Below are 905,202 nucleotides of genomic sequence, written 5' to 3'. Positions count from 1 at the left end.
TTCGTTGCGGACTTCGTGCGGAGTTTTGTATCCCAGTGCTGAATGGATTCGTCGCCGATTGTAGTGAAGTTCGATATAGCGGGCAATATCAGTCGAAGCCCTTTTTCGTGTGGGATACACCATATGATGAACGCGCTCGTTTTTGAGGCTGGCGAAGAACGACTCGGCGAGCGCGTTATCCCAACAAATCCCGGTGCGACCGAGGGAATGTCGCAAATCGAGTTCATCCAGTTTCGCGCGATATTCGGCCGATGTATATTGGGTGCCGCGATCGCTGTGCATAATACAGCCCGACTCAAGCGTGTGATTTCGTGCGGCCATGTCGAGGGCGTCGGTGACCAATTCGGTGCGCATGTGATCGGCCATCGCGTAGCCGATGACCTCGTTGTTGAAACAATCAATCACGGTCGCCAAATACAGCCAGCCCTGCCAGGTGGAAATGAACGTGATGTCGCCGACCAGCTTGGCCCCGGGCCGGTTGGCGGTGAAGTTCCGCTCGACCAGATCTGGCACGCCGTCGGGCTGTTCAGCGCTGCGGACGGTGGTGGTGCGGTACGGCTTCAGCTGCACCGTGACCAGGCCCATCTCGCGCATGAGTTGGCGGACCGTCTCGTCATCGACCCGCTCACCAGCACGGACGAGCTCGGCATGGATCCGCCGGTAACCGTAGGTGCCGCCGAAGAGGTCAAACAGTGTCTCAATCTTGGTCTTGAGCAGTTCGCGGCGCCGCTCGGTCGCCGACGGCGGCCGGCGAAACCACTCGTAGTAGCCCGATTTCGACACATCCAGCCACGCCAGCATCTGCGTCAGGGTGGGAGCGTCCGCCACATTATGGCCCTTGTTGTGCGCGTACTCGGCGGCGATGAACTCGTACTTCTCGCTCACCGCTGCTCCCTCGCAAAGTACGCTGCCGCTTTTTTCAAAAAGGACAGTTCCATCTCCTGCTCGCGCACCCGGCGACGCAGTTCGGCGAGTTCGGCACGCTCAGACAATTCCAGCGGCGGCTCGTCCCCGGCGTGATCCTCGCGGTATTTCTTCACCCAATTAGCTAGGGTCGTTTCCCCGAGACCGTACTCGCGAGCGACCTCAGCGATCGGACGCTGCCCTTCCACAACCAGCTTCGCCGCCTGCTCACGAAATTCAGGCGTGTACTTCTGATACTTCCTTGCCACGAACCAACATCCCTTCCAGAACGGACCCTATGCGGTCCACAGTCCGGGAAATAACGGGCACCCCAGACGTCGTCGGGTAGTGGGTCGGCGGCGGTGATGGTCTGCTCGCCTGCCTGGATTTCGATGGTGCGGTAGCGGCGGGCCGTGCGGACGAATTTTCTGATGGACCAGCCTGTGCGGTTTTCGATCCAGCGGCTGATCGCGAGGGCGGCGAACACGATGGTCAGGTGGGCCTCGATCGAGTCCCGCGTGCGATGAAAAATGGGTCTGGCAGCCAGGTCACTCTTTGCCATCCGAAAGCTCTTCTCGATGTGGAACAGGTGGTGGTAGGCGTCGATGACCTGCCCAGCGGTGGGGTCGGCGATGTTGGTGACATAGCCTTTGATGCCCGCCAGAGCGCGGGCCTTGGCCTCCAACTCGCGGTTGACGGTCTTGGTGGCGTCGGCGAGTTTGACGAACCGGTTTCGCTTGACCGCGATCTTGCCGGCGACGGCTTGTTCGGCTTTGCGGACCTGCTCGTCGATGCCTTTGAGTGTGCGCCGGGCCCGGTCGTGTTTGTACTGGTAGTACCGCATCTGGTTCTTGCGTTTGTCTTTCGGTCCGGCCGGCCAGGGTTGAACGAACACGTGCCCGTCCGGGATTGGCTCGCCCGGATGCTTGCGGCGCCACTCGTCGACCACGTACGGAACCTCGCCGATCTTCATGCCGAGGATGAACGACAGGCCCTCGGCCTCGATCGCCTTCATGTTCTTCTCCGAGATCATGCCGGCGTCGGCGACGATGACGACATCGTCGAGTTTGCGGGTGGCCATGAACGCCTTGATCACCGGCAGCATCGTGGTCGTCTCGGCCGCGTTCCCTTCGAACGCGTTGACCATCAACGGAAACCCTGCGGCGTCGGTGAGCAACCCGACGGTGATCTGCGGTTCCAGGCGACGTTCCTTGGAGTTATGCCGAGATCGGCATAACTCCAATTACGCCGTGGTCTCGGTTATGCCGAGGTGGCTGGCTTTGTGGGGTGTTCGTGCTGGTCATCGGGCTGGGCGGGCCCTGCCCGCGCGGCATAACCGGCACGGGAGGCTGAATGGTCATAGTCGTTCGAGGAAGTCGATGAGGTCATCAGAGGGTCGGTAGCGTCCAGGGCTTGTGTTCGGTGCGCGGACGCGGGCGAGGGCACGCTCTTTGATGGTCATGTCGGCGTGCAGATAGATGTGGGTGGTCGCTGCGCTTTGGTGGCCGAGCCAGAGAGCGATGACGGAGGTGTCGACGCCCGCTCTCAAACTGGTAGAGAGCATTGTTCCGGCGTTGCGATTTGCCCTTTTTGATCTTGGATGGTGTGTGGCTATTCGCAGGGTTGGTGATTGCGGGTTCGGGCGAGTTCGGCGGCGTAGCGGTTCCAGTCGCCTCCGGCTTGGTGCATCCATTTCGTGGCTGTGGTGGGGTGCAGGTTCAGCAGGTCGGCGAGCACGGCGGCGGGGACTTGCGCTGCCAGGTCGAGCAGGGCGGCTCGTCGGCCGGCCTGGGTGGAGATGCCGAGCGCGCGTAGCCGGTGCGCCAGATGGGAGGCGGTGATGGGCCGGCCGGGCAGCCCACCGGGAAACAGCCAGGGCGTCTGGGCTGGTGAGCCGATCGCGGTATGGGGCTTGCCCTCGGCGATGAGCCGGAGCAGCAGCTCACCCAGCGGTTCGGGGACCGGGACGTCGTGCTGGCCGAAGCGGACGAACACGTCTGGGCCGCGCTGGCTGACCTGGTCGGTGGTCATGACGGCGATGCGGGATTGCTGCTGGCCGAATAGCAGCAGGAAACAGCCGGCGACCCGGTCGATGGTGGCGAGGTGATCGTCGTGGAGCAGGGTGGCGACCTGTTCCCATCGCTGATCGGCGGCGGTGGCGGTGCCGGTGCGACGCTCGGGCTCGGCAACGGTGAACTCGTCGCAATGCCGGTGTTCGGCTGCCCAGAGGACGAAGTCCCGCACGTGAGAGGCCGCTGGATCGGTGGTGAGCCACTGGTCGATGTCGGCCTGAGAGCAGTCGGCCAGCGTAGTGTCTTTCGCGGCGAGCCAGGTCAGAAAGGCGACGGCGGCCTTGATGTTGTTTCTGGCGTGGGCGGTGTAGGTGCGTGGCGCTGGCCGGGCTTCGGTGCCGCGGCGCAGCCGCCGCAGCACCCGCCAGGTGGCGAAGGCCTGCACGAGCCGCCGATGCTCGGCGATGTCGATGGTGGCGAGCAGGGCGGCCAGCCATTTCTCGGTGCGGGCCAGTTGCTCGTCCCGGGGTGGCAGGACGCCGCCGGCGACGAGCATGTGCCGCAGGTAGTCGGCGGCACGGGCCTGCGGGTGGGTGTCCAGGGCCTGGTGGCTGGCCGCCAGGCGCCCGGAGGCGACGTCGGCGAGCAGGCTCGCGGCGGCACCCTGGCGCAGCCAGTTCAGCGCGGCGCGTGGGGTGCGGGCCGCGCAGATCGCCTCGAACACGGCGGTCAGCTCGGCCGGGACCTGGCCGGTGCCGCCGGAGAGCAGGTGGGCGGCGCGGCGGCGCAGGCTGCAGGCCGCGCAACGGTTTTTCTCGTAGAGCTTGTCCTCCATACCGCAGTCGCCGCAGGCGTGGGTGACCGGTATCCCGGCGCAGTCGGCGCAGGTGGTGGCGCCCGGCCCAGGCGGGAAGACCAGCCGTCGCTGGTTCCCGCACCCCGCGCAGCGTCCCCGATGGCGCAGCGCCGCGGTGTAGCAGGGGTCGCACACGGGTCCCTCATCCCAGCGGACCGTGGGTGGGCGGTCGTGGCCGCAGCGGGCGCACGTGGCGGTGGCCCGGGGTGTGCACGTCACGCAGATCGGCGCGTCACTGGCGGCGAAGTTGCATTCCGCCGCTGGCCGCACACGCTGCAGACCGCGTGCGGCATCCGGTAGCAGTTCACGCAGATGTCCGGCTGGCCGTCGCGAGCCCGCGCGGCGATCGAGGTGATCTTGTGACAGCGGCCGCACTTGCGCCGCCCCCGTTCGCGTCGGCGGCACCGCTCGCAGATCGCCTCGCCGGTGTTGGTGCGACCCGCGACCGGTTTGACCATGCCGCAGCGCACGCACTCGGCGGGGTTGGCGTGGTGCGCGCACCGAGCGCACATGCCGCCGCGCTCGGTGACGCTCAACGGTCGCCCGGTGCGGCCGCAGACCGCGCACCTCGGCTCGGTCACGGTGGTGGCGCCCCGAGCGATCAGCTCGGTGACCAGCCGCCCCACCGCGGGTGGGGCACCCTGGGCGAGTGCGTCCGGGTTGGACTCCAACGCTGCGGCCAGGCTGCGCCACACCGCAGGGTTGGTCGCGACCGCATCCACCGCCGCCGCCACATCCTGTGTGGACAGTGATGTTTCGACCGCGCTCACCCGGGCGATGATCTGCTCGCGCCGGCAGGGCGAGCAGATCCGGTCCGGGCCCGCGGGCATCGCGTGCCCGACCGGGCAGCGGGATGTGCCGGTCACGTCCTACTCCGCAGGCACAGGCAGGATCCGGGCGCGGCGGGGCCGCGGCCGCTGTCCCTTCGGCGGGGCCGCCGCCGTCGTGTTCTTCGCCGACGCAGGGACCGGTTCGATCAGGTCGTCGGCCCGGCAGCCGAGGATGTCGCACAACGCCACCAGCACGGCCAGGTTGAGCCGCTCCGGGGTGCCGGTCACCAACCGATACACCTGCTCTCGGGACAACCTGACGCCGCGTTCGGCCAGCAGCGGCACCAGGTCGGTGGTGGCGAACATCCCGGCCTCGGCCATCAGCCTGCGCAAATGCCACACGTACTCGATCTTGTTCGTCATCGCTCGCCGTCCCCATCCTTCTCGTAGGCGCGGGCCAGCGCCGCCTTGAGCATCCGGTTGCGGGCATCGGCGCCGACCGTCGTGTACACCGCTGTCGTGGACGCCCACGAGTGTCCTACCTGCTGCTGCACGAACAGCGGGTCCGTGCCGTCCTCGATCAGATGCGACACGTACGAGTGACGCAGCGAATGCACCGAAAGATCATCCGGGAGATCGGCCATCCTGCGGAACTGGGCGAAGCGGTCATCGATCTGGCGCAGCGAGATCCGATCGCCGCGTTCGGTCAACCACACCGCCGGATGCCGGTCACAGCCGTAGAGGGGTCGCACCTCCTCCAGGTACTGCCGGACCGTCTCGGCCGCCCACGGCACCACCGTAGCCACCGCCCGCCGTCGCGGCGGGCTGCCCCGCATCGCCTTGCCGTAGCGGACATGCAGCACCCCGAACCCGCCCAGCTCCGGCGCGGCCGGGTTGACCGCGAAATCGGCCACGTCCAGCATCGCCGCCTCCCGGCGTCGCAGCCCCCACCCATAGACCACCTTGAACAAGCAGGCATCACGGAAGGTGGCCAGCCATCCCTTACGCCGCGACGCCGCCGCCCGCTCCACCCGATCATCGGCGGCATCGAAGAACGCCTGCAACTCCTGCCGGGTCAGCGGCCGACGCTGCGGACGACCCTCCGAGTCGGCCACGTGCACGGCCATGTTGTCCTCGTGGCACACCTGCACTGGCCGAGCACCGACCCGCTGCTCACACTCGGCGATCCAGCCATAGCGCGGATCGCAGGCATAGGCCAGGAACATCGCCAGCGCGCCCTGATAGGTACGCACCGTCGAGTGCGCCCAGCCACCCGCGGCCGTCCACGCCTCCACCTGCGCCGACGTCCACTGCCACGGCCAGCCGGCGACCTCCGCGAACCGGCGCACCACCCGTTCCCGGCCATCGATCAGCGAACCGCTCAACCGACGGCTGGCCTGCTGGCGACGCCAGCCCTCCAGCATCGCGTCGAACAACGCCGGCTCTGGCCGCAACGGCGTCGTCCCATCGACCAGCACCAGCGCCGCCGAGCCCACCGCTCGCTCCGCCACCCGAAACCTCCCACACACAAGCCGTGACTAAACGCAACAGATCAACACTCAGTGCAACAGAAATGGATGACGCATCGTGGCACCAGACGCAACCGGCGACCTTCACACGCAGGTCACACGGCGTGTCCGGCAAACGCTGCACCCGCCTCACCAAGACGGCCGTGACCAGGAATCCCAGGTAGGCAGCCTTCACACAAACCGCGGAATGATGCATCAAATGCAATTCCGCTCATTTGCAGGGCCATCGCCGCGGTGTGCCGCAGGGTGTGCGGGGTGACGTGCTTGGCCCTGATGGACGGGCAGACGAGGGCGGCGGTGGCGGCGTGCTTGGCGACGAGCCGTTGAACGGCGTCGGAAGACATCCGGGTTCCTTGGCGTGTGGGGAAGGCTGGACCGCTGGGCGTGGGTCCGGCCTCTGGTAGCCAGGCGCGCAGCACGGCTACGGTCTGCCGGGTCAGCGGGGTGGCGCGTTCCTTTCGGCCTTTGCCCGTGGTGTGGACGGCGGCTCCGGGCGTCGTGGTGGTGATGTCCTGGATGGTCAACCCGGTTATCTCGGTGAGGCGAAGTCCTGTCTGAACGGCGGTGAGGAGCAGAGCGTGGTCCCGTCGTCCGTACCAGGTAGTGCGGTCCGGCGCCGCCAGGAGGGTGTCGGTCTCCGGGCCGGTCAGGTAGGACACGACTGCCCGGTCGTGACGGCGTTGCGGGATCGCCAGGACCTGGCTCGCGGTGTGCGCTCGGTCGGGGATGAGTGGCAGCGCGTAGCGGTAGAAGGAATGGATCGCGGCCAGGCGTGCGTTGCGGGTCGCCGTGCTGTTGTGTCGTTCGCTGTCGAGGTAGTTGAGGAACGCGCCGATGGTGACGGCGTCGAGGTCGTCGAGCGTCAGGCGGGATGGCGGCTTCTTCGTCTTGTTCGCGGCGAAGAGCAGCAGGAGCTTGATCGTGTCCCGGTAGGCCGAGACGGTTTGCGGGCTGGCCTGCAGTTGCCGGGCCAGTCGTTCGGTGAAGAACCCTTGGAGCAACGATGTGACGGTCGGCGCGGTCATGACGTCGACTCCGTGGTGGGCGCGCCTGCTCGGGCGTCGAGGCGGCGTGCGGCGTGGGCGAGCAGTTCGGGTACTGCGTGCAGATACCAGTAGGTAGAGGTGGGATCGACGTGTCCGAGCCAGGTCGACAGCAGTGGTAGGCGCTGTTGAACGTCGTGGCCGTCGCGGTACCAGTCGAGCATCGTGGTCACGGCGAAGGTGTGCCGCAGATCGTGGACTCTGGGCGGTCTGTGCCCAGGTTCGGTGGTGATGCCGGCTGCGGCGACGAGGTGTTTGAAGGTGGCGCCCAGCCTGTCCGGGTTGATCGCCTCGCGCCGGCTGTTGACGAAGACAGCGGGACAGGCTCTCGCCGTGGTCCCGACCCAGTCATGCCGAACCTGCAGGTAGTGGCCCAGAACCGTGGCAGTGGTCGGGTGGATGAACACGAGCCTGGACTTGTCGAACTTCGTCTCCAGTACCTGGATCACGCCGTTGGTCAGGTCGATGTCGCTGACAGTCAGGTGGCAGGCCTCGCCGGGGCGCATCCCCGTGGCTGCGAGCAGGCCGATCAGCGTTCGCCACGTCACCGCCTTGAACTGCGGGGACAAGGTGTCCGCGGCTGCCAGCAGCGCCAAGATCTCACTTTCGCTGAACACGTTTGGTTCCTTGGGCCGGTATCGCCGGTTGCAGATCGCCTCGGGAGGGATCTGCGTGGCCGGGTCCAGCGCGTGCTGATGTCGGGCGAAGATCCGCACCGCGTCCATCCTGCGGGCGAACAGGGCGTCGCTGACGGGAACCTTGATCGTCGCGGTGGCCCATTCCACCGCGAGGTCGTTCTGGACGCGGGTGGCTCCGCGCGCCTCGCAGAACGCGACGAAGCTCAACAGCAGCTTGCTCAGGCCTTCGAGCTTGAATCCCATCGCCCGGCGCGTGGCGAGGTAGTCGGTGACGTTCTCGCGCAGCGTGCTCATGGCGATGCTCCTGGCCACGGTCGAGCCAGACTCCGAGCAGCGTCATCGGAAACTGCGGCACCAGGTGCGGTGCCGGGCCAAGGCCGGGCCAGCGGTCGCAGAGCAACATCATCGACCTTGGCGTAGATCGCGGTGGACCTCGCGCTCCGGTGGCGCAGCACCTGCCCCGCCTCCGGGAGTGACGCCCCGCTCCGCAGCATGGCGGAGGCTAGCGAGTGACGCAGACGGTGCGCACCGATCCGGGCGAGCCCGGCACTCTGGCATGCGCTGCCCACGACATGGCCGATCGCCCCCGGCGACAGAGGCCGACCGCGCGGTCTGAGCGTGGTGAACACCGACCGCGTCGCGCACTCGGGCCTCCCATCGGTTAGCCATGCGACTATCGCTTCTCCCGGCTCCGCCGGCAGGGGCAGGCGTTCGACCCGGTTGCTCTTGCCGACAATGGCGAGTTCTCCGGCACGCCAATCAATGTCGTCCAGGCGAAGGCCTGCGACCTCACCTCGCCGGAGCCCGAGTCGGGCTAGCAGCAGCAAGATCGCGTAGTCGCGCCGGCTCGTGGCCGTGAACCGCGAACGCGCGGCAACTGCCAGTAGGTGCTCAAGGTCCGCTGCCGGCACCGATCTCGGCAGCGACGCCAAGTGCCAGCCCGAGGACGATGGAACCGCGCCCCACAGTTCGGCAGACGTTCGACCAGTCGCGTGCACGAACCTCAGGAACGAGCGCACAGACCTCGCCATCGATTTCGCCGAGTTCGTGTTGCGATCCCGGCAGTACTCGACCATGAACGCAGTGACGGTCCCCGCGTCCAAAAGACGCACAGACACCTGCTTGGGCTGGGGAAGCGCCGCCACGAACTGTTCAGCGTGCCAGCAGTAGTTCTGGACGGTGATCGGCGCCAGTCCGCGCTGGCGGTCCAGCCACCCTCCGAACTCCACGAGCAGGTCGTCGCTCACCAAAGCCGCGCCCTCTCTGCGGACGTCGGCGGTGCTTACCGGGTCCATGTGTTCCTCCTCCTGATAGGCCAACCAGAGCACCACCAGACAGGCACACCATGGCTCGCGCCGCGAGGGTTATGCCGCGCAGGCCGGGCCCGCCCAGCCCGATGACCAGCACGAACACCCCACAAAGCCAGCCACCTCGGCATAACCGAGACCACGGCGTAATTCGAGAACCCGGACTCGCGGAACCCGTCCCCGGTGTCGGCCTCGAAGTAGAGAGTTGTCACATCGTAAAGCAGCAACGTCGCAGGTCCCAGGCCTACATGGTGGGCGCACAGGGCCGCCAGCCGCTCCCGCCACTCGTCCTGGGCGTACGCGGGCAGGCGGCGTTTGACCGTGGCATACGACGGCGGCCCGATCCCGATCTCTTCCAGCACCCGCAACGAGTCGAGCTTGCTGGTCGGCTCGACGATCCGCGCCAACACCAAGCACCTGAACACCTCATCACCATCGGCGGCGACATCGAAGCCCAGCGCGTCGTAGACGTGTGCGAGGGCGTCCCACAGGTGGCCCATCCGCGACGCCGTGATCGGCAACGGGCCACCCGCCTCCGGCGGCGCGTTCAGCCCCAGGTCCAACTCGCCCTGGCCAGCCACCATGCGCTGCCGGGCGGCCGCCTTCAGCAGCTCCAGCTCCGCGTCGTCATGTGCCGAGCCGATGTGCTCGATCCGGCGTGAGCCCGTGCGGCGGGAGTACACGATCTGCACCGCCCGGGCACCCGAGGCGGTCTTCACAGTGCGAATGTGCGGCACCCGACCACCCTAGAACCCGCTGCTTAGTGCCCCAATTTCACCGACCACCTCAGCGAACCCGCTGGTCAGCAAACCGCGACCGATCCAGGACACGATCCGTGAGCCAAGTCAGGTGAGAACTGTGTACGGCGTGTAGCGCTCGAGATCTGCCGGTTGGCCGGGGGCGGATATACGGTCGATCCGATGGGATTCGCAACTGCTTTGTGCAGGCCCGGTGTTGTTCCTCAAAACGGAACGTCTGTGGGGGTGGGGCCTGCTGCCAGGCACACTGAAAAAGACACACCGTCTGGGTGTCAAAGTCTACCTGCAGCTCGATGACGATCTGGGCCTGATGGCTTACCCGGACTCGAAAGGGATAAGGGGAAAATAGCATGCCAGGAAACCAGCAGCCGTGCCCAGGCGTATGGGGCGGTGTGCTGAGAGGCCCGCGTGATATGGCGAAAGCTGGATTGCCTGAACCTCAGTCTCCAGAAGGTGCAACGCAACACCCGCCGGAAAGACGCCTGAAACCGGCGCCGCCCCTGCGACAAGATGGCAAGGGACTTGCCGCAAACCTCCGGGGATGGAGCGATATCTAATGAGGATATTTAAGGAGACGAACGGGGCGCCTACGTCACGGTAGACACGTATGACAGAGACGAACGTGGGATCGCCTACGGAGCGCGAGCTCTATGGCGACAGAGTGCCCGCAGTAGTCGCAGAAGTCACGACCTGCCAAGGAGGACGGGAAGGCCGTCCGCAGGGCGAAGGGGCACAGGTGATTTGACACCAAATAATCGAGAGGTATGCGAAATGCAAAATGCCGAAACGGTGCTAGGTGTCCTCCGTGAACGAGGCAGGAAAGGCCTGCCGTGCAACGAACTGTATCGACAACTGTTCAATCAGCAGCTGTACTTGACGGCGTACGGGCGGATATACTCTAACCACGGAGCAATGACGCCAGGCGCCACACAGGAAACCGCGGACGGCATGTCTATGGAGAAAATCGATCGCATCATTGATGCGATGCGCCACGAGCGCTACCGATTCGCTCCGGTACGACGGACATACATCCCGAAAAAGAACGGGAAGCTGCGTCCGTTGGGCCTGCCAACGTGGTCGGACAAGCTGGTCGGTGAGGTCGTGCGCCTCCTGCTGGAGGCATACTACGAGCCGCAGTTCTCTGACCGGTCGCATGGGTTCCGTCCCGGTCGCGGCTGTCACACCGCGCTGCGGGAGATAGCCAACACCTGGACAGGAACCACATGGTTCATCGAGGGAGACATCTCTGATTGTTTTTCACGTCTTGACCACGAAATAATGGTCAAGATCCTGTCAGAGAAGATCCACGACAACCGATTCCTGCGGCTAGTGCGCAACATGCTATCAGCCGGGTACTTAGAAGACTGGAAGTGGAACGCCACGCTTTCCGGCGCGCCGCAAGGCGGGGTCGTTTCACCTGTTCTGTCGAATATTTACCTGCACAAGTTGGACGCTTATGTCGAGACAGTTCTGATCCCGCAATACACCCAGGGGATCACTCGGAGGCGGAACCCTGACTATGTCAGGACCACCTACAAACTGAGGCGGGCGCGCAAGAACGGGGACCGGGCGCAAGTCCGGAACCTGCGCCGGCAACAGCGCATTGTGCCTACGGGCGATCCGTACGATCCGGGATACCGCAGGCTCCATTATTCGCGGTACGCCGATGATCATTTGCTGGGTTTCATCGGGCCAAAGGTCGAAGCCGAGGCAATCAGAGATCAGTTGGCAGCGTTCCTGCGTGATGAACTCAAGCTGGAACTCAACCACGATAAGACACTGATCACGCACGCCCGTACCCGGGCGGCACGATACCTCGGCTACGAGATCATCACCCAACACAACGACAGCAAGGTCACCGTCAGCGGCAGGTCCGTGAACGGGAAGATCGCGCTGCGAGTGCCACGTGATGTGATCACGGCCAAGTGCGCCCCCTACCGACGCCACGGTAAACCCTGGCATCGGACGGCCATGCAGAATCTTGACGACTACGACATCGTCAGGACCTACGGGGCCGAATACCGGGGTGTAGTCCAGTACTATCTGCTCGCCGTCGACGTCTGGCGCCTTGATCGGCTACGCCTGGACGCCCAGACATCGATGCTCAAGACCCTCGCGGCAAAGCACCAGTCCACGGTAAGCAAGATCGCGGCCCGGCATAAGGCCAAGATCGAAACGCCACACGGGCTGCGCACCTGCTTTGAAGCCAAGGTCATGCGCGAGGGCAAGCAGCCGCTGGTCGCCCGGTTCGGTGGGATACCGCTAAAGCGCGACAGGAAGGCGGTCCTGGAGGACCGCATCCCTGACCGGACGCCAGTCCCGCGCAAGGAGCTGATCAGACGGCTCCTGGCGAAAAGATGCGAGTTATGCAAAAGCCCGGGCACGGTGGTCGTGCACCAGGTCCGCAAGCTCGCCAGCCTCGGCACAACCGGTCACGGCCAGCCCGCCTGGGCGGCATTGATGGCAAAGAAACGGAGAAAGACCCTCGTGGTCTGCCACCCCTGCCACGACGCCATCCACCACGGGCAACCAGCCACAGCCACGGCATAAGTCACTGGAGAGCTACGTGCATCGAAAGGTGCCCGCGTGGTTCGGAGGGAAGCTGCGCGGTCAAGGACCTGCAACGGCAGGCACCTCGCCGCGCAGCTCACCCTATCCGTGGCAGCGGACGTGCGCACCGGTGCCGAGGTGCAGGTCGCCGTGGGTGAGACTGGTCAACTCCGAGACGTCGACCGCTAACCAGGAACCTGCAAGACCATCCGGAATCGGGCGTCACCTGCCATCATCCGATCGTAGGCGGCCGCCGCCTCGGCGAGAGGCCGGATCTCGATCATCGGGCGAACCCCGTTCAGCACAGAGAACGCCATGGTGTCCTCGGAGTCTTTGGCCGTCCCCGAGGCGTGGCCAGCAATGGATTGGTAGGGGGCGATCATCAGCGCCGGCACGATGTATACCGGGTCCGTCGCAGCCCCGACAAGAATGAAACGGCCCCGACGCCCGAGACCGCCCATCACGGCGTTGACGGCATCGGCGCTGGGCACCGTCGAGAGAACCACTGTCGCTCCGCCCATGGTGGCGAGGGCGGCACCGGGGTCTCCAGCGGTCGAATCGATGTACTCGTGCGCCCCACACTTCCTGGCCAGGTCAGCCTTTCCGGTCCCGCGATCGATGGCGACAGTCTCGAAGCCCATCTTCGCCGCGTACTGTACTCCGAGGTGCCCAAGTCCCCCCGATACCCAGGATGGCCACCCGGTCGCCCGGGCGGGCGTTGCTGTGGCGGAGGGCGTTGAAAGTCGTGAGCCCGGCGCACAGCAGCGGCGCTGCCTCCTCTGCGGAGAGAGCGTCGGGGATGGCGGCCAAGGCGCTCTGGGGCACCACGATGTACTCGGCGTAGCCGCCGTCCCGCCAGATCCCTGGGACGGCGGTGTTCTCGCAGCCCATGAGGTCACCCAGCCTGCACGGGTCGCACCACCCGCAGTTGCCGCCGAACCAGCCCACGCCGACCCGCTGGCCGACCCTCCAGGGGCGAACGTCGTCGCCAAGGGCATCGACCACTCCGGCGATCTCGTGGCCGGGGATCAATGGCCAGGTCATCCCGGGGAATCCGCCTTCCTTGGCGAAGAAGTCGCTATGGCAGACCCCGCATGCCTCGATCCGAACCCGTACCTCACCCCGCCCCGGCTCCGGAATCTCCCGGCTAGTCAGTTCCCAGTCTGCTCCGGCCTCGGGTACCTGCATCACACACATTGTTGTCATGCGGATGCAGCCTAAGCCTTCGGGCGGTACAAATGGCGCTCTATCGCGGGATGCAGCATTGATCTGCTGGTTTCCGATATCGGAGGGCCCAGCCGCCTATCCAGCCCGGTCCCTTTCAGACACCACAGCCCCGATGGGCCGTTCGGGCGAAACCGTCTGCTCGCACCTTGGCTTGTGGGAAGTCGTGTGGATGATGACATGTCCGGTATTGCCGTTGACCTCAATGTCGTCGCCGTTACGAATGGTGTGAGTGGCGTAGGCGACGGCGGTGACGGTTGGAACTTGATACTCACGGCCGACGATGGCCGCGTGGGAGAGGGTTCCGCCGTTGTCGCAGACGCACGCGGCGATCTTACTGAAGGCTGGCGTCCAGTTTGGCGAAGTCGATTCACAGACGAGTACCTCTCCTGGACGCACGCGATGCAGCTCATCGGCGTGGGTGAGAACTATGGCACGTCCGCGGGCGATTCCCTTGGCAGCTGGGAGGCCGGTCAGCGTGGTGAGTGGATCCCTTTTGGGACTCCTTTCGTTATTGTGAGCACTGTGTACCGACGAAAGAAAATTCTGATTCAAACCGAAGATCTCGATTAGGATCGGATCATTGACGGTGTCGGGCACGGCACCGAGCACCTTGGGAATTTTTGTTCGGCGTTGCGCCCAGTGCTCGAAGTACTGTCGTCGCAGTTCTATCAGTCTGCGGAATTGATCATATCCGGTCTCGCCAGACGTAATTGCCATGAGCTCCGGCCAGAACAGGAAGAGCGTGTCGTCGGGTCGGTCGGCTCCGGTCATCTCGGCAACGCGCAGTGCGCCCCAGCGAAGCGGCAGCGAGACTCGCAGGTCGATGTAGTGGTTGTGATCGTCTTGCCACCAAGGGAAGTTCGCCATCTGGCAAGAAGCCAGCCCCGCGTCGAACACCCGCTGTTCCTCGGCGGTGAGCCGAGTACGGGCTGCGTCAATGGCTTCCTCGCGTTCGGCGACCGCGTGCTCGTGTGCCGCCTGGAAGTCGTGATCGGTGTCCCGTTCCATAAATGTTTTGATGATTCCAAGGGGAGGAGTGGGATCCTCAACCCACGACGGCAGCGCCACGTCGCACGCCCCTTCCGTGCGGTGGCCGTGCACACGCAAGAACTCGTCGAATTCACTGAGCCAGCTCGTGGCCTTTCCGCCGCGAGCGGCTAGTTCGGCGCGTAACAGGGGCGCATCTGTTCGGGCGAACACCTCCCGCAGACCTGCCGTGCGGGCCCGTCGGGTCAGATCCCACAAGGCGCGGTCGGTATCCATGATCGCAGTGTTGTAGCCCTGTAGGAACTTCGCGATCTGACCAGGGTCCAGTCCCATTTCCACACAGTTGGTATGAAACTCGACATAGTTCGCGAGCAGCGGATACATCATCTCGAAATGAATCTCAAAAGCGCGCTTGTGGAACCGGCGAGCTTGTAGCAGATACCGGCTTAGCTCAGCCAACGACAGGCTAGGTAAGTCAGTACCCTTCAGGTGCTTCCACCACCTGTTGATCTCGTCCCGCCGGGTTGTCCAGATGCTGTCGAACCGCCGGAGGAACCGGGGCAGTGTGCGCTGTAGCCGCCTGTTCCGTTCCGCCATCTCCCACGCGTCCTCGACGTCGATCGTGGCTGCGTAGGTGTGGGTGCCCCCAATCCGTTGTGCAATTCCCCGCCCGGACGGCAGAGGCAAAGATTCGGCGGCTGACTGCGTCCCCCACGAGTAACCATCCGTGTTCCACAGCAGGCCCAGTGGTGTGAGACCGCGAGGCCAGTGGAAGTCGAGGAACCAAAACCGCCCCTCATCGGCTTTGGTGAACCTACCAAAACGCTCAACAATCCATGGAGCGTGGTCGAACGCTCCAGCGAAGCCGGGATATCCCTCGTCTTGGACGAACTCGTCCAAGGGAACCACCATGCTCATCAAGCGCTCCTCAGGATTCGACCGCGGTCCCTGAGCCCACGATACATACAACTAGCACCCTATCCAGACGAATCGTAACCCGAGTGTCATCATCAAGGTGGGTGGACAACGCCGACGGTGTCGCGTTGGACCACACTGCGTAGATCGGCGTGCCGCCGGACGCGCCGCAGCTGCTGCCTGCGATCAGGCGGAGCATCTCCCGCACAGGCAAGCCACACCGGGCGGTTACCGTCGACCACGGCTATGGTGAGACCAGTGCCGCACATCACGGGTCGGTCCGCCGGTTGATCAAATGGCGAATCGGCTCCGGAAGCAGAATCATCACCCTTAAATGCGACTATGGCTGGGACCGCAACCGCCCGAATGGCATCGACGGCGCTCGAATTTGGTGTGGACCCGCCGTCTTCGCCCAAAACCATACCGAAAGTCAGGAACCTAGCCAGCTGACCGGGGCCCAACGCACACGCCCAGACGCTAACGCCGCAAACGATCGCAGGCCACCTACACGCACCAACCGACTTTCTCAGATCGAAGTAGCTATGCGGAGGTGCTCGAGCCAGTTCCACATGCACACGTAAGCAGCTTGCGCTCGAATGCTGTCAACGCAGTGTGCGGGAGAGGGCGAGCGCGGTGGTGCGGACGGCTGGGGCGAGGCGTTCGGTGCGTATGCGGTTGACCGACCCGGCGACGGAGATGGCGGCCACGGCGTGACCTGCGGCGTCGAGGATCGGGCTGGCCACGCAGACGGTGCCGATGCTGGACTCCTCGCGCTCGTAGGCGGTGCCCTCGTCCCTGATCTTGGCGAGCTGGCGACGGAGCAGGGCAGGTGAGGTGATGGTGCGCCTGCTGATGCGGGGCAGTCCGCCTGAGAGCACCTCGTCCACGACGCCGTCGGGGGAGAACGCGAGGATGGCCTTGCCGACACCGGTGGCGTGTGCGGGGAACCGTCCGCCGATGCGGGACGGCAGTCTCGGCGCGTCCGGGCCGCGCAGCACGTCGAGGTAGACGACCTCGACGCCTTCCAGCACGGCGAGGTGGACGGTGTTGTGGGTGGCCTCGCGAAGGTCCGCGAGTAGTGGTCGGGCGGTGTCGACGAGTCCGCGTTGGCGGACGGCGAGCTGTCCGATCTCGAACAGCTTCAGCCCGAGCCGCAGGGCGGTGCCGTCGTGTTCCAGCAGCCCGTGCTCAGTTAGGTGCTGCGACAGGCGGTGGACGCTGGTCTTCGGCAATCCGGTTCGTCGGGCGAGTTCGGAGACGCCGAGCGCGTCGTCGCCGGGCCGGAAGGCCGCCAGCAGCGCGGCCAACCGCGCGGCCGTCGCGGCATCGCCTGACGAGACGTCGTGGTTCCGCTCAGCGGTACGCATCCGTTGAGTGTGCCGCACCAGAGCGCGCACCGTAAGAGCCATGAGTACGGACACAGCCGTGGCCGCGATCGTCGGCCCGGGCAACATCGGAACCGACCTGCTGGCGAAGCTCCGTCGCAGCGCGCTGGTCGACGTGCGGTACATGGTCGGCGTCGTGCCGGAGTCCGACGGGCTCACCCGCGCGGCGGAACTCGGGCTGGAGACGTCGGCCGAGGGGGTCGACTGGCTGCTGAGTCGCGACCGGCTGCCGGACCTGGTGTTCGAGGCGACGTCGGCGAAGGCGCATGCCGCCAACGCGCCGCGCTACGCCGAAGCGGGCATCACCGCCGTCGACCTCACCCCGGCGGCGCTCGGGCCGTTCACCTGTCCGGTGGTCAACATCGGGGACCAGTTCGACGCGCCGAACATCAACATGATCACCTGCGGCGGGCAGGCGACGATTCCGATCGTGCACGCCGTCTCGCGCGTCACGCCGGTGCCGTACGCCGAGATCGTGGCGTCGGTGTCGTCGCGCTCGGCCGGCCCCGGTACGCGCGCCAACATCGATGAGTTCACCGAGACCACGGCGGCGGGCATCGAGAAGGTCGGCGGCGCGGAGGAGGGCAAGGCGATCATCATCATCAACCCCGTCGAGCCGCCGATGATCATGCGCGACACCGTGTTCTGCGCCATCGACCCGGACGCCGACCGCGACGCGATCAGCGAGTCCATCCACCGCATGGTCTCCGACGTCCAGGTCTACGTGCCGGGCTACCGGCTCAAGGCCGACCCGCAGTTCGACGACCCGCAGCCGAACTGGAACGGCCGAGCGCGGGTCGCGGTGTTCCTCGAGGTCGCGGGCAACGGCGACTACCTGCCCACCTACGCGGGCAACCTCGACATCATGACCGCCGCCGCCTCACGCGCTGGCGAACTGTTGGCCGACAAGATCATCTCCGACCGGAAGGCGGTGCGGGCCTGATGGGCACGTGGGACGACACCGAGCGCGAGGTCCGGCTCGTCGACACCTCCCTGCGCGACGGCAGCCACGCCATGGCGCACCAGTTCACCGAGGCCAACGTCCGCGACACCGTGCGGGCGCTGGACGACGCCGGGGTGTCGCTCATCGAGGTCAGCCACGGCGACGGCCTCGGCGGGTCGACGTTCAACTACGGCTTCTCGCTGGTCGACGAACGCAAGCTCATCGAAGCCGCCGTGGACGAGGCCCAACGCGCCAAGATCGCCGTGCTCCTGCTGCCCGGCCTCGGCACGGTCACCGACCTGCGCGCGGCCGCCGATCTGGGTGCGGGGGCAGTGCGCATCGCGACCCACTGCACCGAGGCCGACGTCTCCATCCAGCACTTCCAGGCCGCCCGCGACCTGGGACTTGAGACCGTCGGGTTCCTGATGCTCTCGCACATGTCCACGCCGGACGAGCTGGCCAAGCAGGGCCGGATCATGGTCGACGCCGGGTGCCAGTGCGTATACGTCGTCGACTCGGCGGGGGCGCTGATCCTGGAGGACGCCGCCGACCGGGTGGCAGCGCTGGTCGCGGAGTTCGACGGCACGGCGCAGGTCGGCTACCACGGCCACCAGAACCTGTCGTTCGGCGTCGCCAACTCGGTGCTGGCCTACCGGGCGGGCGCCCGGCAGATCGACGGCTCGCTGGTCGCGCTCGGCGCCGGCGCGGGTAACTCGCCGACCGAGGTGCTCGCGGCGACGTTCCACCGGCTCGGTATCGACACCGGCGTCGACAAGGACATCCTGATGGACGCCGCCGAGAACGTCGTCAAGCCGTTCATCACCCGGCTACCGGTGATGGACCGCTCCTCGATCGTGCAGGGCGTCGCCGGGGTGTACTCGTCGTTCCTGCTGCACGCCGAACGCGCCGCCGAACGCTACGGCGTACCAGCGCACGAGATCCTGTACCGCTGCGGCGAACGCCGCTACGTCGGCGGCCAGGAGGACATGATCATCAACATCGCGCTCGAGATCGCCGAAGAGCACAAGGCCACGACGACGTAACAACCCATTGTGCCAGCAGCAGGAGCGTCAGAGCTGGTTGCTGACACGGAAAGAGTCAGAGGGTACGCATGATCAGGGAGAATGGAACGGCAGGCTCGGGTTCCGCGATCCTGGTTGATTTGTGTTCGTGGATCACCCGGGTACGCGGTGAGCGGGGATGGCGCCGGGCAATCCGGTTGTTGCGACTCGGTCTGGTTGGTGCAGCTGTACCGCGCTGCGGGGCTGGTGGCGCGGCCGGCCGAGGCAACGCGGGCTCTGTACGAGTGCCCACCGCCGATCCGATAAATGGAGTTCCGCGATGACATCCACAGTCACGGCCGAACGCGACGCCACCGAGCTGGCGCGATACTTGATGGTGATCAACGGTGAACGCGTCGAGGCTCATTCGGGCGCCCGCTTCGAGTCGCTGGACCCGTATCGCCAGGAGCCGTGGGCCAGCGCACCGGATGCGGCCGAATCCGATGTCGACGACGCCGTTGCTGCGGCACGAGCGGCCTTGCGCGGCCCGTGGGGTTCATATACCGGCTTCCAACGCGCCGCACTGCTGCGCCAGTTCGGTGACCTCATTGCCCGCGACGCCGCCCAGCTGTCGGAGTTGGAGACCCGCGACTCCGGCAAGCTGCTGCGCGAGATGTCCGGACAGCTCGCCTACATTCCGCAATGGTTCTACTACTACGCTGGCCTGGCTGACAAGCTCGAAGGCGCCACCATTCCCTCCGACAAGCCGAACTTCTTCGCCTACACCCGGCACGAGCCGGTCGGCGTCGTCGCAGCCATAGTGCCGTGGAACTCGCCTCTGCTGCTGCTGTGCTGGAAGCTCGCGCCCGCGCTGGCGGCCGGGTGCACATTCGTGGTCAAACCGAGCGACTACACGCCTGCGACGGCCATCGAGCTGGCCGGTCTGATCGAGGAAGCCGGGTTCCCCGCTGGGGTGTACAACGTCGTCACCGGCGTCGGCCCCGTCGCGGGACGGGCGCTGGCTGGGCATCCCGGGGTAGACAAGGTCGCCTTTACCGGGTCGACCGCCACCGGCATCAGCGTCGCGCACTCAGCCGCCGACAACCTCAGCCGGGTCACCTTGGAGCTGGGCGGTAAGTCGGCGCAGGTGGTCTTCGCCGACGCCGACCTTGCCGCCGCCGCGAACGGAGTCATCGCCGGCGTGTTTGCAGCGTCCGGGCAGACCTGCATGGCGGGTGCCCGGCTGCTGGTCCAGCAGCGGGTACACGACGACCTGGTCCAGCGCGTGGTGCGGCGAGCGGAGTCGATCAAACTCGGTGACCCGATGGATACCGACACCGAAATGGGCCCCTTGGCCAACGCCGCCCAGTTCGACAAGGTGACCGCTCTACTCAAGACCGCGACCAACGACGGTGCCACCATCGTCGCTGGCGGGACAGCGGATACCGAACAGAGCGGATTGTTCGTACGACCGACGGTGCTGACCGATGTCGGGCCGACCATGGAGATCTGCCGGGAGGAGGTGTTCGGTCCGGTGCTCGTGGTCATTCCGTTCGAAGACGAAGAGGAGGCTATCGCGCTCGCGAATGACTCCCGCTACGGGCTCGCGGGGGCGGTGTGGACCAAGGACGCGCACCGCGCACACCGCGTGGCCCATCAATTGCGCGCCGGCACGGTGTGGATCAACGCCTACCGCACCATCGGGCCGAATGTGCCCTTTGGTGGTTTTGGCTACAGCGGACTCGGTCGTGAAAATGGCATAGACGCCGTCCACGAATACACTGAAACTAAGTCAATCTGGGTTGAGCTGGCTGGAGCCACGCGGGATCCATTCACGTTGGGTTAATCGCACGCTCGGCAAATGCTGCGCGCACCGAGGAATGACGGTAATGATCGTGGTGAATAGCGCCAACGGTCATTATCGTAGTCGTTTGTTGAAACTATGCGACTAGACCAAGATCTTGGTCCGGTCGGCGCAGGAATACACATATCTTGGACAGAAATCGCGGTAGTTCCGCACCGCCGCTGGCGGTAGCTTTCTATTGGACCGTTCGATGTGGCGAGAATGCGACAGATCGGATGATGAATCATCGAGGCCAGTGAGGTGCAAGAGAATGAGCGGGCTGAAGCTGTTTGCGCCTGAGTGGTGCGACCGGTCAAAGGAAGCGGTGAACGCCGGCGAAGCGATGTACATGGGCATCAAGGACCCCGATAGTTTCACGAATAAGATGGCGTTCACCTGCTCCGATGTCGACCTGGCCTGCCATCTGGATTGGGAGATGGCCAAGGTCGTGCAGTGGATACCGCCGCTGTTCAACGAAGGCGACCTCTGGCTGATCATCACCGCCGACTCACGCAGCGGGTACGGGTATCAACCCGAGCGACCGCGCACTCAGATCTTCCCCTGTCGTGTCAACGGCGGCGTAATCCACGTCGCCGCCCCTTGAACGATGGGAGTCGACGTGTATACGGTCATCGCAAACTATCGCGCAGCGCCTGGACGAGGCGAGGACGTGGCTGTGGCCCTCAAGCCGCACATTCGCGCCACCCGAGACGAACCCGGGTGCGTTGGCTTCACCGTGAACCGCTCCATCGAGGACCCGGACGTCTTCGCGCTGTACGAAGAGTACCTAGACAAGGCGGCCTTCAAGTCTCACGTGGACAGCGCGCACTACCAGAAGTACGTGATCGGCGAGGTCCGGCCGCTCCTGCGGGAACGGTCCGTCTCATTCTATCGGACGGTCGAACCATGACGGCCACGATCCCGACTCACCGTCGAGGAGGCCACGATGGTTGAACTCCACTTCGTAGTCATCGTCGGTGGCGACAGTTGCGCGGGAGTGGCCCGCACGTGGGTACGTGAGCAAGGGCTCGATGGCACATCACGCTTGTAGGTGAGGAGGCCGTGCTGTGTTCGATGCTCGTGAGCCACTCGGTCAGGAATTGATCGACCGTGCAGTTGCGGGCCGTGATGGTGCGCCCGCGCGCCAGGTCGGTCTCGAATCCCCCTCGGTAGACGCGCTGGCGTTGGCCCGTCACGACGTCGGAACCGGCCGAGACTGCGTAGGCCCAGGTCTTGCCGCGTCGATACACCGAGATGCCGGGGACTTTGTGCCCATTCCTGCTGGTCATTGGCCGCCACCTCCCTTGTTGAATCTGTCAGCGATGGCGCAGCCACGCGGCAGCGCCATCGTGGTGGCCGGTTCAGGATCGTTGACTCGTCGATCCGCTGGGCAGAGACGGCTGAAGTCGAGCACAGATGGAAGGCCCCAGTGTTTCGAAGGCCCCAGTGTTGCGCCACCAGGGCGGAGATCGTGCTCCCCGACAGAGGAATTACGTGAGCGTCCACAGCAAGAGGCAGGAGGCGCCACGCCAGCCCACGTGACGGCGCGGTGGCTAGCTTCGATTCCGTTCCGCTGCAGGGGTCGGCAACCGGCTGTGTGCATGCGCTTGCTGCACCCGCCCGTGAGGTCTAGCTTTGCGTTCTTGGGACGGGGTGATGCGTGTGGACGGTGACGTGCGTAGCTCGTACGACGCACAGGCGCGCGAGGCTCACGAATACATCGCGAGAATGTACGACGAGGCCCTCACCGCCCTCAGGCGCATGCACGCTGAGACGATCACCGCCCTCAGCCTGCCTGCATGGCCCGCCCTGGCAGATAGCTCCGACCATAGCCGACGGCACCCCCGCCCAAATGCTGAACAACGATAACGCAACAGTCGCAGAAAATCAGCCCGGTGATTGTGTGGCGAGCCGCTGCTGGTCAGGTCAGGAAGACCAGGCGGAATTTGCCGATCTGTATCTCATCGCTGCCGGTGAGGATTGCCGCGTCTACCTGTTGGCGGTTGAGGTAGGTGCCGTTGAGGCTGCCGCAGTCGGTAACGACGAACTCCCCGTCGTCGTCGCGATGGAATTCCACGTGGCGGCGTGACACCGTGACATCGTCAAGGAAAATGTCGCTGTCCGGATGGCGACCGGCGGTGGTCACGTCGCGGTCGAGCAGGAACCGCGATCCTGCGTTCGACCCCCGCTCGACCACCAGCGGGGCGGCGCCAACGGGCAGGTCCTCACGGCCGGGCACCGGTGGCTCGGGTGTCGGCGGTGCGTCGGCGTCGGCTTGAAAGTCGGGGCGAAAGAACGAGGTCCGCCTGTCAATCTGACGGCGTTGTACTCATGGCGACGCAGCTCGAGTTCGGCTTCGAGCTCGCCGGGGTGGCGGATCTTTTCCAAGTGCGGCCATTCGCTCTTGACGTGCCCGAACAGCGTCTCGATCCATGCCTGATCGGTCGGGGTGCCGGGGCGGCCGAACTGCTGGGCGATGGCGACGCCGGCGAGGAACTCGCGGGTGGTGTGGCTGCGCATCTCGGCGGTCCACAGCGGCGAGCTCGCACCTGCGCATGCCGGTGGTGGCGGCGAGTACCCACATGCCGGCGAAGCGGTCGTGGTGGGCGACGTCAAGCCATCGTGCAAGCTCCTCCACGGTCCACGGCGAGGGTCGGTTCCTTGCGCGGGGTGCTCGTGGGAGGCGGGCGTGCTTGGCGGGGTTGGCTGGGAGTATTGCCAGGCGACCGCGTCGCGGAACGCGCTGTGCAGGAGCTGGTGAATGTTTCTGATCGACTTGGGGGAGAGGTCGGGTTCCTGGTGGCTGGGTGTGCGTCCGCGACGGTAGCGTCTGAGCGCGGCTTTGGCGGCGAGGATCGTCGTTCCGCACGCCGTGCTGACGTCGGTGGGTGTCGGTCCCTTCCCGTCGCGGAGGTGCCCTCGTGTCCGCCAGTACTCGTACATCGCGACGTTGGTGTCGGTTTTGACGCGGCCGGGGGCGAGGAGGCGACGGTAGAAGGTGTTCAGCATCGGCACGGAGACGTCCCGAAGCTTGCGTCTACCGAACCCAGGGCGGATGTAGGTGTTGATGTTGGTTTTGTAGGTGGCGTACGTGCTGGGTTTGACGCTGTGTTCGACGCTCGTGAGCCACTCGGTCAGGAATTGATCGACCGTGCAGTTGCGGGCCGTGATGGTGCGCCCGCGGGCCAGGTTGGTCTTGTGCTGCAACGCCGCTTGCCAGGCGTCGTCGTCGGTTTCGAATCCTCCTTGGTAGATGCGCTGGCGTTGGCCCGTCACGACGTCGGAACCGGTCGAGACCGCGTAGGCCCAGGTCTTGCCGCGTCGATACACTGAGATGCCAGGCACTTTGTGCCCATTCCTGCTGGTCATTGGCCGCCACTTCCCTTGTTGAATGCGTCAGCGATGGCGCGCAGCCACGCGGCAGCGCCATCGTGGTGGCCGGTTCAGCATCATTGACTCGTCGATCCGCTGGGCAGGGACGGCTGATAGTCGAGCTCGGGTCATAGGACCCAGCGGTGTTCGGCACGTCGCTGCTTGCCGACCCTGGGATCGGGCACACCGTGTGTGCCACGCACAGGAGCATGATCGAGAGGCGCTCGATCAGCGCGCTGCCTTGGCAAGCGCTGTCGATGAGGCAAGCATGGGATGCTTGTCGACTCTCGCCAATGTCGATGTCGCGACCGATTGACCTTAACCTTCGATTTCGTACAAGTTCCCTGAGTTGTACACTGAGTGGTATGACTGCTGAAGCGCACACACCTCACGATGTGTCCGGGGTTGTCGAGGTATCGGTCAGCGAAGCTCGGGATCGGCTCGCGGAGCTGGTTGACGCGGTGCGCGACGAGGACAGCGTCGTGTATCTGACCCGCCGGGGAAAGCGGGTCGCCGCGCTCATGCCGCCCGACATCGCGGAGAACTACGAGAAGATCGAGGACGAGTACTGGTCCCGCCGCGCCGACGAGGCGCATGCGCGCATCGCCGCGGGCGAGGATGAAGTGATCTCATTCGACCGGCTGGTCGCCGAGACCGAAGGACGTCGGTGACCTACCGAGTTGAGATCTCGCGCCGTGCTGCCAAAGCCGTGGCAAGCCTCGATACGCCGGTGCGCCGCAAGGTTCTTGTGGCTATCGAATCGCTCGGCGACAATCCTCGTCCGTCGGGCTGCAAGAAACTCTCTGGGTCCAACAGTTGGCGGATCCGGGCCGCCTACACCTACCGCGTCATCTACGAAATCCACGACCGCGTACTTCTTGTGACCGTCGTCGACGTCGGTCACCGACGCGAGATCTACCGTTGACCCAACTCACATAGCTTTCGCCGGATCGCGGTTCTTGTTTCACCGAGCGATCGTCAAGCTTCGGGAGCCACGGGTGAGGGCTACGTGTTTGTTGCGGGCATCGAGTTGTTCGAAGTCCAGCACCGCGACGTGATCGAACTCAGCGGTCCTGGTAGTGGGATGAGCCACTTCGATGATGGGTCGGGGCCCGTGCACTCAAGATCATCACCCGCCCGGAAGGTGGCGTTCTTTGGCGCAATGTTTCGCCGCGTGCACCGATCCGTATGCGACGCGGTGGACGCGGTGGGAGAGTCGGCGTACCGGTCGGTCGGGGGCTGTTTCCCGGCGGTTCGGGGCGGCAGGCGGAAAGGCCTTCGTCACGAAAATCTGACTACTTCTCGTCTTCATTCGCACTCGTATGGGCCCACGCAACGTCGTGACGGCGTCTCGTCTGATCAGAAGGGAGTTCCGGAGTCGGGTGGCGGTTGGTCGTCCACCTCGTTCTCGAAGATCCCGTAGGGAACCCCGTTTGGCGTGTAGCCCGCTACGAAGTACCGGCGTCCGTTGATCATCATCCAGTCGTCGTTGGCGTTGGCGTTGGCGTGGGTGTCGGGTTTCGGATTGGGCCGGGCGGGCGGCCGCTGCGACCATTGTTCCGCGCCGGACGGCAGCGCGAAGCCGATCGCGCTGAGGTCCTCGTAAGCGGTGTACCTGTCGACGCCGTAGCGTTTGGCGTAGGTTTTGATGGTGACCTTCGCGCCGGACTGAATCCAGGCCCGTGCCGAGTCGCGGCGTCGCTGCTTGCGCATCCGATGGCGTCGCGGTTGCACCATGGCGCAACAGGCTACCGCCGCTGAGCTCACTTCTGGCGCTTGCGGTGTGCCTGATCTTTGCGCTGTGCCTTGCTGAGCTTGCGCTTGGGCTGGCGACGCTGACTGGTCGGGTGGCCGCGCTCGCCGGCTGTCGCCTGCCGGGTGGCCATCCTGAGCCGGTGCTTGATCGCGGCGATGGCGTCGGCGTCGTCGCTCTCGTGGGCCATCGTCATCGCCGCGTCGAAATGCTCCTCTGCACCCTTGAGATCACCGAGGACGGTGAGCGCGTCACCGGCATGCACACGGATCCAGAGGTCGTCCGGCCAGCGGGCCAGGTTGGCCGCATTCCGGGCTCTCGCCTCGTCGGCGAGCCCGGCTTCGGCCAGAGCAACACATACGTCGCCGTCGAAGAATGACTGTTTGTCGGGGTCGACCTTGCTCAGCGCATCGCCGACCCGCTGTGCTTCGGACCCCAAGCCCGCCTTGCCGAGATCGAGGATGAGGTTCGCCAGCCAGTCGGGTAGCTGGCCTGCCAGGTAAGGTTCCTGCCCGAGCGCAAGAGCGAAGTCACCCGGGCGGCCGTGGAACCACCCAGCCGCTTCGATGGCGGCCTCGGCGCGCTCGGCGAGCTCGGCGGGTGCCGGGATGACGTAGAGCGAGGTGTCGGCGCCGGGGAGCCTGGCGGCCAGGCCGTTGGGTAGGTGTGGCCGGTCGAGCCGGAGCGAGGCGTCGGCGATCGCCGCCCACCCGTCAGGGTTGCTCGCGTTCGCCCTGGCGAGGCGCCGGTTGATGACCGACTCCGCCTCGCTGTGGTGAGCCGGGCACATGGCTTCCCTGGCTTCGGCCAAGGCGCCGGGAAAGCCGAACCGGTCGCCGGTGCAGGCCGGGCAATCCTGCCGTACATCGGTGCCGGCAGCGAGTTCCACCGGTGAGCGGTCGAGGTCGACCGGGCCGAACGCGTGCTGCACGAGATCGGTGATGGCGCCGAGTCCAATAGGCTCCCACTCAACCGATACCGCCGTGATCTGCGCGGCACCGAGCGCGCTACCTGCGGCCAGATCCGAGAGGAGACCCGGAACCACGCCCCGCGCGGCCAACTCCGGGTAGCGACTGGAATTGACCGTTTCCTCGTGATGGGACGCGGTCACCACGGCAGAGCCGGCCATCGCGCCCAAGACGGCGGCGAGGGTGCTGTTACGTTCGGCGGCCAGCCGCTGAAGCGACCAGGTTGGTAGGTACACCACGATCTCGAGATCGGCCGCACCGCCGTTGGTGGTCGCGAACCCGCCGGTTCGGTCCACCACGCCTCCGAGGGGATCCCACGTGATAATGAACAGTCGTACCGCATCGGTCATACGAGCGAGTCCGGCAGTCAATCGCGGCCACCTGACGTTCAGCTCGATCAGCGACTTCTCCATCACGGGTGGCTCCGCCAGCAACCGCCGCACTCGATCGGGCAGACCCGCCAACAACGCCTCGTTCACCCCGGCCATGGGCTGAACTACCGCCAAGCCACGGCCCGCGACGAGGCCAGCAACAGCGCGGGTCTTTGCGCCCCGCAAACACAGCGGTTGGCCTTCTACCCGGGTGTCTGCACCGTCTGTTCGGCCGCCACCGGTAAGCTGCCTGGCGATCGCCACGCACCACGGGAAGGCGCCCGCGCATGCTGGTTCTGCACGGCTTCTGGTCACCCGAGCGAGGTCTCTGCGTGTGGGCGGAGGACTCCGAGCGTACTGTCACCAGCCGCAGCCAGGCGCTGCGCTCGGCGCGTCGACACCCGTTCGCCGCGCCGGCAGAGGCGCTTGCCGAGATGCACAACGGCAAGCCGGGTGACGCGACGTTGCGGCTACCCTCGCTGGCCAAGTCCCCGCTGGATTCCCCGGAGTTGATCCGACTCGTCCCGCGCGGCACCGCCCGCACCGAGCCGGTGCTGTTGCCGTGGCAGGTCCCCACGCTCGACCTCGATCCCTCCGGTGCGCTCGGCTGGCTGGCGGCGGTGGCGGAGGGCGGTGACACCGATGTCCGGTGCGGCGTATCGGTCGGCTACCTCGCCTGCCTGGCGGCCTTCGCCCGTGAGCTGGCCGAGCGTGGCCGGGTGCTGCCTACCGTGGCGTGGGACGAGGTCGGGCCGCTGGCGCGCTGGCGGCCCGCGCTGCAAGGCCCCGACGTGGTCGCCTTCGGCGCGCTGGTCACCGCGATGCCGCCGGTGTGCCGGGCCGAGCCCGGGAGGGAGGACGCGCACGACCTGGCCACCGATGCGCTGCATGCGCTTACCGACGCCGCCGTCCGGGAGCTGCTCGGCCCCGACACCGATCTGATGCCGCCGCGGCGCGGACGCCGTCCGAAGCGCCTGCCCGCCATCGAGGCGTGGCTGGCGGCCCTCACCACGCCGGACGGCCGGTTCGACGCCGATGACGACGAGGTCCGCTTGTTCGAGCGCGAGCTGCGGCCGTGGGCGGAGATCGGCACCGGCCGGGTCGGGCCCGCCCGCGCGACCTTCCGGCTCAGCGAGGTCGAGCCCCAGGTCAGCCTCGACGAGCTGCTCGACGTCGGAGACGACGAGGAGGCCGAGGACGTCGAGCCGGGAGAGTCCGCCCGCTGGCGGCTGGAGTTCCTGCTGCAGTCCACCCAGGATGCCAGCCTGCTGGTGCCTGCCGCCCAGGCATGGTCGGACGTCGGCAGCTTGCGCCGCTGGCTGGACCGGCCGCAGGAGCTGCTGCTCGGTGAGCTGGGCCGGGCCAGTCGGATCTATCCCGAACTGACCGCGGGCCTGCGGCAGGCCACCCCGCGCGCGTTGGAGCTCGACGCCGACGGCGCCTACCGCTTCCTCTCGGTCGCCGCGCCCGCGCTGGACGAGGCCGGTTTCGGCGTGCTGCTGCCGTCGTGGTGGGACCGCCGCGCCCAGCTCGGCCTCAAAGCCACCGCGAACACGCCGACCGACGGCGTGGTCACCGGCGGGCACTTCGGCCGCGAGTCGCTGATGGACTTCCGGTGGCAGCTCGCCGTCGGCGACGACACGCTGACCGACGAGGAGATTGCCGCGCTGGCCGAGACGAAGGCCCCGCTGGTCCGGCTGCGCGGCCAGTGGGTCGCCGTCGACCCTGAACAGCTGCGGCGCGGGCTCGAGTTCCTGCGGTGCCAGCCGGACGAGGCCAAGACCGCCGCCGAGGTGCTGACGCTGGCCGCCAGCCATCCGGACGATCTCGACACACCACTGCCGGTGACCGGTGTGCAGGCCGACGGCTGGCTGGGCGAGCTGCTCGCGGGCACAGCGGCCAGGACACTCGAAGCCGTCGATCCGCCGGATGAGTTCCAAGCCACCCTGCGGCCCTACCAGGAGCGCGGGCTGTCCTGGCTGGTGTTCCTGTCGTCGCTCGGGCTCGGGTCATGCCTCGCCGACGACATGGGGCTCGGCAAGACGGTGCAGCTGCTCGCGCTTGAGTCCGCGCACCGTGCCGAGAACCCGGACAGCGGGCCCACGCTGTTGCTGTGCCCGATGTCGCTGGTCGGCAACTGGCAGCACGAGGCCGCCAAGTTCGCGCCCGAGCTGCGCGTCTACGCCCACCACGGCCGGGAACAGCTGCACGGCGACGCGCTGCGCGAACGGCTGGCCGAGACGGACCTGATCGTCACGACCTATGCCACCGGTACCCGCGACATCGACGAGCTCGCCGAGTACAACTGGCAGCGGGTGGTGCTTGACGAGGCGCAGGCGATCAAGAACAGCCTGTCGCAGACCGCGAAGGCTACACGTCGGTTGCGCGCCGAGCACCGGGTCGCGCTCACCGGCACCCCGGTGGAGAACCGGCTGGCCGAGCTGTGGTCCATCATGGACTTCCTCAACCCGGGAATCCTCGGGTCCTCCGAAGTGTTCCGCACCCGCTACGCCATCCCGGTGGAGCGGCACGATGAGAGCGAACCCACCGAGCGGCTGCGGGCGATCACCCGGCCATACATCCTGCGGCGGCTCAAGACCGATCCGACGATCATCGACGACCTCCCCGAAAAGATCGAGATGAAGCAGTACTGCCAGCTCACCGTGGAGCAGGCGTCGCTTTATCAGTCCATTGTGGACGACATGATGGAAAAGATCGAGAACTCCGAGGGGATCGAGCGCCGCGGCAACGTGCTTGCCGCGATGGCCAAGCTCAAACAGGTGTGCAACCACCCCGCGCAGGTGCTGCACGATCGCTCGCCCATCGGCAGACGCTCCGGCAAGGTGATCCGCCTCGAGGAGCTGCTGGAGGAGATCCTCGCCGAAGGCGACCGGGCGCTGTGCTTCACCCAATTCACCGCGTTCGCCGAGATGCTGCTGCCGCACCTGTCCGCCCGATTCGGCACCGATATCGCCTACCTGCACGGCGGCACCCCAAAGCAGCGCCGCGACGATATGGTCGAACGCTTCCAGTCCGAGCAGGGCCCGCCGATCTTCCTGCTGTCGCTGAACGCGGGCGGCACCGGCCTCAATCTCACCGCCGCCAACCATGTCATCCACCTCGACCGGTGGTGGAACCCCGCGGTGGAAAACCAGGCCACCGACCGGGCATTCCGCATCGGGCAGAAACGCGGCGTGCAGGTCCGCAAGTTCGTCTGCACCGGCACCCTCGAGGAGAAGATCGATGAGATGATCGAGGACAAGAAGGCGCTGGCAAACCTGGTCATCGGTGACGGCGAGGGCTGGCTCACCGAGCTGTCCACCGGCGAGCTGCGCAAAGTGTTCGCCCTGTCGGAGGGAGCCGTCGGTGCGTAAGTTCTTCCCGCCGTCGAAGCCGCGCACCGTCGACGGCGGCCTCAAGGCACGCAGCAAGCGCGGCGCCATCGCGCAAACCTGGTGGTCGGAGCGGTTCATCGCCGTGCTCGAGGACATCGGCATGGGCAACCGGCTGCAGCGCGGCCGCACCTACGCCCGCAAGGGGCAGGTGATCTCCCTCGACGTCGACGCCGGCTCGGTTACCGCCCAGGTGCAGGGCAGCACGGCACGGCCGTACCGGGTACGCATCGGCGTGACGGCCTTCGGCAAGGCCGAATGGGCCAAGCTCGAACGCGAGCTCGCCGGCAACGCCTGGTACCTGGCCAAGCTGCTCGCCAGCGAAATGCCCGACGACATCGAGGACGTCTTCACCGGCCTCGGGCTGTCCCTGTTCCCGGCCAGCGCCGGCGAGTTGTCCCTTGACTGCTCGTGCCCCGACAGCGAAGTGCCGTGCAAGCACCTCGCCGCCACGTTCTACCTGCTCGCCGAGTCCTTCGACGACGATCCGTTCCGCATCCTTGCCTGGCGCGGCCGCCGACGCGAGGACCTCCTGGACAACCTGCACGCGGCACGGTCCGATAGCTCGCCCGCTGCCGACACCGCCGAAAACCCCGGTGCCCGGCTCGAGGACTGCTTGGGCAGCTACTTCGCGCTGCAGGGCGACCTTCCCGGGCCGAGCCCGCACGTCACATCCAGCTCGTCCCTGCTGGATCAGCTGCCGCCCGTCGACGCCAGACTGCGCGGCCATCCGCTGCTGGACCTGCTGCGCCCCGCCTACCGCCGCGCCGGGATGGAACACTGCAGTTAATCGCGATAACGCCATACAGTGTGAGCGGCTCGGGCGTTTACGGGGTGCGGCGGAGCCAGGCAGGCCGTCAGTCTGGTTCCTGATCCGTGGCGCGCGAAGTCCCTGTAGCAGACGCTGTAGCAGCGACGCCATGGAGCCCATTGTCAACGGGTCCGAACCATAGAACGCCGTGAGACGTCCGGCGAGCGACGCCGCTGGTCGCGCGGACATAATCGAGACACGGCGCCAGTGCTGGGATCAAGGCGATGCGCCTCATAACCCAGAGGTCGCAGGTTCGAATCCTGTCCCCGCTACCAGGTGAAACGGCCCTCGGAGGATCACTCCGAGGGCCGTTTTCGTAGGTCTGTGACCAGGTTTGTGACCGGGGGGCCTACGAATCGGTGACCGGGCCGGAGTGAGTCGACGGCATTGACGCGCCGCCCCTGAAAGAGTCCGGTATCGACGGTCGACAAGATGCGCGGGTGATGCCGTAGTCGCATGCTAAGTACCAAACCTGCACGACAGGAGGTGCTTGGATGGCCGAGCTGGTAGCCGCGCTCGCGCGAACTCGAGGACCAGCATGATCTCAGCGTTGCTCCGCGTGGCGTTGCGGCGCGCACCATCGCGAGTCCGCCATGTCGAGCCGGTGGCACGGGACATGGCCACGGGGCTCGTCGCGGACGTCTATGCGCAGGTCGAGCGCGATTTCGGTCTGCTGGCGCCCCCGATAAGCCTCCATTCACCGTCCCCGGAGGTGATGGCCGCAAGCTGGCTGTTGCTGCGTGAGACGTTGCTCGTGGACGGGGCCGTTGACCGTGGCTGGAAAGAGGCTGTCGCGGCGGCGGTGTCGGAGGCGAACTCGTGTCCGTACTGCGTTGAGGTACACGGTGCCACGGCGCGTGGACTAGGCAGGAACGGAGACCACGACCTCGCGTCCCTGTTCGCCGGTGACATCTCATCGGACCATTCTGCTGAACTGATCGGCGTCGCGGCGACATTCGAGTACCTGAACCGGATGGTCAACGTCTTCCTTCCCGCATCACCCCTGCCGCCGGGAGCGTCGCCAGCGGTGAGTGCGCGCGCCAACCGCGTGCTCGGGCGGTTGCTGCTGCCACGTCGTGCGGTGCTGCCCCAGCAATCCGCTATAACCGAGTCGCCGCCATCGTGGGCGGCCACTGGGCATGTCGGTGCTGCTTTCACACGAGCGCGGACCGCTTTCGATGCGGCGGGCGAGCGTTCGGTGCCCGCTCCGGTACGGGAGGTGGTCACGGCCGTGCTTGCCGACTGGAACGGTGAACCTCCTGGGCTGAGCCGGTCCTGGGTGGACAGGCCGGTGTCGGCGCTCAACGAGAAGCAGCGCCCGGCCGCACGGCTCGCGCTGCTGACGGCCATGGCCTCCTATCAGGTGGACGACACCGTCATAGGCGAGCTCCGTCACCAGGGAACGGACGACGCCGAGCTGATCGACATGACCGCGTGGGCCAGCTTCGTGGCCGCATCGTGTCGAGCCGAACAGTTCCAGCGCCTGTTCGGGGGGAACACCCGGAGATGACAAGGATCGTTCTGCCGGTCTGACGTGGGCGTTGCATCGCCACTGTGGACAGATCAGGTGACCACTGTGGACAGAATGGGCTAGTAGTGGCACCGTGGAGGTGTGACTGAGTTGAATGCCACCTCCGCGGCGCTGCTTGGCTTGCTGCATGACGGGCCTGCCACCGGCGGGCAGCTTGTCGCTGCCGCTGGCGAGATCTACGGTGCGTTCTTCAGCGTCACTCGTAGCCAGGTGTACCGGGAGTTGCCCGCGCTCGCCGAGCGTGGCCTCGTCCGTCTTGGTAAGCAGGGTCCCCGTGCCAGCCAGCAGTACATCATCACGGCCGCGGGTAAGAAGGAGTTCAAGCGCTGGGCGACCACCGATGCCGGACCGGACCATATCCGTAGCACGCTGTTGTTGCGGGTGGTTAACGCGGACAAACTGACCGCCAAACAGCGCGACAACCTGATCGGCGAGGCGCGGGAGCGCTACAACGAGGAACTCGCCGAGGCCAAGGCGGCGGTGCGTGCGGCGGACAATCCCGCCGACACGGCGATCGCGACCTTCTGGCAGTCCCACGTCAAGGCTGCCCTGAAGTTCATCGACACCATCGCCGAGGCCTGAGCGCCAACGGGCACGCCAGCGACATGGTGGCTGCCCTGGCCGGGTAGCCTTGAGTGTTGTGAGTGCGGACGTCGAAGCAGAGCTCAAGGACCTAGCCGCCACGCTGGCGCAGGTCGAGTCGGTGATGGACCTCGAAGCGCTGCGTGCCGAGGTCGCCTCGCTCGAGGAGGAGGCGGCCAGCCCCAACCTGTGGGACGACCCGGCCACCGCGCAGAAGGTGACAAGCCGGCTTTCCTACCGGCAGGGCGAGTTGCGCAGAGTGTCCGAGCTGCGGCAACGGCTGGACGACCTCGCCGTGATGTATGAGCTCGCCAGCGAGGAAGGCTCCGACGACCTGAAGGCCGAGGCTGACAACGAGCGGGCCCAGCTCGCGAACGATATCTCGGCCCTTGAGGTCCGCACCCTGCTCGCCGGGGAGTACGACGACCGCAACGCCGTCGTCACCATCCGTTCCGAGGCAGGCGGCGTCGACGCAGCTGACTGGGCGGAGATGCTGCTGCGGATGTATCTGCGCTGGGCGGAACGGCACGACTATCCGGTCGAGGTTTACGACATTTCCTATGCGGAGGAAGCGGGCATCAAGTCCGCGACGTTCAAGGTCAGCGCGTCCTACGCGTACGGAACACTCTCGGTCGAACAGGGCACGCACCGTCTCGTGCGCATCTCACCATTCGACAACCAGAACCGGCGCCAGACGTCGTTCGCACACGTCGAAGTACTGCCCGAGGTGGAGGAAGTCGACCACATCGAGATCCCGGAGAAGGACATCCGGGTCGACGTCTACCGCTCGTCGGGCCCCGGCGGGCAGAGCGTCAACACCACCGACTCCGCTGTTCGGCTGACCCACATTCCCACCGGAGTCGTCGTGTCCTGCCAGAACGAGAAGTCGCAGCTGCAGAACAAGGCCGCCGCGATGAAGGTGTTGCAGGCGAAGCTGCTGGCGCGCAAGCAGGAAGAGGACCGCGCGGAACTGGACGCGCTCAAGGACAGCGGGTCCAGCTGGGGCAACCAGATGCGTTCCTACGTGCTGCACCCGTACCAGATGGTCAAGGACCTGCGCACCGAGCACGAGGTCGGCAACCCGACGCCGGTGCTCGATGGCGACATCGACGGTTTCCTGGAGGCAGGTATCCGTTGGCGCAAGGAGCAGCAGATCGCCGCGAGCGAACACATCGGCTGAACCGCGACTGGGTGAGTATCGGTGAGCGCCGCCATCGGGTGCCGGACGCAACCACGGCTTCACACCCCGGCGAGGTAGGCTCCGCGGTGTGATCCGGCTAGAGAACGTGACCAAGGTTTACAAGACCTCGACCCGGCCCGCGCTCGAGAATGTCTCCGTCGACGTCGGCAAGGGCGAGTTCGTGTTCGTCATCGGTCCGTCCGGATCGGGCAAGTCAACGTTCCTGCGGCTGCTGTTGCGTGAAGAGGTACCAAGCAAGGGCAAGGTGTACGTCTCCAACTACGACGTCGCGAAGCTGCCACGCAGGCGGGTGCCGAGGTTACGGCAGACGATCGGCTGCGTTTTCCAGGACTTCCGCCTGCTCACCAACAAGACGGTGTTCGAGAACGTCGCCTTCGCGCTCGAGGTGATCGGCAAGCCCGCGCACACCATTCGCAAGGTCGTGCCCGAGGTGCTGGAGCTGGTGGGCCTCGAAGGAAAGTCCGACCGGATGCCGAGGGAGCTCTCCGGTGGCGAGCAGCAGCGCGTCGCGATCGCGCGCGCGTTCGTGAACCGGCCCCTGATGCTGCTCGCCGACGAGCCGACAGGGAACCTTGACCCCGATACGAGCCAGGACATCATGCTGTTGCTCGAGCGCATCAACCGCACGGGCACGACGGTGGTGATGGCGACGCACGACCAGTCGATCGTCGACTCGATGCGCAGGAGAGTGGTCGAGCTCGACTTCGGCAGAGTGATTCGCGACGACGCCCGAGGTGTATACGGCTACGATCACTGAGCCCACCGGCCGAGCTCACCCGCCCTAATCCGACCCCGACCCAAGGACAGTTCGTCAGATGCGCGCCAGCTTCGTCTTCAGTGAGGTCTCGACCGGCCTGCGTCGGAACGTCACGATGACCGTCGCGATGATCCTGACCACGGCGATCTCCCTCGTCATGTTCGGGCTCGGGTTGATGGTGGTCAAGGCCGTCGATCTCACCAAGGACAACTACCTCGACGAGCTCGAGGTGGCGGTGTTCCTGACGGACGAGATCAGTAAAAAGGACACGGACTGCACCACGGACCCGTGCGTGTCGTTGAAGCAGGACCTCGAGCTCAACCCGGCGGTCGACACCGTCGTCTACCGGAATCAGGCTGAGGCGTATGAGGTATTCAAGGAGGCGTTCAAGAACGAGCCGACCATGCTCGAGCTGGCGTCGCCGCAGGCCATCCCGGCCTCGCTGCAGGTGCGGCTGAAATCGCCCGAGCAGTCCGGCGCTATCGTGAAGGGCTTCACGGAGCGGCAGGGCGTTTCGCTGATCCACGACGGCGGTGAGACGGTGGATCGGTTGGTGGACTCGCTTCGGGTGTTGCGCAACATCACGTTCGTCGGGTCGTTGGTGCTGTTGCTGGCCGCGTTGTTGCTGATCGCGAATATGATTCAGATTTCGGCGTACACCCGGCGCACGGAAGTGGGGATCATGCGGCTGGTCGGCGCGACGCGCTGGTATACCCAGTTGCCGTTCCTACTGGAAGCGATGGTCGCCGGCGCCATCGGCGCCGTGCTCGCGATCGCGGGGTTGCTTAGCATGCAGGTGTTGCTTCCGTCCGGCTTCGCGAACCAGTTGGAGAACGTGGTTCGGTTCCCCGGCACGTTCTACACCGCGTTCGTGATCTCGCCGATCCTCCTGCTCACGGCGATGCTGATCTCCTCGCTGGTTGGCTACGTCACGCTGCGACTCTACGTCAGGCACTGACGAGAAACCGGCGTGCGCTGGCCCGTAAAGTGGGTGACATGTCCAAGGAACGTGGCCGGAAGGTGATCGTCACCAACCGCAAGGCGCGGCACGACTTCTCGATCGTTGACACCTACGAGGCAGGGATCGTGCTAGTCGGCACCGAGGTCAAAAGCCTGCGCGCTGGCAGGGCGTCGCTGGCTGACGCGTTCGCCTACGTCGAGGGCGGCGAGGTGTGGCTGCGCGGGTTGCACATCCCCGAGTACGAGATGGGCACCTGGACCAACCACGAGCCACGGCGTCGTCGCAAGCTGCTGCTGCACAAGCAGGAGATCGAGAAGCTCATCGGCAAGACGAAGGAAGCGGGGCTGTCGCTGATCCCGCTGTCGCTGTACTTCTCCGACGGCAAGGTCAAGGTCGAGGTGGCGCTGGCGAAGGGTAAGCGCATCCACGACAAGCGCCGCGACATCGCCAAGCGCGACGCCCGCCGGGAGATCCTGCGGGCGGTGGGCCGCGCGGCGAAGGGCAAGGTCTGAACGGCCTGTGACCAGCTCCGCGACCGGTCCCGCGACAGATGCCGACGTGCCCGCCTGGGTACGCTCGCTCGGCCTGCCGGGGCTGGTTGACATCCACGTGCACTTCCTGCCGGATCGTGTGATGCGCAAGGTCTGGGCGTACTTCGACGACGCGTCACGGCACTACGGCGTCGAGTGGCCCGTGGCCTACCGGTTGCCGGAGTCCAATCGGATCGAGGTGCTGCGCTCGCTCGGCGTGCTGCGGTACGCGCCGCTGGTGTATCCGCACAAGCCGGGCATGGCGGAGTGGTTGACGTCGTGGGCGCTCGATTTTGGCGCACGGGTCCCTGAGGCGGTACCGACGGCGACGCTGTACGCGGAGCCGGGTGTCACGGACGTCGTCGCGTCCGCGCTGGACTCCGGCGCGCGCTGTTTCAAAGTGCACGTACAGGTCGGGGCGTTCGATCCGCGTGACGACCTGCTCGACCCAGCATGGGGGCTGCTCGCCGAGGCCGGGGTACCGGTGGTGGTGCACTGCGGGCACGGTCCCGTTCCCGGCGACTACACCGGGCTCGACGTCTTCGAGAAGGTGCTCTCCCGGCATCCCCGGTTGACGGCGGTGCTCGCGCACGCCGGGATGCCGGAGTTCGACACCGCGCTGGACCTGGTGGCGCGGTACCCCAGGACGTACATCGACACGACGATGGTCGGGACGCCGTTCAGCGAGGCCATGAACCCGCTGCCGGGTGATTGGCCAGCGCGCCTGGCCGACGTCGCCGACCGCGTGCTGCTCGGCACGGACTTCCCGAACATCCCGTACGAATACGCGACCCAGCTCCGCGCCATCGCCTCGTGGGCGGCCGCCGACGACCGTCTCGGCGACGACTTCCTCCGCTCGGCGCTGCACGACGCTCCGTCACGCCTGCTCGACGCGAACTGAATTCACGAAATCGCGTGCACGCTACGGTTCCGTAGGCCAGGATCGGGCATATGGGACCAACAGGGGACGCCGCGCTCGATGTGGACCGCATCCACATGAGCTACGGCGATGTGAAGGCCGTCGCGGGGGTGTCGTTCTCCGTGCGGCAGGGGGAGTTCTTCGGGATTCTCGGACCGAACGGCGCGGGCAAGACGACCACACTGGAGATCGCGGAGGGTCTGCGTGAACCGGACGCGGGATCGGTGCGGCTGCTCGGTGAGTCACCGTGGCCGCGCAACGTCGGACTGCTGCCGAAGATCGGCGTACAGCTCCAGGCGTCGGCGTTCTTCGAGAAGCTCACCGCTCGCGAGCAACTGGAGACGTTCGGCGCGCTCTACGGTGTGCCGGAAGACCGGGCGATGGCGATGCTCGACCTCGTCGGGCTGCGGGACAAGGCCGAGACCAGGGAGAACCAGCTCTCTGGCGGGCAGCGACAGCGACTGTCGATCGCGTGCGCGCTGGTACACGACCCGGACATCGTCTTCCTGGACGAGCCGACGGCGGGCCTCGATCCGCAGTCGCGCCGGAACCTGTGGGACGTGCTACGCGAGATCAAGGCGCGCGGCAAGACCATCGTCTACACCACGCACTACCTGGACGAGGCAGAGGTGCTGTGCGACCGGGTGGCGATCATGGACCACGGCAGGGTCCTCGCGCTGGACACCCCGGCCGCGCTAGTGCGTGACCTCGACTCCGCCACCCACGTCGTCTTGGAGCGCGATGGCTTCCCCGCGGCAGAGGCACGAGCCCTGGCCGGGGTGGACGACGTCGCCGAGGATGAGACGTCGTTGACCATCGCCACCCGCAGCCCGGCGCCGGTGCTCGCGGCCCTGGCGGAGCGGGGTGCGCTGAGCGGGTTGCAGGTGCGCACGGCGACGCTGGAAGACGTCTTCCTCGAGCTGACCGGAAGGGAGTACCGGGCATGACCGTCGGCGAGGAGCGCCAACGCGAGGACACACCCGGGGCGTCACGCTCGGCGGCGCACCCGTTCGTGAGCTTGTCGCGCGCCGCGTTCAAGGGTTTCGTCAGGGACAAAGCGGCGATGTTTTTCACCATCCTGTTCCCGCTGATGTTCCTGGTCATCCTGGGGCTGTTGTTCGGCGACGGCGGATCGTCGCGGCTCAAGGTCGGCGCGGTGGGCCAAGGGCCGGTGTTGACGGCTCTGGAGCGGTCCGGCGCCGTCGAGGTGGTGGATGTCGCCAGCGCCGACGAGGCGGAACAGCAGGTGAAGGCGGGCGACCTGCCCGCATACGTCGCGCAGGATGGCGACAACGTCACGCTGCGGTTCGCCGCGAGCGACCAGACGCGAGCCGGGACGGTCGTGGGGCTGGTGCGTGGTGTGGTGAGCGAGGCCAACGTCCGGGCCACCGGCCAGCCACCGACGTTCACGTTGGACGCCGCGCGGGTGGAAGACGAGTCGCTACGTCCGATTCAGTTCCTGACACCGGGCCTGCTGTCCTGGGCGGTGTCGATGTCGGCGGTGTTCGGCGCGGCGTTGACGCTGGTGATGTGGCGTAAGAACCAGGTACTGCGGCGGTTGCGGCTTGCGCCGGTACGGCCGATGACGATTCTTGGTTCGCGGATCGCGGTGTCGCTTGTCATCGCCGTGTCGCAGGGTGTGATCTTCGTTGGCGTCGCGATGTTGCCGGTGTTCGGGCTCCAGCTGAGCGGGTCGTGGTGGCTGGCGATCCCGCTGTTGTTGCTGGGCACGCTGTCGTTCTTCGCGATTGGGATGCTGGTCGGCGCGTTCGCCAAGACGGAGGAGGCCGCGACTGGTGCGGCGAACCTGATCGTGCTGCCGATGGCGTTCCTGTCCGGGGCGTTCTTCCCGATGGACCAGGTGCCGCAGTGGTTGCGGACGTTGTCCCTGGCGTTCCCGATGCGGCACCTGAATGAAGGCATGAGCGACGTACTCGTCCGGGGCCAAGGAGTCGACGCCATCCTGCTGCCAGCCGTGATTCTCATCGGCTTCACCGTGGTCGTCGGGTTCGTGGCATCACGGGTGTTTCGGTGGGAGAAGAGCTGATCGACACGGGAACAAACCTGGTTGCCCGAGGCGTTATCCTAGGTGCAGTGAACCCGCTAGCTAGGGGGTGAACGGTTTCGACTCTGGACGTTGATTCAGGGGAAGCGTGCCGGTGCAGGCGAGAGACCACCGTTAAGCGTCGTCGCAACTTATAAGCGCCAAGACGAATAGTCAGCGCGACTTCGCCCTCGCCGCCTGAGCGAGTGCGAGTCTGTCGGTCTGGGAGTGCCTCCGGCCCAGTAACCGGCATCAGCTAGGAGGACTTACCGCCGAGGTCGGCCGCGGACCTCGGCGGGACATCTAACAGCGGCTGGGCCCGTCACACCGGCTTGTCCGCGTGACCGGTGGGGCCGAGTAGAGACACAGCGGACTGCGCACGGAGAAGCCCTGTTGAGGCGACAGAGGACCCGGGTTCGATTCCCGGCACCTCCACGCAGAAGAGGCGAGCACTCACCCGGAGTGCTCGCCTCTTTTGTTGGTTCGGGTCGGGACCTCTTGCTCTGGCCGCTCGCGTCTCAGGAGCGCACAGTGGTGTCAGCGGCACACTGCATAAGGAGGTCGTCATGCACGAGAAGCACTGGACGGTCGAGATCACCATCGACGAACACGAGTCCCGGACTCGTGCCCGTGCCCGGCTGCATGCGGCAGGCACGGACAATCTCGTCGGCGTCGGCCTCGCCCGGCTGAACCCGGAGGACGTCAACGTGCCCAAGATCGGTGATGAGCTCGCCGCGTCGCGCGCGTTGTCCGATCTGGCGCACCGTTTGCTCGACGTCACCGCCGACGACATCGAGAGCGTCACGCACGAACCGGCACACTTGCGGCTCTAAGCGCGAGCTGACGATGGGGTAGCTACGGTCGACGTATGACCGTGGTTCGCTCCATCGTGCTGTTCGTGATCGCAGCGCTCGCCGAGATCGGGGGCGCCTGGCTGGTCTGGCAGGGCTGGCGGGAAGACCGTGGCCTGCTGTGGATCGCGGCGGGTGTTCTCGCGCTCGGCGCGTATGGCTTCGTCGCGACCTACCAGCCGGATCCACACTTCGGTCGCATCCTTGCCGCGTACGGTGGAGTGTTCGTCGCTGGTTCACTGGCATGGGGGGTCGTCGTCGACAAGTTCCAACCGGGCAAATGGGATTACATCGGCGCGGGAATCTGCCTGCTCGGCGTCGCCGTGATCATGTACGCACCGCGCTGACCGGTGACGATGTCGCCCGCGCCCGTCACTGTTTGAGCTCGCGTCGATACGCAGCGGGATAACGATGTGACCAAAATCGTCATCAGATTGCGATATCCGTGTGACATGGCTTGCGAGGTCGTTCCCGCCGTGCCGGTCCGGTGATAGACACCCTGCGGGCGGGGAAGCGATGTCGTGCGGAAGGTATCTCGTTGCCATGGGTGATGCTGAGCGGATGATCCCGGTCGCTGAGTTGCTGCGCAGGGAAGGCGTTGGCGCCGGCGAACCACCGACCAAGCGGGGCAGGGTTGTCGCGACGGCCGCCGGTGTCGTCGCGCTTTGTGGTGCCGCCGCCACGGGGATCATCGGGTTCGGTTCACCGTTCTCGACGTCGCTGCACCTCCCGGACGGCGATGGCACCGCTGAGCCTGAGGGCTCAAGTGAGGGCGGTGGCGTCGCGCTCGGTGGCGGCGATAGGACGTCCAGCGCCGACGGCGCGTCGCCCTTCGTGCGGACGAGCGCGCAGCGATCCGCTAGCCGAGACGACGGCGAGCGTCGCGTACCCGCTATGACCTGGCTCGCGGATGATGTCGCCGCGGACAGGACGACGTCCACACCGTGGCCGACGGTGGACCAGGATGAGCCTCGCGGTGGTGCTGGCGTCGCCGGTGCGGAGCGGACCTCGGAAGCGACTTCCTACGAGGAGCGGGCCTCGGAAGGGACGTCCCCCGGGAAGCGGGACGACGGCCGCGGCACGGATGGCGGAGCTGGAGCCGGGAGCCAATCGGACGGCTCAGGGCGGGGCGCCGGTAACTCGGACGAGGGGGGTTCGGAGAACTCGCAGCGCGGCGAGGGTGGCACGGACACCAAGGGCGGCTCGGACGCCAGCGGCAGCGGTACTGACGGCAAGGGCGGTGCGAACGAGGGCGCGGGCGATTCCGGGAGCACCTCCGGAGAACGTGACCACGCGTCCGGCGGTAGTCAGGAGCCCGACCAGGACTCCGCCGAAGCGTCTGATGAGCGCGGCCAGTCCGAAGAGCGCGGCGATGCTCCGGAAAAGCGCGATGATGACGTCCGCTCCACCTCCCCGGGCCACGCCGACTCGTAACCGCGGCTCGTCGACCGCTCGCACGGGGTATCTCGCTGAGAATCCGATACAATCGCATTGCGGGCGATGCGACTGTATCGTCCGCGGCGAAAGCGGCTGTTGTCGACGCTGGTCACACTCCGTGATGAACCTGTCTCCCAGGGAAAACACCGGGTCAATAACCATGGCGAAGTAGTGCCAATGGCGCACCTGCGCGCCGCGCTAACCTGAGTGGGTGTCATGATGCTCACATTCCGGAAGGTGGTCGACCGTCGACCGCGGCCAGCCGGAGGGAGAGCTACACATGACGTGGGCAAGGCATTCAAGTCCTGACGAAGAGCACGGTTGGTCCGCCGAGGCGCGAGCTGCCGAACGTGAACGCCGTGACAAGCAGGCAGGTAAAGCGGCCATCACGGTGGCGAGCCACTCGACCAACGCCGACGAATGCAAGGAGCTACTCGACATGTTGGGGCTGGAACCCGCGCTCGCTCGGAGATGACCGGCATAACTAATCAGCGGTGAACTGACCGGACGCCATCATGGCGCCATACTAGGGTCGTCCGCCATGTTGTCTGAGATGTCAGACAGTTTGCCGGTAGCTCGGGGTGAATGACGCCGAGATGCGCTGTGCAATGGCGTCATGCACAGCGACACCTTGCTGATCGGACCCGGCCCGCTGACCATCGAGCAGGTCGTCCGCGTTGCCCGGGACAATGCCCAAGTCGCGCTCACCGACGACGCGATCACCCGCATCGAGACGGCGCGCGGCCATGTCGACGCGCTCGCGGCCGACCCAAAACCCGCCTACGGGGTTTCAACCGGCTTCGGCGCGCTCGCGGTGCGGCACATTCCGCCGGACAACCGCGCCCGGCTGCAGCGGTCGCTGATCCGCTCGCACGCCGCTGGCGCCGGTGACCCCGTTGAGCGCGAGGTCGTGCGCGCTCTGATGCTGCTGCGGCTACGTACTCTCGCCTCCGGGCATACCGGCGCGCGGCCAAACACCGCACGGTCGCTCGCGGCGCTACTCAACGCGGGCATCGTTCCCGTGGTGCCGGAGTACGGCTCGCTCGGCTGTTCAGGTGACCTCGCGCCGCTCGCGGCCGTAGCGCTCGCGCTGATGGGGGAGGGCGACGTCTACGGCCCGACCGGCGACGTCCAACCAGCCGCCGACGCGTTGGCGACCGCTGGGATCGAGCCGATCGCGCTCGCCGAGAAGGAAGGGCTCGCGCTCACCAACGGCACCGACGGCATGCTCGGCATGCTCGCACTGGCCATCACCGATCTCTCCCGGCTCCTCGACGTGGCGGACCTGACGGCGGCGATGAGCGTGGAGGCGACGCTCGGCACCGACCGCGTGTTCGCGGCCGACCTCCAGGCGCTGCGGCCCCACCCCGGCCAGGCGACGTCGGCGGCGAACCTGTTCGCACTGCTCGCTGGCTCGGAGATCGTGGCGAGCCACCGAGGACCCGACTGCCCGAGGGTGCAGGACGCCTATTCCCTGCGCTGCGCGCCGCAAGTGCACGGCGCCGCCCGCGACACCCTCAACTACGCCCGCACGGTCGCGAAGCGCGAGCTGGCGTCGGCCATCGACAATCCGGTGGTGCTCGCCGACGGCAGGGTGGAGTCCAACGGGAACTTCCACGGCGCGCCGATCGCGTACGTGCTGGACTTCCTCGCCATCCCACTGGCTGACGTCGCGAGCATGGCCGAGCGTCGCACTGACAGGCTGCTCGACGTCGCCCGCTCACACGGGCTGCCACCGTTCCTGGCCGACGACCCGGGTGTCGACTCGGGCCACATGATCGCGCAGTACACCCAGGCCGGGATCGTCTCGGAGCTGAAACGACTCGCCAATCCCGCGTCGGTCGACTCCATTCCCAGCTCCGCGATGCAGGAGGACCACGTGTCGATGGGCTGGTCCGCCGCGCGCAAGCTGCGCCGTGCGGTCGACGGCCTGACCACGGTGCTCGCCGTGGAGTACCTGACGGCGGCACGGGCGCTGGACCTGCGCGACCCGCTCACCCCTGCGCCCGCGACCGCCCGCGCGGTGGCGCTGCTCCGGGAGCGGGTGCCAGGCCCAGGCCCCGACCGCCACCTCGCCCCGGAAATCGCCGAAGCCGAAGACCTCGTCCGCTCGCCAGCGCTGTCGGAGCTGGTGCGGCAGGCAACGACGGACACGCAGGAGGGAACCCGATGACCAGGACAATCCGAGCGGCGCGAGGCAGCACCCTCACCGCACGCAACTGGCAGTCCGAAGCGGCGTTGCGGATGCTGCACAACAACCTCGACCCCGAGGTCGCCGAGCGGCCCGAAGACCTCGTCGTCTACGGCGGTACGGGCAAGGCCGCCCGCAACTGGGCCAGCTTCGACGCGCTGACCAGGGAGCTCAGCACACTCGACGTCGACGAGACGCTCTTGGTGCAGTCCGGCAAGCCGGTGGGCGTGCTGCGCACGCACGAGTGGGCGCCGCGCGTGTTGCTCGCGAACTCGAACCTGGTACCGGACTGGGCGACGTGGCCGGAGTTTCGGCGGCTCGACGCGCTCGGGCTGACGATGTACGGCCAGATGACGGCGGGCTCCTGGATCTACATCGGCACCCAGGGCATTCTGCAGGGCACGTACGAGACGTTCGCGGCCGTAGCGGAGAGGCGCTTCAGCGGCTCGTTGGCGGGCACGCTCACTGTCACCGCCGGACTTGGCGGAATGGGCGGCGCGCAGCCGCTCGCGGTCACCATGAACGACGGTGTCGCCCTGGTGATCGAGTGCGACGCCGCCAGGGCCACGCGCCGCGTGGAGACGCGCTACCTCGACGTGGTCGCCAGCGACATCGATGACGCGATCAACCGGGTCACCGACGCCAAACGGGATCGGACGCCGCTGTCCGTCGGGCTGGTCGGCAACGCCGCGGACGTCTTGCCCGAGCTGTTGCGCCGGGGCGTTGACGTCGACATCGTCACCGACCAGACGTCGGCGCACGACCCGCTGTCGTACCTGCCGCGCGGCGTCTCGGTCGAGGATTGGCACGACTACGCGGCCGCGAAACCGGAGGAGTTCACCGAACGCGCACGCGAGTCGATGGCCGCGCACGTCGAGGCGATGGTCGGCTTCCTGGACGGGGGCGCGGAGGTCTTCGACTACGGCAACTCGTTGCGCGGCGAGGCGCAGCTCGGCGGCTATGATCGGGCGTTCGACTACCCGGGCTTCGTGCCCGCCTACATCCGACCGCTGTTCTGCGAGGGCAAGGGGCCGTTCCGGTGGGCCGCGCTGTCCGGCGACCCGGCCGACATCGCGGCGACCGACCGCGCGGTGCTCGAGCTGTTCGGTGACAACGAGCCGTTGGCGCGTTGGATCCGCATGGCGGGCGAGCGGGTGGCGTACCAGGGCTTGCCTTCGAGGATCTGCTGGCTCGGTTACGGCGAGCGGCACCTCGCCGGACTGCGGTTCAACGAAATGGTCGCCAACGGTGAGCTGTCCGCGCCGGTCGTCATCGGCCGCGACCACCTGGACTGCGGGTCGGTGGCGTCGCCGTACCGGGAGACCGAGGCGATGGCAGATGGCTCCGACGCGATCGCGGACTGGCCGCTGCTTAACGCGCTGGTCAACACGGCGTCCGGAGCGAGCTGGGTGTCGATCCACCACGGCGGCGGCGTCGGTATGGGGCGCTCGATCCACGCCGGACAGGTGTGCGTCGCGGACGGCACCGAGCTGGCGGCGAGGAAGCTGGAGCGGGTCCTGACCAACGACCCCGCGATGGGCGTCATCCGCCACGTCGACGCGGGCTACGACGAGGCTTGCCGGGTCGCCGACGAGCGCGGGGTCCACATTCCGCGAGGGACGCGGCCGTGACCGGCGCTGGACGCGGTGAAAGCGTCGTTCAGCGCATGGCCGAGATCGCGGCCATCGGCGCGGACCGCACCCGAGGTGGCTACTCGCGCCACGTCTTCGATCCGGCCGAGCGTGAACTGCGGGAGTGGTTCACGACGTCGGCCGAGCGCATCGGGCTGGACGTCGACGTCGACCGCAACGGCAACATCTGGGCGTGGTGGGGCGCCCCCGCGGACGGCGCGGTCGTCACCGGCAGTCACCTGGACTCCGTACCTGGTGGTGGCGCGTTCGACGGTCCGCTCGGTGTCGCGTCCGCGCTCGCGGCGGTGCGTCGGCTGCGCGGCGAAGGCTGCCAGCCGCGCAAGTCGATCGCCGTCGTCGCCTTCGCCGAGGAGGAGGGTGGCCGGTTCGGCGTGCCGTGCCTCGGCTCACGGCTGCTCACCGGCGCGATCTCGCCCGAACGCGCTCTCACGCTGACCGACACCGACGGCACGACGTTCGCCGACGCCGCCACGAAGGCAGGTTTCGACCCGGGCCGTTTCGGGAAGGACGACGTTGCGTTGTCGCGTATCGGGACGTTCGTCGAGCTGCACGTCGAGCAGGGCAGGGGGCTGATCGACGCGGGCTCGCCTATCGCGGTGGGCACCGGGATCGACCCGCACGGGCGTTGGCGGCTCAGCTTCACCGGACGGGGTGATCACGCGGGGACCGCCGCCGTCGCCGACCGCAACGACCCGATGATTCCCGCCGCCCGCACGGTGCTCGCCGCGCGGGCGGCGGCGGGTCACGGCCCCCGCGACACCCGCGCCACGGTCGGCAAGCTGGTGCCCGTGCCCGGCGGTACCAACGTGATCCCCGCGCGGGTGGACCTGTGGTTGGACAGCCGCGCCACCGCCACCGAGGCCACGAGGGAGGCCGTTACCGCGATCACCGACGCGGCGCGAGCCGCGGCGAACGACGAGGGGTGCCACGTCGAGGTCACCGAGGAGTCCTGGTCGGGTCCGGTGTCGTTCGACGCGCGGCTACGTGACCGGCTGCGCACGATGTTGAACGAGCCACCGCTGTTGCCGACCGGCGCTGGCCATGACGCGGGCGTACTCGCGGCGCACGTGCCCACCGCGATGCTCTACGTCCGCAACCCCACGGGCATCTCACACTCCCCGGCGGAACATGCGGAGGACGACGACTGCGAGGCAGGCGTTGACGCACTGGCCGAGGTGCTCCGGGAGGTTTCCCTATGACCACCACGTACTGGTGCGAGCATGCCCTCCTTCCGGACGGCCCAGCCGACGCTGTCGCCGTCACCGTCGACGGCGACCGCATTACCGGCGTCGTGCCGGGCACGCCTCGTAGTGGCACCGTCTTGAGTGGACTCGTCACGCCGGGCTTCGCCAACGCGCATTCGCATGCTTTCCACCGGGCGTTGCGGGGCCGTACTCACTCCGGCGGCGGGACGTTCTTCACCTGGCGGGAGCGGATGTACGCGGTGGCGCATCGGCTGGACCCCGTGTCGTACTACCGGCTGGCGCGGCTGGTATTCACCGAGATGGTGCTCGCTGGGTTCACCAGCGTGGGTGAGTTCCACTACCTCCACCACGGGTCAGGCGGGACGCCCTACTCGGACCCGAACGCCATGTCGCACTCGCTGGTCGCGGCGGCGGGCGACGCGGGTATCCGGCTTACCTTGCTGGACACCTGCTACCTCGCGTCCGCTGTCGACGGTGCGCCGCCGCAGGGCGTCCAACAGCGCTACAGCGACGGCGACGCCGACGCATGGGCTGAGCGGCTCGACGCGTTCCGTGCGGAGTCACCCCTGGTACGCGTCGGTGCCGCCATTCACTCGGTGCGAGCGGTTCCCGCAGCGCAGCTCGCCGTGCCGGTGGCGTGGGCGCAGGCCAACGGTGCGCCGCTGCACGCCCACGTGTCCGAGCAGATCAGCGAGAACGACGACTGCCTCGCGGTGCATCGCCGCACCCCCACCCAACTGCTGGCCGACGCGGGCGCGGTGACGTCAGACTTCGTCGGTGTGCATGTGACTCATCCGAGTGGAGATGACGTTGGGTTGCTCGGCGCGTCAGGCGCGGGCGTCTGCCTGTGCCCCACCACGGAACGCGACCTCGGTGACGGCATCGGACCAGGTCGCAGGCTCGCCAACGCCGGGGTCTCGCTGAGCATCGGCACCGATTCGCACGCCGTCGTTGACCCGTTCGAGGAAATGCGTGGCGTCGAGATGCATGAACGGCTCGCCACCCAGCGGCGTGGCGTGTTCTCCCCAGCCGAACTGCTCTCGGCTGGCACCCGCCACAGCGCGCTTGGCTGGGACGACGTCGGCAGCATCGCGCCCGGCGCGCAGGCGGATTTGGTGCGCGTCGCCACCGACACGCCGCGTACCGCGGGCAGCGAGCCCGCCGGGATAGCGTTAAGCGCTTTCGCGAGTGACGTTCGTGATGTCATGGTTGCTGGGCGCTGGCTGGTGCGCGACGGGAGGCACAAGCACGCGGCGAACCCGTCATCGGAGCTCGCCGCCGAGGTCAAGGAGCTGCTGCGGTGACGGCGACCCTCATCACCGGAATCGGCGAACTCACCACCAACGACGACGAACTGGGCAGGTTGCACGACGCGGCCGTGGTCATCGAGGGTGAGAGGGTCGTCTGGGTGGGCCCGGCTGCCCGTGCCGCGCCGACTGACGCGCGGGTCGACGTCGGCGGACGCGCGGCCCTGCCCGGTTGGGTCGACTCGCATACCCACCTGGTCTTCGCTGGTGACCGCACCGCCGAGTTCGAGGCGCGGATGGCTGGGCAGGCGTATTCGGCGGGCGGTATCGCCCACACGGTTGACGCCACGCGGGCCGCGGCGGACGCGGATCTGACGGCGACGGTGCGCGGGCTGGTTCGTGAGGCGGTCTCGCAGGGCACGACGTACTTGGAGACCAAGACCGGCTACGGTCTCACCGTCGACGACGAGGCCCGCTGCGCGCGGATCGCCGCGAAGTACGTCGAAGAGGTGACATTCCTCGGCGCGCACATCGTGCCGCCCGGTGCTGATGCCGAGGACTACCTCGATCTCGTGGCCGGGCCGATGCTCGCCGCCGTCGCACCAATGGTGCGCTGGGTCGACGTCTTCTGTGAGAAGGGTGCGTTCGACGCGGCGCAGTCGGAGCGGGTGTTGCGCGCGGCGGCTGAGCGCGGGCTCGGGCTGCGGGTGCACGGCAACCAGCTGTGCGAGGGGCCGGGCGTTGAGCTGGCCGTGCGTCTTGGTGCGGCCAGCGTCGACCATTGCACGTATCTGAGCGACAACGACGTCGACGCGCTCGCCGGGAGCTGGGACGGCGATGGCGGGTCCGATGGCACCGTGGCCACTCTGCTGCCCGCGTGCGACCTGTCCACCCGGCAACCGCTGGCGCCAGCGCGCAGGCTGCTCGATGCGGGCGCGGTGGTCGCCCTAGCGAGCAACGCCAACCCCGGCAGCTCGTACACGACGTCGATGGCCTTCTGCGTGGCTACCGCCGTCCTGCAGCAGGGGCTGTCGGTAGACGAGGCGGTGTGGGCCGCGACGCGTGGCGGAGCGAAGGCGCTGCGCGCGGACGCCGGTGACGGCGCGGTCGGTGTGATCCGGCCCGGCGCCCGTGCTGACCTGCATGTGCTCGACGCGCCGTCGGTTACGCATCTGGCGTACCGGCCCGGGGTGCCGCTGACATGCGCGGTGTGGCGCAACGGAGCGCGGGAGTACTGAGTCCCCGGTTCCGCTCGTGGCGACCGCGTTTACGCCGCGCGCTCAGCCAGGGCGTCCGCGATCGGGCCGAGGTCGTCGTACACGCCCAGCGACGTCGCCTGCGCCATGATGTCCGCGCGTACTTCGGGCGAGAGGTCCCCGACGGATTCCGCGATGCCCGCCTTGGCGTCGGCGGGCAGGCTGGCGGCGATCGGTAACAGCGCGTCCCAGTGTCTGCACGTTGCCGCAGCGGTAACGAGTCGGCCGAGCGTGCCGCGTTCGGCAGCCATGATCGCGTCGGCGAGCGAGTCGATCTGGTCGTCCCGCAGGTGGGTGGCCAGCCGCAGCAGGGCGTCGAACAGGTCCTCGCGCGCGGCGGTGGTGAACAGTGCGGTCAGCCGCTCGGTGCCGACGACGTCGACCACGCCGGGGATGGCGGACACGTCGTCAACGGTGTACGCGGTCCGCAGCAGTTGCGTGTCGTCGAGCGCGTCGACGGCAGCTGTGAGGTGGTCCGCGCCGAGGAACCCGACGAACTGGCCGAGCGTGATCCAGTCCTCGCGTTGACCCAGCACGCGGGCGACGTCGACGATCATGTCGTTCGGCAGGGCGCGGACGACCTGCTCGACCTGGCGCGGGTCCAGCTCGACGGCGACGTCGGTGAGGAAGTTGACCGGCAGGCGCGCCGCGACCTCGCTCGCCTTCGAGGGGTCCATCGCGCCAGCCACGCGAGCGCACAGCAATGGCCCGAAAACCCGCTCCGCGATCTTCGCGAGCACCGGCGATGGCAGCAGCTTCGCGGCGGAACCTAGCCGGGTGAGCACGCCCGCGTTGGCGTCGAACAGCGTGCTCGTGAGCTGACCACGGAACGCGATCAGGTCGGCGTCATCGACGTCGTCGAGGAAGCCGAGTTGGTCCGGGCGCACGCGTAGTAGCCGCGCGATGCGCTGGACCTCCGGTCGTGCGTCGGTGGTCACAGGCCCACCGCCTTGCGGACGGGGCCGCGTAGCAGTTTGGGCACGTAGCCGAGACTCTCCTCGGCCGCGGCGGCCAGTTCCGCGCGCTGCGCCCGCTTCGCGTCGCCAATCGCGTTGGCGAGGAACTGCCGCTCCGTGTCGCCGAGCGCGGCTATTCCCTCGGGAAGGTCTCCGGTCACGCGCTCGGTCAGCGTTCGCCGTGCGTCGTTACTCATCGTGTTCCACCTTCCCCGATCATCGTCTTGGTCGAATAGTGAGCGAACGTTCGCGAGACGGCAACCAGTGAGACCGAACTGACGTCGGCTCGCGATTAGGAGGTGCTCGCCCGATCGGGCGTACGATGCCGTTCGCTGGGCGTCGCTGAGTGCTACCGAACCGTCCGGCGCACGTACCGCGGGACTTCTTTCGCCTTGCCCGCCGCACGGGCGATCTTGTGGTTCTCGCCGCGCAAGAGCCTGCGTTGCCAGCGACTTTCGACGCGGAACGCGGCGCGCGGTGAGAGGTGGCGGGTGCGCTGGAACAGCGCCTTCGTCGCGGCGATCGCGTCAGGTGAGCGGGCGGCCAGTTCCTCGGCGAACTCCTCCGCCGCCTTGAGCGGGTCGTCGCCGACCTCGGTCACCAGCCCGAGTTCGGCGGCGCGCTCGCCGCTGAAAGTTTCACCCGTCATGGTGAGGCGCATGGCGACGTCCATGCCGACGAGTTCGCGGAGCGTGACTGAACCGGTCATGTCGGGGATGAGGCCCCAGCGGGCCTCCATGATCGAGAATTCGCAGTCCGGAGTGGTGAATCGGAAGTCGGCGCCAAGCGCCAGCTGCAACCCGCCGCCGTAGCACCGGCCGTGGACCACGGCGATCACCGGCACGGGCAGCTCCCGCCAGGCCCAGCACACCTCTTGGTAGAGGTTGGTTTTGCGGCCGGGGACGCGCAGGAAATTGAGAGCGAACTTGACTGGGTGCTTGCCCGCGGAACCGAAGTCCAGCCCGGAGCAGAACGCGGGGCCCTCGCCCTGCAAGATCACGACGCGGACGTCGCGGTTGCGTTTGATCCCCTTGGCCGCCGCCACCAGCGCGTCGAACATCTCTAGGTCGAGGCCGTTGTACTTGTCGCCCCTGGTCATCGTCACATAGGCGATGGAGCCACGGATCACGGTGCTGACGCGCTCGCTCATGGGTCCTCACAGGTCTCGGGACACGATCACGCCAACGGTACGTCAGCGGTCGCCGTGATCAAGGCATGCGGCGGCGTGGAGTGAGGAACACGACGTCGGGAATGAGGGACACGACGTCGTGGGCGAGGGACACGGCGCCGCGCTACTCCCGGCCCCGGATGATGGTGGGCTCGAAATCCTCGTCGTCGCGCGGCGTTGGAATCCCAAAAGGAACGCCCGGCTCCGCCGGGCGGTACTCGTCGCGACGCGACGAGCGTGGCGCGGGCGGGATCGTGGTGTCGGCGTGGTGTGCGGTTGGCTGCTCGTGGGTAGTGCTCATGGGTGCTCTCCGCGCGTCCTTCTCGGCTGTTTCCCCGGTGGTCCGCTGACAAATACCGTCTACCCGTTATGTCATGCAGCCAAGCGTGGTGTTACACCTCACAATTGCGTATCAACCAATCGTGCTGACGTGATCACTCGGAGGAAGCAGTGCCAGGCAGCAGGACAACGCCGTCCTCATCCGAATAGAGCACGTCGCCGGGGTGGAACGTGACCCCGCCGAAGCTGACCGGTTCGTCGACGACGCCCTCGGCGTCCTTCGCGCTCTTGCGTGGGTTCGTGCCGAGCGCCTTGATGCCGATCGGCAGCGTCGCGAGCGTGGCGCTGTCGCGCACCGCGCCGTTGAGCACCAGCCCCGCCCAGCCGTTGTCCACGGCCGCCTTGGCGATCAGGTCACCGGTGAGCGCGGTGTGCAGTGAGCCGCCGCCGTCCACGACGAGCACGCAGCCATCGCCATGGCTGTTCAGCAGTTGCTTGACGAGGCCGTTGTCCTGGTAGCACTGAACCGTGCGCACCCGACCGGTGAACGCGGTGAGCTTGCCGAATTGGCGGAACTGGGTGTCGCACACCCGCAGCGACGGGCCGTGCTCGTCAACGAGATCGGCGGTACTGAACGACTCGGTCACAGGTGCTCCTCACGCGATCCGGGCTTCGGGCGGTCTCACTGTAACCAGGCGGTGGGTGACGGCTCGCCGTGACTGTGACGCCGCCCAAGCTGTCGCTACTTACGTGCGCGGATACGTAGAACTCCGGCTTCGCGGGCCGCCGACGTCGTTCAGGCTGGTCACAGGCTCCCCGAGGTGGTGTGTGATGAACCAACCGTTGTTCGATCATTACCTGTTTCTCGCATTGCGTGAGGTCGCGCGCGGCGACGTCAGCATGGACGTCGTGACCGGCGAGTTGCGGCGGTACGGCGCGCCGGTGCCCGCGCGGATAGTCGACGCGCTGGCGGACCTCCAGTATGGCGGCTACCTCCGCGCTCGCGTTACGGGCGACCGCCCGTGGTCACTGCTCGAACTGACCCCGCCTGGCATGCGGTTGCTGGCGGACTGGTTGCCGTCCGCGGCATGACGTCCGCACCGCTCACGCGTCCACATAGCGGAGCACGCCGAGCATGCTCTGCTCGTCGAGTGCGCAGGATCCGCCGACCTCGCAGGCCCGGAGCCGTGCCAGCACCTCGGACGCGTCGACCGATGCGCCGATGACGACGAGTTCGGTGCGCGGCTGCTCGTCGCGTCGCCAGTCGTCGCGGCTGACCTGGATGAAACCACCAACGACATGGATCCAGAACTTCTGACCATGACCTGGGACGCCGAAGTGCACGCAGCCCTTCACCCGGTACACGCCCGCTGGCGGGTCGGACAGCAGCCCCATCAGCTGTCGGGGATCGAGCGGCTCATCGGTGCGGAACTCCACGCTTTCGAACGCCGCGTGCAGGTGATCCGCGCAGTCCGTACCGAGATCCTCGCGCAACAGCTCGTCGAAGCTGAGCTGGCCGTCGTCAGGGCGGGGATGCTCGGGTGGGTCGAACAGCAGCCGAGGGTCGATCCGGCCGTGTGCCGTCGGTACCACCGGCGCGCCGTCGCTGAGCCCACGGACCGTGTCTATCAACCGGTCGCGCGCGGCGTCATCGACGCGGTCGATCTTGTTCAACACGACAAGGTCCGCCACCGCGAGGTGCTGGTCGAGCTGGGGGAACTCCGCGCGGGTGGCTTCGAACTCCGCCGCGTCGACGACCTCGACGAGCCCGCCAGGGGAGATGTCGGCCTCCTCGCTTGCCAGTACCAGTCGTAGCAGATCCCGTGGCTCCGCCAGCCCGCTCGCCTCGATGACGACGACATCGATGTCGCTGTCCGGCTGCGTGAGCTTCGTCAGCATCGCGTCCATGCCGCTGGCGTCGACCGCGCAACACAGGCAGCCGTTGTCCAGCGAGACCATGGCGTCCACCTGGCCCGCGACCAGCATCGCGTCGATGTTGACGCTGCCGAAGTCGTTGACGATGACGCCGATGCGGACACCGTCGTCGTTGTGCAGCAGGTGGTTGAGCAGCGTTGTCTTGCCGGAGCCGAGGAAGCCGGTGACGATCACGACGGGTGTTGGCACGGCGCCGAACCTACCGCGCCACCGCATCGTGCGAGCGGCAGGCCACGCCGATCGTGAGATGCTCGAGGCATGAGCCCCACGCTGACCTTGACCCAAGACCCCGAAGCGGACGAGCTGCTGTCTCGCGACCCGTTGGCCTTGCTCATAGGCATGCTTTTGGATCAGCAGGTAGCCATGGAAGTCGCCTTCACCGGTCCGAAGAAGATCGAGGACCGGTTGGGCCGGTTCGACGCACGGTCCATCGCCGAGGCCGACCCTGAGGAGTTCGCCGCGCTGTGCGCGCGGACGCCTGCCGTGCACCGTTTCCCCGGTTCGATGGCCAAGCGCATTCAGGCGCTGAGCCAGTACATCGTCGAGCACTACGACGGCGATGCCGCCGCGCTGTGGACCGAGGGCGACCCGGACGGCAAGACCGTGCTGCGCAGGCTCAAGGCGTTGCCCGGCTACGGCGACCAGAAAGCGAGGATCTTCCTCGCGCTGCTCGGCAAGCAACTCGACGTCAACCCTGACGGTTGGCGGGAGGCGGCCGGTGCCTACGGCGAGGACGGCGCGCGGCGGTCCATCGCCGACGTCGTCGACCAGGACACGTTGCGCGAGGTGCGCGAGTTCAAGCGCGCCGCCAAGGCGGCCAAGAAAGGGTGAGTCGGACCGTGGCAGGCAACCCCGCGCGTCGCCGTTCCGTCCTGGCAGCATGAGGGCGTTACTGAGCATGACGTTGCTGGCCGCCGTGGCCGCCGCGATCGGCGGCTGCGGGAACCAGGGCGGCGCGGAGCCCGCCGACCCGCCGGAGCGGCTGCCGGTCGGTCAGGAGTTCCTTTCGACCGAGGTCACCGAGTCTGGGCAGCAACGACCGCTGGTCAAGGACACGAGAATCCGGCTGTCTTTCGCCGAGGGGGAACTGAGGTTCAGCGCTGGCTGCAACTCGTTCTTCGGTGACGCGCGGCTTGCCGCGGGCGAGCTTGTCGTCGAGGATCTGAGAAGCACCGAGATGGGCTGTGCCAAGCCGCTGATGCGGCAGGACGACTGGTTGGCACGGTTCTTCACCAGCGGCCCTAGCTGGCAGCGAGACGGCGACACCCTGACGCTGACCAGCGAGGACACCACCATCACACTGGAGCGGCAGGTCGCCGAGCCGGACAAGTCGTTGCGGGGAACCCGCTGGCAGCTCGACACGATCATCGACGGCGCCACCGCGTCCAGCGCGGCCGGAGACATGCGGGCGCACCTGGTGTTCCACGAGAACGGCCAGGTGCGTGGCAACGCGGGCTGCAACCAGCTCACCGCGCGGTACGAGCGCGACGGCGGCCGGATCGAGTTCAGCCGGATCGTCACGACACGCAAGGCGTGCGGCCAGCCTCACGACCGCATCGAGCAGGCCGTGCTCACCGTGCTGGAAAGCTCGCCACGGATGGAGGTCGAGGCGAACCGGCTGACGTTGACGGCGGAGTCTGGTAAGGGCCTCCGCTTCGTCGCGGGCGACTAGCGGCGGCGCGGCGCGTCGTGTGTGGTCACGCGCGCACGACGCGGTCGGCACGCAGCGCGAGTTCCAGCATGAGGCGCTCGTCCGGGTCGGCCAGCCGCGCGCCGAACAGGTCGTGTGCCTGGTCCAACCGGTATCGAACGGTCTGCGGGTGGACGCCGAGCCGCTCGGCCACCTCGGTGACGCCACCGGTGCTGGCCATGTAAGCCAGCAGTGTCTCCGCCAGCTCGTCCCGCCGCGTCGCCGTCAGCGCCGCGAGTGGCCGCAGTGCGTGTTCGATCAGTTGGTCCAGTAGGAACTCGTCGGCATGCAGCAGCAACGTGGACAGGTGCTGCTCGCAGTCGGTGACATCGCACTCCGGCAGCAGTCCGCGCCGCACGAGGTCCAGCGCGCGGCGGGCTACGGTGAAGGACCGGTGCGCCTCGGTCAGCGGCACAAGCGGGCCCACAGCGGCGATACGCCCCCGCAGCTCGGCGCGTAACACGTCGAGGTGCGGAGCGGGGTCGGCGACGACAAGGCACGGCCGCGCGCTTTCCAGGTCAGCGAGGACGTCGTGACCGAGTGCGCTTGCCGGGAACCGGTGCTGATCCTCGCGATACTCGATGGCGATGACCGCGACCATGTCCGGCAGCTCCCAGTCGGCGCTGTGCGCCAGGTCGGCGAGCGTCTGCCGCGAGGAGGGCTGCTCGGTGAGCAAGAGTCGGAGCAACCGCTGCCGTCGACGTTCGATCGTGCTAGACGCGCGCGCCTGTGCCTCCGTGGCGGCGGTGATGTCCCGCCAGGTGATTCCGCCGTCGGATCGGGTCGGGGCGGTTATGGCAGGGGACGTCGCGATACCCGCGACAACGTCGTCAGCCGGGTCCGGCGCAATTTCTGTGGATCGCTGTTCGCGAGCCATGGCTGCCACCTCGTTGTGACATCAGTGGGTGGATTTCTAGCCTCGTTGTGGTGGACGAGTTCGTTCGCCAGACGGTAAGCAGGCCGGTTCGGGCGGTCAACTGGAGCGGGCCGCCGCGACGCGCATCCACCCTGCCGGGCGTCGTTTTTCGTGTTGCCCAACAGTCGTCGATGGCGAGGTCGTTACTTCGCGACAAATTCCTCGGGTCGTGTGGGAAGGGCGGCGGAGCGAAGCAACCTCACCTTGGTCGCCAACGCGAGTTCGAAACGGGATTGTGGATCGGTCAATTGTTCGCCAAACAATTGCTGCAGTTTGTTCACGCGATAGCGGACGGTTTGCGGATGGACGTCGAGTCGTTGCGCGATCTCGCCCGCGTGCCCGCGCGCCGCCAGCCAGTGTTGCAACGTGACCAGCATTCGTTCCTGCTGCCGCTCGGTGAGCGTCGCGAGCGGGGCCAGTCGCCGCTCGATGAGGTTGTCGATCAGCAGGTCGTCCGCGAACAGCATGAGCGTGGTGCGGTGCTCGCCGCAGTCGATGACGGGCTCGGCCGGTAGCAGCCCGCGTTCGGCGAGGTCCAGTGCACGGCGTGCGACGTGCAGGGACGATCGGATGTCTGTCAGTGACGTGGCCGGGCCGATCGCCGCGCCCCACCCGGGCAGGTGCCGGGGCAGCTCGGTGAGCACCGGATCGTCGGCGGGCACCAGCAGGCACGGCTGAGGTCCGTGCAGGTCAGCGAGCACCGACTCACCAAGGTCGTCGTAGGTCGGCTCGGCGCGGTCGGGGCGACGCAGCGCCACGGCGACCAGCGTGTCCGGTAGCGGCTGGCCGAGCGCGCGGGCCTCCTCGGTGGCCCCGGCGATGTCCGGCACCGGTTCGGCGAGCAGCAGGTGCAACACATGCTCCCGCCTGCGCGCGGCGTGACTGGACGCCCCCGACGCGGCACTGGCGTACCCCTCGGCCGCGAGGCCGCACAACCGCTCGCACTGGGCATCGATGATCGCGCGTAACGACGTCAGCACCTCGGTCGCCACCCCGTAGTGTCGTGCGTACCTGGTGACGTACTGCGTCGTGACCGACGCGGCGACCCGGTAGGCGGCGCGCAGCGCGTCCAGGGAACGGCCCTGGCCGCACTCGATCGTGCCGATGCTGCGAAACAGCGGTGTCCAGTCCTCGCTCGACGTCTTGGGCTCGAGGATCGCGTCGATGCCACGCAAGATCACCGACTGCGCCGCCGCGGTCAGCACCTCGGCGAACGGCCCTTCGAGCGGCTCGGCGTACTCCGGCACCGACTGCCTGACACCAGAGATGATCGACTGCGCCAGGCGGCGTGCGTGTGGCCGGAAGCCTCGCACCATCTCGCGTGGCAGCATCCGGCGCAGGTGTTCACCGGCACGTACGGCGTTGTCGGCGCCCGTGCGTGCCGCCGGGATGTCAGGAGATGCGACGAGATTGGTCATGGCGATCACGGTGTCGTATCACGCGGCCTCCGCACGTCGTGACAAATACGTAGGTGCGGTACGTATGGCCGCTCAAGTTTTGTCGCCGATGACGGGTTCCGCCCTCCAAACGTTGTCACGCCTGGACCGGCGGTGGGTTGCTGAGTAGTTTCCGGTATCACGACGAGGAGGGAGTGCCTATGTCGATCTTCGCACGAATGGGTGTCGCGCTGCTGGTGCTCGGTACGCTCGTCGCCGTCCCGAGCGCCGCGTCGGCCGCGCCAGGCAGCCCCGACGCCACGATCATCGCGTCCGAGCGGAACGCCGACGGTTCGACCACGACGACAGTGCGGGTCGGGCCGCTGACCGCCAAACCGCATTCCGGCGACGGCGGCGGTGAGCATGGTATGGGCACCCACACCACGCTGATGGCGCCGCTCGTGCCGCCGTGCGTGAACTGCTACATCACCGCGATCCAGCCTGACCTGACCTACGCCGACGGCTCCCGTGCCAACTACGACACCGGTGTGATGCTGCACCACGCGGTGCTGTTCGACCGCGCCCGCACCGACGTCACCTGCGGTGACCAGTTGCTCGGCCTCGCGGGGCGGCGGCTGTTCGCGTCCGGCAACGAACGTACTGGCGGCGAACTGCCGCCAGGCACCGGCGTCAAGCTGGGCTGGCTGCCGCTGACCTGGACGTTGGTCGAGCTGATGAACATGAAGTCCGATGCGCAGACGGTGTACTTCGACGTCACGATGACCCACGTGTCCGCGCGTGCCGGCGGCATGACAGAGGCGACGCCGGTCTGGCTGGACGCCAACAACTGCGGCGACTCCACCCATCCGGTGCCCGAGGGCAAGTCGACGACGACGTGGGAGTGGACGTCCACCATCGACGGCACCCTGAAGGCCGCTGGCGGGCACCTGCACGACGGCGGCGAGGTGATCACCGCGTTCAACCGGACGACGGGGGAGACGCTCTGCGAGTCCGAGGCGGGCTACGGCACCGACCCGTCCTATCGAGGGCACATCGAGTCGATGAGTGTCTGTAGCGGGGACGACCTTGGCCGCGTCAACCGAGGCGACACCATCGAACTGGTGAGCCATTACGACACCGATCATGCCGATCCGGTGGCGATGTCGATCATGGTCGCCTTCGTCGCAGAGGACTGACCCACCCGGGTGGGCGCGAGGGCGTTCGGCGTGGCGGGCAGAATTGACCCGCCACGACCGGGCGCGAGACGAAAGAAGCGCGTATGGAGCCGGAGACCGAGCCGACAGGGGAGCACGCCGGGCTGTCGCGCCGCGCCCGCGCGGTCGTGGCAGCCGTCGCGGGGGTCATCGCGACCGCCGTCGTGATCCACGTGGGCATGGTGTTCTTCTACGTCGCGCCGTCGAATGTGGTCAGCGAGAAGTACGCCACCGAGATCTACGACTACATGGCGCCAGAGCTGCTGCAGAACTGGAAGTTGTTCGCGCCCGAGCCGCTGCACGTCAATCGATCGCTGCATGCCCGTGCGCGGGTGAGGACCGACGCGGGCACGGTGACCTCGGACTGGATCGACCTCAGCGCCAGCGACGTCGAGGGCACCCGAGGACACCCGCTACCCAGCCATACCCGCAACCAGCTTCGCAAGGGCTGGGGCACGTTCACCGACACCCACGACGCCGACCACGAGGCGACGTCGATGACCGGGCTCATCGTCGAGGCGTACCTCAAGCGAGTGGCGCTCATGCGGATGAGCCATCACATCGACGGCGAGATGACCCAGGTGCAGCTCCGGTCGGCGACTCGTTACGTACCGGAGCCCGCGTGGAGTGACCGGTCCATGCCCGACGACGTCTCCTACACCGTGCTGCCGTGGTGGCCGGTCAGCGAGAACGACTACCCCGAGGGCAGCAGGCGATGAGCGAGAAGCAAGGCTGGGACGCCGCTCTGGTCAGGGGTTACGAGCGCATCACCCGGAGTGCGCTCGGCACGTACCAGACGGCGGTGGTGCGCATCGGCGTCGCGGGCACCTGGCTCGGGTTCCTGCTGCGGGAGTGGCCGAACCGGCATGAGCTGTACGGACCGGAGGGGCCGCTGAGCGCTGACCTCGCCGCCAAGCGGATCGAGGACAACGGTGCGTTCACCGTGCTGCTGTGGTCGGACACCGTGTGGTGGTTCGAGCTGTGCTACATCTTCGCGATCCTGGCATCGCTCATGCTGCTGGTCGGCTGGCGCACGCGGACGGCGTCGGTATTGTTCATGGTCGGCGTGTTGTCAGTGCAGAACCGCAACGGCTTCATCAGCGACGGCGGCGACAACATCCTGCACCTGATGGCGATCTACCTGGTTTTCGTCCGATGCGGTGAGCGGTTCTCGCTGGATGCGCTGCTCCGACGTCGTGCCGGGGGCTCTCCCCGGGATGTCACCGGCGTGCTGCTGTGGTCGCTGTCGGCGTTCGCGACGGTGACAGCGTGGGCGCTCGGTGTACTTGGCGGCGGCTGGTTGTTGATCTTCGCGGGCCTGCTCGTGGCGCACGCCGTGTGGTGGCTCGTGGACCGCCTCACCGGTGGCGAGCCACGCGCGGTGCTTCGCATGACGACGAATCTGGTGCACAACGGCGCGGTGCTGGTGATCATCGTGCAGGTGTGCGTGCTGTACGCGACGGCGGGCTGGTTCAAGATCCAGGGCACCCGCTGGCAGGACGGCACGGCGGCTTACTTTCCGCTGCACGTCGACGTCTTCACGCCGTGGCCCGCGCTGTCCGAGTTGGTGTCCGCCTACGGCCTGCCCATCCTGCTGATGACGTACGGCACGGTGATCGTGCAGGTCGCGTTCCCGTTCACGTTGTTCCACCGGGGGATCAAGAACGTCATGCTCGCGTGCCTGATCGCGGAGCACATCGGCATCGCGATCCTGCTCGGCCTGCCGTTCTTCTCGCTCGCGATTATCTCGGCGGATCTCATCTTCCTGCCTACAACCCTGCTTCGCCGCGTGGCAGCGCAAGTCGGCGGATGGTTCGGTGGGCGAGCCGCTCGGCGTGGCGCCGAGACGCCTGCCGCGTCGTCCGGCGACGCGATCGACGCGGACGACTCGGCGGCAGCGAACGACGATTCCCGCACGGAAACTCTCGACCGCGTCTAGCGACCGCGAGTCCCTCACTCTGGTGCCGCGAGTTCCTCAGCAACTCAGCAGGCGACCAGTACCGAGCAGTGCGCCTCGACAGGCTGTATCAACCGCACGGTGTGGCGAACTGGGACTCGGTCGCGAGACCTCACCGCACTGGATGTGGGAACACGCGGCACCGGATGTGGGCGGATTGTAGGGGACTCGCGGCACGACAGCGTGGGACTCGCGTGGGGCTGGGTCGGCTACCAAGCAAAACGATGGCCCCCGCCACGTGGCGGGGGCCATCGGGAGGACCGGATTGGTGGCTACTTCGCCGTCAGGTCCATGGTGATCGTGTTGCCCGAACCAGCGGTGAACGCGCTGATCCAGTCGTTGAGGTGGCCGCAGCCCTCCAGCGCGGGCAGCGTGTAGTCGTCCGTGGACAGCGTCCCGCCGGAGAACGGGTCGAAGCCCTCGCCGGTCATGTCAAAGACAGCGGGCTCGACGGTCTGGCAGTTCTCGCCGCCGCCGATCGGGAAGCCCCACGCGGAAACGTTCATCAGCTTGACGTACGCCTCGGAATGCGAGGTGAGCGTGTTGCCGTCGAACGTGCCTGTGGTCTTGCCGACCTGTTCGAACTCGATGTCGGCCGTCGTGTTCAGGAAGCCGAGGATCGTGAACTCGCCCTGCGTCGGGTTCAGCGTCAGGTCGGCGGTGTACTTCTGCTCCGCCAAGTTGAAGAGGACGTCGATGCTGCCGTCGAGCGGCACCGTGCCGTTCGCGGCCTTAATGTGGGACTCACCCTTCAGGTCGAAGGCGAGATCGATCGGTCCGTCGCCGCCACCATCGTCGCCGCCACCATCGGTGCCGCCGGTGTCGACACCGCCGTCGACACCGCCGTCGTCGGTGCCGCCGGTGTCGGTCCCGCCATCGGTGCCGCCGTCGTCGGTGCCGCCGGTGTCGGTGCCGCCGGTGTCGGTCCCGCCATCGGTCCCGCCGTCAGCGCCACCACCGTCGGTGATCTCGAACTCGTGCAGCACCATGTCCTGTCCTTCGACGGCGGTGCAGGCCGATTCGAATGTGCCGAGGCCGGTCTCGCTGCCGTCCGCCGTGCGCGGGGTCAGCGTCATCGTCATGGCACCGAGCGAGATCGTGGCTTGACCCGGCTCGTCGAACGTCAACGACGGCGTCGAGCCCGTGATGTTCTCGATGATCAGGTCGTTACCGTTCTCCGGCACTGGCGTCACCGGGATCTCGTTGGGGACCGTCACCGGCAGCGTGATGCCGGGCGCCTCCACGGTTGACTCCATCGACGCGGTGCCTTCGATCGTCTCGGCATTGACGAGGTTGAGGCCTTCCGTCGCCGTCGCGCCCGCGTTGGCGGTCGACACGATGTCGAACTGCCCGGTCGGCTCGCCGACCTCGATCGAGGACGGCATGTCGGTGTTGATCGTGACGCTGACCGTCTGCTCGCCGATCAGCGGGAACGGACAGTTGTACTCCACGGTCTTGGTGATGGGGTCGGCCGAGCTGATGCCCGCGCCGACGGCCATGGTGGCCGCGACGAGGCCGGCGGACCCGGTCGCGGCGATTCCCGCGGCCAGCGCCTTTGCGCGTCTCTTACTACTCACGAAATCTTCCTTCCGTTCCTTCTCAGTCGAAGGTCGAATAAGGTTGGTCCCGCCATGTGTCACGTTTTATCAACGTCGAAGGCAGTTCCTGGAAATAGCCGTTCGAGCTATCTCCGAATAGCAAGCTAACGGCGTGCTACTGCCGGGTACAAGACTCGTAAACGAGGTGCGCCAAACACTTGCGAGAACTTGTCAGCGGCGGATACAACACCGATGTGTGATTGGACGCACACGACAACGCGACGCCATAGCGGCACGTCGAAGGCGCATGTCGACTTGCTGTGATCAGGGCTTTCACTATCCGTGATGTAGAGGCGTTGTGCTCACCAGCGCACAAATTCCGATGCGGCAACCGTGTGCTGGGTACGCATAAATACCCGCTCGCTTGACGCCTTCGGAGCAGCGACTTAGTTTTCCCGCAGTATCGAAAATGCACTGCCGCCGCGACGGATACCGGCGTCGGTAGCCGCTGGGAATCCGGTCCGGAGGAGCTCATGAAACTGCGCGAAAAAATCGTGGTGATCACCGGAGCGGGTGGGGGAATCGGCGCCGCCATGGCCAAACGGTTTGCCCGCGAGAAGCCGGGCGGAATCGTCGTCTCCGATATCGACGCGGCCGCAGCCGGCGACGTCGCGGCGCGGGTGCGCGAGGCTGGTGTTCCGGTGCTGGCGCATCGCACGGACGTCGGCGACCAGTCGCAGGCCACCGAGTTGATCGCGAGGAGCGAGCGGGAGTTCGGCCAGGTTGATCTTCTGTGTTCCAACGCGGGCATCGCCGTCGGCATGGGCGTTCACGCCCCGCGGGAGCGCTGGTCAGCGGCCTTGTCAGTCAATGTCATGGCACACGTCCACCTCGCGCAGGCGGTACTGCCGGGGATGGCCGCGCGGGGCTCGGGGCACGTAATGATCACCGCGTCCGCCGCGGGGCTGCTCGGTTTGCCAGGCGACGCGCCGTACTCGGTCACCAAGGCCGCGGCCGTTGGCCTCGCCGAATGGCTCGCCGCCACCTACCGCCGGTCAGGCGTCACCGTGAGCGCGTTGTGCCCGCTCGGCGTCCGCACTGGACTGCTGATGCCCGCGCTGGCCGCGGGGCATCCCGCCGCGCGAGCCGTCGCCGACTTCGGTCCGCTCCTCGAGGCGGAGGACGTCGCTGAGCACGCACTCGACGGCATCGCGGACGAACGGTTCCTGATCTTGCCGCACCCCGAGGTCGCGCAGCTGTACGCGAAGAAGGCAGCCGACCCCGATGGCTGGCTGACCGAACTGCAACGAGAGGGCCGCCGATGACGACGGAACACGATCCGACGGCAGCGGGCAGGGATCCACGCCGCACCCTGCTTCTGGGACTGAGCTCGTGCGGGCTGCCGGGCAGTGGCGTGCCGATCGCGGTCACCAGTGCGGGCGGCCTCGGTGTCGTTGATCTCGGCGACGGTGGGCGTGACGCCACGGACGCCCTCGTACGGGCAGTGTCCCTGACAGCCGATGGCGCCATTGGCATCCGGGTCACCGGCGACTGCGCGCTGAGCTGCGACGCCGTGCTGGACGTCCTTGGCGACAACGCCGACCGTGTCGACACCGTCGTATTGGGAACGGACTCGGCGTGGCAGCTCAGGGACATACCAGACCGGTACCTCGTCCTCGTCGAGGTGATCTCGGCTCAGGAGGCCGCGGACGCGGAGGCACGCGGCGCGGACGGGGTCATCGCGCGCGGTGCCGAAGCGGGCGGCAGGGTAAGCGAGTCGGGTGCGTTCGTGCTGCTCCAGCAGCTGCTGCGGCAGGGCATCGACGTTCCGGTGTGGCTGTGCGGCGGCATCGGCCCGCACACGGCGGCCGCCGCGATCGCGGGTGGCGCGGCGGGCGTCGTGCTCGACACGCAGCTCGCGTTGCTCCCGGAGTCCGAGCTGCCGGACGACGTCCGCGCCGCGGTCGCCGCTAGTGACGGCACCGAAAGCACCATCGACGACGGTGTGCGGGTACTTGTCAGCAGACACGGGGTGACACTGCCGGTCGGGCAGGATGCCTTCCTCGCTTCCCGATTCGCCGCGTCGTACGGGTCGGTGACCAGGGCGGTGCGCGCGGTGCTGGCCGCGATCCGGGACGTCGTCAGCGAGCGCGCGGACCTGAGCGCGGGATCGGCGATGTCGACCGTGCTCGGCACTGAACTGCCCGTGGTGCAGGGGCCGATGACGCGAGTCAGCGACCAGGCCGGGTTCGCCGCCGCCGTCGCCAGCGAGGGCGCGCTGCCGATGCTGGCGCTCGCGCTCGCCACCGCGGAGCAGACCGAAACCCTCCTGACCCGCACTCGCGATGAACTGGGCGAACAGCCGTGGGGCGTCGGTGTGCTCGGTTTCGCGCCGCAGGACGTCCGCGGCGCGCAGCTCGACCTCATCAAGCGGGTGCGGCCGTCGAGCGCGATCATCGCGGGCGGCAGGCCCGACCAGGCTCGCGAGCTGGAGGCCGAGGGCATCACGACGTTCCTGCACGTGCCCTCGCCCGGCCTGCTGGCGCAGTTCCTCGACGCGGGGGCGCGCGGGTTCGTCTTCGAGGGTTCCGAGTGCGGCGGTCACATCGGACCGAGGACCAGCTTCGCGTTGTGGGAGGCACAGCTCGGCGTGCTGCTCGACCACATCGAGGCCACCGGAACCGGCGACGACCTGCGGGTGCTGTTCGCGGGAGGCATTCACGACGAGCGCTCCGCCGCCATGGTGGCCGCGCTGGCCGCGCCGTTGGCCCGCCACGGCGTCGCCGTCGGGGTGCTGCTGGGCACCGGGTACCTGGTCACCGAGGAAGCCGTCACACACGGCGCGATCGGGCCAGTGTTCCAGCGGCAGATACTTGACGCCGAGCATACCGAGCTGCTGGAAACCGCGCCCGGCCACGCCACCCGTTGCGTGGCGAGCCCATTCACCGACACCTTCCGCTCCACAGTGGACGAGCTGGCGACGAACGGCGTGCCACAGCGGGACGCGTGGGAGCGGCTGGAAAGGCTCAACGTCGGCAGGCTGCGCATCGCGAGCAAGGCGCTGTGGCGTGAGGGCGACGAACTGGTTACCGTGACCGAGGGTGAGCAGCGCGAGCTGGGGCTGTTCATGGCAGGTCAGGTCGCCACACTGCGCGACGACGTCACGACGATCGCCGCGTTGCACGCCTCGGTCACGTCCGGCGCGGCCGCGTTCCTCGACGAGCGGGCGGCGGCGCTGCGCGGCGAGTTCGGTCCAGCGGCGCGGTCGGCGGAACCGGCGCCGCTCGACATCGCCATCGTGGGCATGGCCTGCACGTATCCCGGCGCTGATGATCTCACCGAGTACTGGTCGCGGATCCTGGCCAACGTCGACGCCGTCACCGAGGTGCCGCGTGAGCGCTGGGACCCGGACGTCTACTACGCGTCACCGGACACACAGGACGGACCACCGCGTGGCGACTGGACTCCGTCCAAATGGGGCGGATTTCTCTCCGACCTGGACTTCGATCCGCTCGCGTACGGCATCCCACCGTCCGCATTGACCGCGATCGAACCTGTGCAGCTCATCGCGCTACGGGTCGCGGATCAGGCATTGTCTGACGCGGGTGGGCACATCGACCGGGAGCGCACGGGCGTGCTGTTCGCCGCCGCCGTTGGCAGCGACCTCGCCAACGCCAAGACGGTGCGAATGGTGCTGCCGTCCTATGTGGGGACACTGCCGCCCGGTTTGGATGAACAACTTCCGCTGCTCAGCGAGGACTCGTTGCCAGGAAGGCTCGGCAGCGTCGTCGCTGGCAGGATCGCCAACCGACTTGACCTCGGTGGCATGAACTACACCATCGACGCCGCGTGTGCGTCGTCACTAGCCACAGTGGACGCCGCGTGCAAGGAGCTGGCGACGGGCAATAGCGACGTCATGCTGTGTGGCAGCGCCGATTTGCACAACGCCATCGAGGATTTCCTGCTGTTCGCGTCGGTCGGTGCGCTGTCGCCCACCGGGCGCTGCAAGCCGTTCGACTCCGCCGCCGACGGCATCGCGCTGTCCGAGGGAGTGTCCTGCGTCGTGCTGAAGCGCCTCGCTGACGCCGAGCGGGACGGCGACCGAATCTACGGTGTGATCAAGGGCGTCGGCGGCGGCAGTGACGGCAAGGCGCTCGGGCTGACCGCGCCGCGCCCGGAGGGCCAGCGTAGGGCGCTCGACCGGGCCTACCGGGGCGCGGGCGTCTCGCCTGCCGAGGTGGGGCTGATCGAGGCGCACGGCACGGGCACCGTCGTGGGTGATCGTACCGAGCTGGAGACGCTGACCAGCGTGTTCGACGAGGCCGGTGCTACGCGCGGCAGTTGCGCGCTCGGCTCGGTGAAGTCGCAGATCGGCCACACCAAGTGCGCGGCGGGCCTCGCCGGCCTGATCAAGATCGCGATGTCCGTCTACACCGGAGTTAAGCCGCCGACGCACGGCATCGTCGAGCCGAATCCTGGTTGGGACGCCGAACGCAGTCCGTTCGTGTTCCACGAGTCACCGTCGCCGTGGTTGGTCGAGCCGGAACGGCGTCATGCGGGCGTGAGCGCGTTCGGCTTCGGTGGCACCAACTTCCACGTCCTTCTTAGTGGACACCGTTCCGCGCGCAGCAACCGGCATGGGCTGCAACGGTGGCCCGCCGAGCTGGTCCTGGTTCGCGGTGACGACGACGCGGCGGCGCACCGCGGGATCGAGCGGCTGCTCACGTTGCTCGAGACCAACGCCGCGCACGGCGAGCCGTGGACATTGCGCGACCTCGCGAAGACCGCGTCCGTGCAGGCCAGCGTGGACAACGCGCCGGTGCGGATCGCCATCGTCGCCAGCGACCTTGGCGAGTTGGAGTCGTTGTTACGGGCGGCGCTGCGCGGTGAGACCGACCCCGCGCGGGGGCTGTTCCGCGCGGACGACGCGCCACGTGGAGCACTCGCGATGCTGTTCCCCGGCCAGGGCAGCCAGCGCCCCGGAATGCTCGCGGAGCTGTTCGTGGCATTTCCGGAGCTGCATCGGTTCGCCGGGGACAACCCTGACGTGCTGGCCACACTGTTCCCGCCTGCGGCGTTCGACCCCGACGCGGCACGCGCTCAGGCCGAACGACTGTGGGACACGCGAATGGCGCAGCCCGCGCTCGGCATCACCGGGCTCGCGGCGCACGACCTGCTGCGCACCCTCGGCGTCACCGCCGACGCCTACGCCGGGCACAGCTACGGCGAGTTGGTCGCACTGGCCGCGGCCGGCGCGTTCGATGCCGAAACGTTGCGGGCGCTGTCGTCCGCCCGTGCCGAGGCGATCCTCGGGGCGGCGGGCGATGACCCCGGTGCCATGGCCGCCGTGTCCGCCACCGCGTCCCAGGCGCGGGAAGCGATCGACGCGGTGGGCGCGAGTGGCCGGGTCGTCGTCGCCAACGACAACGCGCCGGGCCAGGTCGTCGTCTCCGGCGCGAGTGAGCAGTTAGACACGGTGCTCGACGCCCTTGAGGAGCGGGGCATCGCGGCGACGCGCCTGCCGGTGGCGTGCGCGTTCCACAGCCCGGTGATTGACGGCGCTGGCGAGCGTTTCGCGTCGGCGCTCGCGAAGCTTCCGATCGGGGCGCCGCGGTATCCGGTGTGGTCCAACCGCACGGCGGCGCCGTACCAGACGGACGCCGAGGACGCCGAGGACACCGATGTCGCGGCGGAGTTGGCCGCACAGGTTGGCGCTCCGGTGCGGTTCACGGAGCAGATCGAGGCGATGTATGCCTCGGGTGTCCGGACTTTCGTTGAGGCCGGGCCCGGCCGGGTGTTGTCCGGGCTGGTCGGCGCGATCCTTGGCGACCGTCCGCACACCGCCGTCAGCTTGGAGACGTCGACGTGCGATGGCATCGCCGGCCTGCTCACGGCGCTGGCGCGCCTGGCTGTCGCGGGGGTTCCGGTGCGCACGGGACTACTGTTCACCGGCCGCGACGCCCGCGACGTCAGTGCGCTGACACCACCGCGCAGGCCTGGCTGGGTCGTCAACGGCGCGACGGTGCGCACTACCGACGGCGAGTTCCTTCCCGGCGGGCTCGCGCCCGCCCGACCCATCGAGGACATCACGATGCCCGCTTCATCCCCCGACACGAACGGCGACGCGCTCGTCAGCGACTTCCTGCGCACCAGCAGGGAGCTGATCGCGGCGCAACGTGACGTGCTGCTGTCGTACTTCGGCACGCCCACGCGGCAGAACGTCGATCCGCCCCTTCCGACGTCGCAGGACACCGGCGCCGCGCGGGCTTCGGCACTGGCGCAGGCTCCGGTGTCAGCGCGGACGCGAGCTTCGGTGTCGGTCCCGGCCGTGCCTTCGGCGGTTGACTCCGACGCCGCCGCTGGTACCGACGTGCTGACCACGGTCATCGAGGTGATCGCGCAGCGCACCGGCTATCCGGTCGACATGATCAGCCCCGACCTCGACCTGGAAGCCGACCTGAGTGTCGACTCGATCAAGCGCACCGAGATCGCAGGGGAGCTGAACACGCGGCTCCGCGACATTGACATCACGAGCGGCAATGGCGACGTCGCTGACCGCGTCGAGGACCTCGCGCAGGCCAGGACGGCGGCGGCGATGGCAGCCGTGCTCTCGCCGTCGGAGGCCCCCGCCAGCGACGCCACAGCGATGGCGCGCGTGGCTGGCCACACCGACGCCACGACCACGCCCGATGCCCCAGCGGCATCCCCCGAGACCCAGGCGGACCCCGAGCCACAACCCCGCGTGGCGGCACCCGCCCGGTACGTCCTCGACCTCACCTCGGCCAACGACGCGGCCGCCGACGCCGCGACGAATGTCGATCCAGCCGCGCTCGTCGGTGCGAACATCGTTATCGCTGGCGGCGACGACGCGCTCGCCGAGGAGGTGGCCGCCGAGCTGTCGGCACGTGGCGCGATGCCGTTCGTGACCGGGCCAGCCGACGATGTCAGCGATCTGATCGCCACGGTCGACGGCGTCATCTCGCTGCACGCCACAGATCCGGAACGTGGTCCCGTGCTTCCGAAGACGTATTCGCTGTTCCGATCGGCGGTCGGGCGCACGCCCCGGTGGCTGCTCGTCGCCGCGCGGACCGGCTATAGCCCACTGTCGCCCGCCGCTGGCCTGCGTGGCTTCGTCCGCACGTTGCGGCGCGAGTATCCGGACACCGCCGCACGGCTGGTCGAGTTCGACCGAGACGCCGAGCACGGCGAGGTGGCGCGCGGCCTTGTCGGGGAACTGCTCACCCGCGACGACGAGCCGGTGGTGGCGCATTCCGAACACGGCAGGCACGCCTATCGCCTGGTGCCCGCGCCGCTCGCCGGGACCGCCACCGGCCCTGCCGATGCACGGGCGATGGGCCTCGACGCCGACTCCGTGCTGTTGCTTGTCGGTGGTGCGCGAGGGATCACCGCCCGTGCCGCTTCCGCGTTGGCCACCGCGACCGGCTGCCGCATCGTGCTGGCTGGCCGGACCGCGCTACCGACCGAGCCGGAGGACCCCACGCTCGCCGCGGCGAGCGACCTGCCGTCGCTGCGCACGGCATTGGCCACGAACAGGGCCACGAACAGGGCCACGAACAGGGCCACGAACAGGGCCATAAACGGGGCCACGAACGGGGCCGCGCCCGCCGACGTCGACCGAGCCGCGAAACGTGTCCTGGCGCAGCGTGAGGTCGCGGCGACGCTGGCGGAGCTGCGCGCGGCGGGCAGCGACGTCGCTTACCACACCGTCGACGTCCGCGACGCCGAGTCAATCCGCCGCCTGGTCAAGCAGGTACACGCCGACCACGGCCGCCTCGACGGCGTCGTCTACGCGGCTGGCGTCATCGATGACCGGCTGATCGTTGACAAGGACCTGGACTCGTTCGCCAGGGTGTATGGCACAAAGGTCGACGGTGCGACGGTGCTGCTCGACGAGCTGGCGCGACTGCCGGAGCGTCCGGGATTCGCGGTGTTGTTCGGCAGCATCGCAGCGACCTTCGGCAACCGAGGTCAGTCCGACTATGCCGCCGCCAACGACGCGCTCGACACGTTGGGCACGTCGTCGTCCGGCACGGCCGCGGAGCGCGTCGTGACCGTCCATTGGGGACCGTGGGCACCGACCGGTGAACACGATGGGATGGTCAGCGCCGAGCTCGCCCGCAGCTACGCGGAGCGCGGCATCAGCCTGATCGACGCCGACGAGGGCGTCGCGTGCCTCCTGCGCGAACTAGCGTGGGGTCCTCGGCAGGACACGTCCGTCGTCTACACCGCGTCGGAGTGGTAGTGCGCACGGTCACGGCACCTCACGGGGAACCCGATGCCGCGCGGGAAACCGAACGGATACTCCTGCTGGCCGCGTCGACCAACGCCGAGCTGGTGGAACGGCTCGACGCGTTGATCGCGGGCGACGACGTCGCGGCGGAAACCGCGCCCGGGCCTCGCCTTGGCGTCGTCGACCCCACACCTGACCGACTCGCGATGGCTCGACGGATCGTCGCCAAGGGCGCGCCGCTACGTGGCCGCAGGGACATCTGGTTCTCCCCGGAACCGCTGCTGGCCACGGGTGGCCTGGCGTATGTCTTCCCCGGACTCGAGGCGGACTTCGACCCGCGGATCGAGGACGTCGCGAACCTGCTCGGCGTCAGCGTGCCCGAACTGAGCACCAGCACCGTCGGCCGGCACGCGGCCTCGGTGTTCGCCGTCGGTGGTCTGCTCGGCGAAGCGCTGCACGCATTGGGTGTCCGGCCCGACGCCGTCGCGGGCCACAGCGCGGGGGAGTGGCAGGCGATGATCGCGGGCGGCATCGTGTCGCGTTCGGACTTCGATGGCATGGTCGCTCGATCTGATTTGGACGCGCTGCGCATTCCCGGCGTGGAGTTCGCGGTACTTGGGTGCGCACCGGAACGTGCCGCCGCCACGATCGAACACCGCGACGGCATGGTGGTCTCGCACGAGAACTCACCGAACCAGACAGTGGTGTGTGGACCATCTGATGTGGTCGCCACGGTCATGGCGGACCTGCGTGGTGCCGGTGTGTTGTGTCAGCCGCTGCCGTTCCGGTCTGGATTCCACACGCCGATGCTGCGACCGTACCTCGGGCCGTTTCTCACCGACGGGTTACCGAGCCTGCCGATGAGCCCACCGTCGCTGCCGGTGTGGTCGGCGACGACGGCGCGGCCGTTCCCGGACGATCCGGGCGCCATCCGCGAGCTGAGCATCCGGCATCTACTGGAACCGGTGCGGTTCACCGCGCTCATCCGCGCGATGCACGACGCGGGTGTGCGGGTGTTCGTGCAGGTAGGCGCCGGGCAGCTCGGATCACTGATCGATGATACGTTGCGCGGCTACCCGCACATGACCATCGCGGCGAACTCAGCGCACCGCGGCGGCGTCGCGCAACTGCGCCGGGTGGCGACAGCGGTCTGGGTTGAGGGCGGTTCGCCGGACTTCACCGCCCTCGAACCAGGAATGGGCTACTCACCGCCGCCGGAACCGACGGCAGACGATGCGCTGCCGCCGAAGCCAGCGGCAGGCGACCCGCTCTCACCGCCGCCTGGGCCGGACGACCCGCTCTCGCGGCTGCGGGCGCTCGGCGCGACCATGCCCGCCCTCGATGACCTGCGGCAACTGCTCTCCGAGACGGCGGACGCGGTCGCCGACGTCGTCTCGGCGGCACGGCACCGTCAGCCGAACGCCAGCCCGCGGCCATCCGCGGCGCGCCAGCCGCCTTCGGTCACGCCCGCGACTCCCACAGTGTCCGTATTGGATGTCTCCACCACGTCCATGCCGTACCTGCTCGACCACTGCCTCGCCGCACAGCGGGACGACTGGCCCGACGAGACCGACCGCAGGCCGGTGCTGCCCGCGACCACCATGGTCGCCCACATGATCGACGCGGCGCTGGCGGCGGTGCCTGGGCACGTCGTCACCGAAGTACGACACGTGCGATTGCGACGCTGGCTGGTCGCCGCGCCGGCGACCCGCGTCGACGTCACGGTGCGGCCCGCCGATGCCGCGCCGGATGAGGCCGGGCACATCGCCCTCGACGTCAGCCTGGGCGACTACGCCGACGCCGAACTGCTCGTCGCCCCGAGCTGCCCCTCCCGAGATCGCGCGCCGGGTCCCTGGCCACCCTGGCCGGACGAGCGGCTCCCGCGGCTCACCGCGCGGCGGCTCTACGACGAGCGCTGGATGTTCCACGGCCCGGCGTTCCGGGGCATCACCCGCTCGGTCGCGGTCGCGGAGCAGGGCATGCGCGGTGAGATCACCGTGCCGGAACCGCCCGGCGCGCTGCTGGACAACCTCGGCCAGCTCATCGGGCAGTGGCTGGTGGAATGCCATCCGCGGCGGTGCATCGCGTTCCCCGCGGAGATCGCCAGCATCCGCTTCCACCGGCCCGAGCCCGCGCCGGGCACCGTCGTCGACGCCGCGATCGCGGTCACCGATGGTCGTGACGCGTGGGTCACTGTCGACGGCCAGATCGGTACCCACGACGGCGTCGCGATCTCGGTGACCGGGTGGAAGGACTTCCGCATCGAGGGCGACGAGCGCGTGTGCGCCGTACACCGCTTCCCGGAGCGCCACACACTCGCGACGCGACACGGCGGGTGGTGGGTGGTCGCCGACGAGTGGCCCAGTGTGTCGACTCGCGAGTTCCTGCTGCGCAAGTATCTCGCGGCCGCTGAGCGCGCCGAATACGACCAGCTCGCCCCCACCGAACGGCGACGTTGGCTATTGGCGCGGATCGCGGTGAAGGACGCGGCGCGTGGTCTGCTGTGGGACGCCGGACACGGCCCGCTGTTTCCCGCTGAGCTGAGGGTGCGGCAGGACACGGCGGGCCAGTTCCGCGCGGTGATGTCCCGACCCGGTGGATCCTCGACCGACGCGGTCGACGGCCAGCACATCCACGTCGCCCAGACGCACGAACTCACCGTCGCGCACCACGGCCCGGTCGCCGCCACCGAGGTCGTCGAGGGGTCGCTCGCCGTGCAGCAGACGGTGACCGCCGCTGAGGAGGCGCTGCTGGATCGGCTCCGCGCGGCGACATCCGATCCGCTGCCGGTCGCGCTCGCTCGGCTCGCCGCGGCGCGTGCGGTCGCCAGTTCGCGGCAGGAGCACAAGCACTCCGCCGCGCTCAGCGACGTCGACGGCCCCGACCTGACGTTGCGCACGCCGCACGCCGAGTACCGCGTACGCACCGACGTGATCCGCAACCCCGACGGGCTGTCCGCGAGGCAGTACGCCGTCGCCGCGCTCCCGGCGCAAGCAAGCCCGTCCCCGGCGACAGGAGGAACCCGATGACAGCGACACACCCACTCACCGAGGCGAGCGTGCTCGCCGACATCACCGCGATGCTGGCGCGCGTGCTCGACGAGTACGGCGGCCTTGACATCGACGTCACCCCGGACACGACGTTCCACGAGGATCTCGGCATGGAGAGCATCGACCTGGTCGAGATCGGGGCGCTGCTGGCCGAACGCTACGGCGAGCACGTCAACCTCGCGGAGTTTCTTGCCGAGAAGGAGCTGGACGACGTCATCGGCCTGCGCATCGGCACGCTAGTGGACTTCGTACTCGCGACCGCGACAGGCGCCGCCGCCGGAACGGAGGGCTGACGCGCGTGGGCATGGTCGAGGTCAACGGCGTCCGCACGCATTTCCAGCTGACGCGGTCGCGGCAGCACACCGGTCCCGCGCCGATCGTCGTGTGCGTCCACGGGCTCGGTTACGACAGCCTCGCCAGCTTCTACCTCACGCTCGCCGCGCCGCTATCGGCGGCAGGGGTAGATGTGCTGGCCTACGACCTGCGTGGACACGGCCGTTCGGAACGCCCACGGGACGGCTACCAGGTCGCGGACTTCGTGGCGGACCTGACCTCGTTGCTGGACATCCTCGGCATCGACCGGCCGGTGCACCTGATCGGCAACAGCTTCGGCGGCACCATCGCGTTCAGCCTCGCCGCCCTCGAGTCCGCGCGGGTGGCCAGCGTGGTGTCCATCGAGTCCGAACCGGCGACGACCGCGTGGGCGGACCGGATGCGCCGCACGCTGGGCAACGTCGTCAATGAGATGTCGGCCGAGGAGAACTTGGCGTGGCTCGCCGAGACGTTCGGCGGCCACCACGCGCGGCTCGCCAAGGCAGCCGGCCTGATCATCCAGGCGACCAGCATCATCACCGACGTCCCGCGTGGGCCGCTACTGACCAGCGACGACCTGCGGGCGCTCACTGTGCCCGTGCTGTCCATCGTGGGCAGTGAGGGGTTTCAGCGCGACAACCCGCACGCGCTGCAAGCCGCGCTGCCGAACTGCACAACGGAGGTGATCGAGGGACAGAACCACTCGGTGCTCGTCGAACGGCACCACACCGTTCGCGAGCTGGTGCTCGACTGGGTCGCCCAGCACGAACCGGCGTGCGGAGAGGCGGCAGGCGTCGCGTGAGCCGCTTCCTGTTCGTCGTCCCACCGTTCGCTGGTCACATCAATCCGGTGGCAGGTGTCGCGACGGAACTCGCGGCGCGCGGCCACACCGTGTCGTGGGTAGGCGACGCCGAGGTCCTCAGTGGACTACTGCCGGACAATTCGACGATCCGGCATGTCCGGCTGCCGGGCGCGGTAGATCGTCCCGCGCAGCAACGCGGTTTCGACGCGCTGCGGTTTCTGTGGGAGCGGGTGCTGCTGCCGCTCGCCGCCGAGATGGTGCCCGCCGTCGAGAACGCCGTCGCTGTCGATCAACCGGACATCGTTGTCGCCGATCAGCAAGCGTTCGCCGGGGCGCTGGTCGCGGAACGCATCGGGCTGCCGTGGGCGACGTCGGCAACGACGTCCTCGGAGTTCACCGACCCGCTCGCCGCGATGCCGAAGGTGCGCGACTGGGTGGCCGCGCGGCTCGCGGAGCTACGCGGCCGCTACGGCGACCCTGACCGGACCGGCGACCTGCGCTACTCACCGCACCTGGTGCTCGGCTTCACCACCGCCGACCTGCTCGGTGACACGGCGACGATCAGCGCCAACACCCGGCTGGTCGGCCCCGTGGCACGGTCCGAAAGCGATGCGCCGCCGTTCGACGTCGCACGCCCACTGCTCTACGTCAGCCTCGGCACCGTCAACGCCGCCGCTGGTGAGCGGTTCCTCCGCGAGTGCGTCGCCGCGCTGGCCGAACGCCCGTGGCTGCACGCCGTCGTGACCGACCTTGGCGGCGTCGTCGCCGACGCCCCGGCCACCGTCACTGTGCGGGAGTCGGTGCCGCAGCTCGCGGTGCTGGACAACGCTGACGCCGTGCTCTGCCACGCGGGACACAACACGGTGTGCGAGTCGCTGGCGCGCGGTCTGCCGCTCGTGGTCGCACCGATCCGCGACGACCAGCCGATCGTGGCCGATCAGGTGGTCCAGGCGGGCGCGGGGGTGCGACTGCGGTTCGCCCGCGCCACGTCGTCCCACATCGGTGCCGCCATCGACGCCGTGCTCACCGAGGAGACTTACCGCGCCGCCGCTCGCAGGATCGCGCGCTCTTTCCGCGCGGCAGGCGGTGCCGTCGCCGCGGCCGATCACCTCGTCGCGCTCGCCGACAATCCTTGTGGTTCCACGCAGTCCGACACGCGATAGCTGTGTGTCGCGTGACAAAAACCGTGTGACCCGCCGTCGCGTTCGGTCAAGAACGCGGCACTGCCCTTGACCAGCTCTCGACCCGCGTCTCTTAATGGGGCGTTACCGGGTGCGCGAGCACGTGCTGGTAGGGAAGGTGGGTGCCAACGATGCCATCCGACTGCATTGTCTTCGACGCCGTTGTTCGTCATCCCCGGGTCAAGGTCTGGCAACTGCTTGGCGACCCGGAGATGTACCCGAGGTTCTTCCGGGGCATCACCGACTGCGAACGCATCGGATCACCCGAACCGAACGTGCCCACCCGCTACCGCTTCACCATCGAACTGCGCGGCACGATCGTCCAGCACACGGTGCGGACGGTGCTCAACAGGCACAGCGAGAAGCTGGCGCTCGGCAATGACCCCGACAACGGCAGTTGGTGCTCGGTCAACCTGGCCGATGACGGTCCAGGACGCACTATGGTGTCGCTGTCGTTCTTCAAACCCGCGCTGTGCCATGACAACACGCGATGGTCCAAGAACGAGGTCCGCGCGTGGGTGCGGGACGGCATGCAGCGAGTCTGCGATTTCCTCGACCGCGCGTCGACGTCGGTGATCGCCAACCGGGGCGACGGCGCGACGTTCCAGCTCAGTGTCGCGAGCACGCTGCGCGCGACCGGTGTGCTCACGTTCGCCCAGCCGGGCAAGGGGATCGCGCAGCTCAGGGCGGTGGGCAAGTGGGGGCACACGCTCGTCGGCGGCTACGTCGGTGCCGCCGCCCGCTCGCCGCAGGAACTCGCGGTCGTCGACCAGCACGGCACTCGTACCTTCGCCGAGGTCGACTCGATGTCCACCCGGCTCGCCGCTGGCCTGCGCGGGCTCGGCATCGACAGCGGGAGCGCGGTCGCGATCCTGGCGCGCAACCACGCCGTCATGGTGGAGACGCTCCTGGCGTGCGGCAAGCTGGGCGCGAACGTGCTGTTGCTCAACGTGGGACTCGCCGGGCAGCAGTTGGTCGACGCCATCACCGAGCACGGCGCGGAGACCGTCATCGCCGACGACGAGTTCGACGCGCTGCTGCGGTATCTCCCTGACGACGTCCTGCGGGTCAGTACCTCCCGGCGCGTGCCGGAATCGGTGAGCGCCAGCAAGGGCATCAACGACCTGCTCCGCGACGCGTACGACGTCCACCTGCGCCCGCCACGACGTCCGGGCACGCTCGTGGTGATGACGTCAGGCACCAGCGGTACGCCGAAGGGCGCGCGGCGGCCGACGCCGAAGGGACTCGGGGTGGTCGCGGCGATGCTGTCGCGGTTGCCGTTGCGAACCGGTGAGCGGATGTTCATCGCCGCGCCGCTGTTCCACTCGTGGGGTCTCGCCGCGTTGCAGATCAGCACGCCGCTGCGCGCCACCGTGCTGCTCCAGGAACGGTTCGACGCCGAGGCGTGCCTGCGTGCCATCGCCGAACACCGCGCCACCTCACTGTTCGCGATTCCGATCATGCTGCGGCGAATCATGAACCTGCCCGCCGAGGTGCGCGAGCGCTACGACACGTCCAGCCTGCGTGTCGTCGCCAGCAGCGGGTCGGCGATGTCCGGCGCGCTGGTCACCGAGTTCATGGACGCCTTCGGTGACGTCCTCTACAACTTCTACGGCTCAACCGAGGTGTCCTGGGGCACCATCGCGGGACCAACCGACCTGCGCGCCGCGCCAACGACGGCGGGCACGCCGCCGCTCGGGACCAGGGTCGGCATCCTCGACGACGACGGCACGCCGGTGCCATACGGCTCGGTGGGCCGGATCTTCGTCGGCAACGAGATGCTGTTCGACGGCTACACCGACGGTGGCTCCAAGGACATCGAGAACAAGCTCATGGACACCGGCGACGTCGGCTACCTCGACGCGAACGGCAGGCTGTTCGTCTCGGGCAGGCAGGACGAGATGATCATTTCCGGCGGCGAGAACGTCTTCCCGCGCTCGGTCGAAGAAGCGATCGCGCTGCTGCCGCAGGTCGAGGAAGCCGCCGTGGTGGGGGCGCCGGACGTCGAGTACGGACAGCGGCTGGTCGCGTACGTCGTGGTGCGCGAGGGGGCGCGGCTGGACGCCGAGATGGTGCGCCGCTACATCCGCCATCGCCTGCCGCGGTTCGCCGTGCCGCGTGACGTCCACTTCGTCGACGAGTTGCCGCGCAATCCGACGGGCAAGATCCTCAAGCGCCTGCTCGTCGACGGCACCGCGTATCCCCACACGCCGTCGGCCGGGTAGCCGTGAGTCTCACCGTATTCGCCGCGAGTCGCACCTTACGGAGGCCCGAGTCCCGACTTCCGGTGCTGCGCCTGGCGAGTGTGAGTGTTTCCGGTCGCGACAACGACCAGAAACGCTCACGCTCCACAGGGTATGGCGGTGGCGGCTGCCAGGCGCGCTGTGCTCCGCGCGCGACAAAACGGCGCGCCGTCCTCGTGCCGAAAAGACAACAAAAACGCGCCATCACCCGTCGTTCGAAATGATCCGTTGTGACGGGCATAACGCCTCGATAGTGTTCCCGCCGTAACGCTGACGTTGATCATTCATGAACGGATGGAAAGCGCTTCGATGGCACGGCGACAACTACGATCCGCGGTACGGAAAACCGTTTCCGTCGTCGTGGGAATCGTCATCGCCGCTGTCGCGGTGCCTACGTTGTCCGCGTCGGCGACCGCGGACCAGCGCCCGGCAACCGCCAAGACGCAGGCCGCGCTCCAACAGGGGTACGCCGCGTTCCAGCAAGGGGTCGCGCTCAAGGTGTCATTCCACGTCAACGGCACGACGACCATCGCGAACCCGAACCTCCAGTCCGATATGGACATAGGTCCTGGCCGGTTCGACGGCGAGATTAGCGAGGACCCGTCGTTGCCACCAGGAACGCTGCGGTTGGAAGGCGACCTGACACTCCCGCCGTCGGACGGGTATTTCATCGCGTTCGGATTCATGCCGGTTACCACGACCACGGAGTTCACCCAGCAACGCAAAGCGCGGGGCACGGCGACGCTCGATCTACTCAATCAGACGTCACATGTGGACATGACCATTCCGCTCCGGATTCGCGCTCGCGACGCGAAACAGGACGGCGTCCCGCTCGCTATCGGCAAGAACTGCGGAACGGCATCCGGAGCGGCGATCCGAATGGCCGGCGACGTCAGCCTGGTTCCTGGCGAGGAAAGCGTTCTTGAATCGACGTACGCCATCCCGCCCTTCACCGGATGCGGGGAGAAGGAAAACCTCGATCCGCTGCTCACCGGCCTGGTCGCCGGGCCGAAGAACGAGCTCATCACGCGGCTGAAAGTGCGGTGCATCGGATGTCTCGACTACTGAGCCGGTACGAGGTGTGGGAGGTGCGATGGGCGTCGAAGTCGCCGTCCACGGATTGAGCAAGTCGTTCGGCCGGACGTCGATCTGGCGGGATGTCTCGCTGACGCTGCCCGCGGGTGAGGTCAGCGTGTTGCTCGGCCCGTCGGGCACCGGCAAGTCGGTGTTCCTGAAGTGCCTGATCGGGCTGCTCAAACCGGAGCGCGGCAGCGTCGTCATCGACGACACCGACCTGGTGAGCTGTCGGGAGTCCACCCTGTACCGGCTGCGCAGGCTGTTCGGGGTCCTGTTTCAGGACGGCGCGCTGTTCGGGTCGATGTCGGTGTTGGACAACGTCTGCTTCCCGCTGCGGGAGCACACCCGCAAATCGGAGTCGGAGGTTCGGCGCATCGCTCGCGAGAAGCTGGAGCTGGTCGGCCTCGGCGGCGCGGAGGACAAGTTACCCGGCGAGATTTCCGGCGGCATGCGCAAGCGCGCGGGGCTCGCACGGGCGCTGGTGCTGGAGCCGGAGATCATCCTGTGCGACGAGCCGGACTCCGGCCTCGACCCGGTGCGCACGGCGTACCTCAGCCAGCTGCTGATCGACCTCAACGCGCAGCTCGACGCGACCATCCTGATCGTCACCCACAACATCACGGTCGCCCGTACCGTGCCGGACAACCTCGGCATGCTCTTTCGCAGGGAGCTGGTCATGTTCGGCCCGCGCGAGGTGCTGCTGACCAGCGACGAGCCCGTAGTGGCTCAGTTCCTCAACGGACGCCGCCTTGGCCCGATCGGCATGAGCGAGGAGAAAGACACCGCGACCATGGCAGCCGAGCGGGAGCACGCCCGCGCGGGCCATGCCGACGGCGGCGAAGACGTCCGGGGCGTGGTGCCGCAACTGGAACCGACGCCGGGCTTGCCGCCGCGCGACGCCGTGCGCCGTCGCCGGGAACGGGTGATGCGGATGCTGCCCACGCTGCCGGAGGCGGCACGTCGCAGTGTGCTCGCCAGCGTCGACACCCAGGAGCAGCGATGACCGTGGCCGACACCAAGGTGCGCCTCCTCGCGACCGGTCAGGGCGCGCTGCGTGAGTTCGGCACGTTGTTCGCGCTCGGACTCGACGTCCTCGCCGGGATGTTCCGGCGACCGTTCCAGGTGCGGGAGTTCATCCAGCAGTTCTGGTTCGTCGCGAGCGTGGCGATCGTGCCCGCCGCGCTCATCGCGATCCCGTTCGGCGCGGTGATCACGTTGCAGCTCGGCTCGCTCACCGCGCAGATCGGCGCGTCGTCGTTCAACGGTGCCGCCAGCGTGCTCGCCGTGATCCAGCAGGCCAGCCCGATCGTGACCGCGCTGGTCGTCTCCGGCGCTGCGGGCTCCGCGATCTGCGCCGACCTCGGGGCGCGCACCATCCGCGAGGAGATCGACGCCATGGAGGTCCTTGGCGTCTCCCCGATCCGACGTCTTGTCGTGCCACGCGTGCAGGCGACGATGCTGGTCGCCGCGCTGCTCAACGGCATGGTCAGCGTAGTCGGCGTCTGTGGCGGCTACTTCTTCAACGTCATCGTGCAGGGCGGCACGCCGGGTGCGTTCCTGGCCAGCTTCTCCGCACTGGCGCAGCTGCCGGACCTGTGGGTCGGCGAGATCAAGGCGGTGATCTTCGGGTTCCTCGCCGGTCTGGTCGCCTCCTACCGGGGACTGAACCCGCGCGGCGGTCCCAAGGGCGTTGGCGACGTCGTCAACCAGTCTGTCGTGATCACGTTCCTGCTGCTGTTCTTCGTGAACTTCGTGATCAGCGTGATCTACCTGCGGATCGTGCCGCCGAAGGGAGCCTGAGGCGATGTCGATGACCGTGCTCAAGGTGGTCGGCAGGCACCGGCTCACCGTCGAGAAGGGCATGAACGCGCTGGAACGCCTCGGTGACCAGCTGCTGTTCTACGTGCGCGCACTGCTGTGGACGCCGTTCACGCTGCGGCACTACTCGCGCGAGATCGTCCGGCTGCTCGGTGAGGTCAGCTTCGGCAGCGGCGCGCTCGCGGTCATCGGCGGGACCATCGGCGTCATGGTGGGCCTGACGGTGTTCACCGGAACGGTCGTCGGCCTCCAGGGCTACTCCGCACTCGATCAGGTGGGGACGTCGGCCTTCGCCGGGTTCCTGTCGGCGTACTTCAACACCCGCGAGATAGCGCCGCTGGTCGCCTCGCTGGCGTTGTCGGCCACCGTCGGCTCCGGCTTCACGGCACAGCTTGGCGCGATGCGTATCGCGGAGGAGATCGACGCGCTGGAGTCCATGGGCATCCGCAGCGTGCCGTATCTGGTGACGACCCGGATCATCGCCGGGTTCGTCGCGATCATTCCGCTCTACGTGATCGGTCTGCTGACGTCGTACCTGGCCGCGCGGATGACGACCGTGTGGGTGTACGGCCAGTCGGCTGGCACCTACGACCATTACTTCAACCTGTTCCTCCCACCGGAGGACGTGGTGTATTCCTTCGCCAAGGTGCTGGTGTTCAGCGTCGCGATCATCCTGACGCACTGCTTCTACGGCTATCGCGCCAGCGGCGGCCCCGCGGGGGTTGGCGTCGCGGTCGGTCGCTCGGTGCGGACGGCCATCGTGCTGGTCGCGGTCCTCAACTTCTTCACCGGCCTCGCTATCTGGGGCTCGACGACGACCGTGCGGATCGCCGGATGAGGGCGACGACACGCAGGCGCGTCGGCCTGCAAAGCCTCGGCGTGGTGTTCCTCGTCGTGCTCGGGCTGCTCGGCTGGCTGTCGGTGGCGATCTACGACAAGGCGTTCTCCGACGCGGTGCCGGTGACGTTGCGTGCCGACCGGGTGGGCACGCAGCTCGCGGAGGGTGCCGACGTCAAGGCACGTGGCGTCGTCGTCGGCTCGGTGCGCGAGATTCGCGTCGCTGATGGTGGAGCCACGTTGACATTAGCCATCGACCCGGACCGACTCGGCGAAATACCGGCTAACGTCTCGGCGCGACTGCTGCCGAAGAGCGTGTTCGGGCAGCGGTTCGTCGACCTCGTGGTTCCCGAGACGCCGGAAGCTGACCCGCTCGCGGCGGGCGACGTCATCACGCAGGACCGCTCGTCGGTGTCCATCGAGCTGGAGCAGGTGCTGAACGACCTGATGCCGTTGTTGCGCGCGGTGCAGCCGCAGAAGCTCGCCACGAGCCTCGGTTCGGTCGCGCAGGCTTTGGACGGCAGGGGCGAGCAACTCGGTGGCACGCTGGTGCGGCTCAACGACTACCTCACCGAGCTCAACCCGCATCTGCCGCAACTGCAACGGGACCTGGCGAAGTTCGCGAAACTGCTCGACACCTACGGCATCGCGGGCCCGGACGTTGTTGACGCGCTCGCCGACGCCGCGACGACGACACGGACGATCGCGGAACGCAGGCAGGACCTGCGCGCGCTGCTGGTGACAGTCGCGGGTGCGTCGTCCGAACTGGACGGCTTCCTGCGCCCGAACAAGGAGAACCTGATCGCGCTCGCGGCGACGAGCAGACCGATTCTCGAACTGATCGCCAAGCACTCGCACCGGTTCCCGTGCCTGTTCGGCACCGTGAGTGACCTCAAACCACTTGTCGACAAAGCGCTCGGCGCGGGGACGAACGAGCCAGGCCTGCACATCCGGCTCGGCGCGACGTCCGGGGCCGGGGGACGGGCTGGTGCCACATGCTGACGCGAACGGAGGGCACGACGTGCGCGGAGTGATCCGGCCGCTGGTCAAGGGCATCGTGTTCACAGTGGTCACCGTGCTGGCCACGGCGATGCTCGCGGTCACCATCGCCAATCGGAGCGATGGCCAGACGGTCGGCTACCGGGCGGTGTTCACCGACGTCACCTCGCTCAACCCCGGTGATGACATCCGCATGGCGGGCGTGCGCATCGGTGAGGTGGAAGACATCCGCATCGTGGACCGCCGCGACGCCGAGGTCAGCTTCAGCGTCGACTCCGATCGCCCGCTCTACACCACGACGACGGCCGCGGTGAAGTTCCGCAACCTCACCGGGCAGCGCTACATCGCGCTGGACCACGACGAGATCGGCCGGCCACTCGACCCCGGCGCGACGATCCCGCTGGACCGTACCCGTCCAGCGCTGAACCTGACCGCGCTGTTCAACGGCTTCAAGCCGCTGTTCCAGGCGCTGACGCCGAAGGAGGTCAACCAGCTGTCGATGAACATCGTCCAGGTGCTGCAAGGTGAAGGCGGCACGATCGACAGCGTGCTGCGGCACACCGCGTCGCTCACATCGACCCTGGCCAACAAGGACGAGGTGATCGGCAGGGTGGTCACGAATCTCAACACCGTGCTCGACGAGATGACCGCTCGCGGTGACCAGCTGGGATCGCTCATCGCGACCACACGACGGCTGGTCTCCGGTCTTGCCGACGACGCGGGCCCCATCGGCGAGGCGATCGGCGGCATGGCGGCGCTGACGTCGTCCACGGCGTCGTTGCTCCACAAGGGACGCGGTCCTCTCAAGAAGAGTGTCCGGGAGCTGCGGAACCTCACCGGCACATTGGTGGACAACACGCCGGAGTTCGAGCGGTTCCTCAACAACCTGCCGCTGAAGTACACGCGGATCGGGCGTGCCGCGTCGTACGGTTCGTGGCTGAACTTCTACCTGTGCGGCGCGGTGTCCGACGCCGAACGGCCACCGGGCGGACCACCGGTCGGCGTCTCCCGCGACGTAGCGAGGTGTGGCCGATGACGTCGTTCCGGGAACGTAACCCCGTTCGCATGGGGCTGATCGGGCTCGTCGCGATGCTCCTGCTCGGGTTTCTCGCGCTGAACTGGGAGCGGCTGCCGGTCGTGGGCGGCACCGTCTACCAGGCGGAGTTCGCCGAAGCCGCCGGGCTCAAGCCGGACAACGAGGTGCGCATCGGCGGCGTCAAGGTCGGCACGGTCACCGACGTCTCGCTCGCCAGTGACCGGGTGCTGGTCAGCTTCCGCGTCGATGACGCCTGGGTCGGGGACAAGACGACGGCGTCGATCGAGATCAAGACCCTGCTCGGGCAGAAAACCCTCGCGCTGGAGCCGTTCGGTACCGAGGACCTGAATCCGGACGAGCCGATTCCGCTGGCGCGGACGTCGAGCCCGTATGACGTCAACGACGCCTTCGGGGAGCTGTCGCGGACGCTCGGCGCGATCGACACCGACGAGCTCGCGGAGGCGTTCGGCACACTGACCGAGACCTTCGACGCCACGACGCCAGAGAACGTCAAGGCCGCGATGTCCGGGCTCGCGTCGCTGTCGAAGACGATCTCGTCCCGTGACGAAGAGCTCGCGAAGCTGCTGGGCAACACCAGTGAGATCACCACGACGCTTGCCGAGCAGCGAGGCAACGTCGACGCGCTGCTCACCGACGGCCGTACGCTGCTCAGCGAGATCAACAAGCGCGCCAACGCCATCGGACGGCTGCTGGACGGCACCCGTTCGCTGGCGCGCGAGCTCGACGGCGTGGTGCGTGACAACCAGCGACAGCTGCGGCCCGCGCTCCAGCGGTTGAAGCACGTCGCAACCGTGCTGGAGCGCAACCAGGACAACCTGAACGAGAGTCTGCGGCTCGCCGGACCGTTCTATCGCCTTGTCGGTGACGCGGTCAGTAACGGGCCGTGGATCGACGTCTACTTGTGCGGACTGATCATCGAGGCGGGCGACGCGCCGGAGAGCTGCATACCGCCGAAACGCACCGGAGGTCGTTGATGGGTACCACGTCGGAGCCACGGCAGGAGCCGAAGCGGCGTCGGGTCACCCGCGGGGTGGCGCTCGGTGCGGTCGTCGCCCTGCTCGCCACCGCCCTCACCTGGCTGGTCATAACGGACGACGCCAAGAGGGTGACCGCATACTTCACCACCACCGTCGGGCTCTACCCGGAATCCGACGTCCGCGTGCTCGGTGTCGTCGTCGGCACCGTGGACGCCGTCGAACCGCAGGGGGAGCGGGTGAGGGTGTCGATGTCGCTCGACCCCGACGTCGCGATCCCCGCAGACGCCGGGGCGCTGATCGTCACGCCGAGCCTGGTCAGCGACCGGTATGTGCAGCTAGCCCCGGTGTACGACGGCGGGCCGCGCATGGCGGACGACGCGGTGATCGACGTCGACCGGACGGTGGTACCCGTCGAGATCGACGAGCTGCTGAGCAGTCTTGACGAGATGACCACCGCGCTCGGCCCGGACGGCGCGAACGGCGACGGCGCACTCAGTGAACTGCTGCGCGGCGCGGCGGGCACCCTCGACGGCAACGGCGAGCGCTTCGGTGACGCGATTCGTGAGTTGGGCAAGGCGGCGCGCACGCTGGCCGGGTCCGAATCGGACCTGTTCAAGACCATCGACGGATTGCAGAAGTTCACCACCATGCTCGCGGAGAACGATGGCACCGTACGGGAGTTCAACGAGCTTCTCGCGCGGGTGTCGGAGGTGTTCGCCACCGAACGGCGGGACTTCAGCGCGGCGATGAAGGAGCTATCAGCGGCACTAGCCAGAGTGGACACATTCGTACGGGATAACCGTGCCGACGTCAAGGCCAATGTGGACAAGCTGGCGAGCACCGCGCGGGTGCTGGCGAAGCAACGCGACTCACTCAGCGAGGCACTGGACGAGGCCCCAAAGGCGTTGCGCCGACTGCTGCGAGCCTACGACGCCGCTGGCGGCTCGATCGACAGCAGAGTCAACCTCAACGAGTTCAGCATGCGTGGCAACGGGAGTGACGACTGATGCGAGACGCGCCGACACCGCGGACCCGACGCCCATGGCGAGGCTGGCTGACCGCGGGCCCGCGTCTGGGCGCCGTTCTAGCGGCGGTACTGGTGCTCGTCAGCGGCTGCGGCACGGTCGGCGGCCTTTACGGCGTGCCGCTACCAGGCGGGGCGGACCTCGGCGACCACCCGTATCGCGTGACCGCTGAGTTCACCGACGTCCTCGACCTGGTGCCGCAGTCCGGCGTGCGGGTGAACGACGTCCCTTCGGGGAAGGTGGACTCGATCGCCCTGTCCGCCGACGGCAGGACCGCCGAGGTCACGATGCTGCTCAACGGCGACGTCGAGCTACCGGCCAACACTGTCGCGCGGCTGCGGCAGTCCAGCATGCTCGGTGAGAAGTTCGTCGAACTCGCCGCGCCAGCCGAGCCGCGTGGCACGCTGCGCGACGGTGCGCGGATCGACGTCGCGCGCACCAGCCGCAACACCGAGGTCGAGGAAGTCCTTGGTGCGCTGTCGATGGTGCTGAACGGCGGCGGGGTGTCGCAGCTCAAGAGCATCAACGCCGAGCTGAACGCCGCCATGACGGGCAACACCGGCGAGATCCGCTCGCTGCTGCGGCGCATCAAGACGTTCACCGCCAGTTTCGATCGGAACTCGGACATGTTGACGAAGGCGCTTGACGGCACGGACAAGCTCGCCGCGCGGCTGGCCGAGCGCGAGGACAAGATCACCACGCTGGTCAACGACCTCGAGCCGGGCATCGCCGTGCTCGCGGACCAGCGCAAGGCGTTGACGACCATGTTGACCTCGCTGGATCGACTGTCCGATGTGGCCGTCGAGACCGTCGACCGCAGCGGGGACAACCTGGTCGCCGACCTCCGTGCGCTGGAACCGACGCTGCGACACCTCGCCACGGCGGGCGACGACCTGCCCGCCGCGATGGAGATGCTGCTGACGTTCCCCTTCCCGGACTCGGCGCTCCCCGCGATCAAGGGCGACTACATCAACCTCTACATCGAGCACCATGCGAAGGGCGGGCGCTGATGCTCAGCAGGCTGGTCCGGGTTCAAGTGAGCTTGTTCGCGATCATCGCGCTGGTCGGTGTCGGCTACGTCGGCGCGACCTACGTGGGCCTTGACGCGCTCGTCGGCGGCAACGGCTACGTCGTCACCGCGCGGATGGCCGACTCCGGCGGCATCTTCACCCACGCGGAGGTCACCTACCGGGGCGTGCCGATCGGGCGGGTCGGCGAACTGCGTCTTGTGGACGACGGCATAGAGGTGGAGCTGCGGATCCGCGACGACGCGCCGCGGGTGCCACGCGACGTCGAGGCCGTCGTCGCGAACCGGTCGGCGGCGGGAGAGCAGTACGTCGATCTGCGGCCGCGCGGCTCCGGTGCGCCGTATCTCGCCGAGGGATCGGTCATCGAACGCGACGACACGAGCACACCGCTGCCGATCGAGACCGTGCTGCTCAACCTGGACGAGCTGGTCGCGTCGGTCCCCGGCGAGGACCTGCGCACCGTCGTCGACGAGCTGTACGACGCGACCCGCGACACCGCGCCCGGAATGCGGGCGCTGCTGGACGCATCCGCCAGTCTCACCGAGGAGGCCGAACGGCACCTGCCGCAGACGACACGGCTCATCGCCGACGCGAGCACCGTGCTGGACACGCAGCTCGCGACGTCCGATGCGATCACGACGTTCGCGGCCAACGCCAAGGCCGTCGCCGCCGAGCTACGGCGCGCGGACGGCGACTTCCGCGCGGTGCTCACCGAGGCGCCGTCGGCAGCGGCGCAGGTCCAGCGGCTGATCAAGGAGAGCGGGCCAACGCTTGGCGTACTGATCCACAACCTGCTCGACACGTCGACGGTGGTGCTCGCTCAGCGCGACGGGCTGGCGGGGCTGCTGACCGTCACACCGGACGTCGTCTCGGCGGGGTCGACGGTGATCACCAAAGACGGCGCGAACTTCGGGCTCCTCCCGACGTTCTTCGACCCGCTCCCGTGCACGACGGGCTACGAGGGCACCCGGTACCGCAACGGCCTGGAGACGTCCGAGGCCCCGCTCAACACCGAGGCGGGCTGTCGTTGACGCGGCGCAGCGCGGCCTGGGCGGTTGTGCGCACTCACCCCACCGGACGGAGCGTGCGCTCCGCCCGCAGCGCCAGCTCGATCGCGAAGCGCGTCTCCCGCTCGGCGAGCTGTCGTCCGAACAGCTTATCGAGCTGCCGGAGCCGGTAGCGCACGGTCTGCGCGTGCACGCCGAGCACGTCCGCCATGCGTCCGATGTCGCGCCCCGTTTCCAGCGCGAGCAGGAGTGTGTCGCTGAGTTTGGTCCGTTGTCTGCTGTTGATCCCATTCAGCGGGGCGAGCGCCCGTTCCACCATCTCGGCGACGACCATGGGGTCGTCGAGCATCCACAGGGTCGACAGTTGCCGGTCGAACCACGTGACTTCGACGTTGGGAAGGATGCCGCACTGCACCAGCCGAAGCGTGTGCCGTGCCCATCGCAGCGACTCGCCAGCATGTCTGAGCGCCACCGGTGGCCCGATGGCGGCGCGTGTGCCTGGCACGGCCGCCGTCAGCTCGTTCAGCACCACCAGGTCGTCCTCGCCTACCAACAGGAACGGCGATGCGGTGTTGACATCGGCGAGCACCCGGTTGCCGAAGGCGTGCGCCGGTGGGGCCACGGTGTCTGAGCGCGGCTCGATCGCGATGGCGGCGATCCGCCGGGGCACCTGCCAGCGAGCGGCCTGTGCGAGCCGGGCGATCGTGGTGGCTGGTACAGGGTGCTCGGCGCTGACCAGGATGGCTAGCAGTTCTTTGCGGTGGCGCTCGATGCTGTCGGCGTGGCGAACCTGCGACTGGGTGTGGCCCGCGAACGAGAGTGAACTCAGTTCGTCCATGTAGGCGAACACGGCCTCGCCGAGTTGGCACAACGTAGAGCTGGCGACGCCTGAATCGTGGACGAGTCGCGCCGCGTGTCGCCACGCCGCTCTTGCACCGAGCCGGTATGCCGCTCGTAACGGTTCGATGATCGGCCGTTCGGTGTGCAGGTCGCGGACGCCAAGGTCGTGGAAGTACTTGACGAACGGTTCGGTCTCGGTGCTGGGATCGTCGATGCGATCGAGGAAGTGGCGGATCGCGCGCTCCGCGGCGTCGCTGACGGCGCCGGTGTATCCCTCGTCGGCGAAGGTGGGCACGCCGCGCCGCACTTCGGACGTCACGGTCGCGGTGAGACCGGACAACGCGGGCCGCAGGAGAGTGGCGATGTCGCGGGGAAGCGAGGGGGAGGGCGTCGTCATCAGGTTGGACACTGCTCTGCCTTGGTCGGATGCTGGCCGCGCAACGCTTGATCCACGCGCAGCGAGATTTCGAGTTCGAGCCTGCGGTCGGGGTCGTCAAGGGTGTCGCCGAAAATGCTGTCGACCTGACGCATGCGATACCGGACGGTTTGCGGGTGAATTCCCAGTCGCTGCGCGATATCGCTGACGCTGCCACGTGTTTCCAGCCACGCGAGCGTGGTTTGGGCGGTGCGATGCCGTTGCTTCGACGTCAGCCTCGCCAGTGGCGCGAGCGTGCGGCTGCGCAGTTCTGAGATCAGGAACTCGTCGCCGAGCAGGCACAGCGTCGCGATGTGGTCCTCGCTCCACGTCAACGGGTTGTCCTCGATGACACCACGCAGCACGAGATCAAGGCAGCGCCGCGCCAGCCGCAGTGACGTCGCGGCGTCGCCGATCGCCACCATCGGTCCAACGGCGGCGCGTCTGTCGCCGAGTTGCGGCGCGAGATCGGCCAGGTGCTGAGCCGGCTGTGCGGTGATCAGGCAGGGCGACGGACCGTCGAGGTCCATCAGGACGTCGTCCGGCAGGTCGGGCACCGGCAGTTCTTGCATGTCGTCGGCCGGTTCAAGGGCGACGACCGCGACTTCGTCCCGTAGCGACCAGCCAGCCTTGTCCGCGAGCGTGGTCAGTGACTCGTGTGCCGTACGGGCGGGGTTGAGCAGTGCCTGCGACAGCCTGCGTCGCCTGCGGTCCTTGACGAGTTCCGACTGCGACTGTGCGTGCGTGTAGCCCTCGATGGAGAGTGCGGAAATCTCATCGATATAGACGAAGATCGCCTCGGCGAGCACGGTCAGCGTGCGCATCGGCAGGTGGTGTCGCATGCCCCAGTCGGCGATGTGGCGCCACGCGACCCTGCCGCCGACCCGGTACGCGGTTTGCAGCGAGTCGAGGCTGCGGCCCTCGTGGAACTCGACCTTGCCGATCTTGCGGTACAAGTTCGCCCAGTCCCGGCTGGGGTTGCCGCCGATGCCGACGGTGTCGAGCATGCGTCGCACCGCCTGCTCGACACCGGACCGCATGATCGTGCCGAAGTACCCCTCGAGTGGCCTGGCGTACGCGGGAACGGCTTGTTGGATCTCGGTGATCATGTCGGCCGTGAGTTGGCCGACCGTCGGCAGGAACTTCGCGACGTGCTCCCGTGGCAGTGATTTGACGAGCTTCGCCGCCTCGTTCTCGACGACTTGCAGCGTGCTCGTGTGCCCGGAGCCGTTATGGGCCACCGAATTCCCGCGATCAGAAGACGGTTCCGTGCTTCGCATAGGATTCCCTGATCATTCCATCCCGCCATTTAGAGCATTCATCGCAACGCTATTGTTCGGCCTGATCCGGTGTCAACGGAAAGGTCGGCGTGCTCAGCGTTTTTTGGTATTTGAGCAGCGACTTGGTAGCTGTTTTGCTATCCGTGACAACCAGGTCAGAAGCAATTGTCATCCGTTCACAACCAGGTTGTCGATCCACTCTGGAAGCTTGTTTGACCGAATCACGCACGAGTAGCGTTTCGATGTTGTCGTAAGGCCAAAGGAATCAATCATGATGCGACGTTTGTGCCACGCCGTTGTGGTGATCTTCGCGGTGGGAATGTTGGGATCCTGTTCGTCCGGTGAGGAGCCGTCCAGGCACGAGCGCGCGATCGCATGGGCGGACCAGGTGTGCGACAGCATCCGCGCCGGGGGCGAGGCGCTCTCCGCGCTGCCGAAGATCGACCCGGCCGCGCCCGCCAAGAGCAAGCGGAAGGTGCTGGGCTATCTGGACACCGTCGCCAGCGCGCTCGACGACATGTCGAACGATCTGCATGCCGCCGGAACACCACCGGTCACCGGCGGTATGGCGACTTACGGCTCGGCGATGGCGACGATCGAGGACCTCACGGCGGCCGTCGATGACGCCACGACGCGCCTGCGGGCCACCGAGGTGCGGGACCGGGAAAGTTTGACCAAGGCGCTGAGGGCGGTGGGCACGGTGTTCACCAAGGTGGGTAACAGCACGGGCCCAGCGGGGGAGCTGCGTGAGAATCCCGAACTACGCGAGGTGTTGGCGGACGCGGAACGATGCGATGGCATCGAAAGCGTGACGGCGGCGGGGTGACGTCGGATGCCGCCTGAGCCGTATGACACGCGGGTGCGTCGGGTCGAACCGGCACCGCGGGGTACACGGCGACGACGCGCCGTGCCGGTGGCGGACCTGCTCGCTCGCGAGGGTCGTCCACTCGACGTCGACGACGACTTCCTCCTCACCGACGCCTTGGTGTCCGTGCGCCGCGGGATGGCTGGGCTAGCGGCCGGACTGTTGGTCGTCGTGGGAGGGACGTCCATCGCGGGCCAGTTGCTTGGCGGAAACGGTGACGACCGGGCGAGTTCTGACGACGGACGTTCGGTTGCTCGTGAACGGACCGCGCGTCCCGCGGAGACGTCCACGATCGGCATCGACGTCGCGGACGTGGCATCCCGGACGCGGTCGGCGGCTCAGGGTGGCGAGAGCGGTCGCCGCGCTGGTGGCGGTAGCGGTCAGGCTGGCGGGGGAGGCGGTCAGTCCACATCAGACGCCCGTCCGGGTCCCGCCACACCGCGGACGACGTCGGCCACCCCCGCTCCAGCGCCACCGAAGTCCCAGCAGCGCACGCGGGAGGCGTCAGGTGGCGGTGACCACTCGGGCTCGGGCGACTATCGCGAGTGGTCCGGTGATTACGGTCGAGACTGGTCCGGTGACTACGGCCGTGACTGGTCCGGTGACTACGGCGCGGACTACTGGGGCGGCTGACCACGGGACTCGCGGCGGCCTCACCGCGCCCGGAAGGTGCGTGTCGCCACCGAGCCGCCGAGGACGGCGGCCACAGCCGCGAGGGCGAGCGCCGCGACTAGCTCACCACCGACCGGCATACCGACCGCGAGCGCACGGGTAGCGTCGATGGCGTACGTCAGGGGGTTCACGGTGGACAGCACCCTGATCCAGGTCGGCATAGCGTCAAGCGGCACGTAGGCGCTCGACCCGAACATCAGCGGGAACATCACCACGAACGACGCCGCTTGCATCAGCTCCGGCTTGCTCTGCCAGGTCGCGATCGCGATGAACAGCCACGACAATCCCCAGCCGACCGCGACGGCCACCGCGATCGCCGCCGCCATGCCCGCCATGCCGCCCGGCTTGAAGCCGAGCGCGAACACCCCGGCGGCCGACGCCACTACCAGTTGCACCGTGAGCCGCACCGCGTCCGACACCGTCCGCGCGGCGAGCACCGCGACCAGGTTGATCGGCATGGTGCGCAGCCTGCCCACCCACCCCGAGTAGATCTCCGAGAGCAACGCGGCACCGGAGGCCATCGCCGTCGTCATCGCGATCATCACCAGCGTCGCCGGCATCAGGTAGTTGATGTAGCCGTCGTAGGCGACCACACCAGGCATGTCGCCGATGCCCGCGAAAACCTGGCTGAATAGCAGCAGGATCACCACCGGCTGCAGCAATCCGAAGAACACCAGACGGTAGTCGCCGAACGCCGTCCGCAGCGACCGCGCGGACAACACTCGCAGCTGGGTGATGAACCCGGCACCGCCCCACGCGTCGTTATCTGGTGACAGCCGCAGCGAGGCCCGGTCGACGGCGATGACCAGCGTCGGGGCGTCGTCATCTCTGTGCCGGGTGCGCAGCGCGTGCCTGCTCACGCGCCACCGCCATGCAGCGCGAGGTAGACGTCGTCCAGCGACGGCTCGGTGATGGTCAGATCGCCGATCGCGACACGAGCGTGGTCGAGCGCGCGGACCAGCGCGGGGACGTCGGTTGTCGCCGCGAGCGCGACGCTGAGCGTGTGGTCCCGCATTCGTGCTCGCAGCCCCGCACGCGTCAACGCCTCCCGCGCACGATCGACATCGGACGGACTGACGGTGACGGTCGCGGTGCGGGTGCCGATGCCCGCCTTGAGCTCGGTGGGGCTGCCCTGCGCCACGATCGAGCCCATGGCGAGCACCACGACGTCGTCAGCGAGGGTGTCCGCCTCCTCGAGGTACTGCGTGGTCAGCACGACCGTGGTGCCAGCTGCGGCCAGGCCCGCGACGGCTCGCCACAGCTCGGCCCGGCTGATCGGGTCGAGCCCCGTTGTGGGCTCGTCCAGGAACAGCACCTTGGGTTTGCCGAGCAGGCTCACCGCGAGGTCGAGCCTGCGTCGCATGCCGCCCGAGTACGTGGATACCTTCCGGTCGGCCGCGTCGGTGAGCCCGAACGTGGCGAGCAACTCGTCCGCCCGTGCCTTCGCCGGACGCCGTTTCGCGCCGAGCAGCCGCGCGAACAGCAGCAGGTTCCGCCTACCGGACATCGTCTCGTCCACGGCGGCGAACTGGCTCGTCACACCGATCTGCCCGCGCACGTGCTCACCAAACCTGACGACGTCCCAGCCGCACACGGTCGCGGTGCCGGATGTCGGTTTCGTACGCGTGGTGAGGATGTCGATCAACGTCGTCTTGCCCGCGCCGTTGTGCCCGAGGACGCCGAGCACGCTTCCCGTGCGGACGCTCAGCGAGACGTCGTCGAGCGCGGTGAGCCGGCCGTATCGTTTGCCAAGGCCAGTGACCTCGATCTGTGCGTGTGCCATGCTCGCTGCGCGGGGCCGCCTAGCGGCGGGCGCTGTCGTGGATCAGGTGCGTCGCGCGCAGCGCGATCTCCAACTTGAGGCGTTCGTCCGAGTCGTTGAGCCGGTCGCCGAGGATGTCGTTGACCTGGTTCATCCGGTACCGCACGGTCTGTGGGTGGACACCAAGTCGTGCGGCGATCTCGTTGATACCGCCCCTCGTGCCGAGCCAGGCGAGCAGCGTCTCGAACAGCCGGGTGCGCTGTTTCGTCGTCAAGCCCTCGAATGGTTCCAGCGCGCGGGTGGTGAGCTGGGTGAGTAGAAACTCGTCCGCGCACAGCGCCAGCGTCGTCAGGTGTTGCGAGCAGTCGATGACGTCGTCCGCGGGCAGTACACCCCGTTGCGCGAGGGCGAGTGCGCGTCGTGCCACCGCGTGTGAGCGGTGCGCGTCGACGGGCGGCACCATCGGTCCTACCGCTGCCTTGCGGCCGTACAGCTCCAGTTCGAATCCGGCGAGCTGGCGCTGCGGATCCGAGACGACAAGGCATGGCTCCGCGCTCTCGAAGTCGACGAGGACATCGTTGCCAAGCGTTGATGCGGGAAGTTGGTGCTGGTCCTCGCGATATTCGAGCGCGACGACGGCGACGCGCTCCGGCAACATCCAGTCGGTCGTGTCGACCAGGTCGGCCAGCGACTGGGCCGACGTCGGTTCTGGGGACAACAGCAGCTTGAGCAGTTGCTGGCGCCTGCGCTCCATGGTGCCGCTCGCGCGTGACTGCGCCTCGGTGTAACCGGCGATGGCCACGCTGGAGATCTCGTCGGAGTACTGGAACAACGCGTCGGCGAAAGTGAACAGGGTGTTGGTCGGCGTGCCGACCGCGACACCCGCCGCGCGGATGTGCCGCCAGCCGACGCGGGTGCCGATCCGCACCGCGGTCTGCATCGCGTCCATGGAGCGGCCCTCGATGTACTCCAGCCTGCCGACGTGTCGGAACCAGTCCGCCCAGGCCGAGGTGTCGATCTGATCTCTGCCGATGCCTTCCGCGACCTGCAGCACCGCCTTCTCGACGCTGGTGACGAGCACCTTGCCGAAGTTGCCCTCCAGCGGTTGAGCGTAGGCGGGCACGCCCTCGCGGATCTCTTGGATGATCTCCTTGATCATGCGCCCCGCCACCGGCCGCAGGATCGCCCTGATCTGCGAGGCCGGGATCGACGACAGGATGTCCTGGCTGGACGCGCTTTCCTTGGCCACCCCTTGTCTGGCTCCGTTCGCGCTCGCGGCGGCCTGCCACCGCGCGTCGCGGGCGGCCGGGATCGTGGCAGCCTGTCGTGGCACGGCCTGCTGGTTGAATCTGGCGGTCATCGCTGTCACCCCTGTGACAAGAGCGCCCCTGCGGTCGGCGCCGGTGAGCACGAGCTTGCTCGGACGACGATAGGGAGGGTGTGCCGGGTAATCAATTACTCGCCCTGGACACCTCGACGAAGTGCGAATATTGCCAAAAATTTGCGCTGATCTCACAGTTGGGTCCGGTCGTGGTCGTGAGATGCCAACAAACCGGCAATCTTGCCGGTCACTCTTTGCCTACGTTCGGTAGTGTACCGGATACTCCGCGTCGCGGCACGGGCTTCAGGCTCTGTGTTGTTGTCTCGTGCGTATTGAAATACGCGGTTTCGACCTGTGCTGACAAGAGTGAGCGGCGGTTATTCGGCGGCATTGTTCCGGATTGCTCGCGGGATTAACGTCCGGCGAGTCGGGGGTTCTTGTATCCGAACAGTGGCGCCGGAACGCGGTGCCGCTCCATTCTGCATTGTCTGCGCGGAGACGACGTGAATACACACTTTCGTAGTCGATCAAGGAAATGGGTCGCGGCTGTCACCGCGGCCTCGGCGGCCGGATTGGTGGGGGCGACATTGGCGGTCGGAACCGGGACCGGTGTCGCCGAACCCGCCTCGTTGACGTTGAGCTATACCTGCCCCTTCCCCCTCATCGGGGAACAATCGATGACGGTGGAGATCAACGCCGACGTGCCAAGCTCCGCCGTCGTCGGCGAACCGACGCCGGAGTTCGCCGTCGAGTCGGTGGCCACGGTGCCCGCGACCGCGACTGAGGGCTTGAGCCTGGTCGGCGCCAAGACGATCGAGGGCAGCGGACTGGCCGACGCCACCGTCGCCGCGCCAGAGGCGACGCTGGATGTCCAGGTTCCGGTCGACGTCGAGAAGACCGACGTGCCCGCGAGCGGTGCGTTCGACGTCAGGGCGACGGGTAGCGCTCCGTCGTTGACGTTCACCGAAGCAGGATCGGCGACGATCACGGTTGGCGACCTGCTGCTGACGCTCACGCCCCGGACGGCGGATGGTTCGGAGACAGGCCTCGGCACGTTCGACTCGCAGTGCACGCTTGACGCGGGACAGGACGCGACGCTGGCGGACTTCGAGATCCTGCCGAGCGGTGGGGACGTCGACGGTGGTGCGGATGGCGGTGGTGACGCCGATGGTAGGGACGCCGATGGTGGCACGGATACCGGCGGGGACGCCGCGGGTGGCGCTGACACCGGTGGTGGCACCGATGGCGGTGGTGACGCCGACGGTGGCACCGATGGCGGTGGTGACGCCGACGGTGGCACCGAGACAGGGGGTGCGGCTGCCGGGGGTGGCGCCGACGGCGGCGAGGCGGATGGCGCCGACACCGGTGGTGACGCCGACGGTGGCACCGAGACAGGGGGTGCGGCTGCCGGGGGTGGCGCCGACGGCGGCGAGGCGGATGGCGCCGACACCGGTGGTGACGCCGACGGTGGCACCGAGACAGGGGGTGCGGCCGCTGGCGGGAAGACCGACGGCGGTGGCGATGCCGCGGGTGGAACGGAGACCGGGGGTGACGCCAGCGGGGGTGCCGCGGATGGCGCCGCCGCTGGTGGCGAGGACAGCGGTGGCACCAGCGCGGGTGGCACCGGCAGCGGTGGCACCAGCGCGGGCGGCGTCACCACGACCGCGGGTGACGGTCTGGCGCTCACCGGTGCCTCAGTGTTCGCTCCTCTCGGTGTGGGCATCGGTCTGATCGCGACCGGCGCTCTGCTGATGCTGCTACGCGGACGTCGCGCGAACGCGTAGCCGCCGTGCCCGCTCGGCGACGTCGCTCGCCGTGCCCGAAGTGTTGATCACGTCTACTCGCGCTGTTGTTCGCCGAAGTGGAAAAACGGGACGTATTCGCGCAACAACACGAGTAGACGTGATCAACTTCCTCACGTAACGCGCGACGACAGTGTCCTGACGTGACGACGAAAAGCGCCGTCCCGGGATCCGGCGCGTGAATTCCATTCTTTCGGAGGTTCGAGCGGTGCCCACCACAATGCGACGACTAGCCCTTGCGGCCGCGGCTCTCATCGCGGCACTGCCGTGCCTCGCCGCCACCGGCATGGCGACGGCGTCCCCCGCGCAACTGATGCCCAGCGCCGCGCAGGAGACACAAGACGTCGCGGGAGACGACTTCTACCTGCCGCCGTCGCCACTGCCGGCTGGCGATCCTGGCGACATCATCCGATCGCGACCGTCCGAAGTTGGCTGGCCGAGCGCGCGAGCTAAGGCATGGCAGGTCATGTACCTCTCGACGGACGCACTCGGGGAGCCGACGGCCATGACCGGCACCGTGCTTGTTCCCGAGGGCGTTGACCCCGGCAGCGCACCGATCGTCGCCTTCGGCCCTGGTACGCAGGGTGCGGGGTTTCAGTGCGCGCCGTCCCGCATGATCAGCTCGGGTGCGTTCTACGAGCAGTCCGGACTCAACGACCTCCTGCACAACGGCTTCGCCGTCGCCGTACCGGACTACGAGGGCTATTGGCCCGAGCCTGAGACCACCTACGTCACGGGCAGGTCGATGGGCGCCGCGATGATCGACGTCGTGCGGGCGTCGCAACGGCTCGCCGACGCGGGCTTGTCCGCCGACGCGAAGGTCGCTTTCCGCGGTTACTCCCAGGGTGGCGGGGCAGCCGCGTGGGCAGGGGAGCTGCGGCCGGACTACGCGCCCGAACTGAACCTGGTCGGCATCGCCGCGGGCGGCATTCCGGCTGATCCGGTGCAGCTCGCGCTCCATCTCGACGGCAAGCAAGGCTTCGGTGTGATGGCCTACGCGCTGATCGGGTTCGACAATGCCTATCCCGAGTTGGACCTCGGGTCCTACCTGAACGACGCGGGCGTGCGGGCGTTCGCTGAGATGGAAACCGTCTGCACACTGCGGCTGCTCGTCGACTACGCGGGCAAGAGTATCCAGGACTACACCCACACCAGTCCGTTGTTGCGGCCGGAGTGGGTCGCGCGCTACGAGGACAACACGCTCGGCGCGAACCCACCCGCCGTGCCGATGTTGCAGTATCACGCCACGCAGGACGAGCTAGTCCAGTTCGGACAAGCGAAGGCGTTGCGAGACACCTACTGCGAGGCTGAGGTTCCGTTGACCTGGCAAACCCTCGACATGGGACACATCGACGCCGTCTACCACGGCAATGCCGCGGTCCTCTCTTTCCTCGACGCCAGGCTGGCGGGCGAGCCAGCGGGAACAACTTGCTGACCCTCGGCGTCCATGCGGGCGTCGCGTCCTGGCGGAGTTCGCTTGAGCGGGAAGGGCCCCGCCGTGCGCGATCGCCGCTACTCGTGCCAGACGTCGACCTTGACGACGACGTCGAACTTCAGCTTGTGCCTGTCGGTGCCGATGACCCGGGTGAAGCTGACCTGCTCCCGTCCCGCCAGTTCGGCGTCGAGGTCGAACCCTGCCATCGCGGCGGCGACGTCCCAGCACGAGCCGCCCTGACCCGCCTCGATCTCATCGGGGCTCGGGATGCCTGGGGAGCCGAACACGAACCGTCCCCTGCAGTCGCGTTCGACGCCGTGACCCGCGACGAACAGCTTCTTCGGTGCGTTGGTCACCACGGTGCCCGGCTTGCCGCGTCCGTCGCTGAGCGTCACCCACTGCCCGCCAGTGAGCTTGTCCTCGCTCCGCGAGGCGACGGCGACGTCGTTGACGCGGAACTGGAACCGGATCTCGCCCTTGTTGAGACCGCCGTTATCGGCGTCCCCGATGACGTGAACCTTGTGGAACGTCACCAGCGCTTTCCGCTGCGACGTGCGGAAGCTGCCGAAGATGTGCCGCGCGTTGCCGTCGGCGTCCTCGGCGACGATGGTCGCGTCGTACCGGGTGTTCGGGCTGAGACCGGTGAAGGTCGGGCTGAAGTCGGTGGTCAGCCCGTACCCGCTGTCCTGCGGTGACAGGCCGGTGATCAACACCCAGATCTTGGTCGGCACGTGGGTGCGGACGGTGAACGCGGCGGTGGTGCCGGTGGCCGAGACCTTCGCGGTGTGGATGCACTCCAGCTCGCAGCCTTCCATGCCGGAGCTGTAGCCGTCTCCCGCGGCCGCGTCCTTGCCGGGGCCGTGCTGTTCCTGCGGCCGGGTGCCGAAGTCGAACGTCACCGGCGCGGGCGGGGTCGGTGCGATGCCACCGATGTCCTTTGCCCAGCTCAGCGCGCCAGGAGTGGGATTGTCGACGTCGAGTGTGTCCTGCTTGCCTTCATAGCGGGGTTCGCCGTCGGCCGCGTGCGCGGCGTCCGCGCCGGTGCCCTCGGCAGTGGGTTGCGCCGGTGCCGGTGCCGAGGCGTTCCGCGGTCCAGCCGTCGCGCCGTCCGTCGTCGCGGCGATCGGGGTGCCGCCCGTGCTGCCGGGTAGTCCTACGCCAGTTGCCGCGACACCGCCCACGCCAAGTACCGCGAGGGCCGTCAGCGTCATGGTCGCCCATCGAAGCCGTGTGTTCATGTCCCACTCCTTCTCGTCCGCCGTGCCCTCGATGGGGCCGGTCAGCGCTGGGATGCGGGACGTCGGTCGGTGGTCACAGAAACTTCGCGCGGAGTTTCAGCGCACCTCGGACGTGCGGTGAAAGCGTCATGCACCGCGCTCAGTGCAGCTCGGCGAATCGGCGCTCCAGGCCGTCGAGAAACGACAGTAGCGCGAGCTCGAACGCCTCGTCGTCGATCTCGTCGGCGTGCGCGCTGAGCTTGTGGGCCTGGTCGAGGTGGGGATAACGGTCGACGTAGATCTGGACGTCGTCGTCGAAACCCCTGGCGAACGACGTCATCGCCGCGCCGACCACCAGGTATTTCGTGGACGCGCCGATCAGCGTGGCTTGCCGGGGTGGCCAGCCGGCCGCGACCAGGCCGCCGTGCACGGCGTCGGCGCGTTGCAACGACGTCTCGCGCCTGCCGGGGCCGCTCGCGAGGAACGGCACCATGTTCGGATGCGCGCGTAGCGCGGCGCGGTAGGAGCGCGCCCAGGTCGCGACGCCTTGACGCCAGTCGCCGTCGCGGAAGCCGGTGACGTCGACCTGCGCCATGATCTGGTTGCTGATCTCGTGCAGCAGTTCGTCCTTGTTCTTGACGTGGTTGTACAGCGAGGCCACCTGCACGCCGAGCACCGTGGCGAGCCTGCGCATCGAGAGCCCGTCCAGCCCGTCGGAGTCGACGATGTCAAGCGCGGCAGCCGCCATGCGAGCCAGGCTCAACAGCGGTGTCTTTGGCCGTCCCATGCGTCCTCCGTGCGGTCAGCTCCATCGTATGCATCGTGTCCCTCACTCCCGACGCCGTGTTCCTTGCTCCAGACGTCGTGTCCCTCGCCCACAACGTCGTGTCCCTCACTCCCGACGTCGGTTGTCGTGGGCGGCGACCGCGTGCCACTATGTTAGCGAACAGTGTTCGTTTGGAGGTAGCCGTGGATCTGTCCCTCACCGACGAGCAGCGTGCGGTCCAGCAGCTCGCGCGAGATTTCGTCGACCGTGAGGTCGTGCCCAACGTCAAAGAGTGGGACCGCGCCGAGCAGGTCGACATCGGGATCGTCAAGCAGCTCGCTGAGTTGGGCTTTCTGGGTCTGACCGTGCCAGAGGAGTACGGCGGATCGGGCGGCGATCACCTCAGCTACTGCCTTGTCATGGAGGAGTTCGGGCGAGGAGACACCGCGATCCGCGGCATCGTGTCGGTGTCGCTTGGTTTGGTGACGAAGCAGATCGTCAAGTACGGCACCGAGGAGCAGAAGCGGCATTGGGTGCCGAGGCTGTGCTCTGGTGAGTCGCTTGGCTGCTTTGGGCTCACCGAGCCCGGCACCGGGTCGGACGCGGCCAACCTCACCACGCGCGCTGTGCGCGACGGTGACGACTGGGTCATCACCGGCCAGAAGATGTTCATCACCAACGGCACCTGGGCCGACGTCGCACTGATCTTCGCTCGCACCGACGGTCCCGGGCCCAAGGGTGTGACCGCATTCCTGGTGCCGACCGACGCCGAGGGCTTCAGTAGGTCGGAGATCAAAGGCAAGCTCGGCCTGCGTGGCCAGGCCACCGCTGAGCTCACCCTGGACGGCGTCCGGGTGCCGGACTCGGCCCGGCTCGGCGAGCGCGGCCAGGGCTTCAACATCGCCATGTTCGCCCTCGACAAGGGTCGTATGGCGGTCGCGGCGGGCTGCGTCGGACTCGCCCGCGCCGCGCTTGAGGCCAGCGTCAACTACGCCAAGGAGCGCGAACAGTTCGGCAAGCCGATCGCGAGCTTTCAGCTCGTCCAGGAAATGCTGGCAGACATGGCGGTCGAGGCCGACGCGGCACGGTTGCTGGTGTGGCGCGTCGCCGACCACATCGAGCGCGGTGAGAAGTTCAAGACCGAGGCGTCGATGGCGAAGCTCTACGCCAGCGAGGCCGCCGTGAAGGCGTCCAACCTCGCCATCCAGGTGTTCGGTGGCTACGGCTACATCGACGAGTACCCGGTCAGCAAGTTCTTGCGCGACGCCCGAGTGCTCACGCTGTACGAGGGCACGACACAGGTGCAAAAACTGCTCATCGGCCGTTCGCTGACCGGCATCAACGCGTTTAACCAAGAAGACCGAACGTAAGCCGACCGGCACACTCATTCGCCCTGCCAGTTCGGCTTTGGTTCTGCCGGATTGGTTTCTACCAACACTGTAGGAATCCACAATGGACTTTTCACTGACCACAGAGGAACGCGAGATCCGCGATTGGGTGCGCACGTTCATCCGCCGCGAGGTCATGCCGCTGGAACAGGAAGTGCTGCGGCGCGAACGGGCGGGACAGCCAGGCATCACCTCGGACGAGCGCACCGAACTTCAGCTCAAGGCCAAGGATGCGGGCTTCTGGGGCCTCCAGACCCCGGAGTCCTACGGCGGTATGGGGCTGTCCGCCGTCATGACGGCCCTGCTCATGGTGGAGGTCGGCCGGACGTTCGTGCCGTTCCAGTTCGGTGGTGACGCCGACAACATCCTCTACCACGCCAACGAGGAACAGCAGCGGCGTTACCTCCTGCCGACGATCGCGGGCGAGCGGAAGTCATGTTTCGCGATCACCGAGCCTGGCGCGGGATCGGACGCGAAGGCCATCCGCACCAGCGCCCGCAAGGACGGCACCGACTGGATCATCAACGGCGAGAAGACGTTCATCACCGGCGGCAACGAGGCCGACTTCACCATGGTCTTCGCCGTCACCGACCCCGAGCGTGGCGCGAACGGCGGTGTCACTTGCTTCCTCGTCGATCGCGACATGGGTTGGAAGTCCGAGCCGATCGACACCATGGGCGAGTGGGCGCCCGCCTCGCTGGTCTTCGACAACGTGCGCGTACCGGAGTCGCAGATCCTCGGTGAGGAGGGTAAGGGCTTCGAGCTGGCGATGCAGTGGATCGGCCGGGGCCGGTACCTTATCCCCGCCCGTGCGCTCGGCTCGTGCGAACGGCTGCTGGAGATGGGCATCGACTACGCCAATACCCGCGAGACGTTCGGCAAACCGATCGCCGACCGGCAGGCGATCCAATGGATGATCGCGGATTCCTCGGTCGAGATCGAGGCGCTGCGGTGGCTCGTGCTGCACGCGGCGTGGCTGGTCGACACCGATGGTGGCGTCGCGTCGCGGCATGCGCAGTCGATCGCCAAGTTGTACGGCGCGACCAAGGCGAACGAGATCGTCGATCGTGTGTTGCAGATTCACGGCGGCATGGGCTATACGCGTGAGTTGCCGATCGAGCGCTGGTACCGCGAGCTGCGGCTGGCCCGCATCTACGAGGGCACCGACGAGATCCAGCGCCGCACCATCGCGAACAACCTGTTGCGCGGCAAGGTGAAACCGACCGGATCGCTCGGCTGAGGAGGGACATGACGGAGGCACGCTTCACGACGTCGGACGGCGTCACGCTCGCGGTGACCGAGCGCGGCCGGGACGACACCGACGTCTGCGCGGTGCTGCTGCACGGCTGGACGGAGGACGGCTCCGTGTGGGACGACGTCGCCGCGCGGCTCGGCGACACCATGCGCGTGCTCGCCCTGGACCTGCGCGGCCATGGCGACTCCGACCCCGCGCCACGCGGATCGGCCACCCTCGACCGGCTCGCGGACGACGTCGCGGAGCTGCTCGCGGCGCGCGTGCCCGAGGGCCGGGTCGTGCTCGCCGGGCATTCCATGGGCGGCATGACGATGATGGCGCTGGCCGAGCGGCATCCGGACGTCGTTGAGCAGCGGGTGTCCGGCGCGGTGTTCGTGGCGACGTCGGCGGGCCAGATGCGGGACGTGATGTCGCGGATGCCCGCGCCGATCGCGGCGGCCGACCGGTGGCGGCGGCGTCTCGCGCGCCGGAAATCGGCGGGTGCCACCGTGTCTGGAGCGGCCACGGAGCGCCGGGCTTCGTCGCGACCGACGTCCCCCACCTCGACGTCCACCCCGACGTCGGCACGCTCGCGGGCCACCGCGCGCGGCGCGCTGCCGGTCCCGAGTAAGCGCCTCTCGAGCTACATCCTGCGTGCCGTTGTCTTCGGTGAGAACGCGGATTCCGCGCACGTGCGGGCCGCTGTCGAACAGTGCGCGCGGGCGCATCGCGGCAGCGCCGCAGGGTTCAACCACTCGATCATGACACACGACAGGGCGGCCGCGCTGTGCGCCTTCGCGGGCGTACCGACCGCTGTACTCGTCGGGGACAGGGACCGACTCACACCACCATCGCACGCTCACGCCATCGCGGACGAACTGCCGAATGCGGAGTTCGTCCTGTTCGCGGGCGCGGGGCACATGCTGCCGTACGAACGCCCGGACGGCGTGGCCGCCGCCATCCGCACGGTCGTCGCCCAGCCCGCGACACCGTAACCACGGCCACCTCGCCGCGCCGGGCGTGTGTGGCTACGGTGGCTCAGGACAACGGAGATCACTCGGGAAGGATGCACATGCGCGCAGTGCGGATCACCTCGCTGGACGGGCCGCGGGCCGTCGAGATCGCCGACGTCGACGCGCCGACACCGGACGACGGCAAGGTCCTGATCGACGTCCACGCCGCCGGTGTCACCTTTCCGGACGTGCTGCAGACCAGGGGCCTGTACCAGATCAAGCCACCGGTGCCGTTCACACCGGGGTCCGAGGTCGCCGGGGTCGTGCGCGTCGCGCCTGAGGGCAGTGGTTTCACCGAGGGGCAGCGCGTCGCGGCGTTCGTTGGCTTTGGTGGCTTTTGCGAGACCATCGCCGCCGACCCGGCCACGGTGTTCCCGCTACCGGACCGGATGTCGTTCGCTCACGGTGCCGCCGTACCGATGAACGTGCTCACCGCGCACTTCGCGTTGCGGCGGCGGACCACGCTGTGTGAGGGCGAGACGGTGCTCGTGCACGGCGCGGCGGGTGGAGTCGGTAGCGCGTCGATCCAGCTCGCGAAGGCGCTCGACGCCAGGGTGATCGGCGTGGTGTCCAGCGATGCGAAGGCAGAGCTCGCGCGAGCGGCAGGCGCGGACGACGTCGTCTACGCGGACGGCTTCAAGGACGCCGTCAAGGAACTCACCGGCGGACGCGGCGTCGACGTCGTCGTCGACCCGGTGGGCGGTGACCGGTTCACGGACTCGCTGCGGAGCCTCGCGCGCGAGGGGCGGCTGCTAGTCATCGGCTTCACCGCGGGGGAGATTCCCACGGTCAAGGTCAACCGGCTGCTGCTGAACAACATCTCGGTCGTCGGCGTTGCCTGGGGCGAGTTCTTCCTGCACCGGATGGCGTACCTGCACGAGCAGTGGGACGACCTGTGGCCGCTGCTGGCGGCGGGCAAGCTCGACCCGCACATCGGCGCGCGGTACCCACTGGACAAGGCGGCCGACGCGCTGGCGAGCATGGACGAGCGCACCGCCGTCGGCAAGATCGTTTTGGAGGTCGTGAGCGAGTAGCCGGGCAGCGGCCCTATCAGCGCAGCGCCAGCGCCACCGTCAGCTCAAGGACCTGCCTCGGGTCCGACAGCGCGTCGCCGTAGTGCTCGCGGAGTTGGCTCATCCGGTAGCGCACGGTCTGCGGATGCACGAACAGGTCCTCGGCCACGGCGTCCCGACGTCCCTGATGCAACAGCCACGACCGCAACGTGTCGGTGAGGCGCGCTACCGTGCTCCTCGGGAGCTCACACAGCGGTGCGAGGGCACGCTCCCGCAAGTCGTCATAGGCGTCGCTGTCCGCGCTGAGAACCAGCTCGACGAGGCAGCGTTCGGTGTCGATCGGCTCGCCGGTGGCGGGCATGACCTCGACGGCCCGCACCGTGCGGGCGAAGGATGCCCTGACGTCCCGCCACGGCCGGGCGGGGCCGACGACCGCGTGCATGCCCCGGAGGAGTTGCAGCAGGTGTGCCCTGCTCGTGTCCGCCTCGGCGGGCACGAGCAGCACCGCCATGGACTCGGTCGCCGGGGCCCCTGGCAGGTTGTCGGCGAGTAGCAGGGTCGTGGGGTCGAGTAGCTGTCGCACGGCGTGGGCACGAGCTTCGGCCAGCAGGACGGCGACCAGCATGGTCGGCGGGATCCAGCCTGCCCGCTCGGCGTCGGCGAGCAGGACGTCCTCGGCGGCGCCCTCGAGCAGGCTCCTGCCGAGCCGTTCGAGTTGACGCTGCCGTGCTCTATCCTGCGTGGCCAGTGCGTCGGCGTGGCCGGCGGCGCTGGTCGCGGACAGTTCGTCGATGAAGGCGAACACCAGCTCGGCGAACTTGGCCATGGTCTCGGCGGCCAGCCCGGACTCGACGGCGGCCGACGACCAACCGCGCCAGGCCACCCGCGCCCCGACGCGATAGGCGGCGAGTAGGGCCTCCATGCTGCGCCCGTTGGCCGCCTCGCCCCTGCCGAGTTCGAAGGCCGCGTCCGCGCCCGCGCCGAGGTCGGCGACTTGCGATGCCGAGCCGCTCGCCAACTCGAGGAAGTTGTCCAGCGCGGTCTGCACGGCGTGCCGGATGTTGGCGCCCCTGCGACCGGTCAGCGCTCCGGCGTAGCTGGGCACTTCGGCCATGATGGCCGCGACGACGTCATCCGCGACGGCGGGTAGCCGTTCGCGGAGCGCGGCGATGGTCGTGGCATCGATGTCCAGGTCAGCGGCGCCTTGGATGGCGCGGCTGGCGACGGGTTCACTGCGGTCTGGCATGGCTTGTTCCTCGCGAACAATTTCATGTTACGGATTCACATCGACAGGTCAGGACTTTACGCGCAACAACGGAACATGCTGGACGCATGGCAGTGATAGCAGCTCCTACGCGTGGCGCGCTCGCGTCCTTGCGCGCGCGAGCCGCACGGATCGCGGAATTCGTCACGACCCCGGTGCTGCCGTCGGACTACCTGGACATGATCAGCCCGCTGCGCGCGTCGGCCGACCTGCGCGGCAGGATCGAGGAAGTGCTTCCCGAGACGCCTGACGCGGCGACGCTGGTCATCACGCCAGGCAGGGGCTGGCGTGGCCACGTGCCGGGGCAGTACGTCCGCATCGGTGTCGACGTCGACGGCGTGCGGCAGTGGCGGGCGTACTCGCTCACCTCGCGGGCCAACCGCGCCGACGGCAGGATCTCGATCACGGTCAAGGCCATGCCAGATGGCGTGGTCAGCAACTACCTGGTGCGGCGCGTCCGACCCGGCACGCTGATTCAGCTCGACCAGGCCAAGGGCGACTTCACCCTGCCATCGCCCCTGCCGGGCAAGGCGTTGTTCCTGACGGCGGGCAGCGGCATCACCCCGGTGATGGGGATGCTGCGCAACGCCGTCACCGAGCTGGACGACGTCGTCGTGGTGCACTCCGCGCCGCGGTCGAGCGATGTGATCTTCGCGGACGAGCTGCGGCGGCTCGCCGCGTCGGGCCAGATCCGGCTGGTGGAGCGCCACACCGACGTCGAGGGCATGCTCGACCTCGCCGAACTGGACGGCATCGTCGCCGACTGGGCCGAGCGCGAGACCTGGGCATGTGGGCCAACCGGTCTGCTGGACGCGGCGGAACAACGCTGGTCGGACGTAGGCGTCGTCGACCGGTTGCACACCGAGCGGTTCCGCCCAAGCGTCATCGTCACCGGCCAAGGCGGCCAGGTGACCTTCAGCAAGACCGACACCACCGTCGACGCCGACGGCTCCACCCCGCTGCTCGACACCGGGGAGCGCGCGGGGGTGCTGATGCCGTCCGGCTGCCGGATGGGGATCTGCTTCGGCTGCGTGGCGCCGCTGCGCGACGGCGCGGTGCGCGACCTGCGCAACGGTGAGATCACCATGGCGGCGCCTGGCGACGGCGTCCTCATCCAGACCTGCGTGTCCGCCGCGGCGGGCACCTGCGACATCGAACTCTAGGAGACACACCCATGACCGCTGTGATCAGTGAGCGGCCCGACGTTCGTACCGTGCCCGATCCCGCCGATCCCACGGCGCATCTGACCGACGAAGACATCGAGAACATCGGCAAGGAGCTCGACGCGCTGCGTCAGCAGGTCATCGCCAGCAGAGGAGAGCGCGACGCGGCCTACATCCGCCGCGTTATCGATGCTCAGCGCAAGCTCGAACTCGGCAGTCGCGCGGTGCTGCTGTTCTCGCTGTTCCCACCCGCCTGGCTGGTGGGCACGGCTGGGCTGTCGATCGCCAAGATCCTGGAGAACATGGAGATCGGGCACAACATCATGCACGGCCAGTGGGACTGGATGCGTGACCCGAAGATCCACTCGACCACCTGGGAGTGGGACAACGTCTCGCCGTCAGACCAGTGGAAGCACTCGCACAACCAGGTGCATCACACCTACACGAACGTGATCGGCAAGGACAACGACCTCGGCTACGGCATCATGCGGGTCTCAGCCGACCAGAAGTGGTACCCGTTCTACCTCGGCCAGCCGCTGTGGAACTTCGTCAACGCCTGCTTCTTCGAGTTCGGCATCGCGGCCTACGATCTCGAGCTAGGCAAGAACCTGCAGGAAGGCCGGCGCGACGACCCCGATTTCCGCAGGCGCGCCAAGCAGGTGCTGCGCAAGATCCGGCGCCAGGCCACCAAGGACTACGTGGTGCACCCACTGCTGTCCGGTCCGTCCGCGGTGCACACACTCACGGCGAACTTCACCGCGAACCTGGTGCGGAACCTGTGGACGCACTCCGTCATCATGTGCGGACACTTCCCGTACGGTGTGGACACCTTTGAGCGGTCGTCCATCGAGGGCGAGTCGCGCGGCCAGTGGTACCTGCGGCAGATGCTCGGCTCGGCCAACATCTCCGGCAGCCCGCTCATGCACCTGATGACCGGCAATTTGTCGCACCAGATCGAGCACCACCTGTTCCCCGACCTGCCGAGCAACCGCTACGCGGAGATCGCGCCGAAGGTCCGGGACCTGTTCGAGCGGTACCAGCTCAACTACGTGACCGGGCCGCTGCCGAAGCAGGTCGCGTCGGCGTGGCGGAAGATCTTCCTGCTGTCGTTGCCGAACGACGCCGCCAAGCGGGTGGAGCGCGCCATCGATGGCTTCCGCCCCGCGAGGCTGGTGCGGGGGCTGCTCAACCGCGTCCTTCCGGTGTAGAGCCGCGCGAAGTTTGGCGCACCCCTCTGACCCCGTCCCCGGACGTCGCGATCGGCGTACCTGAGTCGCATTCTCGCGCTGTCAGGACCGCCGCAGCCCGGTGATCTGCAACTCGGCGAACACCGTCGTGACGACGGCCAAGCCTAGCGCGGTCACCACCCCGAGTGTGGTCAGCGACAGCATCCCCGCGATGACGACGATGACGCTGACGATGGTCCAGAGCAGATTCGCGCCCGCGACGGCGCCCGCCGCGCCGCGGTTGATCGTGCGTCGCGTGCCGATCACCAGCACCGTGGCGCCGTAGGCGACGAAGAACAGTCCGATGCCGAGCACGAACGCCATGCTGGGGCCAAGCACCGTGTCGAGCACGCCCGACAGCGACGCGATGAGCACGCCGGTGAATCCGGTGGCGACGCCGTCGAGCACGAGGCTCGTGCGCAACAGACGTCCGGTGGCGGGGGTGGTGACGTCGGTGGTCGCGGTTGTCATGGTGGGGCTTCCCTTCCGTCGTGAATCGGATGCCATCGACGCTAGGAAGCGCGGCACTGCCAACGGTACGAAAACGACTGCCAACCACTGCCAACGCTGGGAAGCCGCGGGTCAGCGCACCGACGTTGCCCGCAGGTCTGCCGCCACGAGTCGTGCCGCGGCCGACTGCCAGTTGTGCAGCGTCCGCTCCGGCACCTGCTCGGCGAACCACGTCAACGCCTGCCGCGACGTCGCGTCGAGTTCGGTCACCTTGGTGCGCACGCTGTATGGCCGGATACCGACGACGTAGTAGAAGTACAGCGCGTTGTAGTGCCGCCACTCCTCGCTGGTGCCGAATTCCGGACCGTCCGGTTTGAGCCTGCGGATCGCGTCGAGCAACAACGCCTTCAGTTCCTTCGCGCGCTCCAGCGGCGTGTCCGCCGCGCCGCGCTCCGCGAGCCGCTTGTCGATCTCCGGCAGTTCGGTCAGCGGGCTCGACACCAGCTTTCCGAGGTCGCCGTAATGTGACAACGCCCTGCGTGTTAGTCGTGCGAACTCGGCGTCATCGACGTCGGCGAGTGTGGAATCCGTTTTGCGGGGTAAGGCATCGGCGACCTCGCGCAACTCAGCACGGGCCCGCCGCACCGGGACCGCCAGCGCTGCCCGGTCGGCCAGCGCCTGCAATGGACTCGCCAGCACGTGCAGCGCGATCGCACCGGCGACAACGCCGTACAGCAGCGCGGTCAGCGCGGGGTCCGAGCCGACGACGGCGATGACGACGCCCACTTGTCCGCCGAACAACGCCGTGGCCAATCCGGATAACGTGGCCGAGCGCAGCATGTCGCCGCGCAGCGACTCACCCGCGTCGAAGGCGTCGAATACCGCGACGCAGCCGCCAAGTAGCGCGAGGTCGAGCCCGATTGAGGCAAGTGTCAGATCCCGGGGCAACAACCCGGACCCGAGCAGGAGTAGACCGGCGGCGAGCGCGACCAGCAGTCCGCCTACGACAGCGAGGCCCACCGTGTTCGACGCTTCGCCACGCTCGCGCGCTGCCCGGTGATCTCGCAGCAGCCGTACCAGCACGAACGCCCACAGCACTGCGGGCAGCCACACGAGCACCTCGGCGACCGCGCCGGTCCACGGCAGGTCATCGAGGGCGATCGCGGCCCCATAGCTCAGCAGCCCGCCGCCTGCCAACGCGAGCACCGGATTCGTCCGGTCGCGTGCGAGCAGATACAGGCCGAGCCACCAGGCGACGGCGAAAGTCAGTTCCATAGGTGCCGCCGTCGTCCCCACAGCGCGACGATCCCGATGACCCCCGCGATCGGCAGCAGGACGATGCCCGGTAGCTGGTACCGCCAGGAGAACTCGAAAGCCGCGGACGCGAACAGGATCGTTACTCCCATACCGACGGATAGCAGCGCCGCCGAACGCAGCCCGCTGGTGCGTGCGCGCCCGACGCCGAGCAAGGCGGCGATCGCGATCACCCCGAACGCCGCGAGCAACGGGCCGGGCGTGTAGCCGACGGTGAGCTGATACGAACGCAGGAATGACCCGATCGCGGGGATATCGGACGGTGCCTCACCGTCGTACTCGCGGGAGTACGCCACCGTGATGTTCCGGTGGTTGTAGTACTGGTACTCGCGCTGGAAGTGCCACCGCGCCACGCTGACGTCATTGGGCGCGTCGGTGCGGGCCGGCCGGAAACCCTTGAGGAAGTCGACGACGACGGCGCCGAGGACGTCGAGCGGCTGCGCCTTGAACACCTCGATGCCGAACTCATGCTGCACCCGAGGGATGTTGGTACCCGGAGGGAAGGTGTCCACCCATTCCTCGTCCGCGGCTCGGTGCGCGTAGTAGTCCGGCCGCCGCTGCCCGACGGGTTCGGTGGGGCAGGCGAGCCGCAGGATCGGGTCGAGGTCAAGCTCAGCGCAGTCGGCGACGACGGCGGCCCTGCTGTAGAGGACGTTGGCCGACGCGTTGCTGAGCCCGATCTTGCCCGTCTGGGTGTAGAAGTATCCGGCGTACGAGCCGATAACGACGGCGAACATCACGAGGAAAGCGCCGGTACGTTGCGCGATGACACGTAGGGCGTCCCGGTCGCGCCAGGCGCGCCATGCCCCGCCAGCGATGATCAGGTAGATCACCGCGGGTACCACGAGCGAGATCGCGATCATCCTGAGTGCTACCGCGATACCGAGCACCAGCCCCGCCAGTGCGGCACGGCGTGGGTTCGGCGCGCCGCTGGTGGATCGGGTGCCAAGAAGCAGCCACAGCATCACGACCAGCGCCACCAGCAGCCAGATGTCGGACATGATCATCTGCTCGATCTGCACGATGTAGGCGTCGAGCAGCACTGGAGCGGCCGCGATCGCCCCCAGCCATGTCGGCGCGCGTAGCCGCAGCGCGAGCGCGTACAGCCCGACGGCGCAGCCGAGGCCCGCGACGTGCTGCACCGCGGACACCAGGTCGAGCCCGCCCACCGACAGCAGGGGGCGCAGGATCAGCAGGTCATACCCGATCGGGTGTAAGCCTGCGGGGTTGTGGATCCCGATGTTGTCGAGGTATCGGAACGAGTCGAAGTACAGCAGTGCGGGCTGGTACGCCAACCAGGCCAGAACGCGCAGCGCGACACCCCCGGCAAGGAGGATGGCGAGCAGCCAGTGCCTCGCGAGGATGCCGCGCACGCGATGTCCCCGCGGCTCGGACCCGAGTCCGACGCCGCGCGTCCCTATGCCTTGGTTCGTTTCCACTGCACCTTCGGATACATCTTCTCGACGTCGACCCGATGCTTGTTCGCCTCGACGATGCCGAACATCGACTCGATCAACGTATCCGACAGCAGATGCGGCTTCAGCCCCAGTTCCTCAAGCCCGGTGTGGGTGACGTTGTAGTAGTGCTCGGCCTGTTCCACCCGAGGATTCTCCAAGTGGTCGATCTGCACCGGCCCGGGGAAGGCCTCCGCGACGGTCTCGGCGATCTGGCGCACCGACTTGCTCTCGGTCATCTGGTTGAACACCCGGAACTCGCCGCGCTCGGCGGGGTTCTCCACCGCGAGCCGGATGCACTCGACGGTGTCACGGATGTCGATGATGCCCCTGGTCTGCCCGCCGGTGCCGTAGACCGTCAATGGCTGCCCAAGCACCGCCTGGATCACGAACCGGTTCAGCACCGTGCCGAACACGTCGTCGTAGTCGAACCGGGTCGCGAGCCGCTCGTCGCGCGCGGTCTGCTCGGTCCGCTGCCCGTAGACGACGCCCTGGTTCAGGTCGGTCGCCCGTAGCCCCCAGATCCGGCACGTGAACTCGATGTTGTGGGAGTCGTGCACCTTGGACAGGTGGTAGAACGAGCCCGGCTTCTTCGGGTACAGCACCCGGTCCTTGCGGCCCTTGTGCTCGACCTCGAGCCAGCCTTCCTCGATGTCGATGTTCGGCGTGCCGTACTCACCCATGGTGCCGAGCTTGACCAGGTGAATGTCCGGGTCGATCTCGGCGATCGCGAACAGCAGGTTCAGGTTGCCGATCACGTTGTTGTGCTGCGTGTACACGGCGTGCTCGCGGTCGATCATCGAATACGGTGCCGCGCGCTGCTCAGCGAAGTGCACGATCGCGTCGGGGCGGAACTCCCGCACCGTGTTGTAGACGAAGTCGGCGTCGAGCAGGTCGCCGATGTAGCAGTCGATGTGTTTGCCCGAGACTTCCTCCCAGGCGTTGATCCGCGTCTCGATGGTCTCGATCGGGGCAAGGCTGTCGACCCCGAGTTCCTCGTCGTAATTGCGCCGGACGAGGTTGTCGAGGACACCGACGTCGTGACCGCGGTCGGACAGGTGTAGTGCCGTTGGCCAGCCGAGGTAGCCGTCTCCGCCTAGGACTAGGACTCGCAAAATCGCTCCACTCCCCGATAGATCGCGTGGCGCCTACGGCAGCCCGTACAGTCCCGCCGACGTCAGCCATGGCACCGTTGAGGTAGCCCGATGCTATCGATGTTTCGGCGGCTGATGTTAACCACTTCGCGAACTGGTGGGAAGAACCGGGCGCTGACCGCGGTGACCAGGCAGGAGCTAGGCAAAAGACCAGGTAAAGGAGAGGGCGAGCGTGGGGAATGAATCGGGTGCCTTCAGTAATGCCACCGGACGGTCTGTCGAGGAGTCGGGCGCTTACCAGCCGCGGTACCGCCGCTACCAGTTCGACCTGATCGCCGAGCATTGCGGCCCATCCGTGCTCGAGATCGGCGCGGGTCTCGGCGAGTTCGCCGAGCAGTTCACCGACCTGGATCGACTCGTCGTCACCGACGTCGATCCCCAGGCCGTTGAGGTGATGGGGCGCAAGTTCGCCGACCGTCCCGAGGTAGAGGCACGACAGTTCGATGTGGACTCCACGCCGGACATCGGAAAGCCGGTGTCGTCCGTCGTCGCGATCAACGTGCTGGAACACATCGAGGACGACGCGGGCGCGCTGCGCTCACTGGCCACGGTCGTGGAACCTGGCGGCAGCGTCGTGCTCTGGGTGCCGGGTTATCAGCGACTTTACGGTGAGTTTGACCGCAAGGTTGGGCACGTGCGGCGCTACACACCGGCCACGCTCGCCGCCGCCGTGGGGCGCGCCGGGCTCGATCTGGAACTCGTCAAGCCGGTGAACCTGCTCGGTGGCATCGCCTGGTGGCTGGCCGTGCGTAAGGGTGGTAGTGGCGCGCCGAACCCGAAACTGGTCGCCCTTTATGATCGGTTTGTCGTGCCCGTCACCCGGACACTGGAACGGTGGGCCCGGGTGCCCTTCGGGCAGTCTGTGCTGTGCGTGGCGCGCGTACCGCACACCAAGTAGAACCCTGGCGGATGAGGCGATGACGAGACTGACGCTGACGGCGCACCGGAAACAGCGGCTGCTGTTGTGGAGCCGCTACACCGGCGCGTCCGTCGTCGCCGCCGCGACCAGCGAGGCGGCGATCCTGACCGCGTACGGTCTCGGTTTGACGGCATTCGTCGCCAGTGTGATCGCGTTCGTCTCCGGCGCGATTCCGAACTACGTGCTCAACCGGCGCTGGGCCTGGCAGCAACGCGGCCGCGCTGACCGCAAGCGCGAGACGTTGCCCTACGTCGTCATCGTGATCGTCACGGCGTTGACCGCCATCGGTGTGACGACGCTGGCCGACCACTGGGCGCAGTCGCACGTCGACTCCCACACGTGGCGCACCATGATCGTCGGCGCGGTCTACCTCGGCACCTACGGGTTCATGTTCATTCTGAAGTTCGTGCTGTTCGACCGGCTCATTTTCGTGAACCGCGCAGCACGTACTCCCGAAGCCACGTCCCAAGCATGACCCTGGCGTAGTTCGCGCCGTAGCGCAGGCTCTTGCCTTTCTTGCTCGCACCGCTGTTGCGCAGCCGCATGCTCATCGGTAGCTCCCGCAGCCGCGCGCCCCTCGACAGCACGCCGAGCAGCAGCTCGGACGCCTGGTACTGCGGCTCAGTCAGCGTCACGGAGCAGGCGAGCTCCGCGCGCATCGCGCGGAAGCCGAACGACGTGTCGGTGATCTTGCGCAACGTCAGCAGCGAGGCCAGCCAAGCGAACACCCGCACGCCGACCCAGCGCACCCGGTTGTCGGATTCCTCGTGCCCGAGCCTGCGTGAGCCCGTGACGAAGTCCGCTTCGTCGTCGACCAGCGGCCGCACCAGCGTGTCCATCTCGGAGTTGTCGTACTGACCATCCGCGTCGGTGGTGACGATGTAGCTCGCGCCGCACTCGGCGGCGAGGTGGTAGCCGAGCCGTAGCGCGGCGCCCTGGCCCCGGTTGGAGTCGGCCACGCAGGTGTAGGCGCCCTGCTCGCGAGCGACCTCGGCGGTCTCGTCGGTCGCGCCGTCCACCACGACGAGGACATCGACGTCCATGTCATGACAGCGCTTCGGCATGTCGGCGAGCACCGGCCCGAGGCCGTCCTGCTCGTTGAACGCGGCGATCACGACGACCAGGTTGGACAGGCGGGGGCGCTGGTAGCGGGAGTGGAACTCCGCGACGGCACGGGCATCGACCTGGTCCGGATACGGCGCGAGACCGCGCCGCATCTCCCGGGCACCCGGTCGCTCGCTCTCGGCCGCTGTCGTGATGGTCACGTCTGCTTCCCCTCCGCCGCTGACACCGACTCCTGAAAGTACGCCCACGTGCTGGCCAGCCCGTCGACGAGGTCAACGGACGGCCGGTAGCCAATGGTCTCCGCGCTCCGGCTGACGTCGACGATCACGGCGGGCATCTCCCCGCCCGGGGCGGGTACGTGCTCAGCGGGCACCGGACGTCCGGTCGCCTGCCGAACTGCCTCGATCATCTCGAGTACTGACACCGACCTGCCCGCGCCGACGATCGCTCGTCCGGTGTAACCGCTGTCCCACGCCAGTAGGATTGCCCGCACGACGTCGTCGATATGCACCAAGTCGCGCTTCTGCTGGCCGTCGCCGTAGACTTTGACGCCGTCTCCGGACAGGGCGGCACGCATCATCCGAGGCACGAAGCTGTCCTTGTGCCCCATGCCGGGGCCATAGACATTGGTGAACCGCAGTGCGCACGTCGTCATCCCGTAGGCACCCGCGTAGCCCGACAGCAGCATTTCGCACGCCGCCTTTGTCGCCCCATAGGGTGTCAACGGCCGTAGCGGCAGGTCGTCGGTGATGGTGCCGGTGCCGACGTCGCCCACCACGGCGTTGGTCGAGGCGAGGATGAACTTCTCGACGCCCCGCTGACGGCCGAGTTCCAGCAGTTCCTGCGTGACGGCGACGTTGTCGGTGTAGGTCTGCGTCGGCCGGTCAACGGACTTGAGCACCGACGTCAGCGCCGCGAGGTGCACGACGCCGGTGGTGTCGTCGCTGAGCGCCGCGTCGCGGACGTCGGGGTCGGCGAGGTCGCCGTGGATGTAGCGGACACCGTCGAGTGGTTTGACCGCTTGCTCACGATCGGCGACGGTGACGGCGATTCCCCGCTCGCGGAACGCGGCGACGGTCGCCTGGCCGATGAAGCCGCAACCCCCGGTGACCAGCACACGGGCCTGCCGCCGCGCTGGCGTGTTCTGCGCTGTCATGGCGGCCAACCTACACCGGTTAGCGAACTGCCCCGCCAATGGTGCCATTCGCGGGCTACCTGAGCTTTCCGGAGTCGAACGATCACGCTACGTTTACTGTGTCGGTAGATACCAATCCGGGCCGAAAGCAAGCCGAGCTGGCAGGGGAGCGAGTGTGCCGGTCGACTTACTTCCGGTCCGCGTTGTTGATCCTGGCCGCCTATTTAACCCGCTGACGAGGAGTACACCCTATGGCCGGTGTTGAGGAGATCCGCGCGGGCATCGCGCTCGCCAATGAGAAGGCATCCGCCAGCATCGCCGCACTGCAACAGGCAGCCCAGTCGCTTGAGGAAGCCCAGCAGTCGCTCGCGGAAGCCACATCGGGCTCTTCTCAGGACGAAGTGAACCAGGCTCACGGCCTACTCGCCGAGGCGATACAGAGCATCACCGGGACGCAAAGCACGATCCAGGCGTGCATGTCCTCGGCCGACGCCTACTCCGCGCGGCTGTAACGCCGATGTCGCTCGACGGCCTTCACCACGCCCTCGCCGCCGTCCATGCCGGGCTCGGGGACGCCAGGGCTCAGCTCACCAGTGCCACTCGGCTGTTGGAGCAGTCCCGTCGCGCGATGTGGGACGCCCAGCTCGCTCACGCGGGTGGCGAGCCGTGGCTCCCGAAGCAACTCGACGTGGCCCTCGATGAACTGGAGCGACAACGCGGCACGCTCTCCGACGCCGGCGAGCTGCTCGACGCCTACCAGGCGAGGTTGTGATCGTGTGATTGGCAAGAAAGCACGGCAGCAGCGCGGCAGGGTGCTGGCCGCGCTGGACGAGCTGCGCACGCGGATTGGCCTCGCTATGGGCGCGGCGCGTAACGCGCGGGCTGAGGCCGAGTTCGAGCTGGCGACGCTGGAACTGGAACGCGCGATCGTCACCGAGGGGTATGACCGTGCCCTGCTGGACCCGTCGCTGGCGCCTCGACCTGGCGATCCGGTGTCCACCGCCGTGTGGCGGCGGCTGGAGCAAGTACGCGCCGCGTTCGGACAGGAATGGGCGGATGGTCCCGCTCGACTGCGGTCACTGGTCGCCGCGAGCGCTCCCGGCCCTGCGGGCGAGCCGCCGGGGCGCTGGCTCGGCAGGGTGGGCACCGACAAGGGGCTCACCGCGCCCGCGCTGTGGCGGATCGGCTCCTGTTCGGCTAGCGGTACGAAGGACGGTTCGGACGACGACGCCTTCGACGTCGCTGTCCCGCTGCTGGATGAGTCGCACCTGTCCATCACCTCGGCGCCGGGGACCCGGCATGCGGTGGACGCGCTGGTCGAGTCGTTGCTGATGCGGGTGCTGAGTACGTTCGAACCAGGTGCGGTGCGGGTGCATCTGTGGGACATCGGGCAGCTCACCGCCGTGCTGCCGAACTTCTACGCGTTGAGCAGGACCAGCGCGGTCACCGTGCACGATCCCACCCGACTGGTCGACCTGCTGGACGAGTTCTCCGGTCACATCAGGCGCATCCACGCCGACGCGTTGCAGGGCGGGCATCCGTCGTTGCGGGCGATGCGGGAGGCGGCGGGCAAACGGATCGAGCCGTGGCGGATCGCGGTGCTCTACGGCAGCGGCGAGGAACTGGAGCCGGAGCAGCGTCGTGATCTCAAACGGGTTGCCAGTGGCGCGCTGGACGCGGGGATCTCGCTGATCCTGGTGGACGTCCCCACCGTGCTCGGCGGGTCCGTGGAGACGATCAGCCTGCGCGACGAGCGCACCGCGTACTGCGGCATGACTGGACCCGATCTGGTGGTGGACCTCGACCCACCGCTGCCGGGGGCGCAGGTCAGCGCGGCGGCCGGGGCGATAGCGAAGGCATTGGTGGCGAAGCAGGGTGGTCCGCGCGGCTTCACTGACCTGGTGCCTCCCGAGTTGGGTAAGGAACGGTCCACTGAGGAACTGCGTACCCCGGTGGGGTTCGACGAGGGCGATCCGGTCGAGGTGGTCATCGGAGACGCGACGCCGCACGCGCTCATCGGCGGGCCGAGCGGGTCTGGCAAGACAAACTTCCTGTACGCACTGCTCGGTGGGCTCGCCGCCAGATACTCGCCGGACGAGCTGGCGCTGTACCTGCTTGACTTCAAGGAGGGTGTGTCGTTCGCGGGCCTAGCTCCGGGTCGTAAGGATGAGAGTTGGCTGCCGCACGCGCGGCTGATCGGTGTCAACGTCAACACGGATCGGGAGTTTGGGCTCGCGTTGCTGCGGTTTCTCGCCGACGAGCTGCGCCGCCGTTCCGCCGCCGCGAAAGAACACGAGGTCACGACCCTTGCCGAGTTACGCGCGGCAGATCCTGGCGGCAGTTGGCCGCGCATCGTGGCCGTGATCGACGAGTTCCAGTACCTGTTCGCCGGGCGTGACTCCGTCACGGCGCTCGCGACGTCGCTGCTTGAGGACATCGCCCGCCGGGGCCGGTCGCAGGGCATTCACCTGGTGTTGGCCAGCCAAGACGTCGCGGGCATCGAGGCGTTCTGGGGCAAACCGGCGGTGTTCGAGCAGTGCACGCTCCGGATAGCGATGCCCAAGGCGCGGCGGGTGCTGACCGAGACGAACCAGGCCGCCGTGACCGCGCCCCGCTGGCACGCCGTGATCAACCATGACTCTGGCGTGTCACACGGCAACCGGGTCGCGCATATCCCGGACGCCAGTTCGCCTGGGGTGTTCGCGCGGTTGCAGCGCTCGCTGTGGGAGCGCTATGCGAGTGGGCACGGGAGTCCTCGGTTGTTCGACGGCGCGGTCGCTCCGGTGCTCATCGAGAGCGCCGCCTACGTCGAGCTGGCGGAGGGGGTGCGACCGCGTGCGTTGGTGGGGCAGGCGATCGCGGTGTCCGATATGGCGTTCGGCGTCGAGCTACCCCGTGCGCCAGGACGCAACCTCGCGGTGCTCGGCGCGGCGCAACGCCCGGCGATGTCCATTCTGGATTCTGCCGCGCGGTCGCTCGCACAGCAGTTCCGGCAAGGCGAGGTGGAGTTCGTGGCGTGTTGCCTTGTCGACTCCTGCGCGCCCACCGTGGCGCGGCTGACAGACCAGTTGCAGCGGGACGGCCACAAGGCGGAGCTGGTCCCTGGGGACGAGCTAGGGGAGCGACTGGCCGCGGTGCACGCCGAGCTGAACGACGACGGCACTAGCCGGGTGTTGTTGCTCTACGGCGTCGACGCCGCGCTACCCACATTGGAACGGAAGGAACCAGGCAAACAGAGCGGGCTCGACGTGTTGCGCGCGATCCTCAAACAGGGACCGGCGCACGGGGTGCACGTGTTCGGCTGGTGGCGCGCGGTGGCGCGGCTCAAGGACACGCTCGGCTTCGGCGGCACCGAGGACATCGGCGCGCTCGCGGCACTCGACGTCCAAGGCAGTGACCTCGGACCGTTCTGCGCGGGACAGGTCGTGCACTGGTCGCCCCGGCCTGGCAGGGCGCTGTTTTTCGATCGCACAACGCACAGCGCGCCCGAGGTCATGATCCCGTACGCGTTGCCGGAGGAGGAGTCGTGACGGGGGAGGAGTCGGCAGAGGTCTCGCCCGCGATGCGCTACAAGGAGATCGCCGGGCTCGCACGGAAGGCCACCGTGGACTTGCAAGCGTGGGAGCGCTCGCGTATGGCCGAGCTGGAGTCGGCGACGCAAGCGGCCCGCGAGGAGATCGAGGCCGCCACCGAGCGCGAGCAACGGACGATGTCTCAAGCTCGGCGGTGGTGGCGAATGGCGGTGGACAACGTCTCCCGGCTGTCGTGGGTGCACGTCGGTCCCGAGCCGGAACCCATCGACTCCGCGCGTGCCTCGCAACTCAGTCGCTACACCGAGGACGTTCGTACGGGCTATCAGGAACTGACCCAGGCAGTCCTGGACCTAGGCTGGCGCGCCCGCTGACGCCCTGTCCAGCGTTCCCGACGCCGTACCCGACACTCCGGACGCTGTGTTGGGCGTTCCCGCCGCCACCTACGATGCCAAGGCATGACCTCGGTGTGGTTCCTGCTTTCGCTCGACACCTATCGCGTGGCCAACGATCAACCATCAGAAGGATGGCTTGACGAACACTGCCTTGCCCGTGTTACCGGCACCATCGACGCGGCACTCGACGTCGCCAATCAGAGCTGCCGTAACGTCGAAGGCGACGTCGTGCTGGTGGAGCACAATGGACGCGACGTGCCCGATGTGGGCTCCGGAGCTGTCGTGCGTTACGCCCGCCGAGACATGGACGGCTCGTTCCTGCGGTTCGAGCGGCGGCCTTCGCTGGCCGAGCGACACGACCTGATGCCACATCCCGAAGGCGGTTGGTATCGCAGGACGTGGGTCAGCGACCACACCGTGCGGACCGACCGGGGTCAGCGGGACGCGGCAAGCGCGATTCACTATCTGCTGCCAGACGGCCAGGGATCACGCTGGCACGCCGTCGCCTCAGACGAGATGTGGCTGTGGCACGGACCCGGCCTGCTTGAGCTGTGGCTGGAACCCGATCCGGATCCTCGTCTGCTTGGCAGCCCCGACCGGGAGGACGCCGAACAGCAGGTCGTCGTCCCGGCTGGCACGTGGCAACGGGCGTCAGCGCACGGTGACGTGCTGGTCAGTTGCGTGGTGTGTCCCGGGTTCGACTTCGCGGACTTCCGGCTCCGGGATCAGTGACGGCGCGGCGAGCGAGACGACGACTGGCGCCGTGAGCCGCCGCGACGGGAGTTGCCATCGCGCCGTGCCTGCGGTCGTGAGGACGACCGGGGTTGTGTCGGCGGATCGGTGGGCGCGAGGTGCGCTGGGGGAGCGGTGAACGGCATGTGGAGGTCGTCGGCTCCTGGCGCTCCCGCCTCGTTGAGCTGGTCGTAATCGACCTGATCGTCTGGTGTGCTGTGGCTGAACGACACTGTCGGCACCTCAGCTGCGCTGGGGTCGGACTGGGAGGTGTCGTGTGATGCTGTCATAAACCGTCCTTACGGAGCTGCGCCGCGCACCCGCTCAGCGAGCGGGTGCGCGGCGCAGCGTTGCCTGTGGCAGGCGGATCAGAGCGCGCGGACGCGGCTGGCCTGCGGGCCCTTGGCGCCCTGCGTTACCTCGAACTCCACCTGCTGGTTCTCTTCGAGGCTACGGAAGCCGGTTCCGTCGATCTCGGAGTAGTGGACGAAGACGTCCGGGCCGCCATCCTGAGCGATGAAGCCGAAGCCCTTCTCCGAGTTGAACCACTTCACGGTTCCCTGTGTCATAACTCTCCTTGTCAGAGTTGTCAGCAGACCGCACTTTGCGGCCTGGTCGGTCCGGTAAACCAGACGGCGACTGCCCTGCAAGAAGAACAGCGACGCCCGCACCTGAAGTTCTGCGCGAGCGTGCCTTGGACACGAACACTTCAAAACTGCGACCACTCATAGCTTACTACGGCATGAGCTGATCTGTCGCCCCGCCATACCGGATGTCGCCTGAGCGTTGGACATCCTCCGCGGCAGCCGTGGCGGAGGTGGGGACTCGCACGTCCGCAGGTCGGGACTCGCGGCACCAGAAGTGGGGACTCGCGCGGGTGGGCCATCACGCCGCGGCGAAGGCTGCCTCGACCTCGTCACGGGTGGGCGGATCGGCACCATGCTTTCCGCAGGCCAAGCCGGCGACCATGGCGGCATAGTCCAGGGCGGTGCTGAGGTCGTCGTCGGTCAGCTCCGGGAGCGCCCGCTGAGTGAGCAGGTCGTGCTCGGCGAGCCAGTGCAGCAGTCCCGCGCTGAAGGCGTCGCCCGCGCCAACGGTGTCCCCGACGTCGACGACCGTCGCGGGCCGCGTGATCGTGCGGCCCGCCGCTATCGCCGTCGCGCCGGAACCACCCTTGGTGAGCACGGCTAGCGTGACGCCGAGCTCGGTGTGCCAGTGGCTTACGATGCGCTCCGGGTCCTCGCCCGGATACGCCCATGCGAGATCCTCGATGCTGACCTTGACGACGTCGCAGGTCGCCACCACCGACTCCAGCCACGGCACGTATCGCTCGCGCGGGCCGACCAGGGCGGGCCTGACGTTCGGATCGAAGCTGGTCACGCGGTGTTCGCGCTGGTCCGCGAACCAGCGGGCCAGCACGTCCGCGCCGGGTGGCAGCGCCATCGCCAGTGAGCCAGCGTGTACGGCCGTGACGCTGTCCGGCAACCGGGTGGGTAGCTCGTGCTCGCGCCACGCCCAGTCGGCGGTGCCGGTCACGTGGAACTGGTAACGCGCGCCGCGATCGGTGCCGGTGGTGACCACGGCGATGCTGGCCGGTTCGTCCGCTTCGATCGCGTAACCGAGGTCGACGTCGTTGGCGGACAGGTTCGCCAGCAGCATGTCGCCAAACCGGTCGTCGCCGAACCGGCCCGCGAAGGCAACCGGTTCACCCAGGCGGGCTAGCGCCACCGCCGTGTTGGCGGGGCTGCCGCCGGGGCACGCCGTCGGGTGCCGTGGATCGTCGCCGACCATCAGGTCGATCAGTGCTTCACCGGCAACGACGATGCGCGCGTCCATCAGGTGCCTCCTCGAGCCGCTGTCGTGCGCACGGACGGTCCCCATCATGCACGCACGCGCAATGCCGCATCGCCCGGCATACGCACCGACGCGCCGAAGGTGGCCTTCGGTACACGGCCGAGCACTGAAGGTGGCCTCCGGCACACGGCCGGTGCGGCCCGTCCGGTGCGGTGGCTTCGGGCGCACTCTCCGGGCTGCCAGCTCAGCTGTCGAAGCCGAGGCCAAGCCTGTCGAGGGTGCGCAGCCACAGGTTCCGCTTGCCGTCGTTGCGGTCGGCGGCTGCCGTGCCGCGCAGCGTGAGCGCGATGCCAAGTGAGCGCACCGGCTCCGGCGGGAACGGTATCGGCTTGCCGCGCACCATCTCCAGCCGCGTCCGCTCCGTCTCCTCACCCGCCAGGTGGTCCAGCATCACCTCGGCGCCGAATCGGGTCGCGCCGACGCCTAGAGCGTGTCTCCCGATTCATCGGGCGAGCATGACGGTGGCGGCGAGGAGTACGCCGCCGAAGTAGGTCCGCGCGTACTTGTCGTAGCGGGTCGCGATTCCGCGCCACTGCTTGAACCGGCCGAAACCGCGCTCGACGGTGTTGCGCTGCTTGTAGAGCTCGGGGTCGAAACCCGGTGGCCGACCACCGGCGGACCCCTTGTCCTTACGGCGTTTGGCCTGGTCGGAGCGCTCGGGGATGGTGTGCCGGAGGCGTCGCCGCCGCAGTTCGCGGCGAGTCGACGGGTGTGAGTAGGCCTTGTCCGCCAGCAGGCGATCCGGCCGGTGCCCGGTCGCGGCCAGGGCCTCGAGCAACGGCGCCAGGCGCGGATTGTCCCCGGCTTGCCCGGCGGACAGCAGCATGGCCACCGGGCGGACACCGGAGGTGACCAGGGCGTGGACCTTGGTGGTCAATCCGCCGCGCGAACGACCGATCGCGTGGTCGTCCGGCTCGGAAATCTTGTCATTCGACCTGGCCCCCTGTGTGGTCCGCGGAGGGCGCGCCGGCGGCATGCTGGTGCGCCCGCACGACGGTGGAGTCCACCGACAGCAACCAGTCCAGCTTGCCCGTATCGGCGTGGTCGGACAGCACATGCTCGAAGATCCGCTCGTACGTGCCGTCGCTTGACCAGCGGCGATGCCGCTTCCACAAGGTCTGCCAGGGGCCGAACTCAGCGGGCACATCACGCCACGGCGATCCGGTGCGAAAGCGCCACGCGATCGCTTCCAGCACCTGACGGTGATCACGCCAGCGCGCACCACGCCGCCCAACATCAGACGGCAACACCGGCTCGATCGACTCCCACAACTCGTCCGTGATCACACCAGTTCTGATCATTCACCGATCATCAGCGAACCACCGGCCGATATTCGGGAGACACGCCCTAGCCCGGTGTATCCGGCCGCGTAGGCGAGCCGCCCGCCGTACGCCGTGCCGAAGAAGGGGCTGAACCGGCTGCACGTGTCGATCACTCCACCCCAGCGGTGTGTGAACCGCACGCCCGTGAGCTGCGGGAACGTCGCGAAGAAGTGCTCGGACAGCGTCTGGAACGTCGCTGGCCGCTGGTCGAACTCGTCGCGGATCGCGCCGCCGAAGTGGTGGATTACGTCGTAGCCACCCCACAGGATTCGATTGTCCGCGCTGAGCCGGTAGTAGTGGAACTGGTTGCCCGCGTCGGACAGTCCTTCCCGACCTCGCCAGCCGATACTGGCCAGTTGCGCGTCGGTCAGCGGCTCGGTCATCAGCGCGTAGTCATACACCGGCGCGAGGTAGCGCCGCAGCCGCCGCAACGGCCCTGCGAAGGCCCCCGTCGCCCACGCCACCCGCCTGGCGCGCACCGACCCGCCGTCGGTCTCGACCCGTAGCGCGTCGGAGTCCCGCCGGATGCGTCGCGCGGCGCTGCGCTCGAAGATTCGCACGCCGCGCCGCAGGCACGCCTCGCGCAGCCCCCACGCCAGCTTGGCGGGGTGCAGCATCGCGACGGCGTCCGGCGGCATTACCACCCCACCGAGGTACGTCGGTGAGTCCACCCGGGCACGCGCCTGCGAAGCATCCAGCACCTCGACGTCGTAGCCGAGCCGTCCTAGCTGCTCGGCTTCCTCGGTCAGCTCGGTGAGCTGCCACGGTTCGGTGGCCAGCACCAGCTCGCCGGTGCGTTCGAACTCGCAGTCGATGCCGTGTCGCTCGATCGCCGCCTCGATGTGGTCCAGGTTCACCCGTCCGAGGCGTTCCAGTTCGGCGATCTCGTCGGGCCATCGGGCCGCGCCGTTGCCGTAGCCGTGGGTGAGGCTGGCGGCGCAGAACCCGCCGTTGCGCCCCGACGCCGCCCAGCCCGCGGTGTTCGACTCGATCAGGACGACGTCGCGATCCGGGTCGCGCTCGGTGGCGATCAGCGCTGTCCACAGGCCGCTGAACCCGCCGCCGACCACGAGCAGGTCAGCAGTCAGGTCGCGGTCGAGCACCGGCGATGGCTCTGGGACGTCGTGGACGTCGGGGTCCAGCCAGAACGGCACCGGTGTGGCGTCGGCCCAGGCAGCGGCGGCGGTTGCCGCGTCGGGTGTCATGGTCATGATCGCCGCCGTTTCGCCATGATCACGTTGATGACCGCCAGCGCGACGCCGACCGCGAGGATCAGCGTGCCCATGACGTTGACCTGCGGCGGGATGCCGACCCGGGTGGCGCCCCAGATCCACAGCGGGAACGTGGTGACGTCGCCAGCGACGAACGACGTGATGATGTAGTCGTCGATCGACAGCGCGAACGCCAGCAGCCCGCCCGCCATGATCGCCGGCAGCAGCATCGGCAGCGTGACCAGCCGGAACGTCGTCCACGGCCCGGCACCGAGGTCGCGTGCGGCTTCCTCGAGGTTCGGATCCAGCGTGATCACCCTGGCCCGCACCGTGATCGCCACGAACGAGATCGTGAACATCACGTGCGCGAGCAGGATCGCCAGGAACCCGGTCGCGATGCCGACCAGTAGGAACAGCGACAGCAACGCCGCGCCGAGCACGACTTCCGGTGCGCAGATCGCCGCGAACATCACCAGGTTCGTCGTGCCCTGGCCACGGAAGCGGTGCCTGCCGAGCGCGAGCCCGAGCAGGCTGCCGATCGTCCCGGCGATCACCATGGTCAGCACGCCGATCGCCAGGGTGTACAGCAGGGCTTGGGTGAGGTCCGCGTGGTCGAACGCCTGCCCGTACCACTTGAGCGTGAAGCCCTCCCAGGTGACGTTGTGCCTGCCCTGGATGTCGTTGAAGCTGAACGCGATCATGAACGTGATCGGCGTGAACAGCCACGCGAGCACACCCCACGTGAACCATTTGCCCCAATCGATACGGCGATGCCAGGGCGTCGTGCGGACACCCTCGGGGTCACCGTCGGTGACACCGGAGGGGGTGCTGGTTGGCATGTCGAGGCCGCTGGTCATTTCGCCTGCACCTCCATCACGCGCTCCGTGCCCAACGCTCGCGCGTAGGTGAAGATCCCGAGCAGCAGCACGGCCATGAGCACGAAGGTGATCGCCGCCGCGATCGGGTAGTCGTTGTTCACGAGGTACTGGGTTTTGATGATGCTGCCGATCATGGTGTTACCCGGCCCACCAAGCACCGAGGCGTTGACGTAGTCGGCGGTGGTTGGGATGAACGTCATCAGTCCGCCCGCGAACACGCCTGGTAGTGAGATCGGCAGTACGACCCGCAGGAACGCCTGGAGCTTGCTGGCGTAGAGGTCGTGGGCGGCCTCGACGACGCGATGGTCCATGCGTTCCAGCACCGCGTAGATCGGCAGCACGATGAACGGCAGGAAGTTGTACGCGAGGCCGAGCACAACGGCGGGTGCGGTGTTGAGCACGCCGAAGTCGTCCGGCAGCAGCCCGATCGACTTGAGCGTGCCGAGCACGACGCCGTTGTCGCTCAACGTGAACTTCCACGAGATTGTCCGCAGCACGAACGACACGAAGAACGGCAACAGGATCAGCAGCAGGTACGTCGACTTGTGCTTGCCGCCGTGGAACGCGATCCAGTACGCCGCCGGGTAGCCGATCGCGACGCAGATCAGCGTCGCGCCGAGCCCGTAGAGCAGCGAGCGGAACAACTGTTCGGAGTAGGTGCTGATCGCGTCGACGTAGTTGCCGACGTTGAACGTCTGCTCGAAGCCGGTGATCACGTTGCCGCTGGTCAGCGACAGCGACACCATGCCGGCCAGCGGCACGACGAAGAACAGCGCCAGCCATGCCCAGCCGGGCAGGGCAAGCAGATACGGGGTCAGTTTGCGTCGCATGGGTCAGGCCTGGGTCACCGCGTGAAACACGGACGTGAACGCCTTCTCCTTGCCCGGTTCGAGCGCCACGTAGTTGTGCAGCCGGGAGTAGTCCTCTTCGGACGGGAACACCAGCGGGCTCTCGACAAGGCGTTCCAGCTCGGCACGGGCCTTGCCGGACGCGTCCTGCGCCTGCTCACGCAGGATGTCCTGCGCTTTCGGCACCGGCGGGATGTAGGTGATGTACTCGGTGAGCCCAGCCGCGATGTCCGGCTGGTACAGGAAGTCGATCAGCTTGAGCGCGTCGACCGGGGCCTCGGACGTCGTTGGCACGCACATGACGTCGGTCCAGATCGTCGCGCCCTCTTCGGGAACGACGAACCTCAGGTCGGTGCCCGCCTCGGCGTTCTGCTGGTAGATATCGCCGGACCACGCCATTGTCAGCCAGACGTCGCCGTTGGTCAGCGGCTGCACGAAGTCTTGCGCGTAGTAGGAGCGGACGATGCCGTCGTCGCGCTGTTGTCGCAGCTTGTCGGCAGCGGCCTGCCAGTCCTGTTCGGTCGATTCGGCCGGGTTTACGCCGCCCGCCAGCAGCCCGAAGTTCGCGATCTCCTGCGGATCGGACATCATGCCGACCTTGCCCTTGAACTTCGGGTCCCACAGGTCGGCGATGCTGGTGATCTCGCGGTCGACGTACTTCGGGTTGTAGGCGATGCCGGTGATCCCAGACGCGTACGGCGCGGTGTGCTTGTTGCCGGGGTCGTACGAGTTGTTCCGGTACGCCTCGCCGATGTTCGCCGTGAAGTTCGGCATCCGCTCATGGTCCAGCGGCGCGAGGTAGCCCAGTGCGAGGAAACGTGCCAACTCGATGCCGTTGGTCAGCACGAACATGTCGTAGCCGGTGGAGTCGCCGTTGGCGAGCTGCGGCTGGAGCTTGCCCGCGAACGCGGCGATGTCCTGGACGTCTTCCTTGTAGTCCACCGTGATGCCTGTCGCCTTGGTGAACTGCTTGAGCTGGGTCCGCTTCGAGTCGATGTAGAGCGGCCAGTTGGCGAACCGGACGTTGCCGGTCTCCTTCTTGCCTTGCCAGAAGTCGTCGTCGGCGACGGCTTCCTGCTGCTTACCGGACACGCCGCAGGCGGACAGGCCGATGCCGGCCGCGGCCATGGCGGAGAGCTTGAGCATGTCGCGGCGGCCATAGCGGGCTTGCGTCATGCCGCGAAACAGGGGGTTGGTACGCACGGTGGGGCCTCCTTGCGCAGGGGAATCGGGGCCGTCTAGGACGGCAGGAGGTAGGAGTGAGTGGGACGCCAGGACAGCCAGACCTCGCTGCCGCGTCCCGCGATGGCGTCCGCCGCGCTCAGGTCGCGGTCGTTCTGCTGGAAGACGACGATTTCGGTGCCTGTCGCGGTGTCGCTACCGATCAGCACTGTGTAGTGCGTGGACGAGCCGAGGTAGACGGTGTCGGTCACGGTGCCGCGCACCCGGCTCATGCTGGCGTCCGGCGGCTCGGTGCTGAGCTGGATCTTCTCCGGGCGCACCGTGATGTCGACCGAGGTGCCCTCGCTGAGGCGCTCGGCGATGCGCACGTGCTGGCCGCAGTCCAACCGGACGTCGGTGCCCTCGGACGTCGTGGCCGCGGCGGTGCCGGTGAGCAGGTTCGACGTCCCGATGAACTCGGCGACGAACCGCGTCGCGGGCCGCTCGTAGATCTCGGCCGGGGTGCCAAGCTGTTCCACGTAGCCGCCGTTCATCACGGCGATGCGATCAGACATCGTCAGCGCCTCACCCTGGTCGTGGGTGACGTAGATGAACGTGATGCCGATGTCGCGCTGAATGCGCTTGAGTTCCATCTGCATCGCCTGACGGAGCTTGAGGTCCAGCGCGGCGAGCGGCTCGTCGAGCAGGAGCGCGCGGGGCTGGTTGACCAGCGCACGAGCCAGCGCGACCCGCTGCCGTTGTCCACCGGAGAGTTGCGACGGCTTCCGCTTCGCCTGGTCGCCCAGCTCGACAAGCTCCAGCATCTCGGTGACGCGGCGATCGGTCTCGGCCTTGCCGACGCGCTTGCGCTTGAGTCCGAACGCGACGTTGTCCGCCACGCTCAGGTGCGGGAACAGCGCATAGCTCTGGAACACCATGTTGACGTCGCGGTGGTTCGGCGCGACGTCGGTGACATCGGTGCCGTCCAATCGCACGACACCGGTCGTGGGCTCCTCGAACCCGGCGATCATCCGCATGGTCGTCGTCTTGCCGCAGCCGGACGGGCCGAGCAGCGAGAAGAACTCGCCGGCCTGGATGTCCAGGTCGAGCCCGCCGACGGCGGTGAAGCTCTCCCGGCCGGACTGGAACGTCTTGGTGACACCCGCCAGGCTGATCGCTGGCGCCGGGGCGCTCGGCATCCCCGCCGCCGTGGTGGCTGGCGCCTCGGTTGTGGCTGTCATGCGGTCTCCCATCAGCCGATGTAGCTCATGACGTGCTTGACGCGGGTGTATTCCTCGAAGCTGTAGCCCGACAGGTCCTTGCCGTAGCCGGAGTGCTTGAAGCCGCCGTGCGGCATCTCGGCGATGAGCGGGATGTGGGTGTTGATCCACACACAGCCGAAGTCGAGCCGCCGCGAGACCCGCAACGCTCTGGCATGGTCGCGCGTCCAGACGCTGGAAGCCAGCCCGTATTCCACGGAGTTGGCCCAGTTCACAGCGGTATCCTCGTCGTCGAAGCGCTGCACGGTGACGACGGGGCCGAAGATCTCGTCGGTGACGAGCTCGTCACCTTGACGCAGCCCGGCGACGACGGTTGGCGCGTAGAAGTAGCCGGTGTCGCCGACCCGCTCGCCCCCGGCGAGGACCTTGGCGTGGTCGGGGGCCCGGTCGAGGAAGCCGGACACCCTGGCGAGCTGGTTCGGGTTGTTCAAGGGGCCGTAGTCGGCGTCGGGGTTGTCCGGGCCTGCCGTGACGGTCTTCCGCGCCTGCTCGGCGAGCGCGGCGGCGAGGTCGTCGTGGATGCCGGGAGCGGCGAGCACGCGCGTGGCGGCCGTGCAGTCCTGTCCGGCGTTGAAGTACCCGGCGCCCGCGATGCCTTCGGCCGCGGCCTCGATGTCGGCGTCGTCGAACACGACGACGGGGGCCTTGCCGCCCAGCTCGAGGTGCAGCCGCTTGAGGTCCTTGGCACCTGCCTCGGCAATCTCCTTGCCCGCGCGGGTGGAGCCGGTCAGCGAGATCAGCCTCGGCGTCGGGTGGTCCACGATGGCCCGCCCGGTGTCACGGTCGCCGGTGACGACGTTGAACACGCCCTCGGGCAGGAACTCCGCCGCGATCTCCGCGAGCAGCAGCGTGGACATCGGCGTCGTGTCGGACGGTTTGAGCACCACGCTGTTGCCCGCCGCCAGCGCCGGGCCGATCTTCCACGACGCCATCGCCATCGGGTAGTTCCACGGCGTGATCTGTCCAACCGGGCCGATCGGCTCGCGCCGGACCCACGACGTGTGTCCCGCCATGTACTCGCCAGCGGCCTTGCCCTCGAGGTTGCGCGCCGCGCCCGCGAAGAACCGCAGCGCGTCGAGGACCTGGAAGATCTCCTCGTCCTTAGTCATCTGCGCTGGCTTGCCGCAGTTCTGGACTTCGAGGTCCACCAGCTCGTCGGCGCGGTCTTCGACGGCGTCGGCGAACTTGTTCAGCGCGATCTGCCGCTCGGCGGGGGTGGTGTCGCGCCAGCCGTTCTCGAAGGCGTCGGTCGCGGCGCGGAACGCGGCGTCGACGTCTTTCGCGCTGGACAGCGGCGCCTCGGCGATGACATTGCCGGTGGCCGGGTCGACGATCTCGGACGTCTTGCCGTCGGCGGCGTCGACGTAGGCGCCGTTGATGAAGTTCTTGAGCCGGCGAACCTGCGGGGGCACTGGAGATCACTCCTCGGCTGTCGTGGTTGTGGGGTTGTCTGTGGCTTCTGGTGGCCGCTGTGATGCGGGGCACGTGCCGACGACTCTGGCACACGATTCCCGTGATCACAAGGGATTCCGTTGTAAAAACTGTGTCTCGCGACTAATAACGGAGTATTGAGCGGTACTGCGCCACGGTTTGCCTCGGGGTTGGCGTCGCGGGTAGGCCTCACACCGCCAGCCAAGCGCTGTCGGGACGCTCACCTGTCGCGGTGGACAGTGCGGCCGCCGACTACGGTCCGCAGCACGCGGGCGCGCAGCAGAGTGTCAGCACTGGAATCGAACGGATCGCGGTCGAGAACGACGAAATCCGCGAGTAGGCCAGCGCGCAGTCGTCCCACGACGTCCTCGGCGCGGCAGGCCCACGCCGAGTCGGCCGTGCCATGCAGCAGCGCGTCCGGTGCCGAGATCGCCAGGTGCGGTTGCAGCGCGGGCGACCCCGGGTCCAGCGCCGACTTGCGAGTGGTGGCGATGTACATGTTCGGCAGCGGTGGATGCGGGGCGGTGGGCGCGTCGGTGCCGAACGCCAGCCGCGCGCCCGAGCTGGAGAACTCCGGCCAGGCGAAACCGCGTTCCGCGCGGTCGTCGCCGAGCATCGCCGCCCAATTCTCGCGGATCGCCGGGTCGGCGTGCACCGGCTGCATGGACGCGGTGACGCCCAGCTCAGCGAGCCTCGGCACGTCGTCGGGATCGACGTACTCCAGGTGCTCGATCCGGTGCCGCCTCGGCCGGGGACCGTTCACGGTAGCGGCGTGTTCCAGCGCGTCGAGCGCCATCCGGACCGCGCCGTCGCCGATCGCGTGGAGCGCCACCTGGAGCCCAGCCGCGTCGGCGGCGGCGACGGCAGGCGCGAGTGCGTCGAGGCTCCAGATCGGATCGGCGTTGCTGCCGTCCGCGTACGATTTGAGCATCGTGGCGGTACAGCCGTCGATGACGCCGTCGACGATGAACTTCACGCCGGTGACGCGGAGTCGTTCCGAGCGGTGCTCCCGTGCCAGCTCGGCGGCGCGTTCGATCTGTGGACCATGGTCGACGCCGGGGTGGATCAGCCAGTGTCCGATGACGCGTAGGTCGAGCCGGTCGTCCCGTTCGGCGCGGGCCAGTGCCGCCAGGTTGTGCTCGTCCAGCGCCATATCGACGGCGGTGGTGACGCCGGACGACAGGTAGGCGTGAGTGGCCGCGTCCAACGCACGATCCCGGTCGGCATCGCTACTCACCTTCGCGAGGAACGACCACACGATATTGATGGCGGCGGTTTCCTCAAGGTGTCCGGTCGGCTCGCCAGCCGCGTCTCGCACGATCCGGCCGCCCGCCGGGTCCGGGGTGTCGCGGGTGATGCCCAGCTCGGTGAGGGCGGCGGTGTTGACCCACACCGAGTGGTAGTCGTTCGCGTCGAGGTACACCGGCCGGTCGGGGACGACGTCGTCCAGCATCGTGCGGGTCGGCTTGCCGTCCGGGACCGCGCTGAACAGCCAGCCCCTGCCGAGCACGCGCGGTGCGTCCGGGTTGGCCTCGGCCCACGCGGCGACCCGGCGTTGGATTTCCGCCAGGCTCGCCGCGTCGGTTAGGTGCGCCTTCAGCTGTGCCTCGCCTGCCATGACGACGTGCGCGTGGCCGTCGACGAAGCCGGGCAGCACGGTGCGGCCAGCCAGGTCCAGTTCCAGCGCGTCCGCGCCTGCCCGCGCACGGGCGGTGGCGTTGTCCCCGACGTAGTCGATGCGCTCACCTCGGACGACCAGCGCCTCCGCCGACGGCCACTCCGGATCGCCGGTGAACAATCGTCCGTTCGAGTACAGCGTCGCCCTCACCCGACCGCCTCCTCGACCGGCGTGCGGTCGTTCCCGGCAACCGGCTCGCCGTAGCCGCCCTTGCCAGCCCGACGGACCCACGCCACGCTGAGCACCGTGTGCACCACGGCCGTCACCAGCAACGCGGGCAGCGACGCCGTGGTGTAGGTGAAGATCGCGGCCGACTCGAACGTGATCGGGTCGAGGAGCAGGAAGTAGGTCACCGACCCAGCCGCTATCGCCAGGATCGCCGCCGGGTTGAACCCCCACCAGAACGAGTAGCGGGAGACGCCCTCCGGCTCGTACAGCCCCCTGAGCACCAGCCTGCCGCGACGCAGCAGGAAGAAGTCGGTCAGGTAGACGGCGGTCAGCGGCGCCATCGCCATGCCGACCCAGGCGACGAACTTGAAGAAGTTGTCGTAGAACGTCGCGGGCCAGAACACCACGATCGCCGGTGGTGTGTAGAGCAGTGCGACGAACACCGGCCACGGGATGCGCCGGACCACCGAGCCGCCCGCACGGATCAACCCAAGACCGCCGGAGTACGTCTGCGCCACAATGCTGGTGACGTTGGCGAACGCCACGAACAGTAGCGCGAGCACGCCGAGCACGGCGCCGCCGAGCGGCACCATCCACGCGGTCGGGTCGGCGTCGCCGATGACCAGCGCGGCGAACGTGCCGACCAGGCCCGCGACCACCGATGCGCCGAACAAGCCGATCATGTTCGGCCAGAACGACACCCGCTGCGTCCTGGTCAGCCGGGCCAGGTTGCCGGTGATCGGCCACCACGCGAAGGCGACCGCGAAGCTCAGCTCGAGTGCGATAGCGAAGTCGAGCCTCGGGTCGCCGAACGGCGCCAGCGCCTCGGCCGACATCAGGTCGGACCAGGAGTGGTTGGCCAAGATCACGCCGAGCATGACCAGCGTCATCACCACCAGCACCGGCGCGACGATCTTGTTCACCCACTCCAGCGAGACCGGGCCACGGGACAGCACCACCCAGGACACCAGCAGCGCGAGCAGCGACATGCCGATGACCACCGGGCCGTTCGGGTCGAAGCCCGCGTCGAAGACGGCGTTGAGCACGTTGGTCACCGCCCTGCCGAACATGATCGCCAGAATGGCGTTCCACCCCGCGCCGGTCAGCGGCACCAGGATCGCGATCAACGTGCGAACGCCGTTGCTGCCCAGCACCGACCGCAACGCGGTGTACTGCTCGATGCCATACTTCGCGGACGGCAGGCAGGTGCCGACGGCGACCAGCACGACGCCGACCAGGTTGCCGATGACCGTGGCCGCGATCGCGGTCGTCACCCCGGCGAACAGCGCGACGGTGCCGCCGATCAGGAACGCCCAGGTGGCGATCGCGAGTCCGACGTTGACCGAGGTGAACTGCCAGAACCCCCAGAGCCGCTCTTGCGGCAGCACCGGCAGTTCGGTGAACTCGCCCGCGGTGGACGTCGTGACGTCGGGCTCTTGCTTCACCATGGGTACCCCCAAGCGAGTGCGGCGCCGATCAGCACGACGCAACCGGCGAACAGCGCGATCCAGTCGCCGCGCGGCATGTCCTTGGCGGCGGGGTCGTTGTGCGTGGGGTCTTCGATGATGGCGAGTCGCCGGTCCAGCTCCCGGCGGAAGTCAGCGGTATCCATGCGTCGGCCCTTCTGCGTCGGTGTGGGGTGGCGGTGGACGAGGCGGAGGCTCACGTCGTGAGCGGGCCGTAGGTGTCGGGGCGGCGGGTCTCCAGGAATGGGAACAGCGTCAGCCAGTCCTGGCGCTGGTCCAGGTCGAGCGGTGCGACGAGAACGGCGTCGGCGTCGCGCGGCGCGGACACCAGCACGCGGCCGTACGGGTCGGAGATGAACGACGACCCGTAGAACCGCAGCGTGCCCTCGTCGCCCCAGCGGTTCGGGACGACCATGAACGTGCCGTTCGCGATGCCGTTGCCGACGATCACCTGCCGCCACAGCGGCTGGGTGTCGAAGTCGGGATGGTCGGGCTCGGAGCCGATGGCGGTGGGGTAGACGATGATCTCCGCGCCCGCGAGCGAGTACGCCCGCGCGACCTCGGGGAACCACTGGTCCCAGCATGTCGGCAGCCCGAACCGGGCCGGTTCGCTGCCGGGTACTGGCAGTTCCACCACCGGGTATGCGTCGCGAGCCGGTCCGCCACGGAAGTAGTGGTCCTCGTAGTACCCGGCGCTGATCGGGATGTGCAGCTTGCGGGTGCGGCCCAGTAGCGCGCCGTCAGGGCCGACGAGGATCGCGGTGTTGTAGCCAAGGCCGTCGGGGCCGCTGGGTCCATCGGAACGCTCGTACAACGAGGCGTGGACGGCGACCCCGGCGTCGGCGGCTGCCTTCGCGGCGAAGGTGTAGGTCGGCCCGGACTCCAGGTCCTCGGCGGTTGCGGCGGCGTCGCCGTCCGGTTTGGTGTCGGCGGGGTAGCGCGACAGCGTCAGCTCCGGCAGGCACACGACCTGCGCGCCCGCGCGGGCCGCGGTCTGAATGCCGTCGGCGAGCACCTGAGCATGTTCGTCGGGATCGGCGCGCCAGCGGGTCTGCACCAGCCCGACGACCAGCGGGTCGCGGGTCGGCGCGTGCACCCGAGCGGGCGACTCGGGGACGGTGGCGGTGATCAGCTCCATGGTTCTCCTCGGGGTCGTTCGGGCAGCGGGCAGGGGCGCGGTCAGCCCGCTGCGGGTTGTTGCTGGGTGATGCAGTGGATGCCGCCGCCGCACGCGAAGATTCCGCGCGCGTCGACCAGCTCCACCGTCCGGTCCGGGTAGGCGGCCCGCAGCGCCTCGGCCGCCGCGGCGTCGTTGGGGTCGTCGAATCCGCACAGCACGACGACGTCGTTGGCGACGTAGTGGTTGATGTAGGAGTAGTCAACTGGACGACCGTCGTCGTCCTCGATCACCGTGGGCGCGGCGATCTCGATGACCTCCAGCCTGCGACCGCGCGCGTCGGTGCTGGTGCGCAGCAGCTCGGCGATCTCGTGTGTGACGTCGTAGTCCGGGTGCGCCCGGTTGCGCTGGACGTGGACGGCGACCGTGCCTGGCCGGACGAAACTGGCCACGAGGTCGACGTGGCCGCGCGTGCCGAACTCGTCGTAGTCCCTGGTCAGCCCACGGGGCAGCCAGATCGCGGACGTCGTGCCGAGCTGGGCGTGCACCTCGACCTCGACGTCGGCGGCGGTCCAGCCGGGATTGCGGCCCGGGTCGAGCTGGACGGTTTCGGTGAGCAGCACGGTGCCCTCGCCGTCGACGTGGAACCCGCCGCCCTCCATGGTCAGCCGGGATCGCCGCGACGGATGGCCCGCCAGCTCGGCGACCTGCCGCGCGACCTGGTCGTCGCGTTCCCAGCTCGCCCACTCCTGGCCACCCCAGCCGTTGAACACCCAGTCCACCGCGGTGAGACCCGTCGTGTCGCGCACGAACGTCGGGCCGCTGTCGCGCAGCCAGGCGTCATCCAGCGGCAGCTCGACCACGGTCACCTCGGGGCGCACTAGCGCCTTGGCCGCAGCACCCTGGCCGATGCCCGCCACAAGGGTGACCGGCTCGTAGCGCGCGATCGTGTTGGCGACGTCGGTCCACAGCCGTCTGGCGTGTGCCAGCGACGGCGAGCCATCCTCGCCGAAGGTGTCGTTCGGGGGTGGGAACGCCATCCAGGTCCGTTCGTGCCGAGTCCACTCGGCTGGCATGACCCGCGGCGCGGACGGCGGGAAAGTCGGGGAAGGCACTCGTATCGTCGTCCCATCACTCGACGTTGAATCAAGCAGAACTCTAACTGCTTTGCGACTAAATTAGAAGACTTTCGTCTGAAACTCAACGAAATCGCTTGCGCAATGTTCGATCGTCGGTGCAGACTGGCAATCACGCTGCCCCGAACCGAACAGGACGATCATGACGCTTCAATACCGTGACTCCGAGACGCTGCAGAAGTCGGCGCAGGGCCACCTGTGGCCGCACTTCACGCAGTTGGGCGACTACGGACCCGACGCGCCGATGCCCGTCATCGTGCGCGGCGAAGGGGCGTACGTTTACGACGCCAACGGCAAGCGGTACCTCGACGGCCTGGCAGGGCTGTTCGTCAACCAGCTCGGCCACGGCCGCACCGAACTCGCCGAGGTCGCCGCCAAGCAGGCGAACGAGCTGGCGTACTTCCCGCTCTGGTCGTACGCGCACCCGACCGCCATCGAGCTGTCGGAGCGTGTGGCGTCCGCCGCGCCGGGTGACCTCAACCGGGTCTTCTTCACCTCGGGCGGCGGCGAGGCGGTCGAGACGGCGTGGAAGCTCGCCAAGCAGTACTTCAAGTTGACCGGCAAGCCAGGCAAGCACAAGGTCATCAGCCGCGCCGTCGCCTACCACGGCACCACCCAGGGCGCGCTATCGATCACCGGTTTGCCTGGGCTGAAAGCGCCGTTCGAGCCCCTTGTGCCCAGCACGTTCCGCGTGCCCAACACCAACATCTACCGCGCGCCGCACTTCGGCGACGACCCGGAGGCGTTCGGCCGGTGGGCGGCCGACCAGATCGGCATCGCCATCGAGCAGGAGGGGCCGGACACCGTGGCGGCGGTGTTCCTTGAGCCGGTGCAGAACGCCGGTGGCTGCTTCCCGCCGCCGCCCGGTTATTTCCAGCGGGTTCGCGAGATCTGCGACGAGCACGACGTCCTGCTGGTCTCCGACGAGGTGATCTGCGCGTTCGGCAGGCTCGGCCACACCTTCGGTGCCGAGCGCTACGGCTACCAGCCGGACATGATCACCTGCGCCAAGGGCATCACCTCCGGCTATGCCCCGCTCGGTGCGATGATCGCCAGCGACCGGCTGGTCGAGCCGTTCCTGCGCACCGGTGTCATGTTCGCGCACGGCTACACCTTCGGCGGGCACCCGGTCTCGTCGGCGGTGGCGCTGGCCAACCTGGACATCTTCGAGCGCGAGCGCGTCTTCGAGCATGTGCGCGAGAACGAGGGCGCGTTCCGGGCGACCCTGGAGAAGTTGCGTGACCTGCCGATCGTCGGTGACGTCCGAGGTGATGGGTTCTTCTACGGCATCGAGCTGGTCAAGGACAAGGCCACCAAGGAGACGTTCAACGCCGAGGAGTCTGACCGGCTGCTGCGCGGCTTCCTGTCCAAGGCGATCTTCGACGCCGGTCTCTACTGTCGCGCCGACGACAGGGGCGACCCGGTCGTGCAGCTCTCGCCGCCGTTGATCTGCGACCAGTCGCACTTCAACGAGATGGAATCGATCTTGCGCGAGGTGCTGACCGAGGCGTGGCAGCGGATCTGAACCGGCCTTGTGATGCATAGGATGTCTCGTATGCCATCTCGGCCAGGAAAGAGCGAGCACAACGGACTGCTCGATGACACGTCCAAGGCGATCATCGAGCAGCTCCAGCAGGACGGACGCCGTGCGTATGGCGCCATCGGCAAAGCGGTGGGGCTGTCAGAGGCGGCCGTGCGCCAGCGGGTGCAGAAGTTGATCGACAACGGCATCATCCAGATCGTCGCCGTCACCGATCCGACCGAGGTTGGCTTCGCCCGCCAGGCCATGATCGGCATCAGGGCCACCGGCGATCTGGAACCGATCAGCGATGCGCTCGCCGAGATGGACGAGGTTGACTACGTCGTCATCACGGCGGGCAGCTTTGACCTCATCGTCGAGGTGGTGTGCGAGAGCGACGAGCACCTGCTCGAAGTGCTGTCCAAGCGGATTCGCAGCATTCCTGGCGTCACAAGCACGGAATCGTTCGTGTACCTGCGGCTGCGCAAGCAGACCTACTCCTGGGGCGTGCGCTGAACTCATCCGAGTGACGTCACCGACTGGGTGACGTCACTGACGCGCGCCCTCCCTAGCTAGAAGGAACTTGGCAATGACCCGTGCCATCACACACTGGATCGGCGGCAAGCCGTCCGATTCGGACGCCGACCGTTCTGGTTCCGTTTACGACCCCGCGACCGGGCAGGTCAGCGCCACCGTCGCGTTCGCCTCCGAATCGGACGTCGACCGCGCCGTGGCGTCCGCTCGTGAGGCGTTTCCGCGCTGGCGGGACACCTCGATCGCCAACCGCACGCGCGTGCTGTTCCGGTTCCGGGAACTGCTCGCCGCTCGCGCTGACGACGTCGCCCGCGTCATCACCGCCGAGCACGGCAAGGTGCTCAGCGACGCGGCAGGGGAGGTGCAACGCGGGCTCGAAGTCGTGGAGTTCGCGTGCGGCGCTGGTCAGCTGCTTAAGGGCGGGCACAGCGAGAACGCCTCCACCGGCGTCGACGTCCACTCGCTGCGGCAGCCGGTCGGCGTCGCCGCCATCATCTCGCCGTTCAACTTCCCGGCGATGGTGCCGTTGTGGTTCGCGCCGCTGGCGATCGCGGCGGGCAATTCCGTGGTGTTGAAGCCGAGCGAGAAGGACCCGTCCGCGGCGATGCTGCTCGCGGAGCTGTGGGCCGAGGCGGGGCTGCCCGACGGCGTGTTCAACGTCGTGCACGGCGACAAGGTCGCGGTCGACGCGCTGCTCACGCACTCTGACGTCGACGCGGTGTCGTTCGTCGGCTCCACGCCGATCGCGCAGTACGTTTACCGCACGGCGTCGGAGCACGGTAAGCGCGTGCAGGCGCTCGGCGGTGCGAAGAACCACATGGTCGTGCTGCCGGACGCCGACCTCGATCTCGCAGCCGACGCCGCCGTGGCGGGCGGGTTCGGCTCGGCCGGCGAGCGGTGCATGGCGATCAGCGCGGTGGTCGCGGTCGAGCCGGTGGCCGACGCGCTGGTCGAGAAGATCTCCGCGCGCATGGCGGAGCTGCGGGTCGGCGATGGTCGTCGTAACTGCGACATGGGACCGCTGGTCACCGAGGCGCATCGCGACAAGGTTGCGACCTATGTGGACGCTGGAGTCGCCGCTGGCGCGTCGCTGGTGGTCGACGGACGTGGCCAGGACGTCGACGGTGACCCCGGTGGCTTCTGGCTCGGCCCGACGTTGTTCGACAGCGTGGAGCCGTCGATGTCGATCTACACGGACGAGATCTTCGGGCCGGTGCTGTCCGTGCTGCGCGCTGACAGCTACGAGGAAGCGTTGGCGCTGGTCAACGCCAACCAGTACGGCAACGGCACGGCGATCTTCACCCGAGACGGCGGCGCCGCGCGGCGGTACCAGCACGAGGTCGAGGTCGGCATGGTCGGCGTCAACGTGCCGGTGCCGGTTCCGGTGGCGTACTACTCGTTCGGCGGCTGGAAGTCTTCGCTGTTCGGTGACGTGCATGCCTACGGCCCCGACGGCATCCAGTTCTACACGCGCACGAAGGTCGTCACCTCTCGCTGGCACGAGCACGTCCCCGGCTCCGCGCTGGACCTGTCCTTCCCCAGCACGACCTGACCCGCGAGTCCCGCGCTATGGGTCCACGAGTTCCGCGTTACCGAAGTGGATCAACTTCCCCTGTCCTGTAACCACGCAGCGTCCGCTTTGTCTGGTTGGTTTGGTGTCAGCACAGGGGAAGCTGATCAACATCGTGACGCCGGAAGCTCTACGTCAGCGCCGCACTGAGCGCCCGGACAGCCGCCACGATGGTGGCGGCCTCGTCCGGGCGGACCGTGGTGGCGTAGTGGATCGGCGGAAAGAACACCCGCAGCCTGCTAGCCGCGTACGGCTCGACGCACACCCGCCACCCGTCCGGACGCGAGGTGACGGTGCAGCTGGTGAGGTCGACCGTGCGCGCCATATCGGCCACGGCGTACCCGCCGAATCCGGCGGGTCGGGTGCCTCGGCGGGGTTGCCAGCGGAAACTACGCGCACCCGCCGGGCCGGAAACGCGTAACCGCAGTTCGCTGGTGGCGGCGCCGGGGGCCCGGCTCCGCGCGATGTCGGTGGCTGAGGCTGCGTCGACGTCGGCGGTCACCTGCAACTGGTGGATGCGGGCCAGCAGCAACCGCTGGGTGCGCCAGCGCAGCGTGACTGTGACTGCAACGTCGTCGCCGGTCAGCGCTAGCCAGTCGTCCCCGCGATCCGCCACCTGAAGCCCGGCTCGCAGGAACGGATCGGCCTGCTGCTCCAGGTAGCGCGCGGCGGCCGTGGCCCGAGCCGATGCAGAGCCTCGCCCGGCGGCAGCCCGAACCGGAGCGGACACCCGCGTCGCCGCAGGAGACGTCTGACCCCGGGTCGTCAACCGGGCGCTCACCGCGTCTCACCCTCAGCGGCCCCAACCGGCTCCGCCGACGCCTGAACAACCGCCGCGTCCAACGGCGCTGGAGCGAAGAACGGCACCTTCTTCACCACCCGCAGCCACACGAACGCGTACCCCACGATGACCGCAGTCGCGCCCGCCGCGCCGAGCCACACCGTCCACCGCATGTCCGCGTCGGGATGGATGCTCAGAATCATCCACACGCACGCCGCGATGCCGATGACCTGCGGCAGCGGGTAGAACGGCGTCCGGAACCCGCGCGGCGCGTTCGGGTACTTGAACCGCAGCACGATGACGTCGACCTGCGCGAGGATGTACGAACACAGCCACATCACCGTCGCGACCAGGATCAGCGTGAGGATCGAGTCGCTGTCGGCGAACGTCAGCAGCGCGCCGACGATCAACGCCGTCACCGCGATCACCGACACCCATGGCGTCTGGAAGCGCGGGTGCACGCGGGCGAACACCGCTGGCAGCATGCCGTCGCGCGCCAGCCCGTACAGCATCCGGGGTACGGCCGCGAGGATCGCCGACACTGAACTCGCCGCCGCCAGCACGGTCGCGCCGGTCAGGATCAGCAGCCCCGTCTTGCCGCCGATACCCTCCGCGACCAGCAGGTGCGGCACCGCCGACGTCGCCAGTTCGTCCAACCCGACGTAGCGCAGGGCGGCGAACCCGAACACCATGTCCACACAGAACACGATCACCAGCCCCGCGATCATGGCGCGCGGGATGATCCTGCCTGGATTGCGGATCTCCTCGCTCATCGGGCAGACGAACTCGATGCCGATGAACAGGTACGTGCCGAGCGCGACCAGGTGTGCGACTTCTAGCCACCCGCCCGGGTTGAATGGCACGTCCGCCGCGACTTCGGTGCCGCCGCCGACGCCGAGTAGGCCGGTGACGCCGAAGCCGATCAGCACGATCATCATCGTGCCGGTCACCAGCGCCTGCGCCCGCCCGAACGACTTCACGCCGACCAGGTTGATCAGGCAGAACACCACCGTGACGCCGATGGCGAACGCGGTGGGCGAGATGCCCGGAATCAGCCGTTCCGCCGCGAGGCCGCCGACCATCTGGTTCGCGGGTTCCACCGTCGCGACCAGCACGATGTAGCCGGCGAGTACACCGAAGATCGCAGGGCCTCGGCCGAGCGCTGGCGCGGTGTACGCGCCGATCATCCCGGCGCCGGGTACCAGGTTCGCCAGTTCGGAGTAGGAGAACGCGATCAACATCATGATGCCGAGCGCGGCGAGCGCCGCCACGACGAATGCCGGTCCGCCGAGGCCGAAAGCGTTGCCGAGGCTGGTCAGCGTCGTCGCGGCGACGACGAGCCCGATGCCGGTGAACAGGGCGCTCCAGAACCCCAGCGCACGTTGCAGGGTGGGGGACGACGTCGTTGTCATGGTGATCAGCTCCCAATCGTTCCGTCGGGATGCGTGGTGGTCAACACGGCGCGGATCGCGGCGGAGATCCGGTCGGCCTCGTCGCGGGTGAGGGTGAGCGCGGGGGAGAGCACCAGCCCTTGCGCGGAGTCGCGCACGATGACGCCGTGCTCGCGACGGACGGCGTCGGCGACGGCCTGCGGATTGGGCAGTGGCTCGCGGCTGTCGCGGTCGGCGACCAGCTCGATGCCGAGCATCATGCCGACGCCACGCACCTCCCCGACGCGCGGCAAATCGGCCAGCTCGTCGCTCAGTTTGTCCAGCAGGTAGCCGCCGATCTCGCTGGCCCGCGCGAGCAGTCGCTCGTGCTCGATGATGTGCAAATTGGCCAGTGCGACCGCGCAGCCGGTGGGGTGACCGTTGTAGGTGTAGCCCATCGGAAAGCCCGAGTCGGCCTCCAGCGACTCGGCGACGTCCTCGCTCATCAGCACCGCGCCGAGTGGGAAGTAGCCAGACGTGATGCCCTTGGCGGTGACGATGATGTCCGGATCGACGTTGAAGTGCTCGGCGGCGAACCAGCTACCGATCCGGCCGTAGGCGGTGACGACCTCGTCGAGAATCAGCAGGATGTCGTTGCGCCGCAACACTTCTCGCACACGCGGCCAGTAGTCGTCCGGCGGCACCACCATGCCCGCGACGCCCATGATGGGCTCACCGATCATGGCGGCGATGTTGTCCGCGCCGATACGCTCGATGGTGCGTTCCAGCTCGGCGATACAGAAGTCGGTGCAGTCCTGCCCGTCGAACAGGTCACGGCGGTACGGCCACGGCGGTGTCAGGTGTTCGACGTGCGGCAGCATCGGTCCGAACCCGTCGTGGTACATCCCGAAGCCGCTCGCTGTGCCGCCGCCGTAGGCGATGCCGTGGTATGCGCGTTCCCGCGCCAGAATCCACGTCTTCTCCTCCTTACCGCGCCGGTAGTGGTGGTACCGCGACATTTTCAACGCCGCCTCGATGCCTTCCGATCCGCCGCTGGTGAAGTACACCTTGCTGATCTCATCGGGCGCCAGCCGGACCAACCGGTCGGCCAGCTCGATCGCGGGCTGGTTGGAGAACTCCCAGAAGCTGGTGAAGTACTCCAGCTCGCGCATCTGGCTCGCCGCGACGTCTGCCAGCTCGTCGCGGCCGTGGCCGACCTGCGCCAGCCACAGCCCGCCGGTGGCGTCGAGGTACTCGCGGCCGTCGGTGTCCCACAGCGAGGACGCCTTGCCGCGCGTCATCACGACCCGTTCGGTGGTACTGGCTGGCAGGTAGGGGTGAACGATGCGCTGCCGGTCGAGCTGGTGCAATGCCTCGGTGGACGACGAGGTGGACGCTGCGGGTGCCGGTGTTGCGGTGGACATGTGTGCTCCTCGGTTAGTGCTTGATCCAGGTGGTCTTGCGGCCGGTGTATTTCTCAAGCGCGTGCAGCGAGAGGTCGCGGCCGTAGCCGGACTGGCCGAACCCACCGAACGGCGTCTGCGCGCTGAGGGCGTCCACGGTGTTGACCGAGACCGTGCCGACGCGCAGCGCCCGCGAGACCCGCAGTGAGCGGGACAGATCGGACGTCCACACCGATGCGGCGAGGCCGTAGCCGCTGTCGTTGGCCAGCGCGATCGCGTCGTCCTCGCTGTCGAACGGCGTCACGCACAGCACCGGCCCGAAGATCTCCTCGCGCGCGATGCGGGCCTCCGGCGGGACGTCGTCGAACACGGTTGGCTCCACGAAGCAGCCCGCTCCATCGATGCGGGAGCCGCCGCACACCAGCCGGGCCTCGCGGCGGCCGATGTCGATGTAGTCCAGCACCCGTTGGGTGTGCGCCTCGTCGACCAGCGCGCCCATCCGGCTAGCGGGGTCCAGTGGATCCCCGGGTGCGTAGTCCTTCGCGGTCGCGACAACTCGGGCGAGTAGCTCCTCGTGGATCTCGCGGGCGACGAGCAGCCGGGAGTTCGCCGAGCACACCTCGCCCTGGTTGGCGAAGATCCCGGCGCAGGCCGCCTCGGCCGCGGCGTTCAGGTCGGCGTCGGCGAATACCAGATTCGGGCTCTTACCGCCGCATTCCGGCCACACCTGCTTGAGGTTGGACTCGGCGGCGTACCGCAGGAACAACTTGCCGACCTCGGTGGAGCCGGTGAACGCGACGCTGTCGACGTCGGGGTGCAGCCCGAGTGCCTTGCCAGCGGGGTCGCCGTAGCCGGGCACGACGTTCAGCACGCCGTCCGGCAGTCCGGCCTCGGCCGCCAATTCCGCGAGCCGCAGCGCCGATAGCGGCGACTGTTCGGCGGGCTTGAGCACCACGGAGTTGCCCGCCGCGAGTGCTGGGGCGAGTTTCCAGGTCGCCAGGTCGAGCGGGAAGTTCCACGGTACGACCGCGCCGATGACGCCGAGCGGCACGCGGTCGACCAGTGCGAGGTCACCGATACCGGTCGGTGCGATCTCGCCGTACAGCTTGTCCAGTGCCTCGCCGTACCACCGGAACAGACTGGCGGCGAACGGGACGTCGATGTCGTAGGTGTCGCTGACCAGCCTGCCCATGTCGAGCGAGTCGAGCAGCGCAAGTTCCTCACGGTGCTCGTCGATCAGGTCGGCCAGGTGCAGCAGTACGGTCTTGCGCTCGGCCGGCTTGGCGCGGGACCAAGCGCCCGCGTCGAAAGCGCGGCGGGCGGCACGGACGGCGGCGTCGATGTCGGTAGGCCCGCAGGCGGCGACCTCGGCGAGCAGATCCCCGGTGGCGGGATTGTGCGAGGGCAGTGTCGCGCCGGACGCGGCCGGTGTGAACGCGCCGTCGATGTAGGCGTCGGTGTGCGGCATGAGGCGGGCGGCGAGCCGTAGCCAGTGCTCGTGGGGCGGTGGCATGGCGCTCCTCTCGGCTGAGTGAACTTGAACAAGAAGTCAAATCCTCAACATCACCGCATGTCAAGACATAGAAATGAGATTGACAAAGTTGAACTAGCTTATAAAGAATGCTGGACATGGCGCGTTCCAAGAAGCACATAGCCCGGCGGGAGCAACTGGTCGACGCGACGATGCGGGCGATCACCGACCGCGGTCGCGACAACCTCCGCATCCGCGACATTGCCGCTGAAGCCGGGGTCTCGCCCGGGTCGGTCCTGTACCACTACCCCGAGTTGGACGAGCTGCTGTTCGACGTCCACCGCGTCGTCGTGGAACGCTTCTACCAGCGCCGCGTCGAGCTCACGGAGTCTCACGCCGACCCCGCGCGGCGGCTGATCGCCGCCATCGACACCGGCCTGCCGGAAGGGCGCGACGACGCCGTGGCGAAGACGTTGTACGAGATGCACGGGCTCGCCGACCGCAGTTCGCAGCACGGGGCGCTGATGACCAGCCTGTTCGACCGGGAGGTCGCGTTGTACGGCACGATCCTGGACATCGGGGTCGCGGCTGGCCGATTCACGCTCGCCGAACCGACCCGTGACATCGCGCGGACGCTGGTCGTGCTCGAGGACGGCTTCGGCCTGCACCTGCTCAGCAACACGACGTCGGTCGACCTGCCCCTCGCGCGGAGCTCGCTCGCCCGCTACGCCAGTCAAGCCACTGGCTGCGAGCTCCCGACCTGACCCATCGGCGCGCCGGGTGCGCCACGTATGCGACGGAGGTGTCGCGATGCCAACTGAGCCCGGATTCACCCTGGTGCAGCTGCGGTACTTCGCCGCGGCGGCGGAGCTGCGCAGCATGACCGCTGCGGCGAAGGAACTGGTCGTCTCGCAGTCGGCGATCTCCACCGCGATCGCGCACCTGGAGCGCGACCTCGGCGTGCAGCTGCTGCTGCGCAGGCACGCGCAGGGGCTCGCTCTCACCGAAGCGGGCGCGCGGTTCCTCCAGGAGCTGCGCGGGTTCCTCGCACACGCCTCTGACCTGGTCGACGTCGCACACGGCCTCGGTGAGGCGTTGATTGGGGACCTCACGGTTGGGGTGTTTCAGACGCTCGCGCCGTTTCACATGCCCCGGCTGCTCACTGATTTCGCGTCGCGCTACCCGGCGGTGCGGGTGTCGCTGCTTGAAGGTCAGACCGAGGAGATGGAGCAGGCACTGCTGTCTGGCGCGTGCGAGCTGGCGTTGCTTTACGACCTTGACCTGGACGAGCACATCGAGACCGAACCGCTCGCCGAGGTGCCGCCGTACGTGATCGTGCCGCCGGAACATCCACTCGCGGCCACTGACGGCGTGCGGCTCGCCGACCTCGCGGGTGAGCCGCTGGTGCTACTCGACCTGCCGCACAGCAAGGAGTACTTCCAGGCGTTGGTGCAGCGCAGCAGGGTCGAGCCACGCATTCAGTACCGGACACGGAGCTACGAGATGGTCCGTTCTCTGGTGGCGGCCGGGCGTGGCTACGCGATCCTCAACCAGCGCCCGGCATCCGATGTCACCTACGACGGCGGCCGGGTCGCGGCGCTGCCGCTGCGCGATGACGTCCCGGCGTTGCCGATGGTGCTCGCGCGGGTCAAAGGGGTGCGGCTGACCGCGCGGGCGAGCGCGTTCGCCGCTCGGTGCCGGGCACTTCTCGGCGAGCCATCAACAAAACAGATGACCTAGTCCAAAAACATCTGCTGTACAGATTCACGATTCCTCCCCAGACTCGAACGCATCGAGGGAATTCATTCGGGAGGTTTCGATGACGGGCACATTCGCCACGGCAGACGTGCGGGCTGAATTCGTCGCTGGAATGCGCAATGCCGCCACCGGGGTCACCGTGGTCGCCACCGATGGACCAGCCGGTCGCTTCGCCCAGACGGTCAGTGCGATGTGTTCGGTATCGGCCGATCCGCCCACGCTCGTGGTGTGCGTCAATCGTAGGAGCCCGGCGCTCGCCGCGCTCGCGACCAATGCCGTGTTCTCGGTGAATGTCCTTGCTGCTGAACAGATTCACGTGGCGGACACGTTCGCCGGACGTCCGTCCGACGGCGAGCCGTACGACTTCGGATGCGCGTCCTGGACGACCTTGACCACTGGGGCGCCGGTGCTCGTCGGCGCTGCCGCGACGTTCGACTGTCGCCTCGTGGACGCCGTCGACTCCGGCACGCATCAGCTCGTGCTCGGCGCGGTGGAAAAGGCGTCACAGCGGCCGGTTGACCCATTGATTTATCACGCTCGCGAATACCGGCGTTGCCAGCCGGTGAGTGCCTGACGCATTTCGAGAAAGGAACAACGCATGATCCGCACCGGCGAGGAGTACCGTGAGTCCGTTCGGGACGGACGGCAGATCTGGATCAACGGCGAGCAGGTCGACGATGTCACCACGCACCCGGCGTTCAAGCCACTTGTCGACATTCGCGCCCGCATCTACGACATGGCGCACGAGGACACCACCCGCGACGTCATGAGCTATCCCGGCAGCGAAGGCGAGCGCAACGCGGTGCAGCAGAAGCCGCCGACGTCGGTCGAAGACTGGCACGCCAAGCGCGCCGCCACCGACGCGGTGCTCTCCGACATCGGCGGCGTCGTCACCCGCGTCGGCGACGAGACCATCGGCGAGATGTGGTCGCTGATCGACGGCCAGGACGTCCTCGACGAGATCGATCCGACGTTCTCCACCAACGTCAAACGCCACATCGACCGGGCTTGCTACGCCGACCCGTTCCACGTCTCAGCGAACACCGACCCCAAGGGCGACCGCTCCAAGACGCCGGACGAGCAGGACCCGGACATGCTGCTGCACGTCGTCCGGGAGACGGATCGCGGCATCGTGGTGCGCGGCGCGAAGTACGAAACGGCCGCCGCCTACTCGAACCAGGCGTTTACCAAGCCCACCATCGCGAACTGGGGCAACGACGCGCTGTCCGACTACGCCCTCGGGTTCATCCTGGACATGGGTGCGTCGGGGCTGAAGTACATCTGCCGCACCGGATTCGCAGGCCGCGCGCCGGTCGAGGACTATCCACTCGCGAACCGGTTCGACGAGGTCGACACGCTGGTGATCTTTGACGACGTCGAGATCCCGTGGGAGAACGTGCTGTTCTACCGGCACACCCGTGCGGCCACGTTCATCCGTGCCACGTTGCACCGCTACAGCGCGTTCGCGTTCGTGCAGCGCAACCTGCGGCTCGCGGACCTGATGATCGGCGCGGCGTTGTGGAACGTGAAGCAGACCGGCCTGGAGCGCCAACCCGCCGTGCAGGAAAAGCTCGCCACGCTGGCCTGCTACCGCGAGGGAATCAACGCCCACCTGACTGGCGCGATCGCCACCGCCGAGCCTAGCCCCGGTGGACTCCTGATGCCGAACCAGTCGCTGCTCTACACCGGCCGCGTGCTGGCCTGCTCGCAACTGCACGAGATGATGCACCTCGCCCGCGAACTGTGCGGCGGTCAGATCTGCATCACCCCGGACAAGGCGTCGTTCGAGCACCCTGAGACGAAGCCGTGGCTGGAGAAGTATTACTCGATCAACGAGAACTGGGTCGCTGAGGACCGCCGCAAACTCCTGGCGTATGCCCGTGACCTGCTGAACTCGGACTATGCCGGGCACCGGCTGACGTTCCAGCTGTTCGCGCAGTCGCCACCGTTCGCGCATCTGGCCGCGGTGTACCGCAACTTCGACTGGGACGGCCCGCTCGACCTCGTGCGCTACGCGGCCGGACTGTCCGACAACGTGCTGGCGGGTGCTCGATGATCCACGAGCGCATCCGCCGGTTCAATACCGCCGACACCTACCCGGAGCAGAGCCTGAACAACGACCTCGCACAGGCCGTCGTCGCTGGCGACACGGTGTATCTACGCGGCCAGATTGGGCAGGACCTCGGCACCCGCGAGAGCGTCGGCATCGGCGACGTCGAGGCGCAGGCCGAGCAGGCGATGGACAACGTCGAGCTGCTGCTGCGCGAGTGCGGCAGCCAGCCCGACGAGATCGTCAAGATCACCGTGTACCTGGTCGACATCCGCTACCGCGAGTCGGTCTACCGGGTACTCGGGCGTCGCCTGAAGGGCGTGCACTACGTGTCCACCGGTTTGGTGGTGGATGCCCTGGCGCGGCCGGAGTGGCTGGTCGAGATCGACGTCACCGCCGTCATCCCCGCCACGCGCGCCGCCGAGGCGGCCGAACTGCGGTGGCGGGAAGCCGAACGACGAGGGGAGAAGCTGTGACGTTCTCTATCGCGGCCCGCGACGAGAAGGGGGCGTTCGGCGTCGCCATTTGCTCGTCCAGCCCCGCCGTCGCCGCTCGCTGCGCCGCGGTACGTCCTGGCGTCGGTGCGGTGTGCTCCCAGAACGTGACCGACCCTCGGCTGCGCGAGCGGCTGCTGCACCTGCTTGAGTTGGGCACCGATGCGGAGGCGGCGGTGTCGCAGGTCGCGGCGTCCGAGGCACACATCGAGTACCGGCAGCTCAGCGCGGTCGGCCGCGACGGCGCGCCCGTGAGCTTCACCGGCGGCAACGCGCTCGGGACGTCTGGTGCGGTAGAGGCTGCCAACTGCGTGGCGGCGGGCAACCTGCTCGCGTACGAGGGCGTGCCGAAGGCGATGACCGTGGCGTTCGAGCGCACCGCAGGCCAGCCGATGGCACGTCGCTTGCTCGCGGCGTTGTCGGCGGCGATCGTGGACGGCGGCGAGGAAGGGCCGGTGCATTCAGCGGGACTGCTGGTCGCGCACGACGCGCCATGGCCGGTCGTTGACCTCCGGGTGGACTGGACCGACGGCGATCCGGTGTCCGAACTCGGGGCGCTGCTCGACCTCTGGGAGCCGCAGCAGGACTCGTACGTCCAACGTGGACTGAATCCGGGTGGAGCGCCCAGCTTCGGCGTGCCGGGGGACGAGTGATGCCGCACCCGAACACGGCCGTGTCTGGTTCAGCCGCCGATGCGCACGCGACCGCGTCCCGGCGGGTGACCGCCGCGCACGACGCGGTCGCCCCCGCGCTGGCCCGCGCCCGCGACAGCCTCGTCGGCCTCAGCCACGCGCTGCATGCCGACCCCGAGCTGGCCTGGGAAGAGGTGCGGGCGGCTCGGCGGCTCTGCGGGCTGCTGGACGACCTCGGCTACGACGTCACGCCTGGCATCGCGGATCTGCCGACCGCGTTCGCCGCCACCACCGGCTCCGGCCCGCTGCACGTGGCGATCTGCGCGGAGTACGACGCGCTACCTGGACTGGGGCATGCCTGTGGGCACAACATGATCGCCGCGATGGCGGTCGGGGCGGCGACCGTGCTGCGACCGCTGGCCGACGACCTCGGGCTGCGGGTGACCGTGCTGGGCACCCCCGCCGAGGAAGGCGGCGGCGGGAAGATCTACCTGCTGGAACGGGGCGCGTTCGACGGCGTCCACGCGGCGATGATGGTGCACCCTGGCCCGGTCGACGTCGCGGAGGCGGAGCCGTTCGCCGTCTCCCATTTGCGGGTGCGGTTCCACGGCAAGGGCGCGCACGCTGCCGCCTACCCGGAACAGGGCATCAACGCCGCCGACGCGTTCACCGTCAGTCAGGTCGCGATCGGTCTCCTTCGGCAGCAGTTGCCGATGTCCACACGGGTGCACGGCGTCCAGACGCGCGGCGGCGAAGCGCCGAACGCGATCCCGGAGCTGACCGAAGGCCGCTGGTACGTGCGAGCCGCCGACCTCGCGCAGCTCGACGTCATCGAGCAACGGGTGCGGCGGTGTTTCGAGGCAGGCGCGCTGGCAACTGGCAGCGAGCTGGAGATCGAGCCGGAAAGTCCGCCGTACGCGGAGTTCGTCAATGACCCCGGGCTGGTGGCGTTCTATCGGTCGCACGCGCAGGCGCTGGGGCGTCGGTTCCCAGCGGGAGACCCGGCCGGGCGGATGAACCGCGCGTCCACTGACATGGGCAACGTCTCCCGCGTCATCCCGGCGATGCACCCGTACATCGGGATCGACTCGTTGCCCGCCGTCAACCACCAACAGGAATTCGCCGCGCACTGCGTCAGTTCGGCCGCCGACGCCGCCGTGCTGGATGGGGCCGCCGCGATGGCGCACGTCGTTGTCGACGCCGCGACGTCGCCCGAATTGCGGACGCGGCTACTCGGCGAGGAAGGGTGACCATGGACGTCCGGCTGGAACGAGACTCACTCGGCGAGCTGGAGCTGCCCGCCGACACGTACTACGGCATCCACACCGCTCGTGCCAGGGACAACTTTCCGATCAGCGGCACGCCTGTCGCGGCGCACCGGGAGCTCGTCGTCGCGCTCGCGTGGGTGAAGGCCGCCGCCGCTCGGGCCAACCGTGAACTAGGGTTGCTCGACCCGCGCGTCGCGGAGGCGATCGACAAGGTGTGCGCGGACATCGCGGACGGCTGGGGCCACGACCAGTTCACTGTTGACGTCCTGCAAGGCGGTGCCGGGACGTCGACCAACATGAACGCCAACGAGGTCATCGCGAACCGCGCGCTGGAGCTGCTGGGACACCGACCGGGCGAGTACCGGCACCTCGACCCGATCGAGCACGTCAACCTCGGCCAGTCCACCAACGACGTCTACCCGACGGCGTTGCGGCTGGCACTGCGGGTGCGGCTGGGCGAGTTGCGGAACGCGGTCTCGACATTGCGCGAGAGCCTGCTCGGCAAGGGCAAGGAGTTCGGCTCGGTGGTCAAGATGGGCCGGACGCAGTTGCAGGAGGCGGTGCCGATGACGCTGGGACGCGAGTTCGCGGCGTTTGGCCTCACCTTCCGCGACGACCTCACGCGGCTGGACCAGGTCTGCGACGCCTTGGCAGAGGTCAACCTGGGCGGCACCGCCATCGGTACCGGGCTCAACGCGCACCCGGGCTACGCGGCCGCCGCCTGCCGCCACCTCGCCGAGTTGGCGGGGATGCCGGTGCGTCCGGCGTTCGATTTGGTGGAGGCCACGCAGGACGCCGGGGCGTACGTCGAGGTGTCCGGGGTGCTGCGGCGGCTCGCGGTGAAGCTGTCGAAGCTGTGCAACGACCTGCGGCTGCTGGCGTCCGGCCCGGTCAGCGGGTTCGGCGAGATCACGCTGCCCGCGCGGCAGAGCGGGTCGAGCATCATGCCGGGCAAGGTCAACCCGGTGATCCCGGAGGTGATGAACCAGATCGCGTTCGACGTCGTCGGCGCCGACGTCACGGTAACGATGGCGGCCGAGGCGGGGCAGTTGCAGCTCAACGCCTTCCTGCCGGTGATCGCGCATCGACTGCTGAGCGGTTGTGCACACCTGGCGGCAGGGTGTCGCGTGCTGGACAAGCGGTGCGTGCGGGGCATCCGCGCCAACGCCGACCGGTTGGCCGAGACCGTGGCTCGCTCGCCGGGAGTCGTCACGGCGCTGAGCCCCGCCCTCGGCTACGCCGAGTGCGCCCGAATCGCGCAGGAAGCCGCCACGTCCGGCCGCACGGTGACCGACATCGTGTCCGAACGAGGTCTCCTCGCCCCGGACCACGTAGCCGAGCTCCTGGCCGCCGCGAGCACCGCGATCTAGCGGCGCTACGACTTCGTGAGCTGGCTGACCCGCTGGGGCGACACGCCGAGCACCACGGCGACGTCCGCGCCAGACATTCCTGCCGCTTTCAAGTCGCGAGCGACCTTGCGGGTTTGGCTAGCTGCCTCGTCGCGGGCCTGTTCCGCGCGGCGGGTGGCTTCTCGTGCTGCCTCGGCCTCGCTCGCCAGGTTGCCGTCCAGCTCAGGGCTGATCACGATGTCCGCCGTATCCGCGTCGGCCACGTCGTCCAGGGTGAGATAACTGCGCACCGCCTTTTCGGCGCTGGCCAGGGTGCGGCTCTGGGTTACGCCGACACCGTCGATGTGGAGCTCCCAACCAAGCGGCCATCGCTTAGCGAGAACCTGGTATGTCACTGCAACCACCCCTCCGGCAAACAGCTCAGGCGCTTGATGGTCGATCTGACCACGCCTGGCGAGATCGTCTGGTGACGAGGAAGGTTCGTCGAGTGTTGTCCACACGGGCAACGCCACTTGGTGTGAATGCCGTCATCGGACTTGACTCGATAACCATGCCGTAGCAGCGCACGCTCCATGTCGCGTAGCTTCATCGCCTTAACCACGAACTGTACCTCAAGGGTCCCTAGACGTCAACGTAAAGGGACGCTTGATGTTGCTGGTGCGCCCCAACCTATCGTCGCGGTGACTGCGGCTGGCTGAGGTTTCCTGGCGTGCGATTGAGGCGGTATGTCCGTTATGCGGAGCAATTGCGGTGCCAGTGGTACCACTGGCGGGTTGCCCGCGACTATGACCGCTGCACGCGGGCGTCCCGGTGGGCGGCCATCCGCACTGGGGCGTTGACCGCGCCGTAGCCGGTGTAGCCGTCGACGCGCTGCACCACCTCGAAGAACACCCGGGAGCCGAGCAGTTCCGTATGGCAATGGAAGTACTCGCCGCGCTGGTCGCCGTGTCGCACGATCTCCCACGAGCGTTGCCACGTGTTGACGTGCCGCCCCCAGGCCAGCGCCTCATACGCGATCCGTATCCCATGCTCGGCCGCCTCGCTGGCGAGCTGGTGGAGTTGTTCGGCGGCGAGGTCGTCGTCGTCGACGGCGTCCGGGGACACCGACGAGCACACCAGCACGGTGTCGGCACCGAGGCGGCGCATCAGCTCGAACTTGTGCCGCGCCCGTCGGAGGTTCCGCTCCAGCTGCTCAGGTGAGACCGCCTCGAAGTCGCGGAACGGCTGGTACAGGTCGATCGACAGCCCTAGGTACTCGCAGCGCTCGCGCACCCGCTCCGGTGCCAGCGGTGACGCGATGAGGTCGCCGGTCTTGGTCGCGTCAGCGACCGCCTGGGTGGCCCGCAACGTCGCCAGCCCTTCTCGCCCGGTCACCAGCGGCCGTTCCGCCCCGGTGATCACCGAGCGGAAGTGGGCGAGCTGCCGCGCGAGAGGGTCGGCGCGCTCGACGTCGAGCGTCGACGTGCGCATCGGTTCCCACCACGGCGGCGAGCCGTCGGCGACCCGCAGCCGCATGGTGGGCCGGTGGACGGTTTCGTCATCGCGGCGAGCCGGATGCGTGACAAGGCGATCAAGGAACTCGCGTCGAACCATCGGCTGACGCTGGTGAGCAGGCAGGTCAGCGGGGTGCCGAGCGCTATCGTCGACCACGTCGACGGCACGCGCGGTGCACGGCGGCGCGGCGGCGGCCGACGCGACGTTCGGCAGCGGGGCCACCGCCGCGATCGCGCATAACGACCTGCTCGCCATCGGCATGCTGCGCCGTTTTGCCGAGCGCGGCGTGCGAGTGCCTGAGGACATCAGCGTCGTCGGGTACGACGACATCTTTGGCGCCGACTTCTGCTCCCCGCCGTTGACGACGCTGGCGGGCCCGTTCGAAGAGGCCGGGCGGGTCGCGGTCGACCTGCTGCTGTCGATGCGTGATCCGGTTCGCAACCACACGCCGCGCCGCGACGTCGTACTGCCCTCGCACCTGGCTATCCGGGGTTCCACCGGGCAGGCGCGCGTGCAGTGAACGACGCTGTGCCTGCGTTGGGCGCGGCGAAGGCGTCATTCACCGCGCCGGCCGTTGACGCCCCACAGACGCCGCGCTATGTTCATATGTAGAACTTTCGTACGCATAGCGAACAAGTGGAGCGCGAAATGGGGTGGCATCGTGGCTGAGCTGGCGTCGTTGTCCGACGCCGTCGCCGAGCTGGTGCACGACGGCGACGTCGTCGCCATGGAAGGGTTCACGCACCTGATTCCGGTCGCGGCGGGGCACGAGATCATCCGCCAGGGCAGGCGTGACCTGACATTGGTGCGGATGACGCCGGACATCATCTACGACCAGCTGATCGGTGCCGGTTGCGCACGCAAGCTGGTGTTTTCCTGGGGCGGCAACCCCGGCGTCGGTTCGCTGCACCGCTTCCGCGACGCCGTGCAGCACGGCTGGCCGGTGCCGCTCGAGATCGAGGAGCACAGCCACGCCGGGATGGCGAACCGCTACGTGGCGGGCGCGTCCGGGCTGCCGTTCGCGGTGCTGCGCGGGTATGTCGGCACCGATCTGCCGAACGTCACCGACACCATCAAGCCGATCACGTGCCCGTTCACCGGCGAGACCCTGACCGCGGTGCCCGCCATCAACCCGGACGTGGCGATCGTGCATGCCCAGCGCGCCGACCGGGCGGGCAACGTCCAGCTCTGGGGGCTCGTCGGCGTCCAGAAGGAGGCGGTGCTCGCCGCGCGACGCAGCCTGGTGACGGTCGAAGAGGTCGTCGACGAGCTGGAGCCGGTACCGGACGGCGTCGTGCTGCCGTCGTGGGTGGTGGACCGGGTCGCAGAAGTGCCCGGCGGCGCGCATCCGTCGTATGCGCACGGTTACTCCGAGCGCGACAACGCCTACTACGCGGCCTGGGATGCCATCAGCCGTGACCGCGCGGAGTTCGAACGCTGGGTGGAGCGGGTCAAGAGCGGAGAGGCGGTGAGGACGTGACCTCCGACTACACCTCTGACGAGATGATGTCCGTCGCCGCGGCGCGCGCCCTGTCCGGTGGGCAGCGGTGCTTTGTCGGCATCGGCCTGCCGTCGACCGCGGCGAACGTCGCACGCCGCACCCACGCGCCCGACCTGGTGTTGATCTACGAGTCCGGCGCCCTTGGCGCCAAACCGGACTGGCTGCCCGCCTCCATCGGCGACGGCATCCTCGCCGAGACCGCCGACGCGGTGATCAGCGTGCCCGAGGTGTTCAACTACTGGCTGCAGCCGGGCCGGATCGACGTCGGCTTCCTCGGCGCGGCGCAGTTGGACAGGTTCGGCAACATCAACACCACGGTGATCGGTGACGACTACGCCACCCCGAAGGTCAGACTGCCCGGCGCGGGTGGCGCGCCGGAGATCGCCGCCAACTGCCACGAGGTGTACGTCGTGGTGCGGCAGAGCAAGCGCAGTTTCGTGGACAAGGTCGACTTCGTGACGTCGTTCGGCCACGGCAGGGGTAACGGTGACCGGCAACGACTCGGCCTGCGCGGGGCCGGTCCGACGCTGGTGATCACCGACCTCGGCGTGTTCCGGCCCGATCCCGATACCCACGAGCTGGTCTTGACGGCCGTGCACCCCGGCGTGACGGTGGACCAGGTGCGGGAGGCGACCGGATGGGAACTGCGCATCGCCGCCGAATTGGACACCACGCCCGCCCCCACATCCGACGAGCTCGCGGTGCTGCGGGCACTGAAGGAGGCCTCCAAGTGACTGACGTCTATATCCTGGACGGGCTGCGCACGCCGTTCGGCCGCTACGGCGGCGCGCTGGCTGGCGTGCGACCGGACGATCTCGGCGCGCATGTGCTGCGTGCGCTGACCGAGCGCACCGGTTTCGACCCGGGGGACGTCGATGAGGTCGTCTTCGGTGACGCGAACCAGGCCGGTGAGGACAACCGCAACGTCGCACGCATGGCCGCGCTGCTCGCGGGCTGGCCGACGTCGGTGCCGGGCACCACGGTGAACCGGCTGTGCGGGTCGAGCATGGACGCCGTCATGCACGCCTCCCGCACCATCGCGGTCGGGGACGCCTCGCTGGCCGTCGCCGGTGGCGTCGAATCGATGAGCCGCGCACCGTGGGTGTTGCTCAAGCCCGCCAAGGGATTCCCGGCCGGCCCGGAGACGCTGCACTCGACCACGCTCGGCTGGCGCATGGTCAACCCGGACATGCCCGAGCAGTGGACCGTCTCGCTCGGCGAGGGTACCGAGATCATCGCGGACAAGTATCAGATCTCGCGCGAGCGGCAGGACGCGTTCGCGTTGCGCAGCCACCAACTCGCCGCGAAGGCGTGGGACAACGGCTTCTACGACGACCACGTCGTCGCGGTGCCAGGCACCGAGCTCACCAGGGACGAGGGCATCCGTCCCGACACCACGCCGGACAAGCTCGCCAAGCTGAAGCCCGTGTTCCGTCCACAGGGGACGGTCACGGCAGGCAACGCGTCACCGCTCAACGACGGCGCGTCCGCGCTGCTGCTGGGCGACCAGCCCACCGCGGATCGGCTCGGCGTCACGCCGTTGGCGCGGATCGCGGGCAGGGGAGCGGCCGGTGTCGAGCCGCACGAGTTCGGCATTGGGCCGGTCCAGGCCGCGGCGACCGCGTTGCGCCGCGCGGGCATTGGCTGGTCGGACCTGACGGCAGTCGAGTTGAACGAGGCGTTCGCCGCGCAGTCGTTGGCGTGCCTCGCGGACTGGCCCGAGCTGGACCCGGAGATCGTCAACGTCAACGGCGGCGCGATCGCCATCGGCCACCCGCTCGGCGCGTCCGGCGGCCGCGTGATCACGCAACTGGCCCGGGAGCTGCGACGTCGCGGTGGCGGCTGGGGCCTCGCGGCGCTGTGCATCGGCGTCGGGCAGGGACTCGCGGTCGTGTTGGAGGTGTGATGACGACCCAAGAGAAGCTCGTGGGATATCGGCGGGACACGAAGAGCCATCCGCCCCTCGACTCGCCGGGCTACCGCTCCACTGCGCTGCGGCACCCGACGCAGCCGCTCACGTTGCTGCCGCACCGGCTCACCGAGGTCACCGGGCCGCTGCTCGGACCAGGCAGGATCGGCCCGCTGGACCACGACCTCACCCGGCAGCACGCGGGCGAGCCGATCGGGCAGCGCATCATCGTCTACGGCAGGGTCCTCGACGCCGATGGCCGCCCGATCCCGGACTCGCTGGTCGAGATCTGGCAGGCCAACGCGGGCGGCAGGTACCGCCACACCGGTGACCGCTGGCCGAGTCCGCTCGACCCGAACTTCGATGGTGTCGGCCGCACCCTCACCGACGCGGACGGTCGCTACGAGTTCGTCACCATCAAGCCTGGCGCCTATCCGTGGCGCAACCACGACAACGCCTGGCGGCCCGCGCACATCCACTTCTCGCTGTTCGGCCGGTCGTTCACGCAGCGGCTCGTCACCCAGATGTACTTCCCGGACGACCCGCTGTTCGGCCAGGATCCGATCTTCAACTCGGTGCCCGAGCGTGCGCGCTCCCGCCTGATCGCGCGGTTCGACCTGGACCGCACGCAGCCGGAATGGGCGCTGGCGTTCGAGTTCGACATCGTGCTGCGCGGCAGGGACGCCACCCCGCTTGAGGACCACCATGGCTGAGTTGGCGACGACGCCGTCGCAGACCGTCGGTCCCTACCTGCACATCGGGCTGACGTGGGACGACGGGCCGTACGTCGTACCGAAGGGCACGCCGGGCGCGACGTGGCTTCGCGGCAGGGTCCTCGATGGCGCCGGCGAGGTGATCACCGACGCGCTGGTCGAGACCTGGCAGGCCGATCCCAACGGCCGGTTCGACCACCCGGACGACTCGTGGGGACCAGCACCCGGCTGGCGTGGCTTCGGTCGCAGCGACACCCGTGACGGCGGCTACGCCATCCACACCGTCCTGCCCGGCGCGGTGCCGGGGCAGGCGCCGCATATCGACGTCTCGGTGTTCGCGCGCGGGCTACTGCACCGCGTCGTCACCCGCGTTTACTTCCCGGACCACGCCGATCAGCACGCCGACGACCCGGTGCTGTCATCGGTGCCAGCGAACCGGCGCGACACGCTCATCGCCACTCGGGCTGAGGACGGCTACCGCTTCGACGTGCGGATTCAGGGCGAGCGGGAGACCGTGTTCTTCGATGTCTGATGGACTGTTCGACGGCGTTCTCGCGGCCGGTCCGGTGGCCGACCTGGTCGGCGATGCTGCATGGCTGCGGGCGATGCTGGACGTCGAGGCCGCGCTCGCTCGGGCCGAGGCCGACGCCGGGCTGATCCCCGCCGCGCACGCGGAGGCCATCGCCGCGCAGTGCCGCGCGGAATTCTACGACGCGGCCGAGATCGGCACCGCGGCCACCGAGGTTGGCAATCCGGCGGCACCACTGGTGCGCGCGCTCACGGAACGTGTTGGTGGGGAAGCCGCCGGGTTCGTCCACTTCGGAGCGACAAGTCAGGACGTCGTGGACACCGCCGCGATGCTGATCGCCCGGGACGCGGTCGCGGCGCTGGCCGAGGACGTCGAGGCGTGCGGTGATCATCTAGCTCGGTTGGCGAGCGCACACGTCGATGCCGTCCAACCGGGACGCACCTTGCTGCAACACGCGGTGCCCGTCACCTTTGGGCTGACCGCGGCGAATTGGCTGTCCGGAATGGATGGCGCCGCGGACCGGCTCACCACGTTGTCTGGCACGTTCGCGGTGCAGTGCGGCGGTGCCGCGGGCACCCTGGCGGCGCTGGGCGAGCATGGACCGGACGTCGTCAGACGCCTCGCGGTGCACCTCGGTCTCGCGGAACCAGCGCTGCCGTGGCACACCGAGCGTGGCAGGGTCGCCACCCTCGCGGGCGCGCTCGGCGGGGTGTCGGCGTCCGTCGCCAAGATCGCCGGTGACATCACGCTGCTGGCGCAGACCGAGGTCGCCGAGGTCGTCGAGCAAGGACCGGGCGGGTCCGGCGGGTCGTCCACGATGCCGCACAAGCGAAACCCGATAGCGGCGGTATCGGCCGCTGCCGCCGCCGCGCAGGCACCCGGCCTGGTGGCGACGCTGCTCAGCGCATCGGCCCACGAGCATCAACGGGCAGCTGGCAGCTGGCATGCCGAGTGGCGTCCGCTGCGGGAGCTGCTGCGCAGCACGGGGAGCGCGGCGCGCTGGCTGCGCACCAGCCTGGAGCGGCTGCACATAGACGTCGATCGGATGCGCGCCAATGCCGAGCTGACCGGCGGGTACGCATTAGCCGAACGAGTCACCAGCGAGCTCGTCACCGAGCATGGCGTCAGCAGGGCGAAGGCACACGACGCCGTCACGGCGCGCTGCGTGGCGGGGGAGCCGCTGGTCGACGCGCTGGCGGCGGATGAGGTGGTCGGTGCGTACCTCAGTGCGGAGCGCATCGCGGAACTGCTCGACCCGGCGAGTTATCTGGGCAGCGCCCGGGTGTTCGTGGAGCGAGCACTGCGCCAACATCACGCACGTAAGGAGGGTTGATGGAACCGCACTACGTTAGCGATGGACCCGATGACGGCACTGTCGTCGTGCTGAGCGGGTCGCTCGGCAGCGACGTGCGGATGTGGCAGCCGCAGGTCGCTCCGCTCGCTGATGCCGGATACCGGGTGGTGCGCCACGACCACCGAGGTCACGGCGGCTCCCCGGTGCCGCCCGGCCCGTACACCATGGACGACCTCGGCGGCGACGCGACCGAGTTGCTGGACGCCCTCGGTGTGGCACGGGTGCACTGGGTGGGGCTCTCGCTCGGGGGGATGCTCGGCATGTGGCTGGCCGCGCACCGCCCTGACCGGATCGCGAGTCTGACGGCCTGCTGCACGGCGGCGAAGCTCGGCCCACCGGAGATGTGGGCCGAGCGGGCGCGCATGGTGTCCGAGCACGGCACTGGCGCGGTCGCGGAAGCCGTGGTCGGCCGCTGGTTCACCCCTGAGTTCGCCGCGGCGCACCCCGATTGGATCGACTTTTACCAGCGGATGGTCGCGGCGACACCCGCGGAGGGCTACGCGGGGTGCTGCCGCGCGATCGAGCGGATGGACCTGCTCGATGCCCTGGGCACCATCACCGCACCGACGCTGGTCATCTCGGGCGCCAAGGATCAAGCGACCCCGCCGGAGCATGGCCAGCGCATCGCCGACGGCGTGCCAGGCGCGCGGTTCGAGGTGATCGACGACGCCGCGCACCTCGGCAGTGCTGAGCGGCCGGAGGCGGTGACGTCGTTGCTGCTCGACCACCTCAAGGAGGCATCGTGACCGACTCGTATGCCGACGGCATGGCGGTACGTCGCGAGGTGCTCGGCGATGAGCACGTCGATCGCGCGATCGCGGGCACCACCGAGTTCACGCGCCCGTTCCAGGACTACATCACCCGCGCCGCCTGGGGCGCGGTGTGGGGTCGTGATGGGTTGGACCGCAGGACGCGAAGCTGCATCACACTCGCGGTACTGACGGCGCTTGGGTGCGAGAACGAGTTGGCGATGCATGTGCGGGCCGCGGTGAGCAACGGCCTGAGTGCGGACGAGATCAGTGAGGTCCTGTTGCAGACCGGCGTCTATGCCGGGGTACCCAGGGCGAACGCCGCGTTCGCCATCGCCAAGCGCACGCTCGCCGAACTGGGCGATCCGACCGCCAGTTAGGCTCGCGTGGTCATGGGTGTGGCTGCCAGCGGTGGATCTGGTGCAGGAAGGAGTGAGCGATGACTGACACCGAGTCCGAGCGCGGCGTGCATTTCGTGCAGTCTCTCGCTCGCGGGCTCGCGGTGATCCGCGCCTTCCACGCCGATGCGCCGCAACTGACGCTGTCCGACGTCGCGAAGTCGACAGGACTGACCCGGGCCGCCGCCCGGCGTTTCCTGCTCACCCTCGCGGACCTGGGATACGTGCGCACCGACGGCAAGCACTTCTCGCTCACGCCGAGGGTGCTCGAACTCGGCTACGCGGTGCTGTCGAGCATGACGTTGCCCGAGGTGGCGCAGCCGCACCTGGAACGGCTCTCCGCTGAGGTGGGCGAGTCCAGTTCGGTGTCCGTGTTGGACGGTACCGACGTCGTCTACGTCGCACGGTTCGCGGTGTCCCGAATCATGACCGTCAGCATTACGGTCGGGACCCGTTTTCCCGCGTACGCGACGTCGATGGGCCACGTCCTGCTCGCCGGTCTCGACGACGATGCGTTCGAGTCCTACCTGACAGAGGCCAGACTGGAGCCGTTGACGTCGCAGACCATTACCTCGCCGGAGCGGCTGCGCGATGAGGTGGCGCGGGTGCGCCAGCAAGGCTGGGCGCTGGTGGACCAGGAACTGGAGGAGGGCTTGCGGTCGATCGCGGCACCACTGCGGGACCGGTCGGGAGCGGTTGTCGCCGCCGTCAACGTCTCCACCCACGCCAGCAGGACCGGCGTCGACGCGCTCCGCCGCGACATGTTGCCCGCGTTGCTGGCTGCCTGCGAACGGATCGAGAAGGACCTCGCCGCGGCGGGATGATTCCCCGGCCCCGCGGTCACCTTCTTCGGTCAGCGACCAGGCGGCAGCAGCGTGTAGGTGTGGCTGCCTGCCGCGACCGGTAGCCGCGCGGCGCGCGGTCCGATGTCGGCGTCGATCGGTTCGCCATCCCGCAGCACTCGGGTCGCGGGCACGAACCGTCCGGCGAGCCGGACCTCGCCGTCGCTGTCGGCCGTTGTCGTCACCGTCAACGGCGCCCGCGCGTCCAGCCGCGCCCGCGCCAGGTCAAGCGACACCGAGCCGACATTGGTTAGGTCAAGGTCAAGCCGGTTCGCCACCGGGATGGTGGGATGCTCGCCCCAGGTCCGGTTGACCTCGGTGTACGGCAGCGGTTCCACCCCGGCGCCGGAGCCGGATGTGCTGGGCGCGTCGCCGCGCCCGAAACCGTGGCTGAACGCGTCGACGACGCCCTTGGCGGGCGTGCCCCCGGACGCCGAGGGATCGGCCAGCCGCAAGTCAGCGACCCAGTAGGCGTGGTCATGCACTAGACCGAGAGCGGGGTCGTCGCTGGCGGGCACCCGCGCGAACGTCACGTGGTGCGGGTCGCGGTCCACCCGGGCGTCGCCGAGGAAGTCGGTCGCCATCGGGATGTCGTAGCCCAGTGCGGCCAGCGCGAAGTGATCGGCTGGTTGATACACCACGAACCGGAACCGGTAGCCGAGTTGGTCGAAGCCGCGCACCCCGGCCTCGGGCGCGCCCAGGTTCTGCGCGCGCGGCCCGACGATCGGCACCAGCTGGTCCTCACCGGCGACGACGTTGAGGTACGGCACGTTGCGGGCGTTCTCCAACCACAGGTTCGTGAGCGTCTCGATCCCTCCGGTGGGCGCGGCGGGCGGCAGCCAGATGCCGTCACCGGGTGGCCCAACGGTGCTGAACGCCTTGCCGAACAGATCCGGATACAGCGTGCCAAGCCGGTATGTCGCGTAGCCGCCCATGGAGTAGCCGCTGATCGCCACGCGCTCGGGGTCGAGCGCGAAGTGCCGCGCGATGTCGTTCCACATCTCGAAGACGTCGAACTCGGCCTCGTGCTGGTACCAACCGTCCGGGCCGCGCGCCAACGCGGTGGCGACGAGGTTGTCGCGGGCCTCGCCGATCTGCTGGATGCCAGTGGTGCCGTTGTACTGCCAGTACCGCTGGCCGAGCGAGTGCAGCGCCAGCGTCAGGCCGGTCGGCTCGCCCGGTTCGTAGTTGGCCGGCACGTAGAGGCTGTACGGCTGGAGCTGGCCGTGGTACTGCGGGAACCCGCCGTCGAGGTCGCGGCCCTCGCCGAGGTCGAGCCTGCTCGGGAACATCCGGATCGTGGTGCCGTGCTCGGGAATCGAGTCCCGGCGCACCCCGGCGTCGAGCGCGTCGAAGTCGATCGGATGGCTGAACCTGGTTGGTTCGTGCGCCGCGATCGCCTCAGCCTGCCGGGTGTCTGGCGGCGTGTTGCGGCCGAGCACCGGCTCCTCGAATCGGAACGCCAGGTTGAGTACGCCCGACGGCGTGGTGTCGAGCGGGCCCACGCCACCCGGGGTCTCGTCGTCCGCGGTGGGTCGCGGCCGGAGCCAGCCACCGCTGTCGACGTCGTGCAGGCCGGTGGCGACGGTGGCCTCCCAGGTGCCGCTCGGGTCGCTCACGCCGCGTGGCACGGTGATGGTCATCTGGTTGGCGTCGAGGTCGGTGCGGATTCGCAACGGGGTCGTCGTGCCGCTGGCGAACGAGGTGTGCTCGGCGCCGGTGCCCCACGCGGTGATCACTTCGTCCGTGCCAGGGAACGGCGCGCCGGGGTCGCGCGGCAGCGTGGCGGCACCGGTGCTGTTGTCGCCATCGACGTCGAAGGCGATCACCGCGATGGTGGAGTCGCGCTCAAGCAGCGTGTTGAACGTGAGCCGGTAGATCACGCGATTCTGTCGGGTAGCGATGCGGAACTCGACCAGATCAGCGGCGTTGCCACCGAATCGAGCGTCGTCGGTTGGATAGGTGACGTCACCCGCGCAGGCCGACTGCGAGTCCGCGCCAGCGCCGTCGGAGTTGGCGCCGCAGTCGTCGTAGAGGAAGTCCTGGTACAGGTACTCGCCGTCGCGGTAGGCGTCGGCGCCGGACACCAGCAGCGGCTCGGCGTCGAACCGCGGGTTGTGGTTGGCCAGGATCGGAGCGTCCGGCGGCGGTGCGTAGAGGACGTCGGGGCCTGGCCGCGCGCCCGATGTCACCGTGGGCAGCGAGGATGGTTCGTCCGGCGATGCCGTTGCGCTCGCCGGGACCGCCGCCCCGGTCACCACCGCGAGTACCGCGGTTTGAGTCACCACCGCGAGGGCCGCTGCCAGGCTGCCGATCCGGGTCGTGCGCGAGGGTGCCATCAGCGTGCCTTTCTGCCGGTTGCCCGACTTCGCATGGTGGCACCGTGATCAGCTCAGCAGTAGAGATCGGCGCACAGACTTCGTTGTGCGCGGGCACCAACGAGCGACACCGGCCTCACCTCGCGAGCGCCGCCGCGAGCGACGAGGTGCCCTCCACCCGCACGTCACCGTCGGCCACGGCCTTGTCCAGGCGGGTGTCACCGCGGGCCAGGGCCGTGGCGGTCGCGGTGTCGAGGCGCACGAGGACGTCGACATCCGCGACGTCCTCGTCGGAGATGAACGTGACGTCGTCCGGGCCGACGCGCAGGTGCCAGCCGTGCTCGTCCACCCGCACCTGAGCGGTGCCGGTGGCGCCATCGGCGGCCTGCCGCAGCGCGGTGGCGACGGGGATGGCGAACCAGTGTCCACGCAGCGCGTCGGTAGGGTCGGGGTTGTCGGTGAGCAGCGCGGATCCCCAACTCGCGAGCTCGGCCAGCACCGGCACCAGCTCGCGCCCGCGCGGTGTCAGCTCGTACACCCACACGGGGACACTCAGCTTGCGCCGTACCACGAGGCCGTTGGCCTCCATGTCCTTGAGCCGCGCCGCGAGGACGTCGGTGCTGATGCCGGGGAGGTCGGCGTGCAGGTCGGTGTAGCGGCGGGGCCCGAGCGCCAGCTCGCGCACGATCAGCAGGGTCCAGCGCTCGCCGACGACGTCAAGTGAGCGGGCGACGGGGCAGTAGTGCGCATAGGTACGACGCGACATGCGCACCAGGTTAGCCGAGAAGTTGGACCTTCCAAGCAGTGACTTGGAAATACCAAGTAGGCTGCACCCACGACAGCGACAGGAGGGCCAGATGGAGTTCAGGCAGTCGAGCAAGCTCGCGGGCGTCTGCTATGAGATCAGGGGACCAGTCGTCGAGCAGGCCAACGCGCTCGAAGCGGCGGGTCACTCGGTGCTGCGCCTGAACACCGGCAACCCCGCCGCGTTCGGCTTCGAGGTGCCTGACTCGATTCTGACCGCCATGACCCGCGCGCTCTCGACGTCACATGGCTACGGCGACTCGCGTGGGCTGCTGTCCGCGCGGCAGGCTGTCGCCGACTACTACCTGCGGCGCGGCTTCAGCGAGCTCGGCGCCGACGACGTCTACCTCGGCAACGGTGTTTCCGAGCTGGCGACCATGGCGGTGCACGCGCTGGTCGACGGGGGCGACGAGCTGCTTGTGCCGAGTCCGGACTATCCGCTGTGGACCGCGGTGACGCGCATGGCGGGTGGTACCGCGGTGCATTACCACTGCGACGAGCAGGCCGAATGGCAGCCGGATCTCGCTGACATCGCCGCGAAGATCACCGACCGCACGAAGGCCATCGTGGTGATCAACCCGAACAACCCCACCGGCGCGGTCTACTCCGACGAGCTGCTGCGCGGCATCGCCGAGCTGGCGCGCAGGCACAACCTGATGATCCTGGCGGACGAGGTTTACGACCGCATCGTCTACGACGGCGCCAGGCACCATCATCTCGGCGCCATCGCACCGGACGTCGTGTGCCTGACGTTCAGTGGTCTGTCCAAGAGCCACCGTGTCGCCGGGTTCCGATCCGGCTGGCTGGTGGTGTCCGGCCCGCGCGATCACGCCAAGGACTACCTCGAAGGGCTGACGATGCTCGCTGGGATGCGGCTGTGCCCGAATGGTCCGGCGCAGCACGCCATCGAAGCCGCGCTCGGCGACGATTCCATTGACGCGCTGATCGCCGAGGACGGCAGGCTCACGCGGCAGCGGGACCGAGCCTGGCACGCTCTCAACGACATCCCCGGCGTGTCCTGCGTCAAGCCCCGCGGGGCGCTGTACGCCTTCGCTCGCATCGACACCGACGTCCACCGGATCCATGACGACGAGAAGTTCGTCTACGACTTGCTGCTGCGGGAGAAGATCCACGTGGTACAGGGGACAGGCTTCAACTGGGCCCGGCCGGATCACTTCCGCATCATCACGCTGCCGGAGGCCGACGAGCTGGAGACAGCCATCCGGCGTATCGGGCGTTTCCTGGACGGTTACGCGCAGTGAGATCGGCGACGTCGGGACGAACGTGACCGACGTCGCCGCTTCAGCACCGCCGGATTGGCTTGCTGAATCCGCGTCGGGACGGCGTCGCCAGGTAGTAGTCGCTGACCCAGGTGCCGCTGGCCAGCTTGTTCCACACCCGGTTACCGAAGACGTTCGACCCGCGTCGCTGGCAGACGACCTTCACAAGCCCGCCACCGTATACCTCCCCCACAAGCGCGTGCCGGGTGCTAGGTCCGGCGCGCTTGTTCAGCCGATCGGTGCGTGCGACCTGATAAGGGTAGGCGCACCGAGGTAGCCCCTTACCGCCGGTTTTGACGAACCGGTCGGAGACGTAGGTGCCGTTGGCGAGCAGATTCCACACCCGCGTACCCGCCGCTTTCGCGCCACGACGCTGGCACACGGCCCCGACGGTCGAGCCAGGTCGGTACGTGGTGATGATCGCGGCCTTCTTCGTGGGGTGCTTGCGGCCCTTCAACGGCACGGAGCTCGTGACGCGGACCTGCCGTGCCACGGTCGCCACCGGCGCACGGAACCGGTTGCTGTCGATGGTCATCGCGACGCCGCCGTGCTTCTCGCGGTGCGGTCCCCGGAACTGCTTGCCGCGCTGACCGTGCGACCAGTATCGATCCGAAACGCCGGGGAGATTGAAGAGCTTCTTGCTGCCGTCCCATTGCGCCACCCAGATCGCGTCTGGTCGTGCGTAGGCGCGGGAGCCATGCGCCGCGGCCAGGTGGACGCCCCCGGACCCGCCCGCGACATACACCCCGGAGAGGTACCCGTGCCGGTGGAGCGCCGTCGTCCAGCCGGAGATGTAGCGCAGCACCGCCTTGCGGCAACGGTGACGCGACGTCGGATAGGACTCGATGTCCAGGTACAGCGCGCTGCCGGGCAGCAGGCCGAGCCGTCCCGCGCGCTTGACGGCGTGCCTCGCGGCGCGACGTCCCTGCTCACGTGCCTGCTTCGGCTTGATCAGGAACTGCTTCACGTGGTCGCGACACGGCGCTTGCTTGCCGGTGTAGATCGGCACCAGTCGCCAGCGCATCGCGGTGACGCCGTGGACCCAGCTCTTGCTCAGGTGGCGCTGGCTGCATGCCCGTGTCACCCCTCCGATGTAGATGCCGATGGCCCGATAGCGGGAGGATCGCCACTTGCGCATCGTCGACAGCGACGGCGCGGAGCAGGTGTCGAACGCCAGGCCGGAGAACTGCGTCACGGTCGCGCGCTTCGGATAGTCGACGGACGTCGCTGGTTTGGCGAAGAGATAAGGCGGGGGCAGCAACGCGACCGTGACGACGAATACCAGGACGAACGCGATCCTGGCGATGACGCGACGACCGTTCATGTCGTCATGATCGACATGACGTCGTCGATCATGAAGGATTTGGACACGCTGGTCCGCAGGGTTCGCTCGAATCAGTGACGACGGCGGCTAGGGTCGTCCGCCATGAGCGGTGGGATACCGGAGCCCGTGGCCGAGTGGCGTGCGGGTGGACGCTGGCTGGAGACAGCGGCGGGCCGGATCTTCGTGCGCGAGATCGGAGGCGACGGTCCGGTTGTCGTGCTGCTGCACGGCTACCCGTCCAGCTGCTACGACTTCCGCCAGGTGCTCGACCTGCTGGATCGCGCGACGCTCACGCTGGACTTTCTCGGCTTCGGTTTCTCGGACAAGCCGCGTCCGCATACGTATACGATCTTCGAGCACACCGACGTCGTCGTCGAGGTGTTGGCGCGGCTCGGACATCGTGAGGTCGACGTCGTCGCGCACGACATGGGCACCTCGGTGGCGACCGAGCTGATGGCACGCGACCGCGCGGGCGCGTTGCCGTTCACGCTGCGGCGGGTGGTGCTGTCCAACGGCGGGCTGATCGTGTCGCGAGCAAGCTTACGGCCGATCCAGAAGGTGCTGCTCAGCCCGCTTGGCCCGGTGGCGGCATCGCTGGCGAATCCGACGTTGTTCCGCAGGGAGTTCGCCCGGCTGTTCTCACCGACGCATCCGTTGTCGGATGAGGAAGCCGCCGCGCAGTGGGCGCTGGTCAGCAACGCCGACGGCCATCGGATCGCGCACCTGTTGTGCGGGTATGTGCGAGAGCGGGTGCGCTACGCGAAGCGCTGGCATGGCGCGGTCCAGCAGTGGGATGGCGACCTCGGTCTGCTTTGGGGGCTGCGGGATCCGGTCGCGACGACGAACGTGCTGAACGGCCTCCGCGAGCTACGCCCGGCCGCCAGCGTCATCGAGCTGCCTGATTTGGGGCACTATCCGCAGGTAGAGGACCCCACCGCGTTCGCGGCGGGCGTGCGCGAGTTGGTGGGCGGGTGACGTCACACCCTCGGTTGCCGAATACCGTCGAAGGCCACCTTTGTCACGGCATCGGCCAATGCGGCGCTGTTGGTGTTACTGCGTGGCTTGTACCACTCGATCAAGGAGTTCACCATGCCGAACAGCAGTCGCGCGGTGATCGCGGGATCGACGTCTGGCCGAATGTCGCCCTCGGCTTCCGCCTGCGCTACCAGCCGGGCGACGATGTGGTCGAACTCGCGCCGCTTGGCCAGCGCGGCTCGTTCGACCTTGGTGTTGCCGCGCACCCGCAGCAGCAGGGTGACATACAGCAGCCGCTCGGACAGTACCAGCACACTGCCTCTGACCAGGTGTTCCAGCTTGTCGATCGCGCGGCCGTCGAGCCGCTCCGTCTCATCGGCGACGGCGAAAAGGCCGTCCAGCGCGCGGTCGACGGCGAGCCGCAGAAGCTCCTCCTTGCCGGAGACATGGTGGTAGATCGCGGACTTGGTGATGCCGAGCTTGCGGGCCAGTTCGTCCATGCTGGTCCCGTCATAGCCGCGCTCGTAGAACAGCCTGGCCGCGACCTGCAACAGTGAGTCGAGATCGTAGCCGGGCCGCCCCCTGCGCCTGCCAGTCGTGGCGCGCGGCTTGCCGTTTTCCGCGGTCGTCATACCGGGAAGTGTCGCAGAGCGGTCATGGCGGGTTCGGTGTCAGTGCGTGATCTCGGTGAACGGCAACGGGCAGTCGGACGCGCTCGCACACGTGGTCAGGTCGTCGCAGCCCGCGTCGAGCGCTCGCCGCAGGGTGTGGCGGATAACGTCGAGGTCGGCGATCCGGCGTTCGACGTCCACCAATTTCGCCTCCGCGCTGGCACGTAGGCCGGTGTCCTTGCTCATGCCGGTCCTGCCCGCGTCGATCAGTTCGGCGACCTCGTCGAGCGTGAAGCCGAGTCGCTGCGCTGCTTTGATCACTCGCAACCGACGGACGGTCGCGGCAGGGTAGAGCCGGTGGCCGCCCGGGCTGCGGGTGGGCTCGGCGATGAGGCCGCGGCGTTCGTAGTAGCGCAGGGTCTGCGGGTTGACGCCCGCTTCGGTGGCGACCTGACCCGAACGCAGCGTGGTCGGCGCGGTATCCATGGCGCGAGGGTAATCCGGTACGTGGGTATCAGCTCCAACTGGGAGTGACTTCGATCACAGCGAGTGGAAACCGGTAGTGAGGTACAGGCTTAGCGTGCTCGTCATGACAACTACGAACTCACGAGGAGTCGCCCGCTGGTCCCGTGTTCCCGCTGGTGCTGGTTGGGGCGCCCTCGCGACGGTCGCGATGAGCGTGCTGATGCTCGCTGGAGTGGCCAGCGGTGTCGCGCCCATGCCCAAGCCAATCCCCGCCGCTCTGGTCGCGGAAACCTTCGGCGCGCTACCGGAATCCGCCCGCCTCGTGCTGGCCGTCGTCTCCCACCTCGGGTATGGCGCGGTGGCCGGTGCGGTGCTCGCCGTGCTGGTGCGCCGGGTCAACATACGGGTGGCCACGGGCTACGGGGCGGTGCTGTGGGCGCTGATGGGACTGGTGTGGCTGCCGTACCTGGGCTGGGGTTTGTTCGGCACGGCTGTCACGCCGAAGATCGCGGTGGCGACGCTGGTGTTGCACCTGGTCTACGGCATCACGCTCGGTCTCCTCCTCGACCGCCGCAGGGAGGCTGTTGGCTGACGCCACCTGGCGCCCGCCCGCGTCGTGTCCCTCGTTCCTGACGTCGTGTCCCTCGGTCGACTACTACACGCTGGCGTGGTTCGAACGCTATCTCCGTCCGGAACGGACGCGGCAGCATCATGGTGCACGCATGCTCCTGACAGGACCGCTCCCAGACGGCGAGACCGGCGGCCGTGACGAGTACGCCTGGCGTGCGAACTTCTTCTCCGCCCGCTACCTGAGCGCGTTCGCTTTCACCGACCACAGTGGACGCCTGCGCGCCGCCCGTGGCCTTCGTGCTTACGCGGGGCTTTCGCCGGTAGGGGACTGGTCAGGCGCCAACGACGACCGACCCGCCGAGCGCGAGCCCTGACGTCACCGCGCCCGGAGGTCGACCGGGTGACCGTCCTTCGGAAACGGTAGCGAGGTGTAGTCCATCGGGGCGCGGTAGTCTGGCGGAACGCCCCAGGTGAACCGTCGGAGCAGGTGGTGCATGACCAGCTTGACCTCCACGGTGGAGAAGTGCATGCCGAGGCACTTGTGCACTCCACCGCCGAACGGCTGCCAGGCGTAGCGATGCACCTTGTCCTCGCGCCGATCCGGTGCGAACCGGCCAGGGTCGAACCGCTCCGGCTCCGGCCAGTACTCGGGCATGTGATGGGTGAAGATTGGCGTCGCGACGACGAACGACCCCTGCGGTACGAAATGACCTAGCACTTCGGTGTCCTTCACCGCATTGCGTGCCATCGTGGGCAATGGTGTCACCAGCCGCATGGCTTCCTTCATCACCATGTCCAGCGACTCCAGATGCGCTAGTTGGTCGTGATCCGGATAGGCGTCGAGCGCCAGTGACTCCTCCCGGCACCGCTGCTGCCACTCCGGATGCTGGCCGAGATAGGACATCATCGTCGAGATCGTGATGGTGGACGTGTCGTGCGCCGCCATCAGCAGGAAGATCATGTGGCTGATGATGTCGTCGTCGCTGAAGCGCTGCCCGTCGTCCGATTCCGCCTGGCACAGCGCACTGAACAGGTCGTCTCCGTTGTCCGCGCGACGCGACGGCAGGTACTGCCGTAGGAACCGTTCCAGTTTCGCGCGCCCGTGCAGGCCGCGTCGCCACCGGCCGCCGGGCATCGGGAACCGGATGATCGCGGTGCCCGCTTGTACACAGTCGATGAACGCCTTGTTCATCCGGTCGAGTTGTGAACGCGTGGTCCCTTCCGCCCCGCCCATGAAGATGCTGGTCGCCAGATCGAGGGTCAATGTCTTGGTCGCGGGATACACCCGGAAGTCGGGCCGTGGCCGCCAGCCGGACAGGCCAGCCTCGATAGCGGTATTCAGTCCTTCGGCGTACCGCGCGAGGCGTTGTGTGGTGAAGGCTTGCTGCATGATCCGTCGATGCGCCATGTGCTCGTCGAAGTCGAGCAGCATCAGGCCACGGTCGAAGAACGGCCCGATCAGGTGGCGCCAGCTGTCGCCGTTGGCGAACGCTCGGTCCCGGTTGGCCAGCACGGCGCCGCAGGCGTCCGGACCGAGTGCCGATACGAATCGCGTGCCGAAACCGCCGAACCACGACACCGGTCCGTACCGCTCGTATCGCTCCCGCCACAGCGCGACTGGGTCGCGCATGTAACGGGCGGTGTAGCCGACGATCGGCAGTCCGTGGTTACCGGGGATCGGTACGAGATCGCTTCGCGGCGGAGCTGGGGCGAGGACGGTGCTCATCGGCGTCTCCCAAGTTGACAGGACACTCTGTCAAGAATTAAGCATCGACTCCTATTGGACGTCTGTCAAGATGGGGGCGTGCCGACACCGACGCGCCCCTACCGCGGGGTAAGTGCGAGCGACCGCAAGGCCCAGCGCAGGGAACAGCTACTCGACGCGGGTCTCGAACTGCTAGGCACGCAGGGTTGCGCACGCACGACGATGACCGCCGTTTGTGCGACCGCGAAGCTCACCGAGCGCTACTTCTACGAGAGCTTCCGCAACCGGGATGAGTTGCTCGTCGCCGTCATGGATCGGATCGCCGACCAGCTGAGCGACATCGTGCTCGACGCGCTGGGTCGGGCCACCGGCGACCCAGCGGAACGAGGACGTGCGGCGATCGCGGCGTTTATGGAGGTCATCGAGGGGGACCCCCGCATTGGCAGAGCAGTACTGATCGAGTCGGCCAGCACGGAGGTCCTGCGTCAACGGCGGCACCAGTTGCTGCGGACGTTCGCGCGGCTCGTCGTCACGCAGGCGAGCGAACTCTATGGCGAGGACGCGCTGCCGTCGCCACGCGACGAGATCAACGCGCTGCTGTTCATCGGCGGGCTCGCGGAGTTGATGGTGGCATGGTTGAACGGCGAGATCGACGCGACCGGCGAGGACATCGTGGACGCCGCCGCGCACCAGTTCGCGACGAGCATGCACCAGTGAGGTGGTTCCGAACGCCGAACACAGCGTCGGGAACGGGGGACACGGCGAGGCGGGTGGGCACCCTCTAGGCTCGCGGGATGCGGGAGCGCGGTGGTATGACGCGATGAGCACAGCGATCGTGGTGGGCTCCGGTCCGAACGGACTGGCTGCTGCCGTGACACTGGCCAAGGCCGGGCTGTCGGTGACGGTGTTGGAGGCCGCCGACGAGATTGGCGGCGGCACCCGCACCGGGGAGCTGACCCTGCCGGGGGTACTGCACGATCACTGCTCGGCGGTGCACCCGATGGGCATCGGCTCGCCGTTCCTGCGCTCGCTTGACCTGGAGCGCTACGGCGTGCGGTGGCGCTGGCCCGAGGTGGATCTGGCGCACCCGCTCGACAACGGCGACGCGGGCGTGCTGGTGCGTTCCCTTGAGGACACCGCTGCTGGGCTCGGCCCGGACGGCGATGCGTGGCGGTCGCTGTTCGGGCCGCTGGCCGAGGGATTCGACGACCTGGCCGAGGACCTCCTACGGCCGATGCTGCACGTGCCGAAGCATCCGGTGCGGCTGGCGCGGTTCGGCCCGCGAGCGTTGCGGTCCGCGACGTCGCTGGCGCGACGGTGGCGCACCGACCGAGCCCGGGCGCTCTACGGCGGGGCGGCCGCGCACGTCTACCACCCGCTGACCCGGCCAGCCATGGCGTCACTCGGCTTGATGATGGTCGCGATCGCGCATCGACATGGCTGGGCGATACCGGAAGGTGGGTCGGCGACGATCACCGGAGCGCTTGCCGCGATCCTCGCCGAACACGGCGGCACGATCGAAACTGGTGTGCGGGTGCGGTCGGTGGACGAGTTGCCGCCCGCCGACGTCGTGATGCTCGACGTCACGCCCGGTGCTGCTGTTGACATCCTCGGCGACCGGCTGCCCGCGCGGGTCCGTCGCGCCTACCGGCGGTTCCGGCACGCGCCCGCGGCGTACAAGGTGGACCTCGCGGTGCACGACGGCGTGCCGTGGCGCAACGAGGCGTGCCGACGTGCCGGTTCGCTGCATCTCGGCGGCACGCTGGAGGAGATGGTCCAAACCGAACGCGACATCCACTACGGACGGATGCCGGAGCGACCGTTCGTGCTCGTCGCGCAGCAGTACCTCGCCGACCCGAGCCGGTCGGCGGGCGACGTCCACCCGATTTGGGCGTACGCACACGTGCCGCACGGCTATACCGGCGACGCCACGGAGGCGGTGATCCGTCAGATAGAGCGGTTCGCACCGGGTGTGCGGGAGCGCATCGCCGAGATGTCGGTGCGGTCGGTGTCGCGGATGGCCGCGTACAACCTGAACTACGTCGGCGGCGACATCATCACCGGCGCGAACACCCCGGTGCAGCTCGTGATGCGCCCCCGGATCGCGGTCGACCCGTATCGCACTGGCGTCAAGGGGGTGTACCTGTGCTCCGCGGCGACGCCTCCCGGAGCCGGGGTGCACGGCATGGGTGGCTACAACGCCGCGACGTCCGCGCTGCGGGCGCTATGACCCCGACTGGACCTCGGGACTCGCGGCTCCGGAGCGCGGGACTCGCGCGACGACGGCGGCGCCGAGAACGGCGAGCGACAGTGCGCCGGCGGCGATGTTCAGCACGGCGAAGCCCCAGAACGCCACGACCGCACCGCCCGCGGCACCGGCCACGGCGGCGAACACGCCCATGACCAGGTCGGACGCGCCCTGAGTCGCGGGACGTTCCGCGAACGGCACGACGTCCACCAATAGCGCGGAGCCCCCGATCAGGCTGAACGACCAGCCCAGCCCGAGCAGAAACAGTCCCACGGTCAACGCGACCGAGTGTCCCTCCGGTGCGGTGCCGGACAGCGCCACCGACGCCAGCAGCAACACCGAGCCCGCAGCGAGCATCGGTGCCCTGCCGAGCCGGTCGGTCAGCCAGCCGACTACCGGCGAGAACGCGAACATACCCAGCACGTGGACGCTGATGACGAACCCGATTACGGTCAGCGCCGCGCCGCCGTTGTTCATGTGAACCGGCGTCATCACCATCACGGACAACATCACGCCGTGCGACACCGCGATGGCGACGATCGCCGCGAGGGCCTGGGGACGTGCGGATACCACCGACCACACCCGCCGCAGGCCGACCCGTGACGTCGTGTCCTCGCCGCGCGCCGCCGCGTGTTCCCGCGCGAGCAGCAACGGATCGGGTCGCAGAAACAGCCACAACACCCCGGTGCCGACCACCGCGGCGACGAAAGCCAGCACGAAGATGCCGGTGATCTCCGGAATACCGAGCCAGCGTGCCACCGCGGCTCCTGGTCCGGTGAGGTTCGGTCCTGCCACGGCGCCCAGCGTTGTCGCCCAGACGACGACGGCGAGCGCACGAGCCCGGCCGCCCGGTTCGGCGAGGTCGGTCGCGGCATAGCGGGCCTGGCTGTTGGCCGCCGTCGCCCAGCCGATCGCGAAGGTGCCTACGAGCAGCGCGGTGAACGACGAGATGACGCCCGCGAGCACGCACAACCCGGTGCCCAGCGCCCCGATGCCGTAGCCAGCGACGAGCCCGGCGCGCCTGCCCCGCGCGCTCATCAGCCGCGCGAGTACGAACGCACCGCCTGCTGCCCCGACGACTTGTGCGGTCTGCGCGAGACCCGCCAGTGCGGGCGAGCCGAGGATCTGCTCGGCCAGCAGCACCGCTACCGCCGCACCCGACGTCACGGCGAGCCCGCCGAGCGCTTGGCCCGCGACCAGGGCGCGGATCGTGTTGCGCTGCACCGCCGCGGTCGCGGGTGTCGTGACCTCGGGGACTGTCACGACGAAGGCCAGAATTCAGCAGGGGCGGTCACGTTCGTGGCCAACGCCAGCACGGTGGCGCACATTCCCGTCATAGGACCACTGTGCACCCAACCGGACTGCGGCTCGTTCCGAATCAGGAATGTGTCGACACATCCCGTCCCCGCGAGTGGCCCACCTGTGATCGCCCACCCGTCACTTCGCGTGCTGCCCGCCACCGACGTGACTACCGGCGTTGTTCTCGTGCTGCATGGCGGCAAGGCCGTGAGCCGTCGCCCGACGTCGGAGCGCCAGCTGTCCTACTGGCGGATGGTCCCGATCGCCGAGGCACTGCACGACGCGGTTGGTGAGCACGGCGCCGTGTGGCTGTTGCGTAACCGGCTGCGCGGGTGGAACGAGCCCGCGCGGGACGCCGTAGTGGACGCCAGGTGGGCGCTGGCGGAGGTGCGGCGTACCCACCCCGGCGTGCCGGTCGTGCTGGTCGGGCACTCAATGGGTGCGCGGGCGGCTCTGCGGGTGGCGGGCACCGACGGCGTCATCGCGGTGTGCGCGCTCGCGCCGAACGGCCTGCGTACGCCGTTGCCCGCGGCGTGGTGATGCTCAGGCAGTGACCAACAGTCCCGTCAGGTACATGGCAAGCAGGCCCGCCGTCGCGCCGCCGACCGTAGCCGGGTCAAGCAGCCGTCCCGCCTTGTCCCGCACGGCGGGCACGAGCTGCACGATGACCTGTGCGATCGCGCCAACACCGATACCGAGCAGGAAGCCGGACAGCTCGGGGTTGGTGACCGTGCCGCCGATCAACGCGCCGAGAATGGCCGGTGCGCCCGCGATCACGCCAAGCCCGAGCAGCCGCACGAGGCTAGGACGTCGTCGCGTGAGCGGTGAGACGATCGCCAGGCCCTCGGTCGTGTTGTGGATGGCGAAGCCGACGACCAGCGTGATGCCGAGCGCGAGCTCCCCGACGGCGTAGGCCGCGCCTATCGCCAGCCCCTCACCGAGATTGTGCAAGCCGATGCCGATGGCGATGAGTAACGCGAGGCGCAGCCCGGTGCGTTCGGCCGCGCCCCTGCTGAGCCGGTGGTCCAGCGCGCTGAGCGCGAGGAACGCCAGTAGCGCGCCCAGCACGACCAGCGCCGTGCCGCCGAACGCGCCGCCCGCTTCCTCGGCTAGCTCGAAGCCTTCGAGCGTGGCGTCGATGGCCAGGAACGCCAGCAGGCCCACGGTGATCGCGAGTAGCACGCGCACGCCGCGACTGCCGATGCGACGCAACGTCGGCAGGAACAGCATCCCCAGCACCACCGGGATGATGCCGACATACGTCCCCAACAACGTCATCAGCGCGAAGAAGCCGCCGTCGGCCCGCGGCGTCGCGACCGCGGCGGCGATCTCGTGCTCGATCACCGCGCCCGTCGACGTCACCATCGAGACGTGGTACGGCTGTTCGGACTGCCACGGGTAGCTCAACCGCAGCGTCTCGGTGCCGAAGCGGTCGATCGCGGTGTCGCCACCGGAGAAGTCGACGTAGGCGTCGTTGACGAACACTTGCGCCACTCGTACGGGATCGGCGCCAGTGTTGCGCACCGACAGCGCGATCTCGCCCGGCGTCAGCATGGTCTGCTCGACGGACAGTTCCTCGATCGGCGGACCTGTTCGGTCGGGCAATGTGTCGCCGCCGAAGATCGCCAGCGCCGTCAGGACCAGGGCTATCAGCGTGACGACCCCGAGGGCGGGACCCCAGGTGCGCGCGGGATTGGACGCGGTGGTCATTCGGTCACCTCGAAGAAGCCCATCCAGCCCAGTTCGGCGAACTCGGTCTTGTGTGCGTGGAACATGTACTTGCCGGGGTATTTGAAGCGCATCTCGCAGATTCCGCGCTGACCCTGGCCCTGGATGATCGTGTCGGTGAACTCGGTCGGCTCCAACCGTGTGCCGGTGGGGTAGTAGTCGAAGAAGTTGCCGTGCACATGGAAGCTGTTGATCGGGTCGTACTCCAGCGTGTTGATCAGGTAGATCCGCACCAGCTCACCCAGTTTCACCCGCACCGGCTCGTGCATGTAGTGGAAGGGGATGCCGTTGACGGCGTAGAGCTGGTTGCCTTCGCCGTCGAACGTCGTATTGAAGCCGTGCATGACCATGACCTGTTCGTCGGCCGCTGGACGGCCCTGCTTCGGGTCGACGATGAACGTGCCGTACAGCCCGCGCGCCATGTGTTCGGCCAGTGGCCCGACGTGGCAGTGGTACAGGTGCACCCCGAACGGCTCCGCGTCGAACTCGTACACCGTGCTGCCGCCCGGTTCGATCGTGCCGGCGCCGAGGCCGGGGATGCCGTCCATCTCGGCGGGGTGCATGCCGTGGAAGTGCATCGTGTGCGGGTGCTCGGAGCCGTTGTGGAAGTGCACGCGCAGCCGGTCACCCTCGGTGCAGCGCAGCGTTGGACCAGGAATGCGGCCGTTGAACGTCCAAGCGGGGTACTTCACACCCGGTGCGACCTCGATCTCCTCATCGCTGGCGTAGACGTCCCATTCGCGCAGTACCCGGCCGTCCTCGGTACGTGAGGTGCGGCCGTAGTCGAAGTCCCGCAGGATGTCGGTGGGGTGGAAGCCGTTCGCCTCGTGGTCAACCGTGCTGCCGTGACGGAACGTCGGTCCTTTCGCCCCGCCGCCGTGTGCGTGGCCGATTTGGTTGCCCCCGCCGCTGTGATCTGGCTGGCCGCTGCCCCCGTTGTTGGCCGACGCCGTGAGTGCACCGCCGAGCCCCAGCGCTGCCGCCCCCGCGGTGCCCGCGAGTGCGCCGCCCAGCAGGAAGCGGCGTCGTGACGGCGGGATCTGATCGTGCTCTGGCGACTCTGGCGCTGTCATCGGCAAGTCATTCCTCGCGACGGAGACTAAATTTCGGCCCACCAAACTTATCTATCCGCGACGACGAAAGCAACCCGATGGTGTGAGTCCCACCGCGCCGCTCGATGTCGTGTCCGACGCTCAGCACGCTGTGTCCTGCATTCTCGACGCTGTGTCCTGCGTTCCGAACGCCGTGTGTGACATCCACGACGGCTCCTGCCAGCGCTCAGCGACGCGCATCAGGGCAAACCCTGATGCGCGTCGCTGAGTCGCGTGGTGGGCTGGGTGCCCCAGGCATGAGCAGAAGGGACGAATACCCATGACGCACGCACCGGAACGTATCGCCCGGTGGCACCGGTACTGGGACAAGAAGTCGCGCACCTATGACAAGGAGATGAGCTTCTGGGAGGGCCGATTGTTCGGCGACTCCCGCGCGTGGGCGTGCTCGCAGGCGCGAGGTGTGGCACTGGAGGTCGCGATCGGCACAGGGCTGAACATTCCGCATTACCCGGACGACGTCGAGCTGACCGGCATCGACCTCAGCGAGTCGATGCTCGACCTTGCCCGCACACGTGCCGACGAGCAGGGGCGCGCGGTGGAGTTGCGGCAGGCCGACGCGCAGCGATTGCCGTTTGACGACGCCTCGTTCGATACCGTCGTTTGCGCGCTGGGCCTGTGCGCGATCCCCGACATGGACGCCGCGGTGGCCGAGATGGTCCGGGTACTGCGTCCTGGCGGGAGGCTCATCCTGGTCGACCACATCGAAAGCTCGTCGCGCGTGGTGCGTGGCGTGCAGCGGCTAGCTGAGTTGGTCACGGTGCCGCTGGGTGGGGAGCATTTCCTCCGTCGTCCGCTGCGTGCGGTGCGTGCGCGCGGGTTGGAGATCGAGCGCGTACAGCGGTTCAAGCTGGGGCTGGTGGAGCGGCTGGTCGCCCATAAGCCGGAGTCTTGAGTGTCGGACACGGCGCACGCGGGGCTACTGTGCCGCGCCGACCATCCGGAGGGCCAGTTCGCAGTAGTGGTCGGCGATGTCTTCCGGGGCCCAGTCGCCCTCGTCGCGATACCAGCGTGCGACGTCGATGCCCAGTGACAGGAGTGCTAGCGCCGTCATCCGGGGGTTTGACGTCGCGAAGACGTCCGCTGCGACCCCGGCCGTCACGACGTCTCGCATCCGCTGCTCGATCGCGCGCCGGTACTCCCTGATCTCCGCGAGGTGCTCCTCGTTAAGAGCCGCGAGCTCGTAGTTCACGATCCGCGCGCCGGTGTGGCCGCGCGCGTGGTGTGCCGCGAAGGCGCGCATGACCGCGCGGAGCTGTTCGACTGGGTCCGCCGAACTGGCCACTCCCTCCTCGACCAGCCGCAATGTCCGTTCGTGTCCCTCTTTCGAGATCAGGTACAGCAGGTCTTCCTTGGACTTGTGGTGCACGTACACGGCGGCGGGGCTCATTCCCGCGGCCGACGCGATGTCGCGCGTGGTCGTGCCGTGGAAGCCCTTGGCCGCGAATGACTCGATCGCGGCGTCGACCAGGCGGGTCCGTGCGTTGGGCTGTGCGCCTGGCATGGGTGACGTCCCTTTCCTCATGTCCTCGTTCGCGGCTCTGGGCATGGCATCGCTTCCGTCAGGGAGTTCCGTCGGGGTGTTGACGGGCGTGGTGTACCTACGGCATGCTAAGCGAACGCTTACCACTAAGCAAGCGCTTAGCCACGCGGCTCAGGTGGACCCCAGTACCGTACGGAAGGACGATCAGCCCATGCCGAACGCCGTCAGCGACAGGTTCCGCGACAAGGTCGCGGTGGTGACCGGAGCGAGCAGGGGTATCGGGCTCGGTATCGCCGAGCGGCTGGTCGCCGAGGGCGCGAAGGTCTGCATCACCGCGCGCAAGCAGGAGGCGCTCGATGAAGCCGTCCAGCGACTCGGCTCGGACGCCATCGCGGTCGCGGGGAAGGCGCACGATCCCGACCATCAAGTCGAGGCGATCACGCGCACCATCGAAACCTTCGGCAGTCTCGATCTGCTGGTCAACAACGCGGGCATCAATCCGGTCTACGGGCCGATGATCGAGCTGGACCTCGACGCGGCGCGCAAGATCGTCGAGGTCAACTGCCTTTCCGCGCTGGGATGGACGCAGCAGGCGCACAAGGCGTGGCTCGGCGAACACGGCGGCGCGATCGTCAACGTCTCCTCGGTCGCGGGGCAGAAGCCCGCTCCCGGTATCGGCTTCTACGGCGCGAGCAAGGCGATGCTCACTCACATCACCGAGGAGCTGGCCGTTGAGCTCGGTCCTAACATCCGGGTCAACGGCGTCGCACCGGCCGTGGTCAAGACCCAGTTCGCTACCGCTCTGTACGAGGGCCGCGAGAGCGAGGTCGCCGCGAGCTACCCGCTCAAGCGCCTCGGTGTCCCGGAGGACATCGGTAGCGTGGTTGCCTTCCTACTCTCCGAGGACGCGGGCTGGTTGACCGGCCAGACCATCGTCATCGACGGCGGCGTCACTCTTACCGGTGGCGTCTGACATGGATCTTCAAGGCAAGGGCATCGTCATCACCGGGGCGGGGCACGGTATCGGCCGTGCGCTCGCGCACCGGTTCGCCGCCGAGGGCGCGCGGGTCGTCGTCAACGACGTCGATGCCGACGCGGCCATCGCGGTCGCATCCGAAGTGGATGGATACGCCGTGCCGGGTGACGCCGCGACCGAAGACGGCGTACAGGCACTCATCGACACCGCGCGGGGACACCTCGGCGCGATCGACGTCTACTTCGCTAACGCCGGAGTGTCCGTCGGCGCCGGGCTGGAAGCGTCCGAAGAGGACTGGGCCAAGGCCATCGAGGTCAACACCATGGCGCACGTCCGTGCTGCCCGGCGGTTGGTGCCAGACTGGCTGGAGTCCGGTGGCGGCACGTTCGTCGTCACGGCGTCGGCGGCAGGTCTGCTCACCATGCTCGGCAGTCCGACGTACTCGGTCACCAAACACGGCGCGGTGGCGTTCGCGGAGTGGCTGTCGATCACGTACGGCGACCGAGGCGTCACTGTCCACTGTGTCTGTCCACAAGGGGTGCAGACCCAGATGCTGGACGACTCGGGGGTGTTCAAGGAGATGCTCAGCCGCGACACCGCGCTCACACCGGAGCAGGTGGCCGAGTCGGTGATGCGGGGCATGGCGGATGGATCGTTCCTCATCCTGCCCCACCCGGAGGCCGCCGAGTACTACGCCTACCGGGCCGCGAAGCCGGACAAGTGGCAGGCCGCGATGCGCAAGCTGCAACAAGGTATCGACGAGGCGGGAGGCGCGCGATGAAGGCATGGCAGGTCGCCGAGCTGGGAGAGCCGGAAAAGGTCCTGCGGCTGGTAGACGTCGACACGCCGGAACCCGGCCCGACGCAGCTGCTGGTGCGGGTGCGTGGCGCGGCGGCGAACTTCCCCGACGTCTTGATGTGCCGGGGCGAGTATCAGGTCAAGCCTCCGCTGCCGTTCACACCAGGCGTCGAGCTGTGCGGCGAGGTCGTCGCCACGGGTTCTGAGGTGTCCGGTATCAAGCAGGGTGACCGGGTCATCGGCGCGTCGGTCATCCCTTCTGGCGCTTTCGCGGAATATGCCCTGATGGAGGCCGCGACGGCGTTCCCGGCCCCCGAAGCGCTTGACGACGCGCAGGCCGGGTCGTTCTACATCGGATACCAGACCGGCTGGTTCGGCCTGCATCGTCGCGCCCGGCTCCAGGCGGGGGAGACGCTGCTGGTGCACGCCGCCGCTGGCGGTGTGGGCAGTGCCGCCGTGCAGCTCGGCAAGGCCGCCGGCGCGCGGGTGATCGGCGTCGTTGGCGGTCCCGCCAAGGCGGAGGTCGCCCGCGAGCTTGGCGCGGACGTCGTGGTCGACCGCACCACCGAGGAGTTCGTCGACGTCGTCAAGCGCGAAACCGACGGCAAGGGCGCGGACGTCGTCTACGACCCGGTCGGTGGGGAGACGTACCGACGCTCCACTAAGTGCATCGCGTTCGAGGGGCGCATCGTGATTGTCGGCTTCGCTGGTGGCGAGATTCAGTCGGCCGCGCTGAACCACGCGCTGGTCAAGAACTACGCCATCCTCGGCCTGCACTGGGGCCTCTACACCGGCAAAGACCCGGACGCGGTCCGCGCCTGCCACGACGACCTCACCGCGCTGGCGGCGGCCGGGAAGGTCGCACCGCTGGTGAGCGAGCGTGTCTCGCTGGAGGATGTCGCCAGCGGCGTGCAGCGGCTCGCCGATGGGACCACGGTGGGCAGGCTGGCCGTCGTACCGGGAACCTGAAACCAGGAACGCAACAGAAGGAGACACTCGTGAGCGATCAGACCAAGCGCACCGCCATCGTCACCGGAGCGGCGCGGGGCATCGGCGCCGCCGTGGCGAAGCGGCTCGCCTCCGACGGTTTCAACGTCGGCGTGCTCGACCTCGACGAGGCCGCCTGCAAGCAGCCCGTCACCGACATCGAGGGCGCAGGGGGGAAAGCGCTCGCGGTGGGCGTCGACGTCTCCGACGAGCAGGCGGTCGACGCGGCCGTGGAACGGGTCGCGAGCGAGCTTGGCGCGCCAACCGTGCTGATCAACAACGCTGGCATCACCCGCGACAACCTGTTGTTCAAGATGAGTGTCGACGAGTGGGACGCGGTGATGAACGTGCACCTGCGCGGCTCCTTCCTGATGACGCGCGCGGTGCAGAAGCACATGACCGAGGCGAAGTACGGCCGCATCGTCAACCTGTCCAGCGTGTCCGCGCTCGGCAACCGGGGCCAGGTCAACTACTCCTCGGCCAAGGCGGGACTGCAAGGGTTCACCAAGACCCTGGCCATCGAGCTGGGCAAGTTCGGCGTCACCGCGAACGCGATCGCACCCGGGTTCATCGAGACCGAGATGACCGCCGCGACCGCCGAGCGGGTCGGCGTGCCGTTCGAGGACTTCAAGAAGGGTGCCGCCGCGCAGATCCCCGTCCAGCGCGTCGGTCAGCCGGAGGACATCGCGGCCACCGCGTCGTTCCTGGTCAGCGAGGAAGCCGGATTCGTGTCCGGGCAGGTCATCTACGTCGCCGGTGGCCCGCGCGACTGATCTCGAGGAGAACGTCATGCAGGTGTTCAACGGGCTCGACGAGCTCGAGAAAGCGGTGGGTACCCACCTCGGCTACAGCGACTGGCACACCATCACCCAGGAGCGGATCAACCTGTTCGCCGAGGCCACGGGCGACCACCAGTGGATTCACACCGACCCGGAGAAGGCCGCGCACGGACCGTTCGGCAGCACGATCGCGCACGGCTACCTGACGCTGTCGCTGGTCCCGATGCTGGTGTGGGAGATCTACAAGGTCGACGGCCTGAAGATGGGCGTCAATTACGGCTCCAACAAGGTGCGGTTCCCCGCGCCGGTGCCGGTGGGCTCGCGCGTGCGCGCCGGCGCTGAGCTGGTCGAGCTTAAGCGCGGCGACGACGGCGCACAGGCGATGGTGCGGGTCACCATCGAGATCGAGGGCGGCGACAAGCCCGCCTGCGTCGCCGAAGTCCTCTCCGTGCTGGTGGAGTGATCATGGCCGGGACGGACACCGAGCCACCCGGGTTGGACCTCGCCAGGTTCGGAGAGTACTTCGACGGTGTCCGTCCCGGCGCGATCACCGGTCCGCTGCGGGCGAGCCTGATCGCGGGCGGCAAGTCGAACCTGACCTACGAGGTCACCGACGGGACGTCGACGTGGATCGTGCGCCGCCCGCCGCTGGGCCACGTGCTGGCCACGGCGCACGACATGGGGCGCGAGTACCGGGTCATCACCGCGCTCTGGCCAACCGACGTTCCGGTGCCAAAGACGTACGCCCACTGCGAGGACCCCGACGTCATTGGCGCGCCGTTCTACGTGATGTCCAAAGTAGAAGGCACGCCGTATCGGTACGCCACGGAGTTGGCGCCGCTGGGGTCTGAGCGTGTTCACGCGATCTCGCTTCGCATGATCGACACGTTGGCCACGCTGCACGACGTCGACCCGCACGCGGTCGGACTCGGCGACTTCGGGCGGCCTGAAGGCTTTCTCGCCCGACAAGTTCGGCGCTGGAAGAAGCAGCTGGACGCCTCCTACGTGCGCGATCTGCCGGGTGCCGAGCGGTTGCACGACGCGTTGGCCGCGTCGGTGCCCGCCGAGTCCGCGCCCGGCATCGTGCACGGCGACTTCCGGCTGGACAACCTCCTCGTCGAGAACGACGAGGTCACGGCGGTCCTCGACTGGGAGATGGCGACCCTCGGCGACCCGCTCACCGACATCGCGCTCCTGCTGGTCTATCAACGGATGGCCGAGCTGGACGCCGGGGACGCGGTCGCCGACGTCGCCACCGCGCCGGGCTTCGCTGATGCCGACGAGATGCTGGCTCGCTACGCCACCCACAGCGGCAGGGACCTCTCCGCCATGGGCTTCTACCTGGGGCTGGCGTATTTCAAGCTCGCCGTGATCCTCGAAGGAATCCACTACCGATACACCCACGGGCAGACCGTTGGCGAGGGCTTCGACACCGTCGGCGACCTCGTCGTGCCCCTGATCGACGCCGGAATGGCCGCACTGAAGGAGTAGCCGATGGACTTCGCGCTAGACACCACCACCGAAGAGCTGCGGGAGCGGCTGCTGACCTTCCTGCACGAGAAGGTGTACCCGGCCGAGCCGGTGTTCTCCGAGCAACTGGAAGCCGCCGACGACCGCTGGGCATGGTCGCGGGTGCCAGTGCTGCATGAGCTGCGGGCGCAGGCCCGTGAGCAAGGGCTGTGGAATCTCTTCCTGCCAGGGGAGGAGGGCGGCGGGCTCACCAACCTGCAGTACGCGCCGCTGGCCGAGATCACCGGTCGCAGCAGGCTCGCGCCGCCCGCGCTGAACTGCTCCGCACCGGACACCGGCAACATGGAAGTGCTGTCGATGTTCGGAACGGAGAAGCAGCGCAAGGAGTGGCTGGAGCCGCTGCTGGCAGGGGAGATCCGGTCGTCGTTCGCGATGACCGAGCCGGACGTCGCATCGTCGGACGCTACCAACATCGGCACCCGGATCGAACGGGACGGCGACCACTACGTCGTCAATGGACGGAAGTGGTGGATCACTGGGGCGATGAACCCGGACGCGGCGATCTTCATCGTGATGGGTAAGACCGACCCGTCCGCCGACCGGCACCGGCAGCAGTCGATGATCCTGGTTCCGCGCGACACACCAGGCGTGGAGATCAATCGCGGCATGACCGTGTTCGGCTACGACGACGCCGACCACGGCGGACACGCCGAGATGACCTTCACCGATGTCCGGGTGCCCGCCGAGAACCTGATCGGCGGTGAGGGCGACGGATTCGCCATTGCCCAGGCACGGCTCGGTCCTGGCAGGATCCACCACTGCATGCGATCCATCGGGGTGGCCGAACGCGCGATCGAGTTGATGTGTGACCGCGCCGCCGAGCGGGTCGCGTTCGGTAAGCCGATCGCGGACCAGGGCGTTGTCCGCGACTGGATCGCCGAAGCGCGGGTCCGGGTGGAACAGTTGCGCCTGCTGGTGCTCAAGACCGCGTGGCTGATGGACACCGTCGGCAACAAGGGTGCGCACACTGAAATCCAGGCCATCAAGATCGCCACGCCGCGGACCGTGGAGTGGATTCTGGACAAGGCCATCCAGGTGCACGGCGCCGGTGGGTTGAGCCAGGACTCCCCGCTCGCGGGGCTGTTCGCGGGCATTCGCACACTGCGCTTCGCCGACGGGCCCGACGAGGTGCACAAGAACGCGCTCGCCAAGGCTGAGCTGAAGCGCCAGCAAGGAAGGGGTACGCACTGATGAGTGACGACGAGGTCGCCGACGACCTGCGGCGACGGGTGGCCGAGCTGCTGAAGCAGCATGATCCGGCCACCACGGACCGGCTGGAGTTCCTGCGGGCGCGGTTCGACGCCGGGCTGGCGTGGGTGCACTACCCGGAAGGACTCGGCGGGCTGGGCCTGCCACGCGCGATGCAGTCCGTTGTGGACGCCGAACTGGAGAAGGCGGATGCGCCGGACAACGAACCGCGCCGCATCGGCATCGGGCTCGGCATGGCCGCGCCGACGATCCTTGCGTTTGGCACAGATGAGCAAAAGAAGCGCTTCCTGCGGCCACTGTGGACTGGTGAGGAAGTCTGGTGCCAGCTGTTCTCCGAACCGGGTGCCGGGTCCGACCTCGCCGCGTTGGCCACCCGTGCGATGCGCGACGGCGACACCTGGGTCGTCAACGGCCAGAAGGTCTGGACGTCGGTGGCCCACAAGGCGCGCTGGGCGATCCTGGTCGCCCGCAGCGATCCTGACCAGCCGAAACACGCTGGTCTGACGTACTTCGTGTGCGACATGACCGACCCTGGCGTCGACGTCTGGCCACTGCGGCAGATTACCGGCGAGGCCGAGTTCAACGAGGTTTTCCTGACCGACGTTCGCATCCCGGACGAGAACCGGCTCGGCGCGGTCGGCGACGGCTGGCGTGTCGCGATGGGCACGCTGATGAATGAGCGCGTCGCCATCGGTGGCGGGTCCGCGCCCAGGGAGAGCGGCATGATCGGCGTCGTCGCCGACACGTGGCGCAAGCGCCCGGAGGTGCGCACGCCGGGCACGCACGACCGGCTGATGCGGCTGTGGGTCGAGGCCGAGGTCGCTCGGCTGACCGGCAAGCGGTTGCAGCAGAAGCTGGCTAGCGGGGAGCCGGGGCCAGAGGGGTCGGCGATGAAGCTGACGTTCGCGCGTCTCGCGCAGGAACTGTCCGGTTTGGAGCTGGAATTGATCGGCGAGGACGGCCTGCGCTACTCGGACTGGACCATGACACGCCCGGAGATCGTGGAGTTCACCGGCCGCGACGCCGGGTACCGCTACCTGCGCGCCAAGGGCAATTCGATCGAGGGCGGCACGTCCGAGGTGCTGCGCAACATCATCGCCGAGCGGGTGCTCGGCCTGCCGCCAGAACGCCGTGACGACAAGGACGTCCCGTGGAAGGACCTGCCACGATGAACCTGCTCTACACCGACGTCGAGGACTCCCTGCGGGACAGCGTGCGGTCGCTGCTCGCCGACCGGTGTCCCGCCGAACGCGTGATCGCAGCCTACGACGGTAACGACAACCTCGGCCGCGAGCTGTGGCCTAGACTGGCCAATGACCTCGGGCTCGCTGGGCTGCTAGTGCCGGAGGATATGGGCGGGCAGGGCGCGAGCGCCCGCGAAGCCGCCGTCGTGCTGGAGGAACTGGGCCGGTTCGCCGCGCCGGTACCGTTCCTGAGCAGCGCCGTCATCGCGACGTCGATCGCCATGCGGGCACAACACGTGGAGCTGGTGCGCCAGCTGGTCCAGGGGACGACGACGGCCGCGCTGGCGGTTCCGTTCAGCGCCGGTCCCGCGACGTTCGGCTCCGATGTGCTGCGGACCGAGGAGGACGTGCTGCGCGGCAGCGTCTCTAGTGTCGCGGGTGCGCTCGACGCCGACGTCCTACTGGTTCCCGTGCCCACCGAGGTCGGCTTCGAAGTGCACCTGGTTGATGCCAGCGCGGTCACGATGACGCCCGTGGTGTCACTGGACATGTCGCGGCAACTCGCGGACATCGACTTCATGGACGCACCGTGCGAGGTACTCATCGACGCCACCGACGGCGCGGCGGCGGTGCGCGACGCGCTTGAGCTGGGCGCGGCACTGTTGGCGTCGGAGCAGGTGGGCGTCGCCGAGTGGTGCCTTGAGTCGACCGTGGCGTACCTGAAGGAGCGTAGGCAGTTCGGCCGGATCGTCGGCGGTTTCCAGGCGATCAAGCACCGCCTGGCCGATTTGTGGGTCGAGGTGGAGTCTGCCCGCGCGGCGGCTCGCTACGCGGCGGCGACGGCCGCCGAGGGCGACCCCGACCGGCAGGTGGCGGTGGCGCTGGCGCAGGCGTATTGCTCGGGCGCTGCGGTGCACGCGGCGGAGGAGTGCGTCCAGTTGCACGGCGGTATTGGGATGACCTGGGAACACCCGGCGCATCTCTACCTGAAGCGCGCCAAGGCGGATCAGATCGCCTTCGGTGCCGCCGAGGGACATCGCGCGACCCTGGCGGGCCTGGTCGACCTCCCGGCGTGACGTCGTTGGCCTCTGCGGGAGCGCACCGGACGGGCGGCCGTCAGCGCGGCCGCACCATCAACGCCTGCGCGCCGATCGCCACCTGACCGTCGGCGTCGTGCAGCACGCTCGACGCCGTGCCGATACCGGACGGTCCGATGGTCGTGTTCGCGTCCAGTCCGATCCACTCGCCGACCGGTTCGCGCTGGATGTGCACGGTCAGGTCGGTATTGATGAACCACCACCGCGATGGGTTCAGCCGGTTCGACAACCCGTTGCCGGAGTCGGCGACCGTGAACAGCCGCTGCATGCCGGACGGCTTCTCGCCGTCGACCAGCGGTATGCGCTGCCGCACCCACGCGGTCGACGGGCCGGGTACGTGCAGGCCACCATGCACCGGACGCCATTCCATCGCGTCGATGTAGCCGGGGCACCAGCCTTCCGGCCTGCCCATCGGCTCGATCCCGTCCCATGTCGGCAGCGGGTCGGCCTGCCCGGCCTCGACCGGCGTCGAGTCGGCCTTCGCGATGCGCCAGCCGGACGCCGTCGCGACGACCCTGCCACCCGCGGACATCTCGGCGTTCAGCAGTTCCACCGAGCGGCCGGGCCGGACCAGCTCGGCTCGCACGGTGAGCTCATCAATCGGCACCGGACCGAGGATCTCGACGGTCACCCGCGCGAGCTGCGTCTCCCGATCAGCGTCGATCTGTTCCAGCGCGCGCACCAGCAACGCCGACGGCGGGCCGAGGTGCTGCGCCTCCGTCGTCCACGGTCCCGCGGTGTGCCGGGTGGACAGGAACACGCTCTCGCCGCGGGGGAGGTAGAAGGCCTCGGCGTCCTGGTCTGACACGGTCTGCCTCGCTTTCGCCGGGATCATGGTCCGCACGCCTGGTCACAGTAGCTGGCGCGAGACACATCTCGAACGCTCAGCGACATCGTTGCCGAGCTTATGCGGCGAGGGCTCGGTCAGCGAACACCCGTTGAGATATCGCACAGCGCGAAGACCGGGTTGCCGGTGGTCCGCCTCGGTAAAGTGATCACAACCGATGACCGGAACTCCTCACTCGGGTCGATGATGATCACCGACGCGCCGTCCGGCGTGGGCTTCGCGTTGACCAGCCGGGAGTGACCCAGCCGTGGGCACCCAGTTGCCATGGAATCCGGCGGGTACCCGTGTCGGCAGGTGAATGCTCGCCACGTGCTCCAGTGTCGCCGCGTCGAGCAGCGTCAGGTCGCTGCGGTCGGACGCCTTGTCGTACACGAACCCCATCAGCACACCCTCGTCCTCGGCGGCATCGGCCGCGGCAGGGACGAAGACGAACTCGCCGACCTCGGTGCCTTCCCCGAACGTGTGCACTGTGGACGTCGACTGTTCGACGTCGTGCTTGACGACGCTGTCGAACCAGCCTTCCTCTCGCGCCGCACTGGTGTAGGCGTAGCGATGACGGTGGCCGAGCAGCCGTTCGTCGATGCGTGGGAACTCCTGCATGATGTCGTCGATGCGCTCTGTGCGGACCTTGCCCGCGGCGAGGTCGATCTCCCACCGCTCGAGCAGCGGCGGCGCGTCGCCCGGCCCGTGTCGGTCCTGGTCGAAGACGCGGTCGTAGCGCGGCACCTCGACGACGATGGTGTTGCCGTCCTCGTAGGCGTTGACCGGGTGGAAGACGTAGCACGGATCGACGTCGAACCACCGGACGTCGCGTGACCGGCCATCGCGGGGAAGCACCCCGATACGCGCCGGATAGCGCGGGTTCCAGCTGTACGGCAGCGGCGCATTGGGTCGCAGTCGCCGTGATGCGGCGGCCGCCATCGGATCGGGGATGCGCACGTTGCCGATCAGTGCCGACAGCGTGAGTCGGGCGGCGCCACGCAGGAACCGGGGCACCGACGTCGTCGCCGCGATGCCAGTGTCGAAGGTGACCGGCAAGTCGTAGAGCAGCACATGGTTCTCGGTCAGCGAGAAGTTGTGCATCATCGGACTGCCGGAGACCTCGATGTCGACCGCGCGTCGCACCCGCGCGTCGCGGTCCAGCACGGTGTACTGCACGCGGTTGCCCCAGCCGAAGTAGTACGACACCGCGTGCAACTCGCCGGTGAGCGGATCGCGCTGCGGGTGCGCGGTGTAGGCGCCAGGTAGCGTGCCGTCGAAGTCACAAGGCCCGACGCTCTCCAGATCGTCGGTCAGCTCGAACACCGGTGCGCCACCTTCAACCAGCGCGAACGTCTTTCCGGCATGGCCGATGACGTTGGTGTTGGTGGCCAGGTCCATGCCGGTCGTGGTCCGGCCGCGGCGCCGCTCGCCGAGCGTGTCAGCGACGGGGCGGTTGCGGACCCAGCGGTTGCGGTACCACTCCGCCTTGCCGTCGCGGATGCGGATGCCGTGCACCATCCCGTCGCCGAGGAACCAGTTGTAGGTGCGCGGGTCGATCTCGCCGATCGGGTTCGGACCGTTGCGCAGGTACCTGCCGTCGAGGTGCTCCGGAATCGTGCCGGTGACCGGCAGGTCGGCGACGGTGTGCTCGGTGCTGATGGGGGCGAAGTTGGCTGCGAGGTACGGGTTCATGGCGGCTCCATTCATCGGGTGACCAGTCGGGTGGCCACGCGGTCGTACAGCGGTGCGAGAAAGGCGATCGGGCGCATGGATACGCGAGCGAATACCGCGCGCATGCGGGAGTGTCTGCCAGCGAGGCGTGGTCCGAGGCCCGCGAGCAGTGCGGCAAGGCCGGGAAGCGGTCGGACGTACACCCGGATCTCGCTGACTCGATCCGCGTCGTCTAGCCGCAGCAGGTGCGTGATCTCGATGGGGCGTCCGTCGACCGTGGCGCGCACGTTCACCAGACGCCGGTCGCTGGTGCCGAAGTCCGCTACCACCTCCGGGTCGCTGACGACCTCGGCGGCGGCGGTCAGCACTGCCGCGACGTCGTCGGCGCCACGGAACCGGTACGACGCCAGTACCGGTGAGTGCAGCGATACGTCACGGGTGAGCGAGTCGATGGTGGTGGAAATGTCGTGTGTGGCGATGCCTGCCGAATAGCGGTGCGCCGGAGCCTGCATGACGTCCTCCTATAACAACGTTATGTACAGGTATAACAGCGTTATCGGCAGACGTCAACGGGGTGCGGCACGATTCGATAACTGCGTTATGGCAGGATGGACGTCGTGAGTGAGGCAACGCGGCAGGGCGGCGTGCGTGACCGTCTGCTCGCGGCCGCCGTCGAGAAGCTGGAGGCCAGCGGGCCGGAGTCGCTGCAGGCGCGCCCGCTCGCCGCTGAGATCGGCGCGTCCACCATGGCCGTCTACACCCATTTCGGCGGCATGCCGCAACTGCTCGATGAAGTCACCCGGGAGGGTTTCGCACGGTTCGACGCTCAACTCGCGTGCGTCGAACGTAGTGACGACACCATCGCCGACCTCCTCGCCCTCGGTATCGCGTACCGCCAGTTCGCGCTGGAGAACCCGCAGCTCTACCGGCTGATGTTCGGGCTGACGACACCGGGCACGCGGCGGGCCAAGGAACGCGACCTCACCACGGAGGGCAGCCCGACATCGGTCAGCGAGGGCATCAGCGCGTTCAACCACCTTGTGGACGCGGTGACGCGCGCGGCGGAGTCGGGCCGGATCGTGGCCGAGGATCCGGTCGCCGTGGCGGGACAGATCTGGAGTGCCACCCACGGCTACGTTCTGTTGGAGATCGCGGGCGTGTTCGGCCACGAGGGACACGGGCTGGTGCGCACCCTGCAGCCGCTGATCATCAACTTGCTCGTTGGGCTCGGTGATGACCGCGCGGACGTCGAGGCGTCGCTGGCCAGGGCACTCGACGCCGTATAGCGGACGTCGACTTACTGCCCGCGGCGCTCCCAGATGGCACGGGCGTTGTCGAACTCCGTCACGGCGCGGGGGCCGTTGCGTTCCAGGGCACGCTGGAACCTCGCTGGGTCAGCGCGACGAAACTCGATCTGTTCGGTCTCGTACCGCGACATCGCGACCCGCTGTGAGCCGGATTCGCGGCCCGCGCGGTAGCGCTCAAGGAAGCCTTCGACGTTGGCGGCGCTCGTCCAGTTCGCCTTGTAGATGACGAGCCCGCCCCTGTCGAACACCCACGTCATGTTCGGCATCCCGCCGAACGCCCTGTGCACGGTGCCGGTCAGGTCGTCGACCAGGATCGGCCGTCGAATACCGATCTCGTCACGCAGCAGACGCGCGTTGGCGAGCTTGCGCTCCCAGGTGTCGTGGTGCGGCACGTGCTCACCGGGGTGAGCTTCGTTGGTGTAGACGAACACCCACTCGGCCTCGGGATGCCGCTCGGCCGCGTCGTCAAGCAGAGGACCCTCCGCTGAGCAGTACGGTCAAGTGAACGAGCCGAACTCCATCACCAGCGGTTTCGACGTCCACAGCGCCGCGAGGTCGATTCGCTCGCCGTCGTTGAGCCGGTGCAGCGGGAAGGTAGTGGCGTGAGTGCCGATGCGGAAAGACTCGCGGAACCTCGCCTCGTCGGCCAGTTCGCCGCCTGCCGCGATGTAGTCGTCGAAATGTGGGTAGTTGTACCGCTCCGAGGTCAGCGCGTCGTCCGCGTCCACCGAGTCCCTCCCATGATCGACTCGACGTCCAGCATGCGTGCGGCGACGGCGCGGACGCAACCTCGCACCTGCGCGGAGAGTGTCGCCGTCCTGACAGTTGACACGATGCGCGTAAAACTCGGTCGTCATCCGACAGAGCGCCGCGCCTTCACGGGGTTCTTAGCTGGTCGGGTCTAGGGTCGGTGCGATGACTTCAGACAGTAGGACCTCCACCCCGTCGGACGACGCCGCGACCGAGTCCGAGCAGGCGACGAACCAGGCCGACTCGGCGACGGACCCCGCGACGGAGACGGCAAGCGCCCCTCGGTCCGAGGCGCCAGCCGATACCGATGTGGACAACAACGCCGACGCGCCCGTCAGCGGCGACGAACCAGCCACCGACGCCGAGGGTCAGGTTCCTGTCGCCGCGCGGGCGGGCGAGACCGGCAAGTCCAGTGGTGGCTTCGCCGCGGGCGCGGTCGCCATCGTGAGCGCGGGGCTGGGACTGGTGTCGCTCACCGGCAGTTCGCTCGGCGACATGCTGCGTTTCCGCAAGGAGATCATTGGGCAGATCGACCTTCGCTCTGGTGGCGGTGGCGACCAGGTCGAGATCGCCTACGGCGCGCCGTGGGACACCGTCGCCATCGTTAACGGCGTGTTCGCGCTGCTCGCCGTCGTCGTTGGTGGCGCGCTGGTCGCGGTGCACGCGAACAACGCGGACACCAAGGGCTGGGTGAAGGCCGTCGCGCTGGGTGGTGCGCTGCTCGGCGTGATCGGCCTCGGTATCGCGGGCGGCATGTACCTCGACCTGTTCGGTTCGCAGCCAGAGCTGCCGCAGGCTCCGCAGATGCCAGGTGCCGGTGGCTGAGGCGTCGCCTCACCAACCGTTACGACAATGGGCCGGAGCCAGTAGGGGCTCCGGCCCGTCGTGCGCCGTTTAACCGAGGCCGCGGTCGGCCTCCAGTAGCCGAAGCCACACCTCGCTAAGCGTGGGGAAGGCCGGGACGGCGTGCCACAGTGTGTCCATCGGCACCTCGCCGACGATCGCGATCGTGGCGGCGTGTAGTACCTCGCCGGCACCGGGCCCGACGAACGTCGCGCCCACGATGATGCGGCGTGACTGGTCGATCACGAGTTGCGTGGTACCGCTGATGCCCTTGCCATGCAGCGCGCCCGCCGCGATGCTGCCGATGTCATGTCGCACGGTGCGCACGTCGATACCCGCGTCGCGTGCCTGTTGTTCGGTCTTGCCGACGGCGGCGATCTGCGGGTCGGTGAACACGACCCTCGGCACTGCGCGGCTGTCTGCCCACGCCTGGACGTCGCGGCCAGCGATGATGTCGCCGACCAGCCGCGCCTGGTACTTACCCTGGTGAGTGAGCAGCGCCCTGCCGTTGACGTCGCCCGCCGCGTACAGCCAGCCGCTGTCAATGCCCTTGACGCGCAGGTGGTCGTCGACGTCGAGATAGCGCCCAGGCTCCAGGCCGATGGTGTCGAGCCCGATGTCGTCGGTGCGCGGTTTGCGGCCGACCGCGACCACGATCTCGTCTCCGACGAGCTCGCGCCCGTCGTCCAGGGTGATCGTCACCGGCGCGTCGGCCGACTCCCGCGCGGCGCTGGTCGCCTTGGCTCCGGTGAGCACCCGGATGCCCTCGTTCTCGAACGCCTGCGCGAGTTCTTCGCCGACGAACGGCTCCTCGTTGGCCAGCAGCCGGTCGGTCATCTCGATGATGGTGACCTCTTCGGCGCCAAGCCTGCGGAACGCCTGCGCCATCTCGACGCCGATGACCCCGCCGCCCAGGATGAGCAGTCGTCGAGGGATCTGCTTCGCGGCGGTGACGTCGCGGTTGTCCCAGGTGGCGATGTCCCGCATGCCCTCGATAGGTGGCACGGCGGCACTCGATCCGGTGGCGACGACGACGGCTTTCCGCGCGGTTAGCATGACCGACTCGCCGTCGCCGGTGTCGACCTCGACGGTGCGCTCACCGGTGAGACGCCCCGTGCCACGCACGACGTCGACGTCCACACTGGCCAGCCACTGCGCCTGGCCCTCGTCGTTCCAGTCGCTGGCGAACTTGTCCCTGCTGCGCAGCGCCTTGTCGACGTCGACCGAACCGGTGACGGCGGGGGCGGCCGCGGGGACGCGTCGCGCGGCTTCCAGTACCTCACCGGGGCGCAGCAGCGCCTTGCTTGGCATGCACGCCCAGTAGGAGCACTCGCCTCCGATGAGCTCGCTTTCGACGACCACGGCGGTCAGCCCGTTCTCCCTGGCGTAGCCCGCCGCGTTCTCGCCGGTCGAGCCGCCGCCGATCACGATCACGTCGTACTGCCGCTGGTCCGCCATGGCGTCCTCCGATCAAGCGTGGGCCTCGCCGCGCGGTGCGTCTGTCGCGAGCGCCGTCAACTGGGACAACATCCAGTTGGTACCCGGCATTCCGGGCAACGAATCACCCATACGGGGATGATCAGCTCAGCGGGGCAGCCTGACACGATCAGTCAATCAATGGGTTGTGCACCCGAAGGTCGTTGAATCGGCCGAAATCGCGGTCAGCTGACCACAACTCGTGCACACCGTGCGTCAGACACAGCGCGGCGATTCGCGCATCGTGCACCATTGGACCCGCGACTTTCGCCTTCGCGAGTAGTGGCTTCAGCTCGCCCCAATAACCACCGGACTCGCCAAGCATGAAAAGCGTTGGTGCGCCTAGCCAGGCCTCGATCTGCTCAAGTGCCTGCTCTGGTGTGCTGGGCGGATCATAGATCTTCGGATGCGTGGCGATCGCGTAGAACTCGTGCACGCATGGCCACGGGATGGCCCATGCGACTTGCCCCTCCGCGAGTTGTTTGATGCACCGCCCGGCGCGTTCATGGAACTCGCAGTCACGCCGGTGCGCGTACACCAAGATGTTTGTATCGACGGCGATCATGCCTGCTGAGAGTAGATAGCGTCGCGCACCTGGTCCCAATGAGCACCCCGGAACTCGGGCTGCAAGCCGTTTCCGTCGACGCTGGCGTCCGGGAGGACGAAGTTCGTGCCACTGGTGCGCTGTGCGACCACCGTGCGTAGACCGGTTTCGATCAGCTCTTTCAACGTGGTCTGCTCACGTCGAGCGAGCTCCTGCGCTTGGCGCAGCAACTCGTCCGAGAGGTTCACGGTGGTCTTCATATGGCCAACTATATCACCAAAGCCATATAGCCATACCGTTCGCCGGGGCCATTCCTACTCCGAACGGGGGTGTGGATACGTCTCACAAGCGCAAGATGAGCCGCTGTCTTGGCCAAGATCGTCATCTCGGCGGGACCTGAGTCGTTATCGCATTCGCATCCCGATCGTGGAAGTCGATCACCCAGCCCGGGGGGCCTGCCCGGGTCGTTCGAGAGGACAGTCGATGGAACACCGTGGTTCGTCCGAGGAACCAGGCTCGGACAACGCACCTCAAGATCCCGGCCGGAACGTCGGCCGTCGCCGGTTCCTCGGGTACCTGGTCGCGGCGCCGACTTTGGCCGTCGCCGCGCAGCTCGGCGAGTCCGCCACAACGCCGCGCGCGGCGAACGCCGTCATCCCGTCACCCCCGGAACAGCAGGAGATCTACGATCTCAACGACCTCCTGACGCTGGCCGCGAAACCGACGTCCAATCTAATCGCCGTCGTGATCAACTCCGACGGCACGGCGTCGTTCGACATGCCGCGTGCCGAAAGCGGCCAGGGCATCACCACGATGGCGGCGATGCTGATCGCCGAGGAACTGGACCTCCCCCTCGACAAGATCAACGTGACATTGGCCGACGCGCGTCCCGAGCTGCTGTTCAACCAGTTCACGGGGGCGTCCAACACGACGATCGCCATGTACGAGCCGATTCGGACAGCCGCCGCGATCGCGCGCGAGCGGTTGCTGGGCGCCGCCGCGGTCCGGTTCGGCGTCACGGTCGACCGCCTCACCGTGCGCGCTGGCGTCGTCTACGCGCCAGACGGCCGCGCCACCGGCTACGGCGAGTTGGCCGTGCGCGCCGCGAGCCAGCGGACAAGGGAAGTCGACGTCACGCTCAAGGACGCGTCCGAGTTCAGCGTCATAGGCACGCCGCGCAACCGGATCGACGCGCTGGACGCCGTCACGGGGCGCAAGACATTCGCCATGGACCGCGCCGTGCCTGACGCGCTACCGACGATGATCTGCCGCCCGCCGACGATCAAGGGCACGCCGCGGGCGGTGGCGAACGCCGACGACGTGCGGCAGATGCCCGGCGTCACCCACGTTGTCCAGATCGCCACCGGCATCGCCGTGCGCGCGAAGACGTTCGGCCAGTGCATCGACGCCGTCAACGCGCTCGACGTCACCTGGAATCCCGGCACTGTCGACACCGAGTCGGACGACACGGTGCTCGCCAAGCTCAGGGAAGCCGAGACGGACTTCTCTCCGCTCCACACCGGCGAGGTCGTCGAGGGCGACTTCGTCTTCCACTTCCGCAACAACGCCGCGCTGGAGCCCAACACCGCCGTCGCCGACGTCCGACCCGACCGCGCCGAGATCTGGGCACCGTTGCAGGCGCCGATCCTGTGCAAGGAACAGGTCGCCGAGCAGCTCGGACTGCCACTGGACGCGGTGACCGTGCACGTCGAGCAGGCGGGCGGCGCGTTCGGGCGACGCATGTTCAACGACGTCGTCCTCGAAGCTACTGAGGCGTCGCGGAAGATGGGCCGGCCGGTGAAGCTGATGTGGCATCGCACCGACGAGTGCCGCCAGGGCCGCACGCACCCGATGTGCACGTCGCGTATCCGCGCCAGCTTCTCCGGCAACAACGTGCTCACCTTCGAGCAGCTGCACACCAGCGTCGCCACCGACTACACCCAGGGCTTCGGCGAGATCATCTCCGCGAAGGTCGGCACTGTGCCGTCGATGGGCATGGCCAACGAGGAGGGCTACGCCAAGCCGGTGTTCAACGCGACGGTCAACGTGCCGTACCACTTCGGCAACGTGTCGCACTCCCTCGATGAGATCTACACCTACGACACGTTCCCGACCGGCAGCGTGCGCAACTTGGTCAACCCCGACGTCCGCACCGCGCAGGAGCTGATCGTCGATCGGCTCGCCGCGAGAATGGGCAAGGACCCGTACGAGTTCCGGCGCGAGTTCATCGATGACGACCGGTTGCGCGCGGTGCTGGACACTGTCGCCAAGGAAGGCGACTGGGGTCGAGAGATGGCGCCCAAGACGGCCCAGGCGATCACTGTCCACAAGGAATACAAAGGTGCTACCGCATGTCTGGTCGAAATCGACTGTCGCGATGAGACTGTCAATCGCGAGATCCGCGGTGCCGTGACGGGTCCACGCGTGACCAGGGTCGTCATGGCGGTCGATGCCGGACTGGCGATCAATCCCCGTGGGCTGGAAGCCCAGATGCAGGGTGGCATCATGGACGGTATCGCGCAGGCGCTGACGTCCAGTTTGCACCTACGCGACGGCGTGCTGCTGGAAGGCAGTTGGGACGACTACTTCTACACCCGGCACTGGAACGCCCCGTTCGAGACCAGGGTCATCGTGATGCCGCCGACCACCGGCGAGCCGGGCGGCGCTGGCGAGCTCGGCGTCCCGTCGGCGATGGCCGCCGTCGCGTGTGCCTACGCCCGCGCGACCGGCACCGTGCCGACGACCTTCCCCATCAACCACGACACGCTCAGCTTCACTCCGAAGCCGACCGTGCCGCCGCTGCCGCCGTCACCGACCAACGGCCTTCAGTTCGCGTACTAAGGAGCATTCGTGCGTACACACACTTTCATCGTCAACGGCGAGCGCGTCCACGTGAAGATCGAGTCCGACGTACGGCTGCTCTGGGTGCTGCGCGACGTCCTCGGCATCAACGGCCCGAAGTACGGCTGCGGCATCAATGTCTGCAAGGCGTGCACGAGCCACATCAACGGCAAGGCGTTCAACCCGTGCTCGGTGCGGGTCGGCGACATCAAGGGTGGCGACGAGATCACCACGATCGAGGGGCTGCCGGACACCGTCGGCGCGGACTTGCACCCGATGCAGGAGGCCTGGCTGGCGCGCGATGTCGCCCAGTGCGGCTACTGCCAGCCCGGGCAGATCATGGCCGCCGTCGCCAAAGTGCGGCAGGCCCGCGAGGAAGGCCACGAGATCAGCGACGCCGACATCGACGAGATCCGCAACATCTGCCGCTGCGGCACCTACGCCCGCATCCGCGAGGCGATTAAAGAGGGCGCGAAGAAAATGTGAGCCGGGTGGCGGGCGGGCGCTCCCGCCCGCCACGGCGCGTACCTACACCCGGATCCGGTGCCACGGCCCCCAGATGGCGAACGTAATGCCGTCGGACGACTGGACGTTGACGTAGAGCGTGTGCCCATCTGGGCTGAACGTCGTGCCCGCGAACTCCTCGCCGAAGCGCGGCTCGTGCGGCGGCTCGTTCCCGCGCAGCCGGTTGAGCGCGATGTCGAAGATCTGCCCGCCCCGGTTCAGCCCGCGCAGGTAGTTGTCCCCACCGCCGTCCTCGCAGAGCACGAGCGTGCCGCGCGCGGACGTCGTGACGTTGTCCGGGAAGTCGAGCGTGTCCTCACCCGGCGACTCGTAGAGCATCGTCAGTGTCCCGGCATGGGTGTTGTACGCCCAGATCTGGCCGCGGCCGTTGCCGTAGCCGTCGCCGGACGGTTCGGGGCCGCCCTCTGAATCCCCACCGCCCTGGGTGGAGCAGAAGTACACCATCCCGTGGTCGTAGACGCAGCCCTCCAGCCGGGAGAACCACGCCGCGCCCCGCGCCCTGCCCTGGTCGCCGACGTAGGTGATCGCCTCGTTGTTGCTGGTCGGTGCGGGCTCGCCGGGCGTGTACGGGAAATCGGGGTCAGGGTCGTCGATGTCCACCCAGGTAACGTCGAAGCGCGCGTGCTTGCGCTGCGACTTCGCCAGGTCGGCGTTCGGCGTGCCCGTCACCGCGAGCATCTGGAGCCTGCCGCCGTCGAGCAGCCGCCCCGCGTCCATCGGGTGCTCCGGCGGGATGTAGCGGTAGAACCCGGACGGATAGGCGAAGTTGTCCTCGGTCAGGTAGAGGATGCCGTCATGGGGGTCGAACGCGACGGCCTCGTGCGCGAATCGGCCCGCCTTGCGGATCGGTGTCCTGTCGGACTGCCCGCCCGCCGGTACCTCGAAGATAAACCCGTGCGGCTGCTCCAGATCAACGTTGGGAGTGCCGGTGAAGTCCGGCCCGACGTCAGGACCGTTGATCGTTTCCTCGCACGTGATCCAACTGCCCCACGGCATCGGTCCGCCGGAGCAGTTCATCATCGTGCCGTTGAGGCTGGTGTGTGCCTCGATGACCTCGCCGAACGGCGTCACCAGTACCGACGTCGTCCCGCCGAGCGCCGCGCCGTCGTACGGGTCGCCAGGACCGAACGCGCCACCCGGGCTGTTGCCGTTGACCTCGTGGTTACGCACCAGCCAGACGTTGCCGTTCCGCCCGGGGAAAGCGGCCATGCCGTCGTGGCGACCGGGCAGCGACGTGCCGTCGTCCAGCGTGATGGCCGGGCCGTCCTTGTCGTGGAACGAGCGATATGTGAAGCCGTCCGGCAGCCACAGCCGGACCGTGTCGTCGCGCAGGTCCGGAACCGGGCGTAATTCCCGGTGCGGAGGTTGCGCCGCGGCCTCGCGTGCGAGGAACCCGGCGAACGGTCCGCCCAATACCGCCCCGCCTGCCGCGACGGCCGCTCCGCGCAACACCGAACGTCGATCCATCGAGCCCATCTCGATCACCTCTCCATCCGCCAACGCCATTGTGTGGCGCGAAAGAGAGTACGCCCGATAAGTCGAAATTCCTACGGATTCGGTGGAGCGCGATTGCGAGTTTCGCCCGCTACAGTCCGTACGTCGTGGCGATGATGTCGCGCTGGATCTCGCTGGTGCCGCCGTAGACCGTCGACACCACGGTCGCCCGCAGGTGAGACTCCATGTCGTACTCGGTCGCGTAGCCGTAGCCGCCCATCATCTGCATGCCTTCGAGGGCGACCTTCTTGGCGGTCTCGGTCGCCTTCAGCTTCGCCATCGACGCCTCGCGCGGCAGCAGCTTTTCCGGGTTGGCGTCCACGGCGGCCGCGACCGAGTACACCAGCAACTCCGCGCACTCCAGTTCGGTCGCCAGGTCGGCGATGCGCTGGGACAACGCCTGGAACGACCCGATCGGCCTGCCGAATTGGGTCCGCTCCTTCACGTAGGCCACGGTATCGTCGAACGCCCGCTTCGCCCTGCCGAGCATCGCCGACGCCAGGTAGAGGCGTTCGCCGTTGAGACCGGCCATCAGCTGCGGCCACGCCTGGTTCACCTGGCCGATCACGGCGTCGACCGGGACAAAGCAGTCGGTGAAGTACAGGTCGTTGACCTCGTTGCTGCCCATCGTGTCGATCTGGGAGATGGACAGTCCGTCGGCGTCAGCGGGCACCTCGAACATAGTCAGACCATCATGCTTCTTGCCGGTGGCGTCAGTGCGCGCGACGAGCAGGATGTTGTCGGCGATGTGTGCGTTGGAGCACCACGTCTTCTGGCCGTTGACGACGAACCCGCCGTCGACCGGTTCCGCGCGACAACTCAGCGCACCGACATCCGACCCCGCCTCGGGCTCGGACATGGAGATCGCGTGCACACCGCCGGACGCGATCGACGTGACGGCTCGTTTGCGCTGGTCATCCGTGCCGAACTTCAGGTACGGACCCGCGACGACGACGGTGGTGACCCACCCGCCCATCGGCGCGAGTCCGTAGCCCGTGCGCTCAAGGAGGAGGCACTGCTCGGTGATGCCGCCACCGGATCCGCCGTCCTCTTCTGGCAGACCGACGCCGAGCCAGCCCAGCTCCGCGAGCGTGGCGTAGAACTCAGCGTTGTGTGCCTCCTTCCCATGGTCGGTCAGCGCGTCGCGTTGCTCGCGAGTGCCGCACTCGCGCTGGCACAGCTCGTCGATTGCGGCGGCGAACGCGCGCTGCTCGTCGGTGAACACGGCGGGCATGGTCGTCTCCCTGGTGTCAGGTGTAGAGGGCGTCGATTTCGGTCGCGTACTTCTGCTCAATGGGCTTGCGCTTGAGCTTCATCGTCGGGGTGAGCTCAGCGCTGCCCGGCTCCCAGAACGCTGGCAGGATGGCGAACTTCTTGATCTGCTCGACCCTGGCGAGCGTGCTGTTGGCGGTCTCGACCGCGGCCGCTACCGCCGCGTTGACGCCCGGATCGGCGGCCAACGTCGCCGGGTCGGCGTCGCCGTAGGCGGCGCACGCGTCCGGGTCGAGGGTGACCAGCGCGACAACGTAGGGCCGGTTGTCGCCGATGGCGGCGACCGAGCCGATCAGCGGGCTCGCCACCTTCACGGCGTTCTCGATGTTGGCAGGCGACATGTTCTTGCCAGCCGCGTTGATGATCAGTTCCTTCTTGCGATCCACAATGGACACATAGCCGTCGCTGTCGATCGTCGCGATGTCGCCAGTGTGCAACCAGCCGTCCGCGTCGATGGTGTCCGACGTCTTCTCCCGGTTGTTCCGGTAGCCCCTCATCACAAGGGGGCCGCGCACCAGCAGTTCGCCGTCGTCGGCGAGCTTGGCTTCCATGCCCTTGACCGGCGGGCCGACGGTGCCGATCCGGATGCCGCCGGGCGGGTTCATGGTCGCCGCTCCCGACGTCTCCGACATGCCCCAGAGCTCACACACCGGAATGCCGAGCGCGAGCACGAACTCCAACGCCTCCGGTGCGATCGGCGCCGCGCCGGACGCGGCGATGCGGATCTGGTCGAGACCGAGTGCGGTGCGCACGCGGGACAGCACCAGCCGATCCGCCAGCGCTGCTTGCATGGTCGTCGTCAGCGGGACCGGCTTGCCTTTCGCGGACAGCCGGGCTTTCCGCTGTGCCGCGTGCAATGCCCAGTGCGCGAGCTTGCGCTTGGTCTCGTTTTCCTCGGCGGCGAGGTTCGCCTCGATGGCGGCTTTGAGCTTGTACCAGATCTGCGGCACCGCGCCGAAGAACGTCGGCCGGACGTCGGTCAGCGCACCCAGCATCTCCTTCGGATCGGCGACCGTGGTGATCTGCATGCCGGTCACCATGCTCGTGTAATGCGCACCCCAGCGGTTGGCCACGTGCGCGTCCGGCAGGTAGGACACGACTCGGTCGTTCACGTTGATCGGCAGCGTGTCGAGCGTGGCGTCCACCGACGCGATCATGTTGGCGTGGGTCAGTTCGACGCCCTTCGGCGAGCCGGTCGTGCCCGAGGTGTAGATGATCGTGAGCACGTCGTCCGGTTGTACCGAACGCCAGGTGGCTTCGAAGTCGAACGCCGTTTCCGTGGGAAGCGCACCCAGCCCGATGGTGCCTTCCGGTGTGTCATCGACACACACGACGTACTCAACCGCGGTGCCGACGATGGCATTGCGGAGCTTCTCGACGAACTGCTGCTCACACACCACGACGCGGCTCCCGGCGTCGGTCAGCACGTAGTTGATCTGCTCGGGCGCGAGCGTGTTGTAGATGGAGAACGGCGTCGCGCCCGCGTGCAGCGCACCGGTGTCGACCAGGTGAAACTCGGGCCGGTTGGTGAGCATGATCGCGACGGTGTCGCCCGTGCGGACGCCGAGCGCGGACAGCCCGGTGGCGATGCGCCGCACCTCGTCGACGTACTGCCGCCAGGTGATGGTCGTGCCGCCGCCAGGAGTGCGCACGGCGACGGCATCCGGATTATGGCCCGCGGTGCGCTGGAAGGCCTCAACCAACGTGCCGGGTCGCGCGTTCACCATGGGGGCTCCTGTCGAGTCGGCTACGACGAGCGTGCGCTCCCATGATTGGCGCTTGTTGGCACTATGTCAATAGGCGCGTTGTCAGTGTTCGTCCGACACGATCTCCTCGGCGTGCTCGGCGACCCACGAGACAAGCGGGAGGAGCAGCGCGGCGAGCTCGTGGCCGCGCTCGGTGAGGCTGTAGTCCACGCGCGGCGGGATCACCGGCTCGGGGTGGCGGTCGACGAAGCCGTCCCGCTCCAGCGTCTTCAATGTCTGCGCCAGCATCTTCTCGCTGATGCCCTCGGCGCGACGTCGCAGCTCGCCCCAGCGCTGCGGCCCCTCGGACAGCGCGACCAGGATCAGCACGCCCCACTTGCTCGTGACGTGATCCAGGACGACGCGGCTCGGGCACTTCGCGGGGAAGACGCCGTCCGGATAGCGGGTGCGTAGTCCGTTGACCTGGTTACTCACTTCCATGCTAGTACCTTACTTGAAAGTGGGTACGGCGGACAGGGAAGTCATTCGGCGGCACAGCGGTTGGCAGGGGTGAAGACCTCACACCGAAAGGAACTGCCATGTCGCTTGTCGTCACCGGAGCTACTGGACACCTGGGCCGTCTCGTCGTCGAGGCCCTGCTCGACGCGAACGTGCCCGCCGAGCGGATCGTCGCCGCTGGCCGGGACACCGCCAAGATCGCCGACCTCGCTGAGCGCGGCGTGGCCGTCCGCGCGATCGACTACGAAGACCCCGCCAGCCTGCGCGCGGCGTTCCACGACGCGGAGCGGGTACTGCTGGTGTCGAGCAGTGAATTGGGACGCCGGACCGAACAGCACCGCAACGTCATCGAGGCGGCGCAGCACGTCGACCTGCTGGTCTACACCAGCATCGCCAACGCCGATCGCTCCGGCCTGCGCCTTGCCGAGGAACACCTGGAGACCGAGAAGCTGCTGCACGACGCGCGGGTGCCGGTGACGGTGTTGCGCAACGGCTGGTACCTGGAGAACTACACCGACCAACTCTCGACATACGTCGAGCACGGCGCGGTGTTCGGCAGCGCGGGTGACGGCCGGGTGAACGCGGCGACCCGCGCGGACTACGCCGCGGCCGCCGCTGCCGTGCTCACCCGCGACGGCCACGCCGGGAAGGTCTACGAGCTGGGCGGCGAGGCGTTCACGATGTCCGAGTTGGCCGCCGAGGTCAGCCGTGCGACCGGGAAGGACGTCGAGTACCGCGACCTGTCCGCCGACGAGTACGCGAAGCTGCTGGCCGGGGCCGGTCTGCCGGAGGAGTTCGCCGCCGTTCTCGCGGACTCCGACGTTGGTATCGCGCGCGGCGACCTTGAGGTGGCCAGCGACGACCTGCGCACGCTGCTCGGACGTGCGCCAACGACGTTGGCGGAGGCGGTCGCGGCCGCGGTGGGGTGAGGCGCCCGTCGCCTGAACGCCCGAGGCGCGGTCACCACGTGGTGGCCGCGCCTCGTCGTATTTCCACCCAGATCAACATAGTGTGACCCTTGACATGCCACACATTGCCACGTATAACCAAGTAAACCAACACGAAACGGTGGTGAAACAACATGTTCGCGGAGGAGCGACAGCAGCGGATCGCTGAACGCGCCCGGTCGCAGGGCCGGGTCGACGTCACGGCGCTGGCGGCCGACTTCGACGTCACCACCGAGACCATCCGACGCGACCTGACCGCGTTGGAGCGCCAAGGCGTCGTGCGCAAGGTGCACGGCGGCGCGATCCCGGTGGAGCGGATCGGCTTCGAGCCGGGCGTCGCCACCCGCGACGCCGTCATGACCACCGAGAAGGAGCGCATCGGCAAGGCCGCGCTCGCCGAACTACCCGACGAGGGCGCGGTGCTGATCGACGCGGGCACCACCACCGCCCGGCTCGCCGAGATCATGCCCGGCGACCGGGAGTTGACCGTCGTCACCAACGCCCCGCTGATCGCGACCACGCTGGCGGGCCATGCGATGACGACCGTGCTCATGGTCGGCGGCAAGATCAGGGGCCGCACCATGGCGACCGTTGACGACTGGGCACTGCGGGCGCTGGCCGACACCTTCGTCGACGTCGCGTTCATCGGCGCCAACGGCCTGTCCGTCGATCGTGGACTGACCACTCCGGACACCGGCGAGGCCGCCGTCAAGCGCGCCATGATCGCCGCCGCCCGCCGCGTCGTCGTGCTCGCCGACCACACCAAGGTCGGCAACGACTGCCTCGCGCGGTTCGGCTCACTCGCCGACGTCGATGTCCTCATTACCGACACCGGACTCGACGCCGATGCCGCCGATGAGCTGTCCGCCGCTGGGCCGAGGGTGGTGCGCGCGTGATTGTCACCGTGACCGCGAACCCGAGCCTCGACCGCACCGTCGAGGTCGACCGGCTGCACCGAGGTGCGGTGCAGCGCGCGCTGACGACGTCGGTCGACGCTGGCGGCAAAGGTGTCAACGTCTCCCGCGCCCTCGTCGCGCATGGCCGCCCGACCCGCGCGGTGCTGTGCAGCGGTGGGTTCGCCGGACTCGAACTGCTCGCGCTGCTGCGCGAGACCGGAGTGCCGCTGCGCGAGGTGCGGGTGACCGGCGGCATCCGCAGTAACCTCACGCTCGCGGAGCCGGACGGCACCGTCACCAAGCTGAACGAGCCAGGCCCCCGGCTTTCGACGTCCGAAGTGGACGCCGTGCTGGACGCCGCGACCGAGGCGATCATCGGCGAGGCGGACTGGGTGGCTGGCTGCGGCTCGCTCCCGCCCGGGATGCCGGTGGACGTCTACGCGCGCCTGACTGAACGGGCGCACGCGCTCGGCGCGCAGGTCGCCATCGACACCAGTGGCGCGGCTCTGGACGCCTGCCTCGCCGCCGGTCCTGACCTGGTCAAACCCAATGCCGAGGAACTGGCCGAATGCGCTGGCGCCGAGATCCGCACGCTGGGCGACGCCGTTAAGGCCGCGCAGGTGCTGCGGGACCGGGGCGCGGGCGCGGTGCTGGCCAGCCTCGGCGCGGACGGCGCGATCCTCATCGACGACTCCGGCGCGCGCTACGCCACCGCGCGCCTCGACGCACCGGTCGTCAGCACCGTCGGTGCTGGTGACGCGACGTTGGCAGGGTTCCTGGCGGCGGGCGGCACGGGCGAGCACGCCCTGCGCACCGCCGTCACCTGGGGCGCTGCCGCCGTCACCCTGCCGGGCAGCAGCATGCCAACCCCGAACGACCTCGGTCGCGTCACGGCCGAGGTGCAGCGATCCATCGACCCGGACCGGGTCCTTACGAAGTAGTACGGAGCAGCACATGTCTGACCTGATCACCGCGGATCTGGTTGACCTTGACCTCACCGGTGAGGATCGCCACCAGGCCACCGCAGCACTCGCCAACCGACTCGCCAAGCAGGGCCGCGTCACCGACGTCGAGGGCTTCCTCAGCGACGTCCGCGCCCGCGAGGAGCAGATGCCGACCGGGATCGAAGGCGGCATCGGCATCCCGCACGCCCGATCCGAACATGTCACCGCGCCCAGTCTTGCCTTCGGCCGCTGCGCGGGCGGCGTCGACTTCGGGGCCGCGGACGGCCCCGCCGACCTGGTGTTCCTCATCGCCGCGCCGAACGGCGACGAGCACATGACGATCCTCGCGTCGCTCGCGCGCAGGCTCGTCCACGACAGCTTCAAGAACGCGCTCAGGACAGCGCCGGACGCCGACGCCGTCGTCACCCTCATCGAGAAGGAGGTGCTGGGGCGATGAAACTCGTCGCAGTCACGTCGTGCCCCACCGGCATCGCACACACCTACATGGCCGCGGAGGCACTGGAACAGGCCGCCGAAGCGGCGGGCCACGAGATCAGCGTGGAGACCCAGGGCGCGGCTGGCGCCACCCCGCTGACCGAGGCGCAGATCGCCGAGGCGGACGCCGTGGTGTTCGCAGCGGACGTCGACGTCCGCGACAAGGAACGCTTCGCGGGTAAGCCGACCGTCACCGGCAGTGTGAAGCGCGCCATCAACGACGCGGCTGGGCTGATCGCTGAAGCGGTGTCCTCGGCGGAGAGCGCACCGACGGCCGGAGCCGCCAGGGCCGGGTCGGCCGCGGCTAGCGCCACCACCACGCCCGCGCGCACCCAGAATGCCGCACTGAGCTTCGGCTCGCAGCTGCGGCAGTGGCTGATGACAGGCGTGTCATACATGATCCCGTTCGTCGCGGCGGGCGGCATCCTCATCGCACTGTCCTTCGTGCTCGGCGGAGCGGAGATCGCCGCGATCGTCAACGGCGGTACATTCCAGGGCACCGAGTATCCCGGCGTGAGTGAACTGTCCAACTTGTTCAGTGAGGCAGGCTTCGCGGGCGTGCTGTTCAAGCTCGGCGCCGAGGCCTTCTCCATGCTGGTGCCGATCCTGGCCGGGTTCATCGCCTTCGGCATGGCCGATCGGATGGGCATCGCGCCGGGTGTTGTCGGTGGTCTGATCGCCGTCGCCATCGGCGCGGGCTTTCTTGGTGGTCTGGTCGCCGGTCTGCTCGCGGGCGCGGTCACACTGGGCCTCAAGCAGATCAAGGTGCCCCGCGGTGTCGCGGGCATCATGCCGGTCGTCGTGATCCCGCTGCTGTCGGTGTTCGCGGTCGGATTCCTGATGCTCGTCGTGGTTGGCGGTCCTATCGCGACCGTCCAGTCCGGACTGACCGACTGGCTCAGCGGTCTGGCGGGCGTCAACGCGATCCTGCTTGGTGCGCTGCTTGGCGCGATGATGGGCTTCGACCTCGGCGGCCCGGTCAACAAGGTCGCGTACCTGTTCGGCACCGCCGCGCTCGCCTCGGACAACCTCACCGTGATGGCCGCCGTCATGGCAGCCGGGATGGTGCCACCGCTCGGGCTGGCGCTGGCCACCGTCATCCGCCGCAAGCTGTTCACGCAGCCAGAACGCCAGGCGGGCGAGGCCGCGTGGCTGCTCGGACTGTCGTTTATCACCGAGGGCGCGATCCCGTTCGCCGCCGCCGACCCGCTGCGCGTCATCCCGTCCACTGTGGCTGGTGGCGCCGCCGCGGGTGCGACGTCGATGGCGGTCGGCTCTACCCTGATGGCCCCGCACGGTGGCATCTGGGTGATCGGCTTGATCGGCAACCCGTTCGGCTACCTGCTGGCGATCCTCGTCGGTACCGCCGTGACTTGCGGCGTCGTCGTCGCGGCGAAGCACGTCCGCCGCGGGACAGACGAACCGACAGCGCGGGCCGAACCCTCCACCTCCCCGCAGGCCGTCGCCGCCTGAGAAGTCTGAAAAGGAGCAGAACCATGCCAGAACGTCGAGTCGTCGTGGGGTCGTCCGTCGGCCTGCACGCCAGGCCAGCGGCACTGTTCGTGCAGGCAGCGGCCCGGCAGTCGGTCGAGGTGCTGATCGGGAAGGACGGCGGCGAGTTCGTCGACGCCCGCAGCATCCTGTCGGTCATCGGCCTGGACGCCAAAGGTGGTGAGGAGGTCATCCTGCGCGCCGACGGCGAGAACGCCGACGCCGCGCTGGAGGAGTTGGCCACCATGGTCGCTACGGACCACGACGCGCAGGGCTGAAGCCGATGAGCAGCAGGTTGACCGGCATCGGAGTGAGCGCGGGCGTCGCGGCGGGACCGGTGGCCCGGCTCGCCAGCCCGCCCGAGCTGCCACCGGACACGGGCGCTGAGCCGGACCCGGACGCAGCCACGGCGCGGGCGCGTGAAGCGTTGGACGCTGTCGCGGCCGACCTGGACGCCAGGGCGGCGAAGGCGAGCGGGCCCGCCGCCGACGTCCTGCTCGCGCAGTCGATGATGCCGCGCGACCCGGCGTTGGCGGAGCAGGTCGGCAAGGCTCTCGCGAGCGGGCGGTCGCTGCCACACGCGGTCGCGGAGGCGTTCGGTGTGTTCCGCGCGGCGCTGGAGGCGGCCGGCGGCTACCTCGCCGAACGTGCGGCAGACCTAGATGACCTGTGCCACCGCACGGTCGCGCAGCTGCTTGACCTGCCGATGCCGGGGCTGCCCGACCCCGGCCACCCGTACGTGCTGCTCGCGACCGACCTCGCGCCCGCCGACACCGCGACGCTGGACCCGAAGCAGGTGCTGGCGATCGTCACCGAGCAGGGCGGGCCGACCAGCCACACCGCGATCCTGGCGAAGTCGCTTGGCATCCCCGCGATCGTGGCCTGTGCGGCGTCACGCGAGCTGGCCGACGACGTTGAGGTGCTGGTCGACGGCCGCGCGGGCACCGTCGACGTCGAGCCGGACCCTGGCGAGGCAAAGCGGGCGGTACAGGTCGAGAAGGAGCGGGCGCAGGCCGTCGCCGCCAGCTCGGGGCCGGGTCGCACCGCGGACGGGACGTCGGTGAAGCTGCTGGTCAATCTCGGTTCGTCCGCCGAGCTGGCGACGGCGTCCGAAGTGGACAGCGAGGGCGTCGGGTTGCTGCGCACGGAGTTCCTGTACCTCAGCCGGACGACGGCGCCGAGCGTGACGGAGCAGGTCGAGAGTTATGGCGCGGTGTTCGCCGCGTTCGCCGGGCGCAAGGTCGTCGTGCGGACGCTGGACGCGGGCGCGGACAAGCCGCTGGCGTTCGTCGACCACGGTGAGGAGCCCAACCCCGCGCTGGGGGTGCGAGGCTGGCGGCTCGCCCGCCGAGCCCCGGACATGCTCGCCGACCAGCTCGCGGCCATCGCCGAGGCACGTAACCGCCACGACGCCGACGTCTGGGTCATGGCCCCGATGATCTCCACTCCGGCCGAGGCGGCGGCGTTCGCCGAGCAGGCGCACGCACTCGGGCTGCCGGTCGCGGGGACGATGGTGGAGGTGCCGGCGGTGGCCATCCGCGCGCGCCAGGTGCTCGCCGGATGCGATTTCGCCAGCATCGGCACGAACGACCTTGGCCAGTACACCCTCGCGGCGGACCGGATGGCGGGGGAGTTGGCTGACCTGCTCGACCCATGGCAGCCCGCGCTGCTCGAGCTGGTCAGGACGACGGCCCAGGCAGGGCGCGAGCTGGGCAAGCCGGTCGGGGTGTGTGGGGAGGCGGCGAGCGATCCGCTCCTGGCGCCGGTGCTGGTCGGGCTGGGTGTGACGAGCTTGTCCATGGCGCCTGCCGCGCTCCCGGAGGTGCGTGCGGGGTTGGCCGCCCGCACCGACGCAGACTGTGCCCGCCTGGCGGACATCGCCCTGGCGGCAGCCGACGCCGCCGAGGCACGGGCGGCGGTGGCGAAGACTGAGTGACCGGAGGCCGCCCGGACGTCTCCCCGCCCCGTCCGGGCGGCCTCTTACCAGCAGCTGAAGACGTTGTGGTTGTCATAGCGACCACAACGTCTTCAGCTTCCGCGCTCAGCAGGGAGCCAGCTGCCAGCGTGCGATGTGCTGCTCGCCGGGGTCGAGCACGATCAGATCGCGGCCGGTGACGAAGGCATTCGGGGGACAAGTCGCGGGCTCGATCGCGATTCCGGTGCGGTGCACGGCAGGGTCCTGGTGATCGCACGTGTAGACCTGCGCCCACGGCAGCGTGCGATCCCAGGTCAGCGCGACACCGTGGCCATCGACGTCGCGCACGGTCGCGGTGGTGCGGTCGAGGCCGGTGAACGTGTTGTCGATCTCCAGCCCGGCGAGTGGCTTGGGCTGGCGGAAGTCGAACGGCGTGTCATTGGTCGGGGCCTCGTGCCTCGGCACCAGCAGATCAGCGTCCATACCGACGTAGGTGTCGGCGGGGAGCTGGAGCGACCAGTCATCGACGCCGCCAGAACCCGCGGTCAGGTAGGGATGGATCGCGCAGCCGTACGGGGCGGGGTCCGAGCCGAGGTTCGACGCCGCCAGTTCGATGCGCAGGCCGGTGTCGTCGAGCAGGTACGTTGTCGTGAGGTCGAGATCGAACGGGTAGCCCGCCGGCAGCACCAGCCGGATGCGCAGGGTCAGCGAGGTGTCGGCGTGCTGGACGACGTCCCATGCGCGCGTAGCGACCAGGCCGTGCAGTGCTGTTCCGCGCTCGGGCTCGTTGACCGGGACGTGGTGGGTCCGCCCTTGGAAGGTGTAGGCGCCTCCCGCGAGGCGTCCGACCCACGGCGCGAGGACCGCGCCGCCGTACATGGTGCGTCGCGTCTCCGTGGGGAACTCGCGGACCAACGGCACGTCGTCGGCGCGAAACGAGGACAGCGCCGCGCCGACGGGATCGATCGTCGCGTGCAAACGGCCGTGGTGCAGGGTCAGTTCGTCAGCGCTCGGCGGCATTGTCACGAGGCGTTCCGCGGCGGGCGCATGGCGTCCAGGGCCGGTCCGAGCCGATCGCGCTCCACCTCGATGTCGTAGCGGCTTTGGATGTTGATCCAGAACCGCTCCGATGTTTCGAAGTAGCGGGCGAGCCTGAGCGCGGTGTCGGCGCTGATGCGCCGCTTGCCGTGCACGATCTCGTTGATCCGGCGGGGCGGCACATCGATCTCGACCGCCAACCGCTGCTGGGTGATGTCCAACGGGATGAGGAACTCCTCGACGAGGATCTCGCCGGGATGTATTGGTGCCATCTCGGGTGTCGGCATGTGCTCCCTCTTTTCAGTGATAGTCAACGATCTCCACGTCCTCGGGACCCGCCGCCGTCCATCGGAAGCAGATGCGCCACCGTTGGTTCACCCACACGCTGTACTGTCCGGCGCGGTTGCCGCGCAGCTTTTCGAGCCGGTTTCCAGGCGGAACACCTCCTCACGCATAACCCCACGCGTTAATAATGGCAAGCGTTATGTTCCCTTACCCCAGCGATCGGCGCTGGTAGTCCTCCCGGATGCCGGGGTCGGACGACGTCTGGTCCACCACCAGCAGTCGTTGGAAGAACCCGCGCAGGCGGGCGGGCACGAGGTCGAGGAGCCGGATGCTGACGCCGACGTGCTTCGGCAGGTGCGATCGAGGGTGTTGATCACGCCTGCTCGTGTTGTTGCGAGAGTATGTCCGCGCTGTCCGGTTTGGCGAACAACACCGCGAGTAGACGTGATCAACAGCGCCGCACGCCTTCACCACCGGCCGACATACCCCCAGTGAGGTGAACCCGCGCGCGTGCCACGGCGCGTCCTGCGGAAAACCGCCCAATGGCGCGACAATCAAGGTGTGAGCAAAGACAACGACACCCGTGCCGACGCGCCCGGCAAGGCGGGCGCGGACAAGCGCACCGAACCGCACACGCCAGAGCCAACGGCACCGACCCAGAAGACCGAGCGGTCCGCCGGTAAGGACACCAGCAGTAAGCTCAAGCCCACCCGCATCAGTGGCGCCTGGGTCGCGGTGATCGTCGCCGTCATCGTGCTGGTGTTTCTGCTCATCTTCATCTTGCAGAACTCGACGTCGGTGACGGTGCACTACTTCGGCGCGTCCGGCACACTGCCGCTCGGCGTCGCGCTGCTGTTCGCGTCCGTGGGTGGTGCGCTGCTGGTCGCGCTGATCGGCGTCGCCCGGGTCTTCCAGCTGCGGCGCTTCGCGAGGAAGGCAGGCCGAGGCGACCACGCCGCCTGAGACGTCGTGGTGGCCACGAGCGCGGCCACCACGACGTGGCGATCCCTACGCCCTGGTCACGATGACGTTGACCGGGTTGCGCAGGATGTCGAGCACCGGCGACGTCCGCTGCGCGTAGGCGCACAGCTCGTCGATCTTCTCGGCGGGCGCGTCGGAGTCAACTCGGCAGGTGACCCGGATGTCGCTGTAGCCGGGTCGGACGTCGTCCGACAGCCCGAGGAACCCGTGCAGGTCCAGCTCGCCTTCGAGGTCGAACGCCAGACCGCGCAGTTCAATCCCTTGTGCGGCGGCGTTGTAGGCGACGCCCACGGCGAGGCAGGAGGCCAGCGCGTGCAAGATCGCCTCGACGGCGTTGGGCGCGGTGTTCTCACCCAGAAGCACAGGTGGTTCGTCACCCTCCAGCGTGAACGGCGTCGTGCGGGACGAGTCCTCGTCGCCCGCGCCGTAAAAGCCGTCGATGCTGGTGCGGGAGCGTCCGCCGCCGAGCCAGGTGTTGCTGGCCCGGAACCGAAACGCCGCCAGCGACGGGTCGTTCTTGATCGCCTCGACGGTCCGTACGAGCTGAGTGACGTCGACGCCGTTGGGGTGTACTTCAGTGGTGGACATGGTGACTCCTTCTGGGGGTCGTTACTTGGTCGCGAGCAGGGAGATGCTCTTGACGCCGTAGGTGGTGGTGGCGCCTCGGGCGCCGTCGGACAGGAACTCATACGGGTTGCTGTGCACCCGCTGGATGCGCAGCCCGGCGTTCTCGATCGCCTGGCGGTAGGCGGACTCTTGCGCGGCACCACCAATGCACGACGCCCAGAGGTCGACGTCGCACACAATGGCCGCTGCGAGCTGTCGCTCGGTGACGATGTCGGCGATCGCCAGCCTGCCTCCGGGGCGTAGCACCCTGGCGACCTCGTGGAACACCGCCGCCTTATCTGGGATCAGGTTGATGACGCCGTTGGAGATCACGCAGTCCGCGCCGCCATCCGGGGCGGGCAGTGAGTCGACGCGGCCGTGCCGGAACTGCACGTGGTCGTCTACGCCAGCCTCGCTGGCGAGCCGGCGAGCCTTGCTGAGCTGTTCCGGGGTGAAGTCGACGCCGACGACGAGTCCGTCCGGCCCGACAAGCGTGCCCGCGAGGAACGAGTCCGTGCCGGACCCGCTGCCAAGGTCGAAGACACGTTCGCCCTCGGTCAGCTCGGCGAGGTCGAAGAAGTGCCCGACCCCGGCGAACGAGTCGAGCGCGGCTTGCGGGATCTGGTCAAGCAGCGTGGGGTCGTAGCCGAGTCGTTCGGCGAGCGGGCGTCCGGTCTCGAAGTGGTACGAGCCGTCGGGGTGCTCGGCGACGTCCCGGTACATCCTGCGCACCTTGGCTTCGAGTTGTTGGGTGTCTATCGCGGTGGTCATGGCTGCCTCCTGGTCGCGTGAATGGTTGTCTGCGATGAAGACGGCCCCGGTTCGCCGGGTTATTGCACGGTTGGGCTGTTTGGGTATGAAGTGAAACTCTCGGCGGAAAAATGGCGAACCAGTGCATTAACGAGGGGGTGCACGGACGTCTGAAGGGATATGGACCCGGTGTGCTCGGCGGAACCCCGTGCGGCTCGGATTGAGCTGTTCCGGGACGTCGCGCGCCAGCAACTGCCCCGGCTCTACCGAATCGCGCGGCGCATCGTGGGCGATGAGGCCGAGGACGCGGTGCAAGACTGCTTGCTCAAGGCGTACCAGCACGTCGATCAACTTCGCGAGCGGTCAGCGGCGTCCGCGTGGCTGGTGCGGATCCTCGTCAACTGCTGTCGGGACCGGCTACGGGGCCGGGCGCGCAGCCAGGAAGACGTCGACCTTGACGCGATGGAGGACTTCTCGCTGTACCGTACGATCGCGTACGAGGACCCGTTCCCGTACTCGGACTCACTGCACCTGGACTTCCTCGCTGAGTTCAGCGTCGACGACGTCCGGCAGGTGCTACTGCGGCTGCCGGAGCTGTACCGCATCCCGGTTGTGCTGGTGTACATGCAAGGATTTCTCGCGCGCGAGGTCGCGGAAATGCTGGATACGCCGCTCGGCACTGTGCTGGCGCGGCTGCACCGGGGCAGGAAGGCGTTTGAGCAGCAGATGTGGCGCTACGCCACGGAACACGGCCTGCTGCGGGAGGGGGCTCGATGATCAGTTGTGCTGAGGCGGTGCGCCAGCTCTGGGAATACATCGACGACGTCGTCGACGTAGGGGAGCGGGCCGCGATCGAGACCCACCTCGCCCGGTGCCGCCGGTGCTGTGGCGAGCTGGAGTTCGCGCGGGAGTTGCGTCGCACATTGACCGACGCCGCTGACGAAGACGTCCCGGACGACGTGCTGCGACGGCTGCGGCACACGTTGGAGGAGTTGGAGCGATGACCCGCGATCTGATGCACACGGCTGAGGTGAAAGATCTGGTGCGCGCGGCGTACCGCGACGTGCCGCCGACGACCGAGGCGGTGGCACGCAAGCTGTACAGCGACGACGAGCTCGCGCAGGTGCCGGAGTCAGCGATGCGGCGCGCGCTCGGCGTCGCGAACCACCTGCGACATGCCGAGATCCGGCCCGGCGACGTCGTGTTGGACCTTGGCTGCGGCGGCGGCATCGACAGCATCCTCGCCGCCCGGCGAGCAGGGCCGACAGGGCGGGTGCTCGCGCTCGACTTCCTGCCGGAGATGCTGGAACGCACGGAGGCGGCGGCGCGTGAGGCCGGGCTATCCAACGTCGAGCCGCTGGAAGGCGAGCTAGAGGCCATCCCGCTGCCCGAAGACAGCGTGGACGTGATCATCTCCAACGGGGTCGTCAACCTGTCGCCGCGCAAGACCCGAGTGATGGCAGAGTGTGCCAGGGTGCTGCGGCTCGGCGGGCAGCTCTGCGTCTCCGATCTCACGGTGGAGCAGGAGGGGTTACCGCCGGAGATCCTGACGCAGCCTGCCGCGTGGGCCGGCTGTGTCGCGGGCGCGCTGGCCGAGATTGACTTCGTCCGCAAGCTCGCGAGGGTCGGCTTCGTCGACATCGACGTCCTCGACCACCAGCCGCTGAGCATCGACGACTGCGCGCTTTACCCGCTGTTCTCCGACGAGGTGATCGCGCTGATGCGCAGGCTCATCCCCGCCGAGCAGCACGGATCGGTGGCGACCGCGGTGGTGATCCGCGCGTGGCTCGCGGCGGCGGGGTCGTGACGGCCACAGGAGTTGTCGCCACCTCCATCCCGCGCTGCACCTGAGTTGATCTGAAGACGTTGTGGTCGCTATGACGACCGCAACGTCTTCAGATCAACTGGCTTACACCGGCGGACCGAAGCCGCATTCGACGTCGACCGCGGTGTTCGGGTCGAGCGCGTTCGTGATCAGCTGAGTCACGGTGGAGTCGAAGGCGATGCCGACGTGCCCCACCGGGTCGGCGGCGCAGGTGTCCTGCACGTACTGGTTGTCCACCCCTGGTTCGTCGACGAACGACGTCGATGTCGGCGTGACGACGACGTCGTAGCGGGTCGCGATGACGGTGTAGTCGACGTCGTCCTGCGCGATCGGGCCGTCGGTGAGCTCGTTGACGGCCTCTCCGCCGTCGACGAGGTCACCGCACGCGTAGCACATCACGCCGTCGGTGAGCAGTTCGATGAACTCCTGTCCGCCGAGCAACTGGCCGACGGTGACCAGCCCGCTGACCGTCGTGCCGTGAGTCGGCGGCGCCAGTGCTACCACGGTGCCGACCTCGGATGCGTAGCCCGCGACCTTCGGCACATACAGGGACAGGAAACCGCCCTCGGAGTGCCCGACGAGATCGACCTCTGCGGTGCCGGTCGCGGCCCGCACCTTGTCGATGAACGCGCCTACTTCCTGCGCGGATTCCTTCACCGGCCGCGTGCCGCCCGGTGCGCCCGGGAACTGCTGGCCGTACGTGAACGAGAACGCGCAGTACCCGGCGTCGGCCAGCTTCGGGCCGTGGAAGGCCCAGTTGCCGGGGCCGTTGCCGCCGAGACCGTGGATAAGCACCACCGGACGCGGATGTGCCGCCGACGGCTGGCAGGACCAGTCGTTGTAGCCGGAGGACGGCGCCGCGGTCGCTGGTACGGCGAAGCCGCCGAGTAAGGCGAGCGTCAGTATGGCGAGGGCGGTGCGGCGCATCGAAAACTCCCTGGTCATCGGCGTTCTGAGAGTCAAGTGAGACGCATGTTACTACAGAGTCGCAGGAAATTCCTACATCAGTGTAGTAAAGTTGAAGGTATGACTGATGCCGTGCGTTCGGGGCGGGAGCGCGCCGCGCATCTCGGGCCGGAGCGTCGACGTCCCCAGGTCCTCGACGTGGCGCTGGTTATCGCCGTCGAATCAGGAGTGGGCGCGGTGACGATCGGCGCCGTCGCTGACCGTCTCGGTGTCACCCGTCCGGTCATCTACTCGTGTTTCCGGGACCGGGTCGCGCTGATCGAGGCGTTGGTCGAACGCGAAGGGGAGCGGTTGCTCGCCAACGCGCTGGCGGCGCTGCACACTGCCCGTGGCGACGACCCTGAAGCCGTTTTCGTGCGGGGTTACCAGGCATTTCTCGACGTCGTGGCCGACTGCCCCAACGCGTGGCGACTGTTGTTCAGCGCGGCCCCCGACCCCGCTGTGGCCGACAAGTTCCGGCGGGCGCGGCTGGAAATGGCCGACAGCGTCACCCGATGGTTGCGCCCCGCACTCACCGCGTGGTGGGACGTCGCTGAGTTGGAGCGCAAGCTGCCGGTATTGGTCGAGTTGTTCATGTCGTCGTGCGAGGCGGCGGCGCGGTCCCTGCTGGATCACCCGGACGAGTGGACGACCCAGACGCTCGGCGAGCTCTACGGCCGGGTGATGTGCCGCGCGTTCAGCGTGGCGTGAAGAAAGGACGACAGATGGCGGAGCCACGGATGCTCGCGAACCGGGGGTGGCCGTTCGACGGCGACCGCAGGCGCGAGGACCACGGATTCTTCGGGCCCGGCTCACCCACCTGGCGGGTCTGGACCAGTCCGACGGCGCTGCTCGGGTTTCAGCGCTCCATCGCCGTCGAGGCGTTCGACCCGTTCCTGACGGCGTCGGTCACCGACACCAAGGGCATCTACACCGACCCGATGGGTCGGCTGGACAGCACGCTGACGTACTTCACCATCGTCGCTATCGGTGATAGCCGTGCCGCGATCGAGTCGTCCGAACTGCTCCAGAAGGTGCATGCCCGTGCGACCGGGATCGAACCGATCAGCGGCAAGCGGTACAGCGCTAACGATCCGGACAGCCAGCTGTGGATCCACATGACTGGGTGGCACTCCGTCCTGAAGTGCTACGAGAAGTACGGACCAGGGCCGCTCGGGCCTGCCGACGAGGACCGTTACTGGGCCGACTGCGCGATCGCCGCCGAGCTGCAGACCTGTGACCCCGCCACGGTGCCGACCAGCAGGGACGGCGTCCGGCAGTACTTCGCCGAACAGCGGCATCGGCTGTGCTGGTCGGAGAACGCCGATCGGGTCGCGCGCCAGATCCTGTACCCGCCGTCGGACACCACGAGTCCGCTGGTCGCACGGACCGCCCGCCGGTTGACGCCAGCGGTCATCGCCACGCTCCCGCGCTGGATGCGCCACCTGAGCGGTCTCGACCAGAGCCGGATGACCGACGCGGCGATCGGGCCCGCCATGCGGGCGGCCATGGCGGTTGCCGGGCCGCTGCCGATCCGGCTGCGGCTCGCCGACATCGTGGCGCCGTCGATCCGTCCGGTGTGGGAGAACGCGCTGCGGGGTCGACCGCCGTCGCGCGACGAGATCGTCACACCTGCCGAAGCACGGCAGCGCTACGGTGCTGCGGCGAGTCGTAACCCGGCGCGGGGTAGCCCCGCGCAGAGTGGATCTTGAGACGTTTCGGTCGTCATAGCAACCGAAACGTCTCAAGATCCACACTCTGAGGGGGTGGAAACCCGCATCGACCCGTGGGAGAGACGGACCGTCAATGGCTGCTGATCAACGTCCCTGCCAGGGCATCGTGGCGCTCGCGGCTGACGCGGTCCATCCCCGTAATCGTCACGCTCGTGCCGCGCGCCTCGTACTTGTGCGTGATGGCGTCGAGCGACGCCACGGTCGAGGCGTCCCAGATCGTCGCGTCGGACAGGTCGATGATGACGTTGCTGGGATCGTTGGCGTAGTCGAACTGGAACACCAGGTCGTTGCTGGATGCGAAGAACAGCTGCCCGGTGACACGGTAGATCTTGGTGCTGCCATCTGGGTCGAGCACACCGTCCACAGTGACCAGATGCGCGACACGGCGCGCGAACAGCACCATCGCGACGAGCACGCCGACGGTGACACCGATGGCGAGGTTGTGGGTGATGACCGTGACGGCGACGGTGGAGAGCATCACGACGGTCTCGCTCTTTGGCATCCGCCGCAGTGTCCCTGGCTGAATGCTGTGCCAGTCGAAAGTCGCCACCGCCACCATGATCATGACGCCGACCAGCGCCGCCATCGGGATCAGCGCGACGACGTGCCCCAGCGACACGACCAGTACCAGTAGGAACACGCCGGACAGGAACGTCGAGAGCCGGGTGCGAGCGCCGGACTTCACGTTGATCATGGTCTGGCCGATCATGGCGCAGCCGCCCATGCCACCGAAGAAGCCGGTGACGATGTTGGCGATGCCCTGGCCCCAGGACTCGCGGGTCTTGTTGGAGTGCGTGTCGGTGATGTCGTCGACGAGCTTCGCCGTCATCAGCGACTCCATCAGCCCGACCAGTGCCATCGCGAACGCGTACGGCGCGATGATCGTCAACGTCTCCAGCGTGAACGGCACCGAGGGCACGCCGAGGATCGGCAGGCTGTCCGGCAGTGCGCCCTCGTCCCCGACGGTCGGCACCGCGACGCCCGCCGCGATGGTGAACGTCGTGAGCACGACGATCGCCACCAGCGGCGCGGGGATCGCGGTGGTCAGCTTCGGCAGCGCGACCATGATCACCAGCCCGACGGCGAGCAGCGCGTAGACCGGCCATGGCACGTCGATGAGGTACGGCAGTTGCGCGAGGAAGATCAGGATCGCCAGCGCGTTGACGAAGCCGACCATCACGCTGCGCGGCAGGAACCGCATCAGCCGCGCGACGCCGCCAGCCGCGAGCATCACCTGCAGCACACCGCCAAGCACGACGGTCGCGAGCAGGTACTCCACGCCATGTTCGCGCACCAGCGGCGCGAGCACCAGGGCGATCGCGCCGGTCGCGGCGGAGATCATCGCTGGTCGGCCGCCAGTGACGGCGATGGTGACCGCCATCGTGAACGAGGCGAACAGCCCGACGCGCGGATCAACCCCCGCGATGATCGAGAACGACACCGCTTCCGGGATCAGCGCGAGCGCGACAACGAGCCCCGCCAGCACCTCGGTGCGGAACACACGCGGCGAGAGCCAAGTGGGACGGGCGAATTTCGGGCGCAGCGCAGCAGGAAGCGACATCAGCTTCTTTCACGTCGAGAAAAGGGAAAAGCGGCGGAGCCGCACCACTGGGGCTCTCGCGAACACCGCAAACCCTACCGTGACGTGAAGGTTTCGCGCGCCGTGTTGTGACATTGGTCCGATGTGACCCACACGACGACAAAGTCCGGGCCGGCCGCGGCAAAGCGGCCGGCCCGGACTTCGTGATCAGGCGTGAACTCAGACCAGGTCGTACCGGTCCGCGTCCATGACCTTGTGCCACGCCGCGACGAAGTCCCGCACGAACTTCTCCTTCGCGTCGTCGCATCCGTAGACCTCAGCGAGCGCGCGCAGCTCGGAGTTCGCACCGAACACGAGGTCGACACGACTACCGGTCCACAGGCGCTCACCCGTGGCGTCGTCGTAGCACTCGAAGGTCTGAGACGTGTCATCGACCGGCTTCCACGTGTGGCCCAGGTCGAGCAGGTTCACGAAGAAGTCGTTCGTCAGCGTCCCCGGGTTCTTGGTGAAGACACCCAGCTCCGAGTCCTGGTAGTTCGCGCCAAGGACGCGCAGGCCACCGACGAGGACCGTCATCTCGGGCGCGCTCAGGTCGAGCAGGTTCGCCTTGTCGAGGAGCAGGTACTCGGCGGGCAGCCTGCCGTTCTTGCCGAGGTAATTGCGGAACCCATCCGCGACCGGCTCCATGTAGGAGAACGACTCGACGTCGGTCTGCTCTTGGGTGGCGTCGCCGCGACCAGGCGTGAAGGGCACCTCGATGTCGTGGCCAGCGGCCTTGGCGGCCTGCTCGACACCGACACAGCCGCCGAGGACGACCAGGTCGGCGAAGGAGACCTGCTTGCCGCCGGTCTGCGCGGCGTTGAAGGACTCCTGGATGCCCTCGAGCGTGCGGATCACGGTCGGAAGCTTGTCCGGCTCATTGACCTCCCACGTGTTCTGCGGCTCGAGGCGGATGCGGCCACCGTTGGCGCCGCCGCGCTTGTCGCTGGCCCGGAACGAGGACGCCGCCGCCCACGCGGTCTTGACGAGCTGCGACGTGGTCAGGCCGGACTCGCGGATCCGCTCCTTGAGGTCGGCGATCTCGGCGTCACCGATGATCTCGTAGTCCGGCGTCGGGATCGGGTCCTGCCACAGCAGTTCCTCGTCGGGCACCTCCGGTCCGAGGTAGCGCTGGATCGGGCCCATGTCGCGGTGGGTCAGCTTGTACCACGCGCGCGCGAAGGCGTCAGCGAACTCGTCCGGGTTGTCCTTGAACCGCCGGGCGATCGGCTCGTAGATCGGGTCGTACCGCAACGACAGGTCGGTCGTCAGCATCGTCGGCGGACGTGTCAGCGAGCCGTCCTCCGGGTCCGGCACGGTGTTGGCGCCCGCGCCGTCCTTCGGCTGCCACTGGTGCGCACCGCCAGGGCTCTGGGTCAGCTCCCACTCGTAGCCGAACAGGTTCTCGAAGTACTGGTTGCTCCACCGCGTCGGCGTGGACGTCCAGGTGACCTCGAGGCCGCTGGTGATGGCGTCCCTGCCCTTGCCGGTGCCGTAGCTGTTCTTCCAGCCGAGACCCTGCGCCTCGATCGGAGCCGCCTCCGGTTCCGGGCCGAGGTTGCTGTCGGGTGCGGCGCCGTGGGTCTTGCCGAAGGTGTGCCCACCGGCGATCAGCGCCACGGTCTCCTCGTCGTTCATCGCCATCCGGCCGAACGTCTCGCGGATGTCCCGTGCGGCGGCGATGGGGTCCGGGTTGCCGTTCGGGCCCTCCGGGTTGACGTAGATGAGGCCCATCTGGACCGCGGCGAGCGGCTCCTCCAGCTCACGGTCGCCGCTGTAGCGCTCGTCGTCTAGCCAGCCGGTCTCCGGGCCCCAGTAGACGTCCTCATCGGGCTCCCAGACGTCCTCCCTGCCGCCTGCGAAACCGAACGTCTTGAAACCCATCGACTCAAGGGCGACGTTACCGGTGAGGATCATCAGGTCGGCCCACGAGATCTTGCGGCCGTACTTCTTCTTGACCGGCCACAGCAGCCTGCGGGCCTTGTCGAGGTTGCCGTTGTCCGGCCAGCTGTTCAGCGGCGCGAACCGCTGCTGACCAGCGCCGGCGCCGCCACGGCCGTCGCTGACGCGGTAGGTGCCCGCGCTGTGCCACGCCATGCGGATCATGAATGGGCCATAGTGGCCGAAGTCCGCGGGCCACCAGTCCTTCGAGGTGGTCAGGACTTCCTCGATGTCCCGCTTGACGGCGGCGAGGTCGAGTGACTTGAACTCCTCGGCGTAGTTGAACTCCTCGCCCATGGGGTCGGCCACGGCGGGGTTCTTCGCGAGGATCTTGAGGTTGAGCTTCTCTGGCCACCATTGGCGGTTCCCGCCGCCCTGCGTTGGGTGCGGAGCCCGCCCGTGCACGACCGGGCAGCCGCCCTGCTCGGTCGCTTCGGTGGCGGTATCGGGACTGTTGGTCATCAGAATCCTTTCAGGGATCAGACAGCGTGCTCAGGAACTGGGTGCGTGGAGCAGTCGGGGCACAGGCCCCAGAAGATGACCTCGGCCTCGTCGATGACGAAGCCGTTGTCGTCGGACTCGGTCAGGCAAGGCGCGGTGCCGACGACGCAGTCGACGTCGGCGATGGCGCCGCATGAGCGGCACACGGCGTGGTGGTGGTTGTCCCCGACCCGTGACTCGTAGCGCGCCACGGTCCCCCTTGGCTGGATGCGTCGCACGAGGCCCGCGTCCGTCAGCGCGCTCAGCACGTCGTAGACGGCCTGGTGTGACACCTTGCCGAGGCTGTCCCGAACCGCACCGATGATCGAGTCGGTATCGGCGTGCGGGTTGTCGTGCACCGCGGCGAGCACAGCTACCCGGGGGCGCGTCACACGCAGCGCGGCCCCGCGCAACATACGCTCGAAGTCCGACGTCGTTGGCACGCTTCGAAGTATGGACCGTTTTCTGGAATTAGTCAAGAAACGATGTGGCGTGTCTTGACGACGTCGCCCGTCCGCGTGGCGGTGGCCTTCGGCTACGGCGTGGTGGTGTCACCAGGGCACGAGATCGAGCCGGGCGTCGCGTCCGGGTGAATCGGCCCCGGCCGTGCGGAGAGGGCGTCCGCTGCCGTCGCGCCTCGATGGCAGGCGACGATCTCGGCGATGATCGACACGGCGATCTCGGCGGGGGTGCGAGCGCCGATGTCCAGCCCGGCAGGGCCACGGATCGAGTCCGCGAGTTCGGCGCTGACACCGTTGGTGAGCAGCCAGTCGCGCCGTCGTGCCTGGGTGCGGCGGGAGCCCATCGCGCCGATGTAGGACGCGTTCGACGTCAGCGCGGCGGCGAGAGCGGGGCCGTCGAGCTGGTCGTCGTGGCTCAGGACGATGACCGACTCGGTGGCTGGCAGCCGCGACGTGACGTCACTGAGCGAGGTGGCGACCACCGGTTTCCAGCCAAGGGTGATACCGATCGACTCCAGTGCCGTGGCCACGTCGCCGGATCCGACGATGAGGATCTGATGTTCGCTCACGGCGGTCAGGATACGTCGTTTCCAGGCTCGGGCAGTACGTGGAAGCGATTCGCTGGCTAGATGACAACATCGATTATTGAGAATATCAATGATTGATGCCTGCTAGGCTTGCGTGGGAACCTGGACAGAGGGGATGAGATGGCTGCGAACGGTGGCATAGCCGATGACGTCGGCTTCCTGCTCTCACGCGCGAGTGGTGTCGTGGCGAGGTCGGTGAACAAGGCGCTGGCGCCGCTCGGTCTGCGCGTCAGGTCGTACTCGGTGTTGCTGTTCGCCTGCGAGTGGACTCCCGGGATTACCCAGCGGCAGCTGGCCAGTGTGATGGGCCTTGACCCGAGCCAGATCGTCGCGCTTGTTGACGATCTCGAGCAGCGTGATCTGGTGACTCGCATGCCTGATCCTGCCGACCGCAGGAACAAGCTGATCACCGCGACGGATGAGGGCTACCAGCTGCGGGACGAGGCGTTGCGGCGGGTCGAGGACGCCCACGCGAGCCATTTCGAGCACCTGTCGCCTGCCCAGCTCGATGATCTGCGGAGGATGCTGCACCAGATCGTCTTCGCCGACGAGTAGGTGCCGCCAAGGCTGGCGCTCCCACGGCTGGCGGCAAGTGCTGGCGACAAGTGGTGATACGACCAGACCGGCCCTCGGTACCTCAGTGCGCGTAGTGCTGGCGCAACTGGTCCTTACGCACCTTGCCGCTCGCGTTTCGGGGAATCTCGTCCAGCGTGATGAACGACTTCGGAATCTTGTAGCGAGCGAGTCGCCGCTCGAGGTGCGCGACGATGTCCGATGTGGAGAGTTCGGCCCCTCGGCGAGGGTGATCGCGGCGCGCGGCACCTCGCCCCACTTCTCGTTCGGAATTCCGAACACGGCGCAGCTTTCGATGCCGGGCACGTCGAGTAACACCGCTTCGATCTCGGCTGGATAGATGTTCTCGCCGCCGGAGATAATCATGTCCTTGCTGCGGTCGACGATACGGACGAAGCCCTCCGCGTCCGGCTTCCCGATGTCTCCCGAGCGGAACCAGGAGCCATCGACGAACGCGTGCCTTGTCGTCTCCGGCTTGTTCCAGTATCCCCGCATCACATTCGGCCCCGAGATCTGCACCTCACCTGGTTCGTCCGCCGCGACCGGTGCGGCGGCGACGACCACCCGCTGCTTCGTGCCCGCCCGCTCAGCGGCGGGTACGGCGGTCTCGGTCACCGGTGCGGAATGGATCAGCACGGCGGCGCCCGAATCTTCGAGGAGTCAAGTACGTCAAGTACGTCACGTACTGATCACGAGATTCGACACCGCTCGCTACCCATCAGCGGTAGCCGGTGGTATCCGCTGGCTTGTTCTTGCTTTGTACTTCTTCCATGTAGCGCCAGGCGTCGGGGCGGCTGCCATCGATGTCGGTGAAGTCGTAGATCTTCGCCGCGTGGCCGGATGAGACGGTCTGGCCGTTCCAGCGCGACACGTGTGGGTCTGCCGCGAGGGCGGCCGCCGCGCGGCCGACGAAGGTCGGGGACTCCGAGATCGCGAAGTGGGGTTCGTTGTCGGTCGCGTCGCGCCAGTTGTCTTCGGTCACGCCGAAGTGCTCCAGCATGGCCTCGGAACGCAGCCACCCTGGAGTCAGCGCGACCGCCGTGCCGCCGTAGGGACGCAGCTCTTCGGACTGCGCCAGTGCCATCCGTTGCACCGACACCTTCACCAGGTCGTAGAAGAAGCCCGCGTCGGCCCGATAGTTGGCGTTGAACTCCGCGGTGCCGTCGGTCATCTCGATCACGAGCCCGCCCTCGCGGCGGATGAGCAGCGGTAACGTGAAATGGCTTGTGATGGCGTGGGTGTCGATCCCGAGCCGCATCATTCGTAACCCGCCATCGAGCGAGTGCTCCCACAGCTTCTGCTCGAACTCCATGTAGCGGTCGCCGCCCCAGACGTCGTTCACCAGCACATCCAAGCGGCCTTGTTCTCGGTCGATCCGCGCCACCAGTGCCGCCACCTCATCCGGCACGAGGTGGTCTACCCGGACCGCGACGCCCGTGCCGCCCGCCGCGGTCACCAGTTCCGCGGTCTCTTCGATCGTCTCTGGCCGGTTCATCTCCGACCGCTGTTCCCGTGTCGTCCGGCCCGTGGCGTACACGGTCGCCCCTCGCCGACCCAGTTCAACCGCGATCGCGCGTCCCGCCGCTCGCGACGCGCCCGCGACCAGTGCCACCTTGCCCCTCAGTTCATCCATGCCGACAACCTTGCCGGACAGGACTGACAATCTCGGGGCGTCGAGTGCGGAGCGCTAGCGACTCCGACGTCGCGTGTCGCGGTTCTCGAACCGTACCCACGGCCACGTCATCAGTGCCCACACCGTGAGCAGCAGGGCGGCGACCGCCAGCAGGTACCAGGGCCATGGGCCGAGCAGGTCCAGTACGGATACTGTCTCGGATTTGCGATTGAGGAAGCCGTAGTTGGCGCCCGCCGCGGTGTTGAACGCCATCGTCACCGCTGCCCACGTCGCCGTGATCATGACCGTGATGCGGTAGTCACGCCAATCGGTGCGCATGCCGAGGCCCCAGGTGAGATAGATCGCGGCCCAGACGACCATGAGGTGGCTTCCCCAGAAGAACAGGAAGTTGACGTGCGGGAAGTCCGGTCCGGTCAACGCCGGTGAGACCAGGGCCTGGGTGCTGAGTACGAGTCCCCAGTAGTAGGTGAGCGCATACGCCCACTGACGTCGGAAGAACAGGGCGTAGGAGGCGACCAGCGGCACGAGGTCGGAGATGTGCAGCGGGACGGACCTTTCGATGTCCGGCGGAACCGTCTCGTAGAGCAGATCCGCGAGACTGAGCGCGAACAGCGTGACCGCGAACGCGCGGCTGAAGCGCCGTGCCCGTGCCGCGCTACGATGCCCGCGGCCGACATAGACCACCAGCGCCGCTCCGACCACGAACACCAGCAGCACCAGCCAGTGTGACGGGCCGTAGGCGCTGAATTCTCGCTCCGTCGTGATCGGACCCACGCTGATGACCGTAACCTTGGCACGTACTGCTCGCTCCGACCGGCACGAGACCCGAGAAACGGCGACACTGGTCCGGAGTTGAAATGGAGGTATTAGTGCTCGACATCGGCGTGCTCACCTGGGTGGTGACCATTGGACTGATTCTCGTCCTGCTGGCCGTCGACTTGATTCTGGCCGCGGCGCGTCCCCACCGGATCGGCTTTCGCGAGGCGACGGCATGGTCGGTGTTCTACATCCTCGTCGCCGTGGCGTTCGGCGTGTGGTTCACCCTCGCCCACGGCGGGACGTTCGGCACCGAGTACTTCGCGGGCTACATCGTGGAGAAGAGCCTGTCGGTCGACAACCTGTTCGTCTTCGTCATCATCATGACGACCTTCGCGGTGCCGGAGGAGCATCAGCACAAGGTGTTGACCTTCGGCATCGTGTTGGCACTGCTGATGCGGGCGGTCTTCATCGCGCTCGGCGCCACGTTGATCGCGCTGTTCTCCTTCGTGTTCCTGCTGTTCGGCCTGCTGCTGATCTTCACGGCGGTCCAGCTGTTCCGTCACCGCGACGAGGACCCGGACGTCGACGACAATCCGATGGTCAAAGTGGCCCGGCGGGTCTTTCCCATCACCGACGACTACGTCGGCGGCAGGCTCGTCACGCGCATCGACGGGCGGCGCATGGTCACGCCGCTGTTCATCGTCCTGATCGCCATCGGCAGCATCGACCTGCTGTTCGCCCTCGACTCCATTCCGGCGGTGTTCGGGGTGACGGAGGAGCCCTTCATCGTGTTCACCGCGAACGCGTTCGCGCTCCTCGGTCTGCGTGCGTTGTTCTTCCTGGTGAAGGGGCTGCTGGACCGCCTGGTGTATCTGTCGTCCGGCCTGGCGCTGATCCTCGGGTTCATCGGCGTGAAGCTCATCCTGCACTGGGCCCACGTCGACATCGACGAGCGGGTGCCAGAGATCTCGACTCCACTGAGCCTCGCGGTGATCGTCGTCGTTCTCGCCGTGGTGACCGTGGCCAGCTTGATCAAGACTCGCCGTGACCCCACCGTCAAGGCGCACGCTGGATCACTGCGTGCACACCCGGCGAAGTCCGAGCTGAACCGGCCATGATTGGCCCGCGTCCAGTGGCGATCAGTCGGTGGTCTCAGCGTTGGCGGATGGTGATGGTTACTGGTCCGCTGCCGGAGGCGGCGACGCGGAGGCGGTTGTCGCGGGCGGGGCCCATGACGTGCCCGCCCTCGACGTCGATCGTGTAACCGTCGGGGTAGTGCAGCGGGCTGACGAAGATCACGCTCGGTACGCCGAGAGCGCGCGGCCGGTAGACGTAGTGGAAGTCGCCGGTGTCCGGGTCGAACGACAGCTCCATCGGTGTGCCCGCGGTGGCCTGCGGGTAGGTGCGGACCAGGGTGCGGAGTTTCCGTGGTTTGGCCGTGCTCAGGTCGGCGTCGTCGGTGAACATGCCCTGGGCCGAGTCGGCGGTGGTCGGGTCGTCCCATGTCTTGTATGACCAGTGCATCCAGCTCGTGAAGTGGCGGTCGGCCACCGCCGTGTCGATCTCGAGGGCTTCGATGTTGTCGGTGGCGCCGAACTCCGTCATCACCCCGACCGCGCGCATCCGGTCGCCTTGGTCGAGGGCGGCCTGGGTGCGGTCCTCGCTGAACTCCTGGCACTTGCTCACGTCAGTTCCCGGAATACCCTGGGATTCGAAGAACACCTGGGGGCAGTAGTTGTGCCAGGAGTAGCCGAGCTGGTCCTCGCCGTCCACCGGACCGTAGTTGGTCGGCACCTCGCGTCCACCCGCGAACTGCTGGGGCTCGAAGTAGACGATGTTGCCGGGGTCCACCTGGCGGATCGCGCGTAGTGCGCGTTCCATCGCGGGCTGCAGCTCGTTGGGGTAGCTGTCTGGGCAGCCGGTGAGCAGGCAGTCCGGCCATTCCAGCCCTGCCCACGGTTCGTTGAGCAGGTCGTAACCCATCGAGTATGGCTGGTCGCGCCAGCGTTGCGCGACGACTTTCCATGCGGCGGCCCAACCGTCGAGCAGGTCGTGCTTGTTGGCCCAAAACTGGTCGAACACCGTCGACACCTCGGGTGTCCAGTAGCCGAGCGGGAAGGGTGCGGTCACTGGTGGGAGCAGGCGGTACGGCAAGGGCCGGTGGACCGCCCAGTCCGGCACGCCGCCGCCCCCGTAGGTTTCGTGCCACTGATCCTGGTGGAAGTCGAACTGCATCCAGATTTCGTGCTCGGCGAGCTGGTCGATCACGCGCTGCCACGCGGCGAGGTATGTCTCGTCGGCGACGCCCGGACGGTCGGGGGTGACGCCCGTCCACAATGTCCCGATCCGTGCGCCGTTGAACCCGTGGTCGTAGAGCCATCGCGCATCGTCGGCGGTGAAGCCCGATGGCTCGTTCGGCGGGACGTAGGGGTCGTGCTTGAAGACGAGGTTCATCCCGTGCACCAGGACTACCCGGCCGTGCTGGTCAACCAGCCAGCGATCCTCGCGCCGCAGCTGCGGCGGGTCGGGTTCGGTCGCGTGCGTGGGTGGCGCCTGTAGTAGTCCCGCCGTGAGTAGTACCAGCCACAGCAACGAAAACGTACGGCGCACGATCCCCATCAACCCTCAACCCCGTCCTGTTCAGCTGACGTCCCTCGCGAGAACGGTACACCAGAAACTAGAACACGTTCCAGATGTGCGGGCTGCCGCATTCTGTTTGTCCGAAACTTGAGTCGTAAAGACTCAAGTTTGGGAACACTGACGCGCGCAAGTACGTATCTATGGGTGAAAGCTCTAGCTCGGCGGCGCCGGGCAGAGCGAACTATCACCCGTGACCGTTGAGGAGGTGCCTATGTCTCTGCCAGTTGTCCGATCGAACCGCGATGTGGGGCGGTGGGACCCGTTCCGCGAGTTCGAGGATCTCCATGCGCAGATGGGTCGCTGGATGGACACGATGCTTGGTCGGATCGGTGACGGCTGGTCCTCGTGGTCACCGCTGGCGGACGTGTCCGAGACCGATGATGCCTACGTGGTCGAGGTGGACCTGCCTGGTGTCAAGCGGAACGACATCACGATCGACCTGTCCGGCAGCGAGTTGACGATCACCGGCGAGCGCACGGAGAAGGAGCGTCAGGGCTGGTTCCGTCACCGCACGCGCCGTACCGGCCAGTTCCGCTACAGCGTGACGCTGCCGCGCGATGTTGACGCGGACAAGATCGACGCCACGCTTTCCGATGGGGTGCTGACCGTACGGGCGCCGAAGTCCGACGCGGCCAAACCCCGCCGCATCGCGATTACCCAAGGATGATTACCCCGCATCATCGATCACGTCTCCCGGCCAGTGGTGCCTAGCGCGCCGGGAGACGCCGTCAACGATGCCCTGTTTCCCAGCAGGAGGTGGCTCATGAACACGTCACCGTTCGCTGGCGGACTTGCCACTCTCCCCACACCGCCAAGCGGATGGCCTATCGGTTCGTACGCGACGTACGCGGAAGCGCAACGCGCGGTGGACTATCTCGCCGACAGTGAGTTTCCGGTCCACGACGTCACGATCGTCGGGGTCGATCCGCTGATCGTCGAACGCGTCACCGCTCGCCTGACGTGGCCCCGGGTGCTGCTCGGCGGTGCCGCCTCCGGCGCATGGTTCGGTCTGTTCGTTGGACTGCTGCTCAGCCTGTTCACACCCGGCCCGATGTTGCCGCCGCTGCTCGTCGGCCTGGTCGCCGGTGTCTCATTCGCCACGACGTTCGCCGCCGCCAGCTACGCGTCGCTGAAGGGCCGCCGCGACTTCGAGTCTCAAACCCAGTTCGTCGCTGGGCGGTACGACGTGCTTTGCGAGCCACGGAACGCGGAGAAGGGCAGGGACCTGCTCGCGCAGCTGTCCTTGGCCAACGACCCGGTCACACCGTAGCCGGTGAGATCCGGCCGCTCAGTCGGCTTAACCATCGTCGCGTTGGCTGACGCCAAGGTCGTCGAGCAATGCGGCGATCCGACGTTGTTCCGCGGCGACGAACGCGTCGAATTCCGTTCCGGTGAGGAAGGCGTCGGTCCATCCGTGCTTCGCGACCGCCTCCTGCCATGTGGGTGAGGATCGCATGGCTTCGAGCGCCGCGACGGTGGCGGCATGCTCGGTGGCGGTCAGATCGGGCGGGGCCAGCAGCCCGCGCCAGTTCATGAACTCGACGTCGATGCCGGACTCGATGAGTGTCGGGGCGTCGATACCGGGTACTCGGCGCGCGCCCGTCACGCCGAGCACCCGCACTTCGCCCGCCCGGATCGCCTGAAGGTTCTCCGCCGCTCCGGTGAGTGCGAAGTCCACATCTCCGGTGAGCAGCGCCGCCAGCATCTCACCGCCGCCGTCGTAGGGGCGGTACTTGACATCGGTCGGCGCCACGCCGACGCCCCGCGCCAGCAGCATCGCCGCCAGATGGTCGGGCCCGCCCGGCTCCGAACCGCCGCCGACGGTGAGCCGCGCTGGATGCTCACGCAGTTCGGTGACCAACTCATCGAGGGTGTGGTATCGCGAGTCGCGGGTCACGACGACGGCTTCGGCCTCCTCGATCACCCTGGCCACCGGAGTGAGTTCGTCGACCGCGTCGTCGAGTCCAGCGAGGTGCGCGTTGGCGAGCAGACCAAGACCCATCTGCAGCAGAAGGGACCCGTCGCCCTGCTCGAACCGCGCCCTGCTGAGCGCGGCCATACCCCGGTCGCCAGGCAGGTTGACCACGTCGACACGCGCGGTGACGCCGGAATCCTCCGCGGCGGCGGCGAGGATGCGCGCCGTCATGTCGTACCCGCCGCCAGGCGGAGTCGGCACGAAGACACGCATCCGGTCCTGCGCCGTTTCGCCGCCCACCGCGCACCCACCAAGGGCGAGTGCGGCGATGACGGCGGCGAAGCGCCGAGCAGTCCTCATGACACCAGTGTCTCCTCTTGCTCAGCCTTCTCCACGTTCCGATTGTCCCGCACGGCGCGGCCGGTCCCGCGCCGCCGGAGCATTCCGATCGCGGCCGGTAGCAGCGACAGGATCGCCAAGCCGAAGAGGACCGCCGGGATCGGCTTGGTGACGAACACCGTCCAATCGCCTCCGGAGATCTGCAACGCCTGGCGCATGGACTTCTCCATGAGCCCGCCAAGGATGAGACCAAGGATGAGCGGTGCCGCCGGGAAGTCGTTGGCCCGCATCAAAAAGCCGAGCACACCGAAGCCGAGCAGCAGCCACAGGTCAAAGGTGCTGAAGCTGATGCCGTAGACGCCGACCACGCAGAACACCACGACCAGCGGCAGCAGCATCGCCCTCGGCATGCGCAGTACCTTGGCGAACAGCGGGATCAGCGGCAGGTTCAGCACCAGTAGCACGATGGTCCCGACGTACATGCTGGCCACTACGCCCCAGAACACCTCGGGCCGGTCGGTCAGCAGCAGCGGCCCAGGCTGCACGTTGAGCACGAGCAGTGCGCCGAGCAAGATCGCCGTCGTGCCTGATCCGGGTACGCCGAGCGTGAGCAGCGGAACGAACGAACCGACGCACGCCGCGTTGTTGGCGGACTCGGGCGCCGCGACACCCTTGATGTTGCCCTTGCCGAAAGTGGCGCCGTCCCTGGCGATGCGCTTCTCGAACGAGTAGGACAGGAACGAGGCCACGGTCGCCCCCGCACCGGGAAGCACCCCGGTGAAGAACCCGAGCACCGAGCCGCGCACCGTCGGCGGTGTCATCGTCGCGGCTTCCTTACGCGTCAGTCGCAGCGAGGTGACCTTGCGCAGCTCGCTGTTCTTGCCGCGCTTGCTGAGCAGCACCAGCACCTCGGCGAGCGCGAACACGCCGAGCGCCACGATGAGGAAGTCAATCCCCTCGAACAGCTCGGGCAGCCCGAACGTGAACCGAGGCGCAGCCGTCTGCGTGTCGATACCCACCAGGGCGATGATCACCCCGACGATCGCGGCGATCAGCCCCTTGTTGATGTTCTTGCCGGACAGCGTCACGACCGCCGTCAGGCCGAGCACCATTAGCGCGAAGTACTCGGCGGGTCCGAAGCTCGTGGCAAAACCCGCCAGGGTCGGGGCGAGCAGCATCAGCCCGACGACGCCGATGGTGCCGCCGATGAACGATGAGATCGCCGCGATGGCCAGCGCCTTGCCCGCCTGGCCGTTGCGGGCCATCGGATAGCCGTCGAACGACGTGGCGACCGTCCCCGCGACGCCTGGTGCGTTGAGCAGGATCGACGATGTCGAGCCGCCGAAGATCGCCCCGTAGTACACCCCGGCGAGCATGATGATCGCGGTGGTGGGGTCCATGCCGAACGCCACCGGGATCATGAGCGCGATCGCGCTCATCGGCCCGAGGCCGGGCAGGATGCCGATGATCGTGCCCGCGAGTACCCCGATGAACACGAAGAGGAGGTTCTCCGGCAGCAGAGCGACACCGAACCCGGCGACCAGCTGGTTGATGGCTTCCATGTCAGGGCTCCTCTACAGCGGCAACGGACCGGTCGGCAGCGCGACGTCAAGGCCGACGGACATCGTCAGGTACAGCACCAACGGGACAGCGACGCTGACCACGCCGTTGACCAGGTGCCTCGGGTAGCCGAGGTACCAGGTCAGGGCGGCGAGGTAGAGCGCGGTGGCCAGCACGAATCCCAGTGGCTCGAAGGCGAGCACGTACAGGCCGAGCGACCCGACGAACAGACCGATCTCCGCCGCGGGGCTGCCCAGCCTGCCCAGCCGTGCCGAGGTGGCCGGAGCGGGCTGGGCTTGCTCGTCCGCGTCGTGGGTGTCGGACGGCGCGTCCGTCGGTCGTTCAGTGCGTTCGAAGAACAGCGCCACGGCAAGCACCAGTAGCGCGATGCCGAGCCAGCGCGGCAGGGTGTACGACTGCACCGGCAGGTCCACCGCGGCGAAGTCCGGCATGCGGAAGGCCGCGACCAGGTACGCGACGGCGAACGCGGCGATCGCGATCGCTATGGTGCGGTTGGAGAACTGGAAGCGTGTCATGGCGCGGACCCCTACCGCAGCCCGATCTCGCCGAGGATGTCGGCGGTGGCGTTCTTCTGCTCGTCGAGGAAGGTCCCGAACTCGTCGCTGCCGAGGTACGAGTCCGCCCAGCCGTACTTGGCGATCTCGGTCCGCCAGGCGTCGGTCTTGGTGAGTTCCTCGAACTTGGACTCGTAATAGGCGACCTGGCCGTCGGTGAGGTCAGCGGGTCCCATCACGCCACGCCAGATGTCGTAGGTGTAGTCGACACCCGCTTCTTTCAGCGTCGGCACGTCAGGCAGCGTGTCGAGCCGCTCGTCGGACGAGACCGAGAGCACCCGGACCTTGCCGCTCTTGGCCAGTTCGGTGATCTCGCCCGCTCCGCTGACCGCCACGTCCACGTGACCGCCGAGCAGTGCGGTCGTTGCCTCGCCGCCGCCGTCGAAGGGCACGTACTTCAGGTTGGAAGCGTCGACTCCCGCTGCGTTCGCCGCGCCCGCGACGGCGACGTGGTCCATGCTGCCCGGAGCCGAACCGCCCGCGATGCTCAGCGACGCGGGATTCTCCTTGAGCTTGGTGACGAGGTCGTCGAATGACTTCAGCGGGGAGTCCGCCGGCACGAGGTACGCCGCGTAGTCGGTGGCGAGGCGGGCGATCGGGGTGAAGTCGGTGTGATCGACCTCCGACTGCCCCGCGAGCGGAACGAGCACGATCGGTGGGCTTGTCACGAAAAGCTTGTGCGGGTCACCCGCGTTGCCCGCGACGTATGCCCAACCGATCGCGCCGCCAGCGCCAGGCTTGTTGATCACCTGCATGTCCTGGTCGATCTTCCCGGTGTCCTCCAGGATGCGGCTCGCCGAACGCGCCAGGGTGTCCCAGCCGCCGCCGGTCTCGGCGGGCGCGACCATCTCGATCGGCTGGCTCGGCGTCCAGTTCGCGTCATCGCCCGCTTGGCTGGCGCCACACGCGGACACCGCAAACAGCGACGCGGCCGCCGCTCCCGCGATGAGCGGGCGAGTTCGAAACCGTCGAAACATCCGAAACATCGTTGTCTCCTCACGTCTGTGTGAACTGCCACACAGAGTTACGGGAGGACGTGTCGTCGGTGAACCCTTCTGTGCGTAGTGGGAGTAGTGCTCGTAGACGTCGTTGTGTTCGTAGTGTTCACTGGTCAGGCGGTTCCGGACGTGGGAATCTCTGAGCGTGCGACCACGGTTGACTCTCGCTGGGCAGCTTCTCGCCCTGCAGCTCACGATCATCGTGCTGGTGCTCATCGCGGTGACCGGGGTGTCGCTCGCCCAGTTCGACATCGGGTTCCGTCAGTCGGAGAGCCAACGGATGCGTGCGATCGCCGAGACCGGCGCGTCCACCGAGGCGATCCGCGTCGCGCTCACGGACACATCGAAGCAAGGCATCCTGCCGCCGGCCGCTGACCGCTTGCGTGCCTTGTCAGGGGCGGACTACGTCGTCATCACCGACGCCGACCGGCGCATCTTGGCATCGCCCAATCCCACCGCGATCGGTGATCGCCTCGACCTCGCGGACAGCCCGGTGCTGAGCGGGCAGGCCTGGACAGGGATGACCACAGCGGACGGTCACCGGTTCGTCACCGCCCATGTCCCGGTAGTCGCGAGTGCCGCGGTCGTCGGCGTGGTCGCGACAGGGCGCCGCTACCCACCGCTGGGCGAGCGGCTGATCACGGCGGCGCCAAGCCTGCTGGTCTACCTTGGCGTCGCCGGAGTGCTCGGCGTCGCTGGCTCGCTGCTGCTCGCGCGACGGGTGAAGCGGCAAACCCTCGGCCTTGAGCCCGTCGAGATCACTCGTCTCGTCGAACATCGGGAGGCCATGCTCCACGGGATCAAGGAGGGTGTCATCGGACTGGACACCGAGAATCGGGTGACACTGATCAGCGACGCGGCGATCCCGCTGCTCGGGCTGCCGTCGCGGGCCAGGGGCCGTCGCCTCGAGGACCTCGCGATCCCACCGGGCCTCTACGACGCGCTCACCGAGGACTCCGGAGACGGCGACCGGATCGTGGCCATCGGCGATCGCATCGTCACGCTGAACCGGATGCCCCTTGTGACCGACGGCGAGCCGGTCGGCTCGGTCACCACTATGCGGGACCGCACCGACCTCATCGCGCTACGCAACGAGCTGGACGTCACCAGGACGACGACGGAAGCCCTTCGAGCGCAGGCGCACGAGTTCAGCAACCAGCTGCACGCCATCGCCGGCTTGCTGGAACTTCAGGAGTATGACGAGGTCAGGCACTATGTCAGCCGGGTATCGGGCACGCGCGCCGAGCTCTCGCACGAGGTGACATCGCGCGTCGCCGACCCGTCGGTCGCGGCACTCCTGATCGCCAAGGGCAGCCTTGCTACCGAGCAGGGCTGCACCTTGCGAGTGCACGACGACACGTCACTGGGTCCGCTGGATGAGGACCTCTCGGCGGATCTGGTCACCGTGGTCGGAAACCTGGTCGACAATGGACTCGAAGCCGCGCGCCCTGGCGTCGTCGAGGTACAGCTCACCGAGTCCGAGAACGACGTGGCGATCCGTGTGCGCGACTCCGGTGCGGGCGTGCCGGACGAGTTGCGGGAGAAAATCTTCCAGCGCGGGTTCTCCACAAAGGACGGTGTGGGAACCGATGGCAGGGGATTCGGGCTCGCGTTGATCCGCGTCATCTGCGAACGTCGGGGAGGTCGCCTGACAGTGGAGTCGCCCGGCGAAGGCAGTTCATGGGGGACCGAGTTCGTCGCGCGATTGCCCCGCGCGACGGGAGGAGGTCGGGCGTGATCCGGGTCCTCGTCGTCGACGACGATTTCATGGTGGCGAGGGTTCACCGTGGTCTTGTGGAACGGACGCCCGGTTTCGCCGTGGTCGCTGAGGCCCACACCGGTGCCGACGCGCTCACGCTCGTCGAACGGCTCAAGCCGGATCTCGTCCTGCTCGACATCTACCTGCCGGACATGAGCGGGATCGAGGTGCTGCGACAGCTGCGGGCGAGTGAATCCACCCCAGTCGACGTTCTCGTCATTACCGCCGCACGGGATGCGGACACCGTCCGCGACGCCCTGCGCGGCGGGGCGGTGCATTACATCGTCAAGCCGTTCGACTCGGCCGCGTTGAGCGACCGCCTGTCTGAGTACGCCGAGAAACACCGCGAGCTGCGGGAGATCACCTCGCCGAGCCAAGCGGACATCGACCGGGTGTTCGGCGGCGGCCGCTCGAGACCGTCGATGCCGAAGGGACTCAGCGAACAGACCGCGGACCTCGTACGGGACGCGCTGCGGGACGCCGAAGAGGGGCTCTCGGCCAGCGAGTGCGCCGCGCACACGGGAGTGTCCCGGGTCAGCGCCCGCAGGTACCTTGAGTTCTTCGCCGAATCCGGCCTCTCCGAGGTCCGGCTCCGGTACGGCAACGCGGGCCGCCCGGAACGCCGCTACCACTGGATCGGCCGGTGACCTCCCTGGGTTCGCGAACCTGGGGCGAGGCTTTACCCGCTTCCGTGCCCTTCGTGCAGCTTGATCACGCGGTCGGCGAGCCTGACCGATTTCGGAAGTCCGCGAGAATTATTTGAGCGGTGTGAGTGCCGCTCAAATGTGAGCATGCCTCAGTTTATTCCGCGTTTCTTGTGCTCCGCTTAGTGTCGTCCTGAGCAGCACTTATCGGATCAATCGAAGGATTATTTCGCTGCCGTTCATGAATTGACCGCGCGAGCCTTCCCCAAGTCACGATTATTCCGCTGCCGCTTTCTGGGTGGCTTTTCACGGGAGAAGGAGAACCATGCGTATGACAACTCGCCGCGGCATGTTCGCCGCCGCGTCAGCCGTGCTCGTCGCGGCCCTCGTCACGGCCGTGGTGCCCTCGGCCAGCGCCGATGAAGGGTTCTACAGTCCGCCGTCTCCGCTGCCAAGCGGGCAGGACGGCGACATCATCAAGTCGCAGCCATCGAAGTACAACAACGCCACGTCCACTCGGATCATGTACCTGACCAGGGATGTTAAGGACGAGCGGATCGCGGTTACCGGGTCGGTCATCGTGCCGGACAAGCAGTGGAGTGGTGGCGGTCCGCGGCCGATCGTGGCGTACGCGCCGTTCACCGCGGGTATGGGTGATCAGTGTGCGCCGTCGAAGACGTTGGCTGGGGAAGGTCAGCAGGATATGGCGTCCGGTTACCAGAACAGCTTCGTGGACACGTTGCTGAACAAGGGGTTTGCCGTCGCCCAGACCGACTACCAGGGGCTTGGTACGCCGGGCGAGCACACGTACGTGATGCGGGCCGCGGAGGGCCACGCCGTGTTGGACGTGTTGCGGGCGGCTCAGCGCTTGCCGGACGCTGGGCTCGATAAGGACGCACCGCTGGGTATCGCTGGCTACTCGCAAGGCGGCGGGGCGTCCGCGGCGGCTGCCGAACTGGCCGAGAGCTATGCCCCCGAACTGGATATCAAGGGCGCTTACGCGGGCGCGCCGGTGGCCGATTTGGGGATGCTGGCCGAGACACTGGACGGCAGCATGTATGCCGGATTCCTCGGCTTCGCGCTGATCGGCATCAACGAGGCGTACCCGGAGGCCAAGATGCTCGAGTTGGCCAACGAGAAGGGCGCGCAGGCGTTCATGGATCTCCGGACGAAGTGCACGCTGGACGCCGTTTTCGGCTACTGGTATACCGACACCAGCACGCTGACCAAGGATGGCAAGCCGGTCGCCCACTACTTGGATCAGTCGCCGTTCAAGGAGATCGTGGCGGAGAATCAGCGTGGCAGCATCAAGCCTGAGGTGCCAACGCTGGTCGAGCACGCGCCGGTGGACGATGTGCTGCCCTACGAGCAGGGCAAGCAGATGGCCAAGGACTGGTGCGGCAAGGGTGCCGCTGTTCAGTTCAAGGACCTGACCGTGTGGGGTCCGTACTTGTCGCACGTCATGGGCATGAACTCGGCGCCGTCGAACGCGGCCAACTGGCTCAACGACCGCTTCACCGGCAAACCCGCGACGAGCAACTGCGGTCAGTTCTGACTCCGGCGGAGAGCCTGACCCTGTTAGCCCTCGGGGTCAGGTTCTCATCCGGCCGTGGCTCCCGTTCGGCGCCCGCTTCACACAATCCTCAGGTTTCTCCACGTCGTCTCCAAGTTTCGCGGTCGCTGGTCACCGAAGCTGGAAGCGCTGTATCGCCGGACGGCGACAGCTGACGGAATCCGGTGGCCTCGACTGGAAAGGACGCCCGACGATGACGACCACGCTTGACTTCGACCAGATCAAGAGGAAGCAACGAGCGACATGGAGCAGCGGCGACTACGGCCGGATCGCGTGGTTGACCGTCCCATTCGGGGACGTGCTGTGTGACGCCGTTGACCTGCGACCGGGTTCGCGGGTGCTCGACGTCGCCACCGGAACCGGCCATGTGGCGTTGGCGGCCGCGCGCCGGTTCTGCGAGGTCACCGGCATCGACTACGTGCCCGCGCTGCTCTCAACGGCATCCGCGCGGGCGGAGGCCGAAGACCTGGCGATCGATTTCCAGGAGGCCGACGCCGAGAACCTGCCGTTCCCTGATAGCACGTTCGACACCGTGCTATCGGCGATCGGTGTCATGTTCACCGCCGATCATCAGCGCGCCGCCGACGAGCTGGTGCGGGTGTGCCGTCCCGGCGGTCAGGTCGGGCTCGCCAGCTGGACGCCGACAGGGTTCGTCGGGCGGATGCTGGCGACCGTTGGCAAGCACGCCGCCCCGCCACCCGGCGCGCTGCCGCCCGTTCGGTGGGGCAGTGAGGACACGCTTCGGGAGCTGTTCGGAGAGCGGATCACGCGGTTGTCGTGCGAGACCGGGACGATGACGCTGCGGTTCCTCTCACCCGAGCACTTCGCGGACTTCTTCCTGACCCACTACGGCCCGACGCGCATGGCCGCGGGACGGCTGGACACCGAGGGTAGGGACGCCTTCCGCGCCGATCTCATCGCACTGGCCGGCGAGTCGAACCGGGCAACGGACGGCACCGTCGTCTGTGACTGGGAGTACCTCACCGCCGTGGCGACCCGCGCCTGATCTCGCCGTCGGCGTCACCTCCGCCGCCGACGACGTCATCGGGCAGGGCGCCACCGCGGACGTGACGGTCGCCGTCATTGGTGTCGGCAGTTGTCGACGGTGAGCTCCACATTGGTGTCGGCGAGGTTCTCGCGTGTTTGGTGAACTCGGCAGACGAGGATGTCGCCCACCTCGACGTCGGGCGGCACGTCGGCCAGGTCGGCGCTGACGTGGCTGATGGGTTTGATCGGCTCTCCGGGCGCCTTGCCTTGGATGACCAGGCGGGCCCGGTCCGTGCTGATCGCCCCTGATATTTCGTAGACCTTGAAGGTGACCTGTTCGTCGTAGGTCTTGCCCCCGACACACGCGGCAAGGGCGAGGGGGAGGGCAGCGACAATAACGAAGCGGCTGAGCGGGTGCATGGGTTCCTATTCGACGATGATCGCGCGGAGGAGGGCGGGGCTGCCGTGGCCCTCGAGGTGTGTCCGGTCGCGCAGGTGGTAGTGGAGGTCGGCGGCGGTCGAGGACAGGTGGGCGTCGGCGTGGTCGGTCGCCATGGCGGCGCGGGTGGCGGGGATCTCGCCTGGTGTGAGGGTGATTCGCCAGCTTTCCGGGCCGTCTGTGGCGGAGACGAGCACCGTGCCGGTCACGGTGACCGGGATTTCGGTGCCGTACTTGGCTGGCAGCAGAGTGGTGAGAGTTTCGTCGATGCCGTCAACGGCTAGGTCGCGCTCGGTGGGATCCAGAGTCCGCAGCGCTGCTTGTGCTTCCCAACGGCGGAGGTTGAGTTCGTGGGCGGCACGCCGATGCCAGACCCAGGCGAGGTCAGGCGCTGCGGGCGACAGCGTCCACACCGGAACGTTCGCCGGGGTGGCCGCGAGCGCCTCATGGAGCGCGGCGAGTCGCTGATCGAGGTATTCGACGGGGTCGTCGTCGGGTACCGGGGGCGGAGGGAGCATGACTATGCTGCGGGTGGTCAGGTACTGGGTGACCTGCGCGGCGAAGCGCCCGACGTGGAGTGTGATGTCCCGGAATGTCCAGCCTGGCGTCGTCGGCACCGGGAGGTCGGGCTCGGCCTGAGAGACGGCGCCGCGCAGCAGGCCCGCGTGGTGCTGGACGACCTCCGTCCATCGGTGGGTGTTCCATGTCGACGTCGGGTGAACGGCCCCCGTGATCGCGTTCATGTGCCCTATCTTGCCGTAATCTGACGATCACGCAGCCGGAACCGGAAAGGATCCGCGTTCGTCGCAGGACTGACGTGGTCAATGATGAAGGGGCAGCGATGGCGGGGTTCCAGGTCGATCCGGATGCGGTGCGGGCGGCGGCACCGGGATTGCGGGAATGCCGCGATGAAATCAGTGCCGCGGCCGGTTTGGTCGGGTCGGTCTCGCTTCCCGCCGCCGCGATGGGGGACGTCGAAGCGGCGGGCGAGTTCGCGGCGGCGGTGCGGGCGCTGGTGAGCGAGCACGGTGACGACCTGGAGCACGGCGCATTGTGGGTCAATGACGCCGAGGAGGCGGTGGTGAAGGCGGCCGAGAGCTACGAGGAGATGGACCGGCGCGCCATCGATAGGTTCACCCGCCTGCTGGGGGAGTAAGCGGATGGTCAATCCGGAGGACGTCTACGCCCAGCTAGTGTCGGCGAGTCCTGCCCAAATGTCGGGTGCGGGCGACGCGTTCGCCGCGGCCGCCGACAAGCTGGCCGAGTCGGAGCGGAGCGCGGAGTCCGCGAAGAACCGCGCGCGGGGGTGGACCGGTGCGGGTGCCGATGCCTTCACACGGCGTGTCGACGACACGATCGCCGCCGCGACGCTGGCCGCGGACAACCTCACCGCCGCGCGGCGGGCACTGGAAACTGTCGGGGGCGCCTACGAGACGGCCAGGCGGGCGGCCGATCGGGTGATCGACGTCTGGCGCTCGACCGCGACCGCCGAATCCGACCGGTCGGCGCTGGCGCGATCGGTCACGGCGGAACTCGAGCAGATCGTGGCGGCCTACAACCAGCAGCTCAGGGCGCAGGCTGGCGTGCTCGCGCGGTTGTCCCCGGCGTTCGCGAAGACGGCGTCGTCGAGCCGGTCATGGCGGGCGAGTCGTCCACAGGGCACGCCCACCGTGCCGCCACCGGGGTCGGACCCGGCCGAGGTGGCGCGATGGTGGCGCTCGCTGAGCGACGAGCAACGGGACCAGTTGCTGCTGACGGAGTTCGACCGACTCGGCCGGCTCAAGGGCCTGCCCGCTGAGGTGCTGGACACCGCGAACCGGCGGCGGATCGACGTCGATCGGCTGCGGTACGCCGCCGAAGCTGATGACCTGCGACGACGGGCCCTCGAACGTGCCCGCGAGCTCGGGGTAGCGCTCGATGAGAACTCGATGCGTGAGGCCAACGACCCGCTGCTGTCCGACCTCCTTGACGCGAAGCTGGCGGCTGAGCGACGGGCGGACAATGCCGAGGCCGCGCACCGAAACGTGGATCTCGCCGTCGACCATGCCGTGGAGAACGGACTACCGACCGATGACATCCATGTGCTCGCGTACTCGCCGGATGGGCCCGGTCGTAAGGAAGGCACGCTCGCCGTCGCCTTCGGCAACCCGGACACCGCCAGCGATGTCGCGGTGACGGTTCCGGGAACCGGTACGACGATCGGAAGCGACTTCACCGGACAGGCGGCCAACCTGCGCGGCGAGATGGGCGCCGACGGGACCGCGACCATCGCCTGGCTCGGCTACGACGCCCCCGACTGGGACCACTCCGTCGCCTCCGACGTCGGCGCCAAGGAAGGCGGCGACCGGCTGGCCGCCGACGTCAACGGGTATCGCGCGGCGGCCGAGGCCGCGGGGACGCCGCGCCAGCATCTCACCGTGATCGGGCACTCGTACGGTAGTGCCACCGTCGGCTACGCCGGGATGTCCGGAATGGACGCCGACGACATCGCCTTCGTCGGTTCGCCGGGGGTCGGTGCCTCGCACGCCGACCAACTCGGCGGGGCGACCGTGTGGGCGGGCGGTAACGAGCACGACCCGGTCATCCAGGGCACGAACGGCACCTACTTCACCGAGAACGGCTCCAGCGGACCGTACGATCCGGACTTCGGTGCGCGCCAGTTCGATACGGATGCCGAGGCCAACGTCGTCGACGCGCACACCACCTACTACGACCAGGGTTCTGACTCGCTGCGCAACCTGGCCCACATCGCCACCGGTGACGACGCCGCCGTGACCGAGCGCGCCTACCTGGAAGAACCCATCGCGCCGGGCTTGGATGTTCCGATTCCCGGGGCGGACACCGCGTACCGGATCGGCTATGAAGGCGCCCAGGTCGTCGGCAACCTGGTCACCGGCGATCTGGAAGGCGCGGCGGGCGACGCCGTCGACGGTGCCGCCACCGTCGTGGGCGGGGCCGTCGACACTCTCAAAGAGGGCGGCAAGTTCGTCGCCAACGGCCTCGGCAAACTGTTCTGAGCGGCATCTAGCATCGCTCGTTCCGTAGGCCAGGTGGTACGCGTTGCCGAGGTAGTCCACCGAATGGGTTACAGTGCCGGGCCATGCGATACATCGATCCTGGTAAGACTGCCGTAGTCGCGGCCGTCCTCGCGCTGACCTTGGCCGCCTGCGGTGACGACACCGGTCAGGCTTCCGAAGAGACCACACCGGCCACGACGAGTGCCGCCGATGGTCACGACCACGGCGATGACATGGAGCACGGTTCGGCCATGCAGGGTGACCCGAACGCGACCCCGGCCAACGAGATCGACGGTGCGGAGGTTGTCGAGGGCTCGTTCGCGAAGCTGTCGTCCGCGCCGGAGGATGCCCCGTTGGCGGAGGGCACCGTGTGGCTGGCCCGCCACGACGAGGGCACCACGGTGACGATCGACGTCACCGGCCTAGAACCGGAGACCGAGTACATGTCGCACCTGCACGCCAATGCGTGCGCCTCGGATGACGGTGGGCCGCACTTCAAGTTCGACCCCCAGGGTTCGGACCAGCCGCCGAACGAGGTGCACCTGGTGTTCACCACGGATGCCGAGGGCGCGGTCACCACGACCATCAGCAACGACAACCCGGACAGCCAGGGCGTCAAGTCGATAGTGCTGCACCTCAACGACGCGGACGGCACCAAGTTCGCCTGCGCGGACCTCTGACACCCTGCCCAGTGGCGGCCAACGCCGCCACTGCCATCGACTGACAGCGAGTGGCCCGGAGGAGACACCCTCCGGGCCACTCGTGTGCTGCCCGGGTTGGTCGGGGAACCCGTTATTTACGGGACTATTTACATGATTATTCGGCGTACCTAAACTCGGAATCATGTATGGCGTATCCATGGCGACCGGGGCGGCCGGGACGCTGGACCAGCTTGGTCGTGGTGACCGGGCGACCGTGACGGCGTTGGACGTCGAGGGCGCGCAGCGGCGTCGGCTCATGGACCTGGGGCTGGTGCCCGGTACCGAGATCCGCGTGGATATGACCAGTCCGCTCGGTGATCCCACCGCGTACCTGGTACGTGGCAGCTTGGTTGTGCTGCGGCGCTCCCAGGCGCGCTGCGTTCACATCGAGCTGGGGGAGGCGTGAGAATGGCCGGCGCGGAGTTACCTACCCCCAGGGCGGACCGCCCTGACACACAGGGGCCGGGTCTCACGGGCTGCGGGTCGTGCGCGTTCGCCAACGCCGCCAACCTGACGAAGCTCGGTGTCGATCCGGGCCGCGGCGACTACATCGCCGCCGTCGCTGGCAATCCCAACACGGGCAAGAGCACCGTGTTCAACGCGCTGACTGGGCTGCGTCAGCATGTTGGCAACTGGCCGGGTAAGACCGTGGCCCGTGCTGAAGGCAGCTTCCAGTACCGGGACTACCGCTACACGCTCGTGGATCTTCCCGGTACGTACTCGCTGCTGTCGACTAGTGGCGACGAGGACATCGCGCGTGACTTCCTGCTGTTCGGCCGCCCCGACGTGACGATCGTGGTCGTCGACGCCACGCGGCTGGAGCGCAATCTCAACCTGGTGCTGCAAATCCTGCAGATCACCGACCGCGTCGTGGTCGCGCTCAATCTCATGGACGAGGCAGGACGACACGGCATCACGATCGACGTGCGCCATCTGGCTCGCGAGCTCGGGGTTCCTGTCGTGCCTACGTCGGCCCGGAACGGCACCGGGTTGCCGGAGTTGCTTGAGTCGGTCGAGCAGGTCGCGAACGGGACGGTCGTCACCAAGGGCGTGCGCGTCCAGCAGCGAGACGCCCGGCTGGAACGCGCCGTATCCACCCTCGCGCGGCGGCTGGCCGACGAGTTCCCCGGCCTGGACAACACAAGATGGGTCGCGCTGCGTCTACTGGAAGGCGATCCCAGCATCGAACGGGCCGTCCGTGACGGCACGCTCGGTGGCCTTGGCCACGGCGCGCGGTTGGCCGGCGCGGCTGAAGAGGCGTCCTGATGAGCGACGCGGCGATCCTGGACGAGGCCGAACGGCTGCGTAACGACCTGCCAGGCGACTTCAGCGACAGCATCGTGGCGTCCCTCTATTCCGACGCCGCCCGCATCACCAGCACCAGCCTGACGCAGGACAGCCAGCGCGCCCGCCTGACTGTTGACCGGGCACTCGACAGAGCACTGACCCACCGGGTGTGGGGGTTCGTGGTCATGGGGGTGCTGTTCTTCGGTGTCTTCTGGTTCACCATCGCCGGTGCCGCTGGCCCCTCTGGCTGGTTGATGACGCTGCTGGTCGACAACGGTCACGAGTGGCTACGCGGTCTGGCGGTCGGCATCGGCGCGCCCGCGTGGTTGACCGGGCTGCTCGTCGATGGTGTGTATCTGGGCACCGCCTGGGTCGTGGCTGTGATGCTGCCGCCGATGGCGATCTTCTTCCCGTTGTTCACGCTACTTGAGGACTTCGGGTACCTGCCGAGGGTGGCGTTCAATCTCGACCGGCTGTTCGCCAAAGCAGGCGCACACGGCAAGCAGTCGTTGACGATGATGATGGGCTACGGCTGCAACGCGGCAGGCGTGACGTCCACCCGCATCATCGACAGTCGCCGCGAACGCCTCATCGCGATCATCACCAACAACTTCAGCATCTGTAACGGGCGCTGGCCCACCCTGATCCTGATGGGCACCATCTTCGTCGGCGCGCTCGCCCCGCCGGCCCTGGCCGGGGTGGTGGCCGCGGCCAGTGTCGTGACCGTCGCTTTCCTTGGCGTGCTGGTCACCCTGCTGGTCTCTTGGGGTCTGTCGAAAACCGTCCTGCGTGGACAGACGTCGGTGTACTCGCTGGAACTTCCCCCATATCGACCGCCCCAGGTGTGGCGCACCCTCTACACCAGCCTCATCGACCGCACCCTGAAGGTGCTGCGCCGAGCCGTCATCATGGCCGCTCCCGCGGGCGCGGCCATCTGGCTGACCAGCAATGTCGCCTTCGGCGACGCGAGCGTCGCCGCGCACCTAGTCGGCTTCCTCGAACCGATGGGGTGGCTGCTCGGGCTCAACGGCGTCATCCTGCTCGCCTACATCGTGGCGATCCCCGCCAACGAGATCATCATCCCGACCATTCTGATGCTGACCATGACCCTCGGGCCGAACCTCTTCGGTGCCGAAGGCGGCGTCATGCTCGAACTCGGCACGGCACAGACCGAGGCCGTGCTCGTCCAGGCCGGTGGGTGGACCCTGCTGACCGCCGTCAACCTCATGCTGTTCAGCCTGCTGCACAATCCCTGTAGCACCACGATCCTGACCATCTGGAACGAAACCAAAAGTCTGAAATGGACCACCGTGGCGACGGTGCTTCCGCTCGGCCTCGGGTTCGCCGTCACCGCCATGACCGCTACCACGGCGAGACTGCTTGGCTGGGTCTGACACGACCGCGTCCACTTCGTCAACTCCGGCATCTAGAACAGCGCTGACATCGAGGGCTTCGAGCTGCTTCTCGACGACATCGAGTCGTCCTTCATCGAGCCCGCCGAGTAGAACTGGCCGGAGAGGATTAGGGTAGGCTAACCTCAAAGTAGGCGAGTCGCATCGCCGGAACCGGTCGAGTAGGAGGCGCACATGTATGGCGAGGTGGTGTCGACCGCGCGGCTGACCCCGCAGTTGACGAGGATCGTGCTGGGCGGCTCCGGGCTGGATGACTTCGCCCCCACGACCCATTCCGACCAGTACGTGAACTGCTTCTTCGTCCCTGACGGCGCGCCATACGCCGTGCCCTTCGACGACGCGGCGATTCGGGATCTGCCTCGTGAGCAGCGTCCGTTCCCGCGCCGCATCACCGTGCGCGCCTGGAACGAGGACCGTCGCGAGCTCACCCTCGACGTCGCGGTGCATGGCGACGTCGGCTACGCCGGTCGCTGGGCTGCTCGTGCGCGGCCAGGCGACCGGCTGCAACTGCGGGGGCCTGCGGGCGGCTATCGCCCGCACGCTGACGCCGACTCCTACCTCTTCGTCGGCGACGAGAGTGCGTTGCCAGCGATCGCCGCGTCCGCGGAGGCGGTCCCGCCCGGCCGACCGGTCGTGATCGTCGCCGAGGTGGAGGACAGGGCGGGTGAGATCGAGCTCGACTCGCCCGGTGCGCTGCGGGTGCACTGGGTGCACCGGTCCGGCCGCACCGAGGGGCTCGACAACCTCCTCGCGGAGACGGTCGCCGCCCTGCCCCGTCCCAGCGGCGTGGTGAGTGCCTTCGTCCACGGTGAAGCGGACGCGACTCGTGCCGTCCGCAGGGTGCTGCTGAGCAGGCGCATCGTCGAACCGGACTACTTGTCCTGCTCGCCGTACTGGCGTCGCGGTTATGACGACGAGCAGTGGCGCGCGATCAAGGGGGCCTGGGTGCGGGAGGTCAACGCGGAGACGTTCGACGCGACGCCAGCAACGGCAGCCAGGCGGTAGCGCCCCGGCGCACGTAGGCCGCTTAGCCCGCGCTGGCTGGGTGGGTGTCGTGGGCGGCGTCGAGGGGAATGATGAGCGGGGTGCCGGTGATCGGGTCGGGGATGGTGGTGCATGTGACGCCGAAGACGGTCTCGACCAGCGTCGGCGTGACGATCTCGCGGGGGTCGCCTTGGGCGGTGATGGCGCCGTCGCGCAGCGCGATGAGGTGGTCTGCGTAGCGGCTGGCCTCGTCGAGGTCGTGCAGAACCATGACCACGGTGACGCCGTGGTGGGTGTTGAGCGTCCGGAGCAGGCGCAGGATCTCGATGCGGTGGGCGAGATCGAGGTAGGTGGTGGGTTCGTCGAGCAGCAGGATCGGGGTCTGCTGGGCGAGAACCATCGCGATCCACGCGCGTTGGCGTTGCCCGCCGGAGAGCTCGTCGACGAGCCGGTCAGCCAGTTCGGTGGTGCCGGTGGCGGCGAGCGCTTCGTCCACCGCGCGCTGGTCGGTGGTGCTCCAGCGGCCGAAGGCGCCGCGGTGCGGGTAGCGGCCACGGACGACGAGATCGGCCACGGTGAGCTGTTCGGGGACGACATTGCTTTGGGGGAGCAGGCCGAGTGTGCGGGCCACCGCGCGGGTCGAGAGCCGGTGGACGGGTTCGGCGTCGAGCAGCACCGCACCGGCGCGCGGCGTGAGAACCCGGCCCATGGCGCGCAGCAGGGTGGACTTGCCGCAGCCGTTGGGGCCGACGATCGCGGTGATCGCTTGGCTGGGAATCTCGATGTCGATGCTGTCGAGCACGGGCCGGTCGCCGTACGCGACGGTCAGGTTCTCGGCACGCAACTGAGGTGGTGTCATCGTCGTCCCATCCGGTGAAGGAGCCAGAGCAGGTAGGGGGCGCCGAGGGCGGCGGTGACCACGCCCGCGGCGAGGGCGGTCGGCGCGAACAGTCGTTGGCCGATGACGTCGGCGGCCAGCACGAGAAACGCCCCGATGAGCACGGCGGCGGTCAGGGTCGCCGCGCGGGTCGGTCCCACGATTCGGCGGGCGATGTGCGGGGCGCCGAGCGCCACGAACGCGATCGGCCCGGCTACCGCGACGGCGATCCCGGCGAGCACGGCGGAGAAAGCGAGCAGCCCCGCGCGAGTACGGCGCACCGGAACACCGGCGCCGATGGCGAGGTCGTCGCCGAGCTCCAGCACGGCCAGCCGACGCAGGAGCCAGAACGCGGCGGGAAGCGCGACGGCGAGACCGATGGTGGCGGCGGTGACGTGCACCCAGTTGCGGGCATGCAGGCTGCCCGCGAGCCAGACCTCGGCCGCCCCGAGCCGCCCGATGGGGAGCCGGGCCATGGTGAGGGCGACGCCCGCTGAGGCGGCGGCGTGCAGGCCGATGCCGATCAGCACCAGCCGGGAACCGGCGGCCGATGTGCGGCTGTTGATCACTTGGAGCAGAGTCGTTGCGATTCCCGCGCCGCAGGCGGCGGCGACCGGGAGACCGAGTGGCGGCACCGCGGCGCCGATCGCGACGACCGTGGCGAGGCTGGCTCCACTGGTGACGCCGATGACGTCGGGGGAGGCCATGGGGTTCCGCAGCAGGCCCTGCAACAGCAGGCCGGAGGCACCGAGTGCGGCGCCGACGGCCAGCGCCGCGAGCACCCTCGGCAACCGTAGCTGTTGCACGATGAACACGGTCCCGGAGTCACCCTGGCCGGCGGTGGCCGCGATGATCTCGGGGAGCGCGATCTCGCTCGACCCCATGGCGAGCGCCAGCAGCGCGCCGCAGCCGGTCAGCGCCGCGAGGAAGGTGACGACCAGGCGGCCCCGCACCCTAGGCGTCCTGGCCCGCTGACCGGGCACGGCCGTGGTGTCTGGGGTGTTGGCGGTAGCGTTGGCGGTGGTCTGCTCCGCGGTCACAGTGCCACCTTCCTGCGCATCACGATGCGGACCAGGACGGGAGCGCCGATGAGGGCGGTGACCACCCCGGCTTGCACCTCGGCGGGCCGGGCCACGACCCGGCCGAGGACGTCGGCGGCTAGCAGTAGGGCGGGGCCGAGTAGCACGGCGGTGGCGAGCACCTCCCGGTGGCCGCTGCCGACGAGGCCACGGGCGATGTGCGGAACGATGAGCCCGACGAACGCGATCGGCCCAGCGACGGCGACCGCGACCGCGGCCAGCGCGAGCGCGGTCACCCCGGCGGCCAGCCGCACACGCGCTGGGCGCTGGCCGAGTCCGATGGCGGCCTCGTCGCCCAGCGACAGCGCGTCCAGCGGCCTCGCCAGCACCCACGCCAGCAGCAGACCGGCCACCACCACCGGCAGCAGTGGCATCGCGGCGGAGGCGTCGCGGCCCGCGAGTGACCCGGCGAGCCAGTCGCGGACTTCGTCGGCGGTGCTCTCGTTGACCATCAGCAGCGCGGTTGTCCACGACGACAGCATCACGGACACGATCGCCCCGGACAGCGCCAGCCGCACCGGGGACAGCCCGTCGCGGCCGGACGAGGCAAGCAGCATCGCCACCGCGAATGCCGCGCCGCCGCCCGCGAACGCGGCCCACACCGCGTAGTCGGACGGCAGGTGCAGCACCGCCACGGCGACCACGACCGCGAAACCCGCTCCCGCGGTGATGCCGAGCAGCGTCGGCGAGGCGAGCGGGTTGCGCGTCGCGCCCTGCAGCAGAACACCGGAGACACCCAGGCAGACTCCGGCCACCACCCCCGCGACCGTCCGGGGAACGCGCAGGTCCCGCACGATCAGGTGAGACTCCAGCTCACGTGCGCCGAGCAGCGCGTCGATCACCTCACCGACCGGGAGGGGGACCGAGCCGATGGCGACGCTGGCCACCAACGTGGCGACCAGCGCCGCCGAGGAAAGCGCGATCACCCCGAGGTGCCGCGCCAGGGTCATGCGGTGCCCAGGAAGTAGTCCTCAAGGTCATCGAGCATGGCGTTGGCCGACAGAATGCCGCCGCCGAGGTTCCACTGGCTCTCGTTGACCTCGTGCACGGCGCCGTTCTTCACCGCGGACAAGCCCTGCCACAGGTCGGTGGAGGTCCACTGGGCCATGATCTTCTCGGCCTCCTGGGTGCCGCTCTCGTCATACCACTCCTCGGAGACCATCACGAAGATCACGTCGCCGTCCATGTCGGGGATGCGCTCCTCGCTGATCTCGATGAGCTGTTCCGAGTTTTCCCAGTCTTCGACCCGCTGCGCCTCCGGACGCTTGATGCCCGCGTCCCGCATCACCGAACCCGGGAACCCGGTGAGATAGATGCGCACCTGGTCGGGCATGAACCGGACCATCGACGCCTCGACGTCGCCCTTGCCCGCCTCGGCGAGTCCGTCGCTGATCCGCTTCGCGTGCGCTTCGTAGTCGGCGAGGATCTGCTCACCCGTGTCCTGACGGCACAGTGCCTCGGCCCACAGTATACGTTGTCCTTCCACGCCACCCCGATCGTCTCCGAGAACACCGTCGGCGCTATCCGCGACAACTGCTCGTACAACGCTTCGTGCCGCAGCTTGGAACCGAGGATCACGTCCGGGTTCAGTGCGGCGATCGCCTCAAGGTCCGGCTCCAGTTCGGTGCCGAGCACCTTCGCCTCCTCGACTTCGTCCGGGAGGTAGTCGTACCAGTCGTCCGTCCACGGTTTGACCACGCCGACCGGCGTCACTCCCAGCGCCAGGGTGGTGTCGGTCTGGCCCTGCCCCAGCGTCACCACCCGCTGCGGTGTGCAAGGCACCTCGGCGGTGCCCATCGCGTGCTCTACCGTCACCGACGAGGAAGCCGCATCGGTCGTGTCGGCACCACTTCCGCACCCAGCCAGAACCACGGCCAGGCTGGCCACCGAGGCGACCACGCCGCCATAGCGAGACGTCTTCATCCGTCAGCGCTCCTTACCCATCCATCCTGCGCGTAAATTAGGCGAGCCTAACCTACATGACGGTTTGGCAGATTTGGTCGTGATGCCCGCCACGATGTCGGCCGCGAATACCGCGCGAGATGCCGCGTTGGGGTCAGCGACGCCGTCACGGTGCTCGGTGTGCCGGTTACCGCTGACGTCGGCAGCGCCGTGGCTGGTGGAGCAACTTGCCGAACGCGTTGGCGAACTCGACCGCGGAGGTCACCGGCGCGGAGAAACCGAGCCGGACGTCGACGTGGTCTCGTGCCCGCTCGACGCGCAGGACGACGCCGTGCCGGTCGGCGCGCAGCGGCGCCACCCGGCGTGCCCCCAACAGCAGCGTGGGGTTCACCTGGTTGGCCAGGACGTCGACCATGTCGGGGTGCGCGTCGACGAGGTGCGTGAGGAAATCCGCTTCCAGTGCGGCGATCGGGTCTGGCGCCGCGTCAGCGAGATCGTCAATCGGGATCGGGTAGGTGGCGCCGTCTTCGTCCAGTGTCGCGCGCTCGGGCGTAAACCGCACCAGCGTCCTGTCCGCGCCATCGGTGTGCACGCGGTGCGGTTGGGTGAACCGCCCGGTCACGGTGACCGTCGCCCGGACTCGGTCTCGCATCGTGACCGGCGCGACGTCGGCGCACTGGAGCGTCGCGTGCGCACCCGAGGAGGTGCCCGCGACGCGGACGGCGAGCGCGAGCTGGGCGTCGTACGGCATGGTCAGCACCATGTCGCCGACGTTGTCCACGACGGGTCGCGTGAAGATCGCCGCGTGGTAGCCGGTGGTGCGGACCATCACCGACGCGGTGGCGGCGAGGATGGTCCTGGCTCGTTCCGCTGGCGCGGGAGCGAGCGCGGTCACCGGCGTGGCGTTCATCCTGCCTCCCCAAGTGTGGGCCCGTCGCGACACGCTGGTCGCGACGGGCCCACCGATTCCCGAACTGACTGCCGCTCCCACCACGAAGCGGACGTGATTAGGTTAGCCTCACCTTAATTACTCGTCAAGGTGGACACCGATGCCGTGTACGTCGTCCGAGTGGTGCCGACGCGGCCTGGAGGCGCGGGAATCCGCCCGCGGCTGCCACCGCCGTCGCGACGTCGGCGTGCACGTGGTTGGCATCGCGCAGACGTTGCCACAGTCCGGTGCGTGACAGCAGGTCACGTACGGGACCGCGGACGGTCGCGAGGCGCAGCGTGATGCCCCGGTCAGACAGCCGCTCGCGCAGTTCGGCGAGGGTGTGCGCACCATCGGCGTCACAATCGCTGATGGCGCTCGCGTCGAGCACGATGGTGTGCAGTCGGGCCCGCTGTTCGGCGAGGCCCATCAGCGCGTCCTGGACCTCGTGGGCGTTGGCGAAGTAGAACGGGGCGTCAACCCGGATCACGGCGATGCGTGGGTCGGTGATCAGCCCGTCGTAGCGAGCCACGTTCCGGAACGTCGTCGTGCCGGGGATCTGACCGAGCTCGGCCTGGTGCGGGCGTGATGATCGCCAGAGGAACGCGCCGAGGCTGAACACCACACCAGCGGCAAGGCCGGGCTCCGGTCCGAACGCCAGCGTCGCCACGAAGGTCAACGTGAAGGTGATGCCGTCGACGTAGCGTGCCCGCCATGCGGCCACCGCGCTCTTGGCGTCGACGAGCCCGAGGACGGCGACGACGATGATCGCTCCGAGTACCGCCTTCGGCAGGTGGTAGAACGCCGGGGTGAACGCGATCGCGGTCACCGCGACCACCATCGCCGTGATCACTGTCGCGACCGGTGTTCTGGCGCCCGCGGCGAAGTTCACAGCGCTGCGCGCGAACCCTCCCGCTACCGGGAACGCGCCGAACACGCCTGCCGAGACGTTGGCCGAGCCCATCGCGACGAGTTCGGTGTCAGGGTTGATTGACCGCCGTGACTTGGCGGCGAGGGCCTTGGCCACCGCGATGCTTTCCATGTAGGCCACGAGTGCGATCGCGAACGCTGTCGGCAGCAGCGCGGTGACATCGGCTCCGGTCACGCTCGGCAGGGAGGGCACCGGCAGCCCGCCGGGAATCTCGGTCAGGATCTCCACGCCTCGGCCACCAAACCCGAGCAGCGCGCTTGCCACCGTGACGCCGGTGACGACCAGCAATGAGCCTGGCACCTTCGGGACGAACCGCTTCAGCAGGACGAGGCCGAGGATGCTCACCACCGACACCACGACGGTTAGCCCGTGCACGGTGTGCACGGTGTCCCAGATGCCGGCGACGATCCGCGGGAAGCCGTCCTCGCGGTCGGCATCGAGCCCGAGCAGGTCCTTGACCTGGCTCGCCGCGATGATGATCGCCGCGGCGGAGGTGAACCCGGCCAGCACCGAATGCGACATGAAGTTGACGACGGCGCCGAGTCGGAGCACACCCATCGTCACTTGGATCGCGCCGACCAGTAGTGCCAGCAGTCCGGCGAGGGCGACGTAACGACCGGGGTCGCCGTTCGCCAGCGGGGCCAGCGCGGCGCCGGTCAGCAACGCGGTCAGGGCGACTGGCCCGACCGCCGCCGTGCCGGAGGTGCCGAGTAGCGCGTAAACCACGAGCGGCACGATGGAGGCATACAGGCCAGTCACCGGAGGCATGCCCGCCAACGCGGCGTAGGCCATGCTCTGCGGTACCAGCATCACGGCGACGGTGAGGCCCGCGATCAGGTCTTGCCGGAACACGCCACGGTTGTAGTCGGGTAGCCACCCCAGCAGCGGGACGAACCGTGCGACACCGGTGCGCCGCTGCTGGGGGTAGAGCTCATTGTGACTGGTCATGATTGCTGGCTGGACTGACGTAGCCGGGCCAGTGACGTGGTGATGTCGGCGTAGGTGTCAGCCCGGTTGTACGGCAGCTTGGCGAGCATCATGCCCATCGCGCAGGTGTTGGTGATCGCGGCGAAAGCAAGGCCCGCGCCGATGAACCCGGCGAGGAAAGTAGCGGGCGGCCACCAGATGCTCGCGAGAACGGCCAGCAGCACGATGCTGCCCGCCACGAGCCGGACTTGGCGCTCCAGGCCCCAGCGTTGCCTGCCGGTGATGACGGGCGCGCCAGCCGACGTCCAGGCGTCCATGCCGCCGGACATCACGGCGGTGTCGGTCAAGCCCGCCGCCGCGAGCTTCGTCTGGCACTGGTTCGCGCGGTTGCCGGACTGGCAGATCAGGATGAGCTTGCCGCCCGCGTCCCGGACGATCTGCTCCAAGTGGGCGTCGACCTGATCCACCGGCAAGTTGATGGCATCGGCGATGTGGGCGGTCTCGTATTCGCCGGGGGTGCGGACATCGATGAGCAGGACGTCGGGGTTGGTGTCGAGCAGCTCGCGGACCGCGGTGACGTCCATGACGTGGTGACTCACAGGTGTACTCCGTGGGTTGTGACTGGCGGTGGAAGGCCGGTAGCTGGGCTGACCGCCCGGCTACCGGAGCGTTGGGTATTGCTCAGGCGTTCGCGGGCTCCGTGAGCGCCTGCCATGCGCCGTAACCGCCGAGCAGGTCAGAGACGTCGGCGAACCCGTTGTGACGCAGTAAGCTTGCCGCGATCGACGAGCGGTGTCCGCCAGCGCAGTGCAGGACGAGGGGACGGTCGCTCGGTATCTCGCCGAGGCGAGCGGTGAGCTCGTTGAGGGCGATGTGCGCGGAGCCCTCGATGGCGCCATCCTCGCGCTCGGCGGCTGCCCTGACGTCGATGACCAACGGCGGCCGCGGGCTCTCAAGCGCATCGCGCAGCTGGCTCGCCGTCACCCTACTCGCGGGGGCGACCTCGTCGGCCATGGTCGCGAAGGCTGCCTCTGGGTCGGGCAGGTAGCCCGCGACCTGGTCGAGGCCGACGCGGGCGAGCCGAGTGATGACTTCCGCCTCGCGGTTGTCCGGTGCGATGACCACGACCTGCTGGCCGGGTTCCAGGACCGCTCCCGCCTGCTCGGCGAACCGGCCGTCCGCGGGCACGTTGATGGCGCCGCGTAGATGGCCTGCCGCGAACTCCTGGGGATTGCGCGCGTCGACGACCATCGCGCCGTCCGCGCGAAGAGCGGTGTACTCCTCGACGGTTAGCGGACCTGGTGCCGATGCCGGGTCGTAGAGCTCGCGTTCCTTGCGGTTGAGCGTGGCGTCGTAGGCGAAGTAGGCGGGCGCGGCCTGTTGACCCGCGGTGACGATGTTGACGAACTCGCTCTCGGTCATCGGCGCGCACGCGTAGTTGGTCAGCCGCTGCATACCGATGGTGGATTGCCGCTCGGTTGAGAGGTTCTTGCCGCAGGCCGACCCAGCGCCGTGGGCGGGAAACACCCGCACCTCGTCCGGCAGCGACATCAGTTTGCGCTGCACGCTGTCGTAGAGCATCCGGCCCAGTTCGTCCTCGCTGACACCGGACGAGGCCAGCAGGTCAGGGCGCCCGACGTCACCGATGAACAGCGCGTCTCCCGTCAGGACACCGTAGGGCACGGCGTCGTCGGCGTGCTCGTAGATCAGGATGCTGATCGACTCCGGGGTGTGGCCCGGCGTTTCCAGGACCTCAAGGGTCACGTCGCCGAGGCTGACGCGCTCACCCTCGGTGAGCTTGCGGATGGGGTACTCCGTCTCGGCACGGTTGCCGTATCCGATCCACACACCGGTGCGGGCGGCCATCTCAAGGTGACCCGCGATGAAGTCGGCGTGGAAGTGCGTGTTGATCACGGCCTCGATGGTGAAGCCGTTGTTCTCGGCGTCGGTGAGGTACTCGGAGACGTCGCGCCGGGGGTCGACGACGACCGCCTTGCCGGTGGTCTCGTCGGCGATCATGTAGGACGCCTGAGAGAGACAGTCGAGGTAGTACTGCGAGAAGAACACGGATACCTCCTATTGAACTACGGCCATTATACCCCTAGGGGTACCTCGGTCAACATAGCGCAGTGACGTCCTATTCCCGGGCGTACGCGGTGGCAAAGTGACCGAATTCGATTCCGAGAAAGTGGTCAAACCGCCTCTAAGCCGCACCAGCGGTCCTATATACGGAGAGGGGTATATATTGCGAACTTGGACCCACCTGTTGCCAGACCGGGGTCCGGTGTCAGCGCGGTGTCGAGGCAGTGTCGGGGCGGGTGCGGCGAGTTCGAGCGGATGCGCGGTCATCCGTAAGAGCGTGGTTGATGGCGGGGGAGGGTTTCGTACATGCGGGCGGCCACCAGCAGTCCGGAGGCGGCGGTGATGGCGGCGATGACCCACACCGCGGCGCGGAGTCCGGCGAGGTCGGCGACGATGCCTGCGATCAGGGCGCCGATGGCGAAGCCGCCGTCACGCCAGAAGCGGTAGACGCCGACGGAGCGGGCGCGCCAGGCGGGGTGGGCGACGTCGCCGATCGCGGCGAGCAGGGTGGGGTAGACGAGAGCGGTGCCGAGGCCGAGCAGTGCCGCGGCGATAGCCCAGACCAGGAAAGTGTCGGCGGTCGCGGTCAGGCCGAGGGCGGCGGCCTGGGTGAGCATCCCAGCGGTGATCAGGTGTTTGCGGCCCCATTTGTCGGACAGCGCGCCGGTGGCGAGTTGGCCGACGCCCCACACTGCTGGATAGAGCGCGGTGAGGATGCCGATCCGGTCGACCGAGAGTCCCGCGGTGGCGAACAGGATGGGGAACAGGCCCCACGCGAGGCCGTCGTTGAGGTTGTTGACCATGCCAGCCTGGCTGGCCGACGAGAGCGCGGGTTCGCGGAAGCTGGTGTGGGCCAGGACCTGCCGATCGGTCAGGCCCGCGTGCAGATGGTCGTGACGACCGTCAGCACGGGAGCGGTGGTTGGTGGCTTCGACGTGGGCGTGGTCGCGGGTTTCGCGCACAAGCAGCGTGGAGAGCCCGAGGCCGAGGGCGACATAGGACGCGCCGAGCAGGAACGGTGCGGGGCGCAGTCCGTAGCGGGCGGCGAGGTAGCCGGTGACAAGTGCGGTGAGCGCGACCGCGCCGTAGCCGGCGGCCTCGTTGAGGCCCATCGCGAGCCCGCGCCGTTGAGGCCCGGCGAGGTCGATTTTCATGATCACGGTGGTGGACCAGGTCAGGCCTTGGTTGATACCGAGTAGCACGTTGGCGGCGATGACCCAGCCCCAGTTGGGTGCGGCGATCAGCATCAGCGGCACCGGGATGGCGATCAGCCACCCAGCGACGAGGACGGGTTTGCGGCCGAAGCGATCCGACCAGGTACCGGCGAAGTAGTTGGTGGTGGCCTTCGTGACGCCGAAGGCGAGTACAAAGGTCAGCATGACGGTGTAGCCGGTGAGACCGAACTCGCGCTCGGCCAGCAGCGGCAACACCGTGCGTTCCTGCCCTAGCACCCCGCCGACGAGGGCATTGACCGCGACGAGCAGGCTGAATTGTGCGAGGTTTGCCCGCATCCCCAGTCGCACGCCGGTTCTGGTGCGGTTCATGCCCCGGCCGCCATCGCCCGACTCGTGGCCTGTGCCCACCGTCGCGGGTGCTGGCCGTCATCCACCACGAGATCAACGCGAGCCATCATGTTCCTCCATGTAGCCGAGTACGGTATTCTGTAACTACCGTACTCCAACTATCATTGGAATACTATATGACTGATCGTGCCGCCAAGAACGCCTTGTTCGATGAGTTCGCCCGGGTGGGCAAGGCCCTCGGCAGCGGCAAACGTCTGGAGCTGCTCGACCTGCTCGCGCAGGCCGAGCGCACCGTCGACGCGCTCGCCAAAGCCACCGACCTCGGCCTGACCACCGCCTCAGCGCACTTGCAAGCGCTCAAACGGGCCAACCTCGTCGCCACCCGCAAAGAAGGCACCAGGGTCTACTACCGGCTCGCGGGCACTGACGTCGCCGCGCTACTCGCGCTGCTGCGGATCGTGGCCAACCGACATCTACCCGATGTCGAAGCCGCCCGCCGGGCCTTTCTCGGTGACGACAGCGGCAAGGACAGTGACGCGGTCACGTCAGAGGAACTGCTGCGGCGGGTCAAGACCGGCACGGTGACCGTGATCGACGTCCGCCCGCGCGAGGAGTACGCCGCGGGCCACATCGCGGGCGCGATCAACATACCGCTCGACGAGTTGCCCGAACTGCTCGACGAGCTACCCGCCGACCAGGAAATCGTCGCCTACTGTCGAGGCGCCTACTGCGTACTAGCCTACGACGCCGTCCGTATGCTGCGCTCCCGCGGCCTCAACGCCAGCAGGCTGGCCGACGGCATGCTCGAATGGCACCTCGCTAACCACCCCACCGAACCAGGATCCAGCTGAGCCTACGGCCACGGAGGCGAGGGAGCGCGCATGGCATCGCGTCCGTCGAGGTGCCTGATGTCACTGATGCCGGCCCAGTCGTCAGCTCATCACTTCATGAGGGTGAGGATCACGTCGAGGTCGTAGCGGATGCGCGCACGTCGTCGACGTCGTGGCCGAGCCGATTACGGACCGCCACGACGCCCGGCACGCTCGACGCGAGCTCGCCGAGTCGTCGCGCGTCGCTGCGCCGTGGCACCGACCCCAGCAGCGTGACAACACCGAGAGACACCGTGGCGCACACTTCGGTGGCGTTCGTCCACGGCCGGTGGCGTGCGATCCGCTCGTTCACCGCCGTCAAGAGATCCTCGTCCGAGGTGACGAACACCCGCAGCAGGTCGCGGCGTGCCAGCACCCCGGTCAACAGGCCGTCCGAGGTGACGAACAGTCGTCTCGCGTTGCCATCGATCAGCTTCTCAGCCGCCTCCCGCAGCGAGACGTTCGCGTCGATGGTCTGCACTGGAGACGTCATCAGGTCCTTGGCGCACCGCGCCCGCGCCTTGCGCCACCGGGCGTACGACTTCCTGGCGAACCGGAACGGTTTTCGCTGTCCCGGTCGGTAGGTGTGTTTGGCGATCAGGTCCGCCTCGGACGCCACGCCCACCGGTTCGCGGAAAGCGTTGAGCACCGGGACAGCGCTGATGTCGTTGTCCCGCAACAAGGACGCGACTTCTTTGTACGGGGTGGTGAGCCGGACGCTGATCGGGTCGGGAGTCATCACCGCGGCCACAGTGCCCAGGTCGACCCGTGCGGCCGGTGCCGCCGCCGGGGCGTTCCCCGCGAGATCCTTGGTGCGATAGGACTCCGCGCCGAGATAGCGGTACATCGCGTCAAGCCAGGCCGACCGTGTGGGCTCAGCAGCGTTCATGATCAGTCCTCTCGGGATGCCTGCTCGGAACCGTCACGACCCACGTTAGGGAGAAACGCGCCGATGCCGAGCCGGTCCAAGGTCCTCAGGCCCCGAAACGAAAGTCCGCTCTCCACCGGGTAGGAGAGGGTCGACGGCCTCGCGACGCCGGGACGACGTCCCCTGTAACGCGGCACCTCGTCGGCGGTCGTTTGGAGGCACATCGCGTCAGGGAGGTATACGTGGAACGGTGGGTGCTGAAGCCCTTACGACGTCGAAGCACTCACACGCCCGAGTAGTAGGAAGCTTCAGTGCGGGAGATCGGAGCAGTAACCGACCGGAATCGACCGGGGACCGAAACCGTCAAGAGTCGTGACCAATGGTCTTCGGAACCCGCGTTCGTTTTCTCCATGGCCGCGGCGGCGGTGGGCCTCGGGAACCTGTGGCGTTTTCCGTATCTCGTCGGCGAGTACGGCGGTGGAGGGTTCATTCTCGCCTACCTGTTGGCTCTTGTGATTATTTGTCTTCCCCTCATGTACCTTGAGGTCGCTGCCGGTCGACTCGCGCAGGGTAATACCGTTCATACTTTCAGGCAGGTTCACCGGGCCGGAACGTGGTATGGCTGGTTCGTCGTCGCGATCACGGTCGTGATTACCAGCTATTACCTCGTAGTCACTGGCTGGACGCTGGGATACGCGACCGATTCGGTACGCGATGAGGTCAAAGTTTTCGCGGAGTTCTCCGACGGATTCGCTTCGTTATACCTCTTTCTAGCGGTACTCATACTGGCCGGACTGCTGCTCCTTCGCGGCGTTTCCGCGATTGAGGGGCTTTCGAAGTTCCTTATGCCGGTGCTACTCGTCCTCATCATCGGCCTGGTGGTCGCGGCTAGCCGTACCAACGGATGGGAACAAGCGAGGGGATTCCTGCTCCATGCGGATTTTTCCGCATGGCGAGACCCGGCACTGTGGACCGTTGCTTTTGGTCAAGGTTTCTACTCGTTGGCCATCGGCCAGGGGTACCTCGTCACTTACGGCAGCTACGTTCCTCGCAAGGCGCATGTGCCCCGTGCCTGCCTGGTTGTTGGAATCACTGAAACCTGTATCGCCCTGCTCGCCGGCTGGATGATCTTCCCGTTCGTGTTCACGCACGGACTCAACCCCGAACAAGGCAGCCAGCTAGCCTTCAGTACGTTGCCTCGGGTCTTCGACGGTATGGCGTGGGGACTGCCACTCGCCATCGCCTTCTTCGGTCTATTCTTCATCGCGGCGTTCAGCTCTTGCGTCGCTGGGCTCAAAGTGATCGTGAGTGCGATCGCCGAAGAGTTCCGACTGAGCAACCGTCGAGCGGTGCTGATTACGGCCACCATATTGCTGGTACTTGGCGTCCCGTCAGCGCTGAGCTTCACCCCAGTAGGGCTCAGTATTGGTGACACACCTTTCCTCGACTGGTTGGATCAGCGTGCCGGCGGACAGATCATCCTGTTCTCAGGGATATTCGGCGCTGGATTCTTTTGCTGGCTCGTCGAACCGAAGCGCCTGTATCACGCGCTCGGAGCGCGCTCACGCTGGACGGTCCGACGAATATACTTCGTCGGCCGTTGGCTTCCGGTCGCCGTTATCCTCTGGCTCGTTATCGCCTACCTGTTGTGACCACTCGTCAGATTCAGCGAGATCCGGACGGTCGGTGATTGAGCAGCACCACGGGCATCTGTTCGAACAAGACCGGACGGCTCCCTGTCCGGCTCCGGGCCCCAGGTCCCCGAGGCAGGGTGACGTCCGGCCGTACCTGCCTTTGGGTCATGGCGCGGACGCTAACGGTACGACGGCAGAAGGCCAATCTGTCACTGTGAGGTGATGATCGCCGGAGGGAATGGCGGTTGGAACCACGAGCGGCGGGACCTGCCCAGCGGATGCTGGTCGCAACGGACCTCCCCGATGGTGCGGGTGTGGCTGTGCGGCGCGCGGCTCAGCTTGGGGCCCAGCACGACGCTCAGGTCACGTACTCGCATCAGATCTATGGCCGCATCAAACGCTGGCTCAGGGCCTTCGAGCGCACCCGCACCCGCCACACCGAACCATACGACGCGGACGGCGACGTCGACGTCATCCTCTACGGGCTCGGCCGGTTCGGCTCCCACCTCGCCGACCAGTTGGCAGCACAGGACACCGCACCCTGGCGATCGACTTCGACCCCCAGCGAGTCTCGGCCAACACTCGCGACAGCGTGACGGCCATGTTCGGCAGCGCCGAGGACGTACATCTGCTCGACAATCTCCCGCTGGCCAGCGCCCGATACGTGATCAGCACCATTCCCGCGCTCGATACCAACAGGCGCTCCTGCACAGCCTGCGGCATCACCACTATCGCGGCACGATCGCACTGACCGCGCACACCCGCCACGACGCCGACCAACACCGCGCCGCAGGCGCCGACATCATCCTCGAACCCTTCGTTGCCGCCGCGAGCGCTACCGCGGAGACACTCGACGAGCTGCTCGGCACTGGGCGCGATCCCGATCAATAGCAGCGATGGCGTCTGGCGGTTGATGTGAGGAGGCCGTCGGCGATGCGCGCACGTCTTCGCGCATTCGTACGGTGGATTTGGCGCCATGCTGCCGGCCGCGCCGTCGCTTCCTCGCCGTACATGTGCCCGCATCGGTCCGCCTCTAACGCCTGCCAGTACGTTGCCGGATGCACGTGCAGCAAAGGTTCTACGGAGGTGCAGCGGAGGTGCTACGGAGGTGCTACGGAGGTTCTACACCTATATCTAGAACAGGTGTTCGATGGTGGGTAGTGTTGGGGGTATGAGCAGCGCGAACATCACGCTTCCCACGCCCGGCCCGCAGGGTTGGTAGCAGGCCACCGACGCCGAGTTGACCGCCGCGTTGCGGGACGCCGAGGTGCTGCGGAACCGTGCGGAGGCGGTGCAGGCGGCGGTGTTGGCGGAGATTTCCTCGCGTGGGGTGTTCGCTACCTTTGGGTATCCGTCGTTGGCGGCGCTGCAGCGGGATGCGCTGCGTATCGGTATCACCGAGGGCAGGAAACGCGCCCGGCGCGCCGAACGACTCCACCCCACCCGGCAGGGCACGGCGGAGCGGGCGGCGGCCGCACCGTTGACCGCGCAGGCCGCCGCCGACGGGGTGCTGAATCCGGGTCATGTCGACGCGATCAGCGAGGTGATGGCCGCCCTGCCCGCCACTGTGGAGGACACCGAGCGGGACGGTTACGAGAAGACGCTGATCGAGTTGGCCCAGCAGGCTCAACCGGCGGTGGTGCGCCGCGCCGGGCGCCACATCCTCGCGCTGCTCGACCCCGACGGGCCCGAACCCACCGACGACGGTGACGACGGGTTGGCCGAACCGGAACGCGAACTGCTGTGGTCCTGGACCCGCCACAACCGGTTCACACTGCGCGCCACCCTGGATGCCGAATCCGGACAACTCCTTGAGACCCTGCTGTCGGCGCTGGCGAAACCCAAACCGCATGCCGACGGCATACCCGATCAGCGCAGCACCGGCCAACGCCACGGCGACGCCTTCGCCGAGCTACTCGACTACACCCAGCGTGCCACCGAACGGCCCACCGAAGCCGGCGAAACCCCGGTGGTGACGGTGTCGATGAACCTGAACCAGTTGCTACGGCGTGAGCGCCACCCCGACACGGCCCCGGCCCCGCAGGACCTATTCGCGCACACGCCCACGTTGAATGGGGAATGCCCCATCACCGCCGAAGCCGCCCGCCGGTTGGCCTGCGACGCGCGCCTCGTGCCCGCCGTACTCGGCTCGAACGGCGAAATCCTCGACCTCGGCCGCGAAGTCCGCACCGCCACCCGCGCACAACGCCGCGCCCTCACCGCCCGCGACGGCGGCTGCGTCATGTGCAGCCGCACCACGCGCTGGTGCCACGTCCACCACATCACCGAATGGCACCACGGCGGCGGGTCGGACATCTCCAACATGTGCCTGCTCTGCTCAGCCTGCCACCGCCTCGTCCACCACGCCAACTGGCAGGTCCGCATGGCCACCGACGGCAAACCCGAATGCCTACCACCCGCCTGGCTGGACCCGACACACCAACCCCGACGCTTCACCGCACCCCACACCGACCCCCTGGCGAGTTAGTCAGCCCAGCCGCCGACCCAGACCGCCTCGCAGGGCAACCCGACACAACCACACACCCGCCCACCGCGACCAACACCGCTGGCCGCGGCACAACCGCATGCCCAGGTGCGACTCGAAGCAGCGCTGGAGACCACTCAACCCGCAGTACTACTGCCCAGGGACTGCGACCCTCGACATGAGGGGCTGTTGATCTTCCGGACAGCGAACCCACTAGGGTTTTTGTTCGGAAGAGAGGAAGCCAGTGTCAAAGAATCGTCGGTCGTTTACTCCTGAGTTCAAGGAGGAGGCGGCGAAAATGGTGGTCGAGACGGGCCGCCCGGTGGCGTCGGTCGCGCGGGAGAACGGGCTGAACGAGCAAACGCTTCGTAACTGGGTGAACGACTACCGGAAGGCTCATGCTGCGGACGAGCCACCATTGACCGTGTCGGAGCGCGCGCGGCTGCGTGAGCTGGAGAAGGAAGTCCGTGAGCTACGGATGGAGAAGGAGTTCCTGGGAAAAGCCGCAGCCTTCTTCGCGAGCGAGTATCGGTGAACGAGAGGTACGAGTTCATCGAGGTGGAGAAGGGCGCAGTGACCGATACTGGCGAGAAAAAGTACACAGTGACCAAAATGTGCGAATGGTTGGGTGTGTCGAAGTCGGGATTCTATGAATGGCGTTGTCGGCCCAAGTGCGCGACGGCGCAGCGTCGCGCCTACCTGGCTCCGTTGATCACGAAGGTTTTCGACGATTCGGATGAGACCTACGGTCACCGGCGCGTCCACGCCCAGCTGCAGCGCCAGGGTGAGCGGTGCACCCCTGAGCTGATCCGCAGCATCATGCGTGAGCTGGGGCTCGAGCCTTGCCAGCCCCGTCCGTGGCGACTCGGCCTGACTGAGCCGTCTGCCAGCTTGCTGCCCGACCTCGTTGGCCGCGACTTCGCCGCATCCGCGCCCGGCGAGAAGATGGTTGGCGATATTACCTATATCCCTACGTGGGAGGGCTGGGTTTATCTCGCGACGGTCATCGACTGTCATACGAAGGGCGTTATCGGGTGGGCGATGGACGATAATTACCAGACGCCTCTCATCGAGAAGGCGATTCGCATGGCCGTACGCAACTATCCTATCGCACGCGGGGCGATATTCCACTCCGACCGTGGCAGCAATTACACTTCCGCCCAGTTTGCCAGCACGCTCCGATCATTGGGCATCAGGCAATCGGTCGGACGCACGGGAATATGCTATGACAATTCGATGGCCGAATCGTTTTTTGGTGCCCTGAAGAACGAGCGGGTTCACCGAGTGATCTACTCCACCCGAAAGAGGGCCAGGACAGATATTGCTGCCTATATCGAACTTAGATATAATAGTCGACGTCTCCATTCGGGACTCGACTATAAGGCCCCAAATGAGGTCTACAACGAGTACCTGAACCGGCAGCAAGCGGCATGAATTGACCCACTAAACAGCTGTCCGGAAAGATCGAGGCCGCTCAACATCAGTTGGTGGGCGGGGCCTCTGGTGGCTGTTGCCCGCCGGGCTGTTGCGGTATCTGCGGCATCTGTCCGACCTTGTTCTCCGGCGGCGCCTCGATCTCTACTGGTTCGCCCCATGCCGAGTAGGTCATCGTGGACGTTGAGCGGCCGTCGGGTGCTGGTTGGCCGCCCATCTTGGCCGCGGCCGCGTACACGTCGGTCAGGTCCATGACTGCTCTGATCGGCAGGTCGTTGTCGTTCATCCACAACCGCATCCCGTAGGACTCGACACCTGCGTCCGTGAGCGGCTTGATGGCTTCCTTGGTCAGGCCAGCGGGGAACGCATCGGAGAGCTTGTCGAGGCGGATCTGGAAGGTGTGCTTCGTGGCGGTCTCCCCGTCGAGGTCGACCTGCTCGCTTTCCTTGACGTCGCCCGCCTGCTTGACCTGCGTTAGCACGCTCGTCGGGTCCGCTTGCTTGGCAAGCATATCCACGCCGCCCATCATCTGGGCCGCCTGCTGGTCCCTGGCGAGGTCGACCCACTGCGCGCCGCTCTCCATCATCTGGCGCATCTGGTCCGGGACTTTCGCGAAGGCCGAGTCGCCGACCAGCACGACCTCGAGCTGCTGGCCTTGGGAGCTCAGCACGGCGTTGGTCGCCGGGTCGTCGGCGTAGCGACCGGTGCCCTTACCGCTGATCTGCTGACCACCGACGTCGAGCTCGAGTCCGAACTTCACGAACTCCTCCGTCGCGACCTGCTCCATGCTCGTGGCCGCGAGTTGCTGCGCTTCGCCCGCCTGCTGCCCGGTCCCAGTGTCGCCCGTTTGGGCGTCATCCGGCTGCCCGTCGCCGCTACCGTTGTCCCCGTTGCTACATGCGCCGACAACTAAGGCGCAGCCTAGTAGCCCTGACACGACGGTGGATCGATGCATATGAGTGCTCCGTTCGTGTCCGCGAGTAGTCGAACACTGTCGGCGTGCGGTATCACTGCCGCGTTGCGGCCTGTTGGCGACGCTAACTCGGCCAGTATTTCCTCACAGTGAAGTGTGCTTGTCAGGGTTCGACGCTGTCGCGTCCATTGGGCAGGGCTAGGGCGTGTGACGTGTCAGCGATAGCGGGGTGAAGAGACCGATGCCGCGAATGTGGACTTCGTGTAGTCGGCTCAGGGTGAAACGGGTGTCGTCGGCAAGCGTGGCGGCGACGGAGGGGGAGACCAGTACCGAGTCCGGCGCGGCGAGTGTGCTGAGTCTGCTCGCGAGGTTGACCGTGGTGCCGAAGACGTCGCCGAGGTGTCGGACGCCGGTCCGGTGGCGATGCCGATACGGAGCGGCGGTGTCGTGGGGTGCTGGTGGAAGGTGGTCGAGAGGTCAGCGAACCCGACGGTGAGGTCAACGGTCGGGCCGGTGTCGGCAGCGGGGTCGATGTGGCCGATAGCGGCCGCCATGTGTCTCCGCCAGGCGCTTCCGAGTAGTAGATGTACGTCAGGAAAGACGCGGTGCGCGAGGGCGTGTAGGTAGTCGCGTCGGCATCCAGCCCCGCGTATCCGAACGAGCGCCAGTACCGGCGGGCGCGGTCCAGTGAGACCCCGGCGAGCTGTGCCGCTGTGCGGCCGCTGTACTGCCTCGGCTCGCCGAGGATCGGCTCTGCCAGCTCACCACTCGACGACGACTCCGCATCGGGCATGGACACCTCCACACTGTCGTGCTGGAGCCAGGCGTACGTCAACGGGGGAGCTGACAGGCCGAGGATCGAACACGACTGGGTGGCTGCTGTCCGAGGAGCGGTCTCTCACCCGTCGTCGCGTGGTCAGAGCGCGTCGCGGACCTCATTGGCGGCGCACTCAGACCGGATGTCCGACTGACCCCCCGAGCTTCTCGACCGTCTTCTGGAGTTCCTCCACGTGGTTGTCGTAGATCTCGCCTGGTGTGGCGTCGTACTCGAGACAGAGCTTGGCTGCGGCTGCCGTGGCGATCGCGTGCTGGCCACCGTTGCCCATGAACTTGGTGACTGATCCGGCGATGTGGGTCACGCTGATGTGTTTTCCTGCCATCATCAGGTTGTCGAGGTGGGCCGAGTACAGGCACCGGAAAGGCACCTCGAAAGGCCTTTCGTCGCGGGTGTCCCACTTCCAGTCTCGCAGGCGGAAGTCGTACTTCTCGTGGCCCGGGTAGTGCAGGCAGAACGCACCGGAGTTCCAGGCGACCGTGTCGTTGAACCTGCGGTGTTCGCGGATGTCGTTCTCGGTCAGGACATAGGCACCCTTGTACCGACGGAACTCGCCTTGTCCGGGGACGAACGCGACCCAGTCGAGTGCGAGATTCGCATAGGTCTCGGGTTCGAGGGTCTTGACATTGGAGAACGTGCCGTACACCGCCCGTAAGAGGTGGTCACGGATGTGCTCGGCGTCGGTGTACGGGTCGAGGTCGTGACCGTACTCCCAGAAGTGGGTAAACGGCTTGAGCATGCGCCGGGGGATGCTCGGGTCATGGGTCAGGGCCGGCCCGGCGACCGGTCCCGCAACGTTGTCGATGCCAGGGCGTTCGAGCTGCCCGCCGAGGTTGGCGTAATCCTGGGCGACTTCGACTGCCCACGGAACGTCGGGGAAGTCGGACGGGTGATCCAGTTCCCGGGTCCGGAAAAACAAGGTGTTTCCGTGGTGCGACTCGACACGCTCCTTCGGAGCGAGTGGCTCGTTGAACTCGGCTCGGCTCTCGTATCCGAACATGGTCTTGGCGCCGGCGAGCAAGCCGAGGATCGCGGTGCCGGTGCAGTCGATGAACGTCGTCCCACGGAATCGGGTCTCGCGTCCGGAGCGGGCGTCGCGGGCGTCGACTGAGACGATCCGGTCGCCGTTACGGGCGACGTCGAAGATCTGGTGCTCGAGGAACACCGACACGGTCGGTTCCGCACGCAGGAGATCGAGAGCCGCGAGATCGCCGTCCTCGGACCGCGCGGACAGTGCCTTGATGAGGGGGCCTGTCTCTCCTCGGGGAGTGAGGCCGATCTCGGTGCTCGCGTTGCCGCCCAGGACCGGGCGGTTCTGGATGAGGGCGACCGCCAGGCCGAGACGTCCTGCTGCGAGCGCGGCCGCGGTGCCGGTGACGCCACCGCCGGCGACCACCAGGTCGAACGATCCGCCGTCGACCGGATGGTCCGGCAGCCCGCGGAGCTGACGTCTCCAGGCACGAGTGTCGGGATCGATCCCGTTGGGTGGCTCGGTCTCGCTGGTGGTCAGGTAGATGGCATCGCATCGTCCATCGAAACCGGTCAGGTCCGTGAGAGTGATCGTGGCTCGGCCTTCAGCCAGGTCGATCCGGCCTGCGTTCTCCCAGCTCCAGTCGCTACCGTTCGCGCCGAACTCGACCGGCAGCCGCTCGCCGTTGATCGAGACGGCGAACCGGCCGGGATGGTGGGCGGGTACCCAATCCTTGGAACGCACCCATACGCGATAGGAACCGGCCTGCTCGACGTCGATCGACGTGGTGGCATCGGCGACGGGGACACCCAGACCGTGAGCCAGAAGGTACGGCGACCCCATCTCCACCTCGAACTGAGAGTCCAGCGTCCACCCACCGAAGTCGTCGAACTCCTCGGCCTCAACGAGGATGTGGTGGCCTGCGGCCACGGGCTGATTCCCTGTCATCGGATTCTCCAGGCTCATGCGTCCGAGGTCGGCGGAGTGGTCGTTGACGTGCTTCGCGTCAGCTCGCGCTTGAGGATCTTCCCGGTGGCGGTCATCGGCAGCGAGTCGACGAGCTCGACGATGCGGGGGTACTTGTAGGACGCCATCTGCTCCTTGGCCCAGGCGATGAGCTGGTCGGTGGTGCGGGAGGAGCCGGGTTGGAGGATGACGAAGGCCTTGACCTCCTCGCCATGGGTGTCGTGGGGGACGCCGACGACGGCGGCGAGGCTGACGTCCGGGTGCGTCATGAGGACCTCTTCGACCTCGCGCGGATAGACGTTGAACCCGCCTCGGATGATGAGGTCCTTCGAACGGTCGACGATGTAGTAGTGGCCGTCCTCGTCGCGTCGCGCGAGGTCGCCGGTGCGGAACCAGCCGTTCGCGTCGATGACCTCGGCGGTCGCGTCGGGGCGCTTGTAATAGCCCTTCATCACGTTGTGTCCCTTGATGGCGATCTCGCCGATCGCGTCCGGGGACCATTCGATCTCGGCCCAGGAGTCCGGCTCGGTGAGCTTCATCTCGACGCCGGGTATGGGCTTGCCGATGGATCCGGGGCGCGGTAGTTCGCCGTACGGCGCGAACGAGGCCACGGGGGAGGTCTCGGAAAGGCCGTAGCCCTCCGCGATCGAGACGCCGAACCGCTTCTCAACCTCACGGTGAATCTCGACAGGGAGCGAGGCGCCACCCGCGATCGCCATCCGGAGGTTCCGCGCGAGGGTGTCCATGTCGGTGTCTTGCTGGAGTGCTCCGAGGAGACCCCAGTACATCGTCGGGACGCCGGCGAAGACCGTCACCGACTCCTTCAGCATGGCGTCGATCGCGGGGCCCGGTTCGAAACGGGGCAACATCACCACGGTGCCACCGAAGGCGAAGCCGGCGTTTTGGATGACGGTCTGGCCAAAGGAGTGGAAGAGCGGCAGCACGCACAAGTAGGTGTCCGGCCGGCTTGCGTCGCAGCCGAACAGCTCCCTGCTGACCAGCGCGTTGTCGCGCATGTTGCGGTGGCGTAGCTCGGCGCCCTTGGGCTGGCCGGTGGTGCCGGAGGTGTAGAGGATGACCGCGGTGTCGTCCTGGTCGGTGGCCAGCGTCTCGAAGGTCGGCGGCTGGTTCGCCATACCCTGACCCAAGGTCTCGGTCCTCGCGATTGGCGAGGGCGCGGCCGGGTCGCCAGTGATGACGAAGAACTCCCCGCAGGTCGCTACCTGATCGAAGCCGGCCTTGGCTTCGGCACCGATCGGCAGTTCTGCGGTGCCTTCGAAGGCGAACAGGGCCTTCGCGTCGGAGTCCTGGAGGTGATAGGCGACCTCGCGACCCTTGAGCAGCACGTTCAGCGGTACGACGACGGCACCGGCCTTGAGGATGCCGTAGTAGACGATCGGGAAGTACGGCAGGTTCGGACACATCAGGGCGACCTTGTCGCCGGGCTCGATCCCGCGCTGTACGAGCAGGTTCGCGACCTGGTTCGCGGCGCCGTCGACTTCGGCGTACGTCAGGCGGGTCGCGCCAAGCACGATGGCATCGCGATCGGGGTAGGTGCGGGCCGAGTCCTCGAGCAGGATCGACAGGTTCAGCATGGTGACTCCTTCGTGGTCTTCGTGGTGGAGGTCGCTGGTCATCGGGGCGGGTCAACGACGATGGAGCGGGAGCGCTGGACAGAGGCCGCTGTCGCGTGGTCAGAGCGCATCGCTGACCTCATTGGCGGCGCGCTCGCCTGCGCTGACCGCCGCTTCCATGTAGCCCTCGTAGTAGATCCCGGTCTCCGTGCCCGCCCAGTGGATTCGGCCGACCGGCTCACGCGCGGCGTTCGTGTAACGAGTCAGCGTGCCGGGCGCGCGTGTGCTGACGCAGCCCTGGATCCACGGCTCGTCCACCCAGGACTTCTCGAGGTAGTGAGCCGGGTTCGCCGCCTTGGGTCCGAACAGCTTCGTCAGATCGTCGAGGAACGCGGCGCGGCGGGCCGCGGGGTCGTCGAGGAGCGCATCGCTCCACTTGAGACCGTCGCCGGAGCCTGCGGTACCCATGAACGTCACCAGAATCCCGATGCTCCCGTCGGGCGGTGAGTTGTCGGATACGTATGGCGTGGTCGGCAGGTCCGTGAGCGCTTGGCCGCTGAACCCCTCGTCGCGCCAGAACGGCTTGTCGTAGACCGCGAACAGCTTGTTCTCGGTGCCGTTGCGCCACTTGCGCTGCAGTGCCGCCCTGCGGACAGGAAGCCCTGGGGTGAAGCGGATGCGTTCGGCGTCCGCTGGTGCCATGGCGACGATCACCTGTCGGCAGCGCACCTTGGCGCGCGCTGACTTCACGGTCACGCCGCCGCTTTCCTGGCTGATCTCGGTGACCGGCGAGCCGAGCATGACCCGTTCGCCGAGCTGCTCGGCCATCCGCAGCGAGATCAGCTGCGAGCCGCCGACGATGCGCGACTCCTGGGATCCGCCGGTCGTGTTGAACATGTGCTCGATCCCCCCGGACGACCCGATCGCGTGCAGCGCCCTGAGGAAAGAGGTCTCGTGCGGATCCTCGCCGAAGATGATGGTGAATCCTAGTGTGAACAGCCATTTGGCCTCGGCGCTGACGGAGTTCGCGTCGAGCCACCCGCCGAAGGTCATGCCGTCCCACGTCGGGGCATCACTCGCGGCCCACGGCGCCTCGGCGGGGACGGTTGCGGCCATCTCTTCCAGCCTTGTTTGCAGCTGCACGAAGTCGGCCAGTGCGTCAGGTCCGAGCGGTGGGATCGTCCCGGTGTAGGTCTGCCGGTTTCCGTTGCGCAGGTAGACCGACTTGCCGTCGACGTAGGTCTTGAACGTCGCGAGGCCGAGCTCGTTGATGAGACCGAGGACGCGGTCCTGGCCCGGCCCGACCCATTCCCCGCCGCCCTCGGTGACCACGCCGTCCGCGACGTGGAGATCGAACGTCCGGCCGCCGACCCGGTCGTTCGCCTCCAGTACGAGCACCGACGAAACTCCGGACTGGATGAGCCTGCGTGCCGCGGTCAGACCGGAAATCCCGGCCCCGATGACGACTACGTCCGCGCGCCTACTCACGGGCGCCGCCTCGGCGACGGGGGTTCGTCCTAGCGTCAGGCCCGCGGCTATTCCGCTACCGGCCGCCAGTGCGCCGCGTCGCGACATACCATGACGGCGATGCGCTGTATCGCTCACGAGTCTTCTCCCTGGGGTTGATTGCGTCCGGGTTGGCTGCCTGGAGTCGCTGTGTCATTCCGTTGTGCTGTGGGCGGTCAGCCGCGCGGGGACAGGCTCGCCAGAACCTTCTCCGCGGCCTGCTGACCCGAGTTGGCCGCGTCAGCGAGAGATGGCACGTCGAGCTGGTAGTCGCCAGCGAGGTAGACGGGTCCGAGGTTCTGGCGCAGCGTCGGCAGCGAAGCGCGTCCGTCGGGCGCCCAGAACGGCACGACCCGAGGGTGACGGCGCAGGATGCCTTCCCCGAGTTTCCCGTTCAATTCGGGGTAGAGCGTCAGGAGATCCGCCGTGAAGCGAGCAACGATCTCCTCGTCGGTGAGCTCGAACAGCTTGTCGGCCTCAGCGCCGCCCGCGAAGCACGCCAGCGCGCCGCCGGGCTTGCGCGGACCATCGCGGCGTAGGGCCGTGGCGTGGTTGAACACCGCCTGGAACGACAGCTCCGGCGTCGACACGGCCAGGTAGTCGTCCCAGCGTTGCGGGCCCTCCTCGTGGGTGAAGAAGCCCACCACGACGTACCGTCCATAGTGGATGGCGTCGAACGCCTTCCGATACTCCGGCGGCAGCCCTGGCATGATCTTCACGGCGATGTCGGCTGGCACCGCGACGATGGCACGCCTGGCGTTCAGGCGCGCCGGCCCCTTCTCGTCCTCGTAGTCCACGACGACGCCGTCCGCGGTCCACTCCAGCGAATTCACCGGCGAGTTCAACCGGATTCGATCGCCGAGGTCTTCGGACAAGATGTCGGTGAGCGTCTGGTTGCCGCCTTCTGGCAGGGAGAGGTTCGGAACCTTCCCGGGATCGGTCAGCAGGATGCCCATCGAGTAGACGAACTGCGTCGCGGCGGTCTCGTCAGGTTCGCATCCCATCCACTGCCCGGACCAGGAGCGGACCATCTCCCGAGCAAGCTCGGACTTCACGCCATTCAGCACGAAGTCGGCGCGTCGAGCGTCGAGCTTGGCCCGAACCCGCTTCGCCCACCGCTTCTCGGGGGCCATCTCCAGAAACGGCACGTTCGCGATGATGCGAGTTCCGACGGCTGCCAGCCCGAGCCGGTCCAGGAAGCTCATCCGCGACCGAAACATCAGGCTGAACGGATTCGAGGTGTCGACCTGCTTCCCGCCGAGCGAGAGCGCCACCGACTTGCCCTCCAGTGTTCCCATCGGGATCTGGTGGCGATGCAGGGCGTCAATCAGCGGCCCGGTGCCCTCGGTGAACTGGGTTCCGAGGTTGATCCAGTAGTCGCCTTGGCGAGCCGAATCCACGCGACCCCCGGCCCGACCGGCGGCTTCGAGCACGACGACGTCCCGCTCGGCCAGGGTGGTCGCCGCCATCAACCCGGCCATGCCGGCGCCGACCACGACGACCTCGCAGCTCTCGTCACGGACCCTTCTCGATCTAGCCACGGCTCTCAGCTCTTCCTTGTCGTAGTGGCTCGGTCCGTCTTGTCCAGCGCCGCCGCGATGGCTCCCACGAGGCGCGTCGTGGCTGCCTTGCTGCTCGGGCTGATGGCCGTGAAGGAGATGTAGCCGTGAACGAGCCCCCGTTCGTGGATCACGTCGACCGGTACGCCGGCCTCGAGCAGCGCTGTCGCGTAGGCGACGCCGTCGTCGTGCAGGGAGTCGAACCCGGCCACCGACACGATGGCGCGGGGGAGACCGTTCAGGTTGCCCAGCAGCGGGGAGATCCGGGGATCGCGGTGGTCGGCGCCCTCTGGGAGGTAGTGCCGCATGAACCAGGCGACCTGCTTGGCCGTCAGCGCCGGGCAGTCGGCGAACTCGTCCTGGGACGGACGATGCGTGGACAGGTCGGTCACCGGCTGGATGAGCACCTGCAGCAGGGGCTGCACCGCCTCGCCGCGGACCTGCTGGCACAGGACGGCGGCGATGTTGCCGCCGGCGCTCTCGCCGGCGACGACGATGCGCGCGGGGTCCACGCCCCAGGCGGGGGCGTGTTCCACGGCGTACCGCCAGGCGGCGAGGGCGTCCTCGTGAGCGGCGGGGAAGGGGTGCTCGGGGGCCAGGCGGTACTCCACGGACAGCACGTCGGCACCCGTGGCGTGGGCGAGCATCCGGGCCGGTGCGGTGTAGCTGGCCCGGCTGCCGAGGACGAAGCCGCCGCCGTGGAAGAAGAGCACCAGGCTACGCGCGGGAGTGCCCTGGCTGTACCGCGTGGCCACCAGCCCCGGGCGGATCTCGACCTCCTCCTCGACCAGGCACGGGGAGATGCGGTCGGCGAAGAGCGCCAGGTCGCGCTCCGTCATCGCCCTGGCGGCGGGCGGCTCGAGGTCGCTGTAGTCCTCTCCCGACTCGCTGAGCTTCATCAGCAGGGCCATGTCGGGCTCCATGCGGTCGCCGGCGCTGTTGACCGGCGGCCGGGCAAGCAGTCGCTGGACCCCTGCTGGGAGTCGGCTCAGGGAGACCAGGAGGGCGCGCTGGCTCCGCCGGGCCAGGGTGAACCGCGGCGCGCTCACGACGCGGCCTCCACGGTCGTGAGTTGGCGCGCCGCGGATGTGCGGGTCGCGAAGCGGATGTGGTCCTCGTCGACCAGCCGACCCTTGAACAGCCGGTTGTCCCGCACGAACGTCGTGTGCATCCGCCAGGGCAGGGCCACGCCCTGGCGCGGCAGTTCGTGCTTCGCCCGCTGGATGTAGCCGGCGCTGAGGTCGAGCAGGTCTGTGGTGGGCAGGTCCTCCGGCGGCACCGGTACGGCGATGTCGTAGCCCTTCGCGTCCATCGTGCGGATCACGTCCGCGGCGAGGCGGCTCACGTTGCTCACGCGCAGGGTCCAGGTCGCCTTGGTGTAGCCGAGCATCATGGCCCAGTTGGGCACGCCGGAGATGAGCGCGCCGCGGTAGAGCACCGTGTCGGACATCGTGACCGGAACGCCGTCGACGGTGGGCTTGATGCCGCCCAGCATCTGCATGACGAGTCCGGTCGCGGTGACGATCAGGTCGGCCTCCAGTGTCTTGCCCGACTTCAGCAGGATGCCCTCTGGGATGAAGCGCTCGATGTGTTCTGTCACGACGTCGGCGTTCCCCTCGCGGATCGCCTTGAAGAACTCGTTGTCCGGCGTGACGCACAGACGCTGGTCCCACGGGTTGTACGGCGGATTGAAGTGGGCGTCCACGTCGAAGTCGGCCGGTAGCTCTTTGGTCGTCAGCTTGCGCAGCAGCTTGCGCCCGAAGTTCGGGAACCTGCAGAGCACCGTCACGAGCAGGTGGTCGGACCAGATGTTCTTGAGTCGCGTGGCGGCGTACCCGCGCTTGGTGCCGAAGAGCTTCATGAGCCGCTGGGCGAGCTTGTCCACCCGGGGGACCGAGGCGACGTAGCTCGGGGTGCGCTGGAGCATCGTGACGTGGGCTGCCGCGCCCTCGCCCACCAGCATCGCGGGGAGCATCGTCACGGCGGTCGCCCCGCTGCCGACGATGACCACGCGCTTGCCGCTGTAGTCGTAGTCCTCCGGCCAGTGCTGCGGGTGCAGGATGTCGCCCCGGAAATCCTCGCGACCCTCGAAGTGGGGTTCGTAGCCCTTGTCGTATCGGTAGTAGCCGGTACCGCTGAAGACGAACCTGCTCCGGATGTTCTTGTGCGTCTCGTTGCCTGCTTCGTCGGTCGCGGTCACCTGCAGCGTCCACCGCGCTTCCTCGCTGGACCAGTCGGCAGCGGTGACCCGGTGGCGCAGCCGCAGGATCTTGTCGAGTCCGAACTCGGTGACGGTCTCGCCTATGTAGTCGCGGATCAGCGGGCCGTCTGCGATCGCCTCCTCGTGCAGCCAGGGTTTGAACTCGTAGCCGTAGGTGTGCACGGAGTCGTCGGATCGGATGCCGGGGTACTTGAACAGGTCCCAGGTGCCGCCGACCGCGTCTCTGGCCTCCAGCAGGAGGATCTTCTTGTCCGGGAAGTCATCCGTCAGGTACTTCGCCGCACCGATACCGGAGAGTCCGGCGCCGATGATGACGATGTCGGCGGACTCCGTCGTGTCTGTGTCCTTCATGCTGCACTTCCTTCTCGGTCGTGGTCCTGCGGGAGGCCCGCTGACTCGTCAGTCCGGTAGTCGGGTACGACGCCAGTCCCGCGGGCGCGGGTGGCGACGATGGGCTCGTCGAGGACTTCCGCTCTGCCCGTGGTGTCTGTGGCTCGGGCGATGACGCGCAGTTCGAAGTCGATCGTCCGGCTTCGGTTGCCTTTCGCCGCGAGTCGCGCCTCGATCTCGACGACGTCGCCGCCGCGCACCGGTGCCAGGAACTCCACGGAGGAGTAGCCCGCGAAGAGGCTCTCGTGGCCGTCCGTGACGATCGCGAGATGAGTTCCGGCGTCACCGAACAGCGCCAGACCGAACGCTCCGTCGACGAGGTTTCCTGCGTAGTGAGCCTCGGAGTAGGCGACGTAGCGCTGATGGATGACTTTCATGAGATCTCCTGGCGACACGGGATTGAATATGTCATGTGATTAAGTCATTTGATTCAGTTTGTGCCAACTTGCTTGCCTCGTCAAGAGGCGGCACGCGCGGTTGCTTGCCAAGGCGTCGCCAATGCGGCTGTTGACAACGCGACACAGGGTCGCCATCATCTTCGTCAAGCGATCGAGTCATTTGACTAACTATGGTCGCGAGACTTCGACTAGGTCGGAAGGGCCGAAGGATGACCGAGACGATGACGTTCCCCGAAGTGCCCGCGAGGTCCCCGGATGCGCCCGCGAGGGAGGGTTCTACCTTTCCCGTCACGATCGAGGACGATGCGACTCCGCTTGTCCGGCTGATCGGACGCACGTTGCGCGAGTCAGCGCGCGTCGGTCACGCGGACGAGGTGATGGGCCGGTCCGTCGGCACCGTGGCGGTTCGCTCTCACGACACGCCGCAGGCCGCCACGGTCGTCCTCGATGGCGAGACGGTCGAGGTAACCAGTGGAGTCTTGGGCGAGCCCGACGCGACGGTCGTCGTCGATCTGCACGCACGCTTCGCGTCGGCACAGGAGCCCACCGGTGATGCTGCCTTGGCCGCCGACATCTTGCGCGCGTTGCGGCCGCCGCTACCCCACTGGCGCGAGGCGGCCCAGCGGTTCTGGGAAGTAACGCGCGGAATCCCGGGCATCCCCGATGTCTTGATCGTGGACGCCATTGGCCCCGATGGCTCGGAGCGGGGTCAGTTCGGCGCCGGGTCGAGTGAGTACCTGATGACGGGACCTTCCGACCTTCTCGCCGGTGTCTTCAGCGGGGCGGACGACTTTCTCGCCTCCTTGGCGGCCGGTGTGCAGATCAAGGGCACGTTGTCGCAGATGTCGGTCATGACGGCCGCTTCCTGGAAGGTTCGTTTTGATGTTTGACCTCACTCAGTCCACTCAGGACACTGCTCCTTCGAGTTCCCAGCGCGCCATCCGCATCGAAGCGACGAACCACGAAGGCAGCCTCCTGGGCAAGAACGTGTCGCCGGCGAAGTTCGCCGCCGGCAAGGAGGCCGGCTTCGCCTTCGCCGACATCCTCTTCGCGATCGACCTTGGCAACGAGATCGTTCTCGGTGATGCGTTCCCGGACTGGCGCGGCAACATCTACGACATCCAGATGATCCCGGACATGTCCACGCTCGTGGAGTGGAAGCCGGGCTTGGACTCCGTCATCGGCGACTACTGGCTCAAGGACGGCACGCCCGTGCCGATCTGTCCGCGGAACCTGGTGCGGAAGATGGTGGCACGGCTGGAGTACCTCGGGTACGCCGCGACGGTTGCCGTGGAGATCGAGGCCACCCTGTTCGAGGAGTCCGTTCAGGAAGCGCGCAAGGTCGGCTATCGGGACCTGACGCCACTGGGCGGCAGCACGGGAGCGACGTATCACCTGGCGAGGTCCAGCGACTGGGTCGACTACATGGATGCCGTGGTCGACCGGCTCGACCGCGTCGGGATCACGTGGGAGGCATGGACCGACGAGGCCGCCGCCGGGCAGACCGAGCTGAACCTGGCGCCGACCGACCCGGTCAGGCTGTGTGACAACTGGGCGCGGACCCGTCAGGTCATGCGTGAGGTCGCGTTCGAGCGGGGCCACACCGTCTCGTTCATGGCCAAGCCGACCGCTGGCTTCGGTCAGGGCGCCCACATCAACCTCTCGCTCCAGAGCGACGGGGTGAACCAGTTCTTCGCCGAGGACGGTCCGTCCGAGCTCATGCGGCACGCGGTCGGTGGGCTGCTGGCCACGATGCCGGGCGCCACGTCGATCGTGTTCCCGCAGATCACGTCGTACCGGCGCCTTGTGGACCTCACCGGCCCGCCGACCACCGTGAGCTGGGGCATCAACAACAAGACCGCCGCGGTGCGCGCCGTCTGCGGACACCCCAAGTACTCGCGCCTCGAGTACCGACTTCCCGGAGCAGACGTCAACCCCTACCTCGCGATAGCGGGCGTGCTGGCCGGGGTGCTGGCCGGCATCGAGCGGCGGATCGCGCCGCCGGAGCAGGTCACGGACATGGCGTGGTGCCTGCCCGACAGCGTCGGAGTGACCCGGATCCCGGACACGATGTCCAAGGCTGGTGCGGCCCTGGATGCCGATCCTCTCCTGCGCGAGTACCTCGGTGACGAGTTCGTGGACTTCTGGGTCGCGTCCCGACGATGGGAGTGGATGGAGTTCCACACCAAGGGCGGCGATCCGTTCGCTGAGCTCTCCCAGTGGGAGTCGACACGCTACTTCGAGTTCCCGTGAGCGCGGGTGAGGAGGCTGTGGTGATGCGGCCGTTGATCGGCATCACGGGACGGCGATACCGGCTCAGTGTGCTCGAGGGAGCCGACGAGCGGTATGGCGATCGCTGTCTTGACAGCTACATGTCGGACTTCGCGACGCGGATCGCCGAGGCTGGTGGGCTTCCGGTGCACCTGTCGTACGACAGCGACGCGACGGGCATGTGTCAGTGGCTGTCCGCGGTCGTGATCACCGGTGGACAGGACGTCCACCCGGCGTGCTGGGGCGGCGACACGAGCGTGGTCCGCGACATCGACCCCCGGATGGACCCGATGGTGCACGACCTGGCGCGGGACGAGTACGAGATCGCCCTCGTCCGCGCCGCGCTGGACCGCGGGATCCCCGTGCTTGGTGTCTGCCGGGGCATGCAGGTGCTCAACGTTGCCCTCGGCGGCACGCTCATCGCCCACCTCGAGCCGGGCTCCGTGAGCCACCTGTCGACCGAGGCCGCGCCAACGGACGGCACCACCGATCACATCGTGACCTTTGAGAACGGGTCCCTCGCCGCCGACCTGTTCGGCGAGCACGCGACGACCAACTCCTGGCACCACCAGGCCGTTGACCGCTGCGGCGCCGGACTGGTGGTGACCGGACGGACGAGTGACGGCGTGGTCGAGTCGGTCGAGCTCACAGGTGCTCCGGTGCTCGGAGTCCAGTGGCATCCGGAGTGGATGAAGAGCACTGACCCGACGTTGACGTGGGTCGTCCGGGCCGCTTCGGAGCAGCTGGCCGGACGTCGCGACACAGAGATGCGGAGGAGCTTGCGATGACTGCGAAGGTGGCACGCGAGCGGCTCGGCCGTGCTCGCTCGGGTACCGGGCCGGTCGTGAAGCCAGAAGAGGCGGGCGACGACCCCGCCATCCCGACGCTGACCGAGCTGCTGGCGCAGCGCGCGCACGACTCACCGAATCGGGAGTTCCTGCGTTTCGGCGACCGGTCATGGACCTTCGCCGAGATCGACGCCTGGACATCCCGGCTGGCATACCGGCTGATCGAGGTCGACGGCGTCCAGCCGAGTGACCGTGTCGCGATCATGCTCCCGAACGTCGTGCACTGGCCGGTGGTGTGGCTCGCCGCGCAGAAGGCAGGCGCGGTCGTCGTACCGATCAACTGCTCCTACCAGCGGGCGGATCTCGACTTCGTCCTCAGGGACTCGGGGGCACGGGTCGTGTTCACCGACGCCGAGCGTTCCGGGCTGGTCGGCGATGTCCTCGGGGCGGAGGACGAGCTCGCCGGCGTGCGGGTGGTCGACATCGCGGACGACGGGTCAGGAGCCTTCCCTGACACGGCCCCGAGTGTGCCGATCAACGCGGGCGGCCTGGCGAACCTGCAGTACACCTCGGGGACCACCGGCTTCCCCAAGGCGTGCATGCTCACCCACGACTACTGGGTCCGGTTGGGCTGGATCTGTGCGGCGGCGACCGGGCTTGGGACCGACGACGTTCTCCTGACGGCGCAGCCGTTCTCCTACATGGACCCGCAGTGGAACACCGCGCTCGCGCTCACGCTCGGCGCCCCGCTGGTCGTGCTGCCCCGCTTTTCGGCGTCGACCTTCATGGCCGACGTCCGCAGGCATCGCGCGACCTTCGTCTACGTCCTCGGATCGATGCCGACGCTGCTGTTCAAGCAGCCGCCCACCCCCGACGACCGCGACAACGACCTCCGCATGGTGTTTTGCTCCGGCATCCCGGTCGGTCTGCACGCGCAGCTGGAGGAGCGCTGGGGCGCGCCGTGGCGCGAGGTCTACGGGATGACCGAGTCCGGGATCGACCTGTTCAGTCCGTTCGGCGACACCGACGCCGTGGGCAGCGGGAGCCTGGGGCACCCGGTGCCGACCAAGCAGGTCCGCGTCGTAGACCTCGACGGCACCGAGGTGGCCGACGGTGAGTCGGGCGAGCTCGTCGTCGCGGGCAGGCCGATGATGAACGGGTACTGGAATCGGCCCGAGGACACCGCGCGGGTGCTGCGCAGTGGCTGGCTGCACACCGGTGACGTCGTGATCCGTCATCCCGACCACGGCATCCGGCTGGTCGGGCGGATCAAGGACATGGTGCGACGCGGTGGCGAGAACGTCGCGAGCGTCGAGGTCGAAGCCGCCCTCGAACGGGACGACCTTGTGGTCGCGGCCGCCGTCGTCGCCGAACCCGACGACATCCTCGGCGAGGAAGTCAAGGCCTTCGTCCAGCTCGCAACGGGGGTCGAGGCCGAGCGCGCCACCGCAGAGCAGATCCTCGAGCGGGCAGGCAAGGAGCTCGCCCGCTTCAAGGTGCCGCGCTACGTCGAGTTCGTCACCGACTTCCCGCGCACCCCGTCCGAACGTGTCAACAAGCCCGCGCTCAAGGCCCGCGCCGCCGACGAGCCCGGCGTCGCCTACGACCTCGCACCACGAAGGACCTAGACATGTCGCATCTCACCTCCGAGGCCGGGTGCCTCGACGTCGACGTCGTCCGGGACGTCGCGGTGCTGACGCTTCGCCGCCCCGAGAAGCTGAACGCCCTTGACGTCGCCACCCGGCTGCGGCTGGCAGCCGTCATCCGCGAGCTCGGCACCGGCGAGCGCGCGCGGGGGATCGTGCTGACCGGCGAGGGGCGAGCGTTCTCGGCGGGGGAGGACCTCCAGAGCGCGCCGTCCACGGACGCCGAGTTCCGTGAGGCGTTCGAGAGCTTCCACGACATCACCCGGGCCATCCTGGCGACCCATGTCCCCGTCATCGCGGCGATCAACGGAATCGCGGTCGGGGGAGCCTCGGAGATCACCCTGTGCTGTGACGCTCGCATCGGCACCCGAGCAGCGGAGTACTACCAGCCGGAGAACGGCCGGGGCATCACGATCTCGAACGCGTCCAGCGTGCTGCTGCGGCGCCTCGTCGGGAACCACGCGATGCGCATGGTCCTCGGCTGCCCGCGCATCGGGGCCGACGAGGCGCTGCGGATCGGGCTTCTCGACGAGATCGTCGAGCCCGACGCCCTGATCGACCGTGCGATCGAGACCGTCATGGAGTGGACGCCCGAGGGCAACACGACGGCGCTCCATCTCGCGCTCCTGCGCCCGCAGGCGGAGGAGGTCGAAGCGGCCTTCGCCCGTGAGGACCTCGCCGCCGCCAAGGCGTGGGAGAGCGGAGTCCTCAGCGCGGGGATCAAGGACTTCTGGTCCACCCGAGGCATCGGCGCGTAACCCTCGCACTGGACTCACCACCTGCAACAGACCAACGAGAGAAGACAGATCGACATGATCGACACCAAGGCAGCCGTACTGACCGCATTCGACGAGCCCCTTGAGCTGAGCGCCATCCAGGTGGACGACCCGGAGCCACACGAGGTGCGGGTCGCGGTCACGAACGTGGGGCTGTGCCACAGCGACCTGCACTATATGACCGGGGCGGTGCCGACCGACCTGCCTGCCGTGCTCGGGCACGAGGTGGCGGGCGTGGTCGAGGCAGTCGGCTCGCAGGTCGAGGGGCTGCGCCCTGGCGACCGCGTGGTCGGCGCGCTGACGCCGTCCTGCGGCCGCTGCACCAATTGCGAGGCAGGACACTCGACCCAGTGCCAGCGCCTTGAGGAGATCCGGCGCCGTCCCCGTCCGGCGTTCCAGACCGCCGACGGCCAGCCGATCGAGCGGCTCGGTGCGATCGGCGCCTTCTCCCAGCACGTCCTCATGCGCGAGAACGCGCTGGTGAAGCTCCCTGACGACGTGCCGTCGCACGTCGGATGCCTTCTGGCCTGCTGCATCATCACCGGTGTCGGCGCCGTCTTCCGCGGCGCTCAGGTGCGCCCGGGCAGCACGGTCGCGGTCATCGGTTGCGGCGGTGTCGGGTCCGCCATCATCCAGGGCGCCAGGCTCGCCGGTGCCTCGGCCATCGTCGCCATCGACCTGGACGACGATCGGCTCAAGGCCGCGCGCGGCTACGGCGCCACCCACGTCATCAACGGCGGGGACGGCGACACCGTCGCCGAACTCCACCGCCAGTTGGGTGAGGGGGTCGACTACTCCTTCGAAGCGGTTGGCTCGGCCCGTACCGCGGCGACGGCCGTGGCCGTACTGCGCCCGACGGGCACCGCGTGCCTTGTCGGGATCGCGCCCGCGGGCACCGAGCTGAGCATCCCGGCATCGGACTTCTTCTTCGAGGAGAAGCGACTCATCGGCTCCTACATGGGCTCGGGCCAGGCCCGTCAGGACGTCGCCCAGCTCGCGCGTCTCTACCAGCAGGGACGACTGCTGCTCGACGAGATGGTCACGCGCGTCATCGGATTCGATGCGATCAACGAGGGCTTCGAAGCGATGAAGTCCGGTGACGTGACCCGCATCGTCGTCGACCTCCACTCCTGATCAGCGAATGAATGCGGAGGTGAGCTCCATGGCGAGCAACCAGATCACGATCCCCCAACCGGTGAACTACATCGCCGACGAGTGGAGCGAATGCGCGACGGTCCATGACGCGTGGAACGTCGATCCCAACACGCGCGAGCCCGTCCACCGTATGGTCACCACCGGACCCGACGATCTCGAGCGCGCGCTGCGGCACGCGGAGCGTGTGTACGACATCGGCCGCTGGGACGAAGATGCTAGGCGAGAGCGCGCCGACATGCTCGAGCGCGCCGCCGAGATCATCGAGACCCGTGCCGAGGACATCGCACGGACGGACTCGCTGACCAGTGGCACGCCCATCAGCGTCACACGCAAGGTCGCGGCGTTCCTGCCCGCGAGGATCCGGGCGTCGGCGTCGGACCTGGTGACCATTCCGCGCGTCACCGCGCTGGCGGCCGGCGGCCGCGACGTCCGCCTCTACAAGGTGCCGTGGGGACCCGCGGCGATCCTCACGCCGTGGAACGGTCCGAGCTTCATCCCCGCCGCCAAGATCGCCAGCGCGATAGCGGCGGGCTGTCCGGTCATCCTCAAGCCATCGGAGCACGCGCCAAGCAGCGCGCAGATCATCGTCGAGTGCTTCGTCCAGGCGGGCCTGCCCAGCGGTGCGCTGCAACTGGTGCACGGCACCGGCGACGTCGGCGCCACGCTGACGACCGACTCGCGCATCAAGATCGTCTCGTTCACGGGCGGACCCGGTGCGGGTCGCGCCATCGCACGGGCAGCCGCGGAGGATTTCAAGGTCCTGCAGCTGGAGCTCGGCGGCAACAATCCGGCGCTCGTGCTGGACGATGCCGACCTCGACGTCGCAGCGGACGGCATCCTCGACGGCATGACCAAACTCAACGGCCAGTGGTGCGAGGGGCCGGGCAAGATCCTCGCTCACCGCAACCTGGTCGACCCGCTTCTCGAGGCGTTGACCGAGCGGATCGCCAAGCTCGTCGTCGGGCACTCGCTGGACGAGGACGTCGAGATCGGCCCGATCTCCAACGCGCCGCACTTCCAGACACTGCAGAGCAGGATCGAGGGGCTGCGCGACCTCGGAGCGACCGTTCGTCAGCCCGCCCAGCTGCCGGAGCTCGACGGCTTCTTCCTGTCGCCGACGATCGCCGCGGGCGCCGACCCCGCTCGAGCCACCGCTGAGCTGTTCGGTCCGATCGTCTCCCTGCACGCCGTGGAGTCCGACGACGAGGCGCTGCGCGTCGCGAACGCCAATCCCTCGGGCCTCGACGCCTACGTGTTCGGCGCCGACACCGATCGGGCGATCGACGTCGGCTCCCGCATCCTGTCCGGCGAGGTGCGCGTCAACGGCGCCAAGATCGCCGACCTCGGTGACGACTCGGCGCAGAGCTTCTGGGGTCCGGCAGGCATCGGCGGCCACGGACCAGCCGAGTCGGTGCGCGTCTTCTGCGGTGACCGGGTCGTCGGTGTCGACTCGCCCGATCTGCCGTTGTGACACCACCACGCGCGATCGGTGGGAGGCCCGACCCAGGGCCTCCCACCGGAGATGATCACACCGTGCCGGACGTAGATCCGACCCGAACCACGAGCCAGCTCTGGAGCACGGACTCGGCGATCGCCATCTGCTCCGTCGCGGCGGACCGATCCCCGTAGGTCAACCAGTTCATGGCGAAACCGTCGGCCAAAGTGGCGATGACATAGGCGATCTGATCGATGGTTTCTGGTTCGACCGGGTGGTCTGCGGCTGCGCCGCGAAGCGCGGCGCGCACCGACTCAAGGGCTTGGTCGTACACCGCGATGCCGCGGTCTCCGTGCTGCCGCCGTGCCCAGCTGATGAGTTCCAGTGTCGCGGCGGCGAAGCTGGGTGACTCGAGGTAGAACTCCATGGCACCGCGCAGGATTTGGCGAGCTGTGTCCGCCAGGTCGGAGTGCGGCTCGCTGTCCTTGATGACATCGCGGTACCTGCCCGCCACGTACTCGTAGACATCGGCGAAGAGCTCCTCCTTGGAGTCATAGCAGTAGTGCAGCATCGCCAGGTTCGCCTGAGCTTGGTCGGCGATCCGCCGGGTTGTCGCTCCTTCGATCCCGTAGGTCGCGATGACTTCCACGGCCGCGTTGACGAAGTCGCTACGCCGCTGCGCGGCGGAGATCCGTGGCACGAAATCCTCCCGGTGCAAGGCATCCACGTAGTTGGACACTTGATTAAGTCAACACTCAGCCTAGCACTGGGATCCGTGGTTAGTGGTCGATACTGGGGTGGCGGGATTCTTAGTCAAACATCTTAGTCATACATCTTGAACGTATGACCAACTATGGGTTAGCGTATGAGCCGGATCACGAAGCCGGCTCGGCGCCACTCCAGCGTGGGTCGAGGTCGGTTGGCAGATCGGAGAGAACGCCGCCTTCACCCGCGAAGGCATGACCCGAAGGAATCAATGACATGAAGGACCTGCTCTTCATGCTGGCCGATCTCTGGATGATGTTCGCCGGCTTCTACTTCGGATGGCTGTTCATCCGGCGCTACAACAACTATCTGCTCGGCCTTGAGTGGATCGTCGTCGCGACGTCGGGCACGAACTTTCTCCTTTGGGCACTCCTCAGCGGAGACGAGGGCAACGTCTTGTACGACATCGCGTACTTCTTCGACGCCTTCTCGCGATCCATCGGCATCACCCTCATCCTCGTCATGGGACTGATGCGCGTGACGCATCGCTACAAGCCGTCTGTCGCGGTCGATGTCGGCGTGTTCGCACTGGCCACCGGCGCCGGCCTGTACCTCCAGCAGTTCCGCGGTCACGAGCTCCACGTCGGCCCGGCGACGTTCTACGTCGTGGTCAACGTGCTCACCACGGTCTTCCTGGTCTACTTCTCGTGGCGGCTCTGGAAGATCGGGGCCAAGCGTCTCGCCGTCGCTGCCGGGCTGGCGACCGCGGCCGCCTCGGTCATCGCGATCACCTACGACTTCTTCCCGATCCCGGGCGACGACGAGCATCGAACGCTCTTCTACATCGCCGCGCTGACCACGTGGGGCGTCCAGATGTGCGTCTACTACCTCGCCTACCGCGCTCTGCACAACCACAACGTGGCGATCGGGGCGGAACCGGCCTCGAAGGAACCGAGCGTTGTCCGGGCCTGAGCAGCGAACGACTGACCAGCGCACACGCTCGCGAGGAGCAATCAGATGAAGACCGACAACGTCGAGTACACCGCCTTCAGCGGCTGGGTCGATCCTCCCGCGGACGTCCTGCCGGCGCTGGCCGGCGACCTCACCTGCGATGTCGTGGTCATCGGCGGTGGCCTGGGCGGCATGTCGACGGCGCTACGGCTGGCCGAGCGCGGTCAGGACGTGGTGCTGCTGGAGGCCGAGTTCTGCGGGCATGGCTCAAGCTCCCGCAACGCCGGGCAGTTGGCGGGTGCCCCTGGCGGTGACCTCCAGCTGCTCAACCTGTTCTACCGGAAGAAGATGCCCGGCATGATCCGGCTAGCCGAGCACGCCGCACATCACGTCGAGGACTTCATCGCCAAGCACGACATCGACTGCGACTACGAACCGACCGGCAATACCTTCGCGGCGGTGTCGAGGGGACAGATGGGCCGGGTACGCCGGGTGGCCAAGATCATTGAACACGCCGGCGGCCACGTCGAAGTGGGCACGAGCGAGGAGCTCGGAATTCCGCGCGGGTTCCTCGGCGGGATGCGCGAAGTCATCGGCGGAATGATGAACCCCGGCAAGTTCACCCTGGGGATGCGCCGGGCACTACTCGACTCGTCCGCGCGAGTCATCGAGCGGACGAAGGTCACCGACGTGACACGCGACGGCGAGCAGGTCGTTCTCACTACGCCGCGGGGTCAGGTGCGGGCGAACAGGGCCGTGCTGTCCACGAATGCCTTCGCCGGCGAGTGGGACATCACTCCGAAGCACCTCTCCGTGCCCATTTACGTCATCGAGGTGGAGACGGAGCCGATCGACCCCGAGCGTCTGGCCGCGCTGGGGTGGACCAGCCGCATGGGTCTCGTCACCCAGCACGCCATCATGGAGAACTACCGCCTGACGTCGCGCAACACCATCGTGTTCGGCGTCCGGCGGCTGGAGCGCGGCATGAGCTATCCACTTCCGCGGAAGACACCCGACCCCGCGCTCGTCGAAGAACTCGCGGAGGCCTTCGCGACGCGATTCCCAGCGCTGGCGGATGTCGCTGTGGAGCGTGCCTGGGGAGGGTGGATCGCGATCACGTCGTCCTGGCTTCCGCTCGCGGGGCAGATCGACGCCAACATCTTCTACTCGATCGCGTGCAACGGACACGGTCTCGCGCAGGCGCCGTACATCGGAACCCTCATCGCCGACCTGATCGTCGATGGTGAGCGCCACGAGGACCTGGAGACCTTGTGGATGGACAAGCCCAAGTTTCCTCGTCCGATGATGATGGGCCGGCTAGGACTTCGAACCATCTGGGCCGTCGACCGTTTCAACGATCTGGTCAATGGAAGCCGACGCAACGCCCGACGAGGTGCGTCGAGGACCACGGAATCGACGACCGAATAGTACGAATTCTGGAGGCCCAATGGGTGCCGAAGTGGTCGTCGAAGGTCTGACCAAGTCCTTCGGCAACACCAACATCTGGCGTGATGTGTCGTTGACGCTGCCGCCGGGTGAGGTGTCGGCGATGCTCGGCCCGTCTGGTACGGGGAAGTCGGTGTTTCTGAAGTCGATGATCGGCCTGCTGAAGCCCGACTCGGGCAAATGCGTCATCAATGGCACGGACATCGTGCGGTGCTCCGAGCGCGAGATGTATGAGGTGCGCAAGCTGTTCGGGGTGCTGTTCCAGGACGGTGCGTTGTTCGGCTCGATGAACCTCTACGACAACGTCGCCTTTCCGCTGCGCGAGCACACCAAGAAGTCCGAGTCCGAGATCAAACGCATCGCGCTCGAGAAGCTGGAGATGACCGGGCTGAAAGGCGCGGAAGACAAGCTGCCTGGCGAGATCTCCGGCGGTATGCGCAAGCGCGCCGGTCTGGCGCGCGCGCTGGTGCTGGACCCGGAGATCATCCTCTGCGACGAGCCGGACTCCGGTCTCGACCCCGTCCGCACCGCCTACCTCTCCCAGCTGCTGATCGACCTGAACACGCAGATCGACGCCACGATCCTCGTCGTCACCCACAACATCAACCTGGCGCGCACGCTGCCGGACAACCTCGGCATGTTGTTCCGCAAGGAACTAACGATGTTCGGACCCCGCGAGGTATTGCTGACCTCGGAGGAGCCCGTCGTCGAGCAGTTCCTCAACGGCAAGCGGCTCGGCCCGATCGGCATGTCCGAAGAGAAAGACACCGCACAGATGGCCGCCGAACAGGCCATGGCTGACGCCGGTCATCACCATGGCGGTACCGAGGACGTGCGTGGCGTGGTCCCGCAGATCCTGCCGACGCCTGGCCTCCCGGACCGCGCGGGCGAGCGGCGCCGCAAGGACCGCGTCATGAAGATCCTGCACACCCTGCCACCAGCCGCCCAGGAAGGCATCATCGAATCCCTCTCCCCTGAAGAGCAGCGGCACTACGGCGTTCGCCCCCACCAGATGGCCGGTGTCGGGGGTGTCCGATGACCGCCGTGGCGACCAAGGCTCGTTCGGCGGCTGCGACGGCCGCGAGCGAGATCGGGCGGGCGTTCGCCCTTGGTCTTGAGGTCCTGCGTCTGTTGCCGCGGCGGCCATTTCAGTTCGAGGAGTTCCTGACCCAGGCCTGGTTCGTCATCCGGGTGACCATCGTGCCGACCGCTCTGGTGTCTATTCCGTACGGCGCGACCATCGCGCTGCAGCTGGGGTCGCTGACCCAGCAGGTCGGCGCGCAGTCGTTCGTTGGGGCGGCAGGTGTGCTGGCGACCGTGCAGCAGGCCGCGCCCATCGCGACGGCACTGCTGATCGCCGGTGCGGCCGGGTCCGCGATGTGCGCCGATCTCGGCGCACGCACCATCCGTGAGGAGATCGATGCTATGCGGGTGCTGGGCGTCGATCCGATCCAGCGGCTGGTCGTTCCGCGCGTGCTGGCCATGGTGTTCGTCGCCATGCTGCTGAACGGATTCGTCAGCATCGTCGGCGTCGTCGGCGGCTACTCGTTCAACGTGTTCCTGCAGGGCGGCACTCCTGGCGCCTACCTGGCCAGCTTCAACGCCCTTTCGCAGCTGCCGGACCTGTGGATCAGTGAGATCAAGGCCGTCCTGTTCGGTTTCGTCGCGGCGATCATCGCCTGCTACCGCGGGCTGAACCCTCGCGGTGGGCCGAAGGGTGTCGGAGACGCGGTCAACCAGTCGGTGGTGATCACGTTCATGCTGCTGTTCCTGATCAACTGGATTCTCACCACGATCTACCTGCAGGTCGTGCCGCCGAAGGTGGGATGACCTCGATGACAACGACTGTCCAATCCCCGGAGACCACGCGAAAGTCTCGCGTGGCGACGCTGGCACGACGCCCCGGTCGCTCGCTCGACGCCTATGGTGACCAGCTCTGGTTCTACGTGCGCGCGCTCGCCTGGATTCCGCGTGCGGTGCGCCGGTATCTCAAGGAGATAGTCCGGCTGATCGCCGACGTCAGCTTCTCCAGCGGGGCGCTGACGGCGATCGGGGGCACGGTCGGCGTGATGGCGGGGCTGTCCTTTTTCGTCGGCACCGTTGTCGGGCTGCAAAGTTACGCCGCGCTGGACCAGGTCGGCGTGGCCGCGCTGGAGGGCTTCGTCTCGGCGTACTTCAACACCCGAGTGGTCGCGCCGCTGGTCGCCGCGATCGCGCTGGCCGCCACCGTCGGGTCAGGGTTCACCGCGCAACTGGGTGCGATGCGCATTTCCGAGGAGATCGACGCGGTGGAGGTCATGGGCATCCCCAGCCTGCCGTACCTGGTCACCACCCGGATCATCGCAGGGACCATCGCGGTCATACCGCTGTACGTGCTCGGTCTGATGTCGTCGTACGCGGCGTCGCGGTTCATGGTCACGCTGTTCTACGGCCAGTCCGTCGGCACTTATGACCACTACTTCAACCTGTTTTTGCTGCCCGAGGACGTGCTCTGGTCGTTCGGGAAAGTGCTGGTGTTCGCGGTGGCCATCATCGGCGTGCACTGCTATCAGGGCTACTACGCCAGCGGCGGCCCCGCGGGCGTCGGTGCCGCCGTCGGCCGCGCCGTGCGGACGTCGGTGACGCTGGTGGTCTTCCTCGACTTCTTCCTCAGCCTCGCGATCTGGGGCACATCGACCGGGGTGAAGGTGGCCGGATGAGGAACGAGAGAGGCGAGCTACCCACGCTCGTACGCCGGGCGCTTGGCGTGGTGTTCGTGCTTGGCATGGTGGGGTTCCTGGTGTTCACCGTGCTCGTCTACCGGCAGGTCTTCACACCGGCGGTCCACGTCGACCTGCGGGCGGAGCGCGCTGGCAGTCAACTCGTGCCGCACGACGACGTCAAGCTCCGGGGCGTGCGGGTCGGGGAGGTGCGGTCGGTGGACGCGGCAGCCGACGGGGTAACGCTGCGGCTCGCCCTTGACCCCGACCACACCCACATGGTGCCGAGCAATGTCACCGCTCGGTTACTGCCAAAGACGCTGTTCGGGGAACGTTACGTCGACCTGCTCATGCCCGCGCGGCCGGCCGACGCGATCGACGAAGGGGACGTCATCCATGAGGATCGATCGAAGGCCACGGTCGAGCTGAACCGGGTGCTGGACAACTTGATGCCGCTGCTGACGGCGGTGAAGCCGGATCAGCTGGCCACCACCCTGACGTCGACGGCCACCGCGCTGGACGACAACGGCGAGCGGCTCGGCGCGGTGCTGGTCAAGCTGGACCGCTACCTCGGCGAGCTCAACCCGTCCGTGCCGGAGCTGACCGAGAACCTCCGGTCGCTGGCCGAGCTCTCCGACGTCTACGCCGACGCCGCCCCGGACCTGCTGCGTGGGCTGGACGACCTCAGCCGTACCAGCCGCACCGTGCTGCGGCAACAGGACGACTTACAGGAGTTGCTGATCACCCTGACAACCACCGCCGACGACGCGCGCGAGTTCCTGACCGCGAATCGGGACAACGTCGTCGACCTGGCCGAGGTCAGCGGGCCGGCGCTGCGGCTGCTGGCCCGCTACGCCCCGGAGTTCCCGTGCTTCTACCGGCAGCTCGACGACATCCGCGGGCGGCTCGACGAGGTTTGGGGTAAGGAGGCCGGCGACCACAAGCTGCACCTGAACGTCGCGATCGTGCAGCCGCGAGGGAAGTACGTGCCCGGCCGCGACGAGCCGCGGTATGCGGATAAGCGCGGACCGGCCTGTTACTCCTACTCCGGCCGCGCGCCGCAGCACCCGCCGGGCGGCAAGATCAAGGATGGCTCGACCGAACCTCCAGCCGGCCCTCTCGTCAAGGGAGAGGGGTGAGTGCCGTGCGTCGTCACCTGGTGCCCACGCTGCTGAAGGTCGCCGCGTTCGTCACGGTCACCGTGGTATCCACCACGCTGCTGGCGCTGACCATCGCCAACACCGGCCTGCAGTCCACTGACAGCTACCGCGCGCGGTTCACCGATGTCACGGCGGTCCACTCGGGCGACGACGTGCGAATCGGTGGGGTCCGGGTCGGACAGGTCACCGAGATCGGCTTCGCTCCCGACGGCAGTGCCGAGGTCGAGTTCTCGCTAGACGAGGGCAGGCGGATCCCGGCGGACACCCGCGCGACCGTGAAGTTTCGCAACCTGGTCGGCCAGCGCTATATCGCGTTGACCCCCGGACCCGGTAAGCAGGCGGCTCCGCTGCCGCCCGGCGGCCTGATCCCGCTTGAGCACACCGCACCGGCGTTGAACCTCACCGAGCTGTTCAATGGATTCAAACCACTGTTCGCGGCGCTTGATCCAGACGACGTCAACAAGCTGTCCTACGAGATCATCCAGGTGCTCCAGGGCGAGGGCGGCACGGTTCGCAGCCTGCTCGCCCACACCGCGTCGCTGACCACGACCCTGGCCGAAAAGGATCGGGTCATCGGCGAGCTCGTGGCAAACCTCAACACCGTCATGGGCCACATCGCCGCCCGCAACGATGACCTGTCCGACCTGCTGGCGACCTTGCAGCGGTACGTCAGCGGACTGGCGGAGGACCGCGAGCCGATCGGGGAGGCCGTGGACGCGATCGGGGATCTCACCCGCACGACCGCCGGGTTCCTGCGTGAGGCACGCGAGCCGCTCAAGCGAGACATAGCGGGGCTGCGCTCACTGGCGACCCTGCTCGACGACAACAACGAGACCGTCGAGCGGTTTCTGCGGCGGCTGCCCGGCAAGGTCGCCAAGATCACCCCGACCGCGTCCTACGGATCGTGGTTCAACTTCTACCTGTGCCAGAGCTCCGGCAAGGTCACGATCCCCTCGCTGGACATCGAACAGCAGGTGTACCCGACGCCGCTGGCAGAGCAGTCACCGAGGTGTGTCCGATGAAACCCTTCACCGAACGAAACCCCGTGCGGATCGGTGTGCTGGGCGTGCTTGGCGTCGTCGCGGCGCTCACGGTCTCCTTCTACTCAGCCGACCTGCCGATCATCGGCGGCGGCACGACGTATTCCGCCCAGTTCGCCGAGGTCGCCGGGCTGCGGGTGGGCAACGAAGTCCGCACCTCCGGGGTGCGGGTCGGCGAGGTCACCGACATCGGACTCGCAGGCGACAAGGTCACCGTCGACTTCCGCGTCAAGGATCTTGACGTCGGCGACGCTTCCACGGTGTCCATCGAGATCAAGACCCTGCTTGGTCAGAAGTATCTCGCCTTGGCGCCCAAGGGAGACCAGCCGCAAGACCCGGACAGCGTCATCGCTGGCGCGCGGACCCGGTCGCCCTTCGACGCCAGCGAGGCACTCGATCAGCTCGGCCGCACGGTGAGCGACATCGACACCAAGCAACTGGCCAAGAGCTTCGACACCATCTCCGAGACGTTCGCCGGATCCGGAAAGCAGGTCCGCGAGGCTCTGTCCGGGTTGTCGGAGCTGTCCGAGACGGTAGCCAGCCGCGACCGTGAGCTCGAGCGGCTGCTGGCGAACAGCCGGGTCGTGACCGGCACGCTGGCCGCCCGCGACAAGCAGCTGCGCGCCCTGATCGGTGACGGGTCGCTGCTGATGCGGGAGCTGCAAGCACGCAAGCAGGCGGTCGAGGAGATGCTCGTCGGCGTCACTGAGCTCAGCCAGCAGCTCAGCGGTGTCGTCGCCGACAACCAGCGTCAGCTCAACCCGGCGCTGCGCAAGCTGGACCGCGTCGCGAGTGTGCTGGAGCGCAACCAGCGCAATCTCAGCCGCGGGCTGGAGAATCTCGCGCCGTTCTACCGGCTCTTCACCAACACCCTTGGCAACGGCAGATGGTTCGACACCTACGTGTGCGGCTTGCTGTCCCCGCACGTCAACCTCGACCTGCTCGACCTCAACTCTGGCGGCTGCAAGCCGCCACAGACCGGGGGCGGACGATGAAGACCCTGCGCGAAACGCTGTCCTCCCGCCTTGCGTTGGTCATCGTGGTGTTGCTCATCGCCACCACGGCGGCATGGGCCATCACCGCGCGGAACGGGGACTACCGGATTACCGCGCTGTTCGACAACGGCGTCGGCGTCTACGAAGGCTCGGAGGTGCGGATCCTCGGCTACGCCGTCGGCGAGGTCGTCGCCGTGCATCCGCAGGGACGCGACGTCCGGGTGGAGATGACCGTCGACTCCGACATCGACATCCCCGCCGATGCGGAAGCACTTGTCATCGCGCCCAGCCTGGTCGCCGACCGGTACGTGCAGCTCACCCCGCCATACCGGAGCGGCCCGACGATGAAACCCGGCACGGCGATTCCGCGCTCGCGTACGGTCACCCCTGTCGAGTGGGATCAGCTGTTGGCCAGCGTCCAGCAGCTCACCACCGCGCTCGGGCCGGACGGCGCCAACGCCGACGGGTCACTCTCCCGGCTGCTTGACACCGGTGCCGATGCGTTGGACGGCAACGGCCGCACGATCAACGAGACACTCAACCGGATCAGCAACCTGGCCGCGACCCTGTCCGACAGCCGGGAGGCCCTGTTCGGCTCGGTGAGCAATCTGCGGACGTTCGTGGCGACCCTGGCCGAAAGTGATGCCCAGGTCCGCGAGCTGACCACCCGGCTGGCCGACGTCGTCGGATTCCTCGACGACGAGAAGGGCAAGCTCGCATCGGCCTTGCGGACCTCGGCGGCGGCGCTGTCGGATGTCAAGGAGTTCGTCAAGGACAACCGCGGTCTCATTAAGTCCAATGTGGACAAATTGGCCAAGGCCAGTCGTGCGTTGGTCGACCAGCGCGACGCGCTCGCCGAGATCCTCGACGTCGCACCTGCCGCGCTGAACAACCTGATCAACGCCTATGACGCCAAGACCGGCAGGCTGCACGTTCGCGGCAACCTCAACGAACTGGCCGAGCCGCCGCTGGTCACCGTCTGCGGGCTTATCCGCGAACACCAGCCGTCTGACGTGCCGGACGTGCTGCGACAGGCCTGCGGTCAGATCGGCGACATCGTCGACGACGAAGCGCGACCGCCCTCCGCCGCGGAGCTGTTATCCGACGCGCAGCAGGGAAATCTCGAACTGCCCCTGGTGCCGGGAGGTGAGCGATGAACACCCGTACTCGCCTCGCCGCGGTCCTGATGGCCGTCGCCGTGGCCGTCACCGGCTGCGGGTTCAAGGGAATGCACGACGTGCCGCTGCCGGGCGGAGCCGACGTGGGTGACAACCCGTACCGAGTGACGGTGCACTTCGCCGACGTCCTGGATCTGGTGCAGCAGTCCGACGTCAAGGTCAATGACGTCGCGGTCGGCCGGGTGGAGCGCATCGAGGTTGCTCCGGACGGCTGGACCGCCGAGGCCACCCTGTTGATCAACGACGACGTCCGGCTGCCGCAGAACGCGACCGCGCGGCTGGTGCAGTCCAGCCTGCTCGGGGAGAAGTTCGTCCAGCTCGCCGCCCCGGCGAAACCGCGAGGCACGCTCCGCGACGGCGACACCATCGACAGTTCGCGCACCGACCGCTACCCGGAAGTCGAAGAGATCCTCGGCGCGCTCGCGATGTTGCTGAGCGGCGGCGGGATCGACCAGATCCGCACCATCTCCCGTGAGGTCAACACCGCGCTGTCCGGCAACGAGGCGCAGATCCGGAGCCTACTGTCCAACCTGGACCAGTTCGTCGGCCAGCTCGACGAACAGCGCGGCGACATCACCGACGCACTGACCGGACTGAACCGGCTGAGCAAGACGCTCGCCGCGCAGCGCGACACCATCGACACGACGCTGACCGATCTCGAACCCGGGATCAAGGTGCTCGCCGCGCAGCGCAAGGAACTGCGCACGATGCTGCGCTCGCTGGATACGCTTTCCGATGTCGCCACCGACACCATCGAGCGCAGCCGCGCGGACATGATCGCCGACCTCAAGGCGCTCGCACCGACCCTGCGCAAGCTGTCGCAAGCAGGCAAGCACCTGCCACGATCGCTCGAGGTGCTGCTGACCTTCCCGTTCACCGACGCCTCGATGGACGTCATTCGCGGTGACTACACCAACCTCGACGTCAAGATCCAGGCCAACCTCGACGTCCTGCTGGGAGGTGGTGACTGATGCTGACCAGACGTGTGCGCATACAGGTCGCGGTATTCGTGCTCATCTCGGTGTTTGGCGTCGCCTACGCCGCGGTTCGCTACGTTGGCCTCGGCGGGCTGGTCGGCCTTGACGGCTACCAGGTGACCGTCAACCTGACCGAGACCGGCGGGATCTTCCCGGACGCCGCGGTGGCCTACCGCGGGGTCTCGGTCGGCACGGTCGAGGACATGCGCCTCACACCCGAAGGCACCGCCGTCGAACTGCGCATCGACGAGTCGGCGCCGCCCATCCCGGCCGACGCGCGGGCCGTGATCACAAACCGGTCGGTCATCGGCGAGCAGTACGTCGATCTACGGCCGGACACCGCCGACGGACCCTACTTGCGCGAGGGGTCGGTCATCGCCGCGTCACGGACGTCGACCCCGCCACCGATCCATAGGGTGCTCGTCGACCTGGACCGGACGCTGACCAGCGTGCCGCTCGACTCGCTGCGCACCGTGGTTGACGAACTCGGCACCGCCACCCGCGGCACCGGCCCCGAACTGGCGTCCACGATAGACTCGAGTAACGCGCTCCTGGACACCGCGATCGAGCACCTGCCCGCGACCACCGACCTGATCAGCCAGAGCCGTACCGTCCTGCGCACCCAGCTGGACCAGGCCGACAACATCCGATCTTTCGCCAGGGATCTGCGCGGACTCGCCGGGCAGCTGCGCGAGTCCGATCCCGACTTGCGGGAGATCCTGGCCACCGGCCCCGGAACAGCGTCCGAACTTGATCAGCTCATCCGCGGCGCAGGGCCGGGCCTGAGCTCTCTTATGGCCAACCTGCTCACCACCTCCGAGGTCATGGTGCGGCGACTGGACGGCGTCGAGCAGATCTTGGTCAGCTATCCGCACCTGACGGCCGTCGCGCCGACCGTCGTGCCCGGCGACGGCACCGCGCATCTGGGCTTTGTCGCCAACTCTTTCGATCCGATGCCGTGCACGAAGGGATACGAGGGCACCAAGTTGCGCCCGGGCAGTGCCACAACGACGCAGCCGTACAACGCCGACGCGCACTGCGCCGAACCGCCGGGCAGTCGCACCTCGGTGCGTGGTGCGCGGAACGCACCCCACGGAAGCGGTGGTTGACATGACGAACCAAGTCGACGTCTCGGACGAACCTGAGGCGGCCGATGAGCCCGAGTTGGCTCATGAGCCCGACAGTGCTGACGAGCCTGACGATGCCGACGCGGGCGGTGGAACGGATCGCGCCGGGCGATCATGGATCACGGTCGGCCTGGCAGTGGTGATCGTGCTGGCGGTCGCTGCCGGGGTGTGGTTCGCCATCCGGCTGGCCACCGCGGCGAGCGGCGCGGACCAAGACGCGGCCGAGGAGCGTGATGCGGCCCTCGCCGCGGGCGGCGGAGCCGTCGTCACGTTGAACACGCTGGACCACCGCACCGCCGAGGACGGCATCGCGCGTTGGCAGGCGGCGTCGACCGGGGTGTTGCGTGAGCAGTTGGCAGCCAGCGAGGAAGACCTGATCGCCGCTGTGCGCGAGGCCAAGTCCAAGACAACAGCGCACCTCGTGGCGGCGGCGCTCACCGAACGCGGCCAGGAGGAGGCACGCCTGATGGCCGTCCTCGATATCAAGGTCCGTCCCGCCGGGGAGGAGCCGACCACCAAGCGTGTCCGCTATATCGCCGACCTGGTCAAGGTCGACGGCGAATGGCGGCTTGGTGGGCTGTCCCCGGTCGCGGTCGAGAAGTAGGGAGGCCCGCATGGCTGCGTACGCACGATCGTCCCGGACGCGCGTAGCCCTGGCCGTTGGGGCTGTTCTGGCTGTCGCGGCCGCTGTCACGATCGGTATCGCCGCCGAGAGCAAGCCACGCACCGACGAGATCAACTACGCACACGTCGACCAGCCGCGCACCACCGCGGTCGCCGACAAAGCGAAGCGCATCACACGTGAGGTGTTCAGCTTCACGCCGGACACGGTCGCGGCAACCAAGCGCACCGTGCGGCAGACCTTGCGCGGCGATGCGGTCGCACAGTACGACAAGCTCTACGGCCCGTTGCTGTCCCAAGCCCGTAGCGAGGGGCTGTCCATGCGCACATCGGTGGCGTCGGTCGGCGTCCAGCAACTGCGCGGCGACCACGCCACGGTACTGGTCTTCGCCAACCAACGCGGTCAGAAGAAGGGCTCCGACCAGCCCAGCCTCGGCGGCGCGCGCGTTCAGCTCAAGCTACGCAAAACCGACGATGGCTGGAAAATTGTCGGCATAACCGTGCTCTGAGGCGAAGATGATCTACTGTGCTCCCTGGCTGACCACCGGAACCGGACAATCGGAACGCATTTTGGTAACTCAAGGAGCAAAGTAGATCAAATACGGGCATCGCCGCGTACGTCTCGAGGTGGGCGGCTCGGCGTTGACCACGTTCCCGCCGCGGACCCGTACCATGGACTCGTACGTATCGCGAACGATAAGTAGGAGTAATGGTGGCGGGGTCGTTGGTGCCAGGAGGGATCGGCGCGCACACGAGCTGCTTGCTGGTCAAACTTGGCCAGGTGGTGTATCGGCTCGCCGAGGAGCGGCTGGACCAGCTGGGTATGCGGGTGCGGCATTACAGCGTACTGCAGGCGCTAGCCGACAACGGTGCGATGAACCAGCTCGCCCTCGGGGCGTACTTGCGGATCGATCCGGTGACCATGGTCAGCACCCTGGACGACCTCGAAGAACGGGGATTCGCGCTCCGTACCCGTGACCCGCAGGACCGGCGGCGGTATCTGGTCGATGTGAGCGATGCGGGCCAGGACGTGCTGCGAAAGGCGAACGCGCTACTGGCCGAGCTCGACGGGCAGGTGCTCAGCGATGTTCCGCAGCGGTCACACGCTTCGTTGCACAAGCAGTTGGAGCGGTTGAGCGAGGGGGCAACACTGCCCGCCGAGTTCGACCGAGTTCGCGATCACGCGGGATCGACGAAGAGGTCCAGCGCCGGTTCACCATCGGCGGGTTGGTAGGCCGACAGGTCGGTGATGCCTTCTTCGGCGAGCACCTCGTCGTCGATGAAGTGGTTGCCGGTGCAGTATCGCGCGTGGCGGGTGAGGATCACGTGCGCGGCGTCGGCGACGATCTGTGGTGTGCGGGCCCGGTTCGCGCCGCCGATGACGTTGCGTACGGCGGCGGTGTCGATCAGGGTGCGTGGCCAGAGTGAGTTCGCGGCGATGCCGTCGACCTTCCACTCCTCGGCGAATCCGATGGTGCACAGGCTCATCCCGTATTTCGACAGCGTGTAGCCCAGATGCGCGCCGACCCAGGCAGGGGAGAGGTTCAGTGGCGGCGACAGGGTGAGGACGTGCGGGTTCGCGGCCTGGCGCAGGTACGGCAGCGCCGCTTTGCTGAGTAGCACCGTTCCCCGCGTGTTGATGTCCTGCATGAGGTCGTAGCGTTTCATCTCGAGCTGTTCTGTGGTGGACAGATCGATCGCGCTGGCGTTGTTGAGCACGACGTCGATACCGCCGAACTGCTCGGCGGCCTTGCTCGCCGCGCTCATGACGTCCTCGTCGGAGCGCACGTCGCCGACGAGCGGCAGGGCCTGACCACCGGCGGCCTCGACGTCGCGGGCGGCGGTGTAGACGGTGCCTTCGAGCGTGGCGTGTGGCTCGGCGGTCTTGGCTAGCAGGGCGATGTTGGCGCCATCTCGGGCCGCCCGTAATGCGATGGTCAGGCCGATTCCTCGGCTGCCACCGGACATCAGGATCGTTTTCTTGGCGAGGGTGCGTGTCATGCGTTGGTTCCTCTCTCTAGTGCCAGCAGCTAGCCGGTCATGTCGCGGCCGAAAATCTGGCGTGCGATGACCCGTTTCTGGATCTCATAGGTGCCCTCGTAGATCTCGCCTATCTTGCTGTCCCGATAGATGGCGGCCCGCGGTGCGACCTCCTTCTCGGCGACCGTGCGGACTTGAGCGCGAACTTCCTGGGCTTCCAGAGGGACGAGCAGATCGAGGTAGAGCTGTCAGCCTGACGTGCGGAAACGCTAATCATGCGTTAACAGTATCATTAGTAGTACGTATAATTAAGCACGCGAATGACTCTCATCACGCTGTGGTCGGGCGTTACAGACCGGCATCACGCCTGGGCAGACGGCCGTCGACGTGGGCTGCGGCACCGGCAACCTTTCGTTCGCTGTCCTCAGGGCACAGCCGAACGCGCGGATCACCGGTCTCGACCCCGACGAACGCAGTTTGCGACGAGGGCCACGAACGCCCTACTCGCTGCTATTTCGCTCCGGGCTCGTCCTCGACGAGCCCGGTGGAGTGTGTCGAGGGAGACCGCACCGTGGCGTCGTCCATGACCGGCGGGTTCCAAGAGGCGTTCGCCCGGACCCCCGCGGCGTGCAGGATCAGAACCAACGTGAGTCCCGCTAGTATGGCCGCCCGAGTGACCACCCCTGGTCGGTGCATATGCCCGCGCCGCACCTGGTGATCTGTAGGAGTTCGGTCGTGATTCGGTGTCGGGTGCGTCCGCATGTCGATCTCCATGTGGCGTCCGGTTGCTCGGCCCCACACTGAGAATGTGGGCCGCGGGTGCACGACCACATCGGGGAACTCCCTTGCGTGATTCTTGGCCATTAGGGGAGTGGAAGCAGGCAGCCAAAAGTCAGCGCCGACTCCAGGCTGCTCCCGTCACGTCAACATGTTGGGGTGACCCAGCGGCCCGACTGGACGACGCCGAGAAGGCTGGGGCCGTGTGGATCGCTGTCATCGAGGGCCATGAGATCCGCCGGACCACCAACCCGCAACTCGCCGACCCCAGGCCGAACCCCTGGAGCGAGCCGCGCCGGGTTCCTAGTGGCCAGCAACAATGCGTCGTGAATCCCGAACGACGTGCCGTGCATCACATTGCGCACGCCATCCAGCAAGCTGGCCGCGGCGCCCGCGAGGAGATCGCTACCCGCTTCCGACAGGCGCAGGTCTTCGCTGAGTTCGACGACGGAACCCACGGCCGTTTGGTAACGACCGGGAGGACGGCCCCCGATCTCGGTCGAGTCAGACACCAGGAACGCCCGCTCGATGCTCTTGGCCCGCAACATGACCTCCAGCGTGTCGAAAGGCAGATGGTGGCCGTCGGCGATGAGTCCCGCATGGAGCCGGTCATCGGCCAGTTGGCGCCAGATGATGTTGGGATGCCGGGGCAAGGTCGTCGGTATACCGTTGCCGAGATGCGTCGACAGGGTCGCTCCCGCGCCGACGGCCGCCGACACCTCATCCGAGCTGGCGTGAGTGTGTCCGATCGCTACCGTGACGCCCAGCCGGGTCAGGCTTCGCACCTGTTCAGCGGCGTGCTCGCCATGGGGTGAGATCGTCACGATGCCGACCGGGCCTGCCTCCCGCCATCGAGACACCTCCTCGATGTCTAGCGACCGCACGAACGACGGATCGTGCACGCCGCGCGCCCCGTCGTGATCCGAGATGAACGGACCCTCAACGTGCACCGACGGGACGGCATTCGCCACCACGGGGTCCGCGGTCCGCGCGCGGGCAACGCATCGCACGGCCTCGACGATGCGCTCCTCAGCCGCGGTCACGACCGTCGGCAGCCAGGTCGTCACTCCCCGCGACGCGAGGATGTGCGATAACTCGATCACTGTGTCGACGGTGATCGACTCGGTGTTCACATCGAGACCGCCATAGCCGTTGACCTGCAGGTCGACGAGGCCGGGCGCCAACAAGGGCAATTCGGCCCTGGGGGCGTCAAGGTAGGTGATCGCCGTGATTACCGGGCCCTGCCACTCCACCGTGACCGGGATGTCATCTCGCGCCGTCACCATGCGGCCCGCCATCTGGTGCGTACTCACAGCTGCGGCACCCACCCCCGCACGCGTTCGGCCGTCTCCGCGTTCCGGGTGTCTCCGTCAGACACGCCGCCCGTTCGCGAACCGGGCACCGCCGCGAGCACCGCATCGACTCTGGGGACGTGAGTGTCCACATGCACCTCCGGCAGCGTTGACAGATCGTCCATGGTAGACGGGGCTCCCCGGCTGACGCCCGATTCAGACACCACGTTCGCCGTGGACCGTCCAGTGCGTTCCGCCGCGGTCGAGCGCAACGCCCCGCTCATGAGCGCGAGCGCGCTCCCTCGGTCCGGCGCCGTCATCGTGGATCGGCTTCCGCGTCGAGATACAGCGTGACACCGGGGTGTCTGCGCAGGGCCGTGCCGGGGTGCATGGGGCCGATCGCTTCGCCGAGCGTCTGGCGCACAGCGATCCGTTTGGCCCGGCCCGGCACGGAGGCGATCACGACGTCAGCGTTGAGCAACCGGGGAATGGTCACCGTCACCGCGGTCGTCGGAACGTCGTCGAGGGTGGCGAAGTGCCCCTCCTCCACCTGCTGACGCCGACTCGCCGTGTCCAGTGTGACAACGCGGACACCCATCGGGTCATCGAAGTCGGCCGGCGGGTCGTTGAAAGCTAGATGCCCGTTGACACCCAGCCCGAGCAGGACGAGATCGAACGGCTCCGTTCCCAGCAACACCTTGTAACGCTCCGCCTCGGCGTAAGGATCGGTGCCCGGATCGATCCGGTGGAACGTGGCATCCGGCGTATGCCGTACGAAGTTGGTCACCAACCAGGTCGCGAAGCCTTGTGGGGCTCCCGGAGGCAGTCCCACGTACTCGTCCATGTGAAAAAGCTCCACCCTGGCCCAATCAATGCCTTCCGCACGGGCCAGCGCGGCGAGCGTCGCGCTCTGGCTGGGCGCGGCCGCGAGCATGACCCTGGCCCGGCCGCCGTTCCGAAGCGCCGCACGCAGAATCTGGCCAGCATGGGTTCCAGCACGCTGCCCCATCGCGGCGCGCGTGGGCTCGCGGACCACGGTCATGGACGTCTCGGCTTTGGTTGACATGAACACCCTTCCCCACGCCAATGGGGTATCCCGTGGCGTCTGGTAGTACTATCTCCATGAAGGTTGGCAAACGTTTGATGTCTAGCGACCGGACCCGTATCGCGCTCGTCGGCCTTGACAGCTCACGGCCGACGCGGCTGCTCGAGTTCCTCACCGGACCGACGGCACCCGACCGTTCCCGCGTCAGGTATGTCGTCGGGCTGGAGGGAGACGACCCCGAACCCCTGGCGGAGCGATTCGCGGTCGAGGCTACTGGCATGAAGGTCTCCGACATCATCGGTTCCGTCGACGCCGCGCTGCTGTGCACGCGCGACGGCAGGGCCCACGCCGACCAGGCGCTTCCACTGCTGGAAGCGGGCATCTCGGTGTGGGTCGACAAGCCACTGGCGACGTGCGAGGACGACGCGCGTTCGTTGGTGCGAGCAGCCGCCACCAGAGGTCTTGTCCTCGCGTGCCGATCGGGATTGCGCGACGCCGACGCCGTATCGGCAGCCGGGCAGTCGCTGCGGCGAACCGCCGGTACCGCGGCCTTCACGATCGCGGGACCGGCCGACCCGGGTAGCCCACACGGGGGGCTGGCCCACTACGGCATTCACCACGTCGAGCTGTGCTGCGAAGTGACCCGACGCGCGGGTCGAGGTGCCCCCCGGGCAGTCACGGGCATCGCCGTGGATGACGGCCGCGTTCGCGCGACGGTACAGGGTGACCGGCTGACGGCGGAGCTGGTGTTCGACGCGCCAGGCCGCTGTCAGGGCTTCGCGATCATGACAGACGGCGGATCCTGGCCGGTGGAGGCCCCGCCCCGCTACCTTGAGCAGCAGGTGCTGCGCTTCGTATCGGACGTCCAGCAAGACAGAGGAACACCCGATCCTGAGGCCCTCGTTACTCCGGTCCGTCTGCTCGAACAGCTCCTCGAGCACCAGTGAGCCGCTCCGTCCGCGGCGGCCACTCATCGAAGGGCCTCGACGACCGCGGCCACGGAGGCCCGCGAGACTACGCCGAAGGCGTCGACCGCTGGCACGCTGACAGCCGGACCGCCGACTCGTAATTCCGCGGCGGGGACCGCCGAGTTAACCACCGCGACGACGGGACGTCCCTCGGCTCGCAGCGAGTGGACCGTGCAAGCGAACGCCGCTGAATCGCGGCCTCCTTCGGCGGGCAACGGGCAGGTCACCGCAACGATCGTCGCGTCAGGATGCTTCCGTGCGACCGAGGACAACGACCCGGTGTCCACCGGGGCAGGCTCGTACAGCACCTGTTTCCCGCGCGACGACAGCCTTTCAGCGACGAGCCGCGCGAGCGAACTATCGCCGACGACGACAGCGGGGCCCGGCAGGTGCGGCCGCGACCACGTGCTCACCGTGCGCGCCAGCCCCTCCTGTCGCCACGGCTCTCCCGCGTCGAGTTCGGCGCAGCGCTCAAGATCGATGCCGTGCCCCCTGTGCAGGCCGAGCCGCGCTCTGGCCCGCAACAGTCGTTCGACGGACCGGTCGAGCTCCTCGTGATCCAGCACGCCCGCCCACAGCGCCTCCTCCAGGGCATCCAGAACCGCCGGAATCTCATCGGCAGAGCACTTGACGTTCGCGACGTCGGCACCCGCGGCGAGCGCGGCGACCGCGGCGTCGGCGGTTCCCACCGAACGCGCGATGGCACCCATGCGTAGCGAATCCGTCACGATGACACCCTCATAGGCCAACTCGCCGCGCAACCAGGTGCGGTTCACCACCGGCGACAGGCTGGCCGGACCGTCCACGCCAAGGCCAGGCAACGCAACATGCGCCACCATGACCGACGCCACACCCGCCGCCACCGCCTCCTCGAAGGGTGGCATGTGCACGCGCTCATGTGCCTCGGGTCGTCGTGGCAACGTGGCCAGCGCGGCGTGGGTATCCGTTGGACTGTCTCCGTGGCCGGGAAAGTGCTTCGCGGTGGCCAGCAGCCCACCGTCCTGGTATCCGCGTACCTGTGCCGCACCCAGGACGCCTGTACGCCGTGGGTCAACACCGAAGGCTCGCACGCCGAGAATCGGGTCGTCCCGCTCTGTCAACACGTCGATGCACGGGCTGAAAGTCCAGTGGAACCCGACCAGCCGGGCCTCACGTCCAGCGTCCTCGGCCAGGCGCCGAGCCAGGTCGGCGTCATCGCTGTGCCCGATCCCGCGCGGATAGGGAAAGTGCGTGCCGCCATCGCCGAGGGTATAGCCGATACCCGACTCGAGGTTCGCCGCCACGAGAGTCGGCGGAAGTGCTCTCTCCGCGCCGGTCTCGGCCACCTCGACGTGGTATCGAGCGGCGCCGGACACGCTGACACCGGTCAGGCCGTGCAGCACACCGAGACCGGCCGCGAGGGCCGCCCGCGTCGCCTGATCGGGGCGCCCGTCGTTGGTGATACCCGGTAGGGCGACCAGTCGCTGGGCGAGCTTCTGCCTTGGCGTGAGTGCCCCGAGCTGCCGATCGACCCACCCGCGAGAAGCGCTCTCAGCCAGCTTTCCATTCAATCCTTGACTCTCCGACGATCGCATCATTATAGTTTATCAAACGTTTGCACACAGCTGCAAACGATTGAATACCAACGAGTAAACGCCCGAGGAAATGCCGTCAAGGAGGAACCATGGCCCGCAGGAAAGCCATTGGCGGACTACTCGCCGCGGCGAGCGCTCTCGTGCTCACCGGTTGTGGACTCACCGGTGGAAGTCCGCCGTCCGGTGAAGATGTTGACACCTCGGGCGAGGTAGGGGGCACCATCACCTTTCAAACCCTGCAGCTGTCTCCCGTGTTCGACGACTACATCAACGGTGTCATCACCGAGTTCGAGCGGAGGCACCCGGGGACCACGGTCGAGTGGACCGACATTCCCAGCGACTCCGCGGCGCGCAAGACCAACGCGGATGCCGCGGCGAACTCCTTGCCTGATGTGCTTGATCTCGATACCGGCACCCTGGCTCCGCTGGCACGCAAGGGATTGGTCGTCGACATGGACAGGGCCGCGGCCGACGTCAAGACCGACTTCGTCGACACCGCGTGGGATTCGTTGAGCTTCGGCGGCACGTCGGCCGCGCTCCCGTGGTACCTCAATACTCCGGTGTTGATGAAGAACGAGGACATTCTCGCTGAGGCGGGACTCGCCGAGGAGCCGGATCCGGCCAGCTACGTGGAGCTCGTCGACGTGTCGGCCAAGGTCGCCAGGGAAACGGGCAAGGCAGGCTTCCAACCAACCGAGATCGGATTCCCCAACTACCTGCTGAGTCTCGGCGTACCGCTCGTCAACGACGACGACACTCGAGCGGTGGTCAACACTCCCGCGGCGGTGGCGTTCGTCAAGTCTCTCGCGGAACTCCAGGAATCGGGCGGCATCCCGGCCGACACCGTCTCCGCCCAGCAGCGAAGCGAGATCGAGACCTTCCAGGAGGGCGGCACCGCCTATCTGGAGACCGGCGGCTCGCGTTTGAAGATCATCGAGGAGAACGCTCCGGCCATCTACCAGCAGATTGGCCTCGGTAGACCGCTCGGCGTCACCGGTAAGGGCACCTGGCTGGTGACCCACGGCGTCGCGGTGCCGAAGGCGTCGAAGAACCCCGCGACGGCCGTCGCGTTCGCCAAGTTCCTCACCTCCTCGGCGAACCAGCTGGCGCTCGCCAAGCGATCGAGCGTGTTCCCCAGCACCACCGCCTCGCTCGACGACCCGTTCTTCCAGGCGAAGCCTGCCGATCTGGTGACCGAGGCGCGCTCGATCGCGGCCGCCAGTCTGATGGAGGGAAACACGATCGCGAAGTCTGCCTCGGTTGACTCCGAGTTCACGGCCGCGCTCTGGTCCGGCGTTCAGCCCGCGATCCTGGGAGAGGTGGACCCGGAACGAGCCCTCGCCAACGCCGAGATGAAACTGACCGCGATCCTCGAGGCACGGTGAGGACATTGCTCCGGCGATCGCCACCCAGGCCGCGCTCCGACGCCGCGCTGAAGCGCCACAAATGGTACGTGCCCCTGGTATTCGTGGGCCCGGTCCTGATCCTTCAGGGGACGTTTCTTTTCACCCCGCTGGTCAACACCTTCGTGCTCGCGTTCACCGACGCGAGCACCGTCGGTGGCGGTACCTTCGTCGGGTTGCGGAACTTCACGGATCTCGCCGGCGACAACGAGTTCTGGGCGGCGGTGGGGCGGACTTTCATCTACATGGCGTTCACTGTGCCGGTGATCGTGGCTCTCTCCACATCCCTCGCGCTTCTGGTCAACACCTCGCTACGTGGTTCGTCGGTGGTCCGTCTGTTGCTGTTCTCCCCGATGGTGATGCCGCTGGCCACGATCGCCGTGATGTTCCAGTTCGTCCTTGAATCCGACGGTCTGATCAACCAGGTCCTTGCCGGACTGCACTTGATCACGGAGCCGATTCCTTTCCTGAGCAGCTCGGACCTCGCCCTGCTGAGCCTCATGCTCGTCACGATTTGGAAGGGCTGCGCGCTGTCCACCCTCATCACTCTCGCCGCGCTGCAGAACGTGTCGACAGAGCTTGACGAGGCCGCTTCGCTCGATGGCGCGGGCTGGTTGCGGCGCACCTGGAACGTCACGCTGCCACAGATCCGCGGTACGACGATCCTGGTCGCCGTCCTTGTCTCGATCGCGGTCCTCCGTGTGTTCGCCGAGCCCTACATCATAACCGGCGGTGGTCCAGGCACGTCGACCGAGACCATTGTGCTGTACCTGTTCCAGAAAGGTGTCTCGCCCGGCACACAGGCCGGGTACGCGTCGGCGATCAGCCTCGTACTGTTCGTCTTCGTGCTCGCCATCGCGGCCGTGAGTTGGATGCTGACCAAGAGGAGGCGGGCGTGAGCGGTACCCCGACCAGGGAAGCCAGGAACACCGAGCAGGCGAAGCCGGAGCAGCGGCGGAGCCCGCACCGAATAGATACGGGGCAGAGCTGTTCCCGTGGCGAGGCGATCCTCAGATGGACACTCATGACCATCGCCGCGGCTGTCGTGCTGGGACCGCTCCTGTGGCAGTTGAGCACCGCCCTCAAGGGTGCGGGCGAGAGCACGAGCGGGTTTCTGGGCAGCCTGGTGCCCAGCGACCCGACCCTGCGCAACTTCGTGACGGCGTTCACGGAAATACCGCTGGGGCAGTACCTATTGAACTCCACCGCGATCGCCGCGACCGGTGTCGCGGTGAACCTGGTGATCGCCACCATAACGGGATACGCGCTGGCCCGGATTCCCTTCCGTGGCCGGGCTGTCTACATGGCCGTTCTGCTCGCGACGGCTACCTTGCCGTTCGAGGTCATCCTGGTGTCCACCCTCTTGGTCACGCGCAATCTCGGCCTCCAGGACACCCTCCTGGGCGTCGTTCTCCCGCAGGGGGTGGCGATAACCGCCATCTTCGTGATGCGGCAGGCTTTCCGGGGCATTCCCACCGAGCTCGAGGAAGCCGCGACGGTCGACGGAGCTGGACCTTTCCGGATGTTCCTGCGAGTCATGCTCCCCAACGTCAAGGGTTCACTCGCGGTCGTCACGGTGCTGGGCTTCCTCGACTCCTGGGACCAGTTTCTCTGGCCGCTTGTGATCCTCAGCGATCCGGACAAGTATCCGGTCAGCGTGGGCGTCCAGTACCTCTCCGGGGCCTTCTCCGCGGATCAGCGGGTCATCTCGGCGGCGGCGCTCGTGGTGATCTTGCCCCCCTTGCTGGTCTACATGTTCACCCAGCGTCACGTCTTCTCGGGACTGGCGGGAGGTGCGCTCAAAGGATGACCACGCAACGACCCGCGACGGTGCTTGTCGGTACCGGCGGTTACGGGCTGCGGCACCTACGGAGTCTGCTCGAGCTGCATCGCCACCGCGCGGTGGAGCTTGTCGGGCTGGTTGACATCGCGGTCAACGACACCGCGAAACAGCTAGTATCCTCCTATGTCTGCTCACCCACCTGGCACTCACATCTCGGCGACGCCCTGTCGGCGGCACCGGTGGACTCGGTGGTGATCGCCACACCGCCGCACGAGCATTTCGACCTCGCCAGCAGGGCCATTCTGGCGGGCGCCGCGGTCTACCTCGAGAAACCCCCGGTGACGCTCCTGCAGGACCTCGATGCCCTCGCCGACCTTCCGGCGCGCAGGCGCGTGGAGGTGGGGTTCCAGGAATCGAGGGCGACCGTCGAGGCACTCGAGCGGGCGTGGGTCGCGACCGGCCGTGAGGAGATCAAGCGTATCGTCGCTCACGGAGCACTGTCCCGTCCCGATGCCTACTACCGCCGCGGCAGGTGGGCGGGCGAATGGTTCCTGGACGGGCGCGCGGTCCTCGACGGTCCGCTGTTCAACCCATTGGCGCACGTCGTCCAGGCCGCCCTGCTCTTCGCGGGCCGGAGCGAGCGGAACTGGTTCCCGGTGATGGTGGAGGCCGAGTGCTTCCGCGCCCGTCGTCTGCGCGGCGACGACACCTCGGCGATTCGCATCACGGCTCGGCGAGGTCCTCAAGTACTGGCCGTCGGCACCACCGCAACGGACGTCGTCGTACCTCCGGGCGTCACGGTGCACACCGGTTCCGGCGCTATTCACGTCGCCAACGGAGGGCGGCGAACCGTCGCGTTCCGGCATGGCATCCGGGTTCCGGTGACGCCCGTCGCGTCCACGCCGGGTGCGCTGGACGCCACCGTCACCGACCCGGACGGCGAGGCCGACCCGATGCTGTCGCTGGAGTCGACGCGGCACTTCGTTCTCACCACGAACGCGGCCGTTCAAGCGGCAGGAACCCCTGTCGAAGCGCCGGTCGCGGCTCGATTTTCCACCCGGAACGGGCAGCCGGTTACCGAGGTCGCCGGCCTTGGACGACTGGTGGCAGCCTGCGTCCGTCGCGGCACTCTGCTCTCCGAGGCCGATCCGGCGTGGGGAGGTGCTACCCGGCGCGTGGGAACCACCGGGTACCGGGGGTTGGCTCACCCGGAGCTAGCCACGGCCCCGTCTGCCTTGAGCGCCCGAACCGGGCATGGTGGTGTGTCATGAACCGGCGCCCCAGCAGAACCAAGCTCGCCGACGTGGCCGCCGAGGCCGGCGTGTCGATCTCCACGGTGTCCCGCGTCTTCTCCAATCCAGAACGTCTGTCGCCCGAAACGGTACGGAACGTCCGTGAGGTTGCCATGCGGCTGCGTTTCACGCCGAATCCCATGGCCCGCGCTCTGATCATGGGGGACGCTCCCTACCTAGGCGTGGTGGTTCCCGACATCAGCAACCCCTACATGACAACGCTGCTGAAGGCGGCTCAGTCCAGTTCCCGCCGGCGTGGCATCGGCGTCTTTGTCGCGGACACCGATGACGCCACCGAGGTCGAGCGCAGCATGTGCGAGCAGTTCGCACGTCAGACCCGAGGGATCCTGCTGTGCGCGCCGCGCATGAGCGTCTCCCATATTCGGGAGATCGCGGAGATGGTTCCCGTAGTGCTGGTCAACCGCCCGGTCGACGGACTCACCTGTGTCTACACGGACTCGACCAGCTCGATCGGGGAGCTGGTCGACCGGCTGTGCGATCTCGGCCACGAGAAGATCGCTTACCTACCGGGCCCGACCAGCTCATGGGCCAACAAGGTCCGCACGCGAACCGTCGCCGACCGTGTGCGTAAGCGCGGCGCGAGCGTCGTCAAACTCGGCGCGACCTCGGCGCGGCACGAGGACGGGGTGAAGGCCGCACGCGAAGTGTCCGAGCAGGGCGCGTCCGCGGTCGTCGCTTTCGATGACGTGCTCGCCGCCGGGCTCATCGAGGGCTTCCGGCAGCTCAACCTTTCCGTGCCACACGACGTGAGCGTCGTCGGGCACGACAACGTCCTGGCCGGACTGGTCCAGCCGGGACTGACGACGATCGAGGGCCGCAGCGCGCGGGTAGCGCAGCTGGCCGTCGATCGGCTGCTCGCCGAGTCCGATCCGGATGCCGGTACCGAACCTGAGCACCTGGGTGTCGGTACCGAGGTCGTCTGGCGCGCCAGCGTTGCCGAGCCCCGGCGCGAGTAACCCGGCCCTGATGTCGTGCCCGACAGCCCACCCTAAGATGCAAACGTTTGAACGGAAGGACCGGCATGAGGCAAGCGCCCCATCCCCCACCGCCCTCGGACGAGACCGAGCTGGACGAGCTCTTGTCGACGCCCCTCGATGGCGTCGGCTCTGACATCGCCAGCCTCGGCGGCGACATAGTGCTGCTCGGAGCAGGAGGCAAGATCGGCCCCACCATGGCGGCCATGGCCCGCCGAGCACTCGATTCTTTCGACTCGACGGCCGAGGTCCACGCGGTGTCCAGGTGGTCGGAACCGGCTGTGCGCGAGTACCTCGAGTGCCAGGGTGTGCGTACCCATGTCGCCGATATCGGCGACCCATCGGTCCTGCGCTCGCTTCCCGATGCCGCGGGACTCTACGTCCTCGCCGGGATGAAGTTCGGCACCACTGGCGCCGAGCCACGGATGTGGTGGACCAACGCCGCGGTGCCTGCGATGGTGGCCGAGCGCTACCGCGATGTCCCGACCGTCGTGTACTCAAGTGGCAACGTCTACCCGTTCACACCGGTCAGCCACGGAGGGTGCACCGAGCGGGACACTCCAGACCCGCGCGGCGAGTACGCGCAGTCGTGTCTGGCTCGCGAGCGGGTGTTCGCAGGGGCATCCGGGCGCTGGGGCACACCCACGGTCATGTTCCGCCTCAATTACGCGTGCGAGCTGCGCTACGGCGTCCTCGCCGATATCGCTGCCCGTATCGCTGAGGACCGCCCGGTCGATGTCACCATGCCCGCGGTCAACATCGTCTGGCAGCGGGATGTCAGTGCCTGGGCCCTCCGCAGCGTGACGCTCGCCGACTCTGATGCGCCGGTCCTCAACGCCACCGGCCCGGAGACACTCCCGGTGCGGCGGATCGCCCTGCTGCTCGCCGAGGCCATGGGCCGCGAGGTCGAGTTCACCGGCACCGAGGCTCCTGACGCGTTGCTCAACGACTCCGGCGACTGCTTCGCGCGGTTCGGCTATCCCACCCTCGCCGCACGAACCCTCATCGCGTGGACCGGTCAATGGACCGCCCGCGGCGGACGGCGTCTGGGAAAGGCGACGAAATTCGAGCAACGGCAGGGGCGCTACTGATGGCAGCGTCGGTCAAGGAACGCCTCCTCGCCGGTGTCGCCATCCCAGCCCACCCGCTCGCGCTGACAGCGAATGGGGCGTTCGACGCGACGGCCCAGCGAGCCCTCACCCGGTACTACCTTGCCGCCGGAGCCGACGGTCTTGCGGTGGGCGTCCACACCACGCAGTTCGCCCTCCACGACGACCCTGGTCTGTTCGCCGAGGTCCTCGCGCTGGCCGGGCGCACGGCCGCCGAGGCGAGTAACCAACCTTTGCTGATCGCGGGCGTCATCGGCGACACCGGCCAGGCCGTCCGCGAAGCCAGGCAGGCTGCCGACGCCGGCTACCACGCGGTCCTACTGTGTCCATACGGCATGGAGGACTCCGGACCACACGCTCAGCTGGAACGTGCCCGGGCCGTGGGCGAGGTCCTGCCCACCATCGGCTTCGCCTTGCAGGAAGTCATCGGTGGCGCGCCACTACCGCGGTCGTACTGGAATCGGTTGTTCGGTCTCGAGTCGGTCGTCGCCGTCAAGGCAGCTCCCTTCAACCGGTACCAGACCAACGACATCGTTCGCGCGCTCGCCGAGCACGACAGGTGGGACAAGGTCGCTGTGCTTACCGGCAACGACGACGCGATCATCGCCGACCTGGTCACGCCGTACACCACGATGGTCGGCGGTCAGGAGCGGATCGTTCGCGTTCGCGGCGGCCTGCTGGGCCAGTGGTCGGTCGGTACCCTGGCCGCGGTCGAGCTGCGCAGGCGGGCGGCCGAGGCGTGCCAGTGCGGCTCGGTCGGCACGGAGCTGCTGTCCGCGGGCGCCGACCTCGTGGAGATCAACGCGGCGGTTTTCGACGTCGCTAACCTGTTCGCGGGCTGCGTCGCGGGCGTGAATGAGGTGCTCCGGCAGCAGGGGCTGCTCGCCTCGTCCGTCTGCCTGTCGGCGACCGAAGGTCTCTCCGGCGGTCAGGCGGAGCTGATCGCCGGCGCAAGGGCGCGTTTTCCAGACCTCCTAGATGAGGCCTTCATCGAGGAGCGCCGCGATGACTGGCTACGTTGAGCCCACCCGGCCCGCGCCGCGCATCGTGCATCTCGGCCTCGGTGCGTTCCATCGGGCTCATCAGGTGTGGTTCACCCAGCGCGGCGACCCGTCGTGGCGTATCGCCGCGTTTCCGGGACGTTCGGCCCGCCTGGCGCGGGTCCTCGGGGCACAGGACTGTCGCTACACGCTCGTCGAGCGGGGGCCGGACGGCGATGCGTTTCATCCGATGACCGCGCTCGTGGCCGCCTACGGTGCTGACCGGCAGACTGAGCTCGATCAGCTCGTGGCCAGCCCCGCCGTCAAGGTGGTCACGCTGACGATCACCGAAGCGGGGTATCTACTCGGCCCGGACAGCGGTATCGGGTCAGCCAACCCGATGCTGCAGCAGGAGATAATGGCGTTGCGCAACGGCGACCACCCTCGCACGGCACCGGGTCGCCTGCTCAAAGCGCTCGCGGCACGGCGCGAAGCCGGAGGTGGCCCGCTCGCCATCGTCTCTTGTGACAACGTCCGAGCCAACGGCGCCCGCATGGGAGCCGTACTGCGCGAACTCGCGTGCGCGGTCGACTGGGACCTGACGGCATGGCTGGCGGATAACGCATCCTTCGTCGACACGGTCGCGGACCGGATCACGCCGGCTACCACAGAGGACGACATCCGGCTGGTGGCCGCGGCGACCGGGCACCATGACCGTGCCCCGGTCGTTACCGAGCCCTTCGCCGAGTGGGTTCTCGCGGGTGAGTTCCCCAGTGGCCGTCCTGAGTGGGAACGGGCGGGCGCGGTTGTCGTCGACGACATCCGTCCTTTCGAACGGCGCAAGCTGCGGTTGCTCAACGGCGCCCATCTCCTGCTGGCGCTCGCGGGGCAGAAGCGTGGTCACCACACCGTCGCCGGTGCCATGTCCGACCCGGTCCTCGTCCGCTTCGTCGAGGACTATTGGAGCACGGCGGCCAAAGGGCTACCCGAGGCCGGTCCCTACCAGCATCGGTTGCGCGCCAGGTTCACCAACACCCGAATCCGGCACTCGCTCACCCAGATCGCCACGGACGCCGAGACCAAGCTGCGCGAGCGTATCGTCCCGCTCGTTACCGAGCTCCGAGCGGGCGGCGGCGACCCGCACCCCGCTCTGCGCGTCGTCGCGGCCTGGCTCTCCGCCAGCGAGATCGCGGCGGACAGCCCGCGGGCCTGCGCCGCGCTCGACCGGCTCGCGCCCGGGTGGGGCACGAACCGACCGTTGCGGCGGGCGCTCCAACGGGCGGTCACAGATCTTGTCCAGCTCGGTGACCATCGGTCACCGAGCAAGTCAACCGAAGGAGGAATCCGATGAGTATCGTCCCTCGCCGCACGACGCGACCCGCCCTGGCACTTGGTACCGCCGTCGCGCTCGTCGCGGGCCTGCTCGGAGCCGCGGCGCCTGCCGCCGCACACGGTGAGCACTCCAGCTACGACGCCGCGGTGCTCGCCGACGGTCCCGTCGCCTATTGGCGCATGAACCGTACGGGTACCAGATGCGAACACGACGCCAGCGGCAACGGGCTATCCGGTACGTACGCCGGGCGGCGGACCACGGCCCGGCTACCCAATGGGGAGCGTGCGGTGGACTTCGACGGCGCGACGGGGTATCTCGAGGTCGGCGACGACGACGCGCTCAGCCCGGCCACCACCGGCCAGTTCACGCTCGAAGCGTGGTTCCGGCCCGACACATTGGAGTTTCCCAACGACCAGAGTTCGGGATACGTCCACTGGATGGGGAAGGGCGAGCCGAACCAGCACGAGTACGCCAGCCGGATGTACTCAAAGACCAACACCGAGAATCGTCCGAACCGTGTCTCCGGCTACTCCTTCAACCTCGACGGCGGGCTTGGTGCCGGCTCCTACTTCCAGGACCCGATAGCCGTCGGCGATTGGATCCACTATGTACTCGTCATCAACGTGGATGCCACCAGTGCTGAGTACCCCTACGGATACACCAAGATCTACCGTGACGGCGTCCTGCGCGACCAGGATCAGATGGAGATCCGTGGCAATGTCATCACACCCGAGAACGGCTCGGCACCCTTCCGCGTCGGCACGAGGGACTTCGGATCGTGGTTCGACGGCGCGATCGGCAAGGTCGCGGTGTACGACCACGAGCTGACAGCGGATCGAATCGCCGCGCACACCGAGGCCATGAACAGCTCGAGCGAGCCCGGCCCGAGGCCCTGGCCTTGGCGGCCGGGTCACGGTCCCTGCTCCCGCCGCTGAGTCAGGAGGTCACCTCATGACGGCCACACACCCCCCGAAGCGGGCCGAGACCGAGCAATCCGATATCGCGTCCACGCGGATCGACTCGGCCGAGGTTCTCGTCACCTCGCCCGGCCGCAACTTCGTCACCCTGCGCCTGCGGACTCGCGATGGAGTCATCGGATTGGGCGATGCGACCGTCAACGGACGCGAGCTGGCAGTCGCCTCCTATCTACGCGATTACGTGGCACCGCTGCTTGTCGGTCGCGATGCACACGCCGTGGAGGACACGTGGCAGTACCTCTACCGAGGTGCCTACTGGCGGCGCGGTCCGATCACCATGGCAGCCATCGCAGCTGTCGACACCGCGTTGTGGGACATCAAAGCCAAGATGGCTGGCATGCCCTTGTACCAGCTGCTCGGGGGGCGGAGCCGCCGGGGATGCCTCGCCTACGGGCACGCCAGCGGCAACGACCTCGACGAACTCCTCGATTCGGTCCGGGCGCACCTCGACGAGGGCTACCGCGCGATCCGGATCCAAACGGGCGTTCCCGGGCTCGAATCGGTATACGGGGTCGCATCCAGCTCGAACGCGCACGTGGGACGGCACGGGACGACGTCCCGTTACGACCACGAGCCCGCCCGCCGGTCGAGCGCGCCCGTGGAAGAATCATGGGACACGCGCGCGTACCTGCGGCACGCTCCCAAGGTATTTGACGCCGTCCGGGCCGAGTTCGGACCGGAACTTCCACTGCTGCATGACGCACACCACCGGCTGACACCCATCCAGGCTGCCCGGCTGGGTAAGGAACTTGAGCCCTATGATCTGTTCTGGCTCGAGGACGTGACTCCGGCGGAGAACACGAGTGTGCTGCGGCGAGTTCGGGAGCACACCACCACGCCGCTGGCCATCGGCGAGGTGTTCAATACCATCTGGGACTACCGCGAGCTGTTCGAGGAGCAACTGATCGACTACGTTCGCTCGCCGGTGACTCACGCGGGCGGGATCACGGCATTGCGACGGATCCTCGACTATGCCGCGATTTATCAGATCAAGTCCGGGGTCCACGGTCCGACGGACGTCTCACCCGTCGGTCTGGCCGCCGCACTGCACCTCGGCATCGCGATCCCGAACTTCGGCATTCAAGAGTACATGAAGCATTCCACGGAAACCGTGGAGGTTTTTCAGCCGACCTATTCCTTCGTGGACGGTTTGCTCGATCCCGGCGCAGAGCCGGGTCTGGGTATCAGCTACGACGACGACGTGGCGGCTGCCCACCCGTACTCGCGGGCCTACCTGCCCGTGAACCGGCTCCAACTGGACGGGTCAATGCACGACTGGTGATCACAACGGGCCGAGGACCTGTATTTCTTCTGCCGCGGCCGGTAGGAGGAGCTACGCGACATCGCACGGCTCTCAAGGCCAGCCTTGTGCTGCTTGCGTGTTCACCACCAGACTCAAGATAGACGAGTCCGACTATTCGGCGCCTGGTGCAGGCGATGGGGAGCGTTATGACACAGGATGAAGCCGCCCAACCGTCCAGATCGTTGTCCTCGCCGGAACCCGCGCTAACGGCGTCCGGGTTCGTCACTGGTCATTTCCCCTCGCGTAAGGCGAGCGTCGTGGCACTCGGTGCGTTGATCGGGTTTCTGCTGACCGTGGTGTGGTCGGCGGAGTTCGTCGACAGCGTGATCGGGGACAACGTAGCCAATGCCATGCTTGGCCACGACGCCAAGGCCACCCCGATCACCGGCGCGCTCGCGGGCGTGACCTTCGCGTTTGTTTCCGGGCTGGCTGGCACGTTCACCGCGTGCAACATCGCAGCCTTCGGGGCCGTCGCACCGCTGCTCGGGGAGAAGTCGTCCCGGCGGCGTCGGGTCCGACAGGCGCTGCGTCCGATCATGTGGCTCTCGGTCGGCATGCTCGTGGTGTCCTCGGCGTATGGGGCCATTATTGGTCTGGTCGGGACGCGCATGCCGCAGTTCGACACGACCAGCGAACCCGGTGTCATGTCCGGCAGGCTCATCCAGGCGATGGTGGTGTTCGGTGTACTCGGGCTCGTGATGCTGTGGGTCGGGCTCGCCGCGGTCGGTGTTCTTCCTGACCCACTCGGACCGGCAGCGCGCCGATGGCCGAACACCCCGATGATCTTCATGGGCGCGGTGATCGGCGCGTTCCTAGTCGGACGGCCGTTCCCGCTGTTCCGGCAGATGTTCCGCGACGCCGCCGAGAGCGGCGATCCGCTCTATGGAGCCGTGGCGTTCAGTCTCCAGTCCATCGGCAACATCTTCGTGCTCGCTGTGCTGTTCGTCGGCGTGACCTTCTTCTTCGGCGCCCGCATCCAGCGCTGGCTGTCCGCCGAGCCAACCCGGACCGCGAAAATCATCACCGTCTCCATGGTCACCGCGGGCGTGTTCCTGGTTCTGTACTGGAACGTCCGGATCCTCACCTACTTCGATGTGATTCCGTGGTACCCGCTCGCCCCCTGGGTCTGACCGGCTGTACCCAATCAACTTTCGGGAGCTGTTGGCAGCGTTGCTGGCCCCGGCGGTGGACGTCCTTGTCAAGTGGAAGGTGCCGCGCGGCGTGGCCATCGCCCAGGTGATGGTGGGCGCGCTGGTACTGCTTGGCGGGCTGCTCACGTTCGTCGTTATCGCGTTCGTCAACGGCCTACCCGGGTTGGTCGACCAGCTGCTCCAGAGCCTTGCGGACATCAATGCCTGGCTGACGACCGGCCCGCTGCAACTGACCGAGCGACAACTCGACGAGTACTTCGCCCAGTTCAGCACGATGCTGCGGGAGAACCAGGCAGCAATCACCACCGGGGTGTTGACCACGGCCGCCACGGTTGGGGAAACGCTGATCCAGCTACTGCTGGTGATCTTCACGCTGGTGTTCCTGCTGCGCGACGGGTCGATGATCTGCCCTGGGATGGCAGCTATGTCACCGTTGTCAACCCGTCGTCCGAGGGGGCCGCGCCGCTCGGGATCATCTGGTTTGACGGTGTCCACGAGGTTACCTTGGGCGGGCTGAACGACGAAGCCATCGAAGGACACCCGCTGTGGCGTAAGGGCCTCGCCCCGTACACCGCGCACGAGGTGATCAATTCCGCGTGGATCGCCGAGTCGGAACGCCGCAATTCTGTGCATCCTTATCACCGCGGTGGATGGCACGAACGTATGAAGCACTACTTGCTCTGCTTTCACGACGAGACGCTGGAATGCCTGGCGTCCGGACTGCGCACCGAACGCTTCCTCGGCAGCTATCACGACGCCCTCCGCGCTGTGGTGGAGCGGTTTCCGACGATGTAGGTGCGCGGTCAGGCGTGCTGCGGCGCCGGCGGCGTCGCGGGGAGGCACCAGTGGTGGCCAACGGACCAGCCGAGGAGCCGTCGCGCGGTGGTGTCCGCGACCGTGCCGGTGCTGGTGAACCGTCCGCCGCCGACGATGTGTGCGAGTCCGTGCACAGCCGGCTCGAACCGGTGCAGGCCCGCGCCTGCGACCCGGTTGCGGAGGGCCTCGACTGCGGCCACTTGTGCTTCGGCGTCGCAGAGGCTGAGGTAGAAGATCGCGTTTCGCCAGGCGTAGGCCACGTTCTTGATCATTTGCAGCGCGGCGTGCTGGTTATGGACGGGCTGGGTTTGGCGCCGCACGACCCAGGCGAGGGTGCGGTCGGCGAGTTCGGGGGCAAGCTGGCCGAGCCGGTTCTGCAGGTCGAGCGCGTTGATGAGCACGGCAAGATTGTGGGTGGTCAGGATTTGGCTTTGCTCGAGGATCGCTCCGTTGCGCGCCACGAAGTCGGCTTGATCATCGACGCCGGCCTCGACCGCGCGGGCGCGGCAGAGCTCGGCGAAATCCTCGGCGGTGTGCTTGCCCCAACGGCGCTCGATGCCGGAACGGAGCCGCCCGAACGGGCGCTCCCACGCCGTTGCGTCGGGTAGGTCGTAGTAGCGCGCATACAGCGTGCCGGCGAGCGTGCGGCTGGTGATCGCGGCCGCAGTGCGCCACTTGGTGGTGAAGGTGCCCATGAAGATGTCCGCGGCGACCTCCTCGACCAGCGGCAGGGTGAGTTGGGCCTGCGAGGCCAGCTCACCGATCTCCCGCACCAGTGGGTTCGGCAGGATCGTGTGCGGAAACGCGGCGACCGCAAGCTCGGCGGTCTGCCGCAGCGCCTCGCGCGCACCGCGGGCGGTGGCCTCGGTGGCGTGACGGAGTGGGGCGAGGGCACCGATCCAGGGCAGCTCGTCGAACTGGACCTGGTGCTGCAAATTGAGCAGCAGGAGGCTGCGACGACGCCGGAATGCTGCGTAGGTCTGGGCGTAGAGGGCCGCCATGGTTGGGTCGTCGAGGCTGGACGCCATCAGCGGCGCGGTGAGTTGCGGCAGCACGGTCGCCAGCACCTCGCCCGACGGGATCACGCCGCGCGCCACCAAGTCCTCGACCGGCGCCTCGAGTGCCCGAGCCGCGGTCGCAGTCAGGTGGGCAGGTACCGGGTGGACCGCAGCGTCGCCGTCCTCGTGTGAGGGGATGTCCGCGACGATCGGGTCTAGCGACGGGATCCCGCCGTCGGCGGGATACGGGTCGAGTCGGGTCGCCATGGCCTCGGCCAGCGCGGCGTGGGTCGGCTGCGCCGCGACGGCAGCCTGGGTCGCGCGCAGGGCGGTGCGTGGCTCGGACGCGGGCTCTCCGTGTTTGCCAATCGTGTTGGCCAGTGCGCGGCGGATCCAGCCGACCTCGCGCGCGGTGAGCGCGCGGCTGTCGGTCGGGCATGCTTGCAGGGCGCGCTGGAGCCGGGCGAAGTTGCTCTTCGGATGGCGAGGCTCCGCTTCGCCGGCGTGCGCGCGGCAGGCCGCCTGGTAGTCGGTAAGCCACGCGTCGCGCCGCTCGGACCAGTCCTCGGGCCACACCTGGCACGGCCAGCCGCCGCGCACCGTCATGCGGCCGTTGCCGTCCGGTACCAGGCGGGGCGGCTCACCACCACCGACGGTGGAGCACCACAGCGCCACCAGGCGGTCGTAGAGCGGGTGCCACACCCGCAGGGTCTGGCGCATCGCCTCGATCTGCGGTGGCACCCGCTTCGCGCGGAGCTGCCGACGCGCCGCTTCGACCGGCTCCCGCCGCACCAGCGTTCCCGCCGACTGCGGAACGGCTTCGAACCGGGGGGTGAACCGCAGCCGGTCCATGAACGGCATCAGCTCGTGGGCCAGATCCAGTGCCGCCGCGTCATGCTCGTTTTCGAGCAGCCAGGTGACGACCAGCAGGGCGGCGTCCTCGGGAACCTCAACGCGGTAGCGCCCAGACCGCAGGGTCTCGCGTAGCACCTGCTGGCCCGCGTCGCTGAGATACCACAGGTTGAGCCGCTCCCGATCGGTCCGGCCCGGCGCGGAATCCGGCAGGGCCCGCACCCAGGCCTGCTCGTCACCGGTCAGTGCCCGTTCGGCGAGGTAGCGGCCGGTGGCGAAGCCGCCGTGCGCCACCTCTAGCGTGACCCACGCTGGCGTCCCGGCCACGGGCGCCCGGGAGCCGACATCAAGCCGGCCACTGGCCATCCCGTCCAGCACCTGCCGCCACATCCGGACCTTCGCCTCGGCGCGGTCGCGCGAGGCCCGGTCGCTGGACCAACTGGCGCGCAGCACGGCACGTTCCAACTGGCCGAAGGCGTACCCCGGTGACGCGCGCGCAATCTGCTCGTCGTCCGACACCACGGCCTCCCCACTCTGTCCTGAGACTTGGAGGCGAGATTCGAACTCGCGCCCTTCCGGTTAAGAGCCGGATGCTCTGCCGCTGAGCTACTCCAAGCTGCGCGTTGCCACGCGATCGACATGGAGGCGGGACTCGAACCCGCGCCCTCCCGGTCCCAAGCCGGGCACTCTGCCGCTGAGCTACTCCATGAGCCGCGCCCACCCTACGCGCTCCACCACCCGAGTTCGAACGGTTTGTCCGAGTGTGATCGCTCCGATGCGTCGCGGATCTGGCCGAGACGTTCCAGGGCAGCGGCGACGAGCGTGGGCAGGAAACCGTACTCATGCGCCACCCATCGCTTGGCGACGATGTTCGTCGGATACAGCAAGATGTCCCCAGGTTGTCCGTGGACCGCGATCTCCGTGCCCAGGGCGTCGCTTGCGTCCACCCAGCGCAGCGCTGGCTGGGGCAAGCCGGCATGAAAGGCGAGTCGACGGCGGATGTCGTTGTCGAGGATGTCGGATTGCACAGCGGCGGCGATCACCGCGCGTTGCTGTTGTGTCGGCTCGGTCCAGGTGCGAGCGGCACCGTGGTCAAGCCAGGCGAGGATATCCACACGTGCGGCGTTTGCCAGGTCGGAGTCCGCGCTCGTGATCAGTTCGAGGTTGCTGTGCACCCGCTCCCAGGAGCCGAGCGCGCGGCGGACCGTCCAGGCGGCCTGCCGTGTCCACGGCTGAGGGGACGATGCGGCGTCCGCCAGGTCGGCGTAACGCACCGAGGGGACGTGGTGCAGGGCGTGGGCGGCTGCACGAGTCACCTTCGGGCTGGAATCGTGCAGCAGACCCAGCAGCAGGCGACATTGCTCCGGGTCTGTGTGCAGCAGCCGGAGCGCCGCCAGCCGGATCCGGGCCGAGCCGGACGACAGGCACGGTTGGAGTGCTGCGGGGTCGAGATGTTGGCCGGTCTCGCGCAGCCCGTCCAACACCGCAGCCGCCTCTATCGCTGGCGGCCCCTCGCGCCAGGTACGCAGGTAGGTCTGTGCTACCGGCAGGCCCGCGGCGGCGGCACGGACCCGGGCGGCGTCGCGGACACGTGACGAACGATCCAGCAGGCGCCGGCGGAGATCGGTCTCGTCGAAGTCGGCGTCGTCCAGCGTGCGGAGGGCGAGCAGTCGGCCGTCCACCGAGCCGCCATGCAGCAGGCGCTCGCGCACCAGGTCCACTGGTGCGGCGGCGATGTAGGCATGGCAGAGCAGTTGCCGGGAGATCTGGTCGGCCTCGCGCCGAATCCGCTTCCAGATCGTCTGGTGCGCTGGCTGACCCTCTTCCAGCCAGGCGGCGTAGGCCGCGCGCCGGGTGGCGACGTCGGCGCTGTCCAACAGCGCGTGCGCGGCCTGCAGACCATTGCGGTCGAAAAGTGCGCGGCTGTAGGCGTGCAGCGCGTGGAGCCCAAAGCGACGTCGGCTCAGGGCGTGCAGGACCGGCAGGCATACTGCGCCCTCAGCTACCGTCGTGCGCTGCAGCACTGCCGACAGTGCGGCATCTCGCACGTTCGGCACGTGATCGACCGTGCGCAGCGCGAGAAACGCCACGACGTACCGTCGGCTGGACCGCCGCATCGCCGCGACAGCACGTTCCCGCAACCAGCCGTCCGGGTGCAGGCTCGCCGCTGCTGCGGCGAGCCCGTCCGGGTGCTCCAGATCCACAGCCGACCACGTCTGCGACGGACCGAGCGGGCCCTCGGTCCACGTCGCCGCGCGCGCCCGCCCATCGAGCCAGACCAACTCTCGCGCAGGCAGTCTGCTCAGCCGCCGGCGCCACCAGTCCCGGCGCCGCGGGTGGTTGGCGGTGGCAACCACCCGCAACTGCTGCAGAAGGTCATCGGCCTCGATGGTGGTCAACACCGCGCAATCATCACCCACGCAAGTCCTCACGGCATCCAGATTTCGCGGAGGTCTGGAGCAACCGGGCACTCGTGCTGGCCCGGTCGCTGACGGAGAGTTGCGAGTCTGGTGCGACTGCTCGCCGAGGAGGCACACCGTTCGCTCTGCGCGGAATCTGGCCCACCCTGGATCGACGCGCGCTCGCCTGGCCTAGCGAAAGACGTCCGCGAACGTGAACGCCAGCGAGAGTGCGGACTCGTTTCCGGCGGCAGCGAACGCTGCGAGCAGATGCCGGAAGCTTCGACACCCTCGTCGTCGAAAAGCACGAGCTGTCGCTGCTCGGCAAGTAACCGTATGAGGTAGAGATGACTACGTCGGCTGCCAGACTGTCGCGGGTGTAGGAGCCTTCGCCAGGGACGGCCTCGGCAATCGCGAGCAGTGCCCTCTTCTCGTCCAGCGGGGAGAGGAAGGCCATCGTCTCGACGACATGGTGGACGGATGGCGGGGCCTGTAGGCGTGCGCAAGTCGCGAGAACTGGGAATGCGAGATTGGCAAATGCGGCGTGGCCAGGTCCCGCCGCTGGTCCATTCTTCTGTTTGTGGTCGAACGCGCCGCTGGCCAAATAGACTTGGTCCGCGATCGTGTCGGCTATCGACACTGCTCCCTCGAGTTCAGCCCGCAGGCGCGCTGGCCAGTCACTTTCATGCGGCCGCGTACGTCACTGTCGCGTCCATTGGGGCCCCACCGTAGTCGCGGTCAGAGAGCGGTCCGTCGGCGGGAATGGTTGAGGCCATCTCTTCCAGCCTCGGAGTAAAGATGATCAACTTGCGTATAGCGAGGTACTCGAGAGCGAAAACGCGACAGCTTCGGTCGCCGGACTTCGCGAACAACAGCGCGAGTAGACGCGATCAACTTCCCTCGACACCGGCCCGCGCGCGACTGAGTACAGCTGATTTCAGCGTGGCGGGCGTGGCGGTCGGGGCGACCACAGTGCCGCGCAGGTGATGACCAACGCTAGGAGTATGAGTGCGGTAAGGGCGATGTCGATGAGGATGCCTGCGAGCATGGTTAGTCCTTTTGGAGCGCGTGTTGTTCGGCGCGGCGGCGGGTGCGCAGGCTCGCCGCGATGACCACGGCGAGGATGCCCACGATCACGGTGAGGGAGATCGGCGTGGGGATCTGCGGGATGGTCGGCCAGATTCCGTGGGCCCAGTGCAGCACCAGTTTCAGGCCGATGAAGGCGAGAATGATCGTCAGGCCGTGGTTGAGGTAGACGAGTTTGGCCAGTGTTGCGTGGACGACGAAGTAGAGCGCGCGCAGGCCGAGCAGCGCGAAGGCGTTGGTGGCGAATACCAGGTACGGGTCAGCGGTGATGCCGTAGACGGCGGGCACAGAGTCCACGGCGAACACCACGTCGGTCACGAACACCGCGGCGACCACCACCGCGAGCGGCGTGAAGGCGCGTCGTCCGTGCTCCCGTACGGTGAGCCGGGTGCCTCGGTAGTCGTCGGTGACGGGCATGAGTCTGCGGAGCAGTCGTACGATGCGCATCTCGGATACGTCCCGGCCCGCGAAGGCTGCCCCGGTGTGCATCTCGTGCAGCATCTTGCCCGCGGAGGCGAGCAGGATCATGCCGAAGAGGAGGAACGCCCAGGTGCCGGCTTGCAGCAGTGCCGCGCCTGCCGCGATAAAGATGCCTCGCAGGACGAGGGCGCCGACGATGCCGTAGAGCAGCACCCGTTGCTGGATGGTGGGCGGGACCGCGAATCCGGCGAGGATCAGCATGAACACGAACAAGTTGTCCACCGACAGTGATTTCTCCACCACGAAGCCGGTGAGGAACTCCAGTGCCGGTCCGCGGTCGAATGCCATCCACAGCCAGATCCCGAACATGACGGGCAGCGTGAGATAGAACGCCGACCAGCCAATCGCCTCCCGCATCGACACCTCATGGGGGCGGCGGGTGACGGCGAAGTCGGTCACGAGGAGGCCGAGTATGACGGCGATGCTGACAACCCACAGCCAGGGTGACCCGATCGACGACGACCCGGCCGACTCGACGGGCGCAGCCACCGTCAGGGGAGGAACCACGGGATGAAGGGGCACGGGGAACTCCGAACGGTCGCCGTTGGAGGTCTCCTTCACCCTTGTCAGGGTGGTCGCCCGGGGACACCATGGGGTGGCCGTATTGACCGGGTAAACCGTTGGGAAGTACTCCCCTCTAAGAGGAGTCTCACGGGCCGGAATGCGGCTGTCAAGCTGAGCGGCGGTGGACCTACGCTCTCGATGGTGATCACTGGAAATCGACGTCGAAAGCATGAAAACCCTCTGACCCGTGACACGTCGCGATCAGAGAGTTTTGCTCAGAGTGGGCCTAATGCGTCAGCATGCGAACCGGTCCGTGGTTGTCGACGACCCGGAGTTGTTCATCCGGCTTCCGCGACTTCGCTGGGCCGAAGGAGTTCTCTAGACGGCGCTTGGACAGGTCAGCGGGTCGGCCAACGGTGTTTGCCCGCGGGTGTAGGTCGCGAGCGGCAGGAAAGCGTTCACGGCAGGTCCACCGTGCCGTCCGCATGTACCCACCACACCTCGATCCGCGCGGCTCTGAGGGAGTCCACAGTCTCGGCGTGAAGGTTTCGGTAGCGCGGAAGGTCTGGTAGCGCGATGACGCTGCGCCAGTCGGGCTCCCTGCTACGCAACCGCATGGCCGCCAGGATCGCCTGGGCGAACCAGTGTCCGGCCTGGGTGCTCGGGGCTGTCGGCTTGGCCTCACCCGCGCGGGACGGATCGGCGTACGTGCGGCTCGGGAACCCCTTGACCTCGACGCCGACCATCACGCCAGCGTATTCGGCGATGATATCGACGCCGCGCTCTTTCGTGGCCGTGTTGGCCACCGAGCGGACCGTCCACCCCGCCGCCGCTAACGCAGTGACGACGGCCGCCTGGACGTTGGCCTCGGTGTGCCACTCTTTTCCCGCGTCGACGACGGATGACCCGACAGGCGTCGGCCCCGTCTCGCGTTTGGGCGCGGCCGCACGAGCGGCGTGGCGAGAGGTGATTTCCCCGCGTACTTCGAACCCAAGTGCCGCGAGGTGACGGCGTGCGGTGTGCGAGATGAACTCCGACCGCGCGACGCCCACTGCTACCTCGAATGCCTGCTTGACCGGAAACCACGTGTGGTTGACCAGGACTGCATGCTCACGGATCGATTCGGGCTCAACGCTGGCTAGCCGAGCTTCCACCTCGGCGCGCGACAACTTGTAGCGATCTCCATTGAGGATGAACTGGACCTGCTCCACATCTACAACCTACGACACCCCGATCGCGCAATGGAGGACCGTAGCCTGGCCTGCGCATTTCGTCGTGCGGCGTCGGGCCTTGTCGTCTTTGTCGTCAGCGCTACCAAGCCGGTGGTGGCGGGGTACTCCAGGATCTTCTGGGTGCTACACGTACGGCCAGTTCTGCTCCACTTGCTTCAGTGTTTTCTGGGTAAAACGGACATACCGTTGGGTTGGCTTGAGTGTCGAGCTGTAGCTCGATCGTATCGGTTGGCGTGCGCGCTGCTGTCCGTAGCGGTCGGCTGCGATCACGCTGATCGATCGAGGTTGACCGACCGTGGGCGCGAGCGTGACAAGCAGGCAGGACCTGGGTCAACCGACCTTTGTGTGCGAAGTTGACGTGGTCGAGCACTGTCTTGACGCTGCTTCCGACTGGCATCTGCACCGTTTCCCACTCGAGGCTCGCGGCCGCTCGTGCTCCGGCGTAGTACCGGATCGTGACTGTGACGGCGCTCGGTGCCGCGTTCATCACTACCCTCCGATCGCGCTCATCGGCCGTGCCGGTGGGGCGAACGATGCGGAGTCGATGCCATGCCCCGGGGCCTTGGCCCACATGACGTCCTGCCACCGGTGCGCCAGCTCGGTGTCGGTCGCGCCCGCACGCATTGGTCCGCGCAGGTCGGCCTCGTCCTGGGCGAACAGACAGTTGCGCACCTGGCCGTCGGCGGTGAGCCTGGTGCGGTCGCAGTTGCCGCAGAACGGGCGGGTCACCGAGGCGATGACGCCGATGGTCTGCGGTCCGCCGTCGACGAGCCATTCCTCCGCCGGGGCGGACCCGCGGGGAACCGGGACCGGGGTGAGCGTGTAGCCACGGGACAGCTGGTGCAGAATCTCGTCCGCGGTGACCATGTCCCGCCGCTCCCAGGTCCGTCCGGCGTCGAGCGGCATCTGCTCGATGAACCGGAGCCGGTATCCGTTTTCGAGGCAGAAGTCCAGCAGCTCGCGTGCCTGGTCGTCGTTGATGCCCCGGAGCAGAACCGCGTTGATCTTGACGGGGGCGAGCCCGGCTCGGCTCGCGGCACCGAGTCCGGCCAGAACGTCACCAAGCCGGTCGCGTCGCGTCATCCGGTGGTAGGTGTCTCGGCGGATCGAGTCGAGTGAGACGTTCACGCGGTCCAGGCCGGCTTCAGCCAGTTCGGCCGCCTTGCGCCGCAAGCTGAGCCCGTTGGTTGTGATCGACATCCGTGGTCGTTGCTTCAGCGCGGCGAGGGCGGCGACGACGGTGGCGAGGTCGGGCCGGAGAAGTGGCTCTCCGCCGGTGAAGCGGACCTCGGTGACGCCCAGCTCCTGCACGGCGAGGGTGATGAGGCGGATCAGCTCACCCGTGTTGAGCACCTCGTCCTTCGGCAGCCACGGCAGGCCTTCCTCGGGCATGCAGTACCGGCAGCGCAGGTTGCACCGGTCGGTCAGCGACACCCTGAGATCGGTCGCTCGGCGACCGTAGGTGTCCACGAGATACGGCGTGTCCGGGCGTTCCGCGATGGTTGATGCCGATCGTGTGCTCGGTAAGCCGAGATGAACTGCGGTCATACGTTCGCCCTTGAGGTCAGATCGCGTCACTGGAGTGACCGGGCACGACGGAAAGCTCCGGATCTATCCAGGGGACAAGGTTGTTGACGGCCAGGGCGGCTTCGCCGAAGCCCACCGCGATGAGCTTGACTTTGCCTTCATAGTCTGCGATGTCGCCCACGGCGTACACCCGCTCGACGCTGGTCTGCATCGTGCGATCCACTACGATGTGCCGTTTGGACAGCTCCAGGCCCCAGTGCGCCAGCGGGCCGAGGTTGGCGAGGAACCCCAACGCCGCCACCACCTCGTCGGCGGGGACCGTCAGATGTTCGTTGGTGCGGGTCTCGAGAAGTTCCACCTCGGCGATCCGGTCTTCGCCGTGAATGGCGGAGACCGCGTACGGAGTGAGAGTTCGCACCGTGGAATCACGCAGCAAGGTGACGCTGTGTTCGTGCGCGCGGAACTGGTTCCGCCGATGGACGAGCGTGACGCTCCGGGCGAGCGGCTCCAGGCTGAGCGCCCAGTCGAGCGCGGAGTCCCCGCCGCCGACTACCACCACGTCCCGGCCGGCGAGTTCGGTCAGACGCGGGACGAAGTACCGCAGGCCGCGACCCTCGAACCGCGCGCCCTCCGGCAGCCGCCGTGGGGTGAAGCCTCCGATGCCGCCAGCGATCACTACGGCCTTGGCGCTGACGATCGCTCCGAGGTCGGTCTCGACCACCACTCCGTCGGCTGTCTTCCCGAGCGTCTGAGCACGGTGGCCGAGCAGGTACGTCGGCTTGCCCAGGGAGGCCTGCTCCACAAGATTGTCGATCAGGTCCTGGGCCTTTACAGCGGGATAGCCGGCGATGTCGTACACCAGCTTCTCGGGATACATCGCGGCCATCTGCCCGCCGGGCACCTCCAGGGCGTCGATAACGGCGACCGACAGCCCGCGAAATCCAGCGTAGTAGGTGGCATATAGGCCGCAGGGTCCCGCGCCGACGATGGCGACGTCGACTTTGAGCTCGGCGACTTCTTCGGTGGCGTGGGCGCCATCGAGTGTCATGCGCGACCTCCCGCCTGCGTCACGACGGGATGATCGATGCCCACGGGCCCGCACTCAGCGGCCCCTCCGGATGCCTGCTCGTGCTCCTCGAAGAACTCTACGGCGGCGTCTCGGAACGGCACCGCGTCCGCCGGGAGCTTGTGCTCCCAGTGGATCGCATCACTGGGACATGCGGGCATGCACTTCCCGCAGTCGACACACTCATCGGGGTGGATGTACATCATCCGGTCGCCCTGATAGATGCAGTCGACCGGACACTCCTCCATACAGGACTGGTCGAGGATGTCGATACATGCGTCGGTGACGACGTAGGCCATGGGCGCTCTCCTCTCTATTGAGGTGGACGGACTTCACGCATCCACACAGGGCTCGACCTGCACGAGCGTGTCGGAGAATGTCGGCGCGTTGCCGAGATCGGCGAACGTGGTCGGGTTGACCGAAGCGAGTGTGGACAACGACGGGGAGTCCTTGCGCCACCCGCCGAGGCTGGAGACCACAACTCCCGGCAATACTGACTTGTCTACTTTGGCCGCTACGGTGAACGAGCCTCGGTCGTTGAACAGTCGTACCCGCTGCCCGGAGGTGATGTCGCGTTCCTCGGCGTCGATCGGGTTGATCAGCACCGTGGGATCCTTCTGGACCTTGCGGTGGACCTCGAGGTTGCCGAAGCTCGAGTTCAGGTAGGCGTGCGACTTGGGGGTGAGCAGGTTCAGCGGGTACTTCGCTGCCAGTTCGGGGTTGGTCCGTACCGACTCCCGCGGCGGGATGTAGTGGGGCAGGGGATCCACCGGGTCGCCCGGCTGGAAGTCGTTCGACCCCTGGCGGAACAGCGGCACGACGAAGTTGCCGCCCGCGGCGGCGGACGAGACGAACTCGACTTTGCCCGATGCGGTCGGAAACCCGCCTTCCGCGTGTGGCGCGTAGGCGTCCGGCGGCGGCACGTTGAGCCGTTGCCAGCCCTTCGCCTTCAGCGACTCCACGGTGATGCCCTGCATGGCGGGCGCCGTCCAGTCGAACGCCTCGGCGATCATCTCGTCGTCGGTGCGCTGGAACACCGGGTCGGTAAACCCCATCCGTGCGGCGAGCCTGCGGAACAGCTCGGTGTTGGGTACGGCCTCGCCGAGAGGTTCGATCGAGGGGTTGTTGTAGGACACGTACAGGTGCCCCCACGAGAACATGATGTCGGCCTGCTCGAGCTGGGTCGTAGCGGGCAGGACGATGTCCGCGAATTGAGCGGTGTCGGTGAGGAACTGTTCGCTCACGACGGTGAATAGGTCGTCCCGGCTCAGGCCGCGGACGAGCTTGTCCTGATCGGGGCACACGACAACGGGGTTGGAGTTGTACACCATCAGTGCGTTGATCGGCGGGTCCAGCTCCATCTCCCCGGTGAGGGCCTCTCCCAGCAGGAACTGGTTGACCACCCGTTTGCCCGGCGTCAGCATGTCGGGGCGCATCATCGCTCCCCAGTTCACCGGGAAGGCCCACAGCGGAAGCTGCAGGATGCCGCCGCCCGGCTTGCGCCAGGCGCCCACCAGGCCGGGCAGGCAGGACAACGCGCGGACGGTCTGCCCGCCGCCGGCGTGTCGTTCCACGGCGACTCCGATGCGGATCACCGACGGCTGGGCTCCGGCGTACTCCCGAGCCAGACGCTCGATCTCCTCGGCGGGGATGCCAGTCTCCTCGGCTGCCCATTCTGGTGGGTACTGTGCGACCCGGTCAGCAAGCTCGTCGAAGCCGACGGTGTAGCGGGCGATGTAGTCGTCGTCGGTGAGCCCGTCGCGGATGATCACGTGCATCATGGCGAGTGCGAGTGCGGTGTCGGTTCCCGGCTTGATCGGGAGGTGCCAGTCCGCCGCCTTGGCAGTGCGAGTCTTGACGGGGTCGACGACGACGACCTTCGCGCCCCGCTTCCTCGCTTCCGCGATGAACGGCCACAGATGCAGGTTGGTGCTCATCACGTTGCATGCCCAGATGAGGATGTAGTTGCTGTGCACCATGCTTTCGGGATCGACGCCCGCGGTGTCGCCGATGGTCATCGCGTAGGCGGTGCACGATCCGGAGTCGCAGTAGGTACGCTCGGCGATCGTGGCACCGAGCTTGGCGAAGAACGGGTCACCGACGTTCAGCCCGTTCAGAATGCCCTGGGTTCCCAGGTAGCTGCACGGCATGATGGCTTCGGGACCGTCCTGGGCGCTGATCTCGGTGAACCGGGCGGCGATCTCGTCGAGCGCCTCGTCCCAGGTGATCCGCTCGAACTTCCCGCTGCCCTTGGGCCCGGTGCGGCGCAGCGGGAACAGCACGCGGTCCGTGCTGTACACACGGTCCAGGTAGTTATCGACTTTCACGCAGAGGCCGCCACGGGTGAACGGATGATCCGGGTCTCCCGCGACCTCAACCGCCTTACCGTCGCGAACGGTCACCATCATCGCGCAGGTGTCCGGGCAGTCCTGGGGGCAGGCGCCGCGGACGGTGGCACTCGACGTCTTTTCGAGGGAAGCAGTCATCGTGTGTCTCCACAACGTGAGAAACGGATACTCGAATAAGGGCTGCCGCTATGTTGCGGCCAAATTCGTGGGGCTCGGTGTCCGGTTTCCGGACGCCTTCAGCCGCGTATGCCCAGGGCGCGGATGCGTTCGTACAGCGTCGACCGGCTGATGCCCAGGCATCGAGCCGCCTGGGTCTTGTTCCAGTCGCACTCATTGAGGGCCGCGGTGATGGCTTCATGTTCGGCGCGCGCGAGACCGGTGAGTCGGCGCGGTGGCGCGCTACGGTACTCGGCAGGCAGGTCGGCGAGCGTGATGTCGCCGGCGGACCGGCGGCTCTTCAGCCGTCGCAGGAGTGCCGACAGCTCGCGCAAGTTCCCCGGCCAGGGATGACGGGCGAACGCGTCGAGTACGGACGGGGTGAGCCGCACTCGGTCGTTGTGATCCATTGTGGACATCAAGTGGCGGGCGATGGCGGGGATGTCCTCGGTCCTGTCCCGGAGTGCGGGAAGTTCGATCCGGTCGGCGCACTGCGCCGCGAGCTCCGCGACGTGCTCGGAGTCGCTGTTCCTGCGGTCGCAGGTCAATGCCACCCACACCCGCTCCTGGGCGATCATGTGACGCACTTGAACCGCTGCGGCGGGAGGCAGCAGGTGGACGTCGTCGATCACCACGATTCCGTCGCCGCGGTCGATGGCCGCGTACAGATACCGCGCCCACTTACGCTCGTCGCCCACGAGCGCATCGAGGGAATCGGCGACCGTCACGCGGTTGTCACCACCCAGCTCGCGACCCACGGTGCTGCGGCCCGCACCGGAGAGCCCCGATACGAATACGGTCGTGCGCCGCCCGCGCAGGCGCTCGATCTGCTGCTGCACGCCCGGGGCGTGGACGGGGTCCCGGCGTCGCACTCCCATCGGGCGGTCGGCGTTTTCGGAATCGGGACTAGTCTCCACCCCCAGTTCCAGGAGCGAACCGTATGACGTGCCGGGCACGGAGGTCACGCGCACGCGCACATTCGCTCCCGAGTGCAGCCGGAGGCGCCGCTCACCGTCGCCGGCCGCGGCGTGCTCGACTGCGAACTCGCGCAGCGTCACGTAGTCGATCGTCTCCAACAGGTCGACCGAGGCTTGGTTGGCTAGGACCACGTCGCCGTCGAGAGCCACGACCGGCCGGGTCCGGCGGTTCGATGCGCTCTGGAACGCCGCGAAGAGTCGCTGGTGGGATACCCGGCTGCCGGTCAGCAGTCGTTCTTCGATGTCCCGGACGATGCGCGCCACGAAGGGGACGAACAGGTCAGACGTGTGCTCGACCGCGGTGCTGATGTCGAGGACGCCTTCGAGGCGGCGGGTGATGGGATGGATGATCGGGTGCCCGTAACACCCGAACCCGGCCAACGACTCCAGGTAGTGTTCCTCACCGGTCACCCGGATGGCGCGGCCGGTCTCCAGCGTCGTGGCGATCGCGTTCGTCCCGGTCGCCTCCTCCGAGTACCGGCAGCCGGGCACCGCGCTGATCTGGTCCAGAGACCGTTCCAGGGTCGGTGTGCCGAGGCGCCGGTCGAGGATGCGGCCGTCGTCGTCAGCGAGAAGAAGGCAGAGCGGTCCGGCAGCCACCTGGTCGGCGAGCTCGTCGAGCACTGGACTGGCGGCGGCCAGCAGGCGGCTGCTTGGGTCGTAGTCCTCGGAGGGCAGGCCGTCCACCGCCCGGGAACGCGGCAGTCCGAACTGGTGCGAGCGCTTCCATGACAGCGCGATTTCCTGGTCATGCCCCGGAGGGAGCAAGTTCACCTCAGCCACGTCCGTCCTCCCGACAAAGCGTCGACCACTTTGCCGAGCATCGTCACCGGCACGGCGCGTCGCGCGCTTGGATCTGGGTGCACAGCTGTTGCCATCGGGTCTCCTCCTGGCGTGGCTGTGCTCTGGCTGCGAGGTGGCTACGCTGGCTACACTGCATTGATCCGCGCGAAAAGGATCGTGTGAATGACATACCGGACTGATACTGGAGATGTCGGCGTCCGCGACCGGATGGAGTACTGGCGCGACGCCATTTGTGAGCAGTTTGTCCCGTTACGTGTCGAGCCGAGCCGGGACACCGTCCTGCGGGGAAAGGTCGCGGCATCGTCGCTCGGCCCGCTCGAGATCCGCGATCTGACCGCCACACCCCACCACTTCGTGCGAACAAGCACGTTGATCCGCCGCTCGGACGAAGACTACGTCAAGGTCGGGATGATGGAGCTCGGTTCGAGCGTCTTCGTCCAGGACGGCCGCGAAGCAGTGCTCCAGCCGGGAGACTTCGTGCTGTACGACAGCACCAGGCCCTACTCGGTCGCCATGGCGCGACCGTTTCAGATCAAGGTGTGCATGCTCCCGAAACGGCTGTTGCCGCTGCGCGAAGCCGAGCTCACCCGCGCGACCGCCGTCGCACTGCCGGGGAGTGAGGGTATCGGTGCGGTCGTCCGTGCGTTCGTGCGAGAACTCGCCGGCACCGCGGACTCGTGTTCACCCGGAACCGGCGAGGCGCTGGCGCTGTCCGTCGCCGACCTCGTCACCGCTGTGGTCCGGGGCCGTTCAGAGGCTTCCCCTGCCATCGACGAGGGCCTGAACCCCCTGCTCGTCGGCGTGCGTGCCTACATCCGTGACCATCTCGCCGATCGGAACCTTTCGCCGGCCTCCATCGCTGCGGCCTCGTCGATCTCTGTGAGTTACCTGCACAAACTGTTCGCGCAGACCGACACGACCGTCGCGGGCTACATCCGGGAACTGCGGCTGCAGAGGTGCTGGCGGGACCTGCGGGACCCGCGGCTGTCTCAACTGACCGTCACCGCTATCGGGATGCGGTGGGGCATCGGAGACCCGGCGCACCTCAGCCGCATGTTCAAAGCACGCTTCGGGATGAGCCCGATCGAGTGCCGAGCGCTGGCACCGTGAGGGCAGAGGCGGGTGCCGAATGCGGCACCCGCCCCCGGCCTTACAGCTGCACGTTGATCGACTTGTGCTCGGTGTACAGGTCGAGCGCCTTCTCGCCGAGCTCGCGCCCCCAGCCTGACTGCTTGTACCCGCCGAACGGCAGCGCCGAGTCGAATGCGTTGTAGCAGTTCACCCACACCGTCCCGGCCTTGATCTCGCGAGCGAGCCGGTGTGCCTTGGAGATGTCGCGCGTCCACACGCCTGCGGCGAGACCGTACGGTGTGTCGTTAGCCTCCGCCTTCGCACCCCGTTCAGGGTCGAACGGCGTGGCGACGACGACCGGACCGAAGATCTCCTCACGGACGACGCTCATCTCGGGCGCGACGTCGACCAGCACGGTCGGTTCGATGAAGTAACCGACGTCGCCGTGCCGGTTGCCGCCGGTCACGGCCCGGGCACCGTCCGATAATCCTTGCTGGACGTAGCCCGACACCCGGTCGAGCTGTTCTTGGGACACCAGCGGGCAGATCTGGGACGCCGGGTCCAAGCCGGGGCCGATCTTGGCCTGCTTGACGTGCTCCGCCACGCCCTGGGTGAACTCGTCGAAGATCGACTCCTCGATGAACATCCGGGAGCCCGCCACGCAGCTCTGGCCCTGGTTGAACATCCACGCCGCGGACGAGCCCGCGATCGCGAGCTCTAGGTCGGCGTCGGCGTAGATCACCTGCGGACTCTTGCCGCCCAGTTCGAGCGAGACTTTCTTCAGGTCCCCGCCCGCCGCGGCGACGATCAGCTTGCCGACTTCGGTCGACCCGGTGAAGGCCACCTTGTCCACGTCCTCATGGGCGGCGATGGCGGCGCCCGCGTCACCGAATCCCGGCACGATGTTGACCACGCCGGGCGGCAGGTCAAGCTCCTGGATGATTTCCCCGAGCAGGAGCGCGGTCAGCGGCGTCTGTTCCGCGGGCTTGAGCACGACCGTGTTCCCCGCCGCCAGCGCCGGTGCGATCTTCCAGGTGGCCATCAGCAGCGGGAAGTTCCACGGGACGATCTGCCCGCACACCCCGACCGGCTCGCGCAGGGTGTAGGCGTGGAACTGGCCGTCGGGAACCCACGGCACGGATACCGGAATCGTGCGGCCTTCGATCTTCGTAGCCCAGCCCGCATAGTAGTGGAACACGTCAGCCGACCACGGCACGTCCACTGCCTGCGCGATCGCGGCGGACTTGCCGTTGTCCAGGGACTCCAGCTGGGCGAACTGCTCAGCACGTTCGAGCAGCTTCTCGCCGATCTGCCAGATCACGCGCTGCCGCTGACTGGGTGTGAAGCGGCGCCATGGGCCGTCGTCGAATGCCTTCCTCGCGGCGGCGACCGCGCGGTCGATGTCCTCGGCCGCGCCGTGCGCCACCTCGGTCAGGACGCGGCTCGTGGCCGGGTCCTCGGTGGTGAACGTCCTTCCCGACGCCGCCGGTACCCATTCACCGCCGATCAGCAGCTGCTTCGGCGAGGCCAGGAACTCCGTGACCGAATCCGCCAGACGCGTTTCCGCGACAGCCGTCATGTCTACCTCCTCGTAGTGCCTGCATGGTGGCTGCCATCGTCTTGCGCTGAGCGGCTTGCGAGCTGTCCGAATCCCGGACGACCCTGGTCTGCGGGCTTGGTCGCGGGTTCGCGGATGACTTCGTCCACAGTGACGGCGCGCGGTCGCGGAGACGGCACGGTCTTGGGCAACTCGGCGAACTCAAGCCGCCGCACCCGCAGGTAAGGCGCCAAGTTCTCGCGCGCGTGGCGGAGGATGTCTCGCGCGGTGTCGGCGCCGGGGTTGTAGCCCGGTGCGACCGCGACATACGCCTTGGGCACGGCAAGCCGCACCGGGTTCGGTGCGGGAACGACGACGGCGGCCTCCAGCACGGCGGGTGCTCGATGAGCACGCTCTCCAGTTCGAAAGGGCTGACCTTATAGACGGAAGCCTTGAACACGTCATCCGCGCCACCGGCCCCGCGAGGAGGGCCTGCTCCGCAGGTGGGTCTATCAGCGGTAATTTGCGGCCGAACCGTCGTCTCGGGCGCACTGGTCGGCAAACGCGCCGATCCATAATCTTGACGCGTTCGGCGTTGAGGTCCAGGCCAATGTGCGTAGCCAACCTGGAACGCTCGACGTCGCCCATCCCGTGCTCACTACGTGTGTTGCTTCGTTAGCCGCATGACGCGTGTCGGACCGATACCACGCAGCGTGTGCGTTCCGGCCGGGCGTAGTGCGTAGTCGGCCTCAACGCCGAGTTCGGTCGCCAGCTGCTGCGTCGTGAGGATGGTGGCGGGTTCGGCCAGACTTGTGAGTCGGCTGGCGAGATTTACGGTTGGGCCGAATACGTCGCCGAGATGACAGATGACCGGGCCGTAGGTGAGACCGATACGCACGGCGGGTATGTCGCGGTCATTGTCAAAGGTGGCGATGAGTTCGGTAGCGACCTCAGCGAGAATGTCAGTGTCGGCGGCGGAGAAAAGAATTCCGTCACCGAGAAGCTTGATAATAGTGCCGCCATGTGCGGTGATCGTGTCAGCACTGCGTCCTTCGAACCGTTCGATGATGTGCGTGAGCTCGGTTTCGGACGTGCGGTTGCTGAGCTCTGTGAATCCGACCATGTCGGCGAATCCCACGCCTAGGGTCGTCGGGCTGGTTCCGTCGTGATGCGCGTTGAGACGGTTTAGCGCGGCGCGCAGATGACGTCGCCAGGCGTAGCTGAAGAGCCATTCGAGATCGTGGCTTACGCGGGTTGTGTGTCGTCGTGCCTGCGCGGACTTGTCGTGATCTGGGTTGTCGCGTTGGTCGGGTGGTTCGTAGTGGAGTTCGACATGGGATGCGGCCAGTCGGGACATCGCCCGTCCAAGCAGCCTGGTGAAGTGGACCACCTGTGGCTCACTTACCGTTTCATCCGCGACCAGGCTTGTCAGAATGGGAAGAGCATTGATGTCTGAGGCGGTGAACTCCACCTCAGATTCATCGACGTTGGCGAAGCCGAGAGCGCGCCAGAATCTTCGGGCGCGGTGGATCGGTACATCTGTGGCCGCAGCGACATCACGGCTCGTGTAAGTCCGCGGTTCGCCGAGTATGTCGTCCGCCACCGATCTGTCGACGGAATGGCTCACTGGCTTTGGTCCTCGTGGTTGTACGCGATGTGGATGCCTGTCGGAGCAGGAACAACTGTGAGAAGTCGCATGTAAGTCTCCCGCAGGCGACAACTTCCCCGGCAAGGCGTGGGCACCACGGAGGCGCAGGCTCCTTCGGTGGCGTGGCCCGGCTGATCGTTCGAGGCACATAGAGGACGGTGCGCGCAACAGCGCGATCTCGCTCGACCACGAAGGTTCAGCTACCCGGACGAGTCGGACCGGCTGCGTTCGCGGCCACCCAGTCCGAGGGGTGCCAACCACCGTAAGGTCAGTCAGCTGTTCGTGTCCGGGGACGATGTTCGCGGCGGTCAGCGGCGGGGTGGGAGAGACCGCGCCAGTAGGATCAAGATTACCCACCTGTCGCAAGATCACAGCCCCGTCCGGTCAACGTCAGTAGCACAGGTATTAGTCGTGAGGGCCGATCGCAGGAGGGAGGCCGCAGTGTCCCATCTGGCGGACATGACCTGGGTGGCCCAGCGGTCACCGGCACATCCGTAGATCTTCGCGGCTAGTTCGTCGGCGCTGGGCGGGGTGTCCGGATGTCCGGGCGGCAGGTCGAGCGAGCTCGTGATTGTGGATCCGTCGTGCAAGTGCGCGGTGAGCCGAGTTGGTCCGGCAAAGACGCCGTCACCGTCTGGACTGGTGACGACCTCGACGCGCTCCATCACGTCGCGGACCTCTGGCCGCGTCACAGCCTTGTTGGTGAAGCTCGCGGTGGTGGGTGTTCGGTCGAGAAGGGCGGTGGCGATCGCGTATGGCAGGGAAAACTTGGCTTGGAGCCCGGTTTTCGGCCGGTCGTGAATCAGCGGTCGCAGCGAGGAGGCGGGGGCCTCGACCCGGAGGCGTGTGACTTGGTCGGAATCGACGTCTAGCAGTCGGGCCGCACCGATTGGTCGTTGCATCGCGTAGCAGCATGGGTAGAGCTTGACGGCAAGCCCGTCCGGAATCACTGGTCCGCCCCAATCCGGCTCCGTGGCGCCGCCCATTAGTTCGAACCACTGGTCGAACAAGCCGGGATCAGCGGTGGCACCTGCGGCGGCGAGCTTCGCCGCACGGACCCCGGAATCGACGGCGAAACCCACCTGCAGTGGCTTGGTGTCCGTGCCGAAGGCGCGCTGTACCCCACCTGCGGCAGGCGCCGCCAGTGCCAGTGCCCGAGCCAGGCCCTCCTCGTCGAGTCCCAAGGCCAGCCCGGCGGAGACAGCCGCGGCCGGTGCGCCGGCGGTGCACGTCGTGTGCCAGCCGCGTCGATAGTGCTCCCAGCCTAGTGCGGTGCCTAAGCGAGCCATGACGCCAGCGCCTCCGAGGTAGTCCCGCGCGCCACCTCCTGTGGCGAGCGTCGCGCTGACACAGACGATGCTGAGGTGCGATGTGGAAGAGAGGTGTACGTCGTCGAAGTCCAGTGCATGGCCGACGGCGGCCCACCGGATGGCTTCGGAAAGGCTTGCTGTCTGTGCGGCAACAGGAGCGTCGACCGCAGCGATCGTTACGGCGAGCGTGTCGGCCAATGCGCGCTGGGCGAGGTCGAGGTCACCGGGCTGGGGCACCAACCGCGACGCCCATTGGGCGAGTCCCACCGCCAGATCCTCCATGTTTCGCCTCCCACCTTGACATCACGACGATTATGGCACATCGTTCCTTATAGTGGAACATGTTGGCGTGAACGCGCATCAAGCTGGCTACCGGGGCGTACTGCTGTTCGCGCCAAGCGACCAACCGCGCAGGACCGTCCGTGCGTTGGCGGGTGACGCGGACGCCGTCGTGCTCGATCTCGAAGACCCGAGCCGGCGAAGGAAAAGGCACGCGAGCTCGTCGCCAAGTGGTGCGGGAGCAGCCCTGCCAGAACGTCGCGGTACGGGTTGACGTCGTCGGCACCGAGGCTTGCGACCGAGACCTGGACGCACTCGAACCCATCCTCGATCGGCTCACCAGCCTCCTCCTGCCGAAGGTCGAATCGGTCGCCGAGGTCGAGGTGGTGGCCGCGGCTCACGCACGCCGATCTCGCCGCGAGTCTTGGCATCGCGCTGACCGACCCGGACTGCGGTCTAGTGGAGGCCGACCGCCGTGTGGATCTCTCTGCTAAAAGCGCTGGAGAGAAGGATCTGCGTACGCCTTGCGTGCGCTGGCCCGATGCCGACGGCACCTGGTTCCGACGGTCTTCGCATATGATGCGCCGGGTCCCGGGCGAGTGTGACTACCACGTACTGGGCGACGCACGCCCGTTGGCCTGCGGCGGAACCTCACGGGGCGCTTGTGTGATCTCCTGATTGCTGTACGCGCGGTCGATTGGCGGCGCCTGCGCATCGACGACTTCCTTCCCGATCCCGTCATGGCGGCCGCACAGTACGAACTGAAACGATGGGAGGTTCCTGCGGCGCGACCAACCCGAGAACCAGGGAGATCAGTTCCCGATCGCGCGTCCACGTCCACGTCGAGGCGGCGAATCCGATGCGCTGTTGCGCGGCCGAGCTCTTCGACGCCGGCCAGCCGACAAAGAGCGGAAACTCCGCGAAACCCGGTACTACCAGATCGCACCCATCTCGACGAGTCTCATCCTGTCGTACGTGGGCGAGCACGTCCTTGGCATGCCGAGGAGCTTCTGACCTAATAGTGTGCCACAATGTGGATCGGTGTCCCGGACAGAAGGGGTGCCGATCCAGGTATGAGGAGGCCGTCCGATGAGCCAGCCCGAATACGGCAAGGCCATGGCGAGCGTGCTCAGCACATTGCGTGTGCTCGAAGAGGTCGCGCAACGGCAGCCAGTCGGCGTTTCCGAACTCGCGCGAGCGACGGAGATGCCGAAAAGCACGGTGCAGCGATGTCTGGTGACCCTGCGCACCGCAGGCTGGTTGCGCATCGTCGATACCGATCGTGCGCGGTGGGGAGTGACCAGCAAGCCGCTCGGAATCGGTCTGCGAGCCGCCGGCGAGGCCGGTCTGCGTGACGCGGCCGGCCCGCACCTGGAGACGCTGCGAGACGCGACGAACGAGACCATCCACTTCGCCGTCCGGGACGGGAACTCATTGCGGATCCTCATGCGGCGGGACTCGAGCCAGGCCGTCCGCACCTTCGTTGAGGTCGGCACTCGGGCGCCGCTGCACGCCACGTCGTGCGGGATGGCCATTCTGGCGAAGATGACACCGGACGAATCCGAGGTCGCACTCGACGGCGAGCTGAGGAGGTACACCGACACCACGATCGTCACAAAGAAGGCGTTGCTCGACGAAGTCGAGCGCACGCGTGAGCGCGGCTACGCCGTCAACGACGCCTCCTGGTGGCGGCCCGATGTCTGCGCCATCGGCGCCGCGATCGTCAACGCGGCGGGCAAACCCGTCGCCGCGCTGGCGGTGTCGGTCCCGTCGAGCCGGTTCTACCGGCAGAACGAGGCATTTTACGCCAAACAGGCACTCGACGCGGCCGAGAAGATTTCGAAGGCACTCCTCGAAACCTAAACCGTGGGCCCACCGGACGAATGTCCGAAAGCCCACGATCACGTACGTTAAGCAGCGGCCTCGCGCATCCGCGTCATGGGGTGCGTGGCTAGCGCGGTCACCTCGATATCGGCGTAGTGACGGATGGGCAAGCTGGCGAGCACCTCCTCCAGCGCGTCCGCGTCTGGTGCCGACCATATGCCGACGTTCGCGCGGGTGCCAGGCACCCGCCAGAAATACCGGATGACGTTCTCCTCCATCAGCTCAAGTCCCCGGACCCGCTCCCGCTTGATGAGCGCGGTGCGTTCGTCCTCCGGGAGCTCGTAGGCGCGCGAGGCGTCGACACGAACTAAAAAATCCATTGCTGCTCCTTTGTCAATCGAAGCCCAATCACCACGAACACCGGGAGCCGCAGCCCAGTCCGAGGGAGTCGGTCCATGCGCGCATTGAGCTGCGCGGTCGACCTGGGCTGGGGTGGTGCGGTCATGGCTACTCCTGGACGTCCGTGGCCGGGCGACCCGACTTGATGCGAGAAACCTGTCGTAACGTACCCCATTGCGGAACGTTGTGCTGTATGGTGGTCCAGAAATCTTGAGTTGTCGCCTGGATCGCTGTCAAGCGCACGGCATCCGGCGACCGGACCTGCGGTTCCGCCGTCGCCACCGTGGCGGTCGGAGCCCGGTTTTCCACGGAGGACGTTATGGACCCCTTGCAGCTGCTCGACCCAGGCGGCAACCTGCACGACGACCCGGAGTGGACGCTCGACGTGACACCGGAACTGTGCCGCGATCTCTACCGGAGGATGCGGATCGCGCGGAGTCTCGACAGTGCCGCCTTAGCCCTGCAACGACAGGGCGAGCTAGGGCTGTGGTTACAGTCTCTCGGGCAAGAGGCGGCCCAGGTCGGCTCGATCACCGCGCTGCGAGAGACCGACCACGTCTTCCCGAGCTACCGCGAGCATGCGGCGGCGTTGTGCCGCGGCATCACCCCGGCCGAGTTGCTGGTGCAGTGGCGGGGGAACCGGCACAGCGGTTGGGATCCGCAACAGTATCGATTCCACATCTACACCCTGGTCCTGGCGGCCCAGTTGCCCCACGCGACCGGATACGCCATGGGCGTCCAGCGTGACGGCGCCGACGAGATCGTCGCTGTGTATTTCGGGGACGGCGCGGCTAGCGAGGGCGAGGCGAACGAGGCGTTCAACTGGGCAGCCGCGGCGGACGTGCCGTTGCTGTTCTTCTGTCAGAACAACCATTGGGCCATCTCGACGCCGGTACGAACGCAGATGCGCGCGCCGCTGTTCCAGCGGGCCCGCGGGTTCGGGCTCGATGCGTACCGCGTCGACGGTAACGACGTCCTGGCGGTGCACGCGGTCACACGCACCGTCGCCGATCGGATCCGAGCCGGGGGCGGCCCGGCGCTTATTGAGGCCGTGACCTACCGGATGGCTGGCCACAGCACCTCTGACGACCCGGACCGCTATCGGACGGTGAGCGACGTGGATGCGTGGTCTCTTCGTGACCCCATCGCCCGGTTGGAGGCGTTGCTGGTCCGGCAAGGCTGGTTGGACGGTGATCAGCGAGCCGCGGTCGAGGCGGAATGCACGGCACTGGCGGAACAGACCCGTACGGCGTGCCGCGAGTTGCCGCTGGGCGAGCTTTCGGATCTGTTCAGCGCAGTGCTTGCCGAGGAGACACCGTTGCTCGCCGGGGAACGTCGCCAATTCCAGAAACTCGCACAGTCCTACCAGGACTGATGCCCGATCGAACGGGAGCGAACATGCCCGTACTCACCTTGTCTCAAGCGATCAACACCGGCCTGCGCCGCGCCCTCGAAGACGATCCGTCGGTGATCGTCATGGGCCAGGACGTTGGCGGCCTTGGCGGCGTGTTCCGCGTGACTGACGGTTTGCAGAAGGATTTCGGTACCGAACGGGTGATCGACACCCCGCTGGCGGAGGCCGGCATTGTCGGAACTGCGATCGGCCTGGCGCTGCGCGGGTACCGGCCGGTCTGTGAGATCCAGTTCGACGGCTTCGTGTATCCGGCTTTCAACCAGATCGTCTCGCAACTGGCGAAGTTGCGGGCACGCAGCGGTGGCAGGCTCGCAATGCCAGTAGTCGTACGGATCCCGGTCGGTGGTGGCATCGGCGCTGTCGAACACCACAGCGAATCCAATGAGGCATACTTCGCGCATACTGCGGGGCTCCGGGTCGTGTGCTGCTCGAACCCCCATGACGGGCATTGGCTGCTGCGACAGGCGATCGACTGCGACGACCCGGTGATCTTCTACGAGCCGAAACGTCGCTACTGGAACAAGGCCGATGTGCCCGAGGATCCCAGCGACCTGCCGCGCTTCGAGCACGCCCAGGTACTGCGGAGTGGTGGCGACGTCACCGTGCTCACCTACGGGGGCATGGTCGACACCTGCCTGCGAGCGGCGGAAGCTGCCGAGGAGGAAGGGCAGTCGCTTGAAGTGATCGACCTGCGCACGCTGTCCCCGTTGGACATCGAGACGATCACGGAGTCGGTGCGCGGAACGGGCCGGTGTGTAGTCGTCCACGAGGCACCGACGTTCGCCGGGCTCGGCGCCGAGATCGGCGTCGCCGTGACCGAGCACTGCTTCTACCACCTCGAAGCTCCTGTCTTGCGAGTTGGCGGCTACAACACGCCCTATCCGCCTGCCAAGTTCGAGGATCAGTACTTGCCCGACCTCGACCGCGTGCTCGACGCCGTCGACCGATCAATTGCTTGGTGAAACGATGAGTGTACAAGAATTCCGTTTGCCCGACGTCGGGGAAGGTCTCACTGAAGCCGAGATCGTGAAATGGCATGTCGCGGTCGGGGACACCGTAGGCATCAACGATGTCCTGGTCGAGATCGAGACCGCGAAGTCCGCGGTGGAATTGCCGTCGCCGTTCGCAGGAACGGTCGCCGCGCTCCTCGTCGAGGAGGGACAGACCGTCGCGGTTGGTTCGCCCATGGTGACGATTGGCGAGCCGGAAACGAAGCCGACGGTTCTGGTCGGCTACGGACCCAGCGAGAACGGGGGAGCGCGCCGCAGGCGAGCCACGCGCGCTGTCGACGTGGATGCAGCTCCGCGAGGTCCCGCGCACGCGCTCGCGAAGCCACCGGTGCGCAAGCTCGCGAAGGATCTCGGGGTCGACCTCGGCGTACTGGCCCCGAGTGGGCCCGGCGGGGTTGTGACCCGAGACGACGTCCTACGCCATGTCGACGCCGGACACCGGGAGGCGGCCCCCAAGCCGGAAGCGGCCACCAGGATCCCGGTTAAGGGCGTGCGCAAGGCCACCGCGGCCGCCATGTCGGCAAGTGCGTTCACGGCGCCGCACGTCACCGAGTTCCTCACCGTGGACGTGACCCGCTCTGTCCGTCTGGTCGACAAGCTCAAGGCGGAGCCTGTCTTCCGCGAGCACAAGGTGACGATGTTGCTCCTGGTGGCACGGGCGCTGCTCGCTGTGGCCCGTGAGTTCCCCGAGATCAACTCCTCGTGGGACGCCCAAGCCGGTGAGATCGTGCTGCATCACGAAGTGAACCTCGGCGTCGCCGCCGCCACCCCGCGCGGTCTTCTCGTGCCGAACATCAAGAACGCGGGCTCCCTTTCCCTGCCCGCGCTCGCGTCGGCGCTGACCGATCTGATCCGGACCGCGCGCGAGGGCAAGGCGACGCCGGCGGACATGGGCCATGGCACGATCACCATCACGAACATTGGCGTATTCGGGGTGGACGCCGGGACGCCGATCCTGAACCCCGGCGAGGCCGCGATCCTCTGCCTAGGCGCCGTGCGCAGAACCCCGTGGGAGCACAAGGGGAAGGTCGCATTGCGCTGGACGACTCAGCTCGCTCTGTCGTTCGACCACCGGTTGGTCGACGGCGAGCTGGGCAGCAAGGTCCTCGCTCGGATCGGGCAGATCCTCGCCGACCCGGAGTGGCAGCTGGTCTTGTCCTGATGGTCGTCGATCGATTCATTTAGTAGCACACCGTACTGTTTTCTGGACATCCCCCGGTCACCCGAGGAGCTGATCAATGACTAAACCCCCGCGAGCCTGACGGCCTTCTCTCGATGCCCAGAACGACGTGGACAAGGACGGCGACTTGGGTCCCGAGCTCGACGATCTCGACACTATGTGGGCGCATCGCCGAGCTCAGCCCCGAGGCCGTCCGGGCCTGGGCTCGTAGCAGACACGAGATCGCGGTCAACGGCTGGCGCTGCGAGGACATCAGCGCCCTCGATCGGGCAGAGGAACACATGCGATTGCCTGGCCGAACCGGCTTCGACGCTTGGACGACTCCCTCGCCCATGTGGGCGCCCGCCCGGGGGCTCTGGAACGCCATCGCGGGGGAGTGTGCCCGTCACTGGCTCGGCGCCTACCCATCAGAGAAGACACTCCGCCTCGCGCCGAGTAGCTGGCAGCACCCACGGGGACAGCCTGAACTGACCGCACGGAGCAATGATGCTTTCCACGCCGCGACCGAGTGATCAAGGATCTGCTCGAACGGCCGACACGCCGACCCAGATGGGGTGTGAAGCCTACGCTCACAACTTGTGGTTCACGGGAGCACGTCGGTCGTCAGGAGTCGCAGGCTCGCCATCACCTGTTCGTGTGGCATGCCCGGCCATTGCGCGCGCAGGAGCACGTCCCCGGCGTCCGTGTCAGCCACGAGCGCGCGAAGCTGAGCGCGGCATTGCCGCGGATCTCCGAGGATGAACCGCCCCTTGCGTAACTCGTCGAAGTCCTTGTCGAAGCGCTGAGACGCGGGCAGTACGCTGTCCTGACCCCACTTCCGGTAGGCGCGGTATTTCGTCTCCAACGCGGTGCGCACACCGTCGACCGCCTGTTGCTCGGTCTCAGCGACGTAGATCTCCTGGAGCACATGGACCTGCCTACCGCCACATTGCCGGAAGAATGACACCTGTCGTCGCAGGTAGTCACGGTCGACGTGGGCGGCGGCGGCCAGCCATGGCACACCGGATGCCGCAGTACGGCGCAGCGCGGCGTCGGTGTGCCCGGCCAGCCAGATCGGCGGGTGCGGCCGCTGTACCGGGCGCAGCACGGGGTGCACTGCATCCAAGGTCAAGGCCTCGCTGTGGAAGCTGACTTCCTCCTCGGTCCACAGCCTGCGCAGCAGGTCGATGTTGTCCCGGAAGCGGCGCAAACGGGCACCACGTGGCACGCCGAACGCGTCGAACTCGACCGCTCGGTAGCCGAGGCCTAGTCCTACGGTGAGCCGTCCGCCGGACATGATGTCGAGGGTGGCCAGGTGTTCAGCGAGATCAACAGGATTGGCCAAGGCGGCAAGCAGAATCGCGGTCCCGATACGCATCGAGCCGGTTTCCGGAACGATCCGACTGAGCACCGCTAGCGGGTGGAGATATTGAAACGGGTTGGCGAGGTAGTGCTGAGTCGCCCAGACCGAGTGGAATCCGGCGTCTCGCGCATAGCGAACCTGCTCGATCTGCTCGGCGAACCGGACTGCGCTGTCCTCGCCGGGGAGAAACTGACTGCACAACACCAGCCCGTACCGGGGTTCCATCACAGTGGCTCCTTATTGTTCCACGATGCAGTACATACATGCTGCTATGTAGCACAGCGCTTCGCTTGTTTTAGAAGTCAAAAAGCTGCCGGTTACCAGACGCGCGAACGCGACGTGATTGCCCGGTTGTGGTCCTGGGCGCGGGCCGGATAACTATCCTTCAACCCAGGTCACCGCGCTCGTGTTCTCCTTTGGGGCGCTGTCTGCTCACCGCCGATATGTCGATCGACACGTTCGGTTCCCCGCGCACATCGCCTACTGCTGTGCGACCACCTGACTCGCAACGTCCGTTAGGCAGAGCACAACGAGGTCATAGCGGTCGGCGAGTTGCTTGACTGCGATCGGCTGCAGGATCGCGCCGTCATCAGCGAGCAGTACTGCACTGGCCGCGATGGGCGGCAGGCCTGCGAGCTCGCACAAACGCACCGCACCTTCTTCGGCGCTCAGTGGTGCGGGCAAACGATCCTGCCTGACGCACGTCGGGACTACGTGCCCCGGGCGGATCAGGTCGGCTGGGCAGGTCCCAGGCGCGGCGAGGGCGCGCAAGGTCCGTGCGCGATCAGCGGCGCTGATTCCGGTCGTCACACCGTCTCTCGCGTCTACGGTGACGGTGTAGTGATTCCCGTGCGACGTTTGGTTGCGGCAGACCATTGGTGGCAGGCCGAGCAAATCGGCGCGGGCCGCTGGCATGGGAGCGCAGAGGAAGCCGGAAGTGTACTGAATCATCCACGCAACCCAGCCAACACTCGCCGTGGCGGCGGCGAGCACGGCGCTGCCGACGTCCGCAGAGTCGGTGATCAGTACCGGCTTCCCCTCAGTAAGTGCCGCCACGGCCTCGTCCACCTTCATGACCGTTCTGGCGCGAGGCGGCGCAACCCGCTCCGATGGAAGACGATCGGCTCGACGGTGGGTTGAACTCGCATTGCCCGGACGCGGAGAACCACGATGAGGTGATCCCCAGCCGCGGTGATGTCCGTGACGACTGTCGTGAGCCACACGCTAGCGCCGTCGATGAATAGCGCTCCACCTTGGTGTGTCTCAGTTCGCAACTCGGTGAAGCGTCCGGCCGCGTCGCCAGCTAGCGACCTGACCGCTCGCTCGTGCCGTTCACCGAGGACGCTGACCCCGATCTCCGACGAGCGCTGCAATGATGGCCACGTCGTCGACGTGTTCTGCACGCAGAACGCCACGAGGGGCGGCTCCAGTGACACCGGGACGAAACTGCTCACCGCCATCCCCACCCGTTCGCCGCCGATCTCCGCGCACACCGCGACGACTCCGGTAGGGAAATGGCCGAACGCTTCTCGTAATCCAGTGGGGTCGATGTCGACCGTGGTGCGCGTACTCATTCGTCCACCACCTTGCCCCCTCGGAGTGCTGCGAGGACTGGCGCCCAGCGCCCGGCGTACTCAGCGATCCGACCATCGTCCGCGTATGTGTTGTCATGGAGGTACAACCCCGGTGCGGGCGTTACGGCGCCGAGTTCGACCAGCACCGGCTTGAGGAGCAGGTCGGGCGCGAGCGCATGCGCCGGCCCCGCTCCCAACATAAGCGGGACGGCGATGACGCCTCGCAACCCGTCACCGGAAGCGAATCGGTCCAGGAAAAGCTTCAGCAGGCCGGTGTACGTTGCCTTGAACGTTGGACTGGCGATCACGGTCAGCTCGGACGCGGCGATCGTCTTGACGGCCTTGGCGACGCCCTCGTCGTGCCAGTCGAGTAGGCGGGCGCCGAGCGTGGTCAGATCGACGGTGACATCTGGAGCATGATCAGTGAGAGCCTCCGCGAGCATCGTGGCGGCTCCAAGTGTTCGCGAAGCAGGCTTGGGGTTTCCCACTACGACAGTCGTTGTCATGATTCTTGGTCTCCTTCTCGCGAGTGTGGAGCCGCAAGGCAACCAGGTCGGATTCTGGACCGCTGTTCCGTATAGTGGTACAGAAAGTGTTGCTGCACGCCGGGCTGGTGTCAAGTCTTCTTCGGCTTCGGGGTTGTGCCGTACCTGCACTTCGGATTGACACGTGCCCGAGGCTGTGCATAGATGAGAGCTCGAGAACTTGGAACGTCGTGCCGTAATTCGGAACGATGTAGGTAGAATTGGATGATCTAAGGAACGTGAGTTGGAATGGACATCGGAGTCTTCCTTCCCATCGGCAACAACGGGTGGCTTATCTCGAAGAGTTCACCCCAGTACCTGCCGAGCTTCGACCTCAACAAGCAGGTCACGCAGCGAGCCGAACACCATGGGTTCGACTTCGCACTCTCGATGATCAAGTTGCGAGGATTCGGTGGTGCGACGGAGTTCTGGGACCATAACCTGGAATCGTTTACGATGATGGCGGGGCTGGCCGCCGTGACGGACCGAATCCGCCTCTACGCGTCCACGCCGATCCTCGTGCTACCGCCGGCTATGGTGGCGCGCATGGCCGCCACGATCGATTCGGTCGCGCCCGGCCGCTTCGGGGTCAACATCGTGACGGGATGGGCAGCCGCCGAGTACAGCCAGATGGGCTTGTGGCCGGGCGACGAGCATTTCCGTAACCGCTACTCACGCGCGGCCGAGTACGTCACCGTCATGAAGCAACTGTGGCGCGACGGCGTCAGCGACTTCCGTGGCGACTTCTACAACATGCAGGACTGCGTGCTCTCCCCACGGCCGGCGAGCGGACACATCGACATCGTCGCGGCGGGTCAAAGCGCAACCGGAACGAAATTTGCCGCTGAATACGCGGATTTCAACTTCCTATTAGGCGTGGGAGTGAACACGCCGAGCGCGTTCGCGAAGAACACTGAACAGCTTCTCACCGCAGCGAAAGCGGCCAACCGAGATGTTGGCGCGATGACCTTGTTCATGGTGATCGCTGACGAGACCGACGAGGCAGCGCGCGAAAAGTGGCGTGACTACCACGATAACGCCGATGCGGAGGCGCTGGCATACATGGCGGGTGAGTCCGGTCGCGACCAGACGGCGGACGACAAATCGACGGCGCGGACAATGGTCGTCCCCGAGGGTGCGGTGAACTTCAACATGGGCACCTTGGTCGGGGCGTACGAGAACGTCGCGCGAATGCTGGACGAAATCGCCCAGGTGGAAGGAGTCAACGGCATCATGCTCGTCTTCGACGACTTCCTTGACGGCATCGAGAAATTCGGCACCCGCATCCAGCCGTTGATGAAGTCCCGGCGGGACCGGGCACCGGTGCGCTGACCATGTCTCGAGAACTGAGTGTCGCGGTCGTACAATCAGGCGAACTTACGACTGACCTCGAGACAAACCTCGTACGTCTCGGAGATCTCATCCGCGAAGCCGCGGCGCCCGGTTCCCGAGGCCGGGTTCCCGACCTGATCGTGCTACCCGAGCTCACCGCTACTCCCTACTTCTGCGGTAGCCGGGACATCGACTACCGATCGTGGGCACAACCGATCCCCGGTGACGTCACCAATTCTTTCGCCGTCCTCGCCGCGGAGCTCGGAGTCGCGATCGCATTCGGCTTGTATGAACGCACCCCGCAAGGAATATTCCACAATGCCGCGGCCATTGTGGATAACAACGGCGCGCTGATCACCTGGCACTTGCCATACGGCCACACGAGCCGGAGCTACCGAAAACTGTCGCTTCCCGTCGCCCGGATCGGCGGAATCGAAGTCGACGAAAGGCGCTGGTTCTCGCCAGGGCAAGCGCCAGCGGTGGTCGACCTCGCCGGGACGAGAATCGGCTGCGTCATCTGCTACGACCGGAGTTTCCCCGAATACTGGGCCGTCGAGCGACTACTGGGTGCGGAGATTGTCATCGTCATCGTGAGTTCACTGGGCAGCCGCGAAGATCTGTTTCTTGCCGAGCTGCGGACTCGCGCGATGGAGTCCCAGACCTGGGTGGTCGCGGCCAACAGGGCAGGCCGCGAGACTCTCGGCGGGGAGACGGCGGATTACTTCGGCCTCTCCGCGGTAGTACGACCGGACGGTCACATCGTGGCCCAGGCGCCCGCGCACCGCGCCAACGTCATCATCCGAGCCTGCCTCGCTCTCGACGAAGTGGGCTATGTCCGTGATCGCCTACCGCTCGGCCACGACCGGCGCGCCGACGTGCTCGAACAATTGGCAACCTTGGCCGTGGACGAACACGCGATCACTCGCGAACATCCTGACTGAATGAGGTCGCCCGCGCGTCTCGTCTGAGGGCTTCGAAAACCATGGCCAGTTTGTTCCGCGTACCACCTTTTACAGAACCGACCAATCACGAGGCGGAATCCCAACTAGCTGAGACTGGCGCCTCACCGTTGTCTTTGGTCGCGTGGCACCTCGTATCGAGTGGGCGAGAAGTCGCTGTAGACGCAGCACGGGGAGCCGTGTAATGTAGTCGTGCCGACTAACGGCATAGCGTGCCACAGGAAGGAACACGACGATGACGTTGCCACTCCAAGGCGTAGTGGTGGTGAGTGCCGAACAGGCGTTGGCGGGCCCGCTGGCGAGCAGGTCACTCGCCGACCTGGGTGCGACGGTTGTCAAGGTCGAGCGACCGGACGGTGGTGACTTCGCTCGCGACTACGACTCCGTTGTTCACGGCGTCGCTAGCGCGTTCGCCTGGCTCAACCGGTCGAAGAAGTCGGTGGTGATCGACCTGCAACGGCCGGAGGCCACCAAGGTGATGCGAGCGCTCCTGGCGAGAGCGGATGTGTTCCTCAGCAACCTGAAGCCCGGATCCCTTTCCAAGCTGGGCTACTCCGACGAACTGCTGGCCAGCACGTACCCGAACCTCATCACATGCACCATCGACGGCTATGGCTCCGCTGGTGGACGCTACGCAGGGAAGAAGGCCTACGACCTCATGATCCAGGCTGAGTCCGGACTCATGTCGCTAACCGGTACAGAGAAGCAGCCGGCTAGGGCAGGGATCTCCGTTGCCGATATAGCCGCCGGGTCGCAGGCGTCGCAGGCGATTCTTGCCGCGCTGATCGAACGGGAAAGGACCGGCCACGCCCGTCGAGTCCGTATATCCCTGCTCGATTCCTTGGCCGAATGGATGGGCCACCCGTTGCTCTACGCAATGCACGGCGGATCACAGCAGCGCCGGACCGGGACCTCCCACCCGACCATTGCGCCGTACGGACAGTTCGCCGTCGCAGATGGACAAGTCATGCTGGCCGTGCAGAACCAGAGAGAGTGGCGGCGCCTTTGTGATGAGGTCCTCCTGCGTACACGGCTCTCTGACGATCCGCGCTTTGTCAACAATGCGGCTCGGGTCGCGAATCGTGCTGAGCTCCGCGACGAAGTGGAAGCGGCGTTCCGCGACGTGCCCGCGGCAGAGGCTCTCGCCAGGCTGGACGCGGCCAACATCGCGAACGCGCGGCTCAATGACGTTCAGTCGTTCGTTGACGAGTACAAGGCGTTGGCGCCAGATCGGTGGTTCACCGTTCAGACAGCCGACGCCGATTTCCAAGCAGTGCTGCCGCCGCAGTTTGACGAAGACTTCGTTCCGCAGAATGCTCCGGTCCCCGACCTGGGTCAGCACACCCAGGAGGTTCTCGCATGGGCCGGCATCGCTAGCGAGGAGATTGACAGCCTTCTTTCTGATGGGATTGCGGGGGTTCGTAAATGACTGTCCACCAGTCCTCACAAGGACACTACTTCGAAGATTTCGTAGCCGGCGACGTGTACGAGCACGGCGTGGGCCGCACCGTGACCACTACCGACAACCTTTGGTTCACACTACTCACCCAGAACACGGCGAGGGCGCACCTTGATCACCACTTCGCCAGCAAAACCGAGTTCGGAAAGCCGTTGGTGAACTCTACCCTGACGTTCGCGATCATCAATGGCCAGTCTGTTGCGGACATCAGCCAGAACGTCATCGCCAATCTTGGATGGGACGCGGTCACCCTGCCTAACCCTGTGTTCGAGGGTGACACTCTGTACTCTGAGTCTGAGATTCTTGCGGTGCGTGAGTCCCAGTCGCGGCCCCACGCCGGGATCGTCCACGTGCGGACCAGAGGCTACAACCAGCGAGGCGAGGACGTGCTGGTCTACAGCCGTCACGTCATGGTCTACCGACGCGGCCACGCACCGAGTACCCATGAGCGCTAACGCCTCTGTCGTCTGCACCGCGCGGTCGTGGCTGTTCGTGCCCGGCAACCGGCCAGACCGCTTCTCGAAGGCCCTCAAAGCGGGCGCCGACGCCGTGGTAATCGACCTCGAGGACGCGGTCGCCGACGCCGACAAGGACGAGGCCCGCGACGTCGTGGTTCGGACGATCGAACAGGGAGTGCTCGATGGGTCGGTTTTCCTGCGCCTCAATGCGTTAGGTAGCCCATTTGGTTCTCGCGATTTAGCCGAACTAGCACGCCTCGGCTCGCTGGACGGTCTGTCGGGAGTGTTGCTCCCGAAGGTCGAGCACGCTGACCAAGTCGCTGCCTTCCGTGACCGGATGGGCGGCCACCTCCCGGTGGTGGCGATCGTAGAGACCGCTCAAGGCCTGGCGCGAGTCAACTCGATCGCGCAGGCAGACGGTGTGTCAAGACTCGTCAGCGGCAATCTAGACCTAGCCGAGGATCTAGGCTGCGATTTTGACACACCGGGTGTGCGTGGGCACGTCGAGTTCCCAATAGTGCTGGCGAGCCGCGTAGCCGGGCTGCCCCCGCCTGTTGAAGGCCCTGAAACCCAGCTCGGCGAGCCAACCGTCGTCGAAGCTGCGGCGCGGGCCGCTAGGGCGTTGGGATTCGGCGCAAAGATCTGCATTCATCCGTCGCAGGTCGACGCTGTTCACAGGGGCCTCCGACCACCGGAAGGTGAGCTGGCACGCGCGCGCAGAGTGCTCGCTGCTGTTGGAAGCGCCGCACCAGGCCGCGCGATCAAGGTCGACGGTCGGATGGTGGACAAGCCAGTAATTGAGTGGGCAAAGCGGATCGTGCAATCGACAGGAGAGAACCTTGACCACATTTGATATCTCGCCCGAGGAGAAGACCCTCGTTCAGACGGTCCGAACCTTTGTAGACAAGAAGGTCAAACCCGTGGTGTGGGAGCTTGAGGCCGAGAACACCTATCCCGAGCAACTCATCGACGAGATGAAGGACATGGGGATCTTCGGTTTGCTGATCGACGAGCCCTACAGCCCGGGCCGGGTGTCGGCCACCGCCTTCGCCATGGTCACTGAACAACTTGCCCGAGGCTGGATGAGCCTCGCCGGCGCGATGGGTGGGCACTCCGTAGTCTCGTATCTGATCGGGCAGTTCGGCACTGACGATCAGAAGCAGCGCTACCTCCCCCAGATGGCGACAGGCGAACTGCGTTCATCAATGGCGCTCACGGAGCCTGGCGGCGGGTCGGACCTTCAGGCGATGCGTACGGTGGCTCGCCGCGACGGCGACGAGTGGGTCGTCACTGGGTCGAAGACTTGGATCACCAATGCTCGGCGTGCGGGAATGACCGGGTTGCTGTGCAAGACCGACCCAAACGCCCAGCCGGCACACACTGGTGTCAGCATCTTGCTCGCCGAGAAGGCTCCGGGATTCCAAGTGTCACGTGATCTACCCAAGCTCGGCTATCGCGGGATCGAAACGTGTGAGCTCGTCTTCGATGACTACCGCGTTACGAATGAGAATCTACTCGGGGGCACGCCCGGTCGGGGGTTCGCGCAGATGATGCGCGCTCTCGAGGTGGGCAGGATCCAAGTGGCGGCGCGCGCGGTTGGGTTGGCACGCGCCGCGTTCGAAGAGGCGGTTACGTATGCGCAGGAGCGTGAGGCGTTTGGCCGCCAAATTTGGCGCCACCAGTCGGTGGGCAATTACTTGGCGGAGATGGCCACGTCACTTCACGCCGCTCGCGCGCTGACGCTGATCGCTGCGTCGAACTTCGACTCCGGGAAGCGTAGCGATCTAGAGGCGGGTGCCGCCAAGCTCTTTGCGACTGAGATGTGTGTCGATGTCTGCCTGAAGGCCATGCGAGTCCACGGTGGCTACGGGTACTCGAAGGAGTTCAACGTCGAGCGGTACTTCCGCGATGCGCCCTTGCTGCTCATCGGCGAGGGCACGAACGAAATCCAGAAGAACGTGATTGCGCGACAAGTTGTGGAGCGCCGTCAACTCTGGGAGTAGGCGTCCCACGTCGCTCGCGGACTTTCAGCTTCGATTGCGGTGACGATCTGTTGACATGGCCCGCGCGCACAGATTCAATGGTTCACTACGCGGCACAATGTGTCAGATAATGGCACACGGAGGACAGCATGCTTGACGTTCACGAACTGGAGTCCGGCTACGGGCTGGTGCCAGTGCTGCATGGGGTGACCCTGTCGGTGGAGGCGGGTGAAGTTGTCGTCGTACTCGGGCCGAACGGCGCTGGCAAGTCCACGTTGCTGCGCACCGTCTCGGGGCTGCTCTCCACTCGTCGGGGTGCCGTGTCGATCGCCGGGCGGCGGGTCACGGGTATGGCTCCGCATCGCATCGCGCGTTTGGGAGTGGCCCACGTGGTTGAGGGCCGCGGGATCTTTCCCAACTTGACGCTCCGGGAGAATCTGCTGCTCGGCCAGTACATGGCACGTCGAAAGTCCTCCGTCGGAAACATGCTCGAGGAGCCGCTGAGCGCTTTTCCTTGGATGAAGAGCCGCTTGGATCAATTGGGAGGACGGCTGTCGGGTGGCCAGCAGCAGATGGTCGCGATAGCCCGTGCACTTCTTGGTGACCCGCGTGTCCTTCTGCTTGATGAGCCGTCGCTCGGTCTGGCCCCCATCATTACCGAGGAGCTCTTTGGTGCAATCCGCGCGCTTGCGACGGACGACCGAGCAGTACTAGTTGTCGAGCAGCAGATCCATCGAGCCCTAGAGATCGCCGACCGTGGCTTCGTCTTGCAGCGCGGGCACATCGTCATGTCTGAGTCTGCGTCTCACCTCAAGCAGGACGACCGAGTGGCAAAGGCGTACATGTCGTGAACCAGGTACAAGAGAACCGACGAACCCACGCGCAAGGCGACCCGACCGTGCGGGTAGAGGCCTTAACAGTACAGTTCGGCGACTTTGCAGCGTTGCAGGACCTCACGCTTTCGGCATACCCCGGTGAGGTCGTAGGCGTCATCGGTCCAAACGGGGCCGGCAAGTCCACGCTGGTGAATGCCATGACTGGAATGACCCCTCCTGCGGCTGGCCGGATCGAGATGGATGGCAACCAGCTGCTACGCCAAGGGCCCGCGAGTCGCGCACGGCGAGGGATGATTCGAACGTTTCAGACTGCTCAGGTCTTCGACTCGCTTAGTGTCGAACGGAACCTGATGCTCGGCCGACGTCGTCCAGGTAGGCGCCAGGCCGCCAACGGAAGAAGCAGTGAGCGCGAGGTGCCCGTGTCGCTCCGGCACCTTCTGGGCCGACGCGGCGAACAAATAGGCGGCGGTCAGCGAAAGATGACCGAACTCCACCGTGCTCTGGCCGCGGAACCGCGACTGCTACTGCTCGACGAGCCGGTGGCCGGCGTTCCGGTCGCCGATCGCAAGGTCGTCCGCCAGTTGCTCCGACAGCACGTGGACCAAGTGGGCACCACCGTGCTGCTGATTGAGCACGACATGGAGTTCATCAGCGGGATCTGCGACTGGTTGTACGTCATGGCCGCGGGCGCGGTCATCAGTCAAGGCCCTTGGGACTTCGTGAGTAACGACCCGGTCGTTTTAGAAGCCTACCTCGGCGGTTTCTAGAGCGGCGCAAGCCCCGGTAGATCGATAAATACCAAAGAAGTACTACGCATCCCTGCAAGGAGATTGACATGATTCGACCCCAACCCGGCCAGCATCGGATACGCCGATTGGTTGCGGCCACCACAGCGGTAATGACCGTTGTGGCTGTCGCTGGTTGTGGCGGAAGCGCCGCCGACGACGGTTCTGTTTCTGCAGGCGGCACGATCGTTCTGGGTATCTCGGCTCCGCAGACTGGTCCACTCGCTATCAACAGCCAAGCGGCGGACGGCTTGGAAGCGTACTTCAAGAAGGTTAACGAGGCGGGTGGTGTCGCGGGCTACACCGTCGAAACGAACGTTGTCGACAATCAAGGCACGGTCAACGGAGGCGCCCAATCGGTTCGGACGCTGCTCTCGGATGACCCGTTCGCCGTGAGTGTCGTCAGTTCGGGCGCCTTCACGGGCGCAACGTCGGTTCTGCGCAACCAGCCGGATATGCCAGTCCTCGCACTTTCTAGCGGAGCGGCCATCGATGCGGCCGACCTCGACACGGCATACGGATTGTTCACCGACTACACCACTGAAAGCTTCGCGGCGATCGATGCTCTCACTGAAATGGGGCACTCCGAGCTCGCCCTCGTGTACGACCCAACCTTTGCGCAGGAGTCTGCCGATTCGGACGCCGAGTACGCGGACGAAAAGGGCGCAGAACTGGTGGAGAGCATTCAGATGCCTTCGTCATCGAGCAACTATACGCCGGCAGTCCAGAAGATCCGCAGCAGTGGCGCCGACGGCGTCATCCTTCAGGTGGCGCAGCAGGGTGTCGCGGGGTTGCGCAAGGCTGCTCAAGAAGCTGGCTTGGACGTACCGATGGTTGCGTACTCCGGGAACCTGGACGCGGGCATGATCGAACTCGCCGGTCAGGCCGCGGACGGTCTCTACGTCACGGGTCTTTTCCCGCTCCTCAACGATTCTTCCCCAGCCGTGAAGGAGTTCCGCGACACCATGGAGCAGTATAAGCCCGGCTCGGTGTCGGTTCTCGGCATGGTCGGCTGGAATGCCGGCGCCTTGATCGAGGCCGGCATCCAGCGGGCCGCCAAGTCGGAGGAGAGCCTGACGTCTGCCAACTTTCTTGCTGCGCTCGAGGAGCTGGGTGGCCAGTCCATTGGCGTTCTCGACCAAGTGGGTTGGACCGAGGAGGCACACGACTCGCTGGACGGTGAGGACACGTCGACCTTCACGCTGTACCAGGTGCAGGACGGTGACTTTGTCAAGGTCGAATGAGGCGCTTACCCCGGCGCACAGCTTTTCAAAGCCAGCACAAGAGAACTGAGAGTTTGAGACATGTGGACCATCGTTCTGAGCGGTTTGGTGACCGGCGGTCTCTACCTCGCCATCTCACTGGGAGTGGTCGTGACCATCAGGTTCGCCCACGCAGTGAACTTCGCCCACGGTGCGATCGCCACGCTGGCCGCCTACGTAGGCTGGCAAATACTGCGGGACGGTCACAACCCCGTAGTCGCCTTCCTCGCGGCGGCAGCGATCGGCGGCGTACTCGCCGTGGTGGTCTCCGTGTTGTTGGCGCGATACCTGCCCAGAGCGGCAGAGCTGACAACAGCGATGGCCACCTTCGGACCTGCCCTCGCCTTCATTGGTCTCGCGGGCTACGTGTGGGGTGAGAGCCCCCAACCGCTGTCAGAACCCGGGGCCCTAGGGGGCGCGGTATCGGTGCTCGGAGCCACTGTCGGAAAGTTCGAATTGGTAGCCCTGTGCGTCTCCCTCGCCGTCGTTGCGATGCTTTCGCTGTTACTGCGAGGGACGTCGATGGGGCTGGCTCTGCGCGCCTGCGCTGACGACCCCGCCACGGCTTCGCTCAATGGCATCAATGTGTCGCGACTGCAATCGATGGTCTGGGCTTTTGCCGGTATGACTGCGGGCGTGGCGGGGCTGACGATCAGTATGGCAGCGCAGCTCGACCCCAACTTTTTGACCGGATTCCTAATCGAGGCGTTCACGGCTGTGGTGCTCGGCGGCATCGGAACCCTCGGGGGCGTTGTACTCGGCAGCCTTCTGTATGGAATCGTCGTTGCTGGCGTTTCCTTCTACCTAGGCACGGAATACGTCCCCGCGGTGTCATTGGGCGTGCTCGCCATCGTATATCTGGTGCGGCCCACCGGACTCTTGGGAGGAGAGCGTCTAGCCACCACAAATCGGGTTTCTATCGAGGCCGGTACGAACCTGAAGCTCTCCCGGGCGCTTGTCCGATCTGGTTGGACGGTGCGGGGGATGGGCGCGGCCCGCCTAACCGTGGGTCGGCCGGGGTTGATCGCGGTGGCGGCGGTTCTGCTAGCGGGTCTGGTGCTGGTGCCAAGGTTGATGCCAACCGCGTGGATCTTCGTCGGCGCATCCGCTCTCGCTATGACGATCGCGGTTTCCGGGCAGAAGTTCCTATCTGGCCTCTCCGGACGACTAGCAGTGGCCCAAGGCGGCTTTATGCTGGTGGGAGGATTCGTCGCCGCGAACCTCGCACTCCACTCCGGGCTGCCCGCGCTTCTTGCCATCGTGGCTGCGGTACCTGTGGGCGTGCTTCTCGGGGCGGCACTCGGGTTGAGCATCCTCCGGATCTCAGGGCTCTATCTCGCGATCATGACCTTGCAGTTCACGCTGGCCGTGACCGAGTTGGCGCGATCATGGACCGGCGTGACCGGGGGAGAGGTCGGCCTGATCTTGCCCCCTGTGTCGCTGGCCGGTCGCTCCCTGATTGAGCCGTACGACCTGTGGCTGCTGTCGTTGGCGTGTGCTGCCGTTGCGTTGGGCGTGCTGGTCGTGATTGCCCGTAGTTCTTTGGGCATCCGTGTCCGCGCGGCCCGTGACAGCAACGACGGTGCATCGGCACTTGGGTACGACACACGCTTACTGGCGGTCGTAGCGGTTGCTATCAGCGCGGGTGCGGGCGCATTTGCGGGCGCGTTGTCAGCATTCCAGGTCGGTGTCGTCACGCCGGAGTCCTTCACGCTGTGGACCAGTGTCTACGTGCTGCTCGCTGCTACCGTGGCGGGGCAGGACTCACTCGCCGTCGGACCGGTTCTCGGTGCGGCTTTGGTAGTCGTCCTGCCGTTCGCACTGGCTTCTGCTGGAGGATTAAGTGCCGTTATCTTCGGGACTGCGATTATCCTTGCTCTCGTTCTACGTGAGTCGCTAGCACGAGCGCGCAACCTTGAGGCCCACGACGAGGAGGTCGCGTTAGACGACGACAAGCTCGTAATCGCATGACTTGGCCAAGTGCCGAGTTCCGGGCTTTGTTAGCGTGCGGGCGGAGCGGAGTTTGTCCCCGGTACGGGCAGGGGAAGGCAGTGCACATGGCTGATGAACGAGGGGGAGACATGGTGCTGGACGACACGCAGGCCGCTACACGGCCGACACGGCAAAGTGCCGGTGTGGTGAGCGTGCTGAACGCCCTCAGAATCTTGGAGGCGGTCTCGCATCAGCAGCCGGTGGGGGTCTCTGAACTCTCGCGTCACGTCGACCTCCCCAAGAGCTCAGTCCAGCGGTCCCTCCGGACGCTGGAATCGGCCGGTTGGCTGCGTATGGTCGATAGGTCGCGGTGGGGACTGACCGCGAAGGCGCTGGGCATCGGGCTGCGTGCCAGTGGCGAGTGGGACATTCGGACAGTAGCGCAGCCGGTGATGAGGCGCCTATGCGCGGAAACCAATGAGACGGTCCACTTAGTGCTGCGCGATGACGACGAGGGCATCGTTGCAGCTCGAGAGGACAGTTCACAAACGATCAGAACGTATGTGGCGCTGGGCACGCGTGCACCGCTGTACGCGACCTCATCGGGTATCGCCATTATGTCCCGTCTTCCAGAAGAAGAGACCGCAGCCATTCTCGATGGCGATCTGAAGAGCTTCACCGACACCACAGTCACTGACCCAGAGTTGTTGATGGGCGAGGTGCGCCGTACCGCCGAAAGAGGATACGCCTTCAACCCCTCGTCATGGTGGCGTCCGCATGTTGCCGCCGTTGCCGCCCCGATCCTAAACGGCGCCGGTGAACCGTTAGCAGCTCTCGTCATTTCCATTCCCGACTTCAGGGTCACCGAGGAGGTAGCGGCGGCTATAGGCGAGAGCGTCCGTGCGGCCGCCACCGAAGTGTGTAGCCAACTGCCGTGAAGGATTGGCGCCAAAAGCGAACTGGTTGACGTTGACGGTTCTACGGCTTTGAGCCCACTTTGGGCTGTCTGATTCGCGAGAATTGTGGCCCGGCAGATCGACGGTCGGGCCAGCCGATATGGCCGACGAAGATTCGTGGCGCGAGGGATACTCGAAGGCGTCCATCCCGGAGGAGACGAGCTTCAGTCGCGAGCGCGCAATGGCTGTTGCGCTGGAGAACCGGTTGCGCACGAGGATCCAAATCCGGTGTCCTCGATCAGGCGTTGACTTGAGTCCGCTCGCCTGGGGCGACGCCCTTGTGTGAGTGGAAGGAGACGCTCGGTGCCACGTTCGTGTCGTTGACTGCGCCGCTCCCAGGGAGCCATCCCGCGTGGGAACTGGTGAACGCGTGCACCCGCGCGGGATGAGCGGGAGTCGCTAAGTCCAGTACTCGATCCTCTCAGCAATTCTTTCGATCGTGCTTCTTGACGGAACACTGTGCCGCTGTATGATACGTCATAGTTTGGTTTGACAAGACTTGAGAGGTGCGCCATGACCGACCGAGAGCTTGAACCACTGCACGATGCAGCAGCAGGCAACCTGCTGTTCCACACCGGCCGGTGGGGCGGCCCCGCCGGCTACCGTTGGCGCGGGCCTGACGGTGACGAGGCGGGCTTGGTGCCCTCCTGGCAGGAGCTCGAGCTGGACAGGCTGCGCGGGCTGGGTCTCGTCGTGATCGAACCGGGGCGTGGCCCGTTCGATCGCAAGGTCACCGTCACCGAACGAGGCATTGCTGCGCTTCGCATGGCGGACGCAGCCTGACCCGGCGGCTCGCGACGACCCGGCGCGACCAGCGCGCAGGACCGCGACGGCGGCCGACGGGTGCTGGCACGAGCCAAGATGGCAGTGCCCTCGATCGCCCTGGTGTGGGCCGACGGTGGCTACGCGGGCAAGCTCGTCGCCTGGGTTCAGCAGCGCTGCCGGATCCTGCTCGAGATCGTGCGCAAACCCGAGGGACAGCGCACCTTCGAGGTCCTGCCGCGTCGCTGGGTGGTGGAACGCACCCTGTCCTGGCTGGTGCGCTGCCGTCGCCTCGGCCGCGACTACGAAGGTCTCCCCGAACATGCCGAAGCCATGGTCAAGTGGTCCGTGATCGGCCTCATGGCCCGACGCCTGGCACCCGCCCCCCCACACACGACGCCCCTGGCAACCCGCTCACACCAGATAACCCCTTTCCCAACACCTACTTAGGAGTGCCTATGGCCACCAGCGCGTCGCGGCCGTCCCCACATGCTCAAAACGCGGTTCACGAAACGGCGGGCGGCGAAGGCATCATCAAGTCTCCCGAACAAGTCGTCGACGTCGTTGAGGCTCACGCATCGCATCACCGAATTCCTGACAGGATCGAGTGGCCAGACGCCAACCGCGTGGCGGTCAATCTCACCGTCGACTTCGATGCCATGCTGCTCCGCAAATTGCTCGACGAACCGCCGATGCAACTTGGGAAGGGTGAGTTCGGGGGCCGAGTCGGCGTCTGGCGCTTGCTTGAGCTCTTCAGGCGGCACAATGTCTCCGCGACCTTCTTTGTGCCAGGACGCATCTGCGAGCTCTACCCGGATGCGGTCCGCCAAGCTGCCGCAGACGGGCATGAGGTCGCCGACCACATGTGGGAGCACCGTGTTCCTGCCGATTATGAGATCGAGCGGGCACACCTGGTCCGCACGGCTGATGCACTCGCTGCCACAACCGGCATCCGGCCAATAGGGAGTCGCAGTTGGCACGACGCCGATCTGATGAGCGAGTTGGGCTACCTCTACAACTCGCATGATGCTGCCGACGATCGGCCCCACTTTGTCACGACCGACAGCGGCACGGAACTGGTCAGCCTCCCATTCCACTATACGTGGGATGACGCCATGTACTTCAACTTCGCTTGGCTCAACACCGAGAATAGTGCGCAGCGCATGGCAGACAGCGACCGAGTGTTGGAGCTCTGGTGGGACGCCTTCCAGCAGCAATATAAAGTCGGAGGCTATTTGAACCTCTGTCTACACCCCGAATTCTCGGGACGTTCGCTGCGCATCGACATGCTCGATGAACTCATTCGACGGATGAAGTCATTCGACGGCGTCTGGTTCTCGACCTGCGCCGACGTCGCACGACACATGCTTGGCGCTGGAAGGAGCTGAGGGGCCATGCCATGGAAAAACCGATACACGGTCTCCGACGAACGCTGCTTTGCCGATGAGCAAGTGACGTGGCCAGGCGTCAAGAAAGCTGCGTTCACGCTCACGATCGACCTCTCTCCCACTTGTCGCGCCGAAGGACTGCGACTCCATGACTTTCAGACGCCCGAGGCATTCTATGGCATGAATCGCGGAATGGACGTACTGCGTCAAACGCTCGGTAAACATGCTGTCCGTGCGACATTCGCAGTTCCCGGCGTAATGGCGGAAGCCTATGCGCCGCTGTTGCGCAGCCTCGAGTCTGAAGGTCACGAGGTGGCAGCGCACGGATGGGTACACGAGGATCCCAGTTTGCTTGACGAGAATGAGGAGGAGGCGCGGTTGGCGCGCACCACCGACAGTCTTGGTCAGGCGCTTGGTCACCGGCCATGGGGCTGGTTCAGCCTGCCGCGCCCATCGGACAAGTACGCCGGAGGTGGACTTAGCGACCAAACGGTCGCGCTGTTGGTCAAGCACGGCTATGAGTACCTCGGCAACAGCACCGTGGACGACCGACCGCACTATTGGCTCACCGATGCACAGAAGTCGGCGGGCATTTTGTCAATGCCCTACTACTACCACTTCGACGACCAGTTCTTCCTGCTGTTCCCGGCCAGAGGAACCGGGCTCGAGCACATGGATGCGCTCGAACGTAACTGGCGACGTGAACTGCGTGCGCAGCAAAACCGAGGGTTGGTCTTCAACGCTACCGTGCACCCGCACGCCATCGCCTGGCCCCATCGACTGTGGCGTTTCGACACCCTCTTGGCAGACGTGATGAGAGATGGCACTTGGTGGAATCCTACGGCGCGGGAGTGTACTGCCCATTGGAGAACTCTGCAGCCACTCGAGGACGTGTCGATTTCAGAAGAGATCTGGACACATTACGAAGACAGCTTGAACTAATAGCGGGAAAACGAGAACTAGGATGCCAAACGATAAGCTAACAGCCCAGAATTACGAAGTCGGGAGCACTCACGCGCGGACTTTCGCCGAATCCGTGCCAGCGTTCGCATCGGGAACTTTCACGCCACGGGACATGCTGGAGGAGTGTTTGGCTGTGATCGACACCCGAGAGTCCGACGTGAAGGCATGGGTCGAACTCAACGCCGAGTTGGCGAAACAGCAGGCGGACGCAAGCACGGCGCGCTGGCGCGAGGGGCGCCAACTCTCACCCATCGACGGCATGCCGGTTGGTATCAAGGACCTGCTCGAGACGCGCGACATGCCAACTCAGATGGGGTGCGAAGCCTTCCGGGGCGCATTCCCGAAGCGGGACAACGCCATCGTGTGGGCACTCCGGCAAGCCGGGGCGGTGATCGTGGGCAAGACCGTCACGACAGAACTAGGCGGAGCGCACCCCGGGCCGACCAAGAACCCATGGAACCTCGCCCATAGCCCCGGAGGGTCGTCCTCCGGGTCTGCCGCCGCAGTGGCCGCAGGCATGGTTCCCGTCGCGGTCGGTACCCAGGTCGGAGGATCCATCATTCGCCCGGCAAGTTTCTGCGGAAACTGGGCGATCAAACCTTCCCAAGGAGCAGTGCACCGCGGGGAGCGTCAAGCCACGACGATGAGCACCCACGGCACGCACGCGAACTCGCCTGAGGACATGTGGACCACGCTACGAGTCGTGGCCGAACTGACCGGAGGTGACCCTGGCTTCCCACGGCTGTCTGGCCCGACCGCATGTCCCCCCGCGAACCGTCCGCTTACTGTCGCTACTCTGAAAACCGAGGGATGGGATAGGGCATCTGACGCGGCGAAGCGAGGGATTTCACGCGTTGCCAAGGCCATCGAGGCCGCCGGTGTGACTCTCATTGGAGCAGAAGAGCACCCGGTAATCGAGGAACTCGAGGATCGGCTTGAGGGCTGCAGTGAACTCACCACCACGATGACCGCCTGGGAAAACCAGTGGCAGCTGAGAAACATTCTTGCGAGCAACCCAGATGGCGTCAGCGATCGCACCAAGCGCGGGCTGACGGTCGCCGAGAACCTCGGGCCCAGCGGCTACGAACGTCTGACACGTATTCGCGAGCAAGCCAAGACGGTCTTCCGGAGTCTGCGTCGAGACGTAGACGTCTTCGTCACCTTGGGGTCGCCCGGACCAGCGCCGCAGTGGGAAGGGGAGTCGCCCGAATTGTCACCGGCTCTGTGGCCGACCGGTGACCCGGTATTCAATACTCCGGCGTCTATGCTGGGCATTCCTGCCATCAACGTTCCAATGCTCTCTGTTGATGGACTGCCCCTAGGGGTTCAGATAATGGGTCAGGCCGGTGATGATGCGCGCCTCGCTTCGTACGGCCGATGGATGGCAGAACTGCTTGCTGCGGCGTGATAGGGAGCGCCGAGGTCCCATATCCATATGAGCGTTGCCTCGTGGGTCACGAAATGCGTCCGCTTAGGGGAGGCGCTGGCGATGAGCGACATTCCCGACACCAGGTAGAGGGTTCAGTTGTTGTGGCTCATGTTGAACGGACTCTCGGAGTGGCGGTGATCCACAAAGTCCAGGTTAGGAAGGAACTAAAATGCGAGCAGTGCGCGTGCGTCAGTTCGGCGGCATAGATCAGTTGGGCGTAGAAGACGTGCCCATACCATCTCCGTTGCCGGGGCAAGTACTTATACGGTTGCGTGCTGCCGGCCTAAATCAAGCAGACATTCTAGTACGCGAGGGGCGGTTCATCGAGATAGAGAGGCAGCAGCGACTCCCAATATCGCCGGGTGTCGAAGGTGCCGGCGAGGTGGTCGCAGTTGGCGAGGGAGTCACCACTCACAAGGTTGAGGATCGAGTGGTGATACTGCCGATGCTCACATGTCATGCATGTCCGGCATGCGCGTCGGGCGAGGTCAGTCGCTGCCCGGAGTTGCGCATCGTGGGCGAGCACTGCGATGGCACATACGTCGAGTACATAGCACTGCCGGCCGCGAATGCGTTACTTGCGCCGCCACAGCCTTCGTGGGAGCAACTCGCTGTATCGGTTGTGGGATATATGACCGCATGGCACATGCTGCTAACGCGTGGTGGCCTAAGATCGGGCGAGACAGTCGTGGTCGTCGGTGCGGGCAGCGGCATGGGGAGTGCTGCCATCCAGGTCGCAAAGTCTGTCGGAGCTGCCGTGATCGCGACCACAGGCTCGGACGCAAAGTGCGGTCGAGCGCTGGAGGTCGGAGCCGATCATGCGGTCAACTATGCAGACAGGAATGATTGGCACGACGCTGTTAAAGAACTCACGAATGGTAAAGGCGCAGACCTCGTACACGACACGGTTGGCGGCGCCACCTTTCAGCGATCGATCAATGCCTTACGACATGGTGGTCGCCTGGTCTGCATGGGAAGCCACTCGGGAAGGTCGGCTGAAGTGCAACTCGTGAGCATTCATCGCAACGAGGTCGACATCCGTGGCTGCCACACAGCTTCGATGTCCGAGGTGCGAGAGTTCCTGCCGAAAATCGGCTCCGATTGGCTGCAACCCATTGTAGACACAACATTCTCGATGAACGAGGTTCAAGCGGCGCACGAGCGCTTAGCATCGCCAGAACGGTTCGGCAAGGTGGCTCTTCTCTTGTGAGGGTAAGGTCCGGTGGAGTCTTCGACGCGTCCCGTGTCTCGGTCCGCGTTTGAAGAGCGGACGGGCATGCGCCAGCTGTTTCGCGTTGGGTAGACGGATCGCCCACAGCTTAGCTGGGCCAGGTTGTGGCCTACGGGATCGCGCTGAGCTGGGTGACCACAGACCTCGCCGCGGATTCGGTCGATGACGAGGTCGTCGGGGCTCTCTCGTTGAGAGAGCCTGCCCCTCCGGAGGAGGTTGCCGAGATCGCAGTGTTCCTGGCATCGGCCCGGGCGCGTCATGCGACGGGAGCCACCGTGGACATCACTGCCGCTGACTACGTGCGCTCACTGATCGACGGTCAGGTGGCGGAGCCGCCCGTGATCTCGTCCGCGAGCAGCGCGACGTGCAGTGATGCCCGGATGTCGGGGTCGTCCAGGTCGGCGCCGATTACCCGGCTCGCCTTGGCCAGCCGGTCGTAGAAGACGGGCCGGGAGACTCGGAGGCTGGTTGCGGCTTCGGCCTTGCTCGTCGGGTGGGTGACCAGGGCGCGGACGGTGTCTGTCAGATGGCTCCCGTAGTGCTCGTCGTACTCGCGGAGTGCGGCGAGTTCGCGGTCCACGAACGTGGCGACGCGGTCGTCCTCTGCCAGCATGGCGAGCAGGCCGCGGAGGTGGACGTCGTCGAGGCGGTGGACGCGTTCGTCGGCTTTGGTGTCCCGGATCGACTGCACCACCTGGTGGGATTCGCGTAGCGTACGGTCGATCTCTGCCGGACGGGGTGCGGGGCGTCCGGCGCCGATGAGCACCGCCACGCGGCGCGCCACCCGTGCGGCGAGGTCGTCGACCACACGATCCGCGTCGACCGATCGGGGTAGCGACACCAGCGCGCGGACGTTGTGATCGAGTTCGCTGACCAGGGCTGGCAACTGCATCTCGTGTGCGGAGTGCACGGTTGCGGCGATGGCCTCATCGATGAGAAGCGCGCCGCCTCCTTCCACGGCTCGATCGATCCGGGGGCGTAGCGTGATCCCGACGAAGTGGCGACGCTCGGTGGGCAGCCCTGCTACCTCGCATCGCCGTAACAGGTCGGGCACGGTCGGGTCTGCCAAGAGGCCGACGAGAAGTTCGTGGTGCGCACGGCGTACGACGCTGTCGCGTTGCCGATCGTGCAGTCGGTGCAGCGCCAGCGCAGCAGCGGCTCGCTCCACGAGTGCCACCATCCGTTCCGGCGGCGGTGAGGGTGTCTGCACCACCAGCCGCCCCCAGCGCCGCTCGCGCTTGCCGATCTGGGTGACGAGCCAGCCGAGATCGGAGTCCCAAGTGGTGCGGCCTTCAACCCGAACGTGTCGGGAGCGGGTGGTCCAGTTCGCGAGGAAGTCGGCAACGTCGTCCGGCCCGGACCGGTAGTCCAGCACCTGGTGCTGCTCGCTCTCTAGAACCACCGTCGCGCCGGAGAGCCGTTGCACGGCGGCGAGGATCTCTTCGGGGCCGGCCTCGTCGATGCTCAGCTCGGTGAAGGTGTCGTGCACTCGCTGGGCTTCGCGCAGTTCGGTGAGCTGGGATGCGATGAGTCGCTCGCCCACCGCCTGGATGACCGCGGCGAACCGCACCTCGCTGGTCAGCGCAACCAAGGGCAGGCCGAGTTGTTCGCACGCCTGGATCAGCGAGCGGGGCAGATGTTGCCACCGGCGACCTAGTTCGATCACGAGTCCGGCTGCATCGCCCTCGGAGAGGCTGGTCGCGAACTGATGGAGCTCGTCTGAGGTGTCGGGCATGGCGATGCCGGTGCTTAACAACAGATCGCCCTCGCGGAGCAGGGGAGCGATATCCGCGAGTTCTGCCGAGTGCACCCATCGCACCCGCTTGTCGAGTGCGTCGGCGCCGGCGAGGACAGTCGGGCCTGCGGCACGTAGAGCCGGTGTCGCCAGTACATCAGCGACTGAGAGTGCGGTCATGCGTCCGCCCACCTCCGGGCCTGACAATCTGACGGACATCTAGCGCAGATCATACAGTTTGTCGGCCGCATCTGAGGTCTCGCTGGGTCACGATGGTGCCTCACGACGGAAGGGACCATGCCATGACGAACATCATCACCCACTGGCGCGACGGAGCCATCTACGACGGCACCTCGGACCAGTGGGCCGATGTCACCAACCCCGCCACCGGCAAGGCGTCCGGGCAGGTTGCCCTGGCCAGCACGGGGGACGCGGCGCATATCATCGCCTCTGCCAAGGCTGCATCCCAGACCTGGCGCGAGACCTCGCTGGCTCGGCGCACCCAGGTCCTCTTTGCCTTCCGAGAGCTACTCAACAGCCGCAAGGAGGAGCTGGCGCACCTGATCACCGCCGAACACGGCAAGGTCTACTCGGACGCGCTCGGCGAGATCGCACGCGGCCAGGAAGTCGTGGAGTTCGCTTGTGGCATCTCCCACCTGCTTAAGGGCGGCCACACCGAGAATGCCTCCACCGGTGTCGACGTGCACTCCAAGCGTGACCCTCTGGGCGTGGTCGGCATCATCAGCCCGTTCAACTTCCCGGCGATGGTGCCGATGTGGTTCTTCCCGGTCGCGATCGCCGCCGGCAACACCGTCGTACTCAAGCCCAGCGAGAAGGACCCCTCGGCCTCACTCTGGCTCGCCGAGCTCTGGAAGGAAGCCGGCCTCCCGGACGGGGTCTTCAACGTGCTTCAGGGCGACAAGACCGCGGTCGACGCGCTGCTGCAGTCCCCGGATGTCGCGGCGATCAGTTTCGTCGGTTCCACCCCGATCGCCCGCTACGTCTACGAGGAGGCTAGCCGCTACGGCAAGCGCGTCCAGGCTCTCGGCGGCGCCAAGAACCACATGGTGGTCCTTCCCGACGCCGACCTCGACCTCGCGGCCGACGCCGCGGTCAACGCCGGCTACGGCAGCGCGGGTGAGCGCTGCATGGCTATCAGCGTGCTGGTCGCAGTCGAGCCCATCGCTGACGAGCTTGTCGCTCGCATCGTGGACCGCACTCGCACCCTGCTGATCGGTGACGGCAGCAAGGCTGCCACAGTCGACGGCAAGGAAGCCGACATGGGCCCGCTGGTCACCAAGGCCCACCGCGACAACGTCGCGAGTTTCATCGACTCCGGTGAGGCGGCCGGCGCCAAGGTGGTGATCGACGGTCGGCAGGTGCAGCCCCGCGGCGAGCAGGACGGCTTCTGGCTGGGCCCGACGCTCTTCGACGGCGTCACGCCGGACATGGATATCTACACCGAGGAGATCTTCGGCCCGGTCCTCTGCGTCGTACGGGCCAAGTCCTACGACGAGGCCGTGGCGCTGATCAACGCCAACCCGTACGGCAACGGCACCGCGATCTTCACCAATGACGGTGGTGCCGCCCGCCGCTTCGAGGAGGACGTTGAGGTCGGCATGATCGGCGTCAACGTCCCGATTCCTGTACCGGTCGCCTACTACTCCTTCGGCGGCTGGAAGCGCTCGCTCTTCGGCGACACCCACGCACACGGCACCGAGGGCGTGCACTTTTTCACGCGCGCCAAGGCTGTCACCACCCGTTGGATCAACCCGGCCGCTCGTCCCGAGGGTGGCCTCGAGCTGGGGTTCCCGCAAAATGTCTGAGACAACCGTCACCGCACTCAACGACGCCGACCGGGCCTACGAGCTCGACCGCGCCCACGTGTTCCACTCCTGGTCTGCGCAGGCGACCCTGGACCCGATGGTCATCACCAAGGCCGAAGGCTCCCACGTCTGGGACGCCGAGGGCAATCGACTGCTGGACTTCACCTCCCAGCTGGTCTACACCAACCTCGGCCACCAGCATCCGCGGATCGTCTCCGCGATCCAGGATCAGGCGGCCACGCTCTGCACGGTCGCGCCGCAGTTCGCCAACGGTACCCGCTCGGAGGCCGCTCGCCTCATTGCCTCGCACACGCCGGGCGACTTGAACCGGGTCTTTTTCACCAACGGTGGAGCCGATGCTAACGAGCACGCGATCCGGATGGCGCGGTTGCACACCGGCAAGCACAAGGTGCTGTCGACGTACCGCTCCTACCACGGCGGCACCCATCTGGCCGTCAACGTCACCGGCGACCCCCGTCGATGGCCTAGCGACAACGGTTCCGATGGCACGGTGCACTTCTTCGGACCGTTCCTTTACCGGAGCCCGTTCCACGCCACCACTGAGGCAGAAGAGTGCCAGCGGGCACTGGAACACCTCGAGCAGGTGATCACCCTCGAGGGGGCGAGCACCATCGCCGCGGTCGTCCTGGAGCCCATTCCGGGAACCGCGGGCGTCATGATCCCACCCGCGGGTTACCTCGAAGGCGTGCGCGACCTGTGCGATCGGCACGGCATCGTGTTCATCGCCGACGAGGTGATGGCCGGGTTCGGCCGCTCGGGCAAGTGGTTCGCCCTCGAGCACGCCGACGTCGTTCCGGACCTTCTCACCTTCGCGAAGGGTGTCAACTCCGGCTATGTGCCGCTCGGCGGGGTGGCCATCAACGAAGCCATCTACGACACGTTCACCGATCGGCCCTACCCGGGTGGCTTGACCTACTCCGGGCACCCGCTCGCGTGTGCCGCCGCCGTCGCCACCATCCGCGCGATGGAGGACGACCGCATCGTCGAGCACGCGGCCGATCTCGGTGACACGGTCCTCGGCCCAGGCCTGTGCGAGCTCGCGGACAAGCACGACTGGATCGGTGAGGTGCGCGGCACTGGGGCCTTCTGGGCCATCGAGTTCGTGGCCGACCAGGAGACCCGCGAGCCACTGGCGCCGTACGGTGGCAGCAGTCCGGAGATGGCGGCGATCCTGGCGGCCTGCAAGCGTCGTGGGCTGCTTCCCTTCGTTAACTTCAACCGAATCCACATCGTCCCGCCGCTCACGACCACCGTCCAGGAGGCGCGCCAGGGACTGGCCATCCTCGACAAGGCGCTGACGGAGGCCAGGGTGAGTGCGCAGTGAGCCCGGCCGCACCGACGAGCACCTCAGGGTCGCTGCTGTTCAGACCGATCCAGCTGAATACTTTGGAGCTAGACAATCGGATCGTGATTTCCCCGATGGGGATGTTCTCTGCCAGCGCCGATGGCATACCGGGGGATTGGCACAAGATGCACCTAGGGACGCTCGCTCTCTCCGGAGCGGGCTTGGTCATCATGGAGGCGACGGCTGTATCTCCGGAGGGCAGGGCCAGCGACCGCTGCACTGGGTTGTGGACGGACGAACATGCAGCGGCGATGCACGATGTGTTGTCGTTCTGCAGGCGCCTTGCGCCGGCGAAATTTGGGATCCAGTTGTCACACATGGGACGAAAAGCCGGTCGCCCGGTCCCGTGGAAGGCTCATCGCCAGCCGGCGGAGGGACTATGGGATCCAGTTGCTCCATCCGCTATCGCCTACCCAGGCAACAACGTCCCGCATCCGTTGTCCAAGAGTGAAATGTCGCAGCTGCTCAGGGCATTCGCCGATGCCGCGCGGCGTGCTGACGACATCGGATTCGACCTTCTCGAACTGCACAGCGCACATGGCTACCTGCTGCACTCGTACCTCTCTCCCCACAGCAATGCTCGGACCGACCGCTATGGCGGAACCCGCTCGGCACGCATGCGCTTCCCGCTGGAGGTGTTCGAGGCAGTGCGGGCAGCTTGGCCCTCCGGCAAGCCGTTGGGTGTGCGGGTGAGTGCCACAGACTGGACGCCACAGGGATGGCAGCTTGAAGATACGGTTGCGTTTGCATCGGAACTTGCTTCGCGTGGCTGCGACTATCTGTGTCTGTCCAGTGGGGGAAGCTCCCCCGAGCAGCGCATCGAGTTGAGCCCTGGCTACCAAGTGGGCTTCGCAGAAACTGTGAAGACAGAAGCTGGAATCACCACGATGGCAGTGGGTCTGATAACGACGGCGTCGCTTGCTGAACAGATCCTGAAACGGGGGCAAGCGGACCTCGTGGCGATCGGACGGGCGGCTCTCGCCAACCCGCGATGGCCGTTGCACGCAGCCGTCGAGCTCGGTGAGGCCGTCGGAGTCGCACCTCAATACGCGCGGGCGTTTACTCAACTGCCGCCACGTGGCGCTGGGAGCTAACGGTGGTGGGGGCGTACTGGGCCTTGTGGGGCCGGATGGTGTTGGAGATGTTGCGGAAGTGCGTGAGTTCCACTGCCAGCGAATCGCAGGGTCGCTGTTGAGTGCGCGGTGGAGGTGCTCATACCGCCGTGCGCACCGACCCCGAGAAGGGGCCCAAGGCAATCACGCTCGTCGGCACCGGGGCGCCCCGCCCGGACCTCAGTGGCGAGTGCGAGCTCGACAAGGTCGGCATGGAGGAGTCCGGCATCGCAGCGGTTTTGTTCGAGAAGGCACGCGCGCCGGGCGCGCCGACTACGGTCGGCCAGGCGCTGGGCGACCCTCGGATGGCGTGGAGGGTCCCGTTCCCGGCGTTTTGGCGGTAGTCGGTTGGTGCTACACCGAAGAGATCGTCCGATCCCCAAATCTCCGTGCCCTCACCGCGAGCTTTCACCGAATCGACCACCACACCCGCGAGATGAGGAAGCATATCCTTTACACAGCAACAATTATGAGCGTTACATGATTAGATCGCTCCATATAAATTGTCCACACTAGACAGACACGCCGCAGCGGTTCACGGAAAGTGCGCCAGAACCGCTCATCGGACAGACCCCCAACTTGGGAAAGGGTGCCAAACCCGGGACGGTTCAGTAAGATTCGCGTTCGACTGAGTGACTACTCACGTGCGAAGGGGCTCACGAGTGCGTTGCGGGCGCTGATCGAAGGGTCCCTGATCGTTCAGCGCCCGACAACGTACCCGAATCGTCTCGCGCTACCACCACGCCGAATCTGCTTTGGCTGTGTGTGGTGTGGTGTCATGATTTCGCACGTCGAGGACGTCGACTAGTTGCGCGAGCGAGGTTTTCAGGTTCTGTGAGCGGTCGTGCTGGAATTGGGCGATCACCATCATCTGGGCGTGGCCGTGTCGGTGGAATTCGGGTGCGTCCCAGTTCAGGTACCGGACGTGTACGCCGTGTCGGTGCAGCAGGGCGATGACACGGGCGAGGCTGTTGTTGGTCGCCCTTATCGTGATCGACAGGGCAGTGGAGAACGGTGTGGTGTCAAACTTGGGCATGGGCGTGTCCGTTCGAGGCCGGGTTCGATAGCCAGACGCTGCGTAGTCGTCCGACCTCGGCTATACGTTGCTCGGCGAGTAGTCCGGCGGCGTGTGCCGGGGTGGTGCCGGTGTCGGTGGCCGTTGTCATGATCTTTAGGCTGGTGTCGAAGATCTTGTTGACGCGGGCCCGCGCCCGCTCGTGGTTGAATCCTCTGATCTCGTCGGCAACCTGGATGAGCCCTCCAGCGTTGACTGTGTAGTCCGGCAGGTAGAGGATGCCGCGGTCGTTGAGGACCTGATCGATGCTGTCGTGGGCGAGTTGGTTGTTGGCGCCGCCGCACACGATCTGCGCCCGCAGCGCGGAAACGGTTTGCTCGTTCAGGACGCCGCCGAGCGCACACGGCGCGTAGATGTCGAGGTCACGGGACAGCAGTTTCTCCGGGTCCTCAAGTTCGACTTCCGGGTGCCGGTTGCGTAGGTGTTCGGCGGCGGCCTTGCTGATGTCGGCGACGACGACCGACGCTTGTTCGGACAGCAGGTGTTTGACGAGTTTGCGGCCAACTTTGCCTGCGCCGGCCACACCTACGCGCATCCCGCGCAAGGAAGCGGTGCCTCTGGTGTGCTGGGCGGCCGCGCGCATGGCGTGGTAGACGCCGAGTGCGGTGAGGACCGAGGAATCGCCCGCTCCGCCGTGGGCGCGGGTGCGGCCGGTGACGTAGCGGCTCTCGCGAGCGATGATGTCCATGTCTTCGGGGTAGGTTCCGACGTCGCAGGCGGTGTAGTAGCGGCCGTGGAGTGACTCAACGAACCGGCCGTATGCGCGCAGCAGCGCCTCGCCTTTCACCTCGGAGGGGTCACCTATGATGACAGCTTTGCCGCCGCCGAGGTCTAGGCCGGCGCACGCTGCCTTGTAGGCCATGGCGCGTGAGAGTCGTAGTACGTCGGTTAGCGCCTCGTGCTCGGACTCGTACGGATAGAAGCGGGTTCCGCCGAGGGCTGGCCCGAGGGCGGTCGAGTAGATCGCGATGATTGCCTGAAGTCCGCTCGCTCGGTCACGGCAGAAGACCACCTGTTCGTGGTCAGTTGACTCAACTACTAGGGACATCGGGTGCTCCTTGTGGGAGTTCTGAGCGGGACTGGGCAAACAAAAAACCTCCCGTGCGAACGCACGAGAGGTTGGCGCAGGCTGTTGTTACGTCAGCCCGCGCCGCCGATAATGATCAGTCCAAATGACATGGCCGCGATTCTATAGCCTCGTGCTGAAGAAAACAAGACCTGCCCTCATATCGTCAGAGTCGCCGGAGGATCTGTCAGATTTACGGCCCTGGCTCACATTCGGCGGTGACAGATGTGGCAGCCGAGCCGTGCGCGCCGGTGGGTCCGGTCCTCAACCTCCCGACACCGGTGTTGTAGAGCGACCGGACTGGTGTGGCACCTGGGACCAGACCACTCGCCATCGCGAACTGCTCAACGCCGTTAGGTGATCGGCACCTTGGTCACGATCTGGAAGTGCGCTCGACCTGCTTGCTCAGATGTGGATAGTGCTGTCTGCCGATGGTGACCGATCCACGTGCCGGGCGCACCGCCGCCGACGTGCCTATGGTGCCGGGCCCACGCTCGTCGGTGTAGCTGATCGCGTAGTCGACGACACCGAGCCAGCGACCATCCGCCGCGCGTTCCCACTTCCGTAGCTCGCCGGGGACATCTCCTCGCACGTTGAGCCCGCCAGCACTGGGCTTCCGACACTCAAGCGGAACATTCGGGAACAAATGGTCGAGCTGTACCCAGACTAGGCCTTCGGTGACGCTGAGCAGCGGGTGCAGGGGACAGCGCTTCTCGCGCCCCTCAGCCACCCGATCACATAGACACTCGAACACAGATTCGATGGTATCGAAGTTCGTCGAACAATTCTGTTCGGGCGTCGTCGAGCTGCGGGTGGTGCAGGTCGATGAAATGCGCCACGCGCCGTTGCTCGAGTCCGATGCGTTGGAGTAGGGCGCCGCATCGGACTGCGCTCTGATCCGGTTGCTACCCGGTGCAACGCCAGGGCAGTGCAACGCATCGAACATCACCTGCGTCTTCTGAGCAAGGGGCTGCTGCGGAAGGGGAAGCCTGTGACGCGTCGTCTCCGTGTGTCGATGTCGATCGCCCTCGCAGTAGTCGTTGTCGCTGCCTGCGTCGATGACGGTCCGGGCGATAAGCCGCCACTGCGGAGCGACACAAGCGCCACCTCGCACGCTGCGCGGCACGTCGTCCGTGGCGATGTGACCCGTCTGCACACGCCGGAGGGTGAGGCGGCGATCCAGCTGGTACTCGACACGCGCTCCATGGACGCTGGAGAGCAGCTTGCCGTCCGACTGGTCAACCGGGGTGACGTAGAGGTCATGACAGGTCTGCCGATCATCCAGGAGCGGTGGAACGGCGAACGGTGGGTCGAGATCACACAGCACGGTGTCTGGCCCGACGTTGGAATCCTCCTGCGACCGGGTGAGAGCACCGACGCGCGGACCTGGCCGTTCGGAGGTCTCGTCGAGCTGGGCCGCTACCGCCTCACGAAGTCAGCGAGGTACGAAGGCGGCGCTGTCGATCGGCGACTCGTGGCTGCGGTCACGGTTGAGGTCCATTAGCGGCTTGGCGTGAACGATGAAGCGACCGAGACTGTCTAGGACGGCTAGTTCTGGCCCCGGCTCGTCCCCCTGCGGGTGTGGCCCCACCAGCCATCACGCGAGTACGGCGAGATCGCCTGGGCACCTTCCACCCGCACGGTTGCAGATGTCAGTCGCGGCCACAACGACAGCGTATTTGATCGATTCAGGCACAGTGCGTGGGTAGGAACTTCGCCGCATTCATGCGCGCTCCGCAATGACTGGCATCAGGAGGCGGCCGAGCGCTACACGGGGTGGGCTTGGGGTAATCAGGAACGCCTGAGCTTCCACCCAGTTAGATCTATCGCGACAGAACGCTGTATAGAGACTATAGGCAAACGTTGTATAGAGATTAAATCCGTGTTGTCCGTTGCCAAGAAGATCTTCCTTCCTTTTTGGCGGGGCATCTTCGACTGGGCGTTCCGTGCCATTGAAACTCACTCGATGACGGGTGACAACGGCAACCAGTGCACACAGCTCACTGAGAACGAACCTATCTACCTGCAAGAACGGCACTCGCTGGCGCGCTGGTCATACCAGTCGCGATCGAACAAGATCCACTGGCAGAGCCTGGTCGCCACACACCCCTACCTGTCATTTGCCAGGACCGATAGCAGTCGAACACCAATCGATCTTGCCAACATAGATTCCTCACGCCTGGTCAGGTCGACCATGGCGAGGTAGATCATGCGGCAACGGACACGTGTTCCCGATAGAAAGGACACGGTGGCCAGTCTTGAAGAAAAGGAAACGTGGACTGACGGCCTTGAGTGCCGTGGCGACAGTCCTTGCCACGATCACTGCCATCGTGATGACACCATCAGCGATCGCGCACCCCAAAACACAACTCAAAACGGTGTACGTTGTAGACAGGGCCGAGTGTGTCAAAGCGAGAGCGAAAACAAACCACACTGACACTTATCCCGGCGGGGTGGTGGGCTGCCCCGTGTTTTCCGGACTGGTGAGTTTGTGTCCTTTTATGCCGCGAACTGCTGATTCAGGTATTCGTTGCGGACTTCGTGCGGAGTTTTGTATCCCAGTGCTGAATGGATTCGTCGCCGATTGTAGTGAAGTTCGATATAGCGGGCAATATCAGTCGAAGCCCTTTTTCGTGTGGGATACACCATATGATGAACGCGCTCGTTTTTGAGGCTGGCGAAGAACGACTCGGCGAGCGCGTTATCCCAACAAATCCCGGTGCGACCGAGGGAATGTCGCAAATCGAGTTCATCCAGTTTCGCGCGATATTCGGCCGATGTATATTGGGTGCCGCGATCGCTGTGCATAATACAGCCCGACTCAAGCGTGTGATTTCGTGCGGCCATGTCGAGGGCGTCGGTGACCAATTCGGTGCGCATGTGATCGGCCATCGCGTAGCCGATGACCTCGTTGTTGAAACAATCAATCACGGTCGCCAAATACAGCCAGCCCTGCCAGGTGGAAATGAACGTGATGTCGCCGACCAGCTTGGCCCCGGGCCGGTTGGCGGTGAAGTTCCGCTCGACCAGATCTGGCACGCCGTCGGGCTGTTCAGCGCTGCGGACGGTGGTGGTGCGGTACGGCTTCAGCTGCACCGTGACCAGGCCCATCTCGCGCATGAGTTGGCGGACCGTCTCGTCATCGACCCGCTCACCAGCACGGACGAGCTCGGCATGGATCCGCCGGTAACCGTAGGTGCCGCCGAAGAGGTCAAACAGTGTCTCAATCTTGGTCTTGAGCAGTTCGCGGCGCCGCTCGGTCGCCGACGGCGGCCGGCGAAACCACTCGTAGTAGCCCGATTTCGACACATCCAGCCACGCCAGCATCTGCGTCAGGGTGGGAGCGTCCGCCACATTATGGCCCTTGTTGTGCGCGTACTCGGCGGCGATGAACTCGTACTTCTCGCTCACCGCTGCTCCCTCGCAAAGTACGCTGCCGCTTTTTTCAAAAAGGACAGTTCCATCTCCTGCTCGCGCACCCGGCGACGCAGTTCGGCGAGTTCGGCACGCTCAGACAATTCCAGCGGCGGCTCGTCCCCGGCGTGATCCTCGCGGTATTTCTTCACCCAATTAGCTAGGGTCGTTTCCCCGAGACCGTACTCGCGAGCGACCTCAGCGATCGGACGCTGCCCTTCCACAACCAGCTTCGCCGCCTGCTCACGAAATTCAGGCGTGTACTTCTGATACTTCCTTGCCACGAACCAACATCCCTTCCAGAACGGACCCTATGCGGTCCACAGTCCGGGAAATAACGGGCACCCCATGGCGAAAGGAGTGGTCGCATATTGGTACGCGGGTTACAACGACAACAATGTCGTTGAAAACTGCCTGGACCGCTCAGAATTGCCAGAGGGTCATCTGGCAGTGCTGAATGACTTCTATATATGGACCGGCACTGAATGGTGGGTATGCCACTCCAGCGATTGGCACTATAACAAAAACTGGGCGCACAAGTATTCATACAGAACTACGTGGGGTTTCGCGCCCTGCGGGTCTGGATATTATGGAACCGTATCCTACGGCTACGCCTACAGTTTGGTGCGTGGCTGGCTGGGCGGTGACGTGTGGTCTGGATACCACTGGTTGCCAAGTTAGCCAACAGATACAGGAAGCAGGAAAAGGGGCCACAAAATGCGGATGCGCACCACCGTCACGATCAGCGTCATCGGACTCGCGGCTATGGCCGTGACAGCGGGCGTCGCGATCGCGCTCTCCGCCTCCAGTGAGCAACCGCCACCTCCGCCACCCGCTCCGCCGTGGGTAGCGGAGGACGGCACAATTGATCACGACAAGCTCCCTAGCGAAATCCCCGTCATGGGGCCTGACGGGAAACCGTTGCTGGACCCACAGGGCAAGCCAGTCACGGTCGACCCGCGCCGCGGCACCCCGGACCGCACACCACCCACACCGTCACGGCACAGGCCCGGCAACACCGTCGAGAGCGACGAAGAGAACCACGGATAGGCACGCGCACAGTCCGCTGAGCCGTCGCGCGCCGGAACGGACAATCCCACGGCGCGTCTTCAGTGTTGGGGCGAGCTTGCGCCGGTCAAACCGCCGCAACTGGCGCCAGGACTACCCGGCGAAACAGACCGAGACACACGAGGCGGTGGATCACGGCGGGCGTGCTGGCAGTAGTGCTGTTGGTGTCGGCGGTGGTGGCGTCGACATGTGCGCCAATCAAGGTCGAGCCCATGCCGATACCGGTGTCCTCAAGCCCCTGATCTGACAACAGTCAGCTGACGCCAGCCTCGCAACAAGCGTACGAAACGGACGAATCCGGTGGAGCAGTGCCGTGACCCCATTTCGCGACACCGGCACCGCTGCTCCAGTTTTGCTCCAGTTGCGGTGCACCCAGTCCACTATGGACGCCAGAATAAGATCAACCCCCGACCACATTCCCGCAGGTCAGGGGTTGAATAAACGATGTTCACAACGAGTGGAGCTGACGGGACTCGAACCCGTGACCCCCACACTGCCAGTGTGGTGCGCTACCAGCTGCGCCACAGCCCCTTGCGATGACTACACGCTACATCACGCCGATCTAGCCGTCGTACAGGGGGTTGGCAGTTGCGTGCTCACACCAGGACAAGGCCCCCGCGGGGCGGCTGACCTGCGTGAGAAAGTCCCAGCGAGTACCGCCAATTGGGAGCTGGCACGGCGTCGCTTGCGCTACGGTCGGCACTGTCGACGTCCGGCTTCTCGCTGCTGGGGCTCAGGAGGCGATCTGCCTGGTGACTGCGTGGCGCGCGTGGCTCGTGAGCCGTATCACCGCTCTTGTGCTGACCTGCGTCGCCGTGGCTGTCGCTGGTTGCGGCTCGGACGTGGCGCCGAATTCGCTGGTCGCCAAGGCTGAGGACGCCGGAAGCCTGGCCATCGGAACGCGCTTCGATCAGCCCGGCATGTCGGAACAGACACTCGACGGCCGTTTCGTCGGGTTCGACGTCGACCTCGCCCGGTTCGTCGCGAACGAGCTGGGCGTCGACGATGAGGACATCGAGTGGGTCGACGTCACCGCCGATGAGCGGGAGTCCGCGCTGATGAACGGCGACGTCGACATGATCGTGGGCACGTACTCGATCACCGAGGAGCGCAAACAAGAGGTGGCGTTCGCGGGTCCGTACTTCGTCACCGGCCAGGCGATCCTGGTCCGGATAGGCACCAAGGGCATCAACGGCCCCGGTGCGTTGAACGGCAAGACCTTGTGCTCGGTCAGCGGCTCGACGTCCGCACAGCGGGTCAAACAGCGCCACGCCAAGAACGTCGAGCTCAAGGAGTACCCACGCTATGCCGATTGCGTGACCGCGTTGCTCGCCGGGCAGGTCGATGCCGTGACGACGGACGAAGCCATCCTGGCCGGGTATGTGGCGCAGAACCCCGAATTGCTCAAGGTGGTCGGCCAGCAGTTCTCCGAGGAGCGTTACGGTATTGGCCTGCGCAAGGACGACCACAGCGGTCAGCGCGCGGTCAACGACGCGATCAGGATGTTCATCGGCAGCGGCGAGTGGGAACGGTCGCTGCGACTGCACCTCGGCGCGTCCGGTTACAAGCTGCCAGCGCCGCCCGCCGTCACCGAGGGTTGATGGACACACATCTCGCCGCACTGCCGGACCTGCCGGTGCGCGACGTCGTGCCGGAGGTGCTCGACGGGCTGCGTGACACCGGCTGCGCCGTGCTGGTCGCGCCGCCCGGCACCGGCAAGACTACCCTCGTCCCGCTCGCGCTCGCTGGGGACTACGAGGGCCGCATCGTCGTGGCCGAGCCGCGTCGTGTGGCCGCCCGTGCCGCCGCGCGCCGGATGGCGTCGCTGCTGGGGGAGCGCGTCGGCCAGACCGTCGGTTACTCCGTGCGCGGCGACCGCGAAGTCTCCGACGCCACCCGCATCGAGGTGGTGACGTCGGGACTGCTGGTGCGGCGGTTGCAGGCCGATCCCGACTTGCCCGGTGTCGCCGCCGTCGTGCTCGACGAGTGTCACGAACGGCATCTCGACGCCGATCTGCTGCTCGCGTTGCTGCTGGACGTCCGGGGCGGTCTGCGCGACGACCTTCGTCTGCTCGCGACGTCCGCGACCGTGGCCGCTGACCGGCTCGCGTCGCTGCTCGGTGACGCCTCACCCGCCCCGATCGTGACCGCGCGGACGCCGCTGTTCGACGTCGAGTCCCGGCACGTCGCCCCGGCGCGAGGTGAGCGCGTGGCGGCCTGTGTCGGGCGTGCGGTGCGTACCGCGCTGGCTGAATCGGACGGCGACGTGCTGGCGTTCCTGCCCGGCGTCGGTGAGATCGCCGCGGTGTCCGACCTGCTTGGCGATTTATCCGGAGTAGACGTCCGGGTGCTCCACGGTGGACTCACCGGGTCTGAGCAGGACGCCGTGCTGCGGGAGGGCCAGCGGCGCAGGGTGGTGCTGGCGACGGCCATCGCCGAGTCGAGCGTGACAGTGCCCGGCGTGCGCGCTGTCGTGGACTCCGGTCGGGCTCGGGTGCCGCACGTCGACCACCGACGCGGGTTGTCCGGGCTGACGACGGTACAGGTCAGCGCCGCCGTCGCCGAGCAGCGCGCGGGGAGGGCGGCGCGGCAGGGGCCCGGCCTGGTGCTGCGGTGCTGGCCGGAACATGAGCACGGCACGTTGCCCGCCTACCCGGAACCAGAGATCGCCATCGCCGACCTGACCTCGCTGGCACTCGAACTCGCCTGCTGGGGAACGCCGGACGGCAACGGCCTGTCCTGGTGGGATCCGCCGCCGCGCGGCCCGCTGGACGCCGGGGTGCGGGTGCTCACGACTCTCGGCGCGCTCGACGACGGTGGGAAGGTCACCGAGCGGGGACGGGCGATGGCGCGCGTCGGCCTGCATCCCCGGCTCGCCCGCGCGTTGCTCGACGGCGCCCGGCACACCGGACGACGCTGCGCGGCGGAGGTGGTCGCACTGCTCGACACCGTGGGTGCGGGCACAGCGACGGACGTCGACACCGCGCTGTCCGCCCTCCGGCGGGGCAACGCGGCGGGCGCACGCCGCTGGCGGGACGACGTCGCGCGCTTGGAGCGCACCGCATCGAAGGACCAGGGCAGCGGCACTCCCGACCCGGCGCACGTCATCGCGCTCGCACACCCCGAACGCCTCGCACGACGTCGCGCACCAGGAACGCGGGTGTACCTCATGGCCAACGGCACGGCGGCGGAACTGCCGCACGACGGTGTCCTGGCGGATGCGGAGTGGCTCGCGATCGCGGAAGCCACCCGCGAGCCGGGACGTAAGCACGCGGTCATCCGGCTGGCGGCACCGGCCGACGTTGACCTCGCCACCGAAGCTGCCGCGGCTCTGCGCCGCACCGACGATGAGATCACCTGGGCGGATGGCGACGTACGCGCTCGCCACCGCGACTGGCTTGGTGCGACCGAACTCGACCAACGGCCACTCGCCAACCCTGATCCGGCCGCCATCCGATCCGCCGTCCTCGACGGCCTCCGCGCCGAGGGCACCGAGTTGCTTCACTGGACCCGCGAGGCAACCGACCTGCGTGACCGGTTGGCGTTCCTGCATCGCGCGCTGGGTGAACCGTGGCCAGCCATGGACGACGCGAACCTGCTCGCGCGAGCGGACGAATGGCTGGAACCCGAGCTGTCGACGTCTCGTTCCCGGGCGGATCTCGGGAAGCTCAACGCCGGTGACCTGCTGCGCAGACTCGTGCCGTGGCAGCACGCCGCCCGGCTGGACGACCTCGCCCCGGAACGTATCGAAGTGCCGACTGGGTCGCGCATTCGTGTCGATTACTCCGGCGGTGACCCTGTACTGCCGGTGCGACTGCAGGAGACGTTCGGCTGGCCGCACACGCCGGTGATCGCGGACGGCGCGGTCCCGGTCGTGCTCCACCTGTTGTCGCCCGCGGGCCGACCGTGCGCGGTCACGACTGACCTGGCGTCGTTCTGGCGTAACGGCTATCCCCAGGTGCGTGCCGAGTTGCGCGGTCGCTACCCGAAGCACTCCTGGCCGGAAGATCCGCTGACCGCCGAGCCGACCACCCGCACCAACCGACGTCGCTAACCGTCGCCGCGCGGCGGGGCGTCCCGCGGCTAACTACGAATCCGTATCTCCTCGTCCCGCTGCCGCTCGTGCTCGCCGCGCTGCACCGCTTCGCGGATCTGCTCCTCTGCTTGCTGGATGAAGTCGGCGAAGAACTCGTCAATGCGCGGGTCGGTCAGCACCTCAAGCGTGATCCGCATCGTCGACTCGGTCACCGTCCGTACGAGCTGGTCGTGGAACGGCACCAGCCTCAGCCTGCCGAGCTGCGGGTCCTCGTCCAGCTTCTCCGCGATCAACGCTTGCAGCTCGTCGTGGTTCTCCCGCAGCGAACTCGCCAGATGGCGGGGGTAATGGCCGGTAGCGAGCACTTTCACGACCTCGTCCAGCACCGCCACGGTGATCGGCTTCTTGATCGCCAGCACGATCGGCTCGGCGAGCCGTTCCACCAGCCGGTACGTGAACCGCTTACCGAACACCATGTCCGTGGCGCGCACAAGCCGCACCACGATGCCGACGATCCGCAGCAACCGCAGGCTGCGCAGCGCGGGATGCGCCAACGGGATCATGCCGAGAATTTCGTAGAAGTTGCGCAACGGGAACCAGCGTTCCCAGCCGTGCGAACGCCACCGCCACAGGAACTCGACCAGGAACACACCACAGATCGACGTGTCCACGATGATGACCCACAGGGCGAAGGACATCGACGGCTCGATGAACGTCACGTACACCAACAGCCCGACCGAGAACACCGCGAGTAGCAGCATCGCGATGTCGTCGAGGGCGGTCAGTGACATGCGGGTACGGCCGCGGGTCCCGGAAGCGGGCTCTGCCATGGTCCTCCTCGCCGAGTGAGAGGGCTCACTGTATAAGCCTGGTCGCGATCATCTCCGACGCCTCGGAAACCCGCCGTCCTGGTGTGTCGTCACCCGATAGTGCGCTATTGTGCCGCGGGTTCCGCGCTCTGGCGTGTGTGTCCACTGTGCTCGTTCCCGCTCCGCTGGGAGGATTGTGGTGAGTTCCACTCGCGCTCGACGAGTGTTCGTCGGCGTCATCGCCGCTGTGGCCAGCGCGGTCGTCGTCGGCAGCCTCTTCACATCGGCGACCGGCACGCCCACTGATGGCACCACCCGCGCTAACGACAGCGCGATCGTCGTCTTCACCGACAAGCCGCTGCTCACGCATCCGAAGACGTCGGGTCTGGGGCCGCCGCTCAATCTCGACGCCGCCCCCGTGCGTGCGGTCCGGAAGGGACTCGCCGCGCAGCACGATCGGTTCCGGGACTGGCTAGACGCCGTGCCAGCCACGGTGGTCCGCGAGTATCACCTCGCGCTCAACGCCGTCGCCGTCGACCTCAACGGCGCCAGCATCGCCGACCTGCGGAGCGCGCCGGGAGTGCGCGGCGTGTACCCCAGCAGGTCGTATGAACCACTCGCCGCTGACCCGGACCTGACATTGATCAACGCGATCAAGGCGTGGCGGACGGAGCGGGTCGGCGGCGTCGCCAACGCGGGCGCCGACATCGACGTCGGCATCATCGACAGCGGCATCGACATCGAACATTCGTGCTTCGACGACTCCGACTTTCCTGTGCACGTGCAGCGCGGTGACCTTCGCTTCACGAACAACAAGGTCGTCGTGGCGCGTGCGTTCAACTCCGATGAGAGCCTGACTCCGGAGGCGATCGGCGCGCACGGCACCCACGTCGCGGGCACCGTCGCGTGCAACGCGAACACCCCCGCGAGCGTGCGGGGTGTGGGTGTCCCGTACCGGGTGTCCGGTGTCGCGCCCGCCGCGCGGCTCGGCAACTACAACGTCTTTCCCGGCGACGTCGATACGGTGTCCGATGCCGACCTGCTCGACGCCCTGGAGGCCGCATACCGCGACGGCATGGACGTCATCAACCTCAGCCTCGGCGGGCCGGTCGAACGCACAACAGATCCCATCGCCGATGCCGTGAACAACCTGGATGAATCGGGCGTCGTCGTCACGGTCGCGGCGGGCAACGACGGCCCGGGGGAGGGCACCGTCGCCTCACCGGGAACCGCCAAGCGGGCGCTGACGTCAGGTGCGTCCACGGTCGGCCACTTCCTCGGCACCGCCATCACCGTCGAGGACAGGACGGTCCGCGCCGCCGCCGGGGAATTCCCGACCGTGCGGACGGACCGCACCGCGCCGCTCGACGTCGTCGAGGGCGACGTCAACGGCCTCGGTACCGCGTGCGAACCGCTCGACGGCATGGATCTCACCGGCCGGATCGCCGTGGTCAGCAGGGGCGAGTGCAGCTTCTCCGCCAAGGTTCGTGTCGTGGAGGACGCCGGGGCGGTCGCCGCGTTGGTCGTCAACGACGTCGCGGGTGACCCGACGTCGATGGCGGCCGACCCGTCCGTCGAGCCGCGGCCGACGATCCCGGCGTACATGATCGGGCTCGGCGCGGCTCGGGACGTACTCGCGGTTGACGGAAGCACTGCCACGATCGACGCCGATCCCAGCTACTTCCGCACCGGCAACGACAACATCATGGCCGGGTTCTCCGGACAGGGACCGACACCGGACGAGGCCAGCCTCGTCAAGCCGGACGTCGTCGCGCCGGGCGCCAACGTGCTCGCCAGCGTCCCCGGTACCGAGTGCGACGCCGATTCGTGCTGGGCATTCATGCAGGGGACGTCGATGGCGGCGCCGCACCTCGCTGGCATGGCGGCGGTGCTGCGTGCCGCGCACCCGGAGTGGACGTCCGCGCAGGTCCGTTCCGCCGTCGTGAACACCGCCGCCGAGGGCGCACTGACCCAGTACGAGGACGGGCGCACGGTGTTGGACGACGTCACGGTGACCGGTGCTGGGCTAGCCGACCTGCGCGCCGCCGTTCATGCGCGGGTGGCGATCGGGCCGGTGAGCACGTCGTTCGGCACGCTGCGGGGCCGCGCTCCCGTCGAGGCGACCGTGCGGCTGAGCAGTTTGACCGGCCGGGCGCTGCGGTTGTCGGTGTCGATCGATTCCCGCGTCGGTGAGGGTGTCCGGTTTATCGCGCCCAGCGAGGTGACGGTCCCCGCCAGGGGGACGACGTCGATCACGCTGCGTGCCGTCGCCACTGGCGGACCAGAGCCGTCCGGCGGGCGCGGTGACGGCGCGTCGGGTTCTGGCGCGTCGGAACCCGGCCCGCGCTCCGCCATTCTCCGCCTCACGGACTCCACCGGCACGGACATCGCGCACTCGGTGTTGTTCGCGATGCGCCGGTGAGTGAAGGGCTGCCCTTCACTACACCCCGTTCTACCGCAGCGGCGTCAGCTCCGGCCGCTTGGCGGTTCGCCCGTCGGCGGACGACCTCCCTCGGATGCGCCTGCCGACCCATGGGCCGAAGAACGTCGCCATCCACCGCAGCTCGGTGGCGGCCGTGCCGAGCGTGCTGCGCTCATCAGGCTGTGGCAGCGGCTCGGACCAGGTCGCGGTGCTGCCGGGCAGGCCGAGCGCGTCGGCCATGCCCGCCGCGATGAGGCTGTGGCCGAGTGGGCTGGCGTGCAGCCGGTCCGGGCTCCAGAGCCGCTGGTCGGTGGTCACGCTGTGGTGATAGGTCTCAAGCACGGTCACACCGTGGCGTGCGGCGGCCTGGTCGATACGGGCGTTGAGTGCGATCACCCTGGGTAGCAGTGGTCGGGCCAGCGGCACGATCTCACCGATATTCGGGAAGGTGATCGTGGCAACGCGCGCGCCCGCTTCGGTCAGCGCGGCGAACATCGCCTCGATCTCGCCGGCGACTTCGTCGGCGTCGAACGACGGCCGGAGTAGGTCGTTCATGCCCGCGACGACGGTGGCCAGGTCAGGAAGCATCGCCAGCGCCGGTTCCAGCTGTTGGCGGCGAATATCGGCGGCGACGCTGCCGCGCACAGCGAGGTTCGCGTACCGGATGTCCGGGTTCAGCTCGGCAAGGTGCTCGGCCAGCCGGTCAGCCCATCCCCGATAGCCAGTCGACTCGTCGCCGTCGCACAGGCCTTCGGTCTGGCTGTCACCCAGCGCGACATAACGCTCATACTGCGGGTCGCTCATTCCTCCTTTATAGCCCGGAGGAGTAACGGCCACGTTGCGCGCCAGGGGTACGACGTGGTCGCGCACCAAGAGGGTAGCGCCAGCTTCACGCCCGCTGTGACAAGTAGAACTGGACATCGGAGACGTTTCGCTGTCACAGCGGGCGTGAAGCGGTCCAAGCGGTCCCACAGCGGGGGACTCCAGAGCGCGGGACTCGCGGCGCGGGGGTCGACACGCATTGTCACGGACTTGATACCGGCGAATCACACTGTAGGGTAGCCCTACCTGTACGCTCCGTATGGTACGACGACCCTGAGGCGTGAGGTGGGCGTGGACGGATCGACTAGGACGCTGATCTGATGCCGCGGCAGTCCGTCGCCGCTGAAGCACGCCAGTTCACCCGGCGTTGGGCCGCCGCGCTCGCGGAAGCCGCGTCTCCGCCGCGGGATCCTGATGACGTCGAACGCGCGCTGCAACCGTTGGTCGGCGACCTCCTCGAGGCCGTGCGCGGTGACTCCCGCGCTCGCGACACCGCGCGCGACGTCGGGATGGCGCTGGTGGAGGCGAACTTTCGCAACGCTCGATCCCTGAACCGGACCATCACGCTGCTGGGCACCGGTTTCGCCCAGGAACTGGGCGAGGTGCTCGGCCTCGACGACGAGGCTGCGGCCGCCAAGATCGCGGCGGTGCAGGGAGCGGTCGCCGAGGGCTTCTCGCTTGCGCTGCGCGGCAGGATGCTGCGGGAACGCCACACCACGCAGGCGGCGGCGCTCGCGGCCGCGCGGGCGTCCGAGAGCCGTCGACGCACGAGCGAGGCCCGGTTCCGCGCGGTGTTCACCGAGGCGTCCGTCGGCATCGCTATCGTGGATTCCCACGGCTTAGTGATCGAGGCCAATGCCGCTCTCGCCGAGATATTGGGCAGCGCGGATGACGCCTGCACCGGGCTACCGATCGCCGACGTCATCGCCGACGAACTCCCCGCGACGGTTCGCGCGAACCTGGCGGGTCTGCTCGCTGGGGAGACCGGCCGGTTCCGCACCGAGTGCGTCCGCACCAGCGCGGACGGCAGGTCGCAGCGGCTCGACGTCACGCTCTCGGCGGTGACCGACGACGAAGGCGAGCTCGACTTCCTCATCGGTGTCGTCGTCGACCTCAGTGAGTGCCGTGCGCTGGAAGCGCAGTTGTGGCACGAGGCCCGCCATGACGAGCTGACCGGCTTGCCGAACCGCAAGTTGTTCCTGGAACGGCTCGCGAGCACCGAGCGGCTCGCTGGACTGTGCTATGTGGACCTTGACGGCTTCAAGAGCTTCAACGACGGCCTCGGCCATGACACCGGCGACCGTTTGCTCATCGCCGTCACCAACCGGCTGCGGCAGGCGGCGGTAGACGATGGCGTGCTGATCGCTCGGCTTGGCGGCGACGAGTTCGTCCTGCTCATCGAGGAGGACGGCACCGACGCCGACCGCGTCACCCACTACGCCGAGCGAACGCTGGACGCGCTCGCGGCGCCGATCCGCATCGGCGAGGACGAGTACCGGGTCACCGCCAGCATCGGTGTGGTGCACACGGCGACAGCCGGGAGGTCGCCGTCCGAGCTGATGCGCGCCGCGGACATCTCGCTGCAGCGCGCGAAAGCACTGGGCAGGGCGCGTTGGGAGCGTTACGACCCTGACCGGGGTGCTGAGGAGGCGACCAAACACGAGCTGGCGACCGCGATACCGCTCGCGCTGTCCCGTGGTGAGTTCGTGCTCGACTACCAGCCGATGGTCACATTGCCTGATCCGGTGGTGAGCGGTTTCGAGGCGCTGGTGCGTTGGCGGCACCCGCAGCTGGGGCTGCTCGGTCCAGACCGGTTCATTCCGCTCGCCGAGCAGACCGGCCACATCGTCGCGCTCGGTAGATGGGTGCTCGAGCAGGCGTGCGCGCAGGCGCGCCGCTGGTACGACGACTTCCGCGACGTTCCGGTGATGGTCAGCGTCAATGTCGCGGCGACGCAGCTGCGGGAGGCGTCGTTCGTGGCCGACGTCCTCGGCGCGCTGCACGACGCTGGGCTTCCCGCCGACCGGCTCCAGCTGGAGCTCACCGAGAGCGCCGTAGCGGGTGACACCTCGTGCGCGCTGGCCGCGCTAAGCGAACTGGCGGCCGCGGGCGTCAGCCTCGCTATCGACGACTTCGGTACCGGCTACTCCAACCTGGCTCACCTGGGCCGGTTGCCGGTCCACACGCTCAAGATCGACCGGTCGTTCCTGTCTCCGGTGCGGCCGGGCGGGCCGACCGATCCCGCGCACGACAAGATCGTCGCGGCGACCATCTCGCTGGCGCACTCGCTAGGGCTCGACGTCGCCGCCGAAGGTGTGGAGACACCGGCGCAGGTGGAGGCGCTGCGGGTGCTGCACTGTGACAGCGCGCAGGGCTTCCTGTTCGGCGCGCCTGCCTCGGCGGACGACGCGACCACGCTGCTCGCCCACCGCATCGCCACTGCGGATTCGGCGTAGCGGCGCGGTAACACCCCGAACGGCAATCGGCTCCGCTGCGATCGCTCGCGACGGAGCCGAGTGCGACGTCGACGTGTGCCCTAGCTTGCCTCAGCCCAGCAGGTCGAGGGTGCCGGAAATGGTGCCGGTGACGGGGTCGAGCGTGTCCTCGACCGGCTCGGTGACCGGGTCGAGGGTGTCATCGACCGTGTCGACGGTGTCGTCGATCAGGCCACCGTCGTCCTCGTTCTCCTGAGACGGGTCGCTCTGCCGCGACGTCGGCTCCGACTGCCGCGTCTCCTCAGCGGGCACGGGGGCGACCGTCCTGCTCGGTCCAGGCGCCGCCGTGGTCGGCTCGCTGGCCTGCTGTGTCGCCCGCACGCCGCCGCCGATGCTGGACGACTGCTGCTGTGCGGCGCCGCCGCCGGTGGTCCGCTGCGAGGTGTCGACGTTGTTGCTGGCGTTCAGCACCGTGCTCGTCGGCTGGACGCCGCCCAGCCGAGCCTCGCTTGTCACCCGGTCGCCGGTGCCCGCGGCGTCGGCGAGCGTGTCGGCGGGCCCGGAGGCGGTGGTCGGCTTGAGCGCGATCAGCCCGGCGACCGTGAGTCCGCAGAGTACGGCGGCGCTGCTGATGGCACCGAACTTGCCGCCCTTGCGCTTGTCCGACTGGGTGCCTGCCGCCGCGTCAACCTTCGTACCAACGCCGCGGGCGGCCCTCGGCGCGCTCTGCGCAGGCTCGGCTTCGCGCCGCATGAGCTGGTTGACGTGGATCCTGGTGGTCGGCATCTCCAGCGTCGGGGTGTCCTCACCCTCGAACTCGATACCCTCGCGCCGTAGCAGCTCGGTCACCGGCTGCAACTGGCGCTCCCTGTGTTGCTGTCGGGGCCTGCGGTACGGGGTGTACGCGGCGCGTTCGCGCGCGACGAGCTCGGCGACGGTGCAGTACTTCCGTGCATTCCGTTGCTGTGCAACCGTGTTCATAGACACGCGGGAACCTCTCGTCCGGCCATCCGATAACCCAGTTGATGGCCGCTAGTGGTCTGTTTGTCTGTCGGGGGGAGGTCTCAGATAGTACCCGTTCGGGTGATCTAGAAAAGCCCTGACACCCAAAAAGTCCAAATCTCTATGTGCGTTGGGTCACTTGCGCTGCCATCCCAGCGGCGAACAGATCTTCGTGCAAACGGGGGCGCCACATGAGGCCAGGCAGCCGTACCACGTCGTTGATGATCATGATCGCCGCCTGGACGACCACTCGTGCCGCGTCGATGTCCAGGTCAGGCCGGACCGCGAGCAGCGCCCGCGCCCACGTCATGATCCCCTCGCGCTGTCGCGTGCGGTGCCCGGCCGCGACGTCGGCGGGTAGGTGGGTGAGTTCACTCACCGCGACACGCACGAGATCCCGATGGGTGAACGCGAAGCTGATGTAGTACCGCAGCATCCGCTCCAGCGAGTCCACCGGACTCTTCGCGTCGTCGATGGCAGCGGCGGTGTAGTGCTCGGTCGCCGCCGCCGCACGGTCGATGATGTCGGCGAGTATGTCCGACTTGCGCCGGAAGTGGTAGTACACGCTCGGTCCTGTGATGCCGACGGCCGCGCCGATGTCGTCGATGCTGACCGAGGCATAGCCGCGCTCGCTGAACAGCAGCGCCGCCGCCGCGATCAGCCGGTCCCTGCGCGAGCTCCCCGACGCTTCGTGTGGCATCGGAATGACCGGATCGATCGCGTAGTCCTGCTCGTCGGCGGTGGCATCGGCCGGCAGTTCGGTCGCCGCGACCCGATGCGCCACCGCGCGCAGCAGCGCCCGGAACTCCTCCTCCGGCAACATGACCTGGTGGTGCGACACGCTTTCGAACACCGCGAGCAGGCACCAACCGAGGAACTCGGCGTCGTCGTGGCTCAGTTCCGGCCTGGCGCGCTCGATCGCCGCCTGCGCGGTCGCGGCGGCTCCGACCAGTTTGCGCATCACAAGCGCCTGCGTGTCCTTCGACAGGTAGCGGAACTCGCGCTGCCACAACGCCGACATGCCACGATGCGCCAGCGCACCATGGGCCAGCGAGTCGATCAGCTCGTCGAGGCCCTCGGTGTGCGCGATGCCTTCAATGATTTCGTCGAGGCCGTCCAGCACGCTGCGGGTCAGCAGCTCTTCCTTGTTGGTGAAATGCCGGTACAGCGCGGTGGACGTGATGCCGATGGTGGCGGCGATGTCGACCATCGACGTCCGGTGGTAGCCGTTGCGCAGGAAGTGCTCCGTCGCGGTGCGCAAGATGACTTCCTTACGGTTACGCGGTCGCGCCGAGCCGTTTTGCGCACTTGCCGCGGCGTTCACTCGCACCTGACGTCCCTTCGCGATGGCCCTCGCTCGCGGCCCACCATAGCGCGAAGGGCCGATGCCTCAGCGCAGGCCGAGCCGCCGCTTGAGGTCACGCGCCATCACGAACCGGGTGACCCGGCGCAGCAGGTTCCCGCGCAACGGACGGTACGGATACCACATCGGCTCCGCGCGTGGCGCTACCCGCGAGGACACGATCGCCTGCGTGCGGCAGTATTTGCGGATGCCATGCGGGCCGCCGTTGCGGGCGCCCATTCCGGACTGCTTCCAGCCTGCCATCGGCAGCGGTAGCGCGAACAGGTTCGTGAAGACGTCGTTGACGTTGACCGCGCCCGCCTCCAGTCTGCGCGCGATCCGTTCGCCGCGCTCGGTGTCGCGGCTGAACACCGTTGCCGACAGCCCGTACGGCGTGTCGTTGGCGAGCCGCACCGCCTCGTCGGCGTCGGTCACCTTCATGATCGGCAGCGTCGGCCCGAACGTCTCCTCACGCATACACGCCATCGAATGGTCGACGTCGACAAGCACGGTCGGTTCGAAGAATGTCCCCGTGCCTGTGGCCTTTCCGCCGATCAGTGCCTTCGCGCCCGCCGCGATCGCCTCATCGACGTGGCGACGCACGATCTCGACCTGCGCCTGGTTCGCGAGCGCGCCGACGTCGTAGCGGAAGCCGTCGGTGTCCGCGCCATCCGTGCCTTGCCGCAGCTCGCGCACCCGCTCCACCACGCGGTTGACGAAGTCCTCGTACACCGGGGCCTCGACGTAGATCCGCTCAACCGAGGTGCACATCTGTCCCGAGTTGCAGATTCCGCCCCACACGGCGGCGTTCGCCGCGCGGTCAAGGTCCGCATCGGACAACACCAGCATCGGATCCTTGCCGCCCAGCTCGAGTCCATACGGGATCAGTCGTTCCGCCGCGCGCGTCGCGATCGCCGTCCCGGTGCGGGTGGAACCGGTGAACTGCACGTAGTCCACGGTGTCCACCAACGCCGCGCCGGTGTCGCCGTAGCCGGTCAGGCAGGTCAGTACGGGCGGCGCGCCGCTCTCCGCCCAACCGGCGATCGCCGTGCTGGTCGCCAGCGGCGTGAACTCGGACGGCTTGACCACAACGGCAGCGCCCGCGAGCAGCGCGGGGATGGCGTCCATCAGCGACAGCGCGACCGGGAAGTTCCACGGCGTGATGACTCCGACCACCGGGTACGGGCGGTGTACCGCGCGCTGCCGCTTGGTCAGCGTCATCGGCCCGTGCGCTTTCGGCGTTTCGTCGGTGAGGAACCGCTCGCCGTGCTTGGCGTAGTAGTTGATGACGTCGGCGGCGTACGGCACCTCCATGGTGGCCTCCGCCCACGGCTTGCCGGTCTCCGACTGCAGGATGCGCGCGATGGTGTCCTCGTTGTCCAGCAGCCAGTCGCGGTAACGGCGCAGCCAGCGGGCGCGCTCGGCGAAACCGCCGCCCTCCCAGGACGTCTGGTGCTCGCGTAGCTGGTTGACGGTCTCGGCCACCTCGTCCGGCCGCTGATCCTTGACGACACCGACCACGCTGCCGTCGGCGGGGGAGCGGACCTCGATGCTCACTTGGCACCTCCGACGATGCGACGGTGGTAGGACTCCCGCTGCGCCGGGTCGGGGTCGCTGAACGCGTGGTCCAGCTTGGTGACCCGCGCGAACGCGTAGCGCGCCCGTTCCGGCAGCAGCGACATGAACTTGATCGTGGCGGTCAACGACGTCGGCACGGTCAGCCTGCCCTTGTTGCTGACCACGGCCCTGACGACGGTGGCGGCGACGTCCTCCGGATCGACGGTGGTCATGTTCTCCGCCCAGCCCGGCAGATTCGCGCCGGCGGACAGCTCGGTGCGCACGATGCCGGGCAGCACCGCGGTGACGTTGACGCCGCTGTCCATCAGCTCCCTGCGTAGCGCTTCGGTGAACCCGACCACAGCGTGCTTGGTGCCGCAGTACGTCGCGATGCCCGCTTCGGCGGTCATGCCCGCCAGCGACGCGATGTTGACGATCGTGCCCGTGCGCCTGCTGGCGAACCGCTGTCCGGCGAGCTTGCTGCCGGTGATGACCCCGCGCAGGTTGATGTCGATCATCCGGTCGGTCATCACGTCGGACTCGTCGAGGAACATCCCGGTCGGCATGATCCCGGCGTTGTTGACCAGCACGTCCAGTCCGCCGAGCTGCTCGGTGACCTGGTCGAGGAAGGTGGCGAACGACGTCCGGTCGGTGACGTCCAGTGGCAGCCCGATCACCGTCGCGCCCGGCCGTGCGCCCAGTTCGACGGCGGTCTTCTCGGCCAGCTCGACGTCGACATCGCCAATCGCGACCGTCGCGCCGTTGGCGAGGAACCGCTCGGCCGTCGCCTTGCCGATGCCCCGCGCGCCCCCGGTGATCGCCACGATCTTGCCCTGGAGCTGGCTCCTGATCGCCGCAGGGGACTTCGCTGTCCGTGCCATCGGTGTTCTGCCTCTCCGCCGCTGTGTCACCCGTCACGCGCAGTATGGCGGGGATGGCACGAGAGGCGCTTGAGCTGAGCGGCCGAATCGCCTTCGTCGTGTTGTACCGTGCGGCCAATACGGGGGCCGATCGCGGAAGGGAGCGCGGCAGGATGGCGGGACGAATCAGCCAGCGCGACGTGCTGGAGTGGGTGGAGCGCGATGCCGCGTCGATGCTCCGCGAAGACCTGGTCAGCGAGCTGACCGAGCAGGTGACCGCCGAGCTCGCCGCCGAGGTGCCCGAGGTGGCCGCCGATATCGGCATCCGGCGTGACCTCGACGTCAGCACGCACGACCTGTTGTGGTCGTACTTGGTTCAGGCGGCCAAGGACCCTCAAGCGGACATGACCTTCCCGCCAGCCGCTGTCGAGTTGGCCCGCACCCTCGCCGTGCGTGGTCACGACGTCAGCCTGCTGCTACGGATGTACCGGGTCGGTCAGCGGGTGTTCTGGGCGCGGTTGATGCGGATCGTCACCGACCGCATCGAAGACGCCGAGCTGCGCATGGCGGTGCTGGAGTTCCTGTGGGAACGGGTCAGCCGCGCGCTGGAGCGCAACATCGACCTGCTCGTCGACACTCACACCGAGGAGAGCGAGCGGCGGCTGCGCGGCGCGCTGGTGCGCAGGACGGAGACCGTGCACGCCATCCTGCGCGGGGAGTCGATCGACGTTTCCGCCGCGAGCGAGCAGCTGGGGCACAACCTGCTGCGACACCAGACGGCGCTGGTGCTGTGGGCGCGCGAGTCGGCCGGCGAGCCCGACCCGAGCGAGCAGCTGGAGTCGCTGGCGGGGGAGGCCGCCGCGGCTCTGGGGTGCCTCCGGCCGTTGGCGGTGCGCTCCAGCGCGCGGGTGGTCTGGGCGTGGTTGGCCGGGAGCGGCGAGCTGCCGCTGGATCGGCTGCGCGAACTGGACGCGCTGCGCCGGTCGGACTCGTTGCGGATCGCGGTGGGCACGGCCGCGCGCGGCCTGGCGGGCTTTCGCGCCAGCCATCGGGAAGCACTGCGGGCCCAGCGGGTCGCGGCGGCGTCGGTGCGCGGGGAGCCGGTCACCTGCTACCGCGACGTCGAGCTGCTCAGCTGCCTGTCCGCCGACGAGGAAGCGATGCGCGCCATGGTGCGCCGCTCGCTGGGCGGGCTAGCCGGTGACAGCGGTGCCAGCCAGGCTGGCGGGACCAACGACGCTGTCGCGCGGCTGCGCACGACAGCGTTGGCGTATCTGGACGCGGGCGGCGCCCGCGCGGCCGCGGCCGCGCTCGGCGTGCACAAGAACACCGTGCTCTACCGACTCCGTCAGGTCGAGGGCCTTCTCGGTCACCCCTTGGACGCCGATCCTCTCGGCCTCCACCTGGCTCTTTTGCTCGCCGACCGCTTCGGCCCTCGTGCCCTGCCCTAGCCGCGAGTCGCACCCTTACGGTGCCGTGCGCGATGTTGATCAGGTCTACTCGCGGTGTTGCGCGAATATATCCGTTTCGTCGGCTTCTACGAACAACAACACGAGTAGACGTGATCAACTGCGCTGCCGGGGTGAGACTCGCGCCGGATAAGGTGCGACTCGCGCGGCGGGTCAGTCTTCCAGCTGGATCAGGCGCAGTAACTGTGCCTTGGTCCGGCGCCAGCGACCGGCGACCTCGGCCTCGCTGAGCTTCGCGACACGTTGGCTCATCGCCAGTCCGGTCATGGTGTTGATCGCCGTGTAGAGCGCGTCCTCGAAGTCGGGGTGCCTGGCCTCGCGCGGGAACAGCACCGGCACCGACCCACGTATCAGGTCCGCGACGACCTGGTTGAGCGTGGCGAGCTTCTCGTCGATCTCCGGGTCGCCCCCGCCCGCGACGGACAGCTGTACGACCGCTTGGAACGTCTTTCCCCGGTAGGTGTCCCACAACAGGTCAAGCGCCTCGCCCGCGCGGTCCGGTCCGGGCGGCAACTGGCCGACCTCGCTCAGCATCGACTGGCTTACCTGCCCGATCAGGTACTGGATAGCTTCGCCGACCAGAGCCGCCTTGGTGGGGAAGTGGTGCACCTGCGCGCCGCGCGAAACAGCGGCCCGCGCGGCGACCTTGGTTGTCGTCAGGTTCGCGTAGCCCTCTTCGACGAGGACGTCGATGGTGGCCTCAAGCAGCGCGCGCCGCGTCGTCGCGCTGCGCTCCTCTTGGGTGCGCCTCGGGCGGCGGGTACCGGTCGCGCTGCTGGTCATACCTCAAAGTGTAACTTACGTGCGTTACTGACTGTAACGTGGCGCCGTTCGCTTGCAGGCTTCAGCGCGGCGCTTGCCGTGACCGCGGTCATAGCCGTCAGATTTTCGCTGTTCATGCGTCGTGGATACGCAAGATCGTGGATGAATCGCGGCATGACTCTAGAAAACAGTCAGGCTTGAATGTATGTTTCTTCATGATGGGCCGCAGTGGCCCACCGGTGTCAGCGAGCGGAAGGAGTATCCGCAGTGGCCAACAGGGTCTACGTCGTCGGCGTGGGGATGACGAAGTTCGACAAGCCGGGCAGTCGCGAGGACGGCGACTACCCTCGGCTCGCGAAGGAGGCGGGCACCAAGGCGTTGGACGACGCGGGCGTGTCGTACCGCGAGGTCGAGCAGGCCTACGTCGGCTACGTCTATGGCGAGTCGACGTCGGGGCAGCGCGCGGTCTATGAGCTGGGCATGACCGGCATACCGGTCGTCAACGTCAACAACAACTGCTCCACCGGGTCGACCGCCCTGTACCTAGCCGCCGAGGCGATCCGAGGAGGACGTTCGGATTGCGTACTCGCGCTCGGCTTCGAGAAGATGCGGCCCGGTTCGCTCGGCACCACCTACGACGACCGGGAACAGCCGATGATGCGTCACATCCAGGCGCTGTGCGAGCTGTACGACCCGGTCTTCCCGCCCGCGCCGTGGATGTTCGGCGCGGCCGGCCGCGAGCACATGGAACGGTACGGCTCCACCGCGGAGCACTTCGCCAAGATCGGCGAGAAGAACCACCGCCACTCGGCGAACAACCCGTACTCGCAGTTCCAGGACGTCTACACGCTGGAAGACATCCTGAACTCCCGCGAGATCTATTCCCCGCTCACCAAGCTGCAGTGTTCCCCCACATCGGACGGTTCCGCCGCCGCGATCCTCGTCAGTGAGGCCTACGTGGAACGACACGGCCTGGCGGGGAAATCGGTCGAGATCGTTGGCCAGTCGATGACCACGGACAACGAGTCCACATTCGATGGCACCGCGAAGAACATCATCGGCTACGACATGAATGTCCGCGCGTCGCGCGCCGTGTACGAGCAATCGGGTCTCGGTCCCGAGGACTTCGGCGTCATCGAACTGCACGACTGCTTCTCCGCCAACGAACTGCTGCTCTACGAGGCGCTCGGCCTGTGCGGCGAGGGCGAGGCACCCAAGCTGATCGACGCGGGTGAGACGACGTATGGCGGCAAATGGGTGGTCAACCCGTCCGGCGGGCTGATCTCCAAGGGACATCCGCTCGGTGCGACCGGCCTCGCGCAGTGCGCCGAACTGACGTGGCAGCTCCGCGGGACCGCGGCCGCTCGCCAGGTGGACGGCTTAGACGCCGCACTGCAGCACAACATCGGCCTCGGTGGCGCTGCCGTCGTCACCGCGTACCAACGCGCCGAACGCTAGCGCACGGATGCGCTAGAGCAACGAACGCGAGTCATCGAACCAGCACGTTAGGAGCATCATCATGGGTCAGATCAGCGCGTCCGTCGAGCTTCCCGCATCGCCGGAGAGGGTCTGGAGTGAACTGTCCAATCCGAGCAATTTCGAAAAGTGGCTGACCATCCACACCAAGTGGAAGGGCGACGTTCCCGCCGAGTTCAGCCAGGGTGCGCAGGCAACCGAGGTCGTCACGATGCTCGGCATGCCTAACACGATCACGTGGACGGTCGATGAGTTCGACGCCCCGAGCGCACTGTCCATTTCGGGCACGGGCATGGCGGGCGTCAAGGTCCGCTTTGACCTGAAGGTCGCCCCGAATGACACCGGGTCCACCGCGACCATCGACGCCGAGTTCGAGGGCCAGATGATCGTCGGTGCGCTCGGCAAGGCCGTGGAGAAGGACGGCAAGAAGAATCTCGACGATTCGCTGGCCAACTTCGCCGAGCTGATCGGGTCAGCCTGATGACGGCGGAGCTCACTTTCGACGCGAGCGCGCTCGGCACGTGGACCGACGAGAAGCGATTCGACGTCACCCGCGAGCGGCTGGCCGCCTATGCCGAGGCGACCAATGACCCGATCCCGGCGCACCGCGCGGGCGACGTCGCCAGTCCGGTGTTCGCGATCGTGCCGGTATTCGAGTCGCTGATGGAACCCGCGCTCGAGGTCGTGCCGCTCTCGCTGATCGGCAGGATCGTCCACGGCGAGCAGGACTTCCGCTTTCACCGGCCGATCCGTCCGGGCGACGAGCTCGTCGCCAAGGGCACCATGACCGGTTGGCGCGGCAAGCCGAACGGCACCGCGGCGTGCGTGTATCTCACCACCCACACCACCGAGGGCGAACTGGTCAACGAGCAGTACGTGACGTTCTTCGTGCGCGGATTCGACACCGGCGACACCGTGGGTGAGCAGGCGCCGGAACACGCATTCGACGAGCGGTTGCGCGAGCACGCACCGGTCGCGAAGGTCGTCCAGCACGTCGACGACGACCAGACATTCCGGTACAGCCCCGCGGCGGGTGACCCGATGCCGATTCACCTGGACGAGCAGGTGGCCAAGGACGCTGGGTTGCCGGGAATCATCGCGCACGGTCTCTGCACGATGGCGTTCACGTCCTGGGCGGCGTTGACCGAGCTCGCTGGTTCCGACGTCGCGCGGCTGCGGCGGCTCGCGGTGCGGTTCGCCAAACCAGTGCTGCCAGGCCAGGACCTCACTACCGAGTTCTGGCACGCGGGCCGTGTCGATACAGCCGATGGCGCGGTCGAGATAGAGCGCTACGCCTACGAAACCACCACCGACGATGCCGTCGTGATCAAGGACGGCCTCGCGGAAATCAGCAGCTGAGGAGCACGGATGGCAGCATCACTTGACGGGCGCGTCGCGGTCATCACCGGGGCGGGCAGGGGCATCGGCCGGGAGCACGCGCTACTGTTCGCCGCGGAGGGCGCGCGGGTCGTCGTCAACGACCTCGGCGGCGCGAACGACGGCAACGGCTCTGACGCGGGGCCCGCGCAGGACGTCGTTGACGAGATCACCGCTGCGGGCGGCACCGCCGTCGCCAACACGGACAACGTCGCTGGCTGGAGTGGCGCGGCGCGGGTGATCGAGCAGGCCGTCGCGGAGTTCGGCGGGCTCGACGTCGTGGTGAACAACGCGGGCATCCTGCGGGACGCCTTCATCGCCGGGATGGACGAGTCGCAGTGGGACGCGGTGATCGACGTCCACCTCAAGGGGCACGCCGCCGTGTTGCACCACGCCGCCGCGTACTGGAAGGCGCGCTCCAAGGCGGGCGAGTCGGTGTCGGCTTCGGTGATCAACACCGCGTCGGCGTCCGGCGTGACGATGCCGAACGCGGGCCAGGCGAACTACGGTGCGGCCAAGGCGGGCATCGCCGCGCTGACGCTGGTCGCGGCCGAGGAGCTGGAGCGGTATGGCGTGCGGGTGAACGCCATCGCGCCGATCGCGCGTACCCGACTGACGCTGGCAACACCCGGTATGGGTGCCCTGTTCGCGCAGGAGGTGCCGGAAGGCGAACCCGACCTGCTTTCTCCGGCGAACATCGCCCCGCTCGTCGCGTATCTGGCGAGCGAGAAATGCCCGCACACCGGGCAGGTGTTCGCGGTTCAGGGTGGCTCCATCCAGCGTCTCGAGGGCTGGACAGCGACCGAGACCGCGGAGACCGACAAGGAATGGACCATCGACGCCGTCGCGGACCAGATCGGCGACTGGTGAGGAGACATCATGTTCGAGTGGTCGGAAACCGAGATTCTGATCCGTGACTCAATCAGGTCCTTTGTCGACAAGGAGATTCGACCACACGTCGACGAACTGGAGTCCGGGGCGCTGCCGCCGTACGACATCATTCGCAAGCTATTCGCGGCGTTCGGTGTGGATACCATGGCGGAGGAATCGATCAATGCCTTGCTGGCCAAGCGGCGTGAGCGCGCTGAGTCGGGGGAGGCAGGGAAGACACCGAAGTCCACGGGAGACTCCAGTGGTAGCCCGTTTGGCGGGCAGGAGTCGTTGGCACTGATCGCGGTCAGTGAGCTGGCGGGCGTGAGCCTCGGCATCGTCGCGTCGATGGGTGTCAGCATTGGGCTGACCGCGCAGACGATCATGGCGAAAGGGACGCTGGCGCAACAAGAACGATGGCTGCCAAAACTCGCCACATTCGAGCACGTCGGCGCGTGGGCGATCACCGAACCAGGATCCGGTTCGGACGCGTTCGGTGGCATGGCGACGACCGCGCGCCGCGACGGTGACGAGTACGTCCTCAACGGACAGAAGACGTTCATCACCAACGGCCCGCACGCGGACGTCATCGTCGTCTACGCCAAGCTGGACACCGGTGACGGCACGCCGCAGCGCGACCGTCCGGTGCTGACGTTCGTGCTCGACAAGGGCATGGACGGCCTTACCCAGGGTCCCGCGTTCAAGAAGATGGGCATGATGTCCTCGCCGACGGGTGAGCTCTTCTTCTCCGACGTCCGGCTTGGCAAGGATCGGCTACTCGGTGAGCGCGAGCCGGAGGCGTCCGACAGTGACGGCAGGGACAGCGCACGATCGAGCTTCGCCATCGAGCGGGTCGGCGTCGCGGCGCTGGCGCTGGGCATCATCAACGAGTGCCATCGGCTCTCGGTCGACTACGCCAAGCAGCGCACGCTGTGGGGCAAGGAGATCGGCCAGTTCCAGCTGATCCAGCTCAAGCTCGCGAAGATGGAGGTCGCGCGGATCAACGTGCGGAACATGGTGTTCTCCGCCATCGAGAAGCTGCGTGCGGGCAAGACACCTGACTTGGCCGAGGCGTCCGCGATGAAGCTGTACGCGTCGGAGACCGCGACCGAGGTCGCCATGGAGGCGGTCCAGCTGTTCGGCGGCAACGGGTACATGACCGAGTACCGCGTCGAACAACTCGCACGGGACGCCAAGTCGCTGATGATCTACGCGGGCAGCAACGAGATCCAGGTGACTCACATCGCCAAGGGGCTGCTCGCTGGGTGAGTGGTGAACCGAGTGGTGCCGTGGCCACCACACTGGCGAGTACCCGCGAGTGTGGTGGCACTGTGCCGCTCGACGTCATGGCCGTAGCATCGGCTCATGGTGAAGGAGATTCGTACTCCGGACGCGAAGGAACGAATCGTCGTCGCCGCGCGTCGGCTGGTGGCCAAGCGTGGCGTACACGCGGCGTCCATGCGGGGTATCGCGCATGAAGCAGGCGTGTCGACCGGGGCGGTGACGCACTACTTCACCGGCAAAGCCGACGTGATGACGGCGGTGCTGCGTTACAACAACGAGCACATCGCCGAGCGCATCGGCAAGGCGGCCGCGGGCGGGACCGGCCTTGCCGCGCTGGGGTCGGCGATGGAGGCGCTGCTGCCGCTGGACGAGGAGATGCTGCTCTGCTGGACCGTGCTCACCGCTTTCTGGGGACACGGTGCCGCGCAGCAGTTCGTCGTCGCGGAAGGGGACTCCCTCGGTTACCGAGGCTTGCGGGCTTTCGTGGTGTCGCTGCTCGAACAGGCCGATGAGGCGGGCGAGTTGTCCGACGGCGTTGACGTCGAACATGAAGCGGAACGCATCATCGCGCTGATAGGTGGCATCGGAATGATGGTCGGCGGCTTTCCCGAGCAGCGTGCCGCCATCAGGAAGCGAGCCCGCTGGATGCTCAGCGAGCAAATCGACGCGCTGCGGTCGCCCGTGCGGTGAATGACGCTTTCACCGCACCGAACGCGGCAAAAGGGTCATTCACCGCGCGGGCAGAGGCCAGGCGGCAGCCGTCGCCGATTACTTGTCGGCGGGCGCGGGCTGTCCCGCGCCCGGCTGTCCCGCACCTTGCTGCCCGGCCGTGTTGCCCATGCCGGCGTTGCCGTTATAGTCCATCGGCTTGGCATCCTTGCCGGGTTCCTCCGGGTTGAAAGGCGGCGGATCGTCGACGTTGAACGTCGCCGGGGATGCCTCGCAGGTCCCGTTGGGCTCTGGCGTGATGCTTGGGTTGCGGCGCAGTGCGGCGATGAACTGGTCGATCCGCTCGTCCTCCGCGCTGTCGAGCCTGAGCTGGTGTCCCCACGCCTGCACCGAAATGGGCGAGTCCATACCCGGGTACGGCGACATCACCATGTACGGCTTGCCGTCCACCCGTAGTTTGAGCAGTTCGATCGCGTCGGAGTCCAGCTTATCCGGGTTGTAGGCGATCCACACCGCGCCGTGCTCGAGCGTGTGGACCATGTTTTCCGTGCGCACGGCCTCCGGGTACACGGTGCCGTCGCAGTCGGCCCAGAACTCCTCGTGCGGCCCGCCCATCGGAGGCTCGACGTCGTAGGCGACGCGCTCGTGCCGCTTGACGTGCCCGGAGCCCTTGATCTCGGTGATCTCGACGCCCTCGATGTCCTTGGACGGGTCGGGATTCTGCTCGGTCGGCTGGAACGAGGCGGCGGCCTCCTCGCGTGCTTCCTGCTCACGCATCGGTGCCGACTCCACGAGGTAGTAGCCGACAACGATGACGAGCAGGGCGACGATCACCACGGCCCCGATGACGGTGCCCCAGGGCACCTGCTTCTTGTTCACCGCGCCCGCCGCCGCGCGCACGCCGCTGCCGCCTTTGCCCTTCTTCTTGGTGCCGCTTGCCATGTTTCCGCGCCGACCTCGTCTCGGTTGTGCCTTCCCGGGGTGATTCCACCCACACGTGCGGATTCGCCGCCGCCTCCGCAAGCGTAGCCGCGTGATGTCTGTCCGCTGTGAGGTGGGATCATTCCAGGAGGTCTTTCCGCTGGCCAGGCCGCGCGGGCGTGCTGGGACCCGTCGTCAGCGCCCATCACCCCTGGTACTTACACTCACCAGGTGACTCCCGCAGTGCTCGCTGAACTCGTTCACTCGACCGCGACGTCCGTGCTTACCGAGCGCGGCGTGGATACGGCCGTGCTCCCCGAGGTCGTGACCATCGAGCGACCTCGAAATCCCGAGCACGGCGACTACGCGACGAACCTGGCGTTGCAGGTCGCCAAGAAGGCAGGCATGGCGCCGCGTGACCTGGCCACCGCGCTGGCGGAGCGGCTCGCCGAGGCCGAGGGCATCGAGGCCGCAGAGGTGGCCGGCCCAGGCTTCCTGAATCTGCGTCTCGCGGCGGACGCCCAGGGTGAGGTCATCCGCCAGGTACTCACCGCTGGCGAGACGTACGGCACCGGGCATGCGCTCGACGGCGTGTCGATCAACCTGGAGTTCGTCTCGGCCAACCCGACCGGTCCGATCCACCTTGGCGGCACTCGCTGGGCCGCCGTCGGGGACGCGCTTGGCCGCATTCTTGGCGCGCAGGGCGCCAAGGTCACCCGCGAGTACTACTTCAACGACGCCGGGGCGCAGATCGACCGGTTCGTGTCCTCGCTGGTCGCCGCCGCCAACGGCGAGCCAGCGCCGGAGGACGGTTACGCGGGTGACTACGTCGCCGACATCGCGAACCAGGTGCTCGCCGCCGAGCCGGACGCGCTCGGGCTGCCGGACGCCGAGCGTGACGAGGTGTTCCGGCGGGTCGGCGTGCAACTGATGTTCGATGAGATCAAGCGCAGCCTGCACGAGTTCGGCACCGACTTCGACGTCTTCTTCCACGAGGACTCGCTGCATACCTCCGGCGCCGTCGACGCGGCGCTTGAGCGGCTCAAGAAGTCAGACACGGTGTATCACGCCGATGGCGCGTGGTGGATCCGCTCCACCGACTTCGGTGATGACAAGGACCGGGTCGTCATCAAGAGCGACGGCGCGCCCGCCTACATCGCGGGCGACATCGCCTACCTCAAGGACAAGCGCGAGCGCGGTTTCGACCTGTGCCTGTACATGCTCGGCGCCGACCATCACGGCTACATCGGCAGGCTCAAGGCAGCCGCGGCCGCGCTCGGCGACGACCCTGACGTCGTCGAGGTGCTGATCGGGCAGATGGTCAATCTGGTCAGCGATGGCAAGCCGGTGCGGATGAGCAAGCGCGCTGGCACCGTCGTCACGCTGGAGGATCTGGTCGAGGCCGTCGGGGTCGACGCGGCGCGGTACGAGCTGTGCCGCTACTCGGTCGACTCTCCGGTCGACATCGACCTCGACCTGCTGCGCAAGCACACGAACGAGAACCCGGTGTTCTACGTGCAGTACGCGCACGCGCGGCTGGCGTCGTTGCAGCGCAACGCGGCCGACCTTGGCCTGGCGACGCCCGGGCCCGACGAGATCGACTTCGGGCTGCTCGACCACCCGAAGGAGGGCGAGCTGATCCGCACCCTCGGCGAGTTCGGCGCGGTCATCGCCAAGGCAGCCGAGCTGCGGGAGCCGCACCGGGTCGCGCGCTACCTGGAAGAACTCGCCAGCGCCTACCACAAGTTCTACGACGTGGCGCGGGTGCTGCCACAGGGTGACGATGAGGCGGACGGGCTGACGTACGCCCGTCTCGCGCTGTGCGAAGCCGCGCGCCAGGTCATCGCCAACGGACTCTCACTGCTGGGCGTCTCAGCCCCGGAACGGATGTAGCTCATGTGCGCACACCCCGCAGGCCCCCGCCACGCCGAGGTTTACCCGCACGCGGACACCTCCGGCATCCCGCCGGCGACGGCGGCCGAACTCGACCGCCTCTACCCGAAGGTCTGGCCGCGCAACACCTACCGCGCGCCGGACGGCGTCGTGCGCATCGCTGGCGTCGACGTCCGTGAGCTGGCCGAGACCTACGGCACCCCGCTGTTCGTGATCGACGAGGTGGACTTCAAGTCCCGCTGCTCCGAGTACGCGGAGGCGTTCGAGGACCCGGCGCTTGTCCACTACGCGTCCAAGGCGTTCCTGTCCGCCGAGATCGCGCGCTGGGTGGCGAACAAGGGCCTCAGCCTCGACGTCTGTAGCGGCGGCGAGCTCGCCATCGCCAAGCACGCCGACTTCCCGATGGAGCGGGTGACGTTCCACGGCAACAACAAGTCGGTCGACGAGCTGGAGACCGCCGTCGACGCCGGGGTCGGCACCGTCGTGTTGGACTCCTACCTGGAGATCGCGCGGCTCGCCAAGATCGCCGAGGATCGGGGCGTCACGCAGAACGTGCTGGTCAGGGTCACCGTCGGCGTTGAGGCGCACACCCACGAGTTCATCGCGACCGCACATGAGGACCAGAAGTTCGGCTTCTCGCTCGCCTCAGGTGACGCGGCCGAGGCGGTGCGCAGGGTGCTGTCCGCGACCGGGCTGCGGCTGGTTGGGCTGCACAGCCACATCGGCTCGCAGATCTTCGACACCGACGGCTTCGAGGTCGCGGCGCGCCGCGTGATCGGCTTGATCGCGGATCTGCGCGCCGAGCACGGCCCTGAGATCAGCGAGCAGCTGGAGATCGTGGACCTCGGCGGTGGCTTCGGCGTCGCCTACACGGACCGGGACAACCCGCCGCCGCCCGCGCAGATGGTTACCCAGATCCGCGCGATCGTGCGCAAGGAGTGCGAGTTCGCGGGGCTGCCGGTGCCCAAGATCGCCTGCGAGCCTGGCAGGGCCATCGCCGCGCCCGGCACGGTCACGCTGTACGAGGTCGGCACGATCAAGGACGTCGCGCTCGGCGACGGCCTCTCCCGCCGCTACGTCAGCGTCGACGGCGGCATGAGCGACAACATCCGTACCGCGCTCTACGACGCTGTCTACGACTGTCGACTGGTGTCGCGGTCAAGCGACGACGGTGCGATCTTGTCGCGGTCAAACGGGCAGAGCGCTGTCGACGTCGAGTCCGTGCTGAGCAGGGTGGTCGGCAAGCACTGCGAGTCGGGTGACATCGTGGTGAGGGACTGCTGGCTGCCGGACAACCTCGGCCCGGGTGACCTGCTTGCTGTCGCGGCGACCGGCGCGTACTGCTACTCCATGGCCAGTGGTTACAACAAGCTGCTCAAGCCCGCCGTCGTCGCGGTGCGCAACGGCAGCTCGCGGTTGTTGCTGCGGCGAGAGACCGAGGAAGACCTGACCCGATTGGAGGCGTCGTAAAGTGGCCGATTCGGTCAAGGTGGCGTTGCTCGGGTGTGGCACCGTTGGCGGCGAGGTCGCGCGGTTGCTGCACGAGCAGGCCGATGAGCTGGCGGCGCGGGCGGGCGCACCGGTCGAACTGGCTGGCATCGCGGTGCGCAGGCCGGACAAGCACCCCGAGCTGCCGCGGCATCTGCTGACCTCGGACGCCGAGGCACTTGTCAACTCCGATGTGGACGTCGTCGTCGAGCTGATCGGCGGCATCGACCCGGTACGCAAGTGGCTGCTTTCCGCGCTGCACCAAGGGAAATCAGTCGTGACGGCCAACAAGGCGCTGCTCGCGGAGTACTCCGCCGAGCTGTCCGAAGCCGCCGACGCGTCCGGGGCCGACCTGTACTTCGAGGCCGCCGTCGCGGGTGCCATCCCGCTGCTGCGCCCGCTGCGGGAGTCGCTGGCAGGCGATCGGATCACCCGGGTGCTCGGCATCGTCAACGGCACCACGAACTACATCCTGTCCGCCATGGACGAGACCGGCTCCGGCTACGCCGAGACGCTGGATGAGGCGAGCAGGCTCGGGTATGCCGAGGCCGACCCGACCGCCGACGTCGACGGCTACGACGCCGCGTCCAAGGCCGCCATCCTCGCCTCGCTGGCGTTCCACACCCGGGTCACCGCCCACGACGTCCACCGCGAGGGCATCGGCGCGATCGGCGCGGCCGACATCGACGCGGCCAAGGCTCTCGGCCGCACGGTGAAGCTGCTGGCCATCTGTGAGCGGGTACTCGACGCCGAGGGCGGCGAGTCCGTCTCGGCGCGGGTGTATCCGGCGATGATCCCGCGTAGTCACCAGCTCGCCGGGGTCAATGGCGCGTTCAACGCCGTCTACGTCGAGGCGGACGCCGCCGGTGAGCTGATGTTCTTCGGCCACGGCGCCGGTGGTTCCCCGACGGCCAGCGCGGTGCTTGGTGACCTGGTCGCCGTCGCCCGTAACCGCGTGCTCGGCGGGCGCGGGCCACGCGAGTCGGCGCACGCGGCCTTGCCGGTGCGGCCGATGGGCATGACGCCGACGCGCTACCACATCAGCCTCGACGTCGCGGACAAGCCAGGTGTGTTGGCGCAGGTCGCGCTCGTTTTCGCCGAGCACGACGTCAGCATCGCCGCCGTGCGACAGCGCGACGCCGACTCGACGGCGAGTCTCGTCGTGGTGACCCATCTCGCGCCGGACGCGGCGCTGCAGTCCACCGTGGACGACCTGGCGAAGCTCGAAGTGGTCCGTGAGGTGATCAGCGTGATGCGGGTGGAAGGCGACGACTAGTGACATCTCAGGTGACAGGGTCCCCCGCGCGACCGCGGGTCAGTGACGTGAAGGCTGGCTGGCCCGGCGTCGTCAAGGCGTACGCGTCCCGGATTCCGGTGCCGGACGGCGCCGAGGTCATCACGCTCGGCGAAGGCAACACCCCGCTTGTCTCCGCCCCGTACCTGTCCGAACTGACCGGATGCGAGGTGCACCTCAAGGTCGAGGGCGCCAACCCGACCGGGTCTTTCAAGGACAGAGGCATGACCCTGGCCATCACGCACGCCAAGGCGAGCGGGCTGCAGGCCGTCATCTGCGCGTCCACCGGCAACACCTCGGCCTCGGCGGCCGCCTATGCCGCCCGGGCGGGGCTGACCTGTGCCGTGCTCGTGCCGCAGGGCAAGATCGCGATGGGCAAGCTGGCGCAGGCGGTGCGTCACGGCGCGCGAATACTCCAAGTCAGCGGCAACTTCGACGATTGCCTCGAACTGGCCCGCAAGGCCGCGGCCGACTACCCGGTGACGCTGGTGAACTCGGTCAACCCGGTGCGGCTCGTCGGGCAGAAGTCGGCGGCATGGGAGGTCTGCGACATGCTCGGCCGCGCGCCGGACATCCACTGCCTCCCGGTCGGCAACGCGGGCAACATCACCGCCTACTGGGCTGGCTACGCCGAGTATGCCGCCGACGGCGTCGTCGAGACCACGCCACGCATGTTCGGCTTCCAGGCAGCCGGTGCCGCGCCGCTGGTGCACGGTGAGCCGGTCGACGAGCCGGAGACCATCGCGACCGCCATCCGGGTCGGGAGCCCCGCGTCCTGGAGCGGCGCGGAGAAGGCCAAGAACGCTTCCGGTGGCTTGTTCGACGCCGCCACCGACGAGCAGATCATGGACGCCTACCGGCTACTCGCCTCAAGGGAGGGCGTTTTCGTCGAGCCCGCGTCGGCGACAAGCGTGGCTGGCCTGCTGATCGCCTCGGCCGATGGCAGGGTGCCGAAGGGCTCGGTCGTGGTCTGCACGCTGACGGGCCACGGGCTCAAGGACCCGGGCACCGCCCTGGAAGGCAACATCGAGGTGGAGCCGCTTCCGGTGGACGCGGACGCCGTCGCCGCCGCGCTGGAGCTGACGTGAGCACGTCCGGCGACTCCGGCGCGGCCGCGCTGCCGCCTCGCGGTGTCCGGGTACGGGTGCCCGCTTCCACGGCGAATCTCGGTCCCGGATTCGACACCTTCGGTATGGCGCTTGGCCGCTACGACCACATCGAGGTGCGCACGCTCGCCGAGCCGGGCCTGACCATAGACGTCTCGGATGCCGGCGCGGGGGGTATCGAGGACGTGCCGCGCGATGAGTCGCATTTGGTCGTTCGCGTGCTGCGCCGAACGTTCGACCACCTGGGTGTCTCGGCGGTGGGGTTGGCGCTTCGGTGCGAGAACGCGATCCCGCACGCCAGGGGCCTCGGCTCGTCGGCGGCCGCCGTCGTGGCGGGGGTCGCCGCCGCGTACGCGCTGGCCGATCAGCCGCTCGACACGGATGCCGTGCTCGGTATCGCCGCCGAGTTCGAGGGACATGTGGACAACGCGGCCGCCAGCCTGCTCGGTGGCGCGGTTATCGCCTGGCGAGACGAGGGCGAACCGGCCGCGGCCTCACCAGCCGCCGGACACGCGGCGCGCGGTGGCGCTGCCGCTGGCTGGCACGCGGAGCGGCTCTCCCCGCATTCCGAGATCCGTCCCGTTGTGGCCATCGCCGAGCAGCGCTCGTCCACCGACGCCACGCGTGGCCTGCTGCCGGAGTCCGTGCCGCATGCTGACGCGGTGTTCTCGGCGGGAAGGGCCGCTCTCGCCGTGCACGCGCTGACCGCCGCGCCCGACCTGCTGGTCGCGGCGACGGCGGATCGGCTGCATCAGCACTACCGTGCCCCCGCCTACCCCGCGACGGCACACCTCATCGAGGCGCTTCGGAAATCTGGCGTCGCGGCGGCGGTGTCGGGGGCGGGTCCGACCGTGCTCGCGCTGACCACCGATGGTCGCGTTCCCGAGGATGTGGACACATCGGGATTCCGCGTTGTCGAACTCCCGATCGATTCAGCGGGCGTAACCGTCGCCCAGTTGTAGCGGGAAGGACGCTGCCAGGACACGCGGGAACAACTACTGGGGGGTGGTTGTTGCACGGGTGAGATACGGCGTCTACGCTCAGAGGCGTTCGATCACCGTGCGCAGTTCACGCACCTGGTGTTGGTTCCGGGTTTCTTCCCGGAACATCACTTCGTTCAGGTATCTCCCGCACGGGCGGGGGTCCTGCCTGGATGTAAGAATCGGTGCGCACTGGCTGGCGGTGGCCGATTCGTGGGCCTCGGGCGAGGCGCGCGAATCCCGTGTTGGCGGCTCTGCCGCAGTGATGCCGAAATCCCTGCCAGAATCCGCCGACAGCGGGGAGTATGTGAGGGCGGTCACAGTCCAGCGGGAGCGTTCCGCCTATGGCGGAGCGATGCCGGTGGTCGAGGGTGACCTTGTGAGGTGAAGGTGGGCCGGAGTGACCAGCCCGAGCTTCTATATGACACAGCGCCTGCTCGTGGTCTCGACCCGAGCGGCGTCTGGCGCTGATCCACGCGGAGGCGGGATCGGTCAGGAAGGACTTGTGTGAACAACACCGATCTTCTTAGCGGCCACACAGAAACTCATGCGCAAACGCAGACAGAGCAGAAATCGGAATCGGGGAGCGACAACGTGACGGTGGAGACCACACCGCGGGCCAATGGCGAGACGGCGACGCCGAAGCGTCGCTCTGGCGGGCTGTCAGGGATGGTCATAGCCGAGCTTCGTGAGCTCGCGGGCGAGCTGGGCATCTCCGACACCAGCGGCATGCGCAAGGGTGATCTGATCGCCGCGATCAGGGAACGGCAGGGCAAGGCGAAGCGTAAGCCCGCCACGAAGTCCGCGACCAAGTCGGAGCCGAAGAGCGAGGCGAAGGCCGAGTCCACGACTGAGGCGAACGCCGAGCCGAAATCCGAGGCCAACGCGGAGGCGAAGGCCGAAGCGTCGTCGTCAGAGTCCGGCGCGGCCACGCGGCAGCCAGCGGCAACCACAGCCCCGTCGTCATCCGAGTCGGGGAGCCAGGCCGGCACTAACGAACCGGCCGCCAGTAACCCCGCCGCGACGACGGCGACCACCGAGCAGGGCACGGAGCCGAGCTCGGGCCAGTCCGGTTCTCAGGGCACCGGAAAGGGTGACCAGGACCAGGGTGGTGGCCGCAGGGACGGTGGCCGTCGCAGGCGCGGTGCGTCCCGGCCAGGTGACAAGAGCGACCAGGGCGGCGACAGCGGCGACAAGGTCGACAAGGGCTCTGACAAGGGCGACAAGGGCTCTGACAAGGGCGACAAGGGCTCCGACAAGGGGCAAGACAAGTCGGACAAGGGGCAAGACAAGTCGGACAAGGGCGACGGCGGCCAGGGCGATGCGCGGCGGCAGAACAACCGCAACGACCGCAACCGCAACGACCGCAATGACCGCAATGACGATGACGACGACGGCCGTGGTGGCCGCCGTGGCAGGCGGTCGCGTGACCGCCGGCGTCGTGGCCGTGGCGGCGAGGGCGGCGGCCCGGACACCGAGATCCGCGAGGACGACGTCCTGCTGCCCGTGGCTGGCATCCTCGACGTGCTGGACAACTACGCGTTCGTCCGCACGTCGGGTTACCTCGCGGGACCGAACGACGTCTACGTCTCGCTGTCCTTCGTGCGCAAGTACGGGTTGCGCAGGGGTGACGCCATCACCGGTGTCGTCAGGCAGCCGCGCGAGGGCGAGCAGCAGCGGCAGAAGTTCAACCCGCTGGTGCGCGTCGACAGCGTCAACGGCCTCGAGCCGGAGAAGGCGAAGCAGCGCGCCGAGTTCCACAAGCTGACGCCGCTTTACCCGAACGAGCGGCTGCGGCTGGAGACCGAGCCGCATAAGCTGACGACGAGGGTCATCGACCTGGTGATGCCGGTCGGTAAGGGCCAGCGTGCGCTGATCGTGTCGCCGCCGAAGGCGGGTAAGACGACGATCCTGCAGGACCTCGCGAACGCGATCGCGACCAACAACCCCGAGTGCTGGCTGATGGTCGTGCTGGTCGACGAGCGGCCGGAAGAGGTCACCGACATGGAGCGCAACGTCAAGGGCGAGGTCATCTCCTCGACCTTCGACCGCCCGCCGTCGGACCACACCACGGTCGCGGAGCTGTCCATCGAGCGTGCGAAGCGGCTGGTGGAGATGGGCCACGACGTCGTCGTGCTGCTCGACTCGATCACCCGCCTCGGCAGGGCCTACAACCTGGCGGCACCCGCGTCCGGCCGGATCCTCTCCGGTGGTGTGGACTCCACCGCGTTGTACCCGCCGAAGCGGTTCCTCGGCGCGGCCCGCAACATCGAGAACGGCGGCTCGCTGACCATCTTCGCCACGGCGATGGTCGAGACCGGCTCCACCATGGACACCGTCATCTTCGAGGAGTTCAAGGGCACCGGTAACGCCGAGCTGAAGCTGGACCGCAAGATCGCCGAGCGCAGGGTATTCCCCGCGGTCGACGTCAACCCGTCCGGCACCCGCAAGGAGGAGCTGCTGCTCTCGCCGGACGAGCTGGCGGTCACGGTCAAGCTCCACCGGGTGTTGCACGCGCTCGACTCGCAGCAGGCGATCGACCTGCTCATCGACCGGCTGAAAAAGAGCAAGACCAACATTGAGTTCCTGATGCAGGTGTCGAAGACGGCGCCTGGTCAGGACGAGGAGTAGCGACGCGGCTCACGCGGGCCCTGCCACGGTGCGGGGCCCGCGTGTGGCGTCTGGCAGAATCGAGACGAAGTCCGGCACCGGTTCACCCCACTGGCTCACATCGAGCCGAGCATTGTTCGGGGACCCGGCGGCCACACCAGAAGGGACAGCCATGAAGAGCGGTATCCACCCCGAGTACGTCCAGACCGAGGTCATCTGCAGCTGCGGCAACAACTTCACCACCCGCAGCACCAAGTCGTCCGGTCACATCCACGTCGAGGTGTGCTCCAACTGCCACCCGTTCTACACGGGCAAGCAGAAGATCCTCGACACCGGTGGTCGCGTCGCGCGCTTCGAGGCGCGCTACGGCAAGCGCAAGGGCAAGAAGTAACTCGGCCGCGCAGCAGGCCAGAGCACAGCCCCACCCGGCGCTGCCGACCAGCGCCGTTGTTTTCGCTAGAACCGTGTGGTGCGCCGGGCGCGCATGCTCGGCGCACCACACGGTTCCTTTCCTCCGACGCTAGGTGAGCCGTGGATTCTCGTTCGCTTGACGGCTTGCTGGCGGAATATGCCGAGCTCGAAAGTCAGCTCGCCGACCCCGCCGTGCACGCCGACGCCGACCGTGCGCGCAAGCTCGGGCGCAGGTACGCCGAGCTGACGCCGGTCGTGAAGACCATCAGGGAGCTGGAATCCGCGCGCTCCGACCTGGCGACGGCCAAGGAACTCGCCTCGGAGGACGACGCCTTCGCGGAGGAATCGGCTGAGCTGGAACAGCGCGTCCCCGAGCTTGAGGCGAAGCTGACCGAGCAGTTGCTGCCCCGCGATCCGTACGACTCGTCCGACGTCGTCATGGAGATCAAGTCGGGGGAGGGCGGCGAGGAGTCCGCGCTGTTCGCCAGTGACCTGCTGCGGATGTACCTGCGCTACGCCGAGCGCGAGGGCTGGAAGGCCACCATCCTCGACTCGACCGAGTCCGACCTCGGCGGTTACAAGGACGTCACCGTGTCCATCAAGGGCAAGGCGGACGGACCGGAGGGTGTGTGGGCACGCCTCAAGTTCGAGGGCGGTGTGCATCGCGTGCAGCGCGTGCCCGCCACCGAGTCGCAGGGTCGCATCCACACCTCGGCCGCGGGCGTGCTGATCTATCCGGAGCCGGAGGAGATCGAGGTCGAGGTCGATCCGAACGACCTGCGCATCGACGTCTTCCGCTCGTCGGGCCCCGGCGGGCAGAGCGTGAACACCACCGACTCCGCCGTGCGGATCACGCACCTGCCCAGCGGGATCGTCGTCTCGTGCCAGAACGAGAAGTCGCAGATCCAGAACCGGGCGCGCGCGATGCGGGTGTTGCAGGCCCGGTTGCAGGCGATCGCGGAGGAGGAAGCCGCCGCCAAGGCCGCCGACACGCGCCGCTCGCAGGTCCGCACCGTGGATCGTTCCGAACGAGTGCGCACCTACAACTTCCCGGAAAACCGCATCTCCGATCACCGGGTCAACTACAAGGCCTACAACCTCGACCAGGTGCTCGCGGGCGAGCTGACCGGGGTCCTCGACGCCCTCCAAGCCGCCGACAAGGAAGAGCGGCTGGCGGAGCAGCAGCAGGTGTAAGCCGTCGCTGTAGCACTTGTGCTACTCTCGTCACATGGACACGGTAGGCCTGCGCGAGTTGCGACAGCAGGCGTCTGAGCTGGTGCGGAAGGCACAGGACGGCGAAGAGGTGACGATCACCGTCGCTGGCCGTCCCAGCGCGCGCCTCGTGCCTATTACCCCTCGGCAGTGGCAGACGTTCGACCAGATCGCCGATGCGCTTGGTGGCGGTCCCGATCCCGACTGGGAGTCCGACCGCGACCTCATCGACCAGCGGCTGCGCGACCCCTGGCAGGACTGATGCGGGCGGTGCTCGACACAAGCGTGTTACTCGCGCCCGGGCTCGGTACGCTGCCGGGCGAGCTCGCGATCAGCGTCGCCACCATGGCCGAGTTGCACTTCGGCGTGCTCGTCGCGAAGAAAGAGCCCGTACGCGCCACCAGGTTGCGCAGGCTGTCTCGCCTTCAACGGCATTTCGATCCACTGCCGATCGATGACGCCGTAGCCGCGAGCTATGGCGAACTCGCGGCCGCGGTCGCCCGCACGGGCCGCCAGCCACGGGCGCGCGTCATGGACTTGCTGATCGCGGCGACAGCCCATGCTCACGATGCCCGCGTCTACACCCGCAACGCCAAGGACTTCGCCGGAGTTGACGACCTCGTCAAGATCGTCGCGGTGTGAGTCGCGGTGGGTGGTGTCGCGAACCCGAACCCACCCGAGTCACTACCGGATCGGGCGGAACCGCACGGTTAGCCTTGACAGCGTGAAGCGACAACCACTGCGACTGGCGATCGTCGAGGCAACCCGGATCCTGGAGGAGGCCGGGGTCGCGTCCCCGCGCGTGGACGCGGAGCTGCTCGCCGCGCACGTGCTCGGCGTGGAACGCGACCGGCTCCCGCTGACTCCGCTGGTCGACCCGCCCGTCGTGGATGCCATGCGCGAGGTCGTCACCCGCCGCGCGAAGCGTATCCCGCTCCAGCACATCACTGGCACCGCCGCGATGGGACCGATCAGCGTCGACGTCGGCCCCGGTGTGTTCGTGCCGCGCCCGGAGACCGAGCTGATGCTGCAATGGGGGCTTGACCTGATCCAACGTCGGGAGGATCCCGTCGTCGTCGACCTGTGCACCGGGTCGGGGGCACTCGCGCTCGCCGTCGCGCATGCCCGCCCTGACGCCAGGGTGTACGCCATCGACAACGACCCGTCCGCGCTGGCCTGGGCGCGTCGCAACGCCGATGCCCGCGTCGCGGCGGGCGACACGCCGATCACGCTGTATTCCGGCGACGTCACCGACAACCGCCTGCTCGCTGACCTCGACGGCATGGTCGACCTCGTGCTGTGCAACCCGCCGTACGTGCCGGAGGGGACGACGGTGCCGCCCGAGGTCGCCGACCACGATCCGTACCAAGCCGTGTTCGCCGCCGGCGACGGCCTCGCCATCATCAGGTCCGTGGTCGCGCTCGCCGCTCGCCTGCTTGTCATCGATGGGGGAGTGGCCATAGAGCACGACGACACCCACGGCGAGGCGGTGCCCGCGCTGCTGTCGGCGCGCAAGGTGCTCAGCAGGGTCGTCGGCCATACCGACCTCGCGGGGCGGGCACGGTTCGCCACCGCCCGTAGGGGTTGACGCCGTTCGCAGTAGTCTTTGGGCATGAGCCAGGTGTACGACTGCAGCCTGCGAGATGAGCGTGCCGAAGGTGTCCGCGCGGCGGCCGCCGCGGTGCGATCAGGGCGGCTGGTGATACTGCCGACCGACACCGTGTACGGCATCGGATGTGACGCCTTCGACGCGGGTGCCGTGCGCTCGCTACTCAGCGCCAAACGCAGGGGCCCCGACATGCCCGTCGGAGTCCTCGTCGGCTCGTGGTCCACGATCGACGGTCTGGTTCTCGGCGTGCCGAAATCAGCCCGCGCTCTCGTCGAGGCGTTCTGGCCAGGGGACCTGTCGATCGTGCTGCCGCACGCGCCGAGCCTGTCGTGGGACCTCGGCAGCACCAAGGGCACGGTCATGCTGCGAATGCCGCTGCACTCAGTCGCGCTCGAGCTGTTGCGCGAGACCGGGCCGATGGCGGTGTCCAGTGCCAACCGTTCCGGCCTGCCGCCAGCGGCCACCGTTGACGAGGCCCGCGAGCAGTTCGGCGATGAGATCGGCATCTATCTCGACGGTGGTCCGAGCGGGGATGCCGTGCCGTCCACGATCGTCGACTTGACCGGTGAGAAGCCCGTCCTTTTGCGTGAGGGCGCTGTCAGCGCTGACGCGGTGTCCGAAGTCCTTGGCGCGCAGGTCGAGACGGCAGGCTGAGCTGGCCGATCGTGACAGAAACAGCCGTCCTCCCGATTCGCGAGTACCTCCTCGTCGGGCTCACGGCAGCCGCGCTGACGTTCCTGCTCACCGGTGTCGCGCGTCGTGTCGCGATGCGGCTTGGCGCGATGGCCTACCCGCGCGCTCGCGACGTCCACGCCCAGCCGATGCCGTACTTGGGCGGGCTCGCCATGTACGCCGGAGTCGCGGGGGGCATGTACCTCGCGCACCAGCTCCCGGTGCTGCGCGCCGCGTTCGAGTTCTCACTCGACCCGATCGGGGTGTTGATCGGCGGCGGGGTGATCGTGCTGATCGGGGCGGTCGACGACCGGTTCGAGCTTGACGCGTGGACCAAGCTGGCGGGCCAGGTGATGTGCGCGGGCATCCTCGTGCTGTTCGGTGTGCAGTGGAGCACCTTCTGGGTGCCGTGGGGCGGTAGTGACGGTGACGTCGGCACGCTGTTCCAACTGGACCAGAACCAGGGTGGACTGCTGGTGGTGCTGCTCGTCGTCACCATGGTCAACGCCATGAACTTCGTTGACGGCCTCGACGGCCTCGCCGCGGGAATCGGGCTGGTCGCCGCGTCCGCGCTGTGCGTGTTCTCGCTCGGCCTGCTCGCCACGACCGGCGGCGACGTCGCCACCTACCCGCCAGCGCTGATCGGGGCGACGCTCGCCGGAGCTTGCCTTGGCTTCCTGCCGCATAACTTCCAGCCGGCCAAGCTGTTCATGGGCGACTCAGGGTCGATGTTCATCGGGCTGATGCTCGCGGGCGCCATCACGTCGGCTTCGGGCAAGATGTCGTACCCGCAGTACAACACCACCAACATCGTCGCGTTGCTGTCGCCGCTGATCGTGGTGGCTGGCGCGTTGTTCCTGCCGCTGCTCGACCTGCTTATGGCGGTCATCCGTCGGACTCGCAGGGGGGAGAGCCCGTTCGCTGCCGACAAGATGCACCTGCACCACCGGCTGCTTGAGATCGGTCACTCGCAGCGTCGCGCCGTGCTGCTGATGTACATGTGGGCCGGGTTGCTGGCGTTCGGTACGGTCGCGCTGACGCTGTTCGAGGCGGCGGCGGTGTTCTGGATCATGTTGCTCGGCCTGCTCGTCGGGGTGCTCGTCTCGGCGGTGCCTAGACTCAGGTCGAGACCCAAGGAGGCCGCCAAGTGACCGACGCCGGTAGCGACAACACCGACGCCATCGAGACTCCCGAAGGCACGGAGACCCCGAAGACCGGCACCGCCGGCGCCAGTGCGAACACCGCGGAACCGGAGAACCCGCACGGCGCCGTCGTCCGAACTCTCGCCGACACCATGCTGCGCACCGCGCTGCCCGTGACCGCGGTGACCATCGTGATCGCCGCCGTCGTCGCGACAGTGCTCAACGGCACGGCGGGCCTCTGGGGCGCGCTGGTTGGCGGCGTGGTCGCGCTGGCGTCGTCGCTGGCGACGTTCGTGATGATGAAGCAGTCCGCCGACCTGCCTGTGATGTTCGTCATGGCGGTCGCGCTGGGGGGATACGTCTTCAAGATCCTGGCGCTACTCGTCGTGATGATGCTGCTGCGCGAGGTGGACGCGTTGCACACGCTCTCGCTCGCGTTGACCGTGCTCGCGGCCGTGATGGTGTGGGCGGGAGCCGAGGTCGTCGCGTTCAAACGCACCAAGATCCCGACGATCATTCCGAACTCTCAGTGACGGCGGGGTGTCCCTCGTCTTAAGGAGTACGCCCGTACTATGTGGCGTCATGCGGGCTGGTAGGGTCCGCTCTGCGGGCGGAGCTCGCCGGTATCGGCCTGGGCCCATCCGCCGCAGGGTGCCTGGCATGTGTCAGGTACGTTAACGACAGATCATGACGATTCCCCTGGCGGTGTGAACGCCGACCGGGAGAACCGGAAGGAGCCCTCGTTGGGCGCGCTGGTAGTTGCACAAGGTGGCGGTTTCGTACCCCCGGGTGTCGGGGATTTCTTCCTTCCGCCGATCGTCGGCGGAGTGACCAAGCCGATGGTCTTGGTCGTTCTATCCGTGGTCATCGTGGCGGCGTTCTTCCTGATCGCCTCCCGCAACCTCAAGGTCGTTCCCGGCAAGCTGCAGTTCGCCGCTGAGTCGGTCTACGACTTCGGTCGCAACAACATCGCGCGGGAGCAGATCGGCTCGGCCGACTTCCGGCCTTTCGTTCCGCTGATTCTGGCGTTGTTCACCTTCATCCTGGTCAACAACCTGTTCGGGATCATTCCGCTGATTCAGTTCCCGACGTTCTCGCATATCGGCTTCCCGCTGGCGTTGTCGATCCTGGTCGTCTACCCCGTCTACCACATCGCGGGCTTCCGTCGGCACGGCTTCACCGGCTACCTGAAGAACCAGCTCTTCCCCGCCGGTGCGCCCAAGCCGATCTACCTGCTGCTGACGCCGATCGAGTTCTTCCAGAAGTTCATCATGAACCCGATCACGCTCGCGATTCGTGTTTTCGCCGCGATGTTCGCCGGGCACCTCATTTTGCTGGTGTTCACGCTGGCGGGTTCGTACCTGCTGCTTGAGGCTAGCGCCGCGCTGAAGCCCGTTTCGCTGATCTCGTGGGCGTTCGCGATCCTGATGACCTTTGTCGAGGCCCTGATCCAGGTGATCCAGGCCTACGTTTTCGCCGTGCTCTCCGCCGGATACATCGGCATGGCCCTGGCGGAAGACCACTAAGCACACCACACCGAGAAAGCCTCGCGATCCGCAGCATGGCGGATGAGAGTTGGAAAGGGATACACAGTGAGCAACATCGTTCTCGCGCAGGAAGCCGTCAACCTGAACCCGGGCCTCGCCATGATCGGTTACGGCCTTGGCGCCATCGGCCCCGGTATCGGTGTCGGCCTGATCTGGGCCGCCGTCATCAACGGCACCGCGCGTCAGCCCGAGGCGCAGGGCAAGCTGATGGGTATCGCGTGGACCACGTTCGTGCTGACCGAGGTGCTCGCGCTGATCGGTCTGGTGCTGTACTTCATCGCTTCCGCTGCCTGATTAACGCCTCACCGTATTGGGAGACGTCGTGCTTATGACATACGTGCTGGCAGCTGAGGAAGAGCACAATCCAGTCCTTCCGCTGCCGTCAGAGATCGCCCTTGGCCTCGTCGCCTTCGGCATCCTGCTCTTCATCCTGTGGAAGTACGTCGTCCCGCGCTTCGAGAAGCTGTACGAGGAGCGGGCCGAGACGATCGAAGGCGGGATCGAGAAGGCCGAGAAGGCGCAGGCCGAGGCGGAGCGGGCGCGTCAGCAGTACAACGCGCAGCTCGCTGAGGCCCGCACCGAGGCCGCCAAGATCCGTGACGACGCCAGGCTGGAAGCGGAGCGGATTCGTGACGAGCTGCGTGCTGAGGCCGAGGCCGAGGCGGCACGTATCGTCGCCAACGGCGAGGCTCAGCTGCAGGCGCAGAAGGCGCAGATCATCGCTGAGCTGCGCTCCGAGCTCGGTCGCAACTCCATCGAACTCGCCAGCCGTATCGTCGGTGAGTCGCTGGAGGACGAGGCCCGTCGCAAGGGCACCGTCGACCGGTTCCTCGCTGAGCTCGACGCCACCACCGGGGCACGGAACTGATGGCCGCGACAACCATGCACGCCGCGAGTAGGGACGCGCTCGCCGCCGCCGAACACCGCCTTGACGGGGTGCTCGGCGGGGCGGATGCCAGCCCTGCCACGGTCGGCGAGGAGCTGTTCGCGTTCGCGCGGCTGCTGCGGGACGAGGTCTCGCTGCGCCGTGCCGTCGCAGACCCCGCCGCGTCGGAGGACGCCCGCAAGAACCTGGTGCGTTCGCTGCTCGGCGAAAAGGTGGGCGAGCCGACCTTGCAGGTGCTCGACGTCGTCGCTGGCAGCAGGTGGTCCAATCCGCGTGAGCTGCTCGACGGCGTCCGAGCGCTCGGGGCGAGCGCGATGCTGGCCGCGGCCGAGCGTGACGGTACCCTCAACAGGGTTGAGGACGAGTTGTTCGGTGTCGCTCGGGCCGTGGCGAACAACGCCGAGCTCGACCGTGCACTGTCGGATCAGTCCGGCAGCGTCGCGGCCAAGCGAGAGCTGGTGCGCCAGATCTTTGGCGACCGCGTCAACGCGGTCACGCTCGCGTTGATCGAGCAGGTCGCGGGCGACCCGAAGGGCAGGGGAGTCGAGAAGCGGCTCGACGAGCTGTCCGAACTGGCGGCACGGCGACGCGAGCAGTCGGTGGCACACGTGATCACCGCGAGCCCGCTCACCGACGAGCAGCGCGATGCGCTCTCGGCCAAGCTGAACCGGATCTACGGCAAGCCGATCACGCTGCATGCCGAGGTCAAGCCGGACGTGCTTGGCGGCATCGTCGTCAAGGTCGGCGACGAGGTCATCGACGGCAGTTCGGCTGGCCGGATCATGGCGCTGCGCGGTCAGCTGGCCTGACGGCTGGCAAGCCGGGTCACCGGCACAAACACACACAGACGTTGCAAGTGGCAGAGAATGAAGTGAGAGCGGGAACGACATGACGGAGCTGACGATCTCCTCGGACGAGATCCGCAGTGCGATCGAGAACTACGTCTCGAGTTACTCCCCGGATGTGAGCCGGGAAGAGGTCGGCGTCGTCGTCGACGCCGGTGACGGCATCGCGCACGTCGAGGGCCTGCCTTCGACGATGGCCAACGAGCTGCTGGAGTTCCCCGGCGGCGTGCTTGGTGTCGCGCTGAACCTCGAGCCGCGCGAGCTCGGTGTGGCCATCCTGGGTGACTTCGAGTCGGTCGAAGAGGGCCAGGAGGTCAAGCGCACCGGCCGGATTCTGTCGGTGCCGGTCGGGGAGGGCTACCTCGGCCGGGTCGTTGACCCGCTCGGCAAGCCCATCGACGGCCTCGGTGAGATCGCCGAAGAAGGCCGCCGTGCCCTCGAGAAGCAGGCGGCGTCGGTGGTCCAGCGGCAGCCGGTGTCCGAGCCGCTGCAGACCGGTATCACCGCCATTGACTCGATGACCCCGATCGGCCGTGGCCAGCGCCAGCTGATCATCGGTGACCGCAAGACCGGTAAGACCGCGGTCTGCGTCGACACCATCATCAACCAGAAGGCCAACTGGGAATCCGGCGACCCGCAGAAGCAGGTGCGTTGCATCTACGTCGCCATCGGCCAGAAGGGCTCCACCATCGCGGCGGTCAAGAAGTCGCTCGAGGATCACGGCGCGATGGACTACACGACCATCGTCGCCGCCCCGGCGTCCGACTCCGCCGGGTACAAGTGGCTCGCCCCCTACACCGGTTCGGCCATCGGCCAGCACTGGATGTACCAGGGCAAGCACGTGCTTGTCGTCTTCGACGACCTCACCAAGCAGGCGGAGGCGTACCGAGCGATCTCGCTGCTGCTGCGCCGTCCGCCGGGCCGCGAGGCGTTCCCCGGTGACGTCTTCTACTTACACTCCCGTCTGCTCGAGCGGTGCGCCAAGCTGTCTGACGACCTCGGTGGCGGCTCGCTGACCGGCCTGCCGATCATCGAGACCAAGGCGAACGACGTCTCGGCCTACATCCCGACCAACGTCATCTCGATCACCGACGGACAGTGCTTCTTCCAGTCCGACCTGTTCAACGCTGGCCAGCGGCCCGCGATCGACGTCGGTATCTCGGTCTCGCGTGTCGGTGGTGACGCGCAGGTCAAGGCGATGAAGACGGTGTCGGGCTCGCTGCGTATCGACCTGTCGCAGTACCGGGAGCTCGAAGCATTCGCCGCCTTCGCCTCCGACCTGGACGACGCGTCCAAGTCGCAGCTGGAGCGTGGTGCGCGGCTGTACGAGGTGCTCAAGCAGCGCGAGTTCCAGCCGATCCCGGTCGAGGAGCAGGTGCTGACGGTCTTCCTCGGCACCGACGGCCACTTCGACACCGTGCCGGTCGACGACGTCCGCCGGTTCAACTCGGAGTTCATCGACCACGTGCGGCACAAGCACGAGGGCATCCTCGCCGAGGTGCGTGACACCGGGAAGTGGAGCGACGACAACGCCAAGCGCGTCGTCGAAGCGGTGAACGACTTCAAGAAGGGGTTCCTGACCTCGGAGGGCAAGCCGCTGGTCGAGGCGGAGGCCGAGGCGATGGACGCCGAGAAGGTCGGGCAGGAAACCGTCAAGGTCAACAAGCCAGCCCCGAAGAAGTGACCGGGTAACTCATGGGTGCACAACTTCGCGAACTGCGAGCGCGCATCAAGTCGACCAAGTCCATTGGCAAGATCACCAAGGCCATGGAGTTGATCGCGACGTCGCGCATTACCAAGGCCCAGGCGCGGGTCGAGGCCGCACGGCCCTACTCAACGGAGATCACCAACGTGCTCTCCGCGCTGGCGAGCGGGGCGTCGAACCTCGACCACCCGCTGCTCACCGAGCGGGCGAACCCGCGCAGGGCCGCGGTGCTCGTGGTGACCAGTGACAAGGGCCTCTGCGGCGGCTACAACGCCAACGTGCTGCGGGCGACGGAGGAGCTGTTCTCGCTGCTGCGCGAGCAGGGCAAGGAGCCGGTCCTCTACGTCATCGGCGGCAAGGGGCTGAACTACTACCGCTTCCGGGGCCGCGACGTCACCGACAGCTGGACCGGGTTCTCCGACCAGCCGCACTACGTCAACGCCGCCGAAGCGGGCGACGCCATGGTGAACCTCTTCCTGGCCGGGGCGGACGACGAGGCGGAGGGACCTGGCGCCGACGGTGTCGTCGGTGTCGACGAGCTACACATCGTCTACACCGAGTTCCGCTCGATGCTCACCCAGACACCGGTCGCCAAGCGGATCGCGCCGCTCGAGGTGGAGTACGCCGACGAGGGTGAGAGCGCACAGCAAGCTCCGACGCTGCTGCCTGCCTACGACTTCGAGCCGAGCGCGGAGACCCTGCTCGGCGCGCTGCTGCCGAAGTACATCAACACCCGCATCTACGCGGCGCTGCTCGAGTCGGCCGCCTCCGAGCTCGCCGCCCGCCGTACCGCCATGAAGGCGGCGTCGGACAACGCGAACGAGCTGGTCGACACCCTCACGCGGGAGGCGAACCAGGCTCGGCAGGCCCAGATCACCCAGGAGATCAGCGAAATCGTCGGTGGCGCGGACGCGCTGGCCACGGCAGGAGTTGAAGAATGACCACCACAGAACCTACCAAGACCGAAGGTGCGACGGGTCGCATCGTCTCGGTGACCGGCCCCGTCGTCGACGTCGAGTTCCCGCGCGGGCAGATCCCCGCGCAGTACAACGCGCTCAAGGTCGACATCGAGTTCGAAGAGCTCGCCAAGACCGTCACCCTCGAGGTCGCGCAGCACCTCGGTGACAACCTGGTGCGCACCATTTCGCTGCAGCCGCAGGACGGCCTCGTCCGTGGCGCACCTGTTCGCGACACCGGCGGGCCGATCTCGGTGCCGGTCGGTGACAAGGTCAAGGGCCACGTCTACAACGCGCTCGGCGAGTGCCTCGACGAGCCCGGCTACGGCGACGACCTCGAGCGCTGGGGCATTCACCGCAAGCCGCCGGCTTTCGACCAGCTCGAGGGCAGCACGCAGGTGCTCGAGACCGGCCTGAAGGTCATCGACCTGCTGACCCCGTACGTGCAGGGTGGCAAGATCGGCCTGTTCGGTGGCGCCGGTGTCGGCAAGACGGTGCTCATCAAGGAGATGATCACCCGTGTCGCCAAGAACTTCGGTGGTACCTCGGTGTTCGCCGGTGTCGGTGAGCGCACCCGTGAAGGCACGGACCTGTTCCTCGAGCTCGGTGAGGACGGCACCATCAACGACACCGCCCTGGTGTTCGGTCAGATGGACGAGCCGCCGGGCACCCGTATGCGGGTCGCGCTGTCCGCGCTGACCATGGCGGAGTACTTCCGTGACGTCCAGAACCAGGACGTGCTGCTGTTCATCGACAACATCTTCCGCTTCACCCAGGCGGGCCAGGAGGTCTCCACCCTGCTGGGCCGGATGCCGTCGGCCGTGGGTTACCAGCCGACCCTGGCGGACGAGATGGGCACGCTGCAGGAGCGGATCACCTCGACCAAGGGCCGGTCGATCACCTCGATGCAGGCGATCTACGTCCCAGCGGACGACTACACCGACCCCGCGCCAGCGACGACGTTCGCCCACCTTGACGCCACCACCGAGCTGTCGCGTGGCGTGTTCCAGAAGGGCATCTTCCCCGCGGTCGACCCGCTCACGTCGTCCTCGACGATCCTCGAGCCTGGCATCGTCGGTGAGGAGCACTATCGGGTCGCCTCCGAGGTCATCCGGATCCTGCAGAAGTACAAGGAGCTGCAGGACATCATCGCGATTCTCGGTATGGACGAGCTGTCCGAAGAGGACAAGATGACGGTCAACCGGGCGCGCCGCATCGAGCGGTACCTGTCGCAGAACATGCTGGTCGCCGAGGTCTTCACCGGCCAGCCTGGCTCGACCGTGCCGCTGGCGGAGACCGTCGAGGCGTTCGACAAGATCGCCAAGGGCGAGTTCGACCACTACCCGGAGCAGGCGTTCCTCGGCATCGGTGGCCTGGACGACCTCGAGAAGAAGTACCGCGAGATCACCGGAAAGTGAACCCGCGGGGTTCCGCCCCGCGAACCCCGGTGTGCGGGACTGGCTTGGCTGGTGGTGGGTCCGTAGTTCGCTGCGGGCCCACCACTCGCACCGGGTATCTCCCACGCAAGTGGTACGCCCCTGCCGGGGCCGCGTGTGGGGGAACTAGACTGACATTCAGTAGTTGCACGACGAAGGAGCAACCACGTGGCTGAGATGACCGTCGAGTTGGTCGCCGTCGAGCGCAGGCTGTGGTCGGGCAAGGCGAAGTATGTCATCGCCCAGACCACGGAGGGCGAGATCGGTATCCTGCCTGGTCATGAACCGGTGCTCGGCCAGCTCGTCGAGGGTGGCGTCGTGATGATCACGACGGTGGACGGCGAGCACGTTGGGGCAGCGGTCCACGGTGGCTTCCTCTCCGTCACGGCCGACTCGGTCAGCGTGCTCGCGGAGAGCGCGGAGCTCGGCGAAGAGGTCGACGTAGCGGCGGCCAAGGCGGCGCTGAGCCAAGGCGACGAGGACGAGCGCGCGAGAGCCGGTGCGCGATTGCGCGCCGCGGGACAGTCGGCCTGAGCGCGCGGCGGGCAGGAGCTGGGCCATGGAAATCACCCTGGTGGTCATCGGGCTCCTGACCGCGATAGTGGCCGTGCTCGCGTGGGTCGCGATCCGCTGGCGTCGCGTACTTCGTGCGGGTGGCATCAACGTCGCCCTCCGCTGGAACGACGAGCAGGACGATCTCGGCTGGCATCTCGGTATTGGCCGTTACCAGGGTGAGCGGTTTGTATGGTTTCGAGTGCTGAGCCTCCGACGGGGCCCCGATCGGGTGTTGTATCGCGAGGGATTGCGGATCGCCCAGCGTCGTGAGCCTGCTGGCTCCGAGGTGTACGCGCTACCATCGGGCGCGTCAGTGTTGCGTTGCGAATCGAGCAGGGGAGACTCGATCGAGATCGCCATGGCGACCGGCGCCCTTACCGGGTTTCTCTCCTGGCTCGAGTCAGCGCCACCAGGACGTCAGGTGAGACGTGCGAGCTAGGGGGCCGAAATGCCGGTGACAGGCAGAGTAGCTGGTACACGGCGGGCTGCCGCCGTTGGCAGGGCGGTTGTCGCGGCGCCGGCTGTCGTGCTCGCTATCGTGCTCGCGGGCTGCGCCGGGCAGGGTGGCGCCGAGGTGAGCGCCACGCCGACCACCGCTTCGTCGTCCATCACTCCGCCATCGCCGACGTCGTCCACCATTCCGTCGGAGACGTCGTCCGTGTCTCCTGGTGCCCCGTCCGACAGCTCGGCCGCGCCGACGCCGCCGTCGAAGCCGACGTCGAAGCCGACGTCGAATGAACCGTCGCCGGAGCCGTCGAAGCCCGCTGGTGATCGTATGACGATCAGTGGCACTGTCCGCGCTGGTGTGGAGGCAGGTTGCCTCGTCATGCGCGATAGCGGGACGCTCTACCTGCTTCTCGACGACCAGGACCGTCTCAAGCCCGGCGACAAGGTCACCCTCACCGGCTACGTCGACAAGGACGTCATGTCCTACTGCATGCAAGGCAAGCCATTCCGCGTGCTGACGGTCAGCAAACCTTGACGGGCTTCTGGTGTGGTCGGTCTAGCTACTCGACTCGCAGGCCATGCCGCACCCGTCTCGCTCAGCTCTTGGTCACCTGATGTGGTGACTCCGAAAGGCTTGAATCTCGAACACTAGTTCGACTATCCTGGTGTTCAGGCTCCTTCTCTGGGGCGCGGGATGACGAGTCAGTGTGTCGTCGCGCGGCAGGGGGTATGAGGCTGGTGTTGGGGCCGGAGTCCAGTCACGAGCATGAGCCGGACGGTGAGTACGAGCCGGTGAGCCCGCCTGAGGTTAATGGCGAATCGGATGGCGAGTCGCTGGGTGAGGATGTCTTTCTCGCTGGGCAGCGCGTCCCGGAAGATGTGTTGCGCCTCGATGATGTCGAGTGGGCGGAGTTCGATGCGGACGCTCTGGTTGAGGTCGCGAAGCTCTCCCAACGTTTGATCGGGCAGGTGCAAGCGGTCCAACTCAAGGTCATCGCGGAACTGCGGAAACGACGCGGCAACGAGCGAGAGACGGCAGATGAGGTCGGGCTCGCGTTGGCGGTGGGCCATCACCAGGCGGATCGCCAGATCGAACTCGCTACGCAGATCACGCGCCGTTTTCCTCGGTTGTTGGCGGCGTTGGAGCGCGGCGACGTTGATGCCACCAAGGCTGCGAAGGTGGTCGAGACGGGTGCGTTGCTCTCCGATGAGCACGCCGATCAGCTTGATGCGGAGATGGAGTCGTTGCTGGCGGGTCGGGATGGCGCGTCGATCCAACGTTCTGCTCGTTATCGGGTGGACAAGCTCGATCCCGAGGGCGCTGCGGAGCGGGTGCGGCGCTGCCGCGAGGACCGCAGGCTGGAGTTGCGGTTCGCCGAGAACGGCATGGCCGACCTCTGCGCCTATCTGCCCGCCGAGACTGCCACCGCCATCTACGGCCGAATTGACGCGATCGCCAAATCCGACAAGGCACGTCGCGATGAGCGCAGTCTCGACGCCATCCGCGCCGACGTGCTCACCGAACTGCTTCTCGGTAAGCGGCAGAGCTACCGGCACGTGCGGATTCAGGTGACTGTGCCGGTGACGACGCTGCTCGGGTCGCGTGATTTGCCTGGCGACCTCGAAGGCTACGGACCGGTCCCGGCTGATATCGCGCGGGAGATGGCCGCCGATCCGAGGTGCACGTGGCGACGCCTCCTCACCGACCCTTCCACAGGCCAACTGCTTGAGATGGGGCGCCGCCGCTACAAGCCACCGGCGCAGCTCGGTGACTACGTGCGCGCTCGCGACCAGCGGTGCCTCGTGCCGGGGTGTAACCGGCCTGCCCGGTGGTGCGACACTGACCACAGCGTCGAATGGCACCGCCAGGGCACCACCGACGCGAAACTCCTCACGTGCCTGTGTCGGCGTCATCACCGGCTCAAGGACCGACCCGGATGGCACTTCGAGTTCAACGGCGAAACGCTGACGATCACCACACCCACCGGGCGCAAGTACCGGCCGCGCGTGCCCCGCATCGCAGAACCCGAACCCGAGCCACCGCCCGAGCCCGACACGGAGTCACCCGTACTGCCTGACCCCGGACCACCACCGTTCTGAGTAGGAGGAAAGCGCTGCCAGCGCCGCCGACCTACCGCCCGCCGCCCGGCTGCCAGAGCACGTCCCCGTCCGGGTTCGCCGCGCGCGCCAGGATGAACAGCAAATCCGACAGCCGGTTCAAATACCGCACCGCGAGCACGTTCGTGCGGTCGGCGTCGTCCTCCATGAGCAGCCACCCGGAGCGCTCGGCGCGGCGAGCCACGGTGCGGGCATTGTGCAGGAGAGCGGCGCCGCGCGTGCCACCAGGCAAGATGAAGGAGGTGAGCTTCGGCAACCGTTCATTGAACTCGTCGCACCAGCCCTCGAGTCGTTCGACGTAATCCTCGGTTACGCGCAGCGGAGGGTACGGCGGGTCGTCCACCACGGGGGCACACAGGTCAGCGCCGACGTCGAACAGGTCGTTCTGCACCGCGAGAAGCACCTGGGTAAGCTCGTCTGGCAGCTCGCCGAGCGCGACCGCGACGCCAATGGCGGCGTTGGTCTCGTCGACGTCCGCGTAGGCGCCGATGCGGGGTGAGGACTTCGGGACGCGGGAGCCGTCACCGAGGGCCGTCGTTCCGCTGTCACCCACCTTGGTGTATACCCGATTGATCCGAACAGCCATACCCGCACCTTAATCGGATTGCGGCCGGGGTGTGCTCGCGCACCGCGACCAAAGAACGCAAGCTGGTCTCGCTTACGATTACCGCGGCGTTTGACCGGATGCGCTCACCGAGCCCAATCCGTACCGTGCAGCAACCCAGCAGGTCGACGAGAGGGAAAACGCTGACATGACAGAGCACTTCGACGTCTATGGCGGAGCTCGCCTCAAGGGTGAGGTGGCAGTGGTAGGCGCGAAGAACAGCGTGCTCAAGCTCATGGCAGCCGCCCTGCTGGCCGAGGGCACCACGACCATCACCAACTGCCCGAAGATCCTCGACGTCCCCTTGATGGCTGATGTCCTGCGTAGCGTGGGCTGCGAGGTCACGATCGAGGGCGATGTCGCGACCATCACCACGCCCGCCGAGTTGTCGCACCATGCCGACACGTCCGCCATGGGCAAGCTGCGGGCCTCGGTATGCGTGCTCGGCCCGCTGGTGGGGCGGCTCAAGCGTGCTGTCGTCGCGTTGCCGGGCGGGGACGCGATCGGTTCGCGCCCGCTCGACATGCACCAGAACGGCCTGCGTAAGCTCGGCGCGACCAGTGAGATCGCGCACGGCTGTGTGGTCGCGGAGGCGGACGGTCTTCATGGCGCGCAAATCTGGCTCGACTTCCCCAGCGTGGGGGCGACGGAGAACATCCTCATGGCCGCTGTGCTCGCCAAGGGCACGACAGTGATCGACAATGCCGCGCGCGAGCCGGAGATCATCGACCTCTGCGTGATGTTGCAGCAGATGGGCGCACAGATCGAGGGGGCGGGGACGTCCACCCTCACGGTGCACGGTGTTGATGAGCTGCAACCGACGACGCATCGCGTGATCGGCGACCGCATCGTGGGCGCGACCTGGGCGTTCGCCGCCGCGACGACGCGCGGCGACATCACCGTGCGCGGCGTCGACCCGCATCACCTCGACCTCGTCCTGGAAAAGCTGCGGCTCGCGGGTGCGCAGATCACTACGTTCAACGACAGCGAGGACCAGGGCTTTCGCGTCGTGCAGCATGATCGGCCGACCGCCGTCGACTTCGTCACGCTGCCGTATCCCGGGTTCGCCACCGACCTCCAGCCGTTCGCCGTCGCGCTGTCGGCGATATCCGAGGGCACGTCGATGATCACGGAGAACGTCTACGAGGCGCGGTTCCGCTTCATCGACGAGATGGTGCGACTCGGCGCGGACGCCCGCACCGACGGGCACCACGCCGTCGTGCGCGGGGTGGAAAAACTGTCCAGCGCACCGGTGTGGGCGTCGGACATCCGAGCGGGCGCGGGCCTTGTCCTGGCCGGGCTCTGCGCCGAGGGGGTCACCGAGGTATGGGACGTCTTCCACATCGACCGCGGCTACCCGTACTTCGTGGAGAACCTGAACCGCCTTGGTGCGCACATCGAGCGCGTCTCGTCGGTCACCGAGCGCGGCTGACCCGGTTTAGTACCGCGTCTCCTCTGAGGCGACCCCGAGGGAGAGGGTGCCGGCCGGGTCGATGCGGGCACGCAACCGCAGCTCCCGCGGGGCCTCGGAACCAGCCTCGGCACCGACGTCGACGCCCTCACCGTCTGCCGCTCTGGCGGTCTCTCCGACGTCGACCCGCCGGGTAGCGGCGCGGCGGCCAACCTGCACTTCCACCGTTGGCCATGCCTTCGTGGGCATCGGCAGCCGCACGACATCGGCGATGCCAACGGAGTAGTTCGTGCTGACGCCGTTGCGGTGCCACATCTGCTCGCCGTCGATGAGCACCGTGACGTCGTCGCCGGCGAAGCCCTCGGCCAGCTCGACCACGAGAGCGCCGGGGCCGGGCTCGGCAGCGTGTCCTGCCGAGCCCGATCCAGCATCGGAACGTGACATGCGTTCTTTCTACTCCTGCGGCGCTACTCTTGCAGCGACCGCAACACCGACGTGGGCGCGTGCTTGGACTCGGCGAGAGTCGCCGCGTCGTGCCGCAACTCGCGTGCCCGATCCGTGTCGCCCTCGGCGTCGTGGCTGCTCGCCAGGTAACCGAGCGTTTCGTACACGGTCAGGTCGTCGAGTCCGCTGTCGCCGCGGGACGCGTCGACTGCGGCGCCGAGCAGTTCGTCCGCGCGGGTGAGGTCGCGCTCGCGCATCCGCACCGCGCCGGTGGCGTCGACCTCCGCGAACGGCCGTGCCGCGTTGGTGCCAAGCGCCAGCCTGGCGAACACCGCGGCCGGGTGCTCGCCGTGTTCGGCGACGACGGTCTCCAGCGCGTTGGTGCCGTCGGCCAGGTAGGGCGAGTCGCTGCCGAGCAGAGTCAGGGCCATGCCTGCCTGGTCGCGCAGCAGCAGGTCCGCGACTTGGTCGTCCGATGACGTCCTCGGCGCGACGACCCGCAACGTCGCCGTGTCGGACACCAGCATCGTGCCGTCCGGTGCGGCGTAGGAGGCCCTGATCCGGTAGGTGCCAGGGTCGTCGAACAGCTGTCCCACGACCGCGTCGTAGCCGATGTAGGCGCTGATCGGCAGAACGTCGTCGTGGCCGCTGCTGACCAACGCTGGATCGGCGCAGTGCTGCACCGGCGGCTGATACACGATGACGTCGCCGCGAGGCCTGCTCACGGCGAGGTGCACGAAGCCGTACTTCGGGTGCAGCTGATCGCGCCGGTGCACCTGCTGCGTGCGCTCCGCGGTCAGCGTGATGTTCAGGACGATCGGCATGCCGAGGAGCGGACGCGGGTCGGCTGGCGCGATCGACAGCCGTAGTCCGCTGGTGTCGGACACCCGGTCCAGGAATTCCTCCCCGACCTCCAGCGCGGCGCCGGTACCGAACGGGTTGCCGCCCATGATCACCGCGTTGCGGAAGCCGTGCCGCAGGTGTGCCAGTTCGAGGGTGTCGAACTCGAAGCCGAACGCCGCCCAGAACGCCGCGGTACCGCTGGGTGCGCCGCCGCCGGGGTTGTAGTTCTGCGGGTAGTTCATCCAGGACAGCGCGCCTGGCCGGTTCGGCAGCGGCGGGTTCATGTAGCTCTTGTGGAACGAGTGGAACAGGTTGAAGCAGTGCCCAAGCTCGTGGACGTTCACGTAGAGCCGCTCGCGCTGGTTCTGCGCCGAACCGGACGAGATCGCTTGGTAGAAGCTGGCGCAACCCTGCCGCTGCAGACCCTGCTGGTCGAACATGATGCCGCGCAGTCCGACGCCGTACTCGTGCGCGCGAGCATGCAGCAGCCACACCTTGTACTGCGGACGCTCCTGCCAGCGCGAGAAGTGGGCCTGCATCGCGTGGTGCAGGCTCGCGTTCGTCCAGAGGTAGCCCGATGGCGTGTTGACGACGTTGCCGCCGCCGGTGTCGAGCATCTGCACGCCCGCCTCAGCGAAGGCACCGGCGACGCTGAGCGTGCGGGCGGCACCACCGCTTGGCAGCGAGCGAGTGTCGTAGGAGCGGAACGGCGCGACGCCGGACTCGCAGTCCTCTTCCAGCTCCACGGTGCGAAACGACGTCGACTCCCACATGCATTGGTAGCGGGCGCCCTTCGCGCCGCTCGGCGTCGACCATTGGAGCGTCGCGGCCGGTGCTGGCCTACCTAGGTGAGCCCTGGGGATGGTGACCGTGGCGATGGTGAACGTCGTGGGCCACGTGGTGCGGGCGGTGCCGACGACGGTGACGTGCGAACGGGACGTCCGCACCGTCACGGCGTCGACCGTCCACGATCCGAAGTAGGTTACGGCGGACTCGGAGATGCTGTAGTAGTCGCCGCTGAGCCTGCGCAGTGGGCGTGTGCCGTCGATATCGACACGGAGTTCCAGTTGATAGCCGATTGGACGTGACCGGTAGCGCCCACTGGCCATGCGATATGGCAGCGGGAACGGCATGGGCTGCGGGAACGGAACGGGACGCGGGATCGGGATCGGCGTGATCTCGTCGGTCGTTTCGGCGGCGATGTGGCCGTTGGCCGGTGACATGTCGTCGGCCGTCAGCGGCGTTTCGGGGGCGACGGACGCCGCGGCCGGTGCGCTCGGGTCGGATCGCGGGCCGGTGGCGGGCTCCATGTGCACGGTGGTGTCGACGGTGTCGGTATCGGCGGAGTCGGCAGTGGCGAGCTCGGCGTCGGTGACCGGGGCGTTGGGTTCCATGACGGTCATGGCTGCTCCTCGAATGGCGGGCGGGTCCGCAGGGAAGAGCCGTGTGCCGGGGTGTGGCCGGAGCTCAGCGGGCTTGACCTGAGCGCGGTTCATGTACTACGAAAGCAATACCTCCTGGGGTGGCGCCTTTCCTGCGGTGTCGGCACGTGATTCTTCGAGTACGGAGGGTGGGAGTTACGGGCCTAAAGTCCCCACGTAGTGGGCCGAAAGTCCCCACCTCGCGGCGCTAGCGCGACTTACGACGCCAGCGCCGCCCCGAAGCCGACGAGCGCGGTGCCGGTCAGCGCGTCCATGGACCGCCGCACGTGGCGCCGGTTCAGCCACACCCTGGCGCGCCGCACCACGAACAGCAGGAGCAGCAACCAGATCGCGCCGAGCACACCGACGGTGTTCGCCAGCAGCAGCGCCTCGGCTATCGACGTCTGTGCCGGGTCGATGAACTGCGGCAACACCGACAGGTACATCACAAGGACCTTCGGGTTGGTGACGTTGGACAGGAATCCTTCACGGAAGCAGCGGAACCCACCGGAACGTCGAGCCGCACCGACGTCGCCGCCGTACTCGCCGCGCCACGCCGCGCGCAGCGCCTGCACGCCGAGGTAGCACAGGTAGGCGACGCCGAACCAGCGCAGCACGGTGAACAACGTCTGTGACTGCGCGACGAGCGCACCAAGGCCGAGCGCCGCCGCGCTGCCGTTGAGGATGTTGCCGCTCGCGATGCCGCTGATGCTGGCCAGCCCGCCTCTGCCACCACTCGAGAGCGAGTTTTTCAGCATGACCATGGTGTCGGGCCCTGGCGCGATCACCAAGAGCACGACCAGCACGAGATAGCTGCCATACTCGCTCCACGACGTTCCCATAGCCGTCACGCTAGCGGGGCTCGCAACGGATTTCTCTCGAGCCCTTTGGGCGGTGTGAATGTGCTCTCGCGCTCCGAGGTTACTGGCCAGTACTCTGATGAGATCGGGTAAGCACGCCAGCAATCTCGGAGGTCGACAGATGCCGTACCCAGCCGACAACGAGCGCGATCGCCCCTGGGTGATGCGGACCTACGCCGGACACTCGTCGGCGACGGCGTCCAACGAGCTCTACCGTCGCAACCTCGCCAAGGGGCAGACGGGCCTGTCGGTTGCCTTCGACCTCCCCACCCAGACCGGCTACGACGCCGACCACCCGCTCTCGCGCGGTGAGGTCGGCAAGGTGGGCGTGCCGGTCAGCCACATCGGCGACATGCGCCAGCTGTTCGACGGGATCCCGCTAGCCGAGGCCAACACGTCGATGACGATCAACGCGCCCGCGATGTGGCTGCTCGCGCTGTACGTGACGGTCGCCGAGGAACAGGCGCGCGAGCAGGGCGTGAACGTGGACGACGTCCTCGCGCGGCTCACCGGCACCACGCAGAACGACGTCATCAAGGAGTACCTGTCGCGGGGCACCTACATCTTCCCGCCTGGTCCGAGCCTGCGGCTGACCACAGACGTCATCGCGTGGACTGTGCACCACGCGCCGAAGTGGAACCCGATCAACATCTGCAGCTACCACCTCCAGGAAGCCGGCGCGACACCGACGCAGGAGGTCGCGTACGCCATGAGCACCGCGATCGCCGTGCTCGACGCGGTGCGCGATTCCGGGCAGGTCACCGAGGAGGACATGGCCCGCGTCGTCTCCCGCATTTCGTTCTTCGTCAACGCCGGGGTGCGGTTCGTCGAGGAAATGTGCAAGATGCGGGCGTTTGTCCAGCTCTGGGACGAGATCACCCGAGACCGGTACGGCGTCACCGATGCCAAGGCACGCCGATTCCGCTACGGCGTCCAGGTGAACTCGCTCGGGCTAACCGAGGCACAGCCGGAGAACAACGTCCAGCGCATCGTGCTGGAGATGCTCGCGGTGACGCTCTCCCGCGACGCGCGGGCGCGCGCGATCCAGCTGCCCGCTTGGAACGAGGCGCTGGGCCTGCCGAGGCCGTGGGACCAGCAGTGGGCGTTGCGGATGCAGCAGGTGCTGGCGTTCGAGACCGACCTGCTCGAATACGGCGACCTGTTCGAGGGCTCGACCGTGGTCGAGGCACGGGTCAACGAGATCGTCGAGGGCGCGCGGGCCGAGATCGACCGCGTGCAGGACCTCGGCGGCGCGGTCGCGGCGGTGGAGAGCGGCTACATGAAGTCCGAGCTGGTGTCGTCGCTCGGCGAGTACCGGCGCAAGGTTGAGACCGGCGAGCGGGTGCTCGTCGGCGTCAACAAGTTCGACACCACCGAGCCGAGCCCGCTGCAAGCCGAAGGCGCACAGGCGATCGAGACGGTCGATCCCGAGGTGGAGAAGCAGGCGGTCGCCGCGCTGGAGAAGTGGCGCGCCGAGCGGGACAACGACGCTGTCGCCGCCGCGCTGGACACCCTCAAGACGGTCGCCGGCACTTCGGAGAACCTGTTCGAGGCCACGATCGCGTGCGCCAAGGCTGGCGTGACGACGGGGGAGTGGGCCGGCGCGCTGCGCGAGGTGTTCGGCGAGTACCGCGCGCCGACCGGCGTGACGGCGACGTCGACCAGCGGCTCCGGCGACGAGCTCGCGCGGGTGCGGGAGCGGGTCACCGCCACCGGGGACGAGCTGGGCGAACGACTGCGGATGCTGGTTGGCAAGCCGGGCCTCGACGGGCACTCCAACGGCGCCGAGCAGGTCGCCGTGCGCGCTCGTGATGCCGGGTTCGAGGTGATCTACCAGGGCATCCGGCTCACGCCGCAGCAGATCGTCGCGGCGGCGGTACAGGAGGGCGTGCACGTCGTCGGGCTGTCGGTGCTGTCCGGCTCGCACCTCGAGGTGGTGCCCGAGGTGGTCGACGGGCTGCGCGCGGCGGGCGCGGGCGACGTGCCGGTGATCGTCGGTGGCATCATCCCGAGCGACGATGCCGCGTCGCTCACCGAACGCGGCATAGCGCGGGTGTTCACCCCGAAGGACTACGAGCTGACCGAGATCATGGACGAGATCGTCACGGTCGTGCGCGAGGCGCGGGGCCTGTCCTGACAGCGCCCACCCTGACGGCGTGGGCGCGGCCCCGCGCCTCGGACGCTCAGTGCTGCTTGACCGCCCCGAGGAACGCTTGGGTGCGCTCGTTCTGGGGATGGTCGAGGACGTCAGCCGGCCTGCCGGACTCGATGACTTGTCCGTTGTCGAACATCAGCAGCCGGTCGGCCATTTCCCGCGCGAACGCCATCTCGTGCGTCACCAGCAGCATCGTGGTGTTGCCCTCCTGGGCGATATCGCGCAACACGTTGAGCACCTCGCCGACCAGCTCGGGGTCGAGCGCGGAGGTGACCTCGTCGAAGAGCATCACGCGGGGCTCGCACGCCAGGGACCGCGCGATGGCCACCCGCTGCTTCTGACCGCCGGAGAGCTGGCCAGGGGTCTGGTTGGCCGCGTGGGCCAGCCCGACCTTGTTGAGAAGCTCCATGCCGACGTCGCTGGCCTCGGTGCGCGACTTTCCGTGCACCTTCATCGGCGCGAGCATGATGTTCTCCAGCGCTGTCATGTGCGGGAACAGGTTGAAGTGCTGGAACACCATGCCGATGTCGGAGCGCACCTCGCTGATGTGCTTCTCCCGTGCCGGGCGCAGCTTGTCCCCGTGCTGCTCGTGGTAGAGGTGGCGGCCGCCGATCTGGACAGTGCCGGAGTCTGGCCGTTCAAGGGTCATCGTGACCCGCAGGATCGTGGTTTTGCCCGATCCCGACGGGCCGATGATGACGACGCGCTCTCCCGGCGCGACGTCGAGATCGAGGTCGCGCAGCACCACGTTGGTGCCGAACGCCTTGTTGACCCCGTGGAAGCGGACGCCTGCCGCGCCCTTCCCTGAGACGCCCTCAGGCGCCGTAACGGTCTTAGACTCGCTCATAGGCGATCTTCCTTTCGAGCTGGCGGACGGCCCAGGCGGCCGGCAGGCTCGCCATCAGGAAGCCGACACCGGCGATCAGGTATGGCTCGGTCACTCGGAAGGTCTCGGCGGCCACCTGGTCGGCGAAGAAGAGCACGCCGTGGACACCGATGATGAAGGCCATCGGCGCGTCCTTGAACGCGGCGACCAGGTAGTTGCCCAGCGCGGGCAGCACGTTGGGCACGGCTTGCGGGAGGACCACCCTCGTCCACTTGGTGACCGGACTGAGGTTGAGTGCGGTGGCCGCCTCCCACTGGCCCTTGTCGACGCTGTTGATGCCGGCACGGTAGGCCTCGGAGCAGTAGGTGGCGTAGTGGACGCCGAGTCCGACCATCAGCAGCGCGATCGGCGAGAGGTCGATGACCGGGATGGTGCGCTCCAACGCCAGCCAGAAGAACAGCTGCACCAGCACCGGCGTTGAGCGGATGAACTCGATGACAGCGATCACGGGCCAGCTGACGAAGGGCAGCTTCGACCGTCGCCCGAGAGCGAAGAAGAGGCCAAGGACCACCGCGACGGCGAAACCAAGCAGGGCGCCTTTGATCGTGACCAGCAGACCCTGCAGCATGAGCGGGATCAGGTGGAAGAACCACATCCAGTCGAAGTTCACGAGCCCACTGGGGGCCTCCATCTTCGTCCGGAAGAAGTTCGGCGACTCTACATAGCCCACGAGAAGCGCATAGACCAGCAGGATCAGCAGGACCGGCACCATGATGTCCGGACGCCGGTACCACTTGCGATGCGGCCGGTACTCCTCGATCTCCTGATCTTCTGCGGCTGTCGCGGCCGCGTTTTCCATGGTGCTCATCCCGTCACTCCAGGAGTTGAGTGTCGAATATGGGCGGGCAACTGGTCCGGTGACAGCGCCGGGCCGCCCTTATATCGCTGTTCCACCCGCCGTTCCCACAGCTTGAACAGCACGTTCACGACCTGGGCCAGGATGAAGTAGAGAACGAGCACGTTGAGCAACAGGACGGTTTGGGTGCCTGCCTGGTCGAAGAGCTGCGCCTGCCGGATGTTGTTCGCGGACTGCATGATGTCGGTGACGCCGACCAGGCTGACCAGCGCTGTTCCCTTCAAGATCTCGATGGTCAGGTTGCCCATCGGTGGCAGGATGACCCTCATCGCCTGCGGCAGGACCACGTAGCGCAGCCGCTGCGTCGGGGAGAGGTTCAGCGAGAGCGACGCCTCTGTCTGTCCCTTCGGGACTGACAGGATCGCGCCGCGGATAATCTCCGCGCCGTAGCCGCCCATGTTGATGCCGAGTGCGATCGAGGCCAGCAGGATCTTCGAGGTCTGCGGGACGTCCAGCAGGATCGGGATGGCGACAGCCATGATGAAGAGCAGGATGATCGATGAGATCCCCCGCGCGAACTCCACGAACGCGAGGGCGGCACCACGGACCCACCGGCGTTCGGACAGGCGCGCCACCCCGACGATGAGGGAGAGCACGATCCCGAGCGCGAAGGAGTAGGCCAGGATCTGGATCGTCACCAGCGAGGCTTTGACCAGGGTCTCGTATTGGCCGCCGGTCAGCAGCCAGCTTTTGGCGACCACCCACAGGGCGGCCAGGAGCACGAGCCCGACCATCAACAGGATGGACATCACCATGCCGATGGTTCTGCCAAGGATTAGTTGTGCGCGGTCGCCGTCATCCCGCTTACGGAGTTCTTCGTTGCCCATCCACCAGGCGACCGGCCCCAGCAGCGGGATTGGGATGCTGAGGAAGCCAAGCAGCTGCACCAGCTTGGTGCGAGGGTGCTCGATCTCGGGTGTGGCGGTGCTATAGCTGGGCCCGTTCATACTCACGGCATCACCTCGATGTCAGGCCGACTGTTTCCGGGGCCGGACTGCCCGGCCCCGGAAACAGTACAAGTGACTCAGCTTTCTACGGCGCTTCCTTGAAGTCCTCCGTGGTCATCTCGTTGGCCTTGGCCACGTCCTCAGCCGTGGGACCGTTCTGGTCCACGTACTTGGTGATGATCTCCGTGGTGGTGCCGTCCTCGCGGAACTCGTTCAGCTGCTCGTTGAAGGCGTCCCGGAACTCCTGGTCCTCGAGACGGAAGGCGTAGCCGCCGCATGGCGGAACGCTGTCCTGTGGGATGAACGACTCCACGGCCTCAATCCCGCTGCGAGCCTCGACCTGCGACGTGACGGTCGCCGCGGTGCCGGTCACGGCGTCGACCTCACCGGCCTCCAGCGCGGCGTACATCTGGTCGATGCCGGAGTACGTCTTCAGCTGCTTGTCCGGGATGCCCGCGTCCTCGGCGTACCCGACCTCGACGGTGCCGCTGGCTACGGCGAGCGTGAGGTCCGGATTGTCGACGAAGGACTGGTAGTCCTCGATGTTCTCCGGGTTGCCCTGCTTCACCGCGAGCGACTCGCCGATGCAGTAGTCCGGGTCGGAGAACGCGACCTGCTTCATGCGTTCGGGTGTGAGGTACATGCCCGCCGCGACGATGTCGAAATTCTCCGCCTGGAGGTTCTTGATCAGCGCGCCGAAATCGACGACCTCGAACTTGAAGTTGGTGTAGCCCATTTCCTTGAGCACGGCTCGGGCGACATCGGGCGAGAAGCCAGTCACCTCATCGCCCTTCTTGAAGCCGTAGGGCTGCTCGTTGGCGATGCCGATGGTCAGTGGCTGGTCCTTCGGCGGCAGACCGCTGCCATCGCCGGCTTCGCCGCCATCGCCCCCGTCCCCACAGCCGGCTAGCGCCAGCGCGGCGGCTCCAACGAGTACGGCAAGACGGCGGCGAAGTCTGCTGGTGTGGATGGCCCGCATTTTGGGGACCTCCTCTTCGTCTCGTTCACGTTGTGTTGTCGACACCCTAGGGCACTGATCACTCACACGGACACAATTCTTGCAAGGTCGTAATCAACGGGGACTGACCTGCTCTGATGGTGGCGACACGCCGTGCGGATGGCTCGGAGCGGCGCGGCCTTCCGTGTTGATCGCTCAAAGTCGAGTCATAGCTTGGGCAGCGCGTGGGCGGCGGACAACGCCGCTGGGTCACTGAAGGCGAACGCGCCGCTGTCCGTGCGATACAGCTCCGAGTAGCGATTCACCCGATCGGGATCAAGCCGTATGCCGAGTCCGGGTCCATCCGGTACCGGCACGCGGCCGTCGACGTACAACTCGGCGCCACCCCCGAAACCGTCGGTGACGTCATCGGCCAGCAACGAGCCGTACGCCTGGTTGGCGTAGCGGAAGTTCGGGGTAGCGGCGATGACGTGTACCGCCGCGGCGAGCGCGACACCCAGCTCACCGAGGCTGTGCTTGACCACGGTCAGCCCCGCGGCCTCGGCGATACCCGCCGAACGCTTGAGGTTGAGCAGGCCACCATCCATCTGGTTGTCCGCGCTGAGTACGTCCGCCGCACCGGCGCGGATCACCGCGAGTTGGTCGTGCCGGGTCCAGCTCGCTTCGTTGGCTAGCAACGGCACGTCAATGCGTTCGCGGACGTAGGCCATCTCGGGCAGCGCCCTGCCAGATACCGGCTGCTCGACCAGCTCCAGGTGGAAGCGTTGCAGCTCGCGGATGATTCGGACGGCCTCTCCTGGCGACCATGCCTCGTTCGCGTCGACGCGCAGCTTCGCGTCCGGGCCAGCGCCGTCGCGCAGTGCCTCCACTCGCGCGATGTCGTTGCGCGGGTCGTCCGAGCCCACCTTGAGGTAGCACGTCGTGAAGCCGTGCTTGGTGGCCGACGCCGCCTCGGTGGCTACGGCGTCCGGCGTGCCAGCCGCGACGTAGTAGAAGCACTCGACGTCGTCGCGGAACCGACCGCCGAACAGGTTCACCAACGGCTGTCCGCACGCCTTGCCGACGATGTCCCAGCACGCCATCTCGACGGCGGCGATCGCGGGGCTGCTCGCGCGGACGTGGTGCCAGGTTCCGACAAGGTCGATGCGCCGCACGAGCCGTTCGATCGCGAACGGATCCTCACCGATGACCAGCGGCTCCAGGCCGCGCAGCACCGCGAGGACGACGTCGACCGACGGGTAGGCCGCCGCCTCGCCGATGCCGACAATGCCCTCGTCGGTCTCGACTTCGAGCAGCACGCTGATCAAGCCGCGTCGGCGTCCGAACGCCCACACCTCGTCGACGCGGAACGGCACGGCCACCGGGGTCGCGTGCAGCTTCGTGATACGCATCAGATCACCACCGTGAGGTCTCGTGGGGTTGTGGTCAGCAGTTCAGCGTCGTGTGGGGTGACCAGCGCGGTGTCGGAGACGACGTGGCCAGCCACCCACGACATCAGATGGAACGTCATGCCCGCTGCGATCGGGGTCCCGCCGTCGGCGCGGATGCCCAACACCTCGCCGCCACCGACCCAGCTTGGTGGGAAGCCGATGCCGACGAGGTAGCCGCAGTGATGCCGTAGCGGCCACGCGGGAGAGTCCGATCCCGCGACGGCGTGCTGCCAGCGCGCGTAGACCTGCCCGGTGGTGACGCCGGGACGCAGCGCGTCGCGGGCGGCGTGCAGGCCCGCGAGCGCGGCGGCGTGCGCCTCCGCGGCGCCGTCGGGCAGACCGCCGAGGTAGATGGTCCTGCTCAGCGGGGCGTGGTAGCGCGCGACGCAGCCGGACAGTTCAAGGAACAGTCCCGTGCCCGCTTCGAGCGGGCGCGGTTGCCAGGAGACATGCTCCTGGTTGAGTAGCGACAGCGGCCGGATCAGCGGCGCGAAGCCTGGCTGTTGCCCGCCAGCCGCGTACATCGCATGGTGCACGGCCGCGGCGACGTCGTGTTCGCCCGCGCCGGGACGGGCGGCGGAGATCCCCGCCGTCATGGCGGCGTCCGAGATGCCTGCCGCGCGGCGGGTCAGCGCGATCTCGGCGGGCGACTTCACCGCCATGGCATCGCTGAGCAGCGCATCTGTGTCGCGCAGGTGCAGCCACGGCGTCGCGGCGCGGATGCGGGCGAGGATCGTGGGTGGGAAGAACAGGGCGCTCGCCTCGACTCCGACCGTCGCGCCGTTGGGTACGAGCTCGCCGAGCACCGCCGCGACGGCTATCGCGGGGTCGTCGCCGTCCGCGAAGGTCACGTGACGGCAGTGGGGAAGTTGCGCGGCGATGGTGGGCCGCTCCATGGCACGGGTGACGATCACCGGCTCGCCGGTAGCGGGCACGAGCAGGAGGGTGAAGGCGAAGTAGCCGAGGTGGTCCAGTCCGGTGAGGTAGTAGATGCGTTCCGGGCTGGCGAGGGCGACGGCGGCGAGGTCGGCGTCGGCCATCCTGGCGCGCAACGCCGCGAGCCGGGCCGCGTGTTCGGAGTCAGGCGTGGGGTTCGCGGCGTCGAGGGCAGGGTCGTGTGCCGAGGTGGCGAGGCTCAGATCGGTGTTCACACCGCCAGCATGCGGCCGCCTGACCATCAGAACCAGCGATGATTTCTTGCTGCGGCCATTAGATTTACTACATGTTGGACGTGCGCAGGCTCCGGCTGCTGCGAGAGCTGTCCCAGCACGGCACGATCGCCGCGACCGCGCGGGTGTGCTCGCTGACGCCGTCCGCGGTGTCGCAGCAGCTGGCGCTGCTGGAACGGGAGGTCGGCAGCCCGCTGCTGATCCGCGATGGACGTCGTCTGGTGCTCACCGAGGCCGCGCGTGTGCTCGTTGAGCACACCGAACGGCTGCTCGCGGACCTCGAAGCCGCCGAGGCCGGGGTCGCGGAGCTGTCCTCGACGGTGCAGGGTGTGCTGACCATCGCCGCGTTCCCCACGGCGGCGCGGGCGCTGGTGCCCGGGGCGATCGCGCGGTGCCGCGCCGAGCACTCCGACCTGCGGATACGCCTGACCGAGCAGGAACAGGCGATCGACGCCCTCAAATCAGGTGACGTCGACGTCGCGCTGGTGTACTCCTACAACCTGCTGCCGCGCGTGCGCGTCCCCGGCGTGACGACGGAGGAGTTGCTGACCGAGCCGTTGCTCGCCGCGTTCCCCGCCAGTGTGCGGGTACCGGGCGGGCCGATCGAGCTAGGCGAGCTGGCCGAGCAACCGTGGATCGCCGCGCAGCGGGACGACGAGCTGCGCGTGATGCTGGAGCGGGCCTGCGGGCTCGCCGGGTTCGCGCCAGCACTGGACTTCACCAGTTCGGACTACACGGTGATCTTCGCGCTGGTCGAGGCGGGTCTCGGGGTGTCGCTGGTGCCCCGGCTCGCGCTTGAGTCGATGTCGACCCACGTCCAGCTGCGCGAAATCGCCGAGCCAGCGTTGTCCCGGACGATCTCGGTGGCGGTGCGGGCTGGTAGTAGCCGCAACCCGCCGATCGCGGCGGTGCTGGCCGCGCTGCGCATGGTGGCCGCCGAGGTCGCTGGCGAGGGTTAAAGAGCGGTCACAGCACGAGCGGCTCGGCCGCACCGTGGGTCAGTACGCGGGTACCGGTGGACTCCACCACGAAGGTCTGGCTGAGACCGACGCCTGCCTCACCGAACCTGCGAAACGAGGCGGGAATGTGGAAGACCATTCCCGCCACCAGCGGCGCGGGATTGTCGACGGTGATGGTGAACGGCGCGCCGTCCATCCAATGGGGAGGGTGTGCGAGCCCGACTGGGTAGCCGAAGAGCTCGTGGAAGACGACGTCGTCCGGCAACGGGTCGACAGCCTTTGCGGCTCGCATGGCGACGTCCGAGCAGGTGACGCCTGCCCGTGCCGTGTCGAGAACAGCAGCCAGCGCCGTGGTGGCAAGGTCGGCCAACTTCTCGATCGAGGACGACGGTCGCGAGTGGTACAGGGTGCGCATGACCGGCGCGTGGTAGCGGTGGTGCGCGCCGGAGAACTCCATGAATGTCGAGTCTGGGCTGAGCGGGACGTGTCCGACGGTGGAGTGTGGGATACCCGCCCGGGAGCCGGTGGCCACGGTCGGCCCCCAGGCCGACGCGGAGTTCGCGTCGCGGAGCAGGGCCGCACTGATCGCCGCGGCGAGTGCGGCGTCGGTCGCGTCCGGCTCACGGGCCGCTTCGACCGCCGCCTCGACACCGCGTTGCGTCGCGACGGCGGCCCGCTCGACGCACCGGATCTCGGCCTCGGACAGCACGAGCCGGACCCGTTCCACCAGGAAGTCACCGTCGATCACGGCTAGGTCGTCGTGCCGGAGCATGTCCGCCACCTGGGGCGGCGCCGCCGGGTGCGTCAGCTCGACGGCGATGCGTGCCCGCCTCGGCAGAAACCGGGAGACATGGTCGGTGACACGTCGCAGCGCGCGGCTCGCGGAGGCGTATCGGAAGTACCGCACCGTCGGCGCGCGGCCGCTGACCAACGCGCGGCCGACCTCGAAGTCTGGGACGTACAGCACGACGTCCGACTCGGTCACCAGCAACGGCTGCGGCAGGCGTTCCGCCGTGTGGTACCCACACAGGTACTCCACACTGGACGGTCGGAACACCAGCACGGCGTCCAGACCCCTGTCCGCCATCCGTTCGCGCACGCGGGCGAGCCGCATTTCGTACTCGCCCGCGTCGAACGGCAGCCGCGCGCCGTCGACGAGTTCCGTGACAGCGTTCGGCGTGAGCCAGCGCGGCGGGACATCGGATTCGAGTCCCGCGAGATCGGGTCCGCTGGGGTGTCGCTCCGCTCGACGCATCCCGCCAGGCTACAAACCACACCCCATCGGGTCATCGGAGTTAGCTGACGGCTCCACGGAACCGCGCGAACTGCTCCTCGGTCAGCGCGATCCACGTCGCCGCACCGACCGCGAGCAGTTCGCCGTCCGTCGACCAGATCGTGGACGCGGAGCGTTCCTTGCGGCCGTCGTCGGCGATCGGCCACCCAGCGACGACGGTCGGTTCACCCGGCTCGGGCAGCCGTTCGATGCGGGCGGCGAGGCTGCCGAGCACGTGCGGGTGCGGGTCGCGGGAGTAGTAGGTGGCCCAGCCACTCGGGCAGTCCAGCGCGGCCCACAGGATCAGCGGATCGAGCCCGCCATCCTCCCGAGGCAGCGACGGGTCGGGCGTCCACGGCCAGGCGATCATCGGCTCCGGCCGGTTCACCCTGCCGGGGAACAGCCGCAGCCCGTCGCCCTCGGCGCGGCCGGGGCCGCAGGTGAAGCAGGTGGGGAAGTAGTGCATCGCCCGGTAGGCGTCGTGGTCGAAGTGGTCGGCGGCGTCCTTGGCCTCGGCCGGGGTCACCGGTGTCGGCAGGTCGACGTCGACCGTCGCGGGGCTGGCCTGCGCGACGAGCGTGTCGCCGTCGTAAAGACTGGCGGAGTCCTCGCTGACGTCGACGCGCATCGGCCGTTCGACCGGGGGTGGCACGCGCAGGGTGGTCTGCGCGGTGCCGTGCGTATGGGCACGGGCGGTGATGCCGCACGCGTACCCACCGTTGGCTGAGCGGGGCGGTCCGTTGAACCGGCCCGCGATCGTCACCGTGTCGTTCATGCCTCCATCATGTCGCGCGATCCGGTGACGGTGGCACTCGCGTCAGTCGCGCTGGCTGGCGTCGCTGCGCTCGCGGTCGCCGTCGAGATAGCGCTGGCCGATCTTGATCTCCTGCAATGCCGAGGTGAAGATGCTGACCGCGCGCAGATCCTCGCTGCGGTGGCGCTCGATCACGTGCGTCAACAGCTCGGCCGCGTGGGCCAGCTCTTCGCGATCTTGCTCGCTGACCATCTCCATCATCCGTTCCCGCCGCTCGCGGGCGGCTGCCGTTGTTCTGATGTCGCACGACGGAACCGGTTCGTGTCGTGATCATAAGCCCGGGGGCCGACAGTTCCGTGGATGTCAGTTCCGACACGGCGATGCGTTCGCGTCGAGTTGGGTTTCTCGCCCTCGATTCGTAGCCCTGGCGGCGTTAGTTTGGTAGGCATGGCCGACTACCAGCACATCGTCGTCAAGCGCGAGGGCGACACGGTGACCATCACGATGAACCGCGCCGCGCGCAGGAACTCGCTGTCCGGGGACCACCTCGCGGAGCTGCTGGACGCGTTCACCGAGGCGGGCGAAACCGACGCGACCGGAATCGTGCTCGCGGGTGAGGGGCCGGTGTTCTCGGCGGGCCACGACTTCGGTGACGTCGCCGAGCGCGACTTCGACGGTGTGCGTGAGCTGCTCGAGCTCTGCACCGAGCTGATGCGCACCATCCAGTCGGTGCCGCAGGTGGTTATCGCGCGGGTACACGGGTTGGCGACGGCGGCGGGCTGCCAGTTGGTCGCGTCCTGTGACCTCGCGGTAGCCGCGGAGTCGGCCGGATTCGCGCTGCCGGGTGGCAAGGGCGGCTGGTTCTGCCACACGCCCGCCGTTCCGGTGGCTCGGTCGGTGGGACGCAAGCGACTGATGGAGTTGGCGCTCACGGGCGACCCCATCGACGCGCGCACGGCCGAACAGTGGGGACTGGTCAACCGCGTCGTGCCGGACGCCGATCTGGACGACGCCGTGGCGGACCTGCTCGGCAGGGCGACGCGGGGGAGCAGGGCGAGCAAGGCACTCGGCAAGCGCACGCTGTACGCGCAGCTCGACCGGCCCGAGGAGGAGGCCTACGACGTCGCGCTCGACGTCATGGCGCGTGCCTCGCAGTCGGACGCCGCGCGCGAGGGCATGGCGGCGTTCCTGAACAAGCGCAAGCCCGAGTGGCCTGAGTAGGGCGAGTCAGCCGCGCACATCGGCGTCCGGTCGTTCCGGCGTCCGGGTCGGCTCGGTCGTGCTGTTGCCAAGCTGCCGGAACCGGAGCACTAATGCGACGGCGACGGCGACCGACACCGCGCCGAGCGCCCATGCCTGCCACGCGTCGCCGCCCAGGTGGAGGTCGACGGCGTGATTGACGGTGTGTGCGGTGTTCGCCACCAGGAAACCCGCTAGTACGGTCGCGAGGGCGTCCGACCACAGCGCCGCCAGCAGCAGCGTGACGCCGAGTCCGAGCTGAAACGCGCCGATGTCGTGCAGGAAATGCTCGTGGTAGCCGAAGCCAGCGAACTCCCCGAACGATGTCGGATGCACCAGCCCCCACACCCCGATGGTCGCCGTCGCGAGCCCGGCTAGCGTCGTCACCGTCGCGATGTACCTGTTCATGGCGCTCTCCCCGTTCGGCGTGCTGTTGTCGACATGACGAGATGGCACGTCCGGTTGTGACAGCGTTGTCACGCCCGAGCCTTCTTGCGGTAGACGTCGAGCGCGCGACGCCAGGCCACCTTCGGGATCGCGACCGCCTCGCTGAGACTGGTGCCCTGCGCGATGAGCCCCGTCCTGGCCATCGACCGGGTGCGCGACGACGCCTTGCTCGGATGCCCGGAGTCGAACGGTGGCCGCGGTTCGTACTCGATGCCGAGCTGGATCGTCTCCGCTACCTGCCTTCCCGCGATCTCGCCGGCCAGCCACAGCCCGAGGTCGATGCCCGCCGACACCCCCGCCGCCGTGGCGACCTTGCCGTCGACAACGATCCGCTCGTCCTGTCGCGGTCGCGCGCCCATGGCACCGAGAGCGCGTTGCGCAAGCCAGTGCGTCGTCGCTGGTACGCCGTCGAGGATGCCCGCCGCCGCGAGGATCATCGCCCCGGTGCAGACGGACGTCGTCCACGTCGTCGTGCGGTGTACCTGCCGCAGCCAGCCGGTCAGCTCGGTGTCGGCCATCGGCGTGGCGACCGACGTCCCGCCCGGCACCAGCACCAGATCGGGTGATGGCGTCTCGGCGTAGGTGTGGGTAACGCCGAGGAACAGCACGCCGCTGTCGGTCGCGACCGGACCGACCTCGCGGCCGACGAAGCGCACCGTCGCGCCGGGCAGTTGCCGCAGCACCTCGTACGGACCGATGGCGTCCAGCGCCGTCATGCCGGGATAGAACACGATCGCCACCTGCATCAACTGACCTCCTCGAACTCGGGCTGCGCGGAGCGGAACCGCGCGCGGTACTCCGATGGCGCGACGCCAAGCACCCGGAGGAACGCGCGCCGCAGGGTTTCCTCGCTGCCGAAGCCGGTTCGGGCCGCCACCGCCCGCACGCCGAGTGCCTCGCGCTCCAGCAGCCCGCGCGCGGCCTCGACCCGGACCCGTTCTACGAATCGCCCCGGTGTGGTTCCGGTGTGCTGGAGAAACAGCCGGGTTAGATGGCGTTCGGAGACGGCGGCGCGCGCGGCGAGGTTGGGCAGCCGATGGTCGGCGGCCGGGTCGGTGATGATCGTGTCCAGCACGGGCCGCAACGTCGTGTCGGCGGGTACCGGGTGATCCAGCCGTGCGGAGAACTGCGACTGTCCGCCAGGCCGTTGCAGGAATAGGACCAGCGCGCGGGCGACCGCCCTGGCCAGCTCGGCTCCGTGGTCGTCCTCCACCAGCGCGAGCGCGAGGTCCATCCCGGCGGTGACGCCTGCCGAGGTGTAGACGTCGTCGTCCCGCACGAAGATCCGATCCGGCTCGACGTCGATGTCTGGGTGGCGGCACGCCAGGTCGCCGCAGGCCATCCAGTGCGTCGTCGCGCGTCTGCCGCGCAGCCATCCCGTCGCCGCGAGCAGCAGCGCGCCGGTGCACACCGAGCACACACGTCGTGCGTTGCGCAGGGGTGCGAGCGCGGCGAGCAGTTCGGGTGACTCGACGGCGGTGAACGCGCCAAGCCCACCGGCGACTACCAGAGTGTCCACACGCGCGGGCGCGTCGGCGAGCGCGATGTCGACTCCGAGGGTGAGCCCCGAGTCGGTGCGCACCGCGTCGCCGTCGGGCGAGGCGATCACCAGCCGGTAGCCGGAGCCACCGTTGATCTTGGCGGCGGTCGAGAACACCTCGGCGGGTCCGGCGACGTCGAGGAGTTGCACGCCCTCATAGACGACGATGAGCACGAGCCGATCGATGGTCACGGCCTAAGCGTGCGCCACCGTACGCATGGCTACAAGGACACGAACCCCTCGGATTCGGACATCTCGTGGTGTGTGCGCCCCGGCGGCAGGTTCGGCGTGTGGCGCCCAGCCGCGTTACGACCGCCGCTCGTGCAGCAGCAACTGTGCGTAGGCCGCGATGGACTGCGCGTCGGTGACCTCCCCGTCGCTGATCATCTTTTCGAACTCCGATCGGGTGAACCATCCGGTGCGCATGTCCTGCTCCTGACTTTTGCCACGTTCGGCAGACCGTGACGAGCGCGAGCCGTTGACCTGCGGTTTTGCCTTGGTTGCTGGGCTGATTTGCGCACTAAATGGGGTCGTAGAGTGGCCGGGTGGCGTATGTGCGCACGGTGAAGACGGCTTCGGGGGCGACGGCGGTGCAGATCGTGCACTCGTCGCGGCGGGGGTCGCGCGATATCGAGCACGTTGGTTCGGCGCACGACGACGCCGAGGTGGAGCTGTTGAAGGCTGCGGCGCGGCAGCGGCTGGCTGCTGGTCAGGGCGAGCTCGAACTCGGTCTCGAGTCCGCTGGCCAGGCAGGTGGGAGGGCTGGTGGGCCGTTGCCGATCCGATCGTCGCGGATGGGGCACCTGTGGGATGCGCTCTCGCGGGCGTATGACGCGCTGGGCTTCGATGCCGCGGCCGAGGGTGACGAGGTGTTCCGGGGTCTGGTGTTGGCGCGGATCATCGAGCCGACCAGCAAGTTGGACTCGCTGCGGGTTCTCGACGAGGTTGGGGTGCAGGCGCCGTCGTATCGGACGGTGAACCGTCGCCTGCCGGTGTTCGCCGCCGATGCGTGGCGGGAGCGGCTGGCGGCGGTGTGTGCCGCCCATGCCGGGCTCGGGCCGGCGAGCCTGGTGCTCTACGACGTTTCCACGTTGTACTTCGAGGCGGATGCCGGTGACGGATTCCGCGAGCCGGGGTTTTCGAAGGAGCGGCGGTTGGAACCGCAGATCACGATCGGGCTGCTCACCGACGCGACCGGGTTTCCGTTGATGGTCAACGCGTTCGAGGGCAACAAGGCCGAGACCGCCACCATGCTGCCGTCGATCCAGGCGTTCATGGCCGCGCACCGGCTGACCGACGTCACGATCGTGGCCGACGCGGGAATGATCTCCGACGCGAACAAGCGTGACATCGAAAAGGCTGGGTTGTCGTTCATCCTCGGCATGCGCATCCCCGACGTTCCCTATGTGGTGGCCGAGTGGCGCCAGAAGCATCCCAACACGGCGATCGCCGACGGGCAGATCTTCACCCAGCCCTGGCCCGCCGGGCACACCGACAACCGCCGCGACCAGGTGATCCACTACCAATACAAGCACGATCGGGCCGCCGGACGCTGCGCGGCATCGACGAGCAGATCGCCAAAGCCGAGAAAGCCGTCGCCGGAAAGGTAGCGGTCAAGCGCAACCGGTTCCTCCAGCTCACCGGCGCCACCAAGACCGTCAACCGCGACCTCGAGGCCAAAGCCCGCGCCCTGGCTGGCCTGAAGGGCTATGTCACCAACCTCGAGGGCGCGACCGCGGAGTTCGTCATCGGCGCCTACCACCAGCTGTTCCAGATTGAAAAGTCGTTTCGAATGTCCAAACACGACCTCCAGGCCCGGCCGATCTATGCCCGCAAACGCGACTCCATCGAGGCCCACCTGACCATCGTCTTCGCCGCCCTCGCCGTGTCTCGCTGGATCGAAGACGCCACCGGCTGGTCGATCAAAAAGTTCGTCCGCACCGCCCGCCGCTACCGAACCGTCGAGATCCAGGCAGGCGAACAGACCATCACAGCCGCCGACCCACTACCCGACGACCTCCAACACGCGCTCGACGCCATCAACACGGTCAGCCAGCCTACGCACTAACTTGGCAAAACTCGGGTCATAGACGACGATGAGCACGAGCCGATCGATGGTCACGGCCTAAGCGTGCGCCACCGTACGCATGGCTACAAGGACACGAACCCCTCGGATTCGGACATCTCGTGGTGTGTGCGCCCCGGCGGCAGGTTCGGCGTGTGGCGCCCAGCCGCGTTACGACCGCCGCTCGTGCAGCAGCAACTGTGCGTAGGCCGCGATGGACTGCGCGTCGGTGACCTCCCCGTCGCTGATCATCTTTTCGAACTCCGATCGGGTGAACCATCCGGTGCGCATGTCCTGCTCTTCCAGCTCGCGGGCGTGTTCTCCCTCGGTGAGCCCCGTCGCCAGGAAGATCCGGCCGCGCTGGCTGGAAAGGCCCGGCGCGACGTCGAGCAGTCCGATCTCGACCATGCTGGCAGCGCTGAGTCCGGTCTCCTCCCGAAGCTCCCGCACCGCGAGCTCGTCCGCCGCCATGTGCCCCCGGTCGGGCGCCGTGCCCTGCGGAAACTCCCAGCGTCGCAGACCGAGCGGGTAGCGGAACTGCTCGACAAGGTGCACGTGATCGCCGTCCAGCGGGATGACCAGCGCGTAGTCCGGCTTGTCGACCACGCCGTAGATGCCGTCGGAACCATCCGCCCGGCGGATGTCGTCCTCCCGCACACTCATCCAGTTGTTGGCGTACACCTCGCGCGAACCCAGCGTCTCCATGCCTCGCATTGTCGCCTAGGCTGCGTCGCGTGCGTTTGGTGATCGCCCGGTGTGAGGTGGACTACGCGGGCAGGCTGACGGCCCACCTGCCGATGGCCACCCGGTTGTTGCTGGTCAAATCCGACGGGTCGGTGTCGGTGCACTCCGACGACCGCGCGTACAAGCCGCTGAACTGGATGAGCCCGCCGTGCTGGCTCACCGAGGAGTACCGCGACGACGGCGGTGCGCTGTGGACGGTGCAGAACAAGGCGGGCGAAAAGCTCGTCATCACCATCGAGGAGCTGTTGCACGATCATGGCCAGGAACTCGGCGCGGAGCCGGGGCTGGTCAAAGACGGCGTCGAGGCGCACCTGCAGAAACTGCTCGCCGAGCACATCACCACCCTCGGCGACGGCTACAGCCTGATTCGGCGCGAATACCCCACCGCGATCGGTCCGGTCGACATCCTGTGCCGGGACGAGGGCGGCGCGACGGTGGCGGTCGAGATCAAGCGCAGGGGCGAGATCGACGGCGTCGAGCAGTTGACGCGCTACCTCGACCTACTCAACCGGGATCCGCTGCTGTCGCCGGTGTCCGGGGTGTTCGCGGCGCAGCAGATCAAGCCGCAGGCCCGCACGCTCGCCGAGGATCGCGGCATCCGGTGCGTGACGCTGGACTACGACGCGTTGCGCGGCATCGAACCGGACGAGTTTCGCCTGTTCTGACGTCCACCACGGAGCCACCGTTACCCAGAGTGCATCGCTCGGGTGGAGGTTGTCCCTGCCTTGCCGTCGTGCGTAGCGTTATGCGCATCCGACGATACGGAGGGTGTCATGAACGGATGCGGATGCGGCTGCGGCAAGTGTTCCGGCCCTGGGTGTGGCTGCTGCTCCAACTGCGGCTAACCCCACGCGCGCGAGACTGATCGCGCGGTGACTCCGCAGCCGCCGGAGGGTGCTTTGGCGGTTGTGCCACGCGACGTCGGTGTCGGTGGATACCGTTCGTGTCGTGTTGTTCTCTCTTCGACGCGGTCGTGGGCTGACGCGGACGTTGATCTGGGTGGTTCTTGGAGGCCTGTCCCTTCTCGCGGGCTGCGCTGGTGCGGACCTGAGCAAACGCACCTACGAGCGCACCACCATCACCCCGACACCGGGCAGTGGTCCGGTGAACGAGCCGTCGTTGGCTCCCGCCGCGCTACGGGATGTCGACGTCTGCGCGCTGCTCGCGCCGGAGGTGATGCGAGACATCGGCACGCCAGATGGCGAGCCGTACGCGACCAACGCGGAGAGTTGTAGCAGGTCGTTCACCGACGCGCGCGGGAACGAGGTGCGGGTCGGGCTCACCCTCGGCGACGCCGTCGTTGGTTTGCCGGAGAAGGCCACCGGTGGCATCGAAGGGTTGCCCGCGCGGGCGGATCGGCTCGACGAGGACACCTGCTTCGTCGACGTCCTGACGTCGGAGGACCCGGCCATGGGTGTCCGCGCGCATCTGAGCGCCGCCGACGGCGACGCCTGCGTGACCGGGTACACCGTGCTGGGTCAGGTCATTCGGCAGCTGCGGTCCGCCCCACCCAGGGTCGACGTCGTGCGGCACTCGCTGCGCACACTGGACGTCTGCACTCGATTCGGCACTTTCGCTATGGGGCGGTTTCTTGGCGGTGACATCGACGCGCGGCCATATCGTCTGCACGGATGTCACTTCTCGGCGGGGTCCCGCGTGGCGATGGTGCGTTTCCGCTTCGGGCGGGACATCCTCACGAATGAACGCACCAAGAAGACCACGCTCCCGGGCGGCGTAACCGCGTTCGTGGCGAGCAGTGGCACCGGAACGGCTGACTGCGACGTGGAGTGGGTGCATCGGCGGAACGGGGACCACATCGCCGAGACGGTGCGGGTGAGCTACCAGCGCGTCGGCGGAGACGAGACGCCGAAGCAGGCGTGCCGGAAAGCTGTCACGCTCGCCAAATCCGTGCTGCCCGAACTACCCGGTAACTGAGCGGACACATCGAGGCGCGGAAAATCCCCCGGTCGCCGCGCTGCCTTGGGACGTGATCCGTGGCACTATCGGAACCTTACCCAGTAGTAGCCGAGGGTGGCGACTGAGCATCGGAGGCCCGCATGCCGCGTGAGTTCGCATCTGTTGGAGTGGTCGGCCTTGGCACCATGGGTGCCGGTATCGCGGAGGTGTTCGCCCGCAGCGGCATCCCCGTAGTCGGGGTCGAGCTGAATGACGACTGCATCGCGCGGTCGCGCGGGCACATCGAACACTCCACGGAGCGGGCGCTCGCGAAGGGCAAGCTGGACGACGCGGCGCGCGAGGCCCTGCTCGACCGGATCACCTACACGACGTCGCTGGAAGCGCTGGCCGACGTCGACCTCGTCGTGGAGGCGATTCCGGAACACCTCGACGCCAAAGGCGACTTGTTCGAGCAACTCGCCAAGATCACCAAGCCGGAGGTGATCCTGGCGTCCAACACGTCGTCGCTGTCCATCACCGAGATCGGCGTCCACACACCGCGGCCAAGCAAGGTCGTCGGCCTGCACTTCTTCAACCCCGCCCCGGTGATGGCGCTGGTCGAGGTGGTGCGCACCGTCGTCACCGAGCAGGACGTCGTGGACGACGTCGTCGCGCTGGCCGCGCGGATCGGCAAGAGCCCGGTGGTCACCGGGGACCGCGCGGGGTTCATCGCCAACGCGCTGCTGTTCGGCTACCTCAACCACGCGGTGACGATGTACGAGCAGAAGTACGCCACTCGCGAGGATCTGGACGCCGCGATGCGCTTCGGCTGCGGCTACCCGATGGGGCCGCTGGCGCTGATCGACCTGATCGGGCTGGACACGGCGTACGAAATCCTCGACTCGATGTACCACCAGTCGCGGGACCGGCGGCACGCGCCAGCGCCGATCCTCAAGCAGATGATCACGGCGGGCCTGCTTGGCCGGAAGACCGGCAGGGGCTTCTACACCTACGACGCGCCCGACTCGCCGACCGTCGTCGCGGACGCGTTCACCCCGGACAACGCGTCGGCGGCGTCCGGCGCGCGGCCGGTGCGTGCGATTGGCGTCGTTGGCACGGGCACCATGGCGACCGGCATCGTGGAGGTGTTCGCCAAGTCGGGCTACGACGTCGTGCTGCGCGCCCGCGGCGAGGACAAGGCCAACGGCGCGATCGCGAAGGTGCGGAAGTCGCTGGATAAGGCGGTGGCGAAGGGTCGAATGGCAGCGGAGGACGCCGAGGCCGCGATCTCTCGCATCACCCCGGCGGTGGACTTCAGCGCGCTCGCCGACGTCGACCTCGTGGTGGAGGCAGTCGCCGAGGACATCGACGTCAAGCGCGAGGTGTTCACCGCATTGGACGCCGCCGTGAAGCCCGGAGCGGTGCTCGCGACCACGACATCGTCACTGCCCGTGGTGGAGTGCGCGGCGGCGACCAGCCGTCCGGCCGACGTCATCGGGATGCACTTCTTCAACCCTGCGCAGGTGATGAAACTGGTCGAGGTGGTCAGCACGATCAACACCGCGCCGGACGTCGAGGCCACCGTCACCGACGTCTGCGCGAAGGTGCGAAAGGTACCGGTGCGCTGCGGCGACCGGGCCGGGTTCATCGTCAACGCGCTGCTGTTCCCGTACCTCAACGACGCGGTGAAGATGCTCGAGGCGCACTACGCGAAGGCCGGCGACATCGACACCGCGATGAAGGTCGGCTGCTCGCTGCCGATGGGACCGTTCGAGCTGCTGGACGTCGTCGGGCTCGACGTTTCGCTCGCCATCCAGCGGACGCTGTTCAACGAGTTCCGTGAAGCCGGGTTTTCACCGGCACCGTTGCTGGAACACCTGGTCAGAGCCGGTCGGCTGGGTCGCAAGACCGGGCAGGGCTTCTGGGACTACGGCTGATCGCGGGCCTGATCGCCGGGGTGGCCCTAACGGTGCATCGCGCGTGCGGGTGAGCTGGCGTTGCGACCATGGCGGGGGCGGCGCAGGCTGAGAGGCGACCGGCGGCGCCGCCGGGGCGCTGCCCCGATCGGAAGGGGGTGGAGAGGCGTGTACGCGCGTTCCACCACGGTGCAGGCGCACCTGGATTCGATCGACAACGGCATCGCCTTCATCCGCGATGACGTCATGCCCGCGCTCATGGAGATGCCTGGCTGCGTTGGGCTTTCCATGCTGGTGGACCGGGAATCGGGCCGCTGTATCGCCACCAGCGCGTGGGATTCGATGGAGAGTATGCGGGCCAGCGAGGACATGGCGCGGCCGATGCGCGAGCGGGCCGCGGAGATCATGGGCAACCGAGCGCAGGTGGACGAATGGGAGATCGCGGTGCTGCACCGCGACCACCCTTCGCATCACGGCGCCTGCGTGCGGGCGACCTGGGTGCGGTTCGACACTGACGCGGTCGACCGCGCCATCGACGTCTACCGGATGGGCATGCTGCCCGCGATGCGGGAGCTGGAGGGTTTCTGCAGCGCGAGCCTGATGATCGACAGAGAGTCCGGCATCGCGGTGTCCTCGGTGACCTACGACGACAGCGCCGCCATGGAACGCACCCGCGACGAGGCCGACTCGCTCCGGCTCACCGGTGCGCGCGAGGCGGGTGTCGAGGTGCTCGACGTTTGTGAGTTCGAACTGGCACTGGCACACCTCCACGTGCCCGAGATGGTGTGAGGCGTTAACCCGCGCGGCTCGGGCCCGCTCGCCGAGCGTCCGGGCTCAGCCGCAGCAGCCGCCCCCGCAGCACCCGCCTGCCGGTGCCGCGGGGGCAGGGCTCGCGGCGGCGCTTGGTGTGGAGCGGCCGGTCAGCGCGACCGTGGTCAGCAGCTTGACGGTGTCGTCGTGGCCCTCGGGGCACGCCGCGGGCGTACTCGCCTCGGTCATCGGCCGGTTCACCTCGAAGGTGGTGGTGCACTCGCGGCACCGGTATGCATAAGTCGGCATGCTTCCGATTATCGCGCATGTCCGGCTTAGGTCGAACCCCGTCGCCACCCGTGATCAGGCACCCTGAAGGGCATGGACCGACCCGCACCACCCGATGGGATTCCGCACCTCGCCGAGGTCACGCCGTCCCTGCTCGCGGCGATAGGCACGCCCGGCTTCGAGAACACCCTCGACATCGCCAACGTGAACTCCGCGGCGGTGTTGCTCATCGACGGCCTCGGCGCCGAACTCCTCGACACCTATGCGACCGACGCGCCGACGCTGGCCCGGCTGCGCAGCGGCACACTGCAGGTCGGTTACCCGTCGACGACGTCGGCGGGGCTCGCCGCGATCGGCACCGGCACCTGTTCCGGGCAACACGGCATGGTCGGGTACTCGTTCGACCTGCCGGACGTGGGCGTCATGAACGCGCTGCGCTGGCGGGTGCATCCGTGGGGCGAGGACCTCCGCGGGACGGTCGACCCCGCGGTGCTGCAGCCGATGCCGACCGCGTTCGAGCGCGCGACGTCGGCGGGAGTCGACGTCCGGGTGGTGTCGAGCGCGGAGTTCACCCACTCCGGGATGACACAGGCCGTCCTTCGGGGTGGGCATTACATCGGCGTGCACGCGCTGGGTGATCTGAGCGCGTCGATGCTCGCCGCGTTGGACCAGGGTGGGTTCTGCTACGGCTACCACGCGATGCTGGACTTCGTCGGGCACCTGTACGGGCCGGGATCGAGGGCATGGCGGATCCAGCTACGCCACGTCGACCTGTTGGTCGCGACGCTCGTCGACGAGTTGCCGCCCGGAGCCGTACTCGCCGTCGTCGCTGATCACGGCATGGTCGAGATCGACGAGTCCGTTGTGGACGCCGACAGCAGCGAGCCGTTGCGAGACGGTGTGCGTGCGCTCGGTGGTGAGGCCCGTGCCAGGCATGTGTACACAGTGGACGGCGCGGCGTCCGATGTGCTCGCCGCGTGGCGGGACACGCTCGGCGAGCGGGCATGGGTGGTCAGCGGCGAGGAGGCCATCGACACCGGCTGGTTCGGCTCGGGCGTCACCGCCTCGGTGCGGGAGCGGATCGGGGACGTCGTCGTCGCTTCGCGTGGCCGGTCCGCGGTGCTGCGTCGCACGGTCGAGCCGATCGAGTCCTCGCTGCGCGGTCATCACGGCTCGCTGACCTCGGCGGAACAGCTCGTGCCGCTGGTATTGGCCTACGGCTGAGGCCAGCGGAGGTCGACGTCTCGTGGCGCGGGCCACGCTGCGCCAAGCCCGGCGGCTCGATCGCGCCTATCCCGTTACGGTGACCGCATGCCTCGACGTAACCGTCCCAAGCGCGGCAAGGCGGCTCCGCCGCCGGGCGTGTCGCTCGGGTGGGGCAGCCACGAGTCGGCCGAGGACGGTGACTGGATCGTGCGCAGCATCCCGGGTGACCGCGCCACCAAGATGTATCGCTGTCCTGGGTGTGACCACGAGATACGCCCTGGTACGCCGCACGTCGTGACGTGGCCGGCCGATGGCACCGGCGGTGTCGCGGACCGCAGACACTGGCACCGCGCGTGCTGGAACGCCCGCCACCGGCGTGGCCCTACCCGTCGCCTCTGACCGGTTCGACACAATGACTCCCATGGCTGATCTTCCGTTGGTGCTGCTTCATGCCTTCCCGGTCGACGCCCGGATGTGGGACGGCGTCCGTGAGCCGCTCGCCGCGCGGACCAGGCTGATCACTCCGGACCAGCGCGGCCTTGGCAGGTCGCCGCTGCCGGACAGCGAGCGGGTGCCGACGCTGGACGACGCCGCCCGCGACGTCATCGCGCTGCTGGACAAGCTGGAACTGGACAAGGTCGTGCTTGGCGGCTGTTCCATGGGCGGCTACGTGACCATGGCCGTGTTGCGGGCCGCGCCGGAGCGTGTCGGCGGCATCGTGCTGATGGACACCAAGGCCAGCTCCGACATCGAGGAGGCGAGCGACAACCGGCTCGCGATGGCGGAACGGGTCGAGCGCGAGGGCGTCGGCTGGGTGCCGGACGCCATGCTGGACGTCCTGCTCGGCGAGACGACCCGCGCCGAGCGGCCGGACGTCGTCGCGCGGGTGCGCGAGCTGATCGAGAGCCAGTCGCCCGCTGGCGTGGCCTGGGCGCAGCGTGCGATGGCCATGCGCCCTGACTCCATCGAGACGCTGCGGCGCGCGGACGTCCCCGCGCTGGTCATCGTCGGCGAGGAGGACGCGCTGACCCGCGTCGAGGAGGCGCACACCATGGTTGACGCGCTGCCGAAGGCGACGCTGGACATCGTCCCCTCGGCGGGCCACCTCGCGCCGGTGGAGCAGCCCGCCGCTGTCGCGGAGGCCGTGCTCGGCTGGCTGCGGTGACGGCGTGTGAGCGGCGCGCTCGCGGCAGGGGTGGTATTCGACACAGCGCTCGAGGCCCACATCGGTGGCTAACGGGACACCTTTGGCCGGCAACGCGCCGGGGGACGCCTCCGGCGTGGCATGAGCTCAAGCGCGGCTGGCGCCACCAGGGGATATGTCCTTGATAGACCTCCTGTCGACGTGTCGGGGGAGGGGGTCCGTGGAAGTGGTCACGGTGTGATCACGCCAACCGGCGCGCGTCACCGGAAGGCACGCGGGCTACGATCCCCCTAGCCGCGAGTGCCCTCGCGCGCCGCCAGCCAACGTTCGAATGACGTTCGAGAGACGTTCGAAGACACTGCAGGAGGCAGGAGTGACGGCCGTAGCCCCCCAGCCGATCGCGACGCGACCGCATCCCGCGCCCGATAAGGCCAAGGGTTCCTACCTGCTGAGCCTGTTCCGTACGACCGATCCCAAGCAGCTCGGCATCATGTACCTCGTCACGTCGTTCGCCTTCTTCATGGTCGGCGGCGCGATGGCTATGCTGATCCGCACCGAGCTGGCGCAGCCGAACATGCAGTTCCTGTCGGCTGAGCAGTACAACCAGCTGTTCACCATGCACGGCACGGTGATGCTGCTGCTGTACGCCACACCCAGCCTGTTCGGCTTCGCGAACTACATCCTGCCGCTGCAAATCGGCGCGCCCGACGTGGCGTTCCCCCGGCTCAACGCGTTCTCCTACTGGCTGTTCCTCTTCGGCAGCCTGATCGTGCTCGGCGGCTTCTTGACTCCTGGCGGCGCGGCGGACTTCGGCTGGTTCGCCTACACCCCGCTGTCGGATGGCATCCACTCGCCTGGCGTCGGCGCCGACCTGTGGATCGTGGGCCTCGCCGTTGGTGGTCTCGGCACCATCCTCGGCGCCGTCAACATGATCACCACCGTGGTCTGCATGCGCGCCCCTGGCATGACGATGTGGCGGATGCCGATCTTCACGTGGAACATCCTGATCACCAGCATCTTGATCCTGCTGGCGTTCCCGATCCTGACCGCCGCGCTGATGGGTCTGCTCGCCGACCGCCACTTCGGCGCGCACGTGTTCGACCCGGACAACGGCGGCGTCATCCTGTGGCAGCACCTGTTCTGGTTCTTCGGCCACCCCGAGGTCTACATCGTCGCGCTGCCGTTCTTCGGCATCGTCTCGGAGATCTTCCCTGTCTTCAGCCGCAAGCCGGTGTTCGGCTATAAGGGTCTCGTGCTGGCCACGCTGTCCATCGCGGCGCTGTCGGTCGCGGTCTGGGCGCACCACATGTACGCCACCGGCGCGGTGCTGCTCCCGTTCTTCTCCTTCATGACCTTCCTGATCGCTGTCCCGACCGGTGTGAAGTTCTTCAACTGGATCGGCACCATGTGGAAGGGCCGTCTCACCTTCGAGACGCCGATGCTGTTCTCGGTCGGCTTCGCGGTGACGTTCCTCTTCGGCGGGCTGACCGGCATCCTGCTCGCCGCGCCGTCGCTGGACTTCCACGTCTCGGACAGCTACTTCGTGGTCGCGCACTTCCACTACGTGCTCTACGGCACGATCGTGTTCGCCACCTTCGGCGGGATCTACTTCTGGTTCCCGAAGATGACCGGCCGGATGATGGACGAGGCGCTCGGCAAGTGGCACTTCTGGCTGACCTTCGTCGGCTTCCACGGCACGTTCCTGGTGCAGCACTGGCTCGGTAACGAGGGCATGCCCCGGCGCTACGCTGACTACCTGCCGTCGGACGGGTTCACCACGCTGAACACCATCTCCACGATCAGCGCCTACGTCCTCGGCGCGTCGACGTTGCCGTTCCTGTGGAACGTCTTCAAGAGCTATCGGTTCGGCACTAAGGTCGACGTCGATGACCCGTGGGGTTATGGCAGCTCGCTGGAGTGGGCCACCAGTTGCCCGCCGCCGAGGCACAACTTCACCGAGCTGCCTCGGATCCGCTCCGAGCGGCCCGCGTTCGAGCTGCACTACCCACATCTGGTCGAGCAGGCGCGTCGCGACGCGCACATCTCACTCACCGGCAAGCCGATTCCGCACGAGTCGGCCCACGAGTCGCCCTACGAGAAGGCGGCTGAGGTCGCGGCGGGACCGGACGAGGCCAACCCGGACCACAAGTGAGCGTGGTGCCCGATACCGTGACCGCGACACCAGTCCTGATCACCACAACCGGGCCAGACAAGCCGGGCGTCTCGTCCGTGCTGTTCGCGGCGCTGACGAGACACGGCGTCGAGGTGCTCGACGTCGAGCAAGTCGTCATTCGCGGTAGGCTCGTGCTCGGCGTGCTCGTCGCCGTCGAGGAGGACCCGGAGGCGCTGCAGGAGGCCGTGGAACAGGCCATGGCCACGGTGTCCATGCACGTCGACATCCGGGTCGGGGACGAGATCGGTGACGACCCGTTCGCGCAGGGCCGCCGCAACTCGACACACGTCGCCGTATTGCTCGGCAGACCGGTCACCGCGCGGGCGTTTACGGCGGTGTCCAGCAGACTGGCGGAACTCGGCGCGAACATCGACACCATCCGCAGCGTGGCCGACTACCCGGTCACCGGGCTTGAGCTGCACATTTCCGCTGGTGAGCACCGGCAGGGCGCGGACAACGAGCTGCGCGCAGCGCTGGCCGACGTCTCCACCGAGGCGGGCGTGGACATCGCGGTCGAGACCGAGGGGCTACTGCGCAGGGCCAAGCGGCTGATCGTGTTCGACGTCGACTCGACATTGATCACCGGCGAGGTCATCGAGATGCTGGCCGCGCACGCCGGTGTCGAGGAGGAGGTCGCCAAGGTCACCGAGGCGGCCATGCGGGGCGAACTGAACTTCACCGAGTCGCTGGAGCACCGGGTCGCGCTGCTGGAAGGGCTGCCGGAGTCGGTGCTCGACGACGTCGCGGACGAGATGACCCTGACCCCGGGCGCACGCACCACGATCCGCACGCTCAAACGGCTTGGCTTCCGCTGCGGTGCCGTGTCCGGTGGGTTCACCCGGATCATCCGCAAGCTCGCGGACGACCTCGGGCTGGACTTCGTCGCGGCCAACGAACTGGAGATCGCCGACGGGCGGCTTACCGGACGCGTGGTCGGCGACGTCGTTGACCGGCCAGGCAAGGCGGTCGCGCTGCGGAAGTTCGCGGACTCGTACGGCATCTCGCTTGAGCAGTGCGTCGCCGTCGGTGACGGGGCGAACGACATCGACATGCTCTCGGCGGCCGGGATGGGTGTGGCGTTCAACGCCAAGCCCGCGCTGCGGGAGATCGCGGACACCACGCTGAGCCACCCGTATCTGGACGCGGTGCTGTTCATGCTCGGCGTGACGAGGGCTGAGGTGGAGGCCGCCGACGCGGCCGACGGACTGGAACTGCTGCGGCCGTGAGCGACGGCTTGGGGGCTGACGGCGGCGACGCTGCTACTTTCGCCGACCTCGGCCGCGCCGCTTCTGGCCCCGACGTCCTGGCGCCGCTCGCGGCGCGTTACGCCGCCTGGCACGGGCTGCCCGCGCATGCCGTTGCCGACGTCCGTGACGAGGATCCCAACGACGTCCGCGCGATGCCGGTGATCCTGCGGTTGGAGCGCGATCCGGCGCCGTCTCGGACGCCATTGCTGGAGGCCGCGGCGGCTGCCGCCGTCGCCGTGTGCCTCGATCCGCGTGCCGAGCCGGGTGGCGAGTGGCACGACGCCGTGGCGGCGTGGATGTCCGGGCGGATTCGTAAGGTCGCGCGACGGGCGCGTGGCGCGCACTGGCGCGCGGTACAGGACCTACCCGGTGTGACGGTGGTGGTTCCAGGCTCCGACGGTACGAGCGCCGAGGTCCGTGCGTTGCTGCCGTGCCGGGTGAGTGAGCTGCCGAAGACCGTCAGTCGCCTGCAAGTCTCCGGCAGCGATCTGCCCGCCGATTCGCCTGGACCGCCGCCTCCGGGCGTGCCGGTGCTGTGGCTGAATCCCAAGGTCGAGATGACGGTTGGCAAGGCGGCCGCTCAGGTCGGTCACGCCACGATGCTGCTCGCCGCTGTGCTCGACTTCGAGCAGCGTGCGGTGTGGGCGCGGGGCGGCTTCCGCTGTGCGGTGCGGACGCCATCGGCGGAGCGCTGGGCATCGATGCTGCCCGCCGATCCGGCGGCGGCCTGGCGCGATAGAGGCATCATCGCCGTCCGTGACGCAGGCTTCACCGAGGTCGACCCCGGCACCATCACGGTGCTCGCGGAGGCGCCCTGACCGTGAGTCCCGCCGCGGACTCAACGTGCTGAGTGCCTAATACGGCGTTCTGAGCGTCGGACACAGCGTCGGGAGCGTCGGACACGGCGCTTAGGCGGAGGCGGCGGTCCAGACGACGTAGGCTTCATCGGCGTCAGTGGTCATGGCCTCGATGAAGCGCTCGTTGTCGAAGCCGGGCAGCGTCTGGAGGCGCTCGATCAGCGCGTCGGCGGCGGGATCGCCGCTGGGCACGGCGGTGCCGGTGCCGTCACTGCCAGCAAGCATCAGGAAGACGTCCTCGGACCACGGGCCCTCCGGGATGACCCTGATCACGACGGACTTCAGCTCCTCCCAGGTCACCGACTCGACACTGCCGTCGGCGAGCGTCCGGCGGACGCCGGTGTCATCGACGGTGACGGCGCGAGATTGTGCGTTCCGCGAATCCTGGGACAACAGATCTCCTTTGCGTGTGCTGCGTCATCACCGTAACGCCACTCACACGCGGTCAACCCCAGGGGTCACGTATGCCCGTTGGCTCCCGAGTCCAACCTGCGCAGCGCGGCCCGGACCACCTCAGCGTCGTGCGTCGGCCAAAACGGTGGCAGGGACGCACGCAGAAAGCCCCCGTAACGTGCTTTCGCCAGCCGTGAGTCGAGCACGGCCACAACGCCCTTGTCGTCCATGGTCCGGTGTAGCCTGCCGACGCCTTGAGCCAGCAGTAGCGCGGCGTGTGTCGCGGCGACCGTCATGAACCCGTTCCCGCCGCGGGCCTCGATCGCGCGTTGTCGCGCGGACTGCACCGGGTCGTCCGGCCGTGGGAACGGAATCCGGTCCACCACGACCAGCTGCAACGACGGCCCTGGGACGTCGACGCCCTGCCACAGCGACAGCGTGCCGAACAGGCAGGTCCGCTCATCATCGGCGAAGCGGCGCACCAACAGCCCGGTCGAGTCGTCGCCTTGACACAGGATCGGGTGATCGACCCGCTCCCGCAGCGCCTCGGTCGCCTGCTTCGCCGCGCGCATCGACGAGAACAGCCCCAGCGTGCGGCCACCAGCGGCGGTGATGAGCTCGGTGAGTTCGGTGAGCAGTGCGTCGGTCAGCCCGTCGCGGCCCGGTGGCGGCAGGTGCCGCGCGACGTAAAGGATGCCGTTGCGCGTGTGGTCGAACGGCGAGCCGACGTCGAGCCCGGTCCAGATTGGCCCGCTGTCGTCCGACGGCGGGGCCTTCTCGGTGGCGGTGCCGGTGCGGGCGTTGTCGGCGGCGGCCTGCTGCGCGGCTGGCGCGTCGGAGATAGCCGTGCCCGTCCCGCCGCCGGAGCCCGATGATGGTGGCAGCCCGCCTGGGGTGGAGGGTGGCAGACCCCACTGCCTCGCCAGCGTGTCGAACGACCCGCCGAGTGCCAGTGTCGCCGACGTCAGCACCGTCGTGCGGCTCTCGAAGAGCGCTTCCCGCAGCAGCCCGGACACCGACAGTGGCGCGACGTGCAACGACGGCGGGCGGCTGCTTTCCGGGTTTGACGTCAGCCACACGACGTCGCGGCGCTGCGCCAACTCCGGCTCGAACGCCGTCAGCAGTCGCACGGCGGTGTCGTGGACCTCGTCCAGCAGTGAGCGCGCCACCTTGCGCGAGCTGGCGTCCTCAGCGTCCTCCTTGCGCTCCGGACCGAGTGCGGTGATGCAGCCGTGCGCCGCATCGCGCACCGCGGCCAGCGCGCCGCCGAGCGGACCGGGCAGCGCGTCCATGCGTCCCGGTGTGCCGTCGTCAAGCACCACCGCGAGACCGTCGGAGGCCTCCATCAGCCGGTCGGCTACCTCGGCGCTGATGAGCCTGCCGCAGCGTTTCGCCGCCGTGGCCACCATCGAACTGGTCAGCTCCCCAGACGCCGCCGACGTCACCCGGTCGACCAGGTCGTGCGCCTCGTCGATCACCACGAGGTCGTGCTCGGGCATGATGTGGCGGCCTTGCATCGCGTCGATCGCGAGCAACGCGTGGTTGGTGACGACGACGTCCGCCTTGCCCGCCTCCGCGCGGGCGTGCTCGGCGAAACAGTCGGACGCCACTGGACACCGCGCCGCGCCGAGGCATTCTTTCGCGGACACCGACACCTGCCGCCATGCTAGGTCGGTGACGCCGGGCACCAGGTCATCGCGGTCGCCCGTGACGGTCTCGCCCGCCCACTCGTGCAGCCGCGAGACTTCCTTACCCAGCCGCGACACCGCGAACTGGTCGAACAAGCCGTCATCAGGCTCGTCCGGCGCGCCGGTGTCGAGCCGGTGCAGACACAAGTAGTTGCGCCGCCCCTTCAGGATGGCGAACCGAGGCTCCCGCCCGAGTTCGGACTTCAACGCCTTGGCCAGCCGGGGCAGGTCGCGGTCCACCAGCTGGCGCTGCAGGGCGATGGTCGCTGTCGAGACGACGACGGTGGTGTCGCGCTCGACCGCGTGCCGGATCGCGGGCACCAGGTACGCCAACGACTTCCCGGTGCCGGTGCCCGCCTGCACCGCAAGGTGCTCGCCGGTGCGAATCGCGGTGTCCACGGCGTCGGCCATCCGGACCTGGCCCTCGCGCTCGGTGCCACCCACCGCCTCGACGGCGGTGTGCAGTAGCTCCCGCACGGTGGGTAGACGGGTCCGTGCGGCGGCGGGGGAGAGGGTAGCCATGGCACAAAACCGTACCGCCGCGTGGCTCGCCGCGGGCGGGCACACGAGTGGGTGGCGTGGCCGACCAGGCATCAGCCCGGTGATTGACCCTGCCGATGTTCCACTCGCGAGCTTGTTTACGCGCAGGAGGGACCACTCATGGCACGCAGCGTGCGGCGGGCCGTCGCGGTCGCCATCGCGGGCGGCCTGACGGCGGCACTCACCACGGCAGGCCCGGCGGCAGCCGAACCAGCCGATCTCCCCGCGCGACCCAGAGCCACCGCGAGCGGCTTCCTCGGCGCCGTCGCGGTCATCGTGGACGACGAGCAGGTGGTGCGGGAGCCGATCGCGCCCTGCGACGTCGAAGGGGAGCAGCACGCGGAGTCCGGCCTGGTCTCCGTCGGCCAAGACATCGCGGACTTCTGGGGCGGTACCAGCGACTGCACCCGCGACGAGCAAGGCAACGCGCACGCCGACGTCGATGGCAGGTACTTCTCCACCAGCCTGCTGCGTAGGTGGGGTGGGCCGAGGATCAGGGTGTCGTCGTTCGCCGCTCGCTGCCACACCACAAGCAAGGGCAGCAGCAGCGTGATGGAACTCGGCGGCGTGTACGGCCTCGACCTGCCGGAGAACGTGTCGTCCAACCACACTGTCACGATCCCCGCGCCCGACGAGGACGATCCGCCGCTGGCCAAAGTCGTCGTCAACGAGCTGATCGCACCGCAACCGCCGGACGGCAGCCTGCGGGTGAACGCCATCCGCATCGAGCTGTTCCCAGAGGGTGGCCCGGCGAGCGGCGAAATCCTCGTCGGCTCAGCCGCCTGCGACCCGTACGGCGCGTCAGCCGACCCTGGGCGCGCCGACTAGCTCCACGCCAGCGTCGCGGAGGTCGTCCAGCGCTTTGTCCACGGTCTCCCGCGACACCCCCGCGGTGAGGTCGAGCAGCGTGCGTACCTGGAAGCCCTCCTTCGCGGCGTCCAACGACGTCGCGCGCACGCAGTGGTCGGTCGCGATGCCGACGACGTCGACCTGCTCGACGTCGCGGGAGCGCAGCCAGGCCGCGAGCGGGTTGCCCTCGGACGACTCGCCCTCGAAGCCGGAGTAGCCGTCGCTGTACTGGCCCTTGGAGAACACCTCGCGGATCGGCCCGACGTCGAGCGCGGGGTGGAAGGACGCGCCGGGCGTGCCAGCGCGGCAGTGCGGCGGCCAGGACCGCACGAAGTCCGGGTTGTCGCTGAAGTGCGCGCCGGGGTCGATGTGATAGTCGCGGGTGGCGACGATGTGGTCGTAGGCGGCGTCATCGGCGAGGAACGTCGAGATGTCGCCCGCGAGCATCGCGCCGCCGGTGACGGCGAGCGAGCCGCCCTCGCAGAAGTCGTTCTGCACATCGACGATGATCAGTGCGTTCGCCATGCCTACCTACCTCCTGCTACCGGAACACGGTGGGTATCGCCGGGTCGCCATGGGAAAGCTTCAGACCCTCCCAAGGCAGGCTCACCAGCGCGTGCCGGAGGCGTTGCCTGCTGTCTTCCAGGGTAGGCAGGTTGTCCGCCACCTCTCCACCTCGCACCAGTGGAATCGGCAGCACGCGGTCATGCTCGCCGGGGTCTGGCGGCGACGTCGCCTGGTGGACGACCTCCTCGGTCGCGGTGCCGGTCGGCTTGTGCCTGCGCAACGCCGATTTCCGGCCGCCGCGCGACTCTTTGCTCTCGCTGCGCTTTGCCACCGGCTTACCGTCGACCTCGACCAGTTTGTAGACCATGTTCGCGGTGGGTGCGCCCGATCCGGTGACGACGGCGGTGCCGACCCCGTAGGCGTCCACGGGTTCCGCGCGCAGCGCGGCGATGGCGTGTTCGTCCAGGTCGCCGGAGACGACGATGCGGGCGTCGCGTGCCCCGAGCCGATCGAGCTGCTGGCGGGCCTGCCGCGCGAGGACTCCGACGTCGCCGGAATCGATGCGGACAGCGCCGAGCTCGGTGCCAGCCACGCGGACGGCGGTGTCGATGCCAGCTGTGATGTCGTAGGTGTCGACAAGCAGGGTGGTGTCGGTGCCCAGCTTCTCGATCTGCGCGCGGAATGCCGCTTCCTCGGTGTCGTGCAGCAACATGAAGGCATGCGCGACGGTGCCGCGCGTCGAGATCCCGTAGCGGCGGCCAGCCTCCAGATTGGACGTCGTGGCGAACCCGCCGATGTATGCGGCGCGGGCGGCGGCGACGGCGGCGTACTCGTGGGTGCGGCGGCCACCCATCTCGATAATCGGGCGCGTGCCCGCGGCGGCCGCCATCCGCGCCGCGGCCGAAGCGATCGCGCAGTCGTGGTTGAGGATCGACAACACCAGCGTCTCCAGCACGACTGCCTCGGCGAAGCTTGCCCGCACCGTCAGCACCGGCGAGCCGGGGAAGTACAACTCGCCCTCCGGGTATCCGTCGATGTCACCCGTGAATCGGTAGCTCGCCAGCCAATCGAGGGTGTCGTCGTCCACCACATTGGTAGCGGCGAGCTGATCGATCTCGGCATCGGTGAACTGAAAGTCCACCAGCGCTTCGAGTAGCCGTGCCGCCCCGGCGACGACGCCGTACCTCCGGCCGTCAGGCAACCTGCGTGCGAAGACCTCGAACACGCAGTCGCGCTCGGCGCTGCCGTCCGTCAGCGCGCTGGCGAGCATGGTCAGCTCGTAATGGTCGGTCAGCAGGGCGGTGCTTGGTGACGATGTCGGCGGGGTCATGGGTCCCAGCCTATGAGCGAGACGGGTGACAGGGCAGCGCACGCCCGTACCTGGTCATTGCGCGGAGGATGTGTCGTGCCACCATAGAACTATGTCCATGCCAGCAGCGGACGAGCAGACGCAGGTCGAGCCCGCGTCCGACGAACTCGGCGCGGCGGACCGGCCCTGGCAGACCGTCGTCTGGAACGACCCGGTCAATCTGATGTCGTACGTGACGTACGTGTTCCAGAAGCTGTTCGGCTACAGCCATGAGCATGCGACCAAACTTATGCTCGACGTGCACCACAAGGGGAAGGCGATCGTGTCGTCCGGTTCCAAGGAGAAAGTCGAGGGAGACGTCTCCCGGCTGCACGCCGCCGGGTTGTGGGCGACCATGCAGAAGGCATCGTGAAGCCGTGGCGGCGTAAAGGCGCCAGACTGGTTGCCGGATTCGAACAGCAGGAAGCGGCGGTGCTGCGTGGCCTCGTCAGCCAGATGGAGGACATGCTCAAGGCGCGCGCGGATGAAGCGCCGCAGGACGAGCTCAGCGAGCTGACAGGCATCAAGGCCGGTCCGTCGACCGCCCCGGACGACCCGGTGCTCGCGCGGCTGCTGCCGGACTTCCACCGCTTTGACCCGGATCAGCCCGCACAAGAGGACATGGACTCCGCCGCCGCGCTCCGGTCGCTGCACGAGCCGGAGCTGCTCGACGCGAAACTCGGCGTCGCCGAGGTGGTGATGGAAACGCTGGGGCCGGAAGGCGGTGAGGTGCGGCTCTCACTGGAGCAGGCGGACGCGTGGCTGTCCGCGATCAACGACGTCCGGCTCGCGCTCGGCACCGCGCTCGACGTCAGCGAGGACATGCCGGACGAACTGCCCGAGGACGACCCGCGCGCCGCGCACATCGGCGTCTACCACTGGCTGACGTACCTGCAAGAGAACCTCGTGCAGGCGATGTCGGGATGAGCACGTCGGGTCCGCGTAACGCGATCACTGACGTCGACGGCCTGCTGGTCGGCCACCACCACCGGATCGGCGACGGCTGGGCTACCGGCACCACCGTCGTGCTGGCGTCCGGCGGCGCGGTCGGCGGCGTTGACGCGCGCGGGGGCGCGCCGGGCACACGCGAGACGGACCTGCTCGCGCCGGAGAACATGGTGCGGCGGGCGCACGCCGTGTGCCTGTCCGGCGGCAGCGCCTATGGACTCGCGTCAGCGGACGGCGTGATGCGGTGGTTGTCCGAACAGGACACTGGATTTCCCGTTGGCGTTGAGCCACATGAGGTCGTGCCGATCGTGCCGGGCGCGGTGATCTTCGACCTGCCGCAGTCCGAGTGGGGCAACCGGCCGGACGCCGGTTTCGGTTACGCCGCCTGCGATGCGGCGAGCGTCGAGGTGGCGCAGGGCTGCGTCGGCGCGGGCGCTGGCGCGAAGGTCGGCTCACTCAAGGGCGGCGTCGGCACCGCGAGCGTGACGGTGGGCGAGCACACGGTCGGCGCGCTGGCGGTGGTGAACGCGCACGGCGAGGCGGTGGACCTGAGCACAGGACGTCCCTGGGCGGCCGACCACGAGCTAGCCGGGGAGTTCGGCATGGTGTGGCCGAATCGGGCGGGCGACCTTGGCCCTGACGGTTCCGATGCCGCGACGTCGTTGAACACCACCATCGGTGTGGTGGCCACCGATGCCGAACTGTCCAAAGCGGAGTGTCGACGTCTTGCCATGAGTGCGCAGGATGGTCTCGCGCGAGCGGTCCGGCCCGCGCATTCGATGTTCGACGGCGACACGGTGTTCGCACTCGCCACGGGCGCGCGTGAGCTGCCAGCGGCAAGCGGCCCGTTCGGTGTCCCGCAACGCGCCGCCGTGCTTGATGGGCTCTGCGCCGCCGCGGCGACGTCGTTCGCGCGGGCCGTGGTGCACGGCGTGCTCGCGGCGAGCAGTGTGGGGTCGCTCCGTGCTTACGGCGACGTCTGGCCGGAAGCGCGGTGCGCGAGGCCGTGATGGCGCGGGAGCGGGCGTGGGCGGTGCACCTGCACAACGACGACATCAACACCATCGAAGGCGTCGTTTACGTCCTGCATGAGGTGTTGGGCATCCCGATCGAGAGTGGGCTGCAGGCCGCTGCCGAAACGGACAAAAAGGGCGATATCGTGCTCGGCAGGTACGAGAGTCAAGAGCAGGCGGAGCGGCTGGTCGCTCAGCTGCAGCTTTACGGCCTGTGGGCGTCAATGAAGTGGACGTGACGTGCGGGGCTACATCGAGGCCGTCACGCTGGATGATGGCGCGATACGGCTGACGTTGTCGCCCGACGTGGCCGACATCGTGCTCACCAGCGTGTCGCAATTCATCGCGGCGTTGGAAACCGGGCGCAGACCAGGCGTGTTGCCCAGGCGGCTGAGTAACTGGCGGTTGTTCGCGCACGCTTACCCTCGGCCGAAGCCGAGCAGGCAGTTCCGCAAGCGGCACAACGGGTGGATGCGGGCGTCGCTCTACGAGTCGGCGTGTCGCATCAGGGACGGCTGGCCCGATGAGCCGACGTTCGTGCTCGACCGCGCCGCCATCGCGGACTGGTTCGCCGTGTGCGGGCAGGCGCAGGCGCTGTATGTGCAGCGCAGGTCACCGAATCCGTTGCAGGGGTCCTTCGGTCATGGCCGGCCGTTCTGGCTGGCGCAGGTGCAGTCGTATGTCGCGATGGCGGCGCGCGGGTATGAATGGCAGCGGTTGCAAGAAGGGGACGAACTGGACAACGACGGACCCGGCTAGGGCGTGTCTCCCGAATATCGGCCGGTGGTTCGCTGATGATCGGTGAATGATCAGAACTGGTGTGATCACGGACGAGTTGTGGGAGTCGATCGAGCCGGTGTTGCCGTCTGATGTTGGGCGGCGTGGTGCGCGCTGGCGTGATCACCGTCAGGTGCTGGAAGCGATCGCGTGGCGCTTTCGCACCGGATCGCCGTGGCGTGATGTGCCCGCTGAGTTCGGCCCCTGGCAGACCTTGTGGAAGCGGCATCGCCGCTGGTCAAGCGACGGCACGTACGAGCGGATCTTCGAGCATGTGCTGTCCGACCACGCCGATACGGGCAAGCTGGACTGGTTGCTGTCGGTGGACTCCACCGTCGTGCGGGCGCACCAGCATGCCGCCGGCGCGCCCTCCGCGGACCACACAGGGGGCCAGGTCGAATGACAAGATTTCCGAGCCGGACGACCACGCGATCGGTCGTTCGCGCGGCGGATTGACCACCAAGGTCCACGCCCTGGTCACCTCCGGTGTCCGCCCGGTGGCCATGCTGCTGTCCGCCGGGCAAGCCGGGGACAATCCGCGCCTGGCGCCGTTGCTCGAGGCCCTGGCCGCGACCGGGCACCGGCCGGATCGCCTGCTGGCGGACAAGGCCTACTCACACCCGTCGACTCGCCGCGAACTGCGGCGGCGACGCCTCCGGCACACCATCCCCGAGCGCTCCGACCAGGCCAAACGCCGTAAGGACAAGGGGTCCGCCGGTGGTCGGCCACCGGGTTTCGACCCCGAGCTCTACAAGCAGCGCAACACCGTCGAGCGCGGTTTCGGCCGGTTCAAGCAGTGGCGCGGAATCGCGACCCGCTACGACAAGTACGCGCGGACCTACTTCGGCGGCGTACTCCTCGCCGCCACCGTCATGCTCGCCCGATGAATCGGGAGACACGCTCTAGGCGAGTCCGAACTCCCGGAGCTCGTCGTCGGTGAGTAGTCGCGATCGAATCAGGAACCGCACACCTTCCGGGGCCTCCAGCGAGAAGCCGCTGCCGCGCCCCGGCACGACGTCGATGGTCAGGTGGGTGTGCTGCCAGTACTCGAACTGGGACGCCGACATCCACACCGGGACCGGGTCGATGCCGTCGACGGTCAGGTCGCCGAGGTGGACGTCGGAGTCGCCGGTGCGGAACTCGCCCGCCGGATAGCACATCGGCGCGCTGCCGTCGCAGCACCCACCGGACTGATGGAACATCAGTGGGCCGTGCGTGTCCGCGAGGCTGCGGAGCAGATCCGCGGCCTCCGGTGTCACGGCTACCCGTTCTGCGGTCATCGGCAGGCCTTTCTGCTCGTGGCGGGGTGTTGGCGGCATGGGAGCCGGGCGCGGCGCGGGCCGTTGCGGCGGGGCATTCGCACCGCGCCCGGCGGTCAGTGGAAACTCAGCGGTCGTTGCTTCGATTCCCGGCCGGGCCGCGCTCCTCCCTCGCTGCGCTCAGTCGATGCTCGCCCGGCCTTCATCTCAGAAGAAGCCCAGCTTGTTCTCCGAGTAGTTGACCAACAGGTTCTTCGTCTGCTGGTAGTGATCCAGCATCATCGAGTGGTTCTCCCGCCCGATGCCGGACTGCTTGTAGCCGCCGAACGCCGCGTGCGCCGGGTAGGCGTGGTAGTTGTTCACCCACACGCGACCGGCCTGGATGTCGCGGCCGGCGCGGTAGGCGACGTTGCCGTTGCGCGACCACACGCCGGCGCCGAGGCCGTACAGGGTGTCGTTGGCGGTCTTGATGGCGTCGTCGTAGTCGTCGAACTTCGCCACCGACACAACCGGCCCGAAGATCTCCTCCTGGAAGATCCGCATCTTGTTGTGGCCCTCGAAGATCGTCGGCTGCACGTAGTAGCCACCGGACAGCTCTCCGCCCAGATCGGCGGGCTCGCCGCCAGTGACGACGCGGGCGCCCTCCTGCTTGCCGATGTCGATGTAGGACAGGATCTTCTCGTACTGGTCGTTCGACGCCTGGGCACCGATCATCGTGTCGATGTCGAGCGGGTGGCCCTGCTTGACGGCCTTGGTGCGCTCGGTGACGTCGGAGAGGAACCGGTCGTAGATGCCCGCCTGGATCAGCGCGCGCGACGGGCAGGTGCATACCTCGCCCTGGTTCAGCGCGAACATCGTGAAGCCTTCGAGTGCCTTGTCGTAGTAGGCGTCGTCGGCGCTGGCGACGTCGTCGAAGAAGATGTTCGGGCTCTTGCCGCCCAGTTCGAGCGTGACGGGGATCAGGTTCTCGCTGGCGTACTGCATGATCAGGCGCCCGGTTGTGGTCTCCCCCGTGAAGGCGACCTTGCTGATCCGTCGATTGGATGCCAGCGGCTTGCCAGCCTCGACGCCGAAGCCGTTGACGATGTTCACCACACCGGGTGGCAACAGGTCACCGATCAGGGACATGAGCACGTGGATGGACGCCGGGGTCTGCTCGGCGGGCTTGAGCACGACGGCGTTGCCCGCCGCCAGCGCCGGAGCCAGCTTCCAGGTCGCCATCAGGATCGGGAAGTTCCACGGGATGATCTGACCGACGACGCCGAGCGGCTCGTGGAAGTGGTACGCGATGGTGTCGCCGTCGATCTCGGACACGCCGCCTTCCTGCGCGCGGATCGCCCCGGCGAAGTAGCGGAAGTGGTCGATGGCCAGCGGGATGTCCGCGTTCAGCGTCTCCCGCACCGCCTTGCCGTTTTCCCAGCTCTCGGCCACCGCGAGCGGTTCGAGGTTGGCCTCGATGCGGTCAGCGATGCGGTTCAGGATGGTGGCTCGCTCGGCCACGGACGTCTTGCCCCACGCCGGTGCCGCGCCGTGGGCGGCGTCCAGCGCGCGCTCGACGTCGTCCGCTGTGCCCCGCGCGATCTCGGTGAACGGCTGGCCGGTCACCGGCGTGGGGTTCTCGAAATACTGGCCCTTCGCCGGCGGGACGTACTCGCCGCCGATGAAGTGGTCGTACCGGGACTCGTAGGAGACGATGCTGCCCGCGGTGCCGGGCGCTGCGTACGTGGTCATGGGCGGTCCTAACTCGCTTCGTTGCGGTGTGATGGCGCGACGCTAGGAGCGGCAACGTTGCAACGACGTTGCAGTGCGGTGATGGCGATCACTACCGTCATATCCGTGGGTGAGCACGCTGTGTCCTCGGAGCTGCTGCACGACCCCGACGCCTACGCCAAGCTGTTGCGGCGGGTGCACGAGGCCGTGCTCTCCGGCGCGCCCGCGCCTCGTCCGCCGCGTTCGGTGATCTCGGAGTCCTGGGACCGTTCGCTCGCCGCGCACGTCGATCCGGACAGCAAGCTCCCGCCGCTCGTCTACGACGCCGATGAGCTGGACGACGTCCGGCAGGCGCATCCGCTCGCGTCCGTGTTGCCGTTGCTGCGGCAGAACTTGGTCAGCATCGCCGACGACGCCGAGCACATCATGATCGTCACCGATGCCGATGGCCACATCCTGTGGCGCGAGGGCGCGTCCGGGGTGTGCCACGACGCCGACCGGGTGCTGCTCACCGAGGGCGTTCGGTGGTCGGAGGACGTCATCGGCACCAACGCGATGGGCACCGTGCTCGCGACGGGGGAGGCGGTACAGGTGTACTCCGCCGAGCACCTCGTGCGGATGTATCACACTTGGACCTGCGCCGCGGCTCCGGTGCGCGATCCCGAGACGGGCGCGCTGCTTGGCGCCATCGACGTCAGCGGCCCGCTGCGGACGGTGCATCCAGCGATGTTGGCGCTGGTGTCCGCGTCGGCCAGCCTCGCCGAAGGGCAGCTCAAGGCGCAGCTCGCGGTGCGTGACGAGCGGGTGCGCCGTAGCCACATGCCGCACCTCCATGCGCTGCGCGGCGAGCCGGGCGCGCTGCTGTCGACGTCCGGGCGGGTGCTCGCGACGGAGTCCTGCGGGCCACTGCCGGACGCGGTGACGATCACCGGATCGGATGTCGCGCTGCCCGACGGCAGGGTGGGCACGCTGGAGCCCTTACCGGAGGGCTACCTGCTGCGGCTCGGCCGGACCTCTCGCGCGGCGTCTCGCCCCCGGCTGGGGCTCACCTTCCTGAGTGACAGCGCGCCGGTCGTGACCGTCGACGGGCGGGAGATTCCCATCACACTGCGCCACGCGGAAATCCTCACCGTGCTGGCGATGCACCCGCACGGCATGTCCGCCGATCGGCTGGCCATGGAGCTGTACGGCGACGACGGCAACCCGGTCACGGTGCGCGCGGAGATCCACCGGCTCCGCTCGCAGCTCGGTTCGGAGGTCGTACGCACTCGCCCGTACCGGCTGGCGGCCGACATCGACGCCGACTTCCTCCGGGTCAACGCGGCACTACGGGACGGCGATGTCGACGCGGTGCTGGCGGCGTTCGACGGCCCGCTGCTCGCCGACTCCGAGGCACCCGCCGTGCGCGATGAGCGGGAGTCGCTGATCGCGCTGGTCCGTCGCGCGGTGCTGGACAGCGGTGACGCCGGGGCGTTATGGCGGTACTGGGAGACGTCCTGTGGCGCGGACGACGTCGAGGTCGTGGAGCGGCTCTGCCGCGCGCTGCCGTCGTCCGATCCGCGTCGGCGGATCGTCGTCACCCACCACGCGCGCCTCGCGGCGATGCCGTAACACTCGCGGTGTGACGTGGGACGTCTCACGGTGCGGACACCCGTGGGCGCAGAGCGTCCACCCCTTAGGATGGGAGTGTGCTTCAGATCCGCCGCGACCTCGTTGACGCGATCGTCGCGCACGCCAGGAAGGACCACCCTGACGAGGCGTGCGGGGTGATCGCCGGACCAGAGGGTTCCGACCGCCCCGAGCGTTTCATACCCATGCTCAACGCCGCGCGCTCGCCGACGTTCTACGAGTTCGACTCGCTCGACCTGCTGAAGTTGTACCGGGAGATGGACGCCAACGACGAGGTTCCCGTCGTCATCTACCACTCCCACACGGCGACAGAAGCGTACCCGTCGCGGACCGACATCTCCTACGCCTCCGAACCGGACGCGCACTACGTGCTGGTGTCGACACGGGACCCCGAGACGTACGAGTTCCGATCGTTCCGCATCGTCGACGGCGTCGTGACCGAGGAAGACGTCGAGATCATCGAGGCGGCGAGCGCCGATGTGAGCCCGACCGAGTCGTACATGTTCGCCAATACCGGCAGTGACGACAAGCCCGACTCCTGACGTGCGGGAATACAGCAGCCGTTCGTAACGTCAGTTGATTGCGTCAACCCATTTAGCGGAGGTAACCCACATGGCCGTGACCGTGTCCATCCCGACCATCCTGCGGACCCACACCGGCGGCGAGAAGTCCGTCGAGGCGACGGGCAAGACCGTGGCCGAGATCATCGACGACGTCGAGTCGCGGCACAGCGGGCTGAAGGCGCGCCTGGTCAAGGAGGACAAGCTGCACCGCTTCGTCAACGTCTACGTCAACGACGAGGACGTGCGGTTCGCGGGCGGCCTCGACGCCGAGGTGTCCGACGGGGACACCGTGACGATCCTGCCCGCCGTCGCGGGTGGCATGCGCTAAGTGCCGTGAGCAGGTACGCATCGCTGCTCGACGCGCTCGGCGGCACCCCACTCGTCGGTCTTCCCCGGCTCTCGCCCGCGCCGAACGTCCGGCTGTGGGCGAAGCTGGAGGACCGCAACCCCACCGGCTCGATCAAAGACCGGCCCGCGCTGGCCATGATCGAGGCGGCGGAGGCCGACGGCACGCTGACGCACGGCGACACCATCCTGGAGCCGACGTCGGGCAACACCGGCATCTCGCTCGCCATGGCCGCCAAGGTCAAGGGCTACGGCCTGGTGTGCGTGATGCCGGAGAACACCTCCGAGGAGCGCAAGCAACTGCTCCAGGCCTATGGCGCGCGGATCGTGTACTCGCCAGCCGCCGGTGGCTCCAACGAGGCCGTGCGCAGGGCGAAGGAGCTCGCCGATGCCAACCCGGACTGGGTGTTGCTCTACCAGTACGGCAACCCTGCCAACGCCGACGCGCACTACAGCGGTACCGGGCCGGAGATTCTCAAAGACCTGCCCGAGATCACGCACTTCGTCGGTGGCCTCGGGACGACCGGCACGTTGGTGGGGGTCGGGCGGTACCTGCGTGAGCACAAGCCGGACGTGCAGATCATCGCGTCCGAACCGCGCTACGGCGAGCTGGTCTACGGGCTGCGCAACCTCGACGAGGGCTTCGTGCCTGAACTGTACGACGAGACCGTGCTGACCGGCCGGTTCTCCGTCGGCGCCTACGACGCCCTGCGCAGGACACGTGAGTTGCTTGAGGTGGAGGGCATCTTCGCTGGTATCTCCACCGGGGCGGTGCTGCACGGCGCGCTGGCGATGGCGGAGAAGGCGGTCAAGAAAGGCGAACCGGCCGATATCGCCTTCGTGGTCGCCGACGCCGGCTGGAAGTACCTATCCACCGGTGCGTACTCCGGCTCGCTGGACGAGGCGGCCGAACGCCTCGACGGTCAGCTCTGGGCCTGAGGCCATGCCGAGCCGCGCCGGGGCTGCGTAGCCTGGAGATATGAACGCGAGCCCGGTGCAGCTCAAGCGGACCGACCCCGCCAAGCGGGTGGTGCCGCCGCGTCCGTTCGCGGCCGCGCTGCTGGCGGCGTCGTTCACCGCGCTGCTGTACGTCATCGAGTTCGTCGACCGTGTGGTGCCAGCCAACCTGCAGCGGGAAGGCATCGAGGCGCGGACGCTGTCCGGGCTTGACGGCGTGTTGTGGGCGCCGCTGCTGCACGGCCCGTGGGGGCACGTGGTGGCCAATACCGTCCCGGTCATGTTGTTCGGGTTTTTGGTGATGTCCGGTGGCATCGGCCAGTGGCTCGCGGTGACGACGACGGTCTGGCTGGGCAGCGGGCTCGGCGTGTGGCTGGTCGGGCCACCGGACGCCGTGACGATCGGCGCGTCCGGTCTCGCCTTCGGGTGGCTGGCGTTTCTGCTGGTCAGGGGCATCTTCAACCGGTCTGTCGGACAACTGGTGCTGGCGGCGGTGCTGTTCTTCGTCTACGGCGGGATGTTCTGGGGCGTCCTGCCGACCGTCGCGGGTAATATCTCCTGGCAAGGGCATCTGTTCGGCGCGATCGCGGGAGTGCTGGCCGCTTGGCTCGTCTCCCGCGCGGACCGCACCACCAGGCTGCCCGCACGCACCAGCGTGCCGGGTAATCTCGGCGCGTGAGCGCTTCCCCCGCACCCGCCGCCGCGATCGACGCGCCGATCGGAATCTTCGACTCCGGGGTCGGTGGCCTGACCGTGGCGCGGGCGATCCTCGATCAGCTGCCCGCCGAGCGGGTGCGCTATGTCGGGGACACCGCCCACACGCCGTATGGTCCGTTGCCGATCGCTCGGGTGCGCGCGCTGGCGCTCGCCGCCATGGACAAGATGGTCGACGACGGCGTGAAGACGCTGGTCATCGCGTGCAACACGGCGTCGGCGGCGTGTCTTCGGGATGCTCGCGAGCGTTACGACGTCCCCGTGGTCGAGGTTGTCCTGCCCGCGGTGCGCAGGGCTGTGGCCGCCACCCACACCGGAAAGGTGGGGGTCATCGGCACCGAGGGCACCATCCGCTCCCGCGCCTACGACGACGCTTTCCACGCCGCGAACCACATCAGCGTCACCAGCGTCGCCTGCCCTCGGTTCGTGGACTTCGTCGAGCGGGGAATCACCTCCGGTCGTCAGGTGCTCGGGCTCGCGCAGGGCTATCTGGAGCCGCTGCTCGCCGCCGAGGTCGACACGCTCGTGCTCGGCTGTACGCATTACCCGCTGCTCACCGGCGTGCTACAGATCGTCATGGGCCAGGACGTCACCTTGGTCTCCAGCGCGGAGGAGACCGCCAAAGACGTCGTGCGCGTGCTCACCGAGGCCGATCTGCTGGCGGAACCGTCCGACGAGCAGCCGAAGCACGAGTTCCTCGCGACCGGTGAGCCGGAGCGGTTCAACAAGCTCGCCAGACGTTTCCTCGGCGCGCCACCGGGGTTTCAGCTCACCATGGCGTGACCACATCGCGTTACCGTGGTACTCGCACGAGAGTGAAACCCGTCGCGACGTGTTGCCAGTCATTCGCGGATTGGCGTCGGCATGGCAGGGTAGGCACGTGCGTCTGACCATCCTCGGGTGCGCTGGCAGCGTGCCCGGCCCGAACACCAACGCCTCCGGTTACCTGCTCGAGGCGGAAGGTTTCCTGCTCGGGCTCGAACTCGGCAACGGTACCCTGTCGCAGCTCCAGTCGTTGCGCAGTCCGTTCGATCTCGACGCGCTTGTCTTCTCCCACCTGCACCCGGATCACTGTGCCGACTTCGGTGCGTTGACGGTCATCCGGCGATACCACCCGCATTGGCCGGAGGGCAGGCCGGTGCGACTGCCGGTCTACGGACCAGCCGACACCGAGCAGCGGCTGGTCAACCTGTACGCGCCGAATGAGCCGGAACGCGCCGAAACCGAACTAGGCGACGTCTACGAGTTTCACCCGTTGCCGACGGTGACGCCGTTCACGATCGGACCGTTTGAGGTGACGGCGTACGAGGTGCTGCACCCGACCCCCGCGTATGGGTTGCGCATCAGCCACGGCGGCACCACGTTTGCCTACACGGGTGATACCGGTGTCTGTCCCGTGCTGGATGACCTGGCCCGGGACGTCGACGTGCTGCTCAGTGAAGCATCGTGGACCGACGCGGACGACCGGCCGCTCGGCGTTCACCTGTCGGGTGTGGAGGCAGGCCAGCTGGCACATCGGGCTCGCGCGCGGCGGCTGCTACTGACGCACGTGGCGCCATGGACGGACCGCGCCAAGATCTATGCCGAGGCGCGGACGACGTTCGACGGGCCGCTCGAGCTGGTCGAACAGGGTGCTATCTACGACATTTGAGCGCGGCGACACCCACCCACCCGGCGTGCCTCCGTCGCAGGGCTCGTAGGCTGACGCACCGTGGTAAGAGCAGATGGTAGGGACGACGACGCGCTCCGCGATGTGAGGATCACCCGGGGCTTTCAGAAGTGGCCAGCCGGGTCGGTGTTGATCGAGTTCGGCAACACCAGGGTGTTGTGTGCGGCGAGCGTGTCCGAGGGCGTGCCACGCTGGCGCACTGGCTCCGGGCTTGGCTGGGTGACCGCCGAGTACGCGATGCTGCCGTCGAGCACCAATACGCGCAGCGCCCGCGAGTCCGTGAAGGGCAAGATCGGTGGGCGCACGCACGAAATCTCCCGGCTGATCGGCCGGTCGTTGCGGGCGTGCATCGACCTCGCCGCGCTCGGTGAGAACACCATCGTCATCGACTGCGACGTCATCCAGGCCGACGGCGGCACGCGCACGGCCGCGATCACCGGCGGCTACGTCGCGCTAGCGGACGCGATCACCTGGCTCGGTGCTGCCGGACGACTGGCCGACCCGCAGCCGCTGGCCAGCGGGGTGTCCGCCATCAGCGTCGGCGTCGTCGACGGCAGGGTGCGGCTTGATCTTCCGTACGAGGAGGATTCGCGCGCCGAGGTCGACATGAACGTCGTCGCGACCGACTCCGGCACCCTGATCGAGGTGCAGGGCACCGCTGAGGGCGCGACGTTTACCCGCTCCACTATGGACGCGATGCTCGACATGGCGCTGGCAGGCTGCGCCGAGTTGAGTGCGAAGCAAGCTGAGGCGCTGAAGCAGCCGTATCCCGGCGAGTTGCCCGAGCCGGAGCCCGAGAAGAACGATAAGAAGGACAAGAACGACAAGAAGTCGAAGGCGAGCAAGTGACCAGGCTCCTGCTCGCGACCCGCAACGCCAAGAAGCTCGACGAGCTGCGTCGCATTCTGGACGCCGAGGGCGTCGCGGGGCTGGAGGTTGTCGGCCTCGGCGACGTCGAGCCGTTCGAGGAGGCGCCCGAGACCGAGCCGACATTCGAGGGCAACGCGCTGGCCAAGGCGCGCGATGCCGTCGCCGCGACGGGGCTTGCCGCCGTCGCGGACGACTCGGGACTCACCGTGGCCGCGTTGAACGACATGCCTGGCGTGCTCTCGGCGCGCTGGGCGGGTCGGCACGGTGACGATGAGGCGAACCTGCGGCTGGTGCTCGACCAGCTCACCGACGTCCCCGATGACCGCAGAGACGCCGCGTTCGTGTGCGCGGCCGCGCTGGTGACCCCTGACGGGTCGGAGACCGTGGTGCGGGGTCGCTGGCCAGGCATATTGACCCGGGAACCGCGCGGTGAGAATGGGTTCGGTTACGACCCGATCTTCGTGCCGGAGGGCGAGCGGCGCACCTCCGCTGAGTTGGACTCGGCGGAGAAGGACGCGCTATCGCATCGGGGAAGGGCACTGCGGGCGTTGCTACCGCACTTGCGTGCCCTCACCGAGGAGTGACGCCGCGCGGGGCGGTCCTCCCGCCCCGCGCGGCGTCGTCAAGCGATCTCGAGGTCCTTGATGAGCTTCGCGACGTGGCCGGTGGCCTTCACGTTGTAGCGGGCCTCGGCGATCGCGCCATCCGGGTCCACGACGAAGGTTGACCGGATCACGCCTTGGACCACCTTGCCGTAGTTCTTCTTCTCGCCGAACGCGCCCCACTCGGTGAGAACCTTCTTCTCCGGGTCGGACAGCAGCGTGATCCGCAGCTTCTCGTCCTCGGCGAACCGGGCCAGCTTCTCCCGCGAGTCAGGGGAGATGCCGAGCACCTCGTAACCCGCGTCTCCCAGCAGGGTGAGGTTCTCGGTGAAGTCGCACGCCTGCTTGGTGCAGCCGGGCGTGGCTGCTTTCGGGTAGAAGTAGACGATGACCGACGTGCCCCGGAAGTCGGAAAGGGTTACCTGCTTGCCGTCACTGCTGGTCAGCGAGAAGTCGGGGGCCGCGTCGCCAACCTGGAGTCGGATTTGCTCAGTCACGGGGGAAGACTATCGGTTACCCGTGGCCGACGTAGGTCACCATCGCTGACGCGTCGGGGTTGGGGCGGATCCGCATCCGGACAGTGTCGGTGTGCGGGTTGGCGGCGTAGGCCAACGTCATGCGGGTCTTTCGGGAGACAGGCACCTCGGCGCTGATGTCGACGATGCCGTTGTAACCCTGTGTCGTGTCGATCAGCTCGGGCCTTTCCTCGCCGCCGACCACCGTCGTGATCGAGAGGTCGGAAAGGTGGTACGGCCACTCGGTGCCGTTCTTGATGACGATCTCGAACGCGACCGCGCGCGGTGCCTCCGGATAGGCCGTCTCGCTCGGCGTGAACGACTTCGGCCTCGACACCGTGACCGAGAGGCCGTTCAGGAACGTGAATTGGTCGCCGAACGCCTGCTCGCCCGTTCCCGGGGTTGGACCGACGGACGACGGAGCGCTCACGGTGGGGTCCTCCGCCGCGTCCCCTTCCGCGGTCTGCTCGCATGCGGTGGCTCCGGCGATGACGCCCGCGAGCAATGCGCACGCGATCACAGCCCTCACGGGTCTGCGCACAGGGGTCACTCCTTCTCGTGAGCGGGCGGCTGTTACGGACGTAACAGGACTTTGGGTGCACCAGTATGAAAAACCGGCTAGCCACAACTCTGGACGCAACAGCTCGCGGTGGCGAGCCGAGGGGCCACGTTGAGTCGGACCTGGTGTACGCCCGTGGCCGTCCCGTAATCCGATGGTCGTTCTTGGTGACGACGCTCACGAAATCGAATGGAATTGTTCTGACGGGACATGAAAAGTCGTCGTGTCGCTCTCGCTACTCAGGTCGCGAGAGCGAAGAAAAGAACGAACATGCCTATGGTGAAGATCCAGCCGACGATGGCCCAGCCGAATTCCCGCCACGGCTGAACGGGACCCCCGTCGATGCCGGGCACATATACGCCACGCTCTTCGAAGGAGTCGGCGAGCCGGGTTACCCACCGCGACGGGTTCAGCGTGCGCATGGCCCGGGAGCGTAGCGCAGTGCTCAGCAGCGCCGACAAGGCCCGGGAGTCGGGAAGGACGACGCGGAGAAACGGCCATGAAGAAGAGGGCCCCCGGCGCCGAGGGGGGAGGGGGCGCCGGGGGCGTATGCCGGCCCTGGGGGTCGACCGGCACGTGCGATCCTACATGAAAAGTAATATGCACGTGCATGGGGGTGGGTAGTGCCAACGGAGTAATCGCTATCTCATTGTGGTTGTCGTCGTTGGCCGCGGTGTCTCACCTGGAGTCACCGGAGCCGCTGATGTCCACATCTAGCGGGGCGAGGCTGGGGCGTTTGGGAGTGAGCCCGTCGCCAGACGATCGGCCCGTCAAGCGTCTGCCGATCCAGGGCAGCAAGTGGCCGCGTGCCCACCGGGCATCGGCCAGCCGCCGCTCCGCCAGCGTCGCGGGCCGCATCGGTGGCAGCGGTGCTTTCCAGTCAAAGCGTGCTGGGAGGCCGATCGCCTGGCCGACGGCCTCCGCGACCCTGCGGTGCCCCTCGCCGTTGAGGTGGATGCGATCGTCCGCCCACAGGCGGGGGTCGTCGAAGACACGCGCCGACGCGAGGTCGACGACGACCGCACGATGCCGTTCTCCCAACTCGCATACCAGCGCGGTCAAATGGCGAAGGCGGCGCACGAGACGAGCGCTGCCGCGCATCCGCCGGGACGGGTCGATCGGCTGGAACAAGATCAGCGTGCCCGACGTCTCGACGAGACGCCCTACCGCTCCCTCCACGGCAGCGCAGACGACGTCCAGGTCGCAGCGCGGTCGCATGAGGTCGTTGACGCCGCCCGCGAAGCTGACAAGGTCGGCGCGCATCGATGCCGCGGAAGGTACTTGGTCCTCGGCGATCTGGCCGACCACCTTGCCCCGGATCGCGAGGTTCGCGTACCGAAGCCGCGGGCGTGTCTCGGCGAGGCGGGTGGCGAGCAGGTCCGCCCAGCCCCGGTAGCCGCCAGCGGGATGGGTGTCCGACATCCCCTCCGTGAAGGAGTCGCCGATGGCGACGAAACTGTCGTAACGGTGATCACTCATGGTGGTGACCAGCTTAAGGGTGGCGTGGTAACGCTTTCGGGTTGGAGGTGACAATTCGGGCATTACGATGTGTGATGCGAAGTTGTCATAACGTGTCAGCGGTCTAGGTGAGATTGCCTGATGTAGGTATCACTGGGTCAATTTTCTAGGTTCTTCCAGTGATTTGTCGCTCGGTTGTGTAATGGGTGTTAACCGGGCGTGTTGGTAGTTCTAGAATGGCGACGGTCGGGCAGTTCTTCCACGAATTTTTCTTCGTTGTTTTGTTGCGCTATGTTCTGTTGCCGGCTCCGCTCGTCGGCCTCCCGCTTCGTGGCTGTGAGCGAGCTGAGCTGGGGTAGTGCTGATCTTCGCCGTGCGTGGCTCACGACGACGCCCGGTGTTGGTGATGGCGGGTCCGCAGTGAGCGAGTGGCGCGATCTGGCATGATTCTGGGCCTTGCCGCTGAAATCGAGGTGAATGCGTGAGGGACTCGCGATGAGTGACGGTGACCCCGCCGCGAGGCCAGCTGAGGAAGCGGATCAGGCGCGTGATGGCGAGTCGCCGCCAGCGGAGCCCCAGACGGGTGACGTAGCAGACGCTGAGTGTGTCGAACTTGGGGGCACGATGGCCGACGCGGACGCTGCCGAGGGTGACACGGCCGAGGGTGAGCACCCGGAGGGGTCCGACGCGGAGTCCGATGCCGAGACCGCTGCTACTGAGGCCGAGACCGAAAGCCAGGACACCGACGCGCCCGGCGATGCGGGCGTGGCTACCGACGAGCCCAGCGTCGCGGACTCGGACGCCGCCGACGACGAGTCGGCTACCGAACCGAAGGATGACGCGGACGGCACCACGGACGCCGCGGGCACCACGGCGGGCGCGGACGACACGGCGGGCGCGGACGACACCACGGACGCCGCCGACGAGGACACCACGGCAGGCGCGGCTGAGGACACGGCCGACGGCGGCGACGCCGACGGTGACGCTGAGGACGATGACGAAGCCAGCGCCGCGGCCGATGGCGAGGACGATGACAAGGGTGGCATCGGTGACGCCGATGCCACCGCTGATGACACATCCAGTGCCGACACCGAGGCCACCGGCGAGGACACCGACGACGCGCGCGGGCTGGATGCCGAAGAGGCCGCCGACGGCGCGCCCGGCGCGGCCGAGGAAACGACGCGACACGAGCCGGTCACCGCCGAGCCGCCGACAATCCAGCATGAGCCGGTCGACGCTGGCCCCGCGACGGAGCGGATTGACGTCATCGCTGATCCGCGGACGGAGCAGATCGCCGCTGTCGCGCCCGAGGATGTGGCGCCCGAGGATGTCGCGGCCGATAGCGAAGTGGCCGACGGTGAGACGTCCGAGGCCGCGGCATCAGCCGAGCCTCGCAAGCCCGTGCTGGCCGTTGCCGGCACGGCCGTGGCGTCGTTGTTCGTCCGGCTCCGCAAGACGCTCGGTATCGCCGCTGCCGTCCTGGCAGCGCTTACCGGCCTTTACCTGATCGATCTACTCGCCACGCAGGGCGAGATCCCCCGTAACGTCGTCGTCGCCGGGGTCGAGATCGGTGGGTTGGAGCCGATCGAGGCGGAGTCCGCGCTGCGGCTTCGACTCTCGCCTAGGCTCGACCAGCCCCGCACCGTGACGGCCGACGGCGAGTCGGTCGAGATCGATCCTGATACGGCCGACGTGACGATCGACTGGGCGGCGACGGTCGACGTCGCGAACACGCCCAGCTACAACCCGTTCACGCGGGTGCTGTCGCTGTTCACCGATCGTGAGGTCACCGCCGTCGCGAACGGCGACAACGCGGCCATCGCGGACGCACTCAGCGGCCTCGCCGAGGAGATCGATATCGCCAAGGTCGAGGGCACCGTGGAGTTCGACGGGACGACGCCGGTGCCGGTCGAGCCCGAGGCGGGCAAGCGGTTGAACGTGGCGCGCGGGGTACAGGACGTTATCACCGGCTGGGTCGATCGCGAGGTCATCGCGCTTCCGGTCGAGACACTTGAGGTAAAGGCGAGTCCAGAAGGTGTACGGCGCGCGATGGACGGCTTCGCGCGGACGGCCGTGTCCGAGCCGATCACCCTGGAGGCGCGCGGTCGCACACTGCGGATGACGCCGGACGAGATCGCCTCCGTCGTCACGTTCACCCCGAATGACGACGGCAGCCTCAGCCCGAGGATCCCGCCCAAGCGACTGCGCGAGACGATGGGCAAACGCCTCGCGTCGACCGAGGTCAAGGGCAAGGACGCGCGGATCAAGTTCGGGAAGAAGCGGGCCACGGTCAAGCCGTCTGTCGACGGAACTGAGGTCGAGTGGAAGGCCACGGCGGACACGCTGCTCAAGGCCGCCGCCACGACGGACGAGCGCGAGATGAACGTCGCCTACCACCACACACCCGCCGAGTTGACCACCGAGGAGCTCAAGAGCCTCGGCATCAAGGAAGTCATCGGTAAGTTCACCACGCACAACTTCGCGCCCGACTCAGGCGTGAACATCAAGCGCGTCGCCAAGGAGGTCCACGGTGCGATCGTGCGGCCGGACGAGACGTTCAGCCTCAACGGCTATACCGGGCCGCGTGGCATCAAGCAAGGTTACGTAGCCGCCGCCGTCATCGAGAATGGTGAGCTGACTCGCGCCGTTGGTGGCGGCATCTCGCAGTTCGCGACCACGCTCTACAACGCGGCGTACTTCGCGGGCATGGAAGACGTCGAGCACCGTGAGCACAGTCGATACATCAGCCGGTATCCGCTGGCGCGCGAGGCAACCGTGTTCCAGAACCCCGATGGCTCCAGCGTGATCGACCTGAAGTTCCGCAACACCACCCCGAATGGCGTCGCGATCCAAACGAAGTGGACGCCGACGAGTATCACCGTCAAGCTCTGGGGTACCAAGCACTTCAAGGTGAAGTCGGTCACCAGCGACCCGTTCAACTACACCGCCGCACCGGTCGTGGTGAAGCCGTACGGCACCGAGTGCGTCCCGCAGGAAGGCGTCTCGGGCTACAGCGCGACCAACACCAGGATCATCCGCACGATGGACGGTGAGCTCGTCAAGCGGGAGTCGCGCACGGTCGTCTACCAGCCGCAGGAGGAGATCCGGTGCGCCCCGCCGCCGGAACCGGACCCCGAGCCGGAACCGGACGGCGGGCCAGTCGAGCCACCCGCTAACGGCTCGCCGAGCACCGAGCCGAGCGAACCCTCGACGTCTGCCGAGCCGACGACGACAAGCAGCGAACCGGACGACTCCGGCGGGCTCATCACCGACGGCTGACCCCCCTCAGCCGGGTCGCCGCGCTGGGCAGGCCCCCTAGCCCTGCCCAACGCGGCGTGACCCCTGTGGGCCCCTCCGACCCGACCAGCAGCATGCCGCCGATCGGTGGGGGAGTACAGCCGTTCGTCGGATCCGGTTTCTAAAATCCCAGTTGAGCGACTGGCAGCCGGTTTTCCGGTCCGGACGCGAGGACCCTGCCGCGTAGGAAGTGAAGGTTCGTGACCGAGACCGACGTGCCCGCAAACCCCCGTGCCGCCTTCGCTGAACGGTTCGCGCTGCTGTACGCCGAGGCGGGCAACCCGCCGTTGAAGCGCGTGACCGAGTCGGTCGCTCGGGAACGCGGGGTGGACGACCACGGACGTCCGGTGCGCGTCTCGGCGCAACGCATCAGCGACTGGCGGCGTGGCAGGAACGTGCCCGCGCGGTTCGCGGGGCTCGCCGCCACACTGCGGGTGCTGATCGGCGAGGCGCGAAGGCGCAGACCCGAGCCGGTTGCCGCTGGCCTTTACGACATGGCGACCTGGCGCTCGTGGTGGGATGCCGCGCTCGCCAGCCCGCTCACCAGCGACGGCGACGGTGAGGCTGGCACGCGGCACGCCGTGGTCGATGGCGACGCGGTGTGTCCGTACCGGGGTCTGGCGGCCTTCCAACAGTCCGACTCGGAGTGGTTCTTCGGCCGCGAACGCGCCGCATCGGATCTGCTCTCGCGCATAGCCCAGGCCAGCGCGGACGGCGGGTTCGTGGTGCTTGTCGGTGCGTCGGGCGTGGGGAAGTCGTCGCTGCTGCGGGCGGGCCTCGGTCCATCCCTGGCCGCGGGCACGCTGGGGAAGGAGCAGACGTCGGAGCTGCCGATCACGGCGCTGACCCCGGGTGGCGACCCACTCGGCCAACTCACGGGGTTCGAGAATGCCGCACCGAGCGCGGACGACGGTGACGGCGCGGACGACGGTGCCGTGTCCACCGATCCCACCCCACGCGGCGTCCTCATCGTCGACCAGTTCGAGGAGCTCTTCACACTCTGCGATGACGAGGACGTCCGGAGTGAGTTCGTGCGGCGGCTGCACTCCCTGTGTACGCCGGCTGGCGACGCGCCTGTCCAATACGTCGTCGTGCTCGGTGTCCGGGCCGACTTCTATCACCACTGCCTCGGCTTCCCGGAGCTCGTCGAGGCGATGCAGCGACGGCAGCTCGCGCTGGGCGCGATGAGCGAGAGCGAGCTGCGCGACGCCGTCGTGCGGCCCGCGAAGACCGTCGGTCTGCAGTGGGAGTCGGGGTTGGTCGAGCTGATGCTGGCCGACCTCGGCGCGACACTGCGCCGCAGCGGGAACCGTCCCAGCGGGGCGCCCGGCTACGCGGCGGGCGCACTACCGCTGCTCGCGCACGCGTTGCTCGCGACATGGCAGCATCGCAGCAATGGCAAGCTGACCGTCGCCGGTTACCGGCGCGCGGGCGGTATACACGGTGCGATCGCCGCCACCGCCGAGCGTGCGTGGGCCGAGTTGGACGACGAGGGCGCCGCGGCCGCGCGACGCATATTGCTCCGTCTAGTGCGCGTTGGCGACGAGACCCGCGATGTTCGGCGCAGGGCCGCCCGCGCCGAACTGGTCGGCGGCGATCCGTCCAGGGAGCGCGCGCTTGAGGTGTTGGTGCGCGCTCGGCTGGTCACGCTGGATGCCGAGTCCGTCGAGATTACCCACGAAGCGCTGCTGGACGCGTGGCCGAGGCTGCGCGGCTGGATCGACGACAACCGGGCGGAGAACCTGGCTCGGCAGCGCCTCGAAGCCGACGCCGCATCGTGGGAGGAGCACGACCGCGACCCGTCCCTGCTCTATCGCGGTTCGCGGCTGGAGTCGTCAGAGCAGCTCGCGCGCGAGTCGGACACCGTCGGGTTGACGCCCCTCGCTCGGCGGTTCGTGCGGGTGTCCAGCCAGCATCACCGGAGACAACGGTGGCTGCGACGAGCCGCCGTCTCACTGGTCGGCGTGTTCGCGCTGATCGCGGCCGGTGCGGCGGCCGTCGCCGTCAACGAGCGAGACGACGCGGAGTTTCGGCAGATCGTTGCCGAGGCGGACAGCATCGCTGCCGAGGACCCGTCGTTGTCCGCCCAGCTCAGCCTGGTCGCGCATCGGATGCGTCCGCAGCATCAGGGCGTCGAGGCGCGACTGCTTTCCACCGAGCAGTCGCCCCTGGCCACGCCGTTGCGCGGCCACGAGGGCGCGGTGTACCTGACGTCGTTCAGCCCGGACGGCACGGTGCTCGCGACCGCGAGCGAGGACCGAACCGTGCGGCTGTGGGACGTTGAGGACCCAGCGCACGCGCGGCCGCTCGGCGAACCACTGACCGGTCACGACAGCTGGGTGAGCTCGGCGGTGTTCAGCCCTGGTGGGGACATCCTCGCCACCACCGGCGACGACGCCACCATCCGGCTGTGGGACGTCTCCGATCCCGCCGCGGCCACCCGGATCGGGGAACCGCTGCGGCCAGGGAACGGCACGATGTACCTGCTCGCGTTCGGTCAGGATGGCGACGTCCTCGCGACCGCCAACGACGACGGCACGGTTGGTCTGTGGGACATCTCCGATCCGTCGCGACCATCGCGGCTGAGCACACTCACCGGGCACGACGCCGCCGTCAGGTCGGTCGCGTTCAGCCCTGACGGCACCATGCTCGCCAGCGGTAGCGACGACCACGACGTCCGGCTCTGGGACATCTCCCGCCCACGACGGCCTGAGCGACTCGGCAAGCCACTGACCGGCGCGGCGGACATGGTGCACTCGGTGGCGTTCAGCCCGGACGGTGACACGCTCGCGGTGGGTGTCGAGGACACCACGGTGCGGCTGTGGGACGTCTCCGACCCGACACGGGCGCGGCAGCACGACACGTTGACCGGGCACGAGGGCCTGGTGTGGTCGGTCAAGTTCAGCCCGGATGGGCGACTACTGGCCTCCGCCAGCGCGGACGGCACGACGCGGCTGTGGAACGTCACCGACCCGGCGCACGCGGTGCCGTTCGGGGAGCCGTTGTCGGCGCGGTCCGGCATCGTCTACGCCGTCGGGTTCAGCCCGGACGGCACCCGGTTGGCCACCGGCAGCGACGACAGTGTCGCGCGGGTGTGGTCGCTGCCGAGCGGTGCGCTGGCCAGTCACCCGGACGGCGTCAGCGCGGTCGCCGTCGGCCCCCAGGGCAAGCTGCTCGCCACCGGTGGCGCGGACCGGACAGTGCGGCTGTGGCGGATCGGCGATCGCGCCAGGCCCACGCCGGTCGGGCCGGAGCTGCGTGGCATCGATGGCACGGTATACGCGCTCGACATGAGCTCGCGCGCCGGGCTGCTCGCCACCGGCAGCACCGACACCAAGGTGCGGCTGTGGCGGGTGGACGACCCGGAGCACCCGAAGCGGGTGGCGACGTTGCCAGGCTCTGCGGGCTTCTTCAGTCCCGACGCGACGACGCTGGCCGTGGTCGACGGCATGGATCTGCGGCTCTACGATGTCTCGAATCCCGCGCGACCGAGGAAACTGGCCGACGTCGAGACCGGGCACTCGGCCTATATCACGTCTGGGGCGTTCAGCGCGGACGGCGAGACGTTCGCGACCGGCGGCTTCGACCAGACCGCGCGGCTGTGGGACGTCAGCGATCCGAGTGATCCACGGTTGCGTGGTGACCCGCTGACCGGGCATTCCGGGCCGATATGGTCGGTCGCGTTTCACCCGAACGACTTCGCGCTCGCGACCGCGAGTGGCGACAAGACTATCCAGCTGTGGACCACACGAGACCTGTCCGATGTCCATCCGATGGGCGGGCCGCTGTACGGCCACACCGACGCGGTGACGTCGGTGGCGTTCAGCCCGGACGGTGCGCAGCTGATGAGCGGCGGCTACGACAAGACCGTGCGGATGTGGGAGGTGTCGCGGCTACCCGGGTCGGTCGCGCTCACCGGGCACAACGGTGTGGTCGATGCGGTCGCGTTCACGCCGGATGGGGGCACCGTTGTCACCGGCGGCAGCGACGGCACGGTCCGGTTGTGGGGCCACGACGTCGAGCGCAGCATCGAGCGGGTCTGCGCGGTGTCGGCCGACGTCCTCACCCCGGCCGCGTGGGAACGGTACCTGCCGCAGCAGTCCTACTCGCCGCCGTGTTAGATCGCACACCGCGAGCGCGCGGGCCCGTCGGCGACGCACCGACGACACGGCTGGCGAGGCGACGCGGTCGCGATCGAGCTCGCGACGCGACGCCGCGCTCCGTACATGGTGGGTCCGGTGGGACTCGAACCCACACTGGCACGGACCTAAACCGTGTGCCTCTGCCAATTGGGCTACGGACCCCGATGACTAAGAGCTTAACCGCTGCCTCCGTGGCGTGACGGTGTGACCCTTCTCGGCGTGGCCTGTGCGCGGCCGTCCGCCGCCGTGATCTACCGTTATGGCCTGGCGGCAGCAGCGTTGGCCGGTCACCCCGCCAGGAATGGAGGAGGATCCGTGGTTCGCGACCAGGAAGCCATCAAGCGAGACATCGAGAAGCACCGAGACGCGCTGGCGTCGAACATCGACCAGCTCAGCGTTCGCATGAGCCCGAAGCGCCTCGCCGACGACGCCAAGACCACCGCGAAGAACACCTTCGACGAGCCGAAGGTCAAGTATCCGGTCATCGCCGTTGTGGTGCTGATCGTGCTGTTGCTGCTCCGCAAGCTGCTGCGCTGAGGTTTTTCCTGCGGGGTGCTATCACGTCGGGCCGTGGGCTGGCTCCCGCCGTGCTCGTGGTGTGTTGTTGATCACGTCTACTCGCGTTGTTGCGCGAAAATGTCTGGTTCGTCGGATTTCGCGAACAATAACGCGAGTAGACGTGATCAACTTCAAAAAGGAAGCGGGTCAGACGCCGCTGTCGTTGTAGTCGTTCGCCTCAACTCGCGCTGGCCGCGGTCGCGACCGCGGGTTCCTTTCGCTCGCTGGCGTCCGCGCTGTCCGCCGATGACTCCGTGTTCGCGCCGGTGGCCTCGGGCTTCATCTTGGCGGTCTCCTCGGTCGCGTCCTTGCCCGACGCGCTCGCCGAGTCCGTCGAACCCGAGTCCGTCGAGCCCGAGTCCGTCGACTGCGTGGCGGGCGTCGTCAGCCGTGCCTCGATGTAGGCGGCCGTGAAGTCGAGCGCGCTGCCGTTCAGCAAGTGCACCACGGTCCTGCCGCCGCGTTCCGGGGCAACCTTCTCGACGAGCTGGTCGGCGCGGTCGCGTGCCGCGATGATGCCGGGCGCGCGATCGGTGAGCTCCTTGCCGAGACCAGATACCGTGATCGTCCAGTCGGCGTCGTCGTGGGCGTAGGTTGCCGTGATCGGATCCACCGTGTTCATCCCTCTCGCTCATGGACGTCGGTCACCGCGCCTCACAGGCGAATGCCCGGATTCGCAGCGTGACCGTGTGACCCTGCTGCGTGCGACTCCTGACGTCGATCGTCACCGCTTAGTCCGAAAAGCACCACGAATTTGACCCGAACGGACGAGCGTCGTTACGACAATTGGCGTGACATGTCTAGTAGTGGGATCACGAAGCGGGTCAGCCCGCTGGTGTGCCCCGATCTGATTCCTGCCAGAACGCCATGCCGTTCCAGATGATGTTCATCGTGTACTGGGTGGCTAGTTCGGGCGTCGCGTGGTCGTGCCGCTCGTACCAGACCGCCATTCGCTCACAGGCGCCGACGAGGATCTCAGCGGCGGCCTCGACCTCCTCATCGGACGCGCCGGTCAGGTGCGCCCGCATCAGCAGCATGTTGAAGTCAGTCTGCTGCTGTCGGATGGCCTCTACCTCCTCGGAGGCCACCGGGCCGAGGAACGACAACTCGTGCCGCAGTAGTGACCAGGCGTCTTGTCGCTCGGCCATGAACCGGAAGTAGGCGAGCAGGCCGCGCTCCAGTACCTCTTTGCCGGTGGTCGCGCCGGTCACCGCCCGCTCGGTTGCCTGCCGCAGTGCGGTGCGCGCCTCCCGGATCGCGGCGAGCAGCAACCCCTCTTTCGAGTGGAAGTACTCGTACAGCATCGGCTTCGACACGCCAACCCGTTCGGCGATGTCATCCATCGATGTCGCGACATAGCCGCGCTCGGCGAAGGTGGTGACCGCGACGTCGATCATCTGTCGTTCCCGCTCCGCCCTCGGCATGCGCTTGCGACGGGCCGGTGGTCCACTGGGTGATTGCTTGTTGATGGCGGTCACATCACACACTCTACCGGAAGTAACCTACTGATAGTAAGGTAAGTGGTGAGGGGAACGACCGACGTAAGGATTGGGGCGCGATGAGCAGCACCGGAACAGCGGAGACCAGCACAGAACGGGCGACGATCGTGATCGTCGGTACCGGGTTCTCTGGTCTTGGCATGGCCATCCAACTGCTCAAGGACGGCCGCGACGACTTCGTCATCCTGGAGAAGGCGCACGAAGTCGGCGGTACGTGGCGTGACAACACGTATCCCGGTTGTGCCTGCGACATCCAGTCGCACATGTACTCGTTCTCCTACGAGCAGAACCCGGACTGGTCGCGGGCGTTCTCCGGCCAGCCGGAGATCTTCGACTACCTGAAGGGCGTCGCCGACAAGTACGGGCTGCGCAAGTTCATCCGGTTCGGCGTCGAGATGACCGGCGCGACCTGGAACGAGTCCGACGCCACCTGGACCGTCACCGGCGCCAACGGCGAGACGTTCGTCGCCACCTACCTCGTCTCCGGTGTCGGCGCGCTGCACATCCCGAACATCCCCAAGCTGAACGGCATCGAGACCTTTCAGGGCGAGCAGTTCCACTCCGCCGACTGGAACCATGACTACGACCTGCACGGCAAGCGCGTCGCCGTCATTGGTACTGGTGCCAGCGCGATCCAATTCGTCCCGCAGATCGCGCCGGAGGTCAACCGGCTGACGCTGTTCCAGCGCACGCCGCCGTGGGTGATGCCGAAGCCCGACCACGAGGTTCCGCGCTGGGCCAAGGCGCTGTTCCGCCGCGCACCGATCACGCAGCGCGCGGTGCGCAACGCGCTGTACTGGTTCCTCGAGTCACGCGCCATCGGCTTCAACGGCCACCCGGCGATCATGAAGGCGGGGGAGCGGGTCTGCCGCCGCCAGATCAATAAGGCGATCAAGGACCCCGAGCTGCGGGCCAAGCTCACCCCGGACTACCGGATGGGCTGCAAGCGGGTACTGCAGGCCAATGACTACTACCCGGCGCTGGCCAGGGAGAACGTCGACGTCGTCACCGACGGCATCGCTGAGGTGCGTGAACACAGCATCGTCGACACATCGGGTGTTGAGCACGAGGTCGACTGCATCATCTACGGCACGGGCTTCCACGTCACCGACGCCTTCGACTACCTCGACATCACCGGCGAGAACGGCCGTGACCTGTCGACAGAGTGGGCGGAAGAAGGCATGCGGACCCACAAGGGCATCACGGTCGAGGGCTTTCCCAACTTGTTCTTCCTGCTTGGTCCGAATACCGGGCTGGGCCACATGTCCGTGGTATTCATGATCGAGTCGCAGGCGCGTTACGTCATCGACGCGATCAACCACGTCGAGCGGTCTGGCGCGCGGGCGCTGCGCGTGCGGGCCGACGCGCAGGAGGAGTTCCAGCGCGAGATCCAGGACAAGCTCGCCAAGGGCGTCTGGAGCACCGGTGGTTGCACGAGCTGGTACCTCGACGCCAAGGGCGTCAACCGGACGTTGTGGCCCGGGTTCACCTGGAAGTACTGGCTGGAGACCCGCAAGGTTGACGCCAGCGACTACGAGCTGGTCGGGAGACGCCCGGTCATGTCGCGCAGGTAGCCGAGCAGTTCGACCGATGTCGTGCCGCAGAGCTCGGCCATCCGCTCGACGGCCGCGGTGGTCAGCGTGATCTCGCCGCCGGTGGCTGGATCGGCTTCTCGAAGCCGATCGGCGGCCCAGCGGCGCAGCGGTAGCAGGGTGGGATCGGTTGACTCGGTGATCCTGGTGAGATCAACCCTGATCTCGTCCGCGGCCGTTGTGAACAGTCGCCGGTCCACCCGCGCGAGCACGTCGTGGGGCTTCTCGCCGAGCGCGAGGCAGATCTCGGCGAAACGGACGACCGAGCAGTGCCGCGTGCCGTGCTCATAGGTGGCAAGCGTCTGCAACGAGATCGTGCTCTGTAACCGCGCGTTCAACTGCTTGCGCGTCCAGCCGCGGCTCTTGCGCAGCGCGCGCAGCTCATTACCCAACAGTCGCTGGTAGTGCTCGCTGTCCAGGTGCACTGGTCTCATCCCTCAGCTCGAACCACGTGGCTCGCACCGGTTCAGCGGTGCGTCGGTGAGGCGCATGGCCACCTCACAAGGTGAAAGCCGTCCGGTCCCGGATCCTGACGCGAATGTGGCCAGAATAGTTCTGCGAGTTAGTTCACACAGGTGACGCCGTCGGCGGTGATGGCGTCGTCCGCGGGTCGCGGGTCCTGTTGCCTCGACTTGGGCCGCGTGCCGTTTTGCGTTCCCGCCTGCGCGCCGCCTCCGGCCGTCGCGGCGCCTTGCCCAGGCGGTGGGAAGTCCGCGCCGAGCAGGACGGTCACGGTGCCCGCCGCCTGGGTGGGGTCCTCCTCGATCCGCGCGGGTCCTTCGAGCGCCGTGGCGACTCGGTGCGCGGCCTCGGTCTCGCCGGGCGCGTGCCGGACGAGGGTGGTATCCCTCGGCGCGGCGTTGCCGACCTGGCCCTCGGTGAAGCCCGCTTGAGTCAGCCGGTCCGAGACGTTGCCCGCCATGTCCGTCACACCTGCCGCGTTCAGCACCGTGACGGTGGTCCTGGCGTTGGCGGCCTTGTCCTCGGTGGTCTGCTGCTTCTGCCCGTTGTCGTTGGTCAGGTCGGCGATGAACTGCTGAACCCGCCATGGGTCGACCTCGACGGCCGAGCCGTCGGGCGTGTCGAGGCCGATGTCGCCGAACGGAATGGTGTGGAACTGGATCTGGCCGCCGGTGAGATCGCTCATCTGGTCGGCGAAGTCGACGATGTTCCAGCCCTCGTTGAGCACGACGGACTTCTCGATCGCCGCCTTGAGGTCGGCGAACTTCCGCGGGTTGGCCAGCGTTCCCGCCGAGATGACCTTGCGGGCCAGTCCAGCCATGAACACCTGCTGGCGCACCACCCTGTCGATGTCGCCCCTCGGTAAACCGTGCCGCTGCCGGACAAACTGCAGCGCCTCGATTCCGGAGACCGTCTGCTGGCCCGCGGGGAAGTTGGCACCGGAAAGGGAGTCGTTCACGGCGTTGTTGAGGCATACCTCGACGCCGCCGATCGCCTCGGTGATCTCGTAGAAACCGAGCAGGTTCACCGAGGCGTAGTTGTCGATGGTGCGGCCGGTCAGCGTCTCGACCGTCTTGATGAGCGTCTCCGCGCCGGCCTCGTTCGACCGCATTTCGAGTTCGGTGGGGTCGGTGACGCCCGCTTCCCGCAGCTCCTGCGTTTTGGTGGCCTTGCCGCGGCCGTAGGCGGAGTTGATCTTGTGCTGTCCGTAGCCGGGGATCTCGACATAGGAGTCCCGCGGCATCGAGATCGCGACGGCTTTGCTGCCGTCATTCGGGATGTGCAGCAGGATCAGCGTGTCGGTGTTCAGTACGCCATCCGGGTTGCCCGCGTTGAGTTTGCGCAGCAGATCCCGGGGTAGCGGATTACCTTTCGCGTCCGTCCTGGAATCCATCCCCACCAGCAGGATGTCACGGGAACCGTCCGCCGGTCTGTCGCCACCAGCGCCCTCACTGAGGACGTCGACCGAGACGACGCCATCAAGGAAACCCTCGACGGCGGCCCAGGAGTAGCCGGTGAGGCTGATGACAAGCAGCGAAACCAGCGACAGCGCCACCTTGGTCGCCAGTAACGGCACGTTGCGCCCGTCCAACCGCGAGGGACGGTCGCGGGCGCCTTGCGGCGGCCGGTCGCCATGGCGTGGGGGACGGCTCGCGCCCGTGGGCCGACCGCGCGCGCTCGACCGCGTGGCCGCACGCGGCGGTGGCTGACGACGTGGTCGCTGTGGATGCGGTGGCGGAGGGGTGGAGCGGCCGGATCGCGACGCACGGTCAGGCTCAGGCCGACCGTCGCCAGACCGTGGCCGTTGCTCCACGCCACTTCTCCCTTCGCTCCACCTGCCCGTGCGCGCGACCGGCGACTCGATGGAGATGACGCCGGTCACGCCCGGCCAGGTTGCCTCCGAAGCGTAGGAGATTCACGATCCGCCCCCGGCCGTCGGGCACAGATTACGGCGTTGGAGTGAAGTCGGTGTTGTGCTCCCCCTGCTCGTCCCGAGGACAACGGCGTTTCGGACCTACTCGGCGATGCGGTCAGCGGGAGGCGAACTGGCACCATTCACACGGTCCTTGGCGTGGTCGCCACCCTCGGAACGAGGCGGTGTGACAGCGAATCGTACCTGGTTGCGGCCGGTTTCCTTCGCCTCGTACACCGCCGCGTCCGCGGCATGCAGCAACCCGTCCAAGGTGCTTCCGTGGTCGGGATAGACGGCGACCCCGATCGACGTCGTGCGGTTCGTGATGGTCGTGGCCGCACCACGTCGCCCGGTCGTCCTGATCTCCAGCTCCGCGATCGCGCTGCGGACGCGTTCGGCCGCGCGGTGTGCCGCAGGCGAGTGGGTGTCGAGCAGGAGCACGACGAACTCCTCGCCACCGAACCTGCCGACGACGTCGGCAGGTCGCACGATTTTCTGAAGCAGCCTGCCTACCGTGAGGATGACCTCGTCGCCGGCGGGATGACCGTAGGTGTCATTGATCCATTTGAAGTGGTCGAGGTCGATCATGAGCAGTGCCAGGTGACCATCCGATCGCCGCGTCCGATCGAACGCTCTGGCCGCGGACTCCGACCAGCCGCGCATGTTCAGTAACCCGGTCTTCGCGTCGGTCCGGGCGTCGTCTTGCAGCTGACTGATTTCCGCTAGCCGGTTTCCGAGCACGCTCACCAGCACCAGTACGACGATCGCCGGCGGGAGATACACCAGCAGGACCGCGTTGATGGCCCCGACGCCGATGGTTCCCACGTCGAGGAGGTTGTCGGTCATGGAGCCGAACATCGTCCGCATCGTCGGTCGCGTGTAACTGCTCAGTGCCAACACGGCGGCGACAGCGAGCGCCTGGATGGCCGCGTACACGAACCCGGCGATGGCGAGGTATCCAAACTCAACAGCCGAATTCTGATCGCTCAACGCGGTGAGTGCCGTCGGATCGAGCGCGCGAAACAGCCAGTGTGCGACCGCGGCGGCGGCCGCCGTCGTGAAGGACGTGAACAGGAATCGGTGCGGCGGGCGACGCCAGTTGAACCACCGTTGCGCGCCAACGAGAACCATGAGCAGTACCGTGATACCCATTGGCAACAAAAGCGCGGCTGGAAAGATCCAGATCCCGGTGAGGTCGATGAAGACCCTCGCCAGGCGACTTCGCCTCCGCTCCTCTTGCCTGCGGGTGAGCTGGATGTGTGCCGTCGCGCAGGCGGCGAGACTCGCGAAACGCAACCAGTCGGTCGCGGTCGCCGGTTCCGAGATGGCGATTCCCCAGATCACCAGCGCCAGGGTTAGTGGTTCCCACACCGCGAGGAAAACGAGTACCCGTGGCCTCAGTGTCCACAGTTCCCAGTTCCGTGGGTGGGTGGCTTTGATGGCGGCGCTCGCGGATTCCCTGACACCGCGCTTTTCCCGTGCGGCGCGGTGTTCCGATCCTGGAGGTGCCGTGCCGCTGCCGTGCGGCGCCACCCGCTCTGTCATGCGGCGCCTAACGTCTCGTGCGGCGTGTTCATACGGTCTTGCCCTAGTGGCCATTCGACTGTTGGGACCGCAAGGGTATCTGTACCCATCGAGTGAATCCTATGATGTTCACACGTTGGCGGGTGTGCGTGGAGAAACGACGTTCGTCCCGGCCTGTCGACGTGTCGACCTGGCGGAGGAGGTGATCCCTGATGTCGGATCGCGCATGGTGACCGCATGCCATGGACCGCAGTTCTCGTCGTGACTAGGAGGAATGGAATGTCTGACCGGGCTTGGTAAAAGAATTCATGATAGTCGGCAATCCTTTTCCAGGAGGTGTTTCTGATGTCCGACCGTGCGTGGTGACGACCATCAGGGCGGTGTAGTTCGCCAGTGTCATGGCGCCGGCTCGTGCCTAGGTGTCTTGCTGAGCTGCCACCAGCTGACCGCGAGCAGCACCGCCAGTACAAGACCGAGCGCCCCCGCGGCGGCGACGGTATGCGATGCGGAGCCGAGCCCTTCCGCGACGGCACCGCCGAGCGCTACGCCGAGTCCCTGTACGACACGGAGGCTCGCGTTGCCGAAGCCGATCACGGACCCTCGCACATCATTGGGTACCGAGGTGTTGACGGTCGCGATCACGGTGATGATGTAGGCCCCAGTCGCTCCTGACAACGCGAGCAGAGCGAGGGCGAAAGGCATCGACGGCTGTGTGACGAACGCGATCAGCACGGCACAGGACGCGATGGCGAGCGGGCCGATGAGCCGTAGCCGTACGTGCGCAGGAACGTAGTGAGAGAGCACGAACGTGCCGATGACGAAGCCAAGTGGATCGGCGGCGAGCAGCAAGCCGACCGCGTGGTCGGGGGCGCCGAGCTGGTCGGCGAGTGGTGCCGCGAGGCCTTCTGGCACGACCGTGAGTCCGACGAGCAGGGCGAGACCGAGCAGCACACGAAGTTTGCGGTCGGACGCCATGAGTCGAGCGCCGTCGAACCAGCCGTGCTCCTGTCCTCCCGCGCCCGGTCTCCACTGGACGTGGGTGTAGAGCAGCCACGCGGCGATCACGAAGGTCGCGGCGTCGATGGCGAGTGCCGCCCTTGTGCCGATCAGCGTCACGAGCATGCCGCCACCGGCGAGGCCGAGCAGCATCATCAGGTTCATTGTGATGCCGCGCAGGTCCTGGCTGCGGAGATAGAACGCGTCGTCGTCGAACGCCTCGCGCGCGCTCGCGTTCTGTGCCGCGTTGGCTGGGGCCGACACCAGCGAGACGAGGAAGACGAGCGCGCACAGCAGCACGAGCGGCATGCCGGGCAGCGTCATCGCCGCCACCAGACCCGCCTGCACCAGCGCCGCGCCGACCAGCAGCGTGCGTCGTGGGAATCGGTCCGCGAGCTGGGCAAGCCCGAGACCTCCGGCGAGCGCGGGCAGGAAGGTCATCGCGTAGACGAGCGCGGCCCAGAGCGCCGAATCGGTGCGGTCGTAGACCATGATCGCCAGGGCGACCTTGGCGAGCTGGTCACCGGCGATGGACAGTGCTTCCGCTAACCAGAGGCCACGAAACTCGATGTTGGCGACAACGTCGGTGATTCGGGGTATGCTCCGGTTCCGCTCGCTCGACGACGTCGGTGTGGCCGGTGACTCCGATGATTTCTTCTGCACCGTTGCGTTGCCCGTCCTCGATGACTCGCTGAGTTCGTGCCCCCTCGGCGCGGTGACGTCATGCTATGGCGTGACCACACGGCCCCCGACCACCGCGTTACCCGATTCGTAAGCCCTGTGTCAGATCGTACTAGTGCGAATACGCACTGTCAGCGGTTTCGATAGGGTGATCGGATCGCTGGTTACACTGCACTAATCAGCGGTCACTCATTCGACGCATTGACTAGACCGTTCACCGATGAGGGACGCCCGCTGGCCGGCACCGGACACACACTGGGTAGAGCCGCACCACCACAAGGCGTGGTCGAGGCGCGGCTGCTACGGGGAGTGGGTGACATGAACACGCTCGAAGGCAAGGCGATAGTCGTTACCGGCGCGGGTCGTGGACTGGGTGCGGCCTTCGCGACCCACGCCGCCGCCGCTGGCGCCGCTGTAGTCGTCAACGACGTCGACGTCGCGTACGCGGAACGCACCGCGACGGAGATCGCCGACAGAGGTGGCAGGGCAGTCGTCAGCGGGCACACGGTCGCCGACCCGGTGCGGGCCGAGGAGATCATCGCGACCTGTCTGCGGGAGTTCGGCGCCATCGACGGACTCGTCAACAACGCTGGCCTCAACTACGAAGCCGTGTCCTGGCAGGACGATCCCGAGCTGATCCGGGAACTTGTCGAGGTCAATGTGCTGGGCGTGATGTACGTCGGCGGGGCGGCCGCGCGGGCGATGGTCGACCGAGACGGCGGATCGATCGTCAACATCGCGTCGGGAGCATCGCTCGGGCAGCGCAACCTGGCGACGTATGCCGCGAGCAAGGGCGCGGTCGCCTCGCTGACCTACTCCTGGGCCCTTGATATGGAAGCCGTCGGCATCAGGGTCAACGCGGTGTGCCCGCTGGCCTACACCCGCATGGTTCTCAAGTCGGAGCGGTCGAAGCGCGCCTGCGAGCCGGACCGCACCCCGGATCGGGTCGCGCCGCTCGTCACGTATTTGCTCAGCGACGACGCGGACGGGGTGACTGGACAGCTCGTGCGCTGCAATGGTTCGCAACTGCACATCGTTGGGCAGCCGTACCTCAAGGAGCCGATCCTGGAACGCGAGCGATGGGACGTCGACAGCGTCCGGCGCGCGTTCGATGAGGTCTTTGGTGCGCACCTCGAGCCGTATGGGCTGGAGAAGCGGGTGCCGCCACGGCTGCGGAAGTGGGTGGAGCCACTGCGGAGCGCGTGAGCGGCTACGGCCCCATACCGATCGCGATCGTCACGTCCGTGCGCGTCGGCGGGAGCGTAGGTAGCCGAGCAGCACCGCGAGGCCGATCAGCCCCGCGAGCGCCGCGAGCAGCGGCAGCGGACCGATGGTGTCCACCCAGCGGACCAATGTCTGCTGGATCGCGCCCGCCGCGTCGACCACCGGGTCGCTCGGGTCGGCGTCGCCGTGGAACAACCGCAGCTCGTAGAAGCCGTAGTAGCCGACATAACCGCCGACGACGATCAGCAGCGCACCGCTGACCCGGTTGATATATGGCAGCACCCGCCGCATCCGGGTGACCGCGCTCGCGCCTGCCACCGCCACCGCGATCGCGAGTACACCGACGACGAGCGCCATACCAGTGCCGTATGCCAGGAAGGCCAGCACGCCGAGCAGCGCGGAACCGCTCTGGAACGTCGTCCCGGTGACCGCGAGGAACGGGCCGATGGTGCAGGACAGCGACGCGATCGCGTACGCGACGCCGTAGCCGAGCATCGAGCCGAGTCGCGCGGTCGGTGCGCCACTGGCGAACTTCGGTAGCAGTACGGTCAGCTCCCTGCCGCTGACCAGCCACACGCCGAGGCCGATCAGCGCGGCTCCGATCACCACGGTGACGGCCGGCAGGTACTGCTGCACCTGGCTGGCCAGCGGCGCGACCACCAGCCCGAAGGTGCCGAACACCAGCAGGAAGCCGAACGTCATCGCCGCCGTGGCCGCCAGGGCCCGCGCCATCGCCGTCGCCTGACCGCGTTCGGTGCCCTCGCCGAGCACCACCAACGCCAGATACGCGGGCAGCATCGCGAACCCGCACGGGTTGACGGCGGCGACGAGCCCGGCGCTCAGCGCGAACCCGAGCGTTGCGGTGTCCATCAGTCAGTCGGCGATCGTTGGTCAGCCCGCCATCGCGGACAGCCGGGCGTCGAGGTCCGCCGCCGACAGCGAGCCCTTGACGACGTCGACCGAGCCGTCCGCGCCGATAAAAGCGAACGCGGGTTGGTAGGTGACGCCGAACCGGGCCCACACGGCGGCGTTCGCGTCGTTGAGGTTGGTGAAGTCGTCGATGCCGTACTTGGTGGCGAAGTCCTTCATCGCGGACACCTCGTCTCGTGCGGCGACGCCGACGAACGTGACCTGCTCGCCGTGCTTGTCCTCGGCGTCGGCGATCGTAGGGGCCTCACGCTGGCAGTTCGGGCACCATGGCGCCCAGAACCACAGCACGGCGGGCTCGCCGGCCAGCGACGTCCCGTTGAACGTGGCGCCGTCCAGCGTCCGCGCGGTGAATCGGAGCTCTTCCGGAGCGGGAGACTTGGCTTGCTTGTCGGCCGTGTCCTTACCCGTTGCGCTCGTGTCCCCCGCTCTCGACGTCGTGTCCCCTGTTGCCGACGTCGTGTCCCCCGCTCTCGACGTCGTGTCCCCCGTTCCCGACGTCGTGTCCCCCGCACCGGAGCCGCACGCGCTCACCAGCAGCAACGCGGCGGCGAGCAGGACCTGCCCTATCGTGCGGGCACTGGCGTTCATGAGGTGACCTCCGTGGACATGCGGCAATGGCGCGGACAACGTATGCGGCCAGCGTAGTCGCGCACCGCATCGAGGCCCTGGACGTGGCGAGGTCCGTAACCGTTCGGTAAGGCCGAGCTCAGCCGAGCGTGCCTTCTATCTCCACGGCCACTTCGTCGGCGAGCCGCAGCGCGCCGAAGAACGCCGAGTACGGTTTGATGCCCCACGTCGTCTGCGTGACGGCGGCCCTGCCATGCACCGTGCCGTCATCGAGCCTGGCTCGCGCGGTCAGCGGATGCGTGACGCCCATGACGGTGAGGTCGCCGTCGACCTCGATCTCGTCACCCTCGGCGCGTACCGCCGTCGAGGTGAACGTGATGGTGGGGTAGCGATCCGGGAAGAGGATCTTGTCGCGGATGGTGCGCTCGATCTCGGCCCGGTCGGAGTCCGAAAGCGGCAGCACGCCGCCCGCGCCCTCGCGGACCTCGAACGAGTCGGTGTCGGCCTCGACACTCACCGACGACGTCGTCACATCGGGTTCCGGCACGCTGATCCGCGCAGACCATCGGGTGACCTCGATGGTCAAGTCATGTCCCGCCCGTGCGCCGAGCCCGGTACGACTGGTCATCACGAGGAGTCGCGCGGAGGGCGGGCCGAGCGTGAAGTGGCCGGTGGGCGGCGTCATGGCTTCAGGCTACGCACCACGGCGCCGGACCACCGGGCGTGTCACGAGCTCGGGACGAGCAGGATCCACACCTGGCCCTGTTCCATCGGCAGGGGAGTACCGTCCGAGGTCGTGAAGCGGGTTGGCGCCTCGGGCGCGGGCCGCGACCATTGCGCGTCGAACCGCCTGCCGTTGCGTAGCACCGTCGCGTCGCCGGTTCCCACGGTGCGATACGTGGGCGCGCGGTTTCCAGTGGCGTCCGCCGGGCCCTGGTCGCTGATCTCGACGTGTTGCTCGATCACGGTGCCCGCGCTCAGTCCGTCGCCCTCGGTAGTGCTGATCGGTGAGCCATCCATCGAGATCACCCATCCCTCGCGCGCTGACCAGGAGAACTCGAATGTCGCGTTGCCGTAGCTCGTGGTATGGCTCGCCGCGACGATGCCGCCCGCCGGGGCGTCGCCGCGCTGCAGCACGGTCTGCTCCGGCGGCGCGTCGGGCGATGGCAGCGCCGCGGGGTCGACGTACAGATTGTGGGGCGACTCGCGTTCCGTTTCTCGGTAGTAGCCCCCGCTCCTGCTCGGGGACGCGGGAACCAGCGGGGCGTCAGCGAGTTCGGTGAGTACGTCGGGGGCGGCACCGGAATAGGCGAATGTGGGGTAACCGTATTGGGCGAGGAGCTCGATGTCCGACTCCCGTGCGCTGCGCACCGGCCCGATCGCGTCGGGCAGTTCGCCGGTGTATATCGCGAGCAGGCGGGTGAGCCCGCCTTCGACCGGCGTGACGTAGATGGCCTCGGCCGCGTCGAGGCCGGTCTGCGGCCGGGCCGCCGCCACATTGTCGATCTTGACGGCGAGCACGGACTCGCTCGGCAGCGTGTCGTCGCGCGCCTGCTCAGGGCTCGGTTCCGAGAGTTGCATGACGTACCAGATCATGGCCGCCACCAGCGCGACCGCGACCGCGATCGCGACCGCGATCAGCCACCCTCGTGCACGTCGGTTCATCATCACTCCATCGTGGACGGATCAGTGTCCATGATCCTCCCGGTAAGGGCACGGTCAACCGGAATGGGGTGGTCGTGGCGGAGGCGTGACCTGGGCGTTGCTGGAGAGCACACGGTCGGATGACGACTTAGTCTCGGATCGTGATCGATCTGGTTGTGCTTGCCGCGGTTGTGCTCGGCTTCGGCCTGATTTCCGGTAAGGCGCAGGGAACGTCGCTGACCCCGCCGATGGCGTTCGTCGCGGCCGGACTGCTGCTCGGCGCGGGCGGACTTGGTGTGCTCACCGGGACCGTGGACACGACCGCGCTCCGTATCCTCGCCGAAGCCACCCTCGTGCTGGTGCTGTTCTCCGACGCGGTGCGGATCGAGCTGCCGCTGCTCCGGGCGGAGTACCACTTTCCCTTGCGGCTGCTCGCGGTCGGGATGCCGCTGGCGCTGGGACTCGGTACGCTGCTCGCGGCGCTGGTGTTTCCAGGGATCGGCTGGTGGGAGGCCGCGCTGGTCGCCGCCGTGCTCGTGCCGACTGACGCCGCCCTCGGTGCGGCGGTGGTCTCCGACAGGAGGTTGCCGGTGCGCATCCGCCAGAGCATCAACGTCGAGAGCGGGCTCAACGACGGCATCGCGCTGCCCGTGGTGATGCTGCTGGTCTCCGTCGTGGCCTCGGCGGAGGAGGGTATCGAGTCCGCATCATGGTGGGTCGGTTTCGCGGCGCGACAGATTGGTTTTGGCCTGTTCGCGGGGCTCGTCGTCGGGTTCGCGGGCGGGTGGCTGCTCCGCCGTATCGACGCCGCTGGCTGGATCAACGCGACGTATCGGCGGTTGATCGTGGTGGCGATCGCGGCGCTCGCCTACGGCCTGGCGGAGCTGGCCACCGGTAACGGGTTCATCGCCGCGTTCGCCGCTGGGCTGTGTTTCGGTGCGGTCGCGCGGGAGCAATGCCCGTACGTGCACGAGTTCGCCGAGCGTGAAGGTGAGCTGTTATCGATGCTGACGTTCACCATGTTCGGTGCGGTCATCCTCGGTCCCCGCTTGGACGACGTCACCTGGCCGGTGGTCGGCTACGCCGTGGGCAGTCTCGTGCTGGTTCGTGGGCTCGCGGTCACCGTCGCCATGGTGGGCAGCAAGGTGCGGTGGGAGACCGTGGCCTTCCTAGGCTGGTTCGGGCCGAGGGGGCTCGCGTCCATCCTGTTCGCGCTGCTGGTCGTCGAGCGTGCCGGCGTCGCGGTCGCGGACCAGGTGCTGCTGATCACGAGCGTGACCGTGCTGCTCAGCGTCGTCACGCACGGTGTCACCGCCGCGCCGTGGTCGCGCGGTTACGGCCGCAGAGCCGCTCGGCTCGCCGCGGGCGCCCCGGAGCACGTCGACGTCACCCAGCACTACGTCCGCTACCAACACACCGAACGCTGAGTACGCCGCGATGCGTTGTGTCCTGCATTCCGGACGTTGTGTCCTGCACTCTCGACGTCGAATGGCACGTGCATGACACAGTGTTCCTCCGTTCGGACGTTGTGTCACTCACCGAGGCCGCTCGGTGCCGGCGGGAGACGGTCATCGCGGGACGCCGAACTCCACCCACAGCGGGTAGTGGTCTGAGATGTGCCAAGACAGCGTGTTGAGCGTCTGATCGCCCCGCAAGCCCTCGGTGAAGTCGAGTTGGCCACCTGCCGTGCACTCAAGGTTCAGCACCGCCCGGTCTCGGGAACCGCGCGTGAACCAGGCGATCTGGTCGTAGTGGTGCTGCTTGCCGGGTTTGTCGAAGATTGTGCGGGGCAGCGTCGCCAGTGGCGGCGCTGGGGTGAGGCCCGTGGAGGTGAAGGCGTCGAACAGCGGGTCGTCCGTGCGATCGATATTGAAGTCACCGAGTGTAATCAGGTTGTGATGCCAGCCGAACTCGCGCTCGGCCCAGTTCGCCAGCCACTGCGCTATCGCGGTCAACTCGGGCAGGCGGTCGGCGGGTTTGTCGCCGTAGTTGATGTGCAGTGTGACCAGCGTGAACGTCTGTTCCGCTGAGCGGAAGCTGACCGCGTACGGGGTGCGGGCGAACTGCCTGTCGATCACACCGCGACTCACCTTGGCGGGCCCCTCGCCGAGCGTCAGCACGAGTTCGCACGCGAGGCCGGACGGCTTCACACGTTCGGTGTCGTACAGGAACCCGAGTCGCTCGTTGTTGCCCGCGTGGCCCCCGCTGACGTCGGTGAGCAGGAACGTCCATCGGTCGCCGAGCACCTTGAGTAGGTACCGCAGAGCGCGAAGGTTGCCCCGGATTTCCTGTACCGCGACGACGTCGAACCGGCGGATGTGCGCGGCGATGTAGTGCAGGTCAGCGAAGTTGCGCAGGGGAGAGGTGTCCTCTGGGGTCTCCCACGCCTTCGTGAGGTCGGAGAAGACGCGGATGTTCCAGGTGGCGATCAGGATGTTGTCCTCAGGTCGCTTCGCGGGAACCGTCGCGTCGAGGGATGCGTCCAGCCGCGCGACAGTGCGTGTGACAGAGGCTGGCGGCGCGAGGATGTCCGGTGTCGATGCCATGAGTGCCATCCGACGGTCGAGTAGGTGTTGCTCGAAGGTCGTCGGAGTGGGCCGTGTGGTTACGCGGTGTGCCGGAATGACGAACACAGCGTCGGGAACGCAGGACACAGCGTCGGGAGTGCAGGACACAGCGTCGGGAACGCAGGACACGGTGTCGGGAGTGCAGGACACGACGCACGCGAGGGCCGGGGCCCGGTGGATGCCACCCACACGGGCCCCGGCGCGGGTCGACGTGCCGTCAGCCAGCCATCAGCTCGCCGCGGCTGCGGGGGTGCGGGCCGCCGCCATGCGGCGTTCCGCGAGCCGATCGGCGGCCGTCGCTGGCGGGACGCCCTCGGCGTCGGCCAGCTCCAGGACCTCCTTGGTCGTGTCGAAGATCTTCGCCGCGACACCCTTCGCGCGGTCGAAGTCGAACCCGTGTAGCTCGTCGGCGACCTGGATGACGCCACCGGAGTTCACGACGTAGTCAGGCGCGTACAGGATGCCGCGCGCGGCGAGGTCGTGCTCGACACCAGGATGTGCCAGCTGGTTGTTCGCCGCGCCACACACGATGCTCGCTCGCAGCACCGGTACCGAGTCGTCGTTGAGCGCGCCACCGAGCGCGCACGGAGCGAACACGTCGATGTCCGAGGTGATCAACGTCTGCGTGTCGTCGACGACGTGGACCTCGGGATGCTCACGCTGTACCCGCTCGATCGCGCGCTCGTTGACATCGGTGACCACCACCTGCGCGCCTTGCTCGATCAGGTCGTCGACGAGCAGGTGGCCGACTTTGCCGACGCCGGATATGCCGACCGTCCTGTCCCGCAGTGACGACGTGCCCCATCGATGCTCGGCGCAGGCCCGCATCCCCCGCAGCGTGCCGTAGGCCGTCAGGATCGAGGAGTCGCCAGCGCCGCCGCGTTCCGGTGAGCGGCCGGTGACGTAGTCGCACTCGGTCGCGACGATGTCCATGTCGGCGACGAACGTGCCGACATCGCACGCGGTGATGTAGCGGCCACCGAGGGACTGCACGTAGCGGCCGTAGGCTCGGAGCAGTTCGGGTGTCTTGTCGGTCGCGGGGTCGCCGATGATCACGGCCTTGCCACCGCCGAGCGGCAGCCCGGCGAGCGCGGTCTTGTACGCCATCCCCTTCGACAGGTTGAGCACGTCCGCGAGCGCGGCGTCTTCCGACTCGAACGGGTAGAAGCGGGTACCGCCAAGCGCGGGGCCGAGCGCGGTGGAGTAGATACCGATGATGGCGGTAAGACCGCTTGGCTCGTCGTGACAGAACACGACTTGCTCATGCCAGGGCCTTGTGGTGAACACTCTCGCAGTCATGGTGATGACCTCTCGTTGTCGGCCCCGTCCGTCGCTTGTGGCGTGGCCGGGGCACGTGAGCATGTGTGCCTGACTCTATGGTGCCCCGTCGGCTCGCCGCGAGCCCGCGAGCTTCACCATGCCGTTGCCGTGTTGTGGCGCTAGGACGACGAAGCACACGTGTCGGCGGCGACGCGACCTGCCGCGACGCGACCTGCCGCGACGCGAGGTCCGCGCGGCCGGGGATGGCGGACCTCGCGCGGTCGGCGTCCGGTGCCCACCGACCCGTGATCATTCCGGGTCCCGCGGTAGCGCGGCGGCGCTAGATCCGTTCAGAATCGTGGTGAATCTGACATATCTGTTGCGGGAACAACTATGTATGTGAACGCGGTCGGAAGTTGTTTCTAGAGAAACGGTTCCGCAAAATGCAACCCAATATTACCGAAAGTAATTATGTGAGCGCCCTAGGTATTCGGCTACACACCATGTTCAACCGAAGGTTGCAACGTCAGGCGAGCGGACCAAGCAGGGGCGCCATGAGGGCCAAAAATCTACTCAGGGTTGTTTTTACTGCTGCAATTGAGTGATGCCGTGACGGGTGTGGTCTAGCGCACGGTAATGCGGTGGGTGGTCGTCGGCAACTCGCACTGGACGCGCTACTACCTCCATGTATGCCAAGAATGATGGGCTGACCGAACGGTCGAGAAGGCGCGCGCAGGTCGCAAACTCACGGTCGCGAGTTTCACCTGGGGTGAAAACCGACTTTCACGCCATCGACCTATTGATTCGGAGCGCTTCTAGTGAATAAGTTATTAGCCAGTGGTTTGCGGTGATCAACGCCGATGCGCCGCCGGGCCCACTAGGTCGGGGTTGCGGGATCCAGCCGTCGCGGCGAGGTGATCCATGCCTGCCGGCCCGACCGCGGACCGTGACGGTCGCGCGGTCGCTGTTCGATTTACGGCTAGGCGGAATCGGTGCGTCGCGCGCGGATCCCGTAGCGGAGGAGGCAGTAGAAAGTGACGTGACCCTGCGACGCGCTGCTCACGTGGCGTGTCTGACCGATCACATTTCCGGCCGTACCCGAAGGAAGCTCGATGAATAACTCGATGACCGACGAACCGGACGTGACACCCGCTTCCGGTAATGGCGCCCTGTCAGGCCAACAAAAACAGGACTTTGGCGCTGATCCGTTGCAGGTGCGTGACTCCGACCATTACGCCGATGAGTACGTCGAAGGATTCGTTGACAAGTGGGACGATCTGATCGACTGGAAGAAGCGCTACGAGAGTGAAGGCAGCTTCTTCGTCGACCTGCTCAAGTCGCGTGGGGTGAAATCCGTCCTCGACGTCGCGACGGGTACTGGCTTTCACTCCGTGCGGTTGATCGAAGAGGGTTTCGAGACGGTTAGCGTCGACGGCAGCCCCGAGATGCTGGCCAAGGCCTTCGAGAACGGCAAGAACTACGGCGGCCACATCCTCCGCGTCGTTCACGCCGACTGGCGCTGGCTCAACCGCGACGTCCACGGCGAGTTCGACGCCGTCATCTGCCTCGGCAACTCCTTCACGCACCTGTTCTCGGAGCGGGACCGTCGCAAGGCGCTGGCGGAGTTTTACGCCGTGCTCAAGCACGACGGCGTGCTGATCCTCGACCAGCGCAACTATGACACCATTTTGGACAATGGTTTCTCCAGCAAGCACACGTATTACTACTGCGGCGACCAGGTCACCGCGGAGCCGGAGTACGTCGACGAGGGGCTGGCTCGATTCCGGTACCAGTTCCCCGACAACTCCCAATACCACCTCAACATGTACCCCCTGCGGAAAGATTATGTCCGCAGGCTTTTGCGTGAGGTCGGTTTCCAGCACGTCGAAACGTACGGTGACTTCCAGGAAACGTTCAAGGCCGATGAGCCTGACTTCCTCGTTCACGTCGCGGAAAAGAATTACGTGAAATCGCTCGTAGACAAGGCGAGCTATTCATCCGCCGAGAATACGGCCCGCGACTACTACAATTCTGAGGACGCGGACAACTTCTATTTCCATGTCTGGGGCGGCGAGGACATCCACGTCGGGCTCTACGAGCACCCGTCGGAAGAGATCGCCCCAGCCAGCGTGCGCACCGTGGCTACCATGGCGAGCAAGGGCCAGTTCACCAAGAACACCCACGTGCTCGACGTCGGCGCTGGGTACGGCGGTGCCGCCAGGTATCTCGCGCGCACCTACGGGTGTAAGGTCACCTGTCTCAACCTCAGCGAGGTGGAGAACGACCGAAACCGCCAGCACAACGTGGAGCAAGGGCTGGACCACCTGATCGATGTGGTGGACGGATCGTTCGAGGACCTGCCGTTCGAGGACAACACGTTCCACATCATCTGGTCGCAGGACGCGATGCTGCACAGCGGTGACCGTGTCCGCGTCTTGCAGGAGGTCTCCCGTGTGCTCAAGCCGGGAGGTGAGTTCATCTTCACCGACCCGATGGCGTCTGACAGCGCCAGCAAGTCCAGCCTCAAGCCGATCCTGGACCGACTGCACCTCGAGTCGATGGGCTCGCCCTCGTTCTACCGCCGCGAGTTGAGCCGCCTCGGCATGGAGGTGGTCGAGTTCGACGACCGCACTCCCCAGCTGCCCACCCACTACGGTCGGGTGCTCGAGGAGCTCGAGAAGCGAGAGGATGAGATCTCCCAGCACATCAGCCAGGAGTACCGCACCCGCATGAAGACGGGCCTCAAGCACTGGGTCGAGGGTGGCCGCGCTGGCAACCTCGCCTGGGGCATCTTCCACGCACGTTCCTGACCCACCAGCACAACACAGAGAGGTTGGCATAGTGACTGCAAGTCGAAGGCTGTTCAGCAGCGAGTCGGTGACCGAGGGGCACCCCGACAAGATGGCGGACGCGATCAGCGACGCCATCCTTGACGCGATGCTGCGCGAGGACCCCACCTCGCGTGTCGCGGCGGAGACGCTGATCACGACCGGACAGGTACATATCGCCGGTGAGGTGACCACCAAGGCCTACGTCGACATCCCGTCGCTGGTCCGCGACACGATCCTCGAGATCGGCTACGACTCCTCTGACAAGGGTTTCGACGGCGCGTCCTGCGGTGTCAACGTGGCGATCGACCAGCAGTCGCCGGACATCGCCCAGGGTGTCGACACCGCGTACGAGTCGCGGGTGGAGAGCAAGCTCGACGACCTGGACAAGCAGGGCGCCGGTGACCAGGGCCTCATGTTCGGCTACGCCTGCACCGACACCCCCGAGCTGATGCCGTTGCCGATCGCGCTGGCGCACCGGCTCTCCCGCAGGCTGACCAAGGTCCGCAAGGAGGGCACGGTCGGCTACCTGCGCCCGGACGGCAAGACCCAGGTCACCATCGAGTACGACGGTGAGAAGGCCGCTCGGCTGGACACCGTGGTCATCTCCAGCCAGCACGCCGAGGGCATCGACCTCGACAAGCAGCTGGCGGCTGACCTGAAGAAGCACGTCATCGAGCCGGAGATCACCTCGCTCGGCCTGCAGGCTGAGGACCCGAAGATCCTGATCAACCCGACCGGCCGCTTCGTCGTCGGTGGTCCGATGGGTGACGCCGGGCTGACCGGCCGAAAGATCATCGTGGACACCTACGGCGGTATGGCCCGCCACGGTGGTGGCGCCTTCTCCGGTAAGGACCCGTCGAAGGTGGACCGTTCCGCCGCGTACGCGACGCGCTGGGTCGCCAAGAACGTCGTCGCGGCAGGCCTTGCCGACCGTGTCGAGATCCAGACCGCCTACGCCATCGGCAAGGCGGCGCCGGTGGGTCTGTTCGTGGAGACCTTCGGCACCGAGAAGGTCGACCCGGCTAAGATTCAGGCAGCCATCGACGAGGTCTTCGACCTGCGTCCTGCCGCGATCATCCGGGACCTCGACCTGCTGCGCCCGATCTACCGCCCGACCGCGGCGTACGGGCACCTCGGCCGTGAGGACATCGACGTGCCGTGGGAGCGCACGGACCGGGCCGCCGCCCTCAAGGACGCCGCGAAGGCGTAACTCGTCATCTCCGCGGGTGACGCTCCTGAGGCGGAGCGTCACCCGCGGAGCCTCGCCTCACGACACTTACGACGTTCGACTCACTAGAGGAGAGAGCCCGCATGCGTATCGCGGTGACCGGCTCAATCGCGACCGACCACCTGATGTCCTTCTCCGGCAAGTTCAGCGACCAGTTCGTCGCCGACCAGCTGGACCACGTCTCGCTGTCCTTCCTGGTCGAGGAACTGGACATCCGCAGGGGAGGCGTTGCCGCCAACATCTCCTTCGCGCTGGGTCGCATGGGACTCTCACCGATCCTGGTCGGCGCCGTCGGCCACGACTTCGGTGACTACCGCTCGTGGCTTGACCGGCACGGCGTCGACACCAAGTCGGTGCACGTGTCCGAGGACAAGCACACCGCGCGGTTCCTGTGCACCACCGACCAGACGCAGAACCAGATCGCGTCCTTCTACGCTGGCGCGATGAGCGAGGCCCGCGAGATCGAGTTGCAGACCGTCGCCGACCGCGTCGGTCAGCTAGATCTCGTCGTCATCGCGCCCAACGACCCCGAGGCCATGCTGCGCCACACCGAGGAGTGCAGGCAGCGGGGCTTCACCTTCGCCGCCGACATCTCGCAGCAGCTGGCGATCATGCCAGGCGAGGACGTCCGGAAGCTCGTTGATGGCGCGTCCTACCTGTTCACCAACGAGTACGAGAGCTCGCTGCTGCTCAAGCACACCGGCTGGACGACGGATGAGGTGCTTGACCGGGTCGGCAGCTGGGTCACCACGTACGGCGGCCAGGGTGTGCGCATTGAGAGCAAGCATCACGAGCCGGTCCAGGTCAAGGCCGTGCCCGGGGTGAAGGAGGTCGAGCCGACCGGTGTCGGTGACGCCTTCCGTGCTGGCTTCCTGTGGGGCATGAGCTGGAACCTGAGCATGGAGCGCGCCGCGCAGGCTGGCTGTGTGCTGGCGAGCATCGTGCTGGAGACCGTCGGCCCGCAGGAGTACCCGCTCGACCGCGCTGACTTCTCGGATCGCGCCGCGCGTGCCTATGGCAATGACGCCGCCGCCGAGATCGAGTCCAAACTGAGGGTGTGATACGAACGTGAGCCACATCCAGCCAGACCGCACCGAGGAGCTCTCCGCGCTGCTGCGTGAGCGCATCTTGATCATCGACGGTGCGATGGGCACGATGATCCAGCAGCAGTCGCCAAGCGAGGCCGAGTTCCGCGGCGAACGCTTCGCCGACTGGGGCTGCGACGTCAAGGGCAACGGCGACCTGCTGTCGCTCACCCAGCCGGAGCTGATCACCGGCATCACGCGCCAGTTTCTCGAGGCAGGCGCGGACATCGTCGAGACGAACACCTTCTCGGCGACCACGATCGCGCAGGCCGACTTCGAGATGCAGGAGCTGGTCTACGAGCTCAACTACGAGAGCGCACGGCTGGCGCGCGTCGCCGCGGACGAGTTCGCGACGCCGGAGCGTCCGCGGTACGTCGCGGGCGCGATGGGCCCGACTAACCGCACGGCGTCGATCTCTCCGGACGTCAACGACCCCGGCGCCCGCAACGTCTCTTACGACGAGCTGGTCACCGCCTACCTCCAGCAGGCCAACGCCCTCGTGGACGGCGGCGCGGACCTGCTGTTGATCGAGACGATCTTCGACACGCTCAACGCGAAGGCCTGCATCTTCGCGCTGGAGACGCTGTTCGAGGAGCGTGGCCGCCGTTGGCCGGTGATGGTCTCGGGCACCATCACCGACGCCTCCGGCCGCACGTTGTCGGGTCAGACCACCGAGGCGTTCTTCAACTCGATCCGGCACATCAAGCCGCTGATGGTCGGCCTCAACTGCGCTCTCGGTGCGTCCGAGATGCGCCAGTACGTCGCGGAGCTCAGCCGGATCGCGGACTGCTTCGTGCACTGCTACCCCAACGCGGGCTTGCCCAACGCGTTCGGCGAGTACGACGAGAGCCCCGAGCAGATGGCGCCCGTGGTCCGCGAGTTCGCCGAGGCCGGTCTGGTCAATGTGCTCGGCGGCTGCTGCGGTACCACCCCGGACCACATCGCCGCGATCGCGGAGGCGGCCGACGGGCTGCCGCCTCGCAAGCCCGCCGAGCTCGAGCCGGCGATGCGGCTCTCCGGCCTGGAGCCTTTCAACGTCGACAACTCGTCGCTGTTCGTGAACGTCGGCGAGCGGACCAACATCACCGGCTCTGCCCGGTTCCGCAAGCTGATCAAGGACAGCGACTACGACACCGCCCTCTCGGTGGCCGTGCAGCAGGTGGAGAACGGCGCGCAGGTCATCGACGTCAACATGGACGAGGGCATGATCGACGGCGTCGAGGCGATGGACCGCTTCCTCAAGCTGATCGCCTCCGAACCCGACATCAGCCGGGTGCCGATCATGGTGGACTCCTCCAAGTGGGAGGTCATCGAGGCCGGCCTGAAGAACATCCAGGGCAAGCCGATCGTCAACTCGATCTCGCTCAAGGCGGGCGAGGACGAGTTCATTCAGCAGGCCGAGCTCTGCAAGAAGTACGGCGCGGCCGTCGTCGTGATGGCCTTCGACGAGGACGGGCAGGCGGACAATCTCGAACGCCGCAAGGAGATCTGCAAGCGCGCCTACGACATCCTCGTCGACCGGGTCGGCCTCCCCCGCGAGGACATCGTCTTCGACCCGAACGTGTTCGCGGTCGCGACGGGCATCGAGGAACACGCCACGTACGGCGTGGACTTCATCGAGGGCGCCCGTTGGATCAAGGAGAACCTGCCGGAAGCGAAGGTCTCCGGCGGCATCTCCAACGTCTCGTTCTCCTTCCGCGGCAACAACACCGTGCGCGAGGCGATCCACGCGGTCTTCCTCTACCACGCGATCGACGCGGGCCTGGACATGGGAATCGTCAACGCGGGCGCGCTCGCCGTCTACGACGAGGTGGCGCCCGACCTGCGGGACGCCATCGAGGACGTCATCCTGAACCGCACCGACGACTCCCAGGCAGCGACCGAGCGTCTGCTGGAGCTCGCCGAGCAGTACAAGGGCAGCGGCACCTCCACCGACGAGACCGCCGACGAGTGGCGCGAACTGCCGGTCGGCGAACGGATCACGCACGCGCTGGTGAAGGGCATCGACGCCCACGTCGAGTCCGACACCGAGGAGCTGCGCGGCCAGATCGCCGAACGCGGCGGCCGGCCGATCGAGGTCATCGAGGGCCCGCTGATGGACGGCATGAACGTCGTCGGCGACCTGTTCGGCGCCGGCAAGATGTTCCTGCCCCAGGTGGTCAAGAGCGCCCGCGTGATGAAGAAGGCCGTGGCCTACCTGATCCCGTTCATCGAGCAGGAGAAGGCGGACAACGGCACCACCGGCGAGAAGGACACCAACGGCACGGTGGTGCTGGCGACCGTGAAGGGCGACGTCCACGACATCGGCAAGAACATCGTCGGCGTGGTGCTGCAGTGCAACAACTTCGAGGTCATCGACCTCGGCGTCATGGTGCCCGCGCAGAAGATCATCGACGCCGCGAAGGAGCATCAGGCCGACGTGATCGGGCTGTCCGGGCTGATCACCCCGTCGCTGGACGAGATGGTCAACTTCGCCTCCGAGCTACAGCGGCAGGAGTTCGACATACCGCTGTTGGTCGGCGGTGCCACGACTTCACGCGCACATACGGCGGTCAAGGTCGACAAGAAGTACCACGGGCCCGTGGTGTGGGTGAAGGACGCCTCACGCTCGGTGCCGGTGGTGGCGTCGCTGCTGCACGAGACGCAGCGCGAGACGCTGATGGCCGAGGTCCAGGCCGATTACGATGCGCTGCGCGCTCGTCACGCGAACAAGCAGGACCGGCCGTTGGTCAGCCTCGAGCAAGCCCGGGAGAACCGGACGCCGATCGACTGGTCGTCGTACACGCCGCCGGTGCCTGCCAAGCCGGGCGTGCACGTCTTCGAGGACTACGACCTGGCCGAGTTGCGCCCGTACATCGACTGGCAGCCGTTCTTCAACGCATGGGAGATGAAGGGGTCGTTCCCGGACATCCTCAACAACCCGTCGACCGGTGAGGCCGCGCGCAAGCTGTACGACGACGCGCAGGCCATGCTCGACAAGCTGATCGAGGAGAAGTGGCTGACCGCCAACGGCGTCATCGGACTCTTCCCGGCCAACGCGGTCGGCGACGACATCGAGCTCTACGCCGACGAGGCGCGCACCGAGAAGCTGACGACGCTGTTCAACCTGCGCCAGCAGGGCCAGCACCGCGAGGGCGTCCCGAACCGCTCCATCGGCGACTTCGTGGCGCCTCGCGAAACGGGTCTCGACGACTGGGTCGGTGCGTTCGCCGTCACCGCGGGCCTCGGCTCGCAGCAGAAGGTGCAGGAGTTCAAGGATGCCCTCGACGACTACAACGCGATCCTGCTGGAGTCACTGGCCGACCGGCTCGCTGAGGCGTTCGCCGAGCGGATGCACGAGCGCGTGCGCAAGGAGTTCTGGGGCTACGCACCCGACGAAGACCTGGACAACGTCGGTCTGATCAAGGAGCGGTACGACGGCATTCGCCCCGCCCCCGGATACCCGGCGTGCCCGGAGCACACCGAGAAGCAGACGCTGTGGCAGCTGCTCGATGTGGAGAAGACGGTCGGCATCGAGCTCACCGAGTCGATGGCGATGTGGCCCGGCGCCGCCGTCTCCGGCTTCTACTTCAGCCACCCCGAGTCGCGGTACTTCGTCGTCGGTCGACTCGGCCGCGACCAGGTCGAGGACTACGCCGACCGTAAAGGCTGGTCGGTTGCCGAGGCGGAGCGCTGGCTGTCGGCCAACCTGGGCTACGACCCGGAGGACTGATCGTATGGTCTCCATTAACCGCCGAGGTCGACTCAGTGAGCCGTGCGACGAAGGTTTGACGTCGTACTGCGGTTTTGCGAAACTCGAAGTCACGGCCGAGAGGCGCTGCAGCGGACGATCGTCCGCCACGCTCGGCCCCGTCTCTTGCAGCAAGGGCGCCTTCTTGCGAGGAGGCCGACCGTGTTGACAGATCAGTTCCCTGATCCCGTCGCTCGTGCGGCGTCCCCTTTGTTCCCGTAATCCCTCAGCTCGACCCGTGCGGTCGCAGGGGCGCGGGTCGAAATGATTGAAAGGAAGTTATGAGCACGAAGTTGCAGCAGGTAGGCGGTCTTGAGTTCGCCGTCGCCGACCTTTCGCTTGCCGAGGCGGGCAGGCACCAGATCCGGTTGGCCGAGCACGAGATGCCTGGCCTGATGGCGACTCGCCGCGAGTTCGCGGACTCCAAGCCGCTGAAGGGCGCGCGGATCGCGGGCTCGCTGCACATGACCGTGCAGACCGCCGTGCTGATCGAGACGCTTGTCGAGCTCGGTGCTGAAGTTCGATGGGTGTCCTGCAATATCTTCTCGACGCAGGACGAGGCGGCGGCCGCGGTCGTCGTCGGCCCGAACGGCACCCCGGAGAAGCCGGAGGGCGTGTCGGTGTTCGCCTGGAAGGGCGAGACGCTCGAAGAGTACTGGTGGTGCACCGACCAGCTCTTCCAGTTCGGTGACAAGGGCCCGAACATGATCCTGGACGACGGTGGCGACGCGACGCTGCTCGTCCACAAGGGTGTCGAGTTCGAGGCCGCTGGCGCCGTGCCGGAGCCGACCGAGGACGACCCTGACGAGTACAAGGTCGTGCTTGCCACGCTGAAGAAGAGCCTGGCGGCCGACTCGAAGCGGTTCACCAAGATCGCCGAGCAGATCAAGGGTGTCACCGAGGAGACGACGACCGGTGTCCACCGGCTGTACGAGTTCGCCAAGACCGGTGACTTGCTGTTCCCGGCGATCAACGTCAACGACTCGGTCACCAAGTCGAAGTTCGACAACAAGTACGGCTGCCGCCACTCGCTTGCCGACGGCATCAACCGCGCCACCGACGTCCTGATCGGCGGCAAGGTCGCGGTCGTCGCCGGCTTCGGTGACGTCGGCAAGGGCTCCGCTGAGTCGCTGCGTGGCCAGGGCGCGCGGGTCATCATCACCGAGATCGACCCGATCTGCGCGTTGCAGGCCGCGATGGAGGGCTACGAGGTGGCTACCATCGAGGACGTGGTCGACAAGGCCGACATCTTCATCACCACGACCGGCAACTTCAACATCATCACCGCCGAGCACATGGCGCGGATGAAGCACCAGGCCATCGTGGGCAACATCGGCCACTTCGACAACGAGATCGACATGGCCGGTCTGGAGAAGACGCCGGGCATCAAGAAGATCGAGATCAAGCCGCAGGTGCACGAGTACGTGTTCCCCGACGGCCACTCGATCATCGTGCTGAGCGAGGGCAGGCTGCTCAACCTGGGTAACGCCACTGGCCACCCGAGCTTCGTGATGTCGAACAGCTTCACCAACCAGGTGATGGCGCAGATGGAGATCTTCACCAAGCCGGACGAGTACGCCAAGGACGTCTACGTGCTGCCGAAGCACCTCGACGAGAAGGTCGCCCGGCTGCACCTCGACGCCCTTGGCGTGAAGCTCACCAAGCTGACGAAGGAGCAGGCCGAGTACATCGGTGTCGACGTCGAGGGCCCGTACAAGCCCGACCACTACCGGTACTGATCTGGGGCGTACCGCTCGGCGACACCGCCGGGCGGTACGCACCCCATGACAGCGACCGTTCGTGCACGCGTGGACCCGAGAAGGCGATTCGTTCATGAAAACCATTGCCCTTGAGCTGGTGCCGCCGGAGATTGACGGTGGCGAGCAGCGGGCTGTCGAAGAAGGCCAGAAAGTCGCGCGGGTGGCCGAGGAGACCGGCCTGTCCGGTGCCATCAAGCACGTCATGATCCCGGGCATGATCGCCGAGGAGGATGACCGCCCTGTCGAGCTGAAGCCGAGGATGGACGTCCTCGACTTCTGGCAGCGGCTGCGTCCAGAACTGCCCGGCATGCGCGGCCTGTGCACCCAGGTCACCGCGTTCGATGACAAACCGCAACTGACCGACCGACTGAACGCGCTGCGCACCGCTGGCATGGATGGCATCACCTTCGTCGGCGTGCCGCGCACGATGGCCGACGGCGACGGGCCCGGCATGGCGCCGACCGACGCGCTGGCCGAGTTCACCGACCTGGTGCCGAACCGAGGCGTCATCCTCATCCCGACGCGGGAGGGCGAGCACGGCCGGTTCAACTTCAAGTGCAACCAGGGCGCCACGTACGCCATGACGCAGCTGCTGTTCTCCGACTCGATCGTGGACTTCCTGCGGGACTTCGCGAAGCAGACCGACCACCGGCCGGACGTACTGCTGTCCTTCGGTTTCGTGCCGGGGATCGAGAAGAAGATCGGGCTGATCGATTGGCTCATCCAGGACCCGGGCAACGAGGCCGTCAAGCAGGAGCAGAAGTTCGTCGCGCAGCTCGCGGAGGCGTCGTTCGAGGAGAAGAAGCGTGAGCTGGTGGATCTGTACAAGCGGGTGATCGACCAGGTCGCCGACCTCGGTTTCGAGATCAGCATCCACCTCGAGGCGCCGTACGGTGTGTCCAAGCCCGCGTTCGAGACGTTCGCGGAGATGCTGGACTACTACTCGCCAGTGTCGTTCTGATCGGATTCGTTCTCGCGCCCCGCGCACCGTCTGGTGTGCGGGGCGCGAGTGCGTTCAGGGACGCTTAGCTCCAGACCTGCTGGGGGATGCGGTCGAGGATGTCGCAGCGGAGATCGAGCGCTGGGACGAGGTTGTCCGGATCGCGGTGGTCGCCTACCTCGTGCAGCACGTCGAGATGACCACCGACGAGCCAGAATCCCCGTGGCTGCCGAGGATCGGTGAGCAGGAACTCGATCAACGCGGGGTGTAGCACCGCGCGGGCGAACTGCTCATCCTCGCCGTCGATCTCGAACTGCTTGTCGAACTCGGGGTTGCCGGTGGTGAAGGTGAGGCCGAGCCCCGTGTTGACGGCGGTCTGCATCGCGAACGCCCTGCGCACGCTCAGCGTTGGCCGAATAGCGGGCGTGCGGACCAGGATCGGTGCTACGTCGAAGAACCGTCCTTCGTGGCGTGCGTCGGCTGACTGGTAGACGCTGAACCGTGCGGCGAGGAACGGTCGTCCCCGGTGGGTGCCGGTGATGACGTCGTGCGCGGCGCGTGCCTTCGGCGGGGCCTGCGTCAGCAGCCGCTCGGGTGTGTGCGCTTGCTGGTTGTTGTAGACCTCGACGTAGTCGTCGTTGCGTTCCTCGTAGGTCCAGCCGCGTTGTGGTGCCTGCTCGTTGAGCCGCTCCAGCGCGGCGTTCTTGTCCGCCTGGTACTGGCGGTTGTTCCAGATGAGAAACCAGGTCAGGGCTCCGCCGAGCAGCAGGATGCCGCCCACGACGATGGCGATGATGGCGATTGGGCTCATCGCAGCACCGCCCCGAAGTCGTAGTCATCGTCGGCGTCGTCGTCGCTGCTCACTCGCGGCTCCGGGCGCGGTACCGGTGGCGGGCCCGGGTCGGGGGGCCGCCGGTCCCCGAACAGCGTCGCGTCCTCGTCGAGCACCCGGTCCAGCAACGTCGTGTCGCCGAGCCCGCGCCGGACGACCTCGGCCTGTGACCGGGCGGCCGCCGCCCGCGCCGAGGCGATGGTGTGCACGACGCTGGCGGACAGCGCGGCGGGCGACACCGTGCGGGTCGCCTCGGTGAACTGGATGTCCTTGACGGTGCCAGCGGCGTCGGTGACGACGGTGACGACGCCGTCCGGCGAGGTGGCGGTGCCGGTGACTTCAGCCAGCTCCGCCGACATGCGCTGGTACGACTCGGTGCGCCGCCGGTTGTCCGCCGCCGCGGTGTCGATCGCCTCGATCCGGCGCAGCAAGCGCTCAGCGGGTTCGCTCATGGCAGCTCCTCACACGGCTTGGTCGGGCTTGATGGTGGAAAGGAACGTCTGGAACTCGCCGATCACGGCCTCGAACCGGTCTGGCGTCGACGACAGTACCGCGTGCAGCACGACCTTCCTGCTCGCGTCACTGGTGTCGCGCATGGTGATGAACACCTGGAACTGGACGACGTCCTGCTTCCTGCCCTCCAGCGTGATCGGCATCCGCACCGCCTGGGTAAGCCCTGGGCTGTCGTCGGAGCCGACCTCCTTGCGTCTGCCGAGCTGGACGGTGCCGACGCTGCTCTCCAGCCGGGCGATGACCTCGTCGGCGACCTGCGCCAGCGGGACGTCGTCGCCGCGCAACTCGCCGCTGAGCGTGATGTTGGGGGTGAAGCCGTTGCTCGCCGGGGGACGCAGCGCGACGAACGCGGCATCCGGCGCGCCCACCTCGTCTGGCGGGGCCGACTGCCAGCCCTCGGGTAGCGAGAACTGGATCGGCACGGGAATCGTGCTTGCCATGAGTGTGAAGTCTCCGATCTGTGGTTAGAAGCCGAGGACGTTCCCGACGGCGCCAACGCCGTCGCTGACGGCGCCGCCGATGTCGCTGGCAACATCGCCGACGTCGCTGGCGACATCGCTGACGGTATCGACAACCTCGCCCGGGTCGACGGAGACGTCGAAGCCAAGCTTCGCGCCGTAGCCGAGCCCGATGCCAGCCTCGGCGCCGATGTGGAACTTGCCGTCCTCGCCCATGCCGAACTGTCCGCCCACTTCGGCCCCCGCGCCTGCCCATGCTTCGCCGGTGACACCGGCGCCGAGACCGCCGACCTCCGCCGACGCCTCGCCGACGGCGCGACCGCCGACGAACGCGCCTCCCTCGCCCTGTGCGCCGGTCAGTCCGATGCTGCCGTCCGCGTAGGCCTCCGCGCCGACGAACACCTCGCCCTGCCCGGCCACGCTGGCGTGGTCACCGAAGTTCAGCTCGCCTTCCGCGTTCGCCTTCGCGAGGTACGCCTCCGCGCTGGCACCAGCCGAGACGCCGGTGAGGCTCGCGCTGGCGTGCGCCTCGGCGCCAGCTCCGAGGGCGGAGGCGGAAGCGGTGCCACTGCCGTCGACCCAGCCAGCGTCGAACTCGCCCTCGACGTCGCCCTTCCACACTTCGGCGGTGGCCTCGCCGGACCACTCCGCGCTCGGGACGTCGATGCCAAACTGTTCCAGTACCCCGTCCAGGTCGAACAGGCCGCCAGAGCCTTGGCCCCACTCCCGCTGGAAGCTGCGGCCGCCGGGACCGCGCTGCCAGCCCCCTGGGTCGACCTGTTCGCCGGTGACCGGGTCGGTTTGGAGCCTGCGGTTGTCCGCGCCGAAGCCGCGCTCGCCGAGGGTGTGGCTGAAGCCGCCCTCGCCGTCCGGCTCCATCCCGAGCGCCCCCGCCACCACACCGCCGACCGCGGCGAGCTCTTCTCGGGCGTTGCTGAGGACGGCTTGGGCTTCCTCGACGGCCCCCTGTGCCGGGTCGACGAACGCCCCGATCATCTCGCCAGCCGCCTGGGCCGCCTGCGCGAGGACGTTGTACTCCGCCGCTGCGGCCCTGCTGGCCGCCTGCGCCTCGGTGTACATCTCGATCGCGCGCTGCGCCTCGCCTTGCGCCCAGGTCAGCGTGTCGGCGAAGTCGGCAAGACGTTCACTGCCGCCGCCGAGCTGGTCGATCGCCTGGAGCCACTTGGGTGGTTCCTGGGCGAAGGCGTTGCGGAACGCCGTGCTCGCCTCGCCGGTCCAGTCGAGCGGATCGATGCCGCCGAGGCCGTCGCTGACCCCGCTGAGGTTGGTGATGATGCCGACCATCTCGCGCAGGTCGTTCGAGATCTGCTCCGGTTGTCCCGGGATCAGCGCGGTAGGATCTGTCGTCTGTCCCAATTCCGCTGCCATCAGTACAACGGCCCCCCTCGTCCGGTGCCCTTGCCGGTGTCCTCGTCGGCGGTCGGGTTGAGTTTGCTCGCGATATCAGGGTTGATGAAGCCGCCGCCCGCACCACCCAGCGCGCCGCCGATCGCCCCTCCGACGTCGTCGATACCGGAACCGGCAGCGCCGATGGTCGACTCCGCGTCGTCCTCAAGGCCGAAATAGGTCGAGACGGCGTCGAACAGTCCCGTGCTGTGATCCTCTGCCTGCTTCTTCAGGTCCTCAACGTGGTCGCGCATCATCTCGATGAACCGCGCCCATCCGGTTTGGACGCCCGGATGGCCGTAGTCGCCGCTGGGGCCGGACCACACTGTGTTCGCGACCCGCCCGACGACGTCGGTGATGTCGTTGGCTGCCCGCTGGATCTGCTCCGGGACAGCTCCGTACCCGCCTGTCATGGAAAACCCCTCGCCTCATCGCATGCCGTGGTGCGATTGGACCAACCGTGATCAACACGATGGGGCGGAGGTTAGCAGCGTTGGTGCGTCGGTGTGAGGGAGTTTCCAAAAATTGGTTTACGGCGGATGGAGCACGCCGACAGCGCGTCTGTCAGCCCTGATACCCCTGCGGCGGATACGGCGGGTAAGCACCGTACGGCTGTTGCTGGCGCTTGCGCAGCGCGGAGCGGCGGCGGAAGAACGTGACCAGACCGATGATCACCGCGACGAGCGAGCCCAACATCGCGAGACCGAACGCGCCGAAGATCATCGCTACCGCGCCGAAGACGGAGGCATGAGGACCAACGCCGAACCAGGCCGTCTCCGCGGTGGCTTCGGTGGCGACGCAGGTGACGGTATAGGTGCCTGGCGGGACAGGGTTCGTCGAGCGCAGTAGGACGCGCCACTCCGCGCCGCTGGCGGTGACCGTTTCGGTGCCCTTCGTTGGTCCCAGCTCGACCGGTGCGCCGGTGTTGTCGGTGGCCTGGCACCGGGCACTGGCTGGAGTGCGGTCGATGAAGATGGTCAGGCCCTCATCGTCCAGCGTGACGTCGCGTTGCTCGCCGGAGGACAGCTCGGCGACAGGGCCGGGGAAGGCGTTGATCGCGTTGAACCCGATCAACGCCCCTCCGGCCAGCGCGAGCACGAACACGCCAACCGCGACGGCGTAGAGCGCCTTGGACGGCTTGACGTCTGGCTGCCCTTGGCCGTGAGGCGTCTCGTACGGCTGGTAGGGCGGTGGCGGTGTCGTCATGCTCGCCGATGGTAGCTACCGGCGAGCATCACCGTCCCTGACTCACTCAGCTGTCAGCCGCTGAAGCCGTCGCACGACGCTGTGGAGAACTGGCCCTTTGCCGTACTCGTCGTGCTCTCCTCACCGTCGACGACCACCGTGCAGGTCACCTTGCCGCCGTCGGCGCCGGTAGTGACCGTGAGCGAACCACCCTTGAACAGCCCCTTGGTCTCGACGTCCTTCGACCATGGCAGGTTCGCGACCTCTTCCTGGTTCATCGAGCTGTTGCCATCGCCGAACGTGGAGTACGTGACCGTGACGTTCGAGGCAGTCCCGGTGACCTCGTAGTGCACGGTGACGGACCGGTTGGCCTCTTCCTGGACGTCGTTGGCCGCCTTGCCGAACGCGGCCACCCACAAGATGCAGATCACGAGCCCGACAGCGGACACCACGACAGCTGCGATCGCGAGTCCCTTGTTGCTGGCTTCGCCCTTGTTGACGCGGAGCACACCGAGGATGCCGAAGATCAGCCCGAGGATGACCAGCGGCCACGCGATGACGCCGACAACGGGGATGACCGAGAAGATCAGCCCGATGAGTCCCAGCACGAAGCCAGCGGTGCCGAGCCCGTTCCGATTGGCTGGCCGCGGCGGCTGTGCGGGTGGCGCCGGGGGATGGCTCGGGTACGGGTTCTGCTCCGTCATTACCAATGTCCCTTCGTTATGAGTGTCGCAAGCCACAGTGGTGGCCTTGGTTGGGTGCGCGGCGGTACGGGCCGAATCAGCCCAGCATCACGTCGATGACGTGGCCCCCAGCGACGAATGGGTCGCCGACGCCGCGCGGGCAGCGATCGGGATGTCGTTCCGCACGGTGCGGTCGTTAGCCGGATCGCGCGGACTTAACCAGGATGAGACCGGGCCGCGACAGAAACATGAATGTGACGAGCGCGCGGCGTAGCGGGACAATCGAACGTGGCACGGTAACCGGCCGATCGGTGCCGCATAGCGAAAACCGCAGGCCAGCGGGAGGCTGACCTGCGGTGGGAGTGCGCCGACAGGGACTCGAACCCCGAACCCGCTGGTTAAGAGCCAGCTGCTCTGCCAATTGAGCTATCGGCGCGAAAGGGACTCACCGGCACCCGGCCGATGCGACGTTGGAAACGTTAGCACGGCGCGGTCAGGCCGCTTCGCACAGGGGGTGCGGAATGGTGGTGGAGCTGAGTCAGGATAGTGACCTCATAGCGGACAACGTCCGACAGACTTGACGCGTCGACACGACGAGTGCCACGGGGAATCGTGCGCGACGAGTCAACGGCTTAGGGGAGAGTCAGGATGCCGAATACACGGCGGGTTTTCGCCGCGGTCATGGGGGTTTGCCTGCTCGCGGCAGGGTGCACGACGACTACACACGCGGAGGAGTCGCGGTCCGCGAGTCCGGCATCGTCACCGCGGCCTCCGTCGCTTGAGCTCGAACTGACCCCCGAATCCAAGGCCGAGGACGTCGAGCCGGGCAAGCCGATCACCGTGGACGCCGAGCATGGCGAGTTGACGAAGGTCACGCTCATCGGCGCGGACGGCACCGTCGTGAAGGGCTCGCTCAACGGCGACAAGACCGCGTGGCGGGCTGGCGAGAAGCTCGGGTTCGGCAAGGAATACACGCTGACCGCGCGTGGCATCGGGGAGGACGGTGAGCGCGAGGTCGAGCGCTCCACCTTCACCACGGCGGTGCCCGCCCAGACGGTGTCGGTCACGCCCGCCATCGTCGATGGCGCCACGGTCGGGGTAGGCATGCCGGTTTCGTTCCGGTTCAGCGCGCCGATCAGTGACAAGGACGCCGCCGAGCGTGCACTGCGCGTCACATCGGAGCCGAGGACCAAAGGCGGTTTCTACTGGTTCAGCGACGAGTGGGTGGTGTGGCGCCCGAAGGAGCACTGGCAGCCGGGCACCGAGGTCAGCGTCGACGCCGACATCTACGGCAGGAACCTCGGCGACGACGTCTACGGCGCCCAGGACGTCAGCGCCGACATGACGATCGGCAAGCGCGTGGTCGCCGTCGCCAACGGTAAGACGCACCACATGAGCGTGTGGATCGACGGCAAGAAGGTGAAGCGGATGCCGATCTCCATGGGCAAGCCGACGCACCCGACGCCGCACGGCACGTACACCGTGATGAGCGAGCACTACGACTACACGATGGACTCCTCGACCTACGGTGTCCCGGTCGATGCCGATGAGGGCTACGAGATCACCGTGTCGCACGCCACCCGGCTGTCGTACAGCGGGATCTTCTATCACTCCGCGCCGTGGTCGGTGGGCGATCAGGGCTACCGCAACGTCAGCCACGGCTGCATCAACCTGTCCACCGCGAACGCCGAGTGGATGATGAACCACTCCAAGCCGGGTGACCTCTTCCGCGTCGTCAAGAGCGGCGGCCAGCGGCTGGAGCCGACGGACGGTTTCAGTGTCTGGCAGCTGCCGTGGCGGGAGTGGCGCACTGGCGGCGTGGACTGAACGCTCTGATGCGGTCGGCCGCGCGGGCCGACCGCACCAGGCTCGCTCAGAGCGCGCCGCGCTCCCAGGGACCAGTGACGGCGTAGGTGACGCCGGGACTCTGGGCGTTGAAGAAGAGGATCTCGCCGTCGGGGCTGAACGTCGCCCCGGCAAGCTCCGTGGTGTTGTCGCTGTTCAGCTCGGCGAGGTCGAAGATCTGACCCTTGTTGGTGACACCGCGCAGCAGGTCCTTGCCGCCGCCGTCCTCGCAGAGCACGAGGCCGCCGGTGTTCGGGGACACGCAGATGTTGTCCGGGCTCTGCAGCAGCTCGGGGTCGGTCGACTCGTAGACGAGCACGAGCTGGCCGCCGGAGTTGCCGCGCGGGCGGTACTCCCACACCTGGCCGAGGCCGGCGTCACCGCCACTGGTGGAGACGATGTAGATCGATCCCTCGCCGTACCAGGCGCCTTCAAGCCGCGCGAACACCGCGGCACCCCGCTCACGGCCCTGGTGGAACACGGCGAGCGTGTCGTCGCTGTCCGGGTCGGGGTCGGCGATGTCGACCCACTCCACCGGCAACGGCTTGCCGACCCGCTGGCTGAGCCGCGTGTCGTACCTCGGCTGGTCCTTGATCGCCAGCATTTGCAGTTTGCCGCCCGCGCCGAGGTTGCCGGGCTCGTTCGGCACGAAGCGGTAGAAACCCGCGCTGCCCCTGTCCTCGGTCTCGTAGACGATCCCGGTGTTCGGGTCGATGGCGACGGCCTCGTGCACGAAGCGGCCCATCGCCTTGTACGGCACCGGCTCTACCGGGCCTTCGGCGTCGGCGGGTACCTCGAAGATGTAGCCGTGCGGGGTGTCGACATCGAGGCCGGTGAAGGTCTCCTCGCAGGTCAGCCAGGTGCCCCACGGGGTAGGCCCGCCAGCGCAGTTGCGGATCGTGCCCGCGATGGATGGGTAGGTGTCGCGCAGCGACATGCTCTTCGAGTCGAACACCATCGTCGTGGTGCCGCCCGCCGCGAGGACGTCGTAGGCGGGCGAGGCGAACGCGGCGCCGTTGCTCTGTTCGTGGTTGCGCACCAGCCGGATCAGGCCGTCGTCACCGGCGAACGCCGCCATGCCGTCGTGACGTCCTGGCGTCGGGGTGCCATTGCTCATCGGTGTGCCGGTGTGGCCGAACGCGACGTAGCTGAAGCCGGCGGGCAGCAGGAGCTCGCCGCCCGGCGCGGGCTGGAGCGGGCCGTAGCCGCCGTTATCGGGGGCCTGCCCGGCGGGCTTGCCGGGGTGGCCGGGCTTGCCGGGGTGGCCACCCGGCGCCGCCTCAGCGCTGGTGGCGCGCATCAGGCCGAGCAGCGTGGCGGTCGCTCCCGCCGCGGCGCCTGCCTTGAGGAAGCCGCGCCGGCTTGGCGCCGTGTCGGCTGAAGTGTGGTGGGTCGACATGTTGGTGCTCCTCCAACTCGGGTCTCGTCGCGGTCGTTCGGGGTGAACCGCGACCACGCCAAGCCCACACGCTTTCGGGTGAAGCCGACTACGGCGATTCGATGAACTCGTATTGAACGGCGGGCAAGCCGGGGCCAGCGAGGTGACGTGCGGCACGAGGATCGAGGTGGCGGCTGCCGCGAGGACTTCGGGAGGCAGAACAGAAAAGCCCTTTCCCGATCGTGGGAAAGGGCCTCTGACCTGGGGTGGATAACCGGACTTGAACCGGCGACCTCCTGGACCACAACCAGGCGCTCTGCCAACTGAGCTATACCCACCATGTGGCACGTCCATGACGTGCCAGCCAGGACATCGTAGCGTGTCGCCGATGGGGCCAGACGTCCGGCCCCTCGGTGTGGCGGTCGCGCTCGTGCGTCCAGCCGAGCCCCGCACGGCGCCGTCAGTCGCCGGACGTCTCCGCGGCCTCCGCCTTCGCGCCCCGGCGCACGACGTCCTCCGCGACCGCCTTGGCCTCCTCGCTGGTCGGGCCGGGGTGCCCGACGAACGCTGTCCGACGGTAGTAGTTCAGCTCGCTGATCGACTCCTTGATGTCGGCAAGCGCGCGGTGCGCCAATCCCTTCTCTGGCTTCGCGTAGTAGACCCTCGGGTACCAGCGGCGCACCAGCTCCTTCACCGAGGAGACGTCGACCATCCGGTAGTGCAGGTGCTCGTCGAGCTTCGGCATGTCACGGGCGATGTAGCCACGGTCCGTCGCGATGGAGTTGCCCGCCAGCGGCGCGGTCTTCGGCTCGGGCACCCACGAACGGATGTAGTCGAGCACCTGCTGCTCGGCCTGTTCGATGGTGACGGTCGAGCGGCGCACCTCATCGGTCAGCCCCGACGCGGAGTGCATGTCGCGCACGACGTCCGGCATCCCGGCCAGGACGTCGTCATCGGCGTGGATGACCACGTCGATGCCCTCGCCGAGGATGTTCAGGTCGGCGTCGGTGACCAGCGCGGCGATCTCGATCAGCGCGTCCTTCGCGAGATCGAGTCCGGTCATTTCACAGTCGATCCAGACAAGACGATCGTTCACGCGCCAGACAGTAGCTCACGGGTGGTGGGTGGTGGATCAGGTGCGTGGCGGTCCCCACCAGACGCACACCGCGGACTGCCTCGCGCGCGGGTTGCCCGCGAGCGGTAGCGTGCGAGCACGCGCGTGCAGGTATGGGAGGTTTTGGCGATGGCGGAACCGCGTCGCATCGTGATCGTCGGAGCGGGTCTCGCGGGGGCCACAGCGGCGATATCGCTGCGCAAGCAGGGCTACGACGGTGACGTGCTGCTGCTCGGTGCGGAACAACATCGCCCGTACGAGTTACCCGCGCTGTCCAAGAGCGTGCTGCTGCACGATACCGACGAGCCGGACTGGGTCGCCGACGAGAACTACTACGTCAAGCACGGCATCGATCTGCGGCGCGGCGTCGAGATCACTCGCGTCGAACTGGGCGCGCGGACGCTCACCGACGTCGTCGGGGCGGAACACACCTTCGACCGGCTGCTGCTCGCGACCGGCTCCCGCCCGCGCACGCTCGACGTCCCCGGCGCCGACCTGCCGGGCATCGCGACACTACGCACCCTCGACGACGCTCTCGACCTGCGTGCGGCCATCGAGGAAGCCCAAGACGTCCTCATCGTCGGCGCGGGCTGGATCGGCTGCGAGGCCGCCGCCGCTGCCCGCTCGGCGGGCGCGGATGTCACTGTCGTCGAGCCGCAGCCGCTGCCGCTGCCGTCGCTGGGGGACGACGTCGCAACGGTGTTCCGCGACCTGCACGCCGACAACGGCGTCCGCTGGCGGCTGGCGACGTCGGTGACGCGGTTCCTCGGTGAGGAGCAGGTCGAAGGAGCCGAGCTGTCCGACGGCACGCAGGTCAGCGCCGATGTCGTCCTGGTCGCGGTTGGCGCGGCCCCACGGTCGGAGCTGGCCCGCGCGGCGGGGCTTGAGCTCGCCGACGACGGCGGCGTCGACGTCGACGCTGGGCTGCGCAGTGCCGCGTCCGCCATCTACGCCGCTGGCGACGTCGCCGCCCACTTCCACCCCGGCTACGGCAAGCGCATCCGCGTCGAGCACTGGGCGAACGCGAAGTGGCAGGGCGAGCATGTCGCGGCCAACCTGCTCGGTGCGCACGAGCCCTACACCGCGACGCCGTACTTCTTCACCGACCAGTACGACCTCGGCTGCGAGTACCGCGGCCTTGCCGATCCTGACCTGGACGAGCTCGTCGTGCGTGGCGACCTCGCGAGTCGGGAGTTCATCGCCTTCTGGCGGCGCGGTGGCAAGGTCACGGCCGCGATGAACGTCAACGTGTGGGACGACGCTGACGCGCTGCGCGTTCTCGTCGACGAGCGAGCCGAAGCCACGCCAGAGCAACTCCGCGAGAGCGACCTCGCCGATTTGGCCGCGGCGGCGTCGTAGGCGACAACCCCGCCCGAGATTTCCCGAACACTCTTCACCTGTCGGGGTGACATGGCAAGATCGGGGCGGACCGGGAGGAGGTGTGTCGTGCGCGGCCGTCGAGCGCAGGCGTTGGAAAGCTGGGAGTCGCTGTTCCGTGCACAGGTGGCGGTGTTCCGCAGGCTCCGGGACGACTTCCGCGGCGCCGAGATCACGCTCGGTGAGTACGACGTGCTCTACAACCTCACGTTGTTCGAGGGGCGACGGCTGCGACTGCACGAGCTCAACGAGCACATCGTCCTGACCCAGCCCAGTCTGAGCAGGCTCGTCGAGCGGATGGAGAAGCAGGGGCTCGTGCGCAGGGAGCGCGATCCTGACGACCGCAGGGGCACCATAGTGATCATCACTGACTACGGAATCGAGGTGCAGCGGCGCGTTGGCCGCGAGCACGCCGACTCCATCGCACGCTACGTCGGTACCGGGCTCACCGCCGCTGAGCTGCGTAGCTTGCGTGACCTATGCGAGAAGCTGCGCGCCGCCCAGCGCGACATCACCGACTGAGCCGTGCCCCGCGGCGCGCCCGCAACCGGACGACGAACCCGGCCCAGGACACCGCCACCACGACCGCGACGGCCAGTCGCACCAGGTCGACGTGCTCGGCGGGATACACCACGTCGGTGAGGTAGGTCTCGATGAACCCGCCCGGCAGACCCTCTTGGCCTGCCTTCTTGCGGAAGTAGTCCTCCGGGCCGGTCAGCGGGCACTCGAATTCGAAGATCACGATGAGCAGTCCCCAGGCCACCGCGACCGCGTGCGCGATGATCGTACGTGGCCAGCGCCACGCCACGAACCCGCCAAGCGTGAGGTACACGAGGAAGGCGAAGTGCAGCACCATCGTCGCGTCCGCGAGCACCCGGTACATAGCTCCATTGTTCCGCAGGTGGCGGTAGTGCGGCGATGCAGAAGTTGATCAGGCCTACTCGCGGTGTTGTTCGAAGAAACAGGCAAAACGGGCATAATTGCGCAAGAGCGCGAGTAGACGTGATCAACAACGTCTGGTGGTGCGCGTCGCCTAGCGGGCTGGCCGGAAAAATCCCGCGACGGCCCGGATACAGTGATATGAGGTATGTCCACTGCACCTTCGGCGGAACCCGTCGCGCCCCGCACGCTGCTGCGACGGCTTGACGACGTGATGCTGGCCGACCGCGTCCGGCTGCGACGACGGATCGACGGCATCCGTAAGCTCCGCGACCAGCGCAAACGCGACTCCGTGCTGCGCGCGATCGCCGCCGACGTCGATGCCGCCGAGTTGCGGCTGGCGGCCAGGCGCGAGTCGGTGCCGAAGGTCCGGTACCCGGCCGAGCTGCCGGTCAGCCAGCGCGCCGAGGACCTCGCCGCCGCCATCCGGGACAACCAGGTCGTCATCGTCGCTGGCGAGACCGGATCCGGGAAGACGACGCAGCTGCCGAAGATCTGCCTCGACGTCGGCAGGGGAGTGCACGGCACCATCGGCCACACCCAGCCGCGCCGGATCGCGGCCCGCTCGGTGGCCGAGCGCATCGCGAGCGAGCTGGGCACCGAGCTCGGTGACACCGTCGGCTGGAAGATCCGGTTCACCGACCAGGTCAGCGAGAACTCGCTGGTCAAGGTGATGACGGACGGCATCTTGCTCGCCGAGATCGCGCACGACCGGCTCCTGCGCCGGTACGACACGCTCATCATCGACGAGGCGCACGAGCGCAGCCTCAACATCGACTTCCTGCTCGGCTACCTCAAGCAGCTCCTGCCGCGCCGCCCCGATCTCAAAGTCATTATCACCTCGGCGACCATCGACCCGGAACGGTTCGCCGAGCACTTCGCCGCGCCGGACGGCACCCCAGCGCCGATCGTGGAGGTGTCCGGGCGTACGTATCCGGTGGAGGTCCGCTACCGGCCGATCCAGGACGATACCGACGACGCCCCGGATAAGGATCGCGACCAGACCCAGGCCATCTGTGACGCCGTCACCGAGCTGCGTGCCGAGCCGCCCGGCGACATCCTCGTGTTCCTCTCCGGCGAACGCGAGATCCGCGACACCGCCGACGCCCTGACCGCGATGGACCTGCCCGGCACCGAGATCCTGCCGCTGTACGCGCGGCTGTCGGCCGCCGAGCAGCACCGCGTGTTCCAGCGCCACACCGGACGTCGAATCGTGCTCGCCACCAACGTCGCCGAGACGTCGCTGACCGTGCCGGGCATCAAGTACGTCATCGACCCCGGCACCGCCCGCATCTCCCGCTACAGCAACCGGCTCAAGGTGCAGCGGCTGCCGATCGAGCCGATCTCGCGGGCGTCGGCCAACCAGCGCAAGGGCCGATGCGGCCGCGTGTCGGACGGCATCTGCATCCGGCTCTACTCCGAGGACGACTTCCTCTCGCGCCCGGAGTTCACCGACCCGGAAATCCTCCGTACCAACCTCGCCTCAGTGATCTTGCAGCTCACCGCCGCTGACCTGGGCGACATCGCGGACTTCCCGTTCGTCGAGCCACCGGACAAACGCCAGATCGCCGACGGTCTCGCGCTGCTGCGCGAGTTGGGCGCGCTGGACACCGCCGATGGCAGGAAAGGCAAGCACCACTCCGCGCACCAGCTCACCGATGTCGGCAAGGCACTGGCGCAGCTCCCCGTCGATCCCCGGATGGCGCGGATGATCGTGGCCGCCGAGGGAAACGGCTGCGTGCACGAGGTGCTGGTCATCGCCGCCGCGTTGTCCATACAGGACCCGCGGGAACGTCCGGAGGAACAGCGCCAGGCCGCCGACGCCAAACACGCCCGTTTCGCCGACCCGAACTCGGATTTCCTTGCCTTCCTGCACCTCTGGGACTACCTGCGCGAGCAGCAACGCGCGCTGTCCGGCAGTCGGTTCCGCAAGCTGTGCAAGGCGGAGTTCCTGCACTTCCTGCGGGTGCGCGAGTGGCAGGACCTCTACAACCAGCTCCGCGAGGCCGCCAAGTCCGCGGGAATCACCGTCGGCAAGCCGAAGTCCGATGCGGACTTCACCGGTCCCGATTATCAGCGCCTCCACGAGAGTCTGCTCGCCGGGATGCTGTCCCACGTCGGCCTCAAGGACCCGGAGAAGCGTGACTTCCTCGGCGCGCGCGGTGCCCGGTTCGCGGTGTTCCCCGGCTCGGCGCTGTTCAAGAAGACGCCGCGCTGGGTGATGGCGGCCGAGCTGGTGGAGACGTCGCGGCTGTGGGGCAGGATCGTCGCGCGTATCGAGCCGGAGTGGGTGGAACGCCTTGCCGGTCACCTGGTCAAGCGCAACTACGCCGAGCCGCACTGGGAGCGCAACCGGGGCGCGGTGATGGCGCTGGAAGCCGTCACGCTCTACGGCGTCCCGTTGGTCTCCGGTCGTAAAGTCAACTACGCGCGGGTAGAGCCGGAGCTGTGTCGGGAGCTGTTCATCCGACACGCGCTCGTGGAAGGCGACTGGCGCACCGACCACCGCTTCTTCCACGCCAACCGCGAACTGCTCGACGAGGTCGCCGAGCTGGAGAACCGGGCGCGGCGACGCGACATCCTGGTTGACGACCAGACGTTGTTCGACTTCTACGACCAGCGCATCCCCGCGGACGTCGTCTCCGCCCGCCACTTCGACTCGTGGTGGAAGAAGGCGCGTCGCGAGCAGCCCGACCTACTCGACTTCTCGCTGCCGATGCTGGTCAACGAGAGCGCCGCCGAGGTCAGCGAGACCGACTACCCGCGGTGCTGGCGGCACGGCGATCTCTACCTCGCGCTGACCTACCAGTTCGAGCCCGGCGCGTCCGAGGGTGACGCGGACGGCGTGACCGTGCACATTCCGCTCGCCGTGCTCAACCAGGTCAGCGCGGACGGCTTCGACTGGCAGGTCCCCGGCTTCCGGGAGGAGCTCATCACCGCGCTGATCAAGGCGTTGCCGAAGCCGATTCGGCGGGATCTGGTGCCCGCACCGGACACCGCGAAGGCGGTGCTCGACCGGCTGGACCCGGACAAGGGCGAGCCCCTGCAGACGGCGTTAGAACGGGAGCTGTACGCGCTGCGCGGCGTCGACGTCCGGCCTGACGACTGGGATCTGACCAAGGTGCCGGACCACCTGCGCATGACGTTCCGCATCGTCGACGAGCGCGGCAAGCGGGCCGCCGAGGGCAAGGACCTGGAGGCGCTACGGCAGCAGTTGGCGCCGAAGCTGCGCACCCAGCTTTCGCGCGCCGCCGAGAAGTTGGAGCGCTCCGGCGTGCGCGAGTGGGACTTCGACAGCTTGCCGAGGTCGTTCGAGGGCAGTTCGGGCGGCAAGCAGGGCAAACCGGTCAGGGGCTACCCGGCGCTGGTCGATCGCGGCGACGCCGTGGACGTCAAGGTGCTGGCCACCGAGCACGAGCAGCGCGAGGCGATGTGGGACGGCACGCGGCGGTTGGTGCTGCTGCGGGTCGGCTCGCCGCGCAAGGCGTTGCGGCGGACGCTGTCCAACACCGCGAAGCTTGAGCTGGCGCAGAACCCGCACGGCGGCGTGTCCGGGCTGCTGGACGACTGCGTGAACTGCGCGCTGGACGTCCTCGTCGCTGAGGCGGGCGGGCCCGCGTGGGACACCGAGGGTTTCGAGCGACTGGTTCAGGCGGCACGGGAAGGCCTGGACCGCACGGTGGTCGAGACGATGGAGCGGGTGCGGAAGGTGCTTGTCGCGTGGCGTTCGGCGCAGCTCGCCGTGAAACGCACCGACGGCCCCGGCTTTGGTGACGCGCTCGCCGACGTCTCCGCGCAGCTCGACGACCTGGTTTACGACGGCTTCGTCACCGCGACGGGCTTCGCGCGGCTGCCCGACCTGGTGCGATACCTGAACGCGATCGAGCGGCGACTGGAGAAGCTGCCGCGTGACTTGGAGCGCGACACGCAGCGGATGCGCACCGTGCTGGCGTTGACCGACGAGTACCGCGCGCTGCTCGCGGACGTCCCCGCCGAGGACGACGTCGTGCGCGAACGGCTGACCGAGATCCGGTGGATGCTGGAGGAACTGCGGGTCAGCTTGTTCGCGCAGACGCTGGGTACCGCGTACCCGGTGTCGGAGAAGCGGGTGCGGCGGGCGCTGGATTCGGTTACCTGACTCTCGCTCGGGTCGTTCTCATCACGTGAACCGATTAGTGTCAGTCGTGGCGTGTACTCATCGGTAGCAACGGAGGTACGGCGATGATCCTGACCCATGCCAAGAAGGCCGTCTCGAAAGCCGCCTCGAAGGCGACCGTCGCCGTACAGAGCGCCGCCGTGCTGTATCGCGCGGGGCTGGCCGATCGACCGGACGACAGCATCCGTTCGCTCCTCGCGGTGCACAAAGTCGGACCATTCGCCGGTGTGATCTCGATCGGCGCGCACCGCAATCCGAACGCCGTCGCGATCGTGGACGAACTGGGTGAGCTGACTTACGGCCAGGTCGAGCGCCGCTCCAACGCGCTCGCGCGCGCCTGGTCGCAGCGCGGCATCGGGGCGGGCACCGTCGTCGCCGCGTTGTGCCGCGACCACAGGGGCTTGGTCACCACGATGGCGGCGACCGGCAAGCTCGGTGCGCGGTTGCTGCTGCTCAACACCGGGTTCGCCAAGCCGCAGCTCGCCGACGTCGCCCGCCGCGAGCAGGTCTCGCTGCTGGTCTACGACGAGGAGTTCACGGAGCTTCTCGACGCCGTCGACCCGGACGTCGAGCGGTGTCTCGCCTGGGTGGACACCGAGCGGCCCGCCGACTCGCTCGAATCGCTGGTCGCCGCCACCGACGGTGCGCCCGTGCCCGCCCCGGAGCGTCCTGGCGGGTTCATCCTGCTCACCAGCGGCACCACGGGTACGCCGAAGGGCGCACCGCGCGAGAAGACGTCGCCATTGTCGTCGGCGCAGCTGCTCGATCGGGTGCCGCTGCGGCGCGATTATCCGATGCACATGGCGGCGCCGATGTTCCACGGCACCGGACTGTCGCAGGTTCTGCTGGCGTTCGCGCTGGGCAACAAGGTCGTGCTGCGACGTCGTTTTGATCCCGAGGAGGCGCTGCGCGTCGTCGCTGAGCACCGGTGCGCGGTGTTGGTCGTCGTGCCCACGATGTTGCAGCGCATCATAGACCTCGGCCCCGAGGTGCTTGGCAAATACGACACGTCGTCGCTGCGGATCATCTTCGCCGCGGGGTCGGCCATCCCGCGCGACGTCGTCACCCGCACCATGGACATTTTTGGCGACGTCCTCTACAACCTGTACGGCTCGACCGAGGTCGCCGTCGCTACCGTCGCCACCCCTGAGGACCTGCGGATCGACCCGAGCACGGCGGGCAAGCCGCCGGTCGGGTGCCAGGTGCGGCTCTACGACAACAACGACGCAGAGGTGACCGAGCCAGGCAGCGTCGGGCGCATCTTCGTGGGCAGCGGGCTCAGCTTCTCCGGCTACACCGACGGCAGAAACAAGGACATCATCGACGGCCTGCTGTCTACAGGGGACGTCGGCCACTTCGACGAGAACGGCCTGCTGTTCGTCGACGGCCGCGACGACGACATGATCGTCTCCGGCGGCGAGAACGTCTATCCGCTCGAGGTGGAGAACCTGCTCGCCGATCGGGAGGACGTCCTCGAAGCCGCCGTCGTCGGCGTGCCGGACGAGGAGTTCGGCCAGCGGCTCAAGGCGTTCGTGGTGCTGGCGGACGGCGCGGAGGCCGAGGCCGAGGACATCAAGGCTTATGTGAAGGCGAACCTGGCGCGCTACAAGGTGCCGCGCGACGTCGAGTTCCTGGACGAACTGCCCCGCAACGCCACCGGCAAGCTGCTCCGCGACAAGCTGACGGGATAGCGTGCCCTGTATGCCCGATCCTGTGTGTGGACCGGGAGAGTGTGAGTCGTTGTGGTCGTCCGGACAACCACAACGACTCACGTTCGATCGTTCGTCACCGCGCCTGGCGCACGCGTCGCCCGCGTGACGCGGCGCGGCGCGGCGCTAGCGCGCTGTTCGCACGATGTGGTCCAGCGCGCCGGTCAGCAGCGCGTGGATCTGCTCGCGGGAGCCGGTGTGGTGCTGTGCCCACTCCAGTGCCAATTCCTCGGCGTAGGCCAACCACGCGCCAACGGCGGCGCGCACCAGCTCGCTCGGCTCGTCGATGTCCAGCGCGGTGAGTGCCTGGTCGGTCAGCGCGGCGCGAGTATCGCGGAAGATCTCGTGCACCCAGTCGTCGGTGCCCGCGCTGCGGAACAGCGCGATGTAGGGCTCGTGCCGTCGTTCGATAAAGCTGAGGAACCCAGCGACCAGGTCGTCGATCGTCTCGCCCTCTCCCCGCGTCGCACGCAGCAGTCGCCTGCTCGCCGCGCGCACGACCTCGGCGTAGTAGTCGCGTTTGGTGGGGAAGTAGTGGAACAGCAGGCTGCGGGAGATGTTCGCGCGCTCGGCGACGTCGTCAATGGTGATCTGGTGCAGCGGTCGCGTGGTCAGCATCTCCAGGCCGATGCCGATGAGCTGCTTGCGCCGCTCGTCCGGGCTCTGCCGGGCACGGCGTTTGGATGCGGCCATGCGACCTCCTCTCTATTGAGCAATGCTCGATACGTAGAGTAGCGTGAGCTGCCATGGACTTCACGCCGTCAGCGCGATCGGCCAAGTACCGCGACAAGGTGGCCGAGTTCATCGCCACCGAGGTCGCTCCCACCGAAGCGGACTACCTGCGCACCCTGCACCAGGCCGAAGACCCGTGGGTGGTGCTGCCGCTCGTGGACGAGCTCAAGGCCAAGGCCCGCGAGCGCGGTCTGTGGAACTTCTTCCTGCCCAAGTCCTACTCCGAGGCGACGGGGGAGGGCGCGGGGCTTTCCAACGTCGACTACGCGCCGCTCGCCGAGCGGATGGGTCGCCACGTGCTCGGGCCGGAGGTGTTCAACTGCAACGCCCCGGACACCGGCAACGCCGAGGTGCTGATCCATTACGGCAGCGAGCAGCAGCGACAGCGTTGGCTGCGGCCGCTGTTGGACGGCGAGATCCGCTCGGCGTTCTGCATGACCGAGCCCGAGGTCGCCTCGTCCGATGCCACCAACATGGCCGCCACCGTCGTCCCGGACGGCGACGACGTCGTGCTCAACGGTCGCAAGTGGTTCTCCACCGGTATCGGGCACCCGCGCTGCGAGTTCGTCATCTTCATGGGCCTCACCGACCCGGACGCGCACCGCCACCAGCGGCACACGATGGTGCTGGTGCCGAAGGACACGCCCGGCGTCAGTGTCGAGCGGATGCTGCCGGTGTTCGGCTTCTACGACGAGCCGTACGGCCACGGCGAGGTCACCTTCGACAACGTCCGCGTGCCGCGGGAGAACGTCATCGCAGGGCTCGGCAAGGGCTTCGAGATCGCCCAGGGACGTCTTGGCCCAGGCCGCATCCACCACTGCATGCGCTTCATCGGCCTTGCCGAACGCGCGCTGGAACTGGCGATCACTCGCGCGATGGACCGCACCGCGTTCGGCAAGCCGCTGGTCAACCTCGGCGGCAACCGGGAGCGCATCGCCCGCGCCCGCATCGCGATCAACCAGGCCAGGCTGCAGGTTCTGCACACCGCGTGGCTGCTCGACACCCATGGCCCGTTCGGCGCGCTGTCCGAGTTGTCGCAGATCAAGGCGAGCGTGCCCGGCATGGCCGAGCAGGTGATCGACATGGCGATCCAGCTGCACGGCGGCGGGGGCCTGACCAACGACTTCCCGCTCGCGGGCGCCTACGCGGGCGCACGTTCGCTGCGGATGGCCGACGGCCCGGACGAGGTCCACCTCGGCGTCATCTCCCGCATCGAGCTCGCCCCATACAAGGAGCGGGCAGAACGCAGCTAGGGTCGATAACGCAACCCGAGAAAGGCACACATGAGCACCGAACGCAAGAACATCGTGATCACCGGGGCAAGTGCGGGCCTCGGCGAGGGCATGGCGCGGGAGTTCGCCGCCAAGGGGCGCAACCTCGCGCTGTGCGCACGACGTACCGACCGGCTTGCGGCGCTGGCCAAGGAACTGACCGAGGCGCACCCCGACATCACGGTGACGACCAAGGCGCTCGACGTCACCGACACCGACGCGGTGTTCCGGGTATTCCGCGAGTTTCGCGACGAGCTGGGCGGCATCGACCGCGTCATCGCCAACGCCGGGCTCGGCAAGGGTCAGCCCATCGGCACCGGCTATTTCGAGGCGAACAAGCAGACCATCGAGACCAACGTCATCGGCCTGCTCGCGCAGTGCGAGGCCGCGATGGAGATCTTCCGCGAGCAAGAGGCGGGCCACCTCGTCGTCGTCTCGTCGGTGAGCGCGGTACGGGGAATGCGTGGCAACGTCACCACCTATGCCGCGTCGAAGGCCGCCGCCGCGTCGCTGGCCGAGGGAATCCGTGCGCAGCACCTGAGCAAGGACACAGCCGGCATCGCTGTAACGACCCTGCTGCCGGGCTACATCGAGTCGGAGATGACCGGGCGCGCGAACAAAACGCCGTTGATGGTCAGCGGTGAGAAGGGCGCGAAGGCACTGGTCAGTGCGATCGAGGCGGAGAAGGCCAAGGCGTACGTGCCGTGGTGGCCGTGGACCGTGCTCGCCCAGGTACTGCGGTTCGCCCCGCTGAGCCTGGTGCGGAAGTTGTCATGAGCGAACTGGTCGATACTCCGGGCGAGGTCAGGGAGGAAGACGCGTTCGATCCGCGTGCCGTGCACGAGTGGCTCTCGGCACGGGTCGACGGGCTGGGGGACGATCCGCCAGCCGTGCGGCAGTTTCCCGGCGGGGCCTCAAACCTGACGTACGAACTGTCCTATCCGGACCGCGCACTGATCCTTCGCAGGCCGCCTGGCGGTCACCGCGCCGCATCGGCGCACGACATGTGGCGCGAGTACCGTGTCCAATCCGGACTCAAGCCGGTGTTCGGCTACGTGCCGGACATGGTGGCGTTCTGCGATGACGAGTCGGTCATCGGCACCGAGTTCTACGTCATGGAACGCCTCAAGGGCATCATCCTGCGCCGCGACCTGCCGGACGGGCTCGACCTGAGCCCGGACGACGTGCGCAAGCTGTGCAAGGACGTCATCGACAAACTGGTCGAGCTGCACCAGGTTGACGTCGAGGCGGCGGGGCTGTCCGACCTCGGCAAGGGCGCGGGCTACGTGCGCAGGCAGATCGAGGGCTGGTCCGACCGATACCGCAAGGCGCGCACCGAGAACGTGCCCGCCTACACCGAGGTCATGGAGTGGCTGGCGGCCAACCAGCCGGACGACGTCGCCACCTGCCTGATTCACAACGACTACCGGTTCGACAACATCGTGTTCGACGAGAACATGCAGGTGGTCGGCATCCTGGACTGGGAGATGTCCACGCTCGGCGACCCGATGATGGAGCTGGGCGCGACCATGGCGTATTGGGTGCACGCCGATGACGACGACGTCTTCACCCGTAGCAGGCGGCAGCCGACACACCTGCCCGGCATGCTCACCAGGGACGAAGTCGTCAACTACTACCTCGCCAAGACCGGCCTCGCGGTGGACGACTGGACGTTCTACGAGGTCTACGGCTTGTTCCGGCTCGCGGTGATCATCCAGCAGCTGTACCGGCGCTACCACGACGGCGGCACCCAGAACCCGCGCTACGCCGACTACTGGATGTTCGTCGGCTACCTGGAGTGGCGCTGTAAGGAGATCATCGCGAAGGCCGGTGCTTGATGGGCGCGATCTATCTGGTCCGACACGGGCAGGCGTCGTTCGGCTCCGCCGACTACGACCAGCTCTCCGACGTCGGCGCGGAGCAGTCCAAAGTCGTGGGGAACGAGCTGCGCAGGCGTGGCGTCGAGTTCACCGAGGTGCGCTGCGGCACGATGGTCCGGCAGCATGACACCGCGTCGGCGGCCGGATTCGACGCGGTCGCCGACGAGCGCTGGAACGAGTACGACTTCATCGACGTCCTGCGCGGCCACGGGGCTGAGTTGCCAGAACCGGTGGACCCGCGTGGATTTCAGGCCGCGCTGGACGAGGCGCTGCTCGCTTGGATCGCCGCGGCGGACGGCAGCGCCTGTATGGAGCCGTGGACGTCGTTCGCCGATCGGGTGAATTCGGCGTTCGACGAGCTGGCGGAAGGGCTACCCAAGGGTGGCAGCGCGCTGGTGTTCACCTCGGGCGGGGTGATCGGCGCGCTGGCGGCGCGGGCGATCGGGGACCAGCCTGGCCGGTTCACCGCGCTGCACCGCGTGACATGCAACGCTGGAATCACCAAACTGGTGACCGGTCGGTCGGGTCTCACGTTGCTGGCGTTCAACGAACACGCGCACTTCGAGGCCGAACACCGCAGCTTGCTCACCTACCGCTAGGAGCACTCGCATGAGCTTCCAGGCCACTACCGTCATCCCCGTCAACGGCGAGGGCACCGAGGACGTCCTCGTCGACGAGCAGGGCCGCATCTACACCGGCCTCGCCGACGGGCGCATCCTTCGCGTCGACAAGGACGGCAGCTCGATCGAGACCGTCGCGACCTGTCCAGGCCGCCCGCTCGGGCTGGAGTTTTACGGCGACGACGAGTTGGTCGTGTGTGCCTCCGATGCCGGGCTGCTCGCGGTGTCGCTTCCTTCCGGTGACGTGCGGGTGCTCGCGGACACGGTGTTCGACGCACCCATTATCGCGTGCAACAACGCGGCGGTGGCCAGTGACGGCACGATCTACTTCAGCGACTCCTCGCGCCGCTACCCGATTCCGGAATGGCGCACCGACCTGATCGAGCAGACCCGTACCGGACGGCTGCTGCGCCGCAACACCGACGGCACGGTTGACGAACTGCTGACCGGGCTGCACTTCGCCAATGGCGTCGCGCTCGCCGCCGACGAGTCGTTCGTGACGGTGGCAGAGTCCGGTGCCTGCCAGGTGCGCCGGTTCTGGCTGACCGGGCAGCGTGCTGGCACCGCTGACCTCTTCGTCGGTGAGCTCAGCGGCTACCCGGACAACTCGTCCACCGGTAGTGACGGCCTGATCTGGATCGCGATCCCCGCGCCGCGCAACCCTGCCCTCGGAGTGGTGCAGAAGCTGCCCGGTCCGGTCCGCACCGCCGTCACCAAGCTGCCGGAGACGCTACAACCATCGCCGAGTAAGACCGTGCGAGTCATCGGTGTCGACGACAGGGGCGACATCGTCCACTCCTACGAGGGTGAGATCAACGGCTTCCACATGCTGACCGGGGTGCGTGAACGCGATGCCCAGCTGTACTTCGGCAGCCTGCACGAGAGCGCCGTCGTCACGATGACGCGGTAAGCGCGCCGGGCGCGGCCAACGGCACGTTCGCGGCAGGCGCGCATGTACGGGTCCCATCGAGCGACCTCACTCGATGGGACCCGTGGCTCGTGCCGCGGTTTACGGCGAGTACGAACAGGTCTCCCGGTACTCCTCGATCTCCCAGCCGCTCGGTGCGGGGCAGAGGAACTGGTGGTAGCGGGTGTCGTTGTCCACGAACAGCTTCAGCCACGAGATGCTGTACTTGGCGATCGTGGTGTTGGAGTAGTTCGGCGCGAAGTGGCTGGCGTTGTTCAGCTCGAGGTACGCCTTGTCCAAACTCGACGACAAACTCTCGTAGAATGGCTCCGAGTGGCTGCGCACCGGGGCGATGCTGTCGTCCTCCGCGCCGATGATCAACGTCGGCACCGTCACCTCGTACCAGGTCTTGTCCAGGTTCCACGGCGTCAGCGGGATCGCGGCTTGCAGCGATGGGTCATCGGACACCGCTTCGAGCGAGCCGCCGCCACCCATGGAGTGCCCCATGACGGCGAGCCGGTTCTCGTCGACACGATTTCGGACGTCACTGCGTTCCGTCAGGTACTCCAGCGCGGCGAGGAGCTGGTCGCCCCTGCTGCCAGGCTGGTCGTAGCGGCTGTTGGTGTCGATGGTGAACACCACGAAGCCCTGCGACGCCAACCTCGGGCCGTACCAGCTCATGCTCGACTCGCTGGCGGTGTAGCCCGGAGCGATGGCGACCCCGCCGAACGTTCCTTCACTGGTGTCAGCCAAATAGCAATACACACAGTCACGGGCTGACCTGGCTATTCGTCCTGCTGGCCCTGCGCGTCCTGGTCGTCGGCCAGGTACGCCTCCAGCGCGGCCATCACCAGCCCGCTCACCGGCATGCGGTGCGCCTTCGCGTACTGCTCTGCGCGCTGCCACAGCGCGATCTCTTCATCCCGCACGTAGAGCGACTTGTGCACACCCATGCGTCCAGGTTCCACCCTGATCAGACCTGTGCAGGCTTATGCACGGCGGTGTAGCGTTGGCACGCCAACTACACAGCGCGAGCCCCCGACCACGCCGCTAAACCTGGCCGGGGGCTCACTTGATCGGAAGGTGAGTTCCGACCCATGAGTAACCCTATCGGCCCCACGCCGCGCGGTGAGGGTGACGAGCACGGCGCGTTCCGCCGCGCCGCCACCCGCGTCTACTCGAAACCACAGCCCAACGGGTGGCACCGCATCTTTGTGCAGTACCCCGGTTCGGCACCGTCGCCGCTGTGCGGGGTGCGCTCCGCTACCGAAGCTGGCCGCGTCTGCCGCTGGTTCGCCGCGCGCTACCACTGGGTGTATGACAGCGCCGCGTCAGGCGGTGATGACCGATGAAGGACACGACCCTCACCGACGACACGGTGGCCACCCGGCCCTCACCGCCCACGAACAAGGGTCGCCGGTTCCCCATCACTGTGCTCAGCCCCGCTGAGGTCCGCGCCCTCATCGACAACACCCCCGCCCGCAGCCACTCCGGGGTGCGGATGCGCGCCCTCATCGGCGTGCTGTTCGGCAGCGCGTTGCGGATCGCGGAAGTGCTTGCCCTCACGCCCGCCGACGTCCAGGGCCGTGAGGTACTTGTTCAGCACGGCAAAGGCGACAAGGCCCGCACGGTCGGGCTCGACGCCACTGGCCGGGATCTGCTGGACCGCTGGATGGACCGCCGCGCGCAGCTCGGGTTGAACGGGCGGCACCCGATCTTCGCGACGTACAGCTCCCACTCGTTCGGCAAGCCGTTGGTACAGCGGGACGTCCGCAAAGCCCTGGTGCGTGCCGCCGATCGCGCCGGGATCACGAAGCGGGTGCACCCGCACGGGTTGAGGCACTCCCTGGCCTACGACTTGGCGCGCACGGAGCCGATGCACGTGGTGCAGGGCCAGCTCGGACATGCCAGCCTCGCGACCACCGGCCGGTACCTGGCGCACCTGGGTGCGAATGATCTGGTTGAGGCGATGTCGCGGCGCACCTGGTGAGTGAATAGCACCGCTTCGCGCCCATTGCGGGGCCATACCGCACCCCGCGCGGGTTGAACGTGCGGAAGCGGTGCTATCCGTGCCAGTCACCCCCTACGTGGGGGTGGTGTCATCACCCCCGGAAACCGGCATGTGTCATCACCCCGTACTGCGGTAGTTCTACCGCAGTTGTCCGCTCACTTGTCACAGAGCACACGCGCCGCGCCGGTCAGGTGGCCCGCGTCGGACGCGGACATGACGCTCCGGTCCAGTAGCTCATCCCAGATCTCCCGTTGCGACGTGCCAGAGGCAAGCTCGGCGCACACCCACTCGCCCAGTGCCAGCGCGGCGGTCTCGTCAAGCATGTTCCGCTCCAGCCAGCCGTCCTCGGTGAGCACGTCCAGGTAGATCTCCTCCATCGGGTCGGCACCGGTCGTTCCGGCGGACACCGGTGGCGACGAGGTGAGGCTTGTGCCGCCGCGCGTGCTCAGCGGCTCCTCCACGTCGTCGCCGGAGCAGGCGGCGAGTGCAGCTATCAGGCAAGCCGCCAGGGTTGCGCGGAGCAGCCGTCGAAGCATGTTGTGATTCCCTCGGATAACCGGACTAATCAGGCAAAGCGGAGTGCAGGTCTGGGGATGATACACCCCCAATACGGGGATGTTTGCGATCGCACAGACCCACCCACCCACGCATGCTCAGGCCTGTGTCATCACCCTGACTCCGGTTCGCTCCGCAGCAGCCGCACCGTCTCCAGCACCTCATCCCGCGTGTGGCCACGCAGCTCCGCCGCCAGCTCCCGCAGCTCCTCCGCCGCTGTCGGTGGCCAGTAGTCACGCGGCCAGTCCGGCTCCGCCAGCGGACGCACCACATCCATCGCCTCATCCAGCGGCAGCCCGGACACGTCCACGCCCGCCACCACGGTGCCCGGCGGCAAGCGGTCCAGCTCGTCCGCCAGCTCCCGCAGCTCCGGCGGCACGGTCACGTACTCGCGCCGGTGCCGCGCCGGTCGGCCGTCCTTGTGTGGCCTGCCCGCGCGCTGCCCGTACCGCGCAGTGACCTCCGGGCCCAGCTCCCGCCGCAACACCCGCAACACCTGCGAGGCGTGCCACCGGCCGTGACGCGCCGTGAGGTAGCCCTCGGCGGTGAGCACCGCGCAGATCACCCGCAACGACACGCCCCACCGGCGCAACTGCACCATGCGGGCCACGGCTGCACCGGGCTGCTCCACCCGAGCATCCGTGCCCCCTGAGCACGAAACAGTCGTTGCTACAAACATGGGGCACCCCGGTGGTTCGTTGTTGCCTGCTTCACCGTTGGTGCCGCTGTCTGGCTGGTTGTCGTTGTGTGGCTCCATGTTGGGGTTTGTGTCGTTCATGCTGTCGTGTTCAGGGTCGAACAGGACATGGAGTAGAGCGTCTTGCGCCCCGGTGATGGCGTGGTCGAGCGCTGCCGCGTCGGGGTCGGTAATGGGGTCGTTGTCTAGGTTGGGCACCCGGATGACGTGCCCGTCGATGACGCGGCTCTCGTACCTCATGGTGTCCCCCACGCGATGAGGTGCCGGGCTTCGCGGATGTCGGTGGGGCGGCACGGCCCGACGTACATGGCGGTGTGCGCGAAGTCGGCGTCCACGTACGGGGTGGTGGTGCTGCCGAGGATGCGGGCTCCGCAGTCCGCGACGCGCTCAGTGTGGTCTCGGGTGCCGTAGCGGTCACGCACGCCGTCCGCGTCACCGTAGGCCCGCGCCTGCTGGAGGTGCATCCACTCATGGCGCACCGTGTCAGCGACGAACCGGCACGGGGTGGTGGGGTTGATCAGCGCCAAGCGCTCATCGAACCGGACACGCCCGTACAGGCGCGTGTCTTCTGACACCCGGAACCTGGCCGGGTCAGCGCCGAGCGCCGCGATGGTGCCGGTGTACTCACGCTGCCAGTCGCAGTCTTGCGGCTTGGCCTCCAGGATGTCCGCCACCCAGGCGGGCACGTCCGTGTTGGGCTGGCGGGGTGTGTCGGTGTGCCCGGCCGGACCGGACCCCGCCGCGAGCAACACCACCAGCGCGGCGAGGATTGCCGTGTACCGCATGGCTAGCCCTCGCCTCGGAACACCACCAGCAACGTCAGGGCGGCGTTGTTGGCGTTGTCGGCGGGCCAGGTGTTGCCACCGGTCCACACTTGGATGTCTACGTCGAAACTGTCCCGGTCGCGGACGTCGCGCACTTCGGTTTGGCCTAAGGTCACGTCGAACACCTCGCCGGTGGTTACGGTCGCGTTGAACAACTGGCCTTCAATGCCGTCGATCCTGCTGCGGCCGTTGAGGCTGTCCGAGCTGGCGCTGTTGTTCTGCGCGCTGATCATGCTGATCGCGATGGCACCGGCTTCGGCAGCCCAGCGCGGCACCGGCACCGTGATCGACGTCTTGACCGTGGGCGCGCTGGTGATCCCGTAGTTGTTACCGCTGGCGAAGTCGTTGTAGAAGTCCACCGGCACCACCAGCGCCCCCAGCAGCGCCAACCGGTCGGCACCGAGCGCCCATCCTTGCGTGCCAACCCTCCCGACGGTCAGGTCACCGTCGAACGAGGTGCTGCGGATGGTGGCGGTGCCCTCCACGGTGACGCCGCCCTCGGGGATGTGGGCGTTCTCCAGCGGGTTGGACCGCAGGAGCGAGTTCACGATGCGGGTCAGCTCCGTGAAGCCGTTCACCATCGACGTGGGCTGCGGGGTGAGCTGCTGCACTGGCCAGTTGGGGTTCGCGTGGAGCCTTTTCGGGTCAACGTCTCCCATGCCGGGCCTCCTCAGTTGTGGTGCCGCCGCTTGCGGCGTGCGGCGATCTTGGCTTGACGGGCGGCGTCCCGCTTGTCGGCTTCCTGCTGGACGCGCTGCTGACGGAGCAGGCCCGCCCAACGCGGGCAGGTCTCGTCGTGGAGCACCCGCCAGTCGGAGGGGTTGTGCTTGTCCATCTGCACCTGTCCGGTGCAGTCCGGGCAGGCGACCGCATCAACGGCAGCGGCGTGGCTCTGCTCAGGCACGCAGTGGAGCAGCGGCGGGAACGGCATCAGCACGTGCTCAGCACGGTCTTCATTGCTCATGGGGTGCCTCCTGTTCGTTGGCGAGGGTGGTGGCGTACGCGGCAAGTTCGCGCAGCACTTCCGGTTGGCGCACGCGCTGGAGCGCGGCAACGGCGGCAAGCGCGGTGGTGCGTGCGGTGCGGGCCTCGTGCACCCGTTCACGCGCCAGCGGTGCCCTCCATGCCCGGGCGGGCACGCTGCGGGTAGGTATCTGCGGTCGTCTCATCAGTGGTCCTCTCGACGGGCTGGGGGGCGCACGCCTGGCCAGTTGGTGTCCTCGCGCGGGGGTGGCTCGTCCTGGCAGGACGCGCACAGGCGCAAGTTCGGGTTCAGCGGCCGGAACTGGCCGCAGCGCACGCACGGACGCGGCTCGCGGCGTGGCCTTGTCCCGATAGGACCGCTTCCGCGTGGTAGCGGTGCCCGCCCCCGTGGGGGCCGTAACACCCACAGGCCCCCCGTAGGGGGTACGCCTGTAACGCTGTAACAGCGCAGGTCAGAGGCTTGTAGATGATCTTGTAACGCGGAAATCTGTAACAACTGCTGTTTTCGCAGGTCAGGAGGTGTTACGCATCGGTGATACGGGTGATACAGCTCGGCCATCACGCCATCGCCTCCCAGTCGGCCTGGTGCTCATCGACCGCGCGCTTGACGGCCACGTGGTACGTCCCTAGCCGCTTCGCCAGCTCCCGCAGCGACAGGCGCTGACCTTCACGGGTGCACTCCTCACGGACCCGCGCCCACATCAGGTCGCGGTCGCGGGTCACCGGCGACCATGGCCACTCGCCGCCGCGCTGCACGGCAGCGGGCCAGTCCCGCTCATCCCGCTGCCCGCGCCAGTGCCGCAGCTCGCCCGTGTCGGCGTCGAGGTAGATTCCGAACTCAGGCCAGCGCGACCACAGGGACGCCCCGTACGGACGCTCCGGCCGCTTGCCGCCGTTCGTGCCGTACGGGGTGTGCGCCTCCAGGACGACCGCGCAGTCATGGGCGGCACGGAGGCTGTCGAGGTGCGCCGCCACGGTGCGGGCGGTGCGCTCCTCGGTGGGGTCACCCGCCGCCAGTTTGTACGTCGGACCCGTGATCAACACGTCGGGGCGGCAGTCGGCCACGACCTCACGCAGCCAGTGCGCCTCAGGCGGCTGGAGGACGTCGAGTCCCTGCGTCCGCACGTTCAGAAACAGCGACCCCGCATAGAACGGCCCAGCAGCAGCGCGCAGCGGCTTGATCTTGCGATGAACCTGCCGGGCGCTGTTCTCAAGGTCGATCAGCAGCACCCTCAGCGGCTCGAACGGGTCGCCGCCGAACGGGTGGATGCCGGACGAGAACTGCACCCCGAGTTGACGCAGCAGGGTTGACTTGCCGCCACCCTCGCGCCCCGTGACGATCACGCGGTCCCCTCGCTCCAGCAGGCCGGGCACCAGCCAGTCGTACTCCGGCACCCCCTGGCCGAGGAAAGCGTCAAGCTCAAGCGACTGTGCGCCCGTCATTTCGGCTATCAGCTCATCGGCTACGTCACCCGTTACACGCGCGCTCACCGCAGACCACCTCCGTGTTGGTGCCGGAAGGCGGCAAGGACGCGCTGCAAGCTGCCAACGGCCAGCCCCGAGCCGCGCACGTGGACCTCCGGGCACAGCCCGGCCAGTTGGCACGCGCGCTGGTAGCCCTTGCGTGTGAGTGCGTCGGTGTCTCCGACATCGAACTCGACCGCGTTCCCTGGCTGTGGTGGCTCGCCCAGCCAGCCGTCCGAGTACACGGCGTCGGGGCACCAGCGCAGCACGTGCACGGCGCGGACGGGGCGCAGTTCGGCGGGGCGCACGGCACGGCCGGTGCTGCTGGTTGCGGCCAACAGATCGTACGGATCAGCGGTGGAGGTCATCGGGTGCCTCCTGCCGTAACGGGGGCGAACAGCGCGGCGAGCGTGTCAGCCTGCTCAGCGGTCAGCGGCGGCGACTCGGCAGCCACGCGGTCGGCGGCAGCGCAGATGTCCGCCCATTCGTCGGGGGTCACGCCTGCGGGCGGGTTTCCGTTGGTGTCACTCGCCATCGCCATCGCCCCCGCCCCCGGCGGTCACGGCGTCGATGCTTGGGCATAGCAGCGCGGCGAGACGGTCACGCTGCTCCTGCGTCAGCTCAAAATCGTTGACCAGACTCTCGATCTGGCGGGCGACCCATGCGGCGCGCAGCTCGGCGCGCAGCTCGGCGGCGAGTGCGGCGTTGCCACGCCGCACTGCTGCGCCGAGACGGCCGCGTAGTGCCTGCGCCGGGTCGGGTGTTCGTGTTGTGGGTGCCATGATTCGTTCCTTGGCTCGGTGGTCATGGAACTCCTCAGTGGTGTGAGCCTGCGTCCACTGTGGCCCCACCTAGGGGAGCCGTAGCGGGCGCTATGAGTCATTTTGCTTTGGCATGTAAGGGAAAACTACCCCAGCAGTGGGGGGCACAAGAGAGTTTCCGCTGGTCAGAAGCACGAAAAAATCTTGAGACAACGGGGGGTACAAGGGGGTACACGACGACATACGGCCCGGTTGCCGCAACTTGCTGGACCCTCAGCGTTCGCCACGGTCACGCTTGCCCCATGACTACGCCACCCCCAACGAAAGACCTACGGCGGTCGCTCACTGAGATTTCCCAGCTCGCCGCCCAGCTCAAGCAGGCCCCCGCCACCGAAGGCACCGTGCGGTCGCTGGAACAGCTCGCCAGTCTGCGCAAGCAGGTGCGGGAGACGCTCCGTCAGCGCGGCCAGTTGCCACCCGCGCTGACGGCATCCAGCGCCATCCAGGACAGCACGCCCACCCCGCAGGGCGTGGACCCCGCGAAGCCGCTCACGATGGATGCCATCGGCCGCTACATGATTGAGGCGTCCCGTTTCGAGAGCGGGCGGCGGAACGTGGTGCGCACCGTGGCGCAGTTCCCGGATGAGCGGCTGCTCACCGATGACGGCTTCGCCAACATCGAGAAGATCAACAAGTTGCAGGCGACAGCCCGCCAGCCCGAGGAGCTGGAAAGCCTCACCGCCGCGCTGTGTCAGCCGCTTGAGCCGCGCTACGACGTGCAGGCGATCGGCACGCAGGAGCGGCCCATTCGGGATGGCCTGCTGCGGTTCGGCGTGGACCGGGGCGGCATCCGGTACCGCCCGAGCTTGGCCGTGGACTACGCGGCGGCGGGCGTTGGCGTGTGGACTGAGGCCGACGACGACGCCGACCCGCTGGTGCCGAAGTCGTGCCTGGACATCGACTGCCCCGCCACCCAGGAGGCGACGGTCCACGCCATCTACGCCTGCCTCACGGTGCGGAACTTCACCGTCCGCTTTGACCGTGAGTTGGCCACTGCCGTCGTCAACGCTGCCCTAGTGGCGCAGGCTGCCCGTGCCGAGAACGAGCTGCTGACGGCGCTCCAGGGCGGCTCCACGACGGTCACGTTCACCGGTGACCTCGGCATGGCGCGTGACGTGCTGGAAGCGCTGGACCGTGCCGCCGCGTACCTGCGCAGCCGCCACCGCCTGACGGACGGCACCGCGCTGCGGTGGACCGCGCCCCGGTGGGTGCTGGATGCGCTCCGGGCCGATGTCGTGCGTCAGCACGCAGGTGGTGGCCTGGAGGCGTTCGAGCTGGCAGAGCGGGAGCTGTTGAACTGGTTCGCTGTGCGGCAAATCCGGCCGACCTGGCACCTGGACGGCGCGGCGAACCAGCAGTTCGCGGATGCCACGGCGGGCAACCCGCTGCCCGACTACCCCAGCATGATCGACTCAGTGCTGGCGGTTGAGGGTGACTGGCTGCACCTCGACGGCGGCACCATGGACTTGGGCCTGGTGCGCGACTCCACGCTCAACAGCGAGAACCGGGCGCAGGTGTTCGCTGAGGACTTTGAGACCACCGCCTTCCTCGGTGCGGAGAGCCTGCGGCTCCAGGTGACCTCCAGTGTGACCGGGCTCAGCGCGGGCACCAGCCCGGCCTAAGGAACCCCGCTGCGGGGGCTCGCTTCCTGCGTAGCCTCCGCAGCGCGGCACCAGCAGAGCCCCTAGATGCCTGCGGTGCCGACACCGGCGGCGCAGCGGGTGTTTTCTCACGCCGCCCGCGCCCGCCGGTGCTGACGCCTACTGTGGCGCTACAGGCCCTAGGCCCTGTGGTTGCCGAGCTACCCCGGCGGTGGTGGGTGAAGCGGTCGCACCCACCACCGCCGGTGCCCTTAGACCGTGGGCGCATCACCGGATATAGCCCCGCCGTTGCGCGCACGCCCCTGCGCTCCTGCCATATGGCACCGCTTCACCGCCTAAGCGGTGCTAAGGCGGCAGCGAAGGGCAGCGGTGATCTGGCCTGACACGGCCCTCAGGGTGTTACCCGGCCGCTGCGCTGCCGGTGGCCGTTGCCCTCCTGCTTGGCCTGCCCGTGCAGCCGTCTACTTGGGGGTGATCTGGACGCCGCTGGTGGAGAACTTCACCGCGTTCCTGCCCACGGGCAAGATCGTCACCGTGTAGAGGGCGTCAAGCACCTGCCGCCGGGTGGCGAGCGACGCGGCCTTCCACCGTTTCTCCGCGTCCGGCCCGGCCATGTTCACCACGGCGTCCGGCAGTTCCGGCGGTTGCGCGGCTGCCTCAGCGGCAGCGAAACGCGGCTCCCAGCCCTCCCGGTAGGTCGCCATGTCCAGCGGGTTCAGCCGCCCCTCACGTAGTGCCTTCTGCGCCTCCGCCATTTCGGCCCGCAGCCGCTCCACTTCGGCGCGGGCGGCGTCGGCGTGCGCGGTGTCCTGCTTGCTACTGAGGAGTGTGAGCGCGTCCGGCCGGGACAGCCGCCGGATGACGGTCCGCTCCACGTAGGCATCCACGGGGGCCTGTCGCCTGCTCACCCGGAAACAGTCCCGGCACCCGTAGTCGTTTCCCCCCTTCTGGATGGTCACCCGCATCCGCCCACTCTCGCAGCGCCCGCAGCGGAACAGGCCTGTCCCGAGGTGCTTGGAGTGCTTCGGGTTGCGGAACTTGTCCCGCTCAGGGTCAGCGAACATGCGCCGCAACCGGTGGTGGTCCTTATCGCTGACGAGTCGCGGCCAGGTGCCCCGCACGCCCTCCACGACTTGACCGTCGTGGACGCGGTATTTCGCGTACACGGGGCGCGTCACCATCTTCGGCAGGTTGCCGCTGCGCCACGGCGGGTTGAGGGTGACGTGCTCGCCGTCGTAGTCACGGTTCGGCCTGCGGCTGGGCATCGTCTCGCGGCACGGGCACTCTTTCGCGCACCGCCCCGCCCATGCGGTCGGCACGCCGCGCCGGTTCAGGTCAGTGGCGATCGGGTAGCAGCCTTCCCCGGCTAGCAGCCGCCGGACAATCTCCTTCACGATCGGCCCCTGTTGCGGGTGCACGGCCCAGCCGCGTGACTTGCCTGTGTCGGGGTCGATGATGCGCTTGTATCCGTACGGCACGTCGCCGTGGGGGCGACCTTTAGCCGCACGGCTGCGGGTGGACTGGCGCACGTTTTTGCTGATCAAGCGACTATCTCTCACTGCCATTGCCGCGTCCAGGTCGAGCCCGAACCCGTCATCCACGTCGTTGAAGTCCCGCAGCCGACCGCTGTAGCCCAGCAGCACCCCGGTTTCCTCGCAGATGTCCGCGAGTTCGGCGTATACGCGGCGGTCGCGGGTGTTACGCGCGAAGGTCCACGTGAGCAGCGCCCTCACCGTGCCGTTGCGCAGGTGCGCGGTGACCGCATCCCAGCCGGTGCGGGCCTTGTGGCGCGCGAACTTGGACGCGGACACGTCGTCGTCGCGGTACTCGGCTACGACGGTCCAGCCCTCCCGCCTGGCCCAGTTCCGCAGGTATTCGAGCTGATCTTCCACGGACGTGCTGCGTTCGTCGCGGGCCTGGCTGGCACGGGCGTACAGCACCACGGGGAACGGGGCGGGGGACACGGCGGGGAGCGGGGTGTGTGCGGCTGCTGCGGTCATGCCCCACAGTGTATATGCCTACCTGGTGTCGGTGGGGTAGTAGATGGTCCCGCCACCGAAGCCGGACACCCAGCTCGACACCGACGTCTCGTCGACGTCGAACGGCCCGCGCGGAGCCTCGATGCTGCTCTCGGTCGGATCCGGCCCGCGCTCGTACGGGTTGTCCTGCGCGGTGGCCACGCCGGTCGCGGCTGGCGTGCCGACCGCGACTAGTGCGGCGAACAGGACGGCGAGACCGTGCCGGAGTCGCCGCCGTACCGTGCGATGTCGGTGCGGAACTGGGGACTGTACTCGGGAACCCACGATGTCGATTCCTTTCGTCTTCGAGCGCCATCCGGCGCGGTGCCGGATGGGTCCGCCTGCTGACGAACGGTTATCGATTCTTGCCGCCGGTCACTACTCGCCGGTATCGGTGAAATCGCCGGTCTTGCGTGTTGGCCTGGCCCGACGACGGCACCCGGCGCGTGTCCCGCTATCGGTACAACGCGGCGAGCTCAACGCGGGAACGGATGCCGAGGCGCTCGAAGATGTTGCGAAGGTGGTGATCGACGGTGCGGTGGCTGATGTACAACGTCGCCGCGATCTCGCGGTTGGTCGCGCCCTCGGCCACCAGCTCGGCGATGCGCGCCTGCTGCGACGTCAGCTCGCGGCCAGGATGACCGGATGGCTGTTCCATCGGATAGCCGCACGACCGCAGCTCGCGCCGCGCGTGGTCGCGCCAGTGGTGGGCGTCGAGGTCGTCGAAGATCTGTGTCGCCTCGATGAGGAGCTCGCGCGCCTGTCGGGGCTTGCGGTGACGACGGAGCCGGGTGGCTAGTAGCAGTTCGGTGTAGGCGAGGTCGTAGGACGCACCCGCGCCGCGGTGCAGCCGGATCGCCTCGGTGAAGTGATCATGTGCCTCGCCGGGATGTTCCGCGAGCAACCCCCGGCAGCGGTGCGCGAGCGCGACGCGAGCCGGTCCACCAGTGGTGCCCGCCCAGCGCTCGAAGTGCGTGACGGCGCGGGCGGCGGTGCGCTGCTCCCCGCAACGCACGGCCGCCTCGACGTAGTGCGGTGTCGCCATGACGCGGATGGGGGAGAAGCTCCACGTCGGGCCCGTGTTCATCCGGTGAAAACGATGCAGCGCGTCGGCCGGTCGGTCACTGGCGAGGTCGGCGCACGCCGCTGCCCAGCTCGCTAGCGAGCCGGGGCGGCCGAGGCCGCGCTCGATGACCCCGGATGCCGCGTCGTCGAGTCGCAGGCGGGTCGTCTCACGGTCGCCCCGCAACGCCGCGAGCATCGCCAGGATCGTCAGATGGTCGACGACGCAGTTCGGCTGCCCCAGCGACTCCGCGAGGCGCAGCCCTTCCATCGCGCTGCTGATCGCCGGCGCGTGCTCGCCGGACAGCAGCGCCGCCAGTGCCGCGTACACCAGTGCCCACGGCGCCCGTGCGAGGTCGCCCGTCGCGTGTGCGCAGGCCACGGCCCCTAGCGCGAGGTCTCGGGTCGCCGCGGCGTCTCCGAGGGTGAACGCGGCCTGGCCCGCCAGCGTCTTCGCGGTCGGGTCCGCGATCTCGTCGCCCAGCCGGACGACGTTGCGTAGCGGGCCCTCGGCCTTCGTGTGGTGCCCATTGAACGTCGCGGACATGGCGACGAAGTGCTCCAGCACCAGCCGGGTGGCGGGCTGCCGGTACAGCTCCCGCCACCGGGCGACGTCGAGCGCGGTGGCGCAGTAGCGGTCGTCGTCACCCGCGACACAGCTCGCCTCTCCGGCGAGCAGGAACGTCGTGGCCGCCAGTCCCGTGTCCGCGCGGTTCAGCTGTCGGGCGGTTCTGAGTAGGTCAGCCGCCGCCGACGCCGGGTTGCCGCTGCGTAGCTCGATCTCCCCGGCGAGTAGCGTGGCAGCGCTGTCGACACCACGTGCCATCGGTCGGGCTCGCCGCAACGCCGTCCTCGCGCGGTGCGGATGGCCGCTCGCCCAATGGTCGGAGGCGGCGGCGAGCAACCGCCGGGCTTGGTCCGCGTCGTTGCCCGACAGGGTCGCCGCGCGTTCGCTCGCCGAGGCGGCGTCACCGTGTCGGTGCGCTTGCCGTGCCAGGTCGGCGACGACGTCCAGCTCGGTCGCCAGCGCCGGGTCGGGTGCCCTCACGCAGGCCGCTCGGTGCCACAGCGACCTGGCGCGGTCCGCCGTCGCCTCGGCGGCGCGTGCCAGCAACTGGTGTGCCTGTCGCCGCTCCGCGGTGTTCATCGCGGCCACGACCGCGCCGCGTGGCACGCCAGTGCGGATGCGAACGATGTCGTTGGTGAGCATCACCATGCCGGTGCGTACCGCGTCATCGAGCGCGTGTGTTGTGGCCATCGCTCCCACGTCGGGCTCGGCACCTGACGTCTCGTCTGGCTCCGGTTCCAGAGCGGCCACAGCCTCCAGAGTGGACACATCAAGTCGCTCGTCGAGCGCGGCGAGGCACACCAGCAGCCGGGTCGCCGTTGGCAGCCTCGCGAGCGTGCGACGGACGGCGTGACAGAGCCTGCCGTCGGCGGGCAACGTGGACGGTGGCGGGTCGATGCCGCTGAGCTCGGCCGGTGTGACGCACGCGGCGAGTTCGACCAGCGCGAGCGGGTTCCCCTCCGCGACGTCGAGGATGCCGCTGCTCACTTCGTGCGGGACCGCGGGACCGAGGCGGTCGGTCAGGATGTGCTTCGCGGTGCTGTCGTCGACCGGATCGAGGCGCAGCCGCGGCACGGCCGCCAGTGCCTCGGCGGCACCCGTGCCCACGAGGTCGGTTGCGAAAAGCACGACAAGAGGCGCGACGTCGCTGCGGCGTGCGACGAAGGCCAGCGCGTCGAGCGAGGCTGAGTCAAGGTCGTGCGCCGCGTCGACGCGACACAGCGTCGGCCGCTCGCGGGCGGCGGCGACCAGCAACGCGTGGAGTGCGGAGTGGAATGCCAGCGTGCTGGGCGGGTCGACGTCCGCCGCTGGGTCGAGCAGGGGGAGTAGCGCCGCTCGATGCCGCTCTGGAACACGTACGGCGAGGTCGCCGAGCGGCAGCAGGAGTTGATGCAGTCCGGCGTAGGGCAGGGTCGATTCGGCGGGGGTGCCACGGGTGCGCAGCACCCGGACGTCGTCGCTCGACATTGCCCGCTCTGCCGCCGCGTCGAGCAACGACGTAGCGCCGCTGCCGGGGGCGCCCGCGATGGCCGCGGCGCCGCCTCGCCCCTTGGCGTCGCGGTCGAGCACATCTTCCAGCGCGGCGAGTTCCCGCTCGCGCCCGCGCAGTGGCATGCGGCGCGTGCCAAGGATGTCCCCGTCGCGTTGCGTCATGGCGCCAGTCTCGCGTGCGCACGATGCCGTGAAAAGCCCTCACGTCCGGTTGGGCGTCCGGCGTGACCGCGAAGGAGAGACTTTTTCATAAATAACTATAAGCGAGTAACAAAGGTCACCTTGACATTAGATAATTCTCGATAGATCAAATTAACCCCGTAACCAAGTCGTGAGTAACCCGTTGGATATCGCGGCGGCCCCACAAGGGCGATGAAACGAATATTCACATTCACGTTTCTCGGCGTTGGCACTCGGGAGTTAGGTGTGAGCGAGCCGGCTAGTGACCCGCTGTACGCACAGCATGCTGGTGACAGAGCAACGATTTTTCACGACGAGCACGACATCGATACGGCGCGACTTGGCCAGCTCGCCGGTCGCGTGGGAAAGGCGCTGATGGACATCGTGCTCGGCACGATCCTCGCGGTGGTGGCGGTCCCCGTGATCGCCGCACTCGCCGTCATTCTGGCCATCCGGCTAGGACAGTGGCCGTTCTTCTGGCATCGGCGGATCGGACAGTATGGCAAGCCAATCACGTTCCCAAAGCTGCGGACGCTGCCGAAGGCGACGCCGCGCTACGCGCTCAAGGACGGTGGCGCGGTCATCCCCGTTGATCGGTTCACCGCCTTCCTGCGGCATCGCCATCTCGACGAGCTGCCGCAACTGCTGCTCGTCCCGCTGCTCAAGATGAGTCTCGTCGGGCCGCGGCCAAAGATGCCGGACCGCTTTGAGCCGACCGACCCTGGTTATCGAGATGCTCGCCAACTGGTGCGGCAGGGCTGCACCGGGCTGTGGCAGATCGGCCACGAGTCGCACTACCTCGTGCACGAGCGTCCCGAATACGACTTCTGCTACCTGCAATACGGCTCGCTGCGCATGGATCTGTGGATCCTTTGGCGCACCGCGCTGTTGATGGTCGGCGGCAAGACGATTCGGCTGTCGACCGTGCCGCGCTGGGTACTCGGTGCCGGCTGGGTCAACGAGGGCCGGATCAGGGCGGTCGGCGGCGCCCGATTCCTCATCAGCTCCGATCGCCTCGCCTCGGGACGGAGGCCAGCGGCATGAGTACCGTGACCGAACCGCGCGTCGACGTCCTCGGCGTCCGGGTCAGCATCACATCGATCGCCGACTCGCTGGAACGCATCGGCGGCTGGATCGACCGTCGCGAGCAGCATTATGTCTGTGTCAGCGGCGTGCACGGCGTGATGGAGTCGCGGCACGACCCAGAGCTGCGGCGTATCCACAACGCATCGGGGCTTACGGTGCCGGATGGTGCGCCACTGTTGTGGGCGGGCCGCTACGTCGGCGCCGATGCCATGGGCCGGGTGCGCGGTCCCGACCTGATGCCCGCGCTGGCCGAGCGCGCCGCCGAGCGCGGCTGGCGAATCTACTGCTACGGCGCGGCGCCCGGCGTCGCGGAACGGCTCGCCGACCGGCTGTGCGCACGGTATCCGGGACTGCGCGTCGTCGGCGCGGCGTCGCCGCCGTTCGGGGAGCTCGATCCCGAGGCGGAAGCCCCCTTCGTCGACGAGATTAACGCCGCCAAGCCGGACATCGTGTTCGTCGGCATGTCGACACCTAAGCAGGAGCGCTGGATGTCTTGGGCACTCGGCAAGGTCACCGCGCCCGCGCTGCTCGGTTTCGGCGCGGCGTTCGACATTCACGCCGGGTTGGCCGAGCAGGCGCCAGCGTGGATCCGCCCGACCGGCTTCGAATGGGCGTACCGAATGGCACGCTCACCGCGTCGACTGGGACCGCGCTACCTCAAGCACAACCCCCGCTTCGTCGCCGCCGTGCTGCGTAGCCCGCCGCGGCTGCACGGCGCGGCGGATTCCCCTCTGAGGAGCACCGACATGGCTCAGCACTCATCAGGCACTCCCGCGGCCGCCAGCGGCGACAGCGATGTCGCACAAGGCGTCGCCGCGAAGGGCCTGCTGAAACGCGCCGCCGTGACCGCGCTGACGTCGTTGGAGCGTTCCCGGCTGCACGTGTTGCCCGCGCACTTCTACTCGTCGGTGCCGCAACGGCGGTGGCTGCGCGATAACGAGGAACTGTGGCGCCGCCCCACCGAACTGCCCGGCGTGCGGTGGCGACTGGACGAGCAGATCGACTGGCTCGCCCGCGTCTGCACCACGTCCTACCTGGACGAGGTGCGTGGCTTCGGCTTCCTGCGCGACCTCGACGCGCGTGGCATCGACTTCCGCTACGGCGCGATCGAGGCGCAGGTGCTGCACTGCGTGGTGCGCGGCTTCGCCCCTAAGCGGATCGTGGAGATCGGCAGCGGCGCGTCCACCGCGATCATGTCCGCCGCCGTGAGCCGCACCGTCGCCGAAGGCGGGCGGGCAAGCCAGATCACCACCATTGACCCGTACGCCCCCGCCGCGCTGCGGCACCTGCCGCACGTGTCGGTGCGGGAGTTCCCGGCGCAGCGGGTGCCGACCGAGACGGTCACCGGGCTCGGCGAGGGCGACCTGCTATTCATCGACTCAACCCACGCCGTCAAGACCGGCTCCGAGTTGCACCGCATCTACTTGGAACTGTTGCCGTCGCTGCCGCCAGGCGTCCTGGTGCACATCCACGACATCTACCTGCCGTACCAGTACTCGCCCTGGGTGCTCGACGACATCTGGGACTGGCAAGAGACAGCGCTGCTGTCGGCGTTGCTGATCGGCAATGACCGGTTCGAGGTGCTGAGCTGCCAGCCGGCGCTGCACCATGCTCGTCCCGACGCCCTCGCCGCCGTACTGCCGGACTACCGACCCCGCCCGATGACGCGCGGCATCGACGACGGGCGTGGTGCGGGGCACTTCCCGTCGAGCATCTGGTTGCGGACACGCTGATGACGCTCGAGGAGTTCTGCCAGGTGCTGCGGCGGCGGTGGCGGGCTGTCGCCGCCGTGGTAGCGGTGGCCGTGCTCGGCGCGCTGGCGCTCGGGGCGGTGTCGGGAGGCGGGCACACCGCGTCAGCGACGCTGGTTGTCACCCCGGTCGCCGCGTCGGACGCGGCGGGCGCGCGGGCACCCGCGCTGATCTCGGCGACCGGCATGGAAACCTACGCCGACCTCGCGACCTCGTTGGACGTCGCCGCTGGCGTCGTGGCGCGGTTGTCGTTGGACACACCGCCCGCCGAACTGCGAGAGACGTTGACCGCGCGGGTGCCCACCAACACCTACCTGATCACGCTCTCGGCGTCGGCGCCTGGCCGCGACAAGGCGGTGGAGATCGCGAACGCCGCGGCGGCCGAGGCGAGTGAGTTGGTCAACGGGTTGTTCGGGCAACGCGAGTCCGGTCTCGCGCTGACCATCGCCTCCCGCGCGGATCCGGCGACGACGACAGCGCCTAGCCCTACGCGGCTGATTCCGGTCGGCGCCGTCGTCGGCGTGCTGCTCGGCGCGGGCGTCGCGGTCCTTGGCGAGATCCTGGAGCGGAGGGTGCGCGACGAGCACGACCTGCGTCGCGCACTCGGCGTCACCCCGCTCGCGCGGGTGTCGCTGGCTGACAACGGCACCGACGGCACCGGGTTGCCGGGAGCGGGCCGGTGGGACGAGGCCAGCCTTGAGTCGGTACGCCGATGGCGGGCGACGTCGCAGCTCAGCGCCGATCCGCCACGCACCCTGTTGGTCGCGGGGGTCGCGGGCGGCGAGGGCGCGTCGGCCGTCGCCGCGTTGTTCGCCAACGCCAGCGCGACAGCGGGCGCGGCGACCCTGCTGGTGGAGAGTGACCTACGCGCCCCCCGGCTGTGCCACCGCCTCGGTCTCACGACTCAGCCCGGCCTCACCGACGTGCTGCGCGGCAACGCTTTGCTGTCCGACGTCGTGGTCGACGTCGCCGGCCCACGCGCGGCAGCGCCACAGCCACAGCCGAGGACGCTGGCCACCGCGAGTGCGCTTGGCATCATCCCAGCGGGCACCGATGTCCGGCAGCCGGGCGAACTCCTCGGTGGGCGCACTTTCCGGGACTTCATCGGTGCCGTCGCGCCGCGCTACGACGTGGTCGTCGTCGACGGCGCGCCGATCCTGCCGTACGCCGACTCGGTCGCGGTGGCCGCGCAGGTCGACGCCGTGGTGCTGGTGGTGGCCGAGGGCACGACCTCCCGCCGCGACGTCGAGACCGCGTTGGCGCAACTCAACGCCGTGGGCGCCGAGGTCGCCGGTGCGGTGCTGGTGGCCGCGCGGTGAGATCGGACGGCCTGCGGCGTTACGGAGTGGTCGCGCTGGCGCTGTTCCTGCTCGCCACCGCCCGGTGGGGTAGTTTCCTGCCCGCCGCGTCGCCGCCGTACATCGCCGACATCGTGCTCGCTGTGCTGCTGTTGGACCGCGTGCTCCTGTTCACGGCTGGCCGGAGCCAGCGTACGCCGCATGACGCGGCGCTCGCGGTGACCACGACCGCGCTGCTCGCGGTGTCCTTCGCCTGGCTGGCGCTCAGCGATTGGGAGATCGTCGCGTTGCGGGACGCCGCGCCCTACGTTTACGTGCTGGCCGCGCTGCTGGTGCTCGTGCCGCGCGCCGAACACGGACCGCGCCTGGATACGGCGGTGACCGTCGCGCTGGTGTTCCATCTCGCCTGGAGCGTCATCGGGTTGACGCTGCCATCGGTGGTGGAGCTGGTGCCCCCGCTGAGCGAGACCGTGCCGGTGTTCGTGCCCCGGCCGGACGTCGACGGCTTCATCTGCGGACTGCTCGCCGGGCTCGCGCTGCACCGCGCGCTCAGCGGCAGCGCACCTGTCGTGAATCTCGTGCTCGCTGGCGTCAGTCTCGCCGTCACCATCGCGCTCGGCTCGCGGGGCGCGCTACTCGGTGTCATCGGCGCGCTGATCGCCGTGGCATTGCTCGGCCACCGCAGGCGCGGTGTCCAGGGCCAGTCCGGGCGAACCCGGCGTTGGGCGGTGGCGTTGCTCCTGCTCGCGTTACCGATCGCGGGGATCGTGGCCAGCGACGGCTACGCCATCGAGCGACTCAGCGCATCGGTCGGCGGACTGTTTTCCTCCACATCGGACGTCGGGGGAGCGCAGGGCACGATGTCCGCCCGCGCCCACTCCTGGGCGCACCTTGCCGGATACCTCCAGGACGATCCGGTGCGCAACGTCGTGGGTGTTGGTTTCGGGCCGAACTACCTCATCGACTCGAAGGCTGACTATGAGCTCTACAGCGGCACGCGCGAGGACGTCCGATCGCCGCACAACTACTTGCTGGGCGGGTGGGCACGACTCGGCCTCGTCGGGTTGGCGCTGCTGCTCGCGCTGACCGTGCTCGGCTGGCGACTCGCCGTGGTCGTCGGCAGGCGCGCGCCGCGGCTCAACGACGTCGACGTGCTGGCGATCATGATCGCGGCGGGCATGCCGGGTGTGGCACTGGTCGGGGTGATGTTGGAGGCGCCGTTCGGGGCGCTGCCGTACTACTGGGCGCTCGGGCACCTGTCGGCGGTCGCGTGCCAGCACAGTCTTGTCACGCCGATCCGGCGGTTTCTCGGGCTCACTCGCGCCGATCGTGAGGTGGTCGCGTGAAGGTGCTCCAGATCCACAACCACTACACCGCACGTGGCGGGGAAGACTCCGTCGTCGAGGCCGAGGCGCGGCTGCTCGCCGATGCCGGGCACCAGGTCGACACGCTGCGGGTGCGCAATCCCGGCGGCGCGCGAGCGGCCCTCGCGCTCGCCGGCGCGCCGTGGAACCCGCCGCGGCGCGCCGAACTGCGGGATCGGCTTCGTGCCGATCGGCCGGACGTCGCGCACCTGCACAACACCTGGTTCAGCCTGTCTCCATCCATTGTGGACGCGCTGGCTGATGCCGGGGTACCCACCGTGATGACGCTGCACAACTACCGGCTGGTGTGCGGCAACGCGCTCCTGTTCCGCGACGGGGCGGTGTGCACCGATTGCGTTGGCGGGCAGCCGTGGCACGCGGTGCGGCACGGCTGCTACCGAGGCTCGCGCACGCAGTCCGCGGTCGCGGCGGCGACGATCGCACTGCACGCCCGCCGAGGCACCTGGGAGCACGTGACACGCTTCCTCGCCCCGTCTCGATTCGTCAGAGACGTCTACGTCGCGGCGGGCTTCGATGCTAGCCGCATCACGGTCAAACCGCACAGTGCCGCTGATCCCGGCCCGCGAACGTTGCCGCCGTCCGCCTCCCGACGCGTGCTCTGCCTCGGCAGGCTCGCGCCGGAGAAGGGCATCGACACGCTGCTTGACGCCTGGCGTGCCGCGGGACATGACGACCTTGAACTGGTGCTGGTCGGTGACGGTCCCCGCCACGCGGATTTGGCACGACGCGCGCCGGACAATGTGCGGTTCACCGGGTGGCTGCCCGCCGAGCAGGTGCGCACGCAGCTGCTGCGCTCACGCGCCGTCGTCGTGCCCACCGAGTGCTACGAGACGTTTGGCATGACCGCCGTCGAGGGCATGGCCGCGGGCGTCCCGGTACTGGCCTCCGACATCGCTGGGCCCGCCGACGTCGCGGGCGAACTGGGACCGGCGTGGCTCGCGCCGCCCGGTGACGTCGAAGGCTGGTCGGACGCCCTGCTCAGGCTGCGCGATGACGCCATCGTGGACGCCGTTGGTCAGGCCGCCCGCGACATCTACCTGCGCCGCTACACCGAGGAGACCGGGCTGCGGTCGCTGCTCGCGTCCTATCAGAACGCCATCGAGTCCGCCCGATGCGGACGTCGTGCCGAGCTGTCCGGAAACCGTCATGAGAAAGGATGACGCCGCTATTTCATCGCCTACGACGGGTAAACCGAGCCTGGCCGTGCTCGCGCTGATCCTCACGCTCACCGGAGTGTTACTCGGTCAGGGCAGCAGCGCCGCCACCCCCACACGGTTCGTTGCGAGCCAAGACACGTGCCTCGCGCCGTCCGATGACACGCTCGGCGCGACCGACCGCGAGCGGATCGAACGCCAGTCCGGATCCCTGATCGAGCTGTGTGCGGGGACGTTCCATATCAACGACACCCTCGACCTGGACCCGGGCACCACGCTGATCGGCGCCGGCCGTGACGCGACGATCATCCGCGCGGCCGCGCTGCGCGCGCCGACCGGCAGGATCTGCGGCATCGAAGGCGCGGCGATGATCGAGGTCAACGCACGTCCCGAAGGCGATGGCTCCTGCGTCGCCGCACCCGCCCCAGGCGTCGAGATCAGCGGACTCACGCTGGACGGCGACGGCGCCTCGTGGCTCCAGTTCGGCATCACCTCGTGGAACAACGGCTGGTCGTCCGGTTCCTGTACGGCGACGAGCGACCCGACGCTGCACGTTCACGACGTCACCGTGCGCGACCTCAGTCGCCGCTGGTCGCATGGCATCCGCCTCGGCAACGTCTGCGACATCGTCATCGAACGCACCGAGGTCAGCGCCATCGATCCCGCTGACGGTGGCGAGGGGATCGGCGTCACCACACTGCCCGGCTCGTCCGTCGGCCGCAGTGAGCATGTGCGCATCCGCGACAACATCGTTGACGGCGTCGGTGGCCGAGGCATCGTCTGCGTGACGCCGGCCGGGGCGAGCGACCCCGACCACACCGTGAGTGGGATCAGCGTCCGATCCAATGTGGTCACGAACGTGGGTGACGACGGCTGGGGCATCGAGCTGTACCACGGCTGCGACGAGTCGTTTGTCGAGGACAACCGGCTCGATCAAGGCATCAGCGTCGTCGAATCGCGCGGCGTCGCCGTGCGGCGCAACACCGTGGCGCAGTCACCCGACGCGTCCGGGTTCGTCGGCATCGAGCTGGGCACCTCCCACGACGTCGTCGCCGCCGACAACATCGTTGACTCCGGCGTCAACCACGGCCTCGCCGTACTCGCGGGCAGCGAGCGGGACGCGAAGCGGCTCGCGCTGCTGCGCAACGACGTCTACCACGCGAAGGAGATCGGGGCGTGGTTCAAGGCGGACGACACCGGGCAGCACCGCGTCAGCCACGTCTACGCCTCGGGCGGGACGGTCCACGCGACCAGCGGTGGCCTGCTGCTCGGCGGGCACGGCGTCGCGATGTGGAACGTCGTCGAGAACGTCACGATGGATGGTGTCGCACTCACCGACAACGCGGGCAGCGCGATCACCCACTCCGGTGTCGCCGCCGACCGGATCGCCGTCCGGCACAGCACGCTGACCGGCAACGCGAGCCTCATTGACTGGCGTACCACCCCGCCAGGCAACGTCAACTGGCACGACAACGACTGTGGTGACCCGTGTCCCGATCTCAACGCGGGAGAGTGGGGCGCGCGATGGTCGCCGCCGTCGCCGTCGATCAACATGCCCGCGACCGCGGTCGCGGGGGAGCCCGTCGCGTACCAGGGCGCCGACCGGACGAACACCGCGCGGCACGCGCTGTGGGACCTCGGTACCGGCCCGGCGCGCACCGCGGACGGCACCGTCGTCTACCCACGGCCCGGCGTGTACCGCGTGACTCTGGTGCAGTGGGGCGAGAACGGCCAGGCCGCGTCGGCCGAGCACACCATCACGGTGAGCTGATCCGGTGGTGTCCCTGCTCGCGCGGCAGGGACACCACTCGCGCCAGCGCGGACGCGGCGAGCAGGATCAGCAGGCCGTCGACCGGCAGCCGCAACCGGATGCGCGTGAAGAACACCGCGATCACCAGGACGTTCACCACGACCAGCGTGATCTGCAGCTTTTCGCGGGGGTCGAGCGGGTGCCAGCGGGTCAGCGCCAGCCGCAGCACCACGAGCGCGAACAGCAGCGAGAAGGTGACCGCCGCGACGACGTCGTGCAGCAGCGACGTCGCGTCGTCGGTGAACAGGTCATTGTGGAGCGCGAAGGTGTGCGCCACCTTCCGCACGTAGAGCAGCGCGGCCTCGGCGGGGTGCTCGCTGATCCAGTCAAGCGCCTGGTCGCGGTAGAAGCGGTTGGCTTCGACCTCGCTGAGTTCGAGCCGATCCGCTTGCTCGTAGTAATGCGTGATGTCGGCCGCCGAACCGGCCTCCGGAGTCACGTGTTCGCTGTTGCCGAGTAGCAGGTTGACGCCGCTGTTGGTCGACACCGGCACGAAGGCGTCCAGCACGACGGCGTTGCGCACCGTCCACGCGCCGGGGATGAGCACCGCGAGCACCAGCATCGCGGCCAGCACCGCGCGCGGGGGCCGGTGCCGCCGCGCGAACCACCCCGCCACGATCGGTACCGACACCGCCAGCGTCGGCACCGTGAGCGCGAGCATCCCGCCGCACATCCCCGCGACCACCGCCGCGGGGACGCCGCGTCGCTCGGCCGCTCGGAACGCGGCCGCAAGGAACCCGAGCAGCAGCGCCATGGCAGGCAACTGTGGGTAGATCGTCGTCGCGGTGTAGACGAATGGCGGGTAGCTCGCCACCGCGACCGCCGCCAGTGCCCCGCACGAAGGCGAGCGCAGCCTGCGGCCGAGCAGGAACATCAGCCATGCCGACACCGCGAGCGCGGCGATACCGACCAGCCGCGCGATTGGCAGGCCGTCGCCGAACACCGCGGCCAGCGGGACCAGCAGGAACACGATCCCCGGCGGCCGGTAGGCGGTCGGCTCGCCGTCTGATGCGTAGCCGTCCCCGCTGAGGACAGCGTGCGTCAGCGCGAGATAGTCGCGCTCATCGGCGTAGCGGATCTCGGCGCCCAGTGCGAAGCCGTACGTCAGGCAGCCAAGCACCGACACGGCGATGGCACCGAGCGCGATCACCGCCGCATGGTCGCGCCAGAACCGCGCCGCATGACTAACGACGTCGCGGGACGCCGCGGGGCTCAGCATCGCCGTCCTCCCTTGAGCCGGGGCATGAGCAGGGCGACGGTCGGGCAGCCGCGCGCCGCCTCGACGCCGCCAGCGATCGCCAGCGCCAGCAGCACGGCTACAGCGGGGTGCGCGACCGTTGACGTCGCCAGCGCGAGGATCGCGGCGAACGGGAGTAGGCCGAGTGCGATCTCGCGGCCGAGTGACCGCGCCCAGCCAGTCGTCACCGGTCCGCGCGCGAGCCAACTGAACGCGACGCACTGGGTCGTCATCGCTCCGACTAGCGCCACCGCCGTGCCAACTCCGCCGAACGCGAGCGTCGCAAGGGGAATCGCCACCGACGCCATCGCCGCGCCGATGCCGACACCGGCCAGCAGTCGACGTCGCAGCCCTGCCGCCATGAGCACCTGGGTGCCGATGCTGTTGACGCACAGCACCGGCATCAGCAGGGCCAGCACGCGGAGAATGTCGGCGCTCGCCGCGAACCGTGCGTCGTAGAGGACGTCGATGATCACTGGGGCGAGTGCGGCCGTCACGGCGGCGGCGACCAGCGACCCGCGCAGCGTCAGCGCGAGCAGCCTGCCGCTGAACACGCCGAGTTCGGCCGCGCTGACACCGTAGCGGCGCACCATCTCCGGGTAGACGGCGTTGGCCAGCACCATCGCCACCACGGCCGCGACCACCATCAACCGCGCCGCCGCCGCATAGACACCGGTCTCGTGGCTGCCGCGCAGCATGCCGAGCACCAGGGTGTCCATGAGCTGCGAGTAGTGCACCAGCGCGATCGCGCCGAGGATCGGCAGGCCCGCGCGCAACGTCGTCCGCACATGCGCGAGCCTTGGCAGGTGAGCCCGCAGCCCGGCACGCCGCCGCAAGATCGCCAGCGCCAACACCGCGCCGGCCAGCAGGCCGGACCACATCGTCATGATCACCACGACGGCGTCACCGGTCAGCAGCGCCAGCGTGATCGCAAGGGCCGCCGCGACCAGTTGGGTCACCACCTTGACCACGGCCGCGGCCCGCATCCACTCCAGCGCCTGTAGCGCGTAGACCGTGCTCAACGCCTGCGCCAGCGCGGTGGGCGCGGCGGCGAGGAGCAGCACGGCGGTGTTACCGGGTATCGGCGCGGTCAGTGCGATCACCGCGAGCACCGCCATCGCGGCGAGCGCGAGCAGCACCTGCGCCACCAGCGTTTGTGCGATGAGCCGGGACAACTCGGCCGGGCGGCGTACGATCTCACGCTGCGTCCACAGCGTGAGGCCGCCGTCGCCTAGCGCGGCCAGGTACAGCACGATCGCCTGCGCCAGCGCGAACCGGCCGAACGACTCCGGACCAAGCACCCGCGCCACCACGATGATGGCGACGAAGGACAGTCCGCGTCCCAGGATCTCCGCGCTGCCGAGCGACAGGACGTAGCCGCCTAGCCTCCGCGCGGTCGACGCGGGCGTCTCAGCGCGCACGGCCACACCGCGCGCCGCTCTCGCGCACGACGTCGGCGAGGTTCCGCAGGTAGCCGGGCATGATCTCGCCCCAGCTCAGCCGCTTGGCCACGAACCGGCGACCCGCGTTGGCGTGCTCCTCGCCGCGTTCCGGGAAGCTCGCGAGCGCGGCGCTGAACTCCGCGATGCCGAGGCCACTTACCGTCGCGGCGCCATCCGCCGCCAGGTCGGGCGCCAAGTTGATCGCGTCAGAGACCAGGCATGGCACGCCGAGTGCGAGGTTCTCCGCGACCGCGATCGGGATGCAGTCCCACCGGGACGGGTGTACGAACCCGGCGCTGTTCAGTACGAAGTCCCGCTTGTCGTCGCCCCAGATCGGGCCGCCGACGTCGACCCATCGCGTGATGTTCAGTTCGCTGACCAGGTTCTTCGTGCGGGCGAGGCCGCCCTCGTAGTCCACGCCGTGCAGCCGCAGCGGCGGACGCGACGACGCGGGGATCGTGGCCAGCGCGCGCAGCAAGACGTCGAGTCCCTTGTTCGTCACCGCGTACCGGCCGTACCAAGCGAGATAGTCACCGCCGGGCCGCCACTGTTCGGCGGGGACGTCGAAACCGGGCGGCGCCACGACGCAGCGCACCGACGGTTCGATGCGGTGCACATGCTCGGCTTCCCGCGGAAACCACACGTGCGCGGCCGCCGCGCCGCGCAGCACCGCGCGCTCCACCGCCTGTCGCGGTGTCCGTGGCTGCTTCAGGTAGCTCACCCAGGTCGGTTCGAACACGCCATGGGGCACGACGACGTACGGCACGCCCGCCCGTCGCGCTGCCAGTGCGGCCGCTGGGTTCGCGGCGAACCACGCCTCGTGCAGCACCAGGACGTCGAGGTCGCGCACGGCGTCGGCCATGCCGACCGGCACCCGGCTAGGGCGCCCCTTGCCCACGTGGCGCACCGGCCGCAGTTCGGCCGCGCCGTAGCGGTCGGTGTCCGGCGCGCCGTCGTGCAGTACGACGATGTCCTGGTTCGCATCGAGCAGGGCGGTGGTCCAGGCCGCGATGCCCGCGGTGACGCCGGAGTGCGGCCCGGTCGCCCGCGGGTAGTAATGGCCAAGCTTCACGAGGCCCCCTTGTCGTGTGTGGTTCCCGGATTGTGGACGCGCGACTAGGTATTTAGCCGAGCCAATTTAGCGAGCGTTCTTCACGTTTTTTGGTGTGGCTGTGACTGTGGTCATGTAACACTGTCCGCAAGCTGCGGAGACAGACGTTTACCGCATATAGGAACTCCTGGGAAAGGCCGATCACGGAAGATTGTGTCTGCTTTCAAGAATGCGTAACGAGAAGCGCCATGCGTCGTTACGGGAAAGCGGAAGTGATGCCCTTCCCGTCGTCGTGAAATCGGGACGGACGGGACGAGTAGACCGACAGAGCCGGGAGTGACGATGACGATGACCGACCGCGATGCGCGCAATGCCCCCGAGTTGGCCCGCACGGCGGTGTCCGGGGACAGTGGGCGAGATGCGCTGCCGAGCGGGGCGGTGCGAGTACTGCGAGACCGGCTCAAGGCCAACGATCCGGTGTGGCTCGGCTATCACGTGCTCGACCGCGCCGCCGCGAAGGTAAGCCGGTTCTTCGACGGCCGCGCTCGCGCTCGCGAGCGGGCGCGCGACCTGCCCGGCGTGAACACCCGCGAGTACAACCGGATGCTGTGGACAGCCTACGACTGGTCGCACGATGGCGAAGAGTGGACGCCGTCGGTGGAGTGGCGCGAGTCGGTTGTCACCGAAGTGCTCGTGCCGCTGCTGCCCTCGGACGCGGACGTGTTGGAGATCGGCCCCGGCGCGGGCCGGTGGACGCGGGAGCTCTCGCCCCGGGCGCGTTCCTTGGCGTTGGCCGACATCAGCGAGCGCGCGATCGAGCTGTGCCGGGAGCGCTTCGCCGCCGAGAATTTGTCGTTCCTTGTCACCGACGGCAACACGCTGCCGGGCGTCGCGGACGGCTCGATCGACTTCGTGTGGTCGTTCGACGTCTTCCTCCACATCGCGCCGGTCGACCAGAAGGGTTACTTGCGTGAGCTGGCGCGGGTGATGCGCTCCGGCGCGGTCGCCGTCATCCATCACCCTGGTGACGGCGGCTCCGCCGAGGGGTGGCGTTCGGCGATGACAGCGGAACTGTTCGCCGAGCTGGTGGCCGACGCCGGGATGCGGGTGCACCGGCAGTTCTCCCGCTGGGGTGCCGGTGATCGCTTCAGCCTGCCCAACTCGGGCGACGTCATCACGGTGTTCGGCCCGCCAGCCTGAGCGCGACCACGCGCTCGGCCCGGCGCGGCGCGTGAAAGACGGCCAGTCCCCGGTGTGCCACCCGCACCGGGGACCGGTGGGGTGTGCGCAGACCGGGAACCGGCCGAGAGCGGTGCGCGCCGCGGCGCCTGCCGCAACGCGCACCGCGTCGCCCTCAGCTGGCCGGTGCCAGCGCGAGCTGTTTAGCGACCTGCTGCTCGATCCACGTGTAGGTCTCGGTCAGTCCCTCGCGTAGCGAGATGGACGGTTGCCAGCCATAGACCGATTCGATCAGCGTGTTGTCGCTGCACCGGCCGCGCACGCCCTGTGGTGCATCCAGCTTGTACCGCCGGTGCAGCCGGATGCCCGCGATGTCCTCGACGACGTCGACCAGCTCGTTGATCGTCACCAGCTCGGAGCTGCCAAGGTTGAGCGGTTCGGCGTAGTCACCCTCGGCGATCATCATGCTGCCGGTGACGCAGTCGTCGACATAGGTGAAACTGCGGGTCTGCTTACCGTCGCCCCAGATCTCGATGCTGTGATCGCCGGTGAGCTTGGCGGTGGCGACCTTGCGGCAGATCGCGGCGGGGGCCTTCTCCCTGCCGCCCTGCCACGCGCCGTGCGGCCCGTAGACGTTGTGGTAGCGGGCGACGCGGGTATACATGCCGTAGTCCTCGGCGAAGTGGCGCGCCATGCGCTCGGAGAACAGTTTCTCCCAGCCGTAGCCGTCCTCCGGCATGGCGGGGTAGGCGTCGGACTCGACAAGATAGTCGGCGTCCGGCCGATCCTGCTTATTCGCCGCGTAGACACAGGCGGACGACGAGTAGAAGAACCGGCTCACCCCGGAGTCGCGGGCGGCCTGCAGCATGTGGGTGCTGATCAACACCGACAGCATGCACTCGGCTTTGTGGTTCTCGATGAAACCGATGCCACCCATGTCGGCGGCCAGGTGATACACCACGTCCATTCCGGCGGCCGCGATCCGGCATTGTGGCAACAATTTGAGGTCGAGTGTGATGTTTTCCGCCTCGGAGAACCGCTGATCCCATTTATGAGCGGGTTTCACGTCTACCGCGCGCACGTACTCACCTTGCTCCAGAAGTCGTTTGACCAGGTGGCCTCCGATGAAGCCGCCAGCTCCGGTGACAAGGACGGCGCGTGGTTTATCGACCATAGGAACTCCCTGAATGTGACGGTAAGGAGTGGAGCCGAGGGTGTTGTGATCGTGGCTTCACTCGTGGATTCCGCACAGGTCAACGACGACTAGGAATGAACGATACGCATCACTAGGTATTTAATTGGAGGCGAAAAAATGAGATATTCTCGGTTATGCCACCAGTCCTGCACGGTTGGCGGCGACAGCGCGCCACACCACCCCGGTACAGTGGCGCCGTTCGGGTGACACCGCCGAGCCGAGGGGAAGGGGACGTCGATGGAGCCGCGCGCGCCGCGCCACGAACCGCTCGCCTACGTCATGCGCAACGGGATGGTCGAGAGTGTGCACTACGGTTCCGCCGTCGTGCTGGATGCCGATGGCGCTGTCCGCCACGCTGTCGGTGACCCGGATGCGGTCATGTATCCGCGTTCGGCGGTCAAGCCGGTTCAGGCGAGCGCCATGGTCGGCTGTGGCCTCGATCTGCCCGCCGACCTGCTCGCGCTCGCGGCGTCCAGCCATTCCGGCGAGCAGTGCCACGTCGATGGCGTGCTGCGCATCCTCGCCACTGAGTCGTTGTCCGAGGACGACCTGCGGAACCCGATCGGTTACCCGCTCGACACCACCGTGCGCGACAAATGGCTCGCGGCGGGGCGTCCGCCGAGCAGGCTCGCGCAGAACTGCTCGGGCAAGCACGCCGCGATGCTGGTGACGGCGCGGCGCAACGGCTGGTCGCTCGACGACTACCGCGACCCCGAGCACCCGGTGCAGCGCGAGATCGCGTCGCTGCTCGCGGAACTCTCCGGCGAGAAGGTCGCCAAGGTGGCCGTTGACGGTTGCGGCGCGCCCCTGTTCGCGCTGTCGCTGACCGGGCTCGCTAGGGCGATCGGCGCGGTCGCCAGTGCGGCTGACGGCTCACCGATGGCGGCGGTCGCCGCGGCGACCCGCACGCACCCGGTGCGACTCGGTGGCAGCACCCGCCCGGTCACCGAACTGATCAAGGCGGTGCCCGGCCTCATCGCCAAGGACGGTGCGGAAGGCGTCGAGGTCGCCGCGCTGCCGGATGGCACATCGGTCGCTATCAAGATCGCCGACGGCACCAGCCGGGCGCGGGACGCCGTCACCGCCGCCGCGCTCGTGCTCGCCGGGGTCGATGCCGCCAGGCTCCCGGCGCTCGACGGCGTCGACACCGAGGGTGGCGACGGTGTCACCGATGGTCTCCGACTCGCATCCGCCCTGATCAGGCGGTAGTTTCGGCGCGATTGTCCGGTACGCGGCATTGCGTATCACGGCGGGAACTCGATTCAGTATCAGGGGCCGGTCCATCCCGTCATCGCGGTAACGAAGGCCGTCACTGTGGCGAGATAGCCCACGAGGCGAGCTGAAGGGTACACGCGCATGACTACGCAATCCTCGTACGTCCTTGAGGCGGTGGGGTGGCACATCACAGAAGGCCACGCCGACTGGATGGAGTCCGACGAGCCGCTGGCGAGCCGGGACGACGTCCGGGCCGCCTATCACGAGGTAGAGACGCTGATCCGGCCGTTCGCGCACTACCGCATCGTCGGTTTGCTGCACGACGACGTCGGCAAGACGGAATACACCCCGGTCGAAGGCGGCACCGGGGTGCGGCTGGTGATCTCCCCGAGCGGCATGTCGGTGGAGACCTTCGAGGTGTGCGTCGCCGACGAGATCAGCTATGGGCTGGTCGACGCCTGCGACTGCGGCACCTGCGCCGCGCGGAGCGACGAGAGCTGATCAGCCGAACCACTCGGGTTCGTTGCCCGGGGTCCACTTGATGTTGCAGCCGATGCTGGGCACTTGGTCGCCGCTGATCGGCTCGCCCGCGAGCAGCGACCGCACCGCGGCGTCCAGCTCCTCACCGGTCACGGCGACGTCGTTACCTGGCGTCGCGCCGTCGAAGCGGCCCCGGTAGACCAGGCAGCGCGAGTCGTCGAACAGGAAGAAGTCCGGCGTGCACGCCGCGCGGTAGGCCTTCGCGACAGACTGGTCTGTGTCGCTGACGTACGGGAAGGTCCAGCCCCAGGCCTTCGCCTGCTCGGCCATCTTCTCCGGCCGGTCGTCAGGGTGGGACGTGACGTCGTTGCTGTTGATGCCGACGACGCCGATCCCGGACTCCTGCCAGCGGGCCGTCGCCTCGCCGAACTCGACCGCGATGTGGCGCACGAACGGGCAGTGGTTGCAGACGAACGCGACCAAGGTGCCGTGCGTTCCCGCGACCTGATCCAGGCTCCACATGACGCCGTCGGGGTCGGGTAGCGCGAAGTCCGGCGCTGTCGTTCCGAGCGTGAGCATGGTTGATTCCACAGCCACCATGCGTCTGAGCGTACTGAGCCCAGTGGGCTTGGTCGATCGGAGGTCGGCGCCGCGGGCGGTGTGTCAGTCGCCGACGTCTCGCAAGCGCTGCGCGGCATCCTCCGGGCGGACGTCGTTGAGGAACACGCCCATCGCGGACTCCATCGCGGCGAGGTATTTGAGCTTGTCCTCGGCGCGGCGGATGGAGAACAGCTCCAGCCGCAGGTAGCTCAGGTCGCGGTCGATGTTGACCATGGCCTGCTGCCATGCGGCGACGTAGGGCAGCGGCGCGTCGTAGAGCCGATCAAGTCGCCGCAGCAGGTCGAGGTAGAGGTGGCAGAACGCGTCCCGTTCGGCGTCGGACAACGCTGGCAGGTCGGGCACCTGCCGATGCGGGTAGACGTGCACCTCGACCGGCCAGCGCGCCGCCGCGGGCACGAACGCAGTCCAGTGCTCGTTCTCCGCGACGATCCTGGTGCCCGCCTTGCGCTCGGTGGCGAGGATGTCGCCGAAGAGGTTGCGCCATGTCCGCCTGCGATACGAGCGGGCGGACTCCAGCATTCGCCGTGTCCTTGGCGCGGCGAACGGGATGGCGTAGATCTGGCCGTGTGGATGCTCCAACGTCACGCCGATCTCGACGCCCCGGTTCTCGAACGGCACCACCTGCTCGATGCCCGGCTGCAACCCAAGCTCGATGGTGCGGTCGGCCCACGCGTCCATGACGGTGCGTGCCCTTGCCGGAGAGAGCTGGGCGAACGAGCGGTCGTGGTCGCTGGTGAAGCAGACGACTTCGCAGTGGCCGATGCCGGGCTGGCGCGGTACGAGATCCTCGCCTTGCGACATCAGTTCACCGACGTCAGCGGCCAGCGACGGGAACCGGTTGTCGAACACCACGACGTCGTAGTCGCTGGCGGGGATCTCGGTCAGCGCGCCCTCCCGCGAGGGACACAGCGGGCAGTCGGCGGCATCCGGCAGGTGAGTGCGGTCCTGCCGGTGCGCGGCGATCGCCACCCACTCGTCGACGAGCGGATCGAACCGCAGTTCGCTGCCGACGTTCAGCGGAGGCAGCTGTCTGCTGTCGACCGGCCGCGCGCGAGACTGGCCGCCGGTATCGTCGTAGTAGATCAACTGTCTGCCATCGGCGAGTCGCGCCACGGTCTTTCTCATGGCGGCGTCATTCTCGCTGGGTTTGCGGCCATGACCCCAGACCGTACCGGGTCCCCCTGACATCCCCGGAACGTCGCCCGGTACGCCCGTGGTGAGACACCGATCGCGTCGTGCAGGTGCTGGCGCAGCGAGACCGCGGTGCCGAACCCGGCCGCCGCGGCGACCCTGTCCACCGGCAGGTCGGTCTCCTCGAGTAGTTCGCGGGCTCGCGCCACGCGCTGCTGCGTCAGCCACCGCAGTGGCGACAGCCCTGTCTCCTCGCGGAAGCGCCTGGTGAAGGTCCGGACACTCATCGCCTCGCGCGCGGCCAGTTCGCGCAGGGTGATCGGCCGGTCGAGATGTGCCAGCGCCCACTCCCGGGCGGCGCCGGTGGACGTCTCCCGTCGCGACATCACCGGCCGTGGGATGAACTGCGCCTGCCCGCCCTCTCGGTGCGGTGGCACCACCGTCGTGCGTGCGACGTCGTTGGCCACGGCGGCGCCGTGGTCGCGACGCACCATATGCAGGCACAGGTCGATGCCGGACGCCTCGCCCGCCGACGTCAGAACGTCGCCGGAGTCGGTATAGAGCACGTCGGTGTCCAGTTCGACGCGCGGGAACAGCCGTCGGAACCGCTCAGCCGACTTCCAGTGCGTTGTGGCGCGCAAGCCGTCGAGCCATCCGGCGGCGGCGAGCACGAACGCCCCGGTGCAAATCGACGCCACCCGCGTGCCCGGCCGGACGCGCGCCAGGGCCGCCGCGAGCTCCGGCCCGAGACGGCCCTCAGTCTCCGTCTCGTCCGGGTGCGTCGCGGGCACGATCACCGTGTCCGCCTCGGCCAGCGCCTCCGGCCCGTGCGTGACGGTGATGGGGAAGTCTGCGTCGGTGGGCACCTGACCCGGCAGCGCCGCGCAGGTGACGACGTCGTACAGCGGCGCTCCGTCTGGCGCGAAGGCGCGGCCGAAGATCTGATGCACGATGCCCAGCTCCAGCGGTACCAGGCCGTGGCGGACGAGAACAGCTACTCGATGCATGGCCCGATTCTTTCACATCATGTCCATCAGGCCACTCGTATCGAGCGGGCGACCCGGTCAGGCTGGAACACATGAACGTACTGTGGATCTTCGCTCACCCGGAGCAGTGCTCACTCAATGGAGCACTTCTCACGCACGGCATTAACCAGCTCCGCGAGGCGGGGCACTACGTCCAGGTGTCCGACCTCTACGCGATGGGCTGGAACCCGATCGCGGATGCCCACGACGTCACGCACGACGTCCGCGGTCGGCTCATCGTCGGCGCCGAGCAGGAGCGCGGCTACCGGCGCGGCACGCTCAGCGAGGACATCCGCGCCGAGCACACCAAGCTCGCGCGGGCGGACGCCGTGGTCTTCCAGTTCCCGCTGTGGTGGCTAGGCCCGCCCGCCATCCTCAAGGGCTGGTTTGACCGCGTGCTGGTGCAGGGCTTCGCGTTCGGCGTCACCGGCACGGACGGTCGCACCCGGCGTTACGGCGACGGCGGGCTGGCGGGCAAACGTGCCTTGGTGATCACGTCAGTGGGTGCCCGCCCGTCCAGCTTCGGCCCGCGCGGCATCCACGGCGACGTCGACCACGTGCTGTTCCCGCTGCTGCACGGCACGCTGTTCTACACCGGCATGGCCGCGCTGGCGCCGTTGGTCATCTACGGTGCCGACCGGATGGACGACAACGGCTACCGCGCGGTGCTACCCGAACTCCGGCACCGGTTGGCCACGCTGTTCACCGCCGATCCGCTGCCGTTCCGGCACGAGGATAGCGGTGACTACGACGACGACCTGGTGTTGCGTCCTGACCTTTCGGCAGGCCAGACCGGGCTGGCCGTGCACTACGGCGCTAGCGCCGTCGCGCCGCGTATCTGAGGTGGGTTCCGAAGCGCATGTCGAAGCCGGTCAGCCCCATGCTGGCCAGCGGCTTGTGGCCGTGCAGAAACCCGAGCGGCCCGTCGGCGTCCACCCACCACGACGTGCGCACCAGCATCGGCTTGCCCGCTACCCGCACTGGGCTGCGCAGCGGACCACGCTGGATCACCGCGAAGGCCGAGGGAACCGCGATCGGCACTGTCGCCATCGGCACGAACGCCGCGCCCGCGATCGGGCCGTGGTCACCGTGGGCCGTCGCGGTGATCGCGCGGCTGCTGCGCCATTCGAACTTCGCCATGTCCTTCGGGATGTGCCACAGTTCCCTGCCACCTGCCAGCGACGTCTCGCTGTCCACCCAGATGTGGGTGATGGACGCGGCCGGTTTCGTGCCGTCACGCACCGCGACGGTGGCCATCAGCTCGCGGTAGGACAGCATCCCCGGCTCCTGGTAGTCCACCCATGCGGTGACGACGAAGCCATAGCCTCCCATGGAGATCGGCACAATGCCGTTCATACTGTCTGGCAGCGCGGGAAGCTCCTGCTCGGGCAGCCGCCACACCGACACGAAGGCGTCCCCGCACAGCGTCCACGGTTCGGGCGGGTACCGCTGTTCCGTCATGCCTGCTCCGCCTTCTTCGTGCGTCGCTTCACCGGAGTGATCGGCAACCGTAGCGCACCGGGCGCGAACTCGGGCACGGCCGGATGGATCGGCGCGACCGGGTTGATCCGTTGGTACGCCTGACCCAGTGGTGGGCGCGGGTCGGCATCGCCCTTGTTCGGCCAGAACGCCAGCGCCCGCTCCGCCTGCGCGGTGATCGTCAGCGACGGATTCACGCCCAGATTGGCCGAGATCGCGGAGCCGTCCACCACGTGCAGTCCCTCGTAGCCGTAGAGCCGCTGGTACGGGTCGACCACGCCGGTCTCCGGTGAGTCGCCGATCGGGCAGCCGCCGATGTAGTGCGCCGTTGACGGCACGTTGACGATGTCCATGTAGAGTCCGAGCGCATCGCCGTTGATCTTGTCGGAGTAGCGGCGGTTCGCCTCGTGCCCGATCGGGATCCACGTCGGGTTCGGCTCGCCGGTGCCCTGCCGAGTCGACAGCCGGTGCCCGAACAGCCCGCGCTTGCGGAACGACGTCAGCGAGTTGTCCAGCGACTGCATCACCAGCAGGATCACGGACCGGTCGGACGCCCCGCGCACGTTGAGTGAACGCAGGAACCGCAGCGGATGCGCGATCACCGACAACACGAACCGAAGCGCACGCAGCTTCCCGCCGTCGACCATCGGCGCGGACAGCGGGAACAACGAGTTCTGCCCGGTGCCGTAGTGACACACCTCGATGTGGGTGTCCGCCTCGGGGTGGATGGACGACGTGATCGCGATGCCCTGCGCGAAGTCGCGTCGGGTGCGGCTGGACGACACCAGGATCGCCTCGGAGTTCGTTCGGGTCAGCTCCCCGAGCCGGTCGGACAGCCGTGGCAGCCGCCCGGTGTCCTTGAGTTGGTGCAGCAGCTTCTGCGTGCCGAGCGCCGCCGCGGAGAACACCACCTGTTCGGCGGTATAGCGGCGACGCTGCTTGCGGACGACGCTGCCGGACCGCTCGGTGACGACCTCGTAGCCGCCGCCGTCGAGCGGCCGGACGTCGGTCACCGTGGCCATCTCGTGCACCCGCGCGCCTGCCTGCTCGGCGAGGTAGAGGTAGTTCGTCGTGGTGGTGTTCTTCGCGTTGTGCGGGCAGCCGGTGAAGCACCGGGCGCAGTGCACGCAGCCGGTGCGCTCCGGGCCCGCCCCGCCGAAGTACGGGTCGGGCACGGTCTTGCCCTCGGCGTCGTCACCCTCGCCGAAGAACACGCCGACCTGCGTGGGGTGGAACGTCTCCGCCACGCCCAGCTCCTCGGCGACCTCCCGCAGCACCTCGTCCGCCGGGGTCAGCCTCGGGTTGGTGGTCACGCCGAGCATCCGCTTCGCCTGGTCGTAGTACGGCGCGAGCTCCGCGCGCCAGTCAGTGATGTGCGACCACGCCGGGTCGGAGTAGAACTTGTCCAGCGGCTCGTACAGCGTGTTGCCGTAGATCAGCGACCCGCCGCCGACACCGGACGCGCTGAACAACGCGACCTTGCCGAGCCAGCTGATCCGCTGCGTGCCGGTCAGCCCGAGTCGAGGCGCCCAGATCGACTTGCGCAGGTTCCAGTTGGACTTGGGGTAGTCGTCGGGACGCCATCGACGCCCCGACTCGAACACGCCGACCCGGTAGCCCTTCTCGGTGAGCCGCAGCGCGGACACGCTGCCCCCGAAGCCTGAGCCGATGACGATGACGTCGTAGTCGAAGGTCCTGCTCACGCCGCCTCCTCGCGGTCGAGTAGCCGGTAGTCATCCGGGTCGAGAGTGCGGGTGGCCAGCCGGTAGGAGCTGACCGTGCCAGGCCAGTTGTTGGTGATGCGGCCGTGCTCGTTGCGATACCAGCTGGAGCACAGCGTCCACACCGACCGGTTGAGTCTGGATTGCAGTCGCTGGTCGAACCGCCTCGCGACGTCCTCCTTGACGTCCATGGCGCGGGCGCCGTCGCGCGCGAGCAGCCGCACCGCCTTGCCGATATAGCGGGCCTGGCACTCCAGCATGTAGATGATCGAGCCGACACCCAGATTAGTGTTGGGGCCATACATGAGGAACATGTTCGGGAAGCCGGGCACGGTCATGCCGAGATAGGCGTGCGCGCCCTCGCTCCACTCGTCGGCGAGCTTGCGGCCGTCGAGCCCGTGCACCGCCATCGGGCCAAGGAACTCCGACGTCTTGAAGCCGGTGCCGTAGATGATGACGTCCGCCCGGTGGAGCGTGCCGTCCGTGGTGCGGACGCCTTCCGGCTCGATGCGCTCGATGCCGGTCGTCTCAAGGTGGACGTTCGGCCGGCCCAGCGCTGGGTAGTAGTCGCCGGAGAACAGCCCGCGCTTGCAACCCGGCTCGTAGTCCGGGGTGAGCTTGGCGCGCAGCCGCCTGTCGGGCACCTGGCGGCGCAGATGGAACCGGGCGATCGCCGCGAACAGCGGACGCATCTTCGGGACGTCGACCAACGCGAGCGCCAGCACCTCGCAGAGCAGCCAGAACGCGAACCGCTCGGCGACCCGGGTGAACGGCAGCTTCCGGAACATCGTGTGATGCCACTGCTTGTAGACGACCTCGGGCCTGGGTAGCACCCAGGGAGCGGAACGCTGGAACACCGTCATGTGTTCGACGTCCGGTTGGATCGCGGGCACGAACTGCACCGCGCTCGCCCCGGTGCCGATCACCGCGACGCGCTTACCTCGAAGGTCGACCGAATGATCCCACTCCGCGGAGTGAAACGACGGCCCTCGAAACGTCTCGATGCCCTCGATGTGCGGCAGCGCGGGCCGGGAGAGCTGTCCGGTGGCGGGCACGAAGACGTCCGCCGTGAACTCCTCGCCGGTGTCGGTGGCCAGTCGCCACTGCGCGTGAGCCTCGTCGAAGGTGGCCGAGGTGACTTCGGCACCGAACCGGATGTGCGGCATCAGGTCGTTGTCATTGACGACGCGCCGCATGTACTCCTTGATCTCGCCCTGCGGCGAGAACCGTGACGACCATGCCGGGTTCGGTTCGGTGGAGAACGAGTAGTACGGCGACGGGATGTCGCAGGCGGCGCCAGGGTAGGTGTTCTCGCGCCACACGCCGCCGATGTCGTCTCCCTTCTCCAGGATGACGAAGTCGTCGAGACCAGCGCGCTTGAGTTCCAGCGCCATGCCGATGCCGCCGAAGCCGGTGCCGACGATCGCGACCGACGGGCCTGTCGAACTGCTCATGGATTTACCGTAGCCCCAGGCAGCCACGGTGAGCAGCGATGCGCGGACAGAAAATCCATAGTTTCGGCCAAACTTGGCGAGTCTCCCCGCCAGTGGAAGCACTCGCGGATCCATAATTCCGGTCATGGTGGAACACGCGGCGGCTGCGGTGCGCGAGTGGGACTTCCCACGCAGCGCCGCGAGCGTGCTGCTCATGACCCGCTTCGCCGCCGAGCACGGCGTCGGGCACGAGGACATGCTGCGCGGCGCCGCTCTCACGCTGGCCGAGGCGGAGGACCCGGACACCCAGATCGACGCACACCAGGAACTCGCCGTCGTTCGTAACCTCGTCACTCATCTCGGTGGTGAGCCGGGACTTGGACTGCGGGTCGGTTCGCGCTACCAGGTGACGACGTTTGGCATCTTCGGTTTCGCTTGCGTCAGCAGTCCGACGCTGCGCGATGTCATCTCCTTCGCGCTGCGGTACTGGGACCTGAGCTTCGCGTTCGGCATCCCCGAGGTGGAGATCGGCGACTTCGAGATCAAGATCGAACTGCACGACGACGCGGTACCCGGCCAGCTCCGCCGGTTCCTGGTGGAGCGCGACCTCGCCGCGATGTACACGATCATGAACGACCTGTTGCCGATGGGAGTGCCGATCCGGCGGCTTGAGTTCGCGTTCCCTGAGCCCGCATCGGTGGCGCCGTACGAGACGGTGTTCGGGGTGACGCCGGACTTCGGGTGCCCCGCGCATGTCTCGACGTTCGACGTCGCCTACCTAGACAAGCCATTACCGCAGGCCAACGCGCAGACCGTGGCGATGTGTGAGGCGCAGTGCCGCGAACTCGTCGCCCGGCGCAGGGCACGGACGGGGATCTCGCACGACGTGCGGGAGCGACTGATCAACTTCGGCGGGGCGGACACCGGGATGGACGCGGTCGCCGCCGAGCTGAACCTGAGCACCCGCACGCTGCGCCGGAAACTCGCGGAGGAAGGCACCAGTTACCGGATGCTGCTCGACGAGGTACGCGAGGCGTTGGCGGAGGAGATGCTGGCGACCGGTGCGCTGTCGGTGTCCGACGTCGCCGTCCGCCTCGGCTACGCCGAAGCGACCAGCTTCATCCACGCCTTCAAACGCTGGAAAGGCGTGACACCTGCGGCCTACACCCGTTCCGGGCACGGCTAACGCCCGCGGGTCCCGCGTTGTGGTGCGGGGTGTACCAACTTCTGGCGTCAGGCGGGGTCGGCGGTTTCCTCGACCAGCCAGTCGAGGTACTCGGCGCTGCCGCCCTCGATCGGCGTCGCGATGATCTCGGGGACGTCGTAGCTGTGCTCGGCCTTGAGATGGTCGGTGAGCCCGGGAACCCTGTCCGCGACGGTCTTGATGTCGACGCGCCACTCCCGCTCGGTCTGCACCGCACCGTCCCACCGGAACACGCTGGTCAACGGCCCGACGACCTGTGCGCACGCGCCGAGGCGATGCTCGATCGCGCTGGAGGCCAGCGCCGTGGCTTCGGATTCGCTGTCGGTCGTCGTGGACACGATCACGTGATCAGCTGGCATACGTCGAGGGTAACGTCGCCGCGAACGCCGAGCTCCCGCCACCGGAATGCGGACCTCGCGCTAGCGCAGGGCTCCGGAGTGGTAGCGGACGCTGGGACTCCATAGGAAGAAGCTGTCGATGCCCGCGTCGGCCGCGCCGGAGATCTGGGCGGCGACCTGGGCGTCGCCATAGGTCACGCCGAGGCTGAAGTCCTGGAGCCACGGGATGATCTTCGCCCCGGTCCCGCGCACCTGCTTCTTGAAATCTTTCAGCGAGCGCCGCACGATCGGATACGGCTGTGAGTTCGGGTTAGCGACGTTGTACTCGCCCTTGTTCCAGTGCGACGGGTAGACCATCGGCGCGAGGTAGTCGACGTGCTCGGCCATCATCGGGATGTCCTGGGCGATCTCGTGCGGACGGGTGGCCGCTATCCCGAACACCGCCGCGCTGAGGTGGGCGCCGGCCGAGCGCACCGGCTCGCGGCTCTCCCGCAGGAACCGCGCCACGGACACATGCGGCTTCGTCTTCAGGCCGGGGAACGCCATCCCCGCCAGATCACCGTCCGGTCTGCGGATGTAGTCATACATGATCCCGTCGAAGCCGAGTTCCGCCGCTTCGGTCGCGAGGTCGATGTTGTACTGCCGCACCTTCTTGTTGGCGAAGTTGGTGAACGCGATCGGCCCGTACTTGCTGGAGTACGGCTGCCCGCCCGGGTGCTGGATGACCCAGTCGCGGTGTCCGTTCCGCCACGCCCACTCCGCCAGCGTCGGGTCGCGGAACGCCACGATCCTGCCGACCACCCGGATATCCATGCGGTGCAGTTTCTTGATCGCCTTACGGGCGTCGTAAATCCCAGCGTTGGCGCCGGACCGTTTGGCGAGGCCGACCTTCGAGTCGTAGCCGACGATGCCGTCCTCGTCTTTGATGTCGAGCTGGACCGCGTTGATGAGGCCGCGCCGCGCCATGTCGAGGACGCCGCCGCGCAGCCCGTCGTGCGCCCACGCATGCGCGGTCACGTGCACCGCCCTGATCCGCGGGGTGGTGACCGATCCACTGATCGTCTTGGACGTCTCGTTGCCAGCGGCGTCGGTGGCGACGACTTTCGCGTCGGTCGGGACGTACGGCAGGTCCGCTTCGAACTTGCCGTCCTGGCCAAGCGTGACGTCTTCGCCGTCGATGGTCAGCCGGTCGGCCCCATCGGTTTGCCCCGTCACGGCGACGCCGTCTCGGTATGACGTCGCTGCTGGTAGTTCGTCGATCTCCAACGTGGGCGGCGTTGCGTCCACGGTGAACGTGCGAGTGCCGGTGCGGGATGACTTGAGGAACCCGAGTATGCCCGACGCGGGTAGTTCAGCGGCGATTACGTGCTCGCCGTCGCTCAGTTGTCTCGGTCGGTAAACCATGGCGGAGCCGACCACGCTGCCCCGAACGGGCTCACCATCGAGGGTGAGCGTCATCGGGCTGGGATCTTGCCCACCCGTCTCCACCCGTATCTCCACATCGGACAGTGCGGCCGCGCCGATGACGCCAGCGGGCAGCCCGGACACGTCGAGTGTCGGTTGCTCCGATGTCACTCCGCTGACAGTCACTGACGTGAGTACTACGATCACGACCGCTATGACGGCGAGTAGCCAATGACGAGAAATGCGGAGTTTGCTCACCGGTTCGTGCACCCCCGATCGTGTGTCGCGTGTCTCTACTATCCATCGTGTCCGGGGTGCTGTCGTCAAGATTCACTCAAATCGATCAGTGACTGAACCGATGCATTCCGTAACCTGATCTAGATGACGATCGGGGCGCGTCACGCGGCGAGGACGACGGTTACGGTATGCCTGCTGGGTGTGCTGGTCGGGGGGTGTGCCGGGCCGGTGTCGGGAACCCAGGATGCGCCAGTGTCACGAACGTCTGCGCCGTCCGCGAGCGCGCCGACCAGCAGCACCCCCAGCAGCAGTGCGCCGACCACGACGTCAGCCACGCCCGACCCGGCGGACGTCGGCGCAAACGAACTCGGCCTCGTGCCGGTGCTGATGTATCACCAGCTCTCGCCGAACCCGGTGAGCGAATACGACCAGACGCCCTCGGAGTTCCGTGCCGAGTTGAAACGCCTGTACCGCGAGGACTACCGCCCGGTGACGGCGGCGCGGTTCGTCGCGGGCGACATCGACCTGCCCGCGGGTACGCATCCGGTTGTGCTGACCTTCGACGACTCCACCACGAGCCAGGTCCAGATCACGAAAGACGGCGAGCCAAAGCCGGGGACCGCGCTCGCGATCCTGACCGAGTTCGGTGAGAAACACCCGGATTTCAACGCGACCGCGACTTTCTACGTGAACGCCGACCCCTTCGCCGGAGACAAGCGGGCGCTGAAGTGGCTGCATGACCATGGCTACGAGATCGGCGCGCACACCAGCACGCACGCCAACCTCGGGGCGCTGGGCGGGGCGGGTGTGCGGCGGGAGTTGGTCAGCAACATCAACGGCATCAAGACCGCGGCACCGGGCGCGAAGGTCCGGACGATGGCGCTGCCACTTGGCATCTACCCCAGCGATCGGCGGCTCGCGCGGCGCGGTAGCTGGAACGGTCGCTCCTATCGTTTCGACGGGGTCATGCTCGTCGGCGCCGAGCCCGCGCCGTCACCGTTCGCCGGGCTAGACGGTGCTGGCGTTCCACGCATCCGTTCCGGCAAAGGTCGGGTGAAGTTCGATTCCGCGTACTGGCTCGACTGGCTGGCCGACCACCCGAAGCGCCGCTACACGTCAGACGGGCAGCCAGACGTCGTGTCCTTCCCGCGCCGACTGGCCGGCGACCTGGTCGACGACCTTGGCGCGGAGACGAACCCGTACTGACCCGGACCGCACCGCGCCTGGGACCGCGAACGGCGCGCGTCTACTCCCGTCGCAGGGACGGTTTGCCAAGCAGCGTGCGTATCACCCGCGCGATGCCAGCCGCGTCCAGCGAGCACGCTCGCAGCAACTGGTCGCGTGGCGCGTGCGGGAGAAAGCGCGGCGGGAGCGCGTGCGTGACGACCCTGGTGCCCGACCCCGCGGCCGCGAGTGCTTGGGCGAGACGCGCGCCGAGTCCGCCGATCGCCGTGGCTTCCTCGACAACGACGACCATGCGGTGCGCGCCGAGCAGCTTGATCAACGCGGGGTCCACCGGCACTGTCCACCGTGGATCGAGGACTGTCGCAGTGACGTCGCGGAGCGCGAGGGACTCGGCCGCGGCGAGGCATGGTTTCGCGAGCGCACCGGCCGCGAGTAGTACGACGTCCGGATTGGCTGTCTCGCGCAGTACGTCGCACTCTCCTACGCGGCGTGTCGCGGGGACGTCCAGCGGTGCCGGACCCGATGGATGCCGCAGTACGGTGGGTCCGGTTTCGCGGTGAATCGCCTCGCGTAGCAGTTCCCGAAGCCGCACGGTGTCGCGCGGTGCCCCGAGCCGTAGCCCGGGGATCGCCGCGAGCACGGACGGGTCCCACACGCCGTGCTCCCCGCGGTCGCTGACACCAGCGTGGTCGAGCACAACGGTAACCGGTAGCCGATGTCGCGCGACGTCGGCGAGCAGTCGATCGAACGCACGGGGCAACGCGTCCGCACGCATTCGGACCACCGGATGCGTGCCGCCAAGCGCGAGTCCGGCGGCTGAGGTGATCGCGTGTGGTTCGGCGCTACCGGCGTCGAACACGCGCTCGGGGAACCGCGCCGCGAACTCACCGATGCCGGTACCCGTCGTTACGCACACGACGTCATCGCGGTCGGCGCCAAGCGCTGCCAGTTCCGCCTCGAACACGGACGCCCACGTTCTGCGCGTGCGGCTACGCCGCCGCGTGGTCGATTGCGGTGGCACCGCCGTCGTGTCCGTGTTCGGCCGTCGTGTCACGCAGTGAACGACGACGGGGCGGCCCACCGTGGCCGCACGCCGTAGCGCGCGTTCCAACGCGCTCATGCTGTGCCCGTCGACGGGTCCGATGTAGACAAACCCGAGGTCGGTGAACATGTTCGTCCGCAACGGTTTTCCTCGCCGCTGCACGGGAATTTGACTGGCGGCGAGCCCGGCGGCCGCCCGCTTGAGTTCCGCGAGGTGCCTCGCGATGCCGCCCTGTGCCGAGGTGTAGGGCCTGCCGTTGTCATTGAGTACGACCACGACCGGCCGGGCAGGCGCCGCACCGATGTTGTTGAGCGCCTCCCAACTCATTCCACTGGTCAGCGCGTCATCACCGATGACGGCGACCACGCGCCGCCGAGTCGTGTCGCGCACCGCGAACGCCTTCGCCAGCCCATCGGCGTAGCACAGTGGTGCTGCCGCGTGCGCGTGCTCGCTGATCTGGTGCGGCGCGCCCTCGGGGACTTCGGCGCGGCCGGTCAGGATTTCGCGCGCCACCACGGTGTGCTGGGTGTCGAACAGCAAGACGTCCTTGGGTGCGGAGAAGGTCCGGTGCACGGCGAGCGTCAGTTCGACGGTGCTGACAGGTTCGGCACGGCTGCTGTCGAGGTGGTCCCTCGCCTCGCTGGCTAGCCGCGCTACCTCGGCGTCGGAGAGCACGCGAAGATCGGAGGGTTCGTTGACCCGCGACAGCAGGGTGTCGCCCTGGCTGGTCACAATCCACCGCCAATCAGGAAAGGGTGATCGCAGGTTGGCCGGTTTATCGTCGAGGACGGCGGAATGGTGACCGCTTCCTCGTGGTCCCGCTCTCTGAACTGGGCCGTCGCGAATGTGAAGCTACCAGCGGGTGAACGCGACGGTACATTCCCTGAAAGAGCGACTGGCAATTCTTTCGCGCGGTCATCGGCACTGGTTATGCCGTGAACTAGGGCTGGTCGTGCCACGGGCGTTGAGTTCGAGAAAAGCGAGACGAACGGTAGGCGGTAATTCGGGGGAAGATACCGCTCACTATTCCGCGCTTTTGGCCTAGCGTTGGTATTACGGACGGTGATGCGACCGGATTCCAGCGTGAGGTTGTCACAACTTCCGGTAGTGCTGGTCACCAGGTTGGCCTAGGGAGAGGACCAGCGTGCCGCCAGGTCTCGTGGCGCCGTTTGAGCCGACGTCGGTCTCGCCCGCGGGCTTCTCGACGCGCCGCCGCTGCTCACTCGCGGTCTCGCGTGACGGCGTACCCACTCTGGTGGGTGATACCTGGTGCTCGCCGAGAGTGTGGGTAAGGGTGTGTCCCGACGGGTGCGGTTGTGTGTCGGTGAGCCCTGGCGTTTCCCCGCCGCCGGTGCGACCGTGGCTGTGATGTGTATCTGAGGCGGACACACTTCGGAGGAGGCCAGCATGTTCGTGCCGTTCAGCGCACGGGATTTTCTCGACCGGGCGGAAACCGTCTATGGCGAACGAACCGGAATCGTGGATGAACCCGACCAGCCGGCAGAACCGCTCACGGGCCTGACGTATCAGCGAGTCGCCCAGCTCGCCAGAGCACAGGCGGCGGGTCTCGACGCCCTCGACGTCGCGCAGGGCGAGCGGGTCGCGGTCGTGTCGCATAACAGCGCGCGGTTGCTGACCTCGTTCTTCGGTGTGTGCGGGTACGGCAGGGTGCTCGTGCCGATCAACTTCCGGCTGAGTCCCGAGGAGATCCGTTACATCGTGGAGCATTCCGGCGCGAGCGTGCTGCTGACCGACCCCGAGCTAGAGGACACCGTCGCCGACATTCCGGTCAAACACCGCTTCACGCTCGGCGCGGCCAGCGACGCCGAGCTGTATCGCTTCGACGCCGACCCGACGCTGTGGGCCGCCGACGAAGGTGCCACCGCCACGATCAACTACACCAGCGGCACCACCGCGCGGCCCAAGGGCGTGCAGCTCACACACCGCAACATCTGGGTCAACGCCACGACGTTCGCGCTCCACGCTGGCGTGACCGATCGCGACGTCTACCTCCACACGCTGCCGATGTTCCACTGCAACGGTTGGGGGATGCCATTCGCGATGGCGGGACTCGGCGTGCCGCAGATCGTCATTCGCAAGATCGACGGCGCCGAGATTCTGCGTCGCGTCGAGAAGTACGGCGTCACGGTGCTGTGTGCCGCGCCCGCCGTTGTCAACGCGGTGCTGGATGCCGCGCAAGATTGGGACGGCGAGATTCCCGGCCGCGACCGGGTGCGCGTGATCGTCGCGGGCGCGCCGCCGCCGACCAAGACCGTCGAGCGGGTGGAGACCGAGCTGGGCTGGGAGTTCATCCAGATCTACGGGCTTACCGAGACGTCCCCGCTGCTGACGATCAACCGCACCCGGTCGGAGTGGGACGACATCAGCGCGGGCGAGCGTGCCGCGAAGCTGGTGCGCGCGGGCGCGCCCGCGCTCGGCGTGACGCTGCGGACGTCGGAGAACGGCGAGGTGCTCGCGCGGTCCAACGTCGTTCTCGAGGGCTACTGGGAGCAGCCAGAGGAGACCGCGCGCCAGCTGGAGGGCGGCTGGTTCCATACCGGAGACGGCGGCGTGTTCGACGAGGAGAACTACCTCACGATCATGGATCGCAAGAAGGACGTGATCATCACCGGCGGGGAGAACGTCTCGTCCATCGAGGTGGAGGACTGCCTGCACAGCCACCCGGCTGTCGCCGAGGTCGCGGTGATCGGCGTGCCCGATGAGAAATGGGGCGAGACGATCAAGGCGTTGGTCGTGACCACGCCAGGCGCAGACGTGACCGAGGCCGAGCTGATCAAGCACTGCAAGGAGCGGCTGGCGGGCTACAAGGCCCCGACGTCGGTGGAGTTCCGCACCGAGCTGGCCCGCACCGCGACCGGCAAGCTGCAGAAGTTCAAGCTCCGCGCGCCGTACTGGGAGGGCCGCCAGCGTCAGGTGAGCTGACGTCGAGCTGCGCCCACCGCCGCCCCTGTAACCGACGTCACGGCCGTTCGGCCTAGCGATTGTCCGACTCCACAAGATCACGCGCGATTTCCTAGCCAACTACACAAGCCCCAGGTGTTCGGGCTCACATACGGTTTGGCGAATTGCACAGCGCACCCGCCATCTCGGCTACTGAGCCTGGGTGTGCTTCGACAGCGTGTCCAAAGGAGATCGCAATGGTGCCCGTTCACCACGAGGGGTCGGCATTCCGACCCGATGCCGTGCTCGCGCAGGAGCCCGACGGGGGCGGAGGGACTCTCGCGCGCATCGAGGAGACGATCAACAGCTGGTTCGACCCGATCGCCGAAGGGCTCGGCGGTTTCGTCTTCGCCGAGGTCACGGTCTTCGGGGTCACGTTCCCGTGGATCGTGTCCTGGCTGGTCCTCGCCGGCATCATCTTCACGCTCTACTTCGGCTTCATCCAGTTCCGCAGCTTCAAGCTCGCCACAGAGGTGGTGCGCGGCAAATACACGAAGGACGATGAGCCGGGGGAGATCACCCACTTCCAGGCGTTGAGCTCGGCGGTGTCCGGCACCGTCGGACTCGGCAACATCGCCGGTGTCGGCGTCGCGGTCACCATCGGTGGCGCGGGGGCGACGTTCTGGATGGTGCTGTGCGGCCTGTTCGGCATGTGCACGAAGTTCGTCGAGTGCACCCTCGGCGTGCGGTACCGCGAGGAACACCCGGACGGGACCGTGTCCGGCGGCCCGATGCACTACCTGCGCAAGGGCATCGCCGAGCGGATTCCTGGCTCGGCTGGCCGCGTGCTCGGCGGGACGCTCGCCGGGCTCGCCGCCGTCATGATCCTGCTGTTCGGCATCGGTGGCGGCAACATGTTCCAGGCGAACCAGACCGTCGCGCAGCTGCGTGACGTCACCGGTGGTGAGGACAGCATCCTCGCCAGCGATGGCGCCGCGCTCGTCATGGGCATCATCCTCGCGGTCGTCGTCGGCGCGGTGATCTTCGGCGGCATCAAGTCGATCGGCCGCGTGACCAGCAGGCTCGTGCCGTCGATGGCCGTCATCTACGTCGCGGCGTGCGCGATCGTCATTCTGGTCAACATCGACCTCGTTCCCGCCGCCTTCGGCGAGATCTTCAGCGGCGCGTTCACCGGCGAGGGTGTCGTCGGTGGGGCGATCGGCGCGCTGATCGTCGGCTTCACCCGCGCGGCGTTCTCCAACGAGGCAGGTCTCGGCTCCGCGCCGATCGCGCACTCGGCGGTCAAGACGCGCTACCCCGCGACCGAGGGCCTTGTCGCGTTGCTTGAGCCGTTCATCGACACCGTCGTCGTCTGCACCATGACGGCGTTGACCATCGTCATCGCCAACTCGCAGTTCTGGAACGACGCGAAGGCGACCTATGTCGCCGAGGGAGAGAAGGCCGACGGCGTCACCGTCACCTCAAGCGCGTTCGAGACCGTGCTGCCTGGCTTCCCGTACGTGCTGACGCTCGCGGTGATCCTGTTCGCCATCTCGACAATGATCACGTGGGGGTACTACGGCCAGAAGGCGTGGGGCCACCTGTTCGGCGAAAGCACGCTGAGCATCCGTGTCTACCACCTGGTGTACTGCGCGTTCATCGTTGTCGGCGCGGTGCTGACCTTCAGCAGCGTGCTCAGCTTCACCGACGCGGTGCTGTTCCTGCTCTCGGTGGTGAACATCGTGGGCCTCTACCTATTGGCACCGGTGGTCAAGCAGGAGCTGACGAGGTTCCGCGCCCGGCTCCGCGAAGGCGACGTCGACGTCGAGCCGGAGCGGGTCGGCTGACATGGCACGGGCAGATGCCGGAACGGTGGACCCACAGCGGGTGCTGCTCGTCGGCGCGGGGTCACTGAGCGCGGCGGTGGCCGAGCAGGCCCGCCGGTGGGGCTCGACCGTCCGGCATCTGCCCTCGCCGTCCGACGAGGAGCTGCGGGAGACGCTAGCTCGGGGCTGGGATGTCGTCGCGGTCGTCACCCACGACGACATCCTCGCGCTGCGCTACGCCTTGCTCGTGGAGCACATCCGGCCCGGCATCCGGCTGCTGGTGACGATCTTCGACCGCACGGTCGGCGGCGAGGTGGTGCGCTCGGTGCCGAACTGCACGGTGTTGGCGATGACCGACGCGCTGGTGCCCGCGTTGCTTGGCCCATGCGTGGCGGAGCATCTGCTCAGCCTGCACCGCATCGACGATGACTACCTCGTGGTTGCCGGGCGGCACGATGCGCCGAGTCTGGCGTGCGTTCCCGCGAAGCGCATCGTGCGGCGCAAGGGTCTCGCGGCGCGGCTGATCGCCCAGTGCAGGCCGCATGACGCGACATCCCGAGCGCTGCTCGTCGGGTTGGCGGGGCTGGCCACGGTGCTGCTGCTCGACGTCGTCCTTGGCGTCCTTGTGCTGCACGAGTCGGTCACCGAGGCGTTCTGGCACGCCGCGCGCGTGCTGACCACGGTCGGCTCGTCCGACGCGGCCACGCACGCCGCGCCCTGGTACCACGCCGTTTCGGCGCTGACCATGCTTGCCGCGCTCGCGTTCGCCGCGTTGTTCACCGCCGGTCTCGTGGATCGCATGACTTCCCACCGGCTGACCGGCATTATCGGCGGCAGGGCGGTGTCGCGGCGCGGGCCGTGGCCCCGGACCAGCGCATCGTGCTGCGTGCGGGCGGGGAGGACGACGTCGTCAGCGAGAGCCGGTCGTTGTTCCGCATCGCCACGGTGTGTGACATCAACCGGATCGGCGGTGCGTTCATCGCCGCGACGGCGCTGGGACTGCGCCCGAGCGCCGCGTTCCCCGCTGGTGCTCGCACCTGGGTGGTGTGGAAGACGGCTGACGGGCCCGCCGTGTCCGATGTGGACGTCGTTGCTCAGCCTGTCGCAACTGTCTCCTGAGCCGCGGCGCTGCGTTCCAGCAGCTCGACGGCTCGGCGCGCGGCGGGATGCTGCGCCACTGCCGCTCTGACCGCGACGCTGATGTGTCGCACCGGGGTCGGTGCCACCACGGGCACCGTGACCAGGCCGTCCGGCAGCGTTCCAATGCCGAGCTTGGGTAGCACGGTGATGCCGATGCCGGTGGTCACGAACGAGATCGCGGTGCGGTAGTCGTGCGTCTCCACCGCGAACTCCGGGCTGAATCCCGCCTCGGCGCACGCGTTGAGCAGCACCTCGCGGCACGGTCCCTGCTTGACGTCGTTGTCTACCCAGCGGCTGCCCGCCAGCTCCGCGAGCGGCACCTTGTCCTTGCTCGCCAGCGGATCGTCCTTCGGCACGACGGCGAAGTACGGGTCGGCGATCAGGCGCCGTATCGCACGGCCCGCGGTTCGGTCGGGATGTGCGTGCTCGACGAAGAGGTCGATGTCGGGTTCGGGGCCGCCGAGATCGAACTCGGTGATCCGCAAGTCAATCCGCAGGTCGGGGAACTCGGTACGCAGAGCGGCGACGACGGGCGGCAGCCACGTTGTGCCCGCCGAACCGAAGTAGCCGATCGACAGGCTGCCCATGCGACCTGCGCGTAGATCGCTGACGACGCCGTCGATCCTGGTCAGCGTCTCGAACAGCGACTCGGCCTCCGCGGCGAGGGTGTGCCCCGCTGCGGTGGGGCAGATGCCCCTCCCGACGCGCTCGATCAGTCGCAGCCCGGTTTCGCGTTGCAGCGCCGCGAGCTGCTGGCTCACCGCGGATGGCGTGTAGCCGAGCTGGGTGGCGGTGGTGCGGATCGAGCCGGTCGCGACGACGGCGCGGAGCAGGCGTAGGCGGGTGATGTCCAGCATGCGTCAGATTGTACACCTGAGCTTAACAGTAATGTAGAAATATTCGCTTGTGATGATGCTTTGACGCGTCGAGTATGGATGACGTGACCTTTCAGAAACCTCGCATTCTTCCGGCATCCGATGGCGTCGACGTCAAGGCGCTGCTCGCGGTGTGCGTGACGGTGCTGCTGTGGGCGTCGTCGTTCGTCGCCATCCGTGACATCGGGCAGACGCTCTCACCAGGGTCGATGGCACTGCTGCGGCTCGCCGTCGCGGCGGCGGCGCTGACCGTGATGGTGATGGTGGCGACCCGCCGCATGCCGCGCGTCCCGCGTTCGTGGACGTCGTTGCGGCTGATTCTCGCGTATGGCGTGCTGTGGCTCGCCGGGTACACGGTGGCGCTCAATGCCGCCGAACAACTTGTCGACGCCGGAACCGCGGCCTTGCTTGTCGCGCTGGCGCCGCTGCTGGTGGCGTTCGGCGCGGGTCGGTTCCTCGGTGAGGGGTTTCCGCGTCCGCTGATCGTCGGCTCGCTGATCGCGTTCACCGGCGTGGCTGTCATCGCACTCGACTCCACCGGTCAGATCGACGGTCTCGGCATCGTGCTGTGCCTGACCGCCGCCGTGCTGTACGCGACCGGTGTGCTGATCCAGAAGGTGACGCTGCGCCGGGTAGATGGGTTGACCGTGACGTGGCTCGGCAGCGTCGTCGCCACCATCGCGCTGTTGCCGTGGTTGCCTCGGCTCGTCGGCGAGCTGGCCGTGGCGCCGTCAGATGCCATTCTTGGCACCATCTACTTGGGGCTGTTCCCGACCGCGATCGGCTTCAGCACCTGGGCCTACGCGCTGAAACGGATGGACGCCGGCAGGCTCAGTGCCACGACATACGCCGTGCCAGCGGTGTCGGTGCTGTTGTCCTGGGTGTTGCTCGCCGAGCTCCCGACGGCGTACGGCTTCGCGGGTGGCGCGCTGTGCCTGCTTGGTGTGGCGATCTCTCGCCGCAGGTCGCGCCGGGTCTTGCGCGAGCGGGACGAGGTGCCCGAGGTGCGGGCCGATCCGGCGCTATGCGAGAAGGCCTGACCAATGTATTAAACCAGCGGGTTGACAACAGGCTCGAGTCGCCGTAACTTCGTACTCAACGATCTGGTTGAAGAAGTGAGGGTGATGTGACGGACGACCGGCTCTCCCAGGTGTTCGCGGCGTTGGCTGACCCGACACGGCGCGACATCGTGACGCGTCTCGCCTCGCGTGACGCGACGGTCAACGAGCTCGCCGAGCCGTACGACGTCAGTGTGCAGGCGGTGTCCAAGCACATCCGCGTGTTGGAAGACGCCGGGCTGGTGAGCCGAACGCGGGACGCGCAACGGCGGCCCTGTCACCTCGAGGCCGAAGTCTTCGACCTGATGACGAAATGGATCGAACGGTATCGGCGCGAGGCGGAGGATCGGTTCCGCCGTCTGGACGCCGTACTCGAACAGTTGCAAGACAAGGACCCGCGGGCCGAAACCAGGGAAGAGGGGCAGGCGTCATGACGACCAACACGACACACCACAACGAGACCGAGATCGTGGCAGACCCGAGCTTGCCAACGATCGTCATGACCAGAGAGTTCGACGCACCACCCGAGCTGGTGTTCCGGGCCTATACCGAGCGGGAACTGGTCAGCCAGTGGCTCGGTCCGCGCAGGCTCACGATGCACATCGACGAGTTCGACGCCCGCACCGGTGGCTCCTACCGGTATCGGCACGTCGACGACGACGGCTCCGAGTACGCGTTCCGTGGCGTCTTCCACGAGGTGCGCCCGAACGACCGCATCGTGCAGACGTTCACCTTCGAGGGCATGCCCGAGGGGGTTTCGCTGGAGAAGGCGACCTTCGAAGACCTCGGTGGTCGCACCCGGGTGACGACGACGTCCGTTGTGGACAGGGTCGAGGACCGTGACGCGATGATCGCCAGCGGCATGGAGACCGGTGTCCGGGAAGGCTACGAGCGGCTCGACGACCTGCTGGCGAGGATGGCGTGAGCATCCACGACTCTGACCCCGCCGGGCTGACCACGGTCGGTCCGGCGGGGGAGCACCGCAGAATCGCCAGGGTGTTCACCGACCGCGTTCGCGGCGTGCCTTCGTCCGCGTGGGACAACCCCGCGCCATGCGCAGGCTGGCTGGCGCGCGACGTCGTACGTCACCTGGTGGACTGGTTCCCCGCGTTCCTGCGGGCGGGCGCGGGTGTTGAGCTGCCAGCCGGACCGTCAGTCGACGTCGACCCAGTGGCGGCATGGACGGTGCACAGCGACGGTGTGCAGGCTCTGCTGGACGACGATGCGACAGCGCGAAAGACGTTGGTCAACGAGCACATCGGCGAGTTGCCGCTCGACGTGGCGATCGACCGCTTCTACACCTCGGACGTCTTCATGCACACCTGGGACTTGGCACGGGCCACCGGCCAGGACGAGCGGCTCGATCCCGGCAAGTGCGAGGCGCTCCTGGAAGGCATGCTGCCGTTGGACGACGTCCTACGAAAGAGTGGTCAGTACGGCCCTCGCGTGGAGGTGCCCGACGACGCCGACGTGCAGACTCGACTGCTCGCGTTCATCGGGCGGCAACCCTGAGACACGCGGCTGAGCGCCCAATGCGGCATGTGCGGCGCGGGTTCGGTCGCCGGAAGGTCATCCCGCGGCGGCACCGAACCACCGCGTCAGCTCGTCGCGCAGCCCCGGCTGGTCGTCACCGACCCATGCCACGTGGCCGTCCGGCCGCAACAACACGGCGGGCACGTCCAGTTCCTCGCTGACGTCGATGACGTGGTCGACCCGGTCAGCCCACCCCGCGACCGAGAGCTGGCCGGTTTGGTCGAGCAACAGTCCGCGACCATCGTGCATCAGCTCGTAGAGGTGTCCTCGCTTCAGCCGGACGTCTCGCAGCCGCCTGCCGAGCAGGTCATGCCCCGTGCCAAAGTCGTAGCGGACGGCGAGCGCGGTGACTTTCTCGATCAGATACCGGTTGACCTCGTCGAAGTCCATCAGTTCTGACAGCAGTCTTCGCACGGCCTTGGCTCCGGGTTCGGTGGACATGAGCTCCATCTGCGCACGGGTGTTGTCCAAGACGTCGGCGGCGACCGGGTGCCGTTCGGTGTGGTAGCTGTCCAGCAGCCCTTCCGGTGCCCATCCGTTGACCTCGGCGGCCAGCTTCCAGCCAAGGTTGAAGGCGTCTTGAATGCCGAGGTTGAGGCCCTGCCCGCCGGTCGGCGGGTGAATGTGCGCCGCGTCGCCCGCCAGCAGCACCCTGCCGACCCGGTAGCGTTCGGCCTGGCGGGTGGCGTCGCCGAAGCGGGAGAGCCAACGCGGGGAGTGCACGCCGAAGTCGGTCCCGGCGTGTGCGCGCAGTTGCTGCTTGACCTCGTCGAGGGTCGGTGTCGAGCGATCCCCGGCCAGCCCAGCAGCGGGCACGACGACGCGGTACACGTCTTTCCCGAACGGCGACAGGCCGAACCGCAGCTGGGTCTTGCGGACCTCGGCCACCACGTCGGCTACGGTCTCCGGCGGCGCGGCTACCTCCATCTCGCCCAGCAGCGTTTCGACACGGGCGGGCTCGCCGGGGAAGCCGACGCCGAGCAGCTTGCGCACCGTGCTGCGGCCGCCGTCGCAGCCGACGAGGTAGCGCGCACGCAGTCGTGTGCCGTCGGCGAGTTCGGCGATCACGTTGTCGTCGTCTTGGCTCAGGCCGACCAGCTCGCAGTCACGCCGGATCTCGGCGCCGAGCTCGGCTGCGCGCTCGGCCAGCAGCCGATCGGTGGTGGTCTGCGGAATGCCGAGGACGTAGTGATGCGCGGTGTCCAGCTCGGGTGGCGACTTGGTGATGGCGGCGAAGAAACCGCCGACCGGGTACTGCTGGCCGTGCGCCAGGAACCGCTCCAGCAGCCCGCGCTGGGCCATCACCTCGATGCTGCGCACGTGCAGGCCGAGCGCGCGGACGTACGTGGTTGGCTCCGCATCTTTCTCCAGCACAACCGTACGCACTCCGTGCAGCCGCAATTCGCTGGCCAACATCAAGCCGGTCGGTCCACCGCCGGTAATGATCACGTCAAACATGGAACCCCCTCCGTCACTGAAGTCGTGATTCGGCCACACCCGCGCCTACCCGTACTCCGCGAATCCCCTGATCGGTGTGGGTGCTGGCTTAGACCGAAGTATTCTGCGGTATGGGCCGGGTCTTGCCGCAAGACCGGGGGTGCGCTATACAGTAAAAGTGGCAGGGAATTCCCGCCTTTTCTACGGTCATCCGCGGCCCGTCTCCACTACAATCGCCGCGCATCGAGTCGTGATCTTCGTTCGTCATCGCCGGTCTACCGCTTAATGACTGGTTCATTCTGGAGGGATTCTCTGTGCCCGATATTGAAACCCGCGTCCTCGATGTGCCGGGCGCGCGGCTGCGCTACGACATTCGCGGTGATCTGTCCGCTCCCGGCGCCGCCGAACGTGCCGTGTTCTTGATCGGCTCACCGATGGCCGCTGCCGGGTTCGGAACGCTGGCTAGCTACCTCGCCGACCGTCCCGTCGTGACCTACGATCCGCGCCACACCGAGCGAAGCGAGCTCACCGATGACACTGAGGTCACGCCCGACGTGCATGCCGACGACCTGCACCGCGTGATCAACGACCTTGGCCTGCCGAAGATCAACATCTTCGGCAGCAGTGGCGGTGCGATCAACGCGCTGGCGTTGGTCGCGGCCCATCCCGAGCAGGTTCGGATTCTCGTGGCGCACGAGCCACCGACCGCGTCGGTGCTTCCTGATCGCGAACAACTTGAGACGGCTTTCCGCGACATCCAAGAGACGTACCTGCGCGACGGCATGGGTGCGGCGATGGCCAAGTTCATCACGCTGACCAGCCACACCGGAGAATTGCCCAAGGACTGGACCGATCGGCCCGCGCCGGACCCAGCTCAGTTCGGCTTGCCAACCGAGGACGATGGCAGCCGGAACGACCCGCTACTCGGCACTGCCATGCTCACCGTGCCTACGTACGAACTCGACTTCGACGCCTTGAAGACGGCGTCCACGACGATCCACCTCGCGGCGGGCGTGGAATCCGAAGGTCAGATGACGGCACGTGCGACGCGCGTGGTCGCGGACCGCCTCGGCACTGAGGTGGTCCTGTTTCCCAGCCACCATGGCGGATTCCTTGGCGATGAATACGGCATGCCTGGCCAACCGGCCGCGTTCGCCGAGAAGTTGAAAGAACTACTGGACACCGCCTGACATGAGCACTTTCGTGTTGATCCATGGTGCTGGAGACGTCGGGTGGTCCTGGCTGGGGTGCCCGTTATTTCCCGGACTGTGGACCGCATAGGGTCCGTTCTGGAAGGGATGTTGGTTCGTGGCAAGGAAGTATCAGAAGTACACGCCTGAATTTCGTGAGCAGGCGGCGAAGCTGGTTGTGGAAGGGCAGCGTCCGATCGCTGAGGTCGCTCGCGAGTACGGTCTCGGGGAAACGACCCTAGCTAATTGGGTGAAGAAATACCGCGAGGATCACGCCGGGGACGAGCCGCCGCTGGAATTGTCTGAGCGTGCCGAACTCGCCGAACTGCGTCGCCGGGTGCGCGAGCAGGAGATGGAACTGTCCTTTTTGAAAAAAGCGGCAGCGTACTTTGCGAGGGAGCAGCGGTGAGCGAGAAGTACGAGTTCATCGCCGCCGAGTACGCGCACAACAAGGGCCATAATGTGGCGGACGCTCCCACCCTGACGCAGATGCTGGCGTGGCTGGATGTGTCGAAATCGGGCTACTACGAGTGGTTTCGCCGGCCGCCGTCGGCGACCGAGCGGCGCCGCGAACTGCTCAAGACCAAGATTGAGACACTGTTTGACCTCTTCGGCGGCACCTACGGTTACCGGCGGATCCATGCCGAGCTCGTCCGTGCTGGTGAGCGGGTCGATGACGAGACGGTCCGCCAACTCATGCGCGAGATGGGCCTGGTCACGGTGCAGCTGAAGCCGTACCGCACCACCACCGTCCGCAGCGCTGAACAGCCCGACGGCGTGCCAGATCTGGTCGAGCGGAACTTCACCGCCAACCGGCCCGGGGCCAAGCTGGTCGGCGACATCACGTTCATTTCCACCTGGCAGGGCTGGCTGTATTTGGCGACCGTGATTGATTGTTTCAACAACGAGGTCATCGGCTACGCGATGGCCGATCACATGCGCACCGAATTGGTCACCGACGCCCTCGACATGGCCGCACGAAATCACACGCTTGAGTCGGGCTGTATTATGCACAGCGATCGCGGCACCCAATATACATCGGCCGAATATCGCGCGAAACTGGATGAACTCGATTTGCGACATTCCCTCGGTCGCACCGGGATTTGTTGGGATAACGCGCTCGCCGAGTCGTTCTTCGCCAGCCTCAAAAACGAGCGCGTTCATCATATGGTGTATCCCACACGAAAAAGGGCTTCGACTGATATTGCCCGCTATATCGAACTTCACTACAATCGGCGACGAATCCATTCAGCACTGGGATACAAAACTCCGCACGAAGTCCGCAACGAATACCTGAATCAGCAGTTCGCGGCATAAAAGGACACAAACTCACCAGTCCGGAAAACACGGGGCAGCCCAGGTGCCGCGGCGTTTGGGCATCGTCCCCGACGAGATTTCTGGTAGCCACTGTGTCGCGCTCAGCCGACCCAAAGATGTAGCGGACATCTTGGCGAGCTACACGGCTTCGGGCAGCGGTCACTAAATATCGCGCACGGGTTTGAGTCCTGGAGCGTGGCTAGTGCTGATGATCAGGCGTGATCGCGGCCGCCCGCTCGGTCAGAAGGGTGGGTCGTCGCTTGGTGGGTGGGTGAGCCGTTGTCGGGTGTGGTCCTTACCCGCGCGTTCTCGCTCGCGGTTGTTATTGGCGTTGTTGGGTGGTTCGGTGATCGCTCGGCGGGTTTTGGTGTAGGTGCGGCCGGTGGGGGTGGTGATGGTGGCGGTGCCGGTGTTGGGGTCGAACTCGATGTGCCAGTCGGGGTGGTCTTTCTTGGCGTGGTCGTGGCGGCATTTCGGTGCTGCGTTGGTGTCGCTGGTGGGCCCATGCTCGGCGGCCCAGGCGTCGAGGTGGTCGAAGTCGCAGGCTGGGGCGGGTCGGTGGCAGCCGGGTACGGTGCATTCCCGGTCGCGGGCGTTGACCAGGTCCCGGATGAGTTGGGTGGGGTGCCGGCGGCTGCGGCCGAGGTCGGTGATCGCGCCGGTGCCGGGGTCGGTGAGTATCGCCCGCCACACGCTGCGCGGGTTGGTCATGATCTCGCGGGCGATCGGCCCGGGGATCTCGCCGTAACCAGCCAACTCGGCACCACTATCGGTCATGGTCAACGCGGTCGTTATCGGCATGTGCAGATACACCACCGCGCCCGCCTCGGGCTGCGCCACGCCGGGGTCCTGACCGAGCAGCAGGCTGGCGGCGATGTCGGCGCGCAGCTGGTCCAGCGTGCGCTCGTCGCCGCCGCGCCGGGCCGCGTGGGCCATCCGATCAATCCGGGCATACGCCGAGGTCGCGACCTCAGCGGGCAAATCCGCCACCAGGGTCGCCATGGAGTCCTCACCCGGGATCAGCTCCACCTTGCGGCCGGTGCGCGCGGTGCGTGCCCGCGCTACCGCCCCGTCCGGGTCGATCTTGAGTGCGAGACGCCGTGCGGTGCGCCGTAGCGCCACCGGGTCCACCACATCCAGCGTGCCGTTGGCGCGCTTGGCGGCCAGTTGATCGTCGACCTGGCGGGCCTGTTCGTCGGTGAGCCCGGCGGCGGCCTCACACACCCGACCGGCGGCGTAGCCTTCCAGCTCACCGTCTTCCATCGCCGCCACCAGGCGGGGGAACCGGCCCACCAGGGCCGTGGCGCGTGCCAGCCGGATCTCGGCCTGCCGGCGGGTGACCCGCAACTCCAGCGCCACCTCATCGGGCAGGTAGCGCGAGTCCCGCCAGATCGGTTGTGCGGTGTCGGGATCGGCCTCACCGGTGGGTTCGCGGCGCAACGTCCCCAACCGGGCCAGCGCGTGGGCCTCGATCGCGTCCGCGCGTGCCCGCATCCGCCGCACCGCCGCCAACGTGTCGACCAGCTCGCCATCGTCGGTCAGCCGGGCGATCTCGGCACCCGAACGCGCCGTACACACGAACTCCCGCGATACCGGCTCCGACATCTCGCGTTCAGCCGCCAGCCCGGCGGGAAGCATCAACAGCCCCGCCGCGCTACCCATCTGCACAAACTCCGTCACACCCCCAGTATCATCGAACTAATGTTCGACCACAATCACACGAACGAGTCGACCACGAGTCCGTCGCCCGCGTGCCAATCACTCGTCCGGATAGCCGCGAACCATCAGAAGGCCGTTATGGATTTCGCGACGAGTACGGCATGTCTGGTCAACCGGTAGCGTTGGCGGAGAGGCTGAAGGGATCGCTGGACGCCGGCCGGAGGTTCTGAGACACGCGGCGCCGCGCCCAACGCCGGTTGTGCGCGGCGACAGTACCCACCCGGAGGCCTTCCTGCCACCATGTCGCCATGACGATCATCGATGTCTGGATGCAGCATCCGACGCTACGGTTCTTCCAGCACGACATGCTGGCGTCGTTGCTGCGCTGGACAAGGCAAGAGGCGCCCACGGAGGAAATCCCGATCGACGCCACCATCGCCGCGATGGACGAGGCTGGTGTCGAGCGTGGCCTGGTGTGCGCGTGGTACGACGCGAGCGGTGCGCTGATCAGCAACGACGAGGTCGCGGGTTGGGTGGCGACATATCCCGACCGGCTGACCGGTATCGCTTCGGTTGACCTGCGCTCGCCGATGGCCGCGGTGCGGGAGCTGCGACGCGCCGTGCACGATCTCGGGTTCCGAGCGTTGCGAATCGTGCCGTGGTTGTGGGGCCTGCCGCCGAACCATCGGCTCTACTACCCGCTGCTCGCGGAGTGTGTGGAACTGGGGATTCCGTTCATGACGCAGGTCGGTCATACCGGACCGCTTCGGACGTCGGAAACCGGGCGACCGATTCCGTACTTGGACGACGTCGCGCTGGAGTTCCCCGAGTTGGTCATCGTCGGTGGTCACGTGGGTTATCCGTGGACCGCGGAGATGATCTCGCTGGCCACGAAGTACCCCAACGTCTACATCGACACGTCGGCGTATGTGTCGCACCGGTATCCGCCGGAGCTGGTCGAGTACATGCGTGGGCACGGTCGCCGGAAGGTGCTGTTCGGCAGCAACTACCCGATGATCACCCCGGCGCAAGCGCTGGCACGGCTGGACGAGCTGGGGCTGGACGACGAGGCACGGGAGTTGTTCCTGTCCGGGAACGCGCGGCGGTTGTTCCCGGAGTAACCGCGTGCGGAGTGTGCTGACGCGCTCGCTGGATCAGCTCGGCACAATGATGGCGTGAACGTCGTGGTCCTATCCGACACGCACGCGCCGCGCCGGTGGAAGTCGTGCCCGCCCGCCGTGGCCGAACACCTCAGGAACGCGGACGTGATCCTGCATGGCGGCGACGTCTGTACCGCCGATGTGCTCGACGAGCTCGCGGCCTACGCCCCGGTGCACGCGGTGTTCGGCAACAACGACAGGCAGGACGTCGCGGACTGGGGCGCGCCCGAGACGCTGGAACTCGACCTCGATGGACTCCGTGTCGGCATGATCCACGATGCCGGTCGCGCCCAGGGCAGGCTCGCCAGGATGCGGCGCCGGTTCCCTTCGACAGACCTGGTGGTGTTCGGCCACTCGCATATCCCGCTGGATGAATCGGACGACGGGTTCCGGATCTTCAACCCGGGTTCGCCGACCGACCGCAGGCGGCAACCGCACGGCACCATCGGCCTGCTGCGGGTTGAGGACGGCGCCGTGGCAGATGCCCGGATCGTGCCGGTGACGTGACCAGAGGTGCTCAAGAAGGTGAACCGCGAGGCGCGACCAACGTCGACTGCGCCGTCAGCTATGTGCTGTCTCGGCACGGCGGCTGTTTTCCGCCAGACTTCGCGCGGTGATCCGCGGACAGTTGTTCCTATGGATTTGAAGCTATCAAACAAGATCGTTGTGGTGACCGGTGCGAGTAAGGGCATTGGTTTGGCCGTGGTCCGCTCGTTCCTCGACGAGGGTGCGCGGGTGGTGGCGACGTCTCGCAAGATCACCGACGAACTTGACGCGTTGAGCTGTCCAACGCTGGTGCACGTGTCGGTTGACCTGATGAATCCGGAAGCGCCCGGTCAGGTGGTGGCTGCTGCGGTGGAGGCATTCGGCGGCGTGGACATCCTCGTCAACTGCGCGGGCGGACCGCCGCCGGGAGTGGTGCTGCCGCGTGGTTCGTTTCTCGATGCCGACGACGCGGAATGGCGCGGTGTTCGAGTTCAACCTGTTCTCGGCCGTGCGAGCGGCGCGCGCAGCGATTCCGGTCATGCTGGAACGCGACGGCGGGGCGATCGTCAATGTCTCGTCGGTGAATGCTCGCCAGCCATCGCAGATCAATGTCGATTACGGTGCGGCCAAGGCTGGGTTGACCAACCTGAGCAAAGCGCTTTCGGAGGAGTTTGGACCGCGGGGCATTCGTGTGAATACGGTTTCGCCTGGCCCGGCGCGGACACCGTGGTGGACCGACGATGGTGGTGCCGCCGACATAATCGCGGCCCAATCAGGCGCTGGTCGGGAAGCTGTCATGTCCACTGTGGTGCCGGAGATGATGCGACTTACCACCGGCAGAATGGCTGGCGCGCAGGAGATCGCCGACCAAATCGTGCTGCTGGCCTCCCCGCGCTCGGCCAGCACTACCGGGGCCGATGTCATCGTTGATTCCGGCATGCTGAAAACGATCTGATCGGGTTGCCCCGCCGCTACGCGGCAGGTGACGATGTCGCCGCGGCGGGGCATCTAGCCGCGCTGCCTTCCCTCGCGAGGCGCTGGCCTTGCCAGTTCCGCTGACCGTGCCACACGCTGCGGGAATGAACAAGACGGAGTGGCCAGCGACCGTTGAGGCCCTCATGGCAGCGCAGCACGAACTCGCCGCGGCCGGCCCGGAACCGTGGCGGCCGGCTGCCGGGCCACTGGTAGGTGGCTGCTTCGCGGCGTTTCCGAAGGGGTATGCCGGTCCCGGCGCAGCCGGTGATCCGGTCTGGGCGGGGGCGGCGGTGTATCAGCGCCGTCGCCGCGTTTGCCACGCGACGACGTCCGACACGGCGGGTTCGCCCTACCGCCCAGGGTTGCTCGCGCTCCGCGTCGGTCCCGTGCTGGACGCGGTCGTGCGGCTCTTGCCGCGGTGGCCCGATGTGCTGCTCGTTGACGCGACCGGGCGCGATCACCCACGTCGTGCCGGTCTCGCGGTGCAGCTCGGAGCGATGCTTGACCTGCCGACGGTCGGCGTCACTCATCGCCTGCTGCTCGCCGAGGGGGAGTGGCCGCGCGACGAACGTGGTGCGACGAGCCCGGTGACGCTCGCGGGTGACGTCGTCGCGTACTGGCTCCGGACGCGACAAGGACGTCGACCGGTCGCGGTTCACGCCGGGTGGCGCACCGATCCGGACGTCGCGGTGCGAGTGGTGTCGGCGTGCGCCAAACACCGGACCCCAACGCCGCTGCGCGAAGCGAGGAGGTTGGCTCGGGCCGCGCGAGCTGGTGCGTTGTGAGCGAGCAGCTCATGGGAACGTGAATCGGGTCTGGCTGTACGGCGCTTTGCTGAAGGCCAGCACCTTGGCCGGTGTCACGGCGAAAACAGGGGCCCGGTGGTCGTCAACGCCGGGGTCGCGGAACTGGCCGTCCACCACCTCGAACGACCAGTCGAGCTTGTCCCGCCACAGCTGTGCCAGCCGTGTCAGCGTTGTCTCGTCGTTGACCTGCGCCACCGTGCCTTCGACGACGACGTCCAGACCGGAGCGGTACGAGTTGGTACCGGTGGTGAGCACGCAGCGCGGGTTCGACTCGATGTTGCGCGCTTTCTGCTCGTGCGCTCCGGTGCAGAAGTGCAGCTTGCCGTCCAGCCACATCGCGGGCAGCGGTGCCACGTGCGGACGCCCATCCCGGCGCACGGTGGATAGCCAGAACATCTCCGACTCGCGCAACACCCGCTCGACATCGCCCCACGGGACGGCGCTGCCGTCGGGTTCGCTGAACTCTGACACGTACTGGCCGCTCGGCTCTGTCCCCATGTCACTCCTCGTCGGATCCGTGGATCGCTCACCCATTCCAACCAGCTGCGAAGCGAAAAACAGTGGCGTGCCAGGTGTTGCTGACCCGGGCTCGTGGGCGTCGCGTACGACGACGTTACCGGTACGGCTGGCCTCGTGTGTGTACTTTCCCCGCAGCAGCGATCTCGTCGGCTTCGACTGGTCTCGCGTGGCGCGCGAGATGTGATCTCCGGCTGCTGAGGCGCGAGCGGCAGCGGCATAAGCGGACGTCGACTGGCCCTTCAAGGTCGTGGGTGGCGGGGCGGCGACGGGGGTCGGTTGCGGGCACCGTGGTCGGGAGGCACGTCGATCCCGTGCCGGACGCTGGAGAACGCGTCGATGCCCCAGGCGAACTGGCGGGCGCCGCGCCACAGGGCGCGGAGCAGGCGTCGGATGGGCTGCTTAGCGCGAACGTCATGCGAAGACGACGAGCCGTTGTTCTTCAAGATCTGTTCTGCGATGAAGTCGTCGAAGTACATGGCTCAAGAGTCGCAAGCGACACCCTCCCGCGGAAGTGGCAAGATTGACGCAAACTGCTAGGATTTTGCCATCATGGTTATTCAGCGTCCGACAGTCACGGTCCCGCTCATCGACGGCATGACCCTGTTCGAGATCGGCATGCCGTTGGAGGCACTGGGCTATGACTGGGGTCCCGATCACGGTCCGCTCTACGACGTGACGCTGTGCGGTGACCTGCGCGGTGTGCGCACCCACACCGGTGCCCGGCTGGCCCCGGAGCGGCCGTTGAGTGCCGTGGCCGAGGGCGACACGGTGCTCGTGCCCGCGGTGCCCCCGGGGAGATCGGTCGGCTCCCGGCTGGTCCGCGAGCTGCGGCGCGCCGCCGACCGGGGCGCCCGCATCGTCGCCCTGTGCACCGGCACGTTCGCGCTCGCCGAGGCCGGCCTGCTCGACGGCCGTCGGGCCACCACCCACTGGCGACACGCCGCACTGCTGCAGCGGATGTATCCCAACGTCGAGCTCGACGCACGCGCCATCTACGTGGAGGACAACGGCATCTTCACCAGCGCCGGCTCGGCGGCTGGCCTCGACCTCTGCCTGCATCTGATCCGGCGCGACCACGGGGAGCGCGCCGCGAACGCCACGGCCCGCTACCTCGTGATCGCTGCCCACCGTGACGGTGATCAGGCGCAGTACGTACACGCCGAGCCGCTGGAGGATCGCGCCGCCTGGTTGGACAACCTCCGCGCCTGGCTGCGCGAGAACCTCCACCGGCCGCTGACGCTCACCGAACTGGGACGAGCGGCGAACCTCTCGCCCCGCACCCTCGCCCGACGGTTCGAGCAGGACGTCGGCACCACGCCCATGCGCTGGGTCGCCGCGGAACGGATCGCGGCGGCCAAGGAACTGCTCGAGACCACCGACCTCACGGTCGACCGGATCTCCTCCGAGGTTGGTTACGGGTCGCCGGTAACGTTCCGAAGCGCCTTCACCCAAGAGGTCGGCATCTCACCGAAGCGCTACCGCGCGCGGTTCGCCGCATGGCTTGACACCGCCGCTCCGGCATAACACGACATTCGCACCCGATACTGGGTCGGTCAGTATCTGCGCGCGCTTCCGTCAGGCTGATGAGCCGCCGCCCGGCGGACCGTCGAGCACGGTCGGCACGTACTCCAGCAGCTGGAGCCTGCCGTCGAAGGTTCGGTTGTCAACCATTTCGAGTGAGACGTCCGGGTACCCGTCGTAGATTCGCTCCTGCCCGGTTGCGCCTGTGATCACGGGGAAGATCACCAACCGGAAGCGGTCTACCAGGCCGGCCTTGAGCAGCGAGCGACACAGGCTGAGACTGCCCATGGTGCGGATCGATGTGGTGCCGCTGCGTTTCATATTCGCCACCGCTGCGACGGCATCCCCGCTGACCAGCTGAGTGTTGGGCAGTGCAAGCGGTTCCCGCAGGGTTGACGAACAGACCACCTTGGGCATGGCAGCGACGCCACCGATAGTGGCCTCTTCGTCTGACTTTTCATCAGGGGGCACCCCTGCGGCCTCGGCGGTAAACCGCGAGAACATTCGATAGGTGTTCGCCCCCATCAAGGCCGGGTAAGCGCCCTCGGGCTGCTCCTCCAGCCAGCGCAGGTACTCGGGTCCCTCGAGCCCCCACCAGCCGGGCCAGCCCTCAGCGGAGGCATAGCCGTCCAACGACACGATGAAGTCCACGAGCAGTTCCGGTGCAGATGTTCCGTCAGCGACTTCTTCATGCATCAGCTGTCGCCTCCTTCGTTCGGGTACCTCAACCTACTACTTGTTTTTTACAAGTCAACAGGTATTTTTGCACCATGCCACGAGGGTATCGACAGTTCTGCGGTTTGGCGCGCGCCGCCGAGGTCCTTGGGCAGCGGTGGACGCTGCTCATCCTGCGTGATCTGCAGGTCGGGCCCCGCCGGTACACGGACCTGCTCGCCGGTCTGCCCGGCATTCCGACGAACGTCCTCACCACGCGCGTGAAGGCGCTCGAGGAGGACGGCCTGATCGCGCGGACGGCACGCAGTGGAGCCGACCGCGCGGTCGTCTACGAGCTGACACCGCGTGGGGCCGAGCTCGGGCCAGCGCTCAAGGCGCTGGCCCGGTGGGGCGCGGCCGGCATGCGAGAGCCGCGCGAGGGTGAGGTCGTCACCGAGGCGTCATTGGTCACCGCGCTACGCGTCGCTGCGGCTGATGAGCCTGCCGCTCGGCTTCGTATCGCCTGCACGGTCCGGGTAGGGGAGGCAGTAGCGAATGCTGTCGTCGAGGACGGGGCCGTGGCGGTCGAACCCGGCGAGCATCCGGCTCCCGAACTCGTCATTATTGCTGGCTCGAATTTCCGGGACGTTCTGGCTGGAAGGCTCGACGCGGACGCCGCTGTCGCCGAAGGTGCGGTGCAGATCGAGGGAGAAGTCGCACTTCTCAGGGCATTCCTGGAGGTCTTCTCGGTCCCCTACTCGGAGTCGATTTCCTGAAGATCACTCAAGCGAGGCTGTCGAAGGCCCGCGCCTCACCCGAGCTGCTCCGACACCGTCTCCAGCAGTTCATGCCAGGACGCCACGAACTTGTCCACGCCTTCGTTCTCCAGCGTGCGGAAGGCATCCTCCAGGTCAACGCCAACAGCGGCCAGCCGCTCGAACGTCTCTCGCGCGGCATCCGCGCCGTTGACCACCGTGTCACCCTCGATCTCCGCGTGGTCGGCGACGGCGTGCAGCGTCGGTTCCGGCATGGTGTTCACGACACCGGCTGTGACGAGCCGGTCCACGTAGCGGGTGTCGGAGTACTCCGGGTTCTTCACGCCGGTCGACGCCCACAGTGGACGCTGCACATGTGCGCCGTCGGCTGCCAGCGCCTGCCAGCGCTCGGTGGCGAACAGCTCCCGATGCAGGGCGTGCGCGATCCGCGCGTTGGCGATGGCCGCCTCCCCACGCAGCGCGAGTGCCTCGTCGGTGCCGATGGCATCCAGCCGCTTGTCGATCTCCGCGTCGACACGGGACACGAAGAACGACGCGACGGAGTGGATGCTCTCCAGCGGAAAGCCGTTCGCTCGCGCCTGCTGCAAGCCAGCCATGAACGCGTCGATGACCTCGCGGTAGCGCTCCACCGCGAAGATCAACGTGACGTTCACATTGACGCCCTCAGCCAGTGTGCGGGTGATCGCGGGCAAGCCCTGCTCGGTGGCCGGGATCTTGACGAACAGGTTCGGCCGGTCTACCGCCTTCGCCAGCTCCAGCGCCTCGGTCACGGTGCGGTCGGTGTCGCGCGCCAGTTCAGGATCGACCTCCAACGAGACCCGGCCGTCTACGCCGCCCGTCGCGTCATACACCGAGCGGAACACATCGCAGGCATCGCGGACATCGGTGGTGGTGATCTCACGGACGGCGTCGTGCACGTCAACGCCGCGCGCTGCCAGGTCACGTAGCTGCGGTATGTAGTCGTCGCCGCTGGCCACGGCTTTGGCGAAGATCGTTGGGTTGGTGGTCACACCCACGAGGTTGCGGTCGCGGATCAGCCCGGCGAGCTGCCCGGACGTAAGTCGTTGCCGCGACAGGTCGTCGAGCCAGATCGACACGCCCGCGTCGCTCAACTGTGCCAGTCGGTCAGTCATCGTCATCCTTTCCATCCGGGTCGGTTAGGGGTTACCCGCTTTGCCGCGCGAGACACCGCCGCGCGGCGGCCACAACGGCGTCGGAGGTGATCCCGAACTCGCGGTACAACGTCTGATAGTCAGCCGACGCACCGAAGTGCTCCAGGGACACGATCTCGCCCGCGTCCCCGGCGAAGCGGTGCCACGGCTGCGCGATGCCCGCCTCGACGACGACCCGCGCGGTGATTTCGGGTGGCAGCACGGTATCCCGGTAGGTGACGTCTTGGGCATCGAACCATTCCACGCACGGCATCGATACCACCCGCGTCGGCACGCCGTCGGCCTGCAATATCTCCCGCGCCACCACGGCGAGCCGCACCTCCGAGCCGGTGCCAATGAGCACCACCCGCGGCGCGCCGCCTTCGGCCTCCGCGAGCACGTACCCGCCGCGCGCCACCGCGTCCGGGTCGCTGCCCTCGAGCACCGGAACGTTCTGCCTGGTCAGCGCTAATCCAGTAGGCGCGTGGGTGGTAGTTAGCGCGGCTCGCCAGGCACCCGACGTCTCGTTCGCGTCCGCAGGGCGGACGACGTTCAACCCGGGAATTGCCCGCAACGCCGCGAGCTGTTCCACCGGCTGGTGCGTTGGGCCGTCTTCGCCGAGCCCGATGGAGTCGTGCGTCCAGACGTGCACCACCGGCTGCCGCATCAGCGCGGCGAGCCGCAGGGCGGGGCGCAGGTAGTCGGAGAAGATGAGGAACGTCGCGCAGTACGGCCGCGTCAGCCCGTGCAGCGCGATGCCGTTGCTGATCGCCGCCATGGCGTGTTCGCGCACGCCGAAGTGCAGGTTGCGGCCGTACGGGTGCGCGGTGAACTGCTTCGTGCTCGCGCCGGTCGGTCCGAACGAGTCCGCACCGGTGATCAGCGTGTTGTTGCTGCCCGCCAGGTCGGCCGACCCGCCCCACAGCTCGGGCAACAGCTCGGCAACGGCGTTCAGGCAGACGCCGGACGCCTTCCGGGTCGCGACCTGCTCGGACGGCTCCCAGCGCGGCAGCTTCCGCTCCCAGCCGTCGGGCAGCTCCCGGCGTCGGAGGCGGTCCAGCAGTTCCGCTCTCTGCGGGTTCTCGGCAGCCCAGCGATCGAACGACTCCTGCCAGCGTGCTCGCTCCCGCGCGCCGCGGTCGCGCGCGTGCCGCGTGTGGGTGAGTACGGTGTCCTCGACGACGAAGTCCCGCTCCGGGTCGAAGCCGAGCAGCTTTTTCACGGCCGCGACCTCCTGCTCGCCCAACGCCGCGCCGTGTATGGCGCCGGTGTTGGCCAGCGTCGGCGCCGGGTGTCCGATCACCGTGCGCAGCGCGATGAACGACGGTCGTTCGGTCTCCGCTTTGGCCGCGTCGATCGCGGCGAGGATCCCGGCGACGTTCTCGCCGCCATCCACCCGCTGCACGTGCCAGCCATACGCCTCGTACCGCGCGGCGACATCCTCGCTGAGCGCGATCGCGGTGTCATCCTCGATGGAGATCTGGTTGTCGTCGTAGATCACCACGAGGTTGCCGAGCTGTTGGTGCCCAGCCAGCGACGACGCCTCCGCCGTGACGCCTTCCTCGATGTCGCCGTCGGAGGCGAGCACGTACACGTGGTGGTCGAACGGGCTCGTGCCCGCCGGGGCGTCCGGGTCGAGCAGGCCGCGACCGCGGCGCGCGGCCATCGCCATGCCCACCGCCGACGCGAGCCCCTGCCCGAGCGGGCCGGTGGTGATCTCGACACCCGCGGTGTGGCCGTACTCGGGATGGCCGGGCGTCCGTGACCCCCAGCGCCGCAGCTGCTTCAGGTCGTCCAGTTCGAGGCCATAGCCCGCGAGGAACAGCTGGATGTAGAGCGTGAGGCTGGTGTGACCGCAGGAGAGCACGAATCGGTCGCGCCCCAGCCACACCGGGTCGGCCGGGTCGTGCCGCATGACCCGTTGGAACAACGCGTACGCCATGGGCGCGAGGGACATCGCTGTGCCAGGATGTCCGCTGCCGCAGTGCTGCACAGCGTCGGCGGCGAGTACCCGCGCGGTGTCGACAGCGCGGACGTCGAGGTGCGTCCAGTCGTCGGGAAGCCGGGGCGTGGTGAGGGCTGCTGTGACGTCGGGTGTCACGCGATCTCCTTCGCTGCTGCGGGTAGGGACGTGTGTAGGGCGCTGCGCCCAGTGACGGTCAGGGTCGCCGCGACGCGCTGACCGATCCGGCCGGGCCGCGCGGCGCGCACGTGTCCGGAGCGCACCAGCGCGTGCACGACCCACTGGTTGCAGCACGGCACGCCGTCGACGTAGAGATCGGGCTCGCAGCTACACGTGATTTCCGCGCGACCAGAGGCCACGGCGCGCAGGATGGCGAGCTGTCCAGGGTGCAGGGGTTCGCTGTCGACGGTCATGGTGCCCTCCAGGGGCTGTTACCTCTGAAAGCTTGTTGCGCCTTTCCTCATATCAACAGAAGGTGTTAAATTAACATACACATAACACGCCAGCTTGTGAAGGGTGAGCGCATGAGGGCTGCTCGCAGGTCCGAATCATCAGACGCGGGGGCATGGCTCGGGATCGACCTCGGCACCCAGAGCGTGCGTGCGGTGCTGATCGACGCCGACGGCGCGGTGCTTGGCTCGGCGGCCGAGCGGTTGACCAGCACCCGCTGGCCCGACGGCAGGCACGAGCAGGACCCGCGGCACTGGTGGCAGGCCGTCGCCGCCGCCACGCGGCACGCGCTCGCGACCGCGGGCGATATCGAGGTCGCGGCACTCGCATGCTGCGCGACGTCCGGCACGATCGCACTAGTGCGCGAGACGTCCGACGACCCGGCGCAACCGGTCACACCAGGGCTGATGTACGACGATGGCCGGGCGGTTGAGCAGGCTCGCCAGGTGGCGGACGATCCCGCACCGGCGTGGCGCGCCGCTGGTCTCACCCCGCAACGCTCGTGGGCGCTGCCCAAGGCGTTGTGGCTGCTCCGAGACGGCGATCCCGGCCCTGACGTGCGCCTGGCTCATCAGGCCGACGTCGTCACGTCGCGTCTGATCGGCAGGCCAGCGCCCGCCGATACCAGCCACGCGCTCAAGTCGGGTGCGGATCTCGTCGGAGGTGGCTGGCCTGCCGCTGACCTCGCACGACTCGGCCTCGACCCCAGGCTGTTACCGCCGCTGGTGCGGCCAGGCACAGTGCTCGGCGAGGTCTGTCCCGCCGCGGCCGAACAGATCGGGCTCCCGGTCGGGGTTCCGGTCGTGGCGGGCATGACGGATGGTTGCGCCGCGCAGATCGCGTCTGGGGTGCTGCGGCCGGGGCAGTGGAGCTTCGTCGTCGGCACGACCACGGTGCTCAAAGGCGTCTCGGACACCCTGCTGGCCGATCCATCCGGCGCGCTGTACTCGCACCGCGCCCCGGACGGGCGATGGTGGCCCGGCGGGGCGTCGAGCGCGGGTGCTGGGTTGCTTAGTCAGGAGTTCGACGGGGTCGACTTCGCCGCACTGGAACGTCAGGCCACCGACCGCGAACCCGCTGGGTCGGTGACGTATCCGTTGGCGGGCGTCGGCGAGCGCTTCCCGTTCCTTCGCGCCGATGCGACCGGTGTGAGCTGGGGAAATGACCGTGACCGGGTGGACAGGTTCGCCGCCGTGTTGCAAGGTGTCGCGTTCGTGGAACGCCTGTGCCTCGATCATCTGCGCGGCCTCGGCGCGTCGGTCGACGGTCCGGTCACGATCAGCGGCGGCGCCACGCGAAGTCCATATTGGACGCAGCTCCAGGCGGACATACTGGGCAGGCCGGTGGCGGTGCCGCAGGTCGCCGAGGGCGCGGTGGGCATGGCGGTGCTCGCTGCAGCTGCCACCAGCGGTGACCCTGGAGCGCGGCTCGCCGCGACGGCCGAGCGCATGCTGGGACCGGTGCGGGTCGTCGAGCCGAGACCGGGGGCGCACGAGCGGTTCGATACCGCCTACGCCGAGTTGGTGCGCGGGCTGGTCGAGCTGGGCTGGATCGACGCCGCGTTGGCGGGCACGGCGCTGGCGGGTGCGGCATGAGTGGCGGTGAGACGAGGCTCTACCTCCTCCGGCACGGCGAGACACCGTTCCACGACGGCAACCGCTACTGCGGACGCACCGACGTCCCGCTGACCGAGGCGGGGGAGGCGCAAGCGCGGCGGCTCGCGGGGTGGGCCGCGCGCGCGGGGCTCGACGCCGTCTACAGTTCCCCACTGGTCAGAGCGGTGAGAACGGCCGAACCGGCGGCCCGCGCGGCAGGGCTGCGAACGCACATCGACGACCGGCTGATCGAACTCGACTTCGGCGAGGCAGAGGGTTTGACGTCGCGGGATATGGCCCGGCGCTGGCCGGAGCGGCGCGCGGCGTTCGAGCGCGATCCGGTGGCGAACCCGCTTCCCGGCGGTGAGGATCCGCGCGCGGCGATCACGCGCGCCATGGCGGTGGTGTCCGACATCGCCAAGCGGCATCGCGGGGAGACCGTGCTCGCCGTCTGTCACAGCACCCTGTTGCGGCTGGTCACTTGCGCGCTCACGGGAATCGATCCGGCCGACTATCGCCGTGAGTTTCCCGTGGTGCACAACGTCTCCGGTGCCGAGCTGGTTCACGACGACGCCCACGACATGTGGCGGCTGGTGGCCTTCAATCCCGCGCTCGGCACGGTCGATCACAGCGAAGCGGGATCTTAACAAGATTCTTTGTTAACAACACTTGACTTCGTGTGAACATCACGGCAAGGTGTGTGTCACAACACACCATCGGGTGTGATCCCGCCCTCGGGATAACACGACTGGCTGATGCCCGGCCAGATCGGAACCCGGCAGAGCGCGTGCGTGAAGCGCCCGAAGCAACGGAGGTTCGTTGAGCGCCATGGACGACAACCACTTCATCACCAGCACCGCCGGCCGCGGCCTCAGCCGTCGTCGCCTGCTCCGCATCGCGGGAACGGCGACCGCCGCGGCGGCGTCCGTGCCATTGCTGCAAGCCTGCGGCTTCGGGGGACAGGCAGGCACATCGGGTGACTCGGCTGCTAACGCCGTCACCGGCTCGTTCGACTGGAAAAAGCACAAGGGCAAGACCGTGCGGCTGCTGATGAACAAGCACCCGTACACCGACGCGCTCAAGGCGCACCGCAAGGAGTTCGAGGAGAAGACCGGCATCACGCTGGCCATCGACGAGTTCCCCGAGTCGAACTACTTCGACAAGGTCACCCTGGAACTGCGTTCGCGGCAGGGCAACTACGACGCCTTCATGCTCGGCGCGTACATGGTCTGGCAGTACGGCCCGCCCGGCTACCTCGAGGACCTCCGACCCTGGATGGACAACTCGTCGGCCACCGCGGCCGAGTTCGAGCCGGACGACTTCTTCCCCAACCTGCTCACCGCGGGCCAGTGGAACTTCGAGAACGGCGCCCCGCTCGGCGGTGACCAGCAGTGGATGCTGCCGTGGGGTTTCGAGACCAACACCGTCTGCTACCGCAAGGACGTCTTCGACAAGCTGGGCCTACGCCCCGCCGAGACATTCGACGAGCTGATCGAGACCGCCGATGTCATCACGAAGAAAGCATCGTCGGCGGGCTTCGGTGACATGTACGGGATCGCGGTGCGCGGCTCCAAGGAGTGGGCCACCATCCACCCCGGTTTCATGACGATGTACTCCCGCATGGGCCTGACCGACTTCGACCTCGCCGACGGCAAGCTCATCCCGAAGATGAACAGCCCAGAAGCCGTGGACTTCACGAACAAGTGGGCGAAGATGGTGCGTGACTCCGGCCCGGCGGGCTGGACGTCCTACACGTGGTACCAGGCGTCCAGCGACCTTGGTGCGGGCAACGCCGCGATGCTGTTCGACGCCGACATCGCCGCCTACTTCCAGAACGAGGACACCCCGGCCGCGGGCAAGCTCGCCTGGCACCCCGGCCCCAAGGGCCCCGGTGGCGCCCTGGACACCAACATGTGGATCTGGTCGCTCGGTATGAACGCCGCGTCCGAGAACAAGGAAGCCGCCTGGTGGTTCCTGCAGTGGGCGACGTCGAAGGAGCACCTGCAGTACGCGGCCACCAAGAAGCAGCACATCGACGCGGTGCGCAAGTCGGTCGCCGACTCCGCCGAGTACAAGGACCGGCTGTCGGCGGCGGACAACTTCATCGAGACCTTCGAAGAGGTTATGCCGCAGACGGCCATCCAGTTCACGCCGCAGACCAACTTCTTCGACGCCACGACATCCTGGGCGGCGGCGTTGCAGCAGATCTACAACGGCTCCGACGCCGCCGGCACGCTCGACAAGCTCGCCAGTGACCTTGAGGGGAGGGTCAACGGGTAATGCCAACCACCGTTGAAGCCCCGCCGGATCGCGCGTCACCAGCGCCGCTGGCCGATGCGCCGAGGGTGTCACGGCGGCGCAAGGCATTGCGTCCGTATCTGCTCTCGGTGCCAGCCGTGCTGCTGTGCGCGGGGATTCTGTACCCGTTCTTCCTCGGTGTCTCGTATACCTTCTTCGATTTCTCGGCCGCCAACCCGGCACCGGACGCGGTCGGGTTCGAGAACTTCAGCACGATCCTGTCCAGCGACGCGTTTTGGACGTCGGTGCGGGTCACCCTGGTGTTCGCGCTGAGCGCCACACTGCTGGAGACCGTGCTCGGCGTCGGGGTGGCGCTGTTGCTCAACCGCAGCAGCCTCATCGGGAAGCTGTTCGAGCGGGTGCTGATCGTGCCGCTGATGGTGGCGCCGATCCTCGCGGCGATCATGTGGAAGCTGTTGCTGCTCCCCGAGGTCGGCTGGGTCCGTCCGATCGCGGAGTTCTTCGGCGTCAGCAACTACAACGGCACCGACTCGCCGGTGATGGCGATGGTGTGGGCCGTGGTCGTCGACGCGTGGATCTTCACACCGTTCGTCGCGATCATCGCGCTCGCGGGGCTGCGGTCGTTGCCGAAGTCGCCGTTCGAGGCGTCCGCTGTCGATGGCGCTGGCTGGTGGCTGACGTTCCGCAAGTTGACGCTGCCGATGCTGTGGCCGTACCTGCTGGTCGCGGTGATCTTCCGGTTGATGGACAACCTGAAGATGTTCGACGTCATCTTCGGCCTCACCTCGGGTGGGCCGGGTGACTCGACCACGACGTTGCAGATCAGCGCCTACCTGGAGGCGATCAGCTACGCCCGCTACAGCAGGGGACTGACCTACATGTTCCTGCTGTGGCTGCTGGTGTTCGTCATCTCCATGATCCTCGTCAAGTACCTGCGCCGGATCCAAGACCGGGCAGCGGGAGTGTGATGCGCGATGGCAACAACGACTGAGCCGACCCCGCCGAAGGCGCAACCGGCGCCAACGCCCACGAAACCCCCGGCGCTACCCACCACCGCGAACCAACGCAAGGCACAACGCGGCTCGGCGGCCGGACTGCTCGCCAACCTCGCGCTGGTGCTGTACTTCGCGTTCTCGCTGCTGCCGGTGCTGTTCATCGTGGCGCTGAGCCTGAAGACGAACGCCGAGCAGACCACGACGTACCTGTGGTTCACGCCGACGCTGGAGAACTATCAGACCGTGCTCGGCCTGGGCGACTCTGGCTCGTCGTATGTGCGGTTCTTCCTCGCAAGCCTGGCGACGTCGACCGGGGCGGTGCTGGTCTCACTGCTCATAGGCATCCCGGCCGCCTACGCGGCGGCGCGGTACCGGTTCAAGGGCAGCGAGGATCTGATGTTCACGCTGCTGAGCTTCCGGTTCGCGCCGGAGCTGGTGGTGATCATCCCGCTCGGCGTGATCTACCAGCAGATCGGCCTGTACGACACGATCTTCGGGATGGTCTGGGTGCTCCAGCTCGTCACCATGCCGCTGGTGGTGTGGATCCTGCGGTCGTTCTTCCAGGATCTGCCCGCCGAACTGGAGGAGGCCGCGCTGCTGGACGGCTACACCCGCAGGCAGGCGTTCCTCAAGATCGTGCTGCCACTGGTGCGGCCAGGCATCGCGGCGGTGTGCCTGCTGGCGTTCATTTTCGCCTGGAACAACTTCATCTTCCCGTTCACGCTCACCTCGGGTGACGCGCAGACGGTGACGGTGAGCTCGCTGGCCTTCCTCGGCGGCAACCAGGTGCGGTTCAACCTCGTCGCGGCCGGTGCGGTGATGGCGGTGCTGCCGCCGCTGGTGCTCGCGCTGTGCATCCAGCGCTACCTGGTGCGCGGCCTGTCGTTCGGGGCGGTGAAAGGCTGATGGCAACGATCGACGTGCGCTCGGTGCGCAAGACGTTCGGCAAGCTCGTTGCGCTGGATGACGTTTCGTTCAGTGTCAACGACGGCGAGTTCTTCTGTCTGCTTGGCCCGTCAGGCGCTGGCAAGACCACCACGCTCAAGAGCATCGCCGGGCTGGTGCAGCCGGACTCCGGCGAGGTGTGGCTCGGCGGGCGGGACGCGGGCGACATCGAGCCGAACCACCGCAACCTGGCGATGTGCTTCGAGAGCTACGCGCTCTATCCGCAGCACAACGTCTTCGACAACATGGCGTCGCCGCTGCGTTCTCCGGTGCTGCGGCTGCCGGACGCTGAGGTGCGCGAGCGGGTGGGCCGCACCGCCGAGATGCTGGGCGTCGGCCACCTATTGGACAGGGGTGTCGACCAGCTTTCCAACGGCCAGCGGCAGCGCGTCGCGCTCGGCAGGGTGCTGGTGCGACCCGCCAACGCCTATCTACTCGACGAGCCACTGTCGCATTTGGATGCCAAGCTGCGGACGTCGATGCGAGCGGAGCTGAAGCGCATCGCCCACGGCGAACTGAACACCACCACGGTCTACGTCACCCACGACTACGTGGAGGCGCTGTCCCTGGCTGATCGCATCGGCGTGATCAAGGATGGCCGCATCCTGCAGGTCGGCACGCCGCAACAGGTGTGGGACACCCCGGAGACGGCGTTCGTGGCGCAGGCGTTCGGCAAGCCCCGCATCAGCTTCGTTTCCGGCGGGCTGGTCAGTGACAACGGCACGATCCGGTTCATCAGCTCGGATGGCGCGATCACTGTCCCGGTGCCTGACTTGGACACCACAGCGGCCGCGGCGGGCGAGTCGGTGCGCATCGGTATCCGACCGCGTGACCTGGTGCTGCACACCGGCGCGGGCGCGCAGCCCGAGGGCCACGAGCGACTCGACGGCGTCGTCTACGTGCTGGAGCACCTGGGCCGTCAGACCGAGGTCACGGTGCGGATCGGGGAGTCGCTGGTGTCGGTGGTCGCGCCGCGCGGCGACGTCGGCGGGCTCGCCGTCGACGACAAGGTGAGCCTGCTGCTCGACCCTGCCACAGTGCATGTGTTCGGCGACAGCGATGACGGAAGGCGACTCACACGATGAGCGAGGAATCCAAGACCCGCACGCCCGAGGACCGCCAGAAGCGGATCTCGGACGTGGTCACCGACAGGGGCAGCATCTCAGCGCAGGAGCTGGCCACCATGTTCGGTGTCAGCGTGATGACCGTGCACCGGGACCTGGACGAGCTGGAACGACAGGGCATCGTCCGCAAGTACCGGGGCGGGGTCACCGCGCAGCCGTCCGGGGTCTTCGAGTCCAATGTGTCCTATCGCAAAAAAGCGATGCGGACCGAGAAAGAGGCCATCGCCAAAGCAGCGGCGTCCTATGTGGAGCCAGGCATGTCCATCATGCTGGACGACGCGACGACCACCGCCTCGATGATCCCCTTGCTCGCGGATGTCACCCCGCTTCGGGTGGCGACCAATTACCTGGATGCCCTGCGCAAGCTCAGCGAGTACCGGGGGATCTCGCTGACGGCGCTGGGCGGGGACTACGACCCGCTGCACGACTCGTTCCTCGGCGTGACCTGCCTGGAGTGCATCGACTCGATCCGGGTGGACGCGGTGTTCGTGTCGACGTCGGCTCTTTCCGGGCGCTACGCCTTCCACCAGGAGGACCGGATCGTCGCCGTCAAGCGCAAGATGCTGGAGGTCGCGGAGCGGCGGTATCTACTGATGGACCACACCAAGCTCGGCAAAGTCGCGCTGCACCGGTTGGTGCCGCTCGCGGAGTTCGACCTGGTCATCGTGGACTCCGGTGCGCAGGAGAGCGCGCTGGCCGAGATGAAGCGCTACAACGTGCCCTACGAGGTCGCGTCATGACGGCGACGCCACGCGCGATCGGCGTGATCCTCGACATGGACGGTGTGATCGTCGACAGCGAGCACCTGTGGGAACGCAGCTGGCGTGCCTGCTGCGCCCGCAGGGGTGTGACGTGGGAAGCCGACGACACCGCGACCGTCCAGGGGATGAGCTCACCGGAGTGGGCGGCCTTCGTCGCGGCCAAGCTCGGCGATCCCGGCCTCGCGGACGACGTCCGGCGGGAGTGCGTTGATCTCATGGTCGCCGCCATCCGTGCGGGAGACGCGCCGCTGCTCGACGGTGCGGCCGACCTCATCCGCAAAGTCAGCGAGCGGGTGCCGCTCGCGCTGGCGTCCTCGGCGGCGCGCCGGGTGATCGACGCCGTACTCGACGCGCACGACCTGACCGGCCACTTCGCTGCCACCGTCTCCAGCGAAGAGGTCAGCAGGGGCAAGCCGAGTCCGGACGTCTACCTGGAGGCTGCCCGACGCATCGACGTCGAGCCAGCCTACGGCGTCGCCGTCGAGGACTCCGGCAACGGCATCCGCGCCGCGGCCGCGGCGGGGCTCGTCGTCGTCGCCATCCCGAACCCGCAGTACCCCCCGAAACCCGACGCGCTCGCGCACGCCGACGTCGTCGCCGCTGATCACCGCGACGCGCTCGATGCCCTGCTCACTCGTCTGTCGTAAAAGGACGTTCTATGACTCGGTTGTTCAATGATCCGGCCCGGTTCCGGGATGACATGGTCGACGGTTTCGTCGCCGCGTATGCGCGGTATGTGTCGCGGGTGTCTGGCGCGTCCGGGGTACTGCGTGCCTCGGGCCCGGTGCCGGGCAAGGTCAGCGTGATCGTCGGTGGCGGTTCGGGGCATTATCCCGCGTTTTGCGGTCTGGTGGGTCCTGGTTTCGCGGATGGCGCGGTGATCGGGGACATCTTCACGTCACCGTCCGCCGAGCAGGCGTATCTGGTGGGGAAGGCGCTTGACGGCGGTGCCGGGGTGTTGTTCAGCTACGGCAACTACAACGGCGACGTCATGAACTTCGGCCTCGCCGAGTCCCGGCTGCGCGGCGAGGGGATCGACTGCCGCACGGTGGTGGTCACCGATGACGTCGCCTCCGCTGACACCGTGGAGCGGCGGCGTGGCATCGCCGGGGACTTTTGCGTCTTCAAGGCCGCCGGGGCAGCCGCGGATCGGGGCGAGGCGATCGCCGAGGTCGAGCGCATCGCTCGCAAGGCCAACGACCGGACGCGCACGTTGGGTGCGGCGTTCGCGGGCTGCACTTTCCCCGGCAAGACGGAGCCGTTGTTCACGGTAGACCCGGCCAAGATGGAGCTCGGGCTGGGGATTCACGGCGAGCCGGGGGTGGCGACCACGGAGCGGCTGACCGCGACCGAGCTGGCGGAGCTGCTGGTGGAGCGGCTGCTGGTCGAGCGCCCCGCCGACGCCGACGGTCGGGCTGGGGTGATCCTCAACGGCCTCGGCTCGACGAAGTACGAGGAACTGTTCGTCGTTTGGAAGGCAGTGTCCGCGCGGTTGGCCGCCGCCGGGATCGAGGTGGTCTCGCCTGAGGTGGGTGAGCTGGTCACCAGTCTGGACATGGCAGGGTGCTCACTCACATTACACTGGCTGGACGACGAGCTCGCGGAACTGTGGGACGCGCCCGCGGACACGCCCGCGTTCCGCAGGGGAGACGTCTCCGGGATGGCGCCGCGGCCGGTGGCGCCATCCCGCGAGACGCAGGCGGCTTCCGGCACCGCTACGGCGTCCGCGGCCGCGCACGCCGGAGCCGCGCCTGCCACCGCCGCCACGCCTGCCGCACCGGCCGCCACCGCGCCCGCCGCCGCGGCCACCGTGGCCACCGCGGAGTCGCGGCGGCTCGCCGCCACGGTGCGGTCGTGTCTGGCGGCGATGCTAGCCACCGTCACCGAGCACGAGGGCCACCTCGGCGACATCGACGCCGTCGCAGGGGACGGCGACCACGGCAGGGGCATGCTGCGCGGACTCCGCGCCGCCCACCAGGCCGCCGACGCGACGGAGGGTGCCGGCGCGGGTGGCACGCTGCGCGCGGCCGGGGATGCGTTGGCCGACAACGGCGGTGGGTCGTCCGGGGTGCTGTGGGGCGCGATGCTGCGCGCCATCGGCGACGCGATCGGTGACACCGACCTGCCCGACGCGGCGACCGTCGTCGCGGCGCTGCGCAAGGGTGCGGACACCATCGCCGAACTGGGTGGAGCGAAACCCGGCGACAAGACGTTGCTGGACGCGTTGATCCCGTTCATCGACGCCCTGCACGACGACATCGCCGCCGGGGCGAAGCTGGCGGCCGCTTGGCGGCGCGCGGCCGAGATCGCTCTGACGGCGGCGGAAGCAACGAGCGAGCTGCGGCCGAATATCGGCAGGGCCCGGCCGCTCGCGGAGAAAAGCATTGGCACGCCCGACCCCGGCGCGGTATCGCTCGCGTTGTGCGCGAGCGCCGTCGCCAGGGTGCTGGCCGACGAGTGTGGAGGTGAGCGGTGACGACGCAGCGGTGGCGTATCGGCGTCGGTGCGGACGACGCGGGCTACGAGTACAAGGCGGCGCTGCTGGCCGACCTCGCCGAGGATCCCCGGGTGGAGCTGGTGGAGGACTACGGTGTCGGCGCGCGGGAACACACGGCGTACCCGGAGATCGGACTCGCCGTCGCCGAAGCCGTCGCGCGCGGCGACGTTGATCGGGCGGTGTTGATTTGCGGCACCGGCATCGGCATGGCCATCTCCGCGAACAAGGTGCCCGGCGTGCGGGCCACCACGGTCCACGACAGCTACTCGTGCGAACGTTCGGTGCTGTCCAACAACTGCCAGATCATCGCCCTCGGCCAACGCGTCGTCGGCATCGAACTGGCGCGCAGGCTGGTCCGCGAGTGGCTCGACTACGAGTTCGACCCTGAGTCGCCGTCCAACGCCAAGGTCGGCGTCATCAGCGACTACGAGCAGAGGACCTCAGCATGAGGACTGCTTGCAGGTCCGAATCATCGGGCACCATGCGTCCCGACGTCGGGGCGCTGGCGCGGCGTGCCGCGCTCGATATGAAGGAGGGCGCATGAGTGACTTGGCGTTAGACGGCATTCGCAAGACGTACCGCACGAAGGGCCGTCCTGAGGTGCAGGCGGTGCGTGGCTTCGACCTCGACGTCCACAGTGGTGAGCTGGTGGGCTTGCTTGGCCCGTCGGGCTGCGGCAAGTCCACGACGCTGCGCATGATCGCTGGGCTGGAGGACGTCACCAGCGGTGACATCCGCGTCGGCGGGACGTCGATGGTCGGGCTGCCGCCGCAGCGTCGCAACATCGGCGTCGCGTTCGAGAACTACGCGTTGTATCCACCGCTGACGGTGGCGGAGAACATCGCGTTCGGGCTGCGGGCGCGCGGCAAGGCCAACCGCAAGGAGCGTGTCGCCGACGTCGCCCGCCGCATCGGCCTCGGCGACATCCTGGACGCCCGCCCGGTTGGGCTGTCGTCAGGCCAGAAGCAGCGGGTGGCGCTGGCGCGAGCGATCGTGCGGCAGCCGGACGTCCTCTTGCTTGACGAGCCACTGTCGCATTTGGATGCCGCGCAGCGAGACACCACCCGTCGCGAACTCCGACACTTGCAACAGGAGCTCGGCTACACCACTATCCTCGTCACGCACGACCAGGAGGAGGCGCTGAGCCTCGCCGACCGCGTCGTGGTCATGAACGACGGCGTGGTGCAGCAGGTCGGCACCCCGGACGAGATCTACGACGACCCGGCGAACCTGTTCGTGGCGCGGTTCGTGGGCGAGCCGCCGATGAACACCGTCGACGGCACGCTCGCCGGTGGAGTCGTGCGGCTCTCTGAAGAGATCACGGTTCCAGTGTCGACCAGTGGCACCGGGTCGGTCGTGCTCGGCGTGCGGCCGGAGGACGTCGTGCTCACCGACGCCGCGAAGGCCGATGCCACCGGCACCGTGCTGGTCTACGAGGACCTGTTGGAGTACGGCCTGGCCAGCATCGAGCTGCCTGGCGTCACCGAGCGCATCGTCGCGCAGACCCCGCCGGGACTGGACCTCGCGCCGGGCCAGCAGGTCTCGCTCGCGTTGCAGCGGGACCGCACGTATCTGTTCGACACCGACTCCGGGGAGCGGCTGCGATGACTCACATCCTTGCCTCGGGTGACGATTTCGTGCTCACCCGGCTGTTCACGACGGCCTTGCAGGACGAGCTGGGCGACGACCACTCGGTGCGGGAGTTGGCGCTGCCGTGGCCCAGCGTGCCATTCGGGCAGGTCGCCGAGGTGGACGAAGCCTGCGGCGACGAGGACAGCCTCATCGCCGCGCTGTCCGGTGTGGAGGTCGCGGTGACCCACCTGGCGCCGTTCACCGAGAAGGTGTTCGCCAACACCCCCGACCTGCGGCTGGTCGTCGTCTCGCGTGGTGGGCCGGTCAACGTCAACATCGACGCGGCCACGAAACACGGCGTCGCGGTCTGTTACGCGCCGGGCCGCAACGCCAACGCGGTCGCCGAGTTCACCATCGGCATGCTGATCAGCACCTGCCGCAGCATGGTCGCGGGGCACGCCGACCTGGCGCGTGGCGAGTGGGGCGGGCACTACTACGAGTACCGCGGCGCCGGGTTCGAGCTGGACGGCTCCACCGTTGGCTTGGTCGGCTACGGCGCGATCGGACGTCGGGTGGCCCGGCTGCTGACCGCGTTCGGCGCGCGTGTGCTGGTCTACGACCCGTACGTCGAGGACATCGAACCCGGCGTGACCCGCGTTGATGACTTGACCACGCTGCTGCGGCACTCGCGCGTGGTGAGCCTGCACCAGCGCGTCACGCCCGAGACGCGCGGCATGATCGGCGCGGGACAACTGCGACAGATGCAGCCCGGCGCGGCCTTGATCAACACCGCGCGCGGAGCGGTGCTGGACTACGACGCGCTCTGCGACGCGCTGGACGACGGCCACCTCGCGGCGGCGGGCCTCGACGTCTACGCCACCGAGCCGTTGCCCGCGGACTCGCGGCTGTTGCGTACGCCGAACCTGGTGCTCGCCCCGCACATCGCCGGATGCAGCAAGGAAGTGGCCGAGCGGGCGGCCCGCATTTGCGCCGCCGAGGTCGGCCGCTGGGTGCGCGGCGAACCGCTGGCGAACTGCGCGAACCCGGCCGTGCTGGAGGCGTGATGTACCTCGGCATCGACATCGGCACCACCGTCACCAAGGCCGCCGTCTTCGACACGACCGGCACGCTGCGCGCGGTGCAGCGGCAGCAGACCGGCATGAGCAACCCGGCCGAGGGCTGGTTCGAGCAGGACCCGGACGAGATCCTGCGCTCGGTCGCCGCCGTGGTCCGCGCCGCTGTCGCCGAGGCCGGGCAGCAACCGGAGTTCATCGGGCTCACCGGGCAGGGCGACGGCGTCTGGCTCGGCGACGACGAAGGCCGTCCGGTGCGGCCCGCGATCTCCTGGATGGACGCCCGCGCGGCCGGCATCTTGCGGCGCTGGCAGGACAACGACGTCGTCGCGAAGACGTACCGCCATACCGGCAGCGCGATGTTCCCCGGTGCGCCCGCGCCGATCCTGGCGTGGCTGGCCGAGCACGAGCCGGAGTCGCTAGACCGGGCCGCGACCGCCGGGTACTGCAAGGACCTGGTGATGCAGCGGCTCACCGGGCTGCGCGCCACCGACGTCTCCGACGCGTCGATGCCGTTCTTGGATCCACATGTCCGCGACTACGACCACGACGTGCTCGCCTGGTGCGGGCTCGTGACTCGCGGGGACCTGCTCGCGCCGATCGCGGATCCGCTGCCGATCGGGGCGCTGACCGATGCGGGCTCGGACCTGCTCGGGCTACCGGAGGGGCTGCCGGTGACGGCAGGACCGTTCGACGTGCCCGCCTGCGCGCTCGGCTCCGGCGTCACCACGCCCGGCGAGGGCCACCTGATCGTCGGCACAACGCTGGCGTGTCAGGTGCTGCTGGACGCGCTGGATACCACCGGCGAACCGGCGGGGCTCACGTTCGCGACCGGCACCGAGGGCCAGTGGCTGCGAGCGATGCTGGCGATGATGGGCTGCGCCGCCGTCGACTGGGTGCTCGACGTCGTCGGCGAGACCCACGACGTCCTCGACGGCCTGCTCGCCGCGAGCCAACCCAGTGCGCACGGCGTGACGTGCCTGCCGTTCTTCTCACCGGCGGGGGAGCGGGCACCATTCGTGGAGCCCGGTGCGCGGGCTGGATTCGACCAGATCACCGTGCAGAGCACGAAAGCCGATCTCGTGCGCGCCACCTGCGAAGCGGTCGCGTACGCCGCGCGGCACTGCTTCGACGTCGCCGGGCCGACCGGCGAGATCGCGATGTGCGGCGGCGGCACGCAGAGCGCGGGCTGGCTGCAGATCTTCGCCGACGTCTTGGGCAGGCCGATTCGTCTCGCCCCGCAGCCGGAGTCCGGGGCGCGGGGCGCGGTGATCGCGGGCGCACGCGCGCTCGGCCACGACGTCGACGTCGCCGCGTGGACCGCACCGGAAGGCGTCATCGAACCCGATCCCGCGAACGCAGCCCGCTACACGGAGGGCTACGCGGACTACCGCGCCCGCGTCGCCGCCGCACGCGACCGATGGAAGGAGCAGTCGTGACCGACCTCGTCACGCTCACCCGCACCCTGGCCGAACCGGACCGCGACCTCGTGGTGCTTGCCGAGGGCAACACGTCGATGCGCACCGGCGACGGCGAGATGCTGGTCAAGGCCAGCGGCTCGCAGATGGGCACCGCCACCGAGGCGGACTTCGTCACGGTGCGCACGCGGCCGCTGCTCGACCTGGTCGCGTCCGACTCGACGGATGACAGCTTGGTTGACCGCACCATGCTGGACGCCCGGCTGGACGCTGCCGCGCCGAAGCCGTCCATGGAAGCGCTGCTGCACGCGCTGTGCCTGGAGGAAGCCGGGGCGCAGGTCGTCGCGCACACGCATCCGACCGCCGTCAACGGCATCCTCTGCTCCGACCGTGCTTCGGAACTGGTGGCGGGGGCGTTGTTCCCGGATCAGGTCGTCGTCATGGGACGCCACAATGTGATCGTGCCCTACGCCGATCCAGGGCTGGCGTTGGCGCGGGCGGTGCGTACCGAACTGCATCGGCACCTGGAGCGGCACGATCGGCCGCCGAAGGTGATCTACCTGGTCAACCACGGCATCTTCGTGCTCGCCGCGAGCACCAGCGAGGCGTTGGCCGTCACGGAGATGACGGTGAAGGCCGCGCGGATCCTCGCGGGCGCGTTGGCGGTCGGCAAGCCGACGTATCTGACCGAGGCCGAGGCGGAACGGATCGACACCCGTCCGGACGAGCTGCACCGCAGGCAGCGGCTGGCCAGCAGGGAGGATTGATGAGCGATCCGAGCAGTCTCCACCCTGCCCAGCGCGCCGCCGCCTTGACCGACGCCGCCGAGCGCGAGTTCGACGTCATCGTGATCGGTGGCGGCATCACCGGCGTCGGCACCGCCTTGGACGCCGTCAGCCGGGGTCTGTCGGTGGCGTTGTTTGAAAAGGGCGACCTCGCGTCGGGGACGTCGTCCCGGTCCGGGAAGGTGTTCCACGGCGGGCTGCGCTACTTGGAGCAGCTGAACTTCTCGCTGGTGCGTGAGGCGCTGACCGAGCGCGACCTGATGGTGGATCGGCTGTGTCCGCACCTCGTGTCGCCGGAGAAGTTCCTGTTCCCGTTCACGCGACGGTGGGAACGGCCGTACATCGGATCGGGTGTGCTGCTCTACGACCTGCTGCGGCTCACCGGCACCCGCAGCGTCCCGGGCCATCGGCACCTGAGTAGGCGTGGCGTGCTGCGTGAGATGCCCGCGCTGCGCACCGACGTCACCGGCGGGGTGCAGTACTACGACGTCCGGGTGGACGACGCCCGGCACACCATGACCGTCGCGCGCACCGCCGCACGTCTTGGTGCACGCATCGTCACCCGGGCGCCGGTCGTCGGCGTGCTCAGCGACGCCGGTCGTGTGTCCGGTGTGCGGGTGCGCGACGTCGACAGCGGCGATGAGGTAACCGTGCGGGGCCGCACCGTGGTTAGCGCGACTGGCGTGTGGGCCGAGGATGTGCAGTCACTGGCGGGGGAGTCGTCCATCTCGGTGACTGCCGCGAAGGGCATCCACCTCGTGGTGCCCGGCGACCGGATCGACTCCGCAACCGGGATGATCGCCAAGACGTCCGACAGTGTGTTCATCATCCGGCGCTGGTTCGACTACTGGCTGATGGGCACGACCGACACCAGGTGGGACGCCGATCGCGACGATCCCGCCGCCACGCAGGCCGACGTCGACTACCTGCTTGGCCACGCCAACCGCTGGCTGCGCACGCCACTGTCCAGTGAGGACGTCGTGGGGGTGTATGCCGGACTGCGGCCGCTGGTGAGCGGCAAGGGTGACGCGACGGCGGCGTTGTCGCGGGACCACGCGGTGCTGGAGGGACCGAGTGGCATGTTCTCCGTGGTGGGCGGCAAGTACACGACGTATCGGATCATGGCGCGCGATGCCGTGGACGCCTTGGCGGGGCGGCTCGGTCGTGCGGTGCCTGCGTCTGTCACCGAGCGACTGCCGGTCCTCGGCGCGACCGGCTACCCGGCGCTGCGCAACCAGGTGGCATCGCTGGCAGCGGAGTCCGGGCTGCCGGAGGCGGCCATCGAGCACCTGCTCGGCCGCTACGGCGCGCTGACCACGGAACTGTTGGACCTCGTCGCCGATCGGCCCGCGCTGGGCGAACCGGTGTCGGGCGCGCCGGGATACCTGGCCGCTGAGTTGCACTACGCCGCCGCGCACGAAGGTGCGCTGACCCTGGACGACGTCCTCGTGCGCCGCACGCGGGTGTTCATGGAGGCCCCTGACAGGGGCGTCTCCGCCGCGCAGCATGCCGCGGACGTCGTCGGGGACGTCCTCGGCTGGGACGACGTGCGTCGCAAGGAAGAGGTGGAACGTTACCGCGTGGAGCGGGAGGCCGACCGGCGTGCGGCCGCGGTGGTCACGGACGCGGACGCGGCGCGGGTACGTCGGGACGCGCGGGGCGCTCGGGCATGAACCACGCGGCTGCCGCGCCGATGAGGTCGTCGAAGCGCTGCTCGGCGTCGGCTGCGCCTTCGTAGTCCGCCAGTTCGAGGCTCACGGCGCCGTGGGACGCGGCCCAGAGCACGCGGGCGATGTAGTCAGGTTCGCCCCGCTCGAACACCCCGGCGTCGAGGCAGTCGGCCACCGCGTCGGCCAGCACGCGGAGCGGTTCGAGGCTTTCGGCGCGGGCCTGCTCCGACGGTTGGAAGCCGGGGATCGGGCGCTGGAACATGATCGAGTAGTAGGCGCGGTTGGCCAGCGCGTTGCGCCGATAGGCGTGCCCCATCGCCGCCAGCCTGGCGAGCGGGTCAGGTCCGCGTGCCTCCTCCAGTGCGGTCCGCAGCCGGGCGAAACCCTCCCGCCACAACGTCTCCGCGATACCGGACTTGCTGCCGAAGATGGTGTAGAGCACCGTCGTCGAGCAGCCCATCTCGGCCGCGATGCGGCGCATGGTCAGCGCGGCAGGGCCGTGTTGTTCGAGCAGCGTGCTCGCGGTGTCGAGCGCGAGCGTGCGCAGGGCTCGCTTGCCCTCGGCGTGCGCGGCGGCGTAGGGGGTTCCATCGGTCGGTCGAGCGGGCACGGCACTCCAATAACATTGTCGTCGTATGAAAACAACGTTACTATAGTGCGATCCGGTCGGCAGGGAGGCTCGAGATGCTTCGGATCGCTCTCGTCTCGCTTCACTCGCTCGCTGGGCTCGGCGGGCTGCTCGCCGGACTCATCGCCATGCGGCCCCGGCCGGGCAAAGCGGGCGCTGCTCGGGTCGTTTACCTCGTGTGCCTTGGCGGACTGCTGGCGTCGGTCGTTCTGCTCATCGCGGTGGACTGGCCCGAGTTGGCGGTGGGCGCGCGAGTCGCCTTCACGGGGCTGGCGGTGCTCGCGGCCGTCATGGTCTTCCGCATGGTGCGCGCGCTCGCCGTCGCTACCGAGTCACCGCCCGGCTGGCAGGACCGCTACGTCGACCACGTGTACTTCACCTACGTCTCGCTGTGGGCGGGCTTCGTCGTCGTGCCCGCGTTGAACCTGCCGTACCCGCGGATCGGGGTGCCGCTGGCGGTCGTCGCGGTGCTCGCGATCGGGCACGTCCTGATATCGAGGTACAAACGGCGACTGAGCCCTCGGCCGCGTCGTGTCCCGCGCGCCGAACGTCGTGTCCGGCGTCCGTGATGTCGTGTGTGACGTTCGACGGCCGCTGCGTTCCATGCACCGCGCCGCTCACGACACTCGCGGGCCCGGCGGGGCCGCTGTGCCGCCTCGGACGTCGATCACCGTGCAGGACAAGCCCGGAACCCCGGCCAGCTTGGCATCAATGGTGATCAGGTCGGCACCCAGACTCTCGGCGAGAGCGACGTATGCGGCGTCATAGGGCCACATGTTGTGCTGTAGCTCCCAGATGCGCGGCAGCATCGGCGTGTGATCGTGCCGCACAATGCTCATCTCGCCAAGCAGTTCAAGAGCGCGCCGCGCCTCGTCCGCAGGCAGTTTCCTCCCGAGTACCAGTCCACGGAGGGCGGCCGCGCATTCCAGGTCGACGGCGTGGGGCGCGTTGAGCCGCTGGCTTCGCGCGGCGTTGCGGACGTCATCGGCCGCTGCGTCCGTGCCGACCAGGAACTCCACTAACGCGGAGGTGTCCAGCACGATCACGCGCGGGCCTCGCGCATGTCCGCGATTGCCTGGACAACATCGTCTGCGGTGACTGACGACCGTTCCGCGATAGTGCGTGCGCGATCAGCGGCTTCTTCTGGCGTCAGCGCTTCTGCCTCGGTTTCGAGGACGTGGCGAAGGTATGCCTGAAGGGACTGCCCTGCGCGCGCCGCGCGCACCTTCAGCGTGGTTACCGCGTCGTCGGAGATATCCCGGATGTGTATGCTAGCCATGCCAGCATCTTACTACCAACGCAAGCAAAATGCTTGCACAACGACTGCCCGCTGCGGCCCGATATTTCGGTAATGTGCGCCCTGCCCGTGACGAACTGGCGTGACAGAAGGGGACCTGGTGAAGCCGAACCACAAGCATGCGGTGGACGAGCTGTCGGTGCTGTACGAGCGCAACGAGCACACGACTCGGATAGGGTACTGCGCTCTCGTCCTTTTCGGACTGGCGCTGGTCGTCGGTGCCTTCACCGCGCTGTTCAGCGACTCGTCAGGTGCCGCCACGCCGCTCTTTTACGGCGCGCTGTTCTTGGCGATCGCGTGGCTCGCGGTCAAGGCGATCACCGTTCAAATCAACCGTGCGACCAGCGCGATCGTACGCACCATGCGGCGAACGGTGGCGGATGCGCCAGCGGAGAACGCTGACGGCTGAGCTACGCCGCGCCCGCCGTGCGGCGGTCCCGCACGCTCCGGAATGACAGCACCCGATCCTCGATCGGGCCGTACCGCAGCGTGAGCGTGTCGCGCAGGTGGTTCATCCGCAGCTTCCACGGCTCGATCGTGCCCTGTTTTGGCAGCTTGTCCAACGAACGCAGGATGTAGCCGGCCGCAAGATCCACGAACGGTTCCTCGCCGACACCGGACTCCCGCTCGGGGACGCACTGGTCGTAGCCGTTGGACTCCATGTGCGCCAGCAGGCGGCAGACGTACTCGCACGCGAGGTCCGCCTTGAGCGTCCACGAGGCGTTGGTGTAGCCCATCACGTATGCGAAGTTCGGCACGTCGGAGAGCATCACGCCCTTGTAGGCCAGCGTGTCCGGGAGCTTGACCGGCTCGCCGTCGACGACGAGGTCGATCCCCCCGAACGGCAGCAGGTTCAGGCCGGTCGCCGTGATGACGATATCCGCCGTCAGCTCCTGACCGGAGGTCAGCCGGATGCCGTTTTCGGTGAAGGTCTCGATCCGATCGGTGACGATCGACGCGCTGCCCCTGCTGAGTGCCTTGAACAGATCGCCGTCCGGCACCAGGCAGAGACGCTGCTCCCACGGGTTGTAGCGGGGATTGAAGTGGGTGTCGATGTCGTAGTCGTCTGGCAGTTGCATCCGCAGCATCTTGCGCAGCAGTGAGCGCACCAGCTTCGGACGCCTGCGGCTGAGCTGGTAGATCCCGACCTGCAGCAGCACGTTCTTCCAGCGGGTGAGCCGGTAGGCGGCCATGTCAGGCAGCAGACGTCGAAGGCCGTTGGCGATCGCGTCGGTGCCAGGGATCGTGATGATGTAGGTGGGCGAGCGCTGCAACATCGTCACGTGTGCCGCGTCGTCGGCCATCGCGGGCACCAGCGTGACGGCGGTGGCGCCGCTGCCGATCACGACGACGCGCTTGCCCGAGTAGTCGAGGTCCTCCGGCCAGTGTTGTGGGTGCACGAGTTCGCCGGTGAACCGCTCGCTGCCGGGGAACTCGGGGGAGTAGCCCTCGTCGTAGCGGTAATAGCCGCTGCACGTGAACAGGAACCCGCACGTCAGCTGGACTGTCTCGCCTCTGTCGGTGCGCTCGGCGGTGACCAGCCAGCGTGCGTCGGCGCTGGACCATTCCGCGCGCACGACCCGGTGCTGGTAGCGGATCGCGCTGTCGACTCCGTATTCGCGGGCGGTGTCGGCGACGTACCGCAAGATCGACGGTCCGTCGGCGATCGCTTCCCGCTCCGGCCATGGCTTGAACCGGTACCCAAGCGTGAACATGTCCGAGTCGGAACGGATGCCGGGGTAGCGAAACAGGTCCCACGTGCCGCCCAGCGACTCGCGCGCTTCCAGGATCGCGAACGTCTTGTGCGGCAGCGTGCGTTTCAGGTGGCACGCCGCCCCAACACCGGACAGGCCCGCCCCGACGATCAGGACGTCGACGTGCTCGACCCGCTCGACGGTGGGTGCTGGTGCCTGCTCGGACCGCGTCATGACCGTCCCTCCCGGCGAACGCCTGTCTCGGCTCCTTGCGCCCTACGTTAGACGCTTGTGTAGATGGTGTCATCCGGTCGAGGGCGTACGACACCTCAGCACGTCACGTCGACGTCCACGCCAGGGCGAAAAGAAACGTGCACGTGGTCGTAGTGGTTCGCGGTGGTGTTTCCTCGGTCCGTCATGTATGACCAGCCGCCGCCGTCGTTGTAGCGCTGCCGCCAAATCACGTACGTGACACCGAAGCGTGCCTGGTTGTCGATCACGTAGTCGGCCAGCGCGTCACCCGTAGACGTCGAGACCATGAAGTCCAGCGCGAGTCCGTCAGGGTGGTCGCTGGTACCGGACCGCTCGGCCCTGCCGATCACGGAATCGACGTCGAACCTGCCGAGTAGGTGGTGGCCGACCCGCGCCACGTGGCGCTGAGTGCCGTCCAACGTGGCGGAGCAGGACGTCGAGGGCTTAGGCCGCGTCGTCGGAGGGTGGGTGCGCGTCGGTGTCGGCTTCGGCTGCGCCTGTGGCATCGGGGTGGAAGACGGCGACGTGCGCCGCTTCGTGGTCGTCGTCGCCCTGGTCGACGGCGTCGTCGACGTGGTCGTGGTAGGCGTTGGTAGCGCGATAGACGGACCGTGGAACGTCGCGGCCGTGATGGCCGGGTCCTCCGCGCCCGTGCCGAGGCTGCTGACCAGCCAGAACGTCGCACCAAGCAGAGCTGTCGCGATGGTGCCTATGACGAGCGGCTTCACACGTGATGGGGTTGGGGCGCGATGTCGACCTGCCATGCTTAACGTCATCCTTCGCGGTAAGTCCAAGCGCGGAACGGTGCTCTCGCGCCCCATCACCGCAAGAGCGCGCTTAGATTACGAATAGGCAACGGCAGTGTCACGACGGTGTGACCTGGGCCACGTGTGATAGCTGAACATTGCTCCGTTTGCCGCGTTGATGGTGGTGCGTACGGGTGTTCATTTCCCGGGCGGCCTTGGTGGGAACAACGGCGGCATGTCCCAGTGTTGTCCGTACCCGAAGGGGTATCCACGGAAAGGAGCCGATGTGGCAACGGTCGAGCTGACCCAGGACAACTTCAACGACGTCGTGAGCGCGGAGGGCACCGTACTGGTGGACTTCTGGGCCTCGTGGTGTGGGCCGTGCCGGTCGTTCGCGCCGGTCTTCGAGGGTGCTGCGGCGAACAACCCAAACATCACGTTCGGCAAGGTCGACACCGAGGCGCAGCCGGAGATCGCGCAGGCGTTCGGCATCTCATCGATCCCGACCGTCATGGCGGTTCGCGACGGCGTCGTGCTCTACGCGCAGCCGGGTGCGCTGTCGGCGCCGCAGTTGGACGAGCTCATCGACAAGGTCGGCCAGGTCGACATGGACGAGGTGCGGGAGAAGGTCGCCCAGCAGCAGTGAGCCGCTGGGCGGACCCCTCACCGGATGTTCATCGCATCCGGATCCGGCCCGATCCGCTCGTCGCGGTTCAGGCCCGCGAGCGTGGCCATGTCGTCGTCATCGAGACTGAAGCCGAACAGGTCGAGGTTCTCCCTGATGCGCGACGGCGTGACCGACTTCGGGATGACCACGTTGCCGAGTTGGACGTGCCAGCGCAGCACAATCTGCGCCGCGGTGCGGCCGTGCTTCTCCGCCAGCTTCGCGATCGTCGCGTCCTCGAGGATGCCGCTGCCCTGACCGATCGGGGCCCACGCCTCGGTGACAATGCCGTGCTCGGCGTGGTACTGCCGGGACTCGACCTGCTGCAGGTACGGATGCAGCTCGATTTGGTTCACCGCGGGCACGACGTCGCTGTTTTCGGCTAGCCGGTCGAGGTGATGCGGCTTGAAGTTGGAGACGCCGATCGCGCGGATCGCGCCGTCGGCGTGGAGCTTCTCGAACGCGCTCCAGGTTTCGCGGTAGCGATCGAGTTCCGGAACGGGCCAGTGGATCAGATACAGGTCGACGTAGTCCATGCCCAGCTTGGTGAGGCTGCGCTCGAACGCGCGCGCCGTCTCGTCGTATCCCTGGTTGGAGTTCCACAACTTGGTTGTGACGAACAGCTCGTCGCGCGGGACACCTGATTCGGCGATGGCCTCACCGACCTCGGCTTCGTTGCCGTAGACGGCTGCGGTGTCGATGCTGCGGTATCCGGCTTCCAGTGCGCTGGTCACGGCGGCGCGGGTCTGCTCGCTCGGGACCTGGAACACGCCGAGACCGACCTGCGGCATGTCGACGCCGTTGTTCAGAGTGATCGAGGGAATCTCAGCCATACGCCCCAACGTACCCGTGTCTCGATATGGCGGGCGTGCCAGAGGGGCGAGATGTCGAACAAGATGTGGGCCCCGGTCCGAAACCGGGGCCCACGTCGTTTCAGGTCGTCGTTAGTCGTCGAAGGAGTGCGCGACGAGAGACGGGGTCAGCGCGATGCCGGTGTAGGCACTCGACACCAGCGAGGCAGCACCGTAGCCCAGTGCGCCGCCGCCTTCGTTGAATGTGTGGAAGGCGTCCGCGTAGGTGATGTCGTCGCCCCCCGGAACATCGACATTGCTCTCCGCGGGTGCGGCCTGCGCGGTGCCACCGAAGATCACCGAGAGGCCGATCGCTGACGCGGCGACGAATCCAACCTTTTTCATGGTAGGTGCACTCTCCTTTGTTGAGAATCCATATCCGGGCTAGTCAATGGTTATTGCTAGCCCGAATTCGAACGTACCTACGTTCGAACTCCGGTGCGATGCTGGTCAGTCGATCGTGACGTTGAATCACAATAACGTGGTTCGCTGATGGCCGTATGTGGCCGCTATAGCGACTCGTTGAGCTCGCGCGGTTCATTCGAAGTAACGAAACTCGGCGCCGAGCTGGCGTTCTTTGCCACGTAAGGTAACTAAGAAGCGGCGCCTTGGCAGTGGCGGGTTGGACGTTTGTGGGTGTGATAGTTCACGCTTTTATCGCAACGGAACTTCGAGTTCCGTAACGTGTACGTTTCGGACATTCTCGCGCTAACCACATTCTAGTGGTGGCGATTTTTAGGTCGTTGTCCATGCGTGAGGAATAAGTGATACCCACTCGTGTGAAAATGGTGGGAATGCGATGACGTCATCCCCTCGCGGCGACGGTGAGCAGTGCCGCGGCTGGGCCGATCAATTTGCGTCCACCGGGCCACACCGCACGGAAGGCGCGCCGTAGATCAAGATCCGTCACCGTGATCGCGACCAGCCTGCCCTCGGCGAGATCACCGGCCACCGCCAGTTCGCTCATTGGCGGACGCGGTCGACGTTGGGTGGGTTGCGCCCATGTGACGCTGTTGATCACGTCTACTCGCACTGTTGCGCGAGTATGTCCGATTTGCACTCTTGTCTGAACAACAACGCGAGTAGATGTGATCAACTTAGTGCCAGCGGGCGGCGCCGCGATCAGGCCGCTTGGGGCGCCAGTTCGCCCCTAGCGCCTAAAAGTCCGCGATAGTGCGATGAACGCTGCGGCAGCGAGTACGCCGCCACGTCTGCGTCGATGTGTCGTTTGCGGTCATGCCGGGTACGCAGCTGTCGGGAGCAGCCGTGACTACGGGAGGACGGATGAGCACGACCCAGCAGTCCGCCGACGACCTGATCCACGCCATCGTCCGAGACCACCGCGGTCTGGAGCGGGTGTTCAGCGAGGTCGAACGGCACAACCACTCGCTGGATTACCGGAAAAACCTCGTTGACCACATGATCGCCGACCTGGTGCGGCACTCGGTCGCCGAGGAGCAGTTCGTGTACCCGGTCGCCCGTGACCGCGTCGAGGGCGGCGACGAACTCGTGGACCACGAGATCGCCGAGCACGCCAGAGCGGAACGGTTGATGAAGGAACTCGAACCGCTCGACGCTTCCGATCCACGGTTCGATGACGTTGTCGCGCAGTTGATCGACGACGTGCGCCACCACATCGAGGACGAGGAACGTGATCTGCTGCCGGCGTTGCGCGCCCAGTGCTCCGAGGGTGAGCTTCGCGATCTCGGCCGGAAGGTGATCGTGGCGAAGGACGACGCCCCGACGCGTCCGCACCCGGGAATGCCGGACAAGCCGCCAGCCAACCTCATCCTCGACGCGGGCGTGAGCATCATCGACAAGGTACGCGACGCGCTGAGCGACCGCAGGGTCTGATCTGCCGCGGGCGCGTGACCAGCGTTAGGTGGCGCGGCGTTCGGTGAGCAGTTCCAAGATTTGCGTGATCCCTGCCTGCACGTTGCCGAGCATCGTGGTGTGACCGCCGAGAATCTCGCCTTGTTCGCTGAGCGTTCGGGTGTGCTCAGTGAGTATCGCGCTGTGCTCGCCAAGCACCTTGCTGTGCTCACCGAGGATTCCGGTGTGTTTGTCGAGCACTTTGCTGTGCTCACCGAGGATTCCGGTGTGTTTGTCGAGCACTTTGCTGTGCTCACCGAGGATTCCGGTGTGTTTGTCGAGCACTTTCCCTTGCTCGAGCTGAGTTTCTCGCAGTGCGTTCAGCGCTGAGGTGTGGGCGCGCAGTTCGGAGCGCACCTCGGAAACATCGCGGTCGGCTGCCGCCGCGAGCATGCGGGCCGCTGCCGCGTCACTGCGCGCGGTCACGACCTCCTCGCGCATTTGTTTGCCGTGGGTTTCGAGGGCGTCGACGCGCTCGGGCAAATTGTCCGGTTCGGTCATCTGCTGACCTCCTCACGGTGGGGACGATACCGACGGACGACGGGTCGGGAAACTGCCCGTCGTCGCACACGCTACGCAGTCACACCGACACTGACAGCACCCAAAGCGCGATTGTCCCACCACTGGTACCGCTCGCAGCTCACAGCACGACACATGCAGCGCTCGCACGACCCGACCTGGGGCCCGAACCACGTGTGGTCCGGGCCCCAGGCAGTAAGGGAAAGTCGTTCCCGAAGGGTTAGAAGCCGCCGACGTTCAGCAACGGTTCCTGGATGCCGTCCGGGTCCTCGCTCGGCCAGATCCAGTCCGTGGTGCTCGCGGACTCCAGTTCGGACTGCACCTGGCTCGGCGACGCGCTCGGGTTGTTGGCCTTGTAGAGCGCCGCACCGCCCGCGACGTGCGGGGAGGCCATCGACGTGCCAGAGATGGTGTCGTAGCCACCGCCCTTCCACGTCGACTCGATGCAGACGCCGGGCGCGATGATGTCGACGTCCGCGCCGTAGTTCGAGAAGTTGGCGAACGTGTCGTCCTCGTCGTCGCGGCAGGTCGGGCTGCCGTTGCCGCCCGAGACGCCGTCGAAGTCGGCGAGCGCGCTGACAGTGATGACCTCGTCGTAGGCGGCGGGAACGAAGTTCGCGGCGTCGTCGTAGTCGTTGCCCGCGGCGACCGCGTAGGTCACGCCCGCGTCCACCGAGTTGCAGATGGCCTGGTGCATCGCGTCGTCGTTGGTGTAGCCGCAGTTTCCGTCATCGGCGCCGCCACCGCCGAGGCTCATGTTGGCGACCTCGATCTTGTCGGCGTTCGCGGTCACGTAGTCGATGCCGCAGATGACGTCGGACCAGGAACCGGAGCCACGATGGTTCAGCACGCGTACCGGCCAGACCCGTGCGCCCGGCGCCGCGCCGACGACGCCGCTGTTGTCGTCGATCGCGCCGATGGTGCCGGCTACGTGAGTGCCGTGGCCGTTACCATCATCAGCGCTTTGGCCAGTGGAGCAGTTCTTCGCCCCTGCCGTGTAGACGTTGAGGTCTGGGTGGTCGAGGTCGATACCGGTGTCGATCACCGCGACGTCGACGTCGACGCGGTCGTCGCTGCCGTCGATGTTCGCCGTGGTCGACTGCTCAGCGTCGATGCGGTCGATGCCGGTCGGGAGGCTCTGCGCGCTAATGCTGACCTTCCGGTCCGCCGTGACAGCGTCCACCCGCTCGTCAGCCTGGACGCGTGCCACCTGGCTGGCGGGGATGCGTGCCGAGTAGCCGTTCAGCGCGTGCTTGTACACGTGCCGGACCCGCGCGTCGTGTCGCCGAGAGTGTTCCTTGGCGACAGCGCCCGGTTTCGCGTCATCGACGAGCGTGGCGATGTAGCGCGTGGCGCCCTCATCACCACCCGTCGCTGGCGCTGCTGTCGCCGAGTACGCGGTCGCGGGCATGACCAGCAACGCCGCACCTAATGCGACTGCGCGTGGGGTTATGCGCATGACATTCCTTTCTGTCGTTCCTCGATGCCACGTGCCGGTTAGGCGATGTGACATCGTGTTCAGTCCGCTTGTTTATCGGACCGAGCGGTAAGTAAACCGGGAGAATAAGCCGCTGTCACGACCTTTCCCTCAAATGTCTGAACACTTTTCATTATGGGTAAAAAATGAGACATAGAAATCCTGGCGGCCCGGACTAAAAAGGGCTCGCTGGGCTGTTTAATTGGTTCGGAAACGCTTCTGAATGGTGGGTGTGTCCGTGATGCCTCCGCCGAGGTCGTGTCGTCGTGCCGTGCCCTTCCGTCGTGGCGACCGTGTTCAACGAACATCAGTTGTTCTCGTAATGCGCCCTGGCTGAGTTCACCCGGACATCCCATGGGTGCTGACGGTCGGTGAACGGGTTCTCGTTTTCTCGGATCGCATGACGCGGTGATCTTCGGTGTGATTCAACGGAACGTGAACCGACGAAAGTAGGTAGTCGTGGGATTCGAAATGCTGCTATGGATGCCGCGCTTTACGGGAGTTGATCAACCTTGCTCCTCGGGTGACGAACAATATCCGACAAAGCGGACATAATTCCGTTCTTCAGGGAGCAAGGTTGATCAACAACTCGACGTGGACGTCTCGGCGCACATGGTCGTCGCCATCGCGACCGTTACTCACGACACAACACCTCGTTAGAAACGTGAAAGTTCCTCAAAGGAGGTGTCGTGCGCTCATCTAGACTCGTGGCCGTCTTCGCGGTTTCACTCATCACGATCAGCGGAGCTGTCGCTGGCTCCGTCACTAGTGCCGCCGCTCAGATCTCACCTGACGTCGATCCCGTCGACGACTACGGCACGGTGCTCAACATCCTGCCGCCCGGTCAGGCGGGCACGACGACGCCAGCGACGCTGGCCGAGGTCGTCGCCAACGACCCGGAAGGCAGGCAGGCGGATGCCACGACACCGCGCAACTTCGCCAACCAGCTTGAGCCGTACGACGCGCTGAACACGCTCACGCCCGAGCAGATCACGAACGCCGACCTCACCGAGTTCTACAAGCCGGAAACGTTCAGTACACCACCGGAGAGCGAGTGGTCTCGCCCGCGACAGACGTTTCCCGAGCGGCACGATCTCAGCATCACCTGGGATGGCGAGGGCGTCCCGCACATCAAAGGCAACACCGACGAGGACGTCGCGTGGGGCGCTGGGTACGCGGGCACGCTGGACCGGATGTTCCTGATGGACGTCCTCCGGCACACGGGCGCGGCACGGTCGGCGGAGTTCCTCGGCGCGACCGAGGGCAACATCGCGATGGACCAGCAGCAGCTCCGGCTCGCGCCTTATACGCCGGAGGAGGCGCGTGACCAGATGGCCGCCGCCGTCGGGCGCTATGGGCAGGAGGGGCAGCGGCTGCTCGACATCGCCGACGCCTTCGTCGAGGGCATCAACGCCGCGCAGCGCGAGATGTGCCCCGGCCTGCTGCCGGCCGGCCCGAGATGTCCCGTCGAGTACGCCGCATTGCAGAAGAAGCCGAGGGAGTGGACCCGCGCGGACGTCGTCTACGTCGCCTCGCTGGTCGGCGGCATTTTCGGCAAAGGCGGCGGCGCCGAGTTCGGCAATGCCCAGTGGTTCCAGAGGCTGCGCGCGAAGTACGGCGACGCCGAAGCCCGCGAGATCTATGACGACCTGCGTAACAAGGAGAACCCGGAAACCCCGGTCACCATCGAGAAGCGGTTCCCATACGGCGGTAGTCCCGAGCTGGACCCATCGTTGCCTGGCGTGGCGCTGCCTGATCTGAACCCGACCGCGACCGCACCCGGCTCCGGCGCACTTATCGGCGGTCAGTCTGCCGCGTTGGACGACCTCACCACCGGCGATCCCGCCAGTTTGCCCGGGGTGCTGGACACCCCGTGGGGTCCGCTCGACCTGAACCAGGCGGGCAACGCGATGAGCAACGCTGCGCTGGTCTCCGCCGACCGCACCGAGTCCGGGCACCCCGCGGCGGTGTTTGGGCCACAGACCGGCTACTTCGCGCCGCAACTGTGGACCGAGCAGGTGCTTGACGGTCCCGGCATCAAGGCGCGCGGCGTCGCGTTCGCGGGCACGCACCTGTTCGTCCAGATCGGACGCGGCGTGGACTACGCCTGGTCAGCGACTAGTTCCAGTTTGGATAATGTCGACACCGTCGTGGAACGACTATGCGAAATGGACGGATCGAAGCCGACGGTGGAGTCCGAGGCGTATCTGCGGGACGGCCGGTGCGTGCCGATGGACAAGCGGATCCACGAAGAAACCGCGCTGCCCAACGCCTCCGCACTGGAACCGCCGCAGCATTTGAAGTTCCTCGTGCTGCGCACCCACCACGGCATCGTGCAAACCCGCACCACCGTGGATGGTGATCCGGTCGCCGTCGTCTCGCAGCGGTCCACCTACAACCACGAGGTGGACTCGGCGCTCGGCTTCATGCGCGTCAACGACCCGAACTACGTCACCGACGCCGAGTCGTTCCAGCGCGCTATGCACGGCATTGACTACACCTTCAACTGGTTCTACGCCGACGACTCCGACATCGCGCACTACGGTTCCGGCCTGCTGCCGAAGCGCGCCGACAGCGTGGAGTTCGACCTGCCGCGCTGGGGCGACAGCCAGTACGACTGGCGGGGCTTTCTGGCGTTCGAGGACCACGCTCGCGCGATCAACCCGCCCTCAGGTGCGCTGATCAACTGGAACAACAAGCAGGCGCGCGGCCGTGCCGCCGCCGATGACCAGTGGGGTAGGGGCAGCGTGCACCGCAGCCTGTCGCTGTCCGACCGCATCGAGCCGATGGTGCGGGACCGTCGCGTCACGCTGGAGGTGCTGACCGCCGCGGTGCAGGACGCCGCGACCGTCGATGTCCGGGCGTTCTACACGCTGCCGCACCTGCTGCGGGCGCTCGGTGACGACCCGGCCACCGCCGAGGCGGCCGACCTGCTGCGGGCGTGGCTCGCGGACGGCGCGCACCGGGTGGACCGTGACCGTGACGGCGCGTACTCCCACCAGGCGGCGATCGCGCTGTTCGATGAGTGGTGGCAGTCCGGCAGCGACGGCGTCGCCAAGGACGTCCTGCGCGGCGGACTCGGTGATCTGGTCGACGAGCTGCCGAAGTCGCTGGACAACCACCCGCGCCACGGGCAGGGCTCGACCTGGACCAGCCCCTGGTACAGCTACGTCAGCACGGATCTGCGGCAGGCATTCGGCGAGCCGGCGAGGTTCAGGCACCACCGCACCTACTGTGGCGACGGTTCGGCCGAGCAGTGCCGCGCGGACCTGCGCGAGTCGTTCACCGCCGCGATCGAACGGGTGCGGGAGCAGCAGGGCGGCGTGCCCGTCGATCAGCTCACCTACGACAAGACGATCGACAGCATCCGCTCGACGACGGCGGGTGTCGTTGGCGTCCGCGACATCGACTACCAGAACCGGCCGACGTTCCAGCAGGTCGTGCGGTTCAGCGGCGGCCGGTGACGGGCGGGCTGCCCGCGTGGCCTCACGCGGGCAGCCGTTCCCGCGGCTCGAACGTCCCGCTCACCGGGTCGAACCGCAGCTGCTCGGTGTCGAACACGGCGCTCACGGTGCCGTCCGACACCAACTGCTGCGGCGTCCCGGTGTGCAGGGTGCCGTGCGCGTCGATCAGCCACGCGGTGTCCGCGAGCCGCAGCGCCAGCTCGACCTCGTGCGTGGAGACTACGATCGCCAGGTCGCGTTCGGTGGCGAGGCGGCGCAGCAGTCCCATCAACGCCACCCGTGACGGCGCGTCGAGGAACGCGCTTGGCTCGTCCAGCAACAGCAGGTCCGGCTCCTGCGCGAGCGCCCGAGCGGTGAGCAGCCGCTGCCGCTCGCCGTCCGAGACTTCCGACAGGTCACGATCCGCGAGGTGAGTCGCGTCGACGACGTCGAGTGCCCACGCCACGACATCCCGGTCGCGCTGGCCGAGCGCACCCGTGAACCCGGTGTGCGGGTGCCTGCCGAACGACACCAGCTCGCGGCCGGTGAGCAGGCCAGGGGAGACACGCTCGGTCAGCACCACCGCGATCCGACGTGCTCGTTCCGTTGTGGACAGTCGCGTGAGGTCGGCGCCGTCGAGCGACATCCCGCCCGACAGTGGCGGTTGCAGGCCCGCGAGGGCGCGGATCATTGTCGACTTACCGACTCCATTGGGTCCGAGTAGGATTGTCAGCTCGCCGCGGCCGGCCACGGCGGACAGTCCGGTGAGGACGGTATGTCGTCGATAGCCGACGCTCAGTGCGTCCAGCCGCAGCGTCATGTGCCGACCCCCTGAAGCGCGCGGCTGCGCAACAGGATGGCGATGACGACCGGCGCACCGAGTAGCGCCGTGATCACGTTGATGGGGATGACCGTGTCTGGCAGTTGCGACACTACCGAGCACAACAACGCCGTCATCGCGCCCGCCAGGAGCGTCGCGGGCAGCAGCACGCGGTGGTCGGAGGTCCCAGCTAGACGTCGTGCGGCGTGGGGCACCGCGATGCCGAGGAAGCCGATCGGTCCGCAGAACGCTGTGACCGCCCCTGCCAGCAGCGACGCACTGAGCAGTGTGGTCGTCCGTGCCCTGCCGACGTTGAGCCCGAGCGTGCGGGCGTAATTCTCACCGAGCAGCAGGGCGTTCAACTGCTTCGCGGACGAGGTGGCCACCGCGATGCCCGCGACCGTCACGCCGCCGAACAACGCCAGATCGGACCACGTCGTGCCGGAGAAACTGCCCAGTCCCCAGGCGAGGAACTGCTGCGCCTGCTGAGGTTCCGTCCAGGTCAGCAGCAGGCTGACGATGGCGGTCGTCGCGGATCCGACCATCACGCCGATCACCAGCAGCGTGACAGGGGAGCGGACGAACCGGGCGAGCAGCAGGATGCCGGACAACACCAGCCCGGCACCGGCCGCCGCCGCGACGACGACACCCGCCCTGCCGCCAGCAGCGACGTCGGCGGCGAATCCCGACGCGCCGGTGCCCGCGCCGACCACCGCCAGCGAGACGCCGAGACTGGCGCCCGAACTCACTCCCAGCGAGTACGGATCGGCCAGCGGGTTGCGGAACAGCGTCTGCATCTGCAGGCCCGCCATGCCCAGCGCCGCTCCGGCGAGTGCGGCCGTGAGCGCGCGGGGCAACCGGATTGTCTCGATCACCACCTGCCAGCGCGGGTCGGCGGGGGTTGCGCCGAGCAACACCCGCACGGTTTCGTGAAGGGGCACCGGCACCGAGCCGACCGTGATGGCCAGGGTCAGTGCGGTGCCGGTGCCTGCGAACAGCCCGCCGAGCGCGATCACCCTGCGAAACATCGCGCTCGGCGGGACTGCCCGCGCTACCGCCGTCGCGGTGGCCGTCGCGGAGGTCGACGCGGCGGTCACCGCCCCACCTGGCGGTAGAACTGGAAGTCGTGACCGGGTAGCCGGTCCGGGTGGACGATCGCGGCCAGGTCAGCGAGCACCAGGTCTGGCCGGGTCACGCCGCGTTCCCAGTAGCCGTTGCCGCCGTTCGGTCCGACGTCTTCGGCGATAGTCCACACCTGTCCGGACTTCATGGCGGCCAGCTCGGCGTAGCGCGGGTCCTCGCTGGTGACGTCGTCCTTGGTGCGCCACTCTGTGCTGGCCAGCCACAGCGGGATGTCGCTGGCCTTGGCGGCGACTTCTTCGGCGGACAGCGACAGGCTGCCGGTGTCGTCGGTGTCCGCCCACGGGTGCGTCGCGCCCGCGTCCGCGAGCAGCCTGCTCTGGTACGACGCGCCGCCAGGCACCGACCACGTGCCCCGCCACATGTTGCCGGTCAGCACCTCGACGGTCGCCGCGTCCGCCACCATGTCCTTGACGTCGTGATAGCCGGACTCGATCCGCTCGAACATCTTCTCCGCCGCGGCTTCCTCGCCGGTTAGCGCGGCCATCACCTTCAGCCACTCCGCCCTGCCCAACGGTGAGGCCTCCAGCCACTCGGCGTTCGCCACCACCGTGACGTCGGCCTTGCGGAGCGCGGCGTACTCCGGCTTGTTGGTGCCGCCGCTCATCACGACGTCCGGCGCGTCGGCGACCACTTGCTCGACGTCGAGGGTGGTATCACTGCCGTACTCGACGACGTCGCCCACGTCGATCGCTTTCCGTACGTCGGCGTTGACCACGCGGGACGCGTTCGCCACCCCGCTGAGGACGTCGAGCCGATCCAACTGGGCCAGCAGCGGCAGGTGTGTCGTGGACTCGGCGTACAGGCTGTCGATCGGCGTCGTCACCACGGTCGCGTCCGCGAGGTCGCCGGTGAGCGATGGGGTCGGCGCGCCGCAGTGCACCAGCGCGTACGTCACAGGGCTACCGCCGGGAAACGGCTCGTCGATCGTGAGCACTTGGTACGACTTCTCGTAGCGCAGCGAGAAATTCTCCGCGTGTTCGACCGATGTCTTGGTTGGGTAGTAGTCGACGTCCGCGTCGAAATCCGCGATGCAGCCCTCGGGTGTGTCGTCTGCCAGGGGTGCGGGGGTGCTACAGGCCGCGAGGCCGAGCGAGCCAATGAGAACGGACAGGGCAAGGCGCGTGCGCCCGCGAACGGTCATGACCAGCGGTCACCTCTCTCGGGGATATCCCGCCCCGGTTGTGCGAGGAGGCGATGACGTGAGTGTCCTGACTCCCGGATCTACGCTGCTCCCGGCCTTCCCACCCTCGCGGGTCGTGGCCTTGCTGGGATTCGCTCCCCGGTCACAGTGGCGGGTCCGTGCCGGATTCGCACCGGCTTCCTCGGTCGCCATCGCCGTGTCTGTCGGAATCGATCTTTCCGGACGATTCGCCGCGACGGCAAGGTGAGTGCGCTCACGCACCATTCGGGTGATGGGCGAGTCGCAACCGGATGCGCATCATGTCCGACGCGATCTCGTTGAGCAGTAAGCCGAATTGCTCACAACGTGGTGAGGGAGGAGACCGCGGGCACCGTTACCGGCCGCGGGTCGCTGCGGAACCAGCCGTGCCGCCCAGTTCAAGGCTGACGGAGGTATCCGCAACGCCGCACGGACCGGCGCGGGGACGAAAGACCAGTTAGGCTCCGAACATCTGCTGCCACTCCTGCAGCGACCGGGGTCGGAACACGACGTTGTTCTCCCTGACAGTGGACAGCGGCGCGGACGGGTCCTTCGAGTACTGGTGACCCGGGTACACCACGGGATCGTTCGGTAGCCCGGCAAGCTGGTGCAGGCTGTGATACATCGCCTCGGCGTCGCCGCCGGGGAAGTCGGTGCGGCCGCAGCCATCAAGGAACAGCGTGTCGCCCGCGACGAGCCGGTTGCCGACGAGGAAACACTGACTGCCCGGTGTGTGACCTGGTGTGTGCAGCGTACGGATCGTGATGGCGCCGACCTCGATCCTGGAATCGTGGTCGTGCGCGGTGAGGTCGGTGGCCGAGACACCGGTGACGCGCTGCACCCAGTCGAGCTCTTCGCGGTTGACGTGCACCGGGACCTGCTCCCTGGCGAGCAACTCGGCGAGCCCTGGCAGTTCGAAACCCATCATGCTGCCGCCGACGTGGTCGGGGTGATGGTGGGTGCCGAGCACGCCGACCAGCCGCATGTCGTCCGCGGCGAGCGTGTCGAGCAGTTCGCCGACAGCGTAGGCGGGATCGACGATGACGGCTTCCCGTGTCTCGCGGTCGCCGATCAGGTACGCGAAGTTCAGCATCTGGGTGGCGACGGGGTCACCCACAGCGAAGTCACGGCCGGACAGCAACTGGCGGAAATAGAGTCGGTCGGACATAGAGCGGGAGCCTATCCGTTCCCCGTGTGGTGGCGGCGAGGGCCGGGGGTCGCGCGAGAGGGCCGCTCGGTGAGCTTGCGGCGGTGGTGTGCGATCGAGCAGGCTAGCCGAGGACTGACGGACTCGTGACCGCCGAGCGGATGTCGAATCACTGAAGCGGACGCCTGATGACCGAACCACGACTGATGCTGGGGCCGGTGCTGCGGCACGTCGACGAGACGTCAGCGACGGTATGGGTGGAGACCGACCGGGCATGCGTCGTCGAAATCCTGGGCAGCACGTCGCGGACGTTCCAGGTCGGTGGGCATCATTACGGCCTCGTTGTCATCACAGGGCTCACACCGGGCGAGTCGCGGTCGTACACGGTCAGCCTCGACGGCCACATGGTGTGGCCACTGTCGGACTCGCCGTTCCCGGCCAGCCGTATCCGCACGTACGCGGTTGACCAGGGCGCACGACTACGGATGGTGTTCGGGTCCTGCCGATTCGCGTCACCACTGACCTCCAGGCGGCGGCGACGCGTCGGTGGTGACGCGCTCAACGCGTACGCCGAGCGTATGGCCGAACAACCGGACTCGGAGTGGCCGGACGTGCTGCTGCTTCTCGGTGACCAGGTCTACGCCGACGAGACATCGCCCCATATCCGGCGCTGGATCAAGCGACGCCGCGACACCAGAAAGCCGCCGGGGATCGGTGTCGCGGACTTCGAGGAGTGCACCCAGCTGTACCTCGAGACCTGGTCCGACCCGGAGATCCGGTGGCTGATGTCCACGGTGTCGACGTCGATGATCTTTGATGACCACGACGTCATCGACGACTGGAACACGTCGGCGGCGTGGCGGCGCGCGATGGCGCGGCGGCCCTGGTGGCGTGAGCGGATCCGCGGTTCGCTGATGGCGTACTGGCTGTACCAGCACCTTGGCAACCTCACGCCCGGGGAACTGGCCGGGCACGAGCTGCTGGCCGAGGTTCGTCGCGTGGGCGAGACCGGCGATGCCTACGACGTCCTTGGCGACTTCGCTGACAAGGCCGACGCCGAGGTCGACGGCGTGAAGTACACGCGCTGGAGCTACCGCCGCGACGTCGGTTCGGTGCGGCTGGTCGTCATCGACACCCGGTGCGGCCGCATCCTCGGGACGGAACGGCTGATGGTCTCCGACGCCGAGTTCGACTGGATCGAAGACGCGACTCGTGGCGACTACGAGCACCTGCTGATCGGGTCCTCGCTGCCGTGGCTGCTGCCGCACGCCGTGCACGAGGTGGAGTCGTTGAACGAGCGCGCGTGCGATCGCGGCGGCATCCGAGGCTGGCTGGCAGAGCGGGTGCGGCAGGCGATCGACCTGGAGCACTGGGCTGCTTTCCGCTCGTCGTTCGACCGACTGACCAACCTGCTGTACGCGATCGGCAGCGGTGAACGCACGCCCGAGCCACCTGCCACGGTCAGTGTGCTCTCCGGCGACGTGCACCACAGCTACATCGCTGAGGCGCACTTCGATGAGCGCGAGTGGCCGAAGGTGTGGCAGGTGACGTGCTCCCCGGTGCACAACACCATCCCGTGGGTCGCCGAACTCGCGTTTCGCGTCACCTGGTCGTCCGCGGTGACGCGGCTGGTGAGCTGGTGGGCACGCCGAGGCGGCGTCGGGCCGCGTCCGCTGTGGTGGTGGAAGCTGTCGGGACCGGACTTCCGCAACCGGGTCGCCGTGCTGGACATCGCCGACCACGACTACACGGTCACGTTCGAGTCCGACGCTCAGGCCGGTGAACCGCTGATCGTGCCGCTGGCTCGTGTGCCTGCGCCGTAGGACCAGTCCCGTAACGCCGCCATTCACCCGGTCGAACGCCGGACAGGCGTAGGCTCGCGAAATTGTCGGTCCCCGCTGCGAGACTGCGTTGTACAGCGAAAATTCCCGCCCGGCCGTGGTCATTATCGGTGGTCAGTGCGACCGGCACCTACGGAATGGAGTTACCCATGAGTGGGGTACGTGTTCTCGTCGGCACGCGCAAGGGGGCGTTCGTGCTGACGTCTGATGGTAAGCGTAAGGACTGGGATGTCAGCGGGCCGCACTTCGGTGGCTGGGAGGTCTACCACGTGGCCGGGTCACCAGCGGAGCCCGACCGCCTCTACGCGTCGCAGTCGACGGCGTGGTTCGGGCAGCTCATCCAGCGCTCGGACGATGGCGGCAAGACATGGGAGCCGGTTGGCAAGGACTTCACCTATGAGGGTGACGCTGGCACCCACCAGTACTACGACGGTTCGGAGGTTCCCTGGAAGTTCACCCGCGTCTGGCACCTTGAGCCGTCACTGACTGACCCGGACACCGTCTACGCGGGCATCGAGGACGCCGGGCTGTTCCGCACCGTCGACGGCGGCCAGACATGGCAGGAGCTGCCCGGGCTACGCGCTCACGGGTCAGGGCCACAGTGGCAGCCGGGCGCCGGCGGGCTGTGCCTGCACACGATCATCCAGCATCCGACCAACACGGACCGGCTAACCATCGCCATCTCGGCGGCTGGCGCGTTTCGCACCGATGACGGCGGGCGGACGTGGCAGGCGATCAACCGCGGTTTGAAATCCGACGGCATACCCGACCAAGACGCTGAAGTCGGGCACTGCGTGCACCGCATCGCGATGCACCCCTCGCGGCCGGACGTGCTGTTCATGCAGAAACACTGGGACGTCATGCGCAGCGACGACGCGGGCGACAACTGGTACGAGATCAGTGGCGACTTACCGACCGACTTCGGCTTTCCCATCGCCGTGCACGCCCACGAGCCGGACATCGTCTACGTCGTTCCGATCACCAGCGATTCGCTGCACTACCCGCCAGAGGGCAGGCTGCGCGTCTATCGGAGCCGGACTGGCGGGAACGAGTGGGAGCCGTTGACCAACGGCCTGCCGCAGCGAGACTGCTATGTGAACGTGCTGCGCGATGCGATGGCGGTCGACACGCTCGACGAGTGCGGCGTGTACTTCGGCACCACGGGCGGCCAGGTCTATGCCTCGCCCGACGCCGGTGACACCTGGGCGCCGATTGTGTCCAACCTTCCCTCGGTGCTCTCGGTCGAGGTGCAGACGCTGCCATGATCCGCGTCAAGCTGCCGACGCATCTGCGCAGACTGGCCCGCGTGGACGGCGAGGTGGAGCTGGACATCGATGGTGAGGTGTCGATGTCCTCGGTGCTGGACGCACTAGAGAGTCAGTACCCGGTGTTACGTGGCACCATCCGTGACCAGCACACCGGCGAACGCCGGGCGTTCGTACGGTACTTCGCCTGCGAGCGCGACCTGTCGCGCGAGCCGCCCGACACACCACTGCCGAAGCAGGTCATGGTGGGGGAGGAGCCTTTGCTGATCGTCGGCGCCATGGCAGGCGGCTGAGGGTGCGATGGTCACGGCGGAGCCGCGACCTCGGCGCTTCAGGCCGGGTCCCCGAGGATGCCGCGCAGCGCCGGGAGCACGGCGTCGAGGTCCTGTGAGGTGCGGAAGACCACGATCGAGCCGGGGCCGGTTGTGGACCCGGGCTCGGCGAACAGATCGACAGTGCTGGCCATCGCCGCGTCGAACTCAGCCTCCGGTGCGTCGGTCTGGCCACGCAGCCAGCGCCGCAGCACGTAGTTGTGCGCGGTGACGACGGCGGCGGCCATGAGCTCAGCCCGGAGCGCGGTGTCTTCCTCACCACCCATCCAGTCGTGGATGAACTCGCGGAACACCCGCTGGTACTGGAGGGTGCTGGCGATCTCGCGATCTCGTAGCGCGGGAAACGTCCTGGTCAGCCGATAGCGGCTGAGTGCGAGTTCGCCCTCGCCGATGTAGTGCAGCAGTACCAGCCGGGCGGCCTCGCACACGGCGACCAGCGCGGTCTGCTGTGTCGAGCCCGCCAGCCGGGATCGGATCGCGGTCAGCACGGCGTCGTGGTCGGGGAAGATCACGTCTTCCTTCGACCGGAACGTGCGGAAGAACGTCGCCCTGCTGACGCCGGCCCGTTCGGTGATGTCGTCGACCGTGGTCCGCTCGTATCCGCGCTCCTCGAACAGCGTGAACGCGGCTTCGATGAGTCGGTCCTTGACGGTTCGCTCGGGCATGTGCTGATCCTCGCATTTGATACTTGGTCTCACCTATACGATACTGAGTATCAGACAACCGAGGAGAGGACGTCTTATGCAGCGCATCGGAGTTGTCGGCTGCGGGCTGATGGGCGCGGGGATCGCCGAAGTGTCCGCCCGCGCCGGATCGGACGTAGTCGTGGCCGAGTCCAGTCCCGAAGCGGCCGAGGCAGGCAGGAGCCGGCTGGCCAAGTCGCTGTCCCGCGCCGAGAGCAAGGGCAAGATCGACAGCGCCGACGAGGTGCTCGGCCGGATCCGGGTGGTGACCGACCTCGACGAGCTCGCCGACCGCGAACTGGTCGTGGAGGCCATCGTCGAGAACGAGGCCGCCAAGGTGGAGCTGTTCGAGCGACTGGACAAGATCGTGCGCTCGCCGGATGCCGTGCTCGCGTCCAACACGTCATCGATCCCGATCATGAAGCTCGGAGTGGCCACCACCCGGCCGGCGCAGGTGATCGGCGTGCACTTCTTCAACCCGGTGCCGGTCCTGTCCCTGGTCGAACTGGTGCCGAGCCTGCTGACGTCGTCCGAGACCACCGAGCGCGCCCGCTCGTTCGTCCAAGACACCCTGGGCAAGCACGCCATCGACTGCCAGGATCGCGCGGGCTTCGTCGTCAACGCGCTGCTCGTGCCGTTCATCCTGTCGGCGATCCGCATGCTCGAGTCTGGTTTCGCGACCGCCGAGGACATCGACGAGGGTCTGGTCCGGGGTGCCGCTCATCCGCAGGGGCCGCTCGCGCTCGCCGACCTGATCGGCCTCGACACGACCAAGGCCGTCGCCGAGTCGCTGTACGAGGAGTTCAAGGAGCCGCTGTACGCCCCGCCGCCGCTGCTCGCCCGGATGGTCGACGCCGGCTTGCTCGGCCGCAAGACCGGACGCGGTTTCTACACCTACTCCTGAGAGGACAGCCATGGACAACACCAACTTCGACCTGTTTCGCTTGTCCGAGGATCACGAGATCATCCGGGAAGCGGTCCGCGCCGTCGCGCGAGACAAGATCGCCCCGTACGCCGCCGACGTGGACGAGCAGGGCAGATACCCGCGGGAAGCGAACGACGCGCTGGTCGCATCTGACTTCCACGCACCGCACGTCCCCGAGGAGTACGGTGGCGCGGGTGCTGACGCCCTGGCGACCTGCATCGTGATCGAAGAGGTCGCGCGGGTGTGTGCGTCGTCCTCACTCGTCCCCGCGGTCAACAAGCTCGGCAGCATGCCGCTGCTGCTCGCCGCGTCCGATGAGGTCAAGGCGAAGTACCTCCCGCCACTGGCCAAGGGCGAGGGAGGCTTCTCGTACGGGCTGTCCGAGCGTGAGGCGGGCTCCGACACCGCGTCGATGAAGTGTCGTGCCGTCGCCGACGGCGATGACTGGATCCTCAACGGGCACAAGGCGTGGATCACCAACGCCGGCGTGTCCGAGTACTACACCGTGCTCGCGGTCACCGACCCCGACGGCAAGCGTGGTTCCAACGTGAGCGCGTTCGTCGTGGAGAAGTCCGATCCCGGGTTCAGCTTCGGCGCACCCGAGCGCAAGCTTGGCATCAAGGGCTCGCCGACGCGGGAGCTGCACTTCGACAACGTTCGTATCCCCGGCGACCGGATGGTCGGCAAGCCAGGGGAAGGGCTCAAGATCGCGCTGCGCACGCTGGACCACACCCGCATCACCATCGGCGCGCAGGCCGTCGGTATCGCGCAGGGCGCGTTGGACGAGGCCGTCGCCTACGTCAAAGAGCGTGAGCAGTTCGGTAAGACTATTGGCGAGTTCCAGGGCGTGCAGTTCATGCTCGCTGACATGGCGATGGCGGTCGAGACCGCGCGGCAAATGGTCTACGTCGCCGCCGCGAAGTCCGAGCGCGGTGACGACGACGTCACGTTCTATGGCGCCGCGGCCAAATGCCACGCCTCCGACGTCGCGATGAAGGTGACCACGGACGCCGTGCAGCTGCTCGGCGGGGCGGGCTACACCCGGGACTTCCCGGCCGAGCGGATGATGCGCGACGCCAAGATCACCCAGATCTACGAGGGCACCAACCAGGTCCAGCGCTTGGTGATGGCTCGGCAACTGCTGCGCTGACCGAGTGTCTGGCTCGTGGGCTACCCCACGAGCCAGACACCGGTCGGTTATCCAAGGCGGATGGCCGCGAGTTGGGTGGCTTGGGCGACCAGTCGGCCGGTGCTGTCCCACACGAAGCAGGCCTCGTCGACCTTTTGGGCGTCGATGAGTCGCGCCTTCTGCCGGACGCGGACTGGTCCAGGCGCGGGTAGCGCGCGAATGTAGGCGGTGAGCTCCAGGGTCGGTACCCAGCCGGTCAGCTCGATGTCCAGCGTCGCGGGTGGGAAAGAGTCGACCGCGTAGAGCAGGGAGAGCGGGTCGAAGTTCTCGCCACCGGGGAGCTCCAGCCAGCCGTTGAGCTCACCGACACCCCTCGGTTTGCCCACGCTGAAGGCAGCGTCCTCCCGGTCGATCCGCAAATCGACCTGGTCCATGATTGCTATGACCGCGCCGGTGGGGCTGGTGCCCGGGATCCGGACGGCGCTGTCCCGGTCACGCATCTCGGACGCTGGCAGTCCCTCGGTCCAGTACGGCTTCGTGTCTGGTTCGAGCGTGCCGATCGTGGTGAGCGCCTCGATGCACGGTTTTCCGTTCTGTATCAGACGAGCCCGAACCTGACTCGCGGAGCGCCCCGTACGCAGCACCTCGGTCTCGATCGATGCGGCACCGGGGTCGGGTGCGTGCAGGTAGTGGGCGCTCGCGGCGAGAACGTTGTCATGCGGGCTGTCCTCGGTAGCCGCACGAGCGAGGGCGGCCAGCAGGTAGCCGCCGTTCGGCTTGCCACCGATGGTCCATTCAGGGCTGATCGACATCTCGAACCGGCCGGGGTCGGTCCGTGCGACTCGGCTGACAGCGGAGAAGGTCTCAGGCACGTCGTTGTGGCTCACACACCGATTAGAGCATATGCTCGCACGGTCGTACTAGTATTGTGAGTATGACCGCAGATCGACGCCGCACCTCGACTCGCGCGACGCTGGTGAAAGCCGCGCTCACCCTGTTTCGGCGGCATGGGATCAGCGGGACAGGAGTGGAGCAGGTATGCCGTCACGCGGGCGTGTCCAAAGGTGTCTTCGCGCACCATTTCCCCGGCGGCAAGCGAGCATTGGTCGCGGCCTGCCTCGAGCGCAACGGCGAGGAGTTCACCTGGCTGCTCGACGAGGCTGTCGCACACTCGGGTAGCACGACAGCCGATGTCGTGCGGGCGCTTTTCGGTCGGTATGCCGACCTCATGCGCGAGCATGGCACGGACGTCGGCTGCCCGATGGCCGCGGCGGCCGTCGAGGGCCGGGACGGAATCGCGGGACCAGGGTCGCCCACCGCGGCCGCCGTGGCTCACTGGCGCACGGAGGTCGCCAGCAGGTATACGACTCTGGCCGGGAACGACGAACTCCTGCTCACCGCCCTGGAGGGCGCTTTGGTGCTGGCCAGAGCGACAGGGGATCCCGGGGTGCTGGACCGGGTGGGTGATCAGCTCGCCAGTTTGTTTGCCGACTGCGCGGGACCCTGACCCGACGTTCGTCGGTATGAGCCCACTGACTCACGCGGGGCGTGGGATGATGCTCGGACATGAGGACTGCTGGCGGGTCCGAATCATCGGACATCAGGGTCGCGCTGCTGGTCACCTGCATCAATGACGCCATGTTCCCTGACACGGGCAAGGCGGTGGTGCGGCTACTGTCCCGGCTGGGTGTAGACGTCGACTTCCCCGCGGGGCAAACGTGTTGCGCCCAGCCTATGGTGAACACCGGGTACCTCGACGAAGCCGTACCGATTGTGCGGTCCTTCGTAGACGCGTTCGCCGGGTATGACGCGATCGTGGCGCCGTCGGGCTCGTGCGCGGGTTCGGTACGGCACCAGCACGACATCGTCGCGCGACGGAGCGGCGACGACGATCTCGCTAACGCGGTGGCGGAGACATCGGCGCGGGTGTACGAGCTGTCGGAGTTTCTGGTCGATGTGCTTGGTGTCGCCGACGTCGGCGCGTATTTCCCGCACGAGGTCACGTATCACCCGACGTGCCATTCGTTGCGGATGCTCGACGTCGGGGATCGGCCGTTCCGGCTGTTGCGCGCGGTGCGGGGGCTACGACTGACAGAGCTGCCCGCCGCCGAGGAGTGCTGCGGTTTCGGTGGCACGTTCGCGGTGAAGAACACCGACACGTCGGTGGCGATGGGCGCGGATAAGGTCCGCCATGTGCGCGAGACGGGTGCTGAAGTGCTCGTCGCGGGGGACAATTCGTGTCTACTGCACATCGGCGGGATGCTGTCGCGGCAGCGTTCCGGTGTCCGGGTGCTGCATCTGGCCGAGGTGCTGGCGAGTACGGAGGGTCGATGAGCGCGACGTTCGTGGGCATGCCCGCCTTCCCCGACGCGGCGAAGACGGCGCTGGCCGACAGCCAGTTGCGAGGGAACCTCGCGCACGCCACCGGCACGATCCGGGGCAAGCGGGCGCAGGTGGTCGGCGAGGTCTCCGAGTGGGAGGAGCTGCGTAGGGCGGGCGCGGCCATCAAGGACAACGCCCTGCACAACCTGGACGAGCACCTGCTGCGGCTCGAGCGGTCCCTGACCGAGCGCGGGGCGACCGTGCACTGGGCGCGTGACGCCGAGGAAGCATGCGGCATCGTCGCTGGGATCGCCCTGGACAACGGCATCGATGAGCTCGTCAAGGTGAAGTCGATGGCTACCCAGGAGATCGGTCTGAACGAGTCGCTCGCCGAGCGGGGGATCGCGGCGGTCGAGACGGACCTGGCCGAGTTGATCGTGCAGCTCGGTGACGACCTGCCGAGCCACATTTTGGTGCCCGCGATTCACCGCAACCGGGCGGAGATTCGGGAGATCTTCTTGCGGCGGATGGCGTCAGCGGGCCGTCCCGCACCCGACGACCTGACCGACGACCCGGCTGAGCTGGCCGCCGCGGCCCGGTCACACCTGCGGGAGAAGTTCCTGTCCGCGCGGATGGCCGTGTCCGGCGCGAACTTCGCCGTCGCCGACACCGGCACGCTGATGGTCGTCGAGTCCGAGGGCAACGGCCGGATGTGCCTGACGCTGCCGGAGATCCTGGTATCCGTTGTCGGCATCGAGAAGGTGGTGCCCAGCTGGGACGACCTCGACGTCTTCCTGCAACTGTTGCCCCGGTCGAGCACGGGCGAGCGAATGAACCCGTACACGTCGACGTGGACCGGTGTCACTCCGGGCGACGGGCCACAGGAGATGCACGTCGTGTTGCTGGACAACGGGCGCACGCGCGCGCTGGCCGATGAGGTGGGGCGGCAGGCGCTGCGCTGCATCCGCTGTTCGGCGTGCCTCAACGTGTGTCCAGTCTACGAACGTACCGGTGGCCACGCGTACGGGTCGGTGTATCCGGGACCGATCGGCGCGATCCTCAACCCACTGCTGCGAGGCGTCGGTCATGACGAGCAGGTCGACTCGCTGCCATACGCGTCGAGCCTGTGTGGGGCGTGTTTCGAGGCCTGCCCGGTGCGCATCGACATCCCCGAGGTGCTGGTGCACCTGCGGTCGAAGGTGGTCGACGCGCATCGCGGCCAGGCGCCGAAACCGGAGGCCGTCGCGATGAAGGCGGCGTCGTGGATGCTGGCCGACGCACGCAGGCTGGGGCCGCTGGAGCGGTTCGCCGGGGTCGCTGGACGTCTGTTGACGCGGATATCGCGTCGTAGCGCCCCGGGTGGCAGGCGGGTACTCGGTTCGCTGCCCGGCCCTGGTGCGCGGTGGACCACAGCCCGAGACATGCCCGCGCCACCGGCCGAATCGTTCCGGGAGTGGTGGCGGCGCACCCGTGTGGAGCGGAGTGAGTCGTGACCAGCGCGCGCGACGAGATTCTCGTGTCGATCCGGACCGCGCTGGCCGACGCGCCCAGGGCGGACGTCGAGGTGCCGCGCGGCTACCGCGATACCCCGGCATCCGCTGACCTCATCGAGCTGTTCGCCGAGCGGGTGACCGACTACCGTGCCGCTGTCACCCGGTGCGCGCACGCTGACGTCGTCGAGGCCATCCGCGCCGCGCTCGGCGACGCACGCCGCGTCGTCGTGCCCGGTGACCTGCCGTACCTGGTTGACGACGCGCTGGCCGATGATCTGCCGGCGTCCGAACTGGACACCGTGGAGGCCGTCGTCACCACGGCCGCCGTTGGCATCGCGATCACGGGCACGATCGTGCTCGACCACGGTCCTGGCCAGGGCCGTCGCGCGCTGAGCTTGGTACCTGACCGGCATGTCTGCGTCATCCGCGCCGATCAGATCGTGGCCGGGGTGCCGGACGCCGTCGCCCGACTCGACCCGGCGCGGCCGCAGACGTGGATCAGCGGACCGTCGGCCACCAGCGACATCGAGCTGAACCGGGTGGAAGGCGTGCACGGGCCGCGACACCTGCACGTGCTGGTCGTCGGGGCGGACTGAGCCGGACCGGCAGCGCTAGTCGTGGTGTCCGTCCAGGGCGCTGGCGGTGCCGGAGGTCGCGGTGTCGGTATCGGGGTGGCTCTTGCGCCATGCTTGGCGTAGTGCGTCCAGCATGACGTCGCTGGTCTGCGCGCCGGGTAGTGGGTACCAGCCGTCGATGAGGAAGTACGGTACCCCGCTGATGCCGTGGGAGGCTGCTTCGCGTTCGTCGGTGCGTACCGCGTAAGCGTATGCGCTGGTGTCGAGGACCGTGCGAGCGTCGTCTGGATCGAGGCCGGCTTCGGTCGCCAGTCGCAGTAGGGTGTCGTGTTCGCCGATGGCTTCGCCTTCGGCGAGGTAGCCGCGTAGTAGGCGGTCCTTCACCGCGTTTTGGACGCCGCGGTCCGCGGCGAGGTGCAGGAGCCGGTGTCCGTCGAAGGTATTGCCGGGGCGGGCGCGTTCCAAGTTGAGTCGTAGCCCGGACTGGGCGGCCTCGTCGGCCATGCGGCGGATCATCGCGTGTCCGCCTTCGACGGTGGTGCCGTATTTGCGGGCGAGCATCGTGGCGTAGTCGCCGTCGCGGACGGTGGGGGCGCCGGGGTCGAGTTCGAAGCTGCGCCAGCGGATGTCGACGTCGTCAGCGTGCTCGAACTGTGCCAGCGCGAGGTCCAGGCGTGCTTTGCCGATGGCACACCAGGGGCAGACGATGTCCGACCAGATCTCGATGCGCATCAGGTCTCGCTCCTTACGGGTACGTCGTCAGCCATACCCAGCGCAGCGATATGACAGCCTTCGGTATTCCCGCCGCCGTGAATGGGATAGTCGGCGACCGAATTCGTATCGACGTCCACACGGTGGCCGCCGGTGTAGACGTTCATGGTCTCGCCCCGGACGAACCCGGCGAGGGTCATGCCGGACTCCGCGGCGAGGTCGACGGCGAGCGAGGACGGCGCGGAGACGGCCGACAGGATCGGGATGCCCGCCATAAGCGCCTTCTGCACCAGTTCAAACGAAGCGCGCCCGCTCACCTGCAGGACGCGGCCGCGTAACGGGAGCTGCTCCCGCGTGCACGCCCAGCCGATCACCTTGTCCACCGCGTTGTGCCGACCGACGTCCTCGCGTAGACACAGCAACTCGCCTGAGGTGTCGAACAGCCCTGCGGCGTGCAGACCGCCGGTCCGCTCGAAGACGGCCTGGTGCTGCCGGAGCGATTCGGGTAACCCTGCCAGCACCGTGCTACCGACGGGTGAGGGATCCTCCGCGACCTGCCACCGCGTGACCGTGCGGACCGCGTCAATGCTGCCCTTACCGCATATACCACAGGAACTGGTCGTGTAGAACGACCGCTCCACCGACGGATCGGGCGCACACACCCCGGGAGCCAGCCGCACGTTCACGATGTTGTACCGGGTGTCCGGCCGGGCCCCGGTGCAGTACCGCTGGTCCCTGATGTCCGCCGCCGAAGTGATCACGCCTTCCGTCACCAGGAAACCAGTGGCCAGTTCGAAGTCGTTGCCCGGTGTCCGCATCGTCACCGCGAGCGAGCGCCCGTCGAGGCGGATCTCCATCGGCTCCTCGACCACGAGGGTGTCCTGCCGTGTCGACGTGGTGCCGCTCCGCACGCGGGTGACGCTGCGTCGGACGGTGATGCGCCCCATCCGAGCACGCTCCTCTCCAAGTCGCCGGGGCCACTACCTCGCTAGCTGATCTCCCGGGACGCGGCCAGCGCCAGTGGGTCGAGCGAGTTTGGGTCGGCCGCCGCGCACCGCAGCAGCTCCGCCCGCATCCTCGGGTCCCAGAACATCCGGATGTGCTGGGCGATCTCTTGGGCGGCCTGCTGCGCGGTGCGGTGCCGGAACTGCGCGGCGATATCGTTGGCCAACCGGACCGGTGGTGGCGTCTTGCCGTGCCGCGCGTCGTGGTCCGCTGAAACCGGAGCCGCGGATGGCTCGCTCATCTGGACTCCTCCTGTTACCGGCTCGCCGCGGCGGCTCGGGCCTGCTCGGTGTCGGTGTGCCTGGCGAGGCCGACTTGGACGGCGGTCACCTTGTACTCAGGACAGTTGGTCGCCCAGTCGGAGTTCTCGGTCGTGACGACGTTAGCGCCCGTGTCCGGGTGGTGGAAGGTGGTGTAGACGACGCCGACCGGCATCCGGTCGGAGATCATCGCACGGAGGTGGGTGCGGCCGACCCTGCTGCTGAGGGTGACGTCGTCGCCGTCGCTGATGCCGCGTTCCTCGGCATCGTGCGGATGCAACTCGAGGACGTCCTCTGGATGCCAGGCGACGTTGGCGGTGCGGCGGGTCTGCGCGCCGACGTTGTACTGGCTGAGGATGCGTCCGGTGGTCAGCAGCAGCGGGAACTTGCGGCTGCTGCGTTCGGTGGTCGCCACGAACGGTGTGGCCACGAACTTGCCCTTGCCCCGCACGAAGGCGTCGACGTGCATGGTGGGGGTGCCTTCCGGGGCGGCCTCGTTGCACGGCCACTGCACGCTGCCAAGCTTGTCCAGCTTGTCGAAGGACACGCCTGCGAAGGTGGGGGTGACAGAGGCGATCTCGTCCATGATCTCGCTCGGATGGTCGTACGACATCTCGTAGCCCATGGCCTCGGCGATCTCGCAGGGCACTTCCCATTCATGCTTGCCGGTCTTGGATGACATGACCGGGCGGACCCGGTTGATGCGGCGCTCGGCGTTGGTGAACGTGCCGTCCTTCTCCAGGAATGACGTTCCTGGCAGGAAGACGTGGGCGAACTTCGCGGTCTCGTTGAGAAAGAGGTCTTGGACCACGACCAGATCCATGGCCTCAAGCGCGGCGTGCACATGCTGGATGTTGGGGTCGGACTGCGCGATGTCCTCACCCTGGACGAACAGGCCACGGAAGCTGCCGTCCAGCGCGGAGTCGAACATGTTCGGGATCCGCAGCCCCGGCTCGGGAATGATGGGCCGTTGCCAGAGCGTCTCGAATACCTCGCGGACGGCGTCGTCGGACACGTGACGGTAGCCGGACAGCTCGTGCGGGAACGACCCCATGTCGCAGGAGCCCTGCACATTGTTCTGTCCTCGCAGCGGGTTGACGCCGACGCCCTCGCGGCCGATGTTGCCGGTGGCCATCGCGAGGTTGGCCATGCCCATCACCATGGTCGAGCCTTGGCTGTGTTCGGTGACGCCGAGGCCGTAATAGATGGCGGCGTTGCCACCGGTGGCATACAGCCTGGCCGCTTCCCGCAACTGCTCGGCGGGCACGCCGGTGATCGCCTCGACGGCCTCGGGGCTGTTCTCCTCGCGGGCGATGAACTCCGCCCAGGCGTCGAACTCCTCACATCGATCGGCCACAAAGGACTCATCGACAAGGCCCTCGGTGACGACGACGTGCGCCATGGCGTTCACGACAGCCACGTTGGTGCCCGGGGTGAGCTGCAGGTGATGGCTGGCCTCGATGTATGGCGAGCGCACCAGGTCGATCCGCCGGGGGTCGGCGACGATGAGCTTCGCGCCCTCGCGCAGCCTGCGCTTCATGCGGGAGGCGAACACCGGGTGCGCGTCGGTCGGGTTCGCCCCGATCACCACGATCACGTCGGCGGCGGCCACCGACCGGAAGTCCTGGGTGCCCGCCGAGGTGCCGAAGGTCTGTTTCAGCCCGTAACCGGTCGGTGAGTGGCACACGCGGGCGCAGGTGTCGACGTTGTTGTTGCCGAACGCCGCCCGCACCATCTTCTGCACCACGTAGACCTCTTCGTTGGTACAGCGCGACGACGTGATCCCACCGATGGCGCCCTGGCCGTAGGTGTCCTGCAGCTCGCGGAATCGGGTGGCGACGTGGTTGATCGCGGTGTCCCAGTCGACCTCGCGCCATTCGTCGTCGATGGAGTCCCGGACCATCGGTGTCGTGACCCGGTCGGGGTGGGTGGCGTAACCGAACGCGAACCGGCCCTTCACACACGAGTGGCCTTCGTTGGCGCCGCCGTCCTTGTAGGGCACCATCCGCACCAGCTCGTCGCCGCGCAGCTCGGCCTTGAACGAGCAACCGACCCCGCAGTAGGCACACGTCGTCAGCACGGTGCGGTTCGGCATACCGAGATCGACAACGGACTTCTCTTGCAGTGTCGCGGTCGGACACGCCTGCACGCACGCGCCACACGAGACGCACTCGGAGTCCATGAACAGCTCACCCGCGCCCGCGGAGACCTTGGACTCGAAGCCACGGCCCTCGATGGTGAGCGCGAACGTGCCCTGGACTTCGCCGCAGGCTCGCACGCAGCGGGAACAGGCGATGCACTTCGACGGGTCGAAGTCGAAATAGGGGTTGGAGGTGTCCTTTCCGAGGTCGAGGTGGTTCTCACCTTCGTAGCCGTAGCGCACCTGTCGCAACCCGACGATGCCCGACATGTCCTGCAGCTCGCAGTCGCCGTTGGCCGAGCAGGTCAGGCAGTCGAGCGGGTGGTCCGAGATGTAGAGCTCCATCACGCCCTGACGTAGCTTCTCCAGCCGGGGCGTCTGGGTGCGTACCTTCATCCCGTCAGCCACCGGGGTCGTGCACGAGGCGGGGGTGCCGTTCTTTCCGTCGACCTCGACCAGGCACAGTCGACACGAGCCGAACGCCTCAAGGCTGTCGGTCGCGCACAGCTTCGGGATCTCGATCCCGCTCAACGCGGCGGCGCGCATCACCGAGGTGCCCTCCGGCACCGTCACCGGGTGCCCATCCACCTCGACCGACACCGTCGCCGGGCCGGGTTTGGCAGGGGTACCGAAATCGGGTTCCTTCAGTAGCGCCATGGTTTCCTCGCTGTTCGCGGTTGGCTGTCTGTTTCCTCGCCGGTTCGCGGGCCGCCGCTGTTACGGCGTCTGTTCGCGGGTGGGGGTGAAGTCGTCAGGGAAATGCTGGAGCGCGGACCGAACTGGGTTGGGGGTCAGTCCGCCCATCGCGCACAGCGAGCCGTCCGTCATCAGCTCGCACAAATCGTTGAGCACCGCCAAGTTTCCGTCGGGGTCTTCGCCGCCGGTGATCCGGTCGATCACCTCCACCCCGCGTACCGAGCCGACCCGGCACGGGGTGCATTTGCCGCAGGACTCCTCGGCGCAGAACTCCATGGCGAATCGCGCCATTTTGGACATATCAACGGTGTCGTCGAAGACGACGATCCCGCCGTGGCCGAGCATCGCCTCAGCCTCGGCGAACGCCTCGTAGTCGGTGGGCAGATCGAACCGCGACACCGGCACGTACGACCCCAACGGGCCACCCACCTGTACCGCCCGCACCGGCCTGCCCGAGCGAGTGCCGCCGCCGTAGCCGTTGACCAACTCGTCGAGCGTGATGCCGAACGACGTCTCGAACACCCCACCCCGGGCGATGTTGCCCGCCAGCTGGAACACCTGCGTTCCCCGGGAGCGCTCGACACCGTGCTCGGCGTAGGCCGCCCCGCCATCGGCCATGATGCGGGGAACGCTGGCGAGCGTGAGCACGTTGTTCACCACGGTCGGCTTGCCGAACAGTCCGGTGATGGCAGGGATGGGCGGTTTGGAGCGCACCATCCCGCGCTTGCCCTCCAGGCTCTCCAGCATGGAGGTTTCTTCGCCACAAATGTAGGCGCCCGCGCCGACCCGCACGTAGAGATCGAATGTCAGCCCGGAGCCGAGCACGTTGTCGCCGAGCCAACCGTGCTCGTAGGCGATGTCGATGGCTCGGCGCAGCGTGGCGACGGCGTCCGGATACTCCGAGCGCACGTAGATGTATCCCTCGGACGCCCCGACGGCGTGGGCCGCGATGGTCATGCCCTCGATCAGGCAGAACGGGTCGCCTTCCATCAGCATCCGGTCTGCGAACGTGCCGGAGTCGCCCTCGTCGGCGTTGCAGCACACGAACTTCGTCTCGCCAGGGGTGTCCAGCACCGTCCGCCACTTGATACCAGCGGGGAAGCCAGCACCACCCCTGCCGCGCAGGCCGGACTCGGTCACCTCGGCAACGACGTCGGCGGGCGTACGCTCGAGCGCCTGTCGCAACCCGGTGAGTCCTCCGTGCGCCTCGTAGTCCGTTGGCGACAGCGGATCGGTGACGCCGACCCTCGCGAAGCACAGCCGCTGCTGGTCGCGCAGCCACGGCAACTCCGCAACGACGCCGACACACAGCTCATGGTCAGCGCCATCGAGGAGGCCCGCATCGATCAGCTCTGGCACCTGCCGCGGGCTGACCGGCCCGTAGCCGACCCTGCCTCGCTCGGTCGCCACCTCGATGAGCGGCTCCAGCCATAACATGCCGCGCGAGCCGGTACGCACGATACGAATCCGTTCACCCGCCGCATGCTCGAGAGCGGCGGCGACCTCATCGGCACCCACCGACCCCGCGGCCGAGTCGCGTGGCACATAGACGGTGATCATGAGTCCCCCTCGTTCGCCAGTACCTCGATCAGCCTGCCGCGATCGACCCGGCCGTACAGCCGTCCATTGATCTGTGCTGCTGGCCCCAGCGCGCAGTTGCCGAGGCAAAACACCTGCCGCAACGTCACCGAGCGGTCTGGCGTGGTTTGCCCTGTCTTGACACCGAACACCTGCTCAGCGTCCGCGACGAGCTTGTCGGCACCAACCGACTGGCAGGCCTCGCCGCGGCACACCCGCACCGTCGCAGTCCCCGCTGGTTCGTCATGGAAGTCGGTGTAGAAGGTGATGACGCCGTGCACGTCCGCGCGAGACATGTTCAACTCGTGGGCGAGAATGGGCACCACGTCGGGGTCGATGAAGCCGAACCTGTCTTGGATGTCGTGCAAGATCGGAAGCAATGCGCCTCGGGTGGTCCGGTGTTCGGCGACAATCGCTCGGACCAAGTCGGGCATGCTTTCGGTTCTTTCACGCATGAGAACCGGCCACCTCTCGGGCACGATGGCGGAACGGCAGTGTGACCACCGTGTACCTCGTTGTACTGATCACCGTCATGAATTGACGGTATGCAGCGGAAAGACCCGGGTCAAAGCGTTGTTGTCGATGGACCCATAACCGCTGTTTATCGGCAGCGGTGTCCTATGGGCTCGGGCGGTTTCATTTTTCCTGTCCGTCAGCAGCCGGATTCACCCACTGCCGCATGATGCGATCAAGCTCGCCTGCCAGGTCCATTTCGCGCGCCACACCGAGCAAGGCGTTCGCCAGCAGTGACTCCGACCGTCGGCCGGCGAGCACAAGGCCCACGTGATACTCGTGTCGTGGCTGCTCGATCGGGATCACCCGCATGTCTTCGGGAACACCGAACAGATGCAGCCAGGCGTGCGCGATCACGCTAGACAGGCGCATCGACCGGACGTGCGCGTACACCGCGGACACGGTGTCCGTTTCGACCACGGGATGCACCGCGACTCCCGCATCGGCGAAGTTGCGGTCCAGGATGCGGCGATTTTGCATGACCGGCGAGAACAGGCAAAGCGGCAGCTCCGCCGCCTCCGCCCAGCTGACGACCGGCCGCTTCGATATCTCGTTCTCGCGTGGGGTCAGCAGCAGATATCGCTCGACGTAAAGCGGGACGGTGTGCACCGAACCCAGCGGCTCACCGTCGACATAGGTCATCCCGACGTCGAGCTCGAACTCGCTCAGCCGGTGCACGATCTGCCGCGAGGTCAACGACTCCAGTGATAGCCACACCTGCGGATGCTGCTCGTGTAAGGGCCGCGCCAGCAGCGAGGCCACCGTCAACGCGGTGGGAATCGCGCCGATCCGAAGCGTTCCCGACAGGCCATCGCGCATCCCGGATAGCTGCTGCCGCAGCGCCTCCTCATCGGCGAGGATCCGGTGTGCCCACGAGAGCACCTGCTGGCCTTCGGGCGTGAGGCCACCGAACTTCTGCCCCCGCCGCACGATCTGTACGTCGAGCTCGGCCTCCAGCTTCCGGATCGCTGCCGATAACGCGGGTTGCGAGACATGACATACCTCCGCGGCACGACCGAAATGCCGCTCCCGGGCGAGTGCGCACAGGTACTCAAGCTGTCGTAAGAGCACGCCACACGATATCCCGGTTCACATGCCATCGCGCACGTCGCGCCTAGCCTGGGTACTCGACCGCCGGATACCTCGGTGACCCCGGTTACCAGCGGATTCCTGGTATCCGAAGGCGTGGTGCGGTGGCGACCTGGGGGTAACCCGCCAGTGTTACGGGTCGATCCACGCCGAGATGGCGCTGCCGTACCGGGGTGAGTTCGGCCAGCCTGCGGACGCGTTCGGCGGTCGGTGGGTGGGTTCGCAGCAGCAAGGTGTCCGAGGATCTCCCGTGAGGCACCATCGTGCGCTCCCAGATCCGGCCTTCGAGCCGTTCCAGCACGATCAGGCCCTGCGCGAGCCCCTCGGGGTCGCCGGTGAGCGAGACTCCCTCCAGGTCGGCCTCGTACTCCCGTGAGCGCGCCAGCGCCAGCTGCAGGAGCGTGACCAGGTTCGGTAGCACCACGAAGACCCCGGACAGCAACAGCGGTGTGGGATCTCCGGCACTGAGGGTCAGCGGGAGAGTAAGAATGATCGATGCCAGGCCGACATACGACATCACCTGGACGAACCGACCGATACTGTCCGACAAGCTCATGATCGCGGTGTCGCCGTTGCGGATGTGGCTCACCTCGTGCGCGAGCACACCGGCGAGTTGCCGCGTGGTCAACCTGCGTAGCAGCCCGTCGGTGACCGCCAGCGCGGCGTCGTCATCCTCGCCGACGGCGAACGCGTTGGCCGTCGGGCTCGCCACGTAATACAAGCCAGGCGAGTACCGAAGGCCCGCTCGTTGTGCGAGGACGGCAACGATGCGGTGCAGGTGTGGCGCCGCGTGTCTAGGCAGCGGCCGGGCCCCGTACATGGACAGCACCCACCGTGCGGGCACTCGCGGCCGCAACAGAGCGATGATGGCGCCCCCGGCGAGCACCCACAGTAACGCTTGCTTACCGAACAGCAGCCATCCCGCTAGCCCCAGCACACCGACCATGGCGGCGAGGAGTAACGCGCCCTGAGCCACGTTGCGGATCTTTTGTCGCCGCAGAACTCGCGTATCAAGGACTGCCACGGGTCACATTATCGCCAACACCGACAGGGACGGTCCACAACGGCGGCCGCGCGATGCGCGGGTCCGGAATTCAGTTGGCACGTAGGTGAGACTGGCCGAATCGGCTCGACTCTTCTGTCTCCAACCGGATGAGGCGGGCCAGCAAGAGGGTGATCACTCCAAAGGCGGTCAGCAGGAATCCGGCGAACCACAGTCCTGGCAGCGGTGAGCCGGTGGCCGCGAGATGGTGTGACGAACCGCCGTCTGTCGGTGCTGGTGCGAACATCGTCGTATCGGATGTCGTCGACGCTGCGGTCGTCGTGTCGCTGGTCGTACTCGTGGGCGGCAACGTTGTCGGTGGATTGGTCGGATCGATGGTCTCTGACGGCGTGGTCGGCGAGGTCGGCACGCTTGGCGGCGCCTGGGACGTCGTTTCCGACTCCGTCGTCATGTCCGATGAGGTCGTCGTGGTCTCCGATGAGGTCGGTGGCGGCGGAATCTCCGTGGTGGCGACCGGATCCTCTTCGGGTGTGGGTTCCTGCGCCGTGCTGGTTCCAGCGCCGACCATCGCGGCGATGCCGAGCGCGATAGCCACCGAGCCGGCAATCATGGGAAATCGCTGTGCCATTGGTCAGCCCTCGCTTGTTCGCTAATCCTTCCCGCGGAAAAGCGTGCGATATGTGCAAGTATTCATTCGACCGTGTTATTCAGCGTTTCAGGGGCAAGATGCTAAATCAACGAACGTCACTCAAATTGTTGTATATAACAAGACTGTAGTTTTGTTTAATGAAACATTAATGATCGGGAATGATCGTGCGACTCGCGGCGCGATTACCTGCCGTTGGCGAGTGCCTGTAGCCGCGCGTAGCGTCCGTTGAACTTGTTTTGGTCGATCGGGTCGCTGCTGTACTGCCAGAAGGTGTAGCGGCTCCAGCCGGGTGGCAGCGCGCCGACGTTGTTGGAGTAGCGGGCCACCCAGAGTGGAACGGTCTTGCCGAAGCCGTGGCCGCCGCCGACGCAGTGGCTCCACCAGCTCGTGGAGGTGTAGATGACGGGCCAGCGACCGGTGCGTGCCTTGTAGGTGTCGTGGAATGCCTTGATCCACGCCCGCATTCCGCCCTTGGACTTGCCGTAGCAGGCTGGGCCGTAGGGGTTCCATTCGAGGTCCAGCGCGCCGGGCAATGTCTTGCCGTCGCGCGACCAGCCACCGCCGTTCGTGATGAAGTAGACGGCTTGGGCTGCGCCGCTTGATCGGTTGGGCAGCGCGAAATGGTAGGCGCCTCTGATCATGCCGACCCTGCGCGAGCCGTTGTACTGCTGGGAGTAGTACGGGTTCTTGTAGCCGGTGCCCTCGGTGGCTTTGACGTAGGCGAACCGCTTGCCCTTGTTCCACCAGTACTTCCAGTTGACGTTCTTCTGCCAGCCGCTGACGTCGATGCCACGGACGTCGCCGCGCCGCTGCCGTTTGGTCGTCTGCTTCCGGTTGTCCCGTCGAGGCTTGTCGTCAGCGTCCTTGGGCGGGCTCGTGTCGGACAGCGCCCTTGTGACGCGGCGTTCGACGCGGCGGATCTGTGACCCCATCTCGGTGCTGTACTTGCGGACGTAGGCGTCGACGTCCATGCCGTCAACCGTGCGTGGCACGGCGGCCATCGCCGCGGTCGCGTTCGCCAGGGTCTTGCGTGCCTTTCCCGTGTCCGCCTTGGGTGTATCGGGGACAGCAGGCGGTGATGGCGGTGTGACCCCGGGGAGATCGGGAGCGCCAGGGCCTGACGGTCCGCCTGGCCCTGGGGAGTCGGAATCGTTGTTATCGCCGCTTCCGCCCGAGCGCGGTGCGTTTCCTGCTTGGTTCGCACCTACCGGAACCCGTGTGACGGCGGACCCCAGGAGAGCAGAGCGAGGGTCGAGCCAGTTCCGCATTGGCGCCGAGCGGGAGGACTCGTTCCGCTGGGCAGTGCGCTCCGCGGACGCGATCGGGGACTTCGGGGTGGGTGCCCCTTGTCCCTTCGCCGGTGCGTCGTCTTGCGGAAGCGACCCAGCGGGTGGCTGCTGTACGGGGGAGGCCGACTGGGACTCGTCCGCCAGGTCGGTGCCGCCGGAGAGGCTCACGAGACCGTGCACGGACCACAAACTCAGTACCAGTGCGGCGGCTATGGCCGCCGCGAGGACGACTCGGGCTGGGTACTCCGGTTGCCAGGTTGGCCGGTGCATGGTGGCTACATCGCCAACGTGGGGTAGGGCGGTGGGGGCGCGATCGCCAGACTCGGCGGGATACTGTTCATGGGGCCTCCCGGCCACCGAACGAGTTGTTTCTCTGAACAACCTATGGCGCCGATTGTCTTAAGTCCACTATCGGGTGAACGGTAGAGGTGTGGTGATCAGGGTCGAATAGCCCACGTCGTTTGCGACGATTGCCGCGAGCGCGAAGGCTGTCCGAGGCGTAGTGTCGAGGCAGCGGAGCCATCTTGGCTCTCAACTAGGAGGTCACGATGGCCGACAAGTCCCCTCGCCAGCACATGTCCAAGAAGGCGGGCAAATCACTCAAGGAGAAGCGCGCCGCGAAGAAGGCGAAGTCGCACGAGCGGGAGCGCACGCAGTCCGATCAGGTCGAAGACTTGCTGCATCCCAAGAAACGCCGTTGACAGAAACGTTTGATCTCCCGAGGAGCCGCCTGTCGTGCTCGGGTCACGGCACCGGCGTCTTCGCCAGGTAGACGGTTGCGGTGGCGGAGCGCTGTTGCAACGGGTTGTCGAATGTGACGACGTCAGCGCACACGTCAATGAAGTCGTGCTGGAGATGGGTGGTGAACTCCTCGTCGGGTGGGTCGTTGGACCACAGCGTGAACACGCCCCCGGGATGCAGGTGCGTGGCGAGGCGCTGAAGGCCGCCTGGCGTGTAGAAGTCGGCGTGCGCGGGATCGAGCAGGTGCCGCGGTGAGTGGTCGATGTCGACGACGATGGCGTGGAACTGCCTGCCTGGTTGGTCGGAGTCGAGTCCCGCGGGGGAGTGGTTGAGGGCGAAGAAGTCGCCATGGCGGAGGGTGCAACGGGTATCAGCCGCGAGTTGCTCGCCCGCGGGGATGAGACCGCGTTGGTGCCAGTCGATGACCTCGCTGAGTGTGTCGATGACGAGCAAGGACCGTACTCGGTCGCTGGCGAGGACGGCTTGTGCCGTGTAGCCGAGTCCGAGTCCGCCGACGGCGATGTCGAGGTCGGTGCCTGGCAATGCGGCGAGCGCGCGGTGGGCGATCTCTTCTTCGGCGCTCGTGAATAAGCTGGACATGAGGAACTCGTCGTCGAGTTTGATCTCGTAGACCTCGGTATTGACTGTGGGGTCCCAGCGACGACGCAGCGTCAGTTCGCCCATCGGGGTCCGGCGCCAGTCGAGTTCTTCGAACCGTTTCATCGTATGACCTCTGTCTGCTTGGAAGGGGCGGGGACGACGATGGCCGCGACCATCACGGCCGCCGGGAACGCGAGCGCGCCGAGTAGTGCGGGGGCGTAGCTATCGGTGACGTCGTGGATCGTGGCGAACAACAGCGGGCCGAAGGCGGAGGCGGCGACGCTGATGGCGGTGACGACCCCGCGAATGGCGCCGATGTGGCGGGTGCCGAAGTGGTGCGTGAACGTGGCCGCCTCGAAGCCGCGGACGGCACCGCCCGCGGTGCCGACGAGTGCGCCGAAGGCGATCGCGACCATGCCGCTGGTGACGGACGTGCCGATCGCGAGCGCGGCGGCCAGGGTAGCCATGCTCGCGAGGATGAGATAGCGGGCGCCGATGCGGTCGGTCAGGTAGCCCGCCGCGAAGGTGGCGGCGAGGTTGGCGATGGTTTGCGGGATGAAGTTGCCCGCGGCTTCGACCGTGGTCAGACCCTGCGCGGTGAGCAGGCTGATCTGGTGGAAATTGATGCCGGTGACGAGCATCCAGATGCTGGCGACCATGGCGGTGAGCACCCAGAAGAACGGGGTGCGCAGCGCGGCGGCCCGGGTCATGCCCCAGCCATCCGCCGCGGCCGTGTCAGGCTCGTCGCCGACGCCGTCCGGGCGCTGGCCGAGGTCGGCGGGCCGGTCACGGATGGCGAACCACACGATGGGAATGACGACGACGGCGACGAACACGCCCTCGGCGAGCCATGTGGTGCGCCAACCCCAGTGCGCGATGAGTCGTTCGAGCAGGACCGGGGCGAGGGAGATCGCGGACGCCCCGATGGCGCCGACGATGCCGATGGCGGTGCCGCGACGGCGATGGAACCACAGGGCGACAACGGTGGTGGCAGCCAGATTCAGCGCGCCTTGGCCCGCCATGCGGATGACGACGAACCCGGCGGTCAGTCCCACGATGCCGCTGACGGCCGACAGGCCGAACAAGGCGACCGCGAACACCGCCGCGACACAGACCATGACCCGCCGAGCGCCGTAACGGTCGAGCGCGCGCCCGACGAACGGCATCGCCGCCGCTCCGGACAGTGTGCCGACGAGGTAGGCGAGAGAGACGGCGGACCGGCTGATGCCGAGCTCGGCGATCATCGGATCGATGAACACTGACACGGCCGCGGTCTGACCCGGCGCGGTCGCCGCGACGAGCACCGCGCACCAGCCGACGATATGCCAGCCGTAGAACCCGGATGCCGCACGCGGGCGGGCACGGGACAGCGACGAAGTCAGAACAGGCTCCCTCAGTATCGATCGCGATCGGCACTGACCGCGCTGTGACGTCAGGCCACTGAGCTCAGTCGTGTTCGGTGAGCAGGCTCGCGACCGGAAAGTCTCCCCTCGCGTGAGGGTATCAGTCAGCCGGTGGGAGTGCTGGACTCGGTGATCTGCATCCGTAGCATCGCGGCGAATCCCTCGGCGGCCGACAGCCGGGCGCGCAACTCAGCGCAACGCTGCTCGGCGGTCGCGGCGAACTCGCGCAACCGCGCCAGCCGCTCTGCCTCGCTGGCATGGGATGACTCGCTGCCCGGGTTGATCGCGGCCAGTAGCTCGCGCATCTCCTCCAGATGGAATCCGAGTGGTTTCATCTGCTTGACCAGCGTTAGTCGCGCCACGTCGGACTCGTCATACAACCGGAACCCGCCTTGGCTGCGCGCGCTCGGGGTCACGAGCCCGACTTCCTCGTAATACCGGATGGTGCGCAGGGACAACCCGGTCCGCTCGGCGACCTCGCCTATCTGCATCCGTTCGGCCACGTCTACACACCACCTCACTCGACGCCGCTGAGGCGCGCCTCTGGGCGCCCCGCCCGCCGAAACCACCGGCCGGTCACCGCGATGGCTCGCTACTCTACCCTAACGTGACGGTAGGTTCTTCACGGAAACCCCGGAGATGGCATTGACGGACGCGCGGACGCGAGACGAAGAACACGAGCGCCAGCATCTGGCCGAGACGCTGCGGTTGCTGACAATGGAACTGGAGCGTCTCACCGGCGACATCGACAAGTCCACCCGGACCATCGACGAGCGGAAGAAGCATCTGTGGGACAACCTGCGTGACATGGACTTCGCCGAGAAGGCGAACTACCGCGGCGAGGTGGACATGTCCGTCCGCTTGGCTGAGCACGCGGTGATGCTTCAGAAGCGTATTGAGCGGCTGCTGGAGTCGCCCTACTTCGGGCGCGTCGACTTCCACGCGAACGGTGACGCTGATGCCACGCCGTACTACATCGGCATCCACAACTTCTCGGATCCCGAGACCCAGGAGATCGTCATCCACGACTGGCGGGCCCCGGTGTCCAGTCTCTTCTACGACTTCGAGTCGGGAGAAGCGTTCTTCGATACCCCCAAGGGCACCACCCATGGCGACATCACGGGCAAACGCCAGTACAAGATCGAGGGCGGGCGCCTGAAGTACATGTTCGACACCTCCCTCAACATCGGTGACGAGGTGCTGCAGCAGGAACTCAGCCAGTCCGCCGATGACAGGATGAAGAACATCGTCGCGACCATCCAGCGGGAACAGAACGCTGTGATTCGCAACGAGACAGCGCGGGTGCTGATCCTGCAGGGTGTGGCGGGCTCCGGAAAGACGTCGATCGCCCTGCACAGGGTGGCCTTCCTGCTGTACCGCTTCAAGGACACCCTCTCGTCCGACAACGTCATGATCCTGTCTCCAAACAAGGTCTTTGGCGACTACATCGCCGACGTGCTTCCCGAGTTAGGGGAGGAGAAGGTCGCGGAGATCGACTTCAACAAGATCGCCAGCAAGTACCTCGCGAAGGTCACGGATTACGAGACGTTCAGCGAACAGGTGGTCAAGCTGCTTGACCAGGTCGACGAAGCGTCGGCCGAGCGCATGCGCTACAAGGCGACGTCCGAGTTCGTCACCGAACTTGATGAATGGGTCACCTCGCGTGCGGACGAGGAATTCGCTCCCGGGGAGATCGAGCAGAAGAGCAAGCGGCTTTCCGTCGACTGGGTCGTGGACATGTTCAACGATTCACGGGACCTGCCGGTCTTCACGCGGCTCGACCACGTGGCCAATACCGCTGTTCATCTGCTTAAGAACGAGGTGAGGGACAAGGGCGGAAAGTGGTCCGCCGCCGACACCACCAGCGTCCGCAAGCAGGTCCGCGCGATGTTTCCCTATAAGGACTCGTTCGCGATCTACAAGGCGTTCTATCAGCAGGACCCAGCCCGCCGCGGCATGTTCAAGCCGCTCGGTAAGAAAAAGATCGAGTACGCCGATGTGTTCCCACTGATCTACACCATGATCAGGACGGCCCGGCAGGAGAACTTCAGCCACATACGTCACCTCCTTGTCGACGAGATGCAGGACTACACGCCCATCCAGTACGCCGTGCTGCGCGAGTTGTTCTCCTGTCAGATGACGATTCTCGGAGACGCCAACCAGTCGGTTAATCCGTTCAGTTCTTCGTCGCTGGCCACAATTCACAGTATATTTCCGGACGCCGACTGCCTTGAATTGTGCAAGAGTTACCGGTCAACGACCGAGATCACGGATTTCGCCCAGAATATTTCCCGGAATGACAAGCTCGTGCCGATTGAGCGCCATGGGCTGCCACCCCAGGTCGTCGCCTGCGCGGATCAGCGGGAGCAGGAGACGCACATCCGGAAACTCGTCGAGCGGCACGGGCACAGCGACCATCGCTCCCTCGGCATTGTCTGCAAGACCGTCGCGCAGGCGAAAGCCCTGCATCGCGCCTTGTCAGATGCCGGTGTCGAGCTGACCTTCCTCGACTACGACAGCACGGCGTTCGCCGCTGGCGTCATCATCACCTCAGCCCACATCGCCAAGGGCCTGGAGTTCGACGTCGTGATCGTCCCGGATGTGGACGACACGAACTATGCGAACGACATGGATAGGTGCATGCTCTACATCGCCTGCACCAGGGCCATGCACGAGCTCCACCTGACTCATGACGGGCCGCTCTCGCGGTTCTTGGAGTTCACCAAGGAGTCCACGAACCGGTTCCGCGTCGTTGACGCGGATGCGGAGGAGACCGCGGTCGCGTAGGGCGCGGCCGGAGAAGGTCAGGTGAGTGTCGGCCCGCTGACAGTTCGGTAGTGAGCGGAGTCGTAGTGGGTACCTCCTGGTTCAAGAACTCTCACCAAGGAGGGATGAACAATCATGTCGAAGGCAGCGATAGTGGTGCTCGCCGACGTCGAAACGCATGGTGATCTTGGCCGGGCGGTGAACGCGCTCGTCGCTACCAAGGAGTTCAAGGATGCCGGTGACGAGGTGCGGCTGATCTTCGACGGGGCGGGTACCCAGTGGCCCGGCATCCTGTCGGACCCCGGGCACAAGTCCCACAAGCTGTACGAGGCCGTCCGCGATGTGGTGGCCGGTGCGTGCGGGTTCTGCGCCGGGGCGTTCCACGCCGAAGCGTCCGTCAAGGAAGCCGACGTGCATCTGCTCCACGAGTACGAGGGTCACCCCAGCATTCGGGGTCTCGTCAACGATGGCTTCCACGTCATCACGTTCTGAATCCGCTCGCCGCGCCCGACCCGACTGGTCGCGCTACCTCGACGACTTCCACGACGATCGGCCAGGCATCACCGAACAGGTGCTCGCCGCCGCGACCAGCGGCGGCGGGGACACGCCTTACCAGTGGCTGGCCGGACCGCTCACCGGCAGCGAGGGGCCGGTGCTTGACCTCGCCTGTGGCTCCGCGCCCACCCAGCCGCTGCTCGCGGCCTCGCGTTGGCTCGGGGTCGATGCCTCCGCCGGGGAACTCGTCCTCGCACAAACGACAGGGCGTGGCCCGCTGGTACGGGCACGCGCCGGTCGCCTGCCGCTCGCCGATGGCTCGGTCGCCGACGTGTGTGCCGCGATGAGCTTGCAGGTTCTTACCCCGCTGGATGACGTATTGCGAGAAGTCGTGCGGGTACTCCGGCCAGGCGGCCGGATCGTCGCGCTTGTCCCAGCGTCGTTGGGCGGACCCCGCCGAGGTGCGTTCATGTGGTGGCGGCTCATGCGCGCGCTCGGTGTTCTAACTCAGCCCTGGCCGAACCCGCACGCACTCGATGGACTGGCGGACGTCTTGCGCGAGCACGCGCTCGTCGTCGACGCTGACGAGCGTCGGGTGTTCCGGCGGGAGATCTCCGATCCCGCCGAGGCGAGTGTGCTCATCGACAGCTTGTACCTACCGGACGTCGAACCTGAGCATGTGTCGGACGCCGAGCGCACCCTGGCGGCATGGGCACGCCCCGGCAGGAGCCTGCCACTGCCGCTGCGCAGGGTGATCGCCCACCTCCCGCAGCTCGGGCCCCGAGAATAATGTCCGAATTGGCCATAGGAAGAGGGTCACTCCACAATCATCGGGCGCGGAATTCGTATGGATCTGGACAACAGTGCGGCTACCGGCGCGTGTCAACGGAATTGTCCGGTCGCTGACACAGCACTTTGATTCCTGTAGCTATCCGGGCGACTTGCCGTAAGCGGCTGTCCGCTCCGTCAGCGGAGTTGGGGAAAGAACCGACGCCACCTCGCGGATCGTTCCCGCGTGGGTAGCAGATGCGGCGCGTGGTCGCGCACGGCTGCCATTACCCGATTAGCGGTTGGGTTGACCATCGCGTGCTCGCCGATGAACACCGTAGGCACGGTCTCGTTGCCGTCGGCCACCGCACGAACCCGCGCGGCCGCGTCCGGGTCCTCCCAGATATTGACTTCGCGAAGTGGCAGCCCGGTCGGTTTGAGGCGGGCGCGCAGCATCATGCAAAACGGGCACCCTTGCCGCCAGTAGATCTCGACGACTGTCGGCGTGTCGTCGTGCTCGTCGCCAGTTGTAGCCACCGGTATCAGCCTTCCCTCGTGGACGAATACTCCGATTTCACCACCAGTAGTGGCAGCCACGACTTGGACTGTCATCCGGATGACAGCACGAGGCCTTCCTTACTCCAGTGAACTTGGTGTGGTCGTGACCGCGATGGAAACGAGGAGACCAGCTGAGCAACAAGTCCGAGAAGCGCGCCAAGTTGAGGCGTGGCGCGGTCTTCGGGTCCGGGCCACGCCGCGAGCCGAGGCGACATCGAGCCGAGAGCTTGGCGAGCCCCTTCGACGTGATCCCGTCCTGAGTGCTAGGCAGTGTGCATGAGCGACGCGAACTCGGCTACGCCGCACGCGAGTGCATTGGTTTGGTTCAGCACGACGCCGGATACCTCGGGGTGGTCCGCCGCCCAGGTGTGTGCGGCTTCGGCCGTGGTGAAGAAATTGATGTGTCCGCAGGTGCTGTCGACCGAGAGGCAGCATTCGTCGTCGGTCGCACCGGCGAACACCACCGCCGATTCTGGTATCCAATGGGCTTTGTCGCCGTCGACACGGACCGTCACAGTGGCTTCGGTGTCGGGCTCGGTAGCCATGATGGTGACCGGCCGGTCGAGCATCGCTGAGATGCCCAGTGCGTCAACGGCACACATGGAATACACGGTGGGTCCGCCATCCCAGCTCACCCGGATCGCCGTTGGGATCGGAGAGAAGGGGTAGGCGGCACGGATCTCGCCCTCGTCATTGAAGACGACGACGTCCCGGGCGGCCAGCTCGTTCAACGCGTCGTCGGCCACGATGCCGTTGTCGTCGGCTGCACGAATGAGGTTGGCGCGGGTCGGCGCACGGCCAGTTTCGGCGAAGGTTGTGAGCACCGTAAGGTGCAGGTGGCGCGCGGCCTCGGTCAGCGCGGCGGCTGCGGTCGCTTTGTTCAGTTCCAGGTTCGGAGACTCGGTCATCACGGCTTCTCTCGAGATCGTCGTGTGGTGGTGTCAGGATGCGCAGCAGGACAGTTTGGACACGTCGCGAGTGAAGGTCTGGGCTGCGAGCTTGATTCCTTCGGCCATGGTCAAGTACGGGCACCACAGGTCGGCTAGCTGCCGCACGGTCATGTGGTTGGCCAGGGCGTAGACGGCGGTGGCGATGGCATCGCCGGCACCGTCGGCGAGCGCGTGGGCACCCAGCAACTGCCCGGTGTCTCGGTCGGCGACGAGTTTGATCAGCCCGCGGGTGTCACGGTTGATCAGCGCGCGGGGAACGTACTCGAGGGGCAGGACGCGGCTTTCACAACGATGGCCCTGCTCGACGGCTTGAGTATCGGTCAGCCCCGCGGCGGCGATGGTCGGACTGGTGAAGGTCACCCGGGGGAGGTGGTGGTAGTCCAGGGTGCGGTCGGCGCCGTCGAAGGCGTTGTCGGCGACCAGGGCGCCGTGCGCGCCAGCGACGTAGACGAACTGGGGGTGTCCGGTGACATCCCCGGCTGCCCAGATCCGGGCGTTGGCGGTTCGTAGGTGCTCGTCGATCATGATCTCGCCGTGGGCGCCGGTCTTGACGCCGACCGCGGCCAAGTTCAGCCCGTCGGTGGCCGGTTTACGTCCGGTGGCCACCAGCAGCTCGTCGGCACGCAGTTCGACCAAGGTGCCATCACCTCGGCGGAGCGCGGTGATGATCTGCCCGTCGGCGCGGTGGGCAGCAGTCACGGTGGCGCCGGTGTGTACGGTGATGCCCTCGTCAGCGAAGACGCGCTCGATGCCCTCGGAAACTTCTGGTTCTTCACCGGGGGCCAGCCGGTTTTCCATCTCCACCACTGTGACCCGCACGCCGAGACGGGCGAAGAGTTGACTCTGCTCCAGCCCGATGTAGTTTCCCCCGATCACCAGCATCGACTCGGGCAGCGCGGGCAGTTCCATGGCGGTGGTCGAGGTCAGGTAGCCGACGTCGTCCAATCCCTCGATCGGGGGTGCCCATGGCACGGAGCCGGTGGCGACGAGATAGTGCTCGGCGTCCACTCGGGTGGTGCCGCCGTCGGTGAGGGTGACCTCTAGTGCCGGACCGTCGGTGAAGTATGCCTGCCCTCGCAGGATCTCCCAGCCGTACTCCGCGGCCAGGTCGACATACTTCTCGGCCTGCATGTCGGCCACCAGTCCCGCCTTGCCCGCGATCAACTCGGCGAACGCCACCTCATCCGCACCGGCCCTGATACCCGGAAAACGCTCAGCCGACAAGGCTGTATGCCGCGCCTCGGCGGCAGCCAGCAACGCCTTCGACGGGATGCAGCCGGTGTTCACACACGTCCCACCCACGGTGTCGCGCTCGATCATCACCACGGAGCGGTCCTTGTTGCGCGCGGCGATCGCCGCGGCGAACGCACCGCCGCCCGATCCGATCACCGCTAGGTCGTACCGCATATCCCGTATCTCCCTTCGCTTATGGCCCTGTCAAGTGGCGGGGGTGATGCGCACGCAGGCTGCCAGTGCGGCTGCGTTGTCGGCGGCAAGCGACCGGGCCAGCTGCACCAAGTCGGCGACCCGAGGGTCAGTAACGCGGTAGTAGGCGAAGCGGCCCTCTCGCCTCACCCGCACGTAGCCGCAGTCGGCCAAGCACGCCAGGTGAGTGGAGATCCGTCCCTGCGACAGTCCGATCCACTCCACGCACTCGGTCACCGTGTGTTCTTTCGTCAACAGGAACTCCAGTAACCGCAGCCGCACCGGATCGCCCAGGGCGCGGAAGAACTTCGCCACCATCTCCACCCCGCCGTCGTCGGTCGGTAGCAGCGCGGCCTGCTGCTTCGCCTTGCCCATCGTTCACCGTTACTTTCAGTGCATCACTGCCAGATATCCGTATGTGCGAATATATTCTGCCAGTACACCTAGGGCAATGACGCTGGCCGCGCACGCCGCATCTACTGTCTTGCCTAGGATTTCATTGGACTGGAGTTGATCAGGGAGTGCGGGATGGCGGTCAGGACCCGGAAGGCCCGGTTGGGGCGCGGCACGGGATGGCTTGGGGCGGTCGTCGTCTTTGCATTCGTCGTCGGCGCGTGTAGTGACGGTGGCGGTGAGGGCCACAGTCACGACGCCGGTGAGGGTGGCAGCGTGTCGCTGGCGCACATCCACGGGCTCGGAGTCAATCCGGCCGATGACACGCTGTATGCGGGTAGTCATCACGGCGTCTTCCGCATCACCGGAGACGGTGCTCCCGAGCAGATCGCCGGGCTCACCAGGGACTTCATGGGGTTCACGGTCGTCGGGGAAGACCACTTCCTCGGTTCCGGCCATGCCGGGCCCGAGGAGCATGACCAGCCGGGCAATCTCGGTCTGATCGAGAGCACCGATGCCGGGCAGACCTGGACGCCGCTGTCACTGTCGGGTGAGGTCGACTTTCACGCGATGGAGTACAAGCATGATCGCGTCTACGGCTGGGACAGCCAGACCGGTCAGCTCATGGTGAGCAAGGACAAGAAGTCCTGGGATAGTCGCACGCAGGTCGGCCTGGCCGACATCGCGGTGTCCCCGAATGACGCCGAGGAGATCCTGGCTACCACACGTGACGGGGTCGCGCGCAGCACTGACGGCGGGCGCGAGTTCTCCGTCGTCGACGGCTCGCCGGTGCTGATACTCCTGGACTGGCCAAGCAGCGATCGGCTCGTCGGCGTCGACCCGGAGGGGGCGGTGCATGTCAGCGACGACAGTGGCGGCACATGGACGATGCGCGACACGGTGTCCGCCAGTCCGCAAGCGATTACCACGCACGGTGAGGATGAGATCTACATCGCCACTGATACCGCTATCTACCACTCCGACGACAACGGTGAGAGCTTCACGGTGTTCCAGCAGCTCTGACTGGTCGGACGTGGCCAGTCACACCGGTCTGTACAGTGTCAAGTACGTGGCGGTCACGACGTCTCCTGTCTTCCCGACCGCTCCCGCACGACGTTCCGTAGCCGCGGCGAGTCCTTTCCGCTCATCTGTTGATTTGGGTTTCGCCAGTCGTTTCACGTTGAGCTGTTCTCGGGGTGTTGGCGTATCCGCCTACCGGACAGGTAACCGATGCTGGCGACGACGTAGGGCACGAGACGTCGAGTCGCCCCGCATCCCGGATCGAACTCATCGTCATGCCGCCGCTGTGCCTGAGCTGATGCGCCACGCCGTCCATGACCACACTGGTCCTGCGGAAGCGTGGCAGGTAGCAGCGAACTTGTGACTGTCGGCGAGGGCGTCGAACCGGGCAGTCATGGCCCCGCACCCGAGACCCCGCTACTGCTCGCAGCGGTGCGCGTGCTCGATGAGCGGGCAGCCGTGCGCGACGTCGGTGTTGATGAGGTCGTCGGCCAGTGCGTCGAGCGAGACGAGCTCGTCGCGGAGTGTCCGTAACTCGGTGATGCGTTGGTTGATCTCGGTGACCTGGTGGCGCAGGGTCTCGCGGACGTAGTCGCATGGCCGCTGTCCCTGGTCTCGCAGCGAGAGAATCTCCCTGATCTCGTCGAGTCGCAGGCCTAGTCGCTGCGCGGTCTTGATGAACACCAGTCGGTCGGTGTCACGTTCGGTGTAGGCGCGGTATCCGGCGTGGGTGCGCTCGGGTTCGGGCAGGAGCCCGATGCTCTCGTAGTAGCGGATGGTTTTCGGGTTGACACTGGCCTTGCTGGCAAGGTCTCCGATGCGCATGTCGCTCACCTCTGGGGTCATTGTCGCTCGCCGCCGGGCCAAGTGGTGATTGGCATGTTGACGACGATCTCCGGTTCGTTGCTGGTGTCGAACACGTCGGGCTGGAAGCCGAACGGGCCGCGTGCGCCGTCGGGTTCGGAGGTCTCGGTGTGCAGGAACTGGATCCGTTCCCCGTCGTAGTAGCCGGTCACCGGGGGCGGGAGCGCACCAGCGTCAGCGCCCATGTTTCCCATGGCGTCGGTGTCGTTCTGGGTAAGGACGATCCAGCTGCCGATGCCGATCACGATCGCGGTGATGGCGAGTGCCGCAGTTCAAGGCGCCCACCAGGGCCAGTGACGCGGTACGCGTTCGATCGCTTCGTCGGCGGTGTCCTGCGGTGCGGTCATGCGGGAGTCTCCTCGGCCGCCGCCGCGCGATGGCGGTGGTCGTCGCTGGCTGCTTGGGTGGGAGTGGTGAACCGTCGCCAGGCGCTCGGGGTGAGCGCGCCCAGCCCGAACGAGTTGAGCAGCACGATGGTGACGCTGGCGGCCATCGCGAGCATCGCCCAGGCCGGGTGCACCAGGCCGGTGGTGGCCAGTGGCACGCCGATGCCGTTGAACGTGAAAGCCAGCGCGAGGTTCTGTTTGGTACGCCGGTAGGAATCGGCTGCCACGTCGAACGCCTCGGCCACCGCCATGAGCCGGTGGCCCACCAGGATGACGTCGGAGCTTTCGATGGCGATGTCGGTGCCCGCGCCGATGGCGATGCCAATGTCGGCCTGCATGAGTGCGGGGGCGTCGTTGATGCCGTCGCCGACCATCGCCACCCGGTGTCCGGCCGTCTGAAGCGTTCGTACCCGTTCGGCCTTGCCATCCGGGCGGACACCCGCGTGGACCGTGGTGATGCCGACCTGTTCCGCGACGGCGGTCGCGGTGCGTTCGTTGTCGCCGGTGAGCATGACTGGGTCGATGCCGCGTTCGCGCAGTGTGGCAACGGTATCGGCCGCCTCGCTCCTGATCGGATCGGCGATCGCGAGCACGCCCCACAGCGCGTCGTCGACCAACACGACAACGACGGTGTGAGCTCTGGCCTCCAGATCGGCCGCGTGCCTGGCCAGCTCACCGAGTCCGCCCGCGCTGGCCGCGAGGCCAGTCTTACCGACGACGACGCGATGGCCGTCGACCGAGCCTCGCACACCCTCGCCGACCAGGGCGCTGAAGTCGTCCACATCCGCGATGTCGACGCCGTGGTCCTCGGCCTTGGCGACGATCGCACGGCCCAACGGATGTTCCGAGAGGTCCTCGACGGCGGCGGCCAGCCGCAGCAGCTCGCGCTCGTCCCGCCCTGGCGCGGTGACGACCGTCGTCACGCGAGGTGCGCCCTGGGTGAGGGTGCCGGTCTTGTCGAGCACGACGGTGTCGATATGGCCGAACACCTGGAACGCGTCAGCCGAGCGCATCAGGATGCCGCGCTCGGCAGCGGCACCGCCGCCGCGGATCATCGCGAGCGGCGTCGCCATGCCTAGCGCACACGGGTAGCCCATCACGCCGACCGCGAGCGCGGCGAACACGCCACGGCGCACGTCGGCCTCGCCGGTGACGAGCCACGCGCCGAACGTCCACCACAGCAGGGCGCCAGCGGCGATGAGCAGCACCGCGGGCACGAACACCCGCAGGATGCGATCGACCAGTGCCAGGAGTCCCGGTTTGAGTGCGCGAGCTTCCTCGACGTAACGCACCACGGTCGCGAGGTAACTGTCCTGTCCGGTTCGAGTGACTTCGATCAGCAGGGTGCCGGTCTGGTTGAGGCTCCCGCCGATCACCTCGTCCCCCGAGGCCTTCTCCTCGGGAATGGGTTCGCCGGTGACCATCGACGCGTCCACACTGGACGCGCCATCGGCCACCGCACCATCGACAGGGATCGCCTCACCAGGGCGGACGCGCACCATATCCCCGACGGCGACGTCCGCGATGGACAGTTCGTGCTCGCGGCCCTCCCGGACGACCCGTGCCACCGGGGGTTGCAGGTCGAGCAGTTTGCGTACCGCTTCCGACGAGCGGGCTCGCACCTTGATCGAGACGAACGACGACAGCAAGTGATAGGTGGCGATGAAGATCGCGGCACCAAGGAAGTGCGCCGCCGGAAATGTGGGTTCGACCAGGCCGATCAGTCCGCCCGCGATGCCGCCGAACGCGCCGACGACCATCAGCACGTGCTGGTTGAGTATGCCGCGCCGCAGCGACGCCAGAGTCATCCGCAGGAACGGCCAGCACGCCACGAACACCACCTGCGCCGCCAGGGCCAGCATGATCCACGGGAGCAACGCGAAGTGATAGCCCGCGAGCATCAGCATCATCAACCAGCCCGCGATCGCCGTGGCCGCCGCGGCGGCGGCGAGCCGCCAGCGCGCCTCTGCCAGTTCCGCCTCGGCTTCAGCCAGCGCGGCGACCTTGCGTGGGTCGCGGATCGTGTAGCCGAGATCGCGCAGCACGTCGCGGATCTGTCCAGACCGCACCAGATCGGGATCGTGGATGACCAGCGCCTCCTCGTGCGCCAGTGACACGTTCACCTGCTCGATGCCGTCCATGCGGCCCAGGGCGCGCTCGATGGTGTGCGCGCAGAACGAGCAGTGCATCCCGCCGATCTTGACCTGCAGGCGGCCGGACTCGACGTCTTCGCCCCGCTGGGTAGCCGTCACTGTTCACTCGCGGCGTCGGCTACCGGGAATCCGAGTCGTGCGAGGCGGGTGGCAACGGCGTCAGCGTCGAGGCGCTGCTCATCGAAGCGGACTCGCACCACATGGGTATCGGGGTCGGCCGTGACTCGCCGCACTCCGTCGAGACGACGCAAGCCAATCTCAATGTTGCTGGCGCATCCACCACAGTGAATGCCGCTGACGGTGAAGCTGCGCTCGACCATGCTGGCTCCCTTCCGTTGCGATCAGCGTGCACCTTCCAGTCGACTGGAAGGTCAAGCTCCGTGGCCAGTCGGTGGCGGACGCGGCGCCGAGGCCGGGCGAGCGTGCTGTCGAGTTCCGCCGCCCGCGCTTCGTGACCCTGGGCGGGGTCGTGACGCTGCCCTGTTTTGTCAGCGAAAAGACACTTTCGATGCCGCTATTTCAACCAGGTTCAATTCGGTGCCCAAATGATGTGTTCTATTAAATGAGATGTTACGGTCGATGTCTTGCCAAGGTAGATGACCAGTGGGAGTGATTCCGTATCTGGCAGCGTGAGGTCGAGGGGACTCTGACGGCGTCACAGGCAGACGATAATGCGGGGTTCTTCGATACCTGGCCGCGGTTTTTCGAGACGAGCGATACCTATGCGTGGCGGGAGCGGTTGAACCTGCGCTGCGAGGCGATCATCGCCGCTAACACCGATGTCTTGGCCGGTGCTCGGGTGCTCGACATCGCGAGCCACGACGGGCGGTGGTCCTTCGCCGCGCTACACGCCGGTGCCGCCCACGTCGTCGGAATCGAGGCCCGGAAAGAGTTGGTCGACAACGCCAACGAAACGTTCGCCCGCTACGACGTCGATCCGACGCGCTATCGGTTTATCCGCGGTGACGTGTTCGAGAAACTGACCACCGAGCACCTCGACGTCGATGTCGTGATGTGCCTCGGATTCCTCTACCACACACTGCGCTGGCCCGAACTGTTCACACTCATCAGAGCGTTACGCCCCCGGCACCTGATCATCGACACGAATGTGAATCGACGACGCACCGATCGTCCGATCGTCCGGCTGGGACGCGACGACACCGCGAGGCAGCATCTAGCCGCCGCCGATGCCTACTCGTGGGAGGGTGCCGCTCTGGTTGGCCTTCCGAACCAGGCCGCGGTGCGCTACATGCTCGAGACCTATGGCTTCGAGGTCGAGTCGATCTTCGACTGGGAGCGGCTGCTCAACTCGCGGCCAGGCGTCGATGAGCTGCGCGATTATCGCGAAGGGAAGCGGATCACCCTGCGTGGCAGGCCGCGACAAGCGGCGAACTAACGGCGTCGCGCCGAAGGAAGCATGGCGAAGCCGCAGGGATTGAATGCGGCTACAAGCCCTGCCGCCAGCGCGAAGCCCAGGATACCGGCGTCGAACATCCGCGCTCACGCCTGTGCACGGGTGTCGATCCAGTGTTCCAGCGCCTGTTCGGTCACGGTGCCGTTGACTCGCTCGACGTCACCGCTGGCGCTGATGAACGCGAACGTGGGCTGGGCGGGCACATCGAACGTCGCCCAGACTGAACCATCCGCATCGTTGAGGTTGGTGAAGGAATCGATGCCGTACCTGTCGGCGAAGGCCCGCATGGCCTCGACGTCGTCCTGAGCGGCGACACCGACGAACGTGACCTCATCACCGTGCTTGTCGGCCATGTCGGCGATGAAGCTCGCTTCGTGCTGGCAAATCGCACACCACGGTGTCCAGAACCACAGCACGGCGGGTTCGCCCGCGAGCGTCTTCCCGGCGAACTCGCTACCATCCAGAGTCGTCGCGGTGAAGTCGAGTTGGGGCGTTCCTCCGCTACTCTCCGTACCCTCATCGGCCGCCGTGCCGCATGCGGCGAGCGCCACCAAACTCGACAGGAGAACCGCGATCAATCGCAGCGCATTCACCAGAGAACTCCAGACTCGTTTCGGCGCGAGAACGTGTGCGGATATCTCACCCAACCGGATGCCTGGGCGAAAGATAACTGTCAGCGCGCTTACATAGCAGCGCACGATGGAAGGACGACGGTGTCTTACGCCTCGGCCCATCCGGCTCCCGAGGACACAGGACGCAGACATGGAACCTTCGAAGTCCCCCGCGAATCCACTGCAGCGCACTCTCCGGCGCCTGGGCGGTGGCAGTCCAGACGAACTGGCCATCCGCCAGGCCGCGTGGGTGGCGCGCTGCGTTGGGCGCGGTGAGGCAGCGCCGTTCTCGGCAGCGGACTTGTCCGCTCTCGCGGCTGAGCTGCGTACCGTCACCGTGGAACGCGGCGCTGTCGTCTTCCGCGGCGGCTCCGCGCCATCCGGCGTGTGGATCGTGCAGCGCGGACGGATCGAACTGTCCGTTGGTTCGGGTCGCAGACGAGCGGTCGTGCACGTCATCGGGCCTGGTGACGTCGACGGAGACATCCAGCACCTGCTGGAGATGCCGCTGCCCTACACCGGACATGCGCTGGATGAGTCCACTGTGCTGTTTCTCGACGGGGAGTCGTTCGAACGGTTGTTGGCTAGCAGACACGCGATCGCGCGTCGGTGGTTGTCGAGTGTGGCGATGCGGCTGGCGGCCAGCCAGGATCGCATCATCGGAATACTTGGCCGCACCCTGACACAACAGGTCGCGCGCCTGCTCGCGGAGGAGGCGGTCGCCGGAGCGGTGCCGCTGCCACAGCGCACGCTGGCCGCCATGCTCGGGGTGCAACGCCCGTCGCTGAACAAGATCCTCAAGGACTTCGAACGTAAAGGCCTGATCGCCGTTCGCTACGGCGCCATCGAGCTGCTGGACATCGAACGGCTGGCCTCGCTCGCCGAATGATCCGGTCCGGCGAGTCACGATCGGGTCACGCCAGCGGCGTTGTGTTACGGGCGTAACCGAACTCTCGCCGCGTGGGCACCACGGTATGCCCGCGGCACCGAGGGTCGGTGCTGCCCGGAAAGGAGCCTGATCGTGTCCACGACCGCTCACACCACCCAAGCTGGCTTCGGTGCCCGCATCACGAACGGCGTTATCGCGGGCCTCGTCGGTGGCGTCGTGTTCGGAATGCTCATGGCCATGATGGGCATGCTGCCCATGGTGGGCATGCTCATCGGAGTCGAGAACGCCTTCGTCGGTTTCCTGGTACACCTGGTGAACTCGGCGATCATTGGGGCCATCTTCGGCGTGATCGCCTGGGGTTTCGCTGACAACATCGCCGCCGTACTCGGCGCGGGCATGATCTACGGCGTCGCCTGGTGGGTGCTCGGCGCGCTGATCGTCATGCCGTTGTGGCTGTCGGTCACGGCCGATCCGAAGATGTTCGACATGGTGTTCAAGGTCGGTAGCGACCAGTGGATGAGCCTCATGGGGCACGTCATCTTCGGTCTGATCGCCGCGGGTGTCCTCTACGGCTTGCGTCGCCGCGTCCGTTCATGACCACCTGTTCTCCTGACCGGCCAATCCTGCGGGTTTATGTCGCTGAAGGGTGCATGAGCTGCCGCACCGCGCTGCGCGTCGTCGATGCGGTGCGGCAGGCCCGCCCGGACCAGCCGGTCGAGGTCGTTGATCTCGCCGAGGTCGCGGATCAGCCGCTCCCACCAGGAGTCGTCGGAACCCCGACCTACCTGTTGGGGCAGCGGGTGATCTCGATGGGGAACCCCGAACTCAACGAACTGCTCGAACAATTGGACACAGCATCGGAATCGGTTGAGGATAAATTGCCTGATGCATTCACCAGGCAGCCCTGCTGACGAGCAGTATTGCATCGCCGAGGTCGAGCTGTTCCGCGACCTGTCCCGGCGAGAGATGGCCGCGTTGAGTGCTCGCGCGCCCAGGCGTTCCCTCGCGCCGGGGCAAGTCGTGTACTCGCCGACCGAGCCACTGCAGGTGCTGTTCATTGTCAAACGGGGTCGCGTCCGCTTGTATCGGCTCGCACCCGACGGGCGCGCGGTCACGAACGCGGTACTCGAACCAGGCACCGTCTTCGGGGAGTTGTCGCTGCTTGGGCTTCGGATGCGCAGCAACTGGGCCGAAGCGCTGGAAGCGACCGAACTCTGCTTGATGAGCGAGGCCGACGTGAGGGGGCTGCTCTTCACCGACTCTCGGATCGCGCTGCGTATCGCGGAGTCCCTGTCGACGCGGATCGACGAACTCGAACAACGGCTCACCGACCTCAGCTGCAAGACGATCGAGGAGCGGCTGTGTGGAACGCTGTGTTCGCTGGCGCGCAGGCAGCCTGACGCGCCGGTCAAGCTCACTCATCAGCAGTTGGCGTCGCTGGTCGGCGCCAGCCGTGAACGCACCACCACGGCGCTGGGGCATCTCGTGCGCCACGACCTTGTTTCGGTGCGACGCGGCAAGATCACCATCCGCGATTTCGACGCCCTGCGGAAATACTCGGACGGCGTACGAGCCACATAGCGGCAGCCAGCTGACGCGATGGTCTGTCATCTTGTCCGAGTGAACGCCGGTATGGAGGACGGCTCAGCGAGGCGGTCGGACCGTTTCGGCGTCGTGTCGCGGTGTGGCGGTGAGCGTTCCTGGTGGTCCGATTCGCCATGGCGAGTCCGGGTGAGGTTGGGCTTCCAGCGCCCGGCGCGCGTCTTGCTGGCCTCGATGGATGAGTTCGTCGATGAAGTCGGGGTCGAAGAAGAGGTAGCTGAGCAGTTCTCCGTGGGCGGGGCTGTCAGCGCTGACGAGGTGGCGCAGCAGGAGTCGTAGCGGTGAGCGCAGGCTGGTGATGCCGCGATGGCGGCTGTGCAGGACGTCGCTCGCGAGCTCGCCGAGCGCTCCACGTCGTTCCGGGGCGACGTAGAGGTAGGGGACCGTGCGATACGGAGGTTTTCCTCGGGTGCGGCGGTAGCGCGCCGCGCGGGGAGCTGTCGTTCCGGCGAAGAAATGGTTCACGTTGCCGAGGGTGATGATGTCTTCGGTGAGCGGATCGGACAGCGCGCCCTCCATCAGGTGCAGCGCGCCGTCGAAGACGTCTGGCGGCCTGCTCGCGGCGAGTTCTGGCGCGGGCTGGCGCTGGCTGATGGCGTCCGTGGCGATGACGACGAGGCGGTCCGCGCCGAGGTCGAGCGCGGGCTTGATAGGGGCGTTGAGCCTGGTCCCGCCATCGACGTACCACCCCTGGGCTTCGGGTGGGTTCGGTACCTCGACAGCGGGAAACAGCACCGGGATCGCCGCCGACGCGAGCAGATGGGTTCGCTCGATGGGCGTGCGGACGTAGTCAAGGGCGTGCGACTGGTGGGGCGGCAGAGCCTGCTGGGTGTCGACGAAGACGACGGTACGGCCGGTGCGCGCCGTGGTAGCCGCGATCGCGAGCGCGTCGGCGGTGCCGGTGCTCACGTTCTGGTGCGCGTCGTCCAGATCGACCCAGTCTTGTAGGGCGCGCTCGATGGGTTGCGGATCGAAGAGTGCGATCTGGTGGCTGCTGGACACCGGTAGCAGCCTGCCGAGCGAGCTCGCCACGGCCAGCGGCAGTTGGCGCAGTAGGCACGACCGGATGATGCGATCGCGACCCACGGCACGCCAGGCCTCAAGTCCACGTGTGGCGGCTTCCTCCGCGTCGAGGTGGCGTGCCGCTGCCCACCCGGCAGCGTTCTTCGCCCCAACGCTCGTGCCAACGAACATGGTGGGCCGGTGTCCTAGTCGCCGCAGTTCGGGACCGAGGACGGATAGCGCGCCCGCCTCGTACGCGCCGCGGGCGCCGCCACCGGCCAGCACCAGCCCCACACGTTCCCGCTCTGCCATCACCAGCCGGATAGCCTGAACGACCGCGGCTAAACACGCCTCGCTCGCGCCGCGTGCCGTTGGCGACACACCGGTGGCGATCGATCACGCACTGGGCGCCAGACGATCGGCCCAGGTGTCGATTCGTGTCAGGCCTCGTTCCTCATGGGCGCGCCGTCGACGACGAGGTCGAGCTTCTCGTCGTGGAATGACACCAGTCCGGCGATCTTCTGACTTTCCGGCAGGGGAGTGCGGTAGGACCAGGCCACGTCACGGTACTCGGTGTCGCCGACGCGCAGCGAGTAGTACTCCGCCGTGCCCTTGTACGGGCAGCGGGTAACGGTGTCGCTTGGTACGAGCAGGTCAAGCCGGACGTCGGTCTTGGGGAGGTAGTAGCGCACCGGTAGCCCGGTTTCGAACAGGAGATGCGGATGGTGTGACTCGGCGACCGTGACGCCGCCTGCCTCGGCCCGGATATGGCGGGAGCTGGGCAGGATGTCGATCCGGATGTAAGGATCGCGCGGGTGGGTGTAGATTTCCTCGTCCTCCTCGAACCAGGAGTCCACCGCTTTCCAGCGCAACCGCAGGTGGTCGCGGATCTCGGCGACTGGCGAGTCAGGGTAGGTAACCACCCCTTCGGGGTGTTCGTGTTCGCCAACGGCAAGGGCGTGCAGGTGTGCGTCGCCGAGTTTGTCTCGCCGCTCGGTGCGTGTGGGTTCGCCGATGAACTCGGTGCGCACGTCGTCGCGCGGGAAGTAGTAGACGGGATGGTAGGGGCGCTCCCACACCAGCAGCGTGCGCCTGGAATCCGCGACCGTCTGGCCCGCTAGTACCGCGCGGACACGTTTGTGGCACCGCTCGACGCGGACGTCGCCGAATTGGGTCACTGCCATAGCTCACCTCGTAGCCGGTGGTGTCACTGCTCGTCACCGTACGGTGAATCCGTGGCGGATGCCTCCGTCAACGTCGGGTCGGTGGCCACCACCAATCGGCTCATGGCGTCGTAGTATTCGCGGGCGGCCGATTCGGCGGCTTCCAGCGCCTGACGAAGCTCGGCCAGCTCGCGCGCGGCTGTGGTGAGCGACTCGGTGGGATCGCCACCTTCGGCGGCACGCAGCAGGCGGGTGCGGCTGTGTTCATCAAGCCGCAACGCCGTCGTCGTCGCGAACTCCGACATCGTGCCGGTGAGCTGGACCAGTTGCCAGCCGATGTCACGCAACTGCTCGTGCGTGACTCCACCCGCCGCCGGGGTCGCTGATAACAGTTGGCGCACGGCCCGCGCGATCGAGTGACCAGCCGTGTCGAGCAACTCACCAGGACCAGGACGCACACGCCGCGATGTCACTTGACTCACCTCCCCGCACCCCTCGAAGCCACAGTTACTCTCACCGGTGTCAACGGTGCACGTGGTGTTTGTGTTTCCCGGACCGGTCAGGCAGGCCACGGCGCGGGCTTGTGGTGTCGCAGGGCGATTCCTAGAATCCGAGTAGCGGTTCAGCCACGTAGCCGCCGATCCCTTGTGACGCACGAGCGAGTGCGCGGCCGTGGTGAGTGATGCCCGGGTGTTCGCCGGCGGTGTCTCCGCATCCGTGAACTGTTTCCCGAGCCTATGGCACAGACCACGAATTTGGGTGCCGTGTGTGACGGTCCGATGACCGTGCCCGAGGGCAGGGCGCACCGCTCGGGAGGAGGTTGGATTATCCGTGGACGGCGATAACCGTACCCAGCTGCCATGGCGGCCGCTGTCGGAAGCGAACCAGTGCATCGCTCACGCCAGGCGCACGTTGACCAACCGGACGCCGAGTCTGCTCGATGTTCGGCAAACAGTGGAGGACATCCACGAGATCGCGGGAGAGCTGACCACGTTGGTCGGCCTGTTGCGGGAACGCGCGGAAGCCGCGTTTGGCGACACCAACCAGCACGTTCTTGGTGAACTGGAGCGTGACCTGCACGCGATGTATGGATGTCTCACCACAGCCGGGTTACTCATCGCCCCTGCTGTCGAAGACCTGCGCGAGCTGTCGTCCGGTGTTGCGCGCGACTCCGGGCAGCCGGAGTCGCGAATGCCTGTTCGTCCACCGGATGTGGGCGTGCGACGCGCGGCCATCACGGTCATCGACGGCGAGTCGTTTGACGCGGGGCACCAAGCGCCGCCGTGGCAGGAGATCGAGCGGGCGGGCGGATGACGGTCGGTGCCTTCCTGACCCGGTTACCCGTTCGTGCTGGCCTGATCGTGGCGCCGTGACGCTTCGCCGTCGCGCGCGACGATGTCGACGATGTCGCGGGCGATGAGCGCGAGCTTGGTATTGGTGAGCTGGGACTGCTCGACCAGCATCTGAAACGCGTCGTCAGCGCTACTACCGCGCATCGCCATGATCATGCCTTTGGCTTGTTCGATCTCGGCGCGGGACGCGATGGCGTGGTGGAGGTTTTCGGTTTGCCACCGGTACCGTGCCGCGTCGATCGCCGCGCTTACCGTCGTGATCAGTACGCGCAGCAGCACGTCGTCGACGGTATCGAACTCGTACCGGGTGCGGTAGAGCACCAGCGCGGCCCTCCTCGGCCCACCATTGGTCTCCCTGGTACCGCTGTCGAATGACAGCGACGCCGCGAGCCGGTGGCCTTCGGCGTCGAGGATGGATGTGTACTCGTCGTCCCTCATCGTGGCCCACACGGCATCGCATTCGGGAAACACCTCTGCCGCGACCGAGACGAGAACGCGCGGTATCCGCTCGCCGGACAGCAGGGACGCTGGCGTGAGACGTAACGCGGTGACAGTCTCGCCCAGCATGGTCAGCCGGGCCGCGGTGGACAGCGCGCCGGGGCGCCGCACGCCTGTCACCTCCTTCCGTTGCCCTCACCACCTCAGCATTCATCCAATAATGACAACGGATGGAGTAATTAAATTGTTCCAGCGAATACAACTTCACCGAGGTGAGGACTCGGCTGGGCGCCCCGGCTTGGTGGTTTGCTCGGTGAGGCGGCAGAAGGCGCACAGGCGTCCTGTCGTCGGGGAGCCACACTGGTCGCACGGGTTCAGCTCGCCCTTTTCCTTGGTGGCGATGCTGTCGAGCAGCGGGCGCATCCGTCGCTGGAATCCGTTGTAGAAGTCCATCTTGGCACCAGGCGTGCGCTCTTCCATCTGGTTGAGCAACTCCTTGTAGCCGAGGTGCCGGTTTCCCGCGGCCAGGGGACATTCCTCGACCTGGTAGTCGATTCCTCGGATCACGCAGTAGGCGGCCGTGTCACGTTCGCTGAGCCTGACAAGCGGTTTGACGCGCCGCGCGAAGCCGTCCTGCTCGGTCAGGACGGGCTGCTGGCGCGCGAGGTAGCGCAGGTCCCAGCGCGTGACGTTGCCGAAGAGCACGGCCGCTTCGTCGTCCAGGTTGTGGCCGGTGACCAGCACCCGGTAGCCGTGGTCGAGTGCGATCTTGTTCAGCAGGTGGCGCTTGGACAGCCCGCATGCCGAGCAGGGCGTGCGGCGCTGGGCGGCGGCCTGGGGGATAGTGAACCCGGCGTCGGTGGCCAGGTCGATCTCGATCAGTGTGAGATCGCGCTGCCGTGCGAAGTCGCGGGCGTATTCGCCAGAACGGTCGCTGTACTCACCGATCCCGAGACCGAGATAGACGCCGTCGGCTTGGTACCCCAGCTCAAGCAGCAGGTCCCATGCCGCGAGGGAATCCTTGCCGCCCGAGACCGCCACCAGGGGCCGCTCGGTGTTGTCGATCATGTGGTAGCTGTCGATGCTGCGCCGCACTTGGTTGCGACAGTGGTGCAGGAAGCAGTCGGCGCAGAACGCCGTCCGGTGCTGGGGTAGTTCGATTACCGCCTCCGCTCCGCAACGTCGGCACTTCATCGCGCGCCTCCCGACATGACTGGACGGATCTCGACCGTGTCGGTGTCTTCCAGTACCGCTTCGCGAGTGACGAGTTCGTCGTCCTTGATCACCAGCACCGTCTGCTGCGGAAAGCCCAGGTGGTCGCACAGGTCCTTGACCCGCAACGGCCCGGGAACCCGCACTTCGCGTTTCGGGTTGTACAGCTTCACGTTCATCGCGTCACCTCCTTCAGCGGCATACGTCCCCTCGACGGCCATTGGTCGGTTTTGCCGGGGTCTTGTCCGGCTAAACCCATGGCGGTCGACGTGACGTACCACCGTTTCCCAGGTGGCGGCTGTGCCCGCACACCAGGTGAACTTGATGCGGTGGAAACAATGAAGTTGAGTCTGTCGTTGGCAATGACGGGAGTTGTTTCAGTGCGTCCCGCGGTCGGCAACTGACAACGTTCGAGAACTGGCGAAGGGAGGTTTGACGAGCATGGCGCGCGTGGTCGGTATTGATCTGGGTACGACGAACTCGGTCGTCGCCGCGTTGGAAGGTGGCGAGCCGACGGTCATCGCCAACTCCGAGGGCTCTCGCACCACGCCGTCGGTGGTGGCGTTCGCGAAGAACGGTGAGCTGCTTACCGGTCAGCCCGCCAAGAACCAGGCGGTGACGAACTCGGACCGCACCATCCGGTCGGTCAAGCGGCACATGGGCACCGACTGGAAGACCGAGATCGACGGGAAGAACTACACCCCGCAGGAGATCAGCGCCCGGGTGCTGATGAAGCTCAAGCGCGACGCGGAGGCCTACCTCGGCGAGGAGGTCACCGACGCGGTCATCACCGTGCCCGCGTACTTCGAGGACGCCCAGCGCCAAGCCACCAAGGAAGCCGGCCAGATCGCGGGCCTCAACGTGCTGCGCATCGTCAACGAGCCGACATCGGCCGCGCTCGCCTACGGCCTCGACAAGGGCGAGAAAGAGCAGACCATCCTGGTCTTCGACCTCGGTGGTGGCACCTTCGACGTCTCGCTGCTCGAGCTCGGTGAGGGCGTCGTCGAGGTGCGTGCGACCAGCGGTGACAACCACCTCGGTGGTGACGACTGGGACCAGCGCATCGTCGACTGGCTGGTGGACAAGTTCAAGGCATCGCACGGCATCGACCTGACCAAGGACCGGATGGCGCTGCAGCGCATCAAGGAGGCCGCCGAGAAGGCCAAGGTCGAGCTGTCCAGCTCGTCGACGACCAACATCAACCTGCCCTACATCACCGTCGACGCGGACAAGAACCCGTTGTTTCTCGACGAGACCTTGACGCGGGCAGAGTTCGAGCGGATCACGTCCGATCTGCTGGACCGCACTCGTGGGCCGTTCCGGTCGGTGCTCGACGATGCGGGGATCGCCGCGTCCGATATCGATCATGTGGTGCTCGTCGGTGGCGCGACCCGGATGCCCGCGGTTGTGGACTTGGTCAAGGAGCTGACCGGTGGCAAGGAGCCGAACAAGGGCGTCAACCCGGACGAGGTCGTCGCCGTCGGTGCGGCGCTGCAGGCCGGTGTGCTCAAGGGCGAGGTGAAGGATGTCCTGCTGCTCGACGTCACCCCGCTGTCGCTGGGTATCGAGACCAAGGGCGGCGTGTTCACCAAGCTCATCGAGCGCAACACTACGATCCCGACAAAGAAGTCGGAGATCTTTTCCACCGCTGAGGACAACCAGCCCGCTGTCACGGTTCAGGTGTTCCAGGGTGAGCGCGAGATCGCGGCGCACAACAAGAAGCTGGGCAGCTTCGAGCTGACCGGAATTCCGCCCGCGCCAGCGGGTGTGCCGCAGATCGAGGTCGGCTTCGACATCGATGCCAACGGCATCGTGCACGTCTCGGCCAAGGATCTCGGCACGGGCAAGGAACAGAGCATCAAGATCACCGGTGGCTCGTCGTTGCCGCAGGAAGACATCGACCGGATGGTCAAGGACGCCGAGGCGCACGCCGAGGAAGACCGCAAGCGGCGCGAAGAGGCCGAGACCCGCAACCAGGCCGAGAGTCTCGTGCACCAGATAGAGCGGCAACTCGGCGAGGTTGGCGACAAGCTCGACCAGCAGACACGCGACCAGATACAGTCCGCGGTCGACGACGTCAACCAGGTCCTCAAGGGCAGCGACGTCACCGCCATCCGTAGCGCGACCGAGCGACTGCAGACCCAGGCCCAGCAGTTGGGCCAAGCGGTCTACACCCAGCAGGCCGCGACGGGAGGCGGTGACAGCGCCGGAGCCGCGACCGGCGGTCAGCGGAGCCAGCAGGGGCAGGACGATGTTGTCGACGCCGAGATCGTCGACGATGACACCGAACGAGGTCGTGGTAGTTGATCGTGTGGAGCGGCAGTTCACGCCACCAGCGATTTCGACCCGCGCCGTGACCTTTACCATCGCACCGGCCAGTAATCCTGATCGGTGTGGCCGGGAACCAACCCGGTCACACCCGCCTGCGCGAAGGGAGGTGCGACACGATGGCGCAGCGCCGTCCGCGCCTGCTGCGGGTACCTCGTGCGGCCGTGCGACACCGTGCTGACCCGGTACCGGCGGCGCCCGAGCGGTCCATGGACCTCGACCACGAGGTCATCGATGACGTCAGGCCAGAGCGCAGGTTGATCGACACCGCGATCTATCGGGACGGGGAACGGGTGCGTTCGCCCGGCAGCCTGGCCGAGACCTACCGCGTGCTGCAGGAGGAACCCGATGCGATGGCGTGGATCGGGCTGTATCGACCCAGCGTGGCGGAGCTGCAAGCGGCCGCGCGGGAGTTCGGACTGCACGAGCTGGCGACCGAGGATGCCATCGTCGCGCATCAGCGCCCTAAACTGGAACGCTACGACGACACCATGTTCGTGGTGCTGCGAGCGACCCGCTATCTCGACGCCGACGAGCAGGTCGACTTCGGCGAGTTGCACGTCTTCGTTGGCCCGGATTTCGTGCTCACCGTCCGCCACGGCCGCGCCCCTGACCTCGCCGCGGTCCGTCGTCGGATGGAGAACGCGCCCGATCTGCTGCGGCACGGGCCCCATGCCGTGCTGTACGCGATTCTCGACGCCGTCGTCGACGGCTACGCACCCGTGATCGCGGGGCTGCAACACACCATCGACGAGATCGAGACGCAGGTGTTCGGCGGCGACCCGAACGTGTCACAGCGCACCTACCAGCTCTCCCGTCAGATCATCGAGTTCCAGCGTGCCACCAGCCCACTGTTCGGGATTCTCGAGCAACTCAGTGACGAGGTGGCCGATGACGACGAGAGCGGAGAGCTGTCCCGCTACCTCCGCGACGTCGCCGACCATGCCACCACGGTCGCCGAACGCGTCAGCGGCTTCCGGCAGATGATCGCCAACATCCTCACCGTCAACGCCACCCTGGTTACCCAGGCGCAGAACGAGAAAATGACCGCGCTAACCGAGGCCAGCTACGCCCAGAGTGAGCAGGTCAAAAAGATCTCCGCATGGGCGGCGATCCTGTTCGCCCCCACCGTGATCGGCACGGTGTACGGGATGAACTTCCGCGTCATGCCCGAACTCGAATGGGATCTCGGCTATCCGATGGCGCTCGGCATCATGGTTGGCGTCTGCGCTGTCCTCTACCTGCTTTTCAAACGTCGCGACTGGCTCTGAACCGCGGGTGATGTGGTAGTGATGCCGGACACCTCCGTGTCACTGGGCGGTGCTGTTCCGGCCATCACGGGCCGACTCAGCACCACCCCTTGGCGTTATGCGTTGATCTTCTTGCGGTCCGCGCCACCGACCTCGATCTTGCGAGGCTTCGCTTTCTCGGCGACCGGGATACGGATGGTCAGGACCCCCGCGTCGTAGTCGGCCTTGATGTTGTCGGCGTCCAGGGTGTCGCCCAGGAACAGCTCCCGTGAGAACACCCCGCGAGGCCGCTCGGCGACTTGGACATCGGTGTCCTCGCCGTAGTCGGCCTTGCGCTCGGCCTTGACGGTGAGCACGTTGCGCTCGACGTCGAGATCGATCGAGTCCGGAGTCACGCCGGGCAGGTCGAGCCGCACCACGTACTCGTCGCCGGTGCGATACGCGTCCATCGGCATGACCGCCGGCCGCGCCGAGGTGCCGGTGTAGCCAAGGAACTGCTGGGTGAGCCTGTCGAACTCCCGGAATGGATCGGTTCGCATCAACGTGGCCATGTTTGCCATCTCTCCCTTCTGTCGTCACGTCGGCGGTCGCGGAGTGCCGACGTTGCTGATGACCAGATCGCTCACCGATATACTACGTTTCTTATATCAGTAGCTGTAGATTTATGTCAAGACATAATTCAGAATAGTTAGTCGATACGGCATAATGAACCGACCGTGTGACGAGGAGTCTTTCGGGGAGGAGTTTCCGGTGAACGATCTGGACAAGCTCGACGATCCGGCCTACCCGACGTTCACGATCGGGCAGGCCGCCAAGCTGCTCGAGGTGCGGCAGGCCTTCCTGCGCAACCTAGACAACGCCGACATCGTCACGCCCGAGCGCTCGGAAGGTGGGCATCGTCGCTATTCCCGGCGACAACTCGAGACCGTCGCCAGACTGCGTGATCTGCTCGACCAGGGGCACACCCTGGCCGCGGCTAGTCGCATCCTCGGACTTGAGAACGAACTCGCCGCCGCGCGGGAGGAGATCAACGACCTGCGCGAGCAGCTCGACGACGCCGCTGAGAGCTGATCGATCGCCACCGGCCGCTGATCCCGGCCGCGGTGCCTGACGCGGACGGGAAGGCGAGCCACCGCCAGCCGAGAAATACGACGTAAAGGCTGGTGGTCGCGACGAGCACCGAAAGCGGGTACGTCCAATCAGGATCGGTGCCGAACAGGGCGAGCAGTGTGATCGCGAGGGTAGGTGGCGCGTCGGCCGCGACGGCCTCGACGATCAGGATGCCGGCTGCCACCGCTAGTGCGGTGCTCAGCGTGGTCAATCCACTCCACGTACTGAGCAGGAGACCGCACAGGCTGCCGAGGGTGGGTGCCAAGATGACGCTGCGGGCACGCGTGGCCGCGGCGTGTGGGGCGCGGAAGATGCGGTAGCCGATCGAGGCCAGTGGGGGAATGAGCAGGAACTTCAGCTGGGTGTGCACCGAAAGCAGTTCGAGAACTCCCAGTAGCGCGGGCAGGATGAGCAGCGCGCCGACGACGCCGGGGCGGTCACGCCACCCCAGCGCCGGGCGTCGCCGCTGGTGTCGCATTCGGTCTTGCCGGACCGCTCAGCGTGGTGCGGTCGCGGCCGCCGCGGCATGCAGGAGGTCGAGGAAGGCGGATCGGTCGTCCCTGTCGAGCACGTCGTAGGCCGGGGTCACCAGCCGGTCGGTGAGGTCTTCCGCGGCATCGCGGCGATCGGCGAAACCTTCCAGCGGCGGGTACGGCTCGGGGTAGTACAGTTCGCGGGCTCGTTCGGGGCCGTCCTTGCCCAGAATCGCCTCGAGCGGGGACAGTTCGCTGGCGACGATGGCGTGGATGTGCAGGTCGCCTCGGAGCTCTCGCAGGACCTGCATCGCCAGGGCGGCGGCCGCGCCGGGATGGCTGGGCTCGGGAAGCGCGCGCCACCCGGCGAACAGCGGCAGGCCCATCGGGTGAACAGAATCGGCGATCGCGCGGGCGAGTTGGGCGAGGCGATCCATGCCGGCGAGATCCCCGAGCAGCCGTTCGCCCCAGGCGGCGAGGCCTTCCGCGTAGGCGCGGGCGCATTCGGTCGGCGGAGCCGCCGCGATTCCTTCGCGGTACTTGGCGGTCACGATCTGGGGTGGGAAGAAGGCGAAAGCGGAGGCGACGACATCGGGGTGGCAGTCGCCGAGCACACCGCCACGGCCAGCGGCATACAGCGCGAACTTGTCGGTGATGCCGACCTTCGCGCCCGCGCGAGCGACGTCATCGCTGAAGAACCACGCGCCGCCGATCCGGTGCACGAGTGGACAGGCCGCACGAACGAGCTCCGTGGTGCTGATCATCGCTGACCTCCGGGCGTCAGGTGGGCGAGGAACCATTCGGTGGCCTGGGTGACGGCTTCGTCGAACGTCTCGTCGTACGGGGTGAAGTGGTCGCCAGGCAGTAGGGCGAGGCGCTTCGGTTCACGGGCGCGCTGGTAGGCGTCCAGTTGCAGGTCGGTGAAAGCGACGTCGTCGTGTTCGGTCACGATCATCAGTAGTGGTGTCGGGCTGATCGCGGTGATGTAGCTGCCGGGTTCGTAGCTCCTGTTCCTGGCGAGCGATTGGAGCGTGACGTTGTTGACGAACGTGTCTGGTCGGCTGTCGGGTCGGTCAAGGAACGCCTTCGCGCCGGCTCCGACATAGACCGGTTGCTCGCCGCTGCCATCGTCGACGAGTGGTCGGCGTCGCGGCGGTTCGCCAGCATGGATCGCTTCGAGATCGGCGACTTGCGCATGTTCGACCGCCTCGACGAGGTGCGGTGGGACGCGGCGTCGGGCGGCCTCGGCGCCACTGATCGTGGGGACCTGGGACACGACGCAGCGCACTCGCGGGTCGGTAGCGCCGAGGACGAGGACGTGCCCGCCGCTGAAGCTGGTACCCCAGACACCGATGCGATCACCATCGACGTCGTCGCGGGAACGGGCGTAGCTGATCGCGCGCTGGAAGTCGCGGATCTGCACCCAAGGGTCGATGTCCTGGCGAGGTTCACCATCGCTCGCACCGAAGTTGCGGTGGTCGTAGACGATCGTGCGTAACCCCGCATCGGCGAACCGTTCGGCGTACCGATCGAGGTACTGCTCTTTCACCGCGGCGAGGCCATGCGCCATGACAATGGTGGGGGCTGGACCGCCCGTGTTGGGTGGGTGAAATATCCAGCCACGCAATGTCACATCACCTGTGGTGAACGATATGTCTTCTCGAGTCATGGGTTGTCCTTTCGTGAAAACGGTGGTGTCAGAAGGGGGCTGGCTACGGGAAGCGCAGTACCACCGATTGCGCGGACGCGGGGCGACCGTGGCCGAAGAGCAGCCGACGCGGGTTCGCCTTCAGCACGGTCCGGACGCTGCGGCGAATCTGTGCGGTGTCCTGAGCGAAGAACGGCCAGTTCGGACGGTTGTCGCGTAGCACGCTTCCCGCGAGCAGGTCGCCGACGAGCGCATCACCGGTTGGACCGTGCACGAGGGTGATGGAGCCCGGCGTGTGACCAGGGGTGTGCAGCATCCGCAGCGATGTCCCGAATTGATCAAGGTCGCCGTCCTGTTCGAGCACGATGTCCGGGATGAACGCGCGGAAGGTTGGACGCATAGTCCGGCGCAGCACATGTCCGAAAGGGCGGAGTGGGCGATAGAAGTGGCTGCGTCCCGCCGCTGCCCACTTGGCTTCCGCCGCGTGTACCGCGATCGGAACATCCAGGCGTCGCCGCAGTTCGGCAGCACCTCCGGCGTGATCGGGATGACAGTGGGTGAGCACGATCGCGGCGATGTCCTCGCGGGGGATTCCCGCGCGGTCGAGACGACGGAGCAGCCGCGCCTCGTGCCCGGCAGGACCCGCGTCGACGAGTACGGTGCGTTGTCCGCGCACCGCGTACACGGTCGACTGCATCAGGTCGATGCGCTCTACCTGTTCGGTCCTGGCTTCCGGTGCGTGCCTACTCATCATTTCTTCTCCTTCGCCGCCGCGGTGGACGTTGTCCGGTCTTTCGTGGTGCCGGATGTGGTGATCACGGATGCCAGGTAGGAGTCGAGCCGGGCGGCATCCGGCGCGCCCGCGTATCCGATATGGCGGTCGGGCCGGACGACGTACGCGACAGGACCGCGCCCGTACAGCGTCGCGGCGTTGCGCCCCCGGTCGAGGATCACGGGCATCTCGGAGTCCGCCGTGCTCGCCGCATGCCACGAGGTGGTGAGGAGGAAACTCGACAGGGCGTCGGGATGTGTCTCGCACAGGGCCGAAACGTGTTCCCGGAGCTGGTCAAGTTCGGGTGTCGCGTCGTCGGGCGAGGTGAGGATGATCGTGAAGCGGCCCGACGGAACGAGGTCGTGCAGCCGCACGGTGCGATCGGCGACGCCGTCGAACAGGAGCGAATCCGGTATCCGATCACCGGCGTGCAGTTGTCCATTGTGGCCGCTCGCGAGCGGGGTGCCGCGATATGTGTGGCCTAGTTGGGAGAAGCGCCGCGCCATCTTGGCCCGTGCCGTGGCGGTCGCGTTGAGCACGGTGAACGCGGCATCGCGCAGGTGCCGCCGCGGGTCCCCACGGAGCAACATCGCTCTGGCGCCAAGATGGGTGAACGCGACAACTCGCTGCGCGACTTTGTGTCGCTCGGTCTCGTAGCTGTCGAGCAACTCGGCGTACGAGTGTCCAGCGGTGACCGCGGCGAGTTTCCAGCCGAGGTTCATCGCGTCGCCGACGCCGAGGTTGAGTCCCTGTCCGCCGAACGGAGTGTGCACGTGGCCCGCGTCGCCCGCCAGGAACACGCGACCCGAGCGGTAGTGGGCGGCGTGTTTGTGGGCGAGATTGAACGTCCAGAACTGGTCGACGGACTGGATCGTGCCCTCGATTCCAGTCCTGACCATGGCCCGTTGCGCGTCGGCGAGATCTGGTTCGAGCAGTTCGCCGTCGGGACCGCGGTTCTGGGTGTACGCCAGCCGGTAGCGACGGTCACCGGGAAGCGGAAACACGCCGTAGATGCCTTCCTTGTCGCCGGAGAAGGTCATCTCGTTGCGGGGCAGCGGCCAGTCGACGACGGCGTCGCAGAGCACCCAGTCGTCGGCGTAGTCGGCGCCGATGAACTCGATTCCGAGCAGGGACCGGATGGTGCTGTGGACACCGTCAGCACCGACGACCCAGTCCGCCGCGATCGTCGTGGTGTCGCCGTCTTGCGTTGTGACCGTCGCGATCACGTTGTCCGCGGTCTGCTCGAGCCCGGTGCAGGTGACCGGACGCTCGATGGTTACCCCGGCCGCGGTGAGATGGTCGATGAGGATGTGTTCCGTGCGGGCCTGCGGGATGTCGATCATGTACGGATACGCGACGTCGTCGAGGTCGCGGAAGTCGACGGTGACTCGGTCGCGGTAACCGGTGCGCAATTGGAGGACGTCGACTCGATGGCCTTCGTCCAGGACGCGGTCGATGATGCCGAGGTCGCGGAAGTGCTCCAGTGTTCTGGCGTGCAGTGCCGCGGACTTGGTGAGTTCGAGGACGTCGGCGTGCTTGTCGATGATCCGGAAGCTGACGCCGAGACGGTGTAGCTGAGCGGCGAGGGCCAGCCCGGTGGGGCCCGCCCCGACGATGAGCACCTGGGTGCGCTGCATGGTGTTGTCTCCTGGTGTCCGCACGTTGCTCGTAAAGCGAATGTCCGTTCTTTTTAACTATGACGAGCCCGTGGGTTGTTGTCAAGAAGGAATGTTCGTTCTATTATTTGGTCGTGCCTAGAGTCAGTGCCGAGTACCTTGCCGCTCGCCGCGAGCACATCCTCGCCGCCGCGGCCGCCCGTTTCGCTCGTGACGGCTTTCATCGGACGTCGATGCAGGACGTCATCGGCGAGGCAGGCTTGTCGCCAGGTGCGGTGTATCGCTACTTCCGGAGCAAGGACGAGATCATCATCGCGATCTCGATGGACGCGATCGGGTCGGTGCAGGCGCTGGTGCGCGACGCGCTGCGGACGCACCAGCCGATCGCCGACCTCGTCGCGGGGTTGCCGAGGGCGATCGCTCATCTCGACCAGGCCGACGTGCGGATGCGACTGGCCGTGCAGGCATGGGGTGAAGCATTGCGCAACCCTGACCTGGCCGCGGCGTTGCAGGACGGGCTGGACGGGCTTCGGTCGGCGCTGCGCGAACGCATCGTGTTGGGGCAGCGCGACGGCGACGTCGCCGAGCGGGTCGACGCCGACGCCGTCGGCGGAGTGTTGCTCGCGCTGGTGCAAGGCTTCATCCTGCAGCGGTCCTGGGACCCGGAACTGTCCGCCGAGACCTACGGTGCCGCGGCGCGCGACGTGGTCGGTGGGTTGCTCACGCGCCCGTCATGACTGCTCAGCACGCGCGCCACGTTTCGTCGTGCGTGCGGATCGCCCGGAGTCGCGGCGTTTCCGCTCGGCCACTTCGGCTCGGTGTGCCTCCTGGACCATCCGCCGAGCTCTAGCTACCGAGCGGTCGCCACGGGCGAGCCGGTCAGTGTCCCAGCGGGCCACCCTGCCCTGCGAGGCCTGCATGGGTACGTCACCGCCGAGCAGGCACGAGACGAGTGTTGTCGGTCCGAGCCGCCTGCTGAACAGCGATCCAGTCAGGATCCTCGCCAGCCGTGTGGTGACGGCTCGCCGTACTGGCCCGCCTGACTGGTCGCCGCCGATGATCAGCCATGCCGTGAAGCTGCCGACGTCGCGCGGCACGAACCAGAACCAGCCTTCCCCGAGCCCGGCTCCCAGATCGCCGGGTGCGTGGTAGACGACGTTCGGCAGGTACCACTCGACGTGATCGATGTGCAGTTTGCCTGGGTGCTCGCCCGCCTGGGTGTAGCTGGCACGCAGCCCCGTCGGTCCGCGCTCTTCGCATTCGATCTCACCGAATGGTCGCTGGCTGCCGAACAGCAGGCAGGTGCGGTGCAGGCAACCGACGTGCGTGAGGTCCGTGGCGTTGTCGAGCATGTTCAGATGGCTGAACGGCAGCTCCATGTGTTGCACGATGAGGGATCGTTGGCCGAGCACGGAGCGAGCGTGCGGCTGGGAGTCGAGAAGCGAGCTCGGTTGATTGTGTCCCATGTAGACCCAGATGATGCCTGCGTGCTCCTCGACCGGGTAGGAACGGGCGCGGACCTTGCCGATCGCCGGGCTGTCCGGCCCGTCCGCCAGGTAGGCGACGCAGCTCCCTTCGCCGTCGAAGGTCATGCCGTGGTATCGGCAGGTGATGGTGCCCGCCTCGTAGGCGCCGACCTGGCCGAGTGAAAGCAAGGCGCTGCGGTGGGGGCAGCGGTTCTCCAGCGCCCGCGCCGTTCCGTCCGCGGCGCGGAAGAGCACGATATTGTCGCCGAGCAGGGTGACGGGGCGAGACTCGTTGTGGCGTAACTGGCCGGACTTGAGCGCGGGGTACCAGTACTCGCGAAGGCCAAGAAACGGGATGTCGTCCTCATTCGCCTTGATGTAGTCCCACGGGATTTCAGCTAGCGACTCGGGTTTCTCCGCCGTGCCATAGGGCGCTTGGCCCCACCGGAACATGCGCACGCTCGATGAGCGCAGCGGCCGAGCCTCTGGCCGGTTCACGACGTTGGACAGGCCAGGCACCCGGCCAAGGGCGCCCAGCCACAGCTCACGCGCCTGCTGACCGGTGGTGGAGCGGATTCGAGACAGCAGGCCGACCTGCGGGACCGACCGCTCGAAGAGCTCTGTCTGAGGGGGTGGCTGCTCGGTTGCTGTGTCCTGGTGCTGTGTTCGCACTAGTGGTCTCCTCTCGTGTGTACACGCTGTGTTTGGGCTGGCAGAGGAAGGTGGCGACCAGGTGGTGGGCGTCCATCCGTGTCATCGGTCAAGGACGATCCGATGGCCGCACGCGCGGGAGACGCAGACCATCATCGTGCTGCCCGCCCGCCGTTCCCGGTCCGTGAGCACGTAGTCGCGGTGGTCGACCTCGCCGCTCACCACCTTGGTCTCGCAGCTGCCGCAAATGCCTTCGCGGCAGTCGTTGGGCACCTCCACGCCATGGTCGAGAAGCACGTCGAGAACGGAGCGGTCCGCTGGCACGTGTACCGTTCGGCCGGTTCGTGCGAGCTCGATCGCGAACGCGTCCGCGGGTAGCGCGTCGTCCTCCGGTTCCGGTGCGGCGAACCGTTCCACCCGGAGCTGTTCGGCGGGGCAGCGTTCGTGCACGGCATCGATCAGCGGTGCCGGCCCGCAGCAATAGACCAGGGTGTGCTCATCGACAACGGCGAGCGCGGTATTCAGGTCGAGCAAGCCGACTTCGTCCTGCGGGGCGAGCCGGACGGCTGAGCCGTAGCGAGCGAGCGTGTCGGTGAAGGCCATGCTGCTGCGCCGCCTGCCGCCGTAGAGCAGCCGCCACGGTCGGCCGGTGTCTCGCACCGCGGCGATCATCGGCAGGATCGGGGTGATCCCGATGCCGCCGGCGATGAACAGGTACCGCTCGGCGTCCTCCAGCCGGAAATGGTTGCGTGGCCCGCGTACATCGATGAGGTCGCCCGGTCGTAACGTCCGGTGCACGTACTCCGAGCCGCCGCGACTGTGGTCTTCGCGCAACACCGCCACCCGGTACTCGCCGCGGTCGGCGGGGTCGCCACACAGCGAGTATTGCCGCACCAGACCGTCGCCGAGCTCCATGTCGATATGGGCGCCGGGTTCCCACGCGGGCAGATCGACGTCGTCAGGGGCGCGGAGCGCCATGGAGAGCACGTCGTCGGCTTCCCACGTCATCGCACACACCCGCAACGTCATCGCCGACCCGGTGACGCCTTCGTTGTGACGCACACGGCCGGGCTGAACTTCGCCGGATGCTGCTGCCACGTCCATGCTCGGATCCGCCTCAGACCAGAAAGTCGGTGACCAGGCGGTGCGTGGTCTCCGGTTGCTCGACCTGAGGCACGTGTCCCGCGTCTGGCACGATCTTGACTTGGCTATCGGCGATATGCCGGTGGAAATCCTCGGCGTAGCGGACCGGTATCAGCGCGTCATGCTCACCCCAGATGATCAGTGTCGGTGCGGTGACGCGGTGCAAGCGCTTGTTGAGGCCGCGGTCCGGAATGGGCCAGCACAGTTTCCCGGTTGCCCCGAGGTTCCAGACCATCGCGGCCTGCGCGGCGGCGTGCGCTGCCGGCTCCTCCGGCATCGCCAGCAGATCCTGGACGGCGGGTCTGGTTGGGTCGTGGAACAGCATGGCCACCAGATCGGGGAAGGACGCGGAAATCCAGTTCGCGACCGGGGCGTCGTCGCGCCACAGTCCGATCGGGTCGAGCAGGACGACATGGGAGAACAACGTCGGGTACGCCGCGGCGAGCTCAGCGGCGAGCATGCCGCCGAAAGACTGCCCGATCATCGGTATTCCCGCGAGGTCGAGCTCGCGCAGCATGTGCTCGTAGATGAGCACCGCGTCCCACAAGCTGTCGATCTGATGGATGGCATACGGGTCTCCCGACGTCGTTCCAGGAAACTCGGGCGCGTACACCGTGTAGCGCTCCGCGAGCGCGGTCAGGAACGGGTCCCACATCAATCCATTCGCGGCGTGCAGGTAGAGCAGCGGAGGGCCGTCCCCTGCCACCCGCACCCGCAGAGTTACCTTGCCGTCCCACGTCTCGACGTCGCGCTCGCGTGGTGTGGTGATGCTTCCCTGGTTCACGCGATCACCGCCTCGTCCGCCGTCCGCGTCGTGTCGATCGGAGTGCCGCCGAGCCGTTCCGGCCACCAATGATGTGCCCAGCCGGCTTCACTCCACAGCTCACGCAAGGTGGGAAGGACCTCCTCGGCGAAGAGGCTGATGTTGTCTTTCGCGAGGGCGGTGGGCATCGACCCGAACTGCAGCATGGTGTGCAGGTTGCCGATGCGGAACTCGCGGGCGAACTCGGTGATCTGCTCACGCACGGTCGCCGGACTGCCGCAGACCACCGAGCCCGCGTCAACCAGCTCGGCGAAGGTAGCCTCGCGCATCTTGGCGTAGATCCCGAAGTCACCCGGATCACGGAAGAGGAACTCCAGCCCCTTGATGTCGATGCCCCCGGGGAGCGCGAGGCGTTCCATAGGGATCGAACCTATGGCCTTCTGGAAGAAGTACTCGGCGTGTTCGGCGAACAACTTCTCCGCCTTGGCGTCGGTGTCGGCGACGCAGATGGTCTGCATGAAGCCCATCCGGTAGGGATTGGCGTCTTTGCCGAGCCGGTCCGCGATCTCCCAGAAGCGGTCGAAGATTCGGCGGCCGGTGACCTTGGCGCCGAACCAGCCGAAGTAGTTGAAGCCGAAGCCGCGATCGAGGCAGAACTCCATTGTTCGGGGATTACCGATGCCGGTGATGAAGACAGGAGGATGCGGGTCCTGCAATGGTCGTGGCCAGATGTTGACCGCCGGGTACTGGTGGAAACGGCCATTCCACGCGAACGGATCGCGCGCCCGCCAAGCCTTGAGGACGAGTTCGAGGTTCTCGTCGAACCGTAGCCGGGTCTCGGCGGGCGGCACACCGTTGTTGATATTGGCGTCGTAGGCGAGGCCGACCGGGAACCCCGCGATGAGCCGTCCCCCGCTGACCGCGTCCAGCATGGCTAGCTCCTCCGCCACTCGCAGCGGTTCCCGGCTCTTGCCGAGCGAACGGCCCAGCGGGTAGATCGCGGTCGTCAGCCCTTCGGCTTCGGTGGTGTTGGCGGCCGCCGCGGCGATGAGGTTCGGGTTTGGTGCCATGTCATAGCAGCTCTGACCGTGTTCAGTGATCGCGATGGCGTCGAAACCTGCACGCGCCGCATGCGCCATCTCGGCGAAAGCGTCGCGGTAGGCGTGGTGGACGAGGTCCGGCTCAGTCAGCTGGTGGTAGGGCGTGGTGACGACGGACTCGTGGTGATGCTGGAAGTCGGAGGGCAGGTGCCGGTATGGCACTTGCTGGAAATAGGTGACCTTCATGGGTTCTCCGAGTGGTGGGTCGTGAGATGTGCGTTGTCGAGCGTCATACGCTGATGAGTCCTGGCTCCGACAGGTGATGCAATTGGTGCGCGTAGGACAGCCACTGGGCCGCGCGTGGCTCACCGCGGCGTGTCGTAGGGGGCAGGTAGTCGAAGGCCAGCCCGAGCGTGTGAAATGTGCCGCGATGGAACAGCAGGGGCTCGCCGGGTCGATGGTCGTGGTGAACCACTTCGCCGACGAACATCAGGTGATCGCCGCCGTCGTAGGTGGCCCAGGGCACGCACTCCAGCCAGGCAAGGGTTCCGCGCAACCGCGGTGTCCTCGCGTCCTGCGACCACGGCACGTCCAAGTCGTCGCGAGGGCGTCCCGCGAAATGTAGCGCGACATCACGCTGGTTCGCTGCCAGTACGTTCACCACGAACGGCTGACCGGGGAGCAGGCTGGCCGTCTTCGCCGTTCGCGCGACGGACACCAGTATCAGTGGTGGATCCAGGGACACGGAGGTAAACGAGCTGACGGTCGCTCCGCGCGGTTCACCGTTGGCGAGGTAGGTAATGACGGTGACGCCGGTGGCGAAGCTGCCGAGGCAGGTGCGAAGTTTCCGACCATCGAGACGTGGCAGCGCGGCGGTCGTATCGCTCATGCCGATGCCAGGCTCGCCGTCGCGGCTGGCGTAGAGTCGTCGGACCTCCCATCTCGTCCGAGAATGCGCTCGAGCGCGTCCCGCAGACCCGATATGGCGGTGTCGTCGTAGGCGTACTGTCGCCAGCCGATGATCCGATCCGGACGGACGAGTAGTGCACCGCTCTCCGCGGTTTCCCTGACCGAGGCGAACTCACCGAACGGGTCTTCCGTGTCCTGACCCGCGCCGATCTGCTCGACAGTCAGCGGAACGCCGAGTTCGGTGCCAACTTGCTCGGCCGCCGTCCGCCATCGGCGGCCGCTGTTACCGGTGAGCAGCACGAACCTGCCACCGCCACACAGGTCGTGGGTGGATATCGTTTTCGTACCCTGAGTGAGCCACGCGTGCGGCAGCGGCGCCCCGGGACGGCTGCTGGCCTGGAAGTACAGTTCGGGGTCGCGCTGCCATTCCGGTTCGGGGCTGCCGTCACCGATGACGGCGGACGAGACGTAGCGCTGGTTCATCTCTACGCCGTGTGTGTTGTAGACGTAGTGGGTGGAGTCGATCGCCTCACGCAGGGCCGCGCGCTGCGCCGCGGATGCGTCGTCCTCTTCATGGAGATTGGCCATGTTCGCTCGCATCTGCTCCGGATCTTCGGTGTCGAAGAGACCAAGCGCGGCGAGGATCGGAGGGAAGTCGCCGAGGCTCTTGTTCGCCCTGGCGACCGTCTGTGCCGCGATGGGTGCGCGCTCGACGTGATAGCTGTCGAGCAACGCGGGCTGGGCGTGCCCGCGCAGTACGAATGCGAGCTTCCAGGCTAGGTTGTACGCATCGGCGATGGACACGTTGGAACCGAGGCCATTCGTTGGTGGATGGCGATGTACCGCGTCGCCCATGCAGAACACCCGCCCGCGCGATAGTTCGCGGGCGTAGGCGTCGTTGACCGTCCACGCGGAGGTTGCTTCGATTCGCACGTCCAGATCGTTGTCGCCGACCATGTTTCGGACGATGTCGACCACGTGCGAATCGCTGAGCTCCGGGGGACCGTCCGCGATGTCGTAGTTCCAGATGGCCAGCCATTTGTGCCATGGCCGAACCATGCGGATGACACCGATGCCGAGGCCGCCCCGGTCGGAACCGGGCTGAATGATCCAGTACAGCACGCTGGGCCGGTGTGCGACATACGCGCTCAGGTCGGCCTCGAACACGATGTTCAACGAACCTGACACGCCCATCGTGCCCTCGATGGGCAGGTCGAGGTCAGCGACGACCGAGGAGTTGGCGCCGTCGGCGCCAATGAGGTAGCGCGCACGGATGTCATAGACCGCCCCAGTCATGTTGTCTCGGACGGTCGCTGTGACGCCTTCCTCGTCCTGCACGTGCGAGAGGTACTCAGTGGCGAACCGAATACGGGAGCCACGTTGTGCCGCGGCGTTCACCAGGATCGGCTCCAGCAGGTTCTGCGGAAGGTCGCACATCTTGGTCGGGCTAGCCAGGTCGTGATCGGCCATACGGTTCGGATGGGTGCCCCACGTCCGGATCCTGCCGAGTTCCGTACCGGTCAGGCTCGTGCAGTAGGTGTTTTGGCCCATCAGCTCACGCGGCGTGGCTGCGGTCACCGCTTCCTGCTCGAGCCCGAGATCGCGCAGGATCTCCATGGTGCGTTGGTTGGTGATGTGTGACCGCGGAGTACGTGAGGTCCAGCCGAACTTGCTGATGACGACGTTGTCGACACCATACGTGGACAGCAGCGCCGCGGCCGCGCTTCCCGCGGGACCGGTCCCCACGATGAGGACATCTGTCCGGATGAGTGGTTCGCTAGCCGTCATCGTTGACGTCCCTTCACTTCGCCCGATCTGTGAAAGTGACGCTAATGACGGCCGCTCGATACTTCCAATACCAATTTCAACGGGGGATGATATCGATCTGGGTATCGAGTACCGGCGCTCGCTGGCCTGATCCGCCTTACGATGGAGCCGGCCACGTGTCGAGGAAGCGGAGGAACGCCCGCAACGCGGGCGCGGGCTCGGCCGCGCGATAGAGGCAGCTCAGCTCAAGTTGTGGGCCGTCAGCGAGGGGTACGTAGGCCAGGCCTGGCATGGCGATCGTGGTGGCCGAGCGGGGCACGATGGCGGAGAGTCCGCCAGCGGCCACGTAAGCGAGTGCTGTCACGGCGTCTTCCGCCTCGCGGGCGGCGCGCACCGTGAACCCGGCCTGCTTGCACATCTGGCTGACATCGTCGGCGAAGCTGGGCCTTGGCGCCGCCGGGAAGAGGACGAGGTTCTCGTCGCGCAGGTCGCTGAGCCGGATCTCGCCCTGCTGAAGCAGCGGATGGGTCGAGGGAGTGGCGACGAACAGTGGTTCGGTCGTGATCTGGCGACTCACCAGTCCCGGTTCGTCCCGATAACGGCGGCTGAAACCGAGATGCATGCGCCCGTCGCGGATCGCGTCAGCCTGGACGTTCTTGGGCGCGCGCTCCAGTACGAACGTGACCTGTGGGTGCGCTTGCGCGAAGCCGCGGAGCAGGCGGGGGACCGCGTCGAAGATCGTCGACCCGAAGTGACCGACCACCAGCTGTCCTATCTGGCCCGCTTCGGCGAGCCGGGTGCGCTCCACGGCGTGCTCGGAGAGTCGCACGATGCGGTAGGCGCGATCGAGCAGGACCGCGCCGGGCTCGGTCAGTTCCATACCGACCGGTGTGCGGTGGAACAGCTGTACGCCCACCTCCTGCTCCAGCCGGGTGATGCGGCGGGTGAGCGGCGGCTGGGTCATGTGCAGGCGCAGTGCCGCGCGACCGACGTGTCCTTCCTCCGCGACGACGATGAAGCACTCCAGCTGCCTGATGTCGAGGGTCGTCACGGTACCCACGATAGCCCTTACAGCATGAATGGTCAGGCAGCGATAACAAGTCGGGTATCGAGCCAAGGTCAAAGAAGTATTGGATCGAGCACAACGAGTCCGCGACGCTGCTACTGGGCGGCTCACCGTAAGCCCGCCAACCTGACGGGAGTCATCTGGTGAGCCACGTTTGAGGAGTAACGCGAATGGCCGACTATGACGAGCGCGTGGCCACCGTGGCCACCGAGATTCTCGCCGCGGTGCGGGAACGACTTGAGAAGCACCAGGTGACCCACAGCGAGTACCGCGCGGCGTGGCGATGGCTCATCGGCCTCGCCGAGTCCGGTGAGGTCCCGCTGTTCCTAGACGTGTTCTTCGAGTCCGTGGTCGAGCGGCTCACGCACGACGGCAAACCAGGCTCGCCAGGAACCGTGCAGGGGCCTTACCACCTTCCTGATGCCCAGATGCTCGACGGCGATCCGCTGGTGCTGCCGATGCGTGATGACGAGCCGGGGACGCCGATGATCTTCACTGGAAAGTTGTGCGGGCTCGACGGAACGCCGGTGCCCAACGCACTCATCGACATGTGGCAGGCGGGCAACGACGGCACCTACTCCGGTTTCGTTGGCGACGCGCCCGCCGGCAACCTCCGCGGCCGGATGCGCACCGGGGCGGACGGCACCTTCCAGGTGCGCACCATCCGGCCGGCGCCTTATCAGATCCCGCACTCCGGCCCAACCGGTGAGTTCCTCGCGATGATCGGCATGCACGCGTGGCGGCCCGCGCACTTCCACTTCATCATTACCGCCGACGGGTACGAACCGTTGATCACCCAGCTGTACTTCAATGGTGACGAGTGGCTGGAGGACGGCGACGTCGTCGGTGCGGTGAAGGACTCGCTTGTCATCGACGTTCGAGACGGAACCGATGAGAGTCTTGCCGCACGGTTTGGAATCAACGGATCGCATCAGGTGGCCGAATACGACTTCGTGCTGCGGCCGGGTGGCGCGAATGTGTCATGAGCGGTGGAGCGGCACCGGTGATGCGATGCGCGGCAGTACGCCCGTCGCCATCCCGGTGGAGAAAGGCCGTGACATGCCGGGATGGACCTTCCAACCAAGGAGTACGCCGCGGGGACGCTGCGTGGTGGCTCCGGACATCTACGGACCATCCCCGTTCTACGCGGAGGTGAGCAGGCTGTTGGCGGCAGAGGGTTTCACCACGACGCTGGTTGACTACTTCTTCCGGGAGGGCCCGCTGCCTGAGGTGACAAGGGAGGCCGCGTTCGCTAGGCGCGCGGGCCTCGATGAGCAGCGCGCGCTGCGTGACCTATCGGCCGCGATCGATCATGTGGGAGCGAAAGAAGCCCGCACCGGTCTGGTGGGGTTTTGCCTCGCGGGCCAGTTCGCGCTTGACCTGTGCGCCCAGCGACAAGACCTGGCCACGGTCTGCTACTACCCATTCCCCGAGGGCGTCGACGGCGAGGTCGCGGTGCGGGCACCGCGACCGATCGACCTCGCCGACGAGATCCGCGGGCCGATCCTGGCGATGTGGGGGACCCATGACTACATCCCCCTCGACGTCATCGCTCGCTTCGAGAAGGCCATGCTGGAAACCGGGGTCGACTACACGCAGCGCCTTTACGAAGGGGCCGGACATAGCTTCCTGCAAGGCCTTGTCGAGGAGCGTCCTGACAGCGCGGCGGCTCACGGCTCGTGGCGGGAGACCCTGCGATTCCTGAACGCACACGTCGTCGGACAAGTGTCGTGAGCGGCCCCCAGGTTACGTCGATCGACACCACCATCATCGACGTCCCGACTCGCCGTCCCCACCGGTTCGCCGAGCACAGCATCGAGCGGCAGTCGTATCTCATTGTTCGCCTGCACACCGATGGTGGTCCGGTTGGCATCGGGGAAGGAGTCTCACCGGGAGGCCCGTGGTGGAGCGGCGAGAGCATCGAAGGTCAGCAGCAGATCATCGAGCACTATCTCGCACCGGCGCTCCTCGGCACGGACTGTCTCGATCTGCACCACGCGGTGGCGGCGATGGATCGCGTCGCTTATGGGAACGACTTCGCCAAGGCGGCGTTGGAGATGGCCTTGATCGACGCCGCGGCCAGGGTGCGTGACGTGCCCGCGTACGTGCTACTCGGTGGTGCGGCGGCGCGAGATCGCATCTCGTTGCGATGGGCGTTGCCCGCGCTGGGCGGGACGGAAGTCGTGCAGGAGGCGGCCGAACGGCTCGGCGAGGGGTGTGCCGGACTCAAGCTGAAAATGGGCGCCCTGACTCCGGAGGAGGACATCCGACGGGCCGGGCTTCTCGTCGACAAGATCGGGGCGGACGTCGACTACCTCGCCGACCCCAACGGGGTCTGGGACTTCCGCACCGCCGCGTGGGCGATCCGTGAACTAGAGGCCATCGGCGTCAGGACACTCGAGCAGCCCATTGATCGCGATGACCTCGCGGGAATGGCGAGCCTCTGCCGCCGATCGACCGCCATTCGGCTGATGGCCGACGAATCGGTTTGCCGCCCCGCCGACGCCGTAGCCGCTGTCACCGCGAGGGCCTGCGACGCCGTCTCCATCAAGCCGGGCAAGGCGGGTGGACTGCTCAGGGCAGCACGGGTCGCGTCGATCGCGGCAGCGGGCGGGGTCGCTTGCTACGGGGGAACCGCGCTGGAGAGTTCGATCGGCACCGCGGCGGCGATGCACCTCTTCGCCGCGTTGCCCAGCCTCCCTCTTGGCTGTGAACTCGTCGGCCCGCTGCTGTTGGCCGACGACGTCACGGTCGAACCGTTGCGTCACAGCGACGGTTACCTGCATGTGCCCACCGGGCCAGGTCTTGGCGTGCGGATCGATGAGGACAAACTGGCCCGCTATGCGAGGAGCACCCCATGACGCCCCACACACCGGTCGCCACCGAAGCCGTGATCCGCGAGTTCGTGCACGAGATGCCTGCCACGCGAGTAGTCCTTGCCGCTGGAGCGAGGAACAACGTGCCCGATGAGGTCGCTTCGCTTGCCTGGCAACGGGTCCTGCTTATCGGTGGGGACGAACCGCTGCGCGCAGTCGGTGACGAGATCGCCGCCGCACTCGGTCCGTGGGTCGGCGCGCGGATTTCCGATACCGCCCAACATGTTCCCACCGCCGCCGCGACAGCCGCGACCGCGACGGCGCGGCGCATTGCGGCGGACGGGCTTGTCGCTCTCGGAGGAGGTTCGGCGATCGGGCTGGCCAAAGCCGTCGCATTGGATACCGGCCTGCGGATTCTCGCCGTCCCCACCACCTACGCGGGTTCGGAAATGACCGATATCTGGGGCAGAACCGATGGCGGCCGCAAGACTACTGGTCGCGACCCACGAGTCCGGCCCGTGGCGGTCGTCTACGACGTCGAGCTGACAACGGGCATGCCCGCCGGGTTGACCGCGGTGAGCGGACTCAACGCCCTTGCTCATTGTGTTGAAGCCGCCTATGACGCGCAGGCAAGTCCCATTACCCGGCTGCTCGCCGTTGAAGGGGCGCGGTTGCTCGCCACATGGCTACCTGACGCCGTCGCGGACGGTCGTGAGCTGCGTGCTCGGGCTGAGGTGCAATATGGAGCACACCTGGCGGGTACGGCGCTTGGTGCCGCGCGCATGGGGGTCCATCACAGCCTCTGCCATATCCTCGGCGGTACTTTCGGTCTTCCACACGCGGAAACGCATGCCGTGGTTCTGCCGTACGCGGTCGCGTTCAACCAGACCGCCGCTCAGGCAGCGCTCGCTCCACTCGCGGCCGCGCTGGACGTCAACGATGTCGGAATCGCCGCGACGTTGTGGGACCTCGGCAGGAAAGTGGGAGCGCCCCGGTCGCTCGCCGAGTTCGGCCTCACCGCACACGACGCTGTGCGTGCGGCTCGCCACCTGGCCGAGCACCATATATCCAACCCACGTCCTGTCGATCCGGAGGGCGCCAGGGAACTGGTTCTCGCCGCGTATCACGGCAAGCGGCCGGGAGACTACTAACTAGGCACGCACCGCGGGTAGGTCTGCCAGGCAGGGGCTACCCGCCGTGAACGCACTTGGGGCACGCATCCACCTCGCTGCCATCCTCGCCACCGATGCGAGCCCCATCGCTTTGAAGGCCGCTGAGCAGTTCGGTGACGCTGTACCCGCCGGGAAAATCGGGGTCGGCGATGGCAAGATCGAGCTGGCACATGTTGCATTGGATGATCCGCATGCGGGATCCTTCCCCTTGTGCTGATCGTCTGATTCGGGCGGGCTCGATGGCACGTAATCCTCGTGAATTCCCCACCTGGCCGAAGATCCCAGCTTTATGTGGAGCGGGAGTGCATTTCGCGTGTCAGGACTTCTCCAGCGAGGGAAACTAGAGGAGAACTTTCGCCGGGCCGATGATCGAGGAGCTTTCGAACCGCTCTATCTCGCCGACCAACTCGGCGCCTTGAGGCTTGAGGCGGGTCAAATGCTGTGGCGGGTTGCGGCGTAGCGATCGCGTATGTGGTCACCAACAGAGCGGTCGATACCGGTCAGTATGGTGGCCTCGCGCAGTGGCCAGTGCGGGGGTTCTGGGGTACCCGCGAGCGCCCAGGCGGCTTGCCGTGCGGCGCCGATCGCGACGTATTCGCCGGGCTCGGGCACTGTCACCGGGGCGCCGAGGACGGTGGGTGCGGCTTCTCTGACGGCTGCTGAGCGGGCGCCGCCGCCGACGAGCAGGATGCGGTTGATGTCGACCTCGAGGGCACGCAGGGCATCGAGGCCATCCGCGAGTCCGCAGAGCATGCCTTCGACCGCCGCTCTGGCGACGTTTTCCGGCGTCATGGTGTCGCGGCGCAGTCCGTGCAGGGATCCGGCGGCGTCCGGCAGGTTCGGGGTGCGTTCGCCGTCGAGGTAGGGCAACAGCACGAGGCCGTCGGCTCCGGGGTTCGCCGCGAGGGCGAGCCGGTCCAGGCCGTCCAGGTCGGTGCCGAGCATGCGCGCGGTGGCCCCAAGAACCCGAGCCGCATTGAGGGTGCAGACGAGCGGCAGGAACCGTCCGGTCGCGTCGGCGAACCCGGCGACGGTCCCGCTCGCATCCGCTACCGAGTCGGAATGAACCGCGAACACGGTGCCGCTGGTGCCGACGGAGACGATCACGTCGCCTGGCCCGGCGCCGAGGCCGAGTGCGGCGCCCATGTTGTCGCCGGTGCCGGGCGCCACGATCGTCCTCGAATCGAGCTCGCCGACCACTTCGGACGGTGCTGCGACCCGGGGCAGCGCCAGGGGTGCACCGAACGCGAGCGACACGACATCGTCGCGATACGTGTGTTCGGCGGGTGACCAGTAGCCGGTTCCGGAGGCGTCACCCGCGTCGGTGACCGGCTCGACGCGGCCGCCGAGCAGTCGCCAGGTGAGCCAGTCGTGGGGGAGCAGCACGCGTTCGATTCGGGCTGCGAGAGCCGGTTCATGCTCGGCGACCCAGCGCAACTTGGTCACCGTGAAGCTGGCGACGGGCACGCTGCCCACGGCGTCCGCCCAGGCAGCGGGCCCGCCGAACTCGCTGACGAGGTCGGAGGCGGCGTCGGCCGAGCGGGTGTCGTGCCAGAGCAGGGCGGGCCGGACCACCGCGCCGTCGCCGTCCAGCGCGACGAGCCCGTGCTGCTGACCGGCGACGGCGAGCGCGCGGACGTCGTCGAGCAGCCCGGCGCTGGCTTCGGTCCAGGCGTCCCACCAGCGCCGCGGGTCGACCTCGGTGGTGTCGGGGTGCGGCGCCCGCGCTTCCCGGACGACCGCGCCGGTGTCCGCGTCGACCACGACCACCTTGCATGACTGCGTAGAGCTGTCGATGCCTGCTACCAGGGGCCCGGTACGTAGGGTCACGGTGGTCTCCTCGGTCGGTATCTCAGGTGAGCAGCTCGCGGGCCACGTCGGTGTCGGTGACGAGTGCGGTGACGATACCCGCCGTGAGCACGGCATGGATTGCCTGCGCTTTGCGGGTACCGCAGGCGACGGCGATGACCTCGGGGACCTTGCGCAGCTGCTCGGCGCTGATCGCGATGACGCGGTCGTCGAGGTCGGTCACCGGCATACCGTCGTCGTCGAGGAGTCGTGCGCAGGTCTCGGCGCGGACGCCGCGCGCGCGGAGCGCGGTGGCTTCCGCTTTGGTGAGTGAGTCGCGAACGAGCGACTCCGGTGGGTCCCACGATCCGATCGCGACGATCGCCTTGGTGAGGTCGCGGTAGCGCCGCATCGCGTCGGCCACTTGCGGCTGGGTGAGTAGCCCTCGGGCGGAGGTGACGTCCGGGAGCACCAGCGGCGCGTAGATCGGGAAGGCCGGGCCCCGCGCGATGCTGGCGACTCGGCGGACCAGTTCCACCGAGTTCTCCTTGACGCCGCCGGGGTGGACGCCGGTGAGCTGCACGACGGTGATTCGGGGGAGAGTGGTCAGCGCGAACACTGTCTCCTGGAGGGTGCGCGAGCAGGCGAGCCCGATGACGTCGCCCTCGGTGATGATCTCGGTGAGGTAGTCGGCCGCGATCCTGCCGACGCTCTGGCGCACCGACTCCGCATGTCCCTCAGGGCTGGCGACGACGATGGCGTCGGTGAGCCCGTAGCGCGTCCGCAGCGCATCCGACAGCTCCGCGTCGATCTGGGCAGGCACGGCGATGTCGATCCGCACCAGCCCGGCGTCTCGTGCGTCCTCCAGTACTCGCGCCACCTTGAACCGGCTGATGCCGAACTCCTCCGCGATGTCTACTTTGGACGCTCCGTCGAGGTAGTAGCGGCGTGCCACGCCTGCCGCCCGGATTAGCTCGGCGGGCCGTAGCGCGCTGTCCCTGCGCGGCGTCGACACCTGATCACCGTCCTTCCGCTCATATGAGCGCAAACAAGCTCATTATTGCACGACCCGTTGACGGTGTCACGGGTCACAGCGTTCACTTGGTTCACGCTCAGGTGTGAACGAGTACACACAGATGAGCAACGCCAGGATGAGGAGGCCCTGATGACAACCAAGTCCCGCTCGCGCACCGTGCTCGCCGCTTCCGTGGCGGCCGCGACGTTCGCCGCGGCGTGCTCGGGTGCCGGTGCTGGTGGTGGCGATGACACGGGCACGGTCACCATCGCGACCGTCGCCAACCCGCAGATGCAGGACATCGAGAAGCTCACGTCGGAGTTCGAGAAACAGCACCCCGACATCGACGTCCGCTTCGTGACGCTGCCGGAGAACGAGCTGCGGGACAAGGTCACCCAGGACATCGCCACCGAGTCCGGCCAGTTCGACATCGTCACCATCGGCACGTACGAGACGCCGATCTGGGCGGAGAATGGCTGGCTCACCTCGCTGGACGAGTATGCCAGCGACCCGGCCTACGACGTCGATGACTTGCTGCCGCCGGTGCGGGATGCGCTGTCGTTCGAGGACAGTCTGTACGCGGTGCCGTTCTACGGCGAGTCGTCGTTTTTGATGTATCGCAAGGATCTGTTCGCGAAGGCTGGGTTGGAGATGCCGGACCAGCCGACGTGGCAGCAGGTCGCGGAGTTCGCCGAGAAGCTGCATGATCCGGAGAACGACGTGGCTGGGATCTGTCTGCGTGGACTGCCCGGCTGGGGTGAGGTGCTGGCACCGTTGAACACCGTCATTCTGACGTTCGGTGGTCAGTGGTTCGACGAGAGCTGGAACGCCAAGCTCACCTCGCCGGAGACGAAGCGGGCTGTTGAGTTCTATGTCGATCTGGTGCGTGACTACGGCGAGCGTGGTGCGCCGAACGCCGGGTTTTCGGAGTGTTTGACCGCGACGGGCCAGGGTAATGCGGCGATGTGGGTCGATGCGACGGTCGCGGCCGCCTCGTTGGAAGATGAGAAGACGAGCAAGGTCGCAGGGAAGATGGGCTATGTGCCCGCTCCGACGGTGAGAACCGACCACGCTGGCTGGTTGTGGGCGTGGTCGTTGGCTATCCCGGAGACGTCGCAGCAGAAGGACGCCGCGTGGGAGTTCGTGTCCTGGGCGACGTCGAAGGAGTACCACAAGCTGGTCGGCGAGGAGCTGGGTTGGACCCGCGTTCCGCCGGGTGCTCGGGCATCGACCTACGAGATCCCGGAATATCAAGCGGCGGCTTCGGCGTTCGCGGAACCGACGCTCGAGGCGATCGAGAATGTGGATGTGAACCAGCCTGGTTTGCATGAGCAGCCGTGGACGGGTGTGCAGTACGTCTCGATCCCGGAGTTCCAGGATCTCGGGACGCGGGTGTCGCAGGAGATCTCGGCCGCCATCGCTGGTCAGCAGTCGGTGGATGAGGCGCTGGCGAAGGCGCAGCGCATGGCTGAGGAGACCGCCCAGGAGGGCGGCTACCAAGAATGACGACATCGACCTTGCCTGCGGCGGCCCCCCGGGGCCGTCGCGAGGCGCGCCCGAAACCCACTGCGCGAGAACGCTGGCGGCTGCGTGGTCCGCTGCTGCCAGCGCTGGTGCTGACGATCCTGCTGACGCAGGTGCCGCTGCTCGGCACTGTGTTCTACAGCCTGCGGTCGCGGAACTTGCTGCGGCCGGAGTCGGATGAGTTCGCAGGTCTCGCCAACTACGGCACCGTGCTCGGCGACGAGTACTTCCGCAATGCCGTGGTCAACACGTTGATCTTGACGGCGTCGACGGTTGTGTTGTCGATGGCGTTGGGGATCGCGTTCGCGGTGTTGCTGGACAAGAAGTTCCTTGGCAGAGGTGTGGTGCGGACACTGCTGATCACACCGTTTTTGGTGATGCCGGCAGCGGCGGCGTTGTTGTGGAAGCACGCGATGTTCAATCCGTTGTTCGGCATGCTCAACTGGGCGCTGTCGGTGGTGGGTATCGGCAAGGTCGACTGGGTCAGCACGTTCCCGATGCCGTCGTTGGTGTTGATGCTGGTCTGGCAGTGGACGCCGTTCATGATGTTGATCGTGTTGGCGGGGCTGCAGAGCCAGTCCACCGAGATCTTGGAGGCCGCGAAGGTCGACGGCGCTGGCCCGTGGGACACGTTCCGCCGGATCACGCTGCCGCACCTGCGGCGGTTCATCGAGCTGGCCATCCTGCTTGGCTCGATCTTCATCGTGCAGACCTTCGACCCGATCTTTCTGATCACCCAGGGTGGGCCGGGGCAGGCGACCACCAACCTGCCGTTCGCGATCTACCAGACGACGTTCCGCGCGTTCGAGGTCGGCGAGGCCGCCGCGGCGGGGGTGATCGTGGTGATCGGCACCATTGTGATCGCCACGTTCGCGCTGCGGGTGATCTCGAGTTTGTTCCAAGAGGAGACATGATGGCGACGGCGATGGCGCCCCCGCGTGCCGACGTACCGGCGGCCGGAAGAACCGGAGGGGCTCAGCGTCGGTCCCGGCGGATCGAGCCCGGCTCGGTGGTGACCGGCGTGCTGGCCTGGGTAGCGGCAGTGGTGATGTTCTTCCCGGTGCTGTGGATGTTCGTGACCGGGTTCAAACAGGAGGCGCAGGCGGCCACCGACCCGCCGACGTGGTGGTTCACACCAACGCTCGAGCAGTTCGAGGCGATCCTGGGCCGCAACTTCACGCCGTATCTGTTGAACTCGCTGATGGCGACGGTCGGCTCGACTGTGCTGGTGATCCTGCTGGCGACCCCGGCGGCGTACGCGCTGTCGTTGGCGCCGGTCGGGCGGTGGAAGGACTCGCTGTTCTTTTTCATCTCCACGCGGATGATGCCGCCGGTCGCGATCATCCTGCCGCTCTACATCATCGCCAACGACATCGGCATGCTCGACAACATCACCATGCTCTCGTTGATCTACACGGTGATGAACCTGCCGATCGCGGTATGGATGATCCGCTCATTCCTGTTGGAGTTGCCGAAGGAGGTGCTGGAAGCGGCCCGAGTGGACGGTGCGAGCTTCGGTACTGAGATCCGGCGGATCATCCTGCCGATGATCGCGCCAGGGCTGGCGGCGACCGCGCTGATCTGCTTCATCTTCGCGTGGAACGAGTTCTTCTTCGCGGTCAGCATGACCGCTACCAACGCGGCGACGGTGCCGGTGTTCCTCACCGGGTTCGTCACCAGCGAGGGGTTGTTCCTGGCGCGGTTGTCCGCCGCAGCCACCATGGCCGCGCTCCCGGTGATCCTGGCCGGCTGGGTCGCGCAGAAATGGCTTGTCCGCGGCCTGTCACTTGGGGCGGTGAAATGATGCGCGCAGCCGTTATCGACACTCCGGGCTCGGTCTCGGTCACCACGGTGGACGACCCGACGCCAGAGCCGCGCGACGTGGTGGTCGAGGTCGCGGCCGTGGGGATCTGCGGCACCGACATCCACATTCTCGACGGCGATTTCGCGCCGACGCCGTATCCGATCGTGCCCGGTCACGAGTTCGCGGGCACGGTCGTCGGGCTCGGCTCGGCGGTGACTGAACTGTCCGAAGGGGATAGGGTGGCGGTTGATCCGTCGCTGTTCTGCGGCGAATGCCACTTCTGTGCGATCGGACGCGGCAACCTGTGCGAGCGGTGGAACGCCATCGGCGTGACGACGGCGGGTGCGTGCGCGCGGTACGCCGTGGCCCCAGTCGCGAACTGCTACCGGCTGCCGGACTCCGTGTCGCTGGAGCACGCGGCGCTCATCGAGCCGCTGTCGTGTGCGGTGCACGGCTTCGACTTGCTGCCCGGCCGGATCGGTGAGCACTACCTGATCTACGGCGCGGGGACGATGGGGCTGATGATGGCGCAGCTCGCGCAGGGCGCGGGCGCGGCCAGTGTCAGCATGACCGACCTCAACACGGAACGGCTCGCCGTCGCGGAGAAACTCGGCGCCGATCAGGTGGCCACCGCCGCCGATGAGTTCGACCGGCCGCAGGGCTGGGAGGTCGTCGTGGACTGCACCGGCGCGGTGCCCGCCATCGAGGACGGGCTGCGCCGGGTGCGGCGCGGCGGCACCTTCCAGGTATTCGGCGTCGCACCCGCGGATGCGATGGCGTCGTTCTCACCGTTCCGTGTCTACAACGACGAGATCACCGTCGTCGGCAGCATGGCCGTGCTGCACAGCTACGGCCGCGCCGTGGAACTGCTGGCCGCGGGCGCCATCGACCCGGCGACCATGATCAGCCACAGCTTCGGCCTCGACGACTACACCGCCGCGCTGGACGCCTTCCGCGCGGGAACCGGGCGCAAGCTGCAGATCCGACCCGGCCAGGCGGCCTGACACGAAACGGAGAAGCGATGGCTACCATCAGCTACGAGCAGGCAACCCGGATCTACCCCGGAACCGGCATCCCCGCCGTGGACGGACTCGACATCGACATCGACGACGGCGAGTTCCTGGTCCTGGTCGGACCGTCCGGCTGCGGCAAGTCCACCTCGCTGCGGATGCTCGCCGGGCTGGAAGACGTCGACGAAGGCACCATCCGCATCGGTGACCGCGACGTCACCGAGCTCGCGCCGGGCAAGCGTGACGTCGCGATGGTGTTCCAGTCGTACGCGCTGTACCCGCACATGAGCGTCGCGCAGAACATGGGCTTCGCGCTTGAGATGGCCAAGGTCAGCAAGGACGAGCGGGTACGACGAGTGCGTGAGGCTGCCCGCATTCTCGACCTGGAATCTTATCTGGATCGCAAGCCGAAAGCGCTCTCCGGCGGGCAACGGCAGCGCGTCGCCATGGGACGTGCGATCGTGCGTGAGCCGCAAGCGTTCCTGATGGACGAACCACTGTCCAACCTGGACGCAAAACTGCGGGTGTCCACCCGCTCGCAGATCGCCGAGCTGCAACGACGGCTGGGCGTCACCACCGTCTACGTCACCCACGACCAGGTCGAAGCCATGACCATGGGCGACAGGGTCGCCGTACTCAAGGACGGCGTGCTACAGCAGTGCGACACGCCACTCGGGCTCTATCGGCACCCCGCAAACGCCTTTGTGGCCGGATTTATCGGCTCACCCGCGATGAACATCCGCGAATTCCCTGTCACGCACGGCCAGGCGCGCATCGGCGAGTTCGCCATACCGCTGCCGCGCGGCGTTCTCGACCAGATCGCCGCGGAGGACACCAACAGCGTGCTGCTCGGCTTTCGGCCGGAGTCGATCGACCTCGTCGGAACGGGTGAGGGGTTCCCAGTCACCGTACGGCTGGTCGAGGAACTAGGCGCCGACACCTACCTCTACGGCAGCATCGACGGAACTGGCGAGATCGACGGACCGGACATCGTCGCCCGCATCGGCCAAGCCGTGCCACCGCGCATCGGCGACACCGCTCACCTGCGCGTTCGGCCAGGCCAGGAGCACGCGTTCTCACCCACCACCGGCGCCCGGCTGGTATAACGATGGCCTCCGCTCCCGCGCCGACCGGACTTGTCAGCTCGCTCGCCGACATCGCCATCACCACCGCGAAGGCCGCCGGCAGACTGCTACTCGAACGCCAGCCAGGCATCCGGCAGGCCGCGACGAAATCCAGCCCCACCGATCCGGTCACCGACGCCGACCGCGCCGCCGAACGACTCGTCGTCGGCGCCATCAGCGCCATCCGACCAGAAGACGAGATCTTCGCCGAGGAAGGCACCCGAGTCGCTGGGACGAGCGGCCTCCGCTGGGTCATCGACCCCCTCGACGGCACCGTCAACTACCTCTACCAACGCGTTGGGTGGGTAGTCAGCATCGCGATCGAGGACAGCGACGGCGCCCTGGTCGGCGTCGTGGTCAACCCGCTGCACGACGAGACCTTCAGCGCGGTGCGCGGTGGCGGAGCCTACCGCGACGGCGAACCACTGCGAGTCAACGACGACGTCAGCGCCGCGATGGCACTGGTCGGCACCGGATTCTCCTACCAGCGCGAGTCACGACATCGCCAAGGCGACCTGCTGGCTCGGCTGCTACCCAGCGTGCGAGACGTCCGCCGCACCGGCACGTGTGCCGGAGATCTCTGCGACGTCGCAGCGGGTCGGCTCGACGCCTTCCTCGAAGACGAACTCTCACCCTGGGACTGGGCAGCCGGAGCCCTCATCGCCCGCGAAGCAGGCGCGACCATCACCCGACTCCGAGACGGCACGGACAACCACGGGCTGCTGGTGGCCCCACCGGCGCTGCATGGGGAACTGGCTCACCTTGTTGCCGAGAAGAGTGGAGAACGCCAGCGTCCATAATGCAGGACGTGCTCTGGCGGATAATGCGTGTCAGAAGCGCGGCACGCTCGCTGTCGGCCGTGCGCATCCGGCAAACCTGGGCGGTTCACTCACCGCCATCGGTGATCGTCTTATGCTCTGACCTGGGATCAGTGCCCCCGGCAGGATTACCGAAGGATGGGAACGGGCGCGACCAGATGTTGCCTGCAGGGCGGCTGATCATCGGGGAGCGGTTCTCGATTTCGTAGCCAGCCAGGCAGCCAACAATCGAGCGGTATGGCGGCGTCGGCGAGTCCACGGTGCTCCGGGTGCTGATCGCCGAGGACGTTGTCCTGCCCGAACGCCCTGGAGCGGCGCGACAAAGCGGCTGTTCCCGGAGTGGGCCGAGTTCGTCGGTGGTGCGGTATGCGTCGTCGACGAAGAGCACCCGCTCGTCCGATACCAGGCAGTCGGCCACGAGTGACCAGAAAGACGCGAAGCGCTCCGCTGGGACGTGGGACAGCCAGAATTCGAAGAAGACGACGTCGTAACGACGGTCTGGCTGCCAGCGGACTATAGGCCGCACCACCCTCTACCGCAATCCCACGCTCCGCGCGGTCATCGAGGACACCGCCACTGCACCGCCACCAGCGGAACCCTCACCGGCCTCACCGACGAGATCGCCACACTCCGCACCGCGCTCGACGCCCTCGCCACCCGAGTCCGCCGCCACGAAGAACAACTCCGCCGAATAACCCCGAAAGCCTGAAACGTTAACCGGCCAATTGGCGGAAACCGCGATCATTAGCCGGATAATGTTGGGATAATGCCCTCGCGGAGTCGTTCTTCGCCAGCCTGAAGAACGAACGCGTTCATCATATGGTGTATCCCACACGAAAGGAGGCGAAGAAAGATATTGCCCGCTATATCGAATTGCACTACAATCGGCGGCGAATCCATTCAGGACTCCGCACGAAGTCCGCAAAGACTACCTGAATGAGCAGCTCGCGGCATAACGGACGCAAACTCAGCAGTCCGGAAAACGCGGGGCCGCCCACTCGGGAATCAGAAGGGCCTCATGTGCCCATCAACTGCGGAACTCGGATCCCAGCTCAGCGCCGTATTCCCAGACGACACGCCGATTATTCAGTGGCCTCCTAACCCACGTGGCCCGTGACGCTGGACTGATCGATTGATCTCAATTGGCCTTGTGCTGCGTTCGGTCCCAGTACGGCGCCCTGAGCTTGAACTTTTGGATCTTTCCCGTCGCCGTCTGCGGAATCGACTCCCGGAACTCGACCGATGTCGGCGCCTTGTAACCCGCCAGGCGCTGCTTGCAGTGCGTGATGATCTGGTTCTCGGTTACGTCGGTGCCGTCCGCGCGAACTACGAGCGCCTTGATCGTCTCGCCCCACTTTTCGTCGGGAACCCCGATCACCGCTACCTGCGCGACGGCGGAGTGACTGAAGATGCAATCTTCCACTTCGATCGAGGAGACGTTCTCACCACCGGTTATGATGATGTCCTTCTTTCGATCGGAGATTGTCAGCTGGCCCTCGTTGTCGATGGATCCGCCGTCGCCGGTGTGGAACCAGCCACCGTCCAGCGCGTCGGCCGTGGCGTCCGGGTTGCGCCAGTATCCATACATCACTGTGTTCGCTCGGGCCAGAACCTCGCCCGAGTCGGAGAGCCTCAACCGCACACCAAGCGCAGGTAGGCCAGCGCGGGATAGCTTGCGCGCGTGCTCCTCGGCATCCAGCTGGTCGTCGGCAGGGAGCGCCCGATTGATGGTCAGCAGCGGCGAGGTCTCGGTGAGGCCGTAGATCTGCAGGAACTCCCAGCCCAGCTGGTCGCGGATGCCTGCGATGGTCGTGCTGGGTGGCGGGGCACCAGCGCAGACGATGCGGACCCGCCCACGACCGGGTATCTCGCCCTGCCACTGCTTGGCGGCATCGAGAACCGCATTCCACACAGCGGGCGCGCCGCACATCAGAGTCACGCCGTGCTGCTCGACGCGGCGCAGGATCTCCATGCCGTCGACCTTCCGCAGCACGATCTGCTTGGTGCCTAGCCCAGTGAGCCCGAACGGCATGCCCCATCCGTTGCAGTGGAACATCGGCAGCGTGTGCATGTAGACGTCGCGCTCCCATGCCCGTGTATGCATGGCCAGCGTGACCGCATTGACCCAGATGTTGCGGTGCGTCAGTTGTACACCTTTCGGACGTGCAGTGGTTCCTGAGGTGTAGTTGATCGTCGCGGGCGCGTTCTCGTCGGGTGATGGCCACGGCTTCGGCTCTGCGTCGAACCGCATCAACTGAGTCTCGGTCTGCTCGCCGAGCACAAACCTGTGTGGCGCATTAACGGCAGCCAAAGAGTCGTCGAGTTCTGGATCAACCAGCAACGCCGAGGCTCCGCTGTGACCGACGATGTAGTCGACCTCCTCGGGGCCGAGCCGGAAGTTCACCGGCACGCAGATCCGGCCACTGCCCGGAACCGCGAGGATCAGTTCGAGAAGCCGGGCGGAGTTGTGACTGACAACGGCCACCCGGTCGCCGGTTCCAATTCCGAGCCCGTCGAAACCTGCTTGCCACGCACGGACTCGGTTGGCCAAACCACCAAAGGTGGTTGGTTCCACGGGTTCACCGGGCTGATTCGGCTCGTCGATCACCGCAACGCTGTCGGAGAAGCCGGTCTCACCCCGCTCAATGAAGTCCGAGACGGTGAATGGGACGTGCATATGCAACCTCCGGAAAATCGTCAAGATCGTCGTTAACGTCGCGAGCACGCAACTTAGGGACAGATTGTACGTAGTCAAGCTCGGGATTGTCTTCCGTAGTTTTCCCGGATGTTTACGAACACGCTGAAGTTGCTTAATGGAGGTCAGTGAGCTGTGGCGGGTCTGTCGGTGAATCGACACTCCCGCTGTGACGGCGCGGCGTTAGCTGGATAATGACGAAGGCGTGCGGTCGCGAAGGTAAAGGTCCGGAGGATGATGATGCTTGTACAAAGCGATGATACAAATCAGGCTACTACGTTCGGTAACGTACTGTTCGAACAGGATGGTGGCATATTATGGGTGACGCTCAATCGCACCATTGCGTTGAACGCAATCAATTCTGCGATGGCTGATCAATTACGGGAAATGTGGGCCCGGGTGCGAGCCCACTCCGATATTCATTCAATCGTTATATCTGCGGCTGGATCTGAGGCATTCTGTGTCGGATTCGATACCGTCGATCCGCCCAAGCCGATGTTCGAGGGGACTTGTGGTGAGCCATCTTTCGGATACATCAGCCCAAAGGAATGTGGCGTTGAACAACGTGTTGTGGTCGCTGTTAACGGCATCGCATGCCGTGATTCGTTCCGATTTCTGCGGGATGCTGACGTGGTTATCGCTGCGCGCAATGCTTCCTTCTTTGAGCCGCGGCTCGGGATACGACGCGAAGACGGATCCTCGCCCTACTCGAAAGTGGCGCCTGCGCTCCGCGTCCTGATTGCCAGCGACACGACAATACGTAATCCGGTGACAGCGGACCAGGCTATGGAATCGGGTTTGGTTTGGGAGATCGCGCCGCTGGCATCGCTGCGGACAGTTGCCGGGCGCGTCGCTCGTGAGGGGTGTCCATTCACGGGTGTGTGCGCGTGATGGCGGCAGGCTGTGGCTGGGGTGGGGAACCAGGGGTTTCCGGTAAGTGAGCGTCGCGGATGGCGTCGATCGCTCGGACGCCGTTGGCGCGGGCGCTGGCGAGGTAGGAGCGCACGTGCAGGTCGGCGCGGAGGTTGTCGCGGGTGCGTCAGTACCCGGAGACGGCCTGATGCCGCTTCGGCCCGCAGAGTGCCTGTTCGGAGGCGTTGTTCGTCCATGGGACCGCATCCTCGTCTTCGAACTCGTCCGGACACGATTTTTGAGGTTCGTCGTGAACAGCCAGATCTGCTCGACCTTGTCTTTGAGTCGCTTGGCCAGCGTGTAGCCGGGATGGTTGCCGTTGTGCCAGTCCCGATGCCGGTTGGTGGTGATGCCCCACGCGACGGCCTCGTCGTAGCGTTGGCGCAGGTCGGCCAGTAGGTCGGGGGTCGAGCTGGTCGCCGTCGGCAGCGCGGGCGGCGTCAACGGCCTTGGCACCTCAGCGTCCCGCAGCACCTTCATGACCTTGTTGGCCCACTTCTGCCAGTTCGGGTGCAGCTCGAGTACGCCTTTGCAGTGGCGGATGATGTGCGCACAGCATTGCTGCACTCCGGCCAGATGCGCGTCGAACTGGTGCCAGCTGACGTAGTCGTCGCGCACCAAGAAGCCATGCCAGTCGTCGAGGACACCGAGGTCGGCGATCGAGGTCTTGGACCGCGACGGCATCGCCGCGTATCAGATCAGCTGCGCGTCAGGGCTGCGCAGCGTCACCGCGTGCGGCGCACCGGCCGCCTGTTGGCCGGTGTCGTCGTCGGTGTCGTTGGCCAGCACGTTTGACCGGGCTTTCGTCTCCGCAGAGCGCGTCTTCGCCGCGCAACGCTGCCTTCATCGCCTCGTCGAACCCCGTGGCGTCGAGCTTGTCGGCCAGGCGCTCGGCGGCGCGGGCCACGAACCCGGTGGAGGCCTCTACGCCCAGGAGGCTGTGGATGAGCATGGCGGTCCGTTCGACCGGCACGTTGCCCTCGCTGCCCAGCAGCACCGCCGCCGCGTTGAGGTTCGGCCCGTACGACACCGCCCCCACCTGCCCGAACGGCGGCGCGGCGGTGGTGATCGTGCCACAGCCGCAGCGGCGACGCGGCAGTCCCGGCACTCCGCTGGCGGCGTGGCCCGCTCAGTGCGGTCCGGATCCGCCGCGGGCCTGACTTGGCTCACGGATCGGTGTTCCACCGTGGACGGCGTCAGCACCGGCCCGGAAGATCCTCTCTCATGAAATACGTAGTTTACACGGAGTTAAGATCGCCTGTTTTTGGGCAACATCGATGTCCAATATCAGCAGATGGCTGTAGTAGTGGGAGTGTCACTCGATCACTAAGGGTGTGGTGTCGAGGACGGTCCTCTCATCGATGTGAGGAGCGTATGGCGTGACGAACAGGAATAGGTTGGCGATAGTTAGCGGAGGAACTTACGGCGTTGGTCGCGCGGTGGTTGGTGGTCTGCTTGAAGACGGGTTCCAAGTTGCGACGTTCAGTAACGATCCCGCGCAGGTGGATGCGCTCCGTGAAGAAATGGGAGATCGTGACGACATCCTGGTAGAGAAGACTGAAGTCCGTGATTTCGACCAGGTTCGAGGCTTTGTCGGCCGGGCAACCGAAAAACTTGGCCCAGTGCGGGTGCTGGTCAACAATGCCGCTATTAGACCGACTGGTTCATTGCTGGAAACGAGCGAAGAGACCTGGGACACTACAATTGAGGTTAATCTGAAAGGGCAGTTCCTGTTATGCCAAGCAGCAGTGCCGTCGATGATCGATTCCGGTGGTGGGGCTATTGTTAACTTCTCGTCGGTGTCCGCGCACGGAGGTGGTTCACATGTTGCCTACATCGCGTCTAAGGCAGGCGTGCTCGGCCTCACCAAATCATTGGCGTACGATCTGGCGAAGCACCGGATTCGTGTGAATGCGCTGGTGCCCGGATTTATATTGTCTGGGATGTCGGAGCCGCTTGTAGAAAACAAACCGGAATTGCTTGAAGCGGTTAAGGGAATGAACTGTCAAGGTCGAGTTTGCATGCCCGTCGACGTGTCCCAGACGGTGCGGTACTTGGTTTCCGACGCAGCAGACATGGTGTCTGGCGCTGTTATCGACGTAGGGCTTCTTCCTGGAATTTTCCCTGATGATGCGGCCTTGTTCTAAATGGTCAGCGATAAGGAGTACTAGTGCGATGGGTGACCATATATCACTCAAAAGCCAATGGGTGCCAGTTTGTCCGGTCGACGAATTAGGCGTCGGCGACCAGACGACTATTGAACTCGCGTCCGGTGAACAATGCCTTGTGATTAACTCTGACGGTGAACTGTTTGCGGTGAGTGCGCTTTGCACGCACCGAGCCTTAAGCCTGGCAGGAGGCATAGTGCAGCGGGGGGTGATCGTATGTCCGTGGCATCGCGCCCGATTCAACTTGGCGACTGGACAAGGATCCCGCCCGGCTAGTGGGCCGATCAAGACATATGAGGTTGCGGAAATAGACGACTATATTTGCGTTCGAGAGAGGGAAAACGAGTCATGAAGATCAGGTCTGTCGGATATGTTGGTGTAAATGCCACTGATATTGGTGCGTGGCGTGAGTACGCTGAGGGTGTTCTTGGTGTACAGGTGCAGTCGGACTCGGCTGACGATGGACTGTTGCTGAAAGTTGACGACTATCAGTGGCGCATCGCGGTCCACGAGGCTCAAACTGACGGTTTGGCGTATATCGGTTTGGAATTGGCGAACGCTCGTGATTTTGACACTGCCCTGGAAGAATTGCGAGAAGCTGGCGTGACCGTTCGGGTAGGTGACGATGAGGAGCTGAAAACGCGCTCGGTACGGAGGCTGGCCGCGTTCCAGGATCCGGCGGGAAACAATTTGGAAATCTATTACGGTCCTACCATTGACTACAATTTCATTTCGCCACATGGTGTTAGGTTCGTTACCGGCGAGATGGGGTTCGGCCACGCGGTGCTGATGATCGAAGCGGATAAGTATGAGCAGTGTCATGACTTCTATGTCCAGCAACTTGGATTTCGAGTGTCTGAGTATACGACATTGGGCCCGGCTGAGGTCTGCTTCCTGCACTGCAACCGACGGCACCACTCGATTGCTTTGGCACGCGCACCCGTTACGGCGTGTCAGCACATCATGTTGGAGGTCGAGGAATTGGACATGGTTGGCCAGGGGCTTGACCGCGCGCAGGATACGGGAGTTCCGATCACCACGTCGCTTGGTAGGCACCGAAACGACAACATGCTGTCGTTCTACATGCGGAATCCGAGCGGATTTGACCTGGAGTTCGGATGGGATGCGTTGCAAGTAGATGACGATACGTGGGTGGTATCAGATTGGGAAGGTGGGGATGTCTGGGGTCATCGCGGTCTTGAGTCGCTGCTGGATGACGAGAAGTAGCCAACGCGTAGGAAAACACTCAACTTCGTAAGGGACGTGCCATGGAGCAATCGTCGGTGGGACCGAAGGTAGATGAACAGTTCATCACGGTGTCAGGGATGAACATTCATGTGAGCGAGGCGGGCGTAGGCGAGCCTATCGTGCTGCTACACGGGGGCGGCCCCGGCGCCTCCGGAATGAGCAATTTTCGCACCAATATCGCTAACCTAGCGGCACGCTTTCGGCTCATTATCGTAGACCAACCAGGATTTGGTTCGTCGTCGAAAAGACTGCCAGAAGACCAGTCTTACTGGAAAACCTGTTCGCAGGTTGTACACGGTGTTATGTCGTCATTGGGCATCGAACAAGCCCACTTCCTCGGAAACTCGCTCGGCGGCGGAACGTCCTTGCAGTTCGCACTGGACTATCCGGACATGGTTGACCGGCTGGTCCTCATGGGCCCGGGTGGTGGGGCGGTTAACATCTTCACTCCAGGGGACATCATCGGTGGCGTCGCGGCGGCCGTGCGCCGGTTTTATGAATCGCCGACCGTGGAGAGCATGCGTGAGTTCGTGGACTTTATGGTGTTCGATCCCGCTACGGCATCTGACGACCTCGTGAAAGAACGCCTCGATGCCGCGAGCGATCCCGATGCGGAAACGTTCATGCTGCAGGTGTTCCATAAGCTCGCTAAAGACGCAGAGGCGGAACTATGGAAGCAAGTTGATCAGATTCAACACGAGACTTTGCTGATCTGGGGTCGTGAGGACCGCGTGTTGCCTTTAGATAGTTCATTCTTGATGTTTCATAGAATGAAGAACGTCCGGCTTGTTGTCTTCTCAGAATGTGGGCACTGGGTTCAGTCGGAGAAACAACCTGAGTTCGACAAACTGGTAACAAGCTTCTTGGCTGCGGAGTAACGTGTAAATGAATTCTACCATTTCATACAGTGGGCAACCACTTCGGGTTGCGATTCTGGGATCCGGAAATATCTCGACGGACCTCATGTACAAGGTGCTAGCCGAGCCTTCACTCGAACTCACCGCTATGGTGGGAATTGACCCGGCGTCCGAAGGACTTCGAAGGGCGTCTAATTGCGGCATTGCCACTTCGGCACAAGGCATCGACGGGCTGTTCGACCTACCTGAAGCTCCCGATCTCGTCTTCGACGCTACCTCGGCCGGAGCTCACCTGGCACACGCGGCCCGACTCGCGGACGCGTCAATTGCAAGTATCGACCTCACCCCGGCGGCGATCGGTCCGATGGTGATTCCTGCAGTCAATGGGGAAGAACACGACAGTGCCATGGAAATCAACCTGGTGAGCTGCGCGGCACAGGCTACCGTTCCACTCGTAGCCGCTGTCGCTCGAGCGGTTGGAACTCTTCACTATGCAGAAACAGTGTCCACTGTGGCCAGCAAGAGCGTAGGGCCGGGAACACGGCAAAACATAGACGAGTTCACTCACAAGACCCGCAAGGCCATTGAGACGATCGGCTGCGCCGAGACAGGCAAGGCCATAGTGATCCTTAACCCGGCGGATCCCCCCGTGGCGATGCGCAACACCCTCTATGCCGATGTGGCCGGACTGGACGAGGCGCGGTTACGGGGCGAGATTGAGCAGATGGCTGGGCGCGTGGCGGATTATGTTCCCGGCTACCGCGTCCGTGGGCCCGTGATCGATGGCAACAAGGTCACACTCTTCAACGAGGTTGAGGATGCAGGGCATTTCCTGCCTACCTATGCCGGAAATCTGGACATCATCACCGCCGCTGCGGTCCGAATGGCCGCGGAGCGGGCAGGCGTCGCAACGGAAGCGAGGATTTAAGATGGGGATTTCGCCTGGCACGAAGATTACCTATCTGGACACCAGCCTTCGGGACGGTAGTCACGCGGTCGATCACGAGATCTCCCCTGCGCAGGTTCGGCAGGTGGTAGGCGGGCTCGCGGCTTCCGGTGTGCAGTACATCGAAGTCGGCCATGGGGCGGGACTGGGAGGTTCCTCGCTGCTCCAGGGACGAGCGAGTTATCCGAACACGGAACTGTTCGATGCCGCTACGGAGGCGCTGGACAACGCCACTCTCTGCGCACTGATGCTGCCTGGTGTGGGCGTAATGGATGAGTGAGGGGCTGTTGATCTTCCGGACAGCGAACCCACTAGGGTTTTTGTTCGGAAGAGAGGAAGCCAGTGTCAAAGAATCGTCGGTCGTTTACTCCTGAGTTCAAGGAGGAGGCGGCGAAAATGGTGGTCGAGACGGGCCGCCCGGTGGCGTCGGTCGCGCGGGAGAACGGGCTGAACGAGCAAACGCTTCGTAACTGGGTGAACGACTACCGGAAGGCTCATGCTGCGGACGAGCCACCATTGACCGTGTCGGAGCGCGCGCGGCTGCGTGAGCTGGAGAAGGAAGTCCGTGAGCTACGGATGGAGAAGGAGTTCCTGGGAAAAGCCGCAGCCTTCTTCGCGAGCGAGTATCGGTGAACGAGAGGTACGAGTTCATCGAGGTGGAGAAGGGCGCAGTGACCGATACTGGCGAGAAAAAGTACACAGTGACCAAAATGTGCGAATGGTTGGGTGTGTCGAAGTCGGGATTCTATGAATGGCGTTGTCGGCCCAAGTGCGCGACGGCGCAGCGTCGCGCCTACCTGGCTCCGTTGATCACGAAGGTTTTCGACGATTCGGATGAGACCTACGGTCACCGGCGCGTCCACGCCCAGCTGCAGCGCCAGGGTGAGCGGTGCACCCCTGAGCTGATCCGCAGCATCATGCGTGAGCTGGGGCTCGAGCCTTGCCAGCCCCGTCCGTGGCGACTCGGCCTGACTGAGCCGTCTGCCAGCTTGCTGCCCGACCTCGTTGGCCGCGACTTCGCCGCATCCGCGCCCGGCGAGAAGATGGTTGGCGATATTACCTATATCCCTACGTGGGAGGGCTGGGTTTATCTCGCGACGGTCATCGACTGTCATACGAAGGGCGTTATCGGGTGGGCGATGGACGATAATTACCAGACGCCTCTCATCGAGAAGGCGATTCGCATGGCCGTACGCAACTATCCTATCGCACGCGGGGCGATATTCCACTCCGACCGTGGCAGCAATTACACTTCCGCCCAGTTTGCCAGCACGCTCCGATCATTGGGCATCAGGCAATCGGTCGGACGCACGGGAATATGCTATGACAATTCGATGGCCGAATCGTTTTTTGGTGCCCTGAAGAACGAGCGGGTTCACCGAGTGATCTACTCCACCCGAAAGAGGGCCAGGACAGATATTGCTGCCTATATCGAACTTAGATATAATAGTCGACGTCTCCATTCGGGACTCGACTATAAGGCCCCAAATGAGGTCTACAACGAGTACCTGAACCGGCAGCAAGCGGCATGAATTGACCCACTAAACAGCTGTCCGGAAAGATCGAGGCCGCTCAGAGGTACGCGAGGCGGTTCAGCATGGTGTGGGCGGCGTCCGAGTCGCGACACACGTCACGGAAGCGGATGTCGCCGAACAGCACCTTCGCTTGTGTCGCGATTTGGATCTAAAGACGTTTGGCTTCCTCATGATGACGCACCTGGCCCCGCCAGAAGTCATCGCCAAGCAGGCGCTGATCATGGAAGAGTCAGGTGCCGAGGTGGTGTACCTCGCCGACTCGGCCGGGTACCTGATGGAGCAAGATATCCGTGACCGGGTCGCCGCTGTTCGCTCCGCGATCGCCGGCGAGATCGGATTGCACGCCCACCGGAACCTGGAACTCTCGATTTCCAACAGTATCGCCGCTATCGACGAGGGAGCAACGTTTGTCGACGGCTCGCTTGGTGCGCTCGGTGCCGGGGCAGGAAATACGCCAGGTGAGGTGTTTATCGTGGTGATGCGGCGAATGGGGATCGAGACCGGTATTGATGAGTGGGAGATGATGCGTGTAGCAGAGGACATCGTACGGCCGATGATGAAGAAGCCTCAGATCGTTGATCATACCAGTCTTGTGCTCGGATATGGCGGAGTGTACTCGAGCTTTTTACACAAGGCGCAGGCGGCAGCCTCGAGGTACGCGCTCGATCCTGGCGAGATTCTGCTTGAAGCGGGCAGGCGCGGGGCTATCGGGGGGCAGGAGGATCTACTCGAAGACATCGCCTTCACGATGGCACAGACTCGGGAGGCCAGCGTTGCCGTCGCTTGATCAATCGACCCGTAGTCAATTGGCGGAAGAGTTGTGGAAGGCCGAGTGCGCCGGCACGCCCGTCGAACCGCTGACCGACCGTTACACCGACATGGACCAGGATGACGCGTATGGTATACAAGCTGCTATTGCCCAGATAAGAAAAAGCCTGGGCCATCACGTTACAGGAAAAAAAGTGGGCCTCACGAGCGTAGCGATGCAAGAGATGGCTGGAGTTCGCGAACCGGATTTCGGCCTCCTTTTCGACGTGATGGAAGGTTCGCACGGTGATGAATTCGATACCGGTTCCCTCATAGCTCCGAAAGTCGAACCTGAAATTGCTTTCGTACTCGGCAAGCGGATAGAGGGTGCGCGCGTGACCGTGCGGCAGGTCCTGGCAGCGATTGATTGCTTTTACCCGGCGCTGGAGATTGTTGACAGCCGTGTTGTCGATTGGAGAATCCGATGGCACGACACTGTGGCAGATAACGGCTCGTCGGCGCGGTTCGTATTAGGTGACCGCGCTTTCAAACCAGATGGTGTGGACTTCGCAGCCCTTAATGTTGTGTTGTCGCGTGATGGCCGCGAGGAATCGGCTGGGTGCATGCGCGAGGTGCTGGGTAGTCCCCTGTGGTCAGTGTGTTGGCTGATACGCAAACTCACCGCCTATGGGTCGGCGTTGGAAGCAGGCGATGTCATTCTTCCCGGATCGCCCTGTCGCGCAGTGGATGCGAATCGTGGTGACGTATTTAGCGCGGACTTCGGGTCGTTTGGATCGGTGACCGTCGGGTTTTCCGGCGAGCAAAAAAAATGAGACGCACAGAAAGGGTTGTCTTGTGAGTATTGGTTTTAGTGGTGTGGATAGTGTAGATGATTTGGTGGATTTTGAGAGGGGGTTGGTGAGTCGGCAGGTTTTTGCTGATCCTGGGGTTTATGAGTTGGAGTTGGAGCGGGTTTTCGCTCGGTGTTGGCAGTTTTTGGGGCATGAGTCAGAGATTCCTCGGTCGGGGGATTTTGTGAGTTCGTATCTGGGGGAGGATCAGGTGTTGGTGGTCCGTCAGGAGGACGGGTCGATCGCGGGGTTTCTGAATGCGTGTCGGCATCGGGGGATGCGGATCTGCAAGCTTGATTCTGGTAATGCGGCGGGCTTTTCCTGCAGCTATCACGGATGGGCGTACGACCGGCGGGGCAAGATCGTGGATGTTCCGTTCGGGGAGATGTATGAGAAGGCGCCGCTTGACGAGGGGTGGGCGGCGGTTCCGGTGGCGCAGATCGACAGCTATAAGGGGCTGATCTTCGGTACGTTCGATCCGGAGGCGCGTCTTGCGTCTGAGTTAGATGACCATTTGATCTTTGAAATACCCAGCCACGAAGCGGTGTGTCTGACCGTTCCGGAGGCTGATGATGACGTCCAATACGCCCATGAAGGCACGCAAGCAGCGACGGCTGCTCTCGCCGAGCCAGAAGTACGAGATGTATGTGTCGGTGCTGACTGGGCAGTGCACGCAGCGGGAGGCCGCGCAGAAGTGGAAGGTCGACCGCACCACGGTGACCACGATCTGCCGTACCGCCAAGCAGGGCGCGCTGACCGCGCTGTCGGCTCGGCCGGGCCGGCCGGGCAAGACAGTCGAGCAGCTGGAGTTGGAGGAGGCGCGGGCGGAGGCCGAGCGGCTGCGCGCCACGGTGACCGAGCAGGCGGTGGCGCTGCATCTGCACGAGGGAAAACCCGCCTGGGGCTGATGGCCGGCCCGGTCCCGGCGCGGGTGCACGCTGACGTGAAGGCCGGCCTACTCGAGTTGATCGAGCACGCCGTCGAGCGTGGCTGGTCGGCGCGGCGGGCATGTGACCGGCTGGGCCTGGAACACGGTCGCTACCAGGCGTGGCTGGCCCGCCAGGCCGCCGGGCGGCTGGACGACCTACCGCCGGGCGGGCATCCCCTGCACGGGATCCTGCCGGGCGAGCGGGCCGCGGTCGTGGAGCTGTTCGAGACCTGGGGCGAGACCGACCGTAGTCATCGCAAGCTCGCCCACCGCGGCTCGCGGATCGGACTGGTGCATGTCTCCGAGTCCACGGTGCGGCGGATCCTGGCCGCCGAACGGCTCGTTCTTCCTGGTCAGCCGCCCCGCGAGCCGATCGGTCGGGCGGAGTGGCCGCCCTGGCTGGAGTGGAAGCCCAACCGGGTGTGGGGTTACGACTTCACGCACTTCACCCGCGCCCGGGTCGCCGCGATCGCGATCCTCGACATCGTCTCCCGCAAGTGGATCACCACCCTGGTGTCGGCCGAGGAGTCTTCCACCCAGGTCGAGGTCGCCTTCACCGACGCGCTGGAGGCCGAGAACCTGTGGGCGGCCGCCGACGCCCGCGCGACCGACGCGCTGGTGGCCGCGCTGGCCTCCGGCGACCGCGACGCCGTCGGCACCGCGATCGGTGACGGGCAGCTGCCGTTGCTGCTGGCCATCAGCGACAACGGGCCGCAGATGCGCAGCCACACCACCCGCGAGTTCCTCGCCGGTGTGGCCATCGCCCGCCAGTTCGGACGGCCCGGCACACCGACCGATCAGGCGTGGATCGAGACGCTGTTCGGGCACGTGAAGGGCGAGTGGCCGCACCTGGAAAAGATCCGCGACCCCGGCGAGCTCGAAGCCGAACTCGAGCTCGTACGGGCCCAATACAACGGGGTCAGGCTGCACGCCGCCATCGGGTATGTCACGCCCGACGACGAACACGAAGGACGAGGTGACGCCATCCGCAAGAACCGACGCGACGGACTCGCCCAAGCACGCGAGAACCGCCTGGCATACCGTCGAAGCAGAGCACCTGAGGAGAACCAATGACCACGCACCGGCCGTGGCTGGGTATTTCAACCCGCGATTGGTCAATTAACTCAGACACACCTCAGGCGCCACCGTTACCGGAGTATTTGGGCGATATGCGACCGTATCTGGATGTCTTGGTGGACCGTCGAGAGGGCGGCACCGAGGTGGTCGGCGGGGTCAACAAGTGGATCATCGACGCGAACTGGAAGTTCGGCGCGGAAAACTTTGTGCAGGACGGGCACCACGCCTTTTCCTCGCATGTCTCGGCGCTGATGGCGATGCAACCGGACGATGCACCCGTTGCTGACTTCCCTGGCGGCTTCACGGTCACCCCTGGTGGAGGCCACGGACTCGTGGCCTCCGATGAGCCGGTGCTGGAGTTGTTGGCGCGGGATCCGGTGCTGCTGGATTACCACCAGAATGTGGTGCGCCCGGAGTCGGCGCGACGGCTGGGTGCTCATCGGGACGCGATTCATAATGTGGGGGCGTTCACGGTCTTTCCGAATTTCTCGTTCCTGACCGGGTTTCAGATCATTCGCGTATGGGTTCCGCGCGGGCCGCATCACATGGAGGTGCGGTCATGGACGCTCGTGGATCGTGACGCTCCGCAAGAGGTTAAGGACGCGCAGCTGCGGCTGGTGCGAACCACCTTCAGCCCGAGTGGCCTACTGGAGCAGGACGATGGTGAGAACTGGTCGATGTGCCAGGACACGCTGCGCGGTTATATCTCACGCAGGCTGAACAGCAATGTTCGGATGGGCCTGGACATGCCGATCGACAGCACCGCACCCGGGCCGGGCCGAGTCATGCCCGGCTGGAACGAAGAACCCGGTCGCGACTTCTTCCGGCAATACCGCCATCTCATGACCGACCCCACCCCCCACGCATGGACCACCTAACCCCAAGATCAATTCGGTTCCCGGAATTGTGAGAATTGAAGGACAGTGAAAATGAGGGTGACTCTGAATATCGCGAAGTGTGAATCATTTGCGAGTTGTGTCGTAGCTGCGCCCGAGGTCTTTGACCTGGATGAAGAGGAAAACGTCGCAGTTCTGCTGGACGAAAGTCCTCCCGAGGAAATGCGCTCAGCTGTCGAAGAAGCAGTCCGGTCATGTCCAGTGCAAGCTATCGCTTTGAGTGATTAGCATGGCTGCGCGGAAGATTCTCATCGTGGGTGCCTCGGTCGCGGGACTCTCGGCTGCAGAAACATTACGCCGGGAAGGCTTCGATGGCCAAGTCATCCTAATCAGCGAGGAGGCCCATCTGCCGTACGATCGGCCACCGCTGTCTAAGCAGATCTTACAGCACAGCATGTTACCCGAGGGTGCCTCGTTGCGAGAGCCGAGTCACTACAACGACCTCCGTCTTGACCTCCGTCTCGGTGCAGCTGCGACAGGTTTGGATGTGATCAAGCGGCAGATCTCGGTGGGAGAGGCCGCCGTGGAGTACGACTCGTGCTTGATCGCAGTGGGCGTGCGCCCCAAGCCGCTACCCGGCATCAACGCGATGAAGGGAGTCCACGCACTGCGAACACTCGACGACGCAATACGCCTGCGAGAGGAGTTACGTCCCTCGCGATCGGTTGTTGTCGTCGGCGGAGGGTTCATAGGCCTCGAGGTCGCCGCAAGCGCGCGCACTCTTGGGGCTGACGTCACGGTGGTGGAGCCGCTCGCCGCGCCACTCGCGCGCGTGCTCGGCACGGAAATTGGAACGCGTGTTGCTGACCTACATCGTCGACGAGGCGTGCGGCTCATCTGTGGAACCAGTGTTACTGGCGTCGTGGGTAGCGACTATGTCGAGCATGTTCGGCTCGATGACGGAACCCGCATCCCTGCCGACGTCGTCGTTGTCGGTGTCGGCTCTCTGCCGAACGTCGAATGGCTCCAATCGTCAGAGATCAAGCTGGACAACGGTGTACTCTGCGATGAGTTCTGCGAAACGTCCGTGTCCAACGTGTTCGCGGCTGGCGATGTAGCACGGTGGCGCGACGGTGTGTCCGGCCATCGCGTCCGGGTGGAGCATTGGACCAACGCGGTCGAGCAAGGCCGCGTAGCGGCACTCAATATGATCTCCTCAGCGCAGCACCCACCTACGGCGTACCGTCACATACCGTACTTTTGGTCCGACCAGTACGACACGAAGATCCAATTTGCTGGACGTTGGACTGACAACGACGAACTGTGCCTCCGTGAAGACCCGGACAATCGTCGGTTGCTCGGACTTCTCGGCGACGGCGACGTGTTGACAGGGGTGGTGACTTTCAACTGGGCGCGGCAAGCCGCATTTTTCCGTCGTCGAATGGCGCAGGGAACATCCTGGAGCGACGCTGTCGCGCTGGCGCGCGATGGCAGCACATAAGAACCGGATGGGTCGCGCGGCGAGGTGCTCGCTTGAGGGCGGGTCCTTTTCCCAAGAAATAAGGCCCTACCCCCCGGTTCCTGGACACGGGGCAGGATTACGCCGCTGATCGGGATGCCGTACACACACCGCCCTGCCCGACCTGACAGAAAGATCAACCCAACACACCGACGACTCAACACACCGACCAGAGTCACACCAGACCCACCCGCCCAACGGCACCAGCTGAATAGCTACCTCCCGATTCCCCACTTACGGGAATCCCAATCAAAACTTACGGGAATCCCAATCAAAGATTAAGCTCACAGTATCCCCTGAATCTTGGCTACGCGAATTAGTTCAGCACGACCATTCACATCAAGTTTTTGGTTCAGTTGAAATCTATAGCTTTCCACAGTACGGATGGACAGGAATAAGCACGTTGCTATCTCAGAATTGGTGTGACCAGCCGCCAGCAATTCCAACACCTCGCGTTCACGCGAGGTCAATTGAGTCGATGGCTCATTCCGTTCTGTGATGGATCTTGGGATGTATTGCTTACCACTAGCGACTTCCCGTACAGCTAGCGAAAGCTCGACCGCCGCAGCGTCCTTGGTTATGTAGCCTGATGCCCCGTGTGCGATAGCCGTCAGAACGAACGACCGTTCGTGGTGCATTGACACCATTAATATTTTTCCTTCAGGGTACCGGGCTTTCAGCAGTTCGATCCCATCGATCCCATTTATGCCGGAGCCCAAGGATATGTCAACGACGATGACATCGGGCGCAAGTGTACCCACAATCTCAGCGGCGTCCTCAATCGATGCAACATCGCCGACTACTGCAAGATCTTTGTTGTCATCGAGGATGCGTCTTGCTCCTTCCCGAAATAGGAGGTGGTCATCGCAAAGTAATACCGTCAATTTACCCTCGTTTGCCCGCTCGTTTGGTTCGGATGTTTTCCGTATCATCGTTCCGTACACACTCATTCGCTGGCGAAAGTAAGGGGAAGATCCACCTGGATCGTGGTGCCTGACGGCTGATTATTGTTTATCGAGATCCTACCGTCCAACATCTCCGTTCGTTGGCGCATGCCCGCCAATCCGAAGCCGTCTCGCGTCGTCGTCGTTGCCAGAAAACCACACCCATCGTCCGCAATCGTCGCGGATAACCACGAAGCGTTAAGTGTCAACGTGATAACGCAATGACGTGCTTCGGCGTGTTTCACTACATTTGTAATCGCCTCCTGAATAATTCGAAAACAAGCAACTTGAATCGAATGAGGAACATCGTTGTACGATAAGTCATACCCACCGCCAGCAACGCCGAAAGAGCACTCTATTTCTAGGTCATTTCGAGCTTGTACTCTTTCTGTCAAGTCACGAACGGCGGCACAAATGCCAAACTCGATGAGTGCTGTCGTGGAGTTCTCATAGACGAGTTCACGCACAACGGCATTACATTCTTGCAGCTGTTCGAAGATCCACGACGCTGTTTCGTACTGCGACTCGGCATGCATCTGTCCGGTAGTCTTCTGCAGTCGCTTGGCTTCAATCAGGAGGGCGGACAGGCGCTGACCCACATCGTCATGCAAGTCCGCAGCAAGACGGGTACGGAACAGTTCTTCGCTCATGATCAATGAGGCGGACAATGCGCCCGCAGACCGCTCCGCCTCGAGCCACAGTTCCAGACAGTCTCTGATAAGTACGGTGACGCGACGTTCATCGGCATTCAATCGCGTTCCGCGTTCGTGTCGTGTGACCAGCATCGCACCTGCGCGTCCGCGTATTTGCAATACCATGAACCTAGCCAGCCGCGGCGGGCGGGTTTGAAGTCGGACGTATGTGCCGTCCTCGTTATTAAGATGTCCCTTTTCACGGAGCCACGTCAAATCGCCTGAGGGTATTGAACCCGCAACCACACGGATCGGTACGTTCGGCGTAGCAGGCACGTCAAGGAATGCCGCATCATCTGCTCGAACGGCAGCGGCAATCAGTGATATGACGATGGTAATGGTTGCTTCTGGATCGCTATTGACCACAGTCGCCGACGCTTGATCGCTAAACACCTGGCTCATCACCGCCGCACCTTCGGTGCATAAGAATGTCGAACAATCGAGCCCAGTTGGCGCACCTCATGCCTGACGTGCTCCCTTTCGGTACGATAAGCAGCACCTATCATAAGGGCGATGCTGATTCGCCGTATTGCATGGAATGCCCACCGCCGAGCGCTCGTACTGCCTGGTGGTGACGTCTCAGCTCGCCAGCGCGCAACCGTCACACGCCATGATACCACGGGAGCCACGTAGGCATTCATCATACGGCGCCGACGCATCTCCAAGGCCGCTTGGTCCAGCACATCACTGGCTGCCTCGATCTCATCCTGGCCCAGCAGTTTGAGGGCGTGGCCCAACAGGTAGCTGACGAACGACTGCGAATCGTAATCGGAGTGGACATCCGCCACGGGTGAATCGTTAGCATCCTCACCGTCGGAGGCAAGGATAGAGATGTAATGGGCTATCGTGGCTGCCTGGCGATCGCCAATCGCGTTGGCAGATCTAGCTACCCTGTCAGCCTCAATACGGGCGCCGTCAGCATCGCCAAGTCGGTACATTGCGTAGGCGCGATGCCACCTAGCCGTGTTCACCTCCCAGCGATCGCCTGTGCGATCAAAATAGTCAATCGCCGTAGTCAGGAACTCGAGACCATGCTGGTAATCAGCGGATACCACAAGCGCAACTCCGTACAAATGCATTGCGTGGGCATCTCCCCATTTGTCTTCGTGGTGGCTACGGATTAAACACGCACGCTCACCGTATCGGACGGCTCGGCGAGTTAGTCCGACTAGCGCCGCGCAGATGACAGCGTGCGTCGAATACGCATGGGCTCGTTCCGGGCTATCATCTGCGCAATTTCTCGCAGCGCTCATTTCCCGCGTCTGAGCCCATACTCCTCTGATGGAGTTGTAGAACCACCAGCAATAGGTCAAGTTGCCATATATAGTGGCCTTGAGTTTGGTGTTCTCCAAGTCGCGTTCGCCAAAACGGCGCCGCAATAGACTGAGCCAACCGAACGGCCATCCAGCAAGTTCTTTGACGACTTCCATGGCGAAACGGTAGTCAGAGCGTGGAGGACGCTCACCCAGCATGCTAAGTGCTTGAAGAAAGTACTGCTCGGCATGGTGGAGCTCGCCAAGCTTGAAGTGCGTTTCACCAATCAACCGCACCACTCGGGCCTTGGCGACAACGTTACGGTCCGGGCACTCCCCAACGGATCGCTTGAAGGTGGCGAGTGCATCGGCGTAAGAGCCATCGAGCATCAGAACCTCGCCCATCTCGTATAATAGATCATATCTCGTGCGAGCAGAGAGTGCGATTTCATAATATTTACGCGCAGTATCCAAGCTGTAGCGGTTTCGAGCGTTCCGCGCCGCCTTAATAGCGTACGGGTGCGCGGATGCGAAATCTCCCGAGCGCGCGAGATGGAATGCCAACGCGAACGCGTCGGTGTCGCCCAATTCGACCATCGCACGTGCGACATCGCCATGGACTATCGCCAGTGGTGGTGCAGTGTTCATGGTAAGCAGTTCATCACGCACAGTGTCATGGCTGAACCTAAACATGAGTGCCGTTCGATGCGTTGAAGGACCCTGCGGATCCTCATGCAACAAGTCGTGCCGACTCAATTCGGAAATAGCCTGACGGCAAGCGATTTGTGACGTATCCGAAGCCCGCGCAAGAAGATCAACGGACCCGCGGAAGCCGATCACCGCCGCCACTCGGAGTATCGAGCGAATATGAATAGGAACAGACCTCAGTCTTGTAGAAAGAACTGAGGGCGGGACTGGCAGCACCCTTCGGGCTCTCCACCCTTCCGGTCCTGGCACCACCGCCCCGTTGTCGATAAAGAATCGGATGACATTCTGAGCGAGCAACGGGCTACCACGTGCCCATTTCACTACAGCCTGTACGACGGAATTGTCGATCTTTCCGGTCATGGATAGCAGCATTCTTCTCATGGCGCTGGAGGAAAGCGGCTCGACTCGGATCACATGGTCCGGCTCGAACAACGCATTTCCGGATACATTCGCCTCGGGGCTGCGGCTTACCAGAGTAAATAGCACACCTCGCCCGATTAAGTAGCTCGATCGTATAACGTGGCCCAGGAAGCGGGTGTCCTCTTGACGAGCGAACTGACAGTCATCAATGATGACTACCACTGGTCGATCCGAGTTCGCGAGCCTGCCAAGGCTCGTAGCAACTTCACGCGCAATCACCTCGATGTCCAGTGTGGGTGTTCTCTGCCGGTCGTCATCACCGGCAATACCATCCACCCAATCTAGGAGGTCCTTGTCGATCGTCGTGTTATCGCGTAAATTCCATACAAGTCGGGCGATCAGTGCGTGCGGACGCAACGCGACGTCGGGCGTACTTTTCAGATAAATGATCTTTCCGTTTTGTTCCGCTTCTACCCAGCGGGCGAACTGCATTGCCAGGCGAGTTTTGCCAGCACCCACTCGCCCGTCAACCCAAACACTTTGAGACCTCAGGTCTCGAGCGTTGTCCAGCGCTATCGTGAGCTTATGCCACTCCTTCGGTCTGGCGACGAATGTGGGATACGTTAGCTCGTCACGGGTATCGTCGTGACCTACACTGACGCCGCGCAGAGATCCAGAACGAACCGCTTCCCTTAGCGTTTCAAGATCTCTCACGGCCGCACTAAGTTGATTGTACGAGCCATCAATGCCAGCGAGGCGGCCCAATACCGCGCGGAGCGTCATGTTCACGTGCTGATGGAACAGAGTTCGCGTCGACACGTCCACCGCAGACACGCGTTCGAATGCGTTCAGTAGTACTGCCGAAAGACGTGCAGTATCGTCAGCATATGTTCCGAATATGGGAGAGATGGTATTCTGTTCCTTGTAGTCGAGAACGCCAGACAGCCGAGTAATCCCGTAATCGACCAAAGCAACTTTTTCAGTCCCAAGAATGAAATTAGTGCCTTTGATGTTCTCGTGCGCTATCCCGAGCATGTGAAGGGTTTTCAGAGCACGAACAATGTCTATCGAAACAGCCAAGAAGGAATGCATGTTCGGGATCGAATCGACGAACCATTCATCAAATGTTTTTCCCAGCACGTATGGTCGGCTAATGAACGCGATCCTCCCGACTCGGGAAATACTGATCTCCGGCACGAGTATCCCCGATTCGAGCTGAGTGGTGCGCAACTTCGAAGCAGCATACCGAAAATATCGGGACAGTTCCGCGCTACAACTACGAGCAGGAACTATTCTGACAAGCACCGGGACACCGGCGTCGAGATCGTCCGCAAGTAGTAGTCCGGATTCATGCCCCTTGGCGAGCACTTGTGTGGTCCGGAACTTATCCGGAAGGCGGTCTGAGATCATTTCGCCACCATTTTCGATCATCAGCTACGGCAAACAGCGACCGAGATCATCCGGTGGGGGAAGTAGTGGTGGCAGGATCATCGTTAGGCAGGCAGGCTGTGCATGCCGTAAAGCCCTCCTCTTGTGCCTCATCGAGGCTAATCACGTTGTCTGGGAGACCCTCGAGGAGACTACAGTCGGCGACATGGTATCTCCTCCGCCCGGATACTACGCGGACGAAGGAAGGTTGTTCTCTCGCACGAGAAGGACCGCGGCGCCCTCGATCTGTTTCTCCGCCCACATCAGCCACAGCGGCCGTGTCTGACTGTCCATCGTCCTTGTTTGCGATTTTGCTACCCTTAGCGCTACCCGAATACCACCCCTTCCAAAACCGTGTCCACACCAACACACACACACCCACCAGACTGAGAACGAGAGTAGTGTAGGTGGCAATGATCTGGTCCAACACAAAACTGGCGATCAGGCTGCCGAGCGATCCCAGCACTAGGAGTCCGGTCAGCATAGCAATTCTCCTTGGTAACTTTACGGTAAATCATGGATAAGCAAGTTCGCGTTCCAGCAATTCGGACAGTTTGCAGACTCCTCGATGTTGCAATTGGCGGATTGCCTGTTCGCTTCGCTCCATCATTACAGCAGTCTCTCGAACCGACATACCGAATTCGAAACGTAATCGAATGCAGATTCGCTGACCCGAAGTCAGCTTATTGACACAACGCCATAACGTCTCTCGACGGTCCAGTTTGAATACCTGCACTTCAGCGCTCTCGCCGACGATACAATTATCTGTGATCTCGTCGATCAGGACTTCCCTTCGACGCCGTCTCGAGGAATAGAAGTCTCGAACAATGTTCTTTGCGATCGTAATTAGCCAAGCGCGGAGTGTGTTACCTTGATACTGTACCGAATGTATTGCCGAATAGGCGCGGATAAATGTCTCACTGACAAAGTCTTCCGATAGTCTCTGATCGGATATTCGAGCCAGAATATATCGATACACATCATCGACGTAAAGGGTATACACGCGACCGAAGGCATCGGCGTCGCCCGATTGGGCGGCGGTAACCAGCGCCCAGATGTCCGCGCTCGTGGTATTCGATGCGACTGCCCCAGGTGGCGCCAGCGATGATCGTCGACTGGCGCCAGGCCAACTCAGGTCGACGCGAGTCATCGCGGTCACTCTCCGTGTGTCCAGTAGTGATTGGGTGGTTGATCAAGTTGGTTGGGCGATGGCTGATTCGTAAGCTCGTCGTCGGTTGCCGGTGGAAGTCCGATCCAGGTATTCGCGAGGGGCCCGGTAGCAGGCTGGCGGCTTCGTCTGGAAACGGGCAGGGCGAAGCCGGCATACGGTTGCCCAGCTCGCGGCCCACGACGGTCACCTACTGGCGCTGGTCGGGCCCAGCGTCGAACGCCCCAACCGGTGGGGTCTGCAACCGAACGGTCCATAACGTAACGTGAAGCCTGCCGCCTGGTCGCATCATCCGTTTGGATTCGGGTGTGGCGAGGGAGTGTCAAGCCTGGGAAGGAAGGGCGAACGCGAGGGACGCGGTGGAGAGTCTGGAAGCGCAGCAGTGAAGAACTCCCCGGCGTAAGGGGCTTCCTATTGTCAAACATCTTATCCTCACTCCAGCTACCCGACTCAACGCAAGTTTATTCTCGATGAATTATATCCCAGAAAGCCCAGGGTATTTAACTTAGAGTTAACCTAGACGCTCCAGGTGGCGACCAACATCCGGTATAACTACGGGGTTTGACCGGTCCCGGCGTATCTGGAGGCTCTCAGCCGGGCGATCGAGGCCGGCATCGGCGCGGCGGTACGCCGCACGGGTCACGCTGTATCACCCGGTACTGTAACATCGCATTTCGGACTTTACAGACCGACCGCAAGAATAGGGCTTACATTACGACCACGATCCGTGTCCCACCCCGACGGAGCGTCGGCAACGCGCGTTGATCCCGCGGCGTGTTCCGGCGCGTTAAAAGCACCCTCGTAGTGTCGGTGTTTTCAGGTCGGTTTGCGTTCGGCGAGTGCGGGGTTGGCCGCACAGGTTCCGTAGGTCGGCAACTTTCGAGCAGCGGTCGAGTACTCGCAACGAAAGTCGCCCCCGCATCGGTGGCACATATCACACCTTCAAGTCTGGGTCGAGATGACATCCCGGCGACGCGGCGTCGAGTCGCGCGGTGTGGCCATGCTTCGGACGTGCAGAACGCGCCGCACCCGGGCGGGAACGGTGGTGGTTGCCCGTAGCCGGATCCTGTCTTCAGCGAGGAGGGACGTCCCGGCTCGCCCCGGGCACCCCGCCAGACCGCCGTAGCGCTCCGAGGTACATCCCGCAGCCGATGGGTAGGTCTGCCGATGCGGTGGTGCGGTGTGCTTCGCGACGCTGTGTTCACGGCTTGAGCAATCGTGGCGAAGGAGTGGTCATCATGCCAGCACCGGCAAAAGCCTCCCAAGGCAGTGACGCGCAGTTGGCGTTCAGCGTCGTCAACGGTGTGCGACTCGCGCACGTCGACACCGGCGGGACGGGAGATCCGCTCGTGCTCGTGCACGGATCGTGGGGATCGCACCACAACTGGGACGCGGTGGTGCCGGAACTGGCGCACCGTTTCCGCGTCGTCGCCTATGACCGGCGAGGGCACAGCGACAGCGACTGTCCGCTCGGTCAGGGGAGCTTCGCCGACGACGTCGCCGACCTGGCGGCCCTGATCGAGACACTGGATCTCGCCCCCCGCGTGGATGGTCGAGAACTCCGCCGGGGCCGTCATCACGCTCAAACTCGCGGCCGCGCGACCGGAGCTGTTGCGGGGGATCATGGTGCACGAGCCACCGCTGTGGTCGCTGCTCGCCGAGGGAAGCCCGGAGGCCGAGGCGTGGGCGGCGGTCGAGAAGGGACCGTGGGCGGAGGTGTTGCGCCTGATCGAGGCGGGAGACCACGCTGGCGCGGCCGAGCTGTTCGTCGATCGGGTCGCTCTCGGTCCGGGGAGCTGGGCGCGGATGCCGGAGGCGATGCGGCAGATGATGACCCGCAACGCGCCGACGAAGTCCGCCGGTTGCGCCGCCTGTCGTGACGCCAACTCATCCCCGCCGTACAGACGTGCCTCCGTCGCCGCGGTCGCCGTGCAACCGAGGTGGCGCAGCAGCGCGCCGAGGCACACGTCGCGCACCGCCGGTTCGGGCAGGTCGCTGGCGCGGGCGAGCCCCGTCGCCAGCAGGCACGACCGCAGCGCCGTCTCCGGAGGATTGCCCATCCCGAGACCATTGCGACCGACAGCCCGGCAAGCAGGTCCATCAGCCGCAGACTCCGGTCCGTCACGGACCTATCGTGCCCACGCGCGGACGGGTCCGCCACACACTGGACCAGCGGTCAGCCACCTGCCGTGACGAATCCCGGGGCTGCGGCGCACCTGAGCCCTCGTTCGGCGGAGTCCCCAAGACGTCGAAATCGGGATAATCGACACGAAACATGCAATCAGCGCGAAGGGGTGGGGCGCCGTGTCGATCGACATTCAGCAGCCGAAGCCGTACGACCTCGTCAGCAACACGATCATGATCGGGGGAGTCGCGGGTGGCGCCTTCGAGGCGTCGTTCAACTACCGAATCACTGAGGGGCACGACGAGGTCATCGGGCCGTTCATGGCAGGTGACGGCATCGGCGGTCACGGGCAGTTCCAGCTCGCCGTGGACGTCTCCGGCGCCGCGTTCACCCTGGACCGGGTGTTCGTCGAGGTCTTCCACACCTCGCCCAAGGATGGCAGCGAACTCGACAAGGTCGTCGTGCCTGTCGTGCTCGGCCCGCAGATCGTCCCCGGATACACGGCGTACCTCGAACACGTCGTGCAGTCCGGCGAGACGTTGTGGGGCATCGCGAACCAGCACTACGGATCGGGCTCGCTCTATCACCGGCTGGTCGCGGCGAACCCGCACACGATCACCAACCCGAACGTGATCCACCCCGGCGACATCGTGCGAGTGCCTCGCGCCTGACGACACGGTCGCCGCGCTCGAGCCAGCCGGGTCAGGCTGGCTGCTGGGCGACGCGAAGAATTCGATGAGTGCTTCCGCGATCGCCGTGGGATGGGTCAGCGGGGCGGCGTGCGCGACGCCGGGGATCTCGTGCACGTGAGCGTGGGGGACGTGGTCGGCCACGTACCGCGCGCTGACGGTGAAGAACGGTTTGGTGTCGGAGCCGAGCAACACCCGCACGGGCGCTCGGATCGCGCCGAGCACGGCCGGGTCGGCGGTGGGGTCGTCGGACGTCATCGCTTGCTGGAGCAGGTTCAGCAGAGTCGGGACGTAGCGGCCTGCGGCCTCGAAGTAGCCCGCCTCGTCGGCTGCGGCGATTTCGTCGTCGTGGAAGGGGAACGCGGCGAAGGCGCGCGCCGCGTCCGCGAGGCACCCCTCGGCAGCCAGCTCGCCCGTGCGCGCGATGGCGTTGCCGATGACCGCTTGGACCTCCTCGTCCGCCAAGCTCAGGACCCCGGTTCGAACGGGGCGACGGCAGTGACCGCGTCGGACTGCGCCGCCACGGCGAGCGCGAAGGTGCCGCTGCCGGACCAGCCACCAGCCCGGTTGCCGGAGTAGGTGATCAGCGAGGTGAGCGTGTCGGTCCGGACGGCGTGGGGACGTGCGCCATCCGACAGGGTTCGGCGCCGATCCATGATGGTGTCCGATGGTGCGGTTCAGTTTGGTACTACGCCGTAGTGTTGCGCCAGGTTGGCGAACGTTGTCCCTCGGCGTCGGGTGGCGCGGTCGACGAGTTGTGCCATGACGTTCTTGCCGAGGGGTTGGCAGCGGACCCAGTCGGGTGCGAGGTCGCGAGCGTCGGCGAGGTGCGTGAGTGCTTCCGCGTGGTGGCGGCATGCCAGCGCTGCGGCTGCGAGCCGGAGTCGATGCCCTGCTTCCCAGAACGCGGGGACTTCCCCGCGTGGGGCCGGGATGGTTCTGGCGCGGGTGAGTGCCTTTTCGGGGTCGTCGGCGCGGGCGATGCTGTCGATGACTTGGAGTGCGGCGACCCGGGGTCCGAAGATGGCTGCTTCGCTGGCGGAGTCGCCGCGTGTTCGGGCTGCGGCGGCGCTGGCTTCGGCGAGCAGATCATCGGCGCGCTGCGGGTTGTTGCCCGCGAGTGCGGCGCTGGCGGCGTTGAACAGCAGGTTGCCGAATACGCCGCCCTGTATCGGGTCGCGGTCGAACATATCTGGCTGGATCTTCTCGGCCGCCTGCACGGCTACGTGCTCGGCGTCGGCGGTTCGTCCTTGGCGCACGAGCGTCCACGCGAGGTAGCGCAGCGAGATGGCGGCCTCGATGTCGGGGTTGTCGCAGTGGCGGGCGGCGGCGAGCGCTCGTTCAGCTGCGGTCCAGGCGAGGTCGTCGAGGTCGAGGCGTCCTGCTATGCCGGCGCAGAGCCGGTACGCGGTGGACAGTACGCGGTAGGCGGCGCCGCGTTCGTCGTTGAGCGTGTCGTGGACGACTCGGCGCGTGTCGGCTAGGACGGCGGGAAGTGAGTGCAGGAGTTCGCCGTGGCGGCCGTCGACGTAGGCGCGCCATGCCTGGTGCGCGTTGCGGACGAGTTCGTCCACGGTCATGGTCTCGTCGTTCTCGGCGAACTCGGTGAGCCCGGGGATGTTTTGTCCGGAGGTGATCGCACGGCGCAGCGGTGCCACGTCGATGGTGGCGTACGTGGTGGGCATGGTGCCGAGCAATTGCTCGTGGCTGACGCCCAGCGCGGCGGCCAGTCGGTGCAGCGTGTGTGGCCTTGTGGTGGTTCTGGTGCCTTGTTCGATCCGGGCGATGGTGTCGACGCCGACCCCGGCGCGCTCAGCGAGACGTTCCTGGGAGAGATCACGCGCTTTGCGGAAGCGGGCGAGGTTTTCGGACAGCGGCTGCACGGGGCCTCCCGATCTTACGAACGGTGACCAGGTTACGGCGTCCTGCGCACACCGTCATCACACAACGCCAGTGGGCCGCCACGGGCGGCGACGCCGGCGGCCACGGAGAGTCGCCTGGCCAGCGCCGGTTTCAGCTTCCCGCTGACCTCGTCGAGGTGGTAGAGGCCCACCGAGACGATCTCCTCGTCGGTGGGGTGGAGGTGTTCGCTGTCGTCGAGGATGCCGCCGTCGAAGACCCACACCATGGCCTCGGGGTAGCCGTTCGCGGCGTGTTCGTGATCGATCACGAGCACGGTGTTCATCGGGCGGTCGAGCCCCAATTCCTCGCGGAGTTCTCTGCGTGCGGTCGCCCAGGGCGCTTCGTCGGCGTCCACGCTTCCGCCCGGTATGTCCCATGTCGGTTTGTAGGACGGTTCGACCAGCAGAATCCGGCCGTCGACCGAGCGCAAGAGCACGCCGGCGGCCATGCGCTTGCGAGGCAGTTGGGCGACGTATTCGTCGAACGGCAAGAGGTCCACGGCCGCGAGACTACCGGGCGCGCGCGGGTGCGGGTTTCTAGGCGTGAGAGGCATAGAACGCCAGGTCATACCGGGTGGACTGCTGGCTGGGCGCGCTGTTCTGTCACCGGTAGTGGTGTGACGCTTCCGGGTATGTCATATCGGTCAGGGGCAAGCTGCGGTCCGCCGACGGGCGGCAGGCAGCTCATCAGCACACGGTTCTATTCAGAAGCGATCGTCATTGACGAGGCGGACGTGCGCGCCGACGAGGCCGAGCGCGAAGCAGCGGAGGCCAGGCGCGAGACCGATGAATGGGACCGGGAGCGGGAGCGGTGAGTCGTCACGCTGACCCGTGGGACCGGCAACGGCGCGCTGATCAGCGCGGGGCCGTCGTGGCTGTCGTGCTGCTGCTCGCGCTCATCACCGCGACAACGTGGGCCGCGTTCCGGGTGGTGCTGTGAAGACCCGCACGGCCGACCCGGATCTGTGCGTGGCTCTCGCGGCGATCGAGCCTGGCATCGTGCGCACGATCAATCTGCTCCTCGACGAGATCGACGGTGCCGAGCTGGACGACGACCTCCTCCGCCGTCTCGGCACCGAACTCAGCCAGATCGGCGGCACGCTCACCGAGCGCGCCAACCGCGTCGTGATCGACCCGAGGTGAGAAGGGACGGCGGTGGACGAACAGATCAAGCAGCGGCGGATCAAGGCCGATGCCGCCTTTCAAGCGGAGACCGAAAATCACGCTGTCGGGTCGTCAGTCGGACGTGTCCGTCGCGCGTGAGCGTCTGCGGCGGGTGGGTGGCGGCGGCGCTGGCAGATTAGCCACGAGTTCCGACACCTCGACATCCAAGCCAGCGGCTAGCCGAAGCAAGACGTACAGCGACGGATTCCGTTGGCCACGCTCGACATACCCGACCATCGACCAATGCACACCGGAAACATGCCCGAGGTCTTCGATGCTCATGCCGCGAGCCTCACGCAACACACGGACGCGGTCCCCCAGCTCCCGAGCCGTATCGGATATCGGCGGCTTCCTTGACGGCATGCCGAAACTGTTGCGGGTCTCATGACGATCGACCAGCGTCAACCAGCATGAGACCATGTAGTTGAGACAATATGTTTAAGACGGATAATCCAAATGCAGTAGTGCCTGCGTCCCAATTGAATGGAATCATCGCAGGACAGCAGGGTCATGACGCCGTCGCTAGGGACCGGGGAGGGTGAGTCCGATGACCGCGTTCGCCGCCGCGCCGACCGAACTCGGCGCGGCGGAATGCACCCAGCCGTGTGCACCGACCCCACCCCAGACACCCGCCGACGTGGCCGAACACGCCATCGCGACGGCCGCGCCGAACGCGGGTGCTCCCATCCCGCCTGATGCGGATGTGGCGTGTGTGGAGTGCGCGGTGCCGCGATGGCTCGACCCTCAGCAGGTGTGGCGGTGGGGCTGGTCGGGCGAGCCACTGTGTGAGCACTGCCCCACGGTGCTGGAACTGGCCGGTGAACTGCGCGGCTGGGCGGCCCTGAGGGCAGAGCCGTGAGCCGGGCCAACCGCTCGGCGTGGCAGCGGCATATACCCACCGGAATGCGGATTTGTACTGGCCAGCACGGCAGGGCAGGGATCTTGTCTGGTGCCGTCGCCAGCAGCGCGCAGGCATCCGGCGTGACCGATGTCCCCACGCTGCCCGAGCGGAAAGAAGCGTTCATGAGTCAGCAGGGCTACACCTGGCGCCGACGCTGGGACGGGCACGGCGGTCAGGCCGACGACGGCACGACCGTGGCGATCCAGGTCGGCGTGATCGAGGTGGCGGCGAAGTGTCCGTGGTGAGCGACACCTGCCAAGAACAATGCTGCGCTGTCGCCGAAATCCTCGCGGACAACAAGACCTGGACCCACATCGCCGAGGACGAACACGCCAGGAAACATAACGTTCGTTTTAGATATCACCCTTGTTCACGTATGTTGACGTATTCGGGGCTTTACGGGTGGATCGAGCGCATGACGCTGAGGGATACGAGCAGTGCATCTGGACGGTGAGCAGTACCAGCGACTGTTGGGCAATGAGCTGCGCACGCTGCGCAAGAGTCGCGGCTGGACGCGCAAGCAGTTGAACGCGCGGCTCCAGAGCATCATCTCGTTGCAGACGCTGGCCACCTATGAGCACGGCACGCGGCAGTGCTCGGTCGTCCGGTTCGCCGAGATCTGCCTCGCGCTCGGCGAGAAGCCCCACGACATCCTCGCCCGCCTGGACCGGCGACTGTTCACCAGCGCCGCCGACGAGATCCGCGTCGACCTCGCCAAGATCGCGGAATCCACCGAGCCCACCCTCGCGCCGCTGCGCCGCTGGGCCGCCGACCGGCTCCGGGCGACCGACGCGGCGAGCGGCAGCGAGATCACGCTGACCACCGCCGCCGTCGAGCGCATGGCCGAACTGTGCGGCACCACCCCGGCCAAATTGCGCTCCCAGCTCACCCCCGCGCGATGCGTTAGCTGAACGACCTGCTCCTGAGGGGGCGCTCCTCGGCGCACGAACATGCTCTCGGTTCTCCCTGTACGTCGGCCGAGGTCGATGAGCGATGTTGCGAACTGCCTGCGCTGGCGAGTCGTTCGAGTCCATGTGGGAAGGCAGCGCTACTGTTCGTCGTCCACCCGTGGCGAGGGCGGCAGGGGTCCGATGTCGAGGTCGATGCAGACCAACTCGGCGAGCATCTCGACGTCGATCTTCTTCACCGCATCGCTGACAGCGGCGAACCGCTCGTCATCGGTCATCGCCGCGAGATCGACGCCCCCCAGCATCCAACTGGTGTGCCACCGCAATGCGGAAGCGTCGCCGCAAGGCAGCGACGGCGCCCGCGTCGTAGAGCCGCTGGACGGCCGCGCCCGTCCCCACCCAGGTGTCGAACTGCTCCCCATCCGCGGTGGCTGTCCCGTCTCAGTAGGTATGGCGCATGGTGATGCTGTGACCTGGGGTGTGTCAGTTCAGGTGAGACGAGTGGTGGGTGGTCGTCTCACCTGAACTGACGCATCTTGGCGTTTTCGGCTTCGGTTGTTTTCCGGGACGGCGCGGTTTTCGCGGCGTGGTCTGGGTGGCGGCGAGGGTGTTGTTGGAACGTGATCCACTCGATGAGCGGTTCGCTGTGGGGGCCGACTCGGGCGATCTTGCTTCTCCAATTGAATCGAGGCGCGACGGTGCGGCGTAGCTCGTCGAGGAACTGGCCGAGCCCGGTCTCACCGCCGGTGGCGCGGTCGTGAGGTGTGTCTGAGTTAATTGACCAATCGCGGGTTGAAATACCCAGCCACGGCCGGTGCGTGGTCATTGGTTCTCCTCAGGTGCTCTGCTTCGACGGTATGCCAGGCGGTTCTCGCGTGCTTGGGCGAGTCCGTCGCGTCGGTTCTTGCGGATGGCGTCACCTCGTCCTTCGTGTTCGTCGTCGGGCGTGACATACCCGATGGCGGCGTGCAGCCTGACCCCGTTGTATTGGGCCCGTACGAGCTCGAGTTCGGCTTCGAGCTCGCCGGGGTCGCGGATCTTTTCCAGGTGCGGCCACTCGCCCTTCACGTGCCCGAACAGCGTCTCGATCCACGCCTGATCGGTCGGTGTGCCGGGCCGTCCGAACTGGCGGGCGATGGCCACACCGGCGAGGAACTCGCGGGTGGTGTGGCTGCGCATCTGCGGCCCGTTGTCGCTGATGGCCAGCAGCAACGGCAGCTGCCCGTCACCGATCGCGGTGCCGACGGCGTCGCGGTCGCCGGAGGCCAGCGCGGCCACCAGCGCGTCGGTCGCGCGGGCGTCGGCGGCCGCCCACAGGTTCTCGGCCTCCAGCGCGTCGGTGAAGGCGACCTCGACCTGGGTGGAAGACTCCTCGGCCGACACCAGGGTGGTGATCCACTTGCGGGAGACGATGTCGAGGATCGCGATCGCGGCGACCCGGGCGCGGGTGAAGTGCGTGAAGTCGTAACCCCACACCCGGTTGGGCTTCCACTCCAGCCAGGGCGGCCACTCCGCCCGACCGATCGGCTCGCGGGGCGGCTGACCAGGAAGAACGAGCCGTTCGGCGGCCAGGATCCGCCGCACCGTGGACTCGGAGACATGCACCAGTCCGATCCGCGAGCCGCGGTGGGCGAGCTTGCGATGACTACGGTCGGTCTCGCCCCAGGTCTCGAACAGCTCCACGACCGCGGCCCGCTCGCCCGGCAGGATCCCGTGCAGGGGATGCCCGCCCGGCGGTAGGTCGTCCAGCCGCCCGGCGGCCTGGCGGGCCAGCCACGCCTGGTAGCGACCGTGTTCCAGGCCCAGCCGGTCACATGCCCGCCGCGCCGACCAGCCACGCTCGACGGCGTGCTCGATCAACTCGAGTAGGCCGGCCTTCACGTCAGCGTGCACCCGCGCCGGGACCGGGCCGGCCATCAGCCCCAGGCGGGTTTTCCCTCGTGCAGATGCAGCGCCACCGCCTGCTCGGTCACCGTGGCGCGCAGCCGCTCGGCCTCCGCCCGCGCCTCCTCCAACTCCAGCTGCTCGACTGTCTTGCCCGGCCGGCCCGGCCGAGCCGACAGCGCGGTCAGCGCGCCCTGCTTGGCGGTACGGCAGATCGTGGTCACCGTGGTGCGGTCGACCTTCCACTTCTGCGCGGCCTCCCGCTGCGTGCACTGCCCAGTCAGCACCGACACATACATCTCGTACTTCTGGCTCGGCGAGAGCAGCCGTCGCTGCTTGCGTGCCTTCATGGGCGTATTGGACGTCATCATCAGCCTCCGGAACGGTCAGACACACCGCTTCGTGGCTGGGTATTTCAAAGATCAAATGGTCATCTAACTCAGACGCAAGACGGCGACGAGAGAGGCGAAGAATCCGTTGGTGGCGACCGTGTGGGCGAGTTGCAGGGAGTGCGCGATGGCCATGGCGCGGTCGTGGCGGTATCCGAGCTCGTGGGGGGAGATTCCGTCCTCGTCGGCGATGATGGCGGCGCCGGCGGTGTCGAGCACGTAGTGGTGCGGGGCGCTGCCGCGGGCGACGAGCGGCTGGAACCGGTCCACGACCCGCCAGCGGTGGAGTTTGAGGAGCCGGGCGTGGGCGACGTGCCGGGAGGGGAAGGCGAGTTGGGTGATCTGTGTGGTGGTGAGTACGCGGTGCTCACTGAGCATGTGGGCGAGCCACCGGTCGCGTGGGGTCAGGTGTTGGGCGAGCGCGGCGAGGTGTGGGCTGCCCCGTGTTTTCCGGACTGGTGAGTTTGTGTCCTTTTATGCCGCGAACTGCTGATTCAGGTATTCGTTGCGGACTTCGTGCGGAGTTTTGTATCCCAGTGCTGAATGGATTCGTCGCCGATTGTAGTGAAGTTCGATATAGCGGGCAATATCAGTCGAAGCCCTTTTTCGTGTGGGATACACCATATGATGAACGCGCTCGTTTTTGAGGCTGGCGAAGAACGACTCGGCGAGCGCGTTATCCCAACAAATCCCGGTGCGACCGAGGGAATGTCGCAAATCGAGTTCATCCAGTTTCGCGCGATATTCGGCCGATGTATATTGGGTGCCGCGATCGCTGTGCATAATACAGCCCGACTCAAGCGTGTGATTTCGTGCGGCCATGTCGAGGGCGTCGGTGACCAATTCGGTGCGCATGTGATCGGCCATCGCGTAGCCGATGACCTCGTTGTTGAAACAATCAATCACGGTCGCCAAATACAGCCAGCCCTGCCAGGTGGAAATGAACGTGATGTCGCCGACCAGCTTGGCCCCGGGCCGGTTGGCGGTGAAGTTCCGCTCGACCAGATCTGGCACGCCGTCGGGCTGTTCAGCGCTGCGGACGGTGGTGGTGCGGTACGGCTTCAGCTGCACCGTGACCAGGCCCATCTCGCGCATGAGTTGGCGGACCGTCTCGTCATCGACCCGCTCACCAGCACGGACGAGCTCGGCATGGATCCGCCGGTAACCGTAGGTGCCGCCGAAGAGGTCAAACAGTGTCTCAATCTTGGTCTTGAGCAGTTCGCGGCGCCGCTCGGTCGCCGACGGCGGCCGGCGAAACCACTCGTAGTAGCCCGATTTCGACACATCCAGCCACGCCAGCATCTGCGTCAGGGTGGGAGCGTCCGCCACATTATGGCCCTTGTTGTGCGCGTACTCGGCGGCGATGAACTCGTACTTCTCGCTCACCGCTGCTCCCTCGCAAAGTACGCTGCCGCTTTTTTCAAAAAGGACAGTTCCATCTCCTGCTCGCGCACCCGGCGACGCAGTTCGGCGAGTTCGGCACGCTCAGACAATTCCAGCGGCGGCTCGTCCCCGGCGTGATCCTCGCGGTATTTCTTCACCCAATTAGCTAGGGTCGTTTCCCCGAGACCGTACTCGCGAGCGACCTCAGCGATCGGACGCTGCCCTTCCACAACCAGCTTCGCCGCCTGCTCACGAAATTCAGGCGTGTACTTCTGATACTTCCTTGCCACGAACCAACATCCCTTCCAGAACGGACCCTATGCGGTCCACAGTCCGGGAAATAACGGGCACCCCAGTGCTCGCCGGTGGCGGCGACGCGGTTGGTGGGTCGGGCGGGGCGGGGTGCGCGCAGGTGTCGTTGCGTAATGGTGATCACGGTGGGCTCCTCGTTACGCGGCGTGGCGCCGGGGGTCGATGTAGGGGCGGCGGTGGTCGGTGGCGGCGCGGCCGGGGCGGGCGGCGTGTATGGCGGCGGCTTTGCGGATGGCGGTGGCGCGGCCTCTGACGGGTGGCGGCAGGGGTTGGGTGTTCAGGGTGAACGGAGCGGTTTGTTCGCCGTGCAGGACGGGTCGGACGGCCGCGTGGAAGGCGCCGAGGTGGCTGAGATCGTGCTCGGTGAGGCGGGGGTGGGTGTGGCGGGCGAGCTGGTGTGCGTCGGATGGCGAAATGGAGTATGAGGGGCTGTTGATCTTCCGGACAGCGAACCCACTAGGGTTTTTGTTCGGAAGAGAGGAAGCCAGTGTCAAAGAATCGTCGGTCGTTTACTCCTGAGTTCAAGGAGGAGGCGGCGAAAATGGTGGTCGAGACGGGCCGCCCGGTGGCGTCGGTCGCGCGGGAGAACGGGCTGAACGAGCAAACGCTTCGTAACTGGGTGAACGACTACCGGAAGGCTCATGCTGCGGACGAGCCACCATTGACCGTGTCGGAGCGCGCGCGGCTGCGTGAGCTGGAGAAGGAAGTCCGTGAGCTACGGATGGAGAAGGAGTTCCTGGGAAAAGCCGCAGCCTTCTTCGCGAGCGAGTATCGGTGAACGAGAGGTACGAGTTCATCGAGGTGGAGAAGGGCGCAGTGACCGATACTGGCGAGAAAAAGTACACAGTGACCAAAATGTGCGAATGGTTGGGTGTGTCGAAGTCGGGATTCTATGAATGGCGTTGTCGGCCCAAGTGCGCGACGGCGCAGCGTCGCGCCTACCTGGCTCCGTTGATCACGAAGGTTTTCGACGATTCGGATGAGACCTACGGTCACCGGCGCGTCCACGCCCAGCTGCAGCGCCAGGGTGAGCGGTGCACCCCTGAGCTGATCCGCAGCATCATGCGTGAGCTGGGGCTCGAGCCTTGCCAGCCCCGTCCGTGGCGACTCGGCCTGACTGAGCCGTCTGCCAGCTTGCTGCCCGACCTCGTTGGCCGCGACTTCGCCGCATCCGCGCCCGGCGAGAAGATGGTTGGCGATATTACCTATATCCCTACGTGGGAGGGCTGGGTTTATCTCGCGACGGTCATCGACTGTCATACGAAGGGCGTTATCGGGTGGGCGATGGACGATAATTACCAGACGCCTCTCATCGAGAAGGCGATTCGCATGGCCGTACGCAACTATCCTATCGCACGCGGGGCGATATTCCACTCCGACCGTGGCAGCAATTACACTTCCGCCCAGTTTGCCAGCACGCTCCGATCATTGGGCATCAGGCAATCGGTCGGACGCACGGGAATATGCTATGACAATTCGATGGCCGAATCGTTTTTTGGTGCCCTGAAGAACGAGCGGGTTCACCGAGTGATCTACTCCACCCGAAAGAGGGCCAGGACAGATATTGCTGCCTATATCGAACTTAGATATAATAGTCGACGTCTCCATTCGGGACTCGACTATAAGGCCCCAAATGAGGTCTACAACGAGTACCTGAACCGGCAGCAAGCGGCATGAATTGACCCACTAAACAGCTGTCCGGAAAGATCGAGGCCGCTCAGTAGTAGATCTTGGTGCGGGCGTTGGTGCTGACGCCCTGGGTGAGGTCGTTGCCGAGTTGGTCGAGGTGCTGGTGGGCCAATACCAGGGACAGGTGGTAGGCGCGGGCTTCGGCGAGCATGTCCTCGAGCGGGAAGGGCATGTGCAGGAAGTTGTGGCATTCGTCGATCACCATCGCGGAGTCGGCGCGGCGGGATTCGGGCACGCGGGCGCGGTGGGTGGTGGCGTGCCACACGTTGGCCACGAGCAGTGAACCGACGAGCCGGGTGGTGTCTTCGCCGAGCGTGCCCTTGGGGATACGGGCGAGCAGCAGGCCGCCGTGGTCGAGGATGTCCGAGAGGTCGACGGTGGAGGCACCACCGGTAAGGGCACGGGCCACGAACGGGCGTAGCAGCACGGCACGCAACTTGTTCATCAAGGGCGCCACGATCTGGGCGCGGGCGGCGTCGGAGAGCTGGTCGTACCAGGTCCAGAACCCGGTGAGGACCGGGTCGGTGATGGTGGCGACAACACGCTCGCGGAACCCGGGGCGCGTCAACAACTCGGGTAGGTGCGCCAGGGTGGCGGGCTGGCCGCGGGTGATCGCGGGGTCGAGCCCGTGCAGGCTCAGACAACCGGCACGTAGCAGGTCGTCGGTGCGTGGCCCCCACGCGGAGGCGAACACGCGGGAGAAGACGGACACGATGTTGTCGGTGGCGCGGTGCTTGTCGCCGTCGAGAGGGTTGAGACACGGAGTGTGCTGCGGGGCGTCGGCGTCGAACAGCACAACCTTGCTGCCGAGCCTCGCGGGCAGCCGCGACAGGATGTCGGCAACCAAGTCGCCTTTGGGGTCGAGCACGACGTTGGCGCGCCCGGCGTCGGCGTCGGCGAGCACCATGGTGGCGAGCAGCGTGGACTTGCCGCTACCAGTGGACCCGAGTACGTGCACGTGGTGGCGGGCGTCGGCGACACGCAACCCGACGGAGCGGGGGTGCCCGGCGTCGGTGACGCCGAGAGGTTTGGCGCCGGGGCCCGGTTCGACGACGCCGGGCGGTGGGGCTACGGCGGCGGCTCCGGCGCGTTGCAGGTCGGGGCTGGACTGGTCCGTCGGCAAATGCGCGACGGCGGCGAGCTCGGGCACCGAGAGCAGGTCGCCACGGCCCATCCGCCGCCCGCCGATCGTGGTGAGGGGGCGGCGCAGGCGGCTGCGCCGGTAGTGGTTGTGGCCGTGATAAACGCCGACAGCGCTGGCGATGGCGTGCGCGGTGCCGCGGGCGGTGTCGCGGGCGAGACGCCGCTCCTCGGTGGTGGCCGAGGTTCGCAGGCAGAGGGCGACGGCGTAGCGAATGCGGGTCTCGTACTGGCTGCCGCGTTGCTTGCCGACGATGGCGCGGTCCTGGGCGGAGCGCTCCAGCGCGGTTTGCGGGTCCAGCAGCCCGCGCTGCGGGTCGTGGCCGGTGCGACGCGGGGGCGTGGCGCCGGGAGTGAGCACATCGAGCAGTCGGCTGAGCAGTTTCGGGGAGCGGCCGTGATGCAGGTGACGGGCCGCGCGGCGTGCCCGGCGGAGCCGACCTCCGGTGACGGGTCGGGCCAGGACCTGCACGCAGGCGTGTTGTCCGGGGGCGAGGTTGCGCGGCGCGCCGAGCAGCGCCCGCAGCGGGTCCGCGGTGTGCTCGGTCTGGATCGGCAGCGCTTCGGGGCGCCCGAGCCGAAGTTCACCACCGGCGCAGACCACCCGCCGGTCCCTCTCGGTGGTGATCGGCATCGGGGCGGTAGTGGTGGGTTCGGCGCGGGTGTGCGCGCCCGGCCACGCCGATTCGACGGCGCGTTCGATCATGCCGGGCGGCACGGACCCGGGCACCCAGATGCGGATGTGGGTGCCCTCGTGGCCGAAGGCGTACTCGAACGCCAGGTGCGGTTGGCCGTGCAGGAACCGTTGCATCCGGGGGCGCAGCAGCCCAACCAGGTTGTGCCACAGCACCTGCCCGCCGGCGGGGTCGACCTCGGGCGGGATGAGCACGGTGACCAGCCGCGCGTCGACGCTCATGCGCCGGTGCGCCCGCCCGTGCAGCCCGCGCCGGATCACGCCGAACAGCACGGTCAGGGCGAGAATGGCGGGTGCGACAACGGGGCCGTGGACGAGCGCCCACCGGGCGAGGATCGAGACGACAGCCTCGACCGCGCCACCGGGGTCGGTCACGAGATCCACCACCGGACTCGGGGCCATCAGATAAGACATGGGTGCTCCCGTCGGGTGAGTCGGGGCTCAGCGGTGTCGAGACCGGCCAGGGCTACGCAGGTGGCCTCGGCCGACAGGCAGGCGTGATGCGAGCCGCGCGCGGGTGTCGCGCGTCGACGTGGAGGGGTGTGCGAGCGCGTGAACACTGTGCCGAGAATCCCGAGCGGCGGGGAGGCGAGCAGTGTTGGGATCATTAGGCGGCGCGACGTAGCGGTGACGGCTCGGCCGATCGCCCGGTGGTGTCGCCGACCGCCCGCAGGCGGGCACGTCGACTCCGAGCGCGCCGGTCAGCACGCTCGGCATCGACCTCGGTTTGCCATTCGCTGAACCGGCGCCCATTGAGCCGCTTCAGGAAGTGGGGGATGCGGTTGGCGGGGATTCCCACGAGCCGGGGGCCCAGCACAGCCAGTAAGTCGGATGCTTCCTGGGAGGACCAGCCCGCCACTGCGATGCTGTCCTCGTCGGGGAACACGTCCGCGACGCGGTCTGCCGTTGGGTCGAGGCTGGTGTCCTGGGTGCCGCCGTAGGAGTACACCCACAAGAAATTCTCGGGCGGGTCCGGCTCAATGAGGCGACGAAACCGGGCTACTTCTTTGGTGTAGGCGTAGAACATGATTCGGGGGTGGGAACGGATGATGCGCAGCCAGGCGCGCGTGTAGTCGTCGGAGAAGAAATCTCCCGCGTCGTGGATGCGGATCCAGCGGTCGGTGAATCGGGGCGTGGATAGCTCGCGATTCATGGCGGCTTCCCACCCGGCCGGATCGTCGAGCACGAAGGCGAGGTTGGCCTCGTGCCTGGCCTTGACGGCGGGGAACCGGTACGTGCCGCTGCGCGCATAACACACGAACCGGCAAATGCCTGCGGACGGGCATGTGTTGTATGTCCGTCCGTCGGCGAGGCGGCCTGCCCACGCGGGCAGGCTCCAGTTCCAGACGCCCAGGGGTTTCAGCTCAGAGTTTTGGGTGAGCAGCCGCGTGGGACGACGGTCGCTGGTGTTGTGCTGGCGAGCAGGCGGTGATGCGGACATGAGGTACCTACCACGAAGGAAATTGGGGGACGTTGCAGCCCGAGTTCGCGGGGACGACCCTGGCGGGCGGGAGAACGCAACCATCAGGGGTGTCAGGTCGGGCTGAGGTCACGCGTGGTTGGACGCGATTGCCGTGGGGTCGTCGGTCACGGCAGTCCACACAGGAGTGACGCGATTTTCGGTGTCCGAACTCTGGATCCGAGATTCGCTCATTCCACGATCACCGTCCCCGGGTTCGGGTCGTTATCGGGCAAAGTTGCCAGGAACTCTGGGGAGGTCGTGATGAGTTCGTCTTCGGCTTCCGAGGCGATGGCGTGGAAGGCGACGCGGTGGGTTCCGGTGGACAGCAGGCCCTGCCCTTGTTCGGCGGACAGCAGGAACTGGCGTTCGCCGTCGGAGAGCCGGAAGGCGCGGGCGATGTCGTCGATGGGTTGGGGTGCTTGTCGCAGCAGGATCTGGGTGGCTGAGTTCGCGACAACGGCACGACCAAGGTCGCTGGTGAGGACGTCGCCGACGTCCTGGGTCGCCAGCGTCAACCCGGCCCAGTGTTTGCGGGCAGCCTTGGCGAGGCGGACCAGGTAGCGGGCACCGGCGGGCTGCTGCATCAGTAGCCAGGCTTCGTCGACGACCACCAGCCGGGGCCGACGGGCGGCGGGGTTGGTGATACGCCGCCAGATGGTGTCGAGGGTGAGCAGGGTACCGACCGGTTTCAGCTCGTCGGCCAGGCCGCGCAGGTTGAACACCACTAGGTGCCCGTCGGGCCGGGTGGTGGTGGGCGCGTTGAATAGCCCGGAGAACGCGCCGTCGGTGAAGGGCCGCAACCGCGCTGCGAGCGCGGTGCCGGGCTGGCCGCCGTGGTTGCGCAGCGCTGCAGCGACGTCACCGAGCAGTGGGGCGGGGCGGGTCCAGGTGCGCGGGTCGCTGGTGATCCCGGCGCCCTGGTAGGCGGTGGTGATGGCGGTGTCGGTGGCGGCGCGTTCGTCGGCGGACAGCGGGCCGCCGAGCATGGTCTCGATGACGGTGTGGGCGAACAGGCCGCGCTGCACGAGGGTGTCGGCGGGGGCGGTGCGGCGCCCGTCGGCGCTGGTGGTGATGGGCAGGTCGAGTGGGTTGAGCGTGACGTGTTCGCTACCGAGTTGCAGGTGGGTGCCGCCGACCGCCGCCGCCAGGCGGGTGTATTCAGCCTCGGGATCGATGACGGCTATCTCGACGCCACGGTATAGGCTGCGCAACAGTTCGAGTTTGACCAAATAGGACTTACCTGAACCGGAGCGGCCAAGAATGGTGGCATTGTGGTTGTCCAGGCTGAACCGGTCGTGGCAGACCACGCTTTGGGACCCGAGGTTGTGCCCATAGAGCACGCCAGAGACCCCAGCCGAGACAGGGTCGGGTGGTGCCAAATCCGGGCTGGTGAACGGAAAACTCGCGCTCAACGCGTGGGTGTCGAAGGTGCGGCGCAGCTTGAGCCGATCGAGCCCGACAGGCAGGGAGGTCACCCAACCCTGCACGGCGCGGTAGGTGGCGGGTTTGGCGTCCAGCAGCAGGCTCGCGGTCAGCGCGCGCACGCCGCTGACCTCGGCCGCGAGGTGCTCGGCGTTGTCGGCGTGCACCGTCAGGTACAAACCGACGTGGTAGAGCTTGCCTTCGCCACGGGCGACGCGCGCGGACAGTTCGTAGGCGTCTTCGGTGGCGGCTTCCACGTGGGGGTCGGGCAGTCGGCCGTGATCGGCGGTGTGCCGCCGTCCCGATTCCAGCCGTGCGAGCTGCTTCTGGAGCCGGTCGGCGGCGGTGACCGGGTCGACCGGGTCGATGTGCAGGCAAACATCCAGCCGGCCGGGCCAGGTCAGCAGGGGTTGCAGCCAGCCGGGCTGGATCTCGCGGGGATAGCCCAGGATGGCGAACGACGCCACGTGTTCGCTACCGACCTCGAGGTGGCGGGCGCCGATGGTGATCGCGTCCGGGCCGAACCCCGGCACGGACGCCACGGTCTCGCGGCGGCGGGGTGTGCGGCTCATCGGGCGTACCTCTCTCGGAACTGCTCCAGCAGGGGCTCGCCGGAGGTGTCCTCGCTGGGGTCGGCGTCGTGGCTGGGTGCCGCGTCGCCGGGTGGGTCGTCGCGGCTGGCAGCGGTGGTGATCACGTCGTCCGGCGCGGCCAGCGCGCCCACGGGCGCGGCGACGCCGTCGGGATCGCTGGCGTGAGCGAGCACCGCGGTGGCTTGCCCGACGGTCAGCGGGGTGACGGTGATCCCTGCTGCCGACAGCAGCGACGCGGCCTCGGCCAGGCGCCGGGACAGCCGGGCTTCGGCGGCCTGCCGACGCTGGTGGTCGATGGGTGCCCGGCGGCGTGCGCGCAGCGCACCCAGCAGACCCGGTGGCGGTATAGGTAGGGCGGAACCGGCCGGTTCGCGCACGACGAGTAGCACCTGTCGTTGCAGGAGATCGGCCTCGCGGGACAGGCCGGACAGGAAGTCGGCGTGACCGAGCGCGGCGCGTTCGAGCGCGGGGTGCGGCAGCGCGGCGGCGCGGCGGCGCAGGCTCACGATCTGGTCGGTCAGGTCGATGCGCTGCACGCGGATCAGCAGTTGCGCCGGAGCGGACAGGCTGTGCAGGTAGCGGCCGAACGCCGCTACCAGGGCGTCCTGCTCGGCCGGAGTGCGGAGCGCGAAGTTGACCGTCGAGCAGGCGGCGACGGCAGCCAGCCCATCGTGACCGAGGTCGATGACACCGGCGTCCGTCATACCGGTCACCGGCAGTTCCAGCGGTGACGCGGCCTGGGTGGCGTGTGCGTCGCGGGCGCGACCTGTGCTCGCATGGCCGGTGGCCCAGGCCGGGGCGGCGGGAATGCCTTCCGGGGCGTGGACCCGCCGCCGGGGTGAGCCGACATGGCGGGCGGCGGCCAGCAACCACCGATCGAGCGAAATCCCGTCGCGGCGGAACACCACGGCGATCACCACCGCCGTCATCAGCGGCCCGGCCACACCGAGGAACACCGGCGTCGGCACCAAGTCTCCGATGGCCTGCCACAGCCCGTACAGCAGCAGGCCCGTGGCGGCGAGAATGCCCAACTGGCGGGCGGTCAGGCCCGCCACGAGGCGGTCCTCGCGATCAACGTCGGACGGGATCTTCACACTCACGAGGAACCACCTCCGCGGCGTCGGTGTTGCGCTGTCGGGCGGGTCCGAGACACGAGGGGCTGCGGCGCGCGGGCAGCGACCTTCTCCGCGGCGGCATCGCGGCGACGCGGCGAGTCGGATGGCCGCTGCCGCGGACGTGGCGTCGCCGCTGCGGCGGCGGGTCGTCGCGACGAGGCCGCGGGTTGGAGCTCGTCGTAGGGCCGGGCCCGCAGCGCCGAGGAGCCCGGCGCGGCGGGCCGCCACACCGGCGATGCGGTGACGGGCTGCCACGCTTGTGCGGCGCCCGCACGGGCGCGGCGGGCAGCGTCGGGCAGATGCGCGTCCGCGCGCCAGCGACGCTGCGCCGGCTCGGCGGGCCGGTGCTGTTCGGCTCGCACCGGCTCGCGGGCGGAGTCGCTGTCGTGCGCGGTGCGACCTCGACCCCAGACGGTGTCCTCGATCGGTGGAGCAACTCGTGGCTCGATGGGCTCGCGCGGCGCTCGCCGCGCCGGAGAGTTCCGGGCGCCCGTCGGCCTGGGCTGAGGCGGCGGCGTGGGCCGTGGCGGCATCGGCGGTGGGGTGCGGCCCCCTCCCGCGCCGCCGGGGCCTCCGCCGTTGCCGCCGCGAACCGCTGCACCTGCGCCGGCACCTGCGGTGGCGCCCCTGAGTAGCCCGAAGGTCTTGTAGGTCAGGTAGCCGCGCGCGAGTGATCCGGCGAAGGAGCGGCCGCGGCTGATCTGGGTGGCCTTGAGGATCCAGAACGGGATCTTCACCAGGATGGTGATCAACGCCAGTGCGACCAGCAGGTTCACCATCCCGGACGGTTTCGGCCCGAACGGCGTCCACCCCGATGGTGCGAAGAACACCTGCAGTGCCACCAGCAGCACCAGTGATTGCGCGACCTGGATCGCCAGGACACCGGTGATCGCCCGCCACCACCAGCGGGCGAGGCCCTCGGTGGCAGGCAGCGCGTGGCACATCAGCAGCAGTGGCGCGGCGATGACAAGGACGACGGTGATCGCCACACGCAGCACGTAGGTGACCAGCAAGACGACGAGCATCACCGCCAGCGCCAGCCCCATCAGCAGCAGGAACAGTCCACCCCCGGAGAGGGCGCCGGTGATCATGTCCCGCAGCGCGCTCCCGGCGGAGTCCGCGTGGAGCCCACGGCTGAGCAGCGCGGCCGAGAGCCCGTTGGCGAGGGTGATGAGCTTGTCGACGACGAACAGCGACAGAAACGACGCCAGGAATCCGGCGACCAGGCGCGGCAGGATCTCCTTGGCCGTGTAGCGGGTCTGCAGCGTCTCGTGGGTCATCACCAGCAGCCCCCCGATCACCACGATCGTGGTGTAGGCGGCGAGCACCAGCTGCCACGAGTTGGACCACAACGGGCCCGTTTGGGGCAGATCGTCCAATGTCGGTGTCGTCAACAACGACTCGGACAGAAACGTCAGCAGCGGGTTCAGTGCCGCCGTCACCAGCCCGCGGACGATGGCGTTGAGGCTGTGGGAGATGTGGCAGCCGATGTCGAAGGTGTCGCAGTCCTCGACACCGGTGTTCTGGGTCGTGGGCGGCTGCGGCCGATCCCCACCGTCGGGTTCAGGTGCGCCGGTGGGGCTCGGCAGACACCCCCCACCCCGACAGGGCGTCGTCGTGGCAGTCGGGTTCCCGGACGGGGCGGTGCAGGGCGGCAGGTCCTCAACTGGTCCGCACCTTGGCTGGCCGGCGGTCGCCGGGATCTGCGGGGCGCGAGTGTCGTCGTGCGGTGAGGCGCCCAGCGCCAGGGGAGCGCCGAACAGCACGAGGATGCTCAGCGCGAGAAGTGGCGTGGCGACACGCCGTGCCAGTCGCAGCCACCGCCCTCGGCGCGGGCGCGACGGCGGTTCCGGTGGAGGCGGCTGCTTCAACGCGACGTCCCGGCCCGCTGCGGGATGCGGCGACTTGCGGCGACCCATTGCTCAGAGCCCCACGAACCGCTTGAGAACCGACACCACGACCGAAGCCAACGCCGCCAACATGTAGCCGAACGCGGCGGCCTTGAGCGCGCTCTTGCCCTTCTCGGCCTCGCTCGGATCACCGCCCGCGAGCATGTAGCGGGTCCCGCCGATCATCACGAACACGGTCGCCAGCAACGCCAGCAGGCCGGCGAGCCAGTTGCGGATGTTGGTCAACACCTCCTTGACCGACTGCGCCTGCGCGTAGGCGGCGTCCGCGCTCAGCACCGACAGCAGCAGCGCCGCCACCACGGCCAGCGCGAGGCTGCGGGTCCACGGCCGCCTGCGGGAACGGCCGGGCTGGTGTGGCGGCCGGACCCGCCTCGCTCGGTTCAGGCGCATCGGCGATCCTCCGATCCCGGTGACGAGGGACGAGACCTGGGCGCGAAGTCCCTACACCTAAAAAGACCGGATTCCGGCGCCTCATCTTTCACCGAGGGTGACCGATCCTTCCCGCCCGACTCGCGACCGTTGCGCCGACGGCCGCTCACAGCACGTGACTGCGGGGCGGGGTGGTCAGGGTGTCGAGCCGGACGTTCGACCGCGAGCGACGTCTCGGTCGCGGCATTGACCGCATCGTCGGGATCGGCGTCTCGCGAGGTCTCGGCGAGGTAGGCGACGAGCCGGCGCTCCGCGCGCCAGCGCGTCGTGTTCGCGGTCGCATAGGGCACGTTGCGGCGCCGGGCCCACCGATCAAGACGGACGGCGTCGAGGCGGGTGGCGCCGATAAGGTCGGCCTCGGTCGGGGTCAGTACCCCGTCGGCGATGGCACGCGCGAGCACCAAGTCGGGGTGACCCCACGGCGGTTGCGGGATGGCCGAGCGGAACCCGGTCAGGATGGCTTCCACGACCTCCAGCGGCTCGTCGAGCTCGAACGGCCGCGGGTCGGACAGCGACGCCACGACCGCCGCGTGGCCAGCCCGGTACGCGGCCCACCGCAGCCGCTCCGCCACCCCGGGCCGACCCAGCACCACGGTCGCGAGCGCATCGAGGAAGCCCGTCAGGATCTCGGCCTGCAGGTCGGCATGCTCGCCGCCATACCACGATCCGAGCCGGTGCGTGCTCGCCGCCAACGCCGGCAGCGCCACCCCGGCGCACGCCATCGTCCAGTCCGCGCCGTGGTTACGCGCACGCGTGATCAACAGCCGCCAGAGTTCGTCGCGCCCCACGATCGGGCACCCGCGGTCGAGGATGCGATCCCGGGCCTGGGCGAGCGTGAGGTTCTGATCCGGCAGGCCGTCAACCTGATGTCCGTCGATCGAATACATCGCCGACAATGCGGCGAACTGGTCGCGAACCAGGTCCAGCGGAAGCGGCGAGCGCCGAGTGTTCCCTGATTTCCGAGACATCGCTGATGCCCTCCTTCGGTCGCACACAATGTGACGCGGCCAGGAGAGCAACTCGGCTACAGCACAACGCCAAGAATGATCGCCAAATCGCTGAAAAAACCTACTAACACCACCGCACCTGGATCGGTCCAGACGCCTGGCTGGCGGATCGGCCAACCCCGCCGCCAACACGCCCGTTAGTAGCCGCTGACCAGCTAGGTTAGTAGCCCAACGACGCCATCGGCAGCCGTCACCCCGCGCGGGACGCCCCTTCGCGCGCAGAGAAAATTCCGCACCCGTCTCCAGGGCTGCTGACGCGCCCTCTGGAGAAAGCGCGTTAAGCGCGGCTTGTTAGTAGAAATGTTCAGCGAACGTGAGCAGAACGGATGCGGAACATTCTGACGGAAACGAACTCGTCGGCTACGGCGGTGAAAGATTCGGCCCCGATATTCGGTCTTTTTCAGTAGAGGCCATCACGGCGACATCCATAAGCCGAGGGAGGCTTGTCATGGCATCGGCGCGACAAGCGAGCCGGCGCGGCGACCACGGCAGCGCGACATGCAGCGCGGCCGATCACGGCCGCGCACAGACATCCCCGCGACGGCGTCGGATCATCCGCCGCGCGCCGCGAAAGATCCGACCCACGGTGTCGGTGTGGCCGTGCCTGCCGCCGCAGGGCCAGACCGACACGGCCGACGACTGGCTGGAGCGAGCCGTCGTCAAGATCGTCACCACCTACACCCAACCTGGGCAGCGAGTCCTGATCGTCAGCCCACCCCCGCCGGAAACAACACCGCCGCGCTGGACCACGACGGCGCGCCGGTGGCCGCCGGATCCGTATCAAGACCTGCCCGAGACGAACTGGGTCATCGCCCGGCTCGGCCGCAGCGCCCAGACCACCCTGGCCACCCACCCACACGGCCACCCCAGCGGCACGAGGCGAACGGTCGCGGCACCGACGGTCCGCGACGCCCGCGCAGCCCAGAGGGCCGCCGACGAGGCCCCCCGGCCAGGAGGTCACGACCACACGAGTTCGGGTACCGGTCCCGCTGGGTCGACCACCGGGCGTGGCGTGGGGTGCTTCGACCTGATCATCACCGCGGCCGACCCTCGCGACCACGCCTGGTTCACGCACCGCGACTGGCGCGCGCTGCTGCGCCCCGGCGGCGCCCTCACGGTCATCACCCACAGTGACACCAGTGACGGTGTCCTCGTCGACCCGCTCACCTCGATCGAGGCTACGCTCAGTGACAACCAGATGGTCGTGCTCGATCACATCGTGCTCGCCCATCACCGCCCGGCCGAGGCCCGCGACATTCTCGCATCGCGCCCGGGCCGGATCGGCTGGAAACCGCTGCGGCACCCGCGCGGCCACCACGACCTCCTGGTGTGCATCGAACAGCGGCGGGAACGCTGATGGCGCGCCGATCCGCTCGTCGCCGCCCCCGACGCGGGCAGCCGTCGGTCGTCCCGACCACCGTCTGGGCCACCGGGCAGCGCGACCCCAGCATCGAGCTCATCGAACGCGGCTACCACCTCGACACCGCCGCCGACACCGGCCGCATCCCGCCCGCGGTCGCCGAGTACGCCATCGGCGCCTACAGCCCACCCGGCGGTACCGTGCTCGATCCCGACTGCGGCGCCGGAACGGTCGTCATCGAGGCCCTGCGCTCCGGCCGCCACGCCATCGGGCTCGCCACCACCCGCGGCTGGCGCACCCTCGCGGACGCCAACATCAACGCGATCCGCGCCACCGGCACCGCCACCGACGCCATGGTCCTCATGCTGACCCGGCGCCGCGACACCCTCCACACCGCCCGAGCAGCCGGGCTGACCGAAAGCATCAACCTCGTCCTGACCGCCGCGCGCACCGCACCCGGACACGACCCGGCCGTGCTCGCACGCACGCTCACCGAAGTTCGACCACTGCTGCGCCCCGGCGGACACGTCGTCGTCATCGCCGCGCGCACGACCACACGCGCCCCGCTGCACACCTTTGGCGCCATCCTCGCCGCCGGCCGCGCCGCCGGACTCGTCCCCGTCGAACGATGCGTCGCGCTCGACGGCAAGCTCACCCGCGACTCCGTGTCCGACCGCGCGCCCCGCGCCGCCCGCCGCCAGTCCCGCGACACCGGGCACCCCATCGCGATCACGGCGCACCACGACGTGGTGGCGTTCCGCTGCGCCGCCGCCGACACCGCGGCGCACCCGCTGCCTGGATCACGAGTCGTCCGGCATCACAGCGACGCCAGCGACGAGTACGTGCACGGCATGCCCACCCCGCGGGCCGCATGAACCGAACCCCGACTGCCGCACGCACCCGCCGCGAGGCATCGAGCAGCAAAGGACCACGCCCTATGAGCACCCAGAACACGCGCCCTGTGTCCCAGCGCCGACCGTTCACGATCAAGCAGATCGAACAGGCGCTGGACACCGTCTACGACGGCATCGCACGCGAGTTGGACACCACCGAACCCGCCGAACGCGACGCCGCCACCTACCGCCGCATCGCAGACCTGCACCGCCTCGAATCGGCCTGCTGGAACAACTACCTCACCATCGCCAAAACCCGCCTGACGTGGCTGGCAGCCAGCGCGGCCGCCGACCGCGCGAACCAACTCGCGACGAACTACCGCGCCAGCGCCGCAGCCCTGGACGGAACCAGCCACCCCGCCGCACGCCGCCCACTCACCACCAGGAGGGCGGCGTGACGCGACGACCCTTCTGGACCACCGACAGTCTCACCCTCTACACCGGCGATGCCCTCGACGTGCTCACCGAGCTACCCGCGGGCTCCGTCGACTGTGTGGTCACCTCCCCGCCCGTACTGGGGACTACGCGACTACGGCACCGGCCGCTGGGTAGGCGGCGACCCGCAGTGCCGCCACTCCACCGGCCGAGGCAGCAACGTCGCTCAAACCCGCTATCCCGCTGCCGACGTCTATCCCGCCTCCGCCGCGCATCGCGGCGGAAACCCGTCGCAGTGCCGCCGGTGTGGTGCGCGGCGACACGATCAGCAACTCGGACTCGAACCCGACCCGGACAGCTACATCGCCAGTCTGCGCGCAGTCTTCGACCAACTCCGTCGTACCGTGGCGGCCACCGGGACCGTCTGGCTCAACCTCGGCGACTCCTACTCGGCCGAGCCGCCCGGCCGCACCCAGAACCCGATGCGCGCCAGCACCCTTTCCGGCAGGAGCGCCGCTGCGCAACTACGAGGATCCGTTCAACGCGCCGGCACGGACCGCACTCGGTGCCTTGCTCGCAAGAACCTCATCGGAATGCCCTGGCGAGTCGCGTTCGCGCTGCAGCAAGACGGTTGGATTGTCAGGAACGCGATCGTGTGGCACAAGCCGAACGCCATGCCGGAATCAGTGCAAGATCGAGTGTCCACTCGCTACGAGTTCATGTTCTTGCTGACCCCGCAGCAGAAATACTACTTCGATCTTGACGCCATCCGAGAGCCTGTAGCCCGACCCGAAGCGCTCAACGAGAACATCGTGATCGGCGGCATCAAAGGCCGCCACGCAGGCGTCGACTCCACCGCGCGCCGCCGCGGGCAAAGCCGTTACGGAGCCAAATACACCCACGCGGACGCCATCACACGACGACATGGCGACGCCATGCGCCCGACCGGCCAACGCCACAACTCCCAGCACCGGAACGGAAAGAACCCCGGCGACGTCTGGAGCATCCCGACTCGCCCGCTGACAGCCGCGCACTTCGCTGCCTTCCCAGTCGACCTTCCCCTGCGTTGCATCGCCGCCGGATGCCCCGAAGGCGGGACGGTGCTCGACCCATTCTCCGGTGCCGCAACGACCGGCTTGGCTGCCCGGCAACTCGGGCGCCGCTACATCGGAATCGACCTCAACGCCGAGTTCAACCAGATCGCCAAAGCTCGGTTATTGCAGCAACCGCAACATAGTGCCAAGAAGGCTCAGCCGCACGACCGACCAGCCGGTTCCCCGCGTCGATGAACTCATGCAGCTCGGTTCCCACCGATACTCGCTCGCGCGAAGAACACTGCGGCTTTCCATCCGTAGCTCCCGCAACCGACGCCACCGGGCGACCGCCAACCCAAAACCGCAGTTCCCAACAAGCTCCTAAGTGGATCACTACCTGGAAGCTAAGGAGATAGTTTGGTGGAGCCGATTTTCGAGTCCAACCTCGGATGTCTGTACAAGGGCGACTGCCTGGAGTGGCTGCCGCAGGTCGACGACGAGTCCGTTGATGTGGTGTTTGCGGACCCACCGTTCAATCTGAACAAGGACTACGGGAAGGGCATCAACGACCGGCGCAAAGACGAGGAGTACCTCGCCTGGTGCGAGGCCTGGATCAAGGAGTGCGCTCGCGTCGTCAAGCCGGGTGGCGCGGTGTGGCTCTACAACATTCCTAAATGGAACATCGAACTCGGCTACTTCCTCAACAAAGCCGGGATGACGTTCCGACACTGGATCGCGGTGGACATCAAGATGAGCCTCCCGATCCCAGGGAAGCTCTACCCGGCGCACTACAGCCTGCTCTACTACACCAAGGGCAAGCCCAAGACCTTCACACGTCCGCGTCTGCCAATCCCGGTCTGCCGACACTGCGGCGGCGACATCAAGGATTACGGCGGCCACCGCAACAAGCTGCATCCCGAAGGCATCAATCTCAGTGACGTCTGGACGGACATTCCTCCTGTGCGGCACCGAGGCACCAAGAACCGTGGCGCCAACCAGCTCAGCGAGAAAATGCTCGAACGCGTCCTCACCATCAGCAGCGAACCAGGCGACCTCGTCATAGACCCGTTCGGCGGAAGCGGCACAACCTTCGCCGTAGCGGAGCGAATGCACCGCCACTGGATGGGAAGCGAACTCGGCGACGTAGAACCAATCGTCCGGCGGCTCAGAGGCGAGGACGCGGTCTACGAGCGACCGAAGCGAGGCGACTCCGGCAAGGGAATGAGCCACATCGTTCGGCGACGGCGATGTGAAGTGGCCGCCACGAAGGCCGCCACGATCGGTGCTGGGCTCAGCGACAGTCAGAAGGTAAAGGAAGAAATACCGCACGCCTACGAACCATCCTTCGAACTCGGCAATGTCGCAGGTGCGCGACACGACACCGCACAGGTGCCGCGCAGACTCAACTTGCCCCACGGCGAGTGCGGAGAGGCAGCATGAGCGAAGGTGCGGGTGTCCCGCCGGACGTGGCGGGGCGGGCGGAGCTGTACTTCCACGATGATGCCGTCACGCTTTACGCTGGCGAGGCGCGGGCCGGGCTCGCCGAGCTCCCGGATGCCTCGGTCGATTGTGTCGTTACCAGCCCGCCCTACTGGCGCCTGCGCGACTACGCCCCCGATACGTGGGCCGGTGGCCGGCCCCGATGCCGCCACTGTCCGGCCAGCCTTGGCGCCTCATCGACGGATGGCACCGACGCTGGACGTCGATGCCGAACGTGTGGAGCGATCCGCGAGCACCTACAGATCGGTCGGGAATCGACTGCAGACGGCTACATCGACGACTTGCGTGCCGTGTTCGCCGCGGCGCGGCGTGTGCTCACCCCGCACTCCACCGTGTGGATCAACCTCGGCGACAGCTACTCCACCAATTCCGACGGTTACTGGTGCACGACACCTGGCCAAGCGCGGCAGCCGCGCTATCGGCCACGCGCCGACGTGCCGCACAAGAACCTGCTCGGCATGCCATGGCGTCTCGCCCTCGCGCTCCAAGGCGACGGCTGGATACTGCGCTCGGCGATCGTCTGGCACAAACCGCACGCCACCCCCACGCCCATCCGTGACCGGCTCGCCACCCGCTACGAGATGGTCTTCCTCTTCGTCACGCAGCCGGACTACTACTTCGATCTCGACCCGATCCGTCAGCCCTACTCCGGCGAGCGTGCGCTGTCGCGTCGAGCCCACCACGGCGGCAACAAACCGAACACTGCCCGCGGAACGTGGCCCCGTACGCCAGTAGACGCCCAGCGCGGGCGCAATCCCGGCAATGTGTGGACCATTTCCCCCGACCGATCGCGAGCCGGTCACCCGCACCGGCACCTGTGGAAATCCCACGCCGCTGCATTGCGGCCGGAAGCCCACCGGGCGGTCATGTGCTCGACCCGTTCAGTGGCAGCGCCACCACCGGGGTCGCGGCCCGCGAGCTGGGCCGCCGCTTCACCGGCATCGACACCAACCCCCACTACCACGAGCTCGCGATCCGGCGCATCGCCGGATGCGACCGCGCAGCGGGAGAGCCGCAATGAGCAACGACACCGCCACGTTCGTCGAACCCAGCATCGTCCAGGGGGACGCCCGCCAGTTGTCCCTGCCGGATGACAGCGTCGACCTGGTCGTCACCAGTCCACCCTACTTCGGATTACGGTCCTATCAGGACGGACATCACCCGTACCGTGGTCAGCTGGGTGCCGAAGACACCCCCGGCGAGTACCTCAACAACTTGATCACCTGCACTCGGGAAATCGTTAGGGTGCTCAAGCCGTCCGGATCGCTATTCATCAACCTCGGCGACAAATACAGTGGCGCTGGCCGTGGAAACAACGTCTCCGCAAAGCTCACCAACCCGCCCGACGTGCAGCGAAGCCGTCTTCGGGCAAGCAACCGCCGTCAACACCTCGGCACCGAGACAGCTCCAGCGAAATCCCTTCTTGGCTTGCCGTGGCGCTACGCGCTGCGGTGTATCGACGAACTGGGCCTCATCATGCGCGCCGAGATCATCTGGAGCAAGCCCGCCGGCATGCCCGAATCTGTCCGCGACCGTGTCCGCCGTAGCCACGAAACATGGTTCCACTTCACGCTCGAGCAGCGCTACTACAGCGCCCTGGATGACCTTCGTCAACCGCACGCCACGTCCGAGCGCCGTGGCTACCGCTCGTCCTATCGGCCCGGTAGTACATCGTCGTACGAGCGGGCACGTGGCCATGAGACCAAAAACGGCAACTTCGCCGGTCTTCCCTTGCATCCCCATGGCCGATTACCCGGCTCAGTATGGGATATTCCTCCGCAACCGCTGCGTGTGCCGCCCGAACTCGACATCGCGCACTACGCATCATTTCCCGTGGAATGGCCCAGGCGTCTCATTATTGGCTGGTCGCCACAGAAGGTGTGTACCGCATGCGGCCAAGGCCGCTGTCGTACTCCGGTCGCGTACGGACTCGATACGTCTCGACCGCAGACACGCCGCGCACTCGAACTTGTCCGCGAACACGGTCTCACCGAAGACCACCTCACCGCGCTGCGGTCCGCCGGGCTCAGTGACACGCCCCGAGGCACCGACACGCAGGGACACCCGCCACATCGCGAGCATCCTGCCGGGCGGCTTGTCGCCGAAGCACGCGCCGCGCTGGGCGGCTACGCCCGCGAGTTCCTGCTGTCACGAGCAACCGACTTCGCCGACGCCTGTGGTTGCGCGGACACCCACGCTCCCACCGTTCCCGGAGTCGTGCTCGATCCCTGCGGCGGAACCGGAACCACCGCGCTGGCCGCGGCCGTGCTCGGCAGGCGCGGTATCTCTATCGATGCCAGCCGGGACTACTGCCGGCTCGCCGTCTGGCGTACCCACGACCCTCGCCAGCAATCACGGGCTCGCGGCACCACACCATCGTCGGCACAGCCAACACCAACTCCACAGGCCACGACGACGAACGACCGCGCCAGCGCCGCAGCCGACCTCGACACCCACCGCGCTGGCGTGGACAGCGAGGACGTGGCCGAACCGGACGGTTCCTCCTCGTGGTTACACCGCTCCGGCGGCCGAGCACCGGAAGGACCCCATGCGGCGTGAGGAACCAACACCCGTTTGGGGCCTCCGTTCTGACTCGGCCGGCGCTAGGATCCCAGGCCCCGCGCTGTGTGACGACCACCACCGAAACCGAGGGAGCGCCGGTCGCGGGAGGAAACACACGTGGCAGGTGAACACCGTGAACGCAACCCTGGCGGCCAACTGGCATCCGATGAGCCGCCCACTCTCGTCGACGATGTCCACTTCGTGGATGGCGAGGAGGGCCGTCGCCTGGCGCACGCGCAAGCGCGGGCACTGTGGGAGGTGACGCAGTGGCTGGTCCAGAACTCGTACAGGACTGGGCGCGAACCCACCGCGTAGGCCGCGCTCGTAGCCCGTACCAGCGCGCCGACGGATACGGGAGAACAGTCGATCAGCCGCGCCGCTTCGCCTGGATCGCCCGGGTTTCCACGGCGGACATGCAAGATCCCACGCTGTCCCTGCCCCGCCAACTCGAAGGTACACGGCGGATGATCCCCGAAGGTGGCGTGATCACCGCGCAGTTCTATGACATCGAATCCGGCCGCATGGATTTGGAGATCCGCGGCGGTGGGGATGCGCACGAGCAGTTCGATATTCCGATTCACCGTGACGGTGGCATCCAGGACATGCTCGCCGAGGCGCAGCGGCCGGATCGGCGGTTCGACTACGTCATCTGCGAAAGCATCGACCGCACCGCCCGATACACCTATTACGGCACTCGTATTGAGCACCTTCTCAAACAGGCGGGCATACCGTTGCTCGCTGCCGACGAACCCTTCCAGCTCACCTCGCCAGACGGGCGCAAGCCCAAGGTCGCCACCCAACTGCTGACCCGCCGGGTCAAGCAGAGCATCGCTGAGTTCTACGTGGTCGACCTTCTGGAGAAGTCCTGGGACGGCTTCGCGGTGCACACCGAAGCTGGCTATAACGTCGGCAAGGCCTGCTATGGATACCGCGCCAAACACGTCCCACATCCCGTACCCGCCAAGAGGGCCAAGGGCGAGAAGAAGACCCTGCTCGAACCCGACCCCGCCCAAAAACCCGCCGTGCAGCGGATCTTTCAGTTGCGCATCGAGAAGCGCCTCGGCTACGAGGACATCGCCACACGCCTGAATGCCGACCTCGCGAGCTATCCGCCGCCTGTGCCGGTCGATCCGACCCGCGCGGTAGGATGTTGGACCTACTCCAACGTCCGTGACGTCCTGACGAACCCGAAGTACACGGGCCACATGGTCTGGAACCGGCGAGCGCGCAAGACCGGACGCAACCGCCTCAATCCGATTCAAGAGTGGGTGTGGAGCGCGCAGCCGGTGCACGAACCGCTCGTGAGCCTGGAAGACTGGATCGCCGCTCAAAACGTCAGTGGGCACCGCTTCGGCTCCCGCAGCGGCAACAACACCAACATCAATCACCCGGACACCAAGCGATCGTACCTACTGCGCACCTACTTGTTCTGCGACCTGTGCGGCCGCCGCATGAACGGCAAAACCCGGCGCGCGTTGGCCTACTATGTTTGCGCGCCCAAGAAGGCCTACATCCCCGAGGGCCATCCCACCGGCGGGTCCTTCTTCGTGCGCGAAGACGCCTTGATCGACAAGCTCAACGAGTTTCTGTCGCACCATGTCTTCGGCCACTACCGACGTGCGCTACTTGCCGACCGGATGCGTGACCTCGACGAGGAAGCCCGCCACGAGCGCGAGCAGCGCATCACCGCACTGAAGCGCGAGATCGACGACATCGAACAACGGCGCAAACGCGCCATCCATCACCTCGAACTGTTCGACGAACCCGACGCTGAACTCATCCGTGACATCAATGAACGTCGCGCCCAACTTCGGCACCGGCAAGTACAGCTCAAGGAGCAACTCGCTGAAGCAGAGGAGGCGATCGCACAAACCCCCAACCCAGACCTCATCGACCTCCTCCCGGTGGGACAGGTCGACGTCGCCCAACTCCCGGAGGACACCGCGCGCAACTTGTTCGAAGCCCTACGGCTGAAGATGCACTACAACAAGACCGCCAACACCGTCAGGTGCGAGATCGACCTCACCGCACACTCGATCACGACCGCACAGGACGCCAGCAATGCCGCCATCCTGCCCTTTCCCCGAACCTCGCCGGAGACCGAGGCAGGCACACCGAACGAGGACCCTTCCCCGGAAAGTGCGCCCGTTCCCATCCTTGTAGTGCCCCCGGCAGGACTCGAACCTGCGACCTAGAGATTAGAAGGCTCTTGCTCTATCCAGCTGAGCTACGGAGGCGGGCCGAGGCTACGCCTGGCGCTACGGCCAGTTTATCGGTAGCCATTGGTGTGATCGCGTCAGATGTCAGGATTGTTTCATCCCGTGCGCCCTCCGGCATGGCGATGGGACCACGCGATGTCACCCGTATGGCGTCATCGTCGCCGACCATACGCACTAACGGCGCGCTGTGAGCGGCACCGCGTTTCGAAGCTGAGCAGGGGTGCGCGCGACGCAGCCACAGCGCCGCAGCCTACCCTTCTGATGTGCGGGAACAGCAGGGAGCAGTGACGGCGACGCGTACGAGGCGGCCAGGGGGTGTGGTCGCACTCGCCGTGCTGGGGACGTCGCTCGCCTTCGTGGTCGCGGTGCTGTTAGTCACACTATCCGGCGCTGTGGGACAGGAGATCGCCGGTATCTCCGATCCCGGTACGTTCACCCGGTACGGCGTCACCGTGACGCGCGTGCTCGCCGAGATCGCGGCGGTCGTCACCATCGGCTCGTTGTTGTTGGCCGCGTTCCTGGTGCCGCCGCAGAAGTCCGGCACCCTCGCCGCGGATGGTTACGCGGCCATCACCACGGCATCGCTTTCGTCCTGGTGCTGGATGGTGACGTCGATCGCCGCCGCGCTGTTCGCCGCCGCCGACGGCGCGGGCAGGCCTGTAACCGATCTGTTCGATCCACAGGTGTTCGTCCAGTTCGTGGGTGCGATCGAACAGCCGAAGGCGTGGCTGATCACAGCGTTCATCGCGTTCGTGCTGGCCATCGCGTGCCGGACGGTGCTGTCGTGGGGCTGGACGACGGTACTGTTCTTCCTCGCCGTCGGCGGTTTGATTCCGGTCGGCGCTACCGGTCACTCAGCATCAGGCGGTTCGCACGACTTGGCGACGAACAGCCTGCTCATCCACCTCGTCGCCGCCGCGCTCTGGGTAGGTGGCCTGATCGCGCTTATCGCACTGGGCAGGCGGAAGGGACCCGACCTGCCGCTGGCGGCGCGCCGCTTCTCCCACATCGCGTTGGCTTGCTGGATCGCGATGGCGGTTTCCGGCGTCATCAACTCGTTGGTACGGGTCGCGCCGGCCGACCTGTTCACCACCCAGTACGGCCTGCTGGTGTTCGCCAAGCTCACCGCGTTGGGGATGCTTGGCGTGTTCGGCCAGCAACAGCGGAGCAGAGGAGTTCGTGCGCTCACCGAGCGCGGCACGAAGGGCGCGTTCCTGCAGCTTGCCGGTGTCGAGGTGCTGATCATGTTCGTGACGCTCGGCATCGCGGGTGCGCTGGCGCGCACCGAGCCGCCCGCGGAAGTGGGCTTCGTCCCGAGCACCACCGAACTGTTGATCGGCTACCCGCTGGACGGTCCGCCGACCCTCGTGCGGTTGCTGTTCGACTGGCGCTTCGACCTCATCTACGGCTCCCTCGCCATCGTGCTCGCCGCCGTCTACGTCGCCGGCGTGATGCGACTGCGACGCCGAGGAGACACCTGGCCGGTGGGTCGCACGGTCGCGTGGTTGCTCGGCTGCGCGACGATTCTGATCTCGACGTCGTCCGGCATCGGCAAGTACTCGCCAGCCATGTTCAGCGTGCACATGGGCAACCACATGCTGCTGTCGATGGTCGCACCGGTGTTCCTCGTGCTAGGCGGCGCCGTGACGCTCGCGCTGCGCGCACTGCCACCAGCGGGCAAGAACGCCGCCCCGGGACCACGCGAATGGGTGCTGGCGTTCGTGCACTCGCCGATCTCGCGCGGGCTGACGCAACCACTCGTCGCGGGCGTGCTGTTCGTCGGGTCGTTCTACTTGCTGTACTTCTCCGGGCTGTTCGACGCCGCCCTCGACTACCACTGGGCGCACCTCGCGATGAACGCCCACTTCCTGTTGGTCGGCTACGTCTTCTTCTGGCCGCTGATCGGCGTTGACCCAGCGCCGCGCCCTATGCAACCGCTCGGCAGGCTCGGACTGATGTTCGCGTCGATGCCGTTCCACGCGTTCTTCGGCGTCATTTTGATGAGTTCACAGACCGTCATCGGCGAGACCTTCTACCGTGGTCTCGACCTGCCGTGGGTCGACGACCTGCTCTCGGAACAGCGTCTCGGTGGCGGTATCGCGTGGGCGTCGGGCGAGATTCCGGCGCTGATCGTGCTGATCGCACTGATGATCCAGTGGGCGCGTGCCGACGAGCGGCACGCCAAGCGCATTGACCGTAAGGCTGACGCCGACAGCGAGGCCGACCTCGCCGCCTACAACGAGATGCTGCGGCGCATGGCGAACGAGAGCGGTCAACCCCACCGCTGAGTGCGCCCGCGGGCATCCACAGGTGCTCGGTAGGGCAGGCCGATGGCGCCAATGGCGGGTCTGGCCATCCACATATCGAGGGGTGCGCCCCACGAGGCGCCGTTTCCCCGGACGCTGACGGTGTATCCGCAGTCAGCAACGACGGGGAGAAGCGAGTCATGCCGATAGGGGAGACCTACCTCAACATCAACGGCCGGATCGCCACCGAGCCGACCAGACGGGAACTCGATGATGGGGGTGAGTCGCTCGGGTTCCTCGTCATCAGTACGGAGCGGCGTTTCGACAAGGAGACCGGGAAATGGGTTGATGGCCACAAGTGTTCCGTGTGGGTGACGTGCTGGCGCAGGCTCGCTCGGCATGTCGGCGTGTCGTTGCGCAAGGGCGACGAGGTCATGGTGGCGGGCAGGCTGCGTACCCGGGAGTACGACGACGATGGCGCGACCAGATGCGTCACGGAGGTCGACGCCTATGCTGTCGGCCCGAACCTGGCCAGGGCCACCGCGACGGTGGTCAGGGTGCGCGCTGGCACCCATGTCGCGGGTGCGCCGGAGGCCTCGCCGGCCCCGGAGACACGCGAGCAACCGCGGGTAGCACCCGAGCCATGTTCGGCCGGGGTGGTGCGCGATGCGGCGTGAGCTGGCTCGTCGCTGTGCGTCGTCGAGGCGAGTCACTCGACAGGGGCCCGCGCGGCAGCACGTGCTACAGCCTGTTGAGTTGCCGACCGGCGTCATGTGCCAATACGGACGGCTCTACCATCGTGTGCCATGGCCGAGTTCATCTACACCATGAAGAAGGTGCGCAAGACCGTCGGTGACAAAGTCATCCTCGACGATGTCAGCACCGCGTTCTATCCGGGCGCCAAGATCGGCGTCGTGGGACCGAACGGAGCGGGAAAGTCCACGGTCCTCAAGATCATGGCGGGACTCGACCAGCCGAGCAACGGTGAGGCGTTCATCCAGCCTGGTGCGTCCGTCGGCATCCTGATGCAGGAGCCGCCGCTGAACGAGAGCAAGACGGTGCGCGGCAACGTGGAGGAGGGCCTCGGCGAGATCAAGGTGAAGCTCGACCGGTTCAACGAGATCGCCGAGAAACTCGCCACCGACTACAGCGACGAGCTGATGGAGGAGATGGGCAAGCTCCAGGAGGACCTGGACCACGCCGACGCGTGGGAGCTTGACTCGCAGCTCGAACAAGCCATGGACGCGCTGCGTTGTCCGCCGGGTGACGAGGCCGTCAGTCACCTCTCCGGCGGTGAGAAGCGCAGGGTCGCACTGTGCAAGCTGCTGCTGTCCAAGCCCGATCTGCTACTGCTCGACGAGCCCACCAACCACCTTGACGCCGAAAGCGTGCTCTGGCTCGAGCAGCACCTCGCCGACTACCCGGGCGCCGTCCTCGCCGTCACGCACGACAGGTACTTCCTGGACAACGTGGCTGAATGGATCATGGAGCTCGACCGAGGCAACGTCGCTGGCTACGAGGGCAACTATTCGACGTATCTGGAGAAGAAACGCGAGCGGCTGGAAGTCCAGGGCAAGAAGGACGCCAAGCTCGCCAAGCGGCTCAAGAGCGAGCTCGACTGGGTCCGGTCCGGCGCCAAGGCACGGCAAACCAAGTCCCGCAAACGCCTCGAACGCTACGAGGAGATGGCCGCGGAGGCGGAGAAGACCAAGAAACTCGACTTCGAGGAGATCCAGATCCCGCCGGGGCCTCGGCTGGGCGACGTCGTCGTCGAGGTCAACGACCTGACCAAGGGATTCGACGACAGGACGCTCATCGACGGGCTTTCGTTCACCTTGCCGCGCAACGGCATCGTGGGCGTCATCGGTCCGAACGGTGTCGGTAAGACCACGCTGTTCAAGACCATCGTCGGGCTGGAGGAGCCGGACTCGGGTTCGGTGAAGATCGGCGACACCGTGAAGCTGTCCTACGTGGACCAGACGCGGGCCGGTATCGACCCGGACAAGACGGTGTGGGAGGTGGTCTCCGATCGTCTCGACTACATCCACGTCGGGCAGGTCGAGATGCCGTCCCGCGCCTACGTGAGCGCGTTCGGTTTCAAGGGTCCTGACCAGCAGAAGCCCGCGGGCGTGCTCTCCGGTGGAGAGCGCAACCGGTTGAACCTCGCGATGACGCTCAAACAGGGCGGCAACCTGATCCTTCTCGACGAGCCGACCAACGACCTCGACGTCGAAACCCTCGGCTCGCTGGAGAACGCACTGGAACAGTTCCCCGGCTGCGCGGTGGTCATCTCGCACGACCGCTGGTTCCTCGACCGGGTCGCGACACACATCTTGGCGTGGGAGGGCACTGACGAAAACCCAGCCAAGTGGTTCTGGTTCGAAGGTAACTTCGAGGGCTACGAGAAGAACAAGATCGACCGACTCGGCCCGGAGGCAGCGCGGCCTCATAGGGTGACCTACCGAAAACTGACTCGCGACTGACACGAGCGCGATCGAGTCGATTACATCAGCGGAGGGTTCGTGGCAGCCAGTACGCACAGCCAGGACAGGCGAGCGAGACGCCGCGCGCCTTCCGCTTCGCGGGCCGACGACCCAGCGGAGACGTTGGTTTCCGATGGTCTGCGGCTGATGTTCGGCGCGCCCGAGCTGGCGCTGGTGTTCGGCGAGCGCGCGGCGGCACTCGCCGAGGCGTCCGGGTCGGAGCGGATCTGGGCGTACGCGGAAGGATTGTCGGTGTCGGCGCGGGTCCGGCTCGGGCACCGTGCCGACGTCGTCAACCGGGCGGTCGTCGTGTTGCGGACCGCGGAGGCGGACGGGCACGCCGATCTCGCCGCGCAGATGCGTACCGAGCTGGCGCTGTGCGCGCGCAGCGTCGGCGTTCCCCTGACCGGGCTCGCCGCGCTGCGGCCGGTGCTGGCCGACGAGCATGCGCAGCCGGTGTGCCGGATTGGTGCGCTGCTGCAGTTCGTCGGGTGTATGGCCTCGATCGGACGTAGGAGCGTGCTCGACCGCGCGTTGGAGGAAGCCGACAAGCTGGCGGAATCCGACCCCTTGATCGGAGACGCCGACCGTGTCAGCATGCGCGCGCTCGTTCAAGCGAGGACCGCCGCGCACCTGCGGAGACATGGTGACATCTCGGCGTCGATCGACGCCGCGCGCAACGGTCTCGCCATCGTGGAATCCAGCGATGACGTCCTGGTGGACCACACCCAGATGCGAGTGCGGCTCACCCTCGAGCTGGTGTGTGCGCTCCTTGACCAGGGATCAAGGGAGGATGCGGAGGCGCTCGCGCAGCCGCTGTTCGCCGAGCCGGAGCGGGCGGCATCGATCGCGCCGCTCGCGTGGATGCGGTTGGCCATCGCGACACGGGTGCATCTGTCCTCAGCCGCCCCCGAGATGGCGGGCATGCTGATTCGCGACGCGTTGTATCAGACCCGGCGGCACGATCTGCTCGCGCTGAGTTCGCGACTCTTGCTGGAACTCTCCCACATCGAAGAACAGCTCGGTCGGCCGTCGGAAGCGTTGGCCTGCCTGCGCGAGGCGCGGGTGTGTGAGCACAGCTACGGACGGTTGCGGCGGCAGGCGCTCGGGTTGCTCACGGGCGAGTTCGGCAGGGGAGAGCAGCCTGCCGCTGATTTCAACCGAGCGCTCGCCGAACACGAAGAGCGCGTCGCTCAGCAGCGCAAGAGCCAGTCATCGGGCAAACGCCGCAAGGTCGAGCCGTCAACCGAGGCCACGCAGATGATGCCCGCCGTGACCGCCGAGACACCACCGCCGCGTGGCGAACCAGAGCAGTCCCAGCCTGAGGCGCCGGCGCCCTCGCCGTCGCGATGGGAACCCGCCGCGACGGAAACGGTGGCAGCCGCGGCGCATGTGACCCCGCGATCCACCCCGGAGCCCGCGGCGCACGAAACTCAACCTTCCGTCCCGGAGCCCGCGGCGCCGCCGTCGGCGGCGTGGGAGGCAACGCGGCACCAGGCGGTGCCGTGGGCCAGACACTCGGCGTCGGAGGCAGCGGACGGGGGTGCGCGGCACCAGGCCGAGGGGGCACCGTCGGTGCGGTCCGTGCTGGATCGACTCGGTGTGGCGATGGGATCCGGCGGTAGGCGACACGCGTCCGACAACGAACCGGAGGAGCGTGGCCGGCACGAACAGCCTGACCACGCTTCGGGTGATCATCAGCGGGAACAGCCGCCGACGCATCGGACACGGCCACCGCTGCCGTGGGAGGAGCCCGTACAGGAGCATCCGCACCAAAGCCCGTCGTGGGCCGAGCGATCGGAACGGCCACAGCCCGAGCCTCCGCGAGCGGATCCGTCCGCGAGCCCGGATTGGACCGCGCGACCAGCCCATCCACAGCCCGCCCACGCGGAATGGTCGTGGCGGCCAGACCCACGGCCGGAACCCACGCAGGGGCCCGCGCTGGAAGAAGCACCAACCCAGTACACCGCTCCGTCCGACGTCCAGTCTGGGGCGTCCGCGCCGCCGGAGTCTTGGCTCGAAACGTCGTCCGCCTCCCAGGTCGAGGTTGGCTCGGATACGACGCCTGAACCGGAGCGGGAGAGCGAACCAGAGCCGGCGCCTGAGCCGCAGCCGGCCAGAGAACTCGACAGCGTGCTGGCCGTGTTCAGTAGCTGGGCCAACGGCGACGACGACAACTCGGCGGTGACGCCCCGGGTGCGCAGCAGGCGCTGGCAGCGGAGCGAAACCAGCGGATCGACGAGCGGGCGCCGCGGTGCGAACGGCCACGCCGTCAACGGCGATACCCCGCTGCGCGGCAAACACGGTGGCGGCCCGGTCTGAGACGTAGTGCTGACTCCGGGGAGGACACTGGCCTGGCGGCGGGGCTAGGGTATGTGGCGTCGATCGCAGCGTCGCGGTCCGCTCCCAGCGAGCAGCCGCGCCTGCGTATCAACAGTGGAGTGATGGCGCACGTGCGTGCGGAATGAGATGGGGATGCCGCCGGAGCTCGTCGTCGCTACTGGTGAGCGGCGAGGGGAACGTGGCAGGATGGGAGTGTCGGCATGACCACAGTGGGTAGTTCGCGACAGGTTGCCGGTGGCCTCGTCGAGACCCCATCGTTAGAGCAGCAACGCGACGCCCTCGTCGAGCGTGCGGCAGCGCTGGCGTCCGACATCGCCGACCTGATTCGGCTCTACTACCGTCACGTTCCGCCCGAAGACATCATTGGCACCGACCCCGCTGATCTCGTCGGGGCGGTACGGGCTCACAAGCGGCTCGCGGAGCAGCGCACGCCAGGGGCGCCCGCCGTGTGGATCGGCAAGCCCAACGCGCAGGAGCACGGCTGGTCCAGCGACGGCACCGTCGTCCAGATCGTGACCGACGACATGCCGTTCCTCGTCGACAGTGTGGCCGCCAAGTTCGCCCGCTCCGGGATCGACGTGCAGCGCATCGTGCACCCGATCCTCGTCGTCACGCGCGATGTCACCGGTTCGCTGCGGGAACTGCACCCCACAGCGGACGCCGCCAATCCGCCGGAGGGCGCCGCGACCGAGTCGTGGATCTTCGTCGAACTCGACCGGATGACCGACGCCGAACGCGCGCTGGAGATGGAGAATCGGCTGCACGTCGTCATCAACGACGTCCGCGAGGTTGTGGAGGACTCCGAACGGATGTCGGCGACGGCACTGGACATCGCCGAAGAGTTGGCGACGTCCCCGCCGAACCTGCCCGCTACGGAGGTCAGCGACGGGGAGGCACTGCTGCGCTGGCTGGTGCGGGGGCACTTCACGTTCCTCGGCTACCGGCGTTACGAGGTCATCACCGAAGACGCCGCTGAGGACGGCGGGCAGGATCGCGGAGACGGTGGCGAGAACGACGTCGTAGCGCAGGAGCGGCGTCCCGCGCTACGGGCGGTACTGGCGTCCGGGCTTGGCGTGCTGCGGCAGGACAGCCTCGCCGCGCATGACCTCACCAAAGGGCCGGACACCGCGGAGACGGCATTCGCTCCCACGCTGCTCGTGCTGACACCGGCGAGCGCGCCGTCCACGGTGCATCGCCCCGTGCACCCGTACTACATCGGCGTCAAGATCTTCGACGACGACGGGAACGTGGTCGGGGAGCATCGTTTTCTCGGCATGTTCACGACGTCCGCGCTGCATGAGGACGTGCTCGACATCCCGGTGATCGAGCGCAAGGTCCGCGACGTCATCCACCGCGCGGGTTTCCCGATCGAATCGCACTCCGGTCAAGAGATGCTGGAGGTGCTACAGAGCTGGCCGCGCGCTGAGCTGTTCTCCACCGACCTCGACTCGCTGTATGCCACGGTTACCGGCGCGATCGCGCTGGCCGACCGGCGCAGGCTGCGGGCGTTCCTACGCCGTGACCCGTACGGCCGGTTCTATTCCTGTGTGGTGTTCGTGCCTCGTGACCGGTACTCCACGCAGACACGGCAAGCGATGCAGGAGGTGCTGCGCACCGAGCTGGACGCCGATACCGTCGAGTTCGCCGTGCGCCTCGGCGAGACGCTGTTCGCGCAGGTGCACTTCACCGTCCACACCCAGCCGGAACGGATGATCGAGCCGGACGCGGTGCGGCTGCAAGAATTGCTGAACGACGCCGTGCGCGGCTGGGACGACCGCCTGATCGAGGCGATCCATGCCGAGCGAGTGGCCGCCGGTGACGACGGCTACCGCGACGAGACGTCGTATCAGCTCGGCCAGCGGCTCGCCGGATCGGTTCCCGAGGCGTACAAGGAGGACTTCGACGCCGCCACCGGGCTCGCCGACCTGCGCACCGTCGAGTCGTTGTCCAGCGAGGACGACGTCGCGATGTCGTTCTACGTGCCGGACGAAACCCGGAGCGAGCAGCGCCGGTTCAAGCTGTACCTGCTCGGTGAAGGGGTCACGTTGTCCACGCTGCTGCCGATGCTGCAGAAGATGGACGTCGAGGTCGTCGACCAGCGGCCGTACGAGATCAGCCTCGCCGACGGTAAGCGCGGCTGGATTTACGACTTCGGGCTACGGGTCGACCCGACGGTGCTGGAGCGCTTCGCCGACGAGACCGCGTTGCTCGAGGTGCGCGAACGTTTCCAGGACGCCTTCCGTGCCATGTGGGAGGGCAACGCCGAAGTCGACGGCTTCAACGGGTTGGTGCTGCGCGCCGGGTTGAACTGGCGGCAGGCCGCTGTGCTGCGCGCGTACTCGCGGTACCTGCGCCAGGCGGGCACCCCGTACTCGCAGGAGTACATCGAGGACGCCGTCCTGGCGAACTCGGCGATCTCGGCGGCGCTGGTGCGGCTGTTCGAGGCCAAGTTCGACATCGACACACCCGACGAGGGCCGCACCGAGCGGGTCGACGGCATTGTGACCGAGATCAGCACCATGATCGACGCGGTCGTCAGCCTCGACGAGGACCGCATCCTGCGCAGCCTGCTCGCGGTGATCACCGCGACGTTGCGCACCAACTACTACGTCACCGACGCCGACGGCCAGCCGAGGCCGTACTTGTCGATCAAGCTGGAGCCGGAGGCGGTGCCGGATCTGCCGGAACCGAGGCCGCGCTTCGAGATCTTCGTCTACTCCGCGCGAGTGGAGGGCGTGCACCTGCGGTTCGGGCTGGTCGCGCGCGGTGGGCTGCGCTGGTCGGACCGCAGGGAGGACTTCCGCACCGAGGTGCTTGGCCTGGTCAAGGCGCAGGCGGTGAAGAACGCCGTGATCGTGCCGGTCGGCGCGAAGGGCGGTTTCGTCGTCAAGCGGCCACCGACACCGACCGGCGACCCCGCCGCCGACCGGGAGGCCAGGCAGGCGGAGGGCATCGCCTGCTACCGGATGTTCATCTCCGGCCTGCTCGACCTCACCGACAACCGCAAGGAAGGCGTCACGGTGCCAGCGCCGTCGGTGGTGCGCTACGACGGCGACGACAGCTACCTCGTCGTGGCCGCTGACAAGGGCACGGCCACGTTCTCCGACATCGCCAACGACGTCTCCGCCAGCTACGGCTTCTGGCTGGGCGACGCGTTCGCCTCCGGCGGCTCGGTCGGCTACGACCACAAGGCCATGGGCATCACCGCCAAGGGCGCGTGGGAGTCGGTCAAGCGGCACTTTCGCGAGTTGGGCGTCGACACCCAGCGGCAGGACTTCACGGTCGTCGGCATCGGCGACATGGGCGGCGACGTCTTCGGCAACGGCATGCTGTTGTCCGAACACATCCGCCTGGTGGCGGCGTTCAACCACCTGCATATCTTCCTCGACCCCAACCCGGGCGACACTGTTGCCGCTTTCCGGGAGCGGGAGCGACTGTTCGCGCTGCCCCGGTCGTCGTGGGAGGACTACGACACAACGCTGATCAGCGAAGGCGGCGGGGTGTACTCGCGCAGCGCGAAGTCGGTGCCGATCACGCCGCAGGTGCGCGAGGCGCTGGGCATCGCGGACGGCGTCACGAAGCTGACGCCGAACGAGCTGATCCGCGCGATCCTGCTCGCCCCGGTCGACCTGCTGTGGAACGGCGGTATCGGCACCTACGTCAAGGCGTCCACCGAGAGCCACGCCGATGCCGACGACAAGACCAACGACCCGCTGCGCGTCAACGGCAAGGACCTGCGGGTCAACGTCGTCGGTGAGGGCGGCAACCTCGGGCTGACCGAACGCGGCAGGATCGAGTTCGCCCGCAACGGCGGCAAGATCAATACCGACGCGCTGGACAACTCGGCGGGCGTCGACTGCTCCGACCACGAGGTCAACATCAAAATTCTGCTTGAGCAGCTGATCGACGAAGGGCACCTTGACACCGAGAATCGGGTGCCGCTGCTGGAGTCGATGACCGACGAGGTCGCCGAGCTGGTGCTGGCCAACAACTACCGGCAGAACGCCGTGCTCGGTATCTCCAGGGTGCACGCCCCGGCGATGACGTCAGTTCACCAGCGGCTCGTGTCGTACCTCGAGACCAAAGCGGGGCTTGATCGTGAGCTGGAGGCACTGCCGACCAACGAGGAGTTCAAGGAGCTGGACAAGGCGGGGCAGGGACTGACCTCGCCGGAGCTGGCCACGCTGCTGGCCCACGTCAAGCTGGATCTCAAGGACGAACTGCTCGACAGCGATCTACCCGACCAGGAGGTGTTCCTGCGGATACTGCCGGACTACTTCCCGACACCGCTGCGTGACCGGTTCCAGAAGCAGATCCTCGATCACCCGCTGAATCGGCAGATCGTGACCACCCAGGTCGTCAACGAAGTCGTCGGCGGCGCGGGGCTCACGTATGCCTACCGGCTCACCGAGGAGTTGAACGCGACCGCGACCGACGCGGTACGGGCTTTCACCGTGGCCACCGCGGTGTTCGACTTGCGAGACATCTGGCAGCAGGTCGACGCGCTCGACGCCGACGTCGCGACGGAGGACGCCGACGCCGTGGTGCTGGAAACCCGCAGGTTGCTGGACCGGGCCTCGCGCTGGTGGCTGACCAACCGGCCGCAACCGCTCGCCGTCGGCGCGGAAATCAACCGGTTCGCCGACGTCGTCTCGGAGCTGATGCCTCGGGTGGCGGGCTTCCTGCGTGGCGCGCAGGCCGAGTCGGTCGACGTCAAGCGCGACGAACTCGCGGGCAAGGGCCTGCCCGCCGACCTCGCCGACCGGATGGCTGTGCTCCTGCACACCTACGGCCTGCTGGATGTCATCGAGGTGGCGGAATTGGCGGAGCACGAGGTAGGGCTGAGCAAGGAGCGCAGCCCGCACGAGACCGCCGAGCTGTACTACGCGCTGTCCGCGCACCTTGGCATCGACGCCATGCTGACCTCGGTGAGCGCGCTGGAGCGAGGCAACCGCTGGCACGCGCTGGCGCGCCTGGCGTTGCGCGACGACATCTACCAGTCACTGCGGATGATCACGCTCGACGCACTGCGGCACTGCGACCCGGACGACCAGGTCGACGACAAGATCGCTGAGTGGGAAACCGTCAACGCGTCCCGTCTCGCTCGGGCCCGCGTCACGCTGGACGAAATCCATCGCTCGGGACGTCTCGACCTGGCGACGCTGTCCGTCGCGGCACGGGAGTTGCGCAGCATGGCGCGGTGAGTGACGTGACGTCGACCCAAGGCGTCATTCATCCCATCGCGCTGCGTACGGTAGAGATGTGACAGAACTACGAGTTGCCGACGCAGCGGAGCGGGAGAATCTGGCCGCATTCGTCGCCCGCGCTGTGCGCCTCGACGGGCAGGCCGTCGTGCGGTTGCGGCAGCGGGAGACGGTGTCCGGTGTGCTCGATGCGTGGACGATGACGCCGTTCGACGTCCTCGCGACCAGGGGTGTGCGTGGGAAGATCGAGCCACGCGACGTCACGGTGTCTGGCAACGAACTGCTCGCCGCGCTCACCGTGGCCGGTGGCGAGCTGATGGATCCAGGGCCGTCGCGGGACCTGCTGTGGCGCTCCGACCTGCCTACGTCAGGTGCGTGGCAGCATGTGGATGACTTGCCGACGTCCGTGGTGACCGAGGTGACCGAGCGCGGCGTTGAGGTCGCGCGAGACAACGTCGGTCCGCAGGGCACCCCGCCCGCGTCGTTGTTGGACCAGCCGGTGCTGACCGTCAGCAACGACGACTTCGATCTCAAGGTGCAGCTGCGGTGCTTGTTCGCGCTGTCCGGCATGGGCTTCACCGGCGTCAGCGGCGATGGCCCGGAGGAGGGCTCTGCCGAAGGCGCGGCGGAGAGCTACGGCGAAGGCTCCAGTGGGACCAGTGCCGCCACGGGCGGTGGCTCGGCGGGCGAGGTCGTGCGGGTCAGCGCCACGGACTCCTGGTTGCGCATGGATGCCCGCTACGGTGCCGTGCTCCGTCGCAGGCACGCGCTGCTCCCACTGGTGTTCTAGCGAGCGACCGCTACGCCAACCACGCCGCCGCGTCGGACGGCAGCTTCCCGTCCACCAGCGGTGCGCTGGAGAGCAGCAGGTCGCCGGGTGGCAGGTCGACCGGTGAGCCGGAAGTGTTCAGCACGCACACCACGCCGGACTCGTCGTCCTCACCGGCGAGATCGGCACGGCGGAACGCGAAGCATCCCGCGGGTGCGCCATACCACTCGATGCCGTCGCCGCTGAAGGCCGCGTGGGTGTGGCGTAGCTCGATCGCGGCTCGGTACAGCGACAATGTCGAGTCCGGGTCCTCCAGCTGTGCCTCCACCGTGCGATCCGCCCAGTGCGCTGGCATCGGCAGCCAGGTCTGCTCGTTGGGGGAGAAGCCGAACGGGGGCGCGGTGCCTTCCCATGGGATCGGTGCCCGCGCCACGTTGCGGTTGTAGCCGCTGTCGTCCTTGGCGCGGGGCTCCTGTCCGACGCCCGGCGGAAGGTCGACGTTGTCGAGCCCCAACTCTTCGCCGTTGTAGAGATACACCGCCCCCGGCAGCGCCAGCTCGACCAGCAGCATCGCCCGCGCGCGCCGAAGTCCGGCCTCGTCACCGCCGTACCGGCTGACCTGTCGCCAGAGGTCGTGGTTGCCCAGCGCCCATGTCGCGGGCGCGCCCACCCGGTGCGGCACGGCCAGCGACCGATCGATCGCGGCACGGAGCGTGTCGGCGTCGAAATGCGTTAGCGCGAGACGAAAGTTGAAGCCCAGATGCAGTCTGCCCGGCTCAAGGTAGCGGGCGAGCAGGTTGTCGTCGAACGTCCACAGTTCGCCCGTCGCCACCGTGCCTGGATACTCCTCCAAAACGGATCGGAAGAACGCGTGGATGTCAGCGAGGCCCTCGTTGTCGAACCGAGGGTCGGCGTAGTCATGTGGGCCGATGGCCTGCGCGGCCCGCGGGTCCATATCGGGCAGGTCGTGCGGCTTCGCCATGCCATGCGCCACGTCGATACGAAAGCCGTCCACGCCCCGATCCAGCCAAAACCGCATGGTCCGCTCGACGTCCTGCCGCACCTCGGGGTTGTGCCAGTTGAGGTCAGGCTGTTCTGGTGCGAACAGGTGCAGGTACCACTGGCCGTCCTCCACCCTGGTCCAGGCAGGCCCGCCGAAGGCGCTCACCCAATTGTTCGGTGGCCGCTCCCCATGGTCGCCGGTGCCCTCGCGAAAGATGTAGCGGTCGCGCTCGGGGCTTCCCCTGCCAGCGGCCAGGGCTGCCGCGAACCACGGATGCTGATCGCTTGTGTGGTTGGCCACCAAATCGATGGTCACCTTGATGCCGTGCTCATGTGCTTCAGCGAGTAGCGCGTCGAACGTCTCCAGGTCCCCGAACAGCGGATCGACGTCACGCGGATCGGCGACGTCGTAGCCGTTGTCGACCATCGGTGACCGGTAGAACGGCGTCAACCACAGCGCGTCGATGCCCAGCAGCTCAAGGTAGCCGAGCCGGGATCGCACACCTTCGAGGTCGCCGATCCCGTCGCCGTTCGAGTCGGCGAACGAGCGCACGTATACCTGGTAAAAGACCGCGTCGCGCCACCACGACGCCGGTCTCGCCGCGTCGTCGTCCCGTTCTGCCGCGTGGGCCTCGCTTCTCACCCCTCGTCCCATAGCTGGTTATCCTGCCATCCGGCCCCGACAGGAGCGCAGCGCGGTTGCTGGGTGTCGTCGACTGGCTACACCCAGCTGTTCACCAGGCTGTTGGCCGCCATTTCGAGGTAGGACCACAGCTGCTGCCGGTAGGGCTCCTCAAGGCCGGCCTCGTCGACGGCGATCCGCATGCAGCGCAGCCAGGCGTCCCGCTCGATCGGGCCGATGGAGAACGGCGCGTGCCGCATCCGCAGCCTGGGGTGACCCCGCTGATCGGAGTAGGTGTGCGGGCCACCCCAATACTGCATCAAGAACAGCCGCAGCCGTTCCTCCGCCGGTCCGAGATCCTCTTCGGGATAGATCGGCCGGAGCACCTCGTCGCCCGCGACCTCCTCGTAGAACCGCCCGACGATCTTGCGGAAGGTTTCCTCACCGCCGACCGCGTCGTAGAACGTCTCCGGCGCCTGCTCAGTACTCACGTCCACATCCTGCCTGTCGTCTCCGACCTGGACCAAACCATGTAGCCGACCGACTTACTCCGTCGTCTCGCTGCCGAGTAGCAGCGGCAGCGGATTCTCGAACCCAGCGTCGGACAGCGCCGCCAGGATCTTGCCTCGGAGTGTCCGCTGCACCGCCCACTGCTTGCCCGGCCGCACCTTGAGGGTGAGCCGGATGTAGACCGCCTGCACTGTGATCTTGTCCACGCCGAGCACGTTGGGTTGCTCGAGGGCGTCCTCCGACACCGGGGGCTCGCTGGTGACCTCGGTCGCGGTTTGCGAGATGAGCCTGGTTGCGTGCTCGATGTCGGCGCTGTGCGCGAGCGGGATGTCGATGACGGCGACCGAGTGGTCCTGGCTGAAGTTGCCCACCCGCATGATTTCGCCATTGCGGACATACCAGACCGTGCCGTCCAGCGCCCTCACCGTGGTGATGCGTAGCCCGACCGTCTCCACGACACCGATGGCCTCGCCGAGGTCGACGACGTCGCCGACGCCGTACTGGTCCTCGAGCATCATGAAGATCCCGGACAGGAAGTCCTGCACCAGACTCTGCGCGCCGAAGCCGAGAGCGACACCGACGATGCCCGCCGACGCGATCAGCGGCCCGACGGCGATGCCGAGCTCGGCGAGGATCTCGATCACGGCGATGCCGAGCACGAGGAATGTGGTGATCGACTTCAGCACCGACCCGATGGTCTCGGCGCGCTGCCTGCTGCGTTCGATCGTCTCGATGGAGAGCGGGCCGTTCGTGCGATTGCGCAGCGGCCTGAGCAGCGCCGGGTGCTTGCCGTCGCCCGGCGCCTTGGTGAGCTTGTCGATCAGCTTCCTGATCAGGAACCGGATCAGGAACGCGATGAGAAGAATCAGGATGATCTTGAGCGGCTTGGCGACCAGCCAGTCCGCTGAAGCGGCGAGCCACTCGTTGCCAGTCAGCTTATAAACTTGCTGGCACCAGGTTCCTTCTTCGGATGCGCAGTCGGGCGCGCTAGGCAGCGGTAGCACAGCGTGGCTTCCCCGTTCCTTGTCCGTTGGTCTCGTTGTTGCAACGCTGTCTCGTAACACATCCTGAATTGGACGTGCTTTTCAGGTGCAATCGTGGTCGACTATGCCTGCACGACACCCTAGGCGGTCGGCCACGATGGGTCTCGAAGGCCACGTCCGGTCTTCGCCTGGGTGTGGATGCTCGCGACACGCTGGAGGTAGCCGAGTGCCGGACCGACATCCGATACCGATAGGTAGCCCCGCCCATGCTACGGACACGGCGATGGGCGGGGAGATGGCGACCATGCCGCCGCCCGCACGACGCAATCGACGCCCAGGGCGCATCGCACGCGGGCATGCCCGCAGACTCGCGCGCGATCACGGCGGCACCGTGCCTGCCTTCGGTCGCAGTCGTGTCCTGCTACTGAACGCCACATTCGAGCCGTTGACCGCGCTGCCGCTGCGCCGTGCCGTCGTGCTCGTGGTGTGTGGCAAGGCGGAAGTCGTGCACGGCGATCCCTCCGGACTGCTGCTGCACTCCGCGACGGTAACCGTGCCGGTGCCCTCAGTGATCCGGCTCAACAACTACGTCCGTGTGCCCTATCGCGGCATGGTGCCGCTGACCAGAGCGGGACTGATGCATCGCGACCGGTACCGCTGCGCCTACTGCGGAGCCAAGGCCGAGACGATCGACCATGTCGTGCCCCGCAGTCGTGGCGGGCAGCACACCTGGGAGAACTGCGTCGCATGCTGCACGAAATGCAACCACCGCAAAGCTGACCGACTGCTCAGCGAGCTCGGCTGGACGTTGCGGGACAGGCCGCAGGCCCCGCGAGGGCCGTACTGGCGGTTGCTCGCCCAGGTCAACGATGCCGATCCGGAGTGGCGCTTCTACCTGGGCGACGCCGTGGCGTGAGCCTGGCCTCAACCGCGCTGGAGTCGGTGCGCGGCCCTGCTCGGCCACGTCGTTCTCGTGTGAGGGCGCACCGGCGGAGTTCGTGCCAACCGGCGTTCGGTACCGTACGCGTGTGAGCGTGATCGAAACCATCCTGGTGTTCGTGGTGATACCCGCCGTGATCTACGGCCTGCTCGGCGTGCTGTCGATGCGGTCGAAGTTCGCCGCGGCACCGCGGTACCGGCCCGGGCAAGAGTGGGACCACCCACCCGTCTGGTGGAGCGCCAACCCGCAAGGGCTCGACACCACCCGCACGCATGCGGACGCCGGTGACGAGGAAGCCACCCCAGTAGGAGGTGCCAGTGGGCGCTGGTGAGCTGACAGCTGACAGAACGCGGTCGCGGGACGAGCAGGAGCTGGAACCCGGCGCCGTCGTGACGCTGTCCGGCAGGGTCTCCGCGGCCAAGATGTACGACCCGAACAAGCCCAAGGGGCCGTTCACCGCGACGCATCTCGCGCGCCTCGACGAAGCCCTGACGCTGGCGAGCCGGGACACCGGTCTCGACTTCAGCGTCTACATCGGTGCGCTCGGCAAGGACAGCCGTGCCGAGGCGGAGCGGTTGTTCCGCCGCATCGGACCGCGTGGCAGGGAGTCGGTGCTCATCGCTGTCTCGCCGGGTGAGCGCGTCGTCGAGTTGGTGACGGGTGAGATCGCCGAGCATCGGCTGTCGCAGCGCGGCGGGAAGTTGGCCGTGATGAGTATGGTCGCCTCGTTCAAGGAAGGTGACCTCATCGGCGGGCTGATCAGCGGCCTGCGCATGCTGGACGAGCAGGCAGGGGCGCCGCCGGAGTAGGCCCGTCGCGTCGAGTCCTGCGCGTGGCGTGAGTTGATCTGAAGACGTTGTGGTCGTCATAGCAACCACAACGTCTTCAGATCAACTTCTCTGGAGAGCCGCCCACGCACGACAACGCCCCGCCGACGCACCCGATGGTGCCTCGGCGGGGCGTTTGTCGTGCCTTTAGTCCTGGTCGAACTCCCGGGCGGCGAGTGCGCGGACGATCCCGGCCGTGCCCTCGCTGACGAGCCTCCGCAACGCGGCTGGGTGGTCGCCGTCCAGCCAGGTGTCCGCCGCCTCGATGCTGGCCTTGTCCACCGACCACGACGGGTACATGCCGACCGCCACCGGCTGTGCCCGCTCAGAGGAACGCCGTTGCCACACGTCGTCGATCTCGGCGAAGTAGCGCTCCACGTACGGCTCGAGCAGATGCTTCTGCGCCGGGTGGCTGAAGCCGGTGATGACCTCGTCGTTGAGGGCGTTGGGCAGCTCATCGTCGTGCACCGCCCGCTGCCAGGCCTGCTCCTTCGCCTCCGGTGTCGGCCGCAGTGCGCGTGCCCGCTCGGCGTGACGCTGGCCGGTTGAGGTGTTGTCCCTGGCCAGCTCGGCGTCGATCTCGGCATCCGCCGCTTTGCCGTGTGCGACCAGCGCGAACAGCAATCGCCACCGTAGGTCGGTGTCCACCGTCAGGCCAGGCAGCTGCTCCGAGCCGTCCAGCAGCCCGCTGAACAGTGAGAGCGCGTCGTCGCCGAGCACGGAGTTGGTCAGCGCGTTGACGAACGCGAGTTGGTGGTCCGAGCCAGCCTCGGCCGACCGCGCCAGTTCCATCAGCCGGGAGGTGAACGACGGCCAGCCGGTTTCGCTCGCCCAGGACGGCGTCGCGTACGAGTTCAGCGCCGCCTGCGCTTGCATCAGCACCCGTTGCACCACGCCAACCTCGGCCTCGGCGTGGATGCCCCGGTTGACCAGCGTGACGAAGTCGCGGGCCTTCAGCTCGGCCTCGCGGGTCATCTCCCACGCCGCCGACCAGCACAGCGTGCGCGGCAGCGGCTCGTCGATGTCCGCGATCCGGTCGATCAGCGTGACCAGCGAGTCCCGGTCCAGGCGCATGGCGCAGTAGGTCAGATCGTCGTCGTTGACCAGCACCAGCTTGCCCCGCGGCACGCCGACGAGCGAAGGCGCCTCGGTGCGCTCCCCGCTGACGTCAAGCTCCTCGCGGTGGATGCGGACCAGTTTGCCGCCCGACTCCGGCGTCTCGTCGTACACACCGACGGCGACCCGATGGGTGCGGTACTCGCCCTCACCCGGCTTGGCGCCGCCCTGCAGGATCGCGAACTCGGTGAACCGGCCATCGTCATCGACCTTGAACGACGGCCGCAGCGAGTTCAGCCCCGTCGTCTCCAGCCACTGCGCGCTCCACCAGGACAGGTCCCGGCCGGACGCCTCCTCCAACGCGGCGAGCAGGTCGGCGAGGGTGGCGTTGCCCCAGGCGTGCCGGTCGAAGTACACCTTCAAGCCAGACAGGAAGTTCTCCAACCCGACGTAGGCGACGAGCTGTTTGAGGACGCTGGCGCCCTTGGCGTAGGTGATGCCGTCGAAGTTGACCTCGACCGCTTGCAGGTCGGGGATGTCGGCGGCGACCGGGTGTGTCGAGGGCAGCTGGTCCTGCCGGTACGCCCACGACTTCTCGATGTTGGCGAACGACGTCCACGCGTGCTTGTACTCCGTGGCTCCCGCCTGGCTGAGCACGCTGGCGAAGGTCGCGAACGACTCGTTCAGCCATAGGTCGTCCCACCAGCGCATGGTGACCAGGTCGCCGAACCACATGTGCGCCATCTCGTGCAGGACCGTCTCGCAGCGACGCTCGTAGGCGTAGCGGGTGACGCGGCTACGGAAGACGTAGTCCTCGCGGAACGTCACCGCGCCCGCGTTCTCCATCGCACCGGCGTTGAACTCCGGCACGAACAGCTGATCGTACTTGCCGAACGGGTAGGTGACGCCGAAGTTCTTGTGGTAGAAGCCGAAACCCTGTTTGGTCTCGGTGAACAGCCGGTCGGCGTCCATGTACTCGGCCAGCGACGCGCGGCAGTAGATGCCGAGCGGGATCGTGGTGTGCTCATCCGAGAATTCGTCGCGCCACTCCGCGTACGGGCCGGCCACCAGCGCTACCAGGTACGTCGAGATGCGCGCTGACTCGGCGAACACCGTGCGTGTCGCCCCCTCCGGCGTGGTCGACGTCGACTCGATCGGCGCGTTGGAGATGACCTTCCAGTTGCTCGGCGCGGTCACGGTCAGCCGATACACCGACTTGAGATCCGGCTGGTCGAAGCAGGCGAACATGCGTTTCGCGTCGGCGGTCTCGAACTGGCTGTAGAGATACACCTCGCCGTCGACGGGGTCGACGAAACGGTGCAGCCCCTCGCCGGTGTTCATGAACGCGCACTCGGCGTGCACGGTCAGCTCGTTGTCCTGCTTGAGATTCGCCAGCGCGATGCCGTTGTCCTCGACGTAGTCGGAGACGTCGAGCGAGACGCCGTTGAGGGTGGCCGCGTGGACGGTGGGGCCGACGATGTCGACGAACGTCGCCGCACCAGGCTCGGCCGCGGTGAACGTGACGGTGGTTTTCGAGTCGAACGTCGCTTCACCGGGGCCACCCGCCCCATCGGTGAGATCGAGCTCGATGTCATACGAAGTCACGTCGAGCAGCTCCGCGCGGCGGATCGCTTGCTCCTGCGTCAGGTTTGGGGCGGCCACTACTACCTCAGCTGAGTCGGGTTCTTGGTCCTGTCACTGCACGCATCAAATCATGAAGTGTGACGTTCTCGCGCCAACGTGGGGAACAAGTTCGCCACTGTCGTGGTTGGGCACGAATAGTGAGTACAACTCGGTTGACGCCGAGGGGAAGGAGAGAATTCCGTGGCGCCGACGAAGGTGGAGATCTACGTCGATCCGTTGTGCCCGTTCGCGTGGATCACGTCCCGATGGTTGTTTGAGGTCGAGCAGTTACGCGACATCGACCTCACGTTCGGTGTGATGAGCCTCGTGCTGCTCAACCGCGATCGGGACGACATCTCGGATGAGTACCGGCAGCGGCTGGAGACGGCGATGGGGCCGGTGCGGGTCGCGATCGCCGTCGAACAGCGACTCGGGCAGCGGGGACTACGGGACTTCTACCTCGCGTTCGGTACGCGCAAGCACAACAAGGGTATCGACGACCAGGCGCTGGTCATCGACGAGGCGCTCGCCGAGATCGGCGCGCCGGAACTGGCCGCGGCCGCGACGTCGACCGAGTACGACGAGGCGCTGTCCGAGAGTCACCACCGGGGCATGGACCCCGTCGGCCAGGACGTCGGCACCCCCACCATTCACGTCGACGGTGTGGCGTTCTTCGGCCCGGTGCTTGGCTCTGTCCCGCGCGGCGAGGACGCGGTCAAGGTGTTCGATGGCGCCCGACTGCTCGCGGGCTATCAGGACTTCTTCGAGCTGAAGCGGACCCGCACCGGCGAGCTGAAGTTCGACTGACCAACCGGCCACCCGGCGCTGGGTGCCGCGTGTCGCGCCGAGCTTTGCGCGACGTGCACGAACGCCGCTGTGCTACTTGCCCAAGACGCAGGGTGAGCGGCCAGGCCGTGCGTTTCGTGTGCCATGGTTGAGACGACCCGCATCGAGGACAAGGAGGCCCCATGGCCGCGCCCGCGACCACTCGTACCGGACATCTGATCAACGGCACGACCAGCTACGGCGACGAGAACGACGTCATCGAGGTGCTGAACCCGGCGACCGAACAGGTCATCGGGACGGTCCCGGCGGGAACCCAGGCAGACGTCGACGCTGCGGTCGCCGCCGCCCGCGCGGCGTTCCCAGCCTGGGCGGACACACCGGCCGAGGAGCGCGCCGCCGTGGTGCGGCGGATCTCGGAGGGCATCACCGCACGTCGTGACGAGATCGCGCGGCAGATCAGTGCCGAGGTCGGTGTCCCGATCACGTTCGCCACCAAGGTGCAGGCGACTCTGCCCGCCGCGACGTCCGCCGGGGTGGCCGACCTGATCTCGTCCGGCGAGTTCGCATTCACCGAGGAGATCGGCAACTCGCTGGTCGTGCGCGAGCCGATTGGCGTCGTCGGTGCGATCACGCCGTGGAACTACCCGCTGCACCAGATCATGGCCAAGCTCGCGCCCGCGTTGGCGACCGGCTGCACCGTGGTGCTCAAGCCGAGCGAGGTCGCGCCGCTCAACACCGCCATCCTCGCGGAGATCCTGACGGAGGCGGGCGTGCCTAACGGCGTGGTCAACATCGTGCACGGCACCGGACCGGTCGTCGGGGCGGCGATCTCCGAACACCCAGACGTCGACATGGTGTCATTCACCGGCTCTACCCGTGCGGGTCGGGCGGTCTCGGCGGCGGCGTCCGAGACGATCAAGCGGGTCGCGCTGGAGCTGGGCGGCAAGTCGGCCAACGTCGTCCTGGACGATCTCGACGAGGCTGGTCTGGCCAAGGCGGTCAAGCTCGGCGTCGCCAACGCCTTCATCAATGGTGGCCAGAGCTGCAACGCCTGGACGCGGATGCTCGTGCCTGCCTCGCGGCACGACGAGGCGGTGGAGCTGGCGGTGGCGGCCGCGGCGAAGTACGTGCCCGCTGACCCGTCGGATCAGGCGACGCGGCTCGGCCCGATGGTCAACGAGCAGCAGCGCGACAGAGTGGTCGGTTTCATCCGCGCGGGCGCCGAGGCGGGCGCGACGTTGGCCTGTGGCGGCCCCGAAAAGCCGGATGACCTGGACGAGGGGTTCTACGTGCGCCCGACGGTGTTCGCCGGGGTCACCGAGGACATGGCGATCGCGCAGGAGGAGATCTTCGGCCCGGTGTTGTCGGTGATGCCATACGACGACACCGACGACGCGGTGCGGATCGCGAACAACTCGCTGTATGGCTTGGCGGGCGCGGTGTTCTCCGACTCGGACGAGCGCGCGCTTGAGGTTGCCAAGAGGCTGCGTACCGGCCAGGTCGACATCAACGGCGGGTCGTTCAACCCGCTCGCCCCGTTCGGCGGCTACAAACAGTCCGGTAACGGACGCGAGTTCGGCGCCTACGGCATCGAGGAGTTCCTCGAGGTCAAGTCGATTCAACGATGACTCGCTGGACGGACATGACTGGTGCCCCGCGCGGCGCGGACTACGCTTCTCGGTTCGCTGAGCTGGAGGCCAAAGGCGAAGAGGTGCACGGCGAGGCCCGCCTGTGCGCATCTCTAGTCTCGGCGGGTGCGCGGGTGTTGGACGCCGGGTGCGGCACCGGTCGTGTCGCGCAGTGGCTGCACCGCAACGGCTTCGAGTGCGTCGGCGTCGACGTCGATGAGGCGATGCTGGCCGAGGCACGTCGTGCCGCGCCGGATATCCGGTGGATTCAAGCGGACCTCGCCACGTTGGATCTCGCTGAGCACGGGCTCGCTGGGGCGTTCGACCTGGTGGTGTGCGCGGGGAACGTCATTCCGCTGGTCGCGGCGGGCACCGAGCCGACCGTGGTCGCCACCCTGGCTGACGCGCTCCGTCCGGGCGGGCTGCTGGTGACTGGTTTCGGTCTGGACGCGGCGCATCTGCCGCTGGCCGAGGCCCCGGTGACGCTGGCCGATTACGACGCCTGGTGCGCCGACGCCGGGCTCAGCCTGCGGGACCGCTTCGCCACGTGGGACGGCGATTCGTACGACGGTGGCGGCTACGCCGTAAGCGTGCACCGCCGCTAACCGCCGTACTGGCTGGCGAGCTCGTCACGTTGCCGGGTGACGAACGCGGCGTCGACGGGATCACCGTGTCCGGGCACGACGACGTCGGGTTCCAGCGCGAGGACGGCGTTGAGCGTTCGGGGCCACTCGGTCGGGTAGGCGTCCTCCCCGACCGAGGGCGGTGCGCCTTGCTCGACGAGGTCCCCGGCGAACACCACGCCCGCGTCAGGCACGTGCACCACGACGTCGCCCGCCGTGTGGCCCCGGCCGGGGTGCAGCAGCGTCACCGAGCGCCCACCCAGGTCGACGTCCACTCGATCGGGGACGTCGTTCGTCGGGAGTACCACCCGTGCGGCGTCGAGGTCAGTCGCCAGGTTCGGCTTGCCCTGCTCGCGGTAGTACCGCGCCCACTCGGCGCGCTGCGCTTCGGTGTCAGTGCGGATCGCTTCCCGGCAGCGCGGGTGCGCCCACGCTGGGCACGGCAGGAACGCGGCGGTGCCGAGGAAGTGGTCCCAGTGCGCGTGCGTGATGACGACGTCCCATGGCAGTGACGTCACCGAGCGGATCGCGGCGGCGAACTCCGCGCCGTGCACCTCATCCCGCCCGGAGTCAACCACCAGACACCGCTCGGTGGCGACGATCAACCCCAACGTCTGGTCCAGCTCGCTGTAGCGCCGGGCGTACACGCCGTCACCGAGTTCGATCCATCGTCCGTCATCTGCCACGGTGCGCAGCGTAAGCCACCCCACATGCCGCCGGAGCCGTCGCGCACCGCGATCCGCCAGATGGCAGACTTACGTGACGTGCGCGTTTATCTGGGAGCCGACCACGCTGGGTTCGAGCTGAAGAACCACCTCGTCAAGCACCTGACTGAGCAGGGCCATGACGTCACCGACGTCGGCCCGCACGTCTACGACGCCGCCGACGACTACCCGCCGTTCTGCATCGAGACGGCGCGCAGGGTCGTCGCGGACGAAGGTAGCCTCGGCATCGTCATCGGTGGTTCTGGCAACGGCGAGCAGATCGCGGCCAACAAGGTCGACGGCGCCCGCGCGGGACTCGCGTGGAGCGTCGAGACGGCGCGGCTGACCCGCCAGCACAACCACGCGCAGCTCATCGGCGTCGGCGCGCGGATGCACACCACCGAGGAGGCGACCGAGATCGTCGACGCCTTCCTCGCCACCCCGGTTGACGACGATGAGCGCCACACCCGCCGCGTCGCCCAGCTCACCGACTACGAGCGCACGGGGACCCCGCCGCCGCTGCCGAGCGCCTGAGCCGCCGATGCCGGAGGGACACACGCTGCATCGACTCGCCCGGCTGCACACCGAGCGCTACGGCGGGCACAAGGTAGCCGTGTCCAGCCCGCAGGGCCGGTTCGCCGCGTCGGCGTCGCTGCTGGACGGCACCGTGTTCGCCCACGCCGACGCACACGGCAAGCACCTGTTCCACCACCACGGCGAGCACGGCGTCGTGCACGTCCACCTCGGCCTGTACGGCGCGTTCACCGAGCAGCAAGCACCGCCGGAGCCGCCGGTCGGGCAGGTGCGAATGCGCATCGTCGGCCCCACACACGCCACCGACCTGCGCGGCCCGACTCGCTGCGAACTGCTCACCGAGGACGAGGTCGAAGCGATCACGACCCGCCTCGGCCCCGACCCGCTGCGCGGCGACGCCGACCCGGACCGGGCCTGGCGGCGCATCGCGGCGTCCAGGACGTCTATCGCCGCGCTGCTGATGGACCAGACGGTGCTGTCGGGCGTCGGCAACGTGTACCGCGCGGAGGTGCTGTTCCGCCACGGCATCCCGCCGATGACACCGGGAAGGTCGATCACCGAGACGCGGTGGCGGGCGATTTGGGACGACCTCGTCGCGCTGATGCACGAGGGCGTGCGCACCGGCAGCATCGACACCGTCCGGCCGGAACATCTGCCCGAGGTCACCGGCAGGGCGCCGCGCGACGACCGGCACGGGGGAGAGGTCTACGTCTATCGCCGCGCTGGCCAGCCGTGTCACGTCTGCGGCACCGAGATCGCTCGTGCGGACCTGGTCGCGCGCAACCTCTACTGGTGCCCCGCCTGCCAAGCCTGACACCGGATTTTCCCGCGGCGGTCGCGAAAACGTGGCGTGTGCCACGTCGGCGTGTTCCCGAATCGCGTGTAGCGTACGGCGCCAGGGGGCGACTCGGGTTCCGCACCGGGTCGGCGAACACAATAGGCCAATGCTCGGCGCAGCACGTAGGAGAGGGACCGCCCCGGTGACCGTTGACGTAACCAGTGACGTTTCCATGCCCGAATCCACCGGTACGTCCGCGAAACAGGGCCCGAAGCCGATCGACGGCGAGCAGCGCCCGATACCCGCGCACATCTCGGTGTACGCGTTCGCGATCGTGCCGCTCATCGCCGCGCTGATCGCGGTGCCGATGCTGTGGGGCTGGGGCGTGAGCTGGCTCGATCTCAGCCTTGCCGTTGCCTTCTACACCCTGTCGATCCTCGGGGTCACCGTCGGCTTCCACCGCTACTTCACGCACGGCTCCTTCAAGGCCAAGCGTCCGCTTCGGGTCGCGCTCGCGGTGGCGGGCAGTATGGCGGTGCAGGGCCCGATCCTGCACTGGGTGGCCGACCACCGCAGGCACCACGCGTTCTCCGACCGCGAGGGCGACCCGCACTCGCCGTGGTTGTTCGGCACAAGCCCGTTCGCGATCGTGCGCGGATTCTGGCACGCCCACATCGGGTGGATTTTCCGCCGCACGCTGACCAACCAGCGCCGCTTCGCGCCCGACCTGCTCGCCGACCGCGACATGCGCATCGTGCACAAGCTGTTCGGCCCGCTGACCCTTGCCACCATGCTGCTGCCCGCGCTGATCGGCGGACTCGTGACGTGGTCCTGGTGGGGCGCCGTGACGGCGTTCTTCTGGGCGGGTCTGGTGCGAGTCGCCGCGGTGCACCACGTGACCTGGTCGGTGAACTCGATCTGCCACATGCTGGGCGAGCGGCCGTTCGCCGCGCGCGACCGCTCGGCGAACTTCTGGCCGCTCGCGATCCTGTCCATGGGCGAGTCGTGGCACAACCTGCACCACGCCGATCCGACGTCTGCCCGCCACGGCGTGCGGCGTGGGCAGATCGACATTTCGGCGCGGGTTATCTGGGCGTTCGAGAAGCTCGGTTGGGCTTACGACGTCCGGTGGCCGCGCCCGGAGCGCCTCGCCAAGCTCAGCGTCGCCCGGTAGTGGGCTCCGGTGAGTCAGAAGCCGCCGAAGTCTCCGCCGAACCCGCCCCCGTCGAAGAAGCCGCCTCCCATGTCGCCACCGCCCATGTCACCACCGGCGTCCATATCACCGCCGCCCATGTCACCGGAAGCCATGGCGTCCTCCTGGCCCGCGTCGTAGCCTGACTGCCACGCGTCCGCGCTCGCGATGCCCGACATCCCGGAGAACATCGCGCTGAACAGGAACACCGACGCCATCGTCCACGCACCGGTGACCAGCGCGGGCTTCCACCACGGCTCGCTGTACCAGCCCTCCGGCACCGGCCTGCCCGCGACGCGGCCGCCGGGGTAGTAGTACGGCGTCTCCTGCTTGGCCTGCGGTGATGCGGCGTAGCGGTGGCCCTCCAGCTCGACTTCGCGGTCTTCGGTCACCTTGCCAGCACGAGCGCGTTCGACATCGTCCGGCAGCGCGGGACCGGGGTCCATGCCCATCGCGATGCGTGCCGCCCGCACGTAGTACAGCCCCTCCAGCGCGGTGTCGGTGACCAGCTTGGCCTGCTGCACCGACTGCGCCTGCTCCAGTTGCGATCCCGCCGCGTTGTAGCGCTCCGAGGCGTCCGCGATGGCCTGCTGCGACGCGACGTCGGTGCCCGTCAGGTTGAGCACCTGACCGCCGAGGCGTTCCACCCAGCGCCGAGCGTCAGCCTTGGCGTCCTCCAACTCCCGACGTCGTCGTTCCCGTTGCTGACTGACGAGCACGAGCCCGCCGATGACGGCGACGATCAGCAACGCGAGGAGGATGGCGGCTTCGGTCATGATGCGGCTCCTGCGGTCGGTGGCTCTGCCCGTGGGTGCGGCTGTACGGACAACGTTATCGCGGCGTGGGTCGTTCCTTGTGCCACGCGTTGTCCGAATCTCGCGGCTTCGTTGTCGTGGACGTCAGGCGTGGCAGTGATCACTCATTTCGGGGGCCTGAGGACGTCTTGCCGCGCAGGTCGTGGCGGTACCGTTAGCCCATGCCCAGGTCGGTGCGATCACGATTCGCGAGAACAGCAAGGACACGGTCGCCAGCCGCGCTCGCCTCGCTGAACAGCGCGGCCTCGGAACGGCTTGCCGACCTGTTGGAGAACGACCCGCAGTTTCGTGACGCCGCGCTCGAGGTAGGCCTGATCGACCAACGCTGGCTGGAGGATCCCGGCGCCCGCCCACTCTCGCGAGTACCGCCCGCTGAGGTGATGCGGCGGTTCCTGGAGCGCGCCGCTGAGCGCAGGCCGTCTGTCGTCACCCGTCTCGGGTTGACCACGGTGCAGGCACTGTCGTCGCTGACGCGCTCGCCGAAGGCCGACGAGGTGCCGTCCACCGTCACCGTGGTGTTCACCGATCTGGAGGGCTTCACCAGCTACACGGCGCGTCACGGGGACGACGCCGCGCTGGCCCTGCTCGCCGAGCACTACCGCGTGGTTGGCCCGATCGTGCGGCGCTGGGGCGGCCGGGTGGTCAAGCGCCTCGGCGACGGCCTGATGCTGGTGTTCGATGACCCCGCTTACGCTGTTCGCGCCGCCGTGGAGCTGGTCGAAGCTCGGCCGGACGCGCTGCCGTTGCGCGCCGGGGTGCACCACGGCACCGTCGTCGTCGCCAAGGAGGACCTGTTCGGGCACGCGGTCAACGTCGCCGCCCGCGTCACCGACCTCGCCAAGGGCGGTCAGGTGCTGGTCAGCGGCGACGTCATCGAGGCGACGGGGGAGATCACCGGCGTCACGTTGTCCAAGCGAGCTCGCAAGCGCGTCAAGGGCGTGCCGGAATCGGTGCTGGTGTATCGGGCCAAGGCGGTCGGGGGTCGGCCGTAGTCGTCCCGATCTGACGATCAAGACGATGCTCGGGAAGTTGTCCGTGCCAGCCGATTTGAGCACACGTCTTGTCGACCAGGACTTCGTTCCGCTCAGCGTCACGGCAGAGCACGCCGAAGGTATTCGCGACTCCATCGTCGATGCGACGGTGTGACAACGGATCGCGGCTCCAGTGTGAGCGTCATGCACACGCTGTTCGGGCTCGCGCGGTAGTCGCCGAACGGCTCGCACGGCTCGAATCCCATGCTGGCGTAGAGCGCCCGCGCCGGAGCGAAAGCGGCCATCGAACCTGTCTCTAGGCTGATTCGCGCGAACCCGCGATCGCGCGCGACGTCGATGAGGTGCTCGACCATGGCGCGGCCAATGCCGCGCCCACGGGCGGCGCGCGTGGTGTGCATGGACTTGACCTCGACGTGGTTGTCGTCGAGCTGCTTCAGTGCGCCCACAGCCAGTAGCTGATCGTCGGATCGGCAGCTGAAGAAGGTGATCGCCGGGCCCAACAGCCCTTCGATGTCCAACGCGTGGACGTCTTCGGGTGGGCTGTGCTCGTTCGCGAACTCTAGGTGCTGCTCAAGCAACGCGCGAACATCCGCGGCGCGCGGGTCATCCGGCGCGATCTCGATTTCGGACACGGCCGGAGTCTACGAACCAACCAACGCATACGGCACTGGATTTCCGCCGCGGTCCCGAGTCAGCGCGACGGAGCTGGCCCAGGAGCCCACGCCTCCAGCGCCGGCCCCCAGGCCACGTGATCAAAATGTCGGGGTGACAGGATTTGAACCTGCGACCCTCCGCTCCCAAAGCGGATGCGCTACCAAGCTGCGCCACACCCCGTGTCAGGTACAGAGCGGGCGACGGGAATCGAACCCGCACCACCAGTTTGGAAGACTGGGGCTCTACCATTGAGCTACGCCCGCACCCGGTCGTCACCAACCGTTGCCGTGACAGCTTAGCGGGTACCGCTAGCGCGATTTCGAACCGGTGCCAGATGACCGGAGCTAGTCGCCATCACCCCGTCGTGATCGGCCTCGACACGGACTTCCGCCGGTAGCTGGCACACTGATCGCATGGCTCCGATGCCGGGCAGGCGAGATCGTCGTGGTTGACCGGGACCAGGTACTGCGCGCAGGTCAGACGGCCTGGGCCGTGATCGGCATCGTGGTGGTCGCCGCTGGCGTCTACTACGCCCTTTCGTCCGTGCCGGTACTCACCGTGCCGTTGCTGCTCGCGCTGTTTCCCGCCGCGGCGCTTACCCCAGCCGTCGCGTGGATGCACGCTCGTAAGGTGCCGCGTTGGTTGGCCGCGGTGATCGCCGAGATCGGCGCGCTGGCCGTCATCGGCGGGCTGATCGCGGTAGCCGTGCCGCTTTTCGTGGCGGAGTTGCCCTCACTGATCGACTCGCTCACCCGCTCGTTCGCCGAACTGCGCTCGCTGGTCAGGGGCTTCCCCGGTATCCCGTCGGACACCAGTTTGCAGGCGATGGCCGAGCGGTTGCTGCAACGCTTCACCGAGGGCGACGGGCTCGGCAGCGCGTTGGGCATCACTCGCAACATCGCCGTCGCCGGCGCGGGCATCGTGCTCCTGCTTGTGGCGCTGTTCTTCTTCCTTTACCAGGGCGACTGGCTCGCGGGGGGCGTGCTGCGGCTGGTGCCGTCCGCGCGCAGGGAAGCCACCACCACCGTGGCCACCCGAATCTGGTTCACCATCGGCGCCTATTTCCGATCGTTGTTCATCATCGCGGTGTTCGACGCCGTGTTGATCGGTATCGGACTCGTCATACTCGGTGTTCCGGTGGCGGTGCCGCTCGCCTTGCTCGTCTTCTTCGGCGGCTTCTTCCCGTACGTGGGCGCCCTGGTGTCGGGTATGGTCGCGGTGCTGGTGGCGTTCGCGGACGGCGGCTTGGGCATCGCACTGGCGGCGGCCGCGATCGTCGTCGGGGTGCAGGCGGTGGAAGGCAACGTCTTGGAGCCGCTGATCGCGGGGCGGATGGTGCGCTTGCCAGCGTTCGTCGTGATCATCGCGATCACGTTGGGCGGCGCCCTGCTCGGGGTGTTCGGGGCGTTCATCGCGGTCCCGGCCGCGGCGGCCATCGCGCGTGTGGGTGAGTTCGTCGCGGAGCGCGAGGAACAGACGTGAGCCGTCACACCGATGGCGGCCCATACCGCGTCAGTCAACCCCGCCCGGTAGCTGGGTGCACACTGTCATAGACTCAGGTTTCGCCCACAGATTTCCGTGGGGCAGCCACTTTAGTTTTCAAGCTTGAGGAGCATACGTTGAAGAGCACCGTCGAGCAGCTGAGCCCGACGCGCGTGAAGATCAATGTCGAGGTGCCGTTCGACGAGCTGAAGCCCAACTTCGACCGCGCCTACAAAAAGATCGCTCAGCAGGTCCGCATTCCGGGTTTCCGTCCTGGTAAGGCGCCTGCACGCGTCCTGGAAAGCCGGATCGGTCGTGCCCCGGTGCTCGACGAGGTCGTCAACGAGGCCATTCCCGCGAAGTACATGGAAGCCGTGCAGTCCGGCGAGGTCCGCACGCTGGGTCAGCCCGACTTCGAGGTGACCAAGCTCGAGGACAAGGACGTCCTCGAGTTCACCGCCGAGGTCGACATCCGGCCGGAGATCGAAGTACCGGACGTCGAAGACCTCTCGGTCAGCGTCGATGACATCGAGCTGACCGACGCGGAGGTGGACGAGCAGCTCGATGAACTGCGCGCCCGGTTCGGCACTCTCACCGGCGTCGACCGCCCCGCCGAGAACGGCGACTTCGTCTCGATCGACCTCTCGGCCACGGTCGACGGCGAGGAGGTCGAGGACGCCAGCACCTCGGGGCTGTCCTACGAGATCGGCTCCGGTCAGCTCGTCGACGGCATCGACGAGGCCCTGATCGGCGCGTCCGAGGGTGAGACCAAGACCTTCACCACCAAGCTGCTCGCGGGCAAGTACGCGGGTACCGACGCCGAGGTCAGCGTCACCGTGCAGTCCATCAAGCAGCGGGAGCTGCCGGAGGCTGATGACGAGTTCGCGCAGATGGCCAGCGAGTTCGACACCATCGATGAGCTGCGTGACGACCTGCGTGAGCGGCTGACCCGCGTCAAGCGGATGCAGCAGGGCGTGCAGGCGCGGGACAAGGTGCTCGACTCCTTGATCGAGTCCACTGAGATCCCACTACCGGAGGCCGTCGTCCAGGCCGAGGTCGACAACCGCAAGCATGACGCGCTGCACGAGCTCGACCACGACGAGGACGCGCTGGCACGCTCGCTTGAAGCCGAGGGCAAGACCCTGGAGCAGTTCAACGAGGAGACCCGAGCCGAGGCGGAGAAGTCGGTCCGCACACAGCTGCTGCTGGACGCCATCGCCGACGACCAGAACGTCCAGGTCGACGACTCCGAGCTGACCGAGCGCATCATCTACCAAGCACAGCGGTTCGGTGTCAGCCCAGACGAGTACGTGCAGCGGGCACAGCAGTCCGGCCAGCTCGGGGCGATCTTCGCTGATGTCCGCCGGGGCAAGGCGCTGGCCTCGATCGTGCGCAAGGCCACCGTCACCGACGCGAGTGGCAACGAGGTCGACCTCAGCGAGTTCTTCGGTGATGGCGGCGATGACGAGCAGCCGGACACGGTCGATGCCGAGGTCGCCGACGTCACCGACGAGGCCACTGAGTCGGACGAGAAGGCTTAAGTCTTCCGCCGATCGGTGACGCTCTGAGCGAACGCGGCGCGAAACGGGCATGACGAGGCCGTCACATTCGTTAGTGTCGGTTGCAAGATCGCAGGTACTTCACAACGCAAGTCCACAGTGGATCTTCGGGCCGATGCCGGTCGCGGAGACACTGCGGAGAGAAGGCAGGCAGACGTGACGCAGCACCCAACGCCCGATATGCGGACGACGACCGCAGGGCTGAACCTGACCGACTCGGTGTACGAGCGACTGCTCCAGGAACGGATCGTCGTGCTCGGCTCCGAGGTCAACGATGACATCGCGAACCGGATCACCGCGCAGTTGCTGCTGCTGGCCGCGGAAGACCCGCAGGCGGATATCCGGTTCTACATCAACTCGCCGGGCGGCTCGGTCACCGCGGGCTTCGCCATCTACGACACGATGCAGCTCATCGAGCCCGACGTGGCCACATACGCGATGGGGCTCGCCGCGTCGATGGGGCAGTTCCTGCTGTCTTCCGGCACCCCCGGCAAGCGCTACTCGCTGCCGCACGCGCGCATCCTGATGCACCAGCCGTCGGCCGGTGTCACGGGCACCGCGTCCGACATCGCGATCCAGGCCGAGGTGTTCGGCAAGTGGAAGCAGGAGCTGGCGCGCATCACGTCGGAGCAGACCGGGCAGACGGTCGAGCAGATCATCGCCGATGGTGACCGGGACCGCTGGTTCACGGCGACCGAGGCCAAGGAGTACGGCTTCGTCGATCACGTCCTGACCCGCGAGCACCTCGCGAACATCAACTCGGCGAGCTGACACAGGAGATCCTCATGAGCCAGCACAGTTCCCCCACACCGGTGTCGGGCGTTAACCCTGAGCAGCTGCCGCAGTCGCGGTACGTGCTGCCGAGCTACGTCGAGCGCACTAGCTACGGGATCAAGGAATCCAACCCGTACAACAAGCTGTACGAGGAACGGGTCATCTTCCTCGGCGTCCAGGTCGACGACGCGTCGGCCAACGACGTCATGGCGCAGCTGCTGCACCTCGAACACGAGGACCCGGACCGCGACATCGTCATCTACATCAACTCGCCCGGTGGCTCGTTCACGTCGTTGATGGCCATCTACGACACGATGCAGTTCGTCCGGCCCGACGTGCAGACGTACTGCCTCGGTCAGGCGGCGTCGGCGGCGGCCGTGCTGCTCGCGGCGGGTACCAAGGGCAAGCGGTTCGCGTTGCCGAACTCGCGGGTGCTGATCCACCAGCCCGCGATGGAGGGCTCGTACGGTCAGGTCTCCGACCTGGAGATCCAGGCCAACGAGATCCAGCGGGTGCGGACACAGATGGAGCAGACGCTGTCCAAGCACACCGGCCGCACGCCGGAAGAGGTGCGCAAGGACATCGAGCGCGACAAGATCCTGACCGCTGAGCAGGCCTTGGAGTACGGCATCATCGACGAGGTGCTGCCGTACCGCAAGGGCTCGGCCAGCTAGTCCTCGGGTGCGCATGTCGGCAGGTCAACCCCCAGTCGGGTGGTTGTCCGCCGACATGCGCGCCGGTGGCGGGCTTCGCTGACCGCGAAACATACCGGCTCCATTACGGGGCGTGTCGATTGCGGGCGTTACCCCGTGATGGGGACTAAGGTCGGCTACCGCGGTCCTGACAGCGATTGGTCCTCCCCAAGGACAGAGCTGGCGGGTACCGTCAGTAGCAGGACACCTTGCGAAGCCCACCAGCACGCACGCATCAGGCGTACCGGCCACGGTGCGCCGGAGGGGACAGAGGTCAACGGCCATGGCGCGAATCGGTGACGGCGGAGACCTGTTGAAGTGCTCTTTCTGCGGCAAGAGTCAGAAGCAGGTGAAAAAGCTCATCGCCGGGCCCGGCGTGTACATCTGCGACGAGTGCATTGACCTCTGCAATGAGATCATCGAGGAGGAGCTCGCCGAAGCTGGCGACGTCAAGCTCGACGAACTCCCCAAGCCCGCCGAGATCCACGACTTCCTCGAGCAGTACGTCATCGGCCAGGACGACGCTAAGCGGTCCCTCGCGGTCGCGGTCTACAACCACTACAAGCGCATCCAGTCCGACGCCAAGGGCGGGCCCAAGGAACCGAAGGACGAGCCGGTCGACATCGCCAAGTCGAACATCTTGATGCTCGGTCCGACCGGGTGCGGCAAGACCTACCTCGCGCAGACCCTGGCCAAGCTGCTCAACGTCCCGTTCGCCATCGCGGACGCCACCGCGCTCACCGAGGCTGGCTACGTTGGTGAGGACGTCGAGAACATCCTGCTCAAGCTCATCCAAGCCGCCGACTACGACGTCAAGCGTGCCGAGACCGGCATCATCTACATCGACGAGGTCGACAAGATAGCGCGCAAGAGTGAGAACCCGTCCATAACGCGGGACGTCTCGGGCGAGGGCGTGCAGCAGGCGCTACTGAAGATCCTGGAAGGCACCACGGCCTCGGTGCCGCCGCAGGGTGGGCGTAAGCATCCGCACCAGGAGTTCATCCAGATCGACACCACGAACGTGCTGTTCATCGTCGCAGGCGCGTTCGCGGGCCTTGAGAAGATCATCAACGAGCGGATCGGCAAGCGCGGTCTCGGCTTCGGCGCGGAGATCCGCACCCGGACGGAGATCGAGGAAAGCGACATCTTCGGCGAGACCATGCCGGAGGATCTGATCAAGTTCGGCTTGATCCCGGAGTTCATCGGCAGGCTTCCGGTCGTGGCCAGCGTGACCAATCTCGACAAGCACTCGTTGGTTCGCATCCTCACCGAACCGCGCAATGCACTGGTCAAGCAGTACAAGAAGCTGTTCGAGCTGGACGGCGTCGAGTTGGAGTTCACTAAGACGGCGCTGGAAGCCATCGCCGACCAATCGGTGCTGCGGGGGACAGGTGCCCGTGGGTTGCGGGCGATCATGGAAGAGGTCCTGCAGCAGGTCATGTACGACATCCCGAGCCGCGAGGATGTCGCCAAGGTCGTCATCACCGAGCAGACCGTGCGGGAGAACGTGAACCCGACGATCGTGTCTCGTCGTCCGTCCCGCCGCAGGGCCCAAACCGAGCGCGGCGAGAAGTCCGCTTAGTGGTCACGCGGCGCTGCGCGCCGTGTCCCCCGCTCACGACGTTGTGTTCCACGCTCAGTGAGCCGGGCCATCACTAGGTCGCGTGCTGCCCAAGAAACCGCACGACGTCGTCCGCGACGCCTTCGACGAAGTCGGCCGTATGCCCGCCGGGGCCGATGTAAGCCACTTTCGGTTGAGTCATGCTGATGAACCGCCGAGTGCCCGTGACGAACGGGTCATCCTCCCCGCACCACACGCCGAGTGCGCTGTTGCCTATCGCGTGCGGGTGACGCAGTGGATCCAACGCTTCCCATGCCTCGCGAGACGGGAAGATTCGCCGGGTGCGCATCACCGCCCATGACGTGATCAGCGCGGGAGACGCCACCGCCGTCGCCCGCAGGGGCTGGTGCCGCTCCGCGCGCATTCGGGCGTAGTACAACGCGCCGAACCCACCCATCGATACCCCGGCGCACGCGAACGGTCGGTCCGCGAGGCCGCGCTCACGCAGCCACACAGGAAGCTCGTCGAGCAGCATCGCCATCGGATCGTCGCCCGGTCGCACCTGGTTCCAGTAGTTGTCCCCACCGTCGACGGCGACCAGTGCGAACGGTGGGGTCGTACCCAGCGCCACCTCACGCACCAGTCGTGCGTCGAAGCCGTACTTGTGCGTGCCGACGGCGTCGCCACCCAGCCCGTGCAGCACGAGACACACTGGTAAACCAATGGGGACCTCTTTGCGGGGCAGCATGGTGACCAGATCGACGTCACGGTTCCGTGCCCGCGAGCGCACTCGCTCGATGCCGCGCAAGCTCAGGTAACTGCCAGGAGACGCGCCGCCACCGCCGGAGGAACGCAACAAGGACACCAGGCCGCCGCCGGTGAGCGCGAGCCCGGTCGCGCCCGCCGTGAGCATCGTCCGTCTGCTAATCCGACCATCGCCCATGGCAGCTCCTTGCTTGCCACGGTACGTCGAGAAGTCGATCACGCCCACCGCCAGCAGGGCGGACATCGCGGGCATCAACCGAACGGGGCACGTGGCAGGCGCGGGCCTACTCCAGGTCGATCCGCTTCTCCCCGGTGTAAACGTTCATCTCGCTGCCGCGCAAGAAGCCGACCAGGCTCATGTCCCGTTCCGCCGCGAGCTCCACCGCGAGCGACGACGGCGCGGAGATCGCCGCCAGCATCGGGATGCCCGCCATCGCGGCCTTTTGCACCAGCTCGAACGACGCTCGCCCTGACACCAGCAGCCCCGCGTCATGCAGCGGGACCCGTTCGGACATCACCGCCCAGCCGATCGCCTTGTCGACCGCGTTGTGTCTGCCGACGTCTTCGCGTACGACCAGCAGCTCCCCGGACGCGTCGAAAAGTGCCGCCGCGTGTAGCCCACCGGTCGCCTGGAACACCCGCTGTCGCGCCCGTAGCGCGTCCGGCAGCCCACCCAGTACCTCCGGCGTCACCGCGAACTCGGTACCGACATCGAACCGCGAGGTCAGCCGTACCGCGTCCAGCGCGGCCTTCCCACACACGCCGCAGGACGACGTCGTGTAGAAGTTGCGCTCCACCCCGGTGTCAGGTGGCTCGACGCCTGGTGCGAGCGTCACGTTCAGCACGTTGTAGGTATTGCGTCCCGCCTCGTCCACTCCGTCGCAGTATCGCGCGGTCGAGACGTCTTCCCGCGCACCGATGACGCCTTCGGTCAGCAGGAAGCCATGTGCCAGCTCGACGTCGCTGCCCGGCGTGCGCATCGTGACGGTCAGCGCACTGCCATCGACGCGCAGTTCGAGCGGTTCCTCGGCAGCGAGTGTGTCCTGTCTGCGCCTGGTGCCATCCGCGCGCAGGGTGAGCACGGGCGTCCGTACGGTGATGCGACCCACCTGGGCGATTCCTCCGTTTCCATGAACCGCCTGCGAGCGCCCCGGCATCGGCCTAGCCTGGGACCATGCTGCTCGCAGAGGATCTCTTACTGCTGTCCTATGACGACGATACGGGGCGCAAGTCTGGGGTGGAGAACCTCGACTACGCGCTGGCGGGCGCGGTGTTGATCGAGCTGGCCGAACGCGACAGGCTCGACATCACCGAGAACGGCAAGCTCACCGTCGTAGACGGCAGTCCGACCGGGCACGCCGTCCTCGACGACTGGCTCGACAAGGCCGCCAAGTACGAGGGCAAGAAGCCGAAAGACGCGGTGCCGAGCCTGAGCTCCGGCCTGGCCGATCGGGTGCTGACGACGCTTGCCGAGCGCGGCATCCTTCGGGAAGAGAAGGGCAAGGTCCTCGGCATCTTCCCGACGACGCGGTGGCCCGCGCAGGACTCCAGCCACGAGCTCGCGCTGCGCGAGCGGTTGCGCTCGGTGCTCGTCGACGGTGCGGAGCCGGACGAACGCACCGCGCCGTTGATCGCGCTACTCTCGGCCGTCGACGGCGTGGGGGAGGTCGTCGAGAAGCATGAGCGCAAGGACGCCAAGCGGCGTGCGGAGCAGATCGCCGAAGGCAACTGGGCGTCGACGGCTACCAAGAAGGCCGTCGAGGAGCTGACCACGGCCGTGATGGCCGCGGTGATTGTGCCGACGGTGATCACGGGGACGAGCTGAGCCGTGACCGTCCGAATACGCCGCGTCTACGACGAACCGGGAGCCGATGACGGCGCACGGGTGCTGATCGACGGCATGTGGCCACGCGGCGTTCGCAAGGACGTGCTGGACTACACGGAATGGCTCCGCGACATCGCACCATCGAAAGACCTGCGGAGCTGGTTCGGCCACCGCCCGGAGCGGTTCGCCGAGTTCCGCCAGCGGTATCTCACCGAACTGGAGTTCGGCGAGCGTGCCGAGGCCCTGCGACGTCTGCGAGACTACGCTCGGGACGACCTCACGCTGCTCACCGCCACCAAGGACGTCGACCACTCGCACGCCGCCGTGCTCGCCGAGCTGTTGCGCGGGTGATCAGTTACTGGTCGCAGCTCTCGTCGATATCCACTGACTCGGAAGTGTCGAAGTAGTACTCGTCGGGGTGGTCCGGCCCGTCACCGTGCCAGCGTTTGTCGCTGTAGTACGGAGCAAGATAGCCGTCCTGTGCCGCCGCGCAGGCCATCGAATAGGTGAGGTACCGGATGTCGTGGAGGTTCACGCCGTGTGCGGCTTCCTGCCAGCGAGGGCCGGTATGGACCTTGTAGGTCGTCACCGATCGCCGGACCGCGACGATGTCGAGCGCCCGGCGCAGCCGGTCTGGGTGGTCGGTGTCGAAAGCGTAGGCAGCGGCGAGCTTCGCTGTGATGATCAGTTCACCGGGTTTGCCCGCTCGCACGCGCAACGTGCCGCTGAGTTTGGGTGATGCGGGCAGCAGCGGGTAGTCCTTGTGGATCAACGTGACGTGGCGTGCCGCCATGGCCGGGTCGTCGAGACGGTCGCGCAGTTCACGGCGCACGCCGGGTGCCAGGGTGGCCAGGTACCGCCGGAGGCGATGATCCTCGATCACCTTGCGGTCGAGCAGCGACGCCGAGATGGTGCGCTTGACCTGTGCGAGCGCGCGTGCGACCTGCTTCTTGGTGAAGTCGCCGACCGGCTTGGGCCGCGGGACCGAGATTCCGTCGATGCCGTCTTTCCATGACGCGGCGGGCGTGCCGACGAACGGCTGATGTAGCTCGACGACGCTGCCGGGCACACGGGTCGCCACGGTTGTCGTTGGTGGTATGCGCGTTACCTCGGTGGGCGTCGACTGGTCGGTGAGTCCCGCCATGCCACGGACGTCGTCCCAATACGTGATGAGCGCGACGACCGCGATGGGGGCGGTGATCACGGCCGCGAGGCGCACGGTGGTGCGATAGCGCCGACGGCGGCGCGCCTCCGGGGTCGCCCACTTCCGCCGGAGCTTGGCATGTGTGCGGCGTGCCTGCCATCGCGCACGCAAGCCGGAGGCGTTCCACCTCGAATACAGACGGCGACTCATGTCCGGTTCATTCATGGTTCCCCCTTTTCTCTCCGGTGCACCTTATCGGGTGAATAGCGGAGTGATGCGGGGCCTTGTGCTGCGCCGATTGGCAGGTTCGTAGACTTACCGGCTGTGACGGAGAACGCGAATAACCCCAGCACAGACCTGCCCACCGCCTGGAATCCGGCCGATCACGAGGCCGAGCTGTACCAGCGCTGGGTAGACGCGGGCTACTTCGCGGCCGACCCCGACAGCGGCAAACCGACGTACACCATCGTGCTGCCGCCGCCGAACGTCACCGGCGCGATGCACATGGGGCACGCACTCGACCACTCGCTGATGGACGCGCTCACGCGTCGCCGCAGGATGCAGGGCTACGAGGCGCTGTGGCTGCCCGGCATGGACCACGCGGGCATCGCCACGCAGAATGTCGTCGAGCGCGAGCTATCCGAGCAAGGTGTCTCTCGCCACGACCTTGGGCGGGAGAAGTTCGTCGAGCGCGTCTGGGAGTGGAAGGAAGAGTACGGCGGCAAGATCCTCGGCCAGATGCGCCGCCTCGGCGACGGTGTTGACTGGAGCCGCGAGCGCTTCACCATGGACTCCCGGCTCTCCCGCGCGGTCCAGACGATCTTCAAGCGGCTCTACGACGACGGGCTGATCTACCAGGCAGAGCGCATCATCAACTGGTGCCCGCGCTGCCACACCGCACTCTCCGACATCGAAGTCGAGCACGACGAGATCGACGGTGAACTTGTCTCCATCCGCTACGGCGACGGGGACGACGCCATCGTCGTCGCCACCACCCGTGCGGAGACGATGCTCGGTGACACCGCCGTCGCGGTGCACCCGGACGACTCCCGGTACGCACACCTCGTCGGCACTGAGGTGCAGCTGCCGCTGACCGGCCGCCGCATCCCGATCGTCGCGGACGAGCACGTCGACCCGGAGTTCGGTTCCGGCGCGGTGAAGGTGACCCCAGCGCACGACCCGAACGACTTCGAGATCGGCAAGCGTCACGACCTGCCCATGCTGACGATCATGGACGAGACCGGCGTCGTCACCGCACACGGCTCGTTCGAGGGACTGGACCGGTTCGAGGCGCGCCCCGCAGTGATCGCCGCGCTGCGCGAGCAGGGCCGCATCGTCGCGGAGAAGCGCCCGTACGTTCACTCGGTCGGGCACTGCTCCCGCTGCGACACCGTGGTCGAGCCCCGGCTGTCGTTGCAGTGGTGGGTGCGGGTGGCGCCACTCGCGAAGGCCGCTGGCGACGCGGTGCGCGACGGCCGCACCACGATCCACCCGCCCGAGCTAGCCAAGCGCTACTTCGACTGGGTCGACGACATGCACGACTGGTGCATCTCGCGGCAACTCTGGTGGGGCCACCGCATCCCGGTCTGGTACGGCCCGAACGGGGAGAAGGTTTGCGTCGGCCCCGACGAGGAGCCGCCAACCGGCGAAGGCTGGACGCAGGACGCCGACGTCCTCGACACCTGGTTCTCGTCGGGGCTCTGGCCGTTCTCCACGCTCGGCTGGCCGGACGACACCGCCGATCTACGCGCGTTCTATCCGACCAGCGTGCTGGTCACCGGCTACGACATCCTGTTCTTCTGGGTCGCCAGGATGATGATGTTCGGGCTGTACGCGATGGACGGCAAGCAGCCCTTTAACGACGTCTTCCTGCACGGCCTCATCCGCGACGCGACCGGCAAGAAGATGTCGAAGTCGCGCGGCAACGTCATCGACCCGCTTGACTGGCTGGACCGCTTCGGCGCCGATGCCACCCGGTTCACCTTGGCGCGTGGCGCCAACCCGGGTAGCGACATGGCGATCGCGGAGGAGTGGGCCGCTGGGTCGCGGAACTTCTGCACGAAGCTGTTCAACGCGAGCCGGTTCGCGCTGATGAACGGCGCGACCACGGCGGTCGAACTGCCCGCGCGTGAGTCGTTGACCGACGCCGACCGCTGGATCCTGGACCTCACTGACCAACTCGTGTCCGATGTGGACACGCTGTTCGACGGCTTCCAGTTCGCCAAGCTGTGCGACGCGCTTTACCACTTCATCTGGGACGAGTTCTGCGACTGGTACCTCGAACTGGCCAAGGTGCAGATCGCCGAGGGCGGCGCGCGGGCCGATTCCACCCGCGCGGTGCTCGGCCACGTGCTCGACACGGTGCTGCGGCTGCTGCACCCGGTGCTGCCGTTCGTGACCGAGAAGCTGTGGACGTCGTTGACCGGCGGGGAGTCGCTGGTGATCGCGGACTGGCCCGCGGCGATCGGCGGTGAGCAGGACACCTGTGCCGCCGCGCGGATCGCCGACGTGCAGAAACTGGTCACCGAGATCCGCCGGTTCCGTTCCGACCAGGGCCTCAAGCCGGGGCAGAAGGTCGCGGCGCGGTTGTCCGGTGCTGGTTTCGATGGCATCGCTGGGCACGAGTCGTCGGTGCGGACCTTGGCGAAGCTGACCGAGTCGGGCGACGACTTCTCCGGCAGCGCGTCGTTCGAGGTCGGCCTTGCCACCGGCACCGCGCACGTCGAGTTGGACCTCTCTGGTGCGATCGACGTCGCCGCTGAGCGCAAGCGGCTGGACAAGGACCTCGCGGCGGCGCGCAAGGAATTGGAGCAGACGGAGAAGAAGCTGGCGAACCCGTCGTTCGTGGCGAAGGCGCCCGCCGACGTCGTCGAGAAGATCCGCGGCCGCAAGCAGGCCGCGGAGTCCGATATCGAGCGCATCTCGGCGCGGCTGGCGTCGCTGCCGAGCGCGTAGGTCGCAGCGCCATGAAGGGCATCTTACTGGCGCTAGACGCCAGCAAGATGCCCTTCATGGCATCAGCACCCTCCCCGAGTGCGGCTTAGAAGCAGGGCTCCGTGAACTCGTAGCCTTCGGCGCTCGGACCGGTGTAGAGGTCCCTCGCCACGGAGACGCCGGTCGGGGCGTCCTCGTCGACCTCGCTCATCACGCTCTGCCGGAACACCGCCTCGTTCGGCTCGTCGGCGTAGTTGCCGGCATCCTCGGGCAGCATGCCCTCGTAATCGACGGTGGTCAGCGACGTCACCGCTTCAAGGAGGCCCTCACGCGTCAGGTCGCCGTTCTCGGCGGCGGCCTCAAGCGCGGCCTTCATCGGGTAGGACCAGGCCCAGCCAGCGGTGTAGCCGTCGCTCGGCTCGACGTCACCGAGCGCCTCCCGCATGGCCTCGTGACCTGGGGTGTCCGCGCCGAACGGACCCCACGGGCCGGACTGGAGGTACAGCGCCTTGAACGCGTCAGCAGCCGGGCTCTTGAGCAGGGCCGGGTTCCACGTCGGGCTGGTCCCGATGAACTTGCCCTCGAAGCCCTTGGCCGCCGACTCACCGACAATGGCCGCGGCGTCGGTCGGGCCGGTCGTCACGATCACCAGGTCCGGCTTTTGGCTGACGACCGCCTTGATCGCGCCCGCCTGGTTCTCTGGTCCCTGACCGGTCTCGATCGCGGTGAAGTCGAGGCCTTGCGCCTCAGCGGCCACCTCGGCGCCGCCAGCGGCGTCCTCGCCGTAGTCGCCTGGGTAGTGCACCGCCATGACCGACTCCGCGCCGAACTCCTCGACCGCGTAGTCGACCGAGTTCATCGACTCGAAGCAGTAGTTGGTGCCGGACTCGAGGATGACGTCCTCGAACTCCCACGCCGACGTCCACGACGCGGGCGCGGAGACGACATTGTTCTGCTTGAGGTCGTTGATGATCGCGGCCGTGGTGGGCGAGCCCAGCGTCTGGGCCAGGCCAAGCACCTCGCCCTCGATCTCCTGATAGACCTGCCGGTGGACCTCGGGGTTGTACTTGTTGTCCTTGACGTAGCTGGTGACGTCGACGTCGAAGGCCTGGTCACCGGCCTGGATGCCGCCGTTCTCGTTGACCCGCTCCCAGAACGCCTTCTGCGCGTCGGTGATGGGCACCGCGAGCGCGGCGAACGGGCCGGAAGTGAGGTCGGAGATGATGCCCAGGTAGATGCAGCCGTTGTCTTGGTTCGGTGTGTCCGGGCAGGCCTCCTGGGTCACGCCGGTGCCGAGGGCGACCTCACCCTCGCCACCTCCGCCGCCCGTGTCGCCGCCGCCGCGACACGCGGTCGCGACGAGAGCGACGGCGAACAGTGCCGCGGTGAACGCGGTCCGCCTGTGTTGCCACTTGGCCATGATTCGATCCTTTCGTAGGGCGATCCGTAGGGGCCGGGTCAGTAGGAGAAGGGCCAGGCCTTCCAGTAGTTGCGGATGCGGGTCCAGATCCCGAACAAGCCGCGTGGTTCGAAGATCAGGAACCCGATGATCAACAGGCCGTAGAGCACCGTCTCGACCTGGAACACGTTGAGCGGCGCGCTGGCGTCGCTCGAGATGAACGGCAAGATCGTTGGCGACTCCCTGGTCAGCGCGGGCAGCAACGTGATGAAGAACGCGCCCATGATCGAGCCGGAGATCGTGGCGACCCCACCGATGAGCACCATCGCGATGTACTGCACCGACAGCAGCAGGTTGAACGACGTGGGCTCGATGAACCCGGTGATCGTGTAGACGAGCGCACCAGCGACGCCCGCGTAGAACGACGACACCGCGAACGCGACTACCTTGTACCGGGTCAGGTTCACCCCGATCACCGACGCGGCGATGTCACGATCGCGGATCGCGGCGAACGCCCTGCCGACCTTGGAGCGTGCCAGGTTTCGCGCGAGCACTCCGAACACGACGAGGCAGACCAGCATCAGCAGGTACAGCTTCTGGTCCGAGGTGAAGACGTCGCCGGAGGACGCGAGGTTGACGCCGAACAACTCCGGTACCGGTCCCGGCCTGCCGACCCCGGCACCACCGGTCAGGTCGCGCCACTCCTTGAACACGTGCTCGCCGATGAAGACGAGCCCGAGCGTCACGATGGCGAGATAGAGCCCGCGCAGTCGGGTTGCCAGTGGGGCGACCAGCACACCGAACAGTCCCGCCACTAGTCCCGCCGCGAGCAGCCAGATCACCACGTTGGTGACGCCGAAGCCGATCGTGCGGCCATCGGTGTCACCGGAAAGCACCGCCGCGGTGTAGGCACCGATGGCCAGGAAGAACGCGTGGCCGAGCGAGACTTGACCCGCGTAGCCGGTGACGATGTTGAGCCCGATCGCACCGATCGACGCGGCGCAGGCCAGCGCGAGCAGACTCAGCGTGCGGTCCTGCGCTAGCCAGGGCATCGCGAACGCGAGCAGCAAGATCGCTCCCACCGCGACGAGCTTCGGCCGCGTGTTGAGCAGTCGTAGGTGCTGCGCGTAGGAGGTGTAGAGCCCTGGTCTGCCGGACAATTGCCGGGGCTTGCGTCCTGCGGGGCGCTGGGGTGGTGTTGCCGTTGGTGCGCTCATACCCGCTCCACCTCCTTGGTGCCGAAGAGTCCGTACGGTTTGACCAACAGCACCAGCAGCATGACCACGTATGGCGACACCACCGAGAAGTTGTCACCGAGCCAGGGTGCGAAATCACTCTGATAGGTGGCGACGAGTGACTCGACGACGCCGATCGTCAGCCCACCGACGACCGCGCCACCGAGCGAGTCGAGCCCGCCGAGGATGATCGCGGGCAACGCCTTGAGCGCGATGATCCACAGTTGCTGGTCGACGCCGACGCCCGTGGCCACGAAGGTGCCCGCGATGGCGGCGAGGCCACCCGCGATGGCCCATGCCATCGCGAACACCGTGCTCACCGAGATGCCCTGCGCCAGCGCCGTCTCCTGGTCGAACGACGCCGCTCGTGTCGCCAGCCCGAGCCGGGTGTACTTGAAGAACGCGAACAAGATGGTGATCACGACGGCGGTGGTCAGGAACATCGCGATGTAGCGCTCCTGCACCGTCACACCGAGGAACGAGACCCTGCTGAAGCCCCACGGGTCGCCGACCTGCCTTACGTCGGTGCCGATGAAGCCGTTGATCACCACGCGCAGCGCGATATCGATGCCGAGGGTGATGATCGCGACGACGAACACCGGCTTGCCGACCATCGGCCGGATGACCGTGCGCTCAAGGCCCAGCCCGAGAAGCGCGATTCCCACCACGCCAAGGATCACCGCGAGGATGAAGCCGAACGGGCCGACCAGGTAGCTGACCAGTACCGCCCCGGCCAGCATCAGCGCGGGCTGCGCGAAGCTGATCACTCGCATCGACTTGTAGATGATCACGAATCCCAGCGCGAGCAGCGCGTAGATCGAGCCCTGGCCCAGCCCGGCGAGCGTGCTGGAGATGAGTTCCTTCACGCCGCACCCGCCTTCTCGTCGGAGTACATCGACTCGACCAGGTCGCTGAAGCGTTCGGCCATGGCCGCGCGCTTGACCTTCTGCGTGGCGGTCAGCTCGCCATCCTCGTGATCGAGCTCCTTCGGCAGCATGCGGAACTTCTTGATGGTCTCGACCTGGGCGAAGCGCCGGTTGACCTGGTCGACGATGCCCTGCACCAGCTCGGTCACCTCCTCGCGTTCGGACAGGTCGCGGTAGGTCGTGTAGGGAATCTTGTTGCGCTGCGCCCAGTCACCGACCGTCTCCAGCTCGATGCCGATGAGCGCCGTCAGGTAGTTGCGTCCGTCCCCGAGCACGATCGCTTCTTTGATGAACTCGGACGCCTTGAGCGCGTTCTCGATCTCCGACGGCGAGATGTTCTTGCCGCCCGCGGTGATGATGATGTCCTTCATCCGGTCGACGATCTTGATGTGCGTGCCGTCGACCCACTCACCGACGTCTCCGGTGTGCAGCCAGCCGTCGGAGTCGATCGTCTTCGCCGTCGCGTCGGGATTCCGCCAGTAGCCGGCGAACACCCCGGGGTGACGCGTCAGGATCTCGCCGGTTTGTTCGTCGATGCGCAGCTCCACACCGGAGTGCGGCTCACCGACGGTGCCGAGTTTCACCCTGCCCGGCATGTTGCCGGTGGCGATGGCGGTGTTCTCGGTCATGCCGTACACCTCGTGCATCGGCACCCCGATGCCCATGAAGAACTTCAGCACCTCTGGTGCGATCGGCGCGGCGCCTGACGCGGCGTAGCGCACCTTGCGCATTCCGATGCGGTCCCGCAGGGCGCGGTAGAAGAACACCCAGCCGAGCGCATAGCGCAATCGGGTGCTGATCGTGTGGTTGCCACCATTACGCACCATGGTGTCGCCGATGCCGTCGGCCACCTTCAGCCAGAACCGCGCGAACAGCCGTTTCAGCGGCGATGCCGATGCCAGCTTGATGTTGACACTGGCCAGCACCTTCTCCCAGATGCGAGGCACTCCGAACAGGATGGTCGGCTGGATCTCCGCCAGGTTCGCCTGCACTGTCGCGATCGACTCGGCGAAGTTCACCTGCACGCCGGACGCCGCGTTGAACCACGTGGTGAAGATTCGCTCGGCCACGTGACACAGCGGCAGGTAGGACAACATGATGTCGTTCTCGCTCGGCGGGGGAGAGGTGAACCCGCCCTCCTCGATCAGCTCCCTGACGCAGAACTCCACATTGGACACCGTGAGCATCGCACCCTTCGGCGGCCCTGTGGTGCCCGACGTGTAGATCAGCGTCATGACGTCGTCGGGCTTGGTCGCTGCCATGCGGTCCTCGACCGCGCCAGGGTGCTCCGACCGGTGCCGCTCACCGAGCGCGAGGAAATCGTCCCAGAACAGCAGCTTTGGGTTGTCGTAGCGGCGCTGGATGCCTCGTGGCTCCAGGTAGACGATGTGCTCCAGGTCCGGCAGCTCGTCAAGGACTTCCAATGCCTTGTCGACCTGTTCCTGGTCCTCGGCGATGAGGATCTTGGTGCCCGAGTGCGAGAGCAGGTACGCGACCTCGGGCGCCGGGTTGGTGGGGTAGAGGCCCACCGTCATCGCGCGCACCGCGACGGTCGCCATGTCCGAATACAGCCATTCGCGGCGGTTCTCCGAGTGAATCGCGACCCGGTCGCCCGGCTCGATGCCGAGCGCGATGAGGGCGTGCCCCGCGGTGACGACGGTGTCCCAATACTGCGCCCAGGTCACCTCCTGCCAGATGCCGAAGTCCTTCTCCCGCATCGCGATCGTGTCCGGCGTGTGCTGTGCCCGGTCGCGGATTCTGGTGACGATCGTTCTGGTCATCAGTCCTCCCCGAGATAGGCGTGGATGACGTCGGGGTGGTTCTGCACCTCTGCGGGCGTGCCGGTGGCTATCTGCTTGCCGAAGTCGACGGCCATGATCCGATCGGCCAGGTCCATGACCAGGCCCATGTCGTGCTCGACCATGATCATGGGAATGTCCAGCTCATCGCGAATGTCGAGGATGAACCGGGCCATGTCCTCGGTCTCTTCCTGGTTCATGCCCGCGACGGGCTCATCGAGCAGCAGCAGCTTGGGTCGCATCGCGAGCGCTCTGCCCAGCTCGACGCGCTTCTGCACGCCGTAAGGCAGCAACCCGACCGGCAGCATCCGCCACTGCTCCAGTTCGAGAAAGTCGACGATGTCCTCGACGGCGGCCCGGTGCGCCAGTTCCGCCTTGCGTGCGCGGCCCAGCCAGGCGAACGCCGACAGCGCGCCGTAGGAGATGTGGTTGTGGCGGCCGAGCATCAGGTTGTCCAGCACGGTGAGGTTGGAGAACAGTTCGATGTTCTGGAACGTCCGCGCCATGCCCATCCCGGCGATCCGGTGTGGTTTCGCGCCGATGATGTCGGTGCCGTTGAACGTCACGCTGCCGCGATCCGGCCGGTACACCCCGGACAGCACGTTGAAGATCGACGTCTTCCCCGCGCCGTTCGGGCCGATGATGGCGAACAGTTCGCGCTGCCCGACCTCGAACGAGACGTCGTCGACCGCGGTCACACCCGCGAACGAAAGCGTCACGCCGGTGAAGGTCAGGATCGGCGCGGTGGGGGTGGTCGTGGGCTCCGTGGCGAGTTGCGCGGTCATGACAGCCACCGCTTCCTGCGCTTGTAATGCTTGACGTCGCGGAACGACTTGCTTGCGCCCTCCGCGCCCAGACCGAGGTAGAACTCGCGGATGTCGGAGTCGTCAAGCAGCTCCTTGGCTGGCTTGTCCATGACGATCTTGCCGGTCTCCATCACGTAGCCGTGCTCGGCGACCGAGAGCGCCATGGTGGCGTTCTGCTCGACAAGCAGCACCGTCGTGCCCTGCTTGTTGATCTCGACGATGAGGTCGCGGATCTGCTGCACCAGCAGCGGCGCGAGGCCAAGGCTCGGCTCGTCGAGCAGCAGGTATCGCGGATTGGACATCAGCGCCCGCCCCATCGCGAGCATCTGCTGTTCGCCCCCGGACAAGTACCCCGCCGTGCCCTTGTGACGCTCTTTGAGCACCGGGAACAGCGAGTAGACCCGGTCCAGGTTCTCCTTCGTGTGCCTGCCGTTGGTGTGCGCACCGGTCCGCAGGTTCTCGTCGACGCTCAGCTCGGCGAAGATCCGTCTGCCTTCCAACACCTGCTTGACGCCCAGCCGGACGATCTTGGCGGGGTTGTGCCGGTGGATGGGTTCACCGTCGAGCGTGACCGAGCCCTTGGTGATCTCCCCGTCGTGCACATCGAGAAGTCCCGAGATCGCCCGCAGTAACGTCGTCTTGCCTGCTCCGTTCGCCCCGAGCAGGGCGACGATCTTTCCGTCGGGCACATCGAGGCTCACCCCCCGCAGAACCAGAATGACGTCGTTGTAGACGACTTCGAGGTTGCGTACGGCGAGCATTCAACCTCCGCTTCCGCGCTAGTATGGCCTAATTCACAACGCACTGAGCATTGTTGACAGAACGGTCATCGCCAAGATCTGCGACATATTCGTTATTGACTGCTCAGCGTGTGCGTTGTGCCACAGGAAAGCACCTAGTGTGGTTAACGCCTCATCCAAAGGGATGAGGCGAGTGGGTGACTGGATGAGGTGCTGGTAATGGGCTTGCTGGCGCTCTGACAGCGCGTGCGGGCGAGTCCCATTGACCTACTCATGGGTAGGTCCGATTATCCAGGCACCTTAACGCCGTGGAGGTCGACGATGACGACGGATGTGAGTGCGACGGATGCCATCACCGGACATCTGCGCCGCACGTTGCGTGACCTGTCGCAGCTCGACGGCCTGTCAATGGGGCTGGGTGGCCTTGTCACCCAGGCGGGGAGCAGGCTCGTGCTCAGCGAGTTGTACAACCTGCGCTGCGAACTGTTTCGCGGCATCGTGATCCGCCCTGGCATCGGGCTCGGCGGGGTCGCCATGCAGCACCGGCGCCCCGTGTCGGTGGACGACTACGTGTCGTCACCGTCCATCACCCACCAGTTCGACCGCGCCGCCCTCGCTGATCGCGTACGTAGCGCCATCGCGCTGCCGATCATCGTGCGCGGCGAGACACGAGCGATGATCTACGGTGCGACGCGCGGCGAGATGACGTTCGGTGACCGCACCGTCGCCACCGCGACGATGATCGCGCGCAAGCTGGCACACGACATCGAGGTCGAGGACGAGGTGCAGCGCAGGCTGCGTCGCATCGCCGACGAGCAGCCAGAAGCCGAGCGCGGCGCGCTGAGCCAGTCCGAACTGGCCGAGTTGAACGCCGAGATCATCGCGATCGCCGCCGCCTCGCAGGACGCCGTGCTGCGCGACCGACTGCACGCCCTAAGCCAGCGTGTCTCCGGCACCCGCCCCGATGGCGGGACGACCCGCGCCTCGGTTCACCTTTCGCAGCGGGAATCCGACGTCCTCACTCAGCTCGCGGCCGGGTACACCAACGCGGAGATCGCCGAGCGGCTGTGCATCCTGCCCACCACCGTCAAGACGCACCTGCGCAACACCATGCGCAAACTCGGCGCGCGGAACCGGGTGGAGACGCTGGCCGCGGCCCGTCACGCGGGGTTACTGCCGTGAGGTGCCGTGAAGGGCATCTTACTGGCACCAGACGCCGGTAAGATGCCCTTCACGGCACCCGCCCAGCCCGCACACCGCAGCCGTCACCCCCGCTCGTAGACTCGCCGTAGCGTGTATTGGGAGTGAGTGCGTGGCGCGAGACGACGAGTACCCCGAGCTGGCTGAGCTGGGCGAACTGGACGACTTCGAGCGGGACCCGGACTATCCCGTCGAGCTCACGACGGGTGACAACGCCGTCGTCGGCCCGCTACCGGATGACGAGGACGAGACCGACGCCAAGCCGGACACCGATGAGCCGATCGAGCCGGACCCGGTGCTCGAGGCCAAGGCGCTGGCCGAGCTGCGCGAGGTCGAGGCTGAGCTGGACCAGCGCTGGGGCGAGACCAAGATCGCGCCGTCGCTGGACCGCATCACCACGCTGCTGCACCTGGTTGGCGATCCGCATACGACGTATCCGGTGCTGCACGTCGCGGGCACCAACGGCAAGGGCTCGACCGCGCGAATGATCGACGCGCTGCTGACGCGGATGGGTTTGCGTACCGGCCGCTACACCAGCCCGCACCTGCAATTGGTGACCGAGCGCATCGCCGTGGATGGGTCGCCGATCCCGGCGTCTACCTACGTCGACACCTACCGTGACATCGCGCCGTTCGTCGGCATGGTCGACCGTGCGACCGGTGACGACGGCCCCCTGATGACGAAGTTCGAGGTGCTCACCGGGATGGCGTTGGCGGCGTTCGCCGACGCGCCGGTCGAGGCCGCCGTGCTTGAGGTCGGCATGGGCGGCAGTTGGGACGCCACCAACGTCGCCGATGCACAGGTCGCCGCGATCGCCCCGGTCAGCATGGACCACGCCGACTACCTCGGCGACAACCTCGCGGCCATCGCCGCCGAGAAGGCGGGCGTCATCAAGCCGGGCAGCGTCGCCGTCATCGCGGAGCAGCACCCCGACGTCATGCCGGTGATCCTGGAGCGCGCCGTCGAGGTTGACGCGGCTGTCGCCCGCGCTGGTCAGGAGTTCGGGGTGTTGGAGCGCGAGGTCGCCGTCGGCGGGCAACGGCTGAAGCTTCAGGGGCTGGGTGGCGTCTACGACGACATCTTCCTGCCGCTGCATGGCGCCCATCAGGCGGCGAACGCCGCGCTCGCACTCGCCGCCGTCGAGGCGTTCTTCGGCGCTGGCAAGGACAAGCAGCTCGTCATTGAGGCGGTGCGGGAGGCGTTCGCCGACGTCGAGATGCCGGGACGTCTTGAGCGCGTGCGTTCCGCGCCCACCGTGTTGCTCGACTCCGCCCACAACCCGGCTGGCGCGCGGGCGCTGGCGGAGACCGTCGAGGCCGAGTTCGCGTTCCGCAGGCTCGCCGCCGTCGTCGGCGTCATGACCGACAAGGACGCGCGCGGCATTCTCGAAGGTCTCGAGCCCGTGGTGAACGACGTCGTCGTGACCAGGAACAACTCGCCGCGCTCGATGGAGCCCGCCGAGCTGGCCGAGCTGGCCAGGTCGGTTTTCGGCGAGGAGCGGGTGCACGTCGAGCCGCGACTGGACGAGGCGGTGGAGACGGCGGTCGCGCTGGTTGAGCAAGGCGGCGACGTCGAGGAGCCGCTGTCCGGCGGCGGGGTGCTGATCACTGGTTCGGTGGTTACGGCGGGCCAGGCGCGCTCGCTGTTCGGAAAGGAGCCCGCATGAGCGACAGTGCCGATGGCGCTGCCGAGCAGCAGGAGACCGAAGCCGAGCAAGGGCCACCGCCGAAGGACCCGCTGAAGTCGTTCCGGGGCATCATGGCGGGTGCGCTCATCATGGAGGCGATCACTGTCGGGCTCGCGGTACCGGTTGTCGCGCAGCTTGGTGGTGGCGTGACCAGCGCGCAAGGCTGGTTGACCATCGCGGTCGCCGTCGCGCACCTTGCGGCGTGCGGGCTGCTGCGGTTCGACTGGATCCGCCTGGTGATACTCGGCCTGCAGCTCGTGCTGATCGGGTTCTTCGTGTCGCTGGTGGCGATCGGTGTCATCGGGGTGCTGTTCCTCGGGGTATGGCTGTACCTGTTCTGGCTACGGCACGACGTCGCCAAGCGGATGGCGGCTGGCACGCTGCCCAGCCAGCAGACGTCCTGAGCGGCCTCCTCGAGAGTGCCCGCTGTGACGTGCGGTGTGACCCGCGTCGTAAGCTGCGCGGGTAATCCGGACTGAAAACCCGCTGCCGACCTGTCTGCGTTGGCGCGGTGCGAAATCGAAGGGGAATGGATAGTCGTGAGTGAGCGCACGCTCGTCTTGGTGAAGCCGGACGGTGTCAGCAAGGGCCTCATCGGTGAGGTCATCTCGCGGATCGAGAACAAGGGCCTCTCGCTGGTCGCGCTCGAACTGCGCACCGTCGCCAACGACATCGCTGAGGAGCACTACGCCGAGCACAAGGACAAGCCGTTCTTCGGCGAACTGCTCGAGTTCATCACATCCGGCCCGGTCGTCGCGGCCGTTGTCGAGGGGCCGAGGGCCATCGAGGGCTTCCGGCAGCTCGCCGGTGCGACCGACCCGATCAAGGCAGCCACCGGCAGCATCCGGGGTGACTACGCCCTCGAGGTACAGAACAACATCGTGCACGGCTCGGACTCGCCGGAGTCCGCCGAGCGCGAGATCAAGCTCTGGTTTCCCAACCTGAGCTGACAGCGTCGACATGCGGGTGAATGACGCTGTCGCCGCGCCAGACGCGGTGACAGCGTCATTCACCGCACCAGCACCCACCCTGAAACAAGAAAACTGTTCGCACCATGTCGGTGCCCGCTCGTAGGCTCGTGGAGGAGACGTCGGCCCGACGCGACCCGTCGCGGTTGACCTCTAGTGAACTCGAGAGTGCAGGGTGGGTGTATGGCGAAAGAAGGGGAGGACGACGAGCGCGAGCCGCATTTGATGGTGTCAGGCAAGGCGCTGGTCAAGCGGTTCGGTGGCGTCGCGGCGGTCGCGGGTATAGACGTCGAGGTAAGGCGGGGCGAGTCGTTCGGGTTCCTTGGACCCAACGGCGCTGGCAAATCGTCGACCATGCGGATGATCGCCTGCGTCTCGCCCCGCTCGGACGGCGAACTGCGGGTACTGGGCATGGACCCGGAAACCGACGGCCCTCGGATCAGAGCACGCATCGGCGTCGTGCCGCAGCTGGACAACCTCGACGTCGAACTCACCGTTCGGCAGAACCTGCAGGTCTACGGCCGCTACTTCGGACTCTCCCGCGCGCACGTTCGAGCCAAGGCGGTCGAGCTGATGGAGTTCGCCGAGCTGTCGGACCGCGCGGACGACCAGGTCGAGCCGCTGTCCGGCGGTATGAAGCGGCGGCTGACCATCGCCCGGTCCATGGTCAACGACCCCGAAGTGCTGCTGCTCGACGAGCCGACGACCGGACTCGATCCGCAGGCGCGGCACCTGCTGTGGGGCAGGCTGTACCAGCTCAAGCAGCAGGGTGTGACGCAGATCATCACCACCCACGACATGCACGAGGCCGAGCAGCTGTGCGACCGGCTCGTGGTCATGGACGGCGGGCAGATCGTCGCTGAGGGCTCGCCGTCGGAGCTGATCGCGCGGTTCTCCACCCGCGAGGTGCTGGAACTCCGCTTCGCGCCCGGTGAGCAGGACGGCCAGATAAACCACGTCGCCGACCTCGCGGGGCGGCACGAGGTGTTGCCCGACCGGCTGCTCCTGTATGCCGACGATGGCGAGGCCGCGCTGGAGGCGGCGCACGCGCGCGGGGTGCGCCCGGTGTCCACGCTGATTCGGCGCAGCACGCTGGAGGACGTCTTCCTGCGGTTGACGGGACGCAGCCTTGTCGACTGAACCGGGCCCCGCACCGACGTCGGTCCCGCCGGTGCGGCGTTCGACTGGGACCGTCGTGCCCGCCTGGCGGGCGATGTGGCTGCGTGTCGAGGGGCATTGGGCCTGGTACCGCCGTTACTGGCGCTCCAGCCTCTACTCATCGGGCGTCGAGCCGCTGCTGTTCCTCGCCGCGATGGGTCTCGGGTTCGGCTCGCAGGTCGAGGCGGGCGCGGCGACCGGTGGGTTCGAATACCTGCATTACGTCGCGCCCGCGCTGCTGGTCGCGGGCGCGGCGATGAGCGGTATGGGAGAGGCCAGCTTCCCGGTGCTGTCCGGGTTCAAGTGGCAGAAGGACTACATCGCGGTTACCTCGACGCCCATCACGCCCGGCCAGCTGCTTGGTGGCCAGCTGCTCTGGCTCGCGATCCGGTTGGGAGTGTCTGGCGTCGTCTACGGCTTGGTCGCGCTGGCGTTCGGCGCGTGGTTGCGGCCCGGAGCGGTGCTCGTGGTCGGCGTCGGTGTGGTGACCGGGCTGGCTTGTGCCGCGCCCGTGATGGCGCTCGCGGCGGCCACCTATGACGAGGGACGTCGATTCGTCGTGATGTTCCGATTCGTCATGGTGCCGATGATGCTGTTCTCCGCGACGTTCTTCCCGATCTCCCAAATCCCCATCGAGTTGCGGTGGCTGGCGTGGCTCTCGCCGCTGTGGCATGGCAACGAGATCGCCCGCGCCGCGGCGCTCGGTGATGCCGAACCACTCGCGCTCGCCGGACACGGTTCGTTCCTCGCTGCCCTGCTCGTCGCGGGCATCGCGCTCGCGAGGAAGCTGTTCTACCGCAGGCTGGTGGTCTGACATGCGCACGATGGACTCCGCGACGGACACCGCGACGCGGCGCGGGCCCGGCCTTGCTCTGCGGATGTTGCCGTTCGGCCGCTACACCCAGGGGCCGGGCTCCGTGGTCGAGCGCTCGATGCGGGTGCACTCTCAGAACTGGATCATCGTTGTGTCCGGCTTCGCCGAGCCTGTGGTGTATCTCCTCGCCTTCCAGATCGGGTTCGGCGCGTTGGTCGGCAAGGTCGTCGGACCGGGCGGGCAACTGGTGGACTATGTCGCGTTCGTCGCGCCCGCGCTGCTCGCGGCCTCGGCCATGAACGGTGCGATCTTCGAGACGACGTATCCGGTGTTCTTCAAGCTCCGCTACGCCAAGGTCTACGACGCGATGCTGGTGACGCCGCTCGGGCCGGTCGACATCGCGCTCGGTGAGATCAGCTGGGCGGTCATCAGAGGCGGGGTGTACTCGGTGGCGTTCGTCATGGTGATGGCGGCGATGGGGCTGCTGAGCTCGCCGTTCGCGGTGTTGCTCGTGCCCGCCGCGCTGCTGATCTCGTTCGCCTTCGCCTCTCTTGGCATGGCGCTGTCGACGTTCCTGCGCTCGCCATCGCAGTTCGACTACATCCGGCTGGTGGTGATGCCGTTGTTCCTGTTCTCGGCCACCTTCTACCCGGTGTCGGTGTACCCGGAGTCGGTACGGTGGCTGGTGCAGGTCTCACCGCTGTTCCACGGCGTCGAGCTGATGCGCGGTCTCGCGGCGGGCGTGCTTGATCCGAGCATGATCGGACACGTCGGGGTGCTCGCGGGGCTGGCGGCGGTCGGCGGCGCGGCGACGTCACGGCGGATCGGGGCGTTGCTGCTCGGCTAGCGTCAGTTCCGGGAATCGGTTGAGACGTCGGAGAGGCCGAGGGCGGCGACCGCGTCGACCATGCCGTGACCGTAGAAGCCGTTGTAGGCGCGGTAGCCGGTGCAGTAGGCGTCTTGAGTGCCGTCGCCGGTCAGGTCGTAGTCGTCAGGGCACGGCAGTGGCTGAGTGTTCGCGGTGAGCCGCTGCCGCAGCCGCTCGGGGCTCGCGTCCGGGTGTTCGGCGGCGATCAGTGCCAACACTCCTGACACGTGCGGGGCCGCCATGGACGTGCCGCACAGCTCGCGGTAACCGCCCGGTGCGGTCGACAGCACACACCGGTCACCGCTGCCGCCGGGCGCGGCCACCGAGATCACGCCGAGGCCGTAGGAGCTGTAGCCGGACTTGAGCCGGTCCTCGCCGGTCGCCGACACCGTGATCACCGGGCGGATGCTGGCGGGCAGCGCTTCGCAGCCCGCCTCGGCGCCGACGGCCGGGGTGAGATTCGCCGCGTCGTTGGTGGCCGCCGCGACATGGGTGGTGCCGCGCTTGGTCGCGTGGTCGATGGCCCTGCCGATGGCTTCCCTCGCGACATCGAGGCCCTCTCGGTTCGTGCAAGGCAGCGACCACGGGTCGATGAAGTAACTCGAATTGGTGATGCGCATGTCGTGGCGGGCGGCCCACATGTAGCCACACACCGCCGACTCAGGGTCGGCGTAGCCGTGTTCGCCGATCACCTTGATGGAGGCGAGTGTGGTCCCTGGGGCGACACCGGTGGTGCCGATACCGTCGTCCGCCGCCGCGATCACGCCAGCGACGTGCGTACCGTGCGGTGAGGCCGTCGGTCGCCACGCACGAGGGCGCGTGTCGGGGGTGCCGGTGAGGCAGTTCGCCGACAGCCGGGGGTCAACGGCGTCGGCGAGGTCAGGGTGACTGGCGTCGACGCCCGAATCGAGTACACCGACCACGACGTCGCGATCGCCCCGTATCCCGGCTTGCCTCGCTCGGTGGGCATTGATCATCCGCATGTCCCACTGCTCACCGCTGCGGTCGGTCGTCTCGTGTCCGTCCCGTGCTGGTCGCTGTTGCTGACGTCCGCCGTTACCGAGGTTCGCGCGTCGCGCCGCCTGCGCGCTGAACGCCCTGTCGAGGCCGATGCGCTGGCCGAAGTCCGGTGCGGCCGAAGTCGCGACGGCAACCGCGATCCTCGGGTAGTACTCGATCGGTGTGCCGCATTCCTTGGTGATCTCGCGGCGGGCCTGCCGTTCAGCGGTGCCCTCGTCGAAGACGATGACGTAACGCAGCGGATCGGTGGCTGGTTCGGTCGCGCACGGCGTGGCCGGCTCCGGCACCACGCTCGACGCGGGCGGCGTGAACAGCGCCAAAGCCAGCAGCGCGGCACCAGCGGCTATGACCACCCTGCGTAGCGCACGCACACTCGACCTCAACAGGGTCATAGCAGCGCACCGTAGCTAGTGGCGTGCCATCGCGACAAGTAAGGACGCGAAGATGACCCACCTAGGTCATCTTCGCGTCCACTGTGTCGATACAGGTCCTTCCGACCTGCTGTATCTAGGCACGTAACACCACCGGTCCGTGCGACGAATCCGGCCAGCCGGTACCGACCAGCACACGACGGCGGATCGATATGGGATACTGAGGTCGGTCACGGTGGCGGCAGGCCTTGCCGGTGGAGGCAGCAGGCTCCGGCGCCGCGGCTGAGCGTCCAATGTCCAGAGGGAGGCGCGTCGTCGCCGGAAGTTCGGCTCGACGACGACGGCCAGCGAGCCGTCGCTCTTCGTGACAGGTCGCTGCAGACCCGCCATCGGTGTCGTGTCGGAGCATCTGGCACGCACGGTGGTGCAACGCACAGGATTCCCGCCTGTGGCGCTAGCCAGAGGCGGTACACAACAGAAAGGGCCCCTGCGCGGCCGCGTTTCGGCGTTTCCGGCACCACGTGTGGCTGGTAACGCCCGAGACGCGCCCGGGGGCGGAGGAGATGTATGTCACACGCGGAAACACCCGCCGGCCAGAGCGGCGGGAGCGCCGCCACACCCTCGACAGAGGAACTGGCGTCACTACCGCCCAGGATCAGGGTGCATGCCCTGGCGAAGTTGCTGGGCACGACAAGCAAAGACATGTTGGCCACGCTGCACGCGTTGGGGGAGACGGCTCGCAGCGCGCAGTCCAGCGTGTCACGCGACGTGGCGATGAAGGTCGCCGAGCGTCATGGCGCACAGGACGCGGCCGGTACGGGCGGTGCCGATGGCACTGAGACCGCGCCGGACGCCGAGACCACCGATGACACCGCCGAGGCCGCGTCAGAGGGTGCGCCGTCTCCCCAGCCGCTGATGTCGCATGCGCCGCGGCCGGAAGCGCCAACAAGTGTCGAACCGGAGAGCCAGCCCACCGCGCCGGTCTTCGCGCCGCCAACGCCCGTGTTCCTGCCGCCGGAGCCGAGCCAGGCTCCCTCGGCGGACAAGGCCACCACGACGTCGTCGTCGAGCGACGAGACGTCGGTGGCCGCCGAGACCGCCGAGACCACCGAACACGCGGACGGCTCCGATGGTGAGGCCGATACCGAGGACGGTGGCCCTCGCCGCAGGCGTCGGCGTGGCAGGCGCGGCCGCGGCCGTGGCAAGGGCGGCGACGAGCAAAAGGACACCGACACCCAGCAGAACGGCAAGGACTCCGGCAAGGACTCCGGCGAGCGGGCCGAGCCCGACGCGGACTCCGAGACGAAGCAGAAGGACGAGCAGGGCGAGTCGGACTCCGGTGATGACCAGGGCGACAGCGCATCGCGCAGGCGCCGGCGTCGTCGCCGCAGGAAAGGCGGCGCGGGCGACGACACCGGATCGGGTGACGACCCACCAGACACCGTGGTGCACGTCCGCGACGGCGCCCGTGCTGACACGTCCCAGGACCAGGTGCGCAGCGTGCGCGGTTCGACGCGGCTCGAGGCCAAGCGGCAGCGCCGCAGGGATGGTCGCGAAGCGGGCAGGCGGCGTGCCCCGATCCTGTCCGAGGCGGAGTTTCTGGCGCGGCGCGAGTCGGTCGAGCGGACCATGGTCGTCCGCGAGAGCAGCAGCTCCGCCGACCGAACGACCCAGATCGGTGTGCTGGAGGACGGCGTCCTCGTCGAGCACTTCGTGACGTCGTCCGGCAGTGGCTCCATCGTCGGCAACGTCTATCTCGGCAGGGTGCAGAACGTGCTGCCCAGCATGGAGGCGGCGTTCGTCGACATCGGTAGGGGTCGCAACGCCGTGTTGTACGCGGGCGAGGTCGACTGGGACGCGGCGGGGCTGGAAGGCAAGTCCCGCAAGATCGAGCAGGCGTTGTCCACCGGCGACCCGGTACTGGTGCAGGTCACCAAGGACCCGGTGGGGCACAAGGGTGCGCGGCTGACGACGCAGATCTCGCTGCCTGGTCGCTTCCTGGTGTACGTGCCCGGCGGTGGCGCCACCGGCATTTCCCGCAAGCTGCCCGAGAACGAGCGGCGCAGGCTCAAGGACATCCTCAAGCAGGTCGTCCCCGAGGACGCCGGGGTGATCATCAGGACGGCTTCGGAAGGCATCAGCGCCGAGGAACTGGAGCGCGATGTCCGCCGGTTGCAGTCCCAGTGGGAGACGATCAAGGATAAGGCGGACAAGAGCACCGGCGGCAACGGCAAGTCGGCCAAGAACAAGAAGGCCCCCGTGCTGCTGTATGAAGAGCCGGACTTGCTGGTCAAGGTCGTGCGCGACCTGTTCACCGAGGACTTCACCAAGCTGGTGGTGCAGGGGTCCGTAGCCTGGGAGACGATCAACTCCTACGTGCAGAACGTCGCGCCCGACCTGTCCGACCGGTTGCAGCGCTACACCGGCACCACGGCGTCCTCGGATGTTTTCGCCGACTTCCGCATCGACGAGCAGATAACCAAGGCGCTGGACCGTAAGGTCTGGCTGCCATCCGGTGGCTATCTGGTCATCGACCGCACCGAGGCGATGACGGTCATCGACGTCAACACCGGGAAGTTCACCGGATCAGGCGGCAATCTCGAAGAGACGGTGACCCGCAACAACCTGGAGTCGGCCGAGGAGATCGTCCGACAGCTCCGGTTGCGCGACATCGGCGGCATCATCGTGATCGACTTCATCGACATGGTGCTTGAGTCGAATCGTGACCTGGTGCTGCGTCGTCTCACCGAGTGCCTGTCGCGGGACCGCACTCGGCACCAGGTGGCCGAGGTGACCTCGCTCGGGCTGGTGCAGATGACCAGGAAGCGGGTCGGCACCGGTCTGCTCGAGGCGTACTCCTCACAGTGTGAGCACTGCAAGGGCAGGGGCGTCATCGTGACGTCAGAGCCGCGCCATGGCGGGTCCGACAGCGGCCAGCAGAGCCGTAAGCGCGGCAAGGGCAAGGGCGACGACTCGGTGCCCAAGGTGCCCGAACCGACGCCGGAACAGCGGGAGACCGTCGCCAGTGCCGTCGCGGCGATGGCCAACGCGTCCAAGGCCGCCGCGAGCAAGGGGGCTGGAAAGGACGACGGTAAGGACGCGGCGGCGGAAACCTCCGCCAGCGCGGACGTCGACAAGCCAGCCGCGGACGTCGACAAGCCAGCCGCGGACGTCGACAAGCCAGCCGCGGACGTCGATACCGCTGCCGAGACGGGTACCGCCGCCAGCGCGGAGCAAGCCCCGGCGGCGAGTGCCGAGACGGGCAAGGTCTCGCCCGGTGTTACCGGTAAGGTCTCGCCGGGCGTCACGGGCAAGATCGGTGGCCCGGCGAAGCCGGAGGCGGCTCCGGAGCAGCCCGCACCGACGAAGCCGACGGGCACCGGCAAGATCGGTGGCCCGGCGAAGCCAGCCGAACCAGACGAGCCCGCCGCGCTCGCTGATGCCCCGAAACCCGTGCCGGACACGGGTGCTCCTGAGGTCCCAGCCGCCGCCGAGGCGCAGCCGGGCGCGACCCTGGGGACCGAGTCGAAGGCGAGGCCGGTCAGGTCAACCACGCGTACCCGCGTCACGCGGCCCGCCGGGGCGGCCGCGCCGCACGAGTCCACGTCTCCGATGCCGTCGGTGACGTCCTCGCGGTCCGAGCCGTCCACCAGAGCCGCGGCCGATGCCGCGCCGCAGGTGCCCGCACCCGCCGTGCGGACGGTGCGCAGCCGTGCACGGCGCTCGGCCGCGCGTCCCGCTGGACCGCCGGTTGGTGCGTCCGCGTCGGGGTCGGCAGAGCAGGAGGAGGCGACGTGACCCCCGGTGTGATCGCCGTTTCGGCGGCAACGTAACCTGTAGGTCGGCCCGCAGGTAATGCGGCCAAACCGCGTGCCTCCGAACACAGCCAAGCGCGGCGTTTGGATGGCGCACGAGAACCCACCCACTATCGAGTAGCAGGAGCATCCGTGTCGGCGTATGCGATCGTCAAGACCGGCGGCAAGCAGTACAAGGTTGCTGTCGGCGACGTCGTCGAGGTTGAGAAGCTCGAGGGCGAGCCGGGTACCGAGCACACCTTCCCCGCGGTCCTCCTCGTTGACGACGGCAAGGTCACGGCCGACGCCGACAGCCTCGCGAAGGTAGCGGTGACCGGCAAGGTCGTCGAGCAGACCAAGGGCCCGAAGATTCGGATCCACAAGTTCAAGAACAAGACCGGCTACCACAAGCGGCAGGGTCACCGGCAGCAGCTGACCCGCGTCGAGGTCACCGGCATCAAGGCATAAGGAGCTGACGGCATGGCACACAAGAAGGGCGCATCTAGCTCTCGCAACGGTCGTGACTCCAATGCCAAGCGGCTTGGTGTCAAGCGATTCGGCGGACAGGAAGTCAACGCGGGCGAGATTCTGGTCCGCCAGCGTGGCACCAAGTTCCACCCCGGCGTGAACGTCGGTCGTGGCGGTGACGACACGCTGTTCGCGCTGGAGACCGGCGCGGTCCACTTCGGCGAGAAGCGCGGCAAGAAGACCGTCAACATCGTCCCGGTGGAAGCCTGACCGGGATTCCGCCGCAGAAGTCCACGCGAGGGGCGGGGCCGGGAGCGATTCCGGCTCCGCCCCTCGTTTCGTGTTTAGCGCGCGTCTAGCAGGAGGACGTCGAGATGTCTCGGTTCGTTGATCGTGCGGTGATTCACGTCGCCGCGGGCAACGGCGGGAACGGCTGTGCCTCGGTGCATCGCGAGAAGTTCAAGCCGCTCGGCGGTCCTGACGGCGGTAACGGCGGCAATGGTGGCGACGTGCTGCTCGTCGTCGATCCCAACGTGCATACGCTGCTCGACTTCCATTTTCGTCCGCACGCTCGAGCCTCGAACGGCAAGCATGGCCAGGGCAGTAACCGGGCGGGTGCCGTTGGCGAGCCGCTTGAGCTGAAAGTGCCGGATGGCACGGTCGTGCTCAGTAAGGATGGCGAGGTGCTGGCGGACCTCGTTGGGCCGGGCACGACGTTCGTCGCGGCAAAGGGCGGACGGGGCGGACTCGGTAACGCCGCGCTCGCGTCCAAGGCACGCAAGGCGCCGGGATTCGCGCTGCTCGGTGAGGAGGGCGAAGCGCACGATCTAGTGCTCGAACTGCGCTCGGTCGCGGACGTCGGCTTGGTCGGGTTTCCCTCGGCGGGCAAGTCGTCGTTGATCTCCGTGCTGTCGGCGGCCAAACCCAAGATCGCGGACTACCCGTTCACCACGCTGGTGCCCAACCTCGGTGTGGTCACGGCAGGGGAGACGTCGTTCACCATGGCCGACGTCCCCGGCCTGATTCCCGGCGCGAGCGAGGGTAAGGGCCTCGGGCTTGACTTCCTGCGCCACATCGATCGTTGTGCGGTGCTCGTGCACGTCGTCGACTGCGCGACCTACGAGCCCGGTCGTGACCCGATTTCCGATGTTGACGCACTGGAAGACGAGCTAGCCAACTACACGCCAAGTCTCGGTGATGAGTTGGCCAAACGGCCTCGCGTCGTCGTGCTGAACAAGATGGATGTTCCAGAGGCCGCTGAGTTGGCCGAGCTGGTGCGGCCGGACCTCGAGGAGCGCGGTCTGCGGGTGTTCGAGGTGTCCACCGCGACGCATCAGGGGCTGCGCGAGTTGACGTTCGCGTTGGGCGAGCTGGTCGCCGAGCACCGGGCGTCGCAGCCGCCCCAGCAGCCGAAACGCATCGTGCTGCGTCCCGCCGCGGTCAACGACACTGGCTTCACGGTCGAGACGGATCCCGAAGACCCGGACGCGTTCATCGTGCGCGGCGAGCGGCCGGAGCGGTGGATCGCGCAGACGAACTTCGACAACGACGAGGCCGTCGGGTATCTGGCGGACCGGCTGGCGCGGCTCGGTGTGGAAGAGGCGCTGGCCAAGGCCGGTGCGAAGCCGGGCAGCGCGGTCACCATCGCCGGGGTGACGTTCGACTGGGAGCCCTCGACCCCGGCTGGTGTCGCGATGCAACTAGGAGGACGCGGCACCGACGTCCGGCTGGACCAGAGCGCCCGCGTCAGCGCGGCCGAGCGCAAGCGGGCGCGGCAGCTACGTCGGGATGGTGTGCCTGAGGACGACGCGGACGATCTCACTGACTCCGACGATCTCGCCTCGGACGAGGGGTCGTCGTGACCGGGTCGGCCTCCCGCAAGGCGGTCACCGAGGCGAATCGGGTGGTCGTCAAGGTTGGTTCCTCGGCGTTGACGACGGCCGAAGACGGCCTCGACCGCGCGAAATTGGACCGGCTTGTCGACGCTATCGCTGGTCGGGTCAAGCAGAACGTGCAGGTCGTGTTGGTTTCCTCCGGTGCGATCGGTGCGGGCATCTCGCCGTTGGCGCTGCCGGTGCGGCCCCGCGATCTCGCCACTCAACAGGCGGCGGCCAGCGTGGGGCAGCTCGCTCTCGCCCACGCCTACGCCGAGTCGTTCGGCCGGTACTCGCTCACCGTGGGGCAGGTGCTGTTGACGTCGGACGACGTCGCGCGCCGCGCGCATTACCGCAATGCCCAGCGCACCTTCTCCCGGCTGTTGGCGCTCGGTGCGGTTCCGGTGGTCAACGAGAACGACACCGTCGCGACCGAAGAGATCCGGTTCGGCGACAACGATCGCTTGGCGGCGCTGGTGGCCCACCTCGTCGGCGCGGACGCCCTCGTCCTGCTGTCCGATGTGGATGCGTTGTATGACGGCGACCCGCGCCACGGCGCGACCCGCAAGATCACCGAGGTCTCCGGCGCTGCCGACTTGGCTGGGCTCGACATTGGCATGTCCAGCTCGGGGCTCGGCACTGGCGGCATGGTGTCGAAGCTGTCCGCTGCTCGGATGGCCGCCGCCGCCGGGATTCCGGTACTGCTGGCGAGTTCGGGCGACGCGGAACGGGCGCTGAGTGCGGCCGACGTCGGCACAGCGTTCGCCGCGGCTGGATCGCGGCTCACGGCGCGCCGGTTCTGGCTGGGTTACGCCGCTGGCGCGACCGGACGTCTGCATCTCGACGACGGTGCGGTCGCCGCCGTCGTGCGACGACGTCGGTCACTGCTCGCCGCTGGCGTGACCGGCATCGACGGCGACTTCGTCGCGGGTGACGTCGTGGATCTGGTCGACCCCGAACAGCGGGTCGTCGCTCGAGGTGTCGTCGGGTTCGACGCGGGCGAACTCCCGGACCTGATCGGCCGCTCCAGCCACCAGATTCCGGCTGATCTTCGCCGCGAAGTCGTCCACGCCGACGACCTGGTGCCACTCACCCCTTAACGTCGTGCCCCTCGTTCCCGGAGTCGGGAACGGGGATCACCAGTCAGTTGGTGGTTGCGAGGGTGAAGGGGAGCACGGCGGGGGCTCCAGCCGAGCGCAGGAGCCGGGTGGCCAGCGTCAGCGTCCAGCCGGTGTCGGTGTAGTCGTCGACCAGCAGCACCGGGCCGTCCAGCGACGCCAGGGAGTTCGCCATCGCCGTGGGCAGCGCCACCCGTTCCGACAGGTCTGCCACTCGGAGTGCGCTGTTCGCGCGCCGGACCGCGCCGCGCAGTTCGAGGAATCCCAGGCCGCGCAGCCTACCTACCGCCGCGAGCCGCTCCACCAGGCTTGTCACCAGGGTGGGCCGGGTTGACGACGGCAGACCGGCGACTGCCACCGGACGCTGCTCCCAGTCCCACTCCGCCAGCACCCGTACGCAGGCGTCGAACATCGCGGCAGGCACCGGGCCGTCCGCCGCACCGGTGCCAAGCACCTCCCGTAGCCGGGAGCCCCAGCCGATGTCGGTAAGCCTGCCGAGCGCGCGGCCCGGTTCGGCTCGCTCGTCCGCCTTAATCCGTCCGGACAACGACACCCCGAGTGACCCGAGCCCGGTCGGCCATTGACGTCGAGGCATGATCTCGACGCCCGGCCGCGCCAGCCGTTCACCCGTTGCTTCGACAGCCGAGGCATCGATGTCGGCGGACCACCGTTCGCCGGTGCAGTTGTCGCATCGCCCGCACGGTGCGGCGTGCGGATCATCGAGTTGGCGGAGCAGAAACTCCATCCGGCAGCCATCCGACTCGATGTACTCCCGGATCGCGGACCGCTCGGCGCGGCGGGCTCGGGCGACTCGCTCGTAGCGTTCCGCGTCGTAGTGCCAGCCTTGCCCGGTCGCTTCCCAGCCGCCTTTGACCCGCCGCACCGCACCATCGACGTCCAGCACCTTCAACACCAGCTCCAGCCGCGAGCGTGACAGCTCCACCATGGGCTCCAGCGCGGCGGTGGACAGCGGCTTTTCCTGCCCCTCAAGTGCCCGCAGCACCTGTGTGACCAGGTCTTCGCGTGGGAACGACAGCGACGCGAAGTACTCCCAGATCGCCTCGTCCTCCTGCCCAGGCAGCAGGATCACCTCGGCGCGATGGACGCCACGGCCAGCGCGGCCGATCTGCTGGTAGTACGCGATCGGTGATGACGGCGCGCCGACGTGCACGACGAACCCGAGGTCCGGTTTATCGAAGCCCATGCCAAGCGCCGATGTGGCCACCAACGCCTTGACCTCGTTGTTCAGTAGCTCCTGCTCGGCCTGCAACCGTTCGCCTGGTTCGGTTTTGCCGGTGTAGGCGGCGACGGCGAACCCACGATCGCGCAGGAAGGTGGCGATGTCGTGCGCGGCGGCGACCGTCAGCGTGTAGATGATGCCCGAACCGGGCAGCTCGTCGAGCCGCTCGGCCAGCCACGCCAGCCGTGCCTGCGGCGTGGGCAGCGTGACGACCGCCAGCCGCAGGCTCTCCCGGTCCAGCGGCCCTCGCAGCACCAGCGCGCCATCGGAACCTGACGCCGCCCCCGGCACCACCTGATCCGCGACGTCCGCCACCACGCGGTCGTTCGCCGTCGCGGTGGTCGCTAGCACCGGTACGCCGTCCGGGAGGTCGGCGATCAATGTGCGGAGACGCCGGTAGTCCGGGCGGAAGTCGTGGCCCCAGTCGGAGATGCAGTGCGCCTCGTCGACTACCAGGAGCCCCGCTGTCGCGGCCAGCTTCGGCAGCACGGCGTCCCGGAAATCCGGGTTGTTCAGTCGCTCCGGACTCACCAATAGAACGTCGACTGTGCCCTCCGCGATCGACGCCTGCACGTCGTCCCAGTCCTGTTGGTTGGCGGAGTTCATCGTCACCGCCGCGATCCCGGCGCGGCGCGCGGCCTCGATCTGGTTGCGCATCAGCGCCAGCAGCGGCGACACGATCACCGTCGGCCCTTCCCCGTACTCTCGCAGCAGTGCCGTCGCCACGAAGTACACCGCCGACTTGCCCCACCCGGTGCGCTGCACGACCAGTGCGCGACGTCGTTCGGCGACCAGTGCCTCGATCGCGCGCCACTGGTCGTCGCGCAAGAGAGCGTCGTCGCCCGCGAGGGCACGTAGTAAGGCCTCGGCACGGGTGCGCAGTGAGTGCGTGTCCACGCAGCAACGTCTACCGCATGGCACCGACAGCGAGCACGCGGGTGCGCCCAACACCCTGTGGCGGTGATCACGGTCTTTCACGCTCCGGATACGCATCATGACCCTGTTGCCCGCAAGTCCCCTGGGCGTATCGGTGCTCGCGGGGTAGCGCGGATACTTCCGGTGACGTGAGTTCGCCGGTCGGCGCGGTGCGCGGGTGTTGTTGTCAGGGGATTTCGGGGTCCACCCGCGCACCGCGTCGTGCTTCCGCTTTACCGCCGACGTAAGCTCGGGGCCGTTATGGCAGCACAACGACGGGTCGGCGTCATGGGCGGCACGTTTGACCCGATCCACAACGGGCACCTCGTCGCGGCGAGCGAGGTGCAATCGCGGTTTTCCCTCGATGAGGTCATCTTCGTCCCAACCGGTCAGCCGTGGCAGAAGTCGGACCGCGTGGTCAGTGATGCCGAGGATCGCTACCTCATGACCGTCATCGCGACCGCGTCCAACCCGGTGTTCACCGTCAGCAGGGTCGACATCGACCGCCCCGGCCCCACCTACACCGTCGACACGCTGCGGGAGCTGCACGAGCGCTATCCCGACGACGAGCTGTACTTCATCACCGGCGCCGACGCGATCGAGCAGATCCTGACCTGGCACGCCGTGGACGAGATGTTCGATTCCGCCCATTTCATCGGTGTCACCCGCCCGGGTTATGACCTGAACGACCACCACCTGCCCGAGGGCAAGGTCAGCCTGGTCGAGGTCACCGCGATGGCGATCTCGTCTACCGGCCTGCGGGAACGGGTACGCAAGGGGGAACCCGTTTGGTATCTCACCCCGGACGGTGTGGTGCGCTATATCGACAAGCACAAGCTCTACCGGGAGTGACGGGGCGGGCAGGTACGCTCGACCAGCACCCCAGTGACACGGCGAAGGAGCGAGCGACGGTGACAGCGACGGGCCAGGCACGTGAGCTGGCTGAGACGGCGGCACGGGCCGCCGCGGACAAGAAGGCGTCCAACATCGTCCTGCTGGACGTCTCGGACCAACTGGTCATCACCGACGTGTTCGTCATCGCATCGGCACCCAATGAACGCCAGGTCGGCGCCATCGTTGACAACGTCGAGGAAAAGCTCCTGGCCACCGGGCACAAGCCAGTACGCCGTGAGGGAGCTCGTGAGGGGCGGTGGGTGCTGTTGGACTACGTCGACGTCGTGGTGCACGTCCAGCACGACGAGGAGCGCGCCTTCTACGGTCTGGAGCGGCTCTGGAAGGACTGCCCGCAGCTCGAGGTCGACGGTCTTGAGCGGGTTGACGTCGGCGAGGAGCTGTGACTGAGCCGGGCGTCCGCAGGATCATCCTGTGGCGTCACGGCGAGACGTCATATAACGCCAGTGGTCGGATGCAGGGTCACATCGACACCGAGCTGACCGAGATCGGCTGGAACCAGGCGCGGTTCGCCGTGCCCGCGCTCGCTCGGTTCGCGCCGGACCTGGTCGTCGCATCTGACCTGCGGCGGGCGACCGACACCGCCACGGTGTTCACTGAGGGCATGGGCGTGCCGCTGCGCGTCGACAAGCGGTTGCGAGAGACCTGCCTTGGGCAATGGCAGGGGCTAACCGGCGCCGAGGTAGACGAGCGCTGGCCGGGGTATCGACGTCGTTGGCGGGCCGATGCGACTTGGGCACCGCCGGGCGGGGAATCCCGTGTCGAAGTAGCTGACCGGGCGTTCGAGATGGTCGAGGACTTGGAGCGGGAAGACTTGGACACCGTCCTGCTCGCCGCGCATGGCGGCTTGATCGTGGCGCTCACCGCGCGGTTGCTCGACTTGCCCGTCGAGCATTGGACGTTGCTGGGCGGTATCGGCAACTGTCACTGGGTGGAGCTCGGGCGAGCGGAAGGGCGGTGGCGGTTGCACGCCTACAACGCCGGGATGACCGGGTAGTCGCATGAGGAGTGCTCGCAGCTCCGAATCATCAAACACTGGGAGTGCTCGCAGCTCCGAATCATCAAACGCTGGGAGTGCTCGCGGCTCGCTGGGCACGCTGCTCGTGTTCGGCGACTCGCTGTGCTTCCACGGTCCTGATGGCCCGTACGCCGCCGACGAACCGAGGTTGTGGCCGAACCTCGCGGCGGCCGAACTGGGCGGTGAGGCGATCATGGTCGCTCAGCGTGGCTGGACAGCCCGTGACGTCTGGTGGTCGCTGGTCGGCGACCCGAGGGTGTGGGCGGATCTGCACCGGGTGGACGCAGTGGTGCTCGCGGTCGGTGGGATGGACTCATTGCCGTCGCCGTTGCCAACGTATCTGCGGACTGGGCTGCGCTACCTGCGCCCGGAGTGGTTGCGCCGGGCGGTGCGCGGCGCGTACCGGGCCGCGCAGCCGACGTTGTCCGTGGCGTTGCGTGGACGCCCGCTGGTGCTGCCGACCGCGCTGACCGTGCGGTACCTCGACGCGGCGGTGACCGCACTCCGGACGTTGCGTGCCGACCTGCCGATCGTCGCGGTGCTGCCGCCGAAGCACCGCGCGGCGTCGTACGGCTTCGTGCATACCGGCCGGGCGCGTACGGCGGCCGCGATCAGTTCCTGGGCGGGGCGGGTTGAGGTACCGATCGTGGATCAGGCTGCTGTCACCGGGGAACATGTCATGGCTGGTCGTGGCAACCCGGACGGTATGCATTGGGGTTGGGAAGGCCATGCTCAGATGGCGTCGGCGATGGCGGCAACACTCCGGCCGCTACTCGCCATGCGGCGCGAGGAGCACGGCGCGTGCTGATTTACGCTGGATGACGTGCAGGTCGCCGTCGTCACCGATTCCACAGCCTATCTGCCCGAGGGCTTCGCGGTTCGGCACGCCATCACGGTCGTGCCGTTGTACGTGCTCATCGATGGGGAGGAGGGCCTCGACGGCGTCGACGTCGACCAAAGCACGCTGGTCGACGCGCTGAAGGCCAAGCGCAAGGTGACGACGTCGATGCCGACGCCGACATCGTTCACCAAGGCGTATCGGGAGGCGCTGGACAACGGTGCGGACGCCGTGGTGTCGGTGCACATTTCGGGTGAATTGTCCGGTACCTGGGGTGCTGCGGTCGCTGCCGCCGACGAGGTCAACGCCGAACGCGGTGCGGGCTCGGTGCGCGTCGTGGACTCCAGAACCACCGTCATGGGGCTTGGCTTCGCCGCCGTGCGGGCTGCGGATGTCGCCACTCGCGGGGCGACCGGCGCCGAGGTTGAGGCCGCCGCGGTGTCCGCGGCGGCCCGTTCGCGGACGTTGTTCGTCGTGGAGACGCTGGAGCACCTGCGCCGCGGTGGCCGGATCGGAGCGGCTACGGCGGTACTCGGGACGGCGTTGGCGATGAAGCCGCTCCTGCACATCGACGACGGCAAGATCAAGCCGTTGGAGAAGGTGCGGACGCTCAGCCGGGCGATGACACGCCTGGCCGATCTCGCCGTGGAAGCCGCTGGTGACCAGCAGGTTGAGGTCGCGGTGCAGCACCTTGGCTCCTATGAGCGGGCTGCTCGGTTGGCTGAGCGGCTCGAAGAGCGGATCCCTGGCGTTGACGGGTGCGTCGTGGCCGAACTGGGGGCGGTGATCGGGGCGCATACCGGTCCCGGAGTCGTCGGGGTGGTGGTCCAACCCGTCTGACGCCGAAGCGTCAGCACACCGTCGTATCCACAGGTCGGTAGCTGTCCACAGCCCCGATCAGGGGTCTGGCACTGGCCATGAGCGGTTTCTAACGTCACCGCCATGTTCGCGCAGCTACCCTTCGTAGATCAGTTCCGTACCGTTCGTGGCGCCATGGCTCATGCGCGGTTAAGTCGGCTGTGGCAGCGTCCAACGGAAGCTGGTGGAAATCTCGATCGGACGCAAAGCCTCGCGTCACACCCGGCGCCTGATGCGTCGGTTGACCCAGCTGAGTCGTCCAATGACCTGCCTGGGCCCGAGCCGTCGCCACGCGCCTGGCTGACACGGCTCGCCGCCGCACTCGGCGCGTTGGGTGCGGTCGTCACGGTCGCGGTTCTGTTGCTGACGAGCAGCCCAGAACCAGAGCCAGCGCCGCCGTTGCCCATGGCCGTCCACGACACGGCGACGACCACAGCGGAGCCCACCGCGACCAGCGGCGCCCCCTCGCGACTTGTCGTCAGTGTGGTGGGCAAGGTGGCTGAGCCGGGCCTGGTCACGGTCGAAAAGGGCGCCAGGGTCGCCGACGCCCTTGAGGCGGCCGGCGGCGCCAGCGGCGGAGCGAACCTGGCGACCATCAATCTGGCTCGCAAGCTCTCTGACGGCGAGCAAATCTACGTCGATGTTCCAGTTCCAGCCGGAATGACCGCTGCCACGGCAGCCGACTCCTTGGACGACTCGGCGGCACGGGTCGATCTGAACGCCGCCACGGAAGCGGAGTTGCTGGAACTGCCAGGAGTGGGGGAGGTGACGGCGCAGCGCATCCTTGAATGGCGTGCGGAGCATGGCCCCTTCGCCAACGTCGAGCAGCTGCGCGAGGTGTCGGGCATCGGGGAACAGCGGCTGGCTGATCTCAGGGAGCGCGTGACCGTTGTCGCCGCGGAATGACACCGGACCTCGGTGCCACGAGACGGTCCCTGTCCGCCACACCCCCGATGACCTCGGTGCTGGCCGACCGCGCGCGGCACGACTTCCGGCTGGTACCCGCCGCCATGACCGTGTGGCTCGCCGGGCTCCTCGGGTTGCTAGGTACGTGGTGGTTGGCGGCGCTGTGTGGCGGAGGCGTGCTCGCGACGTCCGTGCTCCCCGCCGTGCGGCGTTCGGGATTCGGTCGACGCCACGGTGCCGCCGCGCTCGGGGTGGTGGGCGTGCTGTGCGCGGTGCCGGTGACGCTGGTTCTCCACGGCGCTGAGCATGATCCGCTGCGTACCGTCGCCGCCAGCGGTGGTGAGGCGGTGCTGGACGTCGCGCTGACCAGTCGGGCTCGCGCCATCCGCGCGGCGGGGTACGCGGGAGAGCCTTCCGGCGGCGGCCGGGTCGTGCTTCACGCCGATGTCGAGCGGGCCGTAGTGGAAGGAGAGCCTGTCGCGAGTACGGGCCGAGTGCTGCTGATCGCGTCAGGGGAAGGTTGGTCGGGGTTGGTGCCAGGACAGCGGCTACGAGCCACCGGGACACTGGCGCCAGCGTCGTCCGGCGAGCTACTGGTAGCGGTATTGCGCGTACGCGCCGAACCCACGCGGGTGACATCGGCGCCGTGGTGGCAGCGCGCCGCCCGGTCGATGCGCCATGCCTTGCGAGCGGTGTCCGCGGGTGTGCTCGATCCCGACGAGGCGGGCTTGTTGCCCGGGCTGGTCGTCGGAGACACCTCGGCGTTGCCGCTGCGGGTGGAGGAGGAGTTCCTCGATGCGGGCATGTCTCACCTGACGGCGGTATCCGGATCCAACGTCGTGATCGTGGTCGGTGCGGCGTTCGTGTTGCTGCGCCTGCTGCGCATTGGGCCGAGGGCATCGGCCGTGATCGGTGGAGCGGTATTGCTGGGGTACGTGATTCTGGTCGGATCCGAGCCGAGCGTGTCGCGGGCGGGCGTGATGGGCGCGGTCGGGCTGCTCGCTCTCGCGCTCGGGAGGAATCGGTCGGCGCTGCCTGCCTTGGCGTTCAGCGTGATCGTATTGGTGCTGGCCGATCCCGCGATGGCTGTCAGTATCGGATTCGCCCTGTCCGTGGTGGCGACGGCGGCGCTGGTCCTGCTCGCGCCGACGTGGGTCGCGGCGGCGCGACGTCGTGGTGTGCCCGCGGGTGTAGCCGAAGGTATCGCGGTTCCGTTGGCGGCGTTCGTCGCGACCACGCCGATCATCGCGGGGACGTCAGGGGAAGTCAGCTTGGTAACGGTGGCGGCCAATGTGCTGGCGACACCTGTTGTCGCTCCCGCCACCGTGCTCGGTGTGGTGGCGGCCGGGTGCGCGATGGTCGCGCCCGCGTTGGCGGAGGCAGCGGTGTGGCTGGCAGGCCCTCTGGTGAGTTGGCTCGTGCTCGTCGCCCGGGAAGCCGCGAGCGTGCCTGGCGCCGTGATCGGATGGCCGGACGGTTGGTGGGGCGGGCTCGTCGCCGCGTTCATGTGTATCGGCGTCCTTGTGGCGGTGCGTTCCCGCCTGTTACTGACAGTGCTCACCGCCGGGTCGGTGGGAGTCGCCATCGTCGCGATCCCGGTGTTCGTCGTGATGCCGGGCTGGCCACCACCGCGATGGGTGTTCGTGGCCTGCGACGTTGGCCAGGGCGACGGCCTTGTGCTGTCGACGGGAGAGCGTGGCAGCGCGGTCGTGGTCGACGCCGGTACTGAACTCGGCGATATCGACCGGTGCCTCGATCGGCTGGATGTCGAACGAGTACCGATGGTGGTCCTGAGCCACCTGCACGCCGACCACATCGGTGGCTTGGCTGCCGTGCTCGATGGACGTGCGGTGGGAGCCATAGCCGTCGGAGAAGGCCGCACACCGGACTGGGCATGGCGGCAGGTCGTGGCGACGGGGCGCCGGTTTGACGTCACGGTGTTGGAGCTGTCGGCGGGCCAGCGGCTGACTTGGCCGAGCCTGCGACTACGGGTGCTTGGCCCCCGGTACGTGCCACCGCCCGACCCGGACGCGGACGGTACGGAGGTCAACAACGCGTCGGTGGTGCTCAAGGCCGAGACTTCTGCGGGAAGCGTGTTGCTCACGGGCGACGTCGAACTCGCCGCGCAGGCGGATTTACTGGCAGCGGGGGAAGATCTGCGTGCCGATGTGCTCAAGGTGCCGCACCACGGAAGCAGCTCCACACTGCCAAGATTCCTGGACGTCGTGGATCCCACTGTCGCCGTGATCAGCGTTGGCGCGAGGAACCGATACGGTCACCCGAACACCATGCTGATCGACGAGTTGCGTAGCGGGGGAGCGGCCGTCGTGCGCACTGACATCAGTGGTGACATCGCGCTTGTCGCGGTTGATGGCGGACTGCGGATCGTGCCCGCACGGGCGCGCTCGCCTTAGCTCAGCGGACGAGCTTGAGACCGGAGGACCGTGGGAACTCAGCGTCGGCCGAGACGTCCGGTACGTCTTATCGCTCTGGCGCGACGAGGCGTGCGAAGGCGATGATGTTGTCCTCGTAGCTGTCAGCTGCGCTGTCGAACTCCCCGCCACAGGTGATCAGTCGCAATCCAGCGTGGTCGATGTCGCCATATACGCGCTCGGTAGGGAAGCGCGCTTTGGGGTACTGCTCCACACGTTTGACCGCGAACACCGCGCGCGTGCCATCCGCGCGGGAAACCACGACACGGCTTCCCGGCGTCAGCTCGTGCAGCCGGGCGAACGGACCGTCTTCGCCGTCCCAATTGACGTGTGCGGCGATGATCGCGGGGCCGAGTTCCCCTGGCGTTGGTGCGCCCGTGTACCACCCGGCTTGGTCCGCGCCGGGCGGCACTTCCAACGACCCGTCTGACTGCAGACCGAGGTCCATGATTGGGGCGGTCACGTCCAGCGATGGGATCGCTAGGTCGACGGGTTCGGCAGGGGACATCGGGGCGACGTCCCGCTTCGGTGTGCTAGCCGTTGGCTCGTTCTTCGTTGGTTGTGCGGCGCGAGCCTCGCTGGTAGCCGGAGTATGTGGTGTGGCGGGTTCCTCGGGTGTACCGCAGCCTGTGGCACTCGTGGCCAGCACGAGCGCAACCCCCGTCAGCGCTGTGAACAGTGCTCGGCGGGGGTTGCCGTGCTCGACGTGATTACGCGTCACCGCTGGGTTGCCCCCCGGTGAGCGCGGCGTGCGACCAGGGCCGTTCCGCCCGCCGCGGCGAGCACCAGTCCGCCGCCGAGCAGGTAAATGCCGTCGCTGTCGGCGCCACCACCGGTTTCGACGCCACCCTGCGGAACCTGTTCGACCTGGCCTCCGGTGTTGGTCGATTGGTCTCCTTGGCCGTCGTCCGCCGGTTGCTGTTGGCCATCGCCAGATCCGCCGCCCGCAGGCAGCGACTCGCATGCGACGCCGTCGTTGTCCCCGTCCAGGTTGGACGGATCACTTGGATCCTTTTCGTACTCCGCCTGGGCTTCCTCTTGGGTGGCGAAGTCAGAGCAGTCATACTGGTCGCCGCTGGCCTGGCCGCCTTGGTTGCCGCCATCATCTTGGCCGTCCTGGTGGCCATCGGATGGCTGCTGGTCGTCGCCAGATCCCTCGCCGGACGGCAGTGACTCGCAAGCGACACCGTCGCCGTCACCATCGAGGCCGTGGGGATCGCTCTTATCCTTCTCGTACTCTTCTTGTGCCTCTTCTTGCGTCTCGAAGTCAGAGCAATTGTAGTCCTGCTGCGCGAGCGCGGGCGCTGTGAGCGTTAGGGACGTTCCCGCTGCCAGTGCGACGGCCGCAAGGGCGGCTCCGAACTTAGACATACAACTCCATAGGGTTGAAACGGATCGAGTTACTCCCCGACTTCGCCATGTCAACGGCGCGCGTTACGCAACGACCGTTACCGAATTCCCAACTGCTTGACGATGTGGCCGAGGGAATTGAAATGTGCGCGAAAAACGGCGTCCGGAACGTCGGACACAGTGTCAGCGGTATTCGCGGAGGCGCTGCCAGACGCCGGCTCCGGCGGCGAGTGCGATGAACCCGCTCAGGGTTATGACGCCGGTCGTCATGGCGGTCATCGCAGAGCGGGCCGCGGTGATCTCGTCGTTGATGTCGTGGCGGACGTCGTCGACGGCGGCCCCGAGTGCGTCGTCGACGGTGGTGAACGATCCCGCGCCCGGTGACCCAAGCAGCGCCTCGACGGCACCGGCTTGGGCAGCGCCCGCGGCGCTCAAGATGACGTCATGTTGGTTCAACCAGACGTCGGCGGCGGCAGCGGCCTTGTCGATCTGATCCCGGATCTCCGCGTCGTCGGTAGCCGCTTTCGCCAAGGCGAGTTCTCCGCCCGAGCGCGCCGAGTCGCCGGCGTTGGGATCACCCGTGCCGGAGTCGTCGGCGCCCGACCCCACCAGTCGCTCTCGCAGGTCGATGAACCGTTGCTGATAGCGGCTGGTGTCGTGATCGTCGCGGGCCGAAACCAGTAACAGTGCCTCGTTGCCGCGGGCGGCGAGCGCGGTGATGCGCGCGTCGGTCAGTGCATCGCCAACCTGGGTGCCTTCCTCGGCCGAGCGCTCGGCATGTGCGCCCGCCGTCACCGCGCCCGCCATCGTCCATACGAGCATCGCGGCAGCCGCGGCGGTCGCCGCCACCAGCCCGACGTTGATCAGACGGTTGGTGCGCCGCCGCAACCACACCTGCGCGCCGACCAGCGCACCAAGCAACAACCCGATCAGCACCAACTCCAGCACCGGAAACGACATCGCCGACAGTTGCTTGTCGGCCACACGCGCCCGTGTGGCTTGGTGCAACTCCCGGGCGGCGGGTAGCAGGTGTGCGCGCATCGCATCGGCGGCGAGTAGCTGGTACGTCGACGCGACCGGCTCACCCTGGCGGTTGTACGCCCTGGCCGTCTCGATCAGCACCGTGTACTCCGACAGCCGCCCTGGCAACGTGCCGAGCAGGTTGCGCCGCCCGGGGTCAGAATCTTCGTCGCGCGAAGCGACCAGCGTCGCGAGCGCGGACTGCGCCTCGCTGATCGCCGCCTCATACGCGGTCTCGTAGCGCACCCGGTCGGTCGCCCGGTTCTGGTCTCGCGCGAGGAACGCCGCCGCGGCCGCGGTGTCCGCCGTGGACAGCGACCGGTGGAACTCGGCGGCAGCCACTCGCAGTTGCCCGGATGACGTGGCGAGGTCAGCCAGTGTCTGCTGCCGGGACCGCACGCTCAGCGACGTCACCAGCCCGACGATCAACCCAGCGATGACCAGCGCCACCAGCAGCACACCCCACTGGCCCGGCGTGCTGCGCAGCAAATCTTTACGGCGCATTCCCCGTGTGGACGGTCGCTCCGCGCGCTCGGCGACGTCCTCGATCACGGTGCCGGCCCCGATCGCACCAGGAGCTTCGGGCGCGCCGTCAGCCGTGGCGGTGTCCTGCTCGGTCATGCGTCACCGCACAGCTGCTCGGTGGTGACATCCGGCGGGGGCACGTTCCGCTCGCTGAATCCGAACGGTTTCACGATACGTAGCCATTCACCGGATTCCTTGAGCCTTCGCAGTCCGGTGTTGAACGCCGCGACGAAATCCGTCGCGCCGCGTGGAAAGGTGAACGCGCCGATACCCGGCGTCGAGCCGAGCAGGAACGGTTCGCTCTTCGCCAAGCCTGAACCCGGGTTCTGTTCCAACAGCCACGCCGCCGTCGTGTCGAGCGTGGCCGCGCCGTACACGCGACCGTCTCGCACCGCGCGGAACACGCTGTCCTGGTCGCCCAGCGTCACGATCTGCTCCTCCGGTACACCGGCCTCGACCGCGTAGCCGAGCTCGACCCCGCCGGTGAGTACCGCGATGAGGACGTCCTTGCCGGGGATGTCCTGGAACCGAGTGATGCCCTTCGGATTGCCTTCTGGCACCAGGAACGCCGACTCCACTTGGTAATCCGGGATGGGGAACGCCGCATCGGCGCACCGCGACGGGTTGATGAACATGCCAGCCGCGACAAAGGCGTAGCGACCCGCTTTGAGTCCAGGGATGAGCTGGCGGAAGTCGGCCAGGACACCTTCCAGTTTCGTGATGCCGTAGTCGCGCAGCACCGCTCGCGCCACCTCGGGCGCCTCGCCGGTGAGCCTGCCGGTCTCGTCGAGGAATCCGTATGGCGCCTCGTTGGCGAAGCCGACCTTGATCGTGCCGGTTCGCTGCGCTGCCTGGAAGCTAGTACTCGCCTCGTCCGGCCCGCAGCCGGCCAGCGTGACGACCCCGGTCGCCGCCGCCCCGCGCAGGAGGGTGCGACGAGTCAGGGCGCGTGGCCCGTTGCCGGTGGACACGTCGCGGGCACCTCTCCGTTCTCTCGACAGCCGCACGGGGCGTGGCGTTAACGTAACTGGCGAGCGTCAGTCATGACACCGTTTCGCCCGGATTGGGCACCGTAGGGGGCCGACACGCGATCACGTCGAGCGCCCCATCGAGTCCACTGAGTCGTGCCGGTCCGGCAGCGTGCGGGACGACGACGGTGGTGCCCCGAGCCAGCGGCAGGGGTGCGCCGTTATCGGTGTGCAGCGTACCGCTGCCGCCCAGCACGACGATCACGGCGAAGCCCGGCTCCACGGTCGCACCACCCGACAGACGGTCAGCGCGGAAGAAGTCGTCCGCCGCGTCGGCCAGCAGCGACCCGGACTCGCGGCGGGTGAGCAGCGTCGCGAGCCGATCGTTGTCCCAGGCGGAACGGTCCAGCGCCGCGAGTGCCCGCTCGAAGCCGATACCGAGGTGCGCCTGCTCGGCGGTGTCCAAGAAGTCCAGCCACTCCAATGTCAGTGACAGGTCGCTCGGCTGCTGGAGTTCGAGCACGAACACACCCTCACCGATGGCGTGCGGCAGCCCGGCGGGGATGACCAACGCGTCGCCCGTGCGCACCGGGATCTCATTGAGCGCGCCGAGCAGCGCGGCACCGTCCTGCTCGGACACCCAGCGGTACGCCATCGCCTCGTCGACGTCGTCGCGAAACCCCGCCCAGACCCTCGGCCGCTCACCTGTGGTGCCCAGCACCAGCCATGCCTCGGTCTTGCCACAGGCCGCGCTGAGGTGCGTGCGCGCGAAGTCGTCCGAAGGATGGCAGTGCACCGGAAGTCGCTGTCCGGCGTCGAGGAGTTTGACCAGCAACGCGGTGCTGTGCCCGAACCGGGCGACGTGCTCGCCGCCCAGCCAGCCGTATGGATCGCCTCGAACCGCGTCCGCGAGGCGGGTACCCTCCGCGAGCACGCTCAGTCCCGTGCCCGCTGTACCGAACCGCGCCGTCGCGGACGCGACCCAGTCCTCGGGCCGGTGGTCGTCCAATACCGGAAGACCCCGGAACGCGGCGATCGCGGCGCCGCCTCGGTAGAAGTGCGGCGGCTGGTTCGGGGACAAGGGTTCGGCTTTCGGCCGCTGCTGCGCGTCATTCATATGCCCAGTGTCCCGGTGACCACCGTCACGCTTCAGAATGAATACCGGAGCGGCACGACAGGCCGCTGTTGGCGGGTTCAGCGCTGAGCCCACATCCCCACTCAGTGAGCGAGAACCGCCTTTTCGTGTGTCTGGAGGAAATCGTGGTTGGCAAGGCCGCAACGGTGTTCCGGATCATCGCAGTCGCCGAGGCACTGTCCTGGGCAGCGCTGCTCGCGGGCATGTTCGTCAAGTACGTGATCGAGTTCGGTGAGGGCGGCGTGCCCGTCATCGGAATGGTGCACGGCATCCTGTTCGTGGCCTACGTCGTGACGACGCTGGCCCTGCACCGGATCTTCGGTTGGGACGGCAAGACGCTGCTGCTCGCGCTCGTCGCGAGCGTGCCCCCGCTGTGCACTTGGTGGTTTGAGCTGTGGGCGCTGCGCTCCGGCAAGTTCGACGGCCCGGAGATCGACCGGCACGCGGGTGTCGCGCTGTACCTGCCGCGCGGCCGCGAGGGGGCGCCCGCCTGATCACTCGAAGTCGCCGGTGGCTTTCCGCACCCTGGTCAGCAACTCGATGAGTTGATCGGTTTGCCTACCGGTCAGTCCGCTCAGGCCGAAGTCGATGTCGGTGACCGCCTTCGTCGCCAAAGCGCAACGGTCCCGACCGGCCTGGGTGATCTCGACCAGCGTGGTGCGTCGATCCGTCGGGTGCGGTAGCCGGGTGACCAGGCTGTCCGCCTCCAGCCGGTCGACGATGTTGGTGACGCTGGTGGGGTGCAGCTGCAGCCGTTCTCCCATGACCCGCATCGGCAGACTGCCACGCCGGGCGAAGGTCAGCAGCACCAGCGCCTCGAACCTGGCGAAGGTGAGCTTGTGCGGCTTGAGCGCGCCGTCCACCGCGGACTGGATAATCTGCTGCACGCGCATGATGCCCGTGGCGGCGGCCATGGTTCGCGCGGGTCCGATGCGTTCCTCCCACAGTTCCGCGGCGCGGGCGATGGGGTCGAACGGCAGCGGATCATTCATGGCGGTGAAGCTACCAACACCACCGCCGTCGGTTCGACGGCGACTGGCCGTGAGGTGTAATGGTTCACTGGATCCAAGACTCGGGTCATGGTGAGCGTCTTGGCGTTTCGTGCCAGGATGGTGGCGTGACACAACCACCCGGATCAGCACCGAGATCAGGTGCGCAATCAGCACAACCCTCACCCGCGGCGTCGGCGTCGCTCGCGGGCGCGGTCGACCTGTCCGGACTCAAGCAGCGGGCGGAAGCAGCCTCCCAGCAGCAAGCGGCAAGCGGCGGGCAGCAGGCAGGGTCGCCAAGCGCCGGTGGTGCCGTCATCGACGTCACGGAGTCGAGCTTCCAGTCCGACGTCGTCGAGCGCTCCATGCAGCAGCTCGTCGTCGTCGACCTGTGGGCGGAGTGGTGCGGGCCGTGCAAGCAGCTCGGCCCGCTCCTCGACAAGCTGGCCAACGAGGCCAACGGCGCCTGGGTGCTCGCCAAGGTCGACGTCGACGCGAACCCGCGCATCGCGCAGTTGTTCGGGGCGCAGTCCATCCCGACGGTCGTCGCCATCGCTGGGGGCCAACCGGTCGACGCGTTCTCCGGCGCGCTGCCGGAGCCGGAGATCCGCAAGTGGCTGACCTCGCTGCTCGACGCGCTACGGGACAAGCTGCCTGGTATCAAGGCCGCCGAGGAAGCGGGCGGACAGGCCGAGGTCGAGGAGCCGGAGGACCCCCGGTTCACCGAGGCGGAGGCCGCGTTCGAGCGGGGTGACTTCGCCGAGGCCGAGGCCGCCTACCAGCGCATCCTCCACGAGGAGCCGGCCAACACCGAGGCCCAGGCCGCGCTGAACCAGGTGCGCTTCGCCGCGAGGACCGACTCGATCGACCCCGCTGTCATCGAGACGTCGAACGCCGACCCTGCCGACCCGAAGGCCGCTATGGCCGCCGCCGATGTCGAGGTCGCGCGGCAGCGACCAGAAGACGCGTTCGCCCGACTGATCGCGGCCATCCGCGTCAACGCTGGTGACACCAAGGACGAGCTGCGCAACCACCTCGTCGAGCTGTTCGAGCTGTTCGACCCGGCCGACGAACGTGTGATCAAGGCACGGCGGGACCTGGCCAGCGCGCTGTTCTGAGTCCGCTCCGACCGATCGGGTGCGGGCGCCACCACCCGCACCCGATCGGTGCTAGCTGTAGCGCGTGGTGCAGGTGTCCGGACCGTTGTTATAGCCGACGCGGAACGCCTCGATGCGCAGGAACCCGCTGGGCACGGAGTTGCCATCGACGTCAGAGGCGATCAAGCTGTTCGGCTGTAGCATCTCAAGCACCGCCTCGTCGACGTCGCCCGGTGAGAGCCGGACGACCTTGTCGACCTGGCGAGGCTGGTTAGCGGCCCCGGCCCACGAACCGACGAGGCATGCGGTGCGGAGCCCGGTCAGCGGCCCGTCCAGCGGCAGCCCTTCGGTCTGCTGCACCGACAGGACGTACCGGGATGCGATCGATGCCCACGCCGCGAAGTCGCCCTTGCCAGGAGAGGCCTTGCCCTGCCGTTCGGCCGCGATGTCGAGCGGTCGCGCGATCCGCGTCAGCTCCGCCACGTTGAGCACCACGGTCCGCTCGCCAGCGCAGTAGACCGCGGCGCGACCGCTGTGGTCGCAGCCGCCATCGGCGACGATCTCTGCGCTACCGGTGCCGCCGAACGCCGCGTCGAGGCTTTCCTTGATCAGTGCCACGTTGTCCGGTGTGACCGGCAGATCGCCCTGGTTGGTGTCCTGCTCGCTGAACTCCTGCTGCGTCGTCCGCTCCTCGACCAGCGCCTTGTCGTACCCCGCGCATGTGGTCGGCCCCCGCTCGAAGCCCTCCTGGAAGGCATAGGCGCGGTCGAACGACGTGCCGTGCGCACCCTGCTCGCCGTGCAGCATCCCTGGCGCGTCCCGCACGAAGTACAGCGAGCTGAGCGAGGCGTTCAGGCCCTCTGCGGTGGAGACGCGCAGGTACGCGCTGTTGTCCGCGACCACCCAGCGTAGGTAGGACCCGGTGAAGCAGTCCGCCTGGAGTTCCTTCACGATCGACGTCGTTCCCGCGGTGATGCCCGCCTTGTCGCCGAGCCGGTGCTGCACCGCGTGGCCGTACTCGTGCGCCATGACGGTCACCGGCGCCAACCGGCCGAACTTCGCCATCATGCCCCGCAGCAGTACGCCCCTGTCCCACGCCACGATGTCGCCGCGCTCACAGAAGAAGGCGTTCGGCTGGTTCAGCGTGCCGCACGGCGTCGGGATGGCGTCCGTGCTGGAGTCATACGAGATCAGCCTGCTGACCGGCTCGAACTCCATGCCGAAGTCGGCGGGCAACGTCTCGCCCCAGTAGTCGTTGAGGTCGGCGATGGTGGCGGTCGCCAGTGTGTCGACCTCGTCGCTCGACGCGTTCTCCACCGTGACGTCCGGCGCGGGCGCGTCCGGTTTAAGCCCGCTCTCGAAGTGGGTGACGTCGAAGCCACCGACCTTGGTGACGTCGAGAGGTATGGCCTGCCCCTCGGTCGCCTGCTCGCACCCCGTGATCGTGGCCAGCGTTAGCGCCGCCGCGACCGCCGCTATCGCGCTGCGTGCGGGAAACATCCTGTGATCCACTCCTCCTCGGCCCCCAGCCAGGCCGTTTCCTCGGCCCCCAGCCAGGCCGTTTCCTCGGCGCCGACTGGCCGAACCCTACCGAGCAACCGAGACGCCCGCGCGTGGTCTGTGCCGCTCGCGGTGTCCGTCCGCCGCGCCCGGTGGAATGGCACGCGGCCGGATCACGACCATGCGTCACCCGGGTGCCGATACTCTCCAGACATGAAGGCAGTCCGACGGTTCACCGTGCGCGCCCGTGTACCCCAACCGCTGGCGGGTCTGACCGAGCTGGCGACCAACCTGCGCTGGACATGGCACCCGGAGACCAGAGAACTGTTCAAGGCCATGGACCCGGACCTAGCCGCCGAGGTCGGCGGCGACCCGTTACGCATCCTGACCGGCGTCACACCGGCGCGGCTGGACGAGTTGGCCGACGACGAGGACTTCATCGCCCGTACCAGGGCGGCCAGCGAGGAACTGCATCGCTACCTTACCGAGCCCCGCTGGTATCAACAGCTCGCCCAGCAGGACGGCAACAGCGCTGACGGCACGCCGCTGCCACGCGGCATCGCCTACTTCTCTATGGAGTTCGGCGTCACCGAGGCGTTGCCGAACTACTCTGGCGGGCTCGGCGTGCTGGCCGCCGACCACCTGAAATCCGCCTCCGACCTGGGCGTTCCTGTCATCGGTGTCGGGCTGCTGTATCGCGCGGGGTACTTCAGGCAGTCGCTGTCGATCGACGGTTGGCAGGTCGAGCACTACCCGGTGATCGACCCCAGCGGGCTACCGCTGTCCCGGCTGGAGGACGAGGATGGCGAGCCGGTGCTGGTCGACGTCGCCATGCCGTGTGGGCGCGACTTGCTCGCGCAGGTGTGGCAGGCCACCGTCGGCAGGGCGCCGCTACTGCTGCTCGATACCGACATCGAGGAGAACGACGAGGACCTGCGCTCGGTCACCGACCGGCTCTACGGCGGCGACACCGACCACCGCATCCGGCAGGAACTGCTCGCGGGGATCGGCGGCGTGCGAGCCGTGCGCCGGTACTGCGCACTGTCCGGTCACCCGCGTCCCGAGGTCTTCCACACCAACGAGGGACACGCCGGGTTCCTCGGTGTCGAGCGGGCGCGGGAGCTGGTGGCCGAGGCCGGGTTGTCGTTCGACGAGGCGGTCTCGGCGGTGCGGGCGGGCACCGTGTTCACCACCCACACCCCGGTGCCCGCCGGGATCGACCGGTTCCCGGTCGAGAAGATGCGCCGTTACTTCGGTGACGGCAGGCTCGTGCCCGGCATCGACGTCGAGCGGGTGCTCGAACTCGGCGCGGAGGACAACCCAGGCCTGTTCAACATGGCGCACATGGGGCTGCGGCTCGCGCAGCGCGCCAACGCCGTCTCGCGGCTGCACGGTGCGGTGTCGCGGCGGATGTTCGCGCGGTTGTGGCCCGGCTTCTCGGAGGACGAGATCCCGCTGCGCTCGGTCACCAACGGCGTGCACGGGCCGACCTGGACCGCGCGCGAGATGAGCGACCTGCTCGCCGACGACGACGTCACCGACGCCGACCTGTGGCGGGTGCGCCGCGAGCTGCGGCAACGGCTGATCACCGAGGTGCGACGCAGGCTGCGGGACTCTTGGCTGCAGCGGGGCGCGTCGGCGCTTGAGCTGGGCTGGACCGAGCGGGTGTTCGACCCTGACGTCCTCACGGTGGGTTTCGCCCGCCGCGTGCCGACCTACAAGCGGCTCACGCTGATGCTGCGCGACCCCGAGCGGCTGCGGCGCATCCTGCTGGATGAGCGCAGGCCGGTGCAGGTCGTCGTCGCGGGCAAGTCGCACCCGGCCGACGAGGGTGGCAAGGCGTTGATCCAGCAGATCGTGCGGTTCGCCGATGACCCCGATGTCCGGCATCGGATCGTGTTCCTGCCGGACTACGACATGTCGCTGGCGCGCTACCTGTACTGGGGCTGCGACGTCTGGCTGAACAACCCGACCCGGCCGTTGGAGGCCTGCGGCACCTCAGGCATGAAGTCGGCACTGAACGGCGGGCTCAACCTGTCCATCAAGGATGGCTGGTGGGAGTACTACTACGACGGCAGCAACGGCTGGGCGATACCGACAGCGGACGGCATCAAGGACCCGCTGCGCCGCGACGATCTCGAGGCAGCCGCGCTGTACGAGTTGATGACGCAGCAGGTCGCGCCGCTGTTCTACGACCGAGACGGTGACGGCGTGCCGAAAGGCTGGTTGTCGATGGTCTGGCACACACTCGCCACGCTCGGGCCGAGCGTTCAGACGTCGCGGATGCTGCGTGAGTACGTCGAGCGCTACTACCTGCCCGCTGCCGCGTCGGTCGCGGCGACGTCGGCCGACGGCTACCGGGGTGCGCGCGAGTTGGCGGACTACCGTGCCCGGTTGGACGAAGCATGGCAACACGTCAGGGTGAGCGATTCGTCGCTCAGCGCCGTCGACACCGATGGCAAGGGCGAGTGGGTAGTCGGCGCTCCGGTGCGGGTGACGGCGACAGTGGGGCTGGCGGGGTTGTCGCCAAGCGAGGTCGACGTCCAGGCGGTGCTCGGCAAGGTCGGTGACACCGACGACCTCCACGACGTCGTGACGGTGTCGATGCGGCACGAATCGAACGGGGCCTTCGCCGCCGAGGTGCCATTGCCCCATGCGGGGGCACTCGGTTACACCGTGCGGGTGCTGCCGCGTCACGATTTGCTCGCGAGCCCCGCTGAGCTGGGCAAGGTCGTGTTGCAGTAGCGGCTGTGGGTCGCGCGAGAATGCCGGTACGGTGGTCACAGTGCCAGGGCCGGTGCCGCATGCGACCGGTGTGGGTGATGTCATGGTGGCGGACCGTGGTAATCGACGACAGCGCTCGGGAAGGCTGGCCAACTCGTGGTTGGCCTTGTGACCCAGTTCCCCGCGCTGCCGGACGAATGACGGCGAGGTGATGACGGCCGATGGGGTGGGCGCGCTCAGCGATGCAGATGCTTGAGCAGTGGCGCAAGCCGTTCGATGAGCTAGGTGAGCCGGGTACGGGCGTGGAGCGGCAGCTAGGACAGAATGGCGCGGTGACCCCCGATCGATCGACATCGGACGCCCCCGAGACCGCCGAATCGTCGCCGCTCGTGCTGGAAGACCTCGTCGTGCACATGGACGACGTCGTGGTGCGGCGCGGACAGAACCAACTGCTCAGCAAGCTCACCTGGTCGGTCGAGCTGGATGAGCGGTGGGTCGTCCTCGGCGCGAACGGTGCGGGTAAGACCACGCTCCTACGCATCGCGGCGGCCGAACTGCATCCGACCTCCGGCTCGGTGCACCTGCTTGGGGAACAGCTCGGGAAGACCAACGTCTTCGAACTGCGGCCGAGGATCGGATTCACCTCCGCGGCGTTGGCAAACCGGGTGCCGCCGGACGAGACCGCCCGCGACGTCGTGCTCAGTGCCGGATACGCGGTGATGGGCCGGTGGCGTGAGCACTATGACGAGATCGACCACGATCGGGCGGAAGAACTGCTCGGCGGGTTGGGCATCGCCGCGCTGGCCGACCGCAAGTTCGGCACCCTCTCCGAGGGCGAGCGCAAGCGCGCGCTAATCGCCCGCTCGTTGATGACCGACCCGGAGATGCTGCTGCTCGACGAACCTGCCGCCGGGCTCGACCTCGGTGGCCGCGAGGACCTGGTTGCCCGGCTGTCGGTGCTCGCCATGGATCCGGACGCGCCCGCGACCGTGCTGGTCACTCACCATGTCGAGGAGATCCCGCCCGGCTTCACCCATGTGCTGTTGTTGCGCGACGGCGAGGAGGTCGCCAGCGGCCTGATCGAGGACGTGCTCAGCAGCGAGAGCCTGTCTGAGACGTTCGACCAGCAGCTGGTCCTGGAACGCTCGGGTGACCGGTTCTTCGCGCGCCGCCGGTGATAGCGCGGCACGGTAGGTTGGCCTGAGACTGCGGCATGGCCTGTCGCAGCGCCGAACATACTCACGAGTAGCATTCGGGCACGGCGTCCGTGGCCGCGGAGATGAGGAGGAAGCGCGTGGCAGAGTTCGTACGCTTTGAGGTCGAGGCCGGTATTGGCACGATCCGGCTGGACCGGCCCCCGGTGAACGCGCTCAACAAGCAGATGCAAGAGGAGATCCGCGCGGCGGCCCACGAGGCGACCGAGCGGGACGACGTGGCCGCGGTCATCATCTACGGCGGCGAGAAGACGTTCGCCGGTGGTGCGGACGTCAAGGAGTTCGCCGCGATGTCCTACGCCGACATGCTCGACCGCGCGCCCGGCCTCAGCTCATCGCTGTCGTCGGTCGCCGAGATTCCGAAGCCGACGGTCGCCGCCATCACCGGCTACGCGCTCGGCGGCGGCCTCGAACTCGCGCTGGCCGCCGACCGCCGCATCATCGGCGACAACGTCAAGGTCGGCCAGCCGGAGATCTTGCTCGGCATCATCCCGGGTGCGGGCGGCACGCAGCGGCTCGCGCGTCTCATCGGCCCGAGCAAGGCCAAGGACTTGGTCTACACCGGCCGGTTCGTCAAGCCGGACGAGGCGCTCTCGCTCGGCATCGTTGACGAGGTCGTCGCGCCGGACGACGTCTACCGTGCCGCCCGTGGTTGGGCCGAGCAGTTCGTCGGCGGGGCGAGCCGGGCACTCGCGGCGGCGAAGGCAGCCATCGACGGCGGGCTGGACAACGACCTCGCCAGCGGACTCAAGCTGGAAAGCCACTTGTTCGCCGGGCTGTTCGCCACCGAGGACAGGACCGAGGGCATGCGCTCGTTCATTGAAAACGGTCCCGGCAAGGCGACCTTCACCGGAAAGTGAGCGACGCCGTGACCGAAGTGATCGATCCCGCGGCGCCCGACCCGGCGCCGCACCCACATGCCACCGAGGACGAGGTGCGGGCCGCTTACGACGACCCGAAGCTCGCGAACGTGCTCTACCACGACTGGGAGGCGGGCACCTACGACGAGAAGTGGTCGATCTCGTACGACGAGCGCTGCATCACCTACGCCGTCGACGTCTTCCGCGCCGCGGCTGGTGTGGAGGACACACCGTACGAGACGGCGATGGAGCTGGGTAGCGGCACCGGGTTCTTCCTGCTCAACCTGATGCAGGGCGGGGTGATCAAGAAGGGATCGGTCACCGATCTCTCGCCGGGCATGGTGCGGGCCGCGCTGCGCAACGCCGAACACCTCGGCCTCGACGTCGATGGCAGGGTCGCCGACGCGGAACGCCTGCCTTACGACGACGACAGCTTCGACCTGGTCATCGGGCACGCGGTGCTGCACCACATCCCCGACCTGCGGACCGCGTTCCGCGAGGTGCTGCGGGTGCTCAAGCCGGGTGGGCGGTTCGTGTTCTGCGGTGAGCCGACCCGGATCGGCGACGCCTACGCGCGCAAGCTCGGTCAGCTGACCTGGTGGGCGACAACGAACCTGACTCGGTTGCCCGCGTTGCGTGGCTGGCGACGTCCGCAGCAGGAGTTGGACGAGTCCTCGCGTGCCGCCGCGTTGGAGGCCGTCGTCGACCTGCACACGTTTGACCCGGCTGAGCTGGAGCGGACGGCGCTCGGGGCGGGCGCGGTCGACGTCCGCGCGGTGACGGAGGAGTTCGCGGCCGCGCTGTTCGGCTGGCCGGTACGGACCTTCGAGGCCGCGGTACCGGACGAGAAGCTGACACCCGCGTGGCGACTGTTCGCGTATAAGGCGTGGCTGCGGTTGTCCGCACTGGACAAGCGCGTGCTGTCCCGGGTGCTGCCGCGTTCGGTGTTCTACAACGTGATGATCACCGGCACGAAGCCACCGGGGCCGGTGTCGCTGTAGGCAGGGGTGCTGGAGGCGCGCTGGCGCTGCCCGGCTCTCGACGCTGTTGATCAACTGTGACCGACTCACGACCGTTCAGACCCGGACGTCGCGCTCCCAGAACACCAGCACACTGCTGAGCAGCACGACCGCTCGGTCGAAGGCGAAGCCGAGCACCGCGAGAACGGCGACGACGGCGAGCACGCCGTCCGGCTCGAAGTTCGCCCTGGCCAGCATGATCATGTAGCCGAGACCCCGGTTCTCGCCGATCATCTCGGTCACCACGATCACGATCAGCATCACCGGCGCCGCCGCGCGGAGCCCGGTCAGCATCGACGGCAGTGCGGCGGGCACGATCACATCGCGCAGGGTGCGAGACCAGCTCGCGCCGACGTTGCGGGCCAGCCAGAGCTGCGTCTTGGTGACCGAGCGCGCGCCGACGTACGCGCCGAGCGCCATCGGATACAGGCACTCCAGCGAGACCAGCACGATCTTCGGCGCGGCGCCGAGACCGAAGAGCAGGATCAGCACCGGATACGAGTCGGCCCGAGTTGCGCCGAGTCGATCAACTTACCCTGCATTGCGACCACGCCGCGTCTGTTTTATCCGGTTTTCGCGGTCACAGCCTAGGGCAAGTTGATCGACTCGACGCGCGGGCGGGGCACCGGCGTCATGACCGTGCGTGGTGCTGCGGGCGTGTCCAGTTCGATGTGCGGGTGTCGTACCTTTTGGACAGCATGGTGACCGTGTCGAGCGATGGGTGAAGGTCGTCGAAGTCATACCGAAGCCGGTCGCGCTTGGCGCGGAGGTACGGACATTGTGTTCGGTCCGCACCGGCGGTAGCGGGATCCGCTCCAGCACCGATATGCTGGATGTCGTCAGCTCCGCTTCCTTCGCTGGATTGTTGCTGAGCAAACGCACCGATCGGATGCCGAGGTCGGCGAGAACCTGGCCAACGGTGTTGTTCCCGCCGACGCTATTCGCTGTCGATCGCGCCGCATGAGCGGGGGACGGCGCGGGTGCACGTCGAGAGGTTCGTGTCGCTCTCGCGCGACCCGTTCGAGGGAACCGGGGACGTACCGGTGTCCGATGTGGATACCGACTGCGCATCGGCCGAGGTGACGCCGAGACCCACGCCTGGCCCCGCGATACGCCGCTGCTTGACGCCCTGCTGGCCAGCGGTGTCGACGCGCAGTACTGGGGCCACGACTGGGTCACCCCCTGACGCTCACGGCCGGTCGGGCGGAACGTCCCAGGGGTTGGTCACCGGGATACCGGTATCGTCGAAGGCCTTGACGTTCCGGGTGGCCAACCGAGCGTCGTACAGTCGGGAGATCGCCGCGATCTGTGCGTCCGCCATGCTGATCGGATGTCCTTGCCGTTCGCGGAAGGCGGCGATATCCGCATAGTAGGAGGCCGCATCGGTATCGAACGGCAGGACCTGGTCGTCGAAGTCGTCAGCGATCAGCTCATCGACCTTCGTGGTGAGCACCTTCTTGCGGGTGCCATCCGGTAGTCGCGCGACCCCGTAGCGCAGTTCGGCTGCGGTCACGGCGGTGATAAACGCCGTTTCTAACGGAAGCTGATCGACCCAGTCGACGACCGCGACGTTCGGCTCCTGGCGCATTAGCTCGAATACCACGTTTGTATCGAGGACGATCATTCGGGCAAGTCCGCGGCGCGGGCGGGTTCGGTCCGTGATGGAACGTCGATCGATGTGTCGGGGACGTCGGCGAACCGTTGCCGGATCCGACTCGCGAGTCCGTCGCCGGACCGCTGCCTGATCAGGGCGGTACGCAGAATCGCGCGCACCTCGGCCTCCATGGAGTGCCCATGCCGCGCCGCACGGACACGCAGCTCCGCTTTGAGGTCGTCGTCGAAATCCCGAATCGTCAGGGTAGCCACGTGTCACCTCCTAATGCATACATTGCAGTCAATGCTAGCAGGCCTGCAGGGCTGATCGCTCGGAGGCGGCACCACTAGGCACCCGGTATGACCATCGAAACCGGACGTATCCGGGGCGAGGAATCTGTCCGCGATGGCACCGGCGCAGGCATCGACGAGATGCTCACAGTTGTCGATCATCAGCAGGAGTCGCGCGTCCCTGAGGTAGTCGATCAGCCCGTCGAGCGGTGCGGTGTTGTCCGCTCGCAGGCCGATACCCTCCGCGGTGGCCAACGGCTGACCCCATACGCCGGGCCGCGCCCTGCTCGACCGGTACCTGCCCGGTAGCGTCTGCCGCGTGGGGTATGCCTTCACCGTGGACGACGTCGCGTTCCTGCGCTCGGCCGAGGGTGCGGACGCCGTCGCGGCGTGTGCCGATCTGGCGCTGACCGACGCGAGTCGGCTGCGCGACGTCCGGCGCGCCCGGGAGTTGGTCGGCGAGGACCGCGCGGCCGCTGTACTGGAAATCGTGCTGCTACGGCGCAAGGCCGCATCCAAACTGGACGCGGTGGATGACTGGCTGTTCACCGACGATGCGCTCCAGCAGGCGAGCCCCACCGCCGTCGCACGGCACCGCGCGCGGCGGCTCGCCGGGCGCGACGTGCACGACGTCACGTGCTCCATCGGTGCGGACCTCGTGCCCATCGCGGCGACTGCCAGGCGGTGTGTCGGCTCCGACCTCGACGATGTTCGGCTCGCCATGGCACGGCACAACTGCGAATGCGCGGACGTCGCGCCCGCGCTGGTGCGTGCGGACGCGTTGCGTCCGGTCACCCGCGACACCGTCGTGGTCGCCGACCCCGCCCGCCGTGACGCACGGGGCCGCAGGCGCTGGCGGCCGGACGACTTTCAGCCACCGCTCGACGCGCTCGCGGATGCGTATCGAGGACGCGACCTCGCGGTGAAATGCGCGCCGGGCCTCGACCCGGAGGCCGCCCCGTGGGCCGACGAGTTCGAGGTCGTATCGCTGGACGGCCAGGTGCGGGAGGCGTGCCTGTGGGCCGGTTCCGTGGCAACGGCGAGACGTCAGGCGACCGTACTGCGCAGCACGGGTGAGGCGTGGAGCATCACCGACGCCGAGCCGGACGACTGCGACGTCGGTGAGCCGGGGGAGTGGCTCATCGACCCCGACGGTGCTGTCGTGCGTGCCGGATTGGTGCGTCACTACGCGGCGCGCCACGGCCTGTGGCAACTCGATGAGCGCATCGCCTACCTGACTGGTGACGAGCCGCCGCCCGGCGTCCGCGCGTTCCACGTGCTGGAGTTCGGGCCGTACCGGGAGAAGGAGCTGCGCACGCGGCTGCGGGAACTCGACGTCGGGCGAGTGGAGATCCTGGTGCGCGGCCTCGACGTCGACCCGAACGCGCTGCGGCCCAGGCTGAAGCCGCGCGGATCTAGCGAGCTAAGCGTGGTGCTGACCAGGATCGGCCGCAGGCCGATGGCATTCCTTTGCGAGGCGAAGCGGATTCCGTGAGCGAGGGTCCCGCTTACCGCACGGCGGTCAGTACGTGATCGTCGCCGATCTGCCAAAGGGGTGACACGCTGCTGAATCCGGCGTTGCGTAACAGATCGATGTGCTCGTCGAGGGTGACGCCGTTGTTGCCGTGGCTGTGCGAGTCGTCGCTCACCTCGGACGTCGTGCCTCGCTCGGGCACGAACCGGCGCGCGCGGTCGCGGGCGACATCGGCGAAGTGCTGATCGGCGAGGATGGTGTTCCACCATGCGCGCCACTCCTCGTTGTCCTGTACGCCAACGCGGTTGGCCCTCCGGTCACGCAGGGTCCTGGCGAGCGTGTGCATCCGCTGGTCGCTCAGCCCGAGGTGGTCGCCGTTGACGAAGACACCGCCGGGTGTGATCAGGCTGCCGAGCGTGCGGTACAGCTTGGCGAGCTGTTCGGGTGCGAGCCAGTGCAGGGCCGTGGTGGACACGGCGGCGTGGATGGTCGGCGGCAGGTGGTCGTGCCACGTCGTCCCTGCGAGGTCGGCGTCGACCCAGTCCGCGACGTCGCCGTAGTGCGAGCGCGCCAGGGCGAGCAGCAGTGGATCGGAATCAACGCCGATGATGCGGGCCGCGGGCCGTCGTTCGTGCAATCGCGCGGCCAGGGAGCCGGGCCCGCAGCCGAGATCGACGACGACCGGTTCGGCCTCGTCCGCGAGGACGGTGTCAACGATGTCGCAGATCACGGCGAATCGTTCCTCCCGGTCGGCGATATAGCGTTCCTGCTGCGTGTCCCAGCGGCGCAGCCAGGTCGCGGCGACGTCGCTGGGTACGGTCGGTGCGTTGGACTGGTAAGCCATGACCCCTCCGTCACTGTCATATATATATATATATTTAACAGTGACGAAGCTACACCCAGAGGAGTAACTGGCCAAGTGAATTTTGACAGTCACACAAGCGATGTGGTCGCGACCGCCGTCGCGGTGGTTAACCTGCTGGTCCCCGGCCATGCGCGCGGCCGCGAATACCGTGTGACGGAGCCTCGCGACGAGCTGCGGCGGTTGCTGAGCCCCCGCAGTTCCCGGCCGCACCACGTTCCGACCGAGGCCGAGATCGACCAGTTGGCGGACTACGCCGCGCGGCTCTATGCGGTCTTCGTTGCCGTCGACGCTGGGAACATGGACGACGCCTGTGAGCGCACCAACGCATTGCTGTGGGAGACGCGCGCGGCACCCGTGCTTGCCCGGCACGACGACGAGCCGTGGCACCTGCACTTTCACGCCATCGACGACGCGTGGGCGCGCAACTGTGCGGCATCCATGGCGACCGGTCTCGCCGTCGTGCTCGGCAACCCGGTGTACGACCGCCTCGGCGTGTGCACCGCCTTGGCGTGCGACCGGGTATTCGTCGACACCTCCCGCAACGGCACGCGTCGGTTCTGCTCCACCGCCTGCCAGAATCGGGTCAAAGCCGCCGCGTTCCGGGAGCGCAAGCGGGGGTGAGAACCGTTGCGCGATCAGGCGTCGAGCGGACCTTCGATGTCTTCCAGCGTCTCCAGTGGGAACGGCGGCGCGCCGACGCCGGTGATGCGCACGTGCCCCCACGGGTCGACCTCGGCGAGCCGGGCTGGCGTGGGGTCGCCGTCGGGCAGCGTCACGGTCACGTCCGAGTGTCCCGATTCCTTGAGCGACCGCACCCGCGCGTCGGCGTTGACCCGGCCGTACCAGTGGTACTTGCCGTCGAGGGGTTCCCGGTGGCCTGCGAGTACGACGGTCACGGGAATGTGAGTGTCGCCGCGGGTCAGAGTGGCGGGGCCACGGTAGTCCTCGCTCATGCCAGGAATCCCCACCGCCGCCATGACGCCTTGGTGAGCCGTCCCATCAGGCCGGCGTCGTCCAGGAACGTGGCCAGCCCGGCCGCGCCGGTTTGGCGGGCTTGGCGGAAGTGCGGGTTGGCCATCGCCTGACGTTTGGCTTCGCGCCCGTCGAGCCCGGCGCGCGCGTACATGTGTCGATTGGTGAACATGTCCGCGAAGAGGGGTGCGGCGATCGCGGTGAGTGTCCGGGTGTACTGGCGTTCCCATGCGGGCAGCGTGTCGGCGTCTCGGGCGATGGCTTCCCTCGCGAAGCGAATGTGGCGAGCCTCCTCGGTGACGTGGATGCGCATGAGCCGGGCGACCAGCGGCTGCAGGTCGGGGTCGGCCATGATGCGGCGCTGCAGCGCGTCGAAGATCTCCTCGCCGAGCAGCGCCCCGGTCCACACCATCGACCTGCGCAGGAAGAACGGCAAGGCCTTCACGAAGACCGCGTCGAGCCCCTTCGGCCAATACGGCTTGGCGCCCACCCGATCGATCACCCGGCCGAACATCACCATGTGCCTGCACTCGTCGCCCATCTCGGTCAGCGTGTAGTGGGCGTGCTTGCTGGTCGGGTCCTCGTCGATCAGGTCACGCAGCAGCATGCGGTTCAGGATGTTCTCGAACCAGATACCGACGCTGAGCACGTTCGCCAACTCCTGGCGGGACAGTTCCTGGCGCTGCTGGTGTGTCATCCGCTGCCACATCGGCGTGCCGTAGAGCGATACGACCTCCGCGGGGAGGAAAAACTTGTCCGGATCGAGTGGCGCGTCCCAATCCATGTCGACGACCGGGTCGTAGGACCGTTTCACCGAGCCACCAAGCAACCGCTGCGCGACCTTCTCGCGCGGGGTGACGCCAAGCGTGTCCGCCATCACCGAGCCCCCTTGCTCGTACTGAAGGTACCTATTACCTCGTGTCACACTTACATTAAGTGAGACAGCATGTCACAGGCAAGTGGGTGGCGGTATCGTTCTCGACGTGTCCCGTGCGACCGAACGACCCCTAACGGATGGCAGAACCATCCGGTGGGAGGAACACAAAGCGCAGCGCAGGCTGGACGTGCTCGATGCCGCGATCGAGGTGATCGAGCGTCACGGCGTCGACGTGACGGTCAAGCAGATCGCCGACCGGCTTGGGCTGCCGAGGCCGGTGGTCTATCGGCACTTCGACGGGCGTGCCGATCTGGACGAGCAGATCAGGGCGCGCATTCTGGAGATGCTGCTCGCCGAACTCGAGCCCGCGCTGCGGCCGGCGGGCACGGTCGCCGAGGCCGTTCGTCATGCGGTGGCCAGCTACCTGGGATGGGTCGAGCGGCACCCGCGGTTGCACCACTTCCTCGGCACCGGGCGGCACCACAAGCGCGCTACCGGCTCGCCCGCGGTCAGCGACGCGCGCGATGCCATCGCGGCACGGCTGGCGGCGCTGTTCACCGCGGCGCTTGACCATTTCGGAAAAGACGCCTCGTTCGCGAGGCCGATGGCGTACGGAGTGATCGGCCTGGTGGACGGCGTGGTCAACGCGTGGCGCGGCGACCCGGACACTCTCGTCGCTCCCGCCGATGTCGTCGGTAGGTTGACCGACTCGATCCTCGCGCTGATCGAGAGCAACGCCCGCGCGCTCGACCTTCCCGTTCACGCTGGTACGCCGGTCCACGAGCTGCTGCCGGATTAGGCGTGACGTTGCTGGAGTAGCGGTGGCGGTCATGGCTGGGCGGGTAGCGGAGCCGTCGCACGCGTCCGGCATCCCCACGCCGAGAATCGTGCGACAGCCCCGCCTGCGGCTGGTCCCGTGATTCCGGGTGTCACCCAGTTCACGGCACACCCCCAGTGACAACTGGCATAACTACCAGTTAGCGCAGCGACCGGATCATAGCGGGTTCTAGCCACGCGTTGTCAACTAATGGTTACCGTGCCACACTTATTCGGCCTTATCGACGTAGGGAGATCGTGGGGGTGCGATGTCGGACGGCGAAGGCGCGCGGCTGGCTGCCCGGCTGGATCGGTTGTTTCGGGTCAGCCGCCCTCAAGGCAAGCAATGGTCCAACGCCAAGGTCGCTGAGGGGATCAAACGCATCAACCCTGATCTGCGGGTCAGCGGGGCATATCTTTCGATGCTGCGTACCGGCAAGCGCACCAGCCCGTCTACGGAGCTGCTCGTCGCGCTCGCGCGGTTCTTCGGGGTGAGTACCAGCTACTTCTTTGATGACGACGATGGTCACGGTGAGCGGGTACGCCAGCAATTGGAGCAGTTGGATACGTTGCGCCGGCACGGCGTTGTCGGCATCGCACAGCGGGCCGTTGGACTGCAGCAGGACAACATCGACTTCATCACCGCCGTTCTGGACCAGGTCCGCCGCCAGCAGGGCCTGCCGCCGGTTGACGACGAGACGGGGGACTGAGCCCGTGGCGGCGTCCAGGCGCTCGGAGCTGCGCCGGGTGCGGCGCGAATGCACCACTCTGCTCGCCGACCTCCGGCTACCCGACTGCGAGGATCTGTCCGCATTGATCCGGCACCTGTCCGAGGTGAGGGGACGTCCGCTGCACGTCGTGCCGGTCTCGCTGATGGCCTCGCAACCATGCGGTGTGTGGGTCGCCGCGACCGATGCTGACTGGATCTTCTACGACGCCGACACCACCCGAGCGCACCAGGAGCACATCATCCTTCACGAGATCGGACACATGATCTGCTGCCACCGAGGAGGCGGCCACCTCGACGAAGACACCGCGTCGGCCTTCTTCCCTGACATCGACCCGCAGCTGGTTCGCGACATGCTCGCCCGCACCACGTACAGCGACGAGCAGGAACAACAGGCCGAGGTGATGGCCTTCCTGCTCGCGGAGCGGCTGCGCGGCTCCGCGTCGCAGGAGTCGGGTGGGGACGTCGCCGCCCGGATCGCCCGGTCGCTCAACCATTCGTCTCATCCCGAGCCGCGATGAACGCCATCCTGTATCCGTTGTGCGCGGCGGTCGCATGGATCGGGCTCCTGTTCAAGATCCCTGCCTTGCTCGGTCGCGACCGTGGGCATGCGGCCGCCGCGGTCGGGATGTTCTACCTCTTCATGGGGCTGACCTTCACCATCAGCGATCCGAGGGTGTGGGCGGCGATCGGCAGCGCGAGCGGCGTGTCGAACCTGGCGCTGGTGCTGTCCCAGGGATGCGTCATCGGTGTCGCCGCCAGCCAACTCGCGGCGTTGACCTTCTGGGAGGACCCGCCTGAGCGGGCGGCGCGGCGGGTGCGCGGGCAGACCATAGCGTTCGGCGGTGTGCTCGCCGCGATGGTTGTGCTGTTCACGCTGGCTGACCTGACCGAGGAGGACACCACGACGGCCGCCGTGCGGTACGCGGGCGAGGGAATGTACTCCGTCTACCTGATGCTGTATGTCACCGCGTTCGCCGTAGCGGAGTACTTCATCGCGGTGCGGTGCTTCCAGTACGCCCGCATGGTCGACGGCACATGGCTGCGACGTGGTCTGCGGCTGGCCGCGGCAGGCGCCATCGGCGGGCTCATCTACTGCGCGGCGCGGTACGCCGATGTCGTGGCCAAGCCGCTTGGCCTCGATCCGCAGCGGTGGGAGTTCCTCGCCCGGCTCGGCGCGGGTGTCGGTGGCATCCTCGCGCTGATCGGGTGGAGCATCCCTGGCTGGGCGCCACAGCTCAGGGCCGTCCGCGGGTGGCTGCGACGCTACCGCGCCTACCGCGACCTCTATCCGTTATGGCATGCCTTGCTCACGGCCAACCCCGACCTGGCGCTCGAGCCGAACGCGGGGCGACGTGCCTTCCGCGATCTCGATTTCCGGTTGCACCGGAGGGCGATCGAGATCAGGGACGGTATTCGCTGGTTGCGGCCGTACCAGAGCGTGGACGTCGCCGACGTGGCTGCTGGCGCGGCCGACGAGGGCAGCCGTGCCAACGCCGAAGCCGTGACCATCGCGACGGCGCTCGCGGCTCGGGCGAAGGCGGAGGTACCCGCGTCGCCAACGCAAGGCGTCGCCGCGCCGGATCCCGCGGCCGACGGCTCCCGAGAGGAGACCGCCTGGCTGGTACAGGTGGCCCGAGCCTTCGCGACCCTGGAGAGATCATGAGTGAGCTGTTCGACTCGGCGTTCCATGCCGATCCTTACCCCACCTACGCGCGGTTGCGGGCAGAGGGTGGGGCACACCATGTGTCGCTGCCGGATGGGTCGAAGGCGTGGCTGATCACTCGGTACGACGATGTCCGTGCGGGGCTGGCCGACGACCGGCTCTCGCTGAACCGGGAGAACGCGCGCGGCGGCTACCAGGGCTACTCGCTGCCGCCAGCGCTCGACGCGAATTTGCTCAACATGGACCCGCCGGATCACACCCGGCTGCGCTCGCTGATCGCCAGTGCTTTCACGCCGAAGCGAGTCGACGCGCTGACCCCGCGGGTCGAAGCGGCGGCCGTTGAGCTGCTGGACGCCGTCGCTCCCGGCGAGACCGTCGATCTGATCGCCGCCTTCGCCGCGCCGCTTCCGGTACGCGTCATCGGCGACCTGGTTGGCGTTCCGCCCGCCGAGCGCGCCCAGTTCCGCACGTGGACCACCACGTTGCTCGCCCCGCGCCCAGATCAGACTCCGACGGCCGCGCGCGAGGCTGTCGCGAACATGCACCGCTATTTGCTCGACCTGGTTGCTCGCAAGCGCGCCGATCCGGACGACGACCTGCTCTCGGAGCTGATCGCGGTCCGCGACGCGGGCGACCGGCTCAGCGAGGACGAGCTGGTGTCGCTGGTGTTTCTTGGCCTGTGGGCCGGTTACGAGAACGTGGTCAATCTGATCGGCAACGGGATGCGCGCGCTGCTGACCAACCCCGAGCAGTATGCCGAGCTTCGGGCGGACGAGACACTGCTGCCCAGCGCCGTCGAGGAGCTCACCCGCTACGACCAGCCGTTACAGTTCGCCATCCGGCGGTTTCCGTTGACGGACGTGGAGATCGCTGGCGCGCCGATCTCTGCTGGGGAGACGGTCCTGCTTGGGATCGCGTCCGCCAACCACGACGGCGACGTCTTCGCAGCACCCGACGAGCTGCGGTTGCGCAGGGACCCGAACCCGCATCTGAGCTATGGGTATGGCATTCACCGCAGCTTCGGGTCACGGCTGAGCCAGCTGGAGACATCGGTAGCGGTGTCCGCGCTGCTGCGTCGTGGCTGCCGCCTCGCTGTTGCCGATGAAGATCTGCGCTGGCAACCATCGTTCCGCAATCGGGGGCTGATGGAGCTGCCGGTCACGCTGCACTGAGGCGGATTGACGACGTCAGCTGTGCTCCGCCGTCGGCACTGGAGCGCGAACACGGGATCGTGTCGGTGGTGTCGGGTAGAACCTGACACGACATCCGACAAGCCAAAACCCCGGCGGCGTACTCACCGTAGCGAGCAGGGGCGACCGGGGCCTTCACAGATGAGTGTACACCATGTCGACGTTGTTCGATCTCGAACGATGTCGCCAAGGTCGGCAAACCAGAGACGCCGGGACGCGTCGTAGCCGAGCTGAACCTTGGCTTCTGGCGGTACTTGCTGGCCAGCCACTATGACCGAACGCTCTGGTTGCCGTGCTTGCGCTCGGCGTTCCCGCACTTGCGAGGGCTTCGCAAACATGTCGAACGTCCAGTGGCCGAACTCCACCGACTTCGGAACCGGCTCGCCCATCATGAGCCCGTGCACTACCTGCCGATATGCTCACCAGATCCAAGCGAATCGGACGTCGATGTGGACTTGTCGGCAGGGTGGCTACGTCAGCTGTGCTCCGCCGTCGGCACCCGGAGTACCCGGATCATGAACACGTAGCTCGGGATCACCAGCAGTAGCCCGACGATCAGCACGCCCGCGATCAGTCCCGCGGTGGCCGATGGCGCGGGGGAGAGCGCGGTCTCGCCGGGCAACACCCACGGGTACAGCGCCAACGCCCAGCCGCCGAGCAGTGCGGCCGGAGCACCCGCGGCGGCCACTCGCGCCAGCACGAACTGTCCACGCCGCATCAGTTCCAGTGCGAGCGCACCGCTGACGACGCTCGCCGCCACCGCGACCCACGGCAGCTGATCGGCGAATGCCTCGGGCAACAGGGGAAGCGCCAGCAGCGCCAACGCCCCGGCGACTGCACCGCTCAGCAACGCCCGCGCCCGCAACCGGGGTACTAGGCCAGGCTCGGCGCGGTCGGCGTCGGTCGTCAGATACACCGCCGCGAGGAACGCGCATGCCGCGACCGCGAGCAGTCCGGCGACCAGCGGCAACGGCGCCAGGAACGGTGCGAGGAAACCCGCCGAGCCGTCGGCGCGCAGTGTCCCGCTGGTGATTCCGCCTGCCGCAGCGCCGAACGCGAACGGCGTGATCAACGACGACACCGCGAACACCCGGCCCCACAACGCCGTTCCACGCACCGGCGGCCCACCGTGTGGCGCGCCGTACTGCCGGAACGCGAACGCCGCGCCGCGTAGCACGATGCCCAGCAACGCGATCGACAACGGCCCGGTCAGTGATCGCGACAACGCCGCGAACGCGCCGGGAAAACCGGAGAACAACGCGATCAGCACGAAGATCAGCCACACGTGGTTGGCCTCCCACACCGGCCCCATCGCGCGGACGACGAGGTCGCGCTGCCGCCGGTCACGTGTCAGGTCCCACAGGCCAGCGCCGAAATCCGCTCCGCCCAGCACGGTGTACGCGGTCAGTCCAGCCAGGACCAACAGTGCCAACACGTCCGATGTGGTCATACCGCGCTCCTTATCTGTGTCTCACACGCCGACGGGCTTGCTCCGCGCTCAGTGCCGCTGGTCGCTGAAGGCGCGGTGCCGGTCGCGCGTTTCCAGCACGCGGTCCGGCGCGGGGTGCGGCCCCGCCGCGATCCGGCGCAGGATCGCCACCAACGCCACCGACAACGCGAGGTAGACGACGATCGTCACGTAGAAGTAGGTCTCCAGCCCGGTCTGGCTGGTCAGTGCCTCGGGAGTGCGCATGACCTGGTAGACGATCCACGGCTGCCTGCCGACTTCGGTCACGATCCACCCCGCGATCAGCGCCACGAACGGCAGCGGACCCGCGACCGCCATCGCGATGAGCAGCTCGCGCCGGTCGGTCGGCCGTGCTCCCCGCTGCCGATCGCGGTACCACGCCCGTGCCGCGTACGCGGCGAGTGCGATCAGCGCGACGCCGATCCCGATCATCACCTCGAACGCCAAGTGCGTGATCCCCGCGGGCGGCCGGTCCGCGGGCGGGACGACATCCAGACCCGTGATCCGGGCGTTGGGGTCGAACTTCAGCAGCAGCGACAACAGGTTCGGGATCTCCCATGGTCCGAAGGAGAACGGCGCCCCTTCAGTCGTCTGCTCTAGGCCCTCCATCGCGGCGAACTTCGCGGGTTGGTACTCGGCCACTACCCGCGACGCCCAGTCGCCGACCACCGCCTGCGGCACCGCGAGGCCCAGCCCCATCACCGCTCCCGCCGCGAACCCGCGCCGGTGGTAGCCGTCGCGTTTGGACGGGTCGCGCAGCATCGCCGTCGCGTACACCGCCGCCACCGCCAGCCCGGTGCACATGAACGCCGCGAGCACCATGTGCACCACCTGTGGTCCTGCCGTCGGCGCGAGGAACGGGCCGAGCGGTTCGGTCGATACCAGCTCGCCGTCCGGGCCTTGGACCAGCCCGACAGGCCCGTTCATCCAGGCGTTCGCGGTGGTCACGAACACCGCTGAGCCAACACCGCCCAGCGCGACCGGAATGCCGCACAGCAGGTGCGCGCGGGGGCTGAGCCGGTCCCAGCCGTAGAGGTAGAGCGCGAGGAAGATCGCCTCGATGAAGAACGCGAACGACTCCAGCGTGAACGAGATCCCGAATGCCGAGCCGAACCGCGCCATGAACTCCGGCCAGAGAATTCCGAACTCGACCGACAGCACCGTGCCGGACACCGCGCCGACCGCGAACAGCACCGCGACCGCCTTCGACCAGCGCCTCGCCAACGCCGTCCAGCGGCCGTCGCCGGTGCGTAAGCCGCGCCATTCCGCCCACAGCATCAGCCATGGCATCCCCACGCCGAGCACCGCGAAGATGATGTGGAACCCGAGCGAGAACGCCATCTGCTCCCTGGCGGCGGTCAGATCGTCCAACATGAGACCACCGTACTTCTACACGGCGTAGAACTTCTACGTGATGTAGAATAACTTGCGTGCCGCCATTGGGAGATCTAGAACGCGCGATCATGGACGCGCTGTGGGCCGCGCCCGAGCCGATGACCGCCCGCGAGGTGCAGGACGCGCTCGCCGAGCGTGAGCTGGCCACGACCACGGTGTTGACCGTGCTGGGACGTCTTGAGCGCAAGGGGTTGCTCGCCCGCGCGAAGGACGGCCGCGCGCACCGCTACCGGCCGAAGGCCAGCCGCGAGGAGCACATCGCCGAGCTGATGCGCGACGTCCTCGACGCCGCACCGGACCGCAGCGCCGCGTTGGCGAGCTTCCTCGGCTCGGTGCCGCCCGACGACCGCTCCACGCTGCGCGACCTGCTGGGCTGAGCGATATGCATGGTGCCTGGCCGATCCTGCTCGCGTTGGGGATCGCGCTGGCCGAGCCGGTCAGCCGCTGGCTCGCCGCCGCGTCATGGACCGAGCGCGATCCCGTCGGCGCGCTGATTCTCTGGCAGGCCATCGGACTGGCCGGTGGGTTGTCGCTACTGGGTGCGGGTGTCACCTTCGGTCTCGCACCGCTCGGGGACGGCCTCCTCGCCGCGGGCGACGCGATCTTCGACGGGCAACTCCGCGACCTTGGGTTAGTGCACGACGTCGTTCTCGCGGTCACGCTGCTGGTCGCGGCGTGGCTGCTCGGGGTGCTCGCGCTGATCACCACGCGCACGGTGCGGGCGCGCCGCAAGCATCGCGATCTGCTGGACGTCCTCGCGACGCCGTGGCCGAGCGCGTCCGGTGCGCACGTGCTCGACCACCCGGTTCCGGTGGCGTACTGCCTGCCAGGTCCGCGCTCGCGGCTGGTCGTCAGTGCTGGTGCGGTGACCACGCTGGCGCAGTCCGAACTGGACGCCGTCCTCGCGCACGAACGCGCTCACTTGCGGGAACGGCACGACCTTGTGGTGCTGCCGTTCGTCGCCTGGGGCGCGACCGCGCGCTGGGTGCCGGGGATACGCGCCGCGCAGCACGCCGTGGCGCGGCTGATCGAAATGCGCGCCGACGACGTCGCGGCGGGCGAGGCTGGATCGGCGGAGCTGGCGGGGGCGTTGCGTTCGGTCGCCGGTGGCGCGGAAGCCGCCGCGTTGACGCGGTTCTCGGCGTCGATGGGGGAGCGGTTGCTGCGGATCGAGTCCCCGCCGGAGCCGCGGCCGCGCCCCGCGCGGTTCGCGGTGCGGTGCGCGGCGGTGGCGCTGGTCGTCGTGCCGACGCTGCTGTTGTTGTGACGGCGAGTGCGCGCAGTCATTGTCTCGGAGTCGCCGCGCCTTGCAGGCGTGCCCGTCGGCTGCTCGACGGACATGTCATCCGTTCGGCCCTGAAGATCGGCACAGCCAGGCGACGCGCAATATCCTGCCGTGATGAGACGCTGTCGGTGAGGTCGGCTGAACGTGACGTTTCGGGTGGATCTGCGATGTGCGTGTCGGGAGGGGAACCATAGTGTTGAAGTCGTTGGTCGCCGTTACGTTCGGTGCGATCCTTGCGGGCAGTGTCTCGGCGTGTGGCACGTCCACTGAACCGACCGATTCTCCTGCCGTCACGCCAACGCCAACCGTGGATGTGACGACGGAGGCTGAGCCGCAGACGTCGGCACCAGCCAAAGCAAAGATGCCGCCTGTCAAGGGGACGAACCTGCAGGTGAGCGTCCATAAGCTGGAGAGACTGGGCTTCACCGACATCATGCCGCTGCCGGTCGACGGCCATGCCTTCGCCGCCAACTACGCGAACTGGAAGATCGTCGGGCAGGATCCCGCCGCCGGTAAGCGTGTACGCACCAACATCGAAGTCACGTTGGAGGTCGTCAAGACCGACGAAGCCGAGAACAGCTTCTGCTTCGACAACGACTGCTAAGCGAACCGAGATTGTCGGTGCCGCGTGGATACTTGGCTCATGGCATACGACCACGACCTGGCCGACCGCATCCGCGAGCTGGTGGCCAGCGAAGACGGCGTCACCGAGCGGCAGATGTTCGGCGGCTTGTCCTTCCTGACTAACGGGAACATGTCGGTAGCCGCCAGCGGGCAGGGCGGACTGCTGGTCAGAGTTAGCCCCGATGGCGCCGACGACTTGGTCGACGGCGAGCACGTGCGCACGATGGTCATGCGTAATCGGGAGATGCGCGGGTGGCTGAACGTCGACGACACCGCCGTCGCGTCCGACGCCCAGCTCGAAGCGTGGGTAACGCGGGGCGTCACGTACGCGCGCTCGCTGCCCGCCAAGACCGCCAAGGGCACGGCGCGCCGTGGCTGACGTCCTCCTCTTCCATCACGCCCAGGGTCTGACGACAGGCTGCCTCGACATCGCCACGCGGCTCCGGGGCGCAGGACACACCGTGCACGCCCCGGACCTGTACGACGGCACGACGTTCGCGACGCTCACCGACGGCATCCAACACGCCCAGGACGTCGGCTTCGACATCATCGTCGAGCGCGGGCGACAGGCAGCGGACGACGTCCCACCGGACGTCGTCTACATCGGACTCTCACTCGGCGCCATGCCCGCGCAGACCCTCGCGCAGACCCGCCCGGGCGCGAGGGGCGTCGTGCTGCTGCACGGCTGCGTCCCCACCGAGAAGCCCTGGCCGGACGGCCTGCCGCTCCAGATCCACACCATGGCGGACGACGCGTGGGGCGACGTCGACGTCGCCCGCCAGCTCGCGGACACGATCGACACCGCCGAGCTGTTCCTTTACCCAGGCGACCAGCACCTCTTCACCGACAACAGCCTCCCCAGCTACGACCCCGAGGCCGCCGACCTGGCGCTGACACGGGTGCTGAGCTTCCTCGACGACGCGCGCTAACCCCGAGGCTTCGCCGTCTCCGCCAACGTCACCGGAACGCTCCCCGCGTCCGACCACTCGCCGGACCACGTCAGCACCGCGATGCCCGACGTGCTCAGCTCCGTCCGCTCCCCGGACAGCGCCGCGACCAGCTGCGACACCCCGGGGTTGTGCCCGACCAGCACCGCCGTGACGACGTCGTCTTCGATGTCCTGCACCACGGCGAGCAGGTCGCCGGGGGAGGCCTCGTAGATCCGCTCGTCGTAGCGCGTGTCCGGCGTGGCGGCCAGCTCTCCGGCGGCCAACGTCCACGTCTCCCGCGCCCGGGCCGCGGGGGAGCACAGCGTGATGTCGATCGTGCCCAGGTTGTCCGCGAGCCACCGCCCGGCGGCGGGTGCGTCCCGCTCACCGCGCTCGGCCAGCGGACGCTCGATGTCGGGCACGCCCTCCGGCCACGCCGCCTTGGCGTGCCGGAAGATCACCAGTTGCCGGTCGCTCATGCGTCCATCTTCTCCTGAATGCCGTGCAGTAGCAGCGCTCGCAGCCGGTCGATGTCGGTGTCGACCGCGACGTTCACCCGGCCTCGCACGTCGAGCGGCACCGTGTCGTCGATCTGCGCCTGCCTGCGACGATCCGCGATCACCGCGCCCCGCGACGGCCCGAACGAGCACTCGACGTCCAGCGGCAGCGACTCCGTCACCAGCGTCCCCGGCGTGATCGCCTCGACGATGGCCACCGCGTCGTGCACCACCATCCCCGGCCAGCCCAGCGCGCCCGTGTAGTGCCGCACGTACTCCGGTGTCAGCGCGCACAACGCCTCGCCCACGCGCCCGGACGCGGCCAGCCGCTCCATCCACTCGGTGTCGACGGCGCAGCGGTACGTCAGGTCCATCGGCACCAGCACGCTCGGGACGTCGTCGGCGACCAGCACCCGGCGCGCGGCCTCCGGGTCGCTCCAGACGTTGAACTCGGCCCGCGCGGAGACGTTGCCGCCCTCCAGCGCGCCGCCCATGATCACCAGACGTTCGATCTTCGGCTTGAGGTGCGGATACGCCGCCAGCAGCGCCGCGATGTTGGTCAGCGGGCCGATCGGCGCGATCGTCACCGGCTCGTCGGCCTGCTCCAGCAACGACGCCATGAGCGCGACCGCACCACCGGCGACCGGCTCGCGCGATGTCGGAGGCAGCACGTCGGCGTGCCCGGACAGGCCGTCGTCGCCGTGCGCCGAGCTGTCCCGCCGCGCCTGCGGATGGACCAGCGGCATGGCGGCACCCGCCGCGACCGGGACGTCGCTGCGCCCGCACAGCTCCAGGATGCGCAGCGCGTTGCGCGTGGTCTTCTCCAGGCCGACGTTGCCGAACACCGTCGTCACCGCCAGCAGGTCGGTGCCGGGGTGCAGCGCGGCGATGGCGATCGCGATGGCGTCGTCCACGCCGGGGTCGGTGTCGATGATCAGCCTCGTCATGCCCGCGATCCTGCCAGTTCCCTGGTCGGGGCCGCTCGCGTGCGGACGCCGGGCGCGTCAGCGACCCCCTGACCACGTCAGATACCGTGCAATCGTGACATCGATGTGGGGTTCACCGGTCGTGCACCGGATCAAGGCATGGCGGGACAACCGCAACGATCCGCGCCAGGCGAAGTTCCTGACCAGGGACTCCCTGCGCTGGGTGCTGCGCAACCGCGCCTTCACGCCCTGGTACCTGGTGCGCTACTGGCGGCTGCTCAAGTTCCGCGTCACCAACCCGCACGTGATCCTGCGCGGCATGGTGTTCCTCGGCAAAGACGTCGAACTGCACGCCCGTCCCGGCTACGGGCGGCTGGAGATCGGCCGCTGGGTGCACATTGGCGACGGCAACGCCATCCGCTGCCACGAGGGCTCCCTGCGCATCGGCGACAAGGCCGTGTTCGGGCGGCAGAACGTCATCAACTGCTACCTCGACATCGAGATGGGCGCGGCGACGCTCGTGGCCGACTGGGTCTACATCTGCGACTTCGACCACGTCACCACCGACATCACCCTGCCGATCAAGGACCAGGGCATCATCAAGGCCCCGGTGCGCATCGGCCCGGACACGTGGATCTGTACCAAGGTCACCGTCACCAAGGGCACCCGCGTCGGGCGCGGCTGCGTGCTCGGCGCGCACGCCGTCGTCAAGGGCGACGTCCCTGACTACGCCGTCGCCGGGGGCATCCCGGCGAAGGTGCTCCGCGACCGGCAGGCGGCGTACGAGGCGGACCGGGCGCGCCGGGAAGCCGTGGCGGACATGGCGCGCAAGGCCAACGCGGCGCTGCAGAAGACCCTCGAAGAGCACTGAGCGTGACGACGTTTCGGTCGCTATAACGACCACGACGTCGTCAGATCAACAAGCTGACGCTCAGCATCTGATGGTTCGCACCTGCAAGCAGGGCTCACTCCTCCTTCGGCACCGCCGGGTAGGGCACGAACGTCGATGTGTTCTCGTCCACGGTGAGCTGCTTGCCGATCGTCGGGAACGCCCGCTGTGGGCACGCCTGGCGTTCGCAGACTTTGCAGCCCATGCCAATCGGCGTCGCCGCAGAGCTGTCGTCCAGGTCGAGGCCAGTGGAGTACACCAGCCTGCGGGCGTGCCGCAGCTCACAGCCGAGGCCGACCGAAAAGATCTTCCCCGGCTTGCCGTAGCCGCCGATGTTGCGGGACACGGTGCGCGCGACCCAGAAGTATTTCTTGCCGTCGGGCATCTCGGCGACCTGGGTGAGGATCTTGCCCGGCGACGCGAACGCCTCGTAGATGTTCCACAGCGGGCAGGAACCGCCCACGCGCGAGAAGTGGAACCCCGCCGCCGACTGCCGCTTCGACATGTTGCCCGCCCGGTCGACCCGCACGAACGAGAACGGCACGCCGCGCTGCTTCGGCCGTTGCAACGTCGACAGGCGGTGGCACACCGTCTCGAACCCGACGCCGAAGTGGTCGCAGAGTCGCTCGATGTCGTAGCGGTAGCGCTCGGCCGTGGTGTGAAACGCGGTGTAGGGCAGGATCAGCGCGCCGGCGAAGTAGTTCGCGAGGCCCACACGTGCCAGCGAGCGCGCGGCGGGTCCGGAGAACGCCCACGAGTCGGCAAGCTCGTTGATCAGTTCGGAGTACTCAAGCAGCGCGATCTGCGATGCCATCCGGAACGCCTGCTGGCCAACCCGCAGGCTGGGCGCCATGCGCAGCACCTTCGCGTCCGGCTCGTAGCGGTGCTGCTCACCGGTGGACTCGTCGATGCCTTCCGTGGTGGCGATGACCCCGTAGACGTCGGCGAGCTTCTCCCGCAGCGCGTTGCGAAGGTCGCCACGGCGCAGGTTCATGTCGAGTGACATCCGCTCGGCGCGCTCGTCGAGCTCGGCGACGTAGTTCTCCCGCTCGTAGAAGAAGTCGCGAACCTCCTCGTGCGGCAGGGGAGCGGCGGTGCTGCCGTGGGTGCCCCTGCCGTCTTCCGTCACCAGCGCGGCCGTGTTCTCCACCGCGTCGCGGTACCGCCGATGCAGTTTGACCAAGGCCGTCGCCACGCCCGGCAGGTTCGTGGCCAGGTCGTTCAGCTCGCCCGTGCTGACGTCGGCGTCCACCGCCTCGTCCAGCAGTGCCTCGCGGACGTCGGCCACCAGCCGGGCGATGTCGTTGCTTGCGAAGAACTCGGCGTCCACCCCGAACGCCTGCGTGATGCGCAACAGCACCGGAACGGTGAGCGGTCGCGCGTTGTGTTCGATCTGGTTCAAGTAGCTCGGTGAGATCTCCAACACCCTCGCGAGGTCCGCTTGGCTCATCTGGCGGCTCTCGCGGAGATGTCGCAGCTTCGCTCCGGCGAAGGTTTTCTCCATGAAGGGCCTCTCTACCCGCAGTTTCTTCAGGTTAAGCCAGCGTTCCGCCGTTGTTTTGGTCAGTTCACCGTGGTGGACTTCGCAGGCTTCGCAATATGCTACCGATCGTTCACAGAAATTTGCAAATTCGCTCGGTAGCGCGGTTTTCGCTGCTTGTGCAATGGTCATGGCAAGCAGATGCGGGATAGCAACCTTTGCAACCTTTGAGCTTGGTCCGCGTCTGCGCACCTCGCGCCAAGCTCGTTAGACACGAACACTGGAGACCGGATGACCGACACGACCAAGTCGCGTGAGCAGGCAGCCGCCGAGCTCGCCAAGGAGTGGGAGACCAACCCGCGCTGGAAGGGCATCGAGCGCTCGTACACCGCGGAAGACGTCGTCAAGCTGCGCGGCAGCGTGGTCGAGGAGTACACGCTCGCTCGCCGTGGTGCCGAGAAGCTGTGGGACCTGCTCCACACCGAGGACTACGTGCACGCGCTTGGTGCGCTGACCGGTGGCCAGGCGGTGCAGCAGGTGCGCGCGGGCCTGAAGGCCATCTACCTGTCCGGCTGGCAGGTCGCCGCCGACGCCAACCTGGCTGGCCAGACCTACCCGGACCAGAGCCTCTACCCGGCCAACTCGGTCCCGGCCGTCGTGCGCCGCATCAACAACGCGCTCGGCCGCGCCGACCAGATCAACTACGCCGAGGGCAACACGGACATTGACTGGTACGCGCCGATCGTCGCCGACGCCGAGGCAGGCTTCGGTGGCCCGCTCAACGCGTTCGAGCTGATGAAGGGCATGATCGCCGCTGGTGCCGCCGGTGTGCACTGGGAGGACCAGCTCGCGTCGGAGAAGAAGTGCGGCCACCTCGGTGGCAAGGTGCTCGTCCCGACCAAGCAGCACGTCCGCACGCTGAACGCCGCCCGCCTCGCGTCCGACGTCTCGAACGTGCCGTCCATCGTCATCGCGCGCACCGACGCCGAGGCCGCCACGCTGATGACCAGCGACGTCGACGAGCGCGACCAGCAGTTCCTCACCGGTGAGCGCACCTCCGAGGGCTTCTACAAGGTCCGCAACGGCATCGAGCCCTGCATCGAGCGTGCCAAGGCCTACGCGCCGTACTCCGACCTGATCTGGATGGAGACCGGCACGCCGGACCTGGAGCTGGCGCGCAAGTTCGCCGAGGCCGTCAAGTCCGAGTTCCCGGACCAGATGTTGGCCTACAACTGCTCGCCGTCGTTCAACTGGCGGAAGAACCTGGACGACGCGACCATCGCGAAGTTCCAGCGTGAGCTGGGCCACATGGGCTACAAGTTCCAGTTCATCACGCTGGCCGGCTTCCACGCGCTCAACTACTCGATGTTCGATCTGGCGCACGGCTACGCCCGCGAGGGCATGCCCGCCTACGTCGACCTCCAGGAGCGCGAGTTCGCGTCGGAGGAGCGCGGCTTCACCGCGGTCAAGCACCAGCGTGAGGCTGGCACGGGCTGGTTCGACCTGGTCTCCACGGCGATCAACCCGGAGAGCTCCACCACCGCGCTGACCGGCTCCACCGAGGAAGCGCAGTTCTGATTCCCATCCCCCGCTAGCGGTGCGTGGTGCGGGCGGCCTCCCGTCGCCCGCACCACCCGCTTCCGGGACACCTGCCCCTGACCGAACCGACTGCTTTACCTCACCTTTCTCACTCCAGCGTCCACATATAGGAGGGACGACATGGCCACCAGCTTGGGTTACCGAATCGCGGTCTCACCGTCGACGTCCGAACGCTCGGACGAGATCCTCACCCCGGCGGCGCTGGAGTTCGTAGCGCGGCTCGACAATGAGTTCGCGGGACGTCGCCGTGAGCTGCTCGATGAGCGCAGGGTTCGCAAGGACGAGCTGAACAGCGGCGAGCGCAAGCTCGACTTCCTGCCCGAGACCGCGCACATCCGCGACGACGACTCCTGGCGTGTCGCTGGTGCCGCCGCCGGTCTTGAGGACCGGCGGGTCGAGATCACCGGGCCGACCGACCGCAAGATGACGGTCAACGCCCTGAACTCTGGCGCGAAGGTGTGGCTGGCCGACTTCGAGGACGCCACATCGCCGACTTGGGCGAACATCGTCGACGGGCAGGTCAACCTCTACGACGCGATCGGCCGCGACATCGACTTCACCACGGACGCGGGCAAGCGTTACGCCATCGGTGACGACCCGGCGACGATCGTCGTCCGGCCGCGTGGTTGGCATCTGGTGGAAAAGCACGTCCGCATCGACGGCCGCCCCGTGTCGGCGTCGCTGTTCGACTTCGGCATGTACTTCTTCCACAACGCCCAGCGGCTCATCGACGCCGGTGTCGGCCCGTACTTCTACCTGCCGAAGTTGGAGAGCCACGAGGAAGCGCGGCTGTGGAACGACGTCTTCCTGCTGGCCCAGGAGTTGCTCGGCATCCCGCGCGGCACGATCCGCGCCACGGTGCTGATCGAGACGATCACCGCGGCGTTCGAGATGGACGAGATCCTCTACGAGCTGCGCGAACACGCCGCTGGCCTCAACGCGGGACGCTGGGACTACATCTTCAGCGTCATCAAGAACTTCGCCCAGCAGGGTGCGGACTTCGTGTTGCCGGACCGTGCCGAGGTCACGATGACGGTGCCGTTCATGCGCGCCTACACCGAGCTGCTGGTGCGCACCTGCCACCGGCGCGGCGCGCACGCGATCGGCGGCATGGCGGCGTTCATCCCGAGCAAGGACCCCGATGCCAACGCGCTCGCGTACGAGAAAGTCCGTCAGGACAAGGAGCGCGAGGCCGGTGACGGCTTCGACGGCTCCTGGGTCGCCCACCCCGGCCTGGTGCCGGTGTGCCGGGAGGTCTTCGACGGCGTTCTTGGCGACAAGCCGAACCAGCTCGACCGGCTCCGCGAGGACGTTGCGGTGACCGCCGAGGACCTGCTCAACGTCGCCAGCGCTGGCGGCGACGTCACCGAGGATGGCTTGCGCGCCAACCTCAACGTCGCGCTGCGCTACGTCGACTCGTGGCTGCGTGGTACGGGCGCCGCGGCGATCTTCGACCTCATGGAGGACGCCGCTACCGCCGAGATCGCGCGCTGCCAGGTGTGGCAGTGGATCTACAACGGCACCAAGCTTTCCGACGGCACCGCGGTCACCACTGAGTTGGTGACTGAGCTGTTGGACGAGGAGCTGGCGAAGGTGTCGGCCGACATCGGCTCCAGCGGCACGCTGGTCGACGCCCGGCAGATCGTCGTCGAGACGGCGCTGGGGGAGAAGCTGCCCAGCTTCTTCACCACCAGCGCCTACGCGAGGTACCTGACCACGACGTGACGGCGCGCCGCGACGCCGTGTCCTGCATTCCGGACGCTGTGTCCGACGCTCAGGACGCTGTGTTAGACACCCAGGACGCTGTGTTAGACACCCAGGACGCTGTGTTCTACGGTCGCGGCACTTGAAGACGTCCCTCCCACTCGCGTTGGTGATCACCCGCCACCGACGCGAGGGGAGGGATTTTCGCGCGGTGCGGGAACCGGGGATGGACAGCGCGCGTTGGTGCCGGTATGAGCGCACTCGTGAGCGACGCGCCCGCGAACGCATTGCACGTGGTGCTCGCGCGAAACGACCTTCTCGTGGTGGCTGGCATCCCAGGCGCGGGCAAAAGCACCTTGCTACGTGAAGCGGACAATCGCGTTCATGCGGTCGTCATCGACTCGGAAACTGTCGCATGTCGACTGTCCAGAGTGGTCCCCGCGTGGCTGTCGTACCGGTTGTACCGACCGGTCGTGCACTGCGTCCACCGATGGCGGATTCTGCGCGCGGCGCTCCGGTTTCCGGGCCCGGTCATCGCGCACGTACCCGCGACGTGCGCCCGGACCCGGATGCTGTTGGTCCTGTTCGGGGTGCTTGCCCGGCGCACACGGCGGCTGCTGTGGATCAGTGTTGACGCCGATGACGCCTATTGTGCGCAGCTCGCGCGCGGCCGTGTCAGCTCGTCACGGTCGTTCGCACGCCACGTACATCATGCGCGCGAGATTGAGCGTGTGTTGCAGGCTCGCGGCCAGTTGCGCGGGTGGCACTCCGTGCACCTGCTCCGCAGGCCACCGCGTGGGACGCGGCTGGTGCTGGCGGCGGCGTAGGAGCTACGCGTCGATGTCGAACACGTTGCCGGTAGGGATCTTCGGGCGGGCCATCGAGCGGGGACCGGACGGCCGCGCGCGGCGGTACACCTCGACCGTCTCGTCGGCGATCGTCGTCCAGTTGAAAGACCCGGCGAGCCGGGCGGCAGCGGCCTCGGCGCGCCGAGCGGCCGCGTCGCGGTCATCGAGTACTGTGCCCACGGCGGTCACCAGCGCGTCGACGTCGCCGGGGGCGAACGCCAGCCCGGTCTCACCGTCCAGGACGACCTCGCCGAGTCCGCCCGCCGTGGACGCGACCAGTGGGGCCTTCGCGGCGGCCGCCTCTAGCGCCACGATCCCGAACGGCTCATACCGGCTGGGCAGCACCACGGCGTCCGCGGCGGACAGCACGGCGCGGAGGTCGCGATCGGACAGGTGGCCGGTGAAGTCCACCGCACGTCGGATGCGCAGCTTGCGCGCCTGCTCGATCAGCGGGTCCAAGTGCCGGCCCTTCCCCGCGACGACGAGCCGCGTGCCGGGATGCTCCTGGCGGATGCGGGGGAGTGCGGCGAGTAGGTCCTGCACACCCTTCTCGTACTCCAGCCGACCGAAGTAGAGCAGCAGCGGCGCGTCGGCACCGTGCCGCTGGCGGGCCCGCGCGATCTCGGCGTCGCTGACCCGCCAGCCGCGCTCCTCGATACCGTTGTGGATCACGTGGATGTCGGCGGCCTCGACGTCGAACAGGTGTGCCACCTCGGCGCGCATGGCGACCGAACAGGTGATCAGCTCGTCCGCGCGTTGCGCCAACCACCATTCAACCGAGTGCACCTGCTGGTTCAGTGGGTGCGACAGCCAACCGGAGTGCCTGCCCGCCTCGGTGGCGTGCACGGTGCCGACCAGCGGCACTCCCGCGGCCTCGGCCAGCGCGATCGCGGGGTGCGTGACCAGCCAGTCGTGCGCGTGGACGACGTCTGGCTGCCACTGTCGCAGCAGTTCTGTCCCAGCTCGGACCATGGCGTGGCCCATCGCGAGCGTCCACGCCACGAGGTCACGTTCAAACGTGACGTGCATGGGGTCCTCGGCCACGCGGATCACCCGTACGCCGTCAACGACGCGGTCGGTCGTGGGGTGCGTCTGGCCGTCGGTTCCCGCGACGTGGCGGCACAGGACGACGACGTCGTGCCCGTCGGCGGCGAGGTGCCTCGCGAGTGCGTGCACATGCCGGGACAGCCCACCGACAACCACGGGCGGGTATTCCCACGACATCATCAGCACGCGCATAGACGTCGATCCTCCCATCCGGTGGAAACAGCCCTGCGCACGGCCCGCTCCTGTCTACCCGGGAGTAGGTCCGACAGGCCCGGCAACTGGCTTACAGCCGCCGGGCGTCGAGCTGGCCGAACGGGTAGTCGCGGGCCCGCAGCTCCGCGGCGTGCGCCGTGGCGGCCGGGTCACCCGCGCGCAGCATCCGCGCCAGCTCGCTGAACCGTGCGTGGTGCTCGTGCGCCCGGCCGCGTGCGTAGTCGGCGGCGGAGTCCTTGGTGACCATGAACGCCCAGTCGCTGGACAGCGCCAGCAGCGCCTCCCGCACAAGCTGGTCCCGCGCGGCCGAGCGCACCCGCGTCCGCGAGTCGCCGAGGACGTCCAGCAACTCCCGCTGGAGCGCGGCGTTGTCGGCCACCATGTCGGACACCTGCTCGCCGTCCCACACACGCCAGTCCTTGCCGGACCCCCAGGATGACGCCGGCAGGTCATAGCGCGGACCGAGATGCCCGGCTTCCAACGCGCCACGCAGCGTCGTCACACGCACCCCGGCTTCCGGCAGCGCCCGCAGCACGCCCTCCAGCCACGCCGGCCCCTCGTGCCACCAGTGCCCATACAGCTCGGTGTCGTACGCCGTGACGACCAGCCCCTGCTCGCCGTGCTTTTCCCGCAGAGATCGCAGCCGCTCCACCACGATGTCCACGAAGTCCTTCACGTGGGTGCGCAGTGTCTGCCGCGCCAGCTCGGGTTCATACGGGGCTTTGTCGTGCGGCTCGATGTGCTTGCCGGTGACCCGCGACGGCTTGATGCCGACATCGTGGTCCCAGGTGTGGAAGTCGCGGTAGTGTGCGTGGCCGGGGTAGCCCGCTTTGGGTGACCACACCCGATAGGTGACCTCCAGGTCGCGGCCGAAGCACACGACGTCGGAGTCCCCGACGGTGCGGGCCGCCGTCGTGTCGCCGCGCAGCGACGGGCCGTCCACCAGGAACCTACGCACGCCCGCCGCCGCGTAGTGTCGCTCCATGCCCGGCGCGTAGCCGCATTCCGGTGCCCAGATCCCCTCCGGCGTCGTGCCGATGCGCAGCGCGGTGTCGGCAAGGCCCTCACGCAAGGCGAAGTCGGTCACCCTCGGCTCAAGTAGCGGTTGGAACGGGTGGGTCAGCGGTCCGCCGAGCAGTTCGATGACGTCGTCGTCCACCAGCGAGCGCAACAGCGGGGAGAAGCCGTGCCGCCAGTGAGTCTCGAACGTCTCGACGGCGTGGGTGGCCTGCCGGTGCTCGGCGGCGGCCAGCTCGCGTAGCAGCGGGTCGCGCCAGATTCCGGCGGCGTGCTCGGCGCGCAACTGCCAGTGGCCCAGCCAGTCGTGGCACGCCCGCAGCGTGTACGGGTCGTCGAGTTGCGCGGCGAGCACCGGGGTGACGCCGAGGGTGAGGACGTCGCGCTTACCCTCATCGGCGAATCGGCGCAGCAGGTCCACCACCGGTAGGTAGGAGTGCGTCCACGCCTGGTAGAGCCATTCCTCGCCGACCGGCCATGATCCGTGGTGCGGTAGCCAGGGCAAGTGGCTATGCAGGACGAGGCAGAACGTGCCCTCGTAGTCGCTCATGGCCGCACCGCGACCGCGACGAGATCGAGACAGCCGTCGACGTCCTCGCCGGTGATGTCGAAGTCTTCCGCCTGGATGGCGTCGATGTCCGCGAGGAGCTGTTCCGGCCACGGCGCCGTCCCCGGCAGGTGCCCCATGACGACGTCGAGCTGCGCGTCGATGATCCCGCCGTAGCGTTCGTCCAGCGTGCGCACGCCCGCGCCGTGGTGCAGCCCGTGCAGCAGCTCGACGTGAAATCCCGCGCTGCGCAGCAGCTCGGCCAGTTCGGCGGGTGAGAACTCGCGGGTGTGGTACGGGTTCAGCGGAGTGTCGGAGTCGGGCGTGAACGTGAACCGGTTCGGCGTGGTGCACAGCAACCTGCCGCCTGGCCGTAGCACCCGGAAACACTCCGCGAGGAAACCGTCCTGGTCCCACAGGTGCTCGATGACCTGGAAGTTCGCTACGACGTCGATGACGCCGTCCGCGACCGGCAGGTAGGCGAGGTTTCCGCGCATGACGTCGACCCGCGGGTACCGCGCCGCGATGTGCTCGGTCGATGGGGTGTCGTAGTCCAGCGCGAGCACCCGGGTCGCGGTCTCGGCGATCAGCGCGGCGCCGTAACCCTCACCGCAACCCGCTTCCAGCACCCGCGCGTCCGTGCAGTACGGGAGCAGTGCGCGATATGCCGCCTCGTGCCGCCGGAACCAGTAGTTCTCCTCAGGGACATCGGGCACGGTTCGTTCGCCCGTTAGGTGCAGCGCGGCGGCGCGGCTTGTCGGCACGGTACTCACACCGGCGAGGTTAACTTGCCAGTAGGACGTCCTCACGCGGGACGCCGGTGAAGCCGGTCTGTCTCGTCAGCACCGGCTTCACCGTGCTGCGCTACTCGGTACGGCCGCTTTCCGCCGAGACCGACTCTCGTGTTTGGTGCTCAGCTCCCGGCGTGGTCGTGGTCCGGGTGTGGTGTATCTCCTGCTCGTCCGCCACGGGTGTCCGTGTCAGGGCGCCACCGATGGCACCACCGATCGCGGCGGCCACCAGTCCGATGAGTAATGCGAAGAAGGACGCCCATGCCGGACCGGTGCCGATCTCAGGAAGCGGCGTGGTGAAGACGCTGAATAGCCCGAACGCGGCAGGGAACGGGAACAGCGTCGCCGCCGCGAGAACCAGGCCCCATGCGGTGAGCCCGTGGAAGATGCCGTGGCCTGTGCTCTTGATGCCGGACAACAGACCAGCTATCAGGCCGGCGACGAACAGGGCGACGACCGCCGAGGCGAAGTTGTACCAGTGAATGTTCGACGAGATCGCGTTGACGTTTCCGCCGAGCGCGACCCAGAACGACGACAGCAACACCATCAGCGCGAAGCCGAGGATGGTGCCGGCGATCACCGGCCCCCACCGGATCAGGACTGGACTGGAGTAGCTCTGCCGCACTGCCATGCCAGAACCCTCCTTTCGTCGTTGGTGTCATGTCCGCTTACCCGGGAGAAACCGTCGCGAAACAGGTGTGCGGCGTGAGTAGTACAGATCCGACACCCCGGTGGTGGAGATCACGCCGTGTTCTCTCAGCTCCATCTCAGTATCGGGCGGCGCAAGTGAGGGAATTTCACCTATGCTCGCGCCGCCGGAGCGATTTACACCTGGGGTGAATCTCAGGGCCATCCCTGATGCCTGGGTGACCCCATCCTCGCCAGGATGAGCGCGTTATCCGGTTATTTCCGTGCGAGGGCTGTGAAAAGGAGTTCCCGTGTCCGTGTACCTGTACCGGTTCGGCAAGCTGGCCTACCGGCGCAAATGGGTCGTGTTACCGATCTGGCTCATCGTGCTCGTCGGCCTCGGCGCGCTCGCCAGCGTCGTCTCTCAGCCGATGGAAGACGACTTCACCATGCCGGACCTGCCGTCGGAGCGGGCCACGGAGATCATGGACGAGCACTTCCCCGGGATGTCCGCCCAGTTCGAGTTCGATGCGGTGACAGGCACCTACGTCATCGCCGCGCCGGAGGGGGAGCAGCTCACCGACCCGGAGAACAAGCAGGCCATCGACGCGTTGATCCGCGAGCTGAACGGCCTCGACATCGTTGATCACAGCGCGCCGCTGGCCAACCCGGTCGACGCCGCTGCCGAGATGGGCTGTCTCACACCGGATCGCGGAGGACAGGAGTTCACGGCGCGGTGCTCCGGCGCGCCGCTGAACGTGCTCGCCGACCAGCGACCAGACACGGTGGCGCTGCTCGACGTCCCGTTCACCATCGAGAAGTGGGAGGACATCACCCAGGCTGACCGGGACGTGGCATACGACGTCGCGGACGTCGCCCGCGACGCTGGGCTCCAGGTGGAGATCAGCGGATCCATCGCGATGGAGCAGGAAGCGCCGGGCGGCACGGCTGAGTTGATCGGCATGGGCGTGGCCTTCCTCGTCATGATCATCGCGTTCGGGGCGATCATCGCGTCGTTCGTGCCGATCGTCACCGCGATCGTCGGCCTCGGGGCCGCGACCGCCGTGATCATGATCGGGACGTCGGTGATCGAGATCCCCAGCTTCACGACGTTCCTCGCGTCCATGATCGGCATCGCGCTGTCCATCGACTACGCGTTGTTTGTCGTCTCGCGCTTCAAACACGAGTTGCATTCCGCACCGACGCCGGAGGAAGCGGCTGGTCGTGCCGTCGGCACCGCGGGCACCGCCGTTGTCTTCGCGGGCATGACCGTGATCATCGCGCTGTGCGGGCTCAGTGTCGTCGGCATCGGATTCCTGACGTTCATGGGACTCGGCGGGGCGCTCGCGGCGGCGTTCGCCGTACTGGTCGCGCTGACGCTGATGCCCGCGCTGCTCGGGGCGCTCGGGCGGTTCCTGTTCAAGCCGAAGATCCCGTTCGTGGCGAAGCACGACCCGGAGGACGACAGCTACGTCACCAACGGTCAGCGGTTCGCCCGGTTCATCGCCAAGGCACCTGCCCTGACGCTCACCGCGGGTGTGATCGTGCTCGGTGTGCTCGCCATTCCCGCTTTGAACCTCAGCCTCGGCCTGCCAGGAGACGAGAGCATGCCGGAGGACAGCACCGTGCGGCAGGCGTACGAGCTGCGCACCGAAGGCTTTGGCGAGGGGTCCAACGGTGTCCTGATGGTCGCCGTTGATCTCAGCGACACTCCGGAGGGCCTGCGCGAGCGCGCGCTGGGTGACTTGCGCAGTGAGCTGGAGTCGTATGACGCCATGGACTACGTCGTCGGCCCGCGCATGAGCGAGAACGGCGACGGCGCGATGTTCCAGGCCGTGCCGCTGTACGGGCCGAACAACCAGGTCACCAAGGATCTCGTGTCCGAGGCGCGCGACGCAGAGGAACGGCTCGCGGCGGAGTACGGCGTGGCGTACGGCGTCACAGGCACGACCGCGATCTACGCGGACATCGACGACAAGCTGCTTGGTTCGATCGTGCCTTACATGGTCATCGTCGCCAGTGCCGCGTTCCTGCTGCTCATCCTGGTGTTCCGCTCGATCCTGGTGCCGCTGACCGGGGCCCTTGGCTTCCTGCTGTCGATGGCCGCGACGTTCGGCGCGACCGTGCTGATCTTCCAGGAGGGCGCGTTCGGTCTGGTCAGCGACCCGCACCCGATCGTCAGCTTCCTGCCGATCATGCTGATCGGGCTCGTGTTCGGTCTCGCGATGGACTACCAAGTGTTCCTGGTGACCAGGATGCGTGAGGAGTACGTACACGGCCGGTCGCCGAGGGACGCGATGATGCACGGGTACCACCATGGCGCCCGCGTCGTCACCGCTGCCGCGATCATCATGATCTCGGTGTTCAGCGCCTTCATGCTCGAAGACGACATCGCGGCGCGGTCGATGGGTTTCGCGCTCGCCGTCGGCGTGTTCTTCGACGCCTTCATCGTCCGGATGGTGATCATCCCGTCGCTGCTGACGCTGCTCGGCCGGTGGGCGTGGTGGCTCCCCGCATGGCTGGACCGCATCCTGCCTAGCGTCGACATCGAGGGCGAGAAGCTGCGGCAGACGTCGGAGTCCGAGGAACGTGAGTTGGTGGGCGCGGGGCGTTAGCGCCTGTTCGCGTCGGGCGACGGCCCGGCGCACTGTGGTCCGGCCTGCGTTCGGGGCAGGCCGGACCACGCGCCGTCGGGGCTGGCCGCTGGGCGTGATCTGACCCGGCTCTGACCTGGTCCCGAGCGAGTGGATCTTGAGCATCCGTGGTCGTCCGGGCAACCAGAAATGCTCAAGATCGACTGGATGTCACCACGCGAGCGGTTACTCCGGGGAGCGCATCGAATCGCGCCCGGCCGTCGGTGGTGAGAATCGTCCGGTCCGTCGCGTGGGCGGTAGCCGCGACGATCAAGTCATGCGGACCGTGCGGTTTCCCACCGGCGCGGGTGTTCGCGATCAGCTCAGCGTGCGACTCCGCGACGCCGACGGTGTAGTCCTCAACCGGAATCGTGTTCAAGACCTTGGTGAGGAAATCCCGTTTCGCCGCGCACCGACCGGGGTCCTTGTCGAGCTGGACTCCGACGAGGTATTCGGTGACGACAATGGCGGGCACGGCTGGATCGCTCTCGTCGGAGATCTCGTCCAGCGCCAACCGTCCTCGGGCCGCTTCGACAAGGACACCGGTATCCAGAATTAGGCGCTCCACGGATCGACATCCTCATCGGGGTGTACCGCAGTGAGTGCCTCGTCGATGGTGGTCGTCCAGTCGTCGTCAACGATTGGGTGAGTGCGGTAGTCCTCGAACACGGCACGCAGAGCACGCCCGCTCGATCGCGGCGCAGGAGTGATCAACGCGGCTCTGCGGCCAGAGCGCGTAACTAGGACCGTCTCGCCGTGTTCCGCGGCGCTCAACACGGCCGAGAAGTTGCGCGCCGCCTCGGCAGCGGTCATCTCTTTCATTTAATCAGATTATCTGATTCTGATTATCTGTGCACGTAACGCGAGCGCACTGGTGCCCAGAACTTCCCGGGCCCAGTGCGCTTGCGTCGTTCGGTGGTTGGCCGGTCGCCGTCAGCCGTCGCTGTCCGACGTTGACGACGTTGACGACGTTGCCTCGGCGGACGCCGTCGTCGCAGCCGACGCCTTGCCGTCGCCGCGCTTGACCGACTCCAGCAGCAGCTGGGAAACGTCCTTCACGCCGACGTTGCTGCCGACGTTCTCGCTGGACCGCTGTGTGAGCCCGTCGGAGACCATCACCTTGCAGAACGGGCAGCCGGTCGCGACCGTGCCAGTGGCATCGCCCTGTGCGCCCAGCGTGTCGATCGCCTCGTCAACGCGCTCCAGGTTGATCCGCTTGCCGATGTGCTCTTCCATCCACATCCGCGCACCACCCGCGCCACAGCACAGCGAGCGGTCGGCGTGCCGGGGCATCTCGGCGTGTTTCATGCCAGTCGCCTCGATCAGGTCACGCGGCGGGGAGTAGACCTTGTTGTGCCTGCCGAGGTAGCACGGGTCGTGGTACGTCACCGACGGCCCGCCGCCGTCTGCTGGCGGCTTGACCGGGGTGAGCTTGCCGTCGCGCACCAGCTTGTTCAGCAGCTGCGTGTGGTGGACGACCTCGTAGTGGCCCTCCAACTGCGGGTACTCCCTGCCGAGCGTATTGAGGCAGTGCGGGCAGGTGGTGACGATCTTGCGCTGCACCGGTTCGCGGTCTTCGAACACGCTGTTCAGCATCTCGACGGTCTGCTGCGCCATCATCTGGAACAGGAACTCGTTGCCGGCGCGGCGCGCGGAGTCGCCCGTGCAGGTCTCCTCTTTGCCGAGCGTCACATACTTCACGCCCGCCAGGTGCAGCAGCTCCGCCGTGGCCTGCACTGTCTTCTTCGCGTTGTCGTCGAATGCGCCAGCACAGCCGATCCAGAACAGGTACTCGGTATCGTCGGACAGTTCGCCGTCATACACCGGGACCTCGAAGTCCAGCTCCTTGGCCCAGTCCATCCGTTCGGAGTTGTTCTGGCCCCATGGGTTGCCCTTGTTCTCCATGTTGCGGAACAGGGTGCCCAGCTCGCTGGGGAACTCCGACTCGATCATGACCTGGTAACGGCGCATGTCGATGATGTGGTCGACGTGCTCGATGTCGACCGGGCACTGCTCGACACACGCGCCGCACGATGTGCAGGCCCACAGCACATCGGGGTCGATCACGCCACCCTGCTCCGCGGTGCCCACCAGCGGGCGCACCGCCTGATCCGGGCCGGAACCCATAACCCGCTCGAAGCCGGACTCTGGCACGCCATGGCCGTCATGTCCGTTCGGCTCGATGGTGACCGAGCCTTCCTCGGGCATTTCCTTGCCCTCGATCAGGTACGGCGCCTTGGCGTTGAGGTGATCCCGCAGGTCCATGATCACGAGCTTTGGCGAGAGGGGCTTGCCGGTGTTCCACGCTGGGCACTGGCTCTGACACCGGCCGCACTCGGTACAGGTTTCGAAGTCGAGCAGGCCCTTCCAGGTGAAATCCTCGACCTTGCCGCGACCGAAGATGGCGTCCTCGTCGGGGTCCTCGAAGTCGATGGGCTTGCCGTCGGACTCCATGGGCAGCAGCGGGCCGAGGCCGTCCGGCATGCGCTTGACCGTGACGTTGATCGGCGCGAGGAAGATGTGCAGGTGCTTGGAGTGGAGCACGAAGATCAGGAACGCCAGCATCACGCCGATGTGGGCGAGCAAGCCGACTCGGTCCAGCACGAAGTTGACGTCCTCGCCCAGCGGCTCGAGTAGGTTGCCGACGCCCAGCGATACGAACGCGCCGCTGTCGTACGGAAAGTGGCCAGCCGCCGACGCCGCGCCCCGGAACAGGAACATCGTCCAGATGACGTTGAAGATCATGAAGAGCGTGATCCATGCGCCACCGAGGTGCGAGCCGTAGAACCGAGACGCGCGCTGTTTGCGTTCCGGCGCCTGGCGCAGCCGGATCACGGTGAACACGACGAGCGAGATGAACACCGCGACCGCGATGAAGTCCTGGAGGAAGCCGAGTACCGCCCAGTCGCCGATGAACGGAATCGCGAAGCCCTTGTCGAACAGCGCGCCGTAGGCCTCAAGGTAGACCGTGGCGAGGATGACGAAGCCCCAGAAGGTGAAGAAGTGTGCCAGTCCGGGGATCGACCATTTCAGTAGCTTGCGCTGCCCGAACACTTCCAGCAGGTGCGCTTTGACGCGCTCACCAGCGCCGTCGGTCCTGCCAGGGGCCGGCTGGCCGGACATGATCAGGTTCTTCAGCCACAGCACGCGCTTGGCCGCGAAGCCCAGACCAACCACGGTCATGAGCAGGCCAAGGATCAGCGTTATGAGCACAGCGCCTCCGCATCACACGATCTGTAATTGCGCCAACGTAGCGCGCCGTCGGCGCTCGTGTGAAGTGAGACACGGGCAGTGTCGTTGCCGTGGCGGGGGTTCTCACCGCCAGTGGTGACATTCGCGGCCAGAATTCGTCACCCGTCGCTACCAGGGTGTCTAGCCGCGATCCGGATTGCGCGGTAAGCCGGTGTAGTAATGAATCGCGTGTGCCGCACAGCGCATCTTGCGCACGAGCCAGTACTTCCGGAACAGCGCGGGATTGCGCAGCTTGTCCGGATGCAGGCCGAGGCGTTCGTAGTGCTTCGCGCCGAAGCGCCGCTCCTTGACGCCGCCCAGGAACTGGTCGGTGGCCCAGCCGAGCCACGCGCGGCGCAGCGCGATGCCGTAGTGCTCGACGTCGTCAGCGTGGGAGTCACCCGGTGCCGCGTGGCACTTGCGCATGCGGCTGCAGAACCGGTGCAGCACTCGTAGTGGGGCGTCGGGATCGCGGGCCGCCTCGGGGCCGTCGGTGTGCTCGACGATGCCGTAGCCGGGGTGGCGATGGTCGCCGTCGGTGCGCACCGGTAGCTCGCAGTACGCGCAGGTGTAGCCGTCCAGCCAAGGGTGCACGCAGCCGTCGACGTGTTCGGCCAGCCATGCGGTGTCGTCGCGGTGTGCGGCGAGTAACTGGGCGGAGAGCGCGTGATCGGCGAGTGCGGTCGAACCTGACTGGGCTGATGGGTGCGCGGTCTCCAACCCCATGGACGGTCCTCTCGTTCGGCGGCGTGATCAGTGTGACGAGCGCCACGTGAGGTTGTCAACGAGAACCGATTGACGTGCGCCGATGAGAGGCGTAAAGAACCTGCACGAAAGTGCTAATAACTATTTGGACGATGGTCCAGGAAAAACGCGCATCCAGGTGAAAGCTGTCACCCCGGCGTTGCCGGCGCGCGAAAGACGCCTAATCTACCGGTCAGTAAGACCAACGGCCGGACGTCGCCCGATGCGTCCGGAGAGCGGATTCACCGACGTGCGCTTACGTTGAGTGCGCGAGTGCGTGACGCCGCGCAGAGACGAGCACCAGCGCCGCGCGACCGGCAACGCCGGAGTGAGGCAGAGATACGGAGGTCGAAGAGGACCCATGACCAACATCGTTGTCCTGGTCAAGCAGGTGCCTGACACCTACTCGGAGCGCAAGCTCACCGAGGGAGACCACACTCTTGATCGCGAGTCCGCCGACGCGGTGCTCGACGAGATCAACGAGCGCGCCGTCGAAGAGGCGCTGAAGATCAAGGAGGCAGGCGAGGGCGAGGTCACCGTCCTCTGCGTCGGCCCCGACCGTGCCACCGACGCCATCCGCAAGGCGCTGTCGATGGGCGCGGACAAGGCCATTCACGTGTCCGACGAGTCGCTGCATGGCTCCGACATCCTCGCAACCGCCAAGGTCATCGCCGCGGCCATCGGCCGGGTCGAGGGTGTGGACCTGGTCATCGCCGGTAACGAGTCGTCCGACGGTGGCGCGGGCGCCGTGCCGGCGCTGCTCGCGGAGCTGCTCGGCATGCCGCAGCTCACCTACGCGCACCACCTGACCGTCGAGGGCACCTCGATCAAGGTGGACCGGGAGACCGCGGACGAGGGCATCACCCACCTCGAGGCGAACCTGCCCGCCGTCGTGTCGGTCACCGAGAAGATCAACGAGCCGCGCTACCCGTCCTTCAAGGGCATCATGGCGGCCAAGAAGAAGCCGGTCGAGACGCTCACCGTGGCCGACCTTGGCCTCGACGCGAGCGAGGTCGGCCTCGACAACGCGTGGTCCAAGGTCACTGAGGCCGCGCCGAAGCCGCCGCGCACGGCTGGCGAGAAGGTCGAGGACGACGGCGACGGCGGCGTGAAGATCGCCGAGTACCTGGTCGGCCAGAAACTTATCTGACGAGCTGCGGCGAAGAGGAGGAAATAGAACCATGGCTGAAGTCCTGGTACTCGTCGACCACGTTGACGGCGAGGTCAAGAAGGTCACCACCGAACTGCTGACCGCGGCTCGTGCGCTCGGTGAGCCGTCGGCCGTCGTTGTCGGCGCGCCGGGCACGGCGGGCAAGGCGAAGGAGACGCTGGCGTCCTATGGCGCGGCGAAGGTCTACGCCGCTGAGTCCGACGACGTCGTGTCCTACCACGTTGCCCCGAAGGTCGACGTGCTCGCCGCGTTGGCGGAGAAGACGTCGCCCGCCGCGGTGCTTGTCGCCGCGACACCGGAGGGCAAGGAGGTGTCCGCACGCCTTGCGCTGCGGACCGGCTCCGGCCTGCTCGTCGACGCCGTCGGCGTCGAGGGTGACGGCACGGTCGAGCAGTCCATCTTCGGTGGCGGCTTCACCGTGAAGTCGCAGTCCACCAAGGGCGCGCCGGTCATCTCCGTGCGGCCCGGCAGCGTCGACGCCGAGCAGGCGCAGGGCGCGGCCGCTGAGGAGAGCGTCGACGTCCCAGCCGTTGACGCCGCGAAGGCCGCCAAGGTCACCGGTGTGGAGCCGGTCGTCGGTGGCGACCGGCCGGAGCTGACCGAGGCGTCAGTCGTCGTCTCCGGTGGCCGTGGTGTCGGCAGTTCCGAGCAGTTCTCCGTGGTCGAGGGCCTTGCCGACGCGCTGGGCGCGGCCGTCGGCGCGTCGCGTGCCGCCGTCGACTCCGGCTACTACCCCGCGCAGTTCCAGGTCGGCCAGACCGGTAAGACGGTCTCGCCGCAGCTCTACATCGCGCTGGGTATCTCGGGTGCCATCCAGCACCGCGCCGGTATGCAGACGTCGAAGACGATCGTCGCGGTCAACAAGGACCCCGAGGCGCCGATCTTCGAGATCGCCGACTACGGCATCGTGGGAGACCTCTTTCAGGTCGCCCCGCAGCTGCAGGAGGAAGTCGCCAAGCGCAAGGGCTGACGCTTTCGGCGTGACTTGAGCCCAAGGGCACCTTCGGTACGGATAACGTGCCGAAGGTGCCCTTCGGCGCTGTCTGGGCCCCGAGTACCGCACGTTCACGCGCTGTGCACCGCACGCCTGTCGCGTCACCAAACGGGGTTCATCGTCGGCCCGTACACCTACGGGCATGACTTCCGCACTCCTGCTCACCAGCACGGATGACACCGAGGGCGCGGGCCCCCGCTACTCCCTGCGCGTCGCGCGCGGCAGCGACGAGGTCGTCGCCGCCCAGCGGCTCCGCCACCACGTCTTCGCCGGGGAAATGGGCGCCCGGCTGGCCAGCCCGTTCGAGGGCCTCGACATCGACCCGTTCGACACCTTCTGCGATCACCTCGTCGTCCGCGACGACACGTCGGAGCAGGTCGTCGGCACGTACCGGATGCTGCCGCCCGACCGCGCCGCGCTGGCGGGTGGCCTCTACGCCGACACCGAGTTCGACCTCACCTCGCTCCAGCCGCTGCGCGACAACCTGGTCGAGACCGGTCGGTCGTGCGTGCACCCGGACCACCGCAGCGGCGCCGTCGTCAGCCTGGTGTGGGCGGGCATCGCGCGCTACATGTTGCTGTCAGGGCACCGTTACCTCGTCGGCTGCGCGTCGGTGCCGCTGGCCGACGGCGGCGCGCTCGCGTCGGGCGTGTGGGACACCGTGCGCGCCAAGCACTACGCGCCCGACACCCGCCGCGTCACCCCGCTGCACCCGTGGGACCCCAGCGACGCCGCCCGTCCGGAACGCCCCATCTTGCCGCCGCTGCTGCGCGGCTACCTGCGGCTGGGCGCGCAGGTGTGCGGCCCGCCAGCGTACGACCCCGACTTCGACGTCGCGGACTTCTTCGTGCTGCTCGACCTGCACCAGCTCAACGAGCGTTACCTGCGGTTCTTTCTGGGGGCGGGCTGATGCACGCGTGGATGCCGACGTCGCCGTGTGGCACGGGCTGCCTCGACTCCGATTCGTCCCGGGTGGGGCTGCTGCGGACGCTCTTCCGAATGGCGCGGCTGCTGATCGCGCTCGTCGTCGCGGCGGCGCACGTCCTCATACGGTCGGGAGATGAGCGACGGCACGCCGTCCGGGTGGGCTGTGCGCGGCTGCTGCGCGCGTGTGGGGCGCGGCTCGTCGTGCATGGCGGCGACGACCTGGTGGACGAAGCCCGCTCCGGCGGCCGGGGCGTGCTCGTGGTCAGCAACCACATCTCGTGGCTGGACATCCCCGCCATCAACGCGCTGACGCCGATGCGCTCGGTCGCCAAGGCCGACATCCAAGAGTGGCCGGTGCTCGGCGGGCTCATCGCGCGGGCAGGCACGATCTTCGTCGACCGGGAGCGGCTGTCGACGTTGCCGGGCACGGTCGCCGACCTGACCGACGCGTTGCGCGGCGGTGCGCTGGTCAACGTGTGCGCCGAGGGCACGACGTGGTGCGGGGCCGCGAGTGGGCCGTTCGTGCCCGCGCCGTTTCAGGCGGCCATCGACGGCGGCGTGCCGGTGCGACCGATCGCGCTGCGGTACCGGCTCGCCAACGGCACCGAGACCACGCGCCCGGCGTTCCTCGGCCCGGAGTCGTTGTT

Annotated in this window: 853 protein-coding genes, 9 tRNA genes, 1 other RNA gene, 25 pseudogenes and 2 riboswitches (2 of these 890 running past the window's edge); of the genes and pseudogenes, 492 read left to right on the top strand and 396 right to left on the bottom strand. The window is 67.2% G+C overall.

Annotated features, from left to right (window positions below):
- The 10 genes and pseudogenes from ACFQGD_RS27420 to ACFQGD_RS27375 form a co-directional block, all read right to left on the bottom strand.
- A protein-coding gene (locus ACFQGD_RS27420) for an IS3 family transposase (protein ID WP_345398863.1) occupies nt 1-1,172 on the bottom strand; the annotation gives its coding sequence in 2 pieces (ribosomal slippage) (nt 1-914 and nt 914-1,172; 1,200 coding nt in all); it reaches 27 nt to the left of the window's first position.
- A 65-nt stretch (nt 1,173-1,237) separates the two neighbouring features.
- Nucleotides 1,238-2,119: pseudogene (locus ACFQGD_RS27415) on the bottom strand (IS1634 family transposase); the annotation flags it as partial.
- Between the two features lie 395 nt (nt 2,120-2,514).
- On the bottom strand, nt 2,515-3,906 hold the full coding sequence (locus ACFQGD_RS27410) for a hypothetical protein (protein WP_390221110.1): 1,392 nt from the start codon (nt 3,904-3,906) through the stop codon (nt 2,515-2,517).
- A gap of 80 nt (nt 3,907-3,986) precedes the next feature.
- Complete coding sequence (locus ACFQGD_RS27405; protein WP_390221109.1) at nt 3,987-4,637, bottom strand: hypothetical protein; 651 nt, start codon at nt 4,635-4,637, stop codon at nt 3,987-3,989.
- Nucleotides 4,638-4,640: 3 nt separating this feature from the next.
- The gene (locus ACFQGD_RS27400; RefSeq protein WP_345398950.1) at nt 4,641-4,964 is read right to left on the bottom strand and encodes a helix-turn-helix domain-containing protein; all 324 of its coding nucleotides are present in this window, start codon (nt 4,962-4,964) and stop codon (nt 4,641-4,643) included.
- Entirely contained in the window at nt 4,961-6,052 is a 1,092-nt protein-coding gene (locus ACFQGD_RS27395; protein ID WP_345398953.1) for a tyrosine-type recombinase/integrase, read from the bottom strand. Before ACFQGD_RS27395 ends, ACFQGD_RS27400 begins: the two co-directional genes overlap by 4 nt.
- Before the next feature lie 113 nt (nt 6,053-6,165).
- On the bottom strand, nt 6,166-7,095 hold the full coding sequence (locus tag ACFQGD_RS27390) for a tyrosine-type recombinase/integrase (protein ID WP_390183580.1): 930 nt from the start codon (nt 7,093-7,095) through the stop codon (nt 6,166-6,168).
- Nucleotides 7,092-8,045, bottom strand: coding sequence for a tyrosine-type recombinase/integrase (locus ACFQGD_RS27385; RefSeq protein WP_345393851.1), 954 nt, complete (start codon nt 8,043-8,045; stop codon nt 7,092-7,094). Before ACFQGD_RS27385 ends, ACFQGD_RS27390 begins: the two co-directional genes overlap by 4 nt.
- Nucleotides 8,042-9,046, bottom strand: a complete 1,005-nt coding sequence (locus ACFQGD_RS27380) for a tyrosine-type recombinase/integrase (RefSeq protein ID WP_345393848.1) — start codon at nt 9,044-9,046, stop codon at nt 8,042-8,044. Before ACFQGD_RS27380 ends, ACFQGD_RS27385 begins: the two co-directional genes overlap by 4 nt.
- Before the next feature lie 164 nt (nt 9,047-9,210).
- Nucleotides 9,211-9,795: pseudogene (locus ACFQGD_RS27375) on the bottom strand (IS1634 family transposase); the annotation flags it as partial.
- Between the two features lie 933 nt (nt 9,796-10,728).
- Between ACFQGD_RS27375 and ACFQGD_RS27370 the strand changes: the two are divergent.
- Both ACFQGD_RS27370 and ACFQGD_RS27365 read left to right on the top strand, forming a co-directional pair.
- Nucleotides 10,729-12,366 carry a reverse transcriptase/maturase family protein gene (locus ACFQGD_RS27370; protein WP_345393845.1) on the top strand — a complete coding sequence of 546 codons (1,638 nt, stop codon included), beginning with the start codon at nt 10,729-10,731 and terminating at the stop codon, nt 12,364-12,366.
- A gap of 36 nt (nt 12,367-12,402) precedes the next feature.
- The gene (locus ACFQGD_RS27365) at nt 12,403-12,555 is read left to right on the top strand and encodes a hypothetical protein (protein WP_345393842.1); all 153 of its coding nucleotides are present in this window, start codon (nt 12,403-12,405) and stop codon (nt 12,553-12,555) included.
- Here ACFQGD_RS27365 and ACFQGD_RS27360 read toward each other — a convergent pair.
- The 4 genes from ACFQGD_RS27360 to ACFQGD_RS27345 form a co-directional block, all read right to left on the bottom strand.
- Nucleotides 12,552-13,007: a zinc-binding dehydrogenase gene (locus tag ACFQGD_RS27360; protein WP_345393839.1), complete on the bottom strand. Its 456-nt coding sequence runs from the start codon at nt 13,005-13,007 to the stop codon at nt 12,552-12,554. The two genes, ACFQGD_RS27365 and ACFQGD_RS27360, sit on opposite strands and share 4 nt — an antisense overlap.
- Nucleotides 12,961-13,554: an alcohol dehydrogenase catalytic domain-containing protein gene (locus tag ACFQGD_RS27355; RefSeq protein WP_390221108.1), complete on the bottom strand. Its 594-nt coding sequence runs from the start codon at nt 13,552-13,554 to the stop codon at nt 12,961-12,963. Before ACFQGD_RS27355 ends, ACFQGD_RS27360 begins: the two co-directional genes overlap by 47 nt.
- A gap of 114 nt (nt 13,555-13,668) precedes the next feature.
- Entirely contained in the window at nt 13,669-15,498 is a 1,830-nt protein-coding gene (locus ACFQGD_RS27350; RefSeq protein WP_345393833.1) for a PEP-utilizing enzyme, read from the bottom strand.
- Between the two features lie 599 nt (nt 15,499-16,097).
- Nucleotides 16,098-16,862: an IclR family transcriptional regulator gene (locus tag ACFQGD_RS27345; RefSeq protein ID WP_345393830.1), complete on the bottom strand. Its 765-nt coding sequence runs from the start codon at nt 16,860-16,862 to the stop codon at nt 16,098-16,100.
- Nucleotides 16,863-16,902: 40 nt separating this feature from the next.
- Between ACFQGD_RS27345 and ACFQGD_RS27340 the strand changes: the two genes are divergently transcribed.
- From ACFQGD_RS27340 to ACFQGD_RS27320, 5 genes are all read left to right on the top strand, one after another.
- Nucleotides 16,903-17,823: an acetaldehyde dehydrogenase (acetylating) gene (locus ACFQGD_RS27340; protein WP_345393827.1), complete on the top strand. Its 921-nt coding sequence runs from the start codon at nt 16,903-16,905 to the stop codon at nt 17,821-17,823.
- On the top strand, nt 17,823-18,866 hold the full coding sequence (gene dmpG / locus ACFQGD_RS27335; RefSeq protein ID WP_345393824.1) for a 4-hydroxy-2-oxovalerate aldolase: 1,044 nt from the start codon (nt 17,823-17,825) through the stop codon (nt 18,864-18,866). The genes ACFQGD_RS27340 and dmpG (ACFQGD_RS27335) overlap by 1 nt, the downstream gene beginning before the upstream one ends.
- Before the next feature lie 298 nt (nt 18,867-19,164).
- Nucleotides 19,165-20,670: an aldehyde dehydrogenase gene (locus ACFQGD_RS27330; RefSeq protein ID WP_345393821.1), complete on the top strand. Its 1,506-nt coding sequence runs from the start codon at nt 19,165-19,167 to the stop codon at nt 20,668-20,670.
- A gap of 268 nt (nt 20,671-20,938) precedes the next feature.
- On the top strand, nt 20,939-21,271 hold the full coding sequence (locus tag ACFQGD_RS27325; protein ID WP_345393818.1) for a hypothetical protein: 333 nt from the start codon (nt 20,939-20,941) through the stop codon (nt 21,269-21,271).
- Between the two features lie 3 nt (nt 21,272-21,274).
- Nucleotides 21,275-21,577 carry a putative quinol monooxygenase gene (locus ACFQGD_RS27320; RefSeq protein ID WP_345393815.1) on the top strand — a complete coding sequence of 101 codons (303 nt, stop codon included), beginning with the start codon at nt 21,275-21,277 and terminating at the stop codon, nt 21,575-21,577.
- Nucleotides 21,578-22,588: 1,011 nt separating this feature from the next.
- On the opposite strand, the gene ACFQGD_RS27315 is transcribed toward ACFQGD_RS27320, so the two are convergent.
- Complete coding sequence (locus ACFQGD_RS27315; protein ID WP_345393865.1) at nt 22,589-22,981, bottom strand: FHA domain-containing protein; 393 nt, start codon at nt 22,979-22,981, stop codon at nt 22,589-22,591.
- A gap of 680 nt (nt 22,982-23,661) precedes the next feature.
- A pseudogene (locus tag ACFQGD_RS27310) lies at nt 23,662-24,036 on the bottom strand (tyrosine-type recombinase/integrase); the annotation flags it as partial.
- Nucleotides 24,037-24,404: 368 nt separating this feature from the next.
- Here ACFQGD_RS27310 and ACFQGD_RS27305 point away from each other — a divergent pair.
- Together ACFQGD_RS27305 and ACFQGD_RS27300 are read left to right on the top strand one after the other, a co-directional pair.
- Nucleotides 24,405-24,710 carry a type II toxin-antitoxin system prevent-host-death family antitoxin gene (locus tag ACFQGD_RS27305; RefSeq protein WP_345393812.1) on the top strand — a complete coding sequence of 102 codons (306 nt, stop codon included), beginning with the start codon at nt 24,405-24,407 and terminating at the stop codon, nt 24,708-24,710.
- Nucleotides 24,707-24,964, top strand: coding sequence for a type II toxin-antitoxin system RelE family toxin (locus tag ACFQGD_RS27300; protein WP_345393809.1), 258 nt, complete (start codon nt 24,707-24,709; stop codon nt 24,962-24,964). Before ACFQGD_RS27305 ends, ACFQGD_RS27300 begins: the two co-directional genes overlap by 4 nt.
- A gap of 434 nt (nt 24,965-25,398) precedes the next feature.
- Here the strand turns inward: ACFQGD_RS27300 and ACFQGD_RS27295 are convergent, their stop codons facing one another.
- Nucleotides 25,399-25,776, bottom strand: coding sequence for a hypothetical protein (locus tag ACFQGD_RS27295; RefSeq protein ID WP_345393806.1), 378 nt, complete (start codon nt 25,774-25,776; stop codon nt 25,399-25,401).
- 26 nt (nt 25,777-25,802) lie between these two features.
- On the bottom strand, nt 25,803-27,248 hold the full coding sequence (locus ACFQGD_RS27290) for a hypothetical protein (RefSeq protein WP_345393803.1): 1,446 nt from the start codon (nt 27,246-27,248) through the stop codon (nt 25,803-25,805).
- Nucleotides 27,249-27,418: 170 nt separating this feature from the next.
- Between ACFQGD_RS27290 and ACFQGD_RS27285 the strand changes: the two genes are divergently transcribed.
- The 21 genes from ACFQGD_RS27285 to hutI all read left to right on the top strand — a co-directional run bounded on the left by ACFQGD_RS27285 (nt 27,419) and on the right by hutI (nt 49,680).
- A complete protein-coding gene (locus ACFQGD_RS27285) occupies nt 27,419-30,505 on the top strand; it encodes a DEAD/DEAH box helicase (RefSeq protein ID WP_345393800.1) in 3,087 nt (1,028 codons plus the stop codon).
- Nucleotides 30,498-31,313, top strand: a complete 816-nt coding sequence (locus ACFQGD_RS27280; RefSeq protein WP_345393797.1) for an SWIM zinc finger family protein — start codon at nt 30,498-30,500, stop codon at nt 31,311-31,313. The genes ACFQGD_RS27285 and ACFQGD_RS27280 overlap by 8 nt, the downstream gene beginning before the upstream one ends.
- Before the next feature lie 559 nt (nt 31,314-31,872).
- Nucleotides 31,873-32,844 (top strand): carboxymuconolactone decarboxylase family protein, encoded by a 972-nt coding sequence (locus ACFQGD_RS27275; protein WP_345393794.1) that lies wholly within the window; start codon nt 31,873-31,875, stop codon nt 32,842-32,844.
- A 102-nt stretch (nt 32,845-32,946) separates the two neighbouring features.
- A complete protein-coding gene (locus ACFQGD_RS27270; RefSeq protein WP_345393791.1) occupies nt 32,947-33,447 on the top strand; it encodes a PadR family transcriptional regulator in 501 nt (166 codons plus the stop codon).
- A 58-nt stretch (nt 33,448-33,505) separates the two neighbouring features.
- Complete coding sequence (gene prfB, locus ACFQGD_RS27265; protein WP_345393788.1) at nt 33,506-34,627, top strand: peptide chain release factor 2; 1,122 nt, start codon at nt 33,506-33,508, stop codon at nt 34,625-34,627.
- An 88-nt stretch (nt 34,628-34,715) separates the two neighbouring features.
- On the top strand, nt 34,716-35,405 hold the full coding sequence (gene ftsE, locus ACFQGD_RS27260; RefSeq protein ID WP_345393785.1) for a cell division ATP-binding protein FtsE: 690 nt from the start codon (nt 34,716-34,718) through the stop codon (nt 35,403-35,405).
- A 58-nt stretch (nt 35,406-35,463) separates the two neighbouring features.
- Nucleotides 35,464-36,363 carry a permease-like cell division protein FtsX gene (ftsX, locus tag ACFQGD_RS27255; protein ID WP_345393781.1) on the top strand — a complete coding sequence of 300 codons (900 nt, stop codon included), beginning with the start codon at nt 35,464-35,466 and terminating at the stop codon, nt 36,361-36,363.
- Nucleotides 36,364-36,401: 38 nt separating this feature from the next.
- Nucleotides 36,402-36,878 (top strand): SsrA-binding protein SmpB, encoded by a 477-nt coding sequence (gene smpB, locus ACFQGD_RS27250; protein WP_345393778.1) that lies wholly within the window; start codon nt 36,402-36,404, stop codon nt 36,876-36,878.
- 7 nt (nt 36,879-36,885) lie between these two features.
- Nucleotides 36,886-37,797 carry an amidohydrolase family protein gene (locus ACFQGD_RS27245; protein ID WP_345393775.1) on the top strand — a complete coding sequence of 304 codons (912 nt, stop codon included), beginning with the start codon at nt 36,886-36,888 and terminating at the stop codon, nt 37,795-37,797.
- Between the two features lie 50 nt (nt 37,798-37,847).
- On the top strand, nt 37,848-38,762 hold the full coding sequence (locus ACFQGD_RS27240; RefSeq protein ID WP_345393772.1) for an ABC transporter ATP-binding protein: 915 nt from the start codon (nt 37,848-37,850) through the stop codon (nt 38,760-38,762).
- Nucleotides 38,759-39,862: an ABC transporter permease gene (locus ACFQGD_RS27235; RefSeq protein ID WP_345393769.1), complete on the top strand. Its 1,104-nt coding sequence runs from the start codon at nt 38,759-38,761 to the stop codon at nt 39,860-39,862. Before ACFQGD_RS27240 ends, ACFQGD_RS27235 begins: the two co-directional genes overlap by 4 nt.
- 63 nt (nt 39,863-39,925) lie before the next feature.
- Nucleotides 39,926-40,297, top strand: a transfer-messenger RNA (tmRNA) gene (gene ssrA, locus ACFQGD_RS27230).
- Nucleotides 40,298-40,425: 128 nt separating this feature from the next.
- Entirely contained in the window at nt 40,426-40,692 is a 267-nt protein-coding gene (locus ACFQGD_RS27225; protein WP_345393766.1) for a DUF1876 domain-containing protein, read from the top strand.
- 35 nt (nt 40,693-40,727) lie between these two features.
- Complete coding sequence (locus tag ACFQGD_RS27220; RefSeq protein WP_345393763.1) at nt 40,728-41,057, top strand: YnfA family protein; 330 nt, start codon at nt 40,728-40,730, stop codon at nt 41,055-41,057.
- Nucleotides 41,058-41,253: 196 nt separating this feature from the next.
- Nucleotides 41,254-42,144 carry a hypothetical protein gene (locus tag ACFQGD_RS27215; protein ID WP_345393760.1) on the top strand — a complete coding sequence of 297 codons (891 nt, stop codon included), beginning with the start codon at nt 41,254-41,256 and terminating at the stop codon, nt 42,142-42,144.
- Nucleotides 42,145-42,427: 283 nt separating this feature from the next.
- Nucleotides 42,428-42,622, top strand: a complete 195-nt coding sequence (locus ACFQGD_RS27210) for a hypothetical protein (RefSeq protein ID WP_345393757.1) — start codon at nt 42,428-42,430, stop codon at nt 42,620-42,622.
- Nucleotides 42,623-42,763: 141 nt separating this feature from the next.
- The gene (hutH, locus tag ACFQGD_RS27205) at nt 42,764-44,320 is read left to right on the top strand and encodes a histidine ammonia-lyase (protein WP_345393754.1); all 1,557 of its coding nucleotides are present in this window, start codon (nt 42,764-42,766) and stop codon (nt 44,318-44,320) included.
- Complete coding sequence (hutU, locus tag ACFQGD_RS27200; protein ID WP_345393751.1) at nt 44,317-45,969, top strand: urocanate hydratase; 1,653 nt, start codon at nt 44,317-44,319, stop codon at nt 45,967-45,969. Before hutH ends, hutU begins: the two co-directional genes overlap by 4 nt.
- A 35-nt stretch (nt 45,970-46,004) precedes the next feature.
- Nucleotides 46,005-47,189, top strand: coding sequence for an allantoate amidohydrolase (locus ACFQGD_RS27195; RefSeq protein ID WP_345393863.1), 1,185 nt, complete (start codon nt 46,005-46,007; stop codon nt 47,187-47,189).
- Nucleotides 47,186-48,499, top strand: coding sequence for a formimidoylglutamate deiminase (locus tag ACFQGD_RS27190; RefSeq protein WP_345393748.1), 1,314 nt, complete (start codon nt 47,186-47,188; stop codon nt 48,497-48,499). Before ACFQGD_RS27195 ends, ACFQGD_RS27190 begins: the two co-directional genes overlap by 4 nt.
- Nucleotides 48,496-49,680 carry an imidazolonepropionase gene (gene hutI / locus ACFQGD_RS27185; RefSeq protein WP_345393745.1) on the top strand — a complete coding sequence of 395 codons (1,185 nt, stop codon included), beginning with the start codon at nt 48,496-48,498 and terminating at the stop codon, nt 49,678-49,680. Before ACFQGD_RS27190 ends, hutI begins: the two co-directional genes overlap by 4 nt.
- Nucleotides 49,681-49,709: 29 nt before the next feature.
- Here the strand turns inward: hutI and ACFQGD_RS27180 are convergent, their stop codons facing one another.
- From ACFQGD_RS27180 to rraA, 5 genes are all read right to left on the bottom strand, one after another.
- A complete protein-coding gene (locus tag ACFQGD_RS27180) occupies nt 49,710-50,636 on the bottom strand; it encodes a hypothetical protein (RefSeq protein WP_345393742.1) in 927 nt (308 codons plus the stop codon).
- Nucleotides 50,633-50,851 carry a hypothetical protein gene (locus ACFQGD_RS27175; protein ID WP_345393740.1) on the bottom strand — a complete coding sequence of 73 codons (219 nt, stop codon included), beginning with the start codon at nt 50,849-50,851 and terminating at the stop codon, nt 50,633-50,635. Before ACFQGD_RS27175 ends, ACFQGD_RS27180 begins: the two co-directional genes overlap by 4 nt.
- Nucleotides 50,852-51,003: 152 nt before the next feature.
- Complete coding sequence (locus tag ACFQGD_RS27170) at nt 51,004-51,804, bottom strand: crotonase/enoyl-CoA hydratase family protein (protein ID WP_345393737.1); 801 nt, start codon at nt 51,802-51,804, stop codon at nt 51,004-51,006.
- A gap of 142 nt (nt 51,805-51,946) precedes the next feature.
- A complete protein-coding gene (locus tag ACFQGD_RS27165; RefSeq protein ID WP_345393734.1) occupies nt 51,947-52,123 on the bottom strand; it encodes a hypothetical protein in 177 nt (58 codons plus the stop codon).
- A gap of 133 nt (nt 52,124-52,256) precedes the next feature.
- Complete coding sequence (gene rraA / locus ACFQGD_RS27160) at nt 52,257-52,748, bottom strand: ribonuclease E activity regulator RraA (RefSeq protein WP_345393731.1); 492 nt, start codon at nt 52,746-52,748, stop codon at nt 52,257-52,259.
- Between the two features lie 184 nt (nt 52,749-52,932).
- Between rraA and ACFQGD_RS27155 the strand changes: the two genes are divergently transcribed.
- Nucleotides 52,933-53,193, top strand: a complete 261-nt coding sequence (locus tag ACFQGD_RS27155; RefSeq protein ID WP_345393728.1) for a hypothetical protein — start codon at nt 52,933-52,935, stop codon at nt 53,191-53,193.
- Between the two features lie 12 nt (nt 53,194-53,205).
- Here ACFQGD_RS27155 and ACFQGD_RS27150 read toward each other — a convergent pair whose 3' ends face one another.
- Nucleotides 53,206-54,252: a CobW family GTP-binding protein gene (locus ACFQGD_RS27150; protein ID WP_390183581.1), complete on the bottom strand. Its 1,047-nt coding sequence runs from the start codon at nt 54,250-54,252 to the stop codon at nt 53,206-53,208.
- A 42-nt stretch (nt 54,253-54,294) separates the two neighbouring features.
- Between ACFQGD_RS27150 and ACFQGD_RS27145 the strand changes: the two genes are divergently transcribed.
- Together ACFQGD_RS27145 and ACFQGD_RS27140 are read left to right on the top strand one after the other, a co-directional pair.
- Nucleotides 54,295-54,867 carry an HhH-GPD-type base excision DNA repair protein gene (locus tag ACFQGD_RS27145; protein ID WP_345393722.1) on the top strand — a complete coding sequence of 191 codons (573 nt, stop codon included), beginning with the start codon at nt 54,295-54,297 and terminating at the stop codon, nt 54,865-54,867.
- Nucleotides 54,868-54,916: 49 nt separating this feature from the next.
- Nucleotides 54,917-55,708, top strand: coding sequence for an META domain-containing protein (locus ACFQGD_RS27140; protein WP_345393719.1), 792 nt, complete (start codon nt 54,917-54,919; stop codon nt 55,706-55,708).
- Between the two features lie 25 nt (nt 55,709-55,733).
- Here ACFQGD_RS27140 and ACFQGD_RS27135 read toward each other — a convergent pair whose 3' ends face one another.
- Entirely contained in the window at nt 55,734-56,603 is an 870-nt protein-coding gene (locus ACFQGD_RS27135) for a PucR family transcriptional regulator (protein ID WP_345393716.1), read from the bottom strand.
- A gap of 182 nt (nt 56,604-56,785) precedes the next feature.
- Entirely contained in the window at nt 56,786-58,060 is a 1,275-nt protein-coding gene (locus tag ACFQGD_RS27130) for a PucR family transcriptional regulator (RefSeq protein WP_345393713.1), read from the bottom strand.
- Nucleotides 58,061-58,239: 179 nt separating this feature from the next.
- On the opposite strand from ACFQGD_RS27130, the gene ACFQGD_RS27125 reads away from it, so the two are divergent.
- The 3 genes from ACFQGD_RS27125 to ACFQGD_RS27115 all read left to right on the top strand — a co-directional run bounded on the left by ACFQGD_RS27125 (nt 58,240) and on the right by ACFQGD_RS27115 (nt 61,171).
- Nucleotides 58,240-59,214: a hypothetical protein gene (locus tag ACFQGD_RS27125; RefSeq protein WP_345393711.1), complete on the top strand. Its 975-nt coding sequence runs from the start codon at nt 58,240-58,242 to the stop codon at nt 59,212-59,214.
- 83 nt (nt 59,215-59,297) lie between these two features.
- The gene (locus ACFQGD_RS27120; protein WP_345393708.1) at nt 59,298-59,951 is read left to right on the top strand and encodes a DUF5819 family protein; all 654 of its coding nucleotides are present in this window, start codon (nt 59,298-59,300) and stop codon (nt 59,949-59,951) included.
- Nucleotides 59,948-61,171 (top strand): HTTM domain-containing protein, encoded by a 1,224-nt coding sequence (locus ACFQGD_RS27115; protein ID WP_345393705.1) that lies wholly within the window; start codon nt 59,948-59,950, stop codon nt 61,169-61,171. The genes ACFQGD_RS27120 and ACFQGD_RS27115 overlap by 4 nt, the downstream gene beginning before the upstream one ends.
- A gap of 290 nt (nt 61,172-61,461) precedes the next feature.
- Here ACFQGD_RS27115 and ACFQGD_RS27110 read toward each other — a convergent pair whose 3' ends face one another.
- Nucleotides 61,462-62,766 (bottom strand): DUF6801 domain-containing protein, encoded by a 1,305-nt coding sequence (locus tag ACFQGD_RS27110; RefSeq protein WP_345393702.1) that lies wholly within the window; start codon nt 62,764-62,766, stop codon nt 61,462-61,464.
- Nucleotides 62,767-63,260: 494 nt separating this feature from the next.
- On the opposite strand from ACFQGD_RS27110, the gene ACFQGD_RS27105 reads away from it, so the two are divergent.
- From ACFQGD_RS27105 to ACFQGD_RS27025, 17 genes are all read left to right on the top strand, one after another.
- On the top strand, nt 63,261-64,052 hold the full coding sequence (locus ACFQGD_RS27105; protein WP_345393699.1) for an SDR family oxidoreductase: 792 nt from the start codon (nt 63,261-63,263) through the stop codon (nt 64,050-64,052).
- Nucleotides 64,049-70,990: an SDR family oxidoreductase gene (locus ACFQGD_RS27100; protein WP_345393696.1), complete on the top strand. Its 6,942-nt coding sequence runs from the start codon at nt 64,049-64,051 to the stop codon at nt 70,988-70,990. Before ACFQGD_RS27105 ends, ACFQGD_RS27100 begins: the two co-directional genes overlap by 4 nt.
- Entirely contained in the window at nt 70,990-74,007 is a 3,018-nt protein-coding gene (locus ACFQGD_RS27095) for an acyltransferase domain-containing protein (RefSeq protein WP_345393693.1), read from the top strand. The genes ACFQGD_RS27100 and ACFQGD_RS27095 overlap by 1 nt, the downstream gene beginning before the upstream one ends.
- Nucleotides 74,004-74,321, top strand: coding sequence for an acyl carrier protein (locus ACFQGD_RS27090; RefSeq protein ID WP_345393690.1), 318 nt, complete (start codon nt 74,004-74,006; stop codon nt 74,319-74,321). Before ACFQGD_RS27095 ends, ACFQGD_RS27090 begins: the two co-directional genes overlap by 4 nt.
- Nucleotides 74,322-74,332: 11 nt before the next feature.
- A complete protein-coding gene (locus ACFQGD_RS27085; RefSeq protein WP_345393861.1) occupies nt 74,333-75,142 on the top strand; it encodes an alpha/beta fold hydrolase in 810 nt (269 codons plus the stop codon).
- Complete coding sequence (locus ACFQGD_RS27080; RefSeq protein WP_345393687.1) at nt 75,139-76,305, top strand: glycosyltransferase; 1,167 nt, start codon at nt 75,139-75,141, stop codon at nt 76,303-76,305. Before ACFQGD_RS27085 ends, ACFQGD_RS27080 begins: the two co-directional genes overlap by 4 nt.
- Nucleotides 76,306-76,454: 149 nt before the next feature.
- Complete coding sequence (locus ACFQGD_RS27075; RefSeq protein ID WP_345393684.1) at nt 76,455-78,548, top strand: AMP-binding protein; 2,094 nt, start codon at nt 76,455-76,457, stop codon at nt 78,546-78,548.
- Between the two features lie 378 nt (nt 78,549-78,926).
- Nucleotides 78,927-79,634 (top strand): hypothetical protein, encoded by a 708-nt coding sequence (locus tag ACFQGD_RS27070; protein WP_345393681.1) that lies wholly within the window; start codon nt 78,927-78,929, stop codon nt 79,632-79,634.
- 25 nt (nt 79,635-79,659) lie between these two features.
- Complete coding sequence (locus ACFQGD_RS27065) at nt 79,660-80,646, top strand: ABC transporter ATP-binding protein (RefSeq protein ID WP_345393678.1); 987 nt, start codon at nt 79,660-79,662, stop codon at nt 80,644-80,646.
- The gene (locus tag ACFQGD_RS27060) at nt 80,643-81,443 is read left to right on the top strand and encodes an MlaE family ABC transporter permease (protein WP_345393675.1); all 801 of its coding nucleotides are present in this window, start codon (nt 80,643-80,645) and stop codon (nt 81,441-81,443) included. The genes ACFQGD_RS27065 and ACFQGD_RS27060 overlap by 4 nt, the downstream gene beginning before the upstream one ends.
- 10 nt (nt 81,444-81,453) lie before the next feature.
- Nucleotides 81,454-82,299 (top strand): MlaE family ABC transporter permease, encoded by an 846-nt coding sequence (locus ACFQGD_RS27055; protein ID WP_345393672.1) that lies wholly within the window; start codon nt 81,454-81,456, stop codon nt 82,297-82,299.
- The gene (locus tag ACFQGD_RS27050) at nt 82,296-83,300 is read left to right on the top strand and encodes an MCE family protein (RefSeq protein ID WP_345393669.1); all 1,005 of its coding nucleotides are present in this window, start codon (nt 82,296-82,298) and stop codon (nt 83,298-83,300) included. The genes ACFQGD_RS27055 and ACFQGD_RS27050 overlap by 4 nt, the downstream gene beginning before the upstream one ends.
- A 19-nt stretch (nt 83,301-83,319) precedes the next feature.
- Nucleotides 83,320-84,333, top strand: a complete 1,014-nt coding sequence (locus tag ACFQGD_RS27045) for an MlaD family protein (RefSeq protein ID WP_345393666.1) — start codon at nt 83,320-83,322, stop codon at nt 84,331-84,333.
- The gene (locus ACFQGD_RS27040; RefSeq protein ID WP_345393663.1) at nt 84,330-85,328 is read left to right on the top strand and encodes an MCE family protein; all 999 of its coding nucleotides are present in this window, start codon (nt 84,330-84,332) and stop codon (nt 85,326-85,328) included. The genes ACFQGD_RS27045 and ACFQGD_RS27040 overlap by 4 nt, the downstream gene beginning before the upstream one ends.
- Nucleotides 85,328-86,338 carry an MCE family protein gene (locus ACFQGD_RS27035; protein WP_345393660.1) on the top strand — a complete coding sequence of 337 codons (1,011 nt, stop codon included), beginning with the start codon at nt 85,328-85,330 and terminating at the stop codon, nt 86,336-86,338. The genes ACFQGD_RS27040 and ACFQGD_RS27035 overlap by 1 nt, the downstream gene beginning before the upstream one ends.
- Nucleotides 86,338-87,366, top strand: coding sequence for an MCE family protein (locus ACFQGD_RS27030; RefSeq protein ID WP_345393657.1), 1,029 nt, complete (start codon nt 86,338-86,340; stop codon nt 87,364-87,366). The genes ACFQGD_RS27035 and ACFQGD_RS27030 overlap by 1 nt, the downstream gene beginning before the upstream one ends.
- A complete protein-coding gene (locus ACFQGD_RS27025; protein WP_345393654.1) occupies nt 87,366-88,415 on the top strand; it encodes an MlaD family protein in 1,050 nt (349 codons plus the stop codon). The genes ACFQGD_RS27030 and ACFQGD_RS27025 overlap by 1 nt, the downstream gene beginning before the upstream one ends.
- A 34-nt stretch (nt 88,416-88,449) precedes the next feature.
- On the opposite strand, the gene ACFQGD_RS27020 is transcribed toward ACFQGD_RS27025, so the two are convergent.
- The gene (locus ACFQGD_RS27020; RefSeq protein ID WP_345393651.1) at nt 88,450-89,628 is read right to left on the bottom strand and encodes an RsbRD N-terminal domain-containing protein; all 1,179 of its coding nucleotides are present in this window, start codon (nt 89,626-89,628) and stop codon (nt 88,450-88,452) included.
- Nucleotides 89,628-90,926 (bottom strand): RsbRD N-terminal domain-containing protein, encoded by a 1,299-nt coding sequence (locus tag ACFQGD_RS27015; RefSeq protein ID WP_390183582.1) that lies wholly within the window; start codon nt 90,924-90,926, stop codon nt 89,628-89,630. The genes ACFQGD_RS27020 and ACFQGD_RS27015 overlap by 1 nt, the downstream gene beginning before the upstream one ends.
- A 271-nt stretch (nt 90,927-91,197) precedes the next feature.
- Here ACFQGD_RS27015 and ACFQGD_RS27010 point away from each other — a divergent pair, with 271 nt between their 5' ends.
- Together ACFQGD_RS27010 and ACFQGD_RS27005 are read left to right on the top strand one after the other, a co-directional pair.
- Nucleotides 91,198-91,752 carry a hypothetical protein gene (locus ACFQGD_RS27010; protein WP_345393646.1) on the top strand — a complete coding sequence of 185 codons (555 nt, stop codon included), beginning with the start codon at nt 91,198-91,200 and terminating at the stop codon, nt 91,750-91,752.
- A gap of 81 nt (nt 91,753-91,833) precedes the next feature.
- Nucleotides 91,834-92,424, top strand: a complete 591-nt coding sequence (locus ACFQGD_RS27005; protein ID WP_345393643.1) for a hypothetical protein — start codon at nt 91,834-91,836, stop codon at nt 92,422-92,424.
- Between the two features lie 20 nt (nt 92,425-92,444).
- Here ACFQGD_RS27005 and ACFQGD_RS27000 read toward each other — a convergent pair whose 3' ends face one another.
- From ACFQGD_RS27000 to ACFQGD_RS26990, 3 genes are read right to left on the bottom strand one after another with little or no spacing between them, the layout of a single operon-like run.
- Nucleotides 92,445-93,272 carry an ABC transporter permease gene (locus tag ACFQGD_RS27000; RefSeq protein WP_390183583.1) on the bottom strand — a complete coding sequence of 276 codons (828 nt, stop codon included), beginning with the start codon at nt 93,270-93,272 and terminating at the stop codon, nt 92,445-92,447.
- Between the two features lie 47 nt (nt 93,273-93,319).
- Complete coding sequence (locus tag ACFQGD_RS26995) at nt 93,320-94,246, bottom strand: ATP-binding cassette domain-containing protein (protein ID WP_345393640.1); 927 nt, start codon at nt 94,244-94,246, stop codon at nt 93,320-93,322.
- A gap of 19 nt (nt 94,247-94,265) precedes the next feature.
- Nucleotides 94,266-95,585 carry an RsbRD N-terminal domain-containing protein gene (locus ACFQGD_RS26990; protein WP_345393637.1) on the bottom strand — a complete coding sequence of 440 codons (1,320 nt, stop codon included), beginning with the start codon at nt 95,583-95,585 and terminating at the stop codon, nt 94,266-94,268.
- Between the two features lie 464 nt (nt 95,586-96,049).
- On the opposite strand from ACFQGD_RS26990, the gene ACFQGD_RS26985 reads away from it, so the two are divergent.
- Both ACFQGD_RS26985 and ACFQGD_RS26980 read left to right on the top strand, forming a co-directional pair.
- Nucleotides 96,050-97,330: a DUF6801 domain-containing protein gene (locus ACFQGD_RS26985; protein ID WP_390221107.1), complete on the top strand. Its 1,281-nt coding sequence runs from the start codon at nt 96,050-96,052 to the stop codon at nt 97,328-97,330.
- 238 nt (nt 97,331-97,568) lie between these two features.
- Complete coding sequence (locus ACFQGD_RS26980) at nt 97,569-98,783, top strand: lipase family protein (protein ID WP_390183585.1); 1,215 nt, start codon at nt 97,569-97,571, stop codon at nt 98,781-98,783.
- 77 nt (nt 98,784-98,860) lie between these two features.
- On the opposite strand, the gene ACFQGD_RS26975 is transcribed toward ACFQGD_RS26980, so the two are convergent.
- Both ACFQGD_RS26975 and ACFQGD_RS26970 read right to left on the bottom strand, forming a co-directional pair.
- Nucleotides 98,861-100,021: a hypothetical protein gene (locus ACFQGD_RS26975; protein ID WP_345393628.1), complete on the bottom strand. Its 1,161-nt coding sequence runs from the start codon at nt 100,019-100,021 to the stop codon at nt 98,861-98,863.
- Between the two features lie 139 nt (nt 100,022-100,160).
- A complete protein-coding gene (locus tag ACFQGD_RS26970) occupies nt 100,161-100,787 on the bottom strand; it encodes a TetR/AcrR family transcriptional regulator (RefSeq protein WP_345393625.1) in 627 nt (208 codons plus the stop codon).
- Between the two features lie 182 nt (nt 100,788-100,969).
- On the opposite strand from ACFQGD_RS26970, the gene ACFQGD_RS26965 reads away from it, so the two are divergent.
- The 4 genes from ACFQGD_RS26965 (at nt 100,970) to ACFQGD_RS26950 (ending at nt 105,435) form a co-directional block, all read left to right on the top strand.
- Nucleotides 100,970-102,136 carry an acyl-CoA dehydrogenase family protein gene (locus ACFQGD_RS26965; protein WP_345393623.1) on the top strand — a complete coding sequence of 389 codons (1,167 nt, stop codon included), beginning with the start codon at nt 100,970-100,972 and terminating at the stop codon, nt 102,134-102,136.
- Between the two features lie 82 nt (nt 102,137-102,218).
- Nucleotides 102,219-103,394, top strand: a complete 1,176-nt coding sequence (locus ACFQGD_RS26960) for an acyl-CoA dehydrogenase family protein (protein WP_345393620.1) — start codon at nt 102,219-102,221, stop codon at nt 103,392-103,394.
- 8 nt (nt 103,395-103,402) lie between these two features.
- Nucleotides 103,403-104,383, top strand: a complete 981-nt coding sequence (locus ACFQGD_RS26955) for an alpha/beta fold hydrolase (protein ID WP_345393617.1) — start codon at nt 103,403-103,405, stop codon at nt 104,381-104,383.
- Between the two features lie 77 nt (nt 104,384-104,460).
- Nucleotides 104,461-105,435: an NADPH:quinone oxidoreductase family protein gene (locus ACFQGD_RS26950; RefSeq protein WP_345393614.1), complete on the top strand. Its 975-nt coding sequence runs from the start codon at nt 104,461-104,463 to the stop codon at nt 105,433-105,435.
- Nucleotides 105,436-105,451: 16 nt separating this feature from the next.
- Here ACFQGD_RS26950 and ACFQGD_RS26945 read toward each other — a convergent pair whose 3' ends face one another.
- Nucleotides 105,452-106,660, bottom strand: coding sequence for a PucR family transcriptional regulator (locus ACFQGD_RS26945; RefSeq protein WP_345393611.1), 1,209 nt, complete (start codon nt 106,658-106,660; stop codon nt 105,452-105,454).
- Between the two features lie 86 nt (nt 106,661-106,746).
- On the opposite strand from ACFQGD_RS26945, the gene ACFQGD_RS26940 reads away from it, so the two are divergent.
- Together ACFQGD_RS26940 and ACFQGD_RS26935 are read left to right on the top strand one after the other, a co-directional pair.
- Nucleotides 106,747-107,841, top strand: coding sequence for a ferredoxin reductase (locus ACFQGD_RS26940; RefSeq protein ID WP_345393608.1), 1,095 nt, complete (start codon nt 106,747-106,749; stop codon nt 107,839-107,841).
- 11 nt (nt 107,842-107,852) lie between these two features.
- Nucleotides 107,853-109,049: a fatty acid desaturase family protein gene (locus tag ACFQGD_RS26935; protein WP_345393605.1), complete on the top strand. Its 1,197-nt coding sequence runs from the start codon at nt 107,853-107,855 to the stop codon at nt 109,047-109,049.
- An 81-nt stretch (nt 109,050-109,130) separates the two neighbouring features.
- Here ACFQGD_RS26935 and ACFQGD_RS26930 read toward each other — a convergent pair whose 3' ends face one another.
- The 4 genes from ACFQGD_RS26930 to ACFQGD_RS26915 all read right to left on the bottom strand — a co-directional run bounded on the left by ACFQGD_RS26930 (nt 109,131) and on the right by ACFQGD_RS26915 (nt 113,400).
- Entirely contained in the window at nt 109,131-109,538 is a 408-nt protein-coding gene (locus tag ACFQGD_RS26930; RefSeq protein ID WP_345393602.1) for a hypothetical protein, read from the bottom strand.
- A 111-nt stretch (nt 109,539-109,649) separates the two neighbouring features.
- On the bottom strand, nt 109,650-110,792 hold the full coding sequence (locus ACFQGD_RS26925) for a hypothetical protein (protein ID WP_345393599.1): 1,143 nt from the start codon (nt 110,790-110,792) through the stop codon (nt 109,650-109,652).
- Entirely contained in the window at nt 110,783-112,270 is a 1,488-nt protein-coding gene (locus ACFQGD_RS26920) for a TgpA N-terminal domain-containing protein (protein ID WP_345393596.1), read from the bottom strand. Before ACFQGD_RS26920 ends, ACFQGD_RS26925 begins: the two co-directional genes overlap by 10 nt.
- Nucleotides 112,249-113,400 carry an NAD-dependent epimerase/dehydratase family protein gene (locus ACFQGD_RS26915; RefSeq protein ID WP_345393593.1) on the bottom strand — a complete coding sequence of 384 codons (1,152 nt, stop codon included), beginning with the start codon at nt 113,398-113,400 and terminating at the stop codon, nt 112,249-112,251. Before ACFQGD_RS26915 ends, ACFQGD_RS26920 begins: the two co-directional genes overlap by 22 nt.
- A gap of 211 nt (nt 113,401-113,611) precedes the next feature.
- On the opposite strand from ACFQGD_RS26915, the gene ACFQGD_RS26910 reads away from it, so the two are divergent.
- Both ACFQGD_RS26910 and ACFQGD_RS26905 read left to right on the top strand, forming a co-directional pair.
- The gene (locus ACFQGD_RS26910) at nt 113,612-114,337 is read left to right on the top strand and encodes a class I SAM-dependent methyltransferase (protein WP_345393590.1); all 726 of its coding nucleotides are present in this window, start codon (nt 113,612-113,614) and stop codon (nt 114,335-114,337) included.
- 19 nt (nt 114,338-114,356) lie between these two features.
- Nucleotides 114,357-114,833, top strand: a complete 477-nt coding sequence (locus ACFQGD_RS26905; protein ID WP_345393587.1) for a GtrA family protein — start codon at nt 114,357-114,359, stop codon at nt 114,831-114,833.
- Here the strand turns inward: ACFQGD_RS26905 and ACFQGD_RS26900 are convergent.
- Together ACFQGD_RS26900 and ACFQGD_RS26895 are read right to left on the bottom strand one after the other, a co-directional pair.
- Nucleotides 114,781-115,638 (bottom strand): annotated as a pseudogene (locus ACFQGD_RS26900) (glycosyltransferase family 2 protein); the annotation flags it as partial. The gene ACFQGD_RS26905 and the pseudogene ACFQGD_RS26900 sit on opposite strands and share 53 nt — an antisense overlap.
- Entirely contained in the window at nt 115,620-116,579 is a 960-nt protein-coding gene (locus ACFQGD_RS26895; protein ID WP_345393584.1) for an NAD-dependent epimerase/dehydratase family protein, read from the bottom strand. The pseudogene ACFQGD_RS26900 and the gene ACFQGD_RS26895, both read right to left, overlap by 19 nt.
- A gap of 230 nt (nt 116,580-116,809) precedes the next feature.
- On the opposite strand from ACFQGD_RS26895, the gene ACFQGD_RS26890 reads away from it, so the two are divergent.
- The 5 genes from ACFQGD_RS26890 to ACFQGD_RS26870 all read left to right on the top strand — a co-directional run bounded on the left by ACFQGD_RS26890 (nt 116,810) and on the right by ACFQGD_RS26870 (nt 121,215).
- Nucleotides 116,810-117,070, top strand: a complete 261-nt coding sequence (locus tag ACFQGD_RS26890; RefSeq protein ID WP_345393581.1) for a hypothetical protein — start codon at nt 116,810-116,812, stop codon at nt 117,068-117,070.
- Nucleotides 117,071-117,075: 5 nt separating this feature from the next.
- Entirely contained in the window at nt 117,076-117,330 is a 255-nt protein-coding gene (locus ACFQGD_RS26885; RefSeq protein ID WP_345393578.1) for a hypothetical protein, read from the top strand.
- A gap of 7 nt (nt 117,331-117,337) precedes the next feature.
- The gene (locus ACFQGD_RS26880; RefSeq protein WP_345393857.1) at nt 117,338-120,088 is read left to right on the top strand and encodes an FtsK/SpoIIIE domain-containing protein; all 2,751 of its coding nucleotides are present in this window, start codon (nt 117,338-117,340) and stop codon (nt 120,086-120,088) included.
- Entirely contained in the window at nt 120,085-120,462 is a 378-nt protein-coding gene (locus ACFQGD_RS26875; RefSeq protein WP_345393575.1) for a hypothetical protein, read from the top strand. The genes ACFQGD_RS26880 and ACFQGD_RS26875 overlap by 4 nt, the downstream gene beginning before the upstream one ends.
- An 84-nt stretch (nt 120,463-120,546) precedes the next feature.
- Nucleotides 120,547-121,215 (top strand): cupin domain-containing protein, encoded by a 669-nt coding sequence (locus ACFQGD_RS26870; RefSeq protein WP_345393572.1) that lies wholly within the window; start codon nt 120,547-120,549, stop codon nt 121,213-121,215.
- Here ACFQGD_RS26870 and ACFQGD_RS26865 read toward each other — a convergent pair.
- The 16 genes and pseudogenes from ACFQGD_RS26865 to ACFQGD_RS26790 all read right to left on the bottom strand — a co-directional run bounded on the left by ACFQGD_RS26865 (nt 121,209) and on the right by ACFQGD_RS26790 (nt 136,705).
- Nucleotides 121,209-121,505 (bottom strand): hypothetical protein, encoded by a 297-nt coding sequence (locus ACFQGD_RS26865; protein ID WP_345393569.1) that lies wholly within the window; start codon nt 121,503-121,505, stop codon nt 121,209-121,211. The genes ACFQGD_RS26870 and ACFQGD_RS26865 overlap by 7 nt on opposite strands.
- A 78-nt stretch (nt 121,506-121,583) precedes the next feature.
- The gene (locus ACFQGD_RS26860) at nt 121,584-121,784 is read right to left on the bottom strand and encodes a cold-shock protein (protein WP_345393566.1); all 201 of its coding nucleotides are present in this window, start codon (nt 121,782-121,784) and stop codon (nt 121,584-121,586) included.
- Between the two features lie 316 nt (nt 121,785-122,100).
- On the bottom strand, nt 122,101-123,051 hold the full coding sequence (locus ACFQGD_RS26855; RefSeq protein WP_345393563.1) for a carbohydrate kinase family protein: 951 nt from the start codon (nt 123,049-123,051) through the stop codon (nt 122,101-122,103).
- Nucleotides 123,052-123,253: 202 nt separating this feature from the next.
- Nucleotides 123,254-123,460 (bottom strand): hypothetical protein, encoded by a 207-nt coding sequence (locus ACFQGD_RS26850; protein ID WP_345393560.1) that lies wholly within the window; start codon nt 123,458-123,460, stop codon nt 123,254-123,256.
- Between the two features lie 51 nt (nt 123,461-123,511).
- A pseudogene (locus tag ACFQGD_RS26845) lies at nt 123,512-124,370 on the bottom strand (IS5 family transposase).
- Nucleotides 124,367-125,602 (bottom strand): NAD(P)/FAD-dependent oxidoreductase, encoded by a 1,236-nt coding sequence (locus tag ACFQGD_RS26840; RefSeq protein ID WP_345405230.1) that lies wholly within the window; start codon nt 125,600-125,602, stop codon nt 124,367-124,369. The pseudogene ACFQGD_RS26845 and the gene ACFQGD_RS26840 overlap by 4 nt, the downstream one beginning before the upstream one ends.
- On the bottom strand, nt 125,599-126,459 hold the full coding sequence (locus ACFQGD_RS26835) for an ABC transporter permease (RefSeq protein ID WP_345405227.1): 861 nt from the start codon (nt 126,457-126,459) through the stop codon (nt 125,599-125,601). The genes ACFQGD_RS26840 and ACFQGD_RS26835 overlap by 4 nt, the downstream gene beginning before the upstream one ends.
- Nucleotides 126,456-127,310 carry an ABC transporter permease gene (locus ACFQGD_RS26830; protein WP_345405225.1) on the bottom strand — a complete coding sequence of 285 codons (855 nt, stop codon included), beginning with the start codon at nt 127,308-127,310 and terminating at the stop codon, nt 126,456-126,458. The genes ACFQGD_RS26835 and ACFQGD_RS26830 overlap by 4 nt, the downstream gene beginning before the upstream one ends.
- Before the next feature lie 3 nt (nt 127,311-127,313).
- Nucleotides 127,314-128,531, bottom strand: a complete 1,218-nt coding sequence (locus ACFQGD_RS26825; protein ID WP_345405223.1) for an ABC transporter substrate-binding protein — start codon at nt 128,529-128,531, stop codon at nt 127,314-127,316.
- 35 nt (nt 128,532-128,566) lie between these two features.
- On the bottom strand, nt 128,567-129,730 hold the full coding sequence (locus ACFQGD_RS26820) for an ABC transporter ATP-binding protein (protein WP_345405221.1): 1,164 nt from the start codon (nt 129,728-129,730) through the stop codon (nt 128,567-128,569).
- Between the two features lie 11 nt (nt 129,731-129,741).
- Nucleotides 129,742-131,181 carry a gamma-aminobutyraldehyde dehydrogenase gene (locus tag ACFQGD_RS26815; protein WP_345405218.1) on the bottom strand — a complete coding sequence of 480 codons (1,440 nt, stop codon included), beginning with the start codon at nt 131,179-131,181 and terminating at the stop codon, nt 129,742-129,744.
- A 239-nt stretch (nt 131,182-131,420) separates the two neighbouring features.
- Nucleotides 131,421-133,028: an amidohydrolase gene (locus ACFQGD_RS26810; protein ID WP_345405215.1), complete on the bottom strand. Its 1,608-nt coding sequence runs from the start codon at nt 133,026-133,028 to the stop codon at nt 131,421-131,423.
- The gene (locus ACFQGD_RS26805) at nt 133,025-134,494 is read right to left on the bottom strand and encodes a purine-cytosine permease family protein (protein ID WP_345405212.1); all 1,470 of its coding nucleotides are present in this window, start codon (nt 134,492-134,494) and stop codon (nt 133,025-133,027) included. The genes ACFQGD_RS26810 and ACFQGD_RS26805 overlap by 4 nt, the downstream gene beginning before the upstream one ends.
- The gene (locus ACFQGD_RS26800) at nt 134,488-134,658 is read right to left on the bottom strand and encodes a hypothetical protein (protein ID WP_345405209.1); all 171 of its coding nucleotides are present in this window, start codon (nt 134,656-134,658) and stop codon (nt 134,488-134,490) included. The genes ACFQGD_RS26805 and ACFQGD_RS26800 overlap by 7 nt, the downstream gene beginning before the upstream one ends.
- A 50-nt stretch (nt 134,659-134,708) precedes the next feature.
- The gene (locus ACFQGD_RS26795) at nt 134,709-135,650 is read right to left on the bottom strand and encodes a nitrilase-related carbon-nitrogen hydrolase (RefSeq protein ID WP_345405206.1); all 942 of its coding nucleotides are present in this window, start codon (nt 135,648-135,650) and stop codon (nt 134,709-134,711) included.
- Nucleotides 135,651-135,691: 41 nt separating this feature from the next.
- Nucleotides 135,692-136,705 (bottom strand): agmatine deiminase family protein, encoded by a 1,014-nt coding sequence (locus ACFQGD_RS26790; RefSeq protein ID WP_345405254.1) that lies wholly within the window; start codon nt 136,703-136,705, stop codon nt 135,692-135,694.
- A gap of 202 nt (nt 136,706-136,907) precedes the next feature.
- Between ACFQGD_RS26790 and ACFQGD_RS26785 the strand changes: the two genes are divergently transcribed.
- The 3 genes from ACFQGD_RS26785 to ACFQGD_RS26775 all read left to right on the top strand — a co-directional run bounded on the left by ACFQGD_RS26785 (nt 136,908) and on the right by ACFQGD_RS26775 (nt 140,370).
- Complete coding sequence (locus ACFQGD_RS26785) at nt 136,908-138,290, top strand: aspartate aminotransferase family protein (RefSeq protein ID WP_345405203.1); 1,383 nt, start codon at nt 136,908-136,910, stop codon at nt 138,288-138,290.
- 30 nt (nt 138,291-138,320) lie between these two features.
- On the top strand, nt 138,321-138,800 hold the full coding sequence (locus tag ACFQGD_RS26780; RefSeq protein ID WP_345405200.1) for an Lrp/AsnC family transcriptional regulator: 480 nt from the start codon (nt 138,321-138,323) through the stop codon (nt 138,798-138,800).
- A 73-nt stretch (nt 138,801-138,873) separates the two neighbouring features.
- Nucleotides 138,874-140,370: a CoA-acylating methylmalonate-semialdehyde dehydrogenase gene (locus ACFQGD_RS26775; protein ID WP_345405197.1), complete on the top strand. Its 1,497-nt coding sequence runs from the start codon at nt 138,874-138,876 to the stop codon at nt 140,368-140,370.
- Between the two features lie 148 nt (nt 140,371-140,518).
- Here the strand turns inward: ACFQGD_RS26775 and ACFQGD_RS26770 are convergent, their stop codons facing one another.
- The 4 genes from ACFQGD_RS26770 to ACFQGD_RS26755 are packed head-to-tail and all read right to left on the bottom strand — an operon-like array spanning nt 140,519 to nt 145,455.
- Nucleotides 140,519-141,169 (bottom strand): DUF3156 family protein, encoded by a 651-nt coding sequence (locus tag ACFQGD_RS26770; protein WP_345405194.1) that lies wholly within the window; start codon nt 141,167-141,169, stop codon nt 140,519-140,521.
- A complete protein-coding gene (locus ACFQGD_RS26765) occupies nt 141,166-142,581 on the bottom strand; it encodes an APC family permease (RefSeq protein WP_345405191.1) in 1,416 nt (471 codons plus the stop codon). The genes ACFQGD_RS26770 and ACFQGD_RS26765 overlap by 4 nt, the downstream gene beginning before the upstream one ends.
- 5 nt (nt 142,582-142,586) lie before the next feature.
- Nucleotides 142,587-143,963, bottom strand: coding sequence for an aminotransferase family protein (locus ACFQGD_RS26760; RefSeq protein ID WP_345405188.1), 1,377 nt, complete (start codon nt 143,961-143,963; stop codon nt 142,587-142,589).
- Between the two features lie 13 nt (nt 143,964-143,976).
- Complete coding sequence (locus ACFQGD_RS26755; protein WP_345405185.1) at nt 143,977-145,455, bottom strand: aldehyde dehydrogenase; 1,479 nt, start codon at nt 145,453-145,455, stop codon at nt 143,977-143,979.
- A gap of 116 nt (nt 145,456-145,571) precedes the next feature.
- Here ACFQGD_RS26755 and ACFQGD_RS26750 point away from each other — a divergent pair, with 116 nt between their 5' ends.
- The 8 genes from ACFQGD_RS26750 to ACFQGD_RS26715 all read left to right on the top strand — a co-directional run bounded on the left by ACFQGD_RS26750 (nt 145,572) and on the right by ACFQGD_RS26715 (nt 152,985).
- A complete protein-coding gene (locus tag ACFQGD_RS26750; RefSeq protein WP_345405182.1) occupies nt 145,572-146,177 on the top strand; it encodes a TetR/AcrR family transcriptional regulator in 606 nt (201 codons plus the stop codon).
- A 46-nt stretch (nt 146,178-146,223) separates the two neighbouring features.
- Nucleotides 146,224-147,153 carry a LysR family transcriptional regulator gene (locus tag ACFQGD_RS26745; RefSeq protein WP_345405179.1) on the top strand — a complete coding sequence of 310 codons (930 nt, stop codon included), beginning with the start codon at nt 146,224-146,226 and terminating at the stop codon, nt 147,151-147,153.
- A gap of 79 nt (nt 147,154-147,232) precedes the next feature.
- On the top strand, nt 147,233-147,745 hold the full coding sequence (locus ACFQGD_RS26740; protein ID WP_345405176.1) for a flavin reductase family protein: 513 nt from the start codon (nt 147,233-147,235) through the stop codon (nt 147,743-147,745).
- A 24-nt stretch (nt 147,746-147,769) separates the two neighbouring features.
- Nucleotides 147,770-149,227 carry a 4-hydroxyphenylacetate 3-hydroxylase family protein gene (locus tag ACFQGD_RS26735; protein WP_345405173.1) on the top strand — a complete coding sequence of 486 codons (1,458 nt, stop codon included), beginning with the start codon at nt 147,770-147,772 and terminating at the stop codon, nt 149,225-149,227.
- A complete protein-coding gene (locus ACFQGD_RS26730; RefSeq protein ID WP_345405170.1) occupies nt 149,224-149,697 on the top strand; it encodes a RidA family protein in 474 nt (157 codons plus the stop codon). Before ACFQGD_RS26735 ends, ACFQGD_RS26730 begins: the two co-directional genes overlap by 4 nt.
- On the top strand, nt 149,694-150,368 hold the full coding sequence (locus ACFQGD_RS26725) for a DUF1028 domain-containing protein (protein ID WP_345405167.1): 675 nt from the start codon (nt 149,694-149,696) through the stop codon (nt 150,366-150,368). The genes ACFQGD_RS26730 and ACFQGD_RS26725 overlap by 4 nt, the downstream gene beginning before the upstream one ends.
- Nucleotides 150,368-151,597, top strand: a complete 1,230-nt coding sequence (locus tag ACFQGD_RS26720; protein WP_345405164.1) for a M20 family metallopeptidase — start codon at nt 150,368-150,370, stop codon at nt 151,595-151,597. Before ACFQGD_RS26725 ends, ACFQGD_RS26720 begins: the two co-directional genes overlap by 1 nt.
- A gap of 2 nt (nt 151,598-151,599) precedes the next feature.
- Nucleotides 151,600-152,985 carry an aspartate ammonia-lyase gene (locus ACFQGD_RS26715; protein ID WP_345405161.1) on the top strand — a complete coding sequence of 462 codons (1,386 nt, stop codon included), beginning with the start codon at nt 151,600-151,602 and terminating at the stop codon, nt 152,983-152,985.
- 5 nt (nt 152,986-152,990) lie between these two features.
- Here ACFQGD_RS26715 and ACFQGD_RS26710 read toward each other — a convergent pair whose 3' ends face one another.
- From ACFQGD_RS26710 to ACFQGD_RS26700, 3 genes and pseudogenes are all read right to left on the bottom strand, one after another.
- A complete protein-coding gene (locus tag ACFQGD_RS26710) occupies nt 152,991-153,359 on the bottom strand; it encodes a hypothetical protein (RefSeq protein WP_345405158.1) in 369 nt (122 codons plus the stop codon).
- On the bottom strand, nt 153,356-153,538 hold the full coding sequence (locus tag ACFQGD_RS26705; RefSeq protein WP_345405155.1) for a type II toxin-antitoxin system HicA family toxin: 183 nt from the start codon (nt 153,536-153,538) through the stop codon (nt 153,356-153,358). The genes ACFQGD_RS26710 and ACFQGD_RS26705 overlap by 4 nt, the downstream gene beginning before the upstream one ends.
- Before the next feature lie 365 nt (nt 153,539-153,903).
- A pseudogene (locus tag ACFQGD_RS26700) lies at nt 153,904-154,269 on the bottom strand (sugar phosphate isomerase/epimerase family protein); the annotation flags it as partial.
- Nucleotides 154,270-154,630: 361 nt separating this feature from the next.
- On the opposite strand from ACFQGD_RS26700, the gene ACFQGD_RS26695 reads away from it, so the two are divergent.
- From ACFQGD_RS26695 to ACFQGD_RS26650, 10 genes are all read left to right on the top strand, one after another.
- Nucleotides 154,631-154,978 (top strand): LacI family DNA-binding transcriptional regulator, encoded by a 348-nt coding sequence (locus ACFQGD_RS26695; protein WP_345405152.1) that lies wholly within the window; start codon nt 154,631-154,633, stop codon nt 154,976-154,978.
- Between the two features lie 141 nt (nt 154,979-155,119).
- On the top strand, nt 155,120-155,938 hold the full coding sequence (locus ACFQGD_RS26690) for a CoA transferase subunit A (RefSeq protein WP_345405149.1): 819 nt from the start codon (nt 155,120-155,122) through the stop codon (nt 155,936-155,938).
- Nucleotides 155,939-155,961: 23 nt separating this feature from the next.
- A complete protein-coding gene (locus ACFQGD_RS26685) occupies nt 155,962-156,693 on the top strand; it encodes a CoA-transferase subunit beta (RefSeq protein ID WP_345405251.1) in 732 nt (243 codons plus the stop codon).
- Nucleotides 156,690-157,865, top strand: coding sequence for a thiolase family protein (locus ACFQGD_RS26680; RefSeq protein WP_345405146.1), 1,176 nt, complete (start codon nt 156,690-156,692; stop codon nt 157,863-157,865). Before ACFQGD_RS26685 ends, ACFQGD_RS26680 begins: the two co-directional genes overlap by 4 nt.
- Nucleotides 157,865-158,581: a protocatechuate 3,4-dioxygenase subunit beta gene (gene pcaH, locus ACFQGD_RS26675; RefSeq protein ID WP_345405143.1), complete on the top strand. Its 717-nt coding sequence runs from the start codon at nt 157,865-157,867 to the stop codon at nt 158,579-158,581. Before ACFQGD_RS26680 ends, pcaH begins: the two co-directional genes overlap by 1 nt.
- Nucleotides 158,574-159,113 (top strand): protocatechuate 3,4-dioxygenase subunit alpha, encoded by a 540-nt coding sequence (gene pcaG / locus ACFQGD_RS26670; protein WP_345405140.1) that lies wholly within the window; start codon nt 158,574-158,576, stop codon nt 159,111-159,113. Before pcaH ends, pcaG begins: the two co-directional genes overlap by 8 nt.
- Nucleotides 159,106-160,443, top strand: coding sequence for a 3-carboxy-cis,cis-muconate cycloisomerase (gene pcaB / locus ACFQGD_RS26665; protein ID WP_345405137.1), 1,338 nt, complete (start codon nt 159,106-159,108; stop codon nt 160,441-160,443). Before pcaG ends, pcaB begins: the two co-directional genes overlap by 8 nt.
- Entirely contained in the window at nt 160,443-161,210 is a 768-nt protein-coding gene (gene pcaD / locus ACFQGD_RS26660; RefSeq protein ID WP_345405134.1) for a 3-oxoadipate enol-lactonase, read from the top strand. Before pcaB ends, pcaD begins: the two co-directional genes overlap by 1 nt.
- Nucleotides 161,207-161,593, top strand: a complete 387-nt coding sequence (pcaC, locus tag ACFQGD_RS26655; RefSeq protein WP_345405131.1) for a 4-carboxymuconolactone decarboxylase — start codon at nt 161,207-161,209, stop codon at nt 161,591-161,593. The genes pcaD and pcaC overlap by 4 nt, the downstream gene beginning before the upstream one ends.
- Nucleotides 161,594-161,652: 59 nt before the next feature.
- Nucleotides 161,653-162,435: an IclR family transcriptional regulator gene (locus ACFQGD_RS26650; protein WP_345405128.1), complete on the top strand. Its 783-nt coding sequence runs from the start codon at nt 161,653-161,655 to the stop codon at nt 162,433-162,435.
- 29 nt (nt 162,436-162,464) lie between these two features.
- On the opposite strand, the gene ACFQGD_RS26645 is transcribed toward ACFQGD_RS26650, so the two are convergent.
- Both ACFQGD_RS26645 and ACFQGD_RS26640 read right to left on the bottom strand, forming a co-directional pair.
- Entirely contained in the window at nt 162,465-164,792 is a 2,328-nt protein-coding gene (locus tag ACFQGD_RS26645; protein WP_345405125.1) for a hypothetical protein, read from the bottom strand.
- A 115-nt stretch (nt 164,793-164,907) separates the two neighbouring features.
- Nucleotides 164,908-165,537, bottom strand: coding sequence for a winged helix-turn-helix transcriptional regulator (locus tag ACFQGD_RS26640; RefSeq protein ID WP_345405122.1), 630 nt, complete (start codon nt 165,535-165,537; stop codon nt 164,908-164,910).
- Nucleotides 165,538-165,628: 91 nt separating this feature from the next.
- On the opposite strand from ACFQGD_RS26640, the gene ACFQGD_RS26635 reads away from it, so the two are divergent.
- Complete coding sequence (locus ACFQGD_RS26635; RefSeq protein ID WP_345405119.1) at nt 165,629-166,837, top strand: pyridoxal phosphate-dependent aminotransferase; 1,209 nt, start codon at nt 165,629-165,631, stop codon at nt 166,835-166,837.
- Nucleotides 166,838-166,877: 40 nt separating this feature from the next.
- On the opposite strand, the gene ACFQGD_RS26630 is transcribed toward ACFQGD_RS26635, so the two are convergent.
- Nucleotides 166,878-168,179, bottom strand: a complete 1,302-nt coding sequence (locus ACFQGD_RS26630; protein ID WP_345405116.1) for a glycoside hydrolase domain-containing protein — start codon at nt 168,177-168,179, stop codon at nt 166,878-166,880.
- Between the two features lie 102 nt (nt 168,180-168,281).
- On the opposite strand from ACFQGD_RS26630, the gene ACFQGD_RS26625 reads away from it, so the two are divergent.
- Nucleotides 168,282-169,154: an alpha/beta fold hydrolase gene (locus ACFQGD_RS26625; RefSeq protein ID WP_345405113.1), complete on the top strand. Its 873-nt coding sequence runs from the start codon at nt 168,282-168,284 to the stop codon at nt 169,152-169,154.
- A gap of 2 nt (nt 169,155-169,156) precedes the next feature.
- Here the strand turns inward: ACFQGD_RS26625 and ACFQGD_RS26620 are convergent, their stop codons facing one another.
- Both ACFQGD_RS26620 and ACFQGD_RS26615 read right to left on the bottom strand, forming a co-directional pair.
- Nucleotides 169,157-169,786, bottom strand: a complete 630-nt coding sequence (locus ACFQGD_RS26620; RefSeq protein ID WP_345405110.1) for a TetR/AcrR family transcriptional regulator — start codon at nt 169,784-169,786, stop codon at nt 169,157-169,159.
- Between the two features lie 39 nt (nt 169,787-169,825).
- Complete coding sequence (locus ACFQGD_RS26615) at nt 169,826-170,251, bottom strand: MerR family transcriptional regulator (RefSeq protein ID WP_345405107.1); 426 nt, start codon at nt 170,249-170,251, stop codon at nt 169,826-169,828.
- Nucleotides 170,252-170,354: 103 nt separating this feature from the next.
- Here ACFQGD_RS26615 and ACFQGD_RS26610 point away from each other — a divergent pair, with 103 nt between their 5' ends.
- Together ACFQGD_RS26610 and ACFQGD_RS26605 are read left to right on the top strand one after the other, a co-directional pair.
- Complete coding sequence (locus ACFQGD_RS26610) at nt 170,355-170,822, top strand: hypothetical protein (protein ID WP_345405104.1); 468 nt, start codon at nt 170,355-170,357, stop codon at nt 170,820-170,822.
- A 130-nt stretch (nt 170,823-170,952) separates the two neighbouring features.
- On the top strand, nt 170,953-171,174 hold the full coding sequence (locus ACFQGD_RS26605) for a hypothetical protein (RefSeq protein ID WP_345405101.1): 222 nt from the start codon (nt 170,953-170,955) through the stop codon (nt 171,172-171,174).
- Between the two features lie 2 nt (nt 171,175-171,176).
- Here ACFQGD_RS26605 and ACFQGD_RS26600 read toward each other — a convergent pair whose 3' ends face one another.
- On the bottom strand, nt 171,177-172,526 hold the full coding sequence (locus ACFQGD_RS26600) for a cytochrome P450 (RefSeq protein ID WP_345405098.1): 1,350 nt from the start codon (nt 172,524-172,526) through the stop codon (nt 171,177-171,179).
- 78 nt (nt 172,527-172,604) lie between these two features.
- Here ACFQGD_RS26600 and ACFQGD_RS26595 point away from each other — a divergent pair, with 78 nt between their 5' ends.
- Together ACFQGD_RS26595 and ACFQGD_RS26590 are read left to right on the top strand one after the other, a co-directional pair.
- A complete protein-coding gene (locus ACFQGD_RS26595) occupies nt 172,605-173,222 on the top strand; it encodes a TetR/AcrR family transcriptional regulator (RefSeq protein ID WP_345405095.1) in 618 nt (205 codons plus the stop codon).
- Between the two features lie 103 nt (nt 173,223-173,325).
- Nucleotides 173,326-174,735 carry a phytoene desaturase family protein gene (locus ACFQGD_RS26590; protein WP_345405092.1) on the top strand — a complete coding sequence of 470 codons (1,410 nt, stop codon included), beginning with the start codon at nt 173,326-173,328 and terminating at the stop codon, nt 174,733-174,735.
- Here the strand turns inward: ACFQGD_RS26590 and ACFQGD_RS26585 are convergent.
- The gene (locus tag ACFQGD_RS26585; RefSeq protein WP_345405089.1) at nt 174,730-176,016 is read right to left on the bottom strand and encodes an MFS transporter; all 1,287 of its coding nucleotides are present in this window, start codon (nt 176,014-176,016) and stop codon (nt 174,730-174,732) included. The genes ACFQGD_RS26590 and ACFQGD_RS26585 overlap by 6 nt on opposite strands.
- Before the next feature lie 123 nt (nt 176,017-176,139).
- On the opposite strand from ACFQGD_RS26585, the gene ACFQGD_RS26580 reads away from it, so the two are divergent.
- Entirely contained in the window at nt 176,140-176,592 is a 453-nt protein-coding gene (locus ACFQGD_RS26580; protein WP_345405086.1) for an alpha/beta fold hydrolase, read from the top strand.
- Between the two features lie 3 nt (nt 176,593-176,595).
- On the opposite strand, the gene ACFQGD_RS26575 is transcribed toward ACFQGD_RS26580, so the two are convergent.
- Nucleotides 176,596-177,762, bottom strand: coding sequence for a ZIP family metal transporter (locus ACFQGD_RS26575; RefSeq protein WP_345405083.1), 1,167 nt, complete (start codon nt 177,760-177,762; stop codon nt 176,596-176,598).
- Nucleotides 177,759-178,853, bottom strand: a complete 1,095-nt coding sequence (locus tag ACFQGD_RS26570) for a multicopper oxidase domain-containing protein (protein WP_345405080.1) — start codon at nt 178,851-178,853, stop codon at nt 177,759-177,761. Before ACFQGD_RS26570 ends, ACFQGD_RS26575 begins: the two co-directional genes overlap by 4 nt.
- A 298-nt stretch (nt 178,854-179,151) precedes the next feature.
- Here ACFQGD_RS26570 and ACFQGD_RS26565 point away from each other — a divergent pair, with 298 nt between their 5' ends.
- On the top strand, nt 179,152-179,784 hold the full coding sequence (locus ACFQGD_RS26565) for a class I SAM-dependent methyltransferase (protein WP_345405077.1): 633 nt from the start codon (nt 179,152-179,154) through the stop codon (nt 179,782-179,784).
- A gap of 24 nt (nt 179,785-179,808) precedes the next feature.
- Here ACFQGD_RS26565 and ACFQGD_RS26560 read toward each other — a convergent pair whose 3' ends face one another.
- On the bottom strand, nt 179,809-180,393 hold the full coding sequence (locus ACFQGD_RS26560; RefSeq protein ID WP_345405074.1) for a TetR family transcriptional regulator: 585 nt from the start codon (nt 180,391-180,393) through the stop codon (nt 179,809-179,811).
- Between the two features lie 190 nt (nt 180,394-180,583).
- Between ACFQGD_RS26560 and ACFQGD_RS26555 the strand changes: the two genes are divergently transcribed.
- Genes ACFQGD_RS26555 through ACFQGD_RS26515 form a run of 9 tightly spaced genes read left to right on the top strand, consistent with a single transcriptional unit; the run spans nt 180,584 to nt 188,911 of the window.
- The gene (locus tag ACFQGD_RS26555) at nt 180,584-181,345 is read left to right on the top strand and encodes an SDR family oxidoreductase (RefSeq protein WP_345405071.1); all 762 of its coding nucleotides are present in this window, start codon (nt 180,584-180,586) and stop codon (nt 181,343-181,345) included.
- A gap of 1 nt (nt 181,346) precedes the next feature.
- Nucleotides 181,347-182,129 (top strand): SDR family NAD(P)-dependent oxidoreductase, encoded by a 783-nt coding sequence (locus ACFQGD_RS26550; protein WP_345405068.1) that lies wholly within the window; start codon nt 181,347-181,349, stop codon nt 182,127-182,129.
- The gene (locus ACFQGD_RS26545) at nt 182,126-183,115 is read left to right on the top strand and encodes an NADPH:quinone oxidoreductase family protein (RefSeq protein ID WP_345405065.1); all 990 of its coding nucleotides are present in this window, start codon (nt 182,126-182,128) and stop codon (nt 183,113-183,115) included. The genes ACFQGD_RS26550 and ACFQGD_RS26545 overlap by 4 nt, the downstream gene beginning before the upstream one ends.
- A 29-nt stretch (nt 183,116-183,144) precedes the next feature.
- On the top strand, nt 183,145-183,906 hold the full coding sequence (gene fabG, locus ACFQGD_RS26540; RefSeq protein WP_345405062.1) for a 3-oxoacyl-ACP reductase FabG: 762 nt from the start codon (nt 183,145-183,147) through the stop codon (nt 183,904-183,906).
- A 16-nt stretch (nt 183,907-183,922) separates the two neighbouring features.
- Nucleotides 183,923-184,375 carry a MaoC family dehydratase gene (locus ACFQGD_RS26535; RefSeq protein ID WP_345405059.1) on the top strand — a complete coding sequence of 151 codons (453 nt, stop codon included), beginning with the start codon at nt 183,923-183,925 and terminating at the stop codon, nt 184,373-184,375.
- 2 nt (nt 184,376-184,377) lie between these two features.
- Nucleotides 184,378-185,403, top strand: a complete 1,026-nt coding sequence (locus ACFQGD_RS26530; RefSeq protein ID WP_345405056.1) for a phosphotransferase family protein — start codon at nt 184,378-184,380, stop codon at nt 185,401-185,403.
- A 3-nt stretch (nt 185,404-185,406) separates the two neighbouring features.
- Nucleotides 185,407-186,633, top strand: coding sequence for an acyl-CoA dehydrogenase family protein (locus ACFQGD_RS26525; protein ID WP_345405053.1), 1,227 nt, complete (start codon nt 185,407-185,409; stop codon nt 186,631-186,633).
- Nucleotides 186,633-187,823 (top strand): acyl-CoA dehydrogenase family protein, encoded by a 1,191-nt coding sequence (locus ACFQGD_RS26520; RefSeq protein WP_345405050.1) that lies wholly within the window; start codon nt 186,633-186,635, stop codon nt 187,821-187,823. The genes ACFQGD_RS26525 and ACFQGD_RS26520 overlap by 1 nt, the downstream gene beginning before the upstream one ends.
- Nucleotides 187,802-188,911 (top strand): acyl-CoA dehydrogenase family protein, encoded by a 1,110-nt coding sequence (locus ACFQGD_RS26515; RefSeq protein ID WP_390183398.1) that lies wholly within the window; start codon nt 187,802-187,804, stop codon nt 188,909-188,911. Before ACFQGD_RS26520 ends, ACFQGD_RS26515 begins: the two co-directional genes overlap by 22 nt.
- A 40-nt stretch (nt 188,912-188,951) precedes the next feature.
- On the opposite strand, the gene ACFQGD_RS26510 is transcribed toward ACFQGD_RS26515, so the two are convergent.
- The 3 genes from ACFQGD_RS26510 to ACFQGD_RS26500 form a co-directional block, all read right to left on the bottom strand.
- Entirely contained in the window at nt 188,952-189,767 is an 816-nt protein-coding gene (locus tag ACFQGD_RS26510) for a thioesterase family protein (protein WP_345405245.1), read from the bottom strand.
- A 183-nt stretch (nt 189,768-189,950) separates the two neighbouring features.
- The gene (locus tag ACFQGD_RS26505; RefSeq protein WP_345405047.1) at nt 189,951-191,453 is read right to left on the bottom strand and encodes a carotenoid oxygenase family protein; all 1,503 of its coding nucleotides are present in this window, start codon (nt 191,451-191,453) and stop codon (nt 189,951-189,953) included.
- Between the two features lie 11 nt (nt 191,454-191,464).
- Complete coding sequence (locus tag ACFQGD_RS26500) at nt 191,465-191,944, bottom strand: hypothetical protein (RefSeq protein WP_345405044.1); 480 nt, start codon at nt 191,942-191,944, stop codon at nt 191,465-191,467.
- A 105-nt stretch (nt 191,945-192,049) separates the two neighbouring features.
- Between ACFQGD_RS26500 and ACFQGD_RS26495 the strand changes: the two genes are divergently transcribed.
- The gene (locus tag ACFQGD_RS26495; protein ID WP_345405042.1) at nt 192,050-192,718 is read left to right on the top strand and encodes a TetR/AcrR family transcriptional regulator; all 669 of its coding nucleotides are present in this window, start codon (nt 192,050-192,052) and stop codon (nt 192,716-192,718) included.
- An 11-nt stretch (nt 192,719-192,729) separates the two neighbouring features.
- Here the strand turns inward: ACFQGD_RS26495 and ACFQGD_RS32025 are convergent, their stop codons facing one another.
- Nucleotides 192,730-193,170, bottom strand: coding sequence for a hypothetical protein (locus ACFQGD_RS32025; protein WP_465261642.1), 441 nt, complete (start codon nt 193,168-193,170; stop codon nt 192,730-192,732).
- A gap of 66 nt (nt 193,171-193,236) precedes the next feature.
- Nucleotides 193,237-193,467, bottom strand: coding sequence for a hypothetical protein (locus tag ACFQGD_RS32020; protein WP_465261641.1), 231 nt, complete (start codon nt 193,465-193,467; stop codon nt 193,237-193,239).
- 187 nt (nt 193,468-193,654) lie between these two features.
- Between ACFQGD_RS32020 and ACFQGD_RS26485 the strand changes: the two genes are divergently transcribed.
- Nucleotides 193,655-194,314 carry a hypothetical protein gene (locus ACFQGD_RS26485; RefSeq protein WP_345405039.1) on the top strand — a complete coding sequence of 220 codons (660 nt, stop codon included), beginning with the start codon at nt 193,655-193,657 and terminating at the stop codon, nt 194,312-194,314.
- Between the two features lie 69 nt (nt 194,315-194,383).
- Here the strand turns inward: ACFQGD_RS26485 and ACFQGD_RS26480 are convergent, their stop codons facing one another.
- The 3 genes from ACFQGD_RS26480 to ACFQGD_RS26470 form a co-directional block, all read right to left on the bottom strand.
- The gene (locus tag ACFQGD_RS26480) at nt 194,384-195,790 is read right to left on the bottom strand and encodes a dihydrolipoyl dehydrogenase family protein (protein WP_345405036.1); all 1,407 of its coding nucleotides are present in this window, start codon (nt 195,788-195,790) and stop codon (nt 194,384-194,386) included.
- A 148-nt stretch (nt 195,791-195,938) separates the two neighbouring features.
- The gene (locus ACFQGD_RS26475; RefSeq protein WP_345405033.1) at nt 195,939-196,373 is read right to left on the bottom strand and encodes a type II toxin-antitoxin system VapC family toxin; all 435 of its coding nucleotides are present in this window, start codon (nt 196,371-196,373) and stop codon (nt 195,939-195,941) included.
- Nucleotides 196,370-196,612 (bottom strand): type II toxin-antitoxin system VapB family antitoxin, encoded by a 243-nt coding sequence (locus tag ACFQGD_RS26470; RefSeq protein ID WP_345405030.1) that lies wholly within the window; start codon nt 196,610-196,612, stop codon nt 196,370-196,372. Before ACFQGD_RS26470 ends, ACFQGD_RS26475 begins: the two co-directional genes overlap by 4 nt.
- Nucleotides 196,613-196,835: 223 nt before the next feature.
- On the opposite strand from ACFQGD_RS26470, the gene ACFQGD_RS26465 reads away from it, so the two are divergent.
- Together ACFQGD_RS26465 and ACFQGD_RS26460 are read left to right on the top strand one after the other, a co-directional pair.
- Nucleotides 196,836-199,193 (top strand): xanthine dehydrogenase family protein molybdopterin-binding subunit, encoded by a 2,358-nt coding sequence (locus ACFQGD_RS26465; RefSeq protein ID WP_345405027.1) that lies wholly within the window; start codon nt 196,836-196,838, stop codon nt 199,191-199,193.
- 9 nt (nt 199,194-199,202) lie between these two features.
- Nucleotides 199,203-199,679, top strand: coding sequence for a (2Fe-2S)-binding protein (locus tag ACFQGD_RS26460; RefSeq protein WP_345405024.1), 477 nt, complete (start codon nt 199,203-199,205; stop codon nt 199,677-199,679).
- A 42-nt stretch (nt 199,680-199,721) separates the two neighbouring features.
- Here ACFQGD_RS26460 and ACFQGD_RS26455 read toward each other — a convergent pair whose 3' ends face one another.
- The 4 genes from ACFQGD_RS26455 to ACFQGD_RS26440 form a co-directional block, all read right to left on the bottom strand.
- On the bottom strand, nt 199,722-201,194 hold the full coding sequence (locus tag ACFQGD_RS26455; RefSeq protein WP_345405021.1) for a PhoX family protein: 1,473 nt from the start codon (nt 201,192-201,194) through the stop codon (nt 199,722-199,724).
- Between the two features lie 109 nt (nt 201,195-201,303).
- On the bottom strand, nt 201,304-202,446 hold the full coding sequence (locus ACFQGD_RS26450) for an acyl-CoA dehydrogenase family protein (protein ID WP_345405018.1): 1,143 nt from the start codon (nt 202,444-202,446) through the stop codon (nt 201,304-201,306).
- Between the two features lie 16 nt (nt 202,447-202,462).
- Nucleotides 202,463-204,211 carry an AMP-dependent synthetase/ligase gene (locus ACFQGD_RS26445; RefSeq protein ID WP_345405015.1) on the bottom strand — a complete coding sequence of 583 codons (1,749 nt, stop codon included), beginning with the start codon at nt 204,209-204,211 and terminating at the stop codon, nt 202,463-202,465.
- Between the two features lie 81 nt (nt 204,212-204,292).
- On the bottom strand, nt 204,293-204,670 hold the full coding sequence (locus tag ACFQGD_RS26440) for a winged helix-turn-helix transcriptional regulator (protein WP_345405011.1): 378 nt from the start codon (nt 204,668-204,670) through the stop codon (nt 204,293-204,295).
- A 98-nt stretch (nt 204,671-204,768) separates the two neighbouring features.
- On the opposite strand from ACFQGD_RS26440, the gene ACFQGD_RS26435 reads away from it, so the two are divergent.
- The 7 genes from ACFQGD_RS26435 (at nt 204,769) to ptsP (ending at nt 211,397) form a co-directional block, all read left to right on the top strand.
- On the top strand, nt 204,769-205,617 hold the full coding sequence (locus tag ACFQGD_RS26435) for an SDR family oxidoreductase (RefSeq protein WP_345405008.1): 849 nt from the start codon (nt 204,769-204,771) through the stop codon (nt 205,615-205,617).
- A gap of 152 nt (nt 205,618-205,769) precedes the next feature.
- The gene (locus tag ACFQGD_RS26430; protein ID WP_345405005.1) at nt 205,770-206,531 is read left to right on the top strand and encodes a DeoR/GlpR family DNA-binding transcription regulator; all 762 of its coding nucleotides are present in this window, start codon (nt 205,770-205,772) and stop codon (nt 206,529-206,531) included.
- Complete coding sequence (gene pfkB / locus ACFQGD_RS26425; RefSeq protein WP_345405002.1) at nt 206,528-207,472, top strand: 1-phosphofructokinase; 945 nt, start codon at nt 206,528-206,530, stop codon at nt 207,470-207,472. The genes ACFQGD_RS26430 and pfkB overlap by 4 nt, the downstream gene beginning before the upstream one ends.
- A 13-nt stretch (nt 207,473-207,485) precedes the next feature.
- Nucleotides 207,486-207,932 (top strand): PTS sugar transporter subunit IIA, encoded by a 447-nt coding sequence (locus ACFQGD_RS26420; protein WP_345404999.1) that lies wholly within the window; start codon nt 207,486-207,488, stop codon nt 207,930-207,932.
- Entirely contained in the window at nt 207,929-209,443 is a 1,515-nt protein-coding gene (locus ACFQGD_RS26415) for a PTS fructose transporter subunit IIC (protein WP_345404996.1), read from the top strand. The genes ACFQGD_RS26420 and ACFQGD_RS26415 overlap by 4 nt, the downstream gene beginning before the upstream one ends.
- A gap of 23 nt (nt 209,444-209,466) precedes the next feature.
- Entirely contained in the window at nt 209,467-209,739 is a 273-nt protein-coding gene (locus ACFQGD_RS26410; RefSeq protein WP_345404993.1) for an HPr family phosphocarrier protein, read from the top strand.
- Nucleotides 209,740-209,744: 5 nt separating this feature from the next.
- Nucleotides 209,745-211,397 carry a phosphoenolpyruvate--protein phosphotransferase gene (gene ptsP / locus ACFQGD_RS26405; RefSeq protein ID WP_345404990.1) on the top strand — a complete coding sequence of 551 codons (1,653 nt, stop codon included), beginning with the start codon at nt 209,745-209,747 and terminating at the stop codon, nt 211,395-211,397.
- A gap of 105 nt (nt 211,398-211,502) precedes the next feature.
- Here the strand turns inward: ptsP and ACFQGD_RS26400 are convergent, their stop codons facing one another.
- The 4 genes and pseudogenes from ACFQGD_RS26400 to ACFQGD_RS26385 form a co-directional block, all read right to left on the bottom strand.
- Nucleotides 211,503-212,396: an aldose 1-epimerase family protein gene (locus ACFQGD_RS26400; protein ID WP_345405239.1), complete on the bottom strand. Its 894-nt coding sequence runs from the start codon at nt 212,394-212,396 to the stop codon at nt 211,503-211,505.
- Between the two features lie 2 nt (nt 212,397-212,398).
- Nucleotides 212,399-212,701: a HigA family addiction module antitoxin gene (locus ACFQGD_RS26395; protein WP_345404987.1), complete on the bottom strand. Its 303-nt coding sequence runs from the start codon at nt 212,699-212,701 to the stop codon at nt 212,399-212,401.
- Nucleotides 212,702-212,714: 13 nt separating this feature from the next.
- Nucleotides 212,715-212,843, bottom strand: a pseudogene (locus tag ACFQGD_RS26390) (type II toxin-antitoxin system RelE/ParE family toxin); the annotation flags it as partial.
- A gap of 63 nt (nt 212,844-212,906) precedes the next feature.
- On the bottom strand, nt 212,907-213,257 hold the full coding sequence (locus tag ACFQGD_RS26385) for a hypothetical protein (RefSeq protein ID WP_345404984.1): 351 nt from the start codon (nt 213,255-213,257) through the stop codon (nt 212,907-212,909).
- Between the two features lie 3 nt (nt 213,258-213,260).
- Between ACFQGD_RS26385 and ACFQGD_RS26380 the strand changes: the two genes are divergently transcribed.
- Nucleotides 213,261-213,662 (top strand): LapA family protein, encoded by a 402-nt coding sequence (locus ACFQGD_RS26380; protein ID WP_345404981.1) that lies wholly within the window; start codon nt 213,261-213,263, stop codon nt 213,660-213,662.
- 45 nt (nt 213,663-213,707) lie between these two features.
- On the opposite strand, the gene ACFQGD_RS26375 is transcribed toward ACFQGD_RS26380, so the two are convergent.
- Together ACFQGD_RS26375 and ACFQGD_RS26370 are read right to left on the bottom strand one after the other, a co-directional pair.
- Nucleotides 213,708-214,268: an OsmC family protein gene (locus ACFQGD_RS26375; RefSeq protein WP_345404978.1), complete on the bottom strand. Its 561-nt coding sequence runs from the start codon at nt 214,266-214,268 to the stop codon at nt 213,708-213,710.
- A 21-nt stretch (nt 214,269-214,289) separates the two neighbouring features.
- Nucleotides 214,290-215,057 (bottom strand): methyltransferase domain-containing protein, encoded by a 768-nt coding sequence (locus ACFQGD_RS26370; protein ID WP_345404975.1) that lies wholly within the window; start codon nt 215,055-215,057, stop codon nt 214,290-214,292.
- 168 nt (nt 215,058-215,225) lie between these two features.
- Between ACFQGD_RS26370 and ACFQGD_RS26365 the strand changes: the two genes are divergently transcribed.
- Genes ACFQGD_RS26365 through ACFQGD_RS26355 form a run of 3 tightly spaced genes read left to right on the top strand, consistent with a single transcriptional unit; the run spans nt 215,226 to nt 216,843 of the window.
- Complete coding sequence (locus ACFQGD_RS26365; RefSeq protein ID WP_345404972.1) at nt 215,226-215,813, top strand: sigma-70 family RNA polymerase sigma factor; 588 nt, start codon at nt 215,226-215,228, stop codon at nt 215,811-215,813.
- The gene (locus ACFQGD_RS26360) at nt 215,810-216,040 is read left to right on the top strand and encodes an anti-sigma factor family protein (RefSeq protein WP_345404969.1); all 231 of its coding nucleotides are present in this window, start codon (nt 215,810-215,812) and stop codon (nt 216,038-216,040) included. Before ACFQGD_RS26365 ends, ACFQGD_RS26360 begins: the two co-directional genes overlap by 4 nt.
- Entirely contained in the window at nt 216,037-216,843 is an 807-nt protein-coding gene (locus tag ACFQGD_RS26355; RefSeq protein ID WP_345404966.1) for a methyltransferase domain-containing protein, read from the top strand. Before ACFQGD_RS26360 ends, ACFQGD_RS26355 begins: the two co-directional genes overlap by 4 nt.
- 102 nt (nt 216,844-216,945) lie before the next feature.
- Here the strand turns inward: ACFQGD_RS26355 and ACFQGD_RS26350 are convergent, their stop codons facing one another.
- Nucleotides 216,946-217,788 (bottom strand): esterase/lipase family protein, encoded by an 843-nt coding sequence (locus tag ACFQGD_RS26350; protein WP_345404963.1) that lies wholly within the window; start codon nt 217,786-217,788, stop codon nt 216,946-216,948.
- A gap of 99 nt (nt 217,789-217,887) precedes the next feature.
- On the opposite strand from ACFQGD_RS26350, the gene ACFQGD_RS26345 reads away from it, so the two are divergent.
- Nucleotides 217,888-218,517, top strand: coding sequence for a TetR/AcrR family transcriptional regulator (locus tag ACFQGD_RS26345; protein ID WP_345404960.1), 630 nt, complete (start codon nt 217,888-217,890; stop codon nt 218,515-218,517).
- A gap of 14 nt (nt 218,518-218,531) precedes the next feature.
- Nucleotides 218,532-219,518, top strand: a complete 987-nt coding sequence (locus ACFQGD_RS26340) for an oxygenase MpaB family protein (RefSeq protein ID WP_345404957.1) — start codon at nt 218,532-218,534, stop codon at nt 219,516-219,518.
- A 91-nt stretch (nt 219,519-219,609) separates the two neighbouring features.
- Here the strand turns inward: ACFQGD_RS26340 and ACFQGD_RS26335 are convergent, their stop codons facing one another.
- The 4 genes from ACFQGD_RS26335 to ACFQGD_RS26320 all read right to left on the bottom strand — a co-directional run bounded on the left by ACFQGD_RS26335 (nt 219,610) and on the right by ACFQGD_RS26320 (nt 224,569).
- Complete coding sequence (locus tag ACFQGD_RS26335) at nt 219,610-221,100, bottom strand: SulP family inorganic anion transporter (RefSeq protein WP_345404954.1); 1,491 nt, start codon at nt 221,098-221,100, stop codon at nt 219,610-219,612.
- 198 nt (nt 221,101-221,298) lie between these two features.
- Nucleotides 221,299-223,521, bottom strand: a complete 2,223-nt coding sequence (gene katG / locus ACFQGD_RS26330) for a catalase/peroxidase HPI (RefSeq protein WP_345404951.1) — start codon at nt 223,519-223,521, stop codon at nt 221,299-221,301.
- Nucleotides 223,522-223,538: 17 nt separating this feature from the next.
- Nucleotides 223,539-223,982 carry a Fur family transcriptional regulator gene (locus tag ACFQGD_RS26325; protein ID WP_345404948.1) on the bottom strand — a complete coding sequence of 148 codons (444 nt, stop codon included), beginning with the start codon at nt 223,980-223,982 and terminating at the stop codon, nt 223,539-223,541.
- 92 nt (nt 223,983-224,074) lie between these two features.
- Nucleotides 224,075-224,569, bottom strand: a complete 495-nt coding sequence (locus ACFQGD_RS26320; protein WP_345404945.1) for an XdhC family protein — start codon at nt 224,567-224,569, stop codon at nt 224,075-224,077.
- A 138-nt stretch (nt 224,570-224,707) separates the two neighbouring features.
- On the opposite strand from ACFQGD_RS26320, the gene ACFQGD_RS26315 reads away from it, so the two are divergent.
- Nucleotides 224,708-225,142, top strand: a complete 435-nt coding sequence (locus tag ACFQGD_RS26315; RefSeq protein ID WP_345404942.1) for a MarR family winged helix-turn-helix transcriptional regulator — start codon at nt 224,708-224,710, stop codon at nt 225,140-225,142.
- Nucleotides 225,143-225,224: 82 nt separating this feature from the next.
- Here ACFQGD_RS26315 and ACFQGD_RS26310 read toward each other — a convergent pair whose 3' ends face one another.
- From ACFQGD_RS26310 to ACFQGD_RS26295, 4 genes and pseudogenes are all read right to left on the bottom strand, one after another.
- The gene (locus tag ACFQGD_RS26310) at nt 225,225-225,419 is read right to left on the bottom strand and encodes a hypothetical protein (protein ID WP_345404938.1); all 195 of its coding nucleotides are present in this window, start codon (nt 225,417-225,419) and stop codon (nt 225,225-225,227) included.
- A 5-nt stretch (nt 225,420-225,424) separates the two neighbouring features.
- A pseudogene (locus tag ACFQGD_RS26305) lies at nt 225,425-225,526 on the bottom strand (hypothetical protein); the annotation flags it as partial.
- Between the two features lie 352 nt (nt 225,527-225,878).
- Nucleotides 225,879-226,793 carry an SDR family oxidoreductase gene (locus ACFQGD_RS26300; protein ID WP_345404935.1) on the bottom strand — a complete coding sequence of 305 codons (915 nt, stop codon included), beginning with the start codon at nt 226,791-226,793 and terminating at the stop codon, nt 225,879-225,881.
- Nucleotides 226,794-226,847: 54 nt separating this feature from the next.
- On the bottom strand, nt 226,848-227,567 hold the full coding sequence (locus tag ACFQGD_RS26295) for a YwaF family protein (protein ID WP_345404932.1): 720 nt from the start codon (nt 227,565-227,567) through the stop codon (nt 226,848-226,850).
- Between the two features lie 95 nt (nt 227,568-227,662).
- Between ACFQGD_RS26295 and ACFQGD_RS26290 the strand changes: the two genes are divergently transcribed.
- The gene (locus ACFQGD_RS26290) at nt 227,663-228,670 is read left to right on the top strand and encodes a TerC/Alx family metal homeostasis membrane protein (RefSeq protein WP_345405236.1); all 1,008 of its coding nucleotides are present in this window, start codon (nt 227,663-227,665) and stop codon (nt 228,668-228,670) included.
- A 34-nt stretch (nt 228,671-228,704) separates the two neighbouring features.
- Here the strand turns inward: ACFQGD_RS26290 and ACFQGD_RS26285 are convergent, their stop codons facing one another.
- On the bottom strand, nt 228,705-230,162 hold the full coding sequence (locus ACFQGD_RS26285) for a cellulase family glycosylhydrolase (RefSeq protein ID WP_345404929.1): 1,458 nt from the start codon (nt 230,160-230,162) through the stop codon (nt 228,705-228,707).
- Between the two features lie 241 nt (nt 230,163-230,403).
- Here ACFQGD_RS26285 and ACFQGD_RS26280 point away from each other — a divergent pair, with 241 nt between their 5' ends.
- Nucleotides 230,404-230,859: an Hsp20/alpha crystallin family protein gene (locus ACFQGD_RS26280; protein WP_345404926.1), complete on the top strand. Its 456-nt coding sequence runs from the start codon at nt 230,404-230,406 to the stop codon at nt 230,857-230,859.
- 96 nt (nt 230,860-230,955) lie between these two features.
- Complete coding sequence (locus ACFQGD_RS26275) at nt 230,956-231,462, top strand: YflT domain-containing protein (RefSeq protein WP_345404923.1); 507 nt, start codon at nt 230,956-230,958, stop codon at nt 231,460-231,462.
- 27 nt (nt 231,463-231,489) lie between these two features.
- Here ACFQGD_RS26275 and ACFQGD_RS26270 read toward each other — a convergent pair whose 3' ends face one another.
- The 4 genes from ACFQGD_RS26270 to ACFQGD_RS26255 are packed head-to-tail and all read right to left on the bottom strand — an operon-like array spanning nt 231,490 to nt 235,558.
- Nucleotides 231,490-232,467 carry a Bug family tripartite tricarboxylate transporter substrate binding protein gene (locus tag ACFQGD_RS26270; RefSeq protein WP_345404920.1) on the bottom strand — a complete coding sequence of 326 codons (978 nt, stop codon included), beginning with the start codon at nt 232,465-232,467 and terminating at the stop codon, nt 231,490-231,492.
- Complete coding sequence (locus ACFQGD_RS26265; RefSeq protein WP_345404917.1) at nt 232,464-234,008, bottom strand: tripartite tricarboxylate transporter permease; 1,545 nt, start codon at nt 234,006-234,008, stop codon at nt 232,464-232,466. The genes ACFQGD_RS26270 and ACFQGD_RS26265 overlap by 4 nt, the downstream gene beginning before the upstream one ends.
- Nucleotides 234,009-234,020: 12 nt before the next feature.
- Nucleotides 234,021-234,542 carry a tripartite tricarboxylate transporter TctB family protein gene (locus ACFQGD_RS26260; RefSeq protein ID WP_345404914.1) on the bottom strand — a complete coding sequence of 174 codons (522 nt, stop codon included), beginning with the start codon at nt 234,540-234,542 and terminating at the stop codon, nt 234,021-234,023.
- 11 nt (nt 234,543-234,553) lie between these two features.
- Nucleotides 234,554-235,558 carry a Bug family tripartite tricarboxylate transporter substrate binding protein gene (locus ACFQGD_RS26255; RefSeq protein ID WP_345404911.1) on the bottom strand — a complete coding sequence of 335 codons (1,005 nt, stop codon included), beginning with the start codon at nt 235,556-235,558 and terminating at the stop codon, nt 234,554-234,556.
- A gap of 166 nt (nt 235,559-235,724) precedes the next feature.
- Between ACFQGD_RS26255 and ACFQGD_RS26250 the strand changes: the two genes are divergently transcribed.
- The 4 genes from ACFQGD_RS26250 to ACFQGD_RS26235 all read left to right on the top strand — a co-directional run bounded on the left by ACFQGD_RS26250 (nt 235,725) and on the right by ACFQGD_RS26235 (nt 240,561).
- Nucleotides 235,725-237,317: a sensor histidine kinase gene (locus ACFQGD_RS26250; RefSeq protein ID WP_345404908.1), complete on the top strand. Its 1,593-nt coding sequence runs from the start codon at nt 235,725-235,727 to the stop codon at nt 237,315-237,317.
- Entirely contained in the window at nt 237,314-237,985 is a 672-nt protein-coding gene (locus ACFQGD_RS26245) for a response regulator (RefSeq protein ID WP_345404905.1), read from the top strand. The genes ACFQGD_RS26250 and ACFQGD_RS26245 overlap by 4 nt, the downstream gene beginning before the upstream one ends.
- Nucleotides 237,986-238,307: 322 nt before the next feature.
- Nucleotides 238,308-239,537: a lipase family protein gene (locus ACFQGD_RS26240; protein WP_345404902.1), complete on the top strand. Its 1,230-nt coding sequence runs from the start codon at nt 238,308-238,310 to the stop codon at nt 239,535-239,537.
- 211 nt (nt 239,538-239,748) lie between these two features.
- Entirely contained in the window at nt 239,749-240,561 is an 813-nt protein-coding gene (locus ACFQGD_RS26235) for a class I SAM-dependent methyltransferase (RefSeq protein WP_345404899.1), read from the top strand.
- A gap of 74 nt (nt 240,562-240,635) precedes the next feature.
- Here ACFQGD_RS26235 and ACFQGD_RS26230 read toward each other — a convergent pair whose 3' ends face one another.
- On the bottom strand, nt 240,636-240,962 hold the full coding sequence (locus tag ACFQGD_RS26230) for a hypothetical protein (protein WP_345404896.1): 327 nt from the start codon (nt 240,960-240,962) through the stop codon (nt 240,636-240,638).
- A 6-nt stretch (nt 240,963-240,968) separates the two neighbouring features.
- Nucleotides 240,969-241,724: a maleylpyruvate isomerase N-terminal domain-containing protein gene (locus ACFQGD_RS26225; RefSeq protein ID WP_345404893.1), complete on the bottom strand. Its 756-nt coding sequence runs from the start codon at nt 241,722-241,724 to the stop codon at nt 240,969-240,971.
- A gap of 98 nt (nt 241,725-241,822) precedes the next feature.
- On the opposite strand from ACFQGD_RS26225, the gene ACFQGD_RS26220 reads away from it, so the two are divergent.
- From ACFQGD_RS26220 to ACFQGD_RS26190, 7 genes are all read left to right on the top strand, one after another.
- On the top strand, nt 241,823-242,137 hold the full coding sequence (locus tag ACFQGD_RS26220; RefSeq protein ID WP_345404890.1) for a hypothetical protein: 315 nt from the start codon (nt 241,823-241,825) through the stop codon (nt 242,135-242,137).
- 4 nt (nt 242,138-242,141) lie between these two features.
- The gene (locus ACFQGD_RS26215) at nt 242,142-243,998 is read left to right on the top strand and encodes an alpha/beta hydrolase (RefSeq protein ID WP_345404887.1); all 1,857 of its coding nucleotides are present in this window, start codon (nt 242,142-242,144) and stop codon (nt 243,996-243,998) included.
- A gap of 83 nt (nt 243,999-244,081) precedes the next feature.
- Nucleotides 244,082-244,678: a hypothetical protein gene (locus ACFQGD_RS26210; RefSeq protein WP_345404884.1), complete on the top strand. Its 597-nt coding sequence runs from the start codon at nt 244,082-244,084 to the stop codon at nt 244,676-244,678.
- Between the two features lie 163 nt (nt 244,679-244,841).
- Complete coding sequence (locus ACFQGD_RS26205; RefSeq protein ID WP_345404881.1) at nt 244,842-245,105, top strand: FeoA family protein; 264 nt, start codon at nt 244,842-244,844, stop codon at nt 245,103-245,105.
- Between the two features lie 2 nt (nt 245,106-245,107).
- Nucleotides 245,108-245,965, top strand: a complete 858-nt coding sequence (locus ACFQGD_RS26200) for a FeoB small GTPase domain-containing protein (protein ID WP_345404878.1) — start codon at nt 245,108-245,110, stop codon at nt 245,963-245,965.
- Nucleotides 245,965-247,380, top strand: coding sequence for a nucleoside recognition domain-containing protein (locus ACFQGD_RS26195; protein ID WP_345404875.1), 1,416 nt, complete (start codon nt 245,965-245,967; stop codon nt 247,378-247,380). The genes ACFQGD_RS26200 and ACFQGD_RS26195 overlap by 1 nt, the downstream gene beginning before the upstream one ends.
- 192 nt (nt 247,381-247,572) lie before the next feature.
- Nucleotides 247,573-248,403, top strand: a complete 831-nt coding sequence (locus tag ACFQGD_RS26190; RefSeq protein WP_345404872.1) for a siderophore-interacting protein — start codon at nt 247,573-247,575, stop codon at nt 248,401-248,403.
- A gap of 22 nt (nt 248,404-248,425) precedes the next feature.
- Here ACFQGD_RS26190 and ACFQGD_RS26185 read toward each other — a convergent pair whose 3' ends face one another.
- The 10 genes and pseudogenes from ACFQGD_RS26185 to ACFQGD_RS26140 form a co-directional block, all read right to left on the bottom strand.
- Nucleotides 248,426-249,241 carry an ABC transporter ATP-binding protein gene (locus ACFQGD_RS26185; protein ID WP_345404869.1) on the bottom strand — a complete coding sequence of 272 codons (816 nt, stop codon included), beginning with the start codon at nt 249,239-249,241 and terminating at the stop codon, nt 248,426-248,428.
- Entirely contained in the window at nt 249,238-250,299 is a 1,062-nt protein-coding gene (locus ACFQGD_RS26180) for a FecCD family ABC transporter permease (protein WP_345404866.1), read from the bottom strand. The genes ACFQGD_RS26185 and ACFQGD_RS26180 overlap by 4 nt, the downstream gene beginning before the upstream one ends.
- Nucleotides 250,296-251,288 carry a FecCD family ABC transporter permease gene (locus tag ACFQGD_RS26175; protein ID WP_345404863.1) on the bottom strand — a complete coding sequence of 331 codons (993 nt, stop codon included), beginning with the start codon at nt 251,286-251,288 and terminating at the stop codon, nt 250,296-250,298. The genes ACFQGD_RS26180 and ACFQGD_RS26175 overlap by 4 nt, the downstream gene beginning before the upstream one ends.
- Nucleotides 251,285-251,824, bottom strand: a complete 540-nt coding sequence (locus ACFQGD_RS26170; protein WP_345404860.1) for an ABC transporter substrate-binding protein — start codon at nt 251,822-251,824, stop codon at nt 251,285-251,287. The genes ACFQGD_RS26175 and ACFQGD_RS26170 overlap by 4 nt, the downstream gene beginning before the upstream one ends.
- A gap of 17 nt (nt 251,825-251,841) precedes the next feature.
- Nucleotides 251,842-252,135 (bottom strand): annotated as a pseudogene (locus ACFQGD_RS26165) (ABC transporter substrate-binding protein); the annotation flags it as partial.
- A 292-nt stretch (nt 252,136-252,427) separates the two neighbouring features.
- Nucleotides 252,428-253,150 carry a DUF2470 domain-containing protein gene (locus ACFQGD_RS26160; protein WP_345404854.1) on the bottom strand — a complete coding sequence of 241 codons (723 nt, stop codon included), beginning with the start codon at nt 253,148-253,150 and terminating at the stop codon, nt 252,428-252,430.
- Between the two features lie 124 nt (nt 253,151-253,274).
- Entirely contained in the window at nt 253,275-255,047 is a 1,773-nt protein-coding gene (locus ACFQGD_RS26155; RefSeq protein ID WP_345404851.1) for a SulP family inorganic anion transporter, read from the bottom strand.
- On the bottom strand, nt 255,044-255,625 hold the full coding sequence (locus ACFQGD_RS26150; protein WP_345404848.1) for a rhodanese-like domain-containing protein: 582 nt from the start codon (nt 255,623-255,625) through the stop codon (nt 255,044-255,046). Before ACFQGD_RS26150 ends, ACFQGD_RS26155 begins: the two co-directional genes overlap by 4 nt.
- 82 nt (nt 255,626-255,707) lie before the next feature.
- Nucleotides 255,708-257,093 carry an MBL fold metallo-hydrolase gene (locus ACFQGD_RS26145; RefSeq protein WP_345404845.1) on the bottom strand — a complete coding sequence of 462 codons (1,386 nt, stop codon included), beginning with the start codon at nt 257,091-257,093 and terminating at the stop codon, nt 255,708-255,710.
- A 278-nt stretch (nt 257,094-257,371) separates the two neighbouring features.
- Nucleotides 257,372-258,652, bottom strand: coding sequence for an MFS transporter (locus tag ACFQGD_RS26140; RefSeq protein ID WP_345404842.1), 1,281 nt, complete (start codon nt 258,650-258,652; stop codon nt 257,372-257,374).
- A gap of 155 nt (nt 258,653-258,807) precedes the next feature.
- Between ACFQGD_RS26140 and ACFQGD_RS26135 the strand changes: the two genes are divergently transcribed.
- Nucleotides 258,808-259,482, top strand: coding sequence for an ArsR/SmtB family transcription factor (locus ACFQGD_RS26135; protein ID WP_345404839.1), 675 nt, complete (start codon nt 258,808-258,810; stop codon nt 259,480-259,482).
- Between the two features lie 109 nt (nt 259,483-259,591).
- Here ACFQGD_RS26135 and ACFQGD_RS26130 read toward each other — a convergent pair whose 3' ends face one another.
- Nucleotides 259,592-260,389, bottom strand: coding sequence for a CBS domain-containing protein (locus tag ACFQGD_RS26130; protein ID WP_345404836.1), 798 nt, complete (start codon nt 260,387-260,389; stop codon nt 259,592-259,594).
- Between the two features lie 290 nt (nt 260,390-260,679).
- On the opposite strand from ACFQGD_RS26130, the gene ACFQGD_RS26125 reads away from it, so the two are divergent.
- The 5 genes from ACFQGD_RS26125 to ACFQGD_RS26105 all read left to right on the top strand — a co-directional run bounded on the left by ACFQGD_RS26125 (nt 260,680) and on the right by ACFQGD_RS26105 (nt 265,921).
- Nucleotides 260,680-262,020 carry a sodium-dependent transporter gene (locus tag ACFQGD_RS26125; RefSeq protein ID WP_345404833.1) on the top strand — a complete coding sequence of 447 codons (1,341 nt, stop codon included), beginning with the start codon at nt 260,680-260,682 and terminating at the stop codon, nt 262,018-262,020.
- A 227-nt stretch (nt 262,021-262,247) separates the two neighbouring features.
- The gene (locus ACFQGD_RS26120) at nt 262,248-262,598 is read left to right on the top strand and encodes a hypothetical protein (RefSeq protein WP_345405257.1); all 351 of its coding nucleotides are present in this window, start codon (nt 262,248-262,250) and stop codon (nt 262,596-262,598) included.
- Nucleotides 262,544-262,753, top strand: a complete 210-nt coding sequence (locus ACFQGD_RS26115) for an NAD-binding protein (protein ID WP_345405233.1) — start codon at nt 262,544-262,546, stop codon at nt 262,751-262,753. Before ACFQGD_RS26120 ends, ACFQGD_RS26115 begins: the two co-directional genes overlap by 55 nt.
- Before the next feature lie 489 nt (nt 262,754-263,242).
- Nucleotides 263,243-264,490 carry an HNH endonuclease signature motif containing protein gene (locus ACFQGD_RS26110; RefSeq protein ID WP_345398875.1) on the top strand — a complete coding sequence of 416 codons (1,248 nt, stop codon included), beginning with the start codon at nt 263,243-263,245 and terminating at the stop codon, nt 264,488-264,490.
- 241 nt (nt 264,491-264,731) lie between these two features.
- A protein-coding gene (locus ACFQGD_RS26105) for an IS3 family transposase (RefSeq protein ID WP_390221019.1) occupies nt 264,732-265,921 on the top strand; the annotation gives its coding sequence in 2 pieces (ribosomal slippage) (nt 264,732-264,984 and nt 264,984-265,921; 1,191 coding nt in all).
- Between the two features lie 46 nt (nt 265,922-265,967).
- On the opposite strand, the gene ACFQGD_RS26100 is transcribed toward ACFQGD_RS26105, so the two are convergent.
- From ACFQGD_RS26100 to ACFQGD_RS26060, 9 genes and pseudogenes are all read right to left on the bottom strand, one after another.
- Nucleotides 265,968-266,876, bottom strand: a complete 909-nt coding sequence (locus ACFQGD_RS26100; RefSeq protein ID WP_345399860.1) for an SCO4651 family lipoprotein — start codon at nt 266,874-266,876, stop codon at nt 265,968-265,970.
- Nucleotides 266,877-267,032: 156 nt separating this feature from the next.
- A pseudogene (locus ACFQGD_RS26095) lies at nt 267,033-267,215 on the bottom strand (adenylate/guanylate cyclase domain-containing protein); the annotation flags it as partial.
- 569 nt (nt 267,216-267,784) lie between these two features.
- Nucleotides 267,785-269,587 (bottom strand): FAD-dependent oxidoreductase, encoded by a 1,803-nt coding sequence (locus tag ACFQGD_RS26090; protein ID WP_345399862.1) that lies wholly within the window; start codon nt 269,585-269,587, stop codon nt 267,785-267,787.
- 14 nt (nt 269,588-269,601) lie between these two features.
- Entirely contained in the window at nt 269,602-271,200 is a 1,599-nt protein-coding gene (locus tag ACFQGD_RS26085) for a long-chain-fatty-acid--CoA ligase (RefSeq protein ID WP_345399864.1), read from the bottom strand.
- A 99-nt stretch (nt 271,201-271,299) separates the two neighbouring features.
- Entirely contained in the window at nt 271,300-272,667 is a 1,368-nt protein-coding gene (locus ACFQGD_RS26080) for a flavin monoamine oxidase family protein (RefSeq protein WP_345399866.1), read from the bottom strand.
- 194 nt (nt 272,668-272,861) lie between these two features.
- The gene (locus tag ACFQGD_RS26075; RefSeq protein WP_345399868.1) at nt 272,862-274,226 is read right to left on the bottom strand and encodes a flavin monoamine oxidase family protein; all 1,365 of its coding nucleotides are present in this window, start codon (nt 274,224-274,226) and stop codon (nt 272,862-272,864) included.
- 5 nt (nt 274,227-274,231) lie between these two features.
- Nucleotides 274,232-275,167 (bottom strand): alpha/beta hydrolase, encoded by a 936-nt coding sequence (locus ACFQGD_RS26070; protein ID WP_390183663.1) that lies wholly within the window; start codon nt 275,165-275,167, stop codon nt 274,232-274,234.
- 122 nt (nt 275,168-275,289) lie between these two features.
- Nucleotides 275,290-276,816, bottom strand: coding sequence for a flavin-containing monooxygenase (locus ACFQGD_RS26065; RefSeq protein WP_345399872.1), 1,527 nt, complete (start codon nt 276,814-276,816; stop codon nt 275,290-275,292).
- Nucleotides 276,813-277,232 (bottom strand): hotdog domain-containing protein, encoded by a 420-nt coding sequence (locus ACFQGD_RS26060; protein WP_345399874.1) that lies wholly within the window; start codon nt 277,230-277,232, stop codon nt 276,813-276,815. Before ACFQGD_RS26060 ends, ACFQGD_RS26065 begins: the two co-directional genes overlap by 4 nt.
- 230 nt (nt 277,233-277,462) lie before the next feature.
- Between ACFQGD_RS26060 and ACFQGD_RS26055 the strand changes: the two genes are divergently transcribed.
- Genes ACFQGD_RS26055 through ACFQGD_RS26025 form a run of 7 tightly spaced genes read left to right on the top strand, consistent with a single transcriptional unit; the run spans nt 277,463 to nt 285,360 of the window.
- The gene (locus ACFQGD_RS26055; protein ID WP_345399876.1) at nt 277,463-278,143 is read left to right on the top strand and encodes a hypothetical protein; all 681 of its coding nucleotides are present in this window, start codon (nt 277,463-277,465) and stop codon (nt 278,141-278,143) included.
- The gene (locus tag ACFQGD_RS26050; protein ID WP_345399879.1) at nt 278,136-279,506 is read left to right on the top strand and encodes a glutamine synthetase family protein; all 1,371 of its coding nucleotides are present in this window, start codon (nt 278,136-278,138) and stop codon (nt 279,504-279,506) included. The genes ACFQGD_RS26055 and ACFQGD_RS26050 overlap by 8 nt, the downstream gene beginning before the upstream one ends.
- Before the next feature lie 23 nt (nt 279,507-279,529).
- A complete protein-coding gene (locus ACFQGD_RS26045) occupies nt 279,530-280,312 on the top strand; it encodes a gamma-glutamyl-gamma-aminobutyrate hydrolase family protein (RefSeq protein WP_345399882.1) in 783 nt (260 codons plus the stop codon).
- Nucleotides 280,309-281,940: a class I adenylate-forming enzyme family protein gene (locus tag ACFQGD_RS26040; RefSeq protein WP_345399885.1), complete on the top strand. Its 1,632-nt coding sequence runs from the start codon at nt 280,309-280,311 to the stop codon at nt 281,938-281,940. The genes ACFQGD_RS26045 and ACFQGD_RS26040 overlap by 4 nt, the downstream gene beginning before the upstream one ends.
- A 2-nt stretch (nt 281,941-281,942) precedes the next feature.
- A complete protein-coding gene (locus ACFQGD_RS26035) occupies nt 281,943-282,716 on the top strand; it encodes an enoyl-CoA hydratase/isomerase family protein (protein WP_345399888.1) in 774 nt (257 codons plus the stop codon).
- A 54-nt stretch (nt 282,717-282,770) separates the two neighbouring features.
- Nucleotides 282,771-283,868, top strand: a complete 1,098-nt coding sequence (locus ACFQGD_RS26030; protein ID WP_345399891.1) for a Zn-dependent alcohol dehydrogenase — start codon at nt 282,771-282,773, stop codon at nt 283,866-283,868.
- A 28-nt stretch (nt 283,869-283,896) separates the two neighbouring features.
- Complete coding sequence (locus ACFQGD_RS26025; RefSeq protein ID WP_345399894.1) at nt 283,897-285,360, top strand: aldehyde dehydrogenase family protein; 1,464 nt, start codon at nt 283,897-283,899, stop codon at nt 285,358-285,360.
- A gap of 55 nt (nt 285,361-285,415) precedes the next feature.
- Here ACFQGD_RS26025 and ACFQGD_RS26020 read toward each other — a convergent pair whose 3' ends face one another.
- Nucleotides 285,416-286,063 carry a TetR/AcrR family transcriptional regulator gene (locus ACFQGD_RS26020; protein ID WP_345399897.1) on the bottom strand — a complete coding sequence of 216 codons (648 nt, stop codon included), beginning with the start codon at nt 286,061-286,063 and terminating at the stop codon, nt 285,416-285,418.
- Between the two features lie 242 nt (nt 286,064-286,305).
- On the opposite strand from ACFQGD_RS26020, the gene ACFQGD_RS26015 reads away from it, so the two are divergent.
- The 14 genes from ACFQGD_RS26015 to ACFQGD_RS25950 all read left to right on the top strand — a co-directional run bounded on the left by ACFQGD_RS26015 (nt 286,306) and on the right by ACFQGD_RS25950 (nt 299,457).
- On the top strand, nt 286,306-287,001 hold the full coding sequence (locus ACFQGD_RS26015; RefSeq protein WP_345399900.1) for a transporter: 696 nt from the start codon (nt 286,306-286,308) through the stop codon (nt 286,999-287,001).
- 45 nt (nt 287,002-287,046) lie between these two features.
- The gene (locus ACFQGD_RS26010; RefSeq protein WP_345399903.1) at nt 287,047-288,408 is read left to right on the top strand and encodes an NAD(P)/FAD-dependent oxidoreductase; all 1,362 of its coding nucleotides are present in this window, start codon (nt 287,047-287,049) and stop codon (nt 288,406-288,408) included.
- A gap of 19 nt (nt 288,409-288,427) precedes the next feature.
- Nucleotides 288,428-289,465, top strand: a complete 1,038-nt coding sequence (locus ACFQGD_RS26005; protein ID WP_345399906.1) for an ABC transporter ATP-binding protein — start codon at nt 288,428-288,430, stop codon at nt 289,463-289,465.
- Nucleotides 289,462-290,256, top strand: a complete 795-nt coding sequence (locus tag ACFQGD_RS26000; RefSeq protein WP_345399909.1) for an MlaE family ABC transporter permease — start codon at nt 289,462-289,464, stop codon at nt 290,254-290,256. The genes ACFQGD_RS26005 and ACFQGD_RS26000 overlap by 4 nt, the downstream gene beginning before the upstream one ends.
- Before the next feature lie 5 nt (nt 290,257-290,261).
- The gene (locus ACFQGD_RS25995; protein WP_345399912.1) at nt 290,262-291,125 is read left to right on the top strand and encodes an MlaE family ABC transporter permease; all 864 of its coding nucleotides are present in this window, start codon (nt 290,262-290,264) and stop codon (nt 291,123-291,125) included.
- On the top strand, nt 291,122-292,264 hold the full coding sequence (locus ACFQGD_RS25990) for an MCE family protein (protein ID WP_345399915.1): 1,143 nt from the start codon (nt 291,122-291,124) through the stop codon (nt 292,262-292,264). Before ACFQGD_RS25995 ends, ACFQGD_RS25990 begins: the two co-directional genes overlap by 4 nt.
- 5 nt (nt 292,265-292,269) lie before the next feature.
- Nucleotides 292,270-293,307, top strand: coding sequence for an MCE family protein (locus ACFQGD_RS25985; RefSeq protein ID WP_345399918.1), 1,038 nt, complete (start codon nt 292,270-292,272; stop codon nt 293,305-293,307).
- The gene (locus ACFQGD_RS25980) at nt 293,304-294,320 is read left to right on the top strand and encodes an MCE family protein (protein WP_345399921.1); all 1,017 of its coding nucleotides are present in this window, start codon (nt 293,304-293,306) and stop codon (nt 294,318-294,320) included. Before ACFQGD_RS25985 ends, ACFQGD_RS25980 begins: the two co-directional genes overlap by 4 nt.
- A complete protein-coding gene (locus ACFQGD_RS25975; RefSeq protein ID WP_345399924.1) occupies nt 294,317-295,477 on the top strand; it encodes an MCE family protein in 1,161 nt (386 codons plus the stop codon). The genes ACFQGD_RS25980 and ACFQGD_RS25975 overlap by 4 nt, the downstream gene beginning before the upstream one ends.
- A complete protein-coding gene (locus ACFQGD_RS25970) occupies nt 295,474-296,469 on the top strand; it encodes an MCE family protein (protein WP_345399927.1) in 996 nt (331 codons plus the stop codon). Before ACFQGD_RS25975 ends, ACFQGD_RS25970 begins: the two co-directional genes overlap by 4 nt.
- Entirely contained in the window at nt 296,469-297,584 is a 1,116-nt protein-coding gene (locus ACFQGD_RS25965; protein ID WP_345399930.1) for an MlaD family protein, read from the top strand. The genes ACFQGD_RS25970 and ACFQGD_RS25965 overlap by 1 nt, the downstream gene beginning before the upstream one ends.
- A gap of 1 nt (nt 297,585) precedes the next feature.
- Nucleotides 297,586-298,206, top strand: coding sequence for a hypothetical protein (locus ACFQGD_RS25960; RefSeq protein WP_345399933.1), 621 nt, complete (start codon nt 297,586-297,588; stop codon nt 298,204-298,206).
- Between the two features lie 10 nt (nt 298,207-298,216).
- On the top strand, nt 298,217-298,732 hold the full coding sequence (locus ACFQGD_RS25955; RefSeq protein ID WP_345399936.1) for a hypothetical protein: 516 nt from the start codon (nt 298,217-298,219) through the stop codon (nt 298,730-298,732).
- 203 nt (nt 298,733-298,935) lie between these two features.
- Entirely contained in the window at nt 298,936-299,457 is a 522-nt protein-coding gene (locus ACFQGD_RS25950) for a MarR family winged helix-turn-helix transcriptional regulator (RefSeq protein ID WP_390221106.1), read from the top strand.
- Here the strand turns inward: ACFQGD_RS25950 and ACFQGD_RS25945 are convergent.
- Complete coding sequence (locus ACFQGD_RS25945) at nt 299,403-300,224, bottom strand: SDR family oxidoreductase (RefSeq protein WP_390221105.1); 822 nt, start codon at nt 300,222-300,224, stop codon at nt 299,403-299,405. The genes ACFQGD_RS25950 and ACFQGD_RS25945 overlap by 55 nt on opposite strands.
- Nucleotides 300,225-300,253: 29 nt before the next feature.
- The gene (locus tag ACFQGD_RS25940) at nt 300,254-300,355 is read right to left on the bottom strand and encodes an acyl-CoA dehydrogenase family protein (RefSeq protein WP_390221154.1); all 102 of its coding nucleotides are present in this window, start codon (nt 300,353-300,355) and stop codon (nt 300,254-300,256) included.
- 208 nt (nt 300,356-300,563) lie between these two features.
- On the opposite strand from ACFQGD_RS25940, the gene ACFQGD_RS25935 reads away from it, so the two are divergent.
- Complete coding sequence (locus tag ACFQGD_RS25935; protein WP_345402499.1) at nt 300,564-300,863, top strand: class I SAM-dependent methyltransferase; 300 nt, start codon at nt 300,564-300,566, stop codon at nt 300,861-300,863.
- A gap of 263 nt (nt 300,864-301,126) precedes the next feature.
- Here the strand turns inward: ACFQGD_RS25935 and ACFQGD_RS25930 are convergent, their stop codons facing one another.
- The 3 genes from ACFQGD_RS25930 to ACFQGD_RS25920 form a co-directional block, all read right to left on the bottom strand.
- Nucleotides 301,127-302,293: an N-acetylglucosamine-6-phosphate deacetylase gene (locus ACFQGD_RS25930; RefSeq protein WP_345402307.1), complete on the bottom strand. Its 1,167-nt coding sequence runs from the start codon at nt 302,291-302,293 to the stop codon at nt 301,127-301,129.
- Nucleotides 302,290-302,457: a hypothetical protein gene (locus ACFQGD_RS25925; RefSeq protein ID WP_345402310.1), complete on the bottom strand. Its 168-nt coding sequence runs from the start codon at nt 302,455-302,457 to the stop codon at nt 302,290-302,292. The genes ACFQGD_RS25930 and ACFQGD_RS25925 overlap by 4 nt, the downstream gene beginning before the upstream one ends.
- Before the next feature lie 131 nt (nt 302,458-302,588).
- On the bottom strand, nt 302,589-303,338 hold the full coding sequence (locus tag ACFQGD_RS25920; protein WP_345402313.1) for a 6-phosphogluconolactonase: 750 nt from the start codon (nt 303,336-303,338) through the stop codon (nt 302,589-302,591).
- A 77-nt stretch (nt 303,339-303,415) separates the two neighbouring features.
- Here ACFQGD_RS25920 and ACFQGD_RS25915 point away from each other — a divergent pair, with 77 nt between their 5' ends.
- On the top strand, nt 303,416-304,264 hold the full coding sequence (locus ACFQGD_RS25915; protein WP_345402316.1) for a Gfo/Idh/MocA family oxidoreductase: 849 nt from the start codon (nt 303,416-303,418) through the stop codon (nt 304,262-304,264).
- Nucleotides 304,265-304,287: 23 nt separating this feature from the next.
- On the opposite strand, the gene ACFQGD_RS25910 is transcribed toward ACFQGD_RS25915, so the two are convergent.
- Complete coding sequence (locus tag ACFQGD_RS25910) at nt 304,288-305,859, bottom strand: glycoside hydrolase family 3 protein (protein WP_345402319.1); 1,572 nt, start codon at nt 305,857-305,859, stop codon at nt 304,288-304,290.
- An 89-nt stretch (nt 305,860-305,948) separates the two neighbouring features.
- Between ACFQGD_RS25910 and ACFQGD_RS25905 the strand changes: the two genes are divergently transcribed.
- The 13 genes from ACFQGD_RS25905 (at nt 305,949) to ACFQGD_RS25845 (ending at nt 318,980) form a co-directional block, all read left to right on the top strand.
- Nucleotides 305,949-307,244, top strand: a complete 1,296-nt coding sequence (locus ACFQGD_RS25905; protein ID WP_345402322.1) for an ABC transporter substrate-binding protein — start codon at nt 305,949-305,951, stop codon at nt 307,242-307,244.
- 68 nt (nt 307,245-307,312) lie between these two features.
- Nucleotides 307,313-308,161 (top strand): carbohydrate ABC transporter permease, encoded by an 849-nt coding sequence (locus ACFQGD_RS25900; protein ID WP_345402325.1) that lies wholly within the window; start codon nt 307,313-307,315, stop codon nt 308,159-308,161.
- Nucleotides 308,158-309,072 carry a carbohydrate ABC transporter permease gene (locus tag ACFQGD_RS25895; protein ID WP_345402328.1) on the top strand — a complete coding sequence of 305 codons (915 nt, stop codon included), beginning with the start codon at nt 308,158-308,160 and terminating at the stop codon, nt 309,070-309,072. Before ACFQGD_RS25900 ends, ACFQGD_RS25895 begins: the two co-directional genes overlap by 4 nt.
- Nucleotides 309,069-310,316 (top strand): Gfo/Idh/MocA family protein, encoded by a 1,248-nt coding sequence (locus tag ACFQGD_RS25890; protein WP_345402331.1) that lies wholly within the window; start codon nt 309,069-309,071, stop codon nt 310,314-310,316. The genes ACFQGD_RS25895 and ACFQGD_RS25890 overlap by 4 nt, the downstream gene beginning before the upstream one ends.
- On the top strand, nt 310,313-311,314 hold the full coding sequence (locus tag ACFQGD_RS25885) for a LacI family DNA-binding transcriptional regulator (protein WP_345402334.1): 1,002 nt from the start codon (nt 310,313-310,315) through the stop codon (nt 311,312-311,314). Before ACFQGD_RS25890 ends, ACFQGD_RS25885 begins: the two co-directional genes overlap by 4 nt.
- A gap of 65 nt (nt 311,315-311,379) precedes the next feature.
- Complete coding sequence (locus ACFQGD_RS25880; RefSeq protein ID WP_345402337.1) at nt 311,380-312,423, top strand: NAD-dependent epimerase/dehydratase family protein; 1,044 nt, start codon at nt 311,380-311,382, stop codon at nt 312,421-312,423.
- A complete protein-coding gene (locus ACFQGD_RS25875; protein WP_345402340.1) occupies nt 312,423-313,463 on the top strand; it encodes a dihydrodipicolinate synthase family protein in 1,041 nt (346 codons plus the stop codon). Before ACFQGD_RS25880 ends, ACFQGD_RS25875 begins: the two co-directional genes overlap by 1 nt.
- Nucleotides 313,447-314,772 (top strand): mannitol dehydrogenase family protein, encoded by a 1,326-nt coding sequence (locus tag ACFQGD_RS25870; protein WP_345402343.1) that lies wholly within the window; start codon nt 313,447-313,449, stop codon nt 314,770-314,772. The genes ACFQGD_RS25875 and ACFQGD_RS25870 overlap by 17 nt, the downstream gene beginning before the upstream one ends.
- Nucleotides 314,769-315,689 carry a LamG domain-containing protein gene (locus ACFQGD_RS25865; RefSeq protein WP_345402346.1) on the top strand — a complete coding sequence of 307 codons (921 nt, stop codon included), beginning with the start codon at nt 314,769-314,771 and terminating at the stop codon, nt 315,687-315,689. Before ACFQGD_RS25870 ends, ACFQGD_RS25865 begins: the two co-directional genes overlap by 4 nt.
- 16 nt (nt 315,690-315,705) lie before the next feature.
- On the top strand, nt 315,706-317,013 hold the full coding sequence (gene manD, locus ACFQGD_RS25860) for a D-mannonate dehydratase ManD (RefSeq protein WP_345402349.1): 1,308 nt from the start codon (nt 315,706-315,708) through the stop codon (nt 317,011-317,013).
- A gap of 167 nt (nt 317,014-317,180) precedes the next feature.
- Nucleotides 317,181-318,164 (top strand): hypothetical protein, encoded by a 984-nt coding sequence (locus ACFQGD_RS25855; protein ID WP_345402352.1) that lies wholly within the window; start codon nt 317,181-317,183, stop codon nt 318,162-318,164.
- A 31-nt stretch (nt 318,165-318,195) separates the two neighbouring features.
- A complete protein-coding gene (locus ACFQGD_RS25850; protein WP_345402355.1) occupies nt 318,196-318,702 on the top strand; it encodes an AI-2E family transporter in 507 nt (168 codons plus the stop codon).
- Nucleotides 318,690-318,980, top strand: coding sequence for a hypothetical protein (locus ACFQGD_RS25845; protein ID WP_345402358.1), 291 nt, complete (start codon nt 318,690-318,692; stop codon nt 318,978-318,980). The genes ACFQGD_RS25850 and ACFQGD_RS25845 overlap by 13 nt, the downstream gene beginning before the upstream one ends.
- 8 nt (nt 318,981-318,988) lie before the next feature.
- Here the strand turns inward: ACFQGD_RS25845 and ACFQGD_RS25840 are convergent, their stop codons facing one another.
- The 11 genes from ACFQGD_RS25840 to ACFQGD_RS25790 all read right to left on the bottom strand — a co-directional run bounded on the left by ACFQGD_RS25840 (nt 318,989) and on the right by ACFQGD_RS25790 (nt 333,409).
- Nucleotides 318,989-321,370: a hypothetical protein gene (locus ACFQGD_RS25840; RefSeq protein ID WP_345402361.1), complete on the bottom strand. Its 2,382-nt coding sequence runs from the start codon at nt 321,368-321,370 to the stop codon at nt 318,989-318,991.
- A 25-nt stretch (nt 321,371-321,395) separates the two neighbouring features.
- Nucleotides 321,396-321,467, bottom strand: a tRNA-Lys gene (locus ACFQGD_RS25835).
- 21 nt (nt 321,468-321,488) lie between these two features.
- Nucleotides 321,489-321,560 (bottom strand) — tRNA-Pro (locus ACFQGD_RS25830).
- Between the two features lie 13 nt (nt 321,561-321,573).
- Nucleotides 321,574-323,253 carry a HEAT repeat domain-containing protein gene (locus ACFQGD_RS25825; protein ID WP_345402364.1) on the bottom strand — a complete coding sequence of 560 codons (1,680 nt, stop codon included), beginning with the start codon at nt 323,251-323,253 and terminating at the stop codon, nt 321,574-321,576.
- 1,047 nt (nt 323,254-324,300) lie between these two features.
- Nucleotides 324,301-325,311, bottom strand: a complete 1,011-nt coding sequence (locus tag ACFQGD_RS25820) for a TerC/Alx family metal homeostasis membrane protein (protein WP_345402502.1) — start codon at nt 325,309-325,311, stop codon at nt 324,301-324,303.
- 467 nt (nt 325,312-325,778) lie between these two features.
- Nucleotides 325,779-326,531 carry a hypothetical protein gene (locus tag ACFQGD_RS25815; protein WP_345402367.1) on the bottom strand — a complete coding sequence of 251 codons (753 nt, stop codon included), beginning with the start codon at nt 326,529-326,531 and terminating at the stop codon, nt 325,779-325,781.
- Nucleotides 326,532-327,041: 510 nt separating this feature from the next.
- Entirely contained in the window at nt 327,042-328,100 is a 1,059-nt protein-coding gene (moaA, locus tag ACFQGD_RS25810; protein ID WP_345402370.1) for a GTP 3',8-cyclase MoaA, read from the bottom strand.
- A gap of 16 nt (nt 328,101-328,116) precedes the next feature.
- Nucleotides 328,117-329,127 carry an NAD(P)/FAD-dependent oxidoreductase gene (locus ACFQGD_RS25805; protein ID WP_345402372.1) on the bottom strand — a complete coding sequence of 337 codons (1,011 nt, stop codon included), beginning with the start codon at nt 329,125-329,127 and terminating at the stop codon, nt 328,117-328,119.
- Entirely contained in the window at nt 329,124-329,444 is a 321-nt protein-coding gene (fdxA, locus tag ACFQGD_RS25800) for a ferredoxin (RefSeq protein WP_345402375.1), read from the bottom strand. Before fdxA ends, ACFQGD_RS25805 begins: the two co-directional genes overlap by 4 nt.
- Nucleotides 329,445-329,477: 33 nt before the next feature.
- Nucleotides 329,478-331,631, bottom strand: coding sequence for a molybdopterin-containing oxidoreductase family protein (locus ACFQGD_RS25795; RefSeq protein ID WP_345402378.1), 2,154 nt, complete (start codon nt 331,629-331,631; stop codon nt 329,478-329,480).
- Between the two features lie 98 nt (nt 331,632-331,729).
- Nucleotides 331,730-333,409, bottom strand: a complete 1,680-nt coding sequence (locus ACFQGD_RS25790; RefSeq protein WP_345402381.1) for a sigma-54-dependent Fis family transcriptional regulator — start codon at nt 333,407-333,409, stop codon at nt 331,730-331,732.
- A gap of 183 nt (nt 333,410-333,592) precedes the next feature.
- Here ACFQGD_RS25790 and ACFQGD_RS25785 point away from each other — a divergent pair, with 183 nt between their 5' ends.
- The gene (locus ACFQGD_RS25785; RefSeq protein WP_345402384.1) at nt 333,593-334,540 is read left to right on the top strand and encodes an AraC-like ligand-binding domain-containing protein; all 948 of its coding nucleotides are present in this window, start codon (nt 333,593-333,595) and stop codon (nt 334,538-334,540) included.
- A gap of 40 nt (nt 334,541-334,580) precedes the next feature.
- On the opposite strand, the gene ACFQGD_RS25780 is transcribed toward ACFQGD_RS25785, so the two are convergent.
- From ACFQGD_RS25780 to ACFQGD_RS25765, 4 genes and pseudogenes are all read right to left on the bottom strand, one after another.
- Nucleotides 334,581-336,080: an aldehyde dehydrogenase family protein gene (locus ACFQGD_RS25780; protein ID WP_345402387.1), complete on the bottom strand. Its 1,500-nt coding sequence runs from the start codon at nt 336,078-336,080 to the stop codon at nt 334,581-334,583.
- Nucleotides 336,081-336,082: 2 nt separating this feature from the next.
- Nucleotides 336,083-336,513, bottom strand: a pseudogene (locus ACFQGD_RS25775) (AMP-binding enzyme); the annotation flags it as partial.
- A gap of 183 nt (nt 336,514-336,696) precedes the next feature.
- A complete protein-coding gene (locus ACFQGD_RS25770) occupies nt 336,697-337,665 on the bottom strand; it encodes an adenylate/guanylate cyclase domain-containing protein (protein WP_345402390.1) in 969 nt (322 codons plus the stop codon).
- 389 nt (nt 337,666-338,054) lie between these two features.
- Nucleotides 338,055-339,278, bottom strand: a complete 1,224-nt coding sequence (locus ACFQGD_RS25765) for an MmgE/PrpD family protein (protein WP_345402393.1) — start codon at nt 339,276-339,278, stop codon at nt 338,055-338,057.
- A 67-nt stretch (nt 339,279-339,345) separates the two neighbouring features.
- Between ACFQGD_RS25765 and ACFQGD_RS25760 the strand changes: the two genes are divergently transcribed.
- Together ACFQGD_RS25760 and ACFQGD_RS25755 are read left to right on the top strand one after the other, a co-directional pair.
- Nucleotides 339,346-339,549, top strand: coding sequence for a hypothetical protein (locus ACFQGD_RS25760; RefSeq protein ID WP_345402396.1), 204 nt, complete (start codon nt 339,346-339,348; stop codon nt 339,547-339,549).
- 815 nt (nt 339,550-340,364) lie between these two features.
- Nucleotides 340,365-341,138, top strand: a complete 774-nt coding sequence (locus tag ACFQGD_RS25755; RefSeq protein ID WP_345402399.1) for an IclR family transcriptional regulator — start codon at nt 340,365-340,367, stop codon at nt 341,136-341,138.
- Nucleotides 341,139-341,185: 47 nt separating this feature from the next.
- Here the strand turns inward: ACFQGD_RS25755 and ACFQGD_RS25750 are convergent, their stop codons facing one another.
- On the bottom strand, nt 341,186-341,479 hold the full coding sequence (locus ACFQGD_RS25750; RefSeq protein ID WP_345402402.1) for a muconolactone Delta-isomerase family protein: 294 nt from the start codon (nt 341,477-341,479) through the stop codon (nt 341,186-341,188).
- A 338-nt stretch (nt 341,480-341,817) separates the two neighbouring features.
- Here ACFQGD_RS25750 and ACFQGD_RS25745 point away from each other — a divergent pair, with 338 nt between their 5' ends.
- The 3 genes from ACFQGD_RS25745 to ACFQGD_RS25735 are packed head-to-tail and all read left to right on the top strand — an operon-like array spanning nt 341,818 to nt 345,084.
- The gene (locus ACFQGD_RS25745; protein ID WP_345402405.1) at nt 341,818-342,873 is read left to right on the top strand and encodes a thiamine pyrophosphate-dependent dehydrogenase E1 component subunit alpha; all 1,056 of its coding nucleotides are present in this window, start codon (nt 341,818-341,820) and stop codon (nt 342,871-342,873) included.
- A 23-nt stretch (nt 342,874-342,896) separates the two neighbouring features.
- The gene (locus tag ACFQGD_RS25740) at nt 342,897-343,874 is read left to right on the top strand and encodes an alpha-ketoacid dehydrogenase subunit beta (RefSeq protein ID WP_345402408.1); all 978 of its coding nucleotides are present in this window, start codon (nt 342,897-342,899) and stop codon (nt 343,872-343,874) included.
- 4 nt (nt 343,875-343,878) lie between these two features.
- Complete coding sequence (locus ACFQGD_RS25735; RefSeq protein ID WP_345402411.1) at nt 343,879-345,084, top strand: dihydrolipoamide acetyltransferase family protein; 1,206 nt, start codon at nt 343,879-343,881, stop codon at nt 345,082-345,084.
- 601 nt (nt 345,085-345,685) lie between these two features.
- On the opposite strand, the gene ACFQGD_RS25730 is transcribed toward ACFQGD_RS25735, so the two are convergent.
- The 4 genes from ACFQGD_RS25730 to ACFQGD_RS25715 form a co-directional block, all read right to left on the bottom strand.
- The gene (locus ACFQGD_RS25730) at nt 345,686-346,669 is read right to left on the bottom strand and encodes an LLM class flavin-dependent oxidoreductase (RefSeq protein WP_345402413.1); all 984 of its coding nucleotides are present in this window, start codon (nt 346,667-346,669) and stop codon (nt 345,686-345,688) included.
- 255 nt (nt 346,670-346,924) lie between these two features.
- Nucleotides 346,925-347,500: a 3,4-dihydroxy-2-butanone-4-phosphate synthase gene (locus tag ACFQGD_RS25725; RefSeq protein WP_345402416.1), complete on the bottom strand. Its 576-nt coding sequence runs from the start codon at nt 347,498-347,500 to the stop codon at nt 346,925-346,927.
- Nucleotides 347,501-347,514: 14 nt separating this feature from the next.
- Nucleotides 347,515-348,018 (bottom strand): flavin reductase family protein, encoded by a 504-nt coding sequence (locus ACFQGD_RS25720; protein ID WP_345402419.1) that lies wholly within the window; start codon nt 348,016-348,018, stop codon nt 347,515-347,517.
- Nucleotides 348,015-348,524, bottom strand: coding sequence for an NADPH-dependent FMN reductase (locus tag ACFQGD_RS25715; RefSeq protein WP_345402422.1), 510 nt, complete (start codon nt 348,522-348,524; stop codon nt 348,015-348,017). The genes ACFQGD_RS25720 and ACFQGD_RS25715 overlap by 4 nt, the downstream gene beginning before the upstream one ends.
- Before the next feature lie 267 nt (nt 348,525-348,791).
- Between ACFQGD_RS25715 and rutA the strand changes: the two genes are divergently transcribed.
- From rutA to ACFQGD_RS25630, 17 genes and pseudogenes are all read left to right on the top strand, one after another.
- Complete coding sequence (gene rutA / locus ACFQGD_RS25710) at nt 348,792-349,874, top strand: pyrimidine utilization protein A (RefSeq protein WP_345402425.1); 1,083 nt, start codon at nt 348,792-348,794, stop codon at nt 349,872-349,874.
- Between the two features lie 2 nt (nt 349,875-349,876).
- Entirely contained in the window at nt 349,877-350,815 is a 939-nt protein-coding gene (locus tag ACFQGD_RS25705; RefSeq protein WP_345402428.1) for a carbon-nitrogen hydrolase family protein, read from the top strand.
- Between the two features lie 253 nt (nt 350,816-351,068).
- On the top strand, nt 351,069-352,262 hold the full coding sequence (locus tag ACFQGD_RS25700; RefSeq protein WP_345402432.1) for a CaiB/BaiF CoA transferase family protein: 1,194 nt from the start codon (nt 351,069-351,071) through the stop codon (nt 352,260-352,262).
- Complete coding sequence (locus tag ACFQGD_RS25695; protein ID WP_345402435.1) at nt 352,259-352,747, top strand: MaoC family dehydratase; 489 nt, start codon at nt 352,259-352,261, stop codon at nt 352,745-352,747. The genes ACFQGD_RS25700 and ACFQGD_RS25695 overlap by 4 nt, the downstream gene beginning before the upstream one ends.
- Complete coding sequence (locus ACFQGD_RS25690; RefSeq protein WP_345402437.1) at nt 352,737-353,603, top strand: HpcH/HpaI aldolase/citrate lyase family protein; 867 nt, start codon at nt 352,737-352,739, stop codon at nt 353,601-353,603. Before ACFQGD_RS25695 ends, ACFQGD_RS25690 begins: the two co-directional genes overlap by 11 nt.
- Nucleotide 353,604: 1 nt before the next feature.
- Nucleotides 353,605-354,753: an acyl-CoA dehydrogenase family protein gene (locus ACFQGD_RS25685; protein WP_390221153.1), complete on the top strand. Its 1,149-nt coding sequence runs from the start codon at nt 353,605-353,607 to the stop codon at nt 354,751-354,753.
- Between the two features lie 128 nt (nt 354,754-354,881).
- Nucleotides 354,882-355,583, top strand: a complete 702-nt coding sequence (locus tag ACFQGD_RS25680) for an ABC transporter ATP-binding protein (RefSeq protein ID WP_345402442.1) — start codon at nt 354,882-354,884, stop codon at nt 355,581-355,583.
- Nucleotides 355,580-356,335, top strand: coding sequence for an ABC transporter ATP-binding protein (locus ACFQGD_RS25675; protein WP_345402445.1), 756 nt, complete (start codon nt 355,580-355,582; stop codon nt 356,333-356,335). The genes ACFQGD_RS25680 and ACFQGD_RS25675 overlap by 4 nt, the downstream gene beginning before the upstream one ends.
- A gap of 68 nt (nt 356,336-356,403) precedes the next feature.
- Nucleotides 356,404-357,597: an ABC transporter substrate-binding protein gene (locus ACFQGD_RS25670; RefSeq protein WP_345402448.1), complete on the top strand. Its 1,194-nt coding sequence runs from the start codon at nt 356,404-356,406 to the stop codon at nt 357,595-357,597.
- A 60-nt stretch (nt 357,598-357,657) separates the two neighbouring features.
- Nucleotides 357,658-359,586, top strand: coding sequence for an ABC transporter permease (locus ACFQGD_RS25665; protein WP_345402451.1), 1,929 nt, complete (start codon nt 357,658-357,660; stop codon nt 359,584-359,586).
- Between the two features lie 86 nt (nt 359,587-359,672).
- Nucleotides 359,673-360,485 (top strand): IclR family transcriptional regulator, encoded by an 813-nt coding sequence (locus ACFQGD_RS25660; protein ID WP_345402454.1) that lies wholly within the window; start codon nt 359,673-359,675, stop codon nt 360,483-360,485.
- Between the two features lie 531 nt (nt 360,486-361,016).
- Nucleotides 361,017-361,286: a hypothetical protein gene (locus ACFQGD_RS25655; protein WP_345402457.1), complete on the top strand. Its 270-nt coding sequence runs from the start codon at nt 361,017-361,019 to the stop codon at nt 361,284-361,286.
- A gap of 42 nt (nt 361,287-361,328) precedes the next feature.
- Nucleotides 361,329-361,715 (top strand): annotated as a pseudogene (locus ACFQGD_RS25650) (transposase); the annotation flags it as partial.
- 8 nt (nt 361,716-361,723) lie between these two features.
- Complete coding sequence (locus ACFQGD_RS25645) at nt 361,724-362,653, top strand: polysaccharide deacetylase family protein (protein ID WP_345402460.1); 930 nt, start codon at nt 361,724-361,726, stop codon at nt 362,651-362,653.
- A gap of 6 nt (nt 362,654-362,659) precedes the next feature.
- Nucleotides 362,660-363,595, top strand: coding sequence for a polysaccharide deacetylase family protein (locus ACFQGD_RS25640; protein WP_345402463.1), 936 nt, complete (start codon nt 362,660-362,662; stop codon nt 363,593-363,595).
- Between the two features lie 22 nt (nt 363,596-363,617).
- The gene (locus tag ACFQGD_RS25635) at nt 363,618-365,024 is read left to right on the top strand and encodes an amidase (RefSeq protein ID WP_345402466.1); all 1,407 of its coding nucleotides are present in this window, start codon (nt 363,618-363,620) and stop codon (nt 365,022-365,024) included.
- A gap of 199 nt (nt 365,025-365,223) precedes the next feature.
- Nucleotides 365,224-366,255 (top strand): zinc-binding dehydrogenase, encoded by a 1,032-nt coding sequence (locus tag ACFQGD_RS25630; protein ID WP_345402469.1) that lies wholly within the window; start codon nt 365,224-365,226, stop codon nt 366,253-366,255.
- 340 nt (nt 366,256-366,595) lie between these two features.
- Here ACFQGD_RS25630 and ACFQGD_RS25625 read toward each other — a convergent pair whose 3' ends face one another.
- Nucleotides 366,596-368,191, bottom strand: coding sequence for a PucR family transcriptional regulator (locus ACFQGD_RS25625; protein ID WP_345402472.1), 1,596 nt, complete (start codon nt 368,189-368,191; stop codon nt 366,596-366,598).
- Nucleotides 368,192-368,313: 122 nt separating this feature from the next.
- Between ACFQGD_RS25625 and ACFQGD_RS25620 the strand changes: the two genes are divergently transcribed.
- The 4 genes from ACFQGD_RS25620 to ACFQGD_RS25605 all read left to right on the top strand — a co-directional run bounded on the left by ACFQGD_RS25620 (nt 368,314) and on the right by ACFQGD_RS25605 (nt 372,659).
- A complete protein-coding gene (locus ACFQGD_RS25620; protein ID WP_345402475.1) occupies nt 368,314-369,837 on the top strand; it encodes a CoA-acylating methylmalonate-semialdehyde dehydrogenase in 1,524 nt (507 codons plus the stop codon).
- On the top strand, nt 369,830-371,182 hold the full coding sequence (locus ACFQGD_RS25615; RefSeq protein ID WP_345402478.1) for an aspartate aminotransferase family protein: 1,353 nt from the start codon (nt 369,830-369,832) through the stop codon (nt 371,180-371,182). Before ACFQGD_RS25620 ends, ACFQGD_RS25615 begins: the two co-directional genes overlap by 8 nt.
- Nucleotides 371,179-372,297 (top strand): NADH:flavin oxidoreductase/NADH oxidase, encoded by a 1,119-nt coding sequence (locus tag ACFQGD_RS25610; protein ID WP_345402480.1) that lies wholly within the window; start codon nt 371,179-371,181, stop codon nt 372,295-372,297. The genes ACFQGD_RS25615 and ACFQGD_RS25610 overlap by 4 nt, the downstream gene beginning before the upstream one ends.
- Nucleotides 372,298-372,398: 101 nt before the next feature.
- Nucleotides 372,399-372,659 (top strand): hypothetical protein, encoded by a 261-nt coding sequence (locus tag ACFQGD_RS25605; RefSeq protein WP_345402482.1) that lies wholly within the window; start codon nt 372,399-372,401, stop codon nt 372,657-372,659.
- Between the two features lie 389 nt (nt 372,660-373,048).
- On the opposite strand, the gene ACFQGD_RS25600 is transcribed toward ACFQGD_RS25605, so the two are convergent.
- From ACFQGD_RS25600 to ACFQGD_RS25590, 3 genes are all read right to left on the bottom strand, one after another.
- A complete protein-coding gene (locus ACFQGD_RS25600) occupies nt 373,049-373,351 on the bottom strand; it encodes a hypothetical protein (protein WP_345402484.1) in 303 nt (100 codons plus the stop codon).
- Nucleotides 373,338-374,438, bottom strand: coding sequence for a Glu/Leu/Phe/Val family dehydrogenase (locus ACFQGD_RS25595; protein WP_345402485.1), 1,101 nt, complete (start codon nt 374,436-374,438; stop codon nt 373,338-373,340). The genes ACFQGD_RS25600 and ACFQGD_RS25595 overlap by 14 nt, the downstream gene beginning before the upstream one ends.
- 391 nt (nt 374,439-374,829) lie before the next feature.
- Nucleotides 374,830-375,186 (bottom strand): hypothetical protein, encoded by a 357-nt coding sequence (locus ACFQGD_RS25590; protein WP_390221103.1) that lies wholly within the window; start codon nt 375,184-375,186, stop codon nt 374,830-374,832.
- Nucleotides 375,187-375,597: 411 nt separating this feature from the next.
- Between ACFQGD_RS25590 and ACFQGD_RS25585 the strand changes: the two genes are divergently transcribed.
- Entirely contained in the window at nt 375,598-375,960 is a 363-nt protein-coding gene (locus tag ACFQGD_RS25585; RefSeq protein ID WP_345402491.1) for an immunoglobulin-like domain-containing protein, read from the top strand.
- A gap of 995 nt (nt 375,961-376,955) precedes the next feature.
- Here ACFQGD_RS25585 and ACFQGD_RS25580 read toward each other — a convergent pair.
- A protein-coding gene (locus ACFQGD_RS25580; protein ID WP_345398863.1) for an IS3 family transposase occupies nt 376,956-378,154 on the bottom strand; the annotation gives its coding sequence in 2 pieces (ribosomal slippage) (nt 376,956-377,896 and nt 377,896-378,154; 1,200 coding nt in all).
- 439 nt (nt 378,155-378,593) lie between these two features.
- Between ACFQGD_RS25580 and ACFQGD_RS25575 the strand changes: the two genes are divergently transcribed.
- Entirely contained in the window at nt 378,594-378,920 is a 327-nt protein-coding gene (locus ACFQGD_RS25575) for a hypothetical protein (protein ID WP_345401854.1), read from the top strand.
- 476 nt (nt 378,921-379,396) lie between these two features.
- On the opposite strand, the gene ACFQGD_RS25570 is transcribed toward ACFQGD_RS25575, so the two are convergent.
- Nucleotides 379,397-379,469 (bottom strand) — tRNA-Ala (locus ACFQGD_RS25570).
- Nucleotides 379,470-379,690: 221 nt separating this feature from the next.
- On the opposite strand from ACFQGD_RS25570, the gene ACFQGD_RS25565 reads away from it, so the two are divergent.
- Entirely contained in the window at nt 379,691-380,539 is an 849-nt protein-coding gene (locus ACFQGD_RS25565) for a glutamate ABC transporter substrate-binding protein (protein ID WP_345401851.1), read from the top strand.
- Complete coding sequence (hrpB, locus tag ACFQGD_RS25560; RefSeq protein ID WP_345401848.1) at nt 380,539-382,992, top strand: ATP-dependent helicase HrpB; 2,454 nt, start codon at nt 380,539-380,541, stop codon at nt 382,990-382,992. Before ACFQGD_RS25565 ends, hrpB begins: the two co-directional genes overlap by 1 nt.
- A gap of 29 nt (nt 382,993-383,021) precedes the next feature.
- Here the strand turns inward: hrpB and ACFQGD_RS25555 are convergent, their stop codons facing one another.
- Nucleotides 383,022-383,804, bottom strand: coding sequence for an ion transporter (locus ACFQGD_RS25555; protein WP_345401845.1), 783 nt, complete (start codon nt 383,802-383,804; stop codon nt 383,022-383,024).
- Between the two features lie 178 nt (nt 383,805-383,982).
- Here ACFQGD_RS25555 and ACFQGD_RS25550 point away from each other — a divergent pair, with 178 nt between their 5' ends.
- On the top strand, nt 383,983-386,205 hold the full coding sequence (locus tag ACFQGD_RS25550) for a S8 family serine peptidase (protein WP_345401842.1): 2,223 nt from the start codon (nt 383,983-383,985) through the stop codon (nt 386,203-386,205).
- A 30-nt stretch (nt 386,206-386,235) separates the two neighbouring features.
- Here ACFQGD_RS25550 and ACFQGD_RS25545 read toward each other — a convergent pair whose 3' ends face one another.
- The gene (locus tag ACFQGD_RS25545; protein WP_345401839.1) at nt 386,236-387,009 is read right to left on the bottom strand and encodes an SGNH/GDSL hydrolase family protein; all 774 of its coding nucleotides are present in this window, start codon (nt 387,007-387,009) and stop codon (nt 386,236-386,238) included.
- Between the two features lie 338 nt (nt 387,010-387,347).
- Here ACFQGD_RS25545 and ACFQGD_RS25540 point away from each other — a divergent pair, with 338 nt between their 5' ends.
- On the top strand, nt 387,348-389,483 hold the full coding sequence (locus ACFQGD_RS25540; RefSeq protein ID WP_345401836.1) for a putative bifunctional diguanylate cyclase/phosphodiesterase: 2,136 nt from the start codon (nt 387,348-387,350) through the stop codon (nt 389,481-389,483).
- A 90-nt stretch (nt 389,484-389,573) separates the two neighbouring features.
- On the opposite strand, the gene ACFQGD_RS25535 is transcribed toward ACFQGD_RS25540, so the two are convergent.
- From ACFQGD_RS25535 to ACFQGD_RS25520, 4 genes are all read right to left on the bottom strand, one after another.
- Complete coding sequence (locus tag ACFQGD_RS25535) at nt 389,574-390,443, bottom strand: hypothetical protein (protein WP_345401833.1); 870 nt, start codon at nt 390,441-390,443, stop codon at nt 389,574-389,576.
- Nucleotides 390,444-390,585: 142 nt separating this feature from the next.
- Complete coding sequence (locus ACFQGD_RS25530) at nt 390,586-391,725, bottom strand: TetR/AcrR family transcriptional regulator (RefSeq protein ID WP_345401830.1); 1,140 nt, start codon at nt 391,723-391,725, stop codon at nt 390,586-390,588.
- 129 nt (nt 391,726-391,854) lie between these two features.
- Entirely contained in the window at nt 391,855-393,363 is a 1,509-nt protein-coding gene (locus ACFQGD_RS25525; RefSeq protein ID WP_345401827.1) for an aldehyde dehydrogenase family protein, read from the bottom strand.
- A complete protein-coding gene (locus ACFQGD_RS25520) occupies nt 393,360-394,244 on the bottom strand; it encodes an SDR family oxidoreductase (protein ID WP_345401824.1) in 885 nt (294 codons plus the stop codon). Before ACFQGD_RS25520 ends, ACFQGD_RS25525 begins: the two co-directional genes overlap by 4 nt.
- 53 nt (nt 394,245-394,297) lie before the next feature.
- Here ACFQGD_RS25520 and ACFQGD_RS25515 point away from each other — a divergent pair, with 53 nt between their 5' ends.
- The gene (locus ACFQGD_RS25515; protein WP_345401821.1) at nt 394,298-395,674 is read left to right on the top strand and encodes a PucR family transcriptional regulator; all 1,377 of its coding nucleotides are present in this window, start codon (nt 394,298-394,300) and stop codon (nt 395,672-395,674) included.
- Nucleotides 395,675-395,845: 171 nt separating this feature from the next.
- Here the strand turns inward: ACFQGD_RS25515 and ACFQGD_RS25510 are convergent, their stop codons facing one another.
- Nucleotides 395,846-396,475 (bottom strand): TetR/AcrR family transcriptional regulator, encoded by a 630-nt coding sequence (locus tag ACFQGD_RS25510; RefSeq protein WP_345401817.1) that lies wholly within the window; start codon nt 396,473-396,475, stop codon nt 395,846-395,848.
- Between the two features lie 246 nt (nt 396,476-396,721).
- On the opposite strand from ACFQGD_RS25510, the gene ACFQGD_RS25505 reads away from it, so the two are divergent.
- From ACFQGD_RS25505 to ACFQGD_RS25480, 6 genes are all read left to right on the top strand, one after another.
- A complete protein-coding gene (locus ACFQGD_RS25505) occupies nt 396,722-397,912 on the top strand; it encodes a lipid-transfer protein (protein WP_345401815.1) in 1,191 nt (396 codons plus the stop codon).
- A gap of 61 nt (nt 397,913-397,973) precedes the next feature.
- Entirely contained in the window at nt 397,974-398,411 is a 438-nt protein-coding gene (locus ACFQGD_RS25500; RefSeq protein WP_345401812.1) for a type II toxin-antitoxin system Rv0910 family toxin, read from the top strand.
- Nucleotides 398,411-399,289, top strand: coding sequence for a MaoC/PaaZ C-terminal domain-containing protein (locus ACFQGD_RS25495; protein ID WP_345401809.1), 879 nt, complete (start codon nt 398,411-398,413; stop codon nt 399,287-399,289). Before ACFQGD_RS25500 ends, ACFQGD_RS25495 begins: the two co-directional genes overlap by 1 nt.
- A gap of 9 nt (nt 399,290-399,298) precedes the next feature.
- Nucleotides 399,299-400,177, top strand: coding sequence for an SDR family oxidoreductase (locus ACFQGD_RS25490; protein WP_345401806.1), 879 nt, complete (start codon nt 399,299-399,301; stop codon nt 400,175-400,177).
- Nucleotides 400,178-400,186: 9 nt separating this feature from the next.
- Nucleotides 400,187-401,446, top strand: a complete 1,260-nt coding sequence (locus tag ACFQGD_RS25485; protein WP_345401803.1) for an acyl-CoA dehydrogenase family protein — start codon at nt 400,187-400,189, stop codon at nt 401,444-401,446.
- Nucleotides 401,447-401,542: 96 nt separating this feature from the next.
- The gene (locus tag ACFQGD_RS25480) at nt 401,543-402,151 is read left to right on the top strand and encodes a TetR/AcrR family transcriptional regulator (RefSeq protein WP_345401800.1); all 609 of its coding nucleotides are present in this window, start codon (nt 401,543-401,545) and stop codon (nt 402,149-402,151) included.
- A gap of 78 nt (nt 402,152-402,229) precedes the next feature.
- Here ACFQGD_RS25480 and ACFQGD_RS25475 read toward each other — a convergent pair whose 3' ends face one another.
- A complete protein-coding gene (locus ACFQGD_RS25475; protein ID WP_345401797.1) occupies nt 402,230-403,072 on the bottom strand; it encodes a DUF3105 domain-containing protein in 843 nt (280 codons plus the stop codon).
- Nucleotides 403,073-403,282: 210 nt separating this feature from the next.
- Between ACFQGD_RS25475 and argS the strand changes: the two genes are divergently transcribed.
- The 23 genes from argS (at nt 403,283) to ACFQGD_RS25360 (ending at nt 425,837) form a co-directional block, all read left to right on the top strand.
- Entirely contained in the window at nt 403,283-404,944 is a 1,662-nt protein-coding gene (argS, locus tag ACFQGD_RS25470) for an arginine--tRNA ligase (protein ID WP_345401794.1), read from the top strand.
- A 3-nt stretch (nt 404,945-404,947) separates the two neighbouring features.
- On the top strand, nt 404,948-406,414 hold the full coding sequence (gene lysA / locus ACFQGD_RS25465; protein ID WP_345401791.1) for a diaminopimelate decarboxylase: 1,467 nt from the start codon (nt 404,948-404,950) through the stop codon (nt 406,412-406,414).
- Nucleotide 406,415: 1 nt separating this feature from the next.
- Nucleotides 406,416-407,708 carry a homoserine dehydrogenase gene (locus ACFQGD_RS25460; protein ID WP_345401788.1) on the top strand — a complete coding sequence of 431 codons (1,293 nt, stop codon included), beginning with the start codon at nt 406,416-406,418 and terminating at the stop codon, nt 407,706-407,708.
- A 47-nt stretch (nt 407,709-407,755) separates the two neighbouring features.
- Nucleotides 407,756-408,814: a threonine synthase gene (gene thrC / locus ACFQGD_RS25455; protein WP_345401785.1), complete on the top strand. Its 1,059-nt coding sequence runs from the start codon at nt 407,756-407,758 to the stop codon at nt 408,812-408,814.
- A complete protein-coding gene (gene thrB, locus ACFQGD_RS25450) occupies nt 408,811-409,794 on the top strand; it encodes a homoserine kinase (RefSeq protein ID WP_345401782.1) in 984 nt (327 codons plus the stop codon). Before thrC ends, thrB begins: the two co-directional genes overlap by 4 nt.
- 687 nt (nt 409,795-410,481) lie before the next feature.
- Nucleotides 410,482-412,443, top strand: a complete 1,962-nt coding sequence (rho, locus tag ACFQGD_RS25445; RefSeq protein WP_390183572.1) for a transcription termination factor Rho — start codon at nt 410,482-410,484, stop codon at nt 412,441-412,443.
- Between the two features lie 151 nt (nt 412,444-412,594).
- The gene (rpmE, locus tag ACFQGD_RS25440) at nt 412,595-412,813 is read left to right on the top strand and encodes a 50S ribosomal protein L31 (protein WP_345401776.1); all 219 of its coding nucleotides are present in this window, start codon (nt 412,595-412,597) and stop codon (nt 412,811-412,813) included.
- Nucleotides 412,814-412,953: 140 nt separating this feature from the next.
- The gene (prfA, locus tag ACFQGD_RS25435) at nt 412,954-414,027 is read left to right on the top strand and encodes a peptide chain release factor 1 (protein WP_345401773.1); all 1,074 of its coding nucleotides are present in this window, start codon (nt 412,954-412,956) and stop codon (nt 414,025-414,027) included.
- Between the two features lie 34 nt (nt 414,028-414,061).
- Nucleotides 414,062-414,307, top strand: coding sequence for a type II toxin-antitoxin system Phd/YefM family antitoxin (locus tag ACFQGD_RS25430; protein WP_345401770.1), 246 nt, complete (start codon nt 414,062-414,064; stop codon nt 414,305-414,307).
- The gene (locus tag ACFQGD_RS25425; RefSeq protein WP_345401767.1) at nt 414,307-414,687 is read left to right on the top strand and encodes a type II toxin-antitoxin system VapC family toxin; all 381 of its coding nucleotides are present in this window, start codon (nt 414,307-414,309) and stop codon (nt 414,685-414,687) included. The genes ACFQGD_RS25430 and ACFQGD_RS25425 overlap by 1 nt, the downstream gene beginning before the upstream one ends.
- Nucleotides 414,688-414,769: 82 nt before the next feature.
- A complete protein-coding gene (gene prmC / locus ACFQGD_RS25420; RefSeq protein WP_345401764.1) occupies nt 414,770-415,633 on the top strand; it encodes a peptide chain release factor N(5)-glutamine methyltransferase in 864 nt (287 codons plus the stop codon).
- A gap of 24 nt (nt 415,634-415,657) precedes the next feature.
- Nucleotides 415,658-416,308 carry an L-threonylcarbamoyladenylate synthase gene (locus tag ACFQGD_RS25415; RefSeq protein WP_345401761.1) on the top strand — a complete coding sequence of 217 codons (651 nt, stop codon included), beginning with the start codon at nt 415,658-415,660 and terminating at the stop codon, nt 416,306-416,308.
- Between the two features lie 11 nt (nt 416,309-416,319).
- Nucleotides 416,320-417,477 carry a glycosyltransferase family 4 protein gene (locus ACFQGD_RS25410; protein ID WP_345401758.1) on the top strand — a complete coding sequence of 386 codons (1,158 nt, stop codon included), beginning with the start codon at nt 416,320-416,322 and terminating at the stop codon, nt 417,475-417,477.
- Complete coding sequence (locus ACFQGD_RS25405; protein ID WP_345401755.1) at nt 417,474-418,001, top strand: hypothetical protein; 528 nt, start codon at nt 417,474-417,476, stop codon at nt 417,999-418,001. The genes ACFQGD_RS25410 and ACFQGD_RS25405 overlap by 4 nt, the downstream gene beginning before the upstream one ends.
- A gap of 210 nt (nt 418,002-418,211) precedes the next feature.
- Entirely contained in the window at nt 418,212-418,994 is a 783-nt protein-coding gene (gene atpB / locus ACFQGD_RS25400; protein ID WP_345401752.1) for a F0F1 ATP synthase subunit A, read from the top strand.
- Between the two features lie 66 nt (nt 418,995-419,060).
- Complete coding sequence (locus ACFQGD_RS25395; RefSeq protein WP_345401749.1) at nt 419,061-419,309, top strand: ATP synthase subunit c family protein; 249 nt, start codon at nt 419,061-419,063, stop codon at nt 419,307-419,309.
- Between the two features lie 34 nt (nt 419,310-419,343).
- Entirely contained in the window at nt 419,344-419,883 is a 540-nt protein-coding gene (locus tag ACFQGD_RS25390) for a F0F1 ATP synthase subunit B (RefSeq protein WP_345401860.1), read from the top strand.
- Nucleotides 419,883-420,710, top strand: a complete 828-nt coding sequence (locus tag ACFQGD_RS25385; protein WP_345401746.1) for a F0F1 ATP synthase subunit delta — start codon at nt 419,883-419,885, stop codon at nt 420,708-420,710. The genes ACFQGD_RS25390 and ACFQGD_RS25385 overlap by 1 nt, the downstream gene beginning before the upstream one ends.
- Nucleotides 420,711-420,789: 79 nt before the next feature.
- On the top strand, nt 420,790-422,430 hold the full coding sequence (atpA, locus tag ACFQGD_RS25380) for a F0F1 ATP synthase subunit alpha (RefSeq protein WP_345401743.1): 1,641 nt from the start codon (nt 420,790-420,792) through the stop codon (nt 422,428-422,430).
- Between the two features lie 11 nt (nt 422,431-422,441).
- Nucleotides 422,442-423,392 carry a F0F1 ATP synthase subunit gamma gene (locus ACFQGD_RS25375; RefSeq protein ID WP_345401740.1) on the top strand — a complete coding sequence of 317 codons (951 nt, stop codon included), beginning with the start codon at nt 422,442-422,444 and terminating at the stop codon, nt 423,390-423,392.
- A complete protein-coding gene (gene atpD / locus ACFQGD_RS25370; RefSeq protein WP_345401737.1) occupies nt 423,389-424,825 on the top strand; it encodes a F0F1 ATP synthase subunit beta in 1,437 nt (478 codons plus the stop codon). The genes ACFQGD_RS25375 and atpD overlap by 4 nt, the downstream gene beginning before the upstream one ends.
- A 186-nt stretch (nt 424,826-425,011) precedes the next feature.
- Nucleotides 425,012-425,377, top strand: coding sequence for a F0F1 ATP synthase subunit epsilon (locus tag ACFQGD_RS25365; protein ID WP_345401734.1), 366 nt, complete (start codon nt 425,012-425,014; stop codon nt 425,375-425,377).
- Nucleotides 425,378-425,402: 25 nt separating this feature from the next.
- The gene (locus tag ACFQGD_RS25360) at nt 425,403-425,837 is read left to right on the top strand and encodes a DUF2550 domain-containing protein (RefSeq protein WP_345401732.1); all 435 of its coding nucleotides are present in this window, start codon (nt 425,403-425,405) and stop codon (nt 425,835-425,837) included.
- On the opposite strand, the gene ACFQGD_RS25355 is transcribed toward ACFQGD_RS25360, so the two are convergent.
- Nucleotides 425,834-426,226: a hypothetical protein gene (locus ACFQGD_RS25355; protein WP_345401730.1), complete on the bottom strand. Its 393-nt coding sequence runs from the start codon at nt 426,224-426,226 to the stop codon at nt 425,834-425,836. The genes ACFQGD_RS25360 and ACFQGD_RS25355 overlap by 4 nt on opposite strands.
- Here ACFQGD_RS25355 and ACFQGD_RS25350 point away from each other — a divergent pair.
- The gene (locus ACFQGD_RS25350; RefSeq protein WP_345401728.1) at nt 426,225-426,380 is read left to right on the top strand and encodes a hypothetical protein; all 156 of its coding nucleotides are present in this window, start codon (nt 426,225-426,227) and stop codon (nt 426,378-426,380) included. The two genes, ACFQGD_RS25355 and ACFQGD_RS25350, sit on opposite strands and share 2 nt — an antisense overlap.
- A gap of 194 nt (nt 426,381-426,574) precedes the next feature.
- The gene (locus ACFQGD_RS25345) at nt 426,575-427,945 is read left to right on the top strand and encodes an HNH endonuclease signature motif containing protein (protein WP_345401726.1); all 1,371 of its coding nucleotides are present in this window, start codon (nt 426,575-426,577) and stop codon (nt 427,943-427,945) included.
- A gap of 31 nt (nt 427,946-427,976) precedes the next feature.
- Here the strand turns inward: ACFQGD_RS25345 and ACFQGD_RS25340 are convergent, their stop codons facing one another.
- A complete protein-coding gene (locus ACFQGD_RS25340) occupies nt 427,977-428,549 on the bottom strand; it encodes a cob(I)yrinic acid a,c-diamide adenosyltransferase (RefSeq protein WP_345401724.1) in 573 nt (190 codons plus the stop codon).
- A 166-nt stretch (nt 428,550-428,715) separates the two neighbouring features.
- Here ACFQGD_RS25340 and murA point away from each other — a divergent pair, with 166 nt between their 5' ends.
- A complete protein-coding gene (murA, locus tag ACFQGD_RS25335; RefSeq protein WP_345401722.1) occupies nt 428,716-429,999 on the top strand; it encodes a UDP-N-acetylglucosamine 1-carboxyvinyltransferase in 1,284 nt (427 codons plus the stop codon).
- A 6-nt stretch (nt 430,000-430,005) separates the two neighbouring features.
- Here murA and ACFQGD_RS25330 read toward each other — a convergent pair whose 3' ends face one another.
- The 3 genes from ACFQGD_RS25330 to ACFQGD_RS25320 form a co-directional block, all read right to left on the bottom strand.
- The gene (locus ACFQGD_RS25330) at nt 430,006-430,422 is read right to left on the bottom strand and encodes a hypothetical protein (protein ID WP_345401719.1); all 417 of its coding nucleotides are present in this window, start codon (nt 430,420-430,422) and stop codon (nt 430,006-430,008) included.
- Between the two features lie 23 nt (nt 430,423-430,445).
- Complete coding sequence (locus ACFQGD_RS25325) at nt 430,446-432,668, bottom strand: hypothetical protein (protein ID WP_345401716.1); 2,223 nt, start codon at nt 432,666-432,668, stop codon at nt 430,446-430,448.
- Between the two features lie 236 nt (nt 432,669-432,904).
- Nucleotides 432,905-433,528, bottom strand: coding sequence for a LysE family translocator (locus tag ACFQGD_RS25320; protein WP_345401713.1), 624 nt, complete (start codon nt 433,526-433,528; stop codon nt 432,905-432,907).
- A 139-nt stretch (nt 433,529-433,667) separates the two neighbouring features.
- Here ACFQGD_RS25320 and ACFQGD_RS25315 point away from each other — a divergent pair, with 139 nt between their 5' ends.
- Nucleotides 433,668-435,683, top strand: a complete 2,016-nt coding sequence (locus ACFQGD_RS25315) for a protein meaA (protein ID WP_345401710.1) — start codon at nt 433,668-433,670, stop codon at nt 435,681-435,683.
- 46 nt (nt 435,684-435,729) lie between these two features.
- Here ACFQGD_RS25315 and ehuA read toward each other — a convergent pair whose 3' ends face one another.
- From ehuA to ACFQGD_RS25285, 6 genes are all read right to left on the bottom strand, one after another.
- The gene (gene ehuA / locus ACFQGD_RS25310; RefSeq protein WP_345401707.1) at nt 435,730-436,548 is read right to left on the bottom strand and encodes an ectoine/hydroxyectoine ABC transporter ATP-binding protein EhuA; all 819 of its coding nucleotides are present in this window, start codon (nt 436,546-436,548) and stop codon (nt 435,730-435,732) included.
- Entirely contained in the window at nt 436,535-437,395 is an 861-nt protein-coding gene (ehuD, locus tag ACFQGD_RS25305) for an ectoine/hydroxyectoine ABC transporter permease subunit EhuD (protein WP_345401704.1), read from the bottom strand. The genes ehuA and ehuD overlap by 14 nt, the downstream gene beginning before the upstream one ends.
- A complete protein-coding gene (locus ACFQGD_RS25300) occupies nt 437,392-438,390 on the bottom strand; it encodes an amino acid ABC transporter permease (protein WP_345401857.1) in 999 nt (332 codons plus the stop codon). The genes ehuD and ACFQGD_RS25300 overlap by 4 nt, the downstream gene beginning before the upstream one ends.
- A gap of 85 nt (nt 438,391-438,475) precedes the next feature.
- A complete protein-coding gene (gene ehuB / locus ACFQGD_RS25295) occupies nt 438,476-439,369 on the bottom strand; it encodes an ectoine/hydroxyectoine ABC transporter substrate-binding protein EhuB (protein ID WP_345401701.1) in 894 nt (297 codons plus the stop codon).
- A 185-nt stretch (nt 439,370-439,554) separates the two neighbouring features.
- Nucleotides 439,555-440,739, bottom strand: coding sequence for a mandelate racemase/muconate lactonizing enzyme family protein (locus ACFQGD_RS25290; protein ID WP_345401698.1), 1,185 nt, complete (start codon nt 440,737-440,739; stop codon nt 439,555-439,557).
- Nucleotides 440,739-441,929 carry a M24 family metallopeptidase gene (locus tag ACFQGD_RS25285; RefSeq protein ID WP_345401695.1) on the bottom strand — a complete coding sequence of 397 codons (1,191 nt, stop codon included), beginning with the start codon at nt 441,927-441,929 and terminating at the stop codon, nt 440,739-440,741. Before ACFQGD_RS25285 ends, ACFQGD_RS25290 begins: the two co-directional genes overlap by 1 nt.
- Before the next feature lie 71 nt (nt 441,930-442,000).
- Here ACFQGD_RS25285 and ACFQGD_RS25280 point away from each other — a divergent pair, with 71 nt between their 5' ends.
- Nucleotides 442,001-442,906 (top strand): LysR family transcriptional regulator, encoded by a 906-nt coding sequence (locus ACFQGD_RS25280; protein ID WP_345401692.1) that lies wholly within the window; start codon nt 442,001-442,003, stop codon nt 442,904-442,906.
- 7 nt (nt 442,907-442,913) lie between these two features.
- Here the strand turns inward: ACFQGD_RS25280 and ACFQGD_RS25275 are convergent, their stop codons facing one another.
- Genes ACFQGD_RS25275 through ACFQGD_RS25265 form a run of 3 tightly spaced genes read right to left on the bottom strand, consistent with a single transcriptional unit; the run spans nt 442,914 to nt 445,194 of the window.
- On the bottom strand, nt 442,914-444,161 hold the full coding sequence (locus ACFQGD_RS25275; RefSeq protein WP_345401689.1) for a M24 family metallopeptidase: 1,248 nt from the start codon (nt 444,159-444,161) through the stop codon (nt 442,914-442,916).
- 40 nt (nt 444,162-444,201) lie between these two features.
- Nucleotides 444,202-444,954: a hypothetical protein gene (locus tag ACFQGD_RS25270; protein WP_345401686.1), complete on the bottom strand. Its 753-nt coding sequence runs from the start codon at nt 444,952-444,954 to the stop codon at nt 444,202-444,204.
- A 42-nt stretch (nt 444,955-444,996) separates the two neighbouring features.
- Nucleotides 444,997-445,194 carry a hypothetical protein gene (locus ACFQGD_RS25265; protein ID WP_345401683.1) on the bottom strand — a complete coding sequence of 66 codons (198 nt, stop codon included), beginning with the start codon at nt 445,192-445,194 and terminating at the stop codon, nt 444,997-444,999.
- 186 nt (nt 445,195-445,380) lie between these two features.
- Here ACFQGD_RS25265 and ACFQGD_RS25260 point away from each other — a divergent pair, with 186 nt between their 5' ends.
- Nucleotides 445,381-446,154 (top strand): enoyl-CoA hydratase-related protein, encoded by a 774-nt coding sequence (locus ACFQGD_RS25260; protein ID WP_345401680.1) that lies wholly within the window; start codon nt 445,381-445,383, stop codon nt 446,152-446,154.
- Nucleotides 446,155-446,160: 6 nt separating this feature from the next.
- Here ACFQGD_RS25260 and ACFQGD_RS25255 read toward each other — a convergent pair whose 3' ends face one another.
- The 4 genes and pseudogenes from ACFQGD_RS25255 to ACFQGD_RS25240 form a co-directional block, all read right to left on the bottom strand.
- The gene (locus ACFQGD_RS25255) at nt 446,161-446,580 is read right to left on the bottom strand and encodes a hypothetical protein (RefSeq protein WP_345401677.1); all 420 of its coding nucleotides are present in this window, start codon (nt 446,578-446,580) and stop codon (nt 446,161-446,163) included.
- A 68-nt stretch (nt 446,581-446,648) separates the two neighbouring features.
- Complete coding sequence (locus ACFQGD_RS25250) at nt 446,649-447,365, bottom strand: DJ-1/PfpI family protein (protein ID WP_345401674.1); 717 nt, start codon at nt 447,363-447,365, stop codon at nt 446,649-446,651.
- Nucleotides 447,365-448,351, bottom strand: coding sequence for a GlxA family transcriptional regulator (locus ACFQGD_RS25245; RefSeq protein ID WP_345401672.1), 987 nt, complete (start codon nt 448,349-448,351; stop codon nt 447,365-447,367). The genes ACFQGD_RS25250 and ACFQGD_RS25245 overlap by 1 nt, the downstream gene beginning before the upstream one ends.
- A gap of 114 nt (nt 448,352-448,465) precedes the next feature.
- Nucleotides 448,466-448,597: pseudogene (locus tag ACFQGD_RS25240) on the bottom strand (ADP-ribose pyrophosphatase); the annotation flags it as partial.
- Between the two features lie 107 nt (nt 448,598-448,704).
- Here ACFQGD_RS25240 and ACFQGD_RS25235 point away from each other — a divergent pair.
- Nucleotides 448,705-450,227: pseudogene (locus ACFQGD_RS25235) on the top strand (IS1634 family transposase).
- Between the two features lie 168 nt (nt 450,228-450,395).
- Here the strand turns inward: ACFQGD_RS25235 and ACFQGD_RS25230 are convergent.
- A complete protein-coding gene (locus ACFQGD_RS25230) occupies nt 450,396-450,929 on the bottom strand; it encodes an NUDIX domain-containing protein (protein WP_390221102.1) in 534 nt (177 codons plus the stop codon).
- Between the two features lie 29 nt (nt 450,930-450,958).
- Between ACFQGD_RS25230 and nucS the strand changes: the two genes are divergently transcribed.
- From nucS to ACFQGD_RS25210, 4 genes are all read left to right on the top strand, one after another.
- A complete protein-coding gene (gene nucS, locus ACFQGD_RS25225) occupies nt 450,959-451,633 on the top strand; it encodes an endonuclease NucS (protein WP_345399368.1) in 675 nt (224 codons plus the stop codon).
- Nucleotides 451,634-451,916: 283 nt separating this feature from the next.
- Nucleotides 451,917-452,903: a hypothetical protein gene (locus tag ACFQGD_RS25220; RefSeq protein WP_345399365.1), complete on the top strand. Its 987-nt coding sequence runs from the start codon at nt 451,917-451,919 to the stop codon at nt 452,901-452,903.
- Between the two features lie 122 nt (nt 452,904-453,025).
- Nucleotides 453,026-454,801, top strand: coding sequence for a 3-hydroxyacyl-CoA dehydrogenase family protein (locus ACFQGD_RS25215; RefSeq protein ID WP_345399362.1), 1,776 nt, complete (start codon nt 453,026-453,028; stop codon nt 454,799-454,801).
- Nucleotides 454,802-454,948: 147 nt separating this feature from the next.
- Nucleotides 454,949-455,569, top strand: coding sequence for a hypothetical protein (locus ACFQGD_RS25210; protein WP_345399359.1), 621 nt, complete (start codon nt 454,949-454,951; stop codon nt 455,567-455,569).
- 45 nt (nt 455,570-455,614) lie between these two features.
- On the opposite strand, the gene ACFQGD_RS25205 is transcribed toward ACFQGD_RS25210, so the two are convergent.
- Complete coding sequence (locus tag ACFQGD_RS25205) at nt 455,615-455,839, bottom strand: FmdB family zinc ribbon protein (protein WP_345399356.1); 225 nt, start codon at nt 455,837-455,839, stop codon at nt 455,615-455,617.
- Between the two features lie 72 nt (nt 455,840-455,911).
- Between ACFQGD_RS25205 and ACFQGD_RS25200 the strand changes: the two genes are divergently transcribed.
- The 6 genes from ACFQGD_RS25200 (at nt 455,912) to ACFQGD_RS25175 (ending at nt 462,406) form a co-directional block, all read left to right on the top strand.
- Entirely contained in the window at nt 455,912-457,042 is a 1,131-nt protein-coding gene (locus tag ACFQGD_RS25200; RefSeq protein ID WP_345399353.1) for an alkaline phosphatase family protein, read from the top strand.
- Between the two features lie 87 nt (nt 457,043-457,129).
- The gene (locus ACFQGD_RS25195; RefSeq protein ID WP_345399350.1) at nt 457,130-457,423 is read left to right on the top strand and encodes a hypothetical protein; all 294 of its coding nucleotides are present in this window, start codon (nt 457,130-457,132) and stop codon (nt 457,421-457,423) included.
- 22 nt (nt 457,424-457,445) lie between these two features.
- Nucleotides 457,446-458,189, top strand: a complete 744-nt coding sequence (locus ACFQGD_RS25190) for an alpha/beta fold hydrolase (RefSeq protein ID WP_345399347.1) — start codon at nt 457,446-457,448, stop codon at nt 458,187-458,189.
- A 352-nt stretch (nt 458,190-458,541) separates the two neighbouring features.
- Nucleotides 458,542-460,320 carry an aa3-type cytochrome oxidase subunit I gene (ctaD, locus tag ACFQGD_RS25185; RefSeq protein ID WP_345399344.1) on the top strand — a complete coding sequence of 593 codons (1,779 nt, stop codon included), beginning with the start codon at nt 458,542-458,544 and terminating at the stop codon, nt 460,318-460,320.
- 17 nt (nt 460,321-460,337) lie between these two features.
- Nucleotides 460,338-461,567: a phosphoserine phosphatase SerB gene (gene serB / locus ACFQGD_RS25180; RefSeq protein WP_345399341.1), complete on the top strand. Its 1,230-nt coding sequence runs from the start codon at nt 460,338-460,340 to the stop codon at nt 461,565-461,567.
- A gap of 77 nt (nt 461,568-461,644) precedes the next feature.
- Nucleotides 461,645-462,406 carry a peptidyl-tRNA hydrolase gene (locus ACFQGD_RS25175; RefSeq protein WP_345399377.1) on the top strand — a complete coding sequence of 254 codons (762 nt, stop codon included), beginning with the start codon at nt 461,645-461,647 and terminating at the stop codon, nt 462,404-462,406.
- A gap of 90 nt (nt 462,407-462,496) precedes the next feature.
- On the opposite strand, the gene ACFQGD_RS25170 is transcribed toward ACFQGD_RS25175, so the two are convergent.
- Complete coding sequence (locus ACFQGD_RS25170; protein WP_345399338.1) at nt 462,497-462,838, bottom strand: hypothetical protein; 342 nt, start codon at nt 462,836-462,838, stop codon at nt 462,497-462,499.
- A 65-nt stretch (nt 462,839-462,903) separates the two neighbouring features.
- Nucleotides 462,904-465,048, bottom strand: coding sequence for an ATP-dependent DNA helicase (locus ACFQGD_RS25165; RefSeq protein ID WP_345399335.1), 2,145 nt, complete (start codon nt 465,046-465,048; stop codon nt 462,904-462,906).
- A gap of 138 nt (nt 465,049-465,186) precedes the next feature.
- Here ACFQGD_RS25165 and ACFQGD_RS25160 point away from each other — a divergent pair, with 138 nt between their 5' ends.
- Nucleotides 465,187-465,894, top strand: a complete 708-nt coding sequence (locus ACFQGD_RS25160; protein ID WP_345399332.1) for a hypothetical protein — start codon at nt 465,187-465,189, stop codon at nt 465,892-465,894.
- Here ACFQGD_RS25160 and ACFQGD_RS25155 read toward each other — a convergent pair.
- Nucleotides 465,868-466,440: a nicotinamidase gene (locus tag ACFQGD_RS25155; RefSeq protein ID WP_345399329.1), complete on the bottom strand. Its 573-nt coding sequence runs from the start codon at nt 466,438-466,440 to the stop codon at nt 465,868-465,870. The two genes, ACFQGD_RS25160 and ACFQGD_RS25155, sit on opposite strands and share 27 nt — an antisense overlap.
- Nucleotides 466,441-466,456: 16 nt before the next feature.
- A complete protein-coding gene (locus ACFQGD_RS25150) occupies nt 466,457-467,752 on the bottom strand; it encodes a nicotinate phosphoribosyltransferase (RefSeq protein WP_345399326.1) in 1,296 nt (431 codons plus the stop codon).
- A gap of 91 nt (nt 467,753-467,843) precedes the next feature.
- Between ACFQGD_RS25150 and clpS the strand changes: the two genes are divergently transcribed.
- The 6 genes and pseudogenes from clpS to ACFQGD_RS25120 all read left to right on the top strand — a co-directional run bounded on the left by clpS (nt 467,844) and on the right by ACFQGD_RS25120 (nt 471,395).
- The gene (gene clpS / locus ACFQGD_RS25145; RefSeq protein ID WP_345399323.1) at nt 467,844-468,143 is read left to right on the top strand and encodes an ATP-dependent Clp protease adapter ClpS; all 300 of its coding nucleotides are present in this window, start codon (nt 467,844-467,846) and stop codon (nt 468,141-468,143) included.
- Complete coding sequence (locus tag ACFQGD_RS25140; RefSeq protein ID WP_345399374.1) at nt 468,140-468,697, top strand: DUF2017 domain-containing protein; 558 nt, start codon at nt 468,140-468,142, stop codon at nt 468,695-468,697. Before clpS ends, ACFQGD_RS25140 begins: the two co-directional genes overlap by 4 nt.
- Nucleotides 468,694-469,728 carry a P1 family peptidase gene (locus ACFQGD_RS25135; RefSeq protein ID WP_345399320.1) on the top strand — a complete coding sequence of 345 codons (1,035 nt, stop codon included), beginning with the start codon at nt 468,694-468,696 and terminating at the stop codon, nt 469,726-469,728. The genes ACFQGD_RS25140 and ACFQGD_RS25135 overlap by 4 nt, the downstream gene beginning before the upstream one ends.
- The gene (locus ACFQGD_RS25130) at nt 469,713-469,970 is read left to right on the top strand and encodes an ATP-dependent Clp protease adaptor ClpS (RefSeq protein ID WP_345399317.1); all 258 of its coding nucleotides are present in this window, start codon (nt 469,713-469,715) and stop codon (nt 469,968-469,970) included. Before ACFQGD_RS25135 ends, ACFQGD_RS25130 begins: the two co-directional genes overlap by 16 nt.
- 1 nt (nt 469,971) lies before the next feature.
- Complete coding sequence (locus tag ACFQGD_RS25125; RefSeq protein ID WP_345399314.1) at nt 469,972-470,490, top strand: hypothetical protein; 519 nt, start codon at nt 469,972-469,974, stop codon at nt 470,488-470,490.
- 46 nt (nt 470,491-470,536) lie between these two features.
- Nucleotides 470,537-471,395: pseudogene (locus ACFQGD_RS25120) on the top strand (IS5 family transposase).
- Between the two features lie 15 nt (nt 471,396-471,410).
- On the opposite strand, the gene ACFQGD_RS25115 reads toward ACFQGD_RS25120, so the two are convergent.
- Nucleotides 471,411-471,788 carry a DUF779 domain-containing protein gene (locus ACFQGD_RS25115; RefSeq protein ID WP_345395135.1) on the bottom strand — a complete coding sequence of 126 codons (378 nt, stop codon included), beginning with the start codon at nt 471,786-471,788 and terminating at the stop codon, nt 471,411-471,413.
- Nucleotides 471,789-471,974: 186 nt separating this feature from the next.
- Nucleotides 471,975-473,498, bottom strand: a complete 1,524-nt coding sequence (gene exaC / locus ACFQGD_RS25110; RefSeq protein ID WP_345395138.1) for an acetaldehyde dehydrogenase ExaC — start codon at nt 473,496-473,498, stop codon at nt 471,975-471,977.
- A gap of 81 nt (nt 473,499-473,579) precedes the next feature.
- On the opposite strand from exaC, the gene ACFQGD_RS25105 reads away from it, so the two are divergent.
- From ACFQGD_RS25105 to rdgB, 9 genes are all read left to right on the top strand, one after another.
- The gene (locus ACFQGD_RS25105) at nt 473,580-475,088 is read left to right on the top strand and encodes a GAF domain-containing protein (RefSeq protein WP_390183660.1); all 1,509 of its coding nucleotides are present in this window, start codon (nt 473,580-473,582) and stop codon (nt 475,086-475,088) included.
- A gap of 77 nt (nt 475,089-475,165) precedes the next feature.
- Nucleotides 475,166-475,648 carry a M67 family metallopeptidase gene (locus ACFQGD_RS25100; RefSeq protein WP_345395144.1) on the top strand — a complete coding sequence of 161 codons (483 nt, stop codon included), beginning with the start codon at nt 475,166-475,168 and terminating at the stop codon, nt 475,646-475,648.
- A gap of 70 nt (nt 475,649-475,718) precedes the next feature.
- The gene (locus ACFQGD_RS25095; RefSeq protein WP_345395147.1) at nt 475,719-475,997 is read left to right on the top strand and encodes a MoaD/ThiS family protein; all 279 of its coding nucleotides are present in this window, start codon (nt 475,719-475,721) and stop codon (nt 475,995-475,997) included.
- A gap of 5 nt (nt 475,998-476,002) precedes the next feature.
- Nucleotides 476,003-476,953 carry a PLP-dependent cysteine synthase family protein gene (locus ACFQGD_RS25090; RefSeq protein WP_345395150.1) on the top strand — a complete coding sequence of 317 codons (951 nt, stop codon included), beginning with the start codon at nt 476,003-476,005 and terminating at the stop codon, nt 476,951-476,953.
- Nucleotides 476,954-476,993: 40 nt separating this feature from the next.
- Nucleotides 476,994-477,650: a rhomboid family protein gene (locus ACFQGD_RS25085; RefSeq protein ID WP_345395153.1), complete on the top strand. Its 657-nt coding sequence runs from the start codon at nt 476,994-476,996 to the stop codon at nt 477,648-477,650.
- Entirely contained in the window at nt 477,647-478,468 is an 822-nt protein-coding gene (gene murI, locus ACFQGD_RS25080; RefSeq protein WP_345395156.1) for a glutamate racemase, read from the top strand. Before ACFQGD_RS25085 ends, murI begins: the two co-directional genes overlap by 4 nt.
- 97 nt (nt 478,469-478,565) lie before the next feature.
- Nucleotides 478,566-479,336, top strand: coding sequence for an MBL fold metallo-hydrolase (locus ACFQGD_RS25075; RefSeq protein ID WP_345395159.1), 771 nt, complete (start codon nt 478,566-478,568; stop codon nt 479,334-479,336).
- A gap of 60 nt (nt 479,337-479,396) precedes the next feature.
- Nucleotides 479,397-480,203: a ribonuclease PH gene (gene rph / locus ACFQGD_RS25070; protein WP_345395162.1), complete on the top strand. Its 807-nt coding sequence runs from the start codon at nt 479,397-479,399 to the stop codon at nt 480,201-480,203.
- Entirely contained in the window at nt 480,200-480,808 is a 609-nt protein-coding gene (gene rdgB, locus ACFQGD_RS25065) for an RdgB/HAM1 family non-canonical purine NTP pyrophosphatase (protein WP_345395165.1), read from the top strand. The genes rph and rdgB overlap by 4 nt, the downstream gene beginning before the upstream one ends.
- A 38-nt stretch (nt 480,809-480,846) precedes the next feature.
- On the opposite strand, the gene bcp is transcribed toward rdgB, so the two are convergent.
- The 4 genes from bcp to ACFQGD_RS25045 form a co-directional block, all read right to left on the bottom strand.
- Nucleotides 480,847-481,323, bottom strand: coding sequence for a thioredoxin-dependent thiol peroxidase (gene bcp / locus ACFQGD_RS25060; protein WP_345395168.1), 477 nt, complete (start codon nt 481,321-481,323; stop codon nt 480,847-480,849).
- Between the two features lie 16 nt (nt 481,324-481,339).
- A complete protein-coding gene (locus tag ACFQGD_RS25055; RefSeq protein ID WP_345395171.1) occupies nt 481,340-481,882 on the bottom strand; it encodes a hypothetical protein in 543 nt (180 codons plus the stop codon).
- Between the two features lie 257 nt (nt 481,883-482,139).
- Entirely contained in the window at nt 482,140-482,322 is a 183-nt protein-coding gene (locus tag ACFQGD_RS25050) for a hypothetical protein (protein WP_345395174.1), read from the bottom strand.
- Between the two features lie 256 nt (nt 482,323-482,578).
- Complete coding sequence (locus tag ACFQGD_RS25045) at nt 482,579-483,379, bottom strand: SGNH/GDSL hydrolase family protein (protein ID WP_345395177.1); 801 nt, start codon at nt 483,377-483,379, stop codon at nt 482,579-482,581.
- Nucleotides 483,380-483,853: 474 nt separating this feature from the next.
- Between ACFQGD_RS25045 and ACFQGD_RS25040 the strand changes: the two genes are divergently transcribed.
- A complete protein-coding gene (locus tag ACFQGD_RS25040; protein WP_345395180.1) occupies nt 483,854-486,637 on the top strand; it encodes a VanW family protein in 2,784 nt (927 codons plus the stop codon).
- A gap of 218 nt (nt 486,638-486,855) precedes the next feature.
- Nucleotides 486,856-490,776 (top strand): WD40 repeat domain-containing protein, encoded by a 3,921-nt coding sequence (locus ACFQGD_RS25035; RefSeq protein WP_345395185.1) that lies wholly within the window; start codon nt 486,856-486,858, stop codon nt 490,774-490,776.
- A gap of 106 nt (nt 490,777-490,882) precedes the next feature.
- Here the strand turns inward: ACFQGD_RS25035 and ACFQGD_RS25030 are convergent.
- Nucleotides 490,883-490,959, bottom strand: a tRNA-Leu gene (locus ACFQGD_RS25030).
- A gap of 153 nt (nt 490,960-491,112) precedes the next feature.
- Here ACFQGD_RS25030 and ACFQGD_RS25025 point away from each other — a divergent pair.
- On the top strand, nt 491,113-491,334 hold the full coding sequence (locus tag ACFQGD_RS25025; protein ID WP_345395188.1) for a DUF3618 domain-containing protein: 222 nt from the start codon (nt 491,113-491,115) through the stop codon (nt 491,332-491,334).
- Nucleotides 491,335-491,533: 199 nt separating this feature from the next.
- Here the strand turns inward: ACFQGD_RS25025 and ACFQGD_RS25020 are convergent, their stop codons facing one another.
- Together ACFQGD_RS25020 and ACFQGD_RS25015 are read right to left on the bottom strand one after the other, a co-directional pair.
- Nucleotides 491,534-491,977, bottom strand: a complete 444-nt coding sequence (locus tag ACFQGD_RS25020) for a hypothetical protein (protein ID WP_345395191.1) — start codon at nt 491,975-491,977, stop codon at nt 491,534-491,536.
- 202 nt (nt 491,978-492,179) lie between these two features.
- Entirely contained in the window at nt 492,180-492,779 is a 600-nt protein-coding gene (locus tag ACFQGD_RS25015) for a TetR/AcrR family transcriptional regulator (protein ID WP_345395467.1), read from the bottom strand.
- Between the two features lie 134 nt (nt 492,780-492,913).
- Here ACFQGD_RS25015 and ACFQGD_RS25010 point away from each other — a divergent pair, with 134 nt between their 5' ends.
- Entirely contained in the window at nt 492,914-494,428 is a 1,515-nt protein-coding gene (locus ACFQGD_RS25010) for a flavin-containing monooxygenase (RefSeq protein WP_345395194.1), read from the top strand.
- Here the strand turns inward: ACFQGD_RS25010 and ACFQGD_RS25005 are convergent.
- From ACFQGD_RS25005 to ACFQGD_RS24990, 4 genes are all read right to left on the bottom strand, one after another.
- Nucleotides 494,386-494,871 carry a helix-turn-helix domain-containing protein gene (locus tag ACFQGD_RS25005; RefSeq protein ID WP_345395197.1) on the bottom strand — a complete coding sequence of 162 codons (486 nt, stop codon included), beginning with the start codon at nt 494,869-494,871 and terminating at the stop codon, nt 494,386-494,388. The two genes, ACFQGD_RS25010 and ACFQGD_RS25005, sit on opposite strands and share 43 nt — an antisense overlap.
- Nucleotides 494,872-495,008: 137 nt before the next feature.
- Nucleotides 495,009-496,499 (bottom strand): LCP family protein, encoded by a 1,491-nt coding sequence (locus tag ACFQGD_RS25000; RefSeq protein ID WP_345395200.1) that lies wholly within the window; start codon nt 496,497-496,499, stop codon nt 495,009-495,011.
- Between the two features lie 423 nt (nt 496,500-496,922).
- Nucleotides 496,923-498,365: a sensor domain-containing diguanylate cyclase gene (locus ACFQGD_RS24995; RefSeq protein WP_345395203.1), complete on the bottom strand. Its 1,443-nt coding sequence runs from the start codon at nt 498,363-498,365 to the stop codon at nt 496,923-496,925.
- Nucleotides 498,366-498,740: 375 nt separating this feature from the next.
- Nucleotides 498,741-500,003 (bottom strand): MFS transporter, encoded by a 1,263-nt coding sequence (locus ACFQGD_RS24990; RefSeq protein ID WP_345395206.1) that lies wholly within the window; start codon nt 500,001-500,003, stop codon nt 498,741-498,743.
- A 336-nt stretch (nt 500,004-500,339) separates the two neighbouring features.
- Here ACFQGD_RS24990 and ACFQGD_RS24985 point away from each other — a divergent pair, with 336 nt between their 5' ends.
- Nucleotides 500,340-501,227, top strand: a complete 888-nt coding sequence (locus tag ACFQGD_RS24985) for an SDR family NAD(P)-dependent oxidoreductase (RefSeq protein WP_345395209.1) — start codon at nt 500,340-500,342, stop codon at nt 501,225-501,227.
- A gap of 30 nt (nt 501,228-501,257) precedes the next feature.
- On the opposite strand, the gene ACFQGD_RS24980 is transcribed toward ACFQGD_RS24985, so the two are convergent.
- The 4 genes from ACFQGD_RS24980 to ACFQGD_RS24965 form a co-directional block, all read right to left on the bottom strand.
- Nucleotides 501,258-502,115, bottom strand: coding sequence for a cytochrome c biogenesis CcdA family protein (locus ACFQGD_RS24980; RefSeq protein WP_345395212.1), 858 nt, complete (start codon nt 502,113-502,115; stop codon nt 501,258-501,260).
- Nucleotides 502,116-502,136: 21 nt separating this feature from the next.
- Nucleotides 502,137-502,763 (bottom strand): redoxin domain-containing protein, encoded by a 627-nt coding sequence (locus ACFQGD_RS24975; RefSeq protein ID WP_345395215.1) that lies wholly within the window; start codon nt 502,761-502,763, stop codon nt 502,137-502,139.
- A gap of 118 nt (nt 502,764-502,881) precedes the next feature.
- Nucleotides 502,882-503,427 (bottom strand): YceI family protein, encoded by a 546-nt coding sequence (locus ACFQGD_RS24970; protein ID WP_345395218.1) that lies wholly within the window; start codon nt 503,425-503,427, stop codon nt 502,882-502,884.
- A gap of 41 nt (nt 503,428-503,468) precedes the next feature.
- The gene (locus ACFQGD_RS24965) at nt 503,469-504,410 is read right to left on the bottom strand and encodes a DUF3048 domain-containing protein (RefSeq protein ID WP_345395221.1); all 942 of its coding nucleotides are present in this window, start codon (nt 504,408-504,410) and stop codon (nt 503,469-503,471) included.
- A gap of 137 nt (nt 504,411-504,547) precedes the next feature.
- Between ACFQGD_RS24965 and ACFQGD_RS24960 the strand changes: the two genes are divergently transcribed.
- Nucleotides 504,548-505,813 (top strand): cation:proton antiporter, encoded by a 1,266-nt coding sequence (locus ACFQGD_RS24960; protein WP_345395224.1) that lies wholly within the window; start codon nt 504,548-504,550, stop codon nt 505,811-505,813.
- Nucleotides 505,814-505,954: 141 nt separating this feature from the next.
- On the opposite strand, the gene ACFQGD_RS24955 is transcribed toward ACFQGD_RS24960, so the two are convergent.
- Entirely contained in the window at nt 505,955-506,932 is a 978-nt protein-coding gene (locus ACFQGD_RS24955) for an endonuclease/exonuclease/phosphatase family protein (RefSeq protein WP_345395227.1), read from the bottom strand.
- A gap of 249 nt (nt 506,933-507,181) precedes the next feature.
- Nucleotides 507,182-508,252 (bottom strand): Glu/Leu/Phe/Val dehydrogenase dimerization domain-containing protein, encoded by a 1,071-nt coding sequence (locus ACFQGD_RS24950; protein ID WP_345395230.1) that lies wholly within the window; start codon nt 508,250-508,252, stop codon nt 507,182-507,184.
- Between the two features lie 1,073 nt (nt 508,253-509,325).
- Between ACFQGD_RS24950 and ACFQGD_RS24945 the strand changes: the two genes are divergently transcribed.
- The 6 genes from ACFQGD_RS24945 (at nt 509,326) to ACFQGD_RS24920 (ending at nt 519,808) form a co-directional block, all read left to right on the top strand.
- On the top strand, nt 509,326-511,023 hold the full coding sequence (locus ACFQGD_RS24945; protein ID WP_345395233.1) for a glycine/sarcosine N-methyltransferase: 1,698 nt from the start codon (nt 509,326-509,328) through the stop codon (nt 511,021-511,023).
- A gap of 31 nt (nt 511,024-511,054) precedes the next feature.
- Nucleotides 511,055-512,254: a methionine adenosyltransferase gene (gene metK, locus ACFQGD_RS24940; protein WP_390183659.1), complete on the top strand. Its 1,200-nt coding sequence runs from the start codon at nt 511,055-511,057 to the stop codon at nt 512,252-512,254.
- 101 nt (nt 512,255-512,355) lie between these two features.
- Nucleotides 512,356-513,333: a carbohydrate kinase family protein gene (locus tag ACFQGD_RS24935; protein ID WP_345395236.1), complete on the top strand. Its 978-nt coding sequence runs from the start codon at nt 512,356-512,358 to the stop codon at nt 513,331-513,333.
- Nucleotides 513,334-513,340: 7 nt separating this feature from the next.
- Nucleotides 513,341-517,069, top strand: a complete 3,729-nt coding sequence (gene metH / locus ACFQGD_RS24930; protein WP_345395239.1) for a methionine synthase — start codon at nt 513,341-513,343, stop codon at nt 517,067-517,069.
- A gap of 91 nt (nt 517,070-517,160) precedes the next feature.
- Nucleotides 517,161-517,237: riboswitch (S-adenosyl-L-homocysteine riboswitch) on the top strand.
- A 131-nt stretch (nt 517,238-517,368) separates the two neighbouring features.
- Nucleotides 517,369-518,826: an adenosylhomocysteinase gene (ahcY, locus tag ACFQGD_RS24925; protein WP_345395242.1), complete on the top strand. Its 1,458-nt coding sequence runs from the start codon at nt 517,369-517,371 to the stop codon at nt 518,824-518,826.
- A 94-nt stretch (nt 518,827-518,920) separates the two neighbouring features.
- Nucleotides 518,921-519,808 (top strand): mycobacterial-type methylenetetrahydrofolate reductase, encoded by an 888-nt coding sequence (locus ACFQGD_RS24920; protein WP_345395245.1) that lies wholly within the window; start codon nt 518,921-518,923, stop codon nt 519,806-519,808.
- A gap of 64 nt (nt 519,809-519,872) precedes the next feature.
- On the opposite strand, the gene ACFQGD_RS24915 is transcribed toward ACFQGD_RS24920, so the two are convergent.
- The 8 genes from ACFQGD_RS24915 to ACFQGD_RS24880 form a co-directional block, all read right to left on the bottom strand.
- Entirely contained in the window at nt 519,873-520,598 is a 726-nt protein-coding gene (locus tag ACFQGD_RS24915) for a hypothetical protein (RefSeq protein WP_345395248.1), read from the bottom strand.
- Nucleotides 520,595-521,071: a YbaB/EbfC family nucleoid-associated protein gene (locus ACFQGD_RS24910; RefSeq protein ID WP_345395251.1), complete on the bottom strand. Its 477-nt coding sequence runs from the start codon at nt 521,069-521,071 to the stop codon at nt 520,595-520,597. Before ACFQGD_RS24910 ends, ACFQGD_RS24915 begins: the two co-directional genes overlap by 4 nt.
- A gap of 9 nt (nt 521,072-521,080) precedes the next feature.
- Nucleotides 521,081-521,572, bottom strand: coding sequence for a hypothetical protein (locus ACFQGD_RS24905; protein ID WP_345395254.1), 492 nt, complete (start codon nt 521,570-521,572; stop codon nt 521,081-521,083).
- A gap of 24 nt (nt 521,573-521,596) precedes the next feature.
- Nucleotides 521,597-522,979, bottom strand: coding sequence for a putative T7SS-secreted protein (locus tag ACFQGD_RS24900; RefSeq protein ID WP_345395257.1), 1,383 nt, complete (start codon nt 522,977-522,979; stop codon nt 521,597-521,599).
- Nucleotides 522,979-523,410 (bottom strand): hypothetical protein, encoded by a 432-nt coding sequence (locus ACFQGD_RS24895; protein ID WP_345395260.1) that lies wholly within the window; start codon nt 523,408-523,410, stop codon nt 522,979-522,981. Before ACFQGD_RS24895 ends, ACFQGD_RS24900 begins: the two co-directional genes overlap by 1 nt.
- A 151-nt stretch (nt 523,411-523,561) precedes the next feature.
- Complete coding sequence (locus tag ACFQGD_RS24890) at nt 523,562-524,203, bottom strand: hypothetical protein (protein ID WP_345395263.1); 642 nt, start codon at nt 524,201-524,203, stop codon at nt 523,562-523,564.
- A gap of 53 nt (nt 524,204-524,256) precedes the next feature.
- A complete protein-coding gene (locus ACFQGD_RS24885; protein WP_345395266.1) occupies nt 524,257-524,886 on the bottom strand; it encodes an MmpS family transport accessory protein in 630 nt (209 codons plus the stop codon).
- 342 nt (nt 524,887-525,228) lie between these two features.
- Nucleotides 525,229-525,301, bottom strand: a tRNA-Lys gene (locus ACFQGD_RS24880).
- 212 nt (nt 525,302-525,513) lie between these two features.
- Here ACFQGD_RS24880 and ACFQGD_RS24875 point away from each other — a divergent pair.
- The gene (locus tag ACFQGD_RS24875) at nt 525,514-526,692 is read left to right on the top strand and encodes a L,D-transpeptidase (RefSeq protein WP_345395269.1); all 1,179 of its coding nucleotides are present in this window, start codon (nt 525,514-525,516) and stop codon (nt 526,690-526,692) included.
- Between the two features lie 46 nt (nt 526,693-526,738).
- Here ACFQGD_RS24875 and ACFQGD_RS24870 read toward each other — a convergent pair whose 3' ends face one another.
- The 3 genes from ACFQGD_RS24870 to orn all read right to left on the bottom strand — a co-directional run bounded on the left by ACFQGD_RS24870 (nt 526,739) and on the right by orn (nt 529,184).
- Nucleotides 526,739-528,109: an alkaline phosphatase PhoX gene (locus ACFQGD_RS24870; protein ID WP_345395272.1), complete on the bottom strand. Its 1,371-nt coding sequence runs from the start codon at nt 528,107-528,109 to the stop codon at nt 526,739-526,741.
- A gap of 241 nt (nt 528,110-528,350) precedes the next feature.
- A tRNA-His gene (locus tag ACFQGD_RS24865) sits at nt 528,351-528,426 on the bottom strand.
- A gap of 122 nt (nt 528,427-528,548) precedes the next feature.
- The gene (orn, locus tag ACFQGD_RS24860; RefSeq protein ID WP_345395275.1) at nt 528,549-529,184 is read right to left on the bottom strand and encodes an oligoribonuclease; all 636 of its coding nucleotides are present in this window, start codon (nt 529,182-529,184) and stop codon (nt 528,549-528,551) included.
- A gap of 147 nt (nt 529,185-529,331) precedes the next feature.
- Between orn and ACFQGD_RS24855 the strand changes: the two genes are divergently transcribed.
- Together ACFQGD_RS24855 and ACFQGD_RS24850 are read left to right on the top strand one after the other, a co-directional pair.
- Nucleotides 529,332-530,561 (top strand): NAD(P)/FAD-dependent oxidoreductase, encoded by a 1,230-nt coding sequence (locus ACFQGD_RS24855; protein ID WP_345395278.1) that lies wholly within the window; start codon nt 529,332-529,334, stop codon nt 530,559-530,561.
- Between the two features lie 87 nt (nt 530,562-530,648).
- Nucleotides 530,649-531,101, top strand: coding sequence for a MarR family winged helix-turn-helix transcriptional regulator (locus ACFQGD_RS24850; protein WP_345395281.1), 453 nt, complete (start codon nt 530,649-530,651; stop codon nt 531,099-531,101).
- On the opposite strand, the gene ACFQGD_RS24845 is transcribed toward ACFQGD_RS24850, so the two are convergent.
- Nucleotides 531,091-531,462 (bottom strand): DUF2784 domain-containing protein, encoded by a 372-nt coding sequence (locus tag ACFQGD_RS24845; RefSeq protein WP_345395284.1) that lies wholly within the window; start codon nt 531,460-531,462, stop codon nt 531,091-531,093. The genes ACFQGD_RS24850 and ACFQGD_RS24845 overlap by 11 nt on opposite strands.
- A 204-nt stretch (nt 531,463-531,666) precedes the next feature.
- Between ACFQGD_RS24845 and hrpA the strand changes: the two genes are divergently transcribed.
- Nucleotides 531,667-535,656 (top strand): ATP-dependent RNA helicase HrpA, encoded by a 3,990-nt coding sequence (gene hrpA / locus ACFQGD_RS24840; protein ID WP_345395287.1) that lies wholly within the window; start codon nt 531,667-531,669, stop codon nt 535,654-535,656.
- A gap of 83 nt (nt 535,657-535,739) precedes the next feature.
- Complete coding sequence (locus ACFQGD_RS24835; RefSeq protein WP_345395290.1) at nt 535,740-537,365, top strand: acyl-CoA synthetase; 1,626 nt, start codon at nt 535,740-535,742, stop codon at nt 537,363-537,365.
- 144 nt (nt 537,366-537,509) lie between these two features.
- Here ACFQGD_RS24835 and ACFQGD_RS24830 read toward each other — a convergent pair whose 3' ends face one another.
- Nucleotides 537,510-538,076: a TetR/AcrR family transcriptional regulator gene (locus ACFQGD_RS24830; protein WP_345395293.1), complete on the bottom strand. Its 567-nt coding sequence runs from the start codon at nt 538,074-538,076 to the stop codon at nt 537,510-537,512.
- 53 nt (nt 538,077-538,129) lie between these two features.
- On the opposite strand from ACFQGD_RS24830, the gene ACFQGD_RS24825 reads away from it, so the two are divergent.
- The 5 genes from ACFQGD_RS24825 to ACFQGD_RS24805 are packed head-to-tail and all read left to right on the top strand — an operon-like array spanning nt 538,130 to nt 542,796.
- Complete coding sequence (locus ACFQGD_RS24825) at nt 538,130-539,368, top strand: acyl-CoA dehydrogenase family protein (RefSeq protein ID WP_345395296.1); 1,239 nt, start codon at nt 538,130-538,132, stop codon at nt 539,366-539,368.
- Between the two features lie 30 nt (nt 539,369-539,398).
- On the top strand, nt 539,399-540,163 hold the full coding sequence (locus ACFQGD_RS24820) for an SDR family oxidoreductase (protein ID WP_345395299.1): 765 nt from the start codon (nt 539,399-539,401) through the stop codon (nt 540,161-540,163).
- On the top strand, nt 540,160-541,224 hold the full coding sequence (locus ACFQGD_RS24815) for a phosphotransferase family protein (RefSeq protein ID WP_345395302.1): 1,065 nt from the start codon (nt 540,160-540,162) through the stop codon (nt 541,222-541,224). Before ACFQGD_RS24820 ends, ACFQGD_RS24815 begins: the two co-directional genes overlap by 4 nt.
- Nucleotides 541,224-541,865, top strand: coding sequence for a histidine phosphatase family protein (locus tag ACFQGD_RS24810; protein WP_345395305.1), 642 nt, complete (start codon nt 541,224-541,226; stop codon nt 541,863-541,865). Before ACFQGD_RS24815 ends, ACFQGD_RS24810 begins: the two co-directional genes overlap by 1 nt.
- Before the next feature lie 10 nt (nt 541,866-541,875).
- Entirely contained in the window at nt 541,876-542,796 is a 921-nt protein-coding gene (locus ACFQGD_RS24805; protein WP_345395308.1) for an SMP-30/gluconolactonase/LRE family protein, read from the top strand.
- A 99-nt stretch (nt 542,797-542,895) separates the two neighbouring features.
- Here ACFQGD_RS24805 and ACFQGD_RS24800 read toward each other — a convergent pair.
- Together ACFQGD_RS24800 and ACFQGD_RS24795 are read right to left on the bottom strand one after the other, a co-directional pair.
- Nucleotides 542,896-543,549: pseudogene (locus ACFQGD_RS24800) on the bottom strand (poly(ethylene terephthalate) hydrolase family protein); the annotation flags it as partial.
- 29 nt (nt 543,550-543,578) lie between these two features.
- Nucleotides 543,579-543,746 carry a hypothetical protein gene (locus tag ACFQGD_RS24795; RefSeq protein ID WP_345395311.1) on the bottom strand — a complete coding sequence of 56 codons (168 nt, stop codon included), beginning with the start codon at nt 543,744-543,746 and terminating at the stop codon, nt 543,579-543,581.
- A 144-nt stretch (nt 543,747-543,890) separates the two neighbouring features.
- On the opposite strand from ACFQGD_RS24795, the gene ACFQGD_RS24790 reads away from it, so the two are divergent.
- Nucleotides 543,891-544,145 carry a hypothetical protein gene (locus ACFQGD_RS24790; protein ID WP_345395314.1) on the top strand — a complete coding sequence of 85 codons (255 nt, stop codon included), beginning with the start codon at nt 543,891-543,893 and terminating at the stop codon, nt 544,143-544,145.
- On the top strand, nt 544,142-544,783 hold the full coding sequence (locus tag ACFQGD_RS24785) for a tyrosine-type recombinase/integrase (RefSeq protein ID WP_345395317.1): 642 nt from the start codon (nt 544,142-544,144) through the stop codon (nt 544,781-544,783). Before ACFQGD_RS24790 ends, ACFQGD_RS24785 begins: the two co-directional genes overlap by 4 nt.
- Nucleotides 544,784-544,959: 176 nt before the next feature.
- On the opposite strand, the gene ACFQGD_RS24780 is transcribed toward ACFQGD_RS24785, so the two are convergent.
- The 10 genes from ACFQGD_RS24780 to ACFQGD_RS24735 all read right to left on the bottom strand — a co-directional run bounded on the left by ACFQGD_RS24780 (nt 544,960) and on the right by ACFQGD_RS24735 (nt 550,110).
- The gene (locus ACFQGD_RS24780; protein WP_345395320.1) at nt 544,960-545,340 is read right to left on the bottom strand and encodes a DUF732 domain-containing protein; all 381 of its coding nucleotides are present in this window, start codon (nt 545,338-545,340) and stop codon (nt 544,960-544,962) included.
- 131 nt (nt 545,341-545,471) lie between these two features.
- Entirely contained in the window at nt 545,472-546,296 is an 825-nt protein-coding gene (locus tag ACFQGD_RS24775; RefSeq protein WP_345395323.1) for a serine integrase family protein, read from the bottom strand.
- Complete coding sequence (locus tag ACFQGD_RS24770) at nt 546,293-546,841, bottom strand: hypothetical protein (protein ID WP_345395326.1); 549 nt, start codon at nt 546,839-546,841, stop codon at nt 546,293-546,295. The genes ACFQGD_RS24775 and ACFQGD_RS24770 overlap by 4 nt, the downstream gene beginning before the upstream one ends.
- Before the next feature lie 2 nt (nt 546,842-546,843).
- Entirely contained in the window at nt 546,844-547,539 is a 696-nt protein-coding gene (locus tag ACFQGD_RS24765; RefSeq protein ID WP_345395329.1) for a hypothetical protein, read from the bottom strand.
- A gap of 11 nt (nt 547,540-547,550) precedes the next feature.
- Nucleotides 547,551-547,844 (bottom strand): hypothetical protein, encoded by a 294-nt coding sequence (locus tag ACFQGD_RS24760; RefSeq protein ID WP_345395332.1) that lies wholly within the window; start codon nt 547,842-547,844, stop codon nt 547,551-547,553.
- Nucleotides 547,834-548,049 (bottom strand): hypothetical protein, encoded by a 216-nt coding sequence (locus ACFQGD_RS24755; protein ID WP_345395335.1) that lies wholly within the window; start codon nt 548,047-548,049, stop codon nt 547,834-547,836. Before ACFQGD_RS24755 ends, ACFQGD_RS24760 begins: the two co-directional genes overlap by 11 nt.
- A gap of 373 nt (nt 548,050-548,422) precedes the next feature.
- Nucleotides 548,423-549,355: an AAA family ATPase gene (locus ACFQGD_RS24750; RefSeq protein WP_345395338.1), complete on the bottom strand. Its 933-nt coding sequence runs from the start codon at nt 549,353-549,355 to the stop codon at nt 548,423-548,425.
- Nucleotides 549,352-549,696: a hypothetical protein gene (locus tag ACFQGD_RS24745; protein ID WP_345395341.1), complete on the bottom strand. Its 345-nt coding sequence runs from the start codon at nt 549,694-549,696 to the stop codon at nt 549,352-549,354. The genes ACFQGD_RS24750 and ACFQGD_RS24745 overlap by 4 nt, the downstream gene beginning before the upstream one ends.
- Nucleotides 549,693-549,863, bottom strand: a complete 171-nt coding sequence (locus tag ACFQGD_RS24740; RefSeq protein WP_345395344.1) for a hypothetical protein — start codon at nt 549,861-549,863, stop codon at nt 549,693-549,695. Before ACFQGD_RS24740 ends, ACFQGD_RS24745 begins: the two co-directional genes overlap by 4 nt.
- Nucleotides 549,853-550,110 carry a hypothetical protein gene (locus ACFQGD_RS24735; RefSeq protein ID WP_345395347.1) on the bottom strand — a complete coding sequence of 86 codons (258 nt, stop codon included), beginning with the start codon at nt 550,108-550,110 and terminating at the stop codon, nt 549,853-549,855. Before ACFQGD_RS24735 ends, ACFQGD_RS24740 begins: the two co-directional genes overlap by 11 nt.
- 281 nt (nt 550,111-550,391) lie before the next feature.
- Here ACFQGD_RS24735 and ACFQGD_RS24730 point away from each other — a divergent pair, with 281 nt between their 5' ends.
- Nucleotides 550,392-551,771: a major capsid protein gene (locus ACFQGD_RS24730; RefSeq protein ID WP_345395350.1), complete on the top strand. Its 1,380-nt coding sequence runs from the start codon at nt 550,392-550,394 to the stop codon at nt 551,769-551,771.
- Between the two features lie 440 nt (nt 551,772-552,211).
- Here the strand turns inward: ACFQGD_RS24730 and ACFQGD_RS24725 are convergent, their stop codons facing one another.
- The 3 genes and pseudogenes from ACFQGD_RS24725 to ACFQGD_RS24715 form a co-directional block, all read right to left on the bottom strand.
- The gene (locus ACFQGD_RS24725) at nt 552,212-553,750 is read right to left on the bottom strand and encodes a recombinase family protein (RefSeq protein ID WP_345395353.1); all 1,539 of its coding nucleotides are present in this window, start codon (nt 553,748-553,750) and stop codon (nt 552,212-552,214) included.
- Between the two features lie 24 nt (nt 553,751-553,774).
- Nucleotides 553,775-553,975, bottom strand: a pseudogene (locus ACFQGD_RS24720) (poly(ethylene terephthalate) hydrolase family protein); the annotation flags it as partial.
- A gap of 247 nt (nt 553,976-554,222) precedes the next feature.
- Entirely contained in the window at nt 554,223-557,051 is a 2,829-nt protein-coding gene (locus ACFQGD_RS24715) for a helix-turn-helix transcriptional regulator (RefSeq protein ID WP_345395356.1), read from the bottom strand.
- Between the two features lie 264 nt (nt 557,052-557,315).
- On the opposite strand from ACFQGD_RS24715, the gene ACFQGD_RS24710 reads away from it, so the two are divergent.
- Genes ACFQGD_RS24710 through ACFQGD_RS24685 form a run of 6 tightly spaced genes read left to right on the top strand, consistent with a single transcriptional unit; the run spans nt 557,316 to nt 565,514 of the window.
- On the top strand, nt 557,316-558,113 hold the full coding sequence (locus tag ACFQGD_RS24710; protein ID WP_345395359.1) for a sugar transferase: 798 nt from the start codon (nt 557,316-557,318) through the stop codon (nt 558,111-558,113).
- The gene (locus tag ACFQGD_RS24705) at nt 558,110-559,888 is read left to right on the top strand and encodes a WecB/TagA/CpsF family glycosyltransferase (RefSeq protein WP_345395362.1); all 1,779 of its coding nucleotides are present in this window, start codon (nt 558,110-558,112) and stop codon (nt 559,886-559,888) included. Before ACFQGD_RS24710 ends, ACFQGD_RS24705 begins: the two co-directional genes overlap by 4 nt.
- A complete protein-coding gene (locus tag ACFQGD_RS24700; RefSeq protein WP_345395365.1) occupies nt 559,888-561,225 on the top strand; it encodes a tyrosine-protein kinase domain-containing protein in 1,338 nt (445 codons plus the stop codon). Before ACFQGD_RS24705 ends, ACFQGD_RS24700 begins: the two co-directional genes overlap by 1 nt.
- Nucleotides 561,222-562,550: an O-antigen ligase family protein gene (locus ACFQGD_RS24695; RefSeq protein ID WP_345395368.1), complete on the top strand. Its 1,329-nt coding sequence runs from the start codon at nt 561,222-561,224 to the stop codon at nt 562,548-562,550. Before ACFQGD_RS24700 ends, ACFQGD_RS24695 begins: the two co-directional genes overlap by 4 nt.
- The gene (locus ACFQGD_RS24690) at nt 562,547-563,749 is read left to right on the top strand and encodes a glycosyltransferase (protein WP_345395371.1); all 1,203 of its coding nucleotides are present in this window, start codon (nt 562,547-562,549) and stop codon (nt 563,747-563,749) included. The genes ACFQGD_RS24695 and ACFQGD_RS24690 overlap by 4 nt, the downstream gene beginning before the upstream one ends.
- Nucleotides 563,736-565,514 (top strand): hypothetical protein, encoded by a 1,779-nt coding sequence (locus tag ACFQGD_RS24685; protein WP_345395374.1) that lies wholly within the window; start codon nt 563,736-563,738, stop codon nt 565,512-565,514. The genes ACFQGD_RS24690 and ACFQGD_RS24685 overlap by 14 nt, the downstream gene beginning before the upstream one ends.
- Here ACFQGD_RS24685 and ACFQGD_RS24680 read toward each other — a convergent pair.
- Genes ACFQGD_RS24680 through ACFQGD_RS24670 form a run of 3 tightly spaced genes read right to left on the bottom strand, consistent with a single transcriptional unit; the run spans nt 565,501 to nt 569,304 of the window.
- A complete protein-coding gene (locus tag ACFQGD_RS24680) occupies nt 565,501-566,772 on the bottom strand; it encodes an ArnT family glycosyltransferase (RefSeq protein ID WP_345395377.1) in 1,272 nt (423 codons plus the stop codon). The two genes, ACFQGD_RS24685 and ACFQGD_RS24680, sit on opposite strands and share 14 nt — an antisense overlap.
- Nucleotides 566,766-568,211 carry an oligosaccharide flippase family protein gene (locus tag ACFQGD_RS24675; RefSeq protein ID WP_345395380.1) on the bottom strand — a complete coding sequence of 482 codons (1,446 nt, stop codon included), beginning with the start codon at nt 568,209-568,211 and terminating at the stop codon, nt 566,766-566,768. Before ACFQGD_RS24675 ends, ACFQGD_RS24680 begins: the two co-directional genes overlap by 7 nt.
- The gene (locus ACFQGD_RS24670) at nt 568,201-569,304 is read right to left on the bottom strand and encodes a glycosyltransferase family 4 protein (protein WP_345395383.1); all 1,104 of its coding nucleotides are present in this window, start codon (nt 569,302-569,304) and stop codon (nt 568,201-568,203) included. Before ACFQGD_RS24670 ends, ACFQGD_RS24675 begins: the two co-directional genes overlap by 11 nt.
- 321 nt (nt 569,305-569,625) lie before the next feature.
- On the opposite strand from ACFQGD_RS24670, the gene ACFQGD_RS24665 reads away from it, so the two are divergent.
- On the top strand, nt 569,626-570,483 hold the full coding sequence (locus ACFQGD_RS24665) for a class I SAM-dependent methyltransferase (RefSeq protein WP_345395386.1): 858 nt from the start codon (nt 569,626-569,628) through the stop codon (nt 570,481-570,483).
- A 154-nt stretch (nt 570,484-570,637) separates the two neighbouring features.
- Here ACFQGD_RS24665 and ACFQGD_RS24660 read toward each other — a convergent pair whose 3' ends face one another.
- Complete coding sequence (locus ACFQGD_RS24660; protein ID WP_345395389.1) at nt 570,638-571,636, bottom strand: NAD-dependent epimerase/dehydratase family protein; 999 nt, start codon at nt 571,634-571,636, stop codon at nt 570,638-570,640.
- 258 nt (nt 571,637-571,894) lie between these two features.
- On the opposite strand from ACFQGD_RS24660, the gene ACFQGD_RS24655 reads away from it, so the two are divergent.
- Complete coding sequence (locus ACFQGD_RS24655; RefSeq protein WP_345395392.1) at nt 571,895-572,866, top strand: asparaginase; 972 nt, start codon at nt 571,895-571,897, stop codon at nt 572,864-572,866.
- 147 nt (nt 572,867-573,013) lie between these two features.
- Nucleotides 573,014-573,373 (top strand): hypothetical protein, encoded by a 360-nt coding sequence (locus tag ACFQGD_RS24650; protein ID WP_345395395.1) that lies wholly within the window; start codon nt 573,014-573,016, stop codon nt 573,371-573,373.
- Here ACFQGD_RS24650 and ACFQGD_RS24645 read toward each other — a convergent pair whose 3' ends face one another.
- From ACFQGD_RS24645 to ACFQGD_RS24635, 3 genes are all read right to left on the bottom strand, one after another.
- Complete coding sequence (locus tag ACFQGD_RS24645) at nt 573,374-573,952, bottom strand: thioredoxin family protein (RefSeq protein WP_345395398.1); 579 nt, start codon at nt 573,950-573,952, stop codon at nt 573,374-573,376.
- A 63-nt stretch (nt 573,953-574,015) separates the two neighbouring features.
- Nucleotides 574,016-575,098, bottom strand: coding sequence for a galactose-1-phosphate uridylyltransferase (gene galT / locus ACFQGD_RS24640; RefSeq protein ID WP_345395401.1), 1,083 nt, complete (start codon nt 575,096-575,098; stop codon nt 574,016-574,018).
- On the bottom strand, nt 575,095-576,111 hold the full coding sequence (locus ACFQGD_RS24635; RefSeq protein ID WP_345395404.1) for a GlxA family transcriptional regulator: 1,017 nt from the start codon (nt 576,109-576,111) through the stop codon (nt 575,095-575,097). Before ACFQGD_RS24635 ends, galT begins: the two co-directional genes overlap by 4 nt.
- Before the next feature lie 71 nt (nt 576,112-576,182).
- Between ACFQGD_RS24635 and ACFQGD_RS24630 the strand changes: the two genes are divergently transcribed.
- A complete protein-coding gene (locus tag ACFQGD_RS24630; RefSeq protein WP_345395407.1) occupies nt 576,183-576,971 on the top strand; it encodes an NAD(P)H-dependent oxidoreductase in 789 nt (262 codons plus the stop codon).
- On the opposite strand, the gene ACFQGD_RS24625 is transcribed toward ACFQGD_RS24630, so the two are convergent.
- The 3 genes from ACFQGD_RS24625 to ACFQGD_RS24615 are packed head-to-tail and all read right to left on the bottom strand — an operon-like array spanning nt 576,946 to nt 580,783.
- Entirely contained in the window at nt 576,946-577,590 is a 645-nt protein-coding gene (locus ACFQGD_RS24625; protein ID WP_345395410.1) for an acetoacetate decarboxylase family protein, read from the bottom strand. The genes ACFQGD_RS24630 and ACFQGD_RS24625 overlap by 26 nt on opposite strands.
- Complete coding sequence (locus tag ACFQGD_RS24620) at nt 577,587-579,311, bottom strand: GMC family oxidoreductase (protein ID WP_345395413.1); 1,725 nt, start codon at nt 579,309-579,311, stop codon at nt 577,587-577,589. Before ACFQGD_RS24620 ends, ACFQGD_RS24625 begins: the two co-directional genes overlap by 4 nt.
- Nucleotides 579,308-580,783 (bottom strand): flavin-containing monooxygenase, encoded by a 1,476-nt coding sequence (locus ACFQGD_RS24615; protein WP_345395416.1) that lies wholly within the window; start codon nt 580,781-580,783, stop codon nt 579,308-579,310. Before ACFQGD_RS24615 ends, ACFQGD_RS24620 begins: the two co-directional genes overlap by 4 nt.
- Before the next feature lie 124 nt (nt 580,784-580,907).
- Here ACFQGD_RS24615 and ACFQGD_RS24610 point away from each other — a divergent pair, with 124 nt between their 5' ends.
- Nucleotides 580,908-581,948: an AraC family transcriptional regulator gene (locus tag ACFQGD_RS24610; protein ID WP_345395419.1), complete on the top strand. Its 1,041-nt coding sequence runs from the start codon at nt 580,908-580,910 to the stop codon at nt 581,946-581,948.
- Between the two features lie 47 nt (nt 581,949-581,995).
- Here ACFQGD_RS24610 and cutA read toward each other — a convergent pair whose 3' ends face one another.
- Together cutA and ACFQGD_RS24600 are read right to left on the bottom strand one after the other, a co-directional pair.
- Complete coding sequence (gene cutA, locus ACFQGD_RS24605) at nt 581,996-582,325, bottom strand: divalent-cation tolerance protein CutA (protein WP_345395422.1); 330 nt, start codon at nt 582,323-582,325, stop codon at nt 581,996-581,998.
- A 60-nt stretch (nt 582,326-582,385) separates the two neighbouring features.
- Nucleotides 582,386-583,879 carry a putative glycoside hydrolase gene (locus tag ACFQGD_RS24600; RefSeq protein WP_345395425.1) on the bottom strand — a complete coding sequence of 498 codons (1,494 nt, stop codon included), beginning with the start codon at nt 583,877-583,879 and terminating at the stop codon, nt 582,386-582,388.
- Between the two features lie 318 nt (nt 583,880-584,197).
- On the opposite strand from ACFQGD_RS24600, the gene ACFQGD_RS24595 reads away from it, so the two are divergent.
- Complete coding sequence (locus ACFQGD_RS24595; RefSeq protein ID WP_345395428.1) at nt 584,198-585,151, top strand: polysaccharide deacetylase family protein; 954 nt, start codon at nt 584,198-584,200, stop codon at nt 585,149-585,151.
- Between the two features lie 40 nt (nt 585,152-585,191).
- Here ACFQGD_RS24595 and ACFQGD_RS24590 read toward each other — a convergent pair whose 3' ends face one another.
- Together ACFQGD_RS24590 and ACFQGD_RS24585 are read right to left on the bottom strand one after the other, a co-directional pair.
- Nucleotides 585,192-586,904, bottom strand: coding sequence for a 1-deoxy-D-xylulose-5-phosphate synthase N-terminal domain-containing protein (locus ACFQGD_RS24590; RefSeq protein ID WP_345395431.1), 1,713 nt, complete (start codon nt 586,902-586,904; stop codon nt 585,192-585,194).
- Between the two features lie 360 nt (nt 586,905-587,264).
- Nucleotides 587,265-587,423 carry a hypothetical protein gene (locus ACFQGD_RS24585; protein WP_345395434.1) on the bottom strand — a complete coding sequence of 53 codons (159 nt, stop codon included), beginning with the start codon at nt 587,421-587,423 and terminating at the stop codon, nt 587,265-587,267.
- A gap of 156 nt (nt 587,424-587,579) precedes the next feature.
- Between ACFQGD_RS24585 and ACFQGD_RS24580 the strand changes: the two genes are divergently transcribed.
- From ACFQGD_RS24580 to ACFQGD_RS24570, 3 genes are all read left to right on the top strand, one after another.
- On the top strand, nt 587,580-589,115 hold the full coding sequence (locus tag ACFQGD_RS24580) for an AMP-binding protein (RefSeq protein ID WP_345395437.1): 1,536 nt from the start codon (nt 587,580-587,582) through the stop codon (nt 589,113-589,115).
- A gap of 215 nt (nt 589,116-589,330) precedes the next feature.
- Nucleotides 589,331-590,920, top strand: coding sequence for an alanine/glycine:cation symporter family protein (locus ACFQGD_RS24575; RefSeq protein WP_345395440.1), 1,590 nt, complete (start codon nt 589,331-589,333; stop codon nt 590,918-590,920).
- A gap of 1 nt (nt 590,921) precedes the next feature.
- Nucleotides 590,922-592,088 carry a hypothetical protein gene (locus ACFQGD_RS24570; RefSeq protein WP_345395443.1) on the top strand — a complete coding sequence of 389 codons (1,167 nt, stop codon included), beginning with the start codon at nt 590,922-590,924 and terminating at the stop codon, nt 592,086-592,088.
- Here ACFQGD_RS24570 and ACFQGD_RS24565 read toward each other — a convergent pair.
- A complete protein-coding gene (locus tag ACFQGD_RS24565; RefSeq protein ID WP_345395446.1) occupies nt 591,994-592,896 on the bottom strand; it encodes a LysR family transcriptional regulator in 903 nt (300 codons plus the stop codon). The genes ACFQGD_RS24570 and ACFQGD_RS24565 overlap by 95 nt on opposite strands.
- A gap of 74 nt (nt 592,897-592,970) precedes the next feature.
- Between ACFQGD_RS24565 and ACFQGD_RS24560 the strand changes: the two genes are divergently transcribed.
- The 4 genes from ACFQGD_RS24560 to ACFQGD_RS24545 all read left to right on the top strand — a co-directional run bounded on the left by ACFQGD_RS24560 (nt 592,971) and on the right by ACFQGD_RS24545 (nt 595,484).
- Nucleotides 592,971-593,954, top strand: a complete 984-nt coding sequence (locus ACFQGD_RS24560; protein ID WP_390183658.1) for a DMT family transporter — start codon at nt 592,971-592,973, stop codon at nt 593,952-593,954.
- Between the two features lie 86 nt (nt 593,955-594,040).
- Nucleotides 594,041-594,406 (top strand): ArsR/SmtB family transcription factor, encoded by a 366-nt coding sequence (locus ACFQGD_RS24555; protein WP_345395452.1) that lies wholly within the window; start codon nt 594,041-594,043, stop codon nt 594,404-594,406.
- Nucleotides 594,403-594,897, top strand: a complete 495-nt coding sequence (locus tag ACFQGD_RS24550) for an SRPBCC family protein (RefSeq protein WP_345395455.1) — start codon at nt 594,403-594,405, stop codon at nt 594,895-594,897. Before ACFQGD_RS24555 ends, ACFQGD_RS24550 begins: the two co-directional genes overlap by 4 nt.
- Entirely contained in the window at nt 594,894-595,484 is a 591-nt protein-coding gene (locus ACFQGD_RS24545) for a TIGR03086 family metal-binding protein (protein WP_345395458.1), read from the top strand. Before ACFQGD_RS24550 ends, ACFQGD_RS24545 begins: the two co-directional genes overlap by 4 nt.
- A 57-nt stretch (nt 595,485-595,541) precedes the next feature.
- Here ACFQGD_RS24545 and rox read toward each other — a convergent pair whose 3' ends face one another.
- Nucleotides 595,542-596,963, bottom strand: coding sequence for a rifampin monooxygenase (rox, locus tag ACFQGD_RS24540; protein ID WP_345395461.1), 1,422 nt, complete (start codon nt 596,961-596,963; stop codon nt 595,542-595,544).
- A 293-nt stretch (nt 596,964-597,256) separates the two neighbouring features.
- Here rox and ACFQGD_RS24535 point away from each other — a divergent pair, with 293 nt between their 5' ends.
- Entirely contained in the window at nt 597,257-598,132 is an 876-nt protein-coding gene (locus ACFQGD_RS24535) for an alpha/beta fold hydrolase (protein ID WP_345395464.1), read from the top strand.
- A gap of 118 nt (nt 598,133-598,250) precedes the next feature.
- Nucleotides 598,251-599,449 (top strand): IS3 family transposase gene (locus ACFQGD_RS24530; RefSeq protein ID WP_345398863.1). Its coding sequence is split into 2 segments (ribosomal slippage): nt 598,251-598,509 and nt 598,509-599,449, totalling 1,200 coding nucleotides; the frame shifts between segments, so codons are not numbered across the junction.
- A 240-nt stretch (nt 599,450-599,689) separates the two neighbouring features.
- Here the strand turns inward: ACFQGD_RS24530 and ACFQGD_RS24525 are convergent.
- Nucleotides 599,690-601,129 (bottom strand): HNH endonuclease signature motif containing protein, encoded by a 1,440-nt coding sequence (locus ACFQGD_RS24525; RefSeq protein ID WP_345399380.1) that lies wholly within the window; start codon nt 601,127-601,129, stop codon nt 599,690-599,692.
- A 287-nt stretch (nt 601,130-601,416) separates the two neighbouring features.
- Between ACFQGD_RS24525 and ACFQGD_RS24520 the strand changes: the two genes are divergently transcribed.
- The 4 genes and pseudogenes from ACFQGD_RS24520 (at nt 601,417) to ACFQGD_RS24505 (ending at nt 604,514) form a co-directional block, all read left to right on the top strand.
- Nucleotides 601,417-602,229, top strand: a complete 813-nt coding sequence (locus tag ACFQGD_RS24520; protein ID WP_345399383.1) for an amidohydrolase family protein — start codon at nt 601,417-601,419, stop codon at nt 602,227-602,229.
- 54 nt (nt 602,230-602,283) lie between these two features.
- Nucleotides 602,284-602,775, top strand: coding sequence for a metallophosphoesterase family protein (locus tag ACFQGD_RS24515; protein WP_345399386.1), 492 nt, complete (start codon nt 602,284-602,286; stop codon nt 602,773-602,775).
- Nucleotides 602,776-602,835: 60 nt separating this feature from the next.
- Nucleotides 602,836-603,709: pseudogene (locus ACFQGD_RS24510) on the top strand (SDR family NAD(P)-dependent oxidoreductase).
- Between the two features lie 124 nt (nt 603,710-603,833).
- Nucleotides 603,834-604,514 (top strand): endonuclease V, encoded by a 681-nt coding sequence (locus tag ACFQGD_RS24505; protein WP_345399389.1) that lies wholly within the window; start codon nt 603,834-603,836, stop codon nt 604,512-604,514.
- Nucleotides 604,515-604,523: 9 nt separating this feature from the next.
- Here ACFQGD_RS24505 and ACFQGD_RS24500 read toward each other — a convergent pair whose 3' ends face one another.
- Nucleotides 604,524-605,033: a pyridoxamine 5'-phosphate oxidase family protein gene (locus ACFQGD_RS24500; RefSeq protein WP_345399391.1), complete on the bottom strand. Its 510-nt coding sequence runs from the start codon at nt 605,031-605,033 to the stop codon at nt 604,524-604,526.
- 260 nt (nt 605,034-605,293) lie between these two features.
- Nucleotides 605,294-605,530 carry a hypothetical protein gene (locus ACFQGD_RS24495; RefSeq protein WP_345399394.1) on the bottom strand — a complete coding sequence of 79 codons (237 nt, stop codon included), beginning with the start codon at nt 605,528-605,530 and terminating at the stop codon, nt 605,294-605,296.
- Nucleotides 605,531-605,603: 73 nt separating this feature from the next.
- Here ACFQGD_RS24495 and ACFQGD_RS24490 point away from each other — a divergent pair, with 73 nt between their 5' ends.
- Entirely contained in the window at nt 605,604-606,578 is a 975-nt protein-coding gene (locus tag ACFQGD_RS24490; protein ID WP_345399397.1) for a GlxA family transcriptional regulator, read from the top strand.
- A 51-nt stretch (nt 606,579-606,629) separates the two neighbouring features.
- Here ACFQGD_RS24490 and ACFQGD_RS24485 read toward each other — a convergent pair whose 3' ends face one another.
- The gene (locus ACFQGD_RS24485) at nt 606,630-607,271 is read right to left on the bottom strand and encodes a dihydrofolate reductase family protein (RefSeq protein WP_345399400.1); all 642 of its coding nucleotides are present in this window, start codon (nt 607,269-607,271) and stop codon (nt 606,630-606,632) included.
- A gap of 74 nt (nt 607,272-607,345) precedes the next feature.
- Here ACFQGD_RS24485 and ACFQGD_RS24480 point away from each other — a divergent pair, with 74 nt between their 5' ends.
- On the top strand, nt 607,346-608,005 hold the full coding sequence (locus ACFQGD_RS24480; RefSeq protein ID WP_345399403.1) for a helix-turn-helix domain-containing protein: 660 nt from the start codon (nt 607,346-607,348) through the stop codon (nt 608,003-608,005).
- Nucleotides 608,006-608,040: 35 nt separating this feature from the next.
- Here the strand turns inward: ACFQGD_RS24480 and tal are convergent, their stop codons facing one another.
- The 3 genes from tal to ACFQGD_RS24465 are packed head-to-tail and all read right to left on the bottom strand — an operon-like array spanning nt 608,041 to nt 611,532.
- Nucleotides 608,041-609,144 (bottom strand): transaldolase, encoded by a 1,104-nt coding sequence (tal, locus tag ACFQGD_RS24475; protein WP_345399406.1) that lies wholly within the window; start codon nt 609,142-609,144, stop codon nt 608,041-608,043.
- Between the two features lie 25 nt (nt 609,145-609,169).
- The gene (gene tkt / locus ACFQGD_RS24470; RefSeq protein ID WP_345399409.1) at nt 609,170-611,257 is read right to left on the bottom strand and encodes a transketolase; all 2,088 of its coding nucleotides are present in this window, start codon (nt 611,255-611,257) and stop codon (nt 609,170-609,172) included.
- A complete protein-coding gene (locus ACFQGD_RS24465; RefSeq protein ID WP_345399411.1) occupies nt 611,254-611,532 on the bottom strand; it encodes a hypothetical protein in 279 nt (92 codons plus the stop codon). Before ACFQGD_RS24465 ends, tkt begins: the two co-directional genes overlap by 4 nt.
- Before the next feature lie 111 nt (nt 611,533-611,643).
- On the opposite strand from ACFQGD_RS24465, the gene ACFQGD_RS24460 reads away from it, so the two are divergent.
- The 15 genes from ACFQGD_RS24460 (at nt 611,644) to ACFQGD_RS24390 (ending at nt 628,266) form a co-directional block, all read left to right on the top strand.
- Nucleotides 611,644-613,164, top strand: a complete 1,521-nt coding sequence (locus ACFQGD_RS24460) for an FGGY-family carbohydrate kinase (RefSeq protein ID WP_345399414.1) — start codon at nt 611,644-611,646, stop codon at nt 613,162-613,164.
- Nucleotides 613,161-613,811, top strand: coding sequence for a histidine phosphatase family protein (locus tag ACFQGD_RS24455; protein WP_345399417.1), 651 nt, complete (start codon nt 613,161-613,163; stop codon nt 613,809-613,811). Before ACFQGD_RS24460 ends, ACFQGD_RS24455 begins: the two co-directional genes overlap by 4 nt.
- Nucleotides 613,812-613,992: 181 nt before the next feature.
- A complete protein-coding gene (locus ACFQGD_RS24450) occupies nt 613,993-615,444 on the top strand; it encodes an ABC transporter substrate-binding protein (protein ID WP_345399438.1) in 1,452 nt (483 codons plus the stop codon).
- Nucleotides 615,444-616,391, top strand: a complete 948-nt coding sequence (locus ACFQGD_RS24445; protein WP_345399420.1) for a carbohydrate ABC transporter permease — start codon at nt 615,444-615,446, stop codon at nt 616,389-616,391. The genes ACFQGD_RS24450 and ACFQGD_RS24445 overlap by 1 nt, the downstream gene beginning before the upstream one ends.
- Before the next feature lie 6 nt (nt 616,392-616,397).
- Nucleotides 616,398-617,324: a carbohydrate ABC transporter permease gene (locus ACFQGD_RS24440; RefSeq protein ID WP_345399423.1), complete on the top strand. Its 927-nt coding sequence runs from the start codon at nt 616,398-616,400 to the stop codon at nt 617,322-617,324.
- The gene (locus ACFQGD_RS24435; protein ID WP_345399426.1) at nt 617,324-618,448 is read left to right on the top strand and encodes an ABC transporter ATP-binding protein; all 1,125 of its coding nucleotides are present in this window, start codon (nt 617,324-617,326) and stop codon (nt 618,446-618,448) included. Before ACFQGD_RS24440 ends, ACFQGD_RS24435 begins: the two co-directional genes overlap by 1 nt.
- Entirely contained in the window at nt 618,445-619,227 is a 783-nt protein-coding gene (locus ACFQGD_RS24430) for a DeoR/GlpR family DNA-binding transcription regulator (protein WP_345399429.1), read from the top strand. The genes ACFQGD_RS24435 and ACFQGD_RS24430 overlap by 4 nt, the downstream gene beginning before the upstream one ends.
- Nucleotides 619,224-619,895 (top strand): HAD family hydrolase, encoded by a 672-nt coding sequence (locus ACFQGD_RS24425; protein WP_345399432.1) that lies wholly within the window; start codon nt 619,224-619,226, stop codon nt 619,893-619,895. Before ACFQGD_RS24430 ends, ACFQGD_RS24425 begins: the two co-directional genes overlap by 4 nt.
- A gap of 11 nt (nt 619,896-619,906) precedes the next feature.
- Nucleotides 619,907-621,724, top strand: a complete 1,818-nt coding sequence (locus tag ACFQGD_RS24420; RefSeq protein ID WP_390183650.1) for a dihydroxyacetone kinase family protein — start codon at nt 619,907-619,909, stop codon at nt 621,722-621,724.
- Nucleotides 621,721-622,194, top strand: coding sequence for a ribose-5-phosphate isomerase (locus ACFQGD_RS24415; protein ID WP_345389692.1), 474 nt, complete (start codon nt 621,721-621,723; stop codon nt 622,192-622,194). Before ACFQGD_RS24420 ends, ACFQGD_RS24415 begins: the two co-directional genes overlap by 4 nt.
- 91 nt (nt 622,195-622,285) lie before the next feature.
- Nucleotides 622,286-623,353, top strand: a complete 1,068-nt coding sequence (locus ACFQGD_RS24410) for an ABC transporter ATP-binding protein (RefSeq protein ID WP_345389689.1) — start codon at nt 622,286-622,288, stop codon at nt 623,351-623,353.
- The gene (locus ACFQGD_RS24405; RefSeq protein WP_345389686.1) at nt 623,350-624,381 is read left to right on the top strand and encodes a 2-hydroxyacid dehydrogenase; all 1,032 of its coding nucleotides are present in this window, start codon (nt 623,350-623,352) and stop codon (nt 624,379-624,381) included. Before ACFQGD_RS24410 ends, ACFQGD_RS24405 begins: the two co-directional genes overlap by 4 nt.
- Complete coding sequence (locus ACFQGD_RS24400) at nt 624,381-625,829, top strand: FGGY-family carbohydrate kinase (protein WP_345389681.1); 1,449 nt, start codon at nt 624,381-624,383, stop codon at nt 625,827-625,829. Before ACFQGD_RS24405 ends, ACFQGD_RS24400 begins: the two co-directional genes overlap by 1 nt.
- A complete protein-coding gene (locus tag ACFQGD_RS24395; protein WP_345389678.1) occupies nt 625,826-626,575 on the top strand; it encodes a class II aldolase/adducin family protein in 750 nt (249 codons plus the stop codon). Before ACFQGD_RS24400 ends, ACFQGD_RS24395 begins: the two co-directional genes overlap by 4 nt.
- Nucleotides 626,575-628,266: a glycerol-3-phosphate dehydrogenase/oxidase gene (locus ACFQGD_RS24390; protein WP_345389675.1), complete on the top strand. Its 1,692-nt coding sequence runs from the start codon at nt 626,575-626,577 to the stop codon at nt 628,264-628,266. Before ACFQGD_RS24395 ends, ACFQGD_RS24390 begins: the two co-directional genes overlap by 1 nt.
- Here ACFQGD_RS24390 and ACFQGD_RS24385 read toward each other — a convergent pair.
- The gene (locus ACFQGD_RS24385) at nt 628,211-628,873 is read right to left on the bottom strand and encodes a TetR/AcrR family transcriptional regulator (RefSeq protein WP_345389672.1); all 663 of its coding nucleotides are present in this window, start codon (nt 628,871-628,873) and stop codon (nt 628,211-628,213) included. The two genes, ACFQGD_RS24390 and ACFQGD_RS24385, sit on opposite strands and share 56 nt — an antisense overlap.
- 74 nt (nt 628,874-628,947) lie before the next feature.
- Here ACFQGD_RS24385 and ACFQGD_RS24380 point away from each other — a divergent pair, with 74 nt between their 5' ends.
- Nucleotides 628,948-629,460, top strand: a complete 513-nt coding sequence (locus tag ACFQGD_RS24380; protein WP_345389669.1) for a hypothetical protein — start codon at nt 628,948-628,950, stop codon at nt 629,458-629,460.
- A 48-nt stretch (nt 629,461-629,508) separates the two neighbouring features.
- Here the strand turns inward: ACFQGD_RS24380 and ACFQGD_RS24375 are convergent, their stop codons facing one another.
- Both ACFQGD_RS24375 and ACFQGD_RS24370 read right to left on the bottom strand, forming a co-directional pair.
- Nucleotides 629,509-629,937: a type II toxin-antitoxin system VapC family toxin gene (locus ACFQGD_RS24375; RefSeq protein WP_345389666.1), complete on the bottom strand. Its 429-nt coding sequence runs from the start codon at nt 629,935-629,937 to the stop codon at nt 629,509-629,511.
- Nucleotides 629,934-630,170 (bottom strand): FitA-like ribbon-helix-helix domain-containing protein, encoded by a 237-nt coding sequence (locus ACFQGD_RS24370; protein ID WP_345389663.1) that lies wholly within the window; start codon nt 630,168-630,170, stop codon nt 629,934-629,936. The genes ACFQGD_RS24375 and ACFQGD_RS24370 overlap by 4 nt, the downstream gene beginning before the upstream one ends.
- A gap of 100 nt (nt 630,171-630,270) precedes the next feature.
- Between ACFQGD_RS24370 and ACFQGD_RS24365 the strand changes: the two genes are divergently transcribed.
- Nucleotides 630,271-630,597, top strand: coding sequence for a hypothetical protein (locus ACFQGD_RS24365; protein WP_345389660.1), 327 nt, complete (start codon nt 630,271-630,273; stop codon nt 630,595-630,597).
- A 1-nt stretch (nt 630,598) separates the two neighbouring features.
- Here the strand turns inward: ACFQGD_RS24365 and ACFQGD_RS24360 are convergent, their stop codons facing one another.
- Nucleotides 630,599-632,116, bottom strand: coding sequence for a flavin-containing monooxygenase (locus tag ACFQGD_RS24360; RefSeq protein WP_345389657.1), 1,518 nt, complete (start codon nt 632,114-632,116; stop codon nt 630,599-630,601).
- Nucleotides 632,117-632,211: 95 nt separating this feature from the next.
- Nucleotides 632,212-632,862, bottom strand: a complete 651-nt coding sequence (locus ACFQGD_RS24355) for a VldE C-terminal domain-containing protein (RefSeq protein ID WP_390183651.1) — start codon at nt 632,860-632,862, stop codon at nt 632,212-632,214.
- A 304-nt stretch (nt 632,863-633,166) separates the two neighbouring features.
- On the opposite strand from ACFQGD_RS24355, the gene trxA reads away from it, so the two are divergent.
- Complete coding sequence (trxA, locus tag ACFQGD_RS24350) at nt 633,167-633,526, top strand: thioredoxin (RefSeq protein ID WP_345389651.1); 360 nt, start codon at nt 633,167-633,169, stop codon at nt 633,524-633,526.
- A gap of 17 nt (nt 633,527-633,543) precedes the next feature.
- Here trxA and ACFQGD_RS24345 read toward each other — a convergent pair whose 3' ends face one another.
- From ACFQGD_RS24345 to ACFQGD_RS24335, 3 genes are all read right to left on the bottom strand, one after another.
- Complete coding sequence (locus ACFQGD_RS24345; RefSeq protein WP_345389648.1) at nt 633,544-634,377, bottom strand: aldo/keto reductase; 834 nt, start codon at nt 634,375-634,377, stop codon at nt 633,544-633,546.
- A 111-nt stretch (nt 634,378-634,488) separates the two neighbouring features.
- Nucleotides 634,489-634,740, bottom strand: coding sequence for a hypothetical protein (locus ACFQGD_RS24340; RefSeq protein WP_345389645.1), 252 nt, complete (start codon nt 634,738-634,740; stop codon nt 634,489-634,491).
- Between the two features lie 460 nt (nt 634,741-635,200).
- Complete coding sequence (locus tag ACFQGD_RS24335; protein WP_345389642.1) at nt 635,201-635,362, bottom strand: type 2 periplasmic-binding domain-containing protein; 162 nt, start codon at nt 635,360-635,362, stop codon at nt 635,201-635,203.
- 317 nt (nt 635,363-635,679) lie between these two features.
- On the opposite strand from ACFQGD_RS24335, the gene ACFQGD_RS24330 reads away from it, so the two are divergent.
- On the top strand, nt 635,680-636,249 hold the full coding sequence (locus tag ACFQGD_RS24330) for a hemerythrin domain-containing protein (RefSeq protein ID WP_345389639.1): 570 nt from the start codon (nt 635,680-635,682) through the stop codon (nt 636,247-636,249).
- A 24-nt stretch (nt 636,250-636,273) separates the two neighbouring features.
- Here ACFQGD_RS24330 and ACFQGD_RS24325 read toward each other — a convergent pair whose 3' ends face one another.
- Entirely contained in the window at nt 636,274-636,768 is a 495-nt protein-coding gene (locus ACFQGD_RS24325; protein ID WP_345389636.1) for a hypothetical protein, read from the bottom strand.
- Nucleotides 636,769-637,006: 238 nt separating this feature from the next.
- The gene (locus ACFQGD_RS24320; RefSeq protein ID WP_345389633.1) at nt 637,007-638,245 is read right to left on the bottom strand and encodes a S8 family serine peptidase; all 1,239 of its coding nucleotides are present in this window, start codon (nt 638,243-638,245) and stop codon (nt 637,007-637,009) included.
- Nucleotides 638,246-638,952: 707 nt separating this feature from the next.
- Between ACFQGD_RS24320 and ACFQGD_RS24315 the strand changes: the two genes are divergently transcribed.
- Nucleotides 638,953-641,727 (top strand): penicillin acylase family protein, encoded by a 2,775-nt coding sequence (locus ACFQGD_RS24315; protein WP_345389630.1) that lies wholly within the window; start codon nt 638,953-638,955, stop codon nt 641,725-641,727.
- Between the two features lie 22 nt (nt 641,728-641,749).
- Here the strand turns inward: ACFQGD_RS24315 and ACFQGD_RS24310 are convergent, their stop codons facing one another.
- The 4 genes from ACFQGD_RS24310 to ACFQGD_RS24295 all read right to left on the bottom strand — a co-directional run bounded on the left by ACFQGD_RS24310 (nt 641,750) and on the right by ACFQGD_RS24295 (nt 645,996).
- Nucleotides 641,750-642,526, bottom strand: coding sequence for an ABC transporter ATP-binding protein (locus ACFQGD_RS24310; RefSeq protein ID WP_345389627.1), 777 nt, complete (start codon nt 642,524-642,526; stop codon nt 641,750-641,752).
- On the bottom strand, nt 642,523-643,623 hold the full coding sequence (locus ACFQGD_RS24305; protein WP_345389624.1) for a FecCD family ABC transporter permease: 1,101 nt from the start codon (nt 643,621-643,623) through the stop codon (nt 642,523-642,525). Before ACFQGD_RS24305 ends, ACFQGD_RS24310 begins: the two co-directional genes overlap by 4 nt.
- Nucleotides 643,620-644,810 (bottom strand): ABC transporter substrate-binding protein, encoded by a 1,191-nt coding sequence (locus tag ACFQGD_RS24300; RefSeq protein ID WP_345389621.1) that lies wholly within the window; start codon nt 644,808-644,810, stop codon nt 643,620-643,622. The genes ACFQGD_RS24305 and ACFQGD_RS24300 overlap by 4 nt, the downstream gene beginning before the upstream one ends.
- A 44-nt stretch (nt 644,811-644,854) precedes the next feature.
- Nucleotides 644,855-645,030, bottom strand: a riboswitch (cobalamin riboswitch).
- Between the two features lie 255 nt (nt 645,031-645,285).
- Nucleotides 645,286-645,996 (bottom strand): MBL fold metallo-hydrolase, encoded by a 711-nt coding sequence (locus ACFQGD_RS24295; RefSeq protein WP_345389618.1) that lies wholly within the window; start codon nt 645,994-645,996, stop codon nt 645,286-645,288.
- 167 nt (nt 645,997-646,163) lie between these two features.
- Between ACFQGD_RS24295 and ACFQGD_RS24290 the strand changes: the two genes are divergently transcribed.
- The 3 genes from ACFQGD_RS24290 (at nt 646,164) to ACFQGD_RS24280 (ending at nt 649,374) form a co-directional block, all read left to right on the top strand.
- Nucleotides 646,164-647,798: an alkaline phosphatase D family protein gene (locus tag ACFQGD_RS24290; protein ID WP_345389615.1), complete on the top strand. Its 1,635-nt coding sequence runs from the start codon at nt 646,164-646,166 to the stop codon at nt 647,796-647,798.
- Nucleotides 647,799-647,965: 167 nt separating this feature from the next.
- On the top strand, nt 647,966-649,081 hold the full coding sequence (locus ACFQGD_RS24285) for a WD40/YVTN/BNR-like repeat-containing protein (RefSeq protein WP_345389612.1): 1,116 nt from the start codon (nt 647,966-647,968) through the stop codon (nt 649,079-649,081).
- Nucleotides 649,078-649,374, top strand: coding sequence for a MoaD/ThiS family protein (locus ACFQGD_RS24280; protein ID WP_345389609.1), 297 nt, complete (start codon nt 649,078-649,080; stop codon nt 649,372-649,374). Before ACFQGD_RS24285 ends, ACFQGD_RS24280 begins: the two co-directional genes overlap by 4 nt.
- A gap of 38 nt (nt 649,375-649,412) precedes the next feature.
- Here ACFQGD_RS24280 and ACFQGD_RS24275 read toward each other — a convergent pair whose 3' ends face one another.
- Nucleotides 649,413-650,078 (bottom strand): TetR/AcrR family transcriptional regulator, encoded by a 666-nt coding sequence (locus ACFQGD_RS24275; RefSeq protein WP_345389606.1) that lies wholly within the window; start codon nt 650,076-650,078, stop codon nt 649,413-649,415.
- A 76-nt stretch (nt 650,079-650,154) separates the two neighbouring features.
- Here ACFQGD_RS24275 and ACFQGD_RS24270 point away from each other — a divergent pair, with 76 nt between their 5' ends.
- Nucleotides 650,155-651,000 carry a 3-hydroxybutyryl-CoA dehydrogenase gene (locus ACFQGD_RS24270; RefSeq protein ID WP_345389603.1) on the top strand — a complete coding sequence of 282 codons (846 nt, stop codon included), beginning with the start codon at nt 650,155-650,157 and terminating at the stop codon, nt 650,998-651,000.
- Nucleotides 651,001-651,010: 10 nt separating this feature from the next.
- A complete protein-coding gene (locus ACFQGD_RS24265) occupies nt 651,011-652,171 on the top strand; it encodes an acyl-CoA dehydrogenase family protein (protein WP_345389601.1) in 1,161 nt (386 codons plus the stop codon).
- Nucleotides 652,172-652,218: 47 nt separating this feature from the next.
- On the opposite strand, the gene ACFQGD_RS24260 is transcribed toward ACFQGD_RS24265, so the two are convergent.
- Nucleotides 652,219-653,037, bottom strand: coding sequence for a thioesterase family protein (locus tag ACFQGD_RS24260; protein ID WP_345389598.1), 819 nt, complete (start codon nt 653,035-653,037; stop codon nt 652,219-652,221).
- Nucleotides 653,038-653,084: 47 nt separating this feature from the next.
- On the opposite strand from ACFQGD_RS24260, the gene ACFQGD_RS24255 reads away from it, so the two are divergent.
- The 4 genes from ACFQGD_RS24255 (at nt 653,085) to ACFQGD_RS24240 (ending at nt 656,561) form a co-directional block, all read left to right on the top strand.
- Nucleotides 653,085-653,657, top strand: a complete 573-nt coding sequence (locus tag ACFQGD_RS24255) for a TetR/AcrR family transcriptional regulator (protein ID WP_345389595.1) — start codon at nt 653,085-653,087, stop codon at nt 653,655-653,657.
- A 92-nt stretch (nt 653,658-653,749) separates the two neighbouring features.
- Complete coding sequence (locus tag ACFQGD_RS24250) at nt 653,750-654,484, top strand: (Fe-S)-binding protein (RefSeq protein WP_345389701.1); 735 nt, start codon at nt 653,750-653,752, stop codon at nt 654,482-654,484.
- Nucleotides 654,481-655,965, top strand: coding sequence for a lactate utilization protein B (locus ACFQGD_RS24245; RefSeq protein WP_345389592.1), 1,485 nt, complete (start codon nt 654,481-654,483; stop codon nt 655,963-655,965). Before ACFQGD_RS24250 ends, ACFQGD_RS24245 begins: the two co-directional genes overlap by 4 nt.
- The gene (locus tag ACFQGD_RS24240; RefSeq protein ID WP_345389589.1) at nt 655,962-656,561 is read left to right on the top strand and encodes a LutC/YkgG family protein; all 600 of its coding nucleotides are present in this window, start codon (nt 655,962-655,964) and stop codon (nt 656,559-656,561) included. The genes ACFQGD_RS24245 and ACFQGD_RS24240 overlap by 4 nt, the downstream gene beginning before the upstream one ends.
- Before the next feature lie 15 nt (nt 656,562-656,576).
- On the opposite strand, the gene ACFQGD_RS24235 is transcribed toward ACFQGD_RS24240, so the two are convergent.
- The 10 genes from ACFQGD_RS24235 to ACFQGD_RS24190 form a co-directional block, all read right to left on the bottom strand.
- Nucleotides 656,577-657,272 (bottom strand): DsbA family oxidoreductase, encoded by a 696-nt coding sequence (locus tag ACFQGD_RS24235; protein ID WP_345389586.1) that lies wholly within the window; start codon nt 657,270-657,272, stop codon nt 656,577-656,579.
- Nucleotides 657,272-658,198 (bottom strand): formate dehydrogenase accessory sulfurtransferase FdhD, encoded by a 927-nt coding sequence (gene fdhD, locus ACFQGD_RS24230; RefSeq protein WP_345389583.1) that lies wholly within the window; start codon nt 658,196-658,198, stop codon nt 657,272-657,274. The genes ACFQGD_RS24235 and fdhD (ACFQGD_RS24230) overlap by 1 nt, the downstream gene beginning before the upstream one ends.
- 41 nt (nt 658,199-658,239) lie before the next feature.
- The gene (locus ACFQGD_RS24225; RefSeq protein WP_345389580.1) at nt 658,240-658,497 is read right to left on the bottom strand and encodes a formate dehydrogenase subunit delta; all 258 of its coding nucleotides are present in this window, start codon (nt 658,495-658,497) and stop codon (nt 658,240-658,242) included.
- A 14-nt stretch (nt 658,498-658,511) separates the two neighbouring features.
- Entirely contained in the window at nt 658,512-661,313 is a 2,802-nt protein-coding gene (gene fdhF, locus ACFQGD_RS24220; protein ID WP_345389577.1) for a formate dehydrogenase subunit alpha, read from the bottom strand.
- Between the two features lie 60 nt (nt 661,314-661,373).
- Complete coding sequence (locus ACFQGD_RS24215; protein WP_345389574.1) at nt 661,374-662,912, bottom strand: formate dehydrogenase beta subunit; 1,539 nt, start codon at nt 662,910-662,912, stop codon at nt 661,374-661,376.
- On the bottom strand, nt 662,909-663,364 hold the full coding sequence (locus ACFQGD_RS24210; protein ID WP_345389571.1) for an NADH-quinone oxidoreductase subunit NuoE family protein: 456 nt from the start codon (nt 663,362-663,364) through the stop codon (nt 662,909-662,911). The genes ACFQGD_RS24215 and ACFQGD_RS24210 overlap by 4 nt, the downstream gene beginning before the upstream one ends.
- 202 nt (nt 663,365-663,566) lie before the next feature.
- Nucleotides 663,567-664,514: a LysR family transcriptional regulator gene (locus ACFQGD_RS24205; RefSeq protein ID WP_345389568.1), complete on the bottom strand. Its 948-nt coding sequence runs from the start codon at nt 664,512-664,514 to the stop codon at nt 663,567-663,569.
- Between the two features lie 85 nt (nt 664,515-664,599).
- Nucleotides 664,600-665,556, bottom strand: a complete 957-nt coding sequence (locus ACFQGD_RS24200) for a zinc metalloprotease HtpX (protein ID WP_345389565.1) — start codon at nt 665,554-665,556, stop codon at nt 664,600-664,602.
- A 70-nt stretch (nt 665,557-665,626) separates the two neighbouring features.
- Nucleotides 665,627-666,145, bottom strand: coding sequence for a hypothetical protein (locus ACFQGD_RS24195; protein ID WP_345389563.1), 519 nt, complete (start codon nt 666,143-666,145; stop codon nt 665,627-665,629).
- A gap of 221 nt (nt 666,146-666,366) precedes the next feature.
- Nucleotides 666,367-667,185, bottom strand: a complete 819-nt coding sequence (locus ACFQGD_RS24190) for a lysozyme (protein WP_390183654.1) — start codon at nt 667,183-667,185, stop codon at nt 666,367-666,369.
- Nucleotides 667,186-668,021: 836 nt separating this feature from the next.
- On the opposite strand from ACFQGD_RS24190, the gene ACFQGD_RS24185 reads away from it, so the two are divergent.
- Complete coding sequence (locus tag ACFQGD_RS24185; RefSeq protein WP_345389558.1) at nt 668,022-668,174, top strand: hypothetical protein; 153 nt, start codon at nt 668,022-668,024, stop codon at nt 668,172-668,174.
- A gap of 43 nt (nt 668,175-668,217) precedes the next feature.
- On the opposite strand, the gene ACFQGD_RS24180 is transcribed toward ACFQGD_RS24185, so the two are convergent.
- The 3 genes from ACFQGD_RS24180 to ACFQGD_RS24170 all read right to left on the bottom strand — a co-directional run bounded on the left by ACFQGD_RS24180 (nt 668,218) and on the right by ACFQGD_RS24170 (nt 670,720).
- Nucleotides 668,218-668,937 carry a spermidine synthase family protein gene (locus ACFQGD_RS24180; RefSeq protein ID WP_345389555.1) on the bottom strand — a complete coding sequence of 240 codons (720 nt, stop codon included), beginning with the start codon at nt 668,935-668,937 and terminating at the stop codon, nt 668,218-668,220.
- The gene (locus tag ACFQGD_RS24175; protein WP_345389552.1) at nt 668,934-670,118 is read right to left on the bottom strand and encodes an MFS transporter; all 1,185 of its coding nucleotides are present in this window, start codon (nt 670,116-670,118) and stop codon (nt 668,934-668,936) included. Before ACFQGD_RS24175 ends, ACFQGD_RS24180 begins: the two co-directional genes overlap by 4 nt.
- 203 nt (nt 670,119-670,321) lie before the next feature.
- Nucleotides 670,322-670,720, bottom strand: a complete 399-nt coding sequence (locus tag ACFQGD_RS24170) for a MerR family transcriptional regulator (protein WP_390183652.1) — start codon at nt 670,718-670,720, stop codon at nt 670,322-670,324.
- 136 nt (nt 670,721-670,856) lie between these two features.
- Between ACFQGD_RS24170 and ACFQGD_RS24165 the strand changes: the two genes are divergently transcribed.
- From ACFQGD_RS24165 to ACFQGD_RS24155, 3 genes are all read left to right on the top strand, one after another.
- Nucleotides 670,857-673,004 (top strand): HelD family protein, encoded by a 2,148-nt coding sequence (locus tag ACFQGD_RS24165; RefSeq protein ID WP_345389549.1) that lies wholly within the window; start codon nt 670,857-670,859, stop codon nt 673,002-673,004.
- Between the two features lie 114 nt (nt 673,005-673,118).
- Nucleotides 673,119-673,475: a hypothetical protein gene (locus ACFQGD_RS24160; protein ID WP_345389546.1), complete on the top strand. Its 357-nt coding sequence runs from the start codon at nt 673,119-673,121 to the stop codon at nt 673,473-673,475.
- Nucleotides 673,450-674,268, top strand: coding sequence for a class I SAM-dependent methyltransferase (locus ACFQGD_RS24155; protein WP_345389543.1), 819 nt, complete (start codon nt 673,450-673,452; stop codon nt 674,266-674,268). The genes ACFQGD_RS24160 and ACFQGD_RS24155 overlap by 26 nt, the downstream gene beginning before the upstream one ends.
- A 176-nt stretch (nt 674,269-674,444) precedes the next feature.
- Here the strand turns inward: ACFQGD_RS24155 and ACFQGD_RS24150 are convergent, their stop codons facing one another.
- The 4 genes from ACFQGD_RS24150 to ACFQGD_RS24135 all read right to left on the bottom strand — a co-directional run bounded on the left by ACFQGD_RS24150 (nt 674,445) and on the right by ACFQGD_RS24135 (nt 677,554).
- On the bottom strand, nt 674,445-674,705 hold the full coding sequence (locus ACFQGD_RS24150) for a glutaredoxin domain-containing protein (RefSeq protein WP_390183655.1): 261 nt from the start codon (nt 674,703-674,705) through the stop codon (nt 674,445-674,447).
- 362 nt (nt 674,706-675,067) lie between these two features.
- The gene (locus ACFQGD_RS24145) at nt 675,068-675,712 is read right to left on the bottom strand and encodes an alkylmercury lyase family protein (RefSeq protein WP_345389537.1); all 645 of its coding nucleotides are present in this window, start codon (nt 675,710-675,712) and stop codon (nt 675,068-675,070) included.
- A 33-nt stretch (nt 675,713-675,745) separates the two neighbouring features.
- Nucleotides 675,746-677,161 (bottom strand): mercury(II) reductase, encoded by a 1,416-nt coding sequence (gene merA, locus ACFQGD_RS24140; protein ID WP_345389534.1) that lies wholly within the window; start codon nt 677,159-677,161, stop codon nt 675,746-675,748.
- Nucleotides 677,162-677,191: 30 nt separating this feature from the next.
- A complete protein-coding gene (locus ACFQGD_RS24135; protein WP_345389531.1) occupies nt 677,192-677,554 on the bottom strand; it encodes an ArsR/SmtB family transcription factor in 363 nt (120 codons plus the stop codon).
- A 153-nt stretch (nt 677,555-677,707) separates the two neighbouring features.
- Between ACFQGD_RS24135 and ACFQGD_RS24130 the strand changes: the two genes are divergently transcribed.
- Complete coding sequence (locus ACFQGD_RS24130; protein ID WP_345389528.1) at nt 677,708-678,595, top strand: F510_1955 family glycosylhydrolase; 888 nt, start codon at nt 677,708-677,710, stop codon at nt 678,593-678,595.
- A gap of 414 nt (nt 678,596-679,009) precedes the next feature.
- Here ACFQGD_RS24130 and ACFQGD_RS24125 read toward each other — a convergent pair whose 3' ends face one another.
- From ACFQGD_RS24125 to ACFQGD_RS24110, 4 genes are all read right to left on the bottom strand, one after another.
- Entirely contained in the window at nt 679,010-679,417 is a 408-nt protein-coding gene (locus ACFQGD_RS24125; RefSeq protein WP_345389525.1) for a heavy metal-responsive transcriptional regulator, read from the bottom strand.
- Nucleotides 679,418-679,434: 17 nt separating this feature from the next.
- On the bottom strand, nt 679,435-679,701 hold the full coding sequence (locus tag ACFQGD_RS24120; protein WP_345389522.1) for a hypothetical protein: 267 nt from the start codon (nt 679,699-679,701) through the stop codon (nt 679,435-679,437).
- A 98-nt stretch (nt 679,702-679,799) separates the two neighbouring features.
- A complete protein-coding gene (locus ACFQGD_RS24115; RefSeq protein WP_345389519.1) occupies nt 679,800-682,094 on the bottom strand; it encodes a heavy metal translocating P-type ATPase in 2,295 nt (764 codons plus the stop codon).
- Nucleotides 682,091-682,315 carry a heavy-metal-associated domain-containing protein gene (locus ACFQGD_RS24110; RefSeq protein WP_345389516.1) on the bottom strand — a complete coding sequence of 75 codons (225 nt, stop codon included), beginning with the start codon at nt 682,313-682,315 and terminating at the stop codon, nt 682,091-682,093. The genes ACFQGD_RS24115 and ACFQGD_RS24110 overlap by 4 nt, the downstream gene beginning before the upstream one ends.
- 419 nt (nt 682,316-682,734) lie before the next feature.
- Between ACFQGD_RS24110 and ACFQGD_RS24105 the strand changes: the two genes are divergently transcribed.
- Nucleotides 682,735-683,391, top strand: a complete 657-nt coding sequence (locus tag ACFQGD_RS24105) for a class I SAM-dependent methyltransferase (RefSeq protein WP_345389513.1) — start codon at nt 682,735-682,737, stop codon at nt 683,389-683,391.
- A 104-nt stretch (nt 683,392-683,495) separates the two neighbouring features.
- Here the strand turns inward: ACFQGD_RS24105 and ACFQGD_RS24100 are convergent, their stop codons facing one another.
- A complete protein-coding gene (locus ACFQGD_RS24100) occupies nt 683,496-684,002 on the bottom strand; it encodes a redoxin domain-containing protein (protein ID WP_345389510.1) in 507 nt (168 codons plus the stop codon).
- 169 nt (nt 684,003-684,171) lie between these two features.
- Between ACFQGD_RS24100 and ACFQGD_RS24095 the strand changes: the two genes are divergently transcribed.
- From ACFQGD_RS24095 to ACFQGD_RS24080, 4 genes are all read left to right on the top strand, one after another.
- The gene (locus ACFQGD_RS24095) at nt 684,172-684,909 is read left to right on the top strand and encodes a Crp/Fnr family transcriptional regulator (RefSeq protein ID WP_345389507.1); all 738 of its coding nucleotides are present in this window, start codon (nt 684,172-684,174) and stop codon (nt 684,907-684,909) included.
- Nucleotides 684,910-685,041: 132 nt separating this feature from the next.
- Nucleotides 685,042-685,506, top strand: coding sequence for a hypothetical protein (locus ACFQGD_RS24090; protein WP_345389504.1), 465 nt, complete (start codon nt 685,042-685,044; stop codon nt 685,504-685,506).
- Complete coding sequence (locus tag ACFQGD_RS24085) at nt 685,503-685,820, top strand: hypothetical protein (protein WP_345389501.1); 318 nt, start codon at nt 685,503-685,505, stop codon at nt 685,818-685,820. The genes ACFQGD_RS24090 and ACFQGD_RS24085 overlap by 4 nt, the downstream gene beginning before the upstream one ends.
- Complete coding sequence (locus tag ACFQGD_RS24080) at nt 685,795-686,490, top strand: Crp/Fnr family transcriptional regulator (RefSeq protein ID WP_345389497.1); 696 nt, start codon at nt 685,795-685,797, stop codon at nt 686,488-686,490. The genes ACFQGD_RS24085 and ACFQGD_RS24080 overlap by 26 nt, the downstream gene beginning before the upstream one ends.
- A gap of 63 nt (nt 686,491-686,553) precedes the next feature.
- On the opposite strand, the gene ACFQGD_RS24075 is transcribed toward ACFQGD_RS24080, so the two are convergent.
- The 3 genes from ACFQGD_RS24075 to ACFQGD_RS24065 all read right to left on the bottom strand — a co-directional run bounded on the left by ACFQGD_RS24075 (nt 686,554) and on the right by ACFQGD_RS24065 (nt 689,149).
- A complete protein-coding gene (locus ACFQGD_RS24075; RefSeq protein ID WP_345389494.1) occupies nt 686,554-687,825 on the bottom strand; it encodes a patatin-like phospholipase family protein in 1,272 nt (423 codons plus the stop codon).
- A 128-nt stretch (nt 687,826-687,953) separates the two neighbouring features.
- On the bottom strand, nt 687,954-688,697 hold the full coding sequence (locus ACFQGD_RS24070; protein ID WP_345389491.1) for a DUF427 domain-containing protein: 744 nt from the start codon (nt 688,695-688,697) through the stop codon (nt 687,954-687,956).
- 23 nt (nt 688,698-688,720) lie between these two features.
- Nucleotides 688,721-689,149 (bottom strand): hypothetical protein, encoded by a 429-nt coding sequence (locus ACFQGD_RS24065; RefSeq protein WP_345389489.1) that lies wholly within the window; start codon nt 689,147-689,149, stop codon nt 688,721-688,723.
- A gap of 358 nt (nt 689,150-689,507) precedes the next feature.
- Between ACFQGD_RS24065 and ACFQGD_RS24060 the strand changes: the two genes are divergently transcribed.
- Nucleotides 689,508-689,990, top strand: a complete 483-nt coding sequence (locus ACFQGD_RS24060) for a hypothetical protein (protein WP_345389486.1) — start codon at nt 689,508-689,510, stop codon at nt 689,988-689,990.
- 23 nt (nt 689,991-690,013) lie between these two features.
- On the opposite strand, the gene ACFQGD_RS24055 is transcribed toward ACFQGD_RS24060, so the two are convergent.
- From ACFQGD_RS24055 to ACFQGD_RS24045, 3 genes are all read right to left on the bottom strand, one after another.
- On the bottom strand, nt 690,014-690,637 hold the full coding sequence (locus ACFQGD_RS24055) for an ANTAR domain-containing protein (protein WP_345389483.1): 624 nt from the start codon (nt 690,635-690,637) through the stop codon (nt 690,014-690,016).
- Between the two features lie 93 nt (nt 690,638-690,730).
- Nucleotides 690,731-691,660 (bottom strand): TIGR00269 family protein, encoded by a 930-nt coding sequence (locus ACFQGD_RS24050; protein WP_345389479.1) that lies wholly within the window; start codon nt 691,658-691,660, stop codon nt 690,731-690,733.
- Nucleotides 691,657-691,857, bottom strand: coding sequence for a MoaD/ThiS family protein (locus ACFQGD_RS24045; RefSeq protein WP_345389476.1), 201 nt, complete (start codon nt 691,855-691,857; stop codon nt 691,657-691,659). The genes ACFQGD_RS24050 and ACFQGD_RS24045 overlap by 4 nt, the downstream gene beginning before the upstream one ends.
- 262 nt (nt 691,858-692,119) lie before the next feature.
- On the opposite strand from ACFQGD_RS24045, the gene dnaK reads away from it, so the two are divergent.
- Nucleotides 692,120-693,985, top strand: coding sequence for a molecular chaperone DnaK (dnaK, locus tag ACFQGD_RS24040; protein ID WP_390221101.1), 1,866 nt, complete (start codon nt 692,120-692,122; stop codon nt 693,983-693,985).
- Nucleotides 693,986-694,125: 140 nt separating this feature from the next.
- Entirely contained in the window at nt 694,126-695,277 is a 1,152-nt protein-coding gene (locus tag ACFQGD_RS24035; RefSeq protein ID WP_345400191.1) for a magnesium and cobalt transport protein CorA, read from the top strand.
- A 95-nt stretch (nt 695,278-695,372) separates the two neighbouring features.
- Here the strand turns inward: ACFQGD_RS24035 and ACFQGD_RS24030 are convergent, their stop codons facing one another.
- Entirely contained in the window at nt 695,373-695,807 is a 435-nt protein-coding gene (locus ACFQGD_RS24030) for an Hsp20/alpha crystallin family protein (protein ID WP_345400194.1), read from the bottom strand.
- A gap of 199 nt (nt 695,808-696,006) precedes the next feature.
- On the opposite strand from ACFQGD_RS24030, the gene ACFQGD_RS24025 reads away from it, so the two are divergent.
- Entirely contained in the window at nt 696,007-696,327 is a 321-nt protein-coding gene (locus tag ACFQGD_RS24025; RefSeq protein ID WP_345400197.1) for a helix-turn-helix domain-containing protein, read from the top strand.
- Here the strand turns inward: ACFQGD_RS24025 and ACFQGD_RS24020 are convergent.
- From ACFQGD_RS24020 to ACFQGD_RS24000, 5 genes are read right to left on the bottom strand one after another with little or no spacing between them, the layout of a single operon-like run.
- A complete protein-coding gene (locus ACFQGD_RS24020) occupies nt 696,284-696,844 on the bottom strand; it encodes an HPP family protein (RefSeq protein ID WP_345400200.1) in 561 nt (186 codons plus the stop codon). The two genes, ACFQGD_RS24025 and ACFQGD_RS24020, sit on opposite strands and share 44 nt — an antisense overlap.
- Nucleotides 696,845-696,862: 18 nt before the next feature.
- Nucleotides 696,863-697,603, bottom strand: coding sequence for an SCO6745 family protein (locus ACFQGD_RS24015; protein WP_345400203.1), 741 nt, complete (start codon nt 697,601-697,603; stop codon nt 696,863-696,865).
- Nucleotides 697,600-698,508: an alpha/beta hydrolase gene (locus ACFQGD_RS24010; RefSeq protein ID WP_345400205.1), complete on the bottom strand. Its 909-nt coding sequence runs from the start codon at nt 698,506-698,508 to the stop codon at nt 697,600-697,602. The genes ACFQGD_RS24015 and ACFQGD_RS24010 overlap by 4 nt, the downstream gene beginning before the upstream one ends.
- Before the next feature lie 43 nt (nt 698,509-698,551).
- The gene (locus ACFQGD_RS24005; protein WP_345400208.1) at nt 698,552-699,238 is read right to left on the bottom strand and encodes an MBL fold metallo-hydrolase; all 687 of its coding nucleotides are present in this window, start codon (nt 699,236-699,238) and stop codon (nt 698,552-698,554) included.
- Complete coding sequence (locus ACFQGD_RS24000) at nt 699,238-700,896, bottom strand: FAD-dependent monooxygenase (RefSeq protein WP_345400211.1); 1,659 nt, start codon at nt 700,894-700,896, stop codon at nt 699,238-699,240. The genes ACFQGD_RS24005 and ACFQGD_RS24000 overlap by 1 nt, the downstream gene beginning before the upstream one ends.
- A 113-nt stretch (nt 700,897-701,009) precedes the next feature.
- Between ACFQGD_RS24000 and ACFQGD_RS23995 the strand changes: the two genes are divergently transcribed.
- Complete coding sequence (locus ACFQGD_RS23995) at nt 701,010-701,612, top strand: TetR/AcrR family transcriptional regulator (RefSeq protein ID WP_345400214.1); 603 nt, start codon at nt 701,010-701,012, stop codon at nt 701,610-701,612.
- Here ACFQGD_RS23995 and ACFQGD_RS23990 read toward each other — a convergent pair.
- From ACFQGD_RS23990 to ACFQGD_RS23960, 7 genes are all read right to left on the bottom strand, one after another.
- Complete coding sequence (locus ACFQGD_RS23990; RefSeq protein WP_345400217.1) at nt 701,607-703,013, bottom strand: Rieske 2Fe-2S domain-containing protein; 1,407 nt, start codon at nt 703,011-703,013, stop codon at nt 701,607-701,609. The genes ACFQGD_RS23995 and ACFQGD_RS23990 overlap by 6 nt on opposite strands.
- 81 nt (nt 703,014-703,094) lie before the next feature.
- Nucleotides 703,095-704,096 (bottom strand): PDR/VanB family oxidoreductase, encoded by a 1,002-nt coding sequence (locus ACFQGD_RS23985; protein ID WP_345400220.1) that lies wholly within the window; start codon nt 704,094-704,096, stop codon nt 703,095-703,097.
- A 13-nt stretch (nt 704,097-704,109) separates the two neighbouring features.
- Complete coding sequence (locus ACFQGD_RS23980) at nt 704,110-704,919, bottom strand: alpha/beta fold hydrolase (RefSeq protein ID WP_345400223.1); 810 nt, start codon at nt 704,917-704,919, stop codon at nt 704,110-704,112.
- Nucleotides 704,916-706,184, bottom strand: a complete 1,269-nt coding sequence (locus ACFQGD_RS23975) for an LLM class flavin-dependent oxidoreductase (RefSeq protein WP_345400226.1) — start codon at nt 706,182-706,184, stop codon at nt 704,916-704,918. Before ACFQGD_RS23975 ends, ACFQGD_RS23980 begins: the two co-directional genes overlap by 4 nt.
- A gap of 43 nt (nt 706,185-706,227) precedes the next feature.
- On the bottom strand, nt 706,228-706,827 hold the full coding sequence (locus tag ACFQGD_RS23970) for a flavin reductase family protein (RefSeq protein ID WP_345400229.1): 600 nt from the start codon (nt 706,825-706,827) through the stop codon (nt 706,228-706,230).
- A complete protein-coding gene (locus tag ACFQGD_RS23965) occupies nt 706,824-708,635 on the bottom strand; it encodes an FAD-dependent oxidoreductase (protein ID WP_345400232.1) in 1,812 nt (603 codons plus the stop codon). Before ACFQGD_RS23965 ends, ACFQGD_RS23970 begins: the two co-directional genes overlap by 4 nt.
- Before the next feature lie 136 nt (nt 708,636-708,771).
- Nucleotides 708,772-709,665, bottom strand: a complete 894-nt coding sequence (locus tag ACFQGD_RS23960; protein WP_345400235.1) for a LysR family transcriptional regulator — start codon at nt 709,663-709,665, stop codon at nt 708,772-708,774.
- 185 nt (nt 709,666-709,850) lie between these two features.
- Between ACFQGD_RS23960 and ACFQGD_RS23955 the strand changes: the two genes are divergently transcribed.
- Genes ACFQGD_RS23955 through ACFQGD_RS23940 form a run of 4 tightly spaced genes read left to right on the top strand, consistent with a single transcriptional unit; the run spans nt 709,851 to nt 713,647 of the window.
- Nucleotides 709,851-710,666 (top strand): dioxygenase family protein, encoded by an 816-nt coding sequence (locus tag ACFQGD_RS23955; RefSeq protein ID WP_345400238.1) that lies wholly within the window; start codon nt 709,851-709,853, stop codon nt 710,664-710,666.
- Nucleotides 710,667-710,691: 25 nt separating this feature from the next.
- Entirely contained in the window at nt 710,692-711,414 is a 723-nt protein-coding gene (locus ACFQGD_RS23950) for a dienelactone hydrolase family protein (protein ID WP_345400241.1), read from the top strand.
- Nucleotides 711,411-712,541: a muconate/chloromuconate family cycloisomerase gene (locus ACFQGD_RS23945; RefSeq protein ID WP_345400244.1), complete on the top strand. Its 1,131-nt coding sequence runs from the start codon at nt 711,411-711,413 to the stop codon at nt 712,539-712,541. Before ACFQGD_RS23950 ends, ACFQGD_RS23945 begins: the two co-directional genes overlap by 4 nt.
- Nucleotides 712,538-713,647 carry a maleylacetate reductase gene (locus ACFQGD_RS23940; protein WP_345400247.1) on the top strand — a complete coding sequence of 370 codons (1,110 nt, stop codon included), beginning with the start codon at nt 712,538-712,540 and terminating at the stop codon, nt 713,645-713,647. The genes ACFQGD_RS23945 and ACFQGD_RS23940 overlap by 4 nt, the downstream gene beginning before the upstream one ends.
- Nucleotides 713,648-713,684: 37 nt before the next feature.
- On the opposite strand, the gene ACFQGD_RS23935 is transcribed toward ACFQGD_RS23940, so the two are convergent.
- The 3 genes from ACFQGD_RS23935 to ACFQGD_RS23925 form a co-directional block, all read right to left on the bottom strand.
- Nucleotides 713,685-713,861, bottom strand: coding sequence for a hypothetical protein (locus ACFQGD_RS23935; protein ID WP_345400250.1), 177 nt, complete (start codon nt 713,859-713,861; stop codon nt 713,685-713,687).
- Nucleotides 713,862-714,100: 239 nt separating this feature from the next.
- The gene (gene xylB, locus ACFQGD_RS23930) at nt 714,101-715,498 is read right to left on the bottom strand and encodes a xylulokinase (protein WP_345400253.1); all 1,398 of its coding nucleotides are present in this window, start codon (nt 715,496-715,498) and stop codon (nt 714,101-714,103) included.
- 22 nt (nt 715,499-715,520) lie between these two features.
- Nucleotides 715,521-716,504 (bottom strand): sugar-binding transcriptional regulator, encoded by a 984-nt coding sequence (locus ACFQGD_RS23925; protein ID WP_390221100.1) that lies wholly within the window; start codon nt 716,502-716,504, stop codon nt 715,521-715,523.
- A 117-nt stretch (nt 716,505-716,621) separates the two neighbouring features.
- On the opposite strand from ACFQGD_RS23925, the gene ACFQGD_RS23920 reads away from it, so the two are divergent.
- The 6 genes from ACFQGD_RS23920 (at nt 716,622) to ACFQGD_RS23895 (ending at nt 722,733) form a co-directional block, all read left to right on the top strand.
- Nucleotides 716,622-717,977 (top strand): ABC transporter substrate-binding protein, encoded by a 1,356-nt coding sequence (locus tag ACFQGD_RS23920; protein WP_345400259.1) that lies wholly within the window; start codon nt 716,622-716,624, stop codon nt 717,975-717,977.
- Nucleotides 717,974-718,909 carry a carbohydrate ABC transporter permease gene (locus ACFQGD_RS23915; RefSeq protein ID WP_345400262.1) on the top strand — a complete coding sequence of 312 codons (936 nt, stop codon included), beginning with the start codon at nt 717,974-717,976 and terminating at the stop codon, nt 718,907-718,909. The genes ACFQGD_RS23920 and ACFQGD_RS23915 overlap by 4 nt, the downstream gene beginning before the upstream one ends.
- A 134-nt stretch (nt 718,910-719,043) precedes the next feature.
- Entirely contained in the window at nt 719,044-719,799 is a 756-nt protein-coding gene (locus ACFQGD_RS23910) for a carbohydrate ABC transporter permease (RefSeq protein WP_345400304.1), read from the top strand.
- Nucleotides 719,799-720,803, top strand: a complete 1,005-nt coding sequence (locus tag ACFQGD_RS23905; RefSeq protein WP_345400265.1) for a zinc-dependent alcohol dehydrogenase family protein — start codon at nt 719,799-719,801, stop codon at nt 720,801-720,803. The genes ACFQGD_RS23910 and ACFQGD_RS23905 overlap by 1 nt, the downstream gene beginning before the upstream one ends.
- Before the next feature lie 17 nt (nt 720,804-720,820).
- Nucleotides 720,821-721,915 carry an ABC transporter ATP-binding protein gene (locus ACFQGD_RS23900; RefSeq protein ID WP_345400268.1) on the top strand — a complete coding sequence of 365 codons (1,095 nt, stop codon included), beginning with the start codon at nt 720,821-720,823 and terminating at the stop codon, nt 721,913-721,915.
- Between the two features lie 2 nt (nt 721,916-721,917).
- Complete coding sequence (locus tag ACFQGD_RS23895) at nt 721,918-722,733, top strand: inositol monophosphatase family protein (protein ID WP_345400271.1); 816 nt, start codon at nt 721,918-721,920, stop codon at nt 722,731-722,733.
- An 85-nt stretch (nt 722,734-722,818) separates the two neighbouring features.
- Here ACFQGD_RS23895 and ACFQGD_RS23890 read toward each other — a convergent pair whose 3' ends face one another.
- Nucleotides 722,819-723,277 carry a hypothetical protein gene (locus tag ACFQGD_RS23890; protein ID WP_345400274.1) on the bottom strand — a complete coding sequence of 153 codons (459 nt, stop codon included), beginning with the start codon at nt 723,275-723,277 and terminating at the stop codon, nt 722,819-722,821.
- A gap of 230 nt (nt 723,278-723,507) precedes the next feature.
- Between ACFQGD_RS23890 and ACFQGD_RS23885 the strand changes: the two are divergent.
- Nucleotides 723,508-723,687, top strand: a pseudogene (locus ACFQGD_RS23885) (IS3 family transposase); the annotation flags it as partial.
- Between the two features lie 202 nt (nt 723,688-723,889).
- On the opposite strand, the gene ACFQGD_RS23880 reads toward ACFQGD_RS23885, so the two are convergent.
- Nucleotides 723,890-725,428, bottom strand: a complete 1,539-nt coding sequence (locus ACFQGD_RS23880; RefSeq protein WP_345400277.1) for an AMP-binding protein — start codon at nt 725,426-725,428, stop codon at nt 723,890-723,892.
- Nucleotides 725,429-725,680: 252 nt separating this feature from the next.
- On the opposite strand from ACFQGD_RS23880, the gene ACFQGD_RS23875 reads away from it, so the two are divergent.
- Nucleotides 725,681-726,337 (top strand): enoyl-CoA hydratase/isomerase family protein, encoded by a 657-nt coding sequence (locus ACFQGD_RS23875; protein WP_345400280.1) that lies wholly within the window; start codon nt 725,681-725,683, stop codon nt 726,335-726,337.
- Between the two features lie 507 nt (nt 726,338-726,844).
- On the opposite strand, the pseudogene ACFQGD_RS23870 reads toward ACFQGD_RS23875, so the two are convergent.
- Both ACFQGD_RS23870 and ACFQGD_RS23865 read right to left on the bottom strand, forming a co-directional pair.
- A pseudogene (locus ACFQGD_RS23870) lies at nt 726,845-727,042 on the bottom strand (IS66 family transposase); the annotation flags it as partial.
- Nucleotides 727,043-727,193: 151 nt separating this feature from the next.
- A pseudogene (locus ACFQGD_RS23865) lies at nt 727,194-727,331 on the bottom strand (hypothetical protein); the annotation flags it as partial.
- Here ACFQGD_RS23865 and ACFQGD_RS23860 point away from each other — a divergent pair.
- The 16 genes and pseudogenes from ACFQGD_RS23860 (at nt 727,303) to ACFQGD_RS23785 (ending at nt 739,052) form a co-directional block, all read left to right on the top strand.
- Nucleotides 727,303-727,518: a hypothetical protein gene (locus ACFQGD_RS23860; protein ID WP_345400286.1), complete on the top strand. Its 216-nt coding sequence runs from the start codon at nt 727,303-727,305 to the stop codon at nt 727,516-727,518. The pseudogene ACFQGD_RS23865 and the gene ACFQGD_RS23860 sit on opposite strands and share 29 nt — an antisense overlap.
- Nucleotides 727,519-727,737: 219 nt before the next feature.
- The gene (locus ACFQGD_RS23855) at nt 727,738-728,505 is read left to right on the top strand and encodes an SDR family NAD(P)-dependent oxidoreductase (RefSeq protein WP_345400289.1); all 768 of its coding nucleotides are present in this window, start codon (nt 727,738-727,740) and stop codon (nt 728,503-728,505) included.
- Complete coding sequence (locus ACFQGD_RS23850) at nt 728,486-728,878, top strand: Rieske (2Fe-2S) protein (RefSeq protein WP_390221099.1); 393 nt, start codon at nt 728,486-728,488, stop codon at nt 728,876-728,878. Before ACFQGD_RS23855 ends, ACFQGD_RS23850 begins: the two co-directional genes overlap by 20 nt.
- Complete coding sequence (locus ACFQGD_RS23845; protein WP_345400292.1) at nt 728,875-729,753, top strand: VOC family protein; 879 nt, start codon at nt 728,875-728,877, stop codon at nt 729,751-729,753. Before ACFQGD_RS23850 ends, ACFQGD_RS23845 begins: the two co-directional genes overlap by 4 nt.
- A gap of 41 nt (nt 729,754-729,794) precedes the next feature.
- Nucleotides 729,795-730,652, top strand: coding sequence for an alpha/beta fold hydrolase (locus ACFQGD_RS23840; RefSeq protein ID WP_345400295.1), 858 nt, complete (start codon nt 729,795-729,797; stop codon nt 730,650-730,652).
- Between the two features lie 7 nt (nt 730,653-730,659).
- Complete coding sequence (locus tag ACFQGD_RS23835) at nt 730,660-731,559, top strand: acetaldehyde dehydrogenase (acetylating) (RefSeq protein WP_345400298.1); 900 nt, start codon at nt 730,660-730,662, stop codon at nt 731,557-731,559.
- A 1-nt stretch (nt 731,560) separates the two neighbouring features.
- Nucleotides 731,561-731,857: a hypothetical protein gene (locus ACFQGD_RS23830; protein WP_345400301.1), complete on the top strand. Its 297-nt coding sequence runs from the start codon at nt 731,561-731,563 to the stop codon at nt 731,855-731,857.
- A 62-nt stretch (nt 731,858-731,919) separates the two neighbouring features.
- A protein-coding gene (locus ACFQGD_RS23825; protein ID WP_390221019.1) for an IS3 family transposase occupies nt 731,920-733,109 on the top strand; the annotation gives its coding sequence in 2 pieces (ribosomal slippage) (nt 731,920-732,172 and nt 732,172-733,109; 1,191 coding nt in all).
- A gap of 52 nt (nt 733,110-733,161) precedes the next feature.
- Nucleotides 733,162-733,899: pseudogene (gene dmpG, locus ACFQGD_RS23820) on the top strand (4-hydroxy-2-oxovalerate aldolase); the annotation flags it as partial.
- Nucleotides 733,886-734,692: a 2-keto-4-pentenoate hydratase gene (locus ACFQGD_RS23815; RefSeq protein WP_345398894.1), complete on the top strand. Its 807-nt coding sequence runs from the start codon at nt 733,886-733,888 to the stop codon at nt 734,690-734,692. The pseudogene dmpG (ACFQGD_RS23820) and the gene ACFQGD_RS23815, both read left to right, overlap by 14 nt.
- 22 nt (nt 734,693-734,714) lie before the next feature.
- Nucleotides 734,715-735,077: pseudogene (locus ACFQGD_RS23810) on the top strand (Rieske 2Fe-2S domain-containing protein); the annotation flags it as partial.
- Between the two features lie 223 nt (nt 735,078-735,300).
- Nucleotides 735,301-735,618: a hypothetical protein gene (locus ACFQGD_RS23805; protein ID WP_345398879.1), complete on the top strand. Its 318-nt coding sequence runs from the start codon at nt 735,301-735,303 to the stop codon at nt 735,616-735,618.
- Nucleotides 735,618-736,712 (top strand): integrase core domain-containing protein, encoded by a 1,095-nt coding sequence (locus ACFQGD_RS23800; RefSeq protein ID WP_345398882.1) that lies wholly within the window; start codon nt 735,618-735,620, stop codon nt 736,710-736,712. The genes ACFQGD_RS23805 and ACFQGD_RS23800 overlap by 1 nt, the downstream gene beginning before the upstream one ends.
- Nucleotides 736,709-737,593 (top strand): RHO alpha subunit C-terminal catalytic domain-containing protein, encoded by an 885-nt coding sequence (locus tag ACFQGD_RS23795; protein ID WP_345399232.1) that lies wholly within the window; start codon nt 736,709-736,711, stop codon nt 737,591-737,593. The genes ACFQGD_RS23800 and ACFQGD_RS23795 overlap by 4 nt, the downstream gene beginning before the upstream one ends.
- 51 nt (nt 737,594-737,644) lie before the next feature.
- Nucleotides 737,645-737,839 (top strand): ferredoxin, encoded by a 195-nt coding sequence (locus ACFQGD_RS23790; RefSeq protein WP_345399229.1) that lies wholly within the window; start codon nt 737,645-737,647, stop codon nt 737,837-737,839.
- A gap of 1 nt (nt 737,840) precedes the next feature.
- Nucleotides 737,841-739,052 carry an NAD(P)/FAD-dependent oxidoreductase gene (locus tag ACFQGD_RS23785; RefSeq protein ID WP_345399226.1) on the top strand — a complete coding sequence of 404 codons (1,212 nt, stop codon included), beginning with the start codon at nt 737,841-737,843 and terminating at the stop codon, nt 739,050-739,052.
- Between the two features lie 302 nt (nt 739,053-739,354).
- Here ACFQGD_RS23785 and ACFQGD_RS23780 read toward each other — a convergent pair whose 3' ends face one another.
- The 4 genes from ACFQGD_RS23780 to ACFQGD_RS23765 all read right to left on the bottom strand — a co-directional run bounded on the left by ACFQGD_RS23780 (nt 739,355) and on the right by ACFQGD_RS23765 (nt 745,605).
- Nucleotides 739,355-740,020 carry a response regulator transcription factor gene (locus tag ACFQGD_RS23780; RefSeq protein ID WP_345399223.1) on the bottom strand — a complete coding sequence of 222 codons (666 nt, stop codon included), beginning with the start codon at nt 740,018-740,020 and terminating at the stop codon, nt 739,355-739,357.
- Nucleotides 740,017-741,108, bottom strand: a complete 1,092-nt coding sequence (locus ACFQGD_RS23775; protein ID WP_345399220.1) for a sensor histidine kinase — start codon at nt 741,106-741,108, stop codon at nt 740,017-740,019. Before ACFQGD_RS23775 ends, ACFQGD_RS23780 begins: the two co-directional genes overlap by 4 nt.
- Nucleotides 741,108-744,458 (bottom strand): AAA family ATPase, encoded by a 3,351-nt coding sequence (locus tag ACFQGD_RS23770; RefSeq protein WP_345399217.1) that lies wholly within the window; start codon nt 744,456-744,458, stop codon nt 741,108-741,110. Before ACFQGD_RS23770 ends, ACFQGD_RS23775 begins: the two co-directional genes overlap by 1 nt.
- A 511-nt stretch (nt 744,459-744,969) precedes the next feature.
- The gene (locus ACFQGD_RS23765; protein WP_345399214.1) at nt 744,970-745,605 is read right to left on the bottom strand and encodes an RNA polymerase sigma factor; all 636 of its coding nucleotides are present in this window, start codon (nt 745,603-745,605) and stop codon (nt 744,970-744,972) included.
- A gap of 1,169 nt (nt 745,606-746,774) precedes the next feature.
- Here ACFQGD_RS23765 and ACFQGD_RS23760 point away from each other — a divergent pair.
- The 3 genes from ACFQGD_RS23760 to ACFQGD_RS23750 all read left to right on the top strand — a co-directional run bounded on the left by ACFQGD_RS23760 (nt 746,775) and on the right by ACFQGD_RS23750 (nt 749,016).
- Nucleotides 746,775-747,503, top strand: a complete 729-nt coding sequence (locus ACFQGD_RS23760; RefSeq protein ID WP_390183593.1) for an alpha/beta fold hydrolase — start codon at nt 746,775-746,777, stop codon at nt 747,501-747,503.
- 424 nt (nt 747,504-747,927) lie between these two features.
- Nucleotides 747,928-748,419: a Gmad2 immunoglobulin-like domain-containing protein gene (locus ACFQGD_RS23755; RefSeq protein ID WP_345399208.1), complete on the top strand. Its 492-nt coding sequence runs from the start codon at nt 747,928-747,930 to the stop codon at nt 748,417-748,419.
- Between the two features lie 135 nt (nt 748,420-748,554).
- Nucleotides 748,555-749,016: a hypothetical protein gene (locus tag ACFQGD_RS23750; protein ID WP_345399205.1), complete on the top strand. Its 462-nt coding sequence runs from the start codon at nt 748,555-748,557 to the stop codon at nt 749,014-749,016.
- 98 nt (nt 749,017-749,114) lie between these two features.
- On the opposite strand, the gene ACFQGD_RS23745 is transcribed toward ACFQGD_RS23750, so the two are convergent.
- On the bottom strand, nt 749,115-750,320 hold the full coding sequence (locus ACFQGD_RS23745; RefSeq protein WP_345399202.1) for a helix-turn-helix domain-containing protein: 1,206 nt from the start codon (nt 750,318-750,320) through the stop codon (nt 749,115-749,117).
- 32 nt (nt 750,321-750,352) lie between these two features.
- Complete coding sequence (locus ACFQGD_RS23740; RefSeq protein WP_345399199.1) at nt 750,353-750,838, bottom strand: NUDIX hydrolase; 486 nt, start codon at nt 750,836-750,838, stop codon at nt 750,353-750,355.
- Nucleotides 750,839-750,970: 132 nt separating this feature from the next.
- Between ACFQGD_RS23740 and ACFQGD_RS23735 the strand changes: the two genes are divergently transcribed.
- The 3 genes from ACFQGD_RS23735 to ACFQGD_RS23725 are packed head-to-tail and all read left to right on the top strand — an operon-like array spanning nt 750,971 to nt 751,481.
- A complete protein-coding gene (locus tag ACFQGD_RS23735) occupies nt 750,971-751,153 on the top strand; it encodes a hypothetical protein (protein ID WP_345399196.1) in 183 nt (60 codons plus the stop codon).
- The gene (locus tag ACFQGD_RS23730; protein ID WP_345399194.1) at nt 751,150-751,278 is read left to right on the top strand and encodes a hypothetical protein; all 129 of its coding nucleotides are present in this window, start codon (nt 751,150-751,152) and stop codon (nt 751,276-751,278) included. Before ACFQGD_RS23735 ends, ACFQGD_RS23730 begins: the two co-directional genes overlap by 4 nt.
- On the top strand, nt 751,275-751,481 hold the full coding sequence (locus tag ACFQGD_RS23725) for a hypothetical protein (RefSeq protein WP_345399191.1): 207 nt from the start codon (nt 751,275-751,277) through the stop codon (nt 751,479-751,481). Before ACFQGD_RS23730 ends, ACFQGD_RS23725 begins: the two co-directional genes overlap by 4 nt.
- A gap of 93 nt (nt 751,482-751,574) precedes the next feature.
- Here ACFQGD_RS23725 and ACFQGD_RS23720 read toward each other — a convergent pair whose 3' ends face one another.
- Nucleotides 751,575-751,865 carry a helix-turn-helix domain-containing protein gene (locus ACFQGD_RS23720; protein ID WP_345399188.1) on the bottom strand — a complete coding sequence of 97 codons (291 nt, stop codon included), beginning with the start codon at nt 751,863-751,865 and terminating at the stop codon, nt 751,575-751,577.
- A 184-nt stretch (nt 751,866-752,049) separates the two neighbouring features.
- Between ACFQGD_RS23720 and ACFQGD_RS23715 the strand changes: the two genes are divergently transcribed.
- From ACFQGD_RS23715 to ACFQGD_RS23705, 3 genes are all read left to right on the top strand, one after another.
- Complete coding sequence (locus ACFQGD_RS23715) at nt 752,050-752,361, top strand: hypothetical protein (protein ID WP_345399185.1); 312 nt, start codon at nt 752,050-752,052, stop codon at nt 752,359-752,361.
- 44 nt (nt 752,362-752,405) lie between these two features.
- A complete protein-coding gene (locus tag ACFQGD_RS23710; RefSeq protein WP_345399182.1) occupies nt 752,406-752,648 on the top strand; it encodes a hypothetical protein in 243 nt (80 codons plus the stop codon).
- A gap of 192 nt (nt 752,649-752,840) precedes the next feature.
- On the top strand, nt 752,841-753,314 hold the full coding sequence (locus ACFQGD_RS23705) for a helix-turn-helix transcriptional regulator (RefSeq protein WP_345399180.1): 474 nt from the start codon (nt 752,841-752,843) through the stop codon (nt 753,312-753,314).
- 137 nt (nt 753,315-753,451) lie between these two features.
- Here the strand turns inward: ACFQGD_RS23705 and ACFQGD_RS23700 are convergent, their stop codons facing one another.
- The 6 genes from ACFQGD_RS23700 to ACFQGD_RS23675 form a co-directional block, all read right to left on the bottom strand.
- On the bottom strand, nt 753,452-753,616 hold the full coding sequence (locus ACFQGD_RS23700; RefSeq protein WP_345399177.1) for a hypothetical protein: 165 nt from the start codon (nt 753,614-753,616) through the stop codon (nt 753,452-753,454).
- Nucleotides 753,617-753,828: 212 nt separating this feature from the next.
- A complete protein-coding gene (locus ACFQGD_RS23695; RefSeq protein ID WP_345399174.1) occupies nt 753,829-754,137 on the bottom strand; it encodes a hypothetical protein in 309 nt (102 codons plus the stop codon).
- Entirely contained in the window at nt 754,134-755,228 is a 1,095-nt protein-coding gene (locus ACFQGD_RS23690; RefSeq protein ID WP_345398882.1) for an integrase core domain-containing protein, read from the bottom strand. The genes ACFQGD_RS23695 and ACFQGD_RS23690 overlap by 4 nt, the downstream gene beginning before the upstream one ends.
- The gene (locus ACFQGD_RS23685; RefSeq protein WP_345398879.1) at nt 755,228-755,545 is read right to left on the bottom strand and encodes a hypothetical protein; all 318 of its coding nucleotides are present in this window, start codon (nt 755,543-755,545) and stop codon (nt 755,228-755,230) included. The genes ACFQGD_RS23690 and ACFQGD_RS23685 overlap by 1 nt, the downstream gene beginning before the upstream one ends.
- 84 nt (nt 755,546-755,629) lie before the next feature.
- On the bottom strand, nt 755,630-755,962 hold the full coding sequence (locus tag ACFQGD_RS23680; protein WP_345398827.1) for a replication-relaxation family protein: 333 nt from the start codon (nt 755,960-755,962) through the stop codon (nt 755,630-755,632).
- Between the two features lie 96 nt (nt 755,963-756,058).
- Nucleotides 756,059-757,257, bottom strand: a protein-coding gene (locus ACFQGD_RS23675) for an IS3 family transposase (protein WP_345398863.1) whose coding sequence is annotated in 2 segments (ribosomal slippage) — nt 756,059-756,999 and nt 756,999-757,257 — 1,200 coding nt in all. Because the reading frame shifts where the segments join, the coding sequence is not laid out codon by codon here.
- Nucleotides 757,258-757,392: 135 nt separating this feature from the next.
- On the opposite strand from ACFQGD_RS23675, the gene ACFQGD_RS23670 reads away from it, so the two are divergent.
- Together ACFQGD_RS23670 and ACFQGD_RS23665 are read left to right on the top strand one after the other, a co-directional pair.
- Nucleotides 757,393-757,704 carry a hypothetical protein gene (locus tag ACFQGD_RS23670; protein WP_390221098.1) on the top strand — a complete coding sequence of 104 codons (312 nt, stop codon included), beginning with the start codon at nt 757,393-757,395 and terminating at the stop codon, nt 757,702-757,704.
- A 62-nt stretch (nt 757,705-757,766) separates the two neighbouring features.
- Nucleotides 757,767-758,956, top strand: a protein-coding gene (locus tag ACFQGD_RS23665; protein ID WP_390221019.1) for an IS3 family transposase whose coding sequence is annotated in 2 segments (ribosomal slippage) — nt 757,767-758,019 and nt 758,019-758,956 — 1,191 coding nt in all. Because the reading frame shifts where the segments join, the coding sequence is not laid out codon by codon here.
- Between the two features lie 40 nt (nt 758,957-758,996).
- On the opposite strand, the gene ACFQGD_RS23660 is transcribed toward ACFQGD_RS23665, so the two are convergent.
- The 7 genes from ACFQGD_RS23660 to ACFQGD_RS23630 all read right to left on the bottom strand — a co-directional run bounded on the left by ACFQGD_RS23660 (nt 758,997) and on the right by ACFQGD_RS23630 (nt 768,701).
- Nucleotides 758,997-761,216 (bottom strand): type IV secretory system conjugative DNA transfer family protein, encoded by a 2,220-nt coding sequence (locus ACFQGD_RS23660; protein WP_345394387.1) that lies wholly within the window; start codon nt 761,214-761,216, stop codon nt 758,997-758,999.
- A gap of 193 nt (nt 761,217-761,409) precedes the next feature.
- A complete protein-coding gene (locus ACFQGD_RS23655; RefSeq protein ID WP_345394384.1) occupies nt 761,410-762,243 on the bottom strand; it encodes a GP88 family protein in 834 nt (277 codons plus the stop codon).
- A 209-nt stretch (nt 762,244-762,452) separates the two neighbouring features.
- On the bottom strand, nt 762,453-764,258 hold the full coding sequence (locus tag ACFQGD_RS23650) for a VirB4 family type IV secretion system protein (RefSeq protein WP_345394381.1): 1,806 nt from the start codon (nt 764,256-764,258) through the stop codon (nt 762,453-762,455).
- The gene (locus ACFQGD_RS23645; RefSeq protein WP_345394378.1) at nt 764,255-765,379 is read right to left on the bottom strand and encodes a PrgI family protein; all 1,125 of its coding nucleotides are present in this window, start codon (nt 765,377-765,379) and stop codon (nt 764,255-764,257) included. The genes ACFQGD_RS23650 and ACFQGD_RS23645 overlap by 4 nt, the downstream gene beginning before the upstream one ends.
- Nucleotides 765,376-767,313, bottom strand: a complete 1,938-nt coding sequence (locus tag ACFQGD_RS23640; RefSeq protein ID WP_345394375.1) for a hypothetical protein — start codon at nt 767,311-767,313, stop codon at nt 765,376-765,378. The genes ACFQGD_RS23645 and ACFQGD_RS23640 overlap by 4 nt, the downstream gene beginning before the upstream one ends.
- 3 nt (nt 767,314-767,316) lie before the next feature.
- Nucleotides 767,317-767,694 carry a pilin gene (locus tag ACFQGD_RS23635; protein WP_345394373.1) on the bottom strand — a complete coding sequence of 126 codons (378 nt, stop codon included), beginning with the start codon at nt 767,692-767,694 and terminating at the stop codon, nt 767,317-767,319.
- The gene (locus ACFQGD_RS23630) at nt 767,685-768,701 is read right to left on the bottom strand and encodes a hypothetical protein (RefSeq protein ID WP_345394371.1); all 1,017 of its coding nucleotides are present in this window, start codon (nt 768,699-768,701) and stop codon (nt 767,685-767,687) included. The genes ACFQGD_RS23635 and ACFQGD_RS23630 overlap by 10 nt, the downstream gene beginning before the upstream one ends.
- 487 nt (nt 768,702-769,188) lie before the next feature.
- On the opposite strand from ACFQGD_RS23630, the gene ACFQGD_RS23625 reads away from it, so the two are divergent.
- The 9 genes and pseudogenes from ACFQGD_RS23625 (at nt 769,189) to ACFQGD_RS23585 (ending at nt 778,659) form a co-directional block, all read left to right on the top strand.
- Complete coding sequence (locus ACFQGD_RS23625; protein WP_345394368.1) at nt 769,189-770,097, top strand: hypothetical protein; 909 nt, start codon at nt 769,189-769,191, stop codon at nt 770,095-770,097.
- A complete protein-coding gene (locus ACFQGD_RS23620; protein WP_345394365.1) occupies nt 770,097-770,975 on the top strand; it encodes a DNA methyltransferase in 879 nt (292 codons plus the stop codon). The genes ACFQGD_RS23625 and ACFQGD_RS23620 overlap by 1 nt, the downstream gene beginning before the upstream one ends.
- Before the next feature lie 62 nt (nt 770,976-771,037).
- Nucleotides 771,038-771,391, top strand: a complete 354-nt coding sequence (locus tag ACFQGD_RS23615; RefSeq protein WP_345394362.1) for a hypothetical protein — start codon at nt 771,038-771,040, stop codon at nt 771,389-771,391.
- Nucleotides 771,392-771,439: 48 nt separating this feature from the next.
- Entirely contained in the window at nt 771,440-772,657 is a 1,218-nt protein-coding gene (locus ACFQGD_RS23610) for a DNA-methyltransferase (RefSeq protein ID WP_390183564.1), read from the top strand.
- Between the two features lie 165 nt (nt 772,658-772,822).
- Nucleotides 772,823-773,842: a DNA-methyltransferase gene (locus ACFQGD_RS23605; RefSeq protein ID WP_345394356.1), complete on the top strand. Its 1,020-nt coding sequence runs from the start codon at nt 772,823-772,825 to the stop codon at nt 773,840-773,842.
- Nucleotides 773,839-774,923 (top strand): annotated as a pseudogene (locus tag ACFQGD_RS23600) (DNA-methyltransferase). The gene ACFQGD_RS23605 and the pseudogene ACFQGD_RS23600 overlap by 4 nt, the downstream one beginning before the upstream one ends.
- Nucleotides 774,920-776,461: a DNA-methyltransferase gene (locus tag ACFQGD_RS23595; RefSeq protein ID WP_345394353.1), complete on the top strand. Its 1,542-nt coding sequence runs from the start codon at nt 774,920-774,922 to the stop codon at nt 776,459-776,461. Before ACFQGD_RS23600 ends, ACFQGD_RS23595 begins: the two are co-directional and overlap by 4 nt.
- 120 nt (nt 776,462-776,581) lie before the next feature.
- Nucleotides 776,582-776,779 carry a hypothetical protein gene (locus ACFQGD_RS23590; RefSeq protein WP_345394350.1) on the top strand — a complete coding sequence of 66 codons (198 nt, stop codon included), beginning with the start codon at nt 776,582-776,584 and terminating at the stop codon, nt 776,777-776,779.
- A gap of 149 nt (nt 776,780-776,928) precedes the next feature.
- Entirely contained in the window at nt 776,929-778,659 is a 1,731-nt protein-coding gene (locus ACFQGD_RS23585; protein WP_345394347.1) for a recombinase family protein, read from the top strand.
- On the opposite strand, the gene ACFQGD_RS23580 is transcribed toward ACFQGD_RS23585, so the two are convergent.
- Nucleotides 778,628-778,701 (bottom strand) — tRNA-Arg (locus ACFQGD_RS23580). The genes ACFQGD_RS23585 and ACFQGD_RS23580 overlap by 32 nt on opposite strands.
- A 245-nt stretch (nt 778,702-778,946) precedes the next feature.
- Between ACFQGD_RS23580 and ACFQGD_RS23575 the strand changes: the two genes are divergently transcribed.
- The 6 genes from ACFQGD_RS23575 (at nt 778,947) to ACFQGD_RS23550 (ending at nt 791,749) form a co-directional block, all read left to right on the top strand.
- Nucleotides 778,947-780,971: a bifunctional copper resistance protein CopD/cytochrome c oxidase assembly protein gene (locus tag ACFQGD_RS23575; RefSeq protein WP_390183563.1), complete on the top strand. Its 2,025-nt coding sequence runs from the start codon at nt 778,947-778,949 to the stop codon at nt 780,969-780,971.
- Between the two features lie 158 nt (nt 780,972-781,129).
- The gene (locus ACFQGD_RS23570) at nt 781,130-781,606 is read left to right on the top strand and encodes a single-stranded DNA-binding protein (protein ID WP_345394344.1); all 477 of its coding nucleotides are present in this window, start codon (nt 781,130-781,132) and stop codon (nt 781,604-781,606) included.
- Nucleotides 781,607-781,735: 129 nt separating this feature from the next.
- Nucleotides 781,736-783,412, top strand: coding sequence for an energy-dependent translational throttle protein EttA (ettA, locus tag ACFQGD_RS23565; protein ID WP_345394341.1), 1,677 nt, complete (start codon nt 781,736-781,738; stop codon nt 783,410-783,412).
- Nucleotides 783,413-783,451: 39 nt separating this feature from the next.
- The gene (locus ACFQGD_RS23560; protein WP_345394338.1) at nt 783,452-785,734 is read left to right on the top strand and encodes an ATP-binding protein; all 2,283 of its coding nucleotides are present in this window, start codon (nt 783,452-783,454) and stop codon (nt 785,732-785,734) included.
- A gap of 221 nt (nt 785,735-785,955) precedes the next feature.
- A complete protein-coding gene (locus ACFQGD_RS23555; RefSeq protein WP_345394335.1) occupies nt 785,956-790,959 on the top strand; it encodes an NAD-glutamate dehydrogenase in 5,004 nt (1,667 codons plus the stop codon).
- Between the two features lie 58 nt (nt 790,960-791,017).
- Entirely contained in the window at nt 791,018-791,749 is a 732-nt protein-coding gene (locus ACFQGD_RS23550) for a DUF8010 domain-containing protein (protein ID WP_345394333.1), read from the top strand.
- A gap of 10 nt (nt 791,750-791,759) precedes the next feature.
- Here ACFQGD_RS23550 and ACFQGD_RS23545 read toward each other — a convergent pair whose 3' ends face one another.
- The 3 genes from ACFQGD_RS23545 to ACFQGD_RS23535 form a co-directional block, all read right to left on the bottom strand.
- Nucleotides 791,760-793,385, bottom strand: a complete 1,626-nt coding sequence (locus tag ACFQGD_RS23545; RefSeq protein WP_390183562.1) for a glycoside hydrolase family 13 protein — start codon at nt 793,383-793,385, stop codon at nt 791,760-791,762.
- A gap of 65 nt (nt 793,386-793,450) precedes the next feature.
- Nucleotides 793,451-793,843, bottom strand: a complete 393-nt coding sequence (locus ACFQGD_RS23540; RefSeq protein ID WP_345394327.1) for a globin — start codon at nt 793,841-793,843, stop codon at nt 793,451-793,453.
- A 54-nt stretch (nt 793,844-793,897) separates the two neighbouring features.
- Nucleotides 793,898-794,866 carry a mechanosensitive ion channel family protein gene (locus tag ACFQGD_RS23535; RefSeq protein WP_345394324.1) on the bottom strand — a complete coding sequence of 323 codons (969 nt, stop codon included), beginning with the start codon at nt 794,864-794,866 and terminating at the stop codon, nt 793,898-793,900.
- A gap of 397 nt (nt 794,867-795,263) precedes the next feature.
- On the opposite strand from ACFQGD_RS23535, the gene ACFQGD_RS23530 reads away from it, so the two are divergent.
- The 3 genes from ACFQGD_RS23530 to ACFQGD_RS23520 all read left to right on the top strand — a co-directional run bounded on the left by ACFQGD_RS23530 (nt 795,264) and on the right by ACFQGD_RS23520 (nt 796,594).
- Complete coding sequence (locus tag ACFQGD_RS23530; protein ID WP_390183566.1) at nt 795,264-795,761, top strand: HNH endonuclease; 498 nt, start codon at nt 795,264-795,266, stop codon at nt 795,759-795,761.
- A gap of 112 nt (nt 795,762-795,873) precedes the next feature.
- Nucleotides 795,874-796,116 (top strand): aa3-type cytochrome oxidase subunit CtaJ, encoded by a 243-nt coding sequence (gene ctaJ, locus ACFQGD_RS23525; protein WP_345394318.1) that lies wholly within the window; start codon nt 795,874-795,876, stop codon nt 796,114-796,116.
- Complete coding sequence (locus ACFQGD_RS23520) at nt 796,103-796,594, top strand: DUF5130 family protein (RefSeq protein ID WP_345394315.1); 492 nt, start codon at nt 796,103-796,105, stop codon at nt 796,592-796,594. The genes ctaJ and ACFQGD_RS23520 overlap by 14 nt, the downstream gene beginning before the upstream one ends.
- A 165-nt stretch (nt 796,595-796,759) precedes the next feature.
- Here the strand turns inward: ACFQGD_RS23520 and pepN are convergent, their stop codons facing one another.
- Nucleotides 796,760-799,330, bottom strand: coding sequence for an aminopeptidase N (gene pepN, locus ACFQGD_RS23515; RefSeq protein WP_345394312.1), 2,571 nt, complete (start codon nt 799,328-799,330; stop codon nt 796,760-796,762).
- Nucleotides 799,331-799,492: 162 nt separating this feature from the next.
- Between pepN and ACFQGD_RS23510 the strand changes: the two genes are divergently transcribed.
- From ACFQGD_RS23510 to ACFQGD_RS23500, 3 genes are all read left to right on the top strand, one after another.
- Nucleotides 799,493-800,098, top strand: a complete 606-nt coding sequence (locus ACFQGD_RS23510) for a mycothiol-dependent nitroreductase Rv2466c family protein (protein WP_345394309.1) — start codon at nt 799,493-799,495, stop codon at nt 800,096-800,098.
- Nucleotides 800,099-800,259: 161 nt separating this feature from the next.
- A complete protein-coding gene (locus tag ACFQGD_RS23505; protein WP_345394306.1) occupies nt 800,260-801,705 on the top strand; it encodes an aldehyde dehydrogenase family protein in 1,446 nt (481 codons plus the stop codon).
- Nucleotides 801,702-802,310 carry a class I SAM-dependent methyltransferase gene (locus tag ACFQGD_RS23500; protein ID WP_345394303.1) on the top strand — a complete coding sequence of 203 codons (609 nt, stop codon included), beginning with the start codon at nt 801,702-801,704 and terminating at the stop codon, nt 802,308-802,310. The genes ACFQGD_RS23505 and ACFQGD_RS23500 overlap by 4 nt, the downstream gene beginning before the upstream one ends.
- On the opposite strand, the gene ACFQGD_RS23495 is transcribed toward ACFQGD_RS23500, so the two are convergent.
- Entirely contained in the window at nt 802,307-803,014 is a 708-nt protein-coding gene (locus ACFQGD_RS23495; RefSeq protein WP_345394300.1) for an MBL fold metallo-hydrolase, read from the bottom strand. The genes ACFQGD_RS23500 and ACFQGD_RS23495 overlap by 4 nt on opposite strands.
- A gap of 78 nt (nt 803,015-803,092) precedes the next feature.
- Between ACFQGD_RS23495 and ACFQGD_RS23490 the strand changes: the two genes are divergently transcribed.
- The 3 genes from ACFQGD_RS23490 (at nt 803,093) to ACFQGD_RS23480 (ending at nt 805,518) form a co-directional block, all read left to right on the top strand.
- Nucleotides 803,093-803,566, top strand: a complete 474-nt coding sequence (locus ACFQGD_RS23490) for a ribose-5-phosphate isomerase (protein WP_345394427.1) — start codon at nt 803,093-803,095, stop codon at nt 803,564-803,566.
- A 7-nt stretch (nt 803,567-803,573) separates the two neighbouring features.
- Nucleotides 803,574-804,380, top strand: a complete 807-nt coding sequence (locus ACFQGD_RS23485) for an Fpg/Nei family DNA glycosylase (protein WP_345394297.1) — start codon at nt 803,574-803,576, stop codon at nt 804,378-804,380.
- Nucleotides 804,381-804,576: 196 nt separating this feature from the next.
- Complete coding sequence (locus tag ACFQGD_RS23480; RefSeq protein ID WP_345394424.1) at nt 804,577-805,518, top strand: acyl-CoA desaturase; 942 nt, start codon at nt 804,577-804,579, stop codon at nt 805,516-805,518.
- 14 nt (nt 805,519-805,532) lie between these two features.
- Here the strand turns inward: ACFQGD_RS23480 and ACFQGD_RS23475 are convergent, their stop codons facing one another.
- Nucleotides 805,533-806,312, bottom strand: coding sequence for a hypothetical protein (locus ACFQGD_RS23475; protein ID WP_345394294.1), 780 nt, complete (start codon nt 806,310-806,312; stop codon nt 805,533-805,535).
- Between the two features lie 200 nt (nt 806,313-806,512).
- Here ACFQGD_RS23475 and ACFQGD_RS23470 point away from each other — a divergent pair, with 200 nt between their 5' ends.
- Nucleotides 806,513-807,343: an adenylate/guanylate cyclase domain-containing protein gene (locus ACFQGD_RS23470; RefSeq protein ID WP_345394291.1), complete on the top strand. Its 831-nt coding sequence runs from the start codon at nt 806,513-806,515 to the stop codon at nt 807,341-807,343.
- Nucleotides 807,344-807,441: 98 nt separating this feature from the next.
- On the opposite strand, the gene ACFQGD_RS23465 is transcribed toward ACFQGD_RS23470, so the two are convergent.
- The 3 genes from ACFQGD_RS23465 to ACFQGD_RS23455 form a co-directional block, all read right to left on the bottom strand.
- Nucleotides 807,442-807,975, bottom strand: a complete 534-nt coding sequence (locus tag ACFQGD_RS23465) for a GNAT family N-acetyltransferase (protein ID WP_345394288.1) — start codon at nt 807,973-807,975, stop codon at nt 807,442-807,444.
- 128 nt (nt 807,976-808,103) lie between these two features.
- Nucleotides 808,104-808,177 (bottom strand) — tRNA-Pro (locus ACFQGD_RS23460).
- A 12-nt stretch (nt 808,178-808,189) separates the two neighbouring features.
- Nucleotides 808,190-808,260 (bottom strand) — tRNA-Gly (locus tag ACFQGD_RS23455).
- A gap of 181 nt (nt 808,261-808,441) precedes the next feature.
- Between ACFQGD_RS23455 and ACFQGD_RS23450 the strand changes: the two genes are divergently transcribed.
- From ACFQGD_RS23450 to clpX, 5 genes are all read left to right on the top strand, one after another.
- The gene (locus ACFQGD_RS23450) at nt 808,442-809,479 is read left to right on the top strand and encodes an AI-2E family transporter (protein ID WP_345394285.1); all 1,038 of its coding nucleotides are present in this window, start codon (nt 808,442-808,444) and stop codon (nt 809,477-809,479) included.
- A 137-nt stretch (nt 809,480-809,616) separates the two neighbouring features.
- Nucleotides 809,617-811,020: a trigger factor gene (tig, locus tag ACFQGD_RS23445; protein ID WP_345394282.1), complete on the top strand. Its 1,404-nt coding sequence runs from the start codon at nt 809,617-809,619 to the stop codon at nt 811,018-811,020.
- A 174-nt stretch (nt 811,021-811,194) separates the two neighbouring features.
- Complete coding sequence (locus ACFQGD_RS23440; protein ID WP_345394279.1) at nt 811,195-811,809, top strand: ClpP family protease; 615 nt, start codon at nt 811,195-811,197, stop codon at nt 811,807-811,809.
- 14 nt (nt 811,810-811,823) lie between these two features.
- Nucleotides 811,824-812,486 (top strand): ATP-dependent Clp protease proteolytic subunit, encoded by a 663-nt coding sequence (locus tag ACFQGD_RS23435; protein WP_345394276.1) that lies wholly within the window; start codon nt 811,824-811,826, stop codon nt 812,484-812,486.
- 301 nt (nt 812,487-812,787) lie between these two features.
- The gene (gene clpX / locus ACFQGD_RS23430) at nt 812,788-814,086 is read left to right on the top strand and encodes an ATP-dependent Clp protease ATP-binding subunit ClpX (RefSeq protein ID WP_345394273.1); all 1,299 of its coding nucleotides are present in this window, start codon (nt 812,788-812,790) and stop codon (nt 814,084-814,086) included.
- A gap of 73 nt (nt 814,087-814,159) precedes the next feature.
- Here clpX and ACFQGD_RS23425 read toward each other — a convergent pair whose 3' ends face one another.
- Together ACFQGD_RS23425 and fdhD (ACFQGD_RS23420) are read right to left on the bottom strand one after the other, a co-directional pair.
- Nucleotides 814,160-815,083, bottom strand: coding sequence for an alpha/beta hydrolase (locus ACFQGD_RS23425; protein WP_345394270.1), 924 nt, complete (start codon nt 815,081-815,083; stop codon nt 814,160-814,162).
- Nucleotides 815,084-815,114: 31 nt separating this feature from the next.
- Nucleotides 815,115-815,939, bottom strand: coding sequence for a formate dehydrogenase accessory sulfurtransferase FdhD (gene fdhD / locus ACFQGD_RS23420; RefSeq protein WP_345394267.1), 825 nt, complete (start codon nt 815,937-815,939; stop codon nt 815,115-815,117).
- A 65-nt stretch (nt 815,940-816,004) separates the two neighbouring features.
- Here fdhD (ACFQGD_RS23420) and ACFQGD_RS23415 point away from each other — a divergent pair, with 65 nt between their 5' ends.
- Nucleotides 816,005-816,655 carry a GOLPH3/VPS74 family protein gene (locus ACFQGD_RS23415; RefSeq protein WP_345394264.1) on the top strand — a complete coding sequence of 217 codons (651 nt, stop codon included), beginning with the start codon at nt 816,005-816,007 and terminating at the stop codon, nt 816,653-816,655.
- Between the two features lie 3 nt (nt 816,656-816,658).
- Nucleotides 816,659-817,006, top strand: coding sequence for a DUF488 domain-containing protein (locus tag ACFQGD_RS23410; protein WP_345394261.1), 348 nt, complete (start codon nt 816,659-816,661; stop codon nt 817,004-817,006).
- A gap of 4 nt (nt 817,007-817,010) precedes the next feature.
- Here ACFQGD_RS23410 and ACFQGD_RS23405 read toward each other — a convergent pair whose 3' ends face one another.
- Nucleotides 817,011-818,009 carry a hypothetical protein gene (locus ACFQGD_RS23405; protein ID WP_345394258.1) on the bottom strand — a complete coding sequence of 333 codons (999 nt, stop codon included), beginning with the start codon at nt 818,007-818,009 and terminating at the stop codon, nt 817,011-817,013.
- A 114-nt stretch (nt 818,010-818,123) separates the two neighbouring features.
- Here ACFQGD_RS23405 and ACFQGD_RS23400 point away from each other — a divergent pair, with 114 nt between their 5' ends.
- Complete coding sequence (locus ACFQGD_RS23400; protein WP_345394255.1) at nt 818,124-820,754, top strand: valine--tRNA ligase; 2,631 nt, start codon at nt 818,124-818,126, stop codon at nt 820,752-820,754.
- A gap of 85 nt (nt 820,755-820,839) precedes the next feature.
- On the opposite strand, the gene ACFQGD_RS23395 is transcribed toward ACFQGD_RS23400, so the two are convergent.
- Genes ACFQGD_RS23395 through ACFQGD_RS23370 form a run of 6 tightly spaced genes read right to left on the bottom strand, consistent with a single transcriptional unit; the run spans nt 820,840 to nt 827,659 of the window.
- A complete protein-coding gene (locus ACFQGD_RS23395) occupies nt 820,840-822,153 on the bottom strand; it encodes an ABC transporter substrate-binding protein (RefSeq protein WP_345394251.1) in 1,314 nt (437 codons plus the stop codon).
- A gap of 38 nt (nt 822,154-822,191) precedes the next feature.
- A complete protein-coding gene (locus tag ACFQGD_RS23390) occupies nt 822,192-823,349 on the bottom strand; it encodes a branched-chain amino acid ABC transporter permease (RefSeq protein ID WP_345394248.1) in 1,158 nt (385 codons plus the stop codon).
- Nucleotides 823,346-824,233 (bottom strand): branched-chain amino acid ABC transporter permease, encoded by an 888-nt coding sequence (locus tag ACFQGD_RS23385; protein WP_345394245.1) that lies wholly within the window; start codon nt 824,231-824,233, stop codon nt 823,346-823,348. The genes ACFQGD_RS23390 and ACFQGD_RS23385 overlap by 4 nt, the downstream gene beginning before the upstream one ends.
- Nucleotides 824,230-826,074, bottom strand: a complete 1,845-nt coding sequence (locus tag ACFQGD_RS23380; RefSeq protein ID WP_345394242.1) for an AMP-dependent synthetase/ligase — start codon at nt 826,072-826,074, stop codon at nt 824,230-824,232. Before ACFQGD_RS23380 ends, ACFQGD_RS23385 begins: the two co-directional genes overlap by 4 nt.
- Nucleotides 826,074-826,877: an ABC transporter ATP-binding protein gene (locus ACFQGD_RS23375; protein ID WP_345394239.1), complete on the bottom strand. Its 804-nt coding sequence runs from the start codon at nt 826,875-826,877 to the stop codon at nt 826,074-826,076. Before ACFQGD_RS23375 ends, ACFQGD_RS23380 begins: the two co-directional genes overlap by 1 nt.
- Nucleotides 826,874-827,659, bottom strand: a complete 786-nt coding sequence (locus ACFQGD_RS23370) for an ABC transporter ATP-binding protein (RefSeq protein ID WP_345394236.1) — start codon at nt 827,657-827,659, stop codon at nt 826,874-826,876. Before ACFQGD_RS23370 ends, ACFQGD_RS23375 begins: the two co-directional genes overlap by 4 nt.
- Before the next feature lie 300 nt (nt 827,660-827,959).
- On the opposite strand from ACFQGD_RS23370, the gene ACFQGD_RS23365 reads away from it, so the two are divergent.
- From ACFQGD_RS23365 to ACFQGD_RS23335, 7 genes are all read left to right on the top strand, one after another.
- On the top strand, nt 827,960-828,820 hold the full coding sequence (locus ACFQGD_RS23365; protein ID WP_345394233.1) for a LuxR C-terminal-related transcriptional regulator: 861 nt from the start codon (nt 827,960-827,962) through the stop codon (nt 828,818-828,820).
- Nucleotides 828,821-828,995: 175 nt separating this feature from the next.
- Complete coding sequence (gene folC, locus ACFQGD_RS23360) at nt 828,996-830,504, top strand: bifunctional tetrahydrofolate synthase/dihydrofolate synthase (protein WP_345394421.1); 1,509 nt, start codon at nt 828,996-828,998, stop codon at nt 830,502-830,504.
- Nucleotides 830,501-830,929, top strand: coding sequence for a DUF4233 domain-containing protein (locus tag ACFQGD_RS23355; protein ID WP_345394230.1), 429 nt, complete (start codon nt 830,501-830,503; stop codon nt 830,927-830,929). Before folC ends, ACFQGD_RS23355 begins: the two co-directional genes overlap by 4 nt.
- A 135-nt stretch (nt 830,930-831,064) precedes the next feature.
- Complete coding sequence (gene ndk, locus ACFQGD_RS23350; RefSeq protein ID WP_345394227.1) at nt 831,065-831,475, top strand: nucleoside-diphosphate kinase; 411 nt, start codon at nt 831,065-831,067, stop codon at nt 831,473-831,475.
- 201 nt (nt 831,476-831,676) lie between these two features.
- Nucleotides 831,677-832,633, top strand: a complete 957-nt coding sequence (locus tag ACFQGD_RS23345) for an ABC transporter ATP-binding protein (protein ID WP_345394224.1) — start codon at nt 831,677-831,679, stop codon at nt 832,631-832,633.
- A 73-nt stretch (nt 832,634-832,706) separates the two neighbouring features.
- Nucleotides 832,707-833,465, top strand: coding sequence for an ABC transporter permease (locus ACFQGD_RS23340; protein WP_345394418.1), 759 nt, complete (start codon nt 832,707-832,709; stop codon nt 833,463-833,465).
- Nucleotide 833,466: 1 nt separating this feature from the next.
- The gene (locus ACFQGD_RS23335) at nt 833,467-834,312 is read left to right on the top strand and encodes an ABC transporter permease (protein ID WP_390183561.1); all 846 of its coding nucleotides are present in this window, start codon (nt 833,467-833,469) and stop codon (nt 834,310-834,312) included.
- 2 nt (nt 834,313-834,314) lie between these two features.
- Here ACFQGD_RS23335 and ACFQGD_RS23330 read toward each other — a convergent pair whose 3' ends face one another.
- Nucleotides 834,315-835,745, bottom strand: a complete 1,431-nt coding sequence (locus ACFQGD_RS23330; RefSeq protein ID WP_345394221.1) for a S8 family peptidase — start codon at nt 835,743-835,745, stop codon at nt 834,315-834,317.
- Between the two features lie 546 nt (nt 835,746-836,291).
- Between ACFQGD_RS23330 and ACFQGD_RS23325 the strand changes: the two genes are divergently transcribed.
- From ACFQGD_RS23325 to proB, 5 genes are all read left to right on the top strand, one after another.
- The gene (locus tag ACFQGD_RS23325) at nt 836,292-839,522 is read left to right on the top strand and encodes a translation initiation factor IF-2 N-terminal domain-containing protein (RefSeq protein ID WP_345394218.1); all 3,231 of its coding nucleotides are present in this window, start codon (nt 836,292-836,294) and stop codon (nt 839,520-839,522) included.
- 149 nt (nt 839,523-839,671) lie between these two features.
- On the top strand, nt 839,672-839,986 hold the full coding sequence (rplU, locus tag ACFQGD_RS23320; RefSeq protein ID WP_034273757.1) for a 50S ribosomal protein L21: 315 nt from the start codon (nt 839,672-839,674) through the stop codon (nt 839,984-839,986).
- 12 nt (nt 839,987-839,998) lie between these two features.
- On the top strand, nt 839,999-840,256 hold the full coding sequence (gene rpmA, locus ACFQGD_RS23315; protein WP_345394209.1) for a 50S ribosomal protein L27: 258 nt from the start codon (nt 839,999-840,001) through the stop codon (nt 840,254-840,256).
- Between the two features lie 104 nt (nt 840,257-840,360).
- A complete protein-coding gene (gene obgE, locus ACFQGD_RS23310; protein ID WP_345394206.1) occupies nt 840,361-841,848 on the top strand; it encodes a GTPase ObgE in 1,488 nt (495 codons plus the stop codon).
- Nucleotides 841,845-842,960 (top strand): glutamate 5-kinase, encoded by a 1,116-nt coding sequence (gene proB, locus ACFQGD_RS23305; RefSeq protein WP_345394203.1) that lies wholly within the window; start codon nt 841,845-841,847, stop codon nt 842,958-842,960. Before obgE ends, proB begins: the two co-directional genes overlap by 4 nt.
- Before the next feature lie 43 nt (nt 842,961-843,003).
- Here proB and ACFQGD_RS23300 read toward each other — a convergent pair whose 3' ends face one another.
- Nucleotides 843,004-845,115 (bottom strand): RecQ family ATP-dependent DNA helicase, encoded by a 2,112-nt coding sequence (locus ACFQGD_RS23300; protein WP_345394200.1) that lies wholly within the window; start codon nt 845,113-845,115, stop codon nt 843,004-843,006.
- A gap of 279 nt (nt 845,116-845,394) precedes the next feature.
- On the opposite strand from ACFQGD_RS23300, the gene nadD reads away from it, so the two are divergent.
- From nadD to ACFQGD_RS23265, 7 genes are all read left to right on the top strand, one after another.
- Nucleotides 845,395-845,985 carry a nicotinate-nucleotide adenylyltransferase gene (nadD, locus tag ACFQGD_RS23295; RefSeq protein WP_345394197.1) on the top strand — a complete coding sequence of 197 codons (591 nt, stop codon included), beginning with the start codon at nt 845,395-845,397 and terminating at the stop codon, nt 845,983-845,985.
- A 59-nt stretch (nt 845,986-846,044) separates the two neighbouring features.
- Nucleotides 846,045-846,431 (top strand): ribosome silencing factor, encoded by a 387-nt coding sequence (gene rsfS / locus ACFQGD_RS23290; protein ID WP_345394194.1) that lies wholly within the window; start codon nt 846,045-846,047, stop codon nt 846,429-846,431.
- Nucleotides 846,428-847,042 (top strand): histidine phosphatase family protein, encoded by a 615-nt coding sequence (locus ACFQGD_RS23285; protein WP_345394191.1) that lies wholly within the window; start codon nt 846,428-846,430, stop codon nt 847,040-847,042. The genes rsfS and ACFQGD_RS23285 overlap by 4 nt, the downstream gene beginning before the upstream one ends.
- Before the next feature lie 91 nt (nt 847,043-847,133).
- Nucleotides 847,134-847,871: a diglucosylglycerate octanoyltransferase gene (octT, locus tag ACFQGD_RS23280; RefSeq protein WP_345394414.1), complete on the top strand. Its 738-nt coding sequence runs from the start codon at nt 847,134-847,136 to the stop codon at nt 847,869-847,871.
- Between the two features lie 15 nt (nt 847,872-847,886).
- Complete coding sequence (locus ACFQGD_RS23275; protein WP_345394188.1) at nt 847,887-848,741, top strand: DegV family protein; 855 nt, start codon at nt 847,887-847,889, stop codon at nt 848,739-848,741.
- Between the two features lie 153 nt (nt 848,742-848,894).
- On the top strand, nt 848,895-849,665 hold the full coding sequence (locus tag ACFQGD_RS23270; protein WP_390183560.1) for a ComEA family DNA-binding protein: 771 nt from the start codon (nt 848,895-848,897) through the stop codon (nt 849,663-849,665).
- A 47-nt stretch (nt 849,666-849,712) separates the two neighbouring features.
- A complete protein-coding gene (locus tag ACFQGD_RS23265; RefSeq protein ID WP_345394182.1) occupies nt 849,713-852,079 on the top strand; it encodes a DNA internalization-related competence protein ComEC/Rec2 in 2,367 nt (788 codons plus the stop codon).
- A gap of 67 nt (nt 852,080-852,146) precedes the next feature.
- Here ACFQGD_RS23265 and ACFQGD_RS23260 read toward each other — a convergent pair whose 3' ends face one another.
- The 5 genes from ACFQGD_RS23260 to ACFQGD_RS23240 form a co-directional block, all read right to left on the bottom strand.
- Nucleotides 852,147-852,605, bottom strand: coding sequence for a class F sortase (locus ACFQGD_RS23260; RefSeq protein ID WP_345394411.1), 459 nt, complete (start codon nt 852,603-852,605; stop codon nt 852,147-852,149).
- Between the two features lie 209 nt (nt 852,606-852,814).
- Nucleotides 852,815-853,468 (bottom strand): excalibur calcium-binding domain-containing protein, encoded by a 654-nt coding sequence (locus ACFQGD_RS23255; protein WP_345394179.1) that lies wholly within the window; start codon nt 853,466-853,468, stop codon nt 852,815-852,817.
- A gap of 162 nt (nt 853,469-853,630) precedes the next feature.
- Nucleotides 853,631-855,088: a hypothetical protein gene (locus tag ACFQGD_RS23250; protein WP_345394176.1), complete on the bottom strand. Its 1,458-nt coding sequence runs from the start codon at nt 855,086-855,088 to the stop codon at nt 853,631-853,633.
- A complete protein-coding gene (ehuB, locus tag ACFQGD_RS23245; protein WP_345394173.1) occupies nt 855,085-855,963 on the bottom strand; it encodes an ectoine/hydroxyectoine ABC transporter substrate-binding protein EhuB in 879 nt (292 codons plus the stop codon). Before ehuB (ACFQGD_RS23245) ends, ACFQGD_RS23250 begins: the two co-directional genes overlap by 4 nt.
- A 70-nt stretch (nt 855,964-856,033) precedes the next feature.
- Nucleotides 856,034-857,077: a class I mannose-6-phosphate isomerase gene (locus ACFQGD_RS23240; protein WP_345394170.1), complete on the bottom strand. Its 1,044-nt coding sequence runs from the start codon at nt 857,075-857,077 to the stop codon at nt 856,034-856,036.
- Nucleotides 857,078-857,220: 143 nt separating this feature from the next.
- Between ACFQGD_RS23240 and ACFQGD_RS23235 the strand changes: the two genes are divergently transcribed.
- Nucleotides 857,221-857,589: a DUF3817 domain-containing protein gene (locus ACFQGD_RS23235; protein ID WP_345394408.1), complete on the top strand. Its 369-nt coding sequence runs from the start codon at nt 857,221-857,223 to the stop codon at nt 857,587-857,589.
- Here ACFQGD_RS23235 and ACFQGD_RS23230 read toward each other — a convergent pair whose 3' ends face one another.
- A complete protein-coding gene (locus tag ACFQGD_RS23230; RefSeq protein WP_345394167.1) occupies nt 857,590-858,087 on the bottom strand; it encodes a MarR family winged helix-turn-helix transcriptional regulator in 498 nt (165 codons plus the stop codon).
- A gap of 125 nt (nt 858,088-858,212) precedes the next feature.
- On the opposite strand from ACFQGD_RS23230, the gene ACFQGD_RS23225 reads away from it, so the two are divergent.
- Entirely contained in the window at nt 858,213-859,202 is a 990-nt protein-coding gene (locus tag ACFQGD_RS23225; RefSeq protein ID WP_345394164.1) for a tetratricopeptide repeat protein, read from the top strand.
- A 51-nt stretch (nt 859,203-859,253) separates the two neighbouring features.
- Here the strand turns inward: ACFQGD_RS23225 and ACFQGD_RS23220 are convergent, their stop codons facing one another.
- A complete protein-coding gene (locus ACFQGD_RS23220) occupies nt 859,254-860,681 on the bottom strand; it encodes a neutral zinc metallopeptidase (RefSeq protein WP_345394162.1) in 1,428 nt (475 codons plus the stop codon).
- Between the two features lie 213 nt (nt 860,682-860,894).
- On the opposite strand from ACFQGD_RS23220, the gene glgP reads away from it, so the two are divergent.
- From glgP to ACFQGD_RS23200, 4 genes are all read left to right on the top strand, one after another.
- The gene (gene glgP, locus ACFQGD_RS23215) at nt 860,895-863,426 is read left to right on the top strand and encodes an alpha-glucan family phosphorylase (protein ID WP_345394159.1); all 2,532 of its coding nucleotides are present in this window, start codon (nt 860,895-860,897) and stop codon (nt 863,424-863,426) included.
- Between the two features lie 392 nt (nt 863,427-863,818).
- Complete coding sequence (locus ACFQGD_RS23210; RefSeq protein WP_345394405.1) at nt 863,819-864,583, top strand: ABC transporter ATP-binding protein; 765 nt, start codon at nt 863,819-863,821, stop codon at nt 864,581-864,583.
- A gap of 116 nt (nt 864,584-864,699) precedes the next feature.
- On the top strand, nt 864,700-865,479 hold the full coding sequence (locus ACFQGD_RS23205; protein ID WP_345394156.1) for an enoyl-CoA hydratase/isomerase family protein: 780 nt from the start codon (nt 864,700-864,702) through the stop codon (nt 865,477-865,479).
- An 8-nt stretch (nt 865,480-865,487) separates the two neighbouring features.
- Nucleotides 865,488-866,480 (top strand): class I SAM-dependent methyltransferase, encoded by a 993-nt coding sequence (locus ACFQGD_RS23200; protein ID WP_345394153.1) that lies wholly within the window; start codon nt 865,488-865,490, stop codon nt 866,478-866,480.
- 75 nt (nt 866,481-866,555) lie between these two features.
- Here ACFQGD_RS23200 and ACFQGD_RS23195 read toward each other — a convergent pair whose 3' ends face one another.
- The 5 genes and pseudogenes from ACFQGD_RS23195 to ACFQGD_RS23175 form a co-directional block, all read right to left on the bottom strand.
- Nucleotides 866,556-866,990, bottom strand: a complete 435-nt coding sequence (locus ACFQGD_RS23195; RefSeq protein ID WP_345394150.1) for an ABC transporter permease — start codon at nt 866,988-866,990, stop codon at nt 866,556-866,558.
- A gap of 39 nt (nt 866,991-867,029) precedes the next feature.
- Nucleotides 867,030-867,407 (bottom strand): annotated as a pseudogene (locus ACFQGD_RS23190) (hypothetical protein); the annotation flags it as partial.
- A 28-nt stretch (nt 867,408-867,435) separates the two neighbouring features.
- Entirely contained in the window at nt 867,436-867,666 is a 231-nt protein-coding gene (locus ACFQGD_RS23185; protein WP_345394147.1) for a hypothetical protein, read from the bottom strand.
- Between the two features lie 21 nt (nt 867,667-867,687).
- Entirely contained in the window at nt 867,688-868,122 is a 435-nt protein-coding gene (locus tag ACFQGD_RS23180; RefSeq protein ID WP_345394144.1) for a type II toxin-antitoxin system VapC family toxin, read from the bottom strand.
- Entirely contained in the window at nt 868,119-868,364 is a 246-nt protein-coding gene (locus ACFQGD_RS23175) for a FitA-like ribbon-helix-helix domain-containing protein (protein WP_345394141.1), read from the bottom strand. The genes ACFQGD_RS23180 and ACFQGD_RS23175 overlap by 4 nt, the downstream gene beginning before the upstream one ends.
- 337 nt (nt 868,365-868,701) lie before the next feature.
- Between ACFQGD_RS23175 and ACFQGD_RS23170 the strand changes: the two genes are divergently transcribed.
- On the top strand, nt 868,702-869,877 hold the full coding sequence (locus ACFQGD_RS23170; RefSeq protein WP_345394135.1) for a THUMP-like domain-containing protein: 1,176 nt from the start codon (nt 868,702-868,704) through the stop codon (nt 869,875-869,877).
- A gap of 13 nt (nt 869,878-869,890) precedes the next feature.
- On the opposite strand, the gene ACFQGD_RS23165 is transcribed toward ACFQGD_RS23170, so the two are convergent.
- Complete coding sequence (locus ACFQGD_RS23165) at nt 869,891-870,700, bottom strand: class I SAM-dependent methyltransferase (RefSeq protein ID WP_345394132.1); 810 nt, start codon at nt 870,698-870,700, stop codon at nt 869,891-869,893.
- Between the two features lie 75 nt (nt 870,701-870,775).
- On the opposite strand from ACFQGD_RS23165, the gene ACFQGD_RS23160 reads away from it, so the two are divergent.
- Nucleotides 870,776-871,342 carry a CGNR zinc finger domain-containing protein gene (locus ACFQGD_RS23160; RefSeq protein ID WP_345394129.1) on the top strand — a complete coding sequence of 189 codons (567 nt, stop codon included), beginning with the start codon at nt 870,776-870,778 and terminating at the stop codon, nt 871,340-871,342.
- Between the two features lie 14 nt (nt 871,343-871,356).
- On the opposite strand, the gene ACFQGD_RS23155 is transcribed toward ACFQGD_RS23160, so the two are convergent.
- Nucleotides 871,357-871,674 (bottom strand): DUF4873 domain-containing protein, encoded by a 318-nt coding sequence (locus ACFQGD_RS23155; protein WP_345394126.1) that lies wholly within the window; start codon nt 871,672-871,674, stop codon nt 871,357-871,359.
- Entirely contained in the window at nt 871,671-872,570 is a 900-nt protein-coding gene (locus ACFQGD_RS23150; RefSeq protein WP_345394123.1) for an AurF N-oxygenase family protein, read from the bottom strand. Before ACFQGD_RS23150 ends, ACFQGD_RS23155 begins: the two co-directional genes overlap by 4 nt.
- Nucleotides 872,571-872,676: 106 nt before the next feature.
- Here ACFQGD_RS23150 and ACFQGD_RS23145 point away from each other — a divergent pair, with 106 nt between their 5' ends.
- The 5 genes from ACFQGD_RS23145 (at nt 872,677) to ACFQGD_RS23125 (ending at nt 876,951) form a co-directional block, all read left to right on the top strand.
- Nucleotides 872,677-873,369 carry a TetR/AcrR family transcriptional regulator gene (locus ACFQGD_RS23145; RefSeq protein ID WP_345394120.1) on the top strand — a complete coding sequence of 231 codons (693 nt, stop codon included), beginning with the start codon at nt 872,677-872,679 and terminating at the stop codon, nt 873,367-873,369.
- Between the two features lie 286 nt (nt 873,370-873,655).
- On the top strand, nt 873,656-874,096 hold the full coding sequence (locus tag ACFQGD_RS23140) for a helix-turn-helix domain-containing protein (protein ID WP_345394117.1): 441 nt from the start codon (nt 873,656-873,658) through the stop codon (nt 874,094-874,096).
- A gap of 4 nt (nt 874,097-874,100) precedes the next feature.
- Entirely contained in the window at nt 874,101-874,634 is a 534-nt protein-coding gene (locus ACFQGD_RS23135) for a hypothetical protein (protein WP_345394115.1), read from the top strand.
- Nucleotides 874,631-875,779: an MAB_1171c family putative transporter gene (locus ACFQGD_RS23130; protein WP_345394112.1), complete on the top strand. Its 1,149-nt coding sequence runs from the start codon at nt 874,631-874,633 to the stop codon at nt 875,777-875,779. The genes ACFQGD_RS23135 and ACFQGD_RS23130 overlap by 4 nt, the downstream gene beginning before the upstream one ends.
- A complete protein-coding gene (locus ACFQGD_RS23125) occupies nt 875,776-876,951 on the top strand; it encodes a cytochrome P450 family protein (protein WP_345394109.1) in 1,176 nt (391 codons plus the stop codon). Before ACFQGD_RS23130 ends, ACFQGD_RS23125 begins: the two co-directional genes overlap by 4 nt.
- A 493-nt stretch (nt 876,952-877,444) precedes the next feature.
- On the opposite strand, the gene ACFQGD_RS23120 is transcribed toward ACFQGD_RS23125, so the two are convergent.
- On the bottom strand, nt 877,445-878,419 hold the full coding sequence (locus tag ACFQGD_RS23120) for a cytochrome d ubiquinol oxidase subunit II (protein WP_345394106.1): 975 nt from the start codon (nt 878,417-878,419) through the stop codon (nt 877,445-877,447).
- A 48-nt stretch (nt 878,420-878,467) separates the two neighbouring features.
- Nucleotides 878,468-879,811 (bottom strand): cytochrome ubiquinol oxidase subunit I, encoded by a 1,344-nt coding sequence (locus ACFQGD_RS23115; RefSeq protein ID WP_345394103.1) that lies wholly within the window; start codon nt 879,809-879,811, stop codon nt 878,468-878,470.
- Nucleotides 879,812-879,867: 56 nt separating this feature from the next.
- Between ACFQGD_RS23115 and ACFQGD_RS23110 the strand changes: the two genes are divergently transcribed.
- From ACFQGD_RS23110 to ACFQGD_RS23090, 5 genes are all read left to right on the top strand, one after another.
- Complete coding sequence (locus tag ACFQGD_RS23110; RefSeq protein ID WP_345394100.1) at nt 879,868-880,209, top strand: BlaI/MecI/CopY family transcriptional regulator; 342 nt, start codon at nt 879,868-879,870, stop codon at nt 880,207-880,209.
- Between the two features lie 5 nt (nt 880,210-880,214).
- Nucleotides 880,215-881,099: a M56 family metallopeptidase gene (locus ACFQGD_RS23105; RefSeq protein ID WP_345394097.1), complete on the top strand. Its 885-nt coding sequence runs from the start codon at nt 880,215-880,217 to the stop codon at nt 881,097-881,099.
- Nucleotides 881,100-881,313: 214 nt separating this feature from the next.
- A complete protein-coding gene (locus ACFQGD_RS23100) occupies nt 881,314-881,721 on the top strand; it encodes a hypothetical protein (RefSeq protein ID WP_345394094.1) in 408 nt (135 codons plus the stop codon).
- 39 nt (nt 881,722-881,760) lie between these two features.
- Nucleotides 881,761-882,120 carry a TfoX/Sxy family protein gene (locus tag ACFQGD_RS23095; protein ID WP_345394091.1) on the top strand — a complete coding sequence of 120 codons (360 nt, stop codon included), beginning with the start codon at nt 881,761-881,763 and terminating at the stop codon, nt 882,118-882,120.
- Nucleotides 882,113-882,670: a dienelactone hydrolase family protein gene (locus ACFQGD_RS23090; protein WP_345394088.1), complete on the top strand. Its 558-nt coding sequence runs from the start codon at nt 882,113-882,115 to the stop codon at nt 882,668-882,670. Before ACFQGD_RS23095 ends, ACFQGD_RS23090 begins: the two co-directional genes overlap by 8 nt.
- On the opposite strand, the gene ACFQGD_RS23085 is transcribed toward ACFQGD_RS23090, so the two are convergent.
- Complete coding sequence (locus ACFQGD_RS23085; protein WP_345394085.1) at nt 882,667-883,149, bottom strand: SixA phosphatase family protein; 483 nt, start codon at nt 883,147-883,149, stop codon at nt 882,667-882,669. The genes ACFQGD_RS23090 and ACFQGD_RS23085 overlap by 4 nt on opposite strands.
- Nucleotides 883,146-884,114, bottom strand: a complete 969-nt coding sequence (locus ACFQGD_RS23080; RefSeq protein WP_345394082.1) for a nucleoside hydrolase — start codon at nt 884,112-884,114, stop codon at nt 883,146-883,148. The genes ACFQGD_RS23085 and ACFQGD_RS23080 overlap by 4 nt, the downstream gene beginning before the upstream one ends.
- Before the next feature lie 94 nt (nt 884,115-884,208).
- On the opposite strand from ACFQGD_RS23080, the gene ACFQGD_RS23075 reads away from it, so the two are divergent.
- The gene (locus ACFQGD_RS23075; RefSeq protein WP_345394079.1) at nt 884,209-884,964 is read left to right on the top strand and encodes an acyltransferase; all 756 of its coding nucleotides are present in this window, start codon (nt 884,209-884,211) and stop codon (nt 884,962-884,964) included.
- 94 nt (nt 884,965-885,058) lie between these two features.
- On the opposite strand, the gene ACFQGD_RS23070 is transcribed toward ACFQGD_RS23075, so the two are convergent.
- Nucleotides 885,059-886,486, bottom strand: a complete 1,428-nt coding sequence (locus ACFQGD_RS23070; RefSeq protein ID WP_345394077.1) for a short-chain fatty acyl-CoA regulator family protein — start codon at nt 886,484-886,486, stop codon at nt 885,059-885,061.
- A gap of 267 nt (nt 886,487-886,753) precedes the next feature.
- Here ACFQGD_RS23070 and aceA point away from each other — a divergent pair, with 267 nt between their 5' ends.
- The 3 genes from aceA to ACFQGD_RS23055 all read left to right on the top strand — a co-directional run bounded on the left by aceA (nt 886,754) and on the right by ACFQGD_RS23055 (nt 890,592).
- A complete protein-coding gene (aceA, locus tag ACFQGD_RS23065; RefSeq protein ID WP_345394075.1) occupies nt 886,754-888,040 on the top strand; it encodes an isocitrate lyase in 1,287 nt (428 codons plus the stop codon).
- A gap of 141 nt (nt 888,041-888,181) precedes the next feature.
- Entirely contained in the window at nt 888,182-889,786 is a 1,605-nt protein-coding gene (aceB, locus tag ACFQGD_RS23060) for a malate synthase A (RefSeq protein ID WP_345394073.1), read from the top strand.
- Between the two features lie 230 nt (nt 889,787-890,016).
- A complete protein-coding gene (locus tag ACFQGD_RS23055) occupies nt 890,017-890,592 on the top strand; it encodes an AAA family ATPase (protein ID WP_345394070.1) in 576 nt (191 codons plus the stop codon).
- A 3-nt stretch (nt 890,593-890,595) separates the two neighbouring features.
- On the opposite strand, the gene ACFQGD_RS23050 is transcribed toward ACFQGD_RS23055, so the two are convergent.
- The 4 genes from ACFQGD_RS23050 to ACFQGD_RS23035 form a co-directional block, all read right to left on the bottom strand.
- The gene (locus ACFQGD_RS23050; RefSeq protein WP_345394067.1) at nt 890,596-891,852 is read right to left on the bottom strand and encodes a glycosyltransferase family 4 protein; all 1,257 of its coding nucleotides are present in this window, start codon (nt 891,850-891,852) and stop codon (nt 890,596-890,598) included.
- A 91-nt stretch (nt 891,853-891,943) separates the two neighbouring features.
- Nucleotides 891,944-893,440: a glycoside hydrolase family 57 protein gene (locus ACFQGD_RS23045; protein ID WP_345394064.1), complete on the bottom strand. Its 1,497-nt coding sequence runs from the start codon at nt 893,438-893,440 to the stop codon at nt 891,944-891,946.
- A complete protein-coding gene (locus tag ACFQGD_RS23040; RefSeq protein ID WP_345394402.1) occupies nt 893,437-894,201 on the bottom strand; it encodes a class I SAM-dependent methyltransferase in 765 nt (254 codons plus the stop codon). The genes ACFQGD_RS23045 and ACFQGD_RS23040 overlap by 4 nt, the downstream gene beginning before the upstream one ends.
- Nucleotides 894,202-894,301: 100 nt before the next feature.
- Nucleotides 894,302-894,859, bottom strand: coding sequence for an ABC transporter permease family protein (locus ACFQGD_RS23035; RefSeq protein ID WP_345394061.1), 558 nt, complete (start codon nt 894,857-894,859; stop codon nt 894,302-894,304).
- A gap of 307 nt (nt 894,860-895,166) precedes the next feature.
- On the opposite strand from ACFQGD_RS23035, the gene ACFQGD_RS23030 reads away from it, so the two are divergent.
- Nucleotides 895,167-897,470 (top strand): MMPL family transporter, encoded by a 2,304-nt coding sequence (locus ACFQGD_RS23030; protein WP_345394058.1) that lies wholly within the window; start codon nt 895,167-895,169, stop codon nt 897,468-897,470.
- Nucleotides 897,471-897,642: 172 nt separating this feature from the next.
- On the opposite strand, the gene ACFQGD_RS23025 is transcribed toward ACFQGD_RS23030, so the two are convergent.
- From ACFQGD_RS23025 to ACFQGD_RS23010, 4 genes are all read right to left on the bottom strand, one after another.
- On the bottom strand, nt 897,643-898,056 hold the full coding sequence (locus ACFQGD_RS23025) for a PIN domain-containing protein (protein WP_345394055.1): 414 nt from the start codon (nt 898,054-898,056) through the stop codon (nt 897,643-897,645).
- On the bottom strand, nt 898,044-898,310 hold the full coding sequence (locus ACFQGD_RS23020; RefSeq protein ID WP_345394052.1) for a type II toxin-antitoxin system Phd/YefM family antitoxin: 267 nt from the start codon (nt 898,308-898,310) through the stop codon (nt 898,044-898,046). The genes ACFQGD_RS23025 and ACFQGD_RS23020 overlap by 13 nt, the downstream gene beginning before the upstream one ends.
- A 111-nt stretch (nt 898,311-898,421) precedes the next feature.
- A complete protein-coding gene (locus ACFQGD_RS23015) occupies nt 898,422-900,701 on the bottom strand; it encodes a (Fe-S)-binding protein (RefSeq protein ID WP_345394049.1) in 2,280 nt (759 codons plus the stop codon).
- Nucleotides 900,702-900,860: 159 nt separating this feature from the next.
- Nucleotides 900,861-901,445 carry a hypothetical protein gene (locus ACFQGD_RS23010; RefSeq protein ID WP_345394046.1) on the bottom strand — a complete coding sequence of 195 codons (585 nt, stop codon included), beginning with the start codon at nt 901,443-901,445 and terminating at the stop codon, nt 900,861-900,863.
- Nucleotides 901,446-901,824: 379 nt separating this feature from the next.
- On the opposite strand from ACFQGD_RS23010, the gene ACFQGD_RS23005 reads away from it, so the two are divergent.
- From ACFQGD_RS23005 to ACFQGD_RS22990, 4 genes are all read left to right on the top strand, one after another.
- Nucleotides 901,825-902,613 carry an electron transfer flavoprotein subunit beta/FixA family protein gene (locus ACFQGD_RS23005; RefSeq protein WP_345394043.1) on the top strand — a complete coding sequence of 263 codons (789 nt, stop codon included), beginning with the start codon at nt 901,825-901,827 and terminating at the stop codon, nt 902,611-902,613.
- 31 nt (nt 902,614-902,644) lie between these two features.
- Complete coding sequence (locus ACFQGD_RS23000; protein ID WP_345394040.1) at nt 902,645-903,604, top strand: electron transfer flavoprotein subunit alpha/FixB family protein; 960 nt, start codon at nt 902,645-902,647, stop codon at nt 903,602-903,604.
- Nucleotides 903,605-903,770: 166 nt separating this feature from the next.
- Entirely contained in the window at nt 903,771-904,538 is a 768-nt protein-coding gene (locus tag ACFQGD_RS22995; protein ID WP_345394037.1) for a GNAT family N-acetyltransferase, read from the top strand.
- A protein-coding gene (locus ACFQGD_RS22990; RefSeq protein ID WP_345394399.1) for a lysophospholipid acyltransferase family protein crosses the window boundary here: on the top strand, nt 904,535-905,202 show its 5' portion. The gene runs 202 nt beyond the window's last position; the window shows 668 of its 870 coding nt (coding positions 1-668); its start codon is at nt 904,535-904,537; its stop codon lies off the right edge, out of view. The genes ACFQGD_RS22995 and ACFQGD_RS22990 overlap by 4 nt, the downstream gene beginning before the upstream one ends.

It is taken from the genome of Haloechinothrix salitolerans (assembly GCF_042662605.1).
GTDB classification, from domain to species: domain Bacteria; phylum Actinomycetota; class Actinomycetes; order Mycobacteriales; family Pseudonocardiaceae; genus Haloechinothrix_A; species Haloechinothrix_A salitolerans.
This window is presented reverse-complemented; position numbering and strand designations above follow the sequence as displayed.

What these genes read in the sequence shown, in the direction of transcription:
- ACFQGD_RS27400 (WP_345398950.1), bottom strand. Translation starts at nt 4,964, where the DNA reads ATGACGAACAAGATCGAGTACGTGTGGCATTTGCGCAGGCTGATGGCC.
- ACFQGD_RS27390 (WP_390183580.1), bottom strand. Translation starts at nt 7,095, where the DNA reads ATGACCGCGCCGACCGTCACATCGTTGCTCCAAGGGTTCTTCACCGAA.
- ACFQGD_RS27385 (WP_345393851.1), bottom strand. Translation starts at nt 8,045, where the DNA reads ATGAGCACGCTGCGCGAGAACGTCACCGACTACCTCGCCACGCGCCGG.
- ACFQGD_RS27380 (WP_345393848.1), bottom strand. Translation starts at nt 9,046, where the DNA reads ATGGACCCGGTAAGCACCGCCGACGTCCGCAGAGAGGGCGCGGCTTTG.
- ACFQGD_RS27370 (WP_345393845.1), top strand. Translation starts at nt 10,729, where the DNA reads ATGACGCCAGGCGCCACACAGGAAACCGCGGACGGCATGTCTATGGAG.
- ACFQGD_RS27360 (WP_345393839.1), bottom strand. Translation starts at nt 13,007, where the DNA reads ATGGGCTTCGAGACTGTCGCCATCGATCGCGGGACCGGAAAGGCTGAC.
- ACFQGD_RS27355 (WP_390221108.1), bottom strand. Translation starts at nt 13,554, where the DNA reads ATGCAGGTACCCGAGGCCGGAGCAGACTGGGAACTGACTAGCCGGGAG.
- ACFQGD_RS27350 (WP_345393833.1), bottom strand. Translation starts at nt 15,498, where the DNA reads ATGAGCATGGTGGTTCCCTTGGACGAGTTCGTCCAAGACGAGGGATAT.
- ACFQGD_RS27345 (WP_345393830.1), bottom strand. Translation starts at nt 16,862, where the DNA reads ATGCGTACCGCTGAGCGGAACCACGACGTCTCGTCAGGCGATGCCGCG.
- ACFQGD_RS27340 (WP_345393827.1), top strand. Translation starts at nt 16,903, where the DNA reads ATGAGTACGGACACAGCCGTGGCCGCGATCGTCGGCCCGGGCAACATC.
- dmpG (WP_345393824.1), top strand. Translation starts at nt 17,823, where the DNA reads ATGGGCACGTGGGACGACACCGAGCGCGAGGTCCGGCTCGTCGACACC.
- ACFQGD_RS27330 (WP_345393821.1), top strand. Translation starts at nt 19,165, where the DNA reads ATGACATCCACAGTCACGGCCGAACGCGACGCCACCGAGCTGGCGCGA.
- ACFQGD_RS27325 (WP_345393818.1), top strand. Translation starts at nt 20,939, where the DNA reads ATGAGCGGGCTGAAGCTGTTTGCGCCTGAGTGGTGCGACCGGTCAAAG.
- ACFQGD_RS27320 (WP_345393815.1), top strand. Translation starts at nt 21,275, where the DNA reads ATGGGAGTCGACGTGTATACGGTCATCGCAAACTATCGCGCAGCGCCT.
- ACFQGD_RS27305 (WP_345393812.1), top strand. Translation starts at nt 24,405, where the DNA reads ATGACTGCTGAAGCGCACACACCTCACGATGTGTCCGGGGTTGTCGAG.
- ACFQGD_RS27295 (WP_345393806.1), bottom strand. Translation starts at nt 25,776, where the DNA reads ATGGTGCAACCGCGACGCCATCGGATGCGCAAGCAGCGACGCCGCGAC.
- ACFQGD_RS27290 (WP_345393803.1), bottom strand. Translation starts at nt 27,248, where the DNA reads ATGGCCGGGGTGAACGAGGCGTTGTTGGCGGGTCTGCCCGATCGAGTG.
- ACFQGD_RS27285 (WP_345393800.1), top strand. Translation starts at nt 27,419, where the DNA reads ATGCTGGTTCTGCACGGCTTCTGGTCACCCGAGCGAGGTCTCTGCGTG.
- ACFQGD_RS27275 (WP_345393794.1), top strand. Translation starts at nt 31,873, where the DNA reads ATGATCTCAGCGTTGCTCCGCGTGGCGTTGCGGCGCGCACCATCGCGA.
- ftsX (WP_345393781.1), top strand. Translation starts at nt 35,464, where the DNA reads ATGCGCGCCAGCTTCGTCTTCAGTGAGGTCTCGACCGGCCTGCGTCGG.
- smpB (WP_345393778.1), top strand. Translation starts at nt 36,402, where the DNA reads ATGTCCAAGGAACGTGGCCGGAAGGTGATCGTCACCAACCGCAAGGCG.
- ACFQGD_RS27240 (WP_345393772.1), top strand. Translation starts at nt 37,848, where the DNA reads ATGGGACCAACAGGGGACGCCGCGCTCGATGTGGACCGCATCCACATG.
- ACFQGD_RS27235 (WP_345393769.1), top strand. Translation starts at nt 38,759, where the DNA reads ATGACCGTCGGCGAGGAGCGCCAACGCGAGGACACACCCGGGGCGTCA.
- ACFQGD_RS27225 (WP_345393766.1), top strand. Translation starts at nt 40,426, where the DNA reads ATGCACGAGAAGCACTGGACGGTCGAGATCACCATCGACGAACACGAG.
- ACFQGD_RS27220 (WP_345393763.1), top strand. Translation starts at nt 40,728, where the DNA reads ATGACCGTGGTTCGCTCCATCGTGCTGTTCGTGATCGCAGCGCTCGCC.
- ACFQGD_RS27215 (WP_345393760.1), top strand. Translation starts at nt 41,254, where the DNA reads ATGGGTGATGCTGAGCGGATGATCCCGGTCGCTGAGTTGCTGCGCAGG.
- ACFQGD_RS27210 (WP_345393757.1), top strand. Translation starts at nt 42,428, where the DNA reads ATGACGTGGGCAAGGCATTCAAGTCCTGACGAAGAGCACGGTTGGTCC.
- hutH (WP_345393754.1), top strand. Translation starts at nt 42,764, where the DNA reads ATGCACAGCGACACCTTGCTGATCGGACCCGGCCCGCTGACCATCGAG.
- hutU (WP_345393751.1), top strand. Translation starts at nt 44,317, where the DNA reads ATGACCAGGACAATCCGAGCGGCGCGAGGCAGCACCCTCACCGCACGC.
- ACFQGD_RS27195 (WP_345393863.1), top strand. Translation starts at nt 46,005, where the DNA reads ATGGCCGAGATCGCGGCCATCGGCGCGGACCGCACCCGAGGTGGCTAC.
- ACFQGD_RS27190 (WP_345393748.1), top strand. Translation starts at nt 47,186, where the DNA reads ATGACCACCACGTACTGGTGCGAGCATGCCCTCCTTCCGGACGGCCCA.
- ACFQGD_RS27175 (WP_345393740.1), bottom strand. Translation starts at nt 50,851, where the DNA reads ATGAGTAACGACGCACGGCGAACGCTGACCGAGCGCGTGACCGGAGAC.
- ACFQGD_RS27170 (WP_345393737.1), bottom strand. Translation starts at nt 51,804, where the DNA reads ATGAGCGAGCGCGTCAGCACCGTGATCCGTGGCTCCATCGCCTATGTG.
- ACFQGD_RS27165 (WP_345393734.1), bottom strand. Translation starts at nt 52,123, where the DNA reads ATGAGCACTACCCACGAGCAGCCAACCGCACACCACGCCGACACCACG.
- ACFQGD_RS27155 (WP_345393728.1), top strand. Translation starts at nt 52,933, where the DNA reads ATGAACCAACCGTTGTTCGATCATTACCTGTTTCTCGCATTGCGTGAG.
- ACFQGD_RS27150 (WP_390183581.1), bottom strand. Translation starts at nt 54,252, where the DNA reads ATGCGGTGGCGCGGTAGGTTCGGCGCCGTGCCAACACCCGTCGTGATC.
- ACFQGD_RS27145 (WP_345393722.1), top strand. Translation starts at nt 54,295, where the DNA reads ATGAGCCCCACGCTGACCTTGACCCAAGACCCCGAAGCGGACGAGCTG.
- ACFQGD_RS27140 (WP_345393719.1), top strand. Translation starts at nt 54,917, where the DNA reads ATGAGGGCGTTACTGAGCATGACGTTGCTGGCCGCCGTGGCCGCCGCG.
- ACFQGD_RS27135 (WP_345393716.1), bottom strand. Translation starts at nt 56,603, where the DNA reads ATGGCTCGCGAACAGCGATCCACAGAAATTGCGCCGGACCCGGCTGAC.
- ACFQGD_RS27130 (WP_345393713.1), bottom strand. Translation starts at nt 58,060, where the DNA reads ATGACCAATCTCGTCGCATCTCCTGACATCCCGGCGGCACGCACGGGC.
- ACFQGD_RS27125 (WP_345393711.1), top strand. Translation starts at nt 58,240, where the DNA reads ATGTCGATCTTCGCACGAATGGGTGTCGCGCTGCTGGTGCTCGGTACG.
- ACFQGD_RS27120 (WP_345393708.1), top strand. Translation starts at nt 59,298, where the DNA reads ATGGAGCCGGAGACCGAGCCGACAGGGGAGCACGCCGGGCTGTCGCGC.
- ACFQGD_RS27115 (WP_345393705.1), top strand. Translation starts at nt 59,948, where the DNA reads ATGAGCGAGAAGCAAGGCTGGGACGCCGCTCTGGTCAGGGGTTACGAG.
- ACFQGD_RS27105 (WP_345393699.1), top strand. Translation starts at nt 63,261, where the DNA reads ATGAAACTGCGCGAAAAAATCGTGGTGATCACCGGAGCGGGTGGGGGA.
- ACFQGD_RS27100 (WP_345393696.1), top strand. Translation starts at nt 64,049, where the DNA reads ATGACGACGGAACACGATCCGACGGCAGCGGGCAGGGATCCACGCCGC.
- ACFQGD_RS27090 (WP_345393690.1), top strand. Translation starts at nt 74,004, where the DNA reads ATGACAGCGACACACCCACTCACCGAGGCGAGCGTGCTCGCCGACATC.
- ACFQGD_RS27085 (WP_345393861.1), top strand. Translation starts at nt 74,333, where the DNA reads ATGGTCGAGGTCAACGGCGTCCGCACGCATTTCCAGCTGACGCGGTCG.
- ACFQGD_RS27075 (WP_345393684.1), top strand. Translation starts at nt 76,455, where the DNA reads ATGCCATCCGACTGCATTGTCTTCGACGCCGTTGTTCGTCATCCCCGG.
- ACFQGD_RS27065 (WP_345393678.1), top strand. Translation starts at nt 79,660, where the DNA reads ATGGGCGTCGAAGTCGCCGTCCACGGATTGAGCAAGTCGTTCGGCCGG.
- ACFQGD_RS27060 (WP_345393675.1), top strand. Translation starts at nt 80,643, where the DNA reads ATGACCGTGGCCGACACCAAGGTGCGCCTCCTCGCGACCGGTCAGGGC.
- ACFQGD_RS27055 (WP_345393672.1), top strand. Translation starts at nt 81,454, where the DNA reads ATGACCGTGCTCAAGGTGGTCGGCAGGCACCGGCTCACCGTCGAGAAG.
- ACFQGD_RS27050 (WP_345393669.1), top strand. Translation starts at nt 82,296, where the DNA reads ATGAGGGCGACGACACGCAGGCGCGTCGGCCTGCAAAGCCTCGGCGTG.
- ACFQGD_RS27040 (WP_345393663.1), top strand. Translation starts at nt 84,330, where the DNA reads ATGACGTCGTTCCGGGAACGTAACCCCGTTCGCATGGGGCTGATCGGG.
- ACFQGD_RS27035 (WP_345393660.1), top strand. Translation starts at nt 85,328, where the DNA reads ATGGGTACCACGTCGGAGCCACGGCAGGAGCCGAAGCGGCGTCGGGTC.
- ACFQGD_RS27030 (WP_345393657.1), top strand. Translation starts at nt 86,338, where the DNA reads ATGCGAGACGCGCCGACACCGCGGACCCGACGCCCATGGCGAGGCTGG.
- ACFQGD_RS27025 (WP_345393654.1), top strand. Translation starts at nt 87,366, where the DNA reads ATGCTCAGCAGGCTGGTCCGGGTTCAAGTGAGCTTGTTCGCGATCATC.
- ACFQGD_RS27020 (WP_345393651.1), bottom strand. Translation starts at nt 89,628, where the DNA reads ATGACGACGCCCTCCCCCTCGCTTCCCCGCGACATCGCCACTCTCCTG.
- ACFQGD_RS27015 (WP_390183582.1), bottom strand. Translation starts at nt 90,926, where the DNA reads ATGCGAAGCACGGAACCGTCTTCTGATCGCGGGAATTCGGTGGCCCAT.
- ACFQGD_RS27010 (WP_345393646.1), top strand. Translation starts at nt 91,198, where the DNA reads ATGATGCGACGTTTGTGCCACGCCGTTGTGGTGATCTTCGCGGTGGGA.
- ACFQGD_RS26995 (WP_345393640.1), bottom strand. Translation starts at nt 94,246, where the DNA reads ATGGCACACGCACAGATCGAGGTCACTGGCCTTGGCAAACGATACGGC.
- ACFQGD_RS26990 (WP_345393637.1), bottom strand. Translation starts at nt 95,585, where the DNA reads ATGACCGCCAGATTCAACCAGCAGGCCGTGCCACGACAGGCTGCCACG.
- ACFQGD_RS26980 (WP_390183585.1), top strand. Translation starts at nt 97,569, where the DNA reads ATGCGACGACTAGCCCTTGCGGCCGCGGCTCTCATCGCGGCACTGCCG.
- ACFQGD_RS26975 (WP_345393628.1), bottom strand. Translation starts at nt 100,021, where the DNA reads ATGAACACACGGCTTCGATGGGCGACCATGACGCTGACGGCCCTCGCG.
- ACFQGD_RS26970 (WP_345393625.1), bottom strand. Translation starts at nt 100,787, where the DNA reads ATGGGACGGCCAAAGACACCGCTGTTGAGCCTGGCTCGCATGGCGGCT.
- ACFQGD_RS26960 (WP_345393620.1), top strand. Translation starts at nt 102,219, where the DNA reads ATGGACTTTTCACTGACCACAGAGGAACGCGAGATCCGCGATTGGGTG.
- ACFQGD_RS26955 (WP_345393617.1), top strand. Translation starts at nt 103,403, where the DNA reads ATGACGGAGGCACGCTTCACGACGTCGGACGGCGTCACGCTCGCGGTG.
- ACFQGD_RS26950 (WP_345393614.1), top strand. Translation starts at nt 104,461, where the DNA reads ATGCGCGCAGTGCGGATCACCTCGCTGGACGGGCCGCGGGCCGTCGAG.
- ACFQGD_RS26945 (WP_345393611.1), bottom strand. Translation starts at nt 106,660, where the DNA reads ATGCCAGACCGCAGTGAACCCGTCGCCAGCCGCGCCATCCAAGGCGCC.
- ACFQGD_RS26940 (WP_345393608.1), top strand. Translation starts at nt 106,747, where the DNA reads ATGGCAGTGATAGCAGCTCCTACGCGTGGCGCGCTCGCGTCCTTGCGC.
- ACFQGD_RS26935 (WP_345393605.1), top strand. Translation starts at nt 107,853, where the DNA reads ATGACCGCTGTGATCAGTGAGCGGCCCGACGTTCGTACCGTGCCCGAT.
- ACFQGD_RS26930 (WP_345393602.1), bottom strand. Translation starts at nt 109,538, where the DNA reads ATGACAACCGCGACCACCGACGTCACCACCCCCGCCACCGGACGTCTG.
- ACFQGD_RS26925 (WP_345393599.1), bottom strand. Translation starts at nt 110,792, where the DNA reads ATGGAACTGACTTTCGCCGTCGCCTGGTGGCTCGGCCTGTATCTGCTC.
- ACFQGD_RS26905 (WP_345393587.1), top strand. Translation starts at nt 114,357, where the DNA reads ATGACGAGACTGACGCTGACGGCGCACCGGAAACAGCGGCTGCTGTTG.
- ACFQGD_RS26895 (WP_345393584.1), bottom strand. Translation starts at nt 116,579, where the DNA reads ATGACAGCGCAGAACACGCCAGCGCGGCGGCAGGCCCGTGTGCTGGTC.
- ACFQGD_RS26890 (WP_345393581.1), top strand. Translation starts at nt 116,810, where the DNA reads ATGGCCGGTGTTGAGGAGATCCGCGCGGGCATCGCGCTCGCCAATGAG.
- ACFQGD_RS26885 (WP_345393578.1), top strand. Translation starts at nt 117,076, where the DNA reads ATGTCGCTCGACGGCCTTCACCACGCCCTCGCCGCCGTCCATGCCGGG.
- ACFQGD_RS26870 (WP_345393572.1), top strand. Translation starts at nt 120,547, where the DNA reads ATGACCTCGGTGTGGTTCCTGCTTTCGCTCGACACCTATCGCGTGGCC.
- ACFQGD_RS26865 (WP_345393569.1), bottom strand. Translation starts at nt 121,505, where the DNA reads ATGACAGCATCACACGACACCTCCCAGTCCGACCCCAGCGCAGCTGAG.
- ACFQGD_RS26860 (WP_345393566.1), bottom strand. Translation starts at nt 121,784, where the DNA reads ATGACACAGGGAACCGTGAAGTGGTTCAACTCGGAGAAGGGCTTCGGC.
- ACFQGD_RS26855 (WP_345393563.1), bottom strand. Translation starts at nt 123,051, where the DNA reads ATGGACGCGCGCATCGTCGTTGCCGGTGAAGCACTGATCGACCTGATG.
- ACFQGD_RS26850 (WP_345393560.1), bottom strand. Translation starts at nt 123,460, where the DNA reads ATGCTGGACCACCTGGCGGGTGAGGAGACGGAGCGGACGCGGCTGGAG.
- ACFQGD_RS26840 (WP_345405230.1), bottom strand. Translation starts at nt 125,602, where the DNA reads ATGACCATGACACCCGACGCGGCAACCGCCGCCGCTGCCTGGGCCGAC.
- ACFQGD_RS26835 (WP_345405227.1), bottom strand. Translation starts at nt 126,459, where the DNA reads ATGACCAGCGGCCTCGACATGCCAACCAGCACCCCCTCCGGTGTCACC.
- ACFQGD_RS26830 (WP_345405225.1), bottom strand. Translation starts at nt 127,310, where the DNA reads ATGCGACGCAAACTGACCCCGTATCTGCTTGCCCTGCCCGGCTGGGCA.
- ACFQGD_RS26820 (WP_345405221.1), bottom strand. Translation starts at nt 129,730, where the DNA reads ATGACAGCCACAACCGAGGCGCCAGCCACCACGGCGGCGGGGATGCCG.
- ACFQGD_RS26805 (WP_345405212.1), bottom strand. Translation starts at nt 134,494, where the DNA reads ATGGTGAAGCAAGAGCCCGACGTCACGACGTCCACCGCGGGCGAGTTC.
- ACFQGD_RS26800 (WP_345405209.1), bottom strand. Translation starts at nt 134,658, where the DNA reads ATGGATACCGCTGACTTCCGCCGGGAGCTGGACCGGCGACTCGCCATC.
- ACFQGD_RS26795 (WP_345405206.1), bottom strand. Translation starts at nt 135,650, where the DNA reads ATGGAGCTGATCACCGCCACCGTCCCCGAGTCGCCCGCTCGGGTGCAC.
- ACFQGD_RS26790 (WP_345405254.1), bottom strand. Translation starts at nt 136,705, where the DNA reads ATGCCAGCCGAGTGGACTCGGCACGAACGGACCTGGATGGCGTTCCCA.
- ACFQGD_RS26785 (WP_345405203.1), top strand. Translation starts at nt 136,908, where the DNA reads ATGACGCTTCAATACCGTGACTCCGAGACGCTGCAGAAGTCGGCGCAG.
- ACFQGD_RS26780 (WP_345405200.1), top strand. Translation starts at nt 138,321, where the DNA reads ATGCCATCTCGGCCAGGAAAGAGCGAGCACAACGGACTGCTCGATGAC.
- ACFQGD_RS26775 (WP_345405197.1), top strand. Translation starts at nt 138,874, where the DNA reads ATGACCCGTGCCATCACACACTGGATCGGCGGCAAGCCGTCCGATTCG.
- ACFQGD_RS26765 (WP_345405191.1), bottom strand. Translation starts at nt 142,581, where the DNA reads ATGACAACGACGTCGTCCCCCACCCTGCAACGTGCGCTGGGGTTCTGG.
- ACFQGD_RS26760 (WP_345405188.1), bottom strand. Translation starts at nt 143,963, where the DNA reads ATGTCCACCGCAACACCGGCACCCGCAGCGTCCACCTCGTCGTCCACC.
- ACFQGD_RS26755 (WP_345405185.1), bottom strand. Translation starts at nt 145,455, where the DNA reads ATGCCACCGCCCCACGAGCACTGGCTACGGCTCGCCGCCCGCCTCATG.
- ACFQGD_RS26750 (WP_345405182.1), top strand. Translation starts at nt 145,572, where the DNA reads ATGGCGCGTTCCAAGAAGCACATAGCCCGGCGGGAGCAACTGGTCGAC.
- ACFQGD_RS26745 (WP_345405179.1), top strand. Translation starts at nt 146,224, where the DNA reads ATGCCAACTGAGCCCGGATTCACCCTGGTGCAGCTGCGGTACTTCGCC.
- ACFQGD_RS26740 (WP_345405176.1), top strand. Translation starts at nt 147,233, where the DNA reads ATGACGGGCACATTCGCCACGGCAGACGTGCGGGCTGAATTCGTCGCT.
- ACFQGD_RS26735 (WP_345405173.1), top strand. Translation starts at nt 147,770, where the DNA reads ATGATCCGCACCGGCGAGGAGTACCGTGAGTCCGTTCGGGACGGACGG.
- ACFQGD_RS26730 (WP_345405170.1), top strand. Translation starts at nt 149,224, where the DNA reads ATGATCCACGAGCGCATCCGCCGGTTCAATACCGCCGACACCTACCCG.
- ACFQGD_RS26720 (WP_345405164.1), top strand. Translation starts at nt 150,368, where the DNA reads ATGCCGCACCCGAACACGGCCGTGTCTGGTTCAGCCGCCGATGCGCAC.
- ACFQGD_RS26715 (WP_345405161.1), top strand. Translation starts at nt 151,600, where the DNA reads ATGGACGTCCGGCTGGAACGAGACTCACTCGGCGAGCTGGAGCTGCCC.
- ACFQGD_RS26705 (WP_345405155.1), bottom strand. Translation starts at nt 153,538, where the DNA reads ATGGAGCGTGCGCTGCTACGGCATGGTTATCGAGTCAAGTCCGATGAC.
- ACFQGD_RS26685 (WP_345405251.1), top strand. Translation starts at nt 155,962, where the DNA reads ATGATGTCCGTCGCCGCGGCGCGCGCCCTGTCCGGTGGGCAGCGGTGC.
- pcaH (WP_345405143.1), top strand. Translation starts at nt 157,865, where the DNA reads ATGACGACCCAAGAGAAGCTCGTGGGATATCGGCGGGACACGAAGAGC.
- pcaG (WP_345405140.1), top strand. Translation starts at nt 158,574, where the DNA reads ATGGCTGAGTTGGCGACGACGCCGTCGCAGACCGTCGGTCCCTACCTG.
- pcaB (WP_345405137.1), top strand. Translation starts at nt 159,106, where the DNA reads ATGTCTGATGGACTGTTCGACGGCGTTCTCGCGGCCGGTCCGGTGGCC.
- pcaD (WP_345405134.1), top strand. Translation starts at nt 160,443, where the DNA reads ATGGAACCGCACTACGTTAGCGATGGACCCGATGACGGCACTGTCGTC.
- ACFQGD_RS26650 (WP_345405128.1), top strand. Translation starts at nt 161,653, where the DNA reads ATGACTGACACCGAGTCCGAGCGCGGCGTGCATTTCGTGCAGTCTCTC.
- ACFQGD_RS26645 (WP_345405125.1), bottom strand. Translation starts at nt 164,792, where the DNA reads ATGGCACCCTCGCGCACGACCCGGATCGGCAGCCTGGCAGCGGCCCTC.
- ACFQGD_RS26640 (WP_345405122.1), bottom strand. Translation starts at nt 165,537, where the DNA reads ATGTCGCGTCGTACCTATGCGCACTACTGCCCCGTCGCCCGCTCACTT.
- ACFQGD_RS26635 (WP_345405119.1), top strand. Translation starts at nt 165,629, where the DNA reads ATGGAGTTCAGGCAGTCGAGCAAGCTCGCGGGCGTCTGCTATGAGATC.
- ACFQGD_RS26630 (WP_345405116.1), bottom strand. Translation starts at nt 168,179, where the DNA reads ATGAACGGTCGTCGCGTCATCGCCAGGATCGCGTTCGTCCTGGTATTC.
- ACFQGD_RS26625 (WP_345405113.1), top strand. Translation starts at nt 168,282, where the DNA reads ATGAGCGGTGGGATACCGGAGCCCGTGGCCGAGTGGCGTGCGGGTGGA.
- ACFQGD_RS26620 (WP_345405110.1), bottom strand. Translation starts at nt 169,786, where the DNA reads ATGACGACCGCGGAAAACGGCAAGCCGCGCGCCACGACTGGCAGGCGC.
- ACFQGD_RS26615 (WP_345405107.1), bottom strand. Translation starts at nt 170,251, where the DNA reads ATGGATACCGCGCCGACCACGCTGCGTTCGGGTCAGGTCGCCACCGAA.
- ACFQGD_RS26610 (WP_345405104.1), top strand. Translation starts at nt 170,355, where the DNA reads ATGACAACTACGAACTCACGAGGAGTCGCCCGCTGGTCCCGTGTTCCC.
- ACFQGD_RS26605 (WP_345405101.1), top strand. Translation starts at nt 170,953, where the DNA reads ATGCTCCTGACAGGACCGCTCCCAGACGGCGAGACCGGCGGCCGTGAC.
- ACFQGD_RS26600 (WP_345405098.1), bottom strand. Translation starts at nt 172,526, where the DNA reads ATGAGCACCGTCCTCGCCCCAGCTCCGCCGCGAAGCGATCTCGTACCG.
- ACFQGD_RS26590 (WP_345405092.1), top strand. Translation starts at nt 173,326, where the DNA reads ATGAGCACAGCGATCGTGGTGGGCTCCGGTCCGAACGGACTGGCTGCT.
- ACFQGD_RS26575 (WP_345405083.1), bottom strand. Translation starts at nt 177,762, where the DNA reads ATGACCACCGCGTCCAATCCCGCGCGCACCTGGGGTCCCGCCCTCGGG.
- ACFQGD_RS26570 (WP_345405080.1), bottom strand. Translation starts at nt 178,853, where the DNA reads ATGACAGCGCCAGAGTCGCCAGAGCACGATCAGATCCCGCCGTCACGA.
- ACFQGD_RS26565 (WP_345405077.1), top strand. Translation starts at nt 179,152, where the DNA reads ATGACGCACGCACCGGAACGTATCGCCCGGTGGCACCGGTACTGGGAC.
- ACFQGD_RS26560 (WP_345405074.1), bottom strand. Translation starts at nt 180,393, where the DNA reads ATGCCAGGCGCACAGCCCAACGCACGGACCCGCCTGGTCGACGCCGCG.
- ACFQGD_RS26555 (WP_345405071.1), top strand. Translation starts at nt 180,584, where the DNA reads ATGCCGAACGCCGTCAGCGACAGGTTCCGCGACAAGGTCGCGGTGGTG.
- ACFQGD_RS26550 (WP_345405068.1), top strand. Translation starts at nt 181,347, where the DNA reads ATGGATCTTCAAGGCAAGGGCATCGTCATCACCGGGGCGGGGCACGGT.
- ACFQGD_RS26545 (WP_345405065.1), top strand. Translation starts at nt 182,126, where the DNA reads ATGAAGGCATGGCAGGTCGCCGAGCTGGGAGAGCCGGAAAAGGTCCTG.
- ACFQGD_RS26535 (WP_345405059.1), top strand. Translation starts at nt 183,923, where the DNA reads ATGCAGGTGTTCAACGGGCTCGACGAGCTCGAGAAAGCGGTGGGTACC.
- ACFQGD_RS26530 (WP_345405056.1), top strand. Translation starts at nt 184,378, where the DNA reads ATGGCCGGGACGGACACCGAGCCACCCGGGTTGGACCTCGCCAGGTTC.
- ACFQGD_RS26525 (WP_345405053.1), top strand. Translation starts at nt 185,407, where the DNA reads ATGGACTTCGCGCTAGACACCACCACCGAAGAGCTGCGGGAGCGGCTG.
- ACFQGD_RS26520 (WP_345405050.1), top strand. Translation starts at nt 186,633, where the DNA reads ATGAGTGACGACGAGGTCGCCGACGACCTGCGGCGACGGGTGGCCGAG.
- ACFQGD_RS26510 (WP_345405245.1), bottom strand. Translation starts at nt 189,767, where the DNA reads ATGATCCCGGCGAAAGCGAGGCAGACCGTGTCAGACCAGGACGCCGAG.
- ACFQGD_RS26505 (WP_345405047.1), bottom strand. Translation starts at nt 191,453, where the DNA reads ATGAACCCGTACCTCGCAGCCAACTTCGCCCCCATCAGCACCGAGCAC.
- ACFQGD_RS26500 (WP_345405044.1), bottom strand. Translation starts at nt 191,944, where the DNA reads ATGCAGGCTCCGGCGCACCGCTATTCGGCAGGCATCGCCACACACGAC.
- ACFQGD_RS26485 (WP_345405039.1), top strand. Translation starts at nt 193,655, where the DNA reads ATGACTTCAGACAGTAGGACCTCCACCCCGTCGGACGACGCCGCGACC.
- ACFQGD_RS26480 (WP_345405036.1), bottom strand. Translation starts at nt 195,790, where the DNA reads ATGGCGGACCAGCGGCAGTACGACGTGATCGTGATCGGCGGCGGCTCG.
- ACFQGD_RS26475 (WP_345405033.1), bottom strand. Translation starts at nt 196,373, where the DNA reads ATGATCGCCGTCGATACAAACATCTTGGTGTACGCGCACCGGCGTGAC.
- ACFQGD_RS26470 (WP_345405030.1), bottom strand. Translation starts at nt 196,612, where the DNA reads ATGAAGACCACCGTGAACCTCTCGGACGAGTTGCTGCGCCAAGCGCAG.
- ACFQGD_RS26465 (WP_345405027.1), top strand. Translation starts at nt 196,836, where the DNA reads ATGGAACACCGTGGTTCGTCCGAGGAACCAGGCTCGGACAACGCACCT.
- ACFQGD_RS26455 (WP_345405021.1), bottom strand. Translation starts at nt 201,194, where the DNA reads ATGGGCTCGATGGATCGACGTTCGGTGTTGCGCGGAGCGGCCGTCGCG.
- ACFQGD_RS26450 (WP_345405018.1), bottom strand. Translation starts at nt 202,446, where the DNA reads ATGCCCGCCGTGTTCACCGACGAGCAGCGCGCGTTCGCCGCCGCAATC.
- ACFQGD_RS26445 (WP_345405015.1), bottom strand. Translation starts at nt 204,211, where the DNA reads ATGGTGAACGCGCGACCCGGCACGTTGGTTGAGGCCTTCCAGCGCACC.
- ACFQGD_RS26440 (WP_345405011.1), bottom strand. Translation starts at nt 204,670, where the DNA reads ATGGAAGTGAGTAACCAGGTCAACGGACTACGCACCCGCTATCCGGAC.
- ACFQGD_RS26435 (WP_345405008.1), top strand. Translation starts at nt 204,769, where the DNA reads ATGTCGCTTGTCGTCACCGGAGCTACTGGACACCTGGGCCGTCTCGTC.
- ACFQGD_RS26430 (WP_345405005.1), top strand. Translation starts at nt 205,770, where the DNA reads ATGTTCGCGGAGGAGCGACAGCAGCGGATCGCTGAACGCGCCCGGTCG.
- ACFQGD_RS26420 (WP_345404999.1), top strand. Translation starts at nt 207,486, where the DNA reads ATGTCTGACCTGATCACCGCGGATCTGGTTGACCTTGACCTCACCGGT.
- ACFQGD_RS26415 (WP_345404996.1), top strand. Translation starts at nt 207,929, where the DNA reads ATGAAACTCGTCGCAGTCACGTCGTGCCCCACCGGCATCGCACACACC.
- ACFQGD_RS26410 (WP_345404993.1), top strand. Translation starts at nt 209,467, where the DNA reads ATGCCAGAACGTCGAGTCGTCGTGGGGTCGTCCGTCGGCCTGCACGCC.
- ptsP (WP_345404990.1), top strand. Translation starts at nt 209,745, where the DNA reads ATGAGCAGCAGGTTGACCGGCATCGGAGTGAGCGCGGGCGTCGCGGCG.
- ACFQGD_RS26400 (WP_345405239.1), bottom strand. Translation starts at nt 212,396, where the DNA reads ATGCCGCCGAGCGCTGACGAACTGACCCTGCACCACGGCCGTTTGCAC.
- ACFQGD_RS26395 (WP_345404987.1), bottom strand. Translation starts at nt 212,701, where the DNA reads ATGCCGACACCCGAGATGGCACCAATACATCCCGGCGAGATCCTCGTC.
- ACFQGD_RS26375 (WP_345404978.1), bottom strand. Translation starts at nt 214,268, where the DNA reads ATGTCCACCACTGAAGTACACCCCAACGGCGTCGACGTCACTCAGCTC.
- ACFQGD_RS26370 (WP_345404975.1), bottom strand. Translation starts at nt 215,057, where the DNA reads ATGACCACCGCGATAGACACCCAACAACTCGAAGCCAAGGTGCGCAGG.
- ACFQGD_RS26360 (WP_345404969.1), top strand. Translation starts at nt 215,810, where the DNA reads ATGATCAGTTGTGCTGAGGCGGTGCGCCAGCTCTGGGAATACATCGAC.
- ACFQGD_RS26355 (WP_345404966.1), top strand. Translation starts at nt 216,037, where the DNA reads ATGACCCGCGATCTGATGCACACGGCTGAGGTGAAAGATCTGGTGCGC.
- ACFQGD_RS26350 (WP_345404963.1), bottom strand. Translation starts at nt 217,788, where the DNA reads ATGCGCCGCACCGCCCTCGCCATACTGACGCTCGCCTTACTCGGCGGC.
- ACFQGD_RS26345 (WP_345404960.1), top strand. Translation starts at nt 217,888, where the DNA reads ATGACTGATGCCGTGCGTTCGGGGCGGGAGCGCGCCGCGCATCTCGGG.
- ACFQGD_RS26340 (WP_345404957.1), top strand. Translation starts at nt 218,532, where the DNA reads ATGGCGGAGCCACGGATGCTCGCGAACCGGGGGTGGCCGTTCGACGGC.
- ACFQGD_RS26335 (WP_345404954.1), bottom strand. Translation starts at nt 221,100, where the DNA reads ATGTCGCTTCCTGCTGCGCTGCGCCCGAAATTCGCCCGTCCCACTTGG.
- katG (WP_345404951.1), bottom strand. Translation starts at nt 223,521, where the DNA reads ATGACCAACAGTCCCGATACCGCCACCGAAGCGACCGAGCAGGGCGGC.
- ACFQGD_RS26315 (WP_345404942.1), top strand. Translation starts at nt 224,708, where the DNA reads ATGGCTGCGAACGGTGGCATAGCCGATGACGTCGGCTTCCTGCTCTCA.
- ACFQGD_RS26300 (WP_345404935.1), bottom strand. Translation starts at nt 226,793, where the DNA reads ATGGATGAACTGAGGGGCAAGGTGGCACTGGTCGCGGGCGCGTCGCGA.
- ACFQGD_RS26280 (WP_345404926.1), top strand. Translation starts at nt 230,404, where the DNA reads ATGTCTCTGCCAGTTGTCCGATCGAACCGCGATGTGGGGCGGTGGGAC.
- ACFQGD_RS26275 (WP_345404923.1), top strand. Translation starts at nt 230,956, where the DNA reads ATGAACACGTCACCGTTCGCTGGCGGACTTGCCACTCTCCCCACACCG.
- ACFQGD_RS26270 (WP_345404920.1), bottom strand. Translation starts at nt 232,467, where the DNA reads ATGAGGACTGCTCGGCGCTTCGCCGCCGTCATCGCCGCACTCGCCCTT.
- ACFQGD_RS26265 (WP_345404917.1), bottom strand. Translation starts at nt 234,008, where the DNA reads ATGGAAGCCATCAACCAGCTGGTCGCCGGGTTCGGTGTCGCTCTGCTG.
- ACFQGD_RS26260 (WP_345404914.1), bottom strand. Translation starts at nt 234,542, where the DNA reads ATGACACGCTTCCAGTTCTCCAACCGCACCATAGCGATCGCGATCGCC.
- ACFQGD_RS26255 (WP_345404911.1), bottom strand. Translation starts at nt 235,558, where the DNA reads ATGTTTCGACGGTTTCGAACTCGCCCGCTCATCGCGGGAGCGGCGGCC.
- ACFQGD_RS26240 (WP_345404902.1), top strand. Translation starts at nt 238,308, where the DNA reads ATGCGTATGACAACTCGCCGCGGCATGTTCGCCGCCGCGTCAGCCGTG.
- ACFQGD_RS26235 (WP_345404899.1), top strand. Translation starts at nt 239,749, where the DNA reads ATGACGACCACGCTTGACTTCGACCAGATCAAGAGGAAGCAACGAGCG.
- ACFQGD_RS26230 (WP_345404896.1), bottom strand. Translation starts at nt 240,962, where the DNA reads ATGCACCCGCTCAGCCGCTTCGTTATTGTCGCTGCCCTCCCCCTCGCC.
- ACFQGD_RS26225 (WP_345404893.1), bottom strand. Translation starts at nt 241,724, where the DNA reads ATGAACGCGATCACGGGGGCCGTTCACCCGACGTCGACATGGAACACC.
- ACFQGD_RS26220 (WP_345404890.1), top strand. Translation starts at nt 241,823, where the DNA reads ATGGCGGGGTTCCAGGTCGATCCGGATGCGGTGCGGGCGGCGGCACCG.
- ACFQGD_RS26215 (WP_345404887.1), top strand. Translation starts at nt 242,142, where the DNA reads ATGGTCAATCCGGAGGACGTCTACGCCCAGCTAGTGTCGGCGAGTCCT.
- ACFQGD_RS26210 (WP_345404884.1), top strand. Translation starts at nt 244,082, where the DNA reads ATGCGATACATCGATCCTGGTAAGACTGCCGTAGTCGCGGCCGTCCTC.
- ACFQGD_RS26205 (WP_345404881.1), top strand. Translation starts at nt 244,842, where the DNA reads ATGTATGGCGTATCCATGGCGACCGGGGCGGCCGGGACGCTGGACCAG.
- ACFQGD_RS26200 (WP_345404878.1), top strand. Translation starts at nt 245,108, where the DNA reads ATGGCCGGCGCGGAGTTACCTACCCCCAGGGCGGACCGCCCTGACACA.
- ACFQGD_RS26195 (WP_345404875.1), top strand. Translation starts at nt 245,965, where the DNA reads ATGAGCGACGCGGCGATCCTGGACGAGGCCGAACGGCTGCGTAACGAC.
- ACFQGD_RS26190 (WP_345404872.1), top strand. Translation starts at nt 247,573, where the DNA reads ATGTATGGCGAGGTGGTGTCGACCGCGCGGCTGACCCCGCAGTTGACG.
- ACFQGD_RS26185 (WP_345404869.1), bottom strand. Translation starts at nt 249,241, where the DNA reads ATGACACCACCTCAGTTGCGTGCCGAGAACCTGACCGTCGCGTACGGC.
- ACFQGD_RS26175 (WP_345404863.1), bottom strand. Translation starts at nt 251,288, where the DNA reads ATGACCCTGGCGCGGCACCTCGGGGTGATCGCGCTTTCCTCGGCGGCG.
- ACFQGD_RS26160 (WP_345404854.1), bottom strand. Translation starts at nt 253,150, where the DNA reads ATGAACGCCACGCCGGTGACCGCGCTCGCTCCCGCGCCAGCGGAACGA.
- ACFQGD_RS26155 (WP_345404851.1), bottom strand. Translation starts at nt 255,047, where the DNA reads ATGACCAGTCACAATGAGCTCTACCCCCAGCAGCGGCGCACCGGTGTC.
- ACFQGD_RS26140 (WP_345404842.1), bottom strand. Translation starts at nt 258,652, where the DNA reads ATGAACCGCACCAGAACCGGCGTGCGACTGGGGATGCGGGCAAACCTC.
- ACFQGD_RS26135 (WP_345404839.1), top strand. Translation starts at nt 258,808, where the DNA reads ATGACTGATCGTGCCGCCAAGAACGCCTTGTTCGATGAGTTCGCCCGG.
- ACFQGD_RS26130 (WP_345404836.1), bottom strand. Translation starts at nt 260,389, where the DNA reads ATGAACGCTGCTGAGCCCACACGGTCGGCCTGGCTTGACGCGATGTAC.
- ACFQGD_RS26100 (WP_345399860.1), bottom strand. Translation starts at nt 266,876, where the DNA reads ATGCATCGATCCACCGTCGTGTCAGGGCTACTAGGCTGCGCCTTAGTT.
- ACFQGD_RS26090 (WP_345399862.1), bottom strand. Translation starts at nt 269,587, where the DNA reads ATGACAGGGAATCAGCCCGTGGCCGCAGGCCACCACATCCTCGTTGAG.
- ACFQGD_RS26085 (WP_345399864.1), bottom strand. Translation starts at nt 271,200, where the DNA reads ATGCTGAACCTGTCGATCCTGCTCGAGGACTCGGCCCGCACCTACCCC.
- ACFQGD_RS26070 (WP_390183663.1), bottom strand. Translation starts at nt 275,167, where the DNA reads ATGGAGCCCGACATGGCCCTGCTGATGAAGCTCAGCGAGTCGGGAGAG.
- ACFQGD_RS26065 (WP_345399872.1), bottom strand. Translation starts at nt 276,816, where the DNA reads ATGAAGGACACAGACACGACGGAGTCCGCCGACATCGTCATCATCGGC.
- ACFQGD_RS26060 (WP_345399874.1), bottom strand. Translation starts at nt 277,232, where the DNA reads ATGAAAGTCATCCATCAGCGCTACGTCGCCTACTCCGAGGCTCACTAC.
- ACFQGD_RS26055 (WP_345399876.1), top strand. Translation starts at nt 277,463, where the DNA reads ATGACCGAGACGATGACGTTCCCCGAAGTGCCCGCGAGGTCCCCGGAT.
- ACFQGD_RS26050 (WP_345399879.1), top strand. Translation starts at nt 278,136, where the DNA reads ATGTTTGACCTCACTCAGTCCACTCAGGACACTGCTCCTTCGAGTTCC.
- ACFQGD_RS26045 (WP_345399882.1), top strand. Translation starts at nt 279,530, where the DNA reads ATGCGGCCGTTGATCGGCATCACGGGACGGCGATACCGGCTCAGTGTG.
- ACFQGD_RS26040 (WP_345399885.1), top strand. Translation starts at nt 280,309, where the DNA reads ATGACTGCGAAGGTGGCACGCGAGCGGCTCGGCCGTGCTCGCTCGGGT.
- ACFQGD_RS26035 (WP_345399888.1), top strand. Translation starts at nt 281,943, where the DNA reads ATGTCGCATCTCACCTCCGAGGCCGGGTGCCTCGACGTCGACGTCGTC.
- ACFQGD_RS26030 (WP_345399891.1), top strand. Translation starts at nt 282,771, where the DNA reads ATGATCGACACCAAGGCAGCCGTACTGACCGCATTCGACGAGCCCCTT.
- ACFQGD_RS26025 (WP_345399894.1), top strand. Translation starts at nt 283,897, where the DNA reads ATGGCGAGCAACCAGATCACGATCCCCCAACCGGTGAACTACATCGCC.
- ACFQGD_RS26015 (WP_345399900.1), top strand. Translation starts at nt 286,306, where the DNA reads ATGAAGGACCTGCTCTTCATGCTGGCCGATCTCTGGATGATGTTCGCC.
- ACFQGD_RS26010 (WP_345399903.1), top strand. Translation starts at nt 287,047, where the DNA reads ATGAAGACCGACAACGTCGAGTACACCGCCTTCAGCGGCTGGGTCGAT.
- ACFQGD_RS26005 (WP_345399906.1), top strand. Translation starts at nt 288,428, where the DNA reads ATGGGTGCCGAAGTGGTCGTCGAAGGTCTGACCAAGTCCTTCGGCAAC.
- ACFQGD_RS26000 (WP_345399909.1), top strand. Translation starts at nt 289,462, where the DNA reads ATGACCGCCGTGGCGACCAAGGCTCGTTCGGCGGCTGCGACGGCCGCG.
- ACFQGD_RS25995 (WP_345399912.1), top strand. Translation starts at nt 290,262, where the DNA reads ATGACAACGACTGTCCAATCCCCGGAGACCACGCGAAAGTCTCGCGTG.
- ACFQGD_RS25990 (WP_345399915.1), top strand. Translation starts at nt 291,122, where the DNA reads ATGAGGAACGAGAGAGGCGAGCTACCCACGCTCGTACGCCGGGCGCTT.
- ACFQGD_RS25980 (WP_345399921.1), top strand. Translation starts at nt 293,304, where the DNA reads ATGAAACCCTTCACCGAACGAAACCCCGTGCGGATCGGTGTGCTGGGC.
- ACFQGD_RS25975 (WP_345399924.1), top strand. Translation starts at nt 294,317, where the DNA reads ATGAAGACCCTGCGCGAAACGCTGTCCTCCCGCCTTGCGTTGGTCATC.
- ACFQGD_RS25970 (WP_345399927.1), top strand. Translation starts at nt 295,474, where the DNA reads ATGAACACCCGTACTCGCCTCGCCGCGGTCCTGATGGCCGTCGCCGTG.
- ACFQGD_RS25965 (WP_345399930.1), top strand. Translation starts at nt 296,469, where the DNA reads ATGCTGACCAGACGTGTGCGCATACAGGTCGCGGTATTCGTGCTCATC.
- ACFQGD_RS25960 (WP_345399933.1), top strand. Translation starts at nt 297,586, where the DNA reads ATGACGAACCAAGTCGACGTCTCGGACGAACCTGAGGCGGCCGATGAG.
- ACFQGD_RS25955 (WP_345399936.1), top strand. Translation starts at nt 298,217, where the DNA reads ATGGCTGCGTACGCACGATCGTCCCGGACGCGCGTAGCCCTGGCCGTT.
- ACFQGD_RS25945 (WP_390221105.1), bottom strand. Translation starts at nt 300,224, where the DNA reads ATGACACGCACCCTCGCCAAGAAAACGATCCTGATGTCCGGTGGCAGC.
- ACFQGD_RS25925 (WP_345402310.1), bottom strand. Translation starts at nt 302,457, where the DNA reads ATGGACGATCTGTCAACGCTGCCGGAGGTGCATGTGGACACTCACGTC.
- ACFQGD_RS25920 (WP_345402313.1), bottom strand. Translation starts at nt 303,338, where the DNA reads ATGTCAACCAAAGCCGAGACGTCCATGACCGTGGTCCGCGAGCCCACG.
- ACFQGD_RS25915 (WP_345402316.1), top strand. Translation starts at nt 303,416, where the DNA reads ATGTCTAGCGACCGGACCCGTATCGCGCTCGTCGGCCTTGACAGCTCA.
- ACFQGD_RS25910 (WP_345402319.1), bottom strand. Translation starts at nt 305,859, where the DNA reads ATGCGATCGTCGGAGAGTCAAGGATTGAATGGAAAGCTGGCTGAGAGC.
- ACFQGD_RS25905 (WP_345402322.1), top strand. Translation starts at nt 305,949, where the DNA reads ATGGCCCGCAGGAAAGCCATTGGCGGACTACTCGCCGCGGCGAGCGCT.
- ACFQGD_RS25890 (WP_345402331.1), top strand. Translation starts at nt 309,069, where the DNA reads ATGACCACGCAACGACCCGCGACGGTGCTTGTCGGTACCGGCGGTTAC.
- ACFQGD_RS25885 (WP_345402334.1), top strand. Translation starts at nt 310,313, where the DNA reads ATGAACCGGCGCCCCAGCAGAACCAAGCTCGCCGACGTGGCCGCCGAG.
- ACFQGD_RS25880 (WP_345402337.1), top strand. Translation starts at nt 311,380, where the DNA reads ATGAGGCAAGCGCCCCATCCCCCACCGCCCTCGGACGAGACCGAGCTG.
- ACFQGD_RS25875 (WP_345402340.1), top strand. Translation starts at nt 312,423, where the DNA reads ATGGCAGCGTCGGTCAAGGAACGCCTCCTCGCCGGTGTCGCCATCCCA.
- ACFQGD_RS25870 (WP_345402343.1), top strand. Translation starts at nt 313,447, where the DNA reads ATGACTGGCTACGTTGAGCCCACCCGGCCCGCGCCGCGCATCGTGCAT.
- ACFQGD_RS25865 (WP_345402346.1), top strand. Translation starts at nt 314,769, where the DNA reads ATGAGTATCGTCCCTCGCCGCACGACGCGACCCGCCCTGGCACTTGGT.
- manD (WP_345402349.1), top strand. Translation starts at nt 315,706, where the DNA reads ATGACGGCCACACACCCCCCGAAGCGGGCCGAGACCGAGCAATCCGAT.
- ACFQGD_RS25855 (WP_345402352.1), top strand. Translation starts at nt 317,181, where the DNA reads ATGACACAGGATGAAGCCGCCCAACCGTCCAGATCGTTGTCCTCGCCG.
- moaA (WP_345402370.1), bottom strand. Translation starts at nt 328,100, where the DNA reads ATGACCGCAGTTCATCTCGGCTTACCGAGCACACGATCGGCATCAACC.
- ACFQGD_RS25805 (WP_345402372.1), bottom strand. Translation starts at nt 329,127, where the DNA reads ATGACACTCGATGGCGCCCACGCCACCGAAGAAGTCGCCGAGCTCAAA.
- fdxA (WP_345402375.1), bottom strand. Translation starts at nt 329,444, where the DNA reads ATGGCCTACGTCGTCACCGACGCATGTATCGACATCCTCGACCAGTCC.
- ACFQGD_RS25795 (WP_345402378.1), bottom strand. Translation starts at nt 331,631, where the DNA reads ATGACTGCTTCCCTCGAAAAGACGTCGAGTGCCACCGTCCGCGGCGCC.
- ACFQGD_RS25785 (WP_345402384.1), top strand. Translation starts at nt 333,593, where the DNA reads ATGACATACCGGACTGATACTGGAGATGTCGGCGTCCGCGACCGGATG.
- ACFQGD_RS25780 (WP_345402387.1), bottom strand. Translation starts at nt 336,080, where the DNA reads ATGACGGCTGTCGCGGAAACGCGTCTGGCGGATTCGGTCACGGAGTTC.
- ACFQGD_RS25765 (WP_345402393.1), bottom strand. Translation starts at nt 339,278, where the DNA reads ATGGAGGATCTGGCGGTGGGACTCGCCCAATGGGCGTCGCGGTTGGTG.
- ACFQGD_RS25755 (WP_345402399.1), top strand. Translation starts at nt 340,365, where the DNA reads ATGAGCCAGCCCGAATACGGCAAGGCCATGGCGAGCGTGCTCAGCACA.
- ACFQGD_RS25750 (WP_345402402.1), bottom strand. Translation starts at nt 341,479, where the DNA reads ATGGATTTTTTAGTTCGTGTCGACGCCTCGCGCGCCTACGAGCTCCCG.
- ACFQGD_RS25745 (WP_345402405.1), top strand. Translation starts at nt 341,818, where the DNA reads ATGGACCCCTTGCAGCTGCTCGACCCAGGCGGCAACCTGCACGACGAC.
- ACFQGD_RS25740 (WP_345402408.1), top strand. Translation starts at nt 342,897, where the DNA reads ATGCCCGTACTCACCTTGTCTCAAGCGATCAACACCGGCCTGCGCCGC.
- ACFQGD_RS25735 (WP_345402411.1), top strand. Translation starts at nt 343,879, where the DNA reads ATGAGTGTACAAGAATTCCGTTTGCCCGACGTCGGGGAAGGTCTCACT.
- ACFQGD_RS25730 (WP_345402413.1), bottom strand. Translation starts at nt 346,669, where the DNA reads ATGGAACCCCGGTACGGGCTGGTGTTGTGCAGTCAGTTTCTCCCCGGC.
- ACFQGD_RS25720 (WP_345402419.1), bottom strand. Translation starts at nt 348,018, where the DNA reads ATGAGTACGCGCACCACGGTCGACATCGACCCCACTGGATTACGAGAA.
- ACFQGD_RS25715 (WP_345402422.1), bottom strand. Translation starts at nt 348,524, where the DNA reads ATGACAACGACTGTCGTAGTGGGAAACCCCAAGCCTGCTTCGCGAACA.
- rutA (WP_345402425.1), top strand. Translation starts at nt 348,792, where the DNA reads ATGGACATCGGAGTCTTCCTTCCCATCGGCAACAACGGGTGGCTTATC.
- ACFQGD_RS25705 (WP_345402428.1), top strand. Translation starts at nt 349,877, where the DNA reads ATGTCTCGAGAACTGAGTGTCGCGGTCGTACAATCAGGCGAACTTACG.
- ACFQGD_RS25700 (WP_345402432.1), top strand. Translation starts at nt 351,069, where the DNA reads ATGACGTTGCCACTCCAAGGCGTAGTGGTGGTGAGTGCCGAACAGGCG.
- ACFQGD_RS25695 (WP_345402435.1), top strand. Translation starts at nt 352,259, where the DNA reads ATGACTGTCCACCAGTCCTCACAAGGACACTACTTCGAAGATTTCGTA.
- ACFQGD_RS25690 (WP_345402437.1), top strand. Translation starts at nt 352,737, where the DNA reads ATGAGCGCTAACGCCTCTGTCGTCTGCACCGCGCGGTCGTGGCTGTTC.
- ACFQGD_RS25680 (WP_345402442.1), top strand. Translation starts at nt 354,882, where the DNA reads ATGCTTGACGTTCACGAACTGGAGTCCGGCTACGGGCTGGTGCCAGTG.
- ACFQGD_RS25670 (WP_345402448.1), top strand. Translation starts at nt 356,404, where the DNA reads ATGATTCGACCCCAACCCGGCCAGCATCGGATACGCCGATTGGTTGCG.
- ACFQGD_RS25665 (WP_345402451.1), top strand. Translation starts at nt 357,658, where the DNA reads ATGTGGACCATCGTTCTGAGCGGTTTGGTGACCGGCGGTCTCTACCTC.
- ACFQGD_RS25660 (WP_345402454.1), top strand. Translation starts at nt 359,673, where the DNA reads ATGGCTGATGAACGAGGGGGAGACATGGTGCTGGACGACACGCAGGCC.
- ACFQGD_RS25655 (WP_345402457.1), top strand. Translation starts at nt 361,017, where the DNA reads ATGACCGACCGAGAGCTTGAACCACTGCACGATGCAGCAGCAGGCAAC.
- ACFQGD_RS25645 (WP_345402460.1), top strand. Translation starts at nt 361,724, where the DNA reads ATGGCCACCAGCGCGTCGCGGCCGTCCCCACATGCTCAAAACGCGGTT.
- ACFQGD_RS25640 (WP_345402463.1), top strand. Translation starts at nt 362,660, where the DNA reads ATGCCATGGAAAAACCGATACACGGTCTCCGACGAACGCTGCTTTGCC.
- ACFQGD_RS25635 (WP_345402466.1), top strand. Translation starts at nt 363,618, where the DNA reads ATGCCAAACGATAAGCTAACAGCCCAGAATTACGAAGTCGGGAGCACT.
- ACFQGD_RS25625 (WP_345402472.1), bottom strand. Translation starts at nt 368,191, where the DNA reads ATGACCGCACTCTCAGTCGCTGATGTACTGGCGACACCGGCTCTACGT.
- ACFQGD_RS25620 (WP_345402475.1), top strand. Translation starts at nt 368,314, where the DNA reads ATGACGAACATCATCACCCACTGGCGCGACGGAGCCATCTACGACGGC.
- ACFQGD_RS25615 (WP_345402478.1), top strand. Translation starts at nt 369,830, where the DNA reads ATGTCTGAGACAACCGTCACCGCACTCAACGACGCCGACCGGGCCTAC.
- ACFQGD_RS25600 (WP_345402484.1), bottom strand. Translation starts at nt 373,351, where the DNA reads ATGCCCAAGTTTGACACCACACCGTTCTCCACTGCCCTGTCGATCACG.
- ACFQGD_RS25595 (WP_345402485.1), bottom strand. Translation starts at nt 374,438, where the DNA reads ATGTCCCTAGTAGTTGAGTCAACTGACCACGAACAGGTGGTCTTCTGC.
- ACFQGD_RS25575 (WP_345401854.1), top strand. Translation starts at nt 378,594, where the DNA reads ATGCGCACCACCGTCACGATCAGCGTCATCGGACTCGCGGCTATGGCC.
- hrpB (WP_345401848.1), top strand. Translation starts at nt 380,539, where the DNA reads ATGGACACACATCTCGCCGCACTGCCGGACCTGCCGGTGCGCGACGTC.
- ACFQGD_RS25555 (WP_345401845.1), bottom strand. Translation starts at nt 383,804, where the DNA reads ATGGCAGAGCCCGCTTCCGGGACCCGCGGCCGTACCCGCATGTCACTG.
- ACFQGD_RS25545 (WP_345401839.1), bottom strand. Translation starts at nt 387,009, where the DNA reads ATGAGCGACCCGCAGTATGAGCGTTATGTCGCGCTGGGTGACAGCCAG.
- ACFQGD_RS25540 (WP_345401836.1), top strand. Translation starts at nt 387,348, where the DNA reads ATGCCGCGGCAGTCCGTCGCCGCTGAAGCACGCCAGTTCACCCGGCGT.
- ACFQGD_RS25535 (WP_345401833.1), bottom strand. Translation starts at nt 390,443, where the DNA reads ATGAACACGGTTGCACAGCAACGGAATGCACGGAAGTACTGCACCGTC.
- ACFQGD_RS25520 (WP_345401824.1), bottom strand. Translation starts at nt 394,244, where the DNA reads ATGGCACGGACAGCGAAGTCCCCTGCGGCGATCAGGAGCCAGCTCCAG.
- ACFQGD_RS25515 (WP_345401821.1), top strand. Translation starts at nt 394,298, where the DNA reads ATGGCACGAGAGGCGCTTGAGCTGAGCGGCCGAATCGCCTTCGTCGTG.
- ACFQGD_RS25510 (WP_345401817.1), bottom strand. Translation starts at nt 396,475, where the DNA reads ATGACCAGCAGCGCGACCGGTACCCGCCGCCCGAGGCGCACCCAAGAG.
- ACFQGD_RS25500 (WP_345401812.1), top strand. Translation starts at nt 397,974, where the DNA reads ATGGGTCAGATCAGCGCGTCCGTCGAGCTTCCCGCATCGCCGGAGAGG.
- ACFQGD_RS25495 (WP_345401809.1), top strand. Translation starts at nt 398,411, where the DNA reads ATGACGGCGGAGCTCACTTTCGACGCGAGCGCGCTCGGCACGTGGACC.
- ACFQGD_RS25490 (WP_345401806.1), top strand. Translation starts at nt 399,299, where the DNA reads ATGGCAGCATCACTTGACGGGCGCGTCGCGGTCATCACCGGGGCGGGC.
- ACFQGD_RS25485 (WP_345401803.1), top strand. Translation starts at nt 400,187, where the DNA reads ATGTTCGAGTGGTCGGAAACCGAGATTCTGATCCGTGACTCAATCAGG.
- ACFQGD_RS25480 (WP_345401800.1), top strand. Translation starts at nt 401,543, where the DNA reads ATGGTGAAGGAGATTCGTACTCCGGACGCGAAGGAACGAATCGTCGTC.
- ACFQGD_RS25475 (WP_345401797.1), bottom strand. Translation starts at nt 403,072, where the DNA reads ATGGCAAGCGGCACCAAGAAGAAGGGCAAAGGCGGCAGCGGCGTGCGC.
- lysA (WP_345401791.1), top strand. Translation starts at nt 404,948, where the DNA reads ATGTGCGCACACCCCGCAGGCCCCCGCCACGCCGAGGTTTACCCGCAC.
- rho (WP_390183572.1), top strand. Translation starts at nt 410,482, where the DNA reads ATGGTCATAGCCGAGCTTCGTGAGCTCGCGGGCGAGCTGGGCATCTCC.
- rpmE (WP_345401776.1), top strand. Translation starts at nt 412,595, where the DNA reads ATGAAGAGCGGTATCCACCCCGAGTACGTCCAGACCGAGGTCATCTGC.
- ACFQGD_RS25430 (WP_345401770.1), top strand. Translation starts at nt 414,062, where the DNA reads ATGGACACGGTAGGCCTGCGCGAGTTGCGACAGCAGGCGTCTGAGCTG.
- ACFQGD_RS25425 (WP_345401767.1), top strand. Translation starts at nt 414,307, where the DNA reads ATGCGGGCGGTGCTCGACACAAGCGTGTTACTCGCGCCCGGGCTCGGT.
- ACFQGD_RS25415 (WP_345401761.1), top strand. Translation starts at nt 415,658, where the DNA reads ATGAGCCAGGTGTACGACTGCAGCCTGCGAGATGAGCGTGCCGAAGGT.
- ACFQGD_RS25390 (WP_345401860.1), top strand. Translation starts at nt 419,344, where the DNA reads ATGACATACGTGCTGGCAGCTGAGGAAGAGCACAATCCAGTCCTTCCG.
- ACFQGD_RS25385 (WP_345401746.1), top strand. Translation starts at nt 419,883, where the DNA reads ATGGCCGCGACAACCATGCACGCCGCGAGTAGGGACGCGCTCGCCGCC.
- atpA (WP_345401743.1), top strand. Translation starts at nt 420,790, where the DNA reads ATGACGGAGCTGACGATCTCCTCGGACGAGATCCGCAGTGCGATCGAG.
- ACFQGD_RS25375 (WP_345401740.1), top strand. Translation starts at nt 422,442, where the DNA reads ATGGGTGCACAACTTCGCGAACTGCGAGCGCGCATCAAGTCGACCAAG.
- atpD (WP_345401737.1), top strand. Translation starts at nt 423,389, where the DNA reads ATGACCACCACAGAACCTACCAAGACCGAAGGTGCGACGGGTCGCATC.
- ACFQGD_RS25360 (WP_345401732.1), top strand. Translation starts at nt 425,403, where the DNA reads ATGGAAATCACCCTGGTGGTCATCGGGCTCCTGACCGCGATAGTGGCC.
- ACFQGD_RS25350 (WP_345401728.1), top strand. Translation starts at nt 426,225, where the DNA reads ATGCGCGATAGCGGGACGCTCTACCTGCTTCTCGACGACCAGGACCGT.
- ACFQGD_RS25355 (WP_345401730.1), bottom strand. Translation starts at nt 426,226, where the DNA reads ATGACGAGGCAACCTGCCTCCACACCAGCGCGGACAGTGCCACTGATC.
- ACFQGD_RS25345 (WP_345401726.1), top strand. Translation starts at nt 426,575, where the DNA reads ATGAGGCTGGTGTTGGGGCCGGAGTCCAGTCACGAGCATGAGCCGGAC.
- ACFQGD_RS25340 (WP_345401724.1), bottom strand. Translation starts at nt 428,549, where the DNA reads ATGGCTGTTCGGATCAATCGGGTATACACCAAGGTGGGTGACAGCGGA.
- murA (WP_345401722.1), top strand. Translation starts at nt 428,716, where the DNA reads ATGACAGAGCACTTCGACGTCTATGGCGGAGCTCGCCTCAAGGGTGAG.
- ACFQGD_RS25330 (WP_345401719.1), bottom strand. Translation starts at nt 430,422, where the DNA reads ATGTCACGTTCCGATGCTGGATCGGGCTCGGCAGGACACGCTGCCGAG.
- ACFQGD_RS25325 (WP_345401716.1), bottom strand. Translation starts at nt 432,668, where the DNA reads ATGACCGTCATGGAACCCAACGCCCCGGTCACCGACGCCGAGCTCGCC.
- ACFQGD_RS25320 (WP_345401713.1), bottom strand. Translation starts at nt 433,528, where the DNA reads ATGGGAACGTCGTGGAGCGAGTATGGCAGCTATCTCGTGCTGGTCGTG.
- ACFQGD_RS25315 (WP_345401710.1), top strand. Translation starts at nt 433,668, where the DNA reads ATGCCGTACCCAGCCGACAACGAGCGCGATCGCCCCTGGGTGATGCGG.
- ehuA (WP_345401707.1), bottom strand. Translation starts at nt 436,548, where the DNA reads ATGAGCGAGTCTAAGACCGTTACGGCGCCTGAGGGCGTCTCAGGGAAG.
- ehuD (WP_345401704.1), bottom strand. Translation starts at nt 437,395, where the DNA reads ATGAGCACCATGGAAAACGCGGCCGCGACAGCCGCAGAAGATCAGGAG.
- ACFQGD_RS25300 (WP_345401857.1), bottom strand. Translation starts at nt 438,390, where the DNA reads ATGAACGGGCCCAGCTATAGCACCGCCACACCCGAGATCGAGCACCCT.
- ehuB (WP_345401701.1), bottom strand. Translation starts at nt 439,369, where the DNA reads ATGCGGGCCATCCACACCAGCAGACTTCGCCGCCGTCTTGCCGTACTC.
- ACFQGD_RS25290 (WP_345401698.1), bottom strand. Translation starts at nt 440,739, where the DNA reads ATGCGTATCACGAAGCTGCACGCGACCCCGGTGGCCGTGCCGTTCCGC.
- ACFQGD_RS25280 (WP_345401692.1), top strand. Translation starts at nt 442,001, where the DNA reads ATGTTGGACGTGCGCAGGCTCCGGCTGCTGCGAGAGCTGTCCCAGCAC.
- ACFQGD_RS25275 (WP_345401689.1), bottom strand. Translation starts at nt 444,161, where the DNA reads ATGCGTCGAGCGGAGCGACACCCCAGCGGACCCGATCTCGCGGGACTC.
- ACFQGD_RS25270 (WP_345401686.1), bottom strand. Translation starts at nt 444,954, where the DNA reads ATGAACGACACGGTGACGATCGCGGGCCGGTTCAACGGACCGCCCCGC.
- ACFQGD_RS25265 (WP_345401683.1), bottom strand. Translation starts at nt 445,194, where the DNA reads ATGATGGAGATGGTCAGCGAGCAAGATCGCGAAGAGCTGGCCCACGCG.
- ACFQGD_RS25260 (WP_345401680.1), top strand. Translation starts at nt 445,381, where the DNA reads ATGGCCGACTACCAGCACATCGTCGTCAAGCGCGAGGGCGACACGGTG.
- ACFQGD_RS25255 (WP_345401677.1), bottom strand. Translation starts at nt 446,580, where the DNA reads ATGAACAGGTACATCGCGACGGTGACGACGCTAGCCGGGCTCGCGACG.
- ACFQGD_RS25250 (WP_345401674.1), bottom strand. Translation starts at nt 447,365, where the DNA reads ATGCAGGTGGCGATCGTGTTCTATCCCGGCATGACGGCGCTGGACGCC.
- ACFQGD_RS25230 (WP_390221102.1), bottom strand. Translation starts at nt 450,929, where the DNA reads ATGGAGACGCTGGGTTCGCGCGAGGTGTACGCCAACAACTGGATGAGT.
- ACFQGD_RS25215 (WP_345399362.1), top strand. Translation starts at nt 453,026, where the DNA reads ATGCCGCGTGAGTTCGCATCTGTTGGAGTGGTCGGCCTTGGCACCATG.
- ACFQGD_RS25205 (WP_345399356.1), bottom strand. Translation starts at nt 455,839, where the DNA reads ATGCCGACTTATGCATACCGGTGCCGCGAGTGCACCACCACCTTCGAG.
- ACFQGD_RS25200 (WP_345399353.1), top strand. Translation starts at nt 455,912, where the DNA reads ATGGACCGACCCGCACCACCCGATGGGATTCCGCACCTCGCCGAGGTC.
- ACFQGD_RS25195 (WP_345399350.1), top strand. Translation starts at nt 457,130, where the DNA reads ATGCCTCGACGTAACCGTCCCAAGCGCGGCAAGGCGGCTCCGCCGCCG.
- ACFQGD_RS25190 (WP_345399347.1), top strand. Translation starts at nt 457,446, where the DNA reads ATGGCTGATCTTCCGTTGGTGCTGCTTCATGCCTTCCCGGTCGACGCC.
- ACFQGD_RS25165 (WP_345399335.1), bottom strand. Translation starts at nt 465,048, where the DNA reads ATGGCTACCCTCTCCCCCGCCGCCGCACGGACCCGTCTACCCACCGTG.
- ACFQGD_RS25160 (WP_345399332.1), top strand. Translation starts at nt 465,187, where the DNA reads ATGGCACGCAGCGTGCGGCGGGCCGTCGCGGTCGCCATCGCGGGCGGC.
- ACFQGD_RS25155 (WP_345399329.1), bottom strand. Translation starts at nt 466,440, where the DNA reads ATGGCGAACGCACTGATCATCGTCGATGTGCAGAACGACTTCTGCGAG.
- ACFQGD_RS25150 (WP_345399326.1), bottom strand. Translation starts at nt 467,752, where the DNA reads ATGACCCCGCCGACATCGTCACCAAGCACCGCCCTGCTGACCGACCAT.
- clpS (WP_345399323.1), top strand. Translation starts at nt 467,844, where the DNA reads ATGTCCATGCCAGCAGCGGACGAGCAGACGCAGGTCGAGCCCGCGTCC.
- ACFQGD_RS25135 (WP_345399320.1), top strand. Translation starts at nt 468,694, where the DNA reads ATGAGCACGTCGGGTCCGCGTAACGCGATCACTGACGTCGACGGCCTG.
- ACFQGD_RS25115 (WP_345395135.1), bottom strand. Translation starts at nt 471,788, where the DNA reads ATGACCGCAGAACGGGTAGCCGTGACACCGGAGGCCGCGGATCTGCTC.
- exaC (WP_345395138.1), bottom strand. Translation starts at nt 473,498, where the DNA reads ATGACCACGTACGCAGCGCCCGGCACCGCGGGCAGCATCGTCTCCTAC.
- ACFQGD_RS25105 (WP_390183660.1), top strand. Translation starts at nt 473,580, where the DNA reads ATGGCGATCACTACCGTCATATCCGTGGGTGAGCACGCTGTGTCCTCG.
- ACFQGD_RS25095 (WP_345395147.1), top strand. Translation starts at nt 475,719, where the DNA reads ATGGCCGTGACCGTGTCCATCCCGACCATCCTGCGGACCCACACCGGC.
- ACFQGD_RS25085 (WP_345395153.1), top strand. Translation starts at nt 476,994, where the DNA reads ATGAACGCGAGCCCGGTGCAGCTCAAGCGGACCGACCCCGCCAAGCGG.
- ACFQGD_RS25050 (WP_345395174.1), bottom strand. Translation starts at nt 482,322, where the DNA reads ATGCGCACGCTGAACCCGTCGCGGTGGGTAACCCGGCTCGCCGACTCC.
- ACFQGD_RS25045 (WP_345395177.1), bottom strand. Translation starts at nt 483,379, where the DNA reads ATGAGTGATCACCGTTACGACAGTTTCGTCGCCATCGGCGACTCCTTC.
- ACFQGD_RS25040 (WP_345395180.1), top strand. Translation starts at nt 483,854, where the DNA reads ATGAGTGACGGTGACCCCGCCGCGAGGCCAGCTGAGGAAGCGGATCAG.
- ACFQGD_RS25020 (WP_345395191.1), bottom strand. Translation starts at nt 491,977, where the DNA reads ATGAACACGGTGGATCCGATCACGGCAACCTACGCCCACGACGACGCC.
- ACFQGD_RS25015 (WP_345395467.1), bottom strand. Translation starts at nt 492,779, where the DNA reads ATGCCGAGGGCGGAGCGGGAACGACAGATGATCGACGTCGCGGTCACC.
- ACFQGD_RS25010 (WP_345395194.1), top strand. Translation starts at nt 492,914, where the DNA reads ATGAGCAGCACCGGAACAGCGGAGACCAGCACAGAACGGGCGACGATC.
- ACFQGD_RS24995 (WP_345395203.1), bottom strand. Translation starts at nt 498,365, where the DNA reads ATGACAGAGCGGGTGGCGCCGCACGGCAGCGGCACGGCACCTCCAGGA.
- ACFQGD_RS24985 (WP_345395209.1), top strand. Translation starts at nt 500,340, where the DNA reads ATGAACACGCTCGAAGGCAAGGCGATAGTCGTTACCGGCGCGGGTCGT.
- ACFQGD_RS24980 (WP_345395212.1), bottom strand. Translation starts at nt 502,115, where the DNA reads ATGGACACCGCAACGCTCGGGTTCGCGCTGAGCGCCGGGCTCGTCGCC.
- ACFQGD_RS24975 (WP_345395215.1), bottom strand. Translation starts at nt 502,763, where the DNA reads ATGAACGCCAGTGCCCGCACGATAGGGCAGGTCCTGCTCGCCGCCGCG.
- ACFQGD_RS24970 (WP_345395218.1), bottom strand. Translation starts at nt 503,427, where the DNA reads ATGACGCCGCCCACCGGCCACTTCACGCTCGGCCCGCCCTCCGCGCGA.
- ACFQGD_RS24965 (WP_345395221.1), bottom strand. Translation starts at nt 504,410, where the DNA reads ATGATGAACCGACGTGCACGAGGGTGGCTGATCGCGGTCGCGATCGCG.
- ACFQGD_RS24955 (WP_345395227.1), bottom strand. Translation starts at nt 506,932, where the DNA reads ATGGCATCGACACCGGACATCCTCGCGCCGCCAGCCTCTGTCACACGC.
- ACFQGD_RS24950 (WP_345395230.1), bottom strand. Translation starts at nt 508,252, where the DNA reads ATGACTGCGAGAGTGTTCACCACAAGGCCCTGGCATGAGCAAGTCGTG.
- ACFQGD_RS24945 (WP_345395233.1), top strand. Translation starts at nt 509,326, where the DNA reads ATGAATAACTCGATGACCGACGAACCGGACGTGACACCCGCTTCCGGT.
- ACFQGD_RS24935 (WP_345395236.1), top strand. Translation starts at nt 512,356, where the DNA reads ATGCGTATCGCGGTGACCGGCTCAATCGCGACCGACCACCTGATGTCC.
- ahcY (WP_345395242.1), top strand. Translation starts at nt 517,369, where the DNA reads ATGAGCACGAAGTTGCAGCAGGTAGGCGGTCTTGAGTTCGCCGTCGCC.
- ACFQGD_RS24920 (WP_345395245.1), top strand. Translation starts at nt 518,921, where the DNA reads ATGAAAACCATTGCCCTTGAGCTGGTGCCGCCGGAGATTGACGGTGGC.
- ACFQGD_RS24915 (WP_345395248.1), bottom strand. Translation starts at nt 520,598, where the DNA reads ATGAGCCCAATCGCCATCATCGCCATCGTCGTGGGCGGCATCCTGCTG.
- ACFQGD_RS24910 (WP_345395251.1), bottom strand. Translation starts at nt 521,071, where the DNA reads ATGAGCGAACCCGCTGAGCGCTTGCTGCGCCGGATCGAGGCGATCGAC.
- ACFQGD_RS24905 (WP_345395254.1), bottom strand. Translation starts at nt 521,572, where the DNA reads ATGGCAAGCACGATTCCCGTGCCGATCCAGTTCTCGCTACCCGAGGGC.
- ACFQGD_RS24900 (WP_345395257.1), bottom strand. Translation starts at nt 522,979, where the DNA reads ATGGCAGCGGAATTGGGACAGACGACAGATCCTACCGCGCTGATCCCG.
- ACFQGD_RS24895 (WP_345395260.1), bottom strand. Translation starts at nt 523,410, where the DNA reads ATGACAGGCGGGTACGGAGCTGTCCCGGAGCAGATCCAGCGGGCAGCC.
- ACFQGD_RS24890 (WP_345395263.1), bottom strand. Translation starts at nt 524,203, where the DNA reads ATGACGACACCGCCACCGCCCTACCAGCCGTACGAGACGCCTCACGGC.
- ACFQGD_RS24885 (WP_345395266.1), bottom strand. Translation starts at nt 524,886, where the DNA reads ATGACGGAGCAGAACCCGTACCCGAGCCATCCCCCGGCGCCACCCGCA.
- ACFQGD_RS24875 (WP_345395269.1), top strand. Translation starts at nt 525,514, where the DNA reads ATGCCGAATACACGGCGGGTTTTCGCCGCGGTCATGGGGGTTTGCCTG.
- ACFQGD_RS24870 (WP_345395272.1), bottom strand. Translation starts at nt 528,109, where the DNA reads ATGTCGACCCACCACACTTCAGCCGACACGGCGCCAAGCCGGCGCGGC.
- ACFQGD_RS24855 (WP_345395278.1), top strand. Translation starts at nt 529,332, where the DNA reads ATGGCGGAACCGCGTCGCATCGTGATCGTCGGAGCGGGTCTCGCGGGG.
- ACFQGD_RS24845 (WP_345395284.1), bottom strand. Translation starts at nt 531,462, where the DNA reads ATGTACCGGGTGCTCGCGGACGCGACGATGGTGCTGCACTTCGCCTTC.
- hrpA (WP_345395287.1), top strand. Translation starts at nt 531,667, where the DNA reads ATGTCCACTGCACCTTCGGCGGAACCCGTCGCGCCCCGCACGCTGCTG.
- ACFQGD_RS24835 (WP_345395290.1), top strand. Translation starts at nt 535,740, where the DNA reads ATGATCCTGACCCATGCCAAGAAGGCCGTCTCGAAAGCCGCCTCGAAG.
- ACFQGD_RS24830 (WP_345395293.1), bottom strand. Translation starts at nt 538,076, where the DNA reads ATGGCCGCATCCAAACGCCGTGCCCGGCAGAGCCCGGACGAGCGGCGC.
- ACFQGD_RS24825 (WP_345395296.1), top strand. Translation starts at nt 538,130, where the DNA reads ATGGACTTCACGCCGTCAGCGCGATCGGCCAAGTACCGCGACAAGGTG.
- ACFQGD_RS24820 (WP_345395299.1), top strand. Translation starts at nt 539,399, where the DNA reads ATGAGCACCGAACGCAAGAACATCGTGATCACCGGGGCAAGTGCGGGC.
- ACFQGD_RS24815 (WP_345395302.1), top strand. Translation starts at nt 540,160, where the DNA reads ATGAGCGAACTGGTCGATACTCCGGGCGAGGTCAGGGAGGAAGACGCG.
- ACFQGD_RS24810 (WP_345395305.1), top strand. Translation starts at nt 541,224, where the DNA reads ATGGGCGCGATCTATCTGGTCCGACACGGGCAGGCGTCGTTCGGCTCC.
- ACFQGD_RS24805 (WP_345395308.1), top strand. Translation starts at nt 541,876, where the DNA reads ATGAGCTTCCAGGCCACTACCGTCATCCCCGTCAACGGCGAGGGCACC.
- ACFQGD_RS24795 (WP_345395311.1), bottom strand. Translation starts at nt 543,746, where the DNA reads ATGGGTGTGCACAAGTCGCTCTACGTGCGGGATGAAGAGATCGCGCTG.
- ACFQGD_RS24790 (WP_345395314.1), top strand. Translation starts at nt 543,891, where the DNA reads ATGAGTAACCCTATCGGCCCCACGCCGCGCGGTGAGGGTGACGAGCAC.
- ACFQGD_RS24785 (WP_345395317.1), top strand. Translation starts at nt 544,142, where the DNA reads ATGAAGGACACGACCCTCACCGACGACACGGTGGCCACCCGGCCCTCA.
- ACFQGD_RS24780 (WP_345395320.1), bottom strand. Translation starts at nt 545,340, where the DNA reads ATGCTTCGACGGCTGCTCCGCGCAACCCTGGCGGCTTGCCTGATAGCT.
- ACFQGD_RS24775 (WP_345395323.1), bottom strand. Translation starts at nt 546,296, where the DNA reads ATGAGGTACGAGAGCCGCGTCATCGACGGGCACGTCATCCGGGTGCCC.
- ACFQGD_RS24770 (WP_345395326.1), bottom strand. Translation starts at nt 546,841, where the DNA reads ATGCGGTACACGGCAATCCTCGCCGCGCTGGTGGTGTTGCTCGCGGCG.
- ACFQGD_RS24765 (WP_345395329.1), bottom strand. Translation starts at nt 547,539, where the DNA reads ATGGGAGACGTTGACCCGAAAAGGCTCCACGCGAACCCCAACTGGCCA.
- ACFQGD_RS24760 (WP_345395332.1), bottom strand. Translation starts at nt 547,844, where the DNA reads ATGAGCAATGAAGACCGTGCTGAGCACGTGCTGATGCCGTTCCCGCCG.
- ACFQGD_RS24755 (WP_345395335.1), bottom strand. Translation starts at nt 548,049, where the DNA reads ATGAGACGACCGCAGATACCTACCCGCAGCGTGCCCGCCCGGGCATGG.
- ACFQGD_RS24745 (WP_345395341.1), bottom strand. Translation starts at nt 549,696, where the DNA reads ATGACCTCCACCGCTGATCCGTACGATCTGTTGGCCGCAACCAGCAGC.
- ACFQGD_RS24740 (WP_345395344.1), bottom strand. Translation starts at nt 549,863, where the DNA reads ATGGCGAGTGACACCAACGGAAACCCGCCCGCAGGCGTGACCCCCGAC.
- ACFQGD_RS24735 (WP_345395347.1), bottom strand. Translation starts at nt 550,110, where the DNA reads ATGGCACCCACAACACGAACACCCGACCCGGCGCAGGCACTACGCGGC.
- ACFQGD_RS24730 (WP_345395350.1), top strand. Translation starts at nt 550,392, where the DNA reads ATGACTACGCCACCCCCAACGAAAGACCTACGGCGGTCGCTCACTGAG.
- ACFQGD_RS24725 (WP_345395353.1), bottom strand. Translation starts at nt 553,750, where the DNA reads ATGACCGCAGCAGCCGCACACACCCCGCTCCCCGCCGTGTCCCCCGCC.
- ACFQGD_RS24715 (WP_345395356.1), bottom strand. Translation starts at nt 557,051, where the DNA reads ATGACGCAACGCGACGGGGACATCCTTGGCACGCGCCGCATGCCACTG.
- ACFQGD_RS24705 (WP_345395362.1), top strand. Translation starts at nt 558,110, where the DNA reads ATGAGTACCGTGACCGAACCGCGCGTCGACGTCCTCGGCGTCCGGGTC.
- ACFQGD_RS24700 (WP_345395365.1), top strand. Translation starts at nt 559,888, where the DNA reads ATGACGCTCGAGGAGTTCTGCCAGGTGCTGCGGCGGCGGTGGCGGGCT.
- ACFQGD_RS24685 (WP_345395374.1), top strand. Translation starts at nt 563,736, where the DNA reads ATGAGAAAGGATGACGCCGCTATTTCATCGCCTACGACGGGTAAACCG.
- ACFQGD_RS24680 (WP_345395377.1), bottom strand. Translation starts at nt 566,772, where the DNA reads ATGCTGAGCCCCGCGGCGTCCCGCGACGTCGTTAGTCATGCGGCGCGG.
- ACFQGD_RS24665 (WP_345395386.1), top strand. Translation starts at nt 569,626, where the DNA reads ATGACGATGACCGACCGCGATGCGCGCAATGCCCCCGAGTTGGCCCGC.
- ACFQGD_RS24660 (WP_345395389.1), bottom strand. Translation starts at nt 571,636, where the DNA reads ATGGTCGATAAACCACGCGCCGTCCTTGTCACCGGAGCTGGCGGCTTC.
- ACFQGD_RS24655 (WP_345395392.1), top strand. Translation starts at nt 571,895, where the DNA reads ATGGAGCCGCGCGCGCCGCGCCACGAACCGCTCGCCTACGTCATGCGC.
- ACFQGD_RS24650 (WP_345395395.1), top strand. Translation starts at nt 573,014, where the DNA reads ATGACTACGCAATCCTCGTACGTCCTTGAGGCGGTGGGGTGGCACATC.
- ACFQGD_RS24645 (WP_345395398.1), bottom strand. Translation starts at nt 573,952, where the DNA reads ATGGTGGCTGTGGAATCAACCATGCTCACGCTCGGAACGACAGCGCCG.
- galT (WP_345395401.1), bottom strand. Translation starts at nt 575,098, where the DNA reads ATGAGAAAGACCGTGGCGCGACTCGCCGATGGCAGACAGTTGATCTAC.
- ACFQGD_RS24635 (WP_345395404.1), bottom strand. Translation starts at nt 576,111, where the DNA reads ATGCATCGAGTAGCTGTTCTCGTCCGCCACGGCCTGGTACCGCTGGAG.
- ACFQGD_RS24630 (WP_345395407.1), top strand. Translation starts at nt 576,183, where the DNA reads ATGAACGTACTGTGGATCTTCGCTCACCCGGAGCAGTGCTCACTCAAT.
- ACFQGD_RS24625 (WP_345395410.1), bottom strand. Translation starts at nt 577,590, where the DNA reads ATGACGGAACAGCGGTACCCGCCCGAACCGTGGACGCTGTGCGGGGAC.
- ACFQGD_RS24615 (WP_345395416.1), bottom strand. Translation starts at nt 580,783, where the DNA reads ATGAGCAGTTCGACAGGCCCGTCGGTCGCGATCGTCGGCACCGGCTTC.
- ACFQGD_RS24610 (WP_345395419.1), top strand. Translation starts at nt 580,908, where the DNA reads ATGGTGGAACACGCGGCGGCTGCGGTGCGCGAGTGGGACTTCCCACGC.
- cutA (WP_345395422.1), bottom strand. Translation starts at nt 582,325, where the DNA reads ATGCCAGCTGATCACGTGATCGTGTCCACGACGACCGACAGCGAATCC.
- ACFQGD_RS24580 (WP_345395437.1), top strand. Translation starts at nt 587,580, where the DNA reads ATGTTCGTGCCGTTCAGCGCACGGGATTTTCTCGACCGGGCGGAAACC.
- ACFQGD_RS24575 (WP_345395440.1), top strand. Translation starts at nt 589,331, where the DNA reads ATGGTGCCCGTTCACCACGAGGGGTCGGCATTCCGACCCGATGCCGTG.
- ACFQGD_RS24570 (WP_345395443.1), top strand. Translation starts at nt 590,922, where the DNA reads ATGGCACGGGCAGATGCCGGAACGGTGGACCCACAGCGGGTGCTGCTC.
- ACFQGD_RS24565 (WP_345395446.1), bottom strand. Translation starts at nt 592,896, where the DNA reads ATGCTGGACATCACCCGCCTACGCCTGCTCCGCGCCGTCGTCGCGACC.
- ACFQGD_RS24560 (WP_390183658.1), top strand. Translation starts at nt 592,971, where the DNA reads ATGGATGACGTGACCTTTCAGAAACCTCGCATTCTTCCGGCATCCGAT.
- ACFQGD_RS24550 (WP_345395455.1), top strand. Translation starts at nt 594,403, where the DNA reads ATGACGACCAACACGACACACCACAACGAGACCGAGATCGTGGCAGAC.
- rox (WP_345395461.1), bottom strand. Translation starts at nt 596,963, where the DNA reads ATGTTTGACGTGATCATTACCGGCGGTGGACCGACCGGCTTGATGTTG.
- ACFQGD_RS24520 (WP_345399383.1), top strand. Translation starts at nt 601,417, where the DNA reads ATGACGATCATCGATGTCTGGATGCAGCATCCGACGCTACGGTTCTTC.
- ACFQGD_RS24505 (WP_345399389.1), top strand. Translation starts at nt 603,834, where the DNA reads ATGAACAAGACGGAGTGGCCAGCGACCGTTGAGGCCCTCATGGCAGCG.
- ACFQGD_RS24500 (WP_345399391.1), bottom strand. Translation starts at nt 605,033, where the DNA reads ATGGGGACAGAGCCGAGCGGCCAGTACGTGTCAGAGTTCAGCGAACCC.
- ACFQGD_RS24495 (WP_345399394.1), bottom strand. Translation starts at nt 605,530, where the DNA reads ATGTACTTCGACGACTTCATCGCAGAACAGATCTTGAAGAACAACGGC.
- ACFQGD_RS24490 (WP_345399397.1), top strand. Translation starts at nt 605,604, where the DNA reads ATGGTTATTCAGCGTCCGACAGTCACGGTCCCGCTCATCGACGGCATG.
- ACFQGD_RS24485 (WP_345399400.1), bottom strand. Translation starts at nt 607,271, where the DNA reads ATGCATGAAGAAGTCGCTGACGGAACATCTGCACCGGAACTGCTCGTG.
- ACFQGD_RS24480 (WP_345399403.1), top strand. Translation starts at nt 607,346, where the DNA reads ATGCCACGAGGGTATCGACAGTTCTGCGGTTTGGCGCGCGCCGCCGAG.
- tal (WP_345399406.1), bottom strand. Translation starts at nt 609,144, where the DNA reads ATGACGATGACTGACCGACTGGCACAGTTGAGCGACGCGGGCGTGTCG.
- ACFQGD_RS24465 (WP_345399411.1), bottom strand. Translation starts at nt 611,532, where the DNA reads ATGACCGTCGACAGCGAACCCCTGCACCCTGGACAGCTCGCCATCCTG.
- ACFQGD_RS24460 (WP_345399414.1), top strand. Translation starts at nt 611,644, where the DNA reads ATGAGGGCTGCTCGCAGGTCCGAATCATCAGACGCGGGGGCATGGCTC.
- ACFQGD_RS24455 (WP_345399417.1), top strand. Translation starts at nt 613,161, where the DNA reads ATGAGTGGCGGTGAGACGAGGCTCTACCTCCTCCGGCACGGCGAGACA.
- ACFQGD_RS24450 (WP_345399438.1), top strand. Translation starts at nt 613,993, where the DNA reads ATGGACGACAACCACTTCATCACCAGCACCGCCGGCCGCGGCCTCAGC.
- ACFQGD_RS24445 (WP_345399420.1), top strand. Translation starts at nt 615,444, where the DNA reads ATGCCAACCACCGTTGAAGCCCCGCCGGATCGCGCGTCACCAGCGCCG.
- ACFQGD_RS24440 (WP_345399423.1), top strand. Translation starts at nt 616,398, where the DNA reads ATGGCAACAACGACTGAGCCGACCCCGCCGAAGGCGCAACCGGCGCCA.
- ACFQGD_RS24435 (WP_345399426.1), top strand. Translation starts at nt 617,324, where the DNA reads ATGGCAACGATCGACGTGCGCTCGGTGCGCAAGACGTTCGGCAAGCTC.
- ACFQGD_RS24430 (WP_345399429.1), top strand. Translation starts at nt 618,445, where the DNA reads ATGAGCGAGGAATCCAAGACCCGCACGCCCGAGGACCGCCAGAAGCGG.
- ACFQGD_RS24425 (WP_345399432.1), top strand. Translation starts at nt 619,224, where the DNA reads ATGACGGCGACGCCACGCGCGATCGGCGTGATCCTCGACATGGACGGT.
- ACFQGD_RS24420 (WP_390183650.1), top strand. Translation starts at nt 619,907, where the DNA reads ATGACTCGGTTGTTCAATGATCCGGCCCGGTTCCGGGATGACATGGTC.
- ACFQGD_RS24410 (WP_345389689.1), top strand. Translation starts at nt 622,286, where the DNA reads ATGAGTGACTTGGCGTTAGACGGCATTCGCAAGACGTACCGCACGAAG.
- ACFQGD_RS24405 (WP_345389686.1), top strand. Translation starts at nt 623,350, where the DNA reads ATGACTCACATCCTTGCCTCGGGTGACGATTTCGTGCTCACCCGGCTG.
- ACFQGD_RS24400 (WP_345389681.1), top strand. Translation starts at nt 624,381, where the DNA reads ATGTACCTCGGCATCGACATCGGCACCACCGTCACCAAGGCCGCCGTC.
- ACFQGD_RS24390 (WP_345389675.1), top strand. Translation starts at nt 626,575, where the DNA reads ATGAGCGATCCGAGCAGTCTCCACCCTGCCCAGCGCGCCGCCGCCTTG.
- ACFQGD_RS24380 (WP_345389669.1), top strand. Translation starts at nt 628,948, where the DNA reads ATGCTTCGGATCGCTCTCGTCTCGCTTCACTCGCTCGCTGGGCTCGGC.
- ACFQGD_RS24370 (WP_345389663.1), bottom strand. Translation starts at nt 630,170, where the DNA reads ATGGCTAGCATACACATCCGGGATATCTCCGACGACGCGGTAACCACG.
- ACFQGD_RS24360 (WP_345389657.1), bottom strand. Translation starts at nt 632,116, where the DNA reads ATGACGCGGTCCGAGCAGGCACCAGCACCCACCGTCGAGCGGGTCGAG.
- ACFQGD_RS24345 (WP_345389648.1), bottom strand. Translation starts at nt 634,377, where the DNA reads ATGGCTGAGATTCCCTCGATCACTCTGAACAACGGCGTCGACATGCCG.
- ACFQGD_RS24340 (WP_345389645.1), bottom strand. Translation starts at nt 634,740, where the DNA reads ATGAAAAAGGTTGGATTCGTCGCCGCGTCAGCGATCGGCCTCTCGGTG.
- ACFQGD_RS24335 (WP_345389642.1), bottom strand. Translation starts at nt 635,362, where the DNA reads ATGAGCGAACTGGCGGTGGCCGGTGATCTCGCCGAGGGCAGGCTGGTC.
- ACFQGD_RS24330 (WP_345389639.1), top strand. Translation starts at nt 635,680, where the DNA reads ATGAGCACGACCCAGCAGTCCGCCGACGACCTGATCCACGCCATCGTC.
- ACFQGD_RS24325 (WP_345389636.1), bottom strand. Translation starts at nt 636,768, where the DNA reads ATGACCGAACCGGACAATTTGCCCGAGCGCGTCGACGCCCTCGAAACC.
- ACFQGD_RS24320 (WP_345389633.1), bottom strand. Translation starts at nt 638,245, where the DNA reads ATGCGCATAACCCCACGCGCAGTCGCATTAGGTGCGGCGTTGCTGGTC.
- ACFQGD_RS24310 (WP_345389627.1), bottom strand. Translation starts at nt 642,526, where the DNA reads ATGACGCTGCGGCTGGACGCACTGAGCGTCGGCTATCGACGACATACC.
- ACFQGD_RS24300 (WP_345389621.1), bottom strand. Translation starts at nt 644,810, where the DNA reads ATGACCGTTCGCGGGCGCACGCGCCTTGCCCTGTCCGTTCTCATTGGC.
- ACFQGD_RS24295 (WP_345389618.1), bottom strand. Translation starts at nt 645,996, where the DNA reads ATGTCCGACCGACTCTATTTCCGCCAGTTGCTGTCCGGCCGTGACTTC.
- ACFQGD_RS24290 (WP_345389615.1), top strand. Translation starts at nt 646,164, where the DNA reads ATGACCGAACCACGACTGATGCTGGGGCCGGTGCTGCGGCACGTCGAC.
- ACFQGD_RS24285 (WP_345389612.1), top strand. Translation starts at nt 647,966, where the DNA reads ATGAGTGGGGTACGTGTTCTCGTCGGCACGCGCAAGGGGGCGTTCGTG.
- ACFQGD_RS24280 (WP_345389609.1), top strand. Translation starts at nt 649,078, where the DNA reads ATGATCCGCGTCAAGCTGCCGACGCATCTGCGCAGACTGGCCCGCGTG.
- ACFQGD_RS24275 (WP_345389606.1), bottom strand. Translation starts at nt 650,078, where the DNA reads ATGCCCGAGCGAACCGTCAAGGACCGACTCATCGAAGCCGCGTTCACG.
- ACFQGD_RS24270 (WP_345389603.1), top strand. Translation starts at nt 650,155, where the DNA reads ATGCAGCGCATCGGAGTTGTCGGCTGCGGGCTGATGGGCGCGGGGATC.
- ACFQGD_RS24265 (WP_345389601.1), top strand. Translation starts at nt 651,011, where the DNA reads ATGGACAACACCAACTTCGACCTGTTTCGCTTGTCCGAGGATCACGAG.
- ACFQGD_RS24255 (WP_345389595.1), top strand. Translation starts at nt 653,085, where the DNA reads ATGACCGCAGATCGACGCCGCACCTCGACTCGCGCGACGCTGGTGAAA.
- ACFQGD_RS24245 (WP_345389592.1), top strand. Translation starts at nt 654,481, where the DNA reads ATGAGCGCGACGTTCGTGGGCATGCCCGCCTTCCCCGACGCGGCGAAG.
- ACFQGD_RS24235 (WP_345389586.1), bottom strand. Translation starts at nt 657,272, where the DNA reads ATGCGCATCGAGATCTGGTCGGACATCGTCTGCCCCTGGTGTGCCATC.
- fdhD (WP_345389583.1), bottom strand. Translation starts at nt 658,198, where the DNA reads ATGGGGCGCATCACCGTCCGACGCAGCGTCACCCGCGTGCGGAGCGGC.
- ACFQGD_RS24225 (WP_345389580.1), bottom strand. Translation starts at nt 658,497, where the DNA reads ATGAGCGAGCCATCCGCGGCTCCGGTTTCAGCGGACCACGACGCGCGG.
- fdhF (WP_345389577.1), bottom strand. Translation starts at nt 661,313, where the DNA reads ATGGCGCTACTGAAGGAACCCGATTTCGGTACCCCTGCCAAACCCGGC.
- ACFQGD_RS24215 (WP_345389574.1), bottom strand. Translation starts at nt 662,912, where the DNA reads ATGATCACCGTCTATGTGCCACGCGACTCGGCCGCGGGGTCGGTGGGT.
- ACFQGD_RS24210 (WP_345389571.1), bottom strand. Translation starts at nt 663,364, where the DNA reads ATGCCCGACTTGGTCCGAGCGATTGTCGCCGAACACCGGACCACCCGA.
- ACFQGD_RS24195 (WP_345389563.1), bottom strand. Translation starts at nt 666,145, where the DNA reads ATGATTGCCGGCTCGGTGGCTATCGCGCTCGGCATCGCCGCGATGGTC.
- ACFQGD_RS24190 (WP_390183654.1), bottom strand. Translation starts at nt 667,185, where the DNA reads ATGGCCGCCGTGCCACGCACGGTTGACGGCATGGACGTCGACGCCTAC.
- ACFQGD_RS24185 (WP_345389558.1), top strand. Translation starts at nt 668,022, where the DNA reads ATGGCCGACAAGTCCCCTCGCCAGCACATGTCCAAGAAGGCGGGCAAA.
- ACFQGD_RS24180 (WP_345389555.1), bottom strand. Translation starts at nt 668,937, where the DNA reads ATGAAACGGTTCGAAGAACTCGACTGGCGCCGGACCCCGATGGGCGAA.
- ACFQGD_RS24165 (WP_345389549.1), top strand. Translation starts at nt 670,857, where the DNA reads ATGGCATTGACGGACGCGCGGACGCGAGACGAAGAACACGAGCGCCAG.
- ACFQGD_RS24160 (WP_345389546.1), top strand. Translation starts at nt 673,119, where the DNA reads ATGTCGAAGGCAGCGATAGTGGTGCTCGCCGACGTCGAAACGCATGGT.
- ACFQGD_RS24155 (WP_345389543.1), top strand. Translation starts at nt 673,450, where the DNA reads ATGGCTTCCACGTCATCACGTTCTGAATCCGCTCGCCGCGCCCGACCC.
- ACFQGD_RS24150 (WP_390183655.1), bottom strand. Translation starts at nt 674,705, where the DNA reads ATGATGCTGCGCGCCCGCCTCAAACCGACCGGGCTGCCACTTCGCGAA.
- ACFQGD_RS24145 (WP_345389537.1), bottom strand. Translation starts at nt 675,712, where the DNA reads ATGACCGAGTCTCCGAACCTGGAACTGAACAAAGCGACCGCAGCCGCC.
- merA (WP_345389534.1), bottom strand. Translation starts at nt 677,161, where the DNA reads ATGCGGTACGACCTAGCGGTGATCGGATCGGGCGGCGGTGCGTTCGCC.
- ACFQGD_RS24135 (WP_345389531.1), bottom strand. Translation starts at nt 677,554, where the DNA reads ATGGGCAAGGCGAAGCAGCAGGCCGCGCTGCTACCGACCGACGACGGC.
- ACFQGD_RS24130 (WP_345389528.1), top strand. Translation starts at nt 677,708, where the DNA reads ATGGCGGTCAGGACCCGGAAGGCCCGGTTGGGGCGCGGCACGGGATGG.
- ACFQGD_RS24125 (WP_345389525.1), bottom strand. Translation starts at nt 679,417, where the DNA reads ATGCGCATCGGAGACCTTGCCAGCAAGGCCAGTGTCAACCCGAAAACC.
- ACFQGD_RS24110 (WP_345389516.1), bottom strand. Translation starts at nt 682,315, where the DNA reads ATGGTCGAGCGCAGCTTCACCGTCAGCGGCATTCACTGTGGTGGATGC.
- ACFQGD_RS24095 (WP_345389507.1), top strand. Translation starts at nt 684,172, where the DNA reads ATGGAACCTTCGAAGTCCCCCGCGAATCCACTGCAGCGCACTCTCCGG.
- ACFQGD_RS24085 (WP_345389501.1), top strand. Translation starts at nt 685,503, where the DNA reads ATGACCACCTGTTCTCCTGACCGGCCAATCCTGCGGGTTTATGTCGCT.
- ACFQGD_RS24080 (WP_345389497.1), top strand. Translation starts at nt 685,795, where the DNA reads ATGCATTCACCAGGCAGCCCTGCTGACGAGCAGTATTGCATCGCCGAG.
- ACFQGD_RS24075 (WP_345389494.1), bottom strand. Translation starts at nt 687,825, where the DNA reads ATGGCAGAGCGGGAACGTGTGGGGCTGGTGCTGGCCGGTGGCGGCGCC.
- ACFQGD_RS24070 (WP_345389491.1), bottom strand. Translation starts at nt 688,697, where the DNA reads ATGGCAGTGACCCAATTCGGCGACGTCCGCGTCGAGCGGTGCCACAAA.
- ACFQGD_RS24050 (WP_345389479.1), bottom strand. Translation starts at nt 691,660, where the DNA reads ATGAAGTGCCGACGTTGCGGAGCGGAGGCGGTAATCGAACTACCCCAG.
- ACFQGD_RS24045 (WP_345389476.1), bottom strand. Translation starts at nt 691,857, where the DNA reads ATGAACGTGAAGCTGTACAACCCGAAACGCGAAGTGCGGGTTCCCGGG.
- dnaK (WP_390221101.1), top strand. Translation starts at nt 692,120, where the DNA reads ATGGCGCGCGTGGTCGGTATTGATCTGGGTACGACGAACTCGGTCGTC.
- ACFQGD_RS24035 (WP_345400191.1), top strand. Translation starts at nt 694,126, where the DNA reads ATGGCGCAGCGCCGTCCGCGCCTGCTGCGGGTACCTCGTGCGGCCGTG.
- ACFQGD_RS24030 (WP_345400194.1), bottom strand. Translation starts at nt 695,807, where the DNA reads ATGGCCACGTTGATGCGAACCGATCCATTCCGGGAGTTCGACAGGCTC.
- ACFQGD_RS24020 (WP_345400200.1), bottom strand. Translation starts at nt 696,844, where the DNA reads ATGCGACACCAGCGGCGACGCCCGGCGCTGGGGTGGCGTGACCGCCCC.
- ACFQGD_RS24015 (WP_345400203.1), bottom strand. Translation starts at nt 697,603, where the DNA reads ATGATCAGCACCACGGAGCTCGTTCGTGCGGCCTGTCCACTCGTGCAC.
- ACFQGD_RS24010 (WP_345400205.1), bottom strand. Translation starts at nt 698,508, where the DNA reads ATGACTCGAGAAGACATATCGTTCACCACAGGTGATGTGACATTGCGT.
- ACFQGD_RS24005 (WP_345400208.1), bottom strand. Translation starts at nt 699,238, where the DNA reads ATGAGTAGGCACGCACCGGAAGCCAGGACCGAACAGGTAGAGCGCATC.
- ACFQGD_RS24000 (WP_345400211.1), bottom strand. Translation starts at nt 700,896, where the DNA reads ATGCAGCGCACCCAGGTGCTCATCGTCGGGGCGGGCCCCACCGGGCTG.
- ACFQGD_RS23985 (WP_345400220.1), bottom strand. Translation starts at nt 704,096, where the DNA reads ATGGACGTGGCAGCAGCATCCGGCGAAGTTCAGCCCGGCCGTGTGCGT.
- ACFQGD_RS23975 (WP_345400226.1), bottom strand. Translation starts at nt 706,184, where the DNA reads ATGAAGGTCACCTATTTCCAGCAAGTGCCATACCGGCACCTGCCCTCC.
- ACFQGD_RS23970 (WP_345400229.1), bottom strand. Translation starts at nt 706,827, where the DNA reads ATGAGCGATACGACCGCCGCGCTGCCACGTCTCGATGGTCGGAAACTT.
- ACFQGD_RS23965 (WP_345400232.1), bottom strand. Translation starts at nt 708,635, where the DNA reads ATGACGGCTAGCGAACCACTCATCCGGACAGATGTCCTCATCGTGGGG.
- ACFQGD_RS23955 (WP_345400238.1), top strand. Translation starts at nt 709,851, where the DNA reads ATGGCCGACTATGACGAGCGCGTGGCCACCGTGGCCACCGAGATTCTC.
- ACFQGD_RS23950 (WP_345400241.1), top strand. Translation starts at nt 710,692, where the DNA reads ATGCGCGGCAGTACGCCCGTCGCCATCCCGGTGGAGAAAGGCCGTGAC.
- ACFQGD_RS23940 (WP_345400247.1), top strand. Translation starts at nt 712,538, where the DNA reads ATGACGCCCCACACACCGGTCGCCACCGAAGCCGTGATCCGCGAGTTC.
- ACFQGD_RS23935 (WP_345400250.1), bottom strand. Translation starts at nt 713,861, where the DNA reads ATGCGGATCATCCAATGCAACATGTGCCAGCTCGATCTTGCCATCGCC.
- ACFQGD_RS23920 (WP_345400259.1), top strand. Translation starts at nt 716,622, where the DNA reads ATGACAACCAAGTCCCGCTCGCGCACCGTGCTCGCCGCTTCCGTGGCG.
- ACFQGD_RS23915 (WP_345400262.1), top strand. Translation starts at nt 717,974, where the DNA reads ATGACGACATCGACCTTGCCTGCGGCGGCCCCCCGGGGCCGTCGCGAG.
- ACFQGD_RS23910 (WP_345400304.1), top strand. Translation starts at nt 719,044, where the DNA reads ATGTTCTTCCCGGTGCTGTGGATGTTCGTGACCGGGTTCAAACAGGAG.
- ACFQGD_RS23905 (WP_345400265.1), top strand. Translation starts at nt 719,799, where the DNA reads ATGCGCGCAGCCGTTATCGACACTCCGGGCTCGGTCTCGGTCACCACG.
- ACFQGD_RS23900 (WP_345400268.1), top strand. Translation starts at nt 720,821, where the DNA reads ATGGCTACCATCAGCTACGAGCAGGCAACCCGGATCTACCCCGGAACC.
- ACFQGD_RS23895 (WP_345400271.1), top strand. Translation starts at nt 721,918, where the DNA reads ATGGCCTCCGCTCCCGCGCCGACCGGACTTGTCAGCTCGCTCGCCGAC.
- ACFQGD_RS23880 (WP_345400277.1), bottom strand. Translation starts at nt 725,428, where the DNA reads ATGCACGTCCCATTCACCGTCTCGGACTTCATTGAGCGGGGTGAGACC.
- ACFQGD_RS23875 (WP_345400280.1), top strand. Translation starts at nt 725,681, where the DNA reads ATGATGATGCTTGTACAAAGCGATGATACAAATCAGGCTACTACGTTC.
- ACFQGD_RS23860 (WP_345400286.1), top strand. Translation starts at nt 727,303, where the DNA reads ATGAGCATGGCGGTCCGTTCGACCGGCACGTTGCCCTCGCTGCCCAGC.
- ACFQGD_RS23850 (WP_390221099.1), top strand. Translation starts at nt 728,486, where the DNA reads ATGATGCGGCCTTGTTCTAAATGGTCAGCGATAAGGAGTACTAGTGCG.
- ACFQGD_RS23845 (WP_345400292.1), top strand. Translation starts at nt 728,875, where the DNA reads ATGAAGATCAGGTCTGTCGGATATGTTGGTGTAAATGCCACTGATATT.
- ACFQGD_RS23840 (WP_345400295.1), top strand. Translation starts at nt 729,795, where the DNA reads ATGGAGCAATCGTCGGTGGGACCGAAGGTAGATGAACAGTTCATCACG.
- ACFQGD_RS23835 (WP_345400298.1), top strand. Translation starts at nt 730,660, where the DNA reads ATGAATTCTACCATTTCATACAGTGGGCAACCACTTCGGGTTGCGATT.
- ACFQGD_RS23830 (WP_345400301.1), top strand. Translation starts at nt 731,561, where the DNA reads ATGGGGATTTCGCCTGGCACGAAGATTACCTATCTGGACACCAGCCTT.
- ACFQGD_RS23805 (WP_345398879.1), top strand. Translation starts at nt 735,301, where the DNA reads ATGAAGGCACGCAAGCAGCGACGGCTGCTCTCGCCGAGCCAGAAGTAC.
- ACFQGD_RS23800 (WP_345398882.1), top strand. Translation starts at nt 735,618, where the DNA reads ATGGCCGGCCCGGTCCCGGCGCGGGTGCACGCTGACGTGAAGGCCGGC.
- ACFQGD_RS23795 (WP_345399232.1), top strand. Translation starts at nt 736,709, where the DNA reads ATGACCACGCACCGGCCGTGGCTGGGTATTTCAACCCGCGATTGGTCA.
- ACFQGD_RS23790 (WP_345399229.1), top strand. Translation starts at nt 737,645, where the DNA reads ATGAGGGTGACTCTGAATATCGCGAAGTGTGAATCATTTGCGAGTTGT.
- ACFQGD_RS23785 (WP_345399226.1), top strand. Translation starts at nt 737,841, where the DNA reads ATGGCTGCGCGGAAGATTCTCATCGTGGGTGCCTCGGTCGCGGGACTC.
- ACFQGD_RS23780 (WP_345399223.1), bottom strand. Translation starts at nt 740,020, where the DNA reads ATGAGTGTGTACGGAACGATGATACGGAAAACATCCGAACCAAACGAG.
- ACFQGD_RS23775 (WP_345399220.1), bottom strand. Translation starts at nt 741,108, where the DNA reads ATGAGCCAGGTGTTTAGCGATCAAGCGTCGGCGACTGTGGTCAATAGC.
- ACFQGD_RS23770 (WP_345399217.1), bottom strand. Translation starts at nt 744,458, where the DNA reads ATGATCGAAAATGGTGGCGAAATGATCTCAGACCGCCTTCCGGATAAG.
- ACFQGD_RS23765 (WP_345399214.1), bottom strand. Translation starts at nt 745,605, where the DNA reads ATGACTCGCGTCGACCTGAGTTGGCCTGGCGCCAGTCGACGATCATCG.
- ACFQGD_RS23760 (WP_390183593.1), top strand. Translation starts at nt 746,775, where the DNA reads ATGGGTAGGTCTGCCGATGCGGTGGTGCGGTGTGCTTCGCGACGCTGT.
- ACFQGD_RS23735 (WP_345399196.1), top strand. Translation starts at nt 750,971, where the DNA reads ATGTCATATCGGTCAGGGGCAAGCTGCGGTCCGCCGACGGGCGGCAGG.
- ACFQGD_RS23720 (WP_345399188.1), bottom strand. Translation starts at nt 751,865, where the DNA reads ATGCCGTCAAGGAAGCCGCCGATATCCGATACGGCTCGGGAGCTGGGG.
- ACFQGD_RS23715 (WP_345399185.1), top strand. Translation starts at nt 752,050, where the DNA reads ATGACCGCGTTCGCCGCCGCGCCGACCGAACTCGGCGCGGCGGAATGC.
- ACFQGD_RS23710 (WP_345399182.1), top strand. Translation starts at nt 752,406, where the DNA reads ATGCGGATTTGTACTGGCCAGCACGGCAGGGCAGGGATCTTGTCTGGT.
- ACFQGD_RS23700 (WP_345399177.1), bottom strand. Translation starts at nt 753,616, where the DNA reads ATGCTGGGGGGCGTCGATCTCGCGGCGATGACCGATGACGAGCGGTTC.
- ACFQGD_RS23695 (WP_345399174.1), bottom strand. Translation starts at nt 754,137, where the DNA reads ATGACCACGCACCGGCCGTGGCTGGGTATTTCAACCCGCGATTGGTCA.
- ACFQGD_RS23690 (WP_345398882.1), bottom strand. Translation starts at nt 755,228, where the DNA reads ATGGCCGGCCCGGTCCCGGCGCGGGTGCACGCTGACGTGAAGGCCGGC.
- ACFQGD_RS23685 (WP_345398879.1), bottom strand. Translation starts at nt 755,545, where the DNA reads ATGAAGGCACGCAAGCAGCGACGGCTGCTCTCGCCGAGCCAGAAGTAC.
- ACFQGD_RS23680 (WP_345398827.1), bottom strand. Translation starts at nt 755,962, where the DNA reads ATGCTCAGTGAGCACCGCGTACTCACCACCACACAGATCACCCAACTC.
- ACFQGD_RS23670 (WP_390221098.1), top strand. Translation starts at nt 757,393, where the DNA reads ATGGTGATCACGGTGGGCTCCTCGTTACGCGGCGTGGCGCCGGGGGTC.
- ACFQGD_RS23660 (WP_345394387.1), bottom strand. Translation starts at nt 761,216, where the DNA reads ATGTCTTATCTGATGGCCCCGAGTCCGGTGGTGGATCTCGTGACCGAC.
- ACFQGD_RS23655 (WP_345394384.1), bottom strand. Translation starts at nt 762,243, where the DNA reads ATGTCCGCATCACCGCCTGCTCGCCAGCACAACACCAGCGACCGTCGT.
- ACFQGD_RS23650 (WP_345394381.1), bottom strand. Translation starts at nt 764,258, where the DNA reads ATGAGCCGCACACCCCGCCGCCGCGAGACCGTGGCGTCCGTGCCGGGG.
- ACFQGD_RS23640 (WP_345394375.1), bottom strand. Translation starts at nt 767,313, where the DNA reads ATGGGTCGCCGCAAGTCGCCGCATCCCGCAGCGGGCCGGGACGTCGCG.
- ACFQGD_RS23635 (WP_345394373.1), bottom strand. Translation starts at nt 767,694, where the DNA reads ATGCGCCTGAACCGAGCGAGGCGGGTCCGGCCGCCACACCAGCCCGGC.
- ACFQGD_RS23630 (WP_345394371.1), bottom strand. Translation starts at nt 768,701, where the DNA reads ATGTCTCGGAAATCAGGGAACACTCGGCGCTCGCCGCTTCCGCTGGAC.
- ACFQGD_RS23625 (WP_345394368.1), top strand. Translation starts at nt 769,189, where the DNA reads ATGGCATCGGCGCGACAAGCGAGCCGGCGCGGCGACCACGGCAGCGCG.
- ACFQGD_RS23620 (WP_345394365.1), top strand. Translation starts at nt 770,097, where the DNA reads ATGGCGCGCCGATCCGCTCGTCGCCGCCCCCGACGCGGGCAGCCGTCG.
- ACFQGD_RS23615 (WP_345394362.1), top strand. Translation starts at nt 771,038, where the DNA reads ATGAGCACCCAGAACACGCGCCCTGTGTCCCAGCGCCGACCGTTCACG.
- ACFQGD_RS23610 (WP_390183564.1), top strand. Translation starts at nt 771,440, where the DNA reads ATGCCCTCGACGTGCTCACCGAGCTACCCGCGGGCTCCGTCGACTGTG.
- ACFQGD_RS23595 (WP_345394353.1), top strand. Translation starts at nt 774,920, where the DNA reads ATGAGCAACGACACCGCCACGTTCGTCGAACCCAGCATCGTCCAGGGG.
- ACFQGD_RS23585 (WP_345394347.1), top strand. Translation starts at nt 776,929, where the DNA reads ATGATCCCCGAAGGTGGCGTGATCACCGCGCAGTTCTATGACATCGAA.
- ACFQGD_RS23570 (WP_345394344.1), top strand. Translation starts at nt 781,130, where the DNA reads ATGCCGATAGGGGAGACCTACCTCAACATCAACGGCCGGATCGCCACC.
- ettA (WP_345394341.1), top strand. Translation starts at nt 781,736, where the DNA reads ATGGCCGAGTTCATCTACACCATGAAGAAGGTGCGCAAGACCGTCGGT.
- ACFQGD_RS23555 (WP_345394335.1), top strand. Translation starts at nt 785,956, where the DNA reads ATGACCACAGTGGGTAGTTCGCGACAGGTTGCCGGTGGCCTCGTCGAG.
- ACFQGD_RS23545 (WP_390183562.1), bottom strand. Translation starts at nt 793,385, where the DNA reads ATGGGACGAGGGGTGAGAAGCGAGGCCCACGCGGCAGAACGGGACGAC.
- ACFQGD_RS23505 (WP_345394306.1), top strand. Translation starts at nt 800,260, where the DNA reads ATGGCCGCGCCCGCGACCACTCGTACCGGACATCTGATCAACGGCACG.
- ACFQGD_RS23500 (WP_345394303.1), top strand. Translation starts at nt 801,702, where the DNA reads ATGACTCGCTGGACGGACATGACTGGTGCCCCGCGCGGCGCGGACTAC.
- ACFQGD_RS23485 (WP_345394297.1), top strand. Translation starts at nt 803,574, where the DNA reads ATGCCGGAGGGACACACGCTGCATCGACTCGCCCGGCTGCACACCGAG.
- ACFQGD_RS23480 (WP_345394424.1), top strand. Translation starts at nt 804,577, where the DNA reads ATGCCCGAATCCACCGGTACGTCCGCGAAACAGGGCCCGAAGCCGATC.
- ACFQGD_RS23475 (WP_345394294.1), bottom strand. Translation starts at nt 806,312, where the DNA reads ATGACCGAAGCCGCCATCCTCCTCGCGTTGCTGATCGTCGCCGTCATC.
- ACFQGD_RS23470 (WP_345394291.1), top strand. Translation starts at nt 806,513, where the DNA reads ATGCCCAGGTCGGTGCGATCACGATTCGCGAGAACAGCAAGGACACGG.
- ACFQGD_RS23435 (WP_345394276.1), top strand. Translation starts at nt 811,824, where the DNA reads ATGAGCCAGCACAGTTCCCCCACACCGGTGTCGGGCGTTAACCCTGAG.
- clpX (WP_345394273.1), top strand. Translation starts at nt 812,788, where the DNA reads ATGGCGCGAATCGGTGACGGCGGAGACCTGTTGAAGTGCTCTTTCTGC.
- ACFQGD_RS23425 (WP_345394270.1), bottom strand. Translation starts at nt 815,083, where the DNA reads ATGCCCGCGATGTCCGCCCTGCTGGCGGTGGGCGTGATCGACTTCTCG.
- ACFQGD_RS23415 (WP_345394264.1), top strand. Translation starts at nt 816,005, where the DNA reads ATGCTGCTCGCAGAGGATCTCTTACTGCTGTCCTATGACGACGATACG.
- ACFQGD_RS23405 (WP_345394258.1), bottom strand. Translation starts at nt 818,009, where the DNA reads ATGAGTCGCCGTCTGTATTCGAGGTGGAACGCCTCCGGCTTGCGTGCG.
- ACFQGD_RS23395 (WP_345394251.1), bottom strand. Translation starts at nt 822,153, where the DNA reads ATGGCCAAGTGGCAACACAGGCGGACCGCGTTCACCGCGGCACTGTTC.
- ACFQGD_RS23390 (WP_345394248.1), bottom strand. Translation starts at nt 823,349, where the DNA reads ATGAGCGCACCAACGGCAACACCACCCCAGCGCCCCGCAGGACGCAAG.
- ACFQGD_RS23380 (WP_345394242.1), bottom strand. Translation starts at nt 826,074, where the DNA reads ATGACCAGAACGATCGTCACCAGAATCCGCGACCGGGCACAGCACACG.
- ACFQGD_RS23375 (WP_345394239.1), bottom strand. Translation starts at nt 826,877, where the DNA reads ATGACCGCGCAACTCGCCACGGAGCCCACGACCACCCCCACCGCGCCG.
- ACFQGD_RS23370 (WP_345394236.1), bottom strand. Translation starts at nt 827,659, where the DNA reads ATGCTCGCCGTACGCAACCTCGAAGTCGTCTACAACGACGTCATTCTG.
- ACFQGD_RS23365 (WP_345394233.1), top strand. Translation starts at nt 827,960, where the DNA reads ATGACGACGGATGTGAGTGCGACGGATGCCATCACCGGACATCTGCGC.
- ACFQGD_RS23355 (WP_345394230.1), top strand. Translation starts at nt 830,501, where the DNA reads ATGAGCGACAGTGCCGATGGCGCTGCCGAGCAGCAGGAGACCGAAGCC.
- ACFQGD_RS23345 (WP_345394224.1), top strand. Translation starts at nt 831,677, where the DNA reads ATGGCGAAAGAAGGGGAGGACGACGAGCGCGAGCCGCATTTGATGGTG.
- ACFQGD_RS23340 (WP_345394418.1), top strand. Translation starts at nt 832,707, where the DNA reads ATGTGGCTGCGTGTCGAGGGGCATTGGGCCTGGTACCGCCGTTACTGG.
- ACFQGD_RS23335 (WP_390183561.1), top strand. Translation starts at nt 833,467, where the DNA reads ATGCGCACGATGGACTCCGCGACGGACACCGCGACGCGGCGCGGGCCC.
- ACFQGD_RS23330 (WP_345394221.1), bottom strand. Translation starts at nt 835,745, where the DNA reads ATGACCCTGTTGAGGTCGAGTGTGCGTGCGCTACGCAGGGTGGTCATA.
- ACFQGD_RS23325 (WP_345394218.1), top strand. Translation starts at nt 836,292, where the DNA reads ATGTCACACGCGGAAACACCCGCCGGCCAGAGCGGCGGGAGCGCCGCC.
- rpmA (WP_345394209.1), top strand. Translation starts at nt 839,999, where the DNA reads ATGGCACACAAGAAGGGCGCATCTAGCTCTCGCAACGGTCGTGACTCC.
- obgE (WP_345394206.1), top strand. Translation starts at nt 840,361, where the DNA reads ATGTCTCGGTTCGTTGATCGTGCGGTGATTCACGTCGCCGCGGGCAAC.
- nadD (WP_345394197.1), top strand. Translation starts at nt 845,395, where the DNA reads ATGGCAGCACAACGACGGGTCGGCGTCATGGGCGGCACGTTTGACCCG.
- ACFQGD_RS23270 (WP_390183560.1), top strand. Translation starts at nt 848,895, where the DNA reads ATGGCTCATGCGCGGTTAAGTCGGCTGTGGCAGCGTCCAACGGAAGCT.
- ACFQGD_RS23265 (WP_345394182.1), top strand. Translation starts at nt 849,713, where the DNA reads ATGACCTCGGTGCTGGCCGACCGCGCGCGGCACGACTTCCGGCTGGTA.
- ACFQGD_RS23260 (WP_345394411.1), bottom strand. Translation starts at nt 852,605, where the DNA reads ATGTCCCCTGCCGAACCCGTCGACCTAGCGATCCCATCGCTGGACGTG.
- ACFQGD_RS23255 (WP_345394179.1), bottom strand. Translation starts at nt 853,468, where the DNA reads ATGTCTAAGTTCGGAGCCGCCCTTGCGGCCGTCGCACTGGCAGCGGGA.
- ACFQGD_RS23250 (WP_345394176.1), bottom strand. Translation starts at nt 855,088, where the DNA reads ATGACCGAGCAGGACACCGCCACGGCTGACGGCGCGCCCGAAGCTCCT.
- ACFQGD_RS23240 (WP_345394170.1), bottom strand. Translation starts at nt 857,077, where the DNA reads ATGAATGACGCGCAGCAGCGGCCGAAAGCCGAACCCTTGTCCCCGAAC.
- ACFQGD_RS23230 (WP_345394167.1), bottom strand. Translation starts at nt 858,087, where the DNA reads ATGAATGATCCGCTGCCGTTCGACCCCATCGCCCGCGCCGCGGAACTG.
- ACFQGD_RS23220 (WP_345394162.1), bottom strand. Translation starts at nt 860,681, where the DNA reads ATGTTTCCCGCACGCAGCGCGATAGCGGCGGTCGCGGCGGCGCTAACG.
- glgP (WP_345394159.1), top strand. Translation starts at nt 860,895, where the DNA reads ATGAAGGCAGTCCGACGGTTCACCGTGCGCGCCCGTGTACCCCAACCG.
- ACFQGD_RS23210 (WP_345394405.1), top strand. Translation starts at nt 863,819, where the DNA reads ATGGACGACGTCGTGGTGCGGCGCGGACAGAACCAACTGCTCAGCAAG.
- ACFQGD_RS23180 (WP_345394144.1), bottom strand. Translation starts at nt 868,122, where the DNA reads ATGATCGTCCTCGATACAAACGTGGTATTCGAGCTAATGCGCCAGGAG.
- ACFQGD_RS23165 (WP_345394132.1), bottom strand. Translation starts at nt 870,700, where the DNA reads ATGGCTTACCAGTCCAACGCACCGACCGTACCCAGCGACGTCGCCGCG.
- ACFQGD_RS23155 (WP_345394126.1), bottom strand. Translation starts at nt 871,674, where the DNA reads ATGAGCGAGGACTACCGTGGCCCCGCCACTCTGACCCGCGGCGACACT.
- ACFQGD_RS23150 (WP_345394123.1), bottom strand. Translation starts at nt 872,570, where the DNA reads ATGGCGGACACGCTTGGCGTCACCCCGCGCGAGAAGGTCGCGCAGCGG.
- ACFQGD_RS23140 (WP_345394117.1), top strand. Translation starts at nt 873,656, where the DNA reads ATGTCGGACGGCGAAGGCGCGCGGCTGGCTGCCCGGCTGGATCGGTTG.
- ACFQGD_RS23130 (WP_345394112.1), top strand. Translation starts at nt 874,631, where the DNA reads ATGAACGCCATCCTGTATCCGTTGTGCGCGGCGGTCGCATGGATCGGG.
- ACFQGD_RS23125 (WP_345394109.1), top strand. Translation starts at nt 875,776, where the DNA reads ATGAGTGAGCTGTTCGACTCGGCGTTCCATGCCGATCCTTACCCCACC.
- ACFQGD_RS23120 (WP_345394106.1), bottom strand. Translation starts at nt 878,419, where the DNA reads ATGACCACATCGGACGTGTTGGCACTGTTGGTCCTGGCTGGACTGACC.
- ACFQGD_RS23115 (WP_345394103.1), bottom strand. Translation starts at nt 879,811, where the DNA reads ATGTTGGACGATCTGACCGCCGCCAGGGAGCAGATGGCGTTCTCGCTC.
- ACFQGD_RS23105 (WP_345394097.1), top strand. Translation starts at nt 880,215, where the DNA reads ATGCATGGTGCCTGGCCGATCCTGCTCGCGTTGGGGATCGCGCTGGCC.
- ACFQGD_RS23095 (WP_345394091.1), top strand. Translation starts at nt 881,761, where the DNA reads ATGGCATACGACCACGACCTGGCCGACCGCATCCGCGAGCTGGTGGCC.
- ACFQGD_RS23085 (WP_345394085.1), bottom strand. Translation starts at nt 883,149, where the DNA reads ATGAGCGACCGGCAACTGGTGATCTTCCGGCACGCCAAGGCGGCGTGG.
- ACFQGD_RS23080 (WP_345394082.1), bottom strand. Translation starts at nt 884,114, where the DNA reads ATGACGAGGCTGATCATCGACACCGACCCCGGCGTGGACGACGCCATC.
- ACFQGD_RS23070 (WP_345394077.1), bottom strand. Translation starts at nt 886,486, where the DNA reads ATGGAGAAAACCTTCGCCGGAGCGAAGCTGCGACATCTCCGCGAGAGC.
- aceA (WP_345394075.1), top strand. Translation starts at nt 886,754, where the DNA reads ATGACCGACACGACCAAGTCGCGTGAGCAGGCAGCCGCCGAGCTCGCC.
- aceB (WP_345394073.1), top strand. Translation starts at nt 888,182, where the DNA reads ATGGCCACCAGCTTGGGTTACCGAATCGCGGTCTCACCGTCGACGTCC.
- ACFQGD_RS23055 (WP_345394070.1), top strand. Translation starts at nt 890,017, where the DNA reads ATGAGCGCACTCGTGAGCGACGCGCCCGCGAACGCATTGCACGTGGTG.
- ACFQGD_RS23050 (WP_345394067.1), bottom strand. Translation starts at nt 891,852, where the DNA reads ATGCGCGTGCTGATGATGTCGTGGGAATACCCGCCCGTGGTTGTCGGT.
- ACFQGD_RS23045 (WP_345394064.1), bottom strand. Translation starts at nt 893,440, where the DNA reads ATGAGCGACTACGAGGGCACGTTCTGCCTCGTCCTGCATAGCCACTTG.
- ACFQGD_RS23035 (WP_345394061.1), bottom strand. Translation starts at nt 894,859, where the DNA reads ATGGCAGTGCGGCAGAGCTACTCCAGTCCAGTCCTGATCCGGTGGGGG.
- ACFQGD_RS23020 (WP_345394052.1), bottom strand. Translation starts at nt 898,310, where the DNA reads ATGAAAGAGATGACCGCTGCCGAGGCGGCGCGCAACTTCTCGGCCGTG.
- ACFQGD_RS23010 (WP_345394046.1), bottom strand. Translation starts at nt 901,445, where the DNA reads ATGGGGTTGGAGACCGCGCACCCATCAGCCCAGTCAGGTTCGACCGCA.
- ACFQGD_RS23005 (WP_345394043.1), top strand. Translation starts at nt 901,825, where the DNA reads ATGACCAACATCGTTGTCCTGGTCAAGCAGGTGCCTGACACCTACTCG.
- ACFQGD_RS23000 (WP_345394040.1), top strand. Translation starts at nt 902,645, where the DNA reads ATGGCTGAAGTCCTGGTACTCGTCGACCACGTTGACGGCGAGGTCAAG.
- ACFQGD_RS22995 (WP_345394037.1), top strand. Translation starts at nt 903,771, where the DNA reads ATGACTTCCGCACTCCTGCTCACCAGCACGGATGACACCGAGGGCGCG.